The organism is Treponema denticola (genome assembly GCF_024181405.1).
GTDB lineage: Bacteria > Spirochaetota > Spirochaetia > Treponematales > Treponemataceae > Treponema_B > Treponema_B denticola_D.
This window is the reverse complement of sequence record NZ_CP051302.1, coordinates 2,074,520-2,749,579: the sequence shown is the minus strand read 5'-3', so window position 1 is coordinate 2,749,579 and position 675,060 is coordinate 2,074,520. Positions and strand designations below refer to the sequence as shown.

The following is a 675,060-nucleotide window of genomic DNA, read 5'->3' as shown; positions in this document are numbered from 1 at the left end:
AGGGGGTCATTATACTACTTCTTTACTTTTTTTTGCAATAATGATAGAATGAAAAAAGGCATTTATTGTCAAATTTTATGGGAATTTATAAGCTTTTAAGGAAAAAAAATGACAAAGTCAAATTATTCGGCAAATAATATTACGGTTTTAAAGGGTTTGGAAGCGGTCAGAAAAAGACCGGGTATGTATATAGGTTCAACGGGGCCGGACGGTCTTCACCATCTAGTTTATGAGGTTGTAGATAACTGTATAGACGAGGCTATGGCCGGTTTTTGCGATAAAATTTTGGTAGTTCTTGAGCCGAACGATATTGTCCGTGTAGAGGACAATGGCCGAGGTATTCCTGTAGATATTCACCCTACCGAAAAAATAAGTGCCTTGGAGCTGGTTTTAACCCGCCTTCATGCCGGCGGTAAGTTCGATAAGGGTTCTTACAAGGTTTCAGGCGGTTTGCACGGCGTAGGCGTTTCGGTTGTAAACGCTCTTTCCGTTTGGATGGAGGCCAAGGTCTACAAGGACGGCTTTGAGCACTATGCAAAGTTTGAAAAAGGCTCCATTCTTGAGCCCGTAAAAAAAATAGGCGAAACCGAAAAAAGCGGTACCGTTATAAGATGGGCAGTGGATCCTTCTATCTTTACCGAAACCACCGTATACAATTTTGAAGTGCTTGCAACCCGTTTAAGGGAGTTGGCCTTCTTAAACAGCCGAATTTCCATTACGATGAGGGATGAGCGTCTTTCTACCCCAAAAGAGGTTACCTTCGCCTTTGAGGGCGGAATATCGCAGTTTGTTTCTTATTTGAACGAATCAAAACAAGTTTTTCCGAAAAGTCCCGTTTTTATTGAAGGCGAAAAAAACGATATTCTCTGCGAGGTTGCCATTCAATACAATGACGGCTATAACGAAAATCTCCTTTCCTTCGTAAACGATATAAACACCCGCGAAGGGGGCTCTCACCTTGAAGGTTTTAAGACAGCCCTTACCCGTGTAATGAACGAATTTTTAAAGAAATATCCTAAACTTGTAAAAAAGATGGATAAGGAAGAAAAGCTTACGGGTGAAGATGTCCGTGCAGGCCTTACCGCCATCGTTTCAGTCAAGATTCCCGAACCTCAGTTTGAAGGACAAACAAAAACAAAGCTGGGCAACAGCGATGTTCGGGGTATCGTTGACTCATTTGTAAACGAAAAGCTTACCTTATTTTTTGAGCAAAATCCTAATGAGGTCGAAAAGGTTTTAGAAAAATGCGTTGCTGAGGCCGCCGCCCGAATTGCTGCCAGAAGAGCAAAGGAAGCTACCAGAAGAAAAAGCGGTTTGGACAGTTTCGGCCTTCCCGGAAAACTTGCAGACTGTTCTTTAAAAGCCCCTGAGTCTTGTGAAGTTTACATAGTTGAGGGAGACTCTGCAGGCGGCTCTGCAAAAAAAGGAAGGGACAGCAAGACGCAGGCTATTCTGCCCCTCTGGGGAAAAATGCTTAACGTCGAAAAAACCCGCCTAGACAAGGTTGTAAATAATGAAAAGCTTCAGCCTATTATCGCGACCCTCGGAACCGGCATAGGCAAGGATTTTAATATAGAAAAGTTACGCTATCACAAGGTTATAATAATGGCCGATGCCGACGTTGACGGCTCCCATATCCGCACCCTTCTTTTAACATTCTTTTTTAGGTACATGCCTCAGGTTATCGAAAAGGGACACGTTTACCTTGCGATGCCGCCTCTTTACAAAATTTCACACAATAAAAAAGAATGGTATGTTTACAATGATGATGAAAGAGATTCCGTTTTGGACCAAATAGGACGCGGAAACAACGCAGCCGTTCAGCGGTACAAGGGCTTGGGCGAAATGGACGGAACCCAGCTTTGGGAAACAACTATGGATCCTGCAAGGCGGAAAATGATGAGGGTTACCCTTCCGGACGCCGTCGAAGCCGACAGAATTTTCAGTACGCTGATGGGAGAAGAAGTCGAACCCCGCCGAAAGTTTATCGAAGAAAACGCCGTCTATGCAAATCTGGATGTGTGATATTAGGAGTATGTATGTTTGATGTTAATAGTTCTGTGCTCTTTTGGTTTGCAGGTATTGTGATACTCTTTGTTTTAATTCAATCCGTCTTCTTTTTGATAAAGGCTTTGAGGCGGGCAAAAGAGCTCAATATGCCCCAAAAAAAGATAAAGCAAATTATCTCGGGAGCAGCGATTTTTACGGTTGCCCCTGCCATTTCAATCATTTTAGGCATGATAAGCCTTTCCAAATTTTTAGGACTTCCCCTGCCTTGGCTCCGTCTTTCGGTACTGGGAGCCTTAACCTACGAACTTACTGCGGCAAGTACGGCTGCTTCTGTTTTAGACATTCCCTTGGATCAGCCGATTGCAAATGCAACAGCCTATACGACTATTTCTTGGGTTATGGCCCTCGGAATAATTTCGGGGATTGTCGTGATTGCTCTTTTTCTGCCCAAGATGCAAAAAAATCTTATTAAGATGAAGTCCAAGGATGAAAAATGGAGTAAGCTCCTCATCGATGCCCTTTTTATGGGAATGATTTCCGCCTTTTTAGGAATGATATTTTCGGAAATTCGGCTGGGGCTTAAAGGTTGGATTCCGGTCTTTGTGATGTTCTTTTCGGCCTTTTTAATGCTTGTCTGCGGTTTAATCGTAAAAAAGACAAGGGCTAAGTGGCTTGAAAGCTATGCTATGCCGATAAGTCTTTTGGGCGGGATGGCTTTTTCCATTCCGATTACCATGTTGATAGCTTAAACCGTTTAAGGTTTTATAGAACTTCTTATAGGAGGATATTATGCAAGATACACAAATAGAATTCGGTTCATATGAAAAAAGCATACATAGGTGGGGAAGAACATGGATGATAATAGCTATTATAATGTTTCTTTCTTATCCTCTTTTTACCTGTATTTACTATAATACCTGGCCTAATTTTTGGCTCCTTTTACGGGGGCTTTTCGGTGTTGCCGTTGTTTTTTGGCCGGTAGGAATTATTGAAGCCTTTACCTTCGCACCCATGCTCGGTGCGGGCGGAACCTATGTAGGCTTTATCACAGGAAACTTGACAAACCTAAAAGTGCCCTGCGGAGTCTTAGCTTTGGAGACGGCAAAGGTTGAAGCCAATACCGAAGAAGGTGATGTGGTTACCACAATATCCGTCGCAGTTTCTTCCATTACTACAACCCTTATCTTGGTTTTGGGAATGCTCTTATTGACTCAGTTAAAACCAATATTGGAATCACCCATCATGGCACCGGCTTTTAAAAATATCTTACCCGCCCTTTTCGGCGGCCTTCTGGTAGTCTTTGTTGCAAAAAATCCTAAGATTGCCGCAGTTCCCTTTGTCTTTATGCTGATTCTTTTTATTGCAATGCCCCAACTTGGAAAGGCCATAAGTATGCTCATTCCTGTAGGAGCCGCAATTACAATCATCTACACGAGGATAATGTATAAGAAAGGAAAAATTTAAAATAACCGAATACCTTATTATCTTTTGATCCCGTTGCTTTTTATCTCATCCACGTATTCAAAAAGTTTTTTTATCGCCTCTTTGGTTGTTGCCCAAGAGGTGCAAAAACGCACAGCTGTTTGGTTTTCTGAAATTTTTGCCCAAAATTCGCATTTAAATTCTTTTTCTACTTTAGCTAAAAGGCTGTTTTCGATTATCGGGAAGCTCTGGTTTGTTTCGCTTTCCATAAAAAAAGAAAAGCCCCTATCGGAAAAACCTTTACGGATCATCTTTGCCGTTTCATTCATTGTTCTTCCTATTTCGAAGTAAAGCTTATCCGTAAAAAGAGTTTTAAACTGAAGGCCTAAAAGTCTGCCCTTTGCAAAAAGACCGCCTTTTTGTTTTTGTATATACCTAAAGTCTTTTTGAAGATCCTGGTTGTTTATTATAAGAGCTTCACCGAAAAGAGCCCCCATTTTTGTTCCGCCTATATAAAAGGCGTCCGTATATCTTGCCATGTCTGCAAGGCTTAAGTCGTTATTGTCAGCGGTGAGGGCAGTCCCTAGGCGGGCGCCGTCAACATAGAGGGGAACGGAATATTTTTGAGCAGTCAGCTTTAAATCTTGTAATTCTTTTTTTGAATAAATGGTGCCGAGTTCCGTAGGATTTGAAATATAAATCATTCCGGGCTGAACCATATGCTCGGCTGTGGGATCCTCGTAATGTGCCTTTATAAGAGCTTCAGCCTGCTCCGCCGTTATTTTTCCGTTTGCCGATTCGACAGTTAAAACCTTGTGTCCGCAAGCTTCGATGGCTCCCGACTCATGTACGTTTATATGCCCTGTATCGGCAGCGATAACTCCCTGATGTGGTCTTAGTACGGAGGCTATAAGAGTTAAGTTGGTTTGTGTTCCGCCCGAAAAGAAATAAACCTTACTTTGAGGTGCATCCAGTTCTTTTAAGATAAGGTCTGCAGCTTCTGCACAATATTCGTCACAGCCGTAACCGACGGTTTGTTCTTCATTTGTTTCCGTCAATGCTTTAAGAATTTTTGGATGACAACCTTCGCTGTAATCATTTATAAAAAAATACATATTAAGCCCCCTAAGTTTAGATTATATCATAAAAAAAGGGGCTTATCAATGTTTTGATTTATGTTTGGATTAACTCTTAAAAAGACCGGCTAACTCTTCATTGCTCAATTTTGAAATCCATGTTTCACCTGCAGAAATGCTCAAGCCGCTTATTTCCCGCTTTTTTTGAATCATCTCATCAATTTTTTCTTCAAAGGTACCGGAGCAGATAAGGCGGTGTACGAAGACGTTCTTTGTCTGTCCTATTCTAAAAGCCCTGTCTGTGGCCTGATCTTCAACTGCCGGATTGTACCAAAGGTCAAAGTGAATTACCCTGTTAGCTGCCGTCAAGTTAAGGCCGGTACCTCCCGCCTTAAGCGAAATTAAAAAGATGCGGTAAGCAGGATCTGTTTGAAAAACCTCTACAGCCTTTTTTCTTTTTGAGGCGGGCATTTGACCGTGAAGTAAAAGAGGTTCAGTTCCCAATTCTTTTTGAATGATGTTTTTTAAAATGTCGAGGGTGCCTACATATTGGCTGAAAATAATTGCCTTTTCTCCTGAAGAAATTATTTCGTTCAAAAGCTCGATGAGGACAGCGGCCTTGCCTGAGTATTTCATTTCGACGGGAGTTTCCTTATCATAGGCTCTCGGATGATTGCATACCTGTTTTAAGGCCGTTAAAAGTTTTAGAACATAGGCCTGCCTTTCAATCTTAGTTTCGGCTCCCATCACCTTGTGCAATTCCGTTTCTACAAGGTTTTCATAAATTGCCAACTGCTCAGGTGTCAAATTGCAATATTGATTTGTAATTATCTTATCCGGCAAATCAGAGATAACCTTGGGATCGGTCTTTAGACGGCGGAGCAAAAAGGGTGAAGTAATTTTTTTTAGATCATCCGCTTCGGTTTCCGAATTATGAAGCTCAATCGGAATACGCCATTTTTTTCTAAACTCGTCGGCCGTACCTAAATAACCGGGAAGAAAAAAGTCGAATATGGAACGCATGTCTTCAAGGTTGTTTTCAACCGGTGTCCCTGTAAGAGCGATTCTGCCCCTCGCCTGAATTGCCTTTACGGCATGAGCCTTTTTTGTTCCCGAATTTTTTATAGCCTGAGCTTCATCTAAAATAATGCAAAAAACTTTTTTGTCTTTTAATTTTTCTATATCTTTTTGCATAGTTTGATATGTGCTTATTATTACATCGGCTTCGATATTGAACTTACGCTCTGCCCCATGATAAACGGCGGTTTTAAGAGAAGGTGCGAATTTTGCTATTTCATGTTCCCAGTTTGAAAGAAGGCTTGCAGGGGCTATAACCAAAAAAGGAGATTCTGCTTCTTTTGAATTTTTAAAGCTAAGCATTAAACTTATAATCTGTACGGTTTTTCCCAAGCCCATGTCGTCGGCCAAAAGACAGCCGAAGCCGCTTTTAATGTTTGCATAAAGCCAGCGGTAACCCTGTTCTTGATAAGGCCTTAATTCCGCATTTAGATTTTGAGGAACGGGAACATCTTCTTGCCTGAAAATACCCTTGATAATTTCTGAGGCGGGTTTGGAACAGACTGCGTTTCCCGAAAGAACCGCTTGTAAGACCTCTTTTGTATCTACCGGTTTTTCAAGGACCTTTAACATCTTGGCAACTTCTTCGGGATCAAGTAAAAGAAACTGATCGTTAAATTTTACCAAGCCCGATTTATTTAAAAAGAGCTTTTTAAATTCTTCTATATCTATTAATGTATCTCCCAACATTAGGGCTCGGTCATAAGAAAGAACATCATCAAGGTTTAAAAACGAAACTACATTTCCGGCTCCCTTTACGGATTTTACGCTTATAACAGGTTTGGGAGTCAAAACATTTTTTAGGCTTTTAGGTAAAACTATATCGATGCCGAAACGTTGTAAAAGCTTTGCCGACTTTTGTAAAAAGAGCCCCGTTTCTTCCCGCGAAAGCATCACATTTTTTTTAATTGCAAGAATCGAAAGAGCCGGTAAGTAAGCTGAAAGGGTTGCAGGAAAACGCAAAATATCGTCGGGGTTTTTACTCCTCTTTGCTGCGATATTTAATTCGGTAAAGGGTGCCTCTGCTTCAAGAGCGAAAGAGTCATCTCCTGCCTCTATTTGCTTTTCTTTAGCCTTACGGACAAGGGCGGAAAGCAAAAAGAATTCGTCGTCTTTTAAGGCATCCAAAGTTAAACGGTATTCATATCCGCAATTACTGTAATTTAAAACCGAAAGCCAAGAATAAATTACCGTATCCAAATTCCGCTTGCCGGGAACGCTTATATCTATTTCTTCATTTGAAAAAAAGAGCTTGTCTATTTCTTTGTCCTTAGTATAGGACTTGTTAGGAAAGAATTTTAAAGATGCCGCATATTCGGTTAAAAGAGCTGTAAGCAAAAGTTCTGCACAATAGAGCCTTCCCCATTTTTCAACCGGAAGAAAAAAGTCCTTTGTGAGGGAAGCTGCAAATTTAAGGATGTCGGCCTTTATTTCGGAAGAAGCCGAAAGGCTTTTCCAAAAAATAAAAAGCTTTTTGTTTTCGGTAAATACGGCGGGTATAAATGCAGAGCTTTGAATCAGTTTTCCTGCAAGGGCAAAGAGAGAAAAAAGAATTTTGACCGAGGGGCTCATCTCGTTTAAGCTGTTTCTTGTTTTATAAAAATTTTGAGCTTGCAGAAGGGTTTGATTTATTTCGCGGGTTTCGTTTAATTTTATGTTTACCGTTAAGGGGCTTTTAGGTTCAAGGGGGAATACTCTTTTTTGTTTTCGGATATTGTCGATATTTATTTTTACCCTCGCAAACAAAAAAGGGTTTACCGATTTTTCTTCTTGTTTTTCATTTTGCTTTTCTTGACTGTAAAAGTTGAGCCCGTAATTTAAAACCGCCTTATGATAAAATTCCGTCAGCTTTATTATAAAATCGCTTGATGAAAAATTAGGTTCAGGAGGAAGAATATTTGTTATCAGCGGAAGATAGGATTCTCCAAGAGAAAATTTTAAAGGGCTCTGCAATTCACAAGAATTATGAGCGGCCTCATTGACTGATGAGCTTGAAGATAAGTCTGCTGCTTCATTTAAAGTTTCATTTTTGCGGAGACTCAACGGAACAGGATGCTCTTGGAGGAGGCCAAGTTTTTGTGTTCCGCCTTTTTCGAAGACTTCGGTTTCCGGTACATTTATAGAATCGATGTCAAAGCCCGCAAGCTTAAACAAGAGGCGAGGGTCATGGTCTATTTCTTTGGCAAGTAAAAAAAGAACGGCCGCCATGTGCTTGCAGGGGTCTCCCGAATCGGGGCAGGTGCAGTCCCTTTCGATTAAATTCCAGCGGGCAGGAATTAGCCTTACCTTTTTTTTCTTTAAGGCTTCGATGAGGGCCGGACTCATAATTCCCGCTCTAAGGCCCGCAAGTTCAATCGGATGTTTTTCTAAGATGGAGCGGATTGCGGTTTCATTTGTTTTTGAAAGGGGCGGGAATTTAAAATACACATGGTACCAAGGAGAATAGTTTCCCTTAACCTTTGCTCCCGCCGTTTGCCCGTTTACCACAAGAGAATTTACCTTCCCTGTGTTTGCATAAGTTTTTCCTCTGGACAATCGACCTGAATCGTCATAGGCCTTTAGCATCTCCAAAAACCATGCACCCCAAGGTGTTGTCCCGTAAGTCTGTCTTGCCATAGCGAGAAGTATACCAAAAGATGGGAGGACTTACAATTGTGTATCAAGCAAAAGCATCTTCATCATGTGAACGTCTCATAGTTATGACGTATTTACGGTATACATAATCGATAAATTATTTTTTAAATTTTACTATCTATTACAAACAATTTCTATAATAATTATGAAAGGGGGAAATTTTTCTTCCTTTTAAATAATTTTTATGAGAGGTAAAAAAATGCAAAAATTGTTTAAAATAACTTTACGCAACGACTACGCTTTTAAGCGTATATTCGGAGTAGAAGAAAACAAGGACGTTCTTCAGGATTTGTTGGAATGTATACTGGATATTCCGCCTGAGAATATCGCAGGTTTGGAACTTCTGGATAAGGAGTTTCATAAGGAACTTTTAAGTGAAAAGCTCGGTATTTTAGATATTAAGTTAAGACTAAAAGACGGAACCTTTGTCGACATTGAAATTCAGAACAACTGGCATTTTGATTTTCCTGAAAGAACTTTGTATTATTGGTCTAAAATGTACAACGAAAACATAAAACAAGGTCAAGACTATACAAAACTGCCAAAGTGTATTACAATAAATTTGATAGGAAAAGGCTTTAATAAAAATAAGCGTTTACACAACAAGTATCTTGTTCTTGAACAAGATACAAAAGAGCCTTTAGTTTCAAAACTTGAGATTCATATATTGAACCTTGAAAAAGCAAGGCTCTTAAAGGAAGGTCAATATAAAAATAATAAAACAAAACGCTTATTAAACTGGCTTAAATTTATCGAAACTGATAATCCGGAGGTGAGAGAAGTGTTAGCAGAAAATTCAGAGATAATGAAAAAAGCAAATACCGCTATTTCTGTAATGGAAATGAGTCCTAGAGATAAATGGCTTTATGATTCCCGTATGAAATATGAACATGACAGGGCTTCATGTATAAGCGAAGGTTATCGAAAAGGCATTGAAGAAGGAATATTGCAGGGAGAAATAAAAGGGATAGAGCAAGGCATACAACAAGGCTTTGCTAATGGCTCTTAACAAGCTAAACTTGAAACGGCAAAGTTGATGAAAAAGATGAATTATCCGATTAATGATATTTGCACAATATCCGGCCTTACCAAAGAAGAAATTGAAAAACTATAAGTAATGAAGAAACCGATACCTAACTCTGGTTCCGTATTTAAAAAACTTAACATATTCTAAGCAATAGCCACGTCCGGAATGCTCCGCTTCCTTTCGGGGTTTTTTATTACGGCCCCTTAAAAAATCCTAGACTTTTCCGTTTAAAAGTTGTATATTAGTAACATGAGTAAAAAAATAAAGTTCAATATTACGGGAATGACTTGTTCGGCTTGTTCTTCCCATGTTCAAAGGGCTGTCGAAAAACTTGAAGGAGCCGCCGAGGTACAGGTAAATCTTTTAACCAACAGCATGAGCGTCAATTACGATGAGGCTTTCCTTAGCGCGGATAAGATTATAGAGGCTGTCGAAAAAGCAGGATACGGAGCCTCGCTTGCCGAAGGTTTAAAAAACTCTTCTTCAAATAAAAATTCGGCTGACGGTAAGAGCTCCGGTACCCGCTCATTTCAAAATGAGGCGGCCAAACTTGAAAGAGATAAGATAAAAAAAAGGCTAATTTTGTCTTTGGTCTTTATGATTCCTCTTTTTTATGTATCGATGGGACACATGGCCTCTCTTCCTATTCCTCATTTTTTGCATGGAATAGAAAATGCACTTGTTTTTAGTTTTACTCAATTTCTGCTTGCTCTTCCCGTGCTGATTGTAAATAAAAAATTCTTTACGGGAGGCTTTAAGGCTTTTTTAAACAAGGCGCCCAATATGGACTCCCTCGTTGCAGTCGGTTCCGGTGCAGCCCTTATTTACGGCATCTTTGCTATTTATAAGATGGCCTACGGAATGGGGCATGGAGATATGGAAACGGTAAGGCTTTTTGCCGGGGATCTTTATTTTGAATCGGCAGCGATGATTTTAACCCTCGTAACCTTGGGGAAATTCCTTGAAGCTAATGCAAAGGGAAAAACTTCTCAGGCAATTACAAAGCTGATGAATCTTAGACCCAAAACCGCCCTTGTTATCAGGAACGGTAATGAAGAGGAAATTCCGGTTGAAGAAATTGTAAAGGGTGATTTGATTTTAATCAAGCCCGGTTTTTCCATTCCCGTTGACGGCATTATAGTCGAAGGAAATTCTTCGGTAGATGAGGCGGCAATTACGGGTGAAAGCCTCCCTGTCGAAAAGGCCGCTGGGGACAAGGTTGTAAGTGCCTCCATAAATTTATCGGGAACCTTTACCTTTAAGGCTGAAAGAGTTGGCGATGATACAACCCTTTCCCAGATAATTGCCCTTGTAGAAGAAGCCTCGGCCTCGAAGGCTCCCGTTTCTAAGCTTGCCGATAAGATAAGCAACTACTTCGTGCCTGCGGTCATAGCCATTGCGGTGATTACGCTTTTTGTCTGGCTGATTTCAGGCGAAGGCTTTGAATTCGCTCTTTCCAGAGCAATTTCGGTGCTTGTAATTTCCTGTCCTTGTGCCCTAGGTCTTGCAACGCCTACAGCAATTATGGCCGGAACAGGCAAAGGAGCTCGGCTGGGTATCTTAATCCGCTCTGCAGAAGCCCTTGAAACGGCTCATAAAACAAACACCATAGTCTTGGATAAGACCGGTACAATAACCCAAGGCCACCCCGACGTAATCGATATTAAAAAAACCGAAAACTTTAGCGAGGACGAAGTCTTGCGCTTTGCCTATAGTCTTGAAGGCCTTTCCGAGCACCCCCTCGCAAATGCCGTTATAAAACGAGCAAAGGAAAAAAACTTAGAGGCTTTGAAAATTAAGGACTTTAAGGCTGAACACGGTTTCGGGATTTCGGGTATTGAAGAAGCTTCCGGCCTAAAAATCTTTGCAGGAAATGAAAAGCTCTTCCAAAAAAACAATATCGAAATTTCCCATGCCAAGGCCGAAATTGATGCCCTTGCGGAAAAGGGAGCGACACCTCTTTTGATTGGCGTAAGCGGCGGTACAGGCGGAAGTGCTTCAGAAACCGATATGGGTGCAAAACTCATAGGAATTATAGCTGTCGCCGACAAAATTAAAGAAGGCAGTATTGAATCAATAGCAGAATTTAAAGCGATGGGCATAAAGACCATAATGCTTACGGGCGACAACAAAAAAACGGCAAATGCTATAAAGGCTCAAACAGGAGTAGATGATTTTGCGGCCGAACTCTTGCCTCAAAACAAAAAAACCGAAATCGAAAAATTGCACCAAGCCGGTCTTAAAACGGCTATGATAGGCGACGGAATAAACGATGCCCCTGCCCTTATGACAGCCGATGTAGGCATAGCCATAGGAAACGGAACGGATATAGCTATCGAAAGCGCAGACATTATTTTGATGAATGATAATTTACAAACTGCTGTAGATTCTATTCAGTTAAGCCGTGCAGTTATGCGGAATATAAAAGAAAATCTTTTTTGGGCTCTCTTTTATAATTCTCTTTGTATACCCTTGGCGGCAGGAGCTTTTTACCCCCTCTTCAGAATTGTTTTAAGCCCGATGATTGCTGCGGCAGCTATGAGCTTAAGCTCCGTTTCGGTTGTAAGCAATGCCTTGCGTTTAAATTATTTTAAGCCCAAAAGAAAATGCAAAATAAGCCGTGATGCAGGTTCTGAGTCAAGCTGTACTGTAAACACAGAATCTTGCGCAGCGGATAAAAATAAAATTAAGGAGAAAGAACTTATGAATACTGTATTAAAGGTAAACGGCATGCAGTGCCAACATTGTGTTTCCCATGTTAAGGAAGCTTTGGCAAAGATTTCGGGTGTTTCAGCCGAAATAGACCTAGGTGCAAAAACCGCAACTATCACCCATCCTGAAAGCGTTTCAGTTGCAGACCTAAAAAAAGCTATTGAAGAAGCCGGGTACACGGTAGAATAGCTTAAAAAATTTTAGAGGTTTACCTTAGATTTTAGTAAAAGAAAAAAAATCGGCCGAAGCTTAATTCCGGCCGATTTTCTCATAAGCCTTGCAACATACTTTTAGCTGTTATGGAAAAGGCTTATACTCGTTCACCATGCTTATCGCTGAAGAAACCTTGCGGCCTCCTGCCATTTCTTGAGCAACATCTATGGCTTTTTGTATAAGACCTGCATTGTCGGCTACACCGTGTAAAATAATTTCATGTTCCGAAATATCGGCTTCAAGGAAATATATTTGAAGTTTCAAATCAAAAGAAATATGATTGACGATTTTTTGAGCCAATAAAAGCTCTTTTAATCTTTTATCGCCTAAAGCAGCATCTTCTTTGCTTATGGTTTTTTCAAGCCCATATTTGATTATCTCGGCGGCTTGAAGAGGACTTATATGTCCCGTATTTATAACCAGATTATATTCGGAAGAGTCTTCATTAGCCGTGTTAAAAAAATTCTTATGGAATCCGTCTCTATTGTTATCGCTTTCCTCCATCAGTGCCAGCGCTTCTTTTTCGGAATAATTGAATTCCTTCATCAACCTTGAAATTCTTACATCATCAGCTGCGACTAAGCGTACCGAATAAAGACCGGGCACATTTCTTAAGATTGCAAAGCCTCCTCTGCCTATAAAAATGCTGTTACCTGAAGAAGCGTGTTCATATACGGATTCTCGAAGATAGTCAAAATAAGAGTCTCTTTCCCTTGAAAGGGATGCCCAAAATCCGGGCTTGCGTTCATCATATTTTTTTAACTGTACGTCCGAAATTCCTTTTGCAAGCAAATCTTTTTCCAATGACTTACGGTCAATAAAGTTGTAATTTAAAAGTTTGGCCAGTTCAATCGCTGTTTCGTCACCAAAGGAAGCGATTTTGCGTGAAATAGTTATAATTGCCATAAAAACCTCCTATTGCAATTAAATTCGCTTTATAATAGAATAACCCGAAATTCCTGATATGTCAAATGGAGAATTGCAATTTTTATGGAAAAGAATAACGGGATTGCATGGAAGCCTGCTGCTTCCAGAGAGATCTTAAAAACAAGGGTTTTTAGTGTCTGTGAGAAAGACAGTATTTCTCCTGAAGGAGAAAAAAAGACATTTATTTCTCTAAAAGCGCCTAGCTGGGTCATTGTTGTTCCCTTTTATAAAGATTCTTCAGGCGAAGATGTTTTTGTGATGGTCCAACAATGGAGGCACGGTTCGGAAAGCGTCTGCATCGAATTCCCCGGAGGTGTTGTCGATAAAGGAGAAAAACCGGAAGATGCTGCTTTAAGGGAGCTTTTAGAAGAAACCGGCCGAACTCCTAAAAATATAAAATGCTTATCGACACTATCCCCCAATCCCGCAATAATGGAAAACTCTTGTACCATTTTTTTGGCGGAGCTGGACAAGGGAGAAGTTAAACAGAATCTTGATGAAGATGAATTTTTAAATATTCTTGAAATCCCCGTTAAAAAAGTTATTCAAAACATGGGTAATCAGCCCTACACTCATGCTATTATGAACGCAGCTCTTTTCCTATACTTAAAAGAAAAACAATATCACTGATATGTCGGTGCACCGATATATCAGTGAATAAATACCGATATATCAGTGAAAATTTTATATAAAATACTCTATTTTTATCGAAATTCTAAATATTTTAATACAAATCCCCGTATTTTTATTAAAAATGCGTCCTATTTTAATTTTACTATCTTTAGCATGAAATTTGCTTGTATATAAACGAAAGATATTAAAAAATCTTTAAAAATCACTAAAAGTTATTTAAAAAAGTTTGCTTTAAAATAATTTTTTAAGGAGAAAATTATGGAACAAATGACAATGAATATGCCCCTTCTGGGAGACGATTTCCCTCAGTTAGCGGTTTCGACAACACACGGGCCTATGAAACTTCCCTGTGATCTTAAAGGCAGCTGGTTTGTGCTTTTTAGCCACCCTGCAGATTTTACCCCCGTATGTACTACGGAATTTGTAGCTTTTCAAAAGCTCATGCCTGAGTTTGAAAAACTCGGTGTAAAACTAATCGGTCTTTCTGTAGACCAAATACAGAGCCATTTAAAATGGATTGAATGGATTAAGGAAAAACTAGGTGTAGAGATTACCTTCCCTGTAATTGCTGCAAATGACAGCATTGCAAACCAAATCGGGCTCTTACACCCCGGAAAAGGCACAAACACCGTTCGCGCCGTATTTATTGTTGACCCCAACGGAAAGGTAAGACTTGTTCTTTACTATCCTCAGGAAATCGGCCGAAATATGGAAGAAATTGTTAGAGCCGTTAAAGCTCTTCAAACCTCCGATAAGAATAAGGTTGCTTTACCTGCCGACTGGCCTAATAATGGGCTTATCAAGGACAGAGCCATCGTTCCGCCGCCTCCCACAGAAGAGGAAGCTAAAAAGCGCTTAAAGGAATATGACGGTTACGATTTCTGGTTCTGTCACAAATCTTTATAAAATTTAAAAAGCCGATTAGACATAATCGGCTTTTTTTATAAAAAAATTATTTTTTTGGTGTATTTTTTTTTTAATGTATGGTAAAATATTAATGTGTTATCACAAGGGAGGCTGGTATGATTACATTCTTTATTTGTTTGGCAATACTTATTGTAGGACATTTTGTTTATGGAAAATATGTCCAAAAAGTATTTGGTATTTCTTCTGCGCCGACGCCGGCAATATCTAAGCAGGACGGGGTAGACTATGTTCCTTTGTCGACAGGCCGCGTATTCTTGATTCAATTATTGAATATAGCGGGATTGGGACCGATTTTTGGAGCAATTTCGGGGGCTCTTTGGGGAGCTTCTGCTTTCTTTTGGATCGGGCTTGGAACGATTTTTGCAGGAGGAGTGCATGATTACCTTTCGGGAATGATTTCCGAAAGACATGACGGTGCCAGTATTTCAGAACTTTCAGGCGTATATTTGGGCCCGATTATGAAATTTATCATGAGAGTTTTTGCTGTCGTTTTACTTATATTTGTCGGTACGGTTTTTATGAAAGGGCCTGCTGATCTTTTAGCAAAACTCACACCGGAAAAATTCGGCTCGACTTTTTGGCTGATTATTGTTCTTGCTTATTATTTCCTTGCGACAATTTTACCGGTAGACAAGATTATCGGAAAAATTTATCCCGTTTTCGGTATTGTCCTTATAATCATGGCCTTGGGTATCGGCGCCGGTATTCTTTTTAATGCTTTCCGCGGAACAATGACCATCCCCGAATTTTCATTGGCAAATGTTCATCCTTCCAATTTACCGCGTTGGCCATTGCTGTTTATTACCATTGCTTGCGGCGCTATTTCAGGATTCCATGCAACACAGTCCCCTTTAATGGCTCGTTGTATTAAATCCGAAGCTGACGGACACAAGGTCTTTTACGGCGCAATGGTAGGTGAAGGAATTATAGCCCTTGTTTGGGCAGCTGCCGGTATGACGTTTTATTATGGAACGGGCGGGCTGCAAGAAGCTCTTAAAACCTTGGGCGGCCCTGCAGGTGTTGTTTACGATATTTCCTTTAAGTTATTGGGAGGTATTGGAGGTTTCTTGGCAGTATTGGGCGTTATTGCATGTCCTATAACATCCGGAGATACGGCATTTAGGAGTGCCCGTTTAACTCTTGCCGACTGGTTCAAGATAGATCAAAAACCGATTAATAAAAGACTTTTATTGGCTATTCCTCTTTTAGCTATAGGAGGTCTTCTATCCCAAATAAACTTTAATATTATTTGGAGATATTTTGCATGGTCAAATCAAACTTTGGCAATGATTGCATTATGGGTAGGAGCAATGTATCTATTCTTAAATAAGAAGAATTTTATCATTGCCCTGGTTCCGGCAACTTTTATGACAGCTGTTTCGGTTACATATATTTTAATGGCTCCTGAAGGATTTAAGCTTGATAAGATGATTTCTTATCCCATAGGAATTGCTGCTGCTCTTATTTGTCTGGGCGCCTTTATATTTGTAATTATGAGAAAAAAGAAAAACGGTACGGATGTGCCGCCTATACCGGCCCCATCAGTTTAAAAAAAGCCCCGAGTTGAGCATCTCAATTCGGGGCTTCTCTTTATAATACGGTTATTATAATTGCCTTATTTTAACCGTATTAAAATTATTCCAAACCGTTTTGACGCTTTGCTGCGATGAGGGTATTTGCAACGAGCATAGCTATGGTCATTGGGCCTACCCCTTTCGGAACAGGCGTTATTGCAGAAGCAATTTCACAGGCAGGCTCAAAGTCAACATCGCCTACAAGCCTAAAGCCGCTTTTTTTGGTACTGTCATCAATCCGGTTTACACCTACATCTATGACGACAGCTCCCTTTTTAATCATATCGCCTTTGATAAACTGGGGTTTTCCCATGGCGGCAACCAGTATATCGGCCTCTTTTGTAACTTCCGCCAAATTCTTTGTACCGCTGTGACAAACGGTTACCGTTGCGTTTACATCCTTATTCATCATCAAAACGGAAAGGGGCTTCCCGACGATATTGGAACGGCCTACAATTACAACCTTTGCACCTTTTGTTTCAACTCCGGTTCTCTTTAAAAGATGAATTACACCATGGGGTGTACAGGGAATAAAGGTGTCGTGTCCCAAAAGGAGCTTTCCTATATTTACAGGATGGAATCCGTCAACATCTTTTTCGGGATTGATAGCTTCGATTACAGCATCGGGATCAATCTGTTTGGGTAAAGGTAACTGCACTAAAATACCGTTTATAAGTTTATCGGCATTCAGCTCTTTGATAAGTTTTAGTAATTCATCCTGTGTAGTAGTTTCCGGAAGCCTGAATGTCCTGTCATTCATTCCTACCTCGTGGAGAGCATTTGTCTTTCCCTTTACATAGGATTGGGATGCAGGGTCATTTCCTACCAAAATAACGGCTAAGGTGGGTTGAACTCCCTTTGCCTTTATTTTTTCAACGTCTTTTACAATATCGGCCCTTAAGTCTGCCGCTATTTGGGCACCGTCAATAATTTTTGCACTCATTTTTTCCTCCATTTATTTGTATAAGTAACTATTCTTATTCCGGTTTGTTCTAGACTTGTGTTAGTTTAAACAAGATAAGATTGTTATGTTATCTTATATTTACTATGTTATAACATAATATGATTTTGTGCAAGACTTACATATAGACATTCTTGTAAAAAATAAGATATACTGTTTTTTAAGTTAGAGGTGAATAAAAAGTGAAGAGATTTATTTCTTGTTTTTTGATTATCAGCGTTTTTTTGATTCCGATTTTTGCACAAGAAGAGGCTGAAACTCCTTCCAATAGTAAAATAGACGGAACTGCAGTCTTTCGGCCGGTCAGACAAGGCGATAAATTCATAAAAGTAGGCTTATCCTTAGGAGTTCCTCTTTTTAATACTTCAGCCGAAAAATTTGCTATTAAGCCGAATATTTGGCCGGGAGGCACCATAAATGCAGCTTTCGGCTACTATATCTTAGACGGATTTTCTTTGGGCGGAAGTATAAGTTTTCAGTTTTATCCTACGTTGGCAAAAAACCTTTACTTTGCCGTACCTATAACCTTTGATATGGGCTACACCTTTGCTGTCGGTAAATGGCGTATTCCTCTTGGAGGAGGCATAGGGGCTGCTGTTCAGACTTACAGCGGAAACGGAGCCCAATACTTCGGCATGATTTTTAGATTTGATGCAGGAACTTACTATCAGTATTCACCCGAATGGTCTTTCGGAGGAGATGTATCTTGGAATGTGGTTCCTGAATGGCATAAAAATAAAGAAACTAATCGCACTGCCAATATTTTAGGCATCAGCCTTTCAGCCAGATATCATCTTTAATTATGGGAGAATTCAGTATGAAATTTATAAGATATATTTTTATTTTAATACCGCTTATTTTTATCGGTTTTACGTCTTGTAATGATAGACCCATATTTGCAGCCATTGAACAAGAGATCGACTTAAAAGAGTTTTCGGTTGGAGGGAATGTTTTAAGTTTGGTAGCAACCGATACAATGGTTTATGCCTCAAATCGGGCGGGCGTTTATTCAAAATCAAAAAATTCCGACGGTTCTTGGCAAAAAATCTTAACCGCTGAAGGTACTCAGTATCTTGCAAAGAATGCCGCTAATGTCTTTGCAAGCTTTGCTACGGGACCCGTAAAATTTTATGATGAATCAACTAAAACATGGGCTGATGTACCTAATTCCGAAAATATACGCATTATTGCAGGAAATAGTATTGTTTTTGGATATGATAACAGTCAAGAAAAAATATACAAGATAACTAATGCTTCAATTACCTCCATAAATATTGTAGATTCATCTTCACAGCCTGTAAAAGTCAAAGATCTTATTTCTGCAGCAGGTAAATATTTTTTAGCAGATGTAGGCGGTTCAATAAAGTTATATGATAACGCAGGTACTGAGAAAACCGGACTTCCTTCAGGAGCAAAGGCTATTTGTCCTGCCGGAGCTGACGATAAAATTTTTGTATTGGCCGGATCAACAGTTTATTATTTTGCCGGCGGAAATTGGGACAATAAAATATCAATATCCGGAAACCCTGACAATATTTCATATTTTGAAGCGAGAAAAACTATATTGCTAGGCTGTGCCAAGGGATATACCGAGGTACAGCTGGATAATGTGCATACTACAGATCTTTCAAAGGCAAAACAGCTTAACCCCGGTGCTGAAGGTTCTACAACCCCTCCCGGATCTTATTCCCAATACCAAACAACCCTTGGAAGTTATTATACATATCCTGTGTTGGGTGTTGAAAGAGGAAATGCGGGGAGCGGTAAATATGCCGTATTTATGGGCATTTATTCAGGCACAATTACAAGAAACACCGGTCTATGGGGCTTTTATAGCGATAAAAAACGCGAATGGAACCGTGAGTAAGGATCTTTTTGAGGCTGCGGCTTCAAGTTCTAAACAAAATGAACCTCTTGCCTCCCGCATGAGGCCTATCAGCTTGGACGAATATATAGGCCAAGAACATATAATCGGAAAGGGCTGCCTTTTAAGGCGTGCAATCCAAGCTGATAGACTTTCTTCTCTTATTTTTTTCGGCCCTCCCGGCACGGGAAAAACCACCCTTGCCAGGGTTATCGCAAATACCACGAAAAGCAATTTTTTAAGTTTAAATGCCGTTTTAGCAGGTGTGCAGCAGATAAGGGAGGCTGTGACCAATGCCGAGGAAAATAAAAAGCTTTATAACCGTAAGACTATTCTTTTTGTTGACGAAGTTCACCGCTGGAATAAATCCCAACAGGATGCCCTTCTGCCATGGGTAGAAAATGGGACGATAATTTTAATCGGTGCTACGACGGAAAACCCTTATTTTGAGGTGAACAAGGCTCTTGTGAGCCGCAGCCGCGTTTTTGAATTAAAACCTTTAACCGATAATGACCTAAAAAAAGTTGCACAATTTGCTCTGACAAATAAAGAAAGGGGTTACGGTAACTGGAAAATAGAATTTGAGGCCGGTGCCTTGGAGCATCTTATCGATACGGCATCCGGCGATGCGAGAAGTCTTTTAAATGCCCTTGAACTTGCCGTTGAAACGAGCGCGGAGCACTGGCCTCCTGAAGAAAATTTTAAAATCAAGATTAGTCTAAGGGCAGCCGAAGAAAGTATCCAAAAAAAGGTTGTCTTGTATGATAGGGATGGGGACTATCATTATGATGTTATAAGCGCCTTTATAAAGTCTATCAGAGGGAGCGATCCTGATGCCGCCGTGTACTGGCTTGCCAGAATGATAGCGGCAGGAGAAGACCCTCGCTTTATCTTTAGGCGAATGTTAATTTCTGCATGTGAAGATATAGGGCTTGCATCCCCCGGGGCAATCAGCGTGGTTGCAGGTGCGGCCGAAGCCTTTGACAGGGTCGGTATGCCTGAAGGCAGGTATCATCTAGCCCATGCTGCCCTCTATTTGGCAACCTGCCCTAAATCAAACAGTGCAGAAGCTTTTTTCAAAGCCCTTGATTGTGTTCAAAAGGAAAATAAAGAAGTTCCTAACCACTTAAAAGATTCAAATCGTGACGGAGAAGCTTTAGGCCATGGTGAAGGCTATCTTTATCCCCACGCCTTTGAGGGGCACTGGGTAAAGCAGCAATACCTTCCGGATGGGCTTGAGGGCACTCATTTTTATGAGCCGAGCGATCAAGGCTATGAAGGCAAGATAAAGCCTGAAATTTTAAAAAAGCGGCAAAGCTAAAGTCTTACATTATCGCTTTACCGCCATTAAAAATTATCACTTTGATAATATTAAGCTAAATTCAACCCCAAACGCCTATTCGCTCATTAAATAAGCGTATAAGAGGTTTATAGTCTCTTTGTAGGAGTCGATATGGGTTCGCTCATAGTGGTGGGTGGCACTTACTCCCGGCCCCATACAGGCAAAGTTGATATCGAAACCCTGCATTACATACATACTTGCATCCGAGCCGTATCTAAACATAACATCGGTTCTGTAGTTGATTTTATTTTGAATAGCAAGGTTTTCAAGCCTATGTCTAAAGCCGAAATCGTAGGGTGTGCGTGAATCCTTAGCAATGATTGTTACTGCATGTTCATCCGAATTTTGCTCACCTCCGACTGTTCCGATATCCAGAGCTAAAACTTCAAAACATTCTTTAGGAATACCGTAAAAGCCGTGTCCTATTTCTTCATAATTGCTTATAAAAAAGTGGGTAGTATAAGCCGGTTTTTCTCCTTTTTCTTTAAGGGCCTTGCAAGCAGCAAAAAGCATACCGATACAAGCCTTATCATCCAGATGGCGGGATTTTATGTAGCCATCCTCGGTTTCGATTGTGCGTGGCTCAAAGGCGACAAAGTCTCCTATGTTTATACCGAGAGCCAAGGTTTCTTCCTTTGAGTGAGTTTCGGCATCAAGGCGCACTTCAAAGGTTTCCAAGTTTCTTTCTTCTTTTTCGATAGCTTCAAAAATATGAACAGAGGCTTTTTCGGGAAGTCCCGTGCCTGTGATAACCTTTCCCGTTCTTGTGATGATATAGAGGTTTTCTCCTTCGATGCTGTTAAAGGCTATACCTCCAATGGCAGCGAGTTTTAAGCAGCCGTTAGGTTTTATTTGACGCACCATGGCGCCGAGGGTATCTGCGTGGGCTGAAACAACTCTGTGTTTAGCCGTGTTTTTTCCCTCAATGGTTCCATAAATAGCACCCTTATTTGTTTCGGTATATTTTATGCCTAATGAATCGAATTCTTTTTTTATTCGGTCTATGGCATTCTTTGTATAGCCGCCGGGACTGTGTATTTGTAAAAGTTCTTTTGAAAGCTCGACAGCATATCTGACATTCATAAATTGGATTCTCCTGATTGTTTTTAAATTGCTTTGCGGGAATCAACAACCCCGACGCAGAGCGTCGGGGTATTAAAGCCTCCGCACGGATAAAAAAAACTTCCTCCCTAGGGAGGAAGTTTTTATCAAAAATTAAAACTCTTTAAGCCGTCGTCTTAAAGATTCTGCTACTCCGGATTTTCCTTCATCCTCATAAATTTTGATACATTTTTCAAACTCAGGTCTTGCAAGCATTTTTGAAGCTGAGTGTTTCATGAAAAGTTCAAAATCGGGGATTAAAAGTTTGGTCTTAGGTGTAAGTTTGTCCGGATGCTGGATCTTACCGGGGTTGAGCGTCATAATTATGGGGAAGTAGTATGCTTTTTCTCTTGTTCCATAAAATTTCAAAGCAATTTCGGACAGAGTGTCACCTTCTACAACTACATATTCCTTTACGGGTACATCTCTCGGCTCTTCAACAACCGGTTTTGGCTCGGGTTCGGGTTCGGGTTCCTTTACAGGTTCCGGCGCCGGTGTAGGCTCTTCTACAACAACGGGTGCAGGTTTTTCTTCGGGAGGAGGAGCGGGGGGGGTTCCACAGCTCGTAAGTACAAAAGAAAAAAGGGCCATAATTGCCAAAATTTTCAAAATGTTTTTCATTTTTTACTCCTTAAGTAATATTTATAGCTGTCTTATATTATACGACATTATTTTATAAAAATCAAATAGTATCGCATATTTTTAACAAATTTTATGACAAGCCTTCAACATTTCCGTTTACAAGGTCAATTCTGACAGCCTGCGGGTCTTTCGGAAGGCCCGGCATTCTCATCATGTCGCCCATAATGGCTACAATCATTTCGGAACCCGAGTTTAAAACTATATCCCTGACATTCATTTCAAAACCTGTAGGAACTCCGTAAAGTTTAGGATCCGATGAGAACGAATACTGTGTTTTAGCGACACAAACAGGGAAGTCTGCCATTCCGGCTTCTTCAATCTTTTTGATCATCTTGTCGGCAGCTCCCGAATATGTAACATCAGCAGCCCCATAGATTTCTTTGCAGATTTTTCCTATCTTTGTTTTTATTGAGTCCTTATCTTCGTAAACAAATTTTAATGGTTTTGACGGATTTGTTTCGATGGTCTTTACAACGAGCTCGGCAAGTTCAACGGCTCCTTTTCCGCCTTCAACAAAGGCATTGTTTACGGCAAAGCCTACACCTTGTGCTTCACAGTGCTTTCTAACCAGATCCAATTCGGAGTCAATATCATAGCCGTATCTGTTAAGGGCTACAACTACAGTCTGTCCGAATTTTTTCATGTTTTCAATGTGCTTGTCAAGGTTGGCCAAGCCTTTTTTGAGGGCTTCTGCATTGGGTTTTGATATTTCCTTTTCGGGAACATCTCCGTGCATTTTTAACCCGCCTGTAGTAGCCGCAATTACGGTCAATTTCGGGTTTAAACCTGCTTTTCGGCATTTAATATCGAAGAATTTTTCGGCACCGAGGTCTGCGGCGAAGCCTGCTTCGGTAATTACATATTCTCCATAGGTAAGGGCTGTTTTCGTCGCTATTACGGAGTTACAGCCGTGAGCAATGTTTGCAAAGGGGCCGCCGTGGATAAAGGCAGGAGTATTTTCCGTTGTTTGTACAAGGTTGGGGTTGATGGCATTCTTTAAAAGAACTACTATTGAACCTGCAATACCTAAATCTTTTACCTTTACGGCATTGTTTTCGGTATCATAACCCAATATGATATTTTCGATTCTTCGGCGTAAATCTTCAATGTCTTTTGCAAGGCAGAAAATAGCCATAATTTCGGAAGCAGGCGTAATATCAAAGCCCGATTCCATTACTACGCCGTTACCCTCTCCTAAGCCGGTAACAACTTGGCGTAAGTTTCTGTCGTTAACATCCAAAACTCTTTTCCAAAGTACGGTTTTTATAGCCTTCGGAGTTCCTTGAGCTCTGAAAATGTAGTTATCAAAAAGGGCGCTTATCATGTTATGAGCCGAAGTAATAGCATGGAAGTCTCCCGTAAAGTGGAGGTTAATGTCTTCCATAGGCAAAACTTGAGCATAGCCGCCTCCTGCTGCACCTCCCTTCATACCGAAACAAGGACCCAAAGAGGGCTCCCTCAAGGCTGCAACAGCCTTCTTTCCGATCTTGTTTAAGCCCAAGGCAAGGCCGATAGAAACGGTCGTTTTTCCTATTCCGGCCTTTGTAGGCGTGATGGCGGTAACAAGGATTAAATTATTCTTTTTTACCTTTGCATCATCTATAACGCTATAGGGAACCTTGGCTATATACTTTCCATAGGGAATGACATTATCGTCATGAATCCCTAAACCGTCTGCAATTTCAGCGATTTTGTTTAGCTTCGCGTCTCTAGCTATTTCTATATCAGTTTTCATGTAAATATTATGACACAAAAATCCGATATTTGCAACTATAAAATTCTTTTTTTGGGCAATACCTCTTACAATTTATAAAGTAATGCGTACCGTTTTAATCGGTACTTTTAATCGGTACTTGTATAAAGATAAAAAAAAGACTATAATTCACACTTATAATTGCAATAAGGGAGATAAATTATGGAAGATCATAAAATTTCAATGGAAAAAATTGTAAGTCTTTGTAAAAGAAGAGGTTTTGTTTTTCAATCATCCGAAATTTACGGAGGACAGAACGGTGCATGGGATTACGGCCCCTTAGGTATAGAGTTAAAAAACAATGTTTCCCGTGCTTGGTGGAAAGAAATGACCCAGCTTCATGATAATATAGTAGGACTTGACGCCGCAATTTTGATGCATCCCCGCACATGGGAGGCTTCAGGTCATGTTGAAAATTTTACCGATCCTCTTGTAGACTGCAAAAAATGTAAATCCCGCTTTAGAGCAGACCATTTACCTCCTGAAAACCTTGAAAAAAAAGTTTGCCCCGATTGCGGCGGCGAGCTTACGGATACTCGTAAATTCAACCTTATGTTTAAAACTCACATCGGGCCCACAGACGATAATTCAAGCGTTATCTATCTCCGTCCCGAAACTGCCCAAGGTATTTATGTAAACTATAAAAATATTATTCAATCAAACAGGATGAAGATTCCCTTCGGTATCGCTCAAATCGGAAAGGCTTTTAGAAACGAAATTGTTACAAAAAACTTTATCTTTAGAACCTGCGAATTTGAACAGATGGAGATGCAGTTTTTTGTAAAACCCGGAACTGATGACGAGTGGTTTGACTATTGGAAAAAACAGCGCTGGGCATTCTATGAAAAATACGGGGTAAGAACAAATAAGCTCCAGTGGCATCAGCACGGTAAGGACGAACTTGCTCATTATGCAAAAGATGCTTATGATATCGAATACGAATTCCCGATGGGCTTTAAGGAGCTTGAAGGCGTGCATAACCGAACTAACTATGACCTTACACGTCATACCGAGTATTCAGGCAAGGATATGCAATACATCGATCAAGATAACGGAAACGAAAAATATATTCCGTACATAATTGAAACTTCGGCAGGCTTGACGCGAAATGTTCTTATGTTTATTTGTGATGCCTATGATGAAGAAAAGGTTGCCGATAAGGGAAATGATGATGATTGGAGAACCGTATTACACTTCCATCCTAATATTGCTCCTATAACCGTTGCCGTTCTTCCCTTGATGAAAAAAGACGGACTTGCAGAATTGGCCGAAGAAATTAGAAATGAGCTTAAAGAAGAATTTAAAACCGATTATGACCAGTCAGGAGCTATCGGAAAAAGATACCGACGCCAAGATGAGGTCGGAACTCCTTTTTGCGTAACTGTAGATTATGATTCAAAAGAAGATAATACGGTTACTGTGCGCTTTAGAGATTCTATGGAGCAAGTTAGAATTACCAGAACGGAATTAATTTCACGAATAAAAACCGAAATTAAAAACTATAAAAGGGTAAAGTAAAAAGAATCGCAAATGGAAAATTACTCCTACAGTGCAGAGGATAGATCATTACTTAGCCCTCTGGTTTACAGGTATTTTGTGTTTCCTCTTATAAAAATTTTACCTGAATCAATTCCGGCAAATCTAATAACTATCTTTTCCAATAGCTTTGTTGTGCTTTCATTTATTATCGCTTATCTAAATTATCTTCATAATACTTATAGGTTTTTGTGGTTGATTCCTATTTTTTGCTGGATTTATATTGTAGGAGACTGTTCGGATGGAGTACAGGCAAGACGTACAAAAACCGGCTCCCCGCTTGGCGAATACTTTGATCATTTTTTGGATAGCTTTGTTACAGGCTTCCTTACCGGTACCCTAATGCTTTGTTTTAGAGTTACAAATCCGGTTTTGCTTTTTTGTGTATATCAATTTTTATATTTGGGACAGATAGGAACATTTTGGGGACGGTTTAAAGACGGAGTGATGCAGTTTTCAACTTTTAGTACGAGTGAAGGAACGATGGTCATTGCAATTATGGCTGCCCTTGCTTCTTTTTCTTTTATGAGAGAGAGCAGTTTAAAAAATATTTTTTTTACGTTTAGTATTCCATACATAATTATGTTTATGGGTTTTGGAGCAGCTTGGCTTACAGGTCTTATAGCTATTTTTAAGACAAAAAAAATAAGCATCCGCTTAGTTTTACATCTTTTCTTTTCTGCCCTCATAGGCGCCGTTTTAGTTTGGAAAGTACAGGCACCGATATTTGTGCAAACACTAATTATTACATTTTATAATGTTCTGTTCATTCAGTCGATTTTATCGGCTACAGCAGAAAAAGTAAAAGAATCCTTACCGGACTTTTTGGTACCTATCAGCTGTATTCTATATTTTGTAGTGTTTGACTATTCTAGGATTATTCAAGTTATACAAATTGTTTATCTTTTGGTTAGAATAATCATAAGGTTTCTTATTTTCTTTAAGAAGTATAAACATTGTTGGTATTGGAAAAATCCTATTCCTTTAAAAAAGTAATTAAAAAATGCTTTTAAGGTATTGACAAAATCTTGATAAAATAGCAAGGTATAGCCATGGTTGATCCGATATTTAGTGATGAATTTTTGATGTCTCCCGAAATAAAAGATATAGCAGTTCTTGAAATTCCTAAATTTATAGATGCTGCCGATAATGAAATTGCTGCGTCGGCTTTAAAAATATCAAAGGCCTTCGGCCGAGGCGCTTCTTTTGAAATTTATACGGATAAAACCAATGTAGATGCCGAAAAAAACTTGATAGAAAGTTTTAGGAAAAACATTCAGCTTCTTGTACAAAAAACTTGGGTTGAAAAAGATGATGAAGAATGTAAAGAAGATACCTTGTACAGGATAAATTGTTTATGTGAAAAACTGATAAGCTCGGAGCATTCTGCCGCATACAAGGAATCGTTTGAAGATTGCTTTGCAATTTTGCACGATGTTGTTACCCTTCTTTTTGGAGATTTGGTAAAAACCGATTCTTTTGTGGAGTATGCCTTCCGCATTGATCCCGACTTCGGATTTTTTTGGTATTATGTTACTCGTCTTTCAAAGGTTGAAATTATATCCGAAGAAAAGGCCAGATATGCTTCCTTGCTTGCAATGTTCTTTTTAGCAAATTTTTAAAATAAACTCTTTTAAAAATTAGATGACAAATCTAAAAATATGAAATTCTAAAATCACATGATTCGGTAAATCCTATTTTTTTATACATTTGCCTTGCTGCCGGATTTTTAATTTTTACAAAAAGAGCACACTTTTTGTTATATTGGAAACAGTCATTTGTCAGCATCATCATGTTTGCAGCTCCCACACCCTTATTTCTATATTCAGGAATTGTAAATACTCCGCCTATTTGATTCCATCTAAAACCGGATGCGTTTATTCCGGCCTTTGCAATATACTTACCGTCTTTTTTTACTGCATATAGGGCATGGTTGTTTATTCTTTTTTTTAATAGCTTTAGACATGATTCGTGAGAGGCTTTTACTCCGGGAGCCAAGACTTCCGATTCATTGTATTCTATTTCCATAGGACAGAGAAGTTCCGCATCTTCAATCTGCGGTTTTATAAATTCCAATTTGGTATTCAGATTATCGGAAGCTCTTGTGCAAAAAAAGTTCGGTGTTAAAGGTTTTGTTTTGAGCGTAAGCAGTTTGTAGTTTTCAAACCGGCTCGGCACAAGAGACAGGCTTTCATTTATTAATTGTTCCAAATAAATGGATGTGTTTTTTTCTCCCATTACGGAAAGAGGTTCTGTGTGCCTTAAAAAATTATTTTTTATATATTTTGCAATATCGTGAGTAATTTCTTTGGTAAAACAATGGAGTAAAACGCCGTGGGCTGCCAAAAACAAAACACCTATAAATTCTTTATCGCGTGAAAAAAAAATGTCAGCCTTTATAAATGTAAAAAGCTCTTGTCCCGTATCAAAAAATCTTTTTTGTTTTTTTAGGCATTCGGCAAGGTTTATGCATAGGTACTCGTAAGGAAGAATGTTATCTATAAAGAGATCTATATTTTTATTTGTAAGGTGAATAACCGAGCATTTCATTACTCTATTCCTGAAATAGGAAGTTTTCCGTTAGGGATAAAGTCTCCGCAAAGAGCTCCGAATGCAGCAGTAAAGGATGCCGGCGAATAACTGTAAATGGCTATTGCCGTTTGGACTTTAGGGACCTTTACCAAAAATGCAGGAGATAAAACCGAGATAACTATGTATTTTTTCTTGGGATAGGAGTACATTATTTTTTGCAAAACCCCTAAAGAATATTTATCGGAAAGGCAAAAGATAATTGTATCAAAGTTCCGTGCGTGGTAATAGGCTGAGTCTACTTCAATTATTTTTGCCTTGGGGAAACGCTTTAAACCATATTTAAAAAAATCTTTATAGGCAGATACAAGAAGTATATCCTCATTTTCTTCAGGCTTAAAAGGGATATCGGCAGCACGCACTATTGTAGTGGCACGGCCGGCCAAACTCAAAAAGAATTTTTGGCCTTCCTTATCGGGAATTCTTTCATCCAGTTTTTCTATATCGGGCAGAATGGGAACATAGTTATCGCTTTTAAAATACTTCAATTTTTCAAGTAAAATTCTAAAGGCTGCATCCTTTACCCTTTCTTTAAATTGAGGTTCCTCCTTCATTGCCCTGATATTATCCTTCCAAAAAGCTTGATAGTGCCGAGGCGTTGTAGAAGACTCAATTATATCGTTTCCGGCTTCTAAGGCCATTTTAACAGCCTTTGCAATACCTCCTGCAAAATTCATTGCCCCGTGCATCATCATGTCGTCGGTTATTATAAGTCCTTTAAAACCCATTTCTCCGCGCAGTATATCCGTTAAAAGATATTTGGAAAATGTTGCAGGTTCTCCATTGGGTAAGATTGATGAAAAGTTTAAGTGTCCTGTCATAATTGCAGGTACGCCGGCATCTATCAGATATTTAAAAGGAATCAGTTCCCTGTTGCGGAAAGTTTCTTCGGATATGTCGATTTTAGGCAGACGGCCGTGACTGTCGATGCTGGTATCTCCGTGTCCCGGAAAATGTTTTGCCGTTGTAAGAACGCCTGCATCCCTGCTTCCTCGTACAAAGGCGGCGCCTAATATTCCTGCAGCATTAGGGGAATCTCCGAAAGAGCGCGGGCCTATTATTGACGAGTCATGGTCCGTTAAAAGGTCGACTGTCGGTGCAAAGTTTAAGTTTATGCCTAGCGCCCTTATTTCTCTTGAAATATAATAGCCGGAATAGTAAGAATCTTGAGGTATGCCCGATGCTCCTATTGCAAGATTTCCGGGAGTTTCAGAGGTCAGTCCCTTTACATGCCGAACCCAGCCTCCTTCTTGATCAGTTGCAACAAAAAGCGGGATACCGAATCTTCCTTCGAGAGATTTTTTTTGTAAAATGGAAATGGATTTTGCAAGTTTGAGGGAATCGCCGGTATTCCAGCCGAAAACTTTGATACTGCCCAATCCGGAGTCTTGAATCCATGACAAAAGTAAGTCACCGGGATCTTGGCCTGCCCAGCCGAACATAAAGGTTTGAGCCAAAAGTTCCTCATCGGTCATGTTTTCGACTATTTCGGCTGCCAGTTCTTCGTTCGGTACATTATCGTAAAAGTTGGGTAATCGTTTTACGAAAGAAGCGGAGTTCAAATCGACCGCCAATAAAAAAATACATAAAAAAAATAGTATGCTCTTTTTTGCAAGTGAGAATTCGGTTTTCATAAGTTTATTTATTCCAGCCAGTAAACCTTATCGGGAGCTCTTTCTGTAAGGAAAAAATTTTCATATCGCTTTGATGATTCTACACGAATATCATCAGGAAAATATGTTGAATGTAAAAACCAGACAACATCCAACAGGTCCCCAAAAGAATCGGAGCATGAATACCTGTAATAAAGCTCTATATCGTCGTCTTCCAATATTTTTCTTCTTTCAGGATCTATTTTTGTATCGGGGTCTATAGCTTCCCTGATATTGCTTCTTAAACCGCCGTACCATGCATGGGTTACCGATAAAAGATTGAGATGTTTTTCTTTATCCATTTTATAAAGTTCATAAACACCCGACATTGCAGGAACGGCACGATTAATCTTGTACTTATCGGCCTTTGTAAGAGGCGACCATGTAAGAATATAATGAGGCTGATTTTTAAATATTTTCTTTATTATAACAGGTTCCATTTCAAACATATCTGATATTATACTATTTTTTTATTAAAATTGCTATAAGCCCTTGCCAAAGTTTGTATTTTTTGGTATACTGGGCAAAGTTCGGCGCCGTACCCAAGTGGTAAGGGACAGGTCTGCAAAACCTTCATTCATCAGTTCGATTCTGATCGGCGCCTTTTTCCATTTTTTAGTTTTTTTTTCATAATGGGAACCTCCTCAAAGAGGTTCCCCTCCTTTTTTATAGCCCTTACAGAAGTTTTTTGTCGGGCTTTTTTATTTAATCAGATTAGCAATAAGAGCCGGAACCGTCATAAATGTTCCTATCGAGCTTCCGAGAGAAGAAAGAATAAAAACAAGAAGAACCTTTGTTATTCTGTTTTTATACCAGCCTGAAAAGCTTCCTGCATCATGTGTAAGGTTTTCCATGTCTTTTACTTGCGGCTTTTTTGCCCAAGCTTGTACAAGGCCTGAAATCATTCCTATACCCAAAAACGGGTTTATCGTTGTAAAAGGTGCTCCTAAAAATGAAGCTAGGATGGCCAGAGGATGCCCCATGGCGATAACGGCTCCTATCGCTGCGAGTCCTCCGTTCCAAAGAACAAAGGATAAAAGCATTTGGCCGGTTTTTATACCGCCTCCCTTAAAAAAGCCTAGAACAATCAAGCCTATTATAACTATGGGAAATATCCAAGCGGCAATTTTGCTTACTGTGCTTTTCGGCGGAATTACTTCAATGTCGGATACATCCGTTGTTTTTGTACCTGCTTCCAGTTCTTTTATAAAGCGTTCCGTTCCGGGAAGGTGGCCTGCACCCAAGACAGCCACAATTTTTTTGCCGCTGCTTTCCCAAATTTTTGATGCAAGATAGCGGTCCCGCTCGTCTATTAAAACGCCTTTTATGTTCGGAAGATACTCGGCCATTTCCTGCATCATGTTGTCCATTGCGCTTTGATTTTTTAATTTTTCAATTTCATCTTCATCAAGTTTTTCATTTGAAAATGCTGCACTTAAAAGGGTCGCTAAAAGCTTTGACCTTCCCCAGCCGCGGTTTTTTGCCCAAGCTCGTTTTAAGGTCGTATGAATCGGGCGGTCGACCATTTCGGTTTTTATGTTTAGTTCTTGAGAAACTTCAATTGCGGCCTTCATCTCATCGCCGGGTTTTACGCCGAGGTCGCTTCCAAGTTTTTTTTGAAAAGAGGCTAGAACCAGATTTGCAAGGAGTAAAAAGCCTTTCCCCTCCCTTAATACTTGGGAAATATTTATTTGCTGCCAAGCATCTTTTGAGGTTAAGGACTTATACCTTACTTCATCCAATTCTACACATACACAATCGGGGTTTTCTTCCCTAATTGTAGATTCAACATCATTGATACTTTCTTTAGAAACATGGGCTGTTCCTAAAAGAATAATTTCGCGGTCTTTTAAAAAAATGCGCTTTAAAGTTTTTTCGTTATTTTCGTCCACAGTTATTTCCTTGTTCAGAATTAGCTAACTTAATGATAGAGTTTAAAAATGCGGTTTTACCGCAGTATCTTTCTGCATCTATTGCTCCTCCGGCCATGTGTGCATGACCGCCTCCCGAACCCATGTCTTTTACTGCTTCTTGAATTAGCCAGCCTGCATCAAGGTTTTTATCACGGCTTCGTGCGGAGAGTTTATATTCAGGGCCGTCTGTTTCCAGTACAATAACAAAAGAAATATCTTTTATCCAGATTAAAAAATCGGCTACAACCGACAAAATAGCTCTTGAGTAGTCTTCACTTAATTCTACAATTAAAAAATTATCTATGCGTAAATAGTCGGTAAAAGCCCTTCCTATTTCTTCTAGGTCGCAGATGTTTATTGTCGTTTTAATCATTTGATATGTTTTTTGCACATCCGATTTAAAATAGAGCTCATAATAAGCGTCCAGATCAAGTTTGCTTACACTTCTGGATAAAAAAGCCGTATCCAGCTGTATACCCGCAATCATTGCTGTCGCGGTCATTCCGTCATATTCTTTTCCGGATTCTTTCCAATAAGACCAAATAATGGAAGAACAGGCTCCGGTACCTACTCTTATATCCGTATAAGCTGCCGTAGACTTCATTCTTTCAGGATGATGGTCTATTACAGCTTTTAAGATACCGCCTACATATTTTACGGTTCCCTTAAAAGGAGAGCCGTCTACAATTACAACTTGGTATTTTTTTAGATCATCGATTTCATCAAGTTTTAAAAGCGGGTGGTCTAAATATTCTGCAAATTCTATTAAAGACAGACTTTGAATATGACCGCCGTAAGCAATCTCTACTTTGTAGCCGTAAGTTTCTAAAAGTTTTAAAAGAGCATAAGCTGCACCCAGGGCATCATGATCGGGAAAATCATGAGTTTGTACAAGTACCGGTTGGTCTTTACTTAAAACCGAGCAAAGTGTAGATAATTTTTCTTCCATAATTAATCCTAAAGTAAACTAAGGAATAATATAACATAAAAAAAAGTGTTTTTCAATCGGCCGGTATTTTTATCTTAAAAGCTTTTCAATTTCCTCTTCCTTATAATATTGAGCTTGGGCATTCCAGAGCTCGTGGTATTTACCCTCTTTGTTTTGAAGAAGAGCATCGTGGGAGCCGTGCTGTACTAACTTGCCCTCATCAAAGACGGCAATCTCATCGCAGAATTTACATGAAGAAAGCCGGTGCGAAATGTAAACGGCTGTTTTGTTTCCTATAATTGTATCAAACTTTGAATAAATTTCAAATTCGGAAATAGGGTCAAGGGCGGCGGTCGGCTCATCGAGTATTATAAAAGGAGAGTCCTTGTAAATAGCCCTTGCCATAGCAATCTTTTGAGCTTCACCGCCCGATATTTCGATTCCGCCCTTTTCAAAATCATTGTAGAGGTATGTTTCGATGCCCTTAGGCATTTTTTTAAGCGAATCGGAAAAGCCTGAAAGGTTTAAGGCTTCTTCTACTTTTGCTTTATCGTAGTCTGTTGAAGAGGCTACATTTTGGGCAATATTTAAAGCAAAAAGGTTAAAATCTTGGAAGACAACCGAAAAAATATCCAGATATTCATCGTAATCGAATTTTTTAATATCGATACCGTTAAGTAAAATCTCTCCCTCACTCGGATCATAGAGGCGGGTTAATAATTTTACCAGAGTTGTTTTACCGCTGCCGTTCATGCCGACTATGGCAAGCTTTTTTCCTATCTTGAATTTTAAGTTGACGTTTTTTAATGCATATTTTTCGCTTTGAGGATATTTAAAACTTACATTTTTAAATTCAAAATCGTATTCGTTGTCATCCCGTTTTTCGATAGGAAGACTTCCCTTGTATTTTGTTTCTTTTAAGTTGATATAGCCTAAACAAAGATCGAAGAAATCACAGTTTGCTGCAACTTGATTATAAGCTCTTGTAAGACCTGCAACCGCAAAAACAAATTGAGTAACGGCTCCCGAATATTGAATTATATCTCCTATCTGAATGGCTCCGTAATAGGCCTTTATTCCCACAAAGATATAGATTAAACCTAAACTGAACATGTTAAAAAAGATTTGAGCAAGCTGTGGAAAAAGGCTGAATCTTAAAAATGCGTTTACTATTTTTATTTGAAAATCTTTTGAACTGGTAAAATATTCGTTATATAGTTTTTTGTTGTACAGCCGGATATCTTTTCCTATTTTGTATTCCGGAGCAAGACTTACGGCATAACTGTAAGGTCTCATTTCTTCAAAGAGATTGTTTTTCATAAATGTATCTCTTTTTTCCAAAGCTCTTTTATTTATTCTTATACTTAAAATGGATATCAAAATAATAAAGAAAGTAAAAATACTGTTTTGAATCCATAAAGGTATTCCTAAAATCGGAGCATAAGATGTATACATTGGAATTGAAAGAATTAAGCCGATGATAAACAACACAATATTTTGGCTAAGATTATGAATATTCATAAGCTGTGAAAATAAGCCGAAGCCTCCGTTATAATCCATATTATACATTTTTTCCATTTCGATTTGGAGTTCGGCATCTTCGATAAATTCATAATCCATTGTGGTATTCTTTTTTGCTATTTCCATATTTCGAAGCTGCGTTAAATTTTCCATTCTAAAATAGGAATTGTGCCCTATAAATTTTTCGCATAAAAATAATAATAAATTTATTGCAATGCTTATCCCTGCAAGCAAAAATAAGTGCTCTTTAGGTAAACCTTGTGAGAGAGCGTTTATAATCTTTTTAAGCATGTAGATATTCACAAAGGGACGCAAGCCTGTTACGATACCTATCAATGCATAATTAAAGCAAAGCCCCTTATCCAAAGTATTTAAAAACTTAATCGACTTAAAAAATGTAGAAATAATTTCTTTTGTTGTATGACCCTTTTTTTCCAATAACATCGTATTCTCCCTATTATTTTCCCGTATAATATGTTGACTGTATATTAAACATTTCGGCATACTTGCCGCCCTTAGCCATAAGGCTTTCATGGGTTCCCTCTTCGATAATCTTTCCGTCTTCTATTAAAATAATCCTATCACAAAATCTTGTAGAAGCCAGTCTGTGCGAAATAAAGATTGAAGTTTTGTTTTGAGTCATTTTATTGTAATGCTCGTATATTTCACTTTCGGCTATCGGGTCTAGGGCTGCAGTAGGCTCATCCAAAATAAGGATTGGGGCATCTCTATATAAAACTCTTGCAAGCATTAACCGCTGGTTTTGTCCTCCCGATAAATCGACGGCTTCTTTTCTTGTGCTTTTTACCAAATAAGTATTTTCTTTTTGAGGAAGTTCTAAAATAGTTTTTTCAAAGCCGGAATCTTTTACGGCTTTTTGAAACTTCGTTTCGTCATGTGAATCGGAAGACGCACATATGATATTCTTAATTGTTTCAGGAGGTATAAATGTTTCTTGAAAAACCGCTCCAAAAATCGGAAGGAGTTCATCTTGGGAATAGTCCTTTGTGTTTTTCCCTCCTATAAAAACATCTCCTTGAGTCGGGAAAAATAAATTCATAATCAAATTGATGAGGGTTGTTTTTCCTGCACCGTTTACTCCGACTATGGCAATTTTTTCGTTTTGTTTAATATTCAAGTTAATATCTTTTAAAATAAGCTTATCCGATTCGGGATATTTATAAGAAACATTTTTTAATTCTATATTAAAAGAAACCGGCAGCGGGGCGCCCTTGCTTTTACGGTTATCATTACATGTGTCAAAAAAATTGCGAAGATAATCCAGTTTTAAACTGCCTGTACGCAATTCGGTTATTTGAGTAGAAAGGGAAATAAGCCAATCCGAAAAACTTGTAATAATAGGGAACAAGAAGACAAATTGAGCTATTCCGATTTTTCCTGTAAATATTTGAGTAATAAGATAAAAATAGGCAAGACCGTCTCTGACAAATACAAAAAGGCCTGCGATTAAGTCCCCTAAAAAACGCTTGCCGCTTAATTTACGCTCCCATCTTCTTCTTTCGTTGTTGTAGGTTTGATAGCTTTTAAAAAACCAATCGGACATTTTATATAGTCTTATATCTTTTGCATATTTATAATTGATACTCTTATAAGCAATGTAGTGCAGCTTACGGTTTACTCCCTTATTTTGTTCGGTTATCTTTTCATCATAATTTGTTAGAAAAATTCCATAAAAATAATTTGTCAAAAATGAAATAAAGATGATTAAAATTAAAATCGGCTGTATAGTGATGATTAATGGGGCAAATGCAATTATACCTAAAAGACTTGTTAAAAAATTTGCGGTTATATTTGCAGACTGTCCTGTAATAGCTATATCTCCGGCAATTGCTCCTATTGAAAGGTCGAAGCTTTGAGCAAAGGAAACTGCTGCCATTTTTTCATAATCAACCTTTATTGCGTGTTTACTTAGCTCTTTTGAAAATCTTCCTCTTTGCCTTTGTCCCTTCATTTCGAGCAGCCATTTTACGGTTTGTTCTAAAAGCACTGTAACGGCAAGAGCCATTGCTATTAAAAGAATTTTTAGCAGATAGGATTGAAGCTCCGTTTTATTTTGTAAACCCTCGATTACAGCCCTCGGTAAAAAAGCTTGCAGGTAAGGCATAAGTATTGCAATCGGTACACAGGCAAATATAAGTAAAAATAATAGCTTGTCGGTTTCGGCTATGTTTTTTAATAGATAGCCCCAATTCCGTAAAACACCTCGTTTTTTCATTTTAATTTCCTCCGAATATTTTATATATCTAAAAATCCTTATGAGCTTTTAAAAGATGTTATTTATTTTAAAAGCTTTTCAATTTCCTCTTCCTTATAATATTGAGCTTGGGCATTCCAGAGCTCATGGTATTTACCCTCTTTGTTTTGAAGAAGAGCATCATGGGAGCCGTGCTGTACCAACTTGCCCTCATCAAAGACGGCAATTTCATTACAGAATTTACATGAAGAAAGCCGGTGCGAAATGTAAACGGCTGTTTTGTTTCCGATTATGTTATCGAATTTTGAGTAGATTTCAAATTCGGAAATAGGATCGAGAGCTGCGGTCGGCTCATCTAGTATTATAAAAGGTGAATCCTTGTAAATAGCCCTTGCCATCGCAATCTTTTGAGCTTCACCGCCCGATATTTCGATTCCGCCTTCTTCATAGTCTTGATAGAGATAGGTTTTTAAACCTTGCGGCATTTTTTGTAAAGCCTTTTCAAAGCCGGCTTTGGTTAAGGCTTCTTCCGCTCTTTTTTCATCATATTCCATCGAAGCTGAAATATTTTGTCCCAGCATAAAAGAGAAAAGTTTAAAATCCTGAAAGACTACCGAAAATATATCCAGATACTCGTTATAATCATACTTTTGGATATTGATACCGTTTAATAAAATTTCGCCATCCGTCGGATCATAAAAGCGGGTGAGGAGTTTTATCAAAGTAGTTTTTCCGCTGCCGTTCATGCCCACTATGGCAAGCCTTTGTCCTATTTTAAATTTTAAGTTCACATTTTGTAGAACATATTTTGAAGTTTTAGGATATTTAAAACCGACATTTTTAAATTCAAACTCATACTCGTTATCATCCCGTTTTTCAATCGGAAGAGAGCCTTCGTATTTTCCGTTCGATAAATTAAGATAATCGAAGATGGTCTTAAAATAATCTTTATTGGCATAAAGACTTGAAATCGACATGATGATAAGAGTTACGGCATCGGCCGTTAATACTGCAATGCCCGTATACTGAACAATATCTCCCAACTCGATAAGACCGTAATAGGCTTTGAATCCTGCATAAAAGTATACAAGCAAAGAAGAAAAAATTGTCATCAGTCCCGTTTGAACATTGCACTTAAATAAATTATGAGACATCCGGTTATAAAAATTTTTCACATTATTATTGGAATTTTTTAACACACTTGTAAGTAAATTGTAATTATAAAGACGGACATCCTTTCCCGATTTATAATCATCGTTAATATTCATATATGCACGAAATAGTCTGTTTAAAAATACGACATCCTTATCAAACATTGCTTGCATTTTGGTATTAAATTTTTGAGAAGCCAGAATTGAAATAAGGCTAAACGAAAAAAATAAAAGAATAAAAATTGTATTCCATAGCCAGTTGGCTATAGGAATAAGCTCCGATTGCATCGTAAAAAGATTTATGGAAAAAATTATTGCAAAAATAAAAGTCAATACCGAGTTTATTATTGCACCGAAATGTCTGCCTACATGGTAGATACCGTAATTTCCAAAGTTGTCATATTCTCTCATCTTTGTAAGACCCAACTGAAGATCAGTGTCTTCCAAAAATTCGTAATCGAGTTTCATAGTTTTTTTATTTATTTCCATATCCCTTTTATACAGTATGATACGGAATCTGTTAGTTTGAGTCTCTTCTGAAAATCTTTTTATCAAGATTAAAACAAAATTACTTATAAGAGCTATAAGACAGAGAAATAATATTTCTTCTTTTGTTTTACCCTTTATAAAAGCATTGATGATGAGTTTTACCAAATAAAGGTTTATAAAAATATCGGCTGTACTTACAATTTGTTCTAAAATTAATGATGTAAATAAAACCTTATCCGTTTTATAAGAAAATTTAATAATATCTTTTATACCTGTTTTCATTTTATTTCCCTCCCTTGTGTTTATTGTCTTGATAGTATGAACTTTGTATATCGAACATTTTTTTATATTCTCCGTTTTGTTTTATCAACTCCGAATGACTTCCTTCTTCTATTATTTTACCGTTTTCGATTAAGATAATCCTATCACAAAAACGGGTTGATGCTAGTCTATGCGAAATAAATATAGAAGTTTTATCTTTTGTCATATTATTATACTCGGAATAAATTTGACTTTCCGCTATAGGATCAAGAGCAGCTGTAGGTTCATCTAAAATAGAAATAGGTCCGTTTTTATATAGAGCTCTTGCAAGCATAAGACGCTGTTCTTGTCCGCCTGAAAGGTCTATCGCATTAGGCCAAACTCCTTTTACAAGATAGGTGTTTTCCTTTTCGTTTAAGTTCTCAATAATTTTTTGTAAGCCTGATTGTTTTAGGGCAGAATCAAAGTCATCTTGGTTAAATTTTTTATTTCCTGCGGTAACCAGATTTTTAATAGTATCGGGTAAAACATACATATCTTGAAAAACAGTTGAAAATAAAGAATAGTATTCATCAATATTGTATTCGTTTATATTTTTTCCGTTTAATAAAACTTCGCCTTCAGTGGGTTGAAGAAGATTCATTATCAAACAGGTTAGGGTAGTTTTTCCGGCTCCATTTACTCCGACTATTGCAAGTTTTTCTTTATCTTCTATGCGTAAATTTAAATCTTTAAAAATATATCTCTCAGATTCGCCATATTTAAAAGAAACATTTTTTAACTCTATATCGAATTTTTTAGGAAGAGGGATGCCTTTACCTTTGGTTAATCCGTCATCAATCTCGCAAAAATCGCGGTAATAGTCTATGTTTAAACTTTCTCTTTTTAAGAGAGTAATCTGCGAAATAATTCCCAATAACCAGCCTGAAAATGTTTTTATAATAGAAAATAAAAAGATAAATTCTCCTATGCCGATTTCTTTGTTTAAAACCATTCCGGTTAAATAAATATAGGCAAGGCCGTCTCTTAAAAATATAAAGAGAGCCAATATAGTGGCACCGATAAAATTTACGGTTTTTATTTTTCCGTAACATTTGTTTATTATTTTTAAAGAACTCTTATATGCTTGCACTATCCAAGTTTCTATCTTGTAGAGTTTTATATCTTTAGCAAATTTATAATCACAGGCCCTTTGCGTAAGATACCTCATCTTATGATGTTCTTTTTTTAAGACTTCATTTATTTCTTTATTCTTTTTTATCTCATATTTTCCGTAAAAATAACTTACTGTTCCCGATATAAAAATTAATCCGATAAGAATGGGATTAATAGAAGCAATAAGGCTTCCGAAAAAGAAGATGCCGACAATACTTACAATAAGGCTGCTTATTTTCTTTGGGAATTGCTGACTTATTGAGTAATCATTATCTATCATATCTCTTGCTTTTTCCAAATTTAAAATTCCTTCTTGTGAAGCAATATTTTTATATGACATTGTCCACATTTTTTTGTAAAGCTCTGCCATAAGCTCTATTCTCCGGTAAGATCCGCGGCAATTAAACCTTGCATTGAGGAAGGTTTCAAGAGCTTTTAAGGCTGCTACAATAAAGGCTATAATTAAAAAATTTTGAATAAAGACGGAAATTCCTGCCTTATTTTGAATCGATTCTATTACCGCCCTCGGCAAGTAGGCACTTGCAAGAGGCGAAAAAACAAAGACAGGTATGTACAAAACCATTAGACTAAAAAGAATCTTATCGGTTTTAAGAATGTTTTTTAGCATATAAAGGCAGTTTTTTATAATCCCTCTTTCTTTTGACTCCATAAGAGTTGCCCTCCAATGAGCCTTATTATACAATAAAAACTAAGGTTTTGGGAGAGAATGGCATAGATGGTATTAGATTTGGCATAGACGGTTTTTTGAAAATATGCGGGCAATTACTGCGTCGTTACACAAAAGCGAATGCTCAACGTACAGTAAGTACGCCTCCGCTTCGCTTTTGTTAAACTCCTTGTACTTACCTCGCCTATTTTCAAAAGGACTTGCGAAGGGGCGGGCATATTCTGCGTCTATATTTTCAAAACTGCGGGTTGCTGCCCAAGAGAAGCGGAAACATGAGTTCGACGGCGAAGGCGCCTTCTTCGCTTTGGCGGTTTATAAAGGCAGAATATTTTTTTACTATAGCATCGATGCGGCCTGAGCCGAAGCCGTGATCTTTACCTTCTTTTGTTGTAAGAAATTTTCCTTGGGTCTTTTTGCGGAGGCCTTCGCAAGAATTTGTAAACGAGATATAGAGGTTGTCATTTAATTTTCTTATGTACACCCTTATAAATCTTTTCTCTTTTTCTTTTAGACTTAAAGCACCTTCAATGGCATTGTCAAAAAGGTTTCCTATTATTACGCAAAGTTCAAGGTCGCTTAAGGCTATGTTTTGAGGAATGGAGGCTTTTATGTTTAGTTTTATATCATGAGAAAGAGCGATAGCTGCCTTTGTATTTAAGATTGCATCGCTCATCAAGTTTCCGGTTTTGATTACACTGTCTACCTTAATCAAGTCATCGGTTAGATTGTTTAAATAGCTTTCAAGTTCATCATAGTTTTTAAATTCAAGATAAGCCTTCATAACTTGAATATGATTATGAAAGTCGTGCCGCCAGCCGCGCATTTTTTTATAGATGGAATCTACATCCTCGTAATATTTATTGATAAGGCCGTTTTCAAAATCATTAAAACGCTTATTGACGGCTCTTCTAATTAAAAAGTACAGAAGTATAAACAGCAGAAGGATTGAGCTTAAAACAAGTATAAAAATGAACATCAGATTTCTCCTTGGGTAAAAAAGCCGATAAAGAGGGTGTTGACATTTTTATATTCCCTGCGGCTTATCGGAATTAAAGTATTATCTGCAAGGACGGCCTTGTCTTTTTGAAGCTGCCTTATGTGCATCAGGTTTGCGATAAAGGCTCTATGAGTTTTTACAAATAGTTTGGAATTTAACTTTTCTTCCGCCTCCGATAAATTCATTCTTGTTATGTACTCGCTTTTTAAAGTTTTTATTTTTAAATTATGTGAAATAGATTCTATAAAAACAATTTCAGATTGCTTTAATGTTGTAAGGCGGCCTTCGCATGAAAATACAAAATTTTCTTCTTTAACTTTATCCTGTTTTTTTAAGGCTCGATCCAAGCAATCAAAAAGTTTTTCTTTTTTTACAGGCTTTAAAAGATAGTGCAAGGCTTCGACATCGTATCCTTCCTGCATATAGTCGGGTATACCTGTTATAAAGATGATAACGGCATCGCTTTTTGTTTTTCTTATTTTTTTGGCAAGCTCTATGCCGCTTATCCTAGACATCTGTATATCCAATAAGATGATATCTATATCGGAAAGCTCTTCAAATTCAAACCAAAACTGTTCGCCTGAAGAAAAAAGTTTAATTTCCGGCAAAAGACTATTTTTATTTGCCCATTCGTTTGCATAGTCTTTTATGAGTCTGGATTGAACTTCATTATCTTCGATGACGGCTATTCTAAGCATGGTTTTGCTAATCTTATCAATAGAAAGAAATATGTTTTTCCGGAGCTTCTTGTTTGGCTGACTTTAATTTAGTTTTTTTATTTAAATTAAGATCATACAAAAAGAATGTCAAAAGGCTTCCGTCATATTCGGTAAATAAGAGTTGGTTATTGTCTGTAATTCTAACTTTATATACCGAGTTTGAAATTTTAATTAAATTTTTACCGTCATAGTCGGAAATATATAAGGCTATATTATCTTCCGAATTTAGAGTCTTATCATCATTTGTGTCTTCATTTACAACAGCATAAATATTTTTATCGCAATAAATATCCTTTCCGATTCTTTCTTCAGCAAATCTATATTTATATATAAAAATATTTGAGTCAAATAATTTATACTCTTCATAACTTGTATCTTTTATAAAAATAAAGTTGGTTATTCCTTCGTTATGTGTTTTCCCTGAAAAACTTAAACTCGATTTAAAGGATGATGCAGATATATCGTCATACAATCCATCGGCTTTTATTTTTGAGCTTTTAAGATTAAAAATAAAAACATCTTTTAGCTTTTTGTTGAATTCAATATATTCCCGTATCTCCTCTTTTGTATCGTCTTCAACAATTGTTACTGCATTTGATACGGTATGGCTGCCGCTAAATGGGTTAAATATGTTTATCATAATAATAGCCCATGTAATAATTCCCAAAATTAAGAAAATAAAAATTAACACAAAATCAATTTTTTTGATTAATTCAAACGATATTTTTTTCATTTTTCCTCCAGAGCACGGCAGTGGTGCATCTACCGAACATCAAACTTGCCGGTATGATACATTAAAATATCAGGTTTTTCAAGTAATCGCATTGTATCTATGTTATTATCAGTTTGTATACTCCATCGGCTACGTATCTATGCGGCAGATGTCGGTCAGAGCTTTATTTCGATATATCAAATCGTCTCTCGAAGTAAACCCCATTTTTTCCCAAAAATCATTTCCGCTTTTATTTTTACCGAATACAACTAATGCAACTTTGACTATGCCGATTTTCTTTAAAGCTTTCAAGGCGGCGGACAAAAGCTGTGCACCTATTCCTTGCTTGCGGCATTCAGGGCTGACAGCCAAATGATATATGTATCCCCTGCGACCATCATTTCCGGTCAAGATGACTCCGGTAATTTTTTCTCCGCTTTCGGCGACAAAACATGTTTCGGGATTACGTATTAAAAATTTAGTAATTCCTTCTTTTGAATCGTCTATAGTATTAAGCCCCATCCCTGTACAAGACATCCACAGCGCATATACCGCGTCGTAGTCATTTGCAGTCATAATCCGTATGTTCACAGCTATACTCTCCTTAACTCTTTTCTCTACTTTTTCTCTCTTATATTCTCAACAAAACTTCTTCGTTAACTTTTGAGTTATCTAATTTAGGGTATATTTTTATTTCCAGCCCCATTCCAATACTATCAACATAATCAATAAGTGTCGATAACTTTATATCTCCCTCCGATTGTTTTTTTTCGGCTTTTACAATCTCTTTTACCATTTGTACGTAAATCGATTTTATCAGAATTCATCAGAATTTATCCATCTTCTTAATTTTGATTCCATTTTTTTTCTTATTTTTTCTGAAAACTCCGAAAAAGTGCTGCAATTTTGCGGAATATAAAAAGGACATAGGTAAAGCATCCCTCCCATCCCCTTTATTTCTCCTAACTCATTTAAAATTGTCTCATTTTCATTTTCAGATGGATATATGTAAGCTCCCTTCATAGTTTTTATAATATGCATATATGCTATAACTTGGGCTAAATCATCGGAAGGCGGATTCCTTTTATCAAAAGGTTTATATTTAGCATCCAGCACAAAATCATCTCTATAAAAATCAGGAATAAATCGGCCGATATTATTGGTTAAAACAGATATTCCCCCTACTCCTTTTCTATTTTCAGGATGTAAAAATCCGATTTGTTTTAATATTGTTGCAAGGTATTGTTCCCAAAGCCATGAAACGTCAAATAAAATTCCGTATACACGATTCTTCTGCCGTGCAAATTTTATTTTTTTATTTTGAAGAATTTGAATACATAATTTTTTTAGCGGAACATAATAGGTAAAATACGGATGGTTTTGTTTTTTTATAGCAACAGCTATTATTTTTTGTCTTTCACCTGAATTGTAAAGAGGCGTTGCCATTTTGATTGTTTTGACAGCATCACGAATTTCTTGAGAAGAAGTTAAAATACCGGCAATATCTTTTTTGGCTGAGATATATTCAATCGTGTGCCGTACAAGTTCTGTTGTTGTATTGTCATAAGAATATTCTCTTGTTTTGTATGTAATCTTTCCTTCAAAGGGAATATTTTTTTGAATATGACGGGAAATCTCAATGACACCCCTGATATTTTCATCATTTTTATGAAAAGTTTTATATTCTTTGTACATACCTTGAGAGAGAGCTTTTTGCAAAAGCCGTGGGAATATATAAATAAGTAAGTTTAATGCATTTTCTTGTGAAGATGAAAAATTGAGGTTTGTAATATTAAGGTTTAGTACTTTTTGAATCATGTAATGAAAAAAATAATCATCTTCGTTTTTTGCAAATCGTGAGGTTATGGAAATATCAGTATCATTTATGCCAATGAATCCCGCTATATTTTCCGTAGAAAAAATATAATCTTCTTCCTTGTCTGATTTTGTAAGGCTTCCGAGTTTTGACTCTTTTAGTAAGTCTGCAGAATCTTCCAACTTTGTCGGAAATAGCAAAAGGTTTTCCTCCGTTGAAAGTTCTGCAAGCGTTTTATTTGAAATTCTTTTTATATCACTTACGGCTGCCTTAAAATCAGTTTCTCCATATTCTTGATTAATGACTTGCAAGCGTTTGCCGCCGTTATTGTCTGTTGTTTTAAAAATAGCCATAAAAATTATTCAATATTTATCATATCAAAAGCATTCTTTAATAATTCAAGATTGCTTTCTTCATTTCCGCTTCCTTTTAAATATTCAACAAGAAGATCATGCAATGAATTTTCCCAAAGCTCATCAGAAGTTTCCATGTCATCATCCAATTGCTTAAAGTAAGCAGCTCCTATATGATATGCAGAATTAAGACCGTCAATTTTGCTTATTGCATTGTTAAGGCGCTCCATACGTGTTTTTGTGTTTTCTGAAAGCTCAAAATTTTCCGCACTTTGAGCTGCCGTAATTTCTTTAAAAGCAAACCTTCGTCTCATAGCAAAATCCATGCTTTCAACGCTGCGGTCAATATCGTTCATTGTACCGATGATGTAAACATTTTCGGGAACATAAAAACCGTCTTCAAAAATGTCGCCTGTTTCAACAAGATTCTGATACTGTGTTTTTACAAGTCCTTTTTTACCACGGTAACCGGGATCAACGGAAAAGAAAAGTTCTCCAAAAATTTTGCTGATTTCTCCACGATTGATTTCATCAATAATAAAAATAAAATCTTTTTGCTTTATAGGTTCAGAGATTTCCAAAATACTTGAAGAATTTTGATTTGTATAAATCCAATTTAATGCAGCCCAATATGCAGAAGAATGAGAGCCTCCTATCACATTTCTAAATTCTTTATCAATATTTTTTATATTATCCAAACTTTGTTTATCAACAAACACTTTTGACAGTTTTTCAAGACGATCGTAAGAAACAATGTATGTTGTTTCTTTCCCAGAAGCCTTTGTTTTAACAACGATATTATCATTATCTGTTACTTGTAAAATATCCAGAGGAATGTTTGTTCTTTGCTGTAACTCCTTTAAATCTCCATTACGTATCTTATCAAGCAATTCAAAAAATTTATCTTTGAAGGAAACTTCTTTCTGCATTTCATGAATAGATTTTTTACTATCTTGTAAATTCTTAACGGCTTTTTTACAGAAAGCCTTAAAGGCTCCATCCTTGCGTTCAAACATCATGTTAGTTTTATCGGTATTATTTACAGGTCTTAACCCTTCAACAAAATCCGTATAGTCATAACTTGGATGAAACTGAACAAATTCCGTTTCTGCATCCATGAGTTTAGCTATCTGCTTTGCAAGATAAGTTTTCCCGGTTCCGGGAGCACCGTGTAAAATTATATTGTGGTGCTTTTTAAGGAAATTAATATACTGTGTAATATATGCATTATTCATAAGATTTTCTCCTGTTGTATTCGAATTAACATGAAATATTGTGTCAATTGCTTTATCTCCAGTTACAGGGATTAAAGTACCAAACCATGTACCTGATTTCATTTTAGGACCTTTGCCTTTATAGTAATTATTCCCCGGCAATTTTTTTATTGATAATTTTCCTTCATCCGGTAATACACTTATAATTTCTGAAAGATAATGAATGGTTAAATCATTTGTGCCGCCATAACTATGAAATGCAAGATAATCACCGACCTTTACTTTTTTTATATTTTTCCAGGCTTGTTTTGCTCCTTTAGATTCATGTCCTTTATCCCAACCTATTTGCCAAAAATTCCCATTAATAAACTCATTTTTTTTATCTTTTTTATCCCATTTAATTCCACCGGACCAATATTTTCTTTCAGTATCTCCATCTAAATATGCTAAATATGAAAATTCAGGAAATGATTTAAAAGCAGATTCTATTTTTTGCATCTCAGCTCTGACTTTATCAAGGAGTATTTTATATGATTGAAAAGTAATCTCAGCCGGTATAAGAAAATTATTTTTTTTCAAAAACTCTTTATTTTTTGAATCTAAAGCAAGAAATGAATTGGGGGCAACCCAATATAATGCCATTGTAAGCATTGCTTCGCCCCATCCATTATGTTTAGCAGCTTCATCAAATGCAGAGTTTAGATTTATTTCGTCATTTTTTAATGTAGCTTCAAACATATTCCATAATACTTCTATATCTTTAGAAAAAGAAGGAGCATTTGAATTAATGAAAAATGAACGTTGATTATTTAAAGTCGGTATACTGTCGAAATCTGAAGGAATATTTGAAGTAATTTCAAAAGCAGTTTTGAAATATTCTATAATATCAAGGCGGTTCGATTTTTTGATGCCTCTATTAAAGATTCCAAAAATACTAAATGGGTCAATTTCTGGATTATCTGACCCATTACTATTTTCAGGTTTCCATTTTAAATAATTTATATAGTCAGGCTTTAGCTTATATACTATTTGAGTTAATTCCTTTCTCTTATCTTTGTATAAAAGTAATTTTTGTGCGAATTCTTCATAAAACGGAATCCAAGTAAAATGATTGTCTTTACTTTCATTTTTATACATTTTTTCTAACATCATCTCCTTTGTAGTTTTTATATAATTTTTTGCCGAATAGTTAAACCGTAATAATAAAATTTCCTTTCTTTATCTTCTATGCAACTGACAATATTTGCATCATCAGCATATCCTTATAATATTTTCTTATTATTTTCCATTTCAAGATTTTTACTTTCAAATAAATACTGAATAAAGGTATAGGTAATAACTAATATTGATATACAATAGTCAAAATTCATATATTTTTTGAGTACAAAAAGCTGAAAAAAAGTGATTAAAACAATATAGATTTGCAAATTTTTTCGTAATTTTGATAACTCATTAGTATAAACCAAATGATAAGAAAACCAAGCTATTGTAAGAAAAGCATATATAGTGATTATAATATTTACTGTATTATCTATAAAGATTTTAGTATAATCAATTGAAGGGAAAAACTTAATTGTTTCTGACAAAATAAGCCATACGAACAAGCCGATAAAAAATATAAAATAGAAGTATGACTTATGCGATATTATAGTTAATGATTTTCCTATTTTAATATTAGCAATCGGTATTAATATAACCAGAAAGATAAAACTCAAACTAAAAGCATAAAAACTTAGTAATTTTAAAAAATTTATTTTTTCACTCAATTTAAATAAAACAACAGCCACACATATCAGGCTTAAAAACATTACTCCTGCAACAGTTAAAAACGGAGTTACTTGTTTTTTGAGAAAAAGAACGTATTTATTAAAAAAATCAAATAGTATCTTAAAATAACTTAAAGTAGTTTTCATATTTTACCTTTCCTTCGTTTTTTATCAGCAGTGAAATCTGACAATCATATTCCAACTAATCAATTTCATCGTATTCCAGTTCCTTTGCCGCCGCCTCTTATACACATTAGGGCTATCCATATTCTACCTCAAAAACTTATTTCTTTCAACCAACAAAAAACCGTTCAAAATTTATATGTACACATATGGCATTAGTTTATAAGTTTTCTATCTCGGATAATTTTACAAAATATACAATTATCCATTTTAATTTTATCCTCCGGTTTTTAAAATTATTTTCACCCCTAAATATATCCATACTTTTCAGCAATCAATTCGAAATATTTTGATGGTGTAAAAATTAACGGTTTATCAATTTTTACATCTTCAAAATCCTTGTCTCCCGTAATCAAAATATCTGAATCAGATAAAATTGCGGATACAAGAACCGGCAAATCTTTTATATCACGAACTTTTGGATATTTATTTTCATCAATTGTATCGGGACTCTTAAATTCTTCAAAAGTAATTCCATCAAAGAAAATACCCAATAACTCTTTTTTAAATGGAAATTTATTTTCAAAAACTTTTTTGCATTCTTCCTTTGTATATGAAGAAATTATTACCGTATGATTTTCAAGCAAATGAGAAAAACTTTAGCAACCTTACCATCAGGGAAAAGTATCGCAGAAATCACAATGTTTGAATCTATGAAAATCTTCAACTCTTTTTCCTTAGCTCTTTAATATAAGCAATAACGTCATCTTCTGTTTGAAAGCCGGCTTTTTCTGCTTCTCCTTGCATTTGAGTCTGAATATTTGCTAAAGTTATTTGAGAAGCATTTGTAATATAAACTTTTCCTCTGCTTTCTTCAAAAAAAACTTTATCGCCGGTTTTTAATCCGAGCATATTTCTTATCGCAAGCGGAATTGTAATCTGACCCTTAGATGTTAGTTTTGCAAGCTCCATAAAACACCTCCTTACTTTCCTTACTTATACTATTATATAATAATTAATTACTTTCTGTCAATAATTTGTATTAAATCTTTTTATCCTACTTTATTTGAAAAATTTATTCTTATGAAGTCTTCGATTTCTTTTTCTTTTAGAATTGAACATTTAACTTCGGTACGGAAATTCCGAGGGCCGAAGTTAAATGTATTGTTTCGGTTTTAGCTTATCTAATTAGAGTTTTTTAAAAAGCCCTTACTTTATCTTTTTGAAGACGGCGACGCCGTTGTGGCCTCCGAAACCGAGAGAGCCTGAGGCGGCACAGTTTATTTCGCCTTTGACGCCCTTGTTCGGAACATAGTCCAAATCGCAGCCGGCTTCAAGGTCGGGTTCGGTTAGGTTGATGGTCGGGGGATAAAATCCATCTTCCATTGCCTTTATACAGAAAATAGCTTCAAGAGCTCCTGCGGCACCTAAACAGTGGCCTATCATCGATTTGGTTGAAGAAACCTTCATTTTATATGCATGGTCTCCAAAAGCTTTTTTAATCATGGCCGTTTCTGCAGGGTCGTTAATCGGAGTCGATGTTCCGTGAGCATTATAGTATTGAACTTCTTCAGGTTTTACGCCTGCATCGGCGAGGGCGTTGGTGATGGCCAATGCTCCTCCGTCACCTGAGGGGTCGGGGCTGGTTAAGTGGTAGGCATCGGAGGAAGCTCCATAGCCTGCAAATTCCGCATATATTTTAGCGCCCCTCTTTTTTGCATGTTCATATTCTTCAAGAATGAGAATGCCTGAGCCTTCGCCCATTACAAAGCCTGAACGCTTTTTATCGAAGGGACAGCAAGCCTTGGCAGGATCGCCTGAGGCGAGGGTTTGCAAAATCGTAAAACCGCTTATGCCGAAACCGGTAATTGTAGCTTCCGTACCGCCTGATACACATACATCAAGCCTTCCTGAGCGGACAAGGTCTAAAGCATTTCCGAGGGCATCGGTACCGGAAGCACAGGCTGTAGCCAATGTCCAAGACGGTCCCTTTATGCCGAACTGCATACTTATGTTTCCGGCTGCCTCATTCGGAATAAGAAGGGGAACAGTCATCGGCGGAATACGATCCGGAGCAACTTGAAAGTATTTTTTAAAGGCCTCTTGATAGATTTCAAAACCGCCTATACCGTTTCCGAGTATTATACCTGTGCGGTTTGCATCGATGTTTTCTTTTGAAAGGCCGGCATCCTTCATTGCCTGCGAAGCTGCGGCTACGGCAAATTGAGTGAACCGCGCCATTTTACGGGCATCTTTTTTATCCATAAATTGTGAAGCGTCAAAGTTTTTTACTTCTGCCGCTATCTGAATCTTAAAATCGGAACAATCAAATTGGGTAATGTTTCCGATTCCGCATTTACCTGCTTTGATTCCTTCCCATGTTTCATCCAGGGTGTTTCCTATGGGGGTTACGGCACCGAGGCCTGTAATTACAACTCTTCTCATATAAACTCCTTTTTGCGTAAATTTCCGCATTTTTGTACTCTTTATTGTTCTTTATTAAAGAACTTTTTTTATGTCAGGCTGTCTACAGAACAGCTTATAGAACAAAGTCTACTTGCTTACGGCTTCTCTGTCAAGGCCGGTTTTTATCCGTCGACTTTTATCAGGCCTTTCGGCTTCTGATTGCAGCCCGGCTTATCTTGCCGTTATGGGTTTTAGGCAACGTTTCTACAAATTCGAGAGAACGCGGGGCCTTGTAGAGGGCCGCATTTTTCTTTGCAAAGAACATAAGCTCTTTTTCCAAGGCTTGGCTCGGTTGATAGGTTTTATTTAAAACAACAAAGGCCTTTACAGCCTGTCCTCTTTTAGGGTCGGGGACGCCTGTTACCGCACATTCAAAGACTGCTGGATGTTGTAAAAGAACCGACTCCACCTCAAAGGGGCTTATACGGAAACCGGAGCTTTTTATAAGGTCATCGGTTCGGCTTTCAAACCAAAAATAACCGTCTTCATCCCGATAGGCGGCGTCTCCCGTGTGGTAAACTCCGTCCTTAAAAACCTCGGCCGTTTTTTCTTCATTTTTATAATAGCCTCCGAACATTCCGAAGGGAACCTTTTTATCCAAACGCAAGATGATTTCCCCCGATTCTCCTGCCTTGCAAGAAGATCCGTCGGGGCGGATAATATCTATCTCATAGCCGGGGGCGGGCTTTCCCATCGAGCCGGGTTTGATTTTCATGCCGGGGAAGGTTCCCGTTGTGAGGGTAAGCTCTGTTTGCCCGTAGCCTTCCCGTAATTCTATTCCGGTCTTTTCTTTAAATGTAGTGAAGATGTCCATGCTAAGGGCCTCTCCTGCCGTTGTACATTCTTCCAATGAGGATAAATCGTAATCTTCTATTTTTTCGCGGATTAAGTACCTGTAAACGGTGGGAGGTGCGCAAAAGGAAGTTATCCTGTATTTTGATAATTTTTCGAGCATGTTTTTAGGGATAAACATTTTCATGTCGTACACAAATACGGAACAGCCGCAGAGCCACTGACCGTAAATTTTTCCCCACATGGCCTTTGCCCAGCCTGTTTCGGCAACGCTTAAGTGCCTTCCGCCTTCCTTGACGTTTTGCCAAAATTTTGCGGTCGCAATGTGCCCAAGCGGATATAAAAAATTATGCTCCACCATTTTGGGATTACCCGAAGTACCTGAGGTAAAGTACAAAAGAGCTATGTCCTTTCCGCAAGGGTAGGCTTCTCCCTGAGAAGGTGTAAAATCTTCACTCATATTTTTTACGAGTTCATCAAAGGAAATCCAGCCCTCCATTTCATCATGTACCCAGACAAGAAGGGGCTTATTATAAGCGGATTCGGCAGCTTTTTGAATTTCTTCTTGTAAATTCTTTTCCTGTACGGCCATTACCATTTTTATATTGGCGGATTGAATACGGTATTCAATGTCGTGGGCTGCGAGTTGGACCGTTGCAGGAACGGCTATTGCCCCTATTTTGTGCAGGGCCGGAAGAACAAACCAAAACTCGTATCTTCTTCGCAAAAAAAGCAAAACCGTGTCGCCTCTTCCTATTCCCATGGCTTTAAAGAAATTGGCCGTTTTATTTATCTGCTTTGCCAATTCTCCGAACGAAAAAATCCTTTCTTCGGTTTCATCGCACCAGACGAGAGCCTCCTTTTCGGGGTATTCCTTCGCCATTCTGTCTATTATATCATAAGCAAAATTAAAATTTTCGGGAGCTTTGACTGAAAAAGAATTATGTACGGTTTCCCAATCATCGCTTTCAATATAGTTTATATATTCTTTATAAAACATAGTTTCACCTTATAAGACTATAGACAAAGCTTTTCCAAAAAGGTTGCAATAGAAAAAAAAGAAGAAATATGCTAGAATTCCTTTTAATGTTAAAGGACGGGGTATTTTAAAGGAGGCTTATTTTAAAAGATTTTCATGGAAGAACTTATATCAAGAACGACGAGCGATATACTTTTGGATATGCTTATAGAACAAAACGGAAGACCTCTTTCGGGCGAAGAAGCGGCTTTGCACTTAGGCCTTTCCAGGGTTTCTGTCTGGAAGGCCGTGCAAAAGCTAAGGGATGAAGGTTATGAAATTGAAGGCGGAAAGAACAAGGGCTATATTCTAAAATCCTCTTCAGATGTACTGAACGCTTTTTTAATTGAAAAGAACTTATCTGCCTTTGCTCAATCTGTTTGCAAGGGGAAGATTGAAGTTTTTAAGACAATAGATTCCACTAATACCGAGGCGAAACGGCGTTTAACTTCTTCAAGCAGAGCCGAGTCCCTTCACGGAACGGTTCTTTTTGCCGAGCATCAAAGCGCCGGGAGAGGCCGCTTTTCACGCAGTTTTTATTCGCCGAGAGGGGCGGGTTTATATTTTAGTCTGATTTTTTGCCCCTCAATTTCGGCAAGGACTGAAAAGGAAGTGCCCGCTTCCGCTCTTTACACGGCAATTTCGGCAACGGTTATCTGCCGCTGCTTAAAGGCTCTGGGCTTTGCTCCGCAAATAAAATGGGTAAACGATATTTATCTTAACGGAAAAAAAATCTGCGGCATTTTAAGCGAGGGAATTATCGATATGGAAACTTCCTCAGTGCAGGCCGTAATTATCGGCATAGGTCTCAATGTAAAAGAGGCTAATTTTCCTCCCGAACTTAAAAACAAGGCCGGCTCGCTCTTTGCCGAAGCCGGCAAACTTTTTACCGAAATCGGCTCATTTTTTAGTGAAGCCGAAGCTCCTTCCCTCAACCGGAATGTTTTAGCTTCTTCTATTATATCGAGCCTGATTGAAGCTCTCTACGGTCTACATTCTCAAAAAAACTTAATGGAAGAATATAAAAGCCTCTCCCTCCTTACGGGAAAAAAGGTAAGAGTTCTTCCCTTTGCCGGCATCCCCTATCAAGCCTTGGTTTTGGGAATCAGCGATTTAGGGCATCTTATCATAGAAACCGAGGACGGCAAAAAAAATGAGTTAATTTCGGGCGAGGTTAGTTTGGAGCTTGAACCTTAAAAAAGCTCATCTTTGAACAGATGCTTTGCTAGACATAAATATTGAAAAGTGCTAAAATACAATGTAAATAAAATTGTTAGTCCAATTTAAACATACGGAAAAGATTAAGGAGAAAAAATTATGAGTTTTGTAGATGAAATGAAAAGAAAGGCAAAGATGTATGCTAACCGCCTTGTTTTGCCTGAAGGTACTGAAGAAAGGACTCTCAAAGCAGCCCGATCTATCGTAGACGAAAAATTGGTATCGGAGCTTTTTTTAATCGGTTCCGATGATGCTGTTTCTGCGGCAGCTTCTAAGGCAGGGGTAAAACTTGACGGAATCAAGATAATCGATCCGAAAAAATCGGAATGGCTCGATTCTTTTGCCGAAAGCTATTACGAAAAAAGAAAGGCCAAGGGTATGACCCTTGAACAGGCTAAAATAGAAATGAGTGCGGAGCTGGGCTTCGCAGCGATGATGTTGGTTCAAGATAAGGCGGATGCAATGGTTGCGGGAGCATTAAACACAACAGCCGATGTTCTCCGTGCAGGTTTAAAAGTTATCGGAACTCTTCCGGGAATGAAAACCGCTTCTTCTTGCTTTTTGATGGACACAAAAAATCCTAAACTCGGAGCAAACGGAGTCTTTATCTTTTCAGACTGTGCCGTAATTCCGACTCCCAGTTCGGAACAGTTGGCCGACATTGCCTGCTCCGCTGCTATTAGCTGCCGAACCTTTGCAGGAGTTGAGCCGATTGTTGCAATGCTCTCCTTTTCTACCAAGGGTTCGGGCGGCGACAAGGATGAAAATATTTTACGCGTCCGCGAAGCCGTAAAAATCTTAGAGGAAAGAAAACCCGATTTTGTCTTTGACGGAGAAATCCAGTTGGATTGCGCCATTGTTCCTTCCGTTATGCAAAAGAAAGCCGCCGACTCTCCCGTAAAAGGACAGGCCAATACCCTTATCTTCCCAGACCTCGGAGCCGGAAACATAGGATATAAACTGGTACAGAGGATTGCCGGAGCAGAGGCCCTCGGCCCCTTCCTCCAAGGCTTTGCAAAGCCCATATCCGACCTTTCCAGAGGCTGCTCGGTAGACGACATAATCACCACCTCGGCTGTAACCTTGGTTCAAGCCGGAAGAAAATAAACTTATGGCTAAGTCTGTAAATGCGCTTATAAATGAAGCTATTGAAGCCGGAAAAAAACGCGACTATAAGACTTCAATTTTAATTTTAGAAAAATTAGCCGCAGAAGGCTTAGCCGAAGTATCTTCTCCCTTTTACGGCGAAAAAAAGGGAAATCCCGAAATATATTTATACCTTTCAAGGGCTTGGGCTGCCGTAAACAATTACGGCAGATCCATAGCCTATGGTAAGGCCTATATAAAAAGATGCTCATCGGACTCGTCTGCAAATAGTACAGACCTTCCTATGGGTTTCTTTTTTTTGGGCCGCTCATATTTGGCGGCGGGGCAATATGACAGAGCCGTTTATTGTCTTGAAAAAAGCTTAAAGCTCAATCCCCATCCTCTTGAAACAAGGGCAATGCTCGGCTCGGCCTATCTAAAATGGAAAAAACCCCGCCTTGCCAGAGAAACATTTGAAGAAGCCTTAAAGTTTGCTCCTTCGGATACAAAGCTGAATGCCGGATATTTAAATTCTCTTTTTGTTGAAGGAATTTATGAATTAAGAAACGGCAACGCAGATATGGCTCGCCAAATGTTCAGCTTTGCAATAAAAAACGGCATAGACGGAGTTGCTCCGCGCCTCTATCTTGCTCACGCCCTAAAAATGGAGGGCTATCTTCCGGAGGCCCTAGGCCAATATGAGGCTGCCTGCGAATTCGAACCCGATGATCCGGCGCTAAAATGGTACCCTGCAATGATCAAGATGCAGCTGGGCGATGCTGCCGGAGCGGCCGAAGATTTTGCAAAACTTGGTATTGAGATTCCCGATGACGGAGTTTCGGATCGCTTTTTTGCAATGGGCGTTATCAAAAAACATATGGAGCGGGGCGATTATTCAAGAGCCGCCGTTGCTGCCCGCATCTTTATTAAGACCTTTGGAAGCGATGCCGAAATACGCCTCCTAGCAGCCGAGGCTCAGCGTTCCATGGGGAACACCAACACAGCCTTGGGACATTATAAGTGTGCACTTGAGCATGAACCTGAAAATCCTTATCCGCATTACGGCATAATGCTCGCCCTTCAAGAAGCATACCGCTGGGAGGAACTTAGTGCCGCAATCCTGCGGGCCGAAGCAAGCGGCGTCTGCGATGCGGACGATATTTATTATTATAAAATAATTACCGCTGCCCATATCGATAACCCTCCCGAAGAGGTATTGCCTCATCTTCAAGCCCTTATTCAAAACGGAAGAGCCGATTCAGGCATCTTTAACGCCATGGGCTGCTGCTACATAAAACTGAACATTCCCGACCTTGCCCTAAACTGGTATGAAAGAGCTTTGAGCATCAATGAAAAAGATGAAGAAGCTAAAATAGGAATTATCGCCTCTTACGAAAATTTACAATTAAATAAGGAAGCTGATGAAGCATATAACTCATATCTAAATGAATGGGGAAAGAATATCTACATAAGGCGAGACTATGTGCTATTTTTAGAAAAATGCGAGCGTTGGGAAGATGCCGGCAATCAGCTTGAAATTTTAATGAGTCAAGGCAAAAAAGTTAATTTTGATCCTGAGCTTGCTTTATTCCGAAGAAAGGCCGGACAATACCAAAAAGCCGCTATTCTTTACAGAAAGATGCTTAGGGCTAAACCGGAAGAAAGGCTCTTATTACACAACCTCGTCTTCTGTCTTGATAAAATGGGACAAACAAAAGTCTCCCTCGATCTTTTAAAAGCTGCAGAAAAAATGTTCGGCATTAAGACCGATTCCATGCTCATCAAAGGCATCCTTCAAATGCGCCTAAAAAAGAAAGAAGATGCAATAAAAACTTTTCAATACATATTGGAAAAAGAACCTAAAAATAAACATGCCGCCGAATTCTTGGAAAAAGCTTACGGGAAATAATTTGGGAGGAAAGATGATTTTTATTTATTATCCGAAATGTACTACATGTATAAATGCAAAAAAATGGCTTGATGATCATGGACTTTCTTATACCGAAAGGCATATCAAGGAGAAAAATCCTACAGCTGCCGAGATTAAAAAATGGCATAAAAAAAGCGGCTTACCCTTAAAGAAATTTTTTAATACAAGCGGCTTGGTTTACCGAGGTCTAAACCTCAAAGAAAAATTACCGAATATGAGCGAAGAAGAAATGTATGATCTTCTCTCAACTGACGGTATGCTGGTAAAACGGCCTCTATTAATTACCGAAACCGCTGTTCTTATCGGCTTTAAAGCTAAGGACTGGGAAGCAGCTCTTATAAATTAAGCCCTTAGATCAAATTCGTATAAATTTAGACTTCATTCTATATCATTATTTTGCTTAAAAAAGGCAGGCTTCTTTTCTTGAAGCTTGCCTTTTTTATTTAGGTTAAAGCTAAATTTCGTGAAACTTTAAACCTATTCAATCTTAGAATAGATTGTTTTTAAAATTTCAGTCTTTAGCTTTTCGCCTTCTTCAAGCATTTTATTGCACTCGGCCCTTGTTTTTTCGCAGAGGGGTGCATCATCGATTCCGCCTAGATTTATCTTAACGTTTAATATAGCACCTTCCAAACCGGAGCGGGCATTAAGGGCTGCAACACCGGCATCGGACGCGGCATTTTTGTTTCCGTGAAGGGCAACAATGGGTAAAAAGCGTAGTACCTCCAAACAGGTCTTAGCTGTTTCAAGCGGAACCTGCATTGCCACGACAGTAGCATCGGACATAGCCTTGCTGCGCTTTGCCTTTTGCTCATCGGTGTCCTTGGGCAGCTTTAGGGCTTCCATAAAGGCGTTAAAGGCCTGTGTGTCTTCATCAATGATCTCGACCAATCGTTTTTGAGCCTTTTCTAATTTCGGGAGCTGAGCCTTAAATTCTTCTTGAGTTTTTTCGTCAAGAGAAGCAAAGGCTTTTTTTCCTGTTGTCAAGCGGATAACCATCTGACCGAGGGCCGAGGCTAGAGAACCTGCCAAGGCAGAAACGGAACCGCCTCCGGGGGCCGGAGAATCGCTGGCTGTTTCGTCAACAAAAGCACTTACCGTCATCTTTACTAATTCCATAAATATCTCCTATTTATTCAAATTATTTTTGTTCAAATTAATTAACTTCAAGTATTACAACTAAAAAAATCAGTTCTTATAAACAAGCCGGCCCTTTTCAGCAACAAGCTTTCCCTTTTTCCAAACCTGATCGACGGAATTTACACCGAAGTGATAAACAAGGAAATCTATATTCGGGGCATCAAAGATAACAAGATCTGCCTGCTTTCCTTCTTCAATGCTGCCTATAGTTTTTTCACGATCTATTGCATAAGCTGCATTTATTGTGACGCCGCGTAAAATTTGTGCAGGTAAAAGCTTCATCTTGTAACAGGCTGCCCACATTGCCATTTGCAGGTTTTCTGTCGGGCTGCTTCCGGGGTTGTAATCGGTTGCAAGGGCTACTCTTACGCCTTCTTCAATCATCTTTTTTGCAGGAGCATAAATGGGCGACATCAAAAAGAAGGATGTTGCAGGAAGAAGAACGGCAACAGTTCCCGATTTTGCAAGAGCCGTAATTCCCTCATCGGATATAGCCATCAAGTGCTCGGCTGAGTGAGCATTCATCTTTGCTGCAAGTTCCGCTCCCTTTAGAGGAATAATCTCGTCGGCATGAAGTTTCAGCTTAAAGCCTAAGCCGGAAGCGGCCTTCATTATTCTTTCGGTTTCTTCCACGGAAAAAATCTTATCTTCACAAAAGGCATCGGAGAATTCCGCTAAACCGCGTTTTTTAACCTCGGGCATAACCTCTTCTATCATAAACTTGATATAGCCTTCCTTGTTGTCCTTAAATTCGGGCGGAGTTGCATGGGCTCCCATATAGGTTGAAACAATATCGATTGGATGATTTTTATTCAGATAAGAATTTATCTCAAGACACTTAATTTCGGTTTCCATGTCGAGACCGTAACCGCTTTTTGATTCGGCGGTGGTTGTCCCGTGAATAAGCATTCGGTCAAGGCTAGTCAAAGCTTTTTGCGTTAACTCTTCTTTTGATGCTGCTCTGGTTGCCCTTACAGTGCTAAAAATACCGCCTCCGCTTGCATGGATTTCAAGATAAGTTTTTCCTGCAAGTTTCATTGCAAGCTCATGCTCGCGTGAACCGCCATGCACCAAGTGAGTGTGAGCATCGACAAGTCCTGCCGTAATAGTCTTTCCCCGTGCATCTATTATTTTTTCGGCTTGGCCTTTTAAACTTTCGGGAGCTTCTCCCTTGCCAACCTTTTGAATGAGGCCGTTTTCTACAACGATGTAGCCGGCAAAGGCCTTATCAAAGTCTTCTCCTTTTTTTTCGGTAGAAGAAAAAATACTGTCGCTTATAAATAAAGTCATATTGAATCCTCCATAAAAAATAAAATTAGTTTATAAAATATCTTAAAATATCTTTTAGGTTTAAGTTAACGGCATTGTTTATAAATTTAAAAATATCGTCTTCCTTAAATTTATTTAAGGTATTAAAAAAGGTGAGAGGATTTTTTAATTCGTTGATATTATTTAAACCTGCAGCTTCAAGAGAATAATCGGCAAGACCGCCGTAATTTTCGAATTTCCAATCTTCCGTCATACTAAAAAGATCTCTACCCTTTTTATCGAAAAAGATGGAATAATTTTTTTTATCGTTAGGATTATATTTGTTTTTTACATTGCCGTTCCATTTTAGCGGGAAACAATCAGCATCAAAACCGGCTTCCTTTACCTTCTCACGAATTGCTTTTTCAATACCGTCGGAAACAACTATAATTTGAAATTGATCTTTTAAACCGGCGTTTTCAGAAGTCTTTTTATAATAAGAAGCAGCTTTTTTATAGGCCGCAGATTTTAAGGCATCGCTGTCATCCGCAAATATAAGCCATGTTACGGTATACCCCATTAGATCTTCATCTTTTATCTGTTTAATTATTTCGGTTTCTTTGGCTAAAGAATCCAAAAGTTCACACCCTGTAAAAATAAATACAAGAATAGTCATAAAAAAAACAGTTTTAATTTTTTTCATTTTTACCTCCGCAATCAGCGGAGATAGGATAGCATTAAAAAAAATGTTTTTCAATAGGGCTTTTGCAAATATGCGGGCATCTGCTGCGTCGCACGGCAAAAAAGTGTCCTCGACGTATACTCGATACGCCTGCGGTACTTTTTTGCCTAACTCCTTGCATCTGCTCCGCCTATTTGCAAAAGTGCTGTCAGTGCTGCGTTACTCCACAAAAAACAGTCCTCAACGTACAGGAAGTACGCCTGCGCTTTATTTTCGGCTATCTCCTTGCATCTACTCTGCCTATTTGCAAAAGTACTGTCAGTGCTGCGTTACTCCACAAAAAACAGTCCTCAACGTACAGGAAGTACGCCTGCGCTTTATTTTCGGCTATCTCCTTGCATCTACTCTGCCTATTTGCAAAAGTACTGTCAGTACTGCGTTACTTCACAAAAAATAGTATTCGACGTATACTCGATACGCATGCGTCCGCCACGGATGGCGGTGGGTTCAAATGCTTTGCACTTCTTCTTTGCTGAGGCCGGTAGCTTCTGCTATATTCTCAATCGATAACCCTAAGCGGAATAAATTTCTTGCTGTTTCAAGTTTAGTTTGGTAGGCTCCTTGTTTAATGCCTTCTTTTCTGCCATTTATTTCTCCCTGCAATATTCCTTCTTGATAACCCACATGTTTCCAAGAGGCCTTGTCGTGTTCGTATTTCATTCGGTTTTCATAGAGCCACTTCTCTTTTGGACTCATTTCCATTATGTTTATTGTTGTATTGGCTTTTGCCATCATTTCAGAGTTTTCTGCTAACATATTCCTCACCTCCCCATCATCAGTTTCAATAAATTTCAACCAGTTGTAAAGTTTCTTTTTCTTCTCGTCCTGCTCAATGTTTTCTTGTTGTTCTTTAATTTTGGCTAAGTTTAAAAAGTGAATTTCAAGCTCATCGGAAAGCCTGTCGTTTATGTGTTTTTCTACTACATTGTATTCACTATGGATAAGCGAATTCAAATCAAAGCCTTCACCCACTATATTTATTGTAATACATCTGGGCAGTTTTGTATATACTTCGCCCGTTTTCAAGTTTTCCGTATACATTTTAGCCCAGTAAAAAATTGTTCTTTGAACAAACTCGCTATTCCATCTGTTTTGAATTTCGATGTCGATAATTGTGTTGTTTTTTAGGCGTAATTTTAAGTCTAAGACTCCAATAAAATTATTTAAAAGAGAAAATTCCTCCCCTTTCATAATTATTGTATGAAGAGTTTGCAATAAATAGTAAAATTTTAAAAAATTAAATTTTATTTATTATTTATCCACAAAGATACAAAGCGTTGAATTTATGCTCCATTTCCGAATTTTCCTTAGCGTTCTTTACGGTTTCCTTTTAATTTAATCGGCTGTAAGAGACTCACACCATTTTTGCATACAGATACCGAAGGCAACGCTTACGTTTATCGAGGCCTTTATTCCGTACATAGGAATTGTGATAACCCGTCCTTGGGCTTTTTTTACGGCTTCGGGGCTGACCCCCAATTCCTCCGAGCCGATAACGACAATTCCTTTTTTGGGGAAATCGAACTTTGAAATATCGGTACCGCCCGTTTCAAGTACAATCAGCGGAAGATCGGGAAGGCTCTCAAGATCGGCCCTCTCCCACGGGAGATATTCGGTACATCCCATCGCCGTTCTTTTAGCCTTGGGACTTTCAGGGGAAACACAATCATGAGACAAAAAAACTTTTTCTACCCCGAAAGATTCTGCCGTTCTAAAAATCGAGCCTATGTTAAAAGGCGTGCGGATATCTTCGGCATAGACATAAACCCCTTCAAAAAAAGTCCGCCTGAAATTTGCAATTTCATCGGCAGAGGAGTTAGGCAAAATCAAATCCCACTCGGCAGGTGTTGTATCAAGTTTTTTATAAAGCTCGTACCTGACAAAATTGATAATCTTTCTTTTATCTTTTTCTTGAGGGTCTTCAATCCAATTTTGAACTTTTAAGACAGAGGGGGAATCCAAATCGTCTAAAATAATTTTTAAAAGAGAACGCAGATAAAAGACATCCAAAAATTCGTCTGCCTTATTTTGAACAAGAGCAACTTCAGCTGATTCCAATATCCTCAATATTTTACGGCATCTTTGTTTTTGTGGTAAATTATAAAGCTTAAAAATTTCAGGCATCTTAGAAAGCCTGTTTTATAATTTCAAAAATATCGTGATTTGCAAGCGGCCTTGGGCTATAGTTCATAAAACTTAAGCGGGCGGCATCTTCTGCAACAGGAACAAGAGATTCGATAGTTAAATCTATATCTTTTAACCGTATGGGCAAATTAGCTTCAGCAAGCCTTCTTCTAATTTCCTCAACGCCGCGTTTTGCAACTTCGGCAGCATCTCCGCCTTCAAGCATGGTTTCACCCAACATTCTCGCTACGGCAACGGTCTTTGAAAGGCTTGAAGAAATCGCATCATTAATGACATGAGGAAGTAAAATCGTCGCAATAAGGGATTTTGAAATTCTATATCTTCCTCCCGCAGCAAGAGCTATAGCTGTTCCAAGTCCGGGTGCGGAAGCCGCAATTCCGATAGCGGAAAGACAAGCAGCTTGAGCCACAAGTTCTTCTCTGGGCATTCCGACAAGTTTTTCATGCTGAGGATCAAGGGAAATTAAAAATATTTCCACAGCTTTTCCCAAGATAGTTTCCGAAAAAAAGCTTCCCCTTGTCGAAACATAGGCTTCAAAGGTAGAACATAAACCTGCAAAAATCATTGAAGTCATTGCATTGGGCGCAAGACCTGCATATGTATTTGAATCAAAAATTACAAGGTCGCATAAATCTTCTTTTATCTTTAATAGGTTTACGGTTCTATTTCTGGAATCTACAATAAAACTGGAATTCCCAAATAAAAACGGATCACAGCATGTCGTAGGAACTTGAATAAGAGGTAAGGACTCTGCCGTGATAGGTTCTCCTTCAATATATCTGTATACGGGTTTATCCTCATTATAAAGAGCGGCAATAGCCCTCCCTATGGCACATGCAGTCATATCTCCGCAGGCAATTACGCCTCTTATATGGGCTCCTCTGGCTAATGAAAGAGCTCTTTCTATAACCTCAGAATCGGCGGTCTGCTCAAAACCGTTAAACACAAAAAGGGAGATATTTTTTTCTTCAAGAGATTTTCGAACCTTATCGACTAAACCCATATCTTCAAAAAAAGGGTCAACCACAAACATAAAATTATTCCCGAATTTTACGACTTCTTCACCGATGCGGGCAAGAGAATAGTTACCTAAAATAACCTTTGATGAAAGTTTAAATACAAAATCTGCCATCTTTTCAAATTCCTCTACAGAATAAATTTTCGGCATATTTTTTTTAAACTTGAATTTTAATTGCTGCCTTGCAAAATATAGCATTTTTGTTTATAATGACAGAAAACCCTAGGTCATTATGGAGGGGACTATGACTACAGGTACTATAGTTACTTTAATGCGTGAAGGTATAGGTATCATACTGATGCTTTCGGCACCCATCTTAGTTGCAGCTCTTTTAGTAGGCTTAATTGTTGCAATCTTTCAGGCGACTACCTCTATACAGGAACAGACGCTGACCTTTGTTCCTAAAATTTTAACTATTTTAGGAATGATTGCTCTTTTGGCAACTTGGATGATTACGGTGTTAAGGGAATATTTTGTTTCTTTAATGAATTTAATTCCGCAATTGGTAAGATAAGGGGCATTCTATAAATAAATGCAGCCCTTCGATTTTATCCTAAGTAAAGAACCCATTTTTTTACTCGCAGCTGTCCGAATTTTTGCCATATTAATGACATCCCCTCTAATGTCTATGCGCAATGTTTCACGAATTGCAAAGGTTGCTCTTGCGGGCTTAACTGCATTTATGGTAACCCCCTATGCCTATCCCAACTTCGGAAATCTAAACGCCTTCAGTCTTGAGTATCTTCTTTTACTTCTTGGAGAAGGACTTATCGGTGTTTTAACCGGTTTTTTTATAAGCATTTTATTTTCTACCTTCAGCACGGCGGGACAGTTTTTTTCGTTCCAGATGGGCTTCGGGGCATCAGGAGTTTTTGATGCCCTAGCTCAAGTTGAAAATCCCCTCATAGGTCAATATTTTAACTTTATTGCAGTCCTTATCTTTTTACGCATAAACGGTTTCCAACGTATTTTTTTAGGCGGAATAATGAAGAGCATTGAGCATGTAAACTGCTTTTTGTTTTTAGAAAGGCAGAAGGAGCTTTCGACCTATCTTTTAGGAGCAGTTGGAAATCTTTTTTTAAACGCAATGATAATTGCACTACCGGTCATGGGAACCCTAATCTTAATTCACATAACAATGGGGCTTTTAACAAAGGCAGCCCCTCAGATGAACCTTTTATCGGAAGGCTTCCCCATTACTATTTTAACAGCCTTTTTTATTTTAGCCATTGCTCTGCCTTTTTTTATAAACACCTTTGAAATTATTTTGGAAAAAGGCTTTTCGGATTTTTGGCGGCTTTTAGACAGCTTAGGGGGTACTAAATGATATCAGGGAAATCGTCCATCCTTTACCAAAAATATTTTTCTCAAGAAGAGCTGCTCCTTAATAAAACGATAGGCTTGCAGTGGTTCGCTGCCGAAGATGAAGGCAGAACGGAAGACCCGACCGAATATAAGATACGCAAGGCCCGGGAAGAAGGAAGGGTTGCAAAAAGTCAGGACTTAAATGCTGCAATGGTTGTGCTGCTTCCCGTAATCAGCCTTATAATAATGGGGCCCTACATATTTAAATCTTTAATGCAGGTCATCGCCTTCTTTTTTGAACGCTGCACAACAGAAGATGTTGTAAACGGAACTTGGTTCAGGATTTTTGTTTTATATTTTTTTAAAACGGTTTTCCCGATAACGGGGGTAGCCCTAATTTCAGGAGTGTTGGGAAATATTATTCAAAACAGAGGCTTTTTATTTTCGACAAAACCTATTCAGCCCGATTTTAAAAGAGTTACACCCAATTTTGCGAGGTTCTTTAAAAGAGCTCTATTTTCTGCCGAGGGGCTTTTTAATTTAGCCAAATCGCTTTTTAAGGTTGTCATTATAGGCTTTATAGGATATCTTGTTATAAAAAACAATATTACAAAGATGATAGCCCTGCTTCAATCCGATTTTCCCAATTCGATAATTTTTATAGCAAAAACGGCGGCGCAAATATTGGTCTACGCCGCAGTCGCATTAGTTCTTTTAAGTATTCCCGACTACTTTTTTCAAAAACGGCAGTTTTCGGAATCTTTAAAAATGTCAAAAACGGAAGTAACAGATGAGTATAAAGAATTGGAAGGCGACCCGATGGTAAAGGCCCAAATAAACAGACAGATGCAGGCAATCTTGCAAAAAACCGGTATAAAAAACGTTCCGGATGCCGATGTCGTTATTACAAACCCTACCCATTATGCTGTCGCTCTTCAATGGAAACAAGGCGTTATGCCTGCTCCTATGGTTATATCGAAGGGAGTTGATGCAACAGCCCAAAACATAAAAAGAATTGCCCGGGAAAACAATATTCCTACGATTGAAAATATTCCCCTAGCCCGAGCCCTTTACGCTAACGTAGATTTAGGACAGATAATTCCAAGCGAGTATTATAAATCGCTTTCGATTATTTTCTTAAAAATTTACTCGATGAAAGAAAAAGAAATGTTAAGGAAAAGATGGAGGTAAAACGATAAATGGCCGAAAACAGATTTTTTAAAGAAGTACCGAATGCCTTGGTAGCTATTGGAGCTATCATGGTAATATTTGTGATTATTATTCCTCTGCCTACAGCTCTTTTGGACTTTTTTATGGCACTGAATCTTATATTCAGTTTGATAATATTGCTCATAGTCTTATTTGTAGATAAGCCTACGGAGTTTACGGTTTTTCCTTCACTGCTTTTAGTCTCCACCATATTCGGCCTTGCCCTAAACGTTTCATCTACAAGGCTTATTCTAACATATGGAGAAAAATTTAACGGAAAGATGATCGCAGCCTTCAGTCAATTTGTTATCGGCTCTACAGGAAATCAAGGCTTGGTAATAGGTTTTGTAGTTTTTATCATTTTGATTGCCGTTCAAGCCTTTGTAATCACAAAGGGAGCAACAAGAATTGCCGAGGTTGCAGCCCGTTTTGCCTTAGACTTTATGAATACCAGAAGTATGTCTATAGAGGCAGAGTACAATGCCGGTATTATCACGGATGCCGAAGCCCGAAAGAAAAAGGAAGAATTACAAAGGTCTACAGACTTTTACGGAGCTATGGATGGTGCGAGTAAATTCGTTTCGGGAAACGTAAAAATAGGAATCTTTATAACGGTTTTAAATATTGTAGCCGGCTTAATCGTCGGTATAGTATTTAGACAAGAAGAATTCACTAAAGCTATGCAGATGTACACAAGGTTTACAATAGGGGACGGACTTTTAGCTCAGCTTCCTTCTCTTTTTATATCGGTTGCAACAGGTCTTGTAGTAACCCGCTCAGCTTCAACGGGCTCTTTCGGAAAAGACATCACGGACCAATTTGCACGCAATTCGACTGTTTATTACATAGCAGCTATTACCTTGACTGTGATGGCAGTTTTACCCGGTTTCCCGTCAATAATCTTAATACTCATTGCATTAAGCCTTGCTTTTTTAGGCTGGAGGCTGCAGACAACAAAGGTAACAAGGGCTCAAAAAGAACAGGCTGCAAAAGAAGCCCAAGCCGCATCGGAAAAAGCGGCAAAAACTGAAACCGACGATACCAAGGCTGTAAGCCCATACGACGATCTATCCTTACAATTCGGATACGGCCTTATTCCCTTGGTCGATGAAAAAAGAGGCTCAGACCTCGTTCCGCGAGTTAAACGCATAAGAAAAGAAATAGCTCTCGAAACGGGTCTTGTAATGCCGGTTATCAGAATGATGGATGCCATGAACCTCCCTCCCGATGAATATTGTATTACGATACAGGGGGCCGAGGTAGCGAGATCAAAGATAAGAATGGGTGCATACCTCGCAGTAAACCCTGGAAATGTTCAAGATGAAATCCCCGGCGAACCTACCTTAGATCCGGCCTTCGGTCTTCCGGCTATTTGGATTTCCGAATCAAACCAAGCAGCCGCAGAAAGGGCAGGATATACGGTTATAGACCCTCCCTCCATCATAGCAACTCATTTAACGCAGGTTATAAAAACACATGCGGATGACATCCTTTCAAGACAGATGGTAAGCAACATCTTGGATTCCGCAAAAAAATTAAACCCAATCGTCGTCGAAGAAATTCAGTCAAACGATAAGCTGACATTGGGAGACTTGCAAACGGTCTTTAAGTGTCTCCTTAGGGAAAATGTCTCCATACGAAACACCACGGCCATTCTTGAAACCATATCAGACTATAGGCGCATAACAGGGGACATGTATCTAATAGCCGAAAAAGTCAGACAAAGGTTAGGCAGACAAATTGTTCAGCAATATCTGGGAGAAGACAAGGCCTTGAGGGCTTTTATGGTAGATTCAGCCTTTTTCCAAACCGTTTTGGCAAGCCGCATAGATACCCTGACCGGCCCTCAACCTGCAATCGACACTGAATCGAAAAAAGCATGGCTTCGAGCCGTTCAAAATGCATACAACAACTTTAATGCTCAATTTGTAGGCATCGCAGTTATCCTCGTTCCCGAAGAAGGCAGACTTTTGATAAAGCGGCTTCTTGAATACGAAATGCCCATGGTTCCGGTCTTATCCGTCCCTGAGATTCCAAAGGATGTTTCGGTCATCGGTATGGGAAACATCACCCCGGAAATTCAATAAGTGAAAATATTGACTTTTTTCTTAAATAATAGTAGAATGAGTCTATGATATTTCCATTAAAAGAACTCATCGAGTTTGATGACAATATTTACGAGATTACATGCGCATCGACAAGAAGGGCCTATCAGCTGGCTAAAATCCAAGATCCCAATGTCGAAAAAAGCGGAGACAAGGTTGTTTCAGCCGGAGCAAAGCAAATTTTTACCGGTGAAGTAAACTATCAAATAGAACGGCACCCCGAATTCAACTAAAATTTCTGCTTCAAACATTTGCGTGGTTCCCGTATTGATTTTTTTCGGAGCGACGGCTTCGGGAAAAACAAGCTTAGCTTCCGAAATATTTTCTTATAAACATTCAAAGGATTTCTCAAAAGAAGGGGGAATTTCGGCTCTTTCAGCTTGTGCAGAAATTATAAGCGCCGACTCGGTTCAGGTATATAAGCACCTGCATATCGGCTCAGCTTCTCCTTCCAAAGAGGAATTAGAAGACCTTCCCCATCACTTAATAGCCATAAAAGAGCCTTCCGAAGAATTTTCGGCAGCCGATTTTGTAAAAGAAGCAGATAAACTTTGCCCCGAAATATATAGGCGGGGAAAACTTCCGGTCTTGATGGGAGGCACGGCTTTTTTCTTAAAGAATTTTATATACGGCCTTCCCGTTACGCCCACAGCCGACCCTAAAATACGGGAGCATTTTCAAAAACGCGCAAAAGAAGAAGGGTCCGGCGTTCTTTTGGAAGAACTAAAAAAAATAGACCCCGAGACGGCAGATAGGCTTCATATTCATGACGAATACAGAATAATAAGAGCTCACGAAGTTTTTGCCGCCTCAGGGAAACCTTTAAGCTCTTTTGCCCTCCCCGAAAACCCAAGAGAAAAATACGAGTTTTTTATCTTAAGCATCGAAAGAACCCGCTCCCTTTTATATGAAAGAATCGAAAAGAGGGTCGACGCTATGTTTGCCGCGGGCCTATATGATGAAGTAAAAAAGCTTTATGAGATGGGCTATACAAGCGAAAGCCCCGGACTTAAAGCCATAGGCTACAGGGAATTTTTTGATGAAAATAAGCGTTTAAAACCCGAATCGGACTTAGAGGAGGTCTCGTCTCTTATAAAACGAAATACCAAACACTACGCCAAGCGTCAAGAAACCTTTTTTAAAACAATCCCCGATGTTCACCGTTATTTTATAGAAGATGAAGCTGAAATATCAAGGCTTTATAATGGTATTTGCGGGTTTTATAAAAAACTATTAAAATGATTTGAGTGCTAAAAAAAGTGGAATGATTTATTTAATAAGGCTATTATTTATAACTTATTATGCCCCTTAAATTATAACAAAAAAATGACTATTTTGCCCTTGCCTTTTAGCCTGTTACAAACACTAAAAATCGCTTTATTTTAAGCCATATTAAAACAAAACAATCATCTACCGATATAGAGTTAGAGGTTAAATATGAAAAAGATTATCTACATTTTATTATGTATTATTTTTTCGGTTTGCATTTTTGCAGAAACTGAAAGCTGGGGAACTCTTGGCTTCCAATATGGTAACTACTGGGAAAAATTTGATAAACCGGAAGGAACTTCTAAAACATGGATAGGTTCACCGGGAATTGTGTTTAATGCTTACGCCTTTTTTAATAAAAAAACATAGGACTTTTTATAAGTGATAGCTTTTTATTTCCAAATAAGTCATCTACTACAATCAATGGCGCAACAGTAAAAGACGGGTTAAAAGATTTTGATTTTAGATTTTTATTTCAATTCGGAATTGGCCCTGCGTTTAAATACCCGATTTCAGAAAAACTTAATCTTCATTCAAGTGTAGGCTTTCATATATCAATGTTATCGGCAAGTATAGATAAAATGGTATTCAATCCCATTACATATACATCAGTTCGTATGAAAGTAAATATGTTCTCATTAACTTTAGGAATAATGGGTGATATAGGCTTTAAGTATAATATAACCGATATGATATATTTTGATATAGGTTCAAAATTGGCTTTTGATTTTGCAGGTCATTTAAAGATGACCTCAAATTTCTTGCCCAATATTTCACAATGGAATTCAAATTATTTCGGACTTCACTTAAACCCATATATAGGACCGGGATTAATTTTGCCTTTCTAATAATTTTTACCATACATAGGAATAGTGTTTATTATTAACTCAAGATAGTAATTTCTTGCAGTCCCCTTTGTTTTTATTTTAAAAACTGAAGCAAACTGTGTATTTATTGGGACTAACATTATATTTCTTACCCTCTTATGAAAAATTCTAAGAGGGGATGGAAAAACTGTTTCAGCCGGAGTATAAGCCTTGCCGTTGGTTCCTGCAATTCTCATCCCGCTAGCTATATATGGGTGTTCATAAACGGATACGGAGTCTACACTAAATGTTCCATTTTTAAGCAATTTAAATCCTGGTGCGTTTAGATTATTAAGTATATATTCCATTGTTTGTTGAAAATAATTATTTTGAGAAATAAAATCACCTCCATATCTTCTACTTTATGCAAGCTCCAATTCGCAATCGGTATATCTTCATAAGTCTCTTCTTTTAAAAATTGCAATTTTATTTATTAAAGATGTTCTCATAGAGATTAAAACTTGGGGAAAACTTATTGAGCGCTGCTTTCCTCGTCTTCTGTTTCTTCTTCCGGAGGAGGCGTTTTTTCCTTTACAGGCTTGGGTGCTTTCTTTTTTACAGCAAAACGCCTCGGTTTTTTCTTATAGCTCATTACATAAAAAATAAAGCTTAAAATAAGACCGCAAACAATGGTTACTCCGATCACTATGGGAGAAAGTACAACATTTTTTATAACATAAAAAAAATCGGGCGAATTCATATTTCTTTTATCGGAAAAACATATAAAAACTTTTAGCGGCTTCTCCTTTTGCTGCTTGTCAAAATGGGGGATTCTTAACCTTATCAATAAACCATTGCCCTTATTTTCTTTTTGTTTTTAAGGGAATGTTTAAATATTTGTGGGAATTACTTTAATCTATAATAACAAATGTTTTTTCCTGAGCCTTCTTTTTTCAATTCACCGGCTGATACTAATTTTCTGAGCCCTCCCTCGATAGAACTTATACTCAGTGAAGGACAAAGCTCACGAATATCCTGCTTAGTAAATCGGCCAATCTTATTTAGAGCGGCACGTCTTACAGTTTCAAGAGCAGGAAGTTTTATTTCTACTAAAGCGAAGCGGTCTGCAAAATCTCTATAGGCCGCAAGAACCGTTCCAAGCAAGTATTTGATAAAAGGAACAACATCTTCTTTGCCTTCATGCCAACCAATCTGAGCCCTACCAAGTGCATCATAATATAAATCCTTGTTTTTTGCAATTTTTGCTTCCAAAGAGATATATTTTCCTACATAAAAGCCGTTTCTGTATAACAGAAGAGTTGTCAGCAGACGGCTCATTCTTCCGTTACCATCGTTAAAAGGATGTATACAAAGAAAATCATGAATAAAAACAGGAATTGCTATTAAGGGCTCCACTTCCATATTTCCAATTACTCGGTTATATTCTTCACAAATTTTATCCAATGCCTCCGGTGTCTCAAAGGGAGCAAGCGGCGTAAATAACATTTCCGTATGATTATCCGAATATGTAACACTGATATAGTTCTGTACAGTTTTTATTCTGCCTGCCATCGGATTGTTCATATGACTATACAGAATCTTATGGAGCTGCAGAATAGAGTTTTGGGAAAGAGGAATCGCATCAAGACTTTCGTGGATTATATTTAATACATCACGGTAACCCGCAATTTCTTGCTCATCACGATTTTTAGGTGTTGTTTTCTCTTTCACCAACTGCTTGATACGGGTACTTGTTGTTACAATACCTTCAATTGCATTCGATGCCTCTGTACTTTGTATCTTTGCAATCTCGACCAGTCTCTCTAATTCTTTCGGACGTTGTTTCAAGTACATTTCCTGTTTTCCGGCTTCTTTATATATTGCAGCAATCAGACCCATGGTGCCGGAATCCCACTTTTGATTTTTGATTTCAGAGTAATTAAATCGTCTCATTGTTTTACCTCCGATATTTTCCCTTAGATTATAGCATAAAATAAGGGCAAACTCAAGTTAATCCGGATATTTATTCTTATTATTCATTCTTCAACCGCCGGATAAAGGCTTCGTTATCTTTATCTTAATTCTATTCTTTCGGCCAAAAATCTAAACTCAGGAAAAAAAGCTTTTATTTGTTAATTAAAAAGAAATTTGAAAAAAAACTAAAAAAAACTTGACTTTTACTCAAAAGAGGCTTAGAATGTATTCATGGAATTTAAAGATGCATTGAAACCCGATTCTGTAGATTTAAAGGATGTTATAACTCCTGAAACCATTAATCTGCACTTAAAAGGGACTACAAAAGAAGCTATTATTGATGAGTTACTTGATACGCTTGTAAAAGCCGGAAAAGTAAAGGATAGGGTTGCTACAAAGGCTTGCGTTTTAGATAGAGAACGCAAGATGTCTACAGGTATGAAGCATGGCATAGCCATACCTCATGGAAAGACGGACTCTGTAAGTGATCTCGTTGCCTGTATAGGCATTGCAGATAATCCGGTAGACTTCGATTCTTTGGATCAAGAACCGGCCAGAATATTTATTATGACTCTTTCCCCTCTGGATAAGACAGGCCCCCACTTGCAGTTTCTTGCACAGATAAGTTTATTATTCAAAAGTGCAGAAAAAAGAGAAGAACTTCTAAGGGCTACAAACGAACAAGCCGTCATCAAGCTTTTAATGGAAAGCGACGAAGAGTAACAGGTTAAAAAGCTTTGAATAATGGTCTATGCCGGACTTGGCACAGACCGTTATTTTTTGCTCAACTTATTTTTTGCTCCATGAACCGCTGTACCGGTTGACAAATTAGCAAATTTAACACATATTATTAACATGGCCCATAAAAAAGAGAGTTTTTTCCAAAAAATAATAGGTTTATTTATGTCCTCAGAGAGTCCCGAGGCCGTCAAAAGGCGTAAATTGAAGGATATTGCAAAAACCATAGGAAAAACCAGATACAGCAAATGGTATAAATCGAGTTCTCAAGAGGTATTACCCCAAGCGGCACAATTTTTTTACAGCATTTATAAGGTCGTAGGCCCGGCCCGCCCCCTTTTAGCAGGAGCAGCTTCTTCAAAGGTTTTAAAAAACGTTACTGTAGAGAATTCTCTTTCGGACAAACAAAGAAAGTTAATTGAAAATTTATCCGAAGAATCAATAATAGAACAATCAAAAAATACAAATGCTGAAGTCCTCGCCGAAAAGGTAAAAAAGGAATTAAAAACCTTTATAGGTGAACTTGATTCCGATCAAGCACAAAAAATAGATCTAAGTTACCAACATCTTGATGCCTTTATACAGTTTGTCCTTTTCGATTATTATTTTTTACTTCGAAAATTCGATTCCAACTTTATCGAAAATAATTTCAACTATACCCCCAACTTTCAGGCAATAAGAGGAGAATATATTTCCGAAGACTTAAAAGATTTTGCATCGGTTTTTTATCAACTAAGTATAGACACCGATTGGAATCTTATCTTCGATATAATAAAGACCTATAAAAATATTCAGCCGGTTCATGCAGGCCAATGGAAAAAGCTTTTAGGAGCTTTAGGCGACCTTCGCCGCTCACGGGCTCTCGAATATATTATCCAACATATTACCGAGGATATAATTTACACGGTTGAAACTACCCCCTTTACCGAAAAAGTAACCGATACCTACGTGTCACAAATTAAAACAAATACCCAAAACGTTATCCATAAACTCATCGAAGAGCAAAGATCATCAAAGGTTGCGGTTTTAATAAACAAAATATTCGGGGAGCAAGTCATCTCCGGCATGAAAAACTACGTCATCGATGCAAACCGAGCTTTTACAAAAAGAGGATTATCGGGATATATCTATGCCGAAGAAATGAGTTATCTAAAATCTTTTTTAATAGAATATGTAAAAACTGATATACGGGCTCTATGCGACTTATTTTTAGTACGCGGAAATTGGGGAGGATTTGCAGGCACTACAGCAGATTTTTCCAATAGTTTTCATGCAATAATGCAGGTAACTTCCAAAACAATAGAGTTTGACGATAAACTTTCCGAGGTCTCCGATATAGGAGTAAGGTTCCGAACCCTTCTTTCCAGAATGGAAAGAGAAAAGGAAGCAGGGCGCCAGGCCGCAAAACTTTTAAATGATGTAAACGAAACAGCCCTTAAGCTTATAAATATTTCACTAAAACATATAATAGTGATTGGCAATAACTTTAAGACAATCATAGCCGATTATGACAGGCCTCGCCGAGAATTAATCCAAAACTGGAAAGAAATTGAACAAAATTCGGAAAGGCCTGTAAGAGAATGGCTTGTCGAAGCCTACAAAAAAATCTACGATTTTACCATGCTAATGCAGCTTTTTATAAAAAAAGAATAAAAAGCTGCATTACAAAATATCGCCCTATCTTTAGTTTATATCATTATAGTGGGCTGGCCTGTAGCATCCAGTGCATCCCGCCACAAAGAACTTTCAGGGTTGACATATTTTCTTTCCGAGACAACTTGTTCAATCGGCAGGTGTACAAATTTATTGTTTACAAGCCCTATAAGGGTGCGGGTCTTCCCTGCCATAGCGGCATGAACCGCATTGTTGCCTAAGCGTTCGCAATAAACCGAGTCAATGGGAGCTGCAATTGAAGATCTAATCTGATAACTGGGATCAATGTATTTTAAGTTTATATGCATCCCGATCTTATCAAAATACTCGGTTATTTCTTTTTTCAAAAACAAACCTATATCCGCAAGTTTTTTGTTTCCTGAAGCATCCGTTTCTTCTTCAATATTCATTAAATGCTGACCGGCGCCTTCGGCTGCAACAATGAGGGCATAACCATTTTCAATAAGCTTTTTTTCCAAAAGTTTTAAAAAGCCGTTTTCACCGCCCAATTCAAAGCGGACTTCAGGTATAAGAACAAAGTGCGCCTCATGACAGGCAATAGCCGTATGGGTTGCGATAAAGCCCGACTCCCTTCCCATAAGCTTTACCAAACCTATACCGTTGATTTGCGAGCTGGCCTCCATATTGGCAGCGGCAACAGATTCGGTAGCTTTTGCAATAGCCGTATCGAATCCGAAAGACTTTTGTATAAAAGAAAGATCATTATCTATCGTTTTGGGAATACCTATTACCGAAATTTTTAATTTACGTCTTTCAATTTCTCTTGAAACTTCGAGAGCTCCTTTTTGCGTACCGTCACCGCCGATAAAAAATACCATATTGATATTCATCTGCTCGATTCCGTCTACTATTTCGGTGACCCTTGTACCTCCGCCTCGGGAAGTGCCCAAAAAAGAGCCTCCCGTTTTATGTATTCCGTTTACTGCTTCAGGAGTCAATGGAACCGGAGAAAACCCATATTCGGAAATAAATCCCTTATATCCGAATTTTATACCGCTGATTCGGCGGACTCCGTACCTTGTCCAAAGACAGCGTACTATAGCCCTTATAACATCATTTATACCGGGGCATAAACCTCCGCAGGTAGCAATTGCAGCATGTACATAGTTAGGGCTAAAGTAGATCTTTTGACGAGGCCCGGCCTTTTCGATAAGGTCGGCATGAGTTAAAGGCTCTCCGGTTTCACCCAAGGAGGCATCCAAATTATACCGTATAAATTCGTTATCGGTAACATAATTTGCAATCAGATCTCCGTGTGTTTCCGATAGCATAATAGGAGACTGTATTTTACATTCTCCCAATGTAGAAATGGAAAAGTCCGTTTTTTTCATAGTAACCTCCCAGCAATGAATTATTGAATCTTTCTCTTTAAAAGAAAAATTGTTTCCTGCGTCAATTTATCGCCTTCTTTTATATCCATTCTTTTAAACATACCTTGAGGAACTTCAAGAGCATAGCGTACGGAATAAGTACTTTCGACTGTTTCCAAACTATAAGGCGTCATATCGTATATTTCTTTAATTACACCGGAGCTGTCAATAAAAGCAATTGAAAGAGGGTGTGGCGTGTTCTTCATCCAAAATCTTAACTTAGTATCTTCCTTATACAAAAAAATCATTCCCGTACCTTCAGGGATAAGCTTCCGCTCCATAAAGCCTCTTTGCTGCTGGGCAGGAGTGATTGCAAGTTCCACACTTATTTTTTCGATATTTTTCTTAACGGATTCTTCGGTTTTTGTTTCTTTATTTGTTTCTTCTGTCTCCTCACTTGAGATTTTTTCTATAAAGATATCTTCAGTTTCCATTTTATTTTGAGAAGAGCACGAAGCAAAAAAACAAAGCATTAAAAATACTATTATAACCTTTTTAAAAATCATTTATAAATTCCTCTCGCAAAATATCGCTATAAGCCTTATCCGTTTGACTTTTTTCCAAAAGCTCATTAAATACCTTTAAATCAATATACTTTATTGCCAGCGGGCGCTCTAAAATCATTGAAACGGTTTCGTTTTTCCAAATAGCCCTTTTTGGGTCTATACTTAAAGGCTCTCCGTATTTTGAAGTCAGGGCAGAATACATCGAATAATAATCTATCTTGTCGGTATCCATCTGGATAATAATAATATATAGGTTGTCTTCATAAAACTGGAACCAAGCCCTTTTAATATTGCTTGAGCCCCTTGTTTCAATAAGGCTTCGGTTTTTACCGGGTAAAAGCGAAATATCTCTTTCTCCCCGATATCCGAATATAGGATCTTTTAAAAGGGCTTCTTTAACAGCATCCATATTCATTCCGAGGCTTATTTCTCTATATCCGGCAGGAAGCTCGGCAAACTCAGGCTTCTCTTCTTTTTTTTCGGTTTCAGTTTTTTTAAGAATTCCTTTATCGGACTCTGCATCTTCGGAAAAAGCAAAGCCTATCAGGATAAAGACTATACAAAAAAATAATTTTTTCATAATACGTTTCCGTTCTACCAATATCCGCCGCTCTTTGCACGGGCATTCATACGGGATTTTTCAATTTCCTGCATCTTCTTAAAGTAGGCGGCCTGCTTTGAAAGCTCCAGCTCGTCCGTTATGGAAATTTTAGATCCGTCACATCTTACTATCGGTTGTTTTAAAAATTTCGTAACGGCCTCGGATACTTCTTCTTTGGGTATGCCGCACATATTTGCCAACTCGACGGGGCCGAAGTTAAAGGTATGGTACTTGCCCTTTACGGGTTTAATTCTGGATTTTTCAAGCTGAATAGCAAGCATATCATACATTTTTTCGACATGGTCTTTGATAAGGGTATTGGCAAGCTGCTTGTACATTGCCCAAATTCTATCAGCAAAGGTAGTTGTAAGACGGGCAATCAGCTGAGGTTGAGTAGCAACCATTTGATTAAAGTTTTGTCGGTTTACGGCTAAAAGCTGACATCCTTCTTCGGTAACAATAGCACTTGCAGAGCGTGGTTTATTTTCCAAAAGGGCCATTTCACCGAACATATCGCCTTCTTTTAAGACAGCCAACAAAACTTCATTATTATCAAGAATCTTTGTTATTTTTACATGACCTTTTTGAATAATATAGAGCTCGGTTCCGGATTGACACTCACAGAAAATCATGTGCTCTTTGTCATAGAGCCTTATCATTTGGTTTGTAGGAGGTTCAAGAACTTCCATAGGGATTTTTACCCCCATAGCCTTGATAGCCATAACCCTTTTTTGAGCTGCGTCGGCAAATTCACCCTTGGGCTGAGCCTTTAAATAATGATAATATGCATAAAGGGCCAAATCAAATTTAGACATCCTCAAATAATATTCACCGATTGTAAAAAGATGGGAAATGCCGGTTACAACATTCCGTTTTAGAGTAATGCGGGTTAGGGCCTCATCCAAATAGCGCATCTTTTTTGAAAAAGAATAAATTATCTTCATTGCAACGGAAGTATTCTTTTCAATCAGATGTGGGAACTGGCCGTATGGAACTGAAATTAAAAGCGCATCGGTCAAAGCAATAGCCGTTTCGATTTGAGTATGCCCGGACATACAGGAAACAACACCTAAAAAGTCTCCCGGCCCCAAAACATTGCCGCCTTCTTCAGCAACTACCTCATCTTCCTTTGCGACTTGCACCTTTCCGCTTTGTATAATATAAAAATGATCGGTATCCGACTTTCCTTCTATGAGAATATATGAGCCTTTTTTAAAATTCAAAAATGACAGCTGTAACAAGTTTTAACCTCTCATACTTTGTGCATCGACAAATAGAAACATTGCACATTTATAGTATATTTTGAAAAAGTCGAATTGTCAACCTACTTACCTAAAATACTTTATTAATTATTTTCTGCCGATTGTATTTTTACACCTTTTTTGATAGAATAGGCAAATGAGCACCTTTAAAAAAATTACCGATTTTATTGAATCCAAAACAGACGATATTATAGGATTGGAAAGGCTTTTAACCTCCATTCCTGCCATGGCTCCGGAATCCGATGGAGACGGAGAATTAAAAAAATGTGAAGCCCTGGAAAAATATTTAAAAGAAGCGGGTTTTAGCAATTTTGAACGCTTAGATGCCCCTGATGAGAGGGTTTCTTCAAAAATACGCCCTAATCTGATTGTCACCATTCCGGGAAAAAACGATAAGGAAAGGCTCTGGATTATGAGCCATCTGGACGTCGTTCCTCCAGGCGACCTGTCCAAGTGGGAAAGCGATCCTTGGACTGTAATCGAAAAGGACGGAAAACTTATAGGCCGCGGAGTTGAAGACAACCAGCAAGGCCTTGTTTCTTCGGTTTTTGCAGCCATGGCCTTTATCAAATTGGGAATCACCCCGGAACATACTATTAAGCTTTTATTTGTTGCCGATGAAGAAGTCGGCTCCCAATACGGTATAATTTACCTCCTCAATAAGCACAATCTTTTTACAAACAATGATTTGATTCTTGTACCAGATGGAGGCGACCCTAAGGGAGAAACGATAGAAATAGCCGAAAAAACCGGCCTTTGGCTAAAGGTTATTACGAATGGCGTCCAAACCCATGCTTCAATGCCTAACACGGGCAAAAACGCCTTTGTTGCAGCCTGCGACCTTGCCCTCAGCTTAAACGACTTGGAAAATCATTTTAACAAAAAAGACGATTTATTTTCGCCTAATTATTCAACCTTCCAACCGACTAAAAAAGAAGCCAATGTACCGAATGTAAACACAATTCCGGGTGACGATGTTTTTTATGTAGACTGCCGAATTCTTCCTTCTTACGATGTAAACGAAGTCCTAAAAGAAATGCAAAAGAGAGCTTCAGAGGTTGAAAAAAAGTACGGAGTGGGTATCAGGTTTGAATATGATGAGCCTGAGGCTTCCCCTGCAACACCTAAGAATGCGAAGATTGTAAGCCTTCTTTCATCTGCCGTAAAAAAGGTAAAAGGAATTGAAACCTCTACGATAGGAATAGGAGGCGGAACGGTCGCTGCCTGTCTTAGAGCTAAGGGCTTTAATGCCGTTGTTTGGAGCTCCCTTGATGACAGCTGCCATCAGCCCAACGAATATGCTTTTATAAAGAATATCATAAGCGACGCAAAAGTTATGGCAGCCATGATGTTCGGTGTCGAAAATATTTAAAGAGCAAACACTTAAAATATGAGCGAAAAAAATTGGAGGGAATTTTCGGCTGCTGAAACAGCAGATTTTGAGCAGCCCGTCTTAATTTCCTCCGCTTTTCAAAAACTGATAGACGAAGCAGAGCCCGAAGACTCAAAGGCCCTCCGCCTCCAAGTTGAGCCTTCAGACTGCGAAAAAACCGTATGCTCTTACGAAACTGCCGACCCTCTAGGCGAGCAAAAATACTGTATTAGCCCCTACCTTGTCCATCAATACGAAAACAGGGTACTTCTTATAACGACAGGAAAATGCCTTTCATATTGCCGTTATTGCTTTAGACGGGGCCTAACCGCCAGATCTCAAAGCTATATTGGAGACAGAGAATTAAAGGAAGTTACGGACTACATCAAAAGCAAGCCTCAGGTTACGGAAATCCTTGTTTCAGGCGGAGACCCTTTAAGCGGAGGTTTTAAAAAGCTTGAAAAGGTTTTGGACGGCCTGAGAACAATAAAGGAAGACCTTTTGATAAGACTGTGCACGAGGGCTCCGATATTTGCACCCGAACTTTTTACTGAAGAACTTTTACATCTTTTGAAAAAAACAAAACCCCTATGGCTTATTCCTCATATAAACCATCCCGCAGAGCTTGGAGCAGAGCAAACAAATGCCTTAAATGCCTGCATTGAAGCCGGTATACCCATTCAAAGCCAAACGGTTCTTCTAAAAGGTGTAAACGATAATGAAAAAACTTTGATTAAACTTTTTCATAAGCTTACCTGCATGGGCATAAAACCGGGCTATCTTTTTCAGTTGGATCCTGCAGCCGGGACCTCCCATTTCCGTGTTCCCTTAAAAGAGGCCTTAGAGCTTTGGGAAAGAGTCGAACCGAAACTTTCAGGACTATCCCGTCCTCAGTTTGCGGTTGACCTTCCGGGAGGAGGAGGAAAATTTTCTCTTTCAGCTCTTATTTATTCTAAAAAAATAATAGAGCAGAAGGAAGATTCAAGTTTTAGTGCCCTTGGTGCGGACGGTGTTATACATAAGTATACATATTAATGTATACAAAAATATACAGCAATTATTAAATATTTGCTTTTCCGATTTAAAATCTTTATAAAATTGTAATAACTCCATTATTTACGACTAAAAAGCTGATTATCTTAGCACGTTTTTTGCTTATTAATTTATGAGGTAATAAATTATGACGGAGAATCTGCTTTTACAATACATTAAGGATAGCAAAAAATATCCTCTTTTATCAGCCGAGCAAGAAGCAGAATTAGCCGATGAGGTAAAAAAAGGCAATACAGAGGCTATAGAGGTTCTTGTTACATCAAACTTGAGGCTTGTAATAAAAATGGCTAAAAAGTTCAGCTCAAATGAAAACCAAATTTTGGAACTCATTCAAGAAGGTAATATGGGACTCATGAAGGCGGCCTCTAAATTTTCAAAATCGTTTAAAGTCCGTTTTTCAAGCTATGCAGCTTGGTGGATAAAACAATCTTTTATAAGATACTTGAATTCTGCCGACAAAGTTATAAAACTTCCCGTAAGAAAAGAAGCCTTAATCCGCCAAGTAAACAAAGAAGAAGAAAACTATAAAATAAAATACGGAATTTTACCTTCTTATAGCCAGCTTGCAGAAATAATGAAAGAAAAAGTAGATATTATCGCTCAGATAAAATCGTTTAATTATACCGATATATGCAGTTTAGACGATCCTGTTGATAACGAAAGATCGGCAAACCTGTATGATTTTATTCCGTGTAATACCTATAACCCCGAAGAAGAGTTTATAGATAACGAATTCAAAGAAAAATTAAATAAGTGTTTGGAAATACTTAATGACCGCGAAAAAGATGTTTTAAGAAACCGATACGGTCTTGACGGTACTATGACCTCGACCACCTTTGCCGTCTTAGGAAAAAAATATTCAATCTCGGCTGAATCCATCCGTCAAACCCAGCTGAGAGCCCTAAAAAAATTAAGAGCCGATACGAATAAGATTAAAGCGATGGTCTCGGTATAGCCTTTCTTTCCTACCTGATTTTTTTTATCAAATATGATACAATGGGGCTAGAGGTATAAACATGAACATAGAACTTTTAGCTCCGGCAGGGAATACTGAGGCCCTTGATGCTGCCGTAAACGAAGGAGCCGATGCCGTATATTTAGGCTTAAAAACTTTTAATGCGCGTATGCGTTCCTCCAATTTTGCATGGAGCCAATTTGAAGCAGCCGTAGACAGCCTTCACAAGCGGAATAAAAAGGTCTATGTTACCGTTAATACGGTTTTAACCGAAGAAGAAACCGAAAAGATGTACCGCTTTTTAAAATACCTTGACTCCGTTTCTCCCGACGGCATCATCGTTCAAGATTTGGGCATAGTTCAAATGGCAAAAACACACTTTCCAAAATTAAAGCTTCACGCCTCAACCCAGATGAATATAGCCTCAGCCAAGGCTGCAAATGCTTTAAGCCGCTTCGGAATATCAAGGGTTGTTTTAGCAAGGGAGCTTTCATTAAAAGAAATCGAAGCGGTCAACTTAAACACCTCCTGCGAGCTTGAGGTTTTTGTACACGGAGCCCTATGCGTCTGCCAATCGGGGCTTTGTATGTTTTCTTCATACCTCGGAGGAAAATCAGCAAACCGAGGAATGTGTGCCCAAGCCTGCCGAAGACTGTACACAGCCCACACACCTCAAGGCGACAAAGACGGCTATTATTTTTCTCCCCATGACTTGCAGCTCATCGATTATGTTCCCGACCTTATAAAAGCGGGAGTTTCCTCCTTTAAAATTGAAGGAAGAATGAAGAGTGCGGAATATGTAGGGACGGTAGTTTCAGCCTACCGCCATGTAATCGACAACTGGGAAAAGAATAAAAAGGAAGCTGTCGAAACAGGCCGCCGCATTCTAGCTGGAGACTTTGCCCGAAAAAAGACGAGCTTTTTATTTGTTTCGTCAAAGGCTGAGGAAATATTAAACCCGAATCAGGCGGGCGGCACCGGTATTTTTTTAGGAACGATAGACAAAACAGCCCAATTTAAGATTAAAGAAGTTGAAGGAAAAACAAAGGAAGATCCCATGCGCAAGGTTCACTATGTGCTTTTAAAGGGCGGCTCCTATACTCCCGATTTTGGGGATTCGATTCGCCTCCATACAAAGGATGACCGCGGAAGAGAAAGCTGGAAAATTCAAGATATAAGGATTGAAAAAGCCTCTTCAAAAAAATCAGGTTCGGCTGATGAAGTATGGATTCAGGTCCCTGCCGATTTCGGCATAGGCGACAGCGTTTACCTTTTGCAACCTAAAAGCATGAGTAAGCGTTATACTCCGGTGCTGCCCAAAACTTTAAGCTCTTTTAGAAAAAGGCCCGGAGACGACAAGCTTCCCGAACTTAAACTCTATCCCGAAGGGAAGCCTGCCGGTAATGAGAATGTAAAGGAAGGAGCAAAAAACAAACAGGACGACAAACGGACTAAAAAGATTTTGAGTAAATCCAATATCGATATCTTCCCTGACGGCTTCTATGTCCAAGTATCTTCAGTAAACAGTCTCCACACCATTCTTTCCGACAAACCCGTGAGGGTCATTATAAACCTAAATGAAGATACAAGAGAAACCCTAGCCGGTACGGGAAAAAGCGGCAAACCTCTTCCTTTCTCAAAACGGGAAATCTTTATTTCCCTTGATCCTTTTATGGGACAAGCCGAAAGCGATGAGCTTGAACTCTATCTTATGAACCTCATCGAAAAGGGGTATACTCAATTTGTAATCAACAATCCTGCTCACATTACAATGCTAAAAAATAAAAATCTAAACCTTGTTGCCGGCCCCTATCTTTACGGCTTTAACCGATGGGCTGTAAAATGGCTTCAAGAAAATAATATTTTAAAGTTTATATCTCCCATCGAAAACTCTCAAAAAAACCTTGAAGATGTTTATGCCCCCGGTATGAGGAAACAGGTACTAATTCCGGTTTTTGCCTATCCTGCCCTCTTTAGGATGAGATTTACGCTTCCAAAAACTTATGATTTTTTATATTTTTCCGATAAAGAGGGAGAGGCTTTCAAGGCTTTTTCAACACCGTCCGCTTCATTTGTGCTGCCGGAAAAACCTTTTTCGATAACCGACCGCATCGGAGCCCTCGAAAAGAAAGGTTTTGATAAATTCCTCCTTGATTTCTCTCACACGGAAATCGAACGCAGTGAGTACAGACACATTGTAAACTCATGCAGGAAGGGAATTTTTCTCGAAGATACTTCACGCTTCAACTGGAAAGAAGGCTTTTATGACCCTGTAAAAATTGAAGCTAGAAAACAAAAGTAATATTTTAGAAATTATTGATATTCCTAATAATTTACAGTATAATGGATATATCTAATATTGTTGTCCAAGGAGTTTTTTATGTCAGAAACAAAAAGTACCTCAACTCAGCTTTCTCATTCGGCAAAAACGAGGTTCTATTCTATAGGTAGTAGACTTTTACTTTTTACAGTTATATTGCTTTTAGCCCAATATCTAATAATCGCATACAAGGATTTGCGAAGTCTAAAAAAGTTCTCTGCAAATCAAGTAAAGATGATGGCAGACATAAAACACTCTGCTTTCAACCATGAGTTAAATACGTATGAGCTTATGGGTAAGATAATATTGAATAGTGTTTCTAAAGATGAGGAAATAATAAAAGCTTTTGCAGCAAGAGACAGGAAAACTCTTACCGAACTTACCTTACCCCTGTTTGATGAAATGAAAAAAAATTATAAAGCTAAACAATTCCATTTTCATATACCGCCGGCAATTTCATTTTTACGTGTTCAAAACCCAAAGAAATTTGATGATGATCTTTCAGGGTTTAGAAAAACAGTTTTAAAAGCAAATTCCGAAAAAAAAGAAATATACGGACTTGAAGTAGGAGTAAGCGACTTAGGCTTCAGAGTAGTAAAACCTCTTTTCGATCAAAACAACAAACACATAGGTTCGGTAGAATATGGGGGAGATATTAATAACGACTTTATACAGGATTTTCTTAATAACTGTTCCCGGGAGGTATTGGAAGGCGGTTTAAATATAAGCGTATGTGCTCGCACTTTAGACAACACTTATAAAATAATAGGTTCCAATTTTGAAAACGATAATTCCGAAGATTCTGCTGCGATTATGGAAGAATTGGGAAACAAAGAAAGCCTCATCAAAATTGACGGAACTAATGCTGCCGCTTATTATCCTATGTATGATTTTTCAGGAAATATAATAGGGTACTCAAAATTTTTATATTCGATTGAAGAAATTCAAAGGAGTCAAACAAACTTCTTCATAAAGACGGCAGCTGTTTTACTTTTTATCTTTATTCTATTTGTTTTAACAATCATGATATTTACAAAGCTCTTTATCATACGCCCGGTTAATAAGGTTATCGAGGCTCTTAAAACCGTATCGGAAGGAGATTTACGGGTTACGCTTCCTTCAACGGGTAATAATGAAATTGGAAAATTGACGGATTATTTTGCCGACACAATTGCAAAAATAAGCTATATGATAAAAGCCGTTTTAATGAATTCACAAAAAATGAAGGATGTCGGTGATGTACTTGCACAAAATATATCCGACAGAGCAAGTGCCATACACCAAATTACTCAAAATATAGAATCGGTAAAAACACAAACAGTCAATCAAAGCGCCAGTGTCACGGAGACATCTGCAACAATCGAACAGGTTATAAGCAGACTTGGAGAATTGGACAGCGACATTGAAGTACAAGCTTCAAGTATTGAGGAATCTTCCGCGGCAGTTGAACAAATGGTTGCTAACATAGCCTCAGTTACAAACAATCTTGAAAAAAACAATACTCTTATTAAAACCGTATATGAGAAAACAAAGAGCGGTAAAGAAGGTGCAAGATTAGCAAATGATGTAGTTGCTCAAATAGCATCCTTATCGGCTTCCTTGCTTGAAACGAGTGAGATTATTCAAAACATTGCAAGTCAGACAAATCTTTTAGCTATGAATGCCGCAATTGAAGCAGCTCATGCAGGCGAAAGCGGAAAAGGTTTTGCCGTTGTAGCCGATGAAATAAGAAAGCTATCGGAACAGTCTAATATGCAGGGGAAGCAGATAGGCGAGGTTATGAAAAAATCTACACAGATTATCGAAAAGCTCACACTTGTCGGTGAAGAAGCTGAAAAATCTTTTATTAATGTGTATGAACTGGTAAACCAAATTTCACAACAAGAAGAGCTTATGGTATTTGCAATGAAAGAACAAGAAAACGGAAGTAATGAAGTTCTTCATGCAATAAAAAATATAAACACGATTACGGGTGAAGTAAAGACCAGATCGGTAGAAATGCTGTCCGGAGGAATTAAGGTTTCAGAAGAAATGCAAAAACTTGATGCTCTTACCAGAAATATAAACAATAGCATGAACGAAATGGCTATGGCAGCTTCTGCAATAAATGAATCAGGTAAAGAAGTAAGCAAAATATCGCAAAAAAATAAGGAGAGTATTGAACAATTATCAATAGAGGTAAATAAATTTAAAGTGTAAGGTTCTTACGGAAACACTATAATTAAACCCTTATAATCAAAGCACCGGTTTTTCTGTCATGGAAGAACCGGTTTATTTTTTCGTCTTCAATTTTTATAAGAGAGCCGTCTACATATTCTTTAAGCTTTGACCAAGAGCCTTTTTTTTCGGTTAAAAGTAAAAAGCCTTTTTCGGAACAAGCATAACGGCCGATCTTTCCATCACCAAGCTTTATTATTTCGGAGCTTATGCGTGCAAGGAAATCTTTTTTTTCATTTTTAGATTCACCCGGCTTTTCTTTGTTTTCTTCTCCTTTGCAATATATAAAAGAAAGGCTTGCTCTGGTCTTTTCAAGTCTTGCCGCTTCAGAAAGCTCTACAAGCTTTGGAGGAGCATCATCCGCATAAAAAGAAAAATGGCACCATTTATCCGAGGCTATAGGATATTTTATATTTTTTTGTTCAGCCGTTTTTTTCCCGGGGATGGGACAGATTTCTACATGGGGACAGGGAGAAATAATTTTATATTTTTTTTCGATAAAGTTTTTACGCAAGGCCGAAACGAACTCGCCTGCAAGGGGAATGCCGGGCTCAATTATCAAAGCGGCTCCATCATTTTGAAGATAATGTCGAATTGTTTTTGCAGCTCTTTCAGCTTCTCCTTCAATTTTAATTGAAGAATCCCAAAATATTTCGTTAAACATATTTGCACTTACAAAAAGGTTTACCTTTTCTTTTAACGGAAGACCGAAGCTGCCGTTTAATTTTGTAAGCTTCCAATTCGATGTTTGTGCTACTTTGGTATTTTGATTTGTAAAAGCAAAAAGAGAATTAAACAAAGCCTCTCCAGCCGCCAAAGCCTTCCCCGAAATATCGGCACAATACCAATGAAGTTTTTTTGAGCGCAATTCAGGCTTGGCAATCCAAAAAGCACACATAAGAGTCATTGGCCCGCAGCCGAAGTCTGCAATTATGTCGCCGTCCTTTAAATCAAAATCAAGGTTACCTATCAATTTTGAAATACGCACCAAGTTCCACCACATATAGTGGTAAATATAGGATGTTAATTTTACGGGATTGTTTAGGTAATTTACTTTTCGCGAGCCTCTTTCATTTGTAAGCTCATGGAATAAGATACGGATATCCTTTGGAACCGAAGCAGCTTGCTTTGAAGAAAGTTTTAGAGCATCCTTTATTATTAAATCAAAGGAATTTAAAAGAGCTTTTGTATCTTCATCATTTTCTTTAAAAATATTTTTGCCGGTATTTTTTGTCTTTACAATCTTTACCGGAAACTCTTCCCGATTATTTTTCTTTTTGATCTTCTTTTCATTCAGATTTTCATCAATTTCTTTCTTTTTTTGATGATGAATTTTTGCCTCATTCTTTTTTACAAATTCTTCGTAAAATGGTTTATTTTGTTCAGTCATTTTTTTCTTCCCGTATAATTCCGTAAATATCTAAAAGCTGATCCCTAAGCTCGGATATTTTAGCTGTAAGGGAGCCTTGGGCTGCACTTTGGTTTATTATTTCGGCAGCAGCTCCTTCAACCGTGTACTTTTTTTTATTTATTAAATAATCCAGCCGATAGATGATTCCTAAATCATGGGAGCTGTAAATACGCCTTCCACCCAAATCTTTTTTAGGCTGCAAGATGGGAATATTGTCTTCCCAATATCTTAAAGTATGAGATTTTATCCCTGTAATTTTTTCAACTTCACCTATCGAAAAACCTTTCATTCCTAAAGCCTTTCTTCCCAGCGTTTTCGGCTTCCCTTAACTTTAAGCAAGATAGGAATCATTTCAAAACCCAAATCGCTTCTGATTTTATTTTGAATATACCTCATATAAGACTCGGTTACATAATCGGGTCTGTTTGAAAATAACAAAAATTCCGGCGGACGGGAACCTGTCTGCACAATGTACTTAAATGTAAAGGCTGTTTGACGGCCTTGCGGAGGGGGAGCAGCCTGAAGCCAATCTTTTAAGGCAATGTTTAGAGCCGAGGTTTCTATTTTTTTATTTAACTGCTCGAACATTTTGACGGCCGTGTTTAAAAGCTCTTTAATTCCCGTCCCCTCATTTGCCGAAATAGCGAGTACGGGAGCATAATCCATTTTGCCGAACATAACTTTTATGCGTTCTTCTTCATCCTCAAAAGCTTTTTTTGTTTGCTCCATCAAATCCCATTTATTTAAAACAAAGATAACGCCGAGGCCGCGGTTAGTAGCCTGCACTATAATTTTTTTATCCTGTTCTGTTAAGCCTTCTTGAACATCTATCAGATGAAAAACTATATCGGCATTGTCCATGCTTTTAATTGCACGCACTACGGAATAATATTCTATATCTTCACTGACCTTTGCTTTGCGCCTTATTCCCGCAGTATCCTGAATAAGGAATTTTTTATTTTTATAAGAAAATTCTCCTTCAACAATATCGCGGGTAGTCCCTGCAACATTTGAAATTATCGAAGCGGAAGAACCTGTAAGATAATTTGCCAATGTTGACTTTCCCGTATTGGGTTTACCGACGATTGTAATTCTTATTGTATCATCTTCTTCAAGTTCTTCTACCTTGCTAAAATCAAGACCGGCTGTCAACTCTTCAGCCAGTTCCGAAATATTATCGCCGTGCTCGGCACTTATACAGGTCAAGGATTTAAAACCGTAAGAGTAATAGTTGCAAGCCTCCGCCATGAGTCTTCCGCCTTCGGTCTTATTTACGGCAACAACCAGCTTATTAAAATATGGCCGTAAAAATTGAATAAACTCTTCGTCTTCCGCAGTTGCAAGACCTGCATCGAGAAGAAGCAAAATCCTGTCGGCTTTTTTTAAGGTGGAAATAGTTTTTTCCATGACAAGTTCATCTATCGTATCTTCAAATGCATCACCGCTTCTTGTAAGCTTAAAGCCGCCCGTATCGACAAGCATGACAGGAAGGCCGTTTATAATTGCCTGTGCTTCAATAGGATCGCGGGTTACGCCGGGAGTCGGATCGGTGATGGAACGGCGTTTTCTTAAAAAGCGGTTAAACAATGTAGACTTGCCGACATTGGGACGGCCTACAATGGCTATCAAAGGAATGTTTTTATATTTTTTTTGATGAAAAAATTCCGAGCTATCCGGACTTATATTTTCTTCATCAATAATTTCATCTTTATTTTTCAGCATAATATTTCTCCAATGTTTTTTGTACCTCTGTTTTTATTTGAGACGCGGAATTTAATTTTTTAATTTTTTCGTATAAGGCTTCCGCATCCTTTACATTTACGGACTGCATAAACTTTTGCATTTTTAAAATTTTCCCGGCAGGCATACTGAAATGTCTCAAGCCCATTCCCAAAAGTAAAAAGGCGGCATCTTCATGCGAAGCCATTTCTCCGCACATAGAAACCAAATGCCCTACCTGTTCTTTTATAAACCTTTGTGCATCAATAACGTTTTTGATAAGCCGCAAAACAGCCGGTTCAAAATAATTTGCAAGATAAGCGACCTTTGTGTTTTCCCTGTCTGCCGCCATTGTGTATTGAATAAGATCGTTTGTTCCGATAGAAAAGAAATCCAGATACGGAGCATAGAGGTCGGCGGCTACAGCCGTAGAGGGAACTTCAACCATAATCCCTACATTAACCTTTTCAATTATTTTTTCCCCGGCAGCATTACATTCAAGTTTACATTCTTCGATTATTTTTTTAACTTCGATAATTTCTTCAATGTTTGAAATCATCGGAATCAAAAGAAAAACATTTCCGAAAACTCCGGCCCGCAGGATAGCCTTTATTTGAGTTTTAAATACTTCTTTTCTTTCTATGCAATAGCGGACAGCCCGCCATCCGAGAAGGGGATTTTTTTCGCGTAAATTTTCCTGTTCATCAATCATCTTATCGGCACCCACATCGAAGGTTCGAATAATTACGGGCTTTTTGCCCATAGCTTCAACAACTTTTTTATAAGCTTCAAACTGAGTGTCTTCATCGGGAATTTTACCGTCCTCTAAAAATAAAAACTCGGAGCGGAAAAGACCTATGCCGTTTGATACGGTCACGAATTTATTTTCAATTTCTTCGGGGAAGGCAATATTCGCATTTACCGAAACCTTAACTCCGTCCTTTGTTGTGATTGAAAGACGCTCAGTATAATTTTTTTGAGCTTCTAGGAGTTCCTTAATTTCAGCATTTCGTTTTTCAATACGGCCCTCATATTCTTTTATAATGGGCTTGGAAGGGTTAAATAAAACAAAGCCTCCGTCCGCATCGAGAGCCGCAGGCATATTTGTTCGGGCAAAATCCATACAGTTTTTTACACCTACGAGCATGGGAATATCCCAAGCACGGGCCATAATCGAAATATGACTGGTAACGCCGCCCTCTTCCATAATTATACCGTTCACTCCAGCATTTTTTACCAAGAGGGCCTCGGAGGGTTTTATCAGTTTGGCTGCAATAATCGCACCCTTTGGAACTTTTGTAAATCGGGAATCCCTTGCTCCCTGCTTAAGGAGATAAACAAAAACAGATTCAAAAGCATCTTGAATATCTACAGCTCGAGCACTAAGGTATTCATCTCCGGCTGTTTGCAGCATTGCAACAGTTTCGTCCAATTTTCTTTTTAAAACAAACTCGGCATTCATTCTTGTTTTTTCGATATCGGCAAAAACGGAATCCAAAAAGGCCGTATCCGACAGCATAAGAATGTGGGTTGATATAATATCTTCACCGGTCTTGTCGTTTTCGGTTTTTTCTACATCAGATGATGAAGATATCAGTTCCGAAAGCTCATTTTTTGCCTTTTCCACGGCACCGGCCAATCTCGATTTTTGCAAACCAATTTCATTTTCAGATATGGAATAAGAAGGAATCACCGTTTCAGGCTGTTCCATTATACAATACAGCGGTCCGGCGGCTAAACCGTCGGAGGCTATGAGTCCGTTAAGTTTTTTCATACTGTCTTTATTATAGTAGAAAATGGGGGGATTGACAACTATTAGGGGAAGGGACAAACTCCCGTTCAGGAAAGAAATATAGTCATAGTTTTTCTATTTCGTTTTTGCTGAGACCGGTAGCTTCTGCTATATTTTCAATCGATAAGTCTAAACGGAATAAGTTTTTTGCCGTTTCAAGAGCTTTTTGGTATGCCCCTTGCTTAATACCTTTATCAATACCTTCTTGATAACCCACATGTTTCCAAGAGGCCTTATCGTGTTCGTATTTCATGCGGTTTTCATAGAGCCACTTTTCTTTTGGGCTCATTTCCATTACTTCTATCATTGTATTGGCTTTTGCCATCATGGGGGATTCTTGTTCTAACATCTTTCTTACCTCCGGATTATCAGTTTTAATAAATTTCAGCCAGTTGTAAAGTTTCTTTCTCTTTTCGTCCTGTTCAAAGCTTTCTTGTTGTTCTTTAACTTTGGTTAAGTTTAAAAAGTGAATTTCAAGCTCATCGGAAAGCCTTTCGTTTAGGTGCTTTTCTACCACATTATACTCACTGTGAATAAGATTATTTAAATCAAAGCCTTCACCCACTATGTTTATTGTAATACATTTAGGCAGTTTTGTATACACTTCTCCTGTTTTTAAGTTTTCCGTATACATTTTAGCCCAGTAAAAGATGGTTCTTTGAACAAACTCTCTGTTCCATCTGTTTTGAATTTCGACGTCGATAATGGTATTGTTCTTTAGGCGTAATTTTGCGTCTAAAACACCGGTTTTATCGTTTATCGAATCCTTATGAAACTCCTTATCCAGAAGCTCCAAACCTGCAATTGTTTCAGGCGGAATGTCTAAAATACATTCCAGCAAATCCTGTAGTACGTCCTTGCTTTCCTCAGTGCCGAAGACTCGTTTAAAAGCGTAGTCGTTGCGGAGGGTTACTTTAAATGGTTTGTGCATAATTAAGCCTCATTAATAATTTTTGTAAAAGAAGAAAAACTTTTCCCCTTTCATAATTATTGTAGAGATTATTTGTATTTAATAGTAAAATTTGAAAAAGAATTAAATTTTATTGATTATTTAACCGCAGTAAACGCAAAATGCTGAGCTCACGCTCAACTTCGCAAAGGAATTTGTAAAAACTGCATCGATTAAAAAAATCTTTTTCTAATTTACTATTTTTTTTAAATATTTTCTATAAATATAATGGGGAGGGAGAATGTGAAAAAATCAGAAGAAAAAAAATTGAAGATTTAACAATGCGGGATTCCAAAGGGCTGCAAGTCCTTTTGCAGAGCGAGTACAAACAGCGGAACTTCGAGGTAAAAAGAGATGGGGTTAAAGGGGAAGATGCACAGCCAACGGAGTTTCGAGGTAAAACCACCGCTCTGACTTGAAAAGCTCGTAAGAGAACGGGGGGGCCCTTCCCCTTTTAGAGGTTATAATAAATGCAGAGGCCTTTAAAAACACTAAAGACAAAGAATTAAAAGAATTTTTAGAATACCTTAAAACCGGTAAGGCGAAGAGTGAATTTACAAGGAGGATAGAAGAAATGATACAAACAATAAAAGAAAACGAACAGGCAAGACAAGAATATAGATTGATGTCACCTTTTGAGATTGACGCTAGGTATAAAGGCTTTTCAGAAGGGTTAAAGCAAAAATCAATAGAAACCGCTAAACTTATGAAGCAAAAAACTTTGATATAGCTTTAATTAAAGAAATAACCGGTCTTCCTGAATCCGAGATTGAGGAACTGTAAATTAGGGGAGGTATAGCCGGCGAAGCTTCGAGGCTAAACACCTTGATATTATCTCAAGACATCATTCTTTTTTAGAAAAATTAAAAGAAAAGCACATTGACCCGAAACGGTAGATTTTCAGTCTGGAGCCTTCGGCTTTATCATTTCTCTTCCAGCGTTCTTCGCCTCCCCACTGGATCTTGTTTCTTTCAAAATATGGGCCCATCCATTCCTTAGGCTGTGTCGATACCATCTCAGCTATATCTTTCTTTCCCTGTTCAAGAGAAATACCCGGACCTTCCGAATACAGCTCCATTATTTTTTGCGTATAGACAAAAGCACCTTCTGCTGCATCTTTTTCTTCTATAAGTTTTAGAGCCGCGTCATTATGATGAGAGTGCAGCTCCTTAAGAGACTTTCCCCGATATATGAGTTCAAAGGAATGGCGTTCTTTTAATTTTGCAACTTCTTCCTTTGTAAGCTTAAATGGAGGATATTTAGGTTCAACCTTGTAAAGATAATAAATTAATTCTGAAGATTCATTTTGAGCTACAATAAAGTATTCTTTTTTATAATCTTGTACAAATCGATAAAAGCTTAGATGAGGCAGCGTATAATTATATAAAAGATAAGTGTCTTCATAATTCTCTATTACCTTACTATACCAGCAGCCTTTCCACTTTAAGGAATTTTCAATATTTTGTCTGATAACTTCATTTGAAGGAATATAGGTTACTCCGGGAGTTGTTTTAGGCTTATTGGGAGAAAAGAAAATGATATTATAAATAAGGCCGTCTTTTAAAATTTCTTTAAGATTATGATTTGCTCTTTGTAGTTTTAATTCCATAAATTATACCCTCTAATAATATATCAAATAAAATTTTAAAAAGTCTACAAAAAGTTTATTTTTTTGCAGCGGGAGAGATCTCTCCGGTTTGTCTAAATTACCTATATCTCAAGCTCAACACAGTGTCCCGTTTTTAGATAGAAAATAAAGGTCTTGACCTCGATGGGCTTATCCGAATTTTCTTTAAGATTTTCCGATTCGGTTTTTGCAAGATCGGAGGCGGCTTTTTTATAAATCTTCAGCTGGGTCAAGTGTGAATCCTGATTTTCTATCTCGTCGGTTTTATAATCTACAACATAGACTATTCCGTCTTTTTTAAAAAGTAAGTCTATCTGTCCGCTTACAATTTGTCCTTCATAATCCGTTAAAAAACCGTATTCGCTTTTTACTTGTTTCGCTTCTTTTGCAAGCGCATACATATCCGAATTAAAGAAATTATCGGCCCAAGCATAAATCTTTTTTCTTTCAGTTTCGGAATGACCTTTCGGATAGATAAATTCTTTATTTAAAAGACGGGCTTCTATTAGGGCATGGGTAAGAGTTCCCAGTTCGGCAGCCGTAAATTCTTTTTGTTCAGCTCTATCCTTAGAAGAATCAGGCAGCTTATCTTTTTCGGAAGTAAAAGAATACAAATAACCTTCTTTCGATTTTTTATTTATCTCATGGGCAAGGCCTGTAGCGGTAGTTATTCTTTTTTCTGCAAGATTAAATTCTTTTACTTTAGAAGAAGCAAAAAGTTTTTCAAAATTGACTTTTTCATGCTTTTGTGTTTTTAAATTATTAAACAGCTTCTTTCTTTCGGTAGGTAAAATCTCAATAAAAATAATATCTTCATGTTTATCGGGAAGAGCAGGCAAAAGCAATTCAAAAAAACTTATAGTCTTGTCCGAAAGTTTAAGCATGCTTTTTATTTCTTCAAGACTTCTTGAATCTGAAGATGAACAATCGTTAGCTTCATCTTTTTTATAATCTTTGGAGTCTTCATTTTGTAAATGATTATATACGCCGCTTATAATTAAATAGGATTCGGCTCTTGTAGCTGCAACATAAAGAAGCCGCTTCGTTTCGGCAATAAGCTTTGCATTAGCCTCATCACGTAATGATTCAAAAATCAAATTACCCGCTTTCGCAGACAAGTCCGGAGCCTTGGGAGAATACAAAACAGGCCCCATATCTTCATTATAAAAAACGAGCCCCTCTTTTTTTTCAGGGATACCCCTATTTCCGCAGTCGGGAACTATAACAATAGGGAATTCCAAACCTTTGCTTTTATGCACAGTTAAAAATTGAACAGAGTCTTTTTGATCATCTAAGGGAAGCTCCATATCATCAAGTCTTTCATTATCTTCAATATGAGATGAAAGCAAATCCACAAATTGAGAAAAAGTTAATCCGTTGATGTCGGCTTGGCAGGCGAGCTCAAAAAGATAATCATACAAATCCATATAGTGATGATTTTCTTCATTGCTCAATAAAAAATATCTATAAGCTTCTTCATACCAAAGATATGTAACCGACTCGGCACAGCTCATAGTTAAAATATTTTTATTTAAGCGAGCAAATAAATCGCAAGCCCGCAAATAGGCATCTTTATTTTTTTCATTTAATTTTTCCGCTAAAGAAATATCGAAAGCTTTTGTAAAATTTAAAAGTAAAACTGCAAAGGCATCATCATCTATATTTACAAAAGGCGAATGTAAAACTTGAGCATAAGTTTTTTTATCGGAAGGATAGGCTATAATTTTAAGCATAGCATAAATATCGTTTATAGGTGCATCATTAAACAAACCTCTCTGCTGCACACTCCTATAGGGAATACCAAAATTGCGGAAAACTCTTTCGTATGTACTTTGCTTTGTTGAAGCCCTAAGCAAGACGGCAAAGTCGCTCCATGAACAAGCTCTTGCAGATTTACCGTCCCTAATTTTAAAACCTTGATTATGCAATTCTAAAATTCTTTTTGCAAGATAAAAAGCTTCAGCTTCTACAGGACTAAGAAACCGGCTTGAATCTTCCAAAGCATTAAATCTTTTTTTATCAAAAAACATTATTTCAATTTTCGGGTCAACTCCTTTTACGGGAGCTCTAGTTTCAGTCGGCACATACTCCGCTTCATAGGGAGGAACAAATCCGTTTTTTTCCAAGGGCTTATTTATTTCGGAATAAAAAACTTTGGAAAATATTGTATTAAATAAATTTATAAGAGTAGGCTCCGTGCGGTAATTTATCAAGAGCCTTGTGGCGGCAAGCCTTTCTTTATCCGAAATATCGTCCGCAAGTTTTCGGAATACGGAAACATCAGCTCCTCTAAAAGCATAGATCGACTGCTTCTCATCTCCGACAAAAAAAAGTTTATTGGGACAAAGCTCCTGAGGACCGGGAACGGATTTTTCGGAGCGTTCAAGTTTTTCTGCAATTAAAAAAAGCAAATCTCGTTGCAGACTATTGTTATCTTGAAATTCATCTATCATAATAATGTCTGCATTCTTTTTATAAAAGTTTCTTAAATCTACATCATTTATCAAAACATCCACAGCAAGCTGTGACACATCCGAAAAAGTTAAAAGACCTCTTTGTTTTTTTTCATATATATATTCTTTTTGAAGCTCATTAAGCATATCAAAAAAAGAAGCCAAGAACTCACGCGAATACTCAAAATTATAAATACACACAAGTTTTTCATATATGACTCTTGATTTTTCTTTTATTTCTTTTACGGTATCATTTCCTCTACCTTTTGCTGTTTTAGAAATTTTATCGACAACAGTAAGCAGCTTAATAAAAGCTTCATCTTTTACCGATTCTGGAAAATGAGGAAGGTTAGAGTATTCGCTCATAGCTTCTTCCGTAAAATTTTTAGAAGGATCGTTTTCTTTTATAAATTCAAAAACATCAAAACATTCCGCTAGAGTTTTTCTTTCTTCATCATCATGATATTTTATCTGAGCTTCTAAACTTTTTTTAAAATCAATTGGTTTTGAAATCAAAACATACTTACTTAATAATTTTACAAAAAGCCCCGAAACAAAATCATCTATTCCGTTATCTCCCAAAAAAAACTGCATGGTTTTATCCGATCGCATTTTCAAAAAGAAATCCAAGCCTATGCGGTAAGCCAGCTTTTCCGATTCGGCATTATCAATGGTAAAATCGGGAGAAATACCTAAGTTTCTACATGCATCTCTTGCTATTCTATTGCAAAAAGAATCTATTGTCGAAATTTTTGCAAGATGAAATTTTTCGATAGCATTTTTTGCATTAGGATGATCTATTTTTTTTAACTCGTTATAAATTCTTTTATGCATTTCGGCAGCAGCTTTTTCGGTAAAAGTTAGAGCTATTATTTTTTCTACGCTGACTCCCTTTTCAACAACAAAATAAACATAGCGTGCAGCCAAAACTTTCGTTTTTCCGGAACCGGCACCCGCAGCAATTACAGAATTTTTTTCAACGCTTACCGCGTTTTTTTGATTTTCATTTAAACTATCCATTATATTTTTTATATAATCATTCATTGTAATTTTTCTCCAATAAAATTTTTAGTTAACTGAATAAGCTGTTCTGCAAATATGTTTAAAGCCGCATTCACTGCATGTTTCAAATGAAACGGTAGAAGGTTTTGTAAAATCTTGGGCTTTCACCTGCTCTGCAAATCTTTCCGCTTCATTAATAAATGCGTCGATTGAAGATTGAAAATCTTCACGGGTTCTTTCGGATCCGTTCCGTGTAACAGGAATAGCTTCATTATCGTTTACAATCTTGTTTATTTTTTGCTGCACAAAACTTAAAAACCATGCATGTTCTATAGTTTCAAAATTTTTCTTTTCTTTTGTTGAATCCTTTTTTAATTTGGATTCAGCCAAGAAGATATACATTGGTATCTGAAAATCTGTCAATTCTATTTCTTCTACACTTGATTTTTTTTTACCGTAGGAAGAATAGGCCGGCATATTATTTGTTTTATAATCTATGATTACTCCGCTCCTTTCATCTTGCGGAAAAGAAGCCCTGTCTATTTTGCCGCGATATAAAATGCCGTCATTTTCCATTTCGATCCATTCTTCTACCCATTTAGGAGCATATCCATCCAAAAGCGAAGCATCGCTTTCTAAAACAAAATTGACGGCTTCCATCACCCTCTTTTTTAAGGATTGAATAAAGGGCTTTGCCAAAGCACCTCTAAAATCCATGGATTTTTCTGCAAGGTCATCGAATATTAAAGAAGCTCTTTCAATATAATTATCTAAGTTTTTAGAATTAAAATATTTATCCGTTGAACCTATCTCTTTATATAGAACTTCCAAAACACTGTGCGAAAGGTTGCCGATATTTCTGGCATCAAAGATACCGGCATCATAGTTTTCCGAAAAGACGGAAAGAACTTTTTCTAAAAACCATGAAACGGGACACTCGGTAAATATTTTTAAATCGGTTTGACTTAATTTAAGAGCACCTTCCTTAAATAAATTTTCGTTCATATACGAATTTAATTCTTCACTAATCCCATCGTATGAATTTTGCAAATAAGAAAAATCTTTTTTTCTCTTTAATGTTGAAAATGTTGAGACTGCATTTTTTTGAATCTTATATATTGCAGAAGTTTCCTCTAATGCCTCTTCTTTATCTAGGGAATAATCAAGTAAAAAAGAATCATAGGATTTTAATTCTTCTATTTTTTTATTTACCCGTTCAGCATTTTTAATTTCTTCATCTTCAGAAATTTCAAAAAGACTATTTATAATCAAATACGAATTAAAATTATGAGGACTAAAACTAAAAACGGTATTTGGAGATTCTGTATAGGCTTCAAAAAAATAAGAAGATGCATCGGTTTCAAAAACACCCAAGGCATCTCTTTTATCCTTACGCAAAAAAGAAAGTTTATTATAAATAATATTTGTATGGTCTTGACTGCAATTTAAAACAAAATGATAGCTAAAAGGAGTTGCGGCGGCAACTCTGTAAGGAAAAATACTTACGGCAAGCCCCGTGTTTTGAGGAACATAGATAGCCTTATCCAATTCCGAAATAAAAAACTTAAACCTGTCACAGGGCATGTAGGCTTCAAACTTATCTTCCAAATATAAAAATTCTTGAAGACAAGAAATACAGCGGCCCAAGATTGCATTATCTTTTTCGGAAAAAAGATTTTCATCTATCAATTCATTTCTAAATAAAAAATAATTTTTTTGTAAATCTGCAAAAGTTTTAGATTCGCAAATTCTATTTACGGCATAATAAAAACTATAAAACCAATCCCTCGCTTTTTTCTTTTGTTCAACTTCAATTTCATCTCTTTCATAATTTATTTTAAAAGATTCAATCCAAATATTTTTATAAACAGTATCTTCTTTATTTTCTTTCCACGATACTGCACAATTATTTTTTACGCCGTAATCTATTAAGGCTTCAGCCCCTTCCCTATCCTTCCAAGGAATATGCTTATTTAAAACAATCGGTTTTATAAATTCAAAAGCAAAATTATTTTGCACACAATCATAAATAAGGGAAAAAAGTTTACCGGCTTGTTCAAGTCCCAACTTAAAGCCCGAGCGGAATTCGGCCGGAATCCCTCTAAGATAAAATTCTCTTTTTATATAAGCTGCATAGTTTTCAATATCGGGAACACTTACGGCAATCTCATCGGCTCTCACTCCTTCACTGAGAAGTTTTTCAATTTGTAAAACCGTATTTTTTAATTCGCTTCTGGAATTTTTATAAACATCAATTAAGTTTTCTTTTTGATTAAATTTAGGACATGGAATATAGCTGATTTCTTCCTGTTGCCTTAAAAGCTCCGCGTGTTCACCAAAATCTTCCATCAATTCGGGATAAATAATAATATATTTTTTTTGATATGAATAAAATTCGGAAGAAACCCAAGAAGGTTCAAACAAAGAATTCTTTTTTAAAAAATCGGCATATTCATTCTTTAAAACAAGATAGTCCTTCATTTCATTATCTTCTAAAAAATCAGAACTTTTATCGGCATACCGCTTTTCAAAGTGATCGAGCTGCGGCAAAATCCCTGCAATCCATTCTGAAAAAACAGCTCCCGTTTCAGCATAGTCCTGCGGGATAAGGAATTTAAACAGCGGTTTTCCGTCTTTTGCCTTTTCCGAATTAAGACGGCTTATATATTGGGCAAAAATTCTGCGCACCGTATTTGATACGGGACTTAAAGAAGAGGCTTTAGAGGCAAGGCAAGATTCTTTAAAGTCGTCCCACGACATATAATTTTCAGAAGGGACAGTCCCCAATCCGGTAATGCTAAGCGATTTTTGAAACCATAACCTTGAAGCAATCCTCGAAGGAAATACAAAAACGTTTTGTAAATCTCTTCCATAAGTCTTTATTGTTTGTTCTATTAAATTCATACCGAATACGATTATATCATAAAATATAAAAATTATTAAGATACAATTAAAATAAACCTACAATCATATTTACACTCTTTTCAAAAAGCAAAATTTGTAGTACTATAAAAATATGAAAATAATTATAGTTGGCGGCGGCGTTACCGGAAGTGAATTAGCCCGCAGGCTCATAAGAAAAAAACATGATGTTGTTTTAATAGAAAGAGATGAAGAAACAGCCCGCCATGCAGCTAATAGACTGGATTGTATGGTAGTACAGGCCGCAGGAAACGACACTCAAATCCTCTTGGATGCAGGCATAAAAAAGGCCGAAGCCATGATAGCCGTAACCGACTCGGATGAACTCAATATGATAATCTGCGGCATCGCGGATAGTCTCGCCCCCCAAGTTATAAAAATAGCAAGAGTCCGTAATGAGGACTATGTAAAGGCTTTAAATTTTTCGGAAGAAAGAACTCTGGGTATAAATGCCCTGGTTTATCCCGACGAAGAAGCAGCCCTCGCCGTTATTCAGGCTATAGAACACGGAGCAGTCAGTGATATTCTGTCCTTTGAGAATTCAAGCTATGAACTTTCCCGATTTAATGTTTGCGAAAAAAGCACTCTGGACGGTCTTGCCGTTTTTGATATCAGAAAATATGTTGACATTCCCTTCATAGTTGTAAGTGTTGAGCAAAACGGAAAAAATAGAATTCCGTCAGGCGATACTATTTTAACGGCAGGAACACGGGTTTCAATTTTAACAAAGCCGGAGCATATAAAAAGATTTTATGAACTGTCAGGCTTCGAAACTCAAGAATTTAAAAAAATTGCCTTGGTAGGAATGGGCCGAATAGGAAAAAGCATTGCGGAATACCTGCTTAAAAATTCAAAAGGAAAATCTTTTCTTTCAAAACTTTTGCCGATCAATCTAAATCAAAAATGGAAGATTTCCATTATCGAAACAAATGATAAAAAGGCAAAGGAAGTCGCTGCCGAATTCCCCGAAGCTTCTATCTATAAAGCTGATGTTACAGACGAATCCTTTGTAGACGAAATAGGCCTTGATTCATTCGACTTGGTAATATGCACAACACCCAACTATGAATTTAATATGATTGCCTGTGCATACTTAAAAACCCTTGGTGTTTATAAAACAATATCCCTCGTTCAAAGCGCCGTACTTGAAAATGTTGCATATAAGATCGGTGTCGATGTTGCAGTTTCTTTTAAAGATGTAGTTGTAGACTCTATAATGAGTCATCTTGTAAGTGAAAATGTAACAAGCGTTCATACAATGGGTGACGGTAAACTTGAAATAATAGAGCTGCAAGTTTCCGAAAAAAGCTCTGTTCTCGGCCAAAAACTAAAAGATATATCTCAGCATGGAGTCTATCTTGTTCTTCTTGTTACGGATGAAAACGAAGAGCAGATTCCTACCGGAGATACGGAGGTCAAGGCCGGATATAAAATTGTCTTTATAGTAAAATCTTCGAGAAGCGACGAAATTATAAAAATGTTCGGAGGTAATTAGATTTTAAATGAAAGCCTTACAATATATCCGAATAATTTTTATGATTCTCGCAATAATTTCCATAAGCTTCATTATTCCGATTGGAACAGCCCTTTATGAAAACGAAGCTTATTTGATTCCGTCTTTTTTAATTCCTACAGCCTTTGTCTTTGCCGTTGCAGCAGCTTTTTTCTTTTTTTTGAGAAACAAAAAAGTCAGACTTTCGGTTTCGGGCGGTATAATATTGGTTGCAGCAGCATGGATAGCTGCGGGTATTTTAGGAGCAATACCATTATGTATTTCAGGCGTGATACCCAACTTTGCAGACGCCATCTTTGAATCCGTATCCGGTTTTACAACAACGGGAGCAACGATTCTTACCAATGTCGAAGCTTGCCCAATGACAATGCATGTATGGCGTACCCAGATGCACTGGCTTGGAGGGATGGGAATAGTAGCCCTCACAGTTGCCCTCTTTCCTCTTTTGGGAGTAGGAGGATTTCAGCTCATCAAAAGCGAAACTACCGGCCCCGACAAGGGAAAGGTAACGGCAAAGATAACCCATACGGCAAAAGCTCTTTGGTTTATATATCTTGGAATGACTATAATACAAATAATCCTCTTAATGCTTGCAGGACTTCCATTCCTCGAAGCCCTCTGCCACACCTTTGCCTCTTTGGGCACAGGAGGTTTTTCAACAAGAAACGCAAGCGTCGGAGCCTTCAATTCTCCGTCGGTTGAAATTATTTGTGCCGTCTTTATGATTTTGGCAGGCGTCAACTTCAGTCTTTATTTTCACCTGTTTACCGGAAACCCTGAAGAATTTTTCCATAATTCGGAACTTAAAGCCTATCTTAAAATAGTATTTGTCTCAACCGTTTTAATTGCTTTTTCTATCTATCCAATTTACGGAATCGGAGGAGGTTTAAGACAAAGCTTTTTCCAAGTCGCCTCAGTAATAACGACCACAGGCTTTTCAACGGCCGACTATAACGCATGGCCGGAGTTCGCAAAAATGGTTTTATTTTTCTTGATGTTTGTCGGAGGCTGTTCAGGCTCAACGGCAGGAAGCATCAAGGTAATCCGCTGGCTAATCCTGCAAAAGCAGGCCGGAATGGAAGCAAAACGGCTTTTAAGCCCGCACGGTGTTTTCGGTATTCAGCTTAATAACCGCCCTGGAAGGAAGGACATAGTTTACAGCGTTGCAGGTTTTATGTTTTGCTACTTCCTCTTGACCCTTATTACAGCCTTGGTTGCAGCTGCCGACGGAGCAGACCTATTAAGCGGATTTACGGCTTCTCTTGCTCTTATAGGAAACATAGGCCCCGGTTTTGGAAGCGTCGGCCCTGCCGGAAACTTTGCATTTTTTTCATCCCCTGTAAAAATTTTCTTTTCTTTTATAATGCTCGCAGGACGATTGGAACTATACACAATGATAATTTATTTTATGCCTGCTTTCTGGAAAAGATAAGCTTCTCTGACAGCGATATTTTCGGATATTGCTTTTTAGTAAATAGCGATTACGTTCGGAATTCTCCAAACGGAATTATATTTTGTAAGGCCCGAAAACTCTTCCCAGCCGTTATAAAAGGCATAACTTCTTTCTTTTGATACCATTGTACTGTTAGATGCCATCGGAGACTGAATATTCTCACCTCGGGAAAACGCAATTCTAAAAGCATCCAAATTACCGAAGTACCAGCTTTCACTTTGGGGAACGCCCATATCGAAGGGAATTGACTTTGCCAAACCGAGGTCTACAGGTATCCAGCCGAAGCCTTCCAGATAAAACTCTGCCCACCAGTGAAGATAACTTGTTTGAGAAACATCTGCAATGATTCCGGCAACAGGTTGAGCAGGGATACCGGCAGCCCTTGCAAGAGCTGCAAATAAAATAGCTATATCGTAAGTATCGGCCTTTTTTTCTTTTAATGCATTTACAGGCGAAGCCCCGGAATTCAATATTGAAGCCGGAATTATTTCGACATTTTTTAATAAATAATTATATATGCGTCTTGCCTTATTGTAAGGGTTTCTTTCATTTTGAACAATTTCGGCTGCCGTTTTTTGAATAAGAGAATCATTCGCCGGAATTAACTCGGTAGCAATAGCATAATTATCATAGATAGCCTTGTTTTGACGGGAATTCACTCTTACATTAACTGGATTAATCCTTGTGTTAACCTCATAGGTATTTACGCCATACTCTTGTCTTATGTGAATTTTTGTAGAAGAATTTATATTTTCATACTGATGAATGGCAGCTCCCTGATAATCGGCTACAAAAGGAGTAGGATTGATAGATAAAACCTTAACATCTCTCTGTGAATAGGACTGAATAGGAAGCGGAACCTTTATAAAAAGAGAATTTTTTTCTACGGCCTCTACATTTGAAATATCAACCTCGGCAGCAATTGCAAAATTCTTTTTGTTTGAATAAGTCTTTGTACCTATCTTGTTTTTTACTCTAAAAGGAACAGAGTTGCTGGCTCCGGAAGACGTTACAACCAAAAGCATTCCGGAATCCGCTCCATCCGGAACCCTTACGTGAAGCTCCTGATTTGACCAAAACACAAAATCGTAATCATAGTCCGAACAACGGGCAGCCTCTATCTCTTCTTTTTTTTCAACTTGTTCAATCATTGAAGAATTAAAATCGGATACAAACAAAACTTGAGAGCTGCCCCTTGTCTCCCCAAAATTTTCACCTGAAATTTTTATAATGCTTCCTACTTCGGCAAAATCCTTGTCTAAAGCAATTATTGAAGGAATTCCGCCCGAATGAGCCTTATCTTTTATTACAGGCATTGATGCAACTGAAGCCATAAATGAAGGCAAAGATTTTTTATTTTGTACAACAACATATACTATGCCGCCGTTTTGATATTCAGGATACTTAAAAACAATTTTTTTATCGGTCCAGGCAGTACAATTTTCCGCTTGAATGACAGCATCTCCGATTTCAATCCATGAGGAATCTACTTCGTTTCCAAAATATTCTCCGGTTATTACAATTTCATCACCGGCTTGCGCAATCGGGGGATTAATTTCGGTTATCAAAGGATATTTAGCAGTCAAAGATGTTAAATAAAAAATAAGAGAGCCAAGGCCGCAGAAAAGAATAAGGAATATAAAAAACCTAAAAATAAAATATTTTCTAAATAAATAAGTAAATCTATTGCCCATTGTTTACAGAGGTTCGGGTTATTGCATTTTGAGTGTTAAGAAATAAAACTTGAGGCTTTATTTCTTGCTTTAATATATCAAATTCTACGTTATTTGAGGGAGGCAAGTATAAATTTACATATTGGCTTAAATTTATTTCCTTCTTTTTGCCTTCAAAAACCGATACATCTTCATTTACGCCCAAAACATTTGAAACATTTAGCTTGAATTTATTTACGGGTTTTAAACCATTGATTATAGAATCAATAGATTTAAATTCGGTAGCTGCAACAGCTCCGGATGGTTCTAAGCTTTCTCTTGTACTCAACACAATAATAGGTGTCAACACAAAAAGAAACAAGGCAGCAGCCGCTAAGGCCGGAATAGGGATTTTATTCGATTTATAGAACCAGCTTGTAGGCTTGCTCTTGTTGAATTCCATTTTTTTTAGGCAATCCTGCCTTTTGGCATAGAGCTTAAGGAAAGAACCGTCAAGGTCCAATTCAGGAAAAGAATTTTCAGATAGTTTTAAACTGATTTTTCTGTATGAGTCAACCACACCCCTGCATTTTTCACAAGAAGCCAAGTGAACTTCAATTTTTTCTTTCCACGGGGACTGTAATTCTCCATCAACATAGGCCGAATATAAATCTTTATCAGGGCATGTAGACATCGCTTTCTCCTATATACTTTGTTAATTGCTCTCGAGCTCTAAAAACTCGAACCTTCACATTACCTTCGCTTATTCCAAGAATGCTCCCTATCTCTTTGTAATTCAAACTGCCGTATTCTTTAAGCTGTAAAACAGCCCTCAAATTTTTAGGCAATTTTTCAAGAGCGGCTTGAACCGAATTTATAGACTCTTGCTTCAATACAATCTCTTCACCAGTATCGACTTTGCGCGTGTCTTCCTTTAGCGCTTTAGCATAAGCCTTTCGCTCACGGCCGCACCTTTTTACATGATTAAGAGATGCATTCCTCGTAACCCTAATGAGCCAGTATTTAGCATCATCCATTGACGGAAAGTCCATTTTTTTCTCTGTCATTTTTATTAAAGAATCATGACAGATATCTTCAGCTACGTCCCCTTCTCTGACTATATTGTAGGCTACTTTATAAATAACAGGCATAAGGGCCTCGTAGATTGCTCTAAAGTCTTCATCTGATGTTGCCCTCAAAATACCTTTCCCTTTAAACATTCCAAACTCCAAGACGTTACAGTTTTATTAAAAAATCATAAAACTTATAATTTTTTCCATGTTGTTTTACCGGCCTGGTCTTCAAGGATAATGCCCATACCCTTTAGCTTATCCCGAATTTCATCAGCCAGTTTATAATTTTTGTCAAGTTTTGCCGAAGCTCTCTCCTCTATTAATTTAAGAATTTCGGATTCATCGATTTCAATAGAACCTTTATCCTTTAGCGTATTAAAGGATTCTTCTATCAATTTGATGCCCAAAATCGAATCCATAGCGGCAAGAACCGTTAACACATCCTTTTGCGGAATGTCTTTTTCCTTTATCAAAAGCTGCAGCTCCGATAAGGCCTTTGGTGTAGATAAATCATCTTCCATAGCGGCAATAAAATTATCAAAGCAACTACGTGCTTTTTCATTTTTTATCATATCTTTTGCACTTTTAAGGTTAAGGTTTTCTGTCAAGGCTGCATACTCCATTATTTCGGAATCCGATAATCCATCCAACCATTTTGCAACTCTGTTATTTAAGTTTTTTCGGCCGTTTTTTGCCGTTTCCATAGCTTCCCATGAAAAGGTAAGCTGACTTCGGTAATGCCCGCCCAAAAGCAAGAAACGGTAGTCAAGAGCTGAAAAACCCTTATTGATAACATCTTCCAAAATGATAAAAGAACCTGCAGACTTAGACATTTTGCCCTTATTCATAACCAGGAATTCGTTATGAAGCCAATAGTTTACCCATTTTTTTCCTGTAGCTCCTTCGGATTGGGCTATTTCGTTGGTATGATGAACCCTTATATGGTCTATCCCGCCCTTGTGAATATCGATTTGTTCTCCCAGATACTTCATACTCATGGCAGAGCACTCGATATGCCAGCCGGGATAGCCTCGTCCCCAAGGCGAATCCCAGATAAGGGCCTGATTTTCAAACTTGCTCTTTGTAAACCAAAGAACAAAATCATGAGGATTGCGCTTATTTTTATCTATTTCTATACGGGCTCCGGCCTTAAGGTCTTCAAGGTTTATATTTGCCAATTCTCCGTATTTAGGAAAGGTAGAAATATCATAGTAAAGGTTTCCGCCCGCCATGTAGGTGTGCCCGTTTGCTTCTATTCTTTTTATAAGCTCTATCATTTCATTTATGTGCTCTGTAGCCTTGCAGACAATACCGGGTCTTTCGATATTCAGCCTTTCGGTATCGTTAAAAAAGGCCTTTGTATAAAATTCCGCAATTTCAAGCACCGATTTTCCGCGTTCTTCAGCAGATTTTACCATCTTATCTTCACCCGAATCTTCGTCATCCGTCAGATGCCCGACGTCGGTTATATTCATAACATGGGTAACATCATAACCTAAAAATCTTAAAGTTTTAACAAGAATATCTTGAAAAACATAGGTGCGTAAGTTTCCTATATGTGCATAGTCATATACGGTAGGCCCGCAGCCGTAAACTCCGGCCTTGCCTTCATGAATAGGAATAAATTCTTCTTTTTTATTACCTAAGGTATTATGTAATTTTAAACTCATACGTCTCCCCTATCTTGTTACCTAATACATAATAGTATATACTAAAATCAAATGAATAATTTATTTAGTATACTTCATAATACCCCTTTATTTCAAGAGGGAACTATAGAATTCTATAAACCCCTAAAGCCTCTTACATCATACAAAATCGGAGGCCCTGCAGAAGCTCTTTTTTGTCCTAAAGATGAAGACCATTTAAAAGAGGCCTTAATTTTTTTAAGCAAAAATAAGATTTCTGCCTCGTTAATAGGAGGCGGAACAAACATTCTTGTCTCCGATAAGGGGTTTAGAGGCGTTTTAATAAGCCTAAAAAACTTAAACAAGATAGAAATCGTAGGCGAATCTGCAGAAAAAGTTTTTGTAAAGGCCGGAGCAGGTATTCTTATTGATAATCTTACAAAATGGGCTGTTAAAAACTCCCTTTCAGGTCTGGAGTGTTTCGGCGGCCTTCCGGGAAGCGTCGGGGGAGCCGTATTTATGAATGCACGCTGTTATGATGTTTCAATCTCGGATAGATTAAAATCGATAAAATATATCTTAGCCGATGATGAAAAAACGGAATTTGCAGAATATGAATATAATCCTTCCGATTGGGATTATAAGGTTTCGCCGTTTCAACAAAATCCGGTAAGTACCGAGATTTCAAAAAATAGAAAGATAGTGCTTTCTGCCGTTTTTATCTTAACCTATGGAATAAAAGAAGAAATTGCCGCCAAAACCGAGGAAAAAATTCAAGATAGAATTTCAAAGGGACATTTTAAGGCGCCTTCTGCAGGAAGTACATTTAAAAATAACAGGACATTCGGGCAGCCAAGCGGCAAGCTGATAGAGGATGCGGGATTAAAAGGCCTTTGTGAAGGAGGAGCTCAGGTTGCTCCTTGGCACGGGAATTTTATAATTAATAAGCATGATGCCTCCGCTTCGGACGTAAAAACTTTGATAGAAAAGGTTCAAAAAACGGTTAAAGATAAGACGGGCTTTTTACTTGAACCGGAAGTTATTTTTGCAGGCGACTGAAGTTAGACATTTTAGAGATTATAGCAACAAACCGCAAAGAATTATAAATATTTCTTTAAATTTACACAAAAATATATAAAATTCTTTTAAATTCGCTTGACTTATTTATTCTTTTAAGGTATATTAGATATATCAAGAGCAGGTAAAACTGCCGAATATCTTTAAGGAGAGAAAAAGATGAAAGCATTATTAAGATTTATTAAGTCGAACAGAAAAAGCGGAAACCCTCAAAGATCTGAAACACTTACACCGCAAGAGAAAATTCAAGACCAAGCAATTGTTTGGAAGGCTAATGTAGGAAAGAACTATTTTACAATCTAATTTTGTAAATACTTTGAGGCTATAAAATCTTTAGGTAAAGATTTATCCATAAAACTAAAGACCCGCTTTTGCGGGTCTTTTTTTGTCTACGCACTCCGAAAAAACTTACACCCTATACTAAATAAGAATTTATATGTAAAATATAAGAGCTGTATTTTAAGGCAGCGAAGGAGCTAAATATGAGCAAAATTGTAGTGGTGGGTGCAAATCACGCCGGAACGTCGGCCATTAATTTTTTAACTGACCTTTCAAAAGAAAATGAAGTCGTTGTCTTTGACAGAAATACCAATATCAGCTTTTTAGGCTGCGGAATGGCCCTCTGGATAGGAAATCAGATCAGAGGTTCCGAAGGTCTCTTTTATTCCAATAAGGAAAAACTGGAAGCAAAGGGAGCTAAGGTTACAATGGAAGCCGATATTACACGCATAGATTTCGATAAAAAAATCGTATACGGAACGGTAAAGGGTTCACAGCCTATCGAAGAATCCTATGATAAATTAATCCTTGCAACAGGTTCAATTCCTATAATGCCGAAGATTAAGGGCATGGACTTGGAAAATGTTCAGCAGGTAAAAATTTTTCAAAATGCCCAAGAAGTTATCGACAAGCTAAAAAATCCCGATATTAAAAAAATTGCAGTTGTAGGAGCCGGTTACATCGGTGTTGAACTTGCCGAAGCCTTTAAAAGGCATAATAAGGAAGTTGTGCTCATTGATGCGATGCCGTCAAGTCTTTCAAACTATTATGACAAACCTTTTACCGATTTAATGGATAAAAATTTAAACGATCACGGAATCAAACTTGCATATAATCAGCTCGTCCAAGAAATCAAAGGAACAACAAAGGTAGAAGCCGTTGTTACGGACAAGGGAGAATATCCGGCCGACATGGTAGTCGTCTGTATCGGTTTTAGGCCCAATACCGACCTTGGAAAAGATAAACTTGAAACCTTTAAAAACGGAGCCTATGCGGTCAACCTAAAGCAAGAAACAAGCATAAAAGATGTTTACGCAATAGGAGACTGTGCAACGGTTTTTGATAACTCTTTAGGAGAAAAATCCTACATCGCCCTTGCAACAAATGCAGTAAGGAGCGGAATTATAGCCGCCCATAATGCAGCAGGAATTCCCTTAGAAGGCATAGGAGTCCAAGGTTCTAACGGAATCAATATCTATGACTTGAAGATGGTATCAAGCGGCCTTACTGTAGAGCGTGCAAAAAAGCTGGGGCTTGATGTTGAGTTTACCGACTTTGAAGATTTGCAGCGTCCCGAATTTATGGAACACGATAATCCTCCGGTAAAATTAAGGATTGTGTATAACAAAAAAACGAGGGTTATAATCGGTGCTCAAATGGCTTCGACCTATGATATGTCTATGGGTATTCACATGTTCTCCCTTGCAATCCAAGAAAAGCTTACAATCGATAAGCTTAAACTTTTAGACATCTTCTTTTTGCCCCACTTTAATAAGCCGTATAATTACATAACCATGGCCGCCTTGGGAGCAAAATAGGTTTTAGCTTTTTAATAAAAAAAATTGAGAGTGATTAATATTATGAATAAATACGATTTCAATATGGATTTTTAGTAGATAAAATATTACTAAAAAATAAAACTATAGTATTTAGTAAGTATAATTAATAAGGGATATTATGGATTATATAGCATTACTCAGGGGTATCAATGTTGGAAACTCAATAAAAATTAACATGAAAGAATTGAAAACATTATTTGAGCAATGCGGTTTTTCAAACGTTTCAACATATATCAATTCCGGAAATGTCATTTTTAAATCAAATGACAAGAAAAACAGTATCACAGAGAATATTGAAAAAGCATTACATATAACAAGTGGAAATGAAGTAAAGGTATTAGTAAAGACAAAAAGTGAAATGGTAAAAATAGCAAATAGTATCCCAGGAGATTGGCAAAATAATGATGATCAAGAGACCGATGTAGCGTATTTATTTGAATCAATAGATAATGAAAACATAATAAACGAATTACCAGTAAAAAAGGAATATATACAATTAATATATGTTAAGGGTGCGTTAATCTGGAATGTTCGACGAGAAGATTATAATAAAAGCCATTTAAATAAAATAATATCGCATAAAGCATATAAAGATATGACAATACGAAATGTTAATACGGCTCGATATCTTGCAAAGTGCTGATAAAAAACTTACCTAACACCCGCTTCAACCTGACATTGCGGACAAGCCGCAAATGCAGGTTAAGCGGCAGTTATTTAAAAAAATCTATTGGAATTATAATTTCAGGCAATCCTTCTGAATATGGAGCGACCTGATATTGCTCAAAAATAATTTTGATTTTTCCGTTTTCGATTTTAAAAACTTTAAAATTTTCAAGTTTAGGTTCCGTTCCTTCTTTTATCATCGACTCATCGGATGATAAATCCCCTTTCTTAACCTTCTCCATTAGTATTTTTCTTGCCTCATTCGACAACTTGACAAGCCAGTTTTTTGAAGCAGGGCGTACAACATCAGCTAAGGATACAAGTTTTTTTGTTTTTATATCATAGTTTATAGGAACCAACGATGTAAGGCCGTGAGCACCTCCCATATATTCATAGACCGATAAAACAAAACTTATATAATTTCCATCCCGTACAATATCATCATAACCGATAATCAGCTCAAAATTTTGAGGAGTGGACGATTTTGCCATATCATCGGGAGAAACGGAATAATAATTATTCCAAAATGCGGTAACCTTGCCTTTTACCGTTTTTGACACGATAGCATTTAAAGCCGGAACATCCTCAAAAATCGGGAAATCTATTTTTAACTCACAATGAACGGCAGCTTGTTTAACCTCAGCCTTCGAATTGCTTTCGGTAGCGCCTCCTATTGCATCATGAGAAGATGTTTCTGCAGCACCTGAAGCATTAAGCGAAAACACAAAAAGAACAAAGCAAAAAAGAACCATAATTTTTGATTTCATAATATTTCTCCATATAAAAATATTTTGAACATTGTATAATATATAGAAAAAATGTAAAGAGGGGTTTACCTTTTTTTTAACACATTATTGAATAAAAGCCCTTTTTATTATATAGTCATTTTCAGGGTAGAATATGGGTGTTTTCACATGGGAAGGAAAGGATAAGGTTCTTTCCGAACTGAACCATTTATTACAAAATCAAAATAAATTTTCTTTTACGGAAAACAAAGTAAAAAGTTTTAATTCTGAAGATGCAAAAAATTTATACATTGAATCCGACAATCTCTATGCCCTTCTTTTTTTACAAAAAGAATATAAAGACAAAATCAAAATAATATATATTGATCCTCCGTACAATACGGGGAAAAAATTTACTTATTCCGATCGTTTTCAAACTAAGATAGAATGGATGAATTATCTTTATGTAAGATTGAGCCTTGCGAAAACCTTATTAACTGATGACGGTCTTATTTTTATAAGCATTGACGATAAGGCCTGCCCTTATTTAAGAATAATCCTTGATGCAATCTTCGGTACGGAAAATTTTATTTCTACCCTTGTATGGAATAACTCGACCGGCGGAGGCTTACGCAAAAAGCATATCAACACATCGCATGAGTACATCGTCTTATATGCCAAGAATAAAACTAAGGTTAAGCCCATGACAGCCCCGATGCCGGAAAAGGCGAAGAAAATGTATAAATACAAGGATGCTGACGGAAGATTTTTTAGATACCAGCAATTTGCATGGAAAAATAAAACGGATGCAAAAAGGCAAAAATATCCTATAAAAACACCTGACGGGAATTTTATCGTTCCTAAGGCAGGCTATATTTACCGCTTTGTCGAAAAAAGTTTTTTTAATCTTTTAGAAAAAAATCTAATCGAATTTAAAAAATCGGACAAGTCAGTTTTTACCGATATAAAAGGGCGGCCTACAAAATGGACTATCTATGTAAAAACCTATCTTGAAAAAAAGGAAGAAACGGTTCCGAAATCTCTCCTCCCTACAGAATATGTTAGAACAAATATACAAAGTGTATATGAACAAAAAGTCTTATTCGGAGCAAAGATTTTCGATTATGCAAAACCGGTTTCTCTTTTAAAATATATTTTTAAGCTGGTTCCGAATTCGGACGATGCGGTTGTTTTAGATTTTTTTTCGGGTTCGGCAACAACAGCCCATGCCGTGATGGAACTAAACGCAGAGCTTAACGAAAGCCGAAAATTTATCTTGGTACAAAGGGGAGAGCCTTGCTCCGAGGATTCCCCTGCCCTCAAGGCCGGCTTTAAAACAATAGCCGAGCTGGGCAGGGAAAGAATTATAAGAGCCTTCGCTTTAATCCAAAAAAGATTCCCTCAAAAAACTTTCGGGTTCAAGTATTTGGAATTTAGCGGAGAGCAAGACCTTATTTTTTAAGATGCTTTTCAAACCAGTTAAATATCTCGGTTAAGCGGCGGATTCTGTGCTTGGGTTTTCCTGTTCGGGAGAGGTCATGATTTTCCCCATGGAACAAGACAAGCTTTGCCTCGCAGCCGTGATATCTTAGGGCCGTAAACATTTGGAAGGCGCAGGCCTCAAAGCAGCGGTAGTCCTCATCCGATTGAATAAAAAGAGTCGGAGTTTTACACTTATCGGCATACTTGAGAGGACTGTGATCCCACATTTTTTCGAAGCCGTTCCAAGGAGTGGCATTTCCGTTTTGGTCGGAATTAAAATAATAACCGATATCTGTAGTTCCGAATTTGGAAATCCAGTTTGAAATTGAACGCTGGGAACAGGCTGCAGCAAAGCGGTTTGTGTGGCCGATTATCCAGTTGGTCATAAAGCCGCCGTAAGAGCCGCCCATAACGCCTACTTTTTCTTTATCTATATCCTTGTACTTTTTTAGAACCTCGTCCGTAAGCTTCATTAAATCGGAGTAGTCGATTGTTCCGTACTTGCCCCGGATATCGGCAAAGGCTCGGCCCATTCCATCGGCACCGTGGGGATTCGTATAAAACACAAAGTAACCGGATTGGGCTAAAAACTGCATCTCGTGATGAAAAATTGAACCGTAAACAGTCTTAGGTCCGCCGTGAATTGTCAAGATACCTGGATATTTTTTTCCGGCCTTGTAGTTTAAAGGCTTTAAAACAAAGCCGTGGAGTTTAACACCGTCATTTGTAAACTCGAATTCCTCGGGCACAATCTTTTGTAACTTTGAAGCATAGGTATTATGCTTTGTGAGGCAGGTTTCTTTTTTATCTTCAAAAAGATAAACTTCTTGTAATTCCTGTTTTCTAAAACCGATAAAAAGAATTTTTTCTTCATGAACGGCAAAGCAATCTACAGAACCTTTTTCGGTAATAAGCTGTTTTAATTCTCCTTTTTCGTCAATGACATTTACAAAGGAAGAATCATCCTCGGTTGTAATAAAATAATATTTTCCGTCCTTGACATGGGAGTTAGCACCGCCTCCGAACCTTGAATCGGAACCCACGGAATTCCATAAGCTCTTGTCATAATCCTTGGGCGAAATCATCTTCGCTCCTGTTCCGGTTTTGGGGATAATATAAATATCGGCATCTTGGTTTACGCCGTATTTTTTTCCGTCGGCACCCGTATAAAGAATTTTATCTCCGAAGAATTTGGCATCGGCGTACATAAAATCTTGACCGCCATTTAAGAGCTTTGCCTTTTTTGTTTTTAAGGGCATGAGCATCAGCTCGTTATAGATGGGCATCTTATCGGTATAAGTTGATTTTGTAAATAAAATCTCTTGTGTATTTTTATCGAAATCAAAATCATCAACCTGAGTAAACTCATCGGTTAGGGCCGTACCCTTCATGTTTGAAAGATTATAAACAAAGAGACGGTTTCTCTTGCGTGATGTAAAGCCTCCCCCGTTGCGCCAAAACGGAATCTCTTCAAAGGTTTCATAATCGGCCTCATCTTTTTTTGCTTCTTCTGCCTTTTCTTTAGGCAGCTTTTTAAACGGGTCATCTTTCCATGAGTGTAAAACAACAGCCGTCTTTTTATCGGCAAATTCCATTTTTAAAACGGGATGGGGGAAGGTGTAGGCAAGCAAGGCTTCACCGCCCGAAACGGGGATAGCATAAACAAAGGTTTTCTCTTTTTCTTCCTTTTCTTTTTTTGTTCTTCTTGCAGAAAAAAGAAGGCGATCGCCGTCAAAGCCGTAAAAAGAATTTACGTCTTCGCCCGTAAGCTGCTTTGTCTTTTTTGTTTCCATGTCCAAAAGAAAAAGAGCCTTGTTATAATCATTTTCGGTTAGATCGGCATGAGCACAAATATAGGCCGCATATCTTCCGTCTTCCGAAAATTTAAGGTTACTTAAAAATTCGTAATTTTTAAAATCGTCCAACTTTATTGTCTTCATAAAAGTTCTCCTTTAAGAATTTCTTGTTAAATAACTATAACACTATCGGACAATTTGAACAAGGGGACTTCTTTACTTTGAAATTAAAACTACAGTTGTACGGGCAAGCACTACATATATTTGCTGATTCATAATCTGCTCGGTATGTTCTTCATCTAAAAAATCTTGTCCGCTCGTGTACGAGGTGTCTATAAGACGATGCCATATCTTCCCGCCTGAAGAAGGAGGGGGAAGCCTCACGGTTATATCGTTATTGTAACTATTGGTCATAACATAAAAATCGTTATCATCTTCATCGCTTTCCAAATTAATTTTATTGCCGTCTATTAAAAAGGCTAAAAAATTTGAAGGCGCGTTCCAATTAGGTTTTTGTGCCTGATAATCAAACCAAGTTATATCGCTTGGAGTACCGTTAATTTTCGAAACTCCGGTAAAAAAATGTTTTCTTAAAAAAGAAAAATGAGTCTTCCTTAAATTGATAAGTTTTTTTGTAAATTCAAGCAAGTCCTTATTTTCATTTAAAAGTTCCCAATCAAACCAAGACATTTCATTATCCTGACAATAGGCATTATTATTTCCGTTTTGTGTGCGGAATACCTCATCTCCCATATTAATCATGGGCGTGCCTGCTGAAAGGATAAGCGTTGTCAAAATATTTTTTGCAGACCTCATACGCATTCTTTCAATTTCGATAGATGCGGCTCCCTCTATTCCATGATTATAGCTTAAATTCTCATTTGAGCCGTCACGGTTATTTTCCCCGTTTTCTTCGTTATGTTTTTCGGAATAGCTTAGCAAATCGCAAAGGGTAAAGCCGTCATGACAGCAAACAAAATTTATTGACTGATAAGGCCTTCTGCCTTTCTGAGAATATAAATCCGCAGAGCCGGTCAATCTGGTTGCCAAATGTCTTATATCCGGATTGGGCTGCAGCCAAAACTCTCTGACGGAGTTACGGAATAAGTCATTCCATTCCGCCCAGCGCCCGGGAAATTTTCCTACCATGTATGCACCGGCTGCATCCCAAGCTTCAGCTATAATCTTTGTAGAACGAAGAACGGAATCATCTGCGATAGCCTGTATCATAAAAGAATTTAAATCTATATTTCCGGTTTTATCGCGTGCCAGAACGGGAGCCAAATCAAAACGGAATCCGTCTACATGCATTTCCGTTACCCAATACCGCAGACAATCCAATATAAATTTTATAACGGGAATTTCCGAGGTTTTTAGGCTGTTCCCGCAGCCCGAAAAATTTTTATAATAGAGCTTATTATCTTCAAGATGATAGTAAATGGAATTATCCAATCCCTTAAAAGAAAAAACGGGGCCGTTTTCGTTTCCTTCTGCAGTATGATTAAACACCACATCCAAGATTATTTCGATACCTGCTTTATGAAATTCCCTAACCATAAATTTAAACTCGTTTACGGCATTGCCCGGATCTTCGGCATAGAGGGCCTTAGGTGCAAAAAAAGCAATTGTACTATACCCCCAATAATTTTTTAGCCGAACGCCCGTTTTGGGATTTACATTCATATTTTCATTTTCATCAAAATCAAAAACAGGTAATAACTCAAGAGAAGTGATTCCCAAATTCTTTAAATACGGAATCAGCTCCACAAGCCCGGAATATTTACCTCGTTTTGCAGGACTTATTTTATCGTTTAAAAAAGAAAAACCCTTTACATGAGCTTCATATATCACACATCTTTGGAGCGGAATATTTAAGGGTTTATCTCCCTGCCAATCGAATTCCCTATCATCCACAACTACACATTTTGGGAATCCCTTTGCCGTCCTTTTATATTGATTTTTACCGCCTGAAGCCTTGCTGTTTATTTGGTTAAGAGTTTGTTCCGAATTAAATACCGAATGAGAACTTATAAGCCTTGCATAAGGGTCGAGTAAATAATTATTTTCATCGAATAAAAAACCGGCTGAAGGCGAAAACTCTCCGTCAGCCGTATACAAATAAAATGCCCAACTTTTTAAATCTGCAACAAACACATGCCAAACATCACCCGTTTTATTTATTTGAGGATCCAGTTTATATGAAATTATCGGCTCGGAATCTTCTACATTTTCAAATAAGTGTAGAACTATTTCCTTTGCATTTCGTGAAAAGACGCTGAAATTCACTCCATCACAGCTTAATTTTGCGCCTAGGGGAGAAGCTTTTCCTTGAAAAAAAGATAAATCGTTCATATTCATCATTAAAGTATAGTATGTATTTTAAATTTATGCTATAATGAAAACAACGTTTTAAAGGAAATAATAATGAAAAAGGTTCCAATAATAAGCACAATACAGACTACCGTGGACGGATTAAAATCTGCTGCACAAAACATAGAAAACGTCAATATTGCAGTCCTTGATAAATATGAAGACATTGTTTCGTTTTTTAAATACGAAATGCCTGAAATCAAGATTATCGATTTCGGAGATCCTAATATCGATGCCGACGCTTGTGTTAGGATTATAAAAGATGATCCGTGGCTTTTATTCGGAGGAATTATAGCCATTACCAATGACCGCCAAGAAAAAGCAAAGCTTGAACAAATAAAGGAACCTAACTTTTTATTTGTATGTACAAGAAAAGATTTTGAAAAAAATACCGAACAGATTATAAAGATTTTAAACCAACATCAGCATTTTCTTTTTAACAGAGGAATGCACCAGAGGGCTGATGAAAAAGAGACAGGTCATTTTGTAAGCGATACCGACCCATTTGAAATAGTTTTCTACGCAAACCTGATAGGAACCTATCTTTACAATACCAACAGAGTAAATGAAGAAGAACGATCTTCCTTACAAACTGCAATGATGGAATTTTTACTTAATGCAGTAGAACACGGAAACTGTAATATCTCTTATGAGGAAAAGAATAAATGGCTGCGAAGCGGAAAAAATATGCTCGATTTAATTGCCGAAAAACAAAAACAGCCTGAAATAAAAAAGAAAAAAGTTTATATCACGTATTCGGTACTGCCTGAAAAAACAAAGATAACTATCAAGGATGAAGGGAACGGTTTTGACTGGAAGAGCCATCTTGAATCAGACTTTGAAGCAGGCCTTCACGGAATGGGTATTAAACTTTCTCAAACACTTGTTAAAAATATACGCTATAATAATATTGGGAATGAGGTTTCATTTGAGGTAAATAACCAAAGAAATATAGCAAACCTTACACCCGCTATTTTAAAATCCCAGCAATTACTAACCTTCAAACACATGCAGATTGTCTGCCGCGAAAACGAGGATTCAAGCGATCTTTTTTATATAAGTTCGGGACGCTATGCCGTCTATGTAAACAATAAATTGATGTCGGTTTTAACACCGGCTGACATTTTTATAGGAGAAATGGCCTTTTTAATGAATGACAGAAGATCTGCTACCGTCGTATCTATCGGCGAAGGTTCTCTTGTAAAGATTCCTAAGATGAAGTTTATGCAGTTGATTGAGGAGCATCCTCATTACGGTATTTTCTTATCCCGACTGTTGGCTAACCGCTTAGCCCGTCAATCAAAGATTACGGCACAACTAAAAGAAGAACAAGAAAATACCAAGTAGGAATTCCAATAAAGCCCTTAATTTAATCAGCGGAATTCTATTAATGTTTCTTTTAGAATTTTAACAAAAACTTCAAGCTCTCCCCTTTGTGTTAAGGGCCCTATTGAAACCCGCACTGAATTTTGCTGCACCTTAGCATCAATTTTCATAGCTTCTAAAACAGGACGGGTTTGTTTTTTTGATGAACATGCAGAACCCGTAGAAATACAGATACCCTTTTCCGACAAGCAGCGGACAAGGACTTCTCCGGTTAATTCTTTAACCGCAAACTGTAAAATCCAGGGAGAAAATTTATCCTTTAACTGCGGACGGGATTCCGGGATAAAACTTAAACCTTCAATACTTGCCAGTTCTTCAATTAAAAAATCCGTTAATTCTTTTGCATGAAAAACATAGCCGTCTAAATTTTTATAATATTTTTTTAAGCAGCCGGACAGAGCTAAAATACCTGCAAGGTTTTCGGTTCCGGGCCTTATTCCATTTTCTTGTCCGCCCCCGCGGATAAATGCCTCCATATTTTTAGCAAGATACAAAAAACCGATTCCTCTGGGAGCTCCTATTTTGTGTCCGCTAAAAGAAGCCGAATGAATGGATAGTTTTGAAAGTTCAAAAGGAATCTTTCCTATAGCTTGAACTGCATCGGTATGAAAATGGATTTTTCTTTTTCCTTTAGAATATTCTTCAAGAGCCTTTCCTATTTCGGCGATGGGCTGGATTGCTCCGGTTTCATTGTTTACCGCCATTACAGAAACAAAGGCCGTATCGGGCCCTATGGTTTTTAAAACCGCATCGGCACTTATAAAGCCGTTTTTATCCGCAGGAATTTGCAAAATCTTATAACCCCGTGCTTTCATAATGGAGGCTTGTTCTCTAACAGCGGAATGCTCTATGCTGCTGACCGCAATCGAGCAAGGAGAAGGAAGGGCTAACAGAGAGAGCATAGGAATATAATCCCCCTCGGTTCCTCCCGATGTAAAAATAATATGCTCAGGCGCCGTATTTAAAAGTTCTGCAATTTCCGAACGAGTGTCTTCTAAAACTTTTCGAGCATCCTTACCTAAAAAATGCTTTGAAGAAGGATTTGCAAAATATTTAAAAGCTTTTTTTAAGGCCTCCGTAATTATATCTTCTTGAGGAAGGGCTGTTGCTGCCCAATCCAAATAAATCATAGAACCTCCCTGATGTCTTTTTCAAAGGCTTCGTAAATAAAAGTTTCACAAATATTTTTTTGCAAAATCAAACGGATTTTACCGTCCATATTTTTTTTATCTTTTTTCATTGCTAAAAGCACCTTCTCCTTATCCTGTAAGACCGGTACATCTATGCGGCTATAAGAATGTATAACAGCACAAACCTCATCCGCATAGGAAGAATCGGTTAAGCCTAATTTTTTACCTAATAGCATCGCCTTTGATATTCCCCAAGCAACAGCCTCTCCATGCGAAATCTTTGAAAAATTTAAAACGGATTCCAGTGCATGACCAAAGGTGTGCCCCAAGTTTAAAAAGGCTCTTTCATTTTTTTCGTCAAAGTCGCGGCTTACAACCTGAGCTTTTGCCTCAACGGCTTTTTTAACAAGGTCCAAGCAAAGAGCTTCATCTCTTGCAAAAATTTTTTCTCTTTGTGTTCTAAAAACTTGGTAAATATCTTTTGAGTATAAAAGGCCCATCTTAAATATCTCGAACATTCCTGAAAGATACTCCGCCTCGCTTAAACTTTTTAAGACCTTTGGGCTTATGTAAATTTCATCAGCCTTAAAAAAAGTTCCTACCATGTTTTTATAACCGTCAAAATTTATTGCAGTTTTTCCGCCGATGGCTGCATCCGCCATAGCTAAAAGACTGGTAGGAACAAGTTTGCATTTTGCCCCCCTCATATAAACCGAGGCAGCAAAGGCCGCCAAATCACAGACAAGACCTCCACCAATCCCGATAAAAACGGAATTCCGGCTTAAGCCCGCATCGAGGGCCATTTTTAAAATAGATACAAGGGAAGTAAAATTTTTATTTTCTTCTCCGGCTTCAATGACAACCAAGGGAAGGTCAGTACGAAAATTTCTTGAACCCTTTGCAATAGGAGCAGTATTTGAATCGGCGATGTACATTCCGCCGGCTGTACCGACAGGCGGTAAAAAAGGCTCATCGCAGTAAAACACTTCGGTTGTCCCTTGAACCGTTGTAAAAATAAAACTATCCATAAATTATCAAAATTTTATTAAAGCATTTTCAGCATCTGCAGCACCAAAAGAGAGGAATCCTTTGCTGCCTGTGCCGAAAAAACCTCATAAGAAATTTTAGCAGCTTCATCCTTGCCTGCCGTATCGGAAATACTCCTCAAAATTAAAAAGGGAATTTTATTTATGCAGCAAACTTGAGCAGCAGCTGCCCCTTCCATTTCAACACAGGCAGGATTAAATTCTTTGATAATCCTTTCTCTAAGTTTTTTATCTGAAACAAAGGTATCCCCTGAAGCAATTCGGCCTTCAATAAGCTTTAAATTTTTTATATGCTCATCATCACTTTCTTTTTGCATAGCCTTAAAAGCTTTAACGGCAAGGTTTTTAAACTTTTTGTCGGCAAGCCAAAAAGGAGACTTTGTCATAGGCACCTGACCAATAGGATAGCCGAAGGCTGTTGCATCTACATCATGCTGAACTGCATCGGTGGAAACAACCATATCGAAAACATTTATACCTTCCAAAAGCCCTCCGGCTGCCCCGGTGTTTATTACAGCATCAACCTTAAATTCCGAAATAAGAATTTGACAGCACAGAGCCGCATTGACCTTACCTATTCCGCTGCACACAAGAACAACATCCTTTCCCATTATCGTTCCCGTAAAAAAACTAAGACCGGCAATTTTTCGAATTTCCCCAACTAAATGCTTTTTTAAAAGTTTAACTTCCTGCTCTTCAGCACCAAAAATTCCTATCTTCATTATTAACCTCTTCTTAAATTCAAAATAAACGTCATATCAGGATTATAGCATAAAAATACTTGGGTATTCTACACCTTTCTTAAAAAGTTATTTTGTCAAAACCCAGTCCGCTGCATTATGATTTATTGTTACCTGCGAAATCCGTTTAATCATTTTTGTAGGAGTTATATTTGCTTGTACTGCATTTAAAATATCTCCATCAGGCTGCCATAAACCGGCTTCGGCAGCTTCCAATGCGGCTCGTTCAATTTCAGGTCTTCCCCATTCCTCATCCTTAGGGTTTCTAAACAAGACGGCATCCTGTAAACCCTCATTTTGACTTGTTCTAATAAGAACGGCATTCGTTCTTTTCGGCTGAAACTTTTGCAGCTTAGCCCAAAAACAAAAAGCCTTTTCTCCCGATTCAAGAGCATTACAAGCATCGACGGAAACTAAAATACCGTCTTCAGGCATTGAACCGTCCAGCGGTAAATACCAATAGAATACAATTATATTTCCAGCTTCTACCTCAAAGGCGGGAAACACATAGTCAGGCTCTTTTGAGTTCCCCGCATTTACAAGACTTACCCCGAATAAGTTTCCGCTTTTTTTTACGCTGAATCTTATAAAACCCTCTTTAGATGCGGAGCCTAGCTTTAAAGAAGAAAAAGACAGCTCTGCAGGCCTAGTGTTTGCTCCCTTAAAGGGAAGCTCAAAATCAAGAAATTGATTTTGAGCTTTAACCTTTCCGCATATTTTAAAATCTTCGCCTATTTCAAAGCTTGCACTAGGCTTAATCTTAAAAACGGAAAGGTCTCCGTTCTTAGGCTTATAAGCCTTATCCTGCAAAAAATCGGCTGCTTCAATCTCTTCAACAGTACACAAAATTTCTTCGGATAAATTTCCTTTTAAAGCATAAGCTTGGAGACCGGCGGCACGCCCTTCAAAAATAAGAGTTATCTCATTATTTGGGGACTGCTCAAATTCTTTGAGAGTAATGCTCTCATTATACCCAAGAAAAATTGAAACAAAGCCCGGCTGTTCAATCATTCCGCTGCAAGAAGCACATAAACTCAAAACCAACAAAACAGATAAAAAAAATCTTTTTTTCATAAAAGACCTCCTACCTATCTTGTATGTTTTTTTTAGCCTTTATAGTAAAATTTTAAAATATTTCTTAAAATCCAATAAGTTTTTTAGAGATACCCTAAATTCTTGTAATTACAGACTCAAAGGGACGTAAAATCTTCTGTTGAGGGTTAAAGTTTCTATAATTAAATAAAATCGGAAGACCTCTAACCTCTTCCCTTATCTTTTGAGCCTTGCCTGACATATTGGAAACAATAAAAAAGGTTTTATCGTCTTTTTTGCGGTAATAGGCAAAAATATCCTTTCCTAAATCGGCAAATTCTATATCGCCGAGCTGTAAGGCTTCTTCCGAATTTCTTAAGGCTATCAGTTTCTTATAATAATTAAAGCAGGAATCGGATTCCGATAGATTCTTCTTTACATTTATTTCTTTATATTTTTCGTTAAGCCGCAGCCAAGGCTTTACGGTACAAAAGCCCCCGTTTTCGGAATCATCCCAAGGTATGGGAGTTCTTGCATGGTCCCGGGCATAGTTCATGGTCATTTTAAAGGCTCGTTTTTTACCGAATTTAAGACGGCGGAGAGTGTCATAAATATTCTTTGTGGCTATATCATCAATTTCATCCATGCTTTTAAAATCGGTATTGGTAAGCCCGATTTCCTCTCCTTGGTAAATAAAGGGTGTTCCTTTTTGGGTTAAAAGAACCGTTGCGAGCATTTTGACGCTTTCTTTGTAGTATTTCCCCTCATCCCCAAACCTTGAAACGGAGCGGGCTTGATCGTGATTTTCAAAGAAAAGGGGAGTCCAAGGCATCTTAGTCTGCCATTTTTTTAAGATTTTAATCATTCGGAAAGGTTTATATTTCCGTTTTAAAACCGGAATTTGAAACCAGCAGTCTACCCCGGTGTGATGTTCAAAAGGAAAAACAAGAGTCAATTCATCTTGAATAAAATTCTTAGCTTCTTCTAAAGAAACGTCCATAGTTTCGCCTACTGTAAAGGCATTGTAGGGTTTTAGGACATCTCTATTTAATTCTTTTAGAATATCGTGGCAGCCCTTTTGAGAAAGATAAAACTCTTTGCCTGTTTTAATCCTTCTTTTTTTTGCATCCTCGTAAGAGGTTTTATAAATGCAGTTTATAACATCGCAGCGGAAGCCGGTAACACCCATATCCAGCCAAAACTTCAATATTTTTTTTACTTCTTCAATCACCGCGGGATTGTTATAGTTTAGATCCGGCTGATTTTCGGTAAAAAGATGAAGATAATAGAGTCCGTTTTCTTCGCAATACTTCCATGCAGAACCTAAAAAAAGGCTGTCCCAGTTATTTGGGGGCAGCTTTTTACCCTTTACAAGCCTAGGTTCTTTCCAAACATAATAATTATGGTAGGGCGATTCGGGATTTTTAGATTCTATAAACCATCTGTGCTGATCACTTGTATGGTTTATAACCAAGTCCATCACAATCTTGATATCCAGTTTATCCGCTTCTTTTAATAGAGCCTTAAAGTCGTCCATGGTGCCGAATTTGGGGTTGATATCGCAATAATCGGAAACATCATAGCCGTTATCATAATCGGAGGAAGCCGTTATGGGAGAAAGCCAAATTGCCCCTATGCCTAGTTCCTTTAAATAAGGCAATTTTGAGATAATACCCTGAAGGTCCCCCATCCCGTCATTGTTTGCATCACAAAAACTTCTGGGATATATCTGATAAAAAACCCTTTTATTCCACCATTCCATACATCTTCTCCTAAATAAATTTTATCTAACTTATATTCTAATTGTTTTTTATTATTTGTCTATATTTAAGGGATATATATTTCAAAAAGATATAGAGAATATGCGGGCACTTGACAGTATGTATATTGTAGTATAGTATGGCCTTATAAACACTTGCAAAAAGTTTTTATAAGGAGTTATGATAAACAGTTCGGCAGAAATTCAGCCTCACTGTTTATCTGATGAGTTTTGTACATAGGGTACAAAACATCGCATTATGGGAGTTATTTATGAAAAATAAAAAAATTTTTACAGTTATACTTTTGTTGGCAGTGTCCGCTTTGTTGTTTACTTCTTGTGCTTTAAATATGAATGCTGCACAAAAAGCACTTTATGAAAAGTTTATAGACAATTATGAAAACCAGTTAAAAAATAAGCAAATGCCTGCACAAGTCGTAAAAGAGGGTCTTGATCTTATTAATGATGAAGCTGCGACACTAAATTTTAAAATTGTGGATAAAAAACCCGGCATAGATATTGCAAAAAATACTAGCGCAGCTGAATTAAGAAAACGCTTTATACCCAAGAAAAAGTAAATTTAACTTCAAAGCCTGTTTTTGATCAGGCAAAGTTTTAGCCCCATCGGAAGATTCCGTCCTCCGATGGGGCTTTTTTTACTTCCTGAGCCGCCGTTTACTTCAGCAGCGCCTGCTATTTCATAAATCTTCTCCTAAAGGATACACAATGGCTTGACAGATAGTATAGTATAGTATAGCTCCATAGACACTTGCAAAGTTTTTAAGAAGGGCGGAATTTTTCTTAAAGGCTTTAACTAAAAATATTTAGGTGTCTATAAGGAGATATTAATGAAAAATAAAAAAATTTTTACAGTTGTACTTTTGTTGGCTGTGTCCGCTTTGTTGTTTACTTCTTGTGCTTTTAAAATGAATACTAAACAAAAAATTTTATATGAAAATTTTATAGCTAAACTTAAAATAGATTCAGGATTAATTGCTATACCTGCAGATATGGTAACAGGACGGCTGGCTGCAGTTAATGTTGAAGCCAATGAGTTAAATTTTAAAATTGTGGACAACCAACCTGGCTCAGCTATCGCAAAAGATACTAGTGCAGCTGAATTAAGAAAACGTTTTATACCAAAGAAAAAGTAAATTTATTCCGTCCTCAGGTGTTTTTTTTACTTCCTGAGCCTGACTCCCTCAATGTCCGAGCTGAATAGCTCTCGCAAATCGTTTAAGCCAAGGGCCATAAGGGCCATTCGGTCAATGCCTATCCCCCAAGCCAATACGGGGACATCAACTCCCATTGTTCTGGATACTTCGGGGCGGAGAATACCTGAGCCGCCAAGCTCAAACCATCCTAAAACGGGGTGTTTTATATGCACTTCAATCGAAGGCTCGGTAAAGGGGAAGTAACCTCCGACATATTTTACCTCGGTAGCGCCTGCTATTTCGACGGCAAACATTTTTAGGATGCCTAAAAGGGTTTTTAAATTAACCTCATCTCCTAAAACTATTCCCTCGGTTTGATAAAAGTCGGACAAGTGGGTAGCATCCACCTTATCGTACCGGAAACATCGGGCTATGCCGAAATACTTGCCGGGTATTTTAGCCTTTGCCAGCTGATGGGCTGAAAGAACTGTGCCTTGGCTTCTAAGCAAGAGGCGTTTTGTAAAGTTTCTGTCAAAAGAATAATTCCAGCCTCGGCTTCCTGTATTTCCGCCTGTCTCGTGGACTTCGGCAACGCGGGATAAAAAGGGCTCTTCAATGCTCTTTGCATGTGTCGGATTTTTTATGTAGTAAACGTCATGAATATCGCGGGCGGCATGGAATTGGGGCATAAAAAGGGCATCCGAGTTCCAAAAATCGGTTTCTACGAGAGGTCCGTCAAATTCTTCAAAGCCTAAGCCTACGAGCTTGTCCTTTACTCCCTCCAAAAAGTCGCAATACGGATTGGTTCTTCCCGAAATTATACGGGCAGGCGGAAGATTTATATTGTAGCTTCTAAATGTTTGATTTTTCCAGCTTCCGGTTTTTAGGCTTTCGGCTGTAAGCTGTCCCGTCTCATCTCCGGTTATACCCTCTGCTTCAAGTTCTTTTTGAATGGCTTCTACCTCATCCGTAAAGGAGTAAACAACCGAATCCCGCTCTACAATCTTATAGGGGCTGTCTGCGGCTCCGCGTTTTTTTGCAATTGAGTTGATAATCTCGCGTTCTTCATCATCAAGATCTTCCTCGGCTATGATATGGCCTTCGGTTTTAAGGCCTTTTTTCAACAATTCGACGGTTATCTTAAAGCGTTTTGATTGCGGTTCTTGCACAAAGGAAGCCTTTTTTTCTTCATTCATCTTGACGGCACCTTCTTTTGAAAGAACGCCGAAGGCCGAACCTACATCCTTATTTTCCAGATTAAGGGCGTCAGCAATTTCAGGAAGCTTCAGTTCGCCTTTTTCTTTTAAAAGCTGTAAAATTCTTTGTTCCGGAGTACCGCGTTCGGCAAAATCTGTTCCAATATTTGTAAGTTCAAAAAATATGTGTTTTTTGCGGTCGGTTTCTTTTATTAAGCCCTTCATTTTAAGCCACGAAAAAACCTGATTTGCATGGCCTTCTTTATACGAAAGTTTAAGCTCAAGTTTTTTGTTATCAAGATACTCGCCTATTTTAAAATTTTTTAAAACCTTAATCTCAAGAGGATGAAGATTTTTTATAATGCTTTTTATATCCATATTTACTCCGAAATTCATCTAAAAAGATAGAGAATTATAGCACATTTTCAATTCTTTGTACACAATTCGGATTATATAATTTTTTAGGACTTTACAAAAAATCTTACTTATTGTATAATATTTTGTCGGTTGTGTGCTAAATAATTTGGTTTAAAAAGCCGATAAAAGAAAGACAATACCTTTAATTTTTGGAATTTTAATCTGTACTTTTTATTATTTAATTATGGTATAGTCAAAAGAGGAGTTTAAAGTGTCAAGAACACGAACATATAAACGGGCAGAAAACAACTTGGTACGCTATTTTAATGAGCTTTTTAAAGCTTTTTGTACAAGCGTATCCAAGGGTGTAATGAAATTCATCAACGGCGGACGCAAAAAGCTTACCGTAATGGTTGTTCCGCATTCTCAAAAGCGGATTGTAAATTTTCAGGCAAGTATTTTTTCGATTGTTTTTGTTTCGGTTTTGCTTGTAGGTATTTTAGCTTCATTTTTTTGGTTTGCAGCCGAATCTGTAGCTTCAGCCAGAAAACTGGCCAACCTAAAGGAAGAAACACGTAAAACTCAAGCCAGTCTTAACGTTTTAAAAAATGAAACCAATGACCTTTTAAAAAATGCAAAGAATTTTCAATCTACTCTTTCTTCTACATTAACATCTTTGGGTTTACAGTCCATTATGGAAACAGGTACAGAAAACGATGATTCAAGCGACCTTTCACTCCTGTTTAATGTACAAGAACAGGCCCAAGGAACAGCAAGAGAAGTAAGTGAGCTTAAAAAACTTTCAGCCTATTTACAGGACACCATTCAGCCCGTACAGGAAATGGCAAAACTGATGGACACTCAAACAGCCCTCTTTTCGGATATTCCGAGTCTTTGGCCCATTAAGGGCGGCATCGGGCATATCACGATGGCCTTCGGTCAAAACCGCCATCCTTTTACCGGCCAATGGTATATTCATACCGGTATAGACCTTGCAACAGGCCGCTCAGGCGACCCGATTATGGCTACGGCGGACGGACAGGTTATTACGGTAGAAACGGATTCAGGCTGGGGTAACTACATTATTATTAAGCATAAGCATGGTTTTTTTACAAGATACGCTCACCTAAGTTCATTTAGGGTTACACGCGGACAGCATGTACAAAAGGGCCAGGTCATAGGCTACGTAGGCAATACAGGTATATCTACAGGCCCCCACTTGCACTATGAGGTTCACATAGGTTCCGACGTCGTAGATCCTATGAAATATCTTAACATAAAAAATACCGGAAGAAAAAAATAGCCATGGCTGATTTTATTGACGATATTTCCATAAACACAATCATAGGCCCGGGAACCTTTGTAAACGGAAGCTTAAGCGTACCCGGATTTTTACGTATAGACGGAGATATAAACGGAGACATAAAAACTCCCGGAAGAGTTATAATTGCAGAAAATGCAAGAGTCCGAGGAAACGTACATGCCAAGTCGATAACCATAGGCGGAATGGTTCAAGGCGATGTTATAGCTCCGGAAAGCGTGGTCGTCTTGTCAACAGGCCTTATTTTGGGCTCGGTTTTGACAAAAAAAATACGCTTAGATGATGATGTATTTTTACACGGCTACTGCTTTGCCATAGATAATCAGGCCGAATTTGAAAAGGCGGAAAAAGAATACAAAAACAGACAAGGCCTCGCGGCTTCTGCTCTTGTACATTCCAGGTGAGGTTAAATTATGGGAAACTCCGTGGATACAAGCAACTATGTTTCCGCTCTTAATACCGCCGCACCTCTAATAGCCAAAGATTCGCACATTCAAAAAAATCAAGCTCGAAAAACGGAAAATACCAAAGTAAAAAAGCAAAAAACTTTTTTAGATACAATTTTGGATAGCAATATTCAGGAGTCTGAGGAATCCTATTACGAAAAAAAACTGGAAGGTCTTAATCCTGAAGAAAGAAAAAAAGCTGTAGACGATATTTTAGCCGTCTTACAGGACGAGGTTTATTCCAGCGGGGCTAATCTGTCCGAGAACGTAAATGAGGAAACAATAAACAAATATAAAAAAGCAGTCAAAAGCTTTGTAAACTTTGCACTGCAACATTCTCTTAATGTAAAAGCTGTAACTTCGGGCGGTTTAAATCCGCTAAAACAGCGTAATTATGTAATAGTAAAAGTCATTGATGAAAAAATAGATAAACTAACACAGGAACTTTTATTTAATCAACTTGAAAAACTGCAAATCTTAGCTAAACTGGATGAAATAAAAGGTCTTTTAGTCAACTTGACTACATAGCGGGGCAATAATGGATTATGATATTAACGAAAATATAGAAGATATTGAATCTCTTGAAGATAAAGATCAAAGACCTGTAAAAATGAGCTCAAATCCCAACGATTTTCCTCAACCCCTATATGAGCTTAATTTGGATTACTCAAAAGAAAGCTTTTATGCGACAGCTGATGAACATCAAGAATTTAAAACAGGAGACTTTGTTCTTGTGCCTACACGGTACGGTAATGATGCAGCCCGCTTCGGAGGTCCTGTCAAGGCTCCCATCAATGCCAATCCGGATGAGGTTGTAAAAATTATTCGAAAAATAAATGCTGAAGAAGAGATTATCTTAGAGGAAAACAACAAAAAAGAAAAAGAAGCTGCCAAGATTTTTAAAGAAAAGGTTGCCCTAAATAACTTGGAAATGAAGTTTATAGGCTGCCATTTTTTGCTTGATGAACCTAAGGTATTGTTCTTTTTCAGTGCCGATACTAGGATTGATTTTAGAAAATTGGTCAAAGATCTTGTTTCCGTTTTTAAAATAAGAGTTGAATTAAGGCAAATAGGCGTTAGGGATGAATCCCGCATTATAGGAGGCCTCGGCTGCTGCGGACGGCCCTATTGCTGTCATAGCGTAACCGATAAACTCAAACCTGTTTCTATAAAAATGGCAAAGGAACAAAACCTATCGCTCAATTCATCAAAAATATCGGGACAGTGCGGAAGATTATTGTGCTGCCTCTCTTACGAATATGATTGGTATGCAGAAGCTAGGAGATTAATGCCGCCTGAAGGCGCAAAATTTCCATATGACGGCACAACCTTTAAGATTACCGAGGTAAACCTCCTTACCCAAATGGTTTCCTTATTGGGGGAAGACGGACGAATCCTTTCTTTGCCCTCAAAGCGTGTGGTCAATATTGGAGGAAAATGGCAAGTAAGATAAACTATTTGTCGGAGTCTTCTTCAGTTATACCAAGTTTTTTTAAATAGGCATAAAGCTTATCTGCGGTATGCTTGCTTATTGCATGTTCCATTTCACAGGCATCAACATCCGCAATTTCGTAATCTACTTTAAGAACTTGAGTTAAGAAAGTTCTAAGCGCATTGTGTCTGGTACGGACATCTTTTGCAACCGCTCTGCCTTTTTTTGTTAAAGTGATTGTTCCGTAAGGTTCTTGTTCAATATATCCGTCCTCTTTTAGTCCTCCAAGCGATTTATTAACACTTGCCCGAGAAACATTCAATGCCCTTGCAACATCAATCGATCTTACCTGTTCGTCAACCAAAGATAAGTCATAAATCCGCTCGAGATAATCTTCTTTTGAGGAAGTAATAGTTCCTGTTACATGTATTCGTTTATTCATACTTCATATTATACACTATTTCCTTTGACAAAACAAGAACTTTTTTGTATCATATCAAAAGAATATTTGTTCTAACTTTATGTTCCGGCGGCAAGATAGAAATATGTTGAGATCAAAAAAAAATATACTGCTATTTATCTTTTTAGTTTTGATAAATTTTCAATCCTTTTCTCACCCTCATATGTGGTTTACCAGCTCTCTTGAGGTCATTTTTGCAGGAAAAACCTTAAAAGGAGCCTATGTTACATGGACCTTTGATAGATTTTTTAGTGCGGATATTATAAGCGGTTATGACTTAAACGGAGATGGTGTATTTAGTGCAGCGGAAACAGCTGATGTATACGAAAATGCTTTTAGTTATACTGAAAATTACTACTATTTTACATTTATAAGACAGGGTGAAAAGCGTACAAGTCCCGAACATATTGAAAAGGCTTCCTTTTCCGTTTGGCAAAATAAGGGGATTGTAAGTTACCGCTTTTTTATAGATTTAAGCGGGTTTAAGGGGCAGGAAATTTTTTTAGCCTGTTACGATTATACTTTCTTTTGCGATATTACCTATCCTGAAAATACGGCCGTAAAATTCATATATGACAAGAGCCTAATAAGCCCCTCATACTCCATTATTGAAAATAAAAACTATCCCGTTTACTATGACCCTCTGGGAGCGATGGATGATAATAGAATATATTATAAGTGGGCACCCGGCCTTAATACCTATTATCCAAAAGAGGTAAGAATCAGGTTTTAAAACACTTATGAAAAAAAAAGGTATTTTTGTCATTCTTTTTATTCTTAATCTCGCCTTGCTATCTGCAAAGCTGTCTGCAAATCCCTTTACGGGGAAAAAAAATTCACCTACACCCGTATATCAGGGACAGCCTTCAGAAAATATTTTAAAGGGGCAGCGTATTTTAAACCAAAAGCTGGGAGACTATATAAACGCTTGGAAAGAAAATAAAAATTTTGCTGTTTTATTGTCCATTCTGGCCCTTTCATTTTTATACGGCTTGGTACATGCGGCAGGTCCGGGACACCGTAAAACCATTATCTTCTCATTTTACCTTACAAAAGAATCAAAACGCTTAGAACCTCTTTTTACAGGCCTTGCTCTGGCAGGAATGCATGGAGGAGCAGCCATAGTCCTGATGATGATTTTCAAGGGCCTTTCAGGGGCAATCCTCTCACGCTCAAACGATGCAATGATATACATGGAGGGGGCATCCTTTTTAATCTTAATAATTTTATCCCTTTACGGAATAATCGATGCGGTAAAGGATATAAATACAAAAAAGGATTCAAACCATAAAAAACTTAAACTTGGAGCAATCTTATTAAGCGGTATTTATCCTTGCCCTGCAGCAATGCTTGTTTTGGTCTTGGCCGTAAGCCTAAATCTCTTAGCCTTAGGGATCTTTGCAGTAATAGCTATGTCCGTAGGCATGAGTATTCCGATAATAGCTTCTGGATATTTGGCTTGGGCCGGAAGAACGGGGCTTTTCTACAAATTAAAGGGAAAAGAAAGGATTATAGCCCTGATAGGTTCTATCCTCCAAATCGGAGCTTACGGCTTTTTACTCTACATTTCGGTAAAAACGGCCTTGCCTTTTATTCTAAGTTTGTTTAGAATGCTAAAATAGAATTTGTTTTGTTGGAGTTAATATGAAATTTATAAATCTTATGAAAATCTGTATGTTTGCCTTTTTTATTCTGTTTCTTACAAGCTGTTCAAGCATACAAAAGAATTGGAAAACAGACGGTTCAACTATCGAAAAGGACATAGCCTTATCAAAAAAGCAAGGCCTCATGTTTTTTAGCGCCTCCGATACGGATCCGCAAAGTAAAAACTTATTGGAAAATGTTTTTACGGACAGCTTATTTTCAAAGATAAATAAGGATTTTATTTTTTATAATATAGATATAGTAAAAGAAGCCGGCTCGGCTGATTCGGTCCAATTGGAAAAAAACTATATTCTTTTTTCCGATTATAATATTACTCAAGTACCCTATCTTTGCTTGATGAATGAACATGGAGACGTTTACCATTCGGATCTGATTCCTGAACAAGTTAATAATTCCTCTTCATTTTTAGACCATTTGAATAAACTAAAGGAAAAGAGGCTAACCGTAGAAAATTTACGAAAAAACATCAATGAGGTAAACGGCCCCGAAAAAATAAAAGCTATAAATTCATTTTTTGAAAAAATTTATCTTGTCGATTCCGAAAAATATAGGCAGTTTTTTGATGATGGAATAAACAGTGATCCTTTAAACGAAAGTGGCTTAGTAGGCTCATTTATACTTGCCAGAACCAGCCTAAACATAGAACCCTTATTTAAACAGCAAAAATATACGGAAATAATAGCAGAATTAAAAAAGATTTTAGAAACGGGTTTTTTAAGCCCCGAAGAAGAGCAGCTTACCTTGTGCAATATAGCTTCATTTTATTCCCGACTGCCGAATGCTCCAATAAAAACGATACTGGGATATCTTGAAGAAGCCTTAAAAAAAGCTCCTAATTCCTTTAGAGCTAAAACAATAAAAGAAGATATTGAATATTTAAAAGCTAAGAATTAAATGCTGATATCCACCAAACTTGCAGAAACTTCTTGCTTTGAAAGAGCTTGTTTGGAGTATCGATAGTCCGGCTTTATAGATATCATCTCTTGGCGTAAATCGGCCATTCTGGACTGCAAAAGCTCTCTATTTTTTTGGTTTTGATCAATTACTTGGGATTGAAGTTTGTTAAGATCGGATTTAAGCCTTACAACCTCGGTATCGTCCTTATCGGGCATACCTAAACGGTACATTTCTTCTATCGGGTCTATTACCTTTTGAATTGTAAAAATATCCCCTATTATAGACTGCTCCAACTCCGTGTGATGCACAAGAGCATCTATATTTTCCTCATGAATACTGCGTTCCTGCGTTTCAAGAACAACAAGATAGTCACTGAATTTTTTTCTTTGTTCTTGTAAAAGGGCTTTAAACCTCTTGAGAACAGCCACCCTCTGATCGATTTCTTGTCGGCTTAATACTTGCTTCATAAGAATCTCCTTATCCGGCTATGTTTACACCTACGGAAACCTCAGACCTTTGAGGTACAGGCTGAGATTCAAGAATTTGCTTCCATACTTCGTATAATTCCTGCATCATAGAGCTTACATCCAACAAGGGTTTATAGTCTTTTTTTAGATTTGCAGTTAAAAGCTGTTGATTAAAATATGAATAAATTGAAAGAAGATTTGCAGCTATTTCTCCGCCTATATCCATATCTAAGGCTGCCATAAGCTCCGTTATAATCTCTTGAGCCTTAATTATGTGATTATTGATGGCTTCTATATCCTTTGCAGGAATCTTAGGCACACGCATCTTTGAAATTGCCAGATTTATTTCTTTTATCCCCTCAGTATAAAGCATAAGAATAAGAGAACCCGGACTTGCCGTTTTAACACTTGTTTCTTTATAAGCTGCTGCAGCCTGACTATTATAACTCATACCCCCCTCCAAAAATAAAAATAGGTATCTCCTAAATTTATCGGTATTTAAAATAAGGGCTTTAGAAAAAGCCTTTATTTCAATTTACCATTTACCTTAAAATACAGATTAAAATACAAAAAGTTACATAAAAGCCGGCTTGTAAATATGATATAAATATTCACTTGACAAAATATATACCGCCACTTATAATCAATTTTAGACATAAAACAAGTAAATTCATACTTAATTTATTTTTGGAGGAGTAAAATGCAGGCAATTATTTTGGCAGCAGGAATGGGAAAAAGACTTCGGAATTATACAAAAGATGCAACTAAGTGCATGGTTCCCGTAAACGGAAAAACATTGATTGAATATACTATCGAGGCTTTGATTCCAAATAAAATTGATAAACTGATAGTTGTTATAGGATATAAAGGCGATATTTTAAAAGAATTCATTTCTTCAAAATTTAATGAAAGTAATTTAAACGGGATGAAAATTGAGTATATAGAAAATCCTATATATGATAAAACAAATAATATTTATTCGTTATATCTTGCCTGTAATGAAATGGCAAAGGATGATACCATCCTTCTTGAAAGTGATTTAATTTTTAAACCGGCTCTCATAAAAGATATTATTGAGAATAATGATAAGAATATTGCCGTCGTATCTCCATTTGAAGCATGGATGGACGGTACATGCACTGTGCTTGATCAGGATAACTATATAATAAACATATTGGATAAGGCACAATTTAATTGGAATGATATAAATCATTACTTTAAAACAGTTAATATTTATAAATTTTCAAAAGAATTCAGTAAGGAATATTATATTCCATTTCTTGAAGCATATCAAAAAGCCTTTGGAAAAAATGAGTATTATGAACAAGTACTGAAGGTTTTATCCTTTTTATCGGCTTCTGTACTAAAAGGTTTTGTTGTTTCGGGGGAGGATTGGTATGAAATTGATGATCCTGCAGACTTAGCTATAGCAGAAGATCGGTTTAAAACCGGAGTAGGCAAACTACATAGTTTACAAAATAGATATGGAGGTTATTGGAGGTTTCCGCAGCTAAAAGACTTTTGTTATCTTGTAAATCCGTATTTCCCGCCCCAAAAGCTTGTAAATGAAATGACATCCAGTTTTCAGACTTTGCTTACACAATATCCAAGCGGAGCTTTTCAGCAAAGTTTACTTGCTGCAAAAGTATTTAATATTTTACCTGAGCATATTGTTGTAGGAAACGGTGCTGCAGAGCTTATTTCTTCAATATCTAAATACATCAAAGGTAAGATTGCAATTCCCTATCCTACTTTTAATGAGTATCCTGAAAGGTTAGTAAATGGAGAAATAGTCCCTATACATACCGATCCCGATACTTTTAGCTACTCTGTTGACGATATAATTAGCTGTGTAAATAAAGAAAATATAACAACAGTGATTTTGATTAACCCTGATAATCCTACTGGTAACTTTTTAGAAAAAAACGATGTTATAAGGCTTTGTGATGAGTTAAAAAGAAAAAACATTCTTCTCGTTTTTGATGAATCATTTATAGATTTTGCAGAAAAAGAAAAGAGATATTCCCTTATGGACGAAAATATTTTAAATAAATATCCTAATTTGATTGTTATAAAATCTATAAGTAAAAGTTATGGTATTCCGGGATTAAGATTGGGCGTTTTAGCGAATGCCGACACCGACTATATCAATAAAATCAAAAAAACAAACAGTATCTGGAACATCAACTCATTTGGAGAATATTTTCTACAAATTTATGATAAATACAGCAAAACATATCAGACAGCCTGTGATCTTATAGCTGATGAAAGAACACGTTTTATTTCAGAACTTTCAAAACTAAAATGTTTTTCCGTTTTTCCGAGTCAGGCAAATTATGTATTGTGTAAATTGGATAATGCTATATCTCCCGAAAAATTAGCTATATCGCTGCTTGAAAAATATAATATTTTTATCAAAGACCTTTCATCTAAAAGAGGCTTTGAAAACGGAAATTATATCAGACTTGCAGTAAGAGACGAAAAAGATAACAATTACTTAATAACTGCATTAAAAGAAATTTTATCAAAATACTTTTAATCTGTCTCAGCAATTACTTCGAGGTTTTATTTAGAAAAGCTTTCTACATTCTAAATAAAACCTTTTTTCATCAGCTTCCCCGATAGAAAAGCTTTTTCTAGGTAAGGGGCCGTATTTAGCGATGGTTGAAAAAACATTGTCTTTTGATATTGGCGGCAATAATATTGAGACAGCATTTTCTTGCTCTGCAAGTTGAAATGTCTCCTCACAGCCGTGGATGTAATCTATTTTATTTGCAGAAGAAATAAATTCATCTAATACAGGTTGAATCGCAGTAACTGCAAGACATTCAATATCGGACTGTAAACAAATAAAATTATTATCTTTTGATATAAAGCCGAAACAATTCTTTGATAAATTGACCATATCAATTAATTCTCTTTTAGTATTACATCTTATAATCCTGCCGCTTAATTTTGATTGTACGAAATTTACCAGCTCATCAATATCAGCATCAAAAATGACTCTATGTATAGGCTCAAATATTAGGTCTTTATCGTATAAATTTACTATCTCGACAAGAGCATATCTTAGTGGGTGATTTTTTATATTTTCAGGAACAGATATGGACTTATCATCATAAGATATTCCTCCAAATTTCTTTTTATATTCGTCCCAAACAGCCTTCGCAGTTGCAAGAGAATGATTACCATCTCCTACCGCAAACATAAAAGAAATACCTTTTTCGTCTTTATTTTCATCATATATACATTCAAGTTCCTTTTCTATGTGTGAATATAAAGCTCCTTCATTAACAGTCCAACCGGTTATTTTACCGGAATTCATCATCAAATTAAAATCATAAATAGGGTCTATTTTATTTTTGTACAAATAATCGCCTATACCTTCTATTAGACGGTTATTATGGTCATTCAGTAGAAGCATAATATGCGGAGTTTCAATCGGTGCAGACCTCCTTATATCTACTCTTGCAGGAATACGTTCTAATATGGTTTCCTCTGTTGCACGTATCATTGTTCGTGAAGAGGCTCTCCAATCATAATTTTCCAAATCAATACATGTTATAAGCCCTTTTCTCAAATGATTATATTCGGTTTTACGTTCTACATATATCATAGAGTTTTTTATATAGTTAAATATGCCTGTTTCAAGGTAATTTAACATGTCTTTATGTATCTTTAAAATATACTCTTGTTTTTGTTTTTCTGAAAAATTATTTAAATATATTTCGGGAAATATAAGATTTAAAGTCGATTTTTGATCTTTTGTAATTAAAGACACCTTCTTCCAATAATCATGGTCTTGGGTATACTGATCGCAAGCGATTACTGACCAAGTCTCCATATTTATTGTATTGTTTGGAAGTAAAATATTAGGAATTTTAATAGCATATTTTTCAAACATGTGTAATAGTATATATTATATATAAAATAGTTTCAATAGAATGAAAGATAGTCTATCTGAAATGCCTCGTTTAAAACTTATTGACAAACAAAAAAAAAGCACCTATAATACTTTTCTGAGGTTCAAAATGAAGAAATTTGTAGGAACTACATCCAGAGGTTTGATTGCTCCGATAATCCGCGAGGGAGATGACATAGCCTCAATTGCAGCCGAAACTCTTTTAAATGCCGCAAAAGCTGAAAACTTTACAATAAAAGATAAAGATATTCTTTCTGTCACAGAATCCATAGTAGCCCGTGCACAGGGGAACTATGCAACAGCCGACGATATAGCAGCCGACATAAAGGCAAAATTCGGAAACTCATGTATAGGCCTAATTTTTCCGATTTTAAGCCGGAACCGTTTTTCGGTTTGTTTGGAAGGCATAGCCCGCTCAAAAAACAAACTCATCATCATGTTAAGCTATCCCAGTGATGAGGTAGGCAATCACTTGATTGACCCGGATGTTTTTGAAGACTCCGATGTAAATCCATGGACAAATTCCTTTACAAGAGAAGAATTTAGAAGCAAATTCGGAGACCACAAGCATAAATTCACAGGAATGGATTATATAGAATATTATGATTCGATAATCAAAAAGCATAATCCCGAATCCTTTGTAATCCTATCCAATGATCCGAAAAAAATAATAGAATACACAGATTCAGTTTTAGCCTGCGATATTCATACACGGAATAGAACAAAAAAACTTTTAAAAAAGGCCGGAGCAAAGACCGTTTTAGGCCTCGACGATATTTTAAGCAGCCCGGTAAAGGGAAGCGGCTTTAATTCGGATTACGGACTTCTGGGTTCCAATAAGTCAGGAGAGGACAGGATTAAACTCTTTCCGCATAATGCGCAAATCATCGTCGATAAGATACAGGCTATAATAAAAGAAAAAACCGGCAAAACCATCGAGGTTATGGTTTATGGAGACGGAGCCTTTAAGGACCCGATAGGGAAAATTTGGGAGCTTGCCGATCCGGTTGTTTCACCTGCTTATACAAAGGGACTTGAAGGCAAGCCCAATGAGGTAAAGTTAAAATATCTGGCAGACAACAACTTCAAAGACTTAAGTGAAGAAGAACAAAAGGAAAAAATCGCAGAATATATCGAAAAACATCAAAAAGAAACCGCCTCCCATATAGACTCTATGGAGTCTCAGGGAACGACCCCGCGGCGGCTTATCGACCTAATCGGTTCACTTTCAGACCTTACATCGGGAAGCGGAGACAAGGGAACCCCTATCATATTTATACAGGGATATTTCGACAAGTATACAGGGTAATTTTTTATTTTAAAGATGTGCTATGCTTAGGGAAAAAATTGAATTCACAAATAAAAAAGAAAAGAAAAAGCAGGCTTTTTTAGGAAGCCTTTTTGTATTTCTGTATACTTTTCTTATAATGCTCATAATTTGGCTTTTGGGAGTCTTCCCTCATGCCCAGATGGATCAGCTTATCTTTACTGCCGTAACACCCATTGACGGTACAAGCAGTGCAGTTCTTCTAAGTTTTTATTTAAAAGCTCTTGTAATTCCGATAATCCTATCTTTTGTAAACCTCATTTTGATCCTAAAAGAAATAAAACTTGTTTTAAAAACAAAAAAAGGAAAATCTTACAGACTCTTCCCTGTTTTGATAAGAAGGCCCCGCCTTTATGTTTTGATTTACATTTGTATTTTTTTAGGCTACAGCCAATATAAATTCGGGTACATTCAATATGTTTATTATAAATTAAGCCCTCCAACGGATCTTTATGAAACTAACTATATAGACCCTTCAAAGGTAGAATTTAATTTTCCTCCAAAAAAGAGAAATCTTATAATCCTCTACCTTGAATCGATGGAAATAAGTGCTACATCAAAAGAATTCGGAGGCTTATCCCGTTACGATCTTATTCCCGAATTACGCGGGATAGCCGAACAAAACCTCTCATTCAGCCACTGTGAAAAATTGGGCGGAGGGACCCAGGTTATGGGAACCTCTCATTCCATAGCCTCTCTTACTTCCCTAAATATGGGAGTTCCGTTAATTTTAAATCTTCCTTCTTTTGATTCATCTTCTTTTAAACTTTCATCTTTAAATACTTCTTCAATAAAAATCGATAATTTTATAGAAGGGGGTTACGGACTCGGAGACCTTTTATATGATAACGGCTACAATCTTGTGTTCAGTATGGCTGCAGACAAAGATTTCGGCTGTTTGGGTAATTTTTTAACCAATCATAAAAATTTTAAGATTCAAGATTATTCTTACTTTGTTGAAAACGGAAGAATCCCTAAAGGCTACAATGTTTGGTGGGGCTTTGAAGACGAAAAGCTTTATCAATTTGCACGGGAAGACATTACGGAGCTTTCAAAAGAAGATAAGCCTTTTGCCTATATTTTCTTTACTGCCGACACACATTCTCCCCACGGTTATGCCGATGAAAAATGCCCCAACCTTTATTTTGAAAAAATACACAATGTATACGCCGGAGCTTCAAAAAAAGCCTATGATTTTGTAGAATGGGCTAAAGCGCAGGACTTTTATAGAGATACCACAATAGTAATTTTAGGGGATCACTTGTACATGGGCGGAGATTTATACCTGCCGACCGTCAAATTACAAGATAGGCATCCCTACAATGCCTTTATAAATTCTGCAAAGACAACGGATAAGAACAAAAATCGGCTGTTTACAACCTTTGATCTTTTCCCCACAGTTGTAGAAAGTATGGGTATCGAATTCAATGCAAAGGGCTTAGGCCTCGGCCGCTCCTTATTTTCGGGAGAAAAAACTCTTCTTGAAGAAAAAGGCTTAAAGAAGCTTAACTCCGAAATTGAAAAGCCTTCAATCTTTTATGAAGAAAAACTGATGAAAAAACACTGAATTATGAATATGTATTATTAGAATGTTTGCATCAAAAGAACTAAACCCTTATGAGTCTGTCTTCGGGCACTTCTTCAAAATAGTCACTTAAATTGTGAAGCATATCGTCAAGGTTTTTACAATTTAGAACCTTGCTTTTTATGTGGTGGGCAAAGCTGAAATTATCGCAAAAAAAAGCAAAAAACCTTTGAGCCCTTGTAAGGTAAAACTCTTGAGGCTGTTCTTCCCGTAAAAAACTTAAAAAGAGTTCTGCCGTTTTTAATAAATCTATTTCGATTTTTTCGTCCTTATCTTCGGCTGTTCCGTTTTTTAAAATACCTTTTGAAAGTTCATAAAAAATCCAAGGCTTTTGCACGGCAGACCTTCCTATCATCCAGCCGGAACACGGATATTTTGAGCCGATTTTTTCTAAGATTTCAAGGGAATTTATATCTCCGTTACCGTAAACGGGAACACTTAAATCGGCTGCAAGGCGGGCTGTGTACTCATGTTTACAGGGCCTTGAATATTTTTGCTTTTGTGTGCGGGGGTGGAGGGTAATCAAGTGTACTCCTTCCGAAACAAGCATCTTACAAAAGGATAAAAGCCTATCATAGTTTTCTTCTTCGCCTAAGCGCAGTTTTACACTCAGACGGATAGGCTCCGTTTGCGGCCCGGCCTTTTGCTCATCATACAACAGAACAGCTTTTTTGACCTTGCTTACCAATGAGGCCGTCTCTGAAAGCGGCTTTTTCATCCATGCAAAACCGGCTCCGGTGTTTACAATCTGCGGGGCACAGCAGCCCATATTTAGGTCAATGCCGAAACCTCCGTATTGAAGCAAAAGAGGAACACAAGCAGCAGCGGACTTTTCATCAGGGCTTGTAATCTGCCAAACAAGTTTTTCAGGCGATGGATTTGCCCTAAAATACCATTTTTCAAAACCCCCGCCTGAAATAGCCGAGGGAGCATGTATCATTTCCGAAAAATACTCATCAGGTTCCTTAAAGCAGGCTATGAGCCTTCTAAAAGCGGAGTGAGTTATTGCAGCCATGGGTGCCGATATCAACTTCATAAGTTAAAAAACCGTATATTTTATGATTTCATCTATTTGGATATAAAGTTCAAGCTCCGCCTTAAAAAAGCCCGATTCTACAAAAAGGCGTGGAGGAGATTTTATCAAAACAGCCCCTCGAATTTCCTTAGGTTTATTTTTTAAAAAGGTTCTCGCATACTCACGTACGGCATTTTTTACCGCGTCGGTATAAGCGGCATAGACCCCTTCAAGCTCATCAAATCGGTCTCCCTTTCCCCTTCCCTTTATTGTCTTATGAGCATTTTTTGTCCAAAGTTTAAAATGCCCTGCATAGGATTCGGGGATACCGTATTCGGCCCAAGAATAGCAATAAGGATATTTAACCCTTACATCCGTAATTTTTATATCTTCGGTACTTGGTTTAAAAACAGGTTCAAGCTCAAAATATTCATCTACATTACGTTTTTTATCTAAGGGAGTATATACAAAGTTTAAACCGTAGGTCATGCCCGATAAAATATAGGCTGAAAGTTCAAGCAAGGCCTCTTTAGGCGGAGTGAATTTAGCCTTGTTCTCATCATCGATTCCTTTGGGCGCTTCTTCTACAAAGACCCAGACAGGAGCCCTTAAAATCAAAGCATTGCTATCGGAAGCCCCGGAATAAGTATCCGCATACAGGTAAAAACTTATAAAAAACAGAAGGACCGCAATGAACTTTCTCATAGCCTAATTATCGGACAGTTTTACCGTCCCGTTGAATTCCAGACTTTAAGAGGCTTTATTCCGAAACGGATTCTTATATATACCCAGCCTGCAAGGAGCCCTATAAAATGAGTCAAATGAGCTACTCCGTCACCCATGGAAAAAATGCTTATTAACTCGATTACGGCATAACCTAAAATCAAAAGAGGGGCCGGCACGGGAATCACACCCCAAAGGTAGACCACTGAGTTCGGATAAATTACGGCATATAAAAGCAAAACCCCAAAAATCGCTCCTGATGCACCTACAAGGCTAATAATATAAAATCCTGTTGCAGCATATACCAAAAAGCTCAAAATCCCATCAATTGTCCCTACCAAAAGATAATAAAGTATAAATTCCTTTGTTCCAATCTTGCGTTCTACGGGAACGCCGAAAAAGAATAAGGCAAGCATATTAAATGCCAAATGAAAAAAGTCGCCATGAACAAATTGATAAGTGAAAAACTGCCAATAAGTTTGTGCTTCCACTACAAGAATAGGTACAAGCCCTAAATATGCACTCAAATTTCTAAAAAGACTTGTAAGAACAAAAACACCGGCATTTATCAGGGCTATGATAAGTACGGCATTCTTATATGTATATTTAAACGGTTTTCTTAAAAACTTCATACTATAAAATATCGAAAATTATCAAACTTTAGGCAAGTTATTTTTGGATAATGTTACACGATTCCGTCCGTTTTGCTTGGATTCGTATAAAGCCTTGTCTGCCCTGTCTACTATAGTCTTTGCCGATTCAAGATCAAAGTTATAACTTGATACCCCTATAGAAATAGTTACATTAATTTTTTTACCGTCATACACAAAGGACTTCCCTTCTACAGACCTTCTTATTCTTTCGGCTACAGCCATAGCAGCATTCGACGGAGTATTGTTAAGCATTACTACAAATTCTTCGCCGCCATACCTTGCAGCCGTATCTGCATTCCTTGTACATGATTTTATTATTTTTGCAACTTCTTCTAAAACAATATCTCCGGCAGCATGACCATAGGTATCGTTTATATTCTTAAAAAAGTCTATATCAATCATCAAAATTGAAAGAGTTTCTTTTTTTTCGCCTGAAGAATTTATAGTATAGAGGCGCTCCATCAGCAGAGTAAAAAAGTAATGTTTCAGTTTTAGGTGAGTCATTATGTCGGTTGTAGTCATTTCTAAAAGCTGAGAATTGTTTATGGCTATAGCAGCTAAGGAAGCTATGTTTTCTATAATGTTTTTTTCATAATCCGTAAATTGATGAGCACTTTCCATTTTCTCGCCTAAAAGCAAAAAGCCTATCATTCTATTTTTTGCTTTTAGGGGTACAAAAAAAGAAGGGTTAAGGCTGAATAAGTCTTTTACTATCTTATCGGTTTTTATGTTCTTACTTATCTCATCGGGAGTGCATCCCGAATCCGATTTATCCAAAAAATTTATAAGCGGATGATCTACATTTATAGAGTATTGCGCATCGCGGATTATATCAAAACCGTAATGGTCCCTATTTAATACAAAACTACTATCATCAAAGGATTTTTTTGTAAAAATTGCAGCTCCAAGGGTTTTTAGCTGAGCCATAACTATATATAATATCGCTTCAATAAGACGGTCAAATTCCAAAACCGAATTTAAACTTTTTGAAATTTGTAACAGTTGTTTTAAATCAAATATTTCTTTTTCTTGATGAGAAATTTTATCGGAATATTTTTTATTATTGCATGAATGCAATGCCTTTTTTAATAATTTTTCATTTGGACTGGTTTTCATAATTTTTACCTGCCTTTTCATTTAGCTCCGATATATCGATAACAACATACTTTTTTAAAAGTTCGATCATTTTTTCAAAATTCTCCATTCCATTTGCAAAAACAGCGAATCTTTCTTTATTTTTTGTGGAATTTATCATTGCCGTTATATTATGTACATTTTCGGGAACCGGCCGATACGTATCCTTTATTATTAACTTACAAAATTTAAGAAGGTCCAAATAGTGCTTGCCTGAGTCTTCTAAAAATTTCTTTGCACGAAGGTTAATCTCGTCGATAATTTTTGATAAAGGTCTTTCAAAATCACCGCCGGCCTCAATTCTTGTTAAATAGCCTCTTATAAGCTCTATAGAAGACTCATTCTTACCATACATTACTTTTTCCAGTTCATCTATTTTGTCTGCAACAGCCGAGCAGTAATAATAGTTTGCCGCAAAGTCGGACTTCATTTTTTTGTCTTCAAAAAGCCCCTCTACTAAAAGTTCCCTCAAAAAAGGCTCTATCGAAGGCTGAAAGAAATTTTTTGTATATGTTTTTACAATTTCCAAGGGTTTTATCCAATCTAATGAAAGGCCTGTTAAAGCTTGAATTTTGCTGTTCAAGTCTTCGTTATAGACATCCAGCTTGATGATTTCAATATCTCCAAATAAACCGCTGATAAGCGATGACATTTGGGCATCCTGCCTTAGTTTAAGTATTTTTTTTGTATCTGCACTAAAATTCGCAGTAAAACGGGCTTTGTACTCTTCTATTTCAGAAAAAACACGAGGCGCCTTTGTTTTATCTTCAAACTTTGGATCTTTTTTAATCAATTTCGCAATATTTTTTAGCGTATCCTTACCCAGACTATTTTCGAGCTTTGAAAAAAAGTTCTTTAAATTCTTTTTTATATAAACCTCATCAAGCTGCTTATCTTGTGGAAGGGCGGAATTTAAAAACAAGATTCCATCCACCAACTGTTCATCTACAGATATATTCCGAATAAGATAATCCAAATCAAGAATCTCTTGAATAATAGTCATCCCATCTACATTTTCAAAGTTATAATGATCTCTCACAGAGTCCGTATTTACAATCGTATTAAAACCGGGATCAAAATAAGCAAAAAAAGTATTAAATTGAAAACTGCAAAAATCAAAAAATGCAAACAGTTTATTTATTTTAGCATCTACGGCCCTAAAAACAGGATCAGTCAAGGAAAATATAAGCTCATCGAATTCGTTTGTTTGATCTTTAAGTTTTTGGTCAAAATCCTCCCTCATCAGATCCGAAATCTTTTCCATCCGGCTGCTAAAAGATAGGTTTTCCTTTAGAATCTTTTGATTATCCGAAAATGAAGACTCTACCAGCTTATCTAAAAAAACGCCTGAAAGCCTGATATCATTGGAACAGATGGTCTCTTGTAAAATATGTTTAAGGGGCAAGCTTATCCTATAAATCTCATAGATAATTATCGGTAAGCCTGCTAAAACGGTATTATCATTACGATATACAGGGTACTTACACCGCTTTAGTTCCTGAACAATATTGCGCAAGGCATTTTGGGAGCTTATCTCTTCTTCACTCAAGTAAAATAATGAATAGAAGAATTCTTTTATATACCTAATTAAATTGGATAAAACTAACACTTTCTATATTATCAAAAATTACTCTTATTTTCAAGATAGCTATCTAATTCTTCTATAAAGTTTAAATTATCCATTAGTTAAGATTCAGATCTTCAACTGATAGAATATTTTATTACACCATTAGCTCTTTGCTGTCATCAAATTTTGGAGGTATTATTAATTATGAGTTATGATTATGCATCTATTTTAGCTAAAAATATAAGAAGGATTCGGCATAAATTGGAAATCTCACAGATGGAATTAGCTCTCAGGGCAGATGTGTCAATCGCATTTATCAATGCAATCGAAAACAAACAAAAATGGGTGTCCGCCGCAACCTTATCAAAAATAACAGATGCACTCAATACTACTCCTTATGAACTATTTCTTACAGATGATATCAGTCAAGAAGACTTAACGATAATAGCAGGGCGCCATAATGAGCTTATAAAAGATTTGAATAAGTTATTAAAAAAATATATTTCCGGCTGCTTTTAAGATGAGGCTTTAGATAAATATCAATAATTTTACTTTGTAAAGATAATAAAGAAAAATCAGTAACTTTTAGTTTGAAATTTAGTTATACTTCATCAAGAACAATACAGCATATCTATTTTAACTCAATTATATAGATTTATGCACAAATTTTAGCATCCGGTTGAAGGAGGGAGGCATGAGATTAAAGCAGAAAATTATTCTCTCAAATGCAATAGTATTTAGTGCTCTTATAATTATTTCCGTATTTCTCAACTTTTTTTATGCAGCAAATATTTTTTCAACAAATCTCAACAATAAGAATAAATTAAAGGCTAAACTTATAGCCCAAGAGATAGACGAATGGCTTATTGAAAAAAAAACCGTTATAGAGCAAACCATAGATACCCTGATTTATATGGACATTACCGATTATGAAAAATGTACCTCATTTTTGGCAAACTTGAATAGACTCAATCCTGAAACCGATTATGCGGTATTTTACGAAACAGGTGTTTTTGCAAACGGTCAAAATTGGGTTCCTCCGGCATTTTATGATCCTCGGAAAAGACCTTGGTACATTGAAGCAAAGAGCACCAAAGAAACAATCATAACCAACCCGTATCACAGCATAAGCTCAAGACCCGATACAATCGCCTTCTCGGTTATAAAGCAATTTACCACAAAAAGCGGAGTTGATGGAATATTTTTAGGAGAAATAAGGATAAACGAGCTTTTATCCCTTATAGAAAAATTTAAAAATGAAGACGGGGGTTATGCTTTTTTAATAGGAAAAGATTACCGCATATTATCTCATCCTAATGAAAAATATCAATTTAATCTTGATAATTTTACGGAGGTTTATAATATTGAGGGCGGTATAGATTTTATAGAACATATAGCCAAATTAAAAATAGACGACGGCTATAACAGAAGTTTACCCATAGTAAAAGATTATGACGGAGTTGAAAGGTCCTTTTACTTTGCGCAATCAGAAACTACCGGCTGGACGGTCGGCTTTACAATACCGGCATCGGATTTCTATCGTCCTATAAACGGTCTAAAAATTAGAGCAATATTATTTGCATGTATCTTTATTGTCTTCGTAAGTATTCTATCTTTCCTGATTGCAAAGAGAGTAGCTTCGCCCATAGAAACTATTACAAACAGACTTGAGAAAGCTGCAAAAAACAATGAGCTTCTTAAGTTTGATTTTTTAGATAGGCAAAATCACGAACTTGCAAGAATTGCAAAGAGTTTTAATTCCGTAGTGAGAAATGCAAAATGGAATCTTCAGGAGGGTGCAAATTTTACCCTAAATTCCAATACCCTGACTCAAAAAATAGATAACATAATTATAAATATGGATTCCGATGAAGAAGTCTATCTCTTATATTTGGATATAGATAAGTTTAAAACTATAAACCAGCTTTGGGGCTATTATGCAGGAAATGCCCTAATACAGCACATATATTCTATGATTTTAGCCCATATAAAATCATTTAATATTTCCGAAGACTCTTTTATGCATCTCATAGGGGACGAATTTTCAATCTTTTATTTTGGAAACGAGGAAGAAGTATGCAGGTTTACACAAACCCTTATAGATAAAATAAATAGTGAATACTTTACTTGGAACGAAAAAAAATTGACTATTTCCATAAGTGTCGGCATTGTAAATATTCCTAAAATACCTCAGAGCTCTCAAGAAATAATATCGAATGCATATGATGCTTGCTCTATAGCCTTTAGAAAAGGAGGAGGATGTTACGAACTTTTGTTGTCTTCAGGAATAGCAGGCTTCTCCAGAGGGAATATTTCGTTTTGGTTAAATACAATCCAAAAGGCTATTAAAGAAGATAGTTTTGTTTTATACGCACAGGCAATTATGCCTTTAAATGATTTTCTTCACCATCCCAAGTATGAAATTTTAATAAGGCTTAAAACTAATGATGATAATATTATTATGCCGGATGTCTTTATTCCTATAGCCGAAAGATATAATCTCATATATGAAGTAGATAAATGGGTTATAAGAAATGCTTTTGCCTTTTTTGCAGAAGCTACAAGTAAAGGGGACTTAAACGAAGATGCAATATTTTCAATTAATATTTCGGCAGACTCGTTTTTTTCAAATGACCTTGTAGAATTTATAGCTGAGAGCCGTAAAACATTGAATGTACCGGCTCATAACTTCTGCTTTGAAATAACGGAAAGCTGTGCGGTAAGAAACTTGGAAGCAACATCAACATTTGTTACCGAATTAAGAAAACAAGGATTCTCTTTTTCATTGGACGATTTTGGAAAAGGCTTTTCTTCTTTCCCTTATTTAAAAACGCTTCCCATAGATTACGTAAAAATTGACGGGTCTTTTATAAAGTCCATAGATAAAGACTACATAGATTTTTCTATGGTTAAGACCATGAGAGATATGTGCCACCACTTAGGTCTTTACACAATAGGCGAATATGCTGAGAACGAGAAAATAGTTTCAATCTTAAAAGATATAGGTGTCGATTACGGGCAGGGATATGCTTTTCAAAAGCCTATTCCTATCGCAGAAGCTATAAAGCTTCAAAACGATAGGAACGGATATAGATTTTAGTTCTTTTTTTCGCCCCATATTTCTTTAAAGGTATGGATTGTTCCGCAATATTGGCAGGCATATCTATTGTCTATAGTGCGGTAAAAAATGGCGGGGACGCCTTCGGATTGTGCCGGATGTGAAATACAGGCCTCGTTCTTGCAAATTAAGTCTTCAAAATTATAAATACGCGGAGGAAGGTGCGTCCTATACTTTGACTGAATTTTTCCGTCTTTTATTAGGTTAAGGGTGCAGCTCGAAGCAACGGCAGACAGCCTCTTTAAATCCGCCCTTGAAAACTTATACTCTCCCGGTCGGAAAATAATTCCCTTGAAAGTCCCCTTATCTTTTGTAGAAGTGGACACCCATTCGCCGCCCTTACCTTCTTCAAGTCCCATAACGTTGATAATCTTGGACATGTGATGTCTTATTACTGAGGGCTTATCTCCTCGGCAAATATGGTCAATAACTATTCCGTTTTGTATGGGGCGTACACCTTCGGAAAAGGTTTCAACCTTGCTTTCTTTGGAATTATTTATGGGAACTTCAACTATGTAGTCTTCATCTTCGACACGTTCACAAGATTTAGGTTCAGGCCCCTTATAGTCATTACCTATTTTACCTGCAATCATCGAAAGAAGAACCATTCTTACGTACATTCCGTTTATGGACTGTCTTTCCCAACCGTTAAGGGGGGTTGCATCCAAAAAAGTGGGAATAGTCGGATGTACGCGGTGTCTTGGAAGGGGATGATAGAAGCGGGTATTTTCGGGAAGTTTTTCGATAAATTCTTTTCGGAAAGTTATGGAGCGGCGGAGCTCGTCTTGCTTTTTTAAAACCTGCTCACCCATTCTTTCAAGCTGGGGGCGGGTAAAGTACCAAATAAGCGCTACATCGGCTTGTCTCAGATATTCCTCTATCGAAGAAAATTCCCTTACGGTAAAGCCGTTTTCCTGCATCCTGACCTTGTAATATTCAGGCATAGCAAGTTCGGCAGGAGCTATAAGGTCAACCTTTACGGACTTAAAGATTTTAAGACCGTCGGCCTTTGAGTGTACAGTTCTTCCGTGGTACAAGTCACCTACTAAGGCTATGTGAATCTTGTCGAATGACCAGTTATTATCTTCGATAAAGGTAAATTCGTCAAGCAGCTCCTGAGTAGGATGCTCATGCTTTCCGTCTCCGGCGTTTATAAAGGCAGGCTTTCTTTTTAAGTTATTTCTTTGATAAAAGGCTTGAGCCTCATCTTCAAGCCAGCGGCATACCCCCTCTACCTTGCTGCGTACGATAAAAATGCTGTTTTGATATCCGGCAAGAGTATTAAAGGTGTCGGCATAGCTTTCTCCCTTGTTAAAAGAGGAAGATTCAGCGGCTAAATCGCTTAATTTTACCTGATGAAATTTGGCTGCATTTCTAAATGATTCCTTTGTGCGGGTACTGGGTTCCAAAAAAACCTCATAAATACCGAAATCTTTGTCGTTAATTCTAAATTCATCCATAACCTTCTGATCATCTTCTTGAATGGCTTTTTTTAAGCGCTTTGTCTTGTCAAAAAGGTATTTTCTTTCATCGATCGATAAGTCATCGATAACCGTCAATGAACGCCCCATAAATTTGTTTTCCATTTTAAACTCCTGTTAAAACAAAAATGCAAAAAAAAACATCGGAAAAACCGATGTTATCAAAATAAACGAGGGAGGCAAAATTTGCAGCTTATAGTAATTAAGGAATAAATCATCTTGGCCCCTCCATGAAGATATAGACTTAATGCCTCATATCTAAAAGGATTTTATCAAAAAATAAAAAAGCTGTCAATAGACTTTTTTTATTGATTTTTATTTTACCCCATCTAGTAAAAAATCTTATATTATGATAAAAGAGTGCCGATTATAAAATACCACTATATTAGGAGTCTTAGATGGATATAATTTGGGTATGCGGCATTGTAGCCGCAGCGTTGTTACTCATGTATGGAATCAGATACATGAAAAAACTTAACATGAGCTTTAATGTACGCGTAGTTACAGCTCTTGTTGTAGGTATCATCTTTGGGGCAATACTACAGCTTACCGTTAAAGATTCGGCTCTGATAAAAAAGGCTATGAGCTGGATTACTTTAGTAGGAAGCGGTTATGTAAGATTGCTTAGAATGATTGTTTATCCTCTAATCATTGTAAGCATTACAAAATCAATTGCTACACAAAAACAAAACATCGGAAAAGCAGCCGGAAGAATTTTAGCTGTTCTTGTAATCACTGTTGCAATCGCAGCACTTGTGGGAGCTCTTACAACTTCTGCGTTCGGCTTATCGGCAGAAAATCTTACAGCCGGTGAAAGTGAAATTGCAAGAGGAAAGGCAATGGAAGGTAGACTTCATGACTTCGAAGCAAAACCTATTCAGCAGCAAATTCTTGAAATCATCCCAACCAATCCTTTCTACGCATTTTCAGGTCAAGGCTCAAATGCAACCTTAGCTACGGTTTTCTTCTCGGCAATGCTTGGCTTTGCAGCCTTATTCTTAAAAAGAAGCAATCCCGACAGTGCAGACGTATTTATTAAATGGCTTAATTCTTGCTCCGATGTAGTAATGAGGCTTGTACGAATGGTTCTCCGCATTACGCCTTACGGAGTTTTAGCTCTTATGATTAATATCACCTCAACCTCAAATTTCTCTGAAATTTTAAGGCTTATCGGATTTATAGGAGCAAGCTATATTGCAATTATCATAATGTTTGTTGTACACGGATTATACTTGCTTACAGCAGGATTAAACCCCATAACCTTCTTTAAGAAAAGTGTTTCAAACCTTATGTTTGCATTTACATCAAGGTCTTCCGCAGGCACTCTTCCTCTGACTGTTTCAAACCAAGTAAACAACTTAGGAGTTCCGGAAGGTATCGCTAACCTTGCCGGAAGTTTGGGTACAAGTATCGGACAAAACGGTTGTGCAGGAATTTATCCCGCAATGTTGGCTGTTATGATTGCACCCACTTTAGGAATCAATCCATTGGCACCCGTCTTCCTTGTAAAGCTTATCGTAATTACAGCCTTGGGCAGTTTCGGAATCGTTGGTGTAGGAGGCGGAGCAACATTTGCAGCAATCATAGTTCTATCCTCAATGGGACTTCCGATAACTCTTGCCGGTCTTCTTGTTGCTATTGAACCCCTCATCGACATGGGACGAACAGCCTTAAACGTAAGCGATTCTCTTCTTTCAGGCGTAATTGCAGCAAAAAGAACAGGCGAGTTGGATGAGGCAATTTATAACAGAAAAGAAATCATTGTTGAATAAGGAGTGATTTATGACAATAAATATTGATGACAAAGTTTTGGATTATTTAAAAAAAATCGATTCTAAAGCCATAACTATTGACCTTATAGGCTGCGCTTCCTGAGGCGTGGGAGAACCCCAGCCGGTCGTGTCACCGGTAGAGCCCAAAAAAGATAAGGAAGAATTCAAATTGGTAAAGTCGGGAGATATTGATGTTTATGTAAAAAATAAAATCAATGCATCAAACGATACTCTTTTTGTAAAATACAAGAAAGTGCTATTCTCCGAAAAACTAATCGTCGAAGGTATCGTCTTTTAAAGAATTTACCGAGAACTAATTAAAGCGGCAGAAAGATCTTGCGGTCTCTGCCGCTTTTTTTATTTTTCTAAGATTCCGCAAATAAAACTTGACAAATTTCAGCCTCTATGTTAACATGGTGGTGGTAAGACCACAAGTCTTACAAAATATCTGGAGTATGTTATGGAACCGGAGGAACAGAGTTTAAAAAAAGAAAAAATCGCATCGATTATTCAAGATGAAATTTTAACCGGCTTATTTTCAGCCGGAGAATATCTTCCTTCTGAAAGAGATCTTGCAGAGCGCTTTGATGTATCAAGGCCTGTAGTACATGAAGCTCTGCTGATTCTTCAATCCAAGGGGCTCATAACAATGCGTCCGCGTCACGGATGCATTGTAAACGACCTTAGTTCCTCCATATCGATGAGGCTTTTAACCGAGCTTTATCGGAACAAACAGATATCGGAACCCGAAAAGATTGAAGCCGGCCTTGTTGAATTTAGGCAGCTTATTTTAACTCACATTATAAAAAAACTTACAAACCGAATTTCAAAATTATCGGTAAAAGAACGCTTCCATTTTTTTCTACCTTTAAAAAATAAAATACACTTTTCTCAACCTGAGAATATTGAAATTTCAGCGATAGAAGACTTTGAATTTTACCGTACCTTAATAGATTTATCGGACAATCCTATTTTTCTACTAAGCTTTGAAACTGCAGAAGAAATTTATAAGCACCAATTTAAACAATTTTTATGTGAAAATCTCTCCTATGCAGATAGTATCCCTGAATACAAACAGCTTTTTTTTAATGCCCTCATCGAGGCGGACGAAGAAGATTCCATAAAAATAATGATAAAATTAACTCAGCCCGAGACATATAGGGATACGGATCTATGCAGCAAAAAGAAGATTTTAATAAAAAGCTCTTAAGTTTACAAAAAAAATTAAAACGGCTTAATCTCAGCGAAAAGGTTAAAATTTCCCTTGATATAAAATCCGTTGTTTTAGAAGGCGATGTTTCTTCAATGGAAGAAAGAATGGACGCAGGTTATGCGGCTGCCCGCTGCGGTTTTAAGGGGGTTGTAAACGATTTAACTATAAACGGCCGGGGCGAAGAACCTATGCATTTGCCCAAAATCAAGGATTCTCTTTTAGAGGGCAGGGATTTTGATGCGGTAATTATAGGCGGAGGAGTAATAGGCTGTTCTATTGCCCGCGAACTATCCCGCTACGATTTAAAAATAGCCCTTTTTGAAAAAGAAAGCGATGTTGCGATGCAGGCTTCGGGACACAATGACGGAATGATTCATCCGGGCTTTGCAGATAATCCTAAAAAAATAAAGGGAAAGCTTAACACCCGCGGGAATAGAATGTACACAAAGGTTTCAGAAGAGCTGGGCTTTGAAATAAACCGCTGCGGAAGTTTTTTTCTTTTTCACCATCCTATTTTAAAATTGCTCACTCCCCTAATGAAAAGAAGATGCCGCCTCAACATGGCGGACGGAGATTACGGCTACCGCTCCCGAGAAGCAGTAAAAAAAATAGACCCATTTATGACCGATAAAAACTACGGCGGCTTTTGGCTTCCCTCGGCGGGAGTCGCTTCGCCCATGAAGGTTACTATTTGTTATGCAGAAAATGCTTGCGAAAACGGAGCCGAGTTCTTTTTTAACACTGCCCTTATCGGCATCAAAAAAGAAGGAAGAGCTATTACCGAACTTATAACCAACCGCGGCATTTGCCGGACAAAACTTCTTATAAATGCCGCCGGGGTTTGGGCCGACAAGGTTGCAGGCCTTGCAGGCGACAGATTTTTTTCGATACATGCACGCAAGGGAACGGATGCTATTCTCGATAAGAAACTAAACGGTTTACAAAAAACAAGCTCCGCCATGCCGAGTCTTTTAAGGCTGCGCAAGGGGCACTCAAAGGGAGGCGGCATCATGCCCTGCGTTGAAGGCAATCTTTTAATAGGCCCTAATGCCGTAGAAGTTATGGATAGGGAGGACTTTTCTACAAAACCTGAAGCCCTTGAAGAAATAAAAAAACACTTAAAGCTTAATTCAAAAGTTTCGCCTTCAGACATAATAACCTACTACAGCGGAACAAGGGCCTGCACATGGGAAGAAGATTTTATCGTCGAAGCTTCAGAGCGAGTCGATAACTTGGTACACGCTGCAGGAATTCAGTCCCCGGGCTTTGCTTCCGCTCCGGCCATTGCGGAGGACATCGTAAAGATTTCCGTTTCAATTTTAAAGAAAAAAATAGATGTAAGTTTAAAAGAAAATTTTTCACCCGTCCGAAAGGCTATGAAACCCGTTTCCGAAATGGAAACTAATGAAAGGCAGGCTCTAATCGAAAAAAATCCCCAATACGGAAAAATCATCTGCCGCTGCGAACAGGTCAGCGAAGGCGAAATAAGGGATGCGGTCAACAATCCCCTAAATGTATTTACCCTTGATGCCGTTAAAAGAAGAGTAAGAGCCGGAGCCGGCAGATGTCATGGAGGCTTTTGTACTCCCCATATTTTAAAAATTATTGCGGAAGAAAAAGGCATCCCGATAGAAAAGCTTACAAAGAAGGGCGAGGGTTCCGAGATTGTTCAGCCGATAGAAAAGTTTGAAGCCTTTAGCGGAGGCGAAAAATGAAACCACTTGCATTTACCGATTATGATGTTATCGTTATAGGCGGAGGCCCTGCAGGAATGTCCGCGGCTCTGGCTGCCTCAGAAAAAAATCCTAAACTGAAAATTGCCCTTATCGAAAGAGAGGGGCAGATAGGCGGCATCTTAAAACAGTGCATTCATGACGGCTTCGGTCTAATCCGTTTTAAAGAGCGATTAACCGGACCCGAATATGCGTGGCGGTATAAAGAAATGGCAGAAGCAAAAGAAAATATAGATATTTTTCTTTTTACCTTTTTAACCAAGCTAAAAAAAGAAAATGATTTATTCTGCATGGAATTTACAAATCCTGAATACGGAATTTTTGAGCTAAAGGCAAAGAGTCTTGTTGCAGCTATGGGCTGCCGCGAAAGAACAGACAGGCAGGTAAACATTCACGGGGAAAGGCCCGCAGGTATTTTTACGGCAGGACAGGCACAAGCCCTCATAAACCTGCACGGGTTTATGCCCGGGAAAAAATGCGTAATCTTAGGTTCGGGAGACATAGGCCTTATAATGGCCCGCCGCCTCACTCTTGAGGGGGCTCATGTAGAGGGGGTATACGAAATTAAGCCCACACCCTCAGGCCTCAGCCGAAATATCGTGCAATGCCTTGACGACTACGGCATTCCTCTCCATCTATCCGCGACGGTTACCGAAGTTGAGGGCAGGGAAAGGGTAGAAGCTGTAAAAATTGCCCAAATAGATAAAAACATGAAGCAGCCGATTGGAGGAACCGAAAAAAGAATCCTCTGCGATACCCTGATTTTAAGCGTAGGCCTTATCCCAGAGAACGATATACTGTCAAGCTTAAATGTTCCTATAGACGGAAGAACAAAGGGTCCCATCGTTGACCAGTTTATGCACACGGAAGCTGCGGGGCTCTTTTCTTGCGGAAATGCCCTGCATGTAAACGACCTTGTCGATTATGTTTCCGAGTCGGGAGAAATCGCAGGAGAAGCAGCCGCCGATTTTGCTTTAAAGATGAGGACCGGGGCTGAAAAACTTTTATCGTTAAAGATAAGTGCAAAGACTAAAAAACTTTTGCCTTTAAATATCATCGGAAAAATTCTCTATGTTGTTCCGCAAAAAATCGACACTGAAGCAGAGGGCTCTATTATCTTTTATTTTAGAGCCGCAGAAGAAATACAAAACACTCGCCTAAGTTTAAAAGCAGACGGCAAAACCGTCTTTGAACGAAAATACGAAGAGCTTAAACCTCCTGAAATGGAACGCTTTATTTTACCTTGCGAAAAATTAAGAGGAGCCGAAAAGCTTGAAATAGTTTTAAGCGAATCTCCACAAAAAGGCATCGAAACTTCATCGGAAAAAAAGGAGGCCGATAATGGAAACTAAAAGCCTTATCTGTACAGCCTGCCCCAGAGGCTGCCGCTTGAGCGTAAAAATCGAAAATGAAAACATCAGCGTTTCCGGGAATAAATGCCCCAAGGGCCTTTCCTACGGAAAATCGGAAGCCGTCTGCCCGATGAGAATTCTTACAAGCACGATAGCCTCTTCAGTGGAAGGCTTCCCTAGACTCCCCGTAAAAACAAGCGTAGAAGTTCCCTTAAAAAACTTTTCAGAATACATGCATCTTATCCGCAAGCTTAAAGCGGAAACTTCAAAAAGGCCCGGCGACATAATCGTAAAAAATTTTGCCGAAAGCGGGGCAGATTTAATCGCAGCAGGAGGCTCCCTATGAAAACCATCTTAACGGTCGATTGCGGAACCCAAAGTTTGCGTACAATGCTCTTTGACTTAAAGGGAAATATCTTGGCGGCAAACCGCATTCCATATAAACCTCATACAAGCCCTCAACCTGCATGGGCCGAACAAGATGTAAAAGTTTACTGGAATGCTCTAAAAGAAGGCCTTGCCGGTCTTAAAGAAAAAGAGCCTCTTCACTTTGAAAATATTGCCGGAATGGGCGTATCTTCAATGAGGGTTACAACGGTTCTTGTCGGCAAGGACGGAAATGTGCTGAGGCCTGCAATCGTATGGCTCGACAACAGAACAGCCAGAGGCCCCTATCATCCCAACCGCCTTATACGCACGGCCTTTCATGCTGCGGGAGTTTATGATTCTATAGTTACAGTTCAGTCAAATTGTAAGATAAACTGGTTTAGAGAAAACGAACCTGAAATCTGGGACAAAACATGGAAGATGTTTTTTCTTTCAGGTTGGTTTATTTATAAACTGACAGGAAAGGCTTGCGATGCCGTTTCTTCGATGGTAGGCTACATTCCTTTTGTAAACCGAAAAAGAACATGGGCAAAAAAATATTCGATTGAAGAAACTCTCATGCCCTTAGAAAACGAAAAAAGGCATGACCTTATAGAAAGCGGAAAAATAATCGGCACTTTAACGGACGAAGTTTCAAAAGAATTGGGACTCCCGCAAGGCATTCCCCTTGTTGCCTGCGGAAGCGACAAGGCTTGCGAAACCATAGGGGCAGGCGTAACAGATTCTTCCATGGCTTCTTTAAGTTTCGGTACAACGGCCACAATCGAAGTCTGCTCAAAAAAATACTTTGAATATAAAAAACTCTTTCCTGCCTACTGCGGCATTCTCCCCGATACATGGCTTTCGGAATTGGAAATATTCCGAGGTTATTGGATGATAAGCTGGTTTAAAGAAGAATTGGGCAAGGAAGAATGTAAGGCAGCCGAATCTAAGGGCATCATCCCTGAAGTTATTTTGGATAAACTTTTACATGCCTCGCCTCCGGGCGGAAGGGGCCTCATGCTACAGCCTTATTGGGGAGCGAGTATCTTTGACCGATATGCAAAAGGGAGCATCATAGGCTTCGGCGATGTGCACGGAAGAGAAGACTTATACAGGGCTATAATCGAAGGCCTTGCCTACTCCTTGCGTGAAGGTTTGGAATTAATCGAAGCAAAAGGAAATTTAAGATGCGAAAAAGTTGCAGCCTCAGGGGGAGCCTCTCAAAGCAATGCAATCTGTCAAATTACCGCAGACATTTTAAACCGTCCCCTTGTACGGGGAAAAACACCGGAAGCTTCTTCCCTAGGAGCCGCAATCATAACCGCTGCAGGAATCGGAGAGTATGCTTCAATCAAAGATGCCGTAAAGGAAATGGTTTTATACGAAAAGGAATTTACACCGAACCCTGAACACCGCACCCTTTATGACGGCCTTTTCAGCGTATACAAAAAAATATATCCTGCACTAAAAGATATTTATAAGGATATACAAAGAGTAACAAATTATCCCGAAACAAAAAAGATGAACGGGTAAGAAAGAAATTTTCCCTTGACAGCTCCGCTCTTTTACCCTATAATATTGACCATGATACAACACGGTATTTTATTAGAAAAAAAGTTGGACTTTTATTCAAAAACTACTAGACAAAATAAAAAAAATATGTATACTACCCCCCCCCCCGAATTTTTTGGACAGCGGACAATTACTGCGTTACTGCGAAAAAATTAATCCTCAACGTATCAGAAGCGGCACGGATACCGCCGGTTCCAAGCTGCAGCAAGTTTTTCTTGTGCCTCGTACTTGCCTCGCCTATTTCAAAAAAGGATTTTTACAAACGCATCCTCGAATTTCTTTGCTGCCTTTGCGGTTAAATATAAAAAACTTTTTAGGAGGACTGTATGTTAAAATACGCACTTCGTGAGAATCTTCTCACACCGGATGAAAACGACTACATGGCACAAACAGCCGATGTGCGTTCGTTTTCTTTAGACGAGATCATTGACCTTATGATGGAAAAAGGTTCAACTCTGACCAAGGCGGACACAAAGGCTGCCTTGCAAATTTACGGCGAGGTGGTAAGTGCTCTTATCAAAGACGGAGCGGCCGTCAACACGCCTCTGATGAATACCTCTTTAAGCATATCGGGCGTGTTCAATGGGGCAACCGACAGCTTCGACAAAAAACGCCACTCGGTAAACTTAAATCTTACGGCAGGGCCGCTTCTTAAAGATGCTGCAGCCAAAATCAAGTGCGAAAAAACCGAAGCGGCAGATACAAATCCCTACATCACTGAAGTTACCGACCTCGTTTCCGGCAAGGTAAACGAGGTGCTTACCGCAGGAGGCATTGTGCAGCTGGTCGGTTCCCGTCTCAAGTTTGACCAAAAAGACGAATCTCAAGGCATTTTCTTTGTAGCCGAAACGGGAGAAGCGATACGGGCAACGGTAATCGCCGAGAACAAGCCCGCCCGCCTTATGGCAATAATCCCTGCAGATTTACCGGCAGGTAACCGGTATGTAGAAGTTCGAACAAAATATACTGTAGGCGGCAAGCCCCTTAAAAAAGCTAAAATCGGAAGATTTACAAAACCGCTTACACGGACAATATAAATACGGCCGGTTCACACCTGTAAGAGTGAGAAGCTCATACATATAAGGATGAGAAGCTCACTCCGACAAGGATGAGCGGCTCACTCCGACAAGGATGAGCGGCTCACTCCCATAAGGATGAGCCGCTCACACACATAATAATGAGCTGTTCACACACATAAGAGTGAACTCTTCACTCCGATAAGGATAAAAGGTTCATTCTTTAAACTAAAATGTGTAATAGATAGCAGGTAATTTGATTACACATTACACAAAAGGAGATTTTTTTTAACATGAACAAAATAAAACGTTTTTCAATGCGCAACAAACTGATGATTGTATTCGGACTGCTTATTCTTGCAGTCGGATTTACTCTTGCCCTCATAGCGGTACGTACCGCACGTAAAGCCATAACCGAAAAGGTAGCGACACACCTTATCGACAAGGCAACCGATACGGCTGAAATTATCGACGGACGCGTTAATACCTTTTTTCAGGTTTTGGAAGGTATTGCACGAATACCTCAAATTCGGGATGCATCGGTTTCTTATCAACAAAAAATGGATATTCTCATCAATGAAGCAAAATTTAATTCTATTCTGGAAGAGTTATATCTTGTTGATACGGATGGTATCCAATACTATTCTGACGGTACCAGCGATAATTATTCCAACAAAGAATGGTTTAAAGATGCGATGCAGGGAAAAAGAGATGCATCAGAGCCGTATGTCGACGAAACGGCAGATAATAAATTATTCATAACATTTTCTTTGCCTGTTTATGATGACAACAAAAATATAATAGGCGTATTGGGAGCAGATATTGCTGCAAAAGAACTTTCCAACGACATCAGTGATATTGTAGTCGGAAAAACGGGAGAATGTTATATTCTCGGTTTGACAGGAACTACGATTGCCCATAAAAATTTTGAAGCCGTAGAAAAACAGCTGAATATGATAGAAGAAGGCAAAAAAGAAAAAAGTCTTGCTTCTTTAAGTAAATTCTTGGAACATGCCCTTGCAACCGATAAAAGCGAAATCGGATACTATACTTATAAAGGCGAATCCTTCATCGCTTCTTATGCCGCAATGAAAACTACTCGTTGGAAGGTTATCATTAAAGCACCCGTTGAAGAATTTATGAATACGGTTGATGAACTGCACCTTAAAATGATTATCATCGGGTTAATTATTTTAGCCGCCGGTTTGGTTATCGTTTTCTTTGTTACCCGCCAAATGATAAAGCCGATAAAAGTTGTTGTAAACGCTTTAAAGGACATTGCCCAAGGCGAAGGAGACCTTACCGTTCGTCTTCCCGTACACGGCAATGACGAAGTAACCGATTTATCGGAATACTTCAATGAAACCATTTCCAAAATAGGTTCGTCGATTAAGCAAGTAAGTCTTAACAGCATCGATATGGAAAATATCGGCAACGAGCTTGCTTCCAATATGACCGAAACCGCCAGTGCCGTACACCAAATAAGTGCCAACATCGACGGTGTCAAACAGCAGGCTTTGACCCAAGCTGCAAGTGTTACCGAAACGGCTGCAACAGTAGAAGAAATTATCCGCACAATAAAACAGCTTAACGGCAGTATCGAAAATCAAGCAGCTTCCGTTGCCGAGTCTTCTTCAGCTATCGAGCAGATGGTCGGCAATATCGCTTCAATCACTCAAACTTTGGGTAAAACAAACAATGTAGTAAAAGATCTTGCAAGTGCTACCGCCGAGGGTAAGGAAACGGTAACCAGTGCAAACAGCGCAACCCAGCGCATTGCAGAAGAGTCCGGCGGTCTATTGGAGGCTTCAAGCGTTATTCAGCACATCGCCAGCCAGACCAACTTGCTCGCAATGAACGCCGCCATAGAAGCCGCCCACGCAGGAGAAGCGGGCAAAGGTTTTGCCGTTGTTGCCGACGAAATCCGTAAGCTCGCAGAAGAATCAAGCACTCAAGGCAAAACAATCACGGCGACCCTAAAAGTTCTTTCGGGCGAGATTGAGGCTCTTTCTGCCTCTTCAAAAACGGCAGAAGAAAAGTTCAATGCCATTTTCGCCCTTTCCGAGCAGGTAAAAATGATGAGCCAAAACCTGATGGAAGCCATGCATGAACAGGAAAACGGCAGTAAGGAAGTACTCACCGCTATCCGCGACATCAACATGGTAACCAACCAAGTAAACGACGGCTCTGCCGAAATGCTTCGCGGCGGCGAAAATGTTGCACAAGAAATGCAAAAGCTCGATGAGCTTACGCGCGTCATCACCGACAGTATGAATGAGATGGCTTCCGGTGCCGTGCAAATCAGCAATGCCGTACAAGAAGTAAACGCAATAAGTCAAAAGAATAAACACAGCATTGAAAACCTTTCTAAAGAGGTAGGAAATTTCAAGGTGTAATTTGACTTGCATTATTTTTCAAATAGGTTTAATATAGCTTTATAAAGGAAGAATAGACTTATGGGAAAAAGATATGAGTACAAGGATTTTAAACCGGTTTGGGAACAGGTACCGCCTCCAAAGGACTCTTTTAGAGAAGCTGCGAAGTGGGGAGACCCAAATGAATTTAAGGAGCCTAACGAAAGACTTTATAAATATATGAAAACGGTCTTCGGAATAGGGGACGAGATTTTTAAACAAAAGCGTTTTGAAGGACTTGAAGCATTGCCTGAAAGCCTTCCCGTAAACCTTGACCAAAAACATATTGAGGCCTTAAAAGAAATTTTCGGAGAGGCGGATGTCAGCACGGCCGTAAAGGACAGGGTATCGGTTGCTTACGGAAAAACCATGTACGATGCCTACCGCCTCCGTGAGGGCATCCTTGAAAACATCGCCGATGTTGTAGTATACCCTTCAAGCCATGACCAAATAGTTAAGCTCGTAAAATATGCGAATGAGCACAAAATTCCCCTCTATGTGTACGGAGGCGGTTCTTCCGTTACCAGAGGCGTTGAGGCAGTAAGGGGCGGCATATCCCTCGATATGCGTAAAAACTTTAACAAGGTTTTAGCCTTTAACGAAACTGACCAGACAATTACGGTTCAAGCCGGAATGTCGGGGCCCCAACTTGAAGCTCACTTAAACAATGCTCAAAAAGAATTCGATGCAAAGATGGCCTACACTTGCGGACACTTCCCGCAATCATTTGAATATTCCTCCGTGGGAGGATGGGTAGTTACCCGCGGAGCAGGACAAAATTCCACATACTACGGAAACATAAAAGACATAGTTTTTCAACAAACATACGTAACTCCTGCGGGCATCGTTAAAAGCTACGGGCTTCCCGCCCATGCGGTCGGACCGGACATAGACGAGCTTATGATGGGGAGCGAGGGCTCTTTTGGAATTCTTACAAATGTTACCTTGCGGTTTTTTAAATACAGGCCGGAAACCCGCAAAAAGTTCAGCTTTATATTTAAAACTTGGGAAGACGGAATGAAAGCCTGCCGCGAGATTATGCAAAACGAATCGGGTTTTCCCTCGGTGTTTAGACTTTCGGATGCGGAAGAAACCGACATGGCTTTAAAGCTTTACGGAGTTGAAGGCACCATAGCCGAAACTGCGATGAACCTCATGGGATATAAGCCGATGAAACGCTGCCTCTTTTTAGGCTGGAGCGAGGGTGCTAAAGAATTTTCAAAGCAGCTTTACAAAAAGGTAAAGCGGATATGTAAACAAAACGGCGGACTTTTCTTAACGGGCAAGCCTGTAGACGGCTGGGAGCACGGCCGCTTTACGGATCCGTATCTAAGGGAATCATTACAAGATTATGGAGTAATAATAGACACGATGGAATGCAGCGTAACATGGGATATGATGCCGAAAGTTCACGAAGAGGTAAGAAGATTTGCAAAATCCCGCCCTCACACGGTATGCATGACCCATCTTTCCCATGCCTATCCGCAAGGGGCAAACCTGTACTTTATCTTTATAGGCCTTTTTAAAAACAAGGAAGAATATGTGGAATACCAGTACGGCATCTTCGATAATATAATGAAGGCAGGAGCGGCCATGAGCCACCACCACGGTGTCGGCAAGATGACGGCAGCTTGGGTAGAAGAATCCATAGGACAAACCAACTTTGAAATCTTTAAGGCTCTAAAAAAACACTTCGACCCGAACAATATAATGAATCCGGGCGGTACCCTTGGCCTCGATATGACGGAAGACCAAAAGAGAAAACCTAAATACGCCGGAAAAACTTGGGAGGAAAATTTTTAGCAGCTTATAAAGTTTACTCAAAAAAACTGTATACAAAAAAGCCGATTAGACATTGCATGTCCAACCGGCTTTTTTAATTAAGTCTTTTTATTTTAGGTGCACGACAACTTCCAACTTGTCTTTACCCCTTAGTCTAGATTTATGAAGGACTCCAAACCAAAAAGACTTTCTACCAGTTTTGTCTTCTCCGTTTATAGTCCATTTTTCGACCTGTGCACCGTTATTTAAGCTGACCATAAACCTTAACTCGCTTGAACCTTCTCTAACAGTTATATTTTGCTCTTGTGAGGTTATCCATTCTTCTGTTACTATATCCCGGTACCTAATTGAAAGGTCTCCCTTCCCCTCTCCGCCTACTGCAATCTTAAAAGAAACAGGGTAGGTTTTAGCTTCTCTAAATGAAGCCTTAACTGTACACAAACCGCTTTCGTTATAGTCCGTTATATTAAAATGTAGGGAGCCGCCCCAATCTATTTCATCAACGGCTTCTTTACCGTTGATAAGCCAATCGGCCATATTGCTGCCGGCTTCTTCAATCTCAAAAGAAATATCCGTTCCTTCATAAACCGTATCACCGGATTTGATAGTAAGCCATTCGCCTCCCATAAGCTTTTCGGCTTTTACTGATCCCTGTCCTTCCGTACTGAAATTAATCTTTACGGGATTAGCAGGAGCAAATTGAACCTTTATGGATACGTTTCCGTCTCCTCCAATAAACGAATTACCTACACGTAACCAAATGCTATTACCTGTACGATGCTCATTTCCATTTACAAACCATTTAGCTTGATAGCCAGCCTTGGGGAGGGCATAAAAATTAATCCCATTTCCCTCATTAAATTTATAACCGCTTGCAAATTCTTTATTTTTGAATTTTGCAATAATTGTACCGTTTCCTTCATGGCCTGACTCAACAGCGAATTCTACAGGTATGGTACCTTGAGGGGCATCAGGATCGGTTTCAAAAATAGCTTTTATGGTAATTTTACCCGTATCTTTATTCTTATCTTTTCCTTTTACAGTATAATCTATGAAGTAAACTCCATTTCCCCAATTAGCAATATCATATATTTTTTCACCATTAAACTCAAATTGTTTAACCTTGGAGCCTAAAAAGGGAGAAGCCTTTATTCTCAGCTCCGTACCCTCGTATATTTGAGTGCCGGTAATAGGCTCTCCGGTTTTTGAATTATGCACACTTATTTTTCCGTTTCCTTCTGTAAGGAATTCCATATCGATTTTTTCGGCTGTCTTAAACTTATGGCTTATCTTGATACTGCCGTTTACTATGTCATTAATATCGACTTCATACCAAAACTCAAGTTCTCCCTTAGTCCATTCCTCAGCCTGATTTCCTTTAATATACCATGTATCGGGAGCAAAGCCTTCTTTAGGCTCTACGATAACACGGATCTCTGAGCTTTGACCAAAAAGATTTCCCGATTGAACCTCAGTCCATTTATTGTTTATAAGCTGTTCTGCCCTAATACTTCCCTTGTCCGTCTCATCTACAGACCATTCTACCTTAATTTTCGGAGCTTCTTTAAAACTGACACTTATCTCTATTTTGCCGTCCTTTATGTCCTTTGACGCTACTGTATATCTAAGCTGATTAATATTTGTAGCAGAAACTTCTTTTCCGTTTATATACCATTTATCCGAGATAAAGCCGGGTTCTACTTCAGCATTGACATAAAAGAAATACCCTTCTTCAAATTTATCACCTGAGGTGAAATTTGTCCATCGCCCATTGATTTGCCGTCCGGCATAGACAGTTCCCTTTGTTTCATCCAAGCTCTTCCAATAAACAGGTATCTCTGTTTCCTTATCTCCGAATTCGGCTTCTATCAGGATTTTGCCCTCAACAAGATCTGCCTTTTGAACATTATACCAAAATTTAGTCCCAGTATTGTTCTGAGCATTGCCGTTTATATACCAGTTTTTAACAATCTTTCCTGTTTTTGGGAAAGCATCAAAGCGTAGTGATTGTCCTTCAAAAAAATCACCGCTTGATTCACTATCATATATAGGATTATTGGATGGATCTTTTTCTTTCCATCTTTTTACTTTACCTTCCGCAGGATTTTTGCTCTTCCATTCGATTTGCCGCTTTTCAGCTTTTTCAAGCACAAATTCTATATGTACCGCTTTTGTATCTTGGGGAATAGTATATTTGATCCAGCCATCGTTCCTAAAATACGCAATAGCTTTGCCCAACTCTGCTACGTTTTTACCGTTTATCTTTGTTTTATCTCTGTCAATAAAATACGGTTTTTCATTATCATCATTCTCTGCAAACATAAAAAGTTCAGTTCCGGTATAGACTTCATCACCTAATGATAGACGAAACCATCCTGAGTTTGTTGATTTTAGTACAGAAGCTTTTGGGTTTTCTGCACCATCTCCGGTAACAGTCCAAGTAACTTTTACAGGTTTAGGAGTAATTAAATGAGTACCCCCCCCCGTCTAAATTCGGCTTATGACCGCAGGCACTAAAAATCACAGCACAAAGAGTACCGATCACAAAAAAATTAAACAATCTTCTATTCATTAATAAATCTCCTTAATCTAAGTTTTAAAAAGCATAAGCTATTTTTAAGTTTTTGTCTACTCCGGAAAGTTCGTATAACAAATATTTGTATTTTTGTCCGCCTATTGAATTTTTCTTTTCCTTATGCTAAACTCATATTGCCGGGGTGCTTTTACAAGCTGAGAACATACCCGCAAAGGGCTGTCCGCACGGATGCCCTATTACCTGATCCGGATAATACCGGCGGAGGGAGCATATGAAAAATCATTTACGCTCTATTTTAATTTTCTCTTTTTTAATTATCGGTTGTGCCGCTCTTTTTGCAGGCGGTGCAAAAGAATCTGACGAAACAAAGGTTGTAGTTTACACGACAAAATCCTTTGCTGCCGACTACGGCCCCGGTCCGAAAATTGCCGAACTCTTTAAGGCAAAAACGGGCAAAGAAGTTGAGTACGTTATCTGCAAAGAAGGCGTTTTAAACAGAATCATACTGGAAGGTAAGGCCTCTACAGCGGATGTCCTCATCGGTATAGATAACCACCTTATCGAAAAAGCCCGCAAAGCAAAAGTTTTAAAAGCCTACAAACCTACGGCCGCAGACAAGATAGATTCGGAAGTTCTTATTGCCGATGACTGGCTTTTAACACCCTTCGACTACGGCTATTTTGCCTTTATGTTCGACACAAAAGCTAAAATCAAAAAGCCCACATCTTTAAAAGAGCTGACCGAGCCTGCTTATACAAAAAAGATTGTTATTTTAGATCCGAGTTCCAGCACAACGGGGCTTGGCTTGGCCGCTTGGACAAAGGCTGTATTTGGAGATAATTACCTAGACTTTTGGAAGGCCCTCAAACCGAATATCTTTGCCATGGCTCCCAAGTGGAGTACGGGCTACGGATATTTTACAGCCGGAGAAGCTCCCATAGCCATTTCTTACACAAGCAGCCTTGCCTCCCATGTTTTATATGACAAAACAAACCGATTTCAACCATTGATTTTTGAAGAAGGGCATATTATTCAAATTGAAGGCATGGGTATTGCCGCCAATGCAGCTAATACTAAAGGAGCAAAGGAATTTATAGACTTTATGCTGACGGAAGAAGCTCAAAGCCTTCTTCCCGAAACCCAGTTTATGTATCCTGTCATCAAGGGGCTTGCCCTTCCTGCTTCTTATAAGGATGTTCCCAAACCTGCAAAAGTTTTGCGTATTCCTTCAGAAGATCAAACCGAATCGGTAAATGCCGTAATCAATGTTTTACAAAAATAAACAGAAAGGCCGAGATACTCGGCCTGACCGAGTTTCTCGGCCAAGCGGCCTATCAAAGCTAGACCGCCTTGTTTTACCGCTCGGCGGCCTTATCTTTTTTCTTGTACTGCTTTCTTTTTTTCTTCCGCTGATTTTAAGCTTTGTTCCCTTATTTTCTTCACGCTTTGACTTTTCGCATATTACGGGAGTAAAAAGCTCTTTTGATTTTTCGCAGATTTTTAGGATTGCAGCCTTTACGGTTTCTCAGGCCTTTTTTTCCTCAGCTCTTGCCTGTGCGGTAGGCTTTGCTGCCGCTTATTTTTGTGCAAGAAAAAACTTTCGGGGTAGAAAATTTTTAATGGCTCTGTCGAGCGTTCCCCTCTGCGTGCCTGCAATAATCGTTGCCCTTTCCTTTATAATTTTTTTCGGGAATAACGGAATCCTCAATTCTTTTTTAAAGAGCTTATTAAACCAAGACGAACCGCCTGTCAATTTTGTGTTTTCGATGACGGGAGTAATTATAATCCACGGCTTTTACAACTTTCCCCTTGCGATGAAAACAATTTCTCAAGTCTGGGAACGTTTAAGCGAAGACGAACCTAATGCAGCCCTCCTTTTAGGGGCAAGTAAATTTAGAATCTTTAAGACCATAACCTTTCCGGCTCTTTTAAATTCTATAGCCGTTTCCTTTTTGTTGATCTTCCTTTTTTGCTTTTTTAGTTTTATAATAATCCTGCTTTTCGGAGGCCTTGCCCTTACCACCTTAGAGGTAGAACTTTACAAAGCAGCCCGCACAAAATTGGATATGAACCTTGCCGCAAAGATAGCCCTCACCGAAATCTCCGCGGCCTTAATTTTAATCCTCATCTATTCTAACCTGCAAAAAAAAATGAGAGTACAAAATGAAAACCTAAAGGGGATAAGGGAGAGGACTGCAATAAAAGGCTTTGGACAAAAAACCTTTTTTAGCTTTACGATTTTTATAATTATTCTTTTTTTAATAGCACCCTTGTTTTCTATTTTTTTACATTCTACATATAATGTAAATTACACTTCTATCTTTGACAAATTCTTTTATTTTAAGGCATGGAAAAATATTTTTTTATCCCGAACCTTTTGGACGGCTCTTTGGACAAGCATCAAAATCGGCATTCTTACAGCCCTTGTAAGCCTCATAGCTTCTTTGTTCTTTGCATACATTACCGTCTTTTATAACCGGAGAAAAATATATGCGGTTCCCTATCTGCCCTTGGCAGTTTCATCGGTAATGCTGGGCTTCGGCTGGCTCTTGTTAAGACCCAACGGAACGGAACTCATTTTAATCTTTGCACAAAGCTCCCTTGCGTGGCCCTTTGCATGGACCCAGATACAGACCTCGCTTTTACGTATTCCTCAAAATATTATCAATGCGGCAGTCTTGTTTTCACCGGACAAAAAAACGGCCTTTTTTAAGGTGATAGTACCCATGTGCAAGAAGGGCATTTTTTCCGCCTTGGCCTTTGTCTTTGCCATAAGTGCGGGAGATACTTCCTTACCAATAGTTTTAAACATACCGCGGTTTAATAACCTTGCCCTGCTGATCTTCGATTATGCTTCTTCATATCGTTTTGTAGAATCTTCTGCAGTTGCAGTCGTCTTAAGCCTTATGACCGGCTTTGTTTTCTTTTTACAGGAGAAAGAAACTTAAAATAATTTAAGGAGAACCAAATGGAAAAGGCATTTTTACAGCTTAAAAACATAAAAAAACATTTTACCGAAAAAGATATTTCCATTTCTTTTGAATTAAAAAAAGGAAAAGCTCTTGCCCTCCTCGGGCCTTCAGGCTGCGGCAAAACAACGGTTTTAAAAATAATCGCAGGCCTTGTCCCTCAGGATTCGGGAGAAATTATTTTGGACGGAAAAAATATCAATCACACTCCTCCCGGCAAACGCGGGATCGGAATGGTCTTTCAGGACTACGCCCTCTTTCCTCATCTCAATGTTGAAGAAAATATTTTCTACGGCTTGGTCTCCCAAGGCATGTCCAAAAAGGAAGCCCGAAAGGCCATTGCCCCCCTCGTCGAGCTTTTTCATTTGGAAGCCTTACAAAAACGCAAAACGGATCTTCTTTCGGGCGGAGAAAAACAAAGGGTTTCTCTTGCACGGAGTCTTGCAGTAAAACCCGCTCTCATCCTCTTTGATGAACCCCTTTCAGCCCTCGATGCAGACCTTCGCCTGAACTTGCGTAAAGAATTAAGAGCCAAGCAGGAGAGTTTGGGCTACACAGCCGTTTATGTTACCCACGACAAAGACGAGGCTGCAGCCCTTGCCGATGATGTACTCTACATGGGCTAGAGTTTAGGCTCCGTATTCAAGTAGAAAATCTATTATGTTTTTGTGGATAATTCCATCCTGACTAAAATCCATAGAATCCAAGGAGAGTACATATTTGGGAAAGTTATCCTTGATTGCCTTATAAACACCGAATTCTCTTTCCCTTGTAGATTCATCTCCCATTTTATAAGCGACTTGATAATAATAAACATCGTTTTCCCTTTTTGCTATAAAGTCGATTTCTTTGTCTTTTACCTTGCCTATTGTAACCTCATAGCCTCTGGAACGAAGTTCAATATAAACAATATTTTCGAGCACTCTTTCGATATCTTTCATATTGGAGAATCCTCGTGCCTGCCTAAACCCGTGATCCGTCAGATAGTATTTTTCGTCGATTTTAAGTACCTTTTTTCCCGCAGTATCGTAGCGTGGCACCTTTTTTATGATAAAGGCTTTACTGCAATAATCCAAATAATTAAGCACCGTATCTGCCGAAACATTTCTATTTTCATTTTTAAAATAATTTTTTATACTGTTTGCAGAAAAAGTGTGCCCTATGTTTTCCATTGCATAATCCAAAATACGGTTAAAAATATCCACATCCCTTATATTATTGTACTGTAAAACATCTTTAACCAAAACGGTATTATAAACATCATTTAAGTATTTAAAAGACGGGATTTCCTCCAAATTAAAATACTTCAAAAAAGGCATCCCGCCTGTTTTAACAAAGGCGAAAAACAAATCTTCCCTAGAAAGCGGCTTACCGTCAAAGCATTTTATAAATTCCCCAAAACTAAAAGGTTGAATTTCAAATTCCACATATCTTCCGGCCAGTAGACTTGCAAGATCTCCTGAAAGCAAGCCGGAATTTGAGCCTGTAAGATAAATATCGCAATCCAAATCAACCCGCAGTCCGTTTATAACCTGCTCCCAATTTTCTACAAACTGTATTTCATCAAAGAAAAAATATATTCTTCCGGTTAAGTCCTTGATCAATGGCTTGAGGTATTCAATCAAAACTTCGGCCTTATTTACCGTAAAAAGCTCTATGGATTCAAAATTAAGATAAATTTTATTTTTATCGGGTATATGGCTAAAAACCTCATCTTTTATGAGCAGTAAAATAGTTGATTTTCCAACCCGTCTCATACCGGATAGTACCTTAATAATGGGCTTATCGATAAACTGCCGGATTTTTTCCATATAGCGTGATCTTACAATATAGCTCATTCCCTTACCTCTTCTAATTCGATTATAATCGAAATGTAAGATAAAATCAAGAAGAATTTCGATTATAATCGATAAAATGAGTATTTTCTATTATAATTTCGATTATAGTCGAAAGATGTGGGTATTTTTGTTATAATTTCTATTATAATCGAAATTATAGGACGGCTTTATTTCTTATATATTTTGAAGATCGGCCGCTGCCGATAATTTTGATTAATCCATCCCTTAACATAGTGCCTAAGACAGCCTCAACGGTTGTGGGGCTAATATCGGGATGAATTTTGCATATTTCAGATTTTGAAATTGGGGTAAGGCTGTTTAAAACACAGGCTTCAACTCTAGCCGTTTTTGTAACTTTTTTTCCGTTCAGAACGGCAAACCGCTTATCAAGTTCTTTATAACATCGATAAAGGGTGGACAAAAAGTTCTCGATAAAAGGGATATAGTCATTTTTATTTTCATGCCAATAATATGAAGATTTTTTTAGAGAATCATAATAGTAGGATTTATAATTATTTATCTGCTCCTCAAAAGAAACATATTTACTCGTATCATATCCGTTTTTATATAACAAAAGCAAGGATAATAACCTTGACATTCTTCCGTTTCCATCTTTAAAAGGGTGAATGCATAAAAAATCGAGAATGACACATGGTATCAATAATAACTGATTAATAGCGCTGTCATCCCGTGCAGAAAGATAAGCAAGCTCCAATTGTTCCATTGCCATAGGTGTTTCTTCAGCAGATATAGGCTGAAATCTGATTTTTCTATTGCCCTCTGCATCTACTTCAATTATAGAATTATTAAAATTTTTAAACCGGCCGCCGTATTCATATCCGGCCGAAGACATTAAAATTTTATGAAGGGCCAAGATATCTTTAACCGTAAAATCAATATTTTCATAGGCTGAATGAATAGCGGCAAGAGAATCTCGATAACCTGCAATTTCGGCCTCATCATGATTAAGAGGAGCACTGTTTTGATTTACAATAGCATTTATTCTTTCATCGCTTGTAACAATACCTTCGATTGCATTTGAGCTTTTGATAGATTGAATTCTTGCAACTGCTTCAAGTTCCGTAAAAACTTTTACATAATCTTGTTTTCTGTGTTTTGCCTCATTTTTAAGGTCTGCAATTCCTGAAGAAATATTCAAAAGCCCTGCAGGAAGCAGAGCATTTTTTAAAAAAGAATAATCGAATTTTCTCATAAGCCGCCTTTCTACATAAAAATTATATACTTTTATGCAGAAAAGTCAAGTCTTTCTGCATATAACTTAAGAATTTATATGCATATAAGCAAAAAAATTTACCTTTGAGGTATATTCATATACTTCTTTTGAAAAAGGGACACCGGGAATAGTCATAATAGCAGCAAGCGTAACAATATAGGCTACAGCCGGTATTTTTCCGGGAATTATTTTTGATAGCCCGATACCGGCAGCAGCTATACCTACAAGAATCAACATTCCGGGCAGAGCAGTAATCGGGTTAATTTTAGGACCGACAAAATTGCCGATCAAAGAAACAAAAGCCGTTATAAGTAGAACAATTAAAGCATTCTTAAATTTCATATACAAAAGCCTCCTTATTTTGAATTATCACTAAGTTCAGCCGGAACTGACGGAAGAGGCGGTTCTTGATGATATTTCATCTTATAACATTTTTTAAACAACCATTCCGAAAAAGGCAAAGCAAGGAATATAGACATATAAACTCCGTCTAAGCCTGAAAGTAAGTTACTCGCAGCTCCAAAAGCCTTAATATTTTCTGCCAGCTCAGGGAATAACTCTATAAGAGAACCGACTGAGGCCGTCATCATAGAAGCAGAACCTACACCTGATGCCATAGCAAGAGCATAAGGATGTAAAAATGTAGCTGAAGCTAAAATACTGGCCATTAGTCCTATGAATATTGTACCAAACACTGTTCCAACAAGATAAACGCCTAATACTCCTTCACCTTCAGGGGAGTTTAGACCATACCTCTCTGCAACAATGGCAACATTAGGCTCTCGTGAAATTGAATGCGCTCCGCCTATGGCTTCCCGTTTAAGGCCGAGTAATACGGCAATAGGAACTCCTAAAATAACTGTTCCTAAATTTCCAAATTCCTGCAAAATAAGAGCCGGACTTGCTTTTAGAATTGTCAAGATGCTGGGGCCAATGGTTGTTCCATACTTAGCCATCAAAAGCATAAGAGTAATACTTATAAGACTTCCTGCATCTTTAATCTCTTTTTCTCCGGATATTTTAACTTTTTTCAATGTTGTTAAAATACCGAGAATTAAAGCATAAAGCATCGGTAATAGAACGATTGTTCCTATTCCAACCTTAAATGCAAACTTTCCGATGAATTCCGAAATAACAACCAAAACAAGAACTGTTAGGTGTAATCGTATATTCTTCATTTTAAACCTCCTAAATCTAAATATTTTAAAACGGTAGCCAGCACAGCTGAGGTACCCTTATAAAATAAACTTTCATCCATATCAAATTTATCTGAGTGGTGAGGATAAATACTACCGTCATTCTGTATTATAGGATTGGACAAGACAAAAAACGTACCCGGAGCTTTTTGCAAAAAATATGCCATATCTTCACCGGCCATTGTAGGCACTGAAATTTCGTGAATAGAATCTTCTCCCAAAATTTCTCTTGTACTTTCAATAAAAAATTCCGTAAAACCTTTATCATTTAGCAAAACAGGATACCTAAAATCATAAACCGTTTTTGCTTCGGCCCTGTAAGATTTTGAAATACCCGAAGCAAGATCTTCAATCCTTTTTGCAATGAAGCTGCGTTCATTTTCATCAGCAGAACGCACCGTTCCTTCAATAAAAACTTCCTCGGGTATGATATTAAAAGCGGATCCGCCATGTATTTGTCCTACGGAAATCAGGGCGTGAGAAGTTGGGGGAAGCTCACGGCTTATAATCTTTTGTAAACCGGAAACTATTTCACAAGCTATGGGAACAGGATCTACCGAAAGATGCGGATAAGCCCCATGAGCGCCATATCCCTTTACGATAATCTTGAATTTATCGGCTGCGGCAAAAAAAGGCCCTTTACATGCACCTATCTTTCCCTTTTCAACACCCGGATAAATATAACCTGCATGAAGGCCTATTACGGCATCAACCTTTGGATTTTCCATACAGCCTTCTTCAATCATGGGGAGGGCTCCTCCGGGATACTCCTCTCCCGGTTGAAAAAGAATTTTTACACAGCCTTTAAATTCAGATGACAGTTCCTTAAGCACCATACAGGCTCCAAGAGCCATAGCCATGTGCCCGTCATGGCCGCAGGCATGCATACAGCCCTCATGTTTTGAGGCAAAACTTAGCCCCGTATTTTCTTTTATAGGCAAGGCATCCATATCGGCTCTAATTGCTATACATTTGCCCTTTTCTTTTCCCTCAATGATGGCAACAATAGCATTCCCGTTGACAAGTTTATGATAGGGTATTTGCAGAGCATCAAGCTGCTTACAAACATAGTCCACAGTTTTTGGAAGGGATAATTCCAATTCGGGAATCTGATGCAGGTCCCTCCTAATTTGAATAATCTTAGCTTCTTTTTGTTTGACCAAATCAATTATATTATACATATTTAAATTAAACCCCCTTATGTAAATTGTATAATAAAGTATTGCATAGTCTTTTGTAAAAGTCAACACTAATTTTTTCTTTATTGATTTTTTTAACCTTTTCCTTTATACTTAATGAACGGTAGATATTTTAATAGAGAGCTCTGTAATTATATGCTTTTATTTTTAGAAAATTTTTTGATAGTTCTTTTTTCTTCTCTTTTTGTATTTTCTAAAACAGGATCGTTTATAGTTATTCCCTACTTTATAATATTTTTTTCTATAGGGCTATGGAGCGGTATGATACGCAGTAATATAAAGCCTTTTATTTTTATCGTTTTTGTCATATTTACAGCAGCATTCAATAGAAATCTTGAATTTTTTTCTCCCGTTTTTATCGCTATGAATTTAGAAGCCGAAGAAATTCAAAAAAACTACATTTCCCTTATTTTTAAATTTCTTCCCTTATTGTGCGTATTTTTTAATTTCGATCTTATTTTCTTTCTGTTTACTTTGATTATATTCTTCTATTCGGGTGTTAAAGAAAACTATCTACTTAAAACATTGGAAGTAACCGGACTAAAAGATAAACTTGCCGAAAGTAAAATTAATTCGGAAAAAAGGGAACGAATTTTAGAAAACGAGGTTTTAAAAAATGCTGAAGTTTTAATCCTCGCCGAACGGAACAGAATTTCAGGAAGTCTTCATAACTCCATAGGGCATACACTTAGTGCCGGTATTTTACAGGTGAATGCACTAAAATATGTTTCAAACCAACAAGAAGTAAAAGACAGCTTAAATATTTTACAAAATTCTTTAGAAAACGGTATGACTGAAATAAGAGAATGTCTTCATAATATGCACAATGATTCTTTTAATTTACAAACAGGTTTGGAAGAACTTGTTGAAAACACAAAAAAAATTAAAATACAATTAACATATAAGGTAGACTCTATACCCTATGAGCTAAAATATGATATCTTTTCAATAGTAAAAGAAAGCCTTTCAAACACCATCAAGCACAGCGGAGCAAGCGAATTGAATCTGAGCGTACTTGAACACATTGGCTTTTACTCTCTTATAATAAAAGATAATGGGCGAGGCTTTTCAGGAAAACAAATCAGAAATCTAAATTATGGAATAGGTTTAAAGGTTATAGCCGACCTTGTAGAAAAACATAGAGGCATAATTAAATTTTATTCCGAAAACGGATTTAAAACCCATATCATATTTCCAAAAATAAAGGATAAATGCAATGAAGATAATAATAGTTGATGATGATTGTCTTGTAGTTTCCTCTTTAAAGACAATATTAAAAGCCAACGGTTTCAATATTATTGCCACCGGCTCAAATGGAAGCGAAGCTATATCCTTATTCAACGAATACAAACCGGATATTCTTTTAATGGATATCAGAATGCAAAATATGACCGGAATAGAAGCAAGCGAAAAAATTCTAGCCGAACATAGCGATGCAAAAATATTATTGCTTACAACTTTTAACGATGAAGAATATATTACAAAAGCCATCAATTTCGGATGTAAAGGGTATATATTAAAACAAAATATAGATTCTTTGGTGCCTGCATTAAACGCAGTCGGTGCAGGGAGCATTGTATTTGATTCGGAGATAATATCAAAAATCCCTCAAACAAAACCGGCCCGCTCTCAATTTAAAGAAGATTTAAACGATAGAGAAACCGATATTTTGGAATTGGTTGCAGATGGGCTTAATAATAAAGAAATAGCAAGCCGACTTAGTTTAAGTGAAGGAACTGTCCGCAATTATGTTTCTTCCATACTCGAAAAACTGAATTTAAGGGACAGAACACAATTAGTCGTATATTATTATACAAAATAGGAGAACCTTGATTGAAAAAAGAAAAAAGCAATAGTCAGAAATTTTTAGCTTGGTATGAAAGAGTTGTTCAAGAACAAAAAAAAGGAATCTATGACTTTAACCAAAAAATATATATCACGATTGTAAGTTTTGTAAATAATGATCTTTTGACTACTGCAGCAGCAGGTGCATATAATTTTTTAATGTCCGCTCTTCCTATTTTTATTTTGACATTAACTATTTTACTCCGTGTCTTAAAACAAAGTCCTCAGCAAATAAAAGAAGCCATCAGAGCGCTTTCAATTTTTCAAAACACGGTTAATCTTGACAGGTTTTTCCATTTTTTATTGAATGTAAATAGTTTCTCTTTTTTTGAGTTCATTGTTTTGATTTTTGTTTTATGGATGGCCAGACGTTTTTTTGCAACCATTCAGCATTCAATCAGAAAAGTATACCGTAAGAAAATAAAAATAACACCTTTAAAAACCAGCCTTATAGTTATTCTAGGCGAAATAATTGTTGTCATCCTGCTTGTTTTTTTATTTATATTTTTAATAACGGGTTCTGCGGTATTTAGAAGTGATTTTGCTCAGCCTGTTTTTTCACCGAACTTATTCAGTCTTTTAAGAAATCTATTTAGATTTATTCCCGTCATTTTTATGCAGCTATTTGTCTGTTTGATATATTATTTGATGCCGCCCATAAAGCCCTCTTTTAAAACGGCTTTTCTTTCATCCGCAGCCTGTACTCTATCTTATTATTTTGTAAAGATATTTTTTATTTTTTTTAGGTCTACAGTTAAATTTACATTTGTATACGGACTTTTTACAAACGTAATACTCGTCTTAATTCAAGTCTGGTTTTTCTTTTTCTTCTTTGTTTTTTTTGCACAGTTTATGTATGTAAATCAGTTTTTTAACAGCTTTATTATTTCACAGCTTTATAGGCTCCCAAAAGAAGATGCTCCCGGTTTTTTTAATCAGCTTTTAAGACATCTTTTTATAGAACCTCCCAAGGAATATAGAAAAAAAGCTATCGAAGTAAAAGCCGGTGAGGTAATATTTTACTACGAAGATATATCAAGCGATATTTACTACATAATAGAAGGCTCAGTAAGGGTTACAACATCAAATAAAATTTTAGATTTGGAAAAAGGAGACCTGTTTGGAGAGTTTGCATGTCTTTTAAACGGAAAGAGGACGGGTACGGCTGTTGCAGTAACGGACTGTCTTTTAGCCGTTGTTCCGGAAAATATTTTTTTAGAAGCAATTTCAATCGACGGAAATGTTTCAAGGCAGGCTTTAAAAATTTTAGCCGAATCTTTAATAGACCAAAACTGAAATTTAAAGAACCTCGAAAAGCAGAGCTTCTTCGAGGTTCTTTTTAAACTTATTTCTTTTTATTAATCAGCTTTAAGGTATAGTTTCCTAAAAAACCTCCGCCGACAAGACAAATTAAAAATATCCATCCTGAAAGTGAAAAGTTTGCAATTGGAGTATACAAGGCTCCGACATTACATCCGTTTGAAAGCCTTGTTCCAAAGCCCATCGCAAAACCGCCGATTGCAAAAACTATAACGTCTTTTACCCTAATTTTTAACTCCGATGTAAAGCTTTTCGTAAAACTTCCTGCAAGAAAAAGACATATTGCGGTACCGGCCACAATACCTATGTTTTGAACGAAAACCGGATGCTCAAAGAAGGGCATTGTATAGGGCTTCGGTTTACCTCCGGTAAAAGCAACAATGGAATCAACACTCATACCGAAAAACTTTAGCAGTCTTCCAAACCAAAAACCAAAAGGAGTTGAGGCTCCCCAACCTTCCTTTGTAACACCCATCAAAAGAGTAAACAAAACAGAAAGTAAAACAGCCCCCATAGTTAAAGACCACGGTTCAACAAAAAGTTTTTTATAAGTTGTTGCACTAAAAAATTTATAGTTATGTGTATCAAGTTCTTTTACTGCGTCCTGCTCTTTTTCGGAACCTACGCCGGAGTATTTATTTTGCTTTTTCCTTTTACTTTCATACATATATGAAATTACGACAACAATACCGGCAAATATGGCTGTTACAATGATAGCTCCTAAATATCCGCCCTTTCCATTTGAAGCAAACCAATCGGGTATAAAAACACCGCTGCCTGTTCCGCTTTTAAATAATGAATCTTTGATCCATGACTGTTTAGCCTGTATGGGAAGGCCTACAAAAACACCTATTCCGAAAAATAAAAGAGTAATAAGGGCTCTGGGTAAACCTGTAACCAAGTCCGTAAGAGTTCCTGTTGCACAGCAAGAGGAATAGCTCATTCCGAAACCGAATAGGAGTCCTCCTAAAATTAGACCTAAGTTGATAGGGTTAATCCAAAGGTCATAGTTTTTAACATCTCCAAAAATAAGAAAGGCAGAAGTGAGAATTGCAGAAATTACAAACATCAGCATCAAAGCTCTCATAAGTTTGGTAGAGCCTGTTCGATATGCTCTGTTTACACTTCCTGCAAAGCCGAACAATGAACGGGTTAAAACATAGCCTAAGGCTATTCCTATAACCCATCTAAAAAATAACATATCCGTCTTTAATAAAACGGAACCCAAAACAATGCTTAAAATCAGCACTGCAAAACCGATAATGTTTTCGATTTTTTTCATACAAAACTCCTTATAAACTACTCTGTACTTTTTTCTTTTCGGAGGGTACCGAATCTATAAAATAGAAAACCCAGCAGCGTCCAAGCTATCAAAAAAAACATTGAACCCTTTGTCAACTGTGCCGGTGAACCCGGAATTAAAAGAAGGCCTATAAATATCAAACCTATAAGACCCGAAAAAGCACACATCGTTTTTTCAAATAAATTTCTACCTTTTCTAATTCCTATTATACCCACATAGGTATAAGCCAAGGCGGCCAACACGGAGGCCATATCCACAATCAAAATAATTACTTCTCGTCCTATCCACGGTCCTATTAAACTTATGCCCGCAATAAACAAAATTGCATTCGGGTATAAATTCTTATCGTTCTTTTTACCCAAAAAAGCCGGAGAAAGCTTTTCATTAGACAAGGCACCAAGCAATTTGCTGCTGCTTATCATAAAGCCGTTTATACCTCCGGTAACAGCCGAAAAAATTGCAATAAGTAAAAAGAAAAAACCTATAGAGCCGGTCTTGCTCGTTACTGATGAAGCAACCGCCCACTCAACCTTAGCAGCTTCTTCAGGGCCATAGCTCAAAGCTCCTATCATGTTTAAAAGGCTATATAGCAAGATGCCGAAAATTATGGAAATAATCGTAGGCAAATGTGTCTTAGCCGGAGCAAATCCCAAATCGCAGGACACTTGCGGAACTACATCAAAGCCCACAAACAAAAAAGGGATTATAGCTATTATCGATGCGGTTTTTGCCAAAGATATTTTATCATAGCCCAAATAATTATCGGAAAAGACTTTCAAATCGCTTTTTCCCAAAATTATAAAAAATAAAATTATAACAATAAGAACAAGTGCAGAGCTCATGATGTTTTGTATCTTTGAACTTAAAGAAAGACCTCTTAAATTGATTAGAGTGAAAACTATAATGGGAACTGAGGCTATAAGAATATCGGCAAGGTAGACACTTGTCGGACCGAAATCATACATATAGCCCCATAGCATCACTTTACCGAAAATCTTACGCAATATAAGAACGTAAGCTGTTGCATTTAAAGGAATCATGCTCAAATAACAAAGACTCAATGACCAGCCTACAACAAAACCGTGCAGCTTTCCCATATTTGTCAAGGTATAGGAAAATTCACCGCCCTCGCCTACATGATTGCTAAGCATAACCTGATAAGACTTTTGTATTACTATAACAAAAAGGCCTCCTATGCAAAGACCAAGGACGGTATTTATAACCCCCGAATTAGGTAAGAAAAGAGTTCCCGGCAAAATAAAAGAACCCCATCCGATAATAGATCCTATTACAAGATTTAAAACATCGAATTTTGACAGCCCCTTTACCTTTGCCGGTATTTTTTTATCTTTCAAAAGCTTTTTCCTATCTAAAATTATACTTAGTAACTATCGGCTTTCGGTTTTGAGTAATGTCATTAAAGTATTCATAAACACTTATACCTAAAAATGAGCCCATAATATTTACTATGTTCTTATATCCTTTTCCTTTTAAAGCACAAAGAGCATTGTAGCTTCTCTGGCTTGAGCGGCAATGTACATATACCGGTTTATCTTTCGGAATCTCATCCATTCTTTCACGTAATTGACTCAAAGGAATATTTACGGCATTTAAAAGATGGCCCGCTTCAAATTCCTTGGGCTCGCGGACGTCAACAATAAAAGCATTGTTTTCTACAAGCTCTCTTACCTTTGTAACGGGAACCTGCTTATACACTCCGTTTAAAATATTTAAGCCTACAAGAGCAGCATGATTAACAATATCCTTTGCAGTCCCGAACATCGGTGAGTAGCAGAGTTCCAACTCTTTTAAGTCTTCCAAAGTTCCGCCCAACATAATAAATGAAGCTATAACATCTATACGCTTATCGACATTTCCTTTTCCTATTGCTTGTGCTCCTAAAATCTTACCGGAAGGCTTGGCAAAAATCAGCTTAAAGAAAAGAGGGTGAGCATCCGGCATAAGACCTACCTTATCTCCCGGAATAACATAGACAAAGTCGTAATTAATTCCCTGTGCCTTACACTCTCTTTCATTGAGACCCGTACATGCGGCATTATAATCAAAACATTGGATAACCGAAGAACCGATAACTCCCGTGTTTCTATGAGGAATACCGTACATATCATCTGCAGCTGCTCTGGCCTGTCTTTGTGCGGGGCCGGCAAGAGTAAGCCTGGTCTTTTTGCTTGTTATAAAATGACTTACTTCGATAGCATCTCCTACAGCATAAATGTCATCTACATTGGTGCGGTAATTATGATCTACTAAAATAGCTCCCGTATCTCCAAGTTTTACTCCTGCACCTTGAGCTAAAGCAACTTCAGGACGGACACCCAACGACAGAACAACAGCCCCTGCATCAAGCTTTTTGCCGCTTTCAAGGATAATATAGCCGTCGCCTATCTCTTTTATACCGTCACCCAAAACTAAGTTTACGCCCTTATCGTACAATTCTTTATGCAGAATTTGGGCCATATCATAATCGAATGGAGCCATTACCTGCGGAAGTTTTTCTACGAGGGAAACATTTTTACCTGCAAGCTTAAAATTTTCGGCAACCTCAATACCGATAAACCCTGCCCCTATAACAGCAATATCTTTTACATTATTGGCATTAACATAATCATCAAGCTTTTTAATGTCAACAACATTCCTTACGGTAAAAACATGAGGCTTATCATATCCCGTTATAGAACGCGGAACCACAGGAGCTGCTCCCGGAGAAAGAACTAAAACATCATAAGATTCTTCAAATTCCTTACTGGTATTTAAGTCTTTTACCTTAACTGTCTTTTTTAACGAATCAACAGCCAATACCTCATGAGAGGTCTTTGCAATAATATTATATTGCTTTTTAAACTGTTCAGGGCTCATCAAAACAAGACTCTCGCTTTCGGGAACAATTCTGCTCAAGAAAAATGGTAAGGCACAATTTGAAAAAGAAACATTGGGACCTTTTTCAAACATAATGACTTCAGCATTTTCATCCAAGCGTCTAACTCTTGCAGCGACTGAAGCCCCGCCTGCCACGCCTCCTACAATCACAACCTTTTTTGCCATAAATTACTCCTTAAAATAAATTTTATCGTGAATTGATTTTTTCAAATATTTTTTTATAATAGAGAGACACAGGATCGTCCGGAAATATACTCAAAACCTTATCAAAATATTTAGCTGCAGATTCAGCCCCTTCATTCGATAAAGCTTTTAAAGCATTTTTCATATAATCCTGAGTGCTATGCTTTAAATCGCGAATAAGATCATCATCGCAATCATAAACTTCATATAAGAAAGTTTCCTTGTTCGATGAGTTTTTAACCCTTTGTATAGGCCTAATATAATGCTCGGAAATATCATTGATGGCATCATAAATTCTATCGGAAATAATCATACAGGAACAATATTTTTTTGTGGATTCCTGCAAAACTTCTGCAATGTGGTAAGAATTGGAAATAATAATACTATCCATTCGTGTTGAATTACCGATGATACCTAAAAGAATATCCCCCATATCAATTCCTATACCTACTTTTATAGGGGATGCGTTGGGAACAGCAATTCCATTATCTCGAATAGCCCTTTGTATAGCTATTCCGCACGAAAGAGCAGCATTCGCTCCGTCAGGAAATAAAGCAAAAAAGCCGTCCCCCAAGTATTTTGTTATTACACCATTATATTTCCGAACAATTGGAGCTACCAATGCAAAATACTCATTCAATAATTCAAAAACTTGATTAGGTGCAAGTTTTTCTGAAGTGTGAGTAAAGGAGCGGATATCTATCGAAAGGATGGGCATTGTAAGCTCAACGCTATCTCCAAGATTAACATCCGTTATGGATTTTTTATTTAACAGTTCTACAATTTGATCAGGCACGAATCGAACAAGAGATCTATTTATAAGTTGCATTTCTACACTTAGATCTTCTATTTTATTTATTGAACCGGAATAATCATCCAATACCATTATCGATAATATGATAACCGCAAAAACAGTCCCTATCTGAATAAAAAAATCTCCCGGTATAATGCCTAAAGAAACCAACAAGTCATAAACACCGAATAAAAACAATACTGCTGTCGCAATAAATATCCATACGGAAAATTCTTTCTTTTTTTTCAAGCCTATTATTGCAATAGCGATAATATAACTTACACAAAACAAAGCAAAAACTTGGTAGTAAATCAATAAAAACGTTGAAACTTCAGGCGGAAGAACTATGGTGGAAATAGCGTATAAAATCGATACGGATAATATAATTATGTAAGGAATTTTATATCGTAATTTTAAAGCCGTACTTATAAAAACAGTAAATAAAATTATAGGCAGAGGAACGGTAATATACCTAATAATAAAAGTAGCAATCCAAGGAATGTCCGGAAACAAAATCATAAAAATATGAGGATAAAAGAAAATTCCCCTAACAGCTAAAACCATGGACGTTAATGCAAACCAAATTACAAAGGAAGAGTTTTTATAAAAAAACGAAAGCATGAAGAAAAATAAGGCAACCGAAAAAGTTACGGCAAATATAGTACCGTAAAAGATCAAATCCCCTCTAAACATTATTCCTATTTGAGAAGCTTCGCCCAAAATAATCGGAGAAGAAATATAACCTTTATTGTTAAAAAAATTGGAAACATTAATAACTATATTGGCTGTTCCGTCTTTTAAGGGTCTAAAGGCTATTTGAGACGATCTGGTTCCCGGATTTTCCGTCTCCCGATCTATACCGGGCTGTCCCTGACTTTGAAGATCTATTCCATTTATTATAATACTGCAGCTGCTAAAAATATGTGGGACATGAATTGCATAAATGATACCGGGATCTAGCCCATATAATTCTAAACCGTAAGAACCGTAACCGAATACATTCCCTAGATCCTTGCTTGCAAAATCACCGGGAACCTTAGCATAAGATTCTTCAGGGCTATTTTTTAAAGAATAAAACCGATTAGGCGTATAATAAAAATCTCCGCTTAAAGAAAAAAGAGAGGACTCTGATAATGTATTAGCGGGAATAGACACCTTACCGTTTTTTACTTCCAAATCTATGATTTTTTGTTCATAAACAAGTTTAAACAAATTAGTTAGATACAAAAGAATAAATAAACAAAAAAAAGGAATAGACCCTAAAAACAACCTTTTCTTTTCTACCGTCATAATTTTTTTACCTCATATATTCTAACCGGTTCATCTTTTCCTCTAAATCGTACCAAGCCGTTATATTCAAATTTAACCTCATTTATTGGAAGATTCGTTACATTCTTTTTAACAACTTCGCTGATAAAAATATTTACTCCTTTTTTTAGAGCATAAAAATGAAGTCTGGAAGCAACATTGACAACATCGGATATAACGGTGCTATCCATTCTTTCTTCCTCTCCAATAGTACCAAGCATAAGTCTTCCATAATGAACACCTATAGCAAGGTCTATTTTAGGCAATTTACTTATTTCCCTATCCATATTTTCAAATTGAACTACGGATTTAATTTCAAGCATACACTTTATAACATCATCTGCCGAACCGTGAAAAAGAACCATTAAACCTTCAGTTAAATATTTGTCGATAAATCCGTTATGAGCTTGAATAATAGGATTGATATTTGCCAGAGTATAATTATAAATTTTAAGAAGACTCTGCCTTTCTTTTTCGGTTCCCAAGCCTGTATAAATACCTAAATGAATGAAGGCTATATACATGTCTTTTAAAATATTATCTCCCAGCTTAATATCAACGTGTTTTTTTCTTAAAAAATTCATAAATTCGTTAGGAACAAATTTTGCAAGAGCATCGTTTATGCATTCTATCTGCTTCGTCATATCGATAACCCTATTCGAGCTGTCCCTAAAATTATGTAAAACAACAATAGCCATTGGAATCAGCAAGACTAAAACACCTATATGTGATAGAAAAAAGCCCTGTATAATCCTATTTGCAATTAAAATATCCCTTACACTTAAAAGTAAAAAAATTGAAAACCCGGTCAAAAAAAGAATTGCTGATGTATCTTTTCGTGAAGCGGCCTTCATAACAGTTAGTACATTATACGCTGCAAACAATAAAACATATACTTGAGCAAAATGGAGCAGCTCAGATGAGGCTCTCATAGGAGCAAAAATATTTATCATAATATATAATATTGCAGGAGCGCACAGTATAAGCAAATATTTGCTCTTAATTTTACTAAACAAGTTATGTATAAACAATGAAACAAAAATAATACCGAAAGAAAGTGTGCTATAACCTATTTTAAAAAGAGTCTCCCCGCTAATACCGGGCATTATTGTTGTAAGTAAAAATTCATCATAGCTGCAAATTCTTAAACAAAAATTAGCCGCCAACAAACCGAAATAAAGAGATTGACGCTCTTTAGGATAAAAAATAAACAAAGAGATAAAAAATGCAGCAGCCAGCAAAAGAATACCGGCCAATATAGTCAGAGTTAAGACACTTGCATTTTTTGCATTTAAAAGGTCAGAGTAAAAGCCGAATTCTATGGGTTTTACAAAACCAGCCTTATTATCGTTAAAATTAGAAACATGAAAAACCAATGTTACCTCTTCCTTTCCAAAGGTCGGAAGGGTAATAAAAGGGGCATCCCAATTAAATTTTTCAAATTCACGGGAATTACCTACAACACCGCTTCTATAAATTTCCTCCCCTTCAAGGTATGCAATAAAAGCTGAAGAAACCGTTGCCGTTTTTATTGCATATACACCATTTGTAGAAAGATTTTTTATTCTTAAGGCATAGGTCCCATATCCGTAAATTGAAAGACCGTCTCCATACTTATGCCAAGACGTATTTATATTCTCATAACGGGTATATTTACCGAAATCTTCCAGCGGTTCAACAAATTCGTTCGGAATAAAAATCCATTCTCCTTCCAGTACCTGTATATCCCCTACAGATATGTTTTCCGCATCAAAAACACCTTTTACAACAGCATTTAAAGTAGGCTCGGCAGGCTTTATACACGAAGCTAAAAACAGAGAACAGATAAAAATAAGAGTGAACTTTTTCACACACTTACTCCACAAGTGAGGATCTTGTATGTAAAAACATATACGCAATAACGGATATTGTCAATAGGTGATGATTATTTATAAAAAGCTTCTTCAATACGGCTTATTAAATCTTTTGAGGCTACAAATTCCATTTCGGCATGATTATCAAGTTCCACCTTTAATACAGCCATACCCTTATGGAGACTCATCAACACATTTTTAACTTTTTCTTTTTTTATAATTGTAGAAACCCGCACATATCCTAAAGAAAGATTTCTATCAAGAGTATTAAGTTCAAAAAGTTCTACAATTTCTTTAGAATCTAAAATAAAATAGGCCTTTAAAATAAAAGCATCAGCTTTATTATGTAAGGTAAAATTAAAATATGCATCCGAAACATATTCTCTTTGCCTCATTTGATAGGTAAAATCAGCCATTATATGGCTTGAAGTATCCTTTTCTTTTTGTAATACCATTTTTCCCGGCCGGATATAGTACTTTCTTGTACCGGAGTCCATATAAGCAGTAATAACCTTCTCCTTTCCCGATGAAGCGGTTATACATGAAGAAAATAAGAGTAAAATAGGTATTAAAATAAAAATATATTTTTTCATAAAATCTAAAAAAAGGCCTCACTATCAAAATAATGAGGCCATGAAGCTATAATAGCTTATTCTCCCGTAACAACTGTAGTTACAACAACATAGGGAATAATAGGGCTTGCAGGCCAATTTATTCTAACATCAACCGTTCCTACTTTTGTGATACCGCCATTTTTTGCAGCTTGAGCAATTCCGCCTTCACCTTTTAAAGGGAATGCAAAAACAAAGGCTTGAGAAGCTTCACCGGTTTTTCGTCCTACAACACCTGAAGCACCTGCAACAGGTGCTACTGTCGAACATGATGCAATTAAAATAGCAGCAAGTACAACAAACAAAACTAAAGCAATTTTTTTCATAAAGAACCTCCAAATTTGATTTACTTTTATTATAATAGTTTTTTTAACTATGTCAAGATTTATATTATTTTTTTAATGACAAATCGCAAAAGATATGCTAGAATGCTTTATCGGTTCATATCTAAACTGAATAGGGGGCTTTTATGAATAAAATCTTTAAACAAATAGAAAAAATAGGTATTGTACCCGTCATCGTTTTAGACAATGAAAAAGACGCTCTTCCATTGGGAAAAGCCCTCTCTGCCGCCGGCCTTTTTTGTGCCGAAATCACATTTAGAACGGAAGCAGCCGAAAAAGCTATTCAAGTTTTTTCAAAAGACTTTCCGGATTTTCTTGTAGGAGCAGGCACGGTTCTCTCCCCGGAACAAGCCGACAAAGCTATCGCTGCAGGAGCAAAATTCATTGTCAGCCCCGGACTCAATCCCAAGGTTGTAGAGCATTGCATTAAGTCAGGCTATCCGATAATTCCGGGAGTTTCCACCGCGGGAGAAATCGAACAGGCTATGAGCTTCGGTCTTGAAGTAGTCAAGTTTTTTCCGGCTGAGGCTGCAGGGGGATTAAAATTTATAAAGGCTATTTCCGCACCGTACCCGAATATAAAATTTATGCCGACCGGAGGAATAAACGCTCAAAATATTGCGGAATATGCAGCCTTTTCAAAGGTAATAGCCTGCGGCGGAAGCTGGATGGTTTCAAAAGAGCTTATATCTTCAAAAGATTTTAAAAAGATAGAAGAAGAGTCAGCCATTGCATTACAAATAGTAAAAGAGGCTCGTAATCCTAAAAAAGATCCAAGCACTTTAACTACATTTTCATACCCAAAAACTTCAACAGAAAAAAAGGCCTCAACATCAAATGAGAACTCTTTAAACGGAAGCATCGAAACAAACCAAGCACCCAAAGTTATAACCATGGGCGAAATTATGCTCCGCCTTTCCCCCACAGGCTTTAACCGCTTTGTTCAAGCCGATGCCCTGGAATTGGTTTTCGGTGGGGCGGAGGCAAATGTCGCGGTTTCTTTAGCCAACTTCGGAATGCAGTCCTCATACATAACAAAACTGCCGTCCCATGAGATAGGCCAAGCGGCAGTAAACTCTTTGCGCCGGTACGGGGTAGATGTTTCAGGCATAATCCGCGGAGGGAAGCGTATAGGTATCTATTTTTTAGAAAAGGGAGCATCCCAACGTGCCTCCAAGGTAATATATGACAGGGCTAATTCTGCCATTGCCGAAGCCTCACCGAGCGACTTTAATTGGAAAGAAATTTTTAAAGGAGCCTCATGGTTCCATTTTACAGGGATCACTCCCGCTTTAAGCAAAAATGCTGCCGAAATTTGCCTTGAAGCCTGCAAAACGGCAAGGTCAATGGGTATTACCGTTTCATGCGACCTCAACTACCGCAAAAAACTTTGGACTCCCGATGAAGCAAAAGAAACCATGAGCAGTATCTGCGAGTTTGTCGATATCTGTATTTCAAATGAAGAAGATGCAGACAAGGTTTTCGGTATAACCTCAAAAAACACGGACGTAAGCTCGGGCAAACTGAATGAAAAAGGCTATAAAGAGGTTGCTGAAAAACTATGCAAAAAATTCGGTTTTCAAAAAGTAGGAATAACTTTAAGAGAATCCATCTCAGCTAGCGAAAACAACTGGTCAGCCATGCTTTATACAAAAGGCAAGGCCTATTTCAGCAAAAAATACACAATGCAGGTTGTTGACAGACTAGGGGGCGGAGACAGTTTTGCCGCAGCCTTAATCTGTGCCGAACTAAAAGGCTTTAAACCTCAAAAACAAATCGACTTTGCTTCAGCCGCCTCTTGCTTAAAGCACTCCATAAACGGCGACTTTAACCAAGTTTCTTTTGATGAAGTTTTAACTCTTGCCCAAGGAGATGCTTCAGGAAGGGTGCAGAGGTAAGGGAAATAGGAAATAACCGAGTATTATCTCCCACCATTAGGTGTGTTTCTAACATTAGCTTAACCTGCTCTTTTATCAAGCTATTTTATTTGCCCGGTATAATAATGCATATCAACCTAGGCTGTAAGTTGTTTAAAAGCGGGTGGTGGGTAATTTTATTTTTCCATACTTTGAGCATGAGATTTTGCATTATTAACAAAAGTTTTTAAATCCATTTTGTCAAAATATTCTCTTTGCCATTTTGTATAATCGAATCGTTCCCTTCGTACAGCAGCAATAAAGTATTCTGCTTCAACGACACCCATTGTTTCTATCAGACATTCCATACCACGAGAGAGAAGCTCTATCGTAGGCGGCGGTACAATCATTTCAGTCATCATTTTTATTACCTCCATTTAATAAATCTATGAATTCTATCGGATTAAGTAATTTTAAAGTATCGCTTTTATATTTCAACATACCTTTATCCGTGCTCAAAAGATAGTCACATTTCATCATTTCAGCACAAACTATGTGACAAGAATCCTTCATCTTTACTCCCGTTGCCATCACTATTTCTGCCTTTGTAATGACTTCTGCCGATTTTTCACTACAGACATAATCAGAAACATTGGTATCCAAAAAATTCTTTATAGCAGTTTTTCTATCCATATAGGGATTACAAGAATTTTCATAATCCAAAATAAACGAAGAAGCTAGTTCCAGATGTTTTTCTTTTATAAGCAACTGAACAAGCAACTTTGCCTGTGTTTCAAGTGAAATCGACAAATAATTTTGGTCGTCATATGGCCGATTGTAACAACAGTTATCAAGATAAACTTTCATAGTCATAATTATATCACATTTTGAAAATTCTTGCACTATAGTAAATTGAACGTTATCTGGTGTCCGCCATTTTTCTAGAATAAAGTCTGATAATATAGAAAATTATTATATCTCGTATCGAAATTCCTTTTTTCAAATTTTGCTATTTATTGCAAACTCTTCATATTCAAAATATTGTAAAAGCTACAGGTTTAAGCATTAAAGAAATAGAGGCTCTATAATTAGGGGGAGAGCCCTCCCGTTCCCTTAGGGGCTTTTCAAGTCAGAGCAGGGTTTAGCTTAGAAATTTTCATGTTTTTATTCTTACTATATGGCATAAAGAGTCTTTACATAATACTTGCTTAACCTGTAAATATTCATAATCTTGTTTGTCAGCGTTGAAGCGGGTGTTAGGCATTTTCAAAAATAAGTATTTTGAAATTTTCTTCTTCCATTAACATTTGGTTACAATAATCATTATATGTATTTGTTTGTTCCATAGGTATCATAAATGGTACTTCGGTTAAGTAGTTATCAGTATCCATGATTTTATATTTCTTAGGTTCTGATTTATCTTTACAAGGATAAAACAAAATACCATGCTTAGAAGAAAATCTCAGCATATACATAACTGTTTTATAATAAATAGCAGTTGCCCGATCTTCCCCATATGAAGAACTTTTATTCAATGGGATATATTTAGCATCAGCCACGATTCTCTTATCTTTTGAAATATAATCAGGAATAATTTTTTGTTTTCTTTCACCTCTGTATTCTAGTAGTTTGAAGTTGCTATTTTCTGAAGTGTAATGTTTAAAATCATTTTGTAATACTTCTGCTAGATATTCTTCCCACAACCATGCTCCATCAAAAAGTATTCCATAAATTTGGGTATGCGTATTATCATCGTACTTTAAACCTTCATATTTAAGAATCTGTAAGCATATTTTTTGCAATGAACTGTACTCTGTATAATATGGGTGTTGGATTTCTCTTAAATTCTCTGTAAATACTTTGCGTAAGTCTTGACGCGAATAAGATGAAGTATTATCAATTATTAATCTTATATTTTGTTGTGTTTCGTGTCCAAGTAACAAATTCTTACCAAAAGGCAAAGTTTTGATGTATTCGATTGTATGTCTAATTAATTGAATAATACGGTTATCGTAACTATATTCTCTAGTACTATATGCGATTTTCCCTGTGAAAGAAATATTTTGCTGTATATGCCTATTTATTTCTATAGAACCTTTTGCTTTACTATCATTGTAATGAAATTGCCTATACTCTCTGAATAAACCTTGAGATAAGGCCTTGTTAAAATAATATGGAAATAAATATAGCAAAAAATCAAAAATAGTTATTTCATGATAAGAATGTTTTAAATCAAAAACATATTGACACAATGTCTTTTGCAGAAGATAGTGCAGAAAAAAATCATTTCCATTGTTATCGGCAAAACGGGAACAAATACTAAGTTCTGTGGAATTATAGCCAACAAACCCCATTAAATTTCCTGTTCCAATTGTTTTATCGTTTAAAGAGCAGATATATTGGGAGCCCAAATTATCTCCGTATTCACCAAAACTTTGCGGAAAAACCAAAAGACCGGGATATCTCTCTTTTATATTTTCCAATGGAATATTAGCTATGGCTTGTAAATCGGAAATTGTACTCTTTGATAGATTAAGCGTTTTGCTGCTGTTGTCCGTTATCCGTATTAGTTCCATAGAAAACACTCTCAAACTCATCTAATTTAGTTTTAGCATCTCTTTGTCCACGCAAGTATTCTCGAAGCAATCCTTTGAGATTATTTTTCCACAGTTCCTGTAATGCATTTGTGTCGTTTAGCTTATCCTTATATTCCTTGAAATATGAACCGCCAATTTGGTAATCACTGCCAAGTTCCTTTTCTATAGCATCATTCAATTTTTTCATCGGACTTGCAGTACTATAATCTATTCCCATTGCTTCTGCACTATCTTTAGCGGTGATTTCATAAAAAACAAATCTACGGCGCATTGCAAAATCCATACTTTCAACAGAACGGTCAATATCATTCATTGTCCCAATAATATAGACATTATCAGGAATATAAAAACCGTTTTTGAAAGTATCTCGGTCTTCTATTAAATTTTGATATTGAGTTAATACTTTACCGTTTGTTCCTCGATAAGCAGGATCAACAGAAAAGAATAATTCACCGAATATTTTTGACATATCACCACGGTTAATTTCATCAATAATAAAAATAAATTTCGGAGCTTCTTCCTTTGGGGTTCCTTTGTTATAATCTTCCAATTTAAAACTTTTTTTCATTTCCGCAACTATTGCTTTACGATAATTATCATGTCCCCTGCTGGGGATGCCTTTTAAACCTTTGTAAATATTATAAAGCTGCTCTTTTGAGAAAAATTTTGACTGTCCTCTTATCCAATTACCGGATTTTTTATCCTCATCTGAATTATATGTTCGTGTTGTCAGTCCTTCGCCATACTCATTCAATTCAACTTCAAACGAACCTTTACCGGAAACTAACGGAATTTCTATACGAATATCATCATTTAGTTTATCAATCAATTCATTCCAACTTTTTTCAAAATTATCGGTTCCTGCCTCATTGCCTGCAAGTATCGTTTTTTCACAGAAGTCTTTAAATACTCCGTTTTTTCGTTCAAAGCCAATTTCTTTTTGCCCTACTTCTTTTTTAGGCCGTAACCCCTCCACAAAATCCGTATAATCATAGGAAGGATGAAATTGAACAAATCCTATTTGATTTTTTTCATCATCAGTTAAATTTTCATATATTTTGTCAAACATCATTTGTGCAGCAATTTGGCGCGCTGTAAATGTCTTTCCCGTGCCGGGTGCTCCATGCAGGATGATATTGTACCTCATATTTAATAATTCTTTTATATCAGGAGTTATTTTTACCTGTTGTTTTAGCATTTCCATGTTTTCATTCCTTTTAGTAAATATTTGACAATATAGGTCAAATAAGTCAGCTTTTAGATCTATAATCATCTGATGAAAATCTTTTTCTGTGATAGTATTTGCTTTACATTGTATTTTTTTTGCAAAAAGATAGTATTCTTGATCTTGAAGATTTAACAAATCTTCTTTTGAGAAATATTCTTTAAAACCTTTTGTTTTTAGCTTCTTTACTACTGGACAATCTCTTAACAATAAATACGCATTTACAAAAGGCTGCATATATTCGATTGGAGATTTTTCATTAGCAAAGGGAACATATTGTGTATTGAATCCAATACCATAGCCTATACAATTTTCTCTATAATAAATATGATATTGAACTTCGGTACCTCCACCTTCGTTTATTGCCCAATCTCTTGAAGAATCGGAATAAGTAAATAGCTTTCCTTGAGATGAAGCTCTGGCACTACTGGTGAATTTTTTCCTTTCATAACGAAATTCCTTTGTAAAATTGCCTAACTCTTTGTTTATTTTATCTACCAAATCGCCAAGAGTTTTAAAACTTATATCCGTCATATTTTTCTTGAATATCCTTTTTGTTCGCTTTATCCTGCCACAATGCATTGTAGGTATAACTTTCGCCTAACCTGCATTTGCGACTTGTTCGCAATGTCAGGTTGAAGCGGGTGTTAGGATTCTTGATTTTGTATTTTAAATAGATCAATGGGATAACCTGTATAATTCACAAGATCATCTTCACTTATATGATTCCATTCTGGAGACCAGTATTCATTATTAAATGTAATTACCGCATATTTGTCATAAGTAAAAAAGTAAGTATCTGCAGGATAATATTCAACCCAAATTATATTATTAATTTTTTTATTTCGTTTTTCCTTAAGTTCTTTTATAGAAAAGAACTCTCCTAATCGGTGAAATATAAACGCTGTCCAATTTGAACTATTTTTTATACAATCTCCAATGTATTTCAATTTTTTTGAAAGAGGATATTCTGTTAAGTATTTAGTAAACTCAGACGATATACTCCCATTTTCAGTTTTCAGTTGGTAAAAAACTTCTTTTGCAATTAGATCAATTGTATTTGTTATAGTAGTACCTTTCGAAACTTTTTTTTGAACACATAGAACAACTATTGGCTTATTATCTTCCTCGATTATTCTAATTAAACATTTTGTAAGAATTCTTCCTTTATCAACCAATTCGTACTCATATTCTTTTTGAATAGACATATATATTCCCTGTAATACAAAACTTAATAAATAAGCAAAAAACAAAGAGCTCTGTAAAACAACTTCATTACAATGTTATAACAACAGAGCTCAAATCAGTTATTCAGGCCAATAAAGCCTAAGTTCTTTTTTAGTTCCAAGTGGTTTGAAGTTACCAACTACATTAGATGTAATCATTGTCTTACAACAGTTACACGTTATGGAATCACGAGGATCGCCACTACCAACACCTTCTGTAATTTCATTACAAGTTTTACAGAAAACATACACATCTGTATCCATATATACTCCTTTTCAATAAAGATTTAATCTTATTGCGCGTAGCGTCAATCTAACATATATTAAACATGACCTCATAAAGATACCCCAAAAAATCATCTTTTTCAAGCCATTAACCTAATAATTTTAGATATTTTTTTATAATTAAACATATTAAAAACATATCATCTTCGCGGTCTTAGCGCCCTTTGCGGTTAAACATCGAACTTCTCAAATTTCTCCATAGTCGACTGGATTTTTCACAAAAAAAGATGTATAATTAGAATGTTATGAAGAAAATACAAAAAACTTTATTTATATTGATTTTTCTCTTTGCCGCGGGAATACTCGCCTCGGCTCAAATTTATACGTGGACGGGTGGACACGGTAATTTTAAAAATCCGTCAAACTGGAGCCCGAACCTTCCCGCCGGCACAACACCCGCTGCCTTTCCGGCCGGTAAATATAAAATTCTTTCCGCCGGACATTGTTATTTAACCGAAAATATTACCTTTGCGGGGCCGGCGCAGATTGAAGTAGGGTCGGAAACAGACGCTGCAGGATTGCAGTTAGCCCATTACACTTTGCTCGGGGCGGTAACCGTAACCGTAAATAAAAAGGGAACGCTGGAACTTTCCGGTACTCCGGCTCAAATAGCATTGTTCAACAACTCACAAATAACCTTGCAACCGGATTCCACTATTTGGTATTACGGCGGTTACCCTAACAATATTTTTCCGGGGCCATATCAAAATTTTAAAGTAACGGGAAACATTAACGCCGACTCTCTTACGGTAGATAAAACGATGTCGATAGGGAATAATAATCCGGTAACAATAAAAGTTAAAACGCAAACCTATAAGGGAGCCGTAACTGTACAAAAGGATGTCACCTTTGATGCGGAAACTTCCGTAACTTTTACAGCGAACGTGAACGCGGGGGCGCAAAATCTGTCCTTTATCGGCGGCGGGGCGGTGAATATGCAGGGAGTTACCGCCGGAACGGTGGATGCGACGGGAGCGTCGAGCCTAAAGGTAAACGGAACCGTTAATTTGAGCGGGGATTTAAAAGCAAATAATTTGACTGTAAATACCGCAACTGTCTCTGCCGTAAAAATTGAAGTGAACCAAGCGGCAACCGTAAGCACTGCCGCAACGATTACCGCAGCAACGCAAACTTACAACGGAACCGTAACGGTAAACGCAAATACAACGTTTAATGCATCTACATCTCTTACCTTCGGCTCGGCCGGAACCGTCAGCGGAACGGGAAGCATTATTGTTCCGAGTAACGGCACGGTCAACATACAAAAGAATATAAACCTAACCGGAACTGCTTCCAAATTCGAACAAACGGGAACAGGAGCTGTAAACATAGGAGGAAATGCGTCTTCAATAACAGCTGCGACGCAAATCTATACGGGTACCGTAACGATAAACGCGGACACGGAATTTAGTACATCGACAGCGCTTACTTTTAAGAACACGGTAAGCGGCTCCCAAAAAATTACCCTTTCCGACACCGGAAATGTAAATAATGTAAATATAGGAAACAACATAACTTTGACCGGCAACAACGGTATTATTGAACAAACGGGTAGCGGAAGCATAACAATAGACGGCTCTCTGTCCTCTGTTCCTCTGACTCCTCCGGTCAAAATCAGTGCGTATAAGCAAACATATAAAGGAGCTGTAACTATAAATACAGGTACGGAGTTCCATACGGTAAATTCGGTAAATTTTAGGGCGGCTGTGAATGCAGGGAGTAACAGCATCGGCTTTTGGGGGCTGTCCGCAAGTACGCGGGCTGTTACTGCGGGAACCATGACCTCTCATGCATCGTCGACCCTTACGTTGAACGGTAATATCATTTTAACCGGAGATTTAAATACAAACGGCAGCGTCACCGGCCAAGGAAATATTGATGTCGCAGGACCTTGGCAGCATTCCGGAACAGGTAATATAACGGCAAAGGGTAATGTAACAGCCGGAACATTCACACAAATGGCAGCCGACTCTACACTTGTGTTTGGCGGGAGTACTCCGCAAACCTTACAGATCGGACCGGCTTCTCAAATACAAAATTTGGAAAATAATGGAAATCTTAAACTCAATTCGGATATTACAATAATCGGCAAATTTGAAAACACCGGAACCTTTGATGCACAAACAAAAACAGTTAAACTTGACCCTCCTGCAAACGGAACCGTAACTATTACAGGCACCGGCACTGCAATCAATACAAAATTCCACAATCTAAGGCTTTCAGGTGCGGGCGGAAAAAAGCTTGTTATAGACAAAAAAATCTCGGTATTGGGGAATTTAACCCTTACAGGAATAAGTACGGGTGTTCTTACAGTTAACGGCGGTTCAAGTACAGGCTCTGAAAGCCCTGAAATTGTACTTACAGGTAATCAAACAGGAGGTCAATATCTCAAAGTCAAAACCAATATTCCAATTACAGGCGGTACCTATACAGCAGAAAACAGCATACCAGTCGGTTACGATACCGATATTCAAGCAGGGAAACCCGAAAACTGGATTTTTACAAATTATAACGGAGCTGTAAGCTGGACGGGAAAAAACTCTAATGTTTGGGCCGACCATAGAAACTGGAACCCCTATGTGATTCCGGGCAAAAATACGGATGTAACCATTCCTCAAAAAGAGGGACCCGCTCACCACTACCCCATACTTACAGGCAATGCTGAAGCAAATAGAATTACAATAGCTGCCCCGGCAACGCTTGACCTTGCCGGATTTGTTATAAGTGATAACTCTGGAAGGAGTCCGCTTGCCGTTCATGGAACGTTAAAACTAAAAGGTACGGCTGACCAAAAAAATTGGTTTGCAGCCGCCTCTCCTACCGATAAAATTACTCTTCAAAGCACTTCAACTGTTGTATACTATGATAATTCAACTGCCAATATCTGGGGCGGAACTTATTATAAATTGCAAGTCCAAAATAGGGATAAATTAGTAACGGGAGGAGCCCCTCTTACCGTTGAAGGAATATTTAAAGTTACTCATACTACACCGCCTACAATATTTGAAATAGATACGGGAACAGCTTCTCAAACTTATAAGAGCGATATAGACGGAAGCACTAATAACCTTAAATTTACTACAAACCTATTGACAACAATGAATTCAACAAGCCGCAATATCAAAGCGGCGGATATAACGGTAACGGGTAATTGGGATAATAATGCTCGAATTACGGCAAAAACAATAGAAGTACAAGGCTTGAGCGGATTGCAGTCTGACCGCGGAGATATATTTGTTGCCGGCAATTTTACCGTCTCAAAATTTATTCAAAACAGAGGAAATCTCACATTTAACGGAACGGGAACACAGACTCTTTCTACACAATCATCCGATTCAAAAATAAAGAGTCTTGTAATAAATGCCAATGCAAGCGTAAAGCTCGGCTCGGATATTACGATTCAGAACAATTTTACTAACAGAGGAACCTTTGACGCAACAAACACGGGTAGTCCGCCGGGATATACGGTAACTCTGACGAATGATGGAAATCACGATATTACAGGCAGCAATACTGCAGCAGCTACCAAATTTTACAACCTCATCTGTATAAATGCGGGCGGAAAGCAAATCAAATTTAAGAATAACATCTCGGTATACGGAAAATTAACTCTCAGAGGTTCTGCTCCAAACAATGTGCTTAACCTTTCTGGAACAAACCCTATTGAAAACCCACCCGGAACACCTAATCCCAATCACAGTGGTACTATTTATATCAATGCTAATAAAAACCCTTCCGAACCTAACAATTGTAAATGGCTGGGTATTGCTACAAATCTTCCTATAGCATCTTTGGATTCAAATACCTATACCTGTACGGCGAGCGAAAGTGCTCCTACGGGAAATTTTGAAGATATACTTCCTCTTTTAATGGCCGGGCATCCTAAAAACTGGATTTTTACGAATCTTGATAAACTTGCATGGACGGGAGAAACTAATACCGATTGGAATAATACCGGAAACTGGCGGCCGCGGCCTTCAGCAGCTCCTCAGGGTACTGAATACGTTACCATACGCAATGTTGCAACGGGTAACAAACTGCCCGTACTCGGTACCGGAACATATCGGGCAAATGAGGTGGATATACGCGGCAATGGTACCCTTGACCTGGGCGGCTCCGTCATATTTAAAGGTATAACAGGCAGCAACACAACAAAACTTACCTCCAAAGGCACCCTTAAACTCAAAGGTACTCCTGCACAAAAGACCTGGTTTGAAGCCTCAAATCCCGATAATAAAATCCATTTGGATATGGATGCCAATACAACCACAGTTGTATACTATAATGACTTACAATCGGAAGAAAACATAAATATCTGGAAAGGCCCATACAATAAGCTGGAAATGGAAAAAGGTAAATTAAAAATCGGATCAACTCCTGATACCATTGAAGCAAAGGAATTTACCGTACAGTCAAATGCTGAAGTAAATTTAAACTCCGATATGAAGATTAACTCCAAATTTAAAAATCTTGGAAAATTCAATGCAACAACTTCCGATACAACAGGCTATACAGTAACATTAGATAATACCAATAATATCACAATCACAGGTAAAGATGAAAGCAGCATACAAGATACAAAATTCCATAACCTTAAACTTGAAAATGCAGCAGGTAAAACCCTCACAATTGAGAAAAAAATTTATATCGCAGGAGATTTAATTCTCTCCGGAGCAAGCGGAACGCCATTAACAATAAACGGCTCTAATAATAGTGCCGAAATTCATCTAACCGACAGCCACGGTTTAACTTTAGGTATCGCAAAAGGAAATTATCTAACGATATATACAGGCAATGTAAAAATTCGGCCGGAAGGTAAATATTATGTTGTAAAAGACAGCAAAGATGATAGCAACAAAACAGTTAGTAAAAACGGCTGGGTATTTTTAAAGCCGAACTTGAGTATAGTAAATTCCTTTGCAAAACCCAACGATAAGCATATCTATCTTTTGTTTGATAACGACAGCTTATCTACAGAAGAATTTCATAGTTTAAAAGCTTTAAGCCATACCTTACAAATTACAGACGGCGTAACAACTTATACATCTGATCTACAAACAGTCCACAAGGAACCAAGTTCATATATACCTTTCGGACATTCTTTATGGAAGATTCAACTTGATGGAACTCAAAAATTTAATCCTGATGATATTATTAATTCTTCCTATCAGGTAGTTTTAAATTATTTTGGTACAAGTAAAACCAAACCCCACATCTCCGATATCGGAATCAATATAGTAAAACCGCAAAAAGCTTTTAATTCCATAGTACTCCGCAGGTTTGACGCTGATCACGACGACAAAGCCTTACCGACTCTGGATATCACAATACCGACAGAAAGAACAGTAACATCAGACAACTTTAAGCTGTACTTTTTTTCAGTAAATACGTTGAGTTCTGATAATAAATTCTGGTACCCAATTGCTATGATACAGCCGCCTAATCCTCCAACCCCAGGAAACCTATCTGCTTTTGCAGCCGTTTTAACGGAAACAGCAACAGAATATACCGGCACTCCGGCAGGGGGTCTGCTGAACTTCATTATTCCGTCAACCGATCCTTTCTTAAAAGAAGGTAAGACAGGGCAATTTATGTACGTCTATAACGGTTGGCTCCCCTGTGTTCGCTTAAAAGACAAAACCGAAAACGACATCCTTTCCTTCGATGTCTGGAATTTTAAAATTGTAGGGGTACAGATACAAAAGGGCGGAGTGTCAATCTTTGAAAATGTTGTAAATCCTCACAAGGGGCAGTCTGCCACAATAGCTGCGCACCTAAAAAAATCGGGTATGCTTACAATTCAGATTATGACCTTGGACGGCAACATAGTACGCACTTTGACCCGTTCTCACCATAATGCAGGCGACCACTTTTATCTGTGGGACGGAAGAAACAATGGAGGAAATCCCGTCGCAAGCGGTATGTATTTTGTAAGAATCGCAGGGCCCGATATAGATGAAGTGAGAAAAATTCTGATTATTAAATAAAAAAGGGCCTAAAGAACGGCAGGCTAGGCTGCCGTTCTTTAGGCCCTAAAAATCAATTTTTAAACTTTTTTAATTATAAAAACAAACAGGATTTATTTTGCAAATCTTTCACCGAATTCTTTACACTTTTCTTTTCCTGCAGCGGTGGGAGCATCGTAGATAATCAAGCCTTCTTCAAATAAGTCGGCACCCTTATCCTTAGATCTTGCTTCCCAGTTTCTCATCCATTCTCCGCCCGAACCTTCACCGGCCCATTCATACGAACCGAACAAGGCAATTTTTTTGCCGGACAGTTTTCCTTCAATAGAAGCAAAGAAGGGCTCAAATTCATCCGGCTCAAGCTCTTCGGCTCCCATTGCGGGGCATCCGAATGCAATCTTGTCATAATCATCAATGTTCTTCGAGCCGAATTCCGAAACGGTAAAAATAGAAGCCTCTGCTCCGCCGGCTTTTAAACCTTCAAGAACGGATTCAGCCATAGACTGAGTATTTCCCGTTCCGCTCCAATAAATAACAGCAATTTTTGCCATAAAAACCTCCAATGGTTAAAAATTAATTAAAGATTAAGCACTTAACAAATCGTAAAGTCTTAAGCCCTTTTCTATCTGCAAAGCAAAATGCTTTTTGCATTCATTATATCGGTTAAAAATTTCGGCTGCCTTTTCGGCGTCTGAATAAACCTTCCAATAGCCCGAAAAAATACAGCCTTCTCCATTCCGTCTGTAATATTCCAAAACATCGTATACGGGATAACCCAAAAAAAGCCCTATCTCATGCGGAAAAGAACAGCATCTCTTACAATGCCTGTCTGCCTGCGAGCTGTGCATTCTGGATGCCAAAAGATTTAGCATATCTTCCAAACTCATCCCCGGCTCATACCCGAACATTAATAAAGCAGCTTGTACCCTTTCATCTTTAATCAAAGTCTCAAGAGAATCTTTTTTATATAAAAGAATCTGCACGCCCCGTTCACAGGCACACAACACTTTTAAGTAGAAACCCTTAGCTTCAAGCAAATCCTTATCAAGCAAAAAAAATTGCTTAAAATCCTCTGCCGATACTGAAATCAAATTCGAAGGTTTAATCCCTGCCAAACAAGGAGCACAAGAATAAGCTAAATTATATTCGATGTTAGCAATACTCAACATAAACCTATTTAAGCACAGATTTTAAATAATGTCAACTATTGCTTACTGAATATTTATCAAATTATAGACTTAATATTTTAAATTTTACTATTTGTTACAAGCAATTTCTATAATAATTATGAAAAGGGGAAAATTTTTTCTCTTTTTAAAAAAATTATGAGAGTTGAAAAATGAAGCAACTATTTAAAATAACCCTCCGCAATGACTACGCTTTTAAGCGCGTATTCGGAGTTGAAGAAAACAAAGATGTACTACAGGATTTATTGGAATGTGTCTTAGACATTCCGCGAGGTCTTGATAAAGGGGCCCATCAAAAAGCTCTTGAAACGGCTAAGGCTTTTAAGCAGTTTGGCTTTGATATCAATAAAATAGCCGAAGGAACAGGGCTTCCTGTTGAAGAAATAGAAGCCCTATAAGGATCTCCTTTGCCGCAATTAAATTACAGCTCAACCTTTTTATCGAATAACCAACTTGTAGCCGCAAAAAAACCGGCTGAAATAAGCATTGTCATAATTATTGTAACCAAATGAACCGGCAGCGGCTGAATATTTACAAAGTTATAATACTGGGAAGACATAAGTCTTAGGTCTATATACTGCACAAGATCCCATCTTGTACTTAAATAAGTTCCTAAGGCTATTATTCGTTCAAAAATTAAAATAAAAAGAATTACTGCAATAATTTGAGCTGCCATCTTTTTTCTTATAAAAGAACGGGTTAAAGCCTTAACAAACATAAAAGCCGTTCCTACAAGTAAAAATGCTGAAACCAATAATAAAACGCCGTAAAGAAAGGGAAGGAAATTCTGAACAAATATCTGATAGAATACATCCCCCAAAACAGATATAAGAGTTTGTCCGGCCTGTCCATAAAAAACAGCTTGCTGGGCTCCTATTACTATAAAAAATATACATGCAATCAAAGAGTATATTAAATATTCCACAAAACCTGCGAGAATTCGGCCTCCCAGTATAGCTTCGCTTCTTATAGGGATGGTAAGCATAAGGTAGTTGGTGTCCTTGTACAAAAGTTCATCTATATGCCCGTTGCTGCATGTAAAAAACATTACAAGGGGTATAAAGGCAAGGGCAAAAAAAGTTAAACCCAGCCACAGGTTTCCCGTCGTTCCCATTGAACTGAAAGGCGTCTTAAAAATACCTAATAGAACCATTGAGCCGATCGACAATACAATCATAGTTCCGCTTAAAATCAAAATAGTATTCAGCCTTCGCCTTATTTCATATTTAAAAATTCTTCCCATTTTATGCTCCAAAAACATCAAGATAGATTTGATAAATAGATTTGCCTCTTGTAGTACGCAAATCTTCCGCATCGCCTTCCAAAACAATCTCGCCTTCTTTTAAAAAGGCTACGTCATTAAATACATGTTCTATATCCGAAACCAGATGAGTTGTTATTAGGATTGCACTTTCTTCAGTCCATGTTTTGATTATAGTTTTAATAATCTGCTCTCTGGCTACAGGGTCTGTGCCGCCCAGCGGTTCATCCAAAATATACAGCTTTGAAGCCCTCGAAAAGGTAAGGCTTAAATTAAGTTTTTCGATCATACCTTTCGACATAGTTTTTACGGTCTGTTTTGGCTCCAGCTTCATAAATTTAAGCATTTCCAAGGCCTTGTTCTTATCAAAATCTTCAAAAAAATCGGCATAAAAATTAATGGCATCTTCCGAAGTCATCCAAGGATATACGACATTTTTATCCGGCAAAAAGGCTACAATCTTTTTTGTATCTATGCCGAATTCTTTTCCGCATACCTTAAAATTGCCGGCAGTCGGTTTTATAAGTCCGGCAATTATTTTTAAAAAGGTTGTTTTTCCCGAACCGTTCGGCCCCAAAAGGCCGTAGATTCTTCCGCTTTCTACCTTGAGACTGACATCATAAAGAGCAGTTTTTTTCCCCAAGTATGTCTTTTTTAAGTGTTCCGTTTCAAGTATTGTACTCATTTTTTTCTCCAAAAAAATTATTCTAGTTTTGCTTTTATAGACTCAATTATTTGTTCATCAGAAAACTTCAGATTCTTTAAGCCTTCGATAGCCGGCAAGATAATCTGATCCGCCATCTCTTCCGTCAATTTTCCTACCAAATCGGGCTCATTTACAACAAAACTGCCTAGTCCGCGTTTCGATTCCGTTATACCTTCACCTTCAAGCTGCTTATATACTCTGAATATCGTATTCGGATTTACATCCATCTCAACGGACATGTCGCTCATTGAAGGAATTTTATCCCCCGGTTTAAGCTCGCCATAGACAATTTTACATTTGATTTTTTCAACTATTTGTAAATATATCGGGCGATTTTGATCATATATAACTTTCACAAAAAAGAACCTCCGCAAAGTTTAAGTAAAACGACTCTTCTATCTGTCTATAATACTATAATTGCTAAACTGTGTCAAGGCCTTTTAAAACATTGTCTGTTTTTTGGAAGGTTTGAATCATTCTATCCGAAAAATTCATAACGGTTGTATAAACCTGATTTGTTTTTATATTTATATCGTTAAAGGCCTTATCCAGATCCTCGCTGCTTTTTGCCATAAACGAAATATTTTTTACCACCTCAATTACCGTTTTTCCTATTCCGGCAGAGCTTTCAACCGAAGCAGCGGCCAAGCGGCCCAATTCTTCGGCTACAACGGCAAAACCCTTTCCGGCGTCTCCGGCATGGGCTGCTTCGATGGCGGCATTCATACTAAGCATCTTTGTCTGCTCGGCAATGCCGGCTATAACCTCCGCCATTTCCTGTATATCCGCAATACTCTGATTTATATGGACGATTTTTTCGTAAGTGGATTTAAATAGTTTATGCCCGCCCTGGAAGGTATCGACAAGTTCTTGTGCGGCCTGAGCATCTTCTTGAGCTTCGGCAGCTTCCATCTGTATATCGGTCAAAAATACTTTTACCGTTTCACATTTTTCGGCTTTCTTTTCATCGCCTTGCTTCAATGACTCCTGCAGCTTCTTATATGAGGAACCCAGCTCACTATATTTTGCTTGCAGCTCATTATAGGCGCCGTTTAACTCGTCAGACATTTCTTTTAATTCTTTATAATCGTTTTGAAGCTTGAGATAAACGGGCGAACTTTCGATAGAAACAGGTGATTCTCCGATACGGACAGGGGCCGTTTCGGCATAAGAGCCTTGCACCATAACCGGCTGCAAGAGGCTTTTTTCGGGTACCTCGGCCGTTGCGTTGCTTATCGTAGCAGAGCTTATTGAAGCAGTTTTTAGCGGAGCGGCATTTACCGAAGTGTCGCTTATCGAAGAAGTGCTTGAACTTGGGCTTTGTACAGACAATATTTTATCTGCCGGCCCATCAGACGAAGATCTTGGCACCTCGGTTTTAGGCCCGACATGGAGCCTGAGCTTTGCTTTTTTAGCCCTTTCTCTTTCTATATAAAGTTTGTATATAACCGAAGAAACAAGCCAAGTTAAAAATACACCTATACCCCAGGCTAAAACAATCAATAAGACGGCAAGAGTCTTAGACCTTTTTTCCTGCTTTGTAAATCCGTCCTTATATTCTTTTCTAAGCCTTTCAAAACTGTTTTGTACGGCATCGAATTCCTTTAAAACAGGCATAAAGGCTTTTGCCGAAGAATCTCCGGTAAGTTCAAACTCCTGCCTCCAAGACTCTATACTTTTAAAAAGTTTATCATTTGAACTCTCATAATCATTGTATGCAAACCTTAAGTTAGAATCGCTTTTGTCGGCAGCTGAAAGTTTTTTTAAATTTTCAAAGGAATTAACGGTTTCCTTTATTTTTGCTTTAAGATTTTGAACCGAAAATTCCCCATCCTTGCTTGCGGTCCTGTACATATCCGCCTTTAAACTTGCAAGATAAAACCTGTACTCAAGTAGATAATCCGTCTTGAGTTGAAAATCCGACGAAGGTTTTGCAGCAATAAGAAAAGCCGCTCCTCCTATCCCTATCGCCAAAGCAATACCGCACAAAGAAAAAGCGATTTTTATGTAGTTTTTCATTCCAATGTCCTTTACATAATCCTTAAATACCCATACATTATAAAGTATGAAAATTTTGCATACCGCCGATCTGCATTTGGGGAAAAGCCTATATGAATCTCCCCAGATAGAAAGACAGAAAAAAATGCTCGATGATATTCATAAAATTCTTTTAAAAGACGATTATGCAGCCCTTATTATTGCAGGCGATATCTACGACCGTTCTATTCCTCCTGCAGAATATGTAGCTCTCTTCGATTCATTTTTATCCGCCGTCCATAAGGACTGTCCTGATACAGCCGTGTTTATCATACCCGGAAACCATGATTCCGCCGAAAGGCTCTCCTTCGGCTCCAAAATTTTAAGCTCGAGTAATATCCACATTGCTGCAGACATCGGCAAATTATGCTCACCTATCATTATAGCACAAAATGGAGAAAAAGTTCAATTTTTTTTAATGCCTTTTTTACATTTAGGCTCATTTTCCGAAGAAAATTCGGAGTTAAAGCTGACATCTCAGTCCGAGATGGCTCAAGAAGCCTCCCGCCGCTTAAAAGAAGCTGTAGACCCCTCAATGCCTTCGGTTTTGGCCGCCCATATTTTTACCCTAAATGGAGAAAGCTCCTCATCCGAAAGAGCTTTTTTAGGCACTGCTGAGTATGTTTCGCCCGCCTTATTTGATTTTTTTACCTATACGGCCTTGGGCCACTTACACAAAATGCAGAAAGTTACCGACAGGATGTACTATTCCGGAGCCCCCCTGACATACGCCTTCGATGAATGTTCAACCGAAAAGGTTGTCCTATCCGTAGATATAGACTGTAAAACGCAAGGCTTCCCGGTAAGAGTCGAAAAAATTCCGATTAGCCCATTGCGGAAGATGAGCCGTCTAGAGGGCAGTTTTTTCGAATTTTTCAATACCGACAAATTCGATGCCTATAAAGACGATTTTTTAGAAATAAATCTTACAGGTTCCGCCGTCATTCAAAGCCCGATGAGCCTTTTACAGCAAAAATTTCCATATCTTTTAAACCTGCATCAAGAAGCTGTCGCCGCCGAATTAAAAGACGAGGAGCAAATTCATATATTAAAAAAGAATATTGAAGACGAAGATGTCATCTTCGAAAACTTTATGCTTTTTGAAAAGGCCATAGATGAAGAGCCCTCCGCAAAAAAACAGGAGCTTTTCAAAAGCCTTTGCAAAGAGCAGTTTACATAAGAGACATTACCGGAGGAATAAATTTGAAGCCTGAAATTTTAATACTAACCAATATAGGCCCCTTTCGAGGAACTCACACAATAGATTTTAGCCTCATGGATTCTATTTTTTTGGTCTGCGGAAAAACCGGTGCCGGAAAAACAACCATCTTCGATGCAATCTCTTATGCCTTTTATTCAAAGCCTTTAGGGAGCCGCTCCCAAATTACCCGCAGCCTCCGCAGTCAGTTTGCCCCCGAAGAGGAAACGGCCGAGGTTGAGCTTATCTTTACTATGGGACCTGCCAAATACAGGATTTTTAGAAGGCTCCCTTTTTTACGCCCGGGAAAGAAAAACGAAAGCCCTGAAGAATCGGCCCTAGCTCAATGGGACGGCAAAACTTGGAAAGATTTAAGCTCTACAAATAAGCGGGACACGGATAAAAAAATATTGAACATAATAAACCTAAACGAAAAAGAATTTGCCCGTATTGTCCTCCTCCCCCAAGGCGAATTCGCCGCTTTTTTACGCGAAAACTCAAGCCAAAAAAAAGAAACCCTTGAAGAGCTTTTTCCGATTTCACGCTACACCAAAATAATGGAAAACCTAAAGGAAAGAGAAAAAGCAGAGTCCTATAAGATAAAAAACACGCAAGATGCCCTTGAAGCCCTCGGCAAAGAATTCGATGCCGATTCCTATCCTTCAAAAAAAGAAAGTTTTGAAAAAGAGATAGAACTTATCAAAAAAAATTATAACAAAATATCAAAAAAAATCGAGGAAAAAATCTCCGAAAAAGAACAGGCAAAGGTTCTCAAAGAAAAAAAAGAAGAACTTGCAACAATAAAAACAAGGCTTGAAAATCTCAATGCCCATAAACAAGAAATAGGCCTGATGGAAGAAGCTGTCGAAAAAGCCCGCAGAGCCTCCTCTCTTGCAGCGCTTGCCGATTCCGTAAAAAAACTGAAAAACAACATAGCCGAATATAAAGCCGACATCGAAAAAAAGATAAAAGACTTAAATGCCGTAACCCAAGTTTTGGATTCTCTTAAAGCACAAGAAAAAGAAATCGAAACCGAAAAAGAAAACAATACGGCCCTAAAACAAAGCCTCGACCGCCTCAAAAGGGCTGCCGAGGTATACAAAGAAATAGAAGAACGCTCTTATGAAAAAAAAGGTCTTTCTTTACAAAAAAAAGAAAACACCGAAAAACTTGCTCAAACCGAAAAAAACATTCAGGAACTAAAAGACAAAGTTTCGGAATACCTTGAAATAATCAGCGAACTCGATAACAGAAAGGAAATGGCTGAAACCTCAACCCAAAAACTTTCTTACCTAAAAAGACTTTTTGATATTGCGGTAAAAAAAGAAAAGGCCTCAAAGCTCTACACAACCCATAAGGCGGCCGCCGAAAAAAACTACAACGATTTACAGCTAATTTTAAAGGACATCGAAATCGAAAAAGAGCTTTTTGAAAAACTTAAAAAAGAAAAAAGAGATTTGGAAATAAACGCAGAAGCCTCTGCCCTTGCCGTTCACTTAAAAGACGGTGAGCCATGCCCTGTCTGCGGCTCAATCCATCATCCTTCCCCCGCCGTCGAAAATACGGAAAGTATTTTTTCGCTGGACGAAAAAATACAAAAATGTGAACGCAGCATCGAAAAGTTTAATCACGATAAGGAGAACTTCAGCAACAGCCTCACAGCCCGCAATAAAGATGCAGACTGGCACAAGGAGCAGCTGGCGGAGCTTGACCGGTCTTTTTTCAATCTGAATGAAGAATTTAAAAACGCTTCCTTTATTTTTAAAGAGATGCCCTCAGAAAAAACAGTAGAAGACCTCCTTCCGCAAGCCGGAAAGGAAGCCGAAAAAGACGCCCTTCTTTTTAAAGAAGCCCAAACCGCAAATACTTTAAAAATAAATTTGGAGCAAAAGCTTTCTTCTATCCAAACCCAAAAAGAAACTCTAACAGAAGCTCTTACAAATATCAAGATAAAAGAAAGCGAGTTAAACACAATCCTCCATGAAAAGAAAAAGCAATATGACGATGCCTTTAAGTCTATCCCCTACGATATCCAAAAAGAAAATATAGATGACACTATCGAGGGCTGTACTGAAATGATTTTTGCCTCCGACCGCAAAATCAGCGGTTATGAGGAAAGGCTCAAAGAAAACAATGACCGCCATACAAGCGTAAAGGCCGGGCTTATTCAAAGACAGGAGCAGTTGGCCAAGTGGGAAAAATCTTTATTGGAAGAAGAAGAAAATTTAAAAGATTCTTTTGAGCGTAAAGGCTTTTCCTCCTTAAAAGAGCTTTTAGATTCTATTTTACTTGAAGAAAAAATCGCCGATTTTGAAGAAACCATAACAAAATTTAGAGAAGAAAAGATAACCTTGGAACATTCCGCTGCCGGCCTCGAAAAAGATATTGAAGGAAAAACTTTTATTCAACCCGAAAAGATTGAAGACGAAATTATAATCTTGCAAAAAAATCTTGATGAAGAGCAAGACCGCCTTGCAGAAATAAAAAGTTCCTTCGACAAACTCAAAGACCTTTTTGAAAGACGACAGAGCCTTTTAAACGAATTAAAACAAAGAGCCGAAGAAGCTCAACTTATAACCGAGCTTTCTTTAAGTTTAAACGGCAGCAATAAATACAAACTGAAATTCGATATTTGGATGCTCTCGGCCTTTTTGCGCGAAATAATCGTCTATGCCAACACCCGCCTTGAACGCATGAGCGGCGGACGCTATGTCTTAAAGCTGAGCAAGGAGCTTTCGGGCAACAATCTTTCAGGATTGGACATGGAAATTTATGATGCCTATACGGGCGGCATCCGCCCTACAGCCAGTCTTTCGGGAGGAGAAACCTTTATGGTTTCCATAAGCCTTGCTCTCGGTCTTGCCGACTCCATTCAAACAAGAAGCGGAGGCATAAGATTGGATTCAATGTTTATTGATGAAGGCTTCGGCAGCCTCGATGAAGCAAGCCTTGAAAACGCCATAAGCATTCTCGATGAGGTAAGGGGCAACCGCATGGTCGGTATAATTTCCCATGTCAGCGAGCTAAAAACCCGCATCCCCCAAAAAATCGAAATAGAAAAAACCGCCAACGGCTCGGCAATAAAAATAAGAGGTTAAACATTCCCTGCTGGAAATTTTCTCTTTTTTGTGATATAGTACCGCTATATCGTTTATAAGGCTTTTTCGGGAGAAATTTATGTCGATTTTTCAAGCTATTATTTTAGGGGCGGTTCAAGGCTTAGCCGAATTTCTGCCTATTTCAAGCTCAGGCCATTTGGCAATTGTAGAATATTTTTTTAAACAAGAAGACCTTCCTATCCTCTTTGATATTCTCCTGCATGTCGCAACCCTTGCAGCTGTCTGTACGGTTTTTGCAAAAAGAATTGCCGGCCTTTTTTGCGTTTTAGGCCGATTTATCATCAGAAAATCCAAGCCTGAAGATAAGGACGATCTTATGATGATAACAGCCATTATGGTTGCAACCGCAGTAACAGGAGTAATAGGCCTTTTATTAAAAGATTGGGTAAAAACCATCGATATTCGTCTAATACCCCTCTTCTTTATCATAACAGGGCTCCTTTTAATCGCATCTTCTAAGATAAAACACAATAAACCGGCAAAAAACGTAACTATCCTTACGGCAGCTATTACAGGCCTTGCTCAAGGCATAGGAGTTATCCCCGGTATTTCGCGTTCGGGCAGCACCATTTCGGCCTCTCTTTTTGCAGGTCTTGATAGGGAAAAGGCCGGAGAATTTTCCTTTTTATTATCAATACCGGCAATTCTTGCTGCATTTATACTTGAAATCAAATCTGCCGATAATCTTCTTGCAGGTGTAAGCCCTATAAGCCTAATAGCCGGAATGCTAAGCGCCTTTGTTGTAGGTTATTTTTCTCTCCGGTTTTTACTTAAACTTATAAAAAACGGAAAGCTTATGTACTTTGCTTTCTATCTGATTCCGCTGGGACTCGGTCTTAGTATTTATTTTTGGGGTTTTGCCGGATAATTTTTACGTTTTCGGAGTTAAAATTTGATAGAAGAATCAAAATATAGGGTCATATCAATTACTTTGGGTATTTTAATTTTTATGATCTCAATCTACATAGCCTTGGCGGTTCTCTTACCTATTTTCGGTTTTAAAGGTTATATATTCCCCTTTGAAACAATAGGCACGGTTCTTTTTTCCACATATAAATTTTCTTCTTTGCTGATACCTATTATTCTTCTTTATTCTTCAATTTTATTGATGATTCCCGGCTGGTCTCTTCATTCAAAATTTTTATTGTCATTTATGCCGGTATATTTTTTAACCTGTGTTATGGGAGAGCACCTAGTTTATTTTTTACTTCCCAAAATTGAAAATAACACCGTTCAAGAATTTACAAAAATTGCCGTAACTCTTGCAACAGGCCTTTTACTCTTGATGGAGGTATTCCTTACACTTATATTAAGTGAAAAGATCCATCAAAAAGCCTCTGTTCAGCCTGAAAGAAAAGACGAATTAGAGGATATCATAGGCGACAGCTATTCTTCTTCGGAAACGTCCATGGTTTTCGGAGAAGTAAATGAAACGGTAAAAACAGAATTTTGGCTAAAATCAAATACAAAGGCAGGCCCCGATGCCGACAGGCAAACTATGTTGGAGGCCGTCTTTACACGAAGTCAGTTTATAAAATCTCAGCTAAATAGCAGAACAGAAGAACCAAAAGAAGCCCCCCCTCTTAAAGACATAGATGCAGATATACAGGTAGACATAGGAAGCGCAGCTCCTGAAGAATCCAAAAAAAGCCTTATAGAATCTCTTGTCGTAATAGAAGATATGAACACTGAACAGGACTTGGAAGAACTTAGCTCTATAGATGACGGTAAAGATGAAGTATTTTTATCATCTTCAGAAGAAGAAAGCGATGAGAATGACCTTACTGAATACGCTGAATTTGAACAGCCTGAAATTGCTGAAGACGACGATCTTGAAAATGATGATGATTCTGAAAATACCGATGTTGGCGATATCGATGCTGATGATGACAATAAAGATGAAGGAGAGACACCTCCTTCAGAAGAATTAAGTGAAGATATAGAAATCAGTGCAGCCCAGCCCTTAAAACCGAAAAAAGACTCCAAGGATAAAAAAAAGGGCTACCACATTCCTTATGACCTATTAACAAAATATCCCGGAAACGAATACTGGATAGTTGACGATTCAACCAGAAAAGCCGCCATAGCCTTAAAAAACACCTTCGAAGAATTTAATATAGCAATTGAAATTACAGGTATAAGGAAGGGTCCTGTAGTTACCATGTTTGAAGTCTTGCCTCCTCCGGGAATAAAACTGGGTAAAATCACAGCTCTTCAAGATAATATAGCCCTCCGCCTTGCTGCTCAAAGCGTCCGAATTGTCGCCCCCATTCCGGGAAAACAAGCTGTCGGTATTGAAGTTCCTAACGAATCAAGGGCAATAGTCGGTTTTAGAGAACTAATCGAAACTCAAATTCCCGAAACCGAAAAAATGGGCATACCTATCGTTCTTGGAAAAGATGTAACGGGAGAACCTCAAACCTTGGACCTTTGTCAGACTCCTCATCTTTTGATAGCAGGTGCTACCGGTTCAGGTAAATCCGTTTGTGTAAACTCCATTATTCTTTCAATTCTTTATAATAAGAGCCCCGAAGAGGTAAAGCTCCTCTTGGTTGACCCAAAGATAGTAGAGCTTAAACTTTATAACGGCATCGGCCATTTATTGACTCCCGTTATTACGGAACCCAAAAGAGCTCTTCAAGGCTTGCAGTACTGTATCTGCGAAATGGAAAGGCGCTATGCGATGCTTGACTCCATGAGCGTTCGCGATATTAAAAGCTACAATAAAAAGATAAAACGAGAAAAGATTGCAGCCGAACCGCTGCCCTACATCGTAATAATAATTGACGAATTCGCCGACCTTATGTCTACTACAGGAAAGGAACTTGAAGCTACCGTTTCAAGGCTCTGTGCTATGAGCCGTGCCGTAGGTATTCACTTGGTACTTGCAACCCAGAGGCCCTCGACCAATGTAATTACAGGTTTAATTAAAGCAAACATTCCAAGCAGGATAGCCTTTATGGTCGCCTCCCGTGTAGACAGCCAAATTATCCTCGATAACATCGGAGCCGAAAAGCTTTTAGGAAAGGGTGACATGCTCTACGTAAGTACAACCAAACCCTTCCCTGCCCGAATCCAAGGAACCTTTGTTTCCGATGATGAGGTAGAGCAAGTCGTGGAATGTGTAAAAACCTTCGGAGAACCCGATTACATAGATGACGAAATATTTGTAGACGATGAAGAATATTCGCAAGGAACCCTCTTCGGAGAAGAAAGCGATCCGCTCTATGATGAAGCTTTAGAGATTGTTTTGGCAGAAGGAAAAGCCTCAGCCTCTTACATTCAAAGGCGGCTTAAAATAGGCTATAATCGTGCTGCACGAATAGTAGAAGAAATGGAAGAACGCGGAGTAGTCGGTCCTGCCAACGGTTCAAAACCGAGGGAAGTAATTACGCATTCTTAAAAATAATTATATGAGGTAAGATTTATGATTGATAATGCTTTATTTTCAGACTTTTATGAATTGACAATGGCTCAAGGTTTTTGGAAAAAAGGAAATAACACAAAAACCGTTTTTGAAATGTTTTTTAGATCAAATCCTTTTAAGGGAGGCTATTCCGTCTTTGCAGGCCTTGAACCCCTCTTAAAAACCATTCAAAATTTTCACTTTGAAAAAAGCGATATAGACTGGCTTAAGTCTTTAGGAATATTTGAAAAAGATTTTTTAGAATATATTGCCGGTTTTAAATTCTCGGGTAATATTTGGGCAATGAAAGAAGGCTCTCTTGTTTTTCCGAATGAACCCTTAATCCGTATTGAAGCTGATACGGTCGAAGCCTTGCTCCTGGAAGGTCTCATTTTAAACATGATAAATTTCCAAACTCTTATAGCAACCAAAACAGCCCGAATTTGGCTGGCCTCAAAAAAGGGAACTATAATGGAATTCGGCCTCCGGCGAGCTCAAGGCAATGACGGTGCTATGAGTGCAACAAGAGCTGCCTACATAGGCGGAGCCTTCGGCACAAGCAATTCCCTTGCTGCCAAGGAACTCGGCATACCTGCCCTCGGAACAATGGCTCACTCATGGATAATGTCTTTTAAAAGCGAAGAGGATGCCTTTCAGGCCTATGCCGACATGTATCCCGACAATTCAATATTTTTAATAGATACTTATGATACGCTCCGATCGGGTATTGTAAACGCTATCAAGGTAGGAAAGCGTTTGCAAGAAAAGGGGAAAAACTTCGGTGTCCGCCTTGATTCAGGCGATATTTATTATTTGAGTAAGGATGTGCGGAAGCGGCTTGATGAAGCAGGTTGTACTAAAGCAAAGATTTCCGTTTCAAACGAACTGACGGAAGAAATTGTAGAATCCCTTGTTCAAAATAATGCTCCTATAGATTCTTGGGGAGTAGGTACTCACATGGTTACAGGCGGAAATGAGGCATCCCTTACAGGCGTATACAAAATGGCAGCCCGCAAGAGTTTAGGAGAAACGGAATGGACTCCTGTTATGAAATTTTCGGATAATCCCGCAAAGATGACTAACCCTGCATGTAAACAGGTTTGGCGCCTATACAATCCCGACGGAACCTTTAAGGCTGATGTGTTGACCCTTGAAGAGGAAAAAATTGAAGAGGGTGTGGAGCAGACTTTTTATCACCCTGCAAACGATTATCAGAATTTTACCTTTACACCGACAAAGGTTGAAGCTCTTTTAGAAAAACGTATTGAAAACGGCAAGGCTGTCGGCAAGGCTCCAAGTCTTAAAGAAATCAAAGCCTATGCTGAAAAACAGCTCGACAGTTTGGACTACACTTCAAAGCGCCTTTTAAACCCTCACATATACAAGGTTTCTTTAAGCGAAAAGATGAGGGATTTAAAACAGCAACTGATAAAAAATAAACCGGTTTTTAAAAACTGATATCGATGATAAAAAAAATTGATTATACTTAATCATAAAAAACGCCTATTAAGATATTTAATCCTAATAGGCGTTTTTAAAATTTAAGATAAATTCTTACAAAACGTATTTTAGCAAATTTTGCCGCCAGAAACCTTTATGTCGGAATTATTTTGGACAATAGCTTCGATTGCAAGCTCAATTCCTTTTACAATCATCTCCAAACTCATTGAAGGCGTTAAGGCCGGCTTTCCGATAACCTGTTCGGGTAAAAACGGAATATGAATAAAACCGCTTTTCATCGGTTTGCCCTGAGCCGTTCTTGCCGCAGCAATATGAGCTACACCGTAACAGACATGATTGCATATAAAGGTTCCTGCCGTATTCGATATTGAAGCAGGTATTTTACCGGCTTTTATCTTTTCGACTATAGCCTTAATGGGCAGAGTAACAAAGTAGGCGGCAGGCCCGTCTTTTACAACGGGTTCATCAATTGGCTGATTACCTTCATTATCGGGAATTCGGCAATCATCAATATTTATACCTATTCTTTCTACCGAAATATCGGCCCGGTTTCCGGCTTGACCGATACTTAAAACCACATCAGGGTTTTCTTTTTCGATCATTTCTTTTATCTTTGCTACTGATTTTCCGATAACTGTCGGAATTTCCAGCTTTATAATTTTTGCTCCCAAAATTTCATTGGGAAGAAGTTTAATTGTTTCAAGGGCCGGATTAATCTTTTCACCGCCGAAAGGATCAAAACCGGTAACTAAAATTTTCATTTATCTCCTCACTAATTTTAAAAAGCAAATATCAACATCAAAATAATATGAACAATAATCAAAGCAAAGGACATAAGGGCTTGAGCCTTAATCAATGTATATTTATTTTTAGTTTCCAAAATTGCGGCAGGAACAATGTTAAAGTTTGCAGCCATAGGTGTTAAAAGCGTACCGCAGTATCCGCAAGTCATACCTAAGGCTCCTACAACAGCAGGATTTCCGCCTTGAGCAATTACAAAGGGAACACCTACACCGATTGTGATAACGGTAAAGGCGGCAAAAGCATTTCCCATAATCATCGTAAAGATTACCATTCCAAGACAATAAGCGATAACACCCAGTACGGGAACACCCTGAGGAACAATACCGCTTGCAAAATGACCGATTATCTTACCTATTCCGGCTGTTGCAAAGATTGCACCCAAAACACCGAGGAGCTGAGGGAGTAAACTTGAAGAGCCTACCTGCATGAGCATCTTTGAAGTATCGTTGATTGTATCTTTCATTTTCGGCTTAGTTAAAATTATTGCAAAAATAAGGGCAACTATCGAAGCAAGGCCTACAACTTGTGCAGTAGAAAAGCCGAAGATTATTTCTTTTCCGGCAGCATTTGTTCCAAGTGAAATTTTAAAGCTCTTCATTTGAGCCAATAACATCGCAACAACACCTATCAAAACGGCAGGAATAAAAATCTTGTTGCCGACCTTTTTTGAATTTTCGGTAATCTCTTCTTTTGTTGCCGACTTAATATCCGCAACTTTTACTTGTTTTGTAAGAGTAAAACCGCCCAAAACAAAGAGTAAGCCTCCGATAATGGCTCCTCCGTAAGGTACATTAAGAACGATAACTTTACCGAACATAAACAAAAGACCTAAGATTCCCCAGAACAAGAATGTTCCGATAGGGTTCTTTTTATCTTTTAAGGAGATTACGGCTGTGATAATTGAAACAAGACCGCAAAGGCCGTAAACGATTTCATCTATAACCATTGTATTATTTTGAATAAAACTAAACATCTGCCTTTTCTCCTTTTCTAAGTGATTTTTCAAAGAGCCAGCACTGTAGTAAGGCTATAAGAACCATTGCAACACCGGCAAAGATTGAGTACTTAGCTACATCAGTATTTGTAATATCAAGACCTTGTTCCTTGAGAGTTCCTGTAATTAAAAGAACACCTGATGCAACAGGGAAAATATTTTGACCGAAAAAGTTTCCATAGTTTTCGGAAGCTCCTGCGAGCCCCTTAATTTTTTCGATATCGTCTTCGGTAAGCTTTACATGTTTTTGAGCAGCTCCTTCAGCCATGGGGAGGATTAAAGGTCTGATAAACTGAACATGGCCGCCCAATCTAATAGAAAATGCAGAAGCAATTGTTCTTATAAGAATGTAGAGCCAAATAACCATACCGGCACTAGCTCCCTTTATCTTTTTAATAAAGTCTGCAGCACGTTCTTTTAAACCGTAACGCTCCATAATAGCGATTACAGGAAAAGAAATAAAAAACAAGCTCATGTAACGGTTGTTGACAAAACCTGTACCTATTGCATTAAGGACTTCAACGAATCCCATCTTTGCAATCAAGCCTGTTACAAGGCCTGAAATCAAAACAACTGCAACTACGTCGAGTTTTAAAATAAAACCGGCGATAATAATTGCAACGCCTATTAAAACCAAATAATTCATACAATTCTCCTTTTATTGGTTTATGTCCGGCGTATTTTACCAAAAAAATAAAGGTTTGTCTATTATAAATAATTACACTTTGAATTTAGAAACTTCTTCCGTAAGGTTTTGAATACTGGCCTTATTCTTTTGGCTTATCTCATTTACTTCCTGTACGGCATTGCTAATCTGTACCGCGCCGGAGGCCATCTCATTCATGCTGTCAGTTATAACGCGGGTCAGACCATCCAGTTTTTGCATCTCCTCAGCAACACTCTCCCCTCCTTTCAGCATTTCTTCAGAGCCTGCCTGCACTTCAACCGTTACCGTGTTGATACCCTTAATGGCAGACAAAACTTCCTTACTTCCTTTCTCTTGCTCATGCATAGCTTCGGTAAGAGTGTCACTCATCGATTTAACTTGCTCGGCCAAATTAAAAATAGCGTTAAATTTTTCCTCTACGGTTTTCGACGAAGCGGAAAGAGCCTCTATTTCACCCGAAAGAGCTTTAAGCGTTGCAGTTATTGTTTTGCCCTGTGCGGAAGACTCTTCTGCAAGCTTTCGGATTTCATCGGCTACAACGGCAAAACCTTTGCCTGCTTCTCCTGCATGAGCGGCCTCAATAGCGGCGTTCATTGCCAATAGGTTTGTTTGGCTTGCAATGTGCTGGATAACGCTTGAGGCTTCCAATAGACTGCCCGACTCTTCCGTTATTTTCTGCGTAACGCTGTTAGCACCTGAAAGTGTTTCCTTGCCGTCGGCGGTAGCGGAAGCCAGCGTTTTTATAACGCCATCGGTTTTACCAAGTGTCTGCGTGATGGATGCAATATTCGCAACCATCTGTTCGATTGAAGCGGAGGATTCGGCGACGCTGGCAGCCTGATTTTCGATACTTCCGTTTAGTTGTTTAATCGTACGGACAATTTCTTCAATGGTTGCAGCCGTTTCGGTAACACTTGCTGCTTGGGTAAGAGCCTGTTGCTTTACTCCGTTTATGTTGGCGCTTATCTCGTGTACGGCGCTGGCGGTTTCGGTCATATTCGATGCAAGCTCGTTGCCGATATTTTCCATATCGACGCTGTTAAGACCTACTTGCTTAATCGATGAGCCTATCTTCGAAATAGTCTGATTAAAGTATTCTGAGAGGTCGGTTATTTCATCATTGCCGTGTACAGGAAGGCGTACCGTTAAATCTCCTTCACCCTCTGCGATGTCTTTAAGTGCGGAAACGATAGCCGTTATGGGTTTAATCAATGCAAGGGCTACAAAGAAAACGATGACCAGTGCAATAGATATAACCACTATTCCGATACCGAACACCGACCTACGCAAAGTATTAACTGCTCCCATAAACTCATTTACCGGTGCGCGGATAATAACAGACCAACCAGTGGTTTTCATTGTGGCAAAAGAGGCTATGTAAGATACTCCTTGGTATGTGTAATAGCCGACCTCGCTTTCGTCGGTATCCCAAACGTATTCCAAAAAATCGGCACACGAAGTAAGCTCTTTGTCCGTTTTTGCCAGCTCAATAATGCTCACTTGATTTCTAACCAGTTCGATATCTTTATCCGCAATAATGTTGGTAGTATCTCCCATTATATAGCAATTACCTGTTTTGCCCACAACTATATCTTTAATCTGTTCAGAAAGCCAAGCCCCGTCAAAATCCGCACTCAGAACGCCGATAATTTGATGATTATCATCGTAAATCGGAACAGCAATAACTTGGATAAATTTTTGTGTCGTCCTTGAAAAAAGCGGTTCGGAAAGAAACGCTTTTCCGTTTCGTGCCGCTTTGAACCACTCCCGATCACCGACATTAGCATGGCCGTTAATACTGTGGAGCGTGCCGTCAAGTTCGCTAAAATCCAATTCATGAAGGGCTGCATTAAATGCAGCCTGTTCCTTCAACAGTTCTACTTTTTCAGCATTTGAAATGGAAGCATCGCTGAACATAGGCATACGCGCTATACCTTCAAGGAATTGCTGAACTGCGGTAATGCGCCCGTCAATAATTTCGGCGACATCAGTCGCCTTGTCGATTAAGTGTATTTCGACCTTTTCGGCAACGGCATTACGAGCGATACGGGTTGCAAGAAACCCTTCCACCGAAGCAGCTATGGCTATTAATAGACCAAAAACTATGATCAGTTTGTAGCGGATTGAAAAACGTTTTTTCATCTATGATACTCCTCTTTTAGATTGACAGGTCTCAATCCAAGACATGATATATATCTTATTAAAGAGCTGTAGCTATTTAAAAATATTTGGTCAGAGGCATCCCTCGGCTGCCGGGCTTCGAATTTTATCAGGCACGCACGTTTTATGCCAAGTATTTTTGAAAAACTTTTTGCACTTTTTTTGTGAGAAGACTTGTAATTGATGTTGAAGTACTTCTCTATCATTGTTATAAAGTATACCATGACTTCCCGTATACTGCAAGCTTTAAAAGAATTTTTTTTAGTTTTTCTGAACTTTTAAGCACTTACTTGAAAATATTATAGAAAAATAAAAACAACACCGGCTTACACTTTAAATTTTCTGACTTCTTCTGCAAGGTTCTGAATGCTGATCTTATTCTTTTGACTTATTTCATTTACTTCCTGAACGGCATTTCTGATTTGTACCGCACCGCTCGCCATCTCGTTCATACTGTCGGTAATGATACGGGTAAGCTCATCGAGCTTTTGCATTTCTTGAGCTACATTCTCACCGCCTCGCAGCATCTCGGCGGAACCGTCATTTACTTGGTTTGTTACCATATTGATGTCTCGAATGGCTGTCAAAACTTCCTTGCTGCCGTTCTCCTGTTCACGCATAGCGTTAGTTAGGTTTTGGCTCATAGTTTTTACCTGCTCCGAAAGAGCAAAAATAGTGTTGAATTTCTCTTCTACCGTTCTTGAAGAGGCTGAAAGAGCTTCGATTTCGCCGGATAATACTTTGAGGGTAGAAGTTATGGTTTTACCTTGCGTAGAAGATTCTTCTGCGAGCTTACGGATTTCGTCGGCAACAACGGCAAAGCCCTTACCCGCCTCGCCTGCGTGGGCGGCTTCGATTGCAGCATTCATCGCTAAAAGATTGGTCTGACTTGCAATGTGCTGGATAACGCTTGAGGCTTCCAAAAGACTGCCTGATTCTTCGGCTATTTTTTGGGTAACGGAGTTTGAATTAACTATCGTATCCTTACCGTCGGCTGTAGCGGAGGCGAGTGTTTTTATGACATCATCGGTTTTGCCGAGGGTTTGAGTGATAGAAGCTATGTTCCCGACCATCTGCTCGATAGCCGAAGAGGATTCGGCTACGCTGGCTGCCTGATTTTCGATACTGCCATTCAACTGCTTTATCGTGCGGATAATTTCTTCAATCGTAGCCGCCGTTTCGGTAACGCTTGCAGCCTGAGTAAGGGCTTGCTGTTTTACTCCGTCGATGTTAGCACTTATCTGGTGCACGGCACTGGCGGTTTCGGTCATATTGCTTGCAAGCTCATTACCGATATTTTCCATCTCGATGCTGTTAATACCTACTTGCTTAATCGATGAGCCTATCTTCAAAATAGTCTGATTAAAGTATTCCGATAGGTCGGTAATCTCATCATTGCCGTTTATCGGAAGGCGCACGCTCAAATCCCCCTCACCATGTGAAATATTTTGCAAAGCTGATACAACACCGCGAATAGGTTTTACTAAGGCTCTAGCTATAAAAAAGACAATTAACTGTGCGATCAAAAAAGTTACCACACCAATAATAACAAGTGAGGTTCGCAAGGTATTTACAGTACCCATAAATTCGTTTACAGGGGCGCGGATAATAACCGACCAGTCGGTATTTTTCATCGGTGAAAATGAAGCGATGTATGATTGGCCTTCATATGTGTAATAGCCGATTTCACTTTTGGAAGAGCCCAAAACATGTTCCAAAAAAGCGGCGATAGAAGCAAGTTCGCCGTCTGTTTTGGCTTGCTCAATAATATTCACTTGGCTTTTGACCAGATTGGTATCTTTATGAGCTATAATCACGCCGCTTTTACTCATAATATAACAATTTCCCGTTTTGCCCACTACAATATCTTCAATTCTTTTAGAAAGGTGGACTGCTTCGACTGTCGCAAGCAAAACATCTGCTACCCTATGATCTTTATTGTAAATGGGAACGGCAAATACGATGACAAAGGCACCGTCTAGGCGGGAAACAAGCGGTTCTGAAACAAAACTTTTCCCATTAGATGCAGAGATAAAAAAATCTCTGTCTGAAACATCTAATATTTGCCCGTCATAAGTACGCCTTTTTCCGTTCATATCTATCAAATCCATTCTGTAAATTTTGTCATTGAATGCCGTTTCTTGTTTTAAATAGGCTGTTTTTTCAGTATAGGAAATTTCCGGATCCAATAAGATAGGAGCACGAGAGACTCCTTCAAAAAATTGGAAAAAAGAATCTACTCTTCCGTCTATAATACCAGCAACATCTGCAGCCTTGTCGATTAAGTGCACTTCAATTTTTTCGATTACTGCTTTTCGGGCGGTGCGTACAGCAAAAAATCCTAATATAAGGCTGATTGCAAAAATAAGCAAACCGAATATAAGCATCAACTTGTTAGCCAATGAAAAACGTTTTGTCTTGTCCATAGTAAAACACTCCTTACAGTTTCGGGGTAGATACCTTAAAATCTCCCATACCATTTTTAGATTGGTGAGTCTCAATCCGTAAGACTTTCAACTATCCTTATTATAATTTTATTTCGGTTTTAAAGGAGCTTCAAAAAAGTTTTTTAGCTTTTCTGCGTAGAAAGTAACAATCAGACATCTGCGCTGGATTGTCAACTATTTTTCATATTCTCTTTTTCCAAACATCCTAAAGAAACCAATCTTTGATTAAGACTTGAAAAGAGCATAATCCTGTCACCTTCAATATCGAATTTTATTTTTTCTCCTATCCTATAGGTTATGTTTAAAAACACAACACCCGTTAAAAGGAGATTTCCAACTTTAATTTTGACGGTAGTTTCCATACCTGTGGGCATCGAGCTGTATATAGAACCTGTCAGTTTTCCGTTTTCGTGTATTTTAATAAACTCAGGACGGACTCCGATGATAAAATCTTTTTCAGTAGGTGCCGGAGAATTTAAATCAAACTCTGCTTCATCGGCCTTTGCAATGTGGTACTTAAAAGGCAAAATTTTATTTTCCTTTTCTGCATTTTTTGTGCGCTCGGCTTCTTCTTCTCTTTGTTTTTTAATTTCAGCCTCCGTTTGCAAAAGCCATTCTTTATAGTCGATTTTCTGAGCAGGTTTAAACTTAAATTGCAAGCCTTCTAAACAGCTTAAATTAAAATCTCCGTCTGCAGAAGTTTCACCCGCAGCTTCTATAAAATTTATCGAAGGATTTCCTATAAAGTCTGCGGTAAATAAGTTTACCGGTTTTTCATAGATATCCAAGGGGGCATCATATTGCTGCAAAAGACCATTATCCATCAAGCATATCTTTGTTGCCAGAGTCATAGCCTCCAGCTGATCATGGGTAACATAGATGAATGTCGATTTTGTATCCAAATGGAGGCGCTGCAATTCGCTCCGCATTTCAAGCCTGAGTTTTGCATCAAGGTTTGAAAGAGGCTCATCCATAAAAAGCACCTTGGGCCCGGGAGCCAGGGTTCGGGCAATGGCAACCCTTTGCTGCTGTCCGCCTGAAAGCTCATTGGGATACCGATCCATAAACATTCCGATTTTTACGATGCGGGAAACACGGCGGACTATTAAGTCTATTTCTTCGTTTTCGAGCTTACGTATTTTTTTTACAACTTCGCCTTTTTCATCTACAAGTTCGTAGTTGCCATTTACCGAGAATCCGTTTTTCTTGTGCTTATCTAAAAGAGATGCCCTCTTTTCATCCAAACCGGAAATTATTGATCTTACTTTTTCTTCACGATTTTCAGCTTTTTCAAGCCCATAAGACAAAACCGTTTTTGCCGTATATTCCGAAATAATAAAGTTGTCTATTAACTTTATCAAGGCAGTTTTTTCGTCAAGTTTATTACCTTTTTTCTTATCTTTAGTCTGAGAATCAATGATAATTTCCACAGTTTTTTCACATTCATTTAAAATCTTTTTTAGGTCATCTATTCTTTTAATTTCAAAATCGCAGAGAGGCATAAGCTCTTTGATGTTTTTTAAGCCGAAACTTATGTTTTCATAAACGGTCATATTCGGCCAAAGGGCATAGTTTTGAAACAAAAAGCCGACCTTTCTTTTGTTTGCAGGAATGTTTATACCTTGCTCGCTGTCAAAAACCGTTTCCCCGTCGATGATTATCTTTCCGCTTGTCGGAGTTTCAAGACCGGCAATCATTCTAAGCGTTGTTGTTTTGCCGCAGCCTGAAGGCCCCAGCAGGGTAATAAACGAATTATTTTCTATGGTTAAATTTAAATTATCAGTTCCGTAAAATTTTCCCCATCTTTTCGTAAGGTTTTGTAAAATTATCTCAGGCATTATTGACCTCCTACACCCGTATCGATTCCGGCCTTTGTAAGCTTGTTTAATCCGAAATTTACGGCCAAAATAAATATAATTAAAATTAAGTTGATTGCACTCGAAAAGGCGTATAAGCCCATCTCATCATAATAGTCAAGCATGGTTGTGCTTATCTTGGACTGACTGCACAAAAGCATAAATAAGGTCAATTCCCTAACACAGGTTATAAATGGCAAAAGATAGCCGCTTAAAATTGCCGTCTTTTGAATGGGAATTATTATCTTCGTCATACGCTTATGCCAAGGCGTATCCTGTATCAAAGCCGACTCTTCTATTTCATTGCTGATTTGAAGCATCGAGTTAAGAGAGCCCCTCGACGAAAAAGGAATATACTTAATTGTTCCGACTATTATTAAAAGCAAAAAGGTATCATAGATTCCCAGCATAGACCCAAATATAAAGAAGGCTATGCCTACTGCAAGCGAAGGCAAAAGGTAAGGCAAAAAAGCTATGTCGTTTACGTAATTTGCAAACTTGTTTCTTCTGTGTTTGCTTACCGAATAGCCTATCAAAAGCCCTATCGTTCCTGCAAGGAAGGCGCAGAAAAAGGCAACAATCATAGTTCCTTTAAAACTCATCCAAAAGGCACGGTTATATAAAATACCGAATTGTCCGTACATACCGACATCTTCTGCCGAGCGATGAGTCCACCATTTTAAGGTTAGGTTTGCAAAATTACCTGTCCTAAAAAAGCTGTAGTCTCCGGGGTTGGGCAAAAAGGTTTCAAAGGCAAAGGAAATAACGGGGTATATTCCGGTAAATAAGGTAAAGATAATTAAAATAGCAGGAATTAAATATTGCCCGATTTTTCCCACATTTACCTTGCTGACCTGTCCGCTCTTTCCGGTAATTGTGGTATAGTTTTTTCGGGATTTCATGCTGAGCCTGTTTGTAATCAGAATTAAAATTCCGAAGATCATCATCACTACGCCGATAATACTTGCCTGCCCCGTCCTTACAACCTTTAAGTCTATATATTTGGTGGAAAGGGTTGTCAGTTTTAAATAGTGCGGAACGGGATAGCTACCCATAGCGCTGCCGAAAACGAGCAAGATGGTCGATAGGATGGCAGGTCTTAATAATGGAAGGGTTACTTTGCGGAAAATTTTTGATTTTGAAGTATTTAAAATCAAGGCAGCTTCTTCCAAATTGGAATCCATATTTTTAAATATGCCGCCGATTAAAATATAGGCAAAGGCTGCATAGTGCAGGGATAGAACAACAATTGAAGGGAATAGACCCTCAGCCCACCATGCAGGCATTGTAACTCCGAAAATATCTGCAAGTATTCCGTTAGAGCCTCCCGTAACAGCGGTACTCTTAAATAAGTTCATCCAAGTAAGAGCCAATGTCCACTGAGGCATTATATACGGAAAAATAAAAACGACATTAAGATATTTTTTGCATTTTATATTTGTGCGTGTAATCAAATATGCAAAAATACCGCCTATTAAGATGGCCCCTATACAGCTGAATATCGCAAGCAGCAGAGTGTTTGTGAGCGGACTCCAAAAATTTCTCGACGAAAGGGAGCCGGTAAAAATATCTTTCCAATTAAAGACGGTAAAACCGTCAGGCCCATGCATAGCATCTATGGTGCCGGGATGAACCGTAATTGTATCCAGAAGAATAGTTACTATCGGAGCTATAGTCGTAACAGAGAGCACAACACCGAATATAAGCAATATCAGGTTTTGAGGTTTTCTAAAAAAATCCTTACTTTGATTTAAAAAAACCGGAATTGTCTTAGTCAAAGTCTCCTCCATAAATTAACTTCCTTACGATTATACTATAACTTGAGCATTTATGCAATATTCTTCTTTACTCCTTTACCGCACACAGGCGGACGCATACATTTAATAATAAAGCCTCTAAAAACCTGACATAGTTTTTAGAGGCTTAATAAATTCATATTAATTTTTTAGTAATCTTTTAGTTTCTTAAGGAGCTGATCCATTCACCTACGGTAAAGGTTACACTTGCACAGTATACGGGATCTTCGACAATTAAGCCGCCTTTTCCTTCTCCTGTCCACCAGTCATAGCCTCTATCGTTTTTAGCGGGGAATTTATTTATTTTTTTAACTTCGCCGTTTACTTCTTCATCAACATATCCGTCCATGCTGTGATCTTGATTGATAGCAGGATTGGAGCTGTATCCGCCCATGTCTTTTCCCCAAGGATGGAAGCCTTCCTTTGTTGTTACCATGTAAGCAATAAAGGCACATGCCGTCCAAGGAAGAGGCGCGTTGTTTAGAACCTGCAAATAGTGCTTATATGCATAGCCTCCGAAGCCGGTATATCCGTCCTGATAAGCAGCAACGGTAATATTGTTTACGGAAGATTCGTCTGTTTCTTTAATTGAGCGCAATTTGGAGTAAACCAATAAACCTGTTTGATCCTTAGAAGATTTTTTTACTAAGTCTACGCTGATGGGGCCGTCATCGGTTTTCATATTAAACTGAGAAACAAATAGTTTGATCCATGCAAGGGCATATTTTCCGTTTTCGTTTAAACCGAGCTCTTTAGCTGTTTTTTCCAAGCCGTCTACAATGGGCTTAAAATAAGCTTTATCGGCTTCAGGCAAAGCATCATAAGCGGCTTTTACAACCTTCGAATACTTTTCATGGGTAAGCATGAGCAAAAAGTTTTTTCCGATAGGTTCGGATTCCAAACCCATAAACAGCGGACTTTGACCTTCTTTTACAAAATCCCAGACATTTAAAAACTTGTTTGAAGCTTCGACATTATTGTACATAAAAACTTTACTCAAAGTCTGCAAGGCCAAGGGATTTCCGTTTTCTTTCATATCGGCCCCTGCAGATTCTTTCCATTCTTTAGGAACAAAATTATGTAAGATGCCCGTATCAATCATCTTAGCCTTAATCTGAGCTCCATCCTGAATAAGAGTCATAGAAAATTCGGGGGTAACGTTCTTATTATCATTTGTAAGCTGGTCAAAAATAGTATTGTTCTTAGGCTGAGACCAATCTATTTTTCCGGTATAGTCGGGATATTTTGCCTTCATTGCCTCAACAAAGGTTTCTCCTGCAGTCTTACCTCGGCTTGAGTTACCCAAACCTTTTAGAACCTTTCCGTTTGATTCTTGATAGGCCTTTTCGAAAAGCTGATCAAGAGTCATACCTTCGGCTTCCTTTATTACTTTAAGAACAGCGTTGTTCTTTTCCGATTTGCCTCCGCAGCCGGAAATTGCAAGTAATAGCGCTGCGATTGATAATACTGAAATAATTTTTTTCATTTAAAATCTCCTTATATCTTTCTACCAATATATTACATATTCTTTAAATACACAAGAGCTACTTACCTTTAAAGTTATAAAATAAGCGATTCTCCTTATTTGAAAAGGTTAAAAATTTACGGTATAATACCTAGTTTATTTGCAAAAAAAGGTATATAATGTTAGAATGTGCTTAAACTTAAAGGAGATTTTACGTGTTTTTTGACAATTATCCTATCAAACTTTCAGATACAACGAAGCCCTTTTTTTTAAAAGGCCTAAAAACCGCTCCGGCTATTTTGCTGATTCATGGTTACACGGGTTCTCCCAGAGATATGATTTGGCTGGGGCATCAGCTAAATGAAGCCGGCTACAATATATACATACCTCGGCTTCCCGGACACGGCACAAATAAGAGTGATTTTTTGACTACTAATTGGAAAGATTGGCTCCGCAAGGTTTGTGATGAGTATATTGACCTCTGTGCAATGTATGAACGAGTTTTTGTAGGGGGCCTTTCAATGGGAGGGGTATTAACCTCTCTGATTGCATCGCGCTTTAATCCTGAAAAGATATTTTTATGTGCACCGGCCTTTATAGCAACAGATAACAGGATAAAACTTACTCCTTTTTTAAAGTTTTTTGTCAAAAAGATAACAACAGTTAAAAAAACTTATGAAAATGATCCCGAATATGGAAGGGCGATGGCAGACTATAACGGTGTAGAATATTTAGCAAAATCTGCGGACCTTTATAAATTACAAAGATTAGCCTTAAAAAATATGGTTTTTATAAGATCGCAAAGCCTTACAGTCTTATCAAAAGCCGATAAATTGGTGCCCTTTAAGGTAAAAGACCTCATAGATAAGACTTTAAGAAATCAAAACGACTATCTAATTCTTGAGAAAAGCAGTCACATAGTTACAAATGATGTTGAAAAGGAGCTTGTAGCAAAAAAAATAATAGAATTCTTAAAGGATTAAACTTTTTAGTAAAATTTACCGATAATATTGCAGGATTATTGTATATTTGATATGACTTTTTTAAAAAAGAGTGATATACTTATACTATATGGTTACAAGGAAGTATTAATGAGAGATTTTGATTACTATAAAAAGCAGCCCAAGGCTGATACTCATAATCATCTGAATTTAAGTATGGAGTATTCAGACTATAAAAAATGGGCAGGCTTTGAAATTCCCAATTTTCCACGCAAAATGAACGGTCTTGATGAAATGCATGAAATAATCGGACAATATACTCGCCCTGCATGTACTACAGCACAACACGTAATAGATCTAATAGAAATGTCCATAATGACCGCAATAAAAGACAATGTTGTTTGTATTGAAGGCTCCGTCGATATTGGCTTTATAAAGCAGTTTAATGAGAATTTGGATGCTTTTCTGGAAGGGATAAGCGGTATAGTAAAAAAATATAAAAATAAAATCAAAATCATTCCTGAACTGGGAATATCAAAGACCATAGATCAAAGTTTTTTAAAACAATGGATAGAACCCATGATATCATCAAAGGTTTTTAAAAATATAGACCTTTACGGGCCTGAAGTTTCCGAAGGTATTGAACAATGCGTATATATCTTTAAATTGGCCGAAAAATACGGCTTAAAAAAGAAAGCTCATGTCGGAGAATTTTCAGATGCGGCATCAGTCAAGTATTTTGTTGAAATGTTTGATTTGGACGAAGTTCAGCACGGCATAGGAGCAGCTCAAAACGATAAGGTTCTGCAATTTTTAGCCGACAGAAAGATACGCTGCAATGTTTGTCCGCAAAGCAATATCATGCTGGGGGCAGCCAAAGACCTAAAATCCCATCCGCTACGTAAAATGATGGATGCAGGAGTTCCTATAAGCATAGGAACCGATGATATTCTGTTCTTCGGAAAAACAAATAGCGAACAATTTTATGACCTTGTAAGCGAAAAAGTTATAACCGAGGAAGAAGCCGATCAGTTGATGGCAATTAGATAATTTAAAATAATCCTAATATCATCTTACCGAATACATCATAAAATAATTTTGCAAACAATAAAATTATAACAACAATCATAAGAGGCCTGATAAATGCGGCTCCTTTCTTTAAAGCAAATCCGGCACCTAAGTAATTACCGATAATACCGCAAACAGCAGCAGGAATTGCAATTGAAAAAATAACCTTATTATTTATGAGAACGGCTGTCAACGAAGCATAGTTTGAAGCAAGGTTTAAAAGTTTAGCATTCCCCGATGCCGTTTTTAGGTCATACTTCATCCATGCAGAATAAGCAATAATTGCAATCGTACCTGTTCCCGGACCTATAAGTCCGTCATAAAAACCTACACAAGCACCTATCAAGGCCGCCAAAACAAAAGCCTTTTTTTGCGGTATTTCCTTTGATTTGTTTTCATTGCCGAAATTCCGTTTTAGCAAAAGAATAACAGCTATTGCCGGAAGTATTAAAATCATAGCTTTTTTTAGAAAAACTTGGTCTATTCCCAAGGCAATTTTCATCCCCAGATAGGAAGAAATAAAAGAAAACATGGCAGAAACTAAGGCTATACGCCACTCAAGAGCTCCATTCTTAAAAAATCGAAAGGCTGAAAAAGTTGTCCCGCAGGCTGCCGAAAACTTATTGCAGCCTATAGCCGTATGAGCCGGAAGCCCTACAAAAAAATAGGCCGGAATAGAAATAAGGCCGCCTCCACCGGCAGCAGAATCTACAAAACCGGCAAGAAAAACACAAAAGCATAAAAAAATCATTGCCTGTAACGATATATACATAAATTATTCTCCTCTACATCAATTTAAATCTACATGAACTTCTGTTTTATCTTCGTGGTGTAAGAACATAAAAAGAGCCACTGCAAAAATTATGGCAAAACCTAAAAGGCTCCATCGGTCGGGAAGTTCTCCTAAAAAAGCAAAACCGAAAATTGCAGAAAAAACTATTTGGGTATAATCATAGACCGAGATTGAACCTGCCGGAGCATGGGCATAAGCCGCGGTTACACAAAACTGACCTCCTGTTCCAAAAAGGCCCGCAATCAATAGCATAATGATTTGAGAAAGGCTCATCGGATGATAAAAGATGATAAAAAGCGGAAACAGCATTAAAATCGAAAAAAATGAAAAGAAAAATACGATGAGAGGCCCCTTTTCACCTTTAAGAGAAAGACAGCGGACACAAGTATAGGCGGCTCCTGCCATCATTCCTCCGCAAGCCCCTATAAGAGCTGCAATCACATGGCCTGTGTCTGCAAAGGCCGGTTTTATTATAAGAAGGCTTGCCGAAAAAGCCGTGATTACCGCAAGGATTTGATATAGCTTTATTTTTTCCTTTAAAAATAAAAAAGAAAACAGAATGGCAAAAAAAGGTGCCAGCTTTGCAAGAATAGAAGCATCCGCAAGGAGCATGTGCTCTATCGCATAAAAGTTTCCGACAATCCCCATAGTGCCGAAAATTGCCCTCATAAAAAAGAAGGGCAGATTTTTTTTATTCAAATGAAATTTTTCTTTTGAATTTATAAGCACGGCAAAGGACACAACAGCCGCTATTAGATTCCTAAAAAAAGCCTTTTGCATTGAAGGCAAACTACCGGCAAGCTTTGCCGATAAATTCATCGATGCAAAGCAAAGAGCCGATAAAATTAAAAACATAATACCCTTTTGTTTCGATGTCAATTTCATTTTTTCAACTCCTAAATATTTTTACATATCCCCAATATCATAACTGCTCATGCCTTCATATTCATAAGATGCCTGTATACCCCTCATATAAATCTCTCTATTTTGAATATCATCGGTCAGAGCAGATTCCAATAAAACCTTAAGTTCCAGACTGTTTATCGGAGAGCGCTCCATCGCGCTTAAATAAGAAAACTTATCGATTTTTGCCCAATCAACACAGCGTCCCAGACGCTGTTTTAAAAGAGCATCCAGCCATATCCTCATACTTCTTCCATTACCTTCTCTAAAAGGATGAGCAACATTCATTTCTACATATTTATCCACAATTTCATCAAATGTTTCCGACTTCATCTTATCGATTATTTTAAGGTTTTCAGCTAAAAATAAAATCGGAGCAAAGCGGAAATTCCCCTTTGAAATGTTTACCTTTCTAATTTCTCCTGCAAAATCAAAAACATCTTGAAACAGGTACCTATGTATTTCTTGCAAGCCCTTAAAGGTTCCAATTTCAATATTCTCAATTAAATTTTTATCCCAAAGTTCGAGAGCCCGCATCTTTGTCAACTTTTCTTCATCTTTCATGGCTCATCTCCTTTGTAAGGTTTTTTAACTCCCGATCAAAGTCCGATTCTATTTTTTGTGTTTTATTGAATATATCATATTCCGATTCGGCTTTTTCTTTTGCCTTAGTATGTGAAATTTTTCCTTTATTTTGAAGAATATCATATCGACGGAAAGCTAAAAATTCGTTTACACTTTGGGCAAATTCCTGCATGGTAAAGGTATTCTCCCTTTCTATTATGTCTTCGATATAATCAAAATATCCGGTAATAGCCCGTTCAAGTCTTTTTATGGATTTTTCATCAAGATAGTTTTTTGCAATACTGACATCAGATTTTAAAATACGCCCCTTAGGAGAATTCTTCCATGTCATAAGCCCCATATTTTCCTTTTTGCTGTCTGCACTTTCATATACAATTTCAGCGGCTGTTTTTCCGCTTATAGCATAATGGAATTTATTTTGCACCATAGCATAAAAATCTTTCGTAATTTGATCGTCTTTATTATAATCTATGGAGCATTCAGCAAAAATATCGGTTATCTGCTGCCAGATACGTCTTTCACTTGCACGGATTGAGCGGACTCGCTCCAATAACTCTCTAAAATAGTCATGACTGAAAAGTGTTTTACCCTGTTTTAATCTTTCATCATCAAGGGTAAAGCCTTTTATCATATATTCTTTTAAAACACCTGTCGCCCAAATACGGAATTTAGTTGCCTTTTGTGAATTTACGCGGTAACCGACCGAGATGATTGCATCTAAATTGAAAAATTCAGTATCTCGTTTTATATTCCGATCCCCTTCTTTTTGAACTATTTCCAAAATGGAAATAGTTGAAAAACGGTCCAGCTCTCCCTCATCAAAGATATTTTTTAAATGTTTGGATATGGCCGGAATTCCCACACCAAAAAGTTCAGACATAGCTTTTTGGGTAAGCCAAATGGTTTCATCTTTTACAACAACATTAACCGATATGTTTTCCTCTTTTGAGGTGTACATTAAAAACGAAAGTTCTTTTAACTCTTTCATATCCCACCCCTCTAAAATATTTTTCTAAAATTTTTTTGTTCTTTTTTGCTGGTATATCCCATTGCTTCGTAGAATTTATGGGCCTCGGTGCGGCCTACACTTGAAACAAGTCTTATACCTGCGGCACCGGTTTCTCTCGCCCAAGTTTCAGCCTTAGTAAGAAGGGCACGCCCGATTCCCTGCTTTCGATATGAGGGATCAACGGCAATACCTATAATATTTTTTAAGCTGTCACTAAAAGAACATTCATAATCGGAAACATGTACATAGCCGATTAATTTACCGTCAACAAAGGCTCCAAAAACTTTAGCTCCATTGCCGATCAAAATTTTTTCCAACTGTGTTTTCGTTTTTTCCAAGGGAAAATCATAACCCAGAGCATTTTTATTTAAGCTCCGGATATCTTTATAATCATCTATAGTAACTTCGCGTATTATCATAACAGCCTCCTCATAGATTTTCGTTCAGCCATAGAATGGCCTCATCAAGCATTTGAATGCTTATATAATGATCCATTCTTTCGACACTCATTAACCTTAAAAGCTCCTTGTTTTTATAAAGCGGTAATGTTGAATCGTAAAATTGTTTTTGGATTTTATAAGAAACGAGGGAGTCCTTTATTCCGTGTAAGAGAAATAGAGGCCGGTTTAGGAGCTTGCCGATGTTTTGAGCAGGATCGGTTTTTTTTGTTGCCTCATTAAATTCGATATGGGCTTCATCATATTCTTTTTCGATTTGAAGGATTGCATTTTGCCAATCGCAGGCCCCGTTAAAAACGACAGCAGTTTTTACGCTTGGATTATGGGTAAAGATTCCTGCCGTAGTAAAGCCTCCCATAGAATGCCCTGAAACGGCAATCCTGTTTTTATCGGCATTACAATTTTTAACGGCATAATCTTTTAGTACGGAAAACTCGGCAAGGTTTTGCATAATTGTAGGCAAAAAAAATTCGTTTAAAGCCTTATCATAATCTTCAAACTTATTTCTTTCACCGTGATGGACTGCATCGGGTAAGATTACCTGATAACCCAAAGTTGAAAAAACATAGCCCATCAGCTTTTGCTTGTTTTTTTCTGAAGACCAGCCGTGATAATAAAATACGGTAGGAAAAGGCCTAACAAAGCCGCTTATTTCTGAAGGATAAAAACGCAAGCAGGGTATGCCCTCAATTTCTACGTGTTCTTCGATTATGTTTTGATTTTTATATTTGCCCATAGCTTTGCCCCCTTTTTATCCTGTCTCTCCCCTTATTCCGAAAAAATAGAATTTTGAATCAGCTTTATTTTTGAAATATGGGCTATAGAAATTTTCAGCTTGTCCTTAAGATTATCACATGCAAGTATAAGAACAGCATCTTTTTCTTGTTTTAAAATATCTTCAGGAATTCCGCTTATCTTTTCCTTTCCTTTTTCAGTGTGCAACTCTATCTCAAGGAGATGTTTTCCTAAGATTGCCTGCTCTGCTATTTTTTGTTTTCCTAAAAAATCAAGACCGGTCGCTTCTTTTTTTGTAAATTTAAAAACTCCGTCTTTAAGCTGCTCCTCCGTAATTATAGCTTTACGGTTTATGCGGCTGCTTACGGCCTTAGCATCTTCCTTTGTTAAGTGCAAGTCTTTTAGTATCGCATTTAATTGAGATAAAGTTTTTGAGTATTTATTTTCTCTTTCTTTTTGCTGCTTTACCCAATCAAGCTTTTTTGTATAATCTTTTTTTTCTTTTTGAGAAAATAAATTCAACTTTTGAAAATTTCTTACAGAAGGGGATTGAAGAGGTTTATTTTTATAAAAGATAAATTCCAAACCGCTTTTATAAACGGCTTGTTCAAAATCTTTTAAATCTTGAACGTTTAAAAGATAAACACCCTCCGCTATTTTTTTACGGACAAGTTTTTTTAAAGGCGTATCAAGTTCAAAAAACTTTTCCTTTTCCTTGTTTACGGAAACGACAAAGCCGCTGTATAATTCCAATGAAGTAAAATTCTTATACCACTCATTTATTGAAACTCTTATATTTTGCGGAATCTCATGCCCTGTTACATCAGATAAGATTTTATATATATTTTCGGAAGTTAATTCCGATTGAAAAATCCTAGAGCAAGCTTTTTTTGTGATTTCGAATTTTCCTGTAGTTTGAATTAAAACGGGCTCCATACACTCTGCTGCAGGAAGAAGATTTTTTAGGTTGCTGTCGGGCAAAACCGTAACTTCAAATGAGGGGTCAATTAAAAGAGGCTTTTGAGGTTCTTCCGCATTTTTAAATAATTCGGGATTTAAGTAAATCAAATTTTTCTCTCTGCATAAAATTCCGAACAGTTCTGCGGTTTCGATAAAGCTTGTATGCAAAATATTCTCATTTCCAATTTCATTTTGTACTGCCGAAGAAAAATTTTGCATACATAAAAGAAGAAAAAATTGCTCTACATCTTCTTCTTCATAATATGCATCGGGATAAAAACTATTTAAAAATTCAAAAAGGATTATAACAAGTTTTTGTAAATTTTCTTTCCTCATTTTAAATAAGGATGCAGCCGTAAAATATACCAAACGCTCAAGTTTATTTAATTGAGAAAAAGCCAGCCATTTTGCTTTTTGAACTGCAAATCCGTTTTCGGTTCTAAAAACAAGCCCTAAAGATTCACATGCTAAAAAAATAGAGTCAATATGTTTTGTCTTTTCCGAAAGCCACGGAAAAACATCTTTGATTAAATTTTCGTATTTTTTTTTAAAAGAACCGTCATTTTTTAAAACAGCTTCATTATGAATACAAAAGGAATAAATTCCGGCAAGGGCCGTATCGTTTATATTTATTTCTTTCGATTTTACCTGTCCTGTTTTTTCCGGCATAAAAAAAAGATTGGTTGATAAAAAGGGGTCTATAATTTTTTGTAAAATAGGATTAATCCTGTATATCTTATCCCCGTCATTGTTTTGAATACGGTACAAGAGAAGGCGCTCTTCCGCATTTAAAAGTTTTTCGGACAATTCGGAATAAGATATTTTTTTTGAAAAAAATATAGACAGCATCGCCTGTGTTGGATTGGGGATTTCGCTTACGGCTTTTAAAATCAATATATCGTAAGAATCCAGACTTTCTGCAATTTTTTCTTGTATTGCCGGTTTTCGCAAGAAAGCACTGAGCTGTTCCGCAAGACGCTGCTTATTAAAGGGGGTTTTAATTTTTCCCAAATACAGCTGTATTAAATCAAAAAAATGATGATCGGGCAACTTTATAATGTTTTCCCGCCATTCGGCAACATCTTTTGGGTTCATCTTTTACCTCCTCTTATCGAAAACTTTTTAGCGAGGTGATATTTTATCACATAAGATGAAAAAATAAAAGTAGGAGGAGGCTAAATTGCCGGCCTTAAAAGCTCTTAATACGACAAAGTATGCGGCAATATTATGGGGTAAATCTTTACTCCCTTTTCTGCAGCAAGTTTATCTACATCTTCTTTTGTTACCTTGCCTCGAGGCTTGGGATGGGGAGGAGCATCTCCTATAAGAATAAGTTTTTTATCCACATCAGCATCTAAGGCGCGCCATGACTGACGAAGTCCTAAGAAGATACCCTCATATACGGCTTCGGGAATATCCCGCCCTCCGAAAACTTTAAAGCCGTATAAGGCTTTTTCAAATTTTTTTAAGTTATCGGTAAAAACGCAGGCTTCCCGCACTAAAAAGTCTTCACGGTAATCCTTGTATAAAACCAAGGCTATTCTATAAGTTTTATATTGAGGCAAAGTCTCGGCAAGCATTGAGCTGATATTTTTACGCACTTCTTCAACATCATCCTTCATACTCTCGGTGGAATCTAAAGCAAAGAGTAAATCAAGATGGTCCTTTTCTCCCTTTTTTAAAATTTCTTTTATTGTTGAAAGAATATCCTCAGGCCCCTTTGCATAAATCATTTCTCCTTCGGTTGTGTCGGCTAAATCCGTAAAAGTTTTTACGGCCTCATCACTGTACGAAAGATCAGGGGGCGGGTCTTTTTCAACAGGTTTTTGGGTTACCCGCAAGGTAAAAGGATTGTCCTGAAAATTTCCCGTATAATCTCCGTAAGGTTTTGCAAAGGTGCGTATATTAAAAAAGGTTCCGTCTTTTACTTCGATTTCGCCGCTTCGCGACCAATCATATCCGTATAAAATTATATAGGGAATCCAAATATGATAGGCCTCCCCCAGAGGCGTATTTTTTTCGGGAGTAGAATCTATGAGGCTGTAAAGTTTTTTTTCGGGCAGCAAAAATTCACCGTTTAAAAGCCTTTTTTCATCTCCGTTTATTTCATTATAATTGGGATCACGGTAGGCATAGTTATCCAATTTTAAATCGGGATCCTTTGTCGTCTCCGTTAAAAGCACACTTTTTATATCGGGTTTGGCTCTTATGTATAAATGGTAGCCGCCCTTTGGGTTTTGTATAACAAGCAAATCTTCTTTTGAAAGGCTTAAGTCCTCAGCCTCAAGAAAAACAGAAAGAAATCCGACAACAAGAATCCATAAAAACTTTCTTTTTTGCATATATTAATTATCGGATAAAAAGCTTTTATTGATTATACCTTATTCAACCATTAATTTTATATTAGCAATAACAGAATCTATTTCTTCAGATAACGCTTTTTCTATAAAATTACAATTTCTTTGCTTCCAGTCAAGATTTTTTATCTGATCACTTAATATACATCCGTTTATTGAATGTTTATTCAGCACAATCTCAAAAGGATAACCCTTTATATGACCGGTAATTGGACAGAATAAAGCAAGCCCGGTTTTTTGATTATATATTTTATGGGAAACACAAATTGCGGGACGGCGGCCTTTTTGCTCATGACCTGTTTGTGGATCAAAATCGAGCCAGACTAGATCTCCTTTTTCAGGAACATAATTTGAATTTACCATTCTTCCTTCCCTACTGCATATCCTGTAGAAATTTCTGAATGAATATTATCTTCATTTATCAATGCAAGCATATCCTCAAGAGATTTTTTTTGAGGAAGAATAACAATTTTCTCTTTTTCTATAATCATTTCAACTTTACTGCCCTTTTTTATATTATTGTCTTTAGCCCAAAGCGAAGGAATTCTAAAGCCTAAACTATTACCCCATTTCTGAACTACCATCTGCATATTATACCTCCACACAATAAGTATATATAATGTATATACTTATGTCAAGTTATATACAAAAATAAGGCTTGATTCACATAAAACTCATTATAATATATGAGCAACAGAATTTTGCATATAGCCTCTATTGACTATATGTATAAACTATAATAGAATTCACAAACCTTATACACCAATAGGAGACCAAAATGGAAATACTTTTAAAATCTTATAGGGGCAAAATTGAAGACCTCTATACATTCGGTTCAATCGCCGTAGTCGATAAGGACGGTAAGATTGTATATTCGGCAGGAGATCCAAAGGAAGTATCCTTTCCGCGTTCAAGTGCAAAACTTATTCAGGCTCTGGTGCCTCTTTCATTGGGAGCCAAGGAAAAGTTCAATCTAAGCCATGAAGAAATAGCTCAAATCTGTGCCTCCCATTCAGGAGAAGATTTTCATATAAAAGCCGTAACGGGAATATTAAAAAAAATCGGGCTTGATGAAAGTGCCTTAAAGTGCGGCCCTCATTACCCTTTTAAACCGGAAGTAGAATTGAGGATGAAGGTAAATAACGAAAAACCTCGCGATATTCACAATAATTGCAGCGGAAAGCATTCCGGTATGCTGGCGGCAGCCGTATTGATGAAAGCTTCTACTGACGATTATTACAAACCTCAGCACCCCGTTCAGCAAAAAATACGGGAAATGATAGAGCTGATCTGCGATTGCAAGATTCCCGATGATAATATCTCGGTTGACGGCTGCGGAGTTCCGGTTCACTCTCTGCCCCTCTACAATTTTGCATTCGGAATGGCAAGAATGGCCGACTATGAAAATTTGCCTCAAAATTTATCTACCCATGCAAAAGAAATAATAGATTCCATAACAGCCTGTTCCGAATACACTTCCGGTACTGATAGAATAGACCATCTTTTGGTTAAAAAATATCCCGGAAAACTTGTTGTAAAATCGGGAGCAAACGGATATTTCGGCGGCCTTTTACCCGATAAAAAATACGGCATTGCCGTCAAAACCTATGACGGAATTTCAAAAACCAGAGATATCGTTTTGGTTCACTTGTTAAAAAAACTCGGTGTAATCGATAAAGCCGATTACGAATATTTTGACAGTATTGCCGATAAAAACATCAAAAATCACAGAGGCGAAATAGCAGGAGAAGTTGTACCTCAGTTTTAACTTTTTAACTCATAAAACGGCAGTTTGAACAGCCTAGAATATGAACCCGCTTTTTCCCTTTTTTTCGGTCGAAGTATCTTGCAATTAGATGAGCTTCATTTGGAACAGTCTTATGGCAAACAGGGCATTGGCGCTGCACACCCTTTTCACAACCGGGATAACAATGCGGACAGCCGTATATATAGCATAATCGATCATCTGCGCCAGGATACACAGCCGATTTTACCTGTTCATCTCTAGCCAAAACAGTACCGCAAACGGGACAAACTCCGGGAGCACCTTTTTTTCCTGTTTGCCTGATTTTTTTGCCGCTCGCATGTTTTGCAGATGCACTAAAAAGAACATAAGCGAATACAATTAAAAAAAGGCCTATAAAAACTAATATCATCCATGATAAAGGCTGTAAATCCGTCATAAATACATCATACACCTTTTTTTCTATTGATTCAATACTAAAACTATGATATACTGAATAAGTGGGAATTTTATTTGTGGTTGCCACTCCTATAGGCAATCTAAAAGATATCAGTTTTAGAGCTTTAGAGACTTTTAAAGAAGCCGATTTTATCGCCTGTGAGGATACTAGGCACACTTTAGGCCTTTTAACTCATTATGAAATTTCAAAGCCTTTGATTTCGTGCAGGGCTGTAAATGAAGCCGCAGCCTCCGAAAAAATTGTAAAACTTTTAGATGAAGGAAAAAAAATAGCCTATGCAAGCGATGCGGGGACACCGGCAATCAGTGATCCGGGCTCTATTTTAGTAAGGACGGCAAGAGAAGCAGGGCATACAATAATTCCTATTCCGGGTGCTTCAGCCTTTGGTGCTATAATGAGTATAGCAGGAACCTACGACAAAACGGTAGTTTTTGAGGGCTTTTTATCGCCTAAGGCAGGAAAACGCAAACGGAGACTTCAAGAGCTGTTTGACTTTGGGGCAGGCTTTGTTTTATATGAATCCCCTTATAGAATCGTAAAGCTCTTAGCCGATATTGCCGAAATAGATAGTAACCGTGAGCTTATTGTAGGGAGGGAGCTTACAAAACTCCATGAAGAGATTATCAAGGGGCAGGCTGCTGAAGTTTTACAAAACTTTGAAAAAAGGCCCTCGATAAAAGGGGAGTTTTCTGTTTTTGTTACAGGAAAATAGACTTTTATAAAAATAAAACCTTAACTTTTGACTAAGATTAACCGATAATCGGTTAGGAAGGCAGGAAAACATGATGATAGAAAAATTGGGCGGAATTGATCCGATCAAAAATTTACAAAACACTCAAAAACCAAGAAGAATGGAAAAGGTAGAAGTTTCCGATTCAGTACAAGTATCTCCTGAAGCTCAAAAATTATCGGAAATTTATTTTGCAATGGATGCAGTAAAGGCTGCTCCGGACATTCGAAAAGAAAAAATAGAAGAAGTTATCAAAAAATTTCAAGATCCTTCATATATAGACAGCGTTCTGGATCAAACAGCAGATAAAATTTTAGGCTCTTTAGGATTTTAATTAAAATAATTTATTGATAAAGGCATGGATAAGCCATGCCGAACCGGCATCATGGTTTCTATATCATATTTAAAACAACAAAGGCTGTATCTCTTTATGAGATTACAGCCTTTTTTATTGGTTTTTGTACATCTTTACTAGTTTTTATTGATACATTATAAGATAGGGGCGAGGGTTCAAGTCAAAAACCTCATCGGGGGTCATCATGGGTTGGTCATAACCTGCACCTGCAACAGTCGGTTTTGAAAAAAGCTTAAAAGACTTAAGCGGAATATTTTGTGCGAGAGCATTATAAGCATAAGAATCTTTCTTTAATCGAGGAGAACCGAAGCCGTCCGCACAATGAATAAGCTGCACTCTTTCATAATCGCTTCTTACATTAGCTCTCTTTTTAATCATTATAGAATTAAACTGATGAATTACAAGCATCCTTCTGCCCGTAATATTATTTTCCTTTATGTATTTATCCATCATTTCTTGGGCCTTATTTATCTCATCACCCGTAACCGAGCCGATAACCCTCATCGGCTGAGTTGTACGCCATTCGGGATCCAGAGCCAAATGCACATTTGGGTACTTCAAAAAAGGCAGGATTGCATTCATAGCCTGTTCTACAGTATATTTTCCGATTTGATGGTCAATAAATACATACCAGCCTCTTTCGGCGGCAAATTCTATATATTTTTTGACAGTGGATAAGCGAAGAAGACCGATTTCGCCTTCAGGCCAACATGTTCCGTAAATTAGATAAAAAGCCGGTATAATTCCTCTTTCCTTGTTTACTTCATCATAAGTTATTATAAACTCATTCATAATCGGTTCGATTTCTTCAGGAGAATATCTTCCTAAAATGCCCATAGTATAGGCTCCCGGTTTTCCATAAAGAGCAAAAATATCGTTATTCAATAAAACGGATTGCAGCTTTGATTCGTCAAATTTAAGAGAAGCATCCATTTCTTCTTTTGTTTTTACAGTTTGTATCAAAACTTCTTGTTTGATTGGAATATTTTTTACCCACAAAGCTGACGGAAACAAGGGTTCCCACTTAGGGGGCATCGAAGTAACCGGAATATTTTGCTTTATATCTCCGGATTCGGAAAAAACGGCTGAAACACAAAATAAAACAAACATTGCTCTAACGGCAAATTTAATAAGAGAAGTCTTCATCAATACCTGTATCGGCTTAAAAAAAATAAGCTTTAATTTAGCCTTGCACCTAAGCCTAAAAAAATGTATAATAAGCCCCTTAATGAACTTGACATTATCTATAACAGTTAGGAGGTTTTGTAACTATGCAAGTTAAAGTCAGATATGCTCCTTCTCCCACCGGCTTTCAGCACATAGGCGGAGTCCGTACAGCCTTGTTTAATTATCTTTTTGCCCGCTCAAAAGGCGGAAAATTCGTTTTGCGTATTGAAGATACCGACAGAACAAGATACAGCGAAGAATATGAACAGAACCTTTATGATACCCTTGAATGGCTCGGCCTTGAATGGGATGAAGGCGGACCAAAGGGAGGCCCCTGTGCACCCTATATTCAGTCTCAAAGGTTCGATATTTACCGAAAATATGCCCAAGAACTTGTCGATAAGGGATTTGCTTACTATTGCTTTTGCGATTCGGAAAGGCTGGACAGGATTCGAAAAATTCAAACAATGAATAAGATGCCTCCGGGCTATGACAGGGCATGCCGCAATTTAACCGATGAAGAAATAAAGACTAAAATGGACGAAGGTATTCCCTATGTTATCCGCTTAAAGGTTCCGCTTGAAGGCAGCACCAAATTTACAGATGCCCTTTTAGGCGATATTGAATGGAAAAATGAAGATATAAACCCCGACCAAATCCTTTTAAAAAGCGACGGGTTTCCGACATATCACTTGGCGAACATCGTAGATGACCACCTCATGGGCATAACCCACGTTATGCGTGCCCAAGAATGGCTCCCATCCACCCCCATGCATGTTATAATGTACAAGGCCTTCGGCTGGGAACCACCCCAATTTTGCCACCTGCCCATGGTTATGGGAAATGACGGACAAAAGCTTTCAAAACGGCACGGAGCCACCAGCTGCAACGAATTCAGAAACAAGGGCTACCTAAAGGAAGCCATTATCAATTATGTTGCTATGCTTGGCTGTTCTTATGAAGACGGCCGTGATATGTACAGCCTTTCGGACTTGGAAAAACTCTTTGACATTAAGCACTTAAACAAAGCCCCGGCCGTATTTGACTATAAAAAGCTGGAGTGGTTTAACGGCCAATATATGCGGGAAAAAACCGATGAAGAACTCTTTGCTCTTACATGGCCCTATATTGCAAATTCAGGACTTTTCGGAAAGATAAATGAAGAAGAGCTGAAAAAAGCCGGATGCCGCTTTGAAAATCAAACCTATTTAAAGCCGACTCAAGAACAAAAAGAAGTTTTAATGAAGGTGATGCCTTTGGTAAAAGAGAGACTTCACCTTTTAAGCGAAATAACCGAAATGGTTCGCTTTCTCTTTGAAGAACCGGCAGTTCCTCCGGCAGAAGAAATAATACCGAAAAAACTTGATGCCGAAACTACAAAAAAAGTTCTCCAAAAGGCAATCGAAGTAATGCCTAAAATTGCAGGCCTTGACGACCATGCAGGCGGAGAAGTCTTTAGGGCGGAAGCAGATGCTATGGGTATTAAGATGGGAGACTTTATGATGCCTGTCAGAATGACCGTTACCGGCAGCAGAATAAGCCCGCCCCTTGTAGGCTCAATCCAAATTTTAGGGATAGAAAAAGCTATTAAACGCATCGAAAAAGCTATAGCGGAGCGCTTTTAAATATCGAATTTGTAACTTTTATAATAACTCCGGGTTCAATCTTCGGAGTTATTTTATGAATTTAAATTTACAATATAATCAAAATCAAGAAGCAGCAGATAAAATTGCGGCATCCTTATCGGCACTGCAAGAAGGAAAATTATTTCACATAGATGTGTATGGTCTTGCAGGAGAATTAAGTCTAAGCAGAGAAACAGCCTTAAATATTTTTATCCAAGGCGTATATGACGGTTTTTTTATAATCGACTGGATATATCATTGCCCGACCTGCGGAAGTGTAGCTTATGAAACCCTTTCAATACATGAAGCCGTTTCAGAAAACTATTGTCCGGCTTGCCAAAAAAACTTTAACAATACCTTAGACGACAATATTGAAGTTTTCTTCTCCATTCACCCGAATATACTACCCTTGGATTCTTCATTGAAGGAAAACTATCTTGCAAAAATAGAAACTGATGTAAATGAAGGAAACTATCTTACTTGGAAAACACCTAATTCCATAAAGGGAATCGATTTAATTCAAAACAACCTTTACAGGGACCTCATGGGATCGGATGTTTTAATACCGGGGCAATCCCTCCAAGTAATGAAAGCTGCAATTCTCTTTACGGATATTAAGGGCTCAACCCTTATGTATTCTGAGTTAGGAGATGCAAAGGCCTTTGCCCTTGTCAGAGATCATTTTATAATTCTATTTGATGTAATAAAAAAGTTCGGAGGCGTTCCTGTAAAAACCATAGGAGACGCTATTATGGGCGTTTTTATGAACTCTAAGAAAGCCGTAGATGCAAGTATTGAGGCTCAAAAAGAATTGCACGAGCACTATAAAAACAATTCTGAAATTGAAAGAATTGAAGTGAAAATCGGTATTCATGCAGGCCCCGCTCTGGTCGTTACCTTAAACAACCGCTTAGACTACTTCGGTACAAGCGTAAATATGGCGGCTCGCATCCAAAATGCAGCTCAACCGAATGAGGTAGTAATTTCAGAAGAACTTTTTAACAATAACGAAATACAAAAATCCATAGCCGCAATCACAAACAAAGTTCAGCGCCAACGTATTGCTTTTAAGGGAATAAAAGAAGAATCGACGATTTACCACATAAAGGTTAAAGATTAGCCTATAAAATTTTTAATGGCCCGTAAATTCGCCGCTATCGGATTTTAGAACATTCCAATGTTTTTTCTTTGCATCATTAACCTGCTGAATAGTACAGATATTATTATCTGTACTATTTTCCCGTCTATCGACTACGTAGAATCTTCCACTTTCTTCGCTTGGACAGGTTGGCAAAGACTTTATGAGCCTATCCATCTCTTTTTCTTTTATTTGGTTATTATAACAAGATATAAGTTTTATATTCTTATTATTTAAAACACTAAGCCCCATGAGTAAGTTATCGTAACACCATAGCTTTTCCAATTTTACATTATTTCGTAAATTCAAAAATTTTAAACGGTTTTCGCTTACAGACAAAAACTGTAATTCCGTATTTTTTGTAAGATCGATATCTGTAATTTCATTTTGTTTACAGTATAGATAAATTAATTTTACATTATTAGATGTATTAAGAGCCTTTAGTTTATTATTTCTGCAATATAATTCTTTTAGTTTTCTATTACTGTTTATATTCAATTCTGTCAACATATTTCCTCCACAATCAAGCTCCGTAAGATTTAAATTCTGCGTTATATCCAAAGCTGAAAGGCTGTTTTCCGATACATAAAGAAACTCAAGATCTTTAAGATTAGAACAGTTTATTTGAGAAAGATTATTTTTGCCGCAAGACAATCTTATCAACTTATTATTTTTAGATACATCCAGCTCGTTTATATTTGTATTGTAACAATAGCATTCTTGTAATTCCGTAAGATGAGAAATATCAAGCGAATTCAGTTGATTATCATAACAAGATAATATTTCAAGATTCTCATGACCATCTAAAGATAAATTGGATAGATTATTTTTATAGCACCAAAACTCTTTTAAGCCGGGATTATTGCTTATATCCAATTCCGATAATAAGTTATTATTCAGCACAAGAAATGTAAGGTTCACATTTTTCGATAAATCGATATTTTTAAGTTTATTATTTGCACACCATAATTTACGCAAAATAGGATTTGAACTTATATCTATGGATGTAAGAGCATTTTCGGAACAAGCAAGAAATTTTAAATTTTTACAATTATCCGTATTTAAATATGTCAGCTCATTTTCATAGCAATATAAAGTTATAAGAGAAGTATTTTTCGACATATCAAGAAATTTTAATTTATTTTTTTGAGCTTCTAAAGTTCTTAACCCCTTAATATGAGAAACATCGAGTTCTCTGATTAGATTTTCATCACAAAAAATCTCTGTTAAATCGAAATTCCGGCTAAAGTCTATAGAAGTCAAATTATTTTTACCGCAAGATAAATATACCAGATTCCTGTTATTTATAAGAGATAAGTCTTGAAGGTTATTATCGGAACAAGAAAGATGTGTTAATGAAGGATTATTAGCTAAATCAATACTTGTTATACGGTTTCCATCACAAAAAAACCTATTTATTTTGCCGTATATAGTTATAACATCACTATCAATAATATAATCGCGATAAGCGGACATGTCCTGTACAACAAATGACGTTATATCTTCATTTTCATCCATTTTTTTATTTGAATTTAAATCGATCCATATAGGCTCACGATTGGAAACAACTCTTTCAACCCTAAGTTTTATTTTTTCACCCTTCGACTTTGCCGTGATCAAGCTTATAGATTCCGTATTAGGCAAATTTATGGGTTCTTCTTCTTTAACATCGTTTTTGCTGTCAACAGTTTTTATATCTTGTTCTTTCTCCGGCTTATTATCCGAACAAGCCGCAGCAAGAAAAATAAAGCTCATAAAAATTATAATCTTCTTTAGTTTTTTTATACCCATAAAACAAAACCTCTCATTAAAATAATTAAACATGATAAGGCCATGATGACGGTTTTTCAAAATGATGTCAAGACTTTATCAACTTGGAACATAAAACTGAATGCCTTTACCATATTTAAATTTGCATTATAAACATTTATATGATATAATCCTTCTTACATTCATTAAATGTCCGGAGGTTTATATGCAAGGTATAGCACTTATTATTACATTTGTTATTGCTATTGCTCTTATGATTTTCGCTATTTCAAAGCTGAAAATTCATCCCTTTTTATCGATTATGGGAGTTTCACTCCTTTTGGCTCTGGCCGCAGGAATACCGTTGGTAAAGATTCCCGGCACAATAGGAGCCGGTTTTAGCGGAACTTTTACAAGTATCGGTATTGTTATTATTCTTGGTGCCCTAATCGGAACAATCCTTGAAAAAACAGGAGCAGCCCTAAAGCTCTCCGATATGGTTATCAAGGTTGTAGGTAAAAAGCATCCTGAACTTGCTATGCTGATTATGGGCTGGATAGTTTCAATTCCCGTATTTTGTGACAGCGGTTTTGTTATTCTAAACCCGATACGAAAGGCTCTTGTTCAAAGAACAAGAATTTCGAGCGTTGCGATGACTGTAGCCCTCTCAGCAGGTTTGTATATTTCTCACGTATTTATTCCGCCTACACCGGGGCCCATTGCAGCTGCAAGCTCTCTCGGTATAGGAAACAACCTGCTTTTAGTAATCGGTATGGGAGCCCTAGCTTCTATTTTTCCCCTCATTGCAGGTTATTTTTTTGCAAGATATATAGGAACTAAGGTAAAGGCTTCAGAAGACAGCTCTACAGATGAGGTTTCACAATCCTATGAAGAACTGGTTGCAAGTTACGGAACTCTTCCAAACGGTTTTAGTGCCATAGCTCCTATTATTGTTCCGATCCTCCTCATGGCTATTTCTTCAGTTGCTTCTATGGCAAATATGAGCGGTACCGGTGCCGATATCTTAAAATTCCTCGGAGCTCCAATTATAGCCTTAGCGGTAGGTCTGCTTTTCGGTGTCATTCTTTTTGCAAGCCAAAAAAAGACAGAGGACTTTTATATTCTCACAAATGAAACCTTAAAGGTTGTAGGCCCCATTCTCTTTGTAACTGCTGCAGGCGGTGTTTTAGGCAAGGTTATAGCTTCATCAAGCTTAGTAGGTTATATTACTGAACATGCTGCAGTTTTAAAAACCGTCGGCATTTTCTTCCCATTCCTCTTGGCTGCTATTTTAAAATCTGCGCAAGGTTCATCGACGGTTGCAATTACAACTACTGCAGGAATCCTTGCTCCTCTTATGGCTCCCCTGGGCCTTGCTACCGTTCCCTTATCGGCCTTAACCGTTATGGCAATCGGAGCAGGAGCAATGACCGTTTCTCATGCAAACGACAGTTATTTCTGGGTAGTCACTACCTTCGGCGGTTTAAAGGCTGAGGACGGATACAAGACGCAAACCCTTATGACCCTTGTAATCGGTATTGCCGCAATTATAGGCATATTTATCATATCCTTATTTTTATAGAACTATTTAAAAGAGGTTAAAGATGAAAAAGATACTGCTTATCCCCGATTCCTTTAAGGGAACAATGAGCTCGGCTCGAATATGCACTTTGATGAAAAATGCGATAAAAGAAATTTTCCCTGAAGCTCAAACTCTTTCAATCCCTGTCGCAGACGGCGGGGAGGGCAGTGTCGACGCCTTTTTAGAAGCTGTAGGCGGCATAAAAAAAACGGTTAAAGTCAAAAATCCTTTTTTTGAAGAAATGGAAGGCTTTTACGGTATTTTAAAAAATGAAGATCCGAATGCCGAAAAGACTGCCGTAATTGAAATGGCCGCCTGTGCGGGGCTCCCTCTTGCGTTGGGAAGGCTTAACCCATCTCTTACCACTACCTATGGAGTTGGTGAACTCATCGCCGATGCCCTTAAAAACGGATGTACAAATATTATAATCGGTTTGGGCGGAAGTGCGACAAACGACGGCGGCTGCGGAGCTGCAGCAGCCTTGGGAATTAAGTTTTTTGATAAGGAAGGAAAAAGTTTTATTCCGGCTGGCGGAACTTTAAAAAATATTAAACGCATAGATATGACAGGCCTAAACCCACTTGTAAAAAAAGCAAAGTTTACGACTATGTGCGATATAGATAATCCCCTTTTCGGAAAAACCGGAGCAGCCTACATCTTTGCTCCGCAAAAAGGTGCAGACCCCGGCATGGTTGAAGAACTAGATCAAGGACTAAAACATCTGGCCTTGGTCGCAAGGAAAACCGAATCCCTCAATTCCGGTTCTAAAACGGCCGAAATCCCCGGTGCAGGGGCTGCAGGAGGTATGGGCTACGGAACTCTCGTCTTTTTAGGTTCCGAGTTAAAAATGGGTATTGAAATTGTTCTTGATACGGTTGACTTTGAAAAAAAGCTGGATAATACCGATTTTGTTTTTACCGGAGAAGGTAAATTGGATAGTCAAAGTTTAAGAGGAAAGGTTATTGCAGGCGTTGCCCAAAGAGCCAAAAAGAAAAATGTGCCGGTAATAGCTGTCGTAGGCGATGCAGAAGAGGGTATAGACGATATTTATAAAATGGGAGTTTCCGCCGTATTCAGTATAAACCGTCTTGCCGTACCTTTCAGCCAAGCAAAAAAAACAGCCGAAACGGATTTGACCTCAACAATGAAGGATATCTTGCGCCTAATAAAAACATTAAAATGATATTCTCATAAAAAAAGGTAGAATAAAACTGCTTGAGTTAATTGACTTTGAAGGAGATTTTAGGATTTGCTTATATCGACATATCAGCAACGATGAAGGTATAAAAAAATTACCGATTTGTAGAAATTTCTGCTCTATAGTTTATAGTTTTTGAAAGTTTAGAGGCAAATGTAAGTGTTATAAGCGAAAGAATAATCAAAATTAAAAACCTAATAAAAAAATAGGATAAAAGAAAAAGAGTTTCTATAACAAAAAAACTTACACTCATAACAATTGATGAAGTCAACAAGTCGGATCTTTTTGCTAAGATAGATACATTATATATAAGACCTGTATTAAAAATAATTGCCGGAATAAACCAAAGCAAATCAGCATTAGAAAAATCCTGAAATACAAACAATAGATATAATTCAAAAATAACGATAGCTAAAAAAACAGAATAAATAATTTTAGCATACACTATATAAATTGTACTACATTTTATATTTAAATAGAAAAATGCGGCACCTGACTTAATATCATTATAACATGAGTCAAAAGCATATTCGGTTACTAAAAGCATAATAACCATTAAATAAACAATATCCGAAAATGATTTTTCAAAAAAATTCAAAACAACAGATATACAAACAACTATAAAGGCAAAAACTAAAAATTTCTTATTTTGTATCAATTCAAAAAATTCTTTCTTCAATAAAGAAAAAAATAAATCTTTCACTATGCCTGTTCCTTGTATTTCTCGCGAAGAAAGTCTACAGTAATATTTTCATCACCATTTACCCACGAAATTTTGCCGTCTTTTAAAAACTGAATATTATGGCTGGTTTCTGAAGTTAAAAATAAATCATGACTTGTCAAAATTGTTGTTCCTTTTCGTTTTTTTAATAACTTTGTTAAATTTTCGGCATTTGTCGGATCAAGAGAAGAATATGGTTCATCCAATAAAAGCAAATTCTCATTACAAGCAAAAGCCACTAATAGAGCAGCCATAATAGTTTGTCCTGCCGATAATTTTGAAATTCTTTTTTTACTAAAAGATTGAGCAGAAAAGATTTCAAAAGCTTCATCATATAAAAGAGAGGTATTTTTCCCCAGTATTTTAATATGGTCTTCAAGCGAAAAGTGCCTTATTAAGCCCCCATTTAAAGGAACAAACCAACCTTCTGCATTATTTATATTACTAGGTAAAATTCCTGCAATAATTTTAAGAAGAGTTGTCTTTCCTGCACCGTTATGTCCGCATAAAATAGTTATCTTATCATCGGGAATTTCCAAATGAAAGTTATCAAAGATTAAATTATTCTTTTTATATCCAAATGTTATATCATACTTCATATTATACTCCTAAAGTTTATTCTGCCTTACAATTGACTTCGATATTTGATTGTTTTTGAAACTGCATTACATAAATACCCAAATAAAAAAGCCAATAATACAAGTAAGGATATACGTAAGAATGCACTTTGAATGGAAAATGCGGCAAAAAGCAGCACTACACTTAAAATAGTAGCAATTGTCGATGATGTATCTTCCGATCCTTTTGAAAACATTACACTCAGTTGAGTAATTTCAATTTCTATAATAGTTAAAAGAAAAATAACAAAAAAATCACTTATCCAAATCTTACCAATCAAATTGGGTATATCAATAATCATAATTACTGTAACAATCATAAGTGAGCACAAAAATTTCACAAAAAACAGTTCAAAAAAACTAAATTTCATATTATGTATAAATATCCAAGCGCCGCAATTTGTTTCGGTATAATATGACTCATAAACATATTGCCCGACCGAAATTAAAAGCCAAAGGAAAAGCAAAAAAACAGGAGCTTCTTTTTTCCAACTTGTGGGAACATAAACGGCTAAAACAGACAAAAAACCAAGAAACCAAGCCTTATAATTAAACCTAAATTCATATAGTTCTTTTTTTAACAATATTTTTAATCTTTTTAACATAAGTAAATTATCCTTAAATAATAATTTATACCCCTATATCAATAATTGAATTTAACCTGATATAGCTTCTCATGATTCAATTCCTCCTTGATTTAAAATAAATTTTCATTATTTTACTAAAATGTTTAAGTATTGTCAATAAAGCGGCATTGTCTTAAGTTAAATAGTCTTAAGTTAAATCCCTATGTTGACAAATTTTCTCATTTAGTGTAAAAATTTACCCTTTAGGAGATTACCATGGTTACAGATCCTCTCATTTTAGCGGCCGTCTTATTCGGATTAACCTATGTTTTGATGATTACCCTTACAAACCACAGGCCCATAGTTGCCTGTTCATCGGCCCTAATCTTCATACTTTTAGGGATACTTCCCTATAATGAAGTTTTTTTTGCCATTGACTGGAATGTTATTTTAATGATTGCAGGAACAATGGGTTTGGTTGCCCTCTTTACCGAATCTAAAATGCCGCAACGCATTGCAGATAAGATTATAAACAATGTACCCGATGTAAAATGGATTATAGTATGTCTATCCCTCTTTGCGGGTTTTATTTCAGCCTTTATGGATAATGTTGCCACAGTCTTAATGCTGGCACCCATTGCTGTTGTATTATCGAAAAAGCTCAACATGTCGCCTGTAAAACCCATAATTGCTATTTCGATTTCGGCAAACCTTCAAGGAGCAGCAACCTTGGTAGGAGACACTACCTCAATTCTTTTAGGAAGCCATTTAAACATGACCTTCTTTGACTTTTTTTGGTATTTGGGAAAACCCTCTCTTTTCTTTGCCGTCGAAATTGCAGCTGTTGCCGCCACCGGAATTATCTATTTTATTTTCCGCAAAGCCGTCCAAAAGCCGGATAAGGTTGAACTTACCAAGGTAACGGATTATTTTCCTTCAATTTTGCTTATAGTAATGGTCATACTTATGATTGGAGCCTCATTTTTACCGGAGGAAAAAAAGCCCCAAACAATAAACGGGTTAATTTGTACAGGCCTTATGATCGTAGGTATTATCTATAACATCATAAAAACAAAAAAACTTGATATTTTAAAAGTCGTAAAAAAAGAACTCAGTTTTGAAACCCTCTTTTTGTTAATGGGGCTTTTTACTGTTATTGCAGCCGTTACAAGGGCCGGAGTTATACAGGCCATTGCGGACTGGTTTTTAACCCTCGGCTCAAATGTATTTTTTATTTACACAATAATAGTTTGGGGTTCGATTTTAATTTCTGCATTTGTAGATAATATTCCATATGTTGCTGCCATGATACCTATTATACAAATACTTTCGGAAGGCCTTAATATAGCTTCACCCATTTTGTTTTTCGGACTTCTTTCAGGAGCAACTCTCGGCGGAAACATTACCCCAATTGGGGCTTCTGCAAATATTACATCTCTCGGTATTTTAAGAAACGAAGGCCATCAGGTAAAAAACATCGAATTTATGAAGATGAGCGTTCCTTACACCCTTACTGCAGTTGTAATGGGTTATATTCTTATTTGGCTTTGTTACGGCGTGTAATTGTATCTTTAACAAAAAGCTGGTATAATCAAGGCATAGCAAATTTGCTTAATTTTTCTGGAGGGAAATATGAAAAAAGGTTATGTCCAAGTTTATACCGGAGACGGTAAGGGAAAAACGACAGCGGCTTTCGGGCTTGCTCTTAGAGCCGTGTGTGCCGGATACAAGGTTTATATAGGTCAATTTTTAAAGGGAATGAATTACAGCGAGCTAAAAGCCCCTGAGTATCTACCCAATCTTACAATAGAACAATACGGAGAAGCTCACTTTGTTCATAATGATCCTACGGAAAAGGATATTCAAAGAGCAAATGAAGGCTTGGATAAGATTGAAAAGATAATTATGTCGGGCGAGTACGATGTTGTAATTATGGAAGAAGTAAATGTTGCTCTTTTATACGGTCTTTTTGATATTGAACGCATCCTGCATATTATCAAAAACAAGCCCGAATCCGTAGAACTCGTCTTAACCGGCCGCTATGCAAATAAAAAAATAATTGAAGCGGCCGACCTTGTAACCGAAATGAAGATGATAAAGCACTATTTTAACGACGGTGTACAGGCAAGGCGTGGTATAGAATCTTAAAAAGCTGATGGAGATGGGGGGAATTGAACCCCCGTCCCGAAAAGGGAATCAGAAGCGTCTACAGGCTTATCGGTGCGAGGTGGTTGTAGGGATCCGGTAGCAGCACCGAAAGCGTCGAATCCTTAGTGTAAAAAAAGTCCCTTTTAACGTTTACACACCGCTAAAAAGCAAGCCCCGATTGGCGTCGGAATCATGCCCCGCTCGGAGCAGTGCAAAGCAGATTCCGCGATTATGCAGCTAAGGCGTAATCGAAACTGTCGTTATTTTCGGCAGTTATAGTGTTTGCCGAATCAGGAGATCGGCACTCCGCCTGCAGCTTAAGCCTCCGTCTTTCCGGTCGAAACCGGAACATCCCCAAGCTGTAAATAGATTACTATATTTATATTAAATTTATATGAAAAAGTCAAGAATACAGAAAACTAAAATCGAAACATTATACTATAAAATTTTTTTTACTCCCTTTTGTAAGAAGGCGGCAAGTAAGACGGCTATTCCCGTCCATGCAAAGATAGAGGCGGTTTCAATCTGAATCTTAGCTGTTTGAAAAGCAGAGCCTATGCCGTATTTCGGCTGGCTTAAGACCTCTGCCATTATAACAACCTTCACGGCAAAGCCCGTACTTAAAATATAACCGTTCTTCAAAAAAGGTCTTATGCAGGGAAGGTATAAACTTTTTAATCTTTTACCAAAAGGAACATTAAAATCGTAAGACATTTCTATCAGACCTTTATCTATGTTTTTTACTCCGTCTACAATGTTTCTATACAGAAGAGGAAGAACAATCAAACTTGTTACAAAGATGGGCGTCATATTCGATTTAAACCAAATTAAGGCTAAAAGCAAAACGGATATTGTAGGGCTGGATTTTAAAATATTTTCGGGAGCCGATAAAAAATCTTCAACATTTTTATTTAAACCGGAAGCTATACCTAAAAGAAATGCAATAAAGGAATCTATAGCCAATGTTATAAAAATCCTGATAAGGCTGCTTAAAATAAAAACATAAGTTTCCAGAGTTTTTATAATAACAAAAAGAGCTGATAATATTTCTTTTATAGAGGGGATAATAAGCGGAGCTTTTAAGCCTTGGGCAAATATTTCCCAAAGGATAAGGCAAAAAAAAGCCCCGCCTATTTTAAACTTATTTTGCTTTATAGTAGAAAGCATCATCAGGCAAACTTCCGCCTATAAATTTAGGATCGGCTTCAGCCAAAACCTTCAAATAAGCTTCTACAGCAGGTCTTGCTTTTTCAGCCTCAACAAAGACTATGTTCAACTTAGGAATAGCCTTGGATAAAATGGGAGGAGGAGGCAATGCAGCAATTTTGGAAGCATACTCGGCAGCCTTTTGAGGGTTCTCCTTTACCCATCCTGAAGACTCTTTAGCCTTATCTAAAAAAGCACTTACATATTCGGGATGTTTTTGTAAAAATTCGGCGTTTACAATTAAAGAAGCTTGAGGATAAGATGCTCCTTCAAAGGCTTTTTTCCATTCCTCCTGAATATCGACAACAATTTTAGTATTGGGCTTTTTTGTCATAATCATACTGAGAGAAGGTTCTGCAGCAAGGGCATACTTCGCTTTCCCGCTTATAAAAGCAGAGGGAATATCCCCGGCAGCACTTAAATACTCAAAACTCACATCCTTATCAGGATCAATACCGTTCTTCTTAAGCACTTCGCGGGCTGTCAAATCGGGTGTATTATTTCTTCCGAAAGAATAAATAGTTTTGCCCTTTAAGTCCGCTATCGAAGAAACAGGCTCCGAACTTATAAAGTAAAGATTTCCCCAAACAATGGGAGCCAACAATTTTATATTTTTCTGTTTGGAATATAAAACCGATGCAAGATTGGTAGGCACGGCTGCAATATCGGCCTCCCCGGATAAAACCCTCGCTTGTAAAAGCTCCGGACCTGAAACAACTTCATATTCCGTTTCAGAATTATCAAACTGTGTTTTTTCATACACAAGTTTTGAAAGAGCTGCCGCAGGAGCTCCTGCGGGTAATACAACCTTAACTTTAAAGCTGTCATTTGCGGATTTTTCCTTGGTTCCGCCTGCAAATAGTAAGCTAAGGCCAACAAACAAGAAAAAGAAACTCGAATATATTTTTTTCATACTTTCCTCCAATGCCGATTTTCCGGCCAGATAAGAATACCATAAATAATCTTTTTAAGTCAAGAGATTAACCTGATTTAACTTATGCCCGAGGTTTACCCAAAACATTTAAAGCTATTTTATCGTCAGGATTTATTTCTAAAACAGTTCTAAAAAAGGCTTCTGCTTCTTCTTGTTTTCCCTGTTTTAGAGCGAGGGTGCCAAGATTGGAAATAATTTTTATATTCTCGGAATCTAAACTCAAGGCATTTATAAGATGTTTTTCAGCTTCATCAAAAAGTTTTAATTCCATCAAACAAATTGCAAGCTCATTGTAAACGTCGCAAAGAGGTTCCTTGTCTGAAATTTCGGAATTTTCTAAAAGTTCAATGGTTTTTAAAAAAGAAGATCGGGCATCTTCCCAACGGCCCATTCGTCTTAAAGCCCAGCCCAACAAAAACCAAGCATTCCAAACCTTAGGATTTTTTCGTAAAAAAAGCTTTATACTTTCGGCGGCTTTTTCTTCTTCGCCTAAATCAATATATTTATGGGCTTTTTGGAAAAGCTCATCGTCAAGAGCTTGTTCCGAAATAGTTTTAAGCAACTCGGAAGCCTTAGCTTTTCGGAATTCGGCTGTTTCTGAAGAATCATTTTCTATTTCCAAATATGTCTTTAAAAGGGATTTGGCTTTTATATAGTTTTTCTGCTTTATAAAAAAATATGCAGCATTAAAAAAAACGCCCGGCAATGGAGGCTCAAAAAGTATAAGCTCTGAATAAAGCTCTTCAGCTCTTTTATTAAAGCTCAAAGCATCATCAAAAAGTTCCCTCATCTCACAGAATTGAGAACGTTCCTCCATCAAAAGAGCAAGGTTTAATTTGGTTATACCGTCATCCGGATTTAAACCTTCAAGAGAAAGTAAAATCTCTTCAGCCATATCAAAATCATTATTTTTGATTTTGATGATTGCAGCCTCAGTCATTTCTTTACGGATATCGGGACGGAGTAAATTGAATATTTTTCTGTAATACTGAATATTTGGATTTTCCCTATCATAGGCAAAAACGGTGAGCATTCCGGCTAAAATCATTTCCGGCGTTATATCTTCGGCCTTAAAATCTTCTTTTTGGCCGGGTTCGGATAATTGAATAGGAAGAGGAATTGAAGACTCAAGATTTTCAAAAAGCTTGCCGGCTTGTTCAGCCGATATTTTTACATATAAAAGCGAATCGATAGGATTTTGCATTTTATCTCCTAAATATGATAATTTGAAATTTCAGCAGGTCATTGTTAAGAAATTTGTTCCGGAGCAGAATGAGCCGGGGGCGGCGTTAGAGGTACCGTATTGGTACCGATTGGAGAAGAAACAGGCGCAAAGGATGAAGCAGGCGCCACATCTTCCAAGAAGTCATCACCAAAACCATCCGAAGCGGGCTTACGCACAACGGAAAAATACTTATTTAAGTACATCTTATACATCATTGGAATACTCTTCGGATAATATTGAACTGCAAGAGCAACCAGGTCTTTTCTGCCTTCAACAGGTTCGGTCCTCACAGTTTTTCCCTTTATTCCAAAAACAGACTGCGGATCATCAAAAGCAAAACGGAGAACAATTTCTTTATTAACTAAAAAATTCGCAATACCGACAAGAAGAATTTTAGCTCCCGAAAAAGAAAGGTCCCTAATAAGACAGCGTCTGGGAACAGCATCAATATAAACAACCGTTCCTTTTTCTACAAGACCTATTTTTCTGCTTATCTCCGGAGTAATAACAATTCTCTCATTTTGACGTTTTTGCGAATTGATATTAGCTTCAAGTAAGATGCCTAATTTTTCTATTAAATCATCAGGAGCTCTCTGGGTATATTCGAAGGTTATTAAAACAAGATCTTGGTTTCCGGCCTCATAAGAAGAAATACCGACCAACTTAGCTGCAACAAAAAAAGAAAGAGAATCTTTTCCTTCAGTATCAAAAAAGGCAAATCTTATATTTACGGATGTTACTCCGCTCCTCAATCTGTCCAGAAAACCGCTTTTTTTGCCGCAAATTATTTTAGCCTTTGTCATAGAAGCCGAATTGATAATGCATGGCCATTGTCCGCCGGAACAACGTACAAAAACCTGCTTAGGCTCAAAATTAAGGGTAGAAACGACTTCTTTTGAGAAAGTTACATCTATATTTTTATATAGGTTGTAATATCTGTTTAACTGCTGACTTACTGCAAAGGCCATGGTTATATGATAATAGTTATTTGTTAAAAGGTCAATAAGGCTAAAATAAAAAACCCGGGAACACTACGGCACAAAAAGAATTAATCTACCGCTGCTTCCTTCCGGATCTGACGGGGTTCGAAAAACCTTTTTTGCATAGGCCCCGGGACGGAGAGAGAGGGATTCGAACCCTCGGTACCATCTCTGGCACACACGACTTCCAATCGTGTACCTTCGACCACTCGGACATCTCTCCAAAAATAAGGAATGCGTTTACAGTTAAATCTTTTCTCCGTCGTAAAACGGAGAGAGGGGGATTCGAACCCCCGGTACCTTGCGGTACAACGGTTTTCGAGACCGCCCGATTCGACCGCTCTCGCATCTCTCCAAAAATAAAAAAGCCGGTTGAAATCTTCAGCCGGCTATTAACGAGGCTAGGCGGGTTCGAACTGCCGACCTTCAGATCCGCAATCTGACGCTCTATCCAGCTGAGCTATAGCCTCAAAACTATTCGGAGTAGGGGGGATTCGAACCCCCGGTACCCGTAAGGGTACAACTCCTTAGCAGGGAGCCCGATTCGGCCGCTCTCGCACCACTCCAGAGTTTGTACAGGACCAATAGGTCAAGACATTAAAACTTACAATTGATTTTAAACAATCATAAATCTTATCGGAGCGAGAGGGATTCGAACCCCCGGTACCTCTCAGCACAACGGTTTTCAAGACCGCCGCCTTCAACCGCTCGGCCATCGCTCCAAAACGTAGGGTATATATTAACCTAAAAACAGAGTTTTTGTCAATAGGTAAAATCCGGTTTTCACGGAAATCAATTTTTAATTAGTAAAAAGCAGAGTTATCTATTTTGGTAAGCTTTGGACAGCCGAATATGTCCATATTTGTTAAGTTCGGACATTTGTAAAAACTATACGGTCCTATTTCGGTAAGGTTTCCGCAGTCGGATGAAGTTCGTTATTTCCATCGCTTTACTCAAAAGCAAGTTAACTAGGCATATTCCATTAACTCTATTTGTATTAGCATAACTTTATCTGATTCTGATCAATGCAATAAATTTTATCAAACAACTGAGCTGTAGACATTCTGTTTGTAACTGCAATTACAGTCAAGTCTTTATATGATAAAAGATGTTTGACGATTTTTGTTTCTATTGCAGAATCAACACTACGAGAAAATTCATCCAGGAGAATAATTGGAACTTCAGAATTATAAACAAGACTACGAACGAGTGCTAAGCGCATGTTCTCACCGTCAGAAATGGTCATTTGATTCATATCGATTTTTGTATCAAAACCACTTGGCAGACTATTAAAAAAAGTGTTTAATTCAAATTCAGTACAAAGTTTTTCAACCTTTTCTCTATTTATATCAAAATCTTTATTAAATGTTAAATTTGTTTTTAGAGAAAGATTGAATAGATGAGGTTTACTCCACACTACTGTAACAAGCTCCGGACATGTATGAGCAATTATCTTTAAGAGGGTAGATTTTCCGGAACCATTTTGACCTGTAATAGCAACCTTTTCACCCTTTGCTATTTTTAAACATGCATTATCAAAGATAGTTTTCTCAGCCGTTTTATATTGAATATTTTGCAAATCCAAAATTGTATTATCATGTATTTGTTTTTTTTCTAAAGAGTACTCTGCTTTATTTTTTGTATTTAAAAAATCAATATGCCGGCTAACACTGGGTGAAAGAGTTTTTATATCAATAATTCCATGTATAATATTATTTGAGACCGAAGATATTATTGAACTTACAAACATAATATTTGCAATATCAGAAATTAAAATATAATCTGAAGATGAATATAAAAATAGAACACCGAGCATTTGCATTATTAATGACTTTAACTGAGTTATCGTACTAACTACTTTTTCCAAGTTAGACATTTTTACACTGACATTTAATTCTTTTCTATTTTTTTCATCAATAAGACAGGCACAAACTTCATCTGCTGCATTTAGTTTCACAGACACAATTGCATCAAAAACATCTTGGGTTATAATTTGTGATTCTAATCCATTCTCATCAATTTCTTGTCTATAGCTTTCAAATTTTTTGCGCGAGATAAATAAAAACAAGTCTAATCCAATTGATATGACAACTAAAAATAACGCAAATGGAGAAAATAAAAAAAGAATTGTCGATACCGTTATAAAAATTAATATATTTGAAAAAAGACTGATCCTTGCAAAATAGAAAGAAATAATAGTTTGCGGTAAACTCATGATTGAAAAAATACCGCTACCGGCTTGTGAGTTTCCAAATATTACCGAAGAATCATTGGTACATTTCTCGAAACTCTTTTGCATAATTTTTGATAATGGTTGAAACATTAAATATTTTTCGCCCAATAAATTAAGACTAATTGTCAATGCTGAATATATAAACATTGTAATAGCAGTACATGCTAAATATATAAATTGATTTTGATTAGTAAATATTCTCGATACAAATGCATTTGTTGCAAGAACTATGGCTGATAAAATATGCATAACAAAAATACACAGTACAATTAGTTTCTTATCATTATAATATAACTTTTTATATTTTCTAATATAGTTTGTTTTCATAGACCCTCCTATTTTGCATTTTCTGTATTGTCTATTTGATGAGAATAAAATTCTTTTACCTCATCAGTATTCAAGGCTTCTTGCATTGGCATATCAAGCTCAATTGCGTCTCCCTTTAAATAAATAAGCCTATTAAAATATTTTGTCGTTGTATAGTTATGACTTATTGCAATAATTGCTTTTACCTTTTGCTGTGCATATGTTAGAATAATTTTTTCAATTTCCTCAGTCATTCCGGAAGTTGCTTCATCTAAAAATAGAACTTGTGGTTGTGCAAACACACAGCGTAAAACAGAAATCACTTCGCATTCACCATCAGAAACTTCATCAGAGCTAATTACACTATTTAAATCTGCAAGCCGCGGCATATATTTTAAAATCCCCATTTTTTCTAATTGGCCTTTAATTTCAGTTTCAGAAAGAGAATTATTGAATTGAAGGTTTTCTAAAATAGAACCTTTTATAACATAACCTTTTACATCACAATATCCGGTGCGTTTTCTCATTGCATGTAAGTCAACGACCGCCATGTCTACACCACCAATTGTCAGCGAGCCTGTATACGGGTAATCAACACTCATAAGTGCATTTAATAAAACAGACTTACCGGTACCACTCCCTCCAATGATTAACACTTTTTCTCCACCATGTATATTTAAGTTGAATTTATTAATCAATGTCTTTTCTCTAAGCGTAACTGAAAAATCGGTAAGTTTGTACTTAAATATTTCAAATTGTGTATTTCCGGTTTGTTCATCAGGCGTTTCAAAAAGCTCTTGAAGAGGTTCTTGAGCAATTTTTACATTTCTATAAATCTGCTTTAGCAAAAAAAGATTATACAGATTTGGTATCATAAGTGTTAAAAAATAAAAACCAATAAAAAAGCTTGAATCTGTTGCATTATTAAAACAGCTATAAATTAATATAGCAAGTAGCGGAATAATGCGCTGAGAGTTTACGAATACAAGTTGTTGTAATCTTTGAGTTTTTGAAACCGCATATAAACCATTCATTGTTAAATCATCAAAATCAGTTTTAAATTTATTTTGAAAAAATGGAAAAATGTTATTTGTAGATATATCCAACGACCCTGCTAAAACATCCTTTAACTCTCTAAAAGTTTTTGGAAAAAGTTGATTTACATTTCTTTTTATATTTTGTATTTTTTTTAAATATACAAGATGAACAATGATTGAAGGTACTGAAAAAACTAAAAATAGCAGAGTGAGCCAAAAATTTTTATAAAAAAGAAAAGCAAGAATAATTGCAGTTAATAAGCTTTGCGATACATTTTCAAAAAAAGCAATCGTATGCGATATGGAACTAGTAGAAAACTGATAAATTGATGATACAATATCCCCTGCGTTGTGTTCATAAAAAAATGAAAAATGCAAACTAAAATATTTCTGTATAATTTTATTTTGCATTTTTAGTGCAGATTTTTTAAAAAATCGTGAATTCAGCATTAGCTTAAAAACTATTTGAAATATAAAAAAAGTTAAGATCACTCCTGCTGTTTTTAAAACTTCCAAAAATTTCAGATTCCCTAAACTTGCTTCAGTCGCAATTTTTGAAATCATATTCGAAGAGACAATCGTAAAATAAAAATTTACACAACCAAATAAAATTAAAAGAAGTAAAAAATACTTATTTAACTTAAAAATATCAGACGGATAATTCTTTTTCATAGACTTACCTCCCATAAAAAGTCAATAAACAAAATCTATTTTCTTAAAAAAATTAAAGCGGTTATATTAAATGGTGTAATATAAAAAAGCGTACTACGGTCCTTATGCGTTTTTTATGTGAGAAAATTGTGTCAGGCACACTGCTTCGTGTCAAGTGCTTTGCTTCACTTCTCGCATTTTTTTGGTGAGAGTATCTGTAACTGTTATTGCTGTATTTGCCTATCATTACAATACAGTATAACACGGTTCTCCGTAAATATTAACTCTTCTTTTAAAGATATATGAAAAAATTTTGTTTTTTTTAGCTAAATACTTCTGAAACTTATCAATAGTATATCAGTTGTATACTTATCTATATAATTAAAATATAAAATGTTTCACGTGAAACATTTTGCATTCTTGTATCACATAAGGTTTTATGATAAGATATTACCGGAGCATTGTATGAATACAGTATCAATAGAAAAAGCAGCGGAACTTTGCATTGAGCATAATATTATTTCAGGTTTTTTTTCAAAGCCGGCAAAAAAAGATTCACATATTCAAAAAATAAAATTAAGAAAAATAATGTTAAAAAATCAAGAACGATATCAATTAGAAATCTTTGAAGCCGCAAAGGTTTTTCATAAAAATCTTTTACCTCAAAATTTGCAGAAAGAACTTGAAGGTCTTTTTTTTGAATTTAAGATTGCAGAATTTAACTCTTCAAATAATCAACTTATTTTTTTGCAAAATAATAAAGGAGCTATTCATTTTACGACAAAACCGATAAAAAAAGAAAAACTTTTAAGTAAAGGGAATGCATTGATAAACGAAAGTTTTGAACACAATAAGCAAAAAGAATATATTTTAACCACTTCCAAGATGCCGCTCTTTTTAAAAAAACTTAATTTTTTTACCGATGACGGAAAGATTATTCAAAGCAAATACCATAAATTCCGGCAGATAAATAAATATCTGGAATTTATAAAATCCGTTTTACCTGAACTAAAAGATATTTTAAAAGAAAAGAAAGAGCTGCAGATTGTGGATTTCGGCTGCGGTAAGGCCTATTTAAGTTTTGCCCTTTATTATTATTTAACTGAAATTGAAAATTTACCCGTTAAGATATGGGGCTTGGATCTAAAAGAAGATGTAATAGATTTTTGTAATAAATTAAGCCGGGAATGCCGTTTTGACAATCTTATCTTTGAAGTCGGAGATATAGGCCGATTTAAGCTTAATACGCCGCCGGATATGGTGATAAGCCTCCATGCCTGCGATACGGCAACGGATTTAGCTATAGCCAAGGCTGTCAAAAGCAACACAAAAATAATATTCGCAGTTCCATGCTGCCAACACGAGCTTAATACTCAAATTCGTAAAAACAGAAATAAGGTTATAAAGCCGCTATCTCCGATGCTTGATTACGGCATTATTACCGAAAAATTTGCTTCTTTACTTACGGATACGATTAGAGGAAAATTACTGGAATCGGAAGGGGATAAGGTAAGCGTTGAGGAATTTATTGAAACTGAACATACACCTAAAAACATCTTAATCAAGGCAGTAAAGCTTGATAATAAGGCAAAAAGTAAAACACTACTTATTGAAAAAGCAAAAAAAGAATTTAAAGAGATAAAAAAAGCTTTTTTAATTGAACCTTGTCTAGAAAAACTTTTAAATGAAAATGAATGCTGAGGTCTTTATGGTATACGAACATTTTGATAGTCCAATTGGAAAGATCCTAATTATTGCGGATAACTCCGGTCTAAAAGAATTAAGATTTATAAAAAAAGATTCCATTACAAATCTACCTGAACAAACTCAAGATAATTTTACAAAGGCCGTAAAAATATGCAAACAAGCCAAAGAAGAATTACAAAAATACTTTGAAAGAAGTTTAAAAGAATTTACAATACAACTTTCTCCTGAAGGTACGGATTTTCAAAAATCCGTGTGGAAAGAGCTTTGTAAAATTCCCTATGGAAAAACTCTATCCTATAAACAGATAGCAGAAAATTTAAACAATCCTAAATCTTGCCGAGCCGTAGGAAACGCTAATGGAAAAAATCCTATCCCGATTATAATTCCATGTCATAGGGTAATCTGCACAGGCGGAAAATTAGGCGGTTTTTCCGCAGGTTTGGATCGCAAAAGATTTCTTTTAAGTCTTGAGCAAAAAGAGTGTCAAATCGAATTAATTCCGCTTGTGGATAACTTGTGATAAACTTAGCTTAAAAATAAGCATAAAAGCAATGTTTCACGTGAAACATTTTTAGTTATAAAATAATCAAAAATAAGCCTAAAACAACCCTTTTGATGGACTTTTTAGAGTTTTATCACCTTTTTTCTTCCTTTTTCAAAAAAAAGATATCGATATAAAAAGATTTTATAAAATACTCCAATTTTTACTTGTGGATAACTTGTTTATTAAATTTGAATAACTGTGAATATATTGCTTTTTATTTATTTTTTTAATATGGATTTTTTTAGAGCTTTTAAAGCTTTTGCTAATTCGGGCGGAAGGGGTTTGTCCGGTTCTTCAGTTGTTTTTGGATTATCTTCTTCAATATCTATAGATAATAAGTTCTGATTAAGATTTTCAGATATATCAGAATTTCTCTTTAGTTCAAATTCGGGCTCAACAAAAATCGAAATATTTTTTACATCTAATGCCGGATAAAATTTTTTAAAATTGTATATGATTTTTTTCTTACGCATTAAAAGCTGCTGACTCCAGCCTGTATGCCCGGTTTTTATGACTGCCGTATCATTTTTTATATCATAAAGCTCGCAATATGCAGCCAATTTTTTATCACCTATGACTTTTTCCCATCCTTCAAAGACAGATAGGGCTTGCTCGTTATTAAGGTTCGAGGAAATTTCAGCCATTTCATTAAACTTTTGAGAAAAATTATCTACTATTTCTTTTGATGTCTTAAAAAGTTTCATGTTTTTTTACTCATAAAGATTTTAACTTAATACAATTTGCCCCAAGGCCTTTTCAAGTAAAATAATGATTTGCTGTGCAATAGTTCTATTTTCATTTTTTGCGGCGCAAGTAATTTTTCTATAAATATCTTCAGGACATTCTCTTACTTGCAATAACGGCATATCGCACCTCCTTACATACACTATACATCATTTTATATGACTAATCAATGTAAAAAGGTCGGCTTTTAAGTCTTTTAATTTCTTTTAAGCCTGTAAAATAATTATCTTCAATTCGCACCATTCTTAAAAAACAGCTCTGCATCTTTGAATTTACATTTATTCTTGTACTTATGTAAAATTTGTTTTTCCGCTTCTTCCATTAATGTCGTAGCAATTCCCTTTCTTTGGTACTTTTTTAAGACATTCAAATCTTTTATTTCAGGAATATTATTTTTATAAAAGAATGTGTATTCTGACTTCCATTGAATTATACAATATCCTGCAAATTTATTATTATCTTTAGCCAATAGAACATCAATTAAACCATTGTTTTGATCATACATATATTGGATATATTGCTCAATTGGTTTTTGCCATTGTTGTTCTTCAAAGCTTTTTGAAATTTCATAACAGTCATTTGCTGTTATTTTAGAAATGTTAATAATTCTTGTATCACTCATTTTTTATATATCTGTTTTAAGTGGTTACTTTTTTTGGTATTTACTACTAAAAAGGGCATTTAATTTAACTGCTAAAATATTTGCTTGTTCATTAAATACTTCATTTTTTGCTTGTTCAATAATTTTATCGTTAAAAAACTTATTTTTTTTCATTATCTTTGTTACAAGTCTATCAGAAGCAATTACTGCAGTCGTTTGGTTATCTATTAATGAAAATTCAACATCAGATTTAAATTCTATCTCTCCTTTTATAAATTGGGTGAATGACATCTCTGTTCTTGATTCTGAATAAAAGACTAAAGTATATTCACAAAGTGAGCGAATTCCAATTTGCTGAATATCATCAAAAGTTAATTTATTTGGTATCATTATTGATGGTACAGAAACAAATTTTTCTACTCCGTTTATTAAATTACTTTTTTTCATTATTTCAATAGAAAAATCTGCAGAATATGGACTTTGCTTATCTATAAATAAAATCGCTATAGAAACAATTTTATTTGGAGGAAATTTCGTTTCAAGGATTGTTGTTATCATTTCTTTTGAAAAAGCAGAATTACTCGTAACGATTTGTGTTTGGTTAAAGGAGCTTTCTCTTGTTCGAAAACTATCATACCCGGAGGTTGTACAGCTTGAAAGCATCATAATTAAGAGTGTTAAAAAAAGAACTTTACGAATAGCCATTTTATTCCCCTTCTCAGTAATATTTTTATATAATAATATCGCTTTTTGCACAAAAATACAAGGTTTTGAAACAATAATATTATATATAAAGACTATTGTTTATATCTGCAGAAGCAAAGTCTATAAGATTTTTTTCTATCCGTAAATTAATTTACGATCGCCAATGTTTATTGGAATTATTGTTTCATTTTCAATCTGAAAATCAATTGCTATCCTATATTGCATGTTTATAGAAATGGAAAATAACTCAAAAAATTTATGTAATCTTAATGAAGGATGATAAGGGTTTAATTCCATAAGTTCTAAAGTTTTCCGATATTGTTTTTGTAAATCAGGATGTTTTTTTAGGAATTTTTTTGCCTTTTCTTCATAGGATTCTGTAAAAATGATTTTATACACCGCTTACTCTCTTCATATGTTCAGATATCCCGTCGGTATAAAATTTGCCTGATGCTATATCAGCTTTTGTTTCTTTTATAGCATTTTCCAGTTCTAATTCACGCAATTTATTATATTCGGAAATTTTTAAAACTACATATTTATCTTTACCATGAACTGAAATAATTGCACTTTCATTTTTTTCTACTACAGAATCAATTAAACTTACACCCTTAACTTTTAACTCATTAGCAGTTATTGTCATATTCATATAATCACCCCGCACTATAAATAGTACTATTTATAGTGCGATTTGTCAATTTATAGTAATTTATAAAGATTTTTTCATAGGTTTCCATACTCATAATTACCATGTAATGTCAGGTTAAGGCGGATTTTATTTGATTTATTTGTTTGAGATAAGTTTTATAACTGCTTCTACAAGTTTTTGGTAGTTTTCTTCTGAAAATTTTTCAAATGTTTCTTTTAAAACAGAATTTATTTACAGCACCTAAAAGATGTATTATTGATACAGAATTTTTTGAGGCAACTTCCTAGTGGTTCTCCAAAATCAATTATTTATTACAGCACTTTTCTCTGCCCGATTGTTTTATAGCCTTTAAAAAAGATTTCGTTATTATAGATATTTTGCTTTGACATTAAAATATACTTCTATTAATTTCCATTACCCGTCCATAGGACTGTATGTTGAACTTCCGCTTGACTTGCAACAAGGCTTATCCGTAATATCAAGTTGAAACGGAAGTTATGCGAATATATTCTCATTCTCTGATATTTTGAAACCAATATTTCTTGTATGCTTAATTAAATCGGAATGAAACAAGTACATATCAGATTCCCAATCAACTTCATAGCTAATGACTACTTCCTTTAAATTTATTTTTTTCTTCAACGTGTTAAGTGTATTTTTAAGTTCACCAATTTCAGTTCTATAATTCTTACTATAATTTGATGGTAGTAAATGCCATATTAAGGCATTTTGAATAAACCGAGCTTCTGCTCTCTTATCGATATAATCAAGAAGTCCATTACTGGCAATGTAATTAATAAGTGTATCATTAATACTAATAAAATTAACTTGGAAAAGATTATAGTATATAAAAATATCATTTCCAAAGTTCTTATAGTTATATATTGCTCTCATCATACCTAAATGTGCTTTATCAAAGGGGCGGTCGAGTGGAAAATCAGTTTCTCCAACATAAACAATTTTAGATGAATTACTTAAATCAATCTTCAAGTAATCTGCCACATCATATATATACTGATGAATAACATCTTCACCAAACTGAAATACAATCTTGTTTTCAGTCACAACTATTTCATCAGGATATCGATCTTTTGCTAACATCTGATAGATTCTCGCAAAAGGTATTTTAATAACTCTTTCGACTTTTTTTTCATCCTTGAATAACGCTATTGTAAAATACTTTTTGTTGTACTGCTTTGGAATGAATCTAATTTTTTTTCGCACACAAATAAAATAAATCATTTCCCGATCAGAATAGTTTGTATATTTTAATTCGATATCACTTAAAACCTTTTTAATATTTTGATTATAAAATTCATCATTAAATATCAAGTCAAAACTGATTGGTTTGGTTTCAAGCAATCTAATGTTGATGGTATTTTCTTTTTCAGAAATAAGGCTGTCAAAAATTCCATATAAGGAACCTCGTAAATTATTCATTTTTTCCGCCAGAAGAGTCTACATAACATTGTTTTAAACCGCAAACCGGCTCGACCGGTTTGTCAGCTTTGAAAACAGTGTTAGCTATTGCTTCTTTTTTCTTTAGAAAAGTTTTTTTCCTGTTCGTCTCTTATAAGAGAATCAAAAGGATTATAACTTTCAGTTACCATTTTCAATTGTGGTCTTTCTGGTTTTTTTGAGGTATCCACAGAATTGACTGGTTTTTGAGTGTTATTTTTTTCTTTTTCATTACTCATTTTCCTCCTCCTTTAAATTATTAGTTATAGAATTGTCTTCATCATTTTTTATTGTTACAGGATTAGTTATTTTTATATTTGCTGTTTCTTTTAATAAAATATGAATATCATTCTCAATAGTTAACGGATCATTTATATGGATTGGAATCTTGCCATCTACAGAAAAAACTATAGGTCTATCTGAATTGATTTTTACAGCAGGAGAAATTGTTTCTGGTAGAAAAAATCTAAAACAAAATGTTATAGAAAATAAAATGATGTTTATAATAATTGATATAATTAGACTTCTATACATCTTAATCTTCTTTTCATTATTTTTTATATTTATCTGACTCCCATCTAGATAAAAATTATATAATGTCTCTCTAAGCTCACCTGTAACCAATTCACATATATTAGTCTTCCCCTGTGTTTTATAATATTCTATCAAGCGTTTTTTGTAATTATCTATATCGTTAGGATCTGCAATATATGCATAATCATATCCAATTTGATGACGAACAAAAAATATTATACAATTTATCAAAGCTAATATTGACAATACTAAAAAAAAATAAAATATTAGTAACAGTATCCTAGCACTATTGGATGGTGGGAGATTTCCGAAAAAATAAGCTAAAAAACCAAATAATACAGATATTAACCCTAGAGGTATCGAAATCATATTATTTAATTGATTTTTTCGTTCTTGCTCATATTCATATCTTTCTTTCACATAGTTATAAATGAAACTTTCTTCTAGCATTTTTATGTTCTCCAATAACAATATAATAACATCATATAGCTAACATTCTTTATGCCTATAATTATAATACCACAAAATACAACTTTTTACAATATGTTAATCTAATATTTTAGAGATTTTCAAACTGTTTAACTAAAAGAGGCTGCAATCAACAACCCCGATGCAGAGCATCGGGGCACAGTGCTCAATGTTTCGCACTGTATGTTCTTATAAGGAGGTTGCAGTCGGCTTTAATACCCTTCGTTACGACGCAAGCGTCGGGGTATTAAACCCTCCGCACGAATAAAATCAATTCTGTTTTAAGTCAGTCGATTTCAATCGGTTATGATTTTAATTCCATAGGTTCATATAATCTGAAAAATTATTTAAAAAAGGAGGGAAAAAAGACTTTTATGAAAATTGTATGTCTAATTTCTTTTTCTTTTTTGTGCAGTCTTTAAGATACAAATTGATTAAATTTTGATACGGTATTCCTGAATTTTCAGCCATATTTTTAAAATATGCAATAATATCGTCATCGAGACGTATTGTTATCTGCTTCTTTAGCCTATCAACATAAGAGTTTTTAATAGCTTTTGAAAAATCATATTCTTCTCTCATAATTGCCCTCCATAATATTTTCCTTAAACTTCTATCGTCCAATCCTCAATTAATAAACCTTCGACTCTTGAAAACTCCCCGACATTGTGTGTTATCAATGTTCCGCTATAAAAAAATACTTCACATTGCCTCCAGCTTTGTATCAGCAGAAAAATCAGGTTCAGCGGATATATTCATTTCGATATCTTTGCCGCTTCCAAAATATTGCCAGATATTTTTTTTGTTTGAGTCATCTCTAAGGTCGAAAGGAAGACCATTAACTGCAACCGTTTTTTTCATAAAAATCCTGATAGCTGTAGATAAATCCAGTCCGTAATGATTATAGATATTAGTAACTTCATCTTTTAGAGCTTCATCAACTCTGACTTGAACAAGTGCTGTATTTATCCCTCCTTTTTTAAGTATTTACTATACATACATTTGTATTAATATTGTATATTTAAATAGCCTGTTTGTCAATTTATAGTAATTTATAAAGATTTTTTTCACTGCCCTGTAATACGATTTTGTTCCATAACTTTTTTATAATCAAAGTTATGTTCACGCGCATAGCTGATAAATTTTTTTTCTTCTTCCGTTACCCTAATCTGAAATTTTAAGGGCGAGCCTAGTTTTTGTTTTCTACCGGCTCCGGGTCTTTTACCTCCATGCCCAAAATGAATTTCATAATAATTATCACCTGACAATTCTTTATATTCCGCCTCAGAAATTATCTTTTCATCAAATTCTACCTGTGATTTTAACTTTTTAACGACAAATCCTTCCGTATCTTTTACAAAAACATAATCCATAGCTATTTTCCTTTCAATCTAGTTTTAGCAAGCCTTATTACATCATCAGGTGCTCTACGGCTTTTTTTTACATATATTAACCCTATAAGAATAATCGCATTTTCTTTATATTTAAACAAAGCTCTAACATCATTACTTTTAATTTCAAAAATTCCGTTTCTTAAAAATCTACGTTTTACGAATTCTATGCCGATAGTTTCAATATCTCTATCTAATATTTTTCTTTGAATATCTGTTAATTCTAAATATTCTTTTTCTGCTTCAGGAATTTTCTGTACTTTAAACTTCATATTATGATTATACAGTATTTTTCTTGATTTTGTCAACAAATTCATTTTTTGAAAGATTAAGTCAGGTGTTAATTTATTTAATATTATCAAAAGAATTTTATTAACTTATTACCACAGAATTAATAGTAAAATTTGATTCGTTATCCGTGTTATAGACATCGGTATTACAGGTGCTTTAATCTGTAAATGGATTTAAAAACTATGTTAGGCGTTCATTTGTTTATTAATATCATTTAACCAATCTTTAACCTTTTGAATTTGTTCTTCACGAGAGAGTTTTTGTGCAAGAATTTCTTTGTCTAAATCTAAGTCATCTATGATTATGTTATTACAATAGTCTTTCTCTTTCTCAAAACAAATTTTTTCGTAATCTTTTACTGAATGTTGTAAAACTTCAAAAAGAATTTTAGAAATAAAAGATTTATCATTTGGAATTACACCAAACCAAAAATGTGCTTTATTATCTTCATTGTTCTTTTTATTAACATACCAGCCATTTCCATCTGCATAAATATATCTCTTTTCATCCAAAACATAAGTACCATTAAGCTCAGATTCTTCAAAAGCCTGCCTCAAAATATCGTTAAAATTGTTTTGCTCACTTTTTATCCTTGAAATATCAAATTTTAATGCTTGAAATCCTTCCATATCGTTATCCTCCATAAATTTTCTAAATTGTTTAACTAACTCATCCTGCGATTGAGCTAGAATTTTATAAATATCCGACCATTTCTTTTGATGATCTGAGTTTATACTTTCTGTTGATAAGTCAAATTTTGTTAAACTATAGACTTCACAATTTGGTCTTTCATTTTTTAAGAGGTTATAATCATCTAACTGATCTTTGCAACTTATGTTTGATTCATGTAGACCAGAATCTACTTTAACTTCAATAAAAACATGTTTGTTGCTATCTGTTTTAATATGTATATCTGGTATTAACTTACAATTGTGGTTATTATTTTTAATGTAATGTGTAACTTGTGTTTCAATACTAATTTTTTCGCTTTCATTAATACCAAAAAGCTGTAATATTTTGTCACCTATCCTTTTGTCGCACTCAAGAAGATGCTCAATTAACCAAACTAAAGCCTCTGTACAAAAATTTTCCAATGGTGTAACAAACTCTGTCATTTTATACTTACATAGTTGAATAAATAAGTTATGTTTCATATTCTTTCTCCAATCCAATTTTAAATTCATTAGATTTTGTATGATAGTACCAGATAGCATAATCTGCCTAACAGTTTCCCTATCATATATTTAATAAAAATGGACTTTTATTTAGTATCCGAAAAATCAAATTTTTTGCTATTTTTTTATACCAATCATATGTACCATTGCTAATATTAGAATGTATTCTTGCTATTGGAAATTCTATTATGTCTTTTTTATTAGCTAAAAGTTGATTATTTTTCAATTCATTTAACAAATAATTACGCATCGGATCTTTATCACTTCTTATAGCTAAGACTAGATTATTAATTAAACTCCCTTCTTTTTTACACTCATCAATAAAATTTATTAAATTATCTATTTGTTGTTTCTGGTCAGAAGACGAATTGAGTATAAAATAGTTTCTATTCTTGTCTTTAGCTAAAGCTAAATAATCTTTTCCGTCTTCTCCATTAGGCTGTTCTTTTATTATATTAAGCATAGGTTTAATTGAACAAAACAAACTTGTTTTTCCCGCATTGCTATGACCACCAATAAATAAAACATTCATTTTTTCATCTCTACTTTGCAATTATATAATTTTTCATCCCATCCGGTATTAATATCTCAGGATGTTGTCTAATACGCCCTCTTCCACCAAATTTACTTAGCTGTTTAACTTCATCGTATACATAATTTGATAAATCGAGCAAACAAATATCATTATTTTTATTTTCTTTAACACAAGAAACGATTGAATGTGTAAAATGTCCACCTACATCTTCAGATTCTTGTGCATACTCATATTCTCTTGCAGCTGTAAATATTGCAGTACTTCTATTCTTTAATGTTCTCACTACAATATTATTGTCAATGCCACCAGACTGGCAGGTATCAATAAGTATAAGTTTTCTTCCATGAATATTTGTTACTTGTAAGATATCATTAACATTCAAGCAACCATTCAAATTTGGATGCAAACCATCCAAATCCACAAACACATCTTTTGGCAAAATGTAAAAACTTCCATTGACTGAAATGCCATGGGCTGCAACGAAAAATACAGCAATATCATTAGGGGCCATTTTTTCAAAAAAAGCCATATTTTCTTTTATGGTCTGTTTGGTAGGTTTTAGAGCAGAATCATCCGAAAGTTGTAACACATGTATTTTATTATATGTTTTTCCTTTTTGAGACTTAAATATTTCTATAATTTTATTTGAATCAGAAACAGCATTTTTTAAGTCTATCAATCCGCTACCATTATTTGGTCTATTCTTGGGTAAACTATCATAATCATTGATTCCAATTGCATATATCCACAAATCGGGTTTTGTTTTACGTATCATTTCATTAGATGTCAAATTTATTGTCTTCATTCCATAACATGCTTCATTATCTGCAAGCACTTCAATAAGATTTTCACCATGTTCTAAGTCAACCTCTATTTCAAAATTCAAGAAATTTGAAGCTTTGTCTTTGGGTACAATTGATGTATCTGATACTGCTATTTTTTCACCTTTTGCTTTTGACAATTCAGAAAAACTAAGCATTCTGCCATTGATAAAGATTTGAACAGAATCTAATGGATACTTCAAAGCAGGATCTAAGACAGTAACTGATAATTTTGCAACTGTGCCTGTTAATTTCTCTTCTACTTTTACAATTGGAGGAGCTACATTCAATTTTAAGTCCCCAAAGTACCTTACTATGTTAGGGTCTTTCTCTCCTCTACTTCTGGCTTCCAACACTTCTGGATGATAATAAGCTTTGCTAAACTGATTCAATCCTAATGCCTTAAATCCATATCTAACATTTAAATGCTCATCTCCATGTGCAGAAGCATTATAATATCCATCTGGAGTAATACTTACCCATTCACCGTCATCAAACATTGTCGTTGTGTAGATAATAGCAGTATTTTCACCATCTATTCTGTAGATTTGTATGTTTTGGTTTGCCCCACTTTCTACATAATATTTCCTACAACTCGAAAAGCAACCATGAGATGATGAAGGATCTACTCTATCTCCATTTGCTCTATAAGGCAGCATCTTTAAGGATCTTAAGAAATCAATTTTTTCCAAATCTACTTCACCATTGGCAATAATAAAAGATTCTTGTCCGGATTCAATTGCTAACTGTAAATTACTATCCATCTTTTTTATATACCTTAAAGATTTTGCATCATATAGTGAACGATCGCTGAAAATAAACTGACTATATAGAGAAAATCTAAAACTTTCGCCTTGTCCTTCAAAATCTTTTAGTAATACTTTTTTTTTCAAATCATATAAACAGCTATGTGTTTTTCCAGTATAATCCACCCAATTTATTATTACTCTGTCATCTGAACTTACTGACCAAACTCCAATATGACCTTTGACTTCTATCTTAAAAACTTCAGCAAAATCTATCAAAGATATAACTGAAAGTTCGTGTCTAGTTTGTCCGATTCCAATATATTTGCCATCGCTACTTGAAATTTTATAATCATTAGAAAATTATTGAATATATCCGTTAGTGGAAAATAACTTTACAATGTCAAAATTATTTCTATCTAAAATAATGTAAGAAGTACAGGTATAAGGATAAAACTGTTCACTTTCCAAACAAAATATATATTTTCCATCATCTGATAGTTGAATATAACAAATAGAGTTTTTAAAATCATCATCAAAAACTTTTTCAACTATACCAGTATAAATATCAATAGTAAAGAGGTTTTTTCTTCCAAAAGAAGTTAAAAACACATCTTTTTCTGGTAACTACACTACAGGATTACGTAGTGTAGTTGCAGTTTTATCTGAATAAATCTTAATTTCTTCAGCATCAAGTAGTAATATATTCAAAAATAATGAAAAAATAACACATGAAGCCTTTAATTTTCTGTTAGTCATAAAAATACATCTCTCTGTATTTAGATGATTTTTAAGGAGACTCTAAAACCCAATTTGTCTAGAGTCTCTCCTTAAAAAGTATATTTCTAGTTTGTATAAACCTCAAAAGTTGCATTATATTTCGCATTGTTTTTTATGATAACTCTAAAAGTACCTGTCCATTTAGGAAAAAATGAACAATAAGCACTTTCTGTAGCACTTTCATCGTATACAATCAAATTTCCATTTTCATCATAAACATATAGGTCTAAATCAGCACCATCCATGGAGTGAACAGCAACTTCTGCAGGTCTTCCTCCATCAAAATACCAATCATAATATGTAGTTCCTCCGTTAGCATAAGCAAAACTAGCCGAATATAAGGCACCACCGCTTGCTCCTCTAGTAACAGTTTTTAAAGCTTTTTCTATGTCATCAGCCCATGCTAACATAGTTTTATCTTTACCAGCAAATTTTCTAGCATCTTTTACTAGTTCATTAGGAATAAAAGTCTTTTTTGATCCATTAGCATCTTTTCCTTTTTTTCCTTCTTGTTTAGCTGTTACTTTTGCTGGTTGTTTAGGAATTTGTGCTAAAATTTCAGTAGCTTGTAATAGTGCTGACGCTGATTCATTTGAATATCCGTAGTCTGCCAGCTCATAAGCTAATTGAATGGTCTTTATGTCACTATTCTCAATAATGACGTCTTTTACTCCCTTAGGACCCAACTTGGCTAAAAGACATTGTTCCTAAAAATAACAGACCTACAAAAACAGTTAATCTTTTTTTCATAAAATCCTCCTACGATTTTATTTTTTAGTCTAAATAAATGTTATAGATTGAATTTACAAAAATTTTTCCTATAACACTACTTATATCTATGTATAAACGATACCACAAAACACACATTTTTACAATCCACCAATTAAAAATTTTACATATTTTAGAGATTTCTAGCCCCTCTCCACACTAAACTTCCCATCTTCAACAAAAAATATTTTGGTGTTCTCTTTCTGGTAGTTTTTGTAGGGTTCACCGGGGAGGAAGGTACAGAAGAGTTGTTCGTAGGGGGGGAGGAGTTCCATGAATTTTTGGCGTTTTTCGGGGTCGAGTTCTAGAAGAATATCGTCCATCAAAAAAATAGGTTTTCGGTCGGTTTTTTCGGAATAGATTTTAGCTTGAATCATTCTTAAAACAAGGGAGATAAGCCGCCTTTGGCCGTTTGAGGCTCTTTCGGTAAAGGGCTTTTTGTCTTTTATAAAATGGATGCGGTCACGGTGGGGGCCTGTAGAACTTGTCCTATCAATCAGATCGTTTTGGCGTTTTTCTGCAAGCAAGATTAGCAAATCTTCTTCACTTTCTACTTTAATGGAAGGACGGTAAACCATTTCTACACCGGAAACGCCGCTTATTTCTTCATAGATTAAAGAAAAATGCTTTGCATACTCTTCTACAATGTTTTTTCTTTCATTTGTGATTAAAAGAGCAAGGAAAGCAAAAATTTCATCTATTGAATCTAAAAGAGAAGCCTTTTTTTGTTCCAAAATTACATTTCTTGATTTTAGAGCCTTTGAATATTTTACTAAAACTTCTATAAAGTCGGAATTGCACAATGAAACCGATTGATCTATAAAAAACCTTTTCCTTGAAGGAGTTCCAACGGCAAATTCTATATCGTCCCCATGAAACAAAATACAGGGAATAGTGCTTATCAATTCCTTAGAATTTTTAATTTTTTTAAAATTCTTTTGAATGTCTTTTTTTTTATCTTGAATTATTATGGAAATAGTATGGCTTATTTGATCGGTTTCTTTATAAAGAGCCCTTATGCTGAATTCTTTTTCATCTTTTGTACATATCTGAGCTAAAGAGCGGGTTCTAAAAGAAGTTCCATAAGAAGAAACATAGAGAGCTTCTAAAAAATTAGTCTTCCCCTGTCCGTTTTTTCCTACTAAAAAAACTTCAGGGGAAGAAATATCTACTGTAGCATTTTCCAGATTTCTAAAATTATAGAAAGAGGCGGAAAGAAAGGGCACTTATAACCTTACTCCGTCTGCATAGGCATTATTATATGGAAAAAGTCTTCTTCAGGTTCAGGTTTTAAGGTTATAGCCTTCATAGCTTCGGTAAATTCTACCTTTATTCTGTCTGAAGTGATGGTCTTTAAAGGATCTTCTATGTAAACATAGTTTAAGGCCAGCATAACTTCTTGACCGTCATATTTACAAGGAATTTCTTCGCGTGCGCTTCCTATTTCATTTTCTTGAGAAGAAATAATAAGAGAACCGGGAAGAATGTTTAAAAATATTCTTCTTGTTTTTAATTCTACCAAAAGAGAAACTCGTTTTAAGGCTTCTATAAATTCCGTTCTTGAAACTTCAAAAGAAAGGTTTTGATTTTCAGGGATTACTCTTTCATAATTGGGGAATTGACCGTCAATCAAAACAGAAGAGAATTTATAAGAATTAAAATTAAAGAATATGTTTTTTTCACCGATTCCTACTTCTATATTTCCTTCATCAGATGCTCTTTTGTTTATGATGTTTAAAATTTTAGGAGGAACAATTACTCCTTTAAATTCGGGAATAGGTATTCCGAAATTTTTCTTGATATGAGCAAGACGCCTTCCGTCAGTTGCAACAAAATATAAGGTATCTTCTTTGTTTTCGATATAAACACCATTCATAAAATAGCGTGTTTCATCATCTGAAACCGAAAAAATAGTTTGATGAATCATTTCTTTAAATTCTTTTGTAGGAATATTAAAGAAGTTTACATTTGTGGGTTCCGTAAAGGCAGGGAAGTCGTTTTCAGGTATTGTTTTAAGTTGAAATTTTGCCTTTTTTACTATCGATTTTATCGTGAGTTTTTGATCTTTTTGTTCTATTTCTACTTCACCTGATGGCAAAGATGAAAGAATACCTGCGAATTTGTCGCAAAAAACAGTTGTTGACCCTTCTTCGATTATGTTTACGGGTATTTTTGTTTCAAAGCTGACCTTTATATCGGTGGCCTTTATCGTAAGGCTGCCGTCTTTAACCGATAACAATACATTTGAAATAATCGTTAGAGCCGTTTTTGTAGCGATAATTTCCTGAGCAATGGATATTTCTTTTAAAAGAGTGTCTCTGTCAAAACTTATTTTCATTTTTTCTCCTTATATCTTTTATAATAATTAGTAGTTATAGTAGTAAGCCATGTGAATTTGTTGATAAGTTACTTAATTCTATATTGGATATGGAATTAAAATATTTATAAGTCCGTAAAATTATAAACACCTTATTACTGATTATACATCAATAAAAAAGTTATCCACAAAACTTAATCATATATTAACATATATTCTAAAAAAAATACAGAGGTTATACAGTCAAAATATGGTGTTTTATTTTGATTTTTATGTTATAATCTATAATTATGGAAAATACAAGTACTTTAATAGAAATAATAAATGCCGATATTACAAAATTAAAAGTAGATGCTGTCGTAAACGCTGCAAATACTACTCTTTTAGGAGGAAGCGGTGTTGATGGAGCTATTCATGCCGCTGCAGGACCTGAATTATTAAAAGAATGCAGAACCTTAAAGGGCTGTAAAACAGGGGAAGCTAAGATAACGGGAGCTTATAAACTTCCTTCAAAATATGTGATTCATACTCCCGGCCCTGTTTATGAGGACGGAAAAAAAGGAGAACCGGAACTTTTAGCTAATTCTTATAGGTCTTGTTTGAATTTAGCTTTTGAATACGGCTGTAAATCCATAGCTTTTCCTTGTATAAGTACCGGAGTTTATGGTTATCCTAAAGAAGAAGCTGCAAAAATAGCCTTAAATGAGATTTCCTCGTTTTTAAAAGAACATAAGGATTGTATGAAGGTTTTTATCGTTTGTTTTGGAAAAGAAAATGAGGAGATTTATAAGAAAATAATGGAAAATTATACTACATAAAAAGCTCTACGTATTTCGCAAAAACAAATATTCTATTTCGTGAATATCCTGTACGTTCTTTTAGTATATTCACTCCGATAAAGGCATCTATTAAGCTATTGGCTGTTTTGGCTGTAATTTTCATTTCTTTTTGGAGGGCAGTACTTGTAATAACGGGACTATGAAAAAGGAAATATAAAAATTCATTTGCCGTTTTGGTACATTTACCAAGAGAAAGCAGCTTGTTTTTTTCCAAATCGGTTTTTAGCTCAATTATTTTCTTTAAGGTTTGTGCCGAATTTTCGGCAGTTTGACTTATTCCCTCTAAAAAATACTTTATCCATTGAGACATATCATTTTTTGTCCGCACAAAGGTGAGGTTATCATAATAAAGGGTTTTATTTTTTTCAAAAAAATCGGAAAGATATAAAAGCGGTTTTTGTAAGACCTTACTGTGTACCAAGTTTTAAGCTGCCGGATTTAAAGTCTTTTATATCCATTTTTTCTCCTAATGGACTTATTTTAACATAAATTTATCAAAATAGCAAGTTATAATTTACTTTAATGACGATTTTCGACGTATTTTCATGCTTGACAATAAAATTTCTTTATTTTACGGAAGTCTATTTAAGGAAATTTATTTAAATGCCGACGAAGACTTCGACAATATGCTTTATTTTATCCAAAACAGATTCTTTTTTCTTCTCTCTTGCTCCGTGACGGCGTGATGTAGGCGGTATAATGCGATCCAGTTCATCTCCTGCATATTCTACATAACCCTTTCCTATGGCTTTTTCTATAAACCTCCTCGATTCTTCTTTTAATTTTTCTTCTTCGACTAAATTTTTAATCTTATTTTCTTTTTCCTTTTTTGCAAAAGTGTAAAAGTTTTCAAGTATGTCATCGGTGTTTTTTAATTCGGATAATTTAGTCTTGTTTATAAAGTCCATAATCAATTCTTCTTTTGCTCTAGTGCCTAGACTTGATCTTATAACCCTGCGAACTTCTGATTTTAAATTTTCAATATCATCATTTCCTTTTGATTTTTCAAAAATCAAAGCCAAAATATAATCCAAATTTATTTCATCCGTTTTAAGTAAATCAATTTGGAATTCTATATCTGAAAAATCAATATACTCTCCGCCGATTTTATCGTGCCACTGCGAATTTAAAATGGCTTCTCTGATATCAACATAGACACTTTTCATATCCTGCATTTGTCTTTCGGAGATGATTCTTTCAAAGTTTTCAAATTCGTCAAAGTTTCTGAGGATATTTTCAGCTTGCAATAGTTCGCCAAAGAGCCTGACAAATTCTTTTTTATCCGATTCGCGTACAATTTCAGTAGGATCGGGAAATTCGGTTATGAGTTCATTACATATTTCTATATACCCTTTTATAACTGCTCCGGTTTCTTCATCGGTAAAACCACGGATATATTCTGAATAACTTTTTTCCAAAATAATATTTACACTGTTTTCATCGCCGAAAGTTTTGATGGCATCTTGCGTTGCTTTTTCCAAGTCTCTAAAACAGACAATATTTCCAAAGGTTTTTACCGTATTCAGTATACGGTTTGTTCTTGAATAGGCTTGAATAAGACCGTGGAATTTAAGATTTTTGTCTACAAATAATGTATTTAATGTCGGGGCATCAAAGCCGGTTAAAAACATTCCGACCACAATAAGCAAATCTATTTTCTTCTCCTGTACTTTCAGCGATAAATCTTTATAATAGTTTTGAAACTCATAGCCGTTTGTTGAAAAGTTTGTTTTGAAATATCCGTTATAATCCGCGATAACCTTGTCTAAAAATTCTTTTGAAGTAGAATCCATCGCGGATACATCAAAATTTTCTTCGGATATTTCGCCGATAGCTGCTTGCTCTTCATTGGCTGCAAAACTGTAAATAGTTGCGATTTTTAATTTTTTTTCTTCGGATAAATTTTTCTGCTGTTTTTGAAACTCTTCATAATATAATTTTGCCGCTTCAATGCTTTGTACGGCAAACATAGCGTTAAAACCGTTTAATCTTCTATGCTTTAAATCATAATACTCGTTTCTATGTGTCTTTGTATCGAATACTTTTAAAATATGCTTTGTTATTTCTGCTATCCGCTCAGGATGAAGCAGCATCTTTTTTTCCAACGCAGCTAATTTTTTTTCGTCTTCTTCTTTTTCTGCAGTTTTAAATTTTGGTGTAATGTTATTATAGTCAACTTTGAATTTTAAAACCTTTCCGTCACGGATTGCATCCGTAATAACATAACTGTGGAGCTGAGCTCCGAATATTCCCGATGTAGTATCGCCTCCAAAAGAATTTTCGGGGAATATAGGAGTTCCCGTAAAGCCGAATTGATAATGCTTTTTAAAAGATTTTCTTATATTTTTTTGTGCTTCCCCGAATTGAGAGCGATGACATTCATCAAATATAAGAACACAATGCTTATCATAAATTTCGTGTGAAGGATTTTTTTTGACAAATTCATTCAATTTTTGAATTGTGGTAACGACAATTCGGTTGTCATCTTTTTCAATGGATTCTTTGAGTTTTTTTGTATCTTTGCTTCCGTTTACACTGTCCTTTTGAAATCTTTGATATTCCTTCATGGTTTGGTAATCCAAATCTTTTCTGTCTACTACAAAAAATACCTTACCGATAAAGTCCAGTTTTGTTGCAAGCCGTGCAGCTTTAAAAGAGGTAAGCGTTTTGCCTGAACCTGTTGTATGCCAAATAAAACCGCCTGCTCCTTGCTTTCCTGCTTTTTTTGCTTCATAGCTTGATTTTATTTTCCATAAAATCCGTTCGGCTGCTGCAATTTGATAAGGCCTCATAATGAGGAGGGTGTTATTAACATCGAATACGCAATACTTTGTAAGAACTTCAAGGATAATCCGTTTTTCAAAAAAGGTTTTTGTAAAATCTTCCAAATCCCGAATAATCCTGTTTTTTGCATCCGCCCATTCACAGGTAAATTCATAATTATTTTTATTTTGGGCTGTGGTATTTGCAAAATATCTGGTATATGTTCCGTTGGAAATAACAAAAATTTGTACATATTTATATAGGGAATTGTTGCTGTTAAAGCTTTCTTTACTGTATCGGTGGATTTGATTAAAGGCTTCGTGGAGATTTACGCCGCGTTTTTTTAATTCAATATGCACAAGAGGTAAGCCGTTTATCAATATAGTTACATCGTAGCGGTTGCGTCTAGTTCCTTCTCCAACAACCTGATTTATTACCTGTAAAAAATTATTATGAATATTTTTTTTGTCGATGATTTTTATATTTTTTACATGCCCATCATCAAAGATAAAATCATAAACATGATTTTCTTGGACTTTGCGGGTTTTTTCGATCATACCATCGTTTGGAGCATCCAAATATTCCTGTAAAAAACGATTCCATTCTTCCAATGAAAATGTAATACCATTTAATTTTTCAATTTGGATTTTTAAATTTGCATATAAGTCTTCATTTGATCTTATTGCAAGTCTTTCATAGCCTTGCGAAACCAAATTATCAATCATAGTTTGTTCAAGTTCTGCCTCGCTTTGATATGATGTCTCTTCTGCATATAAGCCTTTTTCAAAATGGGCTAAGATAATTCCATTGGTCATTTCGGCTATGGTAGATGTACCATATTTTATACTGTCTTCAGGCATTTAAATTACTCCTTCCATTTATATGTTTTTTTAAAATTATTGAATAAAACGTCCAATAAATTTTTTTCATATTGCTTTAGTTCTTTTGCTTCTAAATCTGATATTTTGTTATGTGAAAATAAATTAATAAATCTTACATATGCTTTTTTATCTTCTTCAGACATCTTTTCAATCGCAATCAAATCACCCAACTATTATAACCGAGAAAAGTTGCGGTTTTCTCTAATAAATTTCTAAATAGCATAAAATGGTATCGCTCAATTTTATTATTATCAATTGCTTCTTGAATTATTTTTTTGATAAATAAGTGATATCCAAATGGTGTATCATTTTGCTTATTAAGCAAATATCTATTATTATCATTTTTTTGTAATAAACAATATTCTTTTTTATTATCTGATATATTTCTTTCGCTTTTAAATTCATTAAATAATACATTGTAAAATAATGCATGATGTGTTGTGATTATAAACCTTAATTCATCATTTTTTGAATTAGCTATTACCTTACTCAGAGAAATAGCCAGATGTATTAGATTATTATCATCTAAAGAAGATACAGGATCATCTATAAAAATATACTGAATAGAATTGAATTCATCTGTACTTCTATCACTGATTTCGTCAATATTTAGTTCAGATATAATCGTTTCCATTAGGACAAAAAATACAGTCCAAATAAAAATACTTTCTTCGCCTTTAGAAATCTTTATATTTGGGATAGCTTTTTTATCTCCTGTCGGTAAACTAAAGGTAATCTCTCCGGTACTTATATTTATATCTGGTTCAATTTTTGAAAAGGTAAATTCTTTAAATCTTTTTACTATTTCGGTTTCTTTTCCCTGTCTTTCTATAAGGTCAATAAATTCGGAGTTTTTATTAATCTTTAATTTTCTTTCATTATCATTCTCTAAATCATTATCCCAAAAAAATAAATCCTGTGTAAATGCATTGTAATATATTACATGTTTAATTGCTTCATCATATTTTACCTCATTGACCAAGTCTTTGAAGTCCATAGATAATCTGGTTTTTCCTGTACCATTAAAAGCATATAGTAAAGTAATCTTTTTATTTGAATCTTTTATTCTTTGAGCTATTTCTGTTAAAGAATTATATTCTTCCATGTTTTCTCTCTCTCTCTCTCTCTCTAATTTGGTTTAGGAAAATTTAGTAATTTTTCCCGATAATATTCATATTGTTTTTTTCTTTGTTCAATTTTTTTCGGCAGCCCTTCCGAAATATTATGTGCCAATGTATCGAATTTATCAAGGATTGATACGATGTATTTCTGAACAGCGAGAGAGGGGAGGGGGATTGAAAATTTTTTCAAAATCTCTTTGTTAAGACCTCCTCGGCTTCCATCACCTGATGAAACATTTCTTAATTTATTATATTGCCCCTCTAAATAATAATAAAGATAATCATTATTTAGATATTCATTAGGTATTAATGTTGCTAAAGATTGATTTGTAGAAAGTTCTATTTTTATTCTTGCTACCATTCCTCTTGTTTTTCCTTGACCGGCTAATGCAACTACTGTTGAATTGGCCGGAACTAATGTTGCACTTGAATTATCATAACCTTTTTTTGTGATAAAATCATTAGTGCTATATATTATTTTTTTATTTACTTCACCACTACTCATCCAAGGAATATTACCATTTTGCCAATACTCATTTTTTGTTCTATCAGGTGTTCCTCCGAGTACAATATCAGAAACATTTTCTAACTTTTTCCATTCTACACCAAAAAGTTTTATACCCGCAATATCCGCCGCCTCTTTTAATAAAACAAAGTAATCATTTGATATTAGCTGTCTGCTGTCTGCTGTCTGCTGTCTGCTGTCTGCTGTCTGCTGTCTGCTGTCTGCTGTCTGCTGTCTGCTGTCTGCTGTCTGCTGTCTGCTGTCTGCTGTCTGCTGTCTGCTGTCTGCTGTCTGCTGTCTGCTGTCTGCTGTCTGCTGTCTGCTGTCTGCTGTCTGCTGTCGCAATTATCACATTTTACGAAAAATGTCAAGAGCTTTTCCCGATAATATTCATATTGTTTTTTTCTTTGTTCAATTTCTTGAGGGAGTAAGCCTTTTGTGTCTTCAACTAATGATTGGAATTTATCTAATATTTGTACTACTTTATTTTGGAGTTCTAACGGAGGTAAGGGTATTATAAACTTTTCCATATCATCGCCGTGGATGCGTATTAGCTTTGTACCAGTTACTCTTTTCTCTTTTTGCTTTTGAAATTCTACTGTTTGAAAATAATAAGCAATGTATTTGGAATTTTCATTTGTAGTATAACTATACATATCCCCCGAAAATCCGATTTCTTCATCACCAAGCCAAACGACACTTTTGCCTACATCTTCTATGTTTTCCGAAGTTGTAGCAATTAGGATATCTTTCGGCTTTGCTTTTTTAAGTTTTGAAAATAGTTCATCACATACAAACGATAGAGTCTTTTTTGTTTCAAATCCGAATTTAGTATAAATTTGTCCATAATGAATGACCGGTTTCCCTTGGGGTATAAAATCACTTTTTTGCAGCCCATTACCTCTGGTAAATGTACCGACATCTCCCAGTGTGGTAAATCTAACTTTATAACCTTTATTTTCCACTCCATCTATCTTTTCAGAAATCTTATTTAAATACTTTTCACTTAACAGCATATCTCGATAATAAGAATATTGTTTGATTCTTGTTTGTAATTCTGTTTGTAATTCTGTAAAGGTATCAAGTATTTTTACGATTTTTTCTTGTGTTTGTAAGGAAGGGATAGGGATTTCTAAATTTTCTATTTCTGATTTAGCTATTGTTTTTCTAGTATTACCAAAAACTTTTTTTCTCATTTCCTTTCTAAAAATATCTGCTCTAAATAAATAATTCAAATAACAGGATGTCGTGAAATTTTTAAATTTCAATCTTATTCTCATAATATGATAAGAATATACCGTATTTTCAATTATTTCTTTTGCAACAGAGGACATAAAAATATCTTCTTCTGTTTCAGAACTTGGAGTAATAAATATATCTCCATATTCAATATTACATTGTTCTATTTTAGAAATAGGAGCAGTTACCTCCATATTTGGCGTGTTTTTATTAATGTATAAATTTTTATATACATCCATATAGTTTAGTAGTTTTATTGGAACTTCATCATGGTTTATTTTTTTATCAACTCCAGCTCCTGAAATTAACGCAACTTCTCCCAATCTCTTCCACTCAGCTTTTTCATTTTTCAACATTTCATCTATCTTATTCATTTTTTGTGCCGCCTTTTTTAGCAAGGATTTCGAGGCGTTTTAATTCATTTAGATAGTCTTTTTCTACTTGGCTAAAAGTTTTCATAGAGTATTTTTTGTACTCTGCTTCTACCCTGTTTTCCATCTGCGGCCTGGATACCGTTCCGCTGTCTGTTAAAAGATTTTCGCCTGCGGCTACAAGTATTTTGTCCACATGTTCTATCCAATCTTTCATTGTCATAGGAATTTCTTTTTGTGCTTGTCTTTCTGCAAAATCCAGATAACCGGATACTAAATTGTTTAAGCCTTTTAGTTCTTTTTCCGTAAGATAGTTTTTTGCCGTTTTAGCTTCTTTTAAGGTGGGTAGTTCTCCTTTAAATACGGTAAGCCCCATAAACTCTTTTTCGCTGTCTACCCGGCTGTAAATCAATTCGGATGCTGTGTTATTGTGTATTGCATAATGCATCTTGTTTTGTACGGTTGCAAAAAATAATTTGGCTTCTTCGGTATTCGCGTTATAGTCGATACTGGTGGCAAATAAATCCAAAACTTGCCTGTAAAAAACCTTTTCGCTTGAACGGATATCCCTGATTTTATCTAAAAGCTCTTTAAAGTAATTGCCGCCTCCAAGGTTTTTGAGTCTATCATCGTCTATCGAAAAACCTTTTATGATGTATTCTTTTAAACGTTCTGTAGCCCATCTTCTAAAATTCGTAGCAATTTTTGATTTAATCCTATAACCAAGCGAAATTATCATATCCAGATTATAAAATAGTATTTCTCTGGTAACAGTGCGATTGCCCTCTGTACGAACCTGTCGGAAATTCCGACAGGTTGAATCTTCATCCAGCTCTTTTTCTTCGTATATATTTTTAATATGTTCAACCACATTAGTTCTTGATGTTTGAAATAAGTCGGACATCTGTTGTTGTGATAACCAAACCGTTTCGTCAACAAAATGAACGTCTATTTTTGTTAAACCATCTTCCGTATTATAAATTAGAATTTCACCATTATCATTTTTTATTTCTTTATTCATTTTCAAGCTCCTTGACGATTTCGTTTATGGCAGCTCTCAGTTCATCTATCCTACTGACGGTTTCCGCGATTTCCCTATTCAGCACTTTAATGTCTATGATTTCTCTCGTATCTTCTTTTTCTACATAGGTTGAAACGGAAAGATTATAGTCATTTTCTTCGATTTCGTCTCTTTCGACATATCTCGAAAAATATTGTTTACCGCTTCTTTTTCTAAATTCTTCAACTATCGTACCTATGTTTTTTTCTTCTAAAATATTGTTGTTTGTCTCTTTTTTAAATTCTTTACTTGCATCAATAAATAAAATTTTATTTTCGGTTTTATTCTTTGCCATTACCAAGACACAGGTTGCTATCGAGGTTCCGAAAAATAAATTTTCAGGAAGCTGAATTACACAGTCTATGAAGTTATTATCCACCAGGTATTTTCGGATTGTTCTTTCTGCACCCTTGCGGTAAAAAATTCCCGGAAAACATACAATGGCTGCCCGTCCTTGACTGGAAAGATAACTCAAGGAGTGCATAATAAAGGCGTAGTCGGCGTAAGATTTCGGCGCCAGTTTTCCCGCCGGTGCATACCGCTCATCGTTTATAAGAGTCGGATCATCGTCGCCTACCCATTTGATGGAGTAGGGTGGGTTTGAGACGATTGCATCAAAGGGTTTTTCATTTTTGTGAAGGGGATTTAAAAGGGTGTCGCCCCGCTTAATAGAAAAATTGTTGTAGTTGACATTGTGTAAAAACATATTCATACGGGCAAGGTTAAAATTGGTCATGTTTATTTCCTGTCCGAAAAAGCCTTCGTCTATAATATGTTCGTCAAATTGTTTTTTCATTTGCAAAAGCAAGGAGCCGCTCCCGCAGGTCGGGTCATATACCTTGTTAATACTTGTTTTTCCGTCCATGACAAGCCTTGCTAACAGTTTTGATACCGTTTGCGGAGTAAAAAATTCTCCTCCCGATTTTCCCGCATTGCTTGCATAATTGGAAATCAAATACTCATAGGCATCGCCGAATGCATCGATATCGTTGTTTTTAAAATCTCCGAAATTGATTTCTGCAATTCCCGTTAATATATCTGTTAACCGCTTGTTCTTTTCGGCCACCGTTCCGCCTAGGCGATTACTTGTCGTGTCCACATCTTCAAATAAACCCTTTATATCGTCTTCTGAAGCAAAGCCGACGGCACTTCCTTCAATTGCTTTAAAGATATTAGCTAAATCGGTATTTAAATTTTCGTTATCTTTTGCTTTTGCTGCAACATTTTTAAATAGCTGACTTGGCAGGATGAAAAAGCCCTTGTCTTCTACGGTGTTCGGTCTAAAATCTGGATCAGCTTCTTTATCGGAAATCTTTGCATAGTCAAAATCAGTGTCCCCTGCTTCATGTTCTGCAGAGTTAAAAAAATCGGTCATGTTTTCCGATATAAATCGGTAAAAAAGAATTCCCAATATATATTGCTTAAAATCCCAACCGTCTACTGCTCCCCTTACATTATCTGCAATAGACCAAATTTTTCTGTGTAGCTCTGTTCTTTGTACTATTCCATTATTTGCTTTTGAGTGATCGGACATTCTCGCTGCCTTTTTATTAGTTTATTTTAAATTTTTTAATAAAATTTACCAACTATTATACAATAAATTTGAGAGAGTTCCAACTAGTGTATTTATTGTGTATTTTTTTAGTTTCCAACCATTGACAATAAAATTTTTTTATCTATAATGCGGATAATTGTTTAATAACAAAATGTAAAGTTAGAATAAAGAGGTCTTTATGAAACATAAATTAAAAATAAAACTTATTGTGTTTATTGTTATTATGATTATGACAACTGTAGGGTGTTCTTTTTTTGTGCATCCGGTTTCTGTTGCTGTAGAAGGAGATGAGGGTATAATCGTAAAGGAGCAAACTTTTAGGGTAAAGCCCGGTACAAAGTGGATTGCAGCTAAAAAAGAAGCTGAAAAATGTATACAGGTAAAATCCGGATACGAATTTGTTGAATGGAAGGGGTTGTTAAGAGGCTCAAGCGAATACACAGAAACCCTTAAAGATGATATGGAAATTAGAATTACTCCCGGTCATCTTGCAGCAGTTAAAGCTATTACTAAAAAAGAATGAGAGAAAAGACTTTAAATTTTAAAAATAATTTTTTTTCGATATTGCCTTTTAAACAGCTTTCGGTCTTGTTCTTTTTGGCCCTTGTGTCGGCCTTGGCTCCCTTTGTGAGTTTTTGGGCTCTTTCAAAAACAATCTATGCTCTTTCAACCATTTCCCAAGTTCAAAATGTTATTCTATACATAATTTTTATAGGGGCATTTTTAGTTACAAATGACAGTTTTGAAGCCATCCGCTGGACATATTCTACCTATATGGAAGGGAAAATCTTTTTGGAAATGAAAGAAAGACTTTTAGAAAAGGTTTCAAAATATGCGTACATAGACATCTTTGAAAATCCCGATTTTTTAAATCAACAACCCCGACGCAAAGTATCGTGGTTGTTGTTCTCATAAGGTGTTTGCAATCGGATTTAATACCCTTTATTACGACGCAGAGCGTCGGAGTATTAAATCCTCCGCACGAATAAGCTAAGACTGGCCGATCAGCTCATTCCCAAATTTAACAGTTTTTTTAATTCTCTTGCTATGCTTTTTTCGGGTGTGCTGGGTTCTTTGCCTTTTTTATGGATTGGAATTACGACAGCTTGGTGGGTGCCCCTTGCTCTGATAGCGGGTTTTTTACCGAGTTTAATTATAAAATGGAATCTTGAAGAAAGGCTATGGGCCTTGGAAATTCAAAACGGAGAATCCTACAAGGAGTCCGCCGTTCATGAGCACATTCTTTTGGATTCTGCCTTTGCAAAAGAAATACGTCTGTGGAATGCCGCTTCATTTATTCTAAAAAGATGGAAGAAGAATAGATATAATCTTTTAAGGGAAACTTCCTGGCTTAGAAATAAAAGCATGGGAATGACCCTTTTAGCCCATATTTTTGAGGGGCTTGTGGATTGTGCTGTGATTGAATACTTATATATGCTTGTGAGCCGAAACACCTTAACAACGGGAGCTTTTGTTTTTGCGGTTACGGCGGTTATTCAGCTACGGCAAAATGCCTTTACCGTGCTTTTATTCGGTGTCGATCTTAAAAGCGATTTTAACAGGTTAAAGCCTTATTTTGATGTTATAAACTACGATGAAACTATAATCGAAAAGAGCCAGCCTTATGATGAGAAAATAAAGCCTCCCCCGACAGCACAAAATGCTATAGTTTTAAAATCTCTTTCATTTTCTTATCCTAAATGTGAAAAAAAGGCTCTTAAAGATATAAACCTTGAAATTAAAAAAGGAGAAAAAATAGCCCTTGTCGGAGCAAACGGTTCCGGTAAATCTACTTTGATTAAAATCATAAGCGGAATGTATCCCGATTTTGAAGGTACCTATTTTTTTAATGGGAAAAATTCAAAAGAGATTGCGGTTAATGATTTAAGAAGGTCTTTTGCGGCCGTTTACCAAGATTTTGCCCGATTTCCTATGACATTTGAAGAAAATGCAGCAATTTCCGAAATTGCCGAGCAGTTTAATGATGAGCCGAATTCTTTTAAAACTGAAAAAGAAGAGTTTAAGATAGATGCCTTTAAATTTGAAGAGCTTTGTAAGTGTTTTCCGATAGCAAACTCTATGTTAGAACCTAAAACCCTGCTTACCAGACAGTTTGAAGGAGGGCTTGATTTATCGGGAGGCCAATGGCAGAGGCTTGCCATAATGCGTTGTGCTTGGGCGGATAGGGAAATAATTCTTTTGGACGAACCTACCTCGGCTCTTGATCCCGATTCCGAGCACGAGGTTCTTGAAGCTATGATTGAACTTATGAAAGGAAAAACGGCGATAGTCGTTACACACAGGCTAGCCCTTTGCCGCAGTGTCGATAGAATAATCGTAGTTGAAGACGGCTCAATCGCCGAAACCGGCACTCACACCGAGCTTATAAACAAAAACTGCCGCTATACCGAAATGTTTAAAAAACAAAGTGCTCGTTATAAATAAAAAAGCCCTCGAAATCGAGGGCTTTTTTTTGAGTGATTTTTTAGCGGGCGTATTCTACGATACGTGTTTCGCGTATAAGGGTTACGCGGATTCTTCCGGGGTACTGCAAATCGTTTTCGATTTTTTTTGCAATGTCCCGGGCCAAAATCTTGGTATCGGCATCGGAAATCTTCTCGTTGTTGATAACAACCCGTAATTCCCTTCCGGCTTGAATTGCGTAAGCTTTTTCAACTCCGTTAAAGCCTTCAGCCAGCTGTTCAAGGTTTTCAAGCCGCTTAACATAGTTATCCATAGTTTCGCGTCTTGCACCAGGTCTTGCAGCCGAAATTGCATCTGCAATCTGTACGATTACCGATTCAATGCAGGTAGGCTCTATATCGTTGTGGTGAGCACCTACGGCATTGACAACCCTCGGATCTTCATTGATCCTCTTTGCAAGCTCCATTCCTATTTCGGCATGGTTTTTATCGGAATCGGTTTCTGCTCCCTTTCCGATATCATGCAGTAGGGCACCGCGTTTTGCGATTTCGACATTTGCACCGATTTCGCTTGCAATCATTCCTGCGATTATGGCTACTTCTTTAGAATGCTGAAGCACATTTTGCCCATAGCTTGTTCTAAAATAAAGCCTTCCCAAGGCTCTTACGCCTTCTTGGTTCATATTATGGATGCCGAGATCGAATAGAACTCTTTCTCCTTCTTCATAAACCTTTTGCGAAATTTCTCTGGTTACCTTTTGTACAATTTCTTCAATACGAGCCGGGTGAATTCGGCCGTCAAGAATCAATCTTTCCAAGGCAACCCTTGCAATTTCTTTGCGTACAGGGTCGAAACAAGATACTACAACAGCCTCAGGGGTATCGTCGATGATTATGTCTACACCGGTAAGAGTTTCCAAGGCTCGGATATTGCGGCCTTCGCGGCCGATAATCCTTCCTTTCATCTCATCGCTGGGCAAGCTGACCGTTGAGACAGTAATGTCGCTGGCCGTTTCCGTTGCAAGACGTTGAATCGTCGTAATCAGAATATCTTGTGCCTTTTTTTCTGCCGTCAGCTGAGCTTCTTGTTCTATCTTATTTATGATAGTAACCGCATCATGCTTTGCTTCAGTTTCCAAGTCACGGATAATCAAATCCTTTGCCTGCTGCTGGGTCAAACCGGAAATTCTTTCCAATTCTTCCCTGTATCTTTCTTCTTCACCGCTTAAAATTTCAGTCCGCTCATCAAGTGCGGCTTCTCTCTTGACAAGCTCTTTTTCTTGTTTTTCTACAGATTCGACACGTTTATCGAGGAGTTCCTCTTTTTGTGTCAATCTGCGTTCAAAACGCTGGAGATCGCTCCTGCGTTCCCTATTTTCCCGTTCCTGCTGTTTTTGTTCCCGAATCAGCTGCTCTTTTGCTTCAAGAAGGAATTCCTTCTTTTGAGCTTCAGCATCTTTTATTGCCTCCTGTAAAATCCGTTCTGCACGTTGTTCAGAAGCAGATAGTTGAAATCTGGCATAAAGCCAGCGAATCGTCCATCCAAGAATTATACAGACAGCAGGAAGGATGACATACAAAATCCAATTCATCGGTATGCTCCTAAAAAGTGTACTACTGTCCAGTCTCATAATACAGGCAATTGAAAAAAAAGTCAATAAAATGTTGAAAATAAGTTATAAAAAATTTTTATCGTACGTTGCATGACAACAGAGTATTAAACCCTCTGCACGAATAAATCGATTTTCCGGCTTGCCCTATATTTTAGAATTTTGTATATTGTAACTATCGGGAAAAATGATTTTTTCTAATCTAAATTATAAGGAGATGATTATGGCAGTATTGGAAATTACAAGTGCTAACATTGATGAAACCTTAAAAACAGATAAGCCTGTATTAATTGATTTTTGGGCTCCATGGTGTCCTTCATGTGTTCAGCTGACTCCGGAATTGGAAGCAGCAGAAGCGGAGATAGGAGATAAGGCTGTTATTACAAAGTCAAATGTAGATAACGCACGTGATTTAGCTCAAAGATACAAGTTTATGGCTATCCCTACTTTAATTCTTTTAAAAGACGGAAAAGAGGTGGATAGGCACACAGGCTATATGCCGAAAAAAGACCTTGTAGACTTTGTTTCAAAGCATATCTAAAAGAAAAGGCGGGAAGCTTTAAAAGCCCCCGCCTTTTTTCTTTTTAATCGGTTTAAAGAGAATCTCTAAAACCGAATATTTTTAAATATAGTCGGCCTTATGGAGTACATCCCTTGCCTTGGGTAAGTCTTCTCCGCTTACCATGATTACGGGGCCGGTACAACCCATTCCCGTTTCGGCGTAGATGCCTTCCTTCCAAAGAGCCTTGCAGGCATCTTCGATTTCGATAACATCGATTCCGGGAATACCGGCATCAACGGTTTTCTTAGGCGGAGCCTTTACCTCTTCGGCAGCAGCTGCTGCAACGGGCTTTGCTCCGGGCATATCTTCCAAAAGCTCATCCAAGCCGGCCTTTTTAGCGGCCTTAAGTTCTTCTGCATAGATGCCGTGAACATTGTTCTTTGCGCAGTCGGCAACGAATTTTAAGGCATTGGCTATGGCCGGAGCTCCCGATGCTCTCGAAATAATTCCGACAACATCATCATAGCCCGAACCGATACAGGGGCCATAACCGAAGCCTGAGCCTTCATAGCTTCCGCCCGTTACAAAGGAAGAAAAGAGCTTAATCAGCAAGTTTCCCGTGAGGGTATCGCAAACCATTACATCGGGAGTTCCCTGCAAGAGGTCGTTTCCTCTCATGCGGACACCTCCGTCTGCACGGTTCGATTCGGTGTAGTTTACCTTGTAGCCTTTTTCCTTCATTTTGTTTAGAGCTTTTTCGATAACGGCGATACCGTCAATGTTTAAAAGACCTACGGTGGGTTCGGCTATTCCTGAAGCTTTGGCAACGGCAATACCGCCGATAGCATTTAAAAGCATGGCCTTGTAGCGGTTTGCATCGGTTGTTCCCGTGGTAGTGGCAAGAATCATCTCGCGGCCCTTTCCGGGGGTTACAACCTTTCCTACGGTGCTTACGCCCAAGGGGAAGTTATAGTGCATGGTTACACAAGCCTTAATTGTTCCTTCTTTAAAAAGGCGTTCCATTTCTTTATGAGCATCTTCGAGAGTTGCTGCAGGGAAATGCTTTAAGCCTTTTGCTTCCGGTCCTCCGATGAGGATTACATCCAGATCGGGATTTCTTTTTGCGGCAAGCTCTGCGGCATAAACAAGTTCCGCTTCGCCGTGCTCGCTTCCCGGAATGGTTAAACCGACGGGGAATCGGCCGGCAAAGGAACCGCCCTCAAGCCCTTCGGCAAGTCCTAAAAATAAATCAGCAATTTGTTTTTTATCTGCCATATTCTTATCTCCTTAGTTTTGGGATTTGAGAATATTTTCGGCTACGTTTCTCATTGCTTCGGCAACAATCTTCTTTATTCCGGCTGTGTCCTGACCGGCAGATGCGGAGCCTTTTCCGTCATTGGCTTCAATTAAGAAGCTTAAGCCGTCGAAGAGGTTTGTAAGACGGCCGAGGAATAAACTTCCCTTTCCGATTATCATTGTATTTTTAAGTTTTCCTGCCATCATATCGCGGCGTGCATGTCCGATAAAGGGAACGCCTGAAGGGATATGTCCCTGAGTGGGAGCAAAGCCGACAACTCCGTGTTTTTTTACGAATTCGGCAATTTGAGTTTTTTCAAGCTGGCCTTTCATAACGCTTAGAGCGGCAATCATCTTTACGTTTGCTTCGGGTACGTTACCTGCACCTGCGGGAGCGGTGATTTCGTGGTTTTGAAGCTCTGCCGAGTATTTTTCGATGTCGGTCATCTTTAAACCGGCTGCATTAAGAGGATCGTAAACCAATACGCTCATAACGGCCTGAGGGGCAGAACCGGAAGAGATTACGTGTTTTCCTACAACTTCGGTATTGATAACGGGGTTTACTCCGTCGTCTGCACTTAGCATAACGGCAAAGCCACCGATCATATCTTCAAAGAGGGGAAGGTCTTTTTTTACATGGTCTTTTCCGTTCATACCGAGCTTGGGTACAGAACCTCCCGAAACGACCAATACGTTTTTAAAGATACCGGCTGCTACAAGGGCTGCTCCGTGGATAATTGCATGAACAGGAGCTGCACAGAAGCCTCGAACGTCTGAACCTGTTGCGTTTACACAGCCCGATTTTTCTCCGACTGCCTTTGCAATGTTTCCGCCGCCTCTCTGGTTAATATCGCCTGCAGCTTCTTCAGAACATTCGATGATGTATTCGACATCCTTCATATCGATGCCTTCGAGGTTTCCCATGTGCCATGCGGAAAGAATACCGGAAGCCTTTGTGGCGAGGTTTTCAAGCATGGTGTGGGCACTTAAGTTTTCGTCCGTATCGTGAGCCTGCTTTACACAACCGATGAGTTTTCCCTGTTCGTAAAGCCCTTCTGCTGTGTGGGCATCAACCATTTTTTGGATTTCTGCCATGTCATGGCCTTCACCGAGCTTAATGTCTTGGGTTTTCATCATCGGGTGATTTTCGATGAGTTTTGCAGCTTGGGCCGTGAATTCTTTTGAGAAATAAACGAGCTCAAAAACGTCGGCATGTTTCATCAAAATATAGAACTCGGCCTGAGTCATAATTTCGCCGAATTTACCCTTTCTTTCGGCCTTTTTTGCATCCTTGTACCAAGGTTCGGGAAGTTTTTCCAAGTCTTCGGGAGTCATATTTCCGATATAAACTTGGTTAGGCGGATAGTTTACTGCCTCTTCAAAGCTGCGTAAGTGAGAGGGTATTGCCTTTAAATATTCATCCTCAGGGTTTGCAAGCCTTGTGCCTGTTTGAGTTGAACCGTTGTGAAAAAGAAGATCGGGAGCATGAACTAAGATGTAGCTTGCTCCTTTTATAGCGACTTTTGCCATAATGCCTCCAAAAAATTTATATAAAATTTAAAATGCTTTGCCAATTAATAATGATGGCATTTTTATTCTATATTAAATTCATTTATTATTCAAGGGTCTATATATTATAGAATTTAAACGCAAAGGATTCATAAGTTCAATTTATAATTACCCATTGCCAATTTTCCCTATACCATCCCCGCTTTTTCAAAATGCTTTTTTAATATCCGCATAGAAAGCCACGCTCCCGCGAAACTTGTTATAACCGTCAATGCAACCATTGAACTATAAACCGGCCATGAAAAAAATTGTAAATATTGTGCCAAGGCTTCATCGGTTAAGTGAAGGATTTCCTGCCTTTGGATCAGATATTCTCCATGCGAAAGATACATAGGCAGGGTGAACAAGGCTGTCTGCAATGTGGAGCCCAGCACATAAGGCAATATGATTGCTTTTTTATCTTTGTACTTCATCATTGATGCAAGAGTCTCCGCAATGAACCAGCCGATAATTGAAAGACCGACACCGACTCCGTTTGCCGCCATAAATCCAGGTAAAACGATAATTATCCCCATAATAAAAAAGACGCCCGTTTTTCTTACCTTTGATGCCGCCAGCATAAATGTTATCGATACAAAAAACAGCGTAATCGGGATATTGGCTATCGTTCCGAAAAGCGTTAATGCAGCGAGTGCTCCCGTAATAAAGAAAATTAATAGTGCAACCGCAGCGAAGATTCCGATAAAAATAAAATCCCGTGCATTCAATTTGTTTGTCTTTGTTTCCATGACATTCTCCTTAAAAAATATTACTAAACTGTAAGTACGATACCGCACCCACAGCAATAGCCGTACATAATCCGTATACAAAATCCGTTTTTGTAAATTTGAGCGGATAGATATTTGTTCTGTTTTTATAATTTTCAATTCCTCTCAGCAAAACTGATGTGGAAAGTTCTTCAGCTATGCGAAGACTTCTAAATAAAATCGGAACAATTATAAGTTCCAAAGAACGAATGGGATGCATTAAAAACCGTAAGCCTGAAATAGAAATACCTCTTATTTTTAAACTGTCTTTTAAACAGCCGTAATCTTCTTTTAAGGACGGAAGATACCTAAATACAACGATTAAGGGAATTGCTATTATGTTTGGAAATTTCATCGTCTGCATAGCCGATATAATAGAGGGCATGGAAGTTTTCTTTTTCAAGAATATAATCATCATAACCGCAATAACGAATTTTTGAATAAAATAACTTAAAGATACAATCATGAGAGCAATTGTCGAATTCGGAATATAATGAATATAAAACATCGACACGGCAATGATACTATACATTCCGCTATATAAAGCGGATTCACGATAAGAGCGTACATCCCATAAATAGAAATTACAAATAATAAGTAAAACATGTGAGGGGAGAGGCTTATTGACGGCAAGACCGAACGAGATAAAAATAAATACAATGCCGAGTACCGTTCTCGTATCCGCTTTTCTTTTTGTATTCACTTCACATTTCCTCTTTTTTACTTAAAAGCTCCCAGAGCATTTTCTTGGTATCATTATTTAAATTGAAATCAGCGTAAACCATTCCGCTTTTTAAATAAATAATTCTGTTGCAGACAGACAGTAAAAATTCATAATCGTGCGATATTACAAATATAAGCCTACCTGCATTTGCCGCAGTGAGAATACTTTTAGAAACCAAATCCATAGAATGTTTATCCAAACCGCTTGTCGGTTCATCCAAAAAAAGTATCTTACAGTTATTGCAAAAAGCCGCTGCAATGGTGAGCCTTTGTTTTTGACCTCTTGAGAGGGCAAGCGGATGCCGTTCTTTTAAATCAAGAATTTCAAAATCCGATAAAACGGTTTCTTTTTCCGTACCGCTCAAACCGCCGCCTTTTTTTCCTATATCCAATTCATCCTCTACGGTATTACCGAAAAGTTGAAAGTCGGAGTCCTGCATGACAAAATACATACTTCCCGCCCTTTTCTTATAGCTCCGCTTTTCTCCTTTAATTAAAACGCTTCCGCTTTTTTCTTTTAATAAACCTATACACAATTTAGCGAGAGTTGTTTTACCCGCTCCGTTTTCACCGATAATGCCGATAACTTCTTTTTCATAAGCTCTTATCGATATGTCTTTAAGCACATCCGTTTTTTCCTGTTTTGAATGTGAATATGAAATGTTTTTTATTTCAAACAATGGGGTAGTTTTATCGACAATACTTTTAGAATGAACCGTATCGAGATTTTCCAAATATATGGGTCGAATATTTTTATTGTTTTTTTGCAGCTCAAAAAATTCGTCTTTTGAGAATTCTCCCGTAATTCTTCCCTTATCCATAACGAGCATACGGCTGCATAAGGCCGAAAGATAAAATAATCGATGCTCCAAAACGATAATAGTTTTCCCTTCTTCTTTTAAGCTCCGTAATATGTTTTCCAAATCAAAGATGGAATGAATATCCAGATTAGCTGTAGGCTCATCGAACAAAAAAATGTCAGGCGACATCGCATAGCATGACGCGATAGCCAGTTTTTGTTTTTCACCGCTTGAAAGTTTAAAGATACTCTTCTCTTTTAGATGATTTATTCCAAGCAGTTTCAAACTGTTGTCTACCCTTTTCAGTATTTCTTCCCTGTTCAAAAGCATATTGCTGCAGCCGAATGCCGCTTCACTAAAAGGATCGGTCATAAAAAACTGACTTCGCGGGTCTTGGAATACACAGCCTACCATGCAGCCTATTTGTGAAAGCTCCATAGTGCGTATATCTTTTCCGTTTAGACAAGCCTCTCCCGTTAAAACTCCGTCATAGAAATGCGAGATAAGGCCGTTGATAACAGAGCCGAGTGTGCTCTTCCCGCTTCCGCTTTTTCCGGTAATGACAACAAATTCTCCTTTTTTTATTTCGAGGTTTATATTGTCGAGAATGAGAAGACCTGTCCTTGTTTTATACGAAATATCTTTTAGCGAGAGCACATTCCGCTCCCGTATTGTGCTTTCCAAAGCCGCGCATAGTAAGCGTCCTTTTCCAAAAGTTCATCGTGTTTTCCTTTTTCGATAAGATTGCCTTTTTGAAACACAAGGATTTGATCTGCCTTTTGAATAGTCCTTAAATGATGAGCGATCACTATGACCGTTCTGTTTTTTGCAAGTTCTGTAATGGCATCCTGTATTAAAGACTCATTTACGGGATCGACATTACTGGTCATCTCGTCGAGGATTAAAATCGGAGCATCTTTTAAAAAGGCGCGTGCAATGGAAATCCGCTGTCTTTGTCCGCCGGATAAGAGTCCTCCGTTTTCTCCAATATCCGTTTCATAGCTTTTCGGCAAGCTCATAATAAAATCGTGAATCTTTGCCTTTTTTGCGGCCTCGATGATTTCTTCTTTTGTTGCTCCTTTTTTTCCTACTCGGATATTTTCCTCGATGGTGTTATCGAAAAGCTGCACATTTTGCATAACAATACTGATACGATCCAAAAGTTCATCGTAGGGAATATCCCGAATATCGGTACCGCCGAGTGTAATACTTCCGCCTTGCACATCGTAAAACCGCAACAGCAAATTCGTAACCGTCGTCTTACCGCTTCCCGATTCTCCTACAAGCGCTGTCATCGTTTTTTCCGGAACGGAAAAAGTTATTCCATTCATTTTGAATTCATCTTCTTCATAAGAAAACTCTACATCTTTAAAAACAATATCGTTTTGTGCAGGAGTAACTCCGTCCGTTTTATCGGCTATTACCTTGGCATGAAGAATTTTTCCCAAGCGGTGATAGCTATCTACGGCAGACACATAATACATATAGTGTGTTTCCATCGCTGCAAAAGGTTTATAAAATTCTTTTGAAATGACTGCGATAATCATAAAGCTGAGCACATCCATACTTCCACATAACGCAGCAAGACCGGAATAAATGAAAAGAATAAAATACCCTGCATCGATTAAAAACGAAAAGAGCGAAAGCTGTCTTGCCTTAAACCGGGAAGCAGCCTTACTTGTTTCTCCGAATTTTTTTGTCTTTTCAAAAAGTTCATTATCCAAACTTTTATTATGCGAAAAACTTTTGAGCACCGGAATACCGCGTACATATTCAACAAATAAACTCACCATATCGGCAAGGGCGGAATTATTGTTATGTTCCGTTTTTTGTGCTCCCTTAATTGTGTAAAAAAGGTAGGCAAGTGAAAGCGGAATCGACGCGGCCATCACAAGGGCTGCACTAAGGTTGATAAAGCAAAGACCTATAAATACCGCAAGAGCGATGAGAAAATCACCGAACATCCGCGGCCACATATGACCGACCACCATAGACATATTGTCCACATCTTTATGAAGAATCGTATTTAATTCTCCCAGCCGTTCATTCGTATAAAATCCCAAACTAAACAGCTTTAATTTTACAATCATCCGCTCCCGTATTTGCTGCACTACATCAAAGCCGGCTCCGTGTTTTTTTAAGTCGGCAATCATATTGCAAAGTCCCTTAAAAACGACCAAACCTATCAGCGTTGCAAAAGCCCCGTAGAGTCCCTGCACATCAGTCCCGGCAGCAATCTTAAACAAAATCGAAAACACCGTAAGTAACATCCCCACGGAACTCAACCCGTACAAGGTAAAAAACAGGGAAGAAATACATACATCGATTTTTCCCCGCTTACTCAAAAATGCAAATAATTCTTTATACATAAAAACTCCTTTACCACACCCGCCAGTTGTCTACTTTGTTTTGGGCTTCGACCATTTCTTTATAAAAGGTGCATCGCGAAATCAATTCTTCGTGTGTGCCGGAATCCAGTATGCGGCCTTTATCCATAACGATTATTTTATCCGCGTTTTGTACGGTGTTCAGGTGATGCGCAATCGTGATAACCGTTTTATTTTTTCTTAATTCTTCGATCGCCTCGTTTATGAGTTTTTCGTTTTCGCTATCAACCGCCGCCATCGCTTCATCTAAAATAAGAATTGGAGCATTTTTAAGAATCATCCGGGCAATGGATATTCTTTGCTTTTCTCCTCCCGAAAGTTTTACCCCCATCTCTCCGACCCTTGTGTTGTAGCCGTGAGGCAGGGCGGAAATAAAATCATGACATCGTGCTTTTTGAGCGGCTTCTATCACTTCCGATTCGGAAGCACCTGCCTTACCGATCGCGATATTTTCAAAGATGCTCATATTAAAAAGAATTACTTCCTGCTGAACACTTCCGATAAGAGCGGAAATGCTGTTCGTATCATAGCGTGAAATATCTTTACCCGAAATTGTGAGCACACCTGAATCAACATCCCAAAAACCCATGATAAGATTCGCAAGCGTGCTTTTACCGCAACCGCTCGGCCCGACAAGTGCATTTAAACTGTTTTCTTTACATTGTACAGTAATATCTTTTAACGCAAAGCCGTCTTTTTCATATTTAAAATGTACATTCTTACATTTTATATCTCCTGTTTTTAGCTTTTCGCTGATCTTTTCTTTTGCAAGAGGCGCACAGAGAATCACCGCTATACTTTTAAGCTTTTCAGTAAACACTATGGAAAAGTGATGGAGCGTTGCGGTTTTACTTATTGCCGACACAAATACCGAAGATAAAATAACGGACAGTATAAACTGAGCGGTAGAAATATTGTTATGTAAGAGCAGTATACTTCCTAACATCATAACCGATACCGCTCCGGCTTCCATAAAAATATCGATAAGCACCATCGGGCCCGTAACGGCGCCCATACTCTTTTTTACATCTTGCACATAAGAGCGTGCGGAATCCAAAGTCCTACCGCTAAAACGCTCTTCTTTTGCAAAGGCCTTTATGACGGCAATGTTTTTTACATATTCCATCATGTCTTCCCTCATCTGCATTTCTCGTTCAAAATATATTTGAAATCTTTTTTGCATGGTCTTTGCAGATAATTGTTGTACAAGGAACATGAGCGGTACCCCTGTAATCATTATTAATGCGAGCCGGTAATCTATAAAAAGCATTGCAATAAAAACCAGAACAGGAAGCAGAGTTGCCGCCATAATTTCCGGAAGACCGTGCGCCAGATATATTTCAACCTGCTCTACATCGTGTTCAACAATGCTTGTAAGCTCACCGGTAGTATGCTTTTTAAAAAATCCTAAATTCAATTTTTTGAGGTGTTCAATTATTGCAAGCCGTAATTCCGTCAATGTACTAAAAGCCCTGTCATGAGCTGTCTTTACGGCAAGATAATTAAAACACGCCTTGAGCATAAACGAGATGAAAATACCTCCGGCAATCATTTTAAAATATTCTCTTTCTGTTTTTCCCGAAAATAGGCTGCTTATCACCAGTACCAATAAAACCTGCGGTATTAAGTCAAACACTATTTTAAGCGCAAGCAGCACATTGGACAAAAAGGTTTTACCCGTTACCTGTTTTTTCAATTCCTTTTCAGTCATACCTACTCCTCTCTACATCTATAATGCGCATGTATATTCATTTATCTTTAAAACCAAACAATATTGAATATTTATTCAATATTGATAGATAAAATGAGGAGCGGTTGAGCGCTCCTAAAATAAATTCGCTTCTATCTGCTATAATTACAGCTTATAATGATTCTACGCCGTCAAAATAACACTTATTAATAACAAAGAGCATATCTTCTGCCCATTTTTCATTTTTATAGTGCCGTGCAATTTCCATAAGACCCTCAACATAATTATTTGCCAAAATATGGGCAAGCATGGGATCGTGTTTGGTTTTTGAATATCTTTTTAAACCGTCTTTTATATGCTGTTCCAACCGCTTGACCCACATATCTTTTGCATTCTCATGTTTCGTTCCCGAGCTCTTGTCTATTAAAATGATGAGTTTAATTCTGTTTTTTAACAGTTTGGGAAGTTGAGACGCTCCGCCCCGATTAAATCTTTCATAGGGGCTTCCGGCTTCCATCTTTTCCTCATCTTCCATCATCTTAATAATTTTATCCAATACGCCTGCGACTACTTCATCAAATAATCCTTCTTTATTTTTGAAGTAGGTATAAATAAGCGCAACGGGAATATCAGCCTGTTCTGCAATATCCGTCAGCTTTGCACTTCTGTAATCTTGTTCATAAAATATTTTTTCCGCAGCCGTCAAAATTCTATCTTTGACTTCTTCTTTTAATACCTGCATACCGCCCGCACGCTCAAAACGTTCTCCTTTCTATTCTACCAATACTGAATTATAATTTAATAATAAATCTTTATTCAATATTTGTCAATAGAGGTAAACAAATTTTATTTATTTTACCTCTATGCCTCTTAAAAAGATTAACATAAAAGATAAAAAACTTTTGTAAGCGGCTATTATTTGGGCTGTTTTAATCATGCTGATGTCCGCAAGAGCCCGCACCGCTGTCGATTTAGCGGTTCCCTTCTGTCCCCGTATCAAAACACCGCCCAGCTTAGGATTAATCAAATTAAGAATCAAGGCTTCTTTCATTTCATCTTGCCCCAAGATTGACGTAAAGGGATAGTTTTTCATAATGATTTGAGTATAGCATTTTTGGAGAGGTATATCTAGGGATGGAGCCCTTGCTGTTATGAAAGAACAGCCGTATAATAAGCATTAATAAAGGGGAAATTATGGGAAAATTGCTGTGGAAGCGGGTGTACGATCTGCCGGAAAAAGGCGACGGGTTTAGGATTTTGGCGGACAGATTGTGGCCGCGCGGAATTTCGAAAGAAAAGGCCTGCATCAGTGAATGGGCAAAGGAAATTACACCTTCGTCGAGTCTGCGGCAAGCTTATCACCGCGGCGAAATCGATTACAAAACTTTTTCGGAGCTGTACGCAAAAGAGTTGGTGCAAAATCCATGCACAAAAGATTTTACGGATAAAATCAAGGCCGAATTAAAAAATAGAAATGTTACAGTTTTGTATGCGAATAAAGATGTTGAACAAAGCCATATTCCTGTTTTGCAACGCTTTATCGAAAAAGTTCTGAACGGCTGAAAGCACTGCTGCTGTAATCTTAAGTGATACAATTAAATCATGTGCAAATCAGACTTGTTTTTTCTGTTAATTTGAATATAATTATGTATAGAAGAGGTTTCTATGAGAAAAAAATTAAATATTACCGACGGAATTTTTCCTATGCCCGTATTAATGGTTGCTACCTATAACGATGATGGAAGCATAAATGTTATGAACGCTGCATGGGGAACTATGCAAGAACGTTCCATTATAGCTCTTAATTTGACCGAAACACATAAGACAGTAAAAAATATCAAGGCGAGAGGCGCTTTTACCGTTAGTATTGCTGATGCGGCTCATGTACTTGAAGCCGACTACTTTGGTGTTGCTTCCGGCAATAAGGTTCCTAATAAGCTGGAGAAGACCGGTCTTACCGCAAGCAAGGCGGAAACCGTTGACGCTCCTGTTATAAACGAATTTCCGATTTGTCTGGAATGTGAATTTATTGAGTATCAAGATAATAAATATGGTTGCGGTGTTATAGGAAAGGTTGTCAATGTAACTGCTGACGAAAGTGTTATGCCGAATGGAAAGCTTGATATGTCGTTAGTAAATGCCATAGCCTTTGATCCATATACACACGGATATTACAAAGTATCAGAGCGTGTCGGTGAAGCCTTTAAAGATGGTTTAAAGCTTAAATAATAAAACGGTGTTTAATAATATTCTTTCTGAATAAACGACAGAACTCCTTTAAAAAAACACCGATTAGCCTATAAGACTAATCGGTATAAATGCTTATTTAAAAGGGGGTGTTATTTTATGGGTTCCAAATGAGCTTGGAAGTGTCTAAGAATCGGGGGTTCCCAGATAATTTTGTAGCCCTTAACTTGTGAGGCTCTTTCTTTAATATTGATTAAAGCTCCTGCAATAACATCTAAGTGAGATTGGGTGTATACTCTTCTCGGAATTGCAAGACGGGCAAATTCGAATTCGGATTTTATTTGTTCTCCGGTTTCGGGATCATTTCCGAGCATAAAGGAGCCGATGTCACATGTTCGGATTCCGGCTTCTTTATACAACTCTACGCAGAGAGTGTGTCCGGGGAATTGATAATATGGAATGTGCGGGAACATGGCGTTGGCATCAACATAAACACCGTGTCCGCCTGCCGGGTTTTGAATGGCAACTCCTGCATCAAGGAGCTGAGAGGCTAGGTATTCCATAGAAGCGTTTCGGTATTTTAAATATTCTTCATCAATGCCTTCGTACAACCCGATAGCCAGAGCTTCAAGGTCGCGGCCGGCAAGACCTCCGTAGGTAATAAATCCTTCAAAAGAGATACAGTTACCCTTAATCATTTGGTAAATTTCTTGATTGTTTTTAATACCGATCAAACCGCCCATATTAACGATAGCATCTTTTTTTGCACTCATCGTAAAGGTGTCGGCATAGCTGAACATTTCACGAATAATTTCTTTAATAGGCTTGTTCTTAAATTCTTCTTCTCTTTGTTTTACAAAGTAGGCATTTTCTGCAAATCGTGCTGCATCAATATTGAACAAAATGCCGTATTTTTTTGCAATTTTGGCAACATCACGGATGTTCTGAATTGAAACAGGTTGTCCTCCGGCAGAATTGTTTGTAATAGTCATTACAATCATTCCGACCTTTTCTTTTCCATGCTCGTTAATAAGTTGTTCAAGCTTTTCGACATCCATGTTTCCCTTAAAAGGTGCATATTCGGAAGGTTTTTTTGCTTCCTTACATACACAGTCGAGAGGTCTTCCTCCGGCCAAGGTTACGTGAGCTCTGGTTGTGTCAAAGAACATATTTGAAATAGCAACTTGGCCTTTTTTGAGCAGCAAGGGGAATAAAACCTTTTCTGCAGCTCGGCCCTGATGGACGGGCTGGATGAATTCATATCCGAAGATATCCTGTCCTGCTTCAACCAATTTAAAATAGCTTTTTCCTCCGGCATAGGCCTCATCTCCGACCATAACGCCGCCCCACTGCTTATCGCTCATTGCATTAGTTCCGCTGTCGGTCAATAAATCAATGTAGACATCTTCACCGCGTAAGTTAAACATATTGTATTTTGCTTTTTCAAGATATTTGATACGGTCCTCACGCGTTGTCATTTTGATGGGCTCAACCATTTTAATTCTAAACGGTTCGGGTACATACTTTTTCATTAAAAAGCCTCCTATAGTTATTATGAAGCTTAGTTTACCACGCCTTTTTTCTACTGTCAAGGTCTTCTTTTTTTATCATTCTATTGTAAAGGTAAAAAATATATGATATATTATCTATAACTTTTGATATTAAAAGGTGCGGCAATGATTTTTATTTATTATCTTACGGAAAAAAATTATAATCCGCTATAAAATTTAAAAAAGCAATCAGATGTTTATAGAACAAAAAAGTTCCAATATAAAAGATACGAAGTTATAGAAAATAAAAATGACAAGGAGAATTCCGATAATGAAAGCTAAAAGCGGAGATGTATACTGTGTGTATAATTCATATTTAAAAAAATATACTGCGTGCCAAATAACCAAGATAGAGGAAGGTGATAAAAAGCCGAAAGCAGTGCAGCTCTGGTTAGATTGGTCGGGTGAACAGCCTCTCAAAGAGGAAGAATTACCTTTACTAAAGCCGCTTTATCAGGACTTTATGTACTGGAAACGAGGCCTGCATATTTGTAATGTTGATGTCATGGTGCCTGCGAACCATATGTTAATCGGTAACATGCAGCCATTAACCGATGAAAGCACAAATACCTATGCAATGTCTTGGGGAAACGGATACGAAGTATATCGTCAACTTAAATGGCAGGAAATTCCTAAAGAGCAAAGAGATGCTTTTAAAAAAGCGGAGAGCAGTAAGGAAAAAATTATATTTGCCGGAAAAGAAATGGCGGTTTCCAGACATCGCATACATGATGATGTTCCTTTTGAAAATGTGCTGGAATTAAAAGCCTTTCCATGCTTATCCTATTTGGCATGTAAAAAATGGCATATCGGTTTATATGAATATTTACAATCATGTCCGTTTTTAGATGAGCTGGTACTTGAAAATCATCAGCAAAAAAGATTGGATTTTTCCAATGCGCATTTGCATAGGCTTTCCATTGATATGAACGGTGTGGAAGACCTTTATCTGAATAACGAATTGGAAGAACTTATTCTGTTAGGTGAAGTAACAAATAACTGTAAAATACATGCTGTTGAAAACGGAGCTTTATTACTTTTAACATCAAGTGAAATAGTGCCTAAAATACAGGGGCTAAAAGACTTGGGCAAACTGCATTGCTCAGAGATTACAGAACTTGATATGGCCGAGATTTTAAAAGCATATCCGATGCTGAAGGAATTGCGGCTATGGGGCAAACCCGGTATTCTTTCTAACCTTTCTATGCTATCCCAATTTACAAAACTGGAGGGCTTTACTACGGTTGATTTATTCGGTTTTTCTGCCGAAGACATTCCGGAGCCGGAACATTTACCTAACTTACATTGGTTTTGGATGAGCAGCCTGCCGGAAAATGCAGCCAAAAAAGCTAAACAGCTTTATAAAAAGAGAACAGAAGAAGGGCTTGACCTTTGGATACAAAAGCCGCGAAAACCGGAATGGTTGGCGCAGAACCTTGACAATCCGTTCCGCTCATGGGACGGACAAGAAAATATTTCTGCAGCGAATGCCAAGAAAGCGGCCGATTTATATAAAAAAACAAGAGCCGAAATCCTCAAATTGGAACAAAGCTCGCCGATCGAAGCTGCTCGGACTGCCGAAGCTTTGGTGAGGGCATACACTGAAGCCTTTAATAAGATGGACAAACGCAAATATTTTATTGAAACAGTAGAAAGAGAGGATATCTATTGTGCTCTTACAGAACTTTTAGATTTAATACCGCCTTCTCTATCTATCAATAAAGAAAAACTCTTGGAAATTTTTGATACGACACGGGATTTTTAGGATAAATACCGTTTGAAGAGATTAAGGTCTTGTTGTTAAAAAGCATAAATAAATATGACTGTGAAGATTTTGAAATATTAGGATTCTGGAAATAATTTTAGGATTATGGTATAATCAAAAAAGAAATAGGATGTCTGGAGAAAAAATGAATAAAATAACATGTATTTGTTTAGGCGTGCGAAATATGGAAAAAGCATTAAAATTTTACAGAGACGGGTTGGGATATAAGACAGACTGTAAAGAAGATAATCCAGCGGTATGCTTTTTTAATACACCGGGAACAAAATTCGAACTTTTCCCTTTGGATTCATTGGCAAAAGATATTGATGAAAATAATCCGCCAACAGGAACCGGCTTTTCAGGAATTACATTAACATACAATGTAAAAAACAAAGAAGATGTAGATAGTGTTATTGACTTGGTAAGAAAAGCAGGAGGAACTATTGTTAAAGAGCCGCAAGAAGTATTTTGGGGCGGATATCATGCATATTTTTCCGATTTAGATGGGTATTACTGGGAAGTATCTTGGGGACCCGATTTTCAATTTGACGAAGATGGTCTATTGAAATTTTAGCGAGAATAGAATAGATAATTATGGCATCAAGTAAAACATATTTAGACTTCATTTTGGAACAGTTATCGGAATTGCAAGACATACGCTATCGCGCAATGATGGGAGAATTTATCATTTATTTTCGAGATAAAATTGTGGGCGGTATCTACGATGACCGCTTGCTGGTAAAAGCGGTTCCTTCGGCAATTGCGTATATGCCGAACGCTTCTTACGAATTGCCGTATCAGGGCGCAAAAGAAATGCTTTTAGTAGACGAAGTCGATGACAAAGCATTTATAACGGGCTTGTTTAATGCAATATATGATGAATTACCGGCACCGAAAGCGAAAAAAATAAAAACTAATTAAAAAAACAAGTATAGGAAACCGTGCTGCACAAAAAGTAATTGCTGCAAGGGTAGATATCAAAAAATAACTTTTATTTCGTTTGAGCTTCTCCCTCAAGCATGACTTCGGAGCTGCAGCAAGCAGCGATAAGTTCAAAGTCATGTGTAATAATGATAATCGTTTTACCGCGAGCCGCCGCGTCCAAAAAAGCTTTTGCAAGGATGTCCGCATGATAGCCATCCAAACCGCTGGTCGGCTCATCGAAAATGAGTATTTCGCGGCCGGACAGCAGGGCGCAGGCAACGGAAAGCCTCTGTTTTTGTCCTCCGGAAAGCGTTGCAGGATGAACATCTTTGAGATTGTAGAGCCCCATGGTTTGTAAGATATTCCGCGCCCGTTCAAGCTTATCAGGGGTGTTCATCATACTCAATAGAATTTCTTCGGAAACGCTTTCGGTAAAAAATTGCGTTCCCGTATCGTTGGCGCTGTACCATACCGCTTTGCGGCGCGCCCGAAGTCCGCATTTTTTTCCGTTAAGGCGTACCGTGCCGCCCGACTCTTTATTAAGCCCGCTCAAAATAAGGCCGAGCGTTGTTTTTCCAACTCCGTTTTTACCGGTAAGCGCAATAATCTGTCCGCTCCATACGGAAAAAGATATTGTTTGCAAAATAAGGTTCCCCTTTTCTTTGCGGTATATCCCGTCTGCTTGCAGTAAGGGTTCATTTGCCGTACCGGAAGATAAGGCTCTTGATGAAGGAGGGGGAAGAGCCGGTTTTAAAGCAGGCGTAAATGACCTCAATCCAAAAAGCTTTTTTTGCTCAAGCGTCATTTTCTGCATTTCTTCAGCCATACGCGTCCACTGTATTGTTCCTCCATCTATATAGATAAAACGGTCGGCAATTCCGTACAGCCAGCTTAACCTATGTTCTGCAATAATCAGAGTACGCCCTTCTTCTTTGAGCTTCTTTAAAACATGAGAAAGCCTTATAGCGCTTTCTTCATCGAGATTGGCAGTCGGCTCATCACATACATATATTGAAGGCGATAGGGCATAGACCGAAGCGATTGCAGCGCGCTGTTTTTCTCCGCTTGAAAATGTGTCAAGCGTATGGTCTCGTAATGCCGCAAGATGAAATGCTTCGATTGCCTCCTCCGTGCGGGCGATGATCTCCTCTTGTGCCAGTCCGTAATTTTCGCATGAAAAAGCAATCTCACCTGCAAGCTCGGAAGAAAAAAACTGACTTTGCGGCTCCTGAAATACGCTGCCTATAAATTTGCCCCTCTCCCATAATGGAGTAGAAGACATATCTTTCCCGCCGATAAATATATTTCCTGAAAGTGTTCCGCCGTAATAGCCCGGTGCTAATCCGTTTAAAAGGCGCAATATTGTCGTTTTACCACCGCCCGACGGCCCGGTTAAAACCGTACATTCGCCTTCGTTAATTGTAAGGTTTATGTCTGATACACCTCTTTCACTATTCTCATAATGAAAACTTACATTTTCCATCCGTATCATCAAGCGAGACTCCTTACTATGATAACCGCAGCCGTAGTAGTGCTCCACACGATAACAGCGATATAGTCGAAAGCCCGCATCTTTTTTCCGTAATAGCTGCTCCGTTTTACCGGACACTGAATACCCCGCACAACTGCCGAGACTGCGAGTTGATCGGCAATTTGAATGCAGCGTAAAAGCAGAGGAATCAGCACATATTCTCCCGTTTCTAAGGGATGAGTTAAGATGTGGGCCGGTTCCAAAAGGCCTTTGGTTTTCATTGAAAGGCGGAGCTTTTTTACTTCCGCTTTCATCACCGGTATAAAACGGAAAATAACGAGTAGTCCTAAAATAACGGAGACCGGCATTCCGATACGGGAAAGGAAAGCTGCAATCTCTCCGGGCGGCGTTGTTATCACATCCCATCCTATAAGCATAATGGGCAAGAGGTTCCAACATAAAAAAATATAGAATTCCGGTATGATGATTGTTCTAATGCCATACCGGCGAATACCTATTAAGAGAAGCATTAGCAGCGCATAAAAGAGGCCGAATGATATCAGCAGCCGCCATTTACACTGGGCGGCAAGATATAAAAGTCCGATAAGCGAAAGAATACCGTTTATCCTGTAATCGGCGATAAAAAATGAGCTTACAATAACGCACAAAAGCGTCCACAATTTTACCGGAGCCGTAAAATCTTTTGAAATCTTTTTCATTTAATTTTTTAACAAGGCATTTTTAAAAACTCTGATGAGCTTTTTGCAAATGTTTTTATAATACGCCCGCTTTTTCAAAATGTTTTTTTATCAGCCTTGAAGCAATCAGGCTTCCGGCAAAACCGCAGGCAGTTGTAAACGTAACGATAAAAATAATCCAATGAGGGACGGTAAAATACCTAACATATGAGTCGATATATTCTTGGCTCATTCCGCTTGAAACGGCAAAGGCATAATAAGCATCCCAGAAGAACCAGATCGGAAGCAAATTTGTTCCGTTAAATAACAGGCTGGAAACCGTCCATGCAGCCGTAAGCCGGCGCGGGTTTTGATAGGCTCCATTTTTCCATAAAACGGCTTCGCATATTAAGCCGATAATGATGTAATACGGCAATAAATACCAGTTTCCCATTATTAGAAAAATGGTGCCGAGAAGTGTCATGTAGATAAAAGACACGCCCCGTTTTCCCACCCGTTGTACCATGAGAAAATAAACCGGTGCGCAGATAAATACTGAAAAACCGACTGATAATGTCATACTGACAAAATGGTTTGCCATGCACACCATATTTACAATAAATTGCATAACGACAAGAAGAGCACTTAATAAAACCGTAGTTATTACATCTTTTATCGTCCATTTGGCTGTTGTATTCATTTGAATCTCCTAATTTTCTGTTTATTCTATGTTTTTTGCTTTTATCACGAACATAGGTATGGTTTTATATCTAGCCGCTTGAAAAGCGTCCATATACTTCTCTTTGGAAAGAAGGCTGCTCGCAATTTCCTTAAAACCGATTTTTTTCAGCATTTTTTCATCCCATTCAGGACGATTTATGTAGGCAAGCGGAAATTTTTTCAGAATGTTTATCATCTGTTCATCATGATAATAATCTCTGAATTCACCGTATTGCTTAACAAGCTCCGCTTCATATGATTTGAATTTTTCAAACTCATCTGCATTCCATATCGGTTTAAGCCAATTAGCGTCAATGTTTAGTATGATTCCTTCAGGCTTTAGTATTCTTTTCCATTCCTTGTATGCGGTTTCCGGTGCAGTGAATAGCCATGAAGCATGTCTGGAAACCACAGCATCAAATAAGTGTTCAGGAAAATCCGTTGAATGAGTATCTTTAAGCAAAAAGGTAATTTTGTCAGAAAGCCCTAATTCTTCCGCTGTTTTTTTTCCTTCTTCAAGCATCGCCTCGCTGCTGTCTATGGCTGTAACTTCCCAGCCGTCTTGTGCAAGCAGAATAGCTAAAAAACCCGTACCGCACCCTGCATCCAAAACTTTCTTTCCCTTGCAGTCCTTGAGATTTTCCTGAAGCAGTTTTTTCCATTCACTCCCGTTTTCTTTTAATTCCTGCATGTGAAACATCCGCATATTTTCTGCCTGTTCAGACCATTTTTTCATTAAATCTTTTATATCCATTGGTTTTCCTCTGGTTGTTTATTTACGGATTTCGGCAAAACACAATATTTCGCTGTTAATAAAAAATAGCAATGTTATTTTTAGTATATATAATTTCTTTTTGATTGTCAAGATTGCGGTGTTATTTTTTAATATTTACAGACGGTAGGGTATCGATAAAAAATCAAAAAAATTGTATATTATGTGGAGAGTGTTTTTATAACTGCGGCTGCAACGCAATCGATTTTGCATACCGAACGGTTGCACAAAAAAGATTAAACGATGGAAATATTGTTTTTGAAAAAGATATATCGGCCATATATCCTAAAAAATACGGCTATATAAATAATAAAGGAGATCTGCTATGAGTAACGTATGCATTGTATACAGTTCAACACATCATGGAAATACCGAAAAGGTACTGAACAAAATAAAGGAAAAGTTTCCTGAAACGGTTTTGATAAAGGCCGGTGATTTTAATCCTGATGATTTTAATCGCTATGAAGCAATCGGTTTTGCTTCAGGAATTTATTACCTTAAATTTGCAAAATCGGTCGATAAGTTATTTGAACAAGCGCTTGTGGGCAGTGTGCAAAAGCTGTTTTTTATTTACACCGCCGGCGCGGTCAATGCCGGTTTTGAAAAAACTTTGCGCAAAAAAACCGAACAAAGCGGAAAAATCTGTATGGGCATATTCGGCTGCAAAGGCTTTGACACCTTCGGTCCTTTAAAACTTATCGGCGGTTTAAACAAAGGCCGACCTAACGAAGACGATTTTAAAAATGCAATCGATTTTTTTGGGAAAAATATTATAAACGCATAAAAGCTTTATAAAGGCTGGATCATAGATTTTGAAAATTATTCCTTTTCTAACACTACTCTAAGAGTGGTGTTAGACGATTATTTTTCAAATATCCAATTTCCATTTTCTGATTGAAAATCTAATTCGGCAATACATGTATCATTATATTTTTTCCCTTTATAAAATTCCTTTACATAAAAACCATAATCAATCCAATTTATAATTTGCGGTTCAAGATTTTTATCTTTTAAGGTAACTGCCGTAGATTTTTCATTAAATGAATCAATGACTTTTATCCGATTATTATTTTTATAAAGCATTTCATTTTGTGCATATCCATTTATGATTTTCATTTTTATGCAGTTTGAATTAAGATTTTTTGAATATAATGAAATTTTTATTGTGCTATCCTCCGTGTCTTCTACATAACTTGTTGATGGATTACCATCAAAAGCATTTTGAATTGTATATTTAAACGGACGAACTTTATCAATAAGAGGATATGAATAATCGATATTAATTACAGGAATTTCTACATCCTTCCTTATTAAATGCAAACATTCATCTCCCGGCCAGTTTTTATAAAAAGATTCATTTTGTAAATCTTTCCAATATTTAAAATTTGCGGAAGTAGAACGTTCTGTTGTTTCCCAGCTTTCACCATCATCCGAATCGGCAGAATGAGATATTACACGCTTAGCGCTGTTGAACTCCAGAATTCCTATGATGTTATTATTTCGTTCTATAACCGATACATTGCCGTAATTATCTTCATTCCAGCTCGTTACCGTGCCATCACCTGAATTCCGTATATAAATATATCCATATGATATTTCATGGAAAACCCCATTAACTTTTATATAAACCCATTGTCTAAGTCTCATTTTATTTTCATATATTTTTGAAAGATTTTCATCATTCAAAGTTTCATAACTTGTTAAAAGCCGATAGACAGTTCCATTTTCATAATTTTCTTCAAAAAGACGTACATATTTATCTCCATAATCCCCATCTTGTATGCTTTTTTGACTTTTAAAATATTTTAATATTTCGTCATCCGTACATTCTGTGATATTTTTATAATTATTTCCAAAAAGAATTTCTCTATAGTCATAAGTAAAGCCTGGAATTGAAGTAAATATTAACAATGAAAATAAGATTATTTTTTTCACTTTTTCCTCCTAAAAATTAGTACGCCGGCGACATATTCGTATAACAACTACTTAAACTATTTTGCGGCTTGTCCGTAATGTCAGCGTTGAAGCGGGTGTTAGACGAAAATATTTCTTTTCGAAATACTATTTCTTATATTCTCTTCCTAAAAAAGATTTATAGTTTAGAAGCGACTCTTCCATTTTTTTGAAAACCTTCCCAAGCAATAAAAGTCACGTACTATCGCTTTCTTGCTTCATCCTAAAGTCAAATACATAACATAAATCAAGCTCGACTTGCTTTATGTTATGTCCCATTTATCCAATTGCTTCTTCGTTCAAGCTCTAAAGTTCAATTTCATTTTATAATTAAAACAAATTTTCATTAGAAATAAACATAATCATCAGTTACATAAACAAAGTACCAATTCTCATGACTTGTCGGTTCGATTTTCTTGAATAATTCAGGTCTTGGATTATTTGTAATTATATCATTTTCAGAATAAACAATTATATTATTAAACTTTTTATCCGGATATATATTAAATAATGTTCCTACTCTATATTCCAATTCAATTTTCATGTATCCATCATATTTTTCATTTGGAGTTCTTTCTTTTCCAAGACGGCACCATGATATTCCTGCGGTATATGTCATATAACCAAAACTGTACTTTTCAAAATAATCAAAGTTTTTTTCAAAATAGTTTAATAAAGATTCTGGTTTTGAATATTTTAAAGAGAGGACTGTATGGATAGGGAAAAAAAGAAGAAAAATTATAAAAAGAATTGAAACAATACCATAAATACCAAATCTATTATTTCTCTTTTTAGAAACAGCGTTCTTATTTGAGATTTTATTTTTAAGTTCTATAATACCAAAAATTATTCCGGCTCCAGGAAGAATGAATATGAAAAAATAAAATGATATTAGTAAAAAAACATTAAAAACCATTTTTTATTTTTTCCTCCAAGCGCTCCAGTGGGGCGTCCGTATAACATTGTAGCTAAACCGCAAACGGGCTTGTCCCGTTTGTCGGCTTTGAGCTACTTGTTATGTGATTTTTACTCATTTGCAACCAATTTTACCACAGCTTCCACAAGCTTCTGATAATTTTCTTCGGAAAGTTTTGACACTTTCTTTTCAAGGCAAAATTTATTTACCGCACCAATAAGATGAATTACTGCGACCGAATCTTTCGAAAGCCCAGTTTCTTCTTTTTCAATAAGAATATTAGGCTCAAAATCTGCTCGGTCTAGATTCGAAGTAAAAGGAATTACCATAACTGTATTCAGCTCTTTTATTCCGAGCAAATCATTTTGCATTACGACGGCAGGACGTATTTTTGATGGCAAACTGCCTACCGGCTGCCCAAAATCAATTGTCCATATCTCACCATGTGTCATTTTTTAATTCATCCCACATAGTGTTCATTGAACTTCGGGCAATATCATTTTCCATTTCGGTATAATTTTCTTCATTCCGTTTTGTTTTCAAAGACTCGAGCATTTTCCCCATTAAAATAATTGTCTGTTCATAGGAAAGAGAAAGCACTTGTTCCGTAAAATCTGCGTAAGCGTTATCTTACATATCGCACCTCCAACTTTCATTATACCATATTTCAAACAATTTTTCACAAAATTATGCTTTTTTTATCGGATGCCTGATGACTGTTTTCCATTTTTCAGGAGAACTTTTTCTGGGGTCTGAAAGATAAATCTCATGATGCAACCGTTTTTCCGTCATATCGTTTTCATATCCATTTGATCGAATGAAATCATCCATAATTTTTACGCTTGTCGGTTCATCGTCATAAGAACCGTTATGCATTATCTGAACGCACAAGCCTTCTTCAATCGATAGAAATTCCGCAGAGGAGCAATCGATTTTTTTCTTTTCAGCAGCAGTCTTTACAGCCCAATCAAAATCTTTTTTTGTAACAAAATCTGGAATACGAATTACCGAAATCCAATTGAAGCTTGATTTGTCTGAATAGTCTACGCCGTCAATCCCGGACTGCCACCAAAAACCTTCCAACGGAGGAACAACATATTCAAAAAATTCGTTAATTTTATAATCAGTCTTGTAACTCATTTTTAGAGTATACGCTACCGCATATAATACTCCAACTGCCCGCTGATAAGAGCCGCCTGCTTCATTTGGATTTCCTTTTCCCCTAACTGCAATATAATTCATTTTTGGAACTGTTACAATTTCTGGTTTATTTTTGGGAAGATAAAATTCCCGGTATTCTTTCTTGAAATCAAATACCATTCTTTTCTCCATAATAGCTGCCCACTGGGGAGTCCGTCTAACATTGTTTTAAACCGCAACGCAGCTTGTCTGCGTTGTCGGCTTTGAAAACGGTGTTAGGCGTTATTCTTTATTTAATAGTAAATCTATTGAATCTGCTTTTCCTTTGTCTTTATAAAAAATTACTTTGTTATATTTCCAAATTCCATTTTCCTTTTCAGCATCGATATATACTCTTGAAATACCATTTTTCCCTTTTATTTTGTACGAAAGAGATGCTTTTCCCGTTCCATTTCCATTCATACTCATAGAACCGCTAATTATAATTGGAAGTTTATATTCTTCTCCAAGATATTCCATAGCATCCTGATTATTTTCAATAAGTTCTACTGAATACTTATATGGCTCAGAGTTTTTAAATAATGAAAAAATAGAGGTGCATACAATTATAGCGCCGATAAAACCAATTCCAAATATTACAACATATTTTATAATTTTTTTCTTTTTAGTTTCATCTGTAATTTCGATATTTGCTTTTACTTCAATTTCTTTATCTTTACCAAAAGTTTTTCTATATAGAAAAATGTTTCCGTAAACAAAACCTAATGGACATGTAGAATATGCAAAAGGAAATATATCGTTTTTATTTTTTAATAAACAAATAATTGTATCATTTATTATTCCAAAGATAATACCAATTGTGCTTACTATTATAAAGAAGTAACAAAAAAACTTAAAAATAGATTTTGGACAAAACGGATTTATTTTTTGGAAACCTAATACGATAAAAACCATTGCCCATGCTATAAAGAAAAAAACAATACTTATTCCAAAACCTAATAAAGTTTCTGAAACTTTTATATCTTTACAGATGCAAATAATACAATTTAATATGCAAACCCCAAGAATTATACCTAGAATAATTTTGATTCTTTTTTCATAAAAATCAATTATTTTTTCCATTTTTTTTCCTTTCTTGCACGCCAATGCGTGTCCGCCTAACACCCCTTCGACCCTTCCTTACTATACCATAAAAACCAATAATTTGCAATCTAAACTGCTGTAAAACAAAAAAACACATCTTTCTACCATAAATACGAATCGGATAAATGAACTGTTGGCAGATTAGGCCTATCTTCACTAAATGGGATAAAAAAATCATATCCTGTCTATATCGCATTGAATGTCTAGACCGCCGTGGTTTAGACCATGAGTTTAAAATCTCTTCACGGATTTTGTCTTAGAATGAAAACAAAAGTCGCATTTATTGCCGCCCATTCCTAAGGTTTCGCTTCTGTCAAATTGCAATTTTTTGATATTTCCGAAGACGATATGATCGCATAAACAAAATATCTCACAGATTTCCGGACAGTTAAAATAAGTACAGGTATCAAACCAAAGACATTTTAAAACATCCGTAGAATACTCATGCACATTGTCGGCTAATGTTTTACTTATCCAAATTTCTTCACCGGTCATTCCATTTCTCATAAAAAAACGGAACAGTTTAAAAAAACCGGGGATATGAAACAATGCATTCAAAATACGGTGAGCTTTTCCTGCAATATAAAAAGAATATTCTTTTACCAATTCCTTTGCCTCTTGTGCAGGAATTCTGTTGTCGATAAAAGTTTTATAAAGCGCTATGTTTGATATGATACTGCTTTTTTGCCGCTCCTTTTGTTTTTTTGTCCATGCTCCGCGATCGAGTTCCTGAATAAGAAGTTGCATTTTTTCTTTATGCGCCACATCTATATGCTCTAATATGTGCGGCGTTAATTTCCCTGAATCAACAAAGCCTCTGCGCGAATAAAATCTTTTATATTTCATGCTTCTTTCCGATTAATCTTCCAGCCGATTGCTTCTTCGCGGATACCGACAAAACGGCGGTACAAACCTTCCTGCTGCATAAGCTCGGCATGAGTGCCCTGCTGCACAATGCGCCCTTCATCAAGCACAATAATCTGATCCGCTTTGCGTACTGTATTCAATCGATGTGCAATCATCAAGAGCGTTTTATTTTTAGTCAGCTCCTCTATGGCTTTTTGTAGCTCGTGTTCATTTTCAGGATCGACACTGGCAGTCGCTTCGTCTAAAATGACAACAGGTGCATCCTTGAGAATTGCCCGCGCGATGGAGATACGCTGCTTTTCTCCTCCCGACAGCGTTGCTCCGTTTTCGCCGATTTTAGTTTGATACCCGTCCGGCAGTGCAGAGATAAAATCATGACAGCAGGCCTTTTTTGCTGCGGCAATAACTTCGTCCATCGTTGCATCCGGCTTACCGAAACGGATATTGTTTTCTATCGTATCTTCAAATAGGTATACGTTCTGAAAAACAATAGAAAAATTTTTTAAAAGACTGTCGCACGTGTAATCCTTAACGTTGATACCGCCGAGTAAAATTTCACCATCGTCGACGTCCCAAAAGCGCGCAATTAAATTACACAGTGTTGTTTTTCCCGAACCGGACGGACCGACAATCGCACAGCTTGTTTTCTGCGGCACCGTAAAATCGGCATTCCGTATCACTTCTTTTGTGTCATCCCTATCGTAAGAAAAAGAAATATTCCGAACTGTAATGTCATAATTATTCGGAATATGATCCGTACCGTTTTCATCCAACAACGGCATATCCGATATTTCTTCCAGCCGGTCAAGAGAGGCATCAACCACCCGTGCAACAGCTGCCGTACTTCCGGCAAGCTCCACAGTTGCATAAATCATAAAACTTGCAACAGTCAGCAACAAACACTTTTCCGGTGTTATATTTCCATGCATTAAAAGATATGGAACCGTAATCAGCATCGCAGCTCTAACTACTTTGAATACTGTTTGAAAAGCGGCTGCGAGTTCGGAAAAAATTTTTTCCAAAATGATATTTGCCGCTGCACTTTCACTGATTGCTGCATCAACCGTTTTACCGGATTGTTCGCCGAGTCCGAATGCTTTTACCACTGTCATCCCTTGAATATATTCCAAAATGCCGGTTACCAGTTGTGCCTGCGCCGCCTGCCTGCGCGGTGAATATTTTTTCCCCGCGGCTTGAGTTTTTGCATAAATAAAGAACGAGATTAAAAGACCTGCGAGCATCAGCAATCCGATTCTCCATTCATAAATCAACAACCATATATTGATAACAAAGGCATGAATAAATCCGCCTGCAACCGCCTCCAGCACCGTTACCGCACTTGTTTCAAGATCGCCGAGTGTGGTGGTAACTGCAGCGGTAATGTCTCCTAAACGATGCTCACTAAAATACCCCATCGGAGCGCGCTTTAATTTTTCACCGAGGTTCATCCGCCACTCACTGCACATGGCAAAACTTCCCAATGTTCTATTTATGGAAGCTATATTGATAAAAACAATTTTCCCTACAACACTGAGCAGCATAATTCCGAGAGATACCCAAATCGTTTTGTACGGCATTCCATTTCCTGAAATGGCGGAAAGGATTCCGGAGAGAACCGTCAGAATTGCCATAATGGGAAGCATCTCAAAAAACGAATTACCGATATGAAAAATAAAAGAGAGTATCAATCTTCTTTTTTCCGCACCTGAAAAATGCAACAATCGTTTAAACATATTAATCATACAGCCTCCTCCTTTTTGTCGCTTACGCTGATGTGCGCATTCCAAAGCGTGCGATACAATTCGCACGATTCCAAAAGCGATTGATGTCCACCCTCCGCTTCAATGCGTCCGTGATTCATAACGATAATTTTATCCGCCATCGTGATAGTCGAAAGCCGATGCGCAATGACGATCAATGTTTTTCCTGCGATCAGTTCGCCAATAGAACGCTGAATGACAGCTTCATTTTCGGGGTCGGTAAAAGCGGTCGCTTCATCCAGTACAATGATGGGGCTGTCTTTTAGTATTGCGCGTGCGATTGCAATGCGCTGCTTCTCTCCGCCGGAAAGATTATTCCCTCCGTCTCCTGCGACCGTATCATACCCTTGTGGAAGTGCCTTGATAAAATCGTGACAGCTTGCTTTCTTTGCAGCCTCTTCTATCTCGGCATCCGTCGCGTCCGGTTTCCCAATCCGTATATTTTCCCGAATAGATAAATGGAATAAATAATTATCCTGTGAAACATAGCCAACCCGCTCCATTACTTGCGAAAGCGGAATGTTCCGTACATCGCAGCCGCCCATCATAACCGAACCTTTGCTTGCTTCCCAAAACGAGGCGATTAATCGGGCAATGGTAGATTTTCCCGAACCGGACGGACCGACAAATGCAGTCATCCCATTCGGAACCGCTTGAAATGAAATGTCGTGCAGAACTTCCGTATCGCTATATGCAAACGATACATGAGAAAACGCAATAGTATTTTCTTTAATGAGCACAGCATTCTTAGGACGATTCATTTCTTCCGCTTCCAGAAGTTTCGCAATTTCTTTTACTGTGGAGTCTACCATTGCAAGGCTGTCCGTGTAACGCAGCGCCTGGATGAGCGGTGCAATAAGACCGAGCGACAGGATGATGCACGATATAAAACTTCCGGCTGATATGCTTCCGTGTATGAAAAACCAACAACCAAGCGGCAGCACACCTAACAAACTGGAAGGAGCAATTGCAATTCCCGCAGCGTAGTAGGGGTTGGTCTTCTTAAACCATTCCGCTTTAGCATTTTCATTTTCCGTGATTGCCTCAGTATATTTCCGATATGATACGGTGCTTTGATTAAAGGCTTTTATCACTTCAATGCCGCCGATATATTCAACCGTTGCGGCATCCATATTTTTACTTGCTGTAAGAACTTTTGTATACCGTTTTTCGTAGTCCTTCATCATCCCCATATAACAAATAAGACCGAGCGGAAAAGTTGCAAAGGCGGTAAGCGCTAAGCGCCAATCAAGATAAAAGAAATAGACTAACATTAAAAAAGGAATCAGCAGATTAGCCGTCAGTTCCGGTATGATATGAGCAAGCGGCAATTCCAGTTTTTCTACCGTATCAACCAGCATTGTTTTGAATTTACCGGATGGTGTATCCAATATAAAGCCCATCGGAACACGGGAGAGCTTTGCCGTCAGCTGCATACGGATGTTTCTCAGCACGGTAAAGGCCGCTCGGTGAGAACGTATCGTAGAAAGTGTAGACAGACAGAGCTGCCCAAGATACCCGCCAAGCGCAATAAGTGCCGTTACAAAAATTGCCTGCAAGGTATAATTTTGTGCGCATATCCGAATGATAAGGCGGGACACGGCAAGATATGGAACAATTCCAGCCGCTGCTCCCAAAACCGAAAAAATCACGGAACTTATTAGAAGACCCTTGCACGGTTTCGCAAGCTCCAATAAATACTGCAAAGCATTTTTTTGATTTGTATGTTCAGAGTTTTTCATTATTGTCTCCTACTAAATAAAATAGCACTGCTATTTTATTTAGTATACATAATTCTTTTTTGACTGTCAAGATAGCAATGCTATTTTTTTTAATAATTTACCGAGTATTATTATCAATATATAGTAGAAAAAAATGAATTTAGGATGATATAATGCAGGCAAATAGTGAAAAATAGGGTATTCCTGTGGATATTATTGAGAATTTATGGTATAAAAAGAAAAGAATATTTAGGGTAAAGTTATATGGAGGAAATATATTTTATGCATAATGGGATATCTATAGGAAAAGGCATTTTGTGGGTGCTTGTTTGGTTTGGCTTTATGATCTTGTATACTATTCTTGATGTTTCGATATGGAGAAAGATAGCCCCTGAACATAGCAGAGTTTTGAACATAATTACTGTTATTTTGTGTATGACTATATTCCTTGCTTTACTAATGAGAAAAACAAATTTCAGACCTAATTTATTTACGAATATTTCTTTTCAAGGATTAATATTAGCTGTAGGCTGTTCCATATTGTTCTATTTCCTTTTAGATAAAGGATTAGATCCCATATTTGAAAGTTTTTTTCCATCAAGCAGAGAAAATTATCAACAAACAATTCAATCAATAAGAGCTGCACCAATTATCGGTTTACTTGATTTTTGCATACTTGCACCTATTCTTGAAGAAATCTTAATGAGAGGATTTATACTTGAGGGTCTATCAATAAATTATGGAAAAATTGTTGCCTTACTTATATCTGCAGCACTCTTTGCTATGCTCCATTTCAATATAGCCCAAATAGTTCCTTCATTTATTTGTGGTGTGATTTTAGGCTTACTTTATTTTCATACAGGCTCAATATTTTCTTGTATACTTGCTCATATGGGATACAATTTAATTGCGTACAGTGTGATAGTTTTACCCATATATAACAAATAATGGAAGAACTGAAAAGTACAGACTACTGCTAAAACTGTAATTATAAATTTTCTGTTATTTAATTAAATATCCTTTTTCGACGGCTTTTTCCAATAATTGCAGGACAAAATTCCATATTTTTTCCGAGCCGTCTTTAATATGTATATTTTTATTTATTACCATATCATATGTTACGTTATTTTTTTTCCAAGAATAACCTTCAGACATATAATTTTGAATTATCGGTTCCAATCTATCAAAGACGGAAGCAAATTTTGCTTCATTCGTTTTTCTTTCTTCAAATTCTTCCCATAAGCTTAAAAAATATTTTTTTTGATCCGGTCCCAATAAACCGAAGATTCTATCCGCAGCTTTTTTTTCATTATTATAAGATTCATCTCTTTGTGAAGAATATAAAAAGGTATCTCCTGCATCTATTTCAACAATATCATGGATTAATAACATTGAAATAACTTTTTCAATATTAACTTCAAAATCGGCATATTCTTTTAACAAAATACACATTATTGAAATTGTCCAAGAATGTTCGGCATCATTTTCCAATCTTTCGGAATTAAATAATTTTGATTGCCGGAAAATATGTTTAACTTTATCTATTTCTATAATAAAATTGAGTTGATTAACTAATTTATCATTTTGATTAAAATCAATTAAAAAGGCTCCTATTCTTTTTGAATCCATTTTTTTCTCCTTTCGTTTTTTATAACATTCGCTTGACCAGCAACAAGGCTTGTCCTGTTTGTCAGCGTTGAAGCGGGTGTTAGGTTTTATTATTGTTTCGAGTAACTCTGTACTCTTCATCTAGCAAATACATCATTATAAAATCCGAATATTCGCCATTATTGAAGAATCCATCCTTTTGCTTACCCTCTTCTTTGAATCCTATACTTTTCCATAACCTTTATTCCAATAATTTCTATTCCAAATCATTAGCGAATAATCTGTTGTTCTCCATGGCATAAAAATTCTTAGAAAACCGGTTTCTCCAATTATTGAATTTGTTTCCTTATCAATAATTACAAACCAGATCCTATCATTTGTTTTTTGACATCGATCATAAAAGTTATCCATTTCTCTTTCAGTTATTGGATATACTTCTCCGCTTAATACTCCTATTTCTCTATCGGACATTAACTCTGCCAATTTTTTAAGATCATCTTTTTGGACCGGACGAAGTTTTATTCTCTTACTCTCCATAAAATAACTCATATCATTCCTCTCATACATTTTGAATAAATATTTTCAGCGTTGAAGCGGGTGTTAGATTTTATAATTATCAAATCGTGTACCTATATCTTTCTGCGTACTTGCTTAATATTTCATTTATCATTGTTTGATATTTTACATTATTTTTCTTTGCTGAAGCTTTAAAAAATGCAACAGTTTCACAGTCAAGCGTTATCGTAATTTTTACTTTTTCAGATTTTCTTATTAATCTGTCAGGAGGCGGTAAAAAATCATCTATCCTTTCCGATAATGATATTGACTCAGCTACTCGTTTAGGAGCATTACTATATTCTATTTTCTTCTTCATATTTTCTTTTTCCTTCTCTCCAATATCCGGCACCTATTATCCTATATTTATTTCATTTTTATTCTTATCCCATTCAAATGTCATAATATATTATACATACTTTTTGCAATATTTTCAATACATATATTTTTATTTTAGAAAATAATATTTTATATAGTTATACTACTGTTTTATAATACTTGACTTTATAACAATATTTTTCAATCGAAGAAAACATTATAGATCGGTTCTGCACAAACTTTTCTGCAAGCGATTAGCTTGTCAACCTAACTTTCGCTTAACCTGCATTTGCGGCTTGTCCTGTTTGTCAGCGTTGAAGCGGGTGTTAGAAGTGATTATTTTTTATTTATAAAACAAAACAATGAATTGAAAAGTAAATAATTATATATCCTATATCTTTCAGAATAAAACATATTGATCTTTGAAAAATTCATCGATGTACTCATCAAATATAATCTTTTTTCTTTTTCATCATAAAGATATGCATTAAAGGTTGCTGAATTACTTTCCGGGTCACTACCGAAAGCAATAATATATTTATCGGCTCCACAATTCCATAAAATTCCTTCACGCTCCAACTCTATTGACTGCCAATTATTTGGATGTCTGTTTTTATAATATCCTTGGTTCATCGCAATATCCAAATCTTCTCTCTTTACTCCATTTTTCTCATAGAAATTAATTGTTATTGAGTTTGTACCACCGCCGTAAATCAGAAAAAATTTATCTTCGGAAGTCTTTTCTTTTTGACTAAAAGAAATTTGATTCCAATCATTATCAAAGAGCAGCATACCGAATTTATTATTAAACACACCCGCTTCTCTAAAATTGAATAAATTTATATTCTCATCAAATTCCTTATCATCATAATTATATCTCCATACTTCTTTTTCTGATGTCTTTTCTTTTTCTAATTTTGAATCAATTTTCTTTACTATTGCTTTTGAAAATGATGAGTCAATTTTATTGGATTTTATATATTGTTTTAATTGCTGTTGTATCTTGGCATTTCGTGTATTTCTAAAAAAACTTTCAAGTAGTAGACTATTTATCGTTTCTTTTCCAATATTATTTCGATATATTTTATCGAAAGTTAAATCATCTACTACACGTTTGCCGGCATCCCATTGTGAAAGGTAATTCTTCATACTAAAATAAGTCTGCATTTCTTCTGTTGATGGAATATAAAAAAAATATTTATTATCTTCAGAAAACAGGCAATTAACTGAAAAAAATAAAACAATCACCAATACTACTTTTCTCATTCTTTTCTCCTCGCACCGTTAGGTGTCGTTCTAACATATATTAGATTTATTAATATATTACATAAAAAAATCAGTTTTTTCAAGCAATAAAAAACATTTTACCTCACCCTTACGAATGCACATACTGTATTTCAATCTATCATTTCCGTCTTGTTAAAATGTCTCCAGCTGCATTTCAAGTTCATTCTTTTTTTCACCGCACAGTTCTTTGACAATCTTTCCGCCGGATAAAATCAGTACACGCGAACAGATTGTTTTGATAAACTCAATATCATGGGTGATAACGATAACAGTCTTTTTATCGTCAGCCAGCTGCTTGATTATGCGACCTGCCTCTTGCATGCTTTTAAGATCAAGCCCGCTGGTGGGTTCATCAAAGATAAGGATGTCCTTTCCGCACAGTACACTGACCGCTACTGCAAGCCGCTGTTTTTGTCCGCCGGAAAGGGAAAGAGGATGCCTCTCTTTTAGCCGGTTAAGCGAGAGTTCCGTTAACACTTCATCGATAGTGGGATCCGGCAAGTCTTTGATACCTAATCGGCATTCAGCATATACGCTGTCCGTAAAAAGCTGATGACCAACATCCTGCATCACCATATATGAACGCTCTCTCCGCATTTTTCTCGATAGGGGGTTGCCGTCAAAAGATATGCTTCCCGCTGCTTCTTGTGTAAGACCGCATAGCGTACGCGCCAATGTCGTTTTCCCCGCTCCATTTTCTCCCGTTATTGCAATAATCTCTCCTCCTGTTGTAGAAAACGAAATATCTTGCAGGACGGATGTATGCCCCAATTTGACGGTAATATCTTTTACTGCAAAGGTATGCCCGCCGAAAGATACGCTTACATCGGGAGATACATTTACAGTCTCAGCTTTAACATCAGCAAGATTTCTACAGCGCAATTTCATACTTTTTATCTGTACTTCAGTAAGATCAACAAATGTTTTAATATCCATATCATGAGCAATCTTTCCATTTTCCATAAAAATCACCCGATCAGCTATATCCATCAAATACCATATCCGATGTTCGGCAATGACAATAGTCTTTCCCTGTAATTTGATTTTTTTAATCAGTTCGCTCAGTTCTTTGATAGAATGATAATCCATATTAGACGAAGGTTCATCCAACACAAATATTTCAGGCTCGGCAGCATACACTGAAGCAAATGCGATCTTTTGTTTTTCTCCTCCAGAAAGTTCAAAGATGCTGCGTTCGCGCAAATTTTGTATCTGTAAATCCTCGGTAACTTTTTCAAGACGGCTCAGTAATTGCTCCGGAGGAAGGCCTCGGTTTTCCAAACCGAATACGATTTCACTATCGGTATCGGTATTAAAAAACTGTGTTCTTGGATTTTGAAAGACTGTACCGACGCTATCGGAAAGGTGCGCAATATCCGCTTCCGCACTGTTCATTCCATTTATAATTGCTTCTCCGGAAAATTCACCTTCAAAAAAATGGGGAATTAAACCGTTAATTAACCGAGTCAATGTTGTTTTACCGCAGCCTGAACCGCCGCAGAGCAGCACGCATTGCCCTTTCGGGATATGCAGAGATATATCATACAAATTATTTTCTTTTGTTCCCTTATAAGAAAAAGAAATATTCCGTAAAGTAATCAAGGAAGAACCGCTCCTTTTACAGTATTAAAAATGATAAGCACAACAAGACTCGAGTAAAGAATGAGCAGCAGTGCATCCCTCATCCGGAACCGTATGTTTTCAAGACAGCTCCTCCGTTCAAGATGATCTATTCCCCGAGTAATAGCAGCCTGTGTTATCTCGTCGGATATTTTTGACGCTGACACAAGCATCGGTACATACACATATTCCATTGTCCGTACCGGATGAAAAAGCAATCCTGCAGGAGATGCCGATATGCCCCTCAAGGACATCGCATCCTTGATAAAACCCCATTCTTCCGTCATTGTCGGAAAATAGCGCAGCGTGATCGATAATGCAATGGTAAAACCTTTCGGCAGGTGTAAGCGGCTGATTGCCGCCAAGAAAGTACTTACCTTGGTTGTCCGGATGAGAAGGGAACCAAGCATAAAACACGGAATGAGTTTGCGTATGTATACAGCAAACATATAGAGAATGCCGCCTGCCGTTACCGGGAGGTGCGGCACTAGCAGCATCGGCAGTGCCAGCAAAATGATAAAGGCCGCACCGCTTTTAAATGCAAGCCGAATATGTTTTGCCTGTAAGAGCAGCAAAAAGGGGATAAATATAAAAGCACCTTCTATCAGCGTACTCTCATTCAAAAAAACCGATACACTCGTAATTGCAAGAATGAGTAATTTGGTGCGGGGATCCAAAAACATTTACACAATTCCCGCTTTTTCAAAATGTTTTTTCAGCAATTTTTTTCCGATCATTCCGCCGATTATTGCACACACAACCGTTCCCGCTATCATTGCCGGAACCACCCATCGGTTAGCACCGATTGCGTTAATGACTTCGGCAAAAGATGAAAAGTCTCCTTTTTTGCGCATAAACGCATCAAACTGAGCGGGCATCACTGCCATCGGTATATACGCCCCAATCGGTGCAAGCGCAAAAATACAATACGCCGTAAGGTTTTTCTTAAAAGATTTAAACTCGCCGAAAGATGCAATACCGTCTGCAATAAAACCGAAGATGATAAAAAAGACCGACATCATCCAAAACATTCCGGTAATAAAGAGCAACAATCCTGCTAAAATCCCCAAAATCGAAATTGCACCTCGTTTTGGAATTTTTGCGATATATAGCATAAAAATACTGCCCGCAAACAATGCGACAATCATCGGCATAAACGGAAACGTAACCGGCGTCATCTGTGCAACACCGCCGATGATAAAAGCAGCCGCAAAATAAACAAGCGAGAAAACGCCGATAGAAATAAAATCCTTGGTCTGTAATGTGTTAGTTTTTTTGTTTTTCATATTCTCCTTATATCAGCTTTAAAAGCCCCTCCCATCCCGAATTAAAGAAAACGGCGATTTCTTCTACATATCCCATCGCCTGTTCTCTTGTCATGTCATGCACGACGGTTTCAAATACTGCGGTAAAATAGGCACTTGTAATCATGTGATGAAGTTCATGGCTGATGCTCCCTTTGATTTTTCCCTTTTCCCGCAATAGCCGGTAATATGTTTCGGTACGCTCCACATCAAGTTCCACCAGATCATGGATATAATTTGCATATTTTGTGCCTTCCGCGCCGCAAAGTACCAGCTTAAATTCGTCAAAACGGTCATACACGTAATTTACAAAGTGCCGTAAATATTCTGTCGATAAATCTCGGCTTTCCGCCGTACGCTCTTGAGGAATCAATTCAAAGTGTGCCTCTTGGGCCGCCTTAAATTGCTCGACCAAGCCGTCTGCCGCTTCGGAAACAAGGGCTTCAAACAAAGCCGCCTTATCCGCGTAATACCGAAAAATTGCACCGGTCGTTAAACCCGCTTTCTTTGCAATCGTGCGGACAGAGGCAGCGTTATAGCCTTTTTCCAAAAACTCCCGCTTAGCCGTATCCAAAATCAATTGTTTGGTATCTTCTCTTTTGCCCATAAACGAACCGCCTTCCACTAAAAAATAGCAACGCTATTTTATTCAGTATACATAATTTCTTTTTGGCTGTCAAGGATTCGTTTTTTTTAATTCTCCATTGTTTCAGTGACGCTTTCTGTCTGTGCAAGAGTCTGTATCCGATTGATTGTGCTTGCTGTTTCAGTAATGTTGGAAGCAAGCTCATTACCCATTTGCTGCATCTTGGCGATGTTTGTATCGAATAGCTTTACAGAATCTCCTATTTTGAGGATGGTGCTATTAAAATGAGTAGAAAGATAAGATATTTCTTTTTTTCTTTTTATCGGCCTTACTATCGTACGGGTTAGTACAATAGTAATAATGATTAACACTACAACCATCAAAAACCATAAAATTCTCATAGCATTTTTTAATGTCTGTATGCTGTCTGCTAATTCATGGACAGATGCTTTTGCAATATAGAATGCTGCGGCTCCCAGTATAAAACCTGCAATCAAAACCAATATACCGAAAAAAATAACAAGTTTATTCAAAATAGAAAAACCCGCCTCGCTTCGGTGATCTTTTAAGTTTACCATAATAGGCTCCCAGTCTCATTTAGAGTATTTTGATTACGATTTATAAATAGTATGCTTATAAAATATACAGTTAAGATATGATTGTATAAGATATCAAATTTCCAATTTTTTTTCAAGCAGTTAAGATAAAAAATAAAAATTTATCAATAAGAAATGATTGCCTATATAAAATTAAGAATTTATCCTCATTTATTTACTAATTTTAAGTTTTTTTGTATTATTTAGGCCTTAGATTTTTAATCTAAGAGGGAGACTCTATGAGACTTATCATCAAAAATAATTATGAAGATTGTTCAAAATGGACTGCCGATTATATCTGCAATAAAATTATCGAATTTAAACCTACAAAAGAAAAGCCCTTTGTTTTAGGACTTCCGACGGGTTCTACTCCCTTAGGGGTTTATAAGGAACTTATAAAAAAGCATAAAGAAGGTATTCTATCCTTTAAGCATGTAGTTACCTTTAATATGGATGAATATGTAGGCTTGGAAGCCTCCCATCCTCAAAGCTATCATTATTTTATGATGGATAATTTTTTTAATCACATCGACATTGAGCCTAAAAACATTCACATATTAAACGGAATGACCAAAGATAAAAAAAAGGAATGCGAGGACTACGAAAAGGCTATCCGCTCTTACGGGAAAATCCATTTATTTTTAGGCGGAATAGGGGCAGACGGACACATAGCTTTTAATGAGCCATATTCTTCATTAACCTCCCGCACAAGAGAAAAAACCTTAACGCGGGATACCATCATAATGAATTCACGCTTTTTTGAGGGAAATGAAGCCCTTGTTCCAAAGACAGCCTTGACTGTTGGCATCGGCACGATTATGGATGCCGAAGAAGTTCTTATAATGGCAACAGGGCACGCTAAGGCTGAGGCTGTTCATCAAGCAGTCGAAGGAGGGGTAAGCCATGTTTGGACTGTAAGCGCTTTACAACTTCATCCTAAATCCATTATAATCTGCGATGATGCTGCAACAGATGAACTTAAAGTAAAAACCGTAAAATATTTTTTGGATATAGAAAAAGGAAAATAGAAACTAATGTATCAAGAAAACAAACACAGGCTTCAAACTATTTCGTTCTTTGTATTACTTGCAGGAATGTTGATTCTTGTGGGTAAATTATTTTTGCCCTATGCAAGCGTTTTATTATGGTCGGCAGTAATTTATGTTTTGGTAAGGCCCCTATATAATAAGATACTATCTAGGATGAATAAAGAGAAAAAAACTTTCCCGATAAAGAAAAGATTGCTTGCAGGCAGTTTTGCAATAATAACGGTTCTTGTTGTGGCCGGTGTTTTGTTTTTTGTGGTGATAAAAATATTCGGTCAAGGGAAAATTCTTGTTCAAAATATTCAGAGCTTTTTAGAAAACATAAATAATTCTGAATCGGGCTTTTCAAAAACCGATATAGCCGCAATTGTAAACCGCTTATCTATGGGGACGGTGGATATTTCCAATCTTGATTTGCAAAAAGAATTTTTAAACCTTTTATCTTCTTCTTCTGATAAAATATTGCGGTATGCAACAAGCCTTGTAAAAAATGCCGGTTCGTTTTTTTTGTCTCTTGTTTTCTTTGCCTTTGCCCTTTACTTTTTTTATGTAGACGGAGCTTATCTTTTTAGTTTATTAAAACATGCCATTCCTATAGATAATGAAACATCAAATAAACTTTTTTCTAAAATAGGCGAAATTACAACCAATCTTTTTAAGGGGCTTTTTTTGGTCTCGTTTTACCAATGTCTTGCATCTTTTATAGTTTATTTTATATTTGGTGTACAAAGCGCTCTATTACTTGCAATTCTAACCTTTTTTAGTTCATTTTTACCCCTTGTCGGCTGCGGCTTAATTTGGTTTCCTGTAGGTGTCGGATTATGCTTTACGGACGGTCTTGTAAAGGGGCTTATCTTTTTGGTTGTTGCAGGTTCGATAATCAGTTTTATGGATAACTTTCTACGCCCATTCTTCTTAAAAGACAGAATAAAGATACATCCTCTTTTAATCTTTTTTTCAATGCTGGGCGGAGTCAGTATGTTTTCATTTGACGGTATTATTTTAGGGCCGATGATTGTAATCTTATTCTTTACGATTTTAGATATGGCCTTGGATATAGAAGAAAAAAAAGAAAATGACGATGACAGTTTTGAGCATTTAGTATAAGGAGTTGAGAGAGATTTATGATAACGGAAAAAACTATTTTGCCTCATAAGGCCTTGTTTAATGAAAATGGAGATATAGAAACTCACAAGCGTAAGATGATTGGCGGAAACACCACCAACCTAAACGATTTTAACAATATGAAGTATTCATGGGCCAGTGATTGGTACCGTCAGGCTATGAATAATTTTTGGATACCCGAAGAAATAAATATGACTACCGACGTACAGGACTACCGAAAATTATCTGTTCCCGAAAAAACAGCCTACGATAAAATTCTTTCTTTTTTAATTTTCTTGGACAGTATTCAGACAGCAAACCTTCCCAATGTCGGCCAATATGTAACAGCCAACGAAGTGAATCTATGCCTTACCATTCAAGCCTTTCAAGAAGCCGTTCATTCACAAAGCTACAGTTATATGCTCGACACAATTTGTTCTCCTGAAGAAAGAACTGAAATCTTATACCAATGGAAAGATGATGAACATCTTTTACGCAGAAATAAATTTATCGGCGATTTATACAACGAATTTCAAACCGACAAGAGTGCTCTTGCCTTTTTAAAGGTCTGCATTGCAAACTATATTTTGGAAGGTGTCTATTTTTATTCCGGTTTTATGTTCTTTTATAATTTGGGAAGAAACAATAAGATGCCCGGTTCGGTGCAGGAAATCCGTTATATCAACCGAGATGAAAATACGCATCTCTGGCTTTTCCGCTCGATGATACAGGAACTTCAAAAAGAAGAGCCGCAGCTATTTACTCCGCAAAATGTCGAACTTTTTAGGGGAATGATAAAAGAAGGCTGTGAACAAGAAATAGCTTGGGGAAATTATGTTATAGGAAACGATATTCCCGGGCTTAACAGTCAGATGATTACGGACTATATTCAATATTTGGGAAACCTCAGATGCGAAAACCTCGGCTTTGCACCCATTTATGACGGGCATAGGGAAGAACCTCAATCTATGAGCTGGGTCAGCCAGTACAGCAATGCGAATCTGATTAAGACCGACTTCTTTGAAGCTAAATCTACAGCCTATGCAAAATCATCTGCGATGGTAGATGACTTATAAATTAAAATAAGGTTTGAACCTTTTACTCTTTTGCGGCGATATTAGTATGAGTTTTTTTATGGATGGAAAAATATTTTTTGTTTCACTTATTACTGTTATTATTACAGTATCTACTTTTGCGCTTGCTGCCCGCATCCTTATTGCATATTGGATTTATAAAGATGCACAAGAAAGAAATGACGAACCATTGATTTGGGTTTTAATTGTATTTTTTCTATCGGCAGTGCTTGGACTTGTTCTTTATCTTGTAGCGGCCCGAAAAAGCAAGAGGATAAAATGCACCTCATGCGGATTTATTCAAGCTGCCGGAATACCGTTTTGCGGCAGCTGCGGTAAACAGATGCCTCATCTTTCGGATGCTGTAAATAAAAGAAACAAAGCAAATCTATGGCCTCTTATTGCTGCCGCCGTTTTAACTCTTTTGAATTTGATCCTTTCGATTATCTTATCTATTTATATTTTTAAATCGGCCATAGACGGCGAAATCGAAAATTTCTTTCCTGATACAAATATAGCCATTATGCAGACCCAAACTAATTTTAATAATCTATGGAAGGCTAAATTTAAATATAAAACTTCCGAGAATATCACTACCTTTACAATAAAGGAAGGTAAAAACTTAAAATGTTTATGGAATATAGATTCAGGAGATATTTCAGTAGAAATAAGTTTTGGTAATAAGTTAATCACATTTTTTGATAATAATAAAGACGGAAATATATTAAATACCGAAATTGATATGTCCGATTATGCAGGTAAAAGAATTGACCTCAAAATCAAATGCAGCAAAGCATCCGGTTCTTTTGAATTTAATGCGCGCTAGATTGATACTAAAAATATAATTTAATAACAGTAAAAGCTTCTCCCGCTTGCAAAATATAAATCTCACAAGACAGCCGAAATAAAAGCAGCCTTGTGAGATGGAAACAACTTATGCACTCAATGGTTTATCTTGAGGGCTTAAATCTTTTTTAAAAAGTTTAATCACTATAAATGCAGATAAAACCATAACCAGCGTGTCTACTATCGGGCTTGAAATCCAAACTCCCCGTGTTCCAAAAAACAGTGGGAGAATTAATACGGCCGGAATATAAAGTAAAAACTGGCGGGCAATTACTAATATACCTGCGTACTTCGCTTTACCTAAAGCTTGAAAAAGGGTTAAATTGATAATCATAATTGCAGATAATGGAAATAAAGAAATAGCAAGCATTGCATTCGTTCTTCCTAAAGATATAAGCTCCTTATTTTTCAAAAATAGCCCCAAAACCTGTTCAGGCATCATTAAAAATGCCAACCAAAATATCAGTGATAAAAATAATCCGAAGCCGTAAAAAAGAAATGTTCCTTTTTTTACCCTGTCGAGTTTTTGTGCTCCGAAATTGGTTCCTGCAAAGGGCTGATAGCCCTGACTTATCCCCCAAAGAGGAATAAAGGACAACATTAGATATCTAAAAAAAGCACCCATTAAAATTACTTGATCTTCTCCGCCGTATCTTTTTAATGTAGAATACATAACAGCCTGCTGTAAAAGAGCAAAGACTTGCATCAACATTGCAGAAAAACCTATTGAAAGGGTCTCTTTTACGATACTTTTTTGAAGCTTAAAGTGTTTGAATTTAACGTTTTTGCTGAAGAATGCGAAGTAACAAAAATTACAAATTGCAAGAACCACTTGAGATATTACGGTTGCTATAGCAGCGCCTTCAAGTCCCTTTTTTAAAACAATTACAAAGACTGCATCCAAAATAATATTTAGTACGGCACTTATTCCCATCAAAAGCATGGCAAGACCCATTCGGCCTTCTCCTCTCATAACCATGTTGGCTGCTTGACCGAAGTTTACAAAGACTGAACCGATATATACAATCCGCAGATAGCTTACTCCCAATCGGAGCATTTCTCCTTCCGCTCCTATAAGAATCAAAAGTTGAGGTGCAAAAATTAATCCGATTGTCATAGTTCCCAATGAAAAAAGAAGAGTCAACAAAAGGACGTTTCCCATAATGGAATCAACGGTTTCTTGGTCGCTTCTTCCTACCGCCCGCGAAAGAACCGAAGCGGATCCTATACCTACTAAAACGGCAATGCCGTTATTTATCAGTGTAAATGTATAGGCTAAACTGACTGCTCCTAAAGCTACGCTGCTTACATATCTTCCTACGAATATTGCATCCACAAAGCTGTATAAGCTGATTACAAACATTCCGATAATGCCCGGGATACTGAGCTCAAGCATCAACTTGAACATATTACCTGAAATCAAATGTTCTCTTTTATCCGTCATAAGAACCTCCATAACTGACGAAGTCGTCAGTTATATTATATAAAAAGAGAAAATAAAGTCAATAGCAGCTAACTAATTTTTTTATTCGATTGTAAAGCTTTTTTTTACACAAGAATAGAGAAAGTCGTGGAGCTCTCTTTTTCCCTCATCAAAAACAGTTTTGTCTTCAAAGAGTTCATAGATTATAAGGATTCCGTTAAAAAGACGGGAGTAGAGCCGTCCTGTTTTGTTTGTTTTATACTTTATTTTTTTACCTTCAAAAGTCCCTTCTTTAAACAAATGTTCCAGATTTTCGTTTATAAACTTATGAGCTTGATTTTCAAGTTTCCAAAAAAGAGTCTCATATTCTTTGTCATATAGAATTTCGGCAAGAAACATTAGATAAAGCCGTTTTTCGGGAACATTATCAAATAGTTTTGCTTCTAAAGCGAGGGTTACAATTTCGTAAGGGTCATCAATTTTTTTTGCAGAACTAAAGATTTCTTCGTTGCGTCTATATCGAAAATAGTTTCCTTCCTGCATTATGGCAAACATTATAGCCTTCGTACTTTTAAAGTACTGATAAACCCCTCCCTTTGAAAGGCTTGTAGCGGCAACAATATCTTCCATCGTAGTATTATGAAAGCCCTTTTTTAAAAACACCTTTTTTGCCGCTTCCGTTATCTCATACGTCCGCTCTTCTTTTGTTTTCCGTTTAAATTTAGCCATATCTATATTATAAGGAAAAAGTAAAAAAAAGGAAGGCCTATTATAAATGAATATTCTATATTATTTTATATATGATTACAATCAAGGGGAACCTCAAAAACTGAAATTTTTCGAGGTTCCATTAAGCATTCTGCTTGGTTGCCATCTTAAATTACACAACTCTCAAACTGTTGAAAAGAGCGAGGGCTATGACCAATGTTTGAGATCCATCTTAAATTACACAACTCTCAAACTATCGCTTAACAATATTGAAATTATCGATGGTTTGAGATCCATCTTAAATTACACAACTCTCAAACAACAATCAATCTTTTTACTTCAAAATACTGGTTTGAGATCCATCTTAAATTACACAACTCTCAAACCCCATTGCCAGCATTCTTTGATACATCTGGGTTTGAGATCCATCTTAAATTACACAACTCTCAAACTCTTGTTCGGGATAGTATCATCCCATGAAGGTTTGAGATCCATCTTAAATTACACAACTCTCAAACCAAAAGTTGATTCAGCTCTGCTGTCAACTTGTTTGAGATCCATCTTAAATTACACAACTCTCAAACAGTAGGTTTAGTGGGAGTTGTAGGTGTTGAGTTTGAGATCCATCTTAAATTACACAACTCTCAAACAAACTTGATGATGACGAAAAGCTGATACGGTTTGAGATCCATCTTAAATTACACAACTCTCAAACTGTTTGTAGAATACCTGCAATTCTTAGCGGTTTGAGATCCATCTTAAATTACACAACTCTCAAACATGTTAACACCATTACTACTAACTCTAAAAGTTTGAGATCCATCTTAAATTACACAACTCTCAAACCCTGAGATACTAAGATCTATTTTTTTTAAAGTTTGAGATCCATCTTAAATTACACAACTCTCAAACATAGACCGGGTGGTTTTGAGTTTAACTGCGGTTTGAGATCCATCTTAAATTACACAACTCTCAAACTAAAGCCCATTCTTTTCCAATTCCTTGACTGTTTGAGATCCATCTTAAATTACACAACTCTCAAACTGAGATTTTTGAAATATTTTAAGAAATTAAGTTTGAGATCCATCTTAAATTACACAACTCTCAAACCCACCTCTTTATCTTCATAAAATAAATCTTGGTTTGAGATCCATCTTAAATTACACAACTCTCAAACAGCTGCGAGTAAATTTCGATAATGTCATCGTTTGAGATCCATCTTAAATTACACAACTCTCAAACATCCTCTATGAAATTAAACGAAGAACAAATGTTTGAGATCCATCTTAAATTACACAACTCTCAAACACGCGATGTTGCTAATCAAAATTTTGAATTGTTTGAGATCCATCTTAAATTACACAACTCTCAAACTCTTAGGATTACTATCTCTTTTGGGGTCTCGTTTGAGATCCATCTTAAATTACACAACTCTCAAACATGTTCCAGCGTCTACAATATCAGCTTTTAGTTTGAGATCCATCTTAAATTACACAACTCTCAAACATGACCGATTGCATTTTGATATTACCAAGCGTTTGAGATCCATCTTAAATTACACAACTCTCAAACGTCAGATATGGCGTAGCTGGAGAGCCTATCACACTATTGATAGCGGTAGTCTAATATGATTACTTTTTAATGCTACCATGAGAAGTATTTATTGTCAATATATTTCGCAAAGGTCCTTATCAATAATATATGATTTTTCACAATCTTCTTTTGTAGATGTGTATGCCCCCTCGATTAAAAATAGATTTGTTTTTATATAGTGGGCAAATTTATATAACTCGGATAAGTCTTTGAAATTTAAGAACTGTTTTAGGTTTATAAAAATAAAGCATTTTATTTGATTTAATTCCACAGAAGCGCTTATATAATCTATAATTTTTTCAAGTAAATTTTTATATTCTGTTTCAAAAGAGATATTAACAGCTTTAAATATACTGATCAAATCAAGTTCTTCACTCCGTTTTAGAGGTATATCCAAAGAAAGAAGAATATCGTCTATATGTTTTAATATTTCGCTTTTCATGGTGCATGTTTTTAGGTAATTATATTCATCGGAAATGCTTTGTTTTAAGATCGAATAAATTTTGTTCAGATTTTGTTTATTATTTATATCGAGATTTATAGGATTTAGTATCAGCTCACATGTTTTTGGTATAGAAAGCTCTTTATTATCTTCTGATAATATGAATTTGCCCTCATTACCTGAATATTGACTAAAAAACTCCGATACAAATTCGGTAAAAAAAGTTTTATTTTCTATAGTTAAAACATTAACTTTATTTTCCAAAAATATTATTTGATTTTTAATGTCAGGATGTACCAGTTTCATAGAACAACAAGCCTTTCATCGGTATTTAAGTATTCTGTTTTAGATTCTCCAATAATAATTTCCATCTTTGCATATTGTTTTTCGGTAACGGTTAATATTTCAACCAGGCCTTCGGGAGGTTTATTCTTCTCTATACTTTTTACAATAGAGTCTCTATTTGTAAGATTTAAAACCAATTTTGAATAAACCGACTTTTGCTGCATAATAAAGCCTGATTTAATTAGATACTTCCTAAAAACCGCATAATTATGCCTATTTTCAGGTGTTATTACGGGTAAATCAAAAAAAACGATGACTCTCATAAATCTATAACTCATTTCGGTAAAATTTAATTTGTGAAATATCCTTTTCATTTAGAGCGTCAAAAATACTGTGTACAAAAATTTCGATAGCTTTATTTAGGTAATGCTCTTTATTGTTTATGAGCACCTTTTTATTTATAACACTAACTATTTTTAGCTTTTCTTCATGTTCAAATTTTTGAGGATTAAGTTTAAAAACTTCTGCATCAACGAGAGGCCTAAAAGGCTCCATAAGGTCTGATCCGAGGTTAAAGGGATTAAACATATTATCATGAAAAATTCCCAGTTGTGTAATATAACCGTTTGCAGTTATTTCACGATTAAATGCAGAAAGTAAGATGCTGTATCCGTAATTTAAAGCTGCATTTATAGGAATATCCAAACTTCTGGAAAACCCTGCTCCAAATAAGGCTGCAAAATATACTTTTGCAGCATGAGCCTCCTTATTTGTTTTATCGTTAATGTCTATATCGGTAATATAGTCAGCCAGTAAACTTGCTTGCGGAAGATTCAGTTTTTCTAAGAGGTGTTTTTGCTGTCTTATTTTTTCTGTTACAACTTCAGTCCATACTAGTTGTTTGATATTCTTATCCCATTTTATTTGAAGCCTGATTTTTTCGCTGGTATCATGGCTGCCGTAATATCCTATCAATTCAGAAGCCGGATTTCTCTTTTCGTCACAAAAAATTACCTTAACCTTTTGTTTTATAAGCTCATTTAATAAGGCTGCGGTTATAGAAACCGCTGTCGTTTCAATGATTAAAACTGAAATTTCTTCAATAAAAACTTTTTGCGTTTTTTCACCCCGAACTACGAGATGATTTAAGTGTAAATCCAGCTTTGCCCTATTTGAAATAACAACGGTTCTCCAACTCATATCTTTAACAAATCAATCCTTTTTTCAAAAATACCTGTTATTGATTGGTAAATTAAAATACAGTTATCAAGACTGGATATTTTATTTCCTATCTTTGCAACCCCTGCATTTTTACTTCCGCCTATATGTTGTAAATCCGATACATTTCTTGTGGCAGAAAACAGTTTTAAAATCTCTAAAATAACTTCAAACTGATTTTCAATTATTAAAGATTTAAACTTTTCTTTTCCTTTGACTAAGATATCAATAGTTGCAGAGTTAGGTCTTTTTTTGTAAATAGTATCCTTATGTTTTGTTAAAAGCATATCATATATTTCCAAATTCTTCTTTTGAAGAAGGTCATAAAACTCCTTTTCTCCTATTTCATCAGCTTTTGTCTTTTTGCATAAATTTTCTTTGATATAAGATCTAAAAGATAAGTCTTCATAAGGAGAAATAGTTTTTTCCATCTTCTCTCTTTGCTTTCTTATTTCATTGAATCTTATGATTTTTTTAAAATAAAGAATTTCATCATTTGAACAGCAAAATTGAACTGCCGGACGCAGTAAGAAAGAATCATTGGTTTTTCCTGTTATGTGACAAGGGAACCCGTTAATTTTTAAGAGGGAGTTGATTTTTATTTTAGGAATTAAAATCTTAATTTCTTTTTTCCCTAGCTGGTCTGTTAAGTAACTCTTTAACCCATCTTTATTTTTTTGAATGTCCTTTACCAAATATAGAGGGATGGTTTCTAAGCTTCGTATCTTATTTCCTTTTTCTTCGTATTCTATAAGAGTATAATATGCAGCAGAGACTTTATTATAGCCCCCGTATTTTGAAATATTAGAAAAAGGACCTTCTTTTTTTAGAGGATGCTGGCCCAATCCTTTTTTCATAATGGTTTGATCAAAAAGGCCTCCTTTTTTGCAAGCGGCTTGGCGTGTATAAATAGGGGTATTTCTTTTAAGCATATCCTTCACAGTGATAATTGTTTTTCCTTTTTCCCATGCCGTAATATTATTTCTTTTTACATCATAATCAAAAACTTTATAATAATTGTAAGTATCGGCAATCTTTGGATTATCACGTTTCTCCTTTATAAAGTTCCAAGGATTATTTGTAAATTTTGTATTATATACATTTCCGACAACAATATTTAAATATGCATCATGAGCATGATGAAAATCGTTTATTTCTCTGCATTTTACAATATCGAATTTATTTCTAAACATTGATACAGTTTCAGCTTTAGAGTAAACAATCTTAGTTTCTGGAAACATTTTTTCTAATACTTTTGCAGCTACCTTGGTTGCCTGTCTTGTTTCTACAAGTTGTCTGGCAATGAATTTTGCCGTTTCGTCATCTGAGATTGGAGTAATCCTTGTTAACCTATTCAATTTTTCAAGACTTATAAAGTTATTTCTTTGTAAAAAATTCCAAAAGCCCCTTTGCTTTGATTGAATTTCAGACTTCAAAGGATATTTATCTTCCTTATTTTTATTGCAACTGCTGCATACTAAAACTCGATTGCTTATACTGTCATCTTTAATTTTGGATTGGGGATAAATATGATCTATATCATAGTTGCTTGTGTCAAATACATGGCCTATTTCAATCGGTTTACCGCAATACATACACTTTCCAAGCTGTGTGTAATAAAGATAAAGTTTATCGCTGCGAAGCCTTAAATTATCTTCATTTTCTATTTTACCTGAAAGATTTTTTATCTCGGAGCTAAATGCATCCGCATCATTTTTACAGTTACTGTACAAGTCCTGTAAAATTTTTAATCTTGTCTTAGTCCTCATAGGATCAAGCTCTGCTCCCTTTGCCATTTCGATAAATATTTTTTTAGGAGGGGCTTGGGTAATATGCGATATTTCTTTTACAAGTTTTAAAGTCTGCCACAACATTTTTTTTACCGATGGTGATAAAAACAAAGGCTTAACCAAACCGTCATATGAAAATTGTTTTTCAACATCTTCAAATCCCGAATTTATCTTTTTAATATTTTCAGTAAATTTAAATTCGCTGCTAAGCAGCTCCATTAAATTATTTTGAGTTTCCCGCATTGCAGTTATTATATTTACCGGTTCGCTAAAACCCGGCATTTCTGATGTGACGGTTTCAAAGAATTTGCGTGATAATCGGCCCCAACCCGAAAATTTAAGATTTAGAATTTTTTTGATCTGTTCATCAGAACAATATTTTCCATATTCGGCTTTTATTTTTGTTTTAAGTATTGTTTTACCTTCTCCTTCATCATAAATAGTAGCCCATCGTATAATTTCTTCAAGCATATTCTTTGTAGAAATTTCATCTACTTGCTTTCCGAATATGTTTTTAAGTTCTATATATGATTTTAACGAAGATGTACATTCTTTATCGATGCCTAGAATAATTACTTCATCCGTTTTATTGCAAATACCTTCGTGTTTGATAAAAATTGAAATCTGTTTTTGTGTAATTTTTTTATATTTTTTAAATAACTCTTCGTATATTTTTTGTTTTAGTTTAGTATCGCAGATATTTTTCCCGTCAATGATAATCTGTAAATTATTGATTTCATTTAAAACGGTATACTCGGAATATAAAAGAGAGTTTTTGGGTAAAACAGATTCTCCTATTAAATATGTGCAAAAATTGGTTCTGCTTGTAATAAATTCTTCAGCTGTTTTTTCTTTATCGATATGATCAAAAAAGTTCCACGGAGTAGTTTTATCGGAAGGCGATTTTTCTTTTTTTATTACCCAGCATCTATCGCGAAAAGATTTTTTATGGTTATCGTTTATAGGTCCAATATAATAGGGAATCTTAAATGTTAAAAGCATTATGATTTTTTCACTGTGAGATAAACCTTTTTCATCTTTTTGTTTTAAAAAAGAAAAATGTTTTTCCGCATTTGCTAATATTTTTTCCAGCTCCATCTTGCGTAATTGATAAGGAATCTCCGCATTGCTTTTAGATATCTGTTTAGGTAAAAAAGTCCCTGTTTCAATTTCAGCCAATATATCATTTACTTCCTTTATCTCGGATTTTGCTGAAAGGATAGTTTTTAAAAATTTGTAAAAATCTTCTTGATTTACAGAATTGTTTATAATTAGTTTTTTACTCTTGGTTTTACATACGCCTACATATCCGGAGTAATTGTTGTTATTTTTTTCGTTTTTATTGTATCCGAATACTTTTTTATAATCGTTTGAGAAATGCTTTTTTATAACATTTTTTAATTTAGTCAAATCGGTTTTATGCTTTTCATATATTTTTACCTTTGCAAAAGAAAGATACTGTTCATCTCCTATTACCTTGGAAAGAACCGAGCAGTTATATACAGACTTTGCTTTTAATAAAAGCTCAAAAGAATCTCCTAGAATGGAAGCAAGATCATCACTCAAAGCATCAAAATCATCTTTCGAAAAAGATATACTATTTTTCTCCGCATCCTTTAAATCCGGATTATCATAAAGATCGGCAAAGTTTATTTTGTTGCCTGATATTAAATTAGTAATAGCTTTCTTTTGCTTGTCGGAGGGCTTCAGTCCTAACATCTTATTAAGGCGGCTTTGTTTTTCGGAATTTTTTAAAGAGCTATCCTTTAAAATCTCTTTTACTTTTTGGCTATCGGCATCAATATCGACTTCCATATCTTCACGCAGATATTCAAAAAGGGCTTGTATAGAAGTATCAAACTGATTTTCCGAATCGAAATCGCCCTCGAATAAAAAATGACCTCTTTTTTTTATAATATTATGACAGGCTAAGTATAATAACCTTGGATCCGGCTTTACCTTGTTTTCAATCCAAGCCTTTATCAGATGGTTTATGGTAGGATAGGCTTTATGGTAGGTCTTATCGGTAAAATCTTTATCATTAAAAAGAGTGTTTTCCTGTAATATAGTCTTGTCTTCTGCATAGAAAGGGCTTTCCTTCATTCTTTGGAAAAATCCCTCATCTATTTTTGCAATTTCTTGGGAAAAAAGCTCTTGAAGCAGCTTTATTCTTTTTTTTCTTCTCTCAATACGGCGCCGAGCTCCTCTGTGAAGCCTTCTCGCTTCCGCAGTTTCCGCCGTCTCAAAACACCTCATTCCCCAAAGGTCTTTACGATTAGCCTTTAAGAGTTTATAGTCAGTATCAGTAACTGCCCAACCAACCGATCCGGTTCCTACATCCAATCCGAGAAAATAATCCTTAATTTCCTTTTTCATACCTTGACCATTCCTTTAAAAAGTATTATAATAACAGTATACACAATTTAGGATCCATCTTAAATTACACAACGAGTTCAAATAAGAATTCATCAAAATCGTCCCTTTTGGGACCGCTCATTGTGGAGCATCAAGGCTTAACATGGTTAAGCCTTTTTTTTATTAATTACTCAAAATTATAACTTATTTTTTTCTACCTGTCCACAATTTATATTGAATTATTTGAGTTATTGACTGCTCCCTATAACTTTTCACAAAATGCTTGCCTAATTTGCCGTTTTAGGGTATAATATCATCCATATATGACGCGCGGATCAAAAGGTTCTGACAGTAAAAAAAAGCTCGCCTCCCCTGAAGACATTTTAAAACAGGTCTTCGGATATGACGAATTCAGGCCCTTCCAAAAAGAAATTATAGACAGCCTTCTCCAAAAAAAAGATGTCCTTGCGGTAATGCCCACAGGAGGCGGAAAATCTTTATGCTATCAGGTTCCGGCCCTCATTTTTGAAGGGGTAACTATAGTAGTTTCTCCCCTTATCTCTCTTATGCATGACCAAATTTGCGGTTTGGAAACTATCGGTGTTGAAGCGGTTGCCTTAAACAGCTCCTTGGATTGGGAAAAATATGCCGATAATATACGCCGTATTAAAAACGGAGAAGTAAAAATTCTCTATGTTGCTCCTGAAACGCTGGCCAGTGACCGATGTAAAGAGCTGCTATCTTCAATAAAAGTGGATTGTCTTACAATAGATGAAGCTCACTGCATTTCGGAATGGGGTCATGATTTTAGGCCGGAGTACAGGCAGTTGGCTGAAATACGCAAGCTCTTAAAAGAATCGGCCTGTCTTGCCATAACGGCAACAGCAACCGAAAAGGTTCGCTCAGATATAAAGAAAATACTAAAGCTCAAAACGCCAAAGGAGTTTGTTGCCGGTTTTAACCGCAAAAACATTTTTTTGGAAGTTAAAGAAAAGCAAAAGCCTTTTGAACAGGCTTCGGACTTTCTAAAAGAACATAAGGGCGAAAGCGGAATTATTTACTGTTTTTCCCGCAAACAGGCAGATACCTTGGCCGTTCAATTATCGGTTTTAGGCTATAATGCAAAACCCTACCATGCGGGACTATCCGACGAGCTTAGGCAAAAAACTCAAAACGATTTTATCAATGACGATATAGAAATAATTGTAGCAACCGTGGCCTTCGGGATGGGAATAAATAAGCCCAACGTAAGATTCGTTATTCATTTTGATTTACCCAAGAGTATTGAACAGTATTATCAGGAAATAGGCAGAGCAGGCCGAGACGGAAATCCGGCTCATGCTCTTTTACTTTTTTCGGCGGCCGACATTTTTAAGCTCAAATTCTTGATGCAGGATAAATCTCCCGATGAGGTAAAAAAAGCCGAATCAATGCTTTCAGCTATAAGTAATTATGCTCAAGCCAATAGCTGCCGCCGACGGGCAATTTTAAAATATTTCGGAGAAAATATTTCCGAAGAAAAACTAAAGGAAATACAGGGCGATGCTCCGTGCTGCGATTTTTGTTCCAGAGAAAAAATAGAAAAAACCGATTTGACTGTTCCTGTGCAGAAATTTTTATCCTGCGTTGTCAGAACCGGATGCCGATTTGGAGCAAGCTATATAATCGATGTCCTTTTAGGCTCAAAGCAAAAACGAATACTTGAAAACAAGCATAATGATCTTTCCGTCTGGGGGATAGGTACGGAATTCAATAGGGAAGGATGGTTTAATCTTGTCCGTATTCTATTGGCGGAAGACTATCTTGTAAAAGATGAAGATTACTCGGTATTATCGCTTACCCAAAAAGCAAAAGAAGAGCTCCAAGCCCGAACAAGTATCATGCTTCCTTTTAATTATGAAAAAGACAATTCCGTTAAAAAAGAAGTAAAAGAAAAATCAAAACCTCAAACATCTGAAAATACTTTAGATGCTTGCAGTAAGGCAATAGTGGATGCACTAAAACAAAAGCGCAGGGAGCTTGCCGATGAGGCAAGGGTTCCGGCCTATATTATTTTTTCGGATAAGACCATCTTTGATTTGGGCTTAAAAAAACCTACAACAACTGCCGATTTGGATAATATCTTTGGAATAGGAAAAGCAAAGAAAGACAAATACGGGGATATTATTTTAAAGACAATCTCATCTGCCCTTAGACATAAATAATTTCTTCCTATTGACCAAAATCAAAATTTAGTCAATAATATTATTCGGTTATGAATATTCTAATTGATAAATTTAAAGAAGTCTTAATGTCGGTTTTACCCATCGTTATTTTGACTACTATCTTGAATTTTGCATTTATTCATATCGATTACAGTGTCTTTATTAGATTTTTAATCGGGAGTGTATGCATAATATTAGGGCTGGCTTTCTTTCTGTTTGGAATCGAAATGAGTGTTACAAAAATCGGTTTACAAATGGGCAAAGAAATCACAAAAAGGAATAATGTTCTGATTTTGATTTTAGGAGGCTTTGCCCTCGGTTTTTTAATTTCAATTGCTGAACCCGATTTACAGATTTTGGCAAGTCAGGTAAATACAGTAACAAAAAGCGGGATTCCGGCATTAAGGCTTATAATAGTTGTTTCTGTCGGTGTTGCAGCCTTTGTGGTTTTCGGTATTTTACGAACCGTATTTAATGTTTCGCAAAAAATTATTTTTGCTCTATCTTACGGCGTAATATTTTTGCTCTCTCTCTTTTCCTCTTCAGAATTTATTTCGATAGCGTTTGATTCTTCGGGAACAACTACAGGAGCAATAACCGTACCCTTTATTCTGGCCTTAGCAGCCGGTGTTTCCGAGATGAAAAAAGACTCGGCTGCATCCGAAAGAGACTCATTTGGACTTGTAGGCATGGCTTCGGCAGGTGCAATCGTCGCAGTTTTGGCTTTGAGCGTATTCGGGAAAACAAAGCAAATATCCGCCGACGATTTTGTCTTCAATTTAGATATACACTCACAAATATTCTATCCCTTTGCGGAACATTTTTTGCCGGTACTTTATGAGTGCCTTTTGTCCCTTTTACCCTTAACGTTAATATTTTTAATTACAAATTTTGTAAGTATAAAGTTGAGGGCTAAGGATTTAATTCCCATTATTAAAGGTCTTATAATTACATTGATAGGTTTATTTCTGTTTATGTGGGGAGCAAAATCGGGCTTCTTGGATGTAGGAATAGCGATGGGAAGCCGCTTAGGTGAAATAGGCACGCGCTCCTTAATTCTTTTTATCGGAGCTCTGATAGGTATTGTTTCTATCTTGGCTGAACCTGCCGTTTATGTTTTAACTGTACAAATAGAAAACGTAACTAGCGGCCATATTCCGCGTAAGATAGTTTTGACCTTTTTATGTATAGGCGTCAGCTTTGCAGTAATGCTTTCGTTATTAAGAATTATAGAACCGTCCTTTCAGTTATGGCATATGCTTCTACCCGGATATATAGTTTCTCTTTTATTATCAATCATTGTTCCGGATCTTTTTGTAAGTATAGCCTTTGATGCCGGAGGTGTTGCTTCAGGTCCCATGACCGCGACCTTTGTTTTATCCCTTGCTCAGGGCCTTGCTAATTCCACTCCGACAGCAAATGTATTGATAGACGGATTCGGTATTATAGCTGCCGTCGCATTGGCTCCTATTATTTCGTTACAAATTTTAGGATTAATATTTAAGATTAAAAGCGCAGGAGAACAAAAATGAAAGATTTTTCCCTTCTGATAATATTAGTACCTTTTGGGCGTGCACGTAAAATCGTAAGATACGCTAAAGATAAGGGCCTTACCGGAGCTACAATAATGATTGCCTTCGGTACGGTAAAAAGTAAAGTTCTTGATTTTTTGGGTATTCAAGAAACAAGAAAAGAGTTGATTTTAACGGCCGGACATGGAGATTTTTTAGACGGTCTTATGGATGAGCTAAATAAAAAGTTCAATCTTACTCGTAAAAATTTCGGCATAGCATTCCGTATGCCTTTAAGTTTTATTAATATTAAAAATACCCTAGATGATGAAAAGCCCGTATTTAAACGGGAGGAGGTAAAAACTATGAAATCTGCAATATTTACTGTTGTTAATAGAGGAAAAGCAAGCGAAGTCGTTGATGCTTCTTTAGAAGCAGGAGCGCGAGGCGGAACAATAATCCATGCAAGAGGATCGGGACTTAACCAAACAAAGCTTATCTTTGACATGGAGATTGAACCCGAAAAAGAAATCGTTTTAACTATTGTCGATGACGATCAACTTGAAAATGTTGTCGAGGCAATCAGAAAAAAATCCGATGTAGAAAAAGACGGGCATGGAATTCTTTTTGTTATTCCGATAAGCAAGGCTTACGGTATAAAATAGGTGTTTATAGGATGACCGAACCTCCTCCGCAATGGTCTTATATTTTACTTTTAATTATTCTACTTTTTTTATCGATGATGTTCTCATCGGGAGAAACAGCCTTTTTATCCGTAAATAAATTGAAAATAAAATATTTACGCGAAAAGAAAAATAAAAAGGCCGCAAGAGTTGAAAAAATTTTAAAAAATAAGCAAAAGTTTTTAACAACTTCTTTGATAGGAAATAGTCTGGTAAATATTTTAATATCGGTAATATTAACAGCTCTAATGGTAGAGCTTGTGGGAGCTAAGGGATTAAGTATTGCAGTAACGGCTGCAACTATTGCAATTTTAATTTTTGGTGAGATACTGCCTAAATCGATTGCCTTGGTTTTTTCCGAACCGATAGCCTTAAAATTTTCAGGCTTTATTTTGTTTTTAATTAAAGTGCTTGCACCTCTTGAATGGCTCTTTTCGGGTTTTACAAAATTCTTTTTAAAATTTTTAGGTGTAAAAAATCTGCAATCGAATGAGGCATTAACCGATGCAGACTTAAAAGATTTCTTTGATGTAAGTCAAGAGCATGGAGATCTTCGCTCGGAAGAAAAAGCCGTCCTCGAAAAAATATTAAGCTACGGCGATATAACCGTAAAAAATATTATGACACCCAGACCCGATATAATAGGCCTTACAGCTGATGTAAACCCGAAAGAAATTATTGAGCTTTCCCATTCTTCAAGATTTTCAAGGTTTCCGGTTTATGAAGAAGACATAGATGAAATTATCGGTATTTTTTATATTAAAGATTTTTTGTTTTCGGAAGCGGCTGCAAAAGATTTTTTACAAGAATCAAAAGAAAAATTCGATATAAAAAAATATTTACGTAAGCCTGTTCTTGTTTTTGAAAATACCGAGCTTTCAAAGTTGCAGGAAATATTTAGAAAAGAAAAACAGAACATGGTTGTGGTTATCGACGAGTACGGCGGAACTTTAGGTATTGCAACTCTTGAAGATTTAAATGAAGAGATATTCGGGAACATAGCCGATGAATACGATACGGATGATGCCGCAGCAGAGGATCCAAATCTTGATAATATAAATGATGAAGCAACTCAAAATCTTAGTCAAACCATTTTAGGCAGCATGAGGCTGAGCGATTTAAATGAAAATCTGGGAACTTCATTTTCTTCCGAGTATTATGACACAATAGGCGGTCTTATTATGGAAAAATGCGGAGAGGTTCCGCAAATAGGTTCTACAATAAAAATAGAAAACTATAATTTCACGGTTATGAAAACCGAGGGAAACAGAATAAGCGAACTGCAAGTAAATATTGCAGGAGATGAAGAATGAAATTTGAATTAGCCTTAATGATAATAGAATTTATAGCTCTTCTTTTTTGTGCATTTTTCTTTTCTGCATCCGAAACGGCAATTACGGCAATTACAAGAACCGAATATAAGGCAATAAAAAAAATCCAGACAAAAAAAAGCCGAAGACTTGCTTTTCTTATTGAAAGGAAAGACGAGATTGTAAGTGCAACTCTTATAGGTACCAATTTTGTAAACACCCTTTCTTCGGCTTTGATAACGGCCTTTGTTATAGATACGTACGGACAGCAGCATATTCCGGCAGCTACTGCTATTGCAACGGTTCTTATAATTATCTTTGCTGAAATTTTACCCAAGGCTGTAGCTGCTTATAATGCCGTAGAAATTACAAGAACATTTTTAGTACCTCTGTCGCTTGTAAGGTTTCTTTTAAAACCCTTTATTTTTATTTTTTCGCTCATGTCTAATTTTATTATTAAACTTGTTTCAAAAAAACAAAACAATCAAAGCTCCGAACTTTCCGAAGATTATTTGGAAACTCTTATAAATATAAGTTTGGCAGACGGGACTTTTCAAACGGGCGAGCATGAATTAATTAAAAGAGCTGTAAGGCTCCATGAATTAAAGCTGCAAAGCATAATGACAAAAAAAGAGGATATTGTCAGCCTCGATATAAATTCATCACTCGAAAATATGGTAAGCATTTTTCGTAAAACAATGTTTTCCCGCCTTCCCGTTTATAAAGGAGAAAAAGATAAAATAATAGGCAGTGTGCATTATAAAGATATTTTATTTTATAGAAGCCATAATGCGGAAATGGATATAAATAAAATTATAAGACGGGCTCTGTTTATTCCGAAAACAGCAAATATTTTTTCGGCTATAAAAACGATGAGCAAAAATAAAAGAAATATGGCCTTTGTTATAGATGAATACGGTTCCACTGCGGGACTTATCACAATTGATGATATAAGTACGGCTATCTTCGGTTCTATCCAAGATGAATATTCTAAAACAAAAACCAATCCTTTAAGCGGAATGAAAATTGTTGACGTTACGCATATTTTAATTCCCGGGGCTGTTCCTCTAATTCAGCTTAATAGTATTTTAAATACTGATTTTCATTCGGATTATAATGATACTATAGGCGGCCTCATTCTTGAAACGGCAGAATATCTTCCCAAGGAAGGCGAATTGATTACTATAGGCGAAGTCGACTTCAAAGTAGAAAAGGTTGAAACAAGTAAAATTATTTCTCTTATTGCAGATGTGTCTAAACTTACGGCTGGGGCACAATTCCCAAAAGCTTTTCAATAATATCGTCAGCGGTTAAGTTATCGGCTGCAGCTTCATAAGAAAGTTTAAGTCTATGCCTAAGAGCCGCATATGCGACGGCTTTTACATCTTCAGGAATTACATAATCTCTTCCGTTAAATAGAGCCTTTATCTTTGCACATTTTTGAATAGCTATTCCGGCTCTTGGAGATGCCCCGTAAAGAATATAGCTTAGGTAGTTCCCGTGAATATAGTCATCTTGCTTTACATTTTTTGCGGGACGGGTAGCGGCAATGATTGAAACTATATAGCTTGTAATTTCAGGGGAACACTTGACTTGTTCTACAGCATTGCGGAGAGTTTCTAAGTTTTCCGGCGTCAAAACGGCTTCGGACGGACTGATGTTTGAGCTTTGACCGAGGTTTTGCCCCACGTTTTGACTCGGCCTTAGGCTTGAAAATTTATTCACTATATTTATTTCTTCTTCAATAGAAGGATACGGAACGAATAGTTTTAACAAAAAGCGGTCAAGTTCGGCTTCGGGCAGGGGATAGGTTCCTTCCTGCTCGATAGGGTTTTGGGTTGCAAGTACAAAAAAAGGTGCAGGTAAAGAAAAAGAATTTTCTCCGATTGTAACCTGTCCTTCAGCCATAGCTTCCAAAAGTGCAGACTGTACTTTCGCAGGTGCCCTGTTTATTTCATCGGCCAAAACGATATTTGCAAAAATGGGCCCCCTCCTTACGGAAAACTTACCGATACTTTGCTGATAAATCAGGGTTCCTATCAAATCGGCAGGAAGAAGGTCCGGCGTAAATTGAATACGCTTAAAACTTACATTGGACAGCTCTGCAAAGGTTTTTACTATGAGGGTTTTTGCAAGGCCGGGCACACCTTCAAGGAGCACATGGCCGCCTGCGATATACGCAGTTAAAATTCCTTCTATAAGTTCTTGCTGGCCCACAATCCGTTCTGCCATCTTTGCTTTAAAATTTTCTACTATCGTTTTATAGCTTGTATCGATCATAGTATCATTTTACGCCTTATGTTAAAATTTTGCAAGAGGTTGAAAGAGTTGGGCTTTTAAGATTCCGTATAATACTTAGCCTGCAAGTTATAAAGCTCCTTGTACTTGCCTTCTTGGTTTATAAGACTTTCGTGGTTTCCGTCTTGGACGATGTGCGCATTGTCGAATACAAGAGTCTTATCCGAAAATTTTGTAACCGCCATTCTATGCGAAATATAAAGAGAACACTTATCCGCAAAAAAAGAATCAAACTGCTCATAGATTTTATTTTCGGCTTTTGGGTCGAGGGCTGCTGTCGGTTTGTCTAAAATAACTATCGGTGCATTTTTGTATGCAGCTCTGGCTATTGCAATTTTTTGTCCTTCTCCTCCCGATGGAGTAAAACCTGCATCATCAAAGTCGCGGTATACCAAGGTTTCTAAGCCCTTATCTAATTTATCGGTAACTTCTTTTAAACCCGATGCCGAAACGATATTTTCCAAACGCTTTTTATCGGCTTCGGTTTTATCGTTCCCGAAGGTAATATTTTCTTTTATGCTAAAAGAAAAAAGTTTAAAATCTTGGAAGACGGCAGCAAACCAAGTTTGATAATGGTTATAATCTATTTCTTTTATATCGATACCGTTAATTAAAATTTTGCCTTCGGTCGGTTCATAAAGGCGCATTAAAAGTTTTACAAAGGTTGATTTACCCGCCCCATTTTCCCCGATGATTGCAATACGCTCTTTGGAATTAAATTTAACGTTTACATTTTGTAAGGCAAACTTTTCGCTTGTGCCGTACTTAAAAGAGATGTTTTGAAATTCAATGTCAAAGTTTTCAGGTAAAATAGGCTTTCCGCCTTTTGTATTTTCCATAGACGGCATATTAATGTATTCTTTAAAAGCTTCAAAATAAGTGTTGAACTGCGAAAGCTGAACTACGGTTTTTATAATTTCGGATAGTATTGAAGCGAACGAGCTTACTGCTGCAAGATACATTGTAAAATTTCCTACCGAAAGAGCGGAGTCTAATGTTTGCTTAATTACAAAAAAATAGCTTATGATTAATTGAACGGCAAAGGTAAAAGAATTAAAGGCGCCGCTTATAAAACGGGTATTGGCTATGTTATTATAAAATTTTCCGAGCACTTTAATTTGCTGATTGTATTTTTCTAAAAACCACGGAGCTAAATTATAAGTACGGATTTCTTTTCCATATTGAAAATCTTCCATTTTTTTAGAATAGTAGCCGATACGCCTTTCCTGCACGGATTGTTCCATGCGGTATTTTATCCCATGTTTATTTGTTGCTGCAAAGACCAAAGAATTAAGAGCTACAATTATGATAACTGCAAGTACAAGCCATGGGCTTAAAATTGCGATAACGGATATAAGACCTGCAAAAGTGAGTAGTTTACCGAATAAGCCGATGGAGTCTTCTAAGATTACGGCAAATCCGTAACAGCCTGAATATGCATATTGCTCCGCCTTTTGTTTTAAGTTTAAGAATTCGGGAGTTTCAAGCCGTTCATAATCTACCTAAATTTCTATTATGCTTTTCTTGACATAATATATACTATGATATATACTTATTTTAAGGGGGTGTAGTATGGAAACAGCAAAATTATTCCAAAACGGCAGGAGTCAAGCAGTTAGGCTGCCTAAAAAATATAATTTTTCGGGAACCGAGGTTTTTATCCGCAGAGCCGGAGAATCTGTTATTTTATTCCCCAAAAACAGGGAATGGGAAACATTTTTAGAAGGCTTAAACGGTTTTACCGACGATTTTATGGAGGAAGGAAGAAACCAGCCTGAATTACAGAATCGGAAAGGTTTATAATGTACCTATTGGATACAAATATCTGTATATTTCTTAAAAATAAAAAGAGTCCTAATGTACTTCACAAAATTAAAGAGAAGAAACACTTGGGAATTTACATCTCAAGTATTACTGTGGCAGAGTTACAGTTCGGCGTATACAATAGTAAATATATAGAAAGAAATAGAGAATATCATTAATAAAATTTTTAACACCTTTTTCTGTTTTAAATTTTGATGATAGAGATGCCGAGGAATTCGGAAAAATAAGGACTACCCTAAAAAAAGAAGGGAAAATTATCGGAGCCTATGATATGTTGATAGCGGCACAGGCTCTAGCTAAAAATCTAATTCTTGTTACCGATAATACAAAAGAATTCTGCCGTATAAAAAACTTAACCATAGAAGATTGGAAATAATTTTTACTCGCTTATTCCTACAAATTAAATGATTGAGTTTTGCCGTCGGCAAAATTAGACGGAGTTTATCGGTTGCAAACCTAAGATTTTTTAGAGGTTCCTAAAATTTTAAAAAATCCTTTTTTTGCCTGCTTAGCAGATTCTTCCTTTTGAGGCGGTATAAAGTTGTTGATAAATTTAGTTAAAGCACCATGCTTAGATGTATCAATTAAAAAATATGTTATATCGCCTAGTGTTGAAAAGACAGGTATTAAAAGATTGTCCCCTTGTTCTACAGGAAGATGACTTATTGATGCTTCCTTAAAGGCTTCTCTGATATTTACTTGAGGTATAAGGTCCGAAATATTTAAATCTTTATTATAATTCTTTTCCGTTTTGATTTTTTGAGAGGCATCTATAATTTCTCCGTTAAGGTTGACTACAACAATAGGTATATCTATCATACTAATCAAGCTTCTCATCAATCCGTTAAGACTCGCGATTTTTAAACTTTTTTGTGCTGTAATTGTGCTTGAAGCTTCAAGGGCTTCTTGTAAAGCAAACCCTGCCGAACCCAGCTTTTTTATTTTTTCTTGAGATAAAATTCCTCCGGCTCTTATAGTTTCCATTAAAGTAAAAAAATCTTTTTTCTTTTTTATTGCACCTATTATGATATTGATAATTATAATTAGCTGCAAACCTGAAAATATAAAGCCCAAAAATAAAACAAGTTCGGAATCGCCTTTAAGAGGGATTTTCATACCTACACTATATGCCCAAAAAGATGTTATTATCATAAAAACAAATGAGACAGCTAAGCTTATAAACAATAGTTTTTTTTCAATAAAAATCATATTTGCTCCGTTACATATTTCTAAATTCTTCAAGTTTTATATTTGAGCCTATCAAAAAAAGTTTATCGCCCTCTCTCAACTCAAAATCATCTTCCGGATAGTGCATAACCTCCTGTTTGACAGGATTACCGACAGAATCTATATCCAAAGCCATTCTAACAAGAGCAATCAAAGTAATATTGAATTTTTCTTTTAGAGCAACGGAACCGACTGTTTTTCCTATAAAAAATTTCGGCACAATGATTTCTCTTATCGAAAAATCTTTTGTAACTGCAATTGAGTCCATTACATCGGGAGAAATAAGCCGCCTCGCAATTCTTGTTGCTGCTGATATTTCAATATTTAAAACTTCGTTTGCTCCTACCCTTCGTAGAACTGTTGCGTGGAGAGGTGAAACGGCACGCGCTAAAACATAGGGAATATCTCTTTGCTTTAAAAGAGTAGTTGTTAAAACGCTTGCTTCTATATTATTGCCGATGGCGACTATGGCGACTTCTACATCATCCAAAGGGGCTTTTAAAAGAGCTTCTTCATTTGTAGTTTCTACAAGCATTGCTGCCGGAACGATTTTTTTTATTCTTTCGACGGCTTGAATATCATGATCGAAGGCAACCACTGAAGCACCTCCGTCTACAAGAACTTCACAAATTCTTGAACCGAATTCTCCCAAACCTATGACTGCAAAGTTTTTATTTGTTTCCATATATTTTCCTCCCATTATCCTATTGCTATATTTCCATAAGGATATTCTATATCATCATTTTTTTGTTTTTTACCGGCCGCAGTTAAAAAAGTTAAGGGGCCTACTCTTCCGATAAACATTAAGATTATTATTACTATTTTACCGGCCGGTGAAAGCGCTGCCGTTATTCCTGTAGAAAGCCCCACTGTTGCAAAGGCCGAAACGGTTTCAAACAACAATGCTAAAAAAGGAAGGCTTTCGGTAATTGTTAATAAAAAAATTCCAACTGAAATTGCCGCAAGTCCGAAACCGAAAATTAAAAAAGCTTTTTTTACTTGTTCTTCAGGCACCGAAACATTTTTAATTACAACCGTCTTTTGATTTTTTAAAAAAGATTTAAAAAAAGCAAAGACTACTGCAATTGTGTTCAGCTTTATTCCTCCGGCTGTACTTCCTGCAGCTCCTCCCATGAACATTATGAATATCATAAAAAGCAAGGTTGCATTTGTCAAATTAAGGAAGGAAACCGTAGAAAATCCTGCGGTACGCAATGTTATAGCTTGAAATAAACTTGCAAGGTATTGAGTTCCCAAAGACATCTCTTTCATAGTATTGTGATGCTCAAGTAAATAAAAAAGAGCAAAAGAAATAAAAAGAATAAAAACCGTAAGGCTTAAAATCATTTTTGTATTTACCGAAATTAAATAATCGGTCTTTTTTTTCTTTAAAAATTTATTTTTTATATCTGTCTTGACCTTAGCTAAAACATCATAAATAACTGCAAAACTTATTCCGCCTAAAATTATGGTAAAGCCTATTGTTAAACTGATAATAATATCGGAGGTAAAAGATTCCAAATTGTTTGAAAAAAGAGCAAAGCCCGCATTACAGAATGCGGATATTGCATGAAATAATGCAAAGCCTAGGGTTTTAAGATTGAAGCCTAAAATGCGTGAAAACCCTATAAATAAAAATACAGCACTTAGGGCCTCTATAAAGAATGTAGATAAAACAATTACTCTTAATGTTTTAAAAAGATTTGACATGTCATCTTCACTGACCATGTAAGAAATTGTGAGCTTTTCACTGACCGTCATTTTTTTTCGGAAGGCAAGCATTCCGAAAAATGAAAAAACCATTATGCCTAGTCCTCCAACTTGAATTAAAACAATCAGAATAAATTTTCCGACTATGGTAAGTTCGGAAGAAACATCTATAACACTTAAGCCTGTAACACATACGGCAGAAGCAGACGTAAAAAGTGCCGTTAAAAAATTTAAGGGAGAGCCTTTTGCAGAGGCTGCAGGAAGCATAAGTAAAAAACTACCGATGATTATTACCATAAAAAAAGAAATAATCAAAGTACGGGCAGGGTTTGAAATGATTTTCGCAGTTAATCCGGCTCTTTTGCTTATCAATCTAATTATTTTTCCGAACAAAAATATATTTTTAAAAATATCAAAAACAATACTTAGCTCTTCAGAAATATTTTTAAAACCTATTTGTATTTTAAAGATAATAAATACCGATGCAAATATTACTATTGCTAAAAAGTTTGGAAGATTATCTTGAAAGTATTTTCGTATATACTTTTCCTGCTTGACGGCAAAAAAAGTTTCTGCAAGAACAGCAATAAGAATAATAATGTCTATTGTATGGATAATAATTCCGGGTGTATTTTCGGGATAAAATTGCTGTAAAAATAAAAGTATAAGGCTTAAAGCGAAAGCCATAACGACAAAATAATCTCGCTTTCTCATTTTGCTGTTCCTTGCGTTTTACACCTGTCTTCCGCTTTTAAGTTTTTCGTTAAACCGTTCAAGCTCTTTTCCTTTTAAGCCGCTGTCTTTTCCGGCTATTAAATTACGGATAGCTTCAAGTTCTTCTGTCGAAAAGTTTACGCCGTTTTTTTCATGCCGCTCAAAAGAAGCACAGGCAAGGGGGGTTACGGTTTTACAAATCTCGAACATCACTTCGGCATAGTCTCTGATTTCTTTTTGAGCATGAGCATCCATACGCAGCCGCAAAAAATGAAAAAGATTATGCAAGTCTATTTGCCAATACCATTCGGTATAAGTGGAAAGGGGGAGGTTTATTCTGGCAAGCTCTCTCGCAATATTTTTATCAAGTAATTTAGAGTAGCCTTCATAAATTTCTTCTTGTTGTTTTTGTAAAGAAGTTATAATTTCATTTTGAAGGTCTTGAGGAACAGCCTCATTCATTCTGCCCTGCTTATTGTCGCTGCTTTGCAAAGCGATATCCTTTCCGGCGGGTACATAAAACTCGGCCTTTAATATAGAATACCGTCCCGAAATTTCGTTTAATCGGGCAGTTCTATGCCTGATCCACTGACGGGCTACAAAAATGGGCAGCTTTACATGAAAGGTAAAAACCACTTGCTCAAAAGGAGAAGTGTGCTTGTTCCGCAAAAGATAATCTATCAAGCCTGCATCTTCACGGACGGTTTTAGTCCCTTCCCCATAAGAAACACGGGCTGACTGCACTATTCGGGCATCTGTTCCCATGTAGTCTACCAATCTGATAAAGCCCTTATCAAGAACCTTAAATTCCTTATCCAAAATTTTTTCCGCTTCCGGAGCTATACAATGTGCCATGGGAGAATGATAGCATAAATTATAAAAATTGGCTAGAGATTAAATACGATCAAACCCCCTGAATAATTCTGGATACTACGCCTAAGAAAAAGATCGGTTTAAAGTCTTGATTAAATCCGGCTTGGAATGTAAAAGGAACATTATCAAATAATGTATAGCCTGCACCTAAGCCGAACTCGGCGATAAGATTTAATTTTTTTACTTCGTTGGAACCGAAGCCGGCATCCGCAAAGGCTGAAATAAAAAATCCGTTTGAATTAACGCCCGTTCTGGCTGCGTACCATCTAATTTCAGTCCCCCAAATATGCATCGAAGAATATTTTTGAACATCTTTAAACGAAAAGCGCCGCGTCATAGCTTCTTGAGATTTTTCTATTTGGTAATCGGCGGCGGCATTTATATTTTTAGAATTTATCCTATCGGTATTATAAAAAGTATAGACAAAGCCTACATCAACATAATACAGTTTAAAGGTTACTGGCAAATCGAATTTAAGTCTGTAATTAACAAAGCGGCTTTCCGGAATCCAATCGGTAAAAAAAGAAAAAGAAGTTGTTGCTTTAAGATAGCCTAAATCTGCAAGATAAACATCGAACCTGATTCCCTGCGATATTTCGGTAATTGTTTTCGGCAGCAATTCCTTTTGTGAACCGGTAAATTTTATTTCATTAACAAGTCTTCTTCCCACACGGGCAGGGAAAGAAATTTTCAGTCTGTTTATAACAAATATAAAATTATTTCTTGCATAAAAAATTTGGTCGGAAACTTTTTTATGCATTGTAAACGGAACAAAATCATAAAAAGCGTTTATATCCCACTTAAAAAAATCTTTTTGAACAAACATCCCTATGGAAGAACTTATAGCGGGTCCGTTGTCTGCCGAAAAGAAGATTCCCGTATTCGGGAAAACACTGAAATTATCTTGCCTGTAAAGCCATCCGAATTTTACCGAAAGAGGAAATCCGAAATAATGCGGAAGAATATTAAATTTGGAAATGTTTAAAGACTCTTCTTCATTGTTGTTTTTAAGTTCCTCTTTATTTTGAGAAAATCCTGCCGTCATCATAAAACAAAAAATCAAACATAAAATCTTTTTCATTTTAAAAGTCCTTTGATTAACTTATATTATAATTTATAAGTTTTATACTGCTATATTTTTTAATAGTATAAATCGGATATATAACCGAAATAAGAGCCGTAAAAAATATAAAAAATTGGGTTTTGATTACCGCTTCTGCCGTAATAAAAAAATTTAATAAGTAATAAGAAGTTGAGCCCGGGGGATTCATCTTTATATCAAACATTTGCGTAATAATATTTCCTGCTTGTGATAATAAAATACCTCCGATAATCCCCGCAATAGATAAAATACACACTTCCAAAATTAAAATCGAAATAAGCAGGGATTTTTTTAAGCCTATAGCTTCCATTGTGCCGAATTCGCCGATTCTTTCCATAAAGCTTGCTGAAAGACTTTGGGTCAGTGCTGTAAATATTAAAACATACAAGATGCCGCTTATCACAATGAATTGTGCATTAAATAAATTGCTTACCTGCTGCCACGAGGGATTAAGAGTTTTCCAGTTTTTAACTTCAAAATTTAAATTATTTTCTTTAAAAACAGAATTTAATTTATTCTCGATTTTTTTAATATCCTGATTATTTTTTAAATATAATCTTATATATGAAGCGGCATCTTCCATTCCAAAAAAATCAAGAATATCTTTTCGAGAAGCAATTAAAAAGCCGGCAGCATTTTGAGGCGTGCCTATATCTATAGTTCCCGAAACCTCAAAAGAACCGGCCGCAATTTTCTTTTCTCCCATTGCCGTCATTATATTTACATAATTATTATTTTCCAAATCCAAACCGAGGGAATTAAATAAAGCTTTATCGAGAACAAGGCTGTTATCTCCCTCAAAAACAGGAACTCCTTCAGGTGCTCCCAGAGAGTGAGGTTCATCGTACCCTGCTCCACAAAATATTGAAGAAGAATTTTGCGTTCGTATTATCCCTTGAAAATTAAGTACCGCATCGGAGCTTACTATTTCCGGTGTTTTATCAAAAAGATCTTTAAGTTTATTCATATCGTGTGCTGTAAGTATCATATCTGCCGTATTTTTTTTATTCCAAAAATCTTTAAGCGCAACTTGAAGATGGCCTGATTCTTGTATAAAACCTATAGCCATTCCTTGTTCCGAATATTCTACAAATCCTCTATATAATAGGATTGCCGCAGATGCAATTGTAATTAACAATATGGAAAGAATACTTCTTTTTTTGTGAAATTTAATATTATCCCATGCACTTTTTAATAAAAACATTTTTTCTCCAAAACTTTTTTATTCCCCGGCCGCTTCATTCAATGAACCGCTGACCATTTTATAAATTTTATCCGCATAATTTTTTATAATAGGATCATGCGAAACAAAAATTCCTACTCCGTTTTTTTCTTTTAAGTATTTGCGCAAATATTTATAAACTTGATTTGAACGCTCCGAATCAAGTGAGGAAGTTATTTCATCTGCAAGAATGTATTTAGGATTACAGGAAAGAGCTCTGACGATTGAAACTCTTTGTTTTTCTCCGCCTGAAAGCTCATTAGGTTTTTTATAAATCAAATCTTTTAAATCAAAATATTCAAACAAAGGCATAAGCGTTTCTCGTATTTCTTTTTTGGATTTTTTTTGAATTTTTAAAGGTATGGAAGCATTATCAAAAATAGTTTGAGATTTTATTAATTCAAAAAATTGGAAAATAAGGCCGCAGTTTTCAAGCCTGAATTCAGCTCTTTCACCGTTACTCATTTTATTTATGTTCTTATCGCCCCATTCTATTTCTCCCGAATCGGGATAATCTATTCCTGTTATAAGATTTAAAAATGTGGATTTTCCCGCTCCGGAATTGCCGTAAATCCAAATCAGACTTCCCTGTTCGGCAGTAAATGAAATATTTTTTGTAACTTCAATTTTTTTACTATTAACGCTGTAAGTTTTATATAAGTTTTTAACTTTAAGTTCAGGATTTATCATAAATTTAGAATTCCTTTTTTGTAATTTTCATAAAGCAAGGAAACAATTGGGTGATTGGGAAAAATATTTTTTGCTTTGTAAAAGCATTTCCAACCTTTTTTTGTATCATATATTTTCATATAAAATATGGAATACCATATATAAGCAGTGAATTTATCAACCTCATTTAATTCTTCAATATATTTTTCCGTTGCTTTAATTTGAGAATTAAAATTAGATGTGGTCTCATCAGCTGAAGAAACATGCCAGCATGACAGTTTTACAAAAGCAGCCTTATTGTTTTTATCTTTTAAAAGAGCCATTCTGTATAAAACCGGAAGCGTTAAAATTGTATTGAAGCGTTTTGTTTCGGGAAGCGGAAGTTTTGTATAAAGGTAATCTGCATATTTTAAATATACCTCACCTTCCAAATCGGATAATTTTAGAAATCTTTTTAAATCTTTATCTGTTTTTTTTATTATCGTAGCTTGATGATTCATACCACCGTAATTATAAATGGTAGAAATAATCTCAGCATGTTTAAGATATAAAATTAGAAGTTCATTTTGTTTTTTTATATCCCTGTTTTTTTTATTCTCTAAAAGAATTTTTTCCAGAGAATCTGTGAGTGCCTTTATTCCGTCTATTAAGATTTTCAAATCTTCATCGCCGATAGTATTATTTCTATAATATTCGGTAAAAATAGAATCGCACTCATCCAAACTAAAGATTTTTATCTTATCCGAATCTGATGATTTTACAGGAATTTCTTGGGCAAAACAAAATGATGAGATCCCGATAAAAAGAAAAATTCCCGCTATCAATTTATGCGTTCTATTTTGAAAAGAATATTTTTCCATTTTTATTTAACTCCTCAATAAACAGTGTAAAAGTTTCATCAGGTATTAAGATGGAAGCATCTTTTAAATCCTTTTGGGACAGCTCGAAATTTTCAAGTGCAAAGTTGACTTGAGCTCTGAAAATAAGGGCTAAGTATTTTTCATAATTATTTTTTGCATTCGATACGGCCTTTGATATTTCATTTAAAGAATTTTCATAACCGCCGCCTACTATAGGAGGAGCAAAGAACAGCCATAACCCAAATGAGATACTTGCCGGAGCAAATTTTTTATCTTTTTTTAAGGCAGCAAGATAAAGCATTTTTGTATCATTAGCTTCCTTCTGTATATCTTGTCCCGATAAAAAAGCTATATATCTGGATTTTATATCCGCCCAACTTAACAAAAACCATTTATCGGTTTTGGAATTCTTTTTGCCCTGCATAAAAGCGGCGGATTCTTCATTTTGTTTTTTAAGCATAAGGTATATTTTCTTTTTGTTGTTTTTATCTCGATTTAAAAGATTTATTTCTTCCAAAACCAAAAAATTTTGAAGGGTCAGTTTTTCTTCTTCAGAAATTTGCATTTTTTTAATTTTATTCCCATATTCATCGATGGCTGCCGCCATTTTTTCCGAAGGCGTGTTATACAGTTCGGCTTTGAATTTATAAAAATTATCGTAAATTTCTTGAGAGTTTAAACTGAAATTTAACACGAGAAGCAAAAAAAAGACTAATTTTTCTTTCATAATAAATCTCCGACTTTCTTATAGATTATATTTTTTTTAATAAAAAGGGAAGTGCTGTTATCATATTCTTTGCCATAAAGATTTCCAAAATCGCTCTTAGTTGAAAAAAACCCGGTTTTTTGCTATGATGATGCCTTAAATTGTATTTTTAGGAGACAAACATGCAGGAAAACCAAGAACAAAAAAAGCGTCCGGGTTGTTTTATGGCGTTTTTTCGTGGAATAAATATTTTACGTTTGATAATAATAAACATCATTTTCTTCTTTTTCTTTTTTTCATTTTTGGGGGTTATGGGCAGCATACCCTCTAACACAAAAACAGTAGAGCGCGTACCGAGTGAGGCTGTACTAATGATAAATCCTTCCGGAGTTCTTACAGAAAAGGAATCGGATATTTTTTCGGCTGGCATTCCCGCAATCGGGAAAAAATCGGCAGTCCTCGTTTCAGACCTTGTAAAGGCGATAAAAAATGCGGCCTTCGATAGACGGATAACAAGCCTTTATTTGGACTTCTCGGAATTGGGAGGCCTCTCGTCAGGACACTTAAATGAACTGGGAGACGCTTTAAAAGTCTTTAAAAATTCCGGTAAGAAAATGTATGCCTACTCTGTAGGCTATTCCATTCCTTCTTACTTTTTAGCTTCCTATGCAGACCGAATAGGAATCGATCCTCTGGGAGAAGTTTCCTTTGCAGGCTTTGCCTCCCGTCCGGTCTTTTTTAAAGGTTTGGAAGAAAAATTCGGCATCAAGTGGAATGTAATACAGGCCGGAACCTACAAGGGCATGGCAGAAACTTATTCGCGGGACAGTCTTTCTCAAAATGTAAGAACCAATTTAAAATCCATGTTCGATGATTTATGGAATAAATACACTTCGGACATTGCTGCAAACAGAAATATGCCGCCCGAAAAAATTAGGGTTTTCGCCGAAAACAATAATGCCCTTATAAAAAAATATGAAGGAAACGGAGCGAAGGCCGCTTTAGAAGAAGGTTTTGTTACCGATATTGCCTCAGTCGATGAGTTTGCTGCAAACATAGGCTTTGCCGATAGTAAAACATTTTCGGTAAATGTAAACACAATAGGCTATGCTTCATATAATGCAAATTTTGCAGAAATGCCCTCTCAAAATTCGATAGGTGTCATTCATATAAACGGAGCGATCACTTCTACCGGTACAGGAAGTCTAGATGTCTCTGCTGTAAGTTACAAGATTGTAGAACTTTTTGATATTGCCCAAGGAGACCCGACCGTAAAGGCTATCGTTGTAAGAGTAAATTCAGGAGGAGGAGAGGTCTTTGCTTCGGAAGAAATTAGACGGGCTATAGACAGAGCGAAAGCTTCAGGTTTACCTGTTGTAGTTTCCATGGGTTCTGTTGCCGCTTCAGGAGCTTATTGGATTTCTTCTTCTGCAGATTATATTTTTGCAAGCCCCTACACAATTACCGGCTCAATCGGTGTATTGGCTACAGCTCCATCTTTTAAAGAAGCCGTCAAAAAATATCTGGGTATAACAAGCGATTTGGTTTATTCGGGACAAAAACCTTCATATTCCGTTTTAGAAGAACCTTCGCTTGAAGAAAAAGAGGTAAGGCAGATGGAAGTTATGCACATATATAAGACCTTTATCGAAACCGTCGCAAGAGGAAGAAGCCTTCCTGAAAAAACCGTTGAAGAATTAGCCGGCGGACGTGTCTATTCCGGTGAACAGGCCCTAAATTTAAAATTGGTTGATGCTTTAGGCTCTTTAGACGAGGCGGTAAAATATGCTGCAGAGCTTGCAAACATAAGCGGACAATATTCCGTAAAGGAAATAAAAAAGCCCCTGCCTTTTACGGAAGCTTTGATAAAAAGTATTTTAGAAGATCTTGATGCTTCGACGCTTTCGCAGATGAACTTTGCAGATATCAAAGCTTTCACTGACTTTTTAAATTTAAAATCAAAAAAAGGTATCTATGTTTACAGTCCCGAATACCTTATTTGGGAAAACTAAACTTGCGATAATGAAAAAGTTTTTATGGAGGAAGAGATATGGCTATAAATTGCGGAATTGTGGGTTTACCCAATGTAGGAAAATCGACTATATTTTCGGCTCTTACAAGTGCGCCGGCTGAGGCTGCTAATTATCCGTTTTGTACAATAAACCCCAATGTAGGAATTGTAAGTTTACCCGATGCCCGTTTAAAAAAATTGGCTGAACATTTTAATCCAAAAAAGGTAATTCCTGCAACCGTAGAATTTGTGGATATTGCAGGTCTTGTAAAGGGAGCTTCAAAGGGAGAGGGCTTAGGGAATCAGTTTTTGTCCCATATAAGAGAAGTCGGCGTTATTGCCCACGTTGTACGCTGTTTTGATAATGATGATATAGTCCATGTTTCAGGGAAAATAGATCCGGCTTCCGATATTGAAACGATAAATATCGAGCTCGCTCTTGCCGATCTTGCAAGTTTGGATAAAAGAGCTGAGCGTGCCGAAAAGGCGAGCCGCATGGGTAAGGAAGCTCAAAAAGAAGCTGCTGTCGTAATGCGGGCTATCGAAAAAATTCGTCCTCTTCTGCAGGAAGGAAAGGGCGCCCGCCTTGCCGACTTGACCGATGATGAAAGAGCAGCAATCTACGACACCCATCTAATTACAATGAAGCCTCAAATGTATGTTTGCAATGTAGATGAAACAGGTGCACAAGACAGCAATCCCTATATAGCGGCAGTTAAAAAGATTGCAGAATCGGAGGGGGCCGATACCGTTGTAATTTGCGGAAAGTTTGAAGCCGAGTTAGCCGACCTTGAAAGTGAAGAAGAACGCCTAAGCTTTTTAGCGGAGGTAGGCTTAGAAGAATCGGGCCTTTCACAGCTTGCAAGGGCTGCCTATCACTTAATCGGACTTAGAACTTTTTTTACGGCCGGAGAAGATGAATGCCGCGCATGGACAATCCATGCCGGGGACACGGCTCCAAAGGCTGCCGGAGTTATACATACCGACTTTGAAAAGGGATTTATAAAGGCGGAAGTATACAGCTTTGATGACTTTGTAAAATACGGAAGTGAACAAAAGATAAAGGAAGCAGGGCGTTACCGTCAAGAAGGAAAAGCCTATGTAGTAAATGACGGTGATATTATGTTCTTTAAATTTAATGTTTAAATTTTAGATATTTTTGAATAAAAATACTTGACATTTTTATCCGTTTTAAGTATACTCAAGCCACACACAAACGATACACACTGTTTTTCACTAGACTCGCTCATTATCCTCCTTTTGGGTGAGTCTTCTTTTTTTTGTTCCATTTTATTTTTTTACATAAGTTTATGTTTGTATAGTTTACCTTTACTCTGCGTTTAGGTCAAAAACCGCATCCAAATCAAGTCTATCGGTTTTTATTTGAGAAAATAAAATATTTTGGTCAAGCCTTGCATCAAAGGGAGAGTTTTTAAAAAACTTAAAAAATAATGAGCTGTGATTTTTGGTGTCTTGGTCTATTTCCACAAAGAGCTTGTAGGTTCTGGCTATGTTCCGTTTTGCAAAAATATATAACCGCTCTCCGTTTTTTTGGCCTGCTGCTGCAGCCTTTGATTCTGCTGCCATAAAAAAACTTTTATCGGCCGTTATGTCGGACACAGCAAAGGGGCCGAATTCTTCCAACATATTTTTTCCGTTAAAATTAAAATTCTTTATTAAAACGCTTTTTTTATTTTTGGACTCTACTGTTTGAATAGGGAATCCTTGCAAATCTTCCTTTGAAAGTTCCTCAATAATTTTGTTTAGAACATCAAAGCCCTGATCGTCATTTTCGATGAGGGTACTCATCAGCCGTTTTGCAAAAGCACCGCCTTGGCTTGAGTTTAAGCGCTCTATCATTTCGGCAGGGCTTATTTTTTTTCTTGTTACGTTTTTTTCAGTCTTAGGCTGATTGCTTGTTTTTAAAAATTCCGGGGCTGAGGGAACCTGAGGCATTACGGGGTTTATTGTATTCGGTTTAGGGATTTCCGGCATACCGGGAATAGGAGGCACGGACGGAATAGGAATCGGATTAGAGTTTTGCCCAACCATAGGCAGGGACATAAAGATAGAAAAAATCACTGCGATTATAAATGGGCTTACCGGCATATTGGCAAGCCGGCTTTCGACGGTTTCAAGTTTTGCTTGAAGACTTAAAATGGTTTTTTCCAAACGCCGTTTTTCTTTTTCTAAGGTGCGCCGCGGATCTTCTTCTTTCTTTTTAGAAATCGTGCCCCGGACTGTTGCAGGGCTTGTCTTCTTTAAAAACATTTCTTCTGCCTCAGCCCTTTTTTCCGCATTGCCTATATTGGCCACAAACTTCATCGCCTCATACCCGATGGCAGGGTTTACATTGTAGGCACTGATTTTTTCGATAGCAGTTGCGGATGCCCTAGGCAGACAGAGCACCCTATCGACATAATCCTCATATCTTACACCGGCTTTTTTGCAAAGAGGCCGGGCCTTTCCAAGCAGGCGGCCGAGTTCTTTCATAAGTTTACCGTCTTCTACCATTATAACTTGTCTGATTTCATCGGTTAATTCTAAAAGTTCGGGCGACTCCTCAAGAGTGATTTTATAAAAGCCTTTTTTTTCGGCCTCAGCCAAAAGGCTGTGAAAGAGTGTCCAAAACTTGGGGCTGTGTACCCGTGTTGAATAAAAACCGCCCTCTTTTTCACACTGCTTGTGATGAGTATATTCATGCACCGCCGTGTAAATAAGCTCATTATCATTTGCAAAATTCTTATTATGAAGAATAATTTCGTGCGTATCCGGCTTATAAAGCCCGTTTACCTTTTTGCTGCTTTTTCCCGTAAAAACAACAGAAAACTCAAGCTCAGTATCCGCCGTCTCAAGCAAAATTTCTTTAACCCTATCCTGATTCATAACTATATTATATACTATTTAAGATTAATTTTCAAAGAGATGGGGTTTGTCAAGACTAAAAAATGTTTAAACTTCAAAAGCCTTTACTAAGTCATTAAAAACATCCTGACCGTCATAACACGTATCGATCAAATAGCCGGAGGCTTTTGTATATTCTCTAAGTCCTCTATAATAAAAGTATTTTTTATCGTCTTCAATAATGAAGGGAACAATATTGTGTTTTAAACATTCTTTAAATGCAATCAACCTTCCTACTCTTCCGTTTCCGTCTTGAAATGGATGAATAAGTTCAAAATGATAGTGAAAATCAATAATATCTTCAAAGGATATATTCTGTTTTTTTAGATAATCGAAAAGCAGGGCTTGTATTGCCGTAGAAACTTCATTTGGTTCCGTTGTTTCAATACCTCCAACCATATTGGGTTTAAGTTTATAATCTCCTATTTTAAACCAAGCAAGATCCTCCGCTCCTGTTCCTGTTTTTAAAATATAATGGATTTTTTTGATTATAGTTTCGCTTAATGTTTCTTCTGCAACATCAATACAATAATCTATCGCTCGGAAATGATTAATCGTTTCTATAATGTCATCTGCGAGAATAGCCTTATTTCCGGTATCTATGGTTTTGGTTTCAAAAATGTAACGTGTTTGTTCTTGGGATAAACAACTTCCTTCAATGTGATTGGAGTTATATGTCATGCGTATTTGAAGTTCATGATAAAGCCCGCCCATAATCTTATGAGCTTTTTCTTCCTTCAATCTCTTAAGAATGGGATTGCCGGAAATAATTGTAGAATTATCACTTTCGGAACATATAAAATAGGAATCCATAACAGCCTCAAAACCTCTTCTTATTATACCACTTTTATCAAAAAAATTAAATACAAAAAGCGGCATAGAAAGGAACAATCTTTTTTTTATTTTCAAAGCTGAAATTGTTTTGAAGAAAGTTTTACGGCGTATTTATATTTTCATATAAGCTCTTACATTCAACCCTAATTGAATTTTAAGTGAAGAACCAATGTTCTATGCAATTTATCGGCGAAATACATATATATTCTGGTTAGGAATTTTAATCCCTTGCAATGTTTTAATGCTCCATCAAAAAATCCATCAACTTCTATAAGTTTTGTATCAGTAATATTTGCAAATTCCTTTGGGTTATCGATACTAAAATACATCTTAGCATTAACATTACCGGTCTTTTGGACATATTTATTAGCTAATTTTAATCCGGTAGAATTTGTTGCATCAAATACCAATTCTCCTTTAAGAATTAAAGACTTCATTTTTTTAATCATCTCTATGATTTTACCTTCATCGAAGTACTGATATACTCCCGAAACAACAATCATAGTCGGCAATGAAGTATCTATTTCTTTTACCCAATCAAGAGTAAACATATCCCCCGAGAGCAGTTTTTCATTATCTGCATTTCCTAGTACTTTTTTTCTGGTATCTATAACGTTAGGTAAATCTATTTGATAAAAGTTAGATTTAACATTATTAATACGATTATAGGCAGTTTCTAAACCGGCTCCTAAAAATACTACATTGCTTTGAATATTTTCTTCAAGAAATTTTATTATCTTTTTATCTATTGTTTGTTGTCTGCAAACACTGGCCATATAAAAATATTCGGTAGTATTCTTTTCTATGTTATCCGTCGGTATATATTGTTTTAATGACAATGCTTTTTCATCATAGAAAAAATTAGGGAATTTTTCGGATGCATATATTCTTGCTGCAAGCGGGATATATAATGTATCTTCTACACCATCAAGTAAATTTTTTGTACTCATATCATAATTCTCCTTATTACAATAAAAATGCCGCAGGAAAGATATTTGCTTCCCTGCGGCATGAGTAAGAGCTGTTTAAGCTTCTTTGCTTAGCATATAGTAAAGACTCTTTACGAGTGTTCCTGTGGCGTTTTCTTTTAGGTAGCCGAATTTTTCGGTAATGTAAGCCGTGCCGGCGATATCAATGTGAATCCACGGGATATCTTCTTTTGCAAGGAATGAGCCGACAAAGAGACCGGCCGTCATCATTCCGCCTAATTTTCCGCCTGAGTTTTTTATATCTGCAACTTTCGATTCATTCATTTTTTTATAATACTCGATAGTGGGCATTCTCCAGACAATTTCGCCGGCTCTTTCATTTGCCTTGACAAGTTCTGAAAAGAACTCATCATTGTTTGTAACGGCGCCGCTGACCTGTTCTCCAAGGGCCGATACACAAGCGCCGGTGAGGGTTGCAAGGTCAATCAGCTTAGTGGCTCCCAAATTGTTGGTAGCATAATAAACGGCATCGGCTAAGGTTAATCTACCCTCGGCATCGGTGTTAATAATTTCGATAGTTTTGCCGCTCATTGAACCGATAATATCTCCGTTTCTGTAGCCGTCTCCCGAAATCATGTTTTCGCAAGAAGCAACAACAGCGACAACGTTTACCTTTGCTTTGAGGTCGGCCAGTGCATGCATTGCTCCAATGACCGTACCTGAGCCACCCATATCCGTAAACATATCAACCATGCTTGTAGCCGGCTTAATTGCGTATCCGCCGCTGTCATAGGTTAAACCCTTACCGACAAGAGCGATTTTTTCATTGGAGCCGGGATTATTGTAGTATTCCATAACGATGAGTTTAGGTTCCTTGGTACTTGCTCTGGCTACGTTGAGGAAGGCTTCCATTTTGAGGGCTTCAATTTCTTTTTTGCCGTGGACTATAACCTTGACACCCTTAGCTTCAAGTTTTTCTTTGGCAATTTTAGCCAAGGTTTCAGGATAGATTACATTTGCCGGCTGGTTTACCAAGTCTCTGGTTAAGAAAACCGCTTCCATAAGTTTGACGGCTTCGTTTATACCTTTTTCGGCTCTGTCTTCTTTGCCTTTTTCAGGATTATAATTAACCGTAATTTCGGTTTGTTCTTTACGATCGCTTTTAAACTTATCGTATTTGTAGGTGGCATGGAGCATACCTTCTGCAATAGCCTCAGCCATCTTATAATTACATAGATTGTTAAGTTTAGGAATATTGAGCTCGACTTCTTCTACCTTATTCTTTAAAAGCTCACTTGCTGCCTTAAAAAAGGTTTTTCTTAAAACTTCCAAGTCAATTTTTTCTTCTTTACCTAGACCGATAAAAAGCTGGGCTTTAAGATTGGAATCGAGAGTATAATAAACCTCTTCCGCCTTTCCGGAAAATAATTCTTTTTCCTTCAAATGATTAAGATAGCCGCCTTCAATTTTTTCTTCAAAAACCAACTGGGCAGCTACACCGCCTTTTTTTGCAATATTAAATTTCATAGTTCCTCCAAAATTGTATTAAAGTTATGTTTACTTTACAATTAGAGTATACATCTTTTATTGATTAACGGCAAGGTACAACGGAGGTATTAAATGCACTATACAATATTTATTATAAACGGTTCTTATTATCTTGTCTAAGACCTTTTTTTATGTTACACTTGTGAAAGACGTTGAAGGTCTTAGGAGTTTTTTATGATGAACAAAATAATTGAATGTGTTCCCAACTTTAGTAACGGCCGCGATCCTGAAGTTTTGGAAAAGATTATAGCCCCCTTCCGCGGAAAAGAAAATGTAAAACTGCTTGATTACGAATCCGACAAGGATCATAACCGCTCTGTTGTAACCGTAATCGGTGAACCCGAAGAACTTAAAAAAACCGTAGTAGAAGCTATCGGAATAGCCGCTAGTCTCATTGACTTACGCAAGCATGAGGGAGCCCACCCCAGAATGGGAGCTACCGATGTTGTCCCCTTTATTCCGATTAAAAATTCCACAATGGAAGAATGTATCGAATTATCCAAAGAGGTTGGAAAGCTCATCTGGGAGCAGCACAAGATACCCGTATTTTTATACGAAAAATCGGCATCTTCCCCTGCACGTGAAAACCTTTCCAATATCCGAAAAGGACAATTTGAAGGCATGGCTGAAAAGGTAAAGCAGCCCGAATGGAAACCCGACTTCGGCGGAACGGAAATTCATCCTTCTGCAGGTGTTACGGCTGTAGGCTGCCGAATGCCCCTCGTTGCCTTTAACGTGAACTTGGCCACAAACGATCTTTCAATTGCTGACAAGATTGCAAAAAAAGTCCGCTTTTTAGGAGGCGGTTTACGCTTTGTTAAAGCAATGGGTGTAGACCTTACGGAGCGCGGAATTGTTCAAGTTTCAATGAACATGACGGACTATACAAAGACTTCTCTTTATCAGTCCTACGAAATGGTAAAAATGGAAGCAAAACGCTACGGCGTAAATATCGTCGGTACCGAAATTGTCGGTCTTACCCCGATGGCCGCCTTAATGGATGTTGCTTCTTATTATCTTCAAATCGAAAACTTTGAATTCAGCCAAATAATTGAAGCAAGATTACTCGAATAGATTTGATATAAGAATTTTTAAAAAACAGATTATCGGGAATACTCGGTAATCTGTTTTTTATGCTTGGACTTAAGGGAAACAATAATCCTGCGACCACATTAACTATAATTATAGAAACCTTATTTGTAGATTTAGTTTAAAAAACAATCTTTTATCTTCACCATAATATAATTTTCCGAAATCATGTCTCGTACTACTTGCTGTTTCAAGCCTGGTGTTATAAAAAAGATAGTCCTCAAATTTATTTTTATTATATATGTGATAGCATAATACGTCTCCATTACCTTTTACAATAAGATATCCACCGGTTGCATCTAATTCTCCTGTCCAGACACTACCTGGCATCATTCCTAATGCTACATCCATTAAAAACTTTTTAATCTTGTATGCATAAAATGGATGATAAGATGTTACATCGAAATTAGCGGGATTCTTCTTTTCCAATTCTGTAATTAGCTGAGATATATTTGATAAAGATGATGAATAGGATATTTTTAATAGTTCTGCAACTATTAATGGCAAACAACTATCTATTAAAGTTAAATTATTATTAAATACTTTATTTTCTGTACAAATATACTCTAATTTTCCTCCTTGCCGATATATATTTTTTAGCCTGTCTTTTATTTTTGTTTTTGAATTTATCGAGTTTATATGGTTCAAAGTCTTATCATCAGGATGAAAATTTTTTACCTCATAAATAAAGTTTGTAGTTTTTCCTGCGTTAAGTAATGTTGATGGTGATCCTAGTTGAGATTTTATACTGAAGCCCAATTCGGGATTAAAACCTGTTATAGGGTCATGAATAATTATTTTTATATCGCTTTTTATAGAGGACTTTGCCTTTATACTGTTACTACCGAAAGAATGTATAAAATTTTCTAATTCTTCTATATAAAAAGTAGTAGTTGTTTTCTCTTGCAGTTTTGTCAATAAAATCTTTGATTGCTCTTCAAATCTTTTTATGGGTAATCTAAATATTTCTTTGTCTTTCTGTATAATGACTAAGTCTCCATCGTATGAAAATTGAAATTTACCGCTTGTTTCATCTCTTAAAATTTTTATTATAGGGAAAATCAGATTTTCCATTTTGTTTAATTCGCTATCGCCTGCATATAGACTCTGATCAGCAATAATTTTTAATAAAACATATAACTCACTCCATTCTCCTTTATTTCCCTTTAGTTTCTCCATTTTCATACTCCTTTATTTCTTTTAATATTTTTTTTGCTGTCGCTTTAATCGCAGGAATCGCCACAGAGTTACCGAATTGTTTATATGCGGAAGCATCAGAAACCGGAATAATAAATTCATCCGGAAAACCTTGAAGCCTGGCCCATTCTCTCGGTGTCATCTTTCTTATGCCTTCTCTATTTACTTCTCCCTTGATATTTGTCATAGGTTTGAAATCCGTTATTCTGTCATCAAATACAAGGTTTCTTTCCCTGCCCATACCTCCAACCATAATAGCATTTGTTATACCGTTGTCATCAATAATTTCATAGCCGAATCCGTTTCCTTTATTTTTGTGCCTTTCTTTATGCTCTTTAAGTGTTTTTAAGTATTGAGTAGATAAATAATATTTTGTGGGAACAACATTTTTTTCCTTAACATCTAAAAATTTTGTATCCTTATTAATGGGTTTTGGATAAGCAAATTTCGTGATTTTTGTACAGGGATGGAATCCAACAATAAATATCCTTTCTCTGTTTTGAGGAAGGCAAAAATCTTTTGCATTTATTATTTGTGGTTCAGGTACAAAATATCCTAAATCGTTTCTCAATACATTTAAAATTGTTTCTAATGTTTTTCCTTTATTATGATTTCTAAGGCCCTTTACATTTTCAAGAAAAAAAGCTTTGGGTTGCTTTTGCTTTAATATATCTGCTACTTCAAAAAAAAGAGTACCTCGCGTGTCTTCAAAACCGCCTCTTTTACCTGCGATAGAGAAAGCCTGGCATGGGAATCCCGCACATAATATATCGAAGTGTTCCGGGATATATAGTTTTGTGGTATCTTTTGTAATATCTCCGAAGGGAAGTTCTCCAAAGTTTGCCAAATAGGTCTTTTTGGCTTCACTATCCCATTCACTAGTAAATACACACTTTCCACCTAAACTTTGAAAAGCAATTCTAAATCCTCCTATGCCTGCGAATAAATCTATAAAAGTAAATTTAGGATTATTAGGTGGAGGAAAAGGAACATCGAGTGAATCAAAAATACCGTATTGTAGGGCTTTTTCGGCAGCTTCAGAATCCGTTTCTTTATCGGGGTAAGAGTAAGTCATTGCCTTTTGAGTAAACTTGACAGCTTCAGATTTATATAACTCGTTATTTTCCATGTGTTCATTTAGCAAGTAATGAGTTACAACTGCTTTCATATTTTGCTCTTCTTCAGATTCGTTTTTAAATTTGGTACCTATGAAAGATGTTAAATCCAGTTTATCTTTTAACTCCATCTTTAAACCTCCGATTACTTTTTTGATCTTATAAATACAAGTCGGCAATTTTTGCTCTATATCTTTAGCCCAGAACCGTAAAATTTTCCAGCCTTCTTTTTTAAGATATTCATTTACTTCTTTATCACGCTCTATGTTTCTTTCTATTTTTTTTATCCAAAATTCTTGATTTGTTTTGTGGTCTAATTTTTTTGTTAGCCAATCTTTTCCATGCCAAAATTCTCCGTCAACAAAAACAGCAAGCTTCAAGTTTGTAAATACAAAATCCGGTTTTCCAAAAACCGACTTATCGTTTTTGATGAACAACAAGCCTTCAGACAACATTGCTTCTTCTAACAGTAGTTCCGGCTTTGTACCGCTTGCCTTATTTGCCTGCATATTTTTTCGTCGTTGTTCTTTCGTTAATTTATCCATAGATCATACTTCCTAAAAATAATATACTAAAAAACAAAAAAAAGCAATTATTGTTGACAAAAACACTCAATATAGCTTTTTCTCCATTCCTTGACCAAGCCCCTTTTTTATGCTAAAATGGCTCGAATTTAGGAGTATAATGCGTGGAAGAGATACAAACTAAGGAAGGCGGAGCCGTAATTCCGATTCCTATCGAAAATGAAGTAAAAAGAGCCTACATAGATTATTCAATGTCAGTTATCGTCAGCCGAGCCCTGCCCGATGTAAGGGACGGCCTAAAGCCCGTTCATAGGCGAATCCTTTATTCGATGGAAGAAAAGGGCTTACGCAGTTCAGGCCCCACCCGAAAGTGTGCTAAGATTGTAGGTGATGTATTAGGAAGTTACCACCCTCACGGCGACGCTTCGGTCTATGATGCCCTCGTCCGCCTTGGACAGGACTTCTCTCTCCGCTATCCGGTTATTTATCCCCAAGGAAACTTCGGAACCATAGGAGGCGACCCGCCCGCGGCTTACCGATACACGGAAGCTAAGATGGCCAAAATAGCCGAAACCATGGTCGAGGACATAAAAAAAGAAACAGTCGATTTTATTCCGAACTTTGACGATTCTACAAAAGAGCCGACTGTTCTTCCGGCTAAATTTCCCTTCTTGCTTGCAAACGGCTCAAGCGGAATTGCCGTCGGTATGGCAACCAATATGCCGCCCCACAACTTACGCGAAATAGCCGATGCGGTTTCAGCCTACATAGACAATCCCGAAATTGAAATAGACGAGCTTTGTAAATATATGAAAGGCCCCGATTTCCCGACAGGCGGAGTTATCTACGGACGAAAGGGAATAAAACAAGCCTTTAAAACAGGCCGCGGAAAAATATTGGTACGCGGTAAATTTACAATCGAGGTCGATAAAAAAGGAAAAGAAACAATAGTCTTTACCGAAGTACCCTATCAGGTAAACACGACTACCCTTGTATCCCGCATCGGGGAATTGGCCCGCGAAAAAATTATAGACGGAATCGCAAACGTAAACGATGAAACTTCGGATAGAACGGGTTTGCGTGTTGTTATAGAGCTAAAGAGGGGGGCTATTACAAAGGTCGTTTTAAACCAACTTTTTGCAAAGACAGCTCTTCAATCTTCTTTCGGAGTTATAAACCTTGCTCTTGTAAACGGAAGGCCTGAAACCCTTAACTTAAAACTTCTTGTAAAATACTTTGTCGAGCACAGGGTCGATGTAGTTACCCGCAGAACAAAATTCGATTTGCGTAAGGCGGAAGAAAGAGCTCATATCTTGGAAGCCCTCATCGTTGCCATCGACAATATAGATGAAGTTATCAAAATAATAAGAGCCTCCCGCGATACGCAAACGGCAAAAAACGGCTTAATGGAAAGGTTCGGCTTTGATGATGTTCAAGCTCAGGCCATAGTCGATATGCAGCTAAAGCGTTTGACAAGCTTGGAAATCGAAGACCTTCGAAAAGAGTTACAGGAATTGCAGGTTCTAATCGCTCACTTAAAAGACCTCCTTGCCCATCCCGAAAAGATTTTAGCCTTAATAAAGGAAGAAACTAACGAGATTGCCGAAAAGTTCGGAGATGAACGCAAGACCGATATAGTAGCCGATGAGGTTGAAGAGCTCAATATCGAAGACCTTATCAAAAAAGAAGAGATGGTTATTTTAATTTCCCACCTCGGATATATTAAGCGTATTCCTGCCACAGCCTATAAGAGTCAAAACAGGGGAGGTAAGGGTTCCAACTCTGCAAACCTTGCCGAAGACGACTTTTTGGATCAGATTTTTACAGCCTCAACCCATGACTATATTATGTTTATCACAAATGCGGGAAAGGCCTACTGGTTAAAGGTGCATGAAATACAGGAAGCAAGCAGAACAAGCCGCGGCTCTCACATAAAATCCCTTCTTTCGGTTTCTTCCGATGAAGAAATTACGGCCGTTGTTTCCTTAAAAGAATTCGATGATAAAACCTATCTTTTGATGGCAACAGCGGGCGGTGTTGTAAAAAAAGTAACAACCGATAATTTTGCAAATGCAAAAACCCGCGGAATCATCGCTATAAAACTTGATGAGGGCGATAAACTGGTAAGTGCAATTCTTACAGGCGGCAAGGACGAAATCATGCTGATTACCCGCCGAGGTCAGGCCCTCCGCACCAGCGAAGAGGACATCCGCTCTCAAGGGCGTTCGTCGCGAGGTGTTACCGGAATAAAGCTTTCTTCCGAGGATGAGCTTACAGGTGCACTCCGAGTAACGGAAAATCAAAAAATGCTTGTTATGACCGAAAACGGCTACGGTAAGCGTGTGGAGTTTTCCGAATTTTCCGCTCACGGAAGAGGAACCGGCGGACAGCGTATCTACACCCTTTCGGAAAAAACGGGAGAAGTTGTAGGGCTTCTTACCGTCTTTGATGACGATGAGGTTGTCTGCATAACGGGTCAAGGAAAAACTATCCGCATAAGCGTAGACTCTGTCGGCACTATGGGAAGGTCTGCACAGGGTGTAAGAATATTGGATATTGAAAGTCCCGATATGCTTATCGGGCTTGATGTTGTTGCCCGCGATGAAGAATAGGTAAAGTTTATGAAAAAATTTGCGATTATGGGTTTAGGAACATTCGGAGTACGAATGTTGGATGAGCTTATAAAAATAGGGGCTGAGGTTATGATCATCGAGCAAAATAAAGACCTTATCGAAATGTATAAACCAAAGGCTTCTTCTGCAATTGTACTTGAAGAAATAAGTGAGCTTTCAGTACGCAAAATTCTTCCCTCCAAGGTGGATACGGTAATCGTAGATTTCGGCCGCAAGGTGGAGCTTTCAGTAATTAGCACGACAATATTAAAAAATTTAGGCATTGCAAACATTGTTGTACGTGCCCAATCCGACGAACACGGAAGACTTTTAAAAACCGTCGGGGCCACCAGTGTAATTTATCCCGACAGTGAAGCAGCCAAAAGAACGACCCCTATTTTAGCCGCCGACCTCCTTCTTAAATTTATGCCTATTTCAAAAAATCTTGCCCTTGCCGAAGTCGGAGTAGAAGCACGATATGTCGGTAAAAGCCTTGCCGAATCAAATATCAGAAAAGATATGGGGGTAAACATTATAGCCCGCCGAAAAAAAGAAAGCGAAGACTTTATCTTTATGGATGACCCTGAGTATAAATTTGAAGATGATGATGTTCTTTTAGTTGTTGCCTCTGAAGAACACATCTATAATTTTTCCGGCGGTAAGATAAGCCTAAAAAATAATTTAAAAAAAGATGGAGATATAAAGCCGTCAATCTTTAAAAATCTTTTTTCTTCAAAAAAAGTATAGTTGATAATTGGGAGATTGCCGATTTAAAGCCTAAAGGAGAGTGTGCTGTTATGGAAAATCTATCCTGCTCAAAGTGTGTTTGTGATGAAACCGGTCTTCAATTAAAACCTAAAAAAATATCTAAAAATTTATGGAAGCTGGCCTATCCTACAATGATTTCCGCAGGCTTGCAAAACTTTTATGATATTGTCGATATGGTTTGGGTAGGGCAGATATCTAAGACGGCTCTTTCAGGTGTTACCCTCTTTTCTTCCATATACATGCTTTTTACTATTTTGAATGAAGTCGCCGGTGCAAGTTCTGTGTCAATGATTTCGCAAAACTACGGCCGAGGCGATATGGAAAAGACTCAGCGTATTGCCGAACAGACTATCAGCTTTAAGGTTGTGCTTGCAATAATGTCAGCTTTTCTTTTAGCCATTTTTTTAAAACCGATTTTATGGTTTTTTCTTCCGGATCAAGAAGTTTTAAATTCCGCTTTAGAATACGGATGGCTGAGAATCTTTTTTATTCCTATAATGTTTTCTTCGTATTCGGTAAATACGATTTTTAGATGTACCGGAGATGCAAAAACACCCCTTCACATTATGATAATATCCACCATCATAAACTTGGTTTTAGATCCTGTTTTTATGTTCGATATAATTCCCGGAACAAGTATCCCGGGCTTAGGTATGGGTGTTTTTGGTGCAGCCCTTGCAACAGTAACAGCCCGAACTATAAGTTTCTTATACGGATTTTTGATTCTTTTAAGCGGAAGGCGCAAGGTAAAAATAAGCTTTAGAGGTCTTTTTAGACTTGACAAAAAAATAGATGCCGACCTTTTACTCATAGGACTTCCTTCAGGCATTAACTCACTTGTCCGCAGCTTTGCTCAGGTAACGATTATGAAATTCGTAACAGTTTACGGAGCAGATGCAGTTGCTCTTGCAGGGGTCGGAGGTAAGCTTTCGCAGTGTGCCTTTATGCCTATTTTCGGATTTAATATGGGCGGAGCAACTTTAATAGGTCAAAGCCTTGGCCGAGACAATGTTAAGGAAGCAAAGCTTACTTCTAAGATAAACGCTTTTATGTCAGCCTCTGTAGTAGGAATTTTTGCAGTCATAATTATGGGAACGCCTCAAACTTTTTTGCGGTTTTTCTTCCCAAATGATCCGTCAATGCTTTTGCAGGGTAGTTTAATGTTGCGTATATTTTATCCTTCCTTTATAATTTTATCTATGGGATTGGGGCTCGCTGTGGTTTTTTCAGGTTCAGGTCATACAAGGCCCATACTTTATTCTACCTTGGGTTCTCGCTGGTTTGTACAAATCCCGTTTTTATTTTTGGTTGTAAATATTTTACACCTTCCCCTATTTGCCGTTTGGACTTCATATATTTTTTCGGAGGCAGCCGAATTTATAGTCATTCTATATCACTACCGCAAAGGGGTTTGGTGTAATAAGAGGGTTTAAAATTTGCTGAGTTATCGTCACGGCTTTCATGCAGGAAATCAGGCCGATGTTTTTAAGCACTCGGTTCTCTTTTCTTTTTTAAAACTCTACACCCAAAAGCAAAAGCCATTTACGGCTTTCGATTTAAATGCAGGAAGTGCTTACTATAATCTTTTAAGCGAATGGAGTTTAAAAACCGGCGAAGCGGAAGAAGGGATAATCCGCTTTTTAGATTTATATAAAAAAGAAAAACTGCCTCTTCCAATACCTGAAGACTTCAAAGCCTATCTGGATTTTTGCCTAAAAAATTATGATGAAAATTCCTCTTATGCCGGCTCTCCTGAAATCATCCGTTCATTTTTACAAAAAGAATCCAATTTGATTTTATGCGATTTACATTCTGCCGAAGCCGAAAAATTAAAAGAAATTTATAAGCGTGCAGAAAATGTTCATGTACACAAAAGGGATTGCTATGAGGCTGTCAGGGCACTTACGCCGCCTATTCCTATCCGGGGCTTTGCCTTGTTTGATCCAAGCTACGAAGTCGATTCTGACTATACAGCGATTGCAGAGGCTGTCGAAAAGGTCTGTAAAAAATGGCCCATAGGTATCTTTATAATTTGGTATCCCATATTGAATCACAAAACCGAAGAGTGCCGAGCTCTAAAAAACCGAATCACTAAGGCTATGAGCAATAAAATATTAAACATTGAGGTCAAGCATTTTTCAAACAAGATAGATTCTGAAAATGAATACGGCTTACAAGGCTCAGGCCTTTTAATCACAAATCCGCCATGGGGCTTGGAAGAAAAACTGAAAGAAATATGCGGATATATTGAGAAAGTGAGCGCCGGGTTAGATTGAAGATTATTGGGCTTTGTGATATAGTGGGGGAAAGGGCGTTGAGTGGACGCTTAGACCGAGAGAGTGTTAATGAATAAATATAAAACAGATATTGGTACATGCAAAAATATAATAACAGAGTTTGTAAATTCAAAATACTTAAATGGAGATATTAATAAGCTTGTCAGCTTTTCATTTTCAGATTTGTGTGATGATAATTATTTCGGTTGCAAGGGCAGATTTTTTGATGAAGATGATACAGATTTAGCAAGAGCAATAATGTATTTAATTTGGTTTAATAAAATACCTGATTTAGCATTTGATGATATTGGAACAGGTAAAAATTACAGAGGAGATACTCTGAATACTTACAATACATTATTTGGAAGAAATAACCAATATAAAAAATATATTACAAATTCTTCCTTAGAAAATACAATACTTGAGTTTAAGAAAAAATATGTAACACTTGGTAATTTTATGTTAATGCCAAATATAACAAAACAAGGTAAGAAATCTATTAATTGTTACAGAGGTGTCGGTAGTGGATGGTACGATTATTTTGATATTTTTTTAAATGAATTGAATAAGTGTTTGAATAAATTTGATGGGAATGATGCAGTTCTCTCGATGCTAATAGAAGAAAATGATTTTTACTTCAAAAAAATAAATAATATAAAAATATTTTGTGAGGTCAATTATCTGGATTCTTATCTTTTAAATAAAAAGGTAAAAATTTTATTTGAACCTTATATTTATCATTGGAAATATAAATCTATTGATGAAAAAATACAAAAACTATATTCTGAATTCGTTAAAAAATATATTAGTCAAGTTAATGATATAATCAACTTTCGTTCAAAGAAGATGTTCAAGGATTTACTAATAAAAATGTACTAAAGCTATTTATCTAACATCTGCTTCAACGCTGACATTACTATGCAAGGCAGGTTAAGCGAATGGTATGTGCATAGTGTAAAACACTGGAGATAAAAACATGAATTGATTTTTGGATTTGGAAATATGAATATGATTCATCCATAAATATAGCTTGACAATATATATATATATATATATATATATATAATAGAATAATAAGTGTAGTAATTATATAAGGAGGTTTTAATGTCAAATAAACCAAAGTTAAAAGTCTTCTCTTTTTATATGTTTTTTGTTTTTCTTGTTTTACTCGGGGCTCAATATATTCTTTTAGATTTATATTCTTCCCGCTTATTTGCATTTCAAGAAAATTTATTAAACCTTAAAACAATTCAAGCAAGACCTCTTGTAGAAACTCTTGTTTTGATTGCAGGTCTTTTACTTATCAATATACTTGCGCGTTTTGCAATCATCCGTTTTGGGCGTAGAAAATTGCAGATAAAAAAAGATATGGTAGAAAAATATTTAAGACTTCCCTTTACTTATTATTATGATGTAAACTATGCTCAGGTTTTAGATTCATTACAAAGTTACCCCGAGTTTTTTATAAACGATGTTTTAAAAATATACAGACTTTTTTTTAATGCTGTAATTTGTGTTTTGATTTTTATAAAACTTTTTTATGTAAGTGCGATGCTTTCTGTCTTATCTCTGGGATTATTATTTGTATTCTTTTTAATAGATAGATTTTTTTTACGCCTTGTCCGGAACATAGATAAGCTGAGAATAAAGACCGCTCCCTCCTTGTACAAGGAACTCGGAGATTCCGTTTCCGGACGCTTGGATATCCGCTCGGTAAGCTCGCATAAATATTTTGAACAAGGTATCTTTTTAAAAATGGATAAACTTTGTAACGGGTGTTTTAAAAAGAAGGAAGGTATAGCTATAAGCCGAAATAATTTGGAGCGCATTATTCAAAAAGTTTTACCTCTTCTTTCACTTCTGGTTGCCTTATTTCTTTTTAAAGATAAGAGCGTAGGGAACACGATTATGCCTTTCTATATGCTTTTTATTTTATTGCCGAATCCTTTGAGTACGATTTCCATATTTGAACATATTAAAAATCTAAAAACAATGATTGAACCCATTGAAGAGCTTTTACAAAAAGAAGAAACTAAAAGAGGAAGCGCTTTATTTAATTATGATGATATAAATGTTAATTCATTAACCGTGAACTTACGCAACCAATACCTTCTTAATAATATCAATCTAAATATTAAACGATGTGAAAAAGTTTTAATCATAGGAGACTCCGGCTCGGGAAAATCCGTATTTTTAAATTGTCTTATGGGTGCAGACTATAATCAAAAAGGGCAAGTAAACTACGGCAGTACGGAAGTAAAAGAATTCTCTTCTGAAAGTTTTTTGCAAAACACTTCATTCCTTGATCTAAAAGGATTGGTCTTGCCCGGTACATTAAGATACAACCTGCTTTTAAATAGTCTTGAAAAAATTAGAGATGATGCCTTAAAGTCTCTTATTCGTTCTGTGGGTATTGCAGAATTTATTCCGTTTTTACATGACCTTGATACGGTTCTTGATCCCGATACTTTATCTGACGGGGAAAGAGTTACGGTTTCACTTTTAAGAGAACTTATTAAAAAGCCTCAAATATTTTTTCTTGATGAAACTTTCAGCTCGCTGGATGTTGCGGTTGAAGACCGCTTTTTAAAATACCTAATGTCAACCGATAGTACGGTAATTATGATTTCTCATAAAAAAGAACATGTTCAATATTTCGAACGGGTGCTTTATTTTCAAGCCGGAAATATCCGCGTAGATATAAAAGCAAAATATGCTTTAACGAATCCGCCGATAAAAGATTTTTACAATTCGGTATATCAGAATATGCAAAAAGGAGAGGCCTTATGAAAACCGTTTATACTTTATACAAAAAATTTTATAAGAGTTTAACATTTCTTCTTATTTTTTTACTTGCTCTAAATGTGTGTAATTCCATATTTCTTGTTTTAGGAAGGATGAGCCTTAATAAAATATTGGACGGATTTCCCTTTGCTTCTCTTTTAGCTATGTCGATTTCCGTTGTAGTGTATGCTATAGTCCAAAGTATTTATGAGCTTATTTTAAATAATTCCATTACTTATCGTGCATTACCGCCTATGATGAAAACGGCCTTTCACCATAGTTTGGTAAACAGCAACCGTAAGACAGAGGAAGAGGGCTTTTATACAATGTCCTATACTCAAGACATTAATGTTCTTATTCCTTTTTGTTTTCAATTTACGGCTGCTTGTTTTAATATTATTATTCTTAATGCTTTTTTATTGTCCATATCAGTATTTCTTCCTATTATTTTATTGGTAATAATTATATCGGCTAATATTTTTATTACTTATTTGGATAAGCAAATAAACGGAGCTTATGGCTTACTTGATGATGAGGGCATAAGTTACTACGGTATTGTTAAAACTATATTTCAATCTATTTTTTTAACATTAAATAATTCGATTAAATCTGAATGCGAAAAATCTATTTTGCAAAAAGACGAAGAGCTTTTAAAAATCGGAAATAGGATTCAAAAACTGGAAGCCGTAAAACATATTTTTTTTGAAGGTCAAAATTATTTTATTCCTATTGTCATAAGTGTTTTCTGCCTTTTTGCATTGCCTAGCGTTAATTTGGCAAATCTTTTATACATAATCTTTATTATTTCGTTGGCTAATCAAAACATGTCAACTATTTTTTTAGCGGCAAGACAAATAAAAAGATCGGTTCCTATAGCAAAAAAATATTTTAATTATATTGAAGAATGTGAAAACAATCACAAAAAAAATATTCATGGCGATGGAGCTCTGATTAACGCAAAGAATGTTTCGCTTGTTAAAAAAGATAAACTTATATTTAATAATATCGATTTTAAACTAAATGAAGGCGATAGAATTGCCGTTGTAGGACAAAACGGTTCGGGAAAGACAAGCTTATTACGAATTCTCACGATGAATGAAGCGGAGTTTTCAGGCCCGCTTACATATAATTTAAAAGCTTTAGGAACAAATACAATTCCTTGTCTTTGGAGTCATCCACATATTTTTAATATTTCATTGCGGGACAATCTTGTATTCGGCAAAGCTATTCCCGATTCCGATATAATGGAAATATTGAATGTACTTAAATTATCTCATTTTGTAAACTCCTTACCGGAGGGATTGGATACTGTTATGGATATGAATAATTTAACAGTATCGGACGGAGAGCGCAGCAGAATAGCATTAGCAAGGATATTGCTTTTAACCTCCGATTGTCCCGTCCTTCTTTTGGATGAGTTTTCCCGTAATGTCAATACGGAAATAGAAGACTTGATGTTTAATTTAATTTTTACTAAAAAGTCTGCAATCGCTGCCGTTACAAATAATATTTCAACTGCAAAACGCTTTCAGAAAATTTTATTTGTTTCAAAACAGGACGGCAGTATCAGTGAAATCGATAAAAACGAAATAGAGGAAAGAATAAAGAATTAGCTGATATTAGTAAAATATTTAAACCCGAAGACGTTTTCTAATTTCTACCGCTTAATTTCAAAATGGCTGAAGCTCATGGTAAAGGAAGCCCTTCCCTGAGTGGCTGAACGGAGGTCGGTGGAAAAGCCGAACATCTTTGCCATGGGGGCTTGAGCGTGTACAATGTCGGTATTTGCTTTTGAATCCATGCTTGAGATTAAGCCTCCCCTCTGAGTGATTTGGCTCATGGCATCTCCGACGAATTCTTTGGGGCTCATAATATCCACAGCCATCACGGGCTCCAAGAGCACGGGGTCTGCTGTACTGCAAGCATCATCAAAGCATTTTGCGGCGGCGGCTTCGTAGGCAAATGGAGTTGCCGTAAGTTCATTGTATTTTACCGAAACAAGTTCTACCTCGATGTCGGTACAAGGATAACCGACCTTGATACCCGAGCTAAAGCAGCCTTCAATAGAACGCTTAACGGCTTCTAAAAGCTCTTCGGGGAGGGCATTGGTGCCGCCCGAACCGGACTTTTGGAAGGTTTTAACTTTTGAAATAAAGCGGTTTCCGCTTCCTCTTTCAAGGGGTCGGACAGTAAGGGTAAGTTCAGCTTCATTGTCTTTTCCGCCCAGCTGCTTGCTGTATTTTTCGGTTTGAGTTTTTTCGGTAGTGATGGATTCCCTGTAAGTAACCTGCGGGTTTCCGACTCTGGCTTCTACCTTAAAGTCATCCAACATTCGGCGGGTTAAAACATCTATATGAAGCTCTCCCATGCCGGAAATTATAAGCTGCCCCGTTTCGCTGTCTTCGCGGCTTGTAAAAGTCGGATCCTCCTTTGAAAGAATTTCCAAGACTTCTTTTAAGCGGTCGCTTTCCGATAAGCTTTTAGGTTCTACCGAAACGGAAATAACAGGTTCGGGGAATTGCATGGATTCAAGCAAGAGAGGCTGTCCCTCTGAGCCCAGAGTATCTCCTGTCTGAGAAATTTTTAAACCGATAAAAACGGCAATATCTCCGGCTTGAACGGAATCCATTTGTTCCGACTTATTTGAATGCATACGCAGGATTCTGTTTACGCGTTCTCTTTTCTTTTTTCCCGTATTAAAAACTTGATCGCCCGATTTGATTTTACCCGAGTACATTCGGACATAGCAAAGGCTTCCTGCATCCTTATCATATTGAATTTTAAATACGAGGCCTAAGGGAGCTCCTTCTACCTTGCACGGAACCGAGAGCTTTTCTTCCTTTTTTGGATTAAAGGCCTCTGCCGGAAGAACCTCATCGGGGGCGGGCAAAAAGTCGACGACTGCATCGATTAAGGGTTGAACTCCGATATTCTTTCGTGCAGACCCGCACAAAAACGGAATATAGCTTTGATTTAAAACCGCCTTTCTTATTTCTTTTTTGATAAGCTCTTCGGGGACGTCTTTCCCTTCAAGGATGAGCTCGGTGATTTCGTCCGAGGCTGAAGAAATAGTATCGAGCATTTTTTCGCGCCATTCTTCCGCCAAGGCAAGGCGGTCTGGAGCTATTGCGGTATACTCGTATTTTTCGCCCTCGGTTGCGGCATCCCAGTGAATTTCTTTCATTGCAATAAGATCGATGACGCCTTCAAAGCTGTCGCTTGCTCCTATAGGAATTTGAACAGGCACGACTTCAACGCCGAATTTTTCGTGTACGTCTTTTAAAACTGCAAAAAAGTCGGCCCCGATTCTGTCCATCTTGTTTACAAAGCAAATGCGGGGAACCTTGTACCGGTCTGCCTGATGCCAAACGGTTTCAGTCTGGGGCTGAACTCCTCCGACTGCACAGAGGACTGCAACGGCTCCGTCCAAGACACGCAAGGAGCGTTCTACCTCGGCCGTAAAGTCTACGTGCCCGGGAGTGTCGATTATATTTATCTGAAAGTTTTTCCAATAAGTGGTAGTGGCGGCACTTTGGATAGTGATTCCCCTGTCCTGTTCTTGTGCCATCCAGTCCATGGTTGCTTGACCGTCATCTATTTCTCCAATCTTATGAATTTTTCCCGTATAAAACAAAATACGCTCGGTCGTGGTGGTTTTTCCTGCGTCTATATGAGCCATTATTCCTATGTTCCGCATCTTATCAAGCATTTTCACATTCTCCAAAATCTTATTTAAGCAAAAATAATAGCAAAAAATTCAAAAAAAAACAATCGGGGCGCTGTTGGAAATTCATTGCGATGCTTAACATAATATGTACCAAGCCCTTGAGTGAAGTAAAGTTTATATGTTATAATGGAGAAGTATGCAGGGTTTCTTGCGGTAAATATTTTTAGAGAGGTAAATTATGGATAAAGTAAAACTTGAAAGAATGAAAAATGACAAGGGTTTTATTGCGGCATTGGATCAAAGCGGCGGAAGTACGCCTAAGGCTTTGGCAGCTTATGGAGTTCCAGAAACGGCATATTCCAATGAAAAAAAAATGTTTGATCTTGTTCATGCTATGCGTACAAGAATAATCACAGGAAAGGCTTTTAATTCCAATAATATTTTGGGTGCAATTTTATTTGAACAAACAATGGAAAGGGAAATTGAAGGAATGCCCACAGCCGACTTCTTATGGAAAAAAAAGAAGATTCTACCCTTTTTAAAGGTCGATAAGGGGCTTGCCGACTTAAAGGACGGGGTTCAGCTTATGAAGCCGATACCCAATTTGGACGCTATGTTAAAGCACGCCGTAGAAAAGCATATTTTCGGAACAAAGATGCGCTCCGTTATAAAAGAAGCAAATCCTAAAGGAATAAAGGCTGTCGTAGATCAGCAGTTTGAATTGGGTATTCAAATTGCAAAGGCCGGTCTTGTTCCTATTATTGAGCCTGAAGTAGATATTAAATCTCCCGACAAGGCCAAGTGTGAAGAAATCCTCAAAAAAGAATTGGAAGAACACCTTAAAGCCTTGCCGAAAGACTTGCTTGTAATGTTTAAGCTCTCAATTCCTACAAAAGAAAATCTTTATGAGGAATTTACAAAACACCCTCAGGTAGTTAGAGTCGTTGCCCTATCAGGCGGTTATTCCAGAGATGATGCAAACAAACTCTTGGCTAAAAACAGAGGCATGATTGCAAGTTTCTCCAGAGCTCTCGCCGAAGGCCTTTTTGCAAGTCAAAGCGATGCCGAGTTTAATGCAACCTTAGAAAAAACAATCAAGGGCGTTTACGAAGCTTCAATAACATAGTTCTTATTAAGAGCTGCAGCTTTCGCATTCTTCGACTTCAAGGGAGCGGCTTCGCACATAATAGATTGACTTAAGGCCTTCTTCCCAAGCCTTTACATAGAGCGAAAGCACCTTGCTGAAGGTAAATTCGTTTGTAATGTAAAGGTTTACGGATTGAGCTTGGTCGATATGGCGTTGCCGTAAGCCTGCGGCTCTTATACTCCAGCCTTGTTCAATATTATGGGCGTTTTTATAAAGCCAATAGGTTTCCGGTGAAAGAGATGGGGCAACCCTGGGCATTAAAGAACCTTTTTTCTCTTCTAAAAAATACTTATTCATAATCGGGTCTACACCGGCAGTTGTGCCTGCTATAATCGAGGTTGAGCTTGTAGGTGCGACGGCCAAAAGATAGGCATTTCTCATTCCGTTTGATTTTACTTCCTCTGCGAGAGCCTTCCATTTTTTATCAACATAATTCCGTTTTTTAAAATACTCTCCTGTTTGCCAATCGCTTCCTTCAAAGTAAGAATAGGAGCCTTTTTCTTTTGCAATTTGTGAAGAAGCTTTGATTGCTGCATAATTTATTCTTTCAAAAACTTTATCTGCAAAGTTAAGGTGCTCTTCGCTTTCCCATGCAATGCCGTTTTTTGCAAGGGCATGATGATAGCCCGAAGCTCCCAAGCCGATTGACCTGTATCGGCTATTGGTAATTTGAGCATAGGGAATAGGATAAAAATTTAGGTCTATAACATTGTCCAAGGCACGCACTGCCGAAGAAACTATTGTGTCAATTTCTTGTTCATCGTTTACATCTATGTTTCCGAGAACAAGAGAAGCCAGATTACATACAACAAAGTCTCCGGGGATAGTAGTTGTAGCAACAAGGGTTTCTCCGTCTTCAGTTTTTATTTCGATGGTCTTATGTTTTATCTCGCTCATATTTTGAGAAATTTCGGTGCATAGGTTTGAGCAGTAAATTATTCCCCTGTGAGGATTAGGATTTGTTTTGTTTGCATGGTCGCGGTTAAAAGCAAAGGGGGTACCGGTTTCAACGGCTGATTTTAAGATTAAACGAACCAATTCTTTTATAGGAATTTCTCTTTTGTTGATGCGGGAATCGGCAACGCAATCTTTATACCTCTTTTCCCATTCTTCTCCGTAGAAATCTTCGAGGGCATAGCCCTTGGTTTTTAAGATTTCATGGGGACACATTAGGTGCCAAGAAGCATTTATATCATCGCGGACGGTTTTCCAAAAAAGATCGGGATAGCAGACTGCTGGAAAAACATCGTGGGCCTTCATTCTGTCATCGCCGTTATTGGTGCGAAGCTGTAAAAATTCGGGGATGTCCTTGTGCCAAACATCGAGGTAGACGGCGACCGAGCCCTGCCTTACTCCAAGTTGGTCAACGGCAACCGCCGTATCGTTTGCAAGTTTTATCCAGCGGATAATTCCGCCTGCCGCTCCCATAAACCCGCGTATGGGCGAACCGACAGCCCTGACCTTTCCGAAGTAGAGTCCCATACCTCCCCCGAATTTGGAAACCTTGGCAAAGTTATCTATGCTGCGGTAAATGCCGTCAAGAGAATCGGGAACCGTGTCTATAAAACATGAAGAAAGCTGATGATAAGGTTTTCTGGCATTTGAAAGGGTAGGGGTAGCCATCGTAACTTTTAAGGTACTTGTCATATCGTAAAAACGCCTTACCCATTCAAGCCGGTTTGATTTTTCTTTCATTGCCAAGTGAAGGGCGATACCTAAAAACATTTCCTGAGGCGATTCAAGTACAATGTTTGAATGAGTATGAATAACATAGCGGCGTAAAAGAAGGTCGAGGGCGCTATAGGTAAAAAGCTTATTTCTTTCTTCGTTTATAAATGAAGCCGCCTCTTCCAACTCATCACGGCTATAGGCCTCACAAATATATGTCCCGTAAAGCCCTTCGTTTTCGAGGTATTTGATTTTTTCATAAAAAGAATGAATCTGCCTTTTTTCAAGTTCGGTTTTTAGTTTTAATTTAAATTGAAGCATTAAAAGGCGTGCCGCAATAAATTCCCAGTCCGGAGCATCTTGGGCCGTAAGTTCGACCGAGGCCTTAATAAGCATAGCAAGGGATTCGGACTCGCTCATATTTTCTTTTCTAAAAGAAAGGAATTTATGTGCAAGTAAGTTAAGGCTGTACTCGTCCGAAGTAAAGTCGTTTTGAATCTCGGTAAGAACAGGCTGAATTTCTATTGTATCAAAAAAGCGGCTTATCATTTGACGGGAATCCCGCCTCTTTGTGCGGCCGACACGGTAGAGTATAAAGTTTTTTACTTCTGCATAGTAGTTGTGTTCTATTAAAGTTTTTTCTACCAAATCCTGAATTGTTTCAACCTGAACAAGGCTTCCGTTTTTGGTAAGCTCCAAGATGTCTTCTTCTATTTCCTTTACCAAGGGCGGAATGATTGTATCTAAATCTTTGTGCGAAGAGTTTTCCACACTTTTAAAAGCGGAGCGGATAGCTCCTTCAATTTTTTCCGGCTCGTAATTTTTAGTTTCACCGTTTCGTTTTATGATTTGCATTTTATTTTTCCTTATAAATTAAACACACTATATATTGTATATTTTATTGATTTTCGGCGATTATAACACAACATATAGTGTATGTCAAGGATGGGAGACTTGCTTATCAGGGCTTACGCATGAAAAAAAATATCCGATATTAAAGTATGAAAACATTGAAATAATATTTTAGTTAGCCTTCAACGATATCGTCAGGAGAGGCAATGTAAAACAATCGATAATCACTAAAGAAAGAAAATGCTTTGTACTTTTTTGATGACTCATTTAGGTTCAACATCTTATTTACCGAAATCATTCATGCGTAAGCCGTGATCTTAAATAGCTTATAATTGTTTTTTGTTATAAAATTGTAATAGATAATTTTCGAAAGTCTTAAACTTGTATATGCCAACTCTGCTTCCTGTAATTCTAGCTTCTGCAAACTACAGTCTACTTCGCTAATGTACCCAGATGAGTACATACTTTCTGCTTCTAAATTGCGCAATTTAAGTGCTTCTATTTTACTATTTGCATTTTTTATTTGTTCATCAAGCATTTTAAGGTTGTTACGGATTTGTATTGCTTGCAAATTTAACTTTTTATTTAGCTCTTCTTCATTGATTCGTTGAATTTCTTTTAAATTTTTGAACTGTTTATTCAGACTATACTCCTTTGCAAAAGGATCAAGATTTATGGTCATACCTAAATTTACATTCCATGTAACTTGATTTTTTTCTTTAAATGTCTCGCTCACACTTTCAGAAAAAGATTTATAACTTTCCTTGTTTGCATTTGGCGTAAAATCACATGATATATAAAATTTAGGGATGTATGAAATATAGCTTTGTATTTGTGAATTCCAATCACTATGCAATCGTAATTTATTTAATCTTGCGATTAATAAATCATTAATTTCAAAATTATCCAAAAAAAATTCCCATAATAAAATCCATTCGTCGAGATCATTTATCGTATAGTTTTCATATACACCAATTAATTTTAAATTTTCTTTTGCAGTTTCAAATTGAAACATTGTCTTAATCATTTCATTTTGCTTATCAGTACGTTTATTACTGCGATCTTGCAACTCTAAACTTGAAAGTCTCCCTTGTATCCACAAATTTTCATCTTTTTTTTCAGCAAGTATCAAAAGTTTTTCATATTCTTCATTAATTTTAACGTTTTTTTTTAATAGATAATAATTTCCTAATGCCTGCACAGTAGTAGAAACTAACTTAGCTTCAAAAAGCTGTTGTTCAATATTTATAATTTCCATTTCATCTTTCTGAGAGTATAAATCATACTGCTTAAGTTCAGAAAAAATTGATGGCACGATAAACAAAAACGGAAACTCTAGCTTTGCCCCTGTAGTAAATCCATAAGAAAATTCTTTTGGCGTTATGTTGAAAGCATTACTAATCTTATGTTTGTTAAATAATACTAAATTACCTCCAAGCGGCAAATTTTGAGTCACCCCTAAGGTTAGATCAGTAGTGCTGAATCTTACTTTTTTATTTGATAGAAAACCACTAACCTTTTGTTCAGTTGTAATTCCAAGTTTAGGAAGCCATTTATATCGTTCTAGTTTTATATTTTCTTTTAGAATATTGATCGAATAAAAATTTACCTTTGCTGACGGATTATTATTGCTCAAAATATTCAGTAGGGAATCATAAATATTTGCTTCTGAAAAAAGATAAGTTACACAGGTGAAAGACAAACAATAAATTATAACAAAATATTTTTTCATATATTACTCCGTTAGTTTTTTTAATAGGTATGAAAATATTGATTGTTCAGTTAAAATTATTGTAGAGTCAACTTGCAAGCCCGGTTTTAAGGGAAAACTTACTCCTTTTTTATTTTTCAGTTCTGTTACATTTAATTTTACTTTGACAATATAAATAAGGTGCTCTCCCGTATTCATCGCATCTGGTGAGATAGTTTCGATTACTCCATTAAGTTTATCAAATTCGTATTCAGGGAAAGTCGGAAACTTCATCTTCACTTGCATGCCTGTTGCCATTTTTCCTGCTTTAGAGGCTGGTACATTGATATATGCATAATAACCAGATTCGGCAGTTGGGATAATAGTTAATACTGTTGTGTTAGCAAAAAGAAAATCATTTTTATTAATTGATGATTGCATGAATATTGTCCCATTTATTGGGGCATAGATTGTTGCATTATTTATAGCTAATCTTACCTGAGATAAATTGGCGTTCAAGTTATTTTTCTCTACTTCATAGGTTTCTTTTTCATTTAAAAGGGATGTCAAAAAATTTTCCGAGTATTGAGATAAATTTAATTCTGCATTTTTTACATTACGTTTTAATGTTAAAACCTGTTCCTTTGTTCTACTAGCTTCTGGTAGTTTTAGCGTATCATTAAGATATCGTTTTTGTAAATTTAATGTTTCTTTTAAATTTCCCCTTACTTCAAAAAAAAACTTTGCTCGCATATATGCTTGACTATACTTTGGGTTTATGTGATTTTTATTTGCATAAAAGCTCTTTAGTAATAGATCATTGTCTCGTTTCTTTTCTAATAGTAATGTAAGTCTTGCGACTATATCTTGTTCACTTTTGATATCGACATCAGTGTTTAGTTTTAAGAGCACTGCCCCTTCTTTGACAATAGAGCCATCCTTGCAAAAAATTTCTTGCACTTCGCCAGTTCGTCTAATTTTAACTATAGAAACATCATCAGATGGACGAACTGTTCCATAAGCCCTTATGACATCTTCACACTGTCCGAATATCAACCAAAATATCAAACAAACAAAAAAAGCACCTATTATAAAAATAATTCTGTCTTCAAATTTACTTTTTAACCCATACAATAGTTCACTGGTGTACGATAATTCATCTACTGATACAATTTGTTTCATTTTTTCCTTTGTTTTGCATATTCCACAGATTGTAATAAAAATCTTCTTTTTTTAATAATTCCTCATGGGTTCCATGTTCAACAATTTCTCCTTTGTCAAAAACGAAAATTTCATCACAGTCCTTTGTTGTAGCCAGTTTATGAGAAATAATAACGTGTGTTTGATTTTCAGAGATGCCATTGATATTTTTCATAACATCATGTTCCGTAACACTATCCAATCCGGAAGTCGCTTCATCCAATATTAGTATTTGCGGTTTTTTCAAAATAGTTCGAGCAATTGCAATCCGCTGTTTTTCCCCTCCTGACAAACTTGTACCACGTTCACCTACAATGGTGCTAAACCGTTCTGGTAGATGTGTGATAAATCGATCTGCAGCTGCTATAGAACTTGCTAAAAAAACATCTGACATGCGTGCAGAAGGATTACTTTCTCGAATATTGTTTGCTATACTTCCTGAAAAAAGTAACGAGTCTTGTTGGATATACCCTATTTTTTTTCGTAGTACTTTTGTATCATAATCTTCAATATTTTTTCCATCAAGCAAAATCTCACCGGCATCTGGTTTATATAGTTTTACCAATAATTTTGCCAATGTACTTTTACCGGAACCGGATTCCCCAACAAAGGCAACTTTAGAACCTGAATGAATTTTTAAACTCACATCTTTTAATGTCTTTCCTCGAGCTCCATAGGAAAAAGAGACGTTTTTAACTTCAATTGCTCCTAATATTTTATCCGGGACTATCTTTTCTACTTCATTTTCCTCATCAATTTCTGGAGCTTCTTCAAAAATTTCAGAAAGCCGTTCTGCAGCCGTTTTTGCTTCTTGTAATAGTGGTTGTAACGTTAAAAGCCGTGATAATGGATCTAAAAAATAACCTGACAAAATTACAAAAGAAATTAACTGACCTAAACTCATCTTTCCTTTTAAAATTGCCAGACCGCCGATCCAATAGACGGCAAGACTACCGCATTTATAGACAAACATTTGAAAAACATTTTGAAAATTTACCATCGAGGCTATTTCAATATTTTTTCGTGTTGCTTCAACCAATACAAATTCTGCCTTATCATTTGCAATATCTTCACTCGCAATCGATTTTATGGTTTCTATTCCTGTAATAAGCTCAACCATACAAGACTGTTTACTAGCTTCAGCAATAGCTCTCTCTTTCATTTTTTTTTCATATGGTTTTGCAAAAAGCAAAACTCCAATAGCGCCAATCACTACCGGCACCAATGCAACAAATGCCAAATTCGAACCTAACATAAACAAAAAGATAATTCCAAAAACAATCATCACCGCATCCATTGCCACAGATAACGACGTAGATGAAACTATGTCCCTAATTGTCGCACTGTCATACATTCTTGAAATAAGCTCGCCTGTCTTTCTATTTGAAAAAAAATTCATTGGTAGTTTTAATAGATGGCTAAAATATGATTGCATTAATGCATTATCAATTTTAAAACCCATAATATTAAGAAGTTGATTTCGAGCAAGCGTTAAAAGTGATTGAAAAATTATGGCAACTAAAAAAAACAATGAAAAATACGTTAAAGTTTTTTCCAGCCCGCCGGCAAGGACTTCATCAATTAAGAATCGAAAATAAAAAGCTGAAGCAATGCCTAGAACTGCTAACATTAAACTTGCAAAAAAAACTTTAATCCATACATTTTTATATGGTTCCAATAGTTTAAAAAATCGGAGTAGATCCGAACCGGAATCTTCAATTTCTGAAAAACTAGCCGTAGGAGTGAGCAAGAAGAAAACGCCTGTCCACATAGCATTGAATTCTTCTTTGGTAATTTTTCTTAAACCAATCGCAGGGTCTCCTATTTCTATAAACTGAGTCCGAACCGATTCAACAGTAACATAATGGTTACCAATTGGCGTAACGACATGTGCAATAAAGGGCAGCTTTACATCATCCGGAATTTGTTTTTCTTTGGAGATAACGCCTCTGCAGTCAAAACCAAAAGCCTTAGCCGCTTTTGTTATCCCAAGACCGGAAGTACCTTCTTGATCTGTGTGTGCAAACTTTCTTATCCGCTTTACCGCAATGCGTTTTCCATAACGCCTAGCAATAGTCGCAATACAGGCTGCAGCACAATCGGTTTCATCTTTTTGCAATACAACATCTTTCTTCATCAAGTACCTTATATTTTTATCTAATTGAGCTTTTTACTGATCTGCACCAATAATCTATTGAAGACGTTAGTTATTCTGAATGAAACTAATAATTACTCCACTGTTTTTATTTCAATGGTTTTCATAAAGTCTTCACTTATTTTATACAATTCCCGTGCGGTTTCACTTTCAATTGTACCGTCAACTATTTTTTCTGCAAATTCAATAATACCATGTTTACCTGACGGCATGTTCATTTTCCATTTCCCTTCTTCAAAGTACTGAGGAGCTTCTTCCTTGAATTCATCACATGGATTTTTGTAAAAATTACATTCAAGTGTATACATAGGTGTTGTGGTATAATAGCTCAATTGAAACAAGGAAATATCGGTCGAAAATTTTGTAAAACCCATGCTTTGTGAAAATTTGTACCCATTTATTTCAACTGCCCAGTTTACACCTCCCAAATATTGTGGCAGAGTTGAAGCAGACAGAACCGCTTTTGCTTTTTCTTGAAAAAATTCTGGGGTTCCTATATCCATAGTATCTAAGTCGGTGTAGTTTTTTGATTTTACCGTTACATAAAAATACAATCCGTTACCTAAATCTAAATTAATAGTGAAAAAATCTCTCCCAGTAGTTGGAGCTATTTTGTATTCTCCATTCTTAAAAGAAACCCCCGTAATCTCTTTTTCGATAAGAGCAATCCATGGTTCTTCTGTGTTAGTTTCAACACCTGCTGAATTTTGTACAACAGTGCTTGTTTCGTTTTGCACTTCTGTTGTTATCGCATTGTTAGTAGCATTTTCATTTTTGTTACACCCAATGAGCGTTCCTATCAACGCCAATACATAAATTAGATTTTTCATAATTGTTTATTCCCTAATATTAATTTATTTAAATAAATATCTACGTGTTTCTTTCACACTTTTCGTTGTATTTCTCTGTTCTGCTGGAAGTGCCGAATCGAAGAAATAAAACTTTTGATCGGAATTCGTAAAATTAATCATCTTTCCCATCATTACATCATATATTTGTGAGCCTGTATCAGTGTTGTTAGAAAAATGACCTCCATTGTAATATATCAGATGTGTACCGGCATCTGGATGATATCCGGAAAGCCTATCTTTCTGATAATCATGATACCATTTCTTTCCTTCTGCAGTACCAATATTAAAGTGTTCACTTAAAGCATTAAGATACCCTACATCGTTTTGTACATATCCCCATGCGTTATCAGCTTCTGAGTACCATATAGTGTCTGTTTTTCTGCTGCCAACAAGCGTTTTTGTAAATATTGCAGCCTCAGTAAAGTCAAGTTTTTCTCCTGTTTGTTTTGTATATTCCTCTGAGAACTCATTCAAAAGCGCTGTTACGTTACAAGCATGAGTAGCAAACTTTTTTGTAAAGAGCGGTTTACCATCTACCATAACATCGTCAAATTGCAACTGACTGAAATATGCCGGCTCTACTTTTGATGGTACTGAAGTTTTCGTTTTAGCTTTATTTTTATCTCCACTCTTATCCCACATACTCTCCCACGCTTTACTAACATTGTCTTTGAACTTGTTCCATTCACTGCCAATATAATTAACTCCATTAGTCAATGCACATAATAGATTATTTTTAGTGGGTTCAGGTTTATTATTTGCCGAGGCCGCAGCTTGTTTAGTTTTGGTAATGTCATTACTATTGCTTTTGTTTGTACTTGTTGATGAGCCTGCTTCGGTTCTCTTTTCCTTACCTTCGCTTGAAGTTCTTGGAAACGCTTCTTCTGTCTTATCTTCTCTGTTGTTTTCTCTTACAGTTTTTGAAGACTTTTCTTCAGTTTTAGTCTTCCCGCTGTTTCTTTTTGGAACATCTGTAGACCTTTCTTTAGTTTTATCTTCTCTGCTGTTTCCTTTTCCAAGATCAAGTTTTTCTCCAACCTTTATTAGATTCTTATCTTTAAGGTTATTTTGAGCGGCAACCCTATCTACTTCTTTTGCAAGTGCATCCCCTTTCAAATCCGGATTTTTTTCCTTTACAATCTTAGTTAAAGTATCCCCTCCGACTACAGTATGGCTATCGTTCTTATCGTTATCAGAGTTTTGCGTCTATGAGTTTTGACCTCTGGCCGAAACCGGTTTCCGAGAATGTCTTGCTCTCCCGCCATTGACCATTAGCAATTCTTCAAATGTTAGATCACGATACGCTTCATTCACAAAAACCTGCTCAAAAAAAAATTCTGTGGCTGAATATCCTCTGTAACACAGTTATGTATAACAAAAAGCAGTAAGTTTTGTCAAGAGGGAAGTTTTTCGTATACGGCTTATGCATGAATGATCTCGGTAAATAAGATGTTGAACCTAAATGAGTCATCAAAAGTACAAAGCATTTTCTTTCTTTTTAGAGTTTTACCGTTACGTAATCACATTTTTTTTGTTATTGCTATCGGTTCAAGTTTTGATGAAGAAAAAAGAACAATTAAAGATTGGGTGATTAAGAATTAAAAATTGAGCTGCACTTAAAAGATAAAGCTATCGACACGGCTGAAATTCTTGACGGACGCACAAATTCTTTCTTTCAATTTCTGGAAGGTATTGCGCGAATGCCGATTTTTCATGATACTGATGCATCTTATGCAGATAAGGTAGCAGCCATTCAAAGAGAAGTAGCTTTTAATAAAAGCTTGCATGATGCTGCTTTGATTACCAAGGATGGATTCTTGATAGATAAGGACAACAGAAAAATGCCGGTATCGGATACAAAATGGTTTAAAACAGCTATACAGGGAAACAGAGCTGTGACTGAACCTTTTACATCAGTAACTGACGGGGAACTTGTTATAACATTTGCGATTCCCATATATGATGACAACAATGAGATTATTAATGTGCTTGCAGCTGTTACCTTAGCTTCTTTGCTTTCCGACCAAATTGATGATATTGTAATCGGCAAGACAGGCGAATGTTATATTTTGGGTGAAGAAGGAAGTATCATAGCTCATAAAAAATTCGATTTAGTTAAAAGATATGGGCTCTATATGTGAAAAATACGGCTATTCAAAAATAGCCTTCTTTGTTGTTCCTATAGTCGGCTCCTTATTTATTGATTTTTTCAATATAATGATAATTGGCATTACCATAGGCTTGGTCGGCTAGTTTACGTTTTTAGCAATCTTAAGATTTTTTAAAGCGTTTTAAAATTATGTTTGCTGTTCGATCCTTAGTTATAAGTAAAAGGCCTGCACCAAGCCCTGCAAAAATAATAAAAGAAATAAAAAGCGGAACTCCTTGTCCGATAAGTTTTCCGAATGAAGCAAATTGAGAATAAATCTTATCCTTTAGAAAATAAAGGGGAATTGAGGCTGTAATCGAAAAAACGAATATTTTTGCAATAAATAAAAGAGCGGGGAAGATGAGATTCTTTACATCCAGGGCCTTGTTCCTTTTTAAAAATATTAAGAGAATGATTGTGTTTATAAATGAAGCTATTGTCAAAGCAAGAGCGATGCCGTTTCCTCCCATGGGGCCTACCAAAATTAAGGCTAGGAGAATATTAACTGCAAAGCAGATTATTCCTGCGATTGTCGGGGACTTTGAATCGCTTTGGGCATAAAAGGCAGGAGCTATAATTCTGTTTACGGCGATTGCAAAAAGTCCGATTATATGAAAGTTAAAAATTCCCAATGTTAATTTTACCGAAGCATTATCGAATTTATTGCTCTTGTAAATAAGGATGATTAAATTTTCTCCCGACAAAAGAGAGAAAAAGGTAGCAGGTATTGTAATTAAAGCTATCACCTTTATAGCTTGTAACAGAACCTTTTGAAAGGCCTCCCAATCCTTACGCAAGGCAAGGGCCGACATTTCGGGGAGGATTACGGTTCCTACCGAAACGGCAAAGATACCTAATAAAAGTTCTTGTAAGCGTAAAGAATATTGTAAGCTCGAAGCTATTCCAAGGCCTGCCGAAGTTGCAAGCGAGGTAGAAACCAAATCGTTTATCTGATAGGCTGCCATGCCTATTATGGTAGGACCGATAAGGGCAAGGACTTTTTTTGTGCCGGGGTTTGAAAAAGTTTTTGCAAGGCTTGTAAACTTAAAACTAAATCCCATCTTTAGAACAAAGGGAAGCTGAAAAACCGCCTGCACAAGGCCTCCTGCAACAACACCGTATGACATTGCTGCGGCAGGATCTCCAAAAGGTTTTGCAAAAATATAGGTAGAAGAAATTACGATTATGTTGAATAAAATAGGCGTAAAGCCTGAAGGGGTAAAAATTTTTACTCCGTTTAAGATGCCTTGAAAAAAGGCTGCAACAGAAATTAAAAATAAATACGGAAACATTATCCGCGTTAAAAAAACGGTAGAATTATAGTCTGCAATGTTTTTAAAAAAAAGTTTTACTATCAGCGGAGAAAGCAAAATACCCAATGTAACTACAATGACTGTTGAAAAACTTACAAGAGTAAAAATAGAATTTAAAAACTCGTTTATTTCTTTTTTTGTTTTTTCGGATTCTTGAGAATCTTTGTGTTTTTGCAGATAGGCGTTAAAGGTCGGAATAAAGGCAACGGTTATGCTGTTTTCGGCAAAGAGTCTTCTAAAAAGATTTGGAAGCATAAAGGCTGTGGCAAAGGCATCCGCCAATGGCCCCGTCCCCAAAAAATGAGACATAGTCATCTGGCGGACAAGACCTAAAATCCTTGACCCTAAAACCAAAAGAGAAAGTTTTGACCCGCTTTTTACGAGAGATTTATTTTCAAGCTTACTCATAACAATCAAGGATTATACAGGCTTAGCGTTTATAATGCAAGAGCTTGAGAGGGAGATGTTTTTTTTATTTAATTATTTGGAGTAGAGAAATAGGGGTTTGTTATTATTCAAGAATTTTCTTATTAAGTCAAGTTAAAGTTAAAGAAAAACTGTTTTCTATCAATTTCAGTACTTCATTGTCAGATAAAATTTCATTTAAAACGACCTAAATCCACTGCATTTTTCTACAGGTATTTTCCTATCTGTTTTTAAAGCCCGTAATTATTTTCTTTATTTGCAATACTTAAAGTTCTCAACTCAAAAGTCTTATATCCTTCCTTTATAAAAGGATCAGACTTTGCAATCTCTCTTGCTTCTTCAATATTTTTACATTCCAATATTACAATACCGCCATCATAGTCGGTAAAGGGGCCGCATAATATAAGTTTTCCCGAATCATCCAATTGTTTCAAATATTGAACATGTTTTTTTACTATTTCCAAGTTTAGTGCTTTTTTGTTATCCATTAAATACAGATAAGCCATTCCTTTTATCTCCTTTATAATATTTGTAATCTGAGGATATTTAAAATCACTAAATATTAGATAGTATTATATTTTAAATTTAGAAACCTCATTGGATAAATTTTCAATACTTGCCTTATTTTTCTGCGTAATGTCGCTTACTTCTTTGACTGCAATGGTAATTTGATCGGCTCCTGAAGCTATTTCGTTCATACTATCAGTGGTCTCGAGTGTTATTTCGGCAAGCTTTTGCATTTCCTGCCCAATTTGATTGCCGCCTTCAAGCATTTCGGCGGAGGCTGAGTCAATTTCGCTTGTTACGTCATTTATTCTTTTAATGGCATCAAGTACATGTTTTCCGTTTTCTTCCTGTTCTCGCATCACTTCCAAAATAGAATCTTCTTTTTCGGAGATTTGGCTGACCAGCTCGTATACATCGATAAAGGTTTTTTCCGCTCGAGAACCGGCTTCGGTAATGTCATGGATAATTTCAGTCGTCTCTTTTATAACTGCCGCAATTTGCTTTCCTTGCAAATTAGAGCCTTCGGCAAGTTTTCTAATTTCGTCAGCGACAACGGCAAAGCCCTTACCTGATTCGCCTGCATGGGCTGCCTCTATTGCGGCATTCATTGCCAAAAGGTTGGTTTGACTCGCAATATTTTGAATGATTTGGCTAGCTTCAAGAAGTGAGGCCGATTTTTCGGCGATTTGCTTTACAATCTCATTTGCAGTTCTTGCTCCGTCTTTACCGACCTTGGTTTGTCCGTAGACTGTTTTGATCAGTTCATTATTTTGGTCAAGTGTTTTAGCCATTTTAACGGTGTTTTCCGCCATGCGCGTAATGACCACAGAAGATTCGTTGATACTTTCGGTCTGCATTTCGATACTTGAAACGAGCCGGCTAAGCCGTCCGTTGATTTGCTCCACAGTTGCAACGGTTTCGGTAACGCCGGCAGCCTGAGACATAGCTTTTTCTTTTACGCTTTTAACGTTTTCGCCTATCTGTTTAATTGCGGCTGCCGTTTCTTCCATACTGCTCGACAGCTGAGACCCGATAGAGTTCATTTTATCGGCTTCATCTTTTAAAAGGCATATCATCGTATGATTATTTTCGATTGCGGTATTGAGGTTCATCATAATACGTCCGACTTCGTTATTCTTTTTTACTGCCACTCTGTCGGTAAGGTCGCCTTCGGCGATTTTACCTAAAACGGTTTCAAGCCGTTTAAAATAGCGTTTAAGAGCACCTGCAAAAATAAAGGCTAATGTAAAATACAGGACGAACATAAAAAGACCGATAAGAATCATATTTTTTAAGAGTGTATAAAAAAGCGAAAGTATTTCGTTTTGTTCGATAAAAAGAGCAACTTTCCAATCGAGGCCCGAAAGTGAAAATACTGAAACCTTCCATCTTTTTCCGTCAAGCATAATAAAAGCCGAACCATCTTTCATTTTGTCTATTTCGTTAAAGGCAGGAATACCTGTTTCTTTTAATATTTTTAGATTGGAGTCTGCATGTTTAGGATCGGCTAAAATCAACCCATCGTTTTGCATAAGCATACAATATCCCGATTTGCCGATACGGATGTTGCCGACTCGTGAAGCTAAATCTGTAAGATTTAAGTCAAGACCGATGCAGCCTAAGAAAGTCCCTTTGGGATCTTTTATTGCCTGAGCCAATGCTACAACCGGGCTGCCGTCTGTTGATATATATACCGGCGTTATTATGACCTTTCCGTTTGCTTCCGCCGCATTTTTATACCAAGGTCTGTTACGCGGGTCAAATCCTTGTTGATATTCCTCTGCCCATGAAGTTACGAAACCTCCCCAGCGCGTGCCCATATATATTTCTTTAAACTCTTCATAATTTTTATCCATACGAACGAAGAGGGCGGTTATATCTTGTTCCGTTTTGCCGTCATGCGTATACACAATGTCTTTTCTTTCGCCTGTATAGTTATACAGCGTTTCGTCGGCATTTTTGACAGCAGGATTCTCCGCAAGCATAGTAACGGTATTTTTTCCGTTCCGGATAAAAAGGTTTATGTACCTCTCAATATTGGAAAATTGCTGCTCAGTAAATTCATCGAACTGAGCTATGTTCTTTTTGTATAGTTGGAAACCCACAACTGCACAAATAACGGCTACGATTGAAATGATTGTTATTGTAATTGCCCGTAAAAGGCCTACCGTAATAGATGCCCCTTTTTTAATAGCTCCGTCCTTAGTTTTGGGGGAGGGTAATATAACTTTTTCTTTCATTTTGTCAAATCCTTTTTTCTATTATATAGAATACATTAATTATATCGGGAATTTTATTTTTCTGCAAGCCTCTTAAAGCGGGTTGATATTGTGTTTACGTCAAGAAGAGGAAAGAAAATCTTTGCCATAGGAATATGGTCCGCCGCATTACATCTATGAATAAATTATAAAATATTCATTGACATAAAGTAAATATTTTGATATACTAGCAATGAATAAAAGATAAAATATTCATTGCTAGTATAAAGTGAAGACTGGGGAGCGGATGATGGCAAAGGCATTTACCGAACAAGAAAGAATCAAAATAAAAGAAAAGATATTGGAAGCGGCACTTGAACTATTTCACGATAAGGGGACTAAGGCGCTGAGTATAGCTGAATTGACGAAGCGGGCAGGTATTGCGCAGGGAAGCTTTTATAATTTTTGGAAAGATAAAGAGGCTTTGATTATGGAACTCATTGCATACCGATCAAGCCAAAAATTAAATTATATTGAAAAGAAGTTTTCAAATTCTCTCTCCGATCCGGCAAAATTTCTTACCGACATAATATGCCGATATTCGGTTGATCTTATGGTAAAAATGCAAAAGCAGCCTGTGTATGAAGATGCCTTTAAAATACTTGAAGCAAAAAAACTGAACGAGGTTCATAGGATTGAAATTCTGTATGATGAGTTTTTAACAAGGCTCATAGAATATTGGGAGCAAAACGGTTCGATTAAGCGGGCAGATAAAAAAGGTTTATTGAATGCGTTTACAGGAAGTTTTTTATTATGTTCTCATTATTATCAGTTTGATAAAGAGTATTTTAATGAAATGCTGCTGACATTTATATCCGGAATAGTAAATAAGTATATAGAAAAATAACGGCATAGTTTTGAAAATTTTAAGTATGGAGGAATAAAAATGATACTTGATTTTGCACAAATACATAAGGATGACATATTAAGGGCGGGCGGCAAGGGTGCTAACCTTGGAGAGATGACTGCTGCGGGAATAAATGTGCCGAAAGGATTTGTCATTACCGCAGAGGCGTATCGGGAATTTTTAAAAGAGAACAAAATAGACGAAATCATCTCATGCACTCTTGTAGAAAAGCAAACTGATGAACAGGCATTGCTATCCGCCGCCGGAGAGTTTCGAAAAAAAATTATAGCAGGACATTTTCCCGCTCAATTGGAAAAAGAGATAAGAAAGAAATATGCGGAACTCGGAGACTCGGCTAGAGTTGCGGTGCGCTCATCGGCAACGGCGGAAGATTTACCCGATGCGAGTTTTGCAGGTCAGCAGGAAACTTATTTAAATGTGCAAGGCATAGAGGATGTATTGATTTACATACATCATTGCTACGCTTCGCTGTGGGGTGACAGGGCTGTAAGTTATCGTTTTAATCAGGGATATAACCAAAGTACTGTTGCGATTGCAGTTGTCATTCAAGAAATGGTAGAAAGTGAAAAAGCCGGTGTTTTGTTTACGCTGAATCCGGTAACGCAAAACAAAGATGAAATGCAGATTAATGCAAGTTATGGATTGGGTGAGAGCGTTGTAAGCGGACGCGTAACGGCGGATAATTATATTGTAAACAAGTCGGGTGCTGTTGTTGAAATAAATATCGGGAGTAAAGAAACACAAATCGTCTATGGCGATAAGAATACAAAGGAAGAAGCAGTAAGTGAGGCAAAAAGAATACAGCGTGCCTTAGATGATACCGAGATTGCCGGTCTTGTAAAAGCCGGATTAAAAATAGAAAAGCACTACGGTATGCCGATGGATATTGAATGGGCAATAAAAAAGAACGAAATATATATTTTACAGGCTCGCGCAATAACAACCTTAAAAAACAATGATGATAAAAAGCAGGTTCAGGAATATATCAAAGGCAGTAAATTAACACGAATGATGAAAGAAAATATGGCTTTTCAGTTTGAAAAAATGCCCTTTGCATACTGTGCGCTGGACTTTGATTATATGATAGCGATTAACGACCAAAAAGCACGGATATTTGCGGAAGGCGGTCTTGTTTTTGATTCAAATCCTGAAATTGATGATGACGGTATTCAGACTCTTCCGAAAAATAAAAAAGGTTTCACCCTGCGTATTTTTCATATATTTAAAATAATACGCATGCTTAAAAACTTTGACTATTGCTCTGAGGTGTGTAAAAAGTTTATGGCGCATTATGAAAAAGAAATAGAGCGTATTAAAACTTTAGACTTTCAAAATATGAGTTTGGCGGAATGTAGCAAATTCATGGAACAAAGTTATGAGCTTGTTCAACAGCTTGCTTATAACAGATTTAAATACGCCTTGTTTCCGTCGTTTTTTATGAGTAAAAAATTCACAAAAATAATTAAACGAGTAGATAAAAATTATTCCGCATTTGATTTTTATCGGGAACTCAATAATAAAACGGCTGTCGTTGCAAACGATATTTCACGTATAGCCGATGAGATAAAGAAAAATGCTGTTCTAACAGAAGCCGTACTATCCGGAGAAAAATTTAAAACCCTGTGTGCAGGCTTTCCCGAATTTAAACGGCTCGCAGATAATTTTATAAACCGCAACGGTTTTAAGTCGGATTACAACTGTTATTGTATCGAAGCAAAAACATTTATCGAAGATCCCGACAGGCTTGTCAATATTATACGCCCGCTCTTAAATACCCCTGATACATCCGATCAAAATTTTCATAATAACGAGAATAGAAATTATACGGATTTAATGCAGCAATTAAAGCATATCTATGGCAACAAATATCCTCGTATAGAAAAGGACATACAGCACTTTCGATACTTTCATGTTGTACGCGAAGAATCACAATATTTGTGGGAAGCTGTCTTTTATTATGTCAGGCAGTGTGTAAAGCGGATAAATATTCTTTTATTAAACAACGAAGATTATAAACACGGAATTGTAAATCTTTTTCATCGTGAATTAATGGAAGTGCTTAAAGCCGGCCGACTAACCGATGCCTATAAAGAAAAAATAAAAAGACGAAATGAAAAATTTCCGCTTGCGGAAAAAGTTTGGGAAGCTTCAAAATTACTTGTGTTTGATTCAAGAGGCGATGTGCTGAAAGGAGTAAGCGGAAGTCCGGGGACTGTTGTAGGAAAAGCGTGCCTTATCTGCAAGCCTGAAGAATTTTATAAAATGCAAAAAGGTGATGTACTTGTTTGTCATCTTACCGATCCCGAATGGACTCCGCTTTTTAAACTTGCAAGTGCTGTCGTCGCAGATACCGGTTCCGCGTTAAGTCATGCTGCGATTGTCGCTCGGGAATTTAATATACCGGCAGTATTGGGTGTAGGTTTTGCCACCGCAAAATTTAAGGACGGCGACCTTATCACCGTTGACGGAAACAAAGGCGAAGTGCGGAGTTGTTGAGATGGATTCAAAAGAGCTGAGACGATTTAACATTTTAACAAAACCGATTTTTCCGCTGTTAGTTAAAACTTCAATTCCGACAATAATCGGAATGTTGATCAGCGTTATATACAATTTGACCGATACTTTTTTTGTCGGCCGCTTAAATAACAGAGCGATGATTGCGGCAATCGGCATTGTGTTTAGTTTTGTCAGCATTATTCAGGCAATAGGTTTTTGGTTCGGCTACGGCAGCGGTAATGCAATGTCAAAGAAAATCGGAGAACAAGACTATGCGGAAGCGGAAACCATTTCCTCGGTAGGAATTGTTTTTGCAATTATAATAGGTATTGTGATCGCAATCGGAGCAAGTATTTTTATTCTACCGCTTTCAAAACTCATCGGCGGAAGTGCATCTCAAGATGTTCTCACATTTACAGTGCAGTATTTAAGGATTATTATCATCAGCATTCCGTTCAGTTTATATGCACTAACGGTTTATAATCAGCTGCGCCTTTGCGGAAATGTACGCGACGGAATGCTCGGACTTCTTTCGGGAATGCTCAGCAATATGGTACTTGATCCCGTATTGATGTTTATTTTTAAGCAGGGATTTATCGGCGCAGGCTATGCAACGCTAATCGGTCAGATTATCGGATGTATTGTGTTGACGCTCTTAGCAAAAAGGCACGAGAGTATTTCGTTCAATCTAAAAAAAGCTCAATACAGCAAAGAGCGTATGTATCATATTCTTGCAGGCGGTATGCCCAATTTTTCGCGGCAGGCAATTACCTCCGCCGCATTGGTTTTACTTAATGTTAAAGCGGCACAATACGGAGAAAGCATGATAGCGGCTTTAACGGTAAGTTCAAGAGTTGCCGCTTTGGCTTATATGATTATGATCGGGTGGGGGCAAGGCTTTCAACCGATTTGTGCAATGAATTACGGTGCCAAGCAATACTCAAGAGTAAAAAAAGCTTTTATTACTACGGTTTTAATCGGAACAATTTTTTTAACGGCCGCCTCAATAATCTTATTTCTCTTTGCCGAACAATGTATCGGAGTTATGTCTAAGGATGATGAGGTAATTTTTGCCGGGATTAAGATACTGAGAATGCAATGTTTTTCGCTTCCGCTTTTAAGCTTTTTTGCCGTGAGCAGCATGTTCATGCAGAACATCGGTCATTATTTTTCATCCCTCCTTATATCGATTTCACGGCAGGGATTTTTTTATTTACCGCTCTTATATATTCTGCCCGCCCTATACGGAAAGACCGGCATTTACCTGCTGCAGCCTTTCTCCGATGTTTTGTCGTTTTTGTTTGCCGTTGCGGTAGTGTACAGGTGGTACTCGTCCGGGGCGTTCAGTTTAGCTTTAAATGCAGGATAAACGAAACCTTTAAATGCAGAGTAATCGTAATAAACGAAATTCTCGGTAAAAAATAGTTTGGGTTAATTCATCTCGGTAAAAGCTTCTTTAAGCCGTTTTGCGCTTGCTTCCAATGCTGCCTGTTCATCAGCGGGAAGATCGCTTTCTATAACCCGCTCAGCGCCGTTGCGCCCGACAATGCAGGGAACGCTCAAGCATACGTCTTTAAGTCCGAACTCTCCGTCCAGCGTCATCGAAACGGACAAAATACTGTGCTCGTTGCGCAAAATGGCTCCGGCTATTCTCGTCAGGGCTAAGCCGACGGCAAAATAAGTAGAACCTTTGTAGTCGATAATGTGGTAAGCGGAATTCCGTACTTCTTCCAGAATTTTCGCTTTATCGAAGTGCGGGCCTGAGCTGCACACACCGCCTGAACAATATTCGTCGATGCGCCGTCCTGCAACGGATGTCATCGACCAAGCCGCAAATTCGCTGTCGCCGTGTTCTCCCAAAATATAACCGTGAATGTTGCGCGCATCGACACCGCACTCTTTGCTAAGAGTGTATCGGAAACGTGCAGTGTCTAAAACGGTACCGGAACCGATAACTCTTCCGCGCTCCCATCCGGAAGCCTTGAGCGCCGCCCGCGTTAAAATATCAACGGGATTGCTCACAATCAGCATAACGCCGCTGCAGCCGCTTTCCGCGATGTCCTTTGCAATGCCGGTGATAATGGATGCATTGCGCTTTAGCAAATCTATGCGCGTTTCCCCGCTCTGTTGTTTTGCTCCCGCCGTAACCACAACGATGTCGCTGTCGGCATAATCGGCTTTATCGCCTGCGTGTATGTCGACTTGCGGTAAAAAAGGCAGCCCCTGCACAAGGTCGAGAGCTTGTCCTTCGGCAAAATTTTTATTCATATCGGTTATTGCTATTTCGTCCGCATAACCGCTTTGAGCCAATGCGTAGGCAAAGGTTGAACCGACCGCACCTGCTCCCACAACGGTAACTTTGCGTTTCTTTTCATCCATAGGATTACCTCCTTTTAAAAAATACTGAAATGCATACGTTTAGGCAAGGGGATTGTACAGAAGAATTCACGAACCTTAACAATGGCAAGAAGAACGAAATAAGGCAAAATTATCGCAAAAAGATTGTTATGCAAGGCGGAGAAAATAACCCGGCTTTTACACTAGACAATTTATAAAAAAACTACTAAAATAATTATGGGTGCTAAAAAAATAGTTTTTTATAAGTGCCCTATATTTTTATATCAAGGGAGTGCACATATGAAAATCGGATTTGGAAGCGATCACTCGGGAGTCGCATTAAAACATATTTTAATGGAACACGTTCGCAATAAAGGATACGAATGCGTTGATTACGGTGCGCCGGATTCGAAGGTTCCGGCAAACTATGCCGAATTCGGCTTAAAGGTTGCCGAAGCGATTAAATCGCGTGAAGTTGAAAAGGGTGTGATGGTGTGCGGATCGGGCGTCGGCATTTCTCTTGCCGCAAACAAGGTTCCGGGAGTGAGGGCTGCGGCGTGCAGCGAACCGTGTACGGCAAAGCTCGCCGTCGAACACAGCGACATAAACGCTGTCGCCATGGGCGTATGCATCGTCGGACCCGAAGAAGCAAAAATGATTGTCGATGCCTTTCTCGATGCCCGCTTTGAAGGCGGTGTTTACACGGAGCGAGTCGACACCCTTTCCGCTATAGAAAGAAAATACGGTAAATAAACGCGGCCGCCGAATCGGCGGCTTTTGCGGGCTCTATCGCAATGCGGCTTTTTCTATTTCCGCAGCCAAAATTTTTGCCGATGCCGAATTAAAATGAACGCCGTCTACGCTTGCGTTCAAACCTCGTGCTTTTGCGAACCTGTCTTTACAAAACGGCAACAGCGTCATTATGACGGCATCTATAAGCCTGAACGCAAAACCGTATTTCCACGTATAGGTGCGCTTGTCGGGTAGAAGCGTTTCTTTTTGCAGGTCGTATATATCGATAAAAGAATAATTATATTTTTGCGCCAATCGTTTGATAACGGCGTTTCTTCGTACCGTCTTTTCATGCGGAAAATTTTTTAAATTAATAAACGGCATTCCGAAAACGATTACGCGTTTGTTTTTTTCGGAGCATAAGTGCAAAAGTCTGTCGTATTCGCGTTCAAAGATATCGTCGTTTTCTATGCACCGTTTTATTTTGCAGCGCAGATTCATTGTCAAAAACCAAAATAAAGAAAGGGATTTTAAATACGGCAGCAGAATATCGTTTGTACCGATCCCGAGGATGAATGTACCGCCCCCGTGTCGGGACTTATCGATTATTTTTTTGAGCCGGCCGTAAGCACCCCTAAGCGTGTCGCCGTTTTTTCCTTTGTTTACGGCATGAATTTTTTTGTTTAAAAAATGAATATACGAATAGCCGACATTACCGAATGTTAAGCTGTCGCCGACACAGATGAGTTTCATTCCACGCTGATTATGGTTCGTCGGAATTGCGGCAAGGTATTGATACAACTGCGAGTGCAGAGATCTCATTTCGTCGGGTGCTTTCATCGAATGCCGGTACATAAATAAATTTCCGAAGCGGCTTTTAAAAACTTGAGTAAAAATGGCTTGCAGAATTGGAGCCGGCAGCAGTCTCAAAAGGTGCATTTTCGGCGGCGAAAGTTTTACTCCCGAACGGTACAATTTTTGAAAATTGTTTTTTATTTGCCGTGCCGTATCGTTCATAATATCCGCTTCTTTCCAAACTTCTTCCGGATTTTTGGCTTTATAATACGCATCGGCAATCGGAACAACCAGAGCCAAGTGATACAACTGCCAGCCGTGCATGTCTTTTACGATTCGGTACGGCACATGGAAATCAATTTTGTAATATTTTTTTGATAAAAGATATATCCATGAGAGCTTTAAACATAATGTGTGACAAAGAAGATTTAGGTGCATTTTTTTGTTTGTATCGCGAGACCAAATTTAACGCCACTTTCCGTCCTATGTTCAAGGCTTGTTGTAGATTTTTATCTAAAAGCCGACAAAAGTCTTCTCTAAAATGAACATCTAATAACCAATGCATGGTTTCTACAACCCATTCTTTCCTTGCGATATCCAATAGCTCTTGAGCTGTAAGTTTTCTGCTTGAAATATAATAATGCCATTCATCACTCTTTCCTTTCTTACTCTTAAATTCGGAATGAATAGCACCAATACAGCTTAACCCCTCCCATTCACCTGTATTATCCATCCAACCTAAATTAGTTGTGCAGAAGGCTGTTCGCTTTTCAACTCTTTCACGATTTTTTTCACTTTTACAAGCCGTGTCCATTTGTTTTCTTAAAATTTCATCTTGAACATATTCTTCAATATCCGCTTTTAATAAAGGCTGGTTCCCTTTTACCGACAATAAATAGTCCCCTTTTCCTTCTTTTATGATTTTTGCAGTTTCTTTTTGACAATTTAAGGCATCTGTAACTATTATATGTCCTTTTATATTAAGAGTTTTTATAAGAGATTGAACTGTAGGTATCTCATTTGTCTTTCCTTTAACACACTTTTGTGCCAATGTTATACCAAATTCGGCAACTTGTGCAGAGACTATGTGCAGCGGACTTTCATAGCTGCTCATTTTATCTGTTGAACGGATAGTTTTTCCGTCTATCGCTATTGTAAGAGGTTTTTCTGTACCGTATTCTTTGATAAGAGCTTCAGCCATATTCATAAAACATTCGTTTAATGAGTCTATGTTTATCAATTTAAGTAGACAGGTAAGCCAATAATAGCAAGGTGTCTTTTTTATGCCGAATTCTTTATTTAGCCTATCCTTTATAATGTCAGCAGTTGCCCATTCGTGTATCTCTCTAATGTTTTTACGCCCGCAAAGAAGACCAAGTAATAATATTTTTAAAGCTTCGTTTACGCTGTAAAAATATCCGTCGTGATTGCTAATTATTTTGATGTCGTTAAAGTAATCGAATATATTTTCTAAATCCATACCTTTATTATCGGCAGTTTTTAGCAAAATTGATTTCCGTGGGTACGGCACGCCCGCCGTCTTAAAAAGAGCCGCGAGTTTTTTCAGCCGCTCCGATGTGTTCCCGCCGATTTCGGCAAATGTCGTAGCCTGAATAAGAGGCGGCGTAAAGTCTGCTTTCAGCACGCCGTCTTCATAGCTGCCTCCCGCCCCCGGAAACGCGGGGATAATACGCCCTTCGCCACACAGGTTCTCCCAGTCGGCGTAAGGTTCAAGCGTATTGACCATTGTAACGATGTTCGGGCTGCCGTTCGGCCGGAGTTCTTCAAGCGCCGTATGCACTTGATTTTCTTTTACCGTCAAAAAGATAAAATCATAGATATCATCGTTTTGCAATGTAGCGATAACCTTAACCTTTGCTTTATACTGTTTGCCGTTTTTTTCATACAGCAAACCGCGGGTTTTCAATGTTTCAAGTTTTTTCCCTCTTGCGTACACGGTTGTGTCATAGCCTGCTTCGGCGAACGCAGCGGCATACAAACTGCCGATTACGCCCGCACCGTAAATTAAAAGTTTCATTTTACTACCTGTCCTCAGTATAGAACATTTTTGTCTTTTATGGTATACTCTCGGCATAACTCATTCAAGGAAGCTGCCATGCCAAAGACCCTGATTATTCTTGCTCATCCTAATATTTCTCAATCTACCGTTCATAAACACTGGTCGGCTGCAGTGCAGCAACATAGCGATCTCTTTACTGTTCACGAACTGTATGCTGTCTATACTCAAGGTAAGATTGATGTAGCGGCTGAACAAAAATTGATAGAAACGCACGATTCACTTGTGTGGCAATTTCCCATATACTGGTTTAATTGTCCGCCGTTACTGAAGCAGTGGTTAGATGAAGTGCTGACTCATGGCTGGGCTTATGGCTCGAAAGGCAAGGCGCTTAAGGACAGAAAAATTGCGCTTGCCGTCTCGTTCGGTGCACCAGCCACAGACTACCGCTCGGACGGTGCTGTCGGGTGCAGCGTTGCCGAAGTACTGCGTCCGTTTGAACTGACAGCTAAATACTGCAATGCAGACTACCGCCCGCCGTTCACTTTCCATACGATAGACAGCAACGCGGGATATAGCGAAGCTGCACGGCAAGAGGTAGAGCGGAGCGCAAGGGACTATTTAGCTTGGTTGGATGCGCTGCAACAAACATGAGGCATAATCGACATAAAGCATTCCTCATAGTGATTCGGTAATAGGCGAGTTCAGTTTCCATACCAACTTATCGAGAAAACAAAATGTGATAATTGAAGTATGGGAATAGTGCTGGGATCGATATGACCCTTATTGTTTTAGAGCGAATACTCATAGGAATATCCCATTTTCAGATGTTTTGTCGTTTTTGTTTACCGCTGCGGTAGTGTACAAGTGGTACTCGTGTAATATTAAAAAAGGTGTCGTATTAAAACTATAACAGATCAGCTATTTCGTTTAGTAAAGATAGGCCTAATCTGCCAATTGTTTAGTTATCCGATTAGTATTTAATGGCAGAAAGATGTGATTTTTTTGTTTTTCGTCATTTTAGGTTGAAAATTATTGGTTTTTATGGTATAGTGAGGAAGGGTCGAAAGAATGTTATGTGGACAAGCTAACCGCTTGTGGAAAGACTTGTGCGGAACCGACCTATAACATTTATTTCGATCTAAAAATAAATTTATAGGAAAAAAGAGGGAGAAAATTGAAAACTATACTTAATATTTTTTCTAGAGGATTTATCGGATTGTATGCAATTCTGACTCTTATTGCAGTGGTTGCAGAAATTAAGGGGATAGGTTTTAAAACTGTTCACTTGCTGTATTTTGTCGGATCTATTTTGTTGATTTCGGCTGCGGTTACGAATCTACCATGGCTTGTATATCTTTCTTTAGTGTTAATGATTCCATTAGTAATTTTTACCGGTTATGTGGCTGGGAATTTAGAATGGTCTCATATTATAGTTCGCATATTGATTACATTACTATTGTCTTTACTATACAGATACTCAATTTGCTGAGTAAGTAGAAAAAAATGTAAAATAATTTTTTTTAATATGTATGATGATAATCAAGTTTTGGATATTTAGCTAAAAGAGTGGGGGCGAGAATTTAATCGAACTATTAAGATATAAAAGTTTTGCTTATAATTTTATTTAAAAGGGAAATTGAAAATTAACACATAACGCCCGCTTCAACCTGACATTGCGGACGAGCCGCAAATGCAGGTTAAGCGAATGTTATGTCATAGCCTGCTTCGGCGAACGCAGCGGCATACAAACTGCCGATTACGCCCGCACCGTAAATTAAAAGTTTCATTTTACTACCTGCCTCTAAGTATAGAACATTTTTATCTTTTATGATACACTCTCGGCATAACTCATTCAAGGAAGTTACCATGCCGAAAACCCTGATTATTCTTGCTCACCCTAATATTTCTCAATCTACCGTTCATAAACACTGGTCGGATGCAGTGCAGCAACATAGCGATCGTTTTACTGTTCACGAACTGTATGCTGTCTATACTCAAGGTAAGATTGATGTAGCGGCTGAACAAAAATTGATAGAAACGCACGATTCACTTGTGTGGCAATTTCCCATATACTGGTTTAATTGTCCGCCGTTATTGAAGCAGTGGTTAGATGAAGTGCTGACTCATGGCTGGGCTTATGGCTCGAAAGGCAAGGCGCTTAAGGGCAGAAAAATTGCGCTTGCCGTCTCGTTCGGTGCGCCGGCCGCAGACTACCGCGCAGATGGTGCCGTCGGGTGCAGCGTTGCCGAAGTACTGCGTCCGTTTGAACTGACAGCTAAATACTGCAATGCAGACTACCGCCCGCCGTTTACTTTCCATACGATAGACAGCAACGTGGGATATAGCGAAGCTGCACGGCAAGAGATAGAGCGGAGCGCAAAGGACTATTTAGCTTGGTTGGATGCGCTGCAACAAACATGAGGCATAATCGACATAAAGCATTCCTCATAGTGATAAAGAAAAGTATGATGCAGAAGCTCTAAATTATCGGCGTAGGAGAAAAAATGTTTTTATTAAAATTGATGGAAAGCGGCAGGGAACACCTCATCGGAGCGTTTGATTCCGAAGCTAACATAAAAGCTTTTTTGGAAAAAATTCCGGGCTTTGAAGTGTATTCCGACGATGAGTATGGCGTCTTAGGCAAATTGCATGTTGCAGCCTTAGGCGACCTCGTTGAAATAGCTTATGGAAAGAAAAAATTTCCATTATCGAAGTTTTCGTTTGTCGATGACGAAGCCGAAGCTATTGCGATTGAGGTTGAAGCCTTTGATGACGGGAAAGCAAACACCGTTGAAGGATGCACACTCGTCGATGCCTACTTAATCGGAAACAACGAACTTAAAACTTATATCGAAAAGCGCGAGAGAAACTTTTTGCGTGTGAAAGCCGTGTTGGAAAAACAAGGCTTTTCCGTCTTTCGCGAGTATCACGGCTCCGAAGACGGTGAAGCGGTTACATATCGGGATGCAAACGGTCAGTACCGGTTTTTAATGCACATGGATCCGGGCTTTGTTGATGACCTCCCCGAAGACGATGCCGAGTTGGAAGTATATATCAGCGAAAACGAGAATATATGACTTCTTTAAACTTATTGAAAGCAGTTGATGAGAGTAACCGTTTGGTGGAAAGTACAATCGTAAAGAAAACCTCAAAAAACTGAAGTTTTCGAGGTTCCCTTTAGCTATTCCGCATTTTCCAGTATTACAGTAACATTTCCGGGGCCTAGCAGCTTTTTTAACTCGGCTTTGGTTATGCCTTCCAGTTTTCCGAGCAGGGTAAAATCCCAGGGGTTTTTGTCATAGTAAATAACGAATGATTTTCCTTGATATAAAATCAGATCGCCCGCATCCGTATTGGTTTGTTTGTCATTGCGCGGAAGGCTTATCGGAAGATCGCCGACTTTTTCGAAATTACCGTAGTCATGCATTTCGATGGTAATTGCACCCTTTTGTAGCAATTCAACCAGAGCACGAGAGGAAGAATTATCATACAAAGAAGCTGTCAGCGTTTTGCCGTTTACCGTAATGGTTATTTTCATTGTTTTAGCTCCTGTGGTATCTGTTTTTGCGGCTTGTTCATTTTTATCGCTGTCCGTATCGAGTGCGCAGGCAGTAATAAGACAGAAAACGATAAAGATCATACTTATAAGTTTTTTTATCATAGCTTAAAAACTTATTCCCCTAATTTTTTACCGAGCTGAAAGGCATTTTCCAAATCGATTGGAAAACATTCTTCGCGTGATTTTCTCTTTTTATCTTCACTAAAACTTGCCATATCGAACTTTGAATAATCGCTTACTTGCAGTGTATTATAACATGGATACAAGGTAACATTGCCATTCAATGATTTAAATTCATTTGCATAATTTCCAAATTTTTCCTTATACAGTTTATCGTAAAAATCTTTTGTCGCATTCATTGTTAAAAACAGCACAACATTAACCTTTCCTTTGAAATAATTGCTATAGTCATCATAAGAAAGTGAACAAAAATGCAAGCATTCCATAAATGCAAAATAGTGACTAGTAGGTCTTCCTAAATATATAGGAGTTCCGATAAAGAGTGCGTCTGCCGAAAAAACTTTTTCTATTATTGGAGAAAGGTCATCTTTCCAATAACATCGGCATCTTTCAACTCCTTTTCTTTTGCACAACATGCAGCTTCTGCATCCCGTAAAATTCAAATCATATAAATCGATATATTCAACTTCCGCACCGGCAGTTTGAGCGCCTCTCATCGCCGATTTGAGTATTTGTGCAGTATTCCAATTCTTTCTTGGGCTTGCATTTAATAGCAGTATCTTTTTCATAAATTCTCACATAAAATATTATATTTGAAAAGGTAATTTTTTACCTACCCTGAGACCTTTTCTCGCCGATTATACTCTGTACAAATTTTACCGCTTCTTCCGCTGCTTTCTGCATCATGTCTCCGTAAAAGACATGCTTTGCCCCGTCAAGCTTTATGAGCTTTGCGTTTGGGAATGTCTTAACCGCCCGTTCCGAATATGACAGCGGTACAAGCGAGTCGGCTGTTCCGTGAATGATGAGCGTTTTGCCTGAATACCGGGGCATCAATGTATAAATATCAAATGAGAGTACATCCTTATTATAAATGCGACCTATGGTTTTTCCCAGCAGCTTCATTGTGTCGGACATCCGTTCCGGATCGGGAGTGCGCCGCCGAATGTAATCATGCAGCACAAAAGCAGGATATAATAAAACCAAACCCGCTACATCTTCGGGACGCAGTGCGGCGATATAAGTTGAAACAAATCCGCCTTGGCTTTCTCCTAATAAAAAGATTTGTTCAGGCTTAAAACGAGAGTCGGCTTTTAAGTTATCGAGAATGACCGTCAAATCTTCGGCCTCGGTAAGTACCGACATTTCCGTCATTTTTCCGTCGCTTTTGATATGATTGCCGCCGCCGATAAAGTCGAAAATGTATGCAGCAATGCCATGCTCCGCAAAGGCCGCAGCATAGCCTTTAACACCGCCATGGTTTCCGCCGAATCCGTGCGAAAGAATGACTAAGGGTACTGGCGATACACTATCGGGAAGAAAAAGTTTCCCGTATATTTTCATGCCGTTTCTTTGAAAACTTTGTTCTTCGACTTTAAAGGTGTGAGCCGCCGCCTTTGTTTGTGCCGCAGCGATTGTTCCAATAAATAAAATAACAGCCGATAAGAGCATGGTTTTTTTCATATTTTATCCTCCGTTTCAATTTTAACAATATTGTCACACTTTTTCAACCATCTCTTTGCCAAGCTCCGCTTTCAGTAAAACAAAACTATTACCGTTCAACAAAAAGTATTTACATTTTGTGTAACGACGCAGTAGATGCCCGCACCTCTGCCAACACTTTGACAAATAGGTGGAGCAGATGCTAGGAGCGTACAAAAAACACCCGCAGGTGTACTTGTTGTACGTCAAGGACTGTTTTTTATTAAGCGACAACGCAGATGTCCGCCCCTGCTGTAATCCCTTTTGAAAATAGCGGAGGTAGATACAAGGAGTTAGGTAAAAAAGTACCGCAGGCGTATCTTTGATACGCTGAGGACACTTTTTTGCCGTGCGACGCAGTAGATGCCCCGCTATTTTCAAAAAACTTAGTCGAGTTCAAAAGCTCCGGTATATAGTCGGTAGTACACTCCCTTTTTCTCCAGCAGAGAGGCGTGTGTGCCGCGCTCGATAATTTCACCGTGATCCAAGACCATGATAACATCGGAGTTCATAACGGTGGAAAGACGGTGAGCGATGACAAAAACGGTTCGGCCTTCCATCAGCCTATCCATACCTTTTTGGATAAGTGCTTCGGTTCGGGTGTCGATTGAAGATGTCGCTTCGTCCAAAATCATGACGGGCGGGTCGGAGACTGCGGCGCGGGCGATGGACAATAGCTGTCTCTGTCCTTGCGAAAGAGAGTTTTTGTTCCCTTCAATAACCGTGTCATAACCATGTGGAAGCATTGTAATAAAATTGTGAGCATTGGCAAGTTTTGCCGCTTCGATACACTGTTCGTCGGTTGCATCCAAATTGCCGAAACGGATATTTTCCATAATGGTGCCGGTAAATAAATTTACTTCTTGCAATACGATACCGAGCGAACGCCGCAGGTCTTCTTTTTTGATATGGGTAATCGGTATTCCGTCATAGGTGATAGTCCCTTTGTTAATATCGTAAAAGCGGTTGATCAAATTGGTAATTGTTGTTTTGCCCGCCCCTGTTGCCCCGACAAATGCGACCTTCTGTCCTCGCTCTGCAAAAAGGTTTATGTCTTTCAGTACCTTTTTATCGGACGAGTACCCGAAATCGACATGCTCAAAAATCACCTTGCCGGTAAGTCGGGTCAATGTAATGCTGCCGTCCTCGTGCATTTCCTTCCAAGCCCATACCCCGGTGTGCTCCGCAGCTTCGGTCAGAGTACCTGCTTCTTCCCGTGCATTTACGAGAGTAACGGTACCGGCATCTTCTTCGGGTTCTTCGTCCATCAGAGCAAAAATCCGCGATGCCCCTGCAACGGCATTGATAACCGAATTGAGCTGATTGGAAAGCTGAGAAATAGGATTGGTAAAATTCCTCGACAATGTTAAAAACGAAGCGATGGTACCGAGTGTCAGCGTATTGATACCGGCGATAGTCGGATTGGGGATTTTTGCAATTGCGAACCACGCTCCGACAAGGGCGACAATCACATATTGAAAATAGCCGAGTGCATTCATAAAGGGCATGATGATATTCGCATAGGAGTTTGCCTTTGAGGCGCTTTCCTGCCATGCGGCATTTTTCTCATGAAAATCGGCTTTGACCGCTTCTTCCCTGCAGAACACTTTAATTACCTTCTGCCCGTTTATCATCTCTTCAACATATCCGTTCAGCTGTCCGAGCGTTTCCTGTTGCCGAACAAAATAAAAGCCGCTCTTTTTTGCGACAAACTTAATCACTTTTAAAATAGAAAAGATGGAAGCAACAACGATAATCGTAAGATACACGCTCTGATACAGCATTGCAAAGAACACTGTAACAATCGTACACATGGAAGAAACCAGCTGCGGCATTGACTGCGTAATCATCTGCCGGAGCGTATCGGTATCATTGGTATAGCGGCTCATAATATCTCCGTGAGTATGTGTGTCAAAATACCGGAGAGGGAAGCGCTGCATCTTAGAGAACATTTCATCTCGAATCCGCTTGAGAGTCCGCTGTGCAACCTTAATCATCAAGCGGTTATAAATCCACGAACAAAGAACACCTATGCCGTAAATCGCCGCCATAAAGATGAGCACCCGTAAAAGTCCGCTAAACACCGGAGTGCTTTGCGCAAGCAGCGGCATAATATACCGGTCAATCAATACTTGCAGGAACAAAGCTGCTGATGCGGTTGCTCCTGCGCTTAATAAAATACAGACCGTAACAACCGCAAGAACGGTTTTATATTGTTTAAGGTAGGAAAGAAGCCGTTTGACGGCCGGCATGGAAAGCTTCATTTCCGGTTTTGCTGTGTTAATAGGTTTCATATTATTCATGTCCTTTTTGTTGAGTTTCAAAGACTTCTTTATAGATGGCACTCGTCTGCAACAGTTCGTCATGTGTGCCTACCGCAGTAATTGAACCCTTATCGAATACGAGGATTTTATCCGCATGCTGCACGGAAGAAATCCGCTGTGCAATAATAATCTTTGTTGTTTCAGGAAGAAACTCTTTAAATGATTTTTGAATCAGAGCATCCGTCTTGGTGTCCACCGCACTGGTGGAATCATCGAGGATTAAAATCTTAGGCTTTTTTAAAAGCGCCCGCGCAATACAGAGGCGCTGTTTTTGTCCGCCCGAAACATTTGTTCCGCCCTGCTCAATATGGGAATCATAGCCGTCCGGCATTGCTTCGACAAATTCGGAAGCACAGGCAAGGCGGCAGGCTTCGGCAATTTCTTCATCGCTTGCGTGTTCATTGCCCCATTTCAAATTATCTTTTACCGTACCTGAGAATAATTCGTTTTTCTGTAAAACCATGGCAACCGCATCCCGCAGCGTTTTTACGTCATAGTCTTTTACATTTACGCCGCCGACGCTGACCGAACCGGAAGTAACATCGTACAAGCGAGGAATGAGCTGCACAAAAGAAGTCTTGGAAGAACCGGTGCCTCCGATAATTCCAACCGTTTCTCCCGAATCGATTGAAATGTTTGCATTGGTAATAACTTTTTTATCCGCATCGGCACTATACATAAAATCGGCATCGGTAAAGCATATACTTCCGTCCTTTACCTCCATCACAGGATGTTCAGGGTTTTGAATGGTAGAGCGTTCATTTAAAATTTCGGCAATGCGCTCCGCAGATGAGCGGGAAATCGTGATCATCACAAAGACCATGGAGAACATCATCAAGCTCATCATAATCTGTGTTGCATACGAAAAAAGAGCCATCAGCGATCCTGTGGTTAAGCCCTGTGCCGCATTGTTTCCGCTTGCAACAATCTCCTTCGCGCCGAACCATGAAATCAAAATCATACAGGTATAAATACATAGCTGCGCCATCGGCATCATCAGAGTGATATACCTCTCCCCCTTTGAAAATCCTCGGTAAATCGATTCCGAAATTTTTTCAAACTTTTCAATTTCGTACTGCTGCCGGTTAAAGGACTTTACCGCCCGTACTCCGCGCACATTTTCCTGCACAACATTGTTGAGCTTATCGTAGGTCTTAAAAACATTTCTGAATATCGGATGCACTTTACTGATAATCAAAAAGATGCCGAGTCCCAGCAGCGGAATCATACATAGGAATATCATGGAAATTTTAGGACTGATTCTAAACGATGCAATCATCGCAAAAATCATCATACCGGGAGCACGCACAGCGAGCTTTACAAGCATCTGATAAGAATTGAGCACGTTCGTTACATCGGTGGTAAGCCGCGTTATAATAGAAGAAGTTGAAAATTTGTCGATATTGGAAAAAGAAAATGTTTGAACATTAGCGTACATATCTTGCCTAAGGTTTGCAGCAAATCCTGCCGAAGCCTTTGCCGCTGTAATCGACGAAAAAACGCCTGTCAGCAATTGAATAATTGCAAAGATTAACAGCGCAGCTCCGTACTTGAACACGGTACCCATTGCACCGAGTTCAATTCCAAAATCGATTAAATACGCCATACATGAGGGGATAATAATTTCAAATACAACCTCTGTGATTGTCAGCAGCACTGCGATCACGGAGGTCCGTTTATATTCCCGAAGGCTTTTTGATAAGGTTTTAAGCATAAGTATTATCCTTCAATAAAACCATATTATACTACTATTTATTCCGAAAAGCAATCTGTTTCTTCTAAAGTCTCCGAAGACAAATATTTTGTATCGATAGATGTTGTATCCATAGATTGACATCTTCATATAAAAAGCCTATACTCACTCTTGCATCCCGAATTGCGTTAGACGCACGCAAAAGGAGAGGAGTTATGGTAATTCATATGAATATGTACCAGTCGCTCGGCTTTGCAATCGCTTGGTTGCTTGTCGGACGATTCATTAAGGCGAAGTTTGAGTTTTTTCAAAAGTATTGTATACCTGCCCCGATAGTGGGCGGCTTTTTGTTTGCGCTGATTTCGTTAGCACTTCACGTAACAAGGGTACTCGACTTCGAATTTGACACAACCCTGCAAACCTATTGGATGGTGATGTTTTTTACCTCTGTGGGTTATAATGCAGGGTTTTCGATTTTAAGAGACGGCGGGAAAAAAGTTTTTGTCTTTTTGGCTGTAGCTATCGTTTTTGCTATTTTGCAAAACGTTGTAGCTCAAGGAGCCGCAAGGCTTATAAACTTTAGTCCGATGCTCGCCGTCATGCTGGGTTCAACATCCTTTACAGGGGGGTTCGGTACAGCGGCCTCCTTTGCACCGATTGTTGATCCGGAAAGCACTCTGGGAGCCTTATCCCTCGCAGTAGCCGTTCCCACCTTCGGCTCTTTGATAAGCTCCATCTTAGGCGGTCCTGTCGGAAACCGTCTGATAAAAAAATACGGCTTACAGCCTTCAAATGCCGATGAAAGCGTAAGAATTGATGAATCGGGAAACATCATAAAAACAACAAAAGTTGTTCAGAAAGTAGAAGCGGTTCATCCGAGCTTTATAAAGCGGCTCTTCTTTAATCCTACAAAGGGCAGGGAAGAGGGTCAAGAAGTCGTAACGGTTCAGGAAGAAGTTATCCATGAAGCCTCGGCAAAAGGAGAAGTAGATAACTCGACAACCAGTTCTGAAAAGCATCTTAGCAGTGAAAAGCTTTTAATGTCATTTATGCTTTTAGTTCTGGCCTCAGGTTTTGGTCTTTTTGTTACCAATCATCTTAATTCGTTGTCGCCCAAATTTAAATTTCCCATTTATATCGGGGCGATGATTTGTGCTGCCATTATACGGAACATTGCAGATTCTTCAAAAAAATTCAAGGTAAATATGGATGAAATTGATGCACTCGGAAATATTTCTTTGAATATGTTTTTGGCTTTAGCTCTTGTTTCGCTAAAACTCTGGCAGCTGGTAAGTTTGGCTATCCCTCTGATGATTATTTTAAGCGCTCAAATCGTTCTTTTGTATTTGTATACACGCTTTGTTACCTTTAAGGTTATGGGCGGAGATTACGATGCTGCGGTCATTACGGCGGGACACATCGGTTTCGGTTTTGCCGCAACCCCTAATGCCATGGCTAATATGGGCTCTATATGCGAAAAATACGGCTATTCAAAAATAGCTTTCTTTGTCGTTCCTATAGTCGGCTCTTTATTTATTGATTTTTTCAATATAATGATAATTGGTATTACCATAGGCTTGGTCGGCTAAAATTAGGCCGGCGGCTGGTCTTTTGTTATAGAGGGTATCTAACAACCTTATAAACAAAAGACCGGCCCCAAGCCCTTTATTTTCGGCTTACGGATTGTTATCAAACCATTCTTTCCATTGGGCTTCGCCAGGGTCTAGGGTAACTACTTCACTCACATACCTATTTTGAACAAAGTCATTCGCGCCACCGTAGTTAAATAAATACGGTCTACCATCCTTATGCCATATTCCATATGGAAAAATTCTATTTTCTCCAAAATTATTGTCTACAACGTATATCGCAACCACCTCGTTCCTGTCATCAAATACAGCTCCCCAAAGGGTAATTGCATGTTTATAATCTCTGTTATCCTTTGTACCACCAATAACAACACCTATTGCCTTTTTATGACTTAACGCATCCCAAAGGGTCGTATTAAATAAATCAATATCTTGTTGAATAACAGTTGTTTTAATTGGGGATTTCTCCGAATCTTTAATTGTCTCTTCAAATACGTCCTTAAATAAAGCAGGTCCTTTATAGTCTTTTTGTCTAGAAATGTTATCTCTTCCACATAAATACCAAACAAGTCCATGTTCTATATAATCTCCATTAGCACCGTTATGTGCCTTTGTTCTGAAAGTTTTTGCTATATAACTTTTCTCCGGCTCTTCATTATCGGGAGAATTCCGGTTGTAAAAATCTTGATACTTATTTTTTTCAGCACCTGTTATATTTTTCTTTGTTATGTAATTGTCTATGTTTTCTTTATTCTGTACAAACCACCAATGCAGCATATTGGAAGCGGTTTTACCCCAACATTGCGCACTATCGCTATAAACAGAATCTGTTAATTTTAACGGATATAATTTTCTATTATTAAACCATTTCGTCTTTTCATTTTCATACCAGAAGAAAATTTTATCGTCATCCCAATAAAACTTTTTAGCTTGACCAGGAATAGGAGTTTCAATTTTCCCTCTTTCCTTTTCAACCTGTGACGGTTCACCTATTCCGTGTACCCATTTTATTCTTACAGTTGGGTTTTTGTTCTCTTCCTGAACTACTTTTACTTCGAGTTTTTCCCCATCGGCATTTTTGATCTCTTGATTGGATCCATCCTTGAAGTTAATATAGGCAGTTCGCTTCCATACAGTTTTATTTTGAGCAGCTTTTAGGTATATTGTATCTTTTCCTACATCTGTAGTGTTGTCTACACGAACAACGGTAAGCCAACCACTTTCTTCTCCAACAATTTTAGGCGTATATGAAAGCTTGCCATGGAGCGTTTTTATTTCAAGATTCAGATTTGATTCACTGTTTTCACTCGTAATTTCTTCTTTTATCAGTTCAATCGAGGGTAGCGGTTTTATCTTAAAACGAACCTCTTTTTTAACAGAAGGATTACTGACAGATTTTATGGTTATTATTGCCTGTCCTTCTTTTTTGGCTTTTATCCATCGGTTCCCATAGCCGTTCGGCCATGCTACACTATCATTAGATGAAGTGATATTCAGCGTTTTATTAGCGGCAGTCTCCGGCATTACTTTCAACTTGAGTTCATAAGACTCGCCGATAACCAACTCAACAGGATCTGCAGGCTGCTCCTCAAACTCAATGGAAGCAACAGAATTCTGGTCCTGCACAACGGTAACCTTGATCTCTCTTTTTACACCATTTGCTGCCGTTATTTTGATGACCGCATTTCCGACTTTGCCTGCTCTAATTGAACCGGAACTGTCAATGGCTGCGACCCCACCGGGTGTTGAAGAATATGCTAGTGTTTTATTTGTCGCATTTTCAGGTATGATTTTCACGGTTATGTTTTTTGACATACCGCTTACAATAGAAATTTTGCCTTCATTATGCGGCGAAATAATAATGTCCTCAACCGGGATTTCCGGTGAAAGATTGTTTTTACAAGATAGCAGCAAAAAAAACGCTGCAACAGCTGCAAATCCTATTAATTTGTGTTTTTTCATCATAAAATAATCTCCAATAAACCTAAAAAATACATTATTTTGTATATATAGTCAAGGTTAAAACTTAAAATTTTCATCTATTATTTTTTGTAAGTTGATAACTGATTCAATATCCCCTTCCAAAAAAAATTTAAAAGTATTTGCTGTTGAGGCAAAATAAAACCGGCATTTATTTGCTTTCTCAATATTTTCATTTATTTTTTTCATTAATTCTTTTAGTTTAAAATCTTTCTTATACGGATAATTTAGGATTGAAAAGATTTCAGGTTTATTAACGGAATCTTTTTTTAAAAATTCTTGTAATCTATGGTTTTCATCAATATTTTTTTCATCAATAAAACTCTCGTCCGAAAAAAGCCGTTCAAGGTCTTTTTCGGTAAAACGCCACTGAGAACCTATTTTTTTTCCTGTAAGTTTTCCTTCTTTTAAATAATTTTGAATTGTCCTTACGCTGAGTTCGAGCATCTCGGCTATCTGATTCATTGTGTATAGTTTTTCCAAATTTTTTCTCCTAGTCCTATTTTGATTTTATAATAATATTTCTTTGATTGCAATCGGGCATTGTAAGTTTTATTCCATCCGTATAACTTTATTGGCAAAATTTTCAGGTAATGTGTCATGTGAAATTATAAAGACTATTTTATTCTTACAAATATTTTTTATTGCGTTTAAAATTAGGGAGGTGCTTTCAGTATCAATATTAGCCGTAACCTCATCAAAGATTAAAACTTCTGCATCTGAATATAAACTTCGGGCTATGGCAAGTTTTTGTTTTTCTCCTCCTGAAAGGTTAGCGCCCATATCCATTATCATTGTATCAAAGTTTTTGTTTTGTAAAATTGTAGAAAGGAGATCGCTTTTCTTTAGTGCTTCTTCAGTTTCATTTGAATGATGTTTGTTTAAAAATAAATTATCACGAATTGTTCCGTTTATAATTGAATTATTTTGCGGGATATAATCAATAAGAGACCTGATACAACTATTATTAATAGAAGAAATCGGTTTTTCATTTATTAAAATTTCTGATGTCTTTCTAAATTTTACAAGCTGTTTCATTAAGCTTGATTTTCCCGAGCCGCTTTTTCCCTGTAGCCAAATAATGTCGCCTTTTATAAACTTATCTTTTATATTGGTCTTAAATGTTTGTTCTTCTCCTAGTTGTATTTCACCTACATCAAATTCGATTTTTTCAATCGATCTGATTGTCTCATTTGAATCTTTTTCTTGTTCCGAATCTAAAAATGCAATAAATTCTTGTGAGACTTTTAGATTATTTTTGTTTAAATTAATATTTGTAATTATACTGATATTGGAAAAAAATAAAGGAAGTACAATTGTATAAATTACAACCGGTAAAACTTGATTTGCTCCGCTTAGATAATTGTACATAACAAGTAAAATACAAACCGTTTGAAGCATTGAATTAAGCGATGATATAAACGATGAAGAAGTTTGAGCATATTTGTTTACTTGAGCCATGCTTCCGTAAATTTTATCCAATGCAGGTTTTAATTGGTTTAGTACAATATCATAATCGGGGCATTGTTTTAAATAATCTGTTTGGTTTACAACTGAAAGTATTTCTTGGAATCCCGTTGCAGTGCTTACTTGCATAACTTGGGAGCGTTTTTTTAATTCGGCATTTAAGGATTTATAACCTAAATAATTTATTGGAATTAAGGCAATCAGTATTAAACCTATAATGAAATTATCAAAAAATATTGCGATTAAAATAATTATTGTTGAAATTATGCTTGACCATATCAGAACGGCATCTCCCGTCATATATATGTACATGTTGTTTACAGCCTGTGCCATCCTCTCAACTAAATTCATATTCCCTTGAGAAATAATCGCATCGTATTTTAACCTTAAAATTTTTTCAATAATGTTTTTGGCATTTTTTATATTAAAATGTTTTGCAAAATTCTCATGCAAAAAAATTATAGCGGTTTTAAGTAAGAACATCAGTACAAGCACCGATATAACAATAAAAAATCTTTTTAAATTCATCTCAACATCGGTCTTTGCCCAAAAACTTAGCAGAAAGGGTACAACCACTGATGTCATAGCCGACACAAGGGCAAGAGCTGCCATAGCCATAAAAAAGCGCCTATAAGCTTTATTCATAAAGTAAAGATTCTCCTTTTTTAAAGACTTTTCTTAATGATAAATATTTTTTTATGATTTGTCAAGTTTGTTTTCGTGTATTTTCGTAGATTTTCGCGAATTTTGCGGAAAAATACCGCTATTTCATATAGTCTAATGGTTGAGAGTTTAAAGAATCTTTTATTTCTCGCCACATCGGCATATGCTTATCCATTAAGGCAATAAATCTGTCATTGTGATTTTTTTCTTCAAGATGGATAAGCTCGTGCAATATGACATATTCCAAACATTCCGGTGTTTTTTTTGCAAGTTGAACATTGAGCCATATTTTTTTTGTTGTCGAATTGCAGGAACCCCAGCGGGTTGTCATATATTTTGTTTGCCAGCTTGAAGGTATCAGCCCTGTGATTTTTTTCCACTTTGGTAAAATTCTTTCTATTTCCGTTTTTAATAAGCTGCGATACCATTCTCTAATAAACCGTTCACTTGATTCCATTGTTCTATTTTTGCTAACGGTAAAAACAGCTTTATTTCCTAAAAGTGTAATTGAAGTTTTATTTCCATATTCCAGTTGCAGATAATACCGTTTTCCCCATACATAGAATGTTTCACCCGATATATATTCCCGTTTAGTTTGACGTGCTTGGTTTTCAAACTTGCTGATTTGTTTTTTTATCCAAGATAGTTTTGTTCGAATAAACATTTCTATTGTTTGATTTTTAACGGAATATGGAGCGGAAACACTTACTTTCCCATAAGGGGGTTTAACATATAGGTGCATATTCTTTATATTTTTTTTGCAGATCTCAACAGAAATATCTGAAATTATCATAATCATTTAATACTCCGGCTGTTCTACAGCAAGATTGTAAATTTCTTCAATTTTTTCTTTATCATTAACTACGGCATATAAGGCATTTTTTATTTTACGTTCTTTTTGCTTATTATATCTAAAATCCGCTTCTTTGCTTTCCCGAATTGCCTTATCAATGGTAAGAGCAAATTCTTCATCATTGCCGAAGTTATCGTAAAATGCCCGCAGTGCTCCTCTATGTCTAATACTTTTAGGGTATTCCGGATTATTTTCAGGTTGTTCCAATTGCTTTACCAATTGAATATATTTATTTAAGAGTTCCTCATAACTGTGAACTCCTTTGCGTCTTTCTTCAATGAGCTGCAAAAGGATTGCCGAAAGTTTTTCATAATATTTGGGATTGATAAGCTGTTTTTCTACTATTTTTTTTCGAATATTATTTTCGATAGCTTCTGCTGCTGCCTCTTTATTTTCTCCTTTCAGTTTTTCAGCCTGAATTAAAATAAAATCAAGAAGTGTAAAATTATCAAATGCTCCCAATTTACGGCTATCGTCAGCTTTTATATATGTGTCTATGAGATAACGCATATCTTTTTCATAAGATTTAAGATCGATAAAATCACCGCTTGCATTGCCTATTTCCATTTTAAGAGATATGTAAAACCGTACTTTATTGTCAATTTCTATACGCTCTTCCAATGTATAACCGGCGGCTTCCATATCGCCTTTTATTTCCGCATAGGCACGTATAAGACGGTTTACAAGCGTGTATAATTTCTCTCGGCTGCGTGAACATATTTCATCATCGATACCGGATACACCATCTTCCCCGCAGAAATAATGAATGTAATCTATTATTTGAGGGTGAGGTGCTTTAATTCCATCGCATAAATCATTTAACTCTTCAAGAATTGTTTCTAAATATTTTTTTGCTTCGGTAAGTCGATCCTTTAAAAAGTCTTTTATATCATCTTCATCGAAGCCTTCAAATGCTCCTGAAGTATATTTGTGTATTGCATCAGCTAAGCTGCCGAATAATTGCTTATAGTCAACAATATATCCGAAGTCTTTTTCTTCACCATCAAGACGGTTTACTCGGCAGATTGCTTGAAATAAACCATGATCCTGCATTGATTTATCAATATAAAGATAGGTGCAGGACGGAGCATCAAACCCCGTTAAGAGTTTATCAACAACAATGAGCAGCTGCATAGAAGCCGGTTCTTCAAGAAATTTGCGTTTAGCTTCTGCTTCAAAGCTTTCAATGCTTTGACCGCTCAACATTTCTTTATACACCGTGAATTTTTTAAATTCTTCAGAATCCTCACTTTCTGTACTGAGCTTTTTTTCTTCCGGTATAAAGGATGTTATAATTGCACAAGAGTTAAACCCTTTTGATTTTAAGATTTCATAATACTTACAGGCATCGTAAATACTGTTTGCGGCGAGCATTGCATTACCGTTTCCATTTACCAGTCTGTTTTTTATTGCAAAGTCGGAGATTATATCTTCTGCAATAACTTCCAACCGCTTGCGAGAGCTGTATACATTTTGCATATTACTCCATAGGGCTTTAAGTTTTGCCTTTGCAGCATCGTTTAGACCGCGTGTTTTGGCTTCAAAATACTCATCTATTTTTTCTTGTGATGTAATGGTTTGATCGATATCTCTGGCTTCATACCGTAGGTCAAGGACAACATTATCTGCGACTGCTTCATCATATTTATATGTATGAATATAACCTGGAGCAAAAACTTCAAGGCTTGTTTTTTTATCTTTTACTAATAGCGGTGTTCCGGTAAATCCGATAAAAATGGCATCAGGCAGAATTTCCTTCATGCCGATATGCAAAAGTCCGCTTTGAGTTCTATGACATTCATCAACAAAAACAACAAAATCCCCTTGTGCCTTAAAATTTTTAGGAAGAGATTCCCTCAACTCTTTAAGAAATTGTTCAACGGATTTTTTTCTTGCCTTATCATCCTGTTCCTCTGAGCCGGAATATCCGTGCACACCGAATTTATGAATTAGAGAGCACATAAGCTTATCTGTAGTTCCTTGCAAACGCTCTATTAAATCAGAACAGGATGTTATTCTTTTTATGTGTTTTTCATTTACACCGATATATTTTTTTTCGATTTGCTCATCTAATTCTTCTCTGTCGGTTATAATCAGCACACGTGCATTATCATTTTGTGATAGTATCCATTTTGAAAGCCAGACCATGGTAAGAGTTTTTCCACTTCCCTGTGTATGCCAAATAATTCCGCCTTGTTTTTTTGATATTTTTATCTGAGCTTTTTTTATGCCGAAAAACTGATTATGTCTGCATACTTTTTTTAAGCCATTGTCAAAAATAATAAAATTATGAATGAGGTCAAGAAATCTGGGTTTATAAAACATACTGAACAGAGCGTTATCAAGTTTGTCAGGAAACGCTTTACATTTTTCGAGTATATCAAGAGAATCTTGATCAAGCGGCTGTGCATTTGTGTGAACCATATCATTTTTCCATTCAAGATAATACGCTTCTTTTGTTTTGATAGTACCGTAACGCAAGCCTTCAGTATAATTTCCAGCCATACAAAATTGAATAGTAGAAAAAAATGCTTTATTAAATAGTTCACCTTGATTAGAAATATTTTGACGTATACCGTTAGCCACAGAAATGCCGGCTTTTTTTAGCTCGATAACGGCAAGGGCAATTCCATTGACATAAATGACAAGATCAGGGCGGCGTTCGGAGCCAAGTTTTAGTGTTACCTCTTCCGCAATTGTAAAATTGTTATTATAAGGATTTTCCCAATCTATAACATATACAGTACGAGCCGGTTTTCCTGCTTGTTCGATAATATTTATTCCAAATTTTAAAAGAGAGTAAACATTTTGATTCGCTTTATATAAACCTTGTTCTAAATTATTTGTAACTTTTTGTAATTCAGTAAGGACTTTTTTTGCAGTGATTTTATTCCAATCCCCGCCTTTTGAAGAAGTCAGCCAAGCGAGTAAATCATTCTCTACAATATTTTTATTTATTTGATGATGTAAATTTCCTGCATATATGTAATTCAAATTTTCTTTATCACAGAAAAGCTTCAGGATTCTATCTTGTGTTTCGCGTTCCGTTTCATTGACTTTAGGCATTGGGACTCTCCTTTTTCGACTTAGAGGCTTTTTTCGCTTTTTTTTCTATCTTCTTTAAACTGTCTAAGTAGGCTTTTTCAACAGAAGTTAAGGACTCCGTCTGATATTTGCGGTATTCTTTTTCCGCCTTTTTTACAGCTTGTTCATGGCTTACTCGTCCGGCTCCTTCAAGCAGTTTTCTTTTGCCGGAAGTCAATACTGCATCAAGCTGTTCAATATAATCCTGCATATACATGGGGCGGTGTTCAATGGCATTGATTTCCGCAATATCGAAATAACCCGATACAAGATTGTTAAGGATTTTCAGTTCTTCTTCATCTAAATAATTTTTTGCAATGCCGATATCTTTACGAACTGGAAGTTCTCCCGAAAAAGCTTTAAGTCCCATAAACGGCTTTTCAGCATCGGCTCTGTCATAAATAACTTCTGCTGCGGTATGTCCGTGAGCTGCATAATGCAGTTTATTTTGCACAATCTTAAAAAAGGCGAGAGACTCTTCACTCTTTGGATCATAGTCGATACTGGTTGCATAAAGATCGAGCACTTGACGATAAAGTATTTTTTCGGATGAACGAATATCCCGAATACGGTCAAGCAGCTCTTTCCAATAGCTTCCTCCGCCGTTTCCTTTCAATCGTTCATCATCTATAGCAAAACCTTTTTTGATATATTCTTTCAATATGGAGTTTGCCCAAATACGAAAGCGTGTTCCGGCTAGGGATTTTACGCGGTAACCTACCGAAATAATAACATCAAGATTGTAATAGTCTACCTGATATATTTTACCGTCGGCAGCAGTTGTTGCAAATTTTGCAACAACTGAATGTTCTTGTAATTCACCTTCGGTAAAAATATTTTTGATATGCCGTGAAATAGTAGATTTATCTCTTTGGAAAAGCTCCGCCATTTGATCGAGAGAGAGCCAGACCGTTTCATCATGTAAGTTTACGTTTATCTTTGTAACTCCGTCATCGCTTGTATAAATGATTACTTCGCCGTGTTTTTCATTCATGGTTTACCCCTTTATAAATAAGGCTTGAAGTATAGTGATAGCGTCTGCAATGTTTTTATCGGAAAACATAGGTTTTTCCAACTTTTTGCTCCACTCTTTATTTGTTGCTATCAAATTCTTTATTGAAGCGACTGAAATCGGTATTTTTGAAGATTTTAAATCACAGATAGCCATATCAACAGTTGCCCATAATTCCAGCTTATCAACCTTTTCAAATTTAAGTGTTTTCTTTACCCATTCTATATCTGCTTGCATATTCCAACGATTAATATATTCCAGAGCTTGATTTATATTATTTCCGATACTAAATATTGTTCCTTTTGTACCTTTATGTGAAATAATATATTTTGACTTTATAGCTATAGGTTCCCCGCCTTTATATCTAATTTCATCTGCATAAGGACCGGCAGCCTTTTTCTTAAATTCTTCCGTACTTTGTTCTTGATAACGGCGTAAAAGGTATAAACACTTTTGTAATTTTTTTCTTCCTAGAGGATACTGAGGCGAATAAAGAGCATTTACAATACCGGCAATCATGACTGCATCATCAAATCCTTTACTGTGTCTTCCGGTCGTTTTATAGCTGTAAACTTTTTTCGCTGCATATAGATTCTTATTCTGCAGTTTTGGTTTGGAAAGGCTCTCTTCTTTAATATCCTCTGTTCCTTCCAAGAGTCGAATATCTCCTGTAAGAAGTTTTTGCATCATCCCTTGTTTTATGGATTCTACTTTTTTTAATTTCTTTTTTAAAGCTTCGATTTCTTGATCCATATCGGAAAGGATATTTGCTATTGCTGTTTGTTCGGCAAGAGTTGGAGGAACTAAGATAATCAATGAGGATATGTCAGATGGTTGTACATGTGGTTGAGCCCCACCAGTTTGACATTTATATAAATCGTCTTGTTTATTTAAAAGTGAATAATATACATGTTCAATATTATATTCAGATTGTTTTTCAATGGTAGAACAGTCTGAAGCAAAAATTCTGCATTTCCAAAAATTAACAAAGCCCGCATTAGCACCAGATGCACTTATGGTAATTGTGTTTGATTCTCTATTATATTTATTTGTATAATATGTGATAGTTTTGCCTCCAGCAACGACAGGAATATTACCAATGGTTGCTGTAGCTTTTGTTATTACTTCTCCTTTACGTATATTAAATTCCCCTAATCTCTTTTCTACCCATTCACCGCTGAAATCCGGCAATCGTTTTTTACCGGTAAGTAATTTCTGCATTACCCCTTGTTTTACAGATTCTTTTTTTGTAATGAGTTTTTTTAAAGAGCTTATATAAGTATCTGTATCGGATAAGACTTCTGCAATGCGGCGTTGTTCAGATATATTTTGAGGGATGAGAAAAAGTGTTTTTTTAAATTTACTCATTCCAACCAGATTTTGCATTGCACCACCTTGAGTATCATCAATAATTGTTTTTTGAAATATTGAAGATATAAAATACTGGCGAAAGAATTCTTTATCTATTTTTGAATAATCAATGGTAATTTTTAGCAAAGCTTGGTTAATTACACCTTTGGGTGAATTCATTGGAAGCTCATATATACATCCTATCGTTCCAGAACAACTGACAATAAAATCACCACTAGTAACAGCAAACCTATTTAGTTCTCTATATTTATCGGGAGAAATATAATATGTTCCTATTCTTATAGAGGCATATATAGCATTTTTCTGTTCATATATTTTGTAGCCTTTTTTTAAGAATATTTCCTTTTTTAGAGAACCTCCAAAAGGTCCTCTAATTAACCCATCAGGTAGACATATACTTTCTAATGTAACTTGTTCCCATCCTTCAGGTACTACCATACAAACCCCATCTTTTGTAAATGTGATTTTACCTTGTTTTCAAGTAATGCTGTTTCTTTTTCAAGTTCGGGAAGAGTTTGGTCATAGCGTTCGGCAAGTTCGCCAATCCGTTCGGACAGATGATGATTTACAGCCTCATACAGTTCGTAGATTCCGTTTGAAATTGAGCGGAACCATTTTAAATCAAGCAATAGTTTGATACATTCTTCATCAGACAGGTTGGCGTAATGCTTACGAACCCTTTCATCTAAGGCTGTACGGAGTGCTTTTAGCAATTTTGTATTTTCTTCTATCAATTCGGACTTGTTTTGCGCTTTGCACAATAAAGCATAGTCCTCAGCATGTTCTTCAGGAACAGATAAAGCATCCCTTATTTCTTCAATACGGTTATTGATGCTTGCAGTCGTAATAGTTCCTTTATCGGTTACAGCATTTTTACATAAAGGATTTTTAGTTATATATGCAAGCACTTCCTTTTTTTTAGGTTTTTCCGAATTTTGAAGTTCAACTAAGGCTTTTATTTCATCATTAATGATAAAAGATCGTATTTCAGATATCTTTAAATTTAAAAGTGTTTTATCTAAGTTTTTTTTATCGGTCAAACATTCATTGATAACCGAATCTTCATCTATATTCTCAAGTATTTCATTCAATTCTCCCTGAACGGTATCAATAACTTTTTCTATCTTATCTATTTCCGTTTTTTCTTTAAGAAAAAACATCTCTATTACAAGTCCTTTAGAAATGACCTTACCGTCCCAACCGGTTTCAATTGTTTTTTCTTTTCCATTGTTCTTGTTTGTACTTGCTTTTGTAAAAATATCTATCTCCCGTATTACAGAATAACCGTCTTGCATAATAAGATAGACATCATCGCTCATTGTGTTGTTCCAATACGAAAGCAATACTTCATAAACATCATATTTATCAATAAGATGAACGGATTCATATTCTTTAATCAGCAACTCTGCAAGCAAGCGGATAAGCTCTTTAGGTTTTGTATCATTGGTTATACTAGACAGATGTTTTTTTGCCTTCCGCTTCCATTTTTCAAACGCGGTTTCAATAATATCCGCATAGTTTGAAAAATCTTTATCGTCTTCAATTACTCCATAGAGGCTGTCTTTTTCTGCTGCAAGTGAGCAAAAATCATCCCGCAACGGTTTAAAAAGAGAGCTCTTTAATTGAGGAAATGTGTCCCAATATGCAGATAAATTTTCAATATCTTCTGAAGGAATTCCGCCTCTTAGATGAGCTTCAATGTTTTGTACCTCTTCGGATGTTCCGTTTTGAATATATCTCGGTATATTAAGATTATAATCATTTTGTTCAATTTCATCGATGAAAACAAAACGCGAGTAATAAGGCAATTCTTTTTTATTATTAAATACTGTAGTAATTTTATATATATCCCGTTCTCGTAAACGGTTTTTATCATTGTCTTTTATAAAATCCTTACTTGCATCAATGATAAAAATTCCCTTTCGCTTTTCTGCATTTTCTTTATCAATAACAATTATGCAAGCCGGTATTCCGGTTCCATAAAACAGGTTTGGAGGAAGTCCTATGATACCTTTTATAAAACCTTTTTTTATAAGGGCTTTCCTTATTGAGGCTTCGGCATTTCCTCGAAATAATACTCCATGAGGAAGGATAACAGCGGCTTTTCCATTTCTCTTAAGTGATTTTATAACGTGAAGAAGCCATGCAAAATCACCGTTTTTTTCAGGAGGTCTTTCTTCATATCCGTCAAAACGTCCAAAATCCTGTAAACCGTGAGTCCAGTTTTTATCGGAAAAAGGCGGATTAACTACGGCAAAGTCAAACTGACGTAGTGCCGTTTCATTATCATGTTTTTTATATTTGGGTTCTGAAAATGTATTGCCGCTTTTTATTTCTGCCGTTGCTACATTATGTAGTACAAGATTCATCTTGGCAAGACCTGCTGTTGTAATATCTTTTTCTTGTCCAAAGACTGCTACATTGGGAGGTGCTGTTTCGGCCGCACGGATAAGGAGGGAGCCCGACCCGCAGGCAGGATCATATAAGGTGCTTTCTCCGGATTTTGCTTTTTCTATACCTATAACGTGAGCAAGAATACGGGAAACTTCGGCTGGTGTATAAAATTGCCCTTTACTTTTCCCGCTTTCTGTTGCAAAATTTTTCATAAGATATTCATAGGCATCTCCTATAATATCATCTCCTTCGGCTTTATTCTTACCGAAGTTTGGCATTTTATCGCAAAATATTGAAAGCAATTCGGTAAGCTTATCTACCATCTCTTGTCCGGATCCGAATTTTGTTGGATCATTAAAATACGCATTATCTATTATGCCTCGAAGATCGTTCGCTTCGGCTAGTTTTGCTATAACTTTATCTATGCCTTCTCCTATTCCTTTTTTGCCGCGTAGAGCAAGCATATCATCAAAGCTGCCCCCTTCGGGGATTTCAATTTCACCGTAGGGCATATCTTTGTATTTGTCAGATACATATTTTACAAATAATAGTGTTAAAATATAATCTTTGTACTGAGAGCTGTCCATCCCGCCTCTCAGACTATCGCAGCCTGCCCACAAACTACCATATAATTCGCTTTTTCTAACCGCCATTTTATAAGCCTTTCATTATTTTATAAATAATATATTATATAATGAATTTGGATCTTTATTCAATACGTTTTGTTTATTCGAACCCTATCTTTCATTTATCCATTCCTCATCATCTGGTACTTCCTAAAATTTTTTGTTATAATGATTGCTATGCAAATAAGCTTAGAAAATATAAAGAATAAAAAAGTAACCGTTATGGGGCTTGGGCTAAATGGGGGAGGGCTTGCGACTGCCCAATTTTTTGCCCGATATGGAGCCGAGGTTACGGTAACGGATTTAAAAACTTCGGAAGAATTAAGACCATCAATCGAGAAACTTTCTGCTTTTAAGAATATTCGATTTGTGTTGGGTGAACATAGAATAGAGGATTTTAGGGAAGCCGATCTTGTCATCAAAAATCCAGGCGTAAAACTTGAAGGAAATGTTTTTTTAGAAGCCGCAAAACAAATAGAGTCAGATGTTTCGGTTTTTCTTTTTCTTTCAAAGGCTCCGATTTTGGCGGTAACGGGAAGCAAGGGAAAATCCTCTACGGTAAGTGCCCTTTATTACGGGTTTAAAAAGTTAGGGTACAATGCTTTTTTGGGCGGGAACATTACGGTCAGCCCTTTAAGTTTTTTTGAAGAAACCTCTTGCGATACGCCTGTGGTTTTGGAGCTCTCCAGTTGGCAGCTTGCCGATTTAAAAAATAAAAAACTGCTTAAGCCTAAGATTGCGATTATTACGCCCATAATGCCCGACCACTTAAACTGGTACGGCACAATGGAAAAATATGTTGCCGATAAAAAAATAATCTATGAAAATATGGATGAAGCGGATTATCTAATCTGTAATTTTGATGACGGCTGGGGAAAAATTTTTGCAGAAGAAACAAGAGCAAATGTTTTTTGGTACAGTGAAAAAAAACCGGCTAAAGAATATCGAGGAGTTTTTTTTAATAAGAACCAAGAAGGCCTTTGCAATTTAAGTGATGTAGAAAGGCTTTTACTTTCAAAGGATGCAAAAGTTCCCGGGCTTAAACTTAAACAAAATGTCTTGAATGCAGGTCTTGCTCTTCTGCTTTATCAAAAAATTCATAAGCCTGAAAATTTAAAAAACAATAACATCAAAGAGCAATCCGAATTTATCCGTAAATTTATGGACGAGTATTCGGGTATTGAACATCGATTGGAATTTTTTTATGAAACAAACGGAATAAAATTTTATAATGATACGGCCGCTACAATTCCCGAAGCATCTGCTGCCGCCTTAGAAGCTTTTGATAAGCCGCCCATCTTAATTTGCGGCGGAACAAATAAAAACTTAAATTTTATTCCGCTTGCCGAAAAAGCAAATCTTGCCAAAAGCCTATATCTTCTTGCAGGAACGGGAACAGACCTTTTAATTCCTCTCCTTAAAGAAAAGGCTATTGAATATAATGGCCCCTTTGACAGCTTGGACTCTCTTTTGTTTTCATTAAAAGAAAACGCAGAAAAAGGCGATGTCGTAATTCTATCGCCGGGTGCAGCCTCCTTCGGCATGTTTAAAAACGAATTCGACCGCGGCAATACATTCAAAGAAAAGGTAAAAGAAATATTTTGCTGATAGAATTTGATTAAGGTTTGATACCAAGAAATCAACATACCCCGACGCAGAGCGTCGGACTATGTTGTTCTCATAAGGTGGTTGCAGTCGGCTTTAATACCCTTCGTTACGACGCAAGCGTCGGGGTATTAAACCCTCCGCACGAATAAAGATTATATAAAGAAGGTTTTATATGAAAGGAAAAAGAAAATTGATTTTATGGATAACAGCTGTTGTGTTTGTTCTTTTTATTTTGCCTATGGGTATTGCTTACTTTATTTATCAAGATACTTTCGGTTTAAGATATACAACCTCCTCCTATATGAAACGGCAGGTAGAAGAATTTGAAGGATTGAAATTAAAAAAATATTTTTTTACTTCAAATAAGGGACAAAAACTTACTGCTTACAAATATTATAAAGAAGATAGCGGCTATAAGGGGCTTATAATAATAGCTCACGGATTTGGAGGCGGAGGGCATAATTCCTATATGGATGTTGCAGATTATTTGGCAGGAAACGGGTATTTGGTGTTTTCTTATGATGCTACAGGAAATGATGAAAGTGAGGGAAGCGGAGTTGGAGGTTTGCCCCAGGGGATTATCGACCTTGACTATGCAATCAGGTTTGTAAAAGAAAATGAAGAATTTAAAAATTTACCGATTATGCTTTTCGGACACAGTTGGGGCGGTTATTCCGTTGGAAGTGTTTTAAATTTACATAAGGACATAGCGGCGGTTGTGACAGTTTCGGGTTTTAACTCTTCGATCGGTATGATAAAAGATAATGGAGGCAGCTTTATCGGAAAGTGGATTAACTTTTTTATGCCCTATTTTTCGTTGATAGAAAAAATAAAATTCGGGAAATATGCAAATTATTCTTGCATAAAGGGATTCGAAAATTCCGATACAAAGATAATGGTTATTCACAGTTCTGACGATGATACCGTTTCTTTTGAAAATAATTATAAACGGTTTTATAAAAAATTCGGAAACAATACCCGATTCACTTTTATCGAGTATGATAATAGAGGACATAGTTATTTGTATTATACTGATGAAGCTAGAAGTTACGGTAAAAGACTCAGCGAAGATTTTACAAGTTTTAAAAAATCTTTGCAAGTAGAAATTACACCTGAAATACGAGCCGAGTATTTTAAAAAACATCTGGACAAAAAACAATTTTTTGAAGTTGATAAAGGTCTAATGGAAAAAATAGTTTTGTTTTATGATGAAAGTTAAATACCCGATATCATTTCTTCAACCCTATCGATAATGCTGTCCCAAGAATGTTTTTTTATTTCTGCCGAAACAGGGGAATAAAAATCCTCTTGAGATTTAAGTCTTTCCATTTGAAGCATGATTTTTTCGGCAAGGGCTTCGACAAAGGCGGGCTTATCTTCTTCGTAGGCCTTGTCCACATCGTAAATGCGGGGAAGTTTGACAAATTCGATAATGCCGCTTGTGTTGATTTTTTCGCCGAGGAGGTTTATAAGTCCTTCAATTTCTGTGGTAACTGTAAAAAGGCCGCAGGCTAAGGCTTCAACGGCGACAAGACCTAAGGCTTCATAGTACGAAGGCAAAATAAAAATATCGTTTTGTTTTAAAATTTTACACATACATATTTGAGATGAAGCATTTACTATTTTTAAATTTTCACTGTAGTTTGCGTTTTTTAAAAGAGCTGCTTTTTGTTCTTCACTTGCATTTCCTATCAAGGTCAGTTCCGTATTAGGATATTTTTTTAAAATAAGCGGAAGAGTTTTTGCAAGTTCAAACACTCCCTTTGAATCGGATATCTTTCCTGCATAGCAAAGTTTAAATGTTCCGTCAAAGATATGTCTATCCTTATCGTTAAAAATGTCGGGGTTAAAGCCTCCTCCTGCCAATTTAATTTTTTTAGGCGGTGCTGAAAAAATAGTTTGCACTTCGTTAATATCCTTAGGGCTTACGGTAAAATATAAATCGAGCTTGTCCAAGTTTTGTATGTACCGTGTCTTTATCCAAAGATTTTTTTTAATCTGCCTTATATCCGTACCGTGACTTATACCTATTATTTTTTTGCCGGAAAATATTTTTTTTACCAAAGAGGTTAAAATAAAAAGATGATGACTTATAATGACATCGGGATTAAATTCTTCTCTTGCACGGAGAAGAGTTTTTTCAAAAACAGAAATCCATTTTTGATACATCTCATCATTCATTTCGGAATAAACGGTTGAGGTATAGGGCATTATGTCGCTCATTCCTGCAATCGGGAAAGGGATGTCTGCATTAAAAACGGTTTTTTCTCCTTGTACATAATCGGATAAAAATTTGATGGGATATTCTTTTACGCTTCTCTGTAATTTATCGGGTAAAGATTCATTAAAAGTTTTTTCGGCAAAGGGAAGCTGTGTACCGTAAAGAACCGCATTTTCATGTCCTTTTTTTATCATTCCTTCGACGAGGGTACTAAAATAAACCCCGCTTCCTGTTTTCATCGGTAATTGTGCAAGGCAGTGAAGTATCTTCAATTTAAATTCTCCCTATTGTATTTGATGTAAACTCTTTCATCTTTTTTGTAATTGCAGTCATTGTTTAAAACAATGGCCTTTAATTCTTTTTCTTTAGTTTTAAGAAATAGTTCTATTATTTCGCCCTTAAAAATAATATTGATAATTTGGGCTTCTTTAAAATCTTTTGTATCTTCTTCCGGTAATGATGTAAATACTTTTATCTTTTCAGGCCTGATATATGAATTTTCTATTTTATTGTTTGCACCGATAAAGTCAAGAGCAAATTCGCTTGCAGGTTGATTATAAAGAGATTCAGCTGTTCCTTCCTGAATAATTTCTCCATTGTTCATCAAAATAATTTTATCGGCAATTTCAAATGCTTCGCTTTGATCATGGGTAACAAAAATTGTAGTGATATTAAATTCTTTTTGAATTTGTTTTATCTCTTTACGCATATTGATTCTAAGCTTTGCATCCAAATTGCTTAAAGGTTCGTCCAACAAAAGAAGTTTGGGCCTTATAATCAAACTGCGTGCAAGAGCAACTCTCTGCTGTTCCCCGCCTGAAAGTTCGCTTATATGTTTTTTTTCATAACCCGATAAGCCCATTGTTTTTATCATCTTCATTCCGGCTTCAACTCGTTCAGCCTTAGGCATCTTTTTAAATTTTAAACCGTAAATAATATTCGATAAAACATTCATGTGAGGAAAAAGTCCATAGGATTGAAAAACGGTAGAAACATTTCTATTTTCAGGCGGGTCATTTGTAATTTCTTTGCCGTCAAGAATTATCTTTCCGCTGTCAGGTTTTAAAAAACCTCCTATCGATTTTAATACCGTACTTTTTCCGCAGCCGGACGGTCCTAAAAGACAAAGGAGTTTTCCTTTTTCAAGATTAAAGCTTATATTTTTTACCGCATTTTTTTCTTTATATGTTTTTGTTAGGTTTGTTAATTCCAAATACATAAAACCTCCGGCATTTTAAAAATTATTTTTTCTTTAAAACTAAAAAGTAAATTAAATTTACAATTAAACAAATTATAATTATAAGCAAGGCAATTACCGAGCCTGTTTCATAATAACCGCTTTGAATTACATCGAACATAACAAGGGTTAAAACTTTTTGACTTGGGTATACCAAAAAAATAATTGAACCTATTGTAGTCATAGTCGTTGTAAATCCGTTGATAAAAGAAACGCCCAAAGCATTTTTACTTAAAGGAATAACGGCATCGGTGATTTCATTTATTCTTTTACCGCCTAAATCTCTGATTGAATTTAAAGTGTCGATATTGATTTCTTCCATTGACGCATTCCCTATCTTTGTAGAAAATGGCAGCTGTTTAAATAGTATATTTAAAACAACTATTGCTGTCGTTCCTGTAAGCATTAAGGGTTTTGAATTAAAGGCCAATAAATAACCGAGCCCGAAAAATGTTCCCGGAATTATATAGGGAAGAGTTGCGGCAAAATCTACAGCCTGCATTATCTTTATTTTTCTTATTTGTTTATAATAAGCGATTAGCAAACCGATTATGCTGCCTCCGACTGCAGCGATAAGACTGTAGGCTATGCTCCTTATAACCGTGCTTGTGATATGATCTCTTGTTTCTAAAATATTTGCAAAGGTGAAAATCATTTTCCCCTTTTTCATTTTTGTAAATGCGGATAATATAATAGAAGAATATTGAATGCTTATCCATAATAAAAAGAAAACGGCAATTATGCTTATAAGATAAAAAAGAATTCCCTGTCTTTTTATTTCAATCTCAGAGGAGGCCGTACCGTGTGAAGATATGGAAATATTTTTAAAACTTTTTTGATAAAGAATAAAAATAATAATTGCAGGAATTAAAAGAAGCACATTTATTGCGGAAGCCTTTCCCAAATTGCCTTGAGCTATTACTGCAAAATAGCTTTCGGTTGCAAGCACATTAAAAGAGCCTCCTATGATTACGGGCGTTCCGAAATCCGACAAACTTCGCAAAAAAGTTAAGAGCATAACCGATTTGATAGCAGGAAAAAGAAAGGGAAGAATTATATCGATAATCAGGCGGTTTGTCTTTGCTCCGAGGTTGCGGGCACTATCCAATTGAGATCTATCCAAATTATTTAAAAACCCGATTAAGATTAAAGCCGCTAAAGAAAAATTACTTAAAGACTGCATCAGCACAATGCCGGTAATTCCGTATGGACTTTTTGAAATACCTAAAAGATAATAAGAAACAAGCCCCCTCCTTCCAAAAAGGTTTATATAACTGAGGGCTGTTACAAAGGGCGGGCTTATCATCGTTACAGCTAAAATTAAAAAAATCAGGCGTTTTATTTTTTTAGGCATCAGATAAGAAAACAAGGCCGTGCTTATCCCTGCGATTGCCGTTAAAACCGTCGTATAAAATCCTACCGATAAGGAATTTTTTAAAAGATGAAGATGATTTTTAAACACATCTTCAAAAAGCTCAAAGCTAAGGCTTCCGTTTATAACAAGGCTTTCTTTAAATACATAAAAAAAAGGCATAGCTATAAATATAAAAATACTTAAAATTAAGCTTAGTATGAGGATATAGTCGATGAGGCCGTTATAATTTTTTTTAAGCTGTTGTTTCATTAAATTATCCTATAAGTCTATATTATTTTTAATAAATTTACTAGTATATGATATGGAATAAATTTTAGGTGATTGATATAGGAAACCCGTTTTACTCAGGCTTGACAGATTCTAGGTTTTGACTTAATATAAATATATGCTTGAGCGGTTTTTGGATTATTTTAAACTTTATTTTTCTCAAAATTCAAATTTGCTTGTTAAAAAAGTAGAGAAAAATGTTAGCCCTGGGTTACCCCCCCCTATTTTCTCTATTAACTATAATATCTCTAACGAATAACTTTTTACATCATTGTTTTTCTCATAAAAATAATTCTATTTATAAAATTATATCTCAAGAAGGAAGGGTTAAGATGAAACAAAAAAGATCGGTTTCAATGGCTGTTGCATTAGTTTTGATAATTGGTGCAGTGGTGGTGATGAGCGGATGTTCAGGTGTGAACAATAAGTTAGCAGGTATAGCTTATGCCGGAACCTATGGCGGTGAGGGTGAAGATGGATCGGGATTGGGTTCTTGGGAATTCACAGTCAGTGCTTCAGGAAATTTTACAGGATGGTTTCAAATATTATCTGACGCAAAATCAGAATGCAGCGGTAGTATAAAAGCTGATGGGAGTTTTACAGGTTCCGGCAAAACGAAATTGACTGAAACACCGTTTACCATTACAGGAAAGATAGCAAGTGATAATAAAGTAACCGGTAAGGTGATGGTACAGGGACTAAATACAGTATCGTTTTCAGGAAGTAAAAAGTAAATAATAAAACTGGGGCTTTCAAAAAATACTTTCGATTTTGGAAGCCTATTCAAAGAGAATAGAGGAGGTATGATATATGGACTTTGAAACATACATTGATGGCACCATAAAAAAAATGAACAGCTTGGGATATAAGCCGACTTATTTTATGCAAATGAGAAATGACTATGGAACAATACAAGCGATAAAAAGGCTTATTCATGATCCAAGACCTCAAGGTGGTTTTCTTAAACTTCATGAATTGGGGCATCCCGAACTGACAATGGAAAGCATTGTCCTTGAAGAACAGTGGCACGATTTATTTACGGAAGAAGATAGAAAAGCTGCCCGTAATAAACTAAGAAAATAATTGCGATAAAAGGAGTTTGATATGAAAAAGAAAATTGTGCTTACCGTTATTTTTATTTGTTCGGTTTTTACAGCGGTTTATGCACAGCAAATAGATTTTAAATATTATAATGATCTTTCCGAAAATAGTGGTTATGCTGTTGCCTTATATATTCCGCCAAATAAAGAATCGACTGTTTTTGATAACTTTTCTAAAGAACCTGGCAGAGATTTAACAAAACTCTCAAAATCTAATGTATGGCTCTGTTGGCAAGCCTTAAATGAATATGACATTAGTGACGGCGAATCATATATTGTTTTAATATGCAAAAGCCTTTTTTCACCGGAAAGCATTGCTTTATATGTAACCATTACAAATAACGGTACATCTTTTAAATACTGGGGTAAGGTGCTAAAAAATGACAAACTATAAAAAATTTCTATTAGGAATACTGTACATAATTCTATTTAGCATTTCTCTTTTTGCCGAACAAAATTGGTGGGAAGAGGATGACTTTTCTTATACTGAAGATAAAACTAAGTATGAGCAAATATTTTCTACGCGGAATGATAATAAAATTACGGAAGCTAAAATCATTGCGTTGATGAAAGAAAAAATGAATACCTATCTTAAAAATTCGTCATATTGTGCGTATGAATGGATGATATATGATGAATCATATAAACAGCAAAACAAATGGGAGCTGAGGATAATGAAACTCTCTAAACCGAATTTTACAGGTTATGATATATGGTTTTATTTTTCTAACGGGGTGTTTTTATTAAGGTTTGCCGACGACCGATTTTTATCTACCGTATTTGAAATCGGTGCTAGTGCAAAACCGATAAATACGGACACGGAAGACAATATAGTAAATGCCTTATTGGACTGCCAATTATCATCAAGGAAAATGTGGATAAAACACGGATTAAAACCGAAAGGATTTTTTCCGATTAAATTTATGCTTGAGTAAATTATTCAAAAGGAGATAAATTATGGGTAAAATAATTGGGCTAATTGCTTGCAGCAGTACTAAATTGGGGAAAGAAAGCCCTGCAAAAAAATATTTGGCGAAAGATATATATAAGGGGCACACTTTTATTCTTTCAAAAGAAGAGGGATTAAAAAAGTACAAATGTGAAGAATGGTATATTCTATCAGGAAAATACGGACTATTAGATAAAGATGAATATATTTCATATTATAATCTTTATTTGGGAAAACAATCGGCAGAATATAAAAAGAAATGGGCGGAAGATGTGTTGAATAAATTAAAATCAAAGTATGATTTAAAAAACGATATATTCTATATTTTTGGCGGTAAATCATACTATGAGCATTTAATGCCTCATTTAAACTGTGTTGTTTTTAGGTATAAAAATAGTAATTGTATTGATTTGGATAAAAAAAACGAATATAGGAATGGAAAGCCTCATGATAGTAAAAGCTATAGAATTAAGAAATAAAGAAAATTTACAAAAAATAAAAAAACTGCCTGGATATTATAAATGGTGGGCAAAACGAACTGAATTGGATGTTATCTTAACCGAACTTAATGTCAAATTTGATGATGTAAAATCATCAATTGAAACAAAGTCCGGAATGTTTTGCATATATGTCGGTATTGCCGTAAACGAACCTGTTGTAGACAGATTGAATTGGCATGTCAATGATAAACATACGGAAAGCAGTGTAAAATATGGAACATTATCAACGCTTAGACAAAGTATAGCCAGTATAGTTGCTCATAATCAGTATGATAAAGAAGCTACGGATAATTTTATTGATAAATTGGAAGTGGAATATTTTTTCAATGATAATCCGATAAAATCTACTGATGCAAAAAATGAGTTGACCGATATTGAAAGACGGTTATTACAAGAACATTTGAGAGTTTTAAATATTAGGGATAACAACCATCCTTGTGCAAAAGAAATAAAAAAAGAATTAAAACGGCTTAGAAAAATAAGTAAAAATACGGCTATAGCTTGAAAAAAATTATAAAAAAATCTAAAATCAAGATAGATGCATCGAAGAAAGGTATTTTATAAAAAAATATGTTTTTATGATCTATGGATATTTATCCTATTAGGTTTGCAAAATTTACTTATTTATTTTGAACCTATTATGGTTAAACAATTTATAGATAAACTGTTTAATTTGCCGAATATTAAATTATCTGATTATCTCTTTCTCATAATTTTTTTCTGTTGTGATTTTATCTTTTGTATATTGTCTATTTCGGTTTTAACTCGTTTACTTGAAAAAATATATTATTTTATATCCGATACGGTATTTTATAAATATCAAACGGAGAAACCTGCCAAAAGTATAAGTTATTCATCGGGAGAAATTATTACACTTTTAAATAATGATATAAATTCTTTTTTCGCATATATAACGCAATTTTATCCTAAGTTAATTGTAGAAATTTTATTTGTAACTTTTGCTTTACGCTATATTAAAATAGAATCTTTAAATATATTTTTATTATGTATAATAGCTTCTTTTACAAATATTATAATAGCCTTGGTTATTTCAAAAAAGAATTCGGTACTTAGTAAAATAAGCAGAGAGAAATTAAAAGAAAAACAGGATTTTATTGTTTATATCCATGAGCGATATTCTTATATTTATGCAAATAAACACAATGAATATATGCAAAAAGAATTCGGTGTGCTTAATAAGGGCTTTTATAGTATTTCTGCACAAGCTGCAAGGGCCGAACAATTTGGAAAAAATATTTTAAGACTTATTACCATCCTTACACAAGTAATTGCAGCCTTCTTTTTTGTGATTGAAAACAAATCTGCCGCTCCTTCAATAGGCGGCTTTTTAGCTATTCAATTGATGATTGGCAATATCTTTGCTCCCGTTTCAAATATCTTGAATTCCATTATTCTTATAAGCTCAAAAAGAGCCTCAATACAAAGAATCTTTTTATTTTTAAATGGGTATAAAGAAAATACGGCTGAAAACGGCATTTTATTTTCAAAAAGTGAATATGAACTCTATTTTAATAAGCCTGCATTTTATTTAATTGAAGGGGCTAACGGAATAGGTAAATCAAGTTTGCTTAAAAATTTTGCAGGAATTCTAAATATAAAAATAAATACGCAGGAAGAAAGTAAAACGATTCTCCGTAAGGATAATACAAATTCTTCTGTTTCGTATCATAGTCCTGAAGCCTTAATTATTTCGGGAACGGTTTTGGAAAATATTATGTTATCCTCTAATATTGATAAAGATTTAATAATTAATTATAAAAATGAAAAAATACAGGATATAGTAAAACAATTGGGAGGCTTTAAAAGAAAATTTGACTGGGCTTCAGAAAATTTGAGTTCCGGTGAAAAGTTATTAATTGAACTATTGCGTATTGAATTCTCTGATAAAGATATTTATCTTATTGATGAAATCTCCGCTCATTTGGATATTAAAAATGAAAAAAACCTCATCGATATACTTTTTGATAAGGTTGAAAAAGATAAAATCGTTTTTTATATCTCTCATAATGAAAGTGAAAAACAATATATCAAAACTAAGAATTGTGTTTCGATTATTTTAACAGATAAAATTTATAATGTATACTAAAAAACTAATCACCGATTTTTATATTAAACCGGTGATTAGTTTTTGTTTTAGTTTTTCGGCCTTAGCGAAGAAAATTTATCTAAGATTCTTTGTCTGTCTTTTCCGAAGCTGCTTAAATCTTCCTTTATAAGCTTATCTTTCGGCAAGCCTAATGAAAGCCCCTTAATACCCGGCTTTACAATCTGAGCGGAATCTTTTCCGTCAAGCCTTGCGATAATTTCCTGAGCTTCTTTTGTAAGCATAAAGTCGATAAAAGCTTTTGCCGCATCAAGATTCGGACATGATTTAAAGATAGCAGTTCCTTCCGGTACCCACGGAATTCCGTCTTCGGGATATACTACAGTTAGGTTTTTATCGTCGGCAAGTTTAAAAGCCTTTCCGTCGGCAGGAATAATGCCCACTGCAAATTCGCCTTGAGCTGTTTTTTCTTGCGGATCCTTTCCTCTCTTTCCCAAAAAAGGAATATTTGCGTTTAACTTTTCCCAATAAGCCCAGCCTTTTTCTTCACCGAAAAGATCGAGCAGGCCTTTTACTGCTCCATAGCTTGTACCTGAAATTGAAGGATCGCTCATAATAACTTCTCCCTTATATTTGGGATCGGCAAGCTCTGCCCAGGTTTTGGGCATGGGAAGTTTTTTCTCGGCTAAGACATCCTTATTTCCGATAAAGCCTACAACGGTAATTCCTTTTGCAATCCAAGCTCCGTCAGGGTCCTTATATCGAGCCGGGATATCTTTTGAGTTGGGAGAAACATAGTTTTCCAAAAGTCCGTCGGTCTTTGCTGCCATAAAAGCATCAAGTCCGCCTCCGAACCAAACATCGGCCATAGATTTTCCTTCTGCCCTTGTTCTTGCCAAAACTTCTCCGCTCGACATCGAAAGAAATTCAACCTTTACGTTTGTCTTTGCAGTAAATGCATCAAAGAGTTCCTTGTAAGCACTTGTTGCAACCACATTCAATGTTTTTCCCGAAAGATCCTTTGATTCTTTTTCGGAAGAACCGGCTGCAAACACAAGGGTGCTTGCAAGCAATAAAAATAGTGCAGCAAAAATATTTTTTTTCATTTTGCCCTCCAAAATTATGATTAGATAGTTCAAGATACTATGATATTGAAAAAGAGTCAATATATATAAAAAATAGATATATATAAAAGTTTTATAATATATCTATTGACTTTTTATTTTTCTTCCATATACTGGTATTTAAGGTTTTGGGCTTAGAATATCTTAAAATAACTAAAGAGTATGAAAATAACACTAAAAAATTTAACAAAAAGCTTTGAGGAAAGCAATGATTTTGCCGTAAAAGATGTAAACCTCACAATAGAAGACGGAGAGCTTGTTTCTTTTTTGGGCCCTTCGGGCTGCGGAAAAACTACCATATTAAAAATGATAGCCGGCCTTCTTGAGCAGACGGAAGGAACTATTTTCTTTGATGATAAAGATATCGGTAAAATTCCTGTTGATAAGCGTAACATCGGTATGGTTTTTCAAAACTATGCTCTTTATCCTCACATGACGGCTTTTGATAATATAGCCTTCCCCTTAAAAATAAAAAAGATACCTAAGGCCGAAATTAAAGAGAGAGTCAATAAGATTGCGGCTTTTTTGGAGATTCAAAATTTATTAACAAAAAAACCGGGAGCCCTTTCAGGTGGAGAGCAGCAGAGGGTTGCAATAGGCCGGGCCTTGATAAAAAATCCTGATGTGCTCTTGATGGATGAGCCCTTATCCAATCTCGATAAAAAATTGCGAGTTCAAACGAGAGAAGAAATTAAACGGATACAAAAAGAGCTTGGAGTAACTACAATCTTTGTTACTCATGATCAAGAAGAAGCTTCCGCTATTTCGGACAAAATTCTCCTGCTTAAAAAAGGAGAGGTACAGCAGTTCGGAACGCCTAATGAAATATACAGAGAACCTGTCAATCTATTTGCCGCTAAATTTATCGGAATGATAGAGATAAATATTTTTGAAGCCTGCATAGAAGATAAAATTTTAAAGATAAAGGACCTCAGCTGTAATATTTCCATAGACGGTAATGTTGAGGATATGAAAAATATTTTTATTGCAATAAGACCTGAAGATATCCGCATAAATAATGAAAAGCCCGATTTTTATGCGTCGATATCTTTAATGGAAAATATGGGAAAGGATGTAATCCTAACCTGTCTATGTGCCAATAAGGAATTGAAGTTATATGTTTCACCCGAATTAAATTTACATACCGGCGAAAAAATAGGTTTGGAATTTTTAAAAAATAAAATTCTTATGTTTGATGAAAACGGAGATAGAGTTTTACCGGATTGCAGGATTGAATAATGAAAAAATCTAATTCCGTATCGGCTTATTTGTATTTACTTCCGGCCTTACTCATTCTTTCAACCTTCAGCTTATATCCTGCCATTAAAGTTTTTTTAATGAGCTTTTATACCCGCTATAATTATTTTAAGCATATAGCCTATGAATACGGATTTGAAAATTATACCTCTCTTTTTAATGACCCGCAGTTCATTCTAGCTAGTTTAAATACTTTAAAATTTGTTTCAATTATAGTTCCGTTTTCTTTGAGCCTTTCTATTTTAGTTTCGGTATTTTTGGTTAAAAATACAAAGATAAATTCATTGATTCGCAATATTTATTTTCTGCCGTTTATTACAAGCACGGTTGCAGTAGCAGTTGTCTTTAGATGGATTTTTCATTCACGCTTCGGCCTTTTAAACTATCTTTTAAGTTTGATAGGCATTGATGCTGTGAGTTGGCTGACCGATCCCGATTATTCTATGACGGCACTTATAATCTTATGTATTTGGAAAACATTAGGATACAATATTTTAATTATTTTAACGGGTTTGCGTAATATCCCTGAAGAGTATTATGCTGCCGCAAAATTGGATGGAGCTTCAGGTATAAAAATATTTTTTGCAATTACATTGCCTCTTCTTTTTCCGATGATATTCTTTGTTTTTATTACTTCCCTCATAGGATCCTTTAAAACCTTTTCCGAAGTTTATGCTTTGTTCCATCGCTCTGCAGGGCCTGTCGATTCGTGTTTGACCATTGTATATTATATTTACGATAAACTTGTAAATCAATTTTCTTACGGAGTATCTGCTGCGGCCTCCTTTATTCTGTTTCTTTTAATTTTAGGTTTAACTGTCTTAGGTTTTTTTGTAAGTAAACTTATTAACAAGCGTCTAGGTTTGGGAGGCCTTAGATCATGAAAAAAGCTTTATATATTGCGGCTATTTCGGTTATCATCTTGGGCGCTCTTCTTTCATTAATCCCGTTTATTTGGATGCTTGTTACTTCCTTAAATGATTCTGCGGCTATTTACAAATTACCTCCTCAATTTATTTTGTCAAAATATCATTGGGAAAATTATAAATTTGTTTTTGAAAAAGTTCCCTTCAGGGCTTATTTTTTTAACAGCCTCTTTGTTTCTTTTATGGTAACTATAGGAACTTTGATTACCACGATTCTAGCAGCCTTTGCATTTACTCATATTAAATTTAAAGGACGAGGCCTTCTCTTTGTTCTTATAGTATCTACGATGATGATTCCGAGTGAGGTATTACTGACATCCAATTTTGTTACTCTTACAAAATTAAAATTGATAAATACTCTTCATGCCTTATATATTCCTTGGATTGCATCGGCCTTTTCTATTTTTATGCTCAGACAATATTTTTTGGATATACCTAAAGAGCTTTATTATTCTGCAAAGATAGACGGCTGCAGCGATTTTAAATATCTGTGGAAGATTGCCGTGCCGTACTTAAAGCCGGCCCTAATCAGCATAGCCCTTTTAAGAATAATAAATAGCTGGAACGAATTTTTATGGCCTCTTTTAATGATAAATCAACCTGAAAAACGGACTCTTCCGGTAGGCTTAACTACATTTATGACTGAAGCAGGGCCTAATTATAATTATTTGATGGCATATTCATCGATGGTGATTGTGCCTGTTATTATTGTATACTTGGTTTTGCAAAAACACTTGATAGAGAGTTTTAGCAAAAATGGTATAAAAGGATAGGAGATGCGGTTTATAAATAAACCGTGTAAAAAAACTTTTTATTGGAGGTACAAATGAAAAGGTATTTTAAATTTATGGTTGTCGGCTTATTGATTTTATCAATAATGTCTTCCATGCTTTCTTGCTCAGGCGATGAGGCAAAAACAGAAAAGAAATCTGGATCGGTTTCTACAAGTGCTGATGTGTATGTTCCAAAAGAAAAACAAACTCTTGAATTTTGGCATGCAATGAACGGCGAAAACGGAGAGATTCTTGAAACTTTGGTAAAAAAGTTCAATGAAACTCATCAAAACATTGAAGTCAAGCCCGTATTTCAAGGCCACTACAGAGAGCTTTTTGAAAAATTAAACGGAGCAGCACAGGCTAATTCTCTTCCTGCTCTTTCGATGATCTATTGTAACAGGCTTACAGCCTATGTCCTAAACGATCTTGTCGAAAATTTAAATCCGAGGATTGATGATCCGAAATACGGATTTGACAAAAAAATCTGGAACGATATTCCCGCAGGTTTAAGGGATAACGGCATGTGGAACGGTATACATCATTCACTGCCTTTTAACAAAGGTGCTTATTTAATGTACTATAACGAAGATGTTCTAAAGGAAAAGGGTATAGCCGTTCCTAAAACTTGGGACGAATTAAAAGCCGCCGCAAAAAAATTGACCGGGGACGGAAAGGTCGGGCTTGTGTTCAATAAGAGTGTCGGTATCGATTTTAGTTTTTGGGTAGAGCAGGCCGGCGGTCATATTTATGATGAAGAAAAAGATGTAGTTTTAATCGACACTCCGGAAGTAAAAGAAGCTTACGAATTTATTCTATCGATGATAAACGATAAAACAGCTAAGATTGAATTTGAAGAAGGTTATATCACAGGCCCGATGTCGAGGGGTGAAGCCTTTATCGGATTTGCTTCATCTTCTAATCTTCCTAAAATGAAAGAAGCTTGCACTGCTACAGGTATAAACTGGAAGGTTGCCGAACTCCCCAAAGGAAAGAAGGCTGCTGCTCTCTACTCAGGAACAGATATAACAATGTTTAACACGGTTTCTGAAGAAACAAAGCGAGCTGCTTTTGAGTTTATGAAATTCTGGTTTGAAACGGATACACAGATTGCATGGGGAAAGAAAAGCGGTTATCTTCCGTTAACAAATGCAGCCCTAAATTCAAAAGAATTCCAAGCCTTTTTGGACAATGAAGATCCCAGCAAGAGGATTGCATCAAATATGTTCCCCTATGCTTATCAGGATCCCAAGGGCTTAAACGGCTATGCCATACATTCAAATATGCAAAAAGCCTTGGAAGAAGTTGTTGCAGGTAAAAAAACTCTTGATCAAGCTTTAAAGGATGCTCAAGAAAACGCAACAAGGGAACGCGAAGAAGCAAAAAAGAATTTCCAGAAAAAGTAATAGTATGAAAAATATAATATTATTGAGCCACTGCCTTTTAAATCCTCTCAGTCAGGTCCGTGCAGAAAACGAAAGGGAAAGTATGGAACCCTTATTAACTTGGCTTACAAAGAATAAGATAGGTATAATTCAATCGGCTTGTCCCGAAACTGAAGTATACGGACTAAGACGATGGGGTCATGTGCGTGAACAGTTCGATAATATTAATTACAGAAAAACATGCCGCTCCATGATAAACCAAAAATTGGATGAGGTAAGGGAGTACATCAATAACGGCTATAGACTTTTGGCTGTAGTCGGTATTGATGGTAGTCCCAGCTGCGGTATTAACTTTTCATGCAGCTCTGAAGATTGGGGCGGTGAAATATCTTCAATAAAAGATTTTACAAAAATCAAAAATATAAATTACCCCCATATTCCCGGCATTTATATGGAAGAACTAAAAAAAATTTTTTTTGAAAATTCCATCAAAACAAACTTTATTGCCTATAACAGCAGGGATACGGTAAGTGCTCTTATAAAAAATTTGGAGAGCATTTTGGAAAAAGATTAAATATCTTGAGAGAGGAGTATGCACTACATAGGAATTGATATCGGTTCAACGGCAACCAAAACCGTTATAATGGACGAAAATAAAAAAAACATTCTTTATAAAAATCGTATACCCAGCGGATGGAACAGCAAGGAAACGGGAGAGGCTGTCTTGGACTGGATAAAGGAGACCTTGCAAAATAAGGACTTTAAAATAACCGCCACAGGTTATGGAAGAGTGAGCGTTCCCTTTGCCGACAAAACCTTAACCGAAATTTCCTGTCACGGAAAGGGTGCTCACTTTTTGGCAAAAAAAGATGTAACCGTAATCGACATCGGCGGACAGGATACAAAAGTCATTGTTGTAAAGGACGGACTTGTAATTGACTTTATTATGAACGATAAGTGTTCGGCAGGTACGGGTAAATTTTTGGAGTTAATGGCAAACAGGCTGGGCTTGAGCTTACAGGAAATAAGCGAGTACGCAGTGCGGGGAAAGGACTTAAACCTTTCTTCCGTCTGTACCGTCTTTGCCGAATCTGAAGTAACCTCCCTCATGGGAAAGGGAACTCCCCGCGAAGATATTGCAAGGGGCGTTATCAACCAAATAGTTTCAAAAGTAGTTTCATTAGCAAACAGAAAACCGCGCTCCGATCTATATTTTTTAACAGGCGGATTTAGTTCAAACGATTATATAATAGAAGAAATCTCAAAAAAACTTGAAGCCCCCGTTTTATCGGATGACTTGGGGGCCTTTGCCGGAGCAATAGGAGCCTGTATATTATCATAGTTAGGCCGGTATTATATTTTTACCTTCATACCTTACTTCAAGCAGCTCCTCATAGCTGATATTATTTCTGCCTATCCAGCTTTCAACTTCTTCTTTTTGTACATTTTGAAAGAGGCATGCAAAACCGCAGCCGGCTTTTAAAAAACCCGGTATTGGAACAAGCTTTGCATTTATAGGGTCAGCCTTTATCATTGAGTCGCATTGAATTGCTGCAGTTGTAGTTGCAAAGGTAATTATATAATTCATTTTAATTTTTTCCTTTCTGAAACAACTTCCAAAAAGGCTTCAAGTCTTGTTGCAAATTGTCCTGCATCTTCTTGCGAATAATCCGACTCTATGTGAATATAGGGAAGTCCTTTTTGTATGATGTATTTTCCGACCGTATAAGCTTCAAGGTTGAAGGTGTGGCAGGCAACCAAGGTACATTCGATTACGGCATCGGCCTTATAGTGATCTACAAGATAATCCAAATCCTTGAGCCTTCCGGGATTGGGACTCATAACGGAGCAGTTTGTTTTAAGATATTTTTCAGCAATAGCCTCAATCGGATCCCTTGCTGGATCTTCATCTACGAATTCCATGTGGGTGCGTAAACCCGAACAGCTGTCATAACCTACGATTACGGCTCCCAGTTTTTCAATCTGTGCCAAAATTTTTTCTTTTACGCCTCCCAAGGGGCAGCCTGTAACTAAAATCCTCGGCCGTTCATCCCTTGTGCCTTTTAAATTCTTTTCCCAATATTCTTTTAATTCTTTTGTGCGTTTTACTATCTCGGCATTTTTTTGCTGTATATCGTATTGAAAACCAAAGGCTTCTTTTACATTAAACTGTTCCAAGCCTGAAACCGGAGATGGGTCTAGGGCTGAAAGTTCAAAGAAATTTACAAGGTTTCTTCTTTCCTGATTGCAGTCCCTTATAGCCTGCCTTAAATCGTCTTCGGTTATTTTTATGTTATAAAATTCTTCGATTTTTTCCTTTAGCTTTTTTACTTCATCGGCCCAAAAGGGGTATGCCTTCGGATCAAGGTTATTTTGAGGAAGATGCATTACATAGGTAGGCTTTATATCGTTTAAAAGTTCGAACATCTTTTTTTTGCCGTCACAGGTGGTTTCTCCCACAATAAAATCAGAAAAATAAAAGAACGGACAGGTGTCGGTTATGGCATGTCCGTAAGAAGCCTTTATAAGAGGACAGAGGTTTTTAGGCAAATCTCTCTCGGCTGCGCTTATGGGTTTTTCACTTGTTGCACATAAGGAAACCGGAACGGCTCCTGCTGCATATACAAGCTCAGTAGGTACATAGGAACAGTAAAGGCCGATAACCTTGCCGCCTCCGTCTTTTAGATTTTTTAAAGCCAAAAATTTTTTCTGCTGAGCTTCAGCCAAGCTGTCAAAGCCCTTAGGCAAATTGTTCATAATCATACTCCAAAAATAGTTTAGATTGAGACACTCTATATTTATTATAATATGTTAATATTTATTAAAAAAAATTACAAGTGGTTGAGGTAAATATATAAAATTTTATTGCTATTTTATATTGACAAAATAAGTGAATTGTGTTAAAAGATATATAAATTATTTTTATGATTTATTAAAAAAATAGAATATGAGTTTTATAAATGAGTAAAATTACAAGGTATGAATTATTAGAGCTTGAGTCTAAGCCGAAAACAAAAACTCAATTGGTATTTGATTATATTGTATGTTTCTTACCAATTACTATGGGTGTTTTGAGCCTTACAGAATATTATTATATCCCCGGCATAAGACCAAATAAAAACTCTGAAATTTATGCGATCTTTATAGGATGCCAAATTTTAGCTTTTTCCATAGCCTTAATAATTTCCTTTTTTTATAGGCCTCTTTTTAGCAAAATACGTCACAAAGCTCCTCTTTATACTCTAGTATTTCTTATCTATACGGCCTATGACTATCTGACATTAAAAACAGGTGTATTGATTTTACCCTATTTTCCGTGGGTAAATCAGGTTTTAAATGCAGCTATAAACGATAGGGCTTATTTACTTGATTGCGTAAAAAATTCTTTAATACTTCTATTTACAGGTTACGGTATAGGTGCCGGTATAGGAATCATCACAGGTATTTTATGCGGGTACAGTAAAAAGATTAACTACTGGGTCGCTCCCTTTATGCGCTTGCTCGGCCCTATTCCCTCAACTACATGGCTTCCGCTTGTTATGGTCTTGGTTTCGAGTTTGTTCAAAGGGGCCGTTTTTATTATTGCCCTTGGAGTTTGGTTTTCAACTACTTTAGCTACAATAACGGGAATTCACAATATTGATAGGGACTTCTTTGCTGCTGCAAAAACTCTTGGGGCAAAAGGGCATCAGCTGGTAAGCCGGATCGCCATTCCCGCAGCCTTGCCAAATATTTTTCAAGGTCTAACTCAGGGAATGAGTTCCGCCTGTACAGCTTTGCTGGTTGCCGAAATGCTGGGGGTTGAATCGGGATTGGGCTGGTATATAACTTGGCAAAAATCATGGGCGGAATTTGCGAAGATGTATGCGGCAATAGTCATTATCTGTTTGACCTTTATTGCCGTTTATCAGCTTTTAAATAAAATCAAGCGTTCGGTCTTAAAATGGCAAGAGGGCTAAAATGAACATCTTAGAATTGAAAAACGTTTCAAAGAGTTTTCCCAGAACGGATATTGATGATATAACTGTAGCTCTTTCGGATATAAGTTTAACTGTTAAAGACGGAGAATTTGTTTCTCTTGTGGGGCCGTCGGGCTGCGGAAAATCTACAATACTGCGTTTAATTGCAGGTCTTATTCCGCCCACAAAGGGAGAGCTTATATTAAACGGTAAACAAATTGAAGGCCCTGCTCCCAACAGAGGTATGGTTTTTCAGCAGCCTACATTGTTTCCTTGGCTTACAGTAAAACAAAATGCTTCGTTTAGTCCTAAAATTTTAAAAACATATAAACAAAAAGAAAAGAGACTTGAGCAATTGATAGAGACTGTAGGCTTGACGGAATTTTCCGATTCTTATCCGCATCAGCTTTCAGGAGGTATGGCACAGAGGGTTGCTCTGGTGCGTACAATGATAAACGAACCTGAAGTTTTCTTAATGGATGAACCTCTGGGAGCCCTTGATGCTTTCACCAGAATGAATATGCAGGATGAGCTTTTAGGAATGTGGCAGGACAACGGGCATGTTATGCTCCTTGTTACACATGATGTTGATGAAGCAATTTATATGAGTACAAGGGTAATAGTAATGGCCCCACGCCCCGGAAGAATTAGGGCTGATATTCCTATTGAACTTGAATATCCTCGGAATAGGACCGGAGAAACTTTCATAAAATACCGCAATCAAATCATGGATATGCTAGATTTCGGCAAAATTGGAAAAGAAAAATAATCATTTTTATATATTAGGAGATAAAAAATGAAAAAAATTATAACATTAGTTTTATGTATTGCTTTTGTTATTGTAGGTTGTGATTCTTCAAAAGAAGAGGTAAAGAAAGACAATTACCGAGGAAAGGCTGCAAACGAAACCATAAAAGCTGACCTTTCAAAGGCAAAAACTGAGTTAAACTATGATAAAGAAGCTTGGAAAAAAGAACCTCTTTACGGTAAAGAAATTATTATCGGTTATAACGGCGGTTTATGTACATCCACGCCGGCTTTAGCAGCGGTAAAAGGTTTCTTTGAAGAAGAAGGTCTATCGGTTAAGGTTATTAATGTGCAGAGTGAAAAAGAGTCTGTCGGAACCGACAAAGTACAAATAGCTACGGGTCATATAGCCTCATATCTTGTTCCTACAGTAAAAGGAATAGATATGGTCTTCATAAGCGGTGCCCATACAGGTTGTAAATCGTTATATACATTGAAGAATAGTAAATTTAATTCTACAAAAGATCTAATCGGGTATAAGATAGGGCTTCCCAATGGTATAGGAAATTCGGATCACAATATATCCCTAAGATTTTTAAATCACGATAATATTGAACCCGATAAGGTAAAATTTGTTCCTGTTGAAAATTCCGCTTCCGTTCTTGCCCTTCAAAAAGGAGAAATTCAGGCAGCACTCCTGTCCGATCAATTTGCACAAAAATTTGTTGATGATGGAACCTTACAAATGATACGTTCTATTACCTTTGATGAAGATTTTAAGGATGAGACTTGCTGCATTCATGCTTTCAGCGGAAAATTTTTAAGAGAAAACCCTATAACAGCTTTAAAAGCTACAAAGGCGATAAAAAAATGTGCTTTTTGGCTTGAAGATAATAAGGAAGAAGCTGTAAAGCTCCTTTATGATAATAACTGGGCGAGCGGTGATGTAGCATTAGCCAACTATATAATGAGTACCTATAATTTTAAATTACAGGACTCAACAACCGAAAATACTTTAAAAAATGTAATTGCCGACTATATCAAATTCGGAATTATTGATGTCCCTGATGAAACACCTGAACAGTTATTAAAAAGGGTCTGGAATCCTATTGCGGCAGATTTTAATCCCGAGAAAAAATAAATTACTAGATTAATTTTATTATGGAACTATATATAAAAAATATAGCTCTATTAAACATTAAGAATAAGGGACTTCGATCTCTTATTCTTATTGCTTTGATGGGCATTTTAAGTTCTTCTGTTTTTATAAGTATCTATACCGTGCTAAGTTTAAAAAACGGTATAAACTCTTTGAAAGATAGACTAGGAGCCGACATTATTATTGTTCCCGAAGGAATCGAAAAAAAATTAGAAGGTGCTTTATTTAATGGAACGCCTGAAAGTTTTTATTTGGACAGGGAAGTAATGAATGCTATTCCTTTAGATAGTATTGAAGCCATGAGTCCTCAGCTTTATATAGCGACCCTTACAATCGGCTGCTGCTCTTTTCCCTTACAGGCGATAGGAATAGATTTTGAAACAGATTTTATAGTAAAGCCTTGGCTCACAAAAACTATTCAGCTGCCTTTAAAAAAAGATGAAGTTGTAATCGGTTCCAATATAATGGCAAAAGAAGGGGATATATTAACTTTCTTTAACCATGAATATAAAGTAAAAGCAAAACTAAGCTCAACTGGTATGGGATTTGATAATTCTGTATTTTTAAGTTTATATGATGCACGCAAAATGGCAGAATATGCAAGTAAGGTTACTGCAATCCCGACGATTGAAAACGATAGACTTATATCTAATGTACTTATTAAAGTAAAAGATATAAAACCCAGAGATTTATTGATTCAATTAAAAAAATATGTAAAGAAATATGGAGCTACAGCCTTTGTTGCGGCTAATATGCTTTCGGAAATTTCTGCAAAGTTAAAAAATCTTTTTACATATATTTATATTTTATTATTTGTACTATGTTTCTTAGGCATTGCAATCATCGGTTTGACCTTTTTCTTAAACATATCGGAAAGGAGTAAAGAATATTCTTCTATACGTGCTATCGGAGCTACAAAATCTTATTTATATAAACTTGTTATTTTGGAATCCTCCCTCCTTGTTGTTCTAGGCTCTGCTTGCGGTATTGTTTTAGGAGGAACAATAAGTCTTCTCTTCAACACAGCATTAAAGCAGACTTTTCGTTTGCCGTTCTTAATGCCTCAATTTAAGACTTTAATAATTTTAGGTCTAGGCAATATTTTAGTTGCTTTAATAATAGGGGTATGTTCTTCATTTTTGATTATGAAGATAATCACAAAAAAAGAAATAGCCATTGCCGTAAAGCAAAATAATTAGGATACAATATGCTTGAATTAAACAATGTTTCAAAAGAATTTATACGCGGAAATGAAAAAATACTTGCTGTAAATAATTTTAGTTTAACAATAAATGAAAATGAATTTGTTGCAATCACAGGAAGATCGGGATGCGGTAAAACTACAATTTTAAATATGGTGAGTGGTTTTTTGGCCCCAACACAAGGTTTAATTATGTTTAATGGGGTACCTGTTACAACTATGAATGATAAACAAGCTTCAATTTATAGAAATAGCTCTATAGGTTATCTACCGCAGCATATTAAACTTTTAAATAATTTATCGGTTCTTGATAATATAAGATTCCCTTTTTATTTACGGAATAGAAAACCTGACTTTGATCTTTCTTTAAAAGCCGAAGATATTTTAAACAAACTTGGAATATACAAACTAAAAGATGCAAAGCCATACAATCTTTCTGGAGGAGAAAAAAAAAGAGCTCTTTTAGCCCGTGCTCTAGTTACAAGTCCTAGAATGCTTTTGTTGGATGAGCCTACAAGTGATTTGGATAAAACAACAGCTAAAGAGGTAATGAATATTCTTTACAGTTTAGAAAATATTGCTATTCTTTGTGTAACACATGATGTCGATTTATTAAGCGATGATGTTAAAGTTATGGATTTAACAAGTTAAGGAGTATAAAATGAATAAAAAAATTTTTTCTATAGTTTCAATCTGTGCCGGAGTTATTATGATTTTGGGAGTTTTAATATTTTCTCCTGCCTGCCCTGCAATGGCAAACGGAAAATTTATGAAATGTCATTGGATGATTCAAACAGAAGTTATGTTCTCTATCCTTTTATGTGCTATCGGCTTGATAAGCTTTATCCTTTCAAAAGAGGTTTTAAAGGCAACGGCTTTAATAGGATGTGTTATTGCATGTTTAATGATTTTGTCTTCAACGACTTTTGTAGGGACCTGCGCAAGTATGGAAATGGCTTGTAATGCACATACAAAACCTACCGTTCTAATAATTGCAGGAATTTATTGTTTGTATTGTACAATAGTCAGTATATCAGTTTTTAGGAAAAGAACTTAAAAAGTTTTTTTCATGGACCTCCTCCTGTCCCCGGTCAAAAGCCGGGGCTTTTTTGATCCCGCTTTAATATATTTAAAAAACTATCCTTTTTATTAAATCGTTAAATTAATTTGATATTTTTTCGATTATTGTATTGATAGAAAATAAGCTTCCACTTATCCAATAATCATTTCGATTCAGGTAAAAAAAGACTTTTTACATGTGTTTTATACAGCAGCCATGTTCTTAAACATCTTCAAAATTTTTGAGTTCTTTTTTTACCTTAAAACATTCCGTGCAGTTTAAAAAGTCTTTGATATGGCTTGCGTAGTTTATTTTTTTATTCCATACCAGATAGATATTGCGGTATTGGTGGGGAACATCTCCTAACTCAAAGGCTATCAGTTTTTTATTTTTTACCATGTCTTCAACTGCTATTCTCGATATAAAAGATGTACCTAAACCTTCTGCGGTCAACTGCTTTATTACCTCAGTGTCGTTTATCGAGGCGCTTATATTTATCGAATCTAAATCTATCTTTTGAGATTTTAAAATCAGCTCCATATTTTGCTTGACGGCCGAGCCTGCTTCACGGATAATAAAGGGTTCTTCGGCAATACGTTTTAAGTTGGGGTTTGATTTTTTTAGTTTTTGGTAATAAGAATTATTAGCACTTATAAATACAAATTCGTCTTTATAAATGGGAAGAAACTCGCAGTTTTCATCTTCTGTTTTCATTCCGACGATGCCTATATCGACGGTATTCAGTGAAACCTTTTTTATTGTTTCAAGGCTGTTTTTTTCTTCAACCTTTATATAAATGTCGGGATGCTTTTTTTTAAACTCTCTCACTATTGAAGGAAGAAGGTACCCTGCCGGAATGGTGGATGCTCCTATGGTTATAACCTTCCTTTCAGGATGGATAAATTTTTCTATTACTTTGTCCCTTTCGGCGAGAATGTTCTTTGCTTCGCCGTAAAGTTTATTTCCTGCCTCGGTTAATTTTAGCTCTCTTGTAGAACGTAAGAATAGAGGGGTATCGAGCTCTTCTTCAAGCTGTTTTAAGGTAAGGCTTACTGTGGGCTGCGATATGTTCAACTCGCTTGCAGTAGTGGAAAAGCTTAAATTTTCTACAAGTTTGATAAATATCTCAAGTTGTTTAAATTCCATAAAGACTCCTTTTCGGTTTAAACTGAGCCGATTTTATTTTACGTTCATTACAAAAACACCGCTCCATTTTGGTTTCGGCGGAGATTCCTGATAGTGAGTAACTCTTCTTAAAAATACCTTGGAGGGTGCATCATTATATTTTTCTGCACATTCAGAAAAATACTTTTCGGCCTGCTTCCATTTTCTTTTTCTATAATAAGAAAGTCCTGTTTCAAATAGTTTTTTTATATCATAAAGTTTTTCGGTTGTAAGTTTCTCGGTAGGCTGAAGAATTTCGTAAATACGGACAGCTTCCGTTTTTCCCTTAACTGCAATAAAATCAAGCTCTCTGCAAATAAAATCTTTGCTTAAATTTTTATAAACCTCTTCCGATATGATCGATTTTGAGCCGTATTCTTTGTTTGCACCTTCAAGACGGGCTGCAAGATTTACCGTGTCTCCTATGGATGTAAAATCTTTGCGGGTTTTGGAGCCGACGGGACCGAATACTACGGGCCCCGAATTAATACCTATTCCTATTGAAACTAAAGCGGAGTCTTCTTTTAGAGCCGTCTTCTGCTCCCTTCTCATCGCTTTGCGTATTTCCATAGCGGCCTTACATGCATTGATTTCTTTTTTAGGTCCTGAGAAAAAAGCCATAATTTCATCGCCGACGTACTTATCTACATCTCCCCCGTTCTCGAAAATTATCTTTGTTTCGAGATCAAGATAGCGGTTTAAAATGTTGATGACCTCACGAGGCTGCATGTTTTCGCACATGCTTGTAAAACCTCTTATATCGGTAAACAAGAAACAGAGGTCCCTTGTGGCGCTTTTATTTGAAAGATTTTTTTCTGCATTTTGAATAGTATGAAAAGATACATAGGGTAAAATTCCGCGGATAAGCGAGATAATATTTTTTAACTCTATTGAAAGGGTTTTTATTTCGTCATGGGTTTTGATGTTTTCTTCAAAAATAAGCCGATCGGCTTCAACTGATGCATTGCTCGAAATCATTTCGCGTAAAATATTTGCGGTTTTTCGTATATTTCCGCATAAGAAAATAATCGGATTTGCAATAAAGTCCGCCAAAAAAAGAACGATGATTATAGAAGCATAGAAAAACACGGCCGAAATTGAAAACACAAAAACCTTTGCCTTAAAATAAGGGCGGTCTAGAATTTCTTTAAGATATGTAACAACGGAGAAGCCTACAAGTCTTTGACCCTCCTTACGGGTAAAGGTTACGGGATAGACATAAAGGCAGGTTCCTTTTTCTTTATTATAAATAGGCGTACTGACCGTAGCTTCATTTCTGAAATGTTTTATATACAGGGCTGCTTCCTCAGGGCTTATGTTCTTTTCTTCTTCAGGTATCAACCGTACCTGTCCTGCGGCTGTAGTATAAGAAAACACATCAAAAAAAGGCAGCTCGGTAGATCCATTGATTTCTTCAAGAAAAACAGGCTGTTTATTGCTTGTGGTTATTATATCAACCCTTTGGAAGGGGAAGGGCGAAGATAGATTGGTCTTTTTTATTCCTTCTAGGAAGGCGTTGATTTTAGCGTGCAGACCGTCCGAAAAGCTGTATATGGCTGCAACCTGCTCGGCCTGACTTTTTCCTGTTGTGTTGACGTTTTGGGTGAGAAGCATGTTATAGTTTCTCAAATCCGTGTAAATAAAGGTTGAAAGAATCACTAATATGGTAAAAATAATAACTATTGTTATTTTTATTTTTATGTGAGACCTTTTTTTTCTGTTTTTAAAACGGTTTATGTATTGTTTTAATAGCTTGTCTATAGAAAAAGCTTCTTCCTGTATGGGTTCGGAGGTATTTTGTAGTGCTTTTTCTTTTTTCTTTTTTAATTTATCGGCTATTCGTTTGTTTAACAGTTCTTCCTTACTTTCCTCTTCTTTTAGCAATCGTTTATATTCAACATATGATTCGTTTTGTCTTTTTATGGAAATTATGCCGTGTGCTATCAAAAAAGCATGAAATATAAGGGCTATAAAAAAAGCAAAATATGTAAGGGGACTTAGAGAATAGAACCATCTGGGAGTGTTTGCAAATAAATTCATGCCGGAAATCGAGGCTGAAAGATAAAGGCTTATAGGCACTAAAGCCGAAAAATAAACAATTTTTGAGGATATTTTTGTTTGAAAAATTGATACAAAGATAATTATAAATGCAATAGGCAATAAAAACAGCAATAAGCTGCTTACATAAAAAAAGTTTAAACCGCTTTGTATAAAGTTTGAAAATAATACCGTCATAGGGTAAAGATTTACTGCTCTCTGCGAGGTATTAAACAAGTCCATTTTAGTCATGCTAAACGGAAAAATCATAAGTACTGCAAGAATTATAAGAGAAGCTATTTTTACCGTATCAGGGTGAAAATAAATTTTTTTTATCCGTTTAAGGAATTTATCTAGGTCCTTTATCATCATAGATAATAGTTTACACACTAAATGCTTTTTGTCAATACAATAAGGGGAAGGGACAAACCCCCGTTCAGAGCGGTGGTTTTTCCCTTCCCCTTTGACCCCATCCCTTTTCCTCGCGCTGCCAAAGGGCTTGCCGCCCTTTGGAATCCGGCATTATTACAAAGTTTTTAGTTTATTCTTTGGTCGAGATTAAAAAAGAATAAAATTTTACTATATGTTGCAAAGTTTGCATACAATAATTATGAAAAGGGGGAAAATTTTCTTCTTTAAAAAATTATTAACGGGGCTTAATTATGGAAAAATTATTTAAAATAACTTTACGCAACGACTATGCATTTAAGCGTGTATTCGGAGTAGAAGAAAACAAAGATATTCTTCAAGATTTGTTGGAATGTATATTGGATATTCCATCTAAGGATATTGCGGGCTTGGAACTTCTGGATAAGGAGTTTCATAAGGATTTGATAAGCGACAAAACCGGTGTCTTAGACGTAAAATTACGCCTAAAAAACAACACGATTATCGACATCGAAATTCAAAACAGATGGAACAGCGAGTTTGCTCAAAGAACCATCTTTTACTGGGCTAAAATGTATACGGAAAACTTAAAAACGGGTGAAGTGTATACAAAACTGCCCAAATGTATTACAATAAACATAGTGGGTGAAGGCTTTGATTTAAATAATCTTATTCACAGTGAGTATAATGTGGTAGAAAAGCACCTAAACGAAAGGCTTTCCGATGAGCTTGAAATTCACTTTTTAAACTTAACCAAAGTTAAAGAACAACAAGAAAGCTTTGAACAGGACGAAAAGAGAAAGAAACTTTACAACTGGCTGAAATTTATTAAAACTGATAATCCGGAGGTAAGAAAGATGTTAGAACAAGAATCCCCCATGATGGCAAAAGCCAATACAATGATAGAAGTAATGGAAATGAGCCCAAAAGAAAAGTGGCTCTATGAAAACCGCATGAAATACGAACACGATAAGGCCTCTTGGAAAAATGCGGGGTATCAAGAAGGTATTGAAAAGGGTGCTCACCAAAAAGCCCTTGAAACTGCAAAAAATTTGCTTGAAATGGGGCTTAGCCCGGATTCCATTATAAAAGCTACCGGTTTAAACCTTAACGAAATCGAAAAACTATAATTAGGGGAAGGCCCCCCGTTCCCTTACGGGCTTTTCAAGTCAGAGCGGTGGTTTTTCCCTTCCCCTTTGACCCCATCCCTTTTACCTCGAAGCTACGCTGGTTGTACTCGCGCTGCCAAAGGGGATTTCCCCTTTGGAACCCCCGACTTTTTTCAAATTTTACCATTTATTACAAACTTTTCGTACAATAATTATGAAAAGGGGGAAATTTTTCTTCTTTAAAAAAAATTATTAACGAGGCTTAATTTATGGAAAAATTATTTAAAATAACTTTACGCAACGACTATGCATTTAAGCGTGTATTCGGAGTAGAAGAAAATAAGGATGTTCTTCAGGATTTGCTGGAATGTATATTGGATATTCCGCCTGAAAGCATCTCAGGTTTGGAGCTCTTGGATAAGGAGTTTCAGAAAGAGCTTTTAAGTGAAAAACTCGGTGTTTTGGATATCAAGTTAAGACTTAAAGATGGAACTTTTATCGATATTGAGATTCAAAACAGTTGGCATTTTGATTTTCCTGAAAGAACTTTGTATTATTGGTCTAAAATGTACAATGAAAACATAAAACAAGGCCAAGACTATACAAAACTGCCAAAGTGTATTACAATAAACTTGATAGGAAAAGGCTTTAATAAAAATAAGCGTTTACACAACAAGTATTTTATTCTGGAAAAAGATACAAAAGAGCCTTTAGTTTCAAAATTTGAGATTCATATATTGAACCTTGAAAAAGCAAGGCTCTTAAAAGAAGGTCAATATAAAAATAATAAAACAAAACGCTTATTAAACTGGCTGAAATTTATCGAAACTGATGACAGGGAGGTACGTAGTATGCTGGAACAAGAATCGCCGATGATGAAAAAGGCAAATGCAACGATAGAATTAATGGAAATGAGTCCTAGGGATAAATGGCTTTATGATTCCCGTATGAAATATGAACATGACAGAGCTTCATGTATAAGCGAAGGTTATCGGCAGGGTATTGAAGAAGGAATGTTGCAAGGTGAAATAAAGGGTATTGAACAAGGTATTGAAAAGGGTGCTCACCAAAAAGCCCTTGAAACTGCAAAAAATTTGCTTGAAATGGGGCTTAGCCCGGATTCCATTATAAAAGCTACCGGTTTAAACCTTAACGAAATCGAAAAACTATAATTAGGGGAAGGGACAAACCCCCGTTCCCTTACGGGCTTTTCAAGTCAGAGCGGTGGTTTTACCTCGAAACTCCGTTGGTGGTGCCCCTTCCCCTTTTTCGGAGAAAGGTGTTTCTCCTTGAACTGAATCGGTGCAGGATCCGCTTGTTTTTGTTGTTAATATGCCGAAAAAAGGCAAAAAAATTAGAAAAATTATAAAAAAAATGCGAATTTTGTGTAACTTTTTTGTATTTTTGCTTGACAAGTGTTTTTGGCTGTGTTACAATGTCGTCAAACAAATAACAAGGAGGAATTTTTTATGAAAAAAATTCTGTCAATTTTGATGATTTTGGTGCTCTTGGGCGGAGCAGCTTTTGCCCAACTTACACCTCAAGTTACAGCAAATGCTTCTGTAAACTGGGGAATTGACTTTGGAGCAGGCAATAATGCAAAGGCCCAACATGGTTTTGAGAATTACTTGGACGCAAAGGTCGTAATCCCTCTTTACATGGGTACTTTAAACTCAAAGACCGAAGGTGACGTTCGCATGAACTTTGATCTTGGTGTAAACTTAGCTTACAGATTCTATGACCAGTTGTCAAATAGTGCATCACCCCATTTGGCTTGGGATTCGGATGCCGAGTTTAAACTCTGGAGAAAAACATTAAGCGATATGTCTGCATCTATTCATTTCTTCGGCGGTTACATGAATGTTTACGGACGCCCTGACTTTTCTACAAACTATGCACAGATTTGGTCACCTATCCGCGACAATGGTATAGCATGGGGTCCTGAAACCTCAGGCGATATTACTGGTTTTGGTACAAAACTCGGTTATGCAAGCGATGACCTTGCAGGAACAGGGCTTAAATTTGATGCCGGCTTAAAATTCGGATCAAACGGTTCATGGAAAGCTAAGGGATCAGCATCTCAAGATAAGTTTAAGGTTGTAGATTTGAAAGCTGGCGACACATCAATTGCTGGTGCTACATATTATAAGCAAAATGGTTACGATGGAGAAGGTAAGCCGATATTTAGTTCTACAGCAGCTCCTGCTTTCACAGGTCCTGTTGACCCTGCCACAGGTCTTCCTACCGTAGCTGCTGGTGAAGCCGGAAAATATTTGGTACAGACAGCGTCTACTGCAACCGGTCCCGCAGCAAACAAATATGCTTTCGGACTTGATTTAAGCTTAGGTTATGATAAGTGGGTTACGCTTGATTTCGGTATCAATGCAACTTTTGATAACGTTAAGGACTTTGGAAAGGCCGGTGTTCATGAAGATGTTGCAGCAGGATCAAATCCGGATAAGCCGTATTTAGGTATGGGATTCAAACTCGGATCAAAGCCTGTTGATGGTCTTGCTCTAACCTTAGCCATGGATGCCTTAATGAATGTAGGTACGGATTCAAAGGTTGCTTTTGATCTTCGCTTTGATGCTTCTTATAAGTGGGTAGCTCTTGGTGCCTACTTCGGTAATGATTTGTCTGCTTATGCCGGAGAGGACAAGAACGGCGATGCTATTGGTGATATGGCAGCAATGATTGCCTTTAAATCAGCAGCTTCAGGAAATACAAATTTTGTTGAAGGTTTGGCATTTGGCGTAGACTTCAGACTTAACCATCTCTTAAGCGCAGTTCCCACCGGTGATAAATCTACATTACCTATGGGTCTAAGTGCTTGGGTAAACTACAAGTATGCTCTTACAGATTCAATGTGGATCAAGCCCTATGTTAACTTCTGGGGTGAAACCAACAGAAAATCTATAGATCCTAGCAAAACCGATAAGTTCTTCGGTGTTGCCTATAAGGTCGGTGCTACATTCTCTCCTGCAGAGAAAATTGAAATTGACACCTACTGGTCACAGGGTAAACTTTCCTGGAATAAATATGAAGGTACTCAAGGCATGATTAGCGCTCCTGCTTTTGATGCACACAATGGTACTTTTGTAATCGGTGTTAAAGTTATCTACTAATCTCTATATCTAGTATAGTTTAAAACCCGCCGCAAGGCGGGTTTTTTTGTGTTTAATCGAGTCTGCTGCTATTCTTAAAACATTGAATAATCCTGCGTCTTATGATATAATCGGTTTTAGGAGGCTTAAAATGGATTTTGATTTTTCGAGAAAGATACCGATAGGGATTCAAAGTTTTGAAGATTTACGCAGAAAAAACTTTTTATATGTAGATAAAACTCTATATGCTTTTAAGCTGGCCAACTTAGGGAAGGTATACTTTTTAAGCCGTCCCCGCCGCTTTGGAAAAAGTCTTTTTCTCTCGACTTTGAAGGCCTATTTTTTAGGGCAAAAAGAGCTTTTTAAGGGCTTGTACATCGAAAAGGCTGAAGAAAAGCGGGCCGAAATCGAAAAAAACGAAGCATGGGGTGAGTATCCTGTTTTGTATATGGATTTTAATGTGGGCCGATATGACTTGGATGCTGCTCTTGCTGAAAGCCTAGACTACTTTTTAAAAAAAGAAGAAAAACTCTACGGGTTAAAAAATGAAGGCGATTCTTTCGGAAAGCGTTTTCAGTCACTAATAGAAACCGCCTACAACAAAACCGGAAAGCAGGTGGTCATTCTTGTGGACGAATATGATAAACCCCTTTTACAAACAATGGGTGTAAACGAAGCCTTAAACGAAGAATTCCGCAATACCCTTAAAGCCTTTTATTCGGTAATAAAAACTTGCGACCAGTATATCCGCTTTGCTTTTTTGACGGGAGTTACAAAGTTCAGTAAGGTAAGTATATTCAGCGACTTAAATAATCTGCAAGATATAAGTATGCTGAATGACTATGCCGAAATATGCGGCCTAACTCAAGCCGAGATAGAAAAAACCTTTAAGCCTGAAATAGAAAGACTGGCGAAAAACACCAAAAACAGCTATGCTAAAATGCTTGAAGAACTAAAAAAGCGGTACGACGGCTATAAGTTCAGTGTTTTAGGAGAATCTGTCTATAACCCGTTTAGCATATTAAATACTTTAAACTCCGGCGAATTAAAAAATTATTGGTTCTCCACAGGCACGCCGACTTTTTTGGTAAACTACCTAAAAGATGCTCATTACAATATTCCCGACCTAGACGGAAATGTTGAATTAAATGAAGCGGGGATAGAATTATACCGTGCAGATGCAAAAAATCCATTACCGATATTGTTTCAATCGGGCTATTTAACGATAAACGAATACATAGAAGAAGTTAATATGTATCGCTTAGGCTTTCCGAATGATGAGGTACGTTATAGCTTTTTAGAAAATCTATTCCCGTCATATTCTTCACTTAGGCCTGATGAAACGGGAGTTTCAATATGGAAGTTTGTCGAGGATATCCGATCCGGGAATGTCGATGAGTTTATGGAAAGGATGCAGGCTATAATAGCCGGTGTGCCTTACGATAATCTTCCAAAAGATAAGCTCAAATTGAGGGAGCAAAACTACCAGACTGCCGTTTACCTAATCTTTAAACTTATGGGGCAATTTGTGCAAACGGAAATACACTGTTTAAAAGGCAGGGCTGACTGTATAGTACATACTAAGGATTCGATATACATCTTTGAGTTTAAGCTGATGAGTGCAGGTACGGCAGAAGATGCAATAGTCCAAATAAAAGAAAATGGCTATGCCGCTCAATTTAAGACAAGCGGCAAAAAAATAATTCTGATAGGTTCGAGTTTTAATGAGGAGGAAAGGACTATCGGCGAATGGAAGTCGGAAGAACTTTAAGCTATTAAAAACCTGTAAGAAGGAAAGTTTATAGAAAAATCATAAAAAAAGCTGCCCAAGCATTTGAACTTGGACAGCTTTTTAATTATCGTTTTAAAGTAAAAGACTTATTTTGTCTTTAAATATTCGTTAATTGCGGCAGCGGCTTTTCGGCCTTCGCCCATTGCAAGAATTACGGTAGCAGCACCTAAAACAATGTCGCCTCCTGCCCAAACTCCCTCGATCGAGGTTTTTTGGCTTTCGTCAACGACGATATTGCCCTTTTTGGTAACTTCCAAACCATGACTTGTTTGAGCCATAAGGGGGTTGGAGTCGTTTCCGAGGGCAACGATTACGGCATCAACCTTTATTTGATGCTCGGTACCGGGTTTTTCTACAGGCTTTCTTCTGCCGGATTCATCAGGTTCGCCCAATTCATAGTCTAAAACTTCTATTGCGCAAACCTTTCCTTCTTCATCTCCGATTATTCTTGTGGGGTTTTGAAGGAAGCAGAACTCTACGCCTTCTTCCTCGGCATGGGCAACTTCTTCGATTCGGGCGGGCATTTCGGCACGGGTTCGGCGGTAAATACAGTAGACTTTTTTACAGCCAAGGCGGTAGCCCATTCTGGCAGCATCCATAGCAACGTTTCCGCCTCCGATTACGGCTAGAGTTTCAGCCTGATACAGAGGGGTATCGGAGTGCGTTGCATCATAGGCCTTCATAAGGTTAGCCCTTGTCAAATATTCGTTTGCACTAAAAACACCGATGAGGTTTTCGCCTTCAATTCCCATAAATTTGGGAAGACCGGCACCGGTTCCGATAAAGGCGGCATCATATCCGTCTTCTTTTAAAAGCTGCTCAAGGGTCTCGGTTCTTCCTACCAAGAAGTTGGTTTTGAATTCAACGCCCATCTTTTCGAGGTTTTCGACTTCCTTTGCAACGATTTCTTTCGGCAATCGGAATTCGGGGATTCCGTAAACCATAACGCCGCCTGTTTTGTGGAAGGCTTCAAAGACTGTTACCGAGTGGCCTTCCCTGCGGACATCGGCTGCAACAGTCAAACCGGCAGGGCCTGAACCGATGATAGCAACTTTTTTTCCGGTTTCGGGAGCAACGGGTGGAATGGTAATCTTATTATTGTTTCTTTCCCAGTCGGCGACAAAGCGTTCAAGACGGCCGATGGCTACAGCCTGTTCCGTGGATTTGAGCATCTTACCTACAGTACAAAAAGCTTGGCACTGCTTTTCTTGAGGACAAACGCGTCCGCAAATTGCAGGTAAGAGGTTTGTTGTTTTTATAATATCGACAGCCTTTTTATAATCGCCTTTTTGGATTTCGGCAATAAATTCGGGAATCGGTATACCTACGGGGCAGCCTTTAACGCAGGGCTTGTTTTTGCAGTTTAAGCATCTTTCCGCCTCAATGCGGGCCTGTTCATCGGTGTAGCCCATGGCAACCTCATTCATCAATGAGGCTCTTTTATGAGGATCGAGGGTCGGCATTTCCTGAATAGGAATCTGAGCCCTTTCTTTAGGGGTTAAGGTTTTGCCCTTTAAATCGGCCCAAAGCTGTTTGGCCCGATCTGAAAGCTCTTCATGGGTTACATGTTTATGACATTCTTTATTTATATTTTCCATATTTTTCCGCTCCTTAATTAAAAATACCGGACTTGCACTTATGCCTATCCTGATCTTCGCGTCCGCGGAAGGCCTTCATTCTCATCATCATATTATCGAAGTCAACCTTGTGGGCATCGAATTCGGGGCCGTCAACACATACGAACTTGATTTGATTGTCTACGGTTACACGGCAGCCGCCGCACATTCCCGTACCGTCAATCATAATCGTGTTAAGTGAAACCGTTGTTTTTATTCCGAATGGACGGGTGGTTTCGGCACAGAATTTCATCATTATGGGCGGGCCGATTGCAAAGACTTCGTCGGGAGGAGTTTGACTTTCACAGAGTTCTTTTAAAGGTACGGTTACAAGAGCCTTTCTTCCATAAGAACCATCATCTGTTGTGATAATTAGCTCATCGGCGATAGCCTTCATTTCATCTTCAAAAACGATTAGATCCTTGTTTCTTGCTCCGATGATAACTATGAGCTTGTTACCTGCTTCTTTAAAGGCTTGAGCTATAGGGTACATTGGGGCAACACCAATACCTCCGCAGACACAGGCAACGGTTCCGCACTTTGTGATGTGGGAGGGGCGTCCAAGAGGGCCTAAAATTGCAGCGATAGAATCACCTACGTTTTTATTGCAAAGTTTGATGGTTGTGGCTCCTACGGCCTGAATAACGAGGGCGATCCAGCCTTCTTCGGCATTTGCATCGGCAATTGTGAGAGGAACTCTTTCACCGAAGTTGGTATCTATTTGAACGATTACAAACTGTCCCGGATGTCTGTTTTTTGCGATTTCCGGTGCTTCAACGCGCAAATAAAAAACCTCAGGCGAATATTGCCGTTTTTCAAGTATTTTGTGCATAATCATACTCCTTAAGGTTTATAATCTATAAAAAAATAATGATTTAAGATGTTAGACAAGTCTTCAAATCAATGATAACCTTAACGGGTTATTATATCAAAATTCAAAAAATCTTGCAACAGGCGGAAATTTGTTTGTTTTGTTTTTTGCCGCGGAAATACATTCCATTAAAAACTACCGATAATAAAAACTGGACAAGCGGCTTTTTTTGTGATACAATTTTCACATTAAGAAGGAGGTTTTTATGAAAAAATCTAAGATATTGTGTTTACTTATGTTTTTTGTTGTTTTGGGAATACTGACGGCGGAAAAGTCCTCTAAAAAAATGTATGTGAATATAAAAGAAACATGGATAAAATCCGATTCAGCTTTTTTTGCTAAAGACCTTGTGAGAGTAAGGTACGGGGATCAGGTATATCTTTTAGAAGAAAAAGGAAAATGGATGAAGGTTTCTCCCGTTTCAAACCCGAACCTTGTAGGCTGGCTTCCGAAGGCAAATCTTACAAAGAAAAAAATAGCCGGCTCTTTTGATAAAAAAACTTCTGCAGAAGCAAAGGAATTGTCGCTTGCAGGAAAGGGCCTAACTGAAGGCTCGGGCTCGGAGTTTTCGGCTTCAGGTAAAAAAAATTATGCGGCAGTTGACAGCGTTGAAGGCATAAAGGTAAACCCGGCGGATTTACATTTTTTTATTAAAGAAGGCTTATTGGAGGACGGTGAATAATGAAGAAAAAATTCGGATTATTTGTAATTATAAGTTTAATACCGGTAGTTGTTCTATCTTGTGCCCTATTGGGAAGTTTAGATGATCCTCTTGCCTTTACAAAAAATGCTATAGATGCTGCCGCTCCTATTATTGAAGCCTCGAAGCCTATTGAAAATGAGGAAGAGTATTATATAGGCAGGGAAGTTGCTGCCATCATTTTAAGTAATTATAAACTTTACAGGAACAAGCCGTTGGAAAACTATCTTAACTTGATCTGTATGACCTTGGTTTTGAATTCCGACGTACCCGAATCCTATAACGGCTATCATGTTGCGATATTGGATACGGACGAAATAAATGCCTTTGCAACACCCGGCGGTCATGTGCTGGTTACCAAGGGACTCTTGTCTTGTGCGGATTCCGAAGATGCTCTTGCCGGTGTCATAGCCCATGAGCTTGGGCACATTCAACTAAAGCACGGTATAGGAGCTATTAAGGCTAATAGAATAACTGCTGCCGCTGTAGAAAGTTCGGCAACAATGGCTGTAGGCTCCGATAAAAAAGCGGAACTTAAATTTTTAGAAGATGCATCAAAAGAAATTGTAACAACCTTAGTGAATTCAGGTTATTCTAAAAGCCAAGAATATGATGCAGACCGTTTTGCCGTCAAGCTGATGGCAAGGGCGGGATATGATCCCAATGCTATGACCGAAATGCTTAAAATTATGAGTGAAAAACAGAAGCATGACAGTAGAGGCTTCGGCAAAACTCACCCATCAGCAGTTTCCCGTATAAAATCCGTAGAAAAGGAATCGAAAAAGCTTGCAGGCGACTATAACCGTTCCGCGAGGCTTAACCGCTATCAAAAGAATAAACTGAAATAAGGAAAAAATTATGAAGAAAATACGAAGGCTGTTTTTTATTTCCATTCCGGTTTTTTTCATTGTGCTTTTTTTTATTTATTTGGGAGTTTTTAAGCAGGCGGAATATTTTTTTTATGATGATAGAATGAATAGGACGGCTTCTTATTTTTCTCCCTCCGATGAAATTGTTTTAGTTTTAGTAGATCAAAAAAGCTTAAACTATGCAGCTTCCGAAAGGGGATGGACTTGGCCTTGGCCGCGTGAAGCCTATGCCGAGATAGTCGATTTTTTTTCAGGCGGCGGAGCAAAGTCGGTTGCCTTTGATATGCTTTTTACGGAGCCTTCTTCCTATGGGGATGCTGATGATAAAAAATTTGCTGATGCGTCAAAGGAAAGCGGCATAGTTATTCAAACCGTTTTTTTTGACAAGGTCCAAGGGAATACGCAAAGCTGGCCTGACAGTGCTCCTAAGCCTGAACAGTTAAGTAAAAATGGATTAGGCCCTGCTAAGGAGTTGCCCGGTATTTTTCCTATAGATGAAATTGCTTCGTCTGCCAGACTCATAGGGAATGTAAACAGCCTTTCCGATTCTGACGGAACTATCAGGCGTGCCCGTCTTTTTTATTCGTGGAAAAATTATAAGATTCCTACTCTGGGAATTGCTTCTTATTTTGTGGGCGGAGATGAAGATGAGGCCTTACCTGAAGAGATTAATCTCCGCTTTATAAAAAGTATTGACGATTATTTGCCTTACAGTGCAGGCGACATTTTAAAGGCACAAGCAGACATAAGGGCGGGAAGGGAAAGTGAACTGAATCCTGAAGATTTTGAAGACATGTATGTTTTTTTCGGGCTCTATGCTCCAGGCCTTTTCGATATTTGTCAAACCCCAGTTTCCGCTTCATACCCGGGAGTCGGCATTCATATAACTCTTTTAGATAATATTCTTTCGGGTAATAGGATTGTAGAAACAGGTTTTTTGATTAATGCTTTAATTATTTTAATTTGTATTATTCTTGCAGGCTTGCCTGAAATTTTTTCGGAAAAAATAAAATCCAGAACTGCTTCGATAAGTATAAATGCTGTGAGCTTTTTGGTTTTTGTTGCCCTCTATCTTTTTATCGCATATTATCTATTCCGTTTAGGAATTGCGATACCCGCGGCTTCGGTGCTTGCCGGAATGATCTTATCTTTTGTTGCCTCCCTCGCAGTTAGTTACATGGTTGAGGGTAAACAAAGGCGTTATTTAAAAAATGCCTTTAAGCAGTATCTAAGCCCTGCCGTTATTGAACAGTTGATTGCCGACCCATCCCAATTAAAGCTCGGCGGGGAACGTAAAGAAATATCGATTTTCTTTTCGGACTTGCAAGGTTTTACTTCAATCTCGGAGAGTTTAAGTCCCGAAGCTCTTACCGAGCTTTTAAACGATTATCTTTCGGATATGAGTAAAATTATCTTGGATTCGGGCGGTACAATCGACAAGTATGAAGGTGATGCTATAATTGCTTTTTGGAATGCTCCTGCACGAGTGGAACATCATGCCCGTTCTGCCTTAGAAGCGGCTTGGGCTTGTCAAAAAAAACTTGAAGAAAGGCGTGCCGATTTTGAAAAGCGGGCTCAAGGCAGGCCCTTTAAAATGCGCATAGGGCTTAATACGGGCTTTGCTATCGTCGGCAACATGGGCTCGGTAAGCCGCTTCGATTATACAATGTTAGGTGATTCGGTAAACTTGGCCGCCCGCTTGGAAGGTTTAAATAAGCAATTCGGTTCTTACACAATGTGCGCTGAGGCCGCAAAAAAACAAGCTGAAGAAAGCGGCACAATTCTAAAATTCAGAGAGCTTGCCCGTGCCGCAGTTGTAGGAAAATCCGAACCCGTAGTTGTTTATGAAGTCATGGACGAAAAAACTTATAACGAAAAAAAAGTCTTGCTCGATTCCTTTGATAGAGGTTTAAAAGAATTCTACGCCGGAAACTTTAAAGAAGCCTTAAATATTTTTGCTCAAACGGAAGAAGCCGATCCTCCTTCAAAGCACTATGCAGAAAAATGTAAAACCCTTATTTCCCAAAAACCTGAAGGCGAGTGGCTGGGCATTTGGAAGGCCGATACAAAATAATTTTTTAAATTATTAAACCATAAACATAGAGGTTCTAATGCAAAACAATAAATCAAAACTTATCATTATCTTGATATTGGCAGCTTTTTTATTTTCGTGTTCTAAAGAGGTTAAAGAACCTGCGGAAGAAAAAAACGTAGCTGAAAAGAAACCTTTAGTAATACTTGATTATACTGTTCCTCCAAAAAAGCTTGACCAAATTAAACAAGGATCTGAATCGGAAGAAGAAGATATTGATTTTACTGAAGAAGATCCTCCAGTTGTACTAACCGACGAAAACACTCCTGAAACAGGGCTTATAAAATTACTGGAAAGCAAAAAAAGACATGCATGGAGTCTACATAAAATCCAGTTAGAAATAGATATGTACGATGTTCATGGAAATTCGTATGAAGAATTTGAAAAAAGCGGTATTGATTATCTAAACAGACAAAAAAATACAGAGATAGTCAAAGTTGATTCGGATAATAAAAATATTTATTGTAAACAGACATTAAACCTTCCAAGTGGAAAAGAATTAATATATGATGTTGTTTATACTTTTTATCTATATCCGAAAAATTTTGCTTATACAAATTATGAACTAAGAGAAAAACCCGTAATAGCCGATAGGCAAGTACAGGAATCAAAAAGAGTTCATGGGAAAATAACAGAAGCCGAAAAAGATATAAACAAAGATAAAAATATTAAAATATTTGAAAGATACATAAATAAATACACTAAGGAACATCGGCATAAAACGGGTGATAAGCCGTATAAGGTATTTGATTATGTAAAGGGTAATTTTAGTAATTCAGGAAAAGATGAATATATAGTTTTGTTTACGGCTCCTTTTACTAAATCTGAGTTGGAAGATGGTATATTTCTTTTGGAGTATAACTATATAAAATATGTCGAGTGTTTTATCATGGAAAACGATAAAGTAATTAAAATGTATAAACTTCCGGGACATTGGGGGCATGTTGTACCGAGGGATAAAACAAAAATAGATTTGGGCGAGCAATTTTCTTTTGGGTGGATTGCCGATTTTAATCAAAACGGAATAAACGAGATATTTGTTCACCGCAAAGAGGTATTCGGTTCAAGTTTTTTCTCAATAGAATTTATTGATAATAGATTTGTTGAAATACCTATCACTAATCGAGGTGATATTCTTAAATCGGTTGACTGGGAACAAGCTAAAATAGTAGTTGAAACTAATCCATTTCGGTCACTGGTATTGGATTCTAAAGATACCAGACCTAAATATTTTGCAGAATATCAGTGGTGTGAAAAAGAGCGTTGCTATGTTCTTTTATCAAATAAACAATATAAATAAGGAGGTTATAGTGAAAAAAGACAAATTAAAACTTATTTTTATCTTAATATTAGCGGCTTTTTTATTTTCGTGTTCTAAAGAAATTAAAGAACAGAAGCCTGAGGAGACAAAAGTTGAAACATCTACAAAAATTGAACCGAAAGAAAATGAATTTTTATCAAAGCCCGAATATAACACGCACGTGAAGAGTCCTGAACAAATTAAGGAATTAGAAGAAAAATACAAAAAAAGTAAAGCATACGAGGAAAGTCTTAAACAGCTTAGAACCGAGCTTGATAAGAAAGAAAAAATTCTAAGATATAAATGTCCGGTATTTATGAGTATTGATAATCTGGCACAACAAAAGGCTCCGGCACTGTATAGTTCGGTATATAACCTTGAGTTTATTCATTTTTATGAGATAAAAAAGGAAGGTGAATTTTGCTATTGTAAATATAAAGCTCCTACCCAAAACGGAGGAACTCTTGATTATCAGGTTACCTATAAGTGGTATAACATTGAACAGATGTATCTTCCTCTCTCTTATGACCTTTTAAGTGAGACTAATATGGTAAAAATAAATGACGAACTTATAGAAAACCAAGTGCACGGCTCTATATATAGTATGGAAAACGATGAAAAAAAAGATGAAATGATAAAACTGTTTGAAGATTACGAAAACACACGATATCCTTTATATTTTGAGGTTGTCCATACAGATTGGGATACGGGAGTCAAAACTATGGGATATAAACAGTATGATATGAAAATCCTTGATTATGTAAAGGGGAACTTTACAAACTCAGGATATGATGAATACTTTGTTATGTTTTATGAAGATGCCCCTGATCCGGAAATATATGATCAGTTTATAGAAAGAGTGCGATGTTTTGTAGTTGATGAAGATAAGATAATCAAAGATTACTATATTACTGTTCCTAGTGCATCATTTTTTCCACCGCATATTGAACGAGGCGGTCTTTTTGGGTTAAAAAATTTTGGATTTGAGTTTTCTCAAGGGTGGGTGTCGGATTTTAATCAAAACGGTAAAAATGAAATATATTTTGTAACTCATTTTAGCACAGGTAGGAATTTCTTATTTATAATTGAATTCAATGGCGAGTTTTTTGTTACCGGTTATGTATATGATAATGATTACGATGTAGTATCTGTTGATTGGTATAAAAAAATGATTATAATAAAAGATAAGTCGAGGAGCGGTGAATGGATAGATGATTATCAATGGAATGATACTTTAAAAGAGTTTATTTTATTAAAAAGAAAATATTAGGAGGGATTAAAAAATGGAAAAAATTATTAAATTAACTGATGAAGAGTTGTTAAAAATAAACGGAGGAGGAGAGATTAATGATGCTATAGATGATGAGGTAATATTATCGAGAAAAAGGCGTATTAATCTTGAAAAGTCTCAAGATACTGTACGGGAAGCTGCAATTTATCGGCCTTATGCAAAAGGAAATTTTGACTATGAAGGCGCCGCAGAAGGTGTAACATGGTGTAACCAATCAAGTTATGATGTAATGGAAGCTACCGGTGTCCATATGGAAGCATTTTATGGAAAACCGGATGGGTATAAAGGAAAAGAAGGTCAAAGAGGCGCCGGATATTGGGTTAATGCAAATACAGCCTGTAAAAATGTTGAAAATTATATAGATAAATATGCAAAAGAATGGGTTAACGCTAAGATAAAGGAGGTTGGACTAACAAATATAGAGGCAGGGTTTGACTATATAGGGCCGAACTCGGTTAAAAATTATAATGAAGCTTATACAAAAAAGTATAACGAGTTATCCGCCTTACAGCCTATAACAAGTTTAAATGTTGCGGGGCTTCCTGTAAACGATACTGCAATAAAAGAAGATCCGTTTGGGGTGTAGGGAGCCGTGTTTAATAAAAAATCCAATTTAACCGTGGTCTTGCAGCAAGATACTCAGGACTGCGGTCCTGCCTGTCTTGCAACTCTTTGCAAATATTACGGGAAAAGAATACCTATTTCTTATATATGCAAAATAGCAGGTACGGATAGAGGCGGTACCTCAGGATACGGAATTGTCCGCGGTGCAGAAGAATTAGGATTTTCATGTCAGGGAGCTTTAAGTCCCGAAAAAGAATTTTCCGAGGATATCGTCTTCCCCATAATTACTCATTTAAAAAGAAATGATTCAGAACATTATGTTGTAATTTTTAAAATTAAAAAAGATAACGTAATTATAGGAGACCCTGCTTCAGGGCTTTTGAAAATACCTATAAGTGAATTTAAAAAAGAGTGGAGCGGTGTCTTTTTTGTTTTAACTCCTCAAGAAAAATTTAAGTTAAATAAAGATTCAGGCAGTATTTTAACCCGTTTTTTGTATCTTTTAAAGCCCCATAAAAAAATAGTAGGCGAAGTTCTTACGGCAAGTATACTCTTAAGTTTTTTAGGTATAATCGTTGCTTTTTATTTTCGGTTTTTGGTTGATGAAGTTTTATATTCAGGTACAAAAATAACGCTTAACTTGGTTTCTTTAGGATACCTTGTTGTAATTATTTTTCAAACGCTGTTAAATATTTCGCGTAATCAACTTATGCTTCATATGAGCAGTAAGATGGAAGCTGCTTTAAGTTTTGAATACTTTGACCATGTTCTTCATCTTCCGATGGATTTTTTTACTACACGCAAAACAGGAGAGGTCCTTTCCCGTATTCATGATGTAAATACTATAAGACAGGTTCTGTCTTCTACAGGAATGAATATTATCTTGGACTCCCTAATGCTGGTTGTAGGCGGAGCTTTTTTATGTGCATCAGGCGGTATACTCATGTTGATTGCCGTTATTCCGGTTATTATTTCTGCCGTTGTAATATGTTTTTTTGTGCAGCCATATAGAAGAATGATAAAAGAAAAGGCCGTAATAGATGCCGAAAAATATTCAGGCATGGTAGAGTCCATAAACGGAATAGGAACAGTAAAGGCTCTTTCAAGTGAAGATCTTGCATTTGAGCGAACCGAGGTAAAAATGGTAGATTCCGTAAATAAGGGGATTGAAATAGGTACGCTTGCAAATATAGAAAATGCCGTGCAAATGACTCTTTCGCAGCTTGGAACTTTAGGCGTTTATTGGGTAGGCAGTTTTAAAATATTAAACGGAACAATGAGCCTCGGGCAGTTGATAGCATTTTCTATTTTATCGGGATATTTTTTAGGCCCCTTAGGGCGTTTATTAACCTTGCAACCTACATTACAGGAAGCCTTTGTTGCAGCAAACCGCCTTTCCGAAATACTTGATATGCCTATCGAAAAAACAACCTATTCGGGAAAAACTAAAATAGAAAATATAGAAGGTTCTATCGAAATTAAAGACCTCTGTTTTGCATACGGTTTACATGGTAATACATTAGAAAATATTAATTTAAATATAAAACCCGGAATGAAAATTGCTTTTGTAGGAGCCTCCGGTTCAGGCAAAACAACACTTGTAAAACTGCTTATGAAATTTTATAATTTTCAAAGCGGGGAAATCCTTATTGACGGTTTAAATATAAAAGATTTGGAAACCGAATCGTATCGTAAACTTATAGGTTATGTACCTCAAGAAGTTCTATTATTTTCAGGTTCAATTAGAGAAAATATTTTATGGGGAAACGGGTTTTTACCGGAAAATGCTTTGTATTATGCTGCAAAAGTTTCCCGCTCCGATGCTTTTATCAATAAGCTGCCCGATCGTTACGAAACAATTATAGGAGAACGGGGTGCAACTCTTTCGGGCGGTGAACGGCAGCGTATAGCCTTGGCCCGTATTTTACTTAGGGAACCTAAAATACTGATACTTGATGAGGCGACTGCAAGTTTAGATGCTATTACCGAAAAAGCTATAATGAGTACAATTGAAGAAATAATTGAAAATAAAACTACAATTATTGTTGCTCACAGACTTTCGACAATTATAAATTGCGATAAAATTTTTGTTTTTGATGGAGGTAAAATAAAAGAAGAAGGAACACATAAAGAGCTTATTTTAAAAAACGGAATATATACCGATCTTTGGAATGCTCAAAATACAGGTGTTTAACTTTTATTCTTAACTATGAACCCTATACGCCTTATACATCTTAAAGATTTACGTTATAAACACGAAATATTTTTACAAAAACCGCCTGTAGTTTTAACTGTTTTTATTTACATAATAGGTAGCTTGATGCTGTTTGCTTTTTTATATTGCATATTTGGAAAAATGGAAGAAGTAGTATATGCAAAAGGACAGGTAAGGCCTGTACAAAATATATCATTAGTAAAAAATATAATTGCAGGTGAGATTGTACAAATAAATTATTTGCCTGGACAAAAAATAGAAAAGGGTGTAGAACTTGTAAAAATTGATGACAGTATTTATTCGGCAAGAAAAGAAGCTCTTCAAGCCTATTATATGGTAAAGAAACTTTTTTTTATGTTTATGTGTTGTATATTATCTTCATTGTATGCAATTGAATATGAAGAATTTATTGCCGGGGTTTTAACAAACAGTAATGAATATCAAAAAGCTCTTAGTAAATATAATATAAAAAAAACGGCAGCACAAAAAATACAATATAGATGGATTCCTAAATTATCTTTAAAGTTAAACTATATTAGCAATGTGGAGATTAAGACTCATGACCAAATACATGCCTTTACAACAGGTCTCAATTTAAAACAAACCCTGCCTATGGGAATGGGATTAACTTTTAATATTGATAATACATTTGCTTTAAGTAAAATAAAAGGTGCAAAAAATGAATACAGCTCTTCTTCCAAGACTCAATTTTCAATGCCGCTTTATTTTTTTGCTCCGGCTATTTTAAAACCGTATGCAGAGCATGAGTTTTATTTGGGTGAAGATAGTATTAGTTTTGTCGATTTGGAATTACAACGAATAAGAGAAAAAATAATCGCAGAGGCAATATATGTTGCTGTTTCTTATTGGCTTCAAAAAAAGACTATAGCAATTGAAGAAGAAAAGTCACAAATAGATTTACAACTGGGCCTAAATGATGAAGCTTTATGGAAGCAAGGAAAACTTTCTACGCTTGAACTTTCGGAAAGAAATACAAAAAGATATAATAATCAATTAAATTTGTTAAATTCAAAAAAAAGATACCTTCAAATGCTTCATACTTTAAATTTGACAGGGATGGGTGCAGATGCAATGCCGAGTAATATTGAATCTTGGATAAAAAAACTTGAAAGCTATATTTCTCATGAGTATATAAATACTGATACCGAATTTTTACTTAAACAAAAGCAATTGAAAGTAAATCAATATTATACATTGAAAGAACAGCTTAATCGGCTTCCGTCGTTTATATTTTCATTTACACTTGATCCGGCTTCTAAATCAAAAGGCGGTGTGAAATTTAAAGATACTATTCAAAATTACTGGAAGGCTGAGAAAAGCTGGCTTTTTAATTTTGCTGTTGGAATAAATATTCCGCTGTCTCCACTTGATGAAGTCTATGATATAGATAAGACTACTAAAGAACTGCTTAATTTAAATAAACTGGAAATTGAAGCTCTTAGTATGAACTATCAAAATAAAAAAGAAGTTCATGAAATAAATTTAAATATTTTAAACGAGGTTTGTATTTTAGCAGAAAAGAATAAAGAGAATATACAAAATCGTTTAGCTTCTTCAGAAGTTTTACTAAAACAAGGCTATATAACCGAGATCGATTTTAAAATTCAAAATCTTGATTATCAGCTTTCGCAATTAAATAGTCTAAAAGCCAGACTTGATTATATAATTGAAGTTTTAAATTATTAATTTTTTTTATTTTCCTCCCATTTCAGCCAAGGCTTCGTAGGCTTTTTGTTTGTATTCGATGGCATCTTGTTTTTCTGTATTTTGGTTTTCTAAAGCAAATTTAATAGCCATATCAAAGTCTTCTATTGCCTTTTTATATTCTTTGAGATCAAAATAAATTTTTCCTCGAATATTGTATAGAGAGGCATTATGAGGATACATCCTTATACCGGTATTACAGTCTTCTATGGCTTCTTTATATTGCCCTCTCATTGAAAATAATGTTCCGCGTATTCCATATAGTATACCTATCCATGAAGGCTTCATTTTTATCATCTTATTGACAATTTCAAATGCCTCATTATTTTTATCCATTTCCAGATATATAAAAAGTAGTCCATTATACGGCCATATATCATCAGGATCCAATTTAATAGCTATTTTAAAGTCGTTTATTGCATCATCAGTTCTTTCAAAATGTTCGTGCAATCTCCCTCTTAAATTGTATAGTTTTGCAGATTTCGGATTTAATTTAATTGCAGTATTTATATCCTCAAAAGCTTTTTCATATTCATTGATTTGTTCATAAGCTCGGCTTCTTGCTTCGTAATATTCATACGCTTTATCGTTTAAGTTTATCGCAGTATTTAAGTTTTCAATAGCTTTATTATAGTTACCTGCATCATTAAACAATAAACCTTTAAAATAATAGGCTTTATCTTCTTTCGGATTAAGCTCAATTATCCTATCAAAGTCAGCTAGAGCTTTTTCGTGTTCAGCCAGATAAACATATGCTTCTCCTCTGTTTAGATAGGCTTCAATATAAGCAGGATCTACTTCAATTGCTTTTGTATAATAATATATAGCCCTTGTTCCATCTTTTTTTTCTTTTGCACTGTTTCCTGCCATGTTAAAATATTCGGCTTGGCTATAGTTTTGTTTTTTACTTGTATCGGTTGTATTGTTATCTGTTGTTTTACAGCCGTAGATTAAGATTAATAAAAATATGATTGTGATAAAACGCTTATTTTTAGATTGCATTTGCGGCTCCTTGATTAATATTCCATTCTTACATTGCAGTACTAAATTTAATAATTTCTTATACGCTCATCCATTTGTCCCAAAAAGCTGAACTCACTCTTACCTTGGGTCTATAAATACTTGTGATATTGATTTCACGGATTTCGTTATTTACTTTATACTCAAAAACAGTAATGAATTTTACTTCTTTTATCTTCCTAAAACGTTTTAAATCTTTTTCTTTGTTTATAGTGTCAGGTAGAAATTTCCCAAGTAAAAACCTGCTTGACCATCCATATTTTGTACCAGGTCTATCGTCATAAATATTTAGCGGAGTATTTTTATATACTGTCCGATCAAAGTTCTCTTTAAAATTTGTATACCCCAGCTTACTTTCTAAAATATTTTCAGAATGTAGTTCCACTCCAATGTCTTCAATTATTAGTGTCCAATGTTTGATATGTATAGCTTCTATATCATCTCGATCTGTAAAAACTTTTATTAAGATCATTGAAGGAGATTCCATTTCAAAATAATAAAGCTCTATTGCGTGTTTTAAATCACAAAAAAATAAAAAACCGTCTTTTGTATATTTTTCAAGAACAGCTGCTTTTTCTCCTGTCTTTATAAACTGTTTAAATTCTTTATAATATTCATGAATAAAGTCTACACTGACATTTGTTTTATGCCATAATACTATATTAAATAAAATGATCAGTACCAGTAAAAATATAAAAAAAGATTTCATTTAATATCTCCTACTTGCGGGAATTACCTAAAATCCAATAAGGCACGATATCTACTACAGTATGCCCTATCCCTCTTGCGGCATACTCAGTCCACCTTGGTACATCATACCAATTTTCGGGAGGAGCTCCAGGATCAATATAGTTATAGGTTCCACGTATTTTATCATCGGTAACTACTCTTGGATTTTGGTCTACAAGCGATTTTCCATCATAAACAACTTCCCATCCGTTCGGATGACAATATTTCCTTTCTTTTGGCTCAATACCATCTTGATGAAATATGTCACGGGTTTCTCTCCTCCATTCCATTTGTTCATCTAAAATAATCTTATGCGTGTATATTGAAGTATCATATTTATTTAATTTATCACGCATTTCATAATGCCACTCTGTGGCACCATACCATATTGTTTGAGGAATATTTTCCAATGTTTCTGATAACATATTATGTTGTCTACTGTGAATATCATTAGCCGCGGCTCTGCGAATCATAAGACGCCTCTCGTATTCAGGCGGATTAAAAATTTTTAAAAGCATATTCTCAAATATTCCGCCTGTTTTTTCATGTATATTTGATTTTGCAAAATTTTGTTTACCATCTATTTTGTTTTTTTTATTATGTGATTGATTATCCACAGTGCCTATAGTTTTAGTGCTGACATTTTTATTTTCTTTTTTTTCATCATGACCATATTTTATACTTTTTTCATCCTCATATATTGTATCTTCTTGTCTGTCATAGTTATCGCTTGCTTCCTTATCCTTGTTTTGAGTTTGTTCCTTCGGCCGTTTTTTTTTATCGGATTTTTGAGATGGTGTTTCGGGCTTTGCATTTTCAAAGACTATTTTTTGTCCCGGATGTATCAGATCGGGATTTTCTATACCGCTATTTTTTGCAGTTTCTTTAATTTTTTCGGATAGTTCCTTGCTGGTTGCATCAGGATAGTGTTCCCGTACTATCTTACTTAAAGTGTCTCCTTTTTTTACCGTATAATCTCCTTCATTCTCATCTTTAGATGTCTGTTTACCGCCGTGTATCATATACAGCTCTTCAATGGTTAATATTCTGATTTTTGATTTTTTTATGTTTGAATTTTCTTTCATGCTAAATCCTCCTTAATGTATGATAAAATATGAATATAATGTATGATAAAATATGAATATTTTTTTGTCAATATAATAAAATTTTTTACTTTTCTCCCATTTCAGCCAAGGCTTCGTATGCTTGTTTTTTGTATTCGATGGCTTCTTGTTTAACTTTATCAATATTGTCCGGATCCAATTCAATAGCCCTATTAAAGTCTTCTATAGCTTTTTTGTATTCTTTTAGGGCAAAGTAAATTGTCCCGCGTGTATGATAAGAAATTGCACTGGAATGATTTAATTTTATTGAATTATTACAATCTTCAATGGCTTTTTCATATTCATTAAGTTTTAAAAAAAATTCTGCACGTACATTGTATGTCGTCCACTCCGGTTTTAGTTCTAATGCCTTAGTTGCAGCATCAATGGCTTTATAATTTTTATCCGTTATCCCATATATATATAATAATCCTTTATAGGATGTTAGATTGTTTGGATCAATATTAATAGCTTCATTATAATTTTCTATAGCACTATCATATTTTTCTAAAATTTGATATACAATGCCTCTTGTTTCATATAAACTGGGTATATTGGGATTTAACTCAATTGCAATATTTATATCATTAAGAGTATGTATATATTGTTCCATTCTATAGTATACTTTAGCACGTATATAGTAATAATAGTAATTTTTATTGTTTAATTTTATTGCAGTATTTAAATTATTAATAGCAATATTATGATTGCTAAGTTTAGTAAAAACTAATCCTTTCCAATAATAAGCTCTATCTTCTTTCGGATTAAGCTCAATTACCTTATCAAAGTCAGCTAGAGCTTTTTCGTGTTCATTTACGTAATAATACATCTTTCCGCGGTTTAGATAGGCTTCAATATAAGTAGAATCCGCTTCAATGGCTTTTGTATAATAGTATATAGCCCTTGTTCCGTCTTTTTTTTCTTTTGCAGTGTTCCCTGCAATGTTAAAATACTCGGCCTGACTGTAGTTTTGTTTTTTTTCTGTATCGGTTGTATCGCTATTTGTTGTTTTGCAGCCGTAGATTAAGATTAATAAAAATATGATGGTGATAAAGCGTTTATTTTTAGATTGCATGCGAAATCCTCTGCTTACAAATATTTTAATATATAAAGTTTATATTGTCAATTATTTTTCTTGCCCTCTTTTACTCTTTTAAAAATAGAGTTATACTAAAATATAGACTTTTGTTTTTAAAAAATGAGTTTTTACTCTGTGCCCCTTTTTAAGAACATTAGTCACTTTTATACTAATAGGAGAAGAGTATGCAATCATTAAAAGGAACAAAGACCGAACAGAATATCCTTTCGGCTTTTATCGGAGAGTCTCAGGCTCGTAATAAGTACACATTTTGGGCAAGCACAGCCGAAAAAGAAGGCTTTGTGCAAATCGCAAGGATTTTTATTGAAACGGCAGAGCAGGAAAGAGAACATGCAAAACGCCTCTTTAACTTTTTAGAGGGCGGAGAGGTTACCGTTTCGGCTACGGCTCCTGCAGGCGTGGTAGGTACAACTTTGGAAAATCTAAGGCAGGCTGCCGCCGGTGAAAATCATGAATGGCAGCACATGTATCCGGAGTTTGCTAAAACTGCAAGGGAAGAAGGTTTTCCTTTAATTGCTGCCGTTATGGAGAGCATCGCTGTTGCCGAAAAATACCATGCAGAAAGGTATGAGGCCTTTATCAAAAGGCTCGAAGAGAATTCTATGTGGGTACAAGAAAGTCCGACAACATGGAAGTGCTTAAACTGCGGCTTTATCGTGGTCAGTAAAAACGCTCCTGAAAAATGTCCTGCCTGTGCTCATCCCAAAGCTTATTTTGCCCGTTTGGAAGAAAGTTTTTAAACTTATCAAATTTTAAACTTAATCTAAACACTAAGCTTATCCTTCCAAAGAGGGGTTTTCAATTTTTTGATAAGCCCCTCTTCGAGAAGCTCTGCACTTAAACGCTTTACGTCCCCTGCTTCCCAAAATGTTTTCTTTGAAGAAAAAAAATCGATTGCTTCATTTTGAGTAAAAATTTTTTTATTTGCTTTTATAAATTTTATAAAAAGCTTTTCGTCTTCGGGATATTGAACCGCCGTTTTATTACAAATATCGCAGCCCGAACAGGCTATTACTTCTTCATCGGGATTGGAAGCTTCTGCTCTTGTTTCACCGAGGGCCTTTAATAGAACCGCCCTGCGGCACTTTCCGCTTTCGGCAAAGTCTTTAAGAACACCTGCCCTAAGACGCTGTTTTTCCGGCAAAAGCTCTATCCGCTTTCTATCGGCAGGCGACCATAGCAAAACTGCCTCGGCAATGCTCCCGTCCCGCCCGCCCCTTCCTGCTTCTTGAATATAGGCTTCGGCAGTAGGAGAAGGATCCATGTGAATTACCGTTTTAACATCCTTCTTGTCAACGCCCATCCCCCATGCACATGTACATATCAGTATACCGCTCTTATGTTCATGGAACCATTTTTCGGTTTCGGTTTTTTCTTCTCTTTCGAGGCCTGCATGATAAAATCTTATATTCTCGTCATTTAAGCGAAGGCGCAAAAATGAAGCTGTCTGTTCCGTTCCTTTTCGGCTGGAGCAAAAGATGACCATAGGTCTTTTTCTTTTTTGCACCTCTTCCAGAAGGGCAGGATTTTTTACCCTGCAATGCTTTACAAAATAAATTATATTTGTTCTATCCGATTCGCCTCGAACCAAATGAGCCCTGCCCTCAAAAAGAATTTCGGCTATACGCTGTAAAACCGGAGGACTCGCCGTTGCCGTAAAAGCTGAAACGGCGAATGGATGAAGCTTTTTGATTATGTTTGTAAGCTCAAGATAGGCAGGTCTGAAGCTGTCTCCCCATTCGGTAACGCAGTGTGCTTCGTCTATTGCCAAGTGAACCACATTACAGGCAGCAATCCTATCTATAAGAGTTCCGCCTGAAAGAACTTCCGGGTTTGCAATTATGAGTTTTGCAGGAGGCTTGCCGTCTCTCCCTTCCATGCGTGCAAGTTGGGCTTCTCTTTCTTCTTTAGTTTGGCCTCCTTTAAAGATGACAGGCTCAAGTCCGCCCTCCGCCATTCGCCTAAACTGATCGCTCATAAGGGCTAGGAGGGGATAGATGATTACTGTAGGCCCGTCCAGCAGGAGGGCAGGAACTTGAAAGCACAAAGACTTGCCGGCTCCTGTGGGAAGGAGAATAATTTGTCTGCCCCGCATAATTCCATCCTCATCATAAAGTGAAGTTATTTTTTCTTCTTCGGCGTTTGAGGTAATTTTTTGCAGCAATTTTGTTTTTGCATCTTTGTCCGAATCTTCCCCGCCTTTATTTTTAAGTTCGGTTTGTTCGGCTTCAATGCGGGCTTCCACTGCGTGAACCGCATCTAAGATATTGGCTATTGCAAGCCTCTGCCAAGGATAGAGCGACGGAATACCGAAAACGTTTTTTGCACAAACTGCAACGGCATCTTCGGTTTTTTCCAAACTGTATTCGGGGTTGTCGGTTTCGCAGACAAAGGGGCAATAAAGATCGTCAGGCGTATCATCCCATCGGTACAGCTCATCGTTTTCTTTTAAATTTTGACTTTTCATTTTCACCTCTCAATATTATTGTACGAGATAGATGAAAGAAATAGTAATTTTTTAAAAAGAAGTTACAACAGAAAATTACAGGATTCAAGGGTTTTAAAATTTGAACCTGCGGCGAGCCTTATAAGATAGAATAAAAAATCTTTTAATTCGGCGTAGGCTTGATCCGAAAGGTTTAATTCTCTTGAAATTTTGGGGATAAGATTTTGAACCGCAAAAAGGTATAAAAGGCTTTCGCCTGAAAGAGGAAAGGCCGGTTCGTGTTTATCAAGGCAGGAATTGCAAACGCAAGAATCCTCATGCGGAACGAAATAAAAGTTTTTTTCGCCATAAGAAGGGGTTGAAACGCTTTTATTAAGGCAATCCGTTTCCGGTATTTTAGTTGAAACCCTTATTCCGCAGCGGCAGCAATGTTCCATATCAGGAGCAAGCCCCGATAAGGAGATTACCCGCCACAAAAAACGGAGCAGAGCTTTTTTACACTCGTTTTCGGAAGAAACGGCAATCCCCGTTAAAAAGGAATTTATGATTTGCCAATCGATGTTTCCCTTAAGCTTTACGGCTAATTCGGCGGCAAAGGCGGCACACCAAATACGGGTCAGGTTATCGCTTAGGCCTATGCGGTAATCGCTTACCTTAAAGTCGCTTATCTTGTTTGAGTTTTTAATGGGGTTGGAATAAATCCAAACCTCTCCTGTGTGATAAGGGATGACCATGCTTCGCAGTTTGCTTTTAGGCCCACCGAAGACGGCTGCATCTACCAGCTTGCAGGAGTGTTCCGTATCGGGTAAGAGGAGGAGGGCATTTCTGTGCCCCTCCCCGAATGTCTTCAATGAAAGAACAAGGGCTTCGGAAGACCAAGAGCGGTTTGCCATTTTTATTTAGTGTCTGTTTGATTGTTTTGAGAGCCGTTTGTATTACCGGATTGTAAGAGGTCTTTAGCTCTTCGGCTCAACGCTCCGTTTTTTTCGTCTTCTGCAATTAAGGAAACAAGAGGCACCAGCTCGGGATATTTATTCCGTTTGAACATATCAAGCCCTATACTCTTAAAAATCGGATCCTTATGGTTTAGATAGGCCTCTGCTATGGGGGCTGTTCCTCTGTTTTCAACTTTTGAAATAACCTTGCCGAGCTCTGCGGAAAATTTATTTTTTTGTTTGTCCGAAATAGCTTTTAATGCAGCCTTCTTTACATCATCGAAAATTACATTAAAATTATTCTTTAAAAGGCTTTCGGCAATTTTTAAGCGGATTGATAAGCCTGTTCTTTCTTCATTAAAAGAATCTATAAGCCATTCGTTTGCTTCCGCATTGTTAAAATGGGAGAGGGCTTCGATGGCAGCCAGTTTTACAACATTTTCAGGATCTTTTTTTGCTCGGTATAAGATAAACGGAACGGCATCTTCCGCTTTTTCTTCTTTTGCGGACTGAACGGCTTGAAGCCTTACTTTATAATAGGAATCCTTAAAGGCTTGAGTCAAGATGCTTTTGGCTTTTGCGTCTTTAAAGCCTGCCATGCCCTTTATCGCAGCTGTTCTTAAAACCGGATCCTTATCTTCAAAAAGTTCCGACAAAACCGGAACAGCGCCTTCGCTGCCTATTTTTCCAAGAGCTGAAGCAGCACTGCCTCTTATGATGGAATTTTCATCGGAATCTTCAGCAACTCTAATTAAAAAATCACTGATTTCGGGAGTGTGTAAATCTTCCAATGCAAACATTATGTTTTGTTTTATTATCAGTGATTTTTTTTCATCATCTGAAGCCTCGGAGTCAAAAAGCTCTGTAAGAAAAACGGCATCTTCTGGTTTTCCTATCTTTCCTATTGCCGAAATACAAAGGTCCCTGTACTCGCTTTCTTCATCTTTTAAGATTTGCCTTAAAAAATCTATACCTTCATATATCTCAAGCTCCCGTATATAGGAAATCGCTGAACGGACGGTTTCTTGGGGGGCGTCATCTTTATTTTCTAAGACCATGAGGGCGTCGGCCTTTAAGCAATCGTTCTTTTTTTCGGCAAAGTAAGCAAATAAGGCTTCTCTGATTGCAGGAATCTTGGTCTCGGCAAATACTTTCTGCAAATCGGCATCAAAGCGGTCATCTTCATCGGCTTTTAGCCTTTTTATAAGCTCTAAAATATCGTCGCCTATGCCGTAAAGAATCGTATCTCTTTTTTCTTCAAATTCCGAAACTTCTTTTTTCTTTTTTTCATCAGCTTGAGCTGCCTGATTTTCTGAAGGAGCTTGGGCGGTTTCTTGGGCTCCAAGTTGAACTGCTAAGCTTAAAATAAATAAGAGGCTCAGTGCGCCGGATTTTAAAAAAAAGTTTAATTCTTTTTTTAGGGTTTTCATAAATTATCCTCCGTGATACAAGTTTTGCCTTACAAAACACTACCGGTTTTAAGACTTATAAAATTACTTATTCTAAACGGTTTTCGTATTTCTTTAAAAAGTTTTTATAATAATCGTTAAAAGAATCGTTTTGAATGGCCTCTCTTATGTCTTGTACCATACTATATAAAAAAGCCAAGTTATGATAAGTTGCAAGCATTGAGTATAAAATTTCTTTTGTTCTAAATAAATGCCGCAAATAGGCCCTTGTATATTGTCGGCAAACCTTGCACTTGCATTGAGAATCGATCGGGTTAAAGTCAAACTCGTATTCTTTCCGTTTAATTGAAATGGCTCCTTCATGGGTAAAAAGGTTTCCGTTTCGGGCATTGCGGGAAGGCAGGACACAATCAAAAATATCGACTCCGTTTTTTACAGCCTCGAGGATGTAGTCGGGGGTTCCTATTCCCATTACATAGAGGGGTTTATTTTTTGGGATATGCTTTGCAGTAAAACTCAAATATTCTTGGTAGAGGTCTTTGGGTTCTCCTATGGAAAGGCCGCCTATGGCAATTCCCCTAGGCTCATGCTTTAAGATAGCTTCAAGGCTTTGAAGTCTTAGGTCTTCAAAGAACCCGCCTTGCACGATAGGAAAGAGGGCTCCGTCATATTCATCGGGGGTATTGTGCCAAGCTGCAAAGGCCCTGTCTAGCCAGTTCATAGTTATTTTAAGGTCGGCAAGGGTTTGGGTTTTGCTTATCCCAAAAGAAGAGCAGATGTCCAGCTGCATTTGAATGTCGCTGTTAAAACCCGTCTGCAATTCTACCGCAATTTCAGGGCTTAAAAATTGACGGCTTCCGTCTATGTGGCTTTGAAATTTTACACCCTCTTCGGTAATTTTTCTTAATTGTGAAAGCGAAAAAACTTGAAAGCCCCCTGAATCGGTTAAAAAGTTTTTTTTCCAGCCTGAAAAGCCGTGTAAGCCTCCTGCCGCTTTTATAACTTCAATTCCCGGCCGCAAAAAAAGATGGTACGTATTGGCCAAAATAATTTCAAAACCTATTTCGTCTAAGTCATCCTTTGTCATCGCCTTTACGGTAGCCGCCGTTCCCACAGGCATAAAGGCCGGAGTAAGCACCTTTCCATGAGGCAGCTCCAAAACTCCCGTCCTTGCAGGAGAAGCCGCATCTTGATGTAAAAGTGTAAAAATTTCTTTTTTTTCTTTCATTAAATCTTCAATCCTTTAACCGCTTGAAAGTTTATCATAAAGACGGGAAAAAATCAATTAAAGGGGAAGGTTGCCGGCAGGGGCTCGGTATTTAACCGAAACGAGGTTTGTCTGTATGTCGGTTACGAATCTATGTTAGTCTTACGATCGCACAGAAGTAAAAATAATAATGTTATCACTATATCATTCATAGATTTTATGATATAATATCAGAGAGGTGATTAAATGAAAACTGAATTGATTTTAAAAATAGATAAAAATATTGCTGAATCGATGAGACATTATGCGGTCAAAAATAAAAAAAGTATGTCAAAATTTGTTGAAGATCTTTTTAATAATTCAATGGGTGTAACTCAAAGGATAGAAGAAATATCTCCGCTTGTCAAAGAATTGAGCGGCATTATAAAAGAGCAGGATTTAGAAAATATAAGTTATATGAGTTATTTGGAAAAAAAACACGAAATATAAAAGATTATAAAGAAAGGGAAATAATAGTACAAACACCTAAAGAATTTATAAGCGATAATAAAAAATTAAAGCCTAACACCCGTTTCAACCTGACATTGCGAACAGCTGGGACTCGGTATTTAACCGCAGGGGGCGCAAAGAACGCAGAGGATTTTTTGGGAGCGCAAAATGTCGGATTGGTTTTGTATACCTGCCTTTAGATAGGTTAACATAACTATATTTATAATTATATCATGCTATTTTTAATTGTATCAATACTATATTTAGTTAAAATATTATGAATAAGTGTGTTTTTAAGAGAACAACAAAACCTTGTTATCAAAAGGCTTCGCAAGGAAAAAGAAAAGGCCGGTTTGTCCCAGTTGTCAGCTTGCAGCACTTGTTATACCACTGGCAGTATAGCTGCTTTTCTTTCGGTTACGATTTTATTTTACCGGAAAAACATAAAATTTCAAGATAGCAATTTTTTAAATATTTAAAAATACATGTCGGACAAATATTTTTGTATTAGACTTATTATCAATTATCTGTTCAAAAGTTGAAAATATATAAATGCAAAAAAGATTTGACATTCATTTAGGAATATAGTATAATTTAAAGACATTTATATTTAAGGAGGCACTTTTATGGATAAGCTATTGGATTTACAAAAGCTGGATGCAAAAAATGATGATTCAGTTATTTTTGCTATCAGTTGGGGCTCATGCAACCATCATAGTTGCAACAGTGGCCTGGATCCTGACGGAGACAAGTAATGTATGTTTTATAGCTATACAGAATTTAATATTTTGTATAGCTATTTCTTTGATTTCTGAAAAGAAAAACGAAAAGTTTTTATAATAGTGTTCAATTTTCAGATGAATTGATTGGTCTTATTTTTATTAAAAATAAGCGTTTTTTTAATAATGAGGTGTTTATCTAAATAAACGGTATGAAACATGTATCTTATTTTTCTCATTTCAAAAAACTGTACGGCTATGTATCCAGTGCAGGTAAAATTTTGCCGATAACGATAATATTATTGAGAATCGCTTTAGGTCTTATTCCTTTTGCATATATAAGTGTATATTCAAAATTTATTGATGGCATTGCCGGAAAAAATACTAATCTGATATCTATCATTCCTGTGTTTATTGTTGTTGCGCTGCTTAGTTATTTCAGTCAAAATTTTTTAAATAATTTTATTTCCCGGTTGTTGCTGAATTTGCAAATTAAACTTCGTTCTGTAAATATAGAAAAGATTTCACGATTAAAGTATGAACATATCGAAAATTCCGCTACGAACGATTTAATAAAAGAGGTCAAGGCCGGTGTGCCTAGTATACTTGTTTCCGGTTTTAGTTCTTATCTTGTTTTCTTAAAATTGCTTTTAAAAATACTTTCAGTAGCCGCTTATCTTATGATGTTTTCCCCGATGATGGCTTTAGTCATGTTCATATTACTTATACCGGTTGTAATGGTATCGTTAAAAACAGGAAAAGACGATTATGAGGCTTTTGCTCAATTTCAAAAAATAAGCCGCCGTATGGATGACTATGAAAAAATTCTTACCGATAAGGAATATGCTGAAGAAAGAACGCTTTTTAATTATATACGGTATTTTGAACAAAGATGGATTACATCATACAATGAGGCGACGGATATTTTCTTGTCAGTAAAAAGAAAAAGTTATGCAGGAATCAAACTTACTTCGGGACTCATTACTGTTTCATTTTTAGGTATGATGTTTTTTATGTTGCTCAATGTTATCAAGGGAACACTATCGATAGGTTCTTTTTCCGCAGTTTCAAATGAACTTTTAATAATGAGTTCTGCTATTTCATGGAACTTAACGCAATCAATTCATGAAATAGCCAAGACAAATGTTTTCCTTAAAACGATTTTTGATTTTGAAAATTTATCTGAAGAAATTCAAGAAACCGATTTTGAATTGAAGAATAGTGAAAAAAAAATATACACCGATTTTCCTGAAAATATTGATATAGAATTTAAGAATGTTTCTTTTACATATCCTGAAACAGAAAAAGAGATTCTTAAAAATGTAAGCTTTAAACTTGAACAAGGAAAATCGTATGCATTGGTAGGAGAAAACGGAGCGGGAAAGACAACAATAACGAAATTGCTTTTAGGTCTTTATAAAAATTATTCCGGTGAAATTCTAATTAATGGTGTAAATATAAAAGACATACAAGATTTTAATAAGCTGTTTTCGGTTGCGTTTCAAGATTTTGCAAAATATGAAATAACTTTACGAGAGAATATTATTTTTGATAAAGCTTCGGTTTCTGATGAAGAAATTTTAAAACAAATGCACGAGCTGTTTTTTGATATAGCGAAGTTTGAAAAAGGATTGGACACGGATTTGGGTTACTTGAGTGAAAATAATATAAACATGTCTATTGGTGAGTGGCAAAAAATTGCTTTATTGCGAAGTTTCTTTGCTATGGGTAATTATTATATTTTAGATGAGCCAACAGCGTCTCTTGATCCTGATGCAGAGTCAAAAGTTTATAATAACTTCTTGAAATTTATTTCAGGAAAATCTTCTATAATAATTACACATAGACTTGGAGCGGCAAAACTTGCAGATGAAATATTAGTATTGTCTGATGGTACTATTGTTGAAAAGGGTAGTCATGATGAACTTGAAAGAGCGGATGGTTTATATAAAGAAATGTATGAAGCTCAAAAAGGATGGTATGTATGAAAAAATCTTTTATAAAAATTTTATTTTATGAAATTGTAAGAATGATTAAAGCTAAAAAAGCTTTGTTTTTATTTTGTGTTACTTTGTGTGTTTTTGATGCCTTATTAGCTTTTGGATATATATTTTTTATTGGAAAACTTACAGAAAGTTTAACCCTGTTAAATTCATCAGCAGTAAAAAATACCGTTTTGTATGTTTTTGGAATTTTTTCTTTAATTATTTTGTTGCGAGAATTTTCAAATGCAATTTTAAATTATTATTTTGATAAGCAAAGAATGCTTGTTACAGGAAAACTAAAAACTGACTTTTTTAATAAAGTTGCTTCGTTTGATGTACTTGAATTTGAAAAGCCGGATTTTCTTGATTCCTTAGATAAAGCAAAAAACGGTTTAGATGGTTCAATTGACGGTCTTATTAATCTTGAACTTATTATTGCACAAAGTGTTGTTTATGTTCTTCTGGTAGCATTTTATATGGCTTCGATAAATCCGCTTCTTTTAATTGTTGTTTTAGGAGCTTTTATCCCAACCATGTTTACTTATGTTTTTAAAAATAAATTTAAAAGTGAAAGCGAAGATAAGTCGGCAATGTACAGAAGGCAAATGAATAAGTATGAATCGTGTATCACCGATAAAGTTTTTTTTAAGGAAAGTAGACATCTGGCACTTTTTAATTTTTTTGTTGGAAAATTTAATTCGTCGGCAAAATTATTTAAAAAGTATAAAACGAAGGAAATAAAAAAATTAACTTGGATTGGGATTATAACTAATGCATCTCAATTTTTAGGCTTCATAAGTATTTTTGTTGTTGTTTATTGTTTGTCAAAGGCAGGTTCAATAAAAGCGGGGACTATTGTTGCGGTTATTGCAAGTGTTAATTTATTGTTTTCGCATTTTAAGGAATTGTTTAATTATCATATTGCCGGTCTTGCAGATTCTTACACGGGAATGAAATTTTTTCATGCAGTTATGACTAAAGAAACTTCTAATAAAAATAAAACCGGGAAAATGGAAATTAAAAAAATACGCCTTACTGATGTTTCTTTTTCATATCCTAATAGCGAGAAAAAAGCCCTTAAATCGGTGAACCTTGAAATAAATGCAGGTGAAACTATTTGTATCGTAGGAAAAAACGGCAGCGGAAAGTCAACGCTTTCAAAAATATTGCTGGGACTGTATCAACCCGCTTCAGGTGAGATTATACTAAATGAATCAAAAAACGCATCTGAAGAAGCTCATTTGCTGTTGCAAAAAAACAGCTCCGCAGTTTTTCAAAATTTTAATCGCTATAATCTGAGCTTGGAAGAAAATATTAATGTGGCAGATGTAACTAAATCGGTAAAGAAAATTTCGCAAGCGGTAGAGCAACTTTCAGACACCTTACCTGATAAACAAAATACAATGCTTTCAAGAGAATTTGGCGGAGTTGACTTGTCTATGGGACAATGGCAAAAACTTGCTATTGAAAGAGGCCTTTTCAAAAATGCAAGTATCATTATTTTTGATGAGCCGACTTCGGCAATAGATCCGCTGCTTGAAATGGATTTACTTAACAGCATGCTTGATAATAAAACTCATAGTATAAAAATTATTATAAGCCACAGAATCGGGATTGCAACTAGAGCCGATAAAATCCTTTTAATGGATAATGGCGAAATTATTGAAAGCGGCAAGCATGATGACTTAATGCTTAAAGATACAGAGTATGGCAAGTTATTCAAAACTCAGCAGCAATGGTATAAATGAGAGATAAGTAGGATTTGAGATGAGAGATTTAGCAGAAATTAATCATTTAAATTATATTTGGAAAAATAAATTATATTATGACATAAAAGCTTATCATAAACTGAATAAAAATGATTATTATTATTCAGTTCTTAGTGAGATAGTATACACTAAACATCATTCTTCTATGGGGAAATTTCCATGGACATATATTGACTTTGGTGAAGAGCAAAATATATCAGGTTGGAAAATTCATATATCTGCAACTTTAGATAATCATATAGAGGTACTTAAAAAAGTATCAAAATTTGCTTTTGAAAATGAAATATCATTTAAATTTGCTTCTAATTTAAATAATTATGTGCATATTAATTCAAAAAATATAAATAGGGTTAGTAGTGGTAAGTATATTGTTATGTATCCAAAACAAAAAGACTTTGATGATATTATTGAAAAACTTTATGTTATGTTAAAAGAATATGATGGACCATATATATTGTCAGATAAATGCTATAAAGATTCTAAAATCTTATTTTATCGGTATGGTGAGATAAATCCTATTACCTTTCGAGATAATTATGGGACTCTAGCAACTAAAATCATTGATAACAAAAATGATTTAGTGACAGATGAGCGACTACCCTATTATAAAGTACCTGATTGGATTAGTGATAAAAAATATGATGCTATTTCTAATAATGAAGATTCTATTTTGTTAAAAAAATATCTTATAAAATCATGCCTGCATTTTTCTGCACAAGGAGGAGTATATAAAGGAGAAAGAAATGGTTTTGTTTATATAATAAAAGAAGCTAGAAAAAACAGCGGGCTGGATAATAGTTATATCTCGGCTGTTCAACGGACATCATCTGAATACGAAATTCTTTTGGAATTAAAAAATCAGAAATGCACGCCGAATCCAATTGAAAAAATAGAAGAATTTGGAAATGTCTATCTTGTACAAGAATATGTTAAAGGGGTAACATTAAGGTCTTATCCACATTCAAAATCACCATATTTCAATCCAATAAAAAATGAAAAGCAAATGCAGGTTAATTTAATTAATTATTACAATGAGGTTTTAGAAATAGCGGCCATTTTATTTGAGAATCTTGATAAAATTCATTCTATTGGTATAGTATTAAGAGATATCTCTCCTGGTAATATTATATTTGATGCCGATTCTCGAGAATTACGATTTATAGATTTAGAAACTGCATGTAAAATAGATTCTAATACTGAAACTGATTATTTTGTTGGTTTGTTTACGCCTGGGTTTAATTATTCAAGAAATGATCATAGTATTTATGAAATTGAATTGTATAAAGTTGCTTTAGTTCTTATGTATTGTATAGCTCCTTATAACTCATTATATGAGTTATGTGAAGAAAAAATTTTAGAGTTTTTAAGTATTTGTTATGATAAAACTGATGTGCCTGTTGAGTTGTTAAATTTAATATATAAATTAATAAAATTTAAATATAAAAATACAAAAGATGTTTTAAAAGATTTAAAATGCAAAAATAAAATTGAAAATAAAATTTTTACTAATAAAATAAAAAAATCAATTAATTATGATTTATTATGTAAGTCAATACTTAATAATATTCAATTGTTTACAGATGGTAAAAGTCCATTAGCATCAGATCCGCAATCTATAAATACAAATGAATACAGCTTTGGCTATGGCATGTTTGGTATGGTTTATTCTATAAGCTATTATGAAAAACTGTTGAAATGTGAAGGTTCAGGACAGTATAATTTTATTGTTACAAAATTTATGGCTGATTTTTATAAGAGGCCTACTTTATTTTCCAATGGATTATATATTGGGTTGTCAGGTATTGCGTATGTATTGCTAAAGCTCGGATTTAGGAAAGAAGCCAAAATTGTTTTGGAAAGGGTAAATTTGGAAAGACCACATAATATTTATGATTTTGCTTATGGTCTTTCGGGTAACCTTATTGTTAATTTAATTTTTTATAAAGAAAGTGATGATATTTTGTATTTGAAATTTGCTGAAGAATATGCTAAAAAAATTATTACTTCTGCTATAAAAAAAGATGGTATGCTTGTCTGGAAAGATTCAGAAGGCGATTGTTATTCTGGTTTTACAAGAGGTTGTTCAGGTATCGCTTACTCTTTATTATTGTTATATTTGCAAACAAAAGATAAAGAAACACTTTCATTAGCTGTTTCAGCTTTAGAAAGTGATTTGAGTCGTTTATTAGTTAATGAAAATGGTTTCTTATCTATAAATAGCAAACCTATAGGGGTAAAACCACCGGTGTATTCTCCATATATTCATAATGGAATTGCAGGGATAGGATGTGTTTTGATTAGATTTTATAAAATCACTAAATTGCCAAAGTATTTGAATTTAATTACTGAAATGATAGAAGCTTGCAGAGCTACTTTTATTTTATATCCTGGATATTTGAGAGGTTGTACTGGCATAATTTCATTTTTGCAAGATTGTAAACTGATTCTTGGTATGAAAAACTTAGATTCACATATTAATTATTTATTGGACTTATTGAATTTCCACTATGTTGAAATAGACAATCTGACCGGGTTTCCTGGTGATGAACTTTATAAAATTTCAAATGATTTGTTTACAGGTTCTTCAGGTATACTATTACAGTCTTTTCGTGAATGTGCAAAGTTACAAAATAATCCTTTTATACCTGGCGATGAATTGTTGTTTTGTGATGGGAGTTTGAACACCAATACTTAAAAAATGATTTTTATTTTACGAAACTTAACGCCATTTTGTAAAATATTTTTAAATTTAACACTACTGCTCAACAATTCTTTTTATTAGCTTGAAAGACTAAAACAGGCTTTTATTTTCCATACCTTTTAAAAACTAAAAATCATTTTTTTATTTTAAACAAAACACAAGAATTACACAAAAGTGGAGACCGCTATAAAACACAAGGGTTTTCATTTGCAAAAACCATTTAAATTTATCTGTGACGCTGTCAAATAAAATCTTTCCGTTCATGAAAAGAAAATTTGTTTCTACAAAGATGGATGTAGGCTGTTTCAGGAACATTGATTTCTTTTGCCAAATGATATGCAGAAATATTTATCGCATCTACTTTAATTAAAGAACCTAAGCTATTAATTGGGATTTTAAGCTTAAATTTTAAATACCTCGATATTTGGAAAATCTTTTACATCATAATACGGTTCTTCATTCTCCCATAATTGATGAAATCTTACTATAATGTGGTCGTTAAAATCACAATCCAAATAGACATAAAAATGTTTATTTGGAAAGCTTGTTTTTAAATTTTCAATTAAATTTTTCGTAATTAATTTTGCAGAAGTTACGGTTATATGTTGAGCTCGTTTTTTAACTTTACCGCAAATATGAATATGATTTTCATATGCCTCTAATTGTGTTTTATCAGATACTTTATCCAATGAATTTATCATTGAATCTTGAGTTTTTAAAAATATATATTCATTATTTTCAGAATCCATTGCTGTATAAAATTTGGGGAAGAGAATATCTTGTAATTCGATAATAGTCTTAAAACAATTCATATCTTTTTATAAAGCCTCGCATCCCAACTTTGAAGCGTACTATAATCGTACGCCTTGTCAAGACCTATTTTTTATTTATAAGCAGCTTTTCGAGCTTCTATGTCAATAATAAATACGATGACTTTTTCTTCCGATACTTTATAAAAAAGACGGAAGTCTCCTAATCTAAAGCGGTATATCTCTTTGTAAATGCCTTTTAATTTTTTTATGTTAGGTCCAAAATGCGGATTTTTTCTTAATATAGGATATACATAGTTTTTTATTTTTTGATATAGGAATTCGTACTTTTTTGATTTTATTTTTTTCTCAAAAGCCGCTGTTTCTGCAATTTTATAGTTAGTCAATTACTTTATACCTTCCTGCAGATATATCCGACAGGCCTTTTTTTAAGTCTTTTTCGAATTCGAGTATTTCCTGCATTTCTTCATCATCAACGATAGATTCATTAATGGTATAGTTTAATGCTGCATATTCCATATAATTTGAAATAGTTCGTTTTTGTCCTTCGGCTGCTTTTTTAAATATATCGTATATAGTATTGTCTATACGTATGGTAATGGTCTTTTGCACTTGTTTCCCCCCCCTTCAAATATATTCAATTTTATTCAATCTGTCAAGATTGTTGTATCACGGAAATCGATTTTGTCCGATAAGCATTTTACAGCTTCCATTGAATAAGATATAATTTTATGCTATACTCAAGCCTGTTAAAACAAAGTGATTTAATCGGCCAATACGGAAAAAAATAAAAAAGCTTTTAAAGTGGAAGTAATCTAAATACAATAGGATTTTTTAATCCTTTAAAAACTATTACAGGAGTTTATTATGAAAAAACCGCTTATAGGAATTACAGGCAGCTGCCTCTATGAAACCTCGCAAAGTCTTTTTGCAGGTTATGAAAGAATGTACACCAATGCCGACTATGTGAATTCGGTGCTGGCTGCAGGAGGAGTTCCCCTTATGCTCCCTATAATTGATGACGAAGATGCTATTCAAAGACAGCTTGAAAATCTTTCAGGGATTATCATTATGGGCGGACATGATGTCGAGCCTCATTTTTTTAATGAAGAACCGCTTTCCTGTCTTGGAGAAATTCTTCCTAAGAGGGATGTTTATGAACTGAGGCTTATCAAAGCAGCTAAGGCTTTAAAAAAGCCTGTTTTGGGGATATGCAGGGGAATGCAGATTTTAAATGTTGCCTTCGGCGGCTCACTTTATCAAGATCTTTCACTCATAAAAAGAGATATTCAAATACAGCATGTTCAAAAAGCCCGCCCGCAGGAACGCACTCATTCTATCAAGACCGAAGCTGCTTCAATTATGCAAAAAGTTTTCGGCAAGGAAGATATGGTTAATTCTTATCATCACATGGCTGTAAAAGATCTTGCAAAGGATTTTAAGATTACGGCTTATGCTCCTGACGGCGTGGTTGAAGCCATAGAATATACGGGAGAGGGCTTTATGATGGGGGTTCAATTTCATCCCGAAATGACGGCAGCCGTACATAAGCCCTCGTTGGATCTGTTTAAAGAATTTATAAATCGTTGTTAGCTGATTCCGGCTGTTTAGTCTATCTATCATATTTCAGTATAAGGAGTTGAAAATGGAAAATAAAGGTAAATTAGGGCTTTTAAGTATTTGCCTTCTTGGAGTAAATGCCATTGTCGGTACCGGAATATTTTTACTTCCGGGAAAGGCCGCCAAATTGGTCGGTGTATCGAGTATCGGAGTTATTTTATTCGATGCCGTTTTGGTTATTTTGATTGCACTTTGTTTTGCTGAAGCAGGAGGCTTGTTTAAAAAGAACGGCGGCCCTTATGTTTATGCAAAAGAAGCCTTCGGCGAATTTGTCGGTTTTGAAGTAGGCTTTATGAAATGGGCAATAATGGTTATTGCTTGGGCTGCAATGGCTGTGGGTTTTCCCACAGCGTTAGGAAGTGTATTTCCTTTAGCCGCAACACCTTTTTGGCGAAGCGTTATAGCCGTAGCTATTCTTTTGTTTTTAGGATTGATGAACATTTCGGGAGTACGAATTTCAAAAATCGTAAACAATGTTATTACAATCGGAAAATTGGTGCCTCTTATCTTCTTTATTCTTTTAGGTATCTTTTTTATCAAAGGCGATAATTTTCAACCTATGCAGTCGGTAGGTGCCTTAACTACAACATCTTTCGGAGCTGCCGCTCTTTTAATCTTTTATGCCTTTACGGGGTTTGAATCTATTGCCGTTGCTGCTGAAGATATGGATAAGCCTGAAAAAAATGTTCCTCTTGCTATTGTTTTGGTAATCAGCGGTGTTTCCGTTTTTTATATACTTATTCAAGTAGTTGCCATAGGTATTTTGGGCGATGGGCTTACAGCGAGCGAAGCTCCCGTTGCAGATGCGGCCGCTAAGTTTTTAGGCCCCGTTGCAAAAGCAGTTGTTACAACCGGAACCTTGGTTTCAATAGGCGGAATAAATGTTGCTTCTTCTTTCTTAGCTCCTCGAAGTGCCGTAGCTCTTGCCGACGACGGTTTTTTACCCAAGTTTGTAACTAAAAGAAATAAAAAAGATGTTCCCTACATTTCGGTTATTTTAACAACCGCCTTAACAGCCTTGGTTTGCTTAACGGGCAGTTTTTCAAAGCTTGCCGCAATTTCGGTTGTTTCCCGCTTTGCCCAATATATACCGACCTGTCTTGCAATCTTAGTATTCAGAAAGCGCGGTATGAAAGGCTCTTTTAGAATTCCCGGCGTTTATGTTGTTTCTTTTTTGGCGGTAGGAATAAGCCTTTGGCTTTTATATAATTCAAGCTGGGACAAGATTTTATTCGGTTTAGGCGGCCTTGTAGTCGGAGCCGTTTTTTACGTTATAATGAAACTTACACAGAAAAAAGCCAACTAAACTTTTCAATTTAGAAAAGATTTTGTCTTTTTAGTTTTAAACCGGCCGGATAATTAGGCAGTTAAAGCTTAATTTAGGCCGGTTTTTTATTCGTGCGGAGGCTTGTTGATTCAATCATTGCCGAAAAAATATTCTAAATCTATAAAAACGCGGTTATTTTATTGACCTATGGGGCTTTTTTGCCGATAATAAATGCAGATTATGTATAAATTTAAACTGAATTTGCGAAAAAGCTCTGTTGTTAGCCTTATATTTTTTAATCTTCTCTTAATTTCTGCTTTTTCTGAAGATGCGGTACTGAATTTCGGCGGAAAATTGGGTTGGAATAATCTTTTTTATTCCCGCAATATAGAACAAAGAAACGGGAAATTCGGCTTTCAGTCTTTGGGATTGACATCCGCTTCTCATAATATTACCGAAACTACGGATATGTACCTTAGCTTCGATTTTAAGGATACGATTGAAGAAACCGGAAATTATACTGTAGCTAATTCATCGATTATTCATCTTGGTGCTGAAAAGGCAAAAATCGGAGAAGGTGCAGCTCTTTTTCATTACAATTCCAATAATGAAAGTTTGACATTAAAACCTTCAAAGACTTCTTTTTTTGCAGGCTCTAAAATTCTAAAATCTTTTACAATAGAATTCTGGTTACGTCCTCAGACAACGGAAAGCGGAAGTACTATTTTACGCTGGTGGACTTCCTTGGTTGAGGGCAGAAAAACAATGTATCAAAATATTGCGGCAAGTATTTTTAACAATAAGCTCGAATGGTCTTTTTTAAATATTTGGCAGGACAAAAACAATAAGGGACTGGATGTCAGACTTTCAGGAAAGTCAAACATAATCCCTGAAATTTGGAGTCATCATCTTATTACTTATGATGAAAATACAGGTCTCTTGGAATATAGGATGAACGGTAAGTCCGAAGCCATTGTTTATATGACCGATCCCGGAAGAGAGAGCAATCAGGTGTTGTATTCTGCATTGGGTACTTCATCGGATGTACTCATAGGCTTAAACTATTCCGGTTTAATCGATGAACTAAAAGTAACAAACTTTTTTTCCCAATTCGGAATGCCTTGGGAAATATCGTCCTTGTTTGAAAAGTATCCTCAAGACGGAGGCCGTATAGAAACAAATATAATCGACACCGGAGGAAATAAATCGCAGCCTCGTGTCTTAAAAGCCTTATATGATAAACCTGAACAAACCGATGCGGAATTTTTTATCAGAGCCGCCGATAGTCCTTTTAATTGGAACGGAACCTATCCTGAATGGAAGAGTATCAGACCGAATGAAGAGATAAAAAATATTTCGGGCCGTTTTTTTCAGATTGCCTGTAATATTTATCCGGATGCGGAAGGGCTTAAATCTCCCCTTATCCATTCTTTTTCTTTGGAGTATGAAAAAGATAATCTTCCTCTTCCTCCTGCAAAACTTATTGCAATGGCCGGGGATTCATCGGTTGAATTATCTTGGTCTCCTTCTATAGACACTGATGTAAAGGGGTATCTGATTTATTTTGGAAATAGAAAAGGCGAATACTTCAGCGAAGGTTCTCCGATTGATGTAGGCAATGTAACAAATTATAAAATAGAAAATTTAAAAAACGGCAAAATATACTTTTTTGCGATAGCCGCTTATGATGAAGAGAATGGAGAACATGCCGGTGATACATCAAAAGAGGTGTGGGCTCGTCCTCTGCAAAGTAAAAAGGAAGGAAAGAATGTCGAGTAATTTGAACATTATAATTGAGCAGGCTAATGCAGCTATTTTATCTCGTGACTATGAATTTGCAGAAAAAATTTTATTAAATCAGTTAAAAAAACAAAAAAATACACCTGATGAGTATTATCAATTAAAAAATCTTTTGGGAAAACTCTATATCCGATCGGGCGATATGAAAAAGGGATTGGAAATATACAAAGAATTAGATTCTCTTAATCCCAATAATTTAGATATCCTAAACAATATGGGTGTTATCTACCGCCGTCTTAACATGTTTAATGAGTCGATAGTTATCTTGGAAAAGGCAAAGGCTATAGACAGCAAAAATGAAACAACTCTTTATAATCTGGGTAATACATATAAACAAAACGGCGATTATAAAAATGCAATACAATGTTTTGCCGATGTATTGGATATAAAACCTGATGATGCTCTTGCATATAACCATTTAGGAAGCGTATACTTTTTATGCAAGGATTACCCTAAAGCTCTTGAAACTTATAAGATTGGCTTAAAAGTAGATCCCAACCATCCCTTTTTGAATTTTAATCTTGCAGAGTTGTATAAAGAAAAAAAGCTTTACAAAGAAGCGATTAATTCATATCAAACTGCCATAAAAACAAAACCTAATTGGTATGAAGCCCTTGCAGCTATTGCCGATTGTTATGTAGAAATGGAAGAATTCGGAAAGGCTATTGAAACCTATAAAATGATTATAGGGTCGACAGGTCAATCGGAAGAAAATTTTACAAAATTAGCTAAGCTTTATGAAAAAATCCATGAAGATAAATATGCCGAAGATTTTTATAAAAAAGCAGTTTCCATAAATGCAAACTTTTTGCCTGCAGTACTCGGATATGCCGATATGCTTAAAGCACAAAAAAGATATTTTGATGCTTATAATATTTTGATAAATAATAAAGAGAAGCATCCTGATAATAAAGAACTACTATTGAGCACGGCAGAAGTTTGCTTGATGCTTGAAGATTATGCAAAGGCTAAAGAAATTTTAAATCATTTAAGTAAAGAAATTAAGGGCGATAAAGATGTTCTTAAAATGCAGGGTAAACTTTATTCGGTATTAGGGGATACAAAAAAAGCTGAGCTTATTTTTGAACACTTACTTCAGTTATCTCCAAGCGAAATAAATATGAGGGCCGAATTGGCTGATTTGTATTTTCATAACGATAAATATAAAGAAGCGGCAAATGAACTCATCAAATATCTAAATGAAAAGCCTCAAGAAATTTCTGCAAGGTTAAAACTAGGAAAAGCTTATGAACAAATGAAAAGGTATGATTTAGCCAAGCATGAATATAATAAAATAATAAAAAATGATGCAAAGAATACCGAAGCTCTTGCGGCAATTTTGGAGCTGAACAAAAATGAAGGCAATACTGTTGAGGCTGTTCGTCTTGCAAATGAAATCGTTGATATTCAAACAGATAAGATAGAAAATGACGATATAGGCAGCTTGTCCAAGTCCGTTCAGTTATATGAAGATGCCGTTAAGTCTTACGGCGATGACGGTATTCTGAATAAAAATCTTGATAAGCTGCGCCCTCCTCAAGAAGAACTTGATATAAGCCCTGAACCGGATTTAAAAGATTTGGGTGATGTAAATTTTGAAGATGATGATGAAATCAATCTTAGTGAAAGCTTTGAAGATATGCCTGACTTTGAAATGCCTTTTGATGATCTGATGGAATTGGCTGATGATGAAGTTTTTGATAGAGGAGAAGATGAAGATTCTTTAGATAATTTGGTCTATGTTGATGCGCCCATTGACGATAGTCCGGACATAGGTGCCGAGTATGACCCTCTTGAACTGGGCAAGCCGGGGCCCAATAGCAACCGAAAGAACGATATACCTGAAGAAGAGCTTCAGCTTCAAGATACTTCATCAAAAGAAGAGGCTCCTGCAAAAGAAACAACACCTACAAAGGACGTTGCTCCTTCCCAATCTAAGCCATATCAAGATTCTCCAAATGAACAGGCTTCTTATCAAGCTCAGCCGCAGCAACAATCAAGTATACCTGAATCGGATTATCCTCCAGAGCTTAGTTCTGCCGCAAAATCCGGAAAGCCCGGCACAGCCGATATGCCCTTTTCTGCAGCAAAGCCTGACACAGCTGACAGCTTTGGTCCGGAAGATGAAGGAACCGAAATGGAACCGGAATTGGAAGCAGTACCGGAATCAAGAGACGCTTCTAGCCCTCTGCCTGAAAAATCGGCAGATAAAAAAACGCCGCAAGCTCCCAATGGGCCAAGCCTTGATGAGATGGATCTAAGTGCTGAAAATTCTTTAAGTAATGAAGATGAATTAAATAATGAAAATGAGTTAATTGATGATCTGCGTGCCGGCTCAAATGTGCCTTTGTCCAAAGAAACAAATTTAAGCTCTGATGATGAGGACTTTTTAGATCCTGCGGGTACGGCTCCCGACTCCCTTATTCCTTCTTCTTTTGATGATGATTTGGATACTTCCGATTCTGTTGATGAAATTGTAAATAAACTTTCCGATAAACCGTATCTTTCACTTCTGCCTCACAGCTTAAAAGAATCTCCTCAATTTGAAGAAGAGTTGGACATTATCGAGGGTTATGAAATAGTTAATCTCTTTGTCTATTTGCGTGACTTGATGGATAATCTTCCTTCTATCGAATTAAAAGATTTTCTTATAAGTAATGAGCGTATTCAAATGGAATATGTTATAAATAAATTGTCCGGAGAGGTTGGTTTAAAACGCAGGATGATTCTCTTAAATGTAAGAGGTGCTTTGAAAAAAACAATAGACCCTAAAACTTCTACTGATAAAACTTTAAAGGATGTTTTGGGCTATCTTAGAATAATTGCATCTCAGCTGCCTGATAAGGGATTTGCTTCTGCCTGTATAGGAAAGATCAATAGCCTGATAGAACAAATCGAATAAGGCGTTCATAGCTGGACAAAAGACAAAATATATATTATTTTTAAATGAGGAGTTCAAATATGGAATTAAATAAATATATAGATCATACCCTTCTTAAACCGACAGCTTCCGAAAAGGATATAATTAAAATTTGTAATGAAGCAAAAGAGTATCATTTTGCTTCCGTTTGTGTAAACCCTTGCAATGTTTCATTGGTGAGAAAGGAGCTGAAAGGTTCCGATGTAAAGGTGTGCAGCGTTATTTCTTTTCCCTTTGGGACTTCTTCAACAGAAGTAAAGGTAGAAGAAGCTAAAAAGGCAATAGAAGCCGGTGCTGAAGAGATAGACATGGTTATAAATGTCGGGAAACTTTTAGAAGGAGATTTGGAATATACTCAAAATGAAGTGAGTGCCATAACAAAGGCCTGCCATGAAAAGAATGTTCTTCTTAAAGTAATTGTCGAAACCTGTTATCTTGAAGAAAAAAATATTGCTGATATTTGTGCAATTATTGAAAAGGCCGGAGCTGATTTTATAAAGACCTCGACAGGCTACGGCTCCCGCGGTGCTTCGGTTGAGGATATAAAACTATTTAAAAAATACTTAAAAAAAGATACGAAGATAAAAGCTTCAGGCGGCGTACGTACCCGTGAAGATGCAGAAACCTATATCGGTTTGGGCTGTTCAAGGATAGGTGCAAGCAGCGGTATTGCAATAGTTACCGGCAAGTAAATTAAAAAAAACCGGCCTTAATGGGCCGGTTTTTTTAGGCTTTTAACGATTTATAATAATTTAAGCTCGTGCTGCAAGTTCTTTATCCAAAATCATAAGACCTGCATTGTTGTCAATATATTTAAACTTATCCAAGATAGCCGTAACATTGGCTTCTTCTTCAACCTGCTCATTGATAAACCAAGTTAAAAAGCTTTGGGTTTTGTAATCTTTTTCGGCTAGGGCCAACTCGTAAAGGCTTGTGATAGAAGCAGTTACAAATTTTTCATGTTCCAAAACCTTTTTGATTACATCGATGGGTTTTCCGTATTCGGTACTTTGGGCACCGATGGCTCCCAAAACAGGCTTTGCTCCTATCTCAAACAAGTATCTGTATATCTTAAGAGCATGTTCCATTTCTTCCTTAGCTTGCTCCTGCATCCAATGGGCAAAACCTGTAAGAGCCTCAGCTTCAAAATGTACAGCCATTCCTAAATATAAATAAGCCGATTCCATTTCCTTGTTAATCTGCTCGTTTAAAGCCTTTGTAATTTTTTCGTTCATAATATTTACCGCCTTATATATGTATAATGTATTAAAGATACTACTATTTTTGTCTACAGTCAAGTTAAAATTTATTCATTATTCGTACAAAGAATGCGAGAGTTCTTTTAAACTCGTCCAAGCGGATTCTTTCATCATTGCCGTGAATTAAGCCTCTCTCTTCTTTTGTTAGGTGCATTGCAGAAAATCTATAAACCTTATCCGATATTTTTGAGTAATGGCGGGAGTCCGAACAGGCCATCATCAGATAAGGAGTTACTAATGTCTTTTCCCAAGTTTGTCTGATTGCATCGCTTAAAAGCTCAAATTCGGGGCAATCTATTTTTGAATAACGGCTGGGTTCTTCATCGTATTTGACTTCAATTTTTACAGCTTCGTTTTTTATTACTCTTTTAAAATGAGAAATAATGTTCTCTCTTCCGTCTTCGGCTAAATAGCGGATATTGATTCCTATGTTTGCCTTAGGCGGGATAACATTAAAGGCATCGGAGCCGGCCATCTTTGTTACGGCTGTTGTGGTGCGGAGCATGGCGTTTAATTCTCCGCCTGTTTTTTTGGTAAGCATGTTAAATAGGGGATAAAAAACTTTTAGGTTTGCAAAGACTAACCTCATTCCAAGGCTTGCATGACGGCCGAGGACATCGAACATAGCCGAAACCGGAGGTGTTACATGCATGGGGAGGGGATTGTTTTCGATGTTGCAGACAGCTTGAGCCAATTTACCTACAATCGTGTGCTTAGGAGGCGTTGAAGCGTGTCCGCCCTTACTTTCCATCGAAAGCTCCACATCCATCTGTCCCTTTTCTCCTATACCTATTACGGCAAACCTTTCTTTGATGCCGGGGAAAATACCTTCAACTACGGCCCCGCCCTCATCAAGAACGAACTCCACATTTATATTTTCTTTTTTAAGCTCTTCGACTATTGCGGGGCAGCTTGGGCCGTGCGGTTCTTCATCCCCTGAAAAAGAAAGATAGATGTCATGTTCGGGTATGAAGCCCTTTGAAAGAAGATACTCGGCAGCTTCCATTACGCCGCAAAGGGTACACTTAGTATCCAAGGTACCGCGTCCCCAGAGTACATTATCTATAATTTCAGCCCCGAAGGGATCTCGGCTCCAGCCCTCCCGATTTACGGGGACTACATCATAATGAGCCATAAAAACCGAAGCCTTTTCGGAGCTCTTGCCCTTCCAATGATAAAGGAGCCCCTTAGGTCCTAAGATTCGGCGCGGACAGGTTTTTGTAACAAGAGGGTAGGCCTCATTCAGATAGTCTTGGAATTTCTTAAAAACTGACGGGTCTTCAAGACTGACATCGGCGTGAGATACCGTAGGAATCTTTATCATCCCTGCAAACCGGCTTATGGCCTTATCAAAGTCCATATCGACATTTTCTACGATAAGTTTATTCTGTTTTTTAGGTTTAAATGTGAGAGCCCTTAGCAGCAAAACTAAGGGAAATACAAGAAGTAAAAATAATAGGTAAAAATAATTCATAAGGTTTCTCCCTTTTTTATGTTTAATATTATAGCATAAAGTCTCGAAATTGACAAAGGCTTAAGTGTAAAGTACGCATGACAATTCGACCTTAGGTATCTGAATCTTCCCTATTGAATTCTTTGTCTTTATCCTGTACAATCATCCGGATTATTAAACTTTAGGAGAATTGCATGGCTGTCATAAATGTTACAAGCGAAATAGGAAAACTAAAAAAGGTGCTCCTGCACCGCCCCGGAAAGGAACTCTTAAATCTTACCCCCGATAAACTTGATGAACTATTGTTTGACGATATTCCGTTTTTAAAAATGGCCCAAAAAGAACACGATGCTTTTGCCGATATTCTATCAAAAAACGGAGTTGAGGTTGTATATCTTGAAGACTTGGCGGCTGAGGCTGTTTCTCAAAGTGCGGAAATCCGCGAAAAATTTATAAAGCAGTATATTAACGAAGCTGACATCTATTCCGAATATTATCAAAAAATGATCTATGATTTTCTTAATGCAATCAAGGATCCGAAAGAACTTATCCTAAAAACAATGGAAGGTGTAAACGCAAACGAGATACCCTTTAAGAATACACATTCGCTTTCGCACTATGTTTTGGATTCGGGTTCTATGCTTATAAATCCCATGCCTAATCTATACTTTACCCGAGACCCATTTGCATGTATAGGAAACGGAGTCAGCTTAAATAAAATGTACTCGGTAACAAGATGCCGCGAAACTATTTACGGGGAGTACATCTTTGATTATCATCCCGAATATGCCGGAAAGGTAAATAGATTCTACAACCGTTATGATGCTCCCAGCATTGAAGGCGGAGATATCTTAAATATCGGTAAAGATGTTTTGGCGATAGGACTTTCGCAGAGGACATCTGCCAACGCTATCGATTCTATAGCAAACAATATCTTTGATAATGAAACATCTCCTATAAAAACCGTCCTTGCCTTTCAAATCCCTGCAATCAGGGCCTTTATGCACTTGGACACGGTCTTTACTCAAATAGACTTTGACAAATTTACCATTCACCCCGGAATTCTAGGACCTTTAAGAGTCTTTGAAATTACAAGAGGAACAAAAAAGGGAGAGCTTAGCGTAAAACAAATTGATTCTACCTTGGAAAAGGTGCTTGAAAAATATACGGGAGCCGGAAAGGTTGAGCTCATCCAATGTGCCGGAGGCGACAAGATTGCAGCCGAACGCGAACAGTGGAATGACGGTTCCAATACCCTCTGCATAAGCCCGGGCACAATAGTCGTTTATGAAAGAAACGATGTTACAAACGAAATCTTAAACAAGAAGGGCTTAAAAGTCCTCGAAATGCCCTGCGGTGAACTTTCCCGCGGCCGCGGCGGCCCCCGCTGTATGAGCATGCCTCTATTAAGGGAAGATATAAGATAAAACTTTACATAAAGACTAAAACTTATGGGCTATACCGCTTTGCTTCATGATAGCATTAGCGGTATGCCGTGATTTTATTTTGGAATCAACGGTAAAACGGCAGTCGTTTATTGGACTATACCAAATGTCATGATCGCCCTTGCCGTGCCTTACAAAAGCACACCCATGTTTACGCAATATTTCTCTCACAATTTTTTCATACTGTGCCATTATGCATACATCCGTTCGGATTTTTCGGCACAAAAGTGCAATGTGGTTTGATTGTGAGGAATCTGATTATTCTCTTGGAGCAGATCAGGCACGGCATATCGTACTCTTTCCATAAGGGCATCAATAGAACCGCTTTCAAGAACAAGGCCTCTTATATCATCGCTTGTTGCTATCCATACCCCGGCTTCATTGTCCCAGTTTATTTTAATGATATATTCCATGATTATAAGTTTATCATAGGCGGGATATTTTTACAAGTGTAAATTATTTCATGGCAGGTACTCAGGTAAGATATTCTTTAGAGAATTAAAAAGATTTATCTTGAGCTTGTAGGAGCCGCCTGTCAGGCGGTCGAGTCTTGAGCGGGCTGTTTTGCGGGCGGAGTTTTCTTGAAAGTTGCAGGTGCAGGTAGAACATATATAGCCGGCCTGCTCCGAATGGCGGATAATCATGGGGAGGTCTGCAAGGCAGAGCGGCCTTATCATCGTAACGGGATATTTTTCGAATTTTAAGACGGGGGGCATTGTAGACAATATTCCCTTTTCTAAGGAATTCATCAAAAGGGTTTCCAAAATATCATCCAAGTGATGGCCTAAGGCTATCTTATTAAAGCCCTCCTCCATAGCAAACTTATTTAGCTCGGTGCGCCTTTGGGTTGAGCACCACCAGCAATTCATCTTTTCATTAGGTTTTAATCTTCCCAAGACGGAAACGGTTTTTATTGTGAGCGGAATATTCCAGTTTTCAAACATTTTTATTAAATCAGGAGAAAGGGGCGGTGCTACATCGGTTGCTATGTGCATAGCATGAACTTCAAATCCAGGCGAGGGGCGTTTTAAGCGCATTGAAAAATACTCGGCTAAGGCCGTAGAATCCTTTCCGCCTGAAGCAGCAAGTAAAATTCGGTCTCCTTCTTCTATCATCTTATAATCAAAAACAGCCCTGTCGATTGTTCTAAAAAGTTTGGGGTTTGCCATGGATATGAGAATAATATTTTTTTAAAAAAAAGACAATGGCTTTTGTTTTAATAAGCTGCCTGCCGATAATGAATAGAGGTGTTGTATGAACTTTAATGCGGATATAAAAAATTTGGAAAACATGGACGAAGCCGAATTAAAACTTGAACTTAAAAAGCTTTTTGAGGGGGGGTATGGCGCTTCGCCGGAAGAAGGAATTTTAATAGCCTCTCCTCTTAGTTTGACCCTCATGGGCGAAGAGCTGGATTATAACGGCGGAAATGTTTTAAATTTATGCTGCGATAAATCTATTTATTTTTTTATTAAAAAAAATAACTCGGATAAAATTTCTTTGACGGATTTGGTTTTAAATAAAAAGTTTGAAGGCCTTATAAGCGGACAAGCCGGAAAAAATCAAAATCCGGACAGCAGGAAAGAAGGTTTTGCAAGCTCCATATTCAATATTATTCTTTTAACGGCACAAAAAATTAATAAGCATTTTGAAAATCCTTTAAGCGGGTTTGATATAATGGTCTTCGATAAGTTACGCTTTAAAACAGGGCAGACCTCCTTACCGGCCTTTGAAGCGGGCGTTTGTACCGGGCTCTTATCTCTATTTAAACTTAAAGAAAGCTTTAAAACTATAGCCTCGCTCTGTCTGGAAGCCGAGCATGAAATCTTAAACACAAAGAGAGGGCTGTCAAATCAAATATCTTCTTTTTCGGCAAAACAAGATGCTCTTAATTTGTTTGACTCTAGGGATCTTTCTTTTTTAAGTCTGCCCTTAAATTTAAGAGAATATGGAATAGTAATAATAGGTACCCGCTCAAATAGTGAAACTTATAGAGCTTCTTCCAATATCCGCTACATGGAGTGTGAAGAGGGCTTGCGTATTTTACAAAACAAATTAGACTTGGATCATCTTTGCGAAATAACCGAGGCTGATTATACGTACTATCAACCTAGTTTTTTGGATAAGACAATTATGCGGAGGGTAAAGCACTGCATTACCGAAAACGCAAGAACCTCCAAGGCGGTAATGGCTTTAGAGAAGGGAGACATGGATCTTTTGGGGAAACTCCTTTGTGAATCCCATATTTCGATGAGAGATGATTTTGAGCTTATGAGTATCGAACAAAATATTCTTTTTGAAACAGCGATTATTCAAAGAGGATGCCGAGGAGCAAAGTTAGTCGGAAATACCGAAGGCTGCTATATTCTGGCCTTGGTAAAAAAAGATGCTCTTGACGAATTTTATCTTGAGGTACATAAAAGGTATTTTGAAAAAACCGGAGGCAGTCCCGAATTTTTTGAATTTAAAAGTGCTGCAGGCGTCCGTATCTTATAAAGATAGGTGTAAAACGAAAAGAGGTGTTTTAATGAGTCTAGAAGCTCGATAAAACACCTCTTTTTTGTTTAAGATTGAGAAAAGCGGCTTAGACTCCTCTTTCGCTCATTATAACTTTTATTTCTTCTTCGTTGATTCCGACCATGGCAGGGCCGAGGTTTTCTGAAACCTCTGCTAAGATTGCAGGATTATCGTAATTCTTTACGGCCTTTACAATGGCGGCAGCTCTTTTTGCAGGATCGCCCGATTTAAAAATACCGCTTCCGACAAAAACGCCGTCAGCTCCGAGATGAACCATCAAGGCTGCGTCTGCGGGGGTTGCAACTCCTCCTGCCGAAAAGTTCGGAACGGGGAGCTTCCCGTGCTTATGCACATATTCTACAAGGGCATAAGGTACTTGGAAATTCTTTGCAGCGACATAGAGCTCATCTTCGCGAAGTGTTGTAAGTTGGCGCATTTCGCTTTGGATTTGGCGCATGTGTTTTACAGCCTGAATAACGTCTCCGGTTCCGGCCTCACCCTTTGTGCGGATCATCTTTGCGCCTTCTTGAATTCTCCTTAATGCCTCTCCCAAATTTCGGGCGCCGCAGACAAAGGGTACTTTGAATTTGTTTTTATCGACATGGTAAACCTCATCTGCCGGAGACAGAACTTCGGACTCATCAATAAAATCGATACCGATAGCTTCCAAAATTGAAGCTTCTACAAAGTGGCCGATTCTGACTTTTGCCATAACGGGAATCTTTACGGCCTTTATGATTTCTTTAATCATCTTAGGATCGCTCATTCTTGAGACCCCTCCGGCTGCCCTTATATCGGCCGGAATTCTTTCGAGGGCCATGACTGCAACGGCACCTGCATTTTCTGCAATCTTGGCCTGCTCGGGGTTGGTTACGTCCATAATGACGCCGCCCCTCAGTTTATCTAAAATATCCATAAAAACCTCCATAAATGTTTAGAACGGGTGCAATTATACCGCAAAGCAGGGATAAGTTAAAGTAGGGTATCACTTTAAAAGCCGGCTGTGTTTTTTAACCGTGTTATTTAAACGGTTAAAGATAAACCTTGACATTTTTCCTCATCTTTTGTATAGTTTTTAAGGTTGGTTTTATATTAGGAGCCTTTTTATGCAAAAAAAATTATCGATACTTTTTTTTATCTTTATACTGATTTCTTATCTGTCATCTCAAGATTATTATATAGATGACTTTAAGGATTTTACCTTTGAAATGCCTGACGGTTGGGAAGCAATGACTTATCCCGGGCTGAAATATAAGATAATATACGGCGATTCGGTAAAAGGGCAAAATCAAAATATGATTTTTGTTTCCGAAGAAGTTTCCGGTTCAATGGAGGAAGTAGTCAGTGAGTATTTATCCGGTCAAAAAGAGCCCGATGACTCTGCCTCCTCTTATACAGTAATAACGCAAGAAAAATTTGAAAATAATTATAATTTGGAATCCCGAAAAATAATTATAGAACTGCCTGAAGGGAAAGGCATTGCAAAACATTATTTTTATTTTTTTAAGCACAACAATATTCTTTATATCTGTGCTGCTACCTTGCCCTATGATGCAGAGCCGGAAATTGTGGAAATGCTCGATGCCTCTATGAAAACATTTCAGGTACTTGATAAAAAAGAAGAAGAGTAATTTAGTTTTCTTTCATGGAAAAAAAAGTAAAAAAAGCAAAACTTATTTTTGTTCTCTTTATAATTTTACTTTGGATAGTTGTAATTTTTAAACTGTATCCTATAATAAAAGAATTTAAAGAAGGAAAATCAGGTTTAAGTAAACATGATGTAAGCATAAAGTCAAAACCTAAACAGGAAAATTCAAAAGAAGAGATTTTTTTTAAACAATATGCTGATAGTTTATACTCGGAATACTATGATATTCCGGATGTTTCCGTTTACGATTATATACCTGATGATGAATCCTATGGTTCAAATGAAAGATTTTATTTTGTTTCGATAGAAAAAAAGTTGAAGTTTAATTCGGTTTATCAACTTCCCTTTGTTGCCGGAATGAAAAAGGCTGTTGAATATTTTAAAGATAATAAAAAAGCTTTGAATCAATACAACAAAAGAACTACGGAATTAAAAAAGTATATAGGTAAAACTCAAATTGAAAACAATATTTTTAAGATCACATTTACCGAAAAAGATAATTTTGAAAATATAAAAATTGAAATAGCAACCTATCATACAAAAATAGATGCTTTTTCTTTAAAACCTCCGGAGCCTGAGGTGCTTATGCAAAACGGTTTTGATTTTATAAAATATCACGTTAATACAAATTCAAAAAAGATTGATTACAATAATGCAGCTGCCGTCATCTATGCAAATAAATACACATCTAATCCCTTAAATATGTCGAGTGATATTTCGGTTTGGAATCCAGAATACAAGACATATGATAATGATTGTGCAAACTATGTTTCTCAATGTATCTATGCGGGCGGAATTTCGCCGACAGCTGCTTGGTATCCTGAAAGTCTGATTTGGATCAGGACAGGAAGTCCCCGATATACCAGCAGCGGAATAACCGACTATATGCAGCAAAAAAAAATATTTTATTCAACAAATTATTCTGCTGCAAGTGAGGGCGGTTTTATATGTCTTATAAAAGAATCCCATGTTGTATTTATTACATACAATGACAGTATCACCATATTGTTTAATGGCCATACAAACGACCGTAAACAGGTCTCATTTCCTCACTTGCATGAATCCGAAGTAATTTATTTGAACCCGAATAATTAGCTTGAAGGCTTACCCTGTTTTATGGAGGTCTGCTCTCATAAATGCCGGACTCAATCGAAACTTAATTTTTATGTTCATTTACAGGAAGAATTTTAATATACCTTATCAGGTCATTATCCATTTCGTGGATTATGAATTTATATTCTCCTATGTCGGCTTCCAAACCGAGGTGGGGTGAGCGGCCCTGTTGTTTAAGATAGTTAAATAAATAGCCGGCAACCGTGTTTCCGTATGCCTCATCAAAATCCGAATCCAGCCTGTGATTTATCTCATGGATACTTGTTCCGCCGTTTACGATATAATCACATTCATTTCCGGCTCCGTACTCTCCGCCTTCGTTTAAGTATTTTTTTACGGCAAATAAGGCTGCAATGGCTACAACACCTAAAAGTGCATCAAGCATACTTCCGTGATCGGCAATAATCTTTCTTGCAATAGTATAAAGCACAACCTCAAGAGCACTTCCCGGTGTATGTTTTATAAGCATGTTTACAAATTCAAGACCGATTACAAGAGAAAATATCAATGATAAGAATTCGGAGAATGAAGGAACTTTTTTGTCGTAAATAAATGCGAAAATCATTTCTTTTAAGTCAAAGAAGATTTCAATTGAAAGAATTAAAATTCCAATAAGCATTGCAAAAGATAGGACAATTTCGATTCGTCCTGCCAATCTTGCCGCTCTTCGTCTTAGATTTTGTTGATGAAAAAAAGCTTTAATTTTTTGCATATGACCCCTTTGTTTCTCCGACTTTCGGTAAAAGTATACCTAAAAGATTTTTTTTTGTCAATATTTTTATCTTTAGCTTTTGAGCTTAGGAATATTCGTTTTTATAAAAAGAAAGCAGCCCGAAAAGGAGGAGAAAGGGCTGCTTGTGAATAGAATAATAGTGTGTATCTTCTGTGTGTGAAAGTAATATACTTAATTTTAAAATAAATGTCAATAGTTTTAACGAAAAAAATTGCATTTTTTTACATATTATACGGTTTTCTGCCATATTCTACCGAGGTTTTTACATAATAAGATTTTTGTCTTGCACTTTAGTTTTGAATAGGGTATACTTATATTATCGTAGATATATTGGAGGTAAAGATGAGTGTTCATATAGCTGCAAAACAAGGAGAAATTGCCGATAAGATTCTTTTGCCCGGAGATCCTTTACGGGCGGAATTTGTTGCAAATAATTTTTTGGAAAATCCCCAATGTTATAACAAGGTTAGAGGTATGTTGGGCTTTACGGGAACCTACAAGGGTGTAAGGGTTTCGGTTCAGGGAACGGGAATGGGGCAGCCTTCTTTTTCGATCTATGCAAATGAGCTGTTTAACGAGTACGGCGTACAAAGGGCTATCCGTATCGGAACAGCCGGAGCCTTGCAAAAGGATATGGGCTTGCGGGATGTAGTTTTAGCTATGTCGGCCTCTACCGATTCGGGTATTAACACGCACCGTTTTAGGGGTTGTCATTATGCTCCTACCGCCGATTGGAGCTTGCTGAAAAATGCCTATGACCATGCGCAAAAAATGGGAATTAAACCCTTAGTAGGCTCGATTGCCAGCTCTGATGTTTTTTATGATGACCTTGAAACATGGAAGATGTGGGCCGCTTACGGGGTTTTAGCTGTTGAAATGGAAGCTGCAGAGCTTTATACTCTGGCTGCAAAGTATAAGCGCCAAGCCCTTGCCGTTCTTACCATTTCGGATAATATCGTTACACAAGAGCAGACAAGTGCCGAAGAGCGGCAAACTACCTTTAAAACCATGATGGAAATTGCCTTAGAGGCAATAATAGCTTAACCGCTCTAAAAAATTTTACACTGCGACTACCTCGGTAACTTCGGGGAACATGTCCTTGAGCTGTTCTTCAACACCCATTTTAAGAGTGTAGATAGCCATAGGACATGAGCCGCAGGCTCCCTTTAATTTAACATAAACTTTTCCGGCTTTATCAACCGAATCAAGCTCTATATCGCCTCCGTCAGCCTGCAAATAAGGCCTTATCAAGGCTATGCCTTTTTCGACTTCTTCTTTAACCAACATAATGACCTCCCATTATCTTAATAAATACTTCACAAAATATACAAAAAATAATAGAATAAAGCAAGGCGAAGCAAGCTATTGGATATTTTTAGCTACCAAATAGTTTTTACACTATATTTAGGAATGATTGTATCTTTTGTAATAATTACCAAATTTTCAATTATTGCCTGAGCAATGATCAAACGATCAAAAGGATCGTTATGAATATTTGGCAGCTTTATTATTTTATCAAAGTATTTGGGTTGAATTTGTAATATTAAAATATCCTTCTCATGACATAATTCAGCGATTTTTTCTATAGAGTGTTCAAATTCAAGTTTACCTATACTTTTTTTTATTGCTATTTCCCATAATGAGGCAATACTGACATAAACTTTATTTTCTGTAGTAATTATCTCTAAAGCTTTTTTTGATAGTTGTGGAGAATCTCTTAAAAACCATAGCAATGTATGCGTATCCAGCAGGTACATCAAACATAGTCCTTAAAACATTCCGGAGTTTTATCAAAATCTTCCGCCATATAAAATTTACCTTCAAGGCCTCCGGGTTTTCTGCGTATATTTTTTTGGGCTGTATTTTGATATAAAAGGAAATTTACATAATCATAAACAGACTGTTGCTGCTCTAAAGTTAAGTTATTTATCTTTTTTTCCAAAGCGATATATGGCATACTTTCCTCCCATAAAATCATTTTAACATATTTCCTGATAAAATACTACAATTTATAAAATTTTCTAAAACTCATAGCCGATGCTAATTTTTATAAAATGATTGTTTTGGTACCGGCCTAATTTACCGCTTTGTTTGCCGCCGAAAAAGCCGAGGCCTAGATCGAAGTCGATTGTGCCTATAAGCCACGAAAGCTCGGGGTTTATCATAAAGTCCGCATCTTCTATTCCTACAAGAGCGTTGAGCTTCCATTCAAGGGAGCCTCGTACCAAGGTTTGAGAGATGGAGAAAAGGAGGCGGGTATCGGTTATCGGGCTTCCCTTTTCCGTGTCGAGGCTGAGTTTATCCTGGTTTATTCCCGAATTTAAAAGTCTTACGGTTTCGGCGGCTTGAAGTCTTAAGTTTATATTTTTAGGAAGAGCGTATAAAAGGCCTAAATTCCATGCAAGGTTCGGGTTATATATATCGGGATTGTTTCCTTTTAAGTCGCCGGTTATGTTTGCAGCAAGTTCGGCCTGTACTGTAAACTGTCCGAACATTGCTTCATAATCGCCCCCGATTTGATGATAGCGGTTGTATATAAGTTCTGCCTTATTGAAGACTTGTGTAAATTCCGCTTCGGTATGAGCGGAAGGTTTATAGTCCGATTTAAAATTAGGCTCATGTAAAAAGCCCGTAAAATACTGAAAGCCTAGGTCGTGTTTACCATCTATTGTCAGACTATAACGCAAGCCTCCTTGGGCATAATCAAAGGTGGTTGCCTTTGGGGCTTGTTGTGAAAAAAGTTTTTTCTTTGCTTCAATTAAGGCCATATTCACAGAAGGCAGAGCTTGCGTAATGTTTGCAAAGGTGTTTTTTTCCCATCGCCCGTCGAGAGTAAATTCATCGGCTTCAAAAACCGGAAGATATACAAGCTCAAGCTTCATTTCTTTTGGCAGATAGGCCGAAAGAAAAAAAATCGGAGAAGCTTTTTTAATTTTTTCGGGATAGAATTCGTAGGGCTTGCCGTAGTCCTTGGGGTTTACAATATCCAAAACACTTAAAAAATTAGCTCTTCCCCAGTTTATTTTTTTGATTCCTCCGCCGAAAACGACAGGGCCTGTGAGGGCTTGTACATAGGCTTCGTCAATCCATTTAGGGAAAAGAGGACCGGGAAAGAATTCGGCTTTTTCACCCATTCCCGGCATAAGAGTTTTGGCGTTTAAGTTTACCGAGGCATAGGCTTCGGCAAGGGGCGACTTTGCTTCTAAATGGAGGCTGCCCCAAAGAGGGAAGGGTGGTTTAAGGTTTTCAGGCTTTTTAAAGGCATCAAAGAAGACCTCTGTTCCCGCATAAAAAGCACCGCCGAAATCTATGCTGAATACGCTTGATTCGGTTCCGCTTTCTTCATCATCAAAACCGAAATCTCCTAAGCTGTCATCTTCGCTAAAAATCAATGAACTTATAAAAAAGATAAAAACTAACGTAAAGAAAGACTTTTTCATATTATAAAATACCTTTTGGGAGACCTTAACTAAATTTGAGTTTAAGGTCTCCCTTAATTTCTAAATAATTTATTTTTTGCCTGTTTCCAGGTATTTTTGTGTAAAAATATAATCGGGTATCTTCATACCGTATTCTATTCTTTTTATTGTGATTATGGTTGAAGTATTTGTTTTGACGGTGGACAGTTTTGTTTTATGGGCTGTCATTATTCCGCTTACTTCTTTATAATCGTAAAGCTCAAGAATCTTTACGAGCTGAGAACCTTGATAAAATTCGGCCTTTAGTAAAAGATTTTTATCCTTTGTGATCCGCATTATGGTTTTTGAATATGTATAATTTTTATCCTTGGGTGTAGACTCTATAAGATAGACGGATTTTCCTTCATATTCTTCTTCACCTAAAATTTTAAAATTATCGAGCTTTGTGTCCCTTTCCATAAACGAAATATCGTTATTTGAAAAGTCCGAACCCATAAATGACTCATCGGCACTTCCTTGAGCCGATATTTTTTGCACCTTTTTTGTTTGAGCCAAATACATTTTCTGGTCCGTGGAGCCGTCGGCTTTTTCAATCATTAAAAATCTTGAGCCCTTATAAGACGGGGGATTCTTTATTTCGACAAACATTCTCTGTAAACCGTTTTTGTCTAAAGAAGAATATTGTCTAATCTCTAATGTTGAAAGGGTTTTTCCGCCTGACTGCATATCTAAACTTGATTCCGAGCCAAGTGAAGATGCCGTGTTTTTTGTCTTTGTTTTAGCTACAATTTCTTCTGCACTTTGGGCAAAGATTAAACTGCAAAATCCGATAGCAAAAATTAAACTTAAAGTAAATTTTTTCATACTTCCTCCGTATCTTTTACTTCATTAAAAGGATGTTCGTTTTTGACTTCCTTTATATCTACAGGTAAAAGTTTTCTTATAAACTTTGGTTTCATTAAATTTAATAAAACCGGAAGAATAGTCAAGCTGCCTAGGGAGCTTGTTATCATTATCAGGGCAATTAAAAAGCCCAGCTCTGAAAGCATGTTAAATTTTGAGAGCATTAAAACTGCAAAACCTGCTCCTACGGATACGGCATTGAATAAGATTGCTTTTCCCGAGCCCAAGAAGGTTAGATACAAAAATTGACCGCTGCCCTGTGTTTTTAAAAAGCATTTATGATAGGCTGCCAAAAGATGAATTGTATAATCAACTCCTATTCCTATTGCAAAACTTGCAACCATTGCAGTTCCTATGTTTAACTTTATACCTAATCTGCCCATGATACCGAAGTTAATCAAGATAGAAAGTGCCAGCGGAATAATTCCAAAAAGGCCTGCAAAGGCTGACCTATAATATATTGAAAGAATCAAAAATACTATAAGAAGAGAAACACCAACCGAAATCAATTGGGATTCTACTACGAGCTTGTTTAAGGTCTTTTCGACCAATACAAAACCGCCTGTTTCAGCGATTACATCCTTGGGGAATCTAAGGCGTACAAATTCGTTAATTTCTTCCAGAACCTTGTCGGTATCCTGCTGTCCGACAGTTCGGAGCTGAATGTTCACTTTTAATGTTTTGGGATTTGTATTATTATCTAAAAAGCCTTCAGTATTTTTTCCTAAAAGGATAAGATAGTTTTGCATTATGGCCGAAAGTTCTTCTTGCGAATTTCTGCCGTATTTTTTAGGATCGGTTGGAATTTCATAGTAGGCAAGTCCTTTGTAGTTTACCTTTTTCCCGAATTCGTAAACGAGCTTTTCTGCAGGAAGATTTTTTTTGGTCCTTTCTTCCGCAGCTTCGTTCAGTATAGCCATAATGTCTTCTTGGCTGTATTGCTTTTTAGGTTTAGGGGTGTTTTTTGCAAGTTGAGTATCGGCGTCATCTGATTCTTCTTCAAAATTTCCGAAGTCTCCGAAATCGTCTGAAGGTTCTGTTTCATTTATATCTTCGCCGGCACCTTGACTTCCTTTAGAAATTTCTTCAGGGGATTCATCGGCATTATACACCTGATTTAAACGCTTAATTAGGGGAACAATGGAGGTAACCTTGCCTACATCTTCGATTTCTTCTTCCAAAAAAGAAGAAAGATCATCGATAGCTTTTAAAATATCCGGACGTAAAATATCGGAACCGTCTTTAGCCTTAATTACCATTTCAAGCACTTTTGAACCGCCGAAGTGTTTACGCATAAAACTATCGGATTGAATTACTGCGACATCTTTATCAAAGTATTCCATTAAAACATTATCGATAACTAGTTTTTTTACTCCAAATATGGAAAAAACTACTATGAGGCCGACAAAAAGAATTACCGAGCGGGAATGTTCTGCAATGATTACAAAGGTACTTGCAATGCCGCGATCCAAACGGCTGGTGTTATCTTTTTTGGATGCCCAACGCATTGACGGCTTTTTGGGCCCTCTTAATATCAATATGCCGGGAATTAAGGTTATGGATATTAAAAATGCTGCAGCAACGCCGAAGCTCGAAAAGATACCGAATTCGAAGATGGGGACGACGGAGGTAAAGCAAAAAGAAACAAAGCCTGCGAAGGTTGTGAGAGCGGCCAAAAAAACCGGCCTTATAACCTCGCTTAAGGCCTTAACAACCTGTTCTTTATGTTCTTCCTTTGAGATGGAATCATCTTGTACGACCTCGTCATAATAGTGGTTGATAACATGGATGCCGTATGCCGAACCGACTGCAATTAAAATAATCGGTAAAATTGTAGAAAGAATCGACAAGGGAACGTTAAAAAGAGCCATTGCTCCAAGTGACCAGATTACGGAGCATATAACCGTCAAAAGAGGTAAAAATACACCGGTAAATCTTTTAAAAGAAAGAAATAAGACGCCTAAAACGACAATGATAACCAGAGGAACTAAAAAGCTTAAGTCATGGGCGGTTGCCTCATTTACTATCTCGTTAAAAATGGGTGTTCCCGTCAGGTAAATTTTAGAATCGGGAAAATTCCAGGATTCTGTCAGTTTCATAATTTTACGGCAGGCCGCAATAGTTTCGGGAGAACCGCTTTCTTCATTCGTTACATTAAGAAAAACAAAGATTTGGGTTGCATGTAAATCTTCGGAAACAAGGCTCCGTTCATACATATCCCAGTTGCGAAGCTTATGTTTAACAGCCTTAATTTCTTCTTCAGTGCCCGAAAAGTCCGGCGGAATAATGGGCTCGCTTACAATTCCCTCTTCGCCTATGTCTATATGAGTTGTATTTGTTATCAAAGTCGTGTTTTTTACCAAGTCGATTTCTTTTAGTTTTTCATCCAGTTGTTTCACTTCATCTAAAAATTCTTTGTCAATGATGGTAGAAAAACGGCGTTCTATACCTATCAAAATCGGTACATCTTCTCCGAAAATGTCGGCAATTTTTTTTGCACTGATTCTGGAAGGATCATTTTTAGGAATAAAACGGAAGTTGTTATTATCAAAATTTAATCTTATTATTTGAAGAGCAAAAAACAAGGTTATGGCAAGAATCGTTATAAGCATTGATACGGGATGTTTATAAAAATTTTTTGTGGAAAATATACGTTTTTTTTCTTTTTTTTTCATAATGGGGCTCCCTCGACAAAATTTGTTAATTATATAGCCGTCTTATCTTTTTGTCAATACAATGGTTTAGGGGGAGAGAACACCCCGTTCCCTTACGGGCTTTTCAAGTCAGAGCAGGGTTTAGCCTTGAAGCTTTGCTGGCTGTACTCTCCCCCTATAACCCCCTCTCTTTTACCTCGAAGCTACGCTGGTTGTACTCGCGCTGCCAAAGGGCTTGCCGCCCTTTGGAATCCGGCATTATTAAAAAGTTTCTATTTTATTCTTTAAGTCGAGATTAAAACAGAAGAAAGGTCAATTCTCTAATTGAGTTTGAAATCAATAGAATTTTGCTATTTATTGCAAACTTTTCGTACAATAATTATGAAAAGGGGGAATTTTTCTTCCTTAGTTAAATAATTTTTACAAGGGGTAAAAAATGAACCCTGTATTATTGGTTTAAAATGTACAACGAAAACATAAAACAAGGTCAAGACTATTGTAAAATCTTTAGTCGAATGCTATTATAATAATGGTAATACGCTTTAATATATCAAAAGTTAAGAAGGGGTTTCCAAAGGGAGCTCCCTTTGGCAGACGGGAACAACCGGCATAGCTTCGAGGTAAAGATAGGAGGGGTTATAGGGGAGGAAAGGTACAGCCAGCGCAGCCTCAAGGCAAACCTGTTCTGTCGGGTTGTCTTTCCTCCCCTAATTGATTGGGAGGTGAGGAAAATGTTAGAACAAGAATCGTCGATGATGAAAAAAGCAAATGCCGCTATTTCTGTAATGGAAATGAGTCCTAGAGATAAATGGTTATATGATTCCCGTATGAAATATGAACACGACAGGGCTTCATGTATAAGCGAGGGTTATCGACAGGGTATTGAAGTGGGAATATTGCAGGGCGAAATAAAAGGGCGGCAAGAAGGTATTGAACAAGGTTTTGCTGACGGCTCTTATCAAACTAAACTTGAAACGGCAAGATTGATGAAAAAAGCAAACTGTGAGCTTGGATTTATCGTACAAATGACCGGTCTCAGTAAAGAAGAGATAGAGAAGCTCTAATTTAGGGGCGAATCCCCTTTTTTTGAGAAAATTATAGTTTGGCCATAACCACGGACATCTGTGTCCGATTACGAATGTACATCCAGAGTAAATTGTTGAACGATGCCCGAAAGTTGGAAAAAATTCCGGTTTGATGGTAGTTTTTCTATAAAAACGTTTTCCTTAATTAAAATATAAATTTGCCTTCCTATCGACTTTTTCTTATTTTTTATGTATTATAGTAAAATAAATTAGAGATATTAGTTGGAGAATGTATGAGTAAAAATAACGACGATAAAAACCAAAACGATCCCTTTAACTTTTTTAATTTCGGACCGGATTCCGATGGAGACGATAAAAAATCTCCCAAGAAGCCGTTTTTTTCTTTATGGCTTTTAGCGCCGCTTGTAGTTATCATTTTTATCTTAATTAATCAGTTAATGGTGCTCAATAGTTCCGCCCTGATTCCTTTTTCTGAATTTAAGGATAGAATTACAACGGGACAGATAAAAAAGGTTGTTCTCGGCCCTGTTTATTTTACCGGTTATACCAGCATACAGGATAATGATTCTTCAAATACCTCTTTATTTTCATTTTTGTCGGTACAAAAAAATACTAATGAATATGTAACAGTCGGGATATACACCTCGGAGTTTTTACAGCTTTTGGATGACCATCATGTGGTTTATCATGTAAAGCCTAAGGAAAGAAGTTATATTGTTGAGCTTCTTTTACAGTGGGTTCTCCCCTTCCTTTTGATATTCCTTGTTTGGCGTGCCATCATGAGGCGGATGACCAAGGGGATGGGCGGTTTGGGCGGAAGTATTTTTTCTCCCGGGCAGGCTAGAAGTGCTGCAATCGACGAGGGAAAGGTTGAAACCCGCTTTAAGGATGTCGCAGGCGTCGATGAAGCTAAAGAAGAATTAATGGAAGTTGTAGACTTCTTAAAATATCCTCAAAAATATACCGAAATAGGCGGAAAGATTCCGCGAGGTGTTCTTTTGGTAGGTCCTCCCGGAACGGGAAAAACCCTTCTTGCGCGAGCCGTTGCAGGAGAAGCAGGGGTTCCCTTCTTTAGAATAAGCGGCTCGGACTTTGTCGAAATGTTTGTCGGTGTAGGAGCTTCCCGTGTGCGTGACCTATTCAGGCAGGCCCGTGAAAAAGCTCCCTGTATTATCTTTATAGACGAATTGGATGCTATCGGAAAATCGCGTCATAATTCTTACAGCTCAAATGATGAGCGGGAACAAACTTTGAACCAGCTTTTGGTTGAAATGGATGGCTTTGACAATAAGACGGGCTTGATTCTTTTGGCTGCCACCAACCGCCCCGATGTTTTGGATCCGGCCTTGTTAAGACCCGGCCGCTTTGACAGGCAGGTTGTGGTTGACCGCCCCGATGTAAAGGGAAGAGAGCAGATTCTTAAGCTTCATGCAGAAAATGTAAAACTGGATGCTTCGGCCGACTTGTCTGCGATAGCCCGAATTACAGCCGGCTGTTCAGGTGCCGACCTTGCAAATATTATAAACGAGGCCGCTCTTTTGGCTGTCCGAGGAAAAAGAAAGACCGTCATTATGACTGACTTGGATGAAGCCGTTGAAAAGGCAATGATAGGCTTACAGAAAAAATCCCGCGTAATCCGCGAAGAAGAAAGAAAAGTAATAGCCTATCATGAAACAGGTCATGCCATCGTGGGCAGCTTTACCGATGGAGCCGATAAGGTACATAAGGTAACTATTGTTCCGCGCGGAACCTCGACTTTGGGCTATACCTTCCATATTCCCGAAGACGATAAACACATCGTTACCGAAAAACAGCTTTTGGCCGAGATAGATGTTCTTTTAGGAGGCCGTGCCGCCGAACAGGTAAAATTCAATATGGTTTCTACCGGAGCTGCAAACGATTTAACCCGTGCCACCGATATTGCCCGAAGCCTTATAACCGATTACGGTATGAGTTCTAAATTTAAAAACGTAGCCTTGAGCAAGCGGGGTGCCGGATATCTTGGCGATAATGAACCCAGGTTGGTGCGTGAATATGCCGAAACAACCCAGCAATACATCGATGAAGAAATCGCAAAGATAATCAATACCCGATATGAGGGTGTTATAAAAATGCTGAACGAAAAAAAGCATCTTTTGGAAAAGATAGCAACAACCCTTTTAGAAAAGGAAACCATAGAAAACGAAGAATTCGATGCGATAATCGCTGAGGAGAAGGCTCCTAAACTTTTTGAAAAAGAAGATGAGTAGAAAGTAATTTATACTTGCAATGATAATAAAAAAATGATAAAATACGCCCTACAAAGATAGGATTATTGGAGGTATATATGACCAGATGGGGAGCATTTGCACTCGGTGTTGTTGCAGGCGGTGCCGCAGTTCTTTTAGCCAGAAACGCTAATTTTAAAAAGGCTTGTGCCAAGGTAGTTGGGGCCGGCTTAAAATTAAAAGACGACGCAGCCGCTTTCGTTGAAACCGTAAAAGAAGACGCTCAAGATATAATGGCGGAAGCAGCTTATAACAAAGAAGCCGCTTCGGCAGCAAACTAGCCTGACTTTTTTTAACTCTTTATGAATTTTTATATTGCTCACCGCCTCCCTGGGCGTTTGCGTTTGAGGTATAGCCGGAGAAGTTTAAGCCGCAAACAAGCCGTTCTTGTAGAGACTCTTGTGTCTTTACAAGAAGGTATAAAGTCGATAAGTGTAAATTCTGTTTCAGGAAGTATCTTAATTGAATATTCGGGGATAAGCGAAGACGAAGCTCTTTCTTATATAAAAGCTCTAAATTCTTCTTACCTTGAAAATGAAGAACTATTAGCGAGTGTGGATGAACCTATAGTGAGCGAGAGTTTAACGGTTTCCTTGGGGATGCTGCTTGCGGAATTTTTTATGCGCAGGCTTTTACCTATTCCTGTCCGCAGAATACTGGCTCTCTTTTCAATTATGCCCCGTGTAAAAGGCGGAATGAGAGCCTTGAAAGGGGGCAGGCCTTTTTGTGCCGAAACCTTAGATGCAACGGCTCTTTCGCTTTCTTATGCGACGGGAGACCTAAACACAGCCGGTACCATCGCAATGATGCTTGAAATGGGCGAAATCTTGGAAGAGTATACCCGCCGTAAGTCCTATGAAAATTTAACCCGCAGTTTTTTGAATACAAAGGAAACGGTGCATGTTCTAAAAGACGGAAATGAAACTGAAATTTCCGCCAATCTTCTTCAAGCCGGAGATACGGTTATTCTTAGGATAGGGTCGGTTATTCCTGCAGACGGAACGGTCGTATCGGGCGAGGCTTCCGTTAATCAGGCTTCAATGACGGGAGAAGGACTTCCCGTGCACAAGGTCTCGGGAGATACCGTTTTTGCTTCTACCGTCGTTGAGGAGGGGGAGATCCATGTATGCGTAAAGGCTTGCGGACGGGAAACCAGAGTGAGTAAGATAGCCGATATGATTGACCGCTCTCAATCTTTAAAGGCGGCTTCACAAATCAAATCCGAAAGGACTGCGGATAAACTTGTTTTTTATAACTTTTTACTTGCAGGCTTGACCTACGCCTTTACCCGTAACTTTGCAAAGGCAGCCTCGACTCTTCTTGTCGATTATTCTTGTGCAATGAAGTTATCTGCTCCTGTCTGCGTGCTTTCAGCCATGAAAAACTGTGCAGAGCACGGTATTACCGTAAAGGGCGGAAAGTTTTTAGAAGACTTTGCCCGGGCGGATACAATCGTATTCGATAAGACGGGAACTCTTACGGAATCCCAGCCCTCGGTTAAAAAGATAATTACCTTCGGCGGCAGGCCGGAAAAAGATGTATTAAAAATAGCGGCCTGTCTTGAAGAGCATTTTCCTCATTCGCTTGCAAGGGCCGTTGTACGGGAAGCCGAAAACAGGGGAATTAAACACAGAGAAGAACATACAAAAGTTTCCTATATTTTAGCCCATGGCCTTGCTTCTACCTTAAATGGAGAGGAGCTACGCATAGGCAGTGCTCATTTTATATTCGATGATGAGGGTATTCCAAAAACGGAAGAAGCCGAAAAAGCTATTGAAGATTTGTCGAAGAGCGGCTGTTCTCAGTTATATTTATCGATAGGAAAAGAACTTGCCAGTATTATTGCGATAGAAGATCCTGTTCGCCCCGAAGCAAAAGAAGTTGTTTCAGAACTTCACAAACTGGGAATAAAAAACATAATCATGCTTACAGGGGACGGCCCCCAAACCGCACGCAGCATAGCCGAAAAGACGGGGATTGACCGTTATCATGCTCAGGCTCTTCCCGACACAAAGGCCGGTTTTATTAAAGAGTTAAAAGCGGATGGTAAAAAAATAGTTATGATAGGCGACGGGATAAACGATTCTCCCGCCCTGTCGGAAGCGGATGTAGGAATTGCAATGGGGCAGGCTTCTTCGATAGCAGGAGAAACCGCCGACATTCTTTTGCCGGATGACGGCCTAAGGGCCTTACCCATTTTAAGGCGTATAGCAACGGGCTTGATCAAAAGAATCAATGTAAACAATAAGGCGATTATCGGCATTAACTCAGCCCTTATTGCAGGGGAACTTGCGGGCTCAATTCCTCCGGCTACGGCGGCCTTAGTTCATAACGGTTCGACGGTTGCCATAGGTATGTCTGCAATGAGAAGCTATGAGCAGCCCCTTGCCGAATCTATTTAATTGGAGAAAGTAATGACTGTTTCAAGTTTTTTCCCCGGGCATATAAGGCTCAGGGGCGAGATGATAAAAGATAAGGATATTTTTGAAGCTTTTGAAAAGGCAGCCTCTTCTCATAAGGCGGTCAGCAAAATTGAAAGGAATGAGAGGACAGGAAGCCTTTGCATTGAGTATGATGCAAATGCCCTGCCTCTGTCAAAGTTTGAAATCTTCAGAGAAGATTTACCCGAGTTAAAAAAACTGTCCGATGCCTATCTTTCAGGCAAGGTAGAAAAAAAAATAATCATCGAAAAAATTTCAGAACTTTGGGAAAAATTAAAAAACGCATAAAAAGCAATTTTAGCTGCGATTTTGTTGAAGTTCCCGATTTATCATTCTTCCCTAGCTTGTGAGCCCAAGTTCTTCTCCAGCCCTTAACCTTGTTCTCATATTTTGAATTTTTGCATCCATAATTTCAAGCTCGGCAAGGATTTCTTTTTCTTTTTTTGAAGTTTCTATAACGGATGCTATTCCTCCGTTTTTGATAACTATTCGCTTATCCGCATAGAGGGCCAGAGCCGGATCGTGTGTGGCCATTAAAACAATTTTTTCCTTTGAAACCAAGAGTTCCAAGGCCTTTTTGCGGTCAATGCCTGCATTTTCTATTTCGTCTATGAGAACGATGGGAGAGGAGCTTAAAATAGCTGTATCCGCAATCATAAGAGCCCTCGACTGTCCTCCGCTCAAGGCCGTTATCGGTGTATCCAAATTAAATTTTTCGCCCGCAAGATTGTTTGCCGCCTCTATGATATTTTTTACCGCATCTTCCTTGTTTTGGATAAGCCGGCTTTCCGCATGAAGCTCGATAAATTCCTTGACGGATAAATCCATTACAAAGTTCATATTTTGCGAGAGCTGGGCTACAAGTTTATTGTTTACCGAAAAACGGATTGTCTTATCGGGTGTTTTACCGTTAATTAAAATGCTGCGGTTTGTAGGAGTATCCTTTTGAGCAGTCCACTCGATATCGGCAAGGAGCCTTGATTTTCCCGAACCTGTCGGGCCTACAATCGAAATAATTTGAGAGGTATAAAGGGTAAGCTCATCAAAGTTTTCGGTTTCGCCTGACTTGTTTGTTCCGGGAAGAATTGTGAGGCTGTGAACCTCGTTTGCATTTTCCAAATTAAGGAAAGACTTCATTTGAATTATGTATTCAAAAAATGCAGAGTAAAGTTCTTCTCTGTTTATTGCTTCTTCTTCACAAACTTCATCGGAAAGCGATTGTAAAAAATCTTTTAGAGTCTGCGCCTTGTTTTTTAAAATACCTATTTCAATCAAGCGGTTTTCCTTGATAAAATCTTCGATAAAAGGGTATTCGCTTAAAATATCTTGAATCGATTTTTCAGAAAGTTTTTTAACCTCTGTATTTTCATCACTTAAATAAAATTCATTGTTCATTTTTTCTCCCCTGTTCTTCGGCAATTTTCATCTTGCGGATATTTCCCATCTGGAAATTTTCTCCTATTCTTGTTTCACCCAAACAATAAGAGCAAAGGGCGGCAGGCATGGGAAAGCGGAGCTCCATTCCTTGTACCGTAGAAATATCCTCGGCCTTATCCGTTAAAAGGGTGCTGAGCTCAAAGGCGCCTTGGCCCGTAAGACCGTTTACATGCATGATGACCGCCCTAGGATTTACGGCATTTACTCTTGCCGCAAAAACTTCGCGTTCAGCTTGAGAAACGATGTCTCCCTTTGTGATAACTACAATGTCGGCAGACTTTAAAAGAGGGCCTATTTTTTTTGGAGTATTTATCCCCGACAGGTTATCGATTACGCAGATACCTAAAATATTTTTTATATAGGGGGAACAACGGTTGCAAAGCCCTGCGGACTCGCTTACCAAAAGGTCAAGCCCTTCCTTGATTCCCCATTGCACGGCCTCCTCTATGTTTGACACAAAGAAGTGGTCGGGACATAGGGAGCCGGAGATTCCTTTTTGGACGGGAACTCCGGCCTTTTGATATAGAAGGTCATCATCAGTATAAAGGCAGTCGAATTTTACTGCCCCCGTTTTTATATTTTGTTTTTTTAAGGCATCTATTGTTTTTAAGATTACGCTTGTTTTGCCCGACGATGGCGGGCCTGAAAATATTATTAAGTTCATAAATATAATATAACAAATCTATGTGACGAAGTCTGTAACAGATGTTACACAGGCCTTAAATTTTTCCGGCAGCTGTTTCAAAATCGGTTTTGATTTTTTCCAAAAGAGAACCTATATCGTTTTGATAAATAAAGTCCCAACCTACCCAAGAAAATTTTTTATCCTCTCCTAAACGGTTATCTACATCGGGATTCGTTGACGGAAAAAAACCGCTTTCGGAAAACACCCTTCCGGTTTTTTCTGAAAGGAAGAAATCCGCAAAGGCCTTTGTCAAAGCCTCATTTTCTTTTTTTACAAGCATAAAAATCGGAGCCGCTATAGCCCCGTCTTTGGGCCAAACCGTTTTTAATGCCGAATCTTCTTTTATCATCTTTGAAAAAAAGTAGGGGCTTATGTTTACGGCAGGAGGTTCATTGACAACGGATTTAGGATTTTTTAAAACCAGAGACGCTTTTCCCTTTACCATTTGTGCCGGATGAAGAGAGGTACGGCAAGCCCTGCCCAATTTTTTTATACCTTCATCTCCGAAACGGCTGTAAATATTTAGGATTACCGAATTAAATAAGTCCAAATCGCTGAAGGGGATTGCCGCCGAATTTTCAAATTCAGGTAAAAGGAGGTCTGCCCAAGTTTCGGGCATCTTTCTTCCTCTTAACAGCTCGGTGTTTACAATCATTACTGCGGGAACTACCCCGATAATTGCATAGTTTTTTTTGCCGTCTCTAAGGTCTATATAATCGTTGCAAAAGTCCTTATTCATTTTTTCGATTGAACAATGAAAATCTTTGTTTTCGATAAAGGAGCCCATTAGTTTTTTGTCGAAAAAAAGCTCAAACCCTGCAGAAAGGAGAATATCGGGGAGGTTTTCCTTTTTTCCTGTTTGAGCTTCTTTTATTATCCAGTCGATTCCGAGGTTTGCGGAACGAAGATCATAGCTGATTTTATAGTTTTGTTTTTCAAGCTCATCTTTATTTTCTTCAATATACTTGGAATGAAATTCTTTAAAGGCTTCAAGCAAGGGGATTCTTATAGGACATGGAAGAACGCCCTCAATCCTTATATTTTTTTTGCCGTCATCATAACCGGTGTTTTGTGCGTTTTTCTTTTCTAAGCTTGAATCTATTTCGGCAAAACCGATATTTTTATTTTGTTCGATAACTTCAATAAGCTCTTTTTCGCACAAGTCTATATCGAGGCTCTTCGTTAAGAGGGCTTTTTCAAGACTAATCTTTTTCCCCATTATTTTGCGCATAAGGGGATTGGTAAGAGGGGTAAAACCTTTTTCTACCAAGTATCTTATCGTTTCAGGAAAGCGTTCGGTAATATCAAAAACACTTTCATCCATATTAAAATATTTATTCATTATAATCCTCCGATCTATAATCAAGTTAAAATCAAAATAACCCGAAATTAAAAGTATGAATCCTATTTTTAAAAATATACCCGCTCAAGAAGCGGAAAAATATTTAAAAAATACCAAGGCTAAAACCCTCAACTATAAAAAAGATGCCTTTATCTTTTTTGAGGGCGATACTCCCGCTTTTTTCTTTGTTTTAAAATCGGGTATCGTTCAAATCGAAAAAAACACTGCCGATGGAAAGCGGCTTATTGTAAACCGCTTTGAAAACCCCGGTACGGTTTTTGCCGAAGTCTATGCTCTTTTGGATTCGGCTATCTACGATTACTCATGCCGTGTAATTAGCGATGCCGAAATTCTTTGTCTCCCCATAGAAGGGGTCTTTGGTGCCGGAGCGTACTCCGAAACTCATTTTAAGGTTCTAAAGAACCTATTAAATATTTTAGCTCATAAGGCTTATTTTTTAAACCAAAAGCTTCTTATCTTTTCTTCATTCAGTCTTCGTCAAAAGATAGCCCTCTATTTATTGCAGCAGGCTGAAGGAAGTTCAAAGGTTGAGCTAAACCTAAACAGGGAGGCTATGGCCGAATACTTAGCGGTTCCTCGGCCATCTTTATCCCGCGAGCTTATGAGCATGCAAAAAGATGGGCTTTTAAAAATCGAAAAAGATACCATCATTGTCAACCTTGATAAACTCGAAGACTTTAGCTAAGGGCTTATCAATAAAAGCCCTTAGCCTGTCCTCCCGATTATGTTTCTAACCGAAAAAATGTTTTATATCATCTTCTATTGAAGAGATTCCCGATAATCCGAATTTGCTTATTAAAACATCCTTTACGTTGGGTGAAAGAAAGCCGGGAATAGTAGGCCCAAGGTGTATGTTTTTTACGCCTAAGAACAATAGGGCCAAGAGTACTATAACGGCTTTTTGTTCGTACCATGCTATATTAAAAATTATAGGTAAATCATTAATATCGCTTAGGTTAAATATTTCCTTCAATTTAAGAGCTATAAGGGCAAGGGAATAAGAATCATTGCACTGTCCTGCATCCAATACCCTTGGAATGCCGTTTATATCTCCAAGATTTAGTTTATTGTACCTGTATTTTGCACAGCCTGCCGTCAGGATGACGGTATTTTTCGGAAGAGCTTCCGCAAAACCCGTATAATAAGATCTTGTTGTGTGTCTGCCGTCGCAGCCGCCCATTACTATGAATTTTCTAATATCTCCGTTTTTTACGCTTTCGACAATTTTGTCGGCAAGAGCAAAAACTTGGGCGTGAGCAAAGCCTCCTATAATCTTTCCGCTTTCAATTTCTTTAGGGGGAGGACAGGATTTTGCCTTTTTTATAATTTCGGAAAAGTCCTTATGACCGTTTTCATCGGCTTCGATATGAACACAGCCGGGATGACCTGCTGCATTTGTCGTATACATTCTTGATACGTAGGAAGCCTTTGAAGGAATTATACAGTTGGTTGTCATAAGGATTGGGCCGTTAAAACTTTCAAATTCGGAAACCTGTTTGGCCCACGAATTACCGTAATTACCTGCAAGATGCTTATATTTTTTTAGTTTCGGATAATAATTTGCAGGGAGCATTTCGGAGTGAGTATAAACATCAACTCCTGTACCCTCAGTTTGCTCAAGAAGCATTTCGATATCTTTTAGATCATGCCCAGATACAAGGATGCCCGGATTATTTCTTACACCTATCGAAACTTCGGTTATTTCGGGATTACCGTAGCTGCCTGTGTTGGCGCTATCCAGCAGAGCCATTCCCTTAACTCCGGCTTCTCCTGTCTTTAAGGTAAGAGAAATAAGTTCATCAACACTCAATTTTTCATCTATGAGGATTGAAAGCGTTTTTTGAATAAAGGCATCAACCGCTTCGTCTTCATAGCCTAAGGCGTTAGCATGTTTTACATAGGCACATAGCCCCTTTAGACCATAGATAATAAGTTCTTTTAAGGAGCGCTTATCGGGATCTTTTGTCTGCAAAACGCCTATTGTAATGGCCTTGCCCAGTCTTTTCGGTATATCCGAGTCAATATACACTTCAATCTCCGGATCAAAGGGGCGATTTAAAGAACTATGCAAATCATGGATTGCTTTAAGAGTAATATTTATTCTGTTGTTAATTGCTTTTTCATCAAAATTTGCATTGGTTATTGTAACAAAAAGGTTTGTGCTTACGATGTGGTTAATTTCTTTTTCAACCTTAATCCCGTTTTCCCTCATATAACTTGTCACCTCGGAAAGCTTTTTTGTTCCCCAGATGAGAAAGTCCTGTAATCCTGCAACTAAGGGGTTTTTCCCGCATACTCCGACCCTTACGCAGCCTGAATTTTTAAATGTCTCCTGACATTGAAAACAAAACATAGTGTCCATAGTATTCTCCTATTTTTCAAAGGTTTGAGTAAATTATAAGTATTTTATGAATAGAAGTCGGTAACGGATGTTACGCGGATGTTAAATTTTTTCGGTTTTCCAGTCTTTTATGGTACGTTCTTTTTCATCAAAGGATGAACCTATTAGAACAATCTTTTTACCGCTTGATTTAAAAGGAGCTGTATAGCCTTTTTCTTTTATCTGTGCTACCGCATCTTCCGAGCTTCCGTTTCCGTCAAGTTTAAATTCAAAGATATAAATCGCATCTTTTGTATGAACAAGACAATCAGCTCTTCCGGCAGCACAGTGTATCTCTGTTTCAACAAATTGCCCCATCAGCTTAAAAATCAAATAAACGGCCGTCTGATAATTTTGCTCTCTAAGCTTTAACTTTTCTTTGGGAAGATTATCATAAGGAATGCCGGCAATTATGGACTTCATTCTTTCCATAAAGTTATCTACATTTCCTGCCCTTACATCTTCAACAAAACGCCAAACGGAAGAAGCTGTTTGATCTGTACGCAAAGATGTGTAATCCGGCAAAAGGTTTTTAAGAAAACCGTAACGGACTTCATCATTAGGAAAGCCTAATCTGTAAAGAGCTGCTTCTCTTATATATTCTTTAATTGTTAAATATCCTGCTTGAAATAAAATCGGAAGAGGATTTTTTGTGTCGGCTCGGTAATCGGCTAAGCCGGCCTCATCAAGTTCAACATTTCCGTCTAAGTCGGGAATATTATAGTGAGCTTCTTTTAGGTAGTTTACCAAAAAGGTCGGAGTTCCCGTAGCAAACCAATAACTTCCCACATCCTTTGCCGAAAAAGCATTTAGAAGGCTGAAAGGATTATAAACGCTTTTGCCTTCTTTTGCAAAAAGATATCCGTCATAGCGTTTTTTAAGAAGGCTTAAACATTCTTCATAGCTTATCTTTTCTTTGTCTGCCAATACTTGAATTTCGGGAGAAAATACGGCTGTTAATTCTTCTTGGGTTATACCGCAAAGAGCAGAGCAATCTTCGTGAAGGCTTATGTCCTGTAAGTTATTTAAATCACTGAAAATACTTACCTTACTGAATTTTGTTACTCCCGTTAAAAATGCAAAGCGGATATACTTGTCGCAAGTTTTTATAACGGAATAAAAAGCTTTGAGTGTGCTGCGGAATTCTTCGTTTAGGGTTTCATTTACATACATTGTTTGCAAGAGGGGCTTATCATATTCGTCTACGAGGATAACTACCTGTTTGCCGGTTTTTTCATAAGCTGTTTGTATTAAAAAAGCAAAGCGTTTACCAAAAGATAAATCGTTCCCCTGTATACCGAAACGCTCCTCCTCTGTCCTTAAAAAGAAGTCAAGGCTTTCGTTTAAAGACTCGGGCAAATCATACCGCCCCGTATTAAAATCCAAGTAAAAAACGGGATATTGAGTCCATGCTTCAGTTCCTTCGTTTTTAGCTCTGTTTTCTTCAGCTTCTTCAATGTACAGCCCCTTAAACAACTCTTTTTTTCCTAAAAAGTAGGCTTCGAGGGTAGAAAGAAAAAGACTTTTTCCGAAACGGCGGGGGCGGCTTAAAAAGTAGACTCTATTTGAATTAGTCAGCTTAAAAATAAATTCGGTTTTATCTACATACAAAAATTTATCGTTACGCATGACTTCAAAACTTTGTACTCCTATAGGTATCTTCCGTGAAAAATCCATCATTTTTTGCCTCCCCGATTAATTGTTAAGTGCTTATTTTCTTTATTTATTATATATTATAATTTACAGGGATTCAAGTATTGATGAATTTTATGGGCTTGCCTCTTTTTGCTCACTTGAAATCTCTTATCCTATCCTATATACTCAATCTTATGAAACCAGATAAAATTACACAGTGGCAAAAATTAGGTTTTGGAATGTTTATTCATTATGGGCTTTATTCTTTATGCGGAGGCGTTTGGAAGGGTGAGCCGGTAAAGCGCGGTTACAGTGAACAGATTTTAAGTCACGGTAAAATTCCTAAAGAAGAATATAAGGCCTTACAAAATAAATTTACCTGTAAGAATTTCGATGCAGAAAAAATATGTGCTCTTGCAAAAGCTGCAGGAATGAAATACATCATTATCACGGCAAAGCACCATGACGGCTTTTGTCTTTTTGACACAAAGACTACAGATTATAATTCGGTGAAGGCTCCTGCAAAAAGGGACCTTATTGCAGAGCTTTCTCAAGCATGTAAAAAAAACGGTTTAAAGTTCGGGCTTTATTTTTCTTGGATAGATTGGAACTGCGAATTCGCTCTTCCTATAAGCGATCATAACAGCGATAAAATTCCGCCCAAGCATCAGAAATTTAATATTGAACAGCTGAAAGAATTATTTACAAATTACGGTCCTCTTTGCGAGCTTTGGATGGATATGGGTTTCCCGACAAAAAAGCAAAGTGAAGAAGTAAGAGCCCTTGCTCAAAAGCTTCAGCCTAACATGATGATAAACGGCCGCATATGGAATGACTGCGGAGATTTTTGTACAATGGGAGATAACAAATTTCCTGATAAAAGTTTAAATGTTCCTTGGCAGACTCCTGCTTCAATTTATCATGAAACATGGGGCTACCGTTCATGGCAAAGACGGGGAGATAAAAATAAAAAGGCCCAAGAGCTTATAGAAAGCCTTATAAGGGTAAGAGCTATGGGAGGTAATTACCTTTTGAATATTGGTCCAAAGGGCGACGGCTCCGTGGTAGCTTTTGAAGCTGAAGTCTTAAAAAAAATAGGCAGCTTTTTTAAATCAAAAGCGCCTTCGCAAGGGAGCGCAAAAAAACTTTGTAAAGAATTAAATTTAGATCTTCCTCAAGATAGTATTTTAGAACTAAGCGGAGAAAAAAACGAAATCCCCTTTACAAAAAAACTTTACCGCTTTACGGGAAAAGATTATTACTCTTCTCATTTTATTTGTACGGAGCTTGAACTTAATCTAAAAACGTCAAAAGGCTTATACAAAACAAATTTGTGGACAATCAGCCTCGTCAGAAAAAAGCCCTTATCCCAAGATGAGTTTTTGGAAATAAACGGAAAGGAATTTTGCTTCCCCGCAAACAAAAAAGAATTGCAAATTTTTAAAAACATAAAAATAGAAAAGCCTCTCACAATTTCAGTATCTACAAGCGGAGCACCTTCATTGCGTAAGGCCTTAAAACAGGATAACTTAATTTTGAGAGTCGAAAGAAAGTGATGACATTTGATTTTATATTTCACTATTTACAGTTTTATTGTAAGAGTTTGTGCCCTTAATTAGACGCTTTAAAGAAACTAATAATTACTCCACTGTTATTATTTCAATAGTTTTCATAAAGTCTTCACTTATTTTATACAATTCCCGTGCAGTTTCACTTTCGATTGTACCGTCAATTATCTTTTTTGCAAATTCAATATCTCCGGTTTCGCCTGAAGGCATTTCTTCTTTCCAGGTTCCATTTTCTTCAAAGTACTGTGGGGCTTCTTGTTTGAATTCATCAGCGCCCCTTGAAAAGGTACATTGTAGTGTATACCCTGGTGTTGTTGTATAATAACTCATTTGAAACATAGAAATATCAGGTGCAAATTGCGAAACCCGAATGTTTCGTGCAAATTTGTGACCATTCACTTCAACAGCCCCTCTAGCAGTTCTCAAATCTTGCGGTAAAGTTGAAACAGACAAAACAGCTTTTGCATATTCTTGAAATGTTTTTGGCAGTTCGAATTTAATGGAATCATCTATATAGTTTTTTTGAATGAGCTGTACATAAAAATTCAAACCATTTTTTAATTCAGCGTTAATATAATAATAACCTTCTTTGTCATTTGGCATTAACCTGTATTCTCCATCGTTAAAAGAAATTTTTGTAATCTCTTTTTCGATAAGAGCAATCCATGGTTCTTCTGTTTTAGTTTCAGTAACATTTTCCACATTCGTGGAATTCTTCACAATAGTACTTGGCTCATTTTGCACTTCTGTTGCAGCTTCTGTTTCCCTTGTAATGCTTTCGTTCATGCTTACCTCAGTGTGTTTACTGCATCCAAAAAACATTCCCACCAATGCCAATATAAAAACCAGTTTTTTCATAAAAATCTCCCCGTACAAATTTATTCCTCTCGATTTTTAGACTTTAAATCTTTCAACCTCGTTTACGAGATTGCCGATATTTTCTTTATTTTTTTGCGAAATAATATTGACTTCTTGAGTCGCTTCATTTATTTGGAGTGCACCTGCTGCCATTTCATTCATACTTGCAGTGATAACTCTTGTAAGGTCATCGAGTTTTTGCATTTCAACGGCAATGTTTTTTCCTCCCTCAAGCATTTCGGCTGAACCGTCATTTACTTGTGAAGTGATTAAATTGATATTATGAATTGCCGTCAAAACTTCACGGCCGCCGTTTTCTTGCTCTTTCATTGCAAGCATAAGAGTCTCACTCATCTTTTTTACTTGCTCCGATAGGGCAAAGATGCTGTCAAATTTTTCTTCGGCCAATTTTGAAGAAGATGAAAGATTTTCAATTTCTTTGCTTAAAATCTTTAAGGTTGAAGTTATTGTTTTTCCTTGTGAACTTGATTCTTCTGCGAGCTTTCTAATTTCGTCGGCAACAACGGCAAAGCCTTTCCCTGCTTCTCCGGCATGAGCTGCTTCAATCGCTGCGTTCATAGCAAGCAAGTTTGTTTGACTTGCAATATGCTGGATAACGCTTGAAGCTTCTAAGAGTCCGCCCGATTCCTCCGAAATTTTTTGAGTTACGGTATTTGATAGAGAAAGTGTTTCTTTTCCTTCAGCTGTAGCTCCTGCAAGATTTTTGATTGCGTCATCCGTTTTTGCAAGGGTCTGAGTTATGGAGCTTATGTTTCCTACCATTTGCTCTATTGCCGAGGAGGATTCGGCTACACTGGCAGCTTGAGATTCTATCATGCCGTTTAATTGTGCGATGGTTTTAATAATCTGTTCGATGGTAGCTGAGGTCTCGGTAACGCTTGCCGCCTGTGTAAGGGCTTGTTGTTTTACTCCTTCTATGTTTGTACTTATTTGATGTATGGCACTTGCTGTTTCCGTCATATTACTTGCAAGCTCATTTCCTATCTGTTCCATTTCCTGAGTGCCTGAACCCACCATTTTGATTGAGTTCCCGATTTTTTCAATTGTTCTGTTAAAGTATTTTGATAAATCGGTTATTTCATCATTTCTTTTTATAGGTAAGCGCACCCTTAAATCTCCGTCTCCATCTGTAATATTTTTAAGCGCTTGAACCGTTGATGTAATGGGCTTTACTATTGTAAGGGCTATAATAGCCGTAAGTATAATGGATATAATCAATATGCTGATACCTATAATTCTGATTGTGATTTTTAGAGGCCTGAGACTGCCGGTAAGTTCATGAACAGGAGCACTGATGATGACTTTCCAGGTTTTTGTTTTCATAGGAGAATAAGCAGCAATTTCTTTTTGTCCTTCATATGTAAATCTAGCTAAACCGGCTTCAGAAGATGCTAAGACTTTTTGTTCAAAATCGGCAATACTTTTAAGTTCAGGGTCGGATACAGCTTTTTTAATGCTGTTCTCTTGTCTTTTAACCAGTTCTATTTCCTTATCAGCAATCGTTGTTCCTGAAGCATCGATAATATAGCAACCGCCCGTTTGTCCTATTATAATGTCACTGATTATATCTGTAAGAGCCAATCCGTTAACAGCGGCACTAAACACACCTAAAATATTGTGTCCATCATCATAGATAGGTACGGAAAATATAATTTGCAGTTCACCCGTTAGACGGCTTATAAGCGGCTCAGAAATAAAATTATTGCCTTTAATAGATTCCTTGTACCATTCCCTATCACCGACAGAAACAGAAGATCCATCAGCATAATATATCTTCCCGTTTTTATCGGCAACTCCGAAGTATTTTATCTTTTTATTCCGCTCTGCATCCTGCCGTAGTGCTTCTGCTTTCTCATAAAAAGTAAGTTTGGAGTCGCGAAGGGCCGGAATACGCGCAAGACCTTCCAAAAAATATAACATGGAATTCGCCCTGCCGTCTACAATTTCTGCCGTATCCTTTGCCTTCATTAGTAGTGCTTCTTCAATTTTTCCCATTAGGGCCTTCTTTGCTACAAATAAAGCAGAGGCACCCATTGTAAATCCTCCTATCAGGATTAACATACCAAAAAAGAAAACCAATTTTCTTAAAATAGAAAACCGTCTTCCCTCCTTCCGATAATTTTTTTCAGTTACCATAATTTAGAGTTCCTTTCAAATGTTATTGTAAAAACTATTTGTAATTGATTTTTATTGAATGCACATTAAGAATTGAATAAATTATTTATACACTAATTTTTTTATTTTTGCTAGATGTTTATGTGATAAATAGATGAAAAATATTATAATGGAGAAAATGTATAAAATAGAGATTTAATACCGATACGTTTTTACGAGCCCGTCGACTTATATTTTGAAACTCCGAACCGCCACAAAAGATAAGCAGGAATCAAAAACAAAAATGAAAGAAGGGGTAAAAAGGCGAGGGTAGGATTTTTGCATTTATCGAATAAAAACAAAAGCGGATAATATTGAAAAAGAGCATAAGGAATTATAAAAGTGCAAAAGCGTAAAATTTTATTTCCGTATATTGAAACAGGGTATGAGGCAAATGTTCTGGCTCCATCGGTAAAGATATTCATAAACTCAAGACTTTGTATGGTAAAAAAAGAAATAGCTGCATAGATTAAAAAAAGACCTGAAAATACCGCTATGCCTCCTAAGAGCATTGATATAATTGTAAACACCTTTAAAAAAGACCAATCTATATTTCCGAATCTTATGCCGTAAAAAAATAAAACGACGGCTATGAGCAATCTTCCTATCCTTGAAAATTCGAATTTACTTCCCAGTACTTGAAGGGGTAAATTTCGGGGACGCAAAAGAAGTCTGTCAAAGTCTCCGGTTATAATCAATGCAGAAAATGAATCAAAGCCTCGTGCATAGCTTTCGGTAATGGCAAAACTTAACTGCATTATTGAATAACAAAAAACAACTTCGGCAAAGGAAAATCCTTTTATGGACTGAAAGCGCGCAAATAAAAGATAAAGAGCAGCCGCGCTGTTACAGGTTAAAAGAAACTGACCCAAGCAGGATAAAAAAAATGAAGCCTTGTATTGCATTGTGCTTTTTAAAAGAATACCTAGATATTTAAAATAAAGGTTTAAGCCTTTCATAATTATCCTAAATTTTAATTTAGCCTCCTTGCACTACCAGTTTTTTTTCTGCTGCTCTTGCAATAATTTTTCCCGATAAAAATAAAACAAGGAGCCAGAAGACTTGCAGGAGTATTTTTTTGCCTGCATCGGCAGATGAAATATCGTAAGAAAAAATTCTTAAAGGAATATTTTGAATTCCCGTAAAAGGAGAAAATTCCAAAATCTTTTTTATTGTTTCAGGGAAAAAAGGAATAGGGATTATCTGCCCCATGAGCATCTCGGAGGCCGAGAAAAATACTATTTGAAGCCCTTTGGGAGAAACAGTAAAAAAACAAAGCACGTATATCAGGCAGGTAAAGGCTGCTGCCGTGCAAAGCCCCAATATCATAGAAGCTATAAATATAAAAAAGGTAATAGGGTCTGGCATTATCAAACGGTAAGGCTGAGGTAAAATTGAGGCAATTATTAAAACCGGAAAACATCTTAAAAGACCTCTTGCAAGTCTTAATGCAACCGAGCGGGTAAACCAAAGATTGTATATGTTTATCGGTTTAGACATTTGATATGCGATGGAGCCCGAAACAATCGAATCGGTTATATCACTTTCAAATGTCCACATTGCAAAAAACGCTAAGAAAGCCTGCTGCATCCAAATATAGGAAACAAAAGCAGAAAAGCCCATAGGAAAATTTTCCGGAGAGGATTCATAAAAGGCCTTAAATAAAATGATATTTAAAGTTCCCCATGCAAATTGAGTTGAGATACCGGCAAGAGCTGCTGCCCTGTATTGTAAGTTTGCTATAAAGCGTATTTTAAAAAAAGAAAGATATTTTTTCATAAGCCGTACAGCCCTTTAACAATTCTCTTTATAAAATTCGGCAAGGCTTTCATCCAAAGATAATGAATCCTTCTTAATGTCTTTTAATGTGCCGTCCAAAAGAATCTGTCCTTTGTCTATTAAAATAATACGCTCGGTAATTGCTTCGATATCCTGCATATCGTGGGTTGTTAAAATAATAGTCGTTTTATTTTTTTTGTTCAGTTCCGAAATAAATTTTCTCACCGTTAATTTTGAAAGAGCATCAAGCCCGATTGTCGGTTCATCTAAAAAAAGAATTTTGGGACTATGTAAAAGAGAGGCTGCAATTTCGCACTTCATCCTTTGGCCTAAAGAAAGCTGACGAGCCGGTGTTTTGACAATTTCTTTTAATTCTAAAAGATTGATCAGCTCTTCCAAATTGTTTTGAAAAATATTTTGAGGCACAGAATAAATATCCTTTAAAAGTTCAAAGGAATCTATAACGGGAATATCCCACCACAGCTGAGTTCTTTGCCCGAAAACTACGCCGATGTTTTTTACATATTCCACTCGCTTTTTCCATGGAACAAGACCTGCAATTTCACAAGTTCCCGAATCGGGTGTAAGGATTCCGCAGAGAATCTTTATGGTAGAACTCTTTCCGGCTCCGTTCGGGCCGATGTAGCCTACGGTTTCTCCTTCGTTAATCGTAAAAGAAATATCGTTTAAGGCTTTTATATATTCATAGTCCTTCTTAAAAAGAGCCTTTGCAGCTTCTTTTAAGCCCTTATTTCTTTTTGCGACCTTGTATGTTTTGCAAATATTTTGAACCTTAATCATTTTTTTCTTCCATAAATTTTTACAGGGGCGGTATGATATCATTAAAAAGAAACTTGGTCAAGAGAAAATTCAAGTACGATGTATTTTCTCCGAAACTATAGCTATGAGAAAGCAGATTTTTTATATCTTTATTTTTGGTTTATCTTTTTTGTTTTTTTCATGTTTGAGCTTTTTTGTAAAACCTCCTCATTTAATAGAAAGCCGAGGCAGATGCTCGGCTGAGGATTTAACCGTTTTTTTTTATGAGCCAAAACCCCAAGGCTGATAGGGCGAAGGTAAAACGGCTGGCTCAATTTTATATAGAAGAATCAGAGACGGAAGGAATAAATTCGGATATTGCTTTTTCGCAAATGTGTTTGGAAACAGGTTTTTTGCGTTTCGGAGGTTTGGTAAGCGAGGAGATGAATAATTTTTGCGGGCTTGGTTCAATCGGGGACGGAAAAAAAGGAGAAAGTTTTCCGAGCGAAAAGACCGGAGTTTTGGCCCATGTGCAGCACTTAAAGGCTTATGCTACGGCTAAGCCCCTTGTCCGTCCTCAGGTTGATCCGCGATACAAATATGTTAATCCTAAGGGGAAGGCTCCTACAATTTACGGGCTTGCCGGAACTTGGGCGGCAGACCCGAATTACGGCAAAAAGCTTGAAAACATATTGACAAGATTGTACAAATCGGTTTATTAAGCGAAGCGGTTTTATTCAATGTGATACTCTTGTAAACTTATCAAATTCTTTCTATCGAGATATCTGAAAGTTCATTTGCCTTTGTAAACATATCCTTGATTATTCTATAAGAACCTAAGCCGGCAAACAAAAAGCCGAGACCTAAGCTGGGAAGAATGGATTTTATAAAGACCGGATCGGAAAAAAATACCGGAGAGAATTTTACAAAGGATAGAAAATCTAAGCTGACCTCTTTTTGGACGGCTAAAAATAAACCTATGTATTCGGCAAAAAGCAGAGCAAAAACTATCGCAATGATATTTATTATAGCACCTGTTTTGGTTGCCTTTCCTTTTCCAAAATTATAACCGTAAAATGCAGAGTAGGCTATAAAATATCCTGCAATGGATGCATAAAAACCGAAATAGCCTATTAAGATCCAAGCTAAAGAACCGACTAAGGCTCCTATAATACAGCACAAGGCTCCGGTCAAATAATTATTCGGTTCATTGTTTACTTTTTCCATCTTAGTTTTAAAATTATCTACACATTCTGAGCATAAAAATGTTGGAACGTTCTTGATTTTATAAGCATTTGTTTCCCGTATTTTATTACATGAAAAGCAAACATCGTGTGATTCTAACTTTGTTAAAATATCGGAAAGATCTTTTAAGAAAAATTCAAACTCTGAATCGTTGTTATTGCAAGTATAGGTCAAGGATAACAAATCTTCATCCATATTAAATGTTTTTATCTTTTCCATCTTTTTTTGCTCATCTAAAAAAGCGAATAGGTCTCCCTTTGATCCGCTTACGGCACAAGAGGTTTTAAGAACAAGTTCTTGATTGGTTGATTTATCTTGCCTAATAAGAAATTTATTATTGCCTATATTTCCTGTCCAAATACCGTTTACATTTTTAAAAAAGAAACGGTTAAGTATTTTTTCCACATTGTCTGTCATTTAAATAGCTCCAAATATTTTATTGTCCTTATTCTATCAAAAAATAAAATAAAAAACAAGATAAAGTTTTTTTGCCGGTAAACATTTTTTTTCATTTTAAGCTCTTTAATCAACAACCCTGACGCAGAGCGTTGCCGAAAAACGGCGGGTATTAAACTCTCCGTACGAATAAACTAAGCTATCTAACAAAAAGAAAATTTTATATTTAAAGATAATACAATTTATTAAAAGATTCAATCAGGTTTTGCACACGGGTATTCACCCGTGTGCTTTTTTGTTAATGCCATCGGCCGGTTCGTGACAGCTGCAGGTTTGCAAGTTCTTTAGGCAAATCGCTTCCTGTCAGTGTGAGCGTATCATCGGTTATTGAGTATTGGATTTTCCATGTTGCATTTATATTTTCGCGGACTTCTTTTTTTGCACCATTTATCCATGTTTCCGTTTCTTTTGTTTTTACGGTAAAAGTGATTTCGGTATCCGTTGCCGTCCAAAAACCTTCCCATTCCGTTTCCGAATCAAATCCTTGATGCCATTTGATTTCCATTGTACCATCGCGGTCGAACTCTACCTTTACGGCCTTATCGGTTCCGCGAAATACCCAATCTCCCATGAGTTGATATCCTGCCGTTCCAATCTCAGCCTTGCTGTCTGCCGATCTTTTATTATAGGTAAACCCTTTACCGTGACCGTGCTTTCCCTCTTTAGAATTCGGTTTATGCGAATCTGCAAAAACCGAGCCTCCCAACAAGAATAATACAACCGCAATTACCATTGCTTTTTTTGTAATATCTTTATTCATCTGTATGCTCCTTAAAAATTGATACGGTTACTCTCACCGTCCGCAGTAAATATATCGATTTTTTTTATTTGTATCATGAAAGGGGGCTTGTAAAAAGATTAAAAAATTTTAATCTAAAATTATGACACAAGACGGCAAAAATATTGTATAATGTGCTTATGGGAAAGAATAGAAAATGTATCGTCTTTATTACGGCTGCGCTCATATATTTTATGCTTTATTCGGCAGTTTTTGCAGAAAAACATGATGATGACGGCAAAACACTTCGCTATCGCGGAAAGCGTCTGCCCTCTGCCGTTGAGCTGTTTTATGTTACCAAAATAGAAAGCGAAATCGAGTCCGGCAATTATCTTGAAATAGAAATAAAATTCAATATTCCTGTCGAGCCGCGGACCCTGCAAAAAAAGTTTATACGCATAAACGGAAATCCGCTGCCGGGCGCTGCGGTTCTTTCTTTTAATAAGGCAGGAAACAAAATAAAAATACTGATTCCTGTCTCCGTTGTTTTAGGTTCAGAAAAAGATGAACCCTTTTATATCGATTTACCTGAAGCAAAGAGTTTTAATCATATTCCTCTGTATAGTTCTCATTTCGATGATATACACTGCAACAAAGAATACAGATTTGAATTTGTAAATATTCATCCGCATAAGGATAAAGAAAAACACGACAAAATAACTCACAATCATTACAGCGAGTATATTCGTTTTGAGGAGGAAGATTGATGAGCAAGGTATTGATTGTGGAAGACGATGAAGGAATTGCGGATTTTTTATGGTTCGAATTGGAACATGAAGGCTACAGCGTTTTACACGCCGGCGACGGAAGAACAGCTCTTGAGCTTTTTGAAAGCGATACTCCCGATATTCTCCTGCTTGATATCATGCTGCCTCAGCTGAACGGACTTGAAGTGCTCAGGCGGATTAGAAAGACATCGAGCGTGCCGGTAATCATGCTTACCGCACGGGGAGAAACCTTCGATAAGGTCAGCGGGCTTGATTCCGGTGCAGACGATTATCTTGCAAAGCCTTTTGAAATCGAAGAGCTGCTTGCGCGTATGCGTGCTGTTATGCGGCGGAACGAGGTAAAAGGAACATCTGTGCTTAAACTGCGTGCAATAGAACTTGACCCTGCCGCGATGAAAGTAATGGTGAATAAAAAACACACGATATTGTCCAAAACAGAATACCTTTTGCTAAAAACATTTATAGAAAATAAAAATACCGTTTTAAGCCGCGATCGGATTATCAGTGAGGTGTGGGGTGAAAATTATTATATCGATGAAAATTCGGTAGATGTGTATGTTCGTCATCTGCGGTCAAAAATCGATGAGAAAACCGGGGAAGAGTATATTTCGACGGTACGCGGTGTCGGTTATGTTATGAGGGACGGCAATGATGAAAGCGAATAGCCCTTATCCGCATAGGCTTCGCGTATCGACTGTGCACCGGCTAGCCATGCGCTTTTCGCTGCTGCTTGCTGCAATCATCGTTGTTTTATCGTCCGGTATCATTTTGCTCCTCCGCATGAATATCCGCAATCAGCAAAATACGGAGCTTAAAACTTCCGCCGGACTGGTTGCCGAATTGCTGCAAAAAGGACGCATACAGGAAATTGACGGCGAGCTGCCTTACTATATAACTTTCACAGTATACGAAAGCAATACCAAAGAAATTACCGCGACAAATGACCCCTTTTTACCGGCACTTCCGGTAACGCCTAATCGTGCCGAACGCTACACCGCTAAGCAGTATTTCAGCGACGGCGACTTAAATATTCTTTACTATGCAATGCCGGCAGACACCGCGGACGGATATATTATCCAGACAGCTCTCAACATGGATACCGATACGGCAGAAGCTATTCTTTCCGGCTTGCCGCGAATGCTTGCGCTCATTGGTATCCCTCTCCTTTTTATTTCATACGGCGCTGCATTTTTTATTTCCGGCCGCACGATGAGGATTGTCCGCGCGATGACCCAAGCAGCACAAAAAATCGGAGCATCCAATCTCGATGAAAGGCTGCCTGTTACGGACAAAGGGGATGATTTTGATGAACTTGCAAAGACGTTTAACAACCTGCTTTCCCGCCTGCAAACCGATTTTGCAAGAGAAAGGCAGTTTACAGCCGATGTTTCTCATGAGTTAAAAACGCCGATTGCCGTCATACTCGGTCATGCGAATATGCTTCGCCGTTGGGGAAAAGACGATCCCGACAGGCTGGAGCACTCGCTTTCTGTGCTGATCCGCGAAGCTCATTCTATGCAGTCGATTATTGAAAACCTGCTGCGTATTGCCCGTTTTGAAAACGGCAGTATCAAGATTAAGGCTGCGCCTCTTTCCATCCCAGCGCTGTTTGAAAGGCTCATAGACGAGACAAAAACATATGCGCCCGGAGTAAGCTTCGATACTCATATAGAGGTTGAAACTATCCATACCGATGCGGAACTGCTGCATCAGGCCTGTACAATAATTATTTCCAACAGCGTAAAATTTGCAGGAGAAAATGCACACATCATTCTTTCGGCCGAATATAGGAATTCTTATATTATCTCGATTTCGGATAACGGTCCGGGAATCGGAGAAGATGCATTACCGCATATCTTTGATAGGTTTTACCGAGGAGATGCTGCTCATGTCCGCAGCGCAGGCGGGGCAGGCTTGGGGCTTTCCATCGTTAAAAGTATTATGCAAGTACTCGGCGGTTCAGTCTCTGCCGAAAACGGAGAAAGAAAAGGCACTGTTATCATAATGCAGCTGCCGCAAAATAATATCTATGAATCCTTCCCTTAATTACACCTTCTTTCTCAAGAATTTCCTGCGCTTTAAAAAGGTTCTTCTGATATTTCTCCACTTCAAAACCGGGAAATTCCCAATCAATGATTCTCGCAAACCAGACAAGTGCACCTACGTCATAAAACTCTATCGGCCTATAGACTTCAGCTTCTTCTATAATATCAAATCCGTTATCTGCAAATTCCTGTCTTGCAATATTCAAATAAGCTTCCGGAAACGGAATGTCAATATTGCCAATTAAAAGCTCTACCAGGTCTCTGTCATTTTCAGCGCCTACTTGCTGTGTAAGAAATACTCCTCCTTTTTTAAGAGTTCTTTTAATCTCATTTACATTGTATTTACCGTGTCTGTTAGTAATAATGTCAAAGTAATTATCTTCAAAAGGAAGGACATCTCCGCCGTCACATGCTTTAAAATTTATCCCTAAAGGAAGAAGTCTTTCTTCACATATTTTGATGTTTGGTTCATAGCCTTCAATCGCAGCAGTGTGTTTAGCATTGGCCATAAAAGATAAAAGAAATTCTCCGCCGCCTGTTTCCATATCCAATAAATAATCGGTATCACTCAGATAAGATTTTATGATTTTTCCAAAATCCCATGGAAGATCGTCCTCTTCTTTATACCTTCCTCTAATGTGAGAGAAATCCCAACCTTTAATATGAGCTATTTCTTGCTCATGCAGCCATTGATTTAAAAGTGCTTGCTTTTCCATATTTTTTCTCCATACCGAACATCGCCAGTGCAACATTCACTTTATCCATGCGTACGGTTTCTTTTCCTTGCTCCAATTTTTACTTTTTTGTAAGCTGACAGTTCCTCTATTGCAATATCCAAAGAAAGCTGCCTTCTTCTCTTTTCTTTTGTTTCTTTTACGGAGCCGACTAAAACTATTCTGTGTTTTGGTATTTTTAATACGTAAGTTTTATACCAATAAGGCTGCGGTTTGGGAATCTTAATATTTAGCACTCCCTTTTTGATGAGGAATTCTTTATTTTTCCAATATAGAACGGCATGATCTTCATATAGGTCAAGCTGTGCTTCTTCCTCCTTGCTGCTCCAACACTTTGCGGCAATCCATGCCGGCAGCGACATAGCAATAGGAATTAAACCGAATATCAAATAAACAGCATGTCTGGGATGTTCTATGAAATATATCGGTCCATGTTCCGGTCCTTTTTCAATACCGGAAAACACAAGAAATGCATAAAAAGTCAAAAGTCCAAGAGTTACTCCGAATAACACCATAATATACAATACACCGGGTGAATATTTATTGCATTGAAATGTTATTCTTCTCATAATTTACAACTCCTTTTGCATTTCCAGTTTCTCTAAACATTAACTAATATTCTACCATATTCCAAATCCTATTATTTCTTCCATCTCATGAAGCATAAAAATAATAGGGAATAGCCAAAATATAGTTTGCAATTTTTTTATCTCCTGTCATATTAATTAAATTGTTTTCCAGCAGCGTTCTTTCATAAAGCTGGCAATATTGGATACATCTTCTCCTTCGTAATATTTTACTAATAACTGCTTAAACTCAGAAACTTCCTTTTCCGGAATTACAATAAAACCGCCGCCATGAGAAATCAAATAATGATTTGCAAAAATAATAGAGGCTCTTTTGTTACCATCAAGAAATATCTGTGTCTTCATACAATAAAGACATAGTTTAATAGCAATATTAATCACATCATCATTCTCCTCGGTAATCTTTTGAATTCTATCTTTAACATCTGCTTCATTCGGTAAAGACGGAACATAAGATGAGCCTCCAATGGTTACCGGAACACCACGAATGCGGCCGCCTTCTGCAAAAAAACCTTCATTTACAAGTTTTGCAATATGACTAAGCATATAATAGTCTGATTTACTTGCAATAACATCTTTATCTAGAATAAACTCCCAAGCATGTTTCAAGTTCAAAATCTTTTGCACATCAGTTGCTGTCATTCCGGAAACCTTTCCGTTGTCTATAATTTCTTCTGTCTGTGGAAAAGATGTTGCAATTCCCTCCAAGACAGCTTGATCATAGATATTTATTTTTATATTAGCTCTTGCAAATTCAATATTAGCCATAACACTGGAAGATAGTTCATCTTCGGAATATCCGGCAATAGCAAGTTGTTTTTCTACATATCTAAGTTCTTTTCTTATTTTGCGAGCTTCTTTTGCATTACGAAGAAGCAGGTTATATAACCCCTCTGTATAGACTCCCACATATGTCGATGTTTGTTTACCGGCTACACGCTTTCTAACATATAAATATTTTCCATCGCCGCGTTCTTTAATTTCAGGTGTACCGTCATACGGCAGTAAATTTAATCTGGCATGAAGATCGGCGCGAGTCTTGAGGAATTCCTGTATTTCATTATATTGTGTCGGCATTATCTTTTCTCCTTTGGGGAGCATTTATCGTGATTATTATACTATTATGCTCCCCAAAATTCAATATGGAAAGAGCATCTTATCGTCATTATCTATTTATTACTCTATTTGAAATGCGATGTTGCATTTTGAGTTCTTTAAATTTGGAAAACCATATTCCTCTAATCGATTTAGAGTTTTTTGAATAGATTCGGTTATATTGTTTTTGCTAATAGGTAAGTTGCTTATGATATATATAATACCATTAAGTTTTGCCGGATAAATAATCCCGCACTTAGATTCATTATTTATAATACGGAGCAGGTAAACATCATATTTTGTTTTAATATAGAAATCAAACTCTTGATTATCATAAATCTCCTCCGGAATCAGGTGGACCGGAGCTACGATACAGTCTTTCATTTGAAAACTATCACTCCCAAAATGTGCTTTACAATTGTGTTTTCGCTTTATTCTTTCTATCCATTCGGTAAGCATTATCACATCACGGCCTTCAGTTTAATAAATCAATCTTTTATAAAATACTTGTAAGGTAATTCTTTTCTTTGACATTTTTCTTACCCTTCCATATCAGCCGACACAACTCCCTTCTTTAAGCCGTCGGATACTGTTATACAATGCCCTAAGAAGAGCTCGTCATCATCAAAATAGGCAGAAAATGAACCGCCTGATGTCATCCAAATCAAACTCAGACTAATTCTTTTTAACAAACTCATACACATCTGAGGCTGTACGCTTCATTTCAATCGAACCCAAGGCTCCCAAATCATTCATATAAATAGTATCATCAGAATCTTTTTTTATAAAGAAAGCTAAGTCACCGTCCTGTCCAATCATAAAAAAATCCGGCTCCCATTCAGCTATCTGATAAGTAGTATTTCTTTCCACCAAATCTGCCTTTGAATATAAAATGATACCGGTATCCTCTATTGTAAATTCTCCATCCTCTCCCATTTCTGATAAAAACTTATCATATAAAGTAGGCAGTATAAAATCCATCTGATTATTCATTGTAAACTTCTTAAAACATTTTCTGTCTTATTTTTTAAAAAGCTCTGAATGTGAGCCAAGTCTATAAAGCATAAGTACAAGTACATCATTTCTAATTTCATATACTAAAAGCCAATCCGGTTCTATGTGACATTCTCTTGTTCCCTTATAGTTTCCTGATAAATCATGATCTCTATACTTAGCTTCAAGTTTTTCTCCATTTGAAAGTAAATCAATAACTTTCAATAACTTATCTAAGTTTTTATTCTGTTTTTTTGCAAGTCTAATATCTTTCTTAAATTGGTTTGTAAATTTTATTTCGTATTTTATATTTCCAGTGCTTTCCGCAAATCGTCTATATTTGAATATTTTTTTACGGTATCATCATAAGCAATTTTTCTACCTTCTTCTATTGCCGACGCTGTAATTGCATTGGGAATATCTAATTTCAAAGCAAACGGAATTCCATTTTCTCTAATAGTTGTTCTTAAAAATATATTGATAGCCGTTGTCATATTAAGCCCTAACTCAAAAAAAATAGCTTCTGCTCGCTCCTTCATTTCTTTATCTGTTCTGATATTCAAATTTGTTGTTGCCATAATATCACCCCATTCTTAAGTATATTCATTATTTCGTGCGATGTCAATATATTGTCATTACATATTTATACTTCTTCTTCGCTTAATTCTCTAAAATTTGAAATATGATACCCAAAATAGCATTTTCCGGATTGACCTATAAAAATTCCATGTTCCGGCATATTAACTATTTCGCCTAAGTAAACCATAGGCATGTCATCAGAAAACGGATATTCCAAAGATATTTCATCTTTAAGAGTAACCAAAGTTTTTTCTTTCATTGCCTTAAACTCCGATAAAGGACTGTTTTATTTCAGACAGTTCTTTTAACTTTCTTTCCAAAATCACTGCATTCATTCCGTTTTTGATTGCAATTTCATAATACTTATCAAATTCGGGATGATTATTTTGTTTTACAACCGCTAAAAGTTCTGCAAAATATCCCCAAACATTATTATAGCTTTTTGTTGAAGTATAATCTTCTCTTTTAGGCATCCACTTGAGTTTTACAAAGAATTTGTAAAGTATATTACTCCAAGTTTCTACATCATCATCATAGCAAAAAAACTTGGTCTCAAACAGACTGCCGAAACGCCTGTCCCAAAATTTTACATTGTCAGGCAGATACCAACTATTACGGGTATCGCGGCATATCAATTCTGTTATTATTCTTTCAAGTATTTCGGATGGAAAACCTCCGGTACAACCGTAACTTCCGGCAACTGAAGTTTGTGCCGCTTCCTCTTTAAGTTCTTCATAGGCTGTGCTGCTATCAAGCAACAACAAAGCAATTTGGGCACGGTGACCAAAGGCTTTTCCTGCACTCAATATTCTATATTTCTCAATCTCATTCATAGTTCCTCCGCTCGCCAAACTTTTCCTATAATCCGAATTTTTCCCAGTCCTTAACCGATTCAATAACAGGTATCCAACTGTCGATTTCAAATTTTTCCTGTTCATAGGGTTCAGCATATCCGCACTGACCATGAGGCAGAACCATCTTTTTTTAAATGCATCAGACAGCTCTGTCTTCCATTCCAGCCATCTTCAAACATATGATTTTCTCCGATCTTTAGCATTTGTTATCTCCCTTTCCTCCGCTGAAAATAAGTTTAATCAATTTCTGCAATTATCCCATCAACCAATTCCGTAATACTCGGCGCTGCATAAACCACTTTATCCGGATCATGGATATAGCAGATAATCTGACCTTCTTTTCCCGCTGTATCCGGATCAAAATCCAACATCAAAAAGCAGCTGTCACAGTATTCGGCAAAGGGAATCCATTTTTTATTAAAGAGATAGGGTTTAATCCTGCTGTCATGCATATTTTCTATGGCTTTTTTAATGTTGATTATCTACGGTTGCGGATATATTCTTTTCGTAGCTTATCGGCAATGCCGCTATTTTGAATGTGATGAATAAGATGTGCATGCGGAAACGGTATAGTTCTAATATCTTTATCATATTCCGTAATTTTTCCTGTTTCATTAAAAAGAGTCCGGTCTTTCATTTTTCCCGTCCTTATAAATTCTATCCAGTCCTTCTGAATTGAAATAACTGCTTTTCTATTTTCATCGGTAATGGGTATATTCATTTTATCTATGGTTCCAAAGAAAAATGCCAGCTCCGCCCCATGATACGAACCTCGCAGTCCGTTATACAAATGAGGGATATAGTTCATTCTATAGCCGTATACAGGGCATTTTTTGCCTAACGTTTCCATAAGAAACAACGCGCTTGAATGAAAGATCAGCAATTCCATTATTTGAATCTGTAAATCTACAATTCCATTTGCTTCCGATTTAAATTCGGATTCGAGCGTTTCTGCAAACTCACCGTATTTTTTTAAAAGAACATCTTTTAAATTTTTCTTTTTCTTTGTAATTCCGAGAGCCTTATAAAACATAGGTAATTCAATCATAGAAAATTCATCTTTGTTAGAGCCTATCAAAACTGGCATACAAGGGAATTCTCCACGCTCTAATAATTTCATTGGGTGCTCTGCAAAGAATATACCGTCAACAATATCATTCTGTCCTCCTTTTAGTTTCATCAATTTTTTGGCTGACAGTTTTTTTAGTTCTTCAAGTCCTTTAAGATGATTTTTTGACAGCATTTTTGCATATTCGTTTTTTGCAAAATCAAATTCCGACAATATCGGGACATTCCCTGCACATAGGATTAATTTATGAAACAGTTTATTACTTACAGGATTTAAATAATGATACAGCGCTGCAACCGCACCGCCGCAATGCCCCATAAGCGTAATATTTGTATTATCTCCGCCGAAAGAACTTATAGTATTATAAATCCAATTTAAAGCTGTTTGCTGATCAAGATAAGCAAGAGACGCTTTTATTTCTCCCTTATCGAAAACAGGCATATATCCGAAATTTCCTATTCGATAAGTAATTGTAACTGCTACAACACCTTGTTCGGCAATATGTTCCATTGTGTATATTGGAACTGTTCCCGACCCTTCGCCTCCGCCATGTAAAAATACAACTACCGGTTTTCTTTCCGTAAAATTCTCGGGTGCCCATATATTTACTACAAATGCATTTTCCGTTTGAGTATCTTTTAACGGTTGAAATTCCGGTCGTAACATATGGTGCTTCATAAAAATATTAAAAAATAGAGGATATTTCCTTTGTGGAAAACATACTGTTTCTTTACGATTAATTATCATATCCGGTGAATAGTCTTGTTTATCAAGAATTTTAGCATATTCAAATCTTTCTGCTCGTGCATAAGGCACACTCAATATAGAATATACAGGCGTACCTTCTTTCGTTTTTCCGACTACATTCGCATATGCTTTGCCAATCTCTGTCTGTAATATCTTCATTTTGCATCTCCTTTATTCTATGAAATCTCTCTAAATGTTTGCTGATATTATACCATTTTCAATGGTGTTTTTTCTACAGGTTATCAATAATCTTATTTTTTGATATAATAGTACCGGTAAATAAAGGAGATATGATAAACAGTTCGGCAGAAATTCAGCCTCACTGTTTATCTGACGAGTTTTGTGCTTTGCACAAAACATCGCATTATTATATGTGTGTGCTTTTCGGCACACACTTGAAAAAACTTTTTTCGCAAATTGATATTTGCTGCAAAAAGTTTTTATAGGAGAATTATTATGTACATAAAACCTGAAGATCGGCGTGAAAAATCGAATGCAAAAATAAAGGGAATGGGCATTGCCTGTATGGAAGAACTGCCCTTGCGGGAATCATCAAAAGAGGCGAAGCTTAAAAGTCTTGAAGAAATCTGCGACAGAGCCATCGCATGTCTTTTGTCGATTCAATTGGCTGAAGATATTCATAATGAGCAAGGGTATGAAGAATCGAAGGAGCTTTTTTTAAGTTTGCTTGAAAAATATGAAGTATCGGACTGCCTTTTGGAAAAAGAAAAACGGCTTTTTGACGGAACATACAGCGAACAGGATGTCATTGATGTATGCTGGACTTATGAAGCTTATTGGTCGCTTCTGTGGGCTTTGGGCTTGGTTGAAGATATTTCGTATCCGAATGATATCTGTGATGTGGAACGAGCGATAAAACTGGTCGGCGATATCGATGGGAAAGTTGCGTTTAAATCACAATGTAAGTTACGCGGGATAGAAGAAATACTTGATATGCTTGATCTTCACTATCGTTATCATTGGGCAACGGAAGAAAAGCGGCTCCGCCCCGAAACGGAAATCAAAGACTTAAATCCCGATGTTTTGATGGAACGGCGGCGCGGACTTGAATGGCTTATTTCCGAAGAAAGCGATTGGTTCGATATTTTGATGGATACATAATAATTATTGAATAGTATAATATTTATCAGTATATATCCATAGAAAAAATCTAATTTTATGATATACTGAATAATAGGAGATTAAACTATGAAAAAAATGGAACATCAATATTTCGGTCAGTTGAATCTTGCGGCAGCAGATGATGTGGAAGTAATTTGGGAAAAAGAGATTCAGGGGATAGACACATGGCTTTGGCTCGGCAAAAATGTAGAACCGTCTACCGGCATACTCGATCTTTATGCACAGTTTCTTGAGAACATAGACGATAAAATAAAAGAAGCAAAAAAAGCTCTGATAACATATTTAAAAGATGACAGCTACTATATTGACTTTCATATTGAAGAATGCGGACTCGAAGATTTGCCGAGTGATATTACCGAGTTTGTAAGTAAAATGACGATAACAAATCTAGGCTTATGGATTGACAGTGAAAGGCCGCACATCACAATGGATTTTATGATTGCACCTGATGAAAGCGATGAAATACTCTGTGTAAAATTCGGCGAAGATGTAAAAATTATTTCCATTGATTGGGAAAGTTAATATTATTTAATTACTAGGTTTGCAAAATTCCGCTTTTTGATGTATAATAAACAAAATAAAACAAGGTAGGTGTAGCATGAAAAAAACAGCTATTATATATGCTTCGATACATCATAAAAATACGGAAAAATTAGTAACCGAAATTGCAAAAAAAATAGAGTTAAATATTTTCAATGTTAATAAAGTGAGAGAAATAGATTTTTCAAAATATGAAACAATAGGTTTTGCCTCAGGAATTTATATGGGAAAATTTCATCAAGCAATTTATAAATTTTTAGAAGAATACAAAACAGTCATACCTAAAAGAACCTTTGTGATATGCACCAGCGGAATTGGAAAAGGAAGATACGCACAAAAATTTTCTTCTCATTTAAAAAGTAAAGGTTTTGACGTTTTAGGATCATTTGAATGCAAGGGCTTTGATACCTACGGTCTATTTAAATTCTTCGGCGGCCTAGCCAAAGGTCATCCTGATGCTAAAGATATTGAAAATGCGGTAACATTTATAAAAGATATTGAAATAATAAATGAATTAAAAATATAATCCAATATTTGCTTTCAAAAAATCTTCCCCTTTCCCGCAAAATATTTTTCAAAAACCGCTTGCCTTGAACCGAACTCCAAGGTTTATATTATTAGTAATTAGGAGGCTTTAATATGCGTGAAATCAACATTAGTATTTTTTTAGCTGGTACAGTAATTTTAGCAAGCTGTAATCTTTTTGCAAAAGAGAATATCGAGATGAAAAAGTTGGTGTCATCACTTTCATCTCCGGTTGGAATGGCTTTTGACAGCAAAGGCTATTTGTACATCGCAAATTGGAGTGCAGGGAGAGTTGATCGTTATCACTCGGGAAAATTGGAAACGGTTATAAAAGATATTCCCTATCCTTCCGGTCTTGCAGTTGACAGCAAGGACTCTTTGTATGTCGCAACCTATAACGGCGGTGTAATCTACAAAGTGCAAAACGGTAACAAAAGCAATTTTCTTTCAGGGCTTAGCGTTGTTGCCGGTATAGCTTTTGATGATGAGGAAAACTTACTTGTCGCGGAGCGAGGAAAAAGCAGAGTCCTTTACGTATCACCAGAGGGAAAGATTTCTGTACTTGCCGATAAAGGATTAATAACTCCGGTCGCAGCTATTCAGACAGGTAAGAACCGGTATGTAATTAACGACATTACCGGAACAATCTACCTCTACGAAGCAAAAAATGCCAAGCTCACCGTTTTGAGCAAAACAGTGAATGCTCCTGCAACAGGACTTATTCTCGATCCGTTTCGCCCTAATTCCGTTTTAACTGTTGATTACGGCAGCAGGGGGGGTGTATCGAATTTCGCTTACGGATGTAAAAACCGAGCAGCTTACCGATAAACCGATTTCTCCTGTCGGACTTATTGCTGATACCGATTCAAAAGAAATATACATCGCGGCGTGGGGAGATAATTCGCTCTATAAAATTACATTTCAAGGGAACCGTTATGACGATTAAAGAATTTGCTTTTAAACTTGGTGTAAGTGATTCAACTCTCCGTTACTATGAAAGAATAGGAGTGTTGAAACCTATTTGCAGAAGAAAAAACGGATATCGGGAATTTATGGAGGTAGACATTGCTTGGATGGAATTTGTTATCCGTCTAAAGGCAACTGGTATGCCGGTAGCTCAAATAGTCGAGTTTGCTGAGCTTCGCGAAAAGGGTGATACGACTGCACCAGAGCGGCTCGAAATGCTCCAAGAACACGAAAAACGGCTTTTAGCGGAACTTGAAAAACAAAATACCTACTTAGCAAAAATCCGCGAAAAAATCGAATACTACAAAAAATTAACCATGAAGAGGTAAAAAGATGAAAAAATATGTAGTTGTTACAGGTGCAAGTTCCGGCATCGGATACGAAACGGCAAAGCGATTTGCACAGCACGGGAAAAACATCATTGCGGTTGCACGCAGTAAGGAAAAGCTTGAGAAATTAAAAAATGAAATTCTGAATACCGATAATCTTTCGGCCGAGGTCATCATTAAGATATACGACCTTACCAAAAAAGAAAATATCTATACCTTATACAATTCCGTAAAGGACTTGGATATTGAAACATGGATAAATAATGCGGGCTTTGGAGATTATTGCAGTGTGGAAAATCAAAATCTTACAAAAATGGAAGATATGCTTAGCTTGAATGTAGAAGCGGTTAGTCTTTTTTCAGCTTTGTATGTGCGGGATTTTGCAGATAAAGAAGGTACTCAGCTTATCAATGTGTCTTCCGTCGGCGGGTACACGATTGTTCCGACTGCGGTTACTTATTGTGCAACGAAATTTTTTGTTGGAGCTTTTACCGAAGGCTTAAGCCGTGAGTTATTCGCATCGGGTGCAAAAATGCGGGCAAAGGTTTTTGCTCCCGCCGCTACAAAAACAAATTTCGGCAATATCGCCAATGACATCACAGACTACGATTATGACAAAGCTTTTGGAAGATATCACTCTTGCAAACAAGTTGTAGATTTTCTCATACAGCTGTACGAAAGTGATAAACCGGTTGGGTTAGTAAACAGAGAAACCTTTGAGTTCAGCTTATCCGATTACTGTTTTTCATATGTTCAAAAAGTGCAAACTTTACAAAAGACGCAGACTTGATGTTTTTAATTTTCAATTAGGAATGGGATACTAAATCGATTATAGTAAAGCATAAATCAGGGCACCCACATCTGATTTTTTTTAAGATATCTTTGCATAATATATAAAAATTTTGAATTGTTTTTTACTGAAATATGTTGTAACGAGAGCTTTCATAATCTATGGTTATGCAATATCAGCATGATTTTATACAGTTTTTAATTTATTTTGTTTTTTATGTAAGAAATGAGCTAAAATTTTGTCATGATTTTTTCTGGTGTGGCTGTCCTGTACCATAAATTCTTCCTGAGTATTTTTTTTGAAAAAATATGATACAATATTTATAGTGTTAATTATATAGGAAGGATCAAATGGCAGTTCCGGTTTCTGAGCTTACACAAATGGTGAAAATGCTAACGGAGGAAGATTATACAGCGGTGATAAAATATATTGAGTTTCTTATTAGTTCCCGTAAAAAAAGTACCAAAGCTACCATCCGACAAATACAGGAAATGTTATCGGATATGGCAGCTTTTCGCCGCTCACGGTTAGCATAATGCGAATTTTTTTAGATACGAATGTTCTTATTTCTGCATTTGTATTTGCAGGTAAGACAGACAATCTTTTAGAACGGCCTTTGATATTTTCTCCTACAATGTTATATAACTATTTAATAAATAGGTTATGAAAAAATACCATGAAAAGGTTGCCCCTGCAAAATCAAATATGGAGGTTTTATAGTAGAAGTCATTATGGAAACGAATAATATAATAAACGGGCTAAAACATTTATCTGAAGGAGTATTCCTACCCGAAGAATGGATTGATTGGTGGAAACAAAATGAAAAATTTGCAAAACAATTTTTGTCGCCGCGGTGGTATTTAAAGATAAAACCTAAGATGTCACAAGGTTTAATGGGTGCCGCACTAATATCTCAAAATTCGGCTCGTGAATACTTAAAATCTATAAATCAATCTTATAACGAAAATGCACAAGTCAATTATATGGAAGGATGGAGAAAGCAAATAGATGATATCTCCTTGAACTATGACAAAATTGATATTATTGATTTTGACTTGAAATTTACCAAATTGAAGCAAGGTTACCCTAACTTGTTTGCCGTAATAAAAAAACACTTATTGAAAAGTGATGTTGTGGAAAATAATTTAACCGAAGAAAAACTAACCTCATCATTCTTTTATAAATTATTGCATAGTGATGTAATTACATTTTTTTATTGTATTTCGCAATTTAAAATGGAGGGTATTCTTATTGATTTTGATATGTTAGAATTACGGGAGGAATATATTAAAATTGGGGAATTGTGGTTGAATAGTGATGGGGATGAGTTATATATCAGACCATATGAAGCTTCTGTATATTTTCATGATATAGGGAAAAATCAAATACATATTATAAATAAATCATTTAACTTATTTATTGAAAATGATTTGAGTTGTTTTGTCTATGAAAATGCATTGTCTAATACTTTTTTATGTTTTTCAAATCAACAACCCCGATAAAAAATTAAAACATTATTTTTAAGGAAAGAACAAACTATGATTTATATTAAATTCTATAGCAAAACTAAAGATTGTTTTTTAGAGGACATCAACAGAAAACTAAGTGCCGAGATTGAAAAAATAATCAACAACCCCGATGCGAGCGTCGGGGTATGTTGTTCTCATAAGGTGGTTGCAGTCGGCTTTAATACCCTTTGTTACGACGCAGAGCGTCGGGGTATTAAACCCTCCGCACGAATAAGCTGCTACGCTGACATTATCTATCAATCTCCTTATACAAATAAGATTATTTGGGCTGCAAAACGGCTGGACGAAAATTGTGTAAACATAATAGCATTTGATGAAACTGCAAACAAAATTGCTTCTATAAAATTGGAAGATGAATTTAGCGATTCAGATATAGCTTTTACAAGTTTAAATGAAGAAAATCGTATAATAGTATCTTTTACAGCAGGACAGGACGGCTCCCAAGATTATTGCATAGAATTAAACAATAATGAGCTGAAAATAATATATAAGTTTCCTAAAAATTTATCTTATATGTTTAGCTTCGATAAATATGCTCTGCTTGCTGATTTTTACAGTTCGGTTTTTTTTAAAATTTCTTCCTCGGATTTTACGCCGATTGCTGAAAAGACATATTCTTTATTTAAAGAAGATTCATTATCCAATGTACAGAAAATCAATGATAGCTTCGGAATATTTTGTACCACTGAAGGGAAGTGCTATGTATTTAATTTATCTACACTTGAATTAATTGATGAGCTTATTATTGATTGTAAAATAGATGATTTAGAAAAAAATTGGGCTGTGAATGCATTATTTCAAACAAGGGATGAGATGATATTCCAATATCGCAATTATAAGAATAGAAAAGAAAGCATTGAATGGATCAACGTAGATAAATTATATTTAGATAGACTTATCAAAGAACAAAAACTGTGATATAATTAAAAAGGATAAATATTATGAAATTAATAGAAGCGCTAACAAAATTTAATAATGTGTTCGGCAGAAATAAAACCGATTTAGGAAATTTTTCTTTTATCCGAATGTATGAAACTGGAAGAAGAAAAATATAAATTTAACACAAGCGATGATGACGAAAAACCTTTAGAAAATTTTATTGATTATACGGAAGGCATTCTCTCGCATTGCTTAGGCACAAAGCAAATTGAAGATTTTATATCATTCTTTTTTGGTTAAAAATATGAGAGACATAAAAGAGCTGCATAAAATAATGACTGAAGGGGGGAAAAATAAATGAAGACAACGCTTTTTCCAAATTGGACATTAGATGACACAGATGACACGGGGGCAATTTCGGAATATTTTCATAATGAAAAAATGCCTTTCACCGAAGAGATAATGATTAAGTGCCTTAAAATGAAGCGTAATAAATACGAAATCTATTGGGCTGTTTTAGCTCTGCGTATGCTAGGAACGCAGAAAGCAATTCAATATTTAAAAGAAGTTAGCACTTATAAAAATTTAGATGTGCAGGGTGCAAGCGTTTTAACGATTGCTTACTTAGCCGAGGGTTCTGAAAATGAATATTTGGCGAGCCTCTTGTTAAATAAGGATTTCAAAGCAAAATGGTATGCCGTTGTTGCCTTCAATTACAAACCCGACGGTAAAGCTGTCCCTTATGCAGCTGAGTATGGGGTTAAGACAATCAAAAGTTCGAAAAACAAACCGGAAGCGGGTTCTTTAATAGTTGAGTATCTTGCGAGATTTGCATCGGAAAATGAATTTGCAAAAAAGATATTTGCAAGGATAAATAAAGATTTCGAGAATCTTTCTCCCAAAGAACAGAAAGTCTTCACAGTGAATTTTCCGCATATCTTTAGAAATTAATATGAATAAAATTGTAACTACAACAGTAATGGTAATTTTTACTCTTTTAATTTTTACAGCCGATATAGTGTTAATCACAAGATTTTTCACACTGATAAAACAAAGAAGATATAATGATTCGGCTCTTCTTTGGGAAGGGCTTCCCGATTTGTTTCCGAAAATTGAAAATAAATATCTTAAAACTTTTTTGAACTACATCACGCTAAATATTGCGGTGTATATCATCTGGTACTATTTCCCAAAGACAGGAGTTTTTACCGGAACTCTTAAATTTTCTTTTGATATTGTTATCGAGGGGTTCAGATTTTTAGTATCGTTTATAATAACGAATTTGTTTTTAGCTATTAGTCAGCTCACAAGAAAAATAAAAATTTTTCAACAAAATACAATTTCGGTTAAAGTATACTACATTGAACTTGTCATCATTCCCATTATTGTTATTTTTTCTCTTTATTTTTTTGACAGCGTTTTCAAAGTGTTTACAAAGTATTATTTTGAATTGTCTATGGAGTAACGATATGACAAAGTATTCAAAAGAAGCATTAGATGAAGCATTGCTGCAAGCGCAAAGCAACGATATTAGCATGAAAACAAAAGGAATAAAGTTTTTAAGACAAGCCTCTTGTTTGGAAACGGGTACGAAGAATACCTATCCGATAAGAGATTGGTTTTCTGAAACTACAAATTACACAAAGCTTTTTAAAATAGTAAAATCAGAAAAAGATCCGAAACTGTTATGGGAATATTTATTTTTGATTAAAACATATTGTGAGCGTTATATTGATTTAGCTTATTTGGTAAAAGATTCTCAAAACTTTATCTCAAAAAAAGAAAACACAGAATTCAAAATAAAGGCTTGTGAGCTCGGAGAATTATTTTTAGTGCATCAAGATGCCTCTGTACGGCAAGCTGCAGCAAGCCTGCTTTGGTATTTAAAGAAAACTTCCGAGGTTTGGCCTGTAATCATAGAGCTTATGCAGAAAAAACGGGATTATATAACACTTTCTCATATCGGTATAATGATTCGCAATTGTTATTTACTTTTGAATGATGATAAAGTTATTACAGACTCTTTTGAGAATACTGTGACGAAGGAAAATCTTATTTCACTAAAGGATGCAGAAGCTTTAAAAGAAGCCGTATCATTTTCATTGGAAAAAACTCCTAAGGCTGCAAAAAAAGCCGGCTTTAATTCCGTATCTGAAACACTGGACAATATAATTACAGCACTTACAAAAACGGTTAAAAAATGATAGAATAAATATAAGGAGGTGCGATAAACAGTTCGGCAGAAATTCAGCCTCACTGTTTATCTTCGAGTTTGCCTTTCAGGCAAACATCGCATTATTATAGGAGGTAAACATGAATGGAGAATTATATCTAAAAAAGGGCATGCTTCAACTAAACAAAAAATTGTATGATGAAGCATTGGAAACTTTAAATAAGGTAATCGAACTCGATGATGATCTTGCCAGTGTTACATCTGCAAAATGTATTTTAGGTGAATATTATTTTATTCATCAAAACTATGAAAAATCAAAAGAATTTTTATCATGGATTTGCGACAGACAAGATGAACTTGAAGAAGAGTTTGACGATTTACTTTCACAAGAAATTGATACCGCGTCTGTGCTGATGGAGCTGATTGAAAAATATAAGCTGTAAAACAAATTTACCATAAATACACAGGGAGTGATATTGTATGAAAAACAATTCTTATATTCATAACTTAAAAATAGAAGATGTACCTTGGCATCGGCTTCCTACAACTTGTGGAAGAGCAACTTTGTTTCCTCAATATTTTGAAATATTGACAAACATGCAGGACACGGATAAAATAGAAAATGCAGTGTATGAAATAGCAATAAATATTGAACATCAAAGTACTTTGTGGTATGCAACTCCATTTGCTCTTATATTTCTTACAAGAATTTTTATGAAAGCTTTAACTCAGAGCGGTACAAATAAGAATGCGCACTACATTGTAGAAGAACTACTGGAAGGTTTTGCCGTAATAGCTGAGAGTTTTTGTGAGGGTGATGAATTGGGACATGCAGCTCCCTTACCTTTTTTTGAAGATATGTTAAAAGAAGAATATTTATGGTCTGAAGTTTATAATGAAGATGATGATTGCCTCCGGTATGAAGATGAAAATGTTTTTCCTGATAATCTTTTTTACAGTTTTTATTATTATTCTTTTGAGGTATTAAAAATATATCGGGAAGAATTTGTTAAATTAAAAGATACGGAATTTGCAGTAAGAGCAAAAATACTTTCTTCATGGTTTTAAAAAGGGAATAGACTAATGCCGAATTCAACGGAAAAAATTTTGCAAGAACTTGAAGCGGAGCGGTTACGCCGTCAAAATCTTACAAAAGAAGATTTACAAAAAAAGTATGCAGAGTTACAAAGAACCGGTTTTCCTCTTAGCGAATGTATCGGTTTTATAGCCGATTTAGGCGGCAGTAATCAGCTCGCTTATCATTACGAATTGATTTGCAAAGACTGGGAGCGAGATGATCCGTTGCATTTGGATAACAGTTTCGATAAACACGATTTAGCGGGAATTGATTTTCTTTTTGCGGCTATAAACAAAGCTTCAACCGAAAAAATACGGGTATTCACCGCCTATCTCATTGCCGAAATTCTTGTGAGGTCGAAATATCGCGATTTTTATACGGCTGCTTGCAATCGTTTTGTGCCGGTACTTGTCTCGCATATAAATACGAAGGACTGTGTTCTGAGACGCAAAGTGCTGATAGCTGTCGGGTGGATTGGGACAGCGCAAGAGATCGGTATTTTTAATGATAGAATGCTCCACGATGAGGATAGGCTTTGCCGTGCATGGTCGGCTTCGGGGCTATGGCAATTATCATGTAACAGACTGCATAGTCAAACAATACTTCCGAAAGTAAAAGATGTTTTTAGACAAGCAATCGCTGCGGAAAAAGACCTTTTTGCATGCGGCGTAATGATAGAGTCGGCGCAGAGTTTATTCGGTAAAAAATGGATATCGTCTATAGCTGTTGAAAATAAAGATTCGGTAAAAATAGAAAAGGCTCGCAAATCTGCTGTGCTATTTTTAAGTAAGGATTAAATAAAAGGAGATGTAAAAATGAGCGAAACTATTATTCGTATGAAAAATGTTACAAAATTATATGAAATGGGCGAAAGCGTTGTGCATGCCCTGCGAGGCATAAGCTTCAGTATAGATCAGGGAGAATTTGTTTCGATAATGGGGCCGTCCGGTTCGGGAAAGTCTACCTGCATGAATATGATAGGCTGTCTTGACCGGCCGACAAGCGGTATATTGGAAATCGGAGGTAAAGAAACTGCAAAGATGACGGAAAAAGAACTTGCTGTGCTGCGTAATAAAACGATCGGCTTTGTGTTTCAGCAGTATCATTTGCTTCCAAATATGACGGTTTTAGAAAATGTTATGCTTCCGTTACGCTATCAGGGTGTGGAAAGAACAAAACGCATTGCACTTGCAAAAGAAGCTTTGGAGCATGTCGATATGGGCGATAGACTTTCCCACGGTCCTAACGAACTTTCCGGCGGTCAAAAGCAGCGTGTCGCTATTGCTCGTGCAATGGTAACAAAACCGCACATTATCTTGGCCGATGAGCCGACCGGTGCTTTGGACAGCAAAACAGGAGCTCAGGTTCTTAACCTCTTTAAAAAAATAAATGAAAGCGGAACTACAATTGTTATTGTTACTCACGACCCTGGAATCGGAGCAAGTACGGATCGATGTATAAAACTTTTTGACGGGAATATTCAGTCAGATATATGAAAAAAGAAGATTAGTTGATGAAGAAGATCGGCTGGAAGTATTAGGTATATTGAAACAAATAAAGAAGATAAAATATGAATAACCTAAAATTAAGCTTATTGAAAAAATGGGAATTGGATAGTGAGCTTTCGTTTGTGCATGACTCTGTTTTGTTGCCGGATGGAACTGCTATAATTCTGACTACAGGAGTGAAGAGCGATTGGGATAAATTTTACCTCCTTGTACTTTCTGCTGATGGCATAAAAAAGATTCCGATTGAATATACCCCAATGTCAAGCAGAGATTATCCTGTGCTTTTCAGATATAAAGAAGGGTTCGGACTCATCATTTTGGCAAAAGAAGTGCGGTATTACTCCGGCATTCATTCCTCTCCGGAAATAATTCCGATAAAAAATAATTCACAGCTAAGAGGAATCATTGTGCCGGAAAAAGCTCAACAGAGGTATTTTCAAAATATATCCGACAACAAGACAATTCCCGTTTGCTTTGAAAATGAATTTTCTTGCGGGGATGCAAGATGTTTTGCTCTTTTGAAATTTGATGAGGTAGCAAAAACTGCCGAATGGAAATGTTTTTCTACAATAGACAAAAAGGCATTTACACATCACGATGACAGCTGCGTAGACGCACCCAAAATAGACAGCATTAAAATATCGGATAAAGAAATCTATGCCTTTATTCCGGGCGACAGCCAAACATCGGTTAATAAGTGGGGAATGAATTATTATGCCCTTGCAAGTATTTCCGAAGATGGGAAAGTAATCAAAAAACTTACCGAATCAGATGACTTAAAAAAAGACGGTAAAAAAGGCGGCATCAACGGATGCTTTACTGATTCTCAATATGTGATAATGACTCCTCTTTTTAAAACCGATGATTGGAAAGGCAAGCAAAAAGTTTTTTCACTCAGCACATGTGAATATTCCGATATTACCTTTCCAAGAGGAATGTCCAAACACAAACTCGAAAACATCTCAGGCGAAATATGCCTTACCTCGTTTTACGATAGAGAACTAAAAGAAATAGCATTATGCAATATAAATTCATAAATAAAAAAAAGGAATGGAATATGGACGAAAAAATATCGGTCGAACTGTGTCATGGGTGTACTACAAAGACGAAATGTTTAAGATGACTGCACCTCATTTGATAGTAGAAATACGATATAGTGTGATAACAGTGAAGTAAAAATCCAATTATGGGATACGCTTATGTATGTTAATAAAATATGGTGCCGACTTGACATAAGAGCCATTAAAGAAATATTATCAAGTAAATATATATGACTATAATATTTATAACTGATGCAGGAAAAATTTATTTTATGGAAAGGTAAAACTAAAGTTTGTCAAAAAGGATATATTATGCTTCATTTGGAAAAAGTAAACGGGAAAAACATTTGGGATATTCTGAAACTGCGGGTATCGGAAACACAGAAAAGCTTTGTTGCTGCCAACGATATAAGCATCATTGAAGCCTACATTACAATCACCTCAAATGGTTATGTATTCCCATTCGGGATATATGACAATGAAACACCGGTCGGGTTTTTGATGATTGGTTTTGATGTTCATGACTATTGGATCGATGCACCTGAAATAGCAAAAGGGAATTATAATCTTTGGCGTCTGATGATTGATAAAGCGTATCAAAATAATGGATTTGGGAAAGATGCAGTTAAATTGGCTCTAGATTTTGTTAAGACTTTTCCTTGCGGAAAAGCTGAATATTGTTGGTTGTCTTATGAACCTGAAAATCAACTTGCGTGTAAACTATATAGCTCATTCGGTTTTGTTGAAACAGGTGATATGGATGGAGAAGAACTTATCGCAGTGTTAAAATTATAATATAAAAGAGATGTAAGATTATAAAATACATGGTTTATTATAACGACTGAGCGCTCTCATTCGTTCCAATCACGCGCTATTTCGGTTGAAATCTCAAAGCCGGTCATGTCATTGCTTTCATTAAAATGAATATAAGCAAAGTATTCATTCCAAAAGAGATGATCGCTTCCGGTTGACCATTTAATGCCGTAGTGCAGCTGAGTTATGTCTCTCGTATTTTTCGGCGGTACTAACCACAGTTTTTTATCGAATGTTTTTTGCAAGGTTTCTCGCTGCAATGGAACGAGCAGCTCAACATCATCAAGCCAATAACGAATTGAATTTTCTCTTGCATCGGAAAGGCAGTATTCATCAAGTTTTAAATGAATGATTTTACAGTCTTCTAATACCGTATCCTTTTTTTTATGACCGTAAAGACCGATGCTCCCAATCACAAAGCCGTCTTTTACAAGAAGATAATCAGCATAAGGTATAGCAGTATTATTTCGTCGGAATCCTTTTTCAACGAGAATACTCCGATCAACGGGATATTTTTTAAAAGCACCGCAAGAAAGCAGTTTTTTATAATCTCTGCCGGAAGGATTATCTTGTTTTACATATATATCGAATCCGTCCGCTACTATATCGGCAACAGTTGTATGAGCCATCTTAATCTTTGTGTTGTTAATCGTAAAAACCGGAGCCTTCACCGGAACACTGATTATGATATATACCAAAAACATATAAAGTGAAAATATTGCGACAGCCATAAATATAAAAATACTTCTTCCGGTACGCTTCCGTGCATTAAAAAGAGCCATAACCGGAGGCAAAATGATAGCTGTTGCCAAATTAGAAAATCCTGAACCTCCCTTTTTTATCACCTGTAAGGCAAATAATACCGCCCCAAGTATGACAGATGCATATACCAAAAACTCACTGAACCTCATTTTTGTAGTATCGGTCTGTTTGTTTACCGGTTCTTCCATCAGTGATTTTCCGCCCGATACGGTTCGTTTCATATAAATATACATTCCGAAGATAACCGCTAAAAAAATAAGTCCTGAAACGGAAAGCAGCAAAATAAAAATTAATCTTCCCAATCTATCGTCTCCTTTTAGGTTTTGGGGCAGGCAGTTCATCAAACATAGTTTTAAATAAGCCTGTCAAAAAATCTTTGCTGTCTACATCATCAACTAAGAGCATTTCTTTTGCACCGTCATACGGCAGCTCATAGCCGGCATTCGGCATATAGGCTATCGCCGATTTTACAGGTTTAACAAGTAATCTGTCATCATAAATACCGCCGACAATCTTACCTTGGTAGTATAAAATATATTCTCCCATCATCGCTCTATAGCTTATGTCTTCCAATTCGGATAACTGATCCAAAATAAAATCCAAATATTCTTTACTTGATGCCATTTGTACCTCAATAAGTTTAATTTGCTTAACTTAAATTATTATACCGTATTATTTAATTTTGTGCTAGTTTTTTTTAAGCTATATCTATATCATCTCAATATTTGCACATAATTATTCTTATCAGTTATTATTCCAAAATCAGATTCATATACTTTGTCATATTCTCTATAAAATCATCAAAGCTTGCCAAATCGATGAGCTCTTCATGTTCCATATCATAGCTTGCAATCTTTTTTGTTTTCGGATTCCAGACAATATAAATATCATTGTAATCTCCGAGAGAGCGGGAAAGTCTTAATAATTTTTGTCTGCCGAATTTAAATGGAATAGTATCAATCAGTTTGAAGAACTTGATATATCCAAAGTCGGAATCCTCTAAATCAAAGTGTAGATTTTCACCGGTTAAAAACTCAATTATTTTCTTTGGCAATTTATACGGTTTTAATCCATCCAATTTATTTTGCGTTTGATGAAACTCGGAAGGCTCTAATGATTTAAAATACTCCGCCATTTCCTCATCGCCTTTTTCCAAGGCTATGCTATATGGACGCATTCCGTCTTTTTCGGCGATCGTAAGGTCCGCTCCATGCTTTACTAAAAATTTACACATTTCCAAATCAACATATCTTGCAGCTACACACAATGGAGTCGATTGATTGGAATATACCATGTCGGACTTATTGTAATTAATATCTGCTCCGTGTTCAATTAGAAATTCCAGAATTTTATAATTACGGTCAGAGACTGCGTGACGCAAGAGCTGTCCGCCGTATTTAGCTGCGGTATGCCCAAGTTCTTGTATAATCGAAAGATTATCAAAACGTTTGCCATAGTACGCTTCTAAAAATGCTTCCGAACCTACGTTGTTCGCTACATCTATCTTTGCTCCATGGGAAACAAGATACCTTATTACCTCTTCATTACAATATCTCACTGCTAGAAGAAAACTTGGATGTTCCTTTGCATTAAGGTTTGCTCCTTTTTCCGTCAGCCATTTTATAGATTGAAACTTTTCCATTATCAATGCAAAATCCAAAGGAGAGAGAGCGGTGTATTTGCCGACTCTGATTTCTTTATTAAGTTCCCATCCCTTTAATAGATGTTCTTCCAATGCAGAAATGTTTTCATTTAGTACATCATTTAAAATTTGCGGTATAGATTCAAATCTTCCGATGTTTCCGATTGTTATCATACTTAAATCCTTGCTTATCTATTTCCCGAAGCGTATTCGCCCGTATTAATGTCTATGACTTCTCTTATCGGCTGTATGAGAGAATTTTCATATTGCACTTTCCATTTTATATCTGAATTCATATTGCCGTCCGTAAGACCCGCAATTGTATTTCCGTCTTCTATCGGATTATCGTTATCATAAATGTAGGATAAAACATTATATGCGTGGTTTACAACGCCATTCGGATTCAAGCCGTGAAAATGATATTGAACATCAGGCAGAAACAAGGTGCTCATACCGAGCGAATCGACCAGCATATCGTTTGTTCCTTGAATATTAAAAAAACGGATGTTGACTGCATAATGGAGGAAGCGCATTTCTTGGGGCAAAGTACAGTTTAGAATATCTTCTCTCGTCAGCATTTTTTTAGAGGTTTCGAAAACTACTGCCTTGCAAGACGGATATATGTTTAATAATGCTTCAACATAATTTACCAGCATTTCCGCTCTTTCTTTATAATTTAAACCGGCGGCCAACATATCCGTTGCCATTACTTGATATTTACAAGTTTCCAGAATTTCGCTGCCGTTCGGGCAATTCCATAATTGTGTAGCTGAAACATCATCCATAATCGGTTTTTCAATTTCAGAACAGTTCATAATAATGAGCTGCGGAGGCACATTTAGTTTTTCCTTTTCATAGTGCACGGAATATTTTTTAGGAGCAAAACCCGCCATATTACCGTCATAGCAAAAACAATCCGTTTCGCCTAAATGTTCACGCATAATTTTATGTATATGCTCTTTTTCGGGCATTTCACATTTTTCTTCCATAAGTAAATGAACCATAAAAACCATACCCGGACGGTCGGCAGTTTGACTCATATCCTGTTTTAGAATCTTGTCATCTCCATTTGATTTTTTTTCTTTCATAGTATTACCTCTCTTTTAAACTGAAATTGATTCATATATTTTCCTCCCTCGGTACATTAAATTTATAAGTACCGTCTTCATTATCACATTTTATCAAATTATTATTTATGTTGTTAATTCTCCGATATAGTGCATTATCATCTCCTCCGTTATTTCTTTCCTTCGATAAAATCAATTACATCCGACCAACCGTCATCTTTTGCATCATAAGCCCAGCGTTTATCCGTCAAGGATTCAAGGTCATCAATGCTTTTATGTAAAGCCTCGGACATTTCTTTTCTCTTATCTGCGGGAATCGAATTTAAATATGTATCGCTTATTTTGAATCTGACATTTTGAAGAAAATTGACCGTATCTACATAGGTACTCGAATCTTCAAAAGCCGTACTTTCAGGGAAACATTTTATCACGTTTTCAAAGGACGTTTTCATATCGGATAATTTTAATGCTGCCAATGTGTCGGGAACATAACGGATAAGCTGCGGATAATTACAGATAAATTCCCACCAACCATCCCCCTTCCAGTTTCCTATGATGTTAACGGCAATATGAAAAAGGAATAAATCCTCATCTGTTTGATTTTTAATTTCTTCTATTTCTCCGATTTCCCATAGTTTATCCGACACTTCCGCAAAGAAGCTTTCATTAAAACTTTTTTGATTTTTAATCAATTCTTTCAGTGTAAGCATTTTATTTCTCCTGTTTTGCTACTTCGAAACATCAAATCCTAGTTTCTTTAAATTGCTCATTTGTTTTTGTTGATGTTCTGCCGTGCCGGTGCCGGTTAGAACATCGCTGTAAATTTCACTTGCGGGCCAATCATCGTAATAATTATTGAGGAACTGCGGGACTTTTTCGTACATGGGTTGAATGATTGAAATAAAGCCCTGTTTAAGGCATTGAATATAAGTTTTTTCATCAAGTATTTCAGTATGGCCGTATTTGTCAAACGAAGTTCGGCGGTTGAGTGCACCCTCAATATCCCAAGGTGTAAATACAACTAAATGCAGAGGACGGCTCCAGCGTTCAATATCCGTTTTATCGGGCGAAGGAAAAAGCTTTTTCCAAAAGCCTCGTTTTACTGCATAGCTGCCGGTAGAAATATACAGGCGATACGGTGTATTTTCAAACGATTCTTCTGATATTTCACCGGAAAGGGGGGCGAATACTCCGTATAAATCGCAATTTAAAAGGCGGGCATAATAGGATTTTTCGCCTGCATCTATTTCGTAAATTGCACCCAGTTCGTATCGTGCCATTTTATGTCTTCTTTTAAAGTATTTGTGTCTTTTGCCATGTAAAAGCCCTTCACCAATTAAATATTGTTTATATTATATCATTTTAAAACTGTTTTTTCTATATATTAGAGTAGTTGTTTTTATATTTTTACTATATAGAAAAATACCATAAAATCATATATAATTTGATAAAGTAAAACCGGATATTACTTATGTTCGGATTAGGAGAGAGGAAATAAATGACCACTAAAAAATTTTATATGGCTGATCTATACGGATAAAAATGATGCCGATTCTTTAAAAAGAGCACGGAATATAAAACAATTGGAGAAATATTATCAAAAACTAGAGGTATAAAAGTAGATAGATGAACACGATAATGGATAACTCAAATTTTAATATTCAAGAATGGATAAATTTAAATTCTTATACCGACAGTAAAGGCTGGAAAGGATATTGCAGAAGAAATACGCCTTTTACCATTTTTCGTGCAAATAAAATAGTCGATTATTTTATGCATTTTTTTAGAAAACATACAAATAATATAATAATAGTTTCTAATATTTTCAAAGTAAAAGAATATAATCTAAATAACAGCAATATAAATAATTACATAAAATACATAGAAAAATATCTGATTGATTTTGGATATATAAAAATAATTAGCGCTTCTATTTACGATAATGCTAATTGTTTATCTTTAGGATTCAAAAAATTTCTAACTACGGATTATGATATTATATCTATGTTCTCTTTATTAATGATGATGGATGAAGGAATTGACGGACATTGTTTTTTTATTTTTGATGAATTAGGATTTATTGCTTATCCTCATGATGATACAGGTTTTGGATTTATACGCATCAAAAATACGAAAGTTCACTATGATGATATGTTTCTTAAAAATGTATCTCAATTTTCAGATTTTACGAGCGTTTGGTAATTATTCTAATCAAAACCGGTAAGGTTTTAGATGTGTTATTGAGTATGGCGCAAGACATAGTACATATATAAACGGTTTATTTATGAATAATTATTATGATAATATTCTAATTAAATATGTAGAAGAATGGTTATGGCTGCTAAAAAACAGGTTTTTAGAGGAGCCTATACTATTATTCATGGAGGTGGGTATGAAAAAGAAAAATTATTTGAAACACCAGGAGGGCATAAATCTGCACGAAGACCTGATATTATTATGGAAAGATGCAGACGGGAAAGTGCATTGGGGTAATGTTGGTAAAACAAATGCTGTTGGAAAACCTATTAAACGAAAAATACTGGCAATGCAAGACTTAAATAAAATTAGACATGCTAACGGTGTTTCAGATAGAGTTCATTTCTGCTCTTATAATTGTCCAGAAACAAATAGGAAAACTAAGAAACCTAAATCAAGTTGTCATTTATGGAAATAAACACAGTAGCATCAAGAAATTATATCATAAATTTTGTAAATGATTATTTACAAAATAATGATTTGATATTTTTCAATGATAAAAACTTTGAAACAAATGGAATAGTATCAAGTAATGAAATTAATCCAAAAGACTTCAATGAAAAAGATATTCTTATTAATATCGGGACAAAAAAAGATTTTGATTTAAAGATAAAAAATTTGGGCCGCCGTCCAACTATAGATGATAAGGATGACTTTATTTATATGACCAGTTTTTGGTTTAAAAATGAAGCTAAAATAACTAATACCTCATTTATTTGGCATCCAAATCGTAGCCTAAATGCTAAACATTACGGTAGTTCTTTGGCGAAAAAGATAAAATACAATCTTAATTATGGAATGCAAACAGAAGATAGTAGATATACAATGTTTAATAAAGTTTTTGCAAAATATTATTGGCCTAATGAAGTGACCGGTTATTTGGAAAAATTATACAACAACGGAGGAGGAATACCAATACGTCCTTTGAGATAAAATATTAGAAAAGAAATAATATCCTCTATTGCTACAGTTACGAGAGGGAATTAAATAAAAGGAGTATAACAATGAAACAATTTCCGGATTTTCTAAGAGAAAATGATAGATACTATATTTATGCATTGCAAGCTTTAAAACAATTATTTACCGAAACATCCTGTACTTGGCGAAAATGGATTGAAACCGATATTGAAGAATACTTAAGCACAGGCAGCGTTGAGCATCATCTTGGGGCTTACGGAGGAATGGGCAGCATAAATGATATTTGGATTTGCAAGGTAAATAATCATACTATAAACGACGAGGCTGAACCATGGGTAAATGAGTTGATGGAATATCTTAAATGCCTTTCTTACGGAATTGCAAATATAATAAAAGCAGGGAAAAAAATCAACATTAAAAAAATATTCACAGAAAGCCGGACGCGGAAAATCTTAACCGGCATTCAGTGTGAGTCTTGCGGTTTTTCACAAATACACAAAAGAGAAACGGATTCATATTTGGCTTCACTTCTTTTACCTAACATGGTAAAAGAGGCTGTTTTACAAAACAAAACGGAAGAATTGATTTCCGCTTGCCTCATACCGGATATTCCGAACTTGGTTGAAGAAAGAGCGCGGATTATAAAACTTGCAGAACAAAGCGGAATAGGTTTTTCGGTATCTAAAAATTCTCGCTGCAAAAAATGCGGCGGCGATACAAGAATTAAATATTGGAAATTAGACGGAAAACGGATATGAACGAAATTTATGCAATTAACGACTTATCGGAACTGGAAGACTTTTTACATTCTCAAAACTCCATTGAAAAACTGCGCGAAAAACTTTTTGCAGAATTTTTAAAATATGCGGATTATAAAAGCGTATCGGAGTGGAACAAGGCGGTGCGGCTTTGCGAGTGTCTTGCCGTAATCGGTTGGGGAAACCATGAACCTTTGGAAGCGTCAAGAGGTGTGTTTTTTAACGGTAATCCCCGCACCTTTTTTTTGCAACAGATTCGGAGAGCTCTGTTTTGTCGAGGCAATATGGTCAAAAAGAAAAACGGGCTTTACGATGGAGCAGGGTAGAACTTCCTATTATCCCAGTCCCGATTGCAAAGACAAAAAACAACCGGTGTGTTGGGATTACCCCGTAACCGAAAATATAGAAGACATAAAAATTGAAAGTCAACGCAATTGGATTCCTAAAAATCCTGTTTGGATTGTGCGTACGATATCCAACTGTTATGAAAATTCCAAACCGGTTATAGAAAGTATTGAGGAAAAACTTCAGGACGAATTGAATAAAAAGATGCGTCCCGAAAAATACGACAAAGCCATAAATTGTATTTTCTTAAAATGTGCTTTCAGCTATTATGATAATGCTCATTGTAAAACAAATTATATCATCGATGAATCGGGACGCAAATTATCAAGTCAAGAAGCCGCAAAAGAATTACAGAAACTATACACAAAAGAAGAGATTTCCGAAAACGGGTATTACTTGCGTCCCCGATTTCAATACGGGCCTTTTAAAGCAGATACGGGCAAGATAGAGGTAGTCATTCATTTTGAAAAAGAATTCAGCCTATTAACACATAGTCAGCAAAAAGAAAAACTGTCAGAGTATTTTTTAATTACTCTTAAAACCATTGCAGAAAAACAAAAAAAGAAAACACCGAATTATGATTTCAATTTAATGATTTCAGATTTTACCGAAATAATCAACAACCCCGATGCAGAGCATCGGGGTATTAACTCTCGGCACAAATAAAAAAATGGCTGTAAGTTTACTGTGTCAGTCTTTTATTTACAAGGTCAGCCGCTTGTTTTGGGTTGGCCTTGCCGCCTGATTTTTTCATAACCTGTCCCATAAGCCAGCCTGCAACATTGGTCTTTCCGTTTTTCCAATCTTGAACGGCTTCGGCATTTTCGGCAAAAACTTCTTCTACAATTTTTTCGATAAAGGAAGAATCGCTTACCTGTTCCATGCCTTTTTCGGCTATTACGGCAGAAGGCTTTTTACCGCAAGCTATCATCTCGGCAAAAACATCTTTGGCCTGTTTGCTTGTTATCTTTCCTTCTTCAATAACATTTACAAGCTCGGCTATAGCTTCAGGCCCGAATTTTAAATCCGAAAGAGAAGAGTTTGTTTCGTTTAAAATAGCCAGAACTTCCGCCAATATCCAGTTGGCACATTTTTTGGGAGAAGAAGATTTTTTAGCCGCCTCTTCAAACCATTCCGCCAGCTCTCTTTCAGAGGTCAGTGTTTGAACATCGAATTCCGACAAGTGATATTCTTTTTTAAAACGGAGCCGTTTTGCTTCCGGTAATTCTCCGACCGAATCACTTACCTCTTTGATAAACTTATCGCTCAACTCCAAGGCCCTTAAATCCGGTTCGGGCATAAAGCGGTAATCTTCCGCTATTGTTTTTGTACGCTGAACTACGGTCTGCCCCGAAGGTTCATCCCAGCCCATAGTGCGTTTAAAGCCCGTCTTAAAAGCGATGCGGTCTTTGCTGTTGTATTCTTCCAGTTGACGGGAAACCTCATAGGTGCAGGCATCCTTTACAGCCTTAAAGGAGTTCATGTTTTTTATTTCGGAAATAGGAGTTCTAAATTCCACGCCGTTGTCTATGATTTTTAGGTTGACATTTGCATCGCAGCGCAAGGCTCCTTCTTCCATGTTGCCGTCGGTAACGCCGATAAATTTTAAAATCTCTCTGATTGTCTGCATATATTTTGCAGCCTCATCGGGCGTAGACATATCCGGCTTTGAAACAATTTCTATTAGAGGAACGCCTGAGCGGTTAAAATCAATATAACTGTGCGAGCCTTCTACATGAAGGCTCTTACCTACGTCTTCTTCCAAATGGATTCTTTCAATTCTTATCTTTTTGAATTTAGGTTCCTCATTTTGAGCGGCAAGGTTCACCTCAACTTCACCTTCTTCGCATAGAGGTGTGTAAAATTGAGTTATCTGATAGCCCTTTACAAGGTCGGGATAAAAATAATGCTTTCTGTCGAATTTGGAAAAATTATTTATCCGGCAGCCGAGGGCGTGTCCTGCCTTAATTCCGAATTCTACATATTCCTTGCTTACCCTTGGAAGAGCTCCGGGCAGACCGAGACAGCAGGGGCAGATCCTCGTGTTTGGAATTCCGCCGTAACGGTTTTCGCAAGAACAAAAAGCCTTTGTCTTTGTTAAAAGCTGACAGTGTATTTCGCAGCCTATAATTATTTCGTATTCTAAATTGCCGTGTTTAAGCATGATCTTCCTCCCAGGCCTTTGCAAGTTTTAAGATACGGTCTTCAGAAAATTTCTTTCCGCAAAACTGAATACCTACCGGAAGCCCTGCCTTTGTTTTTCCTGCCGGAACCGAAAGGGACGGAATACGGGCAAGGTTTACAAAGGTTGTAAAAAGGTCCGAAAGATACATAGCGATAGGATCGTCTACTTTTTCGTTAAGCTTAAAGGCCGGAGCCGGAGCCGTAGGACAGATTATAAAGTCATATTTTTGTAAAACCTCATTTACTCCCTGAGCTATTTTTGCCCTTACGTTCAAGCTTTTTTCGTAACAGTCTCCTGAAAATTCTTTTGAAAGAACATAGTTGCCGGTTATAATTCGTCTTTTAACTTCGGGACCGAAGCCTTCGCTTCTTGTTTGAATATAAAGTTCATCGTTTCCCTTGCCTGCATCTTTGCGGAGGCCGAATCTTATTCCGTCTATGCGGGAAAGATTGCTTGCTGCTTCCGAGATTGCAAGGGTATAATATGTCGGAATGGAAGCCTCCAAAACAGGAACCGAAACCTCATCTATTTTAGCTCCGTTTTTGGTAAGCCAAGTACAGAGTTCGTCAAAGACTTTTTTTACTTCCGGATCTAAGCCTTGGGTATTTAAGAATTCCTTGGGGATTGCAATCTTTAATGAGGTTATTTCTTCTTTTGAGTAGGCAGATAGTTTTAATAATGAAGAAAAATCGGCTTCTTCCGAAGTTTCGTCCTTTTCGTCCTTCCCTGCCATAACGGCGAGAGCGAGGGCTATATCGTCGGGTTCTTTTCCGAAAAGGCCGACTTGGTCAAGGGAAGAGCTGAAGGCGACTACCCCGTATCTGCTAAAAAGACCGTATGTCGGTTTAAGTCCGTAAATTCCGCAATAAGAAGCCGGAAGACGAACCGAGCCTCCCGTTTCAGTTCCTAAAGAAAAGGGTGCCTGATTTCCTGCAACTACGGCTGCCGAACCTCCTGAGCTGCCGCCCGGAGTTCTAGCCCTGTCAACGGGATTCCTTGACGGGCCGTAGCATGAAAATTCGGTTGAAGAACCCATAGCGAGTTCGTCCATATTTATTCTTCCCATTAAAACGGCTCCCGCTTCCAATAAGCGGTCGATTACCGTTGCATTGTATGGAGCATAGTAGCCTTGTAATGAGCGGCTGCAGCAGGTGCAAAGCTTTCCTGCCATTGAGATGTTGTCTTTTACTGCAATGGGCAGGCCCAAAAGAGGCTTTTCATCAAAGGAAACGCCTTGAGCTATAAGCTCATCTGCCTTTTTTGCATGTTCTTCTGCATCTTCAAAAAATTCCACAAATCCGTTCAATGGGAGGGGGTGTTTTAAATCTTTTTCATACTCATCCTTAAAAGCTCTGAGAATTTGAAGGGAAGAAAGTTCTTTATTTTTTAATTTGTCGCGCAGTTGTGTAAATGTCAAATCCGTTATCATGAAATTTTATCTCCTTAGGCTCCTGAGCCCAAAACCTTTGGAACCCTAAAATAATTATCCATATATTCCGAAGTCATTTTTTTAAGATCGCTTTGAGCAAGACCTTCTTTTACTTCAGAGGAGCGTAAGTCTGTTTCACTGTGTTTGGCATACATTGAAGAATCCAAACTGCTGTCCGCAAATTTATCCAAGATTTCAAAATAACCGACCAAGTTATTTACCTGTCCCGATAAGCGGGCTTCTTCCTGTTCACCTAAAGAAAGGCGGGAAAGATACAAAAGAGTCGAGAAGACTTCTTTTGATATTTTATTATTGTTCTTTTCCATAAGTAAATGCATAATATCATAAATACAAAAGGATGTTAAGTAGGGCAAAGGAAGGTCAGCAATACACCAAAAAAAGGTCGGGAAAATGGAGAGTTTACCGGCAGAAAACTTGCAAAAACCTTACAAAAAGTACTTGACAAAAGTTTGAGAAAGGGGTATATTCGCTCACACCGTCTGTTAAGACGGTGTGCCTAGAAAAGCGAAGAAAACACTAGAAAAGTTTTGAAAGTCTTGCATTTTCAATGAAGGCAAGGCTTCTTAAGTTTGGCAGTTTAAAAGCTGCAAAAAAGGTTAAAAAAAATAAAAAAACTTTTAAAAAGCTCTTGACAAAAAGCGAGAAAATACTGTATACTCCTTTTTGCTCGCTACATAACTTTTACGAGTTTTTAGCGGATGATATTTGAAATTAAGAGGGAAGGGAAAGAACAAAAATAGCCAAAGCGTAAAGCTTTTGGTAAGGAAAGTATCAAAAACCGGTAAGGGTTAAGCTGATTAGCTTTTACCAAATTCCTTAACAATAATAAGTAAGGGACAAACTAAAATTAGAAATCAACCGCTCTTTAAGGGCGGCTTGAAATAATAATGATGGAGAGTTTGATCCTGGCTCAGAACGAACGCTGGCGGCGCGTCTTAAGCATGCAAGTCGAACGGTAAGGGAGAGCTTGCTCTCCCCTAGAGTGGCGGACTGGTGAGTAACGCGTGGGTGACCTGCCCTGAAGATGGGGATAGCTAGTAGAAATATTAGATAATACCGAATGTGCTCATTTACATAAAGGTAAATGAGGAAAGGAGCTACGGCTCCGCTTCAGGATGGGCCCGCGTCCCATTAGCTGGTTGGTGAGGTAAAGGCCCACCAAGGCAACGATGGGTATCCGGCCTGAGAGGGTGAACGGACACATTGGGACTGAGATACGGCCCAAACTCCTACGGGAGGCAGCAGCTAAGAATCTTCCGCAATGGACGAAAGTCTGACGGAGCGACGCCGTGTGAATGAAGAAGGCCGAAAGGTTGTAAAATTCTTTTGCAGATGAAGAATAAGAAGAAGAGGGAATGCTTCTTTGATGACGGTAGTCATGCGAATAAGCCCCGGCTAATTACGTGCCAGCAGCCGCGGTAACACGTAAGGGGCGAGCGTTGTTCGGAATTATTGGGCGTAAAGGGTATGTAGGCGGTTAGGTAAGCCTGGTGTGAAATCTACGAGCTCAACTCGTAAACTGCATTGGGTACTGCTTGACTTGAATCACGGAGGGGAAACCGGAATTCCAAGTGTAGGGGTGGAATCTGTAGATATTTGGAAGAACACCGGTGGCGAAGGCGGGTTTCTGGCCGATGATTGACGCTGATATACGAAGGTGCGGGGAGCAAACAGGATTAGATACCCTGGTAGTCCGCACAGTAAACGATGTACACTAGGTGTCGGGGCAAGAGCTTCGGTGCCGACGCAAACGCATTAAGTGTACCGCCTGGGAAGTATGCCCGCAAGGGTGAAACTCAAAGGAATTGACGGGGGCCCACACAAGCGGTGGAGCATGTGGTTTAATTCGATGATACGCGAGAAACCTTACCTGGGTTTGACATCAAGAGCAATGACATAGAGATATGGCAGCGTAGCAATACGGCTCTTGACAGGTGCTGCATGGCTGTCGTCAGCTCGTGCCGTGAGGTGTTGGGTTAAGTCCCGCAACGAGCGCAACCCCTACTGCCAGTTACTAACAGGTAAAGCTGAGGACTCTGGCGGAACTGCCGATGACAAATCGGAGGAAGGTGGGGATGACGTCAAGTCATCATGGCCCTTACGTCCAGGGCTACACACGTGCTACAATGGTTGCTACAAATCGAAGCGACACCGCGAGGTCAAGCAAAACGCAAAAAAGCAATCGTAGTCCGGATTGAAGTCTGAAACTCGACTTCATGAAGTTGGAATCGCTAGTAATCGCACATCAGCACGGTGCGGTGAATACGTTCCTGGGCCTTGTACACACCGCCCGTCACACCATCCGAGTCGAGGGTACCCGAAGTCGCTAGTCTAACCCGTAAGGGAGGACGGTGCCGAAGGTACGTTTGGTAAGGAGGGTGAAGTCGTAACAAGGTAGCCGTACCGGAAGGTGCGGCTGGATCACCTCCTTTCTAAGAGAAAGGGTAGTTTAGAAGGTCGTTTTAACCTTCTACAAATATACAATGTATAATAGTCTTGAAGTACACAAGACAAATCGATACTTCCTTTTCGTTCTTTCCTGGAACTCTTTTTTTATAAAACAACTGAGGGGATATAGCTCAGCTGGCTAGAGCGGCGGCTTTGCAAGCCGTAGGTCAGGGGTTCGAATCCCCTTATCTCCATAAATACCTTGTTTAACGACAAGGTTTTTATTCGCCCAATCGCTAAGAAAAGGCGAACAGATATTTGACATAACTAGGGAAGGGAATGAAGACGCTGGAATGTTTGAAACATAACAGTGTAAAAGAAAACTAAAAAAATACAAAACTTCTTTTTTAAGCGAAAAGTGTAAAGAAAGAAGGGACAATAATATGGTCAAGCGAAGAATAGGTTTATGGCGAATGCCTATGGAGCTAAGAGGCGAAGAAGGCCGTGGTAAGCTGCGAAAAGTTCCGTGTAGGAGCACACATCCTGTGATACGGAAATAGCCGAATGGGGTAACCCGTTAGTAGTGATACTGACATTACGCTCTTGAATAAAATAGAGAGGTAAAGCGATACTGAGTGAACTGAACCATCTAAGTAACTCAAGGAAAAGAAATCAAGTGAGATTCCGAAAGTAGCGGCGAGCGAAATTGGAGGAGCCTAAACCCTTTAAAGGGAGTTGAAGGGCTGCATCGGCGTAGGACCGACAAGTTACAAATTCGATTTATAGCAGAAAGGTTTTGGGAAAGCCTGGCGCAGAGGGTGAAACCCCCGTAAGCGAAATAAATCGGACTTGTTGATGCAGTACCTGAGTACGGCGGGGCACGAGAAACCCTGTCGGAAGCCGGGTCGACCACGATCCAAGGCTAAATACTACTTAGCTACCGATAGTGAACAAGTACCGTGAGGGAAAGGTGAAAAGAACCCCAGTAAGGGGAGTGAAATAGAACCTGAAACCGTAAACCAACAAGATGTTACAGCCCTTTTAAGGGTGGTAGCGTGCCTTTTGTAGAATGAGCCTGCGAGTTACGATATGCAGCGAGGTTAAGGAATAGAAGTTCCGGAGCCTAAGGGAAACCGAGTCTGAATAGGGCGAATAGTTGCATGTCGTAGACCCGAAGCCGGAGTGATCTAGTCATGAGCAGGTTGAAGCAAGGGTAAAACCTTGTGGAGGACCGAACTATAATCTGTTAAAAAAGGTATGGATGACTTGTGACTAGGAGTGAAAGGCTAATCAAACCCGGAAATAGCTGGTTCTCCCCGAAATGCCTTTAGGGACAGCCTCATACAAAATTATCGGAGGTAAAGCACTAGTTGGACTAGGGGGCGTCAAAGCCTACCAAACCCAGTTAAACTCTGAATGCCGATAATCAACGTATGGGAGTGAGACTGCGTGCGCTAAGGTTCGTAGTCAAAAGGGAAACAGCCCAGACCGTCAGCTAAGGTCCCCAAATACTGCTTGAGTGTGAAATGAAGTGTGGATACAAAGACAGCCAGGAGGTTGGCTTAGAAGCAGCAATTCCTTTAAAGAGTGCGTAACAGCTCACTGGTCGAGTGTCCATGCGCAGATAATGTAACGGGGCTAAGCAGTATACCGAAGCTACGGGTCTTATGCATTTTTGAGCATAAGGCGGTAGGGGAGCATTCCATTAACTGATGAAGGAATACCCGCGAGGGATTCTGGAGGAGATGGAAGAGAGAATGCAGGTATAAGTAACGAAAAGGGAGGTGAGATCCCTCCCCGCCGAAAATCTAAGGTTTCCTGGGTAAAGGTAATCTCCCCAGGGTAAGTCGGCCCCTAAGGCGAGGACGAAGGTCGTAGTCGATGGGAAATCGGTTCATATTCCGATACCTTTTATAATTTCGATGGCAGGACGCATGAGGTGAAACCCGGCCGGCTAACGGATGCCGGTCAAAGTAAGCGAGCCGTTATAAAGGATGATAGGTAAATCCGTCGTCCAAGGTAAGCTGCGACAGCGAGTGAAACTACGGTGGAACGAAGCGGGCGTAATCAAGGTGCCGGGAAATACTGTCTAAGGTTAGGTTATAAAAGACCGTACCGTAAACCGACACAGGTAGATGGGATGAGAAATCTAAGGCGCTCGAGAGAACTCGCGTTAAGGAATTCGGCAAAATGCACACGTAACTTCGGAAAAAGTGTGACCTCCTTTTTTTTAAAGATGAGGGGGTGGCAGAAAGCAGGCCCAGGCGACTGTTTATCAAAAACACAGCCATCTGCGAACCAGCAATGGGACGTATAGGTGGTGACACCTGCCCGGTGCCGGAAGGTTAAGAGGAGAGGTTAACAGCAATGTGAAGCTTTGAATTGAAGCCCCGGTAAACGGCGGCCGTAACTATAACGGTCCTAAGGTAGCGAAATTCCTTGTCGGGTAAGTTCCGACCCGCACGAATGGTGTAACGATTCTGGGCACTGTCTCAACGCGAGACTCGGTGAAATTTATATACCGGTAAAGAAGCCGGTTACCCATAGTTAGACGGAAAGACCCCGTGAACCTTCACCGCAACTTATTATTGGGACTTGGTTTATCATGTGTAGAATAGGTGGGAGGCTATGAAGCTTGACCGTTAGGTTGGGTGGAGCCGAAAAGTGAAATACCACCCTTGATAAATCAGGTTTCTAACCGCTGTCCGTGAAACCGGAAGCGGGACAGTGATAGGCAGGCGGTTTGACTGGGGCGGTCGCCTCCTAAAGAGTAACGGAGGTGCGCGAAGGTCTCCTCACGCCGGTTGGAAATCGGCGCAGCGAGTGTAAAGGCACAAGGAGGCTTAACTGCGAGAGTGACAGCTCAAGCAGATACGAAAGTAGGTCTTAATGATCTGGCGGTAGCGAGTGGAAGCGCCGTCACTTAACGGATAAAAGGTACTCCGGGGATAACAGGCTGATATTCCCCAAGAGTTCACATCGACGGGAATGTTTGGCACCTCGATGTCGGCTCATCGCATCCTGGGGCTGAAGCAGGTCCCAAGGGTTTGGCTGTTCGCCAATTAAAGCGGTACGTGAGCTGGGTTCAGAACGTCGCGAGACAGTTCGGTCCCTATCTGCTATGGGCGTTGGATACGTGAGAGGAGCTGTTTTTAGTACGAGAGGACCGAAATGGACGAACCTCTGGTGTACCGGTTATCCTGCCAAGGGTAATTGCCGGGTAGCTAAGTTCGGAAGGGATAACCGCTGAAGGCATCTAAGTGGGAAGCCCGCCTCAAGACTACGTATCCCTGAGGGTTTAACCCTCCTAAAGACTCCTTGCACACTACAAGGTTGATAGGTTGGAGGTCTAAGCACAGTAATGTGTTCAGCCGACCAATACTAATAAGTCGTGAGGCTTGACCATATTATTGTTTCTTTTTTCTGGTAAATAAAAAAAATTAACTTTTTTTCTTCGTTCTCTTTTTTAGTACACTTAAAACCATTAAAGTTTTAAGTCCTTAATTTGTTTATTATTGCCAGGTGGCCATAGTGGAGAGGTAATACCCGTTCCCATCCCGAACACGGAAGTCAAGCTCTCTTACGCCGATGATACTGCTGATCAAGTGGGAAAGTAGGATGCTGCCTGGCTTTTTTTATTCCTTGCTTTATTTTTTAAAAAATGATATTATGCCGTTGATGAAGGTTTTTAAGTTTACGGTTTCCGGAACTATTTATATTATATTTTCAATTCTCTTGTTGACGGGAGCCGCTATTCGAGGCGAATTGTTTGCAATTGTTTGCGGTGTTTGCTTATGCCTTTATGTTGTGCTTTCCTTAATACTTGTTAGTGTTTCCGTCTTGTTATGGAAAAAAATGGATTTATTGGTAGAATTAAAAAATGAAGATATTTCCATTCTACTCTCAAGAGTCCGAAAAGGAAAAAAACTTTTTCCGATTATTTTACCGGGGGTTATTGTATTTTACGGTTTTGAGTTTTTATCGGATTTAAAAAATAAAAAAAGCAGAAGTTTAAAATTTAGTATTAAACTTAAAAGGTCTGCGGCCCATTTTTCTCTGCCAAAAGAAGAACGAGGCAGATTTTTTTTGGAAAAAGAGTATATCGAAATTTCCGATCTTGCAGGATTTTTTTCATTTCGATTGTTAAAAAAAGAAAAATCCATACCTCAACTTTTTATTTATCCGATGTTGACAGAAATAAAAAGCTTTGCGATTCCCGAAATTTTAAATGCGACATCTGCTCATACTATAAACTTGAGACGTACTGATGAGCTTTATGATTCCCGTCCCTATTTTCCGGGTGATGATATAAGAAAAATTAATTGGAAGCTGTATGCTCACACTCAGGAACTTAGTATAAAACAGGGAGATTTTGTTCCTCCTCCAAGAAGTTTTTTTACAATATATGTTGAAAGTCCGATTGTAAATAACGATATTGAATTTTATAAAAAGAAATTCGATGAGTTTATTAATTTGGGTACGTCGATAGCTTTTTATTTACATCAAAAAGGAATAAGTTTTAATATCCGTTTTTATGATAACGAAAAAAACTCTTATGAAATGGGGAGCGTTTACTCGGATGATAGAGATGCGGAAGAATCGATAAAAAGATTTTTTTCCATTCCGCAAATTAGGGTTCAAAAAAAATCGAGTGAAGCTGAACCTAAATTAAAGAGGACTTTTTTTATTGATGGGGAAAACAAAAAAACTTGCTTGCTCTATTTTTTTATGCCCGTACAATCAAGCAAGAAAATTTTAGATAAACTTTTTGGAATCTTTTCAGATCATAAAAAAGAATGTGTTTTTTATACCGGACCGAAAAGTATAATTATTGAACCTAAAAATATTTTACATTCTTTTTTGTTTTATACTTCGTCTCAAAAAAAATATAACCGCTTGTCAAAAGAAATGAACGAAAAAATTGAGATTCTAAAACACGAATTGAAGACCGGAGGATTTTATGCTTACTCGATATAAGCTTAATTTTCTTTTACGTATACTCTCATGGGTGATGCTAAGTATTATTCCATCATTATATTTGTTTGAAATTTTGCCTCATTTTGTTCTTCCTGTCTGGGCTATTATTGTAATCTTTTTGTGTTATAGGCTCCAAAAAAAGCAGATAAAACTATCGGCATCTATTATTTTGATATGTTTAAGTTTGATTATTTTTTTGTTTTTACTTTTATTTTTATTTAAAATTATTTCAGCCGAACCTTTCGATATCCTATATTTAAGGCTGGGTGTTATTCTTCCTTTTTTGATATTACAAACTATTTTTATTTCTGCTTCTACTATTTATTTTTATAAAAATGAAAAATACCGCCGTTATGAGCCTGTAATTTTTTTTAGTATTTTTGCTCTTCTTTTTTGGACTCAAGGAAATTTTTCGATGTCCATTTTTGAACACCCGATATATGCGGTTTTATTTTCGCTTAGCTTTTCTGCAATAGAAATGCTTTGCCTTTTTTTATCTTTTAATTTTGAAAAAAAGATTTTTACATTTTTTTTGTTTTTTTTATTGTTTTTTACTTTTATAATGACTTTTGTATTAAAAAACTACAATGAATCCTCATCGGTTAATCATGGAGGTTTATTGCAGCCTACTCTCTTTAGATTTGATTTTTCCGATTATTTAAGATTGCAAAGTGAAATTAAAATGAGCGATGACCTTATTTTGGTTGCTCATTTTGATAATGATTTTTCTCACAATATGTTGAGGAGGATGTATCTTTCAGGCTGGGATTCTGCAAAAGGGTTTTATGAAAAAAAAGCTCCATCCGAAAAAGCTCAAATTATTTCTCTACCTAAGGGTCGAAAAGATATTTTGCATAGAGCCTTTTCTATGCGTGAAAAAGTTGCACAAGAATATTTTTTTGTAAATTTATCGCCCTCTTCCTTTATAGCTATGGATTATCCGACACAGGTAATTCCTTATGAGATTTGGGATAGTTCAAAATTTAACGGAGGATATAAGGTTTTCAGCGATGCAATATTTGATTTTGCATCGGATCTTTACGGTGAGGCATTTCCATCAGGAGATGAAGATGAGGGAATGTCGAAAGTAGATTTGGATTTTTATACTAAAATTGATGATGAAAGTTTTAAACTTGTACATCAAACAGCTGAAGATATAACCGGCGATATTCCCGATTATTTGGATAAAATTTTAGCACTTCAATTTTATTTTACGGATGGGGATTTTCGATATTCTCTAAAACCCGGAAAAGCTCCTGACGGTGATCAATTAAAATATTTTTTGACTGAAACAAAAAAAGGATACTGTACTTATTTTGCTTTTTCTTATGCTCTTATGCTTAGAAGTATAGGAATTCCGTCCCGAGTGGCGGTAGGATTTTTTGTTCAGCCCGAATCTGAAGTTATGAATTATTATCCGGTTCGGGCAAACATGGCTCACGCATGGGTTGAAGTTTTTTTTCCGTACATAGGCTGGGTTAGTTTCGATCCTACGACTTCTCAGCTTGCGGAAGGAGAAAATATTAACTTTGGTATGAATGCAGGAGGAGAGGAATTTAATTCTCTTTTAAGTGAGATTCTTGAAAAACGCAGTGAAATAAAAATTACGGAAATTACCGAAAGGGAAGATGATGTTTCAAATATAGGTACTTATATAAAACAATTTTTTAAAGAGAACATATCTTTTTTCAGATTTATTATAATTATTTTTTTGATTATAATACTTGTAATTTACAAGGCTCGGCCTCATCTTGTATTAAAATTTTCTAAGAATAACAGAAGAATTGTGCTTACAGCCGGTAAGTTATTTAAAAAAAGAAAACGGAATGATGAGGACATAAAAGAAATGAATGCGCTTATTCAAAAAGCGAAATTTGCACAGGAATGTACAATAGATGATGCAAAGGCTGCCAAAAATCTTTTAAAAAACAAAACAAAAAAGATTATTGTCTTGCTGGCTTTTTGCCTTATATCGTGCTTTGTATTTGCAGAAAATGCGGAAAGTATTGTTGTTGAGGCGGAAAAGGCAGTGGAAGCTGAAAATTGGGAGTTGGCCTTATCCCTTTTACAGGATGGAATAAAGAAGTATCCTCAAAATGACAGTTTATTTTTTAAGTTGGGAGAAATTTATCATAATAAAGAATTATATAAACCTGCATATAAAATATTAAAGAAGGGTTTGGAAATTAATCCTGAAAACAGCAGTATCTTATTTTATATTTCTAGTTGTGCATCCTCGTTAAATAAATATGAAGAAGCCTTGATGTATATTAAAAATTATTTACGTCTTATTCCTTATGATCGCTTTGCGGCTTCCAATTACGGCTGGCTATGTTTTAAATGTCATAGGCCTGAGGAAGGAATACGCTTTTTATTGGATAATATAGAGCGTTATGGCGAGGACTTATCGGTTTATAATTCTTTGGGCACATTATACAATGAAATGTTCGATTATGAGAAATCGAAAGAGTTTTATACAAAGGCAATAAAGGGAGCTGAACAAGTTAATAGAAATTATTCGGGTTCCGTTTATTATTATAATAGGTCTATTTTAGAAAGTCAATTTTATCGATTTGATAATGCAATAGAAGATGCGAGAGCTGCTTTAAATATGAAAGAACGTAGTTCGGGTTATATGATACTGGGTGAACTTGAAGAAAGAAGAAATAATTTTTCACAAGCCCTATCTGCATATCTTTCAGCATCCGCTGATGATGATACTCCTCTTTCAGCCTTAAGCATTATAAGTCTATATTTAACAACGGGTCATATTGAAAAGGCCGAACAATATATTTTAAACCAACTTCAAAACACCAGTGAAGCATGGATTTCAAATTACGGTTTGAGTGTAAACGAATTTAAAACCAATCTGTATAAAATTAAAAAATCATTATACATACGAAAATATAATTTTGAAAAAACCGAACTAAAATCAGGCTTTTTAGGTTGGATAAAAAATTTCAGCAATAAAATAAATTATAAATTAAAATATACATATTATGATGCTGTTTTTAGATTATACTCTTTAAAAGTTGCAAAGGAATATAAGAAAAACAGTACAGGAGACTTAAGCGGCAATACAAATAATCTTTATACAAACACTTACTATTATAATGCCTTTAAAGGAAAAGGGAAAAAGGCTTTAAAATATCTTAAAAAAGCCGAATCTATAGAAACTATGTTTATTCCGCAAAGTGCTGGTGCCTATCTTGCCGACCGGGCAATCCTGGAGGCCGATTTAAAACTACTCAATGAAGGTATTTCAAAAATGGATCTGGAATGGGAAAAACATAGTCTTGCGGACTTGTATGCCCAAGGAAGCAAAATTGCAAAAAAACATTCTTCACAGCTCTATTATCTTTACTTGGAATCTCTTTTTGATTTGAATCCTGCCGCCTTTTTGGAATATGATATAAAGTTACCTGTAAAAATAACCGTAGAAATAGACAAAATTGAAAATATAAAAATCAGTGCAAAGAAAATGAAAAAATTAATACTATCATCCCGTTTTATAGAAGACGATAATTCTAAATTTTTTCTTCAGCTGACATATTCCAATAAAAGTCTTACTTTTAAATTAACCGATAAAAACGGATATACTCTTTACAGCAAGAATTTTCCGATTGAAAAGTTAGATAAAAACGGATTTAAAAATTCCGTTAATATTTTTGTAAAGGATATTTTTACTTTCAAGTTATAAGGCTTTTGATATAGACAAAATTATATTTTCGGTTATACTGTTTGATATGAATACGAAAAATATAATAGATGAGCTTATAAGAAATATCGGTTTAGTAATAAAAGGAAAGGATGAGGTTATTCGCCTTTTTGTTGCGGCGTTTTTGACCGGAGGCAATGTTCTTATAGATGATGTTCCCGGAGTCGGAAAAACAACAATGGTAAAAGCCCTAGCTAAATTAATAAAAAAAGACTACGGCGATCCTGCCGAGTTTAAAAGGATTCAATGTACCCCGGACTTGCTTCCCTATGATATTACCGGCGTTGATGTTTTTAATGCACAAACTCAAAGTTTTGAATTTATAAAGGGGCCCGTTTTTTGCGACATTTTTTTGGCTGACGAATTAAATAGAACTCCCCCCAAAGTTCAGGCCGCACTTCTTGAGGTTATGGAAGAAAAACAGGTTACTGTCGGAAAACAAACTTACAAATTGCCCGAGACTTTTTTTACGGCTGCCACTCAAAACCCTGTAGAAACATTAGGAACCTATCCATTGCCTCCGGCTCAGCTTGACAGGTTTATGGTCTCTATTTCTATAGGTTATCCGGATGATGAGTCTGCTCTTGAAATCCTTGACGGTAACCCAGGTGTGTCGGCACTTTCAAAACTTTATCCCATCATCACTACGGGCAATATAATTACATCCCGTGAAGAGCAAGAAAGAGTTTACTGCCATAAAGCCTTACAAAAAGCTATAATAGATATTTGCAATAAAACAAGGGAACATTCCGATATTGAATTGGGGGCTTCTCCTAGGGCTTCTTTGCAATTTTTACATCTCGCAAAAACTATGGCTCTTTCTAATGGGCGAAACTGGGTTGAAGATACGGATATTGAAATAATTGCTCCCTATGTTCTTGCCCATAAATGTATTTTTAAAAATAGAAAGGCTAATGCAAAAGAATCTATTGCAGAAATTACAAAATCCGTTTTAATAAAAATGGATAAAGAAACGGACTGGTCTAAAGGGGTTTAAATAAAACAATTATCGGAAAATTCTTTAAAAAGGATAGACATATTCTAAGGCAGGACGCGGAATAAATTCTATATTATCGACTATGATTAGAGGTTCGAAACTGCCTTCATATTCTATTTTTGAAATTGTTCCTGTAACGCGTACCCAATCGTCCTCTTTTAGCTCATTGGCCTTAAACCATTGAGCTATAAGACCTGCCGGCTGCATATCGGCTGCACAGCAAACCATCAACATTCTTCCTATAGCGAATTCGTTTTCAGTTAAAACTTCAGGATTTTTCCAAACACTGCCTTCGATTTTTATCTTCTTATTTACCCATGAGTCCAAATTCAGATAAAGTTCAGGCAACCAGCGTCCGAAGGTTTCATCATCCATAACCACAAAGCCGTCTTCCAATTCCAAAAGTCTGCTCGGTCTAAAATTGAAATTATAACCGGCTTCTTCTTTTTGCTTTTGAAATAAAAAAATATCTCCGTTAAATGCAAGAGAGTCCGAAGTTAAAGCTTTGTAGGGAATAAGGAGCGCAAACAAAATTGGCAGTAAAAAAATTATTAAGTACAAGGGGCTTTTTCTTTTTGAATGTGTGTGATATGGAAAATAAAAGGCATCCCTCATTGTAAGAATCCCTATTATAAAAAATACCATAGCCGAAAAAATAATTATACCGATGTGCCGGATATGAACATATAGCAGCGCTTTTTGTGAAACTACTGCATAGATAAAAATAAAAGACCCTATCAATAACAATAAGGAGCGTATAATTTTTTCAATAAAAACACTTAAAAATATTTTTTTCATATCTTGATTAGAAAACTCATTGCACTTATAAAAATGATATTCATAATAGTTATGATTACGGTCAATTCTATTACAAACCGTTTTTTAAAAATAGATAAAAGCATGAAGATATTTTTTATATCCATCATGGGGCCGTATACGAGGAAGCCCATAATTGAAAAGAGTGAAAAAGTTCCATAAAAGCTTCGGGCAATAAAGGCATCCGATGTTGAACATGCAGAAAAAATAAAGGCAAAAAACATCATAATTAAGATTCCGCTCAAAGAATGGGATTCATTAAATTGCATAAAAAAATTACTCGGTACTCCGGCTCTTATTATGGAAGTAAATAAGGCTCCCAATATAAAATAAGGACCGACATTAAAAAATTCCGTTCCGCTGTGCAAGAACATTTCCTTTATATTTTCAATAAAGGATCTTTGTCCGGAACCATGAGATGCGCTGCAGGAGTCCTCGCAGTTGCAGCCGCAAGAACAATGATTATCGTTCTCTATGTCTTCCTTCAAATATTCGTTTTTAGGATAGAACAAAAGCAATATCCCTATTGAGGCGGCCGTTACTATACCTAAGATTATCCTATATACCGCAATCATCGGAGATTCAGGGAATGCATATAGGGTAGCCATTATTGAAATAGGATTTAAAATAGGAGCTGCAAGCATAAAGGTTACCGCAATAGGCATGATAACTCCTTTTTTTACAAGCCCGGAAAGAACGGGAACCGAAGCACATTCACATACCGGAAAAACAAGTCCGCCGAATACGGCCGTTAAAAATCCAAGGCCGTGTCTGCTCGGAAAAACTTTAACGATAAAATTACCCGAAATAAAAACATGCAGTATTGAAGATATAACTATCCCCAAAAGCATAAAAGGAAAGGCTTGAAGGAGGATGCTTAAAAAAATCGTGTTGGTTGTAGTTATAAGACTCAACATAAATTAAGAATACTGCGATACCAATTTTACGATGTAAAGTTCTGCATAGTTCTGTAAAGCCTTTCTCTCCTTTATTTTTAAAAGGCTGGAAGACTCCAGCAGAGTTTTAGCCAGGCTTCTGACCCTGTCGGCAGTAAAGCTGGAAAAGGAAAGCGTTCTATTTATGCCCCTTAAATAATCTCTGATTAATGCATTTACGTCCTCTGTCAGATTCTCTCTTGCAGGATGCCCCAAAGTTTGATTCCACTCATCCAAGTTTTTTTCTAGAGCCTGATCAATTGTCATTCCTTGAGGAATAAATTCGGCGCTTATTTTTTCTGCAGCATCCTTTAATTTTAGCTTCGGCTTTTTATAAGAAGCCTCTTTTTTTTCGGGCTGTACAGGCTGAGGCGTCTTTTTCTTTCTTTTAAAAAATGCAATTATTGTAGAAATTATAGGAATCGTATACCAGAATGGAAGAAGTATTTTTGTATCGCTTAAAATTTCATGCCTGTTGAGCATTAAAATTTCGCTATATGCTGCAGGCTTACCTGCCGGAAAAATTCTGTTTATTTCCATAGCTTGAATTTCATTTAAGCGGGGATCAGCGATGATTGATAAAATAAACGGAGCATTTAAAAGTCCGTATAGATTCGGTACCGAATGAGCAGTTATTTTTTTTAATAATTCATTGAAGGCTGTGTCATTTTTCATTGAGTCATCTTGCTCAAAATTCATTAACATCTCATGCCATTTTTTTATACATAGCTCCCTGACCGGCTTTCTTGCTTCATTGATGAGGGATATCAAAAGAGGAACAACCTTTTCGGTAAGCAAATAGAATCTATCATTTGAAGAATTTGTAAAGGTAAGAATATCCGGAATTATATATTTTTCTGAGGTGCTGGCTTTTTCCTTCATAAAATTCTGTAAGGTTTCCTCAGAGTATTGCCCAAGCAGTGGAACCCCTCTGGAATCGGTAAATTGTGTTATCTGCTTCATTGTAAAATAATAAGGCGCTTTTTGAAAAGCTAGAAGGAGGTTTTTTAAAGCCGTGTCCGTTTGGACGTCTTTTTGAGCTTTATTTCTGTAATAGTTATTTAAATATTCCAAGATTCCGGCCGCCTGTAATAAAGCTATTTCATCAGGCAGCTTTTCATTCTTTTTGGCAAATTCCTGTTTTATGAAGGCGCATAACTGTCCCCATAATATATAGTTATCGCCGGATTCTTTAACATTTTGAAAGCTGTTAACACTATGTGCCATAATTTTTGTGATAAATGTTTTAACCGTAAATTCCTTACCGGGATTGGCCACCATGAGCCTCTTTTGCATATAATCCCTGCTTTCATCTTTTGATAAAAAAAGTTTAATCTTACCTAAGGCTAAATTTAAGAGTTTTTCTGTTGTGTAAGAGCCGGGGAAAACGAGGGCAGGGATGTCTCCATTGTAGTTTAAGGCATATAAAAAAGAATTTTCCCTTGATTCGGGGTTTAACTCAGCCAGATCATCTGAAACGCTTATTGCTTTTAAAAGTTTTCCCGGGAAATTCCTAGGCAGATCGGATAAAAGAGGAAAAGGAATGTCGGGGTGCTGCTCGAGATGTGCATATTGTCTGGATATATTGTCGACATGAAAATATGGAACAAATATAATGGTTGTATTGGACTTATCCGTTGTTATTTCAATATCCCCTTCATCTTGTATTTTTTTTAGTTCACTTAAAAGAGTCTCGAGAGAGATTTCAAGAAGGACAGCCAAATCCTGTTTTTGCTGTAAAAAATGCCGTGAATAGCGGTGGAGATAATCTTGAAAAGGTTGTAAGGTTACTTGAGCGCTGTTTCTACGTAAAGAAAACATACGCAACAGGTGTAGTAAATCCGTATAAATAGTCATCCCCATATTATACACAATATTTCTCAATAGTTCAAGGTTTTTATTCTTAAAAAATTTTTATTTTTTAAGTTCCGCTTTGCTTTGGAAAAAGGTTTTTGAATGTGTAACTTCCGTAATTGAACAATTTGGTTTTTTGCGGTATAATCTTTTATGCGGAGAATAATTCTAATATAAGGTGGAACTCAAAATGAGAGCACGAAGATTGTTTCTTTTTCTTCCTTTGACGGTCTTAGCGATTTTACTTCTTTTAACAGCCGCTTTTTTTCTTTTTGTTACCATAGCAGAATACCGTCCTAAGGCTGTCGAAAAAACCGATATAAATGTAAATGCAAAAAAAATGATTTTAAAGACTGATGAGGTTTTAAAGGTTTTAAGCTGGAACATAGGCTATTGCGGTCTTGATGCTCAAAACGATTTTTTCTATGACGGCGGAAAAAACGTAACAGCCCGAAGCAATGAGGCTGTATTAGATAACCTCGAAAAAGTAAAAGCTTTACTTAAAAAAGAAGATTGCGGTTTTAACCTTTTACAAGAAATCGATGTAAAATCAAGGCGCAGCTTTTATGTAAATCAAAAAAAAGCTCTATCCGATTTTTTTGCCGATTATGATTCCGTTTTTGCAGCAAACTATGATGCCGTCATTGTGCCGGCTCCCGTTTTAAATCCCTTGGGAAGAGTAAAAAGCGGTGTTTTTACTTTAAGTAAATATGGAATACAAAAAGCGGAGAGGCTTCAGCTTCCCGGAACTTTTTCATGGCCCTTAAAAACCGTCAACTTAAAGCGCTGTCTTCTGGTTTCTGAAATTAAAACCGATGTTCCGGATAAGAATCTCTATATAATCAATCTGCATCTTTCGGCTTACGATGCAGACGGTGTATTAAGAAAACAGGAAATGGAATTTTTACAAAACCTTGCCTTAAAATTGTATAATGAAGGACATTGGGTAATTGCCGGAGGGGATTGGAACTCTCTTTTTCCGGGTGTAGAAAAAAATCGTTTTATGCCTTATACTACACCTGATGAATTTCTTGAATGGATAGAATATTTACCTGCAGATTTTATAGGCAAGGAATGGAAGTGGGGCTTTGATAGCTCTACGCCTACAGTCCGACTTTTGGAAAAGCCCTATGTTAAGGATGAAAATTACACCACAATAATAGATGGGTTTATATGCTCTCCCAATATTGAAATTGTCGGAGTAAAAACCGGAGATTTAAATTTTGAGGTTTCGGATCATCATCCCGTAATTGCAGAATTTAAACTTTTAAAATGATATTTATTCAAAATAAAAATATAAGGAGCAAAAAATGAAGGTAAAACCTGTAACAGTAACCGGCAGCAGTTTGACGATAGAAGACGTTGTAGCTGTTGCCCGCCACGGAGCTGAAGTAAAGCTGTCCGCAGATGCAAAAAAAAGAATCAAGGATTCAAAGAAAATTGTAGATGACATCGTAAAAAGCGGTAAGCCTACTTACGGCATTTCGACCGGCTTTGGAGAATTATCCACCGTAACGATTACCAAGGATCAAAACGGTGCTCTGCAGAGGAATTTAATATTAAGCCATGCCTGCGGTGTAGGCAATCCCTTCCCCGAAGACATAGTTAGGGCTATAATGCTTTTAAGGCTTAACACTCATGCGAGCGGTTTTTCGGGAGTAACCCCGTCTGTCCCGGATATTCTTGTAGATATGTTAAACAAGGGAGTAACGCCCTATGTACCCGAAAAAGGGTCCTTAGGAGCAAGCGGTGACTTGGCAAACCTAGCCCACATTGCTCTCGTAATGATAGGAGAGGGAAAGGCCTATTATGAGGGCAAACTTATGGAAGGAAAGGCGGCTCTTGCAAAGGCCGGTTTAAAACCTGTCGTACTTTCCGGAAAAGATGGTCTCGGTATAATTAACGGTACTCCTGTAATGTCCGGTATCGGAGCCTTAGCTCTGCACGATGCAGAGCAGCTTCTCAAGGCTGCAAACATGGGCGCTTCCTTGGTATTTGAAGCCTTTAGGGGAATTACCGCAGCCCTCGACCCCAGAATCCATAAATCCCGTCCGCACAAGGGTCAAATTGATACGGCAGCCTTTATCCTCAAAATGTTAAAGGGCAGTTCATCTATCAATACAAGAGAAAATGATGTGCAAGACCCCTATACGCTCAGATGCGTTCCGCAAGTTCACGGAGCAAGTGCCGATGCTATCGCCTATGTCCGCAAGGTTTTAGAGGTAGAAATCAATGCCGTAACCGATAATCCGCTCGTATTCCCGGACAATCATGATGTTATTTCAGGCGGAAACTTCCATGGTCAGCCCATAGCTATTACCATGGACTTCTTGGGGATTGCCGTCAGCGAGCTTGCAAACATAAGCGAGCGCCGAATCGAACGCCTTGTAAACCCGCAGTTAAACGGAGGCCTTCCTGCCTTCTTAATAGAAAACGGCGGAGTAAATTCGGGTTTTATGATTCCTCAATATACGGCGGCCTCACTTGTTTCAGAAAACAAGGTATTGGCTCATCCTGCCAGCGTTGACTCTATTACCTCATCAGGAAACAAAGAGGACCACGTAAGTATGGGAACAACCGCTGCCCGAAAAATAACCGAAATCGTTAAAAACGTACGCCATGTTCTTGCTATTGAGTGGCTTACGGCTGCTCAAGCCTGCGATTTACGCGGCATCAAAAAATACGGCAAGGGAACAGGAGAGATGATGAAGCTTATTCGAAAGCATATCTCCAAGGTTACCGAAGACCGCATTCTTTATAACGACATTATGAAGTCTCTTGAGATTATTTCAAATGATGAAAACATTGAAATGATTGAAAATGCGGCTAAGTAAAAAGAAATGAAACCGCAGAGGACGCAAAGGTTTAATTGATAATTGTGCCGATACGAGAGACGTTACTAGATCCTTTACCGCGTTGAGAAGTGTACTGGATGTACGCCTCTCAACAGCTTTACGGTCTTGGTGTCCCTTGCGGTTTTTTTCGTTTTTTATGTTTAACCACTTAGTTTTTTATAGAAATCTCCGCTTACTCCGAATACTTTCCTATGCTTCTTATCTTTTTGCTTCGGTATTTTACCAAAACGGCGGGATCGCGCTTTGTAAGGTCGTCTAAATCCTTTAGGATTTGCTCCTTTATAGCATCGGCGGTTTTTTTAGGATCGGTGTGAGCTCCTTTTTCGGGCTCTGGGATGATGCCGTTGATTACCTTTAGATCAAGAACTTCTTGGCTGGTAATTTTAAGCATGGCGGCTGCATCCTTTGCCCTGCTTGAATCCCTCAATAGTATTGAAGCGCATCCTTCCGGGGATATAACCGAGAAGATGGCATTTTCAAGCATGTAAATTTTGTCTCCGACTCCTATGCCGAGGGCTCCGCCGGAGCCTCCTTCGCCTATGATTATGCAGATTATGGGAGTCTTTAGGCGGCTGAATTCCCGCAAGTTAAAGGCGATGGCTTCTCCGATTCCTCTTTCTTCGGCTCCAAGGCCGGGGTAGGCCCCTTGAGTGTCGATAAAGGTAATAATCGGCCGTTTAAATTTTTCGGCCTGTTTTGCAAGGCGCATGGCTTTGCGGTAGCCTTCAGGGTTTGCCATACCTCCGTTTCTGTCGATGGTTTCGCGTAAGTTTCTTCCCTTTTGGGTGCCGATTACCGTAACCGGCCTTCCGTCGATAAAGCCTATCCCGCCTATCATTGCTGGGTCATCGCCGAAGAAGCGGTCGCCGTGAAGCTCGGTAAAATTATCGAAAATCAAATTGATGTAGTCCAAGGTTCTGGGCCTGTCGCTGTGGCGGGCGAGTTCTACCCTTTCCCACGTTTTGGAAAGAGCTGTTGAGCTTTCAAGTTTTGCGTTTATTTTTGCAAGCTCTTCACTTATATCAAGCCCCGCCTTTTGGGCTATATCCTTTAAATTATTTAACAAGTTTGTTTGATCCGTATTGCTCATGTATTTCCTCCATAACACGATGTTTGCCCTTAGGCAAACTCGAAGATAAACATGGAGGCTTGTATTTCAAGCCGTAATGTTTATCGCTCCTGCTGTCTTTTTCTTTTTAGGGGCTTCTTTAAGGCCGAGGCTGTGAGCGTCAATCATGCGGGCAAAAAATTGCCTTTGTTCTTGGCGCGGCACTATACAGTCCACAAAGCCCTTTTCCAACTGAAATTCCGCCCGCTGAAAGCCTTCGGGCAGCTGCTGGCGGATAGTGCCTTCGATAACTCTGGGGCCTGCAAAGCCTATAAGGGCTCCGGGTTCTGCTGCCGTTATATCTCCGAGCATTGCAAAACTTGCCGTAACACCTCCCGTGGTCGGGTCGCAAAGCATTATAAAAAGAGGAACTCCTTTTTCATCCAACTCGGCGGCCGCACTTGAAGTTTTGGCCATCTGCATTAAAGAAAAAAGCCCTTCCTGCATTCGCGCTCCGCCTGAAGTCGCATAGATAATTACAGGTATCCTTTCGGCTGCTCCCTTTAGCATAAGCCGCGAAATTTTTTCGCCTACAACGGAGCCCATAGAACCTCCCATAAAGTGAAAGGACATGAGGGCTAAGAGAGCATCTCTTCCTTTAATCTTACAAGAGCCTGTAATAACGGCTTCGTTTAAGGCCGCTTTTTCTTCGGCCGCCGAAATCTTTTCTTCATAACCTGCCATTTCGATGGGGTTACATGTTTTGAGGTTCGGATACAGTTCTTGAAACGAATTTTCGTCGGTCAGATAGGTAATCCTTTGCCTCGGTTCTATGCGTAGATGGCAATTACAATGAGGACAAACCATCAGGTTATCTGTAAAAACCTCTTCATCGTATGATACTTTACAACTAGGACAATCCATTTTAAGTCTCCTATAAAAAGTCAATGAGAAAATATCAATTTTCGATTTGACTTTTTACGCCGTTTCGCAACACCTGTGAGAAACGGCAATCAATAATGCGATGTTTTGTGCAAAGCACAAAACTCGTCAGATAAACAGTGAGGCGGAATTCCTGCCGAACCGTTTATCAACTCTCCTTACTTATTTCCAAAAAGCTCTTCGTAGAGCCCTGTACCGAAAACTCCCGATTTGAACTTTTTTGAGTTAAGTATAATCTTTTGTTCTTCTATATTGCAGGTAATGCCTTCAATTTTAAGCTCATCGAGGGCGCAAAGCAGCTTTTGAATGGCATTGGCCCTGTCAGCCCCGTGAACGATGAGCTTTGCCGTCATCGAGTCATAAAACGGAACTACCGAATAGCCTTGATATAAAAAGCTGTCAAAACGCACTCCGTTTCCTCCGGGAACTCTTAAATTCTTTATGAGCCCGGGAGAGCGGGCGTTTATTCTGGCTTCGATAGCCCAGCCCTTGGTGGGCAAAATCCCTTGGGCAAACTTCATGTTTTCCCCTGTACAAACACGGATTTGTTCTGCAATTATATCGGTGCCGGTAATCATCTCCGAAACTGGATGCTCTACCTGAATTCGAGCGTTTACTTCCATAAAGTAGAAATTATTGCCCGATACAAGGAACTCGATTGTTCCTGCTCCGCGGTATTTAAGGGAAGAAAAAAGGCTGACTGCACCCTTACACATGGCTTCCCGCATTTCCTCGCTTACGGCCGGAGAGGGGCTTTCTTCTATCAGCTTTTGATGATTTTTTTGAACCGAGCAGTCCCTTTCACCCAAAACGGAAACTGCTCCTTTACCATTGCCTAGAATTTGAAGCTCAACATGGCGCGGATCTACCAGATATTTTTCGATATAAACGGTGCCATCGGCAAAATTGGCTTCGGCTTCGGCGGAAGCAATTTTTAGGTTTTCGGCTAATTCCGATTCTTTATAAACGATGCGCATTCCCTTTCCGCCGCCGCCTGAGGCTGCCTTGATGATGACAGGATAGCCGCATTTTTCCGCCGTTTTTTTGGCTTCGGCTAATTCTTTTATCGCCCCGTCCGAGCCGGGGGTTACGGGAAGTCCGCTTTTTACGGCTGTTTCGCGGGCACGGACCTTATCGCCGAGCATTTCGATTGTGCCTGGTTTTGGCCCTATCCAAAAGAGCCCTGCGTTTTCTACCTCGCGGGCAAAACCTGCGTTTTCCGATAAAAAGCCTACCCCCGGATGCACTGCCTCACAGGAAGTGCAAAGGGCTGCCGTGATAAGGGCTTCTTTGTTAAGATAGCTTTTAGCCGAGGGGGGCGGGCCTATGCAGACTGCCTCATCAGCTAAAAGCACATGAAGACAGTCCTTGTCCGCCGTAGAGTAAACGGCGACGGTTTTTATTCCCATTTCGCGGCAGGAGCGGATAACCCTCACGGCTATCTCGCCTCTGTTGGCGATAAGTATTTTTTTAATCATAGGAACCTTCCTACTTAGCCTTTATCTTAAACAAGACCTGATCGAATTCTACAAGGTCTCCGTTTGAAACTAAGATTTCCTCGATAACTCCGTCATATTCGCATTCGAGGGTATTCATCATTTTCATGGCTTCAAGCACACAAAGGGGGTGGCCTTTTTTTACTGAGCTGCCTTTTTCAACATAGGGCGGAGAATCGGGAGACGGGGCCCTGTAAAAGGTTCCGACAATGGGGCTTTTTACTTCAAGTAGGTTAGCCGATGAAGCTGCGGGTGAGGCTTGAGCCGGAGCTTCTGCAGCAGGACTTGCTGCTTGAGGTGTTGCCCCTTGTCCCGCTGTTCCTGCCGGAGCTGTCTGGATGCCCGCCGGAAGACCGGATTGAAATCCTGCCGGTATCGCCGGATATGGCATAGTATAGGCGGTCTGCACTCCTCCGCACGCACCTGACTGAATGACAGCTTCTTTTTTAGGAAAGGCTCCTTCTTTTTTTAAGATAAGCTCACAGTCGTCCTGCTTTATCTGCAAGACCACAGCATCGCCTTTTTCAAACTTTTCTATCACTTTCAAAATAAAATCTTCTTTCATAAAATCTCCTTAAAGTTTTATTTTATTTATTTAACCGTAAAGGCTGATATTTTATCATTTATACAGGCAGATTGTCTATCCCTTATAAAAATCCATTTTTAAGCATCTTAAACCTCTTCCTCATTTCCAACTATCCATAAACTTTATTTTTTTATCATCTTCTTTTTTCGAATTCTTTTTGAAAGCTTTTAGGGCTGCTTAAAATTCTATATGCTTCTTCTGAAAGGTTTACTTTTAGAACTCCGGTATCGGTTGTTATATTCATTTCTTTTGTGTCTTTGTAAATATACAGCTTCATAATTTTGTCATCATCTATAAATGAATAATGCACAAGGACTTCTCGGCCATCATGAATGCTTTCGGCGGTAAAAAGGCTTTTCAAATTTCTTTCTTCGATTTCGGTGATATCTTTTCCAAACAATGTGTCGAACATATCCAGAATTTTTTCCCCTGCAATAAATAGTAAAAGAGAGCCCTTATCATCATATATGCGGATATAAGAATTTTTCGCAGAATAAGAAAGCTGTTTTTTCACCTCAGCAGGCTTGCTGGCGATTTCGTATGCGTATTTAAAAAGTTTCCATGTTAATTCTTTTGGGATATCCTCCTTTTCCTGTAATTGGGGAATCCGGCAAAGAGGATAATTTTTATATACTATAAAACTGAAATACTGCTCATCATCACCATAATTATATGAAAGAACATAACGGTATAACACTTGTGCGTCTTTAGGTAATTCCGTAAACAAAGCTTCATCAGCTGCTATCTGCAAAGATTCTTGAAAAAGCAGATATAACTCATTGACTTCGCTCTTGGCGGTTATCTTGTGTACAATATTGTCTTGTGCATCATAAACCGTAAAGCTATTGATTCCATAGGCAAAGGCATTTACACCGCCTGCTAATAAACATACTGTAATCGTTATCATTAAAAATTTTTTCATAAGTGTTTATTAAAATCCCCCATATATAAATGTCTAATTCTTTGTTTTTACAATCCACCGGCCGTCTTTGGCACTGCCGACATATTCAATTACCACGTTATCGGAAATATAATATTCGGGTTGTTTTTAGGAATATCGATTTTAAACTCTTTATTATAATCTTCCATATTTTATAATTATCCGCTAATGGTATTTTCCAATTCCGCTAAGTATTTGTCAAAGTCGGAAACAAAGGTCTTATCTTGAATGATGCGGTATTTTTCAAATTCGGATTCGGCATGCAGTTTTGCAATTTCTGCAGATACCTTTCCAGCGTCTTTTAAAAGTCCGTATTCGAACATTTCGATAAAACCGGTAAGCCGCGTTTCCCAATCTTGCATGGTAAGGGGAATTTTCCGCAACGCCATATTTTCTGCAAAATCGAGATATGAGGTTACCATCCGATTTAGCTGTGAAAGTTCTGTCTCGCTTAAATAATTTTTTGCAATAATAACGTCGGATTTTTTAATTTTGCCGTCTGGGGCATCCTGCCATGTGGTTAGTCCCATGTGAGGCTGTGTACTATCGGCACGCTCATAAATAACTTCAGCAGCTGTGTGCCCATGCACGGCAAAGTGCATTTTGTTTTGTACCGTTGCATAAAACCTTTTGGTAGCAACGGCTGTTTTATCGTAGTCTAAAGCAGTTGCATACAGGTCGGTAATCTTTTGATAGAACTTGCGTTCGCTTGCCCTGATTTCTCTAACCCGCTCCAGCTGTTCTTCAAAATATTTGTCTGTAAGAAAAGAGCCTTTTTTCAGCCGTTCCGAATCCATGACCCAGCCTTTGATTGTGTACTCTTTTGTAATACGGTTGACCCATTTTCTAAATTGCACCGCCCGCTCAGAGTTAACCTTAAAGCCGACGGCTATAATCATTTGCAATCCGTAGTGTTTTACAGAACGGGTTATACTTCTATCGCCTTCAGTTTGAACTATTCGGAAATTCCGAATAGTTGCTTCTTCCTGTAATTCATGGTCTGCAAGAATATTTTTGATATGCTCGTTAATCGTTGACACCGATGTATCATACAAAACAGCCATCATTTTTTGAGTCAGCCAAATATTTTCATCTTCATACCGTATTTCGATATTTTCAGCGCTTTTACCGCTCGCTGCAACAAAAGTCAAATACTCCGCTGCCGAAGATCGAATATCCGTTTTAGCTTTTTTTGCCATTACCTCATTTAAATCCTGTCGAACCTTTCTACTTCGGCTTCGTAGTTGATGCCTTCGACATCAAAGCCGTTTGAGGCTAAAAAGTCGTGGCGGTAGCCTGCAAGGTCGGTTAGGCTTTCGGCATTTTCGCTTGTTACCTTTTCCATTAAAGCCGAAACTGCCTTTTGAACGTCTTCTTCAAGCTCCCAGTCGTCGATACGGATTCTGTTTTCTTCATCGACAGGGATGGTGCCATCTTTACGGTAAAGTCTTTCGGCATAAAGTCGGGTAATCTGCTCGATACAGCCCTCGTGGTTTCCTTTTTCTTTCATAACCTTAAACAAGGAAGCGAGATATAAGGGAATTACGGGGATTACCGCACTTGCCCTTGTTACCAAGCCCTTGTTCACCGAAACGAAGGCCCGTATTGACGGGTTTTCTTTGTTTAGGCGGTGGGCTGTTGCTTCAAGGTGTTCTTTCGCTTTTCCTATGGTGCCCTTTCGGTAGAGGGCCTGAGTGGCTTCCGGGCCGATATAGGAATAGGCTAGGGTAATGCAGCCTTCTTCTAAAAGACCTTCCTTTGAAAGCCGGTTTATCCAGCGTTCCCAGTCTTCTCCTCCCATAACCTTAACGGTTGCAGCGGCTTCTTCATCGTTTGCAGGTTCGGCGGAAATTTCTTTTAGTTCTCCCGTGAAGGGATCGACCGTCTTGCCTGTAAATGTCTTGCCGAAGGGTTTTAAGACGGACTTGTGCATTATGCCTGTATCCGGATCGGTTCTTACAGGGCTTGCCAAACTGTAAACTACAAGATCGAATTTAATTCCTTTCTTTTTGGCCTCTTCGATTACTTGTGCCTTGATTTCATCGGAAAAGGCGTCTCCATCTATAGTTACGGAATAAAGGCCTTCTCTTTTGGCAGCCTCGTCAAAGGCCAGGTTGTTGTACCAGCCTGGTGTGCCGTACTTTGTTTCGCTTCCGGCCTTTTCAAAGGAAACGCCGATAGTGGCGGCCCCATAGCCGAATGCTGCCGTTATGCGGCTTGCAAGTCCGTAACCGTTCGAGCAGCCGAGTACCAGCACGTTTTTAGGTGCCTTTGCTCCGGCTTTTACCTCAGCGGTGATTCTCTTTTTTGTGTACTCTATTTGATCCTCAACGCCTTTTTTACATCCTTGCGGATGAGCGTTTAGACAAATATTGTTCCTAACCATTGGTTTTACAATCATATCTTCCTCCAATAATTATGATGTTTTGTGCTTTGCACAAAACTCTAAGATAAACAGCGAGGCGGAGTTTCTGCCGAGCTGTTTATAATTTCTCTAGAATTTTTCCCTTTTAATTTCAGAATTTAGCTGCATCATATACTTTTACCAAAGTTGAGCAAAACTATGCAGAAATTAACTGCTTATATTCCATAATTGCAACTTCCTGTCCTGATGTAAAACAGTTATCTGCACGATTATAAATATCTTGAGCTGTCTGTTCATCAAGGTAATATTCTCCACAGTCATCACAAATTTTTGCCGGAACACTGCGGAAAATAACCGTTGCATTGCCGCGGGTAAGTACAACTTGTGTAGTGCCTTCTTTCATTTCTCCAAACTTGCAAATTGGACATTTCATATCAATCCCTCCTCTTTGTGAAATCAGAAGTCCATAACTGTGTATTAGGTTCATAAACCGTGATAATATATTCTATATCATCATTTTGATCATAAGCCGAAACAACATGAATTGGCCTATTACCATCATATCCAAGAATAAGCCGACTTGGATATGGAGTATCATCCGGATATTCTTTTATTATAACACCATTTTTTATAATATTTTTTATCGTATCAGGTGAAAAACCACGCTCGGCCATACGCTTAAAAACATGCCCGGAAAAGAGATATTTCACAAAACACCTCCGACTTTTTAACTTAGTGTATTATAGCATATTTTAGTCTTTCTGCATAGAAATTTATATACTTCGACCGGCGTATACTATGCTCTATGGCCGGAATAGCCTATGCTCCCAGTCCGCCGTCGACACCTAGGACTTGGGCGGTTATATAAAGCGATAAGTCCGAAGCCAAAAAGACTGCGGCGTTTGCTATGTCTAGGGGCTGTCCTGCCCTTTTTAAGGGGATTCCCTCGACCCATGCTTTCCGCATTTCTTCGTTTACGGCGGCTGTCATATCGGTTTCGATATAGCCGGGGGCGATTGCGTTTACGCGTACTCCTCTTCCTGCCGTTTCTTTTGCAAGGCTCTTTGTGAAACCTATAAGGCCTGCCTTGCTTGCGGAATAGTTGACCTGTCCGCCTTGACCGTGAAGGCCTACGATACTTGTCATATTGATAATCGAGCCTGCTCTTTTTCTAATCATGTCGGAAGAAACAATTTGCGAGGCAACAAAAACGCCTGTTAAGTTTATGCGTAAAACGTCTTCCCAGTCGGAAAGCTTCATCCTAAATGAAAGTCCGTCTCTTGTAATACCTGCGTTGTTTACAAGTATGTCAAAACCGCCCGATTCTTCGAGGGCTTTTTTTACCGTTTCGGTAAGGCCTTCCGCATTGCCGCAGTCGGCGTATATTTCATGAAATACGCTTCCTTTTTCTTTTGCAAAAGCCTCCATTTCTGCCTTGCTTGCAGAATGTTTTGTACATAAGCCCCAAACTTCGGCTCCCTCTTCAATAAATCTTCTAACAACCTCTTTTCCGATTCCTCGCGAAGAGCCTGTTACCAATGCCTTTTTTCCTTTTAATAACATTCATACCTCCATTAATTACGATGCTTTGTGCTTTAGCAAAAAATTCTTTCTCACAAAACTCTATAGATAAAATTGTTTTACATTTTAATCTATGCCAAAATTAAATCGGCAATAAACCGAAAGTCTTTGATATTTGTAGTATACAACGGCAATCCCAACTCTAATGCCGTAGAGGCAATCAAAGCATCCGGAATCAAAAGTCCATGACTTTTAGTATACTTTTCAATCAGGTGCTTTGCCTTTATAGAAATTGTTTCGGAAATTTCCACAATCTCAAAATCCGAAAAAGCCTTTTTTATAATACCGGCTTCACGCTTGTTCAAAGCCCCAACCATTAACTCCATATAAGTAACGGAAGACATCCCCAAACCTTGCTCTCTGTCTTGTTGAAGTTTTTGCTGAGCCTCAAGTTTCCCTCGAAGGTAGTCTATCAGAATACAAGTATCACAAAGGTAAAGCATTAAGAACGTCCCCAGGTCTTATTTCTTATCTCTTCAACTGAAATGTTTCTGTCCTTCCATAACCCAAAGGCAGCGTTAAAGTCTGAATCTTCCCTTTTATGAGTTTTTACAGGTTTGTGTAAAGTCTTAACTATTTTATCAAGCAGCCTAATTCTTTCCGTATAGGAAAGCATATCAACTTGTGCTGAAAGTTGTTCAAAAGCAAGTTCCGACATAGACATCTCCTTTAAATTTTTTCAAGCTGTTTGTTTATAAACCGCATATTCCGTTTCTATTCGATAATCTTATTTAGCTGTTCCAATGTACCTGTCGGGGAACATGCGAGTTCATCCGATGCAAAACCGCTGTCTCTCCAAAGATTGCACAGGGTGTTTCCCGGGCCTACTTCCAAGAGACGGCAGGGTTTTAAGCTTCCGCTTAAAGAAGCGATTTCCTTTTCTTCGCTCGTCCATAGGACGGGATGGGTAAGGTGAAGGACTGCGTTTGCTTTTGCTTCTTCTCCCGATTTTACTTGCTTGCCCGTAACGTTTGAAAATACAGGGATTTGAGGGGCTTTAAAGTCAAAGCTTTTTAAGACCTCTTCAAATTCTTTTGCCGCTTCTTCCATTAGGGGGGAGTGGAAGGGGCCTGCAACCGCAAGGCGGACGCATCTTTTTGCTCCGGCTTCCTTGCACAAGTTTTCGGCAAGACTTAAGCCCTCCGCCGTTCCCGAGATAACGGTTTGAACGGGACTATTCATATTGGCGGCAAAAACTATTCCGCTTTTGGGGTCGGAATGGGGCTTTAATAGCTCCAGAACTTTTTCGGGCTCAAGTTTTAAGATAGCCGACATGCCTAGGGCACCGGAGCCTTCTGTTGCCCTTGCTGCAATCTTATCGCAGGCTGCCTGCATAATAGCCCCTCGTTTTTGTACGATGCGTATCATATCTTCAAAGCTTAAAATATCGGAAGCATAGAGGGCTGAAAACTCGCCCAGACTGAAACCTGCAACAGCCTTAGGGCTGATTCCTTTTTCTTTTAAAACGGCAAGAATAGCCGTCTCAACAGCAATTATAGCCAACTGGCTCTTATCGCTCCTTGAAAGCTCTTCATTTTCGGTGTGCCGTAAAAGGGCATTTATATCCTCTCCGGTTATATCGCCGATTTTTTTGATTAGGTCCTTTGCGGCTCCATATTCGTCAATAATATCTTGAGCCATACCCTTAAATTGGGCACCCTGCCCCGAAAATAAAAATATACTGTTCATCATAATCCTCTCTTTACTAAAATCTTATTACGGCTCCGCCCCATGTGAGCCCGGCCCCAAAGCCTGCCGTAATTATTGTTGTTCCTTCAGTCAATTTTCCTTGAAGCCTCAAATCATCGAGGGTTATCGGAATGGAGGCGGCCGAAGTGTTTCCGTAGTTTTCCATATTACATGCGAATTTGCTCATATCGGTGTTAAGCCTTTTTGCGGCGGCTTCTAAAATACGCTTGTTGGCTTGGTGGCATACAACCAAGTCTACATCTTCCATATTGATGTTTTCTTTTTGAAGAAGGCTTTTTACGGTTTCGGTTATAACGCCGACTGCAAAATTGTAGACGGTTCTTCCGTTCATTTTTAGATGGTCTGCCATATAAAGAGCTTCATAACCTGTTCCGTCAGAACCTAAAATTACCGAGCCTATGCCCCGCTTTGAATTATCAAAGGTGTTTTCAAGGAGGGCTGCCCCGGCCCCGTCTCCGAATAGTACGCAGGTAGAACGGTCTTGCCAATCGATTATTTTGCTTAAAACTTCGGTGCCGCAAACAAGGGCATAACGCCGGCCGTGCCTTTCCATGAGGGCTGCTGCCGTATCTATTGCGTATAAAAAGCCTGAGCATGCTGCCGACAGGTCAAAACATGCCGCATTTTTTGCACCCAGTTCTTTTTGGATAAGACAGGCATTCGACGGAAAGCCTTGGTATTCTGCCGTGGCGGTGGCACAGATAATTAAGTCTATATCCTGAGGATTTAGATTTTCATTTGCCAAGACCTGCTTACAGGCCTCGGCACCTAGGGATGCACTTGTATCTTCTTGGGAAGCTATATAGCGGCTTCCTATCCCTGTGTGGCTTCTGATCCATTCATCCGAAGTATCTAAAGAAGCGGGAAAATCGCTGTTGTGCATTATCTTTTTTGGGATAGCCTTCCCCGTTGTTTTTATTATAATAGCCATAGTTTTCTCGCTTTATAATTTTATTAAGGAACATTTTAGTATTTTTTTGATAATAATGTCAACCGTTGGGGAAAATTTGGGAATGTCTTTTATTTATTGTAATTATGTGATATGATAGTGCAAATTGGATTTTAACCTAACTTTAATTTTTTAGGAGGTTTATTTATGAAACCAACTCTTTTAGTTCTTGCTGCCGGGATGGGCAGCCGATACGGAGGTGTAAAACAAATCGCCGCTGTCGGAAGGCATGATGAAACCTTATTGGACTATGCCGTTTATGACGCTATGAATAACGGCTTTGGAAAGGTCGTTTTTATAATTAGGGAAGATATTGAAAACGATTTTAGAGAGCGTTTTTTTAATAGAATTGCACGCAATTGCAATGCCGATTATGTATTCCAATCTATGGACGGGTTTTTAACCGATGAGCAGATAAAAAGGGCTGTCAACCGGAAAAAGCCTTGGGGAACCGCTCATGCTATTTTGTCTGCGGAGTTAAAGATAAGTGAACCATTTGCCGTTATAAATGCCGATGACTACTACGGCCGCTCGGCTTATAAAACGATAGCAACCCATCTTTCAACCCTGTCAAATGATTCTACGGAACACGCTATGGTAGGTTATATCTTGGATAAAACTTTGAGCCGCTCCGGTTCCGTTTCGAGAGGTGTCTGCCAAGTAGGAAACGGTTACCTTATCGGAATAACCGAGCATAAGGATATTGCGTACAAAAAAGAAGGTTCAGTCGAAAAGATTGTTTCCGAACATGAGGGAAAGACCGTCGAATTTTCAGGCAAGGAAACCGTTTCGATGAACCTATTCGGCTTCTCTCCTAAAATTTTCGATTTTATGAATGAGTATTTTAAAGACTTTATCCATAAATATGCGGAAAGCGAAAAAGCCGAATGTCTTTTGCCTGAAGGTGTCGGTGCAATGATGAAAAAGGGTTTAGGAAAGGTTAAGGTTTATACTACCACCGAAAGATGGTTCGGAATGACCTATCCCGACGACAGAGAAATTGTTAAAAAAGAACTTGAAAATAAGGTAAAAGAAGGCTACTATCCCGAATTCCTGTGGAGATAAAACTTTTATCTTTCGGCTAAGGCCTTTTCGACTTCGGGGGCAAAAAGAGCAAAGTCGTATTTTGCAGGATCTTCGGGACAAAATTCTCTGAGGCGTTCCGTTATTTCTTCTACGGCTTTGCGGTCGTTTTGTTTGCGGGTTAGAAGGCCTAGAGATCTTCCTCTTCGGGCACAGTGAACGTCCAAGGGGAGGTAGAGCTCAGACGGTTTAACTCTTTTCCATAAACCGAAATCGACCCCCTTATCCTTAGACCTTACCATCCAGCGTAAAAACATGTTCAGCCTTTTTGCTGCAGAACCGCCTTCCATATCGGCTATATGCTTTGTATTATGCGGATCCATGTTTTTGATAAATTCTTTTCTAAATCGGCTCATCCTGCTTATCAAAGGCTCATCCTGATTTTTAGCTTTAAATAATTCTTCAAAATTTGAGCCCGATAAATAAATGCGTCTTATAGCCTTTGCTATGGCGAGGCTGTCTTCTCCGTTTAGGGTGCGGTGATAAAAAGTGTTTATTATTTTTAGTTGAGCTGGTGTGCTTTGAGTTAAAAATGCGTGAGGCTGATTTTGTAAAATGTCCATTAGTTTATCCGCACTTTTTAAAATAGCTGTTCTGTTTCCCCATGCAAAAATAGAAACAAAAAAGCCTGCAATTTCTATGTCTTCTTTTTTAGAAAAACGGTGCGGAATACTTATAGGATCGGCAGGTATAAAGGCTGGTTTTTCGTATTTTACTACAAGAGCATCAAGTGTTTTTTTTAGGTCTTTAAATTGAGAGCTCATTATATCTTTATCTTAAAATTTGTTTTTAAAAGTTTTATAAGCTCCAGCCATCTGGGATCGTGGGTATCTGCAAGTCCAAGATCGGAAACAAAGTCTCCCCTTTCTTTAAAAAACCAGTGAATAAGGTTGAGCCTTATCTCATTATCATCCAGTTTTGCATTTACGATTTTTAGAATACTGAAAAGTTCATCGGCATTTATCAGCTTCCATTTTCCGCCGCTTATTATGTGGTACACGGAACCGTCGCTTGCTCTTTCAATCCTAAAATCTTTTTTAGGCTGTGTTTTTTTTACGCTGACGGTTTTTGCCCTTTTTTCTTCTATTGCCTGCAAGTCTTCTTCAAGAGCTTCTACCTGCATATTATATAAGTGAACGCGAGCCTGCTCTATTAAAAACAAGAGGCCTTCAGCATCCATTTGCTTTGTAAGTTCCGCTAATTCGGTAACTAGTTTTTTTTCGGCAGCCGATTGTTTATAGGCGGAAATAGTTTTTTTAGCCGGAACCTTTGCCGTTTTTTTTGCAGCGGTTTTTGCCGGTGTCTTAGCCTTTTTTGTAGTTTTTGTTTCGCTTGTTTTTTTTGCCATATTATCCTCCAATAAAAACTTTTTGCAGGAAGCCTAAGTTTCCGAGTTTATCTTTTTATATAGCATATCCAAATCATCTTTTGAAAAGTATGATATTTCGACAACTCCTTTTTTTAAGTTTCCCTTTATTTGAACCTTTGTCCCTAATGAGTTTATAAACTGCTGTTCAATGTCTCGTAATTCAAAATCATCAGTAGAAAGCGATGACGTTTCTTTTTTTTGTTTTTTTGTTATGCGGCCGATTCCCGAATTAAGATCGGCTGCCATTGACTCGGCTTCGCGTACCGATAATTCCGATTCTAAAATTCTCGAAAAAAGAATTTTTTGATCGGCAGGATTTACTATTGATAGTAGAGAACGTGCATGACCTGCCGTTATTTTATTTACCCGCAAAGCATCTTTCATTTCTTCCGGCAGCTTTAATATTCTTAAACTGTTTGTAATTGCCGACCGGCTTTTGCCGACCCTTTTTGCTAGTTCTTCTTGGTTTATGGCGGCCAGTTCCATAATCTCTTGGTAGGCAAGGGCTTCATCGATTGCGTTTAGGTCTTCCCTCTGAATGTTTTCGATAAGGGCTACTTCCAGTTTCTTTTTTTCTTCAAAGCTGCGTAGGATTACCGGAACCGTTTCCAAGCCTAAGCTGATGGCCGCTCTTGTGCGCCTTTCTCCGGCTATTATAAAATAACCCTTGTCCTCATGTTTTTCGGCTACAATCGGCTGAATTATTCCGTGTTCTTTTATTGATTCTGCAAGCTCGCTTATTTTTTCTTCATCAAAGGTTTTTCGGGGCTGATATGGATTCGGCTGCAGCAGTTTAGGGTCAATATTGATAATTGAGTCTTCGGAAAAATTCAGTGATTCCACTATATGATTTGCAGGTTGTTCTTCCAAGAGGGCATTAAGGCCCCTTCCTAATGCCGATTTTTTAGCCACGGTTCAGTACCTCATCTGCAAGTTTTTCGTAGCTCCTTGCTCCCGTACATTTTGCATCATAATTGCAAATCGGAACTCCATGTGAGGGGGCTTCGGATAGTCTTACATTCCGCGGAATAATAGTCGAAAAAACCTTATCTTTAAAATATGAGGATACCTGCTGTACAACCTCTTGAGCAAGATTGGTTCTTGAGTCGAACATGGTAAAAAATATTCCGCCTATTTCAAGGGCCGGATTAAGATTTTGCTGTACTCTTTGAACTGTCTGCAAAAGAAGGGTTAAACCTTCAAGGGCAAAATATTCGCATTGGAGCGGTATGTACACTTGATCAGCTGCTGTGAGTCCGTTTAAGGTTAAGATACCTAAAGACGGGGGGCAGTCGATTAGGATATAATCGTATTCGTTTTTTACGCTTTCGATAATATTTTTAAGATAGAATTCCCTGTCGGCTTCGTCTACAAGCTCTACCGTTGCTCCCGAAAGGTCTATTGAAGCCGGGATTGCCGATAAGTTTTTTACCGTTGTAGGGTAGATGGTATTTTTTATTGAGGTCTTTTGGGCAAGGGCCTCATAAACGGTCGGCCGCTTTTTTTGAATACCGACACCGGAAGACATATTCCCTTGAGGGTCAAAGTCTATTAGAAGAGTCTTTTTTCCTGTCAGTGCGATGTAAGCACCCAAATTAATTACGGAAGTCGTCTTTCCGACTCCGCCCTTTTGGTTTACAAAAACAAATGTTTTTCCCATAATGCTTCATTATACATGATTTTTAATATTTATGTAAGGGGTTTTTAGGCTTAACGATTTTCTAGGTATTAGAATAAATAATGAATTGAAAATTTTATAATATCATGTTAGAATTATCTAAATGGGGAAGTATTATGATAAATAAGGAAATCTTTGAAATTCGAGATAGATTTTTAGAAGCTGTTAAACCTCAAAAAATAATATTATTCGGATCATATGCTAAAGATTCTTTTACTGAAGACAGTGATTACGATTTTTATCTTATAATGCCTGATGATACTAAGAATGTATTACATTCGGCGCAGAAAGCCTATTTATCTCTGATAGATATGGACACAAAGCCTGTTGATATTGTTGTTAATACTGCTGCGGTATTTGAAAAAAGAAGTAAAATGCCTACACTTGAAAGACTTGTTGCACAGGATGGAGTTGTTATCTATGAATGATGAAGCGGTTAAAGAATGGTTTGATTTTGCAAACATGGATTTTGCTTGTGCAAAACATCTATATGAAAATATGCATCCCAGGCCTTTAACTATTATCTGTTATCATTGCCAGCAAGCTTCGGAAAAATTTTTAAAAGGTTTGCTTATAGAGCTAAATGAAGAAATTCAAAAGACACATGATTTACTTTTACTGGCGAAATTGATAAAAAACAGCATCGATGTTCCGATTGATATTTTGAAAATATGTGCAATTCTCAATCCTTATAGTGTGAGAAGCCGATATCCGCAAGAGGTTTATGTAGACGATAATGATACAAAATATGCTATAGATTCGGCATACAGATTAAAGAAATGGGTAGAAGGTGCTGTTGATACCCTCTAAAAATAGAGTCTTAGAAATTCTCTTATAAAAAATTACATAACCTTGACACAGCCCTTTAAAGAATAGTAGAATAATTCTTATAAAAACAAAAAAGGAAGGTTTATTTTAAAAGGAATAGTATGATTTATTTTGTAGGGGCAGGTCCGGGGGACCCGGATTTAATTACGATAAAAGGGCGTAAGCTGATTGAAAAAGCCGATATAATTATTTATGCAGGCTCTTTGGTTTCAGCGGAGCATCTCACGTTTGCAAAGCCTAATTGTAAAACTTATAATTCTGCTTCAATGACTCTTGAAGAAGTTATCAAGATTATGGAGGAAAACCGCAATGCGCAGATTGTGAGGCTTCACACCGGCGACCCTTCAATCTATGGGGCTGTCAGGGAGCAGATGGATGAGCTTGATAAACTCAGGATAGACTATGAGGTTATCCCTGGCGTGAGTTCATGTACGGCGGCGGCTGCTGCAATCAAAAAAGAGTTCACCCTTCCCGATGTAAGCCAGACAATTATTCTAACCCGCATGGAAGGCCGCACACCCGTTCCTCAGGAGGAAAAGCTGGCAGCTCTTGCAGAACATAAGGCCTCGATGGCGATTTTTTTGTCGGTGCAAAATATAGAAAATGTAGTTGCAGAACTTCTTAAAGGCTATAAGGATGGAGCTACTCCCGCTGCCGTAATTTACAAGGCGACTTGGGAAGATCAAGAAATAATAATAGGCACCCTCGGCGATATTGCTCAAAAGGTAAAGAAGGCCGGTATAAACAAAACGGCACAAATCTTGGTAGGGAATTTTATTGCGGGAGATTATAAAAGATCCCAGCTTTACAATCCTAAATTTTCTCACGAATTTAGAAAAGCGGAAAAATGAAAAAAATAGCAGTTTATTCCTTTACCGAAAAAGGAAATTTATTGGGCGAGAAATTATCAGACTTGGAAGATGATTTTATAATCGAGCATTTTTATAATGCAAAAACAACCGGAGGAATCCGCTCCCTTATTCCCGATGATTTTAAAAATCGGGATGCCCTTATTTTTATTTCTTCTACAGGTATTGCCGTCCGCATGATAAAGGATTACATAAAGGATAAAACCCAAGACCCTGCGGTGCTTGTAATCGATGATTTAGGCCGTTTTGTAATTTCGCTTTTGTCGGGGCACTTGGGCGGGGCTAATGCTCTTACCGAAAAAATTGCAAAGCTGCTCGGGGCAGTGAGTGTAATTACAACGGCTTCCGACGGCCGGAATATAGAAGCCGTCGACTTGTTTGCTCAAAAAAACAATTATGCTATTTTATCTATGGAAGATGCAAAGGTAATTACCTCCCTTATGGTAGACGGAAAAGCTATAGGCTTTTGTTCCGAAGATAAGGCTCCGCCGATAAATTATCCCCATCTTTTTATTTTACAGGAAAAAGATTTTACTTCTCATTTAAAGGCTTTAACCGAAGAAAAAAAACTCGAAGGTCTTATCATCGTTTCAAATAAAAAAAGAGAAACCGTATCGGCTTTAAGCCGGCCTTTGCCCATCGTACACTTGGTACCTAAAAATTTAAACTTAGGGATAGGCTTAAAAAAAGGAGTAGATAAAGAAACCGTTGCCGAGGCTGTAAAAAAAGCCCTCGATTCAATAAACAAGGATTTAATAGCCGTTAAAGCGATAGCTTCGATAGACTTAAAACAAAACGAAAAAGGCTTGCTTGAATTTGCAAAAGAATTAAAAATAATCCCTGTCTTTTTTTCTAAAAGCCAAATAGAAAAAATAGAAGACAATTTTGAAAAGTCCGAGTTTGTAAAAAAGACTGTCGGAGTTTACAATGTTTCGGCTCCTTCCGCCTTTCTCCTCGGAGGCAAAATAATTTTAGATAAGTTTAAACACGAGGGCGTAACCGTTTCGGTTGCGGAGAGCATGAGTTAAAACTAAAAACGATTGAAGAAGTTCTTACAACAACCCTTGAAATTCAGGCTTTAATCCTGTATACTGTTACTATGTTAAAGAGAGAAAACGGTAAAACTTATCGGCTTTACAAAAAAGAGCAAAAAAGTTTTGCAAAAGTACTTGACATAAAGTATCGTATCGGACAAAATTCACAGCTTCACAGCTTCACAGCTTCACAGCTTCACAGCTTCACAGCTTCACAGCTTCACAGCTTCACAGCTTCACAGCTTCACAGCTTCACAGCTTCACAGCTTCACAGCTTCACAGCTGAGGGGTTCCTGTGCCCAAATAAATTTACAATCAAACACAAAAAAAATTTACTCACATAAAAAACCGCAAGGCACGCAGAGCGCTGAGCTTCGCTCAACTTCGCAAAGAAATAATCGGCATGTCTTAGGAATTGGGACAATTCAATCCAAAACACAAGACCTTCCCTTTGAAAAAACGGGGTTTCCAAAGGGGTGTCCCCTTTGGCAGCGCGAGGAAAAGGGAGGGGGTCATAGGGGGAGGGAAACAACCACCGCTCTGAACGGGGGTTTGTCCCTCCCCCTAACATGGAGGTTTTATGGCTAAAAAGAAATCGGTTTGGGAAGTGTATTTAAGACCGAATACCTTAACCAAAGACAACGACAGGGACTGCATAGCTGATGTTCATGCACATGCCGCTACGCAGAGGAACGAAGACATTGCGGAAATCATCACCAAAGAACGCTCGGAATTTCGCAAGGAAACAATTATGAGCATTCTTTCAATGCGCGATAAGGCTGTAAAAGACCTGATTGAAGAAGGTTTGAGCTTTATGGACGGGCTTGTGCAAATAAGCCCCCGCGTATCGGGCGTGTGGGAAACTGAAAACTCAGCATACGACGAAAAAGTGCACAAACGCACGGTTGACCTTATCCCCACCGCCGACCTGAGGACCGCTCTTGATGCAATCGGCGTAAAAGTGATGGGCGCAAAAGAAAGTTCCGCCCGCATAACCGAAATTACCGACACGGCGACGGGCTTAAAAGACGGTACGCTAACGATAGGAGATGACATCATCATCGAAGGCGACAAACTCAAAGTAGACGAAAAAGACGCTGCTCAAGGAGTTTTCTTTAAAACTGCCGACGGCACAGAGTACAAAACCAACCGCCGCCTTTCGGTCAACCTGCCGAGCCAAATCATAGCCCGCGTACCTAAAGAAGTACCCGCCGGCGCGGTAACGGTGATTGTACGTACAAAACTTACCGGCAGCAATAAAACGCTTAAAGAAGTACGGGAAATGATTTTTAAACTTCCCTGTACGGCAAAGATTTAAGCACTCTTCACCGCTCAGTGAAGCCTTCGTTCACCGAGCGGTGAATGACCCGTTCACTGTACGGTAAAGACCTTATTCACTGAACGGTGAACGACCTGTTCCCCGCAGCGGACAGTCCGTCCGCTTGAGAACGTCCTTTCGGATTGGGACAATTCAATCTAAAAAACAAAATAAACTAAACCTTTGACTTTGAAAAAACGGGGTTCTTAGGGGCGTAAGCCCCTAAGGGGAGATTTTTTACATGAAAAAAAAGAAAAAAAGAAGTTCATTGAGAACCGAACTGATGCTGGCATTCGGATTGCTTATTCTTGCAGCCTGTCTGACACTTGGAATTTTAGCTGTGCGTACTGCGAGCAAAGCGGTAACCGAAAAAGTAGAAACGCACTTAATCGATAAAGCAACCGATACGGCGGAAATTATTGACGGACGGGTCAATGCGTTTTGGCACTTCCTTGAAGGGATTGCGCGTATGCCGGCGTTCCGCGACCCGACCATATCGTACAGCGAAAAAAGCCGCCTGCTCGACAACGAAGCGGCATTCAATGATCAAATTCTTGACTTGAATATTGCCGACCGCAAAGGATTGCTGTATACCAGCGACGGCAGAGCAACGGATATTTCAAACCTTGCATGGTATAAAGGCTCCAACGGCGGACAAAAGTATTTTTCCGAACCTTTTATGTCGCCCATTCTGAAAAGGCTGGTTATGGCGGTCATTGTTCCCGTTATAGATAACAACAACAATCATATTGCATCTTTAGTCGCCATTATTCCCGGAATTTGGCTGACCGACGCTATTGACGACATCGTTGTCGGCAAAACAGGCTATTGCCATATTTTAGGACTTACGGGAACCGACATAGCAGATCCTGATTATGAAGTAGTACAATCTATGTGGAATACTGTTGAAAAAGCAAAGACCGATTCAAGTCTTAAATCCCTTGCCGAGTTTGAAGCTCTAGCTGTAGAAATAGACGATCCTTCCATCGGTTTCTACGAGTATGGCGGTGTCAAGAAAATTGCCTCCTATGCCACGATGAAAACAACCGGCTGGACAGTTATCATAAGTGCCCCTAAAGGTGAATTTATGGGTGCGGTCAATACTTTGCGTATTTCGATAATTATTACCGCTATTTCTATTCTGCTGATTTCCCTCGTAATTGTTTATTTTATTGCCCTTGTGAAGGTAAGACCGATTCAAAATTCCATTCCTCTACTAGCGGAGATTGCAGACGGGGACTTCACGGTGCGTCTACCCATACACGGCAACAATGAAATCACCAGTATGTTTGAACACCTCAACGGAACCATTTCTAAAATCGGTATTTCTATCAAGCAAGTCGGTGTCAACTCAAACACGATGGAAGAAATCGGCACCGAGCTTGCTTCCAATATGACCGAAACCGCGAGTGCCGTACACCAAATAAGTGCGAACATTGACGGGGTAAAACAACAGGCTCTTAGCCAAGCCGCAAGCGTTACGGAAACGGCCGCCACCATCGAAGAAATTATCCGTACCATAAAACAGCTTAACGGGAGTATTGAAAATCAGGCAGCTTCCGTTGCGGAATCTTCTTCGGCTATCGAGCAGATGGTCGGCAATATCGCATCAATCACGCAGACACTCGGCAAAACCGATGATGTTATAAAAACTCTCGCTTCCGCCACCGCCGACGGTAAGGAAACGATAGTTAATTCAAACTCTGTTACCCAGCGCATTGCAGAAGAGTCGGGCGGCTTGCTTGAAGCTTCAAGCGTTATTCAGCACATCGCCAGCCAAACCAACTTGCTCGCAATGAACGCCGCAATCGAAGCCGCCCACGCAGGCGAAGCAGGAAAGGGATTTGCGGTCGTCGCAGATGAAATCCGTAAGCTCGCAGAAGAATCCAGTGTGCAGGGTAAGACAATTACGGCGACCCTCAAAGTTCTTTCGGGCGAAATTGAAACTCTTTCCGCCTCTTCAAAAACGGCAGAAGAAAAGTTTAATGCCATTTTCGCCCTTTCCGAACAGGTAAAAACGATGAGCCAAAACCTGATGGAAGCTATGCGTGAACAGGAAAACGGCAGCCGCGAAGTTCTCAATGCCATCCGCGACATCAACACGGTAACTAATCAGGTAAATGACGGCTCTGCCGAAATGCTCCGCGGCGGCGAAAACGTAGCTCTGGAAATGCAAAAGCTGGACGAGCTTACACGCATTATCACCGACAGCATGAACGAAATGGCCTCCGGTGCCGTGCAGATTAGCAATGCAGTGCAGGAAGTAAATGAGATAAGCCAAAAGAATAAAGCAAGTATTAAGAACCTTTCGGCAGAAGTTGGCAAATTTAAAGTGTAAACCAGTAGTTTATTTAAGAATAATGGCCTTAATCAAAAAAGGTAAAAACTTAACACAACAGCTGATTAAAACAAAAAAGTTTATCAGCTGTTGTTATTTTCTTCATATCTCATTTTAAACGGCTCTTTTCAAAAATATAGATAATCTGATATAATATCCTGCCGATGGAAAAAGATAAATGGAATGCTTTTTGTAAATTTAAAAGTGAGTATAAAAACGAGTGTATGCATTACCTTGATATTTTAGGATATAAATATAAGGAACCTTCTTTAGAAAACTGTGCCGCCCAATCTTTTAAAAAAGAGAATGCTTCATTTTTTAAGGAGGGCTTGGCTGTGCTTCAAGAAGAGGCGGCTTTAGCGGGTAAAACGCCTCCCTATCCTTTAGAAACTCCGATTGTGTATAATCACTCTTGGGATTCGATTAGTCAAGATGATGAAATTAAGCTCATCGTTATAGGCGATAATCCGGGGAAAAATGAACAGCTGCATAAAAATCAAAAATATCTTGTGGGCCTTGCAGGAAAGATTGCAGATAACTTCTTTAAAAAAAATCCTTCGTTCGGAATCGATTTTAGAAAAAATGTTATCATCCTAAACAAAACACCCATTCATACGGCAAAGACAAAGCAGCTGGATTATATTTTAAAAAAAGATGCGGACGGTTCTTTTAAAAAATTCTATGAAGAGTCTCAAATCTTTACGGCTCAAAAAACGGCTGAGCTTCAAAAAAAACTGGGCTGCCCCATTTGGCTTGTGGGCTACAGCGAGCTTAAGCCCCGCGGCTTATTTTATGCTTATGCAAATGAGATGAAGAATTTATATGCGGATAAAAAAGAACCGCAAATTTATCTTTATCAGCACTTTTCTATGAACAGGTTTTTGATTGACCTAAAAGATAATTATGATCAAAGTATCAGCCTTGAAAATAATTTATCTCTTTTAGGAATAAAGCATCGAAATGAAATTTTACATTTTTAACACGAGGAGCTTGGAAACTTATGACTGTAAATTCAAAACCGGTTGTAAATTTAAGATCGGTATTTTCTGATAAATCTTTTTTAAAAAACTTATTTATAATTGCCGTGCCTATAATATTGCAAAATTTTATAAGCTCCTTTGTAAATATTTTAGACACAATAATGATAGGCCGTTTAGGCACTATTGAACTTGCAGCCGTAGGGCTTGGCAATCAGTTGTTTTTTTTATTGAACTTGATTTTGTACGGCATAGGGTCGGGGGGCATGGTCTTTACCGCTCAATTTTGGGGCAAAAAAGATTTTAACGGTTTACAAAAAACTTTTTCCGTTTCTCTCATCGTTGCGGTTTTTTTCAGTACCCTCTTTACACTGGCCTGCACTATTTTTCCGAAAGAGATTTTATCCCTCTATTCAAAAGATGCGGCCGTAATCGAAAAGGGAGTAGATTACCTAAGCGTTTCGGCATTTTGCTTTTTGCCCTTTGCGGTAAACTTTATTTTTATGATTACCCTCCGTTCTATAGAAAAGGTAAGGGTAGCGGTTGGTGCAACGCTCGTTTCACTTTTTGTAAACCTTATACTGAATGCTATTTTGATTTTCGGTTTGTTGGGCTTCCCCGCACTCGGAGTTAAGGGGGCGGCTATTGCAACAGTAGCTTCCAGAGTTACCGAGCTTATAATTCTTTTTTCGGTAACAAAGAAAAAGAAATATCCCATACTCGGAAAACTAAAAAACCATTTTGACTTTGATCTTAAATTTATAAGACAATATTTTGCGATAGTTATGCCGGTTTTAATAAACGAATCGTTATGGTCTTTAGGCATTACATTTCATCATAAGATATTTGCAGGAATCGGAACCTTTGCCTATGCCGCCTACAATATTACAAACACGGTTTCTATGCTGACATGGGTTATTTTTATAGGCTTCGGAAACGGAGTCAGCGTTTTAATAGGAAAAAAAATCGGAGAGAGAAATTATGATGAGGCAAAAACTTATGCTGCAAAGGTTTCAATCTTTGTGCCCTTTGTTGCCGTTTTTGTCGGTGCTATGCTAATTCCGATTTCGTACTTGACTCCTATTTTCTTTAATGTAGAAACAGTAGTTTTGCAGACCGTCATGAAGCTTTTTATAATTTTAGCCTGCTGTTATCCCTTAAAAGCGTTTAACATGTGTATGCTTGTCGGTATTCTAAGGGCTGGAGGCGATACCCGTTTCGGTATAATCTGCGATACGGCGGTTATGTGGTGTGTTTCCATTCCGCTGGCATATTCTTTGTCGGTTTATACTTCTATTCCGGCATGGGGAATTTATATTTGCCTTTTTAGCGAAGAACCTTTTAAGTCCCTTTTAGGTCTTTGGCGCATCAGATCAGGTAAATGGCTCCGCTCGGTTACGGATTAAGGATTGGGAAATTAGGAGTTTTATTAAAAGTTCTGTCTAGGCCGTTTTCCATATTTTGCCTGAGCCGTCAGCTTTTTCGAGAGAAGGAGTACATTCTCCGTTTACAAAAGCGTAATCGTTTTGTAGAGGTTTATAGCTTTCGATTTTGTTTTGAATACTTTTAAGCATCTTCTCCCTGTCTTTTGGAAGAGTTCCTCTTACCCTAAACTCCAGATAATCGTGGAAGCCGTCATAAAAAATAGTGCTGTCCTCATCACCTAAAAGCTCGATCAATCTTTTTTCTTCTTTAAGGTTTTCCATCTCGCTTGCAGCTTCATATTTTTCCGCCTTTATATCTTTATAAAGCGGAACTTCTTTGTGGAGAAACATTGAAAAATTTATGACGCGGATTGGTTTTGTCTTGTTTAAAAATTCTGCCGTTGCTTCGGCATTTTCAATGCTTCTGCCTTTCCCGGCAATGCCCGTCATAATATGGGCACCGAAAAAATAGCCGTGCTTTTGTATTTTAGAGATTGCTCTTTCTGCTTCAGCCCTTGTGTGATCCTTATTCATAAATAAAAGAACATCGTCCAAGCCGCTTTCTATTCCGATATAAAGAGTTCTAATGCCCTGTGTATATAGGGTTTCCAACTCGGCATCTGTTTTTTGTAAAATGCCTGTGATTGTTGCATCCATGTTTATGCAATTACAATCGGGAAAATACTTATGGATTAAATTCAATATTTTTAAAAGATGTTCCGTTTTTAAATTGAAGGCACTTCCGTCTCCTAAAAAAATTTTTGAAAGGCTCCCGTTTAAATTTTTTACGCGTATAAGCTCCTCTTCAATTTCTGAAAGAGATAAATTTCTATACTTTATGCTGCGGAATAAATTACAAAACTTACACTTATTATATGAGCAGCCTACCATTACGGGAAGCATAAAAGAAGAACGCTCCATAGGAGGCCTACAAATTCTACCTTCATATTCCATAAATTACCCTCTTATATATTATACCTTCAAAATAATGTACTTTCAAGATAGCAATTTTATCTCAGCTTGTACATAAGAGCGTTTTGTTATATAATTATAAAAAAGAAAGGCTAAGGAGGCTCATAATGAATCTTTACAGAAAGCTGCCTGTCGGCATTCAAAGTTTTGAAAAACTTAGAACAGATAAATATCTTTATGTTGATAAAACAGAGCATCTTTTTAGGCTGATTTTAACCTCGTCTCCCTATTTTTTAAGCCGTCCTCGCCGATTTGGAAAAAGCCTTTTCCTTTCTACGCTTGCAGCCTATTTTTTGGGAAAGAGAGACCTTTTTAAAGGCCTATATATTGAAAAGGCGGAAGAAGAAAGGGCCGGGTCGGAAGGCTCGGAGCCTTGGACTGAATACCCTGTCCTTTATTTGGATTTTAACACAGGCATTTACGATACAAAGGAAGGCCTTTTAAATAGACTAAATTCCTTTTTGCAGGAATATGAAAAAATATATGAAAGTACGGGACTTGACCTGCCCGACCGCTTTCAAAATTTGATAAAGGCTGCTTATGAAAAGACCGGCAAACAGGTAGTTATCCTTGTAGACGAGTATGATAAACCCCTCTTACAGACAATGTATGTAAATGAAACCCTAAACGAAGAATTCCGAAGCACTCTTAAATCTTTTTATTCTGTTTTAAAAACTTGCGACCAATATATCCGCTTTTCATTTTTAACGGGCGTAACAAAATTCAGTAAGATAAGTATTTTTAGCGATTTAAATAATTTGCAGGATATAAGTCTACACGAGTCTTTCTCTTCAATTTGCGGTATTACCGAAAAAGAATTGCACCTTACTTTTAAGCCTGAAATTGAGGCCTTGGCAGAAAAAGAAAAGATAAGCTATGAATCCTGTGTAGAACTTTTAAAGAAACGATATGACGGCTACTTGTTTGCCGGCGTAGGAGAAAGTGTCTATAACCCATTCAGTGTTTTAAATGTTTTTTCGGCAAACAATGCCGGCAGTTATTGGTTTGCTACGGGAACTCCGACCTTCTTGGTAAACTACCTAAAAGATGTTCACTATAATATTCCCGACCTAGACGGAAATGTTGAGCTTGATGAAGCCGGTCTAGCCGATTACCGAGCCGACACAAAAAATCCTCTTCCGATTTTATTTCAAGCAGGATATTTAACAATTAAAGAATATATAAGAGAAGCGGCCCTTTACAGATTAGGCTTTCCTAATGATGAAGTCCGTTACGGTTTTCTTAAAAACCTTTTGCCGGATTACACTTCTTTGCGTACAGATCAAACTGCTTCTTCCGTTTGGCGTTTTGTTGAAGATGTAAGGGCAGGAAATGTAGATAACTTTATGGAAAGAATGAAGTCCATAATTGCCGGCATTCCTTACGATAATCTTCCCAAAGAAAAGTTAAAGCTTAGAGAGCAAAATTATCAGACGGCCGTTTATTTGATTTTTAAGCTGATGGGGCAGTTTGTCGAAACCGAAATACACTGTGCAGCCGGAAGAGCCGATTGTCTTGTTCATACAAAAGATACGATTTATATCTTCGAATTTAAACTTGACGGAAACGGAAGCTCGGAAGATGCGATAGCACAGATAAAAGAAAAAGGCTATACAGCTCCTTTTAAATCAAGCGGTAAAAAGATTGTTCTAATAGGTTCATCCTTTGATGAAAAAGAACGTACCATAAAAGACTGGAAAACCGAAACTCTTTTATAAAATGAGTTACAAGTGAGGAAATAAAATTGAGTAAACTATTTGTTGTAGGTATAGGCCCCGGCGGGGCGGAATATATGTCGGCTCAGGCTGCCGAGGCCTTAAAGCAATCCGAAATAATTGTAGGCTATTCAGGCTACATTGAATATATAAAACCCTTTATCGAAGGCAAGGAAGTTTTTCAAACGGGAATGACCGGCGAAATTGAAAGATGTAAGTATGCAGTTTCAAAGGTAAAGGAAGGAAAAACCGTAAGCATTATAAGCACCGGAGATGCCGGTCTTTACGGAATGGCAGGCCCCATCTTGGAGCTTGCTCCCGATTTAAATGTCGAAATAATTCCGGGGATTTCCGCCGCCTTTGCTGCAGCTTCAAGGCTGGGCGCTCCCTTAATGCACGATACGGCTCTTATCAGCCTTTCCGACAGGCTCACCGATTATGAGGTTATAAAAAAAAGAGTCGGCTTAGCGGCGGAGGGCGACTTTGTAATTGCCCTCTACAATCCAAAATCTAAAACCCGTTCCGATTATATCGAAGAAGCCGTAAATATAATCTTAAAATTCAGGGCCCCCGAAACACCTGTAGGCATAGTAAAAAATGCCTGCCGTAATAATGAAAAAATTACCGTTACCGAGCTTCAAAAAATAAATTACGATGAGATCGATATGTTCAGCCTAATAATAATAGGCAACAGCAATACCTACATTCAAAACGGAAAAATAATTACCCCGCGAGGATATAAGATTAAATGATCTGGATTATAGGCGGAACCACCGAAGCCGGAAGCCTTGCAGATTTTTTAAAAGCAAAAACCGTACCCTATATAATGAGCGTTGCAACGGAAGAAAGCAAGGACTTTTTTAAAAATCATAAACTTAAAATCGGCAGAATGGATGAATCTCAAATGGAACAATTTTGTATTGAAGAAAAAATAAGCCTCATTGCCGATTTAAGCCATCCTTATGCTCTCATCGTTTCTCAAAATGCAAAAAAAACCGCACAAAACTTGAACATAAAATATTTGCGCTTTACCCGCGGACCTTCGCAATCTTCAACGGACTTGGAGCAGAAGAATCTTTACACTTTTGAGGATATGGAAGGCCTTTGCTCATTTTTACAAGAATTAAAATCTTCTACGATTTTTTTTACGACGGGTTCCAAAACCGTTTCGGACTTTGAAGCCTTCCGCTCTTCAAACCGCTTTGTATATAGGATTTTACCCACGGCGGACAGTATCGAAAAATGTAAAAATGCAGGAGTTGCGACTCAGGATATAGTTGCCATGACAGGCCCCTTTTCTCAAAATTTAAATGAAGCTATGTTTAAAGAATACGGAGCCTCATATATTGTGATGAAGGACAGCGGGGATGCCGGAGGCACAAGGGAAAAACTCGCCGCCTGTGAAGCTCTAAATATAAAAGCCTTAATTCTCGGACGCGGAAAAGAAGAGGGTATTATCGAATTTGAAGAATTTAAAAAAGAGGTTTTAAAATATGGACATGCTTAGGATAGAGGATTTAAGCCTTTCCTACGGAGATAAACCTGTTGTTCAAAATTTAAACCTAAGGGTAAAAAAAGGGCAGGTGGTTTCGATAATCGGGCCCAATGCTTCGGGAAAGTCCACTATTTTAAAAAGCATCGCAGGAATTATAAAACCCGTTTCAGGCAAAATCTTTATCGAAGAAAAAGACATCTCAAAAATGGATTCCAAAAAACTCGCCCAAAAAGTTTCTATACTATTACAGCAAAATAAAACTCTGGACGATATGAGCATCGAAGAATTGGTCTATTTCGGCCGTTATCCCCATAAAAAATGGTTTGAGGGCTTTGAAGCTTCCGATAAAAAGATAATAGAAGAAGCTATGAAGCTTACAAATACATTTGCCTTGCGGGACAAAACCTTGGAAACTCTGTCCGGCGGCGAACGACAAAGAGCTTGGATCGCTATGGCCCTTGCCCAAGAGCCTGATATCCTTTTGTTTGATGAGCCTACCACCTATTTGGATCTGGCTCATCAAATAGAATTCTTGGAGCTTGTAAACCGCCTAAACAAGGAAACGGGGGTTACGGTAGTTTTGGTTCTTCACGATTTAAATCAAGCAGCCCGTTACGGCAACTACCTTTTTGCTATGAAAGAGGGTAAAATTTTTGCACAAGGCTGTCCCGAAGAGGTGCTGAATCCTCAAAATATTTTGAGCATTTACAACATTGAAGCTAAAATCTTTAACGCTGCGGGCTATCCGGTTGTTATACCTGAAAAGAGATTGTAGGCCGCTCCGTCGTTATTAAGATTCTTAAAAATTACTTTGCGCATTTTGTATATTTACGGTTAAACAAAGTCCAAAACGACTTGGTTTTTTATATATTTTGTAGTATAATACTAGGTATGAAACTAAAATCTTACTTAGGCTTAAAATTCAATTTTTCTCATTCTAATTTTTTGTGTGCCGGTGATGTGCCGAAAAATGTTAGCCTAGGGTTACCCCCCCCCCATTTTCTCTATTAAGTAAAATATCTCTAATCAAAGCTGCTAATACTTATTTTCCTCATATAAGGTCTTTCTTTTTAGAAAATAAACCGCAAGGGACGCAAAGACGCTCAAGCTCTTGCTTGAGCTGCGCAAAGATCATAAATAAAATTTTTTCTCTTTGGTTTTTGCAAGCCTTTTATTTTTTTACTTTACTTATTAAAAATAGGAATAAAGTAAAAAAATGCATTAAGGATTGTTTAAATAAATTTTATTATACAGGTTATTTTGAAAAGCCTGTAAAAGGAGTTTTTCTATGGAAGATATTCAAACAGTACCAATTCATTGGAAGGAATTTTGTTACTATGAAAGTCTGGCTTTTTCTACAGATGAGAGTTTATATGAACTATTGAATTTTACTCTCAAAGGATTTAAAAATGATAGATATTTAGACAATCCGGGTTTATATGTTTTTTTTATTGTTGACTATAAAGATAGAGTAAAAAAAATATTATATGTCGGCGAATCGTGTGATTCTCCTATAAGGCATAAAATAGCAAAACCTCATATCTTTAAAGATAGCAATGGAAAGGAACATGATATATATTCTGAGATGTTAAATGAAATTATTACAAAGTATTATGATCAAAATATTATTGTGCTCGTTGGAAATCTTATCGGAAATTATTCTGAAGAAGAAGGGAAGGAGTTAATTAAAGCTGCTAAAGATTGTCTGGTTCATTATATAAAACCTGTCTTTAATAAAAAAAATGAGTCGTATCAAAAGAAAATAAATATTGTCAATGGAGGTACATTTCTGCTTAAAAAAGAATATATGTAAAATAAATATTATTTGGGTTTAAGGTTTATTTTTTGGAAATAACAGTAACTAAAATAAGATGAGGATAATGTTCCTATATGATGATAAATATCATAAAAGATTACGAAGTACAAAATATTAAACTTTAAATGTCGTATCTACTGAACAACCGATTAATGGTTGATAAAATTTTAATTTATGGAGAGGAAATTTATGAAAAATTTTACTGCAGTTTTAATGATGAAAGTAACTAATCAAGACCATCAAAATGTGATAGAGGATTTTTCTCCTCACATTGAAAATTTAGGATGGAAAAAAATTGTTTCTGATATTTTTATATTTAAGAAAGAATTTGAGAATTGTCTTGATTCGCGTTATGTAGAATCTAAATGTAGAGATGATATTTTACTAGCTTTAGATTCATCACAAACAATACTCTTTGTTGATTATGCTGTGCTTTTTAATAATGAAGAGATTTTCAAATCATCAATCAGTAATAAGAACAAATTGAAATTTATTTAATAAGGAGAAAATTAGCTATGGAAAAAACTAATTTTAAACTTAAGACTAAGGTCTTAAATCGGGCAGTATTGATTACTGCATTGTTGTTGGTTGCGGGAGTCTTCCTTACAGGCTGCCCGCAAAAAGTAAAGGAAGAGCCCAAGCCTGTTTACTACACTGTAAGTCTTGTGCATGAGGGCGGAAATCTTACAGCGGATCCTGCAATCCAAGGAGGTAAGGCTTTAAAGGACGGCGAAATTACATTTACAGCAAGTCCTGCAAATCCTTCGACCCATGAAGTTGATACATGGGAAGTTACGGGCGGACAGGTACTTGAAGGCGGTGAAGAAGGAAGTGTAAATGTAAAGGTAAAAATTACGGGAGATACTACGGTAAAGGTTACATTTAAGAAGAAAACGCCGTCATTTATCTCCTTTAACATACCCAAGGCTGGTATCTTGAAAGCAGGCACCTCGCTCATTGCAATGGTTAGGGGAATAAACTTTAAAGCTCCCGATGTAGGGCCGAGTAATTTTACCGTAAACTGTGTAGATAATACTTCAGTTACAACCGGCTCTACCGTTACCATCCTAAGCGATTCTGAGCTTACAGTAAACCTAAAAATTCCCGAACAGGTCGGAGATTATACCATAATAATTACAAGTGGAACACGAAGCCTGAGAGGAACCTTTAGTGTAAAAAACTATACCGGATATACTGTAGGAAAGATTGTACTGAAAGATGGAACTCTTGTTGCTAAAGATGATTACACAGAGATAGATACTGCTAATCCGCCTGTCGCAGTATTGATTGGAGCTCAAAATATCTACGATGCAGCTTTAGGTATGGCCCTCCACATAAGTAAGTTCTATCCATATTGGGCAAAGGGTGAAAGTACCGGTTATAATACAAATTTTGAAGATATAATATGTACACCCCAAACATCCAATGCCTCAACAACAACCTTTACCGGAGACATTAACGGCAGCGATAACTGGTATTATATATGCCGCATTGACCCTGACGGTGTGGCAAATGCAGCAGAAAACTATTCTGCCTTTGACTGGGTAAACCGGTATAACACAACATATTCTGCTCAGCTTGGCGGTGCAAATATTGCGTGGTACATGCCGAGTATTCAAGAGCTTTGTCAAGTTTATAAGAACCGCGAGGCAATCAATGAGAGCCTTGCAAAGATACACGGTTTAGAGAATGGAGGCTCCTATGCCGATTTAAGTCTCGGTAACAACGATTTTTGGTCGTCGTCTCAAAGTTCCGCAAAAAGCATATACAATACAGCCATTTACGCGTGGCGTCTCCATTCGCACGGCTTAATTGACGATGTCAGCAAGTATAGCAATGCTAAAGTTTGTTGTGTGGCAGACTTCTAACCGGTTAGGTGGTATTTTTCTTTTTTTTTCGAAAATACCACCTATACCCCCCAAAAAATTATTTTAAGGAGAAATAAAATATGGAATCTAAAAGAATTAATTTAGGTGATAATTTATCTGTTATTATCGAAGATTTATCAAATGCTATATCGACAAAATATAAATTTGTATTTATTGATAAGTTAGAAAAAAAACTTGGAACAGTTTATTTTGAATTTGAAGAATTTACTTCTATTGATGATGAAAAATTAAAATCCATTGAGATGGCTGTAGCTAAATGTGAAAATAATGAGTCTAATATTTTGGAAGAATTTAAAAATATTTTCAATATTGATCGTAACAAAAAATTTGATAGACTTCTTTCTGCTGTAATATTAGTTTTCACTAAAATGAAAGAGAAGAATTGTACCAATTAATATTATCAATTTAACTTTTCAAAACCGCCCACAGGGCGGTTTTGAAAATCAATTAAGTATTAAAATTCCACGATGGATGACGATAGTTAGCCCTTAGAGCAGCACAATTTTCTCATATTGAGGACTCAATTTCCGTTTCGGGAACACCGGTTATTAATAAAATTTCGGAAATAGGGTAACCCCTGTTTTTCATAAGTCTAGCTGTTTCTATTGATTTTTGCTTTAAGCCGTCTGAAAAAACTTTATACCTAGCGTCCATCTCAAAAGTAGATATTAATCTATATTCTTGCCTTGCTTGTATATATTAGGGGGAGAGAACGCCCCGTTCAGAGCTTACCCTAAAGCCAAATTCGCAAAATGGGTCAGGCATAAATAAGAAACCTTGTACTTTTTAATGCCGGTTATTCTTATGCGGGAATAATCGGCGTTTTTTATATATGGAAGCCTCTAATACCGCAATATTTTGCAAATTTTCCACTATGATTTTATAAAACCCCTTGACCCTTTTTTTTTCTATTAGTATCTTCTTATAAGATAAAGTTATAGTTGGAGTTCAAATGAAGAAGAATCATGAAAAACATGCCGACAAAAAAGAGGCTGCTAAGGAGGAACTTGAAAAAGACCTTCAGCCGAAAGATGAGTCTGCGGTGAAAGATGAACAAGGAGCCGGATGCGGTTGCGAAACTTCAAAAGAAAACCCTCAAGAAGACAAAGCAGAGCAAAACAGTTCTACCGGCGGCAAGTGTGAAAAAAATGATGATGTGTTAAGTCCTGAAAAGCGGATAGAAGAGCTTGAAGCTAAATGCAGGGACTGGCAGGATCAGTATTTGCGCAAGGCTGCGGATTTTGAAAACTACCGCAAACGCATGATTAGGGAAAAGCAGGAAGCTATAGACTATGCAAACAGCAATCTGCTTTTGGATCTTGTACAGGTGCTCGATGATTTTGACAGGGCTATTGATGCAGGCAAAACGCAAGGCGGCGAGGCCGCAAACAATGCCTTTGTTGAAGGCGTTGTGATGATAAAGAACCAGATGGTTTCTATGTTGAGCTCAAAGTACGGTCTCAGCTATTATCCTGCAAAGGGAGAAGCCTTTGACCCCAACCTTCACGAAGCCGTTTCAATGATTCAGTCTCCGGATGTAAAAGAGGCTGTTGTAGGAGAAGAGCTTCAAAAAGGCTACAAACTAAAAGAAAGAGTGATTCGTCACTCCAAGGTAATGGTACTAATGCCTGCCGAAAAGCAGGATGAAAAAAAGGCGGAAGAAAGCGAAGCCGCCGATAAAAAAAACGAAAATTAGGTTATAGGAGATATTGAAAATGGGAAAGATTATTGGAATTGACTTGGGAACAACAAACTCTTGCGTATCGGTAATGGAAGGCGGCGAGCCCGTCGTTATACCGAACTCTGAAGGCGGAAGAACTACTCCGTCCATTGTAGGCTTTACCTCAAAAGATGAAAGGGTTGTAGGCCAGCCTGCAAAAAACCAAATGATTACCAACCCTGAAAGAACCGTTTATTCGGTAAAGCGCTTTATCGGCCATCGATACAGCGAGCTCACTGATGAATTAAAACGCGTTCCCTACAAAATCGTACCTCAGGGAGAAGATGTACGAATCGACATTGACGGAAAACTTTATTCCACACAGGAAATTTCCGCCTTTATTCTGCAAAAAATGAAAAAAACAGCCGAGGACTATCTGGGCGAAACCGTAACCGAAGCCGTTATAACCGTTCCGGCTTATTTTAATGATGCTCAAAGACAGGCAACAAAGGATGCCGGAAAGATTGCCGGCTTGGAAGTAAAGCGAATCATAAACGAGCCGACAGCCGCTTCCTTGGCCTTCGGTTTTAACAAGGATTCTAAAAAAGAAAAAACAATCGCCGTATACGACCTTGGAGGAGGAACCTTCGATATTTCTATTCTTGAATTGGGCGACGGTGTTTTTGAAGTAAAATCTACAAACGGAGATACCCACCTCGGCGGTGACGATTTTGATAACAGAATAGTAAACTGGCTTGTTGACGAGTTTAAAAAAGATACGGGCATTGACCTATCTAAAGACAGAATGGCCTTACAGCGTTTGCGCGAAGCCGCTGAAAAGGCAAAGATTGAGCTTTCTTCGGTTGCAAACACAGATGTAAACTTGCCCTTTATTACAGCCGATGCAAACGGGCCTAAGCACTTACAAAAGAGCTTATCCAGGGCAAAGTTTGAGCAAATGACCGAAGATCTCTTTGAAAGAACAAAGGAGCCTTGCCGAAAAGCCTTAAAAGATGCGGGTATCACTCCCGATAAAATCGATGATATTCTTTTGGTCGGCGGTTCGACGCGAATGCCTAAAGTTTTGCAGATTATAAAAGAAATTTTCGGCAAAGAAGGTTCTAAGAGCGTAAACCCCGATGAAGCCGTAGCAATGGGTGCCGCTATTCAGGGCGGTATCTTGGGCGGAGACGTTAAAGACGTTCTTCTCTTGGACGTTACTCCTCTTTCTTTGGGTATAGAAACGATGGGCGGTGTATTTACACCCCTTATCAACCGAAACACTACGATTCCGACAAGGAAGAGTCAGGTTTTCTCGACGGCTGCCGACGGACAGACTGCAGTTTCTATCCATGTATTGCAGGGAGAACGAGGTATGGCCAGCCAAAACAGAACACTCGGTAATTTTGACCTCGTAGGTATTCCTCCCGCACCGCGCGGAGTTCCGCAGATTGAAGTTACCTTCGATATTGACGCCAACGGTATCGTTCATGTTTCGGCAAAAGACCTCGGAACCGGAAAAGAACAGCATATCCGAATCGAAAGCTCAAGCGGTTTAAGCGAGAGCGAAATCGATAGAATGGTAAAAGAAGCTGAAGCCAATGCCGAAAACGATAAGCTTGAAAAAGAAAAGGTTGAAGCAAAAAATAATGCCGATTCTCTTATTTATCAAACCGAAAAAACTCTCAAAGAAATGGGAGATAAGATCGGTGCTGCCGATAAGCAAAAAATTGAAGCTGCAATAGCCGATTTAAGACAGGCTCTTAATTCCGATAATACGGCTGACATTAAGGCAAAGACCGAAAACCTCCAGCAGGCAGCCTATAAGATTGCAGAAGAAATGTACAAGCAGCAGGGAGCTCAAGCAGGAGCCGATCCTAATGCCGGCAGTTCTCAGGGTGCTCAAACGGGAACCGATTACGGTACTTCAGGTCCCAAAACCGGCACTGCCGATGATGTTGACTATGAAGTCGTAAATGATGATAATGATAAATAAATTTTAAAACTTAATAAACAGGAACCTCTAGAAGCTGATGTTTTTAGAGGTTCCGAAATTTTTACACTGGGAGTTTTTAGTGCCGGCATCTAAAAGAGACTATTATGAGGTTTTGGGCGTAGATAAAAAAGCCTCAAACGATGACATCAAAAAAGCATATCGAAAATTAGCAATCAAATATCATCCCGACAAAAACCAAGGGGATAAGGCTGCTGAAGAAAAATTTAAAGAAGCAACCGAAGCTTATGAAATTCTTATCGACGAAAAAAAGCGCAGCATGTATGACCAATTCGGCCATGCCGGCGTAGACGGAATGTCGGGCGGCGGAGGTTATGATCCTTCCGCCTTCCAAGGTTTTGAAGACATTTTCGGCGGAAGCTTTTCGGATATTTTTGAAAATCTATTCGGAGGAGGGTTTTCTTCCCGCTCATCAGGTTTCGGAGGCCGTCATGCAGGTCCTGTCCGCGGTTCTAACCTGCGCTATGATCTTCAAATTTCTTTTGTTGATGCCGTTTACGGTAAAAAAGCCGAGTTAAGCTATACCCGCAATGAAAAATGTACAGAATGTCATGGAACAGGCAGCGAAGCCGGAAGCTCAAAAAAAATGTGTCCCGATTGTAAGGGTACGGGACAGGTACGCCAAAGTACCGGTTTCTTTTCTATATCGAGGCCATGTCCTACCTGCGGCGGTGAAGGCTCCATAATCGAAAAACCCTGTAAAAAATGCGGCGGAAACGGCTTGGAGCGCAAAAAACAGCGTATAATCGTTACTATTCCTGCCGGTGTCGAAAACGGAAAACGGATTACAATTCCCGGTCAAGGAAATGCAGGTCAAGCCGGCGGAGAATATGGAGACCTCTTTGTTTTCATCTTCGTTCAAGCCCATCCTTATTTTGAACGGAACGGAATAGACCTCTACTGTGCAGTTCCCATTTCAATGACTCAGGCTGCATTGGGCGGAGAAATAAACATCAAATCTCTCGATGAAAAAACATTGAGACTAAAAATTCCGGCCGGAACACAAAACGGAAAACTTTTAAGGATTCGAGGTGAAGGTGTTCCTACAGGAATAGGCCGAAGGGGCGATCTTTATATTCAAATTCAAGTGCAAATTCCTTCAAAATTGTCATCAAATTCCAAGAAACTTTTGCAGGAAATTTCAGAGCTTGAAGGTGAAAATGAAAATCCTAATCTTATCCCTTTAAAAGATTTGCCTTAAAAAATTTTACTTTACACTTTATTTTTATTTTATTTTATGATATAATACCCTCTAAGCTGGAGAAAATCATAATGATAAAATTACGTAAATTACTTTCAAATATTCTAATAAGTGTTGGGATGGGGAGTGTTTTTGCTCTCTTCTTGATATTTGTCAGCCCGAGATTTTTGTTTTTAGGTAAATTTTATTCGGCTAATGATATGACTCTGGCTTTGAGCCGATTGGAAATGATTCCTGAGATAACACAGATTCACCGTTTTATCATAGGATCCTTGGTTTTTGTTATTGTTGCAATCTTTGCAGACTCTCTTATACGCAGCTTTTATAAGAAAATAGAAAGTAGGGCGTATGATAAGCCTAAAACTAAGGTTTTTGCGGATTTTTTGAAGAAAATTCGGTTTTGTTACACCATAGAAAATTTAATAGATACCATACATAATGAGCTTGAGTATTCGGGCGACTGTTCGGTAATGATTGTAGATACCATAGAAAATATCGTATTATATAATAGTACTTCAAGATTTATTTCCTCTCCCGAAACTTTTGCTTCTTTGCATGAAATTACAGTAGAATACAAGCCCGGAGTTTATTTTTTTAATGCAGATATGCAGGCATGTAAACTTAAAGATGCACGTATTGCTGCGGTAGTCCTAGAAAAAATACAATTTTTTATTATTTGCGGATATTTTAACGAGGTTGAACCTGAAATTTTTAATACACTGTTTTCGGAATTTTTGAGTTATCAAAACAGGGTTACTACTCTTGAACAGCTTTTATACTTTTCGGAATTAAGCCAGGAATGGAACATGGTTGCCAACACACAAAAAGCCTTCTTACCTCAAAAGCTCCCTGAGATGCCTATGCTTGAGTTGGCGGCTTATTTTAAACCTCTTGTAAACGTATCAGGGGATTATTATGATGCCATAAAAGTTGATGAGCATAAAACCCTCCTGGTTGTCGGGGACGTTTCCGGGAAGGGCCTTTCGGCTGCATTGGTTATGGGTATTGTTGTAAATACAATCAAAATAGCAAAAAATAAAGAAGATCTTCCTGCTCTTGTGTTGGCAGTAGACAGCGCCATAAAAAGAATGGGCCTTTTGGATAAGTATACGGTTTTATTTTTAGGTTTAGTTGATACCGAAAAAATGACTATAAAATATGTTAATGCCTCAATGGAAGATCCGATGATACTTACGGAATCTCCCGACGGCTACAAGGTAAAGGTACTTGAATCTACTTGCAGTATTGTAGGTATCATTGACTTCGATAAAATAGAAGTTCATGAAAGGCCTCTTTATCGAGGTGATGTTATTTTGATGATGACTGACGGTGTTCCCGAGTCTATGAATAATGAAGGTGTTGAATTAGCTGAGACCGATATGTACATAGAATCTATAAAATCCTTTGTTCAGTATAGTGCAGATGATATAGTGCAGAAAGTTGCCGGCATGGCTTATGCTCATGCAGGTAATCAGCCCATGAGAGATGACATTACTATAATGTGTGCTAAGGTTAAGGGGTAAGGTATGGGTCTGATTGTTTTTGAATTCTTTTTTCTTGTTGTTTTAACGATATTGGCTATAAGCCTTATTTTCAAAAAAGAGCCTTATGCAAAACATCTTTTTATGGTTGCCGGAATGACGGTAATAACGACCTTGCTATTTTTGACCTTAATATTAGCATTATATTTTAATTTTTCCGGTGCGGCTTTTATTATATCTAAAATTTTCATGATAGGGATGGTTTCGATTTCATTTTTTACCTTGCAGTTTACCGTTAAAATGCCTTATTTTGAGCGTAAGAAAAATGTTCCTTTTACAGTGTTTAATAGTATTTTACATTTAGGAATTACTGCATTGGTAATTTTCTTTATAAAAGGTTTCTTTTGGAATCCACTATCAGGTTTTAAATTCACATCGGTTATGATAGCGGGAAATCCTGCCTCAGATATTTTTGAAAGGATAGTCCTTTTGGTTGTACCTGTTTTGGCGATGTTGATTTCTATATATAAAGTTTTTAAAGAAGAAAGTATAATTTATAGGCAACAGATGATAATTTATTTTCTGGCCCTTCTTTTTAGCGTAATTGTTTGGAGTCTTGTATATTATCTTTCTACTATTTTTTCATGGGCAATAGCTATAACACCTTTTGGATATCTGCTTTTGCTCTTCTTTGCTTCATTCGGATTTTCAACCTCAATGGTATATGATAGAAAACAGTTGTTCCTTGCCTTATTGAGGTTTTTGGTTTTTATCTTAGTGTTTGCCGCAGTAACAGGTTATTGGGCTTCGTGGGTTCTTACCTATGTCCGTAATTTTTATCTTCAGGTTGTTTTGTTGATCGTAGGGGCTCTTATTTTTCTTGCTATTAGGAATTTTGTTTCTCAAAGGTTTAAATGGCTTTTGGGTAATACTTCCGAATATGCGAAGGCCATAGAAGAAAAATTGCAACAAGTTGACTATACGAGAGGCCGTGAAAAAGTTATGGAAGATTTTTCTAATATTTTATTGAATCATCTAAATGCCGACTCTATCAATATTTTGATTGCCGGTGAAAATGAAATATTGGAACCTGTTTATTCGACGCTGAATGTAACTTCTACTTTTGATGCAGCTCAACCTATTTTTAAATTTTTATTGAATGAAAATATTCAGGTTATAATGAGATCTCAAGTTTTGACAAACCCCGTTTTTTCCGATGTAAGAAGTGAATTGATAGGCTTTATGAACCGTATGTATGCAGAAATATTGATTTGTGTACGTGAAGGTCAAAAATTGATAGGCGTTATTTCCATTTCTTCTAAAAAAAGAAAAGAGGCTTATACTACATATGATTTTGATGTTTTAAATAGTCTTTATTCTTATTTCTTTTTAGTTGTTTACTATTTAAGAAATATTGTAAAACAGGATATAGTCCTTATTCTTGATAGAGAAATAGAAATGTCCGATCAAATTATCGGTTCAATTCAAAAGAACATAGATATTGTCGAAAAAAAAGTTATTGATGTGGATTCGGTCGCTTTTTCGGCTCATCAATTGGGAGGCGATTTTACCGACTTTATTAGATTGTCTGAAGATAGATATTTATTTTTGATAGGAGACGTTTCCGGTAAAGGCTTGAGTGCAAGTATGTCAATGGTTATTTTGAAGTCTGTTCTTCACACATACCTTTCAGAAACACCTGACTTTAAAGAGCTTGTAATAAAAATAAATACGTTTATAAAGGAAAATTTGCCAAAGGGAACGTTCCTTGCAGGGCTTTTCGGTATTATAGATTTTAAAACCACAACAATATATTATCTTAACTGCGGTATTCCCCTCATGTCCATGTATATTGATTCTTATAAAAATGTTATCGAAATACAGGGAGAGGGAAGGGTTTTAGGTTTCGTAAAAAACATACGCCCCTTTTTAAAGGTCCGAAAAATCACAATGAACCGTAACGATATTATAGTATTTACGACTGACGGTTTGTTGGATTCCAAGAACTTAAAAGGCGATAAATTCGGAAATGATAGAGTAAGCCGTTTAATTGCAGTAAATAGAACTAAGTCTGCTAAAGAGATTTCTAATGCAATATATAAAACATTCTTGGATTATATTGCTCATGAAATTGAAGATGATATTACTATTATGACATTTAAACATATATAAGGAAGTTTTATGGAGAATTTAATTATTAATGAATCACAAGTATCAGGATGCTTATTATTAGCTATAGAAGGCTCTGTTAATTTATATACATCCGGTGATTTTGAAAAAAAAGTATATTCGGCAATTAAAGATCATGATACAATTTTGGATCTATCAAAGGTAACATCATTGTCGTCGTCGGGAATTGGAGTGCTTATGTCTGCTCATAACGATAGTGAGGATAACGGACACAAGATGTATGTGCTGAATCCGGCTAGGGATGTTAAAATGGCTCTGGATTCAACAGGTTTTTCCGATGTGTTTAATATTATCCATTCCATTGATGAGATATAAAAAGTTTTAATTTGTTTTAAAATATGTATTTTGCTCTAAAGAAAATTTTTCCTCTGTTTCTATTTTTTGTATTTATTGTTTCTATTTATCCAAATGATAAAATCTCTGATGAAGATATATATAAAAAAGTATATACGTATATTTCAAAACGATTTCCTAAGCAAATTTTTAATAAAATAAACAATAATCGTGAGATTTTTTTTAAGGACTTAAATGTTGTTCTGAAAAGTGAAAAAGAAGATGAATTGATTTTGGTAGATAAGCTTAATTTTCTTGATAAGTACTATGAGCCTAAAAATATTATATTGCTCTATGATGTAAAAGATAGAAACTATATTCTGGATCGTGCCAATATATATCTTGCAAAAATTGCGGAGAGGCCCTTGCAAGAAATGGCAAAAGCTGCAAAAAAAGAGGGCATAGCAATAATGGTAAGCTCAGGCTATCGTTCTTATACCTATCAGGCAAATCTTTTTTCAAAATATGTAAATGTGTATGGTAAAAAAGATGCTCAGTTTTTTTCTGCACCGCCCGGAGCAAGTCAGCATCAACTGGGTACCGTAATCGATCTAGGCAGTATTGATGATTCTTATGCCGATACTGCTGAAGGGAAGTGGATGCTTAAAAATGCTTGGAAATACGGTTGGTCCCTATCCTATCCTAAAGATTTGGAGCATATTACAGGCTATAAATGGGAGAGCTGGCACTATAGGTATCTGGGAGTTGAGGCTTGTAAATTTCAAAAAGAATGGTTCGGCGATATTCAGCAATATATGCTGGAATTTATTGATCTTTGGAAAAAAGAGAAAGCAAAACTTAATTAGTTGTTTACATCTTTTTCGGATAAACCGAAGCCTTCCTCTTCATGGTTATGTATCCCATACGGTTCAATGTGTACCATCACATCATAAACATTTTCTATTTTTTCTTTAATTGCCGAAGTTACCTTTTCTGCAATGCTGTGGCCTTCGCAGATGCTCATTTCGGCATCGACTTCAATATCCAAATCTATATCTAAAAGGTTTGCCATCCTTCTTATTCTTGCGCGGTGAGGATTATGAGCCCCTTCAACGGAATTTACAGCCTCAAATAATTGTTTATATAAAATATCGTTTGTATTTCCGTCCATTAATTCAACATTCAGTTCCATAAAAAGCTCTATACCCGATTTCATAATCCAAAGGCTTACGAGGAGGGCTGTAACTGCATCGAAAATAGGAGCTTTAAAAAAGCGGGAAATTGCAAGACCTGCTAAAACCGAAGCGGAAAGGATTACGTCATTTTTCATATTTTTTGCATTGGCTTGAATCATCATGCTGCCGGTTTTTTTCCCTATAATATACTGGTTTAGGGCTAAAAGAAGTTTTATTGCAATCGAAGATACCGTAACGATAACTGCAAGTATATGAGGCATCAGAATAGTTACGGTTCCTTTATAAACATTTATTAGTTTTCCCCCTGCTGTAAGAAAGAGTTGAAAGCCTGCTGTCATAATTATAAAGGCTAAAATTAAAGAAGCCATAGTTTCTGCCCGCTGATGGCCCCATGGGTGTTCCTTATCCGAAGGTCTTCCTATTATAAAGCTTACTGCAAGGGTCATAATAGAAATGGCAACATCTGTAGCAGAGTCAATTCCGTCGCCGATTACTGAAAGACTGTTTGCATAAATTCCTATTACAAGTTTTGCGATGCATATTATTATGTTTCCTATAAGAGAAATTAGGGAGGCAATTCTTACAAGTTTTATTCTATTACCGCTATTCATTTCTTTATTATATCAAAATAAAATAATAAAATCAATCTTGAATTAAATGGCAGGCAGTAAAATGCCCCTCTTCAGTTTCGATTAATTCCGGCGGAATCGATTTACACTTTTCAAAAGCCTTTGGGCAGCGTTTGTAAAAACGGCAGCCTTGAGGGGGATTGATTGCACTGCTTATTTCTCCGTGGATATGAATACGCCGTGCCGACATGGGAGAATCTATATCGGTACTTGGGATTGCAGAAATTAAGGCTTGAGAATAAGGATGAAGCGGATTTTTATATAGGTCGACACTTTTTGCGAATTCCACAAGTTTTCCCGAATACATAACGCCGACCTTATCGGAAATATATTTTACTATAGATAAATCATGGGCAATAAATAGATAGGTCATTTTAAATTCTTTTTGAAGCCTTATCAATAAATTTATTATCTGAGCTTGAATCGAAACATCAAGGGACGAAATAGGCTCATCACAAACTATAAAGTCGGGCTCCACTGCCAGGGCTCTTGCAATTCCTATTCTTTGTCTTTGGCCTCCCGAAAATTCATGTGGAAATCTATTGGCATGTTCAGGCACAAGGCCTACGGTTTCAAGAAGAGAGTATACAGTATTCTCCATTTCTTTTTTTGTTTTATATAAATTGTGAGCTTCCATTCCCTCCGAAATAATTTGCGAAATTGTCATACGGGGATTAAAAGAAGCAAAAGGATCTTGCAAAATTATTTGAGCTCTCTTTTTAAAAGCGTGTAGTTCTTTTTTTGAGGCCGAGCCGATTTCGGTTCCGTCAAAAATTATTTTTCCGGCAGTAGGACGGTAAAGGCCGAGAACGGTTCTCCCTAAAGTGGTTTTGCCGCAGCCCGATTCTCCTACAATGCCTACCGTTTCTCCTCGGTTTATCGTGAAGCTTACATCATCCACTGCATGTAAAATTTCTTTACGGCCCAGAGTAAAATATTTTTTTAAATTGCAAACTTCTAGAAGAGTATCAGCCATTGTTTTTTCCTTTTGCAAATTCATGTTGAAGCCAGCAGGAAGTAAAGTGTTCATTACTTACCTGCATTTCGGGAGGTTTATGCCTAAGGCAAACTTTCATACATTTTTCGCATCTGTCGGCAAAAGCACAGCCGTCTGAAATAGAAAGCATATCGGGATGATTGCCCTCGAGTGAATAAAGCTTATTTTCTTTTAATTGATCTATTGAGGGAACGGCTGCAAGCAGAGCCCTTGTATACGGGTGTTGTGCATTTTTAAAAATATCTTCGGCCCTTCCGCGCTCGATAATTTTTCCGGCATACATAACCTGAATGCGGTCAGCAATTTCGGCCGCAACTCCTAGGTCATGCGTGATGAGCATTACGGCCGTCTTTGTTTCTTTTTGAATTTTTTGTATAAGTTCCAATATCTCGGCTTGAATTGTAACATCTAAGGCTGTTGTAGGTTCGTCGGCAATTAAAATTTTAGGATTGCCTGCGAGGGCTATCGAGATTAAAACCCTCTGCCTCATTCCTCCCGAAAATTCGTGAGGGTATTGCTTGAGTCTTTTTTCGGGGTCAGGAATTTGAGCCAGCTCTAACATTTTTACGGTTCGCTCTAAGGCTTCTTTTTTGCTCAACCTTTGATGAATTAAAATGCTTTCCATAACCTGCTTGCCTATGGGCATCGTAGGGTTTAAATATGTCAGAGGGTCTTGAAAAATCATGGATATTTCATTTCCTCTTATGTGCTGCATTTCTTCTTCGGAATATTCCAAGATATTTTTATCTTCAAAAATAATTTGGGATTTTTCGTGTATGCGTGTTTTTTTTCCGGGGAGGAGTTTTAAAATTGAATGAGCCGTAACGCTTTTTCCGCAGCCTGACTCTCCGACAAGTACAAGAGTTTCATCCTCGTACAGATTAAATGAAATTCCGTTTACGGCATGGATTGTTCCTGCATAAGTTTTGAAAGTAACAGCCAAATCTTTAACTTGTAAAATAGGTTTCATTTGTACTTCCTTAAATGCGGATCCATTGCATCCCGTAGAGCATCGCCGATGATTTGTAATGATAAAATTGTCAGGCTTATAAAAAGGGCAGGGAAAAATAATTGATAAGGATAAAAGAGCATTGTCTTTTGTGCCTCTGATGCCAACACTCCCCAGCTGGTATATGGGGGCTGAATTCCTAAACCTATATAAGATAAAAAGGCTTCTCCAAAAATAAATGAAGGAATATCAAATGTTAAGGCGATTATCATGATGCTCACAGTGTTGGGAAGTAGATGCTTTATTATAATTTTAAATGAACTTGTGCCTAAGGCCTGTGCCGCCAAAATAAAATCCTGATTTTTTATTTGTAAGACTTGACCGCGCACAAGCCTTGCCGTAAAGCACCAGCCTGTAATTGTCATTGCGATGATAATCGAAAAAATTCCTTTACCGAAAATAAGAGAAATTAAAATAGCCGTAATTAAATAAGGAATACTTGAAAGAATTTCGACTATACGCATCATTATAGTATCGGTTCTTCCGCCTGCGTAGGCTGAAATGCCTCCATAAATTAAACCCATGCTCATGTCGATTGCAGCTCCTATAATTGCAATTATAAGAGAAACGCGTCCGCCATTACAGACCCTTGTAAATATATCACGCCCCAATTCATCCGTTCCAAAAAAGTGAGAAAAAGAAGGGTTTAAATTTTTTTCTTTTAAATTTCCGTCATCGGCTGACCGGCCGCTTAAAATCGGGCCGAATGAACATATCAAAATAATTAACCCTAAAACTGCACAAGAAAAAAGCGCTCTCTTGCTTTTTTTAAATCTCCGCCTTACATCTTCCCAAAAGCCTATACTGACCCTTGTTGTTTGAAGCGTTTTTTTTGTTCTTATAACGGGTTCAAAATCCGATGGACTTAAATTTAGTTTCTTAGCCGGCTCATCATAGCTTACAGTTTTTTTCTCGTTCATTTTTAAAGAACCTCATTTTTTGCTTGCACCTTAATTCTCGGATCGAGCAAGTTATAAGCTATGTCTACTATAATTAGAGATGCTACATATAGAAAAGAAATAAAAATAGTTTGCCCCATTACCATCGTATAATCTCTTTCTGAAATTGAACGTACAAAATAGGAACCCAGTCCGGGAACCGAAAAAATATTTTCGATTATAAAGGTGCCTGTGAATGTAAAGGCTATTTGAGGGCCGAGCATAGTTATGATCGGTAAAAAAGCGTTCCGTAAAATATGGCTTTTTATAATTCTTACCTTTGAAGCGCCCTTTGCCCTTGCAGTTAAAATATAATCTTGGTTTATAATATCCAAGTAATTGGAACGCATATATCTTGAGTATTTTGCAATCGGACCTATAGCCAAGGCTAAAGAAGGCATGACTGTATATTTAAAACTTCCCCAGCCTGTAATCGGAAGCAGGTTGTGTTTAATGCCGAAAAAGTATTGCAGCATCTGTCCCAGAACAAAATTGGGAATGGATATTCCTATAACTGCAATTAGTATAACGGCATAATCGAATTTTTTTCCGCGCTTAGCGGCTGATAATATGCCTAAACTCAAACCTACTGAAACGCCGAAAAATAAGGCTTGGAGTCCCAGTCTTGCCGAAATAGGTGCGTGGGTTTTTATTACATCGGTAACAAGCCTTCCTCGGTAATAAAGCGAGGTTCCCAAATCACCCTTCATCAAAAGATTTTTCCAAAAAACCAAATATTGAGTAAAAAGAGATTTGTCGTATCCGTATTGAGAATAAAGCTCGTTCCGTCTTTCTTCAGGTAAATTTTCAGCTATGGTTTCAATAGGATTGCCCGGAATAATATGCACTAAAAAAAAGGTAATACTTGCAACTATGAACATTGTAAGAATACCGTATAAAATTCTCTTTAAAATAAAGTTAAGCATATTGTAAACCGAGCCTTTTGTTAAGCTAAAAACAAAGAATATCACAAATTCGGTATAATAGGAAGAGGTTAAAATTTTAAAATCATAAGGAGAAAAGTTTTCAGAGCGATTGGCTCTGAAAACTTAAAGCTCTAATTTATATTTTGAATTTGCCGACTTCTTGTGCCAAGGCTTCAATATTCATTTTATTTTTTTGTGAGATACCCTTTACTTCGGAACAGGAGGTTTGTATTTGGTTTGTGCCTGCCGACATTTCTTGGATGCTGTTATTTATGATCTGTGTCAAACCCTCAAGCCTGTTCATTTCTTTGACGGCATCTTCTCCTGCCTTAAGCATTTCTCCGGAGCCTGTTTGAACATCTACAGTTATGTTGTTTATATCATGAATTGCAGATAGAACTTTATGACTTCCGCTCTCTTGCGCTCTCATTGCAGCCATAACGCTGCTGCTCATTGATTTTACATTTTCAGCGAGACTAAAAATTGCATTAAATTTTTCTTCTACGGTTTTTGAAGAAGATGCTAATATGGAAATTTCCTCTGAGAATTTTTTAAGAGCAGACGATATTGATTTTCCTTGAAGACTTGATTCTTCGGCTAATTTTCTGATTTCATCCGCAACTACTGCAAAGCCTCTTCCTGCTTCTCCGGCATGGGCAGCTTCAATTGCCGCATTCATGGCCAACAGGTTTGTTTGACTTGCAATGTGCTGAATTACATTTGAAGCTTCAATCAAGCTGCCTGATTCTTCTGCAATTTTTTGTGTAACAGAATTTGAAAGGTGGAGAGCATCCTTACCATAGACTGTTGCATCTGCCAACTCTTTAATTGCCGAATCGCTTTGGTCCAATATTTTTGTTACTGAAGAAATATTCGCAACCATTTCTTCAATTGCGGAAGAAGATTGCACAACATTTGCAGCTTGACTTTCAATACGGCCGTCTAACTGTTTTATTGTTTGAAGAATTTGTTCAACATTTGCAGTCGCTTCGCTCACACTTGCCGACTGAGACTCAGCTTGGTCTTTTACCTTTAAAATATTTTTGCTTATTTGGCTTATTGAACTTGCGGTTTCAAAAACGTTTACTGCAAGAGTTTCGCCTGTCTTTTGCATATCCAAAGTACTGTTTGCAACATTCCTTACCGTAAAACCTATTTTTTCTATTGTTTGATTAAAGGAATTAGATAGGTCTGCAATTTCATCCTTACCCTTTCCTGTTAAACGGGCTGTCAAGTCTCCGTCTCCTTGAGCAATATTTCTGAGAGCCTTAACTACGCCTGAAATTCTTTTTGTTATTCCGTTTATTATAAATGTTAGAATGATTATTGATGCAATAAAACCTACCAATAAAATTATGGAAACAAGTTTAATTAAATTTGTACTTTCTTCATAGATTTCTTTTTCCGGTATTGAAGTGCCTACAAACCATACTTCATTCGTACGGCCTATCTTGACAGGTGTAAATACTTCAAGATGCTTATTTCCATTTACTTGAGTTTCAATTAAAAATGGAGTGAGAGACCTCTTTGAATCAAAAAAGTAAGTTGCTATTTCTTTGTTTTCAAATTCGGGAAGGGTTTTTGATATTAGGTTTTTATTTTTATGCGCAAGAACGGTGCCTTTAGCTGAAATGAGAATTGCATAGCCTGATTTAAAGAAAACTTCTTGTGAAAGTTTTTCCTGCATATAATCAAGGGAGTAGTCAATTCCTACAACTCCCAAGGCTTTTCCTGTTTTGTCGCGTATTGGAATTGCAGTACCTGCAACATAAATCATGTTTCCTTGGAGTTCATATCTATTAGGCTCAATCAAAATACCATGTTGCGAGGTCTTGGGTTTTTCATACCAAAAACTGCTTACATACTCGGTTAATGGTACCATTGAAATTTTACCGTTCACCTTTGTCCAATAAGGAATAAACCTTCCGCTATTGTCATGACCTTCAGTATTTTTAAATTTGTAGTCAAGTTTATCTAGAGCATTAGGTTCCCAAACAGTCCATATATCTATAAATTTTTCCGAATCTTTTAAAATTTCTTTTTGTAAACTATTAAAATAAGATCTTCTGTTTTCCGGCGGAATATCTTGGAAGGATTCAAATGTTTTTGCTAAGGTTTTATTTGTATCGTATACATCCTTGATGACAGTCTCAACAAAGGAGCTGAGTTTTTTACTGGAATCATATAATTTTACAACAGCATTTCGTTTTGAAGTTCCGCTCAGTTGTTTTACAAGGACTATACTTGTAAGAATCAAAAAAACAGATAAAACCGAAATTAAGGCAATCATTATTTTTTTTCTTATCGTTAAAATTGAATATTTGTGCATTCTTTGAAGTTTGGAGACTTTTGTACCATTGATTTCATTCATAAATTTATCCTCCTAAATATTATAAAAGATTCAATAATTGAAATGTGCTTAATTTGAGTGCAGGTTAGTATTTTATTCTGTAAGCTAAAGTTTTATATACTTATAGAATAAAATCTTGTTAAAATATAGAAGCACACTGCGATTAAAGATAATAGACGGAAAGAATTTACAAAAAAAAATAAAGATGGTCAATAGCTCTTATATATAAAATTATATAGAAAATAACAATGCTTTCTATTTTTCTTTAAGCTCTATTTTTACGCCTATGGATTTGAGTCTTTCTACCAGATGCTCATAACCTCTTTCTATTTGGTAGACATTTCGGATAATGCTTTCTCCCCGGGCACAGCAGGCGGCTATTACCATGGCCATGCCGGCTCTTACATCGGGAGAAACCAATTCGCTTCCGTGGAGGGAGCTTGGGCCCGAAATGACTGCTCGGTGAGGATCGCACAGGGTAATGCGGGCTCCCATTCCGATTAGCTTATCTACAAAGAACATTCTGGATTCAAACATTTTTTCGTGGATTAAAACCGTGCCTTCTACCTGTGTTGCTATTACGGTCATTATACTAGTAAGATCAGGCGGAAAACCCGGCCATGGGGCATCGTCAATCTTGGGTATCATTCCTCCGAGGTCACAGTTTACCTGCATCTTTTGCTTATCGGGAACGGTAAGGGTTGTTCCTTCTAAAGACCAGCCTATGCCCAACTTGCCGAAAGCAACCTTTAACGGCCGCATATCTCTAGGTTCTACATCGGTAATTTTAAGCTGGCCGCGGGTAACGGCAGCAAGACCGATAAAAGAACCTATTTCCATATAGTCAGGGCCGATGCGGTGTTCCGTACCGTTCAATTTTTTGACACCTTCGATAGTCAGTATATTGGAGCCTACTCCGCTGATTTTTGCTCCCATCTTATTTAACATCTTGCAAAGCTCTTGAACATGAGGCTCGCTTGCTGCGTTTGAAATGATGGTAGTCCCTTCTGCAAGGCTGGCTGCCATGATGGCATTTTCCGTTGCAGTAACGGAAGCTTCATCCAAGAATATGTCTTCTCCCATCAGCTTGTGTGCAATAAAAGAAAAATTTTGATCGGTTTCGACTCTGGCTCCCAATTCCGTCAGGGCTAAAAAATGGGTATCGAGACGGCGCCTTCCGATAACGTCTCCTCCCGGAGGGGGCAAAACAGCCTTACCTGTTCTTGCCAAAAGCGGGCCTGCAAATAAAATGGAAGCCCTTATCTTTGTCGCAAGATCCTCAGGTATCTTGCTTGTTTTTACCTTTTCTATTTGGAGCTTAAATACGTTTTTTTCTATTTTTTCGTAGTGACCTCCCAGAGCTTCAAAAACTTGAAGCATTACAAAAACATCCTCAATTTCGGGAATGTTTTTGAGGATAATGGGTTCTTCCGAAAGGATGGCGGCCGCAATACATGGCAGGGCTGCATTTTTATTTCCGCTTGCTTTTATTGTTCCATTTACGGGAAATCCGCCTTGTATAATATATTCGTGCATACATAACTCCTATAAAAACTTTAATTAACGGTTATAACCGAAGCGACCCGTCCATCAGCCGTATATACATAATTTTTATTTGTATTATCCGGCAGCTGGCTTCCGCCTGAAAAGTAAGCATATAACCAAGTTCCCGAAGGTAAATTTAAATTCAACTCATATCGTCCAGGAGAAACCTCTATAAGCTCATACATAAAGGGATCCCAATTATTAAAGGAGCCGGCAAGCCTTATAATTTTTTTAGGTTCTCCTAAATATGTAAATTTTACCAAGCTTTTATTGCTTACCTCGGTTTTATACTCTTTTTTGTAAGGAACTTCAATACGTGAAACACTCATGCTGTGTATGCTATCGAAGACTGTGTTCCTATTTACCGGATCCGATGACCAAAGCCCGTCTATTACAAGCCTGTATTCTATTTCCGTTAGCTCATCGGGAATCGGAAGAATATAGAATAATATGGGTTCCTTGCCTTCATACAGTTCGCTTTGGGGAAGTTTTTGAAAAGAATGAATATGCTTGTAGTCTTCATGAGAAAAGGCTATACCTACATGGCGCCTGGCGGTTGAAGTAAAGATTATGTGACCGTCCTTAATTTTAGGAGCTTCAATGCGCACAATAGACTCTACGAGTTTTTGATAAACTTCGGGCTCAATACTCTTTTCCGAAAAAGCCGTCATCAAAAAAAGGCTAATAAAAATTAATAAGAATACTGATTTTTTCATACTCATCCTTATTTTAGTTTCGGAAAAATAAAAAAAATCTTAAGTAAGAGTTTAACTTTGAGGAGGCAGTACCTTAGCCCATTTTTTTATAAGAGTTTGAGGTTCATCAGCTTCCAATAATTCTTTAAAAAAAGAGTCGGCTTGAGGTGTTTGGCTTTTTAGGACATCCAATTCGTATTGTGCAAAGCGGGAAAGCACATAGCCTGAAATATCGGGGGAAGCATCTCCTCCTTGAGAAGAAAAATCCGGCCGGCCTATGCCTATTCTTAGGCGGAAAAAATCTGCCGTATTTAAAACCGATTTTATGGAACGTAATCCGTTGTGTCCGCCGAGGCCGCCTGACCACTTAAAGCTGAGAATGCCGGGTTTTAATTCAAGTTCATCATGTACTATTAAAATATTTTCAGGCTTTAGTCTAAAAAAGGAGGAAGCTGCTATTACGCTTTCTCCTGATAGGTTCATATAGGTTTCAGGTTTTAATAGATGTACAGCCCTGCCGTCCGTCATAGAAGAAGGCAGCTTTGCATATTGTCCCTTAAATTTACCCTGCCATACGGCATTTGAGCCTATCTCGATTGAATCGCATAAAACCCAAGCTGCATTATGCCTTGTATTTTCATATTTTTTTCCGTAGTTGCCTAAAAAAACGATTAAGTCTATCATCTCATCTCCAATTACATTCTAAATTCTTCGCCAAGATATATTTTTCGGGCAATTTCGGAATTTAGAATTTCATCCCGTGAGCCTTGTTCTACAATTTCTCCGCTGCCTATTATGTAGGCTCTGTCGGTTATCTCCAGGGTGTCCCTGACATTGTGATCTGTTATCAAAATTCCTATGCCCTGATCGGCTAAAATACGGACTATGCTTTTAATGTCATGTACTGCAATCGGATCTATGCCGGCAAATGGTTCATCCAAAAGCAAAAACTTGGGTTCAATGGCTAGGGCTCTGGCTATTTCGGTTCGCCTTCTTTCTCCTCCGGAGAGGGTATAGGCTTGTTGTTTTCTGTTTGCTGTAATTCCGAATTCTTCAAGAAGAAATTCAAGCCTTTCCATTTTTTGTTCTTTGGAGAGGTCTTTACGTGTTTCTAAAATCGCATAGATATTTTGTTCTACGGTTAGTTTTCTAAAAACCGAAGCTTCTTGCGGTAAATATGAAATTCCTGCGTGGGCTCTTTTATACATTGGCAGGTTTGTTATCCTATTTCCGTCCAAATATATGTTGCCGGAATTCGGTTTATAAAAACCTACAATCATATAGAATGTGGTAGTTTTTCCTGCTCCATTAGGGCCCAGCAGACCTACAATTTCGCCCTGATACATCGAAAACCCGATATCCTTTACCGCATGTTTTTTTCTAAAAAATTTGTTTAATCCTTCAACTTTTAAAATACTTTTTTCGTTAAACATTTGGTTTTTCCTCTTGATTTTGGTCCGGTTTGGTTTCAGCTTGGGGTTCGTCTTTTCCCTGCTCGACGGAACCTCTGACTCGTCCGTCAAGGGTTATATCTTCCGTATCCAAATTAACGGAAATCTTTCCGGCCCTAAATTCGTCCTTTCCTTTTTTTACGACGGGACTGCCTGTTAATTCTACATTTGATTCTTTTCTATTGTATAAAGCAAACATTGAAGTACAGTTTATATCTTTATTTATTATTTTTACATTAAAGCGCATAATAATTATTTCTTGCTTTTTTTTATATTCAATATTTTCGGCATTAATACTTACATCATTTTTTGTGTCTCTAAGCTCCAGTTTTCCGAACATAGTAACCGTATCCGTTTTTCTGTCAAAATTGATTAAATCGGCCTTGAAGCTGTATCCTTTTTCTTCGTCCTCACCCTTAACCGAACCTGTTGCATTTACATATCTATAGTCTTTTCCGTAAATTTCGATACGGTCTGCCGATATGGTTAAGCTGTCTACCTTAACTTCGGCATTTCCTATTAAATTGGTCGATTTTTTATTTTCAGATACCGAGGCTGTTACCTTATCGGCTTTAAAACTTATTGTTGATGTTTGAGCATTAATATCAATTAAAAAAAGGAATATGAGAATACATACCGCAAAAGGCTTAAGGCTCTTGTGATTCCGAATTTCGGTTTGAATTTTCTTCATTTTCATTCTCCTCATTTTTAGTCTGAATTTTACCTTCTATAGAGTTTAAAAATTCGAATTCTTTAGAAAGAGTGTTTGCTATAAACCCCGATCCGCTTATGTAAAGCTCATCACCTCTTTTTACCTTTACCGGATCGCCTTCTACTCCATATAGGAGGTTTTCATTTTTGTTCCAAAAAAATGCATCTCCGGAAATCATAAGGCCTTCTTTTAAATCTTCAAAAAAAACCTTTTGCCCCAAAAAGTACTGATTATTTTTTTCATCTATTTTGATAATTCCGGCTCGTCCCTTGAGTTCTGCCTCCGGATTGCCGTTTTCAAACGATTTTTTATCTATTTTAACGAAATGCAGATTTTTCCCGGCCCATATTCTATCCGAATCATAAATCTCTAATTCCATAAAATTTATACGCAAATTTAAGGAATTTTCTTCATATTGATCCAAATTTGCATTTTTAAATACAAAATTCGGTTTTTTTTCAAAATTTTGTGCCTCTTTACTATAGTTTAAAGTACAAGAAAATGATATAATAGCAAGAATGGAGGCTATAATAAAAGTTTGAGCTTCCTTAAAATTCATAGTTTATTATACTATCTTTTTTAATCTTAGTCAAAAGCCTTTGACTGCCGATTGACATAATATCGTATAAAGCATAGACTATGTGAAAGATTTAAAAAATAAATTTAAGGGTGACAGGAGCCTAGAGTATGGCAGATTTTTTAACTGATCAAGAATTCCGTATGTTCAGCGATTTAATATATACCGCAAGCGGTATTACTTTTTCCGATACTAATAGGTCTATTTTAGAAAGCAGGTTAAAAGAAAAACTTAGGGATAAGAAACTTGAAAAGGTGTCTGATTATTATGCGATGCTTATTAAGGATTCGGAAGAGCAAAAGAGCCTTTTAGACTCCGTTACAACAAACCTTACAAGGTTTTTTAGAAACCAGCCTCATTTTGATGCATTGGAAAATTACGTTATACCTGAGCTTGTAAAGGTAAAAAAAGCTGAAGGAAAGAATAAACTTAAAATATGGAGCGCCGGATGTTCAACAGGGGAGGAACCTTATACCATAGCTATGGTTATGAAAAAACACCTTCCGATAGGATTTACTGCCGAAATTACGGCCTCCGACTTATCCTTAAAATGTCTTCTTGTCGGTAAGACCGGCTTTTATCAGGAATCCAGAGTTACAGGAATCCCTGAAGATTATTTGAAGCTTTATTTTGATAAGCTAAATGACGGTTATCAGGTAAAAAAAGACATAATGCAAATGGTGAATTTTGACTATCATAACTTAAAACATGACTCAAAACATACCGATTTTGATCTTGTGTTTTGCCGAAATGTTTTGATCTATTTTGACGAGCCTGCTCAAAAAGAGGTTATTGATAGGTTTTGGCGTGCTATGTCGCCTAAATCTTTTTTATTTATAGGTCATTCCGAATCTCTTTTTGGTATGGAAACTCAATTTAAGTTTTTAAAAACGGATTGGGCTTGTTTTTATCAAAAGGGTTTTTGATTTTAAAGGTTTTATATAATTCTTCTAAAGGAGTTTTTTATGGAAGATATTCGTGTCTTAATAGTAGACGATTCTGCATTGATGAGAAACCTTATAGGGAAGATTGTTGATGCTACTCCCGGCCTAAAAATAGCCGATAAGGCAATGAACGGCCGTTTTGCCCTTCAAAAACTTGAGCGTGTGGCTCCGGATGTTATCGTTTTGGACTTGGAAATGCCCGAAATGAACGGTATCGAATTTTTAAAAGAGTTAAAAAAGCAAAACATAAAGATTCCCGTAGTAATCTTGTCCAGTATTGCAAAGGAAGGAGCCAAGGTTACTATGGATTGTTTGGAACTTGGAGCTTGCGATTTTATCACAAAGCCTTCCGGTTCGGAATCTGCCAATCTTACTACCGTTTCAGAAACTCTTTCCAAGATGCTGCTTGCCTACGGCCGACGTCATCAAATTGAAACAGGTATAAGAGGCGCAGATACAATAAGATCTTTCTCTGTCTCTGAGCCGTTTAAGAGTGTTATCCCTAAGCCTATGACAGCGGCTGAGCCTCAAAAAGAAGAAAAACCTAAGGCTCAACGAGAGCATGGAAATATTCAGATTATTGCTATAGGTATTTCGACCGGCGGGCCGAATGCTTTACGCCAAGTTTTTGCATCTATCGATAAAGATCTTCCGCAGCCGATAGTTGTGGTTCAGCACATGCCGCCCGGCTTTACAAAGGAATTTGCTTTGAGTTTGGACAAAATTTGTCCTCTTGAGGTAAAGGAAGCTGAAGACGGCGATCTTATAAAGCCCGGCCGTATTCTTATCGCTCCCGGCGGAAAACATCTGGTTGTAGAAAAACGCTCTCTTGCCGCCGTTGCAAAGATTATAGATACTCCGCCCCAAAGCGGCCATAAGCCAAGCGTTGATGTTCTGTTTGGATCTGTTGCAAAGGAATACCAAAACCATGCTCTCGGAATAATCATGACCGGTATGGGAAAGGATGGTGCCGAGAATATTACAAAACTTTACACCGAAGGCTCCCGCACCATAGGACAAGATGAAGCTTCTTCAGTTGTATACGGTATGCCCAGGGTTGCATGGGAAATGGGCGGAGTTATGGAACAGGTAAGTCTTGATAATATGGCTGCGACCATAAATCGTTACGGAAAGGAATTTGCTTAAAAATTTAAGCTTATCTTAAATAAAAACCGTCCGAAAGGGCGGTTTTTTTGTGCGTAAAATTTTTAGTAAAAGCTATCTTACAGTCTTATAAACCGGAGTAAAAGCTCGCCTTCTTTAGAATAAAATTTTATTTCACTTTTAGTTATTTCAATCTTGTCGGTATTTATTAAATTCCTTTCAAAAGAAGAATCAAAGGATTTACCTATCGTGTTTGAAGGGTCTATAAGTTTTTTTCCGGTTATTTGAAACTTAAAATGGCTGCCTTTTTTCTGCTTCCATGTTCCTTCATAGTTTGTTATACCTGTTGTGGCCTGAAACTTTCCGTTATAAAAAAAATTAATACGGGAGCTTGTCAAATTTGCATCAAGCTGTACATAAAGGCCGTTTTCAAAATAGCAGCCTGCCAAGCGCCAAACCCTTTCTGTCAGGTATTCATCGAAGTGTCCCTCAATACTGTCTTGTTCTTTTAATGTTTTTTTTCCGGCAGCTGTATTAAATGTTTCACATGACAAGGTAAAGGTAAGAAAAATCGTAATAAAGAATAAAAAATATAGATTTCTTTTCATAACTATTATTCTACGTAAAAAATTTGAAAAAAACAAGATACCTGATTGCTTTTTTTTTTCATTTGATGTAACATCACACAACGGTGTTTGTGAGAATCTTATTTACAGCTTTGGGGAATTAGCTCAGTTGGTAGAGCGATTGGTTCGCAATCAATAGGTCGTGGGTTCGATTCCCATATTCTCCATTATTTTTTCCGTTAAATATTTTCCGGGAGCATTTTAAATGAACAACTCTTTTAAAAACTTTTTGACTAAGAAGAATATCGAAATATCGGCTAGGCGTTATTTTATTGATGCTATGAGTGCGATGGCCATGGGGCTTTTTTCTTCTCTCTTGGTAGGTACGATTTTAAACAGCATAGGGCTTAAACTTAATATTCCCTTTTTAACAAAAACCGTCTGGCCGATTTGCCGAGATATGACGGGAGCTGCAATCGGTATAGCAATAGCCCATGCTTTAAAAGCCCACACCTTTGTGCTTTTTTCGGCAACTATAGTAGGTTTTGCAGGAAACAAGCTTGGCGGGCCTGTAGGTGCCTTTATCGCAACCATAATCAGCACCGAGCTGGGAAAGGCCGTCTCCCGCGAAACAAAGATAGATCTTATAGTTACCCCTATGGTAACTATTATTTCCGGTACTATAATTGCCGCCTTGGTAGGGCCGGGAATGTCCTCTTTTATGACATGGCTCGGAAAAATCATTATGGAAGCCACTACCCTCCAGCCGTTTTGGATGGGAGTTACGGTTTCTGTGCTGGTCGGTGTTATTCTGACCCTGCCCATAAGCAGTGCTGCCATCTGTATGATGCTTTCCCTTGCAGGACTTGCAGGAGGAGCTGCAACAGTCGGCTGTGCCGCTCAAATGATAGGTTTCGCGGTTATGAGCTATCGGGATAACGGCCTTGGAGGAAGTTTTGCTGTCGGCATAGGAACAAGTATGCTCCACATGCCCAACATAATCAAAAATCCTAAGATATGGATTCCCCCTACCTTGACGGCGGCTGTTTTAGGCCCCTTGGCTACCATTATTTTTAAAATGGAAAACATACCCCTCGGTTCAGGAATGGGAACCTGCGGCCTTGTCGGTCAAATAGGAACTATCACGGCAATGGAATCTATAGGAAGGGGAGGTTTGAACACGTATTTTGCTATTCTTCTTTTACATTTTATCCTGCCGGCTGTTTTAACATTATTTTTTACTTTTATTTTAAGAAAGATAAATTGGATTAAGGATGGAGATTTAAAGCTGGATCTTTAAAACGTTTTTTATAATAAATTTTACGGGAGAAATCAACAACACTGATAAAAAAAAGACGGCGCAATTATTACGCCGTCTTTTTTTTGTGTTTATCGGATTTCCGTTTACCGGAAATTCAATAACTTATCCCCAGTATATTTTTAACATCGGGGCTATAACCAATGAAACCATTGACATAAGCTTAATCAATATGTTGATGGAGGGGCCGGAAGTATCTTTGAAGGGGTCGCCTACAGTGTCGCCTACAACAGCGGCCTTGTGAGAAGGTGAGCCTTTTCCGCCTGCTATTCCGCCTTCAATCATCTTCTTTGCATTATCCCATGCACCGCCTGCGTTGGACATAAAGACTGCCAATACAACGCCCGATACCGTTACTCCTGTCAAAAGACCGATTAACATTGCGGGGCCTCCTGCAAAGCCTACAAGGATGGGTGTAATAATTGCGGCAATACCGGGGATAACCATTTCTTTTAAAGCGGCCTGAGTACTGATGTCTACACATCTCTTATAATCGGGCTTTTCGGTATTTTCCAAGATGCCGGGGTGCTGTTTAAACTGGCGGCGTACCTCTTCGATCATCTTATGCGCAGCCTTTCCTACAGCTGACATTGTTAGGGCCGAGAACAAGAAGGGGAATACTCCTCCTAAGAGAACACCTACAAGAACATTAATGTTTGTAATATCTACGCTTGCTACGCCGGCCTGCTCTTTAAATGAGGTAAAGAGGATTATGGCTGTTAAGGCAGCTGATCCGATAGCAAAACCCTTACCGATAGCGGCTGTTGTATTTCCTACGGCATCGAGGCTGTCGGTAATATTGCGGACATCTTTGGGGAAGTTTGCCATCTCGGCAAGACCGCCTGCATTGTCGGCTATTGGGCCGTAAGCATCAACTGCAAGCTGGATTCCCAGGGTTACCAACATACCTACAGCAGCTATACCTACACCATAAAGGCCTGCAAGCATAAAGCTCGAAAAGATTGAAGCTCCTATTAAAATCATAACGGGGAAGGCGCTTCTCATACCTACGGCTAAACCTGAAATAATCGTGGTTGCAGCTCCTGTTTCGCAAGCATCTACGATTCCTTTAACGGGCTTTTTTCCTGTACCGGTGTAGAATTCGGTAATGATACCGATTAAAACGCCTGCAGCAAGACCTATTACCGTAGAAGCAAAGACGTGTAAATAACCTTGAGTTCCGTTAAATGTTTCTGTTCCCATAACAAATTTTACGGTAAAGAAAACGAAAATTGTTGCAATGAGAGCGGCACCGAAGGTTCCCGTATTGAGGGCCTTTTGAGGGTTTGAGCCCGGCTTTGCCTTTACAAAGAATGTTCCGATTAAGGAAGCTGCAAGACCTACAACCGAAATGAGCAGAGGTAAAAGCATCATCCTTAATTTTAAAGAAGAATCCGGAGTGTCTACTATTAGACCTAAAATCATGGCTCCTACCAATGAGCCTACAAAGGACTCAAAGAGGTCGGCACCCATACCTGCAACGTCACCTACGTTATCTCCTACGTTGTCTGCAATAGTAGCAGGATTTCGGGGGTCATCTTCGGGGATACCTGCTTCAACCTTTCCTACAAGGTCGGCTCCTACGTCGGCAGCCTTTGTATAAATACCGCCGCCTACACGTGAGAACAGAGCAATAGACGAGGCTCCGAGTGAAAAAGCTGTAGCTAGAGGTAAAACAATATCTTTAAGTACGTTTTCCGTAGTTCCTAGTATTGAAGTAGAGAGAATAAGAACGATAAAAAGACCTATAAATGCAAGTCCTACAACGCTCATTCCCATAACGCTTCCGCCTGAAAACGCTACTTTTAAGGCTCCGTTTAGGCCATTATCCTTAGCAGCCTGTGTTGTGCGTGAGTTGGCTTGTGTTGCAACGCGCATACCTATGTAACCGGCTGACATTGAAGCAAGAGCACCAAGCAAGAATGAAAGAGATTGGAACTTCAGAGCTCCCTTATTTCCTATTGCTAAAAAAACTGCAACTATGGCAATGAAAGGAAGAAGAGTTATATATTCCCTTCTTAAAAAAGCCATAGCTCCATCGGCTATATGGCCTCCAATTTCTTTTAAAGCCTGATCCGAAACCTTTTGTTTATAAATCCATAAGGTTCTTATAAGTGCATAAGCCAGGGCAACAATCCCGCCTCCGAGCACGGCATACAATGCGAGTGAAATACTCATTTTTTCCTCCTGTTGTGTTGTACAACTTGAAATAGATTATACGGTTTTTCCGTCATAATGTTTTTAAACTTAGCATATTTTTGGGAGTTTTTCAAGTAGGGAATTTATTTATATAGAACGGGCTTTTATTTGTGTAAGGTTGTTTTAAATTTTTTTATTTTTTTTGTATTTTTGTTTGGACAAATTTGAAAAAGCATGATAGAATATCCCCTATAAGAGTTGTTTTAAAAATAAAATTTCGGAGGAAATCTATGGACAGTTATTTGAATGTTGCGAACTCTTGGGTTTTATGGCTTTCAGCTTTTCCGTTATTGATTACGGTATTGTTTCAAGCTATAATTTTTAGCAAAAAAGCAAAAGACGCTGCTAAAATCGTCGGCTTAAGTGATGCCGATGTGAGAAAGTCTTTCCGTATCGGTATGACATCTTCTATCGGACCGGTTTTGGGCGTTTTTATCGTAATGCTGGGCCTAATGTCGGTAATAGGCGGCCCTCTTGCATGGATGCGCCTTTCGATTATAGGTGCAGCCTCAACGGAACTTGCAGCGGCACAGATGGCGGCTCAGGCTCAAGGCATTGATTTATCAAGCCCCGATTACGGCTTAATAAATTTTGCAAATGCAACGTGGGTTATGGCGCTAAACGGAAGTGCGTGGCTTTTTATGACAGGTTTATTTTCCGATAAGCTTAATAGCTTATCAAAAAAAATATCGAAAGGGGATCCTGCCAAGCTGGCTATTTTAATGGTTACAGCTATGAGCGGAGCCTTCGGCTTTTTATGCAGTAATGAAATAACAAAAGCTCTTAGATCGGTAAAAGGGAAAAATTATCCGGCTGTTGCTGCTGCCGTATCTGCAGCTCTTCTAATGGTTGTATTTGAAAAACTCGGCAACAAATATCCTAAATTAAAAGAATACAGCTTAGGAATAGTTATGATTCTTGCAATGGTAATTGCAATGGTATTTAAAGACTTAATTTTAAAATAAGGAGAAGCTAAATGAGTGACGAATTATATGAAAAAACTTTTACAAAACCTATAATAAGGTATGGAAGGTTTACAAACCTATTATCCTTGGTTCTTTGCTTTCTGCCTTCAATTCTTGTTTGGGTCGTTTATGGAGTAAAGCCGTCAACACAGGATATATTGACAGGTTGGGGCTTGGCAGCATCCGTATATGCAATCTATGCCGTTGTTGAACCTATCAGTTATTTCCCCATACTCGGCTTACCCGGAACTTATATGTCTTTCCTTTCAGGTAATATTGGAAATGTACGTTTACCTACTTCGGCCGTTACGCAAGAAGCTGTCGGCGTAGAACCCGGTACAAAGAAAGCCGAAATAGTTTCTACCCTCGGTATTGCAGGATCGATAGTTACCAATCTGATAATTGTAACTATTGCAGCGGTAGGAGGAGCTGCCCTAATGAGCATCTTCCCCAAAAAAGTATTGGAAGCCTTTGCCTACGTTTCGCCTGCAATCTTCGGTGCTATGTTCGGAATGTTTGCCGTTAAGAATATAAAATACGGTATCTTTGCTTTTATTTTAGCTATGGCCTTATTAAATCTTGTTAAAATACCGGTATATGTAATGATTCCGGCCTGTGTATTCGGAACGGTAGCTTTCGGTTTTTTAACTTATAAAAAACCTAAGACTGAAGAACAAGCTTAAGGGAGGAAAAGATGGATATATTAAAAAAGGTAAAAGAAATAGAAAAAGACATAATTTCTTGGCGCCGCCATTTGCATCAAAATCCTGAGGTTGGCTTTGAACTTCCTAATACAATAGATTTTGTATGTAAAAAATTGGATGAGTTTGGAATTAAGTATGACAGAAATGCGGCAAAAAGTGCCGTTATAGGTTATATTCACGGTGCAGAAAAAGGAGATGTTATCGCTCTGCGTGCAGACATGGATGCCCTTCCTGTTTGCGAAGCTACCGGACTTGACTTTGCTTCTAAGAATTCCTTTATGCACGCTTGCGGTCATGATGCTCATACTTCGATATTGCTTGGAGCCGCAAAGGTGTTAAACGATTTAAAGGGCAGTTTTAAAGGAACCGTTAAGCTTATCTTCCAGCCTGCGGAAGAACTGGGAACTGGCTCTGTAGACATCTGTGAAAAAGGAATCCTTGATGACGTAAAAGAAATTCTGGGACTTCATGTAGGCTGTATAAGCGATGAGGCAAAACCCGGCGAATTCCTTTTTTCAAAGGGCTCGATGATGGCCTGTATGGATAAATTTTCAATTAAGGTTAAGGGTGTAGGTGCCCATGGTGCTTATCCTTCTCTTTCGATAGACCCTGTTGTAATCGGCTCTCACATAGTTGTCGCCATACAGGAAATCTTAGGCCGAGAGGTACATCCTACGGAGCCGGCTGTAATAACGGTTGGACAATTCCATTCAGGTTCGGCATTCAATATAATTCCGCCTGAAGCTTATCTTGAAGGAACCGTACGGGCCGTAACAAATGAGACGAGGGAATTGATAGCAAAACGGATTGAAGAAGTTGCCTCCAATATTGCAAAAGCTTTTAGAGGTTCAATTGAATACCAATTCTTTAGACAGCCGCCTCCTCTTATAAACGATGCGAAAGTTACGGATAAGGCTATGGGAGCCGCCAAGGAGCTTTTCCCGAATGATGTTAAGCTTATGCAGCGGCCGGTCATGGGAGGAGAAGATTTTGCATGGTACTTAGAAAAAGTTCCGGGTTCATTTATCTTCTTATCGACTCCATCCCCCATTGAAGGAAAAGTCTGGCCTCACCACAATCCCAAATTTGCCTTAGATGAATCGCAGTTTTACAGAGGAGCAGCGCTCTTTGCAGCTTATGTAATGAAGGAGCTTGGTAAATAATTTTAGACCGAGTTAAGGTTTATAAATTTATTAAAAAGCAAATTCTTAAAGCCGTCTTAAACTTTAATGTTTAGGGCGGCTTTTTATATTTACATTAAATATCCTAATATGCTATACTGGTTTTTATAATTCGGGATAAAAAATGAAACAGCTTATAAAAATTTTGATTGTGGAAGATGATAATACTATAGCCTCGGTTTTAAAAAAGAATTTGGAGCAATGGAGCTTTAATGTACGCTGTGCAAAAAATTTCAGCAATATTTTGGAGGAGTTTGAAGACTATAAACCCTCTTTGGTAATAATGGATATAGGGCTTCCGGCATTTAACGGTTATCATTGGTGTTCCGAAATCAGGAATAAGTCTCAAGTCCCTATTATATTTTTATCTTCCCGTAACGATAAGATGGATATTGTAATGGCTATGCAAATGGGAGGCGATGATTATATCGAAAAACCCTTTGATATGGATGTAACCATTGCAAAGATACAGGCCGTTATCAGGCGGACATACCAATTTACCGCTTCGATGAATGAAATCGGCTTTGCCGGGACCGTTTTAAATTTGAGTACGCTCACTCTTGTGTATAATAATAAGACAACCTTGCTGACTGCAAATGAAATTAAAATTTTAAAATGCCTTTATTTGGCTCAAGGCGAATTTGTTTCGAGAGAAAAAATTATGGATGTGCTTTGGCAAAATAATCAGTTTGTGGACGATAATACTCTTTCGGTAAATATAACCCGCTTGCGCAAAAAGCTGGAAAACGCAGGGCTTTTTAATTTTATCGAAAACAAAAAAGGTTTGGGATATAAACTAAATGAACATCACGGAAAACAGTAAATTAAAATTAAGCATAATTATAAAAAGTTTTTTTAAAGATAATTTTTTATTTATATTTGTTCCGTTTCTTTTAATCTTCTTACAAGTGCTTATCTTATATTTAAGTAATGCCGAAACCGGACTCGTATCTTATATAAGCTCATTAAGTATTTCCATTTTGATTATATTCTTTATATTAAAATTTATTTTTTACTATCGTAAAATAAAAAACTATTTTGACCTCGTGGAACAATATGAAGTAAATTCGGAAAGCTCTGATGATGAAAAGTTTGAAAACAGGCTTGATCTTTCTTTATCGCAAATTATTTCGTTAAAAAAGATAAAAAAAATAATCTTGGAAAGAGAAGCTTCCATTTATAAAAACCGGAAAATGCTTACCGATCAAAACGATTATTTTTCTCTTTGGATTCATCAAATAAAAACTCCTATTACTTCTATAAATATTTTATTGCAAAATATGAATTCTTCAAAAGATGAAGTATTTGAAATAAAAAAAGCTCTTTTGAATATAGATAATTATACCCAAATGGCATTGCATTATTTAAAGCTCCAAAGACCGGATAAGGATTTGGATTTTCTTAAGTTTAATTTAAATGAAGTTTTGCAAAACATCTTCCGTAAATACAGAAGTATTTTTATTTATAAAAATATAGAGCTTAATTATAAACCTTGTGATCTAAACATTATAAGCGATCAAGTTCTTTTTGAATTGATGATTGAGCAGATAATTTCCAACAGCCTAAAATATTGCGGCATAGACGGCAAAAGAGGAATTTTAAGCATCTATATTGAAAATCAAAATCCTTCAATCCTTGTAATTGAAGACAATGGAATCGGAATAAGCCCTTCAGACCTCCCCAAAATCTTCGATAAGGGATACTCCGGTTTAAACGGCCGTCTCAGCGAAAAAGCTACAGGCCTCGGCCTCTACCTTGCTCGAGAAATATCCGAAAGGCTCGGCTGCACTCTTACAATAAACTCTCTTCAAGGTGCATGGACTAGGGCAGAGGTTAAACTCGGAACGGAAACCTCAATAGACCTATTCGATAACCCCGTTGTTGAACAGGTTTAATCCTTACAAAAATGTAAGTCAAAAAAACAAAATGTAAGGCTCCGTCAATGCAGGACTTTTAATTTTTTGATAAAATTATTTAAATCGTATGGAGTTTTATGGAGGTGTTTTGTGGAAACATTACTTGATGTTAAAAATATTCAAAAAATTTACAAGTCCCGATTTTCAAAACAGGGAACGGTTGCCTTGCGTGATGTAAGTTTTTCGGTAAAGAAAAATGAATTTACGGCTATTATGGGAGAGTCCGGTTCGGGGAAAACGACCTTGCTTAATTTACTTGCAACCTTGGATAAACCTTCTTCCGGTGAGATATTTTTAAAAGGAGAACCCATATCCAAAATAAAAGGAAAAGATATTTCGGCTTTTAGGCGTAATAAATTAGGCTTTGTGTTTCAAGATTATAATCTCTTGGATCAATTTTCCGTAAAGGATAATATATTACTTCCTCTTGTACTCTCAAATTATCCTATTGATGAGATGAATAAAAGACTTCTTCCTCTTGCTGAAGCTTTGAGGATTTCAAGCCTTCTCGAAAAATACCCTTATGAGATTTCAGGTGGGCAATGTCAAAGGGCTGCTGCTGCAAGGGCTTTTATTACAAAACCTCAACTCATCTTGGCCGATGAACCTACAGGAGCCCTTGATTCAAAATCCTCGGATATGCTTTTAGAAACTTTTTCTCAAATGAATGAGGCCGGGCAGACTATCATAATGGTAACCCATAGTGCACGGGCGGCAAGTTATGCAAAGCGTGTTTTGTTTTTGCGTGATGGAAATATTTATTACGAAATATATAAGGGCGATATGGGACAGGCTATCTTTAGGGAAAGGATCAACGAAGGGCTTTTTATGATGAACAGAATGGATTCGTAAGAGAGAATAAGGTACAGAGAGGAGACTTTATGAAACTTAATTTTTATTTTCAACTTGCCAAAAAAAATATTTCGACGGGAGCAAAAACCTATATTCCATACATTTTCGCCTGCTCACTTTCGATAATGATGTTCTCAATTATGTATACGCTTTCAAAAGAAGCCTTTAGTCAAAATTCAGCCGGTTTAATTACCTTGATGAATTTCGGTGTAATAATAGTTGGTTTCTTTTCAATGATTTTTATCTTTTACGGAAATAAATTTTTGATTAAAAACAGAGTAAAAGAAATAGGACTTTATACCGTTTTAGGACTTGAAAAAAAGCATATTGCAGGAGTTTTATTTTTTGAATTTCTAGCCTGTTATTTTTTGAGTTTATTCTTCGGAGCAATCGGCTCCGCTCTTTTCGGAAAATTATGCTTCTTAATATTGTTTAAGGTAAGCGGTATTCCTTCAAAAATAAATTACAGTCTTTCTTTTAGCTTTTTAAAACCTGCGAGTATCGTATTCTTTTGTTTTTTTACAATAAATTATCTTTATAATTTAAAGAAGATAAGCCTTTTAAATCCCATTCAGCTTTTAACCGAATCAAAGAGCGGAGAAAAAAGATCGAAATATTTACGCTTAAAAACATTTCTTGCTATTCTTTTTATCGGAAGCGGTTATACTCTTTCAGTTTTAAGTATTAATCCCATAGTTGCCTTAAAAACATTTTTACCTGCCGTTCTGCTTGTGATTGCAGGAACCTTTTTCTTTTTTGAAAGTATTACCATTTTTATTTTAAATAAAATAAAGAACCGTAAATCTTATTACAAGCCTGCAAAATTTATTTCCGTTTCTGGAATGATTTATAGGATGGGACAGCATGCAAAGGGCTTGGCAAGTATTTGTATTTTGCTTACGATGATCTTACTTACCCTCGCCTCAGTAACAAGTATTTATATGGTAAGCGAGAAAATCATATCAAAGGCCTTTATACGCAATCATCAATTGAATCGGCTTTTTAAAAAAGACAATGTAGAATTACAAAATAAAGAAAGCTTAATTGCGGACATAAAAGAGATAGGCTTAAAGCATAATATAGAAACAAATGATTTTTTATATGTAAGATATTTTTATGGAATTTCAAATATAAGCGATAATACTCTTTATGAAAATGATGATTCATATTTTTCCCGCAACAATGTTCAGATTATGTTGTGCAGTTTTGAAGATATTAAAAATATTTTCCCTGACGAGCTCTATAAAAAATTATTGACGGACGCTGCAAGTATGAGTGATGATGAGTTTTTTATTTTTTCTAATAAGAAGATTGACTATAAAAAGCCATTACAAATAGGGCAAAAAGAATTTAAACTAAAAAAACTTGAAAGCGAATTTGTTTCTATAATGAATAACTCGCCCTATATTCCGTATTCTCCCTTTCCTTATATAAATTTGATAGCTAAAAATTCTGAAAGCCTTGAGCTTATTAAAAATGAGTTAAACGCATTAAAAGAAAACGCAAGGGCTCGGTTTAAAAATAAAAAACTGCTTGCACTTGAAGAATCCTTGTTTTGGAATACTTCCGCCGATAATCTTAAAACTATTCCTCCAAACTACATTCAAGACATAAAAAAATTGGCAAAGTCTTCGGAGGCAGATTTTTTTTATGATAATAAATTTCAGTCTTATAGAGACAGAAGAGAATTTGACGGAAGCTTTTTATTTTTAGGAGGCTTTTTGAGTCTTATGTTTTTAATATGGCTCATCCTAATTATGTACTTCAAACAGATTGCTGAAGGTGTAGAAGATAGAAAACGCTATCAAATAATGCTAAAAATAGGAATGGACTCTTCTTTAATCAAAAAAGCTTCACACGCCCAGCTTGTCTGGCTCTTTGTGCTGCCTGTTTTGGTTTCGATAGTTCACTGCTTTTTTGCTTCTCCATTGTTCAGCCGGCTCCTATTGGTCTTCGGACTTTTTAACACGACCATTTTTTTTGCCGCCCTGCTTTTAACCGGAGGCTTTACCCTGATTTTATATTTGCTTTTTTATAAGATTACTTTGAATAAGTATAATAAAATTATCCGATAGAGAAAAGGCTGTTCCATTTGGGAACAGCCTTTGTTTGATACTATTTCCCCCGATATTTTTTTAAAGCTTTTTTTATATCCTTGATTGCCCAGTCGTAATGACTGGAAGTAGCGGACACACAGTAACTTCCGAGAGTGGTTGTACCGGTCCAGTTAAAAACAGCTTTTGAAAAAAGTTCCTCGTTTGAAAAGCGCTCGATGAGTTTCATAACTTCTTTATGTGTTTTTTTAAGCATTTTTTCGGCATCGGCATAAGGGGTTCCTTGATGCTTTTTCCAAAACTCAACATTCATTTCAGGATAAGTTTTCCAGTTGTAAGGTTCAGGTAAAAAGGCTGCCAATTTCCCTTTTGTGTTGGACTTGATCCAATTCAGCAAAAGACAGTGCCATTCATAAAGATGAACCAACACATCGCGTACATTTTTATCGCGCTCGTTTGGATTTATATCGGCAGTTCTTTCTTTTTCGGTCATACCGTCAATTAAGTTCCACAGTTTTTCAAACTGCTCATTTGAAGCAAAAATCAAATCTTCTTTTGTTGTAGGTCTCGGCATAGGTTTCTCCCATAAAAATATGTAAACTCATTATAGCACATCAACCTGTCAGAATGTGTCAGGTTTTAAAAAGAATTTAAACTTTTCTATGCTTTTTCATAATTTCTTCTGCAAGTTGGGCGATTTCGGTTTTTAAGTTTTCCGGTTCAAGGATTTCTACTTCGGTGCCGAGCGACAAGATAAAACCGCAGACCCACGAATCAAAGGGGAGAGCTGCATTCAGGGTATATGAGCCGTCGGAATTTTTTGCGATAAGTTCAGGAGGAAATTCATCGTAGAGTCTGTAGGCGGTTTTAGCAGTGCATTTTAATTTAATGTTTGTAAGGGGAGGCGGTGCCGCTTTTTTATCGTCAGGTATTTTGCCGAGCAGGTCTGCACGGTTAAATGTTTTTAAAGTCTTTATAATAGAAAGTATACGGGTTAATCTAAAAAGTCTACATGCGTTTTTTTCTGTACAATAGCATTCGGCATACCAAGCCTTCGATTTATACAAAAGACGTAAGGGGTAGACGGTTCGTTCCGTTTTTTCTCCGTATGAGCTGAGATATTCCAGCTTGACGGCTCTTCTTTCTAAAATTGCATCTTTAAGCGTTTTAAAAAGGTGATGATCGTTTTTGTTGTCCCAGCGGGAATAATCAATCCTGATCCAATCGGCATTTTTTTGAAAGATTGCAGATAAGCGGTTTAAGATAGATTCGGTGTGTATCTCATCTATTGGAGAAAGGCATTGCAGAGCAAGCAGTATTTTCTCCTGTTCTCCTTTTGTCAAAATTGATTTATTGATTGTGTAGCTTTCATCGATAAAAATACCTCCGCCGGTACCCTGCATCGTATACACGGGGATTCCTGCACTGCTTAAAATATCCATGTCGCGATAAATAGTACGAACCGATACGCCGAATTTTTTTGCAAGTTCTTGTGCCGTTGTCTGCTTCCGATTGAGAAGGATAAATACGATTTCAAAAAGTCTTTCCGAGCGCATAGTTAAACTCTTAAAAATTCAGGAAAACGACCACTACAGATATGACCTCCTGCCTAACATTCTTCCTGAATTTCTTCATATAATTTTAGTTTGGGAATAGCAGCCTGCATAAGCTTAAAATGTTTATCATTTGTCCATATTTTGCAATCATATTTTATTCCAAGATATGCAATTATAGCATCTTGAAATGGAACTGTAAGACCTGTTTCTTTGAAGGTAATAAATTGTTTTGCAAGCTCAATCCAATCATTCTCAATAAAATCTAAGTAATAAAAACCGTTTAGTGCTGTTTCGATATGTAAAAATTGCGAATCGGAATTACTTCCTCGTAAAAGTTCTGTTTTAATAACACCGCAAATTGCTATATCGTTTTTCTCAAAAATTTTCTTTACTTTGGCTGTTGGTTTGTTCCAAAAATCTATTATTATATTTGTATCTACTAAAATCATACAAGACTTTTTTCCCGTAGTTCAGTAACGGCATTACAATCTAATTGAATTTTTCCTGCCAAATCAAAAAATGCTTGCTTGCTTTTGACTTCTGTATGCCTAGTTAAAACACTATTTTGCTCCGATTGGAGAAACTTAATAAATACAGAAACAGACATCAAAAGTTGTTCCGGTAGAGTTCGTATTTGCTCAATTAATATATCATAAGACATAATTCCTCCCCCATAAAAACTTTTTGCAAGGATTATCAAATCATGAAAAAAGTTTTTTCAAGTGTGTGCTATAAAAGCACATACATATAATAATACGATGTTTTGTACTCAAAGTACAAAACTCGGTAGATAAACAGTGAGGCTGAATTCCTGCCGAGCTGTTTATCATACCTCCTTGCACACCAAAGCGTATCCAAATAATATTAGCTTAACCGGCATTGCATGTCAAGCGTGTTAATCGGTTGACAGCAATTTAAGCTCTTTTTTCCAGTTTTCCAATTTCAATAATGGAATATTCTCAAAATGCTTTGTGTTATTTGTTACTAAAGTCAAATCGTTGTAAATTGCTGTTGCTGCAATAAATAAATCCATATCTTCTATTCTTATTGCCTTTGCATACAGCTTTGCCTTTATGTCGGCAAATACTTCCATGACATCAGCATTTAATTCTTCGATGGGATAAATTTCGCGAATATGATTTACCTTTATCATATTCTTTTGTTCATTCTGAGACCGCTTTGCACCAAAGACAAGTTCTGCATAAGTAATCATCGAAATAGAAATAGGAATATGCTTGTTTTCTTCAAATTTTGCCAGTACGGTCTTGTCGCCTCGGAGTGCAAAAATTATTATATCAGTATCAATCAAATATGCCATCTAAAACCTCAAATCTTGTTGAATTGATACGGGAATCTCTTATATCATCGATAATTTCTTCTGCTCTTCTTAAATCTTCCCATGAGCCTGCAAGTTTTAAAAATTCCTCTGTAGCATTTTTTGCTTTTACGGGAGCAGAAGTAAAATAATCTTGTAAAATTGTGATAACTTGCTGACTGACTGAGCGGTTATCTCGTTTTGCTGCGAATTTTAATCTGTCATATAAACGATCATCCATATCACGGACTTGTAAAATTGCCATACCATACCTCCAAGTATATTATATAAGATATTGTATGAAAAATCAAGCAAAATTCATTATGCAAACAAATTCGAGAAGATTGGTAATCATTTAATTTTATTGAAGATTCTTTTATCATTTTTCACCATAATGGGTTCTACACTGAATTATTTGTATCATATTATCGACTATTCTATAAACCAATCTATTTTTTTATCTATTCTGCGGCTCCAGAATCCTGACAGATTTCCCTTTAATGGCTCAGGGCTGCCTAAACCATTATGACCATTCCTTTCAATATCTTTAATCAACATATTGATTCTTTTTAGTGTTTTTTTATCTTCTGTTTGCCAATAGACATAATCTATCCATGCATCTTCATCCCATGCTTTAATCATTAGCCTATTCCACTATATCATGCACGATATATTTCCCTTCATTCATTCGTTTAGCAGCAGCATGTAGTTTTTTTTGATTATATTTATTATAAAAACCGCTTTCATCACTTATAATTTTAAATGGTATACCGCCGATTCTCAATGATTGACGAATGAAAATGTTAAATGCAGTTGTCATATTCATTCCTAAACTGTCAAAAAGCTGTTCAGCCTCTTGTTTTACTTCGGAATCCATTCTTATGTTGACATTTATTTGAGCCATAAAACCTCCTAATTTATACATATATTTTATATATAATTATATATAATGTCAATAATTATATATAAGATACAGTAATTTTTGAAATGAGCTATCTTCATTATCAATGTAAGCCGGATTTAGATTGTAGTAGTTATCTATAAAAATAAAAAACCCGACAGGCAAAAGGAGGAGAAAAACCTGTCGGGAAACTGCAAAGGAGGTATATTGAATTGTTTGTTGTCGTTCAACATACACTAAACAAAACTATTTAGGGGCTTTTGGTTACATAAAAATTTAAATTTTTTTTAAAATTTTTGTGTAAAAAGAGCATTTTTTTTGTAAAAAAGTGTTCCTAAAGGTTTATTCTAAAAATACCGATAAGAAAGTGTGAAATACCGTATTTTTAAGAATAATATTTTAAAAAAACTTGTCTTGTTCGTGTTTGTTTTGCTTTTTTCTCTCCTTTTTGCTCAAGAGGGTGAGAAAAACGCCGAATTTCTCTTTAAATTTAAATTTATTGACGATGATGCATATAAAATTCACTCCGTTGTAGATGAAAAGGTCTATGTAAACGGAAAATTTCATCATAAAGCCCAAATTATCAACAGAATTGAGGTAGAAGTCTCGGATATAGAACCCGGAGAAGGCGATAAAACCTCTTCTGCCCTTTTTTCGTGTATGTTTATGACCAGCGAGCAAAATTCCAACAAAACATTTGACTGGTCCCGAAATTACCCAAGCGTTTTTAGGCGGGATGAAGCCGGTTTTTACACTATCGGAGATGAATATTATATGCCTGTGGTACGGAATGTGCCGACTTTTCCAAACTATCCCGTTAACCCCGGCGATACTTGGACCGGCGAAGGCTTCGAAGCCCATGATTTTAGGGATGCATTCGGCATTGAAAAGCCTTTTACCTTTCCGTTCAAGGTTGAATATCAATACATAGGACTTGCAGAAATAGATGGTCAAATATACCGCCACATAACTGCAAGTTATGACTTAAACCACGTTGTTCCTCAAAATGTTCTTAAAAATTATAAGGGAAAAATAGACGTGCCTGTCAAAATTTTAGGAAAATCGAGACAAAACCTATATTGGGATGAAGAAAGAGGAAATCTATATTGCTATAATGAAGAATTTAACATTAAGATGCTCCTTTATTCAGGCTACACCTATGATTTTATAGGGACAGCAAGGGCTAAGGTTATTGAAGTAAAAAAGATAGATACAAGCACTGAAGAAGAAATAAAAAAGAGTGTTGAAGACCTGAACCTTGAAAATACTACTATTGAGAAAACCGATGAAGGCTTAACAATCAGCATTGAAAATATCCAATTTTTGCCTGATTCTGCAATTTTAAGAGATAGTGAAAAAGAAAAAATAAAAAAAATAGGCGAAATTCTTTTAAAATTTCCCGATAGAGAGTTTTTGATCTCAGGGCATACAGCCTTAGCCGGTACCGAAGAAGAAAGGCAAAAGCTTTCTGAGGAAAGGGCCGCTGCCGTAGCTAATTATCTTATAGAGTTGGGCGTTCAAAAAAGGGAACACGTATATACCCGAGGTTTCGGTGCCCGCCGGCCCGTTGCCCCCAATAATTCACCTGAAAATATGGCTAAAAACAGACGTGTCGAAATAACTATCTTGGATAAGTAAAATTTAAAAAAAGCCCCTAAGCGGTTCTTTTGAAAGGAGAGGGGGGAGAGGAAAACTTTTATCCGAAAAAGTTTTTCCTCTCCTCCTTAATTTTTAGAAGGGTCTATCAGCCAAATACTTGTATTCCTGCCACTGCCTCTTAGCCTTAGCAGCAGCCTTATCCAAGAGCATTTGAGCTCTTGCAGGATCGGCATTCTTTAAGGTCTTAAAGCGGACTTCTTTGTACATAAAGTCGGCAAGATTAAAGTCGGGTTCCTTGCTGTCAAGCTGGAATGGGTTTTTGCCCTGCTCGACAAGTCTCGGATCGTATCTGTACAAGGGCCATAAACCGCAAGAAACGGCTTCTTTTTGGTTTGTCATACCCTTTGTCATGTTGATACCGTGGTTGATACAATGACTGTAAGCGATGATAATCGAAGGTCCGTCATAGCTTTCGGCTTCTCGGAAGGCTTTGATTACCTGACTCATGTTTGCACCCATAGAAATATGTGCGACATAGACATAGCCGTAGCTCATGGCCATCATACCCAAGTCTTTTTTGCTTACTTCCTTACCTGAAGCGGCAAATTTTGCAACTGCACCGATAGGTGTAGCTTTTGACATCTGTCCGCCGGTATTCGAGTAAACTTCAGTATCCATTACAAGAACATTGATGTTTTTACCGGA

598 protein-coding genes, 8 tRNA genes, 3 rRNA genes, 2 other RNA genes, 20 pseudogenes and 1 CRISPR repeat array (1 of these 632 running past the window's edge) are annotated in these 675,060 nt (G+C 37.1%); of the genes and pseudogenes, 272 read left to right on the top strand and 359 right to left on the bottom strand.

The features are described from left to right. Positions 1 to 108: 108 nt before the first annotated feature. The 3 genes from gyrB to HGJ18_RS12755 are packed head-to-tail and all read left to right on the top strand — an operon-like array spanning position 109 to position 3,474. Positions 109 to 2,025 carry a DNA topoisomerase (ATP-hydrolyzing) subunit B gene (gene gyrB / locus HGJ18_RS12765; RefSeq protein ID WP_253696997.1) on the top strand — a complete coding sequence of 639 codons (1,917 nt, stop codon included), beginning with the start codon at positions 109 to 111 and terminating at the stop codon, positions 2,023 to 2,025. Positions 2,026 to 2,039: 14 nt separating this feature from the next. Continuing rightward, positions 2,040 to 2,759 (top strand): DUF5058 family protein, encoded by a 720-nt coding sequence (locus tag HGJ18_RS12760; protein ID WP_002687826.1) that lies wholly within the window; start codon positions 2,040 to 2,042, stop codon positions 2,757 to 2,759. Positions 2,760 to 2,799: 40 nt separating this feature from the next. Continuing rightward, positions 2,800 to 3,474 carry a hypothetical protein gene (locus HGJ18_RS12755; RefSeq protein ID WP_253696996.1) on the top strand — a complete coding sequence of 225 codons (675 nt, stop codon included), beginning with the start codon at positions 2,800 to 2,802 and terminating at the stop codon, positions 3,472 to 3,474. Between the two features lie 17 nt (positions 3,475 to 3,491). Here the strand turns inward: HGJ18_RS12755 and HGJ18_RS12750 are convergent, their stop codons facing one another. After that, positions 3,492 to 4,547: a threonine aldolase family protein gene (locus tag HGJ18_RS12750; RefSeq protein ID WP_253696995.1), complete on the bottom strand. Its 1,056-nt coding sequence runs from the start codon at positions 4,545 to 4,547 to the stop codon at positions 3,492 to 3,494. 69 nt (positions 4,548 to 4,616) lie between these two features. Beyond that, a complete protein-coding gene (locus HGJ18_RS12745) occupies positions 4,617 to 8,201 on the bottom strand; it encodes a DEAD/DEAH box helicase (protein ID WP_253696989.1) in 3,585 nt (1,194 codons plus the stop codon). A 217-nt stretch (positions 8,202 to 8,418) separates the two neighbouring features. Between HGJ18_RS12745 and HGJ18_RS12740 the strand changes: the two are divergent. Both HGJ18_RS12740 and HGJ18_RS12735 read left to right on the top strand, forming a co-directional pair. Further along, a pseudogene (locus HGJ18_RS12740) lies at positions 8,419 to 9,333 on the top strand (Rpn family recombination-promoting nuclease/putative transposase). Between the two features lie 162 nt (positions 9,334 to 9,495). After that, positions 9,496 to 12,147 (top strand): heavy metal translocating P-type ATPase, encoded by a 2,652-nt coding sequence (locus HGJ18_RS12735; RefSeq protein ID WP_253696987.1) that lies wholly within the window; start codon positions 9,496 to 9,498, stop codon positions 12,145 to 12,147. 108 nt (positions 12,148 to 12,255) lie between these two features. Here HGJ18_RS12735 and HGJ18_RS12730 read toward each other — a convergent pair whose 3' ends face one another. Beyond that, positions 12,256 to 13,077, bottom strand: a complete 822-nt coding sequence (locus HGJ18_RS12730; RefSeq protein ID WP_253696985.1) for a cytidylate kinase family protein — start codon at positions 13,075 to 13,077, stop codon at positions 12,256 to 12,258. 84 nt (positions 13,078 to 13,161) lie between these two features. Between HGJ18_RS12730 and HGJ18_RS12725 the strand changes: the two genes are divergently transcribed. The 3 genes from HGJ18_RS12725 to HGJ18_RS12715 all read left to right on the top strand — a co-directional run bounded on the left by HGJ18_RS12725 (position 13,162) and on the right by HGJ18_RS12715 (position 16,208). Beyond that, positions 13,162 to 13,728: an NUDIX hydrolase gene (locus tag HGJ18_RS12725; protein ID WP_253696977.1), complete on the top strand. Its 567-nt coding sequence runs from the start codon at positions 13,162 to 13,164 to the stop codon at positions 13,726 to 13,728. A 261-nt stretch (positions 13,729 to 13,989) separates the two neighbouring features. Next, positions 13,990 to 14,637: a peroxiredoxin gene (locus tag HGJ18_RS12720; protein ID WP_253696975.1), complete on the top strand. Its 648-nt coding sequence runs from the start codon at positions 13,990 to 13,992 to the stop codon at positions 14,635 to 14,637. Between the two features lie 116 nt (positions 14,638 to 14,753). Beyond that, positions 14,754 to 16,208, top strand: coding sequence for a carbon starvation CstA family protein (locus tag HGJ18_RS12715; protein WP_253696974.1), 1,455 nt, complete (start codon positions 14,754 to 14,756; stop codon positions 16,206 to 16,208). An 85-nt stretch (positions 16,209 to 16,293) separates the two neighbouring features. On the opposite strand, the gene folD is transcribed toward HGJ18_RS12715, so the two are convergent. Next, positions 16,294 to 17,175, bottom strand: coding sequence for a bifunctional methylenetetrahydrofolate dehydrogenase/methenyltetrahydrofolate cyclohydrolase FolD (folD, locus tag HGJ18_RS12710; RefSeq protein ID WP_253696973.1), 882 nt, complete (start codon positions 17,173 to 17,175; stop codon positions 16,294 to 16,296). 200 nt (positions 17,176 to 17,375) lie between these two features. Between folD and HGJ18_RS12705 the strand changes: the two genes are divergently transcribed. The 3 genes and pseudogenes from HGJ18_RS12705 to HGJ18_RS12695 all read left to right on the top strand — a co-directional run. Then, positions 17,376 to 17,993 carry a TP0733 family outer membrane beta-barrel protein gene (locus tag HGJ18_RS12705; protein WP_253696972.1) on the top strand — a complete coding sequence of 206 codons (618 nt, stop codon included), beginning with the start codon at positions 17,376 to 17,378 and terminating at the stop codon, positions 17,991 to 17,993. Positions 17,994 to 18,010: 17 nt separating this feature from the next. Continuing rightward, positions 18,011 to 19,060 (top strand): hypothetical protein, encoded by a 1,050-nt coding sequence (locus tag HGJ18_RS12700; RefSeq protein ID WP_253696971.1) that lies wholly within the window; start codon positions 18,011 to 18,013, stop codon positions 19,058 to 19,060. After that, a pseudogene (locus HGJ18_RS12695) lies at positions 19,053 to 20,375 on the top strand (AAA family ATPase); the annotation flags it as partial. The gene HGJ18_RS12700 and the pseudogene HGJ18_RS12695, both read left to right, overlap by 8 nt. 78 nt (positions 20,376 to 20,453) lie before the next feature. Here the strand turns inward: HGJ18_RS12695 and HGJ18_RS12690 are convergent. The 3 genes from HGJ18_RS12690 to HGJ18_RS12680 form a co-directional block, all read right to left on the bottom strand. Continuing rightward, complete coding sequence (locus tag HGJ18_RS12690; RefSeq protein ID WP_253696970.1) at positions 20,454 to 21,482, bottom strand: M42 family metallopeptidase; 1,029 nt, start codon at positions 21,480 to 21,482, stop codon at positions 20,454 to 20,456. A gap of 132 nt (positions 21,483 to 21,614) precedes the next feature. Further along, positions 21,615 to 22,121: a LysM peptidoglycan-binding domain-containing protein gene (locus tag HGJ18_RS12685; RefSeq protein ID WP_253696969.1), complete on the bottom strand. Its 507-nt coding sequence runs from the start codon at positions 22,119 to 22,121 to the stop codon at positions 21,615 to 21,617. A gap of 91 nt (positions 22,122 to 22,212) precedes the next feature. After that, positions 22,213 to 23,916: a formate--tetrahydrofolate ligase gene (locus HGJ18_RS12680; protein WP_253698341.1), complete on the bottom strand. Its 1,704-nt coding sequence runs from the start codon at positions 23,914 to 23,916 to the stop codon at positions 22,213 to 22,215. Between the two features lie 141 nt (positions 23,917 to 24,057). Here HGJ18_RS12680 and HGJ18_RS12675 point away from each other — a divergent pair, with 141 nt between their 5' ends. The 3 genes from HGJ18_RS12675 to HGJ18_RS12665 are packed head-to-tail and all read left to right on the top strand — an operon-like array spanning position 24,058 to position 27,053. Continuing rightward, positions 24,058 to 25,413: a glycine--tRNA ligase gene (locus tag HGJ18_RS12675; RefSeq protein ID WP_253696968.1), complete on the top strand. Its 1,356-nt coding sequence runs from the start codon at positions 24,058 to 24,060 to the stop codon at positions 25,411 to 25,413. A gap of 12 nt (positions 25,414 to 25,425) precedes the next feature. Beyond that, positions 25,426 to 26,427: a CDP-alcohol phosphatidyltransferase family protein gene (locus HGJ18_RS12670; RefSeq protein ID WP_253696967.1), complete on the top strand. Its 1,002-nt coding sequence runs from the start codon at positions 25,426 to 25,428 to the stop codon at positions 26,425 to 26,427. A 56-nt stretch (positions 26,428 to 26,483) separates the two neighbouring features. Next, positions 26,484 to 27,053, top strand: coding sequence for a hypothetical protein (locus tag HGJ18_RS12665; RefSeq protein WP_002666906.1), 570 nt, complete (start codon positions 26,484 to 26,486; stop codon positions 27,051 to 27,053). Between the two features lie 31 nt (positions 27,054 to 27,084). Here the strand turns inward: HGJ18_RS12665 and HGJ18_RS12660 are convergent, their stop codons facing one another. Genes HGJ18_RS12660 through HGJ18_RS12650 form a run of 3 tightly spaced genes read right to left on the bottom strand, consistent with a single transcriptional unit; the run spans position 27,085 to position 30,121 of the window. Further along, on the bottom strand, positions 27,085 to 27,981 hold the full coding sequence (locus HGJ18_RS12660; protein WP_253696965.1) for a GNAT family N-acetyltransferase: 897 nt from the start codon (positions 27,979 to 27,981) through the stop codon (positions 27,085 to 27,087). Then, positions 27,981 to 29,654 (bottom strand): glycoside hydrolase family 3 protein, encoded by a 1,674-nt coding sequence (locus tag HGJ18_RS12655; protein WP_253696964.1) that lies wholly within the window; start codon positions 29,652 to 29,654, stop codon positions 27,981 to 27,983. The genes HGJ18_RS12660 and HGJ18_RS12655 overlap by 1 nt, the downstream gene beginning before the upstream one ends. A gap of 8 nt (positions 29,655 to 29,662) precedes the next feature. Continuing rightward, positions 29,663 to 30,121 carry a hypothetical protein gene (locus HGJ18_RS12650; protein WP_253696962.1) on the bottom strand — a complete coding sequence of 153 codons (459 nt, stop codon included), beginning with the start codon at positions 30,119 to 30,121 and terminating at the stop codon, positions 29,663 to 29,665. 83 nt (positions 30,122 to 30,204) lie between these two features. Here HGJ18_RS12650 and HGJ18_RS12645 point away from each other — a divergent pair. Next, positions 30,205 to 30,276, top strand: a tRNA-Cys gene (locus HGJ18_RS12645). A 97-nt stretch (positions 30,277 to 30,373) separates the two neighbouring features. Here the strand turns inward: HGJ18_RS12645 and HGJ18_RS12640 are convergent. From HGJ18_RS12640 to HGJ18_RS12555, 18 genes and pseudogenes are all read right to left on the bottom strand, one after another. Then, entirely contained in the window at positions 30,374 to 31,564 is a 1,191-nt protein-coding gene (locus tag HGJ18_RS12640) for a TraB/GumN family protein (protein ID WP_253696957.1), read from the bottom strand. Next, entirely contained in the window at positions 31,551 to 32,534 is a 984-nt protein-coding gene (locus tag HGJ18_RS12635; RefSeq protein ID WP_253696955.1) for a DHH family phosphoesterase, read from the bottom strand. Before HGJ18_RS12635 ends, HGJ18_RS12640 begins: the two co-directional genes overlap by 14 nt. A 69-nt stretch (positions 32,535 to 32,603) precedes the next feature. Beyond that, on the bottom strand, positions 32,604 to 34,478 hold the full coding sequence (locus tag HGJ18_RS12630) for an ABC transporter ATP-binding protein (protein WP_253696953.1): 1,875 nt from the start codon (positions 34,476 to 34,478) through the stop codon (positions 32,604 to 32,606). Positions 34,479 to 34,491: 13 nt separating this feature from the next. Next, complete coding sequence (locus HGJ18_RS12625) at positions 34,492 to 36,270, bottom strand: ABC transporter ATP-binding protein (protein ID WP_253696951.1); 1,779 nt, start codon at positions 36,268 to 36,270, stop codon at positions 34,492 to 34,494. A gap of 62 nt (positions 36,271 to 36,332) precedes the next feature. After that, the gene (locus HGJ18_RS12620) at positions 36,333 to 38,171 is read right to left on the bottom strand and encodes an ABC transporter ATP-binding protein (RefSeq protein ID WP_253696950.1); all 1,839 of its coding nucleotides are present in this window, start codon (positions 38,169 to 38,171) and stop codon (positions 36,333 to 36,335) included. Between the two features lies 1 nt (position 38,172). Beyond that, positions 38,173 to 39,975 (bottom strand): ABC transporter ATP-binding protein, encoded by a 1,803-nt coding sequence (locus HGJ18_RS12615; protein ID WP_253696948.1) that lies wholly within the window; start codon positions 39,973 to 39,975, stop codon positions 38,173 to 38,175. A gap of 253 nt (positions 39,976 to 40,228) precedes the next feature. Then, on the bottom strand, positions 40,229 to 40,969 hold the full coding sequence (gene atcS / locus HGJ18_RS12610; RefSeq protein ID WP_253696946.1) for a histidine kinase AtcS: 741 nt from the start codon (positions 40,967 to 40,969) through the stop codon (positions 40,229 to 40,231). Continuing rightward, positions 40,969 to 41,688 carry a response regulator transcription factor AtcR gene (atcR, locus tag HGJ18_RS12605; protein ID WP_253696944.1) on the bottom strand — a complete coding sequence of 240 codons (720 nt, stop codon included), beginning with the start codon at positions 41,686 to 41,688 and terminating at the stop codon, positions 40,969 to 40,971. Before atcR ends, atcS begins: the two co-directional genes overlap by 1 nt. Before the next feature lie 16 nt (positions 41,689 to 41,704). Continuing rightward, a complete protein-coding gene (locus HGJ18_RS12600) occupies positions 41,705 to 42,442 on the bottom strand; it encodes a hypothetical protein (protein ID WP_253696943.1) in 738 nt (245 codons plus the stop codon). Between the two features lie 129 nt (positions 42,443 to 42,571). Then, positions 42,572 to 43,012, bottom strand: coding sequence for a GNAT family N-acetyltransferase (locus tag HGJ18_RS12595; RefSeq protein WP_253696936.1), 441 nt, complete (start codon positions 43,010 to 43,012; stop codon positions 42,572 to 42,574). A 40-nt stretch (positions 43,013 to 43,052) separates the two neighbouring features. Then, positions 43,053 to 43,217: a hypothetical protein gene (locus HGJ18_RS12590; protein ID WP_253696935.1), complete on the bottom strand. Its 165-nt coding sequence runs from the start codon at positions 43,215 to 43,217 to the stop codon at positions 43,053 to 43,055. Between the two features lie 20 nt (positions 43,218 to 43,237). Beyond that, positions 43,238 to 44,590: an McrC family protein gene (locus HGJ18_RS12585; RefSeq protein WP_253696933.1), complete on the bottom strand. Its 1,353-nt coding sequence runs from the start codon at positions 44,588 to 44,590 to the stop codon at positions 43,238 to 43,240. 5 nt (positions 44,591 to 44,595) lie between these two features. Next, on the bottom strand, positions 44,596 to 46,941 hold the full coding sequence (locus HGJ18_RS12580) for an McrB family protein (RefSeq protein ID WP_253696932.1): 2,346 nt from the start codon (positions 46,939 to 46,941) through the stop codon (positions 44,596 to 44,598). Positions 46,942 to 47,066: 125 nt separating this feature from the next. After that, on the bottom strand, positions 47,067 to 47,717 hold the full coding sequence (locus HGJ18_RS12575) for a hypothetical protein (protein WP_253696930.1): 651 nt from the start codon (positions 47,715 to 47,717) through the stop codon (positions 47,067 to 47,069). A 284-nt stretch (positions 47,718 to 48,001) separates the two neighbouring features. After that, positions 48,002 to 48,420, bottom strand: a pseudogene (locus HGJ18_RS12570) (putative toxin-antitoxin system toxin component, PIN family). Beyond that, positions 48,417 to 48,665, bottom strand: a complete 249-nt coding sequence (locus HGJ18_RS12565; protein ID WP_002666876.1) for an AbrB/MazE/SpoVT family DNA-binding domain-containing protein — start codon at positions 48,663 to 48,665, stop codon at positions 48,417 to 48,419. The pseudogene HGJ18_RS12570 and the gene HGJ18_RS12565 overlap by 4 nt, the downstream one beginning before the upstream one ends. Positions 48,666 to 48,902: 237 nt before the next feature. After that, positions 48,903 to 50,138 carry a beta-ketoacyl-ACP synthase II gene (fabF, locus tag HGJ18_RS12560; protein ID WP_253696927.1) on the bottom strand — a complete coding sequence of 412 codons (1,236 nt, stop codon included), beginning with the start codon at positions 50,136 to 50,138 and terminating at the stop codon, positions 48,903 to 48,905. 160 nt (positions 50,139 to 50,298) lie between these two features. Continuing rightward, a complete protein-coding gene (locus HGJ18_RS12555) occupies positions 50,299 to 51,951 on the bottom strand; it encodes an AMP-binding protein (RefSeq protein WP_253696925.1) in 1,653 nt (550 codons plus the stop codon). A 135-nt stretch (positions 51,952 to 52,086) separates the two neighbouring features. Between HGJ18_RS12555 and HGJ18_RS12550 the strand changes: the two genes are divergently transcribed. From HGJ18_RS12550 to HGJ18_RS12535, 4 genes are all read left to right on the top strand, one after another. After that, complete coding sequence (locus tag HGJ18_RS12550) at positions 52,087 to 53,166, top strand: biotin--[acetyl-CoA-carboxylase] ligase (RefSeq protein WP_253696923.1); 1,080 nt, start codon at positions 52,087 to 52,089, stop codon at positions 53,164 to 53,166. Positions 53,167 to 53,286: 120 nt separating this feature from the next. Beyond that, entirely contained in the window at positions 53,287 to 54,294 is a 1,008-nt protein-coding gene (pta, locus tag HGJ18_RS12545; RefSeq protein WP_253681328.1) for a phosphate acetyltransferase, read from the top strand. A gap of 4 nt (positions 54,295 to 54,298) precedes the next feature. Next, positions 54,299 to 56,182 (top strand): tetratricopeptide repeat protein, encoded by a 1,884-nt coding sequence (locus HGJ18_RS12540; protein ID WP_253696921.1) that lies wholly within the window; start codon positions 54,299 to 54,301, stop codon positions 56,180 to 56,182. A 13-nt stretch (positions 56,183 to 56,195) separates the two neighbouring features. Beyond that, on the top strand, positions 56,196 to 56,549 hold the full coding sequence (locus HGJ18_RS12535; protein ID WP_010689334.1) for an arsenate reductase family protein: 354 nt from the start codon (positions 56,196 to 56,198) through the stop codon (positions 56,547 to 56,549). Between the two features lie 131 nt (positions 56,550 to 56,680). On the opposite strand, the gene HGJ18_RS12530 is transcribed toward HGJ18_RS12535, so the two are convergent. The 6 genes from HGJ18_RS12530 to HGJ18_RS12505 form a co-directional block, all read right to left on the bottom strand. Then, the gene (locus HGJ18_RS12530) at positions 56,681 to 57,322 is read right to left on the bottom strand and encodes a cyclodeaminase/cyclohydrolase family protein (RefSeq protein WP_002691887.1); all 642 of its coding nucleotides are present in this window, start codon (positions 57,320 to 57,322) and stop codon (positions 56,681 to 56,683) included. A 69-nt stretch (positions 57,323 to 57,391) separates the two neighbouring features. Beyond that, the gene (gene hutI, locus HGJ18_RS12525) at positions 57,392 to 58,633 is read right to left on the bottom strand and encodes an imidazolonepropionase (RefSeq protein WP_253696920.1); all 1,242 of its coding nucleotides are present in this window, start codon (positions 58,631 to 58,633) and stop codon (positions 57,392 to 57,394) included. A 25-nt stretch (positions 58,634 to 58,658) separates the two neighbouring features. After that, positions 58,659 to 59,294 (bottom strand): hypothetical protein, encoded by a 636-nt coding sequence (locus HGJ18_RS12520; RefSeq protein ID WP_253696919.1) that lies wholly within the window; start codon positions 59,292 to 59,294, stop codon positions 58,659 to 58,661. Positions 59,295 to 59,780: 486 nt separating this feature from the next. Further along, on the bottom strand, positions 59,781 to 60,524 hold the full coding sequence (locus tag HGJ18_RS12515) for an Rpn family recombination-promoting nuclease/putative transposase (RefSeq protein WP_253696918.1): 744 nt from the start codon (positions 60,522 to 60,524) through the stop codon (positions 59,781 to 59,783). Between the two features lie 144 nt (positions 60,525 to 60,668). Next, positions 60,669 to 61,457: a TrmH family RNA methyltransferase gene (locus HGJ18_RS12510; RefSeq protein WP_253696917.1), complete on the bottom strand. Its 789-nt coding sequence runs from the start codon at positions 61,455 to 61,457 to the stop codon at positions 60,669 to 60,671. Position 61,458: 1 nt separating this feature from the next. After that, on the bottom strand, positions 61,459 to 62,610 hold the full coding sequence (locus HGJ18_RS12505; RefSeq protein WP_002676322.1) for an iron-containing alcohol dehydrogenase: 1,152 nt from the start codon (positions 62,608 to 62,610) through the stop codon (positions 61,459 to 61,461). 130 nt (positions 62,611 to 62,740) lie between these two features. Here HGJ18_RS12505 and fliQ point away from each other — a divergent pair, with 130 nt between their 5' ends. The 8 genes from fliQ to HGJ18_RS12465 all read left to right on the top strand — a co-directional run bounded on the left by fliQ (position 62,741) and on the right by HGJ18_RS12465 (position 69,232). Next, positions 62,741 to 63,010: a flagellar biosynthesis protein FliQ gene (gene fliQ / locus HGJ18_RS12500; RefSeq protein ID WP_002666830.1), complete on the top strand. Its 270-nt coding sequence runs from the start codon at positions 62,741 to 62,743 to the stop codon at positions 63,008 to 63,010. Positions 63,011 to 63,028: 18 nt separating this feature from the next. After that, on the top strand, positions 63,029 to 63,823 hold the full coding sequence (fliR, locus tag HGJ18_RS12495) for a flagellar biosynthetic protein FliR (protein ID WP_253696916.1): 795 nt from the start codon (positions 63,029 to 63,031) through the stop codon (positions 63,821 to 63,823). After that, entirely contained in the window at positions 63,820 to 64,992 is a 1,173-nt protein-coding gene (gene flhB, locus HGJ18_RS12490; protein ID WP_253696915.1) for a flagellar biosynthesis protein FlhB, read from the top strand. The genes fliR and flhB overlap by 4 nt, the downstream gene beginning before the upstream one ends. Before the next feature lie 8 nt (positions 64,993 to 65,000). Further along, positions 65,001 to 67,097 (top strand): flagellar biosynthesis protein FlhA, encoded by a 2,097-nt coding sequence (flhA, locus tag HGJ18_RS12485; protein WP_253696914.1) that lies wholly within the window; start codon positions 65,001 to 65,003, stop codon positions 67,095 to 67,097. A gap of 44 nt (positions 67,098 to 67,141) precedes the next feature. Beyond that, positions 67,142 to 67,348: a DNA-directed RNA polymerase subunit omega gene (locus tag HGJ18_RS12480; RefSeq protein ID WP_002666823.1), complete on the top strand. Its 207-nt coding sequence runs from the start codon at positions 67,142 to 67,144 to the stop codon at positions 67,346 to 67,348. A 22-nt stretch (positions 67,349 to 67,370) separates the two neighbouring features. Beyond that, positions 67,371 to 68,357, top strand: a complete 987-nt coding sequence (miaA, locus tag HGJ18_RS12475; protein WP_366793198.1) for a tRNA (adenosine(37)-N6)-dimethylallyltransferase MiaA — start codon at positions 67,371 to 67,373, stop codon at positions 68,355 to 68,357. 195 nt (positions 68,358 to 68,552) lie between these two features. Further along, on the top strand, positions 68,553 to 68,753 hold the full coding sequence (locus tag HGJ18_RS12470) for a hypothetical protein (RefSeq protein WP_253696912.1): 201 nt from the start codon (positions 68,553 to 68,555) through the stop codon (positions 68,751 to 68,753). Positions 68,754 to 69,001: 248 nt separating this feature from the next. Next, positions 69,002 to 69,232, top strand: a complete 231-nt coding sequence (locus HGJ18_RS12465; RefSeq protein WP_253696911.1) for a hypothetical protein — start codon at positions 69,002 to 69,004, stop codon at positions 69,230 to 69,232. On the opposite strand, the gene HGJ18_RS12460 is transcribed toward HGJ18_RS12465, so the two are convergent. The 3 genes from HGJ18_RS12460 to HGJ18_RS12450 form a co-directional block, all read right to left on the bottom strand. Then, complete coding sequence (locus tag HGJ18_RS12460) at positions 69,229 to 69,516, bottom strand: hypothetical protein (protein WP_253696910.1); 288 nt, start codon at positions 69,514 to 69,516, stop codon at positions 69,229 to 69,231. The genes HGJ18_RS12465 and HGJ18_RS12460 overlap by 4 nt on opposite strands. A gap of 206 nt (positions 69,517 to 69,722) precedes the next feature. Beyond that, positions 69,723 to 69,950: a hypothetical protein gene (locus tag HGJ18_RS12455; RefSeq protein ID WP_253696909.1), complete on the bottom strand. Its 228-nt coding sequence runs from the start codon at positions 69,948 to 69,950 to the stop codon at positions 69,723 to 69,725. A 146-nt stretch (positions 69,951 to 70,096) separates the two neighbouring features. Then, entirely contained in the window at positions 70,097 to 71,143 is a 1,047-nt protein-coding gene (locus HGJ18_RS12450; RefSeq protein WP_253696908.1) for a Fic family protein, read from the bottom strand. A gap of 252 nt (positions 71,144 to 71,395) precedes the next feature. Here HGJ18_RS12450 and HGJ18_RS12445 point away from each other — a divergent pair, with 252 nt between their 5' ends. After that, positions 71,396 to 71,887, top strand: coding sequence for a PTS sugar transporter subunit IIA (locus tag HGJ18_RS12445; protein WP_002666808.1), 492 nt, complete (start codon positions 71,396 to 71,398; stop codon positions 71,885 to 71,887). A 132-nt stretch (positions 71,888 to 72,019) separates the two neighbouring features. Continuing rightward, on the top strand, positions 72,020 to 73,555 hold the full coding sequence (locus HGJ18_RS12440; RefSeq protein ID WP_495573977.1) for a DUF5312 family protein: 1,536 nt from the start codon (positions 72,020 to 72,022) through the stop codon (positions 73,553 to 73,555). Between the two features lie 35 nt (positions 73,556 to 73,590). On the opposite strand, the gene HGJ18_RS12435 is transcribed toward HGJ18_RS12440, so the two are convergent. From HGJ18_RS12435 to HGJ18_RS12420, 4 genes are read right to left on the bottom strand one after another with little or no spacing between them, the layout of a single operon-like run. After that, positions 73,591 to 74,907 (bottom strand): ATP-dependent 6-phosphofructokinase, encoded by a 1,317-nt coding sequence (locus tag HGJ18_RS12435; protein ID WP_253696902.1) that lies wholly within the window; start codon positions 74,905 to 74,907, stop codon positions 73,591 to 73,593. 20 nt (positions 74,908 to 74,927) lie between these two features. Further along, positions 74,928 to 75,452: a DUF192 domain-containing protein gene (locus HGJ18_RS12430; protein ID WP_253696900.1), complete on the bottom strand. Its 525-nt coding sequence runs from the start codon at positions 75,450 to 75,452 to the stop codon at positions 74,928 to 74,930. Continuing rightward, the gene (locus HGJ18_RS12425; protein ID WP_253696898.1) at positions 75,442 to 76,032 is read right to left on the bottom strand and encodes a hypothetical protein; all 591 of its coding nucleotides are present in this window, start codon (positions 76,030 to 76,032) and stop codon (positions 75,442 to 75,444) included. The genes HGJ18_RS12430 and HGJ18_RS12425 overlap by 11 nt, the downstream gene beginning before the upstream one ends. Positions 76,033 to 76,046: 14 nt before the next feature. Next, positions 76,047 to 77,294, bottom strand: a complete 1,248-nt coding sequence (locus tag HGJ18_RS12420; protein WP_253696897.1) for a Crp/Fnr family transcriptional regulator — start codon at positions 77,292 to 77,294, stop codon at positions 76,047 to 76,049. A 157-nt stretch (positions 77,295 to 77,451) separates the two neighbouring features. Between HGJ18_RS12420 and HGJ18_RS12415 the strand changes: the two genes are divergently transcribed. The 5 genes from HGJ18_RS12415 (at position 77,452) to HGJ18_RS12395 (ending at position 85,214) form a co-directional block, all read left to right on the top strand. Beyond that, positions 77,452 to 78,687, top strand: coding sequence for a M20 family metallo-hydrolase (locus HGJ18_RS12415; RefSeq protein ID WP_253696896.1), 1,236 nt, complete (start codon positions 77,452 to 77,454; stop codon positions 78,685 to 78,687). An 18-nt stretch (positions 78,688 to 78,705) separates the two neighbouring features. Further along, positions 78,706 to 79,722, top strand: a complete 1,017-nt coding sequence (locus tag HGJ18_RS12410; protein WP_253696894.1) for a KamA family radical SAM protein — start codon at positions 78,706 to 78,708, stop codon at positions 79,720 to 79,722. Positions 79,723 to 79,867: 145 nt separating this feature from the next. Beyond that, a complete protein-coding gene (locus HGJ18_RS12405) occupies positions 79,868 to 80,695 on the top strand; it encodes a sigma-70 family RNA polymerase sigma factor (protein ID WP_253696887.1) in 828 nt (275 codons plus the stop codon). 61 nt (positions 80,696 to 80,756) lie between these two features. Further along, positions 80,757 to 82,997, top strand: coding sequence for a peptidase U32 family protein (locus HGJ18_RS12400; protein ID WP_253696885.1), 2,241 nt, complete (start codon positions 80,757 to 80,759; stop codon positions 82,995 to 82,997). A gap of 78 nt (positions 82,998 to 83,075) precedes the next feature. After that, entirely contained in the window at positions 83,076 to 85,214 is a 2,139-nt protein-coding gene (locus HGJ18_RS12395; protein WP_253696883.1) for a methyl-accepting chemotaxis protein, read from the top strand. Between the two features lie 22 nt (positions 85,215 to 85,236). Here the strand turns inward: HGJ18_RS12395 and HGJ18_RS12390 are convergent, their stop codons facing one another. The 5 genes from HGJ18_RS12390 to HGJ18_RS12370 all read right to left on the bottom strand — a co-directional run bounded on the left by HGJ18_RS12390 (position 85,237) and on the right by HGJ18_RS12370 (position 91,085). Beyond that, positions 85,237 to 86,622 carry a small ribosomal subunit Rsm22 family protein gene (locus HGJ18_RS12390; RefSeq protein WP_253696881.1) on the bottom strand — a complete coding sequence of 462 codons (1,386 nt, stop codon included), beginning with the start codon at positions 86,620 to 86,622 and terminating at the stop codon, positions 85,237 to 85,239. Further along, positions 86,615 to 86,932: a MerR family transcriptional regulator gene (locus tag HGJ18_RS12385; protein WP_253683202.1), complete on the bottom strand. Its 318-nt coding sequence runs from the start codon at positions 86,930 to 86,932 to the stop codon at positions 86,615 to 86,617. Before HGJ18_RS12385 ends, HGJ18_RS12390 begins: the two co-directional genes overlap by 8 nt. Positions 86,933 to 86,934: 2 nt before the next feature. Beyond that, positions 86,935 to 88,365, bottom strand: coding sequence for a ribosome biogenesis GTPase Der (gene der, locus HGJ18_RS12380; RefSeq protein ID WP_253696879.1), 1,431 nt, complete (start codon positions 88,363 to 88,365; stop codon positions 86,935 to 86,937). Further along, positions 88,352 to 90,136, bottom strand: coding sequence for a phosphoenolpyruvate--protein phosphotransferase (gene ptsP / locus HGJ18_RS12375; RefSeq protein ID WP_253696871.1), 1,785 nt, complete (start codon positions 90,134 to 90,136; stop codon positions 88,352 to 88,354). The genes der and ptsP overlap by 14 nt, the downstream gene beginning before the upstream one ends. Positions 90,137 to 90,218: 82 nt before the next feature. Then, entirely contained in the window at positions 90,219 to 91,085 is an 867-nt protein-coding gene (locus HGJ18_RS12370; RefSeq protein WP_253696870.1) for an Rpn family recombination-promoting nuclease/putative transposase, read from the bottom strand. Positions 91,086 to 91,560: 475 nt separating this feature from the next. On the opposite strand from HGJ18_RS12370, the pseudogene HGJ18_RS12365 reads away from it, so the two are divergent. Further along, positions 91,561 to 91,886, top strand: a pseudogene (locus HGJ18_RS12365) (nuclease/transposase family protein); the annotation flags it as partial. 61 nt (positions 91,887 to 91,947) lie between these two features. Here the strand turns inward: HGJ18_RS12365 and HGJ18_RS12360 are convergent. From HGJ18_RS12360 to HGJ18_RS12350, 3 genes are all read right to left on the bottom strand, one after another. Further along, entirely contained in the window at positions 91,948 to 92,712 is a 765-nt protein-coding gene (locus HGJ18_RS12360; RefSeq protein ID WP_253696868.1) for a hypothetical protein, read from the bottom strand. A gap of 101 nt (positions 92,713 to 92,813) precedes the next feature. Beyond that, entirely contained in the window at positions 92,814 to 96,227 is a 3,414-nt protein-coding gene (locus HGJ18_RS12355; protein ID WP_253696867.1) for a UvrD-helicase domain-containing protein, read from the bottom strand. A gap of 24 nt (positions 96,228 to 96,251) precedes the next feature. Continuing rightward, on the bottom strand, positions 96,252 to 99,089 hold the full coding sequence (locus tag HGJ18_RS12350) for a PD-(D/E)XK nuclease family protein (protein WP_253696865.1): 2,838 nt from the start codon (positions 99,087 to 99,089) through the stop codon (positions 96,252 to 96,254). A gap of 112 nt (positions 99,090 to 99,201) precedes the next feature. Between HGJ18_RS12350 and trkA the strand changes: the two genes are divergently transcribed. Both trkA and HGJ18_RS12340 read left to right on the top strand, forming a co-directional pair. Then, positions 99,202 to 100,602 (top strand): Trk system potassium transporter TrkA, encoded by a 1,401-nt coding sequence (trkA, locus tag HGJ18_RS12345; RefSeq protein WP_253696863.1) that lies wholly within the window; start codon positions 99,202 to 99,204, stop codon positions 100,600 to 100,602. A 7-nt stretch (positions 100,603 to 100,609) separates the two neighbouring features. Further along, the gene (locus tag HGJ18_RS12340) at positions 100,610 to 102,052 is read left to right on the top strand and encodes a TrkH family potassium uptake protein (RefSeq protein WP_253696862.1); all 1,443 of its coding nucleotides are present in this window, start codon (positions 100,610 to 100,612) and stop codon (positions 102,050 to 102,052) included. 35 nt (positions 102,053 to 102,087) lie between these two features. Here the strand turns inward: HGJ18_RS12340 and HGJ18_RS12335 are convergent, their stop codons facing one another. From HGJ18_RS12335 to HGJ18_RS12320, 4 genes are read right to left on the bottom strand one after another with little or no spacing between them, the layout of a single operon-like run. Next, positions 102,088 to 103,767, bottom strand: coding sequence for a transglutaminase domain-containing protein (locus tag HGJ18_RS12335; RefSeq protein WP_366793189.1), 1,680 nt, complete (start codon positions 103,765 to 103,767; stop codon positions 102,088 to 102,090). Continuing rightward, positions 103,757 to 104,419 (bottom strand): zf-HC2 domain-containing protein, encoded by a 663-nt coding sequence (locus HGJ18_RS12330; protein ID WP_253696859.1) that lies wholly within the window; start codon positions 104,417 to 104,419, stop codon positions 103,757 to 103,759. Before HGJ18_RS12330 ends, HGJ18_RS12335 begins: the two co-directional genes overlap by 11 nt. Beyond that, a complete protein-coding gene (locus HGJ18_RS12325) occupies positions 104,403 to 104,945 on the bottom strand; it encodes an RNA polymerase sigma factor (protein WP_253696858.1) in 543 nt (180 codons plus the stop codon). Before HGJ18_RS12325 ends, HGJ18_RS12330 begins: the two co-directional genes overlap by 17 nt. A gap of 44 nt (positions 104,946 to 104,989) precedes the next feature. Then, on the bottom strand, positions 104,990 to 106,468 hold the full coding sequence (locus HGJ18_RS12320; RefSeq protein ID WP_253696856.1) for a cysteine--tRNA ligase: 1,479 nt from the start codon (positions 106,466 to 106,468) through the stop codon (positions 104,990 to 104,992). Between the two features lie 51 nt (positions 106,469 to 106,519). Between HGJ18_RS12320 and murB the strand changes: the two genes are divergently transcribed. From murB to HGJ18_RS12300, 4 genes are all read left to right on the top strand, one after another. After that, positions 106,520 to 107,485 carry a UDP-N-acetylmuramate dehydrogenase gene (gene murB, locus HGJ18_RS12315; RefSeq protein ID WP_253696855.1) on the top strand — a complete coding sequence of 322 codons (966 nt, stop codon included), beginning with the start codon at positions 106,520 to 106,522 and terminating at the stop codon, positions 107,483 to 107,485. Between the two features lie 177 nt (positions 107,486 to 107,662). Continuing rightward, entirely contained in the window at positions 107,663 to 107,806 is a 144-nt protein-coding gene (locus tag HGJ18_RS12310) for a hypothetical protein (protein WP_253696853.1), read from the top strand. 179 nt (positions 107,807 to 107,985) lie between these two features. Continuing rightward, positions 107,986 to 109,320, top strand: a complete 1,335-nt coding sequence (nox, locus tag HGJ18_RS12305; RefSeq protein ID WP_253696852.1) for a H2O-forming NADH oxidase — start codon at positions 107,986 to 107,988, stop codon at positions 109,318 to 109,320. 139 nt (positions 109,321 to 109,459) lie between these two features. Further along, positions 109,460 to 109,984 (top strand): DUF1697 domain-containing protein, encoded by a 525-nt coding sequence (locus tag HGJ18_RS12300; protein WP_253696850.1) that lies wholly within the window; start codon positions 109,460 to 109,462, stop codon positions 109,982 to 109,984. A gap of 70 nt (positions 109,985 to 110,054) precedes the next feature. Here the strand turns inward: HGJ18_RS12300 and HGJ18_RS12295 are convergent, their stop codons facing one another. Further along, complete coding sequence (locus HGJ18_RS12295; RefSeq protein WP_002676361.1) at positions 110,055 to 110,774, bottom strand: DUF3298 and DUF4163 domain-containing protein; 720 nt, start codon at positions 110,772 to 110,774, stop codon at positions 110,055 to 110,057. A 133-nt stretch (positions 110,775 to 110,907) separates the two neighbouring features. On the opposite strand from HGJ18_RS12295, the gene HGJ18_RS12290 reads away from it, so the two are divergent. Next, the gene (locus tag HGJ18_RS12290; protein ID WP_253696849.1) at positions 110,908 to 112,194 is read left to right on the top strand and encodes a site-specific DNA-methyltransferase; all 1,287 of its coding nucleotides are present in this window, start codon (positions 110,908 to 110,910) and stop codon (positions 112,192 to 112,194) included. Here the strand turns inward: HGJ18_RS12290 and HGJ18_RS12285 are convergent. Together HGJ18_RS12285 and glgX are read right to left on the bottom strand one after the other, a co-directional pair. After that, positions 112,184 to 114,154, bottom strand: a complete 1,971-nt coding sequence (locus HGJ18_RS12285) for an alpha/beta hydrolase family protein (RefSeq protein WP_253696848.1) — start codon at positions 114,152 to 114,154, stop codon at positions 112,184 to 112,186. The two genes, HGJ18_RS12290 and HGJ18_RS12285, sit on opposite strands and share 11 nt — an antisense overlap. A gap of 72 nt (positions 114,155 to 114,226) precedes the next feature. Next, positions 114,227 to 116,371: a glycogen debranching protein GlgX gene (gene glgX / locus HGJ18_RS12280; protein WP_253696846.1), complete on the bottom strand. Its 2,145-nt coding sequence runs from the start codon at positions 116,369 to 116,371 to the stop codon at positions 114,227 to 114,229. Positions 116,372 to 116,434: 63 nt separating this feature from the next. Here glgX and HGJ18_RS12275 point away from each other — a divergent pair, with 63 nt between their 5' ends. After that, positions 116,435 to 117,727 carry a cyclic nucleotide-binding domain-containing protein gene (locus HGJ18_RS12275; protein WP_253696845.1) on the top strand — a complete coding sequence of 431 codons (1,293 nt, stop codon included), beginning with the start codon at positions 116,435 to 116,437 and terminating at the stop codon, positions 117,725 to 117,727. Between the two features lie 26 nt (positions 117,728 to 117,753). Here HGJ18_RS12275 and HGJ18_RS12270 read toward each other — a convergent pair whose 3' ends face one another. The 5 genes from HGJ18_RS12270 to HGJ18_RS12250 form a co-directional block, all read right to left on the bottom strand. Next, positions 117,754 to 118,896, bottom strand: coding sequence for a cysteine desulfurase family protein (locus HGJ18_RS12270; protein WP_253696843.1), 1,143 nt, complete (start codon positions 118,894 to 118,896; stop codon positions 117,754 to 117,756). Then, on the bottom strand, positions 118,893 to 119,924 hold the full coding sequence (locus HGJ18_RS12265) for a 3-dehydroquinate synthase (protein WP_253696841.1): 1,032 nt from the start codon (positions 119,922 to 119,924) through the stop codon (positions 118,893 to 118,895). The genes HGJ18_RS12270 and HGJ18_RS12265 overlap by 4 nt, the downstream gene beginning before the upstream one ends. A gap of 17 nt (positions 119,925 to 119,941) precedes the next feature. Beyond that, entirely contained in the window at positions 119,942 to 120,664 is a 723-nt protein-coding gene (locus HGJ18_RS12260; protein WP_253696839.1) for a 5'-methylthioadenosine/adenosylhomocysteine nucleosidase, read from the bottom strand. An 87-nt stretch (positions 120,665 to 120,751) separates the two neighbouring features. Beyond that, positions 120,752 to 121,756, bottom strand: coding sequence for a lipoprotein TP_1001-related protein (locus HGJ18_RS12255; RefSeq protein ID WP_253696837.1), 1,005 nt, complete (start codon positions 121,754 to 121,756; stop codon positions 120,752 to 120,754). A 94-nt stretch (positions 121,757 to 121,850) separates the two neighbouring features. Continuing rightward, positions 121,851 to 123,476, bottom strand: coding sequence for an alpha-glucosidase (locus HGJ18_RS12250; RefSeq protein ID WP_253696836.1), 1,626 nt, complete (start codon positions 123,474 to 123,476; stop codon positions 121,851 to 121,853). A 269-nt stretch (positions 123,477 to 123,745) separates the two neighbouring features. Between HGJ18_RS12250 and HGJ18_RS12245 the strand changes: the two genes are divergently transcribed. Both HGJ18_RS12245 and HGJ18_RS12240 read left to right on the top strand, forming a co-directional pair. Then, positions 123,746 to 124,051 (top strand): hypothetical protein, encoded by a 306-nt coding sequence (locus tag HGJ18_RS12245; RefSeq protein WP_253696835.1) that lies wholly within the window; start codon positions 123,746 to 123,748, stop codon positions 124,049 to 124,051. 270 nt (positions 124,052 to 124,321) lie between these two features. Further along, positions 124,322 to 124,627: a hypothetical protein gene (locus HGJ18_RS12240; protein ID WP_253696834.1), complete on the top strand. Its 306-nt coding sequence runs from the start codon at positions 124,322 to 124,324 to the stop codon at positions 124,625 to 124,627. Positions 124,628 to 124,653: 26 nt separating this feature from the next. On the opposite strand, the gene pheS is transcribed toward HGJ18_RS12240, so the two are convergent. Then, the gene (gene pheS, locus HGJ18_RS12235) at positions 124,654 to 126,201 is read right to left on the bottom strand and encodes a phenylalanine--tRNA ligase subunit alpha (RefSeq protein ID WP_253696832.1); all 1,548 of its coding nucleotides are present in this window, start codon (positions 126,199 to 126,201) and stop codon (positions 124,654 to 124,656) included. Between the two features lie 250 nt (positions 126,202 to 126,451). Between pheS and HGJ18_RS12230 the strand changes: the two genes are divergently transcribed. Genes HGJ18_RS12230 through HGJ18_RS12215 form a run of 4 tightly spaced genes read left to right on the top strand, consistent with a single transcriptional unit; the run spans position 126,452 to position 129,400 of the window. Continuing rightward, positions 126,452 to 127,483, top strand: a complete 1,032-nt coding sequence (locus HGJ18_RS12230) for a M23 family metallopeptidase (RefSeq protein WP_253696831.1) — start codon at positions 126,452 to 126,454, stop codon at positions 127,481 to 127,483. 2 nt (positions 127,484 to 127,485) lie between these two features. Beyond that, positions 127,486 to 127,905 carry a bactofilin family protein gene (locus tag HGJ18_RS12225; protein ID WP_253696829.1) on the top strand — a complete coding sequence of 140 codons (420 nt, stop codon included), beginning with the start codon at positions 127,486 to 127,488 and terminating at the stop codon, positions 127,903 to 127,905. 9 nt (positions 127,906 to 127,914) lie between these two features. Further along, positions 127,915 to 128,475, top strand: coding sequence for a YaaR family protein (locus HGJ18_RS12220; RefSeq protein WP_253696827.1), 561 nt, complete (start codon positions 127,915 to 127,917; stop codon positions 128,473 to 128,475). A gap of 10 nt (positions 128,476 to 128,485) precedes the next feature. After that, complete coding sequence (locus tag HGJ18_RS12215) at positions 128,486 to 129,400, top strand: PSP1 domain-containing protein (RefSeq protein ID WP_253696825.1); 915 nt, start codon at positions 128,486 to 128,488, stop codon at positions 129,398 to 129,400. Position 129,401: 1 nt separating this feature from the next. On the opposite strand, the gene HGJ18_RS12210 is transcribed toward HGJ18_RS12215, so the two are convergent. Next, positions 129,402 to 129,821, bottom strand: a complete 420-nt coding sequence (locus HGJ18_RS12210) for a metal-dependent transcriptional regulator (protein ID WP_253696823.1) — start codon at positions 129,819 to 129,821, stop codon at positions 129,402 to 129,404. A gap of 103 nt (positions 129,822 to 129,924) precedes the next feature. Between HGJ18_RS12210 and HGJ18_RS12205 the strand changes: the two genes are divergently transcribed. Genes HGJ18_RS12205 through HGJ18_RS12195 form a run of 3 tightly spaced genes read left to right on the top strand, consistent with a single transcriptional unit; the run spans position 129,925 to position 132,398 of the window. Then, positions 129,925 to 130,572, top strand: a complete 648-nt coding sequence (locus HGJ18_RS12205; RefSeq protein ID WP_253696822.1) for a DUF1007 family protein — start codon at positions 129,925 to 129,927, stop codon at positions 130,570 to 130,572. 7 nt (positions 130,573 to 130,579) lie between these two features. Continuing rightward, positions 130,580 to 131,461 carry a nickel/cobalt transporter gene (locus HGJ18_RS12200; RefSeq protein ID WP_253696820.1) on the top strand — a complete coding sequence of 294 codons (882 nt, stop codon included), beginning with the start codon at positions 130,580 to 130,582 and terminating at the stop codon, positions 131,459 to 131,461. 22 nt (positions 131,462 to 131,483) lie between these two features. Next, entirely contained in the window at positions 131,484 to 132,398 is a 915-nt protein-coding gene (locus HGJ18_RS12195; protein ID WP_253696819.1) for a thioredoxin fold domain-containing protein, read from the top strand. Here HGJ18_RS12195 and HGJ18_RS12190 read toward each other — a convergent pair. Both HGJ18_RS12190 and fliS read right to left on the bottom strand, forming a co-directional pair. After that, positions 132,395 to 132,868, bottom strand: a complete 474-nt coding sequence (locus HGJ18_RS12190) for a hypothetical protein (RefSeq protein ID WP_002673209.1) — start codon at positions 132,866 to 132,868, stop codon at positions 132,395 to 132,397. The two genes, HGJ18_RS12195 and HGJ18_RS12190, sit on opposite strands and share 4 nt — an antisense overlap. A gap of 10 nt (positions 132,869 to 132,878) precedes the next feature. Beyond that, entirely contained in the window at positions 132,879 to 133,319 is a 441-nt protein-coding gene (gene fliS, locus HGJ18_RS12185; protein WP_253696817.1) for a flagellar export chaperone FliS, read from the bottom strand. Positions 133,320 to 133,568: 249 nt separating this feature from the next. Between fliS and HGJ18_RS12180 the strand changes: the two genes are divergently transcribed. Continuing rightward, entirely contained in the window at positions 133,569 to 135,407 is a 1,839-nt protein-coding gene (locus tag HGJ18_RS12180) for an aminotransferase class I/II-fold pyridoxal phosphate-dependent enzyme (RefSeq protein WP_253696816.1), read from the top strand. A 30-nt stretch (positions 135,408 to 135,437) separates the two neighbouring features. On the opposite strand, the gene HGJ18_RS12175 is transcribed toward HGJ18_RS12180, so the two are convergent. Further along, on the bottom strand, positions 135,438 to 136,772 hold the full coding sequence (locus HGJ18_RS12175) for a DUF1015 domain-containing protein (protein ID WP_253696813.1): 1,335 nt from the start codon (positions 136,770 to 136,772) through the stop codon (positions 135,438 to 135,440). A gap of 127 nt (positions 136,773 to 136,899) precedes the next feature. Here HGJ18_RS12175 and HGJ18_RS12170 point away from each other — a divergent pair, with 127 nt between their 5' ends. Then, the gene (locus tag HGJ18_RS12170) at positions 136,900 to 138,099 is read left to right on the top strand and encodes a coenzyme F420-0:L-glutamate ligase (protein WP_253696811.1); all 1,200 of its coding nucleotides are present in this window, start codon (positions 136,900 to 136,902) and stop codon (positions 138,097 to 138,099) included. 22 nt (positions 138,100 to 138,121) lie between these two features. Next, positions 138,122 to 139,684, top strand: coding sequence for an LTA synthase family protein (locus tag HGJ18_RS12165; protein WP_253696810.1), 1,563 nt, complete (start codon positions 138,122 to 138,124; stop codon positions 139,682 to 139,684). Between the two features lie 40 nt (positions 139,685 to 139,724). On the opposite strand, the gene HGJ18_RS12160 is transcribed toward HGJ18_RS12165, so the two are convergent. Genes HGJ18_RS12160 through HGJ18_RS12140 form a run of 5 tightly spaced genes read right to left on the bottom strand, consistent with a single transcriptional unit; the run spans position 139,725 to position 144,836 of the window. Beyond that, positions 139,725 to 140,738 (bottom strand): tRNA-dihydrouridine synthase family protein, encoded by a 1,014-nt coding sequence (locus HGJ18_RS12160; RefSeq protein ID WP_253696809.1) that lies wholly within the window; start codon positions 140,736 to 140,738, stop codon positions 139,725 to 139,727. Positions 140,739 to 140,741: 3 nt separating this feature from the next. Further along, a complete protein-coding gene (locus HGJ18_RS12155) occupies positions 140,742 to 141,422 on the bottom strand; it encodes a hypothetical protein (RefSeq protein WP_253696808.1) in 681 nt (226 codons plus the stop codon). 20 nt (positions 141,423 to 141,442) lie between these two features. After that, the gene (locus tag HGJ18_RS12150) at positions 141,443 to 142,072 is read right to left on the bottom strand and encodes a rhomboid family intramembrane serine protease (protein WP_253696807.1); all 630 of its coding nucleotides are present in this window, start codon (positions 142,070 to 142,072) and stop codon (positions 141,443 to 141,445) included. A gap of 21 nt (positions 142,073 to 142,093) precedes the next feature. Next, positions 142,094 to 143,230 carry a diguanylate cyclase DgcA gene (dgcA, locus tag HGJ18_RS12145; protein WP_366793175.1) on the bottom strand — a complete coding sequence of 379 codons (1,137 nt, stop codon included), beginning with the start codon at positions 143,228 to 143,230 and terminating at the stop codon, positions 142,094 to 142,096. Next, entirely contained in the window at positions 143,190 to 144,836 is a 1,647-nt protein-coding gene (locus tag HGJ18_RS12140; protein ID WP_366793173.1) for a DUF5312 family protein, read from the bottom strand. The genes dgcA and HGJ18_RS12140 overlap by 41 nt, the downstream gene beginning before the upstream one ends. Before the next feature lie 162 nt (positions 144,837 to 144,998). Between HGJ18_RS12140 and HGJ18_RS12135 the strand changes: the two genes are divergently transcribed. Both HGJ18_RS12135 and HGJ18_RS12130 read left to right on the top strand, forming a co-directional pair. After that, a complete protein-coding gene (locus HGJ18_RS12135; RefSeq protein WP_253696803.1) occupies positions 144,999 to 145,313 on the top strand; it encodes a helix-turn-helix domain-containing protein in 315 nt (104 codons plus the stop codon). A 175-nt stretch (positions 145,314 to 145,488) separates the two neighbouring features. Beyond that, positions 145,489 to 147,894 carry an EAL domain-containing protein gene (locus HGJ18_RS12130; RefSeq protein WP_253696801.1) on the top strand — a complete coding sequence of 802 codons (2,406 nt, stop codon included), beginning with the start codon at positions 145,489 to 145,491 and terminating at the stop codon, positions 147,892 to 147,894. Here the strand turns inward: HGJ18_RS12130 and HGJ18_RS12125 are convergent. Continuing rightward, positions 147,891 to 149,498, bottom strand: a complete 1,608-nt coding sequence (locus tag HGJ18_RS12125; RefSeq protein ID WP_253696799.1) for a bifunctional aspartate carbamoyltransferase catalytic subunit/aspartate carbamoyltransferase regulatory subunit — start codon at positions 149,496 to 149,498, stop codon at positions 147,891 to 147,893. The genes HGJ18_RS12130 and HGJ18_RS12125 overlap by 4 nt on opposite strands. 293 nt (positions 149,499 to 149,791) lie before the next feature. On the opposite strand from HGJ18_RS12125, the gene HGJ18_RS12120 reads away from it, so the two are divergent. From HGJ18_RS12120 to HGJ18_RS12075, 10 genes are all read left to right on the top strand, one after another. Then, positions 149,792 to 151,165 carry an L-cystine transporter gene (locus HGJ18_RS12120; RefSeq protein ID WP_253696798.1) on the top strand — a complete coding sequence of 458 codons (1,374 nt, stop codon included), beginning with the start codon at positions 149,792 to 149,794 and terminating at the stop codon, positions 151,163 to 151,165. Between the two features lie 10 nt (positions 151,166 to 151,175). After that, positions 151,176 to 151,463, top strand: a complete 288-nt coding sequence (locus tag HGJ18_RS12905; RefSeq protein WP_366793170.1) for a CC/Se motif family (seleno)protein — start codon at positions 151,176 to 151,178, stop codon at positions 151,461 to 151,463. Between the two features lie 162 nt (positions 151,464 to 151,625). After that, complete coding sequence (locus tag HGJ18_RS12110) at positions 151,626 to 152,375, top strand: FadR/GntR family transcriptional regulator (RefSeq protein WP_253696796.1); 750 nt, start codon at positions 151,626 to 151,628, stop codon at positions 152,373 to 152,375. Continuing rightward, a complete protein-coding gene (locus HGJ18_RS12105) occupies positions 152,339 to 154,093 on the top strand; it encodes an NAD(P)/FAD-dependent oxidoreductase (RefSeq protein ID WP_253696792.1) in 1,755 nt (584 codons plus the stop codon). Before HGJ18_RS12110 ends, HGJ18_RS12105 begins: the two co-directional genes overlap by 37 nt. Beyond that, on the top strand, positions 154,090 to 155,463 hold the full coding sequence (locus HGJ18_RS12100; RefSeq protein WP_253696791.1) for an NAD(P)/FAD-dependent oxidoreductase: 1,374 nt from the start codon (positions 154,090 to 154,092) through the stop codon (positions 155,461 to 155,463). Before HGJ18_RS12105 ends, HGJ18_RS12100 begins: the two co-directional genes overlap by 4 nt. Then, positions 155,453 to 155,809, top strand: coding sequence for a DUF1667 domain-containing protein (locus HGJ18_RS12095; RefSeq protein WP_253696789.1), 357 nt, complete (start codon positions 155,453 to 155,455; stop codon positions 155,807 to 155,809). Before HGJ18_RS12100 ends, HGJ18_RS12095 begins: the two co-directional genes overlap by 11 nt. After that, the gene (locus tag HGJ18_RS12090) at positions 155,806 to 157,365 is read left to right on the top strand and encodes an FGGY-family carbohydrate kinase (protein WP_253696788.1); all 1,560 of its coding nucleotides are present in this window, start codon (positions 155,806 to 155,808) and stop codon (positions 157,363 to 157,365) included. The genes HGJ18_RS12095 and HGJ18_RS12090 overlap by 4 nt, the downstream gene beginning before the upstream one ends. A gap of 365 nt (positions 157,366 to 157,730) precedes the next feature. Beyond that, positions 157,731 to 158,441: a DNA-binding domain-containing protein gene (locus HGJ18_RS12085; RefSeq protein WP_253696780.1), complete on the top strand. Its 711-nt coding sequence runs from the start codon at positions 157,731 to 157,733 to the stop codon at positions 158,439 to 158,441. A gap of 272 nt (positions 158,442 to 158,713) precedes the next feature. Then, positions 158,714 to 160,816 carry a methyl-accepting chemotaxis protein gene (locus tag HGJ18_RS12080; RefSeq protein WP_253696778.1) on the top strand — a complete coding sequence of 701 codons (2,103 nt, stop codon included), beginning with the start codon at positions 158,714 to 158,716 and terminating at the stop codon, positions 160,814 to 160,816. 60 nt (positions 160,817 to 160,876) lie between these two features. Next, the gene (locus tag HGJ18_RS12075; RefSeq protein ID WP_253696776.1) at positions 160,877 to 162,637 is read left to right on the top strand and encodes an FAD-binding oxidoreductase; all 1,761 of its coding nucleotides are present in this window, start codon (positions 160,877 to 160,879) and stop codon (positions 162,635 to 162,637) included. 87 nt (positions 162,638 to 162,724) lie between these two features. Here HGJ18_RS12075 and HGJ18_RS12070 read toward each other — a convergent pair whose 3' ends face one another. Beyond that, positions 162,725 to 164,938, bottom strand: a complete 2,214-nt coding sequence (locus HGJ18_RS12070) for a hypothetical protein (RefSeq protein WP_253696774.1) — start codon at positions 164,936 to 164,938, stop codon at positions 162,725 to 162,727. Between the two features lie 485 nt (positions 164,939 to 165,423). Between HGJ18_RS12070 and HGJ18_RS12065 the strand changes: the two genes are divergently transcribed. Genes HGJ18_RS12065 through HGJ18_RS12055 form a run of 3 tightly spaced genes read left to right on the top strand, consistent with a single transcriptional unit; the run spans position 165,424 to position 168,747 of the window. Then, positions 165,424 to 166,434 (top strand): thiamine ABC transporter substrate-binding protein, encoded by a 1,011-nt coding sequence (locus HGJ18_RS12065; RefSeq protein WP_253696772.1) that lies wholly within the window; start codon positions 165,424 to 165,426, stop codon positions 166,432 to 166,434. After that, entirely contained in the window at positions 166,418 to 168,100 is a 1,683-nt protein-coding gene (locus HGJ18_RS12060) for an ABC transporter permease (protein ID WP_253696770.1), read from the top strand. Before HGJ18_RS12065 ends, HGJ18_RS12060 begins: the two co-directional genes overlap by 17 nt. Before the next feature lie 20 nt (positions 168,101 to 168,120). Continuing rightward, a complete protein-coding gene (locus HGJ18_RS12055; protein WP_253696769.1) occupies positions 168,121 to 168,747 on the top strand; it encodes an ABC transporter ATP-binding protein in 627 nt (208 codons plus the stop codon). 3 nt (positions 168,748 to 168,750) lie between these two features. Here HGJ18_RS12055 and HGJ18_RS12050 read toward each other — a convergent pair whose 3' ends face one another. From HGJ18_RS12050 to HGJ18_RS12030, 5 genes are all read right to left on the bottom strand, one after another. Continuing rightward, positions 168,751 to 169,959, bottom strand: a complete 1,209-nt coding sequence (locus tag HGJ18_RS12050; protein WP_253696767.1) for an ATP-binding protein — start codon at positions 169,957 to 169,959, stop codon at positions 168,751 to 168,753. A 154-nt stretch (positions 169,960 to 170,113) separates the two neighbouring features. Then, the gene (locus tag HGJ18_RS12045; protein WP_253696766.1) at positions 170,114 to 171,172 is read right to left on the bottom strand and encodes a Fic family protein; all 1,059 of its coding nucleotides are present in this window, start codon (positions 171,170 to 171,172) and stop codon (positions 170,114 to 170,116) included. A gap of 66 nt (positions 171,173 to 171,238) precedes the next feature. Further along, positions 171,239 to 171,535 carry a hypothetical protein gene (locus HGJ18_RS12040; RefSeq protein WP_253696764.1) on the bottom strand — a complete coding sequence of 99 codons (297 nt, stop codon included), beginning with the start codon at positions 171,533 to 171,535 and terminating at the stop codon, positions 171,239 to 171,241. A gap of 14 nt (positions 171,536 to 171,549) precedes the next feature. Then, positions 171,550 to 172,371, bottom strand: a complete 822-nt coding sequence (locus HGJ18_RS12035) for a DUF3100 domain-containing protein (RefSeq protein WP_253696763.1) — start codon at positions 172,369 to 172,371, stop codon at positions 171,550 to 171,552. Beyond that, the gene (locus HGJ18_RS12030) at positions 172,368 to 173,570 is read right to left on the bottom strand and encodes a M20 metallopeptidase family protein (protein ID WP_253696761.1); all 1,203 of its coding nucleotides are present in this window, start codon (positions 173,568 to 173,570) and stop codon (positions 172,368 to 172,370) included. The genes HGJ18_RS12035 and HGJ18_RS12030 overlap by 4 nt, the downstream gene beginning before the upstream one ends. 153 nt (positions 173,571 to 173,723) lie before the next feature. Between HGJ18_RS12030 and HGJ18_RS12025 the strand changes: the two genes are divergently transcribed. The 3 genes from HGJ18_RS12025 to HGJ18_RS12015 are packed head-to-tail and all read left to right on the top strand — an operon-like array spanning position 173,724 to position 176,729. Next, a complete protein-coding gene (locus HGJ18_RS12025; RefSeq protein ID WP_253696760.1) occupies positions 173,724 to 174,824 on the top strand; it encodes a sensor histidine kinase in 1,101 nt (366 codons plus the stop codon). Then, on the top strand, positions 174,805 to 175,410 hold the full coding sequence (locus HGJ18_RS12020) for a response regulator (protein ID WP_253696759.1): 606 nt from the start codon (positions 174,805 to 174,807) through the stop codon (positions 175,408 to 175,410). The genes HGJ18_RS12025 and HGJ18_RS12020 overlap by 20 nt, the downstream gene beginning before the upstream one ends. An 11-nt stretch (positions 175,411 to 175,421) precedes the next feature. Beyond that, the gene (locus tag HGJ18_RS12015) at positions 175,422 to 176,729 is read left to right on the top strand and encodes a YhjD/YihY/BrkB family envelope integrity protein (RefSeq protein WP_253696757.1); all 1,308 of its coding nucleotides are present in this window, start codon (positions 175,422 to 175,424) and stop codon (positions 176,727 to 176,729) included. Between the two features lie 49 nt (positions 176,730 to 176,778). On the opposite strand, the gene HGJ18_RS12010 is transcribed toward HGJ18_RS12015, so the two are convergent. The 7 genes from HGJ18_RS12010 to HGJ18_RS11980 form a co-directional block, all read right to left on the bottom strand. Next, the gene (locus HGJ18_RS12010) at positions 176,779 to 178,035 is read right to left on the bottom strand and encodes a YeeE/YedE family protein (RefSeq protein ID WP_253696756.1); all 1,257 of its coding nucleotides are present in this window, start codon (positions 178,033 to 178,035) and stop codon (positions 176,779 to 176,781) included. Between the two features lie 17 nt (positions 178,036 to 178,052). Further along, complete coding sequence (locus HGJ18_RS12005) at positions 178,053 to 179,411, bottom strand: APC family permease (protein WP_253696754.1); 1,359 nt, start codon at positions 179,409 to 179,411, stop codon at positions 178,053 to 178,055. Between the two features lie 10 nt (positions 179,412 to 179,421). Continuing rightward, positions 179,422 to 181,119: an FAD-dependent oxidoreductase gene (locus tag HGJ18_RS12000; RefSeq protein ID WP_253696753.1), complete on the bottom strand. Its 1,698-nt coding sequence runs from the start codon at positions 181,117 to 181,119 to the stop codon at positions 179,422 to 179,424. 22 nt (positions 181,120 to 181,141) lie between these two features. Continuing rightward, positions 181,142 to 183,220, bottom strand: a complete 2,079-nt coding sequence (locus tag HGJ18_RS11995) for an adenylate/guanylate cyclase domain-containing protein (protein ID WP_253696752.1) — start codon at positions 183,218 to 183,220, stop codon at positions 181,142 to 181,144. After that, positions 183,217 to 185,088: an adenylate/guanylate cyclase domain-containing protein gene (locus HGJ18_RS11990; RefSeq protein ID WP_253696751.1), complete on the bottom strand. Its 1,872-nt coding sequence runs from the start codon at positions 185,086 to 185,088 to the stop codon at positions 183,217 to 183,219. Before HGJ18_RS11990 ends, HGJ18_RS11995 begins: the two co-directional genes overlap by 4 nt. A 74-nt stretch (positions 185,089 to 185,162) precedes the next feature. Continuing rightward, positions 185,163 to 185,684: a hypothetical protein gene (locus HGJ18_RS11985; protein WP_253696750.1), complete on the bottom strand. Its 522-nt coding sequence runs from the start codon at positions 185,682 to 185,684 to the stop codon at positions 185,163 to 185,165. A gap of 56 nt (positions 185,685 to 185,740) precedes the next feature. After that, positions 185,741 to 186,028, bottom strand: a complete 288-nt coding sequence (locus HGJ18_RS11980) for a TRL-like family protein (RefSeq protein WP_253696749.1) — start codon at positions 186,026 to 186,028, stop codon at positions 185,741 to 185,743. 143 nt (positions 186,029 to 186,171) lie between these two features. On the opposite strand from HGJ18_RS11980, the gene HGJ18_RS12815 reads away from it, so the two are divergent. After that, positions 186,172 to 187,944, top strand: coding sequence for a KHG/KDPG aldolase/sugar kinase fusion protein (locus HGJ18_RS12815; protein ID WP_301338925.1), 1,773 nt, complete (start codon positions 186,172 to 186,174; stop codon positions 187,942 to 187,944). A 155-nt stretch (positions 187,945 to 188,099) separates the two neighbouring features. Here HGJ18_RS12815 and HGJ18_RS11965 read toward each other — a convergent pair whose 3' ends face one another. The 6 genes from HGJ18_RS11965 to HGJ18_RS11940 form a co-directional block, all read right to left on the bottom strand. Then, entirely contained in the window at positions 188,100 to 188,324 is a 225-nt protein-coding gene (locus HGJ18_RS11965; RefSeq protein ID WP_253696748.1) for a hypothetical protein, read from the bottom strand. Beyond that, positions 188,314 to 188,775 (bottom strand): hypothetical protein, encoded by a 462-nt coding sequence (locus tag HGJ18_RS11960; protein ID WP_253696747.1) that lies wholly within the window; start codon positions 188,773 to 188,775, stop codon positions 188,314 to 188,316. Before HGJ18_RS11960 ends, HGJ18_RS11965 begins: the two co-directional genes overlap by 11 nt. A gap of 383 nt (positions 188,776 to 189,158) precedes the next feature. Beyond that, entirely contained in the window at positions 189,159 to 190,478 is a 1,320-nt protein-coding gene (locus HGJ18_RS11955) for an McrC family protein (RefSeq protein ID WP_253696746.1), read from the bottom strand. After that, a complete protein-coding gene (locus tag HGJ18_RS11950) occupies positions 190,435 to 192,258 on the bottom strand; it encodes an McrB family protein (RefSeq protein ID WP_253696744.1) in 1,824 nt (607 codons plus the stop codon). Before HGJ18_RS11950 ends, HGJ18_RS11955 begins: the two co-directional genes overlap by 44 nt. 113 nt (positions 192,259 to 192,371) lie before the next feature. Then, positions 192,372 to 192,932: a hypothetical protein gene (locus HGJ18_RS11945; protein ID WP_253696739.1), complete on the bottom strand. Its 561-nt coding sequence runs from the start codon at positions 192,930 to 192,932 to the stop codon at positions 192,372 to 192,374. Positions 192,933 to 193,031: 99 nt separating this feature from the next. Then, positions 193,032 to 193,214: a hypothetical protein gene (locus HGJ18_RS11940; RefSeq protein ID WP_253696737.1), complete on the bottom strand. Its 183-nt coding sequence runs from the start codon at positions 193,212 to 193,214 to the stop codon at positions 193,032 to 193,034. Between the two features lie 266 nt (positions 193,215 to 193,480). Here HGJ18_RS11940 and HGJ18_RS11935 point away from each other — a divergent pair, with 266 nt between their 5' ends. Next, positions 193,481 to 199,222 (top strand): FlgD immunoglobulin-like domain containing protein, encoded by a 5,742-nt coding sequence (locus HGJ18_RS11935; RefSeq protein WP_253696735.1) that lies wholly within the window; start codon positions 193,481 to 193,483, stop codon positions 199,220 to 199,222. A 92-nt stretch (positions 199,223 to 199,314) separates the two neighbouring features. Here HGJ18_RS11935 and HGJ18_RS11930 read toward each other — a convergent pair whose 3' ends face one another. Together HGJ18_RS11930 and HGJ18_RS11925 are read right to left on the bottom strand one after the other, a co-directional pair. Beyond that, the gene (locus HGJ18_RS11930; protein ID WP_253696734.1) at positions 199,315 to 199,752 is read right to left on the bottom strand and encodes a flavodoxin; all 438 of its coding nucleotides are present in this window, start codon (positions 199,750 to 199,752) and stop codon (positions 199,315 to 199,317) included. Positions 199,753 to 199,785: 33 nt separating this feature from the next. Further along, positions 199,786 to 200,370, bottom strand: a complete 585-nt coding sequence (locus tag HGJ18_RS11925) for a DUF3793 family protein (protein WP_253696732.1) — start codon at positions 200,368 to 200,370, stop codon at positions 199,786 to 199,788. Between the two features lie 170 nt (positions 200,371 to 200,540). On the opposite strand from HGJ18_RS11925, the pseudogene HGJ18_RS12900 reads away from it, so the two are divergent. Together HGJ18_RS12900 and HGJ18_RS12935 are read left to right on the top strand one after the other, a co-directional pair. Then, a pseudogene (locus HGJ18_RS12900) lies at positions 200,541 to 200,657 on the top strand (PD-(D/E)XK nuclease family transposase); the annotation flags it as partial. A 3-nt stretch (positions 200,658 to 200,660) separates the two neighbouring features. Next, positions 200,661 to 200,786: pseudogene (locus HGJ18_RS12935) on the top strand (Rpn family recombination-promoting nuclease/putative transposase); the annotation flags it as partial. Between the two features lie 23 nt (positions 200,787 to 200,809). Here HGJ18_RS12935 and HGJ18_RS11915 read toward each other — a convergent pair. The 4 genes from HGJ18_RS11915 to HGJ18_RS11900 all read right to left on the bottom strand — a co-directional run bounded on the left by HGJ18_RS11915 (position 200,810) and on the right by HGJ18_RS11900 (position 204,374). Beyond that, on the bottom strand, positions 200,810 to 201,631 hold the full coding sequence (locus HGJ18_RS11915) for a hypothetical protein (RefSeq protein WP_253696730.1): 822 nt from the start codon (positions 201,629 to 201,631) through the stop codon (positions 200,810 to 200,812). Between the two features lies 1 nt (position 201,632). After that, positions 201,633 to 202,334, bottom strand: coding sequence for an ABC transporter ATP-binding protein (locus tag HGJ18_RS11910; protein WP_002687566.1), 702 nt, complete (start codon positions 202,332 to 202,334; stop codon positions 201,633 to 201,635). 17 nt (positions 202,335 to 202,351) lie between these two features. Beyond that, positions 202,352 to 202,711, bottom strand: coding sequence for a GntR family transcriptional regulator (locus HGJ18_RS11905; RefSeq protein ID WP_253696728.1), 360 nt, complete (start codon positions 202,709 to 202,711; stop codon positions 202,352 to 202,354). Positions 202,712 to 202,775: 64 nt separating this feature from the next. After that, on the bottom strand, positions 202,776 to 204,374 hold the full coding sequence (locus HGJ18_RS11900; protein WP_253696727.1) for a methyl-accepting chemotaxis protein: 1,599 nt from the start codon (positions 204,372 to 204,374) through the stop codon (positions 202,776 to 202,778). A gap of 46 nt (positions 204,375 to 204,420) precedes the next feature. On the opposite strand from HGJ18_RS11900, the gene sbcD reads away from it, so the two are divergent. From sbcD to HGJ18_RS11875, 5 genes are all read left to right on the top strand, one after another. After that, positions 204,421 to 205,572, top strand: a complete 1,152-nt coding sequence (sbcD, locus tag HGJ18_RS11895) for an exonuclease subunit SbcD (protein WP_253696724.1) — start codon at positions 204,421 to 204,423, stop codon at positions 205,570 to 205,572. A gap of 23 nt (positions 205,573 to 205,595) precedes the next feature. After that, positions 205,596 to 208,688: an AAA family ATPase gene (locus HGJ18_RS11890; RefSeq protein WP_253696723.1), complete on the top strand. Its 3,093-nt coding sequence runs from the start codon at positions 205,596 to 205,598 to the stop codon at positions 208,686 to 208,688. Between the two features lie 79 nt (positions 208,689 to 208,767). Beyond that, a complete protein-coding gene (gene uppP, locus HGJ18_RS11885; RefSeq protein WP_253696722.1) occupies positions 208,768 to 209,577 on the top strand; it encodes an undecaprenyl-diphosphatase UppP in 810 nt (269 codons plus the stop codon). A gap of 24 nt (positions 209,578 to 209,601) precedes the next feature. Then, positions 209,602 to 212,112 (top strand): DNA translocase FtsK, encoded by a 2,511-nt coding sequence (locus HGJ18_RS11880; protein ID WP_253696720.1) that lies wholly within the window; start codon positions 209,602 to 209,604, stop codon positions 212,110 to 212,112. Between the two features lie 24 nt (positions 212,113 to 212,136). Continuing rightward, complete coding sequence (locus HGJ18_RS11875) at positions 212,137 to 213,573, top strand: nicotinate phosphoribosyltransferase (protein WP_253696718.1); 1,437 nt, start codon at positions 212,137 to 212,139, stop codon at positions 213,571 to 213,573. A 110-nt stretch (positions 213,574 to 213,683) separates the two neighbouring features. On the opposite strand, the gene pcp is transcribed toward HGJ18_RS11875, so the two are convergent. From pcp to HGJ18_RS11835, 8 genes are all read right to left on the bottom strand, one after another. After that, a complete protein-coding gene (gene pcp / locus HGJ18_RS11870; RefSeq protein ID WP_010688983.1) occupies positions 213,684 to 214,337 on the bottom strand; it encodes a pyroglutamyl-peptidase I in 654 nt (217 codons plus the stop codon). Positions 214,338 to 214,354: 17 nt separating this feature from the next. Further along, complete coding sequence (locus HGJ18_RS11865; protein WP_253696717.1) at positions 214,355 to 215,353, bottom strand: DUF979 domain-containing protein; 999 nt, start codon at positions 215,351 to 215,353, stop codon at positions 214,355 to 214,357. After that, the gene (locus tag HGJ18_RS11860) at positions 215,346 to 216,020 is read right to left on the bottom strand and encodes a DUF969 domain-containing protein (RefSeq protein WP_253696715.1); all 675 of its coding nucleotides are present in this window, start codon (positions 216,018 to 216,020) and stop codon (positions 215,346 to 215,348) included. Before HGJ18_RS11860 ends, HGJ18_RS11865 begins: the two co-directional genes overlap by 8 nt. 72 nt (positions 216,021 to 216,092) lie before the next feature. Beyond that, entirely contained in the window at positions 216,093 to 218,183 is a 2,091-nt protein-coding gene (locus HGJ18_RS11855) for a methyl-accepting chemotaxis protein (RefSeq protein ID WP_253696713.1), read from the bottom strand. 344 nt (positions 218,184 to 218,527) lie between these two features. Next, on the bottom strand, positions 218,528 to 220,627 hold the full coding sequence (locus tag HGJ18_RS11850) for a methyl-accepting chemotaxis protein (RefSeq protein WP_253696712.1): 2,100 nt from the start codon (positions 220,625 to 220,627) through the stop codon (positions 218,528 to 218,530). 191 nt (positions 220,628 to 220,818) lie between these two features. Next, on the bottom strand, positions 220,819 to 222,486 hold the full coding sequence (locus tag HGJ18_RS11845; protein ID WP_253696711.1) for an ABC transporter ATP-binding protein: 1,668 nt from the start codon (positions 222,484 to 222,486) through the stop codon (positions 220,819 to 220,821). After that, positions 222,486 to 224,294 (bottom strand): ABC transporter permease, encoded by a 1,809-nt coding sequence (locus HGJ18_RS11840; RefSeq protein ID WP_366793155.1) that lies wholly within the window; start codon positions 224,292 to 224,294, stop codon positions 222,486 to 222,488. Before HGJ18_RS11840 ends, HGJ18_RS11845 begins: the two co-directional genes overlap by 1 nt. 166 nt (positions 224,295 to 224,460) lie before the next feature. Beyond that, a complete protein-coding gene (locus HGJ18_RS11835) occupies positions 224,461 to 225,786 on the bottom strand; it encodes an outer membrane protein assembly factor BamD (RefSeq protein ID WP_253696709.1) in 1,326 nt (441 codons plus the stop codon). Positions 225,787 to 225,980: 194 nt separating this feature from the next. Here HGJ18_RS11835 and HGJ18_RS11830 point away from each other — a divergent pair, with 194 nt between their 5' ends. Together HGJ18_RS11830 and HGJ18_RS11825 are read left to right on the top strand one after the other, a co-directional pair. Continuing rightward, positions 225,981 to 226,748 (top strand): alpha/beta hydrolase, encoded by a 768-nt coding sequence (locus HGJ18_RS11830; protein ID WP_253696708.1) that lies wholly within the window; start codon positions 225,981 to 225,983, stop codon positions 226,746 to 226,748. A 108-nt stretch (positions 226,749 to 226,856) separates the two neighbouring features. Next, the gene (locus tag HGJ18_RS11825; protein WP_002673116.1) at positions 226,857 to 227,756 is read left to right on the top strand and encodes an adenosine deaminase; all 900 of its coding nucleotides are present in this window, start codon (positions 226,857 to 226,859) and stop codon (positions 227,754 to 227,756) included. Position 227,757: 1 nt separating this feature from the next. Here the strand turns inward: HGJ18_RS11825 and HGJ18_RS11820 are convergent, their stop codons facing one another. The 10 genes from HGJ18_RS11820 to HGJ18_RS11775 form a co-directional block, all read right to left on the bottom strand. Continuing rightward, entirely contained in the window at positions 227,758 to 228,546 is a 789-nt protein-coding gene (locus HGJ18_RS11820) for a sulfite exporter TauE/SafE family protein (RefSeq protein WP_253696707.1), read from the bottom strand. 18 nt (positions 228,547 to 228,564) lie between these two features. Then, positions 228,565 to 229,452: a DMT family transporter gene (locus HGJ18_RS11815; protein WP_253696704.1), complete on the bottom strand. Its 888-nt coding sequence runs from the start codon at positions 229,450 to 229,452 to the stop codon at positions 228,565 to 228,567. A 21-nt stretch (positions 229,453 to 229,473) separates the two neighbouring features. Next, on the bottom strand, positions 229,474 to 230,034 hold the full coding sequence (fic, locus tag HGJ18_RS11810; protein WP_253696703.1) for a protein adenylyltransferase Fic: 561 nt from the start codon (positions 230,032 to 230,034) through the stop codon (positions 229,474 to 229,476). Then, the gene (locus HGJ18_RS11805; RefSeq protein ID WP_253696702.1) at positions 230,024 to 231,043 is read right to left on the bottom strand and encodes a virulence RhuM family protein; all 1,020 of its coding nucleotides are present in this window, start codon (positions 231,041 to 231,043) and stop codon (positions 230,024 to 230,026) included. The genes fic and HGJ18_RS11805 overlap by 11 nt, the downstream gene beginning before the upstream one ends. Positions 231,044 to 231,054: 11 nt before the next feature. After that, positions 231,055 to 231,483, bottom strand: a complete 429-nt coding sequence (locus HGJ18_RS11800; protein WP_253696701.1) for a GNAT family N-acetyltransferase — start codon at positions 231,481 to 231,483, stop codon at positions 231,055 to 231,057. Positions 231,484 to 231,493: 10 nt separating this feature from the next. Beyond that, the gene (locus HGJ18_RS11795; protein ID WP_253696700.1) at positions 231,494 to 232,258 is read right to left on the bottom strand and encodes a prolyl oligopeptidase family serine peptidase; all 765 of its coding nucleotides are present in this window, start codon (positions 232,256 to 232,258) and stop codon (positions 231,494 to 231,496) included. A 32-nt stretch (positions 232,259 to 232,290) separates the two neighbouring features. Beyond that, positions 232,291 to 234,312, bottom strand: coding sequence for a helicase (locus HGJ18_RS11790; RefSeq protein WP_253696699.1), 2,022 nt, complete (start codon positions 234,310 to 234,312; stop codon positions 232,291 to 232,293). Positions 234,313 to 234,416: 104 nt separating this feature from the next. Next, positions 234,417 to 235,559, bottom strand: coding sequence for a vWA domain-containing protein (locus HGJ18_RS11785; RefSeq protein WP_253696698.1), 1,143 nt, complete (start codon positions 235,557 to 235,559; stop codon positions 234,417 to 234,419). 39 nt (positions 235,560 to 235,598) lie between these two features. Continuing rightward, a complete protein-coding gene (mazF, locus tag HGJ18_RS11780; RefSeq protein WP_253696697.1) occupies positions 235,599 to 235,937 on the bottom strand; it encodes an endoribonuclease MazF in 339 nt (112 codons plus the stop codon). After that, positions 235,931 to 236,164: an AbrB/MazE/SpoVT family DNA-binding domain-containing protein gene (locus HGJ18_RS11775; protein ID WP_002687528.1), complete on the bottom strand. Its 234-nt coding sequence runs from the start codon at positions 236,162 to 236,164 to the stop codon at positions 235,931 to 235,933. The genes mazF and HGJ18_RS11775 overlap by 7 nt, the downstream gene beginning before the upstream one ends. Before the next feature lie 188 nt (positions 236,165 to 236,352). On the opposite strand from HGJ18_RS11775, the gene HGJ18_RS11770 reads away from it, so the two are divergent. Continuing rightward, on the top strand, positions 236,353 to 237,342 hold the full coding sequence (locus HGJ18_RS11770) for an asparaginase (RefSeq protein WP_253696696.1): 990 nt from the start codon (positions 236,353 to 236,355) through the stop codon (positions 237,340 to 237,342). Positions 237,343 to 237,346: 4 nt separating this feature from the next. Here the strand turns inward: HGJ18_RS11770 and HGJ18_RS11765 are convergent, their stop codons facing one another. Beyond that, positions 237,347 to 237,757 carry a hypothetical protein gene (locus tag HGJ18_RS11765; RefSeq protein ID WP_002673097.1) on the bottom strand — a complete coding sequence of 137 codons (411 nt, stop codon included), beginning with the start codon at positions 237,755 to 237,757 and terminating at the stop codon, positions 237,347 to 237,349. 76 nt (positions 237,758 to 237,833) lie between these two features. Between HGJ18_RS11765 and rsmI the strand changes: the two genes are divergently transcribed. Beyond that, positions 237,834 to 238,490, top strand: a complete 657-nt coding sequence (gene rsmI / locus HGJ18_RS11760) for a 16S rRNA (cytidine(1402)-2'-O)-methyltransferase (protein WP_253698339.1) — start codon at positions 237,834 to 237,836, stop codon at positions 238,488 to 238,490. 70 nt (positions 238,491 to 238,560) lie between these two features. Then, a complete protein-coding gene (locus HGJ18_RS11755; protein ID WP_253696695.1) occupies positions 238,561 to 238,842 on the top strand; it encodes a flagellar biosynthesis anti-sigma factor FlgM in 282 nt (93 codons plus the stop codon). Positions 238,843 to 238,986: 144 nt separating this feature from the next. Here the strand turns inward: HGJ18_RS11755 and HGJ18_RS11750 are convergent, their stop codons facing one another. Next, the gene (locus HGJ18_RS11750) at positions 238,987 to 240,009 is read right to left on the bottom strand and encodes a hypothetical protein (RefSeq protein ID WP_253696694.1); all 1,023 of its coding nucleotides are present in this window, start codon (positions 240,007 to 240,009) and stop codon (positions 238,987 to 238,989) included. Positions 240,010 to 240,134: 125 nt separating this feature from the next. On the opposite strand from HGJ18_RS11750, the gene gltX reads away from it, so the two are divergent. Next, positions 240,135 to 241,655, top strand: a complete 1,521-nt coding sequence (gene gltX / locus HGJ18_RS11745; protein WP_253696693.1) for a glutamate--tRNA ligase — start codon at positions 240,135 to 240,137, stop codon at positions 241,653 to 241,655. Positions 241,656 to 241,710: 55 nt separating this feature from the next. Then, the gene (locus HGJ18_RS11740; RefSeq protein WP_253696692.1) at positions 241,711 to 242,775 is read left to right on the top strand and encodes an adenylate/guanylate cyclase domain-containing protein; all 1,065 of its coding nucleotides are present in this window, start codon (positions 241,711 to 241,713) and stop codon (positions 242,773 to 242,775) included. Positions 242,776 to 242,787: 12 nt separating this feature from the next. Here HGJ18_RS11740 and HGJ18_RS11735 read toward each other — a convergent pair whose 3' ends face one another. Continuing rightward, the gene (locus tag HGJ18_RS11735) at positions 242,788 to 244,584 is read right to left on the bottom strand and encodes a leucine-rich repeat domain-containing protein (protein ID WP_253696691.1); all 1,797 of its coding nucleotides are present in this window, start codon (positions 244,582 to 244,584) and stop codon (positions 242,788 to 242,790) included. Between the two features lie 184 nt (positions 244,585 to 244,768). On the opposite strand from HGJ18_RS11735, the gene HGJ18_RS11730 reads away from it, so the two are divergent. Together HGJ18_RS11730 and HGJ18_RS11725 are read left to right on the top strand one after the other, a co-directional pair. Continuing rightward, a complete protein-coding gene (locus HGJ18_RS11730) occupies positions 244,769 to 246,124 on the top strand; it encodes a GntP family permease (RefSeq protein ID WP_253696690.1) in 1,356 nt (451 codons plus the stop codon). A gap of 22 nt (positions 246,125 to 246,146) precedes the next feature. Beyond that, entirely contained in the window at positions 246,147 to 247,307 is a 1,161-nt protein-coding gene (locus HGJ18_RS11725; protein ID WP_253696688.1) for a glycerate kinase family protein, read from the top strand. 109 nt (positions 247,308 to 247,416) lie between these two features. Here HGJ18_RS11725 and HGJ18_RS11720 read toward each other — a convergent pair whose 3' ends face one another. Genes HGJ18_RS11720 through HGJ18_RS11710 form a run of 3 tightly spaced genes read right to left on the bottom strand, consistent with a single transcriptional unit; the run spans position 247,417 to position 249,265 of the window. Further along, complete coding sequence (locus HGJ18_RS11720; protein WP_253696687.1) at positions 247,417 to 248,025, bottom strand: hypothetical protein; 609 nt, start codon at positions 248,023 to 248,025, stop codon at positions 247,417 to 247,419. Further along, positions 248,025 to 248,642 (bottom strand): ATP-binding cassette domain-containing protein, encoded by a 618-nt coding sequence (locus HGJ18_RS11715; RefSeq protein WP_253696685.1) that lies wholly within the window; start codon positions 248,640 to 248,642, stop codon positions 248,025 to 248,027. The genes HGJ18_RS11720 and HGJ18_RS11715 overlap by 1 nt, the downstream gene beginning before the upstream one ends. Positions 248,643 to 248,668: 26 nt before the next feature. Next, positions 248,669 to 249,265 carry a hypothetical protein gene (locus tag HGJ18_RS11710; protein WP_253696684.1) on the bottom strand — a complete coding sequence of 199 codons (597 nt, stop codon included), beginning with the start codon at positions 249,263 to 249,265 and terminating at the stop codon, positions 248,669 to 248,671. 237 nt (positions 249,266 to 249,502) lie between these two features. Between HGJ18_RS11710 and HGJ18_RS11705 the strand changes: the two genes are divergently transcribed. Then, positions 249,503 to 250,789, top strand: coding sequence for an ArsB/NhaD family transporter (locus HGJ18_RS11705; RefSeq protein ID WP_253696683.1), 1,287 nt, complete (start codon positions 249,503 to 249,505; stop codon positions 250,787 to 250,789). A gap of 69 nt (positions 250,790 to 250,858) precedes the next feature. Next, positions 250,859 to 251,374 carry a cob(I)yrinic acid a,c-diamide adenosyltransferase gene (gene cobO / locus HGJ18_RS11700; RefSeq protein WP_002666509.1) on the top strand — a complete coding sequence of 172 codons (516 nt, stop codon included), beginning with the start codon at positions 250,859 to 250,861 and terminating at the stop codon, positions 251,372 to 251,374. Positions 251,375 to 251,379: 5 nt separating this feature from the next. Here the strand turns inward: cobO and ssrA are convergent. From ssrA to HGJ18_RS11635, 13 genes are all read right to left on the bottom strand, one after another. Next, positions 251,380 to 251,730, bottom strand: a transfer-messenger RNA (tmRNA) gene (gene ssrA / locus HGJ18_RS11695). A gap of 82 nt (positions 251,731 to 251,812) precedes the next feature. Further along, positions 251,813 to 252,544 carry an ABC transporter permease gene (locus tag HGJ18_RS11690; protein ID WP_253696681.1) on the bottom strand — a complete coding sequence of 244 codons (732 nt, stop codon included), beginning with the start codon at positions 252,542 to 252,544 and terminating at the stop codon, positions 251,813 to 251,815. Then, entirely contained in the window at positions 252,516 to 253,493 is a 978-nt protein-coding gene (locus HGJ18_RS11685; protein ID WP_253696680.1) for an ABC transporter substrate-binding protein, read from the bottom strand. The genes HGJ18_RS11690 and HGJ18_RS11685 overlap by 29 nt, the downstream gene beginning before the upstream one ends. 82 nt (positions 253,494 to 253,575) lie before the next feature. Next, positions 253,576 to 254,718: a tetratricopeptide repeat protein gene (locus HGJ18_RS11680; RefSeq protein ID WP_253696678.1), complete on the bottom strand. Its 1,143-nt coding sequence runs from the start codon at positions 254,716 to 254,718 to the stop codon at positions 253,576 to 253,578. 44 nt (positions 254,719 to 254,762) lie between these two features. Further along, positions 254,763 to 255,707 (bottom strand): cyclic di-GMP binding protein, encoded by a 945-nt coding sequence (locus HGJ18_RS11675; RefSeq protein WP_253696677.1) that lies wholly within the window; start codon positions 255,705 to 255,707, stop codon positions 254,763 to 254,765. 49 nt (positions 255,708 to 255,756) lie between these two features. Beyond that, an RNA gene (gene ffs, locus HGJ18_RS11670) (signal recognition particle sRNA small type) lies at positions 255,757 to 255,855 on the bottom strand. Beyond that, positions 255,856 to 255,942: transfer RNA gene (locus tag HGJ18_RS11665), tRNA-Ser, on the bottom strand. It abuts the RNA gene before it with no gap. Between the two features lie 47 nt (positions 255,943 to 255,989). Then, positions 255,990 to 256,074, bottom strand: a tRNA-Ser gene (locus tag HGJ18_RS11660). Positions 256,075 to 256,115: 41 nt separating this feature from the next. Further along, positions 256,116 to 256,189: transfer RNA gene (locus HGJ18_RS11655), tRNA-Arg, on the bottom strand. Positions 256,190 to 256,198: 9 nt separating this feature from the next. Then, positions 256,199 to 256,285, bottom strand: a tRNA-Ser gene (locus HGJ18_RS11650). Positions 256,286 to 256,356: 71 nt separating this feature from the next. Then, a tRNA-Ser gene (locus HGJ18_RS11645) sits at positions 256,357 to 256,441 on the bottom strand. A 275-nt stretch (positions 256,442 to 256,716) separates the two neighbouring features. Next, complete coding sequence (locus HGJ18_RS11640) at positions 256,717 to 258,279, bottom strand: ATP-binding cassette domain-containing protein (RefSeq protein ID WP_253696675.1); 1,563 nt, start codon at positions 258,277 to 258,279, stop codon at positions 256,717 to 256,719. Positions 258,280 to 258,287: 8 nt separating this feature from the next. Further along, positions 258,288 to 259,967, bottom strand: a complete 1,680-nt coding sequence (locus HGJ18_RS11635; RefSeq protein ID WP_253696674.1) for an ATP-binding cassette domain-containing protein — start codon at positions 259,965 to 259,967, stop codon at positions 258,288 to 258,290. 444 nt (positions 259,968 to 260,411) lie between these two features. Here HGJ18_RS11635 and HGJ18_RS11630 point away from each other — a divergent pair, with 444 nt between their 5' ends. Both HGJ18_RS11630 and HGJ18_RS11625 read left to right on the top strand, forming a co-directional pair. Further along, a complete protein-coding gene (locus HGJ18_RS11630) occupies positions 260,412 to 261,647 on the top strand; it encodes a class I SAM-dependent methyltransferase (RefSeq protein ID WP_253696673.1) in 1,236 nt (411 codons plus the stop codon). 7 nt (positions 261,648 to 261,654) lie between these two features. Continuing rightward, positions 261,655 to 262,173, top strand: a complete 519-nt coding sequence (locus HGJ18_RS11625) for a methylated-DNA--[protein]-cysteine S-methyltransferase (protein ID WP_253696671.1) — start codon at positions 261,655 to 261,657, stop codon at positions 262,171 to 262,173. A gap of 242 nt (positions 262,174 to 262,415) precedes the next feature. Here the strand turns inward: HGJ18_RS11625 and HGJ18_RS11620 are convergent, their stop codons facing one another. The 19 genes from HGJ18_RS11620 to dnaN all read right to left on the bottom strand — a co-directional run bounded on the left by HGJ18_RS11620 (position 262,416) and on the right by dnaN (position 276,201). Further along, positions 262,416 to 262,901 carry a DciA family protein gene (locus HGJ18_RS11620; RefSeq protein ID WP_253696669.1) on the bottom strand — a complete coding sequence of 162 codons (486 nt, stop codon included), beginning with the start codon at positions 262,899 to 262,901 and terminating at the stop codon, positions 262,416 to 262,418. Between the two features lie 21 nt (positions 262,902 to 262,922). Then, positions 262,923 to 263,063: a hypothetical protein gene (locus HGJ18_RS11615; RefSeq protein WP_253696667.1), complete on the bottom strand. Its 141-nt coding sequence runs from the start codon at positions 263,061 to 263,063 to the stop codon at positions 262,923 to 262,925. Between the two features lie 107 nt (positions 263,064 to 263,170). Continuing rightward, a complete protein-coding gene (locus tag HGJ18_RS11610; protein WP_253696665.1) occupies positions 263,171 to 263,563 on the bottom strand; it encodes a GNAT family N-acetyltransferase in 393 nt (130 codons plus the stop codon). Positions 263,564 to 263,587: 24 nt separating this feature from the next. Then, a complete protein-coding gene (locus HGJ18_RS11605; protein ID WP_010698375.1) occupies positions 263,588 to 264,247 on the bottom strand; it encodes a hypothetical protein in 660 nt (219 codons plus the stop codon). A gap of 135 nt (positions 264,248 to 264,382) precedes the next feature. After that, positions 264,383 to 264,646 (bottom strand): type II toxin-antitoxin system RelE/ParE family toxin, encoded by a 264-nt coding sequence (locus tag HGJ18_RS11600; protein ID WP_253681220.1) that lies wholly within the window; start codon positions 264,644 to 264,646, stop codon positions 264,383 to 264,385. Beyond that, positions 264,639 to 264,896 carry a type II toxin-antitoxin system prevent-host-death family antitoxin gene (locus tag HGJ18_RS11595; RefSeq protein WP_253696663.1) on the bottom strand — a complete coding sequence of 86 codons (258 nt, stop codon included), beginning with the start codon at positions 264,894 to 264,896 and terminating at the stop codon, positions 264,639 to 264,641. Before HGJ18_RS11595 ends, HGJ18_RS11600 begins: the two co-directional genes overlap by 8 nt. 495 nt (positions 264,897 to 265,391) lie before the next feature. Next, complete coding sequence (locus tag HGJ18_RS11590) at positions 265,392 to 266,336, bottom strand: hypothetical protein (protein ID WP_253696661.1); 945 nt, start codon at positions 266,334 to 266,336, stop codon at positions 265,392 to 265,394. A gap of 80 nt (positions 266,337 to 266,416) precedes the next feature. Further along, positions 266,417 to 266,593 (bottom strand): hypothetical protein, encoded by a 177-nt coding sequence (locus HGJ18_RS11585; protein WP_253696660.1) that lies wholly within the window; start codon positions 266,591 to 266,593, stop codon positions 266,417 to 266,419. Next, on the bottom strand, positions 266,586 to 267,338 hold the full coding sequence (locus tag HGJ18_RS11580; RefSeq protein WP_253696658.1) for a hypothetical protein: 753 nt from the start codon (positions 267,336 to 267,338) through the stop codon (positions 266,586 to 266,588). Before HGJ18_RS11580 ends, HGJ18_RS11585 begins: the two co-directional genes overlap by 8 nt. 390 nt (positions 267,339 to 267,728) lie before the next feature. Beyond that, positions 267,729 to 267,938: a CopG family antitoxin gene (locus HGJ18_RS11575; RefSeq protein WP_253696657.1), complete on the bottom strand. Its 210-nt coding sequence runs from the start codon at positions 267,936 to 267,938 to the stop codon at positions 267,729 to 267,731. 120 nt (positions 267,939 to 268,058) lie between these two features. Beyond that, entirely contained in the window at positions 268,059 to 268,325 is a 267-nt protein-coding gene (locus HGJ18_RS11570) for a type II toxin-antitoxin system RelB/DinJ family antitoxin (protein ID WP_301338942.1), read from the bottom strand. Positions 268,326 to 268,423: 98 nt separating this feature from the next. After that, a complete protein-coding gene (locus HGJ18_RS11565; protein ID WP_253696655.1) occupies positions 268,424 to 268,729 on the bottom strand; it encodes a hypothetical protein in 306 nt (101 codons plus the stop codon). A gap of 2 nt (positions 268,730 to 268,731) precedes the next feature. Next, entirely contained in the window at positions 268,732 to 269,019 is a 288-nt protein-coding gene (locus HGJ18_RS11560) for a type II toxin-antitoxin system RelE/ParE family toxin (RefSeq protein ID WP_253696653.1), read from the bottom strand. Positions 269,020 to 269,223: 204 nt separating this feature from the next. After that, a complete protein-coding gene (locus HGJ18_RS11555; protein WP_253696651.1) occupies positions 269,224 to 270,192 on the bottom strand; it encodes a hypothetical protein in 969 nt (322 codons plus the stop codon). Between the two features lie 82 nt (positions 270,193 to 270,274). Continuing rightward, a complete protein-coding gene (locus tag HGJ18_RS11550; protein ID WP_253696649.1) occupies positions 270,275 to 270,745 on the bottom strand; it encodes a hypothetical protein in 471 nt (156 codons plus the stop codon). A gap of 10 nt (positions 270,746 to 270,755) precedes the next feature. Beyond that, positions 270,756 to 272,594: a caspase family protein gene (locus tag HGJ18_RS11545; RefSeq protein WP_253696648.1), complete on the bottom strand. Its 1,839-nt coding sequence runs from the start codon at positions 272,592 to 272,594 to the stop codon at positions 270,756 to 270,758. 566 nt (positions 272,595 to 273,160) lie between these two features. Continuing rightward, complete coding sequence (locus tag HGJ18_RS11540; RefSeq protein WP_253696646.1) at positions 273,161 to 273,781, bottom strand: hypothetical protein; 621 nt, start codon at positions 273,779 to 273,781, stop codon at positions 273,161 to 273,163. Between the two features lie 225 nt (positions 273,782 to 274,006). Next, positions 274,007 to 275,089 carry a DNA replication/repair protein RecF gene (gene recF / locus HGJ18_RS11535; protein WP_253696644.1) on the bottom strand — a complete coding sequence of 361 codons (1,083 nt, stop codon included), beginning with the start codon at positions 275,087 to 275,089 and terminating at the stop codon, positions 274,007 to 274,009. A gap of 8 nt (positions 275,090 to 275,097) precedes the next feature. Continuing rightward, positions 275,098 to 276,201 (bottom strand): DNA polymerase III subunit beta, encoded by a 1,104-nt coding sequence (gene dnaN, locus HGJ18_RS11530; protein WP_253696642.1) that lies wholly within the window; start codon positions 276,199 to 276,201, stop codon positions 275,098 to 275,100. A gap of 269 nt (positions 276,202 to 276,470) precedes the next feature. Between dnaN and HGJ18_RS11525 the strand changes: the two genes are divergently transcribed. Next, on the top strand, positions 276,471 to 276,998 hold the full coding sequence (locus HGJ18_RS11525; protein WP_253696640.1) for an O-acetyl-ADP-ribose deacetylase: 528 nt from the start codon (positions 276,471 to 276,473) through the stop codon (positions 276,996 to 276,998). On the opposite strand, the pseudogene HGJ18_RS11520 reads toward HGJ18_RS11525, so the two are convergent. The 8 genes and pseudogenes from HGJ18_RS11520 to HGJ18_RS11485 all read right to left on the bottom strand — a co-directional run. Then, positions 276,991 to 277,440: pseudogene (locus HGJ18_RS11520) on the bottom strand (Fic family protein); the annotation flags it as partial. The gene HGJ18_RS11525 and the pseudogene HGJ18_RS11520 sit on opposite strands and share 8 nt — an antisense overlap. Positions 277,441 to 277,618: 178 nt before the next feature. Beyond that, on the bottom strand, positions 277,619 to 280,642 hold the full coding sequence (locus HGJ18_RS11515) for a type I restriction endonuclease subunit R (protein ID WP_253696637.1): 3,024 nt from the start codon (positions 280,640 to 280,642) through the stop codon (positions 277,619 to 277,621). A gap of 5 nt (positions 280,643 to 280,647) precedes the next feature. Further along, complete coding sequence (locus tag HGJ18_RS11510; protein ID WP_253696635.1) at positions 280,648 to 280,833, bottom strand: hypothetical protein; 186 nt, start codon at positions 280,831 to 280,833, stop codon at positions 280,648 to 280,650. Beyond that, positions 280,821 to 281,768, bottom strand: a complete 948-nt coding sequence (locus HGJ18_RS11505) for an ATP-binding protein (protein WP_253696634.1) — start codon at positions 281,766 to 281,768, stop codon at positions 280,821 to 280,823. Before HGJ18_RS11505 ends, HGJ18_RS11510 begins: the two co-directional genes overlap by 13 nt. A 23-nt stretch (positions 281,769 to 281,791) precedes the next feature. After that, positions 281,792 to 282,403: a restriction endonuclease subunit S gene (locus HGJ18_RS11500; RefSeq protein ID WP_301338941.1), complete on the bottom strand. Its 612-nt coding sequence runs from the start codon at positions 282,401 to 282,403 to the stop codon at positions 281,792 to 281,794. A gap of 50 nt (positions 282,404 to 282,453) precedes the next feature. Further along, positions 282,454 to 283,902 carry a restriction endonuclease subunit S gene (locus tag HGJ18_RS11495; protein WP_253696630.1) on the bottom strand — a complete coding sequence of 483 codons (1,449 nt, stop codon included), beginning with the start codon at positions 283,900 to 283,902 and terminating at the stop codon, positions 282,454 to 282,456. Further along, a complete protein-coding gene (locus HGJ18_RS11490; protein ID WP_253696629.1) occupies positions 283,895 to 284,920 on the bottom strand; it encodes a virulence RhuM family protein in 1,026 nt (341 codons plus the stop codon). The genes HGJ18_RS11495 and HGJ18_RS11490 overlap by 8 nt, the downstream gene beginning before the upstream one ends. Further along, positions 284,913 to 286,493 carry a type I restriction-modification system subunit M gene (locus HGJ18_RS11485; protein ID WP_253696627.1) on the bottom strand — a complete coding sequence of 527 codons (1,581 nt, stop codon included), beginning with the start codon at positions 286,491 to 286,493 and terminating at the stop codon, positions 284,913 to 284,915. Before HGJ18_RS11485 ends, HGJ18_RS11490 begins: the two co-directional genes overlap by 8 nt. 199 nt (positions 286,494 to 286,692) lie before the next feature. Here HGJ18_RS11485 and HGJ18_RS11480 point away from each other — a divergent pair, with 199 nt between their 5' ends. The 3 genes and pseudogenes from HGJ18_RS11480 to HGJ18_RS11470 form a co-directional block, all read left to right on the top strand. Further along, the gene (locus HGJ18_RS11480; protein WP_253696625.1) at positions 286,693 to 287,037 is read left to right on the top strand and encodes a hypothetical protein; all 345 of its coding nucleotides are present in this window, start codon (positions 286,693 to 286,695) and stop codon (positions 287,035 to 287,037) included. Then, a pseudogene (locus HGJ18_RS11475) lies at positions 287,034 to 287,384 on the top strand (ABC transporter ATP-binding protein); the annotation flags it as partial. The gene HGJ18_RS11480 and the pseudogene HGJ18_RS11475, both read left to right, overlap by 4 nt. 114 nt (positions 287,385 to 287,498) lie before the next feature. Further along, positions 287,499 to 288,959: pseudogene (locus tag HGJ18_RS11470) on the top strand (ABC transporter ATP-binding protein); the annotation flags it as partial. Positions 288,960 to 288,999: 40 nt separating this feature from the next. Here the strand turns inward: HGJ18_RS11470 and rny are convergent. Further along, positions 289,000 to 290,529, bottom strand: a complete 1,530-nt coding sequence (gene rny, locus HGJ18_RS11465) for a ribonuclease Y (RefSeq protein ID WP_002666457.1) — start codon at positions 290,527 to 290,529, stop codon at positions 289,000 to 289,002. Positions 290,530 to 290,764: 235 nt separating this feature from the next. Between rny and trxA the strand changes: the two genes are divergently transcribed. Next, positions 290,765 to 291,088 carry a thioredoxin gene (gene trxA / locus HGJ18_RS11460; RefSeq protein WP_253698336.1) on the top strand — a complete coding sequence of 108 codons (324 nt, stop codon included), beginning with the start codon at positions 290,765 to 290,767 and terminating at the stop codon, positions 291,086 to 291,088. Positions 291,089 to 291,169: 81 nt separating this feature from the next. Here trxA and grdD read toward each other — a convergent pair whose 3' ends face one another. From grdD to HGJ18_RS11415, 9 genes are all read right to left on the bottom strand, one after another. Next, positions 291,170 to 292,324: a glycine/sarcosine/betaine reductase complex component C subunit alpha gene (gene grdD, locus HGJ18_RS11455; RefSeq protein ID WP_253696623.1), complete on the bottom strand. Its 1,155-nt coding sequence runs from the start codon at positions 292,322 to 292,324 to the stop codon at positions 291,170 to 291,172. Between the two features lie 12 nt (positions 292,325 to 292,336). Then, entirely contained in the window at positions 292,337 to 293,875 is a 1,539-nt protein-coding gene (grdC, locus tag HGJ18_RS11450; RefSeq protein WP_253696621.1) for a glycine/sarcosine/betaine reductase complex component C subunit beta, read from the bottom strand. A 167-nt stretch (positions 293,876 to 294,042) separates the two neighbouring features. Continuing rightward, entirely contained in the window at positions 294,043 to 294,642 is a 600-nt protein-coding gene (locus tag HGJ18_RS11445; RefSeq protein WP_253696620.1) for an MptD family putative ECF transporter S component, read from the bottom strand. A gap of 10 nt (positions 294,643 to 294,652) precedes the next feature. After that, entirely contained in the window at positions 294,653 to 295,363 is a 711-nt protein-coding gene (locus tag HGJ18_RS11440; protein ID WP_253696618.1) for an energy-coupling factor transporter transmembrane component T family protein, read from the bottom strand. A gap of 1 nt (position 295,364) precedes the next feature. Beyond that, the gene (locus tag HGJ18_RS11435; protein ID WP_253696616.1) at positions 295,365 to 296,840 is read right to left on the bottom strand and encodes an ABC transporter ATP-binding protein; all 1,476 of its coding nucleotides are present in this window, start codon (positions 296,838 to 296,840) and stop codon (positions 295,365 to 295,367) included. Further along, positions 296,828 to 298,552, bottom strand: coding sequence for an ABC transporter ATP-binding protein (locus HGJ18_RS11430; protein WP_253696615.1), 1,725 nt, complete (start codon positions 298,550 to 298,552; stop codon positions 296,828 to 296,830). Before HGJ18_RS11430 ends, HGJ18_RS11435 begins: the two co-directional genes overlap by 13 nt. A gap of 10 nt (positions 298,553 to 298,562) precedes the next feature. Beyond that, the gene (locus HGJ18_RS11425; RefSeq protein ID WP_253696614.1) at positions 298,563 to 300,281 is read right to left on the bottom strand and encodes an ABC transporter ATP-binding protein; all 1,719 of its coding nucleotides are present in this window, start codon (positions 300,279 to 300,281) and stop codon (positions 298,563 to 298,565) included. Between the two features lie 151 nt (positions 300,282 to 300,432). Next, complete coding sequence (locus HGJ18_RS11420; protein ID WP_253696613.1) at positions 300,433 to 301,002, bottom strand: TetR/AcrR family transcriptional regulator; 570 nt, start codon at positions 301,000 to 301,002, stop codon at positions 300,433 to 300,435. 108 nt (positions 301,003 to 301,110) lie between these two features. Further along, the gene (locus tag HGJ18_RS11415; protein ID WP_253696612.1) at positions 301,111 to 301,353 is read right to left on the bottom strand and encodes a hypothetical protein; all 243 of its coding nucleotides are present in this window, start codon (positions 301,351 to 301,353) and stop codon (positions 301,111 to 301,113) included. Between the two features lie 101 nt (positions 301,354 to 301,454). Here HGJ18_RS11415 and HGJ18_RS11410 point away from each other — a divergent pair, with 101 nt between their 5' ends. Both HGJ18_RS11410 and HGJ18_RS11405 read left to right on the top strand, forming a co-directional pair. Further along, positions 301,455 to 301,823 carry a DUF488 domain-containing protein gene (locus tag HGJ18_RS11410; protein ID WP_253696611.1) on the top strand — a complete coding sequence of 123 codons (369 nt, stop codon included), beginning with the start codon at positions 301,455 to 301,457 and terminating at the stop codon, positions 301,821 to 301,823. Positions 301,824 to 301,925: 102 nt separating this feature from the next. After that, positions 301,926 to 302,489, top strand: coding sequence for a flavin reductase family protein (locus HGJ18_RS11405; protein WP_002666418.1), 564 nt, complete (start codon positions 301,926 to 301,928; stop codon positions 302,487 to 302,489). 110 nt (positions 302,490 to 302,599) lie between these two features. Here HGJ18_RS11405 and HGJ18_RS11400 read toward each other — a convergent pair whose 3' ends face one another. Then, on the bottom strand, positions 302,600 to 303,979 hold the full coding sequence (locus tag HGJ18_RS11400) for a tryptophanase (protein WP_253696610.1): 1,380 nt from the start codon (positions 303,977 to 303,979) through the stop codon (positions 302,600 to 302,602). Between the two features lie 289 nt (positions 303,980 to 304,268). Between HGJ18_RS11400 and HGJ18_RS11395 the strand changes: the two genes are divergently transcribed. The 3 genes from HGJ18_RS11395 (at position 304,269) to HGJ18_RS11385 (ending at position 306,683) form a co-directional block, all read left to right on the top strand. After that, complete coding sequence (locus HGJ18_RS11395; RefSeq protein ID WP_253696609.1) at positions 304,269 to 305,762, top strand: gliding motility protein; 1,494 nt, start codon at positions 304,269 to 304,271, stop codon at positions 305,760 to 305,762. A 145-nt stretch (positions 305,763 to 305,907) separates the two neighbouring features. After that, on the top strand, positions 305,908 to 306,336 hold the full coding sequence (locus HGJ18_RS11390) for a VOC family protein (protein WP_002673006.1): 429 nt from the start codon (positions 305,908 to 305,910) through the stop codon (positions 306,334 to 306,336). A gap of 20 nt (positions 306,337 to 306,356) precedes the next feature. Further along, the gene (locus tag HGJ18_RS11385) at positions 306,357 to 306,683 is read left to right on the top strand and encodes a TfoX/Sxy family protein (RefSeq protein WP_253696607.1); all 327 of its coding nucleotides are present in this window, start codon (positions 306,357 to 306,359) and stop codon (positions 306,681 to 306,683) included. 70 nt (positions 306,684 to 306,753) lie between these two features. Here the strand turns inward: HGJ18_RS11385 and HGJ18_RS11380 are convergent, their stop codons facing one another. The 4 genes from HGJ18_RS11380 to HGJ18_RS11365 are packed head-to-tail and all read right to left on the bottom strand — an operon-like array spanning position 306,754 to position 310,308. Next, positions 306,754 to 308,178 (bottom strand): ABC transporter ATP-binding protein, encoded by a 1,425-nt coding sequence (locus HGJ18_RS11380; protein WP_253696605.1) that lies wholly within the window; start codon positions 308,176 to 308,178, stop codon positions 306,754 to 306,756. Further along, entirely contained in the window at positions 308,178 to 308,876 is a 699-nt protein-coding gene (locus HGJ18_RS11375; protein WP_253696603.1) for an energy-coupling factor transporter transmembrane component T family protein, read from the bottom strand. The genes HGJ18_RS11380 and HGJ18_RS11375 overlap by 1 nt, the downstream gene beginning before the upstream one ends. A gap of 55 nt (positions 308,877 to 308,931) precedes the next feature. After that, the gene (locus HGJ18_RS11370; protein ID WP_253696601.1) at positions 308,932 to 309,534 is read right to left on the bottom strand and encodes an MptD family putative ECF transporter S component; all 603 of its coding nucleotides are present in this window, start codon (positions 309,532 to 309,534) and stop codon (positions 308,932 to 308,934) included. Positions 309,535 to 309,555: 21 nt separating this feature from the next. Then, on the bottom strand, positions 309,556 to 310,308 hold the full coding sequence (locus HGJ18_RS11365; RefSeq protein WP_253696599.1) for a class I SAM-dependent methyltransferase: 753 nt from the start codon (positions 310,306 to 310,308) through the stop codon (positions 309,556 to 309,558). A 131-nt stretch (positions 310,309 to 310,439) separates the two neighbouring features. Here HGJ18_RS11365 and HGJ18_RS12895 point away from each other — a divergent pair. Then, a pseudogene (locus tag HGJ18_RS12895) lies at positions 310,440 to 310,655 on the top strand (4Fe-4S dicluster domain-containing protein); the annotation flags it as partial. After that, positions 310,652 to 311,110, top strand: a complete 459-nt coding sequence (locus HGJ18_RS11360) for a flavodoxin family protein (protein WP_253696597.1) — start codon at positions 310,652 to 310,654, stop codon at positions 311,108 to 311,110. The pseudogene HGJ18_RS12895 and the gene HGJ18_RS11360, both read left to right, overlap by 4 nt. 77 nt (positions 311,111 to 311,187) lie before the next feature. Here the strand turns inward: HGJ18_RS11360 and HGJ18_RS11355 are convergent, their stop codons facing one another. The 8 genes from HGJ18_RS11355 to HGJ18_RS11320 all read right to left on the bottom strand — a co-directional run bounded on the left by HGJ18_RS11355 (position 311,188) and on the right by HGJ18_RS11320 (position 319,847). Beyond that, complete coding sequence (locus HGJ18_RS11355; RefSeq protein WP_253696596.1) at positions 311,188 to 312,261, bottom strand: NADase-type glycan-binding domain-containing protein; 1,074 nt, start codon at positions 312,259 to 312,261, stop codon at positions 311,188 to 311,190. A gap of 364 nt (positions 312,262 to 312,625) precedes the next feature. Then, positions 312,626 to 313,195: a hypothetical protein gene (locus HGJ18_RS11350; protein WP_002692239.1), complete on the bottom strand. Its 570-nt coding sequence runs from the start codon at positions 313,193 to 313,195 to the stop codon at positions 312,626 to 312,628. Positions 313,196 to 313,305: 110 nt separating this feature from the next. Continuing rightward, entirely contained in the window at positions 313,306 to 313,647 is a 342-nt protein-coding gene (locus HGJ18_RS11345) for a type II toxin-antitoxin system PemK/MazF family toxin (RefSeq protein WP_253696595.1), read from the bottom strand. 235 nt (positions 313,648 to 313,882) lie between these two features. Beyond that, positions 313,883 to 314,527, bottom strand: a complete 645-nt coding sequence (locus HGJ18_RS11340) for a GyrI-like domain-containing protein (RefSeq protein ID WP_253696594.1) — start codon at positions 314,525 to 314,527, stop codon at positions 313,883 to 313,885. A gap of 90 nt (positions 314,528 to 314,617) precedes the next feature. Next, positions 314,618 to 315,457 (bottom strand): cytochrome c oxidase assembly factor Coa1 family protein, encoded by an 840-nt coding sequence (locus tag HGJ18_RS11335; RefSeq protein WP_253696590.1) that lies wholly within the window; start codon positions 315,455 to 315,457, stop codon positions 314,618 to 314,620. A 252-nt stretch (positions 315,458 to 315,709) separates the two neighbouring features. Then, a complete protein-coding gene (locus tag HGJ18_RS11330; protein ID WP_253696588.1) occupies positions 315,710 to 316,324 on the bottom strand; it encodes an L-2-amino-thiazoline-4-carboxylic acid hydrolase in 615 nt (204 codons plus the stop codon). Further along, positions 316,321 to 318,087, bottom strand: coding sequence for an ABC transporter ATP-binding protein (locus HGJ18_RS11325; protein WP_253696586.1), 1,767 nt, complete (start codon positions 318,085 to 318,087; stop codon positions 316,321 to 316,323). Before HGJ18_RS11325 ends, HGJ18_RS11330 begins: the two co-directional genes overlap by 4 nt. Then, positions 318,084 to 319,847, bottom strand: a complete 1,764-nt coding sequence (locus HGJ18_RS11320) for an ABC transporter ATP-binding protein (RefSeq protein WP_253696585.1) — start codon at positions 319,845 to 319,847, stop codon at positions 318,084 to 318,086. The genes HGJ18_RS11325 and HGJ18_RS11320 overlap by 4 nt, the downstream gene beginning before the upstream one ends. 261 nt (positions 319,848 to 320,108) lie before the next feature. Here HGJ18_RS11320 and HGJ18_RS11315 point away from each other — a divergent pair, with 261 nt between their 5' ends. Beyond that, positions 320,109 to 320,774, top strand: a complete 666-nt coding sequence (locus HGJ18_RS11315; RefSeq protein WP_253696583.1) for a CPBP family intramembrane glutamic endopeptidase — start codon at positions 320,109 to 320,111, stop codon at positions 320,772 to 320,774. A 54-nt stretch (positions 320,775 to 320,828) separates the two neighbouring features. Here the strand turns inward: HGJ18_RS11315 and HGJ18_RS11310 are convergent, their stop codons facing one another. From HGJ18_RS11310 to HGJ18_RS11270, 9 genes are all read right to left on the bottom strand, one after another. After that, positions 320,829 to 321,455: an HD domain-containing protein gene (locus HGJ18_RS11310; protein WP_253696581.1), complete on the bottom strand. Its 627-nt coding sequence runs from the start codon at positions 321,453 to 321,455 to the stop codon at positions 320,829 to 320,831. Positions 321,456 to 321,656: 201 nt separating this feature from the next. Further along, positions 321,657 to 321,983, bottom strand: a complete 327-nt coding sequence (locus HGJ18_RS11305; protein WP_253696579.1) for a GNAT family N-acetyltransferase — start codon at positions 321,981 to 321,983, stop codon at positions 321,657 to 321,659. Between the two features lie 67 nt (positions 321,984 to 322,050). Then, a complete protein-coding gene (locus HGJ18_RS11300; protein ID WP_253696577.1) occupies positions 322,051 to 322,341 on the bottom strand; it encodes a BrnA antitoxin family protein in 291 nt (96 codons plus the stop codon). A gap of 302 nt (positions 322,342 to 322,643) precedes the next feature. Further along, the gene (locus tag HGJ18_RS11295; RefSeq protein ID WP_253696575.1) at positions 322,644 to 323,573 is read right to left on the bottom strand and encodes a hypothetical protein; all 930 of its coding nucleotides are present in this window, start codon (positions 323,571 to 323,573) and stop codon (positions 322,644 to 322,646) included. 153 nt (positions 323,574 to 323,726) lie between these two features. Beyond that, entirely contained in the window at positions 323,727 to 325,196 is a 1,470-nt protein-coding gene (locus HGJ18_RS11290; RefSeq protein WP_253696573.1) for an ABC transporter ATP-binding protein, read from the bottom strand. Next, entirely contained in the window at positions 325,193 to 325,897 is a 705-nt protein-coding gene (locus HGJ18_RS11285) for an energy-coupling factor transporter transmembrane component T family protein (protein ID WP_253696571.1), read from the bottom strand. The genes HGJ18_RS11290 and HGJ18_RS11285 overlap by 4 nt, the downstream gene beginning before the upstream one ends. Beyond that, positions 325,898 to 326,500, bottom strand: a complete 603-nt coding sequence (locus HGJ18_RS11280) for an MptD family putative ECF transporter S component (protein ID WP_253696570.1) — start codon at positions 326,498 to 326,500, stop codon at positions 325,898 to 325,900. It lies immediately after the preceding gene. A 7-nt stretch (positions 326,501 to 326,507) separates the two neighbouring features. After that, entirely contained in the window at positions 326,508 to 327,125 is a 618-nt protein-coding gene (locus tag HGJ18_RS11275) for a TetR/AcrR family transcriptional regulator (RefSeq protein ID WP_253696568.1), read from the bottom strand. A gap of 86 nt (positions 327,126 to 327,211) precedes the next feature. Then, positions 327,212 to 327,682, bottom strand: a complete 471-nt coding sequence (locus HGJ18_RS11270) for a chemotaxis protein (RefSeq protein WP_253696567.1) — start codon at positions 327,680 to 327,682, stop codon at positions 327,212 to 327,214. Between the two features lie 257 nt (positions 327,683 to 327,939). Between HGJ18_RS11270 and nagB the strand changes: the two genes are divergently transcribed. The 4 genes from nagB to HGJ18_RS11250 all read left to right on the top strand — a co-directional run bounded on the left by nagB (position 327,940) and on the right by HGJ18_RS11250 (position 331,749). Next, the gene (gene nagB, locus HGJ18_RS11265) at positions 327,940 to 328,728 is read left to right on the top strand and encodes a glucosamine-6-phosphate deaminase (protein WP_253696565.1); all 789 of its coding nucleotides are present in this window, start codon (positions 327,940 to 327,942) and stop codon (positions 328,726 to 328,728) included. A gap of 6 nt (positions 328,729 to 328,734) precedes the next feature. After that, positions 328,735 to 329,853, top strand: a complete 1,119-nt coding sequence (locus HGJ18_RS11260; protein WP_253696564.1) for an AI-2E family transporter — start codon at positions 328,735 to 328,737, stop codon at positions 329,851 to 329,853. A gap of 17 nt (positions 329,854 to 329,870) precedes the next feature. Further along, entirely contained in the window at positions 329,871 to 330,926 is a 1,056-nt protein-coding gene (locus HGJ18_RS11255; protein ID WP_253696562.1) for a ribonucleotide-diphosphate reductase subunit beta, read from the top strand. Between the two features lie 70 nt (positions 330,927 to 330,996). Then, entirely contained in the window at positions 330,997 to 331,749 is a 753-nt protein-coding gene (locus HGJ18_RS11250; RefSeq protein WP_366793620.1) for a hypothetical protein, read from the top strand. 108 nt (positions 331,750 to 331,857) lie between these two features. Here the strand turns inward: HGJ18_RS11250 and HGJ18_RS11245 are convergent, their stop codons facing one another. The 6 genes from HGJ18_RS11245 to cas9 all read right to left on the bottom strand — a co-directional run bounded on the left by HGJ18_RS11245 (position 331,858) and on the right by cas9 (position 341,604). After that, entirely contained in the window at positions 331,858 to 333,213 is a 1,356-nt protein-coding gene (locus tag HGJ18_RS11245) for an MATE family efflux transporter (RefSeq protein WP_253696558.1), read from the bottom strand. Between the two features lie 81 nt (positions 333,214 to 333,294). After that, the gene (locus HGJ18_RS11240) at positions 333,295 to 333,921 is read right to left on the bottom strand and encodes a TetR/AcrR family transcriptional regulator (RefSeq protein ID WP_253696556.1); all 627 of its coding nucleotides are present in this window, start codon (positions 333,919 to 333,921) and stop codon (positions 333,295 to 333,297) included. Between the two features lie 132 nt (positions 333,922 to 334,053). Continuing rightward, positions 334,054 to 335,472: direct repeats of the CRISPR family, unit length 36 nt; unit sequence GTTTGAGATCCATCTTAAATTACACAACTCTCAAAC. Positions 335,473 to 335,566: 94 nt separating this feature from the next. Then, entirely contained in the window at positions 335,567 to 336,241 is a 675-nt protein-coding gene (gene csn2 / locus HGJ18_RS11235; protein ID WP_253696554.1) for a type II-A CRISPR-associated protein Csn2, read from the bottom strand. Further along, positions 336,238 to 336,543, bottom strand: coding sequence for a CRISPR-associated endonuclease Cas2 (cas2, locus tag HGJ18_RS11230; protein WP_253696551.1), 306 nt, complete (start codon positions 336,541 to 336,543; stop codon positions 336,238 to 336,240). The genes csn2 and cas2 overlap by 4 nt, the downstream gene beginning before the upstream one ends. A 4-nt stretch (positions 336,544 to 336,547) precedes the next feature. Beyond that, complete coding sequence (gene cas1 / locus HGJ18_RS11225; RefSeq protein WP_253696549.1) at positions 336,548 to 337,420, bottom strand: type II CRISPR-associated endonuclease Cas1; 873 nt, start codon at positions 337,418 to 337,420, stop codon at positions 336,548 to 336,550. Next, on the bottom strand, positions 337,417 to 341,604 hold the full coding sequence (gene cas9 / locus HGJ18_RS11220) for a type II CRISPR RNA-guided endonuclease Cas9 (protein ID WP_253696541.1): 4,188 nt from the start codon (positions 341,602 to 341,604) through the stop codon (positions 337,417 to 337,419). Before cas9 ends, cas1 begins: the two co-directional genes overlap by 4 nt. A 302-nt stretch (positions 341,605 to 341,906) precedes the next feature. On the opposite strand from cas9, the gene recQ reads away from it, so the two are divergent. Genes recQ through HGJ18_RS11195 form a run of 5 tightly spaced genes read left to right on the top strand, consistent with a single transcriptional unit; the run spans position 341,907 to position 348,589 of the window. Then, positions 341,907 to 343,787 (top strand): DNA helicase RecQ, encoded by a 1,881-nt coding sequence (gene recQ, locus HGJ18_RS11215; RefSeq protein WP_253696537.1) that lies wholly within the window; start codon positions 341,907 to 341,909, stop codon positions 343,785 to 343,787. 50 nt (positions 343,788 to 343,837) lie between these two features. Continuing rightward, the gene (locus HGJ18_RS11210; RefSeq protein ID WP_253696535.1) at positions 343,838 to 345,319 is read left to right on the top strand and encodes a DUF1538 domain-containing protein; all 1,482 of its coding nucleotides are present in this window, start codon (positions 343,838 to 343,840) and stop codon (positions 345,317 to 345,319) included. After that, on the top strand, positions 345,316 to 345,963 hold the full coding sequence (locus tag HGJ18_RS11205) for a P-II family nitrogen regulator (protein ID WP_253696534.1): 648 nt from the start codon (positions 345,316 to 345,318) through the stop codon (positions 345,961 to 345,963). Before HGJ18_RS11210 ends, HGJ18_RS11205 begins: the two co-directional genes overlap by 4 nt. An 11-nt stretch (positions 345,964 to 345,974) precedes the next feature. Then, positions 345,975 to 347,294 carry a hemolysin family protein gene (locus HGJ18_RS11200; RefSeq protein ID WP_253696532.1) on the top strand — a complete coding sequence of 440 codons (1,320 nt, stop codon included), beginning with the start codon at positions 345,975 to 345,977 and terminating at the stop codon, positions 347,292 to 347,294. After that, a complete protein-coding gene (locus HGJ18_RS11195; protein ID WP_253696531.1) occupies positions 347,291 to 348,589 on the top strand; it encodes a hemolysin family protein in 1,299 nt (432 codons plus the stop codon). The genes HGJ18_RS11200 and HGJ18_RS11195 overlap by 4 nt, the downstream gene beginning before the upstream one ends. On the opposite strand, the gene HGJ18_RS11190 is transcribed toward HGJ18_RS11195, so the two are convergent. Continuing rightward, positions 348,552 to 349,571, bottom strand: coding sequence for an AAA family ATPase (locus HGJ18_RS11190; RefSeq protein WP_253696529.1), 1,020 nt, complete (start codon positions 349,569 to 349,571; stop codon positions 348,552 to 348,554). The two genes, HGJ18_RS11195 and HGJ18_RS11190, sit on opposite strands and share 38 nt — an antisense overlap. A gap of 56 nt (positions 349,572 to 349,627) precedes the next feature. Continuing rightward, positions 349,628 to 351,091, bottom strand: a pseudogene (locus HGJ18_RS11185) (ABC transporter ATP-binding protein); the annotation flags it as partial. A gap of 70 nt (positions 351,092 to 351,161) precedes the next feature. Here HGJ18_RS11185 and vapB point away from each other — a divergent pair. Both vapB and HGJ18_RS11175 read left to right on the top strand, forming a co-directional pair. Further along, positions 351,162 to 351,392, top strand: coding sequence for a type II toxin-antitoxin system antitoxin VapB (gene vapB, locus HGJ18_RS11180; RefSeq protein WP_002692300.1), 231 nt, complete (start codon positions 351,162 to 351,164; stop codon positions 351,390 to 351,392). A 169-nt stretch (positions 351,393 to 351,561) separates the two neighbouring features. Then, positions 351,562 to 351,789: a PIN domain-containing protein gene (locus tag HGJ18_RS11175; RefSeq protein WP_366793618.1), complete on the top strand. Its 228-nt coding sequence runs from the start codon at positions 351,562 to 351,564 to the stop codon at positions 351,787 to 351,789. 80 nt (positions 351,790 to 351,869) lie between these two features. On the opposite strand, the gene HGJ18_RS11170 is transcribed toward HGJ18_RS11175, so the two are convergent. From HGJ18_RS11170 to HGJ18_RS11130, 9 genes are read right to left on the bottom strand one after another with little or no spacing between them, the layout of a single operon-like run. Next, positions 351,870 to 352,622, bottom strand: a complete 753-nt coding sequence (locus tag HGJ18_RS11170) for a hypothetical protein (protein WP_253696527.1) — start codon at positions 352,620 to 352,622, stop codon at positions 351,870 to 351,872. 10 nt (positions 352,623 to 352,632) lie between these two features. Beyond that, positions 352,633 to 353,325: a potassium channel family protein gene (locus HGJ18_RS11165; RefSeq protein WP_002666331.1), complete on the bottom strand. Its 693-nt coding sequence runs from the start codon at positions 353,323 to 353,325 to the stop codon at positions 352,633 to 352,635. Between the two features lie 14 nt (positions 353,326 to 353,339). Continuing rightward, complete coding sequence (locus tag HGJ18_RS11160) at positions 353,340 to 355,064, bottom strand: TrkH family potassium uptake protein (protein WP_253696525.1); 1,725 nt, start codon at positions 355,062 to 355,064, stop codon at positions 353,340 to 353,342. Positions 355,065 to 355,082: 18 nt separating this feature from the next. Beyond that, entirely contained in the window at positions 355,083 to 355,919 is an 837-nt protein-coding gene (gene thyX / locus HGJ18_RS11155; RefSeq protein WP_253696523.1) for an FAD-dependent thymidylate synthase, read from the bottom strand. A 49-nt stretch (positions 355,920 to 355,968) separates the two neighbouring features. Beyond that, on the bottom strand, positions 355,969 to 357,018 hold the full coding sequence (locus HGJ18_RS11150) for a hypothetical protein (protein ID WP_253696521.1): 1,050 nt from the start codon (positions 357,016 to 357,018) through the stop codon (positions 355,969 to 355,971). Positions 357,019 to 357,034: 16 nt separating this feature from the next. Then, positions 357,035 to 358,243, bottom strand: coding sequence for an ABC transporter permease (locus HGJ18_RS11145; protein ID WP_253696519.1), 1,209 nt, complete (start codon positions 358,241 to 358,243; stop codon positions 357,035 to 357,037). Between the two features lie 18 nt (positions 358,244 to 358,261). Further along, entirely contained in the window at positions 358,262 to 358,951 is a 690-nt protein-coding gene (locus tag HGJ18_RS11140) for an ABC transporter ATP-binding protein (RefSeq protein ID WP_253696518.1), read from the bottom strand. Beyond that, a complete protein-coding gene (locus HGJ18_RS11135) occupies positions 358,948 to 359,790 on the bottom strand; it encodes a hypothetical protein (protein ID WP_253696516.1) in 843 nt (280 codons plus the stop codon). Before HGJ18_RS11135 ends, HGJ18_RS11140 begins: the two co-directional genes overlap by 4 nt. Then, positions 359,765 to 360,517, bottom strand: coding sequence for a hypothetical protein (locus HGJ18_RS11130; RefSeq protein ID WP_253696515.1), 753 nt, complete (start codon positions 360,515 to 360,517; stop codon positions 359,765 to 359,767). Before HGJ18_RS11130 ends, HGJ18_RS11135 begins: the two co-directional genes overlap by 26 nt. A 161-nt stretch (positions 360,518 to 360,678) precedes the next feature. Here HGJ18_RS11130 and sppA point away from each other — a divergent pair, with 161 nt between their 5' ends. Next, complete coding sequence (gene sppA, locus HGJ18_RS11125; protein WP_253696513.1) at positions 360,679 to 362,508, top strand: signal peptide peptidase SppA; 1,830 nt, start codon at positions 360,679 to 360,681, stop codon at positions 362,506 to 362,508. A gap of 38 nt (positions 362,509 to 362,546) precedes the next feature. Then, positions 362,547 to 363,653, top strand: a complete 1,107-nt coding sequence (gene ychF, locus HGJ18_RS11120; protein WP_002666350.1) for a redox-regulated ATPase YchF — start codon at positions 362,547 to 362,549, stop codon at positions 363,651 to 363,653. 183 nt (positions 363,654 to 363,836) lie between these two features. On the opposite strand, the gene HGJ18_RS11115 is transcribed toward ychF, so the two are convergent. The 4 genes from HGJ18_RS11115 to HGJ18_RS11100 form a co-directional block, all read right to left on the bottom strand. Continuing rightward, complete coding sequence (locus HGJ18_RS11115) at positions 363,837 to 365,393, bottom strand: hypothetical protein (protein ID WP_253696512.1); 1,557 nt, start codon at positions 365,391 to 365,393, stop codon at positions 363,837 to 363,839. A gap of 66 nt (positions 365,394 to 365,459) precedes the next feature. Next, entirely contained in the window at positions 365,460 to 366,224 is a 765-nt protein-coding gene (locus HGJ18_RS11110) for a Fic family protein (protein ID WP_253696511.1), read from the bottom strand. Between the two features lie 164 nt (positions 366,225 to 366,388). After that, positions 366,389 to 367,195, bottom strand: a complete 807-nt coding sequence (locus tag HGJ18_RS11105; RefSeq protein ID WP_253696510.1) for a class I SAM-dependent methyltransferase — start codon at positions 367,193 to 367,195, stop codon at positions 366,389 to 366,391. Positions 367,196 to 367,270: 75 nt separating this feature from the next. Beyond that, positions 367,271 to 368,701 (bottom strand): cysteinylglycinase, encoded by a 1,431-nt coding sequence (locus tag HGJ18_RS11100; RefSeq protein WP_253696509.1) that lies wholly within the window; start codon positions 368,699 to 368,701, stop codon positions 367,271 to 367,273. A 195-nt stretch (positions 368,702 to 368,896) separates the two neighbouring features. Here HGJ18_RS11100 and ftcD point away from each other — a divergent pair, with 195 nt between their 5' ends. Beyond that, positions 368,897 to 369,796: a glutamate formimidoyltransferase gene (ftcD, locus tag HGJ18_RS11095; protein WP_253696508.1), complete on the top strand. Its 900-nt coding sequence runs from the start codon at positions 368,897 to 368,899 to the stop codon at positions 369,794 to 369,796. Between the two features lie 108 nt (positions 369,797 to 369,904). Here the strand turns inward: ftcD and HGJ18_RS11090 are convergent, their stop codons facing one another. From HGJ18_RS11090 to HGJ18_RS12890, 3 genes and pseudogenes are all read right to left on the bottom strand, one after another. Further along, entirely contained in the window at positions 369,905 to 370,990 is a 1,086-nt protein-coding gene (locus HGJ18_RS11090) for an HpaII family restriction endonuclease (RefSeq protein WP_253696506.1), read from the bottom strand. Beyond that, positions 370,968 to 372,254 (bottom strand): DNA cytosine methyltransferase, encoded by a 1,287-nt coding sequence (locus HGJ18_RS11085; RefSeq protein WP_253696504.1) that lies wholly within the window; start codon positions 372,252 to 372,254, stop codon positions 370,968 to 370,970. Before HGJ18_RS11085 ends, HGJ18_RS11090 begins: the two co-directional genes overlap by 23 nt. Positions 372,255 to 372,326: 72 nt before the next feature. After that, positions 372,327 to 372,668, bottom strand: a pseudogene (locus tag HGJ18_RS12890) (very short patch repair endonuclease); the annotation flags it as partial. A 143-nt stretch (positions 372,669 to 372,811) separates the two neighbouring features. Here HGJ18_RS12890 and gyrA point away from each other — a divergent pair. From gyrA to HGJ18_RS11050, 7 genes are all read left to right on the top strand, one after another. Continuing rightward, on the top strand, positions 372,812 to 375,259 hold the full coding sequence (gyrA, locus tag HGJ18_RS11080) for a DNA topoisomerase (ATP-hydrolyzing) subunit A (RefSeq protein WP_002672933.1): 2,448 nt from the start codon (positions 372,812 to 372,814) through the stop codon (positions 375,257 to 375,259). A gap of 9 nt (positions 375,260 to 375,268) precedes the next feature. Continuing rightward, positions 375,269 to 376,006: a potassium channel family protein gene (locus HGJ18_RS11075; RefSeq protein ID WP_253696502.1), complete on the top strand. Its 738-nt coding sequence runs from the start codon at positions 375,269 to 375,271 to the stop codon at positions 376,004 to 376,006. 50 nt (positions 376,007 to 376,056) lie between these two features. Beyond that, positions 376,057 to 377,460 (top strand): MATE family efflux transporter, encoded by a 1,404-nt coding sequence (locus HGJ18_RS11070; RefSeq protein ID WP_253696500.1) that lies wholly within the window; start codon positions 376,057 to 376,059, stop codon positions 377,458 to 377,460. Positions 377,461 to 377,463: 3 nt separating this feature from the next. Continuing rightward, positions 377,464 to 378,303: a 23S rRNA (adenine(2030)-N(6))-methyltransferase RlmJ gene (gene rlmJ / locus HGJ18_RS11065; RefSeq protein WP_253696498.1), complete on the top strand. Its 840-nt coding sequence runs from the start codon at positions 377,464 to 377,466 to the stop codon at positions 378,301 to 378,303. Between the two features lie 69 nt (positions 378,304 to 378,372). Next, a complete protein-coding gene (locus HGJ18_RS11060) occupies positions 378,373 to 379,182 on the top strand; it encodes a DUF6994 family protein (RefSeq protein WP_253696496.1) in 810 nt (269 codons plus the stop codon). A 225-nt stretch (positions 379,183 to 379,407) separates the two neighbouring features. After that, on the top strand, positions 379,408 to 381,093 hold the full coding sequence (locus HGJ18_RS11055; RefSeq protein WP_253696495.1) for an ATP-binding cassette domain-containing protein: 1,686 nt from the start codon (positions 379,408 to 379,410) through the stop codon (positions 381,091 to 381,093). Next, positions 381,090 to 382,700, top strand: a complete 1,611-nt coding sequence (locus HGJ18_RS11050; RefSeq protein WP_253696493.1) for an ATP-binding cassette domain-containing protein — start codon at positions 381,090 to 381,092, stop codon at positions 382,698 to 382,700. Before HGJ18_RS11055 ends, HGJ18_RS11050 begins: the two co-directional genes overlap by 4 nt. A 44-nt stretch (positions 382,701 to 382,744) precedes the next feature. On the opposite strand, the gene fusA is transcribed toward HGJ18_RS11050, so the two are convergent. Continuing rightward, a complete protein-coding gene (gene fusA / locus HGJ18_RS11045; RefSeq protein WP_253696491.1) occupies positions 382,745 to 384,796 on the bottom strand; it encodes an elongation factor G in 2,052 nt (683 codons plus the stop codon). Between the two features lie 196 nt (positions 384,797 to 384,992). Here fusA and HGJ18_RS11040 point away from each other — a divergent pair, with 196 nt between their 5' ends. Then, the gene (locus HGJ18_RS11040) at positions 384,993 to 385,880 is read left to right on the top strand and encodes a fructose bisphosphate aldolase (protein WP_253696489.1); all 888 of its coding nucleotides are present in this window, start codon (positions 384,993 to 384,995) and stop codon (positions 385,878 to 385,880) included. A gap of 6 nt (positions 385,881 to 385,886) precedes the next feature. On the opposite strand, the gene HGJ18_RS11035 is transcribed toward HGJ18_RS11040, so the two are convergent. The 6 genes from HGJ18_RS11035 to HGJ18_RS11010 all read right to left on the bottom strand — a co-directional run bounded on the left by HGJ18_RS11035 (position 385,887) and on the right by HGJ18_RS11010 (position 395,433). Beyond that, positions 385,887 to 388,424 carry a ribonucleoside-diphosphate reductase subunit alpha gene (locus HGJ18_RS11035; RefSeq protein ID WP_253696487.1) on the bottom strand — a complete coding sequence of 846 codons (2,538 nt, stop codon included), beginning with the start codon at positions 388,422 to 388,424 and terminating at the stop codon, positions 385,887 to 385,889. Positions 388,425 to 388,719: 295 nt separating this feature from the next. Further along, the gene (locus tag HGJ18_RS11030; RefSeq protein WP_253696486.1) at positions 388,720 to 390,153 is read right to left on the bottom strand and encodes a TolC family protein; all 1,434 of its coding nucleotides are present in this window, start codon (positions 390,151 to 390,153) and stop codon (positions 388,720 to 388,722) included. Positions 390,154 to 390,156: 3 nt separating this feature from the next. After that, positions 390,157 to 391,293, bottom strand: coding sequence for an HlyD family secretion protein (locus tag HGJ18_RS11025; protein ID WP_253696485.1), 1,137 nt, complete (start codon positions 391,291 to 391,293; stop codon positions 390,157 to 390,159). Next, entirely contained in the window at positions 391,268 to 393,448 is a 2,181-nt protein-coding gene (locus HGJ18_RS11020; protein WP_253696484.1) for a peptidase domain-containing ABC transporter, read from the bottom strand. The genes HGJ18_RS11025 and HGJ18_RS11020 overlap by 26 nt, the downstream gene beginning before the upstream one ends. 92 nt (positions 393,449 to 393,540) lie before the next feature. Then, positions 393,541 to 394,296 (bottom strand): hypothetical protein, encoded by a 756-nt coding sequence (locus tag HGJ18_RS11015; protein ID WP_253696483.1) that lies wholly within the window; start codon positions 394,294 to 394,296, stop codon positions 393,541 to 393,543. A 24-nt stretch (positions 394,297 to 394,320) separates the two neighbouring features. Next, complete coding sequence (locus tag HGJ18_RS11010) at positions 394,321 to 395,433, bottom strand: hypothetical protein (RefSeq protein WP_253696482.1); 1,113 nt, start codon at positions 395,431 to 395,433, stop codon at positions 394,321 to 394,323. Positions 395,434 to 395,921: 488 nt separating this feature from the next. Between HGJ18_RS11010 and HGJ18_RS11005 the strand changes: the two genes are divergently transcribed. Beyond that, entirely contained in the window at positions 395,922 to 396,458 is a 537-nt protein-coding gene (locus HGJ18_RS11005) for a cache domain-containing protein (protein WP_366793616.1), read from the top strand. Continuing rightward, on the top strand, positions 396,442 to 396,570 hold the full coding sequence (locus tag HGJ18_RS12805; protein WP_255803042.1) for a hypothetical protein: 129 nt from the start codon (positions 396,442 to 396,444) through the stop codon (positions 396,568 to 396,570). The genes HGJ18_RS11005 and HGJ18_RS12805 overlap by 17 nt, the downstream gene beginning before the upstream one ends. Before the next feature lie 18 nt (positions 396,571 to 396,588). On the opposite strand, the gene murJ is transcribed toward HGJ18_RS12805, so the two are convergent. From murJ to HGJ18_RS10990, 3 genes are all read right to left on the bottom strand, one after another. After that, positions 396,589 to 398,187 (bottom strand): murein biosynthesis integral membrane protein MurJ, encoded by a 1,599-nt coding sequence (gene murJ / locus HGJ18_RS11000; RefSeq protein WP_253696480.1) that lies wholly within the window; start codon positions 398,185 to 398,187, stop codon positions 396,589 to 396,591. A gap of 248 nt (positions 398,188 to 398,435) precedes the next feature. Next, positions 398,436 to 398,711: a YciI family protein gene (locus HGJ18_RS10995; protein WP_253696478.1), complete on the bottom strand. Its 276-nt coding sequence runs from the start codon at positions 398,709 to 398,711 to the stop codon at positions 398,436 to 398,438. Positions 398,712 to 398,777: 66 nt separating this feature from the next. Further along, positions 398,778 to 400,952 (bottom strand): methyl-accepting chemotaxis protein, encoded by a 2,175-nt coding sequence (locus tag HGJ18_RS10990; protein WP_253696476.1) that lies wholly within the window; start codon positions 400,950 to 400,952, stop codon positions 398,778 to 398,780. 268 nt (positions 400,953 to 401,220) lie between these two features. On the opposite strand from HGJ18_RS10990, the gene HGJ18_RS10985 reads away from it, so the two are divergent. The 3 genes from HGJ18_RS10985 to HGJ18_RS10975 are packed head-to-tail and all read left to right on the top strand — an operon-like array spanning position 401,221 to position 405,703. Then, positions 401,221 to 401,817, top strand: a complete 597-nt coding sequence (locus tag HGJ18_RS10985; RefSeq protein ID WP_253696474.1) for a TetR/AcrR family transcriptional regulator — start codon at positions 401,221 to 401,223, stop codon at positions 401,815 to 401,817. A gap of 39 nt (positions 401,818 to 401,856) precedes the next feature. Then, positions 401,857 to 404,334 (top strand): PEP/pyruvate-binding domain-containing protein, encoded by a 2,478-nt coding sequence (locus HGJ18_RS10980; protein WP_253696473.1) that lies wholly within the window; start codon positions 401,857 to 401,859, stop codon positions 404,332 to 404,334. A 1-nt stretch (position 404,335) separates the two neighbouring features. After that, complete coding sequence (locus tag HGJ18_RS10975; RefSeq protein ID WP_253698332.1) at positions 404,336 to 405,703, top strand: MATE family efflux transporter; 1,368 nt, start codon at positions 404,336 to 404,338, stop codon at positions 405,701 to 405,703. 62 nt (positions 405,704 to 405,765) lie between these two features. On the opposite strand, the gene HGJ18_RS10970 is transcribed toward HGJ18_RS10975, so the two are convergent. Beyond that, the gene (locus tag HGJ18_RS10970) at positions 405,766 to 406,713 is read right to left on the bottom strand and encodes an L-lactate dehydrogenase (protein WP_253696471.1); all 948 of its coding nucleotides are present in this window, start codon (positions 406,711 to 406,713) and stop codon (positions 405,766 to 405,768) included. Positions 406,714 to 406,971: 258 nt separating this feature from the next. On the opposite strand from HGJ18_RS10970, the gene HGJ18_RS10965 reads away from it, so the two are divergent. Beyond that, positions 406,972 to 407,424, top strand: coding sequence for an RpiB/LacA/LacB family sugar-phosphate isomerase (locus HGJ18_RS10965; RefSeq protein ID WP_253696469.1), 453 nt, complete (start codon positions 406,972 to 406,974; stop codon positions 407,422 to 407,424). 33 nt (positions 407,425 to 407,457) lie between these two features. On the opposite strand, the gene HGJ18_RS12885 is transcribed toward HGJ18_RS10965, so the two are convergent. From HGJ18_RS12885 to HGJ18_RS12875, 4 genes and pseudogenes are all read right to left on the bottom strand, one after another. Next, a complete protein-coding gene (locus tag HGJ18_RS12885; RefSeq protein ID WP_366793614.1) occupies positions 407,458 to 408,156 on the bottom strand; it encodes an SGNH/GDSL hydrolase family protein in 699 nt (232 codons plus the stop codon). A gap of 9 nt (positions 408,157 to 408,165) precedes the next feature. Then, positions 408,166 to 408,546 (bottom strand): annotated as a pseudogene (locus tag HGJ18_RS12880) (2-dehydropantoate 2-reductase N-terminal domain-containing protein); the annotation flags it as partial. A 7-nt stretch (positions 408,547 to 408,553) separates the two neighbouring features. Next, entirely contained in the window at positions 408,554 to 409,729 is a 1,176-nt protein-coding gene (locus tag HGJ18_RS10955; protein WP_366793612.1) for an ISAs1 family transposase, read from the bottom strand. After that, positions 409,721 to 410,236 (bottom strand): annotated as a pseudogene (locus tag HGJ18_RS12875) (ketopantoate reductase family protein); the annotation flags it as partial. The gene HGJ18_RS10955 and the pseudogene HGJ18_RS12875, both read right to left, overlap by 9 nt. Positions 410,237 to 410,314: 78 nt before the next feature. On the opposite strand from HGJ18_RS12875, the gene HGJ18_RS10950 reads away from it, so the two are divergent. Beyond that, on the top strand, positions 410,315 to 410,869 hold the full coding sequence (locus HGJ18_RS10950; protein ID WP_253696464.1) for an NAD(P)H-dependent oxidoreductase: 555 nt from the start codon (positions 410,315 to 410,317) through the stop codon (positions 410,867 to 410,869). A 1,046-nt stretch (positions 410,870 to 411,915) separates the two neighbouring features. Here the strand turns inward: HGJ18_RS10950 and HGJ18_RS10945 are convergent. After that, positions 411,916 to 412,086: a ketopantoate reductase family protein gene (locus HGJ18_RS10945; protein ID WP_253696462.1), complete on the bottom strand. Its 171-nt coding sequence runs from the start codon at positions 412,084 to 412,086 to the stop codon at positions 411,916 to 411,918. On the opposite strand from HGJ18_RS10945, the gene HGJ18_RS10940 reads away from it, so the two are divergent. Both HGJ18_RS10940 and HGJ18_RS10935 read left to right on the top strand, forming a co-directional pair. Further along, the gene (locus HGJ18_RS10940; protein WP_253696461.1) at positions 412,085 to 412,639 is read left to right on the top strand and encodes an NAD(P)H-dependent oxidoreductase; all 555 of its coding nucleotides are present in this window, start codon (positions 412,085 to 412,087) and stop codon (positions 412,637 to 412,639) included. The two genes, HGJ18_RS10945 and HGJ18_RS10940, sit on opposite strands and share 2 nt — an antisense overlap. A gap of 83 nt (positions 412,640 to 412,722) precedes the next feature. Next, the gene (locus HGJ18_RS10935) at positions 412,723 to 413,295 is read left to right on the top strand and encodes a hypothetical protein (protein ID WP_253696460.1); all 573 of its coding nucleotides are present in this window, start codon (positions 412,723 to 412,725) and stop codon (positions 413,293 to 413,295) included. Positions 413,296 to 413,399: 104 nt separating this feature from the next. Here HGJ18_RS10935 and HGJ18_RS10930 read toward each other — a convergent pair whose 3' ends face one another. The 5 genes from HGJ18_RS10930 to HGJ18_RS10910 all read right to left on the bottom strand — a co-directional run bounded on the left by HGJ18_RS10930 (position 413,400) and on the right by HGJ18_RS10910 (position 419,477). Continuing rightward, positions 413,400 to 413,879, bottom strand: coding sequence for a cyclophilin-like fold protein (locus HGJ18_RS10930; RefSeq protein WP_253696459.1), 480 nt, complete (start codon positions 413,877 to 413,879; stop codon positions 413,400 to 413,402). A gap of 11 nt (positions 413,880 to 413,890) precedes the next feature. Beyond that, the gene (locus HGJ18_RS10925) at positions 413,891 to 414,526 is read right to left on the bottom strand and encodes a flavodoxin family protein (protein ID WP_253696458.1); all 636 of its coding nucleotides are present in this window, start codon (positions 414,524 to 414,526) and stop codon (positions 413,891 to 413,893) included. A gap of 40 nt (positions 414,527 to 414,566) precedes the next feature. Continuing rightward, complete coding sequence (locus tag HGJ18_RS10920; protein ID WP_253696457.1) at positions 414,567 to 415,421, bottom strand: alpha/beta hydrolase family protein; 855 nt, start codon at positions 415,419 to 415,421, stop codon at positions 414,567 to 414,569. Between the two features lie 404 nt (positions 415,422 to 415,825). Further along, positions 415,826 to 417,733, bottom strand: a complete 1,908-nt coding sequence (locus tag HGJ18_RS10915; protein ID WP_253696456.1) for an ABC transporter ATP-binding protein — start codon at positions 417,731 to 417,733, stop codon at positions 415,826 to 415,828. A 1-nt stretch (position 417,734) separates the two neighbouring features. After that, a complete protein-coding gene (locus HGJ18_RS10910) occupies positions 417,735 to 419,477 on the bottom strand; it encodes an ABC transporter ATP-binding protein (protein WP_253696455.1) in 1,743 nt (580 codons plus the stop codon). Between the two features lie 194 nt (positions 419,478 to 419,671). Here HGJ18_RS10910 and HGJ18_RS10905 point away from each other — a divergent pair, with 194 nt between their 5' ends. Beyond that, on the top strand, positions 419,672 to 421,045 hold the full coding sequence (locus HGJ18_RS10905; RefSeq protein WP_253696454.1) for a sodium/glutamate symporter: 1,374 nt from the start codon (positions 419,672 to 419,674) through the stop codon (positions 421,043 to 421,045). Positions 421,046 to 421,132: 87 nt separating this feature from the next. On the opposite strand, the gene HGJ18_RS10900 is transcribed toward HGJ18_RS10905, so the two are convergent. The 8 genes from HGJ18_RS10900 to HGJ18_RS10865 form a co-directional block, all read right to left on the bottom strand. After that, positions 421,133 to 423,010, bottom strand: coding sequence for an IdeS/Mac family cysteine endopeptidase (locus HGJ18_RS10900; RefSeq protein ID WP_253696453.1), 1,878 nt, complete (start codon positions 423,008 to 423,010; stop codon positions 421,133 to 421,135). A 54-nt stretch (positions 423,011 to 423,064) separates the two neighbouring features. After that, a complete protein-coding gene (locus tag HGJ18_RS10895) occupies positions 423,065 to 423,508 on the bottom strand; it encodes a helix-turn-helix domain-containing protein (protein WP_002681368.1) in 444 nt (147 codons plus the stop codon). Between the two features lie 69 nt (positions 423,509 to 423,577). Further along, positions 423,578 to 425,137 (bottom strand): ATP-binding cassette domain-containing protein, encoded by a 1,560-nt coding sequence (locus HGJ18_RS10890; RefSeq protein ID WP_253696451.1) that lies wholly within the window; start codon positions 425,135 to 425,137, stop codon positions 423,578 to 423,580. A 118-nt stretch (positions 425,138 to 425,255) separates the two neighbouring features. Next, positions 425,256 to 425,954, bottom strand: a complete 699-nt coding sequence (locus HGJ18_RS10885) for a M48 family metallopeptidase (protein ID WP_253696449.1) — start codon at positions 425,952 to 425,954, stop codon at positions 425,256 to 425,258. After that, positions 425,955 to 429,074 carry a type I restriction endonuclease subunit R gene (locus tag HGJ18_RS10880; RefSeq protein ID WP_253696448.1) on the bottom strand — a complete coding sequence of 1,040 codons (3,120 nt, stop codon included), beginning with the start codon at positions 429,072 to 429,074 and terminating at the stop codon, positions 425,955 to 425,957. Beyond that, a complete protein-coding gene (locus HGJ18_RS10875) occupies positions 429,067 to 430,086 on the bottom strand; it encodes a virulence RhuM family protein (RefSeq protein WP_253696446.1) in 1,020 nt (339 codons plus the stop codon). The genes HGJ18_RS10880 and HGJ18_RS10875 overlap by 8 nt, the downstream gene beginning before the upstream one ends. 3 nt (positions 430,087 to 430,089) lie before the next feature. Beyond that, positions 430,090 to 431,913, bottom strand: coding sequence for a restriction endonuclease subunit S (locus tag HGJ18_RS10870; protein ID WP_253696444.1), 1,824 nt, complete (start codon positions 431,911 to 431,913; stop codon positions 430,090 to 430,092). Then, positions 431,907 to 434,522 carry a type I restriction-modification system subunit M gene (locus HGJ18_RS10865; RefSeq protein WP_253696442.1) on the bottom strand — a complete coding sequence of 872 codons (2,616 nt, stop codon included), beginning with the start codon at positions 434,520 to 434,522 and terminating at the stop codon, positions 431,907 to 431,909. Before HGJ18_RS10865 ends, HGJ18_RS10870 begins: the two co-directional genes overlap by 7 nt. 150 nt (positions 434,523 to 434,672) lie before the next feature. Between HGJ18_RS10865 and murD the strand changes: the two genes are divergently transcribed. Together murD and HGJ18_RS10855 are read left to right on the top strand one after the other, a co-directional pair. Further along, entirely contained in the window at positions 434,673 to 436,103 is a 1,431-nt protein-coding gene (gene murD, locus HGJ18_RS10860; RefSeq protein WP_253696440.1) for a UDP-N-acetylmuramoyl-L-alanine--D-glutamate ligase, read from the top strand. A 172-nt stretch (positions 436,104 to 436,275) separates the two neighbouring features. Then, positions 436,276 to 437,322 carry an alpha/beta hydrolase family protein gene (locus tag HGJ18_RS10855; RefSeq protein ID WP_253696438.1) on the top strand — a complete coding sequence of 349 codons (1,047 nt, stop codon included), beginning with the start codon at positions 436,276 to 436,278 and terminating at the stop codon, positions 437,320 to 437,322. Here the strand turns inward: HGJ18_RS10855 and HGJ18_RS10850 are convergent. Genes HGJ18_RS10850 through HGJ18_RS10840 form a run of 3 tightly spaced genes read right to left on the bottom strand, consistent with a single transcriptional unit; the run spans position 437,319 to position 441,185 of the window. Further along, positions 437,319 to 438,596: a glycosyltransferase family 4 protein gene (locus tag HGJ18_RS10850; RefSeq protein ID WP_253696436.1), complete on the bottom strand. Its 1,278-nt coding sequence runs from the start codon at positions 438,594 to 438,596 to the stop codon at positions 437,319 to 437,321. The two genes, HGJ18_RS10855 and HGJ18_RS10850, sit on opposite strands and share 4 nt — an antisense overlap. Next, positions 438,593 to 439,543, bottom strand: coding sequence for an ABC transporter ATP-binding protein (locus tag HGJ18_RS10845; protein ID WP_253696435.1), 951 nt, complete (start codon positions 439,541 to 439,543; stop codon positions 438,593 to 438,595). The genes HGJ18_RS10850 and HGJ18_RS10845 overlap by 4 nt, the downstream gene beginning before the upstream one ends. A gap of 22 nt (positions 439,544 to 439,565) precedes the next feature. Continuing rightward, positions 439,566 to 441,185 (bottom strand): ABC transporter permease, encoded by a 1,620-nt coding sequence (locus HGJ18_RS10840; RefSeq protein ID WP_253696434.1) that lies wholly within the window; start codon positions 441,183 to 441,185, stop codon positions 439,566 to 439,568. A gap of 350 nt (positions 441,186 to 441,535) precedes the next feature. Here HGJ18_RS10840 and HGJ18_RS10835 point away from each other — a divergent pair, with 350 nt between their 5' ends. From HGJ18_RS10835 to HGJ18_RS10805, 7 genes are all read left to right on the top strand, one after another. Further along, the gene (locus HGJ18_RS10835; protein WP_366793610.1) at positions 441,536 to 441,937 is read left to right on the top strand and encodes a hypothetical protein; all 402 of its coding nucleotides are present in this window, start codon (positions 441,536 to 441,538) and stop codon (positions 441,935 to 441,937) included. Positions 441,938 to 442,013: 76 nt separating this feature from the next. Continuing rightward, positions 442,014 to 442,286: a hypothetical protein gene (locus HGJ18_RS10830; protein ID WP_002685040.1), complete on the top strand. Its 273-nt coding sequence runs from the start codon at positions 442,014 to 442,016 to the stop codon at positions 442,284 to 442,286. Positions 442,287 to 442,307: 21 nt separating this feature from the next. After that, positions 442,308 to 442,697, top strand: a complete 390-nt coding sequence (locus HGJ18_RS10825; RefSeq protein ID WP_029409889.1) for a hypothetical protein — start codon at positions 442,308 to 442,310, stop codon at positions 442,695 to 442,697. Next, positions 442,684 to 443,238 carry a hypothetical protein gene (locus HGJ18_RS10820; protein WP_002685042.1) on the top strand — a complete coding sequence of 185 codons (555 nt, stop codon included), beginning with the start codon at positions 442,684 to 442,686 and terminating at the stop codon, positions 443,236 to 443,238. Before HGJ18_RS10825 ends, HGJ18_RS10820 begins: the two co-directional genes overlap by 14 nt. 22 nt (positions 443,239 to 443,260) lie before the next feature. Next, the gene (locus HGJ18_RS10815) at positions 443,261 to 443,731 is read left to right on the top strand and encodes a DUF6884 domain-containing protein (RefSeq protein WP_002666152.1); all 471 of its coding nucleotides are present in this window, start codon (positions 443,261 to 443,263) and stop codon (positions 443,729 to 443,731) included. After that, on the top strand, positions 443,700 to 444,257 hold the full coding sequence (locus HGJ18_RS10810; RefSeq protein WP_253696432.1) for a GIY-YIG nuclease family protein: 558 nt from the start codon (positions 443,700 to 443,702) through the stop codon (positions 444,255 to 444,257). The genes HGJ18_RS10815 and HGJ18_RS10810 overlap by 32 nt, the downstream gene beginning before the upstream one ends. A 33-nt stretch (positions 444,258 to 444,290) precedes the next feature. Next, entirely contained in the window at positions 444,291 to 445,859 is a 1,569-nt protein-coding gene (locus HGJ18_RS10805) for an ATP-binding cassette domain-containing protein (RefSeq protein ID WP_301338924.1), read from the top strand. 47 nt (positions 445,860 to 445,906) lie between these two features. On the opposite strand, the gene HGJ18_RS10800 is transcribed toward HGJ18_RS10805, so the two are convergent. Then, positions 445,907 to 446,923, bottom strand: coding sequence for an ABC transporter substrate-binding protein (locus tag HGJ18_RS10800; RefSeq protein WP_253696430.1), 1,017 nt, complete (start codon positions 446,921 to 446,923; stop codon positions 445,907 to 445,909). Positions 446,924 to 447,103: 180 nt separating this feature from the next. Here HGJ18_RS10800 and HGJ18_RS10795 point away from each other — a divergent pair, with 180 nt between their 5' ends. From HGJ18_RS10795 to HGJ18_RS10770, 6 genes are read left to right on the top strand one after another with little or no spacing between them, the layout of a single operon-like run. Then, on the top strand, positions 447,104 to 448,180 hold the full coding sequence (locus HGJ18_RS10795) for an ABC transporter ATP-binding protein (RefSeq protein WP_253696429.1): 1,077 nt from the start codon (positions 447,104 to 447,106) through the stop codon (positions 448,178 to 448,180). Next, positions 448,180 to 449,082 (top strand): carbohydrate ABC transporter permease, encoded by a 903-nt coding sequence (locus HGJ18_RS10790; RefSeq protein WP_010694276.1) that lies wholly within the window; start codon positions 448,180 to 448,182, stop codon positions 449,080 to 449,082. The genes HGJ18_RS10795 and HGJ18_RS10790 overlap by 1 nt, the downstream gene beginning before the upstream one ends. Then, positions 449,079 to 449,897 carry a carbohydrate ABC transporter permease gene (locus HGJ18_RS10785; RefSeq protein ID WP_253696428.1) on the top strand — a complete coding sequence of 273 codons (819 nt, stop codon included), beginning with the start codon at positions 449,079 to 449,081 and terminating at the stop codon, positions 449,895 to 449,897. The genes HGJ18_RS10790 and HGJ18_RS10785 overlap by 4 nt, the downstream gene beginning before the upstream one ends. Before the next feature lie 53 nt (positions 449,898 to 449,950). Further along, positions 449,951 to 451,303, top strand: coding sequence for an ABC transporter substrate-binding protein (locus HGJ18_RS10780; RefSeq protein ID WP_253696426.1), 1,353 nt, complete (start codon positions 449,951 to 449,953; stop codon positions 451,301 to 451,303). Positions 451,304 to 451,307: 4 nt separating this feature from the next. Further along, positions 451,308 to 451,856, top strand: coding sequence for a CD3072 family TudS-related putative desulfidase (locus HGJ18_RS10775; protein WP_253696424.1), 549 nt, complete (start codon positions 451,308 to 451,310; stop codon positions 451,854 to 451,856). A gap of 18 nt (positions 451,857 to 451,874) precedes the next feature. Beyond that, a complete protein-coding gene (locus HGJ18_RS10770; protein ID WP_253696422.1) occupies positions 451,875 to 452,624 on the top strand; it encodes an acyl-CoA dehydratase activase in 750 nt (249 codons plus the stop codon). Here the strand turns inward: HGJ18_RS10770 and HGJ18_RS10765 are convergent, their stop codons facing one another. After that, on the bottom strand, positions 452,625 to 452,870 hold the full coding sequence (locus HGJ18_RS10765; protein WP_253696420.1) for a putative Se/S carrier protein: 246 nt from the start codon (positions 452,868 to 452,870) through the stop codon (positions 452,625 to 452,627). Next, positions 452,867 to 454,039: a double-cubane-cluster-containing anaerobic reductase gene (locus HGJ18_RS10760; protein WP_253696413.1), complete on the bottom strand. Its 1,173-nt coding sequence runs from the start codon at positions 454,037 to 454,039 to the stop codon at positions 452,867 to 452,869. The genes HGJ18_RS10765 and HGJ18_RS10760 overlap by 4 nt, the downstream gene beginning before the upstream one ends. Positions 454,040 to 454,242: 203 nt before the next feature. Here HGJ18_RS10760 and HGJ18_RS10755 point away from each other — a divergent pair, with 203 nt between their 5' ends. The 6 genes from HGJ18_RS10755 to HGJ18_RS10730 are packed head-to-tail and all read left to right on the top strand — an operon-like array spanning position 454,243 to position 459,405. Beyond that, positions 454,243 to 455,241: an ABC transporter permease gene (locus HGJ18_RS10755; RefSeq protein WP_253696411.1), complete on the top strand. Its 999-nt coding sequence runs from the start codon at positions 454,243 to 454,245 to the stop codon at positions 455,239 to 455,241. 1 nt (position 455,242) lies between these two features. Next, entirely contained in the window at positions 455,243 to 456,010 is a 768-nt protein-coding gene (locus HGJ18_RS10750) for an ABC transporter ATP-binding protein (protein WP_253696410.1), read from the top strand. A 27-nt stretch (positions 456,011 to 456,037) separates the two neighbouring features. Further along, positions 456,038 to 457,129 (top strand): ABC transporter substrate-binding protein, encoded by a 1,092-nt coding sequence (locus HGJ18_RS10745; protein WP_253696408.1) that lies wholly within the window; start codon positions 456,038 to 456,040, stop codon positions 457,127 to 457,129. Positions 457,130 to 457,149: 20 nt separating this feature from the next. Next, positions 457,150 to 458,346: an ABC transporter permease gene (locus HGJ18_RS10740; protein ID WP_253696407.1), complete on the top strand. Its 1,197-nt coding sequence runs from the start codon at positions 457,150 to 457,152 to the stop codon at positions 458,344 to 458,346. Between the two features lie 8 nt (positions 458,347 to 458,354). Then, positions 458,355 to 458,999 carry an ABC transporter ATP-binding protein gene (locus HGJ18_RS10735; protein ID WP_253696406.1) on the top strand — a complete coding sequence of 215 codons (645 nt, stop codon included), beginning with the start codon at positions 458,355 to 458,357 and terminating at the stop codon, positions 458,997 to 458,999. 10 nt (positions 459,000 to 459,009) lie between these two features. Continuing rightward, positions 459,010 to 459,405, top strand: a complete 396-nt coding sequence (locus tag HGJ18_RS10730) for a DUF4418 family protein (RefSeq protein WP_253696405.1) — start codon at positions 459,010 to 459,012, stop codon at positions 459,403 to 459,405. 225 nt (positions 459,406 to 459,630) lie between these two features. Here the strand turns inward: HGJ18_RS10730 and HGJ18_RS10725 are convergent, their stop codons facing one another. Beyond that, on the bottom strand, positions 459,631 to 460,554 hold the full coding sequence (locus HGJ18_RS10725; protein WP_253696403.1) for a selenium metabolism-associated LysR family transcriptional regulator: 924 nt from the start codon (positions 460,552 to 460,554) through the stop codon (positions 459,631 to 459,633). A gap of 33 nt (positions 460,555 to 460,587) precedes the next feature. Then, positions 460,588 to 462,981 (bottom strand): adenylate/guanylate cyclase domain-containing protein, encoded by a 2,394-nt coding sequence (locus tag HGJ18_RS10720; protein ID WP_253696401.1) that lies wholly within the window; start codon positions 462,979 to 462,981, stop codon positions 460,588 to 460,590. A gap of 290 nt (positions 462,982 to 463,271) precedes the next feature. On the opposite strand from HGJ18_RS10720, the gene HGJ18_RS10715 reads away from it, so the two are divergent. From HGJ18_RS10715 to HGJ18_RS10700, 4 genes are all read left to right on the top strand, one after another. Continuing rightward, a complete protein-coding gene (locus tag HGJ18_RS10715) occupies positions 463,272 to 464,126 on the top strand; it encodes an Rpn family recombination-promoting nuclease/putative transposase (protein ID WP_253696399.1) in 855 nt (284 codons plus the stop codon). A 248-nt stretch (positions 464,127 to 464,374) separates the two neighbouring features. Next, positions 464,375 to 465,277, top strand: coding sequence for an Rpn family recombination-promoting nuclease/putative transposase (locus HGJ18_RS10710; RefSeq protein ID WP_253696397.1), 903 nt, complete (start codon positions 464,375 to 464,377; stop codon positions 465,275 to 465,277). A gap of 297 nt (positions 465,278 to 465,574) precedes the next feature. Then, positions 465,575 to 467,230, top strand: coding sequence for a major outer sheath protein Msp (gene msp, locus HGJ18_RS10705; RefSeq protein WP_253696395.1), 1,656 nt, complete (start codon positions 465,575 to 465,577; stop codon positions 467,228 to 467,230). 130 nt (positions 467,231 to 467,360) lie between these two features. Further along, on the top strand, positions 467,361 to 468,980 hold the full coding sequence (locus HGJ18_RS10700; protein WP_253696393.1) for an ATP-binding protein: 1,620 nt from the start codon (positions 467,361 to 467,363) through the stop codon (positions 468,978 to 468,980). A 107-nt stretch (positions 468,981 to 469,087) separates the two neighbouring features. Here the strand turns inward: HGJ18_RS10700 and gltA are convergent, their stop codons facing one another. Together gltA and HGJ18_RS10690 are read right to left on the bottom strand one after the other, a co-directional pair. Continuing rightward, on the bottom strand, positions 469,088 to 470,599 hold the full coding sequence (gene gltA, locus HGJ18_RS10695; protein ID WP_253696391.1) for an NADPH-dependent glutamate synthase: 1,512 nt from the start codon (positions 470,597 to 470,599) through the stop codon (positions 469,088 to 469,090). 13 nt (positions 470,600 to 470,612) lie between these two features. Continuing rightward, positions 470,613 to 471,449 (bottom strand): sulfide/dihydroorotate dehydrogenase-like FAD/NAD-binding protein, encoded by an 837-nt coding sequence (locus HGJ18_RS10690; RefSeq protein ID WP_002666100.1) that lies wholly within the window; start codon positions 471,447 to 471,449, stop codon positions 470,613 to 470,615. Between the two features lie 244 nt (positions 471,450 to 471,693). Between HGJ18_RS10690 and HGJ18_RS10685 the strand changes: the two genes are divergently transcribed. The 8 genes from HGJ18_RS10685 to HGJ18_RS10650 all read left to right on the top strand — a co-directional run bounded on the left by HGJ18_RS10685 (position 471,694) and on the right by HGJ18_RS10650 (position 482,226). After that, the gene (locus tag HGJ18_RS10685; protein WP_253696389.1) at positions 471,694 to 472,170 is read left to right on the top strand and encodes a hypothetical protein; all 477 of its coding nucleotides are present in this window, start codon (positions 471,694 to 471,696) and stop codon (positions 472,168 to 472,170) included. Further along, positions 472,170 to 473,036, top strand: coding sequence for a M48 family metalloprotease (locus HGJ18_RS10680; RefSeq protein WP_253696387.1), 867 nt, complete (start codon positions 472,170 to 472,172; stop codon positions 473,034 to 473,036). Before HGJ18_RS10685 ends, HGJ18_RS10680 begins: the two co-directional genes overlap by 1 nt. 10 nt (positions 473,037 to 473,046) lie before the next feature. Next, on the top strand, positions 473,047 to 475,131 hold the full coding sequence (locus HGJ18_RS10675) for a CHASE2 domain-containing protein (protein WP_253696386.1): 2,085 nt from the start codon (positions 473,047 to 473,049) through the stop codon (positions 475,129 to 475,131). A 37-nt stretch (positions 475,132 to 475,168) separates the two neighbouring features. Next, the gene (locus HGJ18_RS10670) at positions 475,169 to 476,449 is read left to right on the top strand and encodes a clustered-type lipoprotein (RefSeq protein WP_301338923.1); all 1,281 of its coding nucleotides are present in this window, start codon (positions 475,169 to 475,171) and stop codon (positions 476,447 to 476,449) included. Between the two features lie 10 nt (positions 476,450 to 476,459). After that, positions 476,460 to 477,719, top strand: coding sequence for a clustered-type lipoprotein (locus HGJ18_RS10665; RefSeq protein ID WP_253696384.1), 1,260 nt, complete (start codon positions 476,460 to 476,462; stop codon positions 477,717 to 477,719). A gap of 13 nt (positions 477,720 to 477,732) precedes the next feature. After that, the gene (locus HGJ18_RS10660) at positions 477,733 to 478,326 is read left to right on the top strand and encodes a bacteriocin-type signal sequence (RefSeq protein ID WP_253696383.1); all 594 of its coding nucleotides are present in this window, start codon (positions 477,733 to 477,735) and stop codon (positions 478,324 to 478,326) included. A gap of 6 nt (positions 478,327 to 478,332) precedes the next feature. Beyond that, complete coding sequence (locus HGJ18_RS10655; RefSeq protein ID WP_253696381.1) at positions 478,333 to 480,498, top strand: peptidase domain-containing ABC transporter; 2,166 nt, start codon at positions 478,333 to 478,335, stop codon at positions 480,496 to 480,498. A gap of 162 nt (positions 480,499 to 480,660) precedes the next feature. Beyond that, complete coding sequence (locus HGJ18_RS10650; protein WP_253696380.1) at positions 480,661 to 482,226, top strand: TolC family protein; 1,566 nt, start codon at positions 480,661 to 480,663, stop codon at positions 482,224 to 482,226. 6 nt (positions 482,227 to 482,232) lie between these two features. On the opposite strand, the gene HGJ18_RS10645 is transcribed toward HGJ18_RS10650, so the two are convergent. From HGJ18_RS10645 to HGJ18_RS10630, 4 genes are all read right to left on the bottom strand, one after another. After that, complete coding sequence (locus tag HGJ18_RS10645) at positions 482,233 to 483,246, bottom strand: tetratricopeptide repeat protein (protein WP_253696378.1); 1,014 nt, start codon at positions 483,244 to 483,246, stop codon at positions 482,233 to 482,235. A 58-nt stretch (positions 483,247 to 483,304) separates the two neighbouring features. After that, positions 483,305 to 483,973: a hypothetical protein gene (locus HGJ18_RS10640; RefSeq protein WP_253696376.1), complete on the bottom strand. Its 669-nt coding sequence runs from the start codon at positions 483,971 to 483,973 to the stop codon at positions 483,305 to 483,307. A gap of 10 nt (positions 483,974 to 483,983) precedes the next feature. Further along, complete coding sequence (locus HGJ18_RS10635) at positions 483,984 to 485,078, bottom strand: LysM peptidoglycan-binding domain-containing protein (protein ID WP_253696374.1); 1,095 nt, start codon at positions 485,076 to 485,078, stop codon at positions 483,984 to 483,986. Positions 485,079 to 485,163: 85 nt separating this feature from the next. After that, positions 485,164 to 486,171: a tetratricopeptide repeat protein gene (locus HGJ18_RS10630; protein ID WP_253696372.1), complete on the bottom strand. Its 1,008-nt coding sequence runs from the start codon at positions 486,169 to 486,171 to the stop codon at positions 485,164 to 485,166. A gap of 188 nt (positions 486,172 to 486,359) precedes the next feature. On the opposite strand from HGJ18_RS10630, the gene rbr reads away from it, so the two are divergent. Beyond that, on the top strand, positions 486,360 to 486,935 hold the full coding sequence (gene rbr, locus HGJ18_RS10625; RefSeq protein WP_002672707.1) for a rubrerythrin: 576 nt from the start codon (positions 486,360 to 486,362) through the stop codon (positions 486,933 to 486,935). 23 nt (positions 486,936 to 486,958) lie between these two features. On the opposite strand, the gene HGJ18_RS10620 is transcribed toward rbr, so the two are convergent. The 4 genes from HGJ18_RS10620 to tgt form a co-directional block, all read right to left on the bottom strand. Then, on the bottom strand, positions 486,959 to 488,662 hold the full coding sequence (locus HGJ18_RS10620; RefSeq protein ID WP_253696370.1) for a RecQ family ATP-dependent DNA helicase: 1,704 nt from the start codon (positions 488,660 to 488,662) through the stop codon (positions 486,959 to 486,961). Positions 488,663 to 488,724: 62 nt separating this feature from the next. Further along, entirely contained in the window at positions 488,725 to 489,534 is an 810-nt protein-coding gene (gene recO / locus HGJ18_RS10615) for a DNA repair protein RecO (protein WP_253696369.1), read from the bottom strand. Between the two features lie 2 nt (positions 489,535 to 489,536). Then, positions 489,537 to 491,006, bottom strand: coding sequence for a HEAT repeat domain-containing protein (locus HGJ18_RS10610; RefSeq protein ID WP_253696368.1), 1,470 nt, complete (start codon positions 491,004 to 491,006; stop codon positions 489,537 to 489,539). A 67-nt stretch (positions 491,007 to 491,073) separates the two neighbouring features. Beyond that, positions 491,074 to 492,213 carry a tRNA guanosine(34) transglycosylase Tgt gene (tgt, locus tag HGJ18_RS10605; RefSeq protein WP_002692428.1) on the bottom strand — a complete coding sequence of 380 codons (1,140 nt, stop codon included), beginning with the start codon at positions 492,211 to 492,213 and terminating at the stop codon, positions 491,074 to 491,076. A 225-nt stretch (positions 492,214 to 492,438) separates the two neighbouring features. Here tgt and HGJ18_RS10600 point away from each other — a divergent pair, with 225 nt between their 5' ends. The 6 genes and pseudogenes from HGJ18_RS10600 to HGJ18_RS10585 all read left to right on the top strand — a co-directional run bounded on the left by HGJ18_RS10600 (position 492,439) and on the right by HGJ18_RS10585 (position 499,849). After that, complete coding sequence (locus tag HGJ18_RS10600; RefSeq protein WP_253696366.1) at positions 492,439 to 492,681, top strand: DUF6364 family protein; 243 nt, start codon at positions 492,439 to 492,441, stop codon at positions 492,679 to 492,681. Between the two features lie 281 nt (positions 492,682 to 492,962). Continuing rightward, a pseudogene (locus HGJ18_RS12870) lies at positions 492,963 to 493,046 on the top strand (helix-turn-helix domain-containing protein); the annotation flags it as partial. A gap of 261 nt (positions 493,047 to 493,307) precedes the next feature. Further along, positions 493,308 to 493,436: a hypothetical protein gene (locus HGJ18_RS12800; protein ID WP_264306798.1), complete on the top strand. Its 129-nt coding sequence runs from the start codon at positions 493,308 to 493,310 to the stop codon at positions 493,434 to 493,436. Positions 493,437 to 493,612: 176 nt separating this feature from the next. Next, entirely contained in the window at positions 493,613 to 495,388 is a 1,776-nt protein-coding gene (locus HGJ18_RS10595; protein WP_253696364.1) for an ABC transporter ATP-binding protein, read from the top strand. After that, positions 495,385 to 497,133 (top strand): ATP-binding cassette domain-containing protein, encoded by a 1,749-nt coding sequence (locus HGJ18_RS10590; RefSeq protein ID WP_253696362.1) that lies wholly within the window; start codon positions 495,385 to 495,387, stop codon positions 497,131 to 497,133. Before HGJ18_RS10595 ends, HGJ18_RS10590 begins: the two co-directional genes overlap by 4 nt. A gap of 19 nt (positions 497,134 to 497,152) precedes the next feature. Continuing rightward, the gene (locus HGJ18_RS10585; RefSeq protein WP_253696361.1) at positions 497,153 to 499,849 is read left to right on the top strand and encodes a class III lanthionine synthetase LanKC N-terminal domain-containing protein; all 2,697 of its coding nucleotides are present in this window, start codon (positions 497,153 to 497,155) and stop codon (positions 499,847 to 499,849) included. A 407-nt stretch (positions 499,850 to 500,256) separates the two neighbouring features. On the opposite strand, the gene HGJ18_RS10580 is transcribed toward HGJ18_RS10585, so the two are convergent. The 3 genes from HGJ18_RS10580 to HGJ18_RS10570 form a co-directional block, all read right to left on the bottom strand. Next, positions 500,257 to 500,667, bottom strand: a complete 411-nt coding sequence (locus HGJ18_RS10580; RefSeq protein ID WP_253696359.1) for a PM0498 family protein — start codon at positions 500,665 to 500,667, stop codon at positions 500,257 to 500,259. A 71-nt stretch (positions 500,668 to 500,738) separates the two neighbouring features. Beyond that, on the bottom strand, positions 500,739 to 501,011 hold the full coding sequence (locus tag HGJ18_RS10575) for a type II toxin-antitoxin system RelE family toxin (RefSeq protein WP_253696358.1): 273 nt from the start codon (positions 501,009 to 501,011) through the stop codon (positions 500,739 to 500,741). Next, positions 501,004 to 501,237, bottom strand: a complete 234-nt coding sequence (locus HGJ18_RS10570) for a hypothetical protein (RefSeq protein ID WP_002692434.1) — start codon at positions 501,235 to 501,237, stop codon at positions 501,004 to 501,006. The genes HGJ18_RS10575 and HGJ18_RS10570 overlap by 8 nt, the downstream gene beginning before the upstream one ends. A gap of 255 nt (positions 501,238 to 501,492) precedes the next feature. Here HGJ18_RS10570 and HGJ18_RS10565 point away from each other — a divergent pair, with 255 nt between their 5' ends. The 5 genes from HGJ18_RS10565 to deoC all read left to right on the top strand — a co-directional run bounded on the left by HGJ18_RS10565 (position 501,493) and on the right by deoC (position 508,924). Beyond that, positions 501,493 to 502,218, top strand: coding sequence for a gamma-glutamyl-gamma-aminobutyrate hydrolase family protein (locus HGJ18_RS10565; RefSeq protein WP_253696356.1), 726 nt, complete (start codon positions 501,493 to 501,495; stop codon positions 502,216 to 502,218). Positions 502,219 to 502,270: 52 nt separating this feature from the next. Further along, positions 502,271 to 503,551 carry an APC family permease gene (locus HGJ18_RS10560; RefSeq protein WP_253696354.1) on the top strand — a complete coding sequence of 427 codons (1,281 nt, stop codon included), beginning with the start codon at positions 502,271 to 502,273 and terminating at the stop codon, positions 503,549 to 503,551. A gap of 192 nt (positions 503,552 to 503,743) precedes the next feature. Next, positions 503,744 to 505,291, top strand: coding sequence for a LamG-like jellyroll fold domain-containing protein (locus HGJ18_RS10555; protein WP_253696353.1), 1,548 nt, complete (start codon positions 503,744 to 503,746; stop codon positions 505,289 to 505,291). Beyond that, the gene (locus HGJ18_RS10550) at positions 505,281 to 508,214 is read left to right on the top strand and encodes a tetratricopeptide repeat protein (protein ID WP_253696351.1); all 2,934 of its coding nucleotides are present in this window, start codon (positions 505,281 to 505,283) and stop codon (positions 508,212 to 508,214) included. Before HGJ18_RS10555 ends, HGJ18_RS10550 begins: the two co-directional genes overlap by 11 nt. A gap of 59 nt (positions 508,215 to 508,273) precedes the next feature. After that, a complete protein-coding gene (gene deoC / locus HGJ18_RS10545) occupies positions 508,274 to 508,924 on the top strand; it encodes a deoxyribose-phosphate aldolase (protein ID WP_253696349.1) in 651 nt (216 codons plus the stop codon). Between the two features lie 60 nt (positions 508,925 to 508,984). Here the strand turns inward: deoC and HGJ18_RS10540 are convergent, their stop codons facing one another. Together HGJ18_RS10540 and HGJ18_RS10535 are read right to left on the bottom strand one after the other, a co-directional pair. Next, entirely contained in the window at positions 508,985 to 509,467 is a 483-nt protein-coding gene (locus HGJ18_RS10540; RefSeq protein WP_253696347.1) for a ferritin, read from the bottom strand. A gap of 64 nt (positions 509,468 to 509,531) precedes the next feature. Continuing rightward, positions 509,532 to 510,965 carry a M20 family peptidase gene (locus HGJ18_RS10535; protein ID WP_253696345.1) on the bottom strand — a complete coding sequence of 478 codons (1,434 nt, stop codon included), beginning with the start codon at positions 510,963 to 510,965 and terminating at the stop codon, positions 509,532 to 509,534. Between the two features lie 173 nt (positions 510,966 to 511,138). On the opposite strand from HGJ18_RS10535, the gene arcA reads away from it, so the two are divergent. Then, positions 511,139 to 512,371 carry an arginine deiminase gene (gene arcA, locus HGJ18_RS10530; RefSeq protein WP_253696343.1) on the top strand — a complete coding sequence of 411 codons (1,233 nt, stop codon included), beginning with the start codon at positions 511,139 to 511,141 and terminating at the stop codon, positions 512,369 to 512,371. A 15-nt stretch (positions 512,372 to 512,386) separates the two neighbouring features. Here the strand turns inward: arcA and HGJ18_RS10525 are convergent, their stop codons facing one another. The 3 genes from HGJ18_RS10525 to HGJ18_RS10515 are packed head-to-tail and all read right to left on the bottom strand — an operon-like array spanning position 512,387 to position 513,558. Next, positions 512,387 to 512,581 (bottom strand): type II toxin-antitoxin system HicA family toxin, encoded by a 195-nt coding sequence (locus HGJ18_RS10525; RefSeq protein WP_253696341.1) that lies wholly within the window; start codon positions 512,579 to 512,581, stop codon positions 512,387 to 512,389. Next, positions 512,581 to 512,802 carry a DUF1902 domain-containing protein gene (locus HGJ18_RS10520; protein WP_002666045.1) on the bottom strand — a complete coding sequence of 74 codons (222 nt, stop codon included), beginning with the start codon at positions 512,800 to 512,802 and terminating at the stop codon, positions 512,581 to 512,583. The genes HGJ18_RS10525 and HGJ18_RS10520 overlap by 1 nt, the downstream gene beginning before the upstream one ends. A 48-nt stretch (positions 512,803 to 512,850) precedes the next feature. After that, positions 512,851 to 513,558: a tRNA 2-thiocytidine biosynthesis TtcA family protein gene (locus tag HGJ18_RS10515; protein WP_253696339.1), complete on the bottom strand. Its 708-nt coding sequence runs from the start codon at positions 513,556 to 513,558 to the stop codon at positions 512,851 to 512,853. Positions 513,559 to 513,643: 85 nt separating this feature from the next. Between HGJ18_RS10515 and HGJ18_RS10510 the strand changes: the two genes are divergently transcribed. Next, positions 513,644 to 514,885 (top strand): galactokinase, encoded by a 1,242-nt coding sequence (locus tag HGJ18_RS10510; protein ID WP_253696337.1) that lies wholly within the window; start codon positions 513,644 to 513,646, stop codon positions 514,883 to 514,885. Between the two features lie 88 nt (positions 514,886 to 514,973). On the opposite strand, the gene pdxS is transcribed toward HGJ18_RS10510, so the two are convergent. Next, positions 514,974 to 515,822 carry a pyridoxal 5'-phosphate synthase lyase subunit PdxS gene (pdxS, locus tag HGJ18_RS10505; protein WP_002687166.1) on the bottom strand — a complete coding sequence of 283 codons (849 nt, stop codon included), beginning with the start codon at positions 515,820 to 515,822 and terminating at the stop codon, positions 514,974 to 514,976. A 190-nt stretch (positions 515,823 to 516,012) separates the two neighbouring features. Here pdxS and HGJ18_RS10500 point away from each other — a divergent pair, with 190 nt between their 5' ends. After that, positions 516,013 to 516,537 (top strand): PsbP-related protein, encoded by a 525-nt coding sequence (locus HGJ18_RS10500; RefSeq protein ID WP_253696335.1) that lies wholly within the window; start codon positions 516,013 to 516,015, stop codon positions 516,535 to 516,537. 14 nt (positions 516,538 to 516,551) lie between these two features. Continuing rightward, positions 516,552 to 517,649, top strand: coding sequence for an amidase domain-containing protein (locus HGJ18_RS10495; protein ID WP_253696334.1), 1,098 nt, complete (start codon positions 516,552 to 516,554; stop codon positions 517,647 to 517,649). A 61-nt stretch (positions 517,650 to 517,710) separates the two neighbouring features. Here HGJ18_RS10495 and HGJ18_RS10490 read toward each other — a convergent pair whose 3' ends face one another. Continuing rightward, on the bottom strand, positions 517,711 to 518,379 hold the full coding sequence (locus HGJ18_RS10490; protein ID WP_253696333.1) for an HlyC/CorC family transporter associated domain-containing protein: 669 nt from the start codon (positions 518,377 to 518,379) through the stop codon (positions 517,711 to 517,713). Between the two features lie 363 nt (positions 518,380 to 518,742). Here HGJ18_RS10490 and deoD point away from each other — a divergent pair, with 363 nt between their 5' ends. Beyond that, complete coding sequence (deoD, locus tag HGJ18_RS10485; RefSeq protein ID WP_253696332.1) at positions 518,743 to 519,444, top strand: purine-nucleoside phosphorylase; 702 nt, start codon at positions 518,743 to 518,745, stop codon at positions 519,442 to 519,444. Positions 519,445 to 519,459: 15 nt separating this feature from the next. Here the strand turns inward: deoD and HGJ18_RS10480 are convergent, their stop codons facing one another. The 6 genes from HGJ18_RS10480 to HGJ18_RS10455 form a co-directional block, all read right to left on the bottom strand. Next, on the bottom strand, positions 519,460 to 519,687 hold the full coding sequence (locus tag HGJ18_RS10480; protein WP_253696331.1) for a NifU family protein: 228 nt from the start codon (positions 519,685 to 519,687) through the stop codon (positions 519,460 to 519,462). Between the two features lie 92 nt (positions 519,688 to 519,779). Further along, positions 519,780 to 520,157, bottom strand: a complete 378-nt coding sequence (locus HGJ18_RS10475) for a type II toxin-antitoxin system VapC family toxin (RefSeq protein WP_253696330.1) — start codon at positions 520,155 to 520,157, stop codon at positions 519,780 to 519,782. Then, positions 520,157 to 520,357, bottom strand: coding sequence for a DUF2281 domain-containing protein (locus HGJ18_RS10470; protein WP_253696329.1), 201 nt, complete (start codon positions 520,355 to 520,357; stop codon positions 520,157 to 520,159). Before HGJ18_RS10470 ends, HGJ18_RS10475 begins: the two co-directional genes overlap by 1 nt. A gap of 64 nt (positions 520,358 to 520,421) precedes the next feature. Next, entirely contained in the window at positions 520,422 to 521,840 is a 1,419-nt protein-coding gene (locus HGJ18_RS10465) for a hypothetical protein (RefSeq protein ID WP_253696328.1), read from the bottom strand. Between the two features lie 69 nt (positions 521,841 to 521,909). Beyond that, positions 521,910 to 522,683, bottom strand: coding sequence for an outer membrane lipoprotein-sorting protein (locus tag HGJ18_RS10460; protein WP_253696326.1), 774 nt, complete (start codon positions 522,681 to 522,683; stop codon positions 521,910 to 521,912). Beyond that, positions 522,680 to 525,397 (bottom strand): efflux RND transporter permease subunit, encoded by a 2,718-nt coding sequence (locus HGJ18_RS10455; protein ID WP_253696324.1) that lies wholly within the window; start codon positions 525,395 to 525,397, stop codon positions 522,680 to 522,682. The genes HGJ18_RS10460 and HGJ18_RS10455 overlap by 4 nt, the downstream gene beginning before the upstream one ends. Before the next feature lie 695 nt (positions 525,398 to 526,092). Between HGJ18_RS10455 and HGJ18_RS10450 the strand changes: the two are divergent. From HGJ18_RS10450 to HGJ18_RS10430, 5 genes and pseudogenes are all read left to right on the top strand, one after another. Beyond that, positions 526,093 to 526,440 (top strand): annotated as a pseudogene (locus tag HGJ18_RS10450) (PD-(D/E)XK nuclease family transposase); the annotation flags it as partial. Between the two features lie 254 nt (positions 526,441 to 526,694). Continuing rightward, positions 526,695 to 528,671 carry an ATP-dependent zinc metalloprotease FtsH gene (gene ftsH, locus HGJ18_RS10445; RefSeq protein ID WP_253696320.1) on the top strand — a complete coding sequence of 659 codons (1,977 nt, stop codon included), beginning with the start codon at positions 526,695 to 526,697 and terminating at the stop codon, positions 528,669 to 528,671. A gap of 77 nt (positions 528,672 to 528,748) precedes the next feature. After that, a complete protein-coding gene (locus tag HGJ18_RS10440) occupies positions 528,749 to 528,970 on the top strand; it encodes a DUF6110 family protein (protein ID WP_253696319.1) in 222 nt (73 codons plus the stop codon). A 21-nt stretch (positions 528,971 to 528,991) separates the two neighbouring features. After that, positions 528,992 to 531,091: a heavy metal translocating P-type ATPase gene (locus tag HGJ18_RS10435; RefSeq protein WP_253696318.1), complete on the top strand. Its 2,100-nt coding sequence runs from the start codon at positions 528,992 to 528,994 to the stop codon at positions 531,089 to 531,091. A 12-nt stretch (positions 531,092 to 531,103) separates the two neighbouring features. Then, complete coding sequence (locus tag HGJ18_RS10430; RefSeq protein WP_253696317.1) at positions 531,104 to 531,418, top strand: hypothetical protein; 315 nt, start codon at positions 531,104 to 531,106, stop codon at positions 531,416 to 531,418. A gap of 51 nt (positions 531,419 to 531,469) precedes the next feature. Here HGJ18_RS10430 and HGJ18_RS10425 read toward each other — a convergent pair whose 3' ends face one another. From HGJ18_RS10425 to HGJ18_RS10415, 3 genes are read right to left on the bottom strand one after another with little or no spacing between them, the layout of a single operon-like run. Further along, positions 531,470 to 532,525: an ATP-binding cassette domain-containing protein gene (locus HGJ18_RS10425; protein WP_253696316.1), complete on the bottom strand. Its 1,056-nt coding sequence runs from the start codon at positions 532,523 to 532,525 to the stop codon at positions 531,470 to 531,472. Then, positions 532,515 to 533,231 carry a GTP-binding protein gene (locus tag HGJ18_RS10420; RefSeq protein ID WP_002672626.1) on the bottom strand — a complete coding sequence of 239 codons (717 nt, stop codon included), beginning with the start codon at positions 533,229 to 533,231 and terminating at the stop codon, positions 532,515 to 532,517. The genes HGJ18_RS10425 and HGJ18_RS10420 overlap by 11 nt, the downstream gene beginning before the upstream one ends. Before the next feature lie 55 nt (positions 533,232 to 533,286). Further along, positions 533,287 to 534,594 (bottom strand): ABC transporter substrate-binding protein, encoded by a 1,308-nt coding sequence (locus tag HGJ18_RS10415; RefSeq protein ID WP_253696315.1) that lies wholly within the window; start codon positions 534,592 to 534,594, stop codon positions 533,287 to 533,289. A 55-nt stretch (positions 534,595 to 534,649) separates the two neighbouring features. On the opposite strand from HGJ18_RS10415, the gene HGJ18_RS10410 reads away from it, so the two are divergent. Then, complete coding sequence (locus tag HGJ18_RS10410) at positions 534,650 to 535,300, top strand: Crp/Fnr family transcriptional regulator (RefSeq protein WP_002665989.1); 651 nt, start codon at positions 534,650 to 534,652, stop codon at positions 535,298 to 535,300. 45 nt (positions 535,301 to 535,345) lie between these two features. Here HGJ18_RS10410 and hcp read toward each other — a convergent pair whose 3' ends face one another. Both hcp and HGJ18_RS10400 read right to left on the bottom strand, forming a co-directional pair. Then, on the bottom strand, positions 535,346 to 536,977 hold the full coding sequence (hcp, locus tag HGJ18_RS10405; RefSeq protein WP_253696314.1) for a hydroxylamine reductase: 1,632 nt from the start codon (positions 536,975 to 536,977) through the stop codon (positions 535,346 to 535,348). Positions 536,978 to 537,058: 81 nt separating this feature from the next. Next, complete coding sequence (locus tag HGJ18_RS10400; RefSeq protein WP_253698331.1) at positions 537,059 to 538,672, bottom strand: ATP-binding protein; 1,614 nt, start codon at positions 538,670 to 538,672, stop codon at positions 537,059 to 537,061. A gap of 83 nt (positions 538,673 to 538,755) precedes the next feature. On the opposite strand from HGJ18_RS10400, the gene HGJ18_RS10395 reads away from it, so the two are divergent. Next, complete coding sequence (locus HGJ18_RS10395; protein ID WP_253698330.1) at positions 538,756 to 540,186, top strand: alpha-L-fucosidase; 1,431 nt, start codon at positions 538,756 to 538,758, stop codon at positions 540,184 to 540,186. Between the two features lie 84 nt (positions 540,187 to 540,270). Here HGJ18_RS10395 and HGJ18_RS10390 read toward each other — a convergent pair whose 3' ends face one another. From HGJ18_RS10390 to HGJ18_RS10370, 5 genes are all read right to left on the bottom strand, one after another. Beyond that, positions 540,271 to 541,056, bottom strand: coding sequence for a hypothetical protein (locus tag HGJ18_RS10390; protein WP_253696313.1), 786 nt, complete (start codon positions 541,054 to 541,056; stop codon positions 540,271 to 540,273). A gap of 36 nt (positions 541,057 to 541,092) precedes the next feature. Beyond that, on the bottom strand, positions 541,093 to 543,213 hold the full coding sequence (locus tag HGJ18_RS10385) for a methyl-accepting chemotaxis protein (protein WP_253696311.1): 2,121 nt from the start codon (positions 543,211 to 543,213) through the stop codon (positions 541,093 to 541,095). 191 nt (positions 543,214 to 543,404) lie between these two features. Next, complete coding sequence (locus HGJ18_RS10380) at positions 543,405 to 544,190, bottom strand: ABC transporter permease (protein ID WP_253696310.1); 786 nt, start codon at positions 544,188 to 544,190, stop codon at positions 543,405 to 543,407. A gap of 19 nt (positions 544,191 to 544,209) precedes the next feature. Continuing rightward, positions 544,210 to 545,010, bottom strand: a complete 801-nt coding sequence (locus tag HGJ18_RS10375) for an ABC transporter permease (RefSeq protein WP_253696309.1) — start codon at positions 545,008 to 545,010, stop codon at positions 544,210 to 544,212. A 15-nt stretch (positions 545,011 to 545,025) separates the two neighbouring features. After that, entirely contained in the window at positions 545,026 to 545,811 is a 786-nt protein-coding gene (locus HGJ18_RS10370; RefSeq protein ID WP_253696308.1) for an ABC transporter ATP-binding protein, read from the bottom strand. Between the two features lie 103 nt (positions 545,812 to 545,914). Between HGJ18_RS10370 and HGJ18_RS10365 the strand changes: the two are divergent. Then, positions 545,915 to 546,491 (top strand): annotated as a pseudogene (locus HGJ18_RS10365) (glucosaminidase domain-containing protein). 40 nt (positions 546,492 to 546,531) lie between these two features. Here HGJ18_RS10365 and HGJ18_RS10360 read toward each other — a convergent pair. Further along, positions 546,532 to 547,431: an MFS transporter gene (locus tag HGJ18_RS10360; RefSeq protein ID WP_253696306.1), complete on the bottom strand. Its 900-nt coding sequence runs from the start codon at positions 547,429 to 547,431 to the stop codon at positions 546,532 to 546,534. 277 nt (positions 547,432 to 547,708) lie between these two features. Then, positions 547,709 to 548,230: a hypothetical protein gene (locus HGJ18_RS10355; protein WP_253696305.1), complete on the bottom strand. Its 522-nt coding sequence runs from the start codon at positions 548,228 to 548,230 to the stop codon at positions 547,709 to 547,711. 158 nt (positions 548,231 to 548,388) lie between these two features. Between HGJ18_RS10355 and HGJ18_RS10350 the strand changes: the two genes are divergently transcribed. From HGJ18_RS10350 to HGJ18_RS10340, 3 genes are read left to right on the top strand one after another with little or no spacing between them, the layout of a single operon-like run. Further along, positions 548,389 to 548,955, top strand: coding sequence for a hypothetical protein (locus HGJ18_RS10350; RefSeq protein WP_253696304.1), 567 nt, complete (start codon positions 548,389 to 548,391; stop codon positions 548,953 to 548,955). After that, complete coding sequence (locus HGJ18_RS10345) at positions 548,955 to 549,641, top strand: response regulator transcription factor (RefSeq protein WP_253696302.1); 687 nt, start codon at positions 548,955 to 548,957, stop codon at positions 549,639 to 549,641. Before HGJ18_RS10350 ends, HGJ18_RS10345 begins: the two co-directional genes overlap by 1 nt. Beyond that, on the top strand, positions 549,625 to 551,022 hold the full coding sequence (locus HGJ18_RS10340; RefSeq protein ID WP_253696300.1) for a sensor histidine kinase: 1,398 nt from the start codon (positions 549,625 to 549,627) through the stop codon (positions 551,020 to 551,022). Before HGJ18_RS10345 ends, HGJ18_RS10340 begins: the two co-directional genes overlap by 17 nt. Here HGJ18_RS10340 and HGJ18_RS10335 read toward each other — a convergent pair. From HGJ18_RS10335 to HGJ18_RS10280, 12 genes and pseudogenes are all read right to left on the bottom strand, one after another. Then, positions 550,976 to 551,737, bottom strand: coding sequence for a class I SAM-dependent methyltransferase (locus tag HGJ18_RS10335; RefSeq protein ID WP_002687123.1), 762 nt, complete (start codon positions 551,735 to 551,737; stop codon positions 550,976 to 550,978). The two genes, HGJ18_RS10340 and HGJ18_RS10335, sit on opposite strands and share 47 nt — an antisense overlap. Before the next feature lie 41 nt (positions 551,738 to 551,778). Then, the gene (locus HGJ18_RS10330) at positions 551,779 to 552,324 is read right to left on the bottom strand and encodes a hypothetical protein (RefSeq protein ID WP_253696298.1); all 546 of its coding nucleotides are present in this window, start codon (positions 552,322 to 552,324) and stop codon (positions 551,779 to 551,781) included. 156 nt (positions 552,325 to 552,480) lie between these two features. Then, on the bottom strand, positions 552,481 to 553,419 hold the full coding sequence (locus HGJ18_RS10325; RefSeq protein ID WP_253696296.1) for a Fic family protein: 939 nt from the start codon (positions 553,417 to 553,419) through the stop codon (positions 552,481 to 552,483). 99 nt (positions 553,420 to 553,518) lie between these two features. Further along, positions 553,519 to 553,896 (bottom strand): hypothetical protein, encoded by a 378-nt coding sequence (locus HGJ18_RS10320; RefSeq protein WP_366793075.1) that lies wholly within the window; start codon positions 553,894 to 553,896, stop codon positions 553,519 to 553,521. 80 nt (positions 553,897 to 553,976) lie between these two features. Then, positions 553,977 to 554,135, bottom strand: coding sequence for a DUF2262 domain-containing protein (locus HGJ18_RS10315; RefSeq protein ID WP_253696292.1), 159 nt, complete (start codon positions 554,133 to 554,135; stop codon positions 553,977 to 553,979). Then, positions 554,113 to 554,430 (bottom strand): hypothetical protein, encoded by a 318-nt coding sequence (locus tag HGJ18_RS10310; protein ID WP_253696290.1) that lies wholly within the window; start codon positions 554,428 to 554,430, stop codon positions 554,113 to 554,115. Before HGJ18_RS10310 ends, HGJ18_RS10315 begins: the two co-directional genes overlap by 23 nt. Positions 554,431 to 554,457: 27 nt before the next feature. Beyond that, entirely contained in the window at positions 554,458 to 554,739 is a 282-nt protein-coding gene (locus HGJ18_RS10305; RefSeq protein WP_253698329.1) for a type II toxin-antitoxin system YafQ family toxin, read from the bottom strand. After that, entirely contained in the window at positions 554,736 to 555,008 is a 273-nt protein-coding gene (locus tag HGJ18_RS10300) for a type II toxin-antitoxin system RelB/DinJ family antitoxin (protein ID WP_002665927.1), read from the bottom strand. The genes HGJ18_RS10305 and HGJ18_RS10300 overlap by 4 nt, the downstream gene beginning before the upstream one ends. 65 nt (positions 555,009 to 555,073) lie before the next feature. Next, positions 555,074 to 555,268, bottom strand: coding sequence for a hypothetical protein (locus tag HGJ18_RS10295; protein ID WP_253696288.1), 195 nt, complete (start codon positions 555,266 to 555,268; stop codon positions 555,074 to 555,076). Positions 555,269 to 555,272: 4 nt separating this feature from the next. Beyond that, a complete protein-coding gene (locus tag HGJ18_RS10290) occupies positions 555,273 to 555,842 on the bottom strand; it encodes a hypothetical protein (protein WP_253696286.1) in 570 nt (189 codons plus the stop codon). Between the two features lie 257 nt (positions 555,843 to 556,099). Further along, positions 556,100 to 556,324 (bottom strand): annotated as a pseudogene (locus tag HGJ18_RS10285) (SMI1/KNR4 family protein); the annotation flags it as partial. A 17-nt stretch (positions 556,325 to 556,341) separates the two neighbouring features. Then, on the bottom strand, positions 556,342 to 557,838 hold the full coding sequence (locus HGJ18_RS10280) for a carboxylesterase family protein (RefSeq protein ID WP_253696284.1): 1,497 nt from the start codon (positions 557,836 to 557,838) through the stop codon (positions 556,342 to 556,344). Between the two features lie 297 nt (positions 557,839 to 558,135). Here HGJ18_RS10280 and HGJ18_RS10275 point away from each other — a divergent pair, with 297 nt between their 5' ends. From HGJ18_RS10275 to HGJ18_RS10185, 19 genes are all read left to right on the top strand, one after another. Continuing rightward, positions 558,136 to 558,801 carry a DUF4272 domain-containing protein gene (locus HGJ18_RS10275; protein WP_253696282.1) on the top strand — a complete coding sequence of 222 codons (666 nt, stop codon included), beginning with the start codon at positions 558,136 to 558,138 and terminating at the stop codon, positions 558,799 to 558,801. Positions 558,802 to 558,888: 87 nt separating this feature from the next. Beyond that, positions 558,889 to 559,344, top strand: a complete 456-nt coding sequence (locus HGJ18_RS10270; RefSeq protein WP_253696280.1) for a DUF2004 domain-containing protein — start codon at positions 558,889 to 558,891, stop codon at positions 559,342 to 559,344. A 76-nt stretch (positions 559,345 to 559,420) separates the two neighbouring features. Further along, a complete protein-coding gene (locus HGJ18_RS10265; RefSeq protein ID WP_002685268.1) occupies positions 559,421 to 559,888 on the top strand; it encodes a flavodoxin domain-containing protein in 468 nt (155 codons plus the stop codon). 113 nt (positions 559,889 to 560,001) lie between these two features. Further along, positions 560,002 to 560,715 (top strand): NHL repeat-containing protein, encoded by a 714-nt coding sequence (locus HGJ18_RS10260; protein ID WP_253696278.1) that lies wholly within the window; start codon positions 560,002 to 560,004, stop codon positions 560,713 to 560,715. A gap of 107 nt (positions 560,716 to 560,822) precedes the next feature. Then, positions 560,823 to 561,182 carry a MerR family transcriptional regulator gene (locus HGJ18_RS10255; RefSeq protein WP_002685270.1) on the top strand — a complete coding sequence of 120 codons (360 nt, stop codon included), beginning with the start codon at positions 560,823 to 560,825 and terminating at the stop codon, positions 561,180 to 561,182. 4 nt (positions 561,183 to 561,186) lie between these two features. Continuing rightward, entirely contained in the window at positions 561,187 to 561,972 is a 786-nt protein-coding gene (locus HGJ18_RS10250) for an SDR family NAD(P)-dependent oxidoreductase (protein WP_253696276.1), read from the top strand. Positions 561,973 to 562,322: 350 nt separating this feature from the next. Continuing rightward, complete coding sequence (locus tag HGJ18_RS10245; protein WP_253696272.1) at positions 562,323 to 562,508, top strand: hypothetical protein; 186 nt, start codon at positions 562,323 to 562,325, stop codon at positions 562,506 to 562,508. Between the two features lie 195 nt (positions 562,509 to 562,703). Continuing rightward, a complete protein-coding gene (locus HGJ18_RS10240; RefSeq protein WP_253696270.1) occupies positions 562,704 to 563,474 on the top strand; it encodes a hypothetical protein in 771 nt (256 codons plus the stop codon). A gap of 36 nt (positions 563,475 to 563,510) precedes the next feature. Further along, complete coding sequence (locus HGJ18_RS10235; RefSeq protein WP_253696268.1) at positions 563,511 to 564,419, top strand: hypothetical protein; 909 nt, start codon at positions 563,511 to 563,513, stop codon at positions 564,417 to 564,419. 111 nt (positions 564,420 to 564,530) lie between these two features. After that, positions 564,531 to 564,680, top strand: coding sequence for a hypothetical protein (locus HGJ18_RS10230; RefSeq protein WP_253696266.1), 150 nt, complete (start codon positions 564,531 to 564,533; stop codon positions 564,678 to 564,680). A 57-nt stretch (positions 564,681 to 564,737) separates the two neighbouring features. Beyond that, a complete protein-coding gene (locus HGJ18_RS10225) occupies positions 564,738 to 565,331 on the top strand; it encodes a HEAT repeat domain-containing protein (RefSeq protein WP_253696265.1) in 594 nt (197 codons plus the stop codon). Between the two features lies 1 nt (position 565,332). Next, positions 565,333 to 565,845 (top strand): hypothetical protein, encoded by a 513-nt coding sequence (locus HGJ18_RS10220; RefSeq protein WP_253696264.1) that lies wholly within the window; start codon positions 565,333 to 565,335, stop codon positions 565,843 to 565,845. A gap of 4 nt (positions 565,846 to 565,849) precedes the next feature. Next, entirely contained in the window at positions 565,850 to 566,584 is a 735-nt protein-coding gene (locus HGJ18_RS10215; protein ID WP_253696263.1) for a hypothetical protein, read from the top strand. A gap of 109 nt (positions 566,585 to 566,693) precedes the next feature. Further along, the gene (locus HGJ18_RS10210; protein WP_253696262.1) at positions 566,694 to 566,996 is read left to right on the top strand and encodes a tetratricopeptide repeat protein; all 303 of its coding nucleotides are present in this window, start codon (positions 566,694 to 566,696) and stop codon (positions 566,994 to 566,996) included. Positions 566,997 to 567,033: 37 nt separating this feature from the next. Next, a complete protein-coding gene (locus tag HGJ18_RS10205) occupies positions 567,034 to 567,621 on the top strand; it encodes a hypothetical protein (RefSeq protein ID WP_253696261.1) in 588 nt (195 codons plus the stop codon). A 15-nt stretch (positions 567,622 to 567,636) separates the two neighbouring features. Beyond that, complete coding sequence (locus HGJ18_RS10200; protein ID WP_253696260.1) at positions 567,637 to 568,428, top strand: HEAT repeat domain-containing protein; 792 nt, start codon at positions 567,637 to 567,639, stop codon at positions 568,426 to 568,428. An 18-nt stretch (positions 568,429 to 568,446) separates the two neighbouring features. Further along, on the top strand, positions 568,447 to 569,127 hold the full coding sequence (locus HGJ18_RS10195; protein ID WP_253696259.1) for an ABC transporter ATP-binding protein: 681 nt from the start codon (positions 568,447 to 568,449) through the stop codon (positions 569,125 to 569,127). 74 nt (positions 569,128 to 569,201) lie between these two features. Further along, on the top strand, positions 569,202 to 570,176 hold the full coding sequence (locus HGJ18_RS10190) for a hypothetical protein (protein ID WP_253696258.1): 975 nt from the start codon (positions 569,202 to 569,204) through the stop codon (positions 570,174 to 570,176). Between the two features lie 315 nt (positions 570,177 to 570,491). Next, the gene (locus HGJ18_RS10185; RefSeq protein ID WP_253696257.1) at positions 570,492 to 570,974 is read left to right on the top strand and encodes a GNAT family N-acetyltransferase; all 483 of its coding nucleotides are present in this window, start codon (positions 570,492 to 570,494) and stop codon (positions 570,972 to 570,974) included. 56 nt (positions 570,975 to 571,030) lie between these two features. On the opposite strand, the gene HGJ18_RS10180 is transcribed toward HGJ18_RS10185, so the two are convergent. From HGJ18_RS10180 to HGJ18_RS10155, 6 genes are all read right to left on the bottom strand, one after another. Continuing rightward, the gene (locus HGJ18_RS10180) at positions 571,031 to 572,095 is read right to left on the bottom strand and encodes a hypothetical protein (RefSeq protein WP_366793067.1); all 1,065 of its coding nucleotides are present in this window, start codon (positions 572,093 to 572,095) and stop codon (positions 571,031 to 571,033) included. Then, positions 572,058 to 572,378 (bottom strand): TfoX/Sxy family protein, encoded by a 321-nt coding sequence (locus HGJ18_RS10175; RefSeq protein WP_253696255.1) that lies wholly within the window; start codon positions 572,376 to 572,378, stop codon positions 572,058 to 572,060. The genes HGJ18_RS10180 and HGJ18_RS10175 overlap by 38 nt, the downstream gene beginning before the upstream one ends. A gap of 127 nt (positions 572,379 to 572,505) precedes the next feature. Continuing rightward, positions 572,506 to 573,570, bottom strand: a complete 1,065-nt coding sequence (locus HGJ18_RS10170) for an ankyrin repeat domain-containing protein (protein WP_253696254.1) — start codon at positions 573,568 to 573,570, stop codon at positions 572,506 to 572,508. 14 nt (positions 573,571 to 573,584) lie between these two features. Further along, positions 573,585 to 574,484, bottom strand: a complete 900-nt coding sequence (locus HGJ18_RS10165; RefSeq protein ID WP_253696253.1) for a DUF4261 domain-containing protein — start codon at positions 574,482 to 574,484, stop codon at positions 573,585 to 573,587. Between the two features lie 149 nt (positions 574,485 to 574,633). Next, a complete protein-coding gene (locus HGJ18_RS10160) occupies positions 574,634 to 575,173 on the bottom strand; it encodes a hypothetical protein (RefSeq protein WP_253696252.1) in 540 nt (179 codons plus the stop codon). Between the two features lie 18 nt (positions 575,174 to 575,191). Next, a complete protein-coding gene (locus HGJ18_RS10155; RefSeq protein WP_253696251.1) occupies positions 575,192 to 575,743 on the bottom strand; it encodes a hypothetical protein in 552 nt (183 codons plus the stop codon). Between the two features lie 346 nt (positions 575,744 to 576,089). Between HGJ18_RS10155 and HGJ18_RS10150 the strand changes: the two genes are divergently transcribed. The 6 genes from HGJ18_RS10150 (at position 576,090) to HGJ18_RS10125 (ending at position 579,406) form a co-directional block, all read left to right on the top strand. Further along, a complete protein-coding gene (locus HGJ18_RS10150; RefSeq protein WP_253696250.1) occupies positions 576,090 to 576,665 on the top strand; it encodes a hypothetical protein in 576 nt (191 codons plus the stop codon). A 190-nt stretch (positions 576,666 to 576,855) separates the two neighbouring features. Then, the gene (locus tag HGJ18_RS10145; protein ID WP_253696249.1) at positions 576,856 to 577,137 is read left to right on the top strand and encodes a hypothetical protein; all 282 of its coding nucleotides are present in this window, start codon (positions 576,856 to 576,858) and stop codon (positions 577,135 to 577,137) included. Then, a complete protein-coding gene (locus HGJ18_RS10140; RefSeq protein WP_253696248.1) occupies positions 577,128 to 577,652 on the top strand; it encodes a hypothetical protein in 525 nt (174 codons plus the stop codon). The genes HGJ18_RS10145 and HGJ18_RS10140 overlap by 10 nt, the downstream gene beginning before the upstream one ends. Positions 577,653 to 577,723: 71 nt before the next feature. Next, positions 577,724 to 578,395: a DUF6966 domain-containing protein gene (locus tag HGJ18_RS10135; protein WP_253696247.1), complete on the top strand. Its 672-nt coding sequence runs from the start codon at positions 577,724 to 577,726 to the stop codon at positions 578,393 to 578,395. After that, a complete protein-coding gene (locus HGJ18_RS12930; RefSeq protein WP_253696246.1) occupies positions 578,392 to 578,721 on the top strand; it encodes a hypothetical protein in 330 nt (109 codons plus the stop codon). Before HGJ18_RS10135 ends, HGJ18_RS12930 begins: the two co-directional genes overlap by 4 nt. After that, positions 578,708 to 579,406 (top strand): hypothetical protein, encoded by a 699-nt coding sequence (locus tag HGJ18_RS10125; RefSeq protein ID WP_253696245.1) that lies wholly within the window; start codon positions 578,708 to 578,710, stop codon positions 579,404 to 579,406. Before HGJ18_RS12930 ends, HGJ18_RS10125 begins: the two co-directional genes overlap by 14 nt. Before the next feature lie 16 nt (positions 579,407 to 579,422). Here HGJ18_RS10125 and gatB read toward each other — a convergent pair whose 3' ends face one another. Genes gatB through gatC form a run of 3 tightly spaced genes read right to left on the bottom strand, consistent with a single transcriptional unit; the run spans position 579,423 to position 582,680 of the window. Continuing rightward, positions 579,423 to 580,904, bottom strand: coding sequence for an Asp-tRNA(Asn)/Glu-tRNA(Gln) amidotransferase subunit GatB (gatB, locus tag HGJ18_RS10120; RefSeq protein WP_253696244.1), 1,482 nt, complete (start codon positions 580,902 to 580,904; stop codon positions 579,423 to 579,425). Further along, positions 580,897 to 582,354 carry an Asp-tRNA(Asn)/Glu-tRNA(Gln) amidotransferase subunit GatA gene (gene gatA, locus HGJ18_RS10115; RefSeq protein WP_253696243.1) on the bottom strand — a complete coding sequence of 486 codons (1,458 nt, stop codon included), beginning with the start codon at positions 582,352 to 582,354 and terminating at the stop codon, positions 580,897 to 580,899. Before gatA ends, gatB begins: the two co-directional genes overlap by 8 nt. A gap of 14 nt (positions 582,355 to 582,368) precedes the next feature. After that, positions 582,369 to 582,680 (bottom strand): Asp-tRNA(Asn)/Glu-tRNA(Gln) amidotransferase subunit GatC, encoded by a 312-nt coding sequence (gene gatC, locus HGJ18_RS10110; RefSeq protein ID WP_002665812.1) that lies wholly within the window; start codon positions 582,678 to 582,680, stop codon positions 582,369 to 582,371. A 582-nt stretch (positions 582,681 to 583,262) separates the two neighbouring features. On the opposite strand from gatC, the gene HGJ18_RS10105 reads away from it, so the two are divergent. The 7 genes from HGJ18_RS10105 to HGJ18_RS10075 all read left to right on the top strand — a co-directional run bounded on the left by HGJ18_RS10105 (position 583,263) and on the right by HGJ18_RS10075 (position 594,455). Further along, positions 583,263 to 584,807: ribosomal RNA gene (locus HGJ18_RS10105) — 16S ribosomal RNA — on the top strand. A gap of 136 nt (positions 584,808 to 584,943) precedes the next feature. Then, positions 584,944 to 585,017, top strand: a tRNA-Ala gene (locus tag HGJ18_RS10100). A 191-nt stretch (positions 585,018 to 585,208) separates the two neighbouring features. Further along, a 23S ribosomal RNA gene (locus tag HGJ18_RS10095) occupies positions 585,209 to 588,169 on the top strand. Positions 588,170 to 588,281: 112 nt separating this feature from the next. Further along, positions 588,282 to 588,393, top strand: a 5S ribosomal RNA gene (gene rrf / locus HGJ18_RS10090). The 16S, 23S and 5S rRNA genes sit together here with 1 tRNA gene alongside, the layout of an rRNA operon. A gap of 48 nt (positions 588,394 to 588,441) precedes the next feature. Continuing rightward, a complete protein-coding gene (locus HGJ18_RS10085; protein ID WP_366793608.1) occupies positions 588,442 to 589,740 on the top strand; it encodes a DUF58 domain-containing protein in 1,299 nt (432 codons plus the stop codon). Beyond that, complete coding sequence (locus HGJ18_RS10080) at positions 589,724 to 593,440, top strand: transglutaminase domain-containing protein (protein ID WP_253696241.1); 3,717 nt, start codon at positions 589,724 to 589,726, stop codon at positions 593,438 to 593,440. Before HGJ18_RS10085 ends, HGJ18_RS10080 begins: the two co-directional genes overlap by 17 nt. Before the next feature lie 46 nt (positions 593,441 to 593,486). Next, a complete protein-coding gene (locus tag HGJ18_RS10075; RefSeq protein WP_010691895.1) occupies positions 593,487 to 594,455 on the top strand; it encodes an AAA family ATPase in 969 nt (322 codons plus the stop codon). Positions 594,456 to 594,479: 24 nt separating this feature from the next. On the opposite strand, the gene HGJ18_RS10070 is transcribed toward HGJ18_RS10075, so the two are convergent. Genes HGJ18_RS10070 through HGJ18_RS10060 form a run of 3 tightly spaced genes read right to left on the bottom strand, consistent with a single transcriptional unit; the run spans position 594,480 to position 598,069 of the window. Continuing rightward, a complete protein-coding gene (locus tag HGJ18_RS10070) occupies positions 594,480 to 595,253 on the bottom strand; it encodes a TIGR03943 family putative permease subunit (protein WP_253696240.1) in 774 nt (257 codons plus the stop codon). Beyond that, positions 595,250 to 596,188: a permease gene (locus HGJ18_RS10065; RefSeq protein WP_253696239.1), complete on the bottom strand. Its 939-nt coding sequence runs from the start codon at positions 596,186 to 596,188 to the stop codon at positions 595,250 to 595,252. The genes HGJ18_RS10070 and HGJ18_RS10065 overlap by 4 nt, the downstream gene beginning before the upstream one ends. 3 nt (positions 596,189 to 596,191) lie before the next feature. Continuing rightward, entirely contained in the window at positions 596,192 to 598,069 is a 1,878-nt protein-coding gene (locus tag HGJ18_RS10060) for a hypothetical protein (RefSeq protein WP_366793606.1), read from the bottom strand. Positions 598,070 to 598,250: 181 nt separating this feature from the next. Here HGJ18_RS10060 and HGJ18_RS10055 point away from each other — a divergent pair, with 181 nt between their 5' ends. Next, complete coding sequence (locus HGJ18_RS10055; protein WP_253696237.1) at positions 598,251 to 599,336, top strand: endonuclease/exonuclease/phosphatase family protein; 1,086 nt, start codon at positions 598,251 to 598,253, stop codon at positions 599,334 to 599,336. Between the two features lie 34 nt (positions 599,337 to 599,370). Continuing rightward, complete coding sequence (gene hutH, locus HGJ18_RS10050) at positions 599,371 to 600,894, top strand: histidine ammonia-lyase (RefSeq protein ID WP_253696236.1); 1,524 nt, start codon at positions 599,371 to 599,373, stop codon at positions 600,892 to 600,894. A gap of 193 nt (positions 600,895 to 601,087) precedes the next feature. Here hutH and HGJ18_RS10045 read toward each other — a convergent pair whose 3' ends face one another. The 14 genes from HGJ18_RS10045 to HGJ18_RS09980 form a co-directional block, all read right to left on the bottom strand. Beyond that, on the bottom strand, positions 601,088 to 602,005 hold the full coding sequence (locus HGJ18_RS10045) for an acetyl-CoA carboxylase carboxyltransferase subunit alpha (protein ID WP_253696235.1): 918 nt from the start codon (positions 602,003 to 602,005) through the stop codon (positions 601,088 to 601,090). 66 nt (positions 602,006 to 602,071) lie between these two features. Next, positions 602,072 to 602,887, bottom strand: coding sequence for an acetyl-CoA carboxylase, carboxyltransferase subunit beta (accD, locus tag HGJ18_RS10040; protein WP_253696234.1), 816 nt, complete (start codon positions 602,885 to 602,887; stop codon positions 602,072 to 602,074). Positions 602,888 to 603,063: 176 nt separating this feature from the next. Beyond that, positions 603,064 to 604,383 carry an acetyl-CoA carboxylase biotin carboxylase subunit gene (locus HGJ18_RS10035; RefSeq protein ID WP_253696233.1) on the bottom strand — a complete coding sequence of 440 codons (1,320 nt, stop codon included), beginning with the start codon at positions 604,381 to 604,383 and terminating at the stop codon, positions 603,064 to 603,066. Positions 604,384 to 604,393: 10 nt separating this feature from the next. Then, positions 604,394 to 604,966, bottom strand: coding sequence for an acetyl-CoA carboxylase biotin carboxyl carrier protein (gene accB, locus HGJ18_RS10030; RefSeq protein WP_253696232.1), 573 nt, complete (start codon positions 604,964 to 604,966; stop codon positions 604,394 to 604,396). Between the two features lie 154 nt (positions 604,967 to 605,120). Then, positions 605,121 to 605,909, bottom strand: a complete 789-nt coding sequence (locus HGJ18_RS10025) for a cysteine protease (RefSeq protein ID WP_253696231.1) — start codon at positions 605,907 to 605,909, stop codon at positions 605,121 to 605,123. A 176-nt stretch (positions 605,910 to 606,085) separates the two neighbouring features. After that, entirely contained in the window at positions 606,086 to 607,126 is a 1,041-nt protein-coding gene (locus HGJ18_RS10020) for a virulence RhuM family protein (RefSeq protein ID WP_253696230.1), read from the bottom strand. A gap of 8 nt (positions 607,127 to 607,134) precedes the next feature. Then, the gene (gene fabV / locus HGJ18_RS10015; RefSeq protein WP_253696229.1) at positions 607,135 to 608,328 is read right to left on the bottom strand and encodes an enoyl-ACP reductase FabV; all 1,194 of its coding nucleotides are present in this window, start codon (positions 608,326 to 608,328) and stop codon (positions 607,135 to 607,137) included. 160 nt (positions 608,329 to 608,488) lie between these two features. After that, the gene (locus tag HGJ18_RS10010) at positions 608,489 to 608,725 is read right to left on the bottom strand and encodes a type II toxin-antitoxin system MqsA family antitoxin (protein WP_002676965.1); all 237 of its coding nucleotides are present in this window, start codon (positions 608,723 to 608,725) and stop codon (positions 608,489 to 608,491) included. Between the two features lies 1 nt (position 608,726). Continuing rightward, positions 608,727 to 609,002 carry a DUF4258 domain-containing protein gene (locus HGJ18_RS10005; protein WP_002685381.1) on the bottom strand — a complete coding sequence of 92 codons (276 nt, stop codon included), beginning with the start codon at positions 609,000 to 609,002 and terminating at the stop codon, positions 608,727 to 608,729. A gap of 109 nt (positions 609,003 to 609,111) precedes the next feature. After that, on the bottom strand, positions 609,112 to 609,855 hold the full coding sequence (fabG, locus tag HGJ18_RS10000; protein WP_253696228.1) for a 3-oxoacyl-[acyl-carrier-protein] reductase: 744 nt from the start codon (positions 609,853 to 609,855) through the stop codon (positions 609,112 to 609,114). A gap of 89 nt (positions 609,856 to 609,944) precedes the next feature. After that, complete coding sequence (locus HGJ18_RS09995; protein WP_253696227.1) at positions 609,945 to 610,316, bottom strand: type II toxin-antitoxin system VapC family toxin; 372 nt, start codon at positions 610,314 to 610,316, stop codon at positions 609,945 to 609,947. Next, a complete protein-coding gene (locus HGJ18_RS09990) occupies positions 610,316 to 610,531 on the bottom strand; it encodes a hypothetical protein (protein ID WP_253696226.1) in 216 nt (71 codons plus the stop codon). Before HGJ18_RS09990 ends, HGJ18_RS09995 begins: the two co-directional genes overlap by 1 nt. Positions 610,532 to 610,587: 56 nt before the next feature. After that, positions 610,588 to 611,562, bottom strand: a complete 975-nt coding sequence (locus tag HGJ18_RS09985; protein WP_253698328.1) for an ACP S-malonyltransferase — start codon at positions 611,560 to 611,562, stop codon at positions 610,588 to 610,590. Positions 611,563 to 611,578: 16 nt separating this feature from the next. Continuing rightward, positions 611,579 to 612,514, bottom strand: coding sequence for a beta-ketoacyl-ACP synthase III (locus tag HGJ18_RS09980; RefSeq protein ID WP_002686930.1), 936 nt, complete (start codon positions 612,512 to 612,514; stop codon positions 611,579 to 611,581). Positions 612,515 to 612,679: 165 nt separating this feature from the next. Here HGJ18_RS09980 and HGJ18_RS09975 point away from each other — a divergent pair, with 165 nt between their 5' ends. Then, the gene (locus tag HGJ18_RS09975; protein ID WP_253696225.1) at positions 612,680 to 613,597 is read left to right on the top strand and encodes a nucleotidyltransferase family protein; all 918 of its coding nucleotides are present in this window, start codon (positions 612,680 to 612,682) and stop codon (positions 613,595 to 613,597) included. A 5-nt stretch (positions 613,598 to 613,602) separates the two neighbouring features. On the opposite strand, the gene HGJ18_RS09970 is transcribed toward HGJ18_RS09975, so the two are convergent. Genes HGJ18_RS09970 through HGJ18_RS09955 form a run of 4 tightly spaced genes read right to left on the bottom strand, consistent with a single transcriptional unit; the run spans position 613,603 to position 616,644 of the window. Then, on the bottom strand, positions 613,603 to 614,379 hold the full coding sequence (locus HGJ18_RS09970) for a TIGR02757 family protein (RefSeq protein ID WP_253696224.1): 777 nt from the start codon (positions 614,377 to 614,379) through the stop codon (positions 613,603 to 613,605). Next, the gene (locus HGJ18_RS09965) at positions 614,379 to 614,963 is read right to left on the bottom strand and encodes a hypothetical protein (protein ID WP_253696223.1); all 585 of its coding nucleotides are present in this window, start codon (positions 614,961 to 614,963) and stop codon (positions 614,379 to 614,381) included. Before HGJ18_RS09965 ends, HGJ18_RS09970 begins: the two co-directional genes overlap by 1 nt. A 33-nt stretch (positions 614,964 to 614,996) precedes the next feature. Continuing rightward, entirely contained in the window at positions 614,997 to 615,896 is a 900-nt protein-coding gene (locus tag HGJ18_RS09960) for a ParB/RepB/Spo0J family partition protein (protein WP_253696222.1), read from the bottom strand. Then, complete coding sequence (locus HGJ18_RS09955) at positions 615,889 to 616,644, bottom strand: ParA family protein (protein ID WP_253696221.1); 756 nt, start codon at positions 616,642 to 616,644, stop codon at positions 615,889 to 615,891. Before HGJ18_RS09955 ends, HGJ18_RS09960 begins: the two co-directional genes overlap by 8 nt. A gap of 134 nt (positions 616,645 to 616,778) precedes the next feature. Between HGJ18_RS09955 and HGJ18_RS09950 the strand changes: the two genes are divergently transcribed. The 9 genes from HGJ18_RS09950 to HGJ18_RS09910 all read left to right on the top strand — a co-directional run bounded on the left by HGJ18_RS09950 (position 616,779) and on the right by HGJ18_RS09910 (position 625,432). Continuing rightward, the gene (locus HGJ18_RS09950) at positions 616,779 to 617,090 is read left to right on the top strand and encodes a nucleotidyltransferase family protein (protein ID WP_253696220.1); all 312 of its coding nucleotides are present in this window, start codon (positions 616,779 to 616,781) and stop codon (positions 617,088 to 617,090) included. Next, entirely contained in the window at positions 617,083 to 617,472 is a 390-nt protein-coding gene (locus HGJ18_RS09945) for a HEPN domain-containing protein (RefSeq protein ID WP_253696219.1), read from the top strand. The genes HGJ18_RS09950 and HGJ18_RS09945 overlap by 8 nt, the downstream gene beginning before the upstream one ends. A gap of 119 nt (positions 617,473 to 617,591) precedes the next feature. Then, a complete protein-coding gene (cobM, locus tag HGJ18_RS09940; RefSeq protein ID WP_253696218.1) occupies positions 617,592 to 618,341 on the top strand; it encodes a precorrin-4 C(11)-methyltransferase in 750 nt (249 codons plus the stop codon). Further along, positions 618,338 to 619,387 carry a cobalt-precorrin 5A hydrolase gene (gene cbiG / locus HGJ18_RS09935; RefSeq protein ID WP_253696217.1) on the top strand — a complete coding sequence of 350 codons (1,050 nt, stop codon included), beginning with the start codon at positions 618,338 to 618,340 and terminating at the stop codon, positions 619,385 to 619,387. The genes cobM and cbiG overlap by 4 nt, the downstream gene beginning before the upstream one ends. Before the next feature lie 71 nt (positions 619,388 to 619,458). Further along, entirely contained in the window at positions 619,459 to 619,737 is a 279-nt protein-coding gene (locus HGJ18_RS09930; protein WP_253696216.1) for a hypothetical protein, read from the top strand. Positions 619,738 to 619,973: 236 nt separating this feature from the next. Then, positions 619,974 to 620,711, top strand: coding sequence for a DUF4469 domain-containing protein (locus HGJ18_RS09925; RefSeq protein ID WP_253696215.1), 738 nt, complete (start codon positions 619,974 to 619,976; stop codon positions 620,709 to 620,711). A gap of 241 nt (positions 620,712 to 620,952) precedes the next feature. Next, entirely contained in the window at positions 620,953 to 623,049 is a 2,097-nt protein-coding gene (locus tag HGJ18_RS09920) for a methyl-accepting chemotaxis protein (RefSeq protein WP_253696214.1), read from the top strand. Between the two features lie 164 nt (positions 623,050 to 623,213). Further along, positions 623,214 to 624,029, top strand: coding sequence for a hypothetical protein (locus HGJ18_RS09915; protein ID WP_253696213.1), 816 nt, complete (start codon positions 623,214 to 623,216; stop codon positions 624,027 to 624,029). A gap of 20 nt (positions 624,030 to 624,049) precedes the next feature. Further along, positions 624,050 to 625,432 (top strand): MATE family efflux transporter, encoded by a 1,383-nt coding sequence (locus HGJ18_RS09910; protein WP_253696212.1) that lies wholly within the window; start codon positions 624,050 to 624,052, stop codon positions 625,430 to 625,432. A 36-nt stretch (positions 625,433 to 625,468) separates the two neighbouring features. On the opposite strand, the gene HGJ18_RS09905 is transcribed toward HGJ18_RS09910, so the two are convergent. Continuing rightward, a complete protein-coding gene (locus HGJ18_RS09905) occupies positions 625,469 to 626,404 on the bottom strand; it encodes a radical SAM protein (RefSeq protein ID WP_253696211.1) in 936 nt (311 codons plus the stop codon). Positions 626,405 to 626,529: 125 nt separating this feature from the next. Here HGJ18_RS09905 and HGJ18_RS09900 point away from each other — a divergent pair, with 125 nt between their 5' ends. The 8 genes from HGJ18_RS09900 to HGJ18_RS09865 all read left to right on the top strand — a co-directional run bounded on the left by HGJ18_RS09900 (position 626,530) and on the right by HGJ18_RS09865 (position 633,732). After that, entirely contained in the window at positions 626,530 to 628,140 is a 1,611-nt protein-coding gene (locus HGJ18_RS09900) for an ATP-binding protein (protein WP_253696210.1), read from the top strand. Positions 628,141 to 628,166: 26 nt separating this feature from the next. Then, positions 628,167 to 628,889 (top strand): precorrin-3B C(17)-methyltransferase, encoded by a 723-nt coding sequence (gene cobJ, locus HGJ18_RS09895; RefSeq protein WP_253696209.1) that lies wholly within the window; start codon positions 628,167 to 628,169, stop codon positions 628,887 to 628,889. Further along, positions 628,886 to 629,644 (top strand): precorrin-6A reductase, encoded by a 759-nt coding sequence (gene cobK, locus HGJ18_RS09890; RefSeq protein ID WP_253696208.1) that lies wholly within the window; start codon positions 628,886 to 628,888, stop codon positions 629,642 to 629,644. Before cobJ ends, cobK begins: the two co-directional genes overlap by 4 nt. Continuing rightward, positions 629,631 to 630,407, top strand: coding sequence for an ABC transporter ATP-binding protein (locus HGJ18_RS09885; RefSeq protein ID WP_253696207.1), 777 nt, complete (start codon positions 629,631 to 629,633; stop codon positions 630,405 to 630,407). Before cobK ends, HGJ18_RS09885 begins: the two co-directional genes overlap by 14 nt. A 513-nt stretch (positions 630,408 to 630,920) precedes the next feature. After that, a complete protein-coding gene (locus HGJ18_RS09880; RefSeq protein ID WP_253696206.1) occupies positions 630,921 to 631,445 on the top strand; it encodes a hypothetical protein in 525 nt (174 codons plus the stop codon). A gap of 192 nt (positions 631,446 to 631,637) precedes the next feature. Next, a complete protein-coding gene (locus tag HGJ18_RS09875) occupies positions 631,638 to 631,946 on the top strand; it encodes a hypothetical protein (RefSeq protein ID WP_253696205.1) in 309 nt (102 codons plus the stop codon). A gap of 17 nt (positions 631,947 to 631,963) precedes the next feature. Beyond that, complete coding sequence (locus HGJ18_RS09870) at positions 631,964 to 633,316, top strand: hypothetical protein (protein ID WP_253696204.1); 1,353 nt, start codon at positions 631,964 to 631,966, stop codon at positions 633,314 to 633,316. 80 nt (positions 633,317 to 633,396) lie between these two features. After that, positions 633,397 to 633,732 (top strand): hypothetical protein, encoded by a 336-nt coding sequence (locus HGJ18_RS09865; RefSeq protein ID WP_253696203.1) that lies wholly within the window; start codon positions 633,397 to 633,399, stop codon positions 633,730 to 633,732. Positions 633,733 to 633,844: 112 nt separating this feature from the next. Here HGJ18_RS09865 and HGJ18_RS12865 read toward each other — a convergent pair. Beyond that, positions 633,845 to 634,030, bottom strand: a pseudogene (locus HGJ18_RS12865) (hypothetical protein); the annotation flags it as partial. A gap of 259 nt (positions 634,031 to 634,289) precedes the next feature. On the opposite strand from HGJ18_RS12865, the gene HGJ18_RS09860 reads away from it, so the two are divergent. The 7 genes from HGJ18_RS09860 to HGJ18_RS09830 all read left to right on the top strand — a co-directional run bounded on the left by HGJ18_RS09860 (position 634,290) and on the right by HGJ18_RS09830 (position 643,022). Further along, a complete protein-coding gene (locus HGJ18_RS09860) occupies positions 634,290 to 635,033 on the top strand; it encodes a nucleotide exchange factor GrpE (RefSeq protein ID WP_253696202.1) in 744 nt (247 codons plus the stop codon). Between the two features lie 19 nt (positions 635,034 to 635,052). Further along, entirely contained in the window at positions 635,053 to 636,993 is a 1,941-nt protein-coding gene (gene dnaK, locus HGJ18_RS09855) for a molecular chaperone DnaK (protein ID WP_253696201.1), read from the top strand. 37 nt (positions 636,994 to 637,030) lie between these two features. Beyond that, positions 637,031 to 638,212, top strand: coding sequence for a molecular chaperone DnaJ (gene dnaJ, locus HGJ18_RS09850; protein ID WP_253696200.1), 1,182 nt, complete (start codon positions 637,031 to 637,033; stop codon positions 638,210 to 638,212). 71 nt (positions 638,213 to 638,283) lie between these two features. Beyond that, positions 638,284 to 639,735: a PP2C family protein-serine/threonine phosphatase gene (locus HGJ18_RS09845; RefSeq protein ID WP_253696199.1), complete on the top strand. Its 1,452-nt coding sequence runs from the start codon at positions 638,284 to 638,286 to the stop codon at positions 639,733 to 639,735. 3 nt (positions 639,736 to 639,738) lie between these two features. Next, complete coding sequence (locus tag HGJ18_RS09840) at positions 639,739 to 641,865, top strand: PP2C family protein-serine/threonine phosphatase (protein ID WP_253696198.1); 2,127 nt, start codon at positions 639,739 to 639,741, stop codon at positions 641,863 to 641,865. A gap of 9 nt (positions 641,866 to 641,874) precedes the next feature. Then, positions 641,875 to 642,198 (top strand): STAS domain-containing protein, encoded by a 324-nt coding sequence (locus HGJ18_RS09835; RefSeq protein ID WP_253696197.1) that lies wholly within the window; start codon positions 641,875 to 641,877, stop codon positions 642,196 to 642,198. A 23-nt stretch (positions 642,199 to 642,221) separates the two neighbouring features. Further along, positions 642,222 to 643,022: a M15 family metallopeptidase gene (locus tag HGJ18_RS09830; protein WP_366793049.1), complete on the top strand. Its 801-nt coding sequence runs from the start codon at positions 642,222 to 642,224 to the stop codon at positions 643,020 to 643,022. Here the strand turns inward: HGJ18_RS09830 and HGJ18_RS09825 are convergent. From HGJ18_RS09825 to HGJ18_RS09770, 12 genes are all read right to left on the bottom strand, one after another. After that, positions 643,019 to 643,963, bottom strand: a complete 945-nt coding sequence (locus HGJ18_RS09825) for a cation diffusion facilitator family transporter (protein WP_253696195.1) — start codon at positions 643,961 to 643,963, stop codon at positions 643,019 to 643,021. The genes HGJ18_RS09830 and HGJ18_RS09825 overlap by 4 nt on opposite strands. A 31-nt stretch (positions 643,964 to 643,994) precedes the next feature. Beyond that, on the bottom strand, positions 643,995 to 644,957 hold the full coding sequence (locus HGJ18_RS09820; RefSeq protein ID WP_253696194.1) for an ABC transporter ATP-binding protein: 963 nt from the start codon (positions 644,955 to 644,957) through the stop codon (positions 643,995 to 643,997). Next, a complete protein-coding gene (locus HGJ18_RS09815; protein WP_253696193.1) occupies positions 644,950 to 645,948 on the bottom strand; it encodes an ABC transporter ATP-binding protein in 999 nt (332 codons plus the stop codon). The genes HGJ18_RS09820 and HGJ18_RS09815 overlap by 8 nt, the downstream gene beginning before the upstream one ends. Beyond that, a complete protein-coding gene (locus HGJ18_RS09810; protein ID WP_253696192.1) occupies positions 645,945 to 646,907 on the bottom strand; it encodes an ABC transporter permease in 963 nt (320 codons plus the stop codon). Before HGJ18_RS09810 ends, HGJ18_RS09815 begins: the two co-directional genes overlap by 4 nt. A gap of 2 nt (positions 646,908 to 646,909) precedes the next feature. Continuing rightward, entirely contained in the window at positions 646,910 to 647,851 is a 942-nt protein-coding gene (locus HGJ18_RS09805; protein WP_253696191.1) for an ABC transporter permease, read from the bottom strand. Positions 647,852 to 647,987: 136 nt separating this feature from the next. Further along, positions 647,988 to 650,222 (bottom strand): methyl-accepting chemotaxis protein, encoded by a 2,235-nt coding sequence (locus tag HGJ18_RS09800; protein WP_253696190.1) that lies wholly within the window; start codon positions 650,220 to 650,222, stop codon positions 647,988 to 647,990. A 234-nt stretch (positions 650,223 to 650,456) separates the two neighbouring features. Next, complete coding sequence (gene murA / locus HGJ18_RS09795) at positions 650,457 to 651,737, bottom strand: UDP-N-acetylglucosamine 1-carboxyvinyltransferase (RefSeq protein ID WP_253696189.1); 1,281 nt, start codon at positions 651,735 to 651,737, stop codon at positions 650,457 to 650,459. Positions 651,738 to 651,757: 20 nt separating this feature from the next. Then, positions 651,758 to 652,462 carry an early set domain-containing protein gene (locus HGJ18_RS09790; protein WP_253696188.1) on the bottom strand — a complete coding sequence of 235 codons (705 nt, stop codon included), beginning with the start codon at positions 652,460 to 652,462 and terminating at the stop codon, positions 651,758 to 651,760. 51 nt (positions 652,463 to 652,513) lie between these two features. Continuing rightward, positions 652,514 to 653,125, bottom strand: coding sequence for an aminoacyl-tRNA hydrolase (pth, locus tag HGJ18_RS09785; protein ID WP_253696187.1), 612 nt, complete (start codon positions 653,123 to 653,125; stop codon positions 652,514 to 652,516). Between the two features lie 11 nt (positions 653,126 to 653,136). Next, a complete protein-coding gene (lptB, locus tag HGJ18_RS09780) occupies positions 653,137 to 653,874 on the bottom strand; it encodes an LPS export ABC transporter ATP-binding protein (protein ID WP_253696186.1) in 738 nt (245 codons plus the stop codon). Further along, positions 653,867 to 654,583, bottom strand: a complete 717-nt coding sequence (locus HGJ18_RS09775) for an LptA/OstA family protein (protein ID WP_253696185.1) — start codon at positions 654,581 to 654,583, stop codon at positions 653,867 to 653,869. Before HGJ18_RS09775 ends, lptB begins: the two co-directional genes overlap by 8 nt. After that, positions 654,540 to 655,163 (bottom strand): LptA/OstA family protein, encoded by a 624-nt coding sequence (locus HGJ18_RS09770; protein WP_253696184.1) that lies wholly within the window; start codon positions 655,161 to 655,163, stop codon positions 654,540 to 654,542. Before HGJ18_RS09770 ends, HGJ18_RS09775 begins: the two co-directional genes overlap by 44 nt. Positions 655,164 to 655,291: 128 nt before the next feature. On the opposite strand from HGJ18_RS09770, the gene HGJ18_RS09765 reads away from it, so the two are divergent. Further along, positions 655,292 to 656,107, top strand: a complete 816-nt coding sequence (locus HGJ18_RS09765; RefSeq protein ID WP_253696183.1) for a CheR family methyltransferase — start codon at positions 655,292 to 655,294, stop codon at positions 656,105 to 656,107. A 39-nt stretch (positions 656,108 to 656,146) separates the two neighbouring features. Further along, on the top strand, positions 656,147 to 657,271 hold the full coding sequence (locus tag HGJ18_RS09760; protein ID WP_253696182.1) for a protein-glutamate methylesterase/protein-glutamine glutaminase: 1,125 nt from the start codon (positions 656,147 to 656,149) through the stop codon (positions 657,269 to 657,271). Between the two features lie 77 nt (positions 657,272 to 657,348). Here HGJ18_RS09760 and HGJ18_RS09755 read toward each other — a convergent pair whose 3' ends face one another. Next, positions 657,349 to 657,837, bottom strand: coding sequence for a hypothetical protein (locus tag HGJ18_RS09755; RefSeq protein WP_253696181.1), 489 nt, complete (start codon positions 657,835 to 657,837; stop codon positions 657,349 to 657,351). A gap of 112 nt (positions 657,838 to 657,949) precedes the next feature. Here HGJ18_RS09755 and HGJ18_RS09750 point away from each other — a divergent pair. Together HGJ18_RS09750 and HGJ18_RS09745 are read left to right on the top strand one after the other, a co-directional pair. Next, a tRNA-Ala gene (locus tag HGJ18_RS09750) sits at positions 657,950 to 658,022 on the top strand. Positions 658,023 to 658,060: 38 nt separating this feature from the next. Then, positions 658,061 to 659,095: a PTS sugar transporter subunit IIC gene (locus HGJ18_RS09745; RefSeq protein ID WP_253696180.1), complete on the top strand. Its 1,035-nt coding sequence runs from the start codon at positions 658,061 to 658,063 to the stop codon at positions 659,093 to 659,095. 123 nt (positions 659,096 to 659,218) lie between these two features. Here the strand turns inward: HGJ18_RS09745 and HGJ18_RS09740 are convergent, their stop codons facing one another. Next, positions 659,219 to 661,291: a sodium-translocating pyrophosphatase gene (locus HGJ18_RS09740; RefSeq protein WP_253696179.1), complete on the bottom strand. Its 2,073-nt coding sequence runs from the start codon at positions 661,289 to 661,291 to the stop codon at positions 659,219 to 659,221. A 251-nt stretch (positions 661,292 to 661,542) separates the two neighbouring features. Here HGJ18_RS09740 and HGJ18_RS09735 point away from each other — a divergent pair, with 251 nt between their 5' ends. From HGJ18_RS09735 to HGJ18_RS09705, 7 genes are all read left to right on the top strand, one after another. Beyond that, positions 661,543 to 662,277, top strand: coding sequence for a DUF5058 family protein (locus tag HGJ18_RS09735; protein WP_002669897.1), 735 nt, complete (start codon positions 661,543 to 661,545; stop codon positions 662,275 to 662,277). An 11-nt stretch (positions 662,278 to 662,288) separates the two neighbouring features. Next, a complete protein-coding gene (locus HGJ18_RS09730) occupies positions 662,289 to 662,960 on the top strand; it encodes a hypothetical protein (RefSeq protein ID WP_253696178.1) in 672 nt (223 codons plus the stop codon). 11 nt (positions 662,961 to 662,971) lie between these two features. Next, a complete protein-coding gene (locus HGJ18_RS09725) occupies positions 662,972 to 664,144 on the top strand; it encodes a M20 metallopeptidase family protein (protein ID WP_253696177.1) in 1,173 nt (390 codons plus the stop codon). Positions 664,145 to 664,286: 142 nt separating this feature from the next. Then, entirely contained in the window at positions 664,287 to 664,985 is a 699-nt protein-coding gene (locus HGJ18_RS09720; RefSeq protein WP_253696176.1) for a response regulator transcription factor, read from the top strand. Further along, positions 664,963 to 666,057 carry a sensor histidine kinase gene (locus tag HGJ18_RS09715; protein WP_253696175.1) on the top strand — a complete coding sequence of 365 codons (1,095 nt, stop codon included), beginning with the start codon at positions 664,963 to 664,965 and terminating at the stop codon, positions 666,055 to 666,057. The genes HGJ18_RS09720 and HGJ18_RS09715 overlap by 23 nt, the downstream gene beginning before the upstream one ends. A gap of 111 nt (positions 666,058 to 666,168) precedes the next feature. Next, entirely contained in the window at positions 666,169 to 666,930 is a 762-nt protein-coding gene (locus HGJ18_RS09710; RefSeq protein WP_253696174.1) for an ABC transporter ATP-binding protein, read from the top strand. A gap of 29 nt (positions 666,931 to 666,959) precedes the next feature. Continuing rightward, positions 666,960 to 669,005, top strand: a complete 2,046-nt coding sequence (locus HGJ18_RS09705; RefSeq protein WP_253696173.1) for an FtsX-like permease family protein — start codon at positions 666,960 to 666,962, stop codon at positions 669,003 to 669,005. A 40-nt stretch (positions 669,006 to 669,045) separates the two neighbouring features. On the opposite strand, the gene HGJ18_RS09700 is transcribed toward HGJ18_RS09705, so the two are convergent. From HGJ18_RS09700 to HGJ18_RS09665, 8 genes and pseudogenes are all read right to left on the bottom strand, one after another. Then, positions 669,046 to 669,558, bottom strand: a complete 513-nt coding sequence (locus HGJ18_RS09700; RefSeq protein WP_253696172.1) for a ClbS/DfsB family four-helix bundle protein — start codon at positions 669,556 to 669,558, stop codon at positions 669,046 to 669,048. A gap of 76 nt (positions 669,559 to 669,634) precedes the next feature. Beyond that, positions 669,635 to 670,540: a helix-turn-helix transcriptional regulator gene (locus tag HGJ18_RS09695; RefSeq protein WP_002669905.1), complete on the bottom strand. Its 906-nt coding sequence runs from the start codon at positions 670,538 to 670,540 to the stop codon at positions 669,635 to 669,637. 53 nt (positions 670,541 to 670,593) lie between these two features. Beyond that, a complete protein-coding gene (locus HGJ18_RS09690) occupies positions 670,594 to 670,989 on the bottom strand; it encodes a PIN domain-containing protein (protein ID WP_002672336.1) in 396 nt (131 codons plus the stop codon). Continuing rightward, positions 670,986 to 671,201, bottom strand: coding sequence for a hypothetical protein (locus HGJ18_RS09685; protein WP_002672335.1), 216 nt, complete (start codon positions 671,199 to 671,201; stop codon positions 670,986 to 670,988). The genes HGJ18_RS09690 and HGJ18_RS09685 overlap by 4 nt, the downstream gene beginning before the upstream one ends. Positions 671,202 to 671,435: 234 nt before the next feature. Beyond that, positions 671,436 to 671,858, bottom strand: coding sequence for a type II toxin-antitoxin system VapC family toxin (locus tag HGJ18_RS09680; protein ID WP_253696171.1), 423 nt, complete (start codon positions 671,856 to 671,858; stop codon positions 671,436 to 671,438). Continuing rightward, positions 671,842 to 672,120, bottom strand: a complete 279-nt coding sequence (locus HGJ18_RS09675; RefSeq protein WP_253696170.1) for a FitA-like ribbon-helix-helix domain-containing protein — start codon at positions 672,118 to 672,120, stop codon at positions 671,842 to 671,844. The genes HGJ18_RS09680 and HGJ18_RS09675 overlap by 17 nt, the downstream gene beginning before the upstream one ends. 114 nt (positions 672,121 to 672,234) lie before the next feature. Next, positions 672,235 to 672,497, bottom strand: a pseudogene (locus HGJ18_RS09670) (Txe/YoeB family addiction module toxin). A gap of 4 nt (positions 672,498 to 672,501) precedes the next feature. Beyond that, positions 672,502 to 672,759 carry a type II toxin-antitoxin system RelB/DinJ family antitoxin gene (locus tag HGJ18_RS09665; RefSeq protein WP_253696169.1) on the bottom strand — a complete coding sequence of 86 codons (258 nt, stop codon included), beginning with the start codon at positions 672,757 to 672,759 and terminating at the stop codon, positions 672,502 to 672,504. Positions 672,760 to 673,125: 366 nt separating this feature from the next. Here HGJ18_RS09665 and HGJ18_RS09660 point away from each other — a divergent pair, with 366 nt between their 5' ends. Beyond that, positions 673,126 to 674,394 (top strand): OmpA family protein, encoded by a 1,269-nt coding sequence (locus HGJ18_RS09660; protein ID WP_253696168.1) that lies wholly within the window; start codon positions 673,126 to 673,128, stop codon positions 674,392 to 674,394. 93 nt (positions 674,395 to 674,487) lie between these two features. Here HGJ18_RS09660 and nifJ read toward each other — a convergent pair whose 3' ends face one another. Further along, a protein-coding gene (gene nifJ / locus HGJ18_RS09655; protein WP_253696167.1) for a pyruvate:ferredoxin (flavodoxin) oxidoreductase crosses the window boundary here: on the bottom strand, positions 674,488 to 675,060 show its final stretch. It continues 2,988 nt past the right edge of the window; 573 of the gene's 3,561 nt are visible here — the last part of the coding sequence; its start codon lies off the right edge, out of view; its stop codon occupies positions 674,488 to 674,490.

What these genes read in the sequence shown, in the direction of transcription:
- HGJ18_RS12480 (WP_002666823.1), top strand. Translation starts at nt 67,142, where the DNA reads ATGATATTTCCATTAAAAGAACTCATCGAGTTTGATGACAATATTTAC.
- HGJ18_RS11490 (WP_253696629.1), bottom strand. Translation starts at nt 284,920, where the DNA reads ATGAATAAAGAAATAAAAAATGATAATGGTGAAATTCTAATTTATAAT.
- dnaJ (WP_253696200.1), top strand. Translation starts at nt 637,031, where the DNA reads ATGTTTTTAGAGGTTCCGAAATTTTTACACTGGGAGTTTTTAGTGCCG.
- HGJ18_RS11525 (WP_253696640.1), top strand. Translation starts at nt 276,471, where the DNA reads ATGGAAAATACAAGTACTTTAATAGAAATAATAAATGCCGATATTACA.
- HGJ18_RS12000 (WP_253696753.1), bottom strand. Translation starts at nt 181,119, where the DNA reads ATGGCAAAAAAGGTTGTGATTGTAGGAGGCGTGGCAGGCGGGGCTTCA.
- HGJ18_RS11945 (WP_253696739.1), bottom strand. Translation starts at nt 192,932, where the DNA reads ATGTCTATTCAAAAAGAATATGAGTACGAATTGGTTGATAAAGGAAGA.
- HGJ18_RS12130 (WP_253696801.1), top strand. Translation starts at nt 145,489, where the DNA reads ATGAGATTAAAGCAGAAAATTATTCTCTCAAATGCAATAGTATTTAGT.
- HGJ18_RS10945 (WP_253696462.1), bottom strand. Translation starts at nt 412,086, where the DNA reads ATGGTAACTTCCTTGAATGAGTTATGCCGAGAGTGTATCATAAAAGAT.
- HGJ18_RS11595 (WP_253696663.1), bottom strand. Translation starts at nt 264,896, where the DNA reads ATGAATATGACAATAACTGCTAATGAGTTAAAAGTTAAGGGTGTAAGT.
- hutH (WP_253696236.1), top strand. Translation starts at nt 599,371, where the DNA reads ATGAAGGTAAAACCTGTAACAGTAACCGGCAGCAGTTTGACGATAGAA.
- fliR (WP_253696916.1), top strand. Translation starts at nt 63,029, where the DNA reads ATGCAGCCCTTCGATTTTATCCTAAGTAAAGAACCCATTTTTTTACTC.
- HGJ18_RS10500 (WP_253696335.1), top strand. Translation starts at nt 516,013, where the DNA reads ATGCAAAAAAAATTATCGATACTTTTTTTTATCTTTATACTGATTTCT.
- HGJ18_RS11365 (WP_253696599.1), bottom strand. Translation starts at nt 310,308, where the DNA reads ATGGATATAAAAGATTTAATGAAAAAATGGTCTGAACAGGCAGAAAAT.
- HGJ18_RS10940 (WP_253696461.1), top strand. Translation starts at nt 412,085, where the DNA reads ATGCCGAAAACCCTGATTATTCTTGCTCACCCTAATATTTCTCAATCT.
- HGJ18_RS12685 (WP_253696969.1), bottom strand. Translation starts at nt 22,121, where the DNA reads ATGAAAAACATTTTGAAAATTTTGGCAATTATGGCCCTTTTTTCTTTT.
- HGJ18_RS12200 (WP_253696820.1), top strand. Translation starts at nt 130,580, where the DNA reads ATGAAAAAAAAAGGTATTTTTGTCATTCTTTTTATTCTTAATCTCGCC.
- mazF (WP_253696697.1), bottom strand. Translation starts at nt 235,937, where the DNA reads ATGGTAAATTCAAATTATGTTCCTGAAAAAGGAGATCTAGTCTGGCTC.
- HGJ18_RS11135 (WP_253696516.1), bottom strand. Translation starts at nt 359,790, where the DNA reads ATGGAAAAATATTCTTTTCAAAATAGAACGCATAAATTGATAGCGGGA.
- HGJ18_RS11105 (WP_253696510.1), bottom strand. Translation starts at nt 367,195, where the DNA reads ATGAGTACAAAAAATTTACTTGATGGTGTAGAAGATACATTATATATC.
- HGJ18_RS11340 (WP_253696594.1), bottom strand. Translation starts at nt 314,527, where the DNA reads ATGGAGAAAAGAATGGTATTTGATTTCAAGAAAGAATACCGGGAATTT.
- HGJ18_RS12410 (WP_253696894.1), top strand. Translation starts at nt 78,706, where the DNA reads ATGAGCGAAAAAAATTGGAGGGAATTTTCGGCTGCTGAAACAGCAGAT.
- HGJ18_RS12100 (WP_253696791.1), top strand. Translation starts at nt 154,090, where the DNA reads ATGAAACCACTTGCATTTACCGATTATGATGTTATCGTTATAGGCGGA.
- HGJ18_RS12150 (WP_253696807.1), bottom strand. Translation starts at nt 142,072, where the DNA reads ATGAAGTTTTTAAGAAAACCGTTTAAATATACATATAAGAATGCCGTA.
- HGJ18_RS10315 (WP_253696292.1), bottom strand. Translation starts at nt 554,135, where the DNA reads ATGAGTTTGTTAAAAAGAATTAGTCTGAGTTTGATTTGGATGACATCA.
- HGJ18_RS11555 (WP_253696651.1), bottom strand. Translation starts at nt 270,192, where the DNA reads ATGAAACATAACTTATTTATTCAACTATGTAAGTATAAAATGACAGAG.
- HGJ18_RS11735 (WP_253696691.1), bottom strand. Translation starts at nt 244,584, where the DNA reads ATGGGTATAAAAAAACTAAAGAAGATTATAATTTTTATGAGCTTTATT.
- HGJ18_RS10245 (WP_253696272.1), top strand. Translation starts at nt 562,323, where the DNA reads ATGGCAGTTCCGGTTTCTGAGCTTACACAAATGGTGAAAATGCTAACG.
- HGJ18_RS10325 (WP_253696296.1), bottom strand. Translation starts at nt 553,419, where the DNA reads ATGCCGACACAATATAATGAAATACAGGAATTCCTCAAGACTCGCGCC.
- HGJ18_RS09690 (WP_002672336.1), bottom strand. Translation starts at nt 670,989, where the DNA reads ATGATTTTAGTAGATACAAATATAATAATAGATTTTTGGAACAAACCA.
- HGJ18_RS12730 (WP_253696985.1), bottom strand. Translation starts at nt 13,077, where the DNA reads ATGGCAATTATAACTATTTCACGCAAAATCGCTTCCTTTGGTGACGAA.
- pta (WP_253681328.1), top strand. Translation starts at nt 53,287, where the DNA reads ATGAGTTTTGTAGATGAAATGAAAAGAAAGGCAAAGATGTATGCTAAC.
- HGJ18_RS11245 (WP_253696558.1), bottom strand. Translation starts at nt 333,213, where the DNA reads ATGACGGATAAAAGAGAACATTTGATTTCAGGTAATATGTTCAAGTTG.
- HGJ18_RS10780 (WP_253696426.1), top strand. Translation starts at nt 449,951, where the DNA reads ATGAAAAGGTATTTTAAATTTATGGTTGTCGGCTTATTGATTTTATCA.
- HGJ18_RS09990 (WP_253696226.1), bottom strand. Translation starts at nt 610,531, where the DNA reads ATGTCGGAACTTGCTTTTGAACAACTTTCAGCACAAGTTGATATGCTT.
- HGJ18_RS10370 (WP_253696308.1), bottom strand. Translation starts at nt 545,811, where the DNA reads ATGATTAAGGTTCAAAATATTTGCAAAACATACAAGGTCGCAAAAAGA.
- pth (WP_253696187.1), bottom strand. Translation starts at nt 653,125, where the DNA reads ATGATAGACTTAATCGTTTTTTTAGGCAACTACGGAAAAAAATATGAA.
- HGJ18_RS12550 (WP_253696923.1), top strand. Translation starts at nt 52,087, where the DNA reads ATGGAAGAACTTATATCAAGAACGACGAGCGATATACTTTTGGATATG.
- HGJ18_RS12165 (WP_253696810.1), top strand. Translation starts at nt 138,122, where the DNA reads ATGCTTAGGGAAAAAATTGAATTCACAAATAAAAAAGAAAAGAAAAAG.
- HGJ18_RS11275 (WP_253696568.1), bottom strand. Translation starts at nt 327,125, where the DNA reads ATGGGCAAAAGAGAAGATACCAAACAATTGATTTTGGATACGGCTAAG.
- cbiG (WP_253696217.1), top strand. Translation starts at nt 618,338, where the DNA reads ATGAAAAAAATAGCAGTTTATTCCTTTACCGAAAAAGGAAATTTATTG.
- HGJ18_RS11850 (WP_253696712.1), bottom strand. Translation starts at nt 220,627, where the DNA reads ATGGACAAGACAAAACGTTTTTCATTGGCTAACAAGTTGATGCTTATA.
- HGJ18_RS10165 (WP_253696253.1), bottom strand. Translation starts at nt 574,484, where the DNA reads ATGAAAGAAAAAAAATCAAATGGAGATGACAAGATTCTAAAACAGGAT.
- HGJ18_RS11485 (WP_253696627.1), bottom strand. Translation starts at nt 286,493, where the DNA reads ATGTCCGATCACTCAAAAGCAAATAATGGAATAGTACAAAGAACAGAG.
- HGJ18_RS11100 (WP_253696509.1), bottom strand. Translation starts at nt 368,701, where the DNA reads ATGAAATTTAATATTGCAAAAAAAGGCGGTGTAGCTGCCCAGTTGGTT.
- HGJ18_RS11915 (WP_253696730.1), bottom strand. Translation starts at nt 201,631, where the DNA reads ATGGGAAGAATTTTTAAATATGAAATAAGGCGAAGGCTGAATACTATT.
- HGJ18_RS10045 (WP_253696235.1), bottom strand. Translation starts at nt 602,005, where the DNA reads ATGAGCAATACGGATCAAACAAACTTGTTAAATAATTTAAAGGATATA.
- HGJ18_RS12635 (WP_253696955.1), bottom strand. Translation starts at nt 32,534, where the DNA reads ATGGAAGAAAAATTATCTACACTTTGCTCGGTTTTAAGTAAAGACCAA.
- HGJ18_RS10855 (WP_253696438.1), top strand. Translation starts at nt 436,276, where the DNA reads ATGAAAGGAAAAAGAAAATTGATTTTATGGATAACAGCTGTTGTGTTT.
- ftsH (WP_253696320.1), top strand. Translation starts at nt 526,695, where the DNA reads ATGAGTAAAAATAACGACGATAAAAACCAAAACGATCCCTTTAACTTT.
- HGJ18_RS12725 (WP_253696977.1), top strand. Translation starts at nt 13,162, where the DNA reads ATGGAAAAGAATAACGGGATTGCATGGAAGCCTGCTGCTTCCAGAGAG.
- dnaK (WP_253696201.1), top strand. Translation starts at nt 635,053, where the DNA reads ATGGGAAAGATTATTGGAATTGACTTGGGAACAACAAACTCTTGCGTA.
- HGJ18_RS11575 (WP_253696657.1), bottom strand. Translation starts at nt 267,938, where the DNA reads ATGAGAGAAGAATATGATTTTTCAAAAGCTATTAAAAACTCTTATGTT.
- murA (WP_253696189.1), bottom strand. Translation starts at nt 651,737, where the DNA reads ATGCACGAATATATTATACAAGGCGGATTTCCCGTAAATGGAACAATA.
- HGJ18_RS11205 (WP_253696534.1), top strand. Translation starts at nt 345,316, where the DNA reads ATGAAAGATTTTTCCCTTCTGATAATATTAGTACCTTTTGGGCGTGCA.
- HGJ18_RS11035 (WP_253696487.1), bottom strand. Translation starts at nt 388,424, where the DNA reads ATGCAAATCATAAAACGAAACGGTGAAACTAAAAATTACGAGCCGGAA.
- HGJ18_RS09970 (WP_253696224.1), bottom strand. Translation starts at nt 614,379, where the DNA reads ATGAGCTCTCAATTTAAAGACCTAAAAAAAACACTTGATGCTCTTGTA.
- HGJ18_RS09885 (WP_253696207.1), top strand. Translation starts at nt 629,631, where the DNA reads ATGGACATGCTTAGGATAGAGGATTTAAGCCTTTCCTACGGAGATAAA.
- HGJ18_RS11345 (WP_253696595.1), bottom strand. Translation starts at nt 313,647, where the DNA reads ATGACACATGGTGAGATATGGACAATTGATTTTGGGCAGCCGGTAGGC.
- fabV (WP_253696229.1), bottom strand. Translation starts at nt 608,328, where the DNA reads ATGATTGTAAAACCAATGGTTAGGAACAATATTTGTCTAAACGCTCAT.
- HGJ18_RS11390 (WP_002673006.1), top strand. Translation starts at nt 305,908, where the DNA reads ATGAATAAAATAACATGTATTTGTTTAGGCGTGCGAAATATGGAAAAA.
- HGJ18_RS11690 (WP_253696681.1), bottom strand. Translation starts at nt 252,544, where the DNA reads ATGATGCTTTCTACTATAAAGCAAAATAAGTTTAAAATAGGCGGGGCT.
- HGJ18_RS10690 (WP_002666100.1), bottom strand. Translation starts at nt 471,449, where the DNA reads ATGCACAAAATACTTGAAAAACGGCAATATTCGCCTGAGGTTTTTTAT.
- gatB (WP_253696244.1), bottom strand. Translation starts at nt 580,904, where the DNA reads ATGCTTAAACACGGCAATTTAGAATACGAAATAATTATAGGCTGCGAA.
- HGJ18_RS10075 (WP_010691895.1), top strand. Translation starts at nt 593,487, where the DNA reads ATGAATACGAAAAATATAATAGATGAGCTTATAAGAAATATCGGTTTA.
- HGJ18_RS12430 (WP_253696900.1), bottom strand. Translation starts at nt 75,452, where the DNA reads ATGATTTTTAAAAAGGTTATAATAGTATTTTTAATGCTTTGTTTTTTT.
- HGJ18_RS10790 (WP_010694276.1), top strand. Translation starts at nt 448,180, where the DNA reads ATGAAAAAATCTAATTCCGTATCGGCTTATTTGTATTTACTTCCGGCC.
- HGJ18_RS10300 (WP_002665927.1), bottom strand. Translation starts at nt 555,008, where the DNA reads ATGGCAACAACAAATTTGAATATCAGAACAGATAAAGAAATGAAGGAG.
- HGJ18_RS12055 (WP_253696769.1), top strand. Translation starts at nt 168,121, where the DNA reads ATGGAAAAGGCATTTTTACAGCTTAAAAACATAAAAAAACATTTTACC.
- HGJ18_RS10820 (WP_002685042.1), top strand. Translation starts at nt 442,684, where the DNA reads ATGACAAACTATAAAAAATTTCTATTAGGAATACTGTACATAATTCTA.
- HGJ18_RS11680 (WP_253696678.1), bottom strand. Translation starts at nt 254,718, where the DNA reads ATGCAAAATCCTATCGATTCGCTTTTATATGTAAAAATATCGGCTGAA.
- HGJ18_RS11640 (WP_253696675.1), bottom strand. Translation starts at nt 258,279, where the DNA reads ATGAAAACAAACTATATTAGAAAATATAAAAAGTTATATTATAATGAT.
- HGJ18_RS10785 (WP_253696428.1), top strand. Translation starts at nt 449,079, where the DNA reads ATGAAAAAAGCTTTATATATTGCGGCTATTTCGGTTATCATCTTGGGC.
- HGJ18_RS11160 (WP_253696525.1), bottom strand. Translation starts at nt 355,064, where the DNA reads ATGAGAAAGCGAGATTATTTTGTCGTTATGGCTTTCGCTTTAAGCCTT.
- HGJ18_RS10525 (WP_253696341.1), bottom strand. Translation starts at nt 512,581, where the DNA reads ATGGCACAGTATGAAAAAATTGTGAGAGAAATATTGCGTAAACATGGG.
- HGJ18_RS10565 (WP_253696356.1), top strand. Translation starts at nt 501,493, where the DNA reads ATGAAAAAACCGCTTATAGGAATTACAGGCAGCTGCCTCTATGAAACC.
- HGJ18_RS10360 (WP_253696306.1), bottom strand. Translation starts at nt 547,431, where the DNA reads ATGACAGACAATGTGGAAAAAATACTTAACCGTTTCTTTTTTAAAAAT.
- HGJ18_RS11385 (WP_253696607.1), top strand. Translation starts at nt 306,357, where the DNA reads ATGGCATCAAGTAAAACATATTTAGACTTCATTTTGGAACAGTTATCG.
- HGJ18_RS10140 (WP_253696248.1), top strand. Translation starts at nt 577,128, where the DNA reads ATGGAAATAAACACAGTAGCATCAAGAAATTATATCATAAATTTTGTA.
- HGJ18_RS12175 (WP_253696813.1), bottom strand. Translation starts at nt 136,772, where the DNA reads ATGTTTGAAAAATATGCTATTAAAATTCCTAATATTTTACTTCCAAAC.
- HGJ18_RS10900 (WP_253696453.1), bottom strand. Translation starts at nt 423,010, where the DNA reads ATGATGAAAAAACACAAATTAATAGGATTTGCAGCTGTTGCAGCGTTT.
- HGJ18_RS09760 (WP_253696182.1), top strand. Translation starts at nt 656,147, where the DNA reads ATGGAAGATATTCGTGTCTTAATAGTAGACGATTCTGCATTGATGAGA.
- tgt (WP_002692428.1), bottom strand. Translation starts at nt 492,213, where the DNA reads ATGAAAGAAAAAAAAGAAATTTTTACACTTTTACATCAAGATGCGGCT.
- HGJ18_RS12590 (WP_253696935.1), bottom strand. Translation starts at nt 43,217, where the DNA reads ATGGTAAAAGAGATTGTAAAAGCCGAAAAAAAACAATCGGAGGGAGAT.
- HGJ18_RS10455 (WP_253696324.1), bottom strand. Translation starts at nt 525,397, where the DNA reads ATGAAAAAAAAAGAAAAAAAACGTATATTTTCCACAAAAAATTTTTAT.
- HGJ18_RS12355 (WP_253696867.1), bottom strand. Translation starts at nt 96,227, where the DNA reads ATGAATGATTATATAAAAAATATAATGGATAGTTTAAATGAAAATCAA.
- HGJ18_RS12755 (WP_253696996.1), top strand. Translation starts at nt 2,800, where the DNA reads ATGCAAGATACACAAATAGAATTCGGTTCATATGAAAAAAGCATACAT.
- HGJ18_RS11960 (WP_253696747.1), bottom strand. Translation starts at nt 188,775, where the DNA reads ATGACTATGAAAGTTTATCTTGATAACTGTTGTTACAATCGGCCATAT.
- HGJ18_RS11370 (WP_253696601.1), bottom strand. Translation starts at nt 309,534, where the DNA reads ATGAATACAACAGCCAAATGGACGATAAAAGATGTAATAACTACGGTT.
- HGJ18_RS11785 (WP_253696698.1), bottom strand. Translation starts at nt 235,559, where the DNA reads ATGCAAAAAAGAAAGTTTTTATGGATTCTTGTTGTCGGATTTCTTTCT.
- recQ (WP_253696537.1), top strand. Translation starts at nt 341,907, where the DNA reads ATGACGCGCGGATCAAAAGGTTCTGACAGTAAAAAAAAGCTCGCCTCC.
- HGJ18_RS10180 (WP_366793067.1), bottom strand. Translation starts at nt 572,095, where the DNA reads ATGAACTGCCTGCCCCAAAACCTAAAAGGAGACGATAGATTGGGAAGA.
- HGJ18_RS10055 (WP_253696237.1), top strand. Translation starts at nt 598,251, where the DNA reads ATGAGAGCACGAAGATTGTTTCTTTTTCTTCCTTTGACGGTCTTAGCG.
- HGJ18_RS11685 (WP_253696680.1), bottom strand. Translation starts at nt 253,493, where the DNA reads ATGAAAAAAATATATTCGAGTTTCTTTTTCTTGTTTGTTGGCCTTAGC.
- HGJ18_RS10460 (WP_253696326.1), bottom strand. Translation starts at nt 522,683, where the DNA reads ATGAAAAAATTTACTTTAAGTTTAATTTTTGCTATCGGATTTTGCAGT.
- murB (WP_253696855.1), top strand. Translation starts at nt 106,520, where the DNA reads ATGAATAATTTATTTAGTATACTTCATAATACCCCTTTATTTCAAGAG.
- HGJ18_RS10185 (WP_253696257.1), top strand. Translation starts at nt 570,492, where the DNA reads ATGCTTCATTTGGAAAAAGTAAACGGGAAAAACATTTGGGATATTCTG.
- HGJ18_RS11420 (WP_253696613.1), bottom strand. Translation starts at nt 301,002, where the DNA reads ATGCAGGTATTAAAAGAAGAAGTCAAAGATAGAATTTTGACGGCTGCG.
- HGJ18_RS11020 (WP_253696484.1), bottom strand. Translation starts at nt 393,448, where the DNA reads ATGAAGAAAGATGTTGTATTGCAAAAAGATGAAACCGATTGTGCTGCA.
- HGJ18_RS09765 (WP_253696183.1), top strand. Translation starts at nt 655,292, where the DNA reads ATGGCAGATTTTTTAACTGATCAAGAATTCCGTATGTTCAGCGATTTA.
- HGJ18_RS10640 (WP_253696376.1), bottom strand. Translation starts at nt 483,973, where the DNA reads ATGAAATCTTTTTTTATATTTTTACTGGTACTGATCATTTTATTTAAT.
- HGJ18_RS10275 (WP_253696282.1), top strand. Translation starts at nt 558,136, where the DNA reads ATGTACATAAAACCTGAAGATCGGCGTGAAAAATCGAATGCAAAAATA.
- HGJ18_RS11025 (WP_253696485.1), bottom strand. Translation starts at nt 391,293, where the DNA reads ATGAAACAAATTGTATCAGTAGATGAATTATCGTACACCAGTGAACTA.
- HGJ18_RS10910 (WP_253696455.1), bottom strand. Translation starts at nt 419,477, where the DNA reads ATGCTTAAAACCTTATCAAAAAGCCTTCGGGAATATAAACGGACCTCC.
- HGJ18_RS12715 (WP_253696974.1), top strand. Translation starts at nt 14,754, where the DNA reads ATGATTACATTCTTTATTTGTTTGGCAATACTTATTGTAGGACATTTT.
- HGJ18_RS09980 (WP_002686930.1), bottom strand. Translation starts at nt 612,514, where the DNA reads ATGGCTATTATAATAAAAACAACGGGGAAGGCTATCCCAAAAAAGATA.
- HGJ18_RS12815 (WP_301338925.1), top strand. Translation starts at nt 186,172, where the DNA reads ATGAATAAAATCTTTAAACAAATAGAAAAAATAGGTATTGTACCCGTC.
- HGJ18_RS12310 (WP_253696853.1), top strand. Translation starts at nt 107,663, where the DNA reads ATGAAAGCATTATTAAGATTTATTAAGTCGAACAGAAAAAGCGGAAAC.
- HGJ18_RS11165 (WP_002666331.1), bottom strand. Translation starts at nt 353,325, where the DNA reads ATGGAAACAAATAAAAACTTTGCAGTCATAGGTTTGGGAGAATTCGGT.
- lptB (WP_253696186.1), bottom strand. Translation starts at nt 653,874, where the DNA reads ATGTTTAACGAAAAAAGTATTTTAAAAGTTGAAGGATTAAACAAATTT.
- HGJ18_RS12455 (WP_253696909.1), bottom strand. Translation starts at nt 69,950, where the DNA reads ATGAATTCGCCCGATTTTTTTTATGTTATAAAAAATGTTGTACTTTCT.
- HGJ18_RS10400 (WP_253698331.1), bottom strand. Translation starts at nt 538,672, where the DNA reads ATGGATTTTTCACGGAAGATACCTATAGGAGTACAAAGTTTTGAAGTC.
- HGJ18_RS12530 (WP_002691887.1), bottom strand. Translation starts at nt 57,322, where the DNA reads ATGGAATTAGTAAAGATGACGGTAAGTGCTTTTGTTGACGAAACAGCC.
- HGJ18_RS10155 (WP_253696251.1), bottom strand. Translation starts at nt 575,743, where the DNA reads ATGGCACGATACGAACTGGGTGCAATTTACGAAATAGATGCAGGCGAA.
- HGJ18_RS10915 (WP_253696456.1), bottom strand. Translation starts at nt 417,733, where the DNA reads ATGAAACCTATTAACACAGCAAAACCGGAAATGAAGCTTTCCATGCCG.
- HGJ18_RS09950 (WP_253696220.1), top strand. Translation starts at nt 616,779, where the DNA reads ATGATAAATAAGGAAATCTTTGAAATTCGAGATAGATTTTTAGAAGCT.
- HGJ18_RS12700 (WP_253696971.1), top strand. Translation starts at nt 18,011, where the DNA reads ATGAAATTTATAAGATATATTTTTATTTTAATACCGCTTATTTTTATC.
- folD (WP_253696973.1), bottom strand. Translation starts at nt 17,175, where the DNA reads ATGAGTGCAAAAATTATTGACGGTGCCCAAATAGCGGCAGACTTAAGG.
- HGJ18_RS09880 (WP_253696206.1), top strand. Translation starts at nt 630,921, where the DNA reads ATGGAAGATATTCAAACAGTACCAATTCATTGGAAGGAATTTTGTTAC.
- HGJ18_RS10350 (WP_253696304.1), top strand. Translation starts at nt 548,389, where the DNA reads ATGGGAAAGAATAGAAAATGTATCGTCTTTATTACGGCTGCGCTCATA.
- dgcA (WP_366793175.1), bottom strand. Translation starts at nt 143,230, where the DNA reads ATGAAAAGGCAGGTAAAAATTATGAAAACCAGTCCAAATGAAAAATTA.
- HGJ18_RS12515 (WP_253696918.1), bottom strand. Translation starts at nt 60,524, where the DNA reads ATGAAAGGGGAGGAATTTTCTCTTTTAAATAATTTTATTGGAGTCTTA.
- HGJ18_RS11675 (WP_253696677.1), bottom strand. Translation starts at nt 255,707, where the DNA reads ATGGCCTTTGCAGTAAGTCAGCAGTTAAACAGATATTACAACCTATAT.
- gltA (WP_253696391.1), bottom strand. Translation starts at nt 470,599, where the DNA reads ATGGAAAATATAAATAAAGAATGTCATAAACATGTAACCCATGAAGAG.
- fliS (WP_253696817.1), bottom strand. Translation starts at nt 133,319, where the DNA reads ATGAGTTATAATAGTCAGGCTGCAGCAGCTTATAAAGAAACAAGTGTT.
- HGJ18_RS12350 (WP_253696865.1), bottom strand. Translation starts at nt 99,089, where the DNA reads ATGAATTTAATAGAACAAACAATAAAGACTTATGGAAGAGATTTACAA.
- hcp (WP_253696314.1), bottom strand. Translation starts at nt 536,977, where the DNA reads ATGGACACTATGTTTTGTTTTCAATGTCAGGAGACATTTAAAAATTCA.
- HGJ18_RS10240 (WP_253696270.1), top strand. Translation starts at nt 562,704, where the DNA reads ATGGAAACGAATAATATAATAAACGGGCTAAAACATTTATCTGAAGGA.
- HGJ18_RS12085 (WP_253696780.1), top strand. Translation starts at nt 157,731, where the DNA reads ATGTTAAAATACGCACTTCGTGAGAATCTTCTCACACCGGATGAAAAC.
- HGJ18_RS10560 (WP_253696354.1), top strand. Translation starts at nt 502,271, where the DNA reads ATGGAAAATAAAGGTAAATTAGGGCTTTTAAGTATTTGCCTTCTTGGA.
- fliQ (WP_002666830.1), top strand. Translation starts at nt 62,741, where the DNA reads ATGACTACAGGTACTATAGTTACTTTAATGCGTGAAGGTATAGGTATC.
- HGJ18_RS11770 (WP_253696696.1), top strand. Translation starts at nt 236,353, where the DNA reads ATGGAAATACTTTTAAAATCTTATAGGGGCAAAATTGAAGACCTCTAT.
- HGJ18_RS10930 (WP_253696459.1), bottom strand. Translation starts at nt 413,879, where the DNA reads ATGATAAAAAAACTTATAAGTATGATCTTTATCGTTTTCTGTCTTATT.
- HGJ18_RS11940 (WP_253696737.1), bottom strand. Translation starts at nt 193,214, where the DNA reads ATGGATACAGATGTGTATGTTTTCTGTAAAACTTGTAATGAAATTACA.
- HGJ18_RS10885 (WP_253696449.1), bottom strand. Translation starts at nt 425,954, where the DNA reads ATGATTATGATAATTTCAGATATTTCTGTTGAGATCTGCAAAAAAAAT.
- HGJ18_RS10770 (WP_253696422.1), top strand. Translation starts at nt 451,875, where the DNA reads ATGCACTACATAGGAATTGATATCGGTTCAACGGCAACCAAAACCGTT.
- HGJ18_RS11030 (WP_253696486.1), bottom strand. Translation starts at nt 390,153, where the DNA reads ATGAAAAAATATTTTGTTATAATTTATTGTTTGTCTTTCACCTGTGTA.
- HGJ18_RS09925 (WP_253696215.1), top strand. Translation starts at nt 619,974, where the DNA reads ATGGCTAAAAAGAAATCGGTTTGGGAAGTGTATTTAAGACCGAATACC.
- rny (WP_002666457.1), bottom strand. Translation starts at nt 290,529, where the DNA reads ATGAATTGGATTTTGTATGTCATCCTTCCTGCTGTCTGTATAATTCTT.
- HGJ18_RS10725 (WP_253696403.1), bottom strand. Translation starts at nt 460,554, where the DNA reads ATGGAATTTAAACAACTTGAGATATTTATCAAACTTGTAGAAAATTTA.
- HGJ18_RS09915 (WP_253696213.1), top strand. Translation starts at nt 623,214, where the DNA reads ATGGAAAAAGATAAATGGAATGCTTTTTGTAAATTTAAAAGTGAGTAT.
- HGJ18_RS11955 (WP_253696746.1), bottom strand. Translation starts at nt 190,478, where the DNA reads ATGGAACTAATACGGATAACGGACAACAGCAGCAAAACGCTTAATCTA.
- HGJ18_RS10700 (WP_253696393.1), top strand. Translation starts at nt 467,361, where the DNA reads ATGGATTTTGATTTTTCGAGAAAGATACCGATAGGGATTCAAAGTTTT.
- HGJ18_RS10800 (WP_253696430.1), bottom strand. Translation starts at nt 446,923, where the DNA reads ATGAAAAAAAATATTTTTGCTGCACTATTTTTATTGCTTGCAAGCACC.
- HGJ18_RS09875 (WP_253696205.1), top strand. Translation starts at nt 631,638, where the DNA reads ATGAAAAATTTTACTGCAGTTTTAATGATGAAAGTAACTAATCAAGAC.
- HGJ18_RS11855 (WP_253696713.1), bottom strand. Translation starts at nt 218,183, where the DNA reads ATGAAAAAACGTTTTTCAATCCGCTACAAACTGATCATAGTTTTTGGT.
- HGJ18_RS10830 (WP_002685040.1), top strand. Translation starts at nt 442,014, where the DNA reads ATGGACTTTGAAACATACATTGATGGCACCATAAAAAAAATGAACAGC.
- HGJ18_RS10175 (WP_253696255.1), bottom strand. Translation starts at nt 572,378, where the DNA reads ATGGCATCAAGTAAAGAATATTTGGATTTTATTTTGGATCAGTTATCC.
- HGJ18_RS09860 (WP_253696202.1), top strand. Translation starts at nt 634,290, where the DNA reads ATGAAGAAGAATCATGAAAAACATGCCGACAAAAAAGAGGCTGCTAAG.
- vapB (WP_002692300.1), top strand. Translation starts at nt 351,162, where the DNA reads ATGGAAACAGCAAAATTATTCCAAAACGGCAGGAGTCAAGCAGTTAGG.
- HGJ18_RS10535 (WP_253696345.1), bottom strand. Translation starts at nt 510,965, where the DNA reads ATGAATTATTTTTACCTATTATTTTTACTTCTTGTATTTCCCTTAGTT.
- HGJ18_RS10495 (WP_253696334.1), top strand. Translation starts at nt 516,552, where the DNA reads ATGGAAAAAAAAGTAAAAAAAGCAAAACTTATTTTTGTTCTCTTTATA.
- HGJ18_RS10585 (WP_253696361.1), top strand. Translation starts at nt 497,153, where the DNA reads ATGAGAGATTTAGCAGAAATTAATCATTTAAATTATATTTGGAAAAAT.
- HGJ18_RS12035 (WP_253696763.1), bottom strand. Translation starts at nt 172,371, where the DNA reads ATGAAGAATATACGATTACACCTAACAGTTCTTGTTTTGGTTGTTATT.
- HGJ18_RS11375 (WP_253696603.1), bottom strand. Translation starts at nt 308,876, where the DNA reads ATGAAAAAGATTTCAAAAGATTTTACGGCTCCGGTAAAATTGTGGACG.
- HGJ18_RS09775 (WP_253696185.1), bottom strand. Translation starts at nt 654,583, where the DNA reads ATGAAGAAAATTCAAACCGAAATTCGGAATCACAAGAGCCTTAAGCCT.
- msp (WP_253696395.1), top strand. Translation starts at nt 465,575, where the DNA reads ATGAAAAAAATTCTGTCAATTTTGATGATTTTGGTGCTCTTGGGCGGA.
- HGJ18_RS11395 (WP_253696609.1), top strand. Translation starts at nt 304,269, where the DNA reads ATGAAAGCTAAAAGCGGAGATGTATACTGTGTGTATAATTCATATTTA.
- HGJ18_RS11325 (WP_253696586.1), bottom strand. Translation starts at nt 318,087, where the DNA reads ATGATTAATATGTTTAAACGATTGTTGCATTTTTCAGGTGCGGAAAAA.
- HGJ18_RS10660 (WP_253696383.1), top strand. Translation starts at nt 477,733, where the DNA reads ATGGAAAAAATTATTAAATTAACTGATGAAGAGTTGTTAAAAATAAAC.
- trkA (WP_253696863.1), top strand. Translation starts at nt 99,202, where the DNA reads ATGAAAATAATTATAGTTGGCGGCGGCGTTACCGGAAGTGAATTAGCC.
- HGJ18_RS09800 (WP_253696190.1), bottom strand. Translation starts at nt 650,222, where the DNA reads ATGAATGAAATCAATGGTACAAAAGTCTCCAAACTTCAAAGAATGCAC.
- HGJ18_RS09815 (WP_253696193.1), bottom strand. Translation starts at nt 645,948, where the DNA reads ATGAAACCTATTTTACAAGTTAAAGATTTGGCTGTTACTTTCAAAACT.
- gatA (WP_253696243.1), bottom strand. Translation starts at nt 582,354, where the DNA reads ATGATAACGGATTTGACATTTACACAACTGCGCGACAAATTAAAAAAT.
- HGJ18_RS11615 (WP_253696667.1), bottom strand. Translation starts at nt 263,063, where the DNA reads ATGCCGTTATTGCAAGTAAGAGAATGTCCTGAAGATATTTATAGAAAA.
- HGJ18_RS10415 (WP_253696315.1), bottom strand. Translation starts at nt 534,594, where the DNA reads ATGAATAAATATTTTAATATGGATGAAAGTGTTTTTGATATTACCGAA.
- HGJ18_RS12395 (WP_253696883.1), top strand. Translation starts at nt 83,076, where the DNA reads ATGTCAGAAACAAAAAGTACCTCAACTCAGCTTTCTCATTCGGCAAAA.
- csn2 (WP_253696554.1), bottom strand. Translation starts at nt 336,241, where the DNA reads ATGAAACTGGTACATCCTGACATTAAAAATCAAATAATATTTTTGGAA.
- HGJ18_RS11150 (WP_253696521.1), bottom strand. Translation starts at nt 357,018, where the DNA reads ATGAAAAAGATTTTATGTTTGATTTTTTGTTTTATGATGACGGCAGGA.
- HGJ18_RS11410 (WP_253696611.1), top strand. Translation starts at nt 301,455, where the DNA reads ATGGGAAAATTGCTGTGGAAGCGGGTGTACGATCTGCCGGAAAAAGGC.
- HGJ18_RS10635 (WP_253696374.1), bottom strand. Translation starts at nt 485,078, where the DNA reads ATGAAAGAAAATTCAAACATAAAAAAATCAAAAATCAGAATATTAACC.
- HGJ18_RS11195 (WP_253696531.1), top strand. Translation starts at nt 347,291, where the DNA reads ATGAAATTTGAATTAGCCTTAATGATAATAGAATTTATAGCTCTTCTT.
- thyX (WP_253696523.1), bottom strand. Translation starts at nt 355,919, where the DNA reads ATGGCACATTGTATAGCTCCGGAAGCGGAAAAAATTTTGGATAAGGAA.
- HGJ18_RS11445 (WP_253696620.1), bottom strand. Translation starts at nt 294,642, where the DNA reads ATGGAAACAAAGACAAACAAATTGAATGCACGGGATTTTATTTTTATC.
- HGJ18_RS10230 (WP_253696266.1), top strand. Translation starts at nt 564,531, where the DNA reads ATGAAACTGGAAGAAGAAAAATATAAATTTAACACAAGCGATGATGAC.
- flhA (WP_253696914.1), top strand. Translation starts at nt 65,001, where the DNA reads ATGGCCGAAAACAGATTTTTTAAAGAAGTACCGAATGCCTTGGTAGCT.
- HGJ18_RS12160 (WP_253696809.1), bottom strand. Translation starts at nt 140,738, where the DNA reads ATGAAGTTGATATCGGCACCCATGGCTGCAATAACTCACTCCGCTTTT.
- HGJ18_RS09715 (WP_253696175.1), top strand. Translation starts at nt 664,963, where the DNA reads ATGAACATCACGGAAAACAGTAAATTAAAATTAAGCATAATTATAAAA.
- atcS (WP_253696946.1), bottom strand. Translation starts at nt 40,969, where the DNA reads ATGTTCATTTTTATACTTGTTTTAAGCTCAATCCTTCTGCTGTTTATA.
- HGJ18_RS12360 (WP_253696868.1), bottom strand. Translation starts at nt 92,712, where the DNA reads ATGGAATTAAAACTACAAAGAGCAAATCATAATCTTAAAGAAATTTTA.
- HGJ18_RS12930 (WP_253696246.1), top strand. Translation starts at nt 578,392, where the DNA reads ATGAACGAAATTTATGCAATTAACGACTTATCGGAACTGGAAGACTTT.
- HGJ18_RS10270 (WP_253696280.1), top strand. Translation starts at nt 558,889, where the DNA reads ATGAAAAAAATGGAACATCAATATTTCGGTCAGTTGAATCTTGCGGCA.
- HGJ18_RS10880 (WP_253696448.1), bottom strand. Translation starts at nt 429,074, where the DNA reads ATGCCTAAAGTCAATGAAACGGAACGCGAAACACAAGATAGAATCCTG.
- HGJ18_RS09865 (WP_253696203.1), top strand. Translation starts at nt 633,397, where the DNA reads ATGGAATCTAAAAGAATTAATTTAGGTGATAATTTATCTGTTATTATC.
- HGJ18_RS12285 (WP_253696848.1), bottom strand. Translation starts at nt 114,154, where the DNA reads ATGAAGACAATAAAGTTGGACGATTTTAAAAATTACGAATTTTTAAGT.
- HGJ18_RS10320 (WP_366793075.1), bottom strand. Translation starts at nt 553,896, where the DNA reads ATGCTTACCGAATGGATAGAAAGAATAAAGCGAAAACACAATTGTAAA.
- HGJ18_RS10200 (WP_253696260.1), top strand. Translation starts at nt 567,637, where the DNA reads ATGCCGAATTCAACGGAAAAAATTTTGCAAGAACTTGAAGCGGAGCGG.
- HGJ18_RS11865 (WP_253696717.1), bottom strand. Translation starts at nt 215,353, where the DNA reads ATGTTTAGTTTTATTCAAAATAATACAATGGTTATAGATGAAATCGTT.
- HGJ18_RS12155 (WP_253696808.1), bottom strand. Translation starts at nt 141,422, where the DNA reads ATGAGAAAGTTCATTGCGGTCCTTCTGTTTTTTATAAGTTTTTACCTG.
- HGJ18_RS11740 (WP_253696692.1), top strand. Translation starts at nt 241,711, where the DNA reads ATGAATTTAAATTTACAATATAATCAAAATCAAGAAGCAGCAGATAAA.
- HGJ18_RS10980 (WP_253696473.1), top strand. Translation starts at nt 401,857, where the DNA reads ATGATACTTGATTTTGCACAAATACATAAGGATGACATATTAAGGGCG.
- HGJ18_RS09825 (WP_253696195.1), bottom strand. Translation starts at nt 643,963, where the DNA reads ATGAATAGCGGTAATAGAATAAAACTTGTAAGAATTGCCTCCCTAATT.
- HGJ18_RS12675 (WP_253696968.1), top strand. Translation starts at nt 24,058, where the DNA reads ATGGAAGATCATAAAATTTCAATGGAAAAAATTGTAAGTCTTTGTAAA.
- HGJ18_RS11750 (WP_253696694.1), bottom strand. Translation starts at nt 240,009, where the DNA reads ATGAAGACTTCTCTTATTAAATTTGCCGTTAGAGCAATGTTTGTTTTA.
- HGJ18_RS11130 (WP_253696515.1), bottom strand. Translation starts at nt 360,517, where the DNA reads ATGAAAGAAAAATTAGTCTTTTTTTTGCTTCTCGTGTTAAATTTCAGT.
- HGJ18_RS10925 (WP_253696458.1), bottom strand. Translation starts at nt 414,526, where the DNA reads ATGAAAAAGATACTGCTATTAAATGCAAGCCCAAGAAAGAATTGGAAT.
- HGJ18_RS11860 (WP_253696715.1), bottom strand. Translation starts at nt 216,020, where the DNA reads ATGAATTATTTGGTTTTAATAGGCGTTGCAATTATTATCGCCGGTTTT.
- cas1 (WP_253696549.1), bottom strand. Translation starts at nt 337,420, where the DNA reads ATGAGTTGGAGAACCGTTGTTATTTCAAATAGGGCAAAGCTGGATTTA.
- HGJ18_RS12330 (WP_253696859.1), bottom strand. Translation starts at nt 104,419, where the DNA reads ATGTCTACATGCCCTGATAAAGATTTATATTCGGCCTATGTTGATGGA.
- HGJ18_RS10340 (WP_253696300.1), top strand. Translation starts at nt 549,625, where the DNA reads ATGATGAAAGCGAATAGCCCTTATCCGCATAGGCTTCGCGTATCGACT.
- HGJ18_RS10735 (WP_253696406.1), top strand. Translation starts at nt 458,355, where the DNA reads ATGCTTGAATTAAACAATGTTTCAAAAGAATTTATACGCGGAAATGAA.
- HGJ18_RS10420 (WP_002672626.1), bottom strand. Translation starts at nt 533,231, where the DNA reads ATGAACTTAATAATATTTTCAGGCCCGCCATCGTCGGGCAAAACAAGC.
- HGJ18_RS10870 (WP_253696444.1), bottom strand. Translation starts at nt 431,913, where the DNA reads ATGGTAGTACCTGAAGGATGGGAACAAGTTACATTAGAAAGTATATGT.
- HGJ18_RS12210 (WP_253696823.1), bottom strand. Translation starts at nt 129,821, where the DNA reads ATGAATAAACGAATACATGTAACAGGAACTATTACTTCCTCAAAAGAA.
- HGJ18_RS12615 (WP_253696948.1), bottom strand. Translation starts at nt 39,975, where the DNA reads ATGGAGTCAAAAGAAAGAGGGATTATAAAAAACTGCCTTTATATGCTA.
- HGJ18_RS12325 (WP_253696858.1), bottom strand. Translation starts at nt 104,945, where the DNA reads ATGTTTAAAGGGAAAGGTATTTTGAGGGCAACATCAGATGAAGACTTT.
- HGJ18_RS10035 (WP_253696233.1), bottom strand. Translation starts at nt 604,383, where the DNA reads ATGATTAAAAAAATACTTATCGCCAACAGAGGCGAGATAGCCGTGAGG.
- HGJ18_RS09965 (WP_253696223.1), bottom strand. Translation starts at nt 614,963, where the DNA reads ATGGCAAAAAAAACAAGCGAAACAAAAACTACAAAAAAGGCTAAGACA.
- deoD (WP_253696332.1), top strand. Translation starts at nt 518,743, where the DNA reads ATGAGTGTTCATATAGCTGCAAAACAAGGAGAAATTGCCGATAAGATT.
- HGJ18_RS09930 (WP_253696216.1), top strand. Translation starts at nt 619,459, where the DNA reads ATGTTAAAGAGAGAAAACGGTAAAACTTATCGGCTTTACAAAAAAGAG.
- glgX (WP_253696846.1), bottom strand. Translation starts at nt 116,371, where the DNA reads ATGATGAATATGAACGATTTATCTTTTTTTCAAGGAAAAGCTTCTCCC.
- murD (WP_253696440.1), top strand. Translation starts at nt 434,673, where the DNA reads ATGCAAATAAGCTTAGAAAATATAAAGAATAAAAAAGTAACCGTTATG.
- fusA (WP_253696491.1), bottom strand. Translation starts at nt 384,796, where the DNA reads ATGCTTGATAAGATGCGGAACATAGGAATAATGGCTCATATAGACGCA.
- HGJ18_RS11725 (WP_253696688.1), top strand. Translation starts at nt 246,147, where the DNA reads ATGAAAAAGATACTGCTTATCCCCGATTCCTTTAAGGGAACAATGAGC.
- HGJ18_RS11430 (WP_253696615.1), bottom strand. Translation starts at nt 298,552, where the DNA reads ATGTATAAAGAATTATTTGCATTTTTGAGTAAGCGGGGAAAAATCGAT.
- HGJ18_RS12625 (WP_253696951.1), bottom strand. Translation starts at nt 36,270, where the DNA reads ATGAAAAAACGAGGTGTTTTACGGAATTGGGGCTATCTATTAAAAAAC.
- HGJ18_RS09685 (WP_002672335.1), bottom strand. Translation starts at nt 671,201, where the DNA reads ATGTCTTATGATATATTAATTGAGCAAATACGAACTCTACCGGAACAA.
- HGJ18_RS12660 (WP_253696965.1), bottom strand. Translation starts at nt 27,981, where the DNA reads ATGAAATGCTCGGTTATTCACCTTACAAATAAAAATATAGATCTCTTT.
- HGJ18_RS12120 (WP_253696798.1), top strand. Translation starts at nt 149,792, where the DNA reads ATGGATATAATTTGGGTATGCGGCATTGTAGCCGCAGCGTTGTTACTC.
- HGJ18_RS12095 (WP_253696789.1), top strand. Translation starts at nt 155,453, where the DNA reads ATGGAAACTAAAAGCCTTATCTGTACAGCCTGCCCCAGAGGCTGCCGC.
- HGJ18_RS09995 (WP_253696227.1), bottom strand. Translation starts at nt 610,316, where the DNA reads ATGCTTTACCTTTGTGATACTTGTATTCTGATAGACTACCTTCGAGGG.
- HGJ18_RS10355 (WP_253696305.1), bottom strand. Translation starts at nt 548,230, where the DNA reads ATGAATAAAGATATTACAAAAAAAGCAATGGTAATTGCGGTTGTATTA.
- HGJ18_RS09720 (WP_253696176.1), top strand. Translation starts at nt 664,287, where the DNA reads ATGAAACAGCTTATAAAAATTTTGATTGTGGAAGATGATAATACTATA.
- HGJ18_RS10815 (WP_002666152.1), top strand. Translation starts at nt 443,261, where the DNA reads ATGGGTAAAATAATTGGGCTAATTGCTTGCAGCAGTACTAAATTGGGG.
- HGJ18_RS12650 (WP_253696962.1), bottom strand. Translation starts at nt 30,121, where the DNA reads ATGTTTGAAATGGAACCTGTTATAATAAAGAAAATATTTAAAAATCAG.
- HGJ18_RS09910 (WP_253696212.1), top strand. Translation starts at nt 624,050, where the DNA reads ATGACTGTAAATTCAAAACCGGTTGTAAATTTAAGATCGGTATTTTCT.
- HGJ18_RS12335 (WP_366793189.1), bottom strand. Translation starts at nt 103,767, where the DNA reads ATGGGCAATAGATTTACTTATTTATTTAGAAAATATTTTATTTTTAGG.
- HGJ18_RS12690 (WP_253696970.1), bottom strand. Translation starts at nt 21,482, where the DNA reads ATGAATGTCAGATATGCTGTCGAGCTTTCAAAAGAACTTTTACAAATA.
- HGJ18_RS10195 (WP_253696259.1), top strand. Translation starts at nt 568,447, where the DNA reads ATGAGCGAAACTATTATTCGTATGAAAAATGTTACAAAATTATATGAA.
- HGJ18_RS10990 (WP_253696476.1), bottom strand. Translation starts at nt 400,952, where the DNA reads ATGAAAGAAAAAGTTATATTACCCTCCCCCAAAACTAAGGACGGAGCT.
- HGJ18_RS09735 (WP_002669897.1), top strand. Translation starts at nt 661,543, where the DNA reads ATGGACAGTTATTTGAATGTTGCGAACTCTTGGGTTTTATGGCTTTCA.
- HGJ18_RS12040 (WP_253696764.1), bottom strand. Translation starts at nt 171,535, where the DNA reads ATGAAATTTAAGAATGCTTTAATTGTTCTACTTATAACGGCTTTTGTT.
- HGJ18_RS10475 (WP_253696330.1), bottom strand. Translation starts at nt 520,157, where the DNA reads ATGTACCTGCTGGATACGCATACATTGCTATGGTTTTTAAGAGATTCT.
- HGJ18_RS10840 (WP_253696434.1), bottom strand. Translation starts at nt 441,185, where the DNA reads ATGAAACAACAGCTTAAAAAAAATTATAACGGCCTCATCGACTATATC.
- HGJ18_RS12295 (WP_002676361.1), bottom strand. Translation starts at nt 110,774, where the DNA reads ATGAAATCAAAAATTATGGTTCTTTTTTGCTTTGTTCTTTTTGTGTTT.
- HGJ18_RS11075 (WP_253696502.1), top strand. Translation starts at nt 375,269, where the DNA reads ATGAAAAAATTTGCGATTATGGGTTTAGGAACATTCGGAGTACGAATG.
- murJ (WP_253696480.1), bottom strand. Translation starts at nt 398,187, where the DNA reads ATGAGTAAGCTTGAAAATAAATCTCTCGTAAAAAGCGGGTCAAAACTT.
- HGJ18_RS10440 (WP_253696319.1), top strand. Translation starts at nt 528,749, where the DNA reads ATGACCAGATGGGGAGCATTTGCACTCGGTGTTGTTGCAGGCGGTGCC.
- HGJ18_RS12245 (WP_253696835.1), top strand. Translation starts at nt 123,746, where the DNA reads ATGAAAAATAAAAAAATTTTTACAGTTATACTTTTGTTGGCAGTGTCC.
- HGJ18_RS12425 (WP_253696898.1), bottom strand. Translation starts at nt 76,032, where the DNA reads ATGAAAAAATTATTTTTTTGTATAGTCTTTATCCTGATAGGCTTTGCT.
- HGJ18_RS10480 (WP_253696331.1), bottom strand. Translation starts at nt 519,687, where the DNA reads ATGTTGGTTAAAGAAGAAGTCGAAAAAGGCATAGCCTTGATAAGGCCT.
- HGJ18_RS10010 (WP_002676965.1), bottom strand. Translation starts at nt 608,725, where the DNA reads ATGAAATGTCCAATTTGCAAGTTTGGAGAAATGAAAGAAGGCACTACA.
- HGJ18_RS12520 (WP_253696919.1), bottom strand. Translation starts at nt 59,294, where the DNA reads ATGAAAAAAATTAAAACTGTTTTTTTTATGACTATTCTTGTATTTATT.
- HGJ18_RS11805 (WP_253696702.1), bottom strand. Translation starts at nt 231,043, where the DNA reads ATGAAAGAGTTAAAAGAACTTTCGTTTTTAATGTACACCTCAAAAGAG.
- HGJ18_RS09665 (WP_253696169.1), bottom strand. Translation starts at nt 672,759, where the DNA reads ATGGCTCAAATAAATGTCAACATAAGAATGGATTCCGAAGTAAAACAA.
- HGJ18_RS11925 (WP_253696732.1), bottom strand. Translation starts at nt 200,370, where the DNA reads ATGTTGAGTATTGCTAACATCGAATATAATTTAGCTTATTCTTGTGCT.
- HGJ18_RS10375 (WP_253696309.1), bottom strand. Translation starts at nt 545,010, where the DNA reads ATGAAAAAATATCTTTCTTTTTTTAAAATACGCTTTATAGCAAACTTA.
- HGJ18_RS12445 (WP_002666808.1), top strand. Translation starts at nt 71,396, where the DNA reads ATGGAATTTAAAGATGCATTGAAACCCGATTCTGTAGATTTAAAGGAT.
- HGJ18_RS10975 (WP_253698332.1), top strand. Translation starts at nt 404,336, where the DNA reads ATGGATTCAAAAGAGCTGAGACGATTTAACATTTTAACAAAACCGATT.
- HGJ18_RS10610 (WP_253696368.1), bottom strand. Translation starts at nt 491,006, where the DNA reads ATGAAAACCCTAAAAAAAGAATTAAACTTTTTTTTAAAATCCGGCGCA.
- HGJ18_RS12265 (WP_253696841.1), bottom strand. Translation starts at nt 119,924, where the DNA reads ATGGATAGTTTTATTTTTACAACGGTTCAAGGGACAACCGAAGTGTTT.
- HGJ18_RS11360 (WP_253696597.1), top strand. Translation starts at nt 310,652, where the DNA reads ATGAGTAACGTATGCATTGTATACAGTTCAACACATCATGGAAATACC.
- HGJ18_RS10160 (WP_253696252.1), bottom strand. Translation starts at nt 575,173, where the DNA reads ATGCTTACACTGAAAGAATTGATTAAAAATCAAAAAAGTTTTAATGAA.
- HGJ18_RS12630 (WP_253696953.1), bottom strand. Translation starts at nt 34,478, where the DNA reads ATGTTATTGGAAAAAAAGGGTCATACAACAAAAGAAATTATTTCTACA.
- HGJ18_RS11950 (WP_253696744.1), bottom strand. Translation starts at nt 192,258, where the DNA reads ATGACGGATATAAGTTTTAAAACTCTTGGCGATTTGGTAGATAAAATA.
- ftcD (WP_253696508.1), top strand. Translation starts at nt 368,897, where the DNA reads ATGATGAACAAAATAATTGAATGTGTTCCCAACTTTAGTAACGGCCGC.
- HGJ18_RS12180 (WP_253696816.1), top strand. Translation starts at nt 133,569, where the DNA reads ATGCAGGCAATTATTTTGGCAGCAGGAATGGGAAAAAGACTTCGGAAT.
- HGJ18_RS11315 (WP_253696583.1), top strand. Translation starts at nt 320,109, where the DNA reads ATGCATAATGGGATATCTATAGGAAAAGGCATTTTGTGGGTGCTTGTT.
- HGJ18_RS10490 (WP_253696333.1), bottom strand. Translation starts at nt 518,379, where the DNA reads ATGCAAAAAATTAAAGCTTTTTTTCATCAACAAAATCTAAGACGAAGA.
- HGJ18_RS11425 (WP_253696614.1), bottom strand. Translation starts at nt 300,281, where the DNA reads ATGACTGAAAAGGAATTGAAAAAACAGGTAACGGGTAAAACCTTTTTG.
- HGJ18_RS11775 (WP_002687528.1), bottom strand. Translation starts at nt 236,164, where the DNA reads ATGCAGATGGTAGTTCAGAAATGGGGTAATAGTTTAGGCTTTAGAATT.
- recO (WP_253696369.1), bottom strand. Translation starts at nt 489,534, where the DNA reads ATGGCAAACCGCTCTTGGTCTTCCGAAGCCCTTGTTCTTTCATTGAAG.
- HGJ18_RS10550 (WP_253696351.1), top strand. Translation starts at nt 505,281, where the DNA reads ATGTCGAGTAATTTGAACATTATAATTGAGCAGGCTAATGCAGCTATT.
- HGJ18_RS11380 (WP_253696605.1), bottom strand. Translation starts at nt 308,178, where the DNA reads ATGATACGGATGGAAAATGTAAGTTTTCATTATGAGAATAGTGAAAGA.
- HGJ18_RS11040 (WP_253696489.1), top strand. Translation starts at nt 384,993, where the DNA reads ATGGATAAAGTAAAACTTGAAAGAATGAAAAATGACAAGGGTTTTATT.
- HGJ18_RS11635 (WP_253696674.1), bottom strand. Translation starts at nt 259,967, where the DNA reads ATGAAAAAGAATTATCCGTCTGATATTTTTAAGTTAAATAAGTATTTT.
- HGJ18_RS12070 (WP_253696774.1), bottom strand. Translation starts at nt 164,938, where the DNA reads ATGTTTGCAGAGAATGATGATAATGAAAAACCGTATTTTATTGACAGA.
- HGJ18_RS10595 (WP_253696364.1), top strand. Translation starts at nt 493,613, where the DNA reads ATGAAACATGTATCTTATTTTTCTCATTTCAAAAAACTGTACGGCTAT.
- fabF (WP_253696927.1), bottom strand. Translation starts at nt 50,138, where the DNA reads ATGAGAAGAGTTGTAATTACAGGCCTCGGTGCCGTAACCCCCATAGGA.
- HGJ18_RS10290 (WP_253696286.1), bottom strand. Translation starts at nt 555,842, where the DNA reads ATGAATGAGATTGAGAAATATAGAATATTGAGTGCAGGAAAAGCCTTT.
- pcp (WP_010688983.1), bottom strand. Translation starts at nt 214,337, where the DNA reads ATGAAAATTTTAGTTACCGGTTTTGATCCTTTCGGCGGTGAAAAGATT.
- HGJ18_RS11060 (WP_253696496.1), top strand. Translation starts at nt 378,373, where the DNA reads ATGAATAAATATAAAACAGATATTGGTACATGCAAAAATATAATAACA.
- HGJ18_RS11710 (WP_253696684.1), bottom strand. Translation starts at nt 249,265, where the DNA reads ATGTTAAAAAGATTAAAAATATTGTTAAAAAAAGAACTATATGAATTT.
- HGJ18_RS09870 (WP_253696204.1), top strand. Translation starts at nt 631,964, where the DNA reads ATGGAAAAAACTAATTTTAAACTTAAGACTAAGGTCTTAAATCGGGCA.
- HGJ18_RS11565 (WP_253696655.1), bottom strand. Translation starts at nt 268,729, where the DNA reads ATGGATTATGTTTTTGTAAAAGATACGGAAGGATTTGTCGTTAAAAAG.
- HGJ18_RS09840 (WP_253696198.1), top strand. Translation starts at nt 639,739, where the DNA reads ATGGGTCTGATTGTTTTTGAATTCTTTTTTCTTGTTGTTTTAACGATA.
- HGJ18_RS11835 (WP_253696709.1), bottom strand. Translation starts at nt 225,786, where the DNA reads ATGAAAAAAATTATTTCAGTATTATCAATCGCAGCGCTATTACTTGCA.
- HGJ18_RS12585 (WP_253696933.1), bottom strand. Translation starts at nt 44,590, where the DNA reads ATGGCTATTTTTAAAACAACAGACAATAACGGCGGCAAACGCTTGCAA.
- HGJ18_RS12415 (WP_253696896.1), top strand. Translation starts at nt 77,452, where the DNA reads ATGAGCACCTTTAAAAAAATTACCGATTTTATTGAATCCAAAACAGAC.
- HGJ18_RS12510 (WP_253696917.1), bottom strand. Translation starts at nt 61,457, where the DNA reads ATGCCTGAAATTTTTAAGCTTTATAATTTACCACAAAAACAAAGATGC.
- HGJ18_RS09725 (WP_253696177.1), top strand. Translation starts at nt 662,972, where the DNA reads ATGGATATATTAAAAAAGGTAAAAGAAATAGAAAAAGACATAATTTCT.
- HGJ18_RS11090 (WP_253696506.1), bottom strand. Translation starts at nt 370,990, where the DNA reads ATGGAGAAACTAAAGGGAAATAAAGGAGAATGGAGTGAGTTATATGTT.
- HGJ18_RS10890 (WP_253696451.1), bottom strand. Translation starts at nt 425,137, where the DNA reads ATGAATAAAGCTTATAGGCGCTTTTTTATGGCTATGGCAGCTCTTGCC.
- HGJ18_RS12300 (WP_253696850.1), top strand. Translation starts at nt 109,460, where the DNA reads ATGGATTATATAGCATTACTCAGGGGTATCAATGTTGGAAACTCAATA.
- HGJ18_RS12400 (WP_253696885.1), top strand. Translation starts at nt 80,757, where the DNA reads ATGAACATAGAACTTTTAGCTCCGGCAGGGAATACTGAGGCCCTTGAT.
- HGJ18_RS12670 (WP_253696967.1), top strand. Translation starts at nt 25,426, where the DNA reads ATGGAAAATTACTCCTACAGTGCAGAGGATAGATCATTACTTAGCCCT.
- HGJ18_RS10670 (WP_301338923.1), top strand. Translation starts at nt 475,169, where the DNA reads ATGCAAAACAATAAATCAAAACTTATCATTATCTTGATATTGGCAGCT.
- HGJ18_RS10520 (WP_002666045.1), bottom strand. Translation starts at nt 512,802, where the DNA reads ATGGAATATATCATTAAAATAAACTGGGACAATGAAGCCGGGGTATGG.
- nagB (WP_253696565.1), top strand. Translation starts at nt 327,940, where the DNA reads ATGAGACTTATCATCAAAAATAATTATGAAGATTGTTCAAAATGGACT.
- HGJ18_RS10470 (WP_253696329.1), bottom strand. Translation starts at nt 520,357, where the DNA reads ATGCCATATATCGCTTTGGAAAAAAAGATAAATAACTTAACTTTAGAG.
- HGJ18_RS11610 (WP_253696665.1), bottom strand. Translation starts at nt 263,563, where the DNA reads ATGAGTGATACAAGAATTATTAACATTTCTAAAATAACAGCAAATGAC.
- HGJ18_RS10410 (WP_002665989.1), top strand. Translation starts at nt 534,650, where the DNA reads ATGAATCCTATTTTTAAAAATATACCCGCTCAAGAAGCGGAAAAATAT.
- HGJ18_RS10750 (WP_253696410.1), top strand. Translation starts at nt 455,243, where the DNA reads ATGAACATCTTAGAATTGAAAAACGTTTCAAAGAGTTTTCCCAGAACG.
- HGJ18_RS10920 (WP_253696457.1), bottom strand. Translation starts at nt 415,421, where the DNA reads ATGAAAAAAACCATGCTCTTATCGGCTGTTATTTTATTTATTGGAACA.
- HGJ18_RS11140 (WP_253696518.1), bottom strand. Translation starts at nt 358,951, where the DNA reads ATGATAAATCCTGAACTTAAAGTTAAAAACTTATATAAAACTTACAGC.
- HGJ18_RS11400 (WP_253696610.1), bottom strand. Translation starts at nt 303,979, where the DNA reads ATGAAAAAGTATGTACCCGAACCGTTTAGAATTAAAATGGTTGAGCCC.
- HGJ18_RS10630 (WP_253696372.1), bottom strand. Translation starts at nt 486,171, where the DNA reads ATGCAATCTAAAAATAAACGCTTTATCACCATCATATTTTTATTAATC.
- cas9 (WP_253696541.1), bottom strand. Translation starts at nt 341,604, where the DNA reads ATGAAAAAGGAAATTAAGGATTATTTTCTCGGATTGGATGTAGGAACC.
- HGJ18_RS12260 (WP_253696839.1), bottom strand. Translation starts at nt 120,664, where the DNA reads ATGAAGATAGGAATTTTTGGTGCTGAAGAGCAGGAAGTTAAACTTTTA.
- HGJ18_RS10135 (WP_253696247.1), top strand. Translation starts at nt 577,724, where the DNA reads ATGAAACAATTTCCGGATTTTCTAAGAGAAAATGATAGATACTATATT.
- HGJ18_RS10825 (WP_029409889.1), top strand. Translation starts at nt 442,308, where the DNA reads ATGAAAAAGAAAATTGTGCTTACCGTTATTTTTATTTGTTCGGTTTTT.
- HGJ18_RS11625 (WP_253696671.1), top strand. Translation starts at nt 261,655, where the DNA reads ATGGTATACGAACATTTTGATAGTCCAATTGGAAAGATCCTAATTATT.
- HGJ18_RS10225 (WP_253696265.1), top strand. Translation starts at nt 564,738, where the DNA reads ATGAAGACAACGCTTTTTCCAAATTGGACATTAGATGACACAGATGAC.
- HGJ18_RS12195 (WP_253696819.1), top strand. Translation starts at nt 131,484, where the DNA reads ATGAAATTTATAAATCTTATGAAAATCTGTATGTTTGCCTTTTTTATT.
- HGJ18_RS10810 (WP_253696432.1), top strand. Translation starts at nt 443,700, where the DNA reads ATGATAGTAAAAGCTATAGAATTAAGAAATAAAGAAAATTTACAAAAA.
- HGJ18_RS11585 (WP_253696660.1), bottom strand. Translation starts at nt 266,593, where the DNA reads ATGAGTAATGAAAAAGAAAAAAATAACACTCAAAAACCAGTCAATTCT.
- HGJ18_RS10745 (WP_253696408.1), top strand. Translation starts at nt 456,038, where the DNA reads ATGAAAAAAATTATAACATTAGTTTTATGTATTGCTTTTGTTATTGTA.
- HGJ18_RS10680 (WP_253696387.1), top strand. Translation starts at nt 472,170, where the DNA reads ATGAAGAAAAAATTCGGATTATTTGTAATTATAAGTTTAATACCGGTA.
- HGJ18_RS10430 (WP_253696317.1), top strand. Translation starts at nt 531,104, where the DNA reads ATGACTGTTTCAAGTTTTTTCCCCGGGCATATAAGGCTCAGGGGCGAG.
- grdC (WP_253696621.1), bottom strand. Translation starts at nt 293,875, where the DNA reads ATGGCAAAAGTCGCTATAAAAGGAGCAAGCTACATCTTAGTTCATGCT.
- grdD (WP_253696623.1), bottom strand. Translation starts at nt 292,324, where the DNA reads ATGGCAGATAAAAAACAAATTGCTGATTTATTTTTAGGACTTGCCGAA.
- HGJ18_RS12025 (WP_253696760.1), top strand. Translation starts at nt 173,724, where the DNA reads ATGCTTTTATTTTTAGAAAATTTTTTGATAGTTCTTTTTTCTTCTCTT.
- HGJ18_RS11795 (WP_253696700.1), bottom strand. Translation starts at nt 232,258, where the DNA reads ATGGGCAAATATAAAAATCAAAACATAATCGAAGAACACGTAGAAATT.
- HGJ18_RS10065 (WP_253696239.1), bottom strand. Translation starts at nt 596,188, where the DNA reads ATGTTGAGTCTTATAACTACAACCAACACGATTTTTTTAAGCATCCTC.
- HGJ18_RS11145 (WP_253696519.1), bottom strand. Translation starts at nt 358,243, where the DNA reads ATGTTTTTATTAAAAAGTGCATGGGATAATATTAAATTTCACAAAAAA.
- sppA (WP_253696513.1), top strand. Translation starts at nt 360,679, where the DNA reads ATGCAGGAAAACCAAGAACAAAAAAAGCGTCCGGGTTGTTTTATGGCG.
- HGJ18_RS12060 (WP_253696770.1), top strand. Translation starts at nt 166,418, where the DNA reads ATGTTTTACAAAAATAAACAGAAAGGCCGAGATACTCGGCCTGACCGA.
- HGJ18_RS12090 (WP_253696788.1), top strand. Translation starts at nt 155,806, where the DNA reads ATGAAAACCATCTTAACGGTCGATTGCGGAACCCAAAGTTTGCGTACA.
- HGJ18_RS10580 (WP_253696359.1), bottom strand. Translation starts at nt 500,667, where the DNA reads ATGAATTGTTTTAAGACTATTATCGAATTACAAGATATTCTCTTCCCC.
- HGJ18_RS10765 (WP_253696420.1), bottom strand. Translation starts at nt 452,870, where the DNA reads ATGAATTATATAATTACCTTTGCAACTACAACTGCAGCAATTCAATGC.
- HGJ18_RS12575 (WP_253696930.1), bottom strand. Translation starts at nt 47,717, where the DNA reads ATGAAAACTACTTTAAGTTATTTTAAGATACTATTTGATTTTTTTAAT.
- cobM (WP_253696218.1), top strand. Translation starts at nt 617,592, where the DNA reads ATGATTTATTTTGTAGGGGCAGGTCCGGGGGACCCGGATTTAATTACG.
- HGJ18_RS12250 (WP_253696836.1), bottom strand. Translation starts at nt 123,476, where the DNA reads ATGGAATGGTGGAATAAAAGGGTTTTTTATCAGATATATCCCAGAAGT.
- HGJ18_RS10935 (WP_253696460.1), top strand. Translation starts at nt 412,723, where the DNA reads ATGTTTTTATTAAAATTGATGGAAAGCGGCAGGGAACACCTCATCGGA.
- cobO (WP_002666509.1), top strand. Translation starts at nt 250,859, where the DNA reads ATGAAAAAAGGTTATGTCCAAGTTTATACCGGAGACGGTAAGGGAAAA.
- HGJ18_RS10125 (WP_253696245.1), top strand. Translation starts at nt 578,708, where the DNA reads ATGGAGCAGGGTAGAACTTCCTATTATCCCAGTCCCGATTGCAAAGAC.
- HGJ18_RS12065 (WP_253696772.1), top strand. Translation starts at nt 165,424, where the DNA reads ATGAAAAATCATTTACGCTCTATTTTAATTTTCTCTTTTTTAATTATC.
- HGJ18_RS11110 (WP_253696511.1), bottom strand. Translation starts at nt 366,224, where the DNA reads ATGGATTCCTATTTTATATGTTCCGAAAGTGATAATTCTACAATTATT.
- HGJ18_RS12580 (WP_253696932.1), bottom strand. Translation starts at nt 46,941, where the DNA reads ATGTATAAAAATGAAAGTAAAGACAATCATTTTACTTGGATTCCGTTT.
- HGJ18_RS12540 (WP_253696921.1), top strand. Translation starts at nt 54,299, where the DNA reads ATGGCTAAGTCTGTAAATGCGCTTATAAATGAAGCTATTGAAGCCGGA.
- nox (WP_253696852.1), top strand. Translation starts at nt 107,986, where the DNA reads ATGAGCAAAATTGTAGTGGTGGGTGCAAATCACGCCGGAACGTCGGCC.
- HGJ18_RS09805 (WP_253696191.1), bottom strand. Translation starts at nt 647,851, where the DNA reads ATGCTTAACTTTATTTTAAAGAGAATTTTATACGGTATTCTTACAATG.
- HGJ18_RS12620 (WP_253696950.1), bottom strand. Translation starts at nt 38,171, where the DNA reads ATGAAAACAGGTATAAAAGATATTATTAAATTTTCTTATAAAACGGAT.
- HGJ18_RS10720 (WP_253696401.1), bottom strand. Translation starts at nt 462,981, where the DNA reads ATGATGATAAAGGACCTAGATAAATTCCTTAAACGGATAAAAAAAATT.
- HGJ18_RS09745 (WP_253696180.1), top strand. Translation starts at nt 658,061, where the DNA reads ATGAACAACTCTTTTAAAAACTTTTTGACTAAGAAGAATATCGAAATA.
- HGJ18_RS10335 (WP_002687123.1), bottom strand. Translation starts at nt 551,737, where the DNA reads ATGGAAAAGCAAGCACTTTTAAATCAATGGCTGCATGAGCAAGAAATA.
- HGJ18_RS11605 (WP_010698375.1), bottom strand. Translation starts at nt 264,247, where the DNA reads ATGGCTATTCGTAAAGTTCTTTTTTTAACACTCTTAATTATGATGCTT.
- HGJ18_RS11550 (WP_253696649.1), bottom strand. Translation starts at nt 270,745, where the DNA reads ATGAATGTTTTATTTATTGGTGGTCATAGCAATGCGGGAAAAACAAGT.
- sbcD (WP_253696724.1), top strand. Translation starts at nt 204,421, where the DNA reads ATGAAAATTTTGCATACCGCCGATCTGCATTTGGGGAAAAGCCTATAT.
- HGJ18_RS12450 (WP_253696908.1), bottom strand. Translation starts at nt 71,143, where the DNA reads ATGAGACGATTTAATTACTCTGAAATCAAAAATCAAAAGTGGGATTCC.
- HGJ18_RS09945 (WP_253696219.1), top strand. Translation starts at nt 617,083, where the DNA reads ATGAATGATGAAGCGGTTAAAGAATGGTTTGATTTTGCAAACATGGAT.
- HGJ18_RS10435 (WP_253696318.1), top strand. Translation starts at nt 528,992, where the DNA reads ATGAATTTTTATATTGCTCACCGCCTCCCTGGGCGTTTGCGTTTGAGG.
- gatC (WP_002665812.1), bottom strand. Translation starts at nt 582,680, where the DNA reads ATGGAAAAGAACAATAATAAAATATCAAAAGAAGTCTTCTCGACTCTT.
- HGJ18_RS10775 (WP_253696424.1), top strand. Translation starts at nt 451,308, where the DNA reads ATGAAAAATATAATATTATTGAGCCACTGCCTTTTAAATCCTCTCAGT.
- uppP (WP_253696722.1), top strand. Translation starts at nt 208,768, where the DNA reads ATGTCGATTTTTCAAGCTATTATTTTAGGGGCGGTTCAAGGCTTAGCC.
- HGJ18_RS11350 (WP_002692239.1), bottom strand. Translation starts at nt 313,195, where the DNA reads ATGGTTTTTAATGTTTTTTTACTAATATCATTTTATTTTTTCATATTC.
- HGJ18_RS12735 (WP_253696987.1), top strand. Translation starts at nt 9,496, where the DNA reads ATGAGTAAAAAAATAAAGTTCAATATTACGGGAATGACTTGTTCGGCT.
- HGJ18_RS11505 (WP_253696634.1), bottom strand. Translation starts at nt 281,768, where the DNA reads ATGGAAGAATATAATTCTTTAACAGAAATAGCTCAAAGAATAAAAGAT.
- cobK (WP_253696208.1), top strand. Translation starts at nt 628,886, where the DNA reads ATGATCTGGATTATAGGCGGAACCACCGAAGCCGGAAGCCTTGCAGAT.
- HGJ18_RS11305 (WP_253696579.1), bottom strand. Translation starts at nt 321,983, where the DNA reads ATGAGTTATTTTATGGAGAGTAAGAGAATAAAACTTCGTCCGGTCCAA.
- HGJ18_RS11515 (WP_253696637.1), bottom strand. Translation starts at nt 280,642, where the DNA reads ATGCCTGAAGACAGTATAAAATATGGTACATCTACCATAGCCGAAATG.
- HGJ18_RS11845 (WP_253696711.1), bottom strand. Translation starts at nt 222,486, where the DNA reads ATGCCTGAGATAATTTTACAAAACCTTACGAAAAGATGGGGAAAATTT.
- HGJ18_RS10795 (WP_253696429.1), top strand. Translation starts at nt 447,104, where the DNA reads ATGAAAATAACACTAAAAAATTTAACAAAAAGCTTTGAGGAAAGCAAT.
- HGJ18_RS10170 (WP_253696254.1), bottom strand. Translation starts at nt 573,570, where the DNA reads ATGATAACAATCGGAAACATCGGAAGATTTGAATCTATACCGCAAATT.
- HGJ18_RS11790 (WP_253696699.1), bottom strand. Translation starts at nt 234,312, where the DNA reads ATGAACCCAAAAGATGTTGCCGAATGGCGGGAAAACATTATAAAGTTG.
- HGJ18_RS11910 (WP_002687566.1), bottom strand. Translation starts at nt 202,334, where the DNA reads ATGAGTACAATACTTGAAACGGAACACTTAAAAAAGACATACTTGGGG.
- HGJ18_RS10215 (WP_253696263.1), top strand. Translation starts at nt 565,850, where the DNA reads ATGACAAAGTATTCAAAAGAAGCATTAGATGAAGCATTGCTGCAAGCG.
- HGJ18_RS10740 (WP_253696407.1), top strand. Translation starts at nt 457,150, where the DNA reads ATGGAACTATATATAAAAAATATAGCTCTATTAAACATTAAGAATAAG.
- HGJ18_RS10510 (WP_253696337.1), top strand. Translation starts at nt 513,644, where the DNA reads ATGAACTTTAATGCGGATATAAAAAATTTGGAAAACATGGACGAAGCC.
- HGJ18_RS11170 (WP_253696527.1), bottom strand. Translation starts at nt 352,622, where the DNA reads ATGATTTTTATTGAAAAAAAACTATTGTTTATAAGCTTAGCTGTCTCA.
- HGJ18_RS11320 (WP_253696585.1), bottom strand. Translation starts at nt 319,847, where the DNA reads ATGAAAAACTCTGAACATACAAATCAAAAAAATGCTTTGCAGTATTTA.
- HGJ18_RS10645 (WP_253696378.1), bottom strand. Translation starts at nt 483,246, where the DNA reads ATGCAATCTAAAAATAAGCGTTTTATCACAATCATATTTTTATTAATC.
- HGJ18_RS11415 (WP_253696612.1), bottom strand. Translation starts at nt 301,353, where the DNA reads ATGAAAAACTATCCCTTTACGTCAATCTTGGGGCAAGATGAAATGAAA.
- HGJ18_RS11295 (WP_253696575.1), bottom strand. Translation starts at nt 323,573, where the DNA reads ATGAGAAAAGTAGTATTGGTGATTGTTTTATTTTTTTCAGTTAATTGC.
- HGJ18_RS11765 (WP_002673097.1), bottom strand. Translation starts at nt 237,757, where the DNA reads ATGACGGATTTACAGCCTTTATCATGGATGATATTAGTTTTTATAGGC.
- HGJ18_RS12535 (WP_010689334.1), top strand. Translation starts at nt 56,196, where the DNA reads ATGATTTTTATTTATTATCCGAAATGTACTACATGTATAAATGCAAAA.
- HGJ18_RS12275 (WP_253696845.1), top strand. Translation starts at nt 116,435, where the DNA reads ATGAAAAAGGTTCCAATAATAAGCACAATACAGACTACCGTGGACGGA.
- HGJ18_RS10805 (WP_301338924.1), top strand. Translation starts at nt 444,291, where the DNA reads ATGCATCGAAGAAAGGTATTTTATAAAAAAATATGTTTTTATGATCTA.
- fic (WP_253696703.1), bottom strand. Translation starts at nt 230,034, where the DNA reads ATGAAAGATGAAGAAAAGTTGACAAAGATGCGGGCTCTCGAACTTTGG.
- HGJ18_RS10620 (WP_253696370.1), bottom strand. Translation starts at nt 488,662, where the DNA reads ATGAAAAGTCAAAATTTAAAAGAAAACGATGAGCTGTACCGATGGGAT.
- HGJ18_RS11705 (WP_253696683.1), top strand. Translation starts at nt 249,503, where the DNA reads ATGGTTACAGATCCTCTCATTTTAGCGGCCGTCTTATTCGGATTAACC.
- HGJ18_RS12170 (WP_253696811.1), top strand. Translation starts at nt 136,900, where the DNA reads ATGAAGAAATTTGTAGGAACTACATCCAGAGGTTTGATTGCTCCGATA.
- HGJ18_RS12225 (WP_253696829.1), top strand. Translation starts at nt 127,486, where the DNA reads ATGGCTGATTTTATTGACGATATTTCCATAAACACAATCATAGGCCCG.
- HGJ18_RS10730 (WP_253696405.1), top strand. Translation starts at nt 459,010, where the DNA reads ATGAATAAAAAAATTTTTTCTATAGTTTCAATCTGTGCCGGAGTTATT.
- HGJ18_RS11480 (WP_253696625.1), top strand. Translation starts at nt 286,693, where the DNA reads ATGAAACATAAATTAAAAATAAAACTTATTGTGTTTATTGTTATTATG.
- gyrB (WP_253696997.1), top strand. Translation starts at nt 109, where the DNA reads ATGACAAAGTCAAATTATTCGGCAAATAATATTACGGTTTTAAAGGGT.
- HGJ18_RS12655 (WP_253696964.1), bottom strand. Translation starts at nt 29,654, where the DNA reads ATGAAAACCGAATTCTCACTTGCAAAAAAGAGCATACTATTTTTTTTA.
- trxA (WP_253698336.1), top strand. Translation starts at nt 290,765, where the DNA reads ATGATTATGGCAGTATTGGAAATTACAAGTGCTAACATTGATGAAACC.
- HGJ18_RS10755 (WP_253696411.1), top strand. Translation starts at nt 454,243, where the DNA reads ATGAGTAAAATTACAAGGTATGAATTATTAGAGCTTGAGTCTAAGCCG.
- HGJ18_RS09830 (WP_366793049.1), top strand. Translation starts at nt 642,222, where the DNA reads ATGTATTTTGCTCTAAAGAAAATTTTTCCTCTGTTTCTATTTTTTGTA.
- HGJ18_RS10600 (WP_253696366.1), top strand. Translation starts at nt 492,439, where the DNA reads ATGAAAACTGAATTGATTTTAAAAATAGATAAAAATATTGCTGAATCG.
- HGJ18_RS09985 (WP_253698328.1), bottom strand. Translation starts at nt 611,562, where the DNA reads ATGAACAGTATATTTTTATTTTCGGGGCAGGGTGCCCAATTTAAGGGT.
- pdxS (WP_002687166.1), bottom strand. Translation starts at nt 515,822, where the DNA reads ATGGATATTTTAGATAAACTGAGGGGCGGCGTCATTATGGACGTAACC.
- HGJ18_RS12885 (WP_366793614.1), bottom strand. Translation starts at nt 408,156, where the DNA reads ATGAAACTCATCTGTGTCGGCGACAGCTTAACATTCGGTAATGTCGGC.
- HGJ18_RS11825 (WP_002673116.1), top strand. Translation starts at nt 226,857, where the DNA reads ATGAGAGATTTTGATTACTATAAAAAGCAGCCCAAGGCTGATACTCAT.
- HGJ18_RS10190 (WP_253696258.1), top strand. Translation starts at nt 569,202, where the DNA reads ATGAATAACCTAAAATTAAGCTTATTGAAAAAATGGGAATTGGATAGT.
- HGJ18_RS10715 (WP_253696399.1), top strand. Translation starts at nt 463,272, where the DNA reads ATGGAAAAATTATTTAAAATAACTTTACGCAACGACTATGCATTTAAG.
- HGJ18_RS11620 (WP_253696669.1), bottom strand. Translation starts at nt 262,901, where the DNA reads ATGAAACTTTTTAAGACATCAAAAGAAATAGTAGATAATTTTTCTCAA.
- ptsP (WP_253696871.1), bottom strand. Translation starts at nt 90,136, where the DNA reads ATGAAAAAACTTAACGGACTCATAGCCTCCGACGGTTTAGCCGCCGGA.
- dnaN (WP_253696642.1), bottom strand. Translation starts at nt 276,201, where the DNA reads ATGAAAATAAGTTTTGACAGAGACACTCTTTTAAAAGAAATATCCATT.
- HGJ18_RS12270 (WP_253696843.1), bottom strand. Translation starts at nt 118,896, where the DNA reads ATGATTTATTTGGATTGGGCAGCAACAGCCCTTCCTCAAGAAGATATA.
- HGJ18_RS11310 (WP_253696581.1), bottom strand. Translation starts at nt 321,455, where the DNA reads ATGGATTCAAAAAGAATAGGAGCCTTTTTAATTGATTTTAATCAAAAT.
- cas2 (WP_253696551.1), bottom strand. Translation starts at nt 336,543, where the DNA reads ATGAGAGTCATCGTTTTTTTTGATTTACCCGTAATAACACCTGAAAAT.
- HGJ18_RS10865 (WP_253696442.1), bottom strand. Translation starts at nt 434,522, where the DNA reads ATGGCGGTTAGAAAAAGCGAATTATATGGTAGTTTGTGGGCAGGCTGC.
- HGJ18_RS12215 (WP_253696825.1), top strand. Translation starts at nt 128,486, where the DNA reads ATGGATTATGATATTAACGAAAATATAGAAGATATTGAATCTCTTGAA.
- HGJ18_RS10465 (WP_253696328.1), bottom strand. Translation starts at nt 521,840, where the DNA reads ATGAAAAAGTCTTTCTTTACGTTAGTTTTTATCTTTTTTATAAGTTCA.
- HGJ18_RS11840 (WP_366793155.1), bottom strand. Translation starts at nt 224,294, where the DNA reads ATGGAGGAGACTTTGACTAAGACAATTCCGGTTTTTTTAAATCAAAGT.
- HGJ18_RS12555 (WP_253696925.1), bottom strand. Translation starts at nt 51,951, where the DNA reads ATGTTTTATAAAGAATATATAAACTATATTGAAAGCGATGATTGGGAA.
- HGJ18_RS12505 (WP_002676322.1), bottom strand. Translation starts at nt 62,610, where the DNA reads ATGGCAGATTTTGTATTTAAACTTTCATCAAAGGTTATTTTAGGTAAC.
- HGJ18_RS12045 (WP_253696766.1), bottom strand. Translation starts at nt 171,172, where the DNA reads ATGAGAAAATTCGATTATTCTTTTTTAAAAAATGCTCTGCTTCCTGCA.
- HGJ18_RS12600 (WP_253696943.1), bottom strand. Translation starts at nt 42,442, where the DNA reads ATGAAAAAAATATCGTTTGAATTAATCAAAAAAATTGATTTTGTGTTA.
- HGJ18_RS10985 (WP_253696474.1), top strand. Translation starts at nt 401,221, where the DNA reads ATGGCAAAGGCATTTACCGAACAAGAAAGAATCAAAATAAAAGAAAAG.
- HGJ18_RS11115 (WP_253696512.1), bottom strand. Translation starts at nt 365,393, where the DNA reads ATGAATCAGGATAGGGTTAAAGAAATTTTGCTTGAGACGGCGGATACT.
- rbr (WP_002672707.1), top strand. Translation starts at nt 486,360, where the DNA reads ATGCAATCATTAAAAGGAACAAAGACCGAACAGAATATCCTTTCGGCT.
- HGJ18_RS12805 (WP_255803042.1), top strand. Translation starts at nt 396,442, where the DNA reads ATGGGCTCTATATGTGAAAAATACGGCTATTCAAAAATAGCCTTCTTT.
- HGJ18_RS12205 (WP_253696822.1), top strand. Translation starts at nt 129,925, where the DNA reads ATGTTGAGATCAAAAAAAAATATACTGCTATTTATCTTTTTAGTTTTG.
- HGJ18_RS09905 (WP_253696211.1), bottom strand. Translation starts at nt 626,404, where the DNA reads ATGGAATATGAAGGTAGAATTTGTAGGCCTCCTATGGAGCGTTCTTCT.
- HGJ18_RS10395 (WP_253698330.1), top strand. Translation starts at nt 538,756, where the DNA reads ATGAATTTTATGGGCTTGCCTCTTTTTGCTCACTTGAAATCTCTTATC.
- HGJ18_RS10845 (WP_253696435.1), bottom strand. Translation starts at nt 439,543, where the DNA reads ATGTATTTGGAATTAACAAACCTAACAAAAACATATAAAGAAAAAAAT.
- HGJ18_RS11335 (WP_253696590.1), bottom strand. Translation starts at nt 315,457, where the DNA reads ATGGAAAAAATAATTGATTTTTATGAAAAAAGAATCAAAATTATTCTA.
- HGJ18_RS10905 (WP_253696454.1), top strand. Translation starts at nt 419,672, where the DNA reads ATGGTAATTCATATGAATATGTACCAGTCGCTCGGCTTTGCAATCGCT.
- deoC (WP_253696349.1), top strand. Translation starts at nt 508,274, where the DNA reads ATGGAATTAAATAAATATATAGATCATACCCTTCTTAAACCGACAGCT.
- HGJ18_RS12370 (WP_253696870.1), bottom strand. Translation starts at nt 91,085, where the DNA reads ATGCACAAACCATTTAAAGTAACCCTCCGCAACGACTACGCTTTTAAA.
- HGJ18_RS12565 (WP_002666876.1), bottom strand. Translation starts at nt 48,665, where the DNA reads ATGGAGCTTGCAAAACTAACATCTAAGGGTCAGATTACAATTCCGCTT.
- der (WP_253696879.1), bottom strand. Translation starts at nt 88,365, where the DNA reads ATGCTGAAAAATAAAGATGAAATTATTGATGAAGAAAATATAAGTCCG.
- HGJ18_RS10330 (WP_253696298.1), bottom strand. Translation starts at nt 552,324, where the DNA reads ATGAGAAGAATAACATTTCAATGCAATAAATATTCACCCGGTGTATTG.
- HGJ18_RS12190 (WP_002673209.1), bottom strand. Translation starts at nt 132,868, where the DNA reads ATGAAGCAAGTATTAAGCCGACAAGAAATCGATCAGAGGGTGGCTGTT.
- HGJ18_RS10875 (WP_253696446.1), bottom strand. Translation starts at nt 430,086, where the DNA reads ATGAATGAAAAACACGGCGAAGTAATCATTTATACAAGCGATGACGGA.
- HGJ18_RS11820 (WP_253696707.1), bottom strand. Translation starts at nt 228,546, where the DNA reads ATGTATATATCGTTACAGGCAATGATTTTTTTATGCTTTTGTGTTTTT.
- HGJ18_RS10515 (WP_253696339.1), bottom strand. Translation starts at nt 513,558, where the DNA reads ATGGCAAACCCCAAACTTTTTAGAACAATCGACAGGGCTGTTTTTGAT.
- HGJ18_RS10540 (WP_253696347.1), bottom strand. Translation starts at nt 509,467, where the DNA reads ATGAACGAAAAAATTACAAAGGCTTTAAACGAGCAGATTAACAAGGAA.
- HGJ18_RS10025 (WP_253696231.1), bottom strand. Translation starts at nt 605,909, where the DNA reads ATGAAAAAATTTTTAATGATAACGATTACAGTATGTTTATTAGCAGGC.
- HGJ18_RS11815 (WP_253696704.1), bottom strand. Translation starts at nt 229,452, where the DNA reads ATGAAATTGACATCGAAACAAAAGGGTATTATGTTTTTAATTTTATCG.
- HGJ18_RS12745 (WP_253696989.1), bottom strand. Translation starts at nt 8,201, where the DNA reads ATGGCAAGACAGACTTACGGGACAACACCTTGGGGTGCATGGTTTTTG.
- HGJ18_RS12800 (WP_264306798.1), top strand. Translation starts at nt 493,308, where the DNA reads ATGGATAAGCTATTGGATTTACAAAAGCTGGATGCAAAAAATGATGAT.
- HGJ18_RS10685 (WP_253696389.1), top strand. Translation starts at nt 471,694, where the DNA reads ATGAAAAAATCTAAGATATTGTGTTTACTTATGTTTTTTGTTGTTTTG.
- HGJ18_RS09695 (WP_002669905.1), bottom strand. Translation starts at nt 670,540, where the DNA reads ATGCGCTCGGAAAGACTTTTTGAAATCGTATTTATCCTTCTCAATCGG.
- HGJ18_RS09900 (WP_253696210.1), top strand. Translation starts at nt 626,530, where the DNA reads ATGAATCTTTACAGAAAGCTGCCTGTCGGCATTCAAAGTTTTGAAAAA.
- HGJ18_RS11260 (WP_253696564.1), top strand. Translation starts at nt 328,735, where the DNA reads ATGTATCAAGAAAACAAACACAGGCTTCAAACTATTTCGTTCTTTGTA.
- HGJ18_RS12720 (WP_253696975.1), top strand. Translation starts at nt 13,990, where the DNA reads ATGGAACAAATGACAATGAATATGCCCCTTCTGGGAGACGATTTCCCT.
- HGJ18_RS11755 (WP_253696695.1), top strand. Translation starts at nt 238,561, where the DNA reads ATGATGATAGAAAAATTGGGCGGAATTGATCCGATCAAAAATTTACAA.
- HGJ18_RS11015 (WP_253696483.1), bottom strand. Translation starts at nt 394,296, where the DNA reads ATGAAAAATCTAATTTATGTATTGGCGTTGATAGGAACGCTCATTGGG.
- HGJ18_RS12390 (WP_253696881.1), bottom strand. Translation starts at nt 86,622, where the DNA reads ATGACTGAACAAAATAAACCATTTTACGAAGAATTTGTAAAAAAGAAT.
- HGJ18_RS10385 (WP_253696311.1), bottom strand. Translation starts at nt 543,213, where the DNA reads ATGGTAACTGAAAAAAATTATCGGAAGGAGGGAAGACGGTTTTCTATT.
- HGJ18_RS10295 (WP_253696288.1), bottom strand. Translation starts at nt 555,268, where the DNA reads ATGAAAGAAAAAACTTTGGTTACTCTTAAAGATGAAATATCTTTGGAA.
- HGJ18_RS12240 (WP_253696834.1), top strand. Translation starts at nt 124,322, where the DNA reads ATGAAAAATAAAAAAATTTTTACAGTTGTACTTTTGTTGGCTGTGTCC.
- ychF (WP_002666350.1), top strand. Translation starts at nt 362,547, where the DNA reads ATGGCTATAAATTGCGGAATTGTGGGTTTACCCAATGTAGGAAAATCG.
- HGJ18_RS09975 (WP_253696225.1), top strand. Translation starts at nt 612,680, where the DNA reads ATGAAACCAACTCTTTTAGTTCTTGCTGCCGGGATGGGCAGCCGATAC.
- pheS (WP_253696832.1), bottom strand. Translation starts at nt 126,201, where the DNA reads ATGGATATAAAAAGCATTATAAAAAATCTTCATCCTCTTGAGATTAAG.
- HGJ18_RS10080 (WP_253696241.1), top strand. Translation starts at nt 589,724, where the DNA reads ATGCTTACTCGATATAAGCTTAATTTTCTTTTACGTATACTCTCATGG.
- HGJ18_RS12440 (WP_495573977.1), top strand. Translation starts at nt 72,020, where the DNA reads ATGGCCCATAAAAAAGAGAGTTTTTTCCAAAAAATAATAGGTTTATTT.
- HGJ18_RS10380 (WP_253696310.1), bottom strand. Translation starts at nt 544,190, where the DNA reads ATGAAAGGCTTAAACCTTTATTTTAAATATCTAGGTATTCTTTTAAAA.
- HGJ18_RS12135 (WP_253696803.1), top strand. Translation starts at nt 144,999, where the DNA reads ATGAGTTATGATTATGCATCTATTTTAGCTAAAAATATAAGAAGGATT.
- HGJ18_RS12255 (WP_253696837.1), bottom strand. Translation starts at nt 121,756, where the DNA reads ATGAAAAAAAGATTTTTTTTATCTGTTTTGTTGGTTTTGAGTTTATGT.
- HGJ18_RS12320 (WP_253696856.1), bottom strand. Translation starts at nt 106,468, where the DNA reads ATGAGTTTAAAATTACATAATACCTTAGGTAATAAAAAAGAAGAATTT.
- HGJ18_RS10760 (WP_253696413.1), bottom strand. Translation starts at nt 454,039, where the DNA reads ATGAACAATTTGCCTAAGGGCTTTGACAGCTTGGCTGAAGCTCAGCAG.
- HGJ18_RS11980 (WP_253696749.1), bottom strand. Translation starts at nt 186,028, where the DNA reads ATGAAAAAAATTGCTTTAGTTTTGTTTGTTGTACTTGCTGCTATTTTA.
- HGJ18_RS12405 (WP_253696887.1), top strand. Translation starts at nt 79,868, where the DNA reads ATGACGGAGAATCTGCTTTTACAATACATTAAGGATAGCAAAAAATAT.
- HGJ18_RS12080 (WP_253696778.1), top strand. Translation starts at nt 158,714, where the DNA reads ATGAACAAAATAAAACGTTTTTCAATGCGCAACAAACTGATGATTGTA.
- HGJ18_RS11200 (WP_253696532.1), top strand. Translation starts at nt 345,975, where the DNA reads ATGACCGAACCTCCTCCGCAATGGTCTTATATTTTACTTTTAATTATT.
- HGJ18_RS10970 (WP_253696471.1), bottom strand. Translation starts at nt 406,713, where the DNA reads ATGGATGAAAAGAAACGCAAAGTTACCGTTGTGGGAGCAGGTGCGGTC.
- HGJ18_RS12385 (WP_253683202.1), bottom strand. Translation starts at nt 86,932, where the DNA reads ATGAAAGGTTTTTCGATAGGTGAAGTTGAAAAAATTACAGGGATAAAA.
- HGJ18_RS12110 (WP_253696796.1), top strand. Translation starts at nt 151,626, where the DNA reads ATGGAACCGGAGGAACAGAGTTTAAAAAAAGAAAAAATCGCATCGATT.
- HGJ18_RS11985 (WP_253696750.1), bottom strand. Translation starts at nt 185,684, where the DNA reads ATGAAAAAATATATTTTTATTTTAATACCTATTTTACTCTTATTTTCT.
- HGJ18_RS11270 (WP_253696567.1), bottom strand. Translation starts at nt 327,682, where the DNA reads ATGGTAAACTTAAAAGATCACCGAAGCGAGGCGGGTTTTTCTATTTTG.
- HGJ18_RS09770 (WP_253696184.1), bottom strand. Translation starts at nt 655,163, where the DNA reads ATGAATTTTAAGGAAGCTCAAACTTTTATTATAGCCTCCATTCTTGCT.
- HGJ18_RS09835 (WP_253696197.1), top strand. Translation starts at nt 641,875, where the DNA reads ATGGAGAATTTAATTATTAATGAATCACAAGTATCAGGATGCTTATTA.
- flhB (WP_253696915.1), top strand. Translation starts at nt 63,820, where the DNA reads ATGATATCAGGGAAATCGTCCATCCTTTACCAAAAATATTTTTCTCAA.
- HGJ18_RS11050 (WP_253696493.1), top strand. Translation starts at nt 381,090, where the DNA reads ATGAAAACCGTTTATACTTTATACAAAAAATTTTATAAGAGTTTAACA.
- HGJ18_RS11630 (WP_253696673.1), top strand. Translation starts at nt 260,412, where the DNA reads ATGAATACAGTATCAATAGAAAAAGCAGCGGAACTTTGCATTGAGCAT.
- HGJ18_RS11715 (WP_253696685.1), bottom strand. Translation starts at nt 248,642, where the DNA reads ATGAAGTATGATATAACATTTGGATATAAAAAGAATAATTTAATCTTT.
- HGJ18_RS12050 (WP_253696767.1), bottom strand. Translation starts at nt 169,959, where the DNA reads ATGAGCTATATTGTAAGATCACGCTATATGGAAAAAATCCGGCAGTTT.
- HGJ18_RS09675 (WP_253696170.1), bottom strand. Translation starts at nt 672,120, where the DNA reads ATGGCAATTTTACAAGTCCGTGATATGGATGATCGTTTATATGACAGA.
- HGJ18_RS12665 (WP_002666906.1), top strand. Translation starts at nt 26,484, where the DNA reads ATGGTTGATCCGATATTTAGTGATGAATTTTTGATGTCTCCCGAAATA.
- HGJ18_RS12340 (WP_253696862.1), top strand. Translation starts at nt 100,610, where the DNA reads ATGAAAGCCTTACAATATATCCGAATAATTTTTATGATTCTCGCAATA.
- HGJ18_RS09740 (WP_253696179.1), bottom strand. Translation starts at nt 661,291, where the DNA reads ATGAGTATTTCACTCGCATTGTATGCCGTGCTCGGAGGCGGGATTGTT.
- HGJ18_RS11495 (WP_253696630.1), bottom strand. Translation starts at nt 283,902, where the DNA reads ATGAATAAGATAGATGAAATGTTGAAAAATGAAAAAGCTGAGTGGAAG.
- HGJ18_RS09680 (WP_253696171.1), bottom strand. Translation starts at nt 671,858, where the DNA reads ATGGCATATTTGATTGATACTGATATAATAATTTTTGCACTCCGAGGC.
- HGJ18_RS11240 (WP_253696556.1), bottom strand. Translation starts at nt 333,921, where the DNA reads ATGGCTAAATTTAAACGGAAAACAAAAGAAGAGCGGACGTATGAGATA.
- accB (WP_253696232.1), bottom strand. Translation starts at nt 604,966, where the DNA reads ATGAAAGAAGATTTTATTTTGAAAGTGATAGAAAAGTTTGAAAAAGGC.
- HGJ18_RS09705 (WP_253696173.1), top strand. Translation starts at nt 666,960, where the DNA reads ATGAAACTTAATTTTTATTTTCAACTTGCCAAAAAAAATATTTCGACG.
- accD (WP_253696234.1), bottom strand. Translation starts at nt 602,887, where the DNA reads ATGGATTGTCCTAGTTGTAAAGTATCATACGATGAAGAGGTTTTTACA.
- HGJ18_RS10260 (WP_253696278.1), top strand. Translation starts at nt 560,002, where the DNA reads ATGCGTGAAATCAACATTAGTATTTTTTTAGCTGGTACAGTAATTTTA.
- HGJ18_RS10255 (WP_002685270.1), top strand. Translation starts at nt 560,823, where the DNA reads ATGACGATTAAAGAATTTGCTTTTAAACTTGGTGTAAGTGATTCAACT.
- HGJ18_RS10950 (WP_253696464.1), top strand. Translation starts at nt 410,315, where the DNA reads ATGCCAAAGACCCTGATTATTCTTGCTCATCCTAATATTTCTCAATCT.
- HGJ18_RS09700 (WP_253696172.1), bottom strand. Translation starts at nt 669,558, where the DNA reads ATGCCGAGACCTACAACAAAAGAAGATTTGATTTTTGCTTCAAATGAG.
- HGJ18_RS10235 (WP_253696268.1), top strand. Translation starts at nt 563,511, where the DNA reads ATGATTTATATTAAATTCTATAGCAAAACTAAAGATTGTTTTTTAGAG.
- HGJ18_RS10070 (WP_253696240.1), bottom strand. Translation starts at nt 595,253, where the DNA reads ATGAAAAAAATATTTTTAAGTGTTTTTATTGAAAAAATTATACGCTCC.
- HGJ18_RS11875 (WP_253696718.1), top strand. Translation starts at nt 212,137, where the DNA reads ATGATTGATAATGCTTTATTTTCAGACTTTTATGAATTGACAATGGCT.
- HGJ18_RS12030 (WP_253696761.1), bottom strand. Translation starts at nt 173,570, where the DNA reads ATGTATAATATAATTGATTTGGTCAAACAAAAAGAAGCTAAGATTATT.
- HGJ18_RS10210 (WP_253696262.1), top strand. Translation starts at nt 566,694, where the DNA reads ATGAATGGAGAATTATATCTAAAAAAGGGCATGCTTCAACTAAACAAA.
- HGJ18_RS10310 (WP_253696290.1), bottom strand. Translation starts at nt 554,430, where the DNA reads ATGAATAATCAGATGGATTTTATACTGCCTACTTTATATGATAAGTTT.
- HGJ18_RS09920 (WP_253696214.1), top strand. Translation starts at nt 620,953, where the DNA reads ATGAAAAAAAAGAAAAAAAGAAGTTCATTGAGAACCGAACTGATGCTG.
- HGJ18_RS12290 (WP_253696849.1), top strand. Translation starts at nt 110,908, where the DNA reads ATGGGTGTTTTCACATGGGAAGGAAAGGATAAGGTTCTTTCCGAACTG.
- HGJ18_RS10150 (WP_253696250.1), top strand. Translation starts at nt 576,090, where the DNA reads ATGAACACGATAATGGATAACTCAAATTTTAATATTCAAGAATGGATA.
- HGJ18_RS10425 (WP_253696316.1), bottom strand. Translation starts at nt 532,525, where the DNA reads ATGAACAATGAATTTTATTTAAGTGATGAAAATACAGAGGTTAAAAAA.
- HGJ18_RS09755 (WP_253696181.1), bottom strand. Translation starts at nt 657,837, where the DNA reads ATGAAAAGAAATCTATATTTTTTATTCTTTATTACGATTTTTCTTACC.
- atcR (WP_253696944.1), bottom strand. Translation starts at nt 41,688, where the DNA reads ATGCTTAGAATAGCCGTCATCGAAGATAATGAAGTTCAATCCAGACTC.
- fabG (WP_253696228.1), bottom strand. Translation starts at nt 609,855, where the DNA reads ATGTTATTAAAAGGAAAAAAGGCATTGGTAACAGGCTCTTCGCGAGGA.
- HGJ18_RS11285 (WP_253696571.1), bottom strand. Translation starts at nt 325,897, where the DNA reads ATGTTTTTGGATCCCCGCACCAAATTACTCATTCTTGCAATTACGAGT.
- HGJ18_RS11070 (WP_253696500.1), top strand. Translation starts at nt 376,057, where the DNA reads ATGGAAAATCTATCCTGCTCAAAGTGTGTTTGTGATGAAACCGGTCTT.
- HGJ18_RS12750 (WP_253696995.1), bottom strand. Translation starts at nt 4,547, where the DNA reads ATGTATTTTTTTATAAATGATTACAGCGAAGGTTGTCATCCAAAAATT.
- HGJ18_RS11580 (WP_253696658.1), bottom strand. Translation starts at nt 267,338, where the DNA reads ATGCTAGAAGAAAGTTTCATTTATAACTATGTGAAAGAAAGATATGAA.
- HGJ18_RS10265 (WP_002685268.1), top strand. Translation starts at nt 559,421, where the DNA reads ATGAAAAAAACAGCTATTATATATGCTTCGATACATCATAAAAATACG.
- HGJ18_RS10710 (WP_253696397.1), top strand. Translation starts at nt 464,375, where the DNA reads ATGGAAAAATTATTTAAAATAACTTTACGCAACGACTATGCATTTAAG.
- HGJ18_RS10650 (WP_253696380.1), top strand. Translation starts at nt 480,661, where the DNA reads ATGGAAGAAGTAGTATATGCAAAAGGACAGGTAAGGCCTGTACAAAAT.
- HGJ18_RS12105 (WP_253696792.1), top strand. Translation starts at nt 152,339, where the DNA reads ATGCAGCAAAAAGAAGATTTTAATAAAAAGCTCTTAAGTTTACAAAAA.
- hutI (WP_253696920.1), bottom strand. Translation starts at nt 58,633, where the DNA reads ATGACTTTATTTATAAGCGACAGTATTTTTTCTTCTACCGAAAAAAAA.
- HGJ18_RS11560 (WP_253696653.1), bottom strand. Translation starts at nt 269,019, where the DNA reads ATGAAGTTTAAAGTACAGAAAATTCCTGAAGCAGAAAAAGAATATTTA.
- HGJ18_RS10590 (WP_253696362.1), top strand. Translation starts at nt 495,385, where the DNA reads ATGAAAAAATCTTTTATAAAAATTTTATTTTATGAAATTGTAAGAATG.
- HGJ18_RS10995 (WP_253696478.1), bottom strand. Translation starts at nt 398,711, where the DNA reads ATGGCTTATCTGTATTTAATGGATAACAAAAAAGCACTAAACTTGGAA.
- HGJ18_RS11995 (WP_253696752.1), bottom strand. Translation starts at nt 183,220, where the DNA reads ATGACGGTAGAAAAGAAAAGGTTGTTTTTAGGGTCTATTCCTTTTTTT.
- HGJ18_RS11280 (WP_253696570.1), bottom strand. Translation starts at nt 326,500, where the DNA reads ATGAAAAACAAAAAAACTAACACATTACAGACCAAGGATTTTATTTCT.
- HGJ18_RS09955 (WP_253696221.1), bottom strand. Translation starts at nt 616,644, where the DNA reads ATGGGAAAAACATTTGTTTTTGTAAACCAAAAGGGCGGAGTCGGAAAG.
- HGJ18_RS11210 (WP_253696535.1), top strand. Translation starts at nt 343,838, where the DNA reads ATGAATATTCTAATTGATAAATTTAAAGAAGTCTTAATGTCGGTTTTA.
- HGJ18_RS11255 (WP_253696562.1), top strand. Translation starts at nt 329,871, where the DNA reads ATGATAACGGAAAAAACTATTTTGCCTCATAAGGCCTTGTTTAATGAA.
- HGJ18_RS11190 (WP_253696529.1), bottom strand. Translation starts at nt 349,571, where the DNA reads ATGATCGATACAAGCTATAAAACGATAGTAGAAAATTTTAAAGCAAAG.
- gltX (WP_253696693.1), top strand. Translation starts at nt 240,135, where the DNA reads ATGCAAGTTAAAGTCAGATATGCTCCTTCTCCCACCGGCTTTCAGCAC.
- HGJ18_RS12435 (WP_253696902.1), bottom strand. Translation starts at nt 74,907, where the DNA reads ATGAAAAAAACGGACTTTTCCATTTCTACATTGGGAGAATGTAAAATA.
- HGJ18_RS10250 (WP_253696276.1), top strand. Translation starts at nt 561,187, where the DNA reads ATGAAAAAATATGTAGTTGTTACAGGTGCAAGTTCCGGCATCGGATAC.
- HGJ18_RS12760 (WP_002687826.1), top strand. Translation starts at nt 2,040, where the DNA reads ATGTTTGATGTTAATAGTTCTGTGCTCTTTTGGTTTGCAGGTATTGTG.
- HGJ18_RS10390 (WP_253696313.1), bottom strand. Translation starts at nt 541,056, where the DNA reads ATGAAAAAACTGGTTTTTATATTGGCATTGGTGGGAATGTTTTTTGGA.
- HGJ18_RS09820 (WP_253696194.1), bottom strand. Translation starts at nt 644,957, where the DNA reads ATGGCTGATACTCTTCTAGAAGTTTGCAATTTAAAAAAATATTTTACT.
- HGJ18_RS11405 (WP_002666418.1), top strand. Translation starts at nt 301,926, where the DNA reads ATGAGAAAAAAATTAAATATTACCGACGGAATTTTTCCTATGCCCGTA.
- HGJ18_RS10205 (WP_253696261.1), top strand. Translation starts at nt 567,034, where the DNA reads ATGAAAAACAATTCTTATATTCATAACTTAAAAATAGAAGATGTACCT.
- HGJ18_RS11730 (WP_253696690.1), top strand. Translation starts at nt 244,769, where the DNA reads ATGCAAGGTATAGCACTTATTATTACATTTGTTATTGCTATTGCTCTT.
- HGJ18_RS09790 (WP_253696188.1), bottom strand. Translation starts at nt 652,462, where the DNA reads ATGAAAAAATCAGTATTCTTATTAATTTTTATTAGCCTTTTTTTGATG.
- HGJ18_RS12220 (WP_253696827.1), top strand. Translation starts at nt 127,915, where the DNA reads ATGGGAAACTCCGTGGATACAAGCAACTATGTTTCCGCTCTTAATACC.
- HGJ18_RS11800 (WP_253696701.1), bottom strand. Translation starts at nt 231,483, where the DNA reads ATGATAATACGCGAAGTTACTATAGATGATTATAAAGATATCCGGAGC.
- HGJ18_RS11085 (WP_253696504.1), bottom strand. Translation starts at nt 372,254, where the DNA reads ATGGAGTTAAAAGATAAACTGGATTTAACATCTTTCATAGGTACCAAA.
- HGJ18_RS12125 (WP_253696799.1), bottom strand. Translation starts at nt 149,498, where the DNA reads ATGGAAAACAAATTTATGGGGCGTTCATTGACGGTTATCGATGACTTA.
- HGJ18_RS10965 (WP_253696469.1), top strand. Translation starts at nt 406,972, where the DNA reads ATGAAAATCGGATTTGGAAGCGATCACTCGGGAGTCGCATTAAAACAT.
- HGJ18_RS10555 (WP_253696353.1), top strand. Translation starts at nt 503,744, where the DNA reads ATGCAGATTATGTATAAATTTAAACTGAATTTGCGAAAAAGCTCTGTT.
- HGJ18_RS10020 (WP_253696230.1), bottom strand. Translation starts at nt 607,126, where the DNA reads ATGGCAAAAAAAGCTAAAACGGATATTCGATCTTCGGCAGCGGAGTAT.
- HGJ18_RS10145 (WP_253696249.1), top strand. Translation starts at nt 576,856, where the DNA reads ATGAAAAAGAAAAATTATTTGAAACACCAGGAGGGCATAAATCTGCAC.
- HGJ18_RS11900 (WP_253696727.1), bottom strand. Translation starts at nt 204,374, where the DNA reads ATGAAAAACTACATAAAAATCGCTTTTTCTTTGTGCGGTATTGCTTTG.
- HGJ18_RS11590 (WP_253696661.1), bottom strand. Translation starts at nt 266,336, where the DNA reads ATGAATAATTTACGAGGTTCCTTATATGGAATTTTTGACAGCCTTATT.
- HGJ18_RS10345 (WP_253696302.1), top strand. Translation starts at nt 548,955, where the DNA reads ATGAGCAAGGTATTGATTGTGGAAGACGATGAAGGAATTGCGGATTTT.
- HGJ18_RS11935 (WP_253696735.1), top strand. Translation starts at nt 193,481, where the DNA reads ATGAAGAAAATACAAAAAACTTTATTTATATTGATTTTTCTCTTTGCC.
- HGJ18_RS12020 (WP_253696759.1), top strand. Translation starts at nt 174,805, where the DNA reads ATGAAGATAATAATAGTTGATGATGATTGTCTTGTAGTTTCCTCTTTA.
- HGJ18_RS12470 (WP_253696912.1), top strand. Translation starts at nt 68,553, where the DNA reads ATGAAAAAGATTATCTACATTTTATTATGTATTATTTTTTCGGTTTGC.
- HGJ18_RS11965 (WP_253696748.1), bottom strand. Translation starts at nt 188,324, where the DNA reads ATGATGACTGAAATGATTGTACCGCCGCCTACGATAGAGCTTCTCTCT.
- HGJ18_RS12075 (WP_253696776.1), top strand. Translation starts at nt 160,877, where the DNA reads ATGGGAAAAAGATATGAGTACAAGGATTTTAAACCGGTTTGGGAACAG.
- HGJ18_RS10060 (WP_366793606.1), bottom strand. Translation starts at nt 598,069, where the DNA reads ATGGGGATGACTATTTATACGGATTTACTACACCTGTTGCGTATGTTT.
- HGJ18_RS11930 (WP_253696734.1), bottom strand. Translation starts at nt 199,752, where the DNA reads ATGGCAAAAATTGCTGTTATTTATTGGAGCGGAACGGGAAATACTCAG.
- HGJ18_RS10835 (WP_366793610.1), top strand. Translation starts at nt 441,536, where the DNA reads ATGAAACAAAAAAGATCGGTTTCAATGGCTGTTGCATTAGTTTTGATA.
- HGJ18_RS12465 (WP_253696911.1), top strand. Translation starts at nt 69,002, where the DNA reads ATGAAAGTAAATATGTTCTCATTAACTTTAGGAATAATGGGTGATATA.
- HGJ18_RS10085 (WP_366793608.1), top strand. Translation starts at nt 588,442, where the DNA reads ATGAAGGTTTTTAAGTTTACGGTTTCCGGAACTATTTATATTATATTT.
- HGJ18_RS10675 (WP_253696386.1), top strand. Translation starts at nt 473,047, where the DNA reads ATGAAGAAAATACGAAGGCTGTTTTTTATTTCCATTCCGGTTTTTTTC.
- HGJ18_RS10280 (WP_253696284.1), bottom strand. Translation starts at nt 557,838, where the DNA reads ATGAAGATATTACAGACAGAGATTGGCAAAGCATATGCGAATGTAGTC.
- HGJ18_RS09730 (WP_253696178.1), top strand. Translation starts at nt 662,289, where the DNA reads ATGAGTGACGAATTATATGAAAAAACTTTTACAAAACCTATAATAAGG.
- HGJ18_RS11055 (WP_253696495.1), top strand. Translation starts at nt 379,408, where the DNA reads ATGTCAAATAAACCAAAGTTAAAAGTCTTCTCTTTTTATATGTTTTTT.
- HGJ18_RS09810 (WP_253696192.1), bottom strand. Translation starts at nt 646,907, where the DNA reads ATGAACGAGAAAAAAACTGTAAGCTATGATGAGCCGGCTAAGAAACTA.
- arcA (WP_253696343.1), top strand. Translation starts at nt 511,139, where the DNA reads ATGGCTGTCATAAATGTTACAAGCGAAATAGGAAAACTAAAAAAGGTG.
- HGJ18_RS10220 (WP_253696264.1), top strand. Translation starts at nt 565,333, where the DNA reads ATGAATAAAATTGTAACTACAACAGTAATGGTAATTTTTACTCTTTTA.
- HGJ18_RS09845 (WP_253696199.1), top strand. Translation starts at nt 638,284, where the DNA reads ATGATAAAATTACGTAAATTACTTTCAAATATTCTAATAAGTGTTGGG.
- HGJ18_RS11330 (WP_253696588.1), bottom strand. Translation starts at nt 316,324, where the DNA reads ATGAAATATAAAAGATTTTATTCGCGCAGAGGCTTTGTTGATTCAGGG.
- HGJ18_RS12010 (WP_253696756.1), bottom strand. Translation starts at nt 178,035, where the DNA reads ATGAAAAAAATCGAAAACATTATCGGTTTTGCAGTGCTGATTTTAAGC.